General features: G+C 73.2%; 787 protein-coding genes, 22 tRNA genes, 3 rRNA genes, 2 other RNA genes, 13 pseudogenes, 1 riboswitch and 2 other annotated features (2 of these 830 only partly in view). Of the genes and pseudogenes, 325 read left to right on the top strand and 502 right to left on the bottom strand.

The features are described 5' to 3' along the window. Positions 1-410: the end of a tyrosine-protein kinase family protein gene (locus AC3RJ9_RS06965; protein WP_123244130.1), read on the top strand. 1,174 nt of this gene lie to the left of the window's left edge; 410 of the gene's 1,584 nt are visible here — the last part of the coding sequence; its start codon lies beyond the left edge, outside the window; the stop codon is at positions 408-410. Then, on the top strand, positions 380-1,888 hold the full coding sequence (locus AC3RJ9_RS06960; protein ID WP_036316015.1) for a sensor histidine kinase: 1,509 nt from the start codon (positions 380-382) through the stop codon (positions 1,886-1,888). The genes AC3RJ9_RS06965 and AC3RJ9_RS06960 overlap by 31 nt, the downstream gene beginning before the upstream one ends. A gap of 62 nt (positions 1,889-1,950) precedes the next feature. Here the strand turns inward: AC3RJ9_RS06960 and AC3RJ9_RS06955 are convergent, their stop codons facing one another. Beyond that, positions 1,951-2,199, bottom strand: a complete 249-nt coding sequence (locus tag AC3RJ9_RS06955; RefSeq protein WP_002854852.1) for a WhiB family transcriptional regulator — start codon at positions 2,197-2,199, stop codon at positions 1,951-1,953. Between the two features lie 367 nt (positions 2,200-2,566). On the opposite strand from AC3RJ9_RS06955, the gene AC3RJ9_RS06950 reads away from it, so the two are divergent. After that, positions 2,567-3,043: a hypothetical protein gene (locus AC3RJ9_RS06950; RefSeq protein ID WP_041105247.1), complete on the top strand. Its 477-nt coding sequence runs from the start codon at positions 2,567-2,569 to the stop codon at positions 3,041-3,043. A gap of 67 nt (positions 3,044-3,110) precedes the next feature. Here AC3RJ9_RS06950 and AC3RJ9_RS06945 read toward each other — a convergent pair whose 3' ends face one another. Continuing rightward, complete coding sequence (locus AC3RJ9_RS06945; protein ID WP_036313345.1) at positions 3,111-3,482, bottom strand: DUF1844 domain-containing protein; 372 nt, start codon at positions 3,480-3,482, stop codon at positions 3,111-3,113. 328 nt (positions 3,483-3,810) lie between these two features. Here AC3RJ9_RS06945 and infC point away from each other — a divergent pair, with 328 nt between their 5' ends. The 4 genes from infC to AC3RJ9_RS06925 all read left to right on the top strand — a co-directional run bounded on the left by infC (position 3,811) and on the right by AC3RJ9_RS06925 (position 6,640). Further along, entirely contained in the window at positions 3,811-4,833 is a 1,023-nt protein-coding gene (gene infC / locus AC3RJ9_RS06940; RefSeq protein WP_225348917.1) for a translation initiation factor IF-3, read from the top strand. 104 nt (positions 4,834-4,937) lie between these two features. After that, entirely contained in the window at positions 4,938-5,132 is a 195-nt protein-coding gene (gene rpmI / locus AC3RJ9_RS06935; protein WP_002853699.1) for a 50S ribosomal protein L35, read from the top strand. A gap of 88 nt (positions 5,133-5,220) precedes the next feature. Beyond that, positions 5,221-5,607 (top strand): 50S ribosomal protein L20, encoded by a 387-nt coding sequence (gene rplT, locus AC3RJ9_RS06930; RefSeq protein WP_041105250.1) that lies wholly within the window; start codon positions 5,221-5,223, stop codon positions 5,605-5,607. Positions 5,608-5,743: 136 nt separating this feature from the next. Continuing rightward, positions 5,744-6,640 carry a TrmH family RNA methyltransferase gene (locus tag AC3RJ9_RS06925; RefSeq protein WP_049145970.1) on the top strand — a complete coding sequence of 299 codons (897 nt, stop codon included), beginning with the start codon at positions 5,744-5,746 and terminating at the stop codon, positions 6,638-6,640. A gap of 109 nt (positions 6,641-6,749) precedes the next feature. Here the strand turns inward: AC3RJ9_RS06925 and AC3RJ9_RS06920 are convergent, their stop codons facing one another. Continuing rightward, positions 6,750-7,022, bottom strand: a complete 273-nt coding sequence (locus tag AC3RJ9_RS06920; RefSeq protein WP_061866994.1) for a GlsB/YeaQ/YmgE family stress response membrane protein — start codon at positions 7,020-7,022, stop codon at positions 6,750-6,752. Positions 7,023-7,164: 142 nt separating this feature from the next. After that, positions 7,165-8,487, bottom strand: coding sequence for an MFS transporter (locus AC3RJ9_RS06915; protein WP_061866993.1), 1,323 nt, complete (start codon positions 8,485-8,487; stop codon positions 7,165-7,167). Positions 8,488-8,543: 56 nt separating this feature from the next. On the opposite strand from AC3RJ9_RS06915, the gene AC3RJ9_RS06910 reads away from it, so the two are divergent. Beyond that, entirely contained in the window at positions 8,544-9,056 is a 513-nt protein-coding gene (locus tag AC3RJ9_RS06910) for a (deoxy)nucleoside triphosphate pyrophosphohydrolase (protein ID WP_061866992.1), read from the top strand. Between the two features lie 34 nt (positions 9,057-9,090). Here the strand turns inward: AC3RJ9_RS06910 and AC3RJ9_RS06905 are convergent, their stop codons facing one another. Further along, entirely contained in the window at positions 9,091-10,164 is a 1,074-nt protein-coding gene (locus AC3RJ9_RS06905) for an Rv2578c family radical SAM protein (RefSeq protein ID WP_020624690.1), read from the bottom strand. A gap of 92 nt (positions 10,165-10,256) precedes the next feature. Here AC3RJ9_RS06905 and AC3RJ9_RS06900 point away from each other — a divergent pair, with 92 nt between their 5' ends. Beyond that, positions 10,257-10,919: a pyroglutamyl-peptidase I gene (locus tag AC3RJ9_RS06900; protein WP_060974027.1), complete on the top strand. Its 663-nt coding sequence runs from the start codon at positions 10,257-10,259 to the stop codon at positions 10,917-10,919. A gap of 45 nt (positions 10,920-10,964) precedes the next feature. Here AC3RJ9_RS06900 and AC3RJ9_RS06895 read toward each other — a convergent pair whose 3' ends face one another. Continuing rightward, positions 10,965-11,414, bottom strand: a complete 450-nt coding sequence (locus AC3RJ9_RS06895) for a hypothetical protein (RefSeq protein ID WP_049147952.1) — start codon at positions 11,412-11,414, stop codon at positions 10,965-10,967. Beyond that, positions 11,411-11,818 (bottom strand): CHY zinc finger protein, encoded by a 408-nt coding sequence (locus AC3RJ9_RS06890; protein ID WP_061866991.1) that lies wholly within the window; start codon positions 11,816-11,818, stop codon positions 11,411-11,413. Before AC3RJ9_RS06890 ends, AC3RJ9_RS06895 begins: the two co-directional genes overlap by 4 nt. Positions 11,819-11,904: 86 nt before the next feature. On the opposite strand from AC3RJ9_RS06890, the gene pheS reads away from it, so the two are divergent. The 3 genes from pheS to AC3RJ9_RS06875 are packed head-to-tail and all read left to right on the top strand — an operon-like array spanning position 11,905 to position 16,193. Further along, complete coding sequence (gene pheS, locus AC3RJ9_RS06885) at positions 11,905-12,987, top strand: phenylalanine--tRNA ligase subunit alpha (protein ID WP_049147954.1); 1,083 nt, start codon at positions 11,905-11,907, stop codon at positions 12,985-12,987. A 3-nt stretch (positions 12,988-12,990) separates the two neighbouring features. Continuing rightward, positions 12,991-15,570: a phenylalanine--tRNA ligase subunit beta gene (gene pheT / locus AC3RJ9_RS06880; RefSeq protein ID WP_123244352.1), complete on the top strand. Its 2,580-nt coding sequence runs from the start codon at positions 12,991-12,993 to the stop codon at positions 15,568-15,570. A gap of 2 nt (positions 15,571-15,572) precedes the next feature. Then, complete coding sequence (locus AC3RJ9_RS06875; RefSeq protein ID WP_036337488.1) at positions 15,573-16,193, top strand: 4'-phosphopantetheinyl transferase family protein; 621 nt, start codon at positions 15,573-15,575, stop codon at positions 16,191-16,193. 18 nt (positions 16,194-16,211) lie between these two features. On the opposite strand, the gene AC3RJ9_RS06870 is transcribed toward AC3RJ9_RS06875, so the two are convergent. The 3 genes from AC3RJ9_RS06870 to AC3RJ9_RS06860 all read right to left on the bottom strand — a co-directional run bounded on the left by AC3RJ9_RS06870 (position 16,212) and on the right by AC3RJ9_RS06860 (position 22,679). Further along, positions 16,212-17,552 carry a M1 family metallopeptidase gene (locus AC3RJ9_RS06870; protein ID WP_036337490.1) on the bottom strand — a complete coding sequence of 447 codons (1,341 nt, stop codon included), beginning with the start codon at positions 17,550-17,552 and terminating at the stop codon, positions 16,212-16,214. Further along, on the bottom strand, positions 17,549-21,556 hold the full coding sequence (locus AC3RJ9_RS06865; protein ID WP_041104187.1) for a Pls/PosA family non-ribosomal peptide synthetase: 4,008 nt from the start codon (positions 21,554-21,556) through the stop codon (positions 17,549-17,551). Before AC3RJ9_RS06865 ends, AC3RJ9_RS06870 begins: the two co-directional genes overlap by 4 nt. Before the next feature lie 121 nt (positions 21,557-21,677). Beyond that, positions 21,678-22,679 carry a quinone oxidoreductase family protein gene (locus AC3RJ9_RS06860; protein WP_036315656.1) on the bottom strand — a complete coding sequence of 334 codons (1,002 nt, stop codon included), beginning with the start codon at positions 22,677-22,679 and terminating at the stop codon, positions 21,678-21,680. Between the two features lie 102 nt (positions 22,680-22,781). Between AC3RJ9_RS06860 and argC the strand changes: the two genes are divergently transcribed. The 6 genes from argC to argR are packed head-to-tail and all read left to right on the top strand — an operon-like array spanning position 22,782 to position 28,704. Continuing rightward, a complete protein-coding gene (gene argC / locus AC3RJ9_RS06855; protein WP_123244382.1) occupies positions 22,782-23,822 on the top strand; it encodes an N-acetyl-gamma-glutamyl-phosphate reductase in 1,041 nt (346 codons plus the stop codon). Further along, positions 23,819-24,979 carry a bifunctional glutamate N-acetyltransferase/amino-acid acetyltransferase ArgJ gene (gene argJ, locus AC3RJ9_RS06850; RefSeq protein WP_123244381.1) on the top strand — a complete coding sequence of 387 codons (1,161 nt, stop codon included), beginning with the start codon at positions 23,819-23,821 and terminating at the stop codon, positions 24,977-24,979. Before argC ends, argJ begins: the two co-directional genes overlap by 4 nt. 11 nt (positions 24,980-24,990) lie before the next feature. After that, positions 24,991-25,977, top strand: coding sequence for an acetylglutamate kinase (gene argB, locus AC3RJ9_RS06845; RefSeq protein ID WP_233569963.1), 987 nt, complete (start codon positions 24,991-24,993; stop codon positions 25,975-25,977). Then, positions 25,974-27,260, top strand: a complete 1,287-nt coding sequence (locus AC3RJ9_RS06840) for an acetylornithine transaminase (RefSeq protein ID WP_123244380.1) — start codon at positions 25,974-25,976, stop codon at positions 27,258-27,260. The genes argB and AC3RJ9_RS06840 overlap by 4 nt, the downstream gene beginning before the upstream one ends. Further along, a complete protein-coding gene (argF, locus tag AC3RJ9_RS06835; RefSeq protein ID WP_123244379.1) occupies positions 27,257-28,216 on the top strand; it encodes an ornithine carbamoyltransferase in 960 nt (319 codons plus the stop codon). The genes AC3RJ9_RS06840 and argF overlap by 4 nt, the downstream gene beginning before the upstream one ends. Beyond that, positions 28,216-28,704 carry an arginine repressor gene (gene argR, locus AC3RJ9_RS06830; RefSeq protein WP_036337506.1) on the top strand — a complete coding sequence of 163 codons (489 nt, stop codon included), beginning with the start codon at positions 28,216-28,218 and terminating at the stop codon, positions 28,702-28,704. Before argF ends, argR begins: the two co-directional genes overlap by 1 nt. Positions 28,705-28,818: 114 nt before the next feature. Here the strand turns inward: argR and rpf are convergent, their stop codons facing one another. Continuing rightward, entirely contained in the window at positions 28,819-29,757 is a 939-nt protein-coding gene (gene rpf / locus AC3RJ9_RS06825) for a resuscitation-promoting factor Rpf (RefSeq protein WP_123244378.1), read from the bottom strand. 623 nt (positions 29,758-30,380) lie between these two features. Between rpf and AC3RJ9_RS06820 the strand changes: the two genes are divergently transcribed. The 15 genes from AC3RJ9_RS06820 to pyrG all read left to right on the top strand — a co-directional run bounded on the left by AC3RJ9_RS06820 (position 30,381) and on the right by pyrG (position 52,685). Then, positions 30,381-31,622, top strand: a complete 1,242-nt coding sequence (locus AC3RJ9_RS06820; RefSeq protein ID WP_060775414.1) for an argininosuccinate synthase — start codon at positions 30,381-30,383, stop codon at positions 31,620-31,622. An 85-nt stretch (positions 31,623-31,707) separates the two neighbouring features. Further along, complete coding sequence (gene argH, locus AC3RJ9_RS06815; protein ID WP_123244377.1) at positions 31,708-33,168, top strand: argininosuccinate lyase; 1,461 nt, start codon at positions 31,708-31,710, stop codon at positions 33,166-33,168. 167 nt (positions 33,169-33,335) lie between these two features. Further along, positions 33,336-35,624, top strand: a complete 2,289-nt coding sequence (locus AC3RJ9_RS06810; RefSeq protein WP_041104703.1) for a HelD family protein — start codon at positions 33,336-33,338, stop codon at positions 35,622-35,624. 69 nt (positions 35,625-35,693) lie between these two features. Further along, a complete protein-coding gene (gene tyrS, locus AC3RJ9_RS06805) occupies positions 35,694-37,037 on the top strand; it encodes a tyrosine--tRNA ligase (RefSeq protein ID WP_070708495.1) in 1,344 nt (447 codons plus the stop codon). Positions 37,038-37,819: 782 nt separating this feature from the next. After that, positions 37,820-39,342: ribosomal RNA gene (locus AC3RJ9_RS06800) — 16S ribosomal RNA — on the top strand. A 437-nt stretch (positions 39,343-39,779) separates the two neighbouring features. Then, a 23S ribosomal RNA gene (locus AC3RJ9_RS06795) occupies positions 39,780-42,871 on the top strand. Between the two features lie 192 nt (positions 42,872-43,063). Continuing rightward, positions 43,064-43,180 (top strand): 5S ribosomal RNA (gene rrf / locus AC3RJ9_RS06790). Together the 16S, 23S and 5S rRNA genes form the textbook arrangement of a ribosomal RNA operon. Before the next feature lie 518 nt (positions 43,181-43,698). Continuing rightward, positions 43,699-44,601, top strand: coding sequence for a hypothetical protein (locus AC3RJ9_RS06785; protein WP_233569931.1), 903 nt, complete (start codon positions 43,699-43,701; stop codon positions 44,599-44,601). Beyond that, positions 44,598-45,428, top strand: coding sequence for an HAD-IIA family hydrolase (locus tag AC3RJ9_RS06780; RefSeq protein ID WP_123244153.1), 831 nt, complete (start codon positions 44,598-44,600; stop codon positions 45,426-45,428). The genes AC3RJ9_RS06785 and AC3RJ9_RS06780 overlap by 4 nt, the downstream gene beginning before the upstream one ends. Next, positions 45,421-46,263 carry a TlyA family RNA methyltransferase gene (locus tag AC3RJ9_RS06775; RefSeq protein ID WP_123244154.1) on the top strand — a complete coding sequence of 281 codons (843 nt, stop codon included), beginning with the start codon at positions 45,421-45,423 and terminating at the stop codon, positions 46,261-46,263. The genes AC3RJ9_RS06780 and AC3RJ9_RS06775 overlap by 8 nt, the downstream gene beginning before the upstream one ends. A 113-nt stretch (positions 46,264-46,376) precedes the next feature. After that, positions 46,377-47,465, top strand: coding sequence for an NAD kinase (locus AC3RJ9_RS06770; protein WP_065573206.1), 1,089 nt, complete (start codon positions 46,377-46,379; stop codon positions 47,463-47,465). Further along, the gene (gene recN, locus AC3RJ9_RS06765; protein ID WP_061866978.1) at positions 47,462-49,204 is read left to right on the top strand and encodes a DNA repair protein RecN; all 1,743 of its coding nucleotides are present in this window, start codon (positions 47,462-47,464) and stop codon (positions 49,202-49,204) included. Before AC3RJ9_RS06770 ends, recN begins: the two co-directional genes overlap by 4 nt. Before the next feature lie 41 nt (positions 49,205-49,245). Continuing rightward, positions 49,246-49,953: an NUDIX domain-containing protein gene (locus AC3RJ9_RS06760; RefSeq protein WP_041102685.1), complete on the top strand. Its 708-nt coding sequence runs from the start codon at positions 49,246-49,248 to the stop codon at positions 49,951-49,953. After that, positions 49,950-50,966: a site-specific tyrosine recombinase XerD gene (gene xerD / locus AC3RJ9_RS06755; RefSeq protein WP_036315732.1), complete on the top strand. Its 1,017-nt coding sequence runs from the start codon at positions 49,950-49,952 to the stop codon at positions 50,964-50,966. Before AC3RJ9_RS06760 ends, xerD begins: the two co-directional genes overlap by 4 nt. 9 nt (positions 50,967-50,975) lie before the next feature. After that, on the top strand, positions 50,976-52,685 hold the full coding sequence (pyrG, locus tag AC3RJ9_RS06750) for a CTP synthase (protein ID WP_078025592.1): 1,710 nt from the start codon (positions 50,976-50,978) through the stop codon (positions 52,683-52,685). 245 nt (positions 52,686-52,930) lie between these two features. Here pyrG and AC3RJ9_RS06745 read toward each other — a convergent pair whose 3' ends face one another. Genes AC3RJ9_RS06745 through AC3RJ9_RS06730 form a run of 4 tightly spaced genes read right to left on the bottom strand, consistent with a single transcriptional unit; the run spans position 52,931 to position 57,283 of the window. Beyond that, positions 52,931-54,076 carry a bifunctional 2-methylcitrate synthase/citrate synthase gene (locus tag AC3RJ9_RS06745; RefSeq protein WP_119217225.1) on the bottom strand — a complete coding sequence of 382 codons (1,146 nt, stop codon included), beginning with the start codon at positions 54,074-54,076 and terminating at the stop codon, positions 52,931-52,933. A gap of 56 nt (positions 54,077-54,132) precedes the next feature. Then, entirely contained in the window at positions 54,133-55,071 is a 939-nt protein-coding gene (prpB, locus tag AC3RJ9_RS06740; protein ID WP_123244155.1) for a methylisocitrate lyase, read from the bottom strand. After that, positions 55,071-56,597, bottom strand: coding sequence for an MmgE/PrpD family protein (locus AC3RJ9_RS06735; RefSeq protein WP_036315722.1), 1,527 nt, complete (start codon positions 56,595-56,597; stop codon positions 55,071-55,073). Before AC3RJ9_RS06735 ends, prpB begins: the two co-directional genes overlap by 1 nt. Continuing rightward, a complete protein-coding gene (locus AC3RJ9_RS06730) occupies positions 56,594-57,283 on the bottom strand; it encodes a GntR family transcriptional regulator (protein WP_123244156.1) in 690 nt (229 codons plus the stop codon). Before AC3RJ9_RS06730 ends, AC3RJ9_RS06735 begins: the two co-directional genes overlap by 4 nt. Before the next feature lie 216 nt (positions 57,284-57,499). Here AC3RJ9_RS06730 and AC3RJ9_RS06725 point away from each other — a divergent pair, with 216 nt between their 5' ends. The 8 genes from AC3RJ9_RS06725 (at position 57,500) to AC3RJ9_RS06690 (ending at position 66,117) form a co-directional block, all read left to right on the top strand. Beyond that, entirely contained in the window at positions 57,500-59,455 is a 1,956-nt protein-coding gene (locus AC3RJ9_RS06725) for an AMP-binding protein (RefSeq protein ID WP_060974059.1), read from the top strand. A 158-nt stretch (positions 59,456-59,613) separates the two neighbouring features. Then, positions 59,614-60,474, top strand: a complete 861-nt coding sequence (locus AC3RJ9_RS06720; protein ID WP_060974064.1) for a ParA family protein — start codon at positions 59,614-59,616, stop codon at positions 60,472-60,474. Between the two features lie 222 nt (positions 60,475-60,696). Continuing rightward, complete coding sequence (locus tag AC3RJ9_RS06715; RefSeq protein ID WP_060974060.1) at positions 60,697-61,653, top strand: pseudouridine synthase; 957 nt, start codon at positions 60,697-60,699, stop codon at positions 61,651-61,653. Continuing rightward, positions 61,650-62,810 carry a prephenate dehydrogenase gene (locus AC3RJ9_RS06710; RefSeq protein WP_020628100.1) on the top strand — a complete coding sequence of 387 codons (1,161 nt, stop codon included), beginning with the start codon at positions 61,650-61,652 and terminating at the stop codon, positions 62,808-62,810. Before AC3RJ9_RS06715 ends, AC3RJ9_RS06710 begins: the two co-directional genes overlap by 4 nt. 1 nt (position 62,811) lies before the next feature. Continuing rightward, positions 62,812-63,543 (top strand): (d)CMP kinase, encoded by a 732-nt coding sequence (gene cmk, locus AC3RJ9_RS06705; protein WP_123244157.1) that lies wholly within the window; start codon positions 62,812-62,814, stop codon positions 63,541-63,543. Next, positions 63,540-65,078, top strand: coding sequence for a ribosome biogenesis GTPase Der (gene der, locus AC3RJ9_RS06700; RefSeq protein WP_123244158.1), 1,539 nt, complete (start codon positions 63,540-63,542; stop codon positions 65,076-65,078). The genes cmk and der overlap by 4 nt, the downstream gene beginning before the upstream one ends. Before the next feature lie 104 nt (positions 65,079-65,182). Further along, on the top strand, positions 65,183-65,662 hold the full coding sequence (locus AC3RJ9_RS06695) for a hypothetical protein (protein ID WP_123244159.1): 480 nt from the start codon (positions 65,183-65,185) through the stop codon (positions 65,660-65,662). Between the two features lie 378 nt (positions 65,663-66,040). After that, positions 66,041-66,117, top strand: a tRNA-Pro gene (locus AC3RJ9_RS06690). Between the two features lie 271 nt (positions 66,118-66,388). Here the strand turns inward: AC3RJ9_RS06690 and AC3RJ9_RS06685 are convergent. From AC3RJ9_RS06685 to AC3RJ9_RS06670, 4 genes are all read right to left on the bottom strand, one after another. Further along, a protein-coding gene (locus tag AC3RJ9_RS06685; RefSeq protein WP_233569932.1) for an IS3 family transposase occupies positions 66,389-67,653 on the bottom strand; the annotation gives its coding sequence in 2 pieces (ribosomal slippage) (positions 66,389-67,350 and positions 67,350-67,653; 1,266 coding nt in all). Beyond that, positions 67,220-67,354, bottom strand: a sequence feature (AL1L pseudoknot). Its footprint overlaps the gene before it by 135 nt. A gap of 59 nt (positions 67,654-67,712) precedes the next feature. After that, positions 67,713-67,910, bottom strand: coding sequence for a hypothetical protein (locus tag AC3RJ9_RS06680; protein ID WP_123244161.1), 198 nt, complete (start codon positions 67,908-67,910; stop codon positions 67,713-67,715). Positions 67,911-67,954: 44 nt separating this feature from the next. Further along, entirely contained in the window at positions 67,955-68,287 is a 333-nt protein-coding gene (locus AC3RJ9_RS06675; RefSeq protein WP_123244160.1) for a DUF3024 domain-containing protein, read from the bottom strand. 62 nt (positions 68,288-68,349) lie between these two features. Continuing rightward, positions 68,350-69,633: an IS256 family transposase gene (locus AC3RJ9_RS06670; RefSeq protein WP_036337267.1), complete on the bottom strand. Its 1,284-nt coding sequence runs from the start codon at positions 69,631-69,633 to the stop codon at positions 68,350-68,352. A gap of 137 nt (positions 69,634-69,770) precedes the next feature. Between AC3RJ9_RS06670 and AC3RJ9_RS06665 the strand changes: the two are divergent. Beyond that, positions 69,771-70,211: pseudogene (locus AC3RJ9_RS06665) on the top strand (ISL3 family transposase); the annotation flags it as partial. On the opposite strand, the pseudogene AC3RJ9_RS06660 reads toward AC3RJ9_RS06665, so the two are convergent. Together AC3RJ9_RS06660 and AC3RJ9_RS06655 are read right to left on the bottom strand one after the other, a co-directional pair. Then, positions 70,180-71,552 (bottom strand): annotated as a pseudogene (locus AC3RJ9_RS06660) (IS1380 family transposase). The pseudogenes AC3RJ9_RS06665 and AC3RJ9_RS06660 overlap by 32 nt on opposite strands. Positions 71,553-71,712: 160 nt before the next feature. Further along, positions 71,713-72,863 (bottom strand): IS3 family transposase gene (locus AC3RJ9_RS06655; RefSeq protein ID WP_098471310.1). Its coding sequence is split into 2 segments (ribosomal slippage): positions 71,713-72,593 and positions 72,593-72,863, totalling 1,152 coding nucleotides; the frame shifts between segments, so codons are not numbered across the junction. Positions 72,864-72,975: 112 nt separating this feature from the next. On the opposite strand from AC3RJ9_RS06655, the gene AC3RJ9_RS06650 reads away from it, so the two are divergent. The 3 genes and pseudogenes from AC3RJ9_RS06650 (at position 72,976) to AC3RJ9_RS06640 (ending at position 76,363) form a co-directional block, all read left to right on the top strand. Then, positions 72,976-74,118, top strand: coding sequence for a calcium/sodium antiporter (locus AC3RJ9_RS06650; protein ID WP_043282823.1), 1,143 nt, complete (start codon positions 72,976-72,978; stop codon positions 74,116-74,118). A 141-nt stretch (positions 74,119-74,259) separates the two neighbouring features. Beyond that, positions 74,260-75,064: pseudogene (locus AC3RJ9_RS06645) on the top strand (IS30 family transposase); the annotation flags it as partial. 52 nt (positions 75,065-75,116) lie between these two features. Beyond that, positions 75,117-76,363, top strand: a protein-coding gene (locus AC3RJ9_RS06640; protein WP_123244494.1) for an IS3 family transposase whose coding sequence is annotated in 2 segments (ribosomal slippage) — positions 75,117-75,396 and positions 75,396-76,363 — 1,248 coding nt in all. Because the reading frame shifts where the segments join, the coding sequence is not laid out codon by codon here. Continuing rightward, positions 75,395-75,523: a sequence feature (AL1L pseudoknot), on the top strand. Its footprint overlaps the gene before it by 129 nt. On the opposite strand, the gene AC3RJ9_RS06635 is transcribed toward AC3RJ9_RS06640, so the two are convergent. Next, positions 76,360-77,331 (bottom strand): IS481 family transposase, encoded by a 972-nt coding sequence (locus AC3RJ9_RS06635; RefSeq protein WP_248086581.1) that lies wholly within the window; start codon positions 77,329-77,331, stop codon positions 76,360-76,362. The genes AC3RJ9_RS06640 and AC3RJ9_RS06635 overlap by 4 nt on opposite strands. A 154-nt stretch (positions 77,332-77,485) precedes the next feature. Here AC3RJ9_RS06635 and AC3RJ9_RS06630 point away from each other — a divergent pair. Beyond that, positions 77,486-78,380, top strand: a protein-coding gene (locus tag AC3RJ9_RS06630; RefSeq protein WP_119217444.1) for an IS5 family transposase whose coding sequence is annotated in 2 segments (ribosomal slippage) — positions 77,486-77,842 and positions 77,844-78,380 — 894 coding nt in all. Because the reading frame shifts where the segments join, the coding sequence is not laid out codon by codon here. Here the strand turns inward: AC3RJ9_RS06630 and AC3RJ9_RS06625 are convergent. After that, a complete protein-coding gene (locus AC3RJ9_RS06625; protein WP_158604218.1) occupies positions 78,377-80,899 on the bottom strand; it encodes a P-loop NTPase in 2,523 nt (840 codons plus the stop codon). The genes AC3RJ9_RS06630 and AC3RJ9_RS06625 overlap by 4 nt on opposite strands. A gap of 51 nt (positions 80,900-80,950) precedes the next feature. Here AC3RJ9_RS06625 and mobF point away from each other — a divergent pair. Beyond that, positions 80,951-83,515 (top strand): annotated as a pseudogene (mobF, locus tag AC3RJ9_RS06620) (MobF family relaxase); the annotation flags it as partial. A 174-nt stretch (positions 83,516-83,689) separates the two neighbouring features. Here the strand turns inward: mobF and AC3RJ9_RS06615 are convergent. After that, on the bottom strand, positions 83,690-84,211 hold the full coding sequence (locus AC3RJ9_RS06615) for an adenine phosphoribosyltransferase (protein WP_063189749.1): 522 nt from the start codon (positions 84,209-84,211) through the stop codon (positions 83,690-83,692). A 100-nt stretch (positions 84,212-84,311) separates the two neighbouring features. Here AC3RJ9_RS06615 and AC3RJ9_RS06610 point away from each other — a divergent pair, with 100 nt between their 5' ends. The 8 genes from AC3RJ9_RS06610 to AC3RJ9_RS06575 all read left to right on the top strand — a co-directional run bounded on the left by AC3RJ9_RS06610 (position 84,312) and on the right by AC3RJ9_RS06575 (position 94,062). Then, the gene (locus tag AC3RJ9_RS06610) at positions 84,312-85,847 is read left to right on the top strand and encodes a peptide MFS transporter (protein ID WP_123244333.1); all 1,536 of its coding nucleotides are present in this window, start codon (positions 84,312-84,314) and stop codon (positions 85,845-85,847) included. Positions 85,848-85,932: 85 nt separating this feature from the next. Beyond that, a complete protein-coding gene (gcvH, locus tag AC3RJ9_RS06605) occupies positions 85,933-86,319 on the top strand; it encodes a glycine cleavage system protein GcvH (protein WP_002854607.1) in 387 nt (128 codons plus the stop codon). Between the two features lie 101 nt (positions 86,320-86,420). Further along, the gene (locus AC3RJ9_RS06600) at positions 86,421-86,846 is read left to right on the top strand and encodes an FHA domain-containing protein (RefSeq protein ID WP_036340500.1); all 426 of its coding nucleotides are present in this window, start codon (positions 86,421-86,423) and stop codon (positions 86,844-86,846) included. Positions 86,847-86,858: 12 nt separating this feature from the next. Beyond that, a complete protein-coding gene (gene ftsR / locus AC3RJ9_RS06595; RefSeq protein ID WP_052001255.1) occupies positions 86,859-87,602 on the top strand; it encodes a transcriptional regulator FtsR in 744 nt (247 codons plus the stop codon). Then, positions 87,595-88,110 (top strand): bifunctional nuclease family protein, encoded by a 516-nt coding sequence (locus tag AC3RJ9_RS06590; RefSeq protein WP_078025830.1) that lies wholly within the window; start codon positions 87,595-87,597, stop codon positions 88,108-88,110. Before ftsR ends, AC3RJ9_RS06590 begins: the two co-directional genes overlap by 8 nt. A gap of 212 nt (positions 88,111-88,322) precedes the next feature. Further along, the gene (locus AC3RJ9_RS06585; RefSeq protein WP_012750924.1) at positions 88,323-88,886 is read left to right on the top strand and encodes a MerR family transcriptional regulator; all 564 of its coding nucleotides are present in this window, start codon (positions 88,323-88,325) and stop codon (positions 88,884-88,886) included. A 111-nt stretch (positions 88,887-88,997) separates the two neighbouring features. Continuing rightward, positions 88,998-92,516, top strand: coding sequence for a pyruvate carboxylase (locus AC3RJ9_RS06580; RefSeq protein ID WP_078025831.1), 3,519 nt, complete (start codon positions 88,998-89,000; stop codon positions 92,514-92,516). Positions 92,517-92,598: 82 nt separating this feature from the next. Further along, positions 92,599-94,062 carry a mycothione reductase gene (locus AC3RJ9_RS06575; RefSeq protein WP_036316674.1) on the top strand — a complete coding sequence of 488 codons (1,464 nt, stop codon included), beginning with the start codon at positions 92,599-92,601 and terminating at the stop codon, positions 94,060-94,062. A gap of 61 nt (positions 94,063-94,123) precedes the next feature. On the opposite strand, the gene AC3RJ9_RS06570 is transcribed toward AC3RJ9_RS06575, so the two are convergent. Then, positions 94,124-95,962: an AMP-dependent synthetase/ligase gene (locus AC3RJ9_RS06570; RefSeq protein ID WP_036340491.1), complete on the bottom strand. Its 1,839-nt coding sequence runs from the start codon at positions 95,960-95,962 to the stop codon at positions 94,124-94,126. 114 nt (positions 95,963-96,076) lie between these two features. Further along, positions 96,077-96,847: an alpha/beta hydrolase gene (locus AC3RJ9_RS06565; protein WP_036316677.1), complete on the bottom strand. Its 771-nt coding sequence runs from the start codon at positions 96,845-96,847 to the stop codon at positions 96,077-96,079. Positions 96,848-96,915: 68 nt separating this feature from the next. On the opposite strand from AC3RJ9_RS06565, the gene AC3RJ9_RS06560 reads away from it, so the two are divergent. Together AC3RJ9_RS06560 and AC3RJ9_RS06555 are read left to right on the top strand one after the other, a co-directional pair. Further along, a complete protein-coding gene (locus AC3RJ9_RS06560; RefSeq protein ID WP_036336720.1) occupies positions 96,916-97,623 on the top strand; it encodes a lysophospholipid acyltransferase family protein in 708 nt (235 codons plus the stop codon). 71 nt (positions 97,624-97,694) lie between these two features. Beyond that, positions 97,695-99,107: a class II 3-deoxy-7-phosphoheptulonate synthase gene (locus AC3RJ9_RS06555; protein WP_036316682.1), complete on the top strand. Its 1,413-nt coding sequence runs from the start codon at positions 97,695-97,697 to the stop codon at positions 99,105-99,107. A gap of 24 nt (positions 99,108-99,131) precedes the next feature. On the opposite strand, the gene pknB is transcribed toward AC3RJ9_RS06555, so the two are convergent. Together pknB and AC3RJ9_RS06545 are read right to left on the bottom strand one after the other, a co-directional pair. Further along, complete coding sequence (gene pknB, locus AC3RJ9_RS06550; protein ID WP_208011606.1) at positions 99,132-101,081, bottom strand: Stk1 family PASTA domain-containing Ser/Thr kinase; 1,950 nt, start codon at positions 101,079-101,081, stop codon at positions 99,132-99,134. A gap of 54 nt (positions 101,082-101,135) precedes the next feature. Further along, positions 101,136-102,308: a LysM peptidoglycan-binding domain-containing protein gene (locus AC3RJ9_RS06545; RefSeq protein ID WP_063189735.1), complete on the bottom strand. Its 1,173-nt coding sequence runs from the start codon at positions 102,306-102,308 to the stop codon at positions 101,136-101,138. A 210-nt stretch (positions 102,309-102,518) separates the two neighbouring features. Here AC3RJ9_RS06545 and AC3RJ9_RS06540 point away from each other — a divergent pair, with 210 nt between their 5' ends. Further along, complete coding sequence (locus AC3RJ9_RS06540; RefSeq protein WP_044659490.1) at positions 102,519-102,917, top strand: Rv2175c family DNA-binding protein; 399 nt, start codon at positions 102,519-102,521, stop codon at positions 102,915-102,917. 42 nt (positions 102,918-102,959) lie between these two features. On the opposite strand, the gene AC3RJ9_RS06535 is transcribed toward AC3RJ9_RS06540, so the two are convergent. Continuing rightward, positions 102,960-104,075 (bottom strand): polyprenyl synthetase family protein, encoded by a 1,116-nt coding sequence (locus AC3RJ9_RS06535; RefSeq protein WP_078025833.1) that lies wholly within the window; start codon positions 104,073-104,075, stop codon positions 102,960-102,962. Positions 104,076-104,131: 56 nt separating this feature from the next. Between AC3RJ9_RS06535 and dinB the strand changes: the two genes are divergently transcribed. The 24 genes from dinB (at position 104,132) to nrdR (ending at position 131,664) form a co-directional block, all read left to right on the top strand. After that, entirely contained in the window at positions 104,132-105,427 is a 1,296-nt protein-coding gene (gene dinB, locus AC3RJ9_RS06530) for a DNA polymerase IV (RefSeq protein ID WP_063189731.1), read from the top strand. Positions 105,428-105,560: 133 nt separating this feature from the next. Further along, positions 105,561-105,947: an SCO2097 family morphological protein gene (locus AC3RJ9_RS06525; RefSeq protein WP_012750919.1), complete on the top strand. Its 387-nt coding sequence runs from the start codon at positions 105,561-105,563 to the stop codon at positions 105,945-105,947. Between the two features lie 322 nt (positions 105,948-106,269). Beyond that, positions 106,270-106,701: a division/cell wall cluster transcriptional repressor MraZ gene (mraZ, locus tag AC3RJ9_RS06520; RefSeq protein WP_002854575.1), complete on the top strand. Its 432-nt coding sequence runs from the start codon at positions 106,270-106,272 to the stop codon at positions 106,699-106,701. Positions 106,702-106,843: 142 nt separating this feature from the next. Continuing rightward, positions 106,844-107,839 (top strand): 16S rRNA (cytosine(1402)-N(4))-methyltransferase RsmH, encoded by a 996-nt coding sequence (gene rsmH, locus AC3RJ9_RS06515; RefSeq protein ID WP_489727620.1) that lies wholly within the window; start codon positions 106,844-106,846, stop codon positions 107,837-107,839. Between the two features lie 20 nt (positions 107,840-107,859). Next, complete coding sequence (gene ftsL / locus AC3RJ9_RS06510) at positions 107,860-108,429, top strand: cell division protein FtsL (RefSeq protein ID WP_230297511.1); 570 nt, start codon at positions 107,860-107,862, stop codon at positions 108,427-108,429. 68 nt (positions 108,430-108,497) lie between these two features. Continuing rightward, entirely contained in the window at positions 108,498-110,252 is a 1,755-nt protein-coding gene (locus AC3RJ9_RS06505) for a peptidoglycan D,D-transpeptidase FtsI family protein (protein WP_230594441.1), read from the top strand. A gap of 38 nt (positions 110,253-110,290) precedes the next feature. After that, positions 110,291-112,048 carry a Mur ligase family protein gene (locus AC3RJ9_RS06500; protein WP_036314155.1) on the top strand — a complete coding sequence of 586 codons (1,758 nt, stop codon included), beginning with the start codon at positions 110,291-110,293 and terminating at the stop codon, positions 112,046-112,048. Continuing rightward, positions 112,045-113,559, top strand: a complete 1,515-nt coding sequence (locus AC3RJ9_RS06495; RefSeq protein WP_063189728.1) for a UDP-N-acetylmuramoyl-tripeptide--D-alanyl-D-alanine ligase — start codon at positions 112,045-112,047, stop codon at positions 113,557-113,559. The genes AC3RJ9_RS06500 and AC3RJ9_RS06495 overlap by 4 nt, the downstream gene beginning before the upstream one ends. Beyond that, on the top strand, positions 113,556-114,683 hold the full coding sequence (gene mraY, locus AC3RJ9_RS06490; RefSeq protein WP_036314159.1) for a phospho-N-acetylmuramoyl-pentapeptide-transferase: 1,128 nt from the start codon (positions 113,556-113,558) through the stop codon (positions 114,681-114,683). Before AC3RJ9_RS06495 ends, mraY begins: the two co-directional genes overlap by 4 nt. Further along, on the top strand, positions 114,680-116,275 hold the full coding sequence (murD, locus tag AC3RJ9_RS06485; RefSeq protein ID WP_063189725.1) for a UDP-N-acetylmuramoyl-L-alanine--D-glutamate ligase: 1,596 nt from the start codon (positions 114,680-114,682) through the stop codon (positions 116,273-116,275). Before mraY ends, murD begins: the two co-directional genes overlap by 4 nt. 43 nt (positions 116,276-116,318) lie before the next feature. Further along, positions 116,319-117,611: a putative lipid II flippase FtsW gene (ftsW, locus tag AC3RJ9_RS06480; protein ID WP_070709560.1), complete on the top strand. Its 1,293-nt coding sequence runs from the start codon at positions 116,319-116,321 to the stop codon at positions 117,609-117,611. Beyond that, a complete protein-coding gene (gene murG, locus AC3RJ9_RS06475) occupies positions 117,608-118,738 on the top strand; it encodes an undecaprenyldiphospho-muramoylpentapeptide beta-N-acetylglucosaminyltransferase (protein WP_010078501.1) in 1,131 nt (376 codons plus the stop codon). The genes ftsW and murG overlap by 4 nt, the downstream gene beginning before the upstream one ends. Further along, positions 118,735-120,222, top strand: coding sequence for a UDP-N-acetylmuramate--L-alanine ligase (murC, locus tag AC3RJ9_RS06470; RefSeq protein ID WP_036314167.1), 1,488 nt, complete (start codon positions 118,735-118,737; stop codon positions 120,220-120,222). The genes murG and murC overlap by 4 nt, the downstream gene beginning before the upstream one ends. 53 nt (positions 120,223-120,275) lie before the next feature. After that, positions 120,276-121,004, top strand: coding sequence for a cell division protein FtsQ/DivIB (locus tag AC3RJ9_RS06465; protein WP_489727619.1), 729 nt, complete (start codon positions 120,276-120,278; stop codon positions 121,002-121,004). A gap of 317 nt (positions 121,005-121,321) precedes the next feature. Continuing rightward, complete coding sequence (gene ftsZ / locus AC3RJ9_RS06460) at positions 121,322-122,539, top strand: cell division protein FtsZ (RefSeq protein WP_036314171.1); 1,218 nt, start codon at positions 121,322-121,324, stop codon at positions 122,537-122,539. After that, complete coding sequence (locus AC3RJ9_RS06455) at positions 122,536-123,357, top strand: purine nucleoside phosphorylase YfiH/LACC1 family protein (RefSeq protein ID WP_036314173.1); 822 nt, start codon at positions 122,536-122,538, stop codon at positions 123,355-123,357. The genes ftsZ and AC3RJ9_RS06455 overlap by 4 nt, the downstream gene beginning before the upstream one ends. Next, positions 123,354-124,142 (top strand): YggS family pyridoxal phosphate-dependent enzyme, encoded by a 789-nt coding sequence (locus AC3RJ9_RS06450; protein WP_036314175.1) that lies wholly within the window; start codon positions 123,354-123,356, stop codon positions 124,140-124,142. The genes AC3RJ9_RS06455 and AC3RJ9_RS06450 overlap by 4 nt, the downstream gene beginning before the upstream one ends. A 110-nt stretch (positions 124,143-124,252) precedes the next feature. Beyond that, positions 124,253-124,885 (top strand): cell division protein SepF, encoded by a 633-nt coding sequence (locus tag AC3RJ9_RS06445; RefSeq protein ID WP_036314178.1) that lies wholly within the window; start codon positions 124,253-124,255, stop codon positions 124,883-124,885. 7 nt (positions 124,886-124,892) lie between these two features. Then, positions 124,893-125,189, top strand: coding sequence for a YggT family protein (locus AC3RJ9_RS06440; RefSeq protein WP_036314180.1), 297 nt, complete (start codon positions 124,893-124,895; stop codon positions 125,187-125,189). Between the two features lie 139 nt (positions 125,190-125,328). Beyond that, positions 125,329-125,928, top strand: coding sequence for a DivIVA domain-containing protein (locus AC3RJ9_RS06435; protein WP_135039960.1), 600 nt, complete (start codon positions 125,329-125,331; stop codon positions 125,926-125,928). Positions 125,929-125,984: 56 nt separating this feature from the next. Continuing rightward, on the top strand, positions 125,985-126,455 hold the full coding sequence (lspA, locus tag AC3RJ9_RS06430) for a signal peptidase II (RefSeq protein WP_036314214.1): 471 nt from the start codon (positions 125,985-125,987) through the stop codon (positions 126,453-126,455). A gap of 4 nt (positions 126,456-126,459) precedes the next feature. After that, positions 126,460-127,422: an RluA family pseudouridine synthase gene (locus AC3RJ9_RS06425; protein WP_070708813.1), complete on the top strand. Its 963-nt coding sequence runs from the start codon at positions 126,460-126,462 to the stop codon at positions 127,420-127,422. Between the two features lie 107 nt (positions 127,423-127,529). Further along, positions 127,530-131,126, top strand: a complete 3,597-nt coding sequence (gene dnaE, locus AC3RJ9_RS06420) for a DNA polymerase III subunit alpha (RefSeq protein ID WP_489727618.1) — start codon at positions 127,530-127,532, stop codon at positions 131,124-131,126. A 43-nt stretch (positions 131,127-131,169) separates the two neighbouring features. Then, positions 131,170-131,664, top strand: coding sequence for a transcriptional regulator NrdR (gene nrdR / locus AC3RJ9_RS06415; RefSeq protein ID WP_002855838.1), 495 nt, complete (start codon positions 131,170-131,172; stop codon positions 131,662-131,664). A gap of 158 nt (positions 131,665-131,822) precedes the next feature. Here nrdR and ppgK read toward each other — a convergent pair whose 3' ends face one another. Both ppgK and map read right to left on the bottom strand, forming a co-directional pair. After that, the gene (gene ppgK, locus AC3RJ9_RS06410; RefSeq protein WP_036339941.1) at positions 131,823-132,647 is read right to left on the bottom strand and encodes a polyphosphate--glucose phosphotransferase; all 825 of its coding nucleotides are present in this window, start codon (positions 132,645-132,647) and stop codon (positions 131,823-131,825) included. 21 nt (positions 132,648-132,668) lie between these two features. Next, positions 132,669-133,613, bottom strand: a complete 945-nt coding sequence (gene map / locus AC3RJ9_RS06405) for a type I methionyl aminopeptidase (RefSeq protein WP_041102725.1) — start codon at positions 133,611-133,613, stop codon at positions 132,669-132,671. Positions 133,614-133,649: 36 nt separating this feature from the next. On the opposite strand from map, the gene AC3RJ9_RS06400 reads away from it, so the two are divergent. After that, positions 133,650-133,862, top strand: coding sequence for an SPOR domain-containing protein (locus AC3RJ9_RS06400; protein WP_036340724.1), 213 nt, complete (start codon positions 133,650-133,652; stop codon positions 133,860-133,862). A 67-nt stretch (positions 133,863-133,929) separates the two neighbouring features. Here the strand turns inward: AC3RJ9_RS06400 and panB are convergent, their stop codons facing one another. Further along, entirely contained in the window at positions 133,930-134,793 is an 864-nt protein-coding gene (panB, locus tag AC3RJ9_RS06395; protein WP_036383056.1) for a 3-methyl-2-oxobutanoate hydroxymethyltransferase, read from the bottom strand. Positions 134,794-134,829: 36 nt separating this feature from the next. Here panB and glnA (AC3RJ9_RS06390) point away from each other — a divergent pair, with 36 nt between their 5' ends. Then, on the top strand, positions 134,830-136,170 hold the full coding sequence (glnA, locus tag AC3RJ9_RS06390; protein WP_210078875.1) for a type I glutamate--ammonia ligase: 1,341 nt from the start codon (positions 134,830-134,832) through the stop codon (positions 136,168-136,170). Positions 136,171-136,180: 10 nt separating this feature from the next. After that, positions 136,181-139,303, top strand: a complete 3,123-nt coding sequence (locus AC3RJ9_RS06385; protein WP_489727617.1) for a bifunctional [glutamine synthetase] adenylyltransferase/[glutamine synthetase]-adenylyl-L-tyrosine phosphorylase — start codon at positions 136,181-136,183, stop codon at positions 139,301-139,303. Positions 139,304-139,369: 66 nt separating this feature from the next. Here AC3RJ9_RS06385 and AC3RJ9_RS06380 read toward each other — a convergent pair whose 3' ends face one another. After that, positions 139,370-140,374 (bottom strand): LLM class flavin-dependent oxidoreductase, encoded by a 1,005-nt coding sequence (locus tag AC3RJ9_RS06380; protein ID WP_095694674.1) that lies wholly within the window; start codon positions 140,372-140,374, stop codon positions 139,370-139,372. Between the two features lie 153 nt (positions 140,375-140,527). After that, positions 140,528-141,952: a type I glutamate--ammonia ligase gene (glnA, locus tag AC3RJ9_RS06375; protein WP_095694673.1), complete on the bottom strand. Its 1,425-nt coding sequence runs from the start codon at positions 141,950-141,952 to the stop codon at positions 140,528-140,530. A gap of 125 nt (positions 141,953-142,077) precedes the next feature. Here glnA (AC3RJ9_RS06375) and AC3RJ9_RS06370 point away from each other — a divergent pair, with 125 nt between their 5' ends. After that, on the top strand, positions 142,078-142,578 hold the full coding sequence (locus AC3RJ9_RS06370) for an RDD family protein (RefSeq protein ID WP_095694672.1): 501 nt from the start codon (positions 142,078-142,080) through the stop codon (positions 142,576-142,578). 71 nt (positions 142,579-142,649) lie between these two features. Here AC3RJ9_RS06370 and AC3RJ9_RS06365 read toward each other — a convergent pair whose 3' ends face one another. Genes AC3RJ9_RS06365 through lipB form a run of 3 tightly spaced genes read right to left on the bottom strand, consistent with a single transcriptional unit; the run spans position 142,650 to position 145,194 of the window. Continuing rightward, complete coding sequence (locus AC3RJ9_RS06365) at positions 142,650-143,462, bottom strand: DUF4191 domain-containing protein (RefSeq protein WP_095694671.1); 813 nt, start codon at positions 143,460-143,462, stop codon at positions 142,650-142,652. A gap of 26 nt (positions 143,463-143,488) precedes the next feature. Then, positions 143,489-144,496: a lipoyl synthase gene (gene lipA / locus AC3RJ9_RS06360; protein WP_002857341.1), complete on the bottom strand. Its 1,008-nt coding sequence runs from the start codon at positions 144,494-144,496 to the stop codon at positions 143,489-143,491. Then, positions 144,493-145,194 carry a lipoyl(octanoyl) transferase LipB gene (gene lipB / locus AC3RJ9_RS06355; protein WP_036314221.1) on the bottom strand — a complete coding sequence of 234 codons (702 nt, stop codon included), beginning with the start codon at positions 145,192-145,194 and terminating at the stop codon, positions 144,493-144,495. Before lipB ends, lipA begins: the two co-directional genes overlap by 4 nt. A gap of 108 nt (positions 145,195-145,302) precedes the next feature. Between lipB and AC3RJ9_RS06350 the strand changes: the two genes are divergently transcribed. Then, positions 145,303-146,976 (top strand): serine/threonine-protein kinase, encoded by a 1,674-nt coding sequence (locus AC3RJ9_RS06350; protein ID WP_049146952.1) that lies wholly within the window; start codon positions 145,303-145,305, stop codon positions 146,974-146,976. Positions 146,977-147,092: 116 nt separating this feature from the next. Here the strand turns inward: AC3RJ9_RS06350 and AC3RJ9_RS06345 are convergent, their stop codons facing one another. The 4 genes from AC3RJ9_RS06345 to AC3RJ9_RS06330 form a co-directional block, all read right to left on the bottom strand. After that, positions 147,093-147,437 (bottom strand): hypothetical protein, encoded by a 345-nt coding sequence (locus AC3RJ9_RS06345; RefSeq protein WP_010078527.1) that lies wholly within the window; start codon positions 147,435-147,437, stop codon positions 147,093-147,095. A gap of 18 nt (positions 147,438-147,455) precedes the next feature. Further along, positions 147,456-149,321, bottom strand: coding sequence for a 2-oxoglutarate dehydrogenase, E2 component, dihydrolipoamide succinyltransferase (sucB, locus tag AC3RJ9_RS06340; RefSeq protein ID WP_036314088.1), 1,866 nt, complete (start codon positions 149,319-149,321; stop codon positions 147,456-147,458). 98 nt (positions 149,322-149,419) lie between these two features. Then, a complete protein-coding gene (lpdA, locus tag AC3RJ9_RS06335) occupies positions 149,420-150,799 on the bottom strand; it encodes a dihydrolipoyl dehydrogenase (protein ID WP_060973495.1) in 1,380 nt (459 codons plus the stop codon). A gap of 115 nt (positions 150,800-150,914) precedes the next feature. Continuing rightward, entirely contained in the window at positions 150,915-152,447 is a 1,533-nt protein-coding gene (locus tag AC3RJ9_RS06330; RefSeq protein WP_095694670.1) for a leucyl aminopeptidase, read from the bottom strand. A 233-nt stretch (positions 152,448-152,680) separates the two neighbouring features. Here AC3RJ9_RS06330 and AC3RJ9_RS06325 point away from each other — a divergent pair, with 233 nt between their 5' ends. The 3 genes from AC3RJ9_RS06325 to AC3RJ9_RS06315 all read left to right on the top strand — a co-directional run bounded on the left by AC3RJ9_RS06325 (position 152,681) and on the right by AC3RJ9_RS06315 (position 156,458). Further along, entirely contained in the window at positions 152,681-153,637 is a 957-nt protein-coding gene (locus tag AC3RJ9_RS06325) for a PAC2 family protein (protein ID WP_036336980.1), read from the top strand. Positions 153,638-153,673: 36 nt separating this feature from the next. After that, positions 153,674-154,732, top strand: a complete 1,059-nt coding sequence (locus AC3RJ9_RS06320; RefSeq protein WP_044659524.1) for a DUF4192 family protein — start codon at positions 153,674-153,676, stop codon at positions 154,730-154,732. Between the two features lie 160 nt (positions 154,733-154,892). Beyond that, positions 154,893-156,458 (top strand): RNA polymerase sigma factor, encoded by a 1,566-nt coding sequence (locus tag AC3RJ9_RS06315; protein WP_205805457.1) that lies wholly within the window; start codon positions 154,893-154,895, stop codon positions 156,456-156,458. Between the two features lie 65 nt (positions 156,459-156,523). On the opposite strand, the gene AC3RJ9_RS06310 is transcribed toward AC3RJ9_RS06315, so the two are convergent. Beyond that, positions 156,524-156,733, bottom strand: a complete 210-nt coding sequence (locus AC3RJ9_RS06310; RefSeq protein WP_002858172.1) for a DUF7455 domain-containing protein — start codon at positions 156,731-156,733, stop codon at positions 156,524-156,526. Between the two features lie 252 nt (positions 156,734-156,985). On the opposite strand from AC3RJ9_RS06310, the gene AC3RJ9_RS06305 reads away from it, so the two are divergent. Further along, positions 156,986-159,091 carry a DNA gyrase/topoisomerase IV subunit B gene (locus tag AC3RJ9_RS06305; RefSeq protein ID WP_073116530.1) on the top strand — a complete coding sequence of 702 codons (2,106 nt, stop codon included), beginning with the start codon at positions 156,986-156,988 and terminating at the stop codon, positions 159,089-159,091. Between the two features lie 227 nt (positions 159,092-159,318). On the opposite strand, the gene AC3RJ9_RS06300 is transcribed toward AC3RJ9_RS06305, so the two are convergent. The 4 genes from AC3RJ9_RS06300 to AC3RJ9_RS06285 form a co-directional block, all read right to left on the bottom strand. Beyond that, positions 159,319-160,392, bottom strand: a complete 1,074-nt coding sequence (locus AC3RJ9_RS06300; protein ID WP_044659527.1) for an NAD-dependent epimerase/dehydratase family protein — start codon at positions 160,390-160,392, stop codon at positions 159,319-159,321. Beyond that, complete coding sequence (locus AC3RJ9_RS06295; protein ID WP_145951518.1) at positions 160,389-163,325, bottom strand: alpha/beta fold hydrolase; 2,937 nt, start codon at positions 163,323-163,325, stop codon at positions 160,389-160,391. Before AC3RJ9_RS06295 ends, AC3RJ9_RS06300 begins: the two co-directional genes overlap by 4 nt. Positions 163,326-163,343: 18 nt before the next feature. Continuing rightward, a complete protein-coding gene (locus AC3RJ9_RS06290) occupies positions 163,344-164,375 on the bottom strand; it encodes a 3-oxoacyl-ACP synthase III (protein WP_044659529.1) in 1,032 nt (343 codons plus the stop codon). A 141-nt stretch (positions 164,376-164,516) separates the two neighbouring features. Beyond that, a complete protein-coding gene (locus tag AC3RJ9_RS06285; protein WP_123244102.1) occupies positions 164,517-167,123 on the bottom strand; it encodes a DNA gyrase/topoisomerase IV subunit A in 2,607 nt (868 codons plus the stop codon). A gap of 48 nt (positions 167,124-167,171) precedes the next feature. Here AC3RJ9_RS06285 and AC3RJ9_RS06280 point away from each other — a divergent pair, with 48 nt between their 5' ends. Genes AC3RJ9_RS06280 through AC3RJ9_RS06270 form a run of 3 tightly spaced genes read left to right on the top strand, consistent with a single transcriptional unit; the run spans position 167,172 to position 171,805 of the window. After that, the gene (locus tag AC3RJ9_RS06280) at positions 167,172-169,901 is read left to right on the top strand and encodes a bifunctional acetate--CoA ligase family protein/GNAT family N-acetyltransferase (RefSeq protein WP_206495824.1); all 2,730 of its coding nucleotides are present in this window, start codon (positions 167,172-167,174) and stop codon (positions 169,899-169,901) included. 57 nt (positions 169,902-169,958) lie between these two features. Then, positions 169,959-170,627 carry a DUF5998 family protein gene (locus tag AC3RJ9_RS06275; RefSeq protein WP_044659536.1) on the top strand — a complete coding sequence of 223 codons (669 nt, stop codon included), beginning with the start codon at positions 169,959-169,961 and terminating at the stop codon, positions 170,625-170,627. Beyond that, positions 170,624-171,805 (top strand): alkaline phosphatase family protein, encoded by a 1,182-nt coding sequence (locus AC3RJ9_RS06270; RefSeq protein WP_044659532.1) that lies wholly within the window; start codon positions 170,624-170,626, stop codon positions 171,803-171,805. Before AC3RJ9_RS06275 ends, AC3RJ9_RS06270 begins: the two co-directional genes overlap by 4 nt. A 30-nt stretch (positions 171,806-171,835) precedes the next feature. On the opposite strand, the gene sepH is transcribed toward AC3RJ9_RS06270, so the two are convergent. After that, entirely contained in the window at positions 171,836-173,275 is a 1,440-nt protein-coding gene (gene sepH, locus AC3RJ9_RS06265; protein WP_044659533.1) for a septation protein SepH, read from the bottom strand. 291 nt (positions 173,276-173,566) lie between these two features. Here sepH and AC3RJ9_RS06260 point away from each other — a divergent pair, with 291 nt between their 5' ends. Beyond that, entirely contained in the window at positions 173,567-173,866 is a 300-nt protein-coding gene (locus tag AC3RJ9_RS06260) for a DUF4193 domain-containing protein (RefSeq protein WP_002858157.1), read from the top strand. A 19-nt stretch (positions 173,867-173,885) separates the two neighbouring features. On the opposite strand, the gene AC3RJ9_RS06255 is transcribed toward AC3RJ9_RS06260, so the two are convergent. After that, a complete protein-coding gene (locus AC3RJ9_RS06255) occupies positions 173,886-174,428 on the bottom strand; it encodes a DUF3093 domain-containing protein (RefSeq protein WP_036382817.1) in 543 nt (180 codons plus the stop codon). Positions 174,429-174,545: 117 nt separating this feature from the next. Between AC3RJ9_RS06255 and dut the strand changes: the two genes are divergently transcribed. The 4 genes from dut to AC3RJ9_RS06235 are packed head-to-tail and all read left to right on the top strand — an operon-like array spanning position 174,546 to position 176,843. After that, positions 174,546-175,028, top strand: coding sequence for a dUTP diphosphatase (dut, locus tag AC3RJ9_RS06250; RefSeq protein ID WP_036382821.1), 483 nt, complete (start codon positions 174,546-174,548; stop codon positions 175,026-175,028). Beyond that, complete coding sequence (locus AC3RJ9_RS06245; RefSeq protein ID WP_044659534.1) at positions 175,025-175,801, top strand: DUF3710 domain-containing protein; 777 nt, start codon at positions 175,025-175,027, stop codon at positions 175,799-175,801. Before dut ends, AC3RJ9_RS06245 begins: the two co-directional genes overlap by 4 nt. Next, positions 175,798-176,115, top strand: a complete 318-nt coding sequence (locus AC3RJ9_RS06240; protein WP_049147125.1) for a single stranded DNA-binding domain-containing protein — start codon at positions 175,798-175,800, stop codon at positions 176,113-176,115. Before AC3RJ9_RS06245 ends, AC3RJ9_RS06240 begins: the two co-directional genes overlap by 4 nt. Before the next feature lie 23 nt (positions 176,116-176,138). Then, a complete protein-coding gene (locus tag AC3RJ9_RS06235) occupies positions 176,139-176,843 on the top strand; it encodes a DUF3159 domain-containing protein (RefSeq protein WP_020625079.1) in 705 nt (234 codons plus the stop codon). On the opposite strand, the gene AC3RJ9_RS06230 is transcribed toward AC3RJ9_RS06235, so the two are convergent. Next, a complete protein-coding gene (locus tag AC3RJ9_RS06230) occupies positions 176,795-177,508 on the bottom strand; it encodes a potassium channel family protein (RefSeq protein ID WP_036382825.1) in 714 nt (237 codons plus the stop codon). The genes AC3RJ9_RS06235 and AC3RJ9_RS06230 overlap by 49 nt on opposite strands. Next, positions 177,505-178,206 carry a potassium channel family protein gene (locus AC3RJ9_RS06225; RefSeq protein WP_020625081.1) on the bottom strand — a complete coding sequence of 234 codons (702 nt, stop codon included), beginning with the start codon at positions 178,204-178,206 and terminating at the stop codon, positions 177,505-177,507. Before AC3RJ9_RS06225 ends, AC3RJ9_RS06230 begins: the two co-directional genes overlap by 4 nt. A 134-nt stretch (positions 178,207-178,340) precedes the next feature. Here AC3RJ9_RS06225 and AC3RJ9_RS06220 point away from each other — a divergent pair, with 134 nt between their 5' ends. The 4 genes and pseudogenes from AC3RJ9_RS06220 to AC3RJ9_RS06205 form a co-directional block, all read left to right on the top strand. Further along, the gene (locus AC3RJ9_RS06220) at positions 178,341-180,293 is read left to right on the top strand and encodes an APC family permease (protein ID WP_020625082.1); all 1,953 of its coding nucleotides are present in this window, start codon (positions 178,341-178,343) and stop codon (positions 180,291-180,293) included. Between the two features lie 159 nt (positions 180,294-180,452). Continuing rightward, on the top strand, positions 180,453-181,925 hold the full coding sequence (locus tag AC3RJ9_RS06215; RefSeq protein WP_020625083.1) for a class I SAM-dependent RNA methyltransferase: 1,473 nt from the start codon (positions 180,453-180,455) through the stop codon (positions 181,923-181,925). A 201-nt stretch (positions 181,926-182,126) separates the two neighbouring features. After that, positions 182,127-184,829 (top strand): aconitate hydratase AcnA, encoded by a 2,703-nt coding sequence (gene acnA / locus AC3RJ9_RS06210; RefSeq protein WP_020625084.1) that lies wholly within the window; start codon positions 182,127-182,129, stop codon positions 184,827-184,829. A gap of 183 nt (positions 184,830-185,012) precedes the next feature. Continuing rightward, a pseudogene (locus AC3RJ9_RS06205) lies at positions 185,013-185,775 on the top strand (transposase); the annotation flags it as partial. Between the two features lie 336 nt (positions 185,776-186,111). Here the strand turns inward: AC3RJ9_RS06205 and AC3RJ9_RS06200 are convergent. The 4 genes from AC3RJ9_RS06200 to AC3RJ9_RS06185 all read right to left on the bottom strand — a co-directional run bounded on the left by AC3RJ9_RS06200 (position 186,112) and on the right by AC3RJ9_RS06185 (position 190,077). After that, positions 186,112-186,735: a CueP family metal-binding protein gene (locus tag AC3RJ9_RS06200; protein WP_044659994.1), complete on the bottom strand. Its 624-nt coding sequence runs from the start codon at positions 186,733-186,735 to the stop codon at positions 186,112-186,114. A gap of 182 nt (positions 186,736-186,917) precedes the next feature. Next, positions 186,918-187,253: a metal-sensitive transcriptional regulator gene (locus AC3RJ9_RS06195; RefSeq protein WP_270618289.1), complete on the bottom strand. Its 336-nt coding sequence runs from the start codon at positions 187,251-187,253 to the stop codon at positions 186,918-186,920. Between the two features lie 11 nt (positions 187,254-187,264). Further along, positions 187,265-189,400 (bottom strand): heavy metal translocating P-type ATPase, encoded by a 2,136-nt coding sequence (locus tag AC3RJ9_RS06190; protein WP_036382829.1) that lies wholly within the window; start codon positions 189,398-189,400, stop codon positions 187,265-187,267. A gap of 89 nt (positions 189,401-189,489) precedes the next feature. Further along, the gene (locus AC3RJ9_RS06185) at positions 189,490-190,077 is read right to left on the bottom strand and encodes a YdhK family protein (RefSeq protein WP_036382830.1); all 588 of its coding nucleotides are present in this window, start codon (positions 190,075-190,077) and stop codon (positions 189,490-189,492) included. Positions 190,078-190,578: 501 nt separating this feature from the next. Here AC3RJ9_RS06185 and dxs point away from each other — a divergent pair. Genes dxs through AC3RJ9_RS06165 form a run of 4 tightly spaced genes read left to right on the top strand, consistent with a single transcriptional unit; the run spans position 190,579 to position 194,416 of the window. Beyond that, entirely contained in the window at positions 190,579-192,594 is a 2,016-nt protein-coding gene (gene dxs / locus AC3RJ9_RS06180; protein WP_044659995.1) for a 1-deoxy-D-xylulose-5-phosphate synthase, read from the top strand. Next, positions 192,591-193,109 (top strand): hypothetical protein, encoded by a 519-nt coding sequence (locus AC3RJ9_RS06175; protein ID WP_044659996.1) that lies wholly within the window; start codon positions 192,591-192,593, stop codon positions 193,107-193,109. Before dxs ends, AC3RJ9_RS06175 begins: the two co-directional genes overlap by 4 nt. 3 nt (positions 193,110-193,112) lie before the next feature. Beyond that, positions 193,113-194,087 (top strand): aldo/keto reductase, encoded by a 975-nt coding sequence (locus tag AC3RJ9_RS06170; protein ID WP_020627855.1) that lies wholly within the window; start codon positions 193,113-193,115, stop codon positions 194,085-194,087. Next, positions 194,087-194,416, top strand: coding sequence for a PLD nuclease N-terminal domain-containing protein (locus AC3RJ9_RS06165; protein WP_020627854.1), 330 nt, complete (start codon positions 194,087-194,089; stop codon positions 194,414-194,416). The genes AC3RJ9_RS06170 and AC3RJ9_RS06165 overlap by 1 nt, the downstream gene beginning before the upstream one ends. A gap of 7 nt (positions 194,417-194,423) precedes the next feature. Here AC3RJ9_RS06165 and AC3RJ9_RS06160 read toward each other — a convergent pair whose 3' ends face one another. Next, a complete protein-coding gene (locus AC3RJ9_RS06160; protein WP_020627853.1) occupies positions 194,424-194,936 on the bottom strand; it encodes a Rieske (2Fe-2S) protein in 513 nt (170 codons plus the stop codon). Between the two features lie 94 nt (positions 194,937-195,030). Between AC3RJ9_RS06160 and AC3RJ9_RS06155 the strand changes: the two genes are divergently transcribed. Continuing rightward, entirely contained in the window at positions 195,031-195,687 is a 657-nt protein-coding gene (locus AC3RJ9_RS06155; protein WP_036382836.1) for a hypothetical protein, read from the top strand. A gap of 41 nt (positions 195,688-195,728) precedes the next feature. On the opposite strand, the gene AC3RJ9_RS06150 is transcribed toward AC3RJ9_RS06155, so the two are convergent. From AC3RJ9_RS06150 to msrB, 4 genes are all read right to left on the bottom strand, one after another. Continuing rightward, complete coding sequence (locus AC3RJ9_RS06150; RefSeq protein ID WP_036317899.1) at positions 195,729-197,900, bottom strand: 3-hydroxyacyl-CoA dehydrogenase NAD-binding domain-containing protein; 2,172 nt, start codon at positions 197,898-197,900, stop codon at positions 195,729-195,731. A 76-nt stretch (positions 197,901-197,976) separates the two neighbouring features. After that, positions 197,977-199,227: a ribonuclease D gene (locus tag AC3RJ9_RS06145; RefSeq protein ID WP_036382839.1), complete on the bottom strand. Its 1,251-nt coding sequence runs from the start codon at positions 199,225-199,227 to the stop codon at positions 197,977-197,979. 71 nt (positions 199,228-199,298) lie between these two features. Continuing rightward, entirely contained in the window at positions 199,299-199,913 is a 615-nt protein-coding gene (locus tag AC3RJ9_RS06140) for a DUF3000 domain-containing protein (RefSeq protein WP_020627849.1), read from the bottom strand. 75 nt (positions 199,914-199,988) lie between these two features. Continuing rightward, positions 199,989-200,504: a peptide-methionine (R)-S-oxide reductase MsrB gene (gene msrB, locus AC3RJ9_RS06135; RefSeq protein WP_020627848.1), complete on the bottom strand. Its 516-nt coding sequence runs from the start codon at positions 200,502-200,504 to the stop codon at positions 199,989-199,991. Between the two features lie 87 nt (positions 200,505-200,591). Here msrB and AC3RJ9_RS06130 point away from each other — a divergent pair, with 87 nt between their 5' ends. Further along, positions 200,592-201,992 (top strand): alpha/beta hydrolase family protein, encoded by a 1,401-nt coding sequence (locus AC3RJ9_RS06130; RefSeq protein WP_123244396.1) that lies wholly within the window; start codon positions 200,592-200,594, stop codon positions 201,990-201,992. Between the two features lie 6 nt (positions 201,993-201,998). Here AC3RJ9_RS06130 and AC3RJ9_RS06125 read toward each other — a convergent pair whose 3' ends face one another. Further along, entirely contained in the window at positions 201,999-204,092 is a 2,094-nt protein-coding gene (locus AC3RJ9_RS06125; RefSeq protein ID WP_134416477.1) for a M3 family metallopeptidase, read from the bottom strand. Between the two features lie 99 nt (positions 204,093-204,191). On the opposite strand from AC3RJ9_RS06125, the gene AC3RJ9_RS06120 reads away from it, so the two are divergent. The 8 genes from AC3RJ9_RS06120 to AC3RJ9_RS06085 all read left to right on the top strand — a co-directional run bounded on the left by AC3RJ9_RS06120 (position 204,192) and on the right by AC3RJ9_RS06085 (position 213,222). Continuing rightward, the gene (locus AC3RJ9_RS06120; RefSeq protein WP_036317934.1) at positions 204,192-204,953 is read left to right on the top strand and encodes a YebC/PmpR family DNA-binding transcriptional regulator; all 762 of its coding nucleotides are present in this window, start codon (positions 204,192-204,194) and stop codon (positions 204,951-204,953) included. 47 nt (positions 204,954-205,000) lie between these two features. Next, the gene (gene ruvC, locus AC3RJ9_RS06115) at positions 205,001-205,636 is read left to right on the top strand and encodes a crossover junction endodeoxyribonuclease RuvC (protein ID WP_036317938.1); all 636 of its coding nucleotides are present in this window, start codon (positions 205,001-205,003) and stop codon (positions 205,634-205,636) included. A gap of 80 nt (positions 205,637-205,716) precedes the next feature. Continuing rightward, the gene (gene ruvA, locus AC3RJ9_RS06110; RefSeq protein WP_134416479.1) at positions 205,717-206,361 is read left to right on the top strand and encodes a Holliday junction branch migration protein RuvA; all 645 of its coding nucleotides are present in this window, start codon (positions 205,717-205,719) and stop codon (positions 206,359-206,361) included. Then, positions 206,358-207,380: a Holliday junction branch migration DNA helicase RuvB gene (gene ruvB, locus AC3RJ9_RS06105; RefSeq protein ID WP_115166198.1), complete on the top strand. Its 1,023-nt coding sequence runs from the start codon at positions 206,358-206,360 to the stop codon at positions 207,378-207,380. The genes ruvA and ruvB overlap by 4 nt, the downstream gene beginning before the upstream one ends. Positions 207,381-207,440: 60 nt before the next feature. Beyond that, positions 207,441-207,878 (top strand): preprotein translocase subunit YajC, encoded by a 438-nt coding sequence (gene yajC, locus AC3RJ9_RS06100; RefSeq protein WP_123244393.1) that lies wholly within the window; start codon positions 207,441-207,443, stop codon positions 207,876-207,878. Positions 207,879-207,948: 70 nt separating this feature from the next. Then, positions 207,949-209,775 (top strand): protein translocase subunit SecD, encoded by a 1,827-nt coding sequence (secD, locus tag AC3RJ9_RS06095; protein WP_123244392.1) that lies wholly within the window; start codon positions 207,949-207,951, stop codon positions 209,773-209,775. Further along, the gene (secF, locus tag AC3RJ9_RS06090) at positions 209,772-210,812 is read left to right on the top strand and encodes a protein translocase subunit SecF (RefSeq protein ID WP_095353338.1); all 1,041 of its coding nucleotides are present in this window, start codon (positions 209,772-209,774) and stop codon (positions 210,810-210,812) included. The genes secD and secF overlap by 4 nt, the downstream gene beginning before the upstream one ends. 115 nt (positions 210,813-210,927) lie before the next feature. Then, positions 210,928-213,222: a RelA/SpoT family protein gene (locus AC3RJ9_RS06085; RefSeq protein ID WP_095353339.1), complete on the top strand. Its 2,295-nt coding sequence runs from the start codon at positions 210,928-210,930 to the stop codon at positions 213,220-213,222. Between the two features lie 11 nt (positions 213,223-213,233). On the opposite strand, the gene AC3RJ9_RS06080 is transcribed toward AC3RJ9_RS06085, so the two are convergent. Both AC3RJ9_RS06080 and AC3RJ9_RS06075 read right to left on the bottom strand, forming a co-directional pair. Next, positions 213,234-213,851, bottom strand: a complete 618-nt coding sequence (locus tag AC3RJ9_RS06080) for a hypothetical protein (protein WP_036380977.1) — start codon at positions 213,849-213,851, stop codon at positions 213,234-213,236. Positions 213,852-213,936: 85 nt separating this feature from the next. After that, the gene (locus AC3RJ9_RS06075; protein WP_063188928.1) at positions 213,937-215,475 is read right to left on the bottom strand and encodes a DUF349 domain-containing protein; all 1,539 of its coding nucleotides are present in this window, start codon (positions 215,473-215,475) and stop codon (positions 213,937-213,939) included. A gap of 174 nt (positions 215,476-215,649) precedes the next feature. On the opposite strand from AC3RJ9_RS06075, the gene hisS reads away from it, so the two are divergent. Continuing rightward, positions 215,650-217,026 (top strand): histidine--tRNA ligase, encoded by a 1,377-nt coding sequence (hisS, locus tag AC3RJ9_RS06070; RefSeq protein ID WP_036313678.1) that lies wholly within the window; start codon positions 215,650-215,652, stop codon positions 217,024-217,026. A 60-nt stretch (positions 217,027-217,086) separates the two neighbouring features. Here hisS and AC3RJ9_RS06065 read toward each other — a convergent pair whose 3' ends face one another. Then, the gene (locus tag AC3RJ9_RS06065) at positions 217,087-218,388 is read right to left on the bottom strand and encodes an APC family permease (RefSeq protein WP_123243933.1); all 1,302 of its coding nucleotides are present in this window, start codon (positions 218,386-218,388) and stop codon (positions 217,087-217,089) included. Between the two features lie 145 nt (positions 218,389-218,533). Between AC3RJ9_RS06065 and aspS the strand changes: the two genes are divergently transcribed. Next, the gene (aspS, locus tag AC3RJ9_RS06060) at positions 218,534-220,348 is read left to right on the top strand and encodes an aspartate--tRNA ligase (protein WP_078025478.1); all 1,815 of its coding nucleotides are present in this window, start codon (positions 218,534-218,536) and stop codon (positions 220,346-220,348) included. A gap of 23 nt (positions 220,349-220,371) precedes the next feature. Here aspS and dtd read toward each other — a convergent pair whose 3' ends face one another. The 3 genes from dtd to AC3RJ9_RS06045 form a co-directional block, all read right to left on the bottom strand. Next, positions 220,372-220,824, bottom strand: coding sequence for a D-aminoacyl-tRNA deacylase (gene dtd / locus AC3RJ9_RS06055; RefSeq protein ID WP_044659818.1), 453 nt, complete (start codon positions 220,822-220,824; stop codon positions 220,372-220,374). Positions 220,825-220,868: 44 nt separating this feature from the next. Continuing rightward, positions 220,869-222,608 carry a choice-of-anchor I family protein gene (locus AC3RJ9_RS06050; RefSeq protein WP_063188934.1) on the bottom strand — a complete coding sequence of 580 codons (1,740 nt, stop codon included), beginning with the start codon at positions 222,606-222,608 and terminating at the stop codon, positions 220,869-220,871. A 139-nt stretch (positions 222,609-222,747) separates the two neighbouring features. After that, the gene (locus tag AC3RJ9_RS06045; protein ID WP_020621558.1) at positions 222,748-223,338 is read right to left on the bottom strand and encodes a DUF1697 domain-containing protein; all 591 of its coding nucleotides are present in this window, start codon (positions 223,336-223,338) and stop codon (positions 222,748-222,750) included. A gap of 52 nt (positions 223,339-223,390) precedes the next feature. Between AC3RJ9_RS06045 and AC3RJ9_RS06040 the strand changes: the two genes are divergently transcribed. From AC3RJ9_RS06040 to AC3RJ9_RS05915, 26 genes are all read left to right on the top strand, one after another. Beyond that, positions 223,391-224,788: a replication-associated recombination protein A gene (locus AC3RJ9_RS06040; protein ID WP_041103678.1), complete on the top strand. Its 1,398-nt coding sequence runs from the start codon at positions 223,391-223,393 to the stop codon at positions 224,786-224,788. Between the two features lie 172 nt (positions 224,789-224,960). After that, a complete protein-coding gene (locus AC3RJ9_RS06035; protein ID WP_020621560.1) occupies positions 224,961-225,524 on the top strand; it encodes a general stress protein in 564 nt (187 codons plus the stop codon). 284 nt (positions 225,525-225,808) lie between these two features. Further along, positions 225,809-226,435: a 30S ribosomal protein S4 gene (gene rpsD, locus AC3RJ9_RS06030; RefSeq protein ID WP_036313685.1), complete on the top strand. Its 627-nt coding sequence runs from the start codon at positions 225,809-225,811 to the stop codon at positions 226,433-226,435. A gap of 171 nt (positions 226,436-226,606) precedes the next feature. Beyond that, positions 226,607-226,996 carry a hypothetical protein gene (locus AC3RJ9_RS06025; protein WP_020621562.1) on the top strand — a complete coding sequence of 130 codons (390 nt, stop codon included), beginning with the start codon at positions 226,607-226,609 and terminating at the stop codon, positions 226,994-226,996. Then, entirely contained in the window at positions 226,993-229,704 is a 2,712-nt protein-coding gene (alaS, locus tag AC3RJ9_RS06020; RefSeq protein WP_063188936.1) for an alanine--tRNA ligase, read from the top strand. The genes AC3RJ9_RS06025 and alaS overlap by 4 nt, the downstream gene beginning before the upstream one ends. Next, positions 229,664-230,233 (top strand): Holliday junction resolvase RuvX, encoded by a 570-nt coding sequence (gene ruvX / locus AC3RJ9_RS06015; protein WP_041103686.1) that lies wholly within the window; start codon positions 229,664-229,666, stop codon positions 230,231-230,233. Before alaS ends, ruvX begins: the two co-directional genes overlap by 41 nt. Continuing rightward, a complete protein-coding gene (mltG, locus tag AC3RJ9_RS06010; protein WP_063188937.1) occupies positions 230,230-231,498 on the top strand; it encodes an endolytic transglycosylase MltG in 1,269 nt (422 codons plus the stop codon). The genes ruvX and mltG overlap by 4 nt, the downstream gene beginning before the upstream one ends. Then, positions 231,498-232,421: a shikimate dehydrogenase family protein gene (locus tag AC3RJ9_RS06005; RefSeq protein ID WP_063188948.1), complete on the top strand. Its 924-nt coding sequence runs from the start codon at positions 231,498-231,500 to the stop codon at positions 232,419-232,421. The genes mltG and AC3RJ9_RS06005 overlap by 1 nt, the downstream gene beginning before the upstream one ends. A gap of 79 nt (positions 232,422-232,500) precedes the next feature. After that, positions 232,501-233,736, top strand: a complete 1,236-nt coding sequence (gene aroC, locus AC3RJ9_RS06000) for a chorismate synthase (protein ID WP_041103692.1) — start codon at positions 232,501-232,503, stop codon at positions 233,734-233,736. Then, positions 233,733-234,437, top strand: a complete 705-nt coding sequence (locus AC3RJ9_RS05995; RefSeq protein WP_052520057.1) for a shikimate kinase — start codon at positions 233,733-233,735, stop codon at positions 234,435-234,437. Before aroC ends, AC3RJ9_RS05995 begins: the two co-directional genes overlap by 4 nt. Then, positions 234,434-235,603, top strand: a complete 1,170-nt coding sequence (aroB, locus tag AC3RJ9_RS05990) for a 3-dehydroquinate synthase (RefSeq protein ID WP_041103694.1) — start codon at positions 234,434-234,436, stop codon at positions 235,601-235,603. Before AC3RJ9_RS05995 ends, aroB begins: the two co-directional genes overlap by 4 nt. Before the next feature lie 118 nt (positions 235,604-235,721). Continuing rightward, positions 235,722-236,285, top strand: coding sequence for an elongation factor P (efp, locus tag AC3RJ9_RS05985; RefSeq protein ID WP_002857030.1), 564 nt, complete (start codon positions 235,722-235,724; stop codon positions 236,283-236,285). Continuing rightward, on the top strand, positions 236,278-236,730 hold the full coding sequence (gene nusB, locus AC3RJ9_RS05980; protein ID WP_063188939.1) for a transcription antitermination factor NusB: 453 nt from the start codon (positions 236,278-236,280) through the stop codon (positions 236,728-236,730). The genes efp and nusB overlap by 8 nt, the downstream gene beginning before the upstream one ends. A 169-nt stretch (positions 236,731-236,899) precedes the next feature. Further along, a complete protein-coding gene (gene pyrR / locus AC3RJ9_RS05975) occupies positions 236,900-237,508 on the top strand; it encodes a bifunctional pyr operon transcriptional regulator/uracil phosphoribosyltransferase PyrR (RefSeq protein ID WP_144786524.1) in 609 nt (202 codons plus the stop codon). Between the two features lie 3 nt (positions 237,509-237,511). Next, positions 237,512-238,495 carry an aspartate carbamoyltransferase catalytic subunit gene (locus AC3RJ9_RS05970; RefSeq protein ID WP_036313715.1) on the top strand — a complete coding sequence of 328 codons (984 nt, stop codon included), beginning with the start codon at positions 237,512-237,514 and terminating at the stop codon, positions 238,493-238,495. Next, on the top strand, positions 238,492-239,871 hold the full coding sequence (locus AC3RJ9_RS05965) for a dihydroorotase (RefSeq protein ID WP_113914218.1): 1,380 nt from the start codon (positions 238,492-238,494) through the stop codon (positions 239,869-239,871). Before AC3RJ9_RS05970 ends, AC3RJ9_RS05965 begins: the two co-directional genes overlap by 4 nt. Continuing rightward, positions 239,868-240,494, top strand: coding sequence for a PH-like domain-containing protein (locus AC3RJ9_RS05960; RefSeq protein WP_060973811.1), 627 nt, complete (start codon positions 239,868-239,870; stop codon positions 240,492-240,494). Before AC3RJ9_RS05965 ends, AC3RJ9_RS05960 begins: the two co-directional genes overlap by 4 nt. Beyond that, positions 240,491-241,675, top strand: a complete 1,185-nt coding sequence (gene carA, locus AC3RJ9_RS05955) for a glutamine-hydrolyzing carbamoyl-phosphate synthase small subunit (RefSeq protein WP_225348517.1) — start codon at positions 240,491-240,493, stop codon at positions 241,673-241,675. The genes AC3RJ9_RS05960 and carA overlap by 4 nt, the downstream gene beginning before the upstream one ends. A gap of 3 nt (positions 241,676-241,678) precedes the next feature. Beyond that, entirely contained in the window at positions 241,679-244,984 is a 3,306-nt protein-coding gene (gene carB / locus AC3RJ9_RS05950) for a carbamoyl-phosphate synthase large subunit (RefSeq protein WP_010078599.1), read from the top strand. Further along, positions 244,981-245,868, top strand: coding sequence for an orotidine-5'-phosphate decarboxylase (gene pyrF, locus AC3RJ9_RS05945; protein WP_036336596.1), 888 nt, complete (start codon positions 244,981-244,983; stop codon positions 245,866-245,868). Before carB ends, pyrF begins: the two co-directional genes overlap by 4 nt. 138 nt (positions 245,869-246,006) lie before the next feature. Then, positions 246,007-246,321, top strand: coding sequence for an integration host factor, actinobacterial type (mihF, locus tag AC3RJ9_RS05940; RefSeq protein ID WP_010078601.1), 315 nt, complete (start codon positions 246,007-246,009; stop codon positions 246,319-246,321). Positions 246,322-246,392: 71 nt separating this feature from the next. Then, entirely contained in the window at positions 246,393-247,043 is a 651-nt protein-coding gene (gene gmk / locus AC3RJ9_RS05935; RefSeq protein ID WP_010078602.1) for a guanylate kinase, read from the top strand. A 66-nt stretch (positions 247,044-247,109) separates the two neighbouring features. Then, positions 247,110-247,550 (top strand): DNA-directed RNA polymerase subunit omega, encoded by a 441-nt coding sequence (gene rpoZ, locus AC3RJ9_RS05930; protein ID WP_010078603.1) that lies wholly within the window; start codon positions 247,110-247,112, stop codon positions 247,548-247,550. Positions 247,551-247,557: 7 nt separating this feature from the next. Next, positions 247,558-248,844, top strand: a complete 1,287-nt coding sequence (coaBC, locus tag AC3RJ9_RS05925) for a bifunctional phosphopantothenoylcysteine decarboxylase/phosphopantothenate--cysteine ligase CoaBC (RefSeq protein WP_044659810.1) — start codon at positions 247,558-247,560, stop codon at positions 248,842-248,844. Between the two features lie 15 nt (positions 248,845-248,859). Next, positions 248,860-250,122, top strand: a complete 1,263-nt coding sequence (gene metK, locus AC3RJ9_RS05920; RefSeq protein WP_078025470.1) for a methionine adenosyltransferase — start codon at positions 248,860-248,862, stop codon at positions 250,120-250,122. A 13-nt stretch (positions 250,123-250,135) separates the two neighbouring features. After that, positions 250,136-252,298 (top strand): primosomal protein N' family DNA-binding protein, encoded by a 2,163-nt coding sequence (locus AC3RJ9_RS05915; protein ID WP_345798941.1) that lies wholly within the window; start codon positions 250,136-250,138, stop codon positions 252,296-252,298. A 66-nt stretch (positions 252,299-252,364) separates the two neighbouring features. On the opposite strand, the gene AC3RJ9_RS05910 is transcribed toward AC3RJ9_RS05915, so the two are convergent. Beyond that, positions 252,365-253,420 (bottom strand): alpha/beta fold hydrolase, encoded by a 1,056-nt coding sequence (locus AC3RJ9_RS05910; protein ID WP_123243930.1) that lies wholly within the window; start codon positions 253,418-253,420, stop codon positions 252,365-252,367. Between the two features lie 207 nt (positions 253,421-253,627). Between AC3RJ9_RS05910 and AC3RJ9_RS05905 the strand changes: the two genes are divergently transcribed. The 6 genes from AC3RJ9_RS05905 to holA all read left to right on the top strand — a co-directional run bounded on the left by AC3RJ9_RS05905 (position 253,628) and on the right by holA (position 263,247). Continuing rightward, positions 253,628-254,953: a YkvI family membrane protein gene (locus AC3RJ9_RS05905; protein WP_036336588.1), complete on the top strand. Its 1,326-nt coding sequence runs from the start codon at positions 253,628-253,630 to the stop codon at positions 254,951-254,953. Between the two features lie 157 nt (positions 254,954-255,110). Further along, a complete protein-coding gene (gene leuS / locus AC3RJ9_RS05900; protein ID WP_036336586.1) occupies positions 255,111-257,618 on the top strand; it encodes a leucine--tRNA ligase in 2,508 nt (835 codons plus the stop codon). Positions 257,619-257,664: 46 nt separating this feature from the next. After that, on the top strand, positions 257,665-258,639 hold the full coding sequence (locus AC3RJ9_RS05895) for a DegV family protein (RefSeq protein ID WP_036336584.1): 975 nt from the start codon (positions 257,665-257,667) through the stop codon (positions 258,637-258,639). A 129-nt stretch (positions 258,640-258,768) separates the two neighbouring features. Beyond that, on the top strand, positions 258,769-259,620 hold the full coding sequence (locus AC3RJ9_RS05890; RefSeq protein ID WP_036336582.1) for a ComEA family DNA-binding protein: 852 nt from the start codon (positions 258,769-258,771) through the stop codon (positions 259,618-259,620). Positions 259,621-259,649: 29 nt separating this feature from the next. Next, positions 259,650-262,217, top strand: a complete 2,568-nt coding sequence (locus tag AC3RJ9_RS05885) for a ComEC/Rec2 family competence protein (RefSeq protein WP_489727616.1) — start codon at positions 259,650-259,652, stop codon at positions 262,215-262,217. A gap of 10 nt (positions 262,218-262,227) precedes the next feature. Next, positions 262,228-263,247: a DNA polymerase III subunit delta gene (holA, locus tag AC3RJ9_RS05880; protein WP_206495819.1), complete on the top strand. Its 1,020-nt coding sequence runs from the start codon at positions 262,228-262,230 to the stop codon at positions 263,245-263,247. A gap of 102 nt (positions 263,248-263,349) precedes the next feature. Here holA and rpsT read toward each other — a convergent pair whose 3' ends face one another. Together rpsT and AC3RJ9_RS05870 are read right to left on the bottom strand one after the other, a co-directional pair. Continuing rightward, entirely contained in the window at positions 263,350-263,616 is a 267-nt protein-coding gene (rpsT, locus tag AC3RJ9_RS05875; protein WP_036336578.1) for a 30S ribosomal protein S20, read from the bottom strand. 195 nt (positions 263,617-263,811) lie between these two features. Further along, complete coding sequence (locus tag AC3RJ9_RS05870; protein WP_036336575.1) at positions 263,812-264,474, bottom strand: type II toxin-antitoxin system PemK/MazF family toxin; 663 nt, start codon at positions 264,472-264,474, stop codon at positions 263,812-263,814. 111 nt (positions 264,475-264,585) lie between these two features. Between AC3RJ9_RS05870 and lepA the strand changes: the two genes are divergently transcribed. Beyond that, positions 264,586-266,445 (top strand): translation elongation factor 4, encoded by a 1,860-nt coding sequence (gene lepA, locus AC3RJ9_RS05865; RefSeq protein WP_036336574.1) that lies wholly within the window; start codon positions 264,586-264,588, stop codon positions 266,443-266,445. After that, on the top strand, positions 266,446-267,726 hold the full coding sequence (gene hemW / locus AC3RJ9_RS05860; RefSeq protein WP_036336572.1) for a radical SAM family heme chaperone HemW: 1,281 nt from the start codon (positions 266,446-266,448) through the stop codon (positions 267,724-267,726). It abuts the gene before it with no gap. Positions 267,727-267,741: 15 nt separating this feature from the next. Here hemW and AC3RJ9_RS05855 read toward each other — a convergent pair whose 3' ends face one another. After that, on the bottom strand, positions 267,742-268,161 hold the full coding sequence (locus AC3RJ9_RS05855) for a DUF4870 domain-containing protein (RefSeq protein ID WP_002854682.1): 420 nt from the start codon (positions 268,159-268,161) through the stop codon (positions 267,742-267,744). A gap of 94 nt (positions 268,162-268,255) precedes the next feature. Continuing rightward, entirely contained in the window at positions 268,256-269,116 is an 861-nt protein-coding gene (locus AC3RJ9_RS05850) for a DUF3097 family protein (RefSeq protein ID WP_010078617.1), read from the bottom strand. Between the two features lie 170 nt (positions 269,117-269,286). Here AC3RJ9_RS05850 and hrcA point away from each other — a divergent pair, with 170 nt between their 5' ends. From hrcA to AC3RJ9_RS05800, 10 genes are all read left to right on the top strand, one after another. Beyond that, positions 269,287-270,300: a heat-inducible transcriptional repressor HrcA gene (gene hrcA, locus AC3RJ9_RS05845; RefSeq protein WP_036317200.1), complete on the top strand. Its 1,014-nt coding sequence runs from the start codon at positions 269,287-269,289 to the stop codon at positions 270,298-270,300. 75 nt (positions 270,301-270,375) lie between these two features. Further along, positions 270,376-271,509 (top strand): molecular chaperone DnaJ, encoded by a 1,134-nt coding sequence (dnaJ, locus tag AC3RJ9_RS05840; protein WP_036380884.1) that lies wholly within the window; start codon positions 270,376-270,378, stop codon positions 271,507-271,509. Then, positions 271,506-272,267: a 16S rRNA (uracil(1498)-N(3))-methyltransferase gene (locus AC3RJ9_RS05835; RefSeq protein ID WP_136939983.1), complete on the top strand. Its 762-nt coding sequence runs from the start codon at positions 271,506-271,508 to the stop codon at positions 272,265-272,267. The genes dnaJ and AC3RJ9_RS05835 overlap by 4 nt, the downstream gene beginning before the upstream one ends. Positions 272,268-272,343: 76 nt before the next feature. Next, the gene (locus AC3RJ9_RS05830; protein WP_230278170.1) at positions 272,344-273,381 is read left to right on the top strand and encodes a PhoH family protein; all 1,038 of its coding nucleotides are present in this window, start codon (positions 272,344-272,346) and stop codon (positions 273,379-273,381) included. Continuing rightward, positions 273,371-273,844, top strand: a complete 474-nt coding sequence (ybeY, locus tag AC3RJ9_RS05825) for an rRNA maturation RNase YbeY (protein WP_206495816.1) — start codon at positions 273,371-273,373, stop codon at positions 273,842-273,844. The genes AC3RJ9_RS05830 and ybeY overlap by 11 nt, the downstream gene beginning before the upstream one ends. Before the next feature lie 10 nt (positions 273,845-273,854). Beyond that, the gene (locus tag AC3RJ9_RS05820; protein ID WP_095346473.1) at positions 273,855-275,180 is read left to right on the top strand and encodes a hemolysin family protein; all 1,326 of its coding nucleotides are present in this window, start codon (positions 273,855-273,857) and stop codon (positions 275,178-275,180) included. Positions 275,181-275,223: 43 nt separating this feature from the next. Next, entirely contained in the window at positions 275,224-276,189 is a 966-nt protein-coding gene (gene era, locus AC3RJ9_RS05815; RefSeq protein ID WP_095346471.1) for a GTPase Era, read from the top strand. Positions 276,190-276,526: 337 nt separating this feature from the next. Continuing rightward, entirely contained in the window at positions 276,527-278,260 is a 1,734-nt protein-coding gene (gene leuA / locus AC3RJ9_RS05810) for a 2-isopropylmalate synthase (RefSeq protein ID WP_206495815.1), read from the top strand. Then, entirely contained in the window at positions 278,257-279,078 is an 822-nt protein-coding gene (gene recO / locus AC3RJ9_RS05805; protein ID WP_206495814.1) for a DNA repair protein RecO, read from the top strand. The genes leuA and recO overlap by 4 nt, the downstream gene beginning before the upstream one ends. Next, positions 279,075-279,938, top strand: coding sequence for an isoprenyl transferase (locus tag AC3RJ9_RS05800; protein ID WP_049161858.1), 864 nt, complete (start codon positions 279,075-279,077; stop codon positions 279,936-279,938). Before recO ends, AC3RJ9_RS05800 begins: the two co-directional genes overlap by 4 nt. On the opposite strand, the gene AC3RJ9_RS05795 is transcribed toward AC3RJ9_RS05800, so the two are convergent. Then, a complete protein-coding gene (locus AC3RJ9_RS05795) occupies positions 279,878-280,987 on the bottom strand; it encodes an alpha/beta hydrolase (RefSeq protein ID WP_206495813.1) in 1,110 nt (369 codons plus the stop codon). The two genes, AC3RJ9_RS05800 and AC3RJ9_RS05795, sit on opposite strands and share 61 nt — an antisense overlap. A gap of 55 nt (positions 280,988-281,042) precedes the next feature. Here AC3RJ9_RS05795 and AC3RJ9_RS05790 point away from each other — a divergent pair, with 55 nt between their 5' ends. After that, on the top strand, positions 281,043-282,170 hold the full coding sequence (locus tag AC3RJ9_RS05790; RefSeq protein WP_123243827.1) for a quinone-dependent dihydroorotate dehydrogenase: 1,128 nt from the start codon (positions 281,043-281,045) through the stop codon (positions 282,168-282,170). A 66-nt stretch (positions 282,171-282,236) separates the two neighbouring features. Here AC3RJ9_RS05790 and AC3RJ9_RS05785 read toward each other — a convergent pair whose 3' ends face one another. Continuing rightward, positions 282,237-282,860, bottom strand: coding sequence for a DUF3043 domain-containing protein (locus AC3RJ9_RS05785; protein ID WP_078025459.1), 624 nt, complete (start codon positions 282,858-282,860; stop codon positions 282,237-282,239). Positions 282,861-282,940: 80 nt separating this feature from the next. On the opposite strand from AC3RJ9_RS05785, the gene AC3RJ9_RS05780 reads away from it, so the two are divergent. From AC3RJ9_RS05780 to AC3RJ9_RS05760, 5 genes are all read left to right on the top strand, one after another. Beyond that, on the top strand, positions 282,941-284,344 hold the full coding sequence (locus AC3RJ9_RS05780) for a dipeptidase (RefSeq protein WP_095346463.1): 1,404 nt from the start codon (positions 282,941-282,943) through the stop codon (positions 284,342-284,344). Positions 284,345-284,462: 118 nt separating this feature from the next. Then, the gene (gene erpA, locus AC3RJ9_RS05775; protein WP_002854644.1) at positions 284,463-284,855 is read left to right on the top strand and encodes an iron-sulfur cluster insertion protein ErpA; all 393 of its coding nucleotides are present in this window, start codon (positions 284,463-284,465) and stop codon (positions 284,853-284,855) included. Positions 284,856-285,133: 278 nt separating this feature from the next. Further along, complete coding sequence (gene ctaC / locus AC3RJ9_RS05770; protein WP_370448943.1) at positions 285,134-286,051, top strand: aa3-type cytochrome oxidase subunit II; 918 nt, start codon at positions 285,134-285,136, stop codon at positions 286,049-286,051. Continuing rightward, positions 286,051-287,760 (top strand): aa3-type cytochrome oxidase subunit I, encoded by a 1,710-nt coding sequence (gene ctaD, locus AC3RJ9_RS05765; RefSeq protein ID WP_095346459.1) that lies wholly within the window; start codon positions 286,051-286,053, stop codon positions 287,758-287,760. The genes ctaC and ctaD overlap by 1 nt, the downstream gene beginning before the upstream one ends. Continuing rightward, positions 287,757-288,158 (top strand): cytochrome c oxidase subunit 4, encoded by a 402-nt coding sequence (locus AC3RJ9_RS05760; protein WP_036315109.1) that lies wholly within the window; start codon positions 287,757-287,759, stop codon positions 288,156-288,158. The genes ctaD and AC3RJ9_RS05760 overlap by 4 nt, the downstream gene beginning before the upstream one ends. A 1,127-nt stretch (positions 288,159-289,285) precedes the next feature. On the opposite strand, the gene qcrB is transcribed toward AC3RJ9_RS05760, so the two are convergent. From qcrB to ctaE, 4 genes are all read right to left on the bottom strand, one after another. After that, positions 289,286-290,980 (bottom strand): cytochrome bc1 complex cytochrome b subunit, encoded by a 1,695-nt coding sequence (gene qcrB, locus AC3RJ9_RS05755; RefSeq protein ID WP_069941591.1) that lies wholly within the window; start codon positions 290,978-290,980, stop codon positions 289,286-289,288. A gap of 5 nt (positions 290,981-290,985) precedes the next feature. After that, on the bottom strand, positions 290,986-292,062 hold the full coding sequence (gene qcrA / locus AC3RJ9_RS05750) for a cytochrome bc1 complex Rieske iron-sulfur subunit (RefSeq protein ID WP_069941590.1): 1,077 nt from the start codon (positions 292,060-292,062) through the stop codon (positions 290,986-290,988). Between the two features lie 69 nt (positions 292,063-292,131). After that, entirely contained in the window at positions 292,132-292,938 is an 807-nt protein-coding gene (gene qcrC / locus AC3RJ9_RS05745) for a cytochrome bc1 complex diheme cytochrome c subunit (protein ID WP_123243828.1), read from the bottom strand. 85 nt (positions 292,939-293,023) lie between these two features. Continuing rightward, positions 293,024-293,662 carry an aa3-type cytochrome oxidase subunit III gene (gene ctaE, locus AC3RJ9_RS05740; RefSeq protein ID WP_428842618.1) on the bottom strand — a complete coding sequence of 213 codons (639 nt, stop codon included), beginning with the start codon at positions 293,660-293,662 and terminating at the stop codon, positions 293,024-293,026. Positions 293,663-293,852: 190 nt separating this feature from the next. Between ctaE and trpD the strand changes: the two genes are divergently transcribed. Further along, positions 293,853-294,911: an anthranilate phosphoribosyltransferase gene (gene trpD, locus AC3RJ9_RS05735; RefSeq protein WP_123243829.1), complete on the top strand. Its 1,059-nt coding sequence runs from the start codon at positions 293,853-293,855 to the stop codon at positions 294,909-294,911. A 54-nt stretch (positions 294,912-294,965) separates the two neighbouring features. Here trpD and AC3RJ9_RS05730 read toward each other — a convergent pair whose 3' ends face one another. Next, positions 294,966-295,247: an Lrp/AsnC family transcriptional regulator gene (locus AC3RJ9_RS05730; RefSeq protein WP_123243830.1), complete on the bottom strand. Its 282-nt coding sequence runs from the start codon at positions 295,245-295,247 to the stop codon at positions 294,966-294,968. Between the two features lie 68 nt (positions 295,248-295,315). Then, positions 295,316-295,732: a DUF3054 domain-containing protein gene (locus AC3RJ9_RS05725; RefSeq protein WP_123243831.1), complete on the bottom strand. Its 417-nt coding sequence runs from the start codon at positions 295,730-295,732 to the stop codon at positions 295,316-295,318. 109 nt (positions 295,733-295,841) lie between these two features. Between AC3RJ9_RS05725 and AC3RJ9_RS05720 the strand changes: the two genes are divergently transcribed. After that, positions 295,842-296,492 (top strand): hypothetical protein, encoded by a 651-nt coding sequence (locus AC3RJ9_RS05720; protein WP_123243832.1) that lies wholly within the window; start codon positions 295,842-295,844, stop codon positions 296,490-296,492. Between the two features lie 230 nt (positions 296,493-296,722). Continuing rightward, positions 296,723-296,839, top strand: a complete 117-nt coding sequence (locus AC3RJ9_RS05715) for a superinfection immunity protein (protein ID WP_233569894.1) — start codon at positions 296,723-296,725, stop codon at positions 296,837-296,839. A 16-nt stretch (positions 296,840-296,855) separates the two neighbouring features. Here the strand turns inward: AC3RJ9_RS05715 and AC3RJ9_RS05710 are convergent, their stop codons facing one another. Both AC3RJ9_RS05710 and AC3RJ9_RS05705 read right to left on the bottom strand, forming a co-directional pair. Next, on the bottom strand, positions 296,856-297,404 hold the full coding sequence (locus AC3RJ9_RS05710; protein WP_123243833.1) for a maltokinase N-terminal cap-like domain-containing protein: 549 nt from the start codon (positions 297,402-297,404) through the stop codon (positions 296,856-296,858). Between the two features lie 59 nt (positions 297,405-297,463). Beyond that, complete coding sequence (locus tag AC3RJ9_RS05705; protein ID WP_206495812.1) at positions 297,464-299,569, bottom strand: NADPH-dependent 2,4-dienoyl-CoA reductase; 2,106 nt, start codon at positions 299,567-299,569, stop codon at positions 297,464-297,466. A gap of 149 nt (positions 299,570-299,718) precedes the next feature. Here AC3RJ9_RS05705 and AC3RJ9_RS05700 point away from each other — a divergent pair, with 149 nt between their 5' ends. The 3 genes from AC3RJ9_RS05700 (at position 299,719) to AC3RJ9_RS05690 (ending at position 301,873) form a co-directional block, all read left to right on the top strand. Beyond that, a complete protein-coding gene (locus AC3RJ9_RS05700) occupies positions 299,719-300,195 on the top strand; it encodes an NfeD family protein (RefSeq protein WP_020624804.1) in 477 nt (158 codons plus the stop codon). Between the two features lie 52 nt (positions 300,196-300,247). After that, positions 300,248-301,438 (top strand): SPFH domain-containing protein, encoded by a 1,191-nt coding sequence (locus AC3RJ9_RS05695; RefSeq protein ID WP_020624805.1) that lies wholly within the window; start codon positions 300,248-300,250, stop codon positions 301,436-301,438. An 87-nt stretch (positions 301,439-301,525) separates the two neighbouring features. After that, the gene (locus AC3RJ9_RS05690; RefSeq protein WP_012750883.1) at positions 301,526-301,873 is read left to right on the top strand and encodes an RNA polymerase-binding protein RbpA; all 348 of its coding nucleotides are present in this window, start codon (positions 301,526-301,528) and stop codon (positions 301,871-301,873) included. Between the two features lie 76 nt (positions 301,874-301,949). Here the strand turns inward: AC3RJ9_RS05690 and AC3RJ9_RS05685 are convergent, their stop codons facing one another. From AC3RJ9_RS05685 to AC3RJ9_RS05640, 10 genes are all read right to left on the bottom strand, one after another. Then, positions 301,950-302,681 (bottom strand): polyprenol monophosphomannose synthase, encoded by a 732-nt coding sequence (locus AC3RJ9_RS05685; RefSeq protein ID WP_115261081.1) that lies wholly within the window; start codon positions 302,679-302,681, stop codon positions 301,950-301,952. Between the two features lie 90 nt (positions 302,682-302,771). Further along, positions 302,772-303,851 carry a hypothetical protein gene (locus AC3RJ9_RS05680; RefSeq protein ID WP_206495811.1) on the bottom strand — a complete coding sequence of 360 codons (1,080 nt, stop codon included), beginning with the start codon at positions 303,849-303,851 and terminating at the stop codon, positions 302,772-302,774. A 19-nt stretch (positions 303,852-303,870) separates the two neighbouring features. Beyond that, the gene (locus AC3RJ9_RS05675; protein ID WP_101965453.1) at positions 303,871-306,861 is read right to left on the bottom strand and encodes a DEAD/DEAH box helicase; all 2,991 of its coding nucleotides are present in this window, start codon (positions 306,859-306,861) and stop codon (positions 303,871-303,873) included. Between the two features lie 74 nt (positions 306,862-306,935). Then, on the bottom strand, positions 306,936-307,793 hold the full coding sequence (gene tatC, locus AC3RJ9_RS05670) for a twin-arginine translocase subunit TatC (protein ID WP_206495810.1): 858 nt from the start codon (positions 307,791-307,793) through the stop codon (positions 306,936-306,938). 20 nt (positions 307,794-307,813) lie between these two features. After that, entirely contained in the window at positions 307,814-308,071 is a 258-nt protein-coding gene (locus AC3RJ9_RS05665) for a twin-arginine translocase TatA/TatE family subunit (protein ID WP_002855080.1), read from the bottom strand. A gap of 37 nt (positions 308,072-308,108) precedes the next feature. Continuing rightward, positions 308,109-310,217, bottom strand: a complete 2,109-nt coding sequence (locus AC3RJ9_RS05660; protein WP_206495809.1) for a WYL domain-containing protein — start codon at positions 310,215-310,217, stop codon at positions 308,109-308,111. Between the two features lie 11 nt (positions 310,218-310,228). Beyond that, the gene (locus AC3RJ9_RS05655) at positions 310,229-310,624 is read right to left on the bottom strand and encodes an FKBP-type peptidyl-prolyl cis-trans isomerase (RefSeq protein ID WP_010078659.1); all 396 of its coding nucleotides are present in this window, start codon (positions 310,622-310,624) and stop codon (positions 310,229-310,231) included. Positions 310,625-310,656: 32 nt separating this feature from the next. Further along, the gene (locus AC3RJ9_RS05650) at positions 310,657-311,748 is read right to left on the bottom strand and encodes an FKBP-type peptidyl-prolyl cis-trans isomerase (protein ID WP_020627221.1); all 1,092 of its coding nucleotides are present in this window, start codon (positions 311,746-311,748) and stop codon (positions 310,657-310,659) included. Between the two features lie 37 nt (positions 311,749-311,785). Further along, entirely contained in the window at positions 311,786-313,180 is a 1,395-nt protein-coding gene (gene pafA, locus AC3RJ9_RS05645) for a Pup--protein ligase (protein WP_020627222.1), read from the bottom strand. Then, positions 313,177-313,368 (bottom strand): ubiquitin-like protein Pup, encoded by a 192-nt coding sequence (locus AC3RJ9_RS05640; RefSeq protein WP_017488237.1) that lies wholly within the window; start codon positions 313,366-313,368, stop codon positions 313,177-313,179. Before AC3RJ9_RS05640 ends, pafA begins: the two co-directional genes overlap by 4 nt. 123 nt (positions 313,369-313,491) lie before the next feature. Here AC3RJ9_RS05640 and AC3RJ9_RS05635 point away from each other — a divergent pair, with 123 nt between their 5' ends. Further along, positions 313,492-313,956, top strand: a complete 465-nt coding sequence (locus tag AC3RJ9_RS05635; RefSeq protein ID WP_020627223.1) for a pyrimidine dimer DNA glycosylase/endonuclease V — start codon at positions 313,492-313,494, stop codon at positions 313,954-313,956. 40 nt (positions 313,957-313,996) lie between these two features. After that, complete coding sequence (locus AC3RJ9_RS05630; protein WP_123243842.1) at positions 313,997-314,590, top strand: cyclodeaminase/cyclohydrolase family protein; 594 nt, start codon at positions 313,997-313,999, stop codon at positions 314,588-314,590. A gap of 16 nt (positions 314,591-314,606) precedes the next feature. Here AC3RJ9_RS05630 and dop read toward each other — a convergent pair whose 3' ends face one another. From dop to AC3RJ9_RS05605, 5 genes are read right to left on the bottom strand one after another with little or no spacing between them, the layout of a single operon-like run. After that, complete coding sequence (gene dop / locus AC3RJ9_RS05625; protein WP_123243843.1) at positions 314,607-316,334, bottom strand: depupylase/deamidase Dop; 1,728 nt, start codon at positions 316,332-316,334, stop codon at positions 314,607-314,609. Further along, positions 316,331-318,085, bottom strand: coding sequence for a proteasome ATPase (gene arc / locus AC3RJ9_RS05620; RefSeq protein ID WP_036336869.1), 1,755 nt, complete (start codon positions 318,083-318,085; stop codon positions 316,331-316,333). The genes dop and arc overlap by 4 nt, the downstream gene beginning before the upstream one ends. Next, positions 318,086-319,150 (bottom strand): tRNA (adenine-N1)-methyltransferase, encoded by a 1,065-nt coding sequence (locus tag AC3RJ9_RS05615; protein WP_020627227.1) that lies wholly within the window; start codon positions 319,148-319,150, stop codon positions 318,086-318,088. 16 nt (positions 319,151-319,166) lie between these two features. Further along, a complete protein-coding gene (locus AC3RJ9_RS05610; protein WP_123243844.1) occupies positions 319,167-320,294 on the bottom strand; it encodes a site-2 protease family protein in 1,128 nt (375 codons plus the stop codon). Beyond that, a complete protein-coding gene (locus tag AC3RJ9_RS05605) occupies positions 320,291-321,031 on the bottom strand; it encodes an HAD family hydrolase (protein WP_123243845.1) in 741 nt (246 codons plus the stop codon). The genes AC3RJ9_RS05610 and AC3RJ9_RS05605 overlap by 4 nt, the downstream gene beginning before the upstream one ends. A gap of 91 nt (positions 321,032-321,122) precedes the next feature. Between AC3RJ9_RS05605 and AC3RJ9_RS05600 the strand changes: the two genes are divergently transcribed. Then, on the top strand, positions 321,123-322,073 hold the full coding sequence (locus AC3RJ9_RS05600) for a proteasome assembly chaperone family protein (protein WP_036336865.1): 951 nt from the start codon (positions 321,123-321,125) through the stop codon (positions 322,071-322,073). A 22-nt stretch (positions 322,074-322,095) separates the two neighbouring features. Here the strand turns inward: AC3RJ9_RS05600 and mshC are convergent, their stop codons facing one another. From mshC to AC3RJ9_RS05585, 3 genes are all read right to left on the bottom strand, one after another. Further along, positions 322,096-323,364: a cysteine--1-D-myo-inosityl 2-amino-2-deoxy-alpha-D-glucopyranoside ligase gene (gene mshC, locus AC3RJ9_RS05595; RefSeq protein WP_036336864.1), complete on the bottom strand. Its 1,269-nt coding sequence runs from the start codon at positions 323,362-323,364 to the stop codon at positions 322,096-322,098. A gap of 64 nt (positions 323,365-323,428) precedes the next feature. After that, complete coding sequence (locus AC3RJ9_RS05590; RefSeq protein WP_095346429.1) at positions 323,429-324,262, bottom strand: undecaprenyl-diphosphate phosphatase; 834 nt, start codon at positions 324,260-324,262, stop codon at positions 323,429-323,431. 69 nt (positions 324,263-324,331) lie between these two features. After that, positions 324,332-324,550 carry a hypothetical protein gene (locus tag AC3RJ9_RS05585; protein WP_036315190.1) on the bottom strand — a complete coding sequence of 73 codons (219 nt, stop codon included), beginning with the start codon at positions 324,548-324,550 and terminating at the stop codon, positions 324,332-324,334. 93 nt (positions 324,551-324,643) lie between these two features. Between AC3RJ9_RS05585 and AC3RJ9_RS05580 the strand changes: the two genes are divergently transcribed. Then, positions 324,644-324,883 (top strand): DUF5703 family protein, encoded by a 240-nt coding sequence (locus AC3RJ9_RS05580; RefSeq protein WP_101967452.1) that lies wholly within the window; start codon positions 324,644-324,646, stop codon positions 324,881-324,883. 51 nt (positions 324,884-324,934) lie between these two features. Here the strand turns inward: AC3RJ9_RS05580 and AC3RJ9_RS05575 are convergent, their stop codons facing one another. Then, positions 324,935-326,260, bottom strand: coding sequence for a M20/M25/M40 family metallo-hydrolase (locus AC3RJ9_RS05575; RefSeq protein WP_036384810.1), 1,326 nt, complete (start codon positions 326,258-326,260; stop codon positions 324,935-324,937). A 116-nt stretch (positions 326,261-326,376) separates the two neighbouring features. Between AC3RJ9_RS05575 and AC3RJ9_RS05570 the strand changes: the two genes are divergently transcribed. Both AC3RJ9_RS05570 and malQ read left to right on the top strand, forming a co-directional pair. Continuing rightward, a tRNA-Leu gene (locus AC3RJ9_RS05570) sits at positions 326,377-326,460 on the top strand. An 85-nt stretch (positions 326,461-326,545) separates the two neighbouring features. Then, positions 326,546-330,055 (top strand): 4-alpha-glucanotransferase, encoded by a 3,510-nt coding sequence (malQ, locus tag AC3RJ9_RS05565; protein ID WP_123243846.1) that lies wholly within the window; start codon positions 326,546-326,548, stop codon positions 330,053-330,055. Between the two features lie 67 nt (positions 330,056-330,122). Here the strand turns inward: malQ and AC3RJ9_RS05560 are convergent, their stop codons facing one another. The 3 genes from AC3RJ9_RS05560 to AC3RJ9_RS05550 are packed head-to-tail and all read right to left on the bottom strand — an operon-like array spanning position 330,123 to position 333,744. Then, positions 330,123-331,016, bottom strand: a complete 894-nt coding sequence (locus tag AC3RJ9_RS05560; protein ID WP_036336859.1) for a MaoC family dehydratase — start codon at positions 331,014-331,016, stop codon at positions 330,123-330,125. Between the two features lie 2 nt (positions 331,017-331,018). Beyond that, positions 331,019-332,368: a 3-oxoacyl-ACP reductase gene (locus AC3RJ9_RS05555; RefSeq protein ID WP_489727722.1), complete on the bottom strand. Its 1,350-nt coding sequence runs from the start codon at positions 332,366-332,368 to the stop codon at positions 331,019-331,021. A gap of 32 nt (positions 332,369-332,400) precedes the next feature. Continuing rightward, positions 332,401-333,744, bottom strand: a complete 1,344-nt coding sequence (locus AC3RJ9_RS05550; protein ID WP_036315208.1) for an acetyl-CoA C-acetyltransferase — start codon at positions 333,742-333,744, stop codon at positions 332,401-332,403. Between the two features lie 127 nt (positions 333,745-333,871). Here AC3RJ9_RS05550 and AC3RJ9_RS05545 point away from each other — a divergent pair, with 127 nt between their 5' ends. Further along, complete coding sequence (locus AC3RJ9_RS05545) at positions 333,872-334,585, top strand: TetR/AcrR family transcriptional regulator (RefSeq protein WP_036315211.1); 714 nt, start codon at positions 333,872-333,874, stop codon at positions 334,583-334,585. Further along, entirely contained in the window at positions 334,582-336,705 is a 2,124-nt protein-coding gene (locus tag AC3RJ9_RS05540) for an acyl-CoA dehydrogenase family protein (protein WP_044658927.1), read from the top strand. The genes AC3RJ9_RS05545 and AC3RJ9_RS05540 overlap by 4 nt, the downstream gene beginning before the upstream one ends. A gap of 76 nt (positions 336,706-336,781) precedes the next feature. Here AC3RJ9_RS05540 and glgA read toward each other — a convergent pair whose 3' ends face one another. Continuing rightward, complete coding sequence (gene glgA / locus AC3RJ9_RS05535; protein ID WP_044658928.1) at positions 336,782-337,978, bottom strand: glycogen synthase; 1,197 nt, start codon at positions 337,976-337,978, stop codon at positions 336,782-336,784. A gap of 113 nt (positions 337,979-338,091) precedes the next feature. Here glgA and glgC point away from each other — a divergent pair, with 113 nt between their 5' ends. Together glgC and pepN (AC3RJ9_RS05525) are read left to right on the top strand one after the other, a co-directional pair. Then, the gene (gene glgC, locus AC3RJ9_RS05530; protein WP_036383376.1) at positions 338,092-339,336 is read left to right on the top strand and encodes a glucose-1-phosphate adenylyltransferase; all 1,245 of its coding nucleotides are present in this window, start codon (positions 338,092-338,094) and stop codon (positions 339,334-339,336) included. A 103-nt stretch (positions 339,337-339,439) separates the two neighbouring features. Next, positions 339,440-342,088: an aminopeptidase N gene (pepN, locus tag AC3RJ9_RS05525; protein WP_206495729.1), complete on the top strand. Its 2,649-nt coding sequence runs from the start codon at positions 339,440-339,442 to the stop codon at positions 342,086-342,088. A 79-nt stretch (positions 342,089-342,167) separates the two neighbouring features. On the opposite strand, the gene AC3RJ9_RS05520 is transcribed toward pepN (AC3RJ9_RS05525), so the two are convergent. From AC3RJ9_RS05520 to AC3RJ9_RS05495, 6 genes are all read right to left on the bottom strand, one after another. Continuing rightward, a complete protein-coding gene (locus AC3RJ9_RS05520; protein WP_241252405.1) occupies positions 342,168-342,797 on the bottom strand; it encodes a hypothetical protein in 630 nt (209 codons plus the stop codon). Between the two features lie 388 nt (positions 342,798-343,185). Further along, positions 343,186-344,244 (bottom strand): lipoate-protein ligase small subunit, encoded by a 1,059-nt coding sequence (gene lplB / locus AC3RJ9_RS05515; protein ID WP_159833149.1) that lies wholly within the window; start codon positions 344,242-344,244, stop codon positions 343,186-343,188. A 103-nt stretch (positions 344,245-344,347) separates the two neighbouring features. Continuing rightward, positions 344,348-344,605 (bottom strand): type B 50S ribosomal protein L31, encoded by a 258-nt coding sequence (locus tag AC3RJ9_RS05510; protein ID WP_036336843.1) that lies wholly within the window; start codon positions 344,603-344,605, stop codon positions 344,348-344,350. Between the two features lie 109 nt (positions 344,606-344,714). Next, complete coding sequence (locus AC3RJ9_RS05505) at positions 344,715-345,557, bottom strand: TrmH family RNA methyltransferase (RefSeq protein WP_144826639.1); 843 nt, start codon at positions 345,555-345,557, stop codon at positions 344,715-344,717. Continuing rightward, positions 345,550-346,395 carry a sulfite exporter TauE/SafE family protein gene (locus AC3RJ9_RS05500; RefSeq protein WP_036315227.1) on the bottom strand — a complete coding sequence of 282 codons (846 nt, stop codon included), beginning with the start codon at positions 346,393-346,395 and terminating at the stop codon, positions 345,550-345,552. Before AC3RJ9_RS05500 ends, AC3RJ9_RS05505 begins: the two co-directional genes overlap by 8 nt. Beyond that, the gene (locus tag AC3RJ9_RS05495; protein ID WP_052520061.1) at positions 346,392-347,216 is read right to left on the bottom strand and encodes an ABC transporter ATP-binding protein; all 825 of its coding nucleotides are present in this window, start codon (positions 347,214-347,216) and stop codon (positions 346,392-346,394) included. Before AC3RJ9_RS05495 ends, AC3RJ9_RS05500 begins: the two co-directional genes overlap by 4 nt. 86 nt (positions 347,217-347,302) lie before the next feature. Here AC3RJ9_RS05495 and serB point away from each other — a divergent pair, with 86 nt between their 5' ends. Beyond that, a complete protein-coding gene (serB, locus tag AC3RJ9_RS05490; RefSeq protein WP_041103833.1) occupies positions 347,303-348,139 on the top strand; it encodes a phosphoserine phosphatase SerB in 837 nt (278 codons plus the stop codon). A 73-nt stretch (positions 348,140-348,212) separates the two neighbouring features. Here the strand turns inward: serB and AC3RJ9_RS05485 are convergent, their stop codons facing one another. Both AC3RJ9_RS05485 and AC3RJ9_RS05480 read right to left on the bottom strand, forming a co-directional pair. Next, positions 348,213-348,971, bottom strand: coding sequence for an SDR family oxidoreductase (locus tag AC3RJ9_RS05485; RefSeq protein WP_095695714.1), 759 nt, complete (start codon positions 348,969-348,971; stop codon positions 348,213-348,215). Between the two features lie 37 nt (positions 348,972-349,008). Then, positions 349,009-349,755, bottom strand: a complete 747-nt coding sequence (locus tag AC3RJ9_RS05480; protein WP_095695713.1) for a beta-ketoacyl-ACP reductase — start codon at positions 349,753-349,755, stop codon at positions 349,009-349,011. A 171-nt stretch (positions 349,756-349,926) separates the two neighbouring features. On the opposite strand from AC3RJ9_RS05480, the gene AC3RJ9_RS05475 reads away from it, so the two are divergent. From AC3RJ9_RS05475 to AC3RJ9_RS05465, 3 genes are read left to right on the top strand one after another with little or no spacing between them, the layout of a single operon-like run. Further along, the gene (locus AC3RJ9_RS05475) at positions 349,927-350,394 is read left to right on the top strand and encodes a DUF3099 domain-containing protein (protein WP_095695712.1); all 468 of its coding nucleotides are present in this window, start codon (positions 349,927-349,929) and stop codon (positions 350,392-350,394) included. Then, positions 350,391-350,762: a hypothetical protein gene (locus AC3RJ9_RS05470; RefSeq protein ID WP_248086651.1), complete on the top strand. Its 372-nt coding sequence runs from the start codon at positions 350,391-350,393 to the stop codon at positions 350,760-350,762. The genes AC3RJ9_RS05475 and AC3RJ9_RS05470 overlap by 4 nt, the downstream gene beginning before the upstream one ends. Then, positions 350,759-351,676, top strand: a complete 918-nt coding sequence (locus AC3RJ9_RS05465) for an SURF1 family cytochrome oxidase biogenesis protein (protein WP_063189228.1) — start codon at positions 350,759-350,761, stop codon at positions 351,674-351,676. The genes AC3RJ9_RS05470 and AC3RJ9_RS05465 overlap by 4 nt, the downstream gene beginning before the upstream one ends. 30 nt (positions 351,677-351,706) lie before the next feature. On the opposite strand, the gene abc-f is transcribed toward AC3RJ9_RS05465, so the two are convergent. Next, entirely contained in the window at positions 351,707-353,305 is a 1,599-nt protein-coding gene (gene abc-f, locus AC3RJ9_RS05460) for a ribosomal protection-like ABC-F family protein (RefSeq protein ID WP_144825459.1), read from the bottom strand. A 122-nt stretch (positions 353,306-353,427) separates the two neighbouring features. Here abc-f and ypfJ point away from each other — a divergent pair, with 122 nt between their 5' ends. Then, positions 353,428-354,375: a KPN_02809 family neutral zinc metallopeptidase gene (ypfJ, locus tag AC3RJ9_RS05455; RefSeq protein ID WP_063189234.1), complete on the top strand. Its 948-nt coding sequence runs from the start codon at positions 353,428-353,430 to the stop codon at positions 354,373-354,375. Positions 354,376-354,483: 108 nt separating this feature from the next. Here the strand turns inward: ypfJ and AC3RJ9_RS05450 are convergent, their stop codons facing one another. The 5 genes from AC3RJ9_RS05450 to AC3RJ9_RS05430 all read right to left on the bottom strand — a co-directional run bounded on the left by AC3RJ9_RS05450 (position 354,484) and on the right by AC3RJ9_RS05430 (position 359,104). Beyond that, positions 354,484-354,810, bottom strand: coding sequence for a metal-sulfur cluster assembly factor (locus AC3RJ9_RS05450; protein WP_002855327.1), 327 nt, complete (start codon positions 354,808-354,810; stop codon positions 354,484-354,486). A 1-nt stretch (position 354,811) separates the two neighbouring features. Then, positions 354,812-355,576: a Fe-S cluster assembly ATPase SufC gene (sufC, locus tag AC3RJ9_RS05445; RefSeq protein WP_010078702.1), complete on the bottom strand. Its 765-nt coding sequence runs from the start codon at positions 355,574-355,576 to the stop codon at positions 354,812-354,814. Between the two features lie 46 nt (positions 355,577-355,622). Then, positions 355,623-356,861, bottom strand: coding sequence for a Fe-S cluster assembly protein SufD (sufD, locus tag AC3RJ9_RS05440; protein WP_095695708.1), 1,239 nt, complete (start codon positions 356,859-356,861; stop codon positions 355,623-355,625). A 1-nt stretch (position 356,862) separates the two neighbouring features. After that, a complete protein-coding gene (sufB, locus tag AC3RJ9_RS05435; RefSeq protein ID WP_049158418.1) occupies positions 356,863-358,335 on the bottom strand; it encodes a Fe-S cluster assembly protein SufB in 1,473 nt (490 codons plus the stop codon). Positions 358,336-358,411: 76 nt separating this feature from the next. After that, positions 358,412-359,104 (bottom strand): helix-turn-helix transcriptional regulator, encoded by a 693-nt coding sequence (locus AC3RJ9_RS05430; protein WP_225348950.1) that lies wholly within the window; start codon positions 359,102-359,104, stop codon positions 358,412-358,414. Positions 359,105-359,246: 142 nt separating this feature from the next. Here AC3RJ9_RS05430 and AC3RJ9_RS05425 point away from each other — a divergent pair, with 142 nt between their 5' ends. Genes AC3RJ9_RS05425 through AC3RJ9_RS05415 form a run of 3 tightly spaced genes read left to right on the top strand, consistent with a single transcriptional unit; the run spans position 359,247 to position 362,044 of the window. Beyond that, on the top strand, positions 359,247-360,212 hold the full coding sequence (locus AC3RJ9_RS05425; protein ID WP_248086649.1) for an ABC transporter ATP-binding protein: 966 nt from the start codon (positions 359,247-359,249) through the stop codon (positions 360,210-360,212). Further along, entirely contained in the window at positions 360,209-360,985 is a 777-nt protein-coding gene (locus tag AC3RJ9_RS05420) for an ABC transporter permease (protein WP_036338545.1), read from the top strand. The genes AC3RJ9_RS05425 and AC3RJ9_RS05420 overlap by 4 nt, the downstream gene beginning before the upstream one ends. Before the next feature lie 42 nt (positions 360,986-361,027). Beyond that, the gene (locus AC3RJ9_RS05415) at positions 361,028-362,044 is read left to right on the top strand and encodes a COX15/CtaA family protein (RefSeq protein ID WP_036338548.1); all 1,017 of its coding nucleotides are present in this window, start codon (positions 361,028-361,030) and stop codon (positions 362,042-362,044) included. Between the two features lie 87 nt (positions 362,045-362,131). Here the strand turns inward: AC3RJ9_RS05415 and AC3RJ9_RS05410 are convergent, their stop codons facing one another. Further along, positions 362,132-363,115 carry a heme o synthase gene (locus AC3RJ9_RS05410; protein ID WP_060973634.1) on the bottom strand — a complete coding sequence of 328 codons (984 nt, stop codon included), beginning with the start codon at positions 363,113-363,115 and terminating at the stop codon, positions 362,132-362,134. Between the two features lie 262 nt (positions 363,116-363,377). Here AC3RJ9_RS05410 and tkt point away from each other — a divergent pair, with 262 nt between their 5' ends. The 5 genes from tkt to AC3RJ9_RS05385 are packed head-to-tail and all read left to right on the top strand — an operon-like array spanning position 363,378 to position 370,878. After that, positions 363,378-365,552, top strand: a complete 2,175-nt coding sequence (gene tkt, locus AC3RJ9_RS05405; protein ID WP_206495726.1) for a transketolase — start codon at positions 363,378-363,380, stop codon at positions 365,550-365,552. Between the two features lie 59 nt (positions 365,553-365,611). Further along, on the top strand, positions 365,612-366,730 hold the full coding sequence (tal, locus tag AC3RJ9_RS05400; RefSeq protein WP_036338557.1) for a transaldolase: 1,119 nt from the start codon (positions 365,612-365,614) through the stop codon (positions 366,728-366,730). Positions 366,731-366,786: 56 nt separating this feature from the next. Continuing rightward, positions 366,787-368,388: a glucose-6-phosphate isomerase gene (locus tag AC3RJ9_RS05395; RefSeq protein ID WP_206495725.1), complete on the top strand. Its 1,602-nt coding sequence runs from the start codon at positions 366,787-366,789 to the stop codon at positions 368,386-368,388. After that, positions 368,378-369,940 (top strand): glucose-6-phosphate dehydrogenase, encoded by a 1,563-nt coding sequence (zwf, locus tag AC3RJ9_RS05390; RefSeq protein WP_044658946.1) that lies wholly within the window; start codon positions 368,378-368,380, stop codon positions 369,938-369,940. The genes AC3RJ9_RS05395 and zwf overlap by 11 nt, the downstream gene beginning before the upstream one ends. After that, positions 369,937-370,878 carry a glucose-6-phosphate dehydrogenase assembly protein OpcA gene (locus tag AC3RJ9_RS05385; protein ID WP_044658947.1) on the top strand — a complete coding sequence of 314 codons (942 nt, stop codon included), beginning with the start codon at positions 369,937-369,939 and terminating at the stop codon, positions 370,876-370,878. Before zwf ends, AC3RJ9_RS05385 begins: the two co-directional genes overlap by 4 nt. A 93-nt stretch (positions 370,879-370,971) precedes the next feature. Here the strand turns inward: AC3RJ9_RS05385 and secG are convergent, their stop codons facing one another. The 11 genes from secG to uvrA form a co-directional block, all read right to left on the bottom strand. Beyond that, positions 370,972-371,223 (bottom strand): preprotein translocase subunit SecG, encoded by a 252-nt coding sequence (gene secG / locus AC3RJ9_RS05380; protein ID WP_036315286.1) that lies wholly within the window; start codon positions 371,221-371,223, stop codon positions 370,972-370,974. A gap of 81 nt (positions 371,224-371,304) precedes the next feature. Next, positions 371,305-372,096, bottom strand: a complete 792-nt coding sequence (tpiA, locus tag AC3RJ9_RS05375) for a triose-phosphate isomerase (protein WP_010078716.1) — start codon at positions 372,094-372,096, stop codon at positions 371,305-371,307. 2 nt (positions 372,097-372,098) lie between these two features. Further along, complete coding sequence (locus AC3RJ9_RS05370) at positions 372,099-373,346, bottom strand: phosphoglycerate kinase (RefSeq protein WP_159833133.1); 1,248 nt, start codon at positions 373,344-373,346, stop codon at positions 372,099-372,101. A gap of 107 nt (positions 373,347-373,453) precedes the next feature. After that, positions 373,454-374,464 (bottom strand): type I glyceraldehyde-3-phosphate dehydrogenase, encoded by a 1,011-nt coding sequence (gene gap, locus AC3RJ9_RS05365; RefSeq protein WP_044658949.1) that lies wholly within the window; start codon positions 374,462-374,464, stop codon positions 373,454-373,456. A 185-nt stretch (positions 374,465-374,649) separates the two neighbouring features. After that, positions 374,650-375,276 (bottom strand): superoxide dismutase, encoded by a 627-nt coding sequence (locus AC3RJ9_RS05360; RefSeq protein WP_036315296.1) that lies wholly within the window; start codon positions 375,274-375,276, stop codon positions 374,650-374,652. 149 nt (positions 375,277-375,425) lie between these two features. Then, on the bottom strand, positions 375,426-376,391 hold the full coding sequence (gene whiA / locus AC3RJ9_RS05355) for a DNA-binding protein WhiA (protein ID WP_123243856.1): 966 nt from the start codon (positions 376,389-376,391) through the stop codon (positions 375,426-375,428). Positions 376,392-376,422: 31 nt separating this feature from the next. Continuing rightward, positions 376,423-377,469 (bottom strand): gluconeogenesis factor YvcK family protein, encoded by a 1,047-nt coding sequence (locus AC3RJ9_RS05350; RefSeq protein WP_123243857.1) that lies wholly within the window; start codon positions 377,467-377,469, stop codon positions 376,423-376,425. Next, positions 377,466-378,362, bottom strand: coding sequence for an RNase adapter RapZ (gene rapZ, locus AC3RJ9_RS05345; RefSeq protein WP_070709578.1), 897 nt, complete (start codon positions 378,360-378,362; stop codon positions 377,466-377,468). Before rapZ ends, AC3RJ9_RS05350 begins: the two co-directional genes overlap by 4 nt. Then, the gene (uvrC, locus tag AC3RJ9_RS05340) at positions 378,359-380,284 is read right to left on the bottom strand and encodes an excinuclease ABC subunit UvrC (protein WP_036315391.1); all 1,926 of its coding nucleotides are present in this window, start codon (positions 380,282-380,284) and stop codon (positions 378,359-378,361) included. Before uvrC ends, rapZ begins: the two co-directional genes overlap by 4 nt. Beyond that, entirely contained in the window at positions 380,277-380,948 is a 672-nt protein-coding gene (locus tag AC3RJ9_RS05335; protein WP_036315306.1) for a lysophospholipid acyltransferase family protein, read from the bottom strand. The genes uvrC and AC3RJ9_RS05335 overlap by 8 nt, the downstream gene beginning before the upstream one ends. A 40-nt stretch (positions 380,949-380,988) precedes the next feature. Continuing rightward, positions 380,989-383,973 (bottom strand): excinuclease ABC subunit UvrA, encoded by a 2,985-nt coding sequence (gene uvrA, locus AC3RJ9_RS05330; protein WP_095695702.1) that lies wholly within the window; start codon positions 383,971-383,973, stop codon positions 380,989-380,991. Positions 383,974-384,086: 113 nt separating this feature from the next. On the opposite strand from uvrA, the gene AC3RJ9_RS05325 reads away from it, so the two are divergent. Then, positions 384,087-384,767 carry an MBL fold metallo-hydrolase gene (locus AC3RJ9_RS05325; protein ID WP_095695701.1) on the top strand — a complete coding sequence of 227 codons (681 nt, stop codon included), beginning with the start codon at positions 384,087-384,089 and terminating at the stop codon, positions 384,765-384,767. Between the two features lie 30 nt (positions 384,768-384,797). Here the strand turns inward: AC3RJ9_RS05325 and AC3RJ9_RS05320 are convergent, their stop codons facing one another. After that, the gene (locus tag AC3RJ9_RS05320; protein ID WP_095695700.1) at positions 384,798-385,721 is read right to left on the bottom strand and encodes a methyltransferase domain-containing protein; all 924 of its coding nucleotides are present in this window, start codon (positions 385,719-385,721) and stop codon (positions 384,798-384,800) included. A gap of 42 nt (positions 385,722-385,763) precedes the next feature. Here AC3RJ9_RS05320 and AC3RJ9_RS05315 point away from each other — a divergent pair, with 42 nt between their 5' ends. Together AC3RJ9_RS05315 and AC3RJ9_RS05310 are read left to right on the top strand one after the other, a co-directional pair. Continuing rightward, on the top strand, positions 385,764-388,397 hold the full coding sequence (locus tag AC3RJ9_RS05315) for a DEAD/DEAH box helicase (protein ID WP_123243858.1): 2,634 nt from the start codon (positions 385,764-385,766) through the stop codon (positions 388,395-388,397). 32 nt (positions 388,398-388,429) lie between these two features. Then, on the top strand, positions 388,430-389,896 hold the full coding sequence (locus AC3RJ9_RS05310; protein WP_123243859.1) for an alpha/beta fold hydrolase: 1,467 nt from the start codon (positions 388,430-388,432) through the stop codon (positions 389,894-389,896). A 53-nt stretch (positions 389,897-389,949) separates the two neighbouring features. Here AC3RJ9_RS05310 and AC3RJ9_RS05305 read toward each other — a convergent pair whose 3' ends face one another. From AC3RJ9_RS05305 to coaE (AC3RJ9_RS05275), 7 genes and pseudogenes are all read right to left on the bottom strand, one after another. Then, positions 389,950-391,209: a TerC family protein gene (locus AC3RJ9_RS05305; RefSeq protein WP_036315319.1), complete on the bottom strand. Its 1,260-nt coding sequence runs from the start codon at positions 391,207-391,209 to the stop codon at positions 389,950-389,952. 16 nt (positions 391,210-391,225) lie between these two features. After that, positions 391,226-392,065: pseudogene (locus AC3RJ9_RS05300) on the bottom strand (TerC/Alx family metal homeostasis membrane protein); the annotation flags it as partial. 49 nt (positions 392,066-392,114) lie between these two features. After that, positions 392,115-392,879, bottom strand: a complete 765-nt coding sequence (locus tag AC3RJ9_RS05295) for a hypothetical protein (RefSeq protein ID WP_036315322.1) — start codon at positions 392,877-392,879, stop codon at positions 392,115-392,117. Then, entirely contained in the window at positions 392,876-393,514 is a 639-nt protein-coding gene (locus tag AC3RJ9_RS05290; protein ID WP_036315325.1) for a SatD family protein, read from the bottom strand. The genes AC3RJ9_RS05295 and AC3RJ9_RS05290 overlap by 4 nt, the downstream gene beginning before the upstream one ends. Before the next feature lie 77 nt (positions 393,515-393,591). Next, positions 393,592-395,721, bottom strand: a complete 2,130-nt coding sequence (gene uvrB, locus AC3RJ9_RS05285) for an excinuclease ABC subunit UvrB (RefSeq protein ID WP_036315328.1) — start codon at positions 395,719-395,721, stop codon at positions 393,592-393,594. 37 nt (positions 395,722-395,758) lie between these two features. After that, a complete protein-coding gene (gene coaE, locus AC3RJ9_RS05280; protein ID WP_036315330.1) occupies positions 395,759-396,406 on the bottom strand; it encodes a dephospho-CoA kinase in 648 nt (215 codons plus the stop codon). Continuing rightward, positions 396,403-398,772, bottom strand: coding sequence for a dephospho-CoA kinase (gene coaE / locus AC3RJ9_RS05275; protein WP_041102705.1), 2,370 nt, complete (start codon positions 398,770-398,772; stop codon positions 396,403-396,405). Before coaE (AC3RJ9_RS05275) ends, coaE (AC3RJ9_RS05280) begins: the two co-directional genes overlap by 4 nt. A 154-nt stretch (positions 398,773-398,926) precedes the next feature. Between coaE (AC3RJ9_RS05275) and AC3RJ9_RS05270 the strand changes: the two genes are divergently transcribed. Next, the gene (locus AC3RJ9_RS05270) at positions 398,927-399,628 is read left to right on the top strand and encodes an IMPACT family protein (RefSeq protein WP_036315334.1); all 702 of its coding nucleotides are present in this window, start codon (positions 398,927-398,929) and stop codon (positions 399,626-399,628) included. After that, a complete protein-coding gene (locus AC3RJ9_RS05265) occupies positions 399,621-400,838 on the top strand; it encodes a class I SAM-dependent methyltransferase (RefSeq protein WP_233569897.1) in 1,218 nt (405 codons plus the stop codon). The genes AC3RJ9_RS05270 and AC3RJ9_RS05265 overlap by 8 nt, the downstream gene beginning before the upstream one ends. Before the next feature lie 135 nt (positions 400,839-400,973). Here the strand turns inward: AC3RJ9_RS05265 and rpsA are convergent, their stop codons facing one another. The 3 genes from rpsA to polA all read right to left on the bottom strand — a co-directional run bounded on the left by rpsA (position 400,974) and on the right by polA (position 406,744). Continuing rightward, on the bottom strand, positions 400,974-402,431 hold the full coding sequence (gene rpsA / locus AC3RJ9_RS05260; RefSeq protein WP_036315338.1) for a 30S ribosomal protein S1: 1,458 nt from the start codon (positions 402,429-402,431) through the stop codon (positions 400,974-400,976). A 142-nt stretch (positions 402,432-402,573) separates the two neighbouring features. Then, a complete protein-coding gene (locus AC3RJ9_RS05255) occupies positions 402,574-403,947 on the bottom strand; it encodes a GNAT family N-acetyltransferase (RefSeq protein WP_123243861.1) in 1,374 nt (457 codons plus the stop codon). Beyond that, on the bottom strand, positions 403,931-406,744 hold the full coding sequence (gene polA, locus AC3RJ9_RS05250) for a DNA polymerase I (protein WP_123243862.1): 2,814 nt from the start codon (positions 406,742-406,744) through the stop codon (positions 403,931-403,933). The genes AC3RJ9_RS05255 and polA overlap by 17 nt, the downstream gene beginning before the upstream one ends. A 67-nt stretch (positions 406,745-406,811) precedes the next feature. Here polA and AC3RJ9_RS05245 point away from each other — a divergent pair, with 67 nt between their 5' ends. Further along, positions 406,812-407,333, top strand: coding sequence for a PaaI family thioesterase (locus AC3RJ9_RS05245; RefSeq protein ID WP_036382804.1), 522 nt, complete (start codon positions 406,812-406,814; stop codon positions 407,331-407,333). A 60-nt stretch (positions 407,334-407,393) separates the two neighbouring features. Here the strand turns inward: AC3RJ9_RS05245 and AC3RJ9_RS05240 are convergent, their stop codons facing one another. The 7 genes from AC3RJ9_RS05240 to AC3RJ9_RS05210 all read right to left on the bottom strand — a co-directional run bounded on the left by AC3RJ9_RS05240 (position 407,394) and on the right by AC3RJ9_RS05210 (position 413,659). Beyond that, complete coding sequence (locus AC3RJ9_RS05240) at positions 407,394-407,771, bottom strand: cation:proton antiporter (protein ID WP_123243863.1); 378 nt, start codon at positions 407,769-407,771, stop codon at positions 407,394-407,396. Between the two features lie 13 nt (positions 407,772-407,784). Beyond that, a complete protein-coding gene (locus tag AC3RJ9_RS05235) occupies positions 407,785-408,069 on the bottom strand; it encodes an MrpF/PhaF family protein (protein ID WP_010078747.1) in 285 nt (94 codons plus the stop codon). Next, positions 408,066-408,500, bottom strand: a complete 435-nt coding sequence (locus AC3RJ9_RS05230; RefSeq protein ID WP_010078748.1) for a Na+/H+ antiporter subunit E — start codon at positions 408,498-408,500, stop codon at positions 408,066-408,068. The genes AC3RJ9_RS05235 and AC3RJ9_RS05230 overlap by 4 nt, the downstream gene beginning before the upstream one ends. A gap of 38 nt (positions 408,501-408,538) precedes the next feature. Beyond that, positions 408,539-410,209 carry a monovalent cation/H+ antiporter subunit D family protein gene (locus tag AC3RJ9_RS05225; protein ID WP_010078749.1) on the bottom strand — a complete coding sequence of 557 codons (1,671 nt, stop codon included), beginning with the start codon at positions 410,207-410,209 and terminating at the stop codon, positions 408,539-408,541. Then, positions 410,206-410,637, bottom strand: coding sequence for a cation:proton antiporter subunit C (locus tag AC3RJ9_RS05220; RefSeq protein WP_010078750.1), 432 nt, complete (start codon positions 410,635-410,637; stop codon positions 410,206-410,208). The genes AC3RJ9_RS05225 and AC3RJ9_RS05220 overlap by 4 nt, the downstream gene beginning before the upstream one ends. Continuing rightward, on the bottom strand, positions 410,634-413,507 hold the full coding sequence (locus AC3RJ9_RS05215; RefSeq protein WP_060973953.1) for a DUF4040 family protein: 2,874 nt from the start codon (positions 413,505-413,507) through the stop codon (positions 410,634-410,636). The genes AC3RJ9_RS05220 and AC3RJ9_RS05215 overlap by 4 nt, the downstream gene beginning before the upstream one ends. A gap of 70 nt (positions 413,508-413,577) precedes the next feature. Next, positions 413,578-413,659: transfer RNA gene (locus tag AC3RJ9_RS05210), tRNA-Leu, on the bottom strand. A gap of 176 nt (positions 413,660-413,835) precedes the next feature. Between AC3RJ9_RS05210 and AC3RJ9_RS05205 the strand changes: the two genes are divergently transcribed. Further along, positions 413,836-414,432: an ANTAR domain-containing response regulator gene (locus AC3RJ9_RS05205; RefSeq protein WP_010078752.1), complete on the top strand. Its 597-nt coding sequence runs from the start codon at positions 413,836-413,838 to the stop codon at positions 414,430-414,432. Positions 414,433-414,450: 18 nt separating this feature from the next. Here AC3RJ9_RS05205 and pyk read toward each other — a convergent pair whose 3' ends face one another. From pyk to AC3RJ9_RS05105, 20 genes are all read right to left on the bottom strand, one after another. Then, positions 414,451-415,938 (bottom strand): pyruvate kinase, encoded by a 1,488-nt coding sequence (gene pyk / locus AC3RJ9_RS05200; RefSeq protein WP_123243864.1) that lies wholly within the window; start codon positions 415,936-415,938, stop codon positions 414,451-414,453. Positions 415,939-416,014: 76 nt separating this feature from the next. Further along, a complete protein-coding gene (locus tag AC3RJ9_RS05195; protein WP_010078754.1) occupies positions 416,015-417,475 on the bottom strand; it encodes a glutamate synthase subunit beta in 1,461 nt (486 codons plus the stop codon). Beyond that, complete coding sequence (gltB, locus tag AC3RJ9_RS05190) at positions 417,468-422,120, bottom strand: glutamate synthase large subunit (protein ID WP_123243865.1); 4,653 nt, start codon at positions 422,118-422,120, stop codon at positions 417,468-417,470. Before gltB ends, AC3RJ9_RS05195 begins: the two co-directional genes overlap by 8 nt. A 202-nt stretch (positions 422,121-422,322) precedes the next feature. Then, a complete protein-coding gene (gene lgt, locus AC3RJ9_RS05185; protein WP_044658967.1) occupies positions 422,323-423,306 on the bottom strand; it encodes a prolipoprotein diacylglyceryl transferase in 984 nt (327 codons plus the stop codon). Between the two features lie 2 nt (positions 423,307-423,308). Next, the gene (trpA, locus tag AC3RJ9_RS05180) at positions 423,309-424,115 is read right to left on the bottom strand and encodes a tryptophan synthase subunit alpha (RefSeq protein WP_049147612.1); all 807 of its coding nucleotides are present in this window, start codon (positions 424,113-424,115) and stop codon (positions 423,309-423,311) included. Further along, positions 424,112-425,437 (bottom strand): tryptophan synthase subunit beta, encoded by a 1,326-nt coding sequence (gene trpB, locus AC3RJ9_RS05175; protein WP_070709870.1) that lies wholly within the window; start codon positions 425,435-425,437, stop codon positions 424,112-424,114. The genes trpA and trpB overlap by 4 nt, the downstream gene beginning before the upstream one ends. A gap of 29 nt (positions 425,438-425,466) precedes the next feature. After that, positions 425,467-426,273, bottom strand: a complete 807-nt coding sequence (gene trpC / locus AC3RJ9_RS05170) for an indole-3-glycerol phosphate synthase TrpC (RefSeq protein ID WP_049146874.1) — start codon at positions 426,271-426,273, stop codon at positions 425,467-425,469. A 5-nt stretch (positions 426,274-426,278) separates the two neighbouring features. After that, complete coding sequence (locus AC3RJ9_RS05165) at positions 426,279-426,602, bottom strand: HGxxPAAW family protein (protein ID WP_036338645.1); 324 nt, start codon at positions 426,600-426,602, stop codon at positions 426,279-426,281. Between the two features lie 125 nt (positions 426,603-426,727). Next, on the bottom strand, positions 426,728-427,333 hold the full coding sequence (locus AC3RJ9_RS05160) for a Trp biosynthesis-associated membrane protein (protein WP_036338648.1): 606 nt from the start codon (positions 427,331-427,333) through the stop codon (positions 426,728-426,730). Next, entirely contained in the window at positions 427,333-428,883 is a 1,551-nt protein-coding gene (locus AC3RJ9_RS05155; protein ID WP_123243866.1) for a chorismate-binding protein, read from the bottom strand. Before AC3RJ9_RS05155 ends, AC3RJ9_RS05160 begins: the two co-directional genes overlap by 1 nt. After that, positions 428,880-429,260, bottom strand: a complete 381-nt coding sequence (gene hisI / locus AC3RJ9_RS05150) for a phosphoribosyl-AMP cyclohydrolase (protein ID WP_020627973.1) — start codon at positions 429,258-429,260, stop codon at positions 428,880-428,882. The genes AC3RJ9_RS05155 and hisI overlap by 4 nt, the downstream gene beginning before the upstream one ends. Positions 429,261-429,304: 44 nt before the next feature. Next, the gene (gene hisF / locus AC3RJ9_RS05145) at positions 429,305-430,075 is read right to left on the bottom strand and encodes an imidazole glycerol phosphate synthase subunit HisF (RefSeq protein ID WP_049146869.1); all 771 of its coding nucleotides are present in this window, start codon (positions 430,073-430,075) and stop codon (positions 429,305-429,307) included. Between the two features lie 46 nt (positions 430,076-430,121). Then, the gene (gene hisG / locus AC3RJ9_RS05140; protein ID WP_036315380.1) at positions 430,122-430,970 is read right to left on the bottom strand and encodes an ATP phosphoribosyltransferase; all 849 of its coding nucleotides are present in this window, start codon (positions 430,968-430,970) and stop codon (positions 430,122-430,124) included. A gap of 53 nt (positions 430,971-431,023) precedes the next feature. After that, the gene (locus AC3RJ9_RS05135) at positions 431,024-431,287 is read right to left on the bottom strand and encodes a phosphoribosyl-ATP diphosphatase (protein WP_010078767.1); all 264 of its coding nucleotides are present in this window, start codon (positions 431,285-431,287) and stop codon (positions 431,024-431,026) included. Between the two features lie 1,123 nt (positions 431,288-432,410). Further along, on the bottom strand, positions 432,411-433,217 hold the full coding sequence (locus AC3RJ9_RS05130; protein ID WP_036313271.1) for an AAA family ATPase: 807 nt from the start codon (positions 433,215-433,217) through the stop codon (positions 432,411-432,413). Next, a complete protein-coding gene (locus AC3RJ9_RS05125; protein ID WP_119217308.1) occupies positions 433,218-434,612 on the bottom strand; it encodes a TnsB C-terminal domain-containing protein in 1,395 nt (464 codons plus the stop codon). A gap of 1 nt (position 434,613) precedes the next feature. Continuing rightward, on the bottom strand, positions 434,614-435,213 hold the full coding sequence (locus tag AC3RJ9_RS05120) for a recombinase family protein (RefSeq protein ID WP_101963414.1): 600 nt from the start codon (positions 435,211-435,213) through the stop codon (positions 434,614-434,616). A gap of 216 nt (positions 435,214-435,429) precedes the next feature. Next, complete coding sequence (locus AC3RJ9_RS05115; RefSeq protein ID WP_080695846.1) at positions 435,430-436,278, bottom strand: SDR family NAD(P)-dependent oxidoreductase; 849 nt, start codon at positions 436,276-436,278, stop codon at positions 435,430-435,432. A gap of 53 nt (positions 436,279-436,331) precedes the next feature. Further along, positions 436,332-436,925, bottom strand: a complete 594-nt coding sequence (locus AC3RJ9_RS05110; protein WP_101963415.1) for an NADPH-dependent F420 reductase — start codon at positions 436,923-436,925, stop codon at positions 436,332-436,334. Between the two features lie 64 nt (positions 436,926-436,989). Continuing rightward, entirely contained in the window at positions 436,990-438,030 is a 1,041-nt protein-coding gene (locus AC3RJ9_RS05105) for a hypothetical protein (RefSeq protein WP_119217310.1), read from the bottom strand. Between the two features lie 97 nt (positions 438,031-438,127). Here AC3RJ9_RS05105 and AC3RJ9_RS05100 point away from each other — a divergent pair, with 97 nt between their 5' ends. From AC3RJ9_RS05100 to AC3RJ9_RS05085, 4 genes are all read left to right on the top strand, one after another. After that, positions 438,128-438,757, top strand: coding sequence for a TetR/AcrR family transcriptional regulator (locus AC3RJ9_RS05100; RefSeq protein WP_276319606.1), 630 nt, complete (start codon positions 438,128-438,130; stop codon positions 438,755-438,757). 9 nt (positions 438,758-438,766) lie between these two features. Further along, complete coding sequence (locus AC3RJ9_RS05095) at positions 438,767-439,147, top strand: DoxX-related protein (RefSeq protein WP_036313258.1); 381 nt, start codon at positions 438,767-438,769, stop codon at positions 439,145-439,147. A 385-nt stretch (positions 439,148-439,532) separates the two neighbouring features. Then, positions 439,533-440,954: a hemolysin family protein gene (locus tag AC3RJ9_RS05090; protein ID WP_036337238.1), complete on the top strand. Its 1,422-nt coding sequence runs from the start codon at positions 439,533-439,535 to the stop codon at positions 440,952-440,954. After that, on the top strand, positions 440,954-441,970 hold the full coding sequence (locus tag AC3RJ9_RS05085; protein WP_036337237.1) for a CNNM domain-containing protein: 1,017 nt from the start codon (positions 440,954-440,956) through the stop codon (positions 441,968-441,970). Before AC3RJ9_RS05090 ends, AC3RJ9_RS05085 begins: the two co-directional genes overlap by 1 nt. Before the next feature lie 452 nt (positions 441,971-442,422). Here the strand turns inward: AC3RJ9_RS05085 and AC3RJ9_RS05080 are convergent, their stop codons facing one another. Next, the gene (locus AC3RJ9_RS05080) at positions 442,423-442,812 is read right to left on the bottom strand and encodes a heavy metal-responsive transcriptional regulator (protein WP_101966230.1); all 390 of its coding nucleotides are present in this window, start codon (positions 442,810-442,812) and stop codon (positions 442,423-442,425) included. A gap of 71 nt (positions 442,813-442,883) precedes the next feature. On the opposite strand from AC3RJ9_RS05080, the gene merA reads away from it, so the two are divergent. Further along, positions 442,884-444,332 carry a mercury(II) reductase gene (gene merA, locus AC3RJ9_RS05075; RefSeq protein ID WP_041103924.1) on the top strand — a complete coding sequence of 483 codons (1,449 nt, stop codon included), beginning with the start codon at positions 442,884-442,886 and terminating at the stop codon, positions 444,330-444,332. 271 nt (positions 444,333-444,603) lie between these two features. On the opposite strand, the gene AC3RJ9_RS05070 is transcribed toward merA, so the two are convergent. From AC3RJ9_RS05070 to AC3RJ9_RS05060, 3 genes are all read right to left on the bottom strand, one after another. Continuing rightward, the gene (locus AC3RJ9_RS05070) at positions 444,604-444,744 is read right to left on the bottom strand and encodes a hypothetical protein (protein ID WP_002854087.1); all 141 of its coding nucleotides are present in this window, start codon (positions 444,742-444,744) and stop codon (positions 444,604-444,606) included. A gap of 64 nt (positions 444,745-444,808) precedes the next feature. Then, entirely contained in the window at positions 444,809-445,720 is a 912-nt protein-coding gene (locus AC3RJ9_RS05065) for a cation diffusion facilitator family transporter (RefSeq protein WP_002854089.1), read from the bottom strand. Further along, positions 445,720-446,094, bottom strand: coding sequence for an ArsR/SmtB family transcription factor (locus tag AC3RJ9_RS05060; RefSeq protein ID WP_041103922.1), 375 nt, complete (start codon positions 446,092-446,094; stop codon positions 445,720-445,722). Before AC3RJ9_RS05060 ends, AC3RJ9_RS05065 begins: the two co-directional genes overlap by 1 nt. Positions 446,095-446,172: 78 nt before the next feature. Here AC3RJ9_RS05060 and AC3RJ9_RS05055 point away from each other — a divergent pair. The 3 genes and pseudogenes from AC3RJ9_RS05055 to AC3RJ9_RS05045 form a co-directional block, all read left to right on the top strand. After that, positions 446,173-446,304 (top strand): annotated as a pseudogene (locus tag AC3RJ9_RS05055) (ArsR family transcriptional regulator); the annotation flags it as partial. Positions 446,305-446,351: 47 nt separating this feature from the next. Continuing rightward, positions 446,352-447,246 (top strand): IS5 family transposase gene (locus AC3RJ9_RS05050; protein ID WP_489727721.1). Its coding sequence is split into 2 segments (ribosomal slippage): positions 446,352-446,708 and positions 446,710-447,246, totalling 894 coding nucleotides; the frame shifts between segments, so codons are not numbered across the junction. Positions 447,247-447,359: 113 nt separating this feature from the next. Next, positions 447,360-448,367 carry an IS481 family transposase gene (locus AC3RJ9_RS05045; protein WP_101967801.1) on the top strand — a complete coding sequence of 336 codons (1,008 nt, stop codon included), beginning with the start codon at positions 447,360-447,362 and terminating at the stop codon, positions 448,365-448,367. A gap of 816 nt (positions 448,368-449,183) precedes the next feature. Here the strand turns inward: AC3RJ9_RS05045 and ribH are convergent. The 10 genes from ribH to AC3RJ9_RS04995 form a co-directional block, all read right to left on the bottom strand. Continuing rightward, a complete protein-coding gene (gene ribH, locus AC3RJ9_RS05040) occupies positions 449,184-449,666 on the bottom strand; it encodes a 6,7-dimethyl-8-ribityllumazine synthase (protein WP_036383758.1) in 483 nt (160 codons plus the stop codon). Further along, positions 449,663-450,976, bottom strand: coding sequence for a bifunctional 3,4-dihydroxy-2-butanone-4-phosphate synthase/GTP cyclohydrolase II (locus AC3RJ9_RS05035; protein WP_020624533.1), 1,314 nt, complete (start codon positions 450,974-450,976; stop codon positions 449,663-449,665). The genes ribH and AC3RJ9_RS05035 overlap by 4 nt, the downstream gene beginning before the upstream one ends. Continuing rightward, positions 450,973-451,629 (bottom strand): riboflavin synthase, encoded by a 657-nt coding sequence (locus tag AC3RJ9_RS05030; RefSeq protein WP_063189646.1) that lies wholly within the window; start codon positions 451,627-451,629, stop codon positions 450,973-450,975. Before AC3RJ9_RS05030 ends, AC3RJ9_RS05035 begins: the two co-directional genes overlap by 4 nt. Beyond that, complete coding sequence (gene ribD / locus AC3RJ9_RS05025; protein ID WP_063189644.1) at positions 451,630-452,763, bottom strand: bifunctional diaminohydroxyphosphoribosylaminopyrimidine deaminase/5-amino-6-(5-phosphoribosylamino)uracil reductase RibD; 1,134 nt, start codon at positions 452,761-452,763, stop codon at positions 451,630-451,632. It lies immediately after the preceding gene. Further along, positions 452,760-453,464, bottom strand: a complete 705-nt coding sequence (pnuC, locus tag AC3RJ9_RS05020; RefSeq protein ID WP_063189642.1) for a nicotinamide riboside transporter PnuC — start codon at positions 453,462-453,464, stop codon at positions 452,760-452,762. Before pnuC ends, ribD begins: the two co-directional genes overlap by 4 nt. An 82-nt stretch (positions 453,465-453,546) precedes the next feature. Beyond that, positions 453,547-453,691: riboswitch (FMN riboswitch) on the bottom strand. Between the two features lie 94 nt (positions 453,692-453,785). Then, the gene (rpe, locus tag AC3RJ9_RS05015) at positions 453,786-454,457 is read right to left on the bottom strand and encodes a ribulose-phosphate 3-epimerase (protein WP_123244429.1); all 672 of its coding nucleotides are present in this window, start codon (positions 454,455-454,457) and stop codon (positions 453,786-453,788) included. A gap of 16 nt (positions 454,458-454,473) precedes the next feature. Continuing rightward, entirely contained in the window at positions 454,474-456,105 is a 1,632-nt protein-coding gene (locus tag AC3RJ9_RS05010) for an RsmB/NOP family class I SAM-dependent RNA methyltransferase (protein ID WP_123244428.1), read from the bottom strand. Then, positions 456,102-457,202: a methionyl-tRNA formyltransferase gene (locus tag AC3RJ9_RS05005; protein WP_123244427.1), complete on the bottom strand. Its 1,101-nt coding sequence runs from the start codon at positions 457,200-457,202 to the stop codon at positions 456,102-456,104. Before AC3RJ9_RS05005 ends, AC3RJ9_RS05010 begins: the two co-directional genes overlap by 4 nt. Next, positions 457,199-457,783: a peptide deformylase gene (gene def, locus AC3RJ9_RS05000; RefSeq protein WP_063189634.1), complete on the bottom strand. Its 585-nt coding sequence runs from the start codon at positions 457,781-457,783 to the stop codon at positions 457,199-457,201. Before def (AC3RJ9_RS05000) ends, AC3RJ9_RS05005 begins: the two co-directional genes overlap by 4 nt. After that, complete coding sequence (locus tag AC3RJ9_RS04995; RefSeq protein WP_123244426.1) at positions 457,780-458,766, bottom strand: PD-(D/E)XK nuclease family protein; 987 nt, start codon at positions 458,764-458,766, stop codon at positions 457,780-457,782. Before AC3RJ9_RS04995 ends, def (AC3RJ9_RS05000) begins: the two co-directional genes overlap by 4 nt. 158 nt (positions 458,767-458,924) lie before the next feature. On the opposite strand from AC3RJ9_RS04995, the gene AC3RJ9_RS04990 reads away from it, so the two are divergent. From AC3RJ9_RS04990 to AC3RJ9_RS04975, 4 genes are all read left to right on the top strand, one after another. Further along, positions 458,925-458,998: transfer RNA gene (locus tag AC3RJ9_RS04990), tRNA-Gly, on the top strand. An 18-nt stretch (positions 458,999-459,016) separates the two neighbouring features. Then, positions 459,017-459,087: transfer RNA gene (locus AC3RJ9_RS04985), tRNA-Cys, on the top strand. 58 nt (positions 459,088-459,145) lie between these two features. Next, positions 459,146-459,217: transfer RNA gene (locus tag AC3RJ9_RS04980), tRNA-Val, on the top strand. A 28-nt stretch (positions 459,218-459,245) separates the two neighbouring features. After that, positions 459,246-459,322: transfer RNA gene (locus AC3RJ9_RS04975), tRNA-Gly, on the top strand. 97 nt (positions 459,323-459,419) lie between these two features. Here AC3RJ9_RS04975 and AC3RJ9_RS04970 read toward each other — a convergent pair. After that, positions 459,420-460,310, bottom strand: coding sequence for a siderophore-interacting protein (locus tag AC3RJ9_RS04970; protein ID WP_123244425.1), 891 nt, complete (start codon positions 460,308-460,310; stop codon positions 459,420-459,422). A gap of 161 nt (positions 460,311-460,471) precedes the next feature. Between AC3RJ9_RS04970 and AC3RJ9_RS04965 the strand changes: the two genes are divergently transcribed. The 5 genes from AC3RJ9_RS04965 to AC3RJ9_RS04945 are packed head-to-tail and all read left to right on the top strand — an operon-like array spanning position 460,472 to position 468,573. Next, complete coding sequence (locus AC3RJ9_RS04965) at positions 460,472-462,067, top strand: pyridoxal phosphate-dependent decarboxylase family protein (RefSeq protein WP_123244424.1); 1,596 nt, start codon at positions 460,472-460,474, stop codon at positions 462,065-462,067. Continuing rightward, on the top strand, positions 462,064-463,389 hold the full coding sequence (locus AC3RJ9_RS04960) for a lysine N(6)-hydroxylase/L-ornithine N(5)-oxygenase family protein (RefSeq protein ID WP_043279265.1): 1,326 nt from the start codon (positions 462,064-462,066) through the stop codon (positions 463,387-463,389). The genes AC3RJ9_RS04965 and AC3RJ9_RS04960 overlap by 4 nt, the downstream gene beginning before the upstream one ends. Positions 463,390-463,394: 5 nt before the next feature. Next, positions 463,395-464,039, top strand: a complete 645-nt coding sequence (locus tag AC3RJ9_RS04955) for a GNAT family N-acetyltransferase (RefSeq protein WP_223246401.1) — start codon at positions 463,395-463,397, stop codon at positions 464,037-464,039. Next, positions 464,036-465,871: an IucA/IucC family protein gene (locus AC3RJ9_RS04950; RefSeq protein ID WP_020624757.1), complete on the top strand. Its 1,836-nt coding sequence runs from the start codon at positions 464,036-464,038 to the stop codon at positions 465,869-465,871. The genes AC3RJ9_RS04955 and AC3RJ9_RS04950 overlap by 4 nt, the downstream gene beginning before the upstream one ends. After that, positions 465,868-468,573 (top strand): GNAT family N-acetyltransferase, encoded by a 2,706-nt coding sequence (locus AC3RJ9_RS04945; protein WP_113914430.1) that lies wholly within the window; start codon positions 465,868-465,870, stop codon positions 468,571-468,573. The genes AC3RJ9_RS04950 and AC3RJ9_RS04945 overlap by 4 nt, the downstream gene beginning before the upstream one ends. Before the next feature lie 75 nt (positions 468,574-468,648). On the opposite strand, the gene zapE is transcribed toward AC3RJ9_RS04945, so the two are convergent. Then, complete coding sequence (gene zapE, locus AC3RJ9_RS04940; RefSeq protein WP_036340820.1) at positions 468,649-469,704, bottom strand: cell division protein ZapE; 1,056 nt, start codon at positions 469,702-469,704, stop codon at positions 468,649-468,651. Between the two features lie 222 nt (positions 469,705-469,926). Here zapE and AC3RJ9_RS04935 point away from each other — a divergent pair, with 222 nt between their 5' ends. From AC3RJ9_RS04935 to AC3RJ9_RS04925, 3 genes are read left to right on the top strand one after another with little or no spacing between them, the layout of a single operon-like run. Continuing rightward, positions 469,927-470,820, top strand: a complete 894-nt coding sequence (locus tag AC3RJ9_RS04935) for a sulfurtransferase (RefSeq protein ID WP_123244432.1) — start codon at positions 469,927-469,929, stop codon at positions 470,818-470,820. Between the two features lie 37 nt (positions 470,821-470,857). Further along, positions 470,858-471,316 (top strand): SufE family protein, encoded by a 459-nt coding sequence (locus tag AC3RJ9_RS04930; protein ID WP_070708839.1) that lies wholly within the window; start codon positions 470,858-470,860, stop codon positions 471,314-471,316. A 7-nt stretch (positions 471,317-471,323) separates the two neighbouring features. Next, the gene (locus AC3RJ9_RS04925; protein ID WP_069941367.1) at positions 471,324-471,842 is read left to right on the top strand and encodes an aminoacyl-tRNA deacylase; all 519 of its coding nucleotides are present in this window, start codon (positions 471,324-471,326) and stop codon (positions 471,840-471,842) included. A 25-nt stretch (positions 471,843-471,867) separates the two neighbouring features. Here AC3RJ9_RS04925 and pgsA read toward each other — a convergent pair whose 3' ends face one another. From pgsA to AC3RJ9_RS04900, 5 genes are all read right to left on the bottom strand, one after another. Next, the gene (gene pgsA, locus AC3RJ9_RS04920; protein WP_123244431.1) at positions 471,868-472,479 is read right to left on the bottom strand and encodes a phosphatidylinositol phosphate synthase; all 612 of its coding nucleotides are present in this window, start codon (positions 472,477-472,479) and stop codon (positions 471,868-471,870) included. Further along, a complete protein-coding gene (locus AC3RJ9_RS04915) occupies positions 472,479-473,159 on the bottom strand; it encodes an HIT family protein (protein WP_070708841.1) in 681 nt (226 codons plus the stop codon). The genes pgsA and AC3RJ9_RS04915 overlap by 1 nt, the downstream gene beginning before the upstream one ends. Further along, positions 473,156-475,174 carry a threonine--tRNA ligase gene (gene thrS / locus AC3RJ9_RS04910; protein WP_044659661.1) on the bottom strand — a complete coding sequence of 673 codons (2,019 nt, stop codon included), beginning with the start codon at positions 475,172-475,174 and terminating at the stop codon, positions 473,156-473,158. Before thrS ends, AC3RJ9_RS04915 begins: the two co-directional genes overlap by 4 nt. A gap of 109 nt (positions 475,175-475,283) precedes the next feature. Further along, complete coding sequence (locus tag AC3RJ9_RS04905) at positions 475,284-478,982, bottom strand: DNA polymerase III subunit alpha (protein WP_163720945.1); 3,699 nt, start codon at positions 478,980-478,982, stop codon at positions 475,284-475,286. After that, positions 478,979-479,305 carry a DUF6504 family protein gene (locus AC3RJ9_RS04900; protein ID WP_036338972.1) on the bottom strand — a complete coding sequence of 109 codons (327 nt, stop codon included), beginning with the start codon at positions 479,303-479,305 and terminating at the stop codon, positions 478,979-478,981. The genes AC3RJ9_RS04905 and AC3RJ9_RS04900 overlap by 4 nt, the downstream gene beginning before the upstream one ends. Before the next feature lie 475 nt (positions 479,306-479,780). On the opposite strand from AC3RJ9_RS04900, the gene AC3RJ9_RS04895 reads away from it, so the two are divergent. Together AC3RJ9_RS04895 and AC3RJ9_RS04890 are read left to right on the top strand one after the other, a co-directional pair. Next, positions 479,781-480,524: a DUF6318 family protein gene (locus AC3RJ9_RS04895; protein ID WP_119217322.1), complete on the top strand. Its 744-nt coding sequence runs from the start codon at positions 479,781-479,783 to the stop codon at positions 480,522-480,524. Between the two features lie 479 nt (positions 480,525-481,003). Beyond that, positions 481,004-481,474, top strand: coding sequence for a PKD domain-containing protein (locus AC3RJ9_RS04890; protein WP_004167595.1), 471 nt, complete (start codon positions 481,004-481,006; stop codon positions 481,472-481,474). A gap of 68 nt (positions 481,475-481,542) precedes the next feature. Here AC3RJ9_RS04890 and AC3RJ9_RS04885 read toward each other — a convergent pair whose 3' ends face one another. The 4 genes from AC3RJ9_RS04885 to AC3RJ9_RS04870 all read right to left on the bottom strand — a co-directional run bounded on the left by AC3RJ9_RS04885 (position 481,543) and on the right by AC3RJ9_RS04870 (position 483,317). Further along, positions 481,543-481,788 carry a hypothetical protein gene (locus AC3RJ9_RS04885; RefSeq protein ID WP_036381645.1) on the bottom strand — a complete coding sequence of 82 codons (246 nt, stop codon included), beginning with the start codon at positions 481,786-481,788 and terminating at the stop codon, positions 481,543-481,545. Continuing rightward, complete coding sequence (locus AC3RJ9_RS04880) at positions 481,785-482,144, bottom strand: hypothetical protein (RefSeq protein ID WP_020628069.1); 360 nt, start codon at positions 482,142-482,144, stop codon at positions 481,785-481,787. Before AC3RJ9_RS04880 ends, AC3RJ9_RS04885 begins: the two co-directional genes overlap by 4 nt. Before the next feature lie 92 nt (positions 482,145-482,236). Continuing rightward, positions 482,237-483,058, bottom strand: coding sequence for an SOS response-associated peptidase (locus AC3RJ9_RS04875; RefSeq protein WP_036381670.1), 822 nt, complete (start codon positions 483,056-483,058; stop codon positions 482,237-482,239). A 1-nt stretch (position 483,059) separates the two neighbouring features. Further along, positions 483,060-483,317 (bottom strand): hypothetical protein, encoded by a 258-nt coding sequence (locus AC3RJ9_RS04870; protein ID WP_036381642.1) that lies wholly within the window; start codon positions 483,315-483,317, stop codon positions 483,060-483,062. Between the two features lie 205 nt (positions 483,318-483,522). On the opposite strand from AC3RJ9_RS04870, the gene AC3RJ9_RS04865 reads away from it, so the two are divergent. From AC3RJ9_RS04865 to AC3RJ9_RS04855, 3 genes are read left to right on the top strand one after another with little or no spacing between them, the layout of a single operon-like run. Beyond that, positions 483,523-484,617 carry an S-(hydroxymethyl)mycothiol dehydrogenase gene (locus AC3RJ9_RS04865; protein ID WP_036381639.1) on the top strand — a complete coding sequence of 365 codons (1,095 nt, stop codon included), beginning with the start codon at positions 483,523-483,525 and terminating at the stop codon, positions 484,615-484,617. Further along, positions 484,617-485,273 (top strand): MBL fold metallo-hydrolase, encoded by a 657-nt coding sequence (locus AC3RJ9_RS04860; protein ID WP_004167600.1) that lies wholly within the window; start codon positions 484,617-484,619, stop codon positions 485,271-485,273. Before AC3RJ9_RS04865 ends, AC3RJ9_RS04860 begins: the two co-directional genes overlap by 1 nt. 32 nt (positions 485,274-485,305) lie before the next feature. Continuing rightward, complete coding sequence (locus AC3RJ9_RS04855; protein WP_036338950.1) at positions 485,306-485,926, top strand: uridine kinase family protein; 621 nt, start codon at positions 485,306-485,308, stop codon at positions 485,924-485,926. A gap of 27 nt (positions 485,927-485,953) precedes the next feature. On the opposite strand, the gene AC3RJ9_RS04850 is transcribed toward AC3RJ9_RS04855, so the two are convergent. The 9 genes from AC3RJ9_RS04850 to nrdH form a co-directional block, all read right to left on the bottom strand. Continuing rightward, positions 485,954-486,724, bottom strand: coding sequence for a lipoate--protein ligase family protein (locus AC3RJ9_RS04850; RefSeq protein WP_036381636.1), 771 nt, complete (start codon positions 486,722-486,724; stop codon positions 485,954-485,956). Next, positions 486,721-487,587: a thioesterase family protein gene (locus AC3RJ9_RS04845; protein ID WP_036381633.1), complete on the bottom strand. Its 867-nt coding sequence runs from the start codon at positions 487,585-487,587 to the stop codon at positions 486,721-486,723. The genes AC3RJ9_RS04850 and AC3RJ9_RS04845 overlap by 4 nt, the downstream gene beginning before the upstream one ends. 85 nt (positions 487,588-487,672) lie before the next feature. Beyond that, positions 487,673-488,350: a methionine ABC transporter permease gene (locus tag AC3RJ9_RS04840; RefSeq protein ID WP_036313181.1), complete on the bottom strand. Its 678-nt coding sequence runs from the start codon at positions 488,348-488,350 to the stop codon at positions 487,673-487,675. Further along, the gene (locus tag AC3RJ9_RS04835; RefSeq protein WP_159833103.1) at positions 488,347-489,441 is read right to left on the bottom strand and encodes a methionine ABC transporter ATP-binding protein; all 1,095 of its coding nucleotides are present in this window, start codon (positions 489,439-489,441) and stop codon (positions 488,347-488,349) included. The genes AC3RJ9_RS04840 and AC3RJ9_RS04835 overlap by 4 nt, the downstream gene beginning before the upstream one ends. Before the next feature lie 3 nt (positions 489,442-489,444). Continuing rightward, positions 489,445-490,350: a MetQ/NlpA family ABC transporter substrate-binding protein gene (locus AC3RJ9_RS04830; RefSeq protein ID WP_123244148.1), complete on the bottom strand. Its 906-nt coding sequence runs from the start codon at positions 490,348-490,350 to the stop codon at positions 489,445-489,447. 507 nt (positions 490,351-490,857) lie between these two features. Then, positions 490,858-491,841 carry a class 1b ribonucleoside-diphosphate reductase subunit beta gene (gene nrdF, locus AC3RJ9_RS04825; protein WP_152743901.1) on the bottom strand — a complete coding sequence of 328 codons (984 nt, stop codon included), beginning with the start codon at positions 491,839-491,841 and terminating at the stop codon, positions 490,858-490,860. A 249-nt stretch (positions 491,842-492,090) separates the two neighbouring features. After that, complete coding sequence (nrdE, locus tag AC3RJ9_RS04820; protein WP_182488475.1) at positions 492,091-494,217, bottom strand: class 1b ribonucleoside-diphosphate reductase subunit alpha; 2,127 nt, start codon at positions 494,215-494,217, stop codon at positions 492,091-492,093. Positions 494,218-494,264: 47 nt separating this feature from the next. Continuing rightward, positions 494,265-494,732, bottom strand: coding sequence for a class Ib ribonucleoside-diphosphate reductase assembly flavoprotein NrdI (nrdI, locus tag AC3RJ9_RS04815; protein ID WP_004167610.1), 468 nt, complete (start codon positions 494,730-494,732; stop codon positions 494,265-494,267). Positions 494,733-494,743: 11 nt separating this feature from the next. After that, a complete protein-coding gene (nrdH, locus tag AC3RJ9_RS04810; protein WP_036313172.1) occupies positions 494,744-494,989 on the bottom strand; it encodes a glutaredoxin-like protein NrdH in 246 nt (81 codons plus the stop codon). A 411-nt stretch (positions 494,990-495,400) separates the two neighbouring features. Here nrdH and AC3RJ9_RS04805 point away from each other — a divergent pair, with 411 nt between their 5' ends. Beyond that, positions 495,401-495,706, top strand: a complete 306-nt coding sequence (locus AC3RJ9_RS04805) for a GNAT family N-acetyltransferase (RefSeq protein ID WP_036338933.1) — start codon at positions 495,401-495,403, stop codon at positions 495,704-495,706. Positions 495,707-495,715: 9 nt separating this feature from the next. On the opposite strand, the gene AC3RJ9_RS04800 is transcribed toward AC3RJ9_RS04805, so the two are convergent. From AC3RJ9_RS04800 to AC3RJ9_RS04785, 4 genes are all read right to left on the bottom strand, one after another. Continuing rightward, positions 495,716-496,759 carry a hypothetical protein gene (locus AC3RJ9_RS04800; RefSeq protein ID WP_036338930.1) on the bottom strand — a complete coding sequence of 348 codons (1,044 nt, stop codon included), beginning with the start codon at positions 496,757-496,759 and terminating at the stop codon, positions 495,716-495,718. Positions 496,760-496,961: 202 nt separating this feature from the next. Next, positions 496,962-498,032 (bottom strand): DUF305 domain-containing protein, encoded by a 1,071-nt coding sequence (locus tag AC3RJ9_RS04795; protein ID WP_123244150.1) that lies wholly within the window; start codon positions 498,030-498,032, stop codon positions 496,962-496,964. Between the two features lie 122 nt (positions 498,033-498,154). Beyond that, positions 498,155-499,060 (bottom strand): class F sortase, encoded by a 906-nt coding sequence (locus tag AC3RJ9_RS04790; RefSeq protein WP_063189606.1) that lies wholly within the window; start codon positions 499,058-499,060, stop codon positions 498,155-498,157. A gap of 80 nt (positions 499,061-499,140) precedes the next feature. Beyond that, on the bottom strand, positions 499,141-500,037 hold the full coding sequence (locus AC3RJ9_RS04785; RefSeq protein WP_123244151.1) for a LysR family transcriptional regulator: 897 nt from the start codon (positions 500,035-500,037) through the stop codon (positions 499,141-499,143). A gap of 145 nt (positions 500,038-500,182) precedes the next feature. Between AC3RJ9_RS04785 and gabT the strand changes: the two genes are divergently transcribed. Then, on the top strand, positions 500,183-501,505 hold the full coding sequence (gene gabT, locus AC3RJ9_RS04780; RefSeq protein WP_036316964.1) for a 4-aminobutyrate--2-oxoglutarate transaminase: 1,323 nt from the start codon (positions 500,183-500,185) through the stop codon (positions 501,503-501,505). A 78-nt stretch (positions 501,506-501,583) separates the two neighbouring features. Here the strand turns inward: gabT and AC3RJ9_RS04775 are convergent, their stop codons facing one another. After that, complete coding sequence (locus AC3RJ9_RS04775; protein ID WP_100057717.1) at positions 501,584-501,895, bottom strand: hypothetical protein; 312 nt, start codon at positions 501,893-501,895, stop codon at positions 501,584-501,586. Between the two features lie 192 nt (positions 501,896-502,087). Between AC3RJ9_RS04775 and AC3RJ9_RS04770 the strand changes: the two genes are divergently transcribed. Further along, positions 502,088-503,521, top strand: a complete 1,434-nt coding sequence (locus AC3RJ9_RS04770) for an APC family permease (protein ID WP_073115388.1) — start codon at positions 502,088-502,090, stop codon at positions 503,519-503,521. An 82-nt stretch (positions 503,522-503,603) separates the two neighbouring features. Here the strand turns inward: AC3RJ9_RS04770 and AC3RJ9_RS04765 are convergent, their stop codons facing one another. From AC3RJ9_RS04765 to AC3RJ9_RS04755, 3 genes are read right to left on the bottom strand one after another with little or no spacing between them, the layout of a single operon-like run. Further along, on the bottom strand, positions 503,604-504,989 hold the full coding sequence (locus AC3RJ9_RS04765) for an NAD-dependent succinate-semialdehyde dehydrogenase (RefSeq protein WP_206495684.1): 1,386 nt from the start codon (positions 504,987-504,989) through the stop codon (positions 503,604-503,606). After that, positions 504,986-506,647: an APC family permease gene (locus AC3RJ9_RS04760; protein ID WP_489727720.1), complete on the bottom strand. Its 1,662-nt coding sequence runs from the start codon at positions 506,645-506,647 to the stop codon at positions 504,986-504,988. The genes AC3RJ9_RS04765 and AC3RJ9_RS04760 overlap by 4 nt, the downstream gene beginning before the upstream one ends. Before the next feature lie 26 nt (positions 506,648-506,673). Further along, on the bottom strand, positions 506,674-508,206 hold the full coding sequence (locus AC3RJ9_RS04755; protein ID WP_041103003.1) for a flavin monoamine oxidase family protein: 1,533 nt from the start codon (positions 508,204-508,206) through the stop codon (positions 506,674-506,676). A gap of 161 nt (positions 508,207-508,367) precedes the next feature. Here AC3RJ9_RS04755 and AC3RJ9_RS04750 point away from each other — a divergent pair, with 161 nt between their 5' ends. Further along, the gene (locus tag AC3RJ9_RS04750; protein ID WP_036381598.1) at positions 508,368-509,060 is read left to right on the top strand and encodes a TetR/AcrR family transcriptional regulator; all 693 of its coding nucleotides are present in this window, start codon (positions 508,368-508,370) and stop codon (positions 509,058-509,060) included. A 96-nt stretch (positions 509,061-509,156) separates the two neighbouring features. Here the strand turns inward: AC3RJ9_RS04750 and AC3RJ9_RS04745 are convergent, their stop codons facing one another. Further along, complete coding sequence (locus AC3RJ9_RS04745; protein WP_036340945.1) at positions 509,157-510,236, bottom strand: hypothetical protein; 1,080 nt, start codon at positions 510,234-510,236, stop codon at positions 509,157-509,159. A 243-nt stretch (positions 510,237-510,479) separates the two neighbouring features. Then, positions 510,480-510,555 (bottom strand) — tRNA-Ala (locus AC3RJ9_RS04740). Positions 510,556-510,725: 170 nt separating this feature from the next. On the opposite strand from AC3RJ9_RS04740, the gene AC3RJ9_RS04735 reads away from it, so the two are divergent. Continuing rightward, a complete protein-coding gene (locus tag AC3RJ9_RS04735) occupies positions 510,726-511,856 on the top strand; it encodes an oxidoreductase (protein WP_127434962.1) in 1,131 nt (376 codons plus the stop codon). An 86-nt stretch (positions 511,857-511,942) separates the two neighbouring features. On the opposite strand, the gene AC3RJ9_RS04730 is transcribed toward AC3RJ9_RS04735, so the two are convergent. From AC3RJ9_RS04730 to AC3RJ9_RS04680, 11 genes are all read right to left on the bottom strand, one after another. Continuing rightward, positions 511,943-512,018, bottom strand: a tRNA-Ala gene (locus AC3RJ9_RS04730). A gap of 121 nt (positions 512,019-512,139) precedes the next feature. Next, the gene (locus AC3RJ9_RS04725) at positions 512,140-512,805 is read right to left on the bottom strand and encodes a histidine phosphatase family protein (RefSeq protein ID WP_123244144.1); all 666 of its coding nucleotides are present in this window, start codon (positions 512,803-512,805) and stop codon (positions 512,140-512,142) included. Between the two features lie 13 nt (positions 512,806-512,818). Further along, complete coding sequence (gene rsfS / locus AC3RJ9_RS04720) at positions 512,819-513,244, bottom strand: ribosome silencing factor (protein WP_002853902.1); 426 nt, start codon at positions 513,242-513,244, stop codon at positions 512,819-512,821. Beyond that, positions 513,241-513,888, bottom strand: coding sequence for a nicotinate-nucleotide adenylyltransferase (gene nadD / locus AC3RJ9_RS04715; protein WP_123244143.1), 648 nt, complete (start codon positions 513,886-513,888; stop codon positions 513,241-513,243). Before nadD ends, rsfS begins: the two co-directional genes overlap by 4 nt. 74 nt (positions 513,889-513,962) lie before the next feature. Further along, complete coding sequence (locus AC3RJ9_RS04710) at positions 513,963-514,187, bottom strand: hypothetical protein (RefSeq protein WP_036316935.1); 225 nt, start codon at positions 514,185-514,187, stop codon at positions 513,963-513,965. 79 nt (positions 514,188-514,266) lie between these two features. Next, positions 514,267-515,616: a glutamate-5-semialdehyde dehydrogenase gene (locus AC3RJ9_RS04705; RefSeq protein WP_036316932.1), complete on the bottom strand. Its 1,350-nt coding sequence runs from the start codon at positions 515,614-515,616 to the stop codon at positions 514,267-514,269. Positions 515,617-515,689: 73 nt separating this feature from the next. Next, positions 515,690-516,895, bottom strand: coding sequence for a glutamate 5-kinase (proB, locus tag AC3RJ9_RS04700; protein ID WP_036316929.1), 1,206 nt, complete (start codon positions 516,893-516,895; stop codon positions 515,690-515,692). A 3-nt stretch (positions 516,896-516,898) separates the two neighbouring features. Further along, a complete protein-coding gene (gene obgE / locus AC3RJ9_RS04695; RefSeq protein WP_060973657.1) occupies positions 516,899-518,446 on the bottom strand; it encodes a GTPase ObgE in 1,548 nt (515 codons plus the stop codon). 169 nt (positions 518,447-518,615) lie between these two features. Then, positions 518,616-518,873, bottom strand: a complete 258-nt coding sequence (rpmA, locus tag AC3RJ9_RS04690; protein ID WP_002853915.1) for a 50S ribosomal protein L27 — start codon at positions 518,871-518,873, stop codon at positions 518,616-518,618. 51 nt (positions 518,874-518,924) lie between these two features. Continuing rightward, positions 518,925-519,230, bottom strand: a complete 306-nt coding sequence (gene rplU, locus AC3RJ9_RS04685) for a 50S ribosomal protein L21 (protein ID WP_002853919.1) — start codon at positions 519,228-519,230, stop codon at positions 518,925-518,927. Between the two features lie 232 nt (positions 519,231-519,462). Beyond that, positions 519,463-522,639: an Rne/Rng family ribonuclease gene (locus AC3RJ9_RS04680; protein WP_233569930.1), complete on the bottom strand. Its 3,177-nt coding sequence runs from the start codon at positions 522,637-522,639 to the stop codon at positions 519,463-519,465. A gap of 397 nt (positions 522,640-523,036) precedes the next feature. Between AC3RJ9_RS04680 and AC3RJ9_RS04675 the strand changes: the two genes are divergently transcribed. Beyond that, a complete protein-coding gene (locus AC3RJ9_RS04675) occupies positions 523,037-523,696 on the top strand; it encodes a vitamin K epoxide reductase family protein (RefSeq protein ID WP_041104903.1) in 660 nt (219 codons plus the stop codon). 86 nt (positions 523,697-523,782) lie between these two features. On the opposite strand, the gene ndk is transcribed toward AC3RJ9_RS04675, so the two are convergent. The 15 genes from ndk to AC3RJ9_RS04600 form a co-directional block, all read right to left on the bottom strand. Beyond that, positions 523,783-524,205, bottom strand: a complete 423-nt coding sequence (ndk, locus tag AC3RJ9_RS04670) for a nucleoside-diphosphate kinase (protein WP_012750845.1) — start codon at positions 524,203-524,205, stop codon at positions 523,783-523,785. Positions 524,206-524,280: 75 nt separating this feature from the next. After that, positions 524,281-524,781: a DUF4233 domain-containing protein gene (locus AC3RJ9_RS04665; RefSeq protein ID WP_073115421.1), complete on the bottom strand. Its 501-nt coding sequence runs from the start codon at positions 524,779-524,781 to the stop codon at positions 524,281-524,283. Further along, positions 524,778-526,331, bottom strand: coding sequence for a bifunctional folylpolyglutamate synthase/dihydrofolate synthase (locus AC3RJ9_RS04660; protein ID WP_073115424.1), 1,554 nt, complete (start codon positions 526,329-526,331; stop codon positions 524,778-524,780). Before AC3RJ9_RS04660 ends, AC3RJ9_RS04665 begins: the two co-directional genes overlap by 4 nt. Continuing rightward, positions 526,331-529,747: an isoleucine--tRNA ligase gene (ileS, locus tag AC3RJ9_RS04655; RefSeq protein ID WP_113914190.1), complete on the bottom strand. Its 3,417-nt coding sequence runs from the start codon at positions 529,745-529,747 to the stop codon at positions 526,331-526,333. The genes AC3RJ9_RS04660 and ileS overlap by 1 nt, the downstream gene beginning before the upstream one ends. Before the next feature lie 278 nt (positions 529,748-530,025). After that, entirely contained in the window at positions 530,026-530,661 is a 636-nt protein-coding gene (locus tag AC3RJ9_RS04650; protein WP_101965499.1) for a TIGR03085 family metal-binding protein, read from the bottom strand. Between the two features lie 81 nt (positions 530,662-530,742). Beyond that, complete coding sequence (locus AC3RJ9_RS04645; protein ID WP_123244141.1) at positions 530,743-532,173, bottom strand: FAD-dependent oxidoreductase; 1,431 nt, start codon at positions 532,171-532,173, stop codon at positions 530,743-530,745. After that, on the bottom strand, positions 532,170-533,438 hold the full coding sequence (gene cobA / locus AC3RJ9_RS04640) for a uroporphyrinogen-III C-methyltransferase (protein ID WP_113914188.1): 1,269 nt from the start codon (positions 533,436-533,438) through the stop codon (positions 532,170-532,172). Before cobA ends, AC3RJ9_RS04645 begins: the two co-directional genes overlap by 4 nt. Then, positions 533,435-534,358 (bottom strand): ABC transporter permease, encoded by a 924-nt coding sequence (locus AC3RJ9_RS04635; protein WP_041104780.1) that lies wholly within the window; start codon positions 534,356-534,358, stop codon positions 533,435-533,437. Before AC3RJ9_RS04635 ends, cobA begins: the two co-directional genes overlap by 4 nt. Then, a complete protein-coding gene (locus AC3RJ9_RS04630) occupies positions 534,348-535,073 on the bottom strand; it encodes an ABC transporter ATP-binding protein (RefSeq protein ID WP_123244140.1) in 726 nt (241 codons plus the stop codon). The genes AC3RJ9_RS04635 and AC3RJ9_RS04630 overlap by 11 nt, the downstream gene beginning before the upstream one ends. 31 nt (positions 535,074-535,104) lie before the next feature. Beyond that, positions 535,105-536,445: a sulfate adenylyltransferase subunit 1 gene (locus AC3RJ9_RS04625; RefSeq protein ID WP_041104782.1), complete on the bottom strand. Its 1,341-nt coding sequence runs from the start codon at positions 536,443-536,445 to the stop codon at positions 535,105-535,107. After that, a complete protein-coding gene (cysD, locus tag AC3RJ9_RS04620; protein WP_061867768.1) occupies positions 536,445-537,380 on the bottom strand; it encodes a sulfate adenylyltransferase subunit CysD in 936 nt (311 codons plus the stop codon). The genes AC3RJ9_RS04625 and cysD overlap by 1 nt, the downstream gene beginning before the upstream one ends. Positions 537,381-537,412: 32 nt before the next feature. Next, on the bottom strand, positions 537,413-538,138 hold the full coding sequence (locus AC3RJ9_RS04615; RefSeq protein WP_041104785.1) for a phosphoadenylyl-sulfate reductase: 726 nt from the start codon (positions 538,136-538,138) through the stop codon (positions 537,413-537,415). Next, positions 538,135-539,850 carry a nitrite/sulfite reductase gene (locus tag AC3RJ9_RS04610; RefSeq protein WP_122055017.1) on the bottom strand — a complete coding sequence of 572 codons (1,716 nt, stop codon included), beginning with the start codon at positions 539,848-539,850 and terminating at the stop codon, positions 538,135-538,137. Before AC3RJ9_RS04610 ends, AC3RJ9_RS04615 begins: the two co-directional genes overlap by 4 nt. A 117-nt stretch (positions 539,851-539,967) precedes the next feature. Next, positions 539,968-540,717 carry a sirohydrochlorin chelatase gene (locus AC3RJ9_RS04605; RefSeq protein WP_122054275.1) on the bottom strand — a complete coding sequence of 250 codons (750 nt, stop codon included), beginning with the start codon at positions 540,715-540,717 and terminating at the stop codon, positions 539,968-539,970. 43 nt (positions 540,718-540,760) lie between these two features. After that, entirely contained in the window at positions 540,761-541,555 is a 795-nt protein-coding gene (locus tag AC3RJ9_RS04600; RefSeq protein WP_044659094.1) for an SDR family oxidoreductase, read from the bottom strand. A 139-nt stretch (positions 541,556-541,694) separates the two neighbouring features. Here AC3RJ9_RS04600 and valS point away from each other — a divergent pair, with 139 nt between their 5' ends. Continuing rightward, positions 541,695-544,379 carry a valine--tRNA ligase gene (gene valS, locus AC3RJ9_RS04595; protein ID WP_122054272.1) on the top strand — a complete coding sequence of 895 codons (2,685 nt, stop codon included), beginning with the start codon at positions 541,695-541,697 and terminating at the stop codon, positions 544,377-544,379. 360 nt (positions 544,380-544,739) lie between these two features. Continuing rightward, positions 544,740-545,075, top strand: a complete 336-nt coding sequence (locus AC3RJ9_RS04590) for a DoxX family protein (RefSeq protein ID WP_036316984.1) — start codon at positions 544,740-544,742, stop codon at positions 545,073-545,075. 83 nt (positions 545,076-545,158) lie between these two features. Here AC3RJ9_RS04590 and AC3RJ9_RS04585 read toward each other — a convergent pair whose 3' ends face one another. From AC3RJ9_RS04585 to AC3RJ9_RS04555, 7 genes are all read right to left on the bottom strand, one after another. Next, a complete protein-coding gene (locus AC3RJ9_RS04585; protein ID WP_036316880.1) occupies positions 545,159-545,776 on the bottom strand; it encodes a mycothiol-dependent nitroreductase Rv2466c family protein in 618 nt (205 codons plus the stop codon). A gap of 62 nt (positions 545,777-545,838) precedes the next feature. After that, complete coding sequence (clpX, locus tag AC3RJ9_RS04580; protein WP_036316877.1) at positions 545,839-547,137, bottom strand: ATP-dependent Clp protease ATP-binding subunit ClpX; 1,299 nt, start codon at positions 547,135-547,137, stop codon at positions 545,839-545,841. A gap of 167 nt (positions 547,138-547,304) precedes the next feature. Beyond that, positions 547,305-547,970: an ATP-dependent Clp protease proteolytic subunit gene (locus AC3RJ9_RS04575; protein WP_041104792.1), complete on the bottom strand. Its 666-nt coding sequence runs from the start codon at positions 547,968-547,970 to the stop codon at positions 547,305-547,307. Positions 547,971-548,011: 41 nt separating this feature from the next. After that, positions 548,012-548,626: a ClpP family protease gene (locus AC3RJ9_RS04570; protein WP_169577765.1), complete on the bottom strand. Its 615-nt coding sequence runs from the start codon at positions 548,624-548,626 to the stop codon at positions 548,012-548,014. A 267-nt stretch (positions 548,627-548,893) separates the two neighbouring features. After that, positions 548,894-550,348: a trigger factor gene (gene tig / locus AC3RJ9_RS04565; RefSeq protein WP_041104794.1), complete on the bottom strand. Its 1,455-nt coding sequence runs from the start codon at positions 550,346-550,348 to the stop codon at positions 548,894-548,896. A gap of 42 nt (positions 550,349-550,390) precedes the next feature. After that, positions 550,391-550,464, bottom strand: a tRNA-Pro gene (locus AC3RJ9_RS04560). 83 nt (positions 550,465-550,547) lie between these two features. Beyond that, entirely contained in the window at positions 550,548-551,441 is an 894-nt protein-coding gene (locus tag AC3RJ9_RS04555; protein ID WP_123243909.1) for an SDR family oxidoreductase, read from the bottom strand. Between the two features lie 76 nt (positions 551,442-551,517). Here AC3RJ9_RS04555 and AC3RJ9_RS04550 point away from each other — a divergent pair. Further along, positions 551,518-551,588 (top strand) — tRNA-Gly (locus AC3RJ9_RS04550). A gap of 122 nt (positions 551,589-551,710) precedes the next feature. On the opposite strand, the gene AC3RJ9_RS04545 is transcribed toward AC3RJ9_RS04550, so the two are convergent. Together AC3RJ9_RS04545 and AC3RJ9_RS04540 are read right to left on the bottom strand one after the other, a co-directional pair. Continuing rightward, positions 551,711-552,622 (bottom strand): Fpg/Nei family DNA glycosylase, encoded by a 912-nt coding sequence (locus AC3RJ9_RS04545; RefSeq protein WP_041104798.1) that lies wholly within the window; start codon positions 552,620-552,622, stop codon positions 551,711-551,713. Continuing rightward, positions 552,623-553,096, bottom strand: a complete 474-nt coding sequence (locus AC3RJ9_RS04540) for a ribose-5-phosphate isomerase (RefSeq protein WP_044659097.1) — start codon at positions 553,094-553,096, stop codon at positions 552,623-552,625. A gap of 194 nt (positions 553,097-553,290) precedes the next feature. On the opposite strand from AC3RJ9_RS04540, the gene pepN (AC3RJ9_RS04535) reads away from it, so the two are divergent. From pepN (AC3RJ9_RS04535) to AC3RJ9_RS04525, 3 genes and pseudogenes are all read left to right on the top strand, one after another. Further along, a complete protein-coding gene (gene pepN, locus AC3RJ9_RS04535) occupies positions 553,291-555,912 on the top strand; it encodes an aminopeptidase N (RefSeq protein WP_241246571.1) in 2,622 nt (873 codons plus the stop codon). 90 nt (positions 555,913-556,002) lie between these two features. Beyond that, positions 556,003-556,434 (top strand): annotated as a pseudogene (locus AC3RJ9_RS04530) (OsmC family protein); the annotation flags it as partial. A gap of 168 nt (positions 556,435-556,602) precedes the next feature. Next, positions 556,603-557,076 carry a globin gene (locus tag AC3RJ9_RS04525; protein ID WP_206481505.1) on the top strand — a complete coding sequence of 158 codons (474 nt, stop codon included), beginning with the start codon at positions 556,603-556,605 and terminating at the stop codon, positions 557,074-557,076. Positions 557,077-557,113: 37 nt separating this feature from the next. On the opposite strand, the gene AC3RJ9_RS04520 is transcribed toward AC3RJ9_RS04525, so the two are convergent. Beyond that, the gene (locus AC3RJ9_RS04520) at positions 557,114-557,824 is read right to left on the bottom strand and encodes a DUF8185 domain-containing protein (RefSeq protein ID WP_063190231.1); all 711 of its coding nucleotides are present in this window, start codon (positions 557,822-557,824) and stop codon (positions 557,114-557,116) included. A gap of 77 nt (positions 557,825-557,901) precedes the next feature. On the opposite strand from AC3RJ9_RS04520, the gene AC3RJ9_RS04515 reads away from it, so the two are divergent. Beyond that, positions 557,902-558,921 (top strand): acyl-CoA thioesterase, encoded by a 1,020-nt coding sequence (locus tag AC3RJ9_RS04515; protein ID WP_063190230.1) that lies wholly within the window; start codon positions 557,902-557,904, stop codon positions 558,919-558,921. Between the two features lie 84 nt (positions 558,922-559,005). On the opposite strand, the gene ettA is transcribed toward AC3RJ9_RS04515, so the two are convergent. Together ettA and AC3RJ9_RS04505 are read right to left on the bottom strand one after the other, a co-directional pair. Next, positions 559,006-560,688 carry an energy-dependent translational throttle protein EttA gene (gene ettA, locus AC3RJ9_RS04510; RefSeq protein ID WP_489727719.1) on the bottom strand — a complete coding sequence of 561 codons (1,683 nt, stop codon included), beginning with the start codon at positions 560,686-560,688 and terminating at the stop codon, positions 559,006-559,008. Between the two features lie 98 nt (positions 560,689-560,786). After that, the gene (locus tag AC3RJ9_RS04505; protein WP_036381125.1) at positions 560,787-561,338 is read right to left on the bottom strand and encodes a single-stranded DNA-binding protein; all 552 of its coding nucleotides are present in this window, start codon (positions 561,336-561,338) and stop codon (positions 560,787-560,789) included. 198 nt (positions 561,339-561,536) lie between these two features. On the opposite strand from AC3RJ9_RS04505, the gene AC3RJ9_RS04500 reads away from it, so the two are divergent. Beyond that, positions 561,537-561,610: transfer RNA gene (locus AC3RJ9_RS04500), tRNA-Arg, on the top strand. 115 nt (positions 561,611-561,725) lie between these two features. After that, a complete protein-coding gene (locus AC3RJ9_RS04495; protein WP_489727718.1) occupies positions 561,726-563,171 on the top strand; it encodes a DUF2079 domain-containing protein in 1,446 nt (481 codons plus the stop codon). A 36-nt stretch (positions 563,172-563,207) separates the two neighbouring features. Here AC3RJ9_RS04495 and AC3RJ9_RS04490 read toward each other — a convergent pair whose 3' ends face one another. From AC3RJ9_RS04490 to mptB (AC3RJ9_RS04480), 3 genes are read right to left on the bottom strand one after another with little or no spacing between them, the layout of a single operon-like run. Further along, a complete protein-coding gene (locus AC3RJ9_RS04490) occupies positions 563,208-564,593 on the bottom strand; it encodes a glycosyltransferase family 87 protein (protein WP_036316843.1) in 1,386 nt (461 codons plus the stop codon). Next, positions 564,590-566,263, bottom strand: coding sequence for a polyprenol phosphomannose-dependent alpha 1,6 mannosyltransferase MptB (mptB, locus tag AC3RJ9_RS04485; protein ID WP_223247532.1), 1,674 nt, complete (start codon positions 566,261-566,263; stop codon positions 564,590-564,592). The genes AC3RJ9_RS04490 and mptB (AC3RJ9_RS04485) overlap by 4 nt, the downstream gene beginning before the upstream one ends. A 50-nt stretch (positions 566,264-566,313) precedes the next feature. Continuing rightward, entirely contained in the window at positions 566,314-567,969 is a 1,656-nt protein-coding gene (gene mptB / locus AC3RJ9_RS04480) for a polyprenol phosphomannose-dependent alpha 1,6 mannosyltransferase MptB (protein ID WP_078026078.1), read from the bottom strand. Positions 567,970-568,059: 90 nt separating this feature from the next. Here mptB (AC3RJ9_RS04480) and orn point away from each other — a divergent pair, with 90 nt between their 5' ends. The 3 genes from orn (at position 568,060) to AC3RJ9_RS04465 (ending at position 569,579) form a co-directional block, all read left to right on the top strand. Further along, a complete protein-coding gene (gene orn / locus AC3RJ9_RS04475; protein ID WP_002857127.1) occupies positions 568,060-568,686 on the top strand; it encodes an oligoribonuclease in 627 nt (208 codons plus the stop codon). Between the two features lie 103 nt (positions 568,687-568,789). Then, positions 568,790-568,862: transfer RNA gene (locus tag AC3RJ9_RS04470), tRNA-His, on the top strand. 144 nt (positions 568,863-569,006) lie between these two features. Then, on the top strand, positions 569,007-569,579 hold the full coding sequence (locus tag AC3RJ9_RS04465) for a tyrosine-type recombinase/integrase (RefSeq protein ID WP_052833431.1): 573 nt from the start codon (positions 569,007-569,009) through the stop codon (positions 569,577-569,579). Positions 569,580-569,592: 13 nt separating this feature from the next. On the opposite strand, the gene AC3RJ9_RS04460 is transcribed toward AC3RJ9_RS04465, so the two are convergent. From AC3RJ9_RS04460 to AC3RJ9_RS04450, 3 genes are read right to left on the bottom strand one after another with little or no spacing between them, the layout of a single operon-like run. Beyond that, positions 569,593-570,132, bottom strand: a complete 540-nt coding sequence (locus AC3RJ9_RS04460) for a hypothetical protein (protein WP_044659102.1) — start codon at positions 570,130-570,132, stop codon at positions 569,593-569,595. Positions 570,133-570,172: 40 nt separating this feature from the next. Then, positions 570,173-570,454, bottom strand: coding sequence for a DUF3263 domain-containing protein (locus AC3RJ9_RS04455; RefSeq protein ID WP_044659103.1), 282 nt, complete (start codon positions 570,452-570,454; stop codon positions 570,173-570,175). A 30-nt stretch (positions 570,455-570,484) separates the two neighbouring features. After that, positions 570,485-570,682, bottom strand: a complete 198-nt coding sequence (locus AC3RJ9_RS04450) for a hypothetical protein (protein ID WP_235281257.1) — start codon at positions 570,680-570,682, stop codon at positions 570,485-570,487. 296 nt (positions 570,683-570,978) lie between these two features. Between AC3RJ9_RS04450 and AC3RJ9_RS04445 the strand changes: the two genes are divergently transcribed. Continuing rightward, positions 570,979-571,434 (top strand): DUF488 domain-containing protein, encoded by a 456-nt coding sequence (locus AC3RJ9_RS04445; RefSeq protein WP_044659104.1) that lies wholly within the window; start codon positions 570,979-570,981, stop codon positions 571,432-571,434. Here AC3RJ9_RS04445 and AC3RJ9_RS04440 read toward each other — a convergent pair. Continuing rightward, entirely contained in the window at positions 571,431-572,291 is an 861-nt protein-coding gene (locus AC3RJ9_RS04440; protein ID WP_082067583.1) for a DUF8757 domain-containing protein, read from the bottom strand. The genes AC3RJ9_RS04445 and AC3RJ9_RS04440 overlap by 4 nt on opposite strands. Then, positions 572,288-573,214 (bottom strand): hypothetical protein, encoded by a 927-nt coding sequence (locus tag AC3RJ9_RS04435; protein ID WP_489727723.1) that lies wholly within the window; start codon positions 573,212-573,214, stop codon positions 572,288-572,290. The genes AC3RJ9_RS04440 and AC3RJ9_RS04435 overlap by 4 nt, the downstream gene beginning before the upstream one ends. A 132-nt stretch (positions 573,215-573,346) precedes the next feature. Between AC3RJ9_RS04435 and AC3RJ9_RS04430 the strand changes: the two genes are divergently transcribed. Then, entirely contained in the window at positions 573,347-573,652 is a 306-nt protein-coding gene (locus tag AC3RJ9_RS04430) for an antibiotic biosynthesis monooxygenase family protein (RefSeq protein WP_044659105.1), read from the top strand. Here AC3RJ9_RS04430 and AC3RJ9_RS04425 read toward each other — a convergent pair. Beyond that, positions 573,568-575,562: a heavy metal translocating P-type ATPase gene (locus AC3RJ9_RS04425; RefSeq protein ID WP_240938510.1), complete on the bottom strand. Its 1,995-nt coding sequence runs from the start codon at positions 575,560-575,562 to the stop codon at positions 573,568-573,570. The two genes, AC3RJ9_RS04430 and AC3RJ9_RS04425, sit on opposite strands and share 85 nt — an antisense overlap. Positions 575,563-575,594: 32 nt before the next feature. After that, positions 575,595-575,822 (bottom strand): heavy-metal-associated domain-containing protein, encoded by a 228-nt coding sequence (locus AC3RJ9_RS04420; RefSeq protein ID WP_078026075.1) that lies wholly within the window; start codon positions 575,820-575,822, stop codon positions 575,595-575,597. 168 nt (positions 575,823-575,990) lie between these two features. Between AC3RJ9_RS04420 and AC3RJ9_RS04415 the strand changes: the two genes are divergently transcribed. After that, positions 575,991-576,686 carry a Crp/Fnr family transcriptional regulator gene (locus AC3RJ9_RS04415; RefSeq protein ID WP_078026074.1) on the top strand — a complete coding sequence of 232 codons (696 nt, stop codon included), beginning with the start codon at positions 575,991-575,993 and terminating at the stop codon, positions 576,684-576,686. A gap of 94 nt (positions 576,687-576,780) precedes the next feature. Continuing rightward, entirely contained in the window at positions 576,781-577,422 is a 642-nt protein-coding gene (gene def / locus AC3RJ9_RS04410) for a peptide deformylase (RefSeq protein ID WP_078026073.1), read from the top strand. An 82-nt stretch (positions 577,423-577,504) separates the two neighbouring features. Here the strand turns inward: def (AC3RJ9_RS04410) and AC3RJ9_RS04405 are convergent, their stop codons facing one another. Continuing rightward, positions 577,505-578,950, bottom strand: coding sequence for a glyceraldehyde-3-phosphate dehydrogenase (locus AC3RJ9_RS04405; protein ID WP_170079917.1), 1,446 nt, complete (start codon positions 578,948-578,950; stop codon positions 577,505-577,507). Positions 578,951-579,094: 144 nt separating this feature from the next. Here AC3RJ9_RS04405 and rnpB point away from each other — a divergent pair. Further along, positions 579,095-579,473: RNase P RNA component class A (gene rnpB, locus AC3RJ9_RS04400), an RNA gene on the top strand. Positions 579,474-579,494: 21 nt separating this feature from the next. Here rnpB and AC3RJ9_RS04395 read toward each other — a convergent pair. Next, positions 579,495-579,809 (bottom strand): hypothetical protein, encoded by a 315-nt coding sequence (locus AC3RJ9_RS04395; protein WP_002856827.1) that lies wholly within the window; start codon positions 579,807-579,809, stop codon positions 579,495-579,497. A gap of 98 nt (positions 579,810-579,907) precedes the next feature. On the opposite strand from AC3RJ9_RS04395, the gene AC3RJ9_RS04390 reads away from it, so the two are divergent. Continuing rightward, the gene (locus tag AC3RJ9_RS04390; protein ID WP_078026072.1) at positions 579,908-580,705 is read left to right on the top strand and encodes a YaaA family protein; all 798 of its coding nucleotides are present in this window, start codon (positions 579,908-579,910) and stop codon (positions 580,703-580,705) included. Positions 580,706-580,739: 34 nt separating this feature from the next. Here AC3RJ9_RS04390 and AC3RJ9_RS04385 read toward each other — a convergent pair whose 3' ends face one another. The 3 genes from AC3RJ9_RS04385 to AC3RJ9_RS04375 all read right to left on the bottom strand — a co-directional run bounded on the left by AC3RJ9_RS04385 (position 580,740) and on the right by AC3RJ9_RS04375 (position 583,492). Then, the gene (locus AC3RJ9_RS04385) at positions 580,740-581,750 is read right to left on the bottom strand and encodes a reverse transcriptase-like protein (protein WP_489727717.1); all 1,011 of its coding nucleotides are present in this window, start codon (positions 581,748-581,750) and stop codon (positions 580,740-580,742) included. 81 nt (positions 581,751-581,831) lie between these two features. Then, complete coding sequence (locus tag AC3RJ9_RS04380) at positions 581,832-582,566, bottom strand: zinc ribbon domain-containing protein (RefSeq protein WP_061867835.1); 735 nt, start codon at positions 582,564-582,566, stop codon at positions 581,832-581,834. Beyond that, positions 582,563-583,492 carry a Nif3-like dinuclear metal center hexameric protein gene (locus AC3RJ9_RS04375; protein ID WP_061867836.1) on the bottom strand — a complete coding sequence of 310 codons (930 nt, stop codon included), beginning with the start codon at positions 583,490-583,492 and terminating at the stop codon, positions 582,563-582,565. The genes AC3RJ9_RS04380 and AC3RJ9_RS04375 overlap by 4 nt, the downstream gene beginning before the upstream one ends. 113 nt (positions 583,493-583,605) lie before the next feature. Between AC3RJ9_RS04375 and msrA the strand changes: the two genes are divergently transcribed. The 3 genes from msrA to epsC all read left to right on the top strand — a co-directional run bounded on the left by msrA (position 583,606) and on the right by epsC (position 585,843). Continuing rightward, on the top strand, positions 583,606-584,187 hold the full coding sequence (gene msrA, locus AC3RJ9_RS04370) for a peptide-methionine (S)-S-oxide reductase MsrA (protein ID WP_012750832.1): 582 nt from the start codon (positions 583,606-583,608) through the stop codon (positions 584,185-584,187). A gap of 89 nt (positions 584,188-584,276) precedes the next feature. Then, positions 584,277-585,212 carry a cysteine synthase A gene (cysK, locus tag AC3RJ9_RS04365; RefSeq protein ID WP_010078892.1) on the top strand — a complete coding sequence of 312 codons (936 nt, stop codon included), beginning with the start codon at positions 584,277-584,279 and terminating at the stop codon, positions 585,210-585,212. Positions 585,213-585,255: 43 nt separating this feature from the next. Continuing rightward, positions 585,256-585,843 carry a serine O-acetyltransferase EpsC gene (gene epsC, locus AC3RJ9_RS04360; protein ID WP_036340179.1) on the top strand — a complete coding sequence of 196 codons (588 nt, stop codon included), beginning with the start codon at positions 585,256-585,258 and terminating at the stop codon, positions 585,841-585,843. A gap of 19 nt (positions 585,844-585,862) precedes the next feature. Here the strand turns inward: epsC and gndA are convergent, their stop codons facing one another. The 3 genes from gndA to AC3RJ9_RS04345 form a co-directional block, all read right to left on the bottom strand. After that, positions 585,863-587,425 (bottom strand): NADP-dependent phosphogluconate dehydrogenase, encoded by a 1,563-nt coding sequence (gndA, locus tag AC3RJ9_RS04355; RefSeq protein WP_036340176.1) that lies wholly within the window; start codon positions 587,423-587,425, stop codon positions 585,863-585,865. A gap of 79 nt (positions 587,426-587,504) precedes the next feature. Then, entirely contained in the window at positions 587,505-588,419 is a 915-nt protein-coding gene (gene ppk2 / locus AC3RJ9_RS04350) for a polyphosphate kinase 2 (protein ID WP_036340172.1), read from the bottom strand. 204 nt (positions 588,420-588,623) lie between these two features. Next, positions 588,624-589,124 (bottom strand): hypothetical protein, encoded by a 501-nt coding sequence (locus AC3RJ9_RS04345; RefSeq protein ID WP_041103632.1) that lies wholly within the window; start codon positions 589,122-589,124, stop codon positions 588,624-588,626. A 137-nt stretch (positions 589,125-589,261) separates the two neighbouring features. Between AC3RJ9_RS04345 and AC3RJ9_RS04340 the strand changes: the two genes are divergently transcribed. After that, positions 589,262-589,846, top strand: a complete 585-nt coding sequence (locus tag AC3RJ9_RS04340) for a hypothetical protein (protein WP_489727716.1) — start codon at positions 589,262-589,264, stop codon at positions 589,844-589,846. Here the strand turns inward: AC3RJ9_RS04340 and AC3RJ9_RS04335 are convergent. From AC3RJ9_RS04335 to AC3RJ9_RS04315, 5 genes are all read right to left on the bottom strand, one after another. Beyond that, positions 589,833-590,177: an AzlD domain-containing protein gene (locus AC3RJ9_RS04335; RefSeq protein WP_010078898.1), complete on the bottom strand. Its 345-nt coding sequence runs from the start codon at positions 590,175-590,177 to the stop codon at positions 589,833-589,835. The genes AC3RJ9_RS04340 and AC3RJ9_RS04335 overlap by 14 nt on opposite strands. Next, positions 590,174-591,013 (bottom strand): AzlC family ABC transporter permease, encoded by an 840-nt coding sequence (locus AC3RJ9_RS04330; protein WP_489727715.1) that lies wholly within the window; start codon positions 591,011-591,013, stop codon positions 590,174-590,176. The genes AC3RJ9_RS04335 and AC3RJ9_RS04330 overlap by 4 nt, the downstream gene beginning before the upstream one ends. Positions 591,014-591,088: 75 nt before the next feature. Next, a tRNA-Val gene (locus AC3RJ9_RS04325) sits at positions 591,089-591,162 on the bottom strand. A gap of 15 nt (positions 591,163-591,177) precedes the next feature. Beyond that, a complete protein-coding gene (locus AC3RJ9_RS04320; RefSeq protein ID WP_061873167.1) occupies positions 591,178-591,684 on the bottom strand; it encodes a redoxin domain-containing protein in 507 nt (168 codons plus the stop codon). Beyond that, complete coding sequence (locus tag AC3RJ9_RS04315; RefSeq protein WP_061867841.1) at positions 591,677-592,108, bottom strand: DUF3052 domain-containing protein; 432 nt, start codon at positions 592,106-592,108, stop codon at positions 591,677-591,679. The genes AC3RJ9_RS04320 and AC3RJ9_RS04315 overlap by 8 nt, the downstream gene beginning before the upstream one ends. 254 nt (positions 592,109-592,362) lie before the next feature. Here AC3RJ9_RS04315 and aceE point away from each other — a divergent pair, with 254 nt between their 5' ends. From aceE to fabF, 6 genes are all read left to right on the top strand, one after another. Beyond that, on the top strand, positions 592,363-595,113 hold the full coding sequence (aceE, locus tag AC3RJ9_RS04310; RefSeq protein ID WP_396717394.1) for a pyruvate dehydrogenase (acetyl-transferring), homodimeric type: 2,751 nt from the start codon (positions 592,363-592,365) through the stop codon (positions 595,111-595,113). Positions 595,114-595,237: 124 nt separating this feature from the next. After that, entirely contained in the window at positions 595,238-596,440 is a 1,203-nt protein-coding gene (locus tag AC3RJ9_RS04305; RefSeq protein WP_396717397.1) for a PucR family transcriptional regulator, read from the top strand. Positions 596,441-596,546: 106 nt separating this feature from the next. Continuing rightward, positions 596,547-597,470, top strand: a complete 924-nt coding sequence (locus tag AC3RJ9_RS04300) for an ACP S-malonyltransferase (protein ID WP_396717400.1) — start codon at positions 596,547-596,549, stop codon at positions 597,468-597,470. 32 nt (positions 597,471-597,502) lie between these two features. Beyond that, the gene (locus AC3RJ9_RS04295) at positions 597,503-598,555 is read left to right on the top strand and encodes a beta-ketoacyl-ACP synthase III (RefSeq protein WP_237069219.1); all 1,053 of its coding nucleotides are present in this window, start codon (positions 597,503-597,505) and stop codon (positions 598,553-598,555) included. Positions 598,556-598,616: 61 nt separating this feature from the next. Next, the gene (locus tag AC3RJ9_RS04290; RefSeq protein WP_010078906.1) at positions 598,617-598,862 is read left to right on the top strand and encodes an acyl carrier protein; all 246 of its coding nucleotides are present in this window, start codon (positions 598,617-598,619) and stop codon (positions 598,860-598,862) included. 176 nt (positions 598,863-599,038) lie between these two features. Continuing rightward, positions 599,039-600,283: a beta-ketoacyl-ACP synthase II gene (gene fabF, locus AC3RJ9_RS04285; RefSeq protein ID WP_041103123.1), complete on the top strand. Its 1,245-nt coding sequence runs from the start codon at positions 599,039-599,041 to the stop codon at positions 600,281-600,283. Positions 600,284-600,311: 28 nt separating this feature from the next. Here the strand turns inward: fabF and AC3RJ9_RS04280 are convergent, their stop codons facing one another. From AC3RJ9_RS04280 to AC3RJ9_RS04195, 18 genes are all read right to left on the bottom strand, one after another. Next, on the bottom strand, positions 600,312-600,815 hold the full coding sequence (locus AC3RJ9_RS04280) for a DUF3145 domain-containing protein (RefSeq protein WP_036340144.1): 504 nt from the start codon (positions 600,813-600,815) through the stop codon (positions 600,312-600,314). A gap of 170 nt (positions 600,816-600,985) precedes the next feature. Then, entirely contained in the window at positions 600,986-602,026 is a 1,041-nt protein-coding gene (locus AC3RJ9_RS04275) for a tyrosine recombinase XerC (protein WP_036312815.1), read from the bottom strand. Between the two features lie 57 nt (positions 602,027-602,083). Further along, a complete protein-coding gene (locus tag AC3RJ9_RS04270; RefSeq protein WP_036340141.1) occupies positions 602,084-603,352 on the bottom strand; it encodes a DNA-processing protein DprA in 1,269 nt (422 codons plus the stop codon). Beyond that, positions 603,349-604,953: a YifB family Mg chelatase-like AAA ATPase gene (locus AC3RJ9_RS04265; protein ID WP_036340138.1), complete on the bottom strand. Its 1,605-nt coding sequence runs from the start codon at positions 604,951-604,953 to the stop codon at positions 603,349-603,351. Before AC3RJ9_RS04265 ends, AC3RJ9_RS04270 begins: the two co-directional genes overlap by 4 nt. Next, on the bottom strand, positions 604,950-605,369 hold the full coding sequence (locus tag AC3RJ9_RS04260; RefSeq protein WP_036340135.1) for a YraN family protein: 420 nt from the start codon (positions 605,367-605,369) through the stop codon (positions 604,950-604,952). Before AC3RJ9_RS04260 ends, AC3RJ9_RS04265 begins: the two co-directional genes overlap by 4 nt. 134 nt (positions 605,370-605,503) lie before the next feature. After that, the gene (locus tag AC3RJ9_RS04255) at positions 605,504-605,827 is read right to left on the bottom strand and encodes a DUF2469 domain-containing protein (RefSeq protein ID WP_002853817.1); all 324 of its coding nucleotides are present in this window, start codon (positions 605,825-605,827) and stop codon (positions 605,504-605,506) included. A 116-nt stretch (positions 605,828-605,943) separates the two neighbouring features. After that, entirely contained in the window at positions 605,944-606,690 is a 747-nt protein-coding gene (rnhB, locus tag AC3RJ9_RS04250; RefSeq protein ID WP_363931600.1) for a ribonuclease HII, read from the bottom strand. Then, positions 606,687-607,286: a signal peptidase I gene (lepB, locus tag AC3RJ9_RS04245; RefSeq protein WP_363931602.1), complete on the bottom strand. Its 600-nt coding sequence runs from the start codon at positions 607,284-607,286 to the stop codon at positions 606,687-606,689. The genes rnhB and lepB (AC3RJ9_RS04245) overlap by 4 nt, the downstream gene beginning before the upstream one ends. Then, the gene (gene lepB, locus AC3RJ9_RS04240; RefSeq protein ID WP_069941905.1) at positions 607,283-608,026 is read right to left on the bottom strand and encodes a signal peptidase I; all 744 of its coding nucleotides are present in this window, start codon (positions 608,024-608,026) and stop codon (positions 607,283-607,285) included. The genes lepB (AC3RJ9_RS04245) and lepB (AC3RJ9_RS04240) overlap by 4 nt, the downstream gene beginning before the upstream one ends. 36 nt (positions 608,027-608,062) lie before the next feature. After that, a complete protein-coding gene (rplS, locus tag AC3RJ9_RS04235) occupies positions 608,063-608,416 on the bottom strand; it encodes a 50S ribosomal protein L19 (RefSeq protein ID WP_002853821.1) in 354 nt (117 codons plus the stop codon). Between the two features lie 248 nt (positions 608,417-608,664). Beyond that, positions 608,665-609,411, bottom strand: a complete 747-nt coding sequence (trmD, locus tag AC3RJ9_RS04230) for a tRNA (guanosine(37)-N1)-methyltransferase TrmD (protein WP_036312840.1) — start codon at positions 609,409-609,411, stop codon at positions 608,665-608,667. 3 nt (positions 609,412-609,414) lie between these two features. Continuing rightward, entirely contained in the window at positions 609,415-610,002 is a 588-nt protein-coding gene (gene rimM, locus AC3RJ9_RS04225) for a ribosome maturation factor RimM (protein ID WP_206495714.1), read from the bottom strand. Between the two features lie 104 nt (positions 610,003-610,106). Next, positions 610,107-610,346: an RNA-binding protein gene (locus tag AC3RJ9_RS04220; protein ID WP_029248213.1), complete on the bottom strand. Its 240-nt coding sequence runs from the start codon at positions 610,344-610,346 to the stop codon at positions 610,107-610,109. Positions 610,347-610,348: 2 nt separating this feature from the next. Beyond that, entirely contained in the window at positions 610,349-610,786 is a 438-nt protein-coding gene (gene rpsP / locus AC3RJ9_RS04215) for a 30S ribosomal protein S16 (protein ID WP_036340115.1), read from the bottom strand. A 200-nt stretch (positions 610,787-610,986) separates the two neighbouring features. After that, complete coding sequence (gene ffh, locus AC3RJ9_RS04210; protein ID WP_095695598.1) at positions 610,987-612,573, bottom strand: signal recognition particle protein; 1,587 nt, start codon at positions 612,571-612,573, stop codon at positions 610,987-610,989. 109 nt (positions 612,574-612,682) lie between these two features. Then, on the bottom strand, positions 612,683-613,972 hold the full coding sequence (locus AC3RJ9_RS04205) for an ammonium transporter (protein ID WP_036340110.1): 1,290 nt from the start codon (positions 613,970-613,972) through the stop codon (positions 612,683-612,685). A gap of 234 nt (positions 613,973-614,206) precedes the next feature. Beyond that, a complete protein-coding gene (gene ftsY / locus AC3RJ9_RS04200; protein ID WP_036340106.1) occupies positions 614,207-615,409 on the bottom strand; it encodes a signal recognition particle-docking protein FtsY in 1,203 nt (400 codons plus the stop codon). Between the two features lie 64 nt (positions 615,410-615,473). Next, on the bottom strand, positions 615,474-617,480 hold the full coding sequence (locus AC3RJ9_RS04195) for an alginate lyase family protein (protein ID WP_036340103.1): 2,007 nt from the start codon (positions 617,478-617,480) through the stop codon (positions 615,474-615,476). Between the two features lie 51 nt (positions 617,481-617,531). On the opposite strand from AC3RJ9_RS04195, the gene AC3RJ9_RS04190 reads away from it, so the two are divergent. Beyond that, a complete protein-coding gene (locus tag AC3RJ9_RS04190) occupies positions 617,532-618,860 on the top strand; it encodes an MFS transporter (RefSeq protein ID WP_036340101.1) in 1,329 nt (442 codons plus the stop codon). 68 nt (positions 618,861-618,928) lie between these two features. Here the strand turns inward: AC3RJ9_RS04190 and AC3RJ9_RS04185 are convergent, their stop codons facing one another. From AC3RJ9_RS04185 to wecB, 3 genes and pseudogenes are all read right to left on the bottom strand, one after another. Next, a complete protein-coding gene (locus tag AC3RJ9_RS04185) occupies positions 618,929-619,384 on the bottom strand; it encodes a hypothetical protein (protein WP_036340098.1) in 456 nt (151 codons plus the stop codon). 391 nt (positions 619,385-619,775) lie between these two features. Beyond that, positions 619,776-620,024: pseudogene (locus tag AC3RJ9_RS04180) on the bottom strand (asparagine synthase-related protein); the annotation flags it as partial. A 704-nt stretch (positions 620,025-620,728) separates the two neighbouring features. Next, on the bottom strand, positions 620,729-621,883 hold the full coding sequence (wecB, locus tag AC3RJ9_RS04175) for a non-hydrolyzing UDP-N-acetylglucosamine 2-epimerase (RefSeq protein WP_036340092.1): 1,155 nt from the start codon (positions 621,881-621,883) through the stop codon (positions 620,729-620,731). 177 nt (positions 621,884-622,060) lie between these two features. On the opposite strand from wecB, the gene AC3RJ9_RS04170 reads away from it, so the two are divergent. Genes AC3RJ9_RS04170 through AC3RJ9_RS04155 form a run of 4 tightly spaced genes read left to right on the top strand, consistent with a single transcriptional unit; the run spans position 622,061 to position 628,219 of the window. Beyond that, entirely contained in the window at positions 622,061-622,948 is an 888-nt protein-coding gene (locus tag AC3RJ9_RS04170; protein ID WP_078026108.1) for an ABC transporter permease, read from the top strand. Then, the gene (locus AC3RJ9_RS04165; RefSeq protein ID WP_078026060.1) at positions 622,945-623,820 is read left to right on the top strand and encodes an ABC transporter ATP-binding protein; all 876 of its coding nucleotides are present in this window, start codon (positions 622,945-622,947) and stop codon (positions 623,818-623,820) included. Before AC3RJ9_RS04170 ends, AC3RJ9_RS04165 begins: the two co-directional genes overlap by 4 nt. Further along, positions 623,817-625,613 carry a glycosyltransferase family protein gene (locus AC3RJ9_RS04160; protein WP_305847235.1) on the top strand — a complete coding sequence of 599 codons (1,797 nt, stop codon included), beginning with the start codon at positions 623,817-623,819 and terminating at the stop codon, positions 625,611-625,613. Before AC3RJ9_RS04165 ends, AC3RJ9_RS04160 begins: the two co-directional genes overlap by 4 nt. Positions 625,614-625,633: 20 nt before the next feature. Beyond that, on the top strand, positions 625,634-628,219 hold the full coding sequence (locus AC3RJ9_RS04155) for a glycosyltransferase (RefSeq protein ID WP_078026059.1): 2,586 nt from the start codon (positions 625,634-625,636) through the stop codon (positions 628,217-628,219). A 42-nt stretch (positions 628,220-628,261) separates the two neighbouring features. Here the strand turns inward: AC3RJ9_RS04155 and AC3RJ9_RS04150 are convergent, their stop codons facing one another. The 18 genes from AC3RJ9_RS04150 to coaD all read right to left on the bottom strand — a co-directional run bounded on the left by AC3RJ9_RS04150 (position 628,262) and on the right by coaD (position 648,799). Further along, positions 628,262-630,394 (bottom strand): hypothetical protein, encoded by a 2,133-nt coding sequence (locus AC3RJ9_RS04150; RefSeq protein ID WP_480221472.1) that lies wholly within the window; start codon positions 630,392-630,394, stop codon positions 628,262-628,264. Next, a complete protein-coding gene (locus AC3RJ9_RS04145) occupies positions 630,391-631,848 on the bottom strand; it encodes a glycosyltransferase family 4 protein (RefSeq protein ID WP_336574368.1) in 1,458 nt (485 codons plus the stop codon). Before AC3RJ9_RS04145 ends, AC3RJ9_RS04150 begins: the two co-directional genes overlap by 4 nt. A gap of 149 nt (positions 631,849-631,997) precedes the next feature. After that, on the bottom strand, positions 631,998-632,984 hold the full coding sequence (locus tag AC3RJ9_RS04140) for a Gfo/Idh/MocA family oxidoreductase (protein ID WP_480221471.1): 987 nt from the start codon (positions 632,982-632,984) through the stop codon (positions 631,998-632,000). After that, positions 632,981-634,084: a DegT/DnrJ/EryC1/StrS family aminotransferase gene (locus tag AC3RJ9_RS04135; RefSeq protein ID WP_115261283.1), complete on the bottom strand. Its 1,104-nt coding sequence runs from the start codon at positions 634,082-634,084 to the stop codon at positions 632,981-632,983. The genes AC3RJ9_RS04140 and AC3RJ9_RS04135 overlap by 4 nt, the downstream gene beginning before the upstream one ends. Continuing rightward, on the bottom strand, positions 634,077-634,700 hold the full coding sequence (locus AC3RJ9_RS04130) for an acyltransferase (RefSeq protein WP_473763893.1): 624 nt from the start codon (positions 634,698-634,700) through the stop codon (positions 634,077-634,079). Before AC3RJ9_RS04130 ends, AC3RJ9_RS04135 begins: the two co-directional genes overlap by 8 nt. Further along, entirely contained in the window at positions 634,697-636,007 is a 1,311-nt protein-coding gene (locus AC3RJ9_RS04125) for a nucleotide sugar dehydrogenase (RefSeq protein ID WP_095347707.1), read from the bottom strand. The genes AC3RJ9_RS04130 and AC3RJ9_RS04125 overlap by 4 nt, the downstream gene beginning before the upstream one ends. 112 nt (positions 636,008-636,119) lie before the next feature. Then, positions 636,120-637,925, bottom strand: coding sequence for a glycosyltransferase family 4 protein (locus AC3RJ9_RS04120; RefSeq protein ID WP_356972650.1), 1,806 nt, complete (start codon positions 637,923-637,925; stop codon positions 636,120-636,122). 49 nt (positions 637,926-637,974) lie between these two features. Beyond that, positions 637,975-639,231, bottom strand: a complete 1,257-nt coding sequence (gene wecC, locus AC3RJ9_RS04115; protein ID WP_206480812.1) for a UDP-N-acetyl-D-mannosamine dehydrogenase — start codon at positions 639,229-639,231, stop codon at positions 637,975-637,977. Between the two features lie 97 nt (positions 639,232-639,328). Then, positions 639,329-641,524, bottom strand: coding sequence for a glycosyltransferase (locus AC3RJ9_RS04110; RefSeq protein ID WP_078026054.1), 2,196 nt, complete (start codon positions 641,522-641,524; stop codon positions 639,329-639,331). Then, the gene (locus AC3RJ9_RS04105) at positions 641,521-642,291 is read right to left on the bottom strand and encodes a hypothetical protein (RefSeq protein WP_078026053.1); all 771 of its coding nucleotides are present in this window, start codon (positions 642,289-642,291) and stop codon (positions 641,521-641,523) included. The genes AC3RJ9_RS04110 and AC3RJ9_RS04105 overlap by 4 nt, the downstream gene beginning before the upstream one ends. A gap of 82 nt (positions 642,292-642,373) precedes the next feature. Next, positions 642,374-643,546, bottom strand: a complete 1,173-nt coding sequence (locus tag AC3RJ9_RS04100; RefSeq protein WP_489727714.1) for a glycosyltransferase family 4 protein — start codon at positions 643,544-643,546, stop codon at positions 642,374-642,376. Further along, entirely contained in the window at positions 643,536-644,681 is a 1,146-nt protein-coding gene (locus tag AC3RJ9_RS04095; RefSeq protein ID WP_489727713.1) for an LCP family protein, read from the bottom strand. Before AC3RJ9_RS04095 ends, AC3RJ9_RS04100 begins: the two co-directional genes overlap by 11 nt. A gap of 50 nt (positions 644,682-644,731) precedes the next feature. Next, positions 644,732-645,649: a bifunctional DNA-formamidopyrimidine glycosylase/DNA-(apurinic or apyrimidinic site) lyase gene (mutM, locus tag AC3RJ9_RS04090; protein WP_489727712.1), complete on the bottom strand. Its 918-nt coding sequence runs from the start codon at positions 645,647-645,649 to the stop codon at positions 644,732-644,734. Positions 645,650-645,653: 4 nt separating this feature from the next. Then, positions 645,654-646,316 carry a ribonuclease III gene (gene rnc / locus AC3RJ9_RS04085; RefSeq protein ID WP_020621711.1) on the bottom strand — a complete coding sequence of 221 codons (663 nt, stop codon included), beginning with the start codon at positions 646,314-646,316 and terminating at the stop codon, positions 645,654-645,656. Between the two features lie 73 nt (positions 646,317-646,389). Beyond that, positions 646,390-646,593 (bottom strand): 50S ribosomal protein L32, encoded by a 204-nt coding sequence (gene rpmF / locus AC3RJ9_RS04080; protein ID WP_002856390.1) that lies wholly within the window; start codon positions 646,591-646,593, stop codon positions 646,390-646,392. 2 nt (positions 646,594-646,595) lie between these two features. After that, the gene (locus tag AC3RJ9_RS04075) at positions 646,596-647,168 is read right to left on the bottom strand and encodes a YceD family protein (protein WP_098093088.1); all 573 of its coding nucleotides are present in this window, start codon (positions 647,166-647,168) and stop codon (positions 646,596-646,598) included. Between the two features lie 174 nt (positions 647,169-647,342). Further along, entirely contained in the window at positions 647,343-648,257 is a 915-nt protein-coding gene (gene galU, locus AC3RJ9_RS04070) for a UTP--glucose-1-phosphate uridylyltransferase GalU (RefSeq protein ID WP_078026050.1), read from the bottom strand. A 68-nt stretch (positions 648,258-648,325) separates the two neighbouring features. Further along, positions 648,326-648,799, bottom strand: a complete 474-nt coding sequence (gene coaD, locus AC3RJ9_RS04065; protein WP_336638599.1) for a pantetheine-phosphate adenylyltransferase — start codon at positions 648,797-648,799, stop codon at positions 648,326-648,328. A gap of 132 nt (positions 648,800-648,931) precedes the next feature. Here coaD and AC3RJ9_RS04060 point away from each other — a divergent pair, with 132 nt between their 5' ends. Continuing rightward, positions 648,932-650,185 (top strand): aminotransferase class I/II-fold pyridoxal phosphate-dependent enzyme, encoded by a 1,254-nt coding sequence (locus tag AC3RJ9_RS04060; RefSeq protein ID WP_210079323.1) that lies wholly within the window; start codon positions 648,932-648,934, stop codon positions 650,183-650,185. 237 nt (positions 650,186-650,422) lie between these two features. On the opposite strand, the gene rsmD is transcribed toward AC3RJ9_RS04060, so the two are convergent. From rsmD to AC3RJ9_RS04040, 4 genes are read right to left on the bottom strand one after another with little or no spacing between them, the layout of a single operon-like run. Next, positions 650,423-650,986: a 16S rRNA (guanine(966)-N(2))-methyltransferase RsmD gene (rsmD, locus tag AC3RJ9_RS04055; protein WP_063190358.1), complete on the bottom strand. Its 564-nt coding sequence runs from the start codon at positions 650,984-650,986 to the stop codon at positions 650,423-650,425. Positions 650,987-650,989: 3 nt separating this feature from the next. Next, positions 650,990-653,182 carry an ATP-dependent DNA helicase RecG gene (locus AC3RJ9_RS04050; RefSeq protein WP_144868752.1) on the bottom strand — a complete coding sequence of 731 codons (2,193 nt, stop codon included), beginning with the start codon at positions 653,180-653,182 and terminating at the stop codon, positions 650,990-650,992. Then, positions 653,172-654,212: a DAK2 domain-containing protein gene (locus AC3RJ9_RS04045; RefSeq protein ID WP_144868749.1), complete on the bottom strand. Its 1,041-nt coding sequence runs from the start codon at positions 654,210-654,212 to the stop codon at positions 653,172-653,174. Before AC3RJ9_RS04045 ends, AC3RJ9_RS04050 begins: the two co-directional genes overlap by 11 nt. Beyond that, positions 654,209-655,333 (bottom strand): LCP family protein, encoded by a 1,125-nt coding sequence (locus tag AC3RJ9_RS04040; RefSeq protein WP_095347298.1) that lies wholly within the window; start codon positions 655,331-655,333, stop codon positions 654,209-654,211. Before AC3RJ9_RS04040 ends, AC3RJ9_RS04045 begins: the two co-directional genes overlap by 4 nt. Positions 655,334-655,422: 89 nt before the next feature. Here AC3RJ9_RS04040 and AC3RJ9_RS04035 point away from each other — a divergent pair, with 89 nt between their 5' ends. Beyond that, positions 655,423-655,902, top strand: coding sequence for a DUF3515 family protein (locus tag AC3RJ9_RS04035; protein WP_063190356.1), 480 nt, complete (start codon positions 655,423-655,425; stop codon positions 655,900-655,902). Between the two features lie 28 nt (positions 655,903-655,930). Here the strand turns inward: AC3RJ9_RS04035 and AC3RJ9_RS04030 are convergent, their stop codons facing one another. The 6 genes from AC3RJ9_RS04030 to leuC all read right to left on the bottom strand — a co-directional run bounded on the left by AC3RJ9_RS04030 (position 655,931) and on the right by leuC (position 662,420). Beyond that, positions 655,931-657,070 (bottom strand): D-alanine--D-alanine ligase family protein, encoded by a 1,140-nt coding sequence (locus AC3RJ9_RS04030; protein WP_144868744.1) that lies wholly within the window; start codon positions 657,068-657,070, stop codon positions 655,931-655,933. Continuing rightward, a complete protein-coding gene (locus AC3RJ9_RS04025) occupies positions 657,067-658,104 on the bottom strand; it encodes an NAD(P)H-dependent glycerol-3-phosphate dehydrogenase (RefSeq protein WP_036382068.1) in 1,038 nt (345 codons plus the stop codon). Before AC3RJ9_RS04025 ends, AC3RJ9_RS04030 begins: the two co-directional genes overlap by 4 nt. Next, positions 658,101-658,775 (bottom strand): lysophospholipid acyltransferase family protein, encoded by a 675-nt coding sequence (locus AC3RJ9_RS04020; protein WP_123243965.1) that lies wholly within the window; start codon positions 658,773-658,775, stop codon positions 658,101-658,103. Before AC3RJ9_RS04020 ends, AC3RJ9_RS04025 begins: the two co-directional genes overlap by 4 nt. Positions 658,776-658,855: 80 nt before the next feature. Then, entirely contained in the window at positions 658,856-660,184 is a 1,329-nt protein-coding gene (gene murA / locus AC3RJ9_RS04015; protein WP_002856412.1) for a UDP-N-acetylglucosamine 1-carboxyvinyltransferase, read from the bottom strand. A gap of 172 nt (positions 660,185-660,356) precedes the next feature. Continuing rightward, positions 660,357-660,962: a 3-isopropylmalate dehydratase small subunit gene (gene leuD, locus AC3RJ9_RS04010; protein WP_036338085.1), complete on the bottom strand. Its 606-nt coding sequence runs from the start codon at positions 660,960-660,962 to the stop codon at positions 660,357-660,359. A 3-nt stretch (positions 660,963-660,965) separates the two neighbouring features. Then, positions 660,966-662,420 carry a 3-isopropylmalate dehydratase large subunit gene (gene leuC, locus AC3RJ9_RS04005; RefSeq protein ID WP_036338082.1) on the bottom strand — a complete coding sequence of 485 codons (1,455 nt, stop codon included), beginning with the start codon at positions 662,418-662,420 and terminating at the stop codon, positions 660,966-660,968. Positions 662,421-662,649: 229 nt separating this feature from the next. Between leuC and AC3RJ9_RS04000 the strand changes: the two genes are divergently transcribed. Further along, entirely contained in the window at positions 662,650-663,426 is a 777-nt protein-coding gene (locus AC3RJ9_RS04000; RefSeq protein WP_123243948.1) for an IclR family transcriptional regulator, read from the top strand. A 123-nt stretch (positions 663,427-663,549) separates the two neighbouring features. Next, on the top strand, positions 663,550-665,016 hold the full coding sequence (locus AC3RJ9_RS03995; protein ID WP_123243947.1) for a UDP-glucose dehydrogenase family protein: 1,467 nt from the start codon (positions 663,550-663,552) through the stop codon (positions 665,014-665,016). 27 nt (positions 665,017-665,043) lie between these two features. Here the strand turns inward: AC3RJ9_RS03995 and AC3RJ9_RS03990 are convergent, their stop codons facing one another. The 22 genes from AC3RJ9_RS03990 to ilvD form a co-directional block, all read right to left on the bottom strand. After that, complete coding sequence (locus tag AC3RJ9_RS03990) at positions 665,044-666,192, bottom strand: thiamine-phosphate kinase (protein ID WP_123243946.1); 1,149 nt, start codon at positions 666,190-666,192, stop codon at positions 665,044-665,046. Continuing rightward, positions 666,189-667,943, bottom strand: a complete 1,755-nt coding sequence (locus AC3RJ9_RS03985) for a GTPase (protein WP_063190350.1) — start codon at positions 667,941-667,943, stop codon at positions 666,189-666,191. The genes AC3RJ9_RS03990 and AC3RJ9_RS03985 overlap by 4 nt, the downstream gene beginning before the upstream one ends. Continuing rightward, on the bottom strand, positions 667,940-669,748 hold the full coding sequence (locus AC3RJ9_RS03980; protein WP_123244088.1) for a dynamin family protein: 1,809 nt from the start codon (positions 669,746-669,748) through the stop codon (positions 667,940-667,942). The genes AC3RJ9_RS03985 and AC3RJ9_RS03980 overlap by 4 nt, the downstream gene beginning before the upstream one ends. Before the next feature lie 106 nt (positions 669,749-669,854). After that, positions 669,855-669,927: transfer RNA gene (locus AC3RJ9_RS03975), tRNA-Glu, on the bottom strand. Positions 669,928-670,056: 129 nt separating this feature from the next. Beyond that, positions 670,057-670,129 (bottom strand) — tRNA-Glu (locus AC3RJ9_RS03970). A gap of 55 nt (positions 670,130-670,184) precedes the next feature. Next, positions 670,185-670,256, bottom strand: a tRNA-Gln gene (locus AC3RJ9_RS03965). A 119-nt stretch (positions 670,257-670,375) separates the two neighbouring features. Then, entirely contained in the window at positions 670,376-671,173 is a 798-nt protein-coding gene (locus AC3RJ9_RS03960; RefSeq protein ID WP_036312934.1) for an HAD family hydrolase, read from the bottom strand. Next, a complete protein-coding gene (gene gltX, locus AC3RJ9_RS03955) occupies positions 671,170-672,747 on the bottom strand; it encodes a glutamate--tRNA ligase (RefSeq protein WP_036312937.1) in 1,578 nt (525 codons plus the stop codon). Before gltX ends, AC3RJ9_RS03960 begins: the two co-directional genes overlap by 4 nt. 50 nt (positions 672,748-672,797) lie before the next feature. After that, complete coding sequence (locus tag AC3RJ9_RS03950) at positions 672,798-673,592, bottom strand: fumarylacetoacetate hydrolase family protein (protein ID WP_123244089.1); 795 nt, start codon at positions 673,590-673,592, stop codon at positions 672,798-672,800. Between the two features lie 194 nt (positions 673,593-673,786). Then, positions 673,787-674,032 carry a YbdD/YjiX family protein gene (locus AC3RJ9_RS03945; RefSeq protein ID WP_101967181.1) on the bottom strand — a complete coding sequence of 82 codons (246 nt, stop codon included), beginning with the start codon at positions 674,030-674,032 and terminating at the stop codon, positions 673,787-673,789. Between the two features lies 1 nt (position 674,033). After that, positions 674,034-676,295: a carbon starvation CstA family protein gene (locus tag AC3RJ9_RS03940; RefSeq protein ID WP_123244090.1), complete on the bottom strand. Its 2,262-nt coding sequence runs from the start codon at positions 676,293-676,295 to the stop codon at positions 674,034-674,036. A 25-nt stretch (positions 676,296-676,320) separates the two neighbouring features. After that, complete coding sequence (locus AC3RJ9_RS03935; protein WP_044659184.1) at positions 676,321-677,370, bottom strand: branched-chain amino acid aminotransferase; 1,050 nt, start codon at positions 677,368-677,370, stop codon at positions 676,321-676,323. A 187-nt stretch (positions 677,371-677,557) separates the two neighbouring features. Next, positions 677,558-678,634, bottom strand: a complete 1,077-nt coding sequence (locus AC3RJ9_RS03930; RefSeq protein ID WP_063190344.1) for a 3-isopropylmalate dehydrogenase — start codon at positions 678,632-678,634, stop codon at positions 677,558-677,560. 71 nt (positions 678,635-678,705) lie between these two features. Further along, positions 678,706-680,331 carry a methionine--tRNA ligase gene (gene metG, locus AC3RJ9_RS03925; RefSeq protein ID WP_063190343.1) on the bottom strand — a complete coding sequence of 542 codons (1,626 nt, stop codon included), beginning with the start codon at positions 680,329-680,331 and terminating at the stop codon, positions 678,706-678,708. After that, a complete protein-coding gene (locus AC3RJ9_RS03920) occupies positions 680,324-681,100 on the bottom strand; it encodes a DUF8692 domain-containing protein (protein WP_036382103.1) in 777 nt (258 codons plus the stop codon). The genes metG and AC3RJ9_RS03920 overlap by 8 nt, the downstream gene beginning before the upstream one ends. 134 nt (positions 681,101-681,234) lie before the next feature. Beyond that, entirely contained in the window at positions 681,235-682,830 is a 1,596-nt protein-coding gene (serA, locus tag AC3RJ9_RS03915) for a phosphoglycerate dehydrogenase (protein ID WP_044659180.1), read from the bottom strand. Positions 682,831-682,979: 149 nt separating this feature from the next. Beyond that, the gene (ilvC, locus tag AC3RJ9_RS03910; protein ID WP_100058408.1) at positions 682,980-684,011 is read right to left on the bottom strand and encodes a ketol-acid reductoisomerase; all 1,032 of its coding nucleotides are present in this window, start codon (positions 684,009-684,011) and stop codon (positions 682,980-682,982) included. A gap of 36 nt (positions 684,012-684,047) precedes the next feature. Beyond that, a complete protein-coding gene (gene ilvN / locus AC3RJ9_RS03905; RefSeq protein ID WP_002854209.1) occupies positions 684,048-684,557 on the bottom strand; it encodes an acetolactate synthase small subunit in 510 nt (169 codons plus the stop codon). Between the two features lie 12 nt (positions 684,558-684,569). Then, positions 684,570-686,471 carry an acetolactate synthase large subunit gene (locus tag AC3RJ9_RS03900; RefSeq protein ID WP_101967178.1) on the bottom strand — a complete coding sequence of 634 codons (1,902 nt, stop codon included), beginning with the start codon at positions 686,469-686,471 and terminating at the stop codon, positions 684,570-684,572. A gap of 290 nt (positions 686,472-686,761) precedes the next feature. Further along, positions 686,762-687,982: an N-acetylglucosamine-6-phosphate deacetylase gene (locus tag AC3RJ9_RS03895; RefSeq protein WP_123244091.1), complete on the bottom strand. Its 1,221-nt coding sequence runs from the start codon at positions 687,980-687,982 to the stop codon at positions 686,762-686,764. Positions 687,983-688,025: 43 nt separating this feature from the next. Then, entirely contained in the window at positions 688,026-688,811 is a 786-nt protein-coding gene (nagB, locus tag AC3RJ9_RS03890; protein ID WP_123244092.1) for a glucosamine-6-phosphate deaminase, read from the bottom strand. A 103-nt stretch (positions 688,812-688,914) separates the two neighbouring features. Next, on the bottom strand, positions 688,915-690,642 hold the full coding sequence (gene ilvD / locus AC3RJ9_RS03885) for a dihydroxy-acid dehydratase (protein ID WP_069941567.1): 1,728 nt from the start codon (positions 690,640-690,642) through the stop codon (positions 688,915-688,917). A 104-nt stretch (positions 690,643-690,746) separates the two neighbouring features. On the opposite strand from ilvD, the gene AC3RJ9_RS03880 reads away from it, so the two are divergent. From AC3RJ9_RS03880 to AC3RJ9_RS03850, 7 genes are all read left to right on the top strand, one after another. Next, positions 690,747-691,295 carry a hypothetical protein gene (locus AC3RJ9_RS03880; RefSeq protein ID WP_123244093.1) on the top strand — a complete coding sequence of 183 codons (549 nt, stop codon included), beginning with the start codon at positions 690,747-690,749 and terminating at the stop codon, positions 691,293-691,295. Between the two features lie 67 nt (positions 691,296-691,362). Continuing rightward, a tRNA-Lys gene (locus tag AC3RJ9_RS03875) sits at positions 691,363-691,438 on the top strand. An 82-nt stretch (positions 691,439-691,520) separates the two neighbouring features. Then, complete coding sequence (bcp, locus tag AC3RJ9_RS03870; RefSeq protein WP_010078986.1) at positions 691,521-692,009, top strand: thioredoxin-dependent thiol peroxidase; 489 nt, start codon at positions 691,521-691,523, stop codon at positions 692,007-692,009. A gap of 65 nt (positions 692,010-692,074) precedes the next feature. Then, positions 692,075-692,155 (top strand) — tRNA-Leu (locus AC3RJ9_RS03865). Positions 692,156-692,203: 48 nt separating this feature from the next. Further along, complete coding sequence (locus AC3RJ9_RS03860) at positions 692,204-693,868, top strand: ABC transporter substrate-binding protein (RefSeq protein WP_036312976.1); 1,665 nt, start codon at positions 692,204-692,206, stop codon at positions 693,866-693,868. A 99-nt stretch (positions 693,869-693,967) separates the two neighbouring features. Then, the gene (locus AC3RJ9_RS03855) at positions 693,968-695,458 is read left to right on the top strand and encodes a malate:quinone oxidoreductase (protein ID WP_205805183.1); all 1,491 of its coding nucleotides are present in this window, start codon (positions 693,968-693,970) and stop codon (positions 695,456-695,458) included. Positions 695,459-695,465: 7 nt separating this feature from the next. Next, positions 695,466-698,699 carry an efflux RND transporter permease subunit gene (locus AC3RJ9_RS03850; protein ID WP_036312982.1) on the top strand — a complete coding sequence of 1,078 codons (3,234 nt, stop codon included), beginning with the start codon at positions 695,466-695,468 and terminating at the stop codon, positions 698,697-698,699. A gap of 46 nt (positions 698,700-698,745) precedes the next feature. Here AC3RJ9_RS03850 and AC3RJ9_RS03845 read toward each other — a convergent pair whose 3' ends face one another. Further along, complete coding sequence (locus AC3RJ9_RS03845) at positions 698,746-701,790, bottom strand: AAA family ATPase (RefSeq protein ID WP_036312986.1); 3,045 nt, start codon at positions 701,788-701,790, stop codon at positions 698,746-698,748. Continuing rightward, entirely contained in the window at positions 701,787-703,010 is a 1,224-nt protein-coding gene (locus tag AC3RJ9_RS03840; protein WP_036312989.1) for an exonuclease SbcCD subunit D, read from the bottom strand. Before AC3RJ9_RS03840 ends, AC3RJ9_RS03845 begins: the two co-directional genes overlap by 4 nt. 66 nt (positions 703,011-703,076) lie before the next feature. Here AC3RJ9_RS03840 and AC3RJ9_RS03835 point away from each other — a divergent pair, with 66 nt between their 5' ends. Continuing rightward, a complete protein-coding gene (locus AC3RJ9_RS03835) occupies positions 703,077-704,231 on the top strand; it encodes an ADP-ribosylglycohydrolase family protein (protein ID WP_036312992.1) in 1,155 nt (384 codons plus the stop codon). 5 nt (positions 704,232-704,236) lie between these two features. Here AC3RJ9_RS03835 and AC3RJ9_RS03830 read toward each other — a convergent pair whose 3' ends face one another. Genes AC3RJ9_RS03830 through clpS form a run of 7 tightly spaced genes read right to left on the bottom strand, consistent with a single transcriptional unit; the run spans position 704,237 to position 709,731 of the window. After that, positions 704,237-705,382 (bottom strand): 3'-5' exonuclease, encoded by a 1,146-nt coding sequence (locus AC3RJ9_RS03830; RefSeq protein ID WP_036312995.1) that lies wholly within the window; start codon positions 705,380-705,382, stop codon positions 704,237-704,239. Further along, positions 705,379-706,068 carry a non-canonical purine NTP pyrophosphatase gene (locus tag AC3RJ9_RS03825; protein WP_036312997.1) on the bottom strand — a complete coding sequence of 230 codons (690 nt, stop codon included), beginning with the start codon at positions 706,066-706,068 and terminating at the stop codon, positions 705,379-705,381. The genes AC3RJ9_RS03830 and AC3RJ9_RS03825 overlap by 4 nt, the downstream gene beginning before the upstream one ends. Continuing rightward, entirely contained in the window at positions 706,065-706,829 is a 765-nt protein-coding gene (gene rph / locus AC3RJ9_RS03820; RefSeq protein ID WP_036313000.1) for a ribonuclease PH, read from the bottom strand. The genes AC3RJ9_RS03825 and rph overlap by 4 nt, the downstream gene beginning before the upstream one ends. Positions 706,830-706,851: 22 nt before the next feature. Further along, positions 706,852-707,667, bottom strand: coding sequence for an MBL fold metallo-hydrolase (locus tag AC3RJ9_RS03815; protein ID WP_041103211.1), 816 nt, complete (start codon positions 707,665-707,667; stop codon positions 706,852-706,854). Next, positions 707,664-708,596: a glutamate racemase gene (gene murI, locus AC3RJ9_RS03810; protein WP_041103213.1), complete on the bottom strand. Its 933-nt coding sequence runs from the start codon at positions 708,594-708,596 to the stop codon at positions 707,664-707,666. Before murI ends, AC3RJ9_RS03815 begins: the two co-directional genes overlap by 4 nt. Continuing rightward, entirely contained in the window at positions 708,593-709,360 is a 768-nt protein-coding gene (locus AC3RJ9_RS03805) for a DUF2017 family protein (RefSeq protein ID WP_158183662.1), read from the bottom strand. Before AC3RJ9_RS03805 ends, murI begins: the two co-directional genes overlap by 4 nt. 8 nt (positions 709,361-709,368) lie before the next feature. After that, complete coding sequence (gene clpS, locus AC3RJ9_RS03800) at positions 709,369-709,731, bottom strand: ATP-dependent Clp protease adapter ClpS (protein ID WP_095347689.1); 363 nt, start codon at positions 709,729-709,731, stop codon at positions 709,369-709,371. A gap of 64 nt (positions 709,732-709,795) precedes the next feature. Between clpS and AC3RJ9_RS03795 the strand changes: the two genes are divergently transcribed. The 4 genes and pseudogenes from AC3RJ9_RS03795 to AC3RJ9_RS03780 all read left to right on the top strand — a co-directional run bounded on the left by AC3RJ9_RS03795 (position 709,796) and on the right by AC3RJ9_RS03780 (position 712,357). Continuing rightward, entirely contained in the window at positions 709,796-711,148 is a 1,353-nt protein-coding gene (locus AC3RJ9_RS03795) for a nicotinate phosphoribosyltransferase (RefSeq protein ID WP_036341309.1), read from the top strand. A 3-nt stretch (positions 711,149-711,151) separates the two neighbouring features. Next, positions 711,152-711,835 (top strand): isochorismatase family protein, encoded by a 684-nt coding sequence (locus AC3RJ9_RS03790; protein ID WP_152743265.1) that lies wholly within the window; start codon positions 711,152-711,154, stop codon positions 711,833-711,835. A 61-nt stretch (positions 711,836-711,896) separates the two neighbouring features. Then, positions 711,897-712,148 (top strand): annotated as a pseudogene (locus AC3RJ9_RS03785) (GNAT family N-acetyltransferase); the annotation flags it as partial. An 83-nt stretch (positions 712,149-712,231) separates the two neighbouring features. Next, complete coding sequence (locus tag AC3RJ9_RS03780) at positions 712,232-712,357, top strand: hypothetical protein (RefSeq protein WP_370450160.1); 126 nt, start codon at positions 712,232-712,234, stop codon at positions 712,355-712,357. 53 nt (positions 712,358-712,410) lie between these two features. Here AC3RJ9_RS03780 and AC3RJ9_RS03775 read toward each other — a convergent pair whose 3' ends face one another. The 5 genes from AC3RJ9_RS03775 to AC3RJ9_RS03755 all read right to left on the bottom strand — a co-directional run bounded on the left by AC3RJ9_RS03775 (position 712,411) and on the right by AC3RJ9_RS03755 (position 718,029). Continuing rightward, positions 712,411-714,231 (bottom strand): DEAD/DEAH box helicase, encoded by a 1,821-nt coding sequence (locus AC3RJ9_RS03775; RefSeq protein WP_158184539.1) that lies wholly within the window; start codon positions 714,229-714,231, stop codon positions 712,411-712,413. Continuing rightward, on the bottom strand, positions 714,224-714,568 hold the full coding sequence (locus tag AC3RJ9_RS03770) for a DUF3039 domain-containing protein (protein ID WP_010079007.1): 345 nt from the start codon (positions 714,566-714,568) through the stop codon (positions 714,224-714,226). Before AC3RJ9_RS03770 ends, AC3RJ9_RS03775 begins: the two co-directional genes overlap by 8 nt. A gap of 23 nt (positions 714,569-714,591) precedes the next feature. Next, entirely contained in the window at positions 714,592-716,193 is a 1,602-nt protein-coding gene (locus AC3RJ9_RS03765; protein ID WP_170747944.1) for a Tat (twin-arginine translocation) pathway signal sequence, read from the bottom strand. Next, a complete protein-coding gene (locus tag AC3RJ9_RS03760; protein ID WP_123244126.1) occupies positions 716,184-717,008 on the bottom strand; it encodes an ABC transporter ATP-binding protein in 825 nt (274 codons plus the stop codon). Before AC3RJ9_RS03760 ends, AC3RJ9_RS03765 begins: the two co-directional genes overlap by 10 nt. A 64-nt stretch (positions 717,009-717,072) precedes the next feature. Then, positions 717,073-718,029 carry a co-chaperone YbbN gene (locus tag AC3RJ9_RS03755; protein WP_233569927.1) on the bottom strand — a complete coding sequence of 319 codons (957 nt, stop codon included), beginning with the start codon at positions 718,027-718,029 and terminating at the stop codon, positions 717,073-717,075. A 126-nt stretch (positions 718,030-718,155) separates the two neighbouring features. Here AC3RJ9_RS03755 and AC3RJ9_RS03750 point away from each other — a divergent pair, with 126 nt between their 5' ends. Further along, positions 718,156-719,478, top strand: a complete 1,323-nt coding sequence (locus AC3RJ9_RS03750) for an AI-2E family transporter (protein WP_206495694.1) — start codon at positions 718,156-718,158, stop codon at positions 719,476-719,478. A gap of 33 nt (positions 719,479-719,511) precedes the next feature. Here AC3RJ9_RS03750 and AC3RJ9_RS03745 read toward each other — a convergent pair whose 3' ends face one another. Beyond that, positions 719,512-719,871, bottom strand: coding sequence for an Rv1322 family protein (locus AC3RJ9_RS03745; protein WP_078026028.1), 360 nt, complete (start codon positions 719,869-719,871; stop codon positions 719,512-719,514). 52 nt (positions 719,872-719,923) lie between these two features. Here AC3RJ9_RS03745 and nucS point away from each other — a divergent pair, with 52 nt between their 5' ends. Further along, a complete protein-coding gene (gene nucS / locus AC3RJ9_RS03740) occupies positions 719,924-720,619 on the top strand; it encodes an endonuclease NucS (RefSeq protein WP_127435318.1) in 696 nt (231 codons plus the stop codon). Positions 720,620-720,633: 14 nt separating this feature from the next. Here nucS and AC3RJ9_RS03735 read toward each other — a convergent pair whose 3' ends face one another. The 24 genes from AC3RJ9_RS03735 to AC3RJ9_RS03620 all read right to left on the bottom strand — a co-directional run bounded on the left by AC3RJ9_RS03735 (position 720,634) and on the right by AC3RJ9_RS03620 (position 745,484). Further along, positions 720,634-721,035: a DUF2550 family protein gene (locus AC3RJ9_RS03735; protein WP_127435319.1), complete on the bottom strand. Its 402-nt coding sequence runs from the start codon at positions 721,033-721,035 to the stop codon at positions 720,634-720,636. A 22-nt stretch (positions 721,036-721,057) separates the two neighbouring features. Continuing rightward, a complete protein-coding gene (locus tag AC3RJ9_RS03730) occupies positions 721,058-721,333 on the bottom strand; it encodes a F0F1 ATP synthase subunit epsilon (RefSeq protein ID WP_036341335.1) in 276 nt (91 codons plus the stop codon). 6 nt (positions 721,334-721,339) lie between these two features. After that, positions 721,340-722,797: a F0F1 ATP synthase subunit beta gene (gene atpD / locus AC3RJ9_RS03725; protein ID WP_073115742.1), complete on the bottom strand. Its 1,458-nt coding sequence runs from the start codon at positions 722,795-722,797 to the stop codon at positions 721,340-721,342. 53 nt (positions 722,798-722,850) lie between these two features. After that, complete coding sequence (locus AC3RJ9_RS03720; protein ID WP_206495693.1) at positions 722,851-723,744, bottom strand: F0F1 ATP synthase subunit gamma; 894 nt, start codon at positions 723,742-723,744, stop codon at positions 722,851-722,853. Between the two features lie 83 nt (positions 723,745-723,827). Beyond that, positions 723,828-725,462, bottom strand: a complete 1,635-nt coding sequence (atpA, locus tag AC3RJ9_RS03715; RefSeq protein ID WP_036341407.1) for a F0F1 ATP synthase subunit alpha — start codon at positions 725,460-725,462, stop codon at positions 723,828-723,830. A gap of 90 nt (positions 725,463-725,552) precedes the next feature. Further along, the gene (locus AC3RJ9_RS03710) at positions 725,553-726,368 is read right to left on the bottom strand and encodes a F0F1 ATP synthase subunit delta (protein WP_036313053.1); all 816 of its coding nucleotides are present in this window, start codon (positions 726,366-726,368) and stop codon (positions 725,553-725,555) included. Further along, positions 726,365-726,919 (bottom strand): F0F1 ATP synthase subunit B, encoded by a 555-nt coding sequence (locus AC3RJ9_RS03705; protein ID WP_036313055.1) that lies wholly within the window; start codon positions 726,917-726,919, stop codon positions 726,365-726,367. The genes AC3RJ9_RS03710 and AC3RJ9_RS03705 overlap by 4 nt, the downstream gene beginning before the upstream one ends. An 84-nt stretch (positions 726,920-727,003) precedes the next feature. Continuing rightward, entirely contained in the window at positions 727,004-727,219 is a 216-nt protein-coding gene (locus tag AC3RJ9_RS03700) for an ATP synthase subunit C (protein ID WP_002857264.1), read from the bottom strand. Between the two features lie 150 nt (positions 727,220-727,369). Further along, positions 727,370-728,170, bottom strand: a complete 801-nt coding sequence (atpB, locus tag AC3RJ9_RS03695; protein WP_002857266.1) for a F0F1 ATP synthase subunit A — start codon at positions 728,168-728,170, stop codon at positions 727,370-727,372. 231 nt (positions 728,171-728,401) lie between these two features. Beyond that, positions 728,402-728,836: a hypothetical protein gene (locus AC3RJ9_RS03690; protein ID WP_036341344.1), complete on the bottom strand. Its 435-nt coding sequence runs from the start codon at positions 728,834-728,836 to the stop codon at positions 728,402-728,404. Further along, the gene (locus AC3RJ9_RS03685; protein ID WP_123244122.1) at positions 728,833-729,972 is read right to left on the bottom strand and encodes an MraY family glycosyltransferase; all 1,140 of its coding nucleotides are present in this window, start codon (positions 729,970-729,972) and stop codon (positions 728,833-728,835) included. Before AC3RJ9_RS03685 ends, AC3RJ9_RS03690 begins: the two co-directional genes overlap by 4 nt. A gap of 9 nt (positions 729,973-729,981) precedes the next feature. Then, positions 729,982-730,716, bottom strand: a complete 735-nt coding sequence (locus tag AC3RJ9_RS03680; RefSeq protein ID WP_123244121.1) for an L-threonylcarbamoyladenylate synthase — start codon at positions 730,714-730,716, stop codon at positions 729,982-729,984. After that, positions 730,713-731,615 (bottom strand): peptide chain release factor N(5)-glutamine methyltransferase, encoded by a 903-nt coding sequence (gene prmC, locus AC3RJ9_RS03675; RefSeq protein ID WP_095346545.1) that lies wholly within the window; start codon positions 731,613-731,615, stop codon positions 730,713-730,715. The genes AC3RJ9_RS03680 and prmC overlap by 4 nt, the downstream gene beginning before the upstream one ends. Beyond that, entirely contained in the window at positions 731,612-732,721 is a 1,110-nt protein-coding gene (gene prfA / locus AC3RJ9_RS03670; protein WP_036341356.1) for a peptide chain release factor 1, read from the bottom strand. The genes prmC and prfA overlap by 4 nt, the downstream gene beginning before the upstream one ends. A gap of 115 nt (positions 732,722-732,836) precedes the next feature. Continuing rightward, the gene (rho, locus tag AC3RJ9_RS03665; RefSeq protein ID WP_206495691.1) at positions 732,837-734,906 is read right to left on the bottom strand and encodes a transcription termination factor Rho; all 2,070 of its coding nucleotides are present in this window, start codon (positions 734,904-734,906) and stop codon (positions 732,837-732,839) included. A 320-nt stretch (positions 734,907-735,226) separates the two neighbouring features. Beyond that, the gene (gene thrB / locus AC3RJ9_RS03660; protein ID WP_095346551.1) at positions 735,227-736,180 is read right to left on the bottom strand and encodes a homoserine kinase; all 954 of its coding nucleotides are present in this window, start codon (positions 736,178-736,180) and stop codon (positions 735,227-735,229) included. A 3-nt stretch (positions 736,181-736,183) separates the two neighbouring features. Then, positions 736,184-737,296, bottom strand: coding sequence for a threonine synthase (gene thrC / locus AC3RJ9_RS03655; protein ID WP_036313078.1), 1,113 nt, complete (start codon positions 737,294-737,296; stop codon positions 736,184-736,186). A 3-nt stretch (positions 737,297-737,299) separates the two neighbouring features. Then, positions 737,300-738,622, bottom strand: a complete 1,323-nt coding sequence (locus tag AC3RJ9_RS03650) for a homoserine dehydrogenase (protein WP_206495690.1) — start codon at positions 738,620-738,622, stop codon at positions 737,300-737,302. 172 nt (positions 738,623-738,794) lie between these two features. Further along, positions 738,795-740,267, bottom strand: a complete 1,473-nt coding sequence (lysA, locus tag AC3RJ9_RS03645) for a diaminopimelate decarboxylase (RefSeq protein ID WP_489727711.1) — start codon at positions 740,265-740,267, stop codon at positions 738,795-738,797. Between the two features lie 8 nt (positions 740,268-740,275). Then, on the bottom strand, positions 740,276-741,946 hold the full coding sequence (argS, locus tag AC3RJ9_RS03640; RefSeq protein WP_206495689.1) for an arginine--tRNA ligase: 1,671 nt from the start codon (positions 741,944-741,946) through the stop codon (positions 740,276-740,278). Between the two features lie 114 nt (positions 741,947-742,060). Beyond that, positions 742,061-743,257 carry a molybdopterin-synthase adenylyltransferase MoeB gene (gene moeB / locus AC3RJ9_RS03635; protein ID WP_044659215.1) on the bottom strand — a complete coding sequence of 399 codons (1,197 nt, stop codon included), beginning with the start codon at positions 743,255-743,257 and terminating at the stop codon, positions 742,061-742,063. After that, positions 743,254-744,072 carry a thiazole synthase gene (locus AC3RJ9_RS03630; protein WP_036316581.1) on the bottom strand — a complete coding sequence of 273 codons (819 nt, stop codon included), beginning with the start codon at positions 744,070-744,072 and terminating at the stop codon, positions 743,254-743,256. The genes moeB and AC3RJ9_RS03630 overlap by 4 nt, the downstream gene beginning before the upstream one ends. A gap of 3 nt (positions 744,073-744,075) precedes the next feature. Further along, positions 744,076-744,318 (bottom strand): sulfur carrier protein ThiS, encoded by a 243-nt coding sequence (gene thiS, locus AC3RJ9_RS03625; protein WP_041105270.1) that lies wholly within the window; start codon positions 744,316-744,318, stop codon positions 744,076-744,078. After that, positions 744,315-745,484, bottom strand: a complete 1,170-nt coding sequence (locus AC3RJ9_RS03620; RefSeq protein ID WP_036316589.1) for an FAD-dependent oxidoreductase — start codon at positions 745,482-745,484, stop codon at positions 744,315-744,317. The genes thiS and AC3RJ9_RS03620 overlap by 4 nt, the downstream gene beginning before the upstream one ends. A gap of 145 nt (positions 745,485-745,629) precedes the next feature. Between AC3RJ9_RS03620 and thiE the strand changes: the two genes are divergently transcribed. Both thiE and AC3RJ9_RS03610 read left to right on the top strand, forming a co-directional pair. After that, a complete protein-coding gene (thiE, locus tag AC3RJ9_RS03615) occupies positions 745,630-746,373 on the top strand; it encodes a thiamine phosphate synthase (RefSeq protein ID WP_036316591.1) in 744 nt (247 codons plus the stop codon). An 86-nt stretch (positions 746,374-746,459) separates the two neighbouring features. Beyond that, a tRNA-Arg gene (locus AC3RJ9_RS03610) sits at positions 746,460-746,532 on the top strand. Positions 746,533-746,728: 196 nt separating this feature from the next. Here AC3RJ9_RS03610 and thiD read toward each other — a convergent pair. Next, entirely contained in the window at positions 746,729-747,583 is an 855-nt protein-coding gene (thiD, locus tag AC3RJ9_RS03605) for a bifunctional hydroxymethylpyrimidine kinase/phosphomethylpyrimidine kinase (protein ID WP_041105272.1), read from the bottom strand. A gap of 73 nt (positions 747,584-747,656) precedes the next feature. Here thiD and AC3RJ9_RS03600 point away from each other — a divergent pair, with 73 nt between their 5' ends. From AC3RJ9_RS03600 to AC3RJ9_RS03585, 4 genes are all read left to right on the top strand, one after another. Next, on the top strand, positions 747,657-748,814 hold the full coding sequence (locus AC3RJ9_RS03600) for a YkvI family membrane protein (RefSeq protein ID WP_041105274.1): 1,158 nt from the start codon (positions 747,657-747,659) through the stop codon (positions 748,812-748,814). Between the two features lie 173 nt (positions 748,815-748,987). Further along, a complete protein-coding gene (gene thiC / locus AC3RJ9_RS03595) occupies positions 748,988-750,811 on the top strand; it encodes a phosphomethylpyrimidine synthase ThiC (RefSeq protein ID WP_063190327.1) in 1,824 nt (607 codons plus the stop codon). A gap of 294 nt (positions 750,812-751,105) precedes the next feature. Further along, positions 751,106-751,855: a DNA-3-methyladenine glycosylase I gene (locus tag AC3RJ9_RS03590; protein WP_063190326.1), complete on the top strand. Its 750-nt coding sequence runs from the start codon at positions 751,106-751,108 to the stop codon at positions 751,853-751,855. A gap of 63 nt (positions 751,856-751,918) precedes the next feature. Beyond that, a complete protein-coding gene (locus AC3RJ9_RS03585; RefSeq protein WP_063190325.1) occupies positions 751,919-753,334 on the top strand; it encodes an NAD-dependent succinate-semialdehyde dehydrogenase in 1,416 nt (471 codons plus the stop codon). A gap of 54 nt (positions 753,335-753,388) precedes the next feature. Here the strand turns inward: AC3RJ9_RS03585 and AC3RJ9_RS03580 are convergent, their stop codons facing one another. Then, positions 753,389-753,982 (bottom strand): 2'-5' RNA ligase family protein, encoded by a 594-nt coding sequence (locus AC3RJ9_RS03580; protein WP_049147185.1) that lies wholly within the window; start codon positions 753,980-753,982, stop codon positions 753,389-753,391. Beyond that, on the bottom strand, positions 753,979-755,613 hold the full coding sequence (gene putP / locus AC3RJ9_RS03575) for a sodium/proline symporter PutP (protein ID WP_063190324.1): 1,635 nt from the start codon (positions 755,611-755,613) through the stop codon (positions 753,979-753,981). The genes AC3RJ9_RS03580 and putP overlap by 4 nt, the downstream gene beginning before the upstream one ends. 108 nt (positions 755,614-755,721) lie before the next feature. Between putP and hrpA the strand changes: the two genes are divergently transcribed. Then, positions 755,722-759,825, top strand: coding sequence for an ATP-dependent RNA helicase HrpA (gene hrpA / locus AC3RJ9_RS03570; protein WP_206495752.1), 4,104 nt, complete (start codon positions 755,722-755,724; stop codon positions 759,823-759,825). Between the two features lie 24 nt (positions 759,826-759,849). Here hrpA and AC3RJ9_RS03565 read toward each other — a convergent pair whose 3' ends face one another. Together AC3RJ9_RS03565 and AC3RJ9_RS03560 are read right to left on the bottom strand one after the other, a co-directional pair. Further along, on the bottom strand, positions 759,850-760,278 hold the full coding sequence (locus AC3RJ9_RS03565; protein ID WP_044659226.1) for an HIT family protein: 429 nt from the start codon (positions 760,276-760,278) through the stop codon (positions 759,850-759,852). A 44-nt stretch (positions 760,279-760,322) separates the two neighbouring features. Next, positions 760,323-761,450 carry a sulfurtransferase gene (locus AC3RJ9_RS03560; RefSeq protein ID WP_044659227.1) on the bottom strand — a complete coding sequence of 376 codons (1,128 nt, stop codon included), beginning with the start codon at positions 761,448-761,450 and terminating at the stop codon, positions 760,323-760,325. Positions 761,451-761,561: 111 nt separating this feature from the next. Between AC3RJ9_RS03560 and AC3RJ9_RS03555 the strand changes: the two genes are divergently transcribed. Next, positions 761,562-762,008 carry a Fur family transcriptional regulator gene (locus tag AC3RJ9_RS03555; protein ID WP_060974338.1) on the top strand — a complete coding sequence of 149 codons (447 nt, stop codon included), beginning with the start codon at positions 761,562-761,564 and terminating at the stop codon, positions 762,006-762,008. Between the two features lie 18 nt (positions 762,009-762,026). Here AC3RJ9_RS03555 and AC3RJ9_RS03550 read toward each other — a convergent pair whose 3' ends face one another. From AC3RJ9_RS03550 to guaB1, 6 genes are all read right to left on the bottom strand, one after another. Continuing rightward, positions 762,027-762,845, bottom strand: a complete 819-nt coding sequence (locus tag AC3RJ9_RS03550; RefSeq protein WP_060974337.1) for a metal ABC transporter ATP-binding protein — start codon at positions 762,843-762,845, stop codon at positions 762,027-762,029. Continuing rightward, entirely contained in the window at positions 762,842-763,741 is a 900-nt protein-coding gene (locus AC3RJ9_RS03545; protein WP_036313946.1) for a metal ABC transporter permease, read from the bottom strand. The genes AC3RJ9_RS03550 and AC3RJ9_RS03545 overlap by 4 nt, the downstream gene beginning before the upstream one ends. Positions 763,742-763,743: 2 nt before the next feature. Then, the gene (locus tag AC3RJ9_RS03540) at positions 763,744-764,751 is read right to left on the bottom strand and encodes a metal ABC transporter substrate-binding protein (protein WP_041104319.1); all 1,008 of its coding nucleotides are present in this window, start codon (positions 764,749-764,751) and stop codon (positions 763,744-763,746) included. A gap of 75 nt (positions 764,752-764,826) precedes the next feature. Further along, positions 764,827-765,885, bottom strand: a complete 1,059-nt coding sequence (locus AC3RJ9_RS03535) for a hemolysin family protein (protein ID WP_041104317.1) — start codon at positions 765,883-765,885, stop codon at positions 764,827-764,829. Beyond that, entirely contained in the window at positions 765,882-767,198 is a 1,317-nt protein-coding gene (locus AC3RJ9_RS03530; RefSeq protein WP_060974335.1) for a hemolysin family protein, read from the bottom strand. The genes AC3RJ9_RS03535 and AC3RJ9_RS03530 overlap by 4 nt, the downstream gene beginning before the upstream one ends. 184 nt (positions 767,199-767,382) lie before the next feature. Continuing rightward, on the bottom strand, positions 767,383-768,864 hold the full coding sequence (guaB1, locus tag AC3RJ9_RS03525; protein ID WP_206495751.1) for a GMP reductase: 1,482 nt from the start codon (positions 768,862-768,864) through the stop codon (positions 767,383-767,385). A 200-nt stretch (positions 768,865-769,064) separates the two neighbouring features. Between guaB1 and AC3RJ9_RS03520 the strand changes: the two genes are divergently transcribed. The 3 genes from AC3RJ9_RS03520 to AC3RJ9_RS03510 all read left to right on the top strand — a co-directional run bounded on the left by AC3RJ9_RS03520 (position 769,065) and on the right by AC3RJ9_RS03510 (position 773,573). After that, positions 769,065-772,772, top strand: coding sequence for a multifunctional oxoglutarate decarboxylase/oxoglutarate dehydrogenase thiamine pyrophosphate-binding subunit/dihydrolipoyllysine-residue succinyltransferase subunit (locus AC3RJ9_RS03520; protein ID WP_158184559.1), 3,708 nt, complete (start codon positions 769,065-769,067; stop codon positions 772,770-772,772). A 76-nt stretch (positions 772,773-772,848) separates the two neighbouring features. After that, on the top strand, positions 772,849-773,454 hold the full coding sequence (locus AC3RJ9_RS03515; protein WP_036337755.1) for a GDSL-type esterase/lipase family protein: 606 nt from the start codon (positions 772,849-772,851) through the stop codon (positions 773,452-773,454). A 44-nt stretch (positions 773,455-773,498) separates the two neighbouring features. Continuing rightward, positions 773,499-773,573, top strand: coding sequence for a 50S ribosomal protein bL37 (locus AC3RJ9_RS03510; RefSeq protein WP_095346645.1), 75 nt, complete (start codon positions 773,499-773,501; stop codon positions 773,571-773,573). Between the two features lie 136 nt (positions 773,574-773,709). Here the strand turns inward: AC3RJ9_RS03510 and rsrA are convergent, their stop codons facing one another. Both rsrA and AC3RJ9_RS03500 read right to left on the bottom strand, forming a co-directional pair. After that, a complete protein-coding gene (rsrA, locus tag AC3RJ9_RS03505; RefSeq protein ID WP_036313960.1) occupies positions 773,710-773,988 on the bottom strand; it encodes a mycothiol system anti-sigma-R factor in 279 nt (92 codons plus the stop codon). Then, positions 773,985-774,701 (bottom strand): sigma-70 family RNA polymerase sigma factor, encoded by a 717-nt coding sequence (locus AC3RJ9_RS03500; protein ID WP_036314006.1) that lies wholly within the window; start codon positions 774,699-774,701, stop codon positions 773,985-773,987. The genes rsrA and AC3RJ9_RS03500 overlap by 4 nt, the downstream gene beginning before the upstream one ends. Before the next feature lie 201 nt (positions 774,702-774,902). On the opposite strand from AC3RJ9_RS03500, the gene aroA reads away from it, so the two are divergent. The 5 genes from aroA (at position 774,903) to AC3RJ9_RS03475 (ending at position 779,308) form a co-directional block, all read left to right on the top strand. Continuing rightward, positions 774,903-776,333, top strand: a complete 1,431-nt coding sequence (gene aroA / locus AC3RJ9_RS03495) for a 3-phosphoshikimate 1-carboxyvinyltransferase (protein ID WP_158183650.1) — start codon at positions 774,903-774,905, stop codon at positions 776,331-776,333. Further along, entirely contained in the window at positions 776,333-777,433 is a 1,101-nt protein-coding gene (gene rsgA, locus AC3RJ9_RS03490; RefSeq protein ID WP_063190317.1) for a ribosome small subunit-dependent GTPase A, read from the top strand. Before aroA ends, rsgA begins: the two co-directional genes overlap by 1 nt. A gap of 29 nt (positions 777,434-777,462) precedes the next feature. Further along, positions 777,463-778,302, top strand: a complete 840-nt coding sequence (gene hisN, locus AC3RJ9_RS03485) for a histidinol-phosphatase (protein ID WP_095346587.1) — start codon at positions 777,463-777,465, stop codon at positions 778,300-778,302. A 77-nt stretch (positions 778,303-778,379) separates the two neighbouring features. Next, on the top strand, positions 778,380-778,865 hold the full coding sequence (locus AC3RJ9_RS03480) for a FluC/FEX family fluoride channel (RefSeq protein WP_036313968.1): 486 nt from the start codon (positions 778,380-778,382) through the stop codon (positions 778,863-778,865). Continuing rightward, a complete protein-coding gene (locus AC3RJ9_RS03475; RefSeq protein ID WP_206495750.1) occupies positions 778,862-779,308 on the top strand; it encodes a CrcB family protein in 447 nt (148 codons plus the stop codon). The genes AC3RJ9_RS03480 and AC3RJ9_RS03475 overlap by 4 nt, the downstream gene beginning before the upstream one ends. Positions 779,309-779,387: 79 nt before the next feature. Here AC3RJ9_RS03475 and ssrA read toward each other — a convergent pair. From ssrA to AC3RJ9_RS03400, 15 genes are all read right to left on the bottom strand, one after another. Beyond that, positions 779,388-779,759, bottom strand: a transfer-messenger RNA (tmRNA) gene (ssrA, locus tag AC3RJ9_RS03470). A 135-nt stretch (positions 779,760-779,894) separates the two neighbouring features. Continuing rightward, a complete protein-coding gene (smpB, locus tag AC3RJ9_RS03465; RefSeq protein WP_044659238.1) occupies positions 779,895-780,410 on the bottom strand; it encodes an SsrA-binding protein SmpB in 516 nt (171 codons plus the stop codon). A 129-nt stretch (positions 780,411-780,539) separates the two neighbouring features. Then, on the bottom strand, positions 780,540-781,205 hold the full coding sequence (locus AC3RJ9_RS03460; RefSeq protein WP_144861677.1) for a CoA transferase subunit B: 666 nt from the start codon (positions 781,203-781,205) through the stop codon (positions 780,540-780,542). After that, positions 781,202-782,011: a CoA transferase subunit A gene (locus tag AC3RJ9_RS03455; RefSeq protein WP_061867907.1), complete on the bottom strand. Its 810-nt coding sequence runs from the start codon at positions 782,009-782,011 to the stop codon at positions 781,202-781,204. Before AC3RJ9_RS03455 ends, AC3RJ9_RS03460 begins: the two co-directional genes overlap by 4 nt. Positions 782,012-782,042: 31 nt before the next feature. Beyond that, on the bottom strand, positions 782,043-783,251 hold the full coding sequence (locus tag AC3RJ9_RS03450; RefSeq protein ID WP_113913915.1) for an acetyl-CoA C-acetyltransferase: 1,209 nt from the start codon (positions 783,249-783,251) through the stop codon (positions 782,043-782,045). Positions 783,252-783,441: 190 nt separating this feature from the next. Then, positions 783,442-784,509 carry a 2,3-butanediol dehydrogenase gene (locus tag AC3RJ9_RS03445; RefSeq protein ID WP_041104337.1) on the bottom strand — a complete coding sequence of 356 codons (1,068 nt, stop codon included), beginning with the start codon at positions 784,507-784,509 and terminating at the stop codon, positions 783,442-783,444. A 217-nt stretch (positions 784,510-784,726) separates the two neighbouring features. Continuing rightward, positions 784,727-785,848 carry a peptide chain release factor 2 gene (gene prfB / locus AC3RJ9_RS03440; RefSeq protein ID WP_049147200.1) on the bottom strand — a complete coding sequence of 374 codons (1,122 nt, stop codon included), beginning with the start codon at positions 785,846-785,848 and terminating at the stop codon, positions 784,727-784,729. 12 nt (positions 785,849-785,860) lie between these two features. Beyond that, a complete protein-coding gene (locus AC3RJ9_RS03435; protein ID WP_049147203.1) occupies positions 785,861-786,595 on the bottom strand; it encodes an alpha/beta fold hydrolase in 735 nt (244 codons plus the stop codon). After that, positions 786,592-787,050 carry a Tad domain-containing protein gene (locus AC3RJ9_RS03430; RefSeq protein WP_036381775.1) on the bottom strand — a complete coding sequence of 153 codons (459 nt, stop codon included), beginning with the start codon at positions 787,048-787,050 and terminating at the stop codon, positions 786,592-786,594. The genes AC3RJ9_RS03435 and AC3RJ9_RS03430 overlap by 4 nt, the downstream gene beginning before the upstream one ends. Then, entirely contained in the window at positions 787,050-787,478 is a 429-nt protein-coding gene (locus tag AC3RJ9_RS03425) for a hypothetical protein (protein WP_036313982.1), read from the bottom strand. The genes AC3RJ9_RS03430 and AC3RJ9_RS03425 overlap by 1 nt, the downstream gene beginning before the upstream one ends. Next, entirely contained in the window at positions 787,462-787,890 is a 429-nt protein-coding gene (locus AC3RJ9_RS03420) for a TadE/TadG family type IV pilus assembly protein (protein WP_036381779.1), read from the bottom strand. Before AC3RJ9_RS03420 ends, AC3RJ9_RS03425 begins: the two co-directional genes overlap by 17 nt. Before the next feature lie 2 nt (positions 787,891-787,892). After that, a complete protein-coding gene (locus tag AC3RJ9_RS03415; RefSeq protein ID WP_010079078.1) occupies positions 787,893-788,099 on the bottom strand; it encodes a hypothetical protein in 207 nt (68 codons plus the stop codon). Between the two features lie 87 nt (positions 788,100-788,186). Continuing rightward, positions 788,187-789,128, bottom strand: coding sequence for a type II secretion system F family protein (locus tag AC3RJ9_RS03410; RefSeq protein WP_041104286.1), 942 nt, complete (start codon positions 789,126-789,128; stop codon positions 788,187-788,189). After that, the gene (locus AC3RJ9_RS03405) at positions 789,125-789,982 is read right to left on the bottom strand and encodes a type II secretion system F family protein (RefSeq protein WP_010079080.1); all 858 of its coding nucleotides are present in this window, start codon (positions 789,980-789,982) and stop codon (positions 789,125-789,127) included. The genes AC3RJ9_RS03410 and AC3RJ9_RS03405 overlap by 4 nt, the downstream gene beginning before the upstream one ends. Continuing rightward, the gene (locus AC3RJ9_RS03400) at positions 789,982-791,208 is read right to left on the bottom strand and encodes a TadA family conjugal transfer-associated ATPase (protein ID WP_041104284.1); all 1,227 of its coding nucleotides are present in this window, start codon (positions 791,206-791,208) and stop codon (positions 789,982-789,984) included. The genes AC3RJ9_RS03405 and AC3RJ9_RS03400 overlap by 1 nt, the downstream gene beginning before the upstream one ends. A gap of 237 nt (positions 791,209-791,445) precedes the next feature. Between AC3RJ9_RS03400 and AC3RJ9_RS03395 the strand changes: the two genes are divergently transcribed. Continuing rightward, positions 791,446-794,445, top strand: a complete 3,000-nt coding sequence (locus tag AC3RJ9_RS03395; RefSeq protein WP_119217429.1) for an FtsK/SpoIIIE domain-containing protein — start codon at positions 791,446-791,448, stop codon at positions 794,443-794,445. A 578-nt stretch (positions 794,446-795,023) separates the two neighbouring features. After that, positions 795,024-795,602: a dienelactone hydrolase family protein gene (locus AC3RJ9_RS03390; RefSeq protein ID WP_123244100.1), complete on the top strand. Its 579-nt coding sequence runs from the start codon at positions 795,024-795,026 to the stop codon at positions 795,600-795,602. Positions 795,603-795,621: 19 nt separating this feature from the next. Here the strand turns inward: AC3RJ9_RS03390 and AC3RJ9_RS03385 are convergent, their stop codons facing one another. Then, positions 795,622-797,025: an MFS transporter gene (locus AC3RJ9_RS03385; RefSeq protein WP_123244099.1), complete on the bottom strand. Its 1,404-nt coding sequence runs from the start codon at positions 797,023-797,025 to the stop codon at positions 795,622-795,624. A 71-nt stretch (positions 797,026-797,096) separates the two neighbouring features. After that, entirely contained in the window at positions 797,097-797,678 is a 582-nt protein-coding gene (locus AC3RJ9_RS03380; protein ID WP_123244098.1) for an LURP-one-related/scramblase family protein, read from the bottom strand. A gap of 141 nt (positions 797,679-797,819) precedes the next feature. Here AC3RJ9_RS03380 and AC3RJ9_RS03375 point away from each other — a divergent pair, with 141 nt between their 5' ends. From AC3RJ9_RS03375 to AC3RJ9_RS03365, 3 genes are read left to right on the top strand one after another with little or no spacing between them, the layout of a single operon-like run. Further along, the gene (locus tag AC3RJ9_RS03375; RefSeq protein ID WP_123244097.1) at positions 797,820-799,010 is read left to right on the top strand and encodes an LLM class flavin-dependent oxidoreductase; all 1,191 of its coding nucleotides are present in this window, start codon (positions 797,820-797,822) and stop codon (positions 799,008-799,010) included. After that, positions 799,007-799,696, top strand: coding sequence for an FMN reductase (locus tag AC3RJ9_RS03370; RefSeq protein ID WP_123244096.1), 690 nt, complete (start codon positions 799,007-799,009; stop codon positions 799,694-799,696). Before AC3RJ9_RS03375 ends, AC3RJ9_RS03370 begins: the two co-directional genes overlap by 4 nt. Beyond that, positions 799,668-800,213 (top strand): MarR family winged helix-turn-helix transcriptional regulator, encoded by a 546-nt coding sequence (locus tag AC3RJ9_RS03365; RefSeq protein ID WP_227717910.1) that lies wholly within the window; start codon positions 799,668-799,670, stop codon positions 800,211-800,213. Before AC3RJ9_RS03370 ends, AC3RJ9_RS03365 begins: the two co-directional genes overlap by 29 nt. 99 nt (positions 800,214-800,312) lie before the next feature. Here AC3RJ9_RS03365 and AC3RJ9_RS03360 read toward each other — a convergent pair whose 3' ends face one another. The 8 genes from AC3RJ9_RS03360 to AC3RJ9_RS03325 all read right to left on the bottom strand — a co-directional run bounded on the left by AC3RJ9_RS03360 (position 800,313) and on the right by AC3RJ9_RS03325 (position 806,597). Next, positions 800,313-801,539, bottom strand: a complete 1,227-nt coding sequence (locus AC3RJ9_RS03360) for a trypsin-like serine protease (RefSeq protein WP_223247523.1) — start codon at positions 801,537-801,539, stop codon at positions 800,313-800,315. Positions 801,540-801,661: 122 nt separating this feature from the next. Then, the gene (locus tag AC3RJ9_RS03355) at positions 801,662-802,663 is read right to left on the bottom strand and encodes an SseB family protein (RefSeq protein WP_060973580.1); all 1,002 of its coding nucleotides are present in this window, start codon (positions 802,661-802,663) and stop codon (positions 801,662-801,664) included. Then, a complete protein-coding gene (gene priA, locus AC3RJ9_RS03350; protein WP_020628149.1) occupies positions 802,660-803,445 on the bottom strand; it encodes a bifunctional 1-(5-phosphoribosyl)-5-((5-phosphoribosylamino)methylideneamino)imidazole-4-carboxamide isomerase/phosphoribosylanthranilate isomerase PriA in 786 nt (261 codons plus the stop codon). The genes AC3RJ9_RS03355 and priA overlap by 4 nt, the downstream gene beginning before the upstream one ends. 32 nt (positions 803,446-803,477) lie before the next feature. Further along, complete coding sequence (locus AC3RJ9_RS03345; RefSeq protein WP_004167696.1) at positions 803,478-803,636, bottom strand: hypothetical protein; 159 nt, start codon at positions 803,634-803,636, stop codon at positions 803,478-803,480. Then, positions 803,636-804,295, bottom strand: coding sequence for an imidazole glycerol phosphate synthase subunit HisH (gene hisH, locus AC3RJ9_RS03340; protein ID WP_004167703.1), 660 nt, complete (start codon positions 804,293-804,295; stop codon positions 803,636-803,638). Before hisH ends, AC3RJ9_RS03345 begins: the two co-directional genes overlap by 1 nt. After that, positions 804,295-804,876, bottom strand: a complete 582-nt coding sequence (gene hisB / locus AC3RJ9_RS03335) for an imidazoleglycerol-phosphate dehydratase HisB (protein WP_152743305.1) — start codon at positions 804,874-804,876, stop codon at positions 804,295-804,297. Before hisB ends, hisH begins: the two co-directional genes overlap by 1 nt. Positions 804,877-805,057: 181 nt before the next feature. Then, positions 805,058-806,179: a histidinol-phosphate transaminase gene (locus AC3RJ9_RS03330; RefSeq protein ID WP_020628150.1), complete on the bottom strand. Its 1,122-nt coding sequence runs from the start codon at positions 806,177-806,179 to the stop codon at positions 805,058-805,060. Between the two features lie 43 nt (positions 806,180-806,222). Further along, complete coding sequence (locus AC3RJ9_RS03325; RefSeq protein WP_020628151.1) at positions 806,223-806,597, bottom strand: LysM peptidoglycan-binding domain-containing protein; 375 nt, start codon at positions 806,595-806,597, stop codon at positions 806,223-806,225. A 291-nt stretch (positions 806,598-806,888) separates the two neighbouring features. Between AC3RJ9_RS03325 and lexA the strand changes: the two genes are divergently transcribed. Next, positions 806,889-807,605: a transcriptional repressor LexA gene (gene lexA / locus AC3RJ9_RS03320; protein WP_020628152.1), complete on the top strand. Its 717-nt coding sequence runs from the start codon at positions 806,889-806,891 to the stop codon at positions 807,603-807,605. A 43-nt stretch (positions 807,606-807,648) separates the two neighbouring features. Here lexA and AC3RJ9_RS03315 read toward each other — a convergent pair whose 3' ends face one another. After that, positions 807,649-809,748: an ATP-dependent DNA helicase gene (locus AC3RJ9_RS03315; RefSeq protein ID WP_489727710.1), complete on the bottom strand. Its 2,100-nt coding sequence runs from the start codon at positions 809,746-809,748 to the stop codon at positions 807,649-807,651. Then, positions 809,745-811,385 carry a GTPase HflX gene (gene hflX, locus AC3RJ9_RS03310; protein ID WP_078025990.1) on the bottom strand — a complete coding sequence of 547 codons (1,641 nt, stop codon included), beginning with the start codon at positions 811,383-811,385 and terminating at the stop codon, positions 809,745-809,747. Before hflX ends, AC3RJ9_RS03315 begins: the two co-directional genes overlap by 4 nt. A gap of 444 nt (positions 811,386-811,829) precedes the next feature. Between hflX and AC3RJ9_RS03305 the strand changes: the two genes are divergently transcribed. The 5 genes and pseudogenes from AC3RJ9_RS03305 to AC3RJ9_RS03285 all read left to right on the top strand — a co-directional run bounded on the left by AC3RJ9_RS03305 (position 811,830) and on the right by AC3RJ9_RS03285 (position 816,306). Then, a complete protein-coding gene (locus AC3RJ9_RS03305) occupies positions 811,830-812,441 on the top strand; it encodes a hypothetical protein (protein ID WP_489727709.1) in 612 nt (203 codons plus the stop codon). Between the two features lie 198 nt (positions 812,442-812,639). Continuing rightward, on the top strand, positions 812,640-814,163 hold the full coding sequence (locus tag AC3RJ9_RS03300) for an IS21-like element ISMlu14 family transposase (RefSeq protein ID WP_031943827.1): 1,524 nt from the start codon (positions 812,640-812,642) through the stop codon (positions 814,161-814,163). Further along, entirely contained in the window at positions 814,160-814,945 is a 786-nt protein-coding gene (istB, locus tag AC3RJ9_RS03295; RefSeq protein WP_010078636.1) for an IS21-like element helper ATPase IstB, read from the top strand. The genes AC3RJ9_RS03300 and istB (AC3RJ9_RS03295) overlap by 4 nt, the downstream gene beginning before the upstream one ends. Before the next feature lie 127 nt (positions 814,946-815,072). After that, positions 815,073-815,645 (top strand): annotated as a pseudogene (locus AC3RJ9_RS03290) (pyridine nucleotide-disulfide oxidoreductase); the annotation flags it as partial. 25 nt (positions 815,646-815,670) lie between these two features. Beyond that, positions 815,671-816,306 (top strand): class I SAM-dependent methyltransferase, encoded by a 636-nt coding sequence (locus tag AC3RJ9_RS03285; RefSeq protein WP_049147222.1) that lies wholly within the window; start codon positions 815,671-815,673, stop codon positions 816,304-816,306. A gap of 57 nt (positions 816,307-816,363) precedes the next feature. Here the strand turns inward: AC3RJ9_RS03285 and dapF are convergent, their stop codons facing one another. The 19 genes and pseudogenes from dapF to dapA all read right to left on the bottom strand — a co-directional run bounded on the left by dapF (position 816,364) and on the right by dapA (position 840,852). Beyond that, positions 816,364-817,317, bottom strand: a complete 954-nt coding sequence (gene dapF, locus AC3RJ9_RS03280; RefSeq protein ID WP_049147223.1) for a diaminopimelate epimerase — start codon at positions 817,315-817,317, stop codon at positions 816,364-816,366. 9 nt (positions 817,318-817,326) lie between these two features. Continuing rightward, positions 817,327-818,265 carry a tRNA (adenosine(37)-N6)-dimethylallyltransferase MiaA gene (gene miaA / locus AC3RJ9_RS03275; protein ID WP_489727708.1) on the bottom strand — a complete coding sequence of 313 codons (939 nt, stop codon included), beginning with the start codon at positions 818,263-818,265 and terminating at the stop codon, positions 817,327-817,329. Continuing rightward, positions 818,265-819,812 carry a tRNA (N6-isopentenyl adenosine(37)-C2)-methylthiotransferase MiaB gene (gene miaB, locus AC3RJ9_RS03270; protein ID WP_271437800.1) on the bottom strand — a complete coding sequence of 516 codons (1,548 nt, stop codon included), beginning with the start codon at positions 819,810-819,812 and terminating at the stop codon, positions 818,265-818,267. The genes miaA and miaB overlap by 1 nt, the downstream gene beginning before the upstream one ends. Before the next feature lie 46 nt (positions 819,813-819,858). Next, positions 819,859-820,551, bottom strand: a complete 693-nt coding sequence (locus tag AC3RJ9_RS03265; RefSeq protein WP_236557952.1) for a DUF6270 domain-containing protein — start codon at positions 820,549-820,551, stop codon at positions 819,859-819,861. Between the two features lie 180 nt (positions 820,552-820,731). Further along, a pseudogene (locus AC3RJ9_RS03260) lies at positions 820,732-821,741 on the bottom strand (IS481 family transposase). Positions 821,742-822,057: 316 nt separating this feature from the next. Next, positions 822,058-822,822, bottom strand: coding sequence for a hypothetical protein (locus AC3RJ9_RS03255; protein ID WP_143739890.1), 765 nt, complete (start codon positions 822,820-822,822; stop codon positions 822,058-822,060). Between the two features lie 69 nt (positions 822,823-822,891). Further along, positions 822,892-823,851 (bottom strand): regulatory protein RecX, encoded by a 960-nt coding sequence (locus AC3RJ9_RS03250; protein ID WP_236557950.1) that lies wholly within the window; start codon positions 823,849-823,851, stop codon positions 822,892-822,894. A gap of 77 nt (positions 823,852-823,928) precedes the next feature. Next, positions 823,929-824,993, bottom strand: a complete 1,065-nt coding sequence (gene recA, locus AC3RJ9_RS03245) for a recombinase RecA (RefSeq protein WP_070708704.1) — start codon at positions 824,991-824,993, stop codon at positions 823,929-823,931. Between the two features lie 215 nt (positions 824,994-825,208). Beyond that, positions 825,209-827,011 (bottom strand): DUF6270 domain-containing protein, encoded by a 1,803-nt coding sequence (locus tag AC3RJ9_RS03240; protein ID WP_148408544.1) that lies wholly within the window; start codon positions 827,009-827,011, stop codon positions 825,209-825,211. Then, positions 827,008-830,292, bottom strand: a complete 3,285-nt coding sequence (locus AC3RJ9_RS03235) for a glycosyltransferase family protein (RefSeq protein ID WP_489727707.1) — start codon at positions 830,290-830,292, stop codon at positions 827,008-827,010. Before AC3RJ9_RS03235 ends, AC3RJ9_RS03240 begins: the two co-directional genes overlap by 4 nt. Then, complete coding sequence (locus AC3RJ9_RS03230; RefSeq protein WP_489727706.1) at positions 830,289-831,455, bottom strand: FkbM family methyltransferase; 1,167 nt, start codon at positions 831,453-831,455, stop codon at positions 830,289-830,291. The genes AC3RJ9_RS03235 and AC3RJ9_RS03230 overlap by 4 nt, the downstream gene beginning before the upstream one ends. Positions 831,456-831,673: 218 nt before the next feature. Beyond that, on the bottom strand, positions 831,674-831,892 hold the full coding sequence (locus AC3RJ9_RS03225; RefSeq protein ID WP_069941344.1) for a DUF3046 domain-containing protein: 219 nt from the start codon (positions 831,890-831,892) through the stop codon (positions 831,674-831,676). A 98-nt stretch (positions 831,893-831,990) separates the two neighbouring features. Further along, on the bottom strand, positions 831,991-832,392 hold the full coding sequence (locus AC3RJ9_RS03220; protein WP_036315027.1) for a helix-turn-helix domain-containing protein: 402 nt from the start codon (positions 832,390-832,392) through the stop codon (positions 831,991-831,993). Positions 832,393-832,499: 107 nt separating this feature from the next. After that, the gene (locus AC3RJ9_RS03215; protein WP_489727705.1) at positions 832,500-833,783 is read right to left on the bottom strand and encodes a hypothetical protein; all 1,284 of its coding nucleotides are present in this window, start codon (positions 833,781-833,783) and stop codon (positions 832,500-832,502) included. An 80-nt stretch (positions 833,784-833,863) separates the two neighbouring features. Then, positions 833,864-834,385 carry a CinA family protein gene (locus AC3RJ9_RS03210; protein WP_489727704.1) on the bottom strand — a complete coding sequence of 174 codons (522 nt, stop codon included), beginning with the start codon at positions 834,383-834,385 and terminating at the stop codon, positions 833,864-833,866. Positions 834,386-834,395: 10 nt separating this feature from the next. Beyond that, positions 834,396-835,010, bottom strand: coding sequence for a CDP-alcohol phosphatidyltransferase family protein (locus AC3RJ9_RS03205; RefSeq protein WP_036337638.1), 615 nt, complete (start codon positions 835,008-835,010; stop codon positions 834,396-834,398). Beyond that, positions 835,007-838,180, bottom strand: coding sequence for an FtsK/SpoIIIE family DNA translocase (locus tag AC3RJ9_RS03200; protein ID WP_123244238.1), 3,174 nt, complete (start codon positions 838,178-838,180; stop codon positions 835,007-835,009). The genes AC3RJ9_RS03205 and AC3RJ9_RS03200 overlap by 4 nt, the downstream gene beginning before the upstream one ends. Before the next feature lie 54 nt (positions 838,181-838,234). Then, complete coding sequence (locus tag AC3RJ9_RS03195; protein WP_036315017.1) at positions 838,235-839,920, bottom strand: ribonuclease J; 1,686 nt, start codon at positions 839,918-839,920, stop codon at positions 838,235-838,237. A 14-nt stretch (positions 839,921-839,934) separates the two neighbouring features. Next, positions 839,935-840,852, bottom strand: a complete 918-nt coding sequence (dapA, locus tag AC3RJ9_RS03190; RefSeq protein ID WP_036315014.1) for a 4-hydroxy-tetrahydrodipicolinate synthase — start codon at positions 840,850-840,852, stop codon at positions 839,935-839,937. 41 nt (positions 840,853-840,893) lie between these two features. Between dapA and AC3RJ9_RS03185 the strand changes: the two genes are divergently transcribed. Beyond that, positions 840,894-842,171, top strand: a complete 1,278-nt coding sequence (locus AC3RJ9_RS03185) for a heparan-alpha-glucosaminide N-acetyltransferase domain-containing protein (RefSeq protein ID WP_036315011.1) — start codon at positions 840,894-840,896, stop codon at positions 842,169-842,171. Positions 842,172-842,188: 17 nt separating this feature from the next. Here the strand turns inward: AC3RJ9_RS03185 and AC3RJ9_RS03180 are convergent, their stop codons facing one another. The 5 genes from AC3RJ9_RS03180 to rpsO form a co-directional block, all read right to left on the bottom strand. Next, positions 842,189-842,707, bottom strand: a complete 519-nt coding sequence (locus tag AC3RJ9_RS03180) for a hypothetical protein (protein ID WP_036315008.1) — start codon at positions 842,705-842,707, stop codon at positions 842,189-842,191. Beyond that, on the bottom strand, positions 842,700-843,491 hold the full coding sequence (gene dapB, locus AC3RJ9_RS03175) for a 4-hydroxy-tetrahydrodipicolinate reductase (RefSeq protein WP_036315005.1): 792 nt from the start codon (positions 843,489-843,491) through the stop codon (positions 842,700-842,702). Before dapB ends, AC3RJ9_RS03180 begins: the two co-directional genes overlap by 8 nt. Before the next feature lie 43 nt (positions 843,492-843,534). Next, positions 843,535-844,863, bottom strand: coding sequence for a M16 family metallopeptidase (locus tag AC3RJ9_RS03170; protein WP_036315003.1), 1,329 nt, complete (start codon positions 844,861-844,863; stop codon positions 843,535-843,537). A gap of 83 nt (positions 844,864-844,946) precedes the next feature. Next, the gene (locus AC3RJ9_RS03165) at positions 844,947-847,208 is read right to left on the bottom strand and encodes a polyribonucleotide nucleotidyltransferase (protein ID WP_101965593.1); all 2,262 of its coding nucleotides are present in this window, start codon (positions 847,206-847,208) and stop codon (positions 844,947-844,949) included. A gap of 296 nt (positions 847,209-847,504) precedes the next feature. Further along, positions 847,505-847,774 carry a 30S ribosomal protein S15 gene (rpsO, locus tag AC3RJ9_RS03160; protein WP_017488396.1) on the bottom strand — a complete coding sequence of 90 codons (270 nt, stop codon included), beginning with the start codon at positions 847,772-847,774 and terminating at the stop codon, positions 847,505-847,507. A gap of 131 nt (positions 847,775-847,905) precedes the next feature. On the opposite strand from rpsO, the gene AC3RJ9_RS03155 reads away from it, so the two are divergent. Then, the gene (locus tag AC3RJ9_RS03155) at positions 847,906-848,910 is read left to right on the top strand and encodes a CPBP family intramembrane glutamic endopeptidase (protein WP_044658601.1); all 1,005 of its coding nucleotides are present in this window, start codon (positions 847,906-847,908) and stop codon (positions 848,908-848,910) included. Here AC3RJ9_RS03155 and AC3RJ9_RS03150 read toward each other — a convergent pair. The 23 genes from AC3RJ9_RS03150 to AC3RJ9_RS03040 all read right to left on the bottom strand — a co-directional run bounded on the left by AC3RJ9_RS03150 (position 848,888) and on the right by AC3RJ9_RS03040 (position 874,315). Further along, a complete protein-coding gene (locus tag AC3RJ9_RS03150) occupies positions 848,888-849,730 on the bottom strand; it encodes a class I SAM-dependent methyltransferase (RefSeq protein WP_036314991.1) in 843 nt (280 codons plus the stop codon). The two genes, AC3RJ9_RS03155 and AC3RJ9_RS03150, sit on opposite strands and share 23 nt — an antisense overlap. After that, positions 849,727-850,704 (bottom strand): bifunctional riboflavin kinase/FAD synthetase, encoded by a 978-nt coding sequence (locus tag AC3RJ9_RS03145; protein WP_036314988.1) that lies wholly within the window; start codon positions 850,702-850,704, stop codon positions 849,727-849,729. Before AC3RJ9_RS03145 ends, AC3RJ9_RS03150 begins: the two co-directional genes overlap by 4 nt. Beyond that, a complete protein-coding gene (locus tag AC3RJ9_RS03140; RefSeq protein WP_036314984.1) occupies positions 850,704-851,135 on the bottom strand; it encodes a hypothetical protein in 432 nt (143 codons plus the stop codon). The genes AC3RJ9_RS03145 and AC3RJ9_RS03140 overlap by 1 nt, the downstream gene beginning before the upstream one ends. Positions 851,136-851,146: 11 nt before the next feature. Beyond that, a complete protein-coding gene (locus tag AC3RJ9_RS03135; RefSeq protein ID WP_002855305.1) occupies positions 851,147-851,515 on the bottom strand; it encodes a hypothetical protein in 369 nt (122 codons plus the stop codon). Beyond that, entirely contained in the window at positions 851,512-852,477 is a 966-nt protein-coding gene (gene truB / locus AC3RJ9_RS03130; RefSeq protein WP_101965594.1) for a tRNA pseudouridine(55) synthase TruB, read from the bottom strand. The genes AC3RJ9_RS03135 and truB overlap by 4 nt, the downstream gene beginning before the upstream one ends. A 13-nt stretch (positions 852,478-852,490) precedes the next feature. After that, the gene (gene rbfA / locus AC3RJ9_RS03125) at positions 852,491-852,943 is read right to left on the bottom strand and encodes a 30S ribosome-binding factor RbfA (protein ID WP_036314977.1); all 453 of its coding nucleotides are present in this window, start codon (positions 852,941-852,943) and stop codon (positions 852,491-852,493) included. Between the two features lie 80 nt (positions 852,944-853,023). Then, positions 853,024-855,792: a translation initiation factor IF-2 gene (infB, locus tag AC3RJ9_RS03120; RefSeq protein WP_063190293.1), complete on the bottom strand. Its 2,769-nt coding sequence runs from the start codon at positions 855,790-855,792 to the stop codon at positions 853,024-853,026. 191 nt (positions 855,793-855,983) lie between these two features. Continuing rightward, positions 855,984-856,283, bottom strand: coding sequence for a YlxR family protein (locus AC3RJ9_RS03115; RefSeq protein WP_225348391.1), 300 nt, complete (start codon positions 856,281-856,283; stop codon positions 855,984-855,986). A gap of 84 nt (positions 856,284-856,367) precedes the next feature. After that, positions 856,368-857,354, bottom strand: a complete 987-nt coding sequence (gene nusA / locus AC3RJ9_RS03110) for a transcription termination factor NusA (RefSeq protein WP_123243989.1) — start codon at positions 857,352-857,354, stop codon at positions 856,368-856,370. A gap of 1 nt (position 857,355) precedes the next feature. Continuing rightward, entirely contained in the window at positions 857,356-857,943 is a 588-nt protein-coding gene (rimP, locus tag AC3RJ9_RS03105; RefSeq protein ID WP_049147994.1) for a ribosome maturation factor RimP, read from the bottom strand. Positions 857,944-858,073: 130 nt separating this feature from the next. Continuing rightward, positions 858,074-858,823: a sulfite exporter TauE/SafE family protein gene (locus AC3RJ9_RS03100; RefSeq protein WP_179288550.1), complete on the bottom strand. Its 750-nt coding sequence runs from the start codon at positions 858,821-858,823 to the stop codon at positions 858,074-858,076. A gap of 43 nt (positions 858,824-858,866) precedes the next feature. After that, a complete protein-coding gene (locus AC3RJ9_RS03095; RefSeq protein WP_063190292.1) occupies positions 858,867-860,693 on the bottom strand; it encodes a proline--tRNA ligase in 1,827 nt (608 codons plus the stop codon). 120 nt (positions 860,694-860,813) lie between these two features. After that, complete coding sequence (locus AC3RJ9_RS03090) at positions 860,814-861,746, bottom strand: GNAT family N-acetyltransferase (protein WP_036338411.1); 933 nt, start codon at positions 861,744-861,746, stop codon at positions 860,814-860,816. Then, positions 861,721-862,872 (bottom strand): flavodoxin-dependent (E)-4-hydroxy-3-methylbut-2-enyl-diphosphate synthase, encoded by a 1,152-nt coding sequence (ispG, locus tag AC3RJ9_RS03085; RefSeq protein ID WP_036338390.1) that lies wholly within the window; start codon positions 862,870-862,872, stop codon positions 861,721-861,723. The genes AC3RJ9_RS03090 and ispG overlap by 26 nt, the downstream gene beginning before the upstream one ends. Positions 862,873-863,010: 138 nt before the next feature. Next, on the bottom strand, positions 863,011-864,378 hold the full coding sequence (locus AC3RJ9_RS03080; protein ID WP_036338393.1) for a M50 family metallopeptidase: 1,368 nt from the start codon (positions 864,376-864,378) through the stop codon (positions 863,011-863,013). After that, entirely contained in the window at positions 864,375-865,559 is a 1,185-nt protein-coding gene (gene dxr, locus AC3RJ9_RS03075) for a 1-deoxy-D-xylulose-5-phosphate reductoisomerase (RefSeq protein WP_152743296.1), read from the bottom strand. The genes AC3RJ9_RS03080 and dxr overlap by 4 nt, the downstream gene beginning before the upstream one ends. A gap of 190 nt (positions 865,560-865,749) precedes the next feature. Continuing rightward, positions 865,750-867,372 (bottom strand): solute symporter family protein, encoded by a 1,623-nt coding sequence (locus AC3RJ9_RS03070; RefSeq protein ID WP_036314064.1) that lies wholly within the window; start codon positions 867,370-867,372, stop codon positions 865,750-865,752. Then, on the bottom strand, positions 867,369-867,743 hold the full coding sequence (locus AC3RJ9_RS03065; RefSeq protein ID WP_041104222.1) for a DUF485 domain-containing protein: 375 nt from the start codon (positions 867,741-867,743) through the stop codon (positions 867,369-867,371). Before AC3RJ9_RS03065 ends, AC3RJ9_RS03070 begins: the two co-directional genes overlap by 4 nt. A 202-nt stretch (positions 867,744-867,945) precedes the next feature. Further along, a complete protein-coding gene (locus AC3RJ9_RS03060) occupies positions 867,946-868,824 on the bottom strand; it encodes an HpcH/HpaI aldolase/citrate lyase family protein (protein ID WP_489727703.1) in 879 nt (292 codons plus the stop codon). Then, the gene (locus AC3RJ9_RS03055) at positions 868,821-869,351 is read right to left on the bottom strand and encodes a MaoC family dehydratase (protein ID WP_063190287.1); all 531 of its coding nucleotides are present in this window, start codon (positions 869,349-869,351) and stop codon (positions 868,821-868,823) included. Before AC3RJ9_RS03055 ends, AC3RJ9_RS03060 begins: the two co-directional genes overlap by 4 nt. A gap of 1 nt (position 869,352) precedes the next feature. Further along, a complete protein-coding gene (locus tag AC3RJ9_RS03050) occupies positions 869,353-870,540 on the bottom strand; it encodes an acyl-CoA dehydrogenase family protein (RefSeq protein WP_063190286.1) in 1,188 nt (395 codons plus the stop codon). A 15-nt stretch (positions 870,541-870,555) separates the two neighbouring features. Next, the gene (locus tag AC3RJ9_RS03045; protein WP_095353893.1) at positions 870,556-872,691 is read right to left on the bottom strand and encodes an acetyl/propionyl/methylcrotonyl-CoA carboxylase subunit alpha; all 2,136 of its coding nucleotides are present in this window, start codon (positions 872,689-872,691) and stop codon (positions 870,556-870,558) included. Positions 872,692-872,698: 7 nt separating this feature from the next. After that, a complete protein-coding gene (locus AC3RJ9_RS03040) occupies positions 872,699-874,315 on the bottom strand; it encodes a carboxyl transferase domain-containing protein (RefSeq protein WP_081374413.1) in 1,617 nt (538 codons plus the stop codon). A 113-nt stretch (positions 874,316-874,428) separates the two neighbouring features. Between AC3RJ9_RS03040 and AC3RJ9_RS03035 the strand changes: the two genes are divergently transcribed. Next, positions 874,429-875,076 carry a TetR/AcrR family transcriptional regulator gene (locus AC3RJ9_RS03035; RefSeq protein WP_095353895.1) on the top strand — a complete coding sequence of 216 codons (648 nt, stop codon included), beginning with the start codon at positions 874,429-874,431 and terminating at the stop codon, positions 875,074-875,076. Positions 875,077-875,180: 104 nt separating this feature from the next. Then, entirely contained in the window at positions 875,181-875,654 is a 474-nt protein-coding gene (locus AC3RJ9_RS03030; protein WP_051995227.1) for a GNAT family N-acetyltransferase, read from the top strand. A 98-nt stretch (positions 875,655-875,752) separates the two neighbouring features. Here the strand turns inward: AC3RJ9_RS03030 and AC3RJ9_RS03025 are convergent, their stop codons facing one another. The 9 genes from AC3RJ9_RS03025 to rpsB form a co-directional block, all read right to left on the bottom strand. Beyond that, on the bottom strand, positions 875,753-877,192 hold the full coding sequence (locus tag AC3RJ9_RS03025; RefSeq protein WP_095353899.1) for a dihydrolipoamide acetyltransferase family protein: 1,440 nt from the start codon (positions 877,190-877,192) through the stop codon (positions 875,753-875,755). After that, positions 877,189-878,244: an alpha-ketoacid dehydrogenase subunit beta gene (locus AC3RJ9_RS03020; protein ID WP_044659478.1), complete on the bottom strand. Its 1,056-nt coding sequence runs from the start codon at positions 878,242-878,244 to the stop codon at positions 877,189-877,191. The genes AC3RJ9_RS03025 and AC3RJ9_RS03020 overlap by 4 nt, the downstream gene beginning before the upstream one ends. An 8-nt stretch (positions 878,245-878,252) precedes the next feature. Further along, positions 878,253-879,407 (bottom strand): pyruvate dehydrogenase (acetyl-transferring) E1 component subunit alpha, encoded by a 1,155-nt coding sequence (gene pdhA, locus AC3RJ9_RS03015; RefSeq protein WP_069941735.1) that lies wholly within the window; start codon positions 879,405-879,407, stop codon positions 878,253-878,255. A gap of 156 nt (positions 879,408-879,563) precedes the next feature. Further along, the gene (locus AC3RJ9_RS03010) at positions 879,564-880,163 is read right to left on the bottom strand and encodes a DivIVA domain-containing protein (RefSeq protein ID WP_036314046.1); all 600 of its coding nucleotides are present in this window, start codon (positions 880,161-880,163) and stop codon (positions 879,564-879,566) included. 49 nt (positions 880,164-880,212) lie between these two features. Further along, on the bottom strand, positions 880,213-881,049 hold the full coding sequence (locus AC3RJ9_RS03005; RefSeq protein ID WP_119217442.1) for a phosphatidate cytidylyltransferase: 837 nt from the start codon (positions 881,047-881,049) through the stop codon (positions 880,213-880,215). A 25-nt stretch (positions 881,050-881,074) separates the two neighbouring features. Then, entirely contained in the window at positions 881,075-881,632 is a 558-nt protein-coding gene (gene frr, locus AC3RJ9_RS03000; RefSeq protein WP_036314042.1) for a ribosome recycling factor, read from the bottom strand. A gap of 53 nt (positions 881,633-881,685) precedes the next feature. Then, positions 881,686-882,453 (bottom strand): UMP kinase, encoded by a 768-nt coding sequence (gene pyrH, locus AC3RJ9_RS02995; RefSeq protein WP_002857706.1) that lies wholly within the window; start codon positions 882,451-882,453, stop codon positions 881,686-881,688. Between the two features lie 208 nt (positions 882,454-882,661). Further along, positions 882,662-883,498 carry a translation elongation factor Ts gene (gene tsf, locus AC3RJ9_RS02990; protein ID WP_095353901.1) on the bottom strand — a complete coding sequence of 279 codons (837 nt, stop codon included), beginning with the start codon at positions 883,496-883,498 and terminating at the stop codon, positions 882,662-882,664. Positions 883,499-883,601: 103 nt separating this feature from the next. Next, on the bottom strand, positions 883,602-884,495 hold the full coding sequence (rpsB, locus tag AC3RJ9_RS02985) for a 30S ribosomal protein S2 (protein WP_041105092.1): 894 nt from the start codon (positions 884,493-884,495) through the stop codon (positions 883,602-883,604). Positions 884,496-884,899: 404 nt separating this feature from the next. Here rpsB and AC3RJ9_RS02980 point away from each other — a divergent pair, with 404 nt between their 5' ends. Continuing rightward, positions 884,900-885,574, top strand: a complete 675-nt coding sequence (locus AC3RJ9_RS02980) for a M23 family metallopeptidase (RefSeq protein WP_060974055.1) — start codon at positions 884,900-884,902, stop codon at positions 885,572-885,574. Here the strand turns inward: AC3RJ9_RS02980 and AC3RJ9_RS02975 are convergent. Then, entirely contained in the window at positions 885,510-886,712 is a 1,203-nt protein-coding gene (locus AC3RJ9_RS02975) for a glycosyltransferase (protein ID WP_081097755.1), read from the bottom strand. The genes AC3RJ9_RS02980 and AC3RJ9_RS02975 overlap by 65 nt on opposite strands. Positions 886,713-887,024: 312 nt before the next feature. Here AC3RJ9_RS02975 and AC3RJ9_RS02970 point away from each other — a divergent pair, with 312 nt between their 5' ends. Continuing rightward, positions 887,025-887,909, top strand: coding sequence for a LysM peptidoglycan-binding domain-containing C40 family peptidase (locus AC3RJ9_RS02970; RefSeq protein WP_036339471.1), 885 nt, complete (start codon positions 887,025-887,027; stop codon positions 887,907-887,909). 61 nt (positions 887,910-887,970) lie between these two features. Here the strand turns inward: AC3RJ9_RS02970 and AC3RJ9_RS02965 are convergent. The 8 genes from AC3RJ9_RS02965 to glsA all read right to left on the bottom strand — a co-directional run bounded on the left by AC3RJ9_RS02965 (position 887,971) and on the right by glsA (position 895,265). After that, positions 887,971-888,044, bottom strand: a tRNA-Ile gene (locus tag AC3RJ9_RS02965). 45 nt (positions 888,045-888,089) lie between these two features. Beyond that, on the bottom strand, positions 888,090-889,310 hold the full coding sequence (locus AC3RJ9_RS02960) for a glycosyltransferase (RefSeq protein WP_489727702.1): 1,221 nt from the start codon (positions 889,308-889,310) through the stop codon (positions 888,090-888,092). Positions 889,311-889,434: 124 nt separating this feature from the next. Then, a complete protein-coding gene (locus AC3RJ9_RS02955; RefSeq protein ID WP_134416501.1) occupies positions 889,435-890,076 on the bottom strand; it encodes a CDP-alcohol phosphatidyltransferase family protein in 642 nt (213 codons plus the stop codon). Positions 890,077-890,226: 150 nt separating this feature from the next. After that, positions 890,227-891,150 carry a phage holin family protein gene (locus tag AC3RJ9_RS02950; RefSeq protein ID WP_170747675.1) on the bottom strand — a complete coding sequence of 308 codons (924 nt, stop codon included), beginning with the start codon at positions 891,148-891,150 and terminating at the stop codon, positions 890,227-890,229. A 131-nt stretch (positions 891,151-891,281) separates the two neighbouring features. Then, entirely contained in the window at positions 891,282-892,115 is an 834-nt protein-coding gene (locus AC3RJ9_RS02945; RefSeq protein WP_144918980.1) for an aldo/keto reductase, read from the bottom strand. A gap of 80 nt (positions 892,116-892,195) precedes the next feature. Next, positions 892,196-893,266 (bottom strand): nucleoside hydrolase, encoded by a 1,071-nt coding sequence (locus tag AC3RJ9_RS02940; protein WP_095347637.1) that lies wholly within the window; start codon positions 893,264-893,266, stop codon positions 892,196-892,198. Further along, positions 893,263-894,201: an SDR family oxidoreductase gene (locus AC3RJ9_RS02935; protein WP_095347636.1), complete on the bottom strand. Its 939-nt coding sequence runs from the start codon at positions 894,199-894,201 to the stop codon at positions 893,263-893,265. Before AC3RJ9_RS02935 ends, AC3RJ9_RS02940 begins: the two co-directional genes overlap by 4 nt. A gap of 113 nt (positions 894,202-894,314) precedes the next feature. Further along, positions 894,315-895,265 (bottom strand): glutaminase A, encoded by a 951-nt coding sequence (gene glsA, locus AC3RJ9_RS02930; RefSeq protein ID WP_069941728.1) that lies wholly within the window; start codon positions 895,263-895,265, stop codon positions 894,315-894,317. A 103-nt stretch (positions 895,266-895,368) separates the two neighbouring features. Between glsA and AC3RJ9_RS02925 the strand changes: the two genes are divergently transcribed. Both AC3RJ9_RS02925 and AC3RJ9_RS02920 read left to right on the top strand, forming a co-directional pair. After that, the gene (locus AC3RJ9_RS02925) at positions 895,369-895,746 is read left to right on the top strand and encodes a hypothetical protein (protein ID WP_152743227.1); all 378 of its coding nucleotides are present in this window, start codon (positions 895,369-895,371) and stop codon (positions 895,744-895,746) included. An 87-nt stretch (positions 895,747-895,833) separates the two neighbouring features. Beyond that, complete coding sequence (locus AC3RJ9_RS02920) at positions 895,834-896,679, top strand: alpha/beta fold hydrolase (RefSeq protein ID WP_020626611.1); 846 nt, start codon at positions 895,834-895,836, stop codon at positions 896,677-896,679. A gap of 578 nt (positions 896,680-897,257) precedes the next feature. Here the strand turns inward: AC3RJ9_RS02920 and istB (AC3RJ9_RS02915) are convergent. The 9 genes and pseudogenes from istB (AC3RJ9_RS02915) to AC3RJ9_RS02875 all read right to left on the bottom strand — a co-directional run bounded on the left by istB (AC3RJ9_RS02915) (position 897,258) and on the right by AC3RJ9_RS02875 (position 904,781). Further along, the gene (gene istB, locus AC3RJ9_RS02915) at positions 897,258-898,043 is read right to left on the bottom strand and encodes an IS21-like element helper ATPase IstB (RefSeq protein WP_010078636.1); all 786 of its coding nucleotides are present in this window, start codon (positions 898,041-898,043) and stop codon (positions 897,258-897,260) included. After that, positions 898,040-898,813, bottom strand: a pseudogene (locus AC3RJ9_RS02910) (IS21-like element ISMlu14 family transposase); the annotation flags it as partial. The pseudogene AC3RJ9_RS02910 and the gene istB (AC3RJ9_RS02915), both read right to left, overlap by 4 nt. Before the next feature lie 32 nt (positions 898,814-898,845). Next, a complete protein-coding gene (locus tag AC3RJ9_RS02905) occupies positions 898,846-900,189 on the bottom strand; it encodes an IS256-like element ISMlu11 family transposase (protein WP_012750929.1) in 1,344 nt (447 codons plus the stop codon). Between the two features lie 204 nt (positions 900,190-900,393). Beyond that, positions 900,394-901,056: a hypothetical protein gene (locus AC3RJ9_RS02900; protein ID WP_123244412.1), complete on the bottom strand. Its 663-nt coding sequence runs from the start codon at positions 901,054-901,056 to the stop codon at positions 900,394-900,396. An 86-nt stretch (positions 901,057-901,142) separates the two neighbouring features. Further along, positions 901,143-901,439 carry a hypothetical protein gene (locus tag AC3RJ9_RS02895; protein WP_036340685.1) on the bottom strand — a complete coding sequence of 99 codons (297 nt, stop codon included), beginning with the start codon at positions 901,437-901,439 and terminating at the stop codon, positions 901,143-901,145. Then, complete coding sequence (locus AC3RJ9_RS02890) at positions 901,436-902,281, bottom strand: RNA polymerase sigma factor (protein WP_227449005.1); 846 nt, start codon at positions 902,279-902,281, stop codon at positions 901,436-901,438. The genes AC3RJ9_RS02895 and AC3RJ9_RS02890 overlap by 4 nt, the downstream gene beginning before the upstream one ends. Further along, positions 902,281-903,087 carry a helix-turn-helix domain-containing protein gene (locus tag AC3RJ9_RS02885; RefSeq protein WP_241252432.1) on the bottom strand — a complete coding sequence of 269 codons (807 nt, stop codon included), beginning with the start codon at positions 903,085-903,087 and terminating at the stop codon, positions 902,281-902,283. Before AC3RJ9_RS02885 ends, AC3RJ9_RS02890 begins: the two co-directional genes overlap by 1 nt. A gap of 38 nt (positions 903,088-903,125) precedes the next feature. After that, positions 903,126-904,469, bottom strand: a complete 1,344-nt coding sequence (locus tag AC3RJ9_RS02880; protein ID WP_012750929.1) for an IS256-like element ISMlu11 family transposase — start codon at positions 904,467-904,469, stop codon at positions 903,126-903,128. Between the two features lie 33 nt (positions 904,470-904,502). Beyond that, positions 904,503-904,781, bottom strand: coding sequence for a helix-turn-helix domain-containing protein (locus AC3RJ9_RS02875; RefSeq protein ID WP_236557123.1), 279 nt, complete (start codon positions 904,779-904,781; stop codon positions 904,503-904,505). Between the two features lie 170 nt (positions 904,782-904,951). On the opposite strand from AC3RJ9_RS02875, the gene AC3RJ9_RS02870 reads away from it, so the two are divergent. Beyond that, positions 904,952-906,205: an IS256-like element ISMlu1 family transposase gene (locus tag AC3RJ9_RS02870; RefSeq protein ID WP_010078638.1), complete on the top strand. Its 1,254-nt coding sequence runs from the start codon at positions 904,952-904,954 to the stop codon at positions 906,203-906,205. 32 nt (positions 906,206-906,237) lie between these two features. On the opposite strand, the gene AC3RJ9_RS02865 is transcribed toward AC3RJ9_RS02870, so the two are convergent. The 4 genes from AC3RJ9_RS02865 to AC3RJ9_RS02850 all read right to left on the bottom strand — a co-directional run bounded on the left by AC3RJ9_RS02865 (position 906,238) and on the right by AC3RJ9_RS02850 (position 909,670). Then, positions 906,238-907,092 carry a DUF2637 domain-containing protein gene (locus AC3RJ9_RS02865; protein WP_342344725.1) on the bottom strand — a complete coding sequence of 285 codons (855 nt, stop codon included), beginning with the start codon at positions 907,090-907,092 and terminating at the stop codon, positions 906,238-906,240. A 19-nt stretch (positions 907,093-907,111) separates the two neighbouring features. Beyond that, positions 907,112-908,262, bottom strand: a protein-coding gene (locus AC3RJ9_RS02860) for an IS3 family transposase (protein WP_159833235.1) whose coding sequence is annotated in 2 segments (ribosomal slippage) — positions 907,112-907,992 and positions 907,992-908,262 — 1,152 coding nt in all. Because the reading frame shifts where the segments join, the coding sequence is not laid out codon by codon here. Positions 908,263-908,591: 329 nt separating this feature from the next. After that, positions 908,592-909,359 (bottom strand): helix-turn-helix domain-containing protein, encoded by a 768-nt coding sequence (locus AC3RJ9_RS02855; protein ID WP_230956249.1) that lies wholly within the window; start codon positions 909,357-909,359, stop codon positions 908,592-908,594. A gap of 83 nt (positions 909,360-909,442) precedes the next feature. Further along, positions 909,443-909,670 carry a helix-turn-helix domain-containing protein gene (locus AC3RJ9_RS02850; RefSeq protein ID WP_060974140.1) on the bottom strand — a complete coding sequence of 76 codons (228 nt, stop codon included), beginning with the start codon at positions 909,668-909,670 and terminating at the stop codon, positions 909,443-909,445. 110 nt (positions 909,671-909,780) lie between these two features. Between AC3RJ9_RS02850 and AC3RJ9_RS02845 the strand changes: the two genes are divergently transcribed. Further along, a complete protein-coding gene (locus tag AC3RJ9_RS02845) occupies positions 909,781-910,095 on the top strand; it encodes a helix-turn-helix domain-containing protein (RefSeq protein WP_081097766.1) in 315 nt (104 codons plus the stop codon). Here the strand turns inward: AC3RJ9_RS02845 and AC3RJ9_RS02840 are convergent. Next, positions 910,057-910,128 (bottom strand) — tRNA-Asn (locus tag AC3RJ9_RS02840). The genes AC3RJ9_RS02845 and AC3RJ9_RS02840 overlap by 39 nt on opposite strands. A 203-nt stretch (positions 910,129-910,331) precedes the next feature. Between AC3RJ9_RS02840 and AC3RJ9_RS02835 the strand changes: the two genes are divergently transcribed. Continuing rightward, positions 910,332-910,859 carry the 5' portion of a PepSY domain-containing protein gene (locus AC3RJ9_RS02835; protein WP_060974139.1) on the top strand. It continues 138 nt past the right edge of the window, so 528 of the gene's 666 nt are visible here — the first part of the coding sequence; it begins with the start codon at positions 910,332-910,334; its stop codon lies beyond the right edge, outside the window.

Here is a 910,859-nt window from a genome sequence, read left to right as displayed (position 1 = left end):
TGGCGGAGGCGGCCCCGGCGGCACGGCTGCGCGTCGTGGTCAACCGGCTCCGGCCCGCCGCCGCCGGCGTCGCCCCGCGCGGGCAGGTCGAGGCCGTCTGGAACCGCTACGCCTCGCCGGCCACGCCCCTGGAGGCGTTCCTGCCGTGGGACCCGGCCGCCGCGGACCCCGCGCTGCTCGCCGGCCAGGTGCTCGCCGAGGCCGCTCCGAACAGCCCGCTGCGTCGCGCCCTCGCCACGCTGGCCGGTGTCCCTGCCCGCCCCGCCCGCCGCGGACGGCACCGCGCACGGCCCTCGCAGACCATCGCCGCCGTGTCGTCCGACGCCGCCCGCGACGCCACGGACACGGGCCGCCCGGCACGTCGCCGTACCCTGATCCCATGGTCAGTTCGCTCGCGCAGGACCCCCTGACGTCGCACCCGGACATCGGAGACGAGGACCGCGCCTGGCTGCAGCGGCTCGTGGGGGACTGGCAGCTCGTGGCAGACCTGGCGCTCGCGGACCTCGTGCTCTGGTGCCCCGTGCCCCGCCGCGACGAGGCCGGAGGGTTCGTCGCGCTCGCCCAGGTCCGGCCCTTCACCGCTCCCACCCTCTTCCACCGCGACATCGTGGGCTCGCGCGCCCGCGCGGACCTGCGGGCCGTCGTCGGGCAGACGTGGCATGGCGGGGAGCGGGCCGAGGGGGCCGGCCCCGTCGAGGCCCCGGGAGGCACGCTGCAGGTGCGTCTGTGGCCGGTGGTCCGCGCCGGGAGGGTCATCGCGGTCGTCTCCGCGCACGCGGACCCGAACGGCCGGCCGGCGCGCTCGGTGATCGAGGAGAACTACAGCCGGACGGCCAGCACCCTGCTGGACATGATGCAGCACGGCCGCTGGCCGGCGCCCGAGGAGCCCTCCGGCCTCTGGGCGGGCGGCACGCCGCGGGTGGGGGACGGCCTCGTCGTGCTCGGGCCGGACTCGGTCGCCGAGTTCACCAGTCCCAACGCGGTCTCCGCCCTGCGCCGGCTGGGCATCGCCTCGACCCTCGAGGGGCACCGGCTCACCGACGTGCTGGCCAGCACCGAGGCCGCCCGCGTTCCCACCGACGAGGGGACGTGGGCGGTGCTCACCGGCCTGCGTGCCGGACGGCGGGAGGTGCAGTCCGGCGGGGCGTCCCTCACGGTGCGCTCCGTCCCCCTGCTCGGTCCGGACGGCTGGCAGGGGGCGCTGCTGCTGCTGCGCGACGTGACCGAGCTGCGCCGCCAGGAGCAGCGTCTGCTCACCAAGGACGCGACCATCCGCGAGATCCACCACCGCGTCAAGAACAACCTGCAGACCGTGGGATCGCTGCTGCGCATGCAGGCGCGGCGCACGTCCTCGCCCGAGGCGGAGCGTGCGCTGCGTCAGGCGATGCAGCGGGTGGACACGATCGCCCTCGTCCACCAGACGCTGAGCGAGGAGATCGAGGACCAGGTCCCCGTGGACGGTCTGCTGCAGCGGCAGTTCCGCCTGGCCGTCGAGGTGGCCGGGGACGGGCGGCCGCTGCAGGTCGCGGTCACGGGCGAGTTCGGTGAACTGCCCTCCCACGTGACCACGCCGCTGGCGCTGGTGCTCAATGAGCTGGCGGCCAACGCCGTCGAGCACGGCACGGCGCCGGGCGGTGGCTGCGTGGGCCTGCACGCCGACCGCGAGTCGACCCCCGCAGGAACGGTGCTGGTCGTGTCCGTGACGGACGGCGGCCCCGCCGCCCCCGACGGATGGGTGCCGGGGGAGTCTCCCCGCGCGGGCGAGGGATCGGGGCTCGGCCTGCGCATCGTGCACTCGCTCGTGGAGGGGGACCTGCGCGGCACCCTGCGCTGGGAGCGGTCCGACGACGGCGGCACGCGCGTCGTGCTGCGACTGCCCCTGACGTGAACCCGGCCGGGCATGACGACGGCCCCGTCGACGAGGTCGACGGGGCCGGTGGTCCGGGTGGGTCAGGAGGCGCGGCGGGCGCGTGCCGCACGGCGCTTCATGGCGCGCCGCTCGTCCTCGCTCATGCCGCCCCAGACGCCCGAGTCCTGGCCGGACTCCATGGCCCACTTCAGGCACGTGTCCACGACCTCACACGAGCGGCACACCGCCTTGGCCTCCTCGATCTGCAGGAGGGCGGGGCCGGTGTTGCCCACGGGGAAGAACAGCTCCGGGTCCTTGTCCAGGCACGCTGCTTTACTGCGCCAATCCATCGGTCCGCTCACTTTCTGTCGGAAGAGCCGGAGCCCGCGGGCGCCGGTGGTCACGGCCTCCGCCGGCGGCGGGCGCGGGGGCCTGCGCGGACGACGCGCGGCACGACCGATACGGAGGGCGACCCTGGTCATTGCAACGGGGACCGCTTTCGTACGAACGCGGCCCCCGGGAATCTTTCGCGTGCCATCCTCGCACGGCCCTCACGAGTGAACAAGAGGTGAATGAGGTGCATCACCGCACCTCCCAGTGAGTCCTTGGTCACACCTGTGCCCGGGGCGGCGCGTCGCCGCGGACCTGGCCCGCGCACCGCCCGGCGTACGGTGGGGGACACGTCCGTCCCCGCAGCCGTCCCGCAGGAGAGGCCCCATGGCACAGTCCCGCCGCCCCGACCCCGTCGCCCCGTCCGAGTCGTCGGGCGCCGACGCGACGACGGTCCCGCCCCGCCCCGGCCGGGGCCTGCCGGTGGCCGTCCTCGTGGTCGCCGCGGCGCTCGTGCTCGAGGCGGGCGCGCTCCTCTGGCTCGCCGTGGACGCGGTGGTGCATGCGGCGGACGGGGTGCTCCCGGCCGGCGCCCGCGTGATGCTGGTCGTCATCTACGCGCTGCTCACCCTGTGGATCCTTGCGACCGCCGTCGCCCTGCTGCGCGGTCGGGCGTGGAGCCGCGGCGCCGCCGTCGCGATCCAGCTCTTCGGTGTGCTCCTGTCCTCGTGGCTCTTCAGCGTGGACGCCGCCGCTCTGGGTGGGCCGCTGCTCGCGGTCTCCGGCGTCGCGCTGCTCACCCTCTTCACGACGCCGGTCACCCGGCATCTCACCCCCGCCCCGGAGGCCTCGACGGACGCCTGAGCCCCGCCCCGACGACGACGGCGCGCCCCCGGCCAGGGGCGCGCCGTCGTCGTCATCGGGGCCGTGGTCAGTTCACCGGGCCGGTGAACTTCTCGCCGGGGCCCTTGCCCGGGGCGTCCGGGAACGGGGAGGCCTCACGGAACGCCAGCTGCAGCGAGCGCAGCCCGTCGCGCAGCGGTCCGGCGTGCTGGCTGCCGATCTCGGGGGCCGCGGCCGTGACCAGCCCGGCGAGGGCCGTGATGAGCTTGCGGGCCTCGTCGAGATCGATGAGCTCGCGGGCGTCGGGGGAGTCGGCCAGGCCGCACTTGACGGCGGCGGCGGTCATCAGGTGCACGGCGGTGGTCGTGATGACCTCGACGGCGGGGACCTCGTGGATGTCGCGGATCTCGGCGGGGGCGTCCATGGGGGTGGCGTCCTGGGCCTGACGTTCGTCTGTCATGGTGGTAAGCTTCCCATAGACCACTCGTGGTCCGCGCAAGACCTCGTCATCCGGTGACCCCGGGGCGGGCATGCACGGGCCAGGAGCAGCAAAGTGGAGGCCTCTCTCCCACCCGCGTCAGCAGGATGTCCGGTTCGCCCCGGGCCGAGTTGCCGGGTCGCCGGTCGGGACCGCCGCGTCGTGGCGCGCAGCCCGCACCGAGGGTCCCGTCCGACGGGATCGTGTCGAGGCCTCCGTCTGCGTCCGCGCAGGGGAGGCCTTCCTCGTTTCCGAGGGCCCCTCCGGTGGGCGCGGGGTCACCCGTCGTCTCACACAGAGGAGTACCACCATCAGCGATCCCCGCATCAACGAGCGTATCCGCGTTCCGGAAGTCCGCCTGGTCGGCCCGAACGGCGAACAGGTCGGCATCGTCCGCGTCGAGGACGCCCTCCGGCTCGCCGCCGAGGCGGACCTGGATCTCGTGGAGGTGGCCCCCACGGCCAAGCCTCCGGTGTGCAAGCTGATGGATTTCGGCAAGTACAAGTACGAGGCCGCGGTGAAGGCCCGTGAGTCGCGCAAGAACCAGGTGAACACGGTCCTCAAGGAGGTCCGCTTCCGCCTGAAGATCGACAAGCACGACTACGAGACCAAGACCGGCCACGCCAAGAAGTTCCTGAGCCAGGGCGACAAGGTCAAGGCCATCATCCAGTTCCGCGGCCGTGAGCAGCAGCGTCCCGAACTCGGCATCAAGCTGCTGCAGCAGTTCGCCGAGGACGTCGCCGAGCTGGGCACCGTCGAATCGCAGCCGCGCCAGGACGGCCGCAACATGGTGATGGTGGTCGGCCCGCTGCGCACCAAGGCCGATGCGCGGGCGGACCAGCGCAAGAACTCGGCCGAGAGCCACCGCGAGCGTCAGGGCGGCGGTTCGCGTCGCGACCAGGCCGCCCGCGAGGCCAAGGAGCGCGCCGCGCAGAAGGCGGCGTCCGACTCCGCCCCGGTGCGGAATTCGGTCGGGGATGCGTTCCCCGAGCAGCTGAAGGCCATGGCCGCCCGGACGCAGGAGAACGCCTCCGCGGCCCCGGCCGAGACGACGCAGGCGCCGAAGACCCCGGCCCCGGCGGCTCCCCGCCCGGCCGCGGCCGCCCCGGCTGCGAAGCCGGCCTCCAGCGCCACGCCCGCATCGGCCCCGAAGCCGGCCGCGACGCCGAAGCCGCAGTCCTCGGCTGCGCCGGCTGCCACGCCGAAGCCGCGGTCCGCCGCCAAGCCGGCCGCGCCGTCGTCGGCTCCGAAGCCGGCGGCCAAGCCGATGCCGGCCCCGCCCAAGCCCGCCGCCCCCCGCGGCGGTGCCCCCAAGCCCGGTCCTCGGGCCTGACCCCCCGGGGTCGCCACAGACCAGCCCGGTCCGGACGGACCGGGGTGACCAGCACTGCCGCGCGCGCCGCGCACGGCAGCGATGAGTGAAGGAGAACGGCAGCCATGCCGAAGATGAAGACCCACAGCGGTGCCAAGAAGCGCTTCCGCGTGACCGGCTCCGGCAAGATCATGCGCCAGCAGGCGAACCGCCGCCACTACCTGGAGCACAAGTCCTCGCGCCTGACCCGCCGTCTCAAGGGCGACCAGCTCGTCTCCAAGGGCAGCATCAAGCAGATCAAGCGGATGCTCGGCATCTGACACCCCCCCGGCCTCGCCGGAACCCCTTCCTCCTCGGCCGTGACGCGCCAGTGCGCGCCCCGGGGACCACACAGATTGGAGTACGCACGTGGCACGTGTGAAGCGGGCAGTGAACGCCCACAAGAAGCGTCGGACCATGCTGGAGCGCGCCTCCGGCTACCGCGGCCAGCGGTCTCGCCTGTACCGCAAGGCGAAGGAGCAGATGCTCCACTCGTTCACCTACAACTACCAGCACCGCCACAAGCGCAAGGGTGACTTCCGTCGCCTGTGGATCACCCGCATCAACGCGGCCGCCCGCGCCAACGGCATGACCTACAACCGCTTCATGCAGGGCCTCAAGCTGGCCGGCGTCGAGGTGGACCGCCGCATGCTGGCCGAGATCGCCGTCTCCGACGCCGCGACCTTCGCTGTGCTGGTGAAGACCGCCCGCGAGGCGCTGCCCGCGGACGTGAACGCCCCCGCCGTCTCCCGCTGAGCCGGCTCCGGGGCCCTGAGAGCCCCACCACCACGCCCCAGGCGTGAGCACCACCGCCGACGGGGCGGGTCCTCCACCGAGGCCCGCCCCGTCGGCGTCTGCGCACCCGCAGCCGAGCCCCGACCAGGAAGACCCCATGACCCCGCACGCCGAGCCGATGACCCATCCCCGCGCCGAGCGCGTGCGCGCGGTGGCAGCCCTCGCGGGCCGCTCCGCCCGACGCCGGACGGGCACGTTCCTCGTCGAGGGGCCGCAGGCCTGCCGCGAGGCCTTGCGCGCCCACCTGGGGGAGGGGCCGACGGCCGCCGCGGGGCAGTGGCGCGCCGGGCGGGTGCTGACCCAGGTGTACGTGTCCGGCGGACTCGTGGACCGGGACCCCGCGCTGGCCGAGCTCGTGGCGCGCGTCCGGGACCGCCCGACGCCGGGTGGTGAGCGCGTCCTGGTGCGCGAGGCCAGCGACGAGGTGCTCACCGCCATGGCCGACGCCGTGACGGGGCAGGACATCGTCGCCGTGGCGCGGATGCCGGAGCCGCAGGCCGTCGAAGCGGTCCTCGAGGAGGCGCGCCTGGCCGCCGTGCTGTGCCGCGTGCAGGACCCGGGGAACGCCGGCACGGTCATCCGGGCCGCGGACGCGGCCGGGGCGGACGCGGTGGTCCTCACCCCGGGCTCCGTCGACCCGTTCAACCCCAAGGTGGTCCGGTCCACCGCCGGGTCGCTGTTCCACCTGCCCGTGGCCACCGCCGTCCCCGCAGAGGCGGCGGCGGCCGCAGCCCGGGCCGCAGGCCTCCAGGTGTGGGCCGCCGACGGCTACGCCTCGGACCGGCTCGACGCCCTCGCCCCCGGCGTGGTTGCCGCGCCGACCGCGTGGCTGTTCGGCAACGAAGCTCAGGGCCTGGACGACGGTGAGCTCGCACTGGCGGACCGCCGGGTGGCGGTGCCGCTGTATGGGGCCGCGGAGTCCCTGAACGTGGGGACCGCCGCCACGGTGTGCCTGTACTCGTCCGCGATGGCGGGGGCGCGGCGCGCCGGCTGACGTGGCGCACGAGGCGGCGCCAGCCGTCCGGACACGCAGAAGGGGCGGGGATCCGCGTGGATCCCCGCCCCTTCTGCGTGTCCGGGTCGAACCGGGCCGCTCAGCTCACTCAGGCACGGGTGCCGGTGCGGCGGGTGATGGCCTGCCACACGGCCGCGACGATGACACCACCGATGATCGCGAAGATCCAGGTGCCCAGACTGAAGAACTTCTCGTTCACGTTGATGTTGAACACCAGGGAGGCGATCCAGCCGCCGAGGAGAGCACCGACAATGCCGGTGAGGAGGGCGCCGAGCCAGCCGCCGCCCTGACGTCCGGGGAGGATGGCGCGAGCGATGGCACCGGCGATGAGGCCGAGAACGATCCAGCCAATGATGCCCATGATGATGGTTCCTTTCGGGTTTCGAATCTGACGTACGAGAAGGAACGTAGCAAGGGATTTTCACGGGGGGCCACCTCTGGCGCCCCGACTTTTTCGAGATTCTCCGACGTGACGAGGTTCGCCCCGGCCTCGTGTGGGAGATTCAGCGGGGCGAGCCGCCGTCGTCAGCCCGGACGCCGGGTGAGGCCGCGACGTCGCGGCGCACGAGGAGGAACGCCAGCACCAGGCCCGCCAGGGCGATGCCCGCACCGACCAGCGGCGGGGTCCGCAGCGACGCCCCGGCCCCGATCGCGGCCGCCCCGACCCACGCGCCCATCGCGTTGGCCATGTTCAGCGCGGAGTGGTTGAGCGAACCGGCCAGCTGGGGTGCGGTGGGCGCGGAGTCCACGAGCAGCACCTGCAGGGACGGGGCGATCCCGGAGCCGCTGACGGCCACGCAGAAGAGGAACACGATCATCACCGGCGCCCACGGGGCCGTCAGTGCGACGGCGGCCAGCGAGACCGCGCTGAGCCCGAAGCTCAGGCGCAGGGTGCCGACCGGGTCGCGGTCCGTGAGCGCGCCGCTGACGAGCGTGCCGATCACCATGCCGACGCCGTAGAGGGCCAGCACGGCGGGGACCCACCGTTCCTCGAGGCCCGCGACCTCCGTGAGCAGCGGCGCGATGTAGGTGTAGAGCGCGAACATGCCGGCGAAGCCGATCACGCCCACGGCCACCGTCGCCCACAGGCGGCCGGAGGCCAGACCGCGCAGCTCGCGGCCGACCGAGGCGCCCGCGGGGGCCGGCACGGACGGGACGAGCCACGCGGTCGCCCCGACGCACAGGGCCGCGCAGACCGCCACGATGACGAACATCCAGCGCCAGCCGACGGCCTGCCCGAGCGCCGTCGCGCCCGGCACGCCCAGCACGTTGGCCACGGACAGCCCGGCCATCACCCACGCCACGGCCTGGCCGCGGCGGGCGGGCCCGGCGAGGTCCGCCGCGGCCAGGGCGGCCGCGGAGAAGTAGGCGCCGTGGGGCAGGCCCGACACGAACCGGGCCGCCATCATGCTCCCCATGTCCGGGGCGAGGAACGCGGCCACGTGTCCCACGACGAACAGCAGCATCAGCACGATGCTCGTGACCCGCCGGTCGACGCGAGCGAACGACGCGGCCAGCAGGGGAGCGCCGATCACGACGCCCAGGGCGTACATGGAGATGAGCACGCCGCCGGCCTCGAGACCGACGCCGAGGTCGGCCACCGCCTGCGGCAGCAGGCCCATCATCGCGAACTCCGTGGTGCCGATCGCGAAGCTGCCCAGGGCCAGCGCGAGGATGGCCGGCAGCAGACGCACACGGCGGCCGCCCAGCAACGCGCCCGGGCCCGGCGGCACGGTCGGCGGAACGGACGGGTCTGGGCGCGTCGGACGCGGAGCACGGGGGGAACGGTCGTGGGCGCCGTCGGCGGCGGGAGTGGGGATGGGCACCGACCCAGCCTACGGACTCCGGTCTGCGGGGGCGGGGGCCTCGCTAGCCTGGGCTCATGACCTCCGCCACACCTGTGCGCCCCGCGCCCGCCGCCAGCCCGACGACGTCGCCCCGGGACGGTGCGCGACCGCGGCAGGTCGTGGGGCTCGCGCTGCTCGACGATGTGGCCGCGCCGACCCGCCTGCTGGCGGCCCGTCGCAGCGCGCCTGCCCCGCTGCGGGGGCTCTGGGAGTTCCCCGGGGGCAAGGTCGAGCCGGGGGAGGGCGTCCAGGAGGCGCTGCTGCGGGAGTGCCGGGAGGAGCTCGGGGTCGCCGTGCGGCTCGGCCCCGAGGTGGCGGCGCCGGAGCCGGACGGGTGGGAGCTGGCCAACGGCGCCCGGATGCGGGTGTTCTGGGGCGTCCTGGCGGAGGAGGGGGCGACGCCCCGAGCCCTCCAGGACCACGACCTGCTGGCGTGGCTGCCGCTCGCCGGGCCGGGCGTGCGGCACCTGGACTGGATCCCGGCGGACCGGCCGATCGTGGCCGAGGTGCTCCGTGGCGCCGCCACGGCGTTCTCCGCGGGGCGCTGAGTCGACACGCGGCCGGCCGCGCCCCGCGGACCGGTCAGAACAGCGCGGGCTGCGCCGCCGGAGCGGAGGGCCGGGACGCCGGCCGGCGCCGGGCCGGGGGACCGTCCTCGCGCCGGATGCCGTGGGCGCCGCCGCGGGCCAGGCCGTGCCGTGCGGCGGCCTCCCCGGCCATCCGGGTGAGCATGCGGCGGTACGACTCGGGCGCGTAGGCGGACCGGGCGTACATCTGCTCGTAGCCGGCCAGCAGATCCGGGTGCTCGCGGCGGATCCAGTCCAGGTACCACTCCTTCGCGCCCGGCCGCAGGTGCAGGGCGCCCGGCATGACGCGCGCGGCTCCGGCGTCCGCCAGCGCGCGCATGAGGGCGTCGATCTCGCGGTCCCCGTCCGTGAGCCACGGCAGCAGGGGCATGGCCATGACGGTGACGTCCGCACCCGCGGCGGCGAGCCGCTCGATCAGGCGCAGGCGTGCGGTCGGCGACGGCGTGCCCGGCTCGACCGCGGCGGCGATGGCGGGGTCGAGCATCGCCAGGGACAGCGAGACCTGCACCGGCACCTGGCGCGAGGCCGCCTGCAGCAGGGGCACATCCCGCGCGAGCAGGGTCCCCTTGGTCAGCACGGAGAACGGGGTGCCGGAATCGGCCAGGGCCCGGATGATCCCGGGCATCAGCGCGTAGCGGCCCTCGGCCCGCTGATACGGGTCCGTGTTCGTCCCCAACGCCACCGCCTCGCGGCCCCACGTGGGGCGGGCGAGTTCGGCGCGCAGCACCTCGGCGACGTTGACCTTCACGACGATCTGCCGGTCGAAGTCGGCCCCGGCGTCGAGCTCGAGGAAGGTGTGGGTGCTGCGGGCGTAGCAGTACCGGCAGGCGTGGGTGCAGCCGCGGTACGGGTTCACGGTCCAGCGGAACGGCATGGCCGAGGCGGACGGCACCGAGTTCAGTGCGGTCTTGGCGAGCACCTCATGGAAGGTGACGCCCGCGAACTCCGGGGTGGTGACACTCCGCTGCAGGTCCGAGAGCGGCAGCAGGGCGGCGGAGCCGGCCGGTGTGCCGGCCGTCGCCCGCTGGGCTCCGCCCTCGGACCGCAGGGTCTGCGCTTCCCATCGCATGGCCAGAAGTAGAACACATGTTCGAATCGACCCGCAAGCGTGTTCGAGTCCGGGCGTGGCGCGGGCGCCGAGACGCGCCTACCGTGGTCGCCATGACCTCCCGTGCACCCGCCCCGGCCGCCCGCGTCCTGCTCACGGGCTTCGAGCCCTTCGGCGGCGATGTCCACAACCCGTCGATCGCCGCCGCGCGGGACGCCGTGGGCATCCTGGCGGACCGGGGTGTGACGGCCGAGGCGGTCGAGCTGCCGTGCGCGTTCGGCGCGGCCGGGCCGGCCCTGACCGCGGCCCTCGACCGGGTCCGGCCGGAGGTGGCGATCGCCGTCGGGCTGGCTGGCGGCACGGCGACGGTCCGGGTCGAACGGGTGGCCGTGAACCTGCAGGACGCCCGGATCCCGGACAACGCGGGGGAGCAGCCCGTGGACCGGCCCGTGCGCGCCGACGGTCCCGCGGCCCTGTTCGCCACCCTGCCCGCCAAGCGTGCCGTCGCCGCGATCCGGGAGGCCGGCGTCGCCGCGGAGCCGTCCCTGTCCGCGGGCGCGTTCGTGTGCAACCACGTCATGTACTCGCTCCTCGACGGCCCCGGTACCGCCCGGGCCGCCGGCTTCATCCACGTGCCGTGGGACACCGAGCACCGCCCGACGCCGGACACCCCGGCCCTGCCCGCGGCCGACCTGGCGCGCGCGGTGGCCGAGGCCGCCCTGACGGCGCTGGCCGGCGGCCCCGACCTCGACGTCCCCGGCGGCACCCTGCACTGACCTCCCCGGACCCCGGGTCCGTGTCGGCGCGATCGCCCGTGCCCGTCAGCGGCGGCGCCGCAGGCCGCGGACCACGGGCCGCTCGATGTAGCCGCCCAGGGCCAGGCTCGCGCGTCGTTCGAAGACGTTGCGCGAGGCCGGATCCCCGGTCCGCCACATCGACCACGCCGCCGCCAGCGCGTACGCCGGCAGGAAGGGCAGACCCAGCAGGAGGGCGTACTGGTCCGCATGGCCGGCCTCGTGCCGCCACAGCGCGGGCGTCATGCGCAGGCCGGGGCGGGTGAACACGACGTCGCCGACCGTGAACGCGGCCCCGCCCGGGAACCGGTGCGTCCAGCCGTGGGCCTCGATCAGCCCGTGCGGTCCGGGCCGCAGCGCGCAGCCGGCGACGACGGCGCCCACCAGCCCCAGCGGCGTCGCCAGGTTCAGCAGGTTCCACAGCCCGCGCGCCCGCACGTGCGCCGGAGGCGACGGCCGGGAGGGGGCCGCGGTCATGGCTGTGCCGCAGGATCGGCGTCCCCGGCGGGGGACCCGGACGCGGGGACGTCGAAGTAGAGCGGGGCATGGGCGGCGCAGCCCGGGTTGAACGGCGCCCCGCAGGCCGGGCACGCAGGATCAGCGGTGGCCTCGAGGGCGAGGTAGGCAGTCACGCTCAGCTCGGTGCGGCACACCCCGCACAGCACGTGCGGCCGGTCGAAGTCGCCGGCCGGCACCGGCACGGCCGGGTGGTCGGCGAGCTCCGCGTGGCAGCGGTGGCAGGACCAGTACGCGGGGCAGCAGGCGAAGCGCAGGGCGACGACGTCCCGCGCCGTGGCGTAATGGGCGCAGCGGGTCTGCGCGTCCAGGCCCACGCCCCGCAGCAGCGGGTCGGTGCCGTCGAGGGAGTCCGGGGCGGTCATGCGCCTCAGCCTAGGCCGGGCGCGTCCGGGGCGGACACTAGACTGACGGGCGTCCCACCGTCCCCCATGCGAAGGTCGTTGCCCTGATGACACCCAGCCCCGAGACCGGCGCGGAGCCCACCGCGCCCGTGGCGGAGATCTCCCCCGTGGACGCGGAGGCGGTGGAGGCCGCCGTGCAGGCCGCGCTCGCCGCGTACGAGGCCGCGGCCGACCTCGATGAGCTCAAGGCCGCCCGCCTGGCCCACACCGGCGACCGGGCCCCCCTGACTCTCGCGAACAAGGCGATCGGCGCTCTGCCCAAGGAGCGCAAGGCGGAGGCCGGCAAGCTCATGGGCGCCGCACGCGGCCGCCTGGGCAAGGCCCTGGCCGCCCGCACCGAGGTGCTCGAGGCGGAGCAGGCCGCGCGGATCCTGCGCGAGGAGACGGTGGACGTGACCACCGCGGTCCGTCGCCGCCGCGTCGGCGCCCGTCACCCGCTCTCGCTGACGATGGACCGCGTCTCGGAGATCTTCGTCGGCATGGGCTGGGAGATCGCGGAGGGCCCCGAGCTCGAGTCCGAGTGGTTCAACTTCGACTCCCTCAACTTCGCGCCGGATCATCCGGCCCGCGAGATGCAGGACACCTTCTTCGTGGACCCGGCCGAGGCCCACCTGCTGCTGCGCACCCACACCTCTCCGGTGCAGATGCGCTCCCTGCTCGAGCGGGGAGCCCCCACCTACGTGCTGTGCCCGGGCCGCACGTTCCGCACGGACGAGCTGGACGCCACGCACACCCCGGTGTTCCACCAGTTCGAGGGCCTGGCCGTGGACAAGGGCCTGACCATGGCCCACCTGCGCGGCACCCTCGAGTACTTCGCCCGCCAGATGTTCGGGGCGGAGGCGGCCATCCGCCTGCGCCCGAACTTCTTCCCGTTCACCGAGCCCAGCGCCGAGCTGGACATCTGGCACCCCGGCGCCAAGGGCGGGCCCCGCTGGATCGAGTGGGGCGGCTGCGGCATGGTGCACCCGAACGTGCTGCGCGCCGCGGGCCTGGACCCGGAGGAGTACTCCGGGTTCGCGTTCGGCATGGGCGTGGAGCGCACGCTCATGTTCCGCAACGAGGTCCCGGACATGCACGACATGATCGAGGGCGACGTGCGCTTCTCCCAGCACTTCGGAATGGAGGTCTGATCCATGCGCATCCCCCTGGACTGGCTGCGGGAGTTCGTCCCCGTGCCCGCGGAGCACCGTGCCGAGGACGTGATGGCCGACCTCGTCCGCGTCGGCCTCGAGGAGGAGGACGTCCACCGTCCGGCTGCCGAGCTGCAGGGCCCGATCGTCGTCGGGCAGGTGCTCTCCAAGGAGCCCGAGCCGCAGAAGAACGGCAAGACCATCAACTGGTGCTCCGTGCGCGTGGTGCCCGAGGGCGCCGCACAGCCGCTCACCGGCGAGGGGATCGAGCCCTCCGGCGTGCAGGGCATCGTGTGCGGCGCCCACAACTTCGAGGTCGGGGACAAGGTCGTCGTGGCCCTGCCCGGCGCGGTGCTGCCCGGCGACTTCCGCATCAGCCCCCGCAAGACCTACGGCCACGTCTCGGCCGGCATGATCGCCTCCAGCACGGAGCTGGGCATGGGCGACGACGGCACGGACGGGATCATCGTGCTCGGCGACCTCGGGCTCGACCCCGAGCCGGGCACCGACGCCCGGGACGTCCTGGACCTGCACGGCGAGGCCGCCGAGATCAACGTGACGCCCGACCGCGGCTACGCGTTCTCGATGCGCGGCGTCGCGCGCGAGTACGCGCACGCCACCGGCGTGCCCTTCACGGACCCGGCCGCCGCCGTCCACCCGCCCGCGGCCGACGACGCCGGCCCGGCCGTCCGCATCGACGACGACGCGCCGATCCACGGCGAGCCCGGGGCCACCCGGTTCGTGGCCCGCACGGTCTCCGGCGTGGACGCGACCCGCCCGACCCCGCCGTGGCTGGCCGCGCGCCTGCGCCTGGCCGGCATCCGCACCATCTCCCTGCCGGTGGACATCTCCAACTACGTCATGTGGGAGCTGGGCCAGCCCCTGCACTTCTACGACGCGGACACGCTCTCCGGTGAGATCGTGGTGCGTCGCGCGCGGGCCGGAGAGACCCTGACCACCCTCGACGGCAAGGAGCGCGAGCTCGACCCCGAGGACCTGCTCATCACGGACGACTCCGGCCCCATCGGCCTGGCGGGCGTCATGGGCGGGGCCGCCACCGAGGTCACGGACGCCACCACCACGATCGTGGTCGAGTCCGCGAACTTCGACCCGGTGTCGATCGCCCGTACGCGGCGCCGGCACCGCCTGCCCTCGGAGGCGTCGAAGCGCAACGAGCGCGGCGTCGACTGGGAGGTCGCCGACGAGGCGGCCGAGCGGGCCGTGCAGCTGCTCGTCGAGCTCGCCGGCGGCACCGCCGAGCCCGGCGTCACCGACGTCGGGACGCGGCCGGAGCCGGCCGTCGTCGAGATGGCCGCCGACTTCCCCTCCGCCCTGGTGGGCGTGGCGTACACGACCGACGAGGTCGTGGAGACGCTGCGCGCCCTGGGCGCCGAGGTGGCCGTGACCGAGGCCGCCGACGGCGCCGCCCCGCGGCTGACCGTGACCGCCCCGTCGTGGCGCACGGACCTGCGCATCCCCGAGGACCTCGCCGAGGAGGTCGCGCGCCTGCGCGGCTACGACGCGATCCCCTCCGTGGTGCCCGTGGCCCCGCCGGGCCGCGGCTTCACCCGCCGCCAGGCCCAGCGTCGCCGCGTGTCGGCCGCGCTCGCGGCCGCGGGACTCACCGAGGTGCTGGCCTACCCGTTCGTCTCCGAGGAGCAGAACCGGCGTTTCGGGGCGGACTCGGACGCGCAGGGCCAGGCCCTGGCGATGGTGGCCCTGGCCAATCCGATCGCCTCCCAGTACCGGTACCTGCGCCTGTCGCTGCTGCCGGGCCTCGTCGAGACCGCGCGCCGCAACCTCGGACGCGGCTTCCGCGATCTGGCGCTGTACGAGATGGGGCTGGTCTTCCTGCCCGGCGCGCAGCTGGGCTCGGCGACGATCCCCCCGCGCGCGGTCCACCCCTCCGCCGAGGTCCTCGCCGACCTCGAGGCCGGCATCCCCGCTCAGCCGTGGCACGTGGCCGGTCTGTACGCCGGGCACGACTCGGCGCCCGGGCCGGACCACGACCCCCGCCCGGTGGACTGGCAGGACGCGATCGCCGGGGCCCTCGACGTGGCCGACGTCCTCGGCGTCGAGCTGACCGTCCGGCAGGGCCGGCACCACGCGTTCCACCCGGGCCGGGTGGCCGAGCTCGTCGTCGTGACCGAGCACGGGGACCGGGTGGTGGGCGTCGCCGGCGAGCTGCACCCGCAGTGGCTCGAGGCCGAGGACCTGCCCGCCCGCACGAGCGTGTGGGAGCTGGACCTGGACGCGCTGTGCGCCGCGGCCCCCGAGATCGTGGTCGCCGCACCGCTGTCCACGTTCCCCGTGAGCACGCAGGACGTGGCGCTCGTGGTGGACGAGGCCGTCGTGGCCGGGGACGTGCGCGCGACCCTCGCCGAGGGTGCCGGGGAGCTGCTCGAGGCCGTCGAGCTGTTCGACGTCTACCGGGGCGCGGGCGTGCCGGAGGGGCGGAAGTCCCTCGCGTTCTCCCTGCGCTTCCGCGCCCCTGACCGCACGCTCACCGCGGAGGAGGTCTCCGAGGCCCGCGCCGCGGCCACCGCGCTCGCGGCGCAGCGGCACGGGGCGGTCCAGCGCTGACCGTGTCCGTCGCGACCGGCCCGTGGGGCCTGACCTCGGCCGTCCCCGCCTCGGCGGGGGCGGCCGACGCCGTCTCCGCGCTGCTCGGTCAGGTGCGCACCGCCCTGACGGCGGCCTGGGGCGTGCCGGTGGGGCCGCTCGGGCTCCGGCACGCCTGCCCGCGCTGCGGCTCGGCCGCGCACGGCGTCCCCGCGCTGACCGGCCTGCCCCCCGGCCGGGTCGCCCTCGTCTCGTTCACGCGCGTCCGGATGCCCGGCACTGAGGACCGGGCTCGGATCGGGGCGTGGTGGGCGCCGGCACGGCCCGCCGACGGGCTCGGCCTCGGGGTGGACGTCGAGCGGGCGGACGCCGCGGCCTTCGCGGACGAGGACGGCCTGGGCGGGGTGGGCTTCTCGACGGCGGAGCGCGCCCGGGTGCGGGAGCTTCCCGCCCCCGAGAGGCCCGCCGCGCGGGCCCGGCTGTGGACGCGGAAGGAGGCGCTCGTGAAGGCCGCCGGCACCGGCTTCACGGGCGACCCCGCCGCCGTCGACGCACTGACCGTGCCGGCCGACGTCGTGCTGGTGGACCTCACCGACCGGCTGCCGGGCGGTCTCCTCGGGGCGCTGGCGCTGCGGGGCCGCTGAGTCGACCGCGCGGGCGCCTCAGCCCGGGAACGGCGGCAGCTCGGGCCGCAGCGTCCACGCGTCGAAGAGCTCGTCCACCTGCGCTCGGCTCACCCCGGCGTGCGGGGCCCACGCGTGCACGTGCGTGCGCAGCCCCAGGGAGTCGACGGTGCCGAACCGGTGCTCCCGCACCCAGGCGCGCAGCATGGAGCCGAAGAGGTCCGTGCCCAGCAGGTGCCGCAGCGCCTCCACGGTGAGCGCGCCGCGCTTGTACACCCAGTCCTCGAACATCTCCTCCGGCCCGGGCTCGGCCAGCGCCTGCTCCACCGGGTGCGCGGCCAGCTTCTGCCAGGCCCGCCGCGCCATCGAGGTGATGCTGGACCGCCCCGAGGCCTCGGCCCACAGCCACTCGGACCAGCAGGCGAAGCCCTCGTGCAGCCACAGGTCGGACCAGCGGCCCAGGGTCACGGCGTTGCCGAACCACTGGTGGGACATCTCGTGGGCGATCAGCCGCTCGGACTCCCACGAGCCGTCCAGGTGGTTGGTGCCGAACAGCGACATGCTCGCGGCCTCGAGCGGGATCTCGAGCTCCTCGTCGGCCACGACCGCGGTGTAGTCCTCGAATGGGTATGGCCCGTAGGCGTCGATGAACGTGGCCATCATGGCCGGCTGGGGGGCAAGGGCCCGGAGGGCCCGCTGCTCGGTCCGCGGGGAGACCACGAGGCGCAGCGGCGGCAGGCCCTCGGCGGGAGGGGCGGCGTCCACGAGCCGGTAGCGGCCGATCTGCACGCTGAGCAGGTAGGCGGGCACGGGCTGGTCGAGCCGCCACCGCCACGTGACCCGCGAGCCGCGCGTGCGCACGGGCGCGCCCACGCCGTTGGCGACGGGCAGGTAGCCCGCGTCGCAGGTGAGGGTGATCTCCGCCGTCGAGCGGGAGGTGGGGGAGTCCACGCACGGCAGCCACGTGGAGGCGCCGTGGGGCTGCCCGGCCACGAGCACGCCGTCCGTGAGCTCCTCCCAGCCGATCGTGCCCCACGGGCTGCGCCGCAGCGTGGGCGTGCCCGCGTAGACCACGGTCAGCTCCACGAGCGTGCCCTCCGGCCGGCTCTCGTCCAGGTCGACGACGAGGCGGCTCGGGGCGCGGCCCGGCTGGGTGAACGAGGAGGCGACGGCGCGGCCGTCGACGACGGCGTCCACCCGGGACACGCGCAGCCGGTACAGGTCCAGCTCGATGCGGCGGCTCTGCTTCGTCAGGCGCACGCGCAGGACGGCGGTGCCGGAGACCCGGTTCGCGGCCAGGCGCACGTCGAGGTCCAGTGCGATGTGCTCGACGGTGGCGGCGTCGGTGCCGACGCCCGGGACGTAGGGATCGGTGCTCATGCTTCCTCTCGGGAGGGGGTGGCCGCGGCGGCGGGGTCGCCGTCGGGACGACGCCACGGGGAGACCGGGTTGCCGAGCCACCACGTGCCGGCGGGCAGCTCCTCGCCGCGCATCACGAGGGACCCGGCACCGACGGTGGTGCCGCGGCCCAGGCGGGCGGCGGGCAGCACCACGGAGTGGGGGCCGAGGGTGGCGCCGTCCTCCAGGACGACGGCGTCCAGGGACATCACGCGGTCGTGGAACAGGTGGGTCTGGACGACGCAGCCGCGGTTCACGGTGGCGCCGTCGCCGAGCTCCACGAGGTCGGCCTCGGGCAGCCAGTAGGACTCGACCCAGGCGCCGTGGCCGATGCGGGCGCCCATCGCGCGCAGGAACCAGACCAGGGCGGGGGTGCCGGCCGCGGCCCGGCTGAACCACGGGGCGGCGAGGAACTCGGTGAAGGTGTCCGCGACCTCGTTGCGCCAGATGAACGAGGACCACAGCGGGTGCTCGCCCGCGCGGATCCGGCCGACGAAGACCCGCTTGGCGAGCACGGTCAGGCTCGCCGCGACCGCGCCGGCCGCGAGCAGGACGACGCCGCCCAGGACGAAGGCCAGCGCCCACGTGCCGACCGCGATGAGGGCGGCCAGCGTCGCGCCGACGGCGAGGGACAGGGCCACGTGCAGCCACACCGGGATCGCGCGCAGCAGCTCCCAGGCGGTGCGGGCGGCCTTGAGTCGGGCCGGCGGGTCGTAGGTGAGGGCGGCGTCTGCGGTGACCTCGTTGCGGCGCAGGCGCACGGGCGGGGAGCCCATCCAGGACGTGCCCGCCTTGGTCTTGGCCGGGGTGGTGGACAGCACCGCCACGAGCGAGTCGCGGCGCAGGGTGCGGCCGCCGGGCACCATGCCGGAGTTGCCCACGAACGAGCGCTTGCCGACCTTCGCGGGGGCCACGTGCATCCACCCGCCGTCGAGGGAGTAGGAGGAGACCATCGTGTCGTCGGCGAGGAACGCGCCGTCGCCCACGCGGGTCATGCAGGGCAGGAGCACCACGGTGGAGGCCTCGACGCCGCGGCCCACCTCGGCGCCCAGCAGGCGCAGCCACGTCGGCGTGAAGCGGGAGGCGTAGATCGGGAACAGCTGGTCGCGGGCGGCGTCGAGGACGCGCTCGGTGGCCCACACCTGCCAGCCGACCCGGGAGCGCACGGGGTGGTGCCCCTCCGTGATGCCGAGCGCGAGCAGGCGCACGGTGACGAGCACGAGCAGCATCTGGGTCAGGAACCAGACGCCGGCCACCAGGGGGCTTGCGGCCAGCAGGCGCGCCGCGGTGGTCCCGACGGCGGCCAGCGGTCCCGCCTCCGGGGCCGGCGGCCACCAGGTCAGCGACCACGCGGCCACCGCGGCCGCCGCGGCGGCGGAGACGAGCGGCAGGAGGGAGATGAGGGTCGAGAGGACGGTCGCCATCAGGCGCCAGCCCGGGGTCTCCCGCGGCGCCTCGGCGGGGCCGCGGGACTTCACCTTGCCCACCTTGACGGCGGGGGAGCCGGCGTGGCGCTGGCCGCCGCGCACCCGCCCGGCGACGGTGGACCCGGCCTCGACGTGCGCCCCGGCGCCGACCTGGGCGCCCGGCAGGAGCGTGGAGCGGGCGCCCACGACGGCGTCCGCGCCGATGCGCACCTCGCCGAGCCGGACGACGTCGCCGTCGACCCAGTAGCCGGACAGGTCCACCTCAGGCTCGATCGCGGCGCCCTCCTCGACCGTGAGCATGCCGGTGACCGGTGGCACGGTGTGCATGTCCACGTCCTTGCCGATCCGGTTGCCCAGCAGTCGCGCGTAGGCGGGCACCCACGTGGCGCCGGCCAGCGAGTAGGGGTCCACGAGGTCGCTGATCTGCTGGGCGAGCCACAGGCGCAGGTGGACGCGGCCACCGCGCGGGTAGGACCCGGGGCTCACGCCGCGCAGCAGCAGCCGGGCCGTCGCGGCGGTGAGCAGCATGCGGCCGGGCACGGTCACCACCAGCAGACCGGCCACGATCAGCACCCACCACGGCACGGTGGGCAGCCCGGGCGCGAGCCCGGAGAGCGTCAGCAGGTTCAGGGCCAGGCCGGTCCACACGCCCAGGCGCAGGGCGGGCAGGACGAACACGGGCAGTCCCACGAGGGTCTGGACCCACTGGGTGCGGTGGCGGGTGCGGTCGACGTGCCGGTCGTGCACCTCGATGCCGCGGGGGCCGTCGTCGCCCACGACGGCGGCCACGAGGGCCCCGGCGGTGGGGTTGCGGTAGACGTCCTGGACGGTCACGGCCGGGTGGCGCAGGCGCAGGCGGGCCACGAGCTGGGCAGCGGCGAGCGAGCCGCCGCCGGCCTCGAAGAAGTCGGTGTCGGCGTCCTTGGGGGGCGCGCCGAGCACGTCCGCCCACTGGCGCAGCACCCAGCCGTCGGCGGTGTCCTCGTTCGGCTGGGGCGCGTCCTCGTCCACCTCGGCGCCGGGCAGGGGCCACGGCAGCGCGTGGCGGTCCACCTTGCCGGAGGTCTTCGTGGGCAGGGAGTCCACGACGGCCAGCCGGGGCACGAGTGCGGCCGGCAGCTCCGCCGCGAGGTGCTCGCGGGCCATGTGCAGGTCGAGCTCGGCCTCGGGGTCCGCGGGGACGAGGTAGCCGACGAGGATCTGGTGGCCCGCCGGGGTGGTCTGCACGGCCGCGGCGCCGCCGTGGACGCCGGGCAGGGCCTGGAGGGCCGCGTCCACCTCGCCGAGCTCGATGCGGCGGCCGCCGAGCTTCACCTGGTCGTCGGCGCGGCCGACGAACAGCAGGCCCTCCGGCTCGAAGACCACGAGGTCACCGGAGCGGTAGGCACGCTCCCAGCCGAGGGAGGGCATGGGGGCGTACTTCTCGGCGTCCTTGGCCGGGTCGAGGTAGCGGGCCAGGCCGACGCCGCCGATGATCAGCTCGCCCGTCTCGCCCTCGGCCACGGGCAGCGTGGTCTGCGGGTCGACGACGGCCAGGTCCCAGCCGTCCAGGGGCAGGCCGATGCGGACCGGGCCGAGACCCGTGAGCGGGGCCGCGCACGCGACGACGGTGGCCTCCGTGGGGCCGTAGGTGTTCCAGACCTCGCGGCCGTCCTCCGCCAGGCGCGCGGCGAGCTCGGGCGGGCAGGCCTCGCCGCCGAAGATCAGCAGCCGGACGTTGTCCATGGCCTCGGTGGGCCACATCGCGGCGAGGGTCGGCACGGTGGACACGGCGGTGATGCGCCGCTCGGCGAGCCACGGGCCGAGGTCCATGCCGGAGCGCACGAGCGAGCGGGGGGCCGGGACCAGGCACGCACCGTGACGCCAGGCGAGCCACATCTCCTCGCACGAGGCGTCGAACGCGACGGACAGTCCCGCCAGCACGCGGTCGCCCGGGGCGAGCGGATCGTCCGCCAGGAAGATCCGCGCCTCGGCGTCCACGAAGGCCGCGGCCGAGCGGTGGCTCACCGCCACGCCCTTGGGGGTGCCCGTCGAGCCAGAGGTGAAGATGATCCACGCGTCGTCCTCGAGCCCGGGGGCGCGGGCCTCCGCGGCCGGGTCCGCGGTGTGCTCGGGGTGCGGGGCGTAGACCCGCTCGTCGGTGAGGACGCCGGCCACCTTCGCCTCGCCGAACACGAGGCGGGCGCGCTCCTCCGGATCGTCCGCGTCCACGGGGACGTAGGCCGCGCCGGCGGCGAGCACGCCGAGGATCGAGACGTACAGCGCGGCCGTGCCCGAGGCGATCCGCACGCCGACCCGGTCTCCCGCCCGCACGCCGGCGGCCCACAGGTGGCGGGCGGTCTCGTCGACGCGCTCCCGCAGCTCCGCGTACGTCAGCGGCTCGACGCCGTCGTCCAGGGCGGTCGCGTCCGGGTGCTCGCGCGCCGTGGCGTCGAAGAGCTCCACGAGCGTCCGGGCGGGCGGGGTGCGCTCGGAGCCGGGCAACTGCGGCCGATGCGGCGCGCCCGCGGGGTCGAGGGGGACGGAGGGCGGGGTGGGCGCGGCGGACGAAAGGGACACAGGGGCCTCCGGGGGTGTGAGCGGCAAACCGAGGGTCGGACGCGGACCAGGCCGCAGCGGGACATTCTATGCCCCGCCCGCGGCCGCGCGGGGCGCCTGGAAGGCACCGGGCGGGTCCGGCTCAGGACAGGGTGAGCAGCACCTTGCCCGTCGTCGACCGGGACTCGAGTGCGGCGTGCGCGGCGGCCGCGTCCGCCAGCGGGAAGCGCTCGCCGATCCGTACGTCGAGCTCGCCGGAGGCCCACGCCCCGAACACCTCTCCACCACGCCAGCGGGTCTCCTCGCCCGTGCGCGTGTAGTGCACCAGCGAGGGCCGGGTGACGTACAGCGAGCCGGCCGCGTTGAGCCGCTGCAGGTCGAAGGGGGGCACCTGCCCGGAGGCCCCGCCGAAGAGCACGAGTGTGCCGCGCACGCGCAGCACCTCGAGCGAGGTGTCGAAGGTGTCCTTCCCCACGCCGTCGTACACGACGTGCGCGCCCTCGCCGTCGGTCAGCTCGGCCACCGTGGCGGCGAGGTCCGGGTAGTCCACCGCGGCGACGGCGCCCGCGCCCCGGGACAGCTCCCGCTTCTCCTCCGTGGACGCCGTGGTGACCACGCGGGCGCCGCGGGCCGTCGCGAGCTGGGTGAGCAGGAGCCCCACGCCGCCGGCACCGGCCGTCACGACCACCGTGTGGCCCTCCTCCACCGGGAAGGTGGACCGGCAGAGGTAGTGGGCCGTCATGCCCTGCAGCGGAAGGGCGGCGGCCTCGGCCAGGTCGATGCCCTCCGGGACGGCGAGGAGACGATCCGCGGGGGCGGTGAAGTGCTCGGCGTACGCACCGGTGGCCGTCGCGGTGGCGACACGGGCCCCCAGGAGCGCGGCGTCCACGCCCTCGCCGAGCGCGACGACCTCGCCGGAGCCCTCCGTGCCGGGGGTGAAGGGCAGGTCCATCGCGTAGGTCCCGGAGCGCTGGTACGTCTCGATGAAGTTCAGGCCCGCCGCGGCGGTCCGCACCAGCACGTGCCCCGGTGCGGGAGAGGGCACCTCCGTCTCGGTCCACTGCAGGACCTCGGGGCCGCCCGTGGCGGACACGACGACGGCGTGGTGGGTGCGGGGGACGGCGGGGGTGTTCGCAGTGGTCATGGCCCCACTCTAGGAGCGGGCCCGGACATCCGGCCCGTCCCGGGGGACCCGAGGCACCGCATAGATATTCCGTGCAACGCATATCTACGCTAGGATGGGGCCATGACCCACACCGTCGCCGTCTCCGGAGCCAGCGGCTACGCCGGGGGAGAGGCCCTGCGCCTGCTCGCCGGCCACCCGTCCGTCACCGTCGGAGCCATCACGGCCCACTCGAACGCGGGGGAGCGCCTCGGCGCCCTCCAGCCGCACCTGCACGCCCTGGCGGACCGCGTCCTCGCCGAGACCACCGCGGACGTCCTCGCCGGTCACGACGTCGTGATCCTCGCGCTGCCCCACGGGGCCTCCGGGGCGCTGGCGGCCGAGATCGCAGAGCGATCCCCGGACACCCTGGTGATCGACGCGGGCGCCGACCACCGCCTCGAGTCCGCCGCAGACTGGGAGGCCTTCTACGGCACCGCGCACGCCGGGACCTGGCCCTACGGCCTGCCCGAGCTGCCCGGTCAGCGTGAGCGACTCGCCGGCACCCGCCGCATCGCCGTCCCCGGGTGCTACCCGACCACCTCGATCCTCGCCCTCGCGCCCGGCTTCGCCGCGGGGCTGCTCGAGCCGCAGGACGTGGTGATCGTCGCCGCCTCGGGCACCTCCGGGGCGGGCAAGGCGCTCAAGCCGCACCTGCTCGGCGCCGAGGTCATGGGCGGGATGAGCCCGTACGGCGTCGGTGGCGGGCACCGGCACACCCCGGAGATCGAGCAGGGCCTGGCCCAGGCGGCCGGCGAGCCGGTCCGCGTCTCCTTCACGCCCACGCTCGCGCCGATGCCGCGCGGCATCCTCGCGACGGCCACGGCGCGGCTGCGCCCCGGCGTCGCCGCCGCGGACGTGCGCGCGGCATGGGCCGCGGCCTACGGCGGCGAACGCTTCGTGCACCTGCTGCCCGAGGGGCAGTGGCCGACGACGAAGGCGGTCCTCGGCTCCAACCACGTGCAGCTGCAGCTCGCCGTGGATGAGCGTGCCGGCCGCGTGATCGTCTGCGCGGTGCTCGACAACCTCACCAAGGGCACGGCCGGCGGCGCCGTGCAGTCCATGAACATCGCCCTGGGCCTGCCGGAGCAGGCGGGGCTCGAGCAGCAGGGGGTCGCGCCGTGAGCGTCACCGCAGCACAGGGGTTCCGGGCGGCCGGCGTCACCGCGGGGCTGAAGGCCTCGGGCACGCCCGACGTCGCCGTCGTCGTCAACGAGGGCCCGCGCGACGCGGCGGCCGCCGTCCTCACCGAGAACCGGGTGGCGGCCGCCCCCGTGGTCTGGACCCGCCGCGCCGTGCGGGACGGCCGCGCGACCGCGGTCGTCCTGAACTCCGGCGGGGCGAACGCGGCCACCGGCGCCGAGGGCCTCGCGGACGCCCGTCGCACCGCCGAGCACGCGGCCGCGGCCCTCGCGACCGCCGCCGACGACGTGCTCGTCTGCTCGACCGGCCTCATCGGCGAACGCCTGCCGATGGACACCCTCACCGCGGGCGTGGCCGAGGCGGTCGCCGCCCTGAGTCCGGACGGCGGCGAGGACGCCGCCGTCGCGATCAAGACCACGGACACCGTGGCCAAGACCGCCGTGGCCCGCGGCGCGGGCTTCACCGTGGGCGGCATGGCCAAGGGGGCGGGCATGCTGGCACCCGGCATGGCCACCATGCTCAGCGTCATCACCACGGACGCCGACGTCCCCGCCCCCGCCCTCGACGCGGCCCTGCGCGAGGCCGTGCGCGCCACCTTCAACCGGGTCGACTCGGACGGGTGCATGTCCACCAACGACACCGTGATCCTGCTGGCCTCGGGCGCGTCCGGGACCGCGCCCGAGCCCGAGGCGTTCGCCGCGGCCCTCCACGAGGTCTGCGCGGACCTGTCCCGCCAGCTCGTCGCCGACGCCGAGGGCGCCCGGCACGACATCGCCGTGCGCGTGGTCCACGCCGAGACCGAGGAGGCGGCCGAGGCCGTCGCGCGCGCCGTCGGCCGCTCCAACCTGTTCAAGACCGCGATCTTCGGCCAGGACCCGAACTGGGGACGCGTGATCGCCGCCGTCGGCACGGTCCCGGAGTCGGTCGCCGCCTTCGACCCGTACGCCCTCGACGTGCGCTTCAACGGCGTCCAGGTGTGCCGCGCCTCCGGTGTGGGGGAGGACCGCTCCCGCGTGGACCTGACGGCCCGCGAGGTGCTCGTCGAGGTCGACCTGCACGCCGGCGACGCCGAGGCCACGGTCTGGACCAACGACCTGACGCACGACTACGTCCACGAGAACTCCGCCTACTCCACGTGAGGACCCCCAGCATGAGCCCGCACATCGACCCGGCCACGGCGGCCACGCCTGTCCTGTCCACCGCGGACCGGCTCGACCGCGCCGAGTCCAAGGCGGAGGTCCTCGTCGAGGCCCTGCCCTGGATCCGGCGGTTCGCCGGAACCGTCATGGTCGTCAAGTACGGCGGCAACGCCATGGTGTCGGAGGAGCTGCGCCGGGCGTTCGCCGAGGACATCGTGTTCCTGCACCACGTGGGGGTCCACCCCGTGGTGGTGCACGGCGGCGGCCCGCAGATCAACGCGATGCTCGACCGCCTCGGCATCGCGTCCGAGTTCCGCGGCGGCCTGCGCGTGACCACCGAGGAGGCCATGGACGTGGTCCGCATGGTGCTCACGGGACAGGTGGGCCGCGAGCTGGTCGGCCTCGTGAACTCCCACGGCCCGTACGCCGTCGGCTTCTCCGGCGAGGACGCGGGGCTGCTGCGCGCCCGCCGCACGGGCGCCGTCGTGGACGGGCAGGAGGTGGACCTCGGCCTCGTGGGCGAGGTCACCGGCGTCGACCCGACCGCGATCCTCGACGTGATCGAGTCCGGGCGGATCCCCGTGGTCTCGTCGGTCGCCCCCGAGATCGACGACGACGGCCAGCCCACCGGGCAGGTCCTCAACGTCAATGCGGACACCGCCGCCGCGGCCCTGGCCGCCGCCCTCGGCGCCGCGAAGCTCGTGCTGCTCACCGACGTCGAGGGCCTCTACGCGGACTGGCCGGACCGGGACTCCCTCATCAGCTCGCTCACCGCCGCCCAGCTGCGTGCGCTGCTGCCCTCCCTGGCCTCCGGGATGATCCCGAAGATGGCCGCGTGCCTGGCGGCCGTCGACGCCGGCGTGCAGCGCGCCCACGTCGTGGACGGCCGCCGCCCCCACTCGATGCTGCTGGAGGTCTTCACCTCCGCGGGCGTCGGCACCCAGGTGGTGCCCGACGCCGAACCCACCGCCCCGACCACCCCCGAGGAGGACGCATGAGCACCGGCCAGTCCGCGCTGCTGGAGCGCTACCACGCCGCCCTGACCGGCGTCTTCGGCCGCCCCACCCGCGTGCTCGTGCGCGGCGAGGGGGTCCACGTGTGGGACGCCGACGGCCGGCGCTACACGGACCTGCTGGCCGGCATCGCCGTGAATGCGCTCGGCCACGGCCACCCGGCGCTGGTGCGGGCCGTGTCCGAGCAGATCGCCACGCTCGGCCACGTGTCCAACCTCTTCACCTCCGAGCCGCAGATCCGCCTGGCCGAGCGCCTGCTGGAGCTGGCCGGCGCGCCCGCGGGCTCCACCGTGTTCTTCGCGAACTCCGGCACGGAGGCTAACGAGGCCGCGTTCAAGCTCGCCCGCCGCCATGGTGCGGACGACCCGTCCGGCCGCCGGACGCGGGTGATCGCGCTCGAGCGGGCCTTCCACGGCCGCACGATGGGCGCCCTCGCGCTCACGCACAAGGAGGCCTACCGGGCGCCCTTCGAGCCGCTGCCCGGCGGCGTGGAGCACGTGCCGGGCGGGGACGCCGCGGCCCTGCGGGCGGCCCTGGCCCCGGACGACGACGGCGCCACCGTCGCCGCCGTCATCCTCGAGCCGGTCCAGGGCGAGGCCGGCGTGCACGGCTGGCCGGCCGGCTACCTGGCCGAGGTGCGGGCCGCGACCCGCGAGGCCGGCGCCCTGATGATCCTCGACGAGGTGCAGTCCGGCGTGGGACGCACCGGCACGTGGTTCGGCTTCCAGAACCCGGCCGTCACCGGGGCGGCCGAGCCGGTGGTGCCCGACGCCTTCACCCTGGCGAAGGGACTGGGCGGCGGCGTGCCGATCGGGGCGCTCGTGTGCGTCGGCCCCGCCGTCTCCGGGCTGCTCACCGCCGGCCAGCACGGCACCACGTTCGGCGGCAACCCCCTGGCCACCGCCGCGGGCCTGGCCGTGCTCCAGACCGTCGAGGACGAGGGCCTGCTCGGCCACGTCCGCGCCGCGGGCGAGGCCGTGGCCGCCCTGCTGGAGGACCTGCCCGAGGTGGCCGCGGTCCGCGGTCACGGCCTGTGGATCGGCGTCGACCTGGCCGACCCCGCGGGACCGGTCCCGGCCGGCGGGCTGGCCCCCGCCGTCGTCGCCGCCGGCCTCGAGGCGGGCTGGATCCTCAACGCCACCGGCCCGTCCACCCTGCGCCTGGCCCCGCCGCTCACCGTGCCCGTGGCCGAGCTCGAGCGCTTCGCCGCCGCCCTGCCCGGGCTCGTGGCCGCCGCCCTGACCCCCGCCGAAGGAGACCGCCCATGACCCCCGCTGCCGCCGTCCGCCACTTCCTGGTGGACACGGACCTCACCCCGGCCGAGCAGGCCGAGGTGCTCGACCTCGCCGCGCAGATGAAGGCCGACCGGTTCCGGCACCGCCCGCTGGCCGGGCCCCGGACCGGCATCGTGTTCTTCGACAAGACCTCCACGCGCACCCGCGTCTCGTTCGCGGCCGGCATCGCCGAGCTCGGCGGGACGCCGCTGATCGTGAACCCGGGGGAGTCGCAGCTGGGCCACAAGGAGTCCGTGGCGGACACGGCTCGCGTGCTGGAGCGGATGGTCGGCGTCATCGTCTGGCGCACGTTCGCCCAGGCCGGCCTCGAGGAGATGGCCGCCCATTCCTCGGTGCCCGTGGTCAACGCGCTCAGCGACGACTACCACCCCTGTCAGATCCTCGCCGACCTGCTGACGGTGCGCGAGCACCTCGGCGGCACGGCGGGCCGCACCCTGGCGTATCTGGGGGACGCGGCGAACAACATGGCCCACTCGTACCTGCTCGGCTGCGCGACGGCCGGCATGCACGTGCGGGTCGCCGGACCCGAGGGGCACCTGCCTGCCGAGGACGTCGTGGCCGCCGCCCGACAGCGGGCGGCGGAGACGGGCGGTTCCGTCCTCGTCACGACGGACGCGGCCGAGGCCCTGGCGGGCGCGGACGTCGTCGTGACCGACACGTGGGTGTCCATGGGCCAGGAGGAGGAGAAGGAGGCCCGCCTGGCGCTGTTCCGCGACTACCAGGTGGACGCCGCCGCGATGGCGCGGGCGGCCGACGACGCGATCTTCCTGCACTGCCTGCCCGCGTACCGGGGCTACGAGGTCACGGCCGAGGTGATCGACGGGCCGCGGTCCGTGGTGTTCGACGAGGCCGAGAACCGCCTGCACGCGCAGAAGGCGCTCATCGCCTGGCTGCTGTATCGCTCCGGCCTGGCCGAGGAGCCGCGCTGATGGCCGCCCCCACGACGAAGATCGCCCGTCAGGCCGCGATCCGGGAGATCCTGGCCACCCGGGGCATCCGCTCCCAGGCCGAACTCTCGGACGCCCTGGGCGATCGCGGGCTGTCCGTCACCCAGGGCACGCTCTCGCGGGACCTGGTGGACCTCGGCGCGGTGCGGACGCGCGGGCCGGCCGGCATGGTCTACGCCCTGCCGGCGGAGGGCGACGACGCCGCCGTGCCGGGCCGCGGCTCGGACGCGCAGCTGAATCGGCTGGCGAGCATGGCCCGCGAGCTGCTCGTCTCCGCCGAGCCCACGGCGAACCTCGTGGTCCTGCGCACGCCCCCGGGTGCGGCGCAGTTCCTGGCCAGCGTGATCGACCAGGCGCGCGTGGAGCACGTGATGGGCACGATCGCCGGCGACGACACCATCCTCCTCATCACCACGGGGACCACGTCCGCCCCGGCCGTCGCGGCCCACCTGCTGGGTCTGGCGGGCTAACCGACCCGTCCGGCCCCGCCCGCGCGGGTGACGGGCACCAGGCACGAGGAAGGCCCCCGCCGATGGCGGGGGCCTTCCTCGTGTGGCACCGGTCCGGGGGACCGGTCAGGCGTCTCAGGCCTGCGGCAGGACGAGCTCCTGGCCGACGTAGATCACGGCGGCGTCGGAGACGGCGCCCTTGTTGGCCTCGTAGAGGGCGGTCCAGCCACCCTCCACCTCGTACTCGTTGGCGAGCTTCCAGAGGGAGTCACCGGACTTGACGACGATGGTCTCGGCCTCGGCGACGACGGCCTGCTCCGCGGCAGCGGCCTTCTCAGCGGCGGCAGCCTTCTGAGCGGCGGCCTTCTCCGCGGCGGCGGCACGCTGGGCGGCAGCCTTGTCGGCGGCGGCCTGCTCGGCAGCAGCCTGCTTGGCGGCCCAGCGCTCGGCGGCGGCCTGGTCGGCAGCAGCCTGCTTGGCGGCCCAGCGCTCGGCGGCGGCCTGCTCGGCAGCAGCCTGCTTGGCGGCCCAGCGCTCGGCGGCGGCCTGGTCGGCAGCAGCCTGCTCAGCCGCGGCCTGGTCGGCAGCAGCCTGCTCAGCCGCAGCCTGGTCGGCAGCAGTCTCGTCCGCGGCGGACTGGCGCTGCACGGTGGCGGTGCGCTCCACGGCGACCGGGGCGGCGTCCACGTCGCCGGCGTCCGCGTCAGCCTGGGTCAGGCCCAGCTTCTGCGAGCACAGCGGCCAGGCGCCCCAGCCCTGCAGGTCCTGGAGGATCTCGGCGCGCTTGATCTGCTCGGCCTTCGAGGCCTGATGCGGGTAGCCCTCGCCGCCGACGGCCTGCCAGGAGGACAGGGTGAACTGCACGCCGCCGTAGAAGCCGTTGCCGGTGTTGATGTCCCAGGTGCCGCTGGACTCGCACTCGGCGAGGCGGTCCCAGGTGTCCACGGTGGCGGCCTGGGCCGGGGCGGAGAAGCCCACGGCGGCGGCGCCGGCGAGGGTCATGCCCGCGACGATCGAGGCGGTGGCACGGCGGGAGCGGGTGGCGGAAGTGGTGAAGAGAGTCATGGTGTCCATGGCGAGTCCTCGCTGATCGGCGGCCGAGGCGCACCGGGGTCGTCCTTCTCCTTGGTCGGGTCATGCCCTCCGTCGGTTCGAGACGACCCAGCAGCGGGCGACCGTCGGAGGGGGTTCGATGTCGTGGCCTCCCCGTCCCCGACCTCTCGGTCAGATCACGGTTCGATCACGAATCGGCTACGGAAGAGTCAACGACGGGAGCCCCCCTCGCGTCAAATCATGGGTCGACGGATTCTTGCCCGTCTGTCTGAAATTTGAGAACGGGTGACGAATCGATCCTTAGAGTCGTGGGCGCGTGGATGAAATGCACGCTACTGGTCGGATTTGCTGTCATGGTGTCTGATCCGCCGGTGTGGACAACCTCCGTCACAGGGGCATGGGCGAAGGTCACGATCGACGGCCGAGGCCGTGACCTGAGTCGCGTTCGACCCGGGATTCGAGGGCGGAGCGATGGTCGCCCGTGGCCGTCGCTGTCGGCGCAGAGGGGCTGCACAGGGGCCATCGGGAGCTGATATTCCGTCAGTTGCATATTTATTCAAGATCCGGGTAGGATCGCCACCGAGCACGCCTCCGACGGCCACGTGCCGCGCTGGGAGACCCCCCCTATATAAAGAGGAGAAAACGTGAAGGAACGCATCATCCTTGCCTACTCGGGCGGCCTGGACACCTCGGTGGCCATCGGCTGGATCGCCGAGGCCACGGGCGCCGAGGTCGTCGCCGTCGCGGTCGACGTGGGCCAGGGGGGCGAGTCCCTCGAGACGATCCGCCAGCGCGCCCTGGACTGCGGCGCCGTCGAGGCCTACGTCGCCGACGCGCGTGACGAGTTCGCCGAGCAGTACTGCATGCCCACGCTCAAGGCCAACGCCCTCTACATGGACGCCTACCCGCTGGTCTCCGCGATCTCGCGCCCGGTGATCTCCCGCCACCTGGTCGCGGCGGCCCGCCAGTTCGGCGCCTCGACGGTGGCGCACGGCTGCACCGGCAAGGGCAACGACCAGGTCCGCTTCGAGGTCTCCATTCAGACCCTCGGGCCCGACCTGAAGTGCATCGCCCCGGTGCGCGACCTCGCCCTGACCCGTGAGAAGGCCATCGAGTACGCCGAGCGCAACGACCTGCCGATCGTCACCACCAAGAAGAACCCGTTCTCGATCGACCAGAACGTGTGGGGCCGCGCCGTCGAGACCGGCTTCCTCGAGGACATCTGGAACGGCCCCACGAAGGACGTCTACGACTACACGGACGACCCCGCCTTCCCGCCGGCGCCGGACGTGGTCACGATCGCCTTCGAGCGCGGCGTCCCCACGGCCCTCGACGGCCGCGCGCTGAGCCCGCTGGAGATCATCGAGGAGCTCAACCGCCGGGCCGGTGCCCAGGGCGTGGGCCGGATCGACATCGTCGAGGACCGCCTCGTGGGCATCAAGTCCCGCGAGATCTACGAGGCACCGGGGGCCATGGCGCTGATCGCGGCCCACCGTGAGCTCGAGAACGTCACCCTGGAGCGTGAACAGGCGCGCTTCAAGAAGCATGTGGACCAGCGGTGGACCGAGCTGGTCTACGACGGCCAGTGGTACTCCCCGCTGAAGCGGAACCTGGACACGTTCATCGACGCGACCCAGGAGCACGTCAACGGTGAGATCCGCCTGGAGCTCCACGGTGGCCGCGCCACGGTGCAGGGTCGCCGGTCCGAGACCGGCCTGTACGACTTCAACCTCGCCACATACGACGAGGGCGACTCGTTCGACCAGTCCTCGGCCCGCGGGTTCATCGACATCTTCGGCCTGTCCGCGAAGACGGCCTCCGAGCGCGAGCAGCGCCTGCGCGGCAGCGACGACCTCCAGGACGTCGCCCGCCTGTCCAACGACTGACCCCGCACGCCCCGTGCACGACGGCGGCCCGCCCGCGACCGGGCCGGCCGCCGTCGGCCTGTCACCGACCTCGAGGAGACCTTCGATGACCGAGAACACCGATGCCCGCCACGGGACCAACGAGGGCGCCCTGTGGGGCGGCCGCTTCGCCGGCGGCCCTTCCGAGGCGCTCGCCGCGCTCAGCAAGTCCACGCACTTCGACTGGCGCCTGGCGCCCTATGACATCGCGGGTTCCCGTGCCCACGCCCGGGTGCTGCACACCGCCGGTCTGCTCAGTGCGGACGACCTGGACGGGATGATCGCGGCCCTCGACCGTCTCGAGGCGGACGTGCGTTCCGGTGCCTACACCCCGGCGGCGTCCGATGAGGACGTGCACGGCTCGCTCGAGCGCGGCCTCATCGAGCGGGCCGGTCCCGAGCTCGGCGGCCGCCTGCGGGCCGGCCGATCCCGCAACGACCAGGTCGCCACCCTCGGCCGGATGTTCCTGCGCGACCACGCCCGCATCATCGCGCGGGGCGTGATCGCCACGGTGGACGCGCTGCTCGATCAGGCGCGGGCGCACCCGCACGCGCCGATGCCGGGCCGCACCCACCTGCAGCACGCGCAGCCCGTCCTGCTCTCGCACCACCTGCTCGCGCACGCCTGGGCGTTCGCGCGGGACCTGCAGCGGCTCGTGGACTGGGACGCGCGCGCGGCCGTCTCGCCGTACGGCTCCGGGGCCCTGGCAGGCTCCTCCCTGGGTCTGGACCCGAACGCCGTGGCCACCGAGCTCGGCTTCGAGTCGGCCGTGTGGAACTCGATCGACGGCACCGCCGCCCGCGACGTGTACGCGGAGTTCGCGTGGGTCGCCGCGATGGTCGGCGTCGACCTGTCCCGCATCTCGGAGGAGGTCATCTTCTGGGCCACCAAGGAGGCGGGCTTCGTGACGCTGCACGACGCGTACTCCACAGGGTCCTCGATCATGCCGCAGAAGAAGAACCCGGACGTCGCCGAGCTGGCCCGCGGCAAGTCCGGCCGCCTCATCGGCGACCTCACGGGGCTGCTGGCCACGCTCAAGGGCATGCCGCTGGCCTACAACCGCGACCTGCAGGAGGACAAGGAGCCCGTCTTCGACGCCGCGGACACCCTCGAGCTGCTGCTGCCCGCCGTCTCCGGGATGATCGCCACCCTCGAGTTCCAGACGGAGCGCATGGCGGAGCTGGCCCCGCAGGGCTTCGCGCTGGCCACCGACGTCGCCGAGTGGCTCGTCCGCCAGGGGGTCCCGTTCCGCGAGGCCCACGAGCTGTCCGGCGAGGCCGTGAAGGCGGCCGAGGCCCGGGGCGTGGAGCTGTGGGACCTCACGGACGAGGAGTACGCCGCCATCTCGCCGGCGCTGACCCCGCAGGTCCGCGAGGTGCTCAGCACGGAGGGCTCGCTCGCCTCTCGCGACGCCCAGGGCGGGACCGCGCCGACGGCCGTCGCGGCGCAGATCGGGGCGCTCGAGGACGCCCTGGCGCCGCTGCGCCGCTGGGCCGACACGCCGGGCTCCGTCGTCGACGCCCGCTGACGCGGTCGCCCGGCCGAGGCGGCGCCGACCGGGCCGGACGCGGCGGCGCCCCCAGGGCACCGCCGCGTCACCCGCCGTTCACCGCGGTCGGCGTAGCATGGGTGGTCACTTTTCCGCCGGGCGGGCCGCAGCGTGGTCCGCCCCTCACCGCACCGCGAGGGCCCCCGATGACCGATACCGTGTCCGTCCGCCAGTCCGAGCTCGACCTCGAGCGGGGTCGGGTCGCCGAGCGGTACGCCCGCCTCGACGCCCTGCGTGAGGAGAAGGAGCGCCAGCTCGCGGCCGTGCGCCGGACCGGCCCGCAGGGGTCGCTGCAGAACCACTCCGAGCGCGACGCCTTCGCCAGCCTCTACGAGGACCGACTCGCCCAGCTCTACGCCGTGGACGACCGCCTCGTCTTCGGCCGGCTCGACCTCGACGCCGAGCGGGAGGGTGGGGCCGACGAGCAGCGGTACATCGGGCGCATCGGCCTCACCACCGAGGACCACGAGCGCCTCCTCGTCGACTGGCGCGCGGCCGAGGCCGGCGCCTTCTACCAGGCGACGGCGGCCCACCGGGGCCGCGTGCGCCGTCGTCGTCACCTGATGCTGCGGGGGCGCGAGGTGCGCGACCTCGAGGACGACATCCTGGACCCGACGCTGCTGGGCGAGGACGGCGTGCGCGCCGATGCCCAGGGTGCGCTGCTGGCCGCCGTCACCGCCCGACGCACGGGACGGATGGGGGACATCGTCGCCACGATCCAGGCGGAGCAGGACGAGGTGATCCGCGCGCCCCTGCCCGGGGCGGTCGTGGTGCAGGGCGGGCCCGGCACGGGGAAGACCGCCGTCGCCCTGCACCGCGCCGCCTACCTGCTGTACACCCACCGGGAGCGCCTCGCGCGCTCGGGCGTGCTGATCGTCGGCCCGTCGACCGCGTTCATGCGGTACATCGAGCGGGTGCTGCCCTCGCTGGGCGAGACCGGTGTCGTGATGTCCTCGCTGGGGACGCTGATGCCGGGTGTGCGGGCCGTCCCGGAGCGGGACCTCGACGCGGCGGCGGTGAAGGGCCGGCTGGACATGGTGGACGCCGTCGCCCACGCGGTCGCGCAGCGCCAGCGCCTGCTCGTCGAGCCGCGGCGCCTGATGATCGACGGCACGGCCGTCAAGCTCAAGCCGGCCATGGTCCGGCGCGCCCGGGACAAGGCGCGGGCCACCCGCAAGCCCCACAACGAGGCCCGGGTGACGTTCGTGAAGATCCTCGTCCGCGAGCTCGCGGAGAAGCTGCGCAAGAAGCTGGAGAAGTCCTCGGGCACCCCGGTGCAGCGTGACCTCCTGCTGGAGGACGTGCGCACCTCGCGCGACGTGCGCATCGCGCTCAACCTCTGCTGGATGCCGCTGACGCCGGAGAAGCTGATCGGCGACCTCCTCACCCGGGAGGACCTGCTCCGGGCGGCCGCCCCGTGGCTCTCCGACGCCGAGGTCGGCACGCTCCTGCGGCCGGCCGACGCCCCCTGGACCGAGGCCGACGTGCCCCTGCTGGACGAGGCGGCCGAGCTGCTCGGACGCCTCGAGACCCCGGGCCGGGGCGGTGAGTTCGCGGCCCAGCACGAGCGCAACCTCGAGAACGCCAGGGCGTCCCTGGAGAACATGCACCAGACGCTCGCGGACCTGGGCGTCGACGGCGTCGTGGACGCCGAGCAGCTGGCCGCGGCCAATGAGGCACGCGGGGTGCGACGGACCACCGCTGAGACCGCGGCCCACGACCGCACCTGGACGTACGGGCACGTGGTGGTGGACGAGGCTCAGGAGCTCTCTCCGATGCAGTGGCGCCTGCTGGCGCGCCGCTGCCCGATGAAGTCGTTCACCATCGTGGGGGACATCGCGCAGTCCTCCCGTCGTGACGCGGCCGGCTCGTGGGCGTCCGTCCTCGCCCCGGAGTTCGGGGACCGCTGGCGCCTGGAAGAGCTGACCGTGAACTACCGCTCGCCCGCGCGCGTGATGCGCTGGGCCGCGCAGGTCGCACGGGCGGCCGGGCTCGAGGTCTCCCATCCGCGCGCCGTGCGCGAGGGCGACCACCGCCCGCGCCTGGTGACGGAGCCGGGCGGGGACGTCGCGGCCCTGGCCCTCGACGCGGTCGAGGTCGAGCGGGACCGCGTGCCCGAGGCCCTGACCGCCGTGATCGCCCCCGCCGGGCGGACGGGGGAGCTGCTCACGGTCCTCCGGGAGCGGTGGGGGGAGGCGGCCGTGGACACCGCGCCGCTGCCCGGCGTCGAGATCGTCGTCGCCACCCCGTGGGAGACCAAGGGACTGGAGTTCGACACCGTCGTCCTCGTCTCGCCCGAGCGGATCGTGGCCGACGCGCGCGGCGTGGTGGGCGATCTGTACGTGGCGATGACCCGCGCCACCCAGTCGTTGTCCGTCGTCGCCGGGACGGACGCGGCCGCGCTGCCGGCCGGGCTGGCGGACGTCCCGGAGTGAGCCCCGCGGGCGACGTCGCACGTGCGCGGCGTCGCGGAGGCGCGCGGGCGCGTCGCTAGGCTGGGGGCTATGGCACCCCAGAACGAGGAGCGCGCGGCCCGACTGCGCGCACAGGCGAACGACCCGAGCTTCGAGAACGTCTGGCAGGAGCTGCGCTGGCGCGGGCTCGTGCACGTCTCGACGGACGAGGCCGCGCTGGAACAGGCGCTGGCCGGGGAGCCCGTCTCGTATTACTGCGGCTTCGACCCGACCGCTCCGTCTCTCCACCTGGGACACCTGGTCCAGCTGCTCACCCTGCGCCGCCTGCAGCTCGCCGGCCACCGCCCGTATGCCCTCGTGGGCGGCGCCACCGGCCTCATCGGCGACCCGCGGCAGACCTCGGAGCGCGTCCTGAACTCGCAGGAGACCGTGGCGGCGTGGGTGGAGTCGCTGCGCGCGCAGATCGAGCCGTACCTCTCCTTCGAGGGGGAGAACGCGGCGACCATGGTCAACAACCTGGACTGGACCGCGGGCATGAGCGCGCTGGACTTCCTGCGGGACGTCGGCAAGAACTTCCGCGTCGGCACGATGGTGAAGAAGGAGATCGTGGCCAAGCGCCTGAACTCTGATGAGGGCATCTCCTACACGGAGTTCTCCTACCAGGTGCTGCAGGGCAACGACTTCCTCGAGCTGCACCGCCGGCACGGCGTGACCCTCCAGACCGGCGGCTCCGACCAGTGGGGCAACCTCACCGCCGGCACCGAGCTGATCCGCAAGGTGGAGGGGACCCACGCCCATGCGCTGGGCACGCCGCTGATCACGAACGCGGACGGCACCAAGTTCGGCAAGTCCGAGGGCAACGCCGTCTGGCTCGACGCGGAGATGTGCTCCCCGTACGCCTTCTACCAGTTCTGGCTCAACACGGCGGACGCGGACGTCGTCGACCGACTCAAGGTCTTCACGTTCCTGACCCGCGCGGAGATCGAGGAGTACGCGCAGAAGGTGGCCGACGAGCCGTTCCGCCGGGAAGCCCAGAGGCGCCTGGCGTGGGAGGTCACGGCGCTGGCCCACGGAGAGGAGACGACGACGAAGGTCATCGAGGCCTCCCAGGCGGTGTTCGGAGGCGGCGACCTCACCACGGTGGACCCGGACACGCTGACCGCCGTGCTGGCCGAGCTGCCGCAGGCCGACCGGACCCAGTGGGAGGGGGAGCCGGGCACCGTGACCGCGGTCGAGCTGCTGGTCTCCACCGGGCTGGTCGCCTCGCGCTCCGAGGCGCGTCGGACGGTGCGCGACGGCGGCGCCTCGGTGAACAACGTGCGGGTGACGGATGCCGACCAGGTGTTCACCCGAGACGACGCCTTCGCCGGCCGGCACCTGCTGGTGCGCCGGGGCAAGAAGAACATGGCGGGTGCGGACCTGGGGGAGGCCTGACCACGGCCGCAGACCACCGGTGTCCACCGGGTCGCCAGAAGTGACCGAGGACACGACGGGCGGCGACGGCGGAGGAACCGCCCACGGGAGGAGCACAGGGCCCCGTTCTCCGCAGGATTCTGCGGAGAACGGGGCCCTCCCTCGTGCCCGGACGCCGGGTGTCACCCCTGATTTTGTGTTCGGTGGGATTCGTGTGTAGAGTTCCATCTCGTGCTCAAGACGCCGACCGGGTGACCGGGAGGCGGGGTGAAGAACACAGAATCCGCGGATTCATGCCGAGAATGGCAGGTCCAGGGCGGGTGGTGCTCACCGGGTGCGCGGCCGGCAGTGATGCGGGTCGGGATTCCTGAAGAAGATGATCTGGTTTGACAGCCGGGAATCATGTGGTAAGCTTTTCAAGGCCTTCCACGTGGATGGTCCGGTGAGTGTCTGACACCGCGTTGAGCGGAGTTGACATGGTCGGATCACGTGGTAAGGTTTTCTAGCCCGGCCATGTGAACGGACGGTGAATGCTTCGGACACGGAGTTGACACGGTCGAAACGGATGGTCTAGGATGGAGAAGTTGCTCCAGAGCGAAACGGCCCGCGGAGCGGGTCGCTGAAGCTGGAAGCGCCTGTTGTTTGAGAACTCAATAGTGTGCCAAGTTTGTTGATGCCAATTGTTTTAACACATATTGGTTGATCATCGCCTGCCACCCCCGTGGTGTGGTGATGGTTTGCTAGGTATTGAATGGATGTCGTGGTGGTTATTTCCGGCTGCCACGGTGTTGTTCTGTAATTTTTTTACGGAGAGTTTGATCCTGGCTCAGGATGAACGCTGGCGGCGTGCTTAACACATGCAAGTCGAACGATGAAGCCCAGCTTGCTGGGTGGATTAGTGGCGAACGGGTGAGTAACACGTGAGTAACCTGCCCTTAACTCTGGGATAAGCCTGGGAAACTGGGTCTAATACCGGATAGGAGCGTCCACCGCATGGTGGGTGTTGGAAAGATTTATCGGTTTTGGATGGACTCGCGGCCTATCAGCTTGTTGGTGAGGTAATGGCTCACCAAGGCGACGACGGGTAGCCGGCCTGAGAGGGTGACCGGCCACACTGGGACTGAGACACGGCCCAGACTCCTACGGGAGGCAGCAGTGGGGAATATTGCACAATGGGCGCAAGCCTGATGCAGCGACGCCGCGTGAGGGATGACGGCCTTCGGGTTGTAAACCTCTTTCAGTAGGGAAGAAGCGAAAGTGACGGTACCTGCAGAAGAAGCACCGGCTAACTACGTGCCAGCAGCCGCGGTAATACGTAGGGTGCGAGCGTTATCCGGAATTATTGGGCGTAAAGAGCTCGTAGGCGGTTTGTCGCGTCTGTCGTGAAAGTCCGGGGCTTAACCCCGGATCTGCGGTGGGTACGGGCAGACTAGAGTGCAGTAGGGGAGACTGGAATTCCTGGTGTAGCGGTGGAATGCGCAGATATCAGGAGGAACACCGATGGCGAAGGCAGGTCTCTGGGCTGTAACTGACGCTGAGGAGCGAAAGCATGGGGAGCGAACAGGATTAGATACCCTGGTAGTCCATGCCGTAAACGTTGGGCACTAGGTGTGGGGACCATTCCACGGTTTCCGCGCCGCAGCTAACGCATTAAGTGCCCCGCCTGGGGAGTACGGCCGCAAGGCTAAAACTCAAAGGAATTGACGGGGGCCCGCACAAGCGGCGGAGCATGCGGATTAATTCGATGCAACGCGAAGAACCTTACCAAGGCTTGACATGTTCTCGATCGCCGTAGAGATACGGTTTCCCCTTTGGGGCGGGTTCACAGGTGGTGCATGGTTGTCGTCAGCTCGTGTCGTGAGATGTTGGGTTAAGTCCCGCAACGAGCGCAACCCTCGTTCCATGTTGCCAGCACGTCGTGGTGGGGACTCATGGGAGACTGCCGGGGTCAACTCGGAGGAAGGTGAGGACGACGTCAAATCATCATGCCCCTTATGTCTTGGGCTTCACGCATGCTACAATGGCCGGTACAATGGGTTGCGATACTGTGAGGTGGAGCTAATCCCAAAAAGCCGGTCTCAGTTCGGATTGGGGTCTGCAACTCGACCCCATGAAGTCGGAGTCGCTAGTAATCGCAGATCAGCAACGCTGCGGTGAATACGTTCCCGGGCCTTGTACACACCGCCCGTCAAGTCACGAAAGTTGGTAACACCCGAAGCCGGTGGCCTAACCCTTGTGGGGGGAGCCGTCGAAGGTGGGACCAGCGATTGGGACTAAGTCGTAACAAGGTAGCCGTACCGGAAGGTGCGGCTGGATCACCTCCTTTCTAAGGAGCATCAGTGCCCGTTGCATCACCGCGTGTGTGATGGCGGGTTGCTCATGGGTGGAACATCAACGAATGGTGCCAGTGGTGGTGCCGGCAGTGCTCGAGTACGTCATGCCTGTGAGGGTGTGGTTGGAATGGGTGGTGTTGGTGGCTGCGGGCTGGTGTTGGCACACTGTTGGGTCCTGGAACAGCAGGTGCCCTGACCTGTGAGGGTTGGGGTTGTTGTTTCTGGTGTCCGTATCTTGTGAAGCTGGCCTTGAGGGTTGGTGGATGGGGTGTGGGTTGTTGTTTGAGAACTGCATAGTGGACGCGAGCATCTTATTTTTTGTTGCTGCATCGTTGATCGCACTGTTCCCCCTGGGGTGGTGTGTGAGGTGTGGTGATGCCGAGAATGACATCTTAGTTAGATATTGCTCATTTGAGGACTTTCATTGTGTGTGAAAGTTTCCAAGGGCGCATGGTGGATGCCTTGGCAACAGGAGCCGAAGAAGGACGTGGGAATCTGCGATAAGCCTGGTGGAGTCGATAACCGGACGTTGAGACCAGGATTTCCGAATGGGGAAACCCCGCACGACGTGTCGTGTGACCCCCGGTTGAACACATAGACCGGGTGGAGGGAACGTGGGGAAGTGAAACATCTCAGTACCCACAGGAAGAGAAAACAAAAGTGATTCCGTTAGTAGTGGCGAGCGAACGCGGATGGGGCTAAACCGTATGTGTGTGATACCCGGCAGGGGTTGCATGTGCGGTGTTGTGGGCCCCTCCTTGTCATGTCTGCCGGCATGGCGCAGTGAGGTGCGGGCATATAGACGAACCAGTGTGGATGCTGGACCGTAGAGGGTGAGAGTCCCGTAGTCGAAATGTGTTCCGCCGCTGTTGGAGGGTTGCCCGAGTAGCACGGGGCCCGAGGAATCCCGTGTGAATCTGCCAGGACCACCTGGTAAGCCTGAATACTACCTGTTGACCGATAGCGGATCAGTACCGTGAGGGAATGGTGAAAAGTACCCCGGGAGGGGAGTGAAATAGTACCTGAAACCATGTGCCTACAAACCGTTGGAGCCTCCTTGTGGGGTGACAGCGTGCCTTTTGAAGAATGAGCCTGCGAGTTAGTGATACGTGGCGAGGTTAACCCGTGTGGGGAAGCCGTAGCGAAAGCGAGTCTGAATAGGGCGATTGAGTCGCGTGTCCTAGACCCGAAGCGGAGTGATCTACCCATGGCCAGGTTGAAGCGCGTGTAAGAGCGCGTGGAGGACCGAACCCACTTCAGTTGAAAATGGAGGGGATGAGCTGTGGGTAGGGGTGAAAGGCCAATCAAACTCCGTGATAGCTGGTTCTCCCCGAAATGCATTTAGGTGCAGCGTCACGTGTTTCTTCCCGGAGGTAGAGCTACTGGATGGACGATGGGCCCTACAAGGTTACTGACTTCAGCCAAACTCCGAATGCCGGGAAGTGAGAGCGTGGCAGTGAGACTGTGGGGGATAAGCTTCATAGTCGAGAGGGAAACAGCCCAGACCACCGGTTAAGGCCCCTAAGCGTTTGCTAAGTGGGAAAGGATGTGGAGTTGCTGAGACAACCAGGAGGTTGGCTTAGAAGCAGCCACCCTTGAAAGAGTGCGTAATAGCTCACTGGTCAAGTGATTCCGCGCCGACAATGTAGCGGGGCTCAAGTACACCGCCGAAACCGTGGCATTCAGTTTTGCTGGATGGGTAGGGGAGCGTCGTTCACGAGGTGAAGCCAGCGGGTAACTTCTGGTGGATTGTGGACGAGTGAGAATGCAGGCATGAGTAGCGAAAGACGGGTGAGAAACCCGTCCGCCGGATGACTAAGGGTTCCAGGGTCAAGCTAATCTGCCCTGGGTAAGTCGGGACCTAAGGCGAGGCCGACAGGCGTAGTCGATGGACAACGGGTTGATATTCCCGTACCAGTGAAGAACCGCCCATGCTGAGCCGGTGATACTAACCGCCCGAACCATCCCGAACCCCGTCTTTGACGGGGTCGGTGGTGGGGAGCGCGGGACCTGAACCGGGGAGGCAAGCGCATTAACAGGTGTGACGCAGGAAGGTAGCCGGGCCGGGCAATGGAAATGACCTGGTCTAAGGGTGTAGGGCTGCCGGTAGGTAAATCCGCCGGCTGTATGCCTGAGACCTGATGGGCGCCCACTTGGTGGGTGATCCGGTGATCCTATGCTGCCTAGAAAAGCATCGGCGTGAGGTTCAAACTGCCCGTACCCTAAACCGACACAGGTGGTCAGGTAGAGAATACTAAGGCGATCGAGAGAATCATGGTTAAGGAACTCGGCAAAATGCCCCCGTAACTTCGGGAGAAGGGGGGCCCCAACCTTGAGCACCACGTGCTGGTGTGAGGGGATCGGGGCCGCAGAGACCAGGGGGAAGCGACTGTTTATCAAAAACACAGGTCCATGCGAAGTCGTAAGACGATGTATATGGACTGACTCCTGCCCGGTGCTGGAAGGTTAAGGGGACCTGTTAGCTTCGGCGAAGCGGAGAACTTAAGCCCCAGTAAACGGCGGTGGTAACTATAACCATCCTAAGGTAGCGAAATTCCTTGTCGGGTAAGTTCCGACCTGCACGAATGGAGTAACGACTTCCCCGCTGTCTCAACTATGAACTCGGCGAAATTGCATTACGAGTAAAGATGCTCGTTACGCGCAGAAGGACGGAAAGACCCCGTGACCTTTACTATAGTTTGGTATTGGTATTCGGTGTGACTTGTGTAGGATAGGTGGGAGACTGTGAAGCGGGCACGCCAGTGTTCGTGGAGTCGCCGTTGAAATACCACTCTGGTCACTCTGGATATCTAACTTCGGCCCGTGATCCGGGTCAGGGACAGTGCCTGATGGGTAGTTTAACTGGGGCGGTTGCCTCCTAAAATGTAACGGAGGCGCCCAAAGGTTCCCTCAGCCTGGTTGGCAATCAGGTGTCGAGTGCAAGTGCACAAGGGAGCTTGACTGTGAGAGTGGCAGCTCGAGCAGGGACGAAAGTCGGGACTAGTGATCCGGCGGCTCGTTGTGGAACGGCCGTCGCTCAACGGATAAAAGGTACCTCGGGGATAACAGGCTGATCTTGCCCAAGAGTCCATATCGACGGCATGGTTTGGCACCTCGATGTCGGCTCGTCGCATCCTGGGGCTGGAGTAGGTCCCAAGGGTTGGGCTGTTCGCCCATTAAAGCGGTACGCGAGCTGGGTTCAGAACGTCGTGAGACAGTTCGGTCCCTATCCTCTGCGCGCGTTGGAAATTTGAGAAGGTCTGTCCTTAGTACGAGAGGACCGGGACGGACGAACCTCTGGTATGTCAGTTGTACCGCCAGGTGCATGGCTGATTAGCTACGTTCGGGATGGATAACCGCTGAAAGCATCTAAGCGGGAAGCCGGCTTCGAGATGAGATTTCCTTGCCCCTTTGAGGGTGTGAGGCCCCCAGCTAGAACACTGGGTTGATAGGCTGGATGTGGAAGCGAGGACTGAAGACTCGTGAAGCTGACCAGTACTAATAGGCCGATGACTTACACACACTCTTATCCCATTGCTTGCTTCAAGGTGATGGGTGGGTGTTCGCGTCCACTGTGCGGTTGTCTGATTGCAACCGGCTGTCTGCTTGTTGGTGGGTGGTTGAGGTGTTTTGAGTTGAATAGTGTCACTGTTGTGTGACCCGTAGGTTTCCCTGCTGTTGCCCGTGTTGAGGGTGGTGGTGTGGGGTTAGGGTTACGGCGGTCATAGCGTGGGGGAAACGCCCGGTTCCATTCCGAACCCGGAAGCTAAGGCCCACAGCGCCGATGGTACTGCAGCCGGGAGGTTGTGGGAGAGTAGGTCGCCGCCGGACATTCTTTGAGGGAGGGCCTCGCACTGTTGGTGCGAGGCCCTTCCCGCATTTCTGGACTGTTTTCCCCGCAAGGACGGTCTGCCACAGGCTCCGGGCACTAGCCTGGTCCCCTGAGGACCCGGCCGCGAGGCCGGCACATGAGGAACAGAGACCGCGTTCCCGCGGACCGTCGCGGCGTGACGCCCAGGAAGGACACCATGGCTGAGGACACCCCCCGAGAGCGCCGCGAGGACCGCGGATCCGAGGGCCGCGGGCCCCGTGGTGGCGGTGATGGCCGGCGTCGTGGTGGAGACCGCGACGGACGTCCTCGCAGCGGTGCCGGTGACCGGCGCCGCTCCGGCGGGCCTCACGAGGACCGGCGGCGCGGCCCGGGCCAGGGGGGCGGACGCCCCGAGCGCCGCGGTGCGCCGACGGGCCCTCGTCGCGAGGACCGCGCCGAACGACCCGCGCACAATCCCGGTGACCTCCGAGCGGCGAATCGTGCGGACCAGGAGCGCTCTCCGGACATCGACCCGGACGTGACGGGCCAGGAGCTCGACCGCGGCACGCTCAAGGAGATCAACGGCCTTGACGAGCGTCCTGCCAGCTGGGTCGCCAAGCATCTCGTGATGGCCGGCCGCTACCTGGACGTCGACCCGGCGCTGGCGTTCCAGCACGCCCTCGCCGCGTCCCGCAAGGGCGGCCGCCTCTCACGCGTGCGCGAGGCAGTCGCGCTCACCGCCTACGCGGCGGGGGAGTACGCCGACGCGCTGCGCGAGTTCCGCACCTACCGGCGTATGACGGGCGATGACACCCACATCGCCGCGCAGGTGGATAGCGAGCGTGCCCTCGGCCGCACGGAGAAGGCCCTGCAGCTGGCCGCCGAGGTGGATGCCTCGCGTCTGGACCGGGCGGCGCGGGCCGAGCTGGCCATGGTCGTCTCCGGCATCCGCGAGGACGCCGGCGACCTCCAGGGCGCCCATGAGGCCCTGCAGATCCCGGAACTGGACCGGCGGCGCGGCTACCCCTTCTCTCCCCGGCTGTTCCAGCGTCAGGCCGACGTGCTGCTCGCCCTGGGGCGCCGCGACGAGGCTCGGCTCTGGGCGCGCGCCGTGCGCGTCGCGGAGAAGGCCCTCGGCGTGGGCGGGTTCGCGGACCCGGAGATCATCGACGTGGACACCGAGCCGGTCGAGGACCCCCGGGACCGCCGCCCGTCCCCCCGCGAACGGCGCCACGAGCGGTCTGCGGCCGAGGCCGGTGCGGAGCCGACGGCGGACGGATCCCCGGCCGAGGAGCCGGAGGCCGCCACGGAGCCGACCGAGGCGCCCCGGCCGGAGGCCGCCACGGAGCCGCCGGCCGCCGTCGACGCGCCGGACGAGGTCGACCCGAACCAGCTGTCGCTGTTCGACGCCCTCGAGGCCCCGGAGGCGGACGGTCGGTGAGCGCCACGTTCTTCGACGGTCACGACGGGCTGCTGTGCGACCTGGACGGCGTCGTCTACGCCGGAGGCGGCGCGATCGCCGGGGCGGTCGAGACGCTGTCGACGCTGCAGGAACGGGGCGTGCCGGTCGGGTTCGTGACGAACAACGCCTCCCGCGCGCCGGAGTCCGTGGCCGAGCATCTCCGCACGCTCGGGGTGCCCGCGCAGGCGGGGCAGGTCTTCGGCTCCGCACCGGCGGGCGTCGACCTGCTCGAGGAGACGCTGGGCCGCCGCACCGGTCGGGTGCTCGTGGTCGGCTCGGCGTACCTGCGCGCCGTGGTCGAGGAGCGGGGCTACGAGGTGGTCGCGTCCGCGGCGCAGCGTCCCGACGCGGTGATCCAGGGCTTCGACCCCGGTCTCGGCTGGGCCGATCTGGCGGAGGCGGCGTACGCCGTGCGCGCCGGGGCCACCTGGGTCGCCACCAACCTGGACACCTCGATTCCGCGCGCGGAGGGGATCGCCCCCGGCAACGGGGCCCTCGTCGAGGCGGTGGGCCGGGCCACCGGCACCGCGCCCGTCGCGGCGGGCAAGCCCGAGCCACGACTGTTCCGGACGGCGGCCGACGCCCTCGGCCTGGCCCGTCCCCTCGTGGTCGGCGACCGCCTGGACACGGACATCCGCGGCGGCAACGCGGCGGGGTTCGACACGGTGCTCGTCCTGACCGGCATCGACACGCGCGAGACCGCGGGCGCCGCCCCCGGGCCAGACCGGCCGACGTGGGTCCGTGCTCACCTGCCCGCTCTGCTCGCCGGCGGGGCCGAGGCCTCCGCGGACCCACGGCGTGGCTGAGACCGCACGCGCCGACGTCGCCCTGGCCGCTCGGGGCCTGGCACGCTCCCGCACGGAGGGCGCGGCGCTCATCCGCGCGGGACAGGTGCTCCTCGACGGCCGCCCGGTGCGCCGGCCCGCCGACCGCGTGGCCGCCGACGCCACCCTGCGCCTGCGCGACCCGGGCCCGCGGTACGTCTCCCGTGCGGCCCACAAGCTGGTCAGCGCACTCGAGGCGTTCCCGGACGTGGGCGTGGCCGGCCGCCGGGCGCTCGACGCCGGGGCCTCCACCGGCGGCTTCACCCAGGTCCTCCTCGAGCGGGGCGCTGAACGGGTGGCCGCCGTCGACGTGGGCCACGACCAGCTGGCCCCGCCCGTCCGGGCCGACCCTCGCGTCCTCGTGCGCGAGGGGCTCAACGTCCGCGACCTCACGGCCGAGGACATCGACGGTCCGGTGGACCTGGTGGTCTCCGACCTGTCCTTCATCTCGCTGCGTCTCGTCCTCGCCCCGCTCGCGGGCGTGTGCCGACCCGGCGCCGAGCTGCTGCTCATGGTCAAGCCCCAGTTCGAGGTCGGGCGGCGCGCTCTGCCGCGGACGGGCGTCGTGACCGATCCCGACGCCCGCCGCGACGCCGTCGCGGGGGTGGCCGCGGCCGCGCTGGGCGCCGGCCTCGCACCGCGCGGCCTTGCCCGATCCGGCCTGGCCGGCCAGGACGGGAACGCCGAGTTCTTCCTGCGACTCCGCCGTCCCGACGCCACCGCGGCCGACGACCCGGCTGGCGGGACGGGCCCGGCCACGCCCGCCGGCGAGAGCGCCGCCGGGTGGGTCCGGGGCGCGCACATCGACTGGTCCTGACCCCCGACCGGGGGACACCGCCCGTCCACGGGCGCGGGGCCACCGGTTCGCGCGTCCGGTCTCGTGGCTATCCTGGAGCGCAGTGCCCGGCACCCCGGCCCGCGGAAGGAACCATGCCCTACACCCCCGGACGTCGCGTCCTCGTCCTGACCCACACGGGCCGCGAGGACGCCATCAGCGCGGCGCTGCAGGCCACCCGCATGTTCGCGGAGGAGGGCCTGGTCAGCGTCATGCTCGAACAGGACGTGGCCGCCATCCGCGCGGCCGCGGGGGACCCCCCGGAGTTCGCGCCGGAGGCCCTCGGGGTCGACTGCGAGCTCGAGGACATCACCCTCGGCCTCGTCCTCGGCGGCGACGGCTCGGTGCTGCGGGCGGCCGACTTCGTCCGCGGCTACAACGTGCCGCTGCTGGCGGTGAACCTGGGCCACGTCGGCTTCCTCGCCGAGTCCGAGCGCACCGACCTGCACCGCACCGTCCAGGCGATCGCCTCGGAGTCCTACGTGGTGATCGAGCGCATGGCCCTGGACGTCGTCGTGCACGTGGAGGGCCGCGAGGTGGCCCGCACGTGGGCCCTCAACGAGGCCTCCGTGGAGAAGTCCCACCGGGAGCGGATGCTCGAGGTGGTCGTGTCCGTGGACAACTCGCCGCTGACGGCCTTCGGCTGCGACGGCGTCGTGCTGGCCACCCCCACCGGCTCCACGGCCTACGCCTTCTCCGGCGGGGGCCCTGTGGTGTGGCCCTCCGTGGAGGCCCTGCTGTGCGTGCCCATCAGCGCCCACGCCCTGTTCACCCGCCCCCTCGTGGTGGGTCCGCGCTCCACGATCGGCGTGGACGTGCTCACCCGCACCCGCGAGACCGGTGTGCTGTGGTGTGACGGCCGGCGCACCGTCGAACTGCCGCCGCAGGCCCGGATCGAGGTGTCCCGGTCGGCGGAGCCGGTGCGCCTGGCCCGTCTCAACCCGACTCCCTTCGCGGAACGGCTGGTGCGCAAGTTCCGGCTGCCCACGGACGGCTGGCGCGGCCCCGTCACCGCCCAGGAGCGGGCGGGCGTGCTCCACGCGGTGGAGACCGTCGAGCCGCGGCACGCGGGGCCGCGTCCCGACGTCGTCGAACCGGCCACCATGCCGCTGTCGGTGCTCTCGCCCGCGGACATCCAGCGCCACCGCGACCGCGGGGCGCGTCACCCCGGGGAGGACGCATGATCGACCATCTGAGGATCTCGGGGCTCGGCGTGATCGGCGAGGCCACCGTGGACCTGGACCCCGGCTTCACCGTCGTCACCGGTGAGACCGGCGCCGGCAAGACCATGGTGGTCACCGCCCTGGGCCTGCTGCTCGGTGCTCGCGCCGACGCGGGCGCGGTCCGCCGGGGCTCGTCCCGAGCCGTCGTGGACGCCGGCGTGCGCGTGGCCGCGGACCACGCGGCGCTCCGCCTGGCTCAGGAGGCCGGTGCGGTCGTGGACGAGGGCGACGACGGCACCCGCGACCTGGTCCTCAGCCGCAGCGTCACGGCGTCGGGGGAGGGCACACGCTCCCGCGCCGCGGCCGGCGGCCGTTCCGTGCCCGTGGGCCTGCTCTCCGAGATCGGGGCCACGCTCGTGGCCGTGCACGGGCAGAACGACCAGGTCCGCCTCCAGGGCGCCGACGCCCAGCGGCACGCCCTCGATGCGTTCGGCGGCGCCGAGCTCGCCGCGGCCCTGCGGGCCTACCGCGCCGACCACGCCGCCTGGGCCGCCGCGCGTCGGGAGCGCGAGGAGCTCACCACCCACCGCCAGGAGCGGGCCCGCGAGGCCGAGGCGCTCCAGCGCTCGCTCGAGGAGATCGACCTCGCCGACCCGCAGGAGGGGGAGGACGAGGAGCTGCGGGCTCTCATCCGCCGGCTCGAGGACGTCGAGGAGCTGCGTGCCGCCTCGGGGGAGGCGCACGCCCGACTGGCCGGCCCCGACGTGGACGCGATGGACGAGACCCCCGGCGCCGTCAGCCTCGTGGAGGGGGCGCGGCAGGCCGTGCTCGCCGCCCCCGGCGACGACCCCGAGCTCGCCGCCGCGGCCGCGCGCCTGGCCGAGGCCGCCGTCGTGCTCACGGACATCGCCGGCGACCTGGCCCGCTACACCGCTGACCTGGACGCCGACGCGGCCTCCGACCTCGACGCGGCCCAGTCGCGGCTGGCCGAGCTCACACGACTGCAGCGGCTCTACGGGCCGGAGCTCGCCGACGTGATCGACTGGGCCCGGACCCAGCGTCCGCGCCTGGACGAGCTGCAGGGCGACTCCGGCCGCCTCGAGGAGCTCGAGGCGGAGGTCGACCGGCTGGACGCCGCGCTGCGCGAGCGGGCCGCGACCCTCACCGCCCTGCGCACCGCGGCCGCCGAGCGGCTCGAGACCGCGGTGACCGAGGAGCTGCACGCCCTGTTCATGCCGGACGCCTCGTTCCACGTCGGGCTGACGCCGGTCGCCGGGGACGGTCTCGGCCCGTACGGCGCTGAGGACGTCACGCTCGCCCTGCGCCCCCACGCGGGCGTCGAGCCCCGGCCCCTGGGCCGCGGCGCCTCCGGCGGCGAGCTCTCCCGCGTGATGCTCGCCCTCGAGGTGGTCCTGGCCGCCACGGACCCGGTGCCCACCTTCGTGTTCGACGAGGTCGACGCCGGCGTGGGCGGTGAGGCCGCCGTGCGGATCGGGGCACGCCTGGCCCGGCTCGCCCGCCACGTGCAGGTCATCGCCGTGACGCACCTGCCCCAGGTCGCCGCCTATGCGGACCGGCACGTGCGGGTGGAGAAGAACTCGGATCCGGCCGCGGGTGTGACCACCTCCGACGTCGTGACCCTGACGGCCGACGAACGGGTCGAGGAGCTCGCCCGCATGCTCGCCGGCCGCGGGGACTCCGCGGCGGCCCGCGAGCACGCCCGGGAGCTGCTCGAGTCCTCCGCCCGCGAACGCGGCTGACCCGGTCCGCGGACGCCGCCCCGACATGAAAGGATCGCCCCATGCCTGAGATCCCCGCGTCCGCGGGACGCTCGCCCCTGCGCGACCTGCACGTCCCCCGCCCGGTGAAGAAGTCGAAGACCGTCTACGAGGGCCGAGTGTGGGACATCGCCCGGGAGTCGTTCCGCCTGGACCCGGCGGACAAGTCCCGGGATCCGCTGACCCGGGAGCTGATGGTGCACCCGGGCGCCGTGGCGATCCTCGCGGTCCGCACCAAGCTCACCACCACCGGCCCCCGCGAGCAGGTGGCCCTCGTCCGCCAGTACCGCCACCCCGTGGGCATGGAGCTGTGGGAGATCCCGGCGGGCCTGCGGGACGTGGACGGGGAGGACCTCCACCAGGTCGCCGTCCGTGAGCTGGCCGAGGAGGCCGACCTGCGCGCCCGCGAGTGGCACACCCTCGTCGACTACTACACGACCCCGGGCGGCTCCAGCGAGGCGATCCGCGTGTTCCTGGCCCGTCAGATCGAGGAGATCCCCGACGGCGAGCGGCACACCCGGCAGGACGAGGAGGCGGCCATGCCGCTCGTGTGGGTCGGCCTCGACGAGGTGACCGACGCCGTCCTGGACGGCCGGGTGCACAACCCGTCCACCGTCGTCGCCGTGCTGGCCCTGGGCGCCCACCGGGCCCAGGGCTGGCGACGCCTGCGTCCCGTGGACGCGCCGTTCGTCCCCGACCGCCACGGCCCCGGGGCGGACTGGCCCGCGTGAGCACCGACCCGGCCGCCCGGGGGAGCGGCGAGGCCGAGGCCCGTGGGAGCCGTGGGGGCCGGGGCGCGGAGTCCGCGCTCGCGGCCCCGTTCCGCCGCCACCTGGAGCACCTGGCCGTCGAGCGGGGCCTCGCCGCGAACACGCTGGCCGCCTACCGCCGCGACCTCGAGCGCTACCGCCGCTGGCTCGAAGCCCACGGGGTGCGCGCCCCCGCCGACGTCGACCCCGGCCACGTCTCCGGCTTCCTGCGGGCGCTGGGCACCGGCGAGGACGGCGGGCGGCCCCTCGCGGTCCGCTCGGCGGCCCGCGTGCTCGCGGCCGTGCGCGGCCTGCACCGGTTCTGGGCCCTCGAGGGACTCACGCCCGCCGACCCCGCCCGCGACGTCCACCCGCCGAAGCCGGGCGACCGCCTGCCGAAGGCGCTCCCCGTGGAGCAGGTGACGGCGCTGCTGGAGGCCGTGCCCGTCGACACCCCCGCCGGACTGCGGGACCGCGCGCTGCTCGAGTTCCTCTACGGCACCGGCGCCCGCATCTCCGAGGTGGTCGGCCTCGACGTCGACGACGTGGTGGGGCTCGCGCAGACCGGGGACGACGGCGGCCAGCCCGTGGTCCGCCTGTTCGGCAAGGGGTCCAAGGAGCGCGTGGTGCCGATCGGCTCCTACGCGGCCGCCGCGCTCGACGCATGGCTGGTGCGGGGACGGCCCACGATCATGACGGGAGTCACACGCTCCACGCCCGCCCTGTTCGTCAACGCCCGCGGGGGCCGGCTCTCCCGGCAGTCCGCGTGGGCCGTGCTGAAGCGGGCGGCCGAGCGCGCCGGCCTCGAGGCGGACGTCTCGCCCCACACCCTGCGCCACTGCTTCGCCACGCACCTGCTGGCCGGCGGCGCGGACGTCCGCGTGGTCCAGGAGCTGCTCGGGCACGCGTCCGTGACCACCACGCAGGTGTACACCCTCGTCACCGTGGACTCCCTGCGCGAGGTCTACTCCGCCGCGCATCCGCGCGCGCGCTGAGCCCCGCACCTGATACGCTCAAGATCCGTGGTGAAACGAACTTCTCGTACTCAGACGTCCACGCGCGTCACCCGTCACGTGTTCGTGACCGGCGGTGTCGCCTCCTCCCTCGGCAAGGGGCTCACGGCCTCCTCGCTCGGCCACCTGCTCAAGGCGCGCGGGCTCAGGGTGGTGATGCAGAAGCTCGACCCCTACCTCAACGTGGACCCGGGCACCATGAACCCGTTCCAGCACGGCGAGGTGTTCGTCACCGAGGACGGCGCCGAGACGGACCTGGACATCGGCCACTACGAGCGCTTCCTCGACGAGGACCTCGACGGCCTGGACAACGTGACCACCGGCCAGGTGTACTCCACCGTGATCGCCCGCGAGCGCCGCGGCGAGTACCTCGGGGACACCGTCCAGGTCATCCCGCACATCACCGACGAGATCTGCCGCCGGATGCGCCTGCCCGCGGAGCCCCGCGGCGACCGCCCCGCCCCGGACGTGATCATCACGGAGATCGGCGGCACCGTCGGCGACATCGAGTCGCAGCCCTTCCTCGAGGCCGCCCGCCAGGTCCGCCAGGACGTCGGCCGCGACGACGTCTTCTTCCTGCACGTCTCCCTCGTGCCGTACATCGGCCCCTCGCAGGAGCTCAAGACCAAGCCCACCCAGCACTCCGTGGCCGCCCTGCGCTCGATCGGCATCCAGCCGGACGCGATCGTGCTGCGCTCGGACCGGGCCGTCCCCGACGATGTCCGCGGCAAGATCGCCCGCATGTGCGACGTCCCGCAGGACGCCGTCGTCAACTGCGCCGACGCCCCCTCCATCTACGACATCCCCCGCGTCATCCACGACCAGGGCCTCGACGCCCACGTGGTGCAGTCCCTGGACCTGAAGTTCAAGGACGTGGACTGGACCGCGTGGGATGCCCTCATGGACGCCGTGCACCACCCGGAGCACGAGCTCACGGTGGCGCTCGTGGGCAAGTACGTGGACCTGCCGGACGCCTACCTGTCCGTCACCGAGGCGCTGCGCGCCGGTGGCTTCGCCCACCGGGCCAAGGTGGGCATCCGCTGGGTGGCCGCGGACGAGTGCGCCACCCCCGAGGGCGCGGCGGTGGCGCTCGCGGACGTCGACGCCGTGTGTGTGCCCGGCGGCTTCGGCGTGCGCGGGCTCGAGGGCAAGCTCGGCGCGCTGCGGCACGCCCGCGAGCAGCGGATCCCGACGCTGGGTCTGTGCCTGGGCCTGCAGTCCATGGTCATCGAGTACGCCCGCAACGTCCTCGGCCTGGAGGACGCGGACTCCACCGAGTTCGACCCGGAGACCGCCTCGCCCGTGATCGCCACCATGGCCGAGCAGGAGCAGATCGTGGCCGGCGAGGGGGACCTCGGCGGCACCATGCGCCTGGGCGCCTTCCCCGCGACCCTGCGCCCGGGCTCCGTGGTGGCCGAGGCCTACGGCACCACCGAGGTGACCGAGCGCCACCGCCACCGCTACGAGGTGAACAACGCCTACCGCGACCGCCTCGAGGAGGCCGGTCTCGCGATCTGCGGCACCTCCCCGGACGGCGCCCTCGTGGAGTTCGTGGAGCTGCCCCGGGACGTGCACCCGTACTACGTGTCCACGCAGGCCCACCCGGAGTTCTCCTCCCGGCCGACCCGCCCGCACCCGCTGTTCGCCGGCCTCGTCGCCGCCGGCCTGGCCCGCCGCGCCGACGCGGCGGCCCGGCGCTGAGGGGCCGACGACCGGCCCGACACAGTGGTCACGACACGCCGTCGCCGCGCCCGGCACGCGGCGTGTCGTGACCACTCTGCGAGGGCGTCGCACCGATGACGACACGACGACGGCGGGCCGCCCCACCCGGGGCGACCCGCCGTCGTCGTGCACGCGGCACCGCGCCGCGAGCGAATGGGGCGACGTGTCGGAGGTGATCTGCGTCTACACCTCCGACAAGTCGCCCCGACCGCCCCTCACGAGGCTCAGCCCGCCGGCAGCTCCCGCTGCTCGGGGCCGTCGTAGGCCGAGAGCGGGCGGATCAGCGCGTTCGCGGCGCGCTGCTCCATGATGTGGGCGGTCCAGCCCGTGATGCGCGAGGCGATGAACAGCGGGGTGAACATCTCCGTGTCGAAGCCCATCAGGTGGTAGGTCGGGCCGGCGGGGTAGTCGAGGTTCGGCTTGATCTGCTTGGCCTCGTCCATGGCCTGCTCCAGACCGTCGTACAGGCCGAGCATCTCCTCGCGGCCGTAGTGCTCGATCATCCGGTCCAGCGCGGCCTTCATGGTGGGCACGCGGGAGTCGCCGTTCTTGTAGACGCGGTGGCCGAAGCCCATGACCTTCTTCTTCTGGGCCAGGGCGTCCTCCATCCACGCCTTCGCTCGGGCGGCGGCGTCCTCACGGGACTCCTCCTTCCGGATGCCGATCTCGTCGAAGGTGTGCATCACGGCCTCGTTGGCGCCGCCGTGCAGGGGGCCCTTGAGCGCGCCGATCGCACCGGTCACGGCCGAGTGCAGGTCGGAGAGCGTCGAGGTGATCACGCGCGCGGTGAAAGTCGAGGCGTTGAACGAGTGCTCGGCGTACAGCACCATCGAGACGCGGAACGCGTCCACGACCTCCGGGGCGGCCTCCTCGCCGAACGTCATCCAGAGGAAGTTCTGCGAGTAGTCCAGGTCCTCGCGCGGCTCCACCACGTCCTGGCCGCGCCGGCGGCGCTGGTCGTAGGCGACGACGGCCGGGAACGCCGCGAACAGGGCCTGGGCCTTCTCCAGCTCGGCCTCGGGGGAGGAGTCCTCCGCCTTCGGGTGGTTCGCGCCGAGCACGGACACGGCGGTGCGTCCGACGTCCATGGGGTGGCAGTCGGTGGGCAGCAGGTCGATGGCCTGCTTCACCTTCGGGTCGAGGGCACGGTGCGCGCGCTCGAAGTGCTCGAACGCGGCCAGCTCCTCGTCCGTGGGCAGCTCGCCCGTCCAGAGCAGCAGCGCGACGGCCTCGAACGAAAGCTGCGCGGCCAGGTCCTGCACGGGGTAGCCGCGATACAGCAGGGAGTTCGTCTCCGGGTTGACCTTGGAGATCGCCGTGGTGTCCACGACGACGCCGGCCAGGCCCTTCTTGATCTCGGTCTCGGTCATGGTGTCCCTCCTCGGGGAGTGGGGCCCGCCCGCGCACGGGCGGGCCCGGTGACGGGTCAGAGGTCGGCGTGGTTGGCGCCGATGTCGAGCGTGGGCACGTCGAAGTTGAAGATGCCCGTGTCGAAGGCGTTGTAGCCCTCGTAGTCCACCAGCTCGTAGAGGCGGGCGCGGGTGAGCATCTGCTCCACCTGCGACTGCTGGGTGCCCTCCTCCTTGATGGCGTCGAGCACGCGCTCGGCGGCGCCCATCGCGGAGCGCAGCAGGGTGACCGGGTAGATCACCATCGCGATGCCGGCGTCCGCCAGCTGCCGGCGGGTGAACAGCTCGGACTTGCCGAACTCGGTCATGTTCGCCAGGACCGGGACCCCGAGGGGCTCCAGCTCGCGACACACGGTCTCGAACTCGCCGATGTCCTTCAGGGCCTCCGGGAAGATCGCGTCCGCACCGGCCTCCACGAGCGCCTTCATGCGGGCGATCGCGGCGTCCAGGCCCTCCACGGCACGCAGGTCGGTGCGCGCCATGATGAGGAAGTTCGGGTCCCGGCGGGCGTCGACGGCGGCGGCGATGCGCTTGACCGCGGTGTCGAGGTCCACCATGTTCTTGCCGTCGAGGTGGCCGCATCGCTTGGGGTTGAACTGGTCCTCGATGTGGCAGCCGGCCAGGCCGGCGTTCTCGAACTCCTGCACCGTGCGGGCCACGTTCATCGGCTCGCCGAAGCCCGTGTCCGCGTCGATGAGGCACGGCAGGTCCGTGAGGCGGGCGATCTGCCCGCCGCGCACGGCCACCTCGGTGAGCGTGGTCAGCCCGACGTCGGGCAGGCCCAGCTCGTTCGCGAGCACGCCGCCGGAGATGTACACCCCGGGGAAGCCCTTCTCCTGGATCAGCTTGGCGGTCAGCGGGGTGAACGCGCCCGGGAACTGCTGGGCGCCGCCCTGCTTCAGGGTCTGCCGCAGGTCGATCCGCTTCTGTTCGGCCGTCTTCGTCGAGTACAGCATCAGAACAGGCCCTTCGGGGCGGCGGCGAGGTCGGCCTCGGACAGGAACGCCGGGTCCGCCAGGATGTTCAGCTGGTCCAGCTCGCCGGGCTGCAGCTCGGCCACGCGCTCGGCGGCGGCCAGGAAGCGGTCCTGCTCCTCCTTCGAGACGATGCCCTCGGCCAGGGTGCGGAACTTCTGGATGTACTGCTCGCGGGCGAACGGCCGGGCGCCGAGCGGGTGGGCGTCGGCCACGGCGATCTCGTCGGTGATGACGGTGCCGTCCTTGAGGGTGATCTCCACCGCTCCGCCGAACGCCTTCTCCGCGAGGTCCAGCGAGTGGTAGCGGCGGGTCCACTCCGGGTCCTCCACGGTGGTCACCCGGTGCCACAGGGCCACGGTGTCCTCGCGCTGGGCGCGCTCGGGGGCGTAGGAGTCCACGTGGTGCCAGGAGCCGTCCTGCAGGGCCACGGTGAAGATGTAGGGGATCGAGTGGTCGAGGGTCTCGCGCGAGGCCGTCGGATCGTACTTCTGCGGGTCGTTGGCGCCCGAGCCGATCACGTAGTGGGTGTGGTGCGAGGTCTTGATCAGCACCGACTCGACGTTCGCCGGGTCGGTGGCCTCCGGGTGCTCCCTGTGGAGCTTGCGGGCCAGGTCGATCCAGGCCTGGGCCTGGTACTCGGCCGAGTGCTCCTTGGTGTAGGTGTCCAGGATGCCGCGCTTGGGCTCGCCCTGCTCGGGCAGCGGCACCTCGTAGGAGGCGTCCGGGCCGTCCAGCAGCCAGGCGATCACGCCGTCCTCGCCCTCGTAGATCGGGACGGGGGAGGTCTGGCCGCGCATGGCGCGGTCCACGGCCTCGACGGCCATCTTGCCGGCGAACGCCGGGGCGTGGGCCTTCCACGTGGAGATCTCGCCCTTGCGGGACTGGCGGGTGGCGGTGGTGGTGTGCAAGCCCTGGCCGATGGCCTGGAAGATGGTCTCGGTGTCCAGGCCGAGCAGGGTGCCGATGCCGGCGGAGGCGGAGGGGCCGATGTGGGCCACGTGGTCGATCTTGTGGCCGTACAGGTTGATGGACTTCACGAGGTCCACCTGGATCTCGTAGCCGGTGGCGATGCCGCGGATCAGGTCCTTGCCGGAGCGGCCGGTGTGCTGGGCGACGGCGAGGATCGGCGGGATGTTGTCGCCCGGGTGGGAGTACTCGGCGGCCAGGAACGTGTCGTGGTAGTCCAGCTCGCGGACGGCCACGCCGTTGGCCCATGCGGCCCACTCGGGGGAGACCTTCTGCTCCACACCGAACACGGAGGCGCCCGCACCGCCGGTGGAGACCGGGTGGGACAGGGCCTGGGCGCGGGCGGCGACGATCGGGCCGCGCTTCAGCGAGGCGACCGCGACGGAGGCGTTGTCGATGATCCGGTTGATGATCATCTCCTCGACCTCGGGCAGCACCTCGACGTCGTCGACGGCCACCTCGGCCAGCTTCCAGGCCAGCTGGTCCTTGCGCTCGAGGTTCTCCTCGGAGCGGTGCACGCGCACGTGATGGTTCTTCATGGTCGGTCTCCTTCGGTGGGGGTCAGCAGGGTCGGGGTCTCCTCGGCGCGGCCGCGCCGGGTCAGATGGTGGAAGGCGTGGTGCAGGTGGACCCGCGTGGTCGCCTCCGCGAGGTCTGCGGCGCCCGAGCCGACGGCGTCGGCGATGTCCGCGTGCTCCGCGGCGGAGGCCGCGAGGCGGGCCGGGTCGTCCGCGGCCAGTCGGCGCAGGCGCGCCAGGTGCAGGCGCAGGGTGCGCAGGGTGGAGACGAGGTAGGGGTTCGCGGCGGCCTCGTCCAGCCGGCTGTCCAGCTCGGCCGTCATCGCGTAGTAGTCCGCCGGGTCGGTCCCGCCGCGCAGGGCCGCCTCGGCCTCCTGGAAACGGCCCGCGAGGACCGTGAACCGCTCGGCCGCCTCCGGGGTGGCCCGCTGCGCGGCCCGGCGCGCCAGGAGGGACTCGAGGGCGATGCGCAGGTCGAACAGCTGGTCCGCCTGTTCGAGGGACACGTCGGCGACGACGATGCCCCGGCCCGGGGCCTGCTCGGCCAGGCCGTCGGCCACCAGGCGGGAGAGCGCCTCGCGCAGAGGGGTGCGCGAGATGCCCAGGCGCTCGGCCTGCTCCACCTCGCCCAGGCCCGCGCCCGGAGGGAGGGACCAGTCGAGGATCTCCGCCCTCAGGGCCTGGTACGCCCGCTCACTCGCTCGCATGCCGCCAGTGTATACACAACAGTCCCGCCGAGGGCAGGGGGTGTGTCCGATGCGCGTGCCGGGCGACGCCGTCTACGGGGAGCGTCGTCCGGCGTGCGGGGGCTGGGTGGTGCGTCCCCGGCGCGGGTCTCGCGCGTGCCGCCACGCCTCACTGACGGGGCACGAAATGTATACAGATCCCTTGCCCCCTGTGATCCACGGCACTACCCTGGGCGCATGGCGACCCACGATGCCCCCGCCGAAGACCGCCCCTCCGGCGCGTACGCCGACGCCCACGCCCGCTCCCTCCGCGACCCCGAGGGGTTCTGGCTCGACGCGGCGCGCGCCATCGACTGGACCGTCGCGCCCACGCGCGCCCTCGACGACTCCGCCGCGCCCCTGTACCGCTGGTTCCCGGACGGCGAGCTGAACACCGCCTTCAACTGCCTGGACCGGCACGTCGAGGCGGGCCGCGGGGACGCCGTCGCGCTGATCCACGACTCCGCGATGACCGGTGAGGTCACCCGCTACACGTACGCCGAGCTCACGGACGCGGTGGCCCGCCTGGCCGGCGCCCTGGCCGCGCGCGGCGTCGGCAAGGGCGACCGCGTCCTCGTGTACCTGCCGATGATCCCGCAGGCCCACATCGCGATGCTGGCGTGCGCGCGGCTCGGCGCGGTGCACTCCGTGGTCTTCGGCGGCTTCGCCCCGCGCGAGCTCGCCTCCCGCATCGACGACGCCGCCCCCGACGTCGTGCTCACCTGCTCCGGCGGCATCGAGCCCAAGCGCCGGGTCGAATACCTGCCCGCCGTGGCCGAGGCGCTCGAGACCGCCGCGCACCCCGTGCGCACGGTGCTGGTCCACCACCGCGAGGGCTTCGAGACCGCGCTCGCGGACGCCGACGGGCGCGGGGGCGCGAGCTGGGAGGACTGGGGCGAGGCCGTCGCGGCCGCCGAGCCGGCCGACTGCGTCCCGGTGCAGGCCACCGACCCGCTGTACGTGCTCTACACCTCGGGCACCACGGGCAAGCCGAAGGGCGTCGTCCGGGACAACGGGGGCCACGCCGTCGCCCTGCGCTGGACCATGGAGCACATCTACGACGTCGGTCCGGGGCAGGCGATGTGCACGGCCTCGGACGTGGGCTGGGTCGTGGGGCACTCCTACATCGTCTACGGCCCGCTGCTGGCCGGGGCCACCACGGTCATGTACGAGGGCAAGCCCGTGGGCACGCCCGACGCCGGCGCGTTCTGGCGGCTGATCGAGGACCACGGCGTGCGCTCCTTCTTCACGGCCCCCACGGCGCTGCGCGCGATCCGCCGCGCCGACCCCGAGGGCGAGCTGCTCAAGGACCACGACCTGTCCTCCCTGCGGCACTTCTTCGCCGCGGGCGAGCGCCTGGACCCGGAGACGCAGCGGTGGATCGAGGGCCTGCTGGGCATGCCGGTGATCGACCACTGGTGGCAGACCGAGACCGGGTGGGCCATCGCGGCGAACCCGGTGGGCCTGGAGCAGCTGCCGGTGAAGATCGGCTCGTCCTCGGTGCCCTCGCCGGGCGTCGATCTCGTGGTCCTGGACGGCCTGGGCGAGCCCGTGCCCGCCGGGACCGAGGGCAACATCGCCCTGCGGCTGCCGCTGCCCCCGGGCACCCTGCCCACCCTGTGGCGCGACGACCAGCGCTACATCGACTCCTACCTCAGCGCGTTCCCTGGCCATTACGCGACCGGTGACTCCGGCCTCGTGGACGAGGACGGCTACGTGTTCGTGCTCGGCCGCACCGACGACGTCATCAACGTCTCCGGGCACCGGCTGTCCACGGGCGTCCTCGAGGCCGCCCTGGCCGCCCACCCGGCGGTGGCCGAGTGCGCCGTGATCGGCGTCGCGGACCCGCTCAAGGGCCAGCGACCCTCGGGCTACGTGGTCCTCAAGTCCGGCGTCGAGACGCCCGAGCCCGGCTCAGAGGCCGAGGCCGCGCTCCTGGACGAGCTGCGCCAGGCGGTGCGCCGCGAGGTGGGTCCGGTGGCGGACTTCCGCGACGTCGTCGTGGTGGACGCGCTGCCCAAGACCCGCTCCGGCAAGATCCTGCGCAAGACCATGCGTCAGATGGCCGACGGCGAGGAGTACGCGGTGCCCTCGACCATCGAGGACCCCGCCGTGCTCGACACGCTGGCCGGCCTGCTGCGCCCGGCGGGCTGAGCGCCGCCGTCGTCCCGGGAACGCCAGGCACTAGGGTGGGGGAAGATCCGGACACGCCGACGACGGCGGCCGCGGCGCGCCGCGGTCCGCGGCCGGGCGTGCAGACCACCGTGGAAGGAGCCGGCACCGCCGTGACCTCGAGAGAACCGATCCCCGTGATGACCATCCACGGCGAGCCCGTGCTCGGGCCCACCGGTCGGCCCAAGCACGACTTCCCCGAGCCCGCGCCCCTGACCTCGCACGGCCCGGCGCGGATCATCTCGATGGTGAACCAGAAGGGCGGCGTCGGGAAGACGACCTCCACCATCAACCTCGGCGCCGCGCTCGCGGGCTACGGGCGCAAGGTGCTCATGGTGGACTTCGACCCCCAGGGCGCCCTCTCGGCCGGCCTGGGCACGAACCCCCACGAGCTCGACACCACGGTGTACAACGTGCTCATGGAGCGGTCGGTGACCGCGAAGGACGCGATCCTGTCCACCGACTTCGAGAACATGGACCTGCTGCCGGCGAACATCGACCTGTCCGCGGCCGAGGTGCAGCTCGTCAACGAGGTGGCGCGCGAGCAGGTCCTCGAGCGCGCGCTGCGTCAGGTCCGCGATGACTACGACGTGGTCCTCATCGACTGCCAGCCCTCGCTGGGCCTGCTGACCGTGAACGCGCTGACGGCCTCGCACGGCGTGATCATCCCGCTGACGGCCGAGTTCTTCGCGTTGCGCGCGGTCGCGCTCCTCGTCGAGACGATCGAGAAGGTGCAGGACCGGCTCAACCCGGACCTGGAGATCGACGGCGTGCTCGCCACCATGTTCGACCAGCGCACCCTGCACTCCAAGGAGGTCGTGGGCTCGCTCGTGGCCGGCTTCGGGGACCGCGTGTTCGAGACCGTCATCAAGCGGTCCATCAAGTTCGCCGACGCCACGGTGGCGGCCACGCCCATCACCCTGTTCGCCGAGAACCACGACGGGGCCAAGGCCTACCGGCAGCTCGCCCGTGAGCTGATCTGCCGCGGCGGCGCGCCGTGACCGTCCGCTGAGCGCCGACGACGCCGGCCCGGTCCCGTCGCGGGACCGGGCCGGTTCTCTGCGCGCTCACGGCCGGGGGAGCGGTGGCCGGGAGACGCGACGCCGCCGATCTGCGAGAATGGAGTCGGGCGTGTCCGTCTCCGGGCCGTCCCTCACCCCCCTGACCCGTCCGCCGCCGGCCCGACCGGCGCCGTTGACGCGCACCCGAAAGGACGCCCTCCCATGAACTCCCGCAAGCCGCGAGGCTCCGGACGCACCCCCGCCGTCGGTCGACGGGGCGGCCCGTTCCAGGAGCGCGATTTCCAGCGACAGATCGGTGCCCGCCGCGGCGCCGCCGGCCCCCGCGAGGAGGCCCCCTTCGACGAGGACGCCGTGCCGCGCACCCGCGGTCGCCGCGGCCGCGGCGCCGGAGCCGCCCGGGCCAAGGCCGCCCACCTCGACCGCATCCACGACGAGTCGGGCGAGCGCCTGCAGAAGGTGCTGGCCGCGGCGGGTGTGGCGTCCCGGCGCGTGAGCGAAGACCTCATCGCGGAGGGCCGCGTGGAGGTGGACGGCGTCGTCGTCACCGAGCCCGGCGTGCGCGTGGACCCGGCCACGGCCGTGATCCGGGTGGACGGCATCTCCGTGCAGACGGACGTGACCAAGCAGTACTTCGTCTTCAACAAGCCCCGCGGCGTGATCTCCACGATGGTGGACCCGGAGGGCCGGCCCTCGATCGCCACCTACCTCAAGCCCGGGCAGGAGCACCTGTTCCACGTGGGCCGTCTGGACAACGAGACCGAGGGCCTGCTCATCCTCACCAACGACGGTGAGCTGGCCAACCGCCTCACCCACCCCAGCTACGAGGTCCCCAAGACCTACGTCGTGCAGACCCGCGGCCCGCTGGCCAAGGGCGTCTCCAACCGGCTGCGCGAGGGCGTGGAACTGGAGGACGGCGTGGCGCAGGTCGACTCGTTCAAGCTCGTCGACTCGACGCCGGGCCACGTGCTCGTCGAGGTCGTGCTGCACTCGGGCAAGAACCGCATCGTGCGTCGCATGTTCCAGGAGATCGGCCACCCGGTCGAGCGGCTCGTCCGCGTCAAGGTGGGCCCCATCCTGCTGGGCGACCAGAAGCAGGGCACCGTCCGCGCACTCAACGCGCAGGAGCTGGGCCACCTCAAGGCCCTGGTCGGCCTGTGAGCGCGCCCGCCGAGTCCGCCGCCAAGCTCGGTGACGGCCCGGCCGGGATCCCGCAGCCCGTGCTCGTCCGGGGGACCGGTCTGCTGGGCGCCTCGATCGGCATCGGGCTGAGCGCGGCCGGTGTGGACGTGCGCCTGCACGACCCCTCGCCCGCCGCCCTGGCCGTGGCCGCGGACATCCGCGCCGGACGCCCCGCCCGCCTGGACGCCGAGGGCGACGACCTCGACGTCGCCCCGGGACTCGTCGTTGTGGCCGCGCCGCCGGACGTGACCGCCGACGTCGTGGTCGACTCGCTGCGCCGCTGGCCCGCGGCCGTGGTGGTGGACATCGCCTCGGTGAAGGAGGCGGTCGCCGCGGGCGTGCGCGCTGCCGTCGACGACGGCCGCCTGGCCCCGCAGGACGCCGACCGGTACCTCGGGACGCACCCGATGGCCGGCTCCGAGCGGTCCGGTCCCGTGGCGGCCCGCGGCACCCTGTTCACGCAGGCGCCGTGGGTGCTGTGCCCGACGGACACGACGCACCCGGGCGCCCTCGCGGCCGGTCGGGCGCTCGCGCGGACGCTGCAGGCCACCCCGTACCGGATGGCGGCCCGCGCCCACGACGAATCGGTCGCGCTGATCTCGCACCTGCCGCAGATCGCCGCCTCGCTCGTGGCCTCCCGCCTGCAGGACACCCCGGACCAGGCGCTCGCCCTGGCCGGCAACGGGCTGCGGGACACCACCCGGATCGCGGCGTCGGACCCGCAGCTGTGGGTGCAGATCCTCTCCGGCAACGCCGGGCGGATCGTGCCGGCGCTGCACGGGCTGCGGGCGGACCTGGACCGGCTGATCCGCACCCTGGAGGACCCCTCCGCCCCCGGGGCGCGGCTGGACATGGCGCAGCTGATCGCCGAGGGCAACGCCGGTCGGGCACGGGTGCCCGGCAAGCACGGGGCGCCGCCGCAGGCGTTCGCGGTGGTCACGGTGATCGTGGACGACGCCCCCGGGCAGATCGCGGCCCTCCTCGACGAGGTCGGCCGCACGGACGTGAACGTGGAGGACCTGCGGCTCGAGCACGCCTCGGGCCACCGGGTCGGCATGGTGGAGATCTCCGTGCTGCCCGGCCGCAGGGACGAACTCGTGGCGGCGCTGACCGCCGCCGGATGGAAGGTGGTCTGAGATGACCGAGCACACCCGCGACGACGTCGCACCCGCCCCGCTCGTAGTGGCGGTGGACGGGCCCTCGGGCTCGGGCAAGTCGTCCGTGTCCAAGGCCGTGGCCCGGCGTCTCGGCGCCGCATACCTGGACACCGGCGCCATGTACCGCGCCGTGGCGTGGCACTGCCTGCACGAGGGCGTCGACCTGGCCGACGCGGAGGCCGTGGCGGCGGCCGCCGTCGCCATGGACCTGGACCAGTCCACCGACCCGGACGTCGAGGCCGTGCGGGTCGGCGGCACGGACGTCACCGAGGCGATCCGCGGCCCCGAGGTCACGGACACGGTCTCCACCGTCGCCGTGGTCATCCCGGTGCGCGAGGAGCTGCACCGTCGCCAGCGGGCGGCGATCGCTGCCGCGGGCCGGATGGTCGCCGAGGGCCGCGACATCACCACGGTGGTGGCCCCGGACGCCCACGCGCGCGTGCTGCTCACGGCCTCCGAGGCCGTGCGCACCGCCCGCCGCTCAGGCCAGCTGACCGCGGCGGGGGAGCCCGGCGTCGACGCTGGCACGCTGCACCGCCAGGTGGCCGGGCGCGACGCCCGCGACGCCACCGTGTCCACGTTCGACCGCCCCGCCGACGGGGTGGCGCTCGTGGACTCCACCGAGCTCGACTTCGAGCAGACCGTGGCGGCCGTCCTGGCCGCCGTCGAGGACCAGGCCGGCATCCCGGCCGTGAAGGGAGGCCGACGATGACCGAGAACCCCCAGCACCGCTCCGGTGAGGACGAGTTCGTCCCCGCCGGCGACGATCAGGTGGCCGAGCGGCTCGCCGCCATGACCGAGGAGGAGGCCGAGGCGCGTGCCGCGTCGTTGCGCGCCGGCCTGGCCGACTACGAGCTCGAGGAGGACGACGCCGCCCTCCTCGACGCGTGGCAGCTCGGGCCCGACGAGGACGTCGACGCGCCCGTGCCGCCCGTGCTGGCCATCGTGGGCCGGCCGAACGTCGGCAAGTCCACGCTCGTCAACCGCATCATCGGCCGCCGTGAGGCCGTCGTGGAGGACATGCCCGGCGTGACGCGCGACCGCGTCTCCTACGACGCCGAGTGGAACGGCCGCGAGTTCACCGTGGTGGACACCGGCGGCTGGGAGCACGACGCCAAGGGCATCCACCGTCGCGTGGCCGAGCAGGCAGAGCTGGCCGTGGACGTGGCGGACGCCGTCGTGTTCGTGGTGGACGCCACCGTCGGCATGACGGCCACGGACGAGGCCGTGGTCTCGATGCTGCGCCGCAAGGACCGCCCGGTGATCGTGGCCGCCAACAAGGTGGACGACATGGTCCAGGAGGCCGACGCCGCCACCCTGTGGTCGCTCGGCTTCGGCTACCCGTACCCGGTGTCCGCGGTGCACGGCCGCGGCGTCGCGGACCTGTTGGACGCCGCGCTCGAGGCGCTGCCGGAGGAGTCCGCCCACGGCGGTCTCGTGCCGCGCGGCGGCCCGCGCCGGATCGCCCTCGTGGGCCGGCCGAACGTGGGCAAGTCCTCGCTGCTGAACAAGCTGGCCGGCTCGGACCGCGTGGTGGTGGACGACCTGGCCGGCACCACGCGCGACCCCGTGGACGAGCTCGTGGAGCTCGGCGGACGGCTGTGGCGCTTCGTGGACACCGCCGGCATCCGTCGACGGCAGCACATGGCCCACGGCGCCGACTACTACGCGTCGCTGCGCACGGCCTCCGCCCTGGACCGCGCGGAGGTGGCCGTGGTGCTGCTCGAGGCGCCGCACGTGATCTCGGAGCAGGACGTGCGCATCCTCCAGATGGTGCTGGACTCCGGTCGCGCCCTCGTGATCGCGTTCAACAAGTGGGACCAGGTGGATGAGGATCGGCGGCTCCAGCTGGCCAAGGAGATCGAGCGGGACCTGGCGCACGTCGCGTGGGCGCCGCGCGTGAACATCTCCGCGAAGACCGGCTGGCACAAGGACCGTCTCGTCCCCGCGCTGGACCTCGCCCTGGACTCATGGGACACCCGCATCCCCACGGGCAAGCTCAACGCGTTCCTCGGCGAGCTCGTGGCGGCCCACCCGCACCCGCTGCGCGGCGGCAAGCAGCCCCGCATCCTGTTCGCGACCCAGGTCTCGAGCCGGCCGCCCAAGTTCGTGCTGTTCACCACCGGGTTCCTGGACCCCGGGTACCGCCGGTTCATCGTGCGCCGCCTGCGCGAGACCTTCGGGTTCGAGGGCACGCCCCTCGAGATCGGGATGCGCGTGCGCGAGAAGCGCGGTCGCCGCCGCTGATCCGGCTCTGCCCCGACGACGTCCCTCGGCCTGCCGTGCCGGGGGACGTCGTCGTCCCGGCAAGCTCCCACCGTTCTTCCACCTTCGCCGCGTAGCCTGTGGGCATGAGCCTCATCCGACGTCGCCCCGCCGCCCTGTCCCTGGCCACCCTGGCCGCGCTCGCGCTGGCCGCATCCGGCTGCGCGGTCGACGACGGCGAGACCCGGGCCGCGCTGCAGAGCGCGGAGGACCGGCTCGCCCAGGCCGAGGACCGGATCAGCGAGCTGGAGGCGGACGCCTCGGACCGCGTGGACCTGGGGCAGCTGCGCCAGGAGGCCGAGGGCGCCCTCGAGGAGGCGGACCGGCGCGCCGCCGAGGTCGTCGAGGACCTGACGCGATCCCTGCCCTCCGGTTCGGACATCGTCGACGTCGAGGCGCTCCGGGAGGACGGAAAGGTGGTCATCGAGTACGGCCAGTCCCTGCTCGATGCCGATCCCCAGGTCCTCGAGGACACGATGCGGGAGGCGGCGGAGCGGGCGCGCAACGCCATCCCGGACCTGAAGGACGTCGAATTCCGCGTGGGGGACCGGACCTTCACGTACTGATCCTGCGACGGGGATCCGTGAGCCCCCCGACACGCCTCTTCGACCCGCCCGGAACGGCGGATCGGAGCGGCTCGACGTGTTACGCTTCACCCGTGCACGACTGCACCCTCAGTCATGAGAGGGTTCGTGCAGACCGCCAGGCCCACCGGTACGCCGGGGCCGCGGTCGCTGGGGGACTCTCGGTCGGGTGGCCCTCGGTCAAGGGATGAGGGGTTCACGTCTGTGAAGAGGACGTGGGCCCCTTGTTCACGTTTCGGGGGTGTCGCGCGGTTTGCCCCTGACAACGACGACCTGGCAGGCCCGCTTCCGATTCGCGCCCGGCGGTGCCGGTGGGGTATGCTCATCGGGTGCCGAAGCGCGGATGACCGCGATTCGCCACGGGCTATGGCGCAGCTTGGTAGCGCGCTTGACTGGGGGTCAAGAGGTCGTGGGTTCAAATCCCGCTAGCCCGACCACGTTCCCACGGGTCAGAGTCCGCATCTGACGAGGGAAAATGGAATGAGGCCCAGGTACTCCCTCGAGGGGAGCGCCTGGGCCTCTTTCCGTGCCTGACATATTCCTTAGCACAAACTGATCGAGACAGACCCTACGGTTCGGCGTTCGGCTCGACTTATATCCCCGGGAATTCAGAACTTCCTCAGTGGCCGAGCGGCTCGATCCAAAATCGATCTCGTCGGTGACCAGAGCGTTGGCCCTGAAGCCCCCTGGGTCTGATGGAGACTCGCGCTATTTGATTCCGACCAGCTGTTCGCGGCCGGCTTCGACAGCATAGAACGTGTCCTCGAACTCGGCGGGTGGGACGTCGCCGAGGTAGCCGTGGAGGCGTTGCGTGTTGTGCCAGGACACCCACCCGAGGGTCGCGAGCTCGAGGTCCTCGACCGTCCGCCAGGGACCTGGCCGTGCGGGTCCGCGGACGTGCTCGGCCTTGTAATAGCCGTTCACGGTCTCGGCCAGGGCGTTGTCATAGCTGTCCCCGACGGTCCCGATCGACGGTGTCGCTCCGATCTCGGCGAGGCGTTCGCCGTAGCGAATGGAGGTGAATTGAGACCCCGCGTCGCTGTGGCAGCGCAGGTCCTCGTGGCGAGCGCCGCGGGACCAGCGGGCCATCCCGATCGCGTCGAGGACCATCTCGGTGCGCATGTGTGACGCGCACCGCCACCCGACGATCATCCGGGAGAACGCGTCGACGATGAAGCAGACGTACGCGACGCCGGCCCACGTCGGCACGAACGCCAGGTCGGTGACCCAGAGCCGGTTCGGGGCAGGCGCGGTGAACTCCCGCTTCACGAGGTCCGGGTGCCGCGCTGCGGTCGGATCTGGCCGGGTCGTCTTCACCCGCTTCGACCTGGTCGCGCCCTTAATCCCTGCGGCGCGCATGAGCCGGCCCGTCTGATCTCGGCCGATGTCGATCCCGGCGCGACGCGCGGTCTTCCAGAGCTTTCTGACCCCGTAGACGCGGTAGTTCGTCTCCCAGAGCTCGACCAGCTGCGGGATCAGCTCCTCGTCCCGCACCGCGCGAGCCGAGGGGGCGCGGGTCTTGGCGGCGTAGTAGCTGCTCGGAGCCACCTGCAGCAGCCTGCAGATGAGCTCGACTCCGAGCCGGCGACCGTCGACCAGGTCATCCTTGTTCGCGTCGATGAACGCGACTACTTCCGGTAGTGGCGGTCGAGCTCCGCCCCGAAGAAAGACGCAGCACGCTTGAGGACCTCGTTGGCCCGCCGCAACTCCCGGACCTCCTGCTCCAGCTCACGCACCCGCTGCGCCTCAGCGCTGCTCACGTCAGAGGTGACGCCGTCGTCGATGTCGGCTTGCTTGACCCACATCCGCACGGACTCGACCCCGTACCCGAGCTGCGTCGCGACCCGCTGCACAGTCCCATGCTCGGTTCCCAGCTCGGCACGCAGCGTCCTCACCATCCGGACCGCCGCGGCCTTCTCCTCCGGCGAATACCGACGCGTCGTCGGCTTCCCCGCTGTCTGCTCTTTCGGCATAACTCCATCCTCGTTTCCAAGGTCAGGAGTCTCCAACAAACCCAGGGCGCTTCAATCGGTCAGGAAGGCAGCAGGAGCACCTTGATGTCGTAGTCGAGCTTGCAGAGATAGAAGATCAACTCGACGACGGGACGGTGACTATCCCAGCGGGGCTGTGAGGGGCCGATCTCGCAGAACCTTGTGGCAAACTCAACCTTCTCGCGCGCGGCCGGGATCGATGCGCGGAAGGCCGCTTCATCCCATTGCTCTTCGCTCATACTCCCGACCGTAGCGGTGAGTACCGACACGGCCGTGGGAGCTCTCAGCCCCAGAAGATCGGATCCTGGTGGCTGCCGATGTAGTCGAGCAGACTCTGGACGTTCTTCGTCGGGCGCCTCTCCGTGTACTCGTGGAACTTCATGTGCCGGTCACGCCAGTAGATGCTCCACTGGCCGGTCTTGACGGTGTATCGCAGGCGCGCGACCGGGAACCGCGTCCAGTCGCCCTGCCCGTCCCACGGCGGCCGCGTCTCGATGATCGTGACGTGCCGGTCGGCGATCTCGGCTTCTACTCTCACCTGATCCCACAGGTGCTCGGGCACGCGTTCACGGCACCAGCGGCCGATGCGCAGCAGGTCGGTCTCGGGCATAGCCATGGTCAAGTCCTTTTGAGTGGTGTATCGAGGCTTTGTCGGGTTCCTCGTGGTCGGGTGGGTTGTCAGGCGGCGAGTGCCGCGTGGCCGGGGTCGTCGGTCATGGTGTCGCTGACCTGTAGGGCGGCTTGTTCAGCCGCGGCTTTCGCGGCTGCTTCGGCGAGCATCGTGTCGGTCGCGGTCAGCAATTCCAGGCTCATGTAGCGCCGTGATTCGGTCCATTCGTCGTGCTGCTCGGCCAGCACCGCGCCGAGGAGTCTAATCACCGCGACTCGGCTGGGGAAGATGCCGACGACGTCGGTGCGTCTCCGGATCTCCTTGTTGAGCCGTTCGTTCGGGTTGTTCGACCAGATCTTCTTCCACACCTCCTTCGGGAACTTCGTGAACGTGAGCACCTCATCGCGGGCGCCCTCGAGGTGCTCGGCAGCGGCCGGCAGATGGGTGGCCAGGCTGTCGATCATGTGCTCGTACTGGGCGATCACCGCCTCGACGTCGGGCTGGGTGTAGACGCTGTGCAGCAGCGCTTTCACCGCGGGCCACTGCGACTTCGGGCACACCGCCATCAGGTTGGCCGCGTAGTGGGTGCGGCAGCGCTGCCACTGCGCCGTCCCGAACACCGCCCCGGCCGCTTCGACCAGCCCGGCATGGGCATCGGAGGTGATCAGCTCCACCCCCGACAGGCCGCGGGCAGCCAGATCACGGAAGAACCCGAGCCACCCCTCCCTGGTCTCCGCGGTGCCCAGTTGCAGGCCGAGGATCTCGCGGTAGCCGTCGTTGTTGATGCCGGTGGCGACCATGGCGGCGACCTTGACGACCCGGCCGTGTTCACGCACTTTGAGCACGAGCGCGTCGGCGGCGACAAACCGATACGGCCCAGCATCGAGCGGCCGGGTGCGGAACGCTTCGACCTGCGCATCCAGGTCTTTACTCATCTCTGAGACCTGCGATTTCGACAGGCCCGTGATGCCGAGAGTCTGCACCAGTTTGTCCATCCGGCGGGTGGAGACGCCGAGCAGGTAGCAGGTGGCGACCACCGTGGTCAGCGCTGCCTCGGCGCGGCGGCGCCGCTCCAGGAGCCAGTCGGGAAAGTAGGTGCCTTCGCGCAGTTTCGGGATCGCGACGTCGATGGTGCCGGCGCGGGTGTCCAGGTCCCGGTGCCGGTAGCCGTTACGCCGGTTGGTGCGCTCATCCGAGCGGGCGCCGTAGGCGGCGCCGCACACGCTGTCAGCCTCGGCCGACAGCAGGGCATTGATGAAGGTGGTGAGCATCTGACGCATCAAGTCCGGCGAGGCCTGGGTGAGCAGATCGGACAGAAACGCCTGGGGGTCGATATCGTGGGGAGCGGTCATCGCGGGTGTCCCTTTCGAGTGGGATGTGAGAGTTTCCTCGAAAGCCTCCCGCGGTGACCGCTTCTACTTCGCGGTCGACACGCCAACCGGAGTCAACGTGCTGCGGGATTCGTACACCACTCTGCCGGACGCAACTGCGCCGCACCCTCCACACCGGGATGAGCCTGCTGACCGACCGCCAAAAAGAACACCTCAGCGTCCTCTTCGCCCACGAGAAGCACGCCGCGGTCGAAGCGGCCTGGGAGATCTACCAGGCCATGGTCGCCGCGTATCGAGAATTCGACCGCGCAAAGGCTAAGGCCAAGATGGAGAAGGTGATCGCGGCGCTGAGCAAGAAGGTCCCCGACACCCTCGAGGAACTGGGCAAGCTCGGCCGGACACTGACCAAACGCGCCGCCGACGTGCTGGCGTTCTTCGAGCGACTGGGCACCAGCAACGGTCCGACGGAGGCGATCAACGGCCGGCTCGAACACCTGCGCGGCTCCGCCCTCGGCTTCCGCAACCTCACCAACTACATCGCCCGCAGCCTCCTCGAATCAGGCGGCTTCAGACCCTTGCTACACCCTCAAATGCGATGAGCCTCGAATGCAGGATCTTGTGCCGACAGCGGCGCACGATGGTCGCGGGGATCTCGAACAACCGTGCGCGAAACCGTTTGGGCTCCCAGCGACGTACATCATGGCCGGCCAGCGCGATGGCCTGCATCCAGGCGACGATGACGCCGGCGAGCTGGACGATCTGGCACCAGACCTGGTTCTGCGCGAATCCCTGCAGCGGGAACTTCATCAGGCCCATGTCCTTGGCGTTGCGGATCCGGTCCTCGCAGCGCGCGCGGCGGCGGTGACGCAGCTCCAGCACTGGAAGCTGGCCGCGTGGGGCGTTGGTCGCGAACGCAGTGATCCGCATCCCTTTGTGATCGGTGATCCGTAGCTGCACTCCGGGGTGGGGGCGTTCCTTCCTTACGGTTACCCGCATTCCGGGGGCCACCCGGGCAGGTCCAGTAGTCCGGTCAGTTCCGCGACCCATGCCCCATCGCGGATCCCTTCGGTGTCGGTGTCGTAGGCAGGAGTCCACGCCTTAGCCTCATCAATACGTTCCAACAGGTCAGGAGTGTTCGCGGGGAGGGTGAACCCGACTGAGTAGGCCAGACGCTGCCGCTCCAGCCAGCCCGCGAAGTCCTTGGGGCCGCCGGCCCCGTCGGTGCGAATCAGGACCTTTTTCGATCCCCGCCCGCCCCGGCCCAGCAGGGCCGGTGGGAGCTGCGCAAGGGCCAGACGGGTGACGGCGATGTGATCGCTGGCGGTGTTCGAGCCCGCGTTGCCGGGGCGAAGGTGGATCGCGAGCGGTTCCCCGGTTCCTTCGCTGCCGTGGTCCAGGAACGCGTACAGAGGGTGGTAGCCGAAGCCGCGTTTGAACGTCGGGGCGGCTTGCTCCTTCTCACTGTGGACGTTGATCAGGGTGGCGTCGAGGTCGATGACCAGCGGGGTCTTCGCGCTCGTCCCCTCGGCCGGGGAATGCTCGCCGGCCAGGGCCCAGGCCTGCTCGCGCGCGGTCCTGCGAGCCCTGGCGATCGCGGTCATCACGGCGGGCGCGTCCTCAGCGAGGGTGGTGAGCGTGCGGGAGATCGTTGGGGCCGAGGCGACGTCACCGAACAGGCCCGGCTCGCACCGCAGCAGGTCGGTGTCACGGGCGACCTCCCCGCCCACCGCGAGAGTCATCGCGAGGTCCAGCAGGACCTTGGAGGCGTGATGCTCGGCCAGCGGTTTCGTCCATGAACCCAACGCTTCACGCAGCGAAGAGGCGAGGCCGGTGGCGTGGATCGTGTCGGTCAGCAGCACCGCGCCCGCATGCGAGGACGCCGGGACCTCAGCGACGTCCACACGCGGGCGGGGGTAGAAGAACACGGTAGGGTGGGACACCTGAAAGGTGCTCCTTCCGGCCAGGGATTACGAGACTCGACACCCCGTATCATCCCAGGCCAGGAGCACCTTTCTCTATGACGCCCACCCGTCGAGACCACACCCCAGTGAAATCTCGAGGTCAGCGGGTGCTCGTGGCAGGGCCTGTGAGCCGCCCCCTTCATTCGGTCCGGACGTTCTGTGAGTCGTCGGTTTCCATTTGATGGGTGCACTGCCGAGCGTACTCGGCTGGGGTTAGGTAGCCGAGCGAGGAGTGCCGGCGGTGGTGGTTGTACTCATCCTTCCAGTCGCCGATGATGACCTGTGCGTGCAGCAGCGAGTAGAAGCTGTTGATGTTGAGGCACTCGTCGCGGATCCGGCTGTTGAACGACTCGACGTACCCGTTGCGCCACGGCGAGCCCGGAGGGATGTAGGACAGGCCGGTGCGGGTGCCGGCCCAGTCGGCCATCGCCTCGCTGATGAACTCCGGCCCGTTGTCCGACCTGAGCACCGCCGGGGCGCCCCGGGCGGCGACGAGGTCCTCGAGGTGGGCGGTGAGTCGGTCGGCGGTAATCGAGCGCTCCACGAGCCCGCCGATGCACTCCCGGGTGTGTTCGTCGACGATCGAGCAGATCTTGATCGGTCGTCCGTGCTCGTCGGCGTCGAACTGGAAGTCCACCGCCCACACCACGTTCGGCGCGTCCGCCGTCGGCGCGTCGACGGTCGAGGACCCGACGCGCTTGCGTCGACGCCGCTGCGGGACCCGGAGCCCTTCGTCACGCCACAGGCGTTGGATCTTCTTGTGGTTCACCACCCACCCCTCGGCGCGGGCGTCGTGATACGCCCGCCGATACCCGTAGCGGGGATGGTCCTTCGCCCAGGCGCGCAGCCACTCCCTGAGCGCCCGATCCGGGTCCGCGACCGTGTCGCCCTTGAGCGGTCGCCGGTACGCGGAGCGGCTCAGCCCGACCAGACGGCACGCCATCCGTTCGCTCACCCGCAACTTGCGCTTGAGGTGATCGACGGCGGCGCGGCGCCTGTCCGGGCTTAGAAGTTTCCCTCAGCCAGCTCCTTGAGCGCGGCCTTCTCCAGCTCCGCTTCCGCGAGCAGACGCTTCAGGGTCGCGTTCTGCTTCTCCAGCTCCTTCAGGCGCTTTGCGTCGTCGGCCTTGAGGCCGCCGTACTGGTTCCGCCACCGGTAGTACGTCTGCTCGGACACCCCGAGCTCCCGGCACACCGCCGCGACGTCCTGACCATCGGCGAGCATCCTGTCGGCCTGCCCGAGCTTACGGACGACCTGCTCGGGGGTGTGACGCTTCCTGCTGTTCGTCATGATCTGACCAGTCTCCCTGCCCGCGACCGCGGGCAACAGGACGACTCTCATAACGACTGGACCTACGAAACGGGGTCAGCCCACCTGAACTGTGGTCCGTACACTCCTACTCATGGATGCGCTTGATATTGGACGGATCGTGGCCGGACTGGTGCTGCTGGTCTTGGGTGGGGAATTTTTGGTGCGTGGGGCGTCAGCACTGGCCGGACGTTTCGGGATTTCGTCATTGGTGATCGGTCTCACCGTAGTGTCAGCGGCGACGTCGGCACCCGAGTTCGCAGTGAGCGTCGGTGCTGTACTGCGTGATGAACCGGGGCTTGCCGTGGGCAATGCGGTTGGCAGCAACATCATTAATGTCCTGCTCATCCTGGGACTGTCCGCGCTGGTCGTTCCCCTCGCTGTAAAGCGGAGGCTGATCCGCTTTGACCTGCCCCTGATGGTCGTCTTGTCAGTTCTACTGCTCCTTGTGTCCCTGGATGGGAGGATCAGTGCGGTGGACGGGCTGATACTATTTTTCGGTGTGGTGGTCCACACCATAATGTCCGTGGTGATTAGTCGGCGGGACGCCAAGACCGCGGTGAATGCCCGGGAAGGGACAGGAGATTCGGCAACCGTCGATCCAGCCGACGAGGAAGGGGCTGCGCTAGGCGCCTCGGTCAGCAGGTCGCTCTTCTTTGTGCTGCTGGGGGTCGCGTTGCTGGTCGCCGGTGCCACGCTGCTCGTGGAAGGAGCAGTGAACATAGCCACCACGTTGGGCGTAAGCAGCCTCGTGGTCGGACTGACCGTTGTGGCTGTCGGGACATCGCTGCCCGAGCTGGCGACGTCCATCATTGCCGTGCGTCGCGGTGAACGCGACCTAGCGGTGGGCAACGTGGTCGGCAGCAATATCTTCAACATAGGGGTAGTGCTAGGACTAACCGCGCTCATCTCTCTTGAGGGCATTCCCGTATCCGGCGCCGCAGTGGCCTTCGATATCCCAGTAATGCTGGCGGCCGCAGTGGCACTACTGCCGATCGCGTTCACGGGCTTCGCGGTGGCGCGTTGGGAGGGCGGCTTGTTCGTGGTTTTGTACGCCGCCTACACCGGATACCTTGTGCTGGCTGCCACAGCGCACGATGCACTGGAGGGATTCACCGTAGCCATGGCGTGGTTCGTGCTGCCGTTAATCGCACTGACGCTCATTTCCTTTACAGCCTACGAAATCGGGCTCCGCAAGGGACGCCGAGACCTGGACCAGACCACGACTTCGACGTAGACCGTCGAGTGCATTCGGCTGCTGGCTTCATTCAGGTCGTCGGCTGAATGTAAATCGGCAAGAGATGACTGTCGGTTGGTGGTGTCATAGCGTCGTAGCAACACTCCCGGTCGGTGGGGGCTCGAGGCGAGGAGGCCTGGGATGGTGCGGCGGCGACTCACGTTCACGGAGCGGATGGAGATCTCGACGGGATCGAAGGCCGGGTGGGGAGTCCGGAAGATCGCGTCTCACCTGGGTAGATGCCCTTCGGTGGTCTCCAGAGAGCTTCGACCGAACTCGACGAAGACGCGCGGCTATCAAGCCGTGACCGCGGACGTGAAAGCGCAACGCCAGCGCTCTCGCCCACAGGTCCGGAAAGTGGCAAAGGACCCGGTACTCGAGGCCCGCGTCAACGCCGACCTCGCAGCGTCATGGATGCCGAACGAGATCGCGGGTCGCTTGCGTCTGGAGGCCGCAGACCCGACCGTTGAACGCATGGCGAACTCTCCCGACGCTCAGGGCCGCACCGTCAGCGGAGAAGCGATCTACCAGTACATCTACGCGATCCCCCGCGGAGAACTCGCCAAGCGTGGGATCTTCTTGCAGTCCAAACGGACCAAGCGCCGGCCCCGCACGCACGGCCGCTCCCGAGGCGGGCCGATCGTGGGGATGGTCCCGATCGCGGAGCGTGGCGAGGACGCGGCGAAGCGGCGGGTACCCGGGCACTGGGAGGGCGACCTGATCATCGGGAAGAACGGGTCCTCGTGCGCGGCGACGCTGGTGGAGCGGATGAGCGGGTTCACCGGCCCGCTCGCCCTGCCCTCGAAACACGCCGAGGGCCCCCGCGGACGCGGTGATCGAGTACTTCACCGAGCTGCCCTGGATGATGCAGACCTCGCTGGTAAGGGACCAGGGCAGCGAGATGGCGCACCACGCAAAGGTCTCCCCGGCCACAGACATGCCGGTCTGAATCGCTCCAGGTCTGGTGGAGGCTCTGATCCAACGGAAGGATGCAGAGCATGCCCGCACCACGGAAGTACCCCGACGAGCTCCGCGAACGCGCCACGCGGATGACGCTGGAAGCCCGTCAAGACCCCGCCACGAGGACCGAAGCGTTCCGCCGCGTAGGAGAACAGCTCGGGATCAATTCCGAGACGCTCGGCAACTGGGTCCGCCAAGCCGAGATCGACCACGGCCACCGCCCCGGAATTACGACCAGCGAAGCCGCCCGGGTGGCCGAGCTGGAGAAGGAGAACCGTGAACTACGGCGGGCGAACGCGATCCTGCGCTCGGCGTCGGCTTTCTTCGCGGCGGAGCTCGACCGCCCACAGCGCTGATCGTGGACTACATCGACGAACACAAGCACGAGTTCGGTGTCGAGCCGATCTGCGCCACGCTGTCCGCGGCAGGCACACAGATCGCACCGAGCACGTACTACGCGGCCAAGACGCGCCCTCCTTCAGTGCGTAGCCTGCGCGATGAGCAGGTGCTCGTGGAAATCCGGCGGGTGCATGAGGCCAACTACGGGGTCTACGGGGCCCGGAAGGTCCACGCGCAACTGCGGAGGGAGGGCCTGCAGGTGGCCAGGTGCACGGTGGAGCGGCTCATGCGAGCCGCAGGCCTGCGCGGGATCAGCCGCGCGAAGGGACCGAGGACCACGGTCCCAGGCCCCGGCCCGGATGAGCGTCAAGACCTGGTCCAGCGAGACTTCACCGCGGCGGCTCCGAACCAGCTGTGGGTCGCTGACATCACCTACTGCCGCACTTTCAGCGGATGGGTGTACGCCGCGTTCATCATCGACGTGTTCTCCCGACGGGTGCTGGGCTGGCAGCTGTCGAAGTCGCTGCGCACGGACCTGGCCCTGGACGCGTTGGAGATGGCGTTCTGGACGCGTCAGCGCGCAGGCCAAGACGTGGCCGGGCTACGGCATCACAGCGATAAAGGAGTCCAGTACGTCGCCGTGCGATACACCCAGCGGCTCGCCCAGGCCGGCGCAGTCGCCTCAGTCGGCTCGACGGGGGACTCGTATGACAATGCCCTCGCGGAGGCGTTCAACTCGCTGTTCAAGGCGGAGCTGATCCGGAACAAGGGGCCATTCAAGTCCATCGAGGACCTGGAGATCGCGGTCGCGGAGTACATCGACTGGTTCAACCATCGTCGTGTGCACGGCGAGATCAGGCTGGTCCCTCCAGTCGAGTTCGAGGACGTCTACCATCATGAGAACCCCGTGCCGGCGCCCGCCGGGACGGCACTTACGAGCCTCTAACAAACCCGGGGCGATTCAGCGCCGATCGCGGAGTGGACGCGATGATGATTGTAGAAGTGCAGCCATCCAGGCAACGCGGCCCTGCGCTCCGTCTCTGAGCTATAGAACCGGGCGTAGGCCCACCCGTCAGCGAGCGTGCGATGGAACCGCTCAATCTTCCCGTTCGTCTGCGGACGATAGGGCCGAGTCCGCTTGGGCTTGATCCCGAGCTCGGTGCAGGCATCACGCCAGGCATGCGAGCGGTAGGCCGAGCCGTTGTCCGAGAGCACCCGCTCCACCTCCACACCCAGGCGCGCGAAGTGGGCGACCGCGCGGCGCAACACCGCGATGGCCGTCTGGCTGCGTTCATCGGAGTGCATCTCGACATAGGCGAAGCGGGAGTGATCATCGATCACGGTGTGCAGAAAGCCCACCCCGAGCCGGGGCTGATATCGGGCATCACGGGTTCCTTCGCGGTCCGAGGTCGCCGCGCGGTGCTTCAGGCCCTGCTGGCGCCCGACGAATCGGTGTCCGCCCCCGTCGGGGATGCGCCCGAACTTGGTGACGTCGACGTGGATCAGCGAGCCGGGGTGGGGGTGCTCGTAGCGGCGGATCGGCTCGCCGGTGACCCGGTCCAGACGGGCGAGGCGGTTGATCCGGCAGCGCACGAGCACGGCATGGACGGTGGAGGCCGGCATCCTGAGTTCTCCAGCGATCTGTGCCGGCCCCAGGCGTCGGCGCCATCGGGCGGCCACGATCTGTTTCACCACCGCCTGCGGTGTTCTGGTCGGCATCGTGGACGGCCGGCTGGACCGGTCTGCCATCCCTGCAGGTCCCTCGGCCCGGAAGCGTGTGGCCCATTTGCGTGCGGTGGGTGGGGAGACCATGAACATCTTGGCCGCGGTGGCGACCGGCCAGTGTTCCTCGACGATGAGCTTGGCCAGGCGTAGGCGGGCGCGAGGGGTCAGGGCGGCGTTAGCCTGGGACATGAAGGCCTTCTGTTCGCGTGAGCGGTTTCTCGACAACTCCACTCTCGCAACAGGAGGCCTTCGCCTGTCAGCTGTTCACGCAACAACGTCCCTGGACACCACACCTAGGGCGTGTCTGAGAATAGATGCACGAGTCAGCTGAGACCCTGGGGACATGTCCCGGTTCCAGATGCTCTCTGACACCCAATGGGAGTTGATCGCCCCGATGCTCCCGACCCGGACCGGCCGCGCCGGCAGGCCGTTCGCCGACGCCCGCACCATGGTGGAGGCGATCATCTACCGGTACCGGTGCGGAATCGCTTGGAGGGATCTGCCCGAGGTCTACGGGCCCTGGCAGACCGTGTGGACCTGGCATCGGCGCTTGGCTGAAGAGGGCACCTGGGACACGGTGCTGGCCACGCTGACCGCCGCCGCTGACGCCGAAGGCCTGATCGATTGGTCGGTCTCGGTGGACTCCACGATCGCCCGCGCGCATCAGCACGCGACGAACATCACCCGCCACACAGGGGGATGGATCGAACTACAAGAATCCGCGTGAGGAGCCGGCCGATCACGGCATCGGGCGCTCCCGTGGCGGGCTGAGCACGAAGATCCATCAGCTCGTGGACGGGACCGGGCTGCCGCTGGTCAGCCTGATCACCCCCGGCCAGGCAGGGGACTCCCCGATGCTGCTTCCTCTTCTGGCGCAGCTGCGCGTGACCCGGCCAGTAGGGCGGCCCCGGACCCGCCCCGAGGCCGTGCTGGGCGATAAGGCGTACTCCTCCCGGGCGATCCGCACCCACCTACGTGCCCGTGGGATCAAAGCGGTCATCCCCGAACCGGCCGACCAGCAGGGCCACCGCAGACGGCGCGGTGCCCGCGGCGGGCGCCCCGTCAGCCTCGACGCGGACGCCTACAAGGGCCGCAACGTCATCGAGCGTCAGTACGCGCACCTGAAGCAGTGGCGGGGTCTGGCGACCCGGTATGACAAGTACGCGATCGTCTACCGGTCCGCTGTGGTGCTGAATGCTGTGATCGCATGGTCCAAACGATTGTCAGACATGCCCTAGCCCGCGGTAGGAGGCTCAGAACCATCGCCGGCTGCCGGAGTCGGAAGCGATTCAAAATCATGGCGGAGCTTTCGCAGGTCGTTCTGGAGCTGCTCGCCAGCTTTCTCTAGCAGTGCGAGCTGGGCGAAAATGCGTGTCCAGTCGCTGCGCACGGCAGTCCAAAGCTCTTCGGCTTCTCCGCTACCTACGCCCTTCGCCTGGCCCGAGGCGATGCGGTCGAGCACTCTTGTCGCGTAACGGAGGAAAGCGATCCATGTGACGACGTTGCTGCCTGTCCCGTCCAGCGCTGCCGCGCGCTCGAAAGCGCTCAACCCGCGCTCGTAGTACGTCTGGGCGTCAAATGGGTGTCGGGCGGCTTTCTCGAGCAGCACGGTCCCCAAGGTTGTGAAGCTATAGGTGTCGGCGACGAGTTCTGTTGCTCGGAGTGCGAATGATTCCGCCTTGGCTAGCAAAGTTTCATCATGCCGAGAGTTCCTGCGTGCCAGGATCGCTCGCTGCTCCCAGTACCGAGCGCTCCAGGAGCCGAAAACGTCGATCAGCGATGTATACCAGGAATCGAGATCGGCTCCGGGGAAGGCGTCGTTCAGATGTCGCTGCGACATGAACGCGCCGATGAGGAGGGCAGTCGGGTTGCGCTCTCGGAGGCTCTGCTGACTCAGTCTTGGTGAGACGCTTCGGACTGCGTCGCGCAGAATCTGGGCGGCGTTCTGAACGCCGAGGCGTCTGACAAGGGGTTGCAAAGCCAGCCAGCGGTGGCGAGTACGCACATCGGTTCCGTCGGTGGTCAGGAGCGATGCAAGCTGCGGATTCTCTTGGATCTGCCTAACGAGTTGATCGCTGTTGATGCCGAGCATCCGGCTGGCATCAATGACCAAGAGGCGACGACTCACTAGTGACGCGTATGCCGCCACGAGAACGGCCTCAAGTGCGTCCTCGCCTTCTAGATCTCGGACAAGGGTCTCAACTCGAAGCCCAAATCCGGGTGCGTTTTCGAGTTGTGCCATTGCGTCAAACAAGTCGTGGCCTCTGAAGTGCGCCAGCCGTGCGGAGTCAGGGCGTTTTTCGAGTATCCCGAGGCGACCCGCCCGATCCAAGGCGTCAACGAGGCGAGCTGCGTCGGTCCGCGACAAGCGGCCATTGATTCCGGCCACTCTTGCGTGAGCGAGATTAGAACTCTTGACGCGTCCGACTATGTTGGCTTCACGAGCGGAGTCGTCGACCACGACGCAGACGATGCTTACTCCAGCAAGTCGTGCCTCCGTGACTAGCCGGTTTAAGTCATCGGCGATGTCAGCGGCTCCGTCGAAGAGAAGGGCCAGCGATTTCCCACCTGCGGCAAACGCGAGAAGTGCCTCGACATCAACTCGTCCGTCGTGACGGAACTGGAATGTCCTCCATGAGGCATTTCGCAGGTGTTCACCAAGTTGAAGCAGACCAGTCGAGCGTCCCGTTAGCCGCCTACCGGTGTAGGCGAGGACGGTCGATTTCTGCAGAGACTGTCCGATCTGGTTGCAATCGAGTATCGCCTTGGTAACCCACTCCAGTTCGGCCGCCAGCCCGTTCTGAATATCGCTCCAACTGGGCTCATCGCCGCCGAGGAAGTCGTGTCCTCGCGGCACGGGCGATGGGTCTTGCTTGAGTTCTGCGAACTGTTGTCCGATGCGCATGCCCAGCTCGAGTTCCGCGCCGAGGTCCTGCTCTAGATCGAGGCCTGTGAGTTCGCTCCATTCAAGAACGAAGTCTTCGGCGGTCATCTCGATTGGAACGAGACCCCACCGTGTCAGGTCCGCTCGCATAGCAGGTGAGATGGTCCTAGCTACGTAGAAACTGGGGGCAGCGTGAGTGGGATGACGGCGTGATACAACGGCCTCGATGTCCGGCTCATCTCTGAGTCGAGCGCCGAGAATCACGAAGGGTGAGTTTCCGTAGGAATCGTGGAAGTTGATTGGCCAAGCCGCTCTCGAAGCAGATGATCTTGCATACTCGCTCAAAGAGAAGACGAGCTTTCGGGGCTCATCGGTGTCAACGACACCGTGTAGATGAACAACATTGAGCTGCCGTCCCTGACGAAAGCTATCGTCCCAATTCAGAACCTGAATCTGTCGGCTGCTTTCTCTGGCGATCGCAGCGTGAGCAGACTCGAAAGTGTCGTCAACATTGAGGGTCCAGACCGTTGCCCAGGGGCTCCTGGCGTAGTACTCCATCCAGTACGGATGCTTGACACCCCAGAACCTCTCCCTGAACCAGGAATACACGCGCGACTCGCCTGCAGACTCAACTGCGCGATCGTAAATTCGCCAGAGCAAGTCGTCCTTTTCGGCGGGCACGTTGAACGCATCGCAAAGCTGCTCAATCAGCTTGGCGCTGCCCGGAAGCGACGACCCGGCGCGCGAAACCGAGTCCATGCTGGCTCCGGCACCGAGCAGCAGGTGGTACTCGCCGTTGCGCGCTGCACGACGTAAGGCAAGGCGCTGAGCCTCCGTAACGGAGGCCAGGCCGACATCTGCGTCCTGAGTCATGAGACTAAGCATCGCAGACAGCTGTGCCCGTTCGAGGTGCACCTAACCGCTGTGACAGTTTCGATGCGCGTGATGAGCGCGGGCCACGGGTACAAGTACCTTACGCGAACGGTCGTCGCGGGCGACGGCGACCGTTCGCTCTCGACGCCATTGACGCGCTACTACGCCGAGGCGGGCACCCCATTGGGTCGCTGGCTCGGCTCCGGCGTCAGGTCGCTGGGCGGGATGATCGCGGAGGGCGATCAGGTCTCCGAAGCCCAGCTCGAACTCCTCCTCGGACTCGGCCGGCACCCCGTCACGGGCGATCCGCTAGGGCTGGCGTATCCGTCCTACAAGTCCGTAGCCGAGCGGATCGAGGAACGCACCGCCGTGCTCGATCTCGCGCTCCGCCCGGCGGGACGTGCGGAGGCGGTCGCCGCCATCGAGGCCGAGGAGCAGGCCCGCGGAACCCGGCGCGCGGTTGCGGGCTATGACTACACCCTCTCCATCCCGAAGTCTGCCTCGGTGTTGTGGGCGGTTGCGGACGCGGGGACGCAGGCGCTGATCGCGGACGCGCATCATGCGGCGGTTGCGGAGGTGGTTGCGTTCATGGAACGGGAGGTTGCAGCCACCCGTACCGGCGCAACCGGCCGCGACGGTGCCGTTGCACAGGTCAACGTCACCGGGCTCATCGCCACAGCGTTCGACCACTACGACTCCCGGGCGGGCGACCCGCACCTGCACACACACGTCGTCGTGAGCAACAAGGTCCAGGCCATCCTTGACGGTAGATGGCGCTCCCTGGACGGCCGCCCGATGCACGCGGCGACCGTCGCTCTCTCCGAGTTCCACGAGGCGGTCTTCGCCGACCACCTCACCCGCATACTCGGCGTCGAGTGGGAGGCCCGCGAGATGTGTTGGGACCGGAATCCGGCGTGGGCGATCGCCGCGGTGCCGGAAGAACTGGTCAAGGAGTTCTCCACGCGCGCCCGGCACATCGACGCCGAGACTGATGGCCTCATCGTCCAGTACGTCGAAGCACACGGGCGGCGGCCGTCGCCAGCGACGATCATGAAGCTCCGCGCCCAGGCCACCCTCTCCACCCGCCCCGAGAAGGAAGTCCACTCGCTCGCCGACCTCACCGCCTCCTGGCGGCACCGTGCCGGCCAGGCCCTCGGCTCGGACGCGACCGCGTGGGCGCGCGGGGTGACGGCGAACGAGGAGCCCCTGCTGCTCCGGGCCGACGACATCCCGCTCGACGTGATCGCCTCGCTCGGCGCCAGCGTGGTCGACGCGGTCGGCGAGAAGCGGTCGACCTGGCGGCGATGGAACCTGATGGCCGAGGCCGCCCGGCAGACCACCGGCTACAGGTTCGCCTCCACCGAAGACCGGGAAGCGATCGTCGGTCTCGTGGTCGACGCCGCCGAGTCCGTGTCGCTGCGGCTGACCCCGCCCGAGCTCGCTTCGAGCCCCGCGGCGTTCCGCCGCCCGGATGGCACATCAGTGTTCCGGCCGAAGCACTCGGCCGTGTTCTCCTCCGAGGTTCTGCTGGCGGCCGAAGACCGCCTCCTCGAGCGCGCCCGCACCACTACCGGCCCGACCGTGCCGTTGGCGACGGTAGAGCGGATCACGGCCCGGCCCGACCGGGAGGGCCGCACCCTCGGCCCGGACCAGGCGGACGCGTTGGCGAGGATCGCGCTGTCAGGCCGGATGATCGACGTGCTCGTAGGGCCGGCCGGGGCTGGGAAGACGACGGCGATGAACGCGCTGCGCCGAGCGTGGGAGCACGAGCACGGCCGAGGCTCTGTCGTCGGCCTCGCTCCGTCCGCGGTCGCGGCGCACGTCCTCGCCGACGACCTCGGGATTGCCGCCGAGAACACGGCGAAGTGGCTGGACACCCACGACCGCACCGGGGCCACGTTCCGCCGGGGGCAGCTCGTCATCGTCGATGAGGCGTCGATGGCCGGCACCCTCGCCCTCGACCGCATCACCGCCCTCGCCACCGCGGCCGGGGCGAAGACGTTGGTCGTCGGGGACTACGCTCAGCTCCAGTTGCCGACCGCGGCCGGCGCCTACGCGATGCTCGTCCACGACCGGGATGACGCCCCCGAGCTCACCGCCGTGCACCGCCTCGCCCACGCCTGGGAGAAGACTGCCTCCCTCGGCCTGCGCCACGGCGACACCAGCGTCATCAACGCCTACGCGGACCACGGCCGCATCGCCGAAGGCGACAGCGAGGCGATGGTCGAAGTCGCCTACCGGGCGTGGCGCGCCGACACGCTGGCCGGGCGGGCGGCGGTGCTCGTGGCCGACTCCAACGAAGCCGTGCTCGCCCTCAACCGGCGAGCCCGCGCCGAGCTGATCCTTGACGGCATCGTGAACGCCCTCCGCGAAGTCGAACTGCACGACGGCACCCGCGCCGCCGCCGGGGACACCGTCATCACCCGACACAACGACCGGCGCCTGCGCTCCGGGCGTGGCTGGGTCAGCAACAGCAACAGGTGGACGGTCACCGACGTCCGCGACGACGACTCCCTCGCCCTCCGCCGTGCTGGCCGGAAGCGAGGTGGCTCCGTCGTGATCCCGGCCGACTACGCGGCCGAGCATCTGGAGCTCGGCTACGCCGTCACGTCGCATTTTCGGAGAAGTATGAACGGTCTGGACGCCTGGGGGTCAAGAGGTCGTGGGTTCAAATCCCGCTAGCCCGACCACGTCGACGAAGCCGGAGTTCAGCAGTTCGGGGCTCCGGCTTCGTCGTACCCGGCGCGGAGCAGCCTGGTCCGCCACTCTCCGTCGGTCGGGCGGGGCGGTTCAGGCCGCGAACAGCACGTGCGTGTCCGGCACGACGGCCCGGCCGCCGAGGGCCGTGAGCTCCAGCAGGCAGGCCGCGCCCACCACCTCCGCACTCCGCGCCTCGATGAGCCGCCGGCCGGCGGCGAGGGTGCCGCCCGTGGCGAGGACGTCGTCGAGCAGGAGCACCCGTGACCCGGCCCGCAGGTCCTCGGAGACCTCGATGCTCGCGGTCCCGTACTCCAGCGTGTAGTCCGCACGGGCCGCGGGAGCCGGGAGGCGCCCGGCCTTGCGCAGCGGCACGAGGCCGGTGCCGGTCAGGACGGCGGCCGCCCCGGCGAGCAGGAACCCGCGGGCCTCGAGGCCGGCCACGAGGTCGAAGCGTCCCTCGAACGGCGCCACCAGGGCCTCGACGCACGCCCTCAGGGCGCGGGCGTCGGCGAGCAGGGGCGTGATGTCCTGGAAGGCCACGCCCGGGCTGGGATGGTCGGGGACCACACGGATGAGGGAGCGGGCACGGGCGATCTCGGAGGTGACGGACACGGCCTCCACTCTAGGACGGACGCCGCCCGGGCCGCGGATGTGATCGGCGTCATCGGGCGGGGAGTTTGCTCTGGCTCCCTGGGAGGAGGACAGTAGATCGGTGGAAAATCCCCAGAATCCTCTCGCGGGCCGCGTGCCCGACGTCGAGCCGTCCGCCCGCGTGGCGGCGTCGACGGCCACCCGTCCCGACGACGCCACCCCCGACTGGCGCGGCCGCCCGTTCCTCGGCCAGCCCGGCCCGCTGGCGAACCTGTTCTCCGTGGAGCTGTGGGAGCGCTTCTCCTTCTACGGCATGCAGGCCATGCTCGTGTACTACATGTCCTGGACCGCCGCGGAGGGCGGCCTCGGGATCGACCCGGCCGTGGCCACGGGCATCGTCGGCGCCTACGGCGGCATGGTGTACGTGTTCTGCATCCTCGGCGGCTGGGTCGCCGACCGCCTGCTCGGCTCCGAGCGCACCATGTTCATCAGCGCCGTCGGGATCATGTTCGGCCACATCGCGCTGGCCCTCGTCCCGGGTGTCCCGGGCCTGGCCCTCGGCCTCGTGCTCGTCGCCGTCGGCTCGGGCGGCCTCAAGGCCAACGCCACGAACCTCGTCGGCTCCCTGTACTCCCGCGAGGACCCCAAGCGCGACGCCGGCTTCTCCATCTTCTACATGGGCGTGAACATCGGCGCCCTCTTCGGCCCGCTGCTGACCGGCCTGGCGCGGGACACGCTGGGCTTCCACGTCGGCTTCGGCCTCGCCGCCGCCGGCATGGCCATCGGCCTGGCGCAGTACGCCCTGACCCGCAAGAACCTGCCCACGGACGTGCACCGGGTCCCGGATCCGCTGCCGCGGTCGCAGTACGGCCGCTGGGGCCTGATCGGCCTGGGGATGGTCGCCGTCGTCGTGGTCCTGTTCCTCACGGGCGTCGTCACCCTGGGCAACCTCTCCGACGCCGTCGTCGTGCTCGCCGCCGTCGCGGCCATCGCGATCTTCGCCGTCCTGCTGACCTCCACGAAGGTCACGGAGGAGGAGCGCTCGCGCGTGAAGGCGTTCATCCCGCTGTTCATCGGCACGTCCGTGTTCTTCGCCCTCTTCCAGCAGCAGTTCACCGTGATCGCGCTGTACTCCGAGCACCGCCTCGACCGGAACCTGTTCGGCTGGCTCATGCCCATGGAGTGGGTCAACTCCATCAACCCGATCTTCATCATCGTGTTCGCCCCGGTGTTCGCCGCGCTGTGGACCAAGCTGGGCGCCCGCCAGCCCGCCACCCCGGTGAAGTTCGGCATCGGCATCGTCCTGATCGGCATCGCCTTCCTGCTGTTCATCCCGGTGGCCGACGTCGTCGCCGTGCCGCTGCTGTGGCTGACGCTGATCCTCTTCGTCTGCACCATGGGCGAGCTGCTCGTCTCCCCGGTGGGCCTCTCCCTGGCCACCAAGGTCGCCCCGCGCAGCTACCCGGTGATGATGGTGTCGCTGTACAACCTGTCCGTCGCCCTGGGCACGGCCCTGGCAGGCTCCCTGGCCGGCTCCTACTCGGAGCAGAACGAGGTGGGCTACTTCGGCATGATCGGTGCGGTCACCCTGGGCGTGGGCCTGCTCGTGCTGGCCATCGCCAAGCCGGTGCGTCGCGGCATGCGCGGCGTGCTCTGAGCGCGCCAGTGGCGCGAATCACGCGCCGCTCGGTAGTCTGCGAGACGACGTCATCCCTCCCGACCACACAAAGGACGCGCACTCCATGAGCTCCATCCCCGAAGGCCTGAAGTACTCCGCCGAGCACGAGTGGATCGCCGAGGCCGGTGCCGCCGGCACGGTCCGCGTGGGCATCACCGACTTCGCCCAGGATGCGCTGGGTGACGTCGTGTACGTGGACCTGCCGGAGGTCGGCACCGAGGTCACCGCGGGCACCGCGGTGGGCGAGGTCGAGTCCACGAAGTCCGTCTCGGACATCTACGCCCCGGTCTCCGGCACCGTGGCCGCCGTCAACGACGAGCTCGACGGCGAGCCCGGCCTGGTCAACTCCGCCCCCTACGAGGGCGGCTGGCTGTTCGAGATCACCCTCGCGGACGAGGCCCAGCTCGAGGGCCTCATGGACGCCGAGGGCTACGCCTCGCACACCAGCTGAGCCCCGTCCGCCGTCGCCCCGCCGCCGGCCGGCGGGGCGGCGGCGTCCCCTTCGTCTCTCCCTCCGGCGCCGCGGCGCCGGCCGCCGCACAGGAGCACCCCATGAACCAGCCCGGACGTGAACCGGACCTGTCCACCTCCGCCATCAACCTCACCGAGCTGGCACCGCTGGTCTCGGCGGACCTCACCCGCGAGGAGTCGGACGCGATCCGCGCCCTCCCGGCCGGTTCCGCGCTGCTGCTGGCCCACGAGGGCCCGGACCAGTCCGCCCGCTTCCTCCTGGACAAGGACGTGGTCTCCGTGGGGCGCCACCCGGACGCGGACATCTTCCTCGACGACGTCACCGTCTCCCGTCGTCACGCGGAGTTCCGGGCCGAGGACGGTGGCCATCGGCTCGTGGACCTGAACTCCCTCAACGGCACCTTCGTGAACCACGACCGGGTGGACGAGATCCTGCTGCGCTCCGGGATGCACGTGCAGATCGGCAAGTACCGGCTCACGTACTACGCCGCGCCGGCGCGGGGCTGAGCCGTCATCCCCGTGATCGATCCGCGCCCGCTCCCCGACGCCGTCCCCACCGCCCGCCCTGCGGGCCGGCTGGGCATCGGCGAGGTCGTGGCCGCCCTCGAAGCCGAATTCCCCGGCGTCACCGCGTCCAAGGTGCGCTTCCTGGAGGACCGCGGCCTCGTGCTGCCCGAGCGGACCCCCGCCGGCTACCGGCGCTTCCGGCCCGAGGACGTGGACCGGCTCCGGTTCGTCCTCGCGCTGCAGCGCGACCACTTCCTGCCGCTCAAGGTCATCGCCGACCACCTGGCCGCGCTGGACCGCGGCGAACGCCCCACCGGCCTGCCCGGGACCGCGGCGGTCCCGGCGTCCTCGGACGCGGCGCGGCTCGGCCGCGAGGTCGCCGGGGGCCGCCGGTCGTGGACCCGCGCCGAGCTCGCCGCCGAATCCGGGGCGGGCGAGGAGCTGCTGGCCGAGCTGGATCAGTACTCGCTCCTGCCCGTCGATCCCGACGGCGGCTACCCGAGCCACGCGATGGACGTGGCCCGGGCCGCCGTCGTGCTCGCGGGCCACGGCCTGGAGCCCCGGCACCTGCGCCCGCTGCGGGCCGCGGCCGACCGCGAACTGGGCCTGGTGGAGCGCGCCGTCGCCCCGCTGCAGGCCCGCCGCGACGCCGGCACCCGCCCCCGCGTGGCCCGCTCGGCACGCGAGATCGCGCAGGCCAGCCTGCGGCTGCATGCGGCCCTCGTGGCCGTGGGGCTGGAGCAGTGGGATGACTGAGCCGCGCCCCGTGCCCGCCGACGACGCCGGCGACGTGCCGCTCTCCGTGCTCGGCGTGCGCGTCGAGCTGCCCGAACAGCACCACGTGATCCTGCTGGTGGATCCGCCCGGCCGCACGATGATCCCGCTGTGGGTGGGCGCGCCCGAGGCCGCCGCCGCCGCGCTCGCGCTCGAGGGCGTCCGCGCGCCCCGGCCCCTCACCCATGAGCTGCTCCTGGCCGCCGTGGACGCCCTGGGCGCCGAGGTCGTGCGGGTGCGGCTCACCGAGGTCCGCGACGAGGTCGTGCACGCCGAGCTCGTGCTCTCCACCGGCGCCCGGGTCGACGCCCGCGCGTCGGACGCCGTCGTGGTCGCCCTGCGCGCCGACGCCCCCGTGCTCGGCAGCCCCGCCGTGCTCGCGGACGCCGGCATGCCGGCGCGGACGGGGGAGGAGGACGCCGGCCAGGAGCGCGCCGTCGAGGACTTCCGCGACTTCCTGGACACGGTGCGCCCCGAGGACTTCGCCTGAGCGGAGCCGGCGCGACACGGCGCGGTCTCGCCGCCGGCTTCGTTGACCGTCCCCGGACCCGCGCGTACCTTCGAGGGGAAGAGGGCCCCGCCACCCGGAGCGCCTCCGTCGCCCTCCCCACGGTCACCGGGGAGCGCCGCCACGGTCACCGGCGGCACACGACGGTCGCGTCCCCCTCCCCGCACCGGGGGCCCCGCACCAGGAGGTTCCCCGTGACACCCACTGCAGGTCCTGGCCGGCCCCCCGCGCTCGGCGCCCAGGGCACGCTCTTCGACGAGGGCAGGACCCAGGGCGACGACGTCGGCTTCCGCGGTCCCACCGCGTGCAAGGCCGCCGGCATCACCTATCGCCAGCTCGACTACTGGGCCCGCACGGATCTCGTGGCCCCCACGGTCCGCAGCGCCTCCGGCTCCGGCTCCCAGCGGCTGTACTCGTTCCGCGACATCCTCGTCCTCAAGGTGGTCAAGCGCCTCCTGGACACCGGCGTCTCGCTCCAGCAGATCCGCACCGCCGTGGGCCACCTGCGCGAGCGGGGTGTCGAGGACCTGGCGCAGATCACCCTGATGAGCGACGGCGCCTCGGTGTACGAGTGCACCTCGGCAGACGAGGTCGTGGACCTCGTCCAGGGCGGCCAGGGCGTCTTCGGGATCGCCGTCGGCCGCGTGTGGCGCGAGGTCGAGGGCAGCCTCGCCGAGCTGCCGCGCGAGAGCGTGGTGGGCGCCCCCGAGCCGGGGGACGAGCTGGCCGGGCGGCGTCGGGCCCGCCGCTCCGCCTGATCCTCCACCCCGGGGCGCCCCGGAGGGCCGAGTCAGTCATCTTTCGTCTCGCAGCGGTGACTGTGCGCGACATGAGGCGGAACTCCGGCGCGGTGTGACACACTCCCAACCATGACCGCACCTGTCGAGAACTTCACCCCTCCAGAGGACGCGGCCGGGTCGACCGGAGCCGGCGCCGTCTTCTCCAAGGTCTTGGTGGCCAACCGCGGCGAGATCGCCGTCCGCGCCTTCCGCGCCTGCTACGAGCTGGGCGCCCGCACCGTCGCCGTCTTCCCCTACGAGGACCGCAATTCGATCCACCGCCAGAAGGCGGACGAGGCCTACCGCATCGGCGAGGAGGGCCACCCCGTGCGCGCCTACCTCGACGTGGACGAGATCATCCGCGTGGCGAAGGACGCCGGGGCCGACGCGATCTACCCGGGCTACGGCTTCCTGTCGGAGAACGCCGGCCTGGCCCGTGCCGCGGCTGAGAACGGGATCACCTTCGTCGGCCCGCCCGCCGACGTCCTCGAGCTGACCGGCAACAAGGTCGAGGCCCTGCGCGCGGCCAAGCGTGCGGGCATCCCCACCCTGGCCTCCTCGGACCCGAGCGCCGACGTCGAGTGGCTCCTGGAGCAGGCCGAGGAGATCGGCTTCCCCATCTTCGTCAAGGCCGTCGCCGGCGGCGGCGGCCGCGGCATGCGCCGCGTCGAGCGCCGCGAGGACCTGCGCGGCTCCCTCGAGGCCGCGATGCGCGAGGCGGACACCGCCTTCGGCGACCCCACCGTGTTCCTCGAGCAGGCCGTCCTGCGGCCGCGGCACATCGAGGTCCAGATCCTCGCCGACGGCGAGGGCAACGTCGTGCACCTCTTCGAGCGGGACTGCTCGCTCCAGCGCCGCCACCAGAAGGTCATCGAGATGGCCCCGGCCCCGAACCTGGACGAGGAGATCCGGCAGGCCCTGCACCGGGACGCCGTCGCCTTCGCCAAGGAGATGGGGTACGTCAACGCGGGCACCGTCGAGTTCCTCGTGGACACGGCGGGCGAGCGTGCGGGCCAGCACGTGTTCATCGAGATGAACCCCCGCATCCAGGTGGAGCACACCGTGACTGAGGAGGTCACGGACGTGGACCTGGTGAGCGCGCAGCTGCGCATCGCCGCCGGCGCCACCCTGCCCGAGCTGGGCATCACCCAGGACGCCCTCCAGGTCCGCGGCTTCGCCATCCAGTGCCGCATCACCACCGAGGACCCGGCCAACGGCTTCCGCCCGGACACCGGCACCATCACCGCCTACCGCTCGGCCGGCGGCTCCGGTGTGCGCCTCGACGGCGGCACCATCTACGCCGGTGCGGAGATCAGCCCCCACTTCGACTCCATGCTGGTCAAGCTCACCTGCCGCGGACGCGACTACGCCACGGCGGTGCGCCGCGTGCGCCGCGCCCTGGCAGAGTTCCGCGTGCGCGGCGTGGCCACCAACATCCCGTTCCTGATGAACGTGATGGACGACCCGCAGTTCCTCAGCGGCGACGTCGCCACGGACTTCATCGACAAGCACCCCGAGCTGGCCACGGTGAACCGCTCCCAGGACCGCGGATCCAAGGCCCTGCAGTACCTCGTGGACGTCACCGTCAACCAGCCGCACGGCCCGCGCGTCGAGGGCATCGACCCTCGCGACCGCCTCCCCGAGCACCCGGGCGACAAGCACCAGGAGCCGGACCGCTCGCCCTTCGACGGCCCGAGCCGGAACGAGGACGCGGTGCCCCCGCACGGCTGGCGTCAGGTGCTGCTGGAGCAGGGCCCCGAGGGCTTCGCCCGCACCCTGCGCGAGCAGACCGCGCTGGCCGTCACGGACACCACGTTCCGCGACGCCCACCAGTCCCTGCTGGCCACCCGCGTCCGCACGCGCGACCTGCTGGCCGCCGCCCCCGCCGTCGCGCACACCCTGCCGGGGCTGCTCTCGGTGGAGGCCTGGGGCGGGGCGACGTACGACGTCGCGCTGCGCTTCCTCCACGAGGACCCGTGGCAGCGCCTCGAGCTGCTGCGCGCGGAGCTGCCGAACATCCCGATCCAGATGCTGCTGCGCGGCCGCAACACGGTGGGATACACGCCGTACCCCACCGAGGTGACGGACGCGTTCGTGGCCGAGGCCGCGGCGTCCGGCGTCGACGTGTTCCGCATCTTCGACGCCCTCAACGACGTCGAGCAGATCACCCCGGCCATCGAGGCGGTGCGTGCCACGGGCACCGCCGTGGCTGAGGCGGCCCTGTGCTACACGGGCAACATGACGGACCCGAAGGAGACGCTCTACACGCTCGACTACTACCTGGGCCTCGCCCGCCGGATGGTCGACGCCGGCGCCCACGTCCTGGCGATCAAGGACATGGCGGGCCTGCTGCGGCCCGCCGCGGCGCGCGAGCTGGTCACCGCCCTGCGCGCCGAGTTCGACCTGCCCGTGCACCTGCACACGCACGACACCGCCGGCGGTCAGCTGGCCACCCTGCTCGCAGCGGCGGAGGCCGGCGTGGACGCCGTCGACGCGGCCACCGCGTCCATGGCGGGCACCACCAGCCAGGTGCCGCTGTCCGCCCTGGTGGCGGCGCTCGAGCACACGGAGCGGGACACCGGTCTCGGCCTCGAGGCCGCCACCGCGATGGAGCCCTACTGGGAGTCCGTCCGCTCGGCGTACGCGCCCTTCGAGGCGGGGCTGCCCGCCCCGACCGGCCGCGTGTACCACCACGAGATCCCGGGCGGCCAGCTGTCCAACCTGCGCACGCAGGCGATCGCGCTCGGCCTGGGGGAGCGGTTCGAGGCCATCGAGTCGATGTACGCCGCGGCCGACGACCTGCTCGGCCACCTCGTCAAGGTCACCCCGTCCTCCAAGGTGGTGGGCGATCTGGCGCTGCAGCTGGTCGGCTCCGGCGTGGACCCGAAGGAGTTCGCGGAGCGTCCGCAGGAGTTCGACATCCCGGACTCCGTGATCGGCTTCCTGCGCGGCGAGCTCGGCGACCCGCCCGGCGGCTGGCCGGAGCCCTTCCGGACCAAGGCCCTCCAGGGTCGCCGCGAGGGCGCGGGCATGGTGGAGATCTCCGCGGAGGACTCGAGCGCCCTCGGCGAGGCCGGACAGACCCGCCGCGGGGTGCTGAACCGCCTGCTCTTCCCCGGCCCCACGAAGGAGTTCGAGGCGCACCGCGAGGAGTTCGGGGACACCGTCACCCTGCACACCCGCGACTTCCTCTACGGCCTCGTCCCCGGGCGCGAGCACGTCATCTCGCTCGGACGCGGTGTGCGGCTGCTCGCCACCCTCATGTCGGTCTCCGAGCCGGACGAGAAGGGCATGCGCACCGTGATGGTCACCCTGAACGGCCAGCTGCGCCAGATGACCGTCCGGGACCGCTCGATCGAGTCCACCGTGCGGACCGCGGAGAAGGCGGACCCCGGCACCCCCGGCCACGTCGCCGCCCCGTTCGCGGGCTCGGTCACCGTGCAGGTGGCCGAGGGCGACGCCGTCGAGGTCGGCCAGGCGGTGGCCACGATCGAGGCGATGAAGATGGAGGCCGCGATCACGGCCCAGGTCGCGGGCACCGTGCGCCGCGTGGTCACGGAGGGCATCACGCCCGTCAACGGCGGAGACCTGCTGCTCGTGATCGAGTGAGCCCCGCGTGAGCCCGCCGCCGGCGGGCCGCCCCACGGGCCCGGACGCCACCGCGTCCGGGCCCGTGCCTATCCTGGGAGGCATGGCCACCACTGCGGAACACCACGACCTGCTCATCATCGGCTCCGGATCGGGGAACTCCCTGGTCAGCGAACACTGGAAGGGCCGGAGCGTCGTGATCGCCGACTCCGGCCCGTTCGGCGGCACCTGCCTGAACGTCGGCTGCATCCCCACCAAGATGTACGCCTACCCGGCCAGCCTGGCGGCGCTGCCGCCCGAGGCCCGGAGCCTCGGGGTGGGGCTGGAGTTCACGGGCGCCGACTTCCCGGCCATCCGGGACCGCATCTTCACGCGCATCGACGGCATCAGCCGGGACGGGCTGCGCCACCGCCGGGATGATCTGGACTACACGAGCGTGATCCAGGAGGAGGTGCGCTTCGTCGGTCCCCGCCGCGTGCGCACCGCCTCGGGTCGGGAGATCACGGCGGACCAGGTCGTGGTCGCCGCGGGGTCGCGGCCCACCCTCCCGGAGATCCCGGGCCTGGACCTGCCGTCGGTGCACACCTCGGACACCGTCATGCGACTGGATCGGCTGCCGCGGCGGCTGCTCGTGGTGGGCGGCGGGTTCATCGCCTGCGAGTTCGCGTCCGTCTTCGCCGGGCTGGGCACCGAGGTCGTCCAGGTCAACCGCGGCCACCGGCTGCTCAAGCAGCACGACATGTCCGTGTCCACGACGTTCACGAAGATCGCGGCCCGGCGGTGGGACCTGCGCACGGGGTGGACCCCGGCCGGGATCGAACCGGTCGAGGACGCCGAGCGGGCCGCGGACGGCTGGGTCCGGGTGCGCCTGGATCGCGCGGAGGGCCAGGAGCAGACCGGCATCGTGGAGGAGGCCATCGAGGCGGACGCGGTGCTGATCGCGGTCGGCCGGACGCCGAACACGGACCGCCTCGACCCCGCCGCCGCGGGACTGGACGTCACCGACGACGGCATCCTGGCCAGCGACGAGCACCAGCGCGCACTCTCCGACGGCGCGCCGGTGGAGGGGGTCTACGTGCTCGGGGACGTCGCCAACACGTGGCAGCTCAAGCACGTGGCCAACCACGAGGCCCGCGTCGTCGCGCACAACCTGGAGCATCCGGACGACCTCCGCGCCAACACGCTCGGCCCCGTGCCGGCGGCCGTGTTCACCCACCCGCAGGCGGCCTCCGTCGGGCTCACGGTGGAGCAGGCGCTCGCCGACTACGGCGCGGACGCGATCACGGTGAAGACCCAGCCCTTCGGGGACGTCGCCTACGGCTGGGCCATGGAGGACACCGAGGGTGTGTGCACCGTCGTCGCGGAGAAGGCCACCGGACGGATCCTGGGCGGGCACATCCTGGGGCACGAGGCCGCGAACCTCATCCAGCCGCTCGTGACCGGCATGGCGTTCGGCATCGACGCCCACCGGCTCGCGCGGGGCCAGTACTGGCCCCACCCGGCCCTCACCGAGGTCGTCGAGAACGCGCTGCTGGGCCTGGACGTGCCGGACTCCGGTCTGCTCTGACCGGACCCGCGGGGACGACGAGGCCCGGCCGCGGGGGCCGGGCGCCGTCGTCGAGGGGCGTTCAGTTCTGCGGGGCGGGCTCCCCGTAGATGTCCGCGATCTGCGCGGCGAAGTCCTTCATGATCGCCGACCGGCGCATCTTCAGGGACGGGGTCACATGGCCCTCCTCCAGGGAGAAGTCGCGGTCGAGGATGCGGAACTCCCGGATCCCCTCGGCGCGCGAGACCAGGCTGTTGGCCTTGTCCACGGCCTCCTGGATGTGACGGCGCACCGCGTCCTCGCGTGCGGCCGCAGCGACGTCGAGGTCCTTCGGCAGCCCGTTCGCGGCGAGCCACGCGGGCAGGGTGTCGGTGTCGAGGGTGACGATCGCCGCGATGAAGGGCTTGCCGTCGCCGACCACCATCACCTGGGAGACGAGCGCGTCGCTGCGGATCGCGTCCTCGAGCATCGCCGGTGCCACGTTCTTGCCGCCGGCCGTCACCAGCAGCTCCTTCTTGCGGCCGGTGATCGTGAGGAAGCCGTCGTCGTCCAGGGCCCCGAGGTCGCCGGTGCGGAACCAGCCGTCTTCGAAGGCCTCCTCGTTCGCCTCCGGCCGGTTGTGGTAGCCGCGCATCAGCGACGTGCCGCGCGTGAGGATCTCGCCGTCCTCGGCGATCCGCACCTGGTTGCCGCCGAGGGGGTGTCCGACCGTGCCGATCTTCAGCCGGTCCGGCCGGCCCACGGTGATGGGGGCCGTCGTCTCGGTGAGGCCGTAGCCCTCGAGGATGGTCACGCCCACGCCGCGGAAGAAGTGCGCCAGGTCGGTGGAGAGGGGGCCGCCGCCGGAGACCGCGTACGCGAGCCGGCCGCCCATGGCCGTCCGGATCCGGCGGTAGACCAGCGCGGAGTAGAACGCGCGCTGCAACCGCAGGGGCGCCGTCATCTGGCCCGAGTCCAGCGCCCGGGACCAGCGGATCGCCACGTCCGCGCCACGGCGGAAGATCTTCTCCTTGCCGCCGCTCTGCGCGTTGAGCAGCGCCGCGTTGTAGATCTTCTCGAACACGCGCGGCACGGCCAGCACGAAGCTCGGCTGGAAGGTCTGCAGCGAGACCGAGAGCCGCTTGATGTCCGAGACGTGCCCGCAGCGTGCGCCCGCGGCGACGGTGAGCACCGAGACGAAGCGCGCGAACACGTGCGCCAGGGGGATGAACAGCACGGTGGAGGTGTCCTCGCGGACGACGTCGCCGAGCGAGGAGGACAGGGTCTGGTTGACGAGCTCCGCGAAGTTCTCGTGCGTGAGCTCGCAGCCCTTGGGCCGGCCCGTGGTGCCGGAGGTGTAGATGATGGTCGCCAGGTCGGCCAGGCCGGCGGAGGACCGGCGCGTCTCGAGCTCCTCATCGGTGACGTCCGCGCCCAGGGCGACGAGCGCCTCGAGGCCGGAGCCGGGGGCGCCGTCGGCCGGGTCCATCGTCCACAGGCCGATCAGCTCCGGCAGGCCCTCGCGCTGCACCGCGTCCCGCACCGTCTTGGCGAGGTCCTCGTTCCCGGTCACGACGGCGCGCACGTCCGAGTCCTCGATGATCCAGGACACCTGGCTGACGGAGGAGGTCTCGTACACGGGCACGGTGACCGCGCCGGCATACCAGATGGCGAAGTCGACCAGTGTCCACTCCAGGCGGGTGGAGGCCAGGAGACCGACCGTCTCCCCGGGCTGGATCCCGGCGGCGATGAGCCCCTTGGCCAGGGCCCGCACGCGTTCGCGGGCGTCCCGGGCGGAGACGTCCGTCCACTGGTCCTGCGCGTCGGGCACCGCGAAGAGGCCGTGGTCGGGACGCTCCGTGGCCTGGCGTTCCAGGAAGTCCGTGATGTTCGCCTCCGGGGACAGGCGGGGGTGGTGGTACGGCTCGCTGATCTCGTGCATGGGACTCCTCGGGCGTCGGGTCGGTCCCGCCGACCGATGGTCGGCGGAACGGAAGTATGTGTGAGTCGTGTCACGCACACTCTACAACCGGCAGCGGCAGGGTCCGGGCGCGACTCAGTGCGTCGTCATGGCGGCGACCGCGCTCCGGCCGTGGTCGATCAGCAGCGGCAGGTCGTAGTCGAGCGTGGCGACGTGGCGGCTGCGGGGCAGTCCCACCACCTCCACGGGGGCCTGGCGCAGGCCCCGCACCAGGGTCCGGTGGCTCGAGGCGGGCACGACGGCGTCGCGGGCGGACCGGTAGACCGTCACGGGAGCGGTGATCCGCGGCAGGGCGCGGCGGGCGGCCCGCTGGATGCGGCCGAGGGCGGCGACGCCGGCCACCGGCGTGCGGGGGTAGGCGCGCTCGCGCGCCGTCGGGTCCGCGATGTCGTCCGCGATCGGGGCGACCGTGGGGACGAACGGGGCCAGCAGCGGGGCGAAGGGGGCGAGCGGGCTGGCGAAGCGCAGCGCGGGGTTCACCACGAGCACCCCGGCCACGGGTCGGTGGGCGGCGGCGTCGAGCGCGAGGGCGCCGCCCATCGAGATGCCCGCCATGACCACGCGGCCGTGTCGGGCGAGCTCGAGGTCCACGACGGCCCGGACGGCGGCGCGGATCTCGTCCGCACCGGTGGCGGCGAGGTCCTCCCACCGGGTGCCGTGCCCCGGCAGCAGGGGCACGCTCACGGGGGAGCCGCCTGCCGCGAGCCCCTCGGCCCAGGCGCGGACGGAGGCCGGAGTCGAGGTGAACCCGTGCAGGAGCACGACGCAGTGGTCGCGCCGGGCGGGAGCGGCGGGCATGAGGCGCAGGGGGAGGTCTTCGGGGGCGACGGCGACGGGGCGGGGCATGGTGCCAGGGTAAGGCAGGCGGACCATACGATGGGCAGGCACCCGACCGCCCCGACCGGAAGGCCCTCGTGTCCACGTTCTACTGGTCCGCCAAGACGTTCGCCGTGGCTCCGGCCACCCGCCTGCTGTTCCGCCCCTGGGTGAAGGGCCTCGGGAACGTGCCGGCCGAGGGCCCGGCGATCCTGGCCAGCAACCACCTGTCCGTCTCGGACTCGGTGTTCATGCCGGCCATGCTCGACCGCCAGGTGCACTTCCTGGCCAAGCACGAGTACTTCACCGGCCCGGGCGTGAAGGGCTGGGTCACCCGCCGGTTCTTCGAGGCGGCGAACCAGCTGCCCATGGACCGCTCCGGCGGAGAGGCGTCCCTGCGCTCGCTGGACGCGGGCCTCGAGGCGCTGCGGGAGGGCCGGCTGCTCGGGATCTACCCGGAGGGCACCCGCAGCCCGGACGGGCGGCTGCACCGCGGCAAGATCGGCGTGGCCAAGCTCGCGCTGGCCTCGGGCGCGCCCGTGGTGCCCATCGCGATGATCGGCACGGACCGGGTGCAGCCGATCGGCCATGTGCTGCCGCGGATCCGGCGCCTGGGCATGATCTTCGGCGAGCCGCTGGACTTCTCCGACCGTGCCGAGGCCGTCGGCGACCCCCGGGTGCTGCGGGAGGTGACGGACGAGATCATGGAGGCCATCCGGCGCCTGTCGGGCCAGGAGTACGTGGACACCTACGCGGCGGACGTGAAGGCGGGCCGTACGGCCGCTCCGCCACGCGCCCGCGACTGAGCGGGGCCCGCGCGTCGTCATCCGGGGACGCTCAGACCGGGGCGCGGCACGCGGCCCCTAGCCTGGTGCACATGACTGAAGACCCCCGCGAGAAGATCCTGGCCTTCGGCACCGCCATCTCGGAGGGCGCCGCCGACATCCCCGGCCTGGACCACTGGCGCTCGCTGCCGATCGCGCAGGCGCCGTCCTGGGCGGACGAGGCCGATCACCGCGCCGCCGTCGCCGAGCTGAGCGCCCTGCCCCCGCTCGTCTTCGCGGGCGAGGTCGACCTGCTGCGCGCCCGTCTGGCCGACGTCGCCCAGGGCCGCGCGTTCCTCCTGCAGGGCGGCGACTGCGCCGAGACGTTCGCCGGGTCCACCGCCAACCGGATCAGCGCCCGGGTGAAGACCATCCTGCAGATGGCCGCGGTGCTGACCTACGGCGCCTCCATGCCGGTCGTGAAGATGGGCCGGATCGCCGGCCAGTTCGCCAAGCCGCGGTCCTCGGACACGGAGACCCGCGACGGCGTCACGCTGCCCAGCTTCCGCGGCGAGATCGTGAACGGCTACGAGTTCACCGAGCAGGCACGCCGGCACGACGCCCGACGGATGGTGCAGGCGTACCACACCTCCGCCTCCACCCTGAACCTGGTCCGCGCCTTCACCCAGGGCGGCTTCGCCGATCTGCGCAGCGTGCACCAGTGGAACCAGGGCTTCATGGCCAACCCGGCCTACGCCCAGTACGAGGAGATGGCCGCCGAGATCGACCGCGCGGTCCGCTTCATGAACGCCGCGGGCGTGGACTTCGAGGCCATGCGCCGCACCGAGTTCTACTCGGCCCACGAGGCGCTCCTGCTCGACTACGAACGTGCCCTGACCCGCGTGGACTCACGCAGCGGCGACCCCTACGCCACGAGCGCCCACTTCCTGTGGATCGGCGAGCGCACCCGCCAGGTGGACGGCGCCCACGTCGACTTCCTCTCCCGGGTCCGCAACCCGATCGGCGTGAAGCTCGGCCCGACCACCACGGTCGCGGACGCGCTCGAGCTCGCCGAGCGGCTGGACCCGGAGCGCGAGCCGGGCCGCCTGACCTTCATCACCCGCATGGGTGCGGAGCGGATCCGGGACGTGCTGCCCGGCATCGTCGAGGGCGTCCGCGACGCGGGGCTGGAGCCGGTGTGGGTCACCGACCCCATGCACGGCAACACCGTGACCGCGGCCAACGGCTACAAGACCCGCCGGTTCGAGGACGTGATGGACGAGGTCAGCGGCTTCTTCGAGGTGCACCGCGAGCTCGGCACGCACCCGGGCGGCATGCACGTCGAGCTGACCGGCGACGACGTCGCCGAGTGCCTGGGCGGCTCCGACCCGATCAACGAGGCCGACTTCGACGCCCGCTACGAGACGCTGTGCGACCCGCGGCTGAACCACCAGCAGTCCCTGGAGATGGCGTTCAAGGTCACCGAGGCCCTCTCGCACCCCGAGCGCCGCGCGCCGCGGGCCTGACCGCGCGGCCGGGCACGCCCCGGCTCAGCCGACCCAGACGTGGACCGCGGTGCCCTCCGGCAGCGCGGTCCCGGCGGCGGGGGACTGGTGCAGGACCCGGGACTCGCCCCGGGCGGAGAGCGGCAGCGGCAGGCGATGCACGCGGGCGTCCCAGCCCTCGTCCGCCAGCGTCGTGTGCGCCGTCTCCGGATCCTGCCCGGTCATGTCCGGCACCGGGCGCACGGCGCGGCCCTCGGAGAGCACCACGCGGACCGCGGTGCCCGGCGTCGCCTGCTCGCCGGGGGCCGGGTGCTGCTCGATCACGGCCCCGGCCGGCACTGCGGGATCGGTGCGGCGCTCCGCGACCTCCACGGTGAATCGGGCGTCCCGGGCCACGCCGTGGGCCTGCCGGATCACGACGCCGGTCAGGTCGGGCACCGGCACCGGCGCGGGGCCGGCGGAGACGGTGAGCTCGACGGGGGCGCCGCGCCCCGCCGGCTCCCCGGCCGCGGGTGAGCTGGCGACGACCGTGCCCTCCGTGCGGAGTTCGTCATGCCGGGCCGTGACCGCCGCGGTGAAGCCCGCGGCGGTCAGCCGTTCCTCCGCCGCCTCCCGGGCCAGCCCGTCGAGGTCGGGGACCACCGCCACACCACCGACTCCGAGGCCGCCGGAGCCCAGCGTCCAGCCCAGCAGCAGGGCGACGCCGGTGAGCAGCAGGGTCACGGCCGCGCCGATCGCCGCGGCCCGGCCGGTGCCCTGGCCGAGGTCGAGGGCGGGGCGGCGGGCCGCCCGACGCAGCCGCCGCCGGGAGCCGCGCCCCGGATGCCGGTCCGCCGGAGCGGGGTCGAGCCCGAGCGGGCCGATCGGCTCCGCCGGGCGCGCGGCGGGCCGCGGGTCGCCCCCGTGCGTCGCCACACGGGTGTCGATGACGTCGGTCATGTCCTCGTCGAGGTCGGACTCGGCCAGGGCGGGGAGCACGCGCGTCGCGTGGTGGTCGCCGGCGTCGAGGGCCCGGGTCTCCAGGTTCCCGTCCGGGGCCGCATCCTCGAGGCCATCGGCGGCGGGGCCGGCCGGGGCCGGGTCCGCGCCCGGGCCCTCGGCGGGCTGCGCGGCGGGGCGGCGGTCCGGTGCGTCGGGGTCCAGGCCCGCCGCCACGGCCTCGATGCGGTGCAGGAGCTCGCCGGCACCGGCGGGCCGGTCGGCCGGGTCCGGCTCGGTGCACCACAGCACGAGGTCGTCGAGGTCCTCGGGGAGCCCGGGGTGCAGCGTGGACGGCACGGGGACCCGCTCGTGGACGTGCCGGTAGGCGACCTGCAGCGCGGTCGCCGCGGTGTACGGCTGGCGGCCCGTGAGCAGCTCGAACAGGATGATGCCCACGGCGTACACGTCGGAACGGGCGTCGGCGGGCGCCCCGGCGATGTGCTCGGGGGCGAGATAGGCGGGTGTGCCCACGACGGCCTGCCCGGCCATGGTGTGGGCCGTGGCGGCGCGGGACAGGCCGAAGTCCGCGACCGTCACCCGGCCGTCGTCGCGGACGAGCACGTTCTCGGGCTTCACGTCCCGGTGCACCAGTCCGGCGCCGTGCGCGGCGGCCAGGCCGTCGACGAGCGGACGCAGGAATCGCAGCGCCTCCCGGGGCGAGAGCGGTGCACGGTCCCGGATGACGGTGCGCAGCGTGCGGCCGGGCACGTGCTCCATCACGAGGTAGGCCAGCACGTCGCCGTCCTCGGCCTCGGTGTGGCCCTGGTCCAGGACCGCGACGACGTGCGGATGGGACAGCCGCGCCGTCGTCTTGGCCTCCTGCTCGAACCGGCCGACGAGGACGGGGTCCTCCGCCAGGTGCGGGTGCATGACCTTGAGCGCCACCTGGCGGTCGAGACGCTCGTCCACGGCCAGGTAGACGGTGGACATGCCGCCCCGGGCCAGCCGCTCGACGACCCGGTAGCGGCCGTCGACGATGCCCCCCACGAGGGGGTCGCGGCGTGCGCTGCTCATCGTCCCAGGGTAGGACAGGCGGCGGACCCCTCGGGGCGGTCCGCCGCCGGCGGATCAGAACATCGCCATCGCGGCGCGCACCTTGGCCACGTAGTCCCGTGCCTCCGGGTTCAGGCCGCTGTCCAGCACCCCGCCGAGGCCCTGGTAGTAGGCCCCGATGCCCTCATCGAGGGTGGGGGTGCGGTCCTGCACGTACTTGATGAACGCGACGCCGGCCACCGCGTTGTCGTGGGGGTCCAGCAGGTTCAGCTCGCGGCCCACCAGCTCCGAGGCGAACTCGCCCGTGATCGGGATGACCTGCATCGCCCCCACGGCGTTGCCGGGGGAGACCGAGGCCATGCGGAAGCGGGACTCGGTGTACGCGTGGCCCAGGGCCAGGCGAGGGTCCACGCCCATCCGCTCGGCGGTCTCGCGGACGATCTGCTGCATCTGCTCGGGGGTGGGCTGCGGGACGGAGCGCAGCAGGCGCAGGTTCTCGTTCGCCGAGGCCGTCACGTGCGGCGCGTAGGTGCGCCCGAGGAAGGTGTCGCCGACCGCCTGGACGGCCGAGACCGGCTCCACCTCGAGGGTGCCGTCGGAGATCACGAGCACGTCGCCGGGGTGCAGCGTCGAGGCCCGCGTCAGGCCGTTGAGCTCGCGCAGACGGGGGATGGAGACCTCGAACCGCTGGGAGATCCCCCAGAGGGAGTCGCCGGAGACCACGGTGTACCGGACCGTCCCGCCGGCCGCCGTCGGGGTCGTCGACGCCGGCGCGGTGGCGGGGGTCGTGGTCGGGGCGGGCGACGCGGGGGCCTTCGGTGCGGCGGCCGTGCGCTGCGTGGTCAGGACCATGCCCGGGTGGAGCATGCTCGACGCGCTCATGCCGTTGAGCCGCTGCAGCTGCGCGGCGGAGACGCCGGTGCGGCGGGCGATGACCCACCACCCGTCGTTCGGCTGCACCGTGTAGGTCCCCGCGGCCGGGGCCGGGGCCGCCGCGCCGGTCAGGCGGAGCTCGTCACCCGGGTAGAGCACGGTCTCCAGGCCCAGGCCGTTGAACCGCAGCAGGTCGGCGACGGAGACGCCGCGGGCGGCCGAGATCCGGGTGAGGGAGTCGCCCGGGCGCACGGTGTGCACCGCCGCCTCCTGGGCGTGGGCCTGGGCGGGCAGACCGGTGAGCAGCAGCAGGGGCACCGCGCCGCCGGTCAGGACGGAGCGCAGGCAGCGGGAGCGGACGGGGGTGTGGGGCACGGCAGACCTCGGCATCGGATCGGATGGATGGAACACGACGGGGAAGTGACGGGTGGGACCCGTGGCCCCCGCGGTCGACCGACGACGTCGGCGCCCGGCCATGGAGCCTCGGCGATGTTATCGGAATGTGATCTTCGTGACCATACTGAGATCTATGCCGTCCGGGGCGCGATGGGCCGGGCCCGTCGGCGGCCACGTAGGCTGGCGCCTGTGAGCACCACTTCCTCCGACACCCCGGTCCCCGCTGACGCGATCCCCGCCGAGCTCGACGCCCTCGTGGGCGAGTGGCTCTCCGTGCCCGACGTGGCGGAGCACCTCGACCAGCGCGTGACCCGCGTCCACAACCTCGTGCATGATCGCCGCCTGCTGGCCGTGCGTCGTCCCGAGCCCGCGGTGCGGTCCGTGCCGGCCCTGTTCCTCACCGAGACCGGCGTGCTCGACTCCCTGCAGGGCACGCTCGTGCTGCTGGCCGACGCCGGCTTCTCCGACGAGGAGGCCCTCCGTTGGCTGTTCACCGAGGACGAGTCGTTGCCCGGCCGGCCCATCGACGCACTCCGGGACGGCCGGAAGACCGAGATCCGGCGTCGCGCCCAGGCCCTGGCCTGGTGAGCCGGCCCCGCGGGCGGCCTTAGCCCGCGGGGTCCGTGCCGCTCAGTGGCGGCGCGACGTGTAGGCGTCGATCAGCTGCGTGAGCTCGGCGCTGACGTCCTCGGGGACGCCGTGCGCGAGCAGGCCCGCCACGGCCCCGGCCGCCTCGTGCGAGAGCGCCGCGACCCGCTCTTCGACGGCCCGGCGCGCGCCGCACGCCTCGAGGACGCCCTGCCAGTGGGCCACCCGGTCCGCACCGAGGTCCGGGTCGCCGAGGTCCGCGTCGAGCGCGGCGGCCTCGTCCGGGGCGAGCAGCTCGACGGCGCGGGCGATGAGCACCGTCTGCTTCCCCTCCCGCAGGTCGTCGCCCGCGGGCTTGCCCGTGGTCGCCGGATCGCCGAACACGCCGAGCAGGTCGTCGCGGTACTGGAAGGCCATGCCGAACGGCAGCGACACCCGGGCGAACGCGGTCACCAGCCCGTCGTCCGCCCCCGCCAGCAGCCCCCCGAGGGCGAGCGGGTGCACCGCCGAATAGCGCGCCGACTTGTGCTCCACCACCGCCTCGGCGGCCGCCTCGGCCTCGCGGGCGTCGCGCGCCGCCGGGGCCATCTCGGCCACCACGTCGAGGTACTGACCCGCCATCACGCCGAAGCGCATCCGCTCGAGCTCGGCCCGCGCCCGGTCCTCCCGGGGCGTGCCGGCGAGGACGCGCGCGAAGGCCGTCTCGCTCATCCCCAGGGCGACGTCGCCGGCGAGGATCGCGGCGGAGACGCCGAAGTGCTCCGCGGCGTGGCGCCAGCCCGCCTCCCGGTGGAGGGACTCGAAGCGGCGGTGCACGCTGGGCATCCCGCGGCGGGTGTCCGAGCGGTCCAGGATGTCGTCGTGGATCAGCGCCGCGGCCTGGAACAGCTCGAACGCCGCCCCCGCCTCGGCGATGCGGGGGTCCTCCGCCTCGCCGCCGGCCGCCCGCCAGCCGAGCCAGGCCAGGACGGCGCGCAGGCGCTTGCCGCCCGCGGTCAGGTCCGCGATCGCGTCCACGAGGGGCGCGGTCAGCGGGTGGACGTCCCGGGCGAGGTCCCGGTGCTCCGCCAGCAGGCGGTCGAGGGCGTCGGCGACGGCGGCGCGGAAGCGGTCCTGGTCGGCGGGACGGGGGCGGGGGACGGCGACGTCGGCGGGCATGGCCCCACCCTAGCCGCGCCGCGCGACGGATCGCCGGTCCCGGATAGGCTCGGTCCATGTCCGAGACCGCGCCCGCTGCACCCCGCGATGAGGCGACGATCCTCCACGTGGACATGGACGCGTTCTTCCTGTCCGTCGAGCTGCGCGAACGGCCCGACCTCGAGGGGCGTCCCGCCGCCGTCGCCGCCCCGAGCGGCCGGTCCGTGGTGCTCTCCGCCTCGTACGCGGCGCGGGCCTACGGGGTCCGCTCGGCGATGCCCCTGGCGCACGCCCGCGCCCTGTGCCCGCCCCTCGTGGTCATCCCGCCGCGCCAGCAGCTCTACCGGGCCGTCTCCGCCGAGGTGATGGCCGTGCTCGCGGACGTGACCCCCGTGATGGAGCAGCTCAGCGTGGACGAGGCGTTCCTCGACGTCGCCGGCGCGCGCCGTCGGCTCGGCCCGCCCGAGCACATCGGCCACCTGATCCGGGAGCGCGTCCGCTCCGCGCTGGGGCTGCCGTGCACCGTGGGCGGCTCGGCCGTGAAGTTCGTGGCCAAGACGGCGTCCACCGCGGCCAAGCCCGACGGCCTGCTGATCGTGCCGCCGGAGCGCACCCTGGACTTCCTCCATCCGCTGCCCGTGGGCCGGCTGTGGGGCGTGGGCCCCAAGGCGGCCGAGCGGCTCGCCCGGCGGGGGGTGGCGACCATCGGCGACCTCGCCCGGGTGGACCCCGCGCGACTGGAGGCGTCGTTCGGGGCCGCCGGCCGGGAGTGGGCGTCGCTCGCCCGGGGCATCGACCCGCGTCCCGTCGCCCCGCGCCCGGCGGCCCGCAGCATCGGTGCGGACCACACCTTCGACGTCGACCCCGTCGACGTCGCGGGCGTCGACCCGGAGGTCCTGCGCCTGTGCCACCGGGTCGCGGCCCGGCTGCGTGCGGAGCAGGCCACCGCCGGCGCGGTCACAGTCCGCCTCAAGGCGCCGGACGGGTCGGTCCGCAGCCGCACCGCCCGCCTCGCCCGGCCGACCGCCACGGGCCACGACCTCCTCGGCCCGGCGCGGCGACTCGTCCGCGAGCTGCACGCCGAACGGCCGCATCCGGTCCGGCTCGTGGGCGTGCGCGCCGAGCGCCTCGGGGACGAGGCCGATCAGCCCCCGGCCCAGGAGGCGCTCTTCGGCGGTCCCGCCTGGGGGACGGAGGGCGAGGCGTCGGAGGCGGGCGACTGGGCCGGTGCCGAGGCCGCCCTGGACGCCGTCGCCCGGCGCTTCCCGACGGCGGCCGTGCGGCCGGCGTCGCTGCTGGGTCGCCGCGAGGCCCGCGCCGACGCCCGCCGGGACGCGCCGCGGCCGGGCCCCGGAGGCCCGGACCGGGAGTGAGGGGTTCCGGGGCCGGCGACGTCGCCACCTGGCTAGGGTGGGGCGGCAGGTCCTATCCTGGAGGGCAAGTCGGACGCGCGGGCGTCCCCTCCCGGTCCCGGAGGTGTCGGAGGCCGCGTTCGAAGGAGTCGCCATGCCCCTCTCAGAGCATGAGCAGCGGATGCTGGACCAGCTGGAGCAGCAGCTGCGCACCGAGGACCCCCGGCTGGCCACCCAGATGGCGGACACGGGGCGGCATCGGCTGCCCGTGGGTCGCGTCGTGGCCGGGGCCGTCCTCGCCGTGGTCGGGCTGCTCGTCGTGGTCCTCGGGGTCGCCAACCACGCGATCCTCCTGGGCGTGCTCGGCGTCGTCGTCATCGGGGCCGGCATCTTCCTGCTGACCACGCGGCCGCGCGCTGTCGCCTCCGGGGCCTCGGGCCCGGAGGCCCGCCGGTCGGGCGCACCGCGACGGCAGGGAGGCGGCGACTTCATGGGCCGCCTCGAGCGGCGCTGGGACGAGCGGCGCGCCGGAGGCGACTGAGCGCCTGGCCCGCCGGGCCCCCACTATCCTCCACTCCAGGCCCCGATCCGCTCCGGATCGGGGCCTTTCCGCTGCCCGAGGCTCCGTCGTCGCCGCGGCCCTCCACCGGGGCCCACCGGTCCTCCACGTCCCTCCACGGCGACGCCGGCCCCGGGACCCGCGGGATGGCGCGCCGGACTCGGGGGGCCTCGACACGCCCGTGGCGCCGGGACCCGCGTCCGGGGTTGATGGTGGAGGGAAGTGGGGTAATGTGGAGGGAAGGAGAGAGCATGGGTCCCGACCTTGGTCGGGAGGGACCGCTTGACGAGCCAGGGGGTCTGCCGTGTTCTTGGGCACGTACACCCCCCGGCTCGACGAGAAGTCCCGGCTGATCCTCCCCGCCAAGTTCCGCGAGGAGCTGGCGGAGGGGCTGGTCCTGACCCGGGGTCAGGAGCGCTGCATCTACGTGTTCAGCGCTCGTGAGTTCGAGCGGGTCCACGAGCAGATGAGGTCGGCTCCACTGTCCTCCCGCCAGGCCCGTGACTACATCCGCGTCTTCCTCTCGGGGGCGTCGGACGAGGTCCCGGACAAGCAGGGTCGGGTGACCGTGCCGGCGCCGCTGCGACAGTACGCGGGGCTGGACCGGGACGTGACCGTGATCGGCGCGGGGACGCGAGTGGAGATCTGGGACTCGGAGTCCTGGAACACCTACCTCGCCGAGCAGGAAGCCGCCTTCTCCGAGACCGACGAGGACGTCCTGCCCGGCGTCTTCTGACCATGACCACCCGACCTCGAGCGAGACCTCCAGCCGACGCCGCCGCACCTGACCCGTCTTCCCCTGGGCCAGGCGCGGCGGCGGACGGATGGGGATCCCGCCCGAGGTCCGCCAGGACCGCGATGTGAGCAGGAGGTCGAGAGTGGACGCAGGCCAGCCGCGCCCCGAGGACCGCCACCTGCCCGTGATGCGGGACCGCGTCGTCGACCTCCTCGCCCCCGCCGTCCAGGCCGCGCTCGAGGCCGGCCGTACGCCCGTCGCCGTCGACGGCACGCTGGGCATGGGCGGGCACACCGAGGCCCTGCTGACCCGGTTCCCCCACCTGCGCGTCATCGGCATCGACCGCGACGTCCACGCCCAGGCCATGGCCGTCGAGCGCCTCGGCCCCCTCGCCGAGCGCCTGATCCCCTTCCACGGCACCTACGACCGGGTGCCCGAGGCCATGGCCGCCGCGGGCGTCACGAAGGTCGACGCCGCGCTCTACGACCTCGGTGTGTCCTCCTACCAGCTGGACGACCGGGAGCGCGGCTTCGCCTACTCCTACGACACTCCGCTGGACATGCGCATGGACGACACCGCCGAGCGCTCCGCCGCGACGCTCGTGGCGGAGCTGGACGAGCAGGAGCTGCGCCGCATCATCCGTCGCGACGGCGAGGAGCGCTTCGCCGGCCCCATCGCACGGGCCATCGTCCGGGCCCGCGACGAGGCCCCCATCGAGACCACCGGCCGCCTCGTCGAGGTGATCCGCTCGGCCGTCCCCGTCGCCGCGGGGGCAACCGGCGGGCACCCGGCCAAGCGCACCTTCCAGGCCCTGCGCATCGCCGTGAACGAGGAGCTCGACATCCTCGACGCCGCCGTGCCCGCCATCCTCGACGCCCTCCACGTGGGCGGGCGCCTCGTGGTGATGAGCTACCACTCCCTCGAAGACCGCATCACGAAGCGGCACCTGAGCGCGTGGGCCACGTCCACGGCGCCCCCGGGGTTCCCAGTGGTGCTGGAGGAGCACGAACCCGTGGTGCGGGTGCTCACCCGCGGCACCGAGAAGCCCACCGAAGAAGAAATCTCCGAGAACCGTCGCGCCTCCTCCGCGAGAGTGCGTGCGGTTGAGAAGATCAGGACGTCCAGGACCACGGCATGACGCTGCACGAGGAGATGAGCATGGCCGCACACGCACGGATCGCAGAGTCGCTGCGCCCCGGGTCGACCCCCGTCGCCCCTGCGCGGCCGACTCCGCAGGAGCGCACGCCGCTCTCGGTGGTGCCCGCCCCGCTGCCCCGATCCCGCTCCGGGGTGACCGTGCTGTGCGTCCTCGTGGTGCTCGCCGCGCTCGCGGCGGTGCTCGTCATGAACATCACGATGTCCAACCGGCAGTACGCCCTCCTGGACCTGCGCCAGGAGCAGCAGGCCGTCACCGAGACCAATGAGCGGCTGGCCGAACAGGTGGGCCACCTCGAGGCGCCGCAGAACCTGGCCGCGCGCGCCGACGCCCTCGGGATGGTCGCCCCCGCCGGCACCGCCTCCGTGGACGCGGGCACGGGCCAGTTCAGCGGCGAGGCCCAGGCGGCCCAGGACGGCGACATCTCCGCCACCTACGTCGCGCCGCCGGCGGACGCGGACGCGGTCCGCCAGGGGACGGCCGGCGACGGCCAGGACGAGATCGAGGGACCGCGCACCCTCGGCGGCGAGGACGCCTCCGCCGCCCCCGACCAGGACGCCGCCGACCGTTGATCGACCGTCCCGCCTCGCACCTTCCCCGCGGCGGATCGACGGTCGGGCCCGCTCCCGGGCACCCCGCCGTGCGCACCCGCATCCTTCTCCTGCTCGTCTTCGTCCTGCTCGGCGGGCTCGCACTGCGGCTCGTCTACGTGCAGGGCATCGACCCCACGGGGCAGGCCGCGGCGGCCATGGACCAGCGCCTGACACACCAGGAGACCCTGCCGCAGCGCGGGTCCATCCTGGACCGCGACGGCGACGTGCTGGCCGCCAGCGTGCGCCGCTACGACATCGTCGTGGACCAGCGCCTCGTCAAGGACTTCAACGAATGGGACCGCGAGGCCCGGGAGACCGTGCTGGTGGACGTGGACTCCCGCCTGGCCAGCCTGGCCGAGGTGCTCGGCATGTCGGAGGAGGAGGTGCGCGAGGCCACCATCGGCTCCCGCCCGTACGCCGTGGTGCGTCGCTCCGTGACCCCGGAGGTGCGGGATGCGGCCATGGCCCTCAACGTGCCGGGCCTGCTCTCCGAGGCGGTGGACCGCCGCACCTACCCGAACGGGTCGGTCGCCGGCAGCATCATCGGCTTCATGGGTGGCGACGGCACCGCCCTCGAGGGCCTCGAGCTCAGCCAGGACGACGTCATGACCGGCACCCCGGGCACCCGCACGTTCGAGGTGGGCGCAGACGGCATCCGCATCCCCAACGCCCCGCTCGAGGAGGTTCCGGCCGTGGACGGCGCCGACCTGCGCCTGACCGTGGACAAGGACGCCCAGTGGTTCGCGCAGGAGACCCTCGGCGCCCTCGCCGCCGAGTACGAGGCGGAGTGGGCGAACGCCGTCGTGATGGACGTGAAGACGGGCGACGTGATCGTCATGGCGGACTCCACCACGGTGGACCCCGCCGACCCCGACGCCACCGAGGGGAACTTCCGCACCTCCACCGTGATGAGCACGCCGTACGAGCCGGGCTCCACGGGCAAGGCGCTGCCGATCGCGGCCGCCGTCGACGCCGGGAAGGTCACCGCCACGGACGGCTTCACCGTCCCCGGCAGCCAGGACTTCGACGGGCAGACCATCCGGGACTTCTCCCCGCACCCGACGTTCGACATGACCGTGGCAGGCATCTACGCGCGCTCCTACAACACGGGCACGGTGCAGATCGCCGAGAAGATCACGGACGAGCAGCGCTACGAGTACATGCGCTCCTTCGGGGTCGGCCAGCCCATCGACCTCGGCCTGCCGCAGCAGGCGGGCAGCGTCCTCGTCCCGCCCGAACAGTGGGACGGCCGCCAGCGCCTGACCACGGCCTTCGGCCAGGGCTACACCCAGACCACCCTGCACACCGCCCAGATGTACCAGGCCCTCGCCAACGGCGGCGTGCTGATCCCGGCCCGGCTGATCGACGCCACGGTGGACGGCGACGGCGCGGAGAAGCGCTGGGAGTCGTCCGCGGAGCCCCACCGCGTGGTCTCCGAGGAGACGGCGGCGCAGATGCTCCGCATGATGGAGACCGTCGTGACGCAGGGCACCAGCAAGGCCGCCGCGATCCCCGGGTATCGCGTGGGCGGCAAGTCCTCCACCGCCGAGGCCGCGAGCGACACCGGCACGTACGACGGCTACAACCTCGGCTTCACCGCCGTCGCCCCGCTCGACGACCCCCGCTTCGTGGTGTCCGTGTCCATGCATCGGCCGCCGTCGAAGCAGGGCTCCCGAGACGTGTCCGTCGCGGCCGCCACGATCATGGAGTACATGCTCCGCCAGGCGGACGTGCCCGCCACCGGAGCCGAGCCGAACGACTACCGCGTCTTCGTGGACGATCCGCAGGACCGGCCGTGGTGACCCACGCCTCCGGCCCCGAGCACCCCAGGAGCACCCCCATGACCACTCCGAGCGACCCCCCTGCGCCGCTGACCCCGGCCCAGCAGGACGCCGCCTTCCGGCCCTCCCACACCCCCGCCGCGGCCTGGCCCGCCCTCGCACAGGCGCTGGCCGAGGCGGGGATCGCGGCCCACGTCCACGGCGCGGCCCCGGCCGACGGCGTCACGGGGGTCAGCCTCGACTCGCGTGTCGTGCGCCCGGGCGACCTCTACGTCGCCGTTCCGGGGGCGCGCGCCCACGGCGCGGCGTTCGCGGCCACGGCGCTGGAGGCCGGCGCCGTCGGCGTCCTGACGGACGCGGCGGGCCGCGCGCTCCTGGCGGAGCAGGGCCTGGCCGACGTCCCGGTGCTCGAGGTCGACGCCGTGCGCACCGCCGCCGGCACCGTGGCGGCCCGCGTCTACGGCGGCGGGGGCGACACCGGCCCGCGCCTGCTCGGCGTGACCGGCACCAACGGCAAGACCACCACGAGCTTCCTCGCCGCCGCCCTGCTCGAGGCCCTGGGGCGCCGGTCGGGCATCGTGGGCACGATCCTGATCCGCGCGGGGGAGCGGGAGGTCCCCTCCACGCTCACCACGCCCGAGGCCACCCAGCTGCACGCCCTCATGGCGCTCATGCGCGAGGAGGAGGTGGACACCGCCGTCATGGAGGTCTCCTCCCACGCCGTGGCGTACCAGCGGATCGCCGGCCTGCGCTACGCGGTGGCCGGGTTCACCAACCTGACCCAGGACCACCTGGACATGCACGGCTCGATGCAGGAGTACTTCGCGGCCAAGGCCGGTCTGTTCGACCCCGCTCGCACCGACCACGCCGTCATCACGCTCGACGGCGGCGAGGGGCCCCGCTGGGGCGTCGCCATGGCCCGGGCCGCCGGCGCTCCCGTCACCACGCTCGCCCTCGGGCCGGCCGCGCCGACGCCGGGCGCCCTGGCCGAACACGACCCCGGCCTCCGGGCGGACTGGGAGGTCGCCGAGCTCGCGCCGGACGGCCTCGGCCACCGCTTCACGCTGCGCCACGCGGCCACGGGCCGGGAGCTGCGGGCCTCCGTCGGTCTGCCGGGCCGCTTCAACGTGGCCAACGCGGCCCTCGCGGTTCTGCTCGTGCTGCACGCCGTGGGGGAGGAGCACCTGGACGCGCTCGCCGCGGTCCTGGACGTGCCCGCGGGGGAGGGCCCTCTGGCTGCCGCCGTCCCGGGGCGGATGGAGGTCGTGGGCCGCGAGCCGGACGCCGTCGTCGACTTCGCGCACAACCCGGACGGCATGGTCCAGGCGCTGCGCTCCCTCGCCGACGCCCGGGCGGCGGCCGGGACGCGCGGCCGCACCCTGATCGTGTTCGGCTCCGCCGGCGACCGTGACCGTGACAAGCGGCCCGTGATGGGCGCGATCGCGGCCCGGGCGGCGGATGTGCTGATCGTCACCGACGACACCCCCCACTCGGAGGACCCGGCCCCGATCCGCGCCCACATCCTCGCCGGCGCCCGCGCCGAGGCCGACCGCATCGCGCGGGAGGAGGGCCGCACGGTCGTGATCGAGGAGGTGGCCGACCGTGCCACGGCCATCCGCCGCGCCGTGGAGCTGGCGGGGCCGCAGGACGGCATCCTCCTGGCCGGCCGCGGGCACGAGACCACGATGGACTACGACGGCGAGCTCGTCCCGCTGGACGACCGGGTGGCCCTGCGCGAGGCCCTGGCCGCCCGTGTCGCGGCGGCCTCCGCCTCGGGCTCCGGCCCCGCCCGCGAGGGTAAGGTCATCGAGTCATGATCGCTCTCACCGCAGCCCAGATCGCCGAGGCCGTGTCCGGCACGCTCTCGGCCACCCTCGACCCCGCCACCGTGCTGGTGCACGTCACCCCCGACTCGCGGGAGGTCACCGCCGAGGGCACGCTCTACGTGGCGAAGCCGGGGGAGCGCGCCGACGGCCACGACTTCATCGACGCCGCGCTGGGTGCCGGCGCCGCCGCCGTGCTCGCCGAGCGCGCCACGCACGCCCCCGACGGCGCCGCGCACCCGGCGATCATCGTCGAGGACGCCGTGCTCGCGATGGGCGCGCTCGCCCGGGAGGTCGTGCGCCGCGTCCGGGGGCACTCCCCGACCACCGTCATCGGCATCACCGGCTCGGCCGGCAAGACCACCACCAAGGACCTGCTCGCTGCCCTGCTGGCCACCCAGGGCCCCACCGTCGCACCGGTCGGCTCGTACAACGGCGAGGTCGGCGTGCCGCTCACGGTGTTCCGGGCGGAGCTGGACACGCGCTTCCTCGTGGTCGAGATGGGCGCGGACCACGTCGGCAACATCGCGTACCTCTGCGACATCGTGCGCCCGGACATCGGCGTCGTGCTCATGGTGGGCACCGCCCATGCGGGCAGCTTCGGCGGCGTGGCGAACATCGCGCGCACCAAGGGCGAGCTCGTGGAGGCCCTCGGCCCCGAGGGCGTCGCCGTCCTCAACCTCGACGACGAGCGTGTCGCCGGCATGGCGGCACGGACCGCCGCCCCGATCACCTGGTTCACCGCGGACGAGCGGGGCGTCGCCCGCGCGGCCGAGGACGTGGCCGCCGGCCGCGCGTCGGGACTCGTCGCCGCACGGGACGTGCGAGCCGACGACCAGGAGCGCCCCGTCTTCGACCTGCAGGTCGGGACGGATGAGGCCGCCGTGCGGCATCCGGTCGCCTCCGGACTGACCGGCCTGCACCACGTGCACAACGTGCTGGCCGCCGCCGCGGCCGCCCACGCCGCCGGCATGGACCCGGCCGAGATCGCCCGTGGTCTCGACGGGCTCGGGCCCGCCAGCCGCTTCCGGATGGAGCGCACCGACCGCGCGGACGGCGTCACGATCATCAACGACGCGTACAACGCCAACCCCGAGTCCATGCGCGCCGCGCTGCGGACGCTGGCCACCCTCGGCCGCTCCAGCGGCCGCCGCACCTGGGCCGTCCTGGGGGAGATGCTCGAGCTCGGCGATGCCCGCGTCCGTGAGCACACCCTCGTGGGCGAGTCCGTGGTGCGCCTGAACATCGCCCAGCTGCTGGTGGTGGGCGCCGGAGCCCGGCCGCTCTACATCGGCGCCCTCAACGAGGGCAGCTGGGGCGAGGAGGCGCACTTCGTCGACGACGCCGCGCAGGCCGAGGCGTTCCTCGCCGAGCACCTGCGCCCCGGCGACCTCGTCCTCGTCAAGTCCTCCAACGGCGTCGGGCTCGCGGCCCTCGGCGAGCGCCTCGCCACGGCCGACGCCGTCGCCGCCCCCTCCGCCTCCCCGAAGGAGTCCCGACCGTGATCGGACTGCTCATCGGCGGCGTGCTCGGCCTGGTCCTCTCGGCCGTCGGCACCCCGCTGTTCATCAGGTTCCTCGTCAAGCGCGGATACGGCCAGTTCGTCCGCGACGACGGCCCGACCACCCACAAGACCAAGCGCGGCACGCCCACGATGGGCGGCGCGGTCATCATCGGCTCCATGGTGCTGGCGTACCTGATCACCCACGGGCTGCTCGCGGTGTTCGGCGTCGACTTCGGCGGGCCCACGGCCTCCGGCCTGATCCTGCTGCTGCTCACGGTGGGCATGGCCTTCGTCGGTTTCGTGGACGACTTCACGAAGATCACGAAGCAGCGCTCGCTCGGCCTGACGCCGCGCGGCAAGATCATCCTCCAGGCCCTGATCGGCACCGCCTTCGCGGTCCTCGCCCTGAACTTCCCGGACGAGCGGGGCCTGACCCCCGCCTCGACGGCGATCTCCTTCGCCCGGGACATCCCGTGGCTCGACCTGGCCTTCGCCGGACCCGCGATCGGCGTCATCCTGTTCGTGATCTGGTCGAACCTCATCACCACCGCCACCACGAACGCCGTGAACCTCACGGATGGCCTCGACGGGCTCGCCACGGGCGCCACCGCCATGATCACGGGCGCCTACGTCCTGATATCGCTCTTCCAGTCGAGCCAGTCCTGCGCGCTCGAGGGCACCCGCGGCTGCTACGAGGTCCGCGACCCCATGGACCTCGCCCTGCTCGCGGCGATCCTCACGGGCAGCCTGCTGGGCTTCCTCTGGTGGAACACCTCCCCGGCCAAGATCTTCATGGGGGACACCGGCTCCCTGGGCCTGGGCGGCGCCCTGGCCGGCTTCGCGATCTTCACGCGCACCGAGATCCTGGTGGCCGTGCTGGCCGGCCTCATGGTCGCGATCACCCTCTCCGTCATCATCCAGGTGGGCTGGTTCAAGGTCTCCGGCGGCAAGCGCGTGTTCCTCATGGCGCCGCTGCAGCACCACTTCGAGCTCAAGGGCTGGGCCGAGGTGACCGTCGTGGTCCGCTTCTGGCTGCTGTCCCTGATGTGCGTCACCGTGGGGCTCGCGATCTTCTACGGCGACTGGCTCATCCGCCAGGGCGGCCTCGCGGGGGTGACCCCGTGACCGGCCCCGCGTCCGACGCCGCGCCCGCACCGGTGCGCCGGCCCCGCGCCGACACCGCCCGCACCGCCGACCTCACGTCCTGGGACGCTCCGGGGTGGGCCGGCCTGCGTGTCGTCGTCACGGGCCTGGGCCTCACCGGCTTCTCCGTGGCCGACACCCTGGCCGAGCTGGGCGCCGCCGTCGTGGTGGTGGAAGGCGATGACGGGCCGGAGAACCGGGCGCGCGCCGAGACCCTGCGGATCGTGGGGGTCCGCGAGGTCCTGCTGGACCGGGCGGCCACGCAGGCGCTGCCCGAGGTCGACGGCGCCGCCGCGGACCTCGTCGTGACCTCCCCGGGCTGGCGGCCGGACCAGCCGCTGCTGATGGCCGCCCACGCGGCGGGCCTGCCGATCTGGTCCGACGTCGAACTCGCCTGGCGGCTGCGCGAGCGCGCCGGCCGGAAGACCGCCGACTGGGTGTGCCTGACGGGCACGAACGGCAAGACGACGACCGTGACGATGGTCGAGGCCATCCTGCGGGCCGACGGGCGCCGGGCGGTGGCCTGCGGCAACGTCGGCACCCCCGTGCTCGACGCGATCCGCGACCCGCAGGGCTTCGACGTGCTCGCCCTCGAGCTCTCCAGCTTCCAGCTGCACTGGACGCACGGCCTGGCCCCGGCGTCGTCTGCGGTGCTGAACCTGGCCGAGGACCACGTGGACTGGCACGGCTCGATGGAGGAGTACGCCGCCGCCAAGGGCAAGGTGTATGCGAACACGCGGGTGGCCTGCGTGTTCAACGAGCAGGACCCGCTGACCCGCACCCTCGTGGAGCGCGCGGACGTCCAGGAGGGCTGCCGCGCGATCGGCTTCACCACGGACACCCCGGGCCTGTCCGACATCGGCGTCGTGGACGGGATCCTCGTGGACCGTGCGTTCCTGGACAACCGGCGCCACGAGGCGATCGCCCTGGCCGAGCGCGCCGACCTGGGCCCGGTGGCGCCGCGCCACACCGTGGCCAACGCGGCCGCCGCGGCGGCGCTGACCCGGGCCGTCGGGGTGAGCCCCGCGGCCGTGGCCGAGGGCCTGCGCTCCTACGACCGCGGAGAGCACCGCATCCAGCTCGTGGCCACCTCACGCGACGTCATGTGGGTCAACGACTCCAAGGCGACGAACCCCCACGCCGCGGACGCGTCGCTGGCGGCGTTCAGCTCCGTGGTGTGGCTGGCCGGCGGCCTGCCCAAGGGCGTGACCTATCACGAGCTGGTGGCCGCGCACGCCCACCGGCTCCGCGCGGTGGTGCTCCTGGGCCGGGACACCTCCGCCCTGCGCGCGGCCCTGGCCGCGCACGCCCCCGAGGTCCCCGTCCACGCCCCCCTCGCCGCGGCCGACGGCACCGGCCCCGCCGACGGTGCGGCCGTGATGGCCGAGGCGGTGCGTGTGGCCGACGGCCTGGCCCGCCCCGGCGACATCGTGCTCATGGCGCCCGCCGCAGCGTCGATGGATCAGTTCCGCTCCTACGCGGCCCGCGGCGACGCGTTCATCGAGGCCGTTGCCGGGCTGATGCGCGAGCACGGCTGGGACGTGCACGACGACGCCGCGCCCGACGCCGACTGACCCGCCGCCACCCGACCGTCTCGCTTCCCCCGTGAGGAGGGCCATGTCCCCGATCGAGCTCCGCCCGGTCCGCCCCCGCGCGGCCGACGACGCCCCCGAGCACCGGGAGCGGATCCTGCGCCGGATGTGGCGGGTCCTCGAGGGCCGCCGCGCCCTCGACCTGTCGGTCCTGCTCATCAGCGGCTGCACCGCCCTGCTCACCGTGCTGGGGCTCGTGATGGTGCTCTCTTCGTCCTCCGTCGAGGCGATCGGCACCGGCGGCGGCTCGTACGCGCTGTTCCTGCGCCAGAGCGCCTGGGCGGTGGCGGGCGTGGCGGCCCTGCTCGTGTTCTCGCGCCTGCCGGTGCGCGTCCTCAAGGCGCTCGCCTGGCCGGCGTTCGGCGTGGCCGTGATCCTGCTCGCGCTGGTCGCGTTCTCCCCGCTCGGCGTCACCGTGGGCGGCAATCGCAACTGGCTGGGCATCGGCGGGTTCCGGATGCAGCCCTCCGAGGCCGCCAAGCTCGCCCTGGCCCTGTGGGCGGCGGCGGTCCTGGAGCGCAAGCACCGCCTCGTCACCCAGGTGCGGCACGCGCTGATCCCGGTGCTGCCCGGCGGCCTGTTGCTGCTGGTCCTGGTGATGGCGGGCAGCGACCTCGGGACCGCGATCATCCTCGCGATCGTGCTGGCCACGGTGCTGTACGTGGCCGGCACCCATTGGGGGGTCTTCCTCACCTTCCTGGCGCTGAGCGTGCTGGGCATCCTGGCCCTGACCCTCCTCGCCCCGCACCGCATGGTCCGGGTGCAGGCCTGGATGGGGGACTGCTCGGACGCCACCGACCCCTGCTTCCAGCCGGCGCACGGGATGTACGCCCTGGCCTCCGGCGGCTGGTGGGGCGCGGGCCTCGGCCAGTCCCGACAGAAGTGGAGCTACATCCCGGAGGCCGAGAACGACTTCATCTTCACCATCCTCGGCGAGGAGCTCGGGCTCGTGGGCACGCTGGTGGTGCTGCTGGCCTACCTCGGCCTGGCGATCGGCATCTACCGCGTCGCCGCCGGGACCACGTCCACGTTCATCCGCCTGTCCACGTGGGGGATCCTGGCCTGGCTGGTGGGCCAGGCGGCCGTCAACATCGCGATGGTCTCCGGGGTCATCCCCGTGGTGGGCGTCCCGCTGCCCTTCATCTCCTATGGTGGTTCCGCGCTCACCCTGTCCTTGAGCGCGGTCGGCATCGTGCTGGCCTTCGCCCGCCACGAGCGCCGCCGTGCCGCCCAGCCGGACGCCCGCCCCCAGGCGGACGAGCCGGACACCGACCCCCTCCCCGTGATCCCCACCCCCGCCCTCCAGGAGCCCCGATGACGCAGACCTCTCATCCCTCCGGACCCCTGCGGGTGGTGCTGGCCGGCGGCGGCACCGCCGGCCACATCTCCCCGATGCTCGCCATCGCCCGCGCCCTGGAGGGCGACGGCGGCGGTCCCGTCGAGTGCACCATGGTCGGCACCGCCTCCGGCATGGAGACGCGTCTCGTCCCCGAGGCGGGCTACGAGCTCGACCTGATCGACCGGGTCCCGATGCCGCGCCGCCCGTCGATGGACGTCGTCCGCTTCCCGGCCCGCATGCGCGCCGCGGTCGCCACGGCGGCCCGGATCCTGCGGGACCGGCGCGCCGACGTCGTCGTGGGCGTGGGCGGCTACGTCGCGACCCCCGTCTACCTCGCCGCGTTCCGTGCCGGTGTGCCCGTGGTGGTCCACGAGGCCAACGCCCGCCCCGGCCTGGCCAACCGCATCGGCGCCCTGCGGGCCACGCACGTCGGCACCGCCCTGCCGGACACCCGCCTCCGCGGCGCCCGCTGGGTGGGCATGCCGATGCGCCCCGAGATCTCCGGTCTGGACCGGGCGGCCGCCCGCCGTGCCGCCCGTGAGGCCCTCGGCCTCGACCCGGACCGGACCACCGTCGTGGTGACCGGCGGCAGCTCGGGTGCGCTGGCCGTGAACCGCACCGTGCGCGCCGCGCTGGGCGACCTCCTGGACGCCGGTCTGCAGGTGTTCCACCTGACCGGTCGGGACAAGGCCCTCACCGAGGACGACGGCAGCCTGCTGGTCCGGGACGGCTACGTCCAGCGGGAGTACCTGGCGGGCATGGAGCAGGCCTACGCCGCCGCCGACCTGATCGTCGCCCGCTCGGGCGCCGGCACGGTCTGCGAGGTGTCCGCGGTCGGCCTGCCCGCCGTCTACGTCCCCCTGCCCATCGGCAACGGCGAGCAGGCGCTCAACGCCCGCCCCGTGGTGGAGGCGGAGGGAGCGCTGCTCGTCCGCGACGACGCCTTCGGGCGCGCGTGGGTGCAGCGTCAGCTGATCCCGCTGGCGACCGACCCTGAGCGTCTCGCGCGCATGGGGGAGGCGGCCGCCCGCTTCGGCGTCCGGGACGCGGACGTCACCATGGCCGGCCTCGTGCGCTCGGCCGCCCAGGAAGGAGCCCGTCGATGAGCCGAGACGAGAGCACCCGTCCCGCGGCCGAGGGCCGCTTCGCCGACCTGGGCCGCGTGCACCTGCTGGGGATCGGCGGCGTCGGCGTGTCGGGGGTCGCCCGCATCCTCCAGGAGCAGGGCGTCGCGGTGTCCGGCTCCGACGCGAAGGACCTGCCCGTGATGCGCGAGCTCGCCGCGGGCGGTGCCCGGATCACGGTCGGCTACGATGCCGCGCATCTCGGCCGGGACGTCACCACGGTGATCGCCTCCTCGATCGCCGGGCCGGGCAACCCGGAGCACGACGCCGCCGTGGCGCGCGGACTGCGCGTGCTGCACCGTTCCGAGGGCCTCGCCCTGGCCATGCGCGGCCACCGGGTGCTGGCCGTCGCCGGCACGCACGGGAAGACCACCACGTCCTCCATGGCCGCCATGGCCTTCTCCGACGCCGGCTGGGACCCCACGTTCGCGGTCGGCGCCGCCGTCGCCGGGCTCGGCACCAACGCCCGGGCGGGCCGGGGCGAGTGGTTCATCGCGGAGGCCGACGAGTCCGACGGCACCCTGGTGAACTACCCGAGCACGATCGGGATCGTCACGACCGTGGAGGCCGACCACCTGGACCACTACGGGACCGAGGAGGCGGTGCACCAGGTCTTCCGGGACTTCGCGGGCGGGCTGCCGGCCGCCGCCCAGGGCGGGGTCCTCGTGGCCTGCCTCGACGACGCCGGCGCGGCGGACCTGGCCGCCTGGGCACGGGAGCACGCGGCCGCCGACGTCGTGACCTACGGCTCGGCGCCCCGTGACGGCGTGGCGCCGGACCTGCTGGTCACCGACCTCGCGGTGGAGCCGGGCGAGACCGGAGTGGGCCAGCGCGCCACGTTCCGGATGGCGGGCGGCCCGGAGCGCACCCTGCATCTGCAGGTGCCCGGCCGGCACAACGCGCTGAACGCCGCCGCTGTGGTCCTGGCCGCCGTCCGGGCGGGCATGGCCTTCGAGGCCGCCGTGCGGGGCGTGGAGGCCTTCCGGGGCACGGCCCGCCGCTTCGAGTTCCGCGGCGCCGCGCGCGGCGTGCGGGTCTTCGACGACTACGCGCACCATCCCACGGAGGTGGCCGCCGCGGTCTCCGCCGGCCGTGCCGTGGCCGGCGACGCCCGCGTGCACGTCCTGTTCCAGCCCCACCTGTTCTCCCGCACCCGGGACTTCGCCGCCGAGTTCGCCGCCGCCCTCTCCGGGGCGGACGCGGTGCGCGTGCTGCCCGTGTACGCGGCTCGGGAGGAGCCGATGCCCGGCGTCGACTCGTCCCTCATCGCCTCCCGCCTCACGACGGGCGCCGCCGAAGACCGCGTCGTCGCTGAGGACCGGGCCGAGGCGGTGCGCTCGCTCGCGGCGGGCGCCACGGCCGGCGACGTCGTCCTGACGATGGGCGCGGGGGACGTCACCGCCTTGGGTGCGGACCTGCTGGCCGAGCTCGGTCGGGACGCGGCGCCCGGCGTCGCCCACCCGTGAGGCTCGGCCGCGGGACGCCGCCGGTCGCACCAGCCGGGGCCGACGCCTCCACCGTGGTCCGATTCCCGGGCCGCACCGCGCGCCGGCGCCGCGCCACGCGCTGGGGTGTGGCGGCCGCGGTCCTCGCGGTGCTGGGCGCCCTGGGCTGGGTCGTGCTCTTCTCGCCCGTGCTCGCGGTGGACCGCGTCGAGGTCACCGGCACCCGCCATGTCTCCGCCGCCGAGGTCCAGGAGCGCCTGGAGCCCGTGTACGGCGTGCCGCTGTCCCGCGTCGGCGCCGGCCGTGTGGGCGAGCTGGTCGGTGGTCTGCCCGGAGTGGCCGAGGTCCAGACCGTTCCCCGCCTGCCCACCGGCCTGGAGGTCGTGGTCCGGGAGCATGAGACGCGGGCCCGGCGGGACGGCGACGACGGTGTGCAGCTGCTGTTCGCAGACGGCACCGTCCTGACGGGAGTGCCGGAGGAACGGCTCGAGGGCGAGGACCTCCCCGCGTTCTCGGAGGAGCTGGCGCAGCGGGCGCAGGAGGAGCGCGCCGAGGTGGCCGAGGTGCTGGCCGCCCTGCCGGAGGCCGTGGCGGATCGTGTCGAGACGGCCGACTCCCGGGGCCCGGGCCAGGTCCGTCTGGCGCTCGAGGGTGGGGTGACCCTGGTCTGGGGCGACGCGCAGGACGCCGGCCTCAAGGGGCCCGTGGCCGAGGCGTTCCTGGCGGACGAGCGGCACGGGTCCGCGGAGGGTGGCGTCGCCGAGATCGACGTCTCCGTGCCCACGCGGCCGATCACGCGCTGAACCGGGGCCGCAGGAGTTTCCAGTAGAACGTGAAGGTGAAGGTCGGGGTGCGTGGCCTCGCGCGAGTCGGGGTGCCATCACCGCGGTGACTGCTCCTTCGAGTCTCACGTGAAAGTTGATGCGGGAGCCGTCTTTTCCGCGTGGACACGCCGTTTTCTTTTGCACGTGACGCGGGCCTCCCAGTACGGTGGACCCGAACGCGCGCGAGGCTCGCTTCACGCTGTGCTTGAAGGTGTCCACCCCGGGTGGCCGCCGATCATCGGGGCGATGTGCCTCGCGCGGACCTCTCGAGATCTCGAACAAAGGGAACCAACACCGTGGCTGCACCCCAGAACTACCTGGCCGTCATCAAGGTCGTCGGCATCGGCGGCGGCGGCGTGAACGCCGTGAACCGCATGATCGAGGTGGGGCTCCGCGGCGTGGAGTTCATCGCCATCAACACGGACGCCCAGGCGCTGTTGATGTCGGACGCGGACGTGAAGCTGGACGTGGGCCGCGAGCTCACCCGTGGACTCGGCGCGGGCGCGAACCCCGAGGTGGGCCGCCAGGCCGCCGAGGACCACGCGGAGGAGATCGAGGAGGTCCTGCGGGGCGCGGACATGGTGTTCGTGACCGCGGGCGAGGGCGGCGGCACCGGCACCGGCGGGGCGCCCGTCGTGGCCCGCATCGCGCGCTCGCTCGGCGCCCTGACCATCGGCGTCGTGACCCGTCCGTTCACGTTCGAGGGCCGCCGTCGCGCCGGCTCCGCCGAGGCGGGCATCGACGCCCTGCGGGACGAGGTCGACACCCTCATCGTGATCCCGAACGACCGGCTGCTGTCCATCTCGGACCGCAACGTCTCGGTCATGGACGCCTTCCGTCAGGCGGACCAGGTGCTCCTCTCCGGCGTCCAGGGCATCACCGACCTGATCACCACCCCGGGCCTGATCAACCTCGACTTCGCGGACGTGAAGTCCGTGATGCAGGGCGCGGGCTCCGCGCTCATGGGCATCGGCCACGCGCAGGGCGAGGACCGCGCCGTCAAGGCGGCCGAGCTGGCGATCGCCTCGCCGCTGCTCGAGGCCTCCATCGACGGCGCGTACGGCGTGCTGCTCTCCATCCAGGGCGGCTCCGACCTCGGCCTCTTCGAGATCAACGAGGCCGCGCGACTGGTCCAGGAGGTCGCCCACCCGGAGGCCAACATCATCTTCGGCGCGGTCATCGACGACGCCCTCGGCGACGAGGTGCGCGTGACCGTGATCGCCGCGGGCTTCGACAAGGTGGACGTCACCTCCGCCCCGGCCGCCCCGCAGGCCGTGCAGCAGCAGGCGGCCCCGCAGCGGGCCGCGGCCCCCGCGCAGCCGCAGCCCGCCGCCCAGCCGCAGCCCGCCGCCCCGGCCCAGCCGCAGCAGGCCGAGCGCCCCGCCGTGCGCGGCACCGTGCCGCTGGCCCCGCAGGAGCAGCAGCCGCGCCGCCAGCAGGACCTGCCCACCGTGGTGGAGCCGGACCTCGGCGCCGGGTCCTCGGACCTGGACGTCCCGGACTTCCTCAAGTGACGGCCGCGGAGGGGCCGGCCGGGACCGCACGGGTCCCCGCTGGCCCCTTCGTGCACCGCGAGACCGTCCGCACCGCGACGGGCGCCGTGCACGTCGCCTGGACCTCCGTGGCCGCCGGCAACCTCGCGCTGCACGTGGTCCCGCCGGACGAGGCCGAGGGGCTCGCTCGCGTCAGCGCCGCCCGTCGCGCCCTGGAGCGCGTGATGGGGGTCCCCGAGGGCGCCACGCTCTATCTGGACCAGGTGCACTCGGCCGACGTCGTGTGGGCGGACGGGCCCGGGCGCGGCGGTGCCTCGGCCCCCGTGGCCGACGCCGCCGTGAGCCGCGACGGGTCACGGCCGCTGGCCGTCATGGTGGCCGACTGCCTCCCCGTGGTCGTCGTCGACGAGACGACCGGCGCGACCGCCGTGGCCCACGCCGGGCGGCGCGGGCTGCTGGACGGCGTCCTGGAGGCGACCGTCGATCGGCTGCTCTCCCTGCGGCCGGAGGCCGACCGGACCGGTCCCGGCCTGCGCGCCTGGATCGGCCCCGGCGTGTGCGGCCGCTGCTATGAGGTGCCCGCGGCCATGCGCGACGAGGCCGCCGCCCGCCTCCCGGCGACCGCGGCCACCACGTCCTGGGGCACCCCCGCCCTCGACCTGCCCGCTGGCGCCGCGGAGGTCCTCCGTGCCCGCGGGGTGGCCACCGCGACGATCGACGTGTGCACGCGGGAGGACGAGCGCCTGTTCTCACACCGTCGGGCGCCCGGTGAGGGCCGGTTCGCCGGCCTCGTCTGGCGCGCCGACCCCGACGCCACCGTCCCGAGAGGAGACGCATGACCGCCCCCGCCACCGCCGGGCCGACCCCGACGGACCCCCGCGCCCGGGAGATCGCCGACGCGCTCGCCGCGGTGCACGCCCGCATCGCCGACGCCGCGCGGGACGCCGGGCGCGAGGCGGAGCCCGCGCTCGTCGTCGTGACCAAGACCCACCCCGCCGAGGACGTCGTGCGCCTCGCCGCGCTCGGCGTGACCGACGTGGGGGAGAACCGCGACCAGGAGGCCCGGCCCAAGGCCGAGGCCGTCGCCGCGGCTCTGGGGGCGGACGCCCCGCGCTGGCACTTCGTGGGCCAGCTGCAGACCAACAAGGCCAAGTACGTGGTGCGCTACGCGTCCGTGGTGGAGTCGGTGGACCGACCCGAACTGGCCGAGGCGCTCTCGCGGGCGCTCGTGCTGCGGCGCGAGCGCGAGCCCGAGGCCGCGATCCCCGACCTGGAGTGCCTCGTGCAGGTGGATGTCGACGACCGCGCCGACGAGGACCGTCCCGAGGGGATCGGCCCGCGCGGCGGCGCCCGCCCCGAGGACGTCCCCGCCCTCGCGGACGTCATCGCAGGCCTGCCGGGCCTGCGGCTGGGCGGGCTGATGTGCGTGGCACCGCGCGGCCTGGACCCGGAGCACGCGTTCCGCCGCCTTGCCGCACTCGGCGCGCGCCTGCGGCAGACGCATCCGGAGGCCACCGCACTGTCCATGGGGATGAGCGCGGACCTCGAGGCGGCCGTGCGCGCCGGGGCGACACAGGTGCGCATCGGCTCCGACGTTCTGGGGGCCCGGGACGCGGTGGGCTAACGTTGACCCCGCGCGTCCCGGCGGGACGCGACAGGACCGTGCGGACGCACGCGCACCGACGACGAACGACGGCGGCCCCCGGGGCCGGAGGACGTGGTGAAGGAAGACTCATGGCTGGTGCCCTGAAGAAGACGATGATCTACCTCGGCCTGGCCGACGGCGACGAGTACGACGAGCAGCCGCGTGCGGCCGAGCGGGAGACCGCGCCCCGACACGAGGTCGTCGAGGCGCGCCGCCCCGCGGAGCCGGACACCGACCCCCACATGGAGGCCGTCCGCCCGGCTGCGGTCCGCGATCCCGAGCCGGCCGAGCGGCCGGAGCCCGTGACCCCGTCCGGCTCCACCGCGGCCGATCCCGTCGAACCCCGGCGTCCGGCGCGTCCCGAGCCGGTCGACCCGGGCTACCGGGCCCCGGTGACCCCCATCAAGCGAGCCGCAGCGTCGTCTGCCGAAGGAGCCTCCGTGCACACCCTCTCCACCGTCCACCCCCGCTCCTACAACGACGCGAAGGCGATCGGCGAGGCCTTCCGCTCCGGCGTCCCCGTGATCATGAACGTGACCGACCTCGGTGAGAACGAGGCCAAGCGCCTCGTGGACTTCGCGGCCGGCCTCGTCTTCGGCCTGCACGGCTCGATCTCCCGCATCACCAGCAAGGTGTTCCTGCTGACCCCGGCCACCGTGGACGTCGTCGGCGCCGAGCAGGGCGAGTCCGGCGCGGCCGACTCCCCGTTCGACGGCGACTGAGGCGCCCATGCAGCTGCTCCTCGCCCTCGCCTACATCGCCCTGACGGTGGTGCTCGCGGCGCTGACCGTGCGGATCGTCCTGGACGTCACGCAGTCGTTCGTCCGCCACTGGCGCCCCACCGGGGCGGCCCTCATGCTGGCCAGCGGCGTGTACGGGGCCACCGATCCGTTGCTGCGCCCCGTGCGTCGTGCCGTGCCGCCGGTGAACCTGGGCGGCATCGGCCTGGACGTGGCCTTCCTCATCGTGTTCCTCGGCGTCGTCCTGCTGCGGGTCCTGGTGCTGAGCCTGGCCGGCGTGGCCTGACCCGCGGCCCGGGGCGGTTCCCCGCCCCGGTGGTAGTCTTCGCGGCAGGATCGGCGCCGCCCCTCACCGGCGCGCCGACCGCCGACGCGCCGGGCCGCCCGGCCGTCCCCGAGCACCGAGCAGAGAGCGAGACGGTTCCATGGCGCTGTCCTGGGAAGACGTGGTCAACAAGCAGTTCCAGCCCACGAAGTTCCGCGAGGGCTACGACCAGACCGAGGTGGATGACTTCCTCGACGAGATCGTGGCGGAGTTCAAGCGCCTGATCGCCCTCAACGAGCAGCTCGAGTCCGAGAACGCGGAGCTGCGCGCCGGCGGCGCCGCCCCGGCCGCCGGCCCCGCTGCGGACACCCCGGAGGCCGCCGCGACGCCGTCCCCCGTCGAGGAGCCGGCCCCGGCCGCCGCCCCCGAGTCCGCCGACGCGGCCGCGACCTCCGCCGCCGGCGTCCTGGCCATGGCCCAGCGTCTGCACGACGAGCACGTCGCCGCAGGCGAGCAGCGCAGCACCGAGCTCGTCGCCGAGGCCGAGGCCACCGCGGCCCGGCTCGTCAGCGACGCCGAGGAGCAGAAGGCCCGCACCCTCGAGGCCCTGGCCGAGGAGAAGGCCGGCCTGGAGGGCGAGGTCGAACAGCTGCGCAGCTTCGAGACCGACTACCGCAGCCGCCTCACCTCCTACATCGAGGGCCAGCTGCGCGAGATCCGCGCCCAGAAGCGCGTCGAGCCCCCCACGCCCACGGCGTGAGCCGAGCCGTCGACGCCACGTCGGCCCCGCGATCCCCTCGCGCGGGCCGGCGAGCCATGCTCACCGCCCTCATCGTGGCGGTGCTGGCCTACGCCCTCGACCAGCTGACCAAGTACGCGGTCGAGAGCACGATGCAGCTGGGGGACTCCGTCGCGGTGATCCCCGGGGTGCTGCGCTGGCACTACATCCTGAACCCGGGCGCGGCGTTCTCCATCGGCGAGGACCACACCTGGGTGTTCACCATCATCCAAGCCGTGGTGGCGGTGGCCGCCCTCGTCGGGATCGCCCGCGTGCGCTCGACGCCGTGGGCCCTGGCGCTGGGCGGGCTCGCCGGCGGCGTGCTCGGCAACCTCACGGACCGGCTGTTCCGGCCCCCGGCGTTCGGGCGCGGCCACGTGGTCGACATGATCTCCGTGCCGCACTTCGCGATCTTCAACGTGGCGGACTCGTTCATCGTCTGCTCCGTCATCGGCGTCGCCCTGCTCGTGATGACCGGCCGCCGCCTGGACGGCACACGGGAGGCGTGAGGACATGGGCATGAGACCGGGACTCACCGAGCGGCTCGAGGTCACCGAAGCCGAGGCGGGCCGACGGGTCGACGCGGTGCTCGCCGACGCGTTCGGCGTCTCCCGCTCGCTGCTGGCGGACTGGTTCTCCCGGGGCCTGGTGCGGGCCGAGTCGCGCTCCGGCCGCAGGGACCGCGTCCTGGCCAAGTCCGCGAAGGCCGTGGCGGGGGAGACCCTCGCCGTCGACGTCCCCGACGACCCCGACCCCCTGGAAGTGAGGGCAGAGCGCGTGGACGCGCTGAGCATCCTGTACGAGGACGAGGACCTGGTGGCCGTGGACAAGCCCACCGGCGTGGCCGCGCACCCCTCGCCCGGCTGGGTCGGGCCCACCGTGGTGGGCGCCCTGGCCGCCCTCGGCTACGACATCACCACCTCGGGCGCCCCCGAGCGCCAGGGGATCGTGCACCGGCTCGACGTCGGCACCACCGGGGTCATGGTCGTGGCCAAGACCGAGCGCGCCTACATGGCCATGAAGGACCAGTTCCGCGAGCGCGTGCCGGAGAAGGTCTACCACGCCGTGGTCCAGGGCATCCCGGACCCGCTGAGCGGCACCGTGGACGCGCCCATCGGGCGGCATCCCGGCCACCACTGGAAGTTCGCGGTGCTCGACGACGGCCGGCCGTCCGTGACCCACTACGAGACGCTCGAGGTGTTCGGCCGGGCCACCCTGCTCGAGGTCCACCTGGAGACCGGGCGCACCCACCAGATCCGCGTGCACACCTCGGCGCTGCGCCACCCGTGCGTCGGCGACCTCACGTACGGGGCGGATCCGCGACTGGCGGCCGAGCTCGGGCTGACCCGCCAGTGGCTGCACGCCCACCGGCTGGCGTTCCCGCACCCGGTCACGGGGGAGCCGGTGACGATCACCTCCCCGTACCCGGACGACCTCGCCCATGCCCTGGCGGCGCTGCGCGGCGACCAGGACTGAGCCGGCACCGTCGACGTGACCCCCGTCCGGGTCCGGCCCCGCCGCCCGGGCACCACGAGTAGGCTGGTGCGGCCCCGCCGTCCTCCCCGTCGAAAGGCCCACCCCGCATGACCGTGTCCGCCGACGCCCGCGCCGACGCCGTGAAGGACGGCGGCTTCGTCCACCTGCACACGCACACCGAGTACTCCATGCTCGACGGCGCCGCGAAGCTGGACGACCTGTTCGCCGAGGCCCAGCGGCTGGGCATGGACTCGCTGGCCATCACGGACCACGGCTACCTCTTCGGCGCCTACGACTTCTGGTCCAAGGCGAAGGCGGCGGGAGTCAAGCCGATCATCGGGCTCGAGGCCTACGTGGCCCCCGGGCAGCAGCACCGCACGGACAAGGAGAAGACCCGCTGGGGCGAGCCCCACCAGCGGGGGGACGACGTGTCCGGCGGCGGTGCGTACACGCACATGACGCTGCTGAGCGAGACCACCGAGGGGATGCACAACCTGTTCCGGATGGGCTCGATCGCCTCGCTGGACTCGGTGTACGCCAAGTGGCCGCGGCTGGACCGGGAGCTGCTGAGCCAGTACTCGAAGGGCCTGATCGCCACCACGGGCTGCCCCTCCGGCGAGGTGCAGACGCGCCTGCGCCTGGGCCAGTACCGGGAGGCGATGCAGGCGGCCTCGGACTTCCGGGACATCTTCGGCAAGGACAACTACTACTGCGAGATCATGCACCACGGCCTCGACATCGAGCGCCGGGTGATGACGGACCTGCGCCGGCTCGCCAAGGACCTGGGCCTGCCGTTCGTGGCCACGAACGACCTGCACTACACCCACGAGCACGACGCCAAGGCGCACGAGGCGCTGCTGGCCCTGCAGTCGGGCTCGAAGCTCAACGAGCCCAGCTACGACCAGGGCGGCTCCCGCTTCGCGTTCTCCGGCACCGAGTACTACCTGAAGTCTCCGCGGCAGATGCGCGAGCTGTTCGCGGAGCTGCCCGAGGCCTGCGACAACACGCTGCTCATCGCCGAGCGGTGCGAGGTCGAGTTCGACACGAAGGCCAACTACATGCCGGTCTTCCCCACGCCGGAGGGCGAGGACGAGACCAGCTGGCTCATCAAGGAGGTCGCCTCCGGTCTGGCCTACCGCTACCCGGACGGCGTGCCGGACCACGTGCGCAAGCAGGCGGACTACGAGCTGGACGTCATCATCTCGATGGGCTTCCCCGGGTACTTCCTCGTCGTGGCCGACTTCATCAACTGGGCGAAGGAGAACGGCATCCGGGTGGGCCCGGGCCGCGGCTCGGGCGCCGGATCGATGGTGGCGTACGCGCTGCGCATCACGGATCTGGACCCGCTCAAGCACGGGCTGATCTTCGAGCGGTTCCTCAACCCGGACCGCGTGTCCATGCCCGACTTCGACGTCGACTTCGACGACCGCCGACGCTCCGAGGTGATCGACTACGTCACCCGCAAGTACGGCGACGAGCGCGTCACCATGATCGTCACGTACGGCACCATCAAGACCAAGCAGGCCCTGAAGGACTCGGCCCGCGTGATGGACCAGCCCTTCTCGATGGGCGAGTCCCTCACCAAGGCGCTGCCGCCGGCGGTGATGGCCAAGGACATCCCGCTCAAGGACATCGAGGACCCCGCGGCCCCGCGCTACGGGGAGGCCGCGCCCTTCCGCGAGCTGGTCGCCACGGACCCGGTGGCCAAGGAGGTCTTCGAGACTGCCAAGGGCCTCGAGTGCCTGAAGCGGCAGTGGGGCGTGCACGCGGCCGGCGTGATCATGTCCTCCAAGCCCGTGATCGACGTCGTCCCGATCATGCGCCGCCTCCAGGACGGCCAGGTCATCACCCAGTTCGACTACCCGATGGCGGAGTCCCTGGGCCTGATCAAGATGGACTTCCTGGGGCTGCGCAACCTCACGATCATCTCGGATGCGATCGAGAACGTGAAGGCGAACCAGGGCGTGGACCTGGACCTGGAGACCCTCGACGTGGACGACCCGGCGGCCTACGAGCTGCTGGCCCGCGGTGACACCCTCGGCGTGTTCCAGCTCGACGGCGGGCCCATGCGCTCGCTGCTGAAGATGATGCGCCCGGACAACTTCGAGGACATCTCGGCGACCATCGCCCTGTACCGCCCCGGCCCCATGGGCGCGAACTCGCACACCAACTACGCGCTGCGCAAGAACGGGCAGCAGGAGATCACCCCGATCCACCCGGAGCTGGAGGAGCCGCTGCGGGAGATCCTGGACACCACCTACGGCCTGATCGTGTATCAGGAGCAGGTCATGGCGATCGCCCAGAAGGTGGCGGGCTACTCGCTCGGCCAGGCCGACATCCTGCGCCGTGCGATGGGCAAGAAGAAGAAGTCGGAGCTGGACAAGCAGTACGAGGCGTTCCACCAGGGGATGCTGGACCGCGGCTACTCGGAGGCCGCGGTGAAGGCCCTGTGGGACATCCTGCTGCCCTTCTCGGACTACGCGTTCAACAAGGCGCACTCGGCCGCCTACGGCCTGGTCTCCTACTGGACGGCCTACCTCAAGGCGCACTACCCGGCGGAGTACATGGCCGCGCTGCTCACCTCGGTGGGCGACGACAAGGACAAGCTGGCCATGTACCTCAACGAGTGCCGCCACATGGGCATCACCGTGCTGCCCCCGGACGTGAACGAGTCCCACCTGACCTTCACCCCCGTCGGCCGGGACATCCGCTTCGGCATGGGCGCCGTCCGCAACGTGGGCGCCAACGTGGTCAAGGGCATGGTCCAGGGGCGCGAGGAGAAGGGCTCGTACACGGGCTTCGGCGACTTCCTGGCGAAGGTGCCGCTCGTGGTGTGCAACAAGCGCACCATCGAGTCCATGATCAAGGCCGGCGCCTTCGACTCCCTCGGCTACGCCCGCCGCGCCCTGCTGGCCGTGCACGAGGAGGCCGTGGACGCCACCGTGGCGCAGAAGCGCAAGGAGGATCACGGCGAGTTCACCTTCGACCTGTTCGCGCTCGGCGGCGGCGACGAGGACGACTCCGACGCCGCGGACGGCGTCGCCGTCCCGGACCTGCCGGAGTGGGCGAAGAAGGAGAAGCTCGCGTTCGAGCGCGAGATGCTGGGCCTGTACGTGTCCGACCATCCGCTGCAGGGCCTCGACGGCGTCCTGGCCCAGCACGCCGACGTCCAGATCACCCGCGTGCTCGACGACGACGGGCCCGCCGACGGCGCGATCGTCACCATCGCGGGCCTGATCACCACGCTCGAGCGCCGCATCGCCAAGTCCTCGGGCAACGCGTACGCGCGCTGCGAGATCGAGGACCTCGGCGGCTCGATGGACGTCATGTTCTTCGGCCAGGTGTATGCGCCCATCGCGATGATGCTGGCCGAGGACCTCGTCGTCGCCGTCAAGGGCAGGGTGCAGCGCCGGGACGACGGGTCGGTGTCCCTGTCGGCGATGGAGCTGACCATCCCGGAGCTCTCGGACGGCCCCGGCGGCCCCGTGCGGATCACGCTGCCCGCGTTCAAGGCCACGGAGCAGGTCATGGGCCAGCTGGCGGACGTGCTGCGCACCCACGAGGGCTCCTCGGAGGTGCGGCTGTCCCTGGTGGGCCAGCGTGCCACGCAGGAGTTCCAGCTGGGCCCGCAGTTCCGGGTGAGCCCGAACCCGGCGCTGTTCGGGGACCTCAAGATCCTGCTGGGTCCGGCCTGCCTCGGCTGAGCGGACGTAGCATGGGAGTGCCCCGCCCAGGAGGAGAGAGCTGATGCACTGCCCGTTCTGCCGTCATGAGGACTCGCGCGTGGTGGATTCACGCTCCCTCGACGACGGCTCCGCCATCCGTCGGCGTCGGCAGTGTCAGGCCTGCGGGAAGCGGTTCACCACCATGGAGACCACCGCCCTGACCGTCGTCAAGCGCTCCGGGGTGGCGGAGCCGTTCGACCGCTCCAAGGTGATCAACGGCGTCCGGAAGGCGTGCCAGGGGCGGCCGGTGACGAGCGACGACCTGGCCATGCTCGCCCAGGAGGTCGAGGAGACGGTCCGTGCCACGGGCAACGCCGAGGTGGACGCCCACGACGTCGGCCTGGCCATCCTCGATCCGCTGCGCCGTCTCGACCAGGTGGCCTTCCTGCGCTTCGCCTCCGTCTACCGGGACTTCGAGTCCCTCGACGACTTCGAGGAGGCCATCGCCGAGCTCCGGGCCGGTGACGGGGACGACCGCGGCCGTCCCGCCGTGCAGCCGCGGCTGTTCACCCGCTGACCTGGGCCGATGCGACGGCGCGGCCGGGATCGACGCTGCAGTGGTGCGCACGGCCTCCAGGCGCTACAGTGATCCCCGGGTCGACCTCGGTCGGCCCGGCAAGACTGCCGAGGGCGGTTCCGGAGGGGAAGCCGGAACCGCCCTCGGTGTCTGCGCCCTCAGTTGCCGTCGGCGAGCGAGCCGTGCGCGGCCAGGGCGGCGCCCACGATGCCCGCGTTGTTCTGCAGCTGGGCCGGGACGATCGGGGTGCGCAGGCGCAGCAGCGGCAGGTAGTCGTCCGGCCGCTTGGAGATGCCGCCGCCGACGATGAACAGGTCGGGCGAGAAGATCCGCTCCACGTGGGAGAAGAAGCGCTGCAGTCGCTCGGCGTACTCGGCCCAGCTGAGCTGATCGCGCTCCCGGGCCTTCGCGGAGGCCCGCGACTCGGCCATCACGCCGTCGAGCTCCAGGGAGCCGACCTCGAAGTTCGGGACGAGCACGCCGTCGTGGATCATCGCGCCGCCGATGCCGGTGCCGAGGGTGATCACGTGCACCAGGCCGCGCACGCCCCGCCCGGCCCCGTAGCGGGCCTCCGCGAGGCCGGCCGCGTCGGCGTCGTTGACCACGGTCACGGGGCGGCGCAGGTGCTCCTCGAACCTGCCGCGCAGGTCCGTGCCGATCCACGAGTGGTCGATGTTGTTCGCGGACAGGCACACCCCGTCCTTGACGATCGAGGGGAAGCACACACCCAGCGGGGCGGAGGGCTTCGGCGCCTTCTCGCGCCCGTCGAGCTCGGCGGTGATGGCCGCCAGGGTCGCCGCCACGGGCTCGGGCATGGCCGGCTGCGGCGTGGGGATGCGGAAGCGGTCCCCGCGCAGGGTGCCCGCCTTCGGCCCCGACCCGAGGCGGACCAGGCCGCCCTTCATGCCGGTCCCCCCGACGTCGATGCCGATCGTCGTGGGGTATTTGGAGGAGCGCTGGGCGGTGCTGGTGTGCGTCGTCACGGCCCCCAGCTTAGTGCCGGGTCACGGCAGCGTGAGAATCTCCGCGCCGTCGTCCGTGACCACGATCGTGTGCTCGAACTGCGCGGTGCGACGGCGGTCGCGGGTCACCACGGTCCAGCCGTCGTCCCACTGGTCCCACTCGATCGTGCCGAGGGTGAGCATCGGCTCGATGGTGAACACCATGCCGCGCACGAGCAGGCGGTCGTGGGCCGGGGCCGCGTCGTAGTGGGGGATCACGAGGCCGGAGTGGAAGTCCACGCCCACGCCGTGGCCGATGAAGTCGCGCACCACGCCGTAGCCGAAGCGCTTGGCGTAGGACTCGATGGCGCGGCCGATCACGTTGACCTGACGGCCGGGCTTCACGGCGCGGATGCCGCGGCGCAGGGCCTCCTCGGTGCGCTCGACGAGCAGCCGGGACTCCTCGTCCACGTCGCCGACCAGGTAGGTGCGGTTGTGGTCCCCGTGGACGCCGTCCAGGTACGCGGTGATGTCCAGGTTGACGATGTCCCCGTCCTCCAGGACGGTGCCGTCCGGGATGCCGTGGCAGATGACCTCGTTGATCGAGGTGCAGATGGACCGCGGGAAGCCGCGGTAGCCCAGGCAGGACGGGTAGGCGCCGCGCTCCACGAGGAAGGCGTGCGCGATCCGGTCCAGCTCGTCCGTGGTGACGCCCGGGCGGATGTGGGCGGCGGTGTGCTCCATGGCCTGCGCGGCCAGGCGGCCGGCGGCGCGGATCCGCTCGATGCCGGCGGCGTCGTAGACGTCCGAGGCGTTGCCCTCGTCCGGGGTGGCCTTGCCGACGTACTCGGGGCGCGGGATCGCGGCCGGCACGGGCGGGGCGGGGGACGGGGCCCCGGGCGTCAGAGTGCCGACGGGGGCGAGCGACCCGGGCTCCGGTGCGGTGGGGCCCGCGGGGCGGGGACCGTTGTGGCTGGACGGGACGGCGGGGTTCTGACGCTGGGACATGTCCTCCAGCCTATCGGCCCGGCTATTGTGGCCCCCATGACCGAGACGAGCGAGTTCTGGTACAACGTCAACACGCATCAGGTGGAGGTGGGCGCCCAGTCGGACTGGTCCCAGCTGCTGGGCCCGTTCGGCACCCGTGAGGAGGCCCAGGCCGCGATGGACCGCGTGCGGGCGAACAACGAGGCCGCCGACGCGGAGGACGCGCGCGACGACGACTGGGACAGCCGTCCCGTCGACGACGCCTCCTGACCGCGGCGCCGGACGACACCGGGCCCCCGTCCCTCGGACGGGGGCCCGGTCGTCGCACGGGGCGGGTTCAGCCCTCGAAGCCGTGCTCCGGGGCCGGGAACGCGCCGTCGAGCACGTCCGCGCGATAGGCCCGGACCGCGTCGCCCACGACCTCGTGCAGGCGGGCGTACTGACGGACGAACCGGGGCACCCGTCCCTCGCGCAGGCCGAGCATGTCCTGCCACACGAGCACCTGGCCCGTGGTGCCCGGGCCCGCGCCGATGCCCACGGTGGGCACCCGCAGCGCGGCGTCGACGGCGGCGGCGACGTCCGAGGGGACCATCTCCATCAGGACGGCGAACGCCCCCGCGGCCTCGAGGGCCCGGGCCGACGCCGTCATCCGCTCGGCCGCCCCCGCGCCGCGGCCCTGCACCCGGTAGCCGCCGAGCACGTGCTCGGACTGCGGGGTGAAGCCGATGTGGGCCATGACCGCGACGCCGGCTGCCGTCATCGCGGCCACGTGCTCGGCGAAGCGCTCGTCGCCCTCCACCTTGACGGCGTGCGCGCCGGACTCCTTCACGAGGCGCACGGCCGATTCGACGGCCTGCCGCGGGGAGGCCTCGTACGAGCCGAAGGGCAGGTCCGCGACCACGAGGGCACGCTCGGCACCGCGCACCACGGCCTGGGTGAACAGGATCATCTGGTCCAGGGTGACCGGCAGGGTGGTGGGATGGCCCAGCACGGTGTTGCCCACCGAGTCGCCCACGAGCAGCACCTCGACGCCGGCCTCGTCGAACAGGGCCGCCGTCATCGCGTCGTAGGTGGTGAGCATCGCGAAGCGCCGGCCCTCGTCCTTGGCCCGCTGCAGGTGGACCGTCCGGTACCGGGACGGGGCGGGCGGCCCGTAGGGGGCGGTGTCGTCAGGCTGCCGGGGGGACTGGGGAGCAGACATGGGCCGGAGTCTACGCGGCGCGTCTAGAGTGGCGGCATGGATCGACAGCAGGACTACGTGCTCCGCACCATCGAGGACCGGGACGTCAGGTTCGTCAGGCTCTGGTTCACGGACGTGATCGGTACGCTGAAGTCGGTGGCCCTGTCTCCGGCCGAGGTGGAGAACGCCTTCACGGAGGGCCTGGGCTTCGACGGCTCCTCGATCGACGGATACACCCGCATCTCCGAGTCGGACATGCTGCTGCAGCCCGATCCCTCGACCTTCCAGATCCTGCCCTGGCGCGGCGACCAGGGACAGAGCTCCCGGATGTTCTGCGACGTGCTCACCCCGGACGGCCGGCCCGCCCCCGCCGACCCGCGGCACGTGCTGCGCCGCGTGCTGGACCGGGCCGCGGACCAGGGCTTCACGTGCTTCACCCACCCGGAGATCGAGTTCTACCTCCTGCAGTCGGACCAGCCCGGCCCGGACGGGGAGCCGGTGCCCGTGGACCGCGCGGGCTACTTCGACAACGTGCCCGGCTCCGACGCGGCCGACTTCCGCCGCGACGCCGTCAGCCTCCTCGAGGGCATGGGCATCTCCGTCGAGTTCAGCCACCACGAGAACGGCCCCGGCCAGAACGAGATCGACCTGCGCGCGGCGGACGCGCTCACGACGGCGGACAACGTGATGACGTTCCGGACCGTCGTCAAGGAGGTCGCCGCCGCCCAGGGCACCTACGCCACGTTCATGCCCAAGCCGTTCTCCCACCACCCGGGCTCCGGCATGCACACCCACTTCTCCCTCTTCGAGGGCGACGCGAACGCGTTCTACGACCCCACGGACGAGTTCCGGCTCTCCGTCACGGGCCGCCGGTTCATCGCGGGCCTGCTGCGCCACTCCGTGGAGATCACCGCGGTGACCCACCAGTTCGTCAACTCCTACAAGCGTCTCTGGGGCGGGGGAGAGGCCCCGTCGTACACCTCGTGGGGGCACAACAACCGTTCCGCCCTCGTGCGCGTTCCCCTGTACAAGCCGGACAAGGCCGGCTCGGCCCGCATCGAGTACCGCGGCATCGACGCCTCGGCCAACCCGTACCTCGCCTACGCCCTGCTGATCGCGGCCGGACTCAAGGGCATCGAGGAGGGCTACGAGGTGCCCGAGGCCGCCGCCGAGGACATCAGCGCGTTGACCACCCACGAGCGGCGCGTGCTCGGCCATGTCCCCCTGCCCGGCACCCTGCACGACGCCCTGCGCGCCGCCGAGGAGTCCGAGTTCGTGGCATCCGTGCTGGGCGAGCACGTCTTCGACGCCCTGCTGCGCAACAAGCGCCAGGAATGGGACGACTACCGGGTGGAGGTCACGCCGTACGAGCTGCGGCGCTACCTCTCCGGCCTCTGAGGCGCCGGCCGTGTCCGCCCTGCCCGACGCGGCGACCGCCGACGCCCCGGACCGCCGCACCCTCGCGCACGCCGGCGTCGCCGACGCCGGCCGCGTGCAGACGCTGCTCACCTCGCCCGAGTTCGAGGGCGTGGACGTGCGTCCCCTCGTCGAGCTCCTCGGCCACGCCGCCGATCCCGACCGGGCCCTGCTGCTGTGGGTGCGCCTGGCCGAGCGCGAGCCCCGCGTCCACCACGCCCTCCGGGACCCCGAGACGACGGCCCGCCTGCTGCGGCTGCTCGGCGCCTCCGAGGCCCTCGGCGAGTTCCTCATCCGCCGTCCCGAGCAACTGGACCTCGTCCTCGACCCGGACGCGGCCGCCGCCACCGCGCCCGCCCTCGCCCAGCCCGACCCGACCGCCGGCGAGCCCTGGGGTGATGCGTCCGCCGCCCTGCGCCGCCTGCTCCTGGACTCGGTGGGCGCCGACCCGGACGCCGACCGCCCCCTCGCGGCCGTCACCGGCAAGGACGCCGCCGTCGCCTTGCGCCGCGCCTACCGCCGCCAGCTGGCCGCGATCGCCCTGCGCGACCTCGACTCCGCCGAGCCCACGGCGGCCATGCCCTCGGTGGGCCGCTGGCTCGCGGACCTGGCCGGCGCCACCGTGGACGCGGCGCTCGCCGTCTCACGGGCCGTCCTCACCGAGCGGGAGGGCCCCGTGGTGGACCGCGTGGACCTCGCCGTGATCGGCATGGGCAAGTGCGGCGCCGGCGAACTCAACTACGTCTCAGACGTGGACGTCGTGTTCGCCCACGCCGTCCGCGAGGCCGCGGACGGCGCGGACCCCGACGCCGAGGTCCCGGACGGGCCGCGCGCCGCCGCGCTCGCGGCCGAGCTGGCCGCGGGCATCGGCCGCGTGATCCAGGGCGCGGCCCCCGAGCCGGGACTGTGGGAAGTCGACGCCAACCTGCGTCCCGAGGGCAAGGACGGCGCCCTGAGCCGCACCGTGGAGTCCCACGCCGAGTACTACCGCCGCTGGGCCCACGGCTGGGAGTTCCAGGCCCTGCTCAAGGCCCGCCCCATCGCGGGCTCGCCACAGCTCGGCGAGCGCTACATCGCGGAGATCTGGCCCCGGGTGTGGGAGTCCTCCGCGCGCGACGGGTTCGTCGAGTCCGTCCGGGCCATGCGCGCCCGGGTCCTGGACACCCTCGCCCCCGCGGAGCGCGAGCGGGAGATCAAGCTCGGGCCCGGCGGCCTGCGCGACGTCGAGTTCACGGCCCAGCTGCTCCAGCTCGTGCACGGCCGTGCGGACGAGTCGCTGCGGGTGCGCGGCACGCTCGACGCGGTGCGGGCGCTGCACGCCGCCTCCTACGTCACCACGCGAGACGCGCGGGCGTTCGACGAGCACTACCGGTGGCTGCGCACCCTCGAGCACCGCATCCAGCTCGTGCACCTGCGGCGCACCCACCTGATGCCGGTCAAGGAAGAGGCCCGCCGCGTCGTCGCCCGGTCGATGCGCGGCGCCGCCGACCGGGGCCCCGCCACCGGCGAGGACCTCCAGGCCGAGTTCACGCGCGTGCGCCGCGCCGTGCGCGGTCTCCACGAGACCGTGTTCTACCGGCCGCTGCTGTCGACGACGGCCGCCCTGTCCGCCGAGGACGTGCGGCTGTCCGCGGAGGCCGTCCGCGACCGCCTGGCGGCGCTGGGCTACCGCGACCCGCAGGGCGCCCTGCGGCACATCGAGGCCCTCACGCAGGGCGTCTCGCGCCGGGCCGCGGTCCAGCGGCAGCTGCTGCCGGCCATGCTCGGGTGGTTCGCGCGGGGCGCCGACCCCGACGGCGGCCTGCTCGCCTTCCGCCGGCTCTCCGAGTCGCTCGGCGGCACGGCCTGGTATCTGCGGATGCTCCGCGACTCCTCGGACGCCGCCCGGCGGCTGTGCCTGGTCCTGTCCGGCTCCCGGTTCGTGGGGGACCTGCTCGAGCACTCGCCCGAGGCCGTGGCCTGGGTGGGGGACGACCGGGAGCTCGACCCCCGGGGCGCCATACAGCTCTGGCGCCAGGTCGACGCGCGGCTCGACCGCCGCGTGGCCGCGCAGGAGGCCCCGGCCGCCGTCCGCCACGTGCGGCAGGTGCGCCGCAGCGAGACCCTGCGCGTGGCCCTGGCGGACATCTCGGGGCTGCTGGACCTCGAGGCCGTCACCGGGGCCCTGTCGGACATCGACCAGATCACCGTCGTCGGCGCCCTGCGCGTGGCCTCGCGCGCCGTCGTCGGGGACGCCGACCCGCTCACCGACGTGCTCGTGGTGGCCATGGGCCGCCAGGGCGGCCGGGAGATCACCTACGGCTCGGACCTCGACGCCCTGTTCGTGCACCGGCCACGCCCCGGCGTCGACGAGGGGCGGGCGCGCGAGCAGGCCGAGGAGGTCGTGCGGACGCTGATGTCCCTGCTGCACCGCCCCGCGACCCCGCCGCTGCCCGGCGAGCGGCCGCTCGAGGTGGACGCCGACCTGCGCCCCGAGGGGCGCCAGGGGCCGCTCGTGCGCACCCTGGACTCGTACCGGGAGTACTACGGGCGCTGGGCGGAGATGTGGGAGCGTCAGGCGCTGCTGCGCGCCCGGCCCCTGGCCGGCGACGACGACCTGGCCACCGACTTCCGGCGGTGGGCCGACGGGGTCCGCTACGCCGGGGACCTGACCACCGCGGACGCGCGGGAGATCCGGCGCATCAAGGCCCGTGTGGAGGCCGAGCGCCTGCCCCGCGGCGCGGACCCCTCCCGGCACGTCAAGCTCGGCCGCGGCGGGCTCTCGGACGTGGAGTGGCTGGTGCAGTCCCTGCAGCTGCGCCACGCGGGAGAGGTCGAGGACCTGCGGGTCACCGGCACGCTGCCGGCCCTGCGGGCGATCGCCCGGCACGGGCTGCTGCCCGAGGCCGAGGTCGCCGTGCTGGAGGAGGCGTGGCTGCTGGCCACCCGGATCCGCGCCGCCCTGCTGCTGTGGACGGGCAAGGTCTCGGACGTGCTGCCCACGAACATGCGCGACCTCGAGGCCGTGGCCCGCCTCAGCGGGGTGGGCACGGCCGGCGGGGAGCTCGAGGAGCGCTACCTGCGGGTGACCCGCCTGGCCCGTCAGGTGTTCGAGACCCGGTTCTACGGGCTCTGAACGACGCCGGCCCGCCACCTCGACGGGGTGGCGGGCCGGCCGTGCTCCGGTGTCGCGAGCGCCGGCTCAGGCGCGCACGACGTGCTCCCCGAGCAGCTCCAGGGTGCGGCGCCGCACGGCGGGGTCCTGCGCGGCCGTGGTCACGATCAGCTCGTCCGCCTGGACCCGCGCCGCGAAGTCGTGCAGCCACGCCGCCGTCGTCGGGCCGGTGCCCACGGCCGTGCACTCGAGCATCCCGAGCACCTGCTGACCGGCGGGGGAGTGCAGCAGCATCTCGACCTCGTCGTCGGTGAGGGTGCGGCCCCGGCCGAGCATCATCCGGATGCGCGCCCGCTGCGCGGCCTGCCACTCCCGCTCGGCCACCTCCTCGGTGTCCGCGGCGATCACGTTGGCCGCCGCGATGAAGTGCGGCTCCGCGAGGGCCTCGGAGGGCTCGAAGTGCTCCCGGTACAGGCGCGCCGCATGCTCGAGCATCTGCGGTGCGAAGTGGCTCGCGAACGCGTAGCCCAGGCCGAGCTGCGCGGCCAGCTGGGCGCCGAACGCCGAGGAGCCGAGGATGTACAGCGGCACGTTGGTGCCCTTGCCGGGGTAGGCGTCGATGCCGGGGATCAGGCTCTGGCCGGTGAGGTAGCCCTGCAGCTCGAGCACGTCCTGCGGGAAGCGCTCGGCCGCCGACGGATCCCGGCGCAGCGCCTGCAGCGTCCGCTGGTCGGTGCCGGGGGCGCGACCCAGGCCCAGGTCGATGCGGCCGGGGTGCAGCTCGGCCAGGGTGCCGAACTGCTCGGCGATCACCAGCGGCGAGTGGTTGGGCAGCATGACGCCGCCGGAGCCGAGGCGGATCGAGTCGGTGTGCGCGGCCACGTGCGCGATGAGTACGGCCGTGGCGGAGGAGGCGATGGAGGGCATGTTGTGGTGCTCCGCGTACCAGACGCGCCGGAAGCCGGCGGCCTCGGCGACGCGGGCCTGCTCCACGGATTCGGCGAAGGCTTCGCCCATCGGGGCGCCGTCGCGGACGAGGGCGAGGTCCAGCAGGGACAGCGGCAGGGGGGTGGGGGCGGTGTGCTCGGTCATGGTGCTCCTGGTCTGCGGGCCGCCCGGCCGGGCGGAGGTCTCCACAGATCCAGCGCCCACCGGCCCCGGACTATTCCGCGGCCGGGCACGACGACGGCCGCCCGCCTCCGGCGTGGGAGACGAACGGCCGTCGTCGGGGCCGCGGCGGGCGGATCAGACCGAGTAGTACAGCTCGAACTCGTAGGGGTTCGGGCGCAGGGCCAGCGGGGCGATCTCCATCTCGCGCTTGTACGCGATCCAGGTCTCGATCAGCTCTTCGGTGAACACGTCGCCGGCCAGGAGGAACTCGTGGTCCTCCTCGAGGGCGTTCAGGGCCTCGTCCAGGGTGGCGGGTGCCTTCTGGATGTCGGCGGCCTCCTCCGCCGGCAGCTCGTAGAGGTCCTTGTCGATCGGCTCGGCCGGCTCGATGCGGTTGCGGATGCCGTCCAGGCCGGCCATCAGCTGCGCGGCGAACGCGAGGTACGGGTTGCCCGAGGCGTCCGGGGCGCGGAACTCGATGCGCTTGGCCTTCGGGTTGGAGCCGGTGATCGGGATGCGGATGCCCGCCGAGCGGTTGCCCTGCGAGTAAACCATGTTCACGGGGGCCTCGAAGCCCGGCACCAGGCGGCGGTAGGAGTTCACCGTGGGGTTGGTGAAGGCCAGGACCGCGGAGGCGTGCTTCAGCAGGCCGCCGATGTACCAGCGGGCGGTGTCCGAGAGGTTCGCGTAGCCCTTCTCGTCGAAGAACAGCGGCTCGCCGCCGTTCCACAGGGACTGGTGGCAGTGCATGCCGGAGCCGTTGTCGCCGAAGACGGGCTTGGGCATGAAGGTCGCGGACTTGCCGAACATGTTGGCGACGTTCTTGACGACGTACTTGAACTTCTGCAGGTCGTCCGCCGAGTGGGTCAGCGTGTTGAAGCGGTAGTTGATCTCGGCCTGGCCGGGCGCGCCCACCTCGTGGTGCGAGCGCTCCACGGTGAGCCCGACCTCGGCGAGGACGGCGCAGATCTCGTCGCGCAGGTCGGCCTGCTTGTCCGTGGGGGAGACGGGGAAGTAGCCGCCCTTGAGGCCGGTCTTGTGGCTCAGGTTGCCGCCCTCGTCCTCGCGGGAGGCGTTCCACCAGGCCTCGTCCGAGTCCACGGCGTAGAACGAGCCGCGGGGGGAGGACTCGTAGCGGACGTCCTCGAAGATGAAGAACTCGGCCTCGGGGGCGAAGAACGCCGTGTCGGCGATGCCGGAGGAGCTCAGGTAGGCCTCCGCGCGCTGGGCCACGCCGCGCGGGTCGCGCAGGTAGGGCTCGCCGGTGCGGGGGTTCACGATGGAGAAGTTCATCGTGAGGGTCTTGCGGACCCGGAAGGGGTCCACGAAGGCCGTCGCGACGTCCGGGATGAGCTGCATGTCGGACTCGGCGATGCCGGCGAAGCCCCGGATGGAGGAGCCGTCGAAGAGCTGGCCGGTGACGAAGAAGTCTTCGTCGACACTCGAGGCGGGCACGTTGAAGTGGTGCTGCAGCCCGGGGAGGTCGGTGAAGCGGACGTCGACGAACTCGACCCCCTCTTCCCTGATGTACGTGAGGACTTCCTGGGGGGAGGTGAACATGGTTCGCTCCTGGCCTTCCTGTGTGTGGCGGCGACGCCTGCGACGGCGGACGCCTCTATACTACGCGCCCGGCGTGGCCCCGCCAGACCGGCGCGCGTGCCGTGGTCGCGCACTACGCTGGTGGGGTGGCACGCAGAGCACCCGACCCCCAGGACCGCACCGAGACGACCGGCCGAGCGGAGCCGCTGATCACGCGCCGCGATCTGGCCGGCTGGGTGGACGGTCCCGGCGGGGGGCGCGCCGGCGGCCGCTGGCCGGGGGACCTGCTCGGCCTGCCGGAGCGCGGTCCGGCCTCCATGGCGACGGCGGCCCGCCGCATGGGCGCCCTCGTCCTCGACTGGTTCATCGCCCTGGGCATCTCGTGGCTGGCCTTCGACGGCGACGCGATCGCCACCCTCCTCGTGTTCGCCGCGATGCACGTGATCGGTCTCACCCTGCTGGCCACCACGGTGGGCAAGGCCGTGTGCCGCATCCAGGTCGTCCGCGTCGGCGGCCGCCCGGCCGGCCTGCTCCGGATCCTGCTGCGCACGGCCCTGCTGTGCCTCGTGCTGCCGGCCGTCGTCGTCGGGCCGGACGGGCGCGGCATGCACGACAAGCTCGCGGACACCGTCGAGATCCGCATGTGACCGTCCCGCCCGCACACGACAGGGGCGCCCCGCCGTGCGTCGGCGGGGCGCCCCTGTCGTCTGCGGGCGGTTCAGCGGCCGCGCATCGCGCGGCGGCTCGGGCGCACCTTGTTCGGGTCGACGCCCTTGGGGATGGGCAGCCGGTTGGTGTTGAGCGCGGTCAGACGCTTGTCCACGGCCTGGACCTCCTGCGCCGTGAGGGCCTTCTTCATGCCCTTGAGCGTGCCGGGCAGCTCGTGCAGCGGGACCTGGCCCTGGCCGTTGCCGGACTCCACCACGGTGACGGGCACGCCGGGCAGGAAGCGGCGCATGGCCTTCTCCTCCTTGACCACCAGCGCGGCGACGCGGGGGGAGGGGCCCTCCGTCACCAGCACGACGCCCGGCCGGCCCACGGCGCGGTAGACGAGGTCCTGGGTCTTCGGGTTCACGGCGGCCGGCTGCTCGGACACGATCCAGCCGCGGCCCAGCGTGGAGAGCGCGGCGCCGGCGGCGCCGGGGCGGCCCTCGAGCTGGGCGAACCCGGCGCGGCGCGCCTTCCGGTTCAGGATGACGACGGCGGCGAGCACACCGAACGGGATCGCGATGAGCAGCCACGTGATCCAGTTGTCCAGGAGGAAGCCGATGACGAGGCCGACGACCAGGGCGCCCAGGAAGGCCAGCAGCATCCACAGTCCGACCTTGGGGTCGTGCGCCTTGGTCATGGCGTAGGCCTGCTTGAGCTGGGAGATCACGCCCGGGCCCTTCGTGGCGCGCTTGTCCCGGCGCTGGGCCTTCGCCTGCTCCTTCTCGCGGAGGCGACGCTCGCGCTGCATGGCCTTGACCTCCTTGAGCGTGGCGGAGGTGGAGCCGGAGGAGGACGCGGGGGGCTGGCTGTTCTTCGTCATGACGGGGTCCAGTCTAGTCGGGCGGCTCAGGACATCTGGGCGACGACGGCGGAGGCCTCCTGGCGGGCGGTCTTCTCCCCGGCCAGGTGCGCCAGGTTCTCCGGCAGGGTCCGGCCGAGGCGCTGCATGGCCTGCGCGTAGAGCTTGCCCGCGCGGTACGACGAGCGCACCAGCGGGCCCGCCATGACGCCCTGGAAGCCGATCTCCTCGGCGCGCTGGGACCACTGGACGAACTCCTGCGGCTTCACCCAGCGGTCGATGGGGTGGTGCAGCTTCGAGGGCCGCACGTACTGCGTGATGGTGATGATGTCGCAGCCGGCCTCGTGCAGGTCCACCAGGGCCTGGTCGATCTCGTGGTCCTCCTCGCCCATGCCCAGGATGAGGTTGGACTTGGTGACGAGCCCGTCGGCCTTGGCCATCGTGAGCACCTTGAGGGACTTCTCGTATGTGAAGGCCGGGCGGATGCGCTTGAAGATGCGCGGCACCGTCTCCAGGTTGTGCGCGAACACCTCGGGCCGCGCGTCGAACACCTGCTGGACGAGCTCCGGCACCGCGCCGAAGTCCGGCGGCAGGATCTCGACGCCGGTCCCCGGGTTGAGCGCGTGGATGCGGCGGATGGTCTCCGCGTAGAGCCACGCCGCGCCGTCCTTCTGGTCGTCACGGGCCACGCCCGTGACGGTGGCGTACCGCAGGTCCATCTCGCGGATGTTCTCGGCGACCTTCTGCGGCTCCTCCATGTCCAGGGGACGCGGCTTGCCGGAGGTGATGTCGCAGAAGTCGCACCGGCGGGTGCAGATGTCGCCGCCGATGAGGAACGTGGCCTCGCGGTCCTCCCAGCACTCGAAGATGTTGGGGCAGCCGGCCTCCTCGCACACGGTGTGCAGGCCGGCGGACTTGACCTTGTTCTTCAGGCCGATGTACTCGGGGCCCATGTGGACCTTGGCCTTGATCCACTCGGGCTTGCGCTCGACGGGCACCTCGGCGTTGCGCGCCTCCACGCGCAGCAGGCGGCGTCCTTCGGGGGCGAGGCTCATGCGGGGATTCCTTCCGTGGGGGTGACGGCGATGTACGCAGGCCCGAGCTCGTCCAGATGACGGGTGAGCACCGGGACGACGTCGGCCGGCGTGATGGTCCGGCCCGTCTCGACCGACAGGGTGGTGGTGGCGGCGTCCGTGATGCCGCACGCGATGATCCCCTCGTAGGGGGCCAGGGAGTTGGAGCAGTTCAGCGCGAAGCCGTGCATGGAGACGCCGTCGTGGATGGACAGGCCGATGGCGCCGACCTTGCGGTCCGGGCGGGCCGTGCCGTCGTCGTCCCGGTCCGCGAGGACCCAGATGCCTGCCCGCCCGTCCACGCGGACGGCCGTGACGCCGAACTCGGCGGCGGTGCGGATCAGCAGCTCCTCGAGGAACCAGACGTAGTCCTTGACGTGGGCACGGTCGCGCAGCCGGACCACGGGGTAGCCGACCAGCTGGCCCGGCCCGTGCCATGTGATCTTGCCGCCGCGGTCCACGTCCACGACGGGGGCGCCGTCCGTGGGGCGCTCGGCGTCCTCGGTGCGACGACCGGCCGTGTAGACGGCTTCGTGCTCCAGGAGGAGGAATTCGCCGTCGGAGCGGCCGGCGACGACGTCCGCGTGCAGGGCGCGCTGGGCGTCCCAGGCGGCGTGGTAGTCCACCAGGTCGGGCGCCAGGCCGAGCACGCGCAGGGGCGGCAGGGGTGTCTCGGGCATGACGTCCACTGTAGTCCTCGGGCCCGGACCTGTGGACAACCGCCGTGACGCTCGGGGACATGCGGCACCCTGGGCTGGAACGGACGGCGCGGCGGAGAGGGGAGACCGATGCGGGACTGGGACGAGGCGGACGGCGGCGCGGCCGGACGCGTCGGCGGCGGGCCGGAGACCGAACCGGAGAGGTCGTCGGAGCCGGGCACGGCTGCGCCGCGCGCCCCGGGCTGGGAACCCGTCCGGCTGCTCGGCGCGGGCGCCCAGGCGGAGGTCTGGCTCGTCGAGGACGGTCGGGGCGTCCGGGCCGCCCTGAAGGTGCCCCGTGCCGGCGCGGCGCCGGATGCGCTGGCGGCGGAGGCGCAGGCCGGACGGGTCGCGCATCCCCATCTGCTGCGCGTGCTCGGCGTGGTGGAGACGGACCGGGGCCTCGGGGTCCTCACCGAGCACCGCGCGGCCGGCACGCTGCAGGACATGGTGCAGCGGGTCGGACCCCTGAGCCCGGGGCAGGCCGTCACCGTGCTCGTCCCGATCGCCCAGGCTCTCGCGTGCCTGCACCGCGAGGGGGTGGTGCACGGCGACGTGTCCCCGGCGAACGTCCTGTTCGGCGTCGACGGCAGCCCGGCCCTCGCCGACCTCGGCGTCGCCCGGGTGGTCGGCGGGGCGTCGGGGGCCGGGGCGACGCCGGGCTTCGCGGCCCCCGAGGCGCTCGCCGCGGTGGAGGGGGCCGGGGCGGAACCGGGGGCGTCTCCGGCGGTGGGGGCGCCGAGTGACGTCCATGCGTGGGCCGCCCTGGGCTGGTACGCGCTCACCGGTCGGGCGCCGGGCGCCGCCGGGCATCGGGCGCCGCTGCCCGTCCTGGTCCCCGAAGCGTCCCCCGAGCTCGCGCTGCTGCTCGATGCGGCGCTCTCCCCGGACCCGGCGGCGCGGCCGAGCGCGGAGGAGGCCGCCGCAGCCGTATACGCGACGGCCCGGCCCGAGCCGGTCCCGCTGGGAGAGGCCGCCCCCGCCGAGGTGGCGCACCTGCTGCCCACGGTGCTGCCGGGCTCCGGGCCCACGCGGCGACGCCGGGGACGACGCGCGGCTCCGAGACGGCGCGCGCTCGCGCGCCGACGGGGGGCGGCGCCACGCCGGGGCGTCCTCGTGGCCGCCGGGCTGGCCACCGCGCTGGCCGTCGGCGGCGGCACCGCCGGGCTGTGGTGGCCGGCGTCCCTGGGCGACGCGACGGAGGGGGCGCCGGAGCCGGCGGGCGCGGTGCCGGCCGGCACCTCGGTGGACGCGGCGCGCCCGGCGGACGGGACGCCGGAGAGCGGGACGCCGGCGAGGGTGCCGGACGCGGGTGCCCCCGGGGAGGACGCCGCCGGGGAGGACGCCGTCGACGTGGGCGAGGCGCTGGCCGCGGTCGGCCACGCCCGGACTGCCGCGCTCATCGACCCGGAGCCTGCGCGACTGGACGCCTACGCCGTGCCCGGGGGACCGGCGTGGGAGAACGACCGGGATCTGCTGCGCCGGCTGACGGACGAGGGGTTCGCCTTCTCCGGCCTCGAGGTGACGGTGGAGCAGGCCGGACCCGCCCGGCGGGCCGGGGACGACGCGCTGCGTGTCGACGCCGTGCTCCGGACGTCGGCCCACACCGTGCTGGACCGCGCGGGACGCGTGGCGGCGCATCGGGAGGCGACGGCCGAGGAGGTCGTGCTGGTCCTGCGCAGCGGCCACGGAGAGGGCCCCGAGGGGCGGGACGGCGGCGCGGCGGGTCGGACGTGGCGGGTCGAGACCGTCGATCCGCGCTGACCCCGGGCCCGGATCCAGCGCCGGAGGCCGGCGGTCCAGACGGGGGGACGCCGCGGGCCCCGGGGAGAAGCTCCCCGGGGCCCGCGGCGTGGTGCGGCGTCAGCCGCCTGGGCTGATCACTGCCAGAGGACGGCGACCAGGATGTTCACCAGGCCCAGACCGCCCACCGCGTGGGCCAGGCCCGTGGGCACGACCTCCCCGCGGTTGGACTTGCGGCGGCCGATCAGGGCGGCCACGAAGACGATGACGCCGATCAGGAACTTGACGCCCAGCTTCATGTGGTTCGGCTCCCCGCTCATGGCGAGGCCGAAAAGCACCACGCCGGAGACGATCATGCCCACGGAGCCCCACCACTGCGAGGTGGTGACGGTCGGGTTGCGGAAGTGCGCGAACCAACCGCCCACGATCGCTGCGGCGGACACGATGTGCACGGCCACCAGGATGCTGTGCAGGATATCCACAGTCCTTCTCCCTTTCCGTCAGAGACCCAGCTCGTTGGCGAACTCGCCGCCCTCGAGACGCTGACGCAGCGTCGTCAGGAAGCGGCCCGCGTCGGCCCCGTCCACCAGGCGGTGGTCGTAGGTCAGGGACAGGTACATCATGTGGCGGATGGCGATCGAGTCGTTGCCGTCCGCGTCGGTCACCACCATGGGGCGCTTGACGATCGCACCGATGCCCAGGATCGCGACCTGCGGCTGGTTGATGATCGGCGTGTCGAACAGCGCGCCCACGGAGCCGATGTTCGTGATCGAGAACGTGCCGCCCGAGAGCTCGTCCGGCGAGATCTTGTTCGTGCGGGTGCGCTCGGCCACGTCGGCGATCTTCTGGGCGAGGCCCGTCAGGTTCAGGGAGCCGGCGTCCTTGATGACGGGCACCAGCAGCCCCTTCTCCGTGTCCACGGCGATCGCGATGTCCTCGGACGCGTGGTACGTGATCTCCTTGTTGTCCTCGGAGAACGACGCGTTCAGCTTGGGGTGCTGCTTGAGGGCCTCGGCGACCGCCTTGGTGATGAACGGCAGGTACGTCAGGTTCACGCCGGCCTGCTGCTGGAAGGAGGCCTTGGCCTTCTTGCGCAGCTGCACGATGCGGGTGACGTCCACCTCGTGCACCTGGGTCAGCTGGGCGGACAGGTCGAGGGACTCGCGCATGCGCTGGGCGATGACCTGGCGGATGCGCGGCGCCTTCTCCACCTCGCCGCGGACCGAGGGGTCCACGGAGGAGCTCGCGGCCGGGGCGGACGCAGCGGCCGGGGCGGACGACGGGGCGGCAGCCTCGGAGGCCTGCTCGGCCGGAGCCTCGGACCCGCCCGCGGCGGCCTGCGAGGCCAGCGCGGCGGCGAGCACGTCCTGCTTGCGGATGCGGCCGCCGACGCCCGTGCCGCGGACCGTGGACAGGTCCACGTTGTTCTGGTGGGCCAGGCGGCGCACCAGCGGGGTCACGTAGCCCTGGCCGGGCTCGGTGGCGGAGGGCGCCTCGGCGGACTCGGCCTGCGCGGAGTCGCGCTCAGCGGACTCGCGCCGGGAGGCCTCCTCGGACGGAGACGCCTCCGGCGTCTTCTCCGACTTCTCGGCGCCGGCGGCCTCGGCGGCCTCCTCGGTCTCCTCGGGGGCCTCGGCCTCGGTCGCCTTGTCCTCGATCTCCTCGGCGGACGCCTCGTCCTGACCGGAGGAGCCCTCCGACGGGGCGGAGCCGCCGCCGGCGGAGCCGGAGCCGACGAGTGCGAGGACGGCGCCCACCTCGACGGTGTCGTCCTCCTCCGCACGGATCTCCAGGAGGGTGCCCGCCACGGGGGAGGGGATCTCGGTGTCGACCTTGTCGGTGGAGACCTCGAGCAGCGGCTCGTCGACCTCGACCTCGTCGCCGACGGACTTCAGCCAGCGGGTCACGGTGCCCTCGGTCACGGACTCGCCCAGCGCGGGCAGGGTGACCTCGGAGGCCTCGCCGCCGGCCGACGGGGCCCCGTCCGAGCCCTGGTCGGTGGAGGCGCGCTCCTCCGGAGCCGGCTCGCCTGCGGGCTCCTGCTGGGCGTCGTCCTGCTGCGCCTCCTCGACGGCGGGCTCCTCGGCCGCGGCGTCGTCCTCCGACGCGTCGGCGGAGCCGCCGCCGGAGCCGTCGCCGATCGTGGCCAGCGGGGCGCCGACCTCGACCGTGTCGTCCTCCTCGACCAGGATCTCCTCGAGCACGCCGGCCACGGGGGACGGGATCTCGGTGTCGACCTTGTCGGTGGAGACCTCCACCAGGGGCTCGTCGACGGCGACCTCGTCGCCGACGGCCTTGAGCCAGCGGGTCACGGTGCCCTCGGTGACGGATTCGCCCAGGGCGGGCAGGTTCACGGTTTCAGACATGGTTCCGATGCTCCTCATGAGGGGTGGGCGCCGGGGGCGCCCACCCGGGGTTGCGAGGTGGGCCCGACGCACGGGCCCGGGATGGTCAGTGCGGTGGGTCAGCTGTGCAGCGGGTGGCCGAACAGGGCCATGGCGGCCTCGCCCAGGGCCTCGTTCTGCGTGGGGTGCGCGTGCACGAACTGGGCGACGTCCTCGGGGTAGGCCTCCCAGTTCACGATGAGCTGCGCCTCGCCGATCTGCTCGCCGATGCGCTTGCCGATGCCGTGCACGCCCACGATCGGGCCGTTCTTCTGGCGGATCATCTTGATGATGCCGCCGGTGCCGAGGATCGAGGACTTGCCGTTGCCGGCCAGGTTGTACTCGGCGACCTCGACGTTGTCCTTGCCGAACTTCTCCTCCGCCTTGGGCTGGGTGTAGCCCACGGACATGATCTCCGGCTCGGTGAAGGTGACCTTCGGGATGTTGATGTCCTCGACGACCATCGGCTTGTTGCCGGCGATCTCCTCGGCCACGAAGATGCCCTGCTGGAAGCCGCGGTGCGCCAGCTGCAGACCGGGAACGATGTCGCCCACGGCGTAGATGCTGCCGACGCCGGTGTGCAGACGCTCGTCGGTGAGGACGAAGCCGCGGTCCATCTTGACGCCCTGCTCCTCGTAGCCGAGGCCCTCGGTGTTCGGGCCGCGGCCGACGGCGACGAGGCAGACCTCGGCCTCGAACTCCTTGCCGTCCGCGAGGGTCACCTTGACGCCCGAGTCGGTCTCCTCGACCTTGTCGAAGAACGTGCCCAGGTTGGTCTTGATGCCCTTCTTCTTGAACTCGCGCTCGAGGACCTTGATGATCGCCGGGTCCTCGTTGGGGACCAGGGTCTTCAGGCCCTCGATGATGGTGACGTCGACGCCGAAGGAGTTCCACAGGGACGCGAACTCGGAGCCGATGACACCGCCGCCGAGCACGATGGCCGACTTCGGGGTGTAGTCCAGCTCGAGGGCCTCCGTGGAGGTCATGATCTTCTTGGAGATGGGCAGGCCCATGGTCTTGGCCACGGAGCCGGAGGCCAGCACGATGTTCTCCGCCGTGTAACGGGTGCCGTCGACCTCGACCTCGTTCTTCGAGACGAGCTTGCCCTCGCCCTCGATGACCTGGACCTTGCGCATCTTCAGCAGGCCGGCCAGGCCCTTGTGCTTGCCGGCGACGATGCCGTCCTTGTAGTCGCGCACCTTCGCCATGTCCACGGACTCGAGGGTCGCGTTGACGCCGAACTTGGCGGCGTTGCGGGTCTCATCGGCCACCTCGGCGGCGTGCAGGTAGGCCTTCGTGGGGATGCAGCCCCAGTGCAGGCAGGTGCCGCCGACCTTGGACTTCTCCACGAGGGCGACGGACTTGCCGTACTGCACGGAACGCAGGGCTGCGGCGTACCCGGCGGAGCCACCGCCGAGGACGAGGACGTCGAATTCCTGAGCGGTTGCCTTGTCGGCCACGGTGTTGCTCCTTGGTGCTGGGGTCGGTGGATCGTGGTGGTGGTGCGTCACCGCCACCCCCGGCCGTCGGCGGCGGGCCGCGCGGCCGGGGACGCGGTGGACATCGGGACCAACCTTACCGGGCACGCCCCTCCATGAGACCCACCAGGGTCCGCACCATCACGCCGGTGGCGTCCTGCGGGGTGTAGCCGTACGCGGCCGACTCGTTGAAGGAGGGGCCGGCGATGTCGAGGTGGGCCCAGGGGGTCCGTGCGGCGGCGTCGCCCTCCGACCGTCCGGCGTCGACGAATTCGCGCAGGAAGGTGGCGGCGGTCATCATGCCGCCGAAGCGGTCGCCCATGTTGGAGATGTCCGCGACGCGCGAAGTGAGCGAGGCGCGCAGCTGCTCCGGCAGGGGCATGCCCCACGCGAGCTCCCCGGCCGCGTCGGCCGCGGCGACGACCTCGTCGCGCAGCGCGTCGTCACCCATGACGCCCGTGTGGCGCACGCCGAGGGCGACCAGCTGGGCACCGGTGAGGGTGGCCACGTCGAGCACCGCGTCGGGTCGCTCGTCGGTGGCCGCCACGAGGGCGTCGGCCATGACGACGCGGCCCTCGGCGTCCGTGTTCATGACCTCCACGGTCTTGCCGCCGTACATCGTGATGACGTCGGACGGGCGGATGGCGGTGCCCGAGGGCATGTTCTCGGCCAGCGCCAGCCAGCCGGTCACCTTCACAGGGACGTCCAGGGCCGCGGCGGCGCGCACGACGGCGAAGACGGTGGCGGCGCCGGCCATGTCCGACTTCATCGTCATCATCGAGGCGGCGGGCTTCAGCGAGATGCCGCCCGTGTCGAAGGTGATGCCCTTGCCCACCAGCGCGATGTGCGCGGCGGCGTCGGCCGGCGCGTGCTCGATGCGCACGAGCCGCGGCGGGCGGGAGGAGCCCTGGCCGATCGCGAGGATGCCGCCGAAGCCCTCGGCGCGCAGGCGGTCCTCGTCCCACACGTCCACGCTCACGGACGAGTCCGCGAGGTCCTCCGCGACGGCGTCCGCGAACGTGGCCGGGTAGAGGTGCGAGGGGGCCGTGTTCACCAGGTCGCGCACGGCGCAGACCGCGTCGCCCACGACGGCGGCCCGGCGCAGCACGGGGTCGGCGTCCGCGGCGGCGAGCGGGGTGACGACCTCGACCTCGCGGACGGGACGGGACGTGTCCGTCTCGGCGCGGGCGCGCTCGGACTTCTGGGCGGTGAAGGCGTACGCGCCCAGGACGGCGCCCTCGGCGACGGCGGCCAGTCGGGCCGGGGTGTCGGCCGGCAGGGCCAGGGCCACGGCGTCGGTGCCGGCCAGGGAGCGCACGGCAGCCCCGGCGGCGCGGCGCAGGGACTCGTCCGCGGCCTCGCCGTCGTCGTCCAGACCGCCGACGCCGGCCAGGACCAGCAGCGGCACCGGCACGCCGCCCAGGCCCGGCAGGCGATGGACCTCGTCCTCGGCGCCCCGCACGCCCAGCAGCTCGAACGAGGCCTCGAGGGCGGTGGCCGCCTCGGCCGGCAGCGCGTCCGTCAGGAGCACGGGGCCGTCCGGGCCGGTGCCCACCCCCACCACGAGGGCGGAGGCGGTCAAGTCCTCCAGGGCGCGGGCGGTCAGGGTCGGGCGGTCCAGGGTGATCACGGACGGGCCTCTCTTCCGGGGGTGGGGGATGCGCCCGGCGGGGTGGGCCGGGCCGTCCCGCGTCATCCTAGCCAGAGGGCTCGCGCGCCCGTCCAGGGCGCGCGGGCGCGGAATAGGAGGGTGCCGTGCCGTGGTTGACTGACGCCAGAGGACAGGGAGGGATCCGCGTCCGCCGCCATCCGGGCGGCGGGGACGGCTCTCCCGCAGACGGACCACCGGAAGGGGAACGAGACGTGCAGGACGCCGCGCCGCTGTACACCCGTCATGAGGGGGCGCCCGTGCCCCCCGGCCTGGGCATGCTCGTGGCCCTGACCGGGCACATGGACGCGGGCCGGGTCGCTCGGCAGGTGCGGGCCGCGCTGCACGAGCACCTGACCCATCGGACCGTCGTCTCCTTCGACGTCGACTCGATGTTCGACTACCGCGCCCGGCGTCCCCGGCTCCGGTTCGACCGGGACCGCTACCGTGATCTGCGCCTGCCCGCGCTCGAGGTGCAGCTGGTCGAGGACCTGCTCGGCCACCCCTTCCTGCTGCTGTCCGGCCCCGAGCCGGACTTCCGGTGGCAGGCGGTGACGGAGGCCGTGCTCGGCCTCGCGCAGGAGTGGGAGGTGGACTCGCTCACCTTCCTCGACGCGGCCCCGCTGCCCGTGCCGCACACGCGGCGGCTCGGGGTCACGACGCACGGGTCCCGCGCCGATGCCGTCGAGGGGCTGTCCACCTGGAGCCCGCAGGCGGACATCGTCGCGGGGCTGCTGCAGATGCTCGAGCTGCGCGCCGAGGAGGCGGACCTGCCGACGGCGGGCTACACCGTCCATGTGCCGCACTACGTGGCCGAGGCGTCCTTCCCCCAGGCGGCCGTGGCCGCGCTCGAGTACGCGGGGGCCGCCATGGGGCTCATGCTGCCCTCGGACGACCTGCGAGACGCCTCGCGGGACATCGAGGCCGAGCTGGAGCGCCAGGTCTCCGGGTCCGGGGAGATCCAGCAGATGATCGCCGGCCTGGAGCGCAACTACGACCAGAACGCCGAGGACCAGGAGCGGTCGCTGCTGGAGACCGAGCAGGGCCTGCCCGACGGGGACGAACTCGCCTCCGCCGTCGAGGCGTACCTCGCCGCGCGGGACGCCGGCGGCGGGTCCGCTCCTGCACAGGAGGACGGACCCGGCCGTCCGTCCACCGGCGACGGGGACTGATCCCACCGCGGGCGCCCGGTCGGCCAGGGTGGCGGCATGGAAGCCCCCACCTCACTCGACGTCCCCGTCCTGCCGGCCCGCGGCCCGGAGGACCTGCTCGCCTACGTCGGCCACGCCCTCGGGCGGTTGCCCGAGGGCAGCCTGGTCCTCCTCACCCTGCGCGACGGGCGCCTGCGCGCCGTGGTGCGGGTCGACCTGCCTCCCGAGGAGGTCGACGTCGGCGCCTGGGCCTGCGCCGTGGCCGAGGTGTGCCGGCGGGACGCAGCCGCGGACGCGACGCTCTGCCTCGCGCTGCCGGACGGCGCCCGGGCCACGCTCGCCCGTCCCGGCTGGGCCGCGGCGCTCGACGACGCCCTGGCGTCCGCGGGTCGCCCCCTGACCGCGGCCTGGACGTGCGCGCGGGGACGGGCGCGCCCCTGGTGGGGGAGCGGCGTCGCCGAGGAGGGCCCGCTCGACCCCCGAGCCGCGCCGCTGTCCCTGCACCTGATGACCCGCGGTTCGGTCTGGGACCGTGCAGCAGTGCCCGACCCGGTCCCGCGCCGCGGTCCCGCGGCGGCCCGGGCCGACGACGCGCGGTGGCGGCCTCCCGAGCAGGACGCGCCCGCGGCACGCCGCGCGTGGCTGGCGCAGTGGGAGTCGGTGCTGACCGGCGCGGCTCGTGACCGCGGCGCGCCCGCACCCGCCGTGCTGGGCTCGCCGCTGACGCGTCCGGCCTGGCGCGACGGCCTGCTGCTCCATGCCGCCGCGCCGTCCGGCGCGGCCACGGGGGATCCGGGGGACGAGGAACGGATCCTCACCGCGGCCTCGGGCCGGGCGCCGGCCTGGGATCGGCTGGACGCCCTGCGGGCGGGGCTGCGCGCGCTCGTGCCCGTCGCGACGCCGGCTGTGGCGGCGCAGGCCCTGGCGCTGGCCGGGTGGGTCGGCTGGGCCCGCGGCCACGGCTCCGACGCGGACGCCCACCTGACCGCGGCGGCGGCGCTGAGTCCCGGCGACCCGTTCGTCTCCGTCCTGCGACGCATCGTGGCCGCGGGGTGCGTCGCAGGCTGGGCGACCGACCCGGCCACCGCGTGGCGGCCCGACGGTGGCCGCCCATGAGAGAATGATGCGGCTTCACGACGGCACGGCCGACCGCAGCCCGTTTCCCGGGTTCGGAATAGATCGGTCTCAGCCGTCGTTGGCACTCACGGACCCTGCAGTCGGCGGGCCCGGACGACGTCGGTCGTCCGAGGCCGCGACTTGACAGGGTCACGTGTCTATGGACTGCAAGGATCCGCGGGTGGCCGCGGACGAGACGGAAAGGCCTCGAGTGACCACTTCGACGACCAGCGGTGTGCAGGACGGCAAGGAGACCACTGCCTCCGAGGCCACGACCACGCGCACCCGCTCCACGGCAGCCAAGAAGTCGGCAGCCAAGAAGTCGGCAGCCACGAAGAGCGCCACGACCAAGGGCGCCACGACGCGGACGACCGCGACGAAGTCGGCGGCGACCAAGACCGCTGCCACGCCGACGGCCAAGAAGAAGGCGACCCGGAAGCCCACCGCGGCCAAGACCACCGCCACGGCCAAGACCACCGCCGCGAAGAAGACCGCCACGACCGGGGGCAAGAAGGCCACCGCGTCCGCCGCCTCCGCCGAGCAGGCCGAGGACGACGAGGAGCTCGTCCAGGCGCGCGAGCGCACCGAGGCCGCGGACGCCGTCGAGGAGGACGTGGTGGCGGACGAGACCGCCACCGAAGACTCTGATGATGAGGACGCGGACGGCTCGGACGCTCCGGAGCGTCCGGCGATGGACGCGGAGGCCGTGACCGGCACGACGGCCGCCACAGGCCAGAAGGTGGCCCAGTCCAAGGGCGCGTTCGTCATGGACGACTCCGAGGACGACGCCCCGGTGCAGCAGGTGGTCGTGGCGGGCGCCACGGCGGACCCGGTGAAGGACTACCTGAAGCAGATCGGCAAGGTCGCCCTGCTCAACGCCGAGCAGGAGGTGGACCTGGCCATGCGCATCGAGGCCGGCCTCTACGCCGAGCACGTCGTGCAGCACGAGGCCTCCGACGACTACCGCGAGCGCCGGGACATCCAGCTGATCATCGCGGACGGGCGCAAGGCCAAGAACCACCTGCTCGAGGCCAACCTGCGTCTGGTGGTCTCCCTGGCCAAGCGCTACACCGGTCGCGGCATGCTGTTCCTGGACCTCATCCAGGAGGGCAACCTCGGCCTGATCCGCGCCGTCGAGAAGTTCGACTACACCAAGGGCTTCAAGTTCTCCACGTATGCCACGTGGTGGATCCGTCAGGCCATCACCCGCGCCATGGCGGACCAGGCCCGCACCATCCGCATCCCGGTGCACATGGTGGAGGTCATCAACAAGCTGGCCCGCGTGCAGCGGCAGATGCTCCAGGACCTCGGCCGCGAGCCCACCCCGGAGGAGCTGGCCAAGGAGCTGGACATGACCCCGGAGAAGGTCGTCGAGGTGCAGAAGTACGGCCGCGAGCCCATCTCCCTGCACACCCCGCTCGGCGAGGACGGCGACTCCGAGTTCGGCGACCTGATCGAGGACTCCGAGGCCGTCGTGCCCGCGGACGCCGTCTCCTTCACGCTGCTCCAGGAGCAGCTGCACTCGGTGCTGGACACGCTCTCCGAGCGCGAGGCCGGTGTCGTCGCCATGCGCTTTGGCCTGACCGACGGCCAGCCCAAGACGCTGGACGAGATCGGCAAGGTCTACGGAGTGACACGAGAGCGCATCCGCCAGATCGAGTCGAAGACCATGTCCAAGCTGCGTCACCCCTCCCGCTCGCAGGTGCTCCGGGACTACCTGGACTGAGTCGCAGCGGCATGACGAAGGGCCGGACCCCCGCGGGGGTCCGGCCCTTCGTCATGCCGGGCGCGTCAGGCGCCGGCGGTGAGGCGGTCCGTCTCGTCCTGCCACAGCGCGGCCTGGGGACGCAGCGCGTCCTCGACGGCGCGGGCGTGGTGGGCGCAGAACTGGAGGGCACCGCCCGAGTGCAGCACGGCGCGGACGTAGGCCTGCGCGCCGCAGCGGTCGCAGCGGTCGGAACGGGTGAGGGCGGCCGGCTCGGCCACGGCGGTGATGGACATGGTGTCCTCCTCGGGTCTCTCGGGGCTGGAGGGCGACGACGCCGGTGGGGCGGGTCGGTCCTCCTCTTGTCCCATGGAACAGCAAGGATGGCAGGGAACTTCCCCGCGCGCCCGCCCCGCACCCGCGTTTCGCCACCCGCGTACGCAAGCAGCCGGGCCGGGCTGCCCAGGGACGTCCGGCCCGAACCCTGGCGTGTCCGGCCCGCGGAGTAGGCTGGACCGGCCGCCGTCGTCCACCGAAAGGCCCGCCCCGTGCCCGCGAACACCGAGTACAACGCCCGCCACCTCTCCGTGCTGGAGGGGCTCGAGGCCGTCCGCAAGCGGCCGGGCATGTACATCGGCTCCACCGATTCCCGCGGCCTCATGCACTGCCTCTGGGAGATCATCGACAACTCGGTGGACGAGGCCCTGGCCGGCTTCGGGCAGTCGATCGAGATCACCCTGCATCCGGACGGCTCCGTCGAGGTCGAGGACAACGGGCGCGGCATCCCCGTGGACGTGGAGCCGCGCACCGGCCTGTCCGGCGTCGAGGTGGTGTTCACCAAGCTCCACGCCGGCGGCAAGTTCGGCGGCGGTTCCTACGCCGCCTCGGGTGGCCTGCACGGCGTGGGCGCGTCGGTGGTCAACGCCCTGTCCTCGCGCCTGGACGTGCAGGTGCTGCGCGGGGGCAAGGTCCATCAGATGTCGTTCCGGCGCGGGGAGCCGGGCCGCTTCCAGGACGGGTCGCGCCCGTCGCCGGACGCCCCGTTCGAGCCGTCCACGGACGCCTCGCCGCTGGACGTCGTCGGGAAGGCCAAACGTGGGCAGACCGGCACGCGCGTGCGCTACTGGGCGGACGAGCAGATCTTCGTGAAGGACGCGACGTTCTCCGCCGAGGAGCTCCAGGCGCGGGCGCGCCAGACCGCCTACCTGATCCCGGGCCTGCGGATCACGGTCAAGGACCTGCGCCGCCGACCCGGCACGCCCGGCGCCGACGGCCCGGTCGAGGAGGTCTTCCAGTACGACGGCGGCATCTCCGAGTTCGTGGAGCACCTCACGCCCGCCACCCCGGTGACGGACGTGTGGCGGATCCAGGGCTCCGGCACCTTCAAGGAGCGGGTCCCGGTGCTCGGCGAGGACGGGCGCACCTCCATGCAGGATGTGCAGCGCACGTGCGAGGTGGACGTCGCCCTGCGCTGGGACGTCGGCTACGGCACCGTCTTCCGGTCCTTCGTGAACATCATCGCCACGCCCAAGGGGGGCACCCACCAGTCCGGGTTCGAGGCGGCACTGCTGAAGGTGTTCCGCGCCCAGGTCGAGGCCAACGCGCGCCGGCTCAAGGCCGGGTCGGACAAGGTGGAGAAGGACGACGTGCTGGCCGGCATGACCGCTGTCCTGACGGTGCGGCTCGCCGAGCCGCAGTTCGAGGGACAGACCAAGGAGATCCTCGGCACCTCCGCGGTGCGGCGGATCGTCTCCCAGGTGGTGGAGAAGCAGCTGACCGCCCGCCTCACCTCCACGGCCCGCGCCCAGAAGCAGCAGGTGCACACGCTGCTGGAGAAGGTCGTCGCGGAGATGAAGTCGCGCATCTCCGCGCGCACCCACAAGGAGAACCAGCGGCGCAAGAACGCCCTGGAGACCTCGACGATGCCGGCCAAGCTGGCGGACTGCCGCAGCAACGACGTCGCCTCCTCGGAGCTGTTCATCGTCGAGGGCGACTCGGCGCTCGGCACCGCCAAGCTGGCCCGGTCCTCCGACTTCCAGGCCCTGCTGCCGATCCGGGGCAAGATCCTGAACGTGCAGAAGGCCTCCGTCTCGGACATCCTGGCCAATGCCGAGTGCGCGGCGCTGATCCAGGTCGTCGGGGGCGGCGCGGGGCGCAGCTTCGACCTGGACGCGGCCCGCTACGGCAAGGTCGTGCTGATGACGGACGCGGACGTGGACGGTGCCCACATCCGCACCCTCCTGCTGACGCTCTTCTTCCGCTACATGCGGCCCATGGTCGAGGCCGGGCGCGTGTACGCGGCCGTCCCGCCGCTGCACCGGATCGAGGCGGTGACCCGCGGCGTGAAGGAACGCGAGGTCATCTACACGTACTCGGAGCAGGAGCTGCACGCGACGCTCGCCCGCCTGGAGCGGGAGGGTCGCTCGTACCGCGAGCCGATCCAGCGCTACAAGGGCCTGGGCGAGATGGACGCCGACCAGCTGGCCGAGACCACGATGGACCCGCGCCACCGCATGCTCCGCCGCGTGAACATCGCCGAGGTGGAGGCCGCCGAGCGCGTCTTCGACCTGCTCATGGGCTCCGCGGTGGCCCCGCGCAAGGACTTCATCGTCTCCCATGCCGACGAGCTGGACCGCGAGCGCATCGACGCCTGACCCCCCACTTTCGTTCGGGAAACGGCGGCCCCAGGAGCGTCGTCGTTCGGGAAACGGCGGGCACCGAGACGACGGCGCCGCAGGCCCCCGGCACGACGCTGCGGCCGCCGCCGTTCTCCGAACGAAAGCGGCGTGACCCGCGCCGTTTCCCGAACGAAAGCGGCGTGACCCGCGCCGTTTCCCGAACGAAAGCTCGGGACGGGCGCTCGTTCCGGCCGCGGCGGGCGTCAGCGGTCGCGGTAGTACGCCGCGACGCGGTGCAGGCCCTCGTCGATGCTCACGGTCGGCGTCCACGCGAGGACCTCACGGGTGCGACGCTGGTCGAACCAGTGGGCGGTCGAGAGCTGCTCGGCGAGGAACTCGGTCAGCGGCGGCTCGCCGTCGTCGGAGCCCACGCCCCGGGACCGCAGCCCGAACAGATCCCGCTCCCACGCCCGCTCGATCAGGGCACCGGCGCGCCGGGCCAGGCCCGCCGGGACGCGGCGTTCGGGCTCCGCGGCGCCGCCCGCCAGCGCGATCTGGCGGATCAGCTCGCCGACCGGTCGCGGCTCGCCGTTGGTGACCACGAGGGCCTCGCCGTGGTGCACGTCGGCCGCGGACACAGCCGCCACCACGGCCTCGACGGCGTTGGCCGTGTACAGCGTGTCGACCAGGGGAGCGCCCGTGCCGAGCACGGGCATCCGCCCGGCCCGCGCGCGCTGCACGATCCGGTCGGTGAGCTGCAGGTCCCCGGGCCCCCACATCAGGTGGGGGCGCAGCACCAGGACGCGGAAGTCGTCGCGGTCGGCGGCCAGGGCCAGTCGCTCGCCGGCCGCCTTCGTGCGCGCGTAGGGTCCGCGCGCGTGCTCGGGGCTGGCGGCTCCGGCGCCCTCGCCGACGATGGAGTCGCCGGCGTGCGCCACGGAGGGGGAGGAGACGTGGACGAAGCGTCGCACGCCGTGGCGCTGTGCGGCGTGCAACAGGATGCGCGTGCCCTCCACGTTCACGGCCTCGTACTCGTGCTCGGGGCCGGACACGGACACCTTCGCGGCCACGTGCACCACGGTGTCCGCGCCGGTCAGGGCCTCCTCGACGGCGGCCGGGTCGGTCACGGACCCGCGCACGTCCCGCGCACCGGGCACGCCCGACGGACGCCGCTGCAGGGTGGTCACGTCGTTGCCGGCATCGGCGAGCACCCGGGCGACGCCCGCACCCAGCAGCCCCGAGGCGCCGGTCACCAGGACGCGGCGCGACGCGAGGCGCTCGACGAGGTCGGGCATCCCGGCGGCGTCGAGGTCGACGTCGTAGCCGAAGCCGCTCACAGCGCACCCACCTTCCCGCCGGCGAGCACGGCCTCCGCCCAGTCGGCCACCCGGGCGCGGTCGATCTTGGAGTTGTGCCGGATGTCCGTGGGGATCTCATCGGCCACGAGCACCGCGGCCACCGGCAGCGGCTCGAGGGCCGCGCGCACGGCGGAGGCCAGCGCGGTCGGGGCGAGGCCCTGCTTGGGCCGGCCGTCCCGGTGGTGACCCGGGCGCCGCGCCGGGCGCGTGGCCGGCACGGCCGCCTCCACGACGACGACCACGGCCTGCGTGCCCCGGGGCCCGACGCCGACGACGGCGCTGCGCCGCACCGGCCCGAGGGCGTCGACGGTCTTCTCGGGCCCGCCCGGGCCGATCGGGCCCTCGGGCGTGGTGATCACGTGCTGGAGCCGACCCTCGAGCCAGACGCGGCCCTCGGCGTCGAAGTGGCCGACGTCGGCGGTGCGGTGCCACACCCGGCCGTCCCGCCGCCACAGCCCGTCGCGCTTGCTCTGCTGGTCGGTGTGCCAGAGCGCGTCGTAGCGGTCCTTCAGGTGGGGGGCGCTGACCACGATCTCGCCGAGGACGCCGTGGCCCCGCGCGGGGTCGAGGATGACGTCGTCGGCGCTGCCGTCCTCGAGCAGCGGCGCGATGGCCAGGGACACCGTGGGCAGCGCGGAGCCCACGCAGACGCCCTCGTCGTCGGCGGTGCGCAGGCGCTGCACCTCGTCGCCGTCGATGTCCGTGAGCAGCAGCCCCTCGGTCATGCCCCACGGCGTGTGGACCCGGGCGTTCGGCATCAGGTCCGAGACCTGACGCATCAGCTGTGGGTGCACGGGGGCGCCGGCCGAGAGCACGAGGCGCACGGCGTCGAGGGCCTCGCGCCGGGGCGCGTCGAGGCCGTCGGCGGTCGCGACCACGTTCGCCAGGGCGGCGGGGGAGGCGAACAGCACGCTCGACTGCCCGGCGATCGCGGCGTCGGCCAGCTTCTGCGCGGTGAGGGTGGCCGGCTGGGTGACGTCCATGTCCGGGGAGACGGACGCGGCGCCGAGGGCGGGCCCGAGCAGCGCGAACGGGGCGAAGCCGGCGAGCAGGGAGCCGCCCGGGCGGATGCCCAGGGTGCGGGAGATCAGCGCCACGAGGCGGCCCAGCCGCTCGTGCGTGTACACGACGCCCTTGGCCGGGCCCGTGGAGCCGGAGGTGAACAGCACCGCGGCGTCCGCGTCCAGGGCGGGCTCGGGCAGCACGGTGCCGTGCTCGTCGACGGCGTCGCCCGCGGCCGGGTCGCGGTGGCGGTCGATCATCGCGTAGAGCGAGTCGGAGACGTCGAGCAGGCGGCGCTGGGCGGCGCCCGGCTCGGTCACGGAGATCCGGGTGCCCGGCCAGGACTGGGCGCGGGCCAGCGTCAGCCCGGGGGTGCGGCCGATGATCCAGCGGGGGCGGGCCGACTTCATTGCCCGGGTCATGCCCTTGACCCCGAGGCCCTGGTCCGCCACCACGGCGACGGCACCCACGCGCAGCACGGCGTACAGGGCCGCCGACAGGTCGCGGCCCGGCGGCACGAGCATGGCGACCCGGTCGCCCGGCCGCATGCCCGCGGCCCACAGCCCGGTGGCGATGGCCGAGACCATCTCCTGCAGCTCACCCCAGGTGACGGCCACGGGTCGGCGGGCGGTGCCCACGAGCGAGCGGCCGGCCTGGGCCCCGGCCATGTCCACCAGCGCGGTGTACTCGCGGTGGTCCGAGCCGGGGGCGCCCCAGTCGCGCAGGTGGTCCCAGAGCCGGACCACGCCGGGCTCGCGGGCTCCGGGCTCCTCCCCGAGGTCCACCTCCAGGCCCGGGTCGGCGGCCGCGTCGGCGGTGGCGTGCGGGACGGGGCCCGGCAGCCCCGAGGCGGGGTCGGCGAGCTGGCCGCCGCGCAGCAGCTGGGCCCACTGCAGCAGGGGCGCGGTGATGTCGCGGTCGTCCACGAGCAGGTGCCCCGCCTGCTCGTAGCGGTGCACGCGCGCGTGGGGCAGGCGGTCGCGGAGGTCGTCGAGGTAGCGGTCCAGGAAGACCGGGTCGTCGGCGCCCCACAGGATGAGGGCGGGCACGTCGGTGCGGCCCAGGGCGGCGAGGTCCTCGCCCACCCGCTGCAGTTCGGGATGGCTGCCGTGGCCGGGGTCGGCCGGGATGTCCGCGACGAAGCCGCCGACGCCGCCGCGTCGGGCCGCCGTGTCGTAGGGCAGGTGGTAGGCGGCCCGCGTCTCGCGGTCGAGGGCCGGGGTGGCGAGGGAGGTCGTCACGGAGAGGAAGGCGTCCGTGGTGACGGTGGAGGCCGGCAGGACGGGCCCGGCGAGGGCGGCCTGCAGCGGGGCGGGGATCGGCGCCCCCGCGGGCTGGTGGACCGCGGTGTTCAGGGTCGCGACGCCGGCCACCAGCTCCGGATGACGCGCCGCCCAGCCGAGGGACACGACGCCGCCCCAGTCGTGGCCGAGCGTGATCAGCGGGTGGCCGGTGGCTGCCAGGTCGCGCAGCCCGAGGGCCGCCAGCAGGGCGTCCAGGTCGGCGATGCGGCCGCCCAGCGTGCGGTAGGTGTCGCCGGCACGGCCCATCGACGCGGCGGACGGGGAGCCCGCGTGCGCGAGGCGCTCGGAGAAGCCCATGTCCAGCTGGTCCGGCGCCACGACGCGCCACGCGGCCATGCCCCGGCGTGCCCGGCGCACGGTCTCCGCGAGCAGGGACCGCCACAGCCAGGACCACGTCGGGTTGCCGTGCACCGCCACGATCGTGCCGACTATCTCGGCCCCGGCCGCGGCGAGCACGGGACCGGTGTCCGCCACGTGCAGCGTCCGCACGGTCCCCTCCGGGTCCGCGGCGGAGCGGATCTCCACGAGGCGGGACCACGCCGGGTCCCAGCCGGGCAGTCGGTCGGCCGGCGGCAGGGCGGCGGGGGCGGCGGGGATCTGGGGCATGGCTCTGGCTCCTTCAGCTCACCATTCGATCTCGAGCATCGCGGTGTTCAGGCCCGAGCCCACGCCCAGGCAGACCACCGTGTCCCCGTCCTCCAGGGCGTCCATCTCCCGCACGAGGGTGATGGGCAGCGACGCCGGGCCGACGTTGCCCAGCGTGGGGAACGTCGTCGGGATGCGCGCCGGGTCCAGGTGGGCGGACTCCGCGATCGCGTCGGTGTGCATCTGCGAGACCTGGTGGGTGATGAACCGGTCGGCCTCCGGCCACGCCCACTCCGCCGGGACGTCGTGCCACGCGTCCATCACGAGCTCGAGACCGTCCTTGAGCAGGGCGGTGGAGTCGGTGTACATGCCGTGGTGGTCGCCCACGCACAGGCCGTGGTGGTCGGTGCCGGCGCGGGTGATCCCGCGGACGATCCGATGGGCGTCCGGGTGGTCCTCGATGCGGCCGACGACGGCGGCGGCGGCCCCGGAGCCCAGCGTCAGGGACGCGAACTGCTCCATGAAGTTGCCGCGGTGCGTGGTCTCGGCGTGCAGGTTGGCCACGGTGGCGGCCTGCACCTTCGAGGCGTCCTCGGCGGCGACCACGACCGCGTAGTCGATCTGGCCGGCGTCCACGAGGGTGGAGGCGAGCATGAGGCCGTTGACGAACCCGAGGCACGCGTTCGTGATGTCGAAGTTGGTCGCCGAGGTCGGCAGCCCCATGAGGTGATGGATCCGCACGGCCACGGAGGGCTCGAGCGTGGCCCGGGTGACCGACGTGTTCACGAGCAGGCCCACCCGCTCCCGGGGGACGCCGGCCTGCTCCAGGGCCGCGACGCCGGCGCGGGCGGCGGCCTCCTGGAAGTCCTCGGTCTCGTCCCAGTTCCGACGGCTGCGCACACCGGCCACCCGCTCCAGGAGGGAGCCGGGCAGGCGCAGGCGGGTGAGCACCTCCGCCAGCTGGTCGTCGAGGTCCCGCGAGGTGACTTCGACGGGGGCCTCCACCTCGGTGACCGCCAGGAGGGCGGCGCGGGAGTACTCGTAGCTGGCGTTGCCGGACACGTTCGTCACCAGGACCAATCTGCGGGGGGTCGGGGGAGGGGGGCGCTCACCTGCGATGAGACGACAGCCCACTGTATCGGAGGGGTCGGGCGGGGCGCCCATCCGGGGCGTCGATCGGCCCGAGGCGAACAGGCTCGCCCCGGACCGGGGTCAGTCCGCGGACACGGCCACGGCGTCGTCCTCGGCGGGCGGGACCGAGACGAGTTCGGGGGAGGCGCCGGCGCCGACGGCCTCGATGCGCTGGTCCACGGGCACGCCCGAGCCGTCCCGGCGCCCGTACTCGATCGGCAGCGCGCGGGCCACGCCGGCCCGGGAGGCCGCGAGCGCGGGCGCGGCGCCGATCCAGCCGAGCTCGAGGCCGCTCTCGCCCTTGAGCAGCCGGTGGGCGCGCACGCCGCCGGTGCCGCGGCCCTTGGCCGGATACTCCCCGAGCGGGGTGACCTTGACGGAGCCCGGGGCGGAGCCGAGCACGTCCGCCTCGCCGTCCGTCACGGTCACCACGACGGCGGGCCGCGGGTGGGCCGCGGCGTCCGCACCGGTCTCGGTGAGGGAGGCGGCGGGGGCCACCCCGAACGCGAGCACCGTGTCCCCGGCGGCCAGCCGGATGCCCGCGACACCGCCGCCGGCCGGGCCCTGGGGGCGCACGGCGGAGGCGGCGTAGCGCAGCAGCTGGCCGGTGCGGGTGAGGAAGACGAGCTGGTCGGCCTCGTCCGGGGCGGGGGCGGCCCCGACCACCGCGTCGCCGTCCTTCAGGGCGACGGCGTCGACGACCTGGCGGTTCAGGGGCCACTCCGGCCGGACGCGCTTGACGACCCCGTGGGCGGTGCCCAGCGCCATGACGGTGTCCAGGGGGACCAGGGCCACGAGCGTCTCGCCCTTGGCCAGGGGCACCAGCTCCGCGGCGGGGAGGGCCGCGGTCATCGCGGGGGCCGCGGACGGCTCGCCGGCCACCGGCAGGTCGACCGTCTGGAGGCGGTGCAGCGCGCCGGCGGAGGTGAGGGCCCCGATCTCGCCGCGGGCCGTCGTCGGGACCACGGAGGCGAAGGCGTCGTGCTTGCGGCGCCGGCCCTGCGGGGCGATCGGCGTGCGGTCCGCGGTGCGCAGCAGGCGTCCGGAGGTGGAGAGCAGGGCCCAGCACGCCGTGTCCGGGACCATCAGGTCCGCCCCGGCCTGACCGGCGCCGGCGGGGGTCGGCCCGGACGGCGCGGGCCCGGCGGCGGGGGCCGCGGCGGTCTCGGCCTCGAGCAGGACCGTGCGGCGGTCGTCGCCGTGCTCGTCGGCCACGGCCTGCAGCTCGGACGAGACCACCTCACGCAGCCGCGCGTCGGAGGCGAGGATCGCCTCGAGCTCGGCGATCGCGGCCTGCAGCTCGTCGCGCTCGGCCTCCAGCTCGATGCGGGAGAATCTCGTCAGCTGGCGCAGCCGCAGCTCCAGGATGTGGTCGGCCTGCACCTGGGTGAGGTCGAAGACGCCCATGAGGCGGGTGCGCGCGGCCGCGGTGTCGTCCGAGGAACGGATGATCTCGATGACCTCGTCGATGTCCACGAGCGCCAGCAGCAGGCCCTCGACGAGGTGGAGGCGGTCGCGGTGCTTGCCGAGGCGGTGCCCGGTGCGGCGCCGCACCACGTCCAGACGGTGGTCCACATAGACCCGCAGCAGGGGCAGCAGGCCCAGGGTCTGCGGCTGGCCGTCGACGAGCGCGACGTTGTTGATCCCGAACGTCTCCTCGAGCGGGGTGTGCCGGTACAGGGCGGCCAGCACGGCCTGGGGGTTGAACCCGGACTTGAGCTCGATCTGCAGGCGCAGCCCGTTCTTGCGGTCCGTCAGGTCCACGACGTCGGCGATGCCGCTGAGCTTCTTCGCGTCGACGCCGGCCTTGATCCGCTCGATGACCTTCTCGGGGCCGACGCCGTACGGAAGCTCGGTGACGATCAGGCCGGTGCGACGCGCGGAGACCTGCTCCACGGCGACGGCGGCCCGCATGCGGAACGTGCCGCGGCCGGTCGCGTAGGCGTCGCGGACGCCGTCGAGCCCCACGATCCGGCCGCCCGAGGGCAGGTCGGGGCCGGGGATGTGGGCCATGATCGCCTCGAGGTCCGCCTCGGGGTCCGCGAGCAGGTGGCGCGCGCCCGCCACGACCTCGCGCAGGTTGTGCGGAGCCATGTTCGTGGCCATGCCGACGGCGATGCCGGTGGTGCCGTTGACGAGCAGGTTGGGGTAGGCGGCGGGCAGCACGGCCGGCTGCTGAAGCTGGTTGTCGTAGTTGGGGACGAAGTCCACGGTGCCCTCGTCGAGGTCCGCGGTGAGCGCCAGGGCGGCCGGGGCCATGCGGGCCTCCGTGTAGCGCGGAGCCGCGGGGCCGTCGTCGAGCGAGCCGAAGTTGCCGTGCCCGTCCACCACGGGCAGGCGCAGGGAGAACGGCTGGGCGAGGCGGACCATCGCGTCGTAGATCGCCGCGTCGCCGTGGGGGTGCAGCTTGCCCATCACCTCGCCCACCACACGGGCGGACTTCACGTGGCCGCGGTCCGGGCGCAGGCCCATGCGGGACATCATGTAGAGGATGCGCCGCTGCACCGGCTTGAGGCCGTCGCGGGCGTCCGGCAGGGCGCGCGAGTAGATCACCGAGTAGGCGTACTCGAGGAAGGACGCCTCCATCTCCTCGGAGACGTCGACGTCGACGATGTTCTCCTGCTCCAGCGGCAGCGGGCGCGGGGCGTCCTGCTCGGCGGGGCGGGAACGGGATGAACGGGCCATCATGGTGGTCGGGGAGTCCTCACGGCGTCGGGGATTGTCTACAGTGATCCTATGGGTGAGACTGAAGCCGACCGCGGATATCCCTCCCATTGGGAGGCCGATGTGGTGCTCCGTGACGGCGCCACGGCCCACCTGCGGCCCATCTCGCCCGAGGACGCCGCCGAGCTGCAGCGCATGCATGCCGGGCAGTCCGAGAACTCCATCTACCTGCGCTACTTCACGTACAAGTCCGAGCTGAGCGCCAAGGACCTGGACCGGTTCACCCACGTGGACCACCGGGACCGGGTGGCGTTCGTGATCACCCGCGGCGGCCGCCTGCTCGGCGTGGGCCGCTACGACCGGTACGGGGACTCCGACGCCGCGGAGGTCGCCTTCAACATCTCCGACGCCGCGCAGGGCCGCGGACTGGGCTCCATCCTCATGGAGCACCTGGCCGCGGCCGCCCGCGAGAACGGCATCCGCCGCTTCACCGCCGAGGTCCTGCCCGAGAACCGCAAGATGCTCTCGGTGTTCCAGGAGTCTGGCTTCGAGGTGACCCGCCGGTTCGAGGACGGCGTCGTGGCCGTCGAGTTCCCCATCGATCCCACCGCCCGGTGGCGCGCCGTCGTCGAGTCCCGCGAGCACCGGGCCGAGTCCCGCAGCGTCGCCGAACTGGTCGAGCCCGCCTCCGTGGCCGTGGTCGGCGCCTCCCGCGATCCGCAGGCCGTCGGCTCGCTCGTGCTGCGCCACGTCCTCGAGGCGGGCTTCACGGGCACCGTCCACGCCGTGAACCGCGCCGCCGAGGACGTTCAGGGCCTCACCGCCCACCGCTCCCTGGCCGACATCGGCGAGCCGGTCGACCTCGTCGTCGTCGCGGTGCCCGCCGACGAGGTCGAGGCCCTCATCCCCGAGGCCGCCGCGGCCGGGGCCCAGGGGCTCGTGGTCCTCACCTCGGGCTACGCCGACGCCGGCGCCGAGGGACTCGAGGCCCAGCGCCGCCTGGTCTCCCTCGCTCGTGCCCACGGCATGCGCGTGATCGGCCCGGCCTCCACCGGTCTGGTCCGCACGGACCCCGCGATCCGCCTCAATGCCTCCCCGTCACCGGGCCTGGCCCAGCGCGGCCCCGTCAGCCTGTTCAGCCAGTCCGGCGCCGTCGGCGCCATGGTCTCCGCCGGCGTCAAGCGCCGCGGGGTGGGGATCTCCACCTCGATCAGCGCCGGCAACCGTGCGGACGTCTCGGGCAACGACGCCATGCAGTTCTTCGAGGCGGACCCCCACACCGCCGCCGTCGGCGTGTACCTCGAGTCGTTCGGCAACCCGCGCAAGTTCTCCCGCATCGCCCGGCGGCTCTCCCGCACTAAGCCCGTCGTGGTGGTCCGTTCCGACGTCACCGGGCGCTTCCTGCCCCCGGGCCACGAGACCCGCACCACCCAGGCCCCCGAGGGCGCCGTGGACTCGATGCTCGACCAGACCGGCGTGCTCGAGGCCCACACGCACGAGGCCATGCTCGACATCCTCATGGCCGTGGCCAGCCAGCCGCTGCCCACGGGCCACCGCGTCGTCCTCGTGGCCGACTCGCTCGCCCTGGACCGGCTGGGCCGCGACGCCGCGGCCGAGGCCGGGCTGGAGGTCACGGCCACCGTCGGCCTCGTCGGCAGCGAACAGGGCATCGCCCCGCCCGCCGAGACGCTGGTCTCCGCCGTCCGGGACGCCGTCCGCCACGAGCAGGCCGACGCCGTCGTGGTGCTGGCCCGCCTCGGCCTGCACCAGGCGGACGACGAGCCGGAGCGGCTGGCCCACGCCCTCGCGGACGCGACCCGGGACGCCCGCATCCCCGTGCTCGGCTGCCTGACCGACGTCGTCTCCCCGCGCTACCGCGGCGCCACGCTCGGCGCCACCGGGCCCGTGGGTGACGACGCCGAGCCCGGCTCCCTGCAGCCCGGCCTGCCCTTCTACCCGTCGCCGCAGCAGGCCATGACCGTGCTCGGCGCGCTCGCGGACTACGTCCACTGGCGCCGCCAGGAGGTCGGCGAGCCGCTCGAGCCGACCGGCCTGCACCCGCACGAGGCCGAGGAGCTCGTGGAGGCGGCCGCCGCGCGTGCCGAGGGCACCGAACTCGTCCGGCTCTCCGACGAGGAGACCGAGACGCTGCTGGGCCACTACGGGATCACCGTGCTGCCCTCGGCCCGGTTCGAGACCGCCGACGAGGCCGTGGCGGCCGCCGAGCGGCTCGGCTTCCCCGTGGCGCTCAAGGCCGTGGACCCCCACCTGCGGCACCGACTCGACCTGGGCGGCGTCCGCCTGAACGTGGTGGACGCCGATTCCCTGCGCCGCAACGTCGAGCACATGCGCCGTCTGCTCGCGCCGTTCGGCGTGCGCGAGCTCGAGGTCCAGGCCATGGCCCCCGCCGGCCAGGCCTGCATGCTCACGGCGCTCGAGGACCCGCTGCTGGGCCCCGTGGTCTCCTTCGGCATCGCCGGCGACGCCACGGACCTGCTGGGGGACTGGGTGCACCGCGTGCCCCCGCTCACGGACCGGGACGTGGCCCGCATGGTCCGCGCCCCCCGCGCCGCCGTGAAGCTGCGCGGCACCGGCGGGGTGCCCTCCGTCGACCTCGCCGCGCTGGAGGACCTCGTGGGCCGCGTCAGCGTCCTCAAGGACGACCTGCCGCAGGTCGCCCGCCTGCGCTTCGCGCCCGTGCTGGCCGCCCCCGAGGGCGTGACGGTGCTGCAGGCCGAGGTGCACGTCGCCAACGCGGCCCGCCGCACCGACTCGGCCCGGCGCGCGTTGCGCGGCCGCTGACCGGGCCGTCCACAGCGGGCCCGGACGGCCCGGCGCCGGACCCGTAGCATGGGGGACATGAGCCCGTTCCGCAGGAGTCACGAGCCAGGCCGTCCCGACCACCGCCCCGACGCCCCCGAGGCCGAGGGCCGGCAGCGCGAGGCCCGCACCCTGGACGGCAGCGGCGGCCTCGACGCCTCACTCGTCCGCGCCGGCTTCTACCCGGACCTCGTGGCGCACGCCATCGCCCTCGAGCTCGAAGGCCGCACCCCGGACGCGCACCTCGTCCACGTGGACACGCACTTCGACTACGAGGAGATCCACCGGCACATCACGGCCCTCGTGCTCGCCGGGGACACCCTGCTGGCCGTCCACCTCGACGACCACGCCGCCGACCCGGCCGGCCAGGCGGTCCTCGCCCAGGTCTCCACCGAGATGGTCCCGGTCCGCGCCCTCGGCTCCGTGGTCCTGACCACCGGCCACGCCGACCCCGCCCGCTTCCGGCCGTCCGACCCCGTGGCCGAGATGACCCTCGGGCTGATGTGGGCCGGAGGCCAGCGACTGGACCTGCAGCCCGCCGGCTGCGCCGACCCCCAGTGCGACCTCGACCACGGCTACACCGGCACCGCCACCCGCGAGGACCTCGTGATCCGCGTCGCCGCCGACGCCGACGGGCAGGGGGCCGTCGACGGCGCCCTGGCCTTCGCCCGGGCCCTGCGCCGCGCCCACCTGGCGGCCACCACGTGACGGGGCCCGCCCTCCCCGACGGCGTGGTCCCCGCCGACCGTGCCCTGCGCTCCGTCCTGACCTCCGCCGCGGCCGCCCTCGGTGTCCCGGGCTGTGAGAACGCGCTCGCGGTCCCGGCGGGCCGCCGCGTGGTCGTCGCCCTGGTGGACGGCCTCGGACGGTCCCTCCTGAAGCGCTTCGGCGGCCACGCCCCCACGCTGCGCTCGGCGATGGCCGACGGCGGCCGCGTCCTCGAGGCGGCCGTGCCCACCACGACGGCCGCGTCCCTCACGAGCCTGGGCACCGGGCTGGACGTCGGGGAGCACGGCGTGGCCGGCTACGACGTGCTCGACCCGGACCGGGACGTGGTGATCAACCAGCTGGGCGGCTGGGACGAGGCCACCGACCCGGTGGGGTGGCAGCCGAAGCCCACCGTGTTCGAGCGCGCCGCCGCGGCCGGCGTGGACGCCGTCACGGTCTCGCTGCCCGCCTTCGAGCGTTCGGCCCTGACACGGGCGGGGCTGCGTGGCGGCCGGTTCGTGGCCGGCCGCGCCCTGATCGCCCGCGCCCAGGCCGTCGAACGCGTGCTGAAGGACGCCCGCGTGCCCACGCTCGTCTACTTCTACGTCAACGAGCTGGACAAGGCCGGCCACCGGGACGGCGTGGGCTCGGACCGGTGGCTGCACGCCCTCGAGGAGATCGACGCGGCGGTGCGGCGCCTGGTGGACCGCGTGCCCGCCGGGACGGTGGTGCTCGCCACCGGCGACCACGGCATGGTCGACGTGCCGCCGTCGCGCCGCGTGGACTACGCCGCCCTGGACGAGGCCGGGGAGCTCGCCGACCCCGCGCTGCTCGAGGGGATCGCGCACACCGCGGGGGAGCCCCGCCTCGTGCAGCTGCACTTCCGATCCGACGCGGGTCCGGACGTGCGCGAGAGGGTGCGGCGCACCTGGGCCGAGCGCTACGGGGCGCACGCGTGGGTGCTCACGCGGGACGAGGCCGTCGACGCCGGCTGGTTCGGCGCCGTCGTCGAGGACCGGGTCCGTGCCCGCATCGGGGATCTGCTCGTCGCCGTGCACGGGGATCTTGCCCTCTACGACGGCCGGCGGGTGCCCCCGCACGCCTTCGAGATGGTGGGCCAGCACGGCGCGCCCACGCGCGCCGAGCGGGAGGTCCCGCTGCTCACCTGGCACCGCTGAGCCCGCCCCGCGGCCGGGGCCGGGCCGGGGTCAGTCGCCCTTGCGGCCGAAGACGATCTCGTCCCAGCTGGGCACGGACGCGCGGCGAGCGGCCGAGCGGGCCCGGGGGCGCGGCGTGACGGCCGGCATGGCAGGGCGCGCGGCACGCTCGCGAGGCGCGGGCTCCGCCCCCTCGTCCTCGACACCCGCGTCCGCGACCTCCGCGTCCGCGACGTCTGCGGCAGTGTCCTCGGCGCGGTCGGTCTCGGCGGCCGGTTCCGGCTCGTCGATGCCCGGGGCGTCGTCGGCGGTCGTCAGGGCCCCCTCGGCGTCGACCGGGGCGAGCGGCTCGGGCGCCTGGGCGGCCTCGCGCCGACTCCGGTCCTGGTGCTCGCGGGCGATCAGGTGCGCGAGCGTGTCGTCCGACTCCAGGTCCGCGCCCACACGCTGACCCCGGCGCACCCGCAGGATCTCCAGCAGATCGGCGTCGCGGTCGGCGGCCGGGGAGTGCGCACCCGCGGGGGTCACGGCGTCCTCGGCGTCCACGTCGTCCGTCACCGGTTCGGCCGCGGGGGCGCGGGGGACCAGGTCCCAGGCCTCCGCCTCGGACAGGGCGCGGGCCCAGGCGTTCTCGGGTTCGAGGTGGCGTCCGGCCGGGCGGAACGTCCAGAGCGCCGGCGGCTCCTCGCGGGTGGGCAGACTCCCCGCACCGGACACGGCGAACCGGGCGGCCACGGTCCAGCCGGCCTGGTCCTCGCGCCACGCGTCCCACTCGAGGCTCGCCTCGTCCACGCCCAGCTCGGCGAGCCGGTGCGCGGCGAGCTCACCGAGCGTCGTGGGGCCGCCGTCCTGGACGAGGTCCGAGTAGAGGTCGGGCCCGCCGACCCAGACCTCGACGGCGCGGGCCTGCCGGGCGATCCAGTCGCGCTCGGCCAAGACGGGGTGACCGTAGGTGCGGATGCGCGAGAACGCGTTCCCGCTCTCCCGGGCCACCTGCTCCACGGAGGCGCCCGCACGGATGCGCTGCTGGATCTCCCGGGGGGTGAGGGGCACGGCCTCCTGGGTCGCGGCGGCCTTGACGGACTCCTGGTCGGTCAGCGGCGCCGGGGTCGGTCCGTCCGCGGTCGAGTCGTCGGCCACGGGCCGCGGGTCGATCCGCGGGGTGAGCGCGAGGTCCTCGTCCGGCCGGGCCGGGCCGGAGGGCGCCTCGGGAGCCCGCTCGTCCTCCTCCGCGGCATCGTCGGCGTGCGTCGCCGCGTCCACCGGTCCCTCGGCGTCCTCGTCGTCCGCCCCGGGGACGTCCATCTCCGTCATGTCGTGCCAGGCCGCGGGGCCGTCCTCGGCCGGTCGCCCGTCCTCGGGCGCGGCGCCCTCGATGACCAGCCGGCGCAGATAGGGGGAGAGGGGGAGCGTGTGCTCCTCGCCCTCGGGCCCCGACAAACGCAGCGCGTCGCCGTCCTCGGTGGGTCCGGTCAGTCGCAGCTCTGCCATGGCGGTGGTCCCTCCCACATCGTGTTCTGGTCACCGGGCATGCGGACGCCCGGCCGGGCATGCCCCGATCCTAGCCGCCGGGCCGCAGACCACGGCCCGGGCGAGGGGCGCGCGCCCGCGCGAATCCGCCCTGGGCGAGCATGCCGGTCAACATTTGGCACGGGTTCGGCCATGGTGCACAATCTACGCGCAACGGCGCAGGCCGGTGATGCGTGGCCCGCCCACGACGCCGCCTGCGCAGTGCCGGCACCGGTCCCGGTGCCGTCCCCCACCAGCGGAGCGTGAAACCCCATGGCCACTGACTACGACGCCCCTCGCAAGAACGAGGAAGAGCTGAGCCAGAACTCCATCGAGGAGCTGAAGGCACGGCGCACGGACACCCAGTCCGCCGTCGTGGACGAGGACGAAGCGGAGGCCGCCGAGGGGTTCGAGCTGCCCGGCGCCGACCTCTCGGGTGAAGAGCTGATGGTGCGGGTGCTGCCCGCCCAGTCGGATGAGTTCACCTGCGCCTCCTGCTTCCTGGTCCGCCATCGCTCGCAGGCCGCGCGTGAGAAGAACGGCCTGATCTACTGCACCGACTGCGAGGGCTGAGCCCCCGCCGCCGGGGCGGTCAGCGGCCCTCGGCCGTCCCCTCCTGCCGGGCCATGGTCCCGCCGAGGGCCGCGACCAGCTCCTCCGGACGCCGGGTGCTGGTCAGCCAGTAGGGTGTGCGGTCGCGCTCGTCGGTCAGCTGGATCCGCACGACGGGCGCGATCCAGCCGCGCACGTTCACGAAGGCCAGCCCGTGCAGCAGCGGGCCGCGCTGGGCCCGGGCGTCCTCGCCGCGATACCCCGTGACCTGACCGACGTGGTGCCGTTCGATGCTGGCGCGGCCCACCTGGAGGGTGCGTTCGCGCACCACGATGCGCGGGGTGGTGGCCACCAGGATCAGGACCTCGACGGCGAAGAACGCGACGGCGGCCGCGATGCCCACCCCGAGGTCGATCGGCGCGAACACGAGTATCGTCAGCGCCGCCAGCATGAGCGCCACGGCCCAGACCCCCGGGGAGGGCGTCAACCGCTCCTCGAACAGGACCGGATCGGGTCCCGCCGCAGCGCCCTCGGGGGCGCGGCGGGAGGCATCGGCGACGGGGTGCTGCTGGGGATCACGCATGGGTCCCAGCTTCCCACATCCGGACTCCGGTCCCGCCGCGCGGCACCGGTGAGGGCGCCCGCCCGGCCGCCTCGACGCGGCCCCGGGCCGACGGGTGCTCGTGTAGGGTCGGGCCTCGTGACCGACTCCGCCGAGCTGCCCGTGCCCCTGCACGCCCTCGATCCGGGCCTGGCCCCGCCCGCCTACGCGCAGCCGGGCGACGCGGGCGCGGACCTGCGCACCGCCGTCGACGTGACCCTGGCCCCGGGTGAGCGTGCCCTCGTGCCGACCGGCGTGGCGCTGGCCATCCCGGAGGGCCACGCGGGGTTCGTGCACCCCCGCTCGGGCCTCGCGGTCCGCCACGGCCTGAGCGTCGTCAACGCCCCCGGCACCATCGACGCCGGCTACCGCGGCGAGATCAAGGTGCCCCTGATCAACCTGGACCCGACCGAGCCGATCGTGCTGCGCCGCGGCGACCGGATCGCCCAGCTCGTGCTGCAGCCGGTCGTGCGGGCCCGCTTCGAGCCCGTGGACGCGCTGCCCGACTCCGAACGCGGGGCCGGCGGCTTCGGCTCGACCGGCGGCTTCACCGCCGACACCACCCCTGGGAGGACGTCGTGATCTTCGGACGCAACCGCACCGTGCGCCACGAGCAGGTCAGCCTGCCGGCCGAGCTGCTGGAGGAGCGCGACCTCGAGATCGCCGCCGCGCCGGAGGCAGCCGACGTCGGTCCGCACGACGTCGCCACCCGCCCGGATCCCGCCGGCATGATCGACCTGGGGTCGCTGCGCCTGCGGGCGGTCCAGGGCATGAAGCTGCGCCTCGACGTCGAGGACGCGACGAAGCGGATCGTCGCCGCCACCGTCAGCCTCGGCCGCTCGGCGCTGCAGGTCCAGGCGTTCAGCGCCCCGCGCCGCACGGGCCTGTGGGACGACCTGCGCGCCGAGCTGCACGACTCCCTGTCGACCACCGCCCACGCGACCGTGCAGGAGCAGACCGGCCGCTTCGGCATCGAGATCCTCACGCGCGTGCCGGCGGCGCTGCCGGACGGCTCGCCGGGGTGGAACGTCGCCCGGTTCGTGGGCGTGGACGGTCCGCGCTGGTTCGTCCGCGGCGTGTTCCACGGCGAGGCCGCCTTCCAGCCGGAGGCCGCCGAGCCGCTGGAACAGGTGTTCTCCGACCTGGTCGTGGTGCGGGGCGACGAGCCGCTCCCGCCGCGCGAGCTGCTGCCCCTGCGTCCGCCTCCCAACGCGCGCCCGCTGCAGCGTCGCCGCCCGGCCCCGGACGAGGGCCGGGACGTGCTCGCGGACACCGCCGCCGGCCCGGGGGACGGCGCGGCACCGGAGGCCACCGCGCTGCCCGAGCGCGGTCCGGAGATCACGGAGACCCGGTGAGCCCCGCCGTCGCAGCCCGCCCGACCGGCGCCGCGGGCCGCATCGAGCGCCGCGGCGTCATCGCCTCCGTCACACTGCCCGGCGCGGACGAGGCGACCGTCTTCCGCGCGGTCTTGGCCGACCGCCTGCCCGCGCCCGGGAGCATGGCGCCCGCGGAGACGCTGCAGCTGGTCTGGCACGGGCGGCGCCGCGTGCCCGGTGTCATGCCGGGGGAGTGGCTGACGGTCCGCGGCCGCGTCACCCAGATGGATGGCGTGCCCACCCTGCACAACCCCGAGTTCGACCTGGTCGACGCGCCCGAGGCCACGCTCTGAGCACGGCCCCGAGAGGAGAGCCCATGACCGAGCCGCGTGGCCCCGTCACCGCCGCCCCGGACGGGGCCGGCCCCCTGCCGTCTCGAGCCCGCCTGGACGAGCGCGGCCGCCTCGACGCGCTGGGCAGCGTCGGTGGCTGGCGCGGCATCGTCGAGGCCTCCCTGCCCACCCTCGTCTACATGGTCGGCTACGTCGCCACCCAGCAGGTGTGGCCCTCCGGCGTGGCGGCCGTCGCGGTCGCACTCGTGCTGGGCGTCGCGCGCCTCGTCCAGCGCCAGTCGCCGGTCCAGGTGCTGGCCGGCCTCGCCGTCGTCGTCCTGTCCGTCGTGGTCTCCCTGACCACCGGCCAGGCCCGCGACTACTACCTGTGGGGCTTCGTCACCAACGCCGCCTACGGCCTCGCGTTCGCGGTGTCCGTCCTCGTGGGCTGGCCCGCGGCGGGCCTGGTGCTCGGCCTCGTGCGCGCCGAGGGCACCCGCTGGCGGGCCCACCGGCGTCGGCGCCGCGCCTACGCCGCGGCCACCTGGATCCTCGTGGCCGTGTTCGCGCTGCGCCTGGCGGTGCAGGTGCCCCTCTACCTCGGGGACGCCGTCACCGCGCTCGGGGTGGCCCGCCTGGTGATGGGCCTGCCGCTCTATGCCCTGGGGCTCTGGCTCGCCTGGTCCGTCAGCTCGCCCGGTCAGGACGACGGCGTGCCGGCGGACTCCGCCGCCTCCGAGCGTCCCTGAGCGCGGCCCTCGCCGACGAGGAGGCGACGCAGGGCCGGCTCGGCGGAGCCGGCGGCCAGGAAGAAGAGCTCGTCGCCCACCTCCAGGACCTCGTCCGCCGACGCCTGCCGGGGGGCGCCGTCGCGCACGACCGCCACGAGCGGAGCCTCCTGCGGCCAGGACACGGTGCCGATGCGCCGGCCCTCGAGCCAGTGCTCCGCCGGGACCCGGAACTCGGACAGCGCCGCGCCGCCGGCCTCCAGTCTGAGCAGGCGCACGAGGTCCCCGGTCTCCACGGCCTCCTCCACGAGCGCCGTCATGATCGAGGGGGTGGACACGGCCACGTCCACGCCCCACGACTCGTCGAAGAGCCAGTCGTTGAGCGGGTTGTTGACGCGGGCCACGGTGCGGCCGACGCCGAACTCCGAGCGGCTCAGCAGGGAGCACACGAGGTTGACCCGGTCGTCGCCGGTCGCCGCGACGAGCACGTCCGCCTCCAGGGCGCCGCACTGCTCGAGCACGGTCAGGTCGCACGCATCCCCGAGGACGAGGCGTGCGCCGCCGACGTCGGCCTTGCGGGCCGCGTCCGTGCGCGCCTCGACGACGACCACCTCGTGGCCGTGCGCGTGCAGCTCCCGCGCGATGGAGGCGCCCACGGCGCCGGCTCCGGCGATGACGGCCCTCATGCCCGTCCCTCCTCGTCCTCGTCCGTGCCGTCCGGCACGCGTGCCTCGCCCTGCAGGGCGGCCTCCACCTGGTCCCGGCGGTCCACCGGGTAGACGGCGTGCAGCACGTCGCCCTCCTGCAGGCGGTCGCCCGGCCGGGGCAGCTGGCCGTCGCCGAGCCGGGTGAGGTAGGCGATGCGCATCCCCACCGTGGACTCGACGTCGGTCAGCCGACGGCCCCACCACGAAGAGTGGGGGACCAGCTCGGTCACGAGCAGCCGGCCGGAGGCGTCGCGGTGCTCCGCGTCGGCGGTGCCGGCCGGCAGCAGCCGGTGCAGCACCTGGTCGGCCGTCCACTGGATCGAGGCGACCGTGGGGATGCCGAGGCGCTGGTACAGCCGGGCCCGGTCGGCGTCGTAGATGCGCGCCACCACGTGGTCCACGTGGAAGGTCTCGCGGGCCACGCGGGCGGCAATGATGTTCGTGTTGTCGTCCGCGGTCACGGCCGCCAGGCCCTGCGCGCGGTCGATGCCGGCGGCGAGCAGCGCGGAGCGGTCGAAGCCCACGCCGGCCACGAGCTCGCCGGAGAAGCCGGGGGCCAGCCCCTCCACGGTCCGCGGGTCGCGGTCCACGAGGGCGACGCCGTGACCGGCCGCGTCCAGCGCGGCCGCCAACCGGGTGCCCACCCGTCCGCCGCCGACGATCACGTAGTGGGCCATGCCCGTCCCTGCCTCTCGTGCGGTGCTCCGTGCGCCGGGGAGCCGACGCGCGCTCCATCCTCGCATCCGGCGGGCACGTCCGGGAGCATCCGCGTCGCCGCGGCGTCCGGGCCCGGCGGGGGTACCGTGGTGCGGTGGCCACGCTGTCCTCCCTCCTGCGCCGCGGCCTCCTCGGTCGCCCCGTGACGTCGCACGCCGCCGACGAGCCCCGCATGAACCGGTGGCGGGCGCTGCCCGTGACGTCGTCGAACGCCCTGTCCTCCCTCGCCTACGCCCCGGACGAGGTCATCCTCACCCTGGTCGCGGCCGGCACGTCCGCGCTCGCGCTCGGACCCGCCGTCGGCTGGGCCGTCGTCGCGGTGATGCTGCTCATCGTCGTGTCCTTCCGCGCCGCGGTCGCCGCCGTTCCGCACGGCGGCATCTATCACATGGCCGGCATGAAGCTGGGCCCGAGGGCCGGCGTCGTCGCCTCGGCCGCGCTCCTGCTGGACTTCGTGTTCACCGCCGCGGTCTCCGTGGCCGCCTTCGCCCACTTCGTGGCGGCGCTGGCCCCCGGACTCACCGTCGGCAGCCGCGTGCTGGTGGCCTCGGCCGCGCTCGTGGGCGTACTGCTGGCCGCGCTCCGCGGGGTGCGGCTGTCCCGGTGGGTGCTGCCCGTGCTCGTGAGCGTGTTCGTCGCCCTGACCGCGCTGCTCGTCCTGGCGGGCCTGTGGCAGGAGGGCCGTGGGCTGCTCGGCGCGGCGCCGACGGCCGGCTGGACGCAGGAGGGCGCCGGGGTCGGCGGGACCGTCAGCACCGTGGCGACGGCGCTGCTCGCCCTGCGCGCGTTCAGCGCGGGATCGGTGCTGCTCACCGGCGTCGAGGTGCCGGTCTCGAGCACCCGCCTGATGGCCCGGCCGGCCGTGCCCACGGTGCGGTGGGTGCTCACCGTGATGGCCCTCACCCTCGGCGCGCTGACCGTGGGCGTCATGCACCTGGCTCAGCGCACCGGCGTCGTCGTCGGGCTGGAGCTGGAGAACCTCCGGGACGCCGCGGGTGCCGAGGTCACGCCCGACCGCGCCCCCGCCCCCGTGCTCGCCCAGCTCGCGGACACCGTGTACGGCCCGGGCAGCATCCTGTCCGTCGCCACCATCGCGGCCACCGCCCTGCTCCTGCTGTTCGCGGCCAAGTCGGCGTTCCGCTCGTTCCCCGCCCTGGCCGCGCGCGTGGCCGAGGACGGCTACCTGCCCCGGCAGCTGAGGGTCCGCAGCGACCGGCTGGTGCACACGTGGAGCGTCCTCGGGATGGGGGCCGTGGCCCTCTCGCTCGTGCTGTTCTTCGAGGCCCGGACCGCCCTGCTCGTGCAGCTTTACGTCATCGGCGTGCTGCTGGCCTTCACGCTCGCGCAGGCCGGCATGCTGCGGCTGTGGCGCCGCCGGCTCGTGCACACACCGGGCGCCCGGGCCCGCGCGGCCGTCCGGCTGCGCCTGATCATCACGGCGGTGGCCTGGGTGGTCACGGCGCTGGCGGGCGTCGTCGTCCTGGTCACCCGCTTCACGCAGGGCGCGTGGGTGGCGCTGCTGGCGATCGTGCTCGGCTCGCTGGTGATGGGGCGGATCCGCCGCCACTACGCGGACGTGGACCGCGAGCTCGCACCGGACCCCCAGGACGACGCGCGGGCCCTGCCCTCGCGGGTCCACGTGGTGGTCGTCGTGACCACGCTGGACCGGCCGGCGCTGCGGGCGCTGGCCTACGCCCGCGCGTCGCGGCCGTCCTCCCTCGAGGCCGTCGTCGTGGACGCCGAGCGCGCCGCCACCCTGGAGGTGATCGACGCCTGGGAGCGTGCCGGCCTGCCGATGTCGCTCACCGTGATCGCCTCGCCCTACCGCGACACGGTGGCCCCCCTGGTGCGGCATGTGCGCGAGCACCGACGCCGCTCCCCGCGGGACCTGACCATGGTGTTCATCCCGGAGTACGTGGTCCGGCCGGGCTGGCGCACGCTCCTGCACAACCGGACCGCCACCCGCCAGACGCGGCGACTGCAGCGGGAGCCGGGCGTGATGGTGGGCTCGGTGCCGTGGCAGGTCCACGAGGGCCAGGGCTCTTGACCGCCCCGGCGCCCCCGGGGAGCGGCGGATGACGCCGTCCGACGGCGCGCCCACGATCGAGGCGACACAGCCGCATCGGTCTGCAAGGATGATGATGATCTGACCAGTCGATGCTCAGGGCAAGACCTGAAGCGCGCTGCGATGCGAGAGGAGCCAGACATGGCAGTCGTCGACACGTCCACAGACGTCACCGGGATCGGGAGGACCATCGAGGTGGAGGTCGGGGCCATGGCCCACGGCGGCCACTGCGTGGCCCGGCACGAGGGGCGGGTCGTCTTCGTGCGCCACGCCGTGCCCGGCGAGAAGGTCCGGGTGGCCCTGACCGAGGCCGAGGACGGGGCCCGCTTCTGGCGCGGCGACGTCGTGGAGGTGCTGCGGCCCTCCGAGTTCCGCCGCATCCACCAGTGGAAGCTCGCGGACATGCTGCGCGCCCACGCCTCGGGTCGCCCGCCCGTGGGCGGCGCCGAGTTCGGCCACATCGTGGTCCCGCACCAGCGCCGGCTCAAGGCCCAGGTCTTCCGGGACACGGTGCACCGCATCGCCGACCTCGCGGTGGAGCCGGAGGTGTGCTTCGCCGGCTCCGAGGACGAGCCCACCGGCCAGCGCTGGCGGACCCGGAACGCGTTCGCGGTGACCCCCCAGGGGCACATCGCGATGCACGCCTACCGTTCGGCGACCCTCCTACCCGTGCGCAACATGCCGCTCGGCGTGCCGGCCCTCGATGCGCTCGCCCTGTGGGACTGGGACTTCACCGGAGCCGCCCGCGTGGACGTCGCGACGCCGGCCTCCGGCTCCCGCCCCCTCGTGCTGGTGACGCCCACCCCGCAGACGCGGGCGGACGAGGTCAAGCTCGGCCGGCTGCGCACCCGGATCCGCCAGGCGGCCAATGCGTGCGGCGTGGACGTCTCCACCGGCCTGGCCCTGCCCGGCCCGAAGCAGTTCCAGCCGGTCAAGGTCGAGCGCATCACCGGCAAGACCTGGGTCGAGGAGACCGTGGAGTCCGAGCGCGGCGGCACCAAGCGCTTCCGCGTCACGGGTGACGGCTTCTGGCAGGTCCACCAGCACGCCCCGGCCACCCTCGTGGACGCGGTGCTCGAGGACGCGCGCGTCGAGCCGGGCCAGGTCGTGGCCGACCTCTACGGCGGCGCCGGCCTGTTCAGCGCGTACCTGGCGGACGCCGTGGGACCCGAGGGCCGCGTGTACTCGGTGGAGGCCTCCCGCCAGGCCTCGAAGGACGCCCGCCGCAACCTGCACGACCAGCCGCAGGCCTCGGTGCTCAACGGCCCCACGGACAAGGTGCTCGGCAGCTGGCTGAAGTACCCCGAGCGTCCCGTGGCGGACGGCGGCCTCGGCGGTGCCGCGCTGGACACCGTCGTCCTGGACCCGCCGCGGGCGGGCGCGGGGCGGCGGGCGATCGAGCGCATCCTCGCGCTCGAGCCGGGCCGCATCGTGTACGTCTCGTGCGACCCCGCCTCGTTCGCCCGCGACCTGGCGTGGCTGCGCGACGGCGGCTACGAGGTGGAGCGCGCCCGCGTGTTCGACCTCTACCCGGACACCCACCACCTCGAGTCGGTGACCGTGCTGGTGCCGGCCGCCCAGAGCGCCCCGGCCGCGGCCGTCGTCGAGATCTGACCCGGCATCCGCGTGGCGGCCTGCGGGCCGCCGCGCGCCATGCCCGCGTCACACGGGACCGGCGCGGTACCCTGGGACGCAGTGCGGCACCTGTGACGCAGACGACGCCCGTCCCGGACGGGGCGCGGTCCGCGGCCGCGGGTGACCACCCCCCACTGGACGAGCGCCCGGAGGAAACCGGGCGGGAAGAGGAGTCCTCTCGTGACCACCGTCGACAGCTTCGGCTCCAAGGGCGTCCTGGACGTCAAGGGCGCCGAGTATGAGATTTTCCGTCTGAACAAGGTCGAGGGGGCGCAGAAGCTGCCCTACTCCTTGAAGGTGCTGCTGGAGAACCTGCTGCGCACCGAGGACGGCGCCAACGTGACCGCCGACCAGATCAAGGCCCTGGCCGCCTGGGACCCGAACGCCCAGCCGGACACCGAGATCCAGTTCACGCCGGCGCGCGTGATCATGCAGGACTTCACCGGCGTGCCCTGCGTCGTGGACCTGGCCACCATGCGTGAGGCCATCCAGGACCTGGGCGGCGACCCGGAGCGCGTGAACCCGCTCTCCCCGGCCGAGCTCGTGATCGACCACTCCGTGCAGATCGACTCCTTCGGCAACGACGCCGCCATCGAGCGGAACATGGAGATCGAGTACGAGCGCAACGGCGAGCGCTACAAGTTCCTGCGCTGGGGCCAGACCGCCTTCGACGACTTCAAGGTCGTCCCCCCGGGCATGGGCATCGTCCACCAGGTCAACATCGAGAACCTGGCCCGCACCGTGATGACCCGCGAGGTCGACGGCGTGCTGCGCGCCTACCCGGACTCCTGCGTCGGCACCGACTCGCACACCACCATGGTCAACGGCCTGGGCGTGCTCGGCTGGGGCGTCGGCGGCATCGAGGCCGAGGCCGCGATGCTCGGCCAGCCCGTGTCCATGCTGATCCCGCGGGTCGTGGGCTTCAAGCTGACCGGCAGCATCCCGTCCGGCGCCACCGCGACCGACGTGGTGCTGACCATCACCGAGATGCTCCGCCAGCACGGCGTGGTCGGCAAGTTCGTCGAGTTCTACGGCGAGGGCGTCGGCTCCGTGCCCCTGGCCAACCGCGCCACCATCGGCAACATGTCGCCCGAGTTCGGCTCCACCGCCGCGATCTTCCCGATCGACGAGGTCACCCTCGACTACCTGCGCCTGACCGGCCGCTCCGAGGAGCAGGTCGCCCTCGTGGAGGCGTACACCAAGGAGCAGGGGATGTGGCACGACCCGTCCTCCGAGGTCGCCTACTCCGAGTACCTCGAGCTGGACCTGTCCACCGTGGTGCCCTCCATCTCCGGCCCGAAGCGTCCCCAGGACCGCATCGAGCTCACCGACTCCAAGGACCAGTTCCGCAAGGACCTGCACAACTACGCCACGCAGGACGAGGCCGGCGAGGGCCGCCCGTCCAAGCTCGTGGACGTGGCCATGCCGGACGGCCGCCAGTTCCAGCTGGACCACGGTGCCGTGTCCATCGCCTCGATCACCTCGTGCACCAACACGTCAAACCCCTCCGTGATGATGGCGGCCGGCGTGCTGGCCCGCAACGCGGTCGCCAAGGGCCTGAAGTCCAAGCCGTGGGTGAAGACCTCCGTGGCCCCGGGCTCCCGCGTGGTGACCGACTACTACGAGAAGTCCGGGCTGCGCGAGTCCCTCAACGACCTCGGCTTCAACGTGGTCGGCTACGGCTGCACCACCTGCATCGGCAACTCCGGCCCGCTGGAGTCCGAGATCTCCGAGGCCATCCAGGAGAACGACCTGTCCGTGACCGCGGTGCTCTCCGGCAACCGCAACTTCGAGGGCCGCATCAACCCGGACGTGAAGATGAACTACCTGGCCTCCCCGCCGCTGGTGGTCGCCTACGCCCTGGCCGGCACCATGGACTTCGACTTCGAGAACGAGGCCCTGGGCCAGGACACGGAGGGCAACGACGTCTTCCTCAAGGACATCTGGCCGGACCCGACCGAGGTCCAGCAGATCATCGACGCGTCGATCGACACCGAGATGTTCACCTCGCAGTACGCCACGATCTTCGACGGCGACGAGCGCTGGCAGTCCCTGGAGACCCCCTCGGGCTCCACCTTCGAGTGGGACGAGAAGTCCACCTACGTGCGCAAGCCCCCGTACTTCGAGGGCATGACCATGCAGCCGGACCCGGTGTCGGACATCTCCGGCGCCCGCGTCCTGCTCAAGCTGGGTGACTCCGTGACCACGGACCACATCTCCCCGGCCGGCTCCTTCAAGTCGGACACCCCGGCGGGCCGCTACCTGCTGGAGAACGGCGTGCAGCGCAAGGACTTCAACTCCTACGGATCCCGTCGTGGCAACCACGAGGTCATGATCCGCGGCACGTTCGCGAACATCCGCATCAAGAACCAGCTGCTCGACGGCGTGGAGGGCGGCTTCACGCGCGACTTCACCCAGGAGGGCGCCCCGCAGGCCTACGTGTACGACGCGGCGCAGAACTACGCCGAGCAGGGCACCCCGCTGGTGGTCCTGGGCGGCAAGGAGTACGGCTCCGGCTCCTCCCGTGACTGGGCGGCCAAGGGCACCGCGCTCCTGGGCGTCAAGGCCGTGATCACGGAGTCCTTCGAGCGCATCCACCGCTCGAACCTCATCGGCATGGGCGTGCTGCCGCTGCAGTTCCCGGAGGGTGAGAACGCCGACTCGCTGGGCCTGACCGGCACCGAGACCTTCGACATCTCCGGCATCACCGCCCTCAACGAGGGCACCACGCCGAAGACCGTGAAGGTCACGGCCACCGGTGAGGACGGCAGGGTCACCGAGTTCGACGCGGTCGTCCGCATCGACACCCCCGGTGAGGCCGAGTACTACCGCAACGGCGGCATCCTGCAGTACGTGCTCCGTCAGATCGCCGCGAAGGCCTGATCCACGGGACACCGCCCGCGCGCGGGCACCACGACGACGGCGGCCCGCCGCCCTCCGCACGGAGGGCGGCGGGCCGCCGTCGTCGTGGCCGCTGGGGCCGACCCCGGTGCACGACCGCTCTTCATCCCCCAGTTCAGAGTCCGGCTCACCCTCGGGCCAGACGGGCCTAGGGCGTGTCTGACAATGAATCCAGGGTCGGCTGGCGCCCTCGAAGACACGTCCCGGTTCCAGATGCTCCCCGCCTGCACGGGCCGGCAGGGGCGGCCGTTCGCCGATGACCGCACGAGGGTCGAAGCCATCATCCACCGGGACAGGTGCTTCGATCCCGTGGCGGGACCTGCCCGAGGTCTCCGGGCCCTGGCTGAGTAGTGTGGACCTGGCACGGCCGCATGGCCGAAGAGGGCACCTGGGACACGGTGCTGGCAACACGGACCACCTGCAGCGGATGCCGAAATCCTGATCGATTGGTCGGTCTCGGTCGACTCCACGATCGCCCGCGCCCATCAGCACGCGAGGAACACCACCCGGCTCAGAGGGGCTGGATCGAACGACAAGGAATCCGCGTGAAGAGCCCGCCGATCACGGCCTCGGGCGCTCACGGAGCGGGCTGAGCACGAAGACCCATCAGCTGGTCGACGGTGCTGGGCGAGAGGGCGTACTCATCGCGGGCGATCGGCACCCATCTGCGCGCCGGTGGCATCAAGGCCGTTCTCCCCAACCGGCTGACCAGCAGGGCCACCGCAGACGCCGCGGCTCGGCCGGCGGCCGACCCGTGGGCCTGGACTCGGAGGCTTACACGGGCCGGAACGTGATCGAGCGCCAGGACGCGCACCTGAAGCAATGGCCGGGCCTGGCGAGCAGGTACGACGAGTACGCGATCGTGTACTGGGCTGCCGTGGTCCTGAATGCTGTGCTCGCGTGGTCGACGGCATTGTCGGACACGCCCGAGTGGCGTGTTCGAACTGATCGACGATCCAGGTCAAGTGCTCGAGAAGCTCGGCGAGGCTCAGCACCGGCAGGTATGAGCGTGAGGACCTGGACAGAGAGGATCCCCCGAAATGCACATCGTGAAACAGAGTGAGCGATGTAGTGCTCTTCAGTTGGCACTGGTTGATATTGGTCGACGAGGCTTCAGCCCGGTCTGGTGATGCCCTGCGATGACTCTGAAGCCGGCTCTCGGGCGAATCCTCACATCGGGACGCCGAGACCCTGTGGGAGTCCAAGGATGGGACGTCTCGACGCCTGATCTGTCGGCGCTGCAGAGGAGCATGAGACCTGGGCCTTAAACCAGCTGAAGACCGGTCAAGCAGGTGGGGTCGTCGGGGCGGGTCGAGATGGCCTTTTTCGCGGTGCGGCCTTCAGCTGAGACAGTGAGAGTAGCGTCAATTCCACGCGGCAGCCAGACCCCGACGAATCCGTTGTCGTACGTCGTCAGCGTTTCATCGAGGAGGGTCTCCCCGGACGTCGCCTCGACCACGGTGACGTGGACGTCAGTATTGGCGAGTTCGCCGGTGCAGGTCGTGAGGCTGTGGAAGTAGCATTCGTGAGTCTGGCTGCGATACGGGGCGATAGAGACGTAGAATTCGTCTTCTGGCATCGGCAGGGTGGTCTGATTGTTCTGGTCGTCGGTCAGTACAAGCTGGTCCGGTTCAATCGACGCGATGAATTCAGACGAGCGATCTGTCACCTTCGTTGAGTCGAGGCGCTTGATGATCTCGCGAGCATTCAATCCGTCTAGATTGTGCTCGACCACCAGTGAGTGATCGGATCCTGCATCAGCGGACGGTCCCGCATCAGCACAGCCGCTGAGCAGGAGGACGGCGCTGGTCGCCAGACCGGTCAAGGCCGCGCAGATCCTCAGGCGGCTCCTGGAGGACTGGATCGGAGCAACAATGGCAAGTGGCATGCCCAACTCTTTTCTCAGGTGAACGTGTTCATGTCGTCAGGTTAGACAGAAGGCATCCCGAGTTCGCCGGTGCCAAGGGCGCGACGACGTGCAAAGCACGCCTGCCCGGAGACATCAAGAGCCTTGTCCTGATCTGGGGCCCACCGGTCCGAGGCACCCTGTGTTGACGAAATCGGATGGTGTCAGGAGCGCACGAGGCGATTGATGGCGTCGGTGGCCTCCTGGATCTTGGCGATGGCCGCGTCTTCATCGCCTTTCTTGGCGGCGTCGAGCACGCAGTGCTTGAGGTGGTCATCGAGCAGACCGGTCGCCACTCCCTGCAGGGCGCGGGTGAGGGCCGAGACCTGGGTGAGGATGTCGATGCAGTACTTTTCGTCGTCGATCATCTTCGTGATGCCGCGGGCTTGGCCTTCGATGCGCTTCATGCGGTTGCGGTAACGGTCCTTGTCACTGATGTAGCCGTGCCGATGGGCTCCGGTGTCGGCACCGGTCTCATCGGCTGCAGTTTCAGTGGTCACGAGTGCGTCCTTCACTTCTGGTGCTCCAGGACGGAGCGGGTGCTGGCATCTGGGGCGAGGTCGATGCGACGCAGCAGCTGGGCGTTGAGCGCGACGACGACGGTGGAGATCGACATCAGGATCGCGCCTACTGACATCGGCATGACGAAGCCGACGGGTGCGAGCACGCCAGCCGCGAGCGGCACAGAGAGCAAGTTGTACCCTGCGGCCCACCACAGGTTTTGCCTCATTTTACGGTATGCGGCACGGGAGAGCTGGATGACCGAGAGGACGCTACGCGGGTCGGAGCTGGCGAGGATGACACCTGCAGAGGCGATGGCGACGTCGGTGCCGGCCCCGATGGCGATGCCGACGTCGGCCTGGGCCAGGGCAGGGGCGTCGTTGACGCCGTCGCCGACCATGGCGACCTTCTTGCCCTCCTTCTGCAGCTGGTCGACCTTGGCGGATTTGTCCTCGGGGCGGACGCCGGCGAAGACCCGGTCGATGCCGAGCTCTCTTCCCACCTCGTTCGCCACGGCTTCCGCGTCGCCGGTGATCATGACGACCTCGACGCCGAGCTGATGGAGCGCATCGACGGCGTCGCGGGACTCTGGGCGAACCTCGTCGGCGAGCTTGAGACCGCCGATGACCTTGCCGTCGCGGAGGACGTGCAGGATGATCGCACCCTCTGCCCGCCATTCGTCGGCGACACCGATCTCGTCCTGGCCGGTCTCCTCGAGCAGACGGGGTCCGCCGACGCGGATCTCATGGTCGGCCACCGTCGCGGTGACGCCGACCGCCGGGGAGGAGGTGAACCCGCTGGCCGGTTCGACGGCGAGGCCCTTCTCCTTGGCGGCGGTGACGATGGACCGGGCGAGGGGGTGCTCACTGTCGGCCTCGGCGGAGGCGGCCAGGGCGAGGAGCTGTTCGGCATTCAGGCCGCCGGTCGGCTCCACGCCGGTGACGGTGGGCTCGCCCTTGGTCAGGGTGCCGGTCTTGTCGAAGAGCACCGCGTCGACCTGGCGCATGGACTCCAGGGCGAGGCGGTCCTTGATCAGGACGCCGCCGCGGGCGGCGCGCTCGGTGGCGATGGACACGACCAGAGGGATCGCCAGACCCAGCGCATGGGGGCAGGCGATGACGAGGACAGTGATGGTGCGAACGACCGCGTCGTCGGGGAGCCCGAAGAGCGTCCAGACGACGGCGGTGATCAGCGCAGCTCCGAGGGCGAACCAGAACAGCAGGGCCGCAGCCCGGTCGGCGATGCGCTGGGCACGGGAGGATGAGCCCTGCGCCTCGGCGACGAGCCTGTTGATGCCCGCCAGAGCCGTGTCGTCGCCGGTGGCGGTGATCTCTACGCGCAGGCCGGAGTCGGTGGCCACGGTGCCGGCGGTGACGTTCTCGCCCTCGCCGCGGGCGACGGGGTGTGATTCGCCGGTGATCATGGACTCGTCCATGTCGGCGCGGCCGTCGACGATGGTGCCGTCGGCGGGGACGCTGCCGCCAGGCCGGACGATGACGACGTCGCCGACGCGCAGCTCTGCCGGGTCGACCTTGACGACGTCGTCTCCCTCTATACGCTCAGCCTCGTCAGGGAGCAGCGCGGCGAGGGAGTCCAACGCCGAGGTGGTCTGGGCCAGTGAGCGCATCTCGATCCAGTGGCCCAGCAGCATGATGACGATCAGCAGCGCCAACTCCCACCAGAACTCGAGCTCGGGGTGGACGAGACCGACAGTGGCGGCCCAGGAGGCGAGGAACGCTACGGTGATGCCGAGCGCGATGAGCAGCATCATCCCCGGCTGGCGGCTTTTCAGCTCGCTGACAGCACCGGTGAGGAACGGGGTGCCGCCCCAGGCGTACATGACGGAGCCGAGGACTGCGGCGACCCAGCCCGCCCAGCTGGGGACCGAGTAGCCCAGGAGCATGGCGAACATGGGGGAGAACGCGACCACCGGGATGGCGATGATCAGGTTGATCCAGAACAGCCGCCGGAACTGGCCGACGTGGTCGCCGTGGCCCGCGTGACCACCGCCGTGATGACCGTGCCCGGCGTGGTCACCGTGTTCCATGGTGTGGTCTTCGTTCTCGGCGCGCGAGTCGTCACGGTGGCCGGACTCGGTGGTCGCGACGCCGGCGTGGTCATGGTGATGCGTGGTCGGGTCCGTCATGCTCTTCGCTTCCCCTCGTCATTCCCCGATCTTTCCTTCGATCGGGTCGTATTTCGCCGCGGACCTTCAGCGCGCCCGCGGCGATCGGCTCAGGAGGCCGGCTTGAGCTCGCTCTCGACGACCCACTTGTGGTTGGTCATCGTCATGCCGTCGGACTCGTAATCGACCATGTAGACGGTCTCCTCGGTGGAGGAGGCGATGGTCGCCTTCGCGCCCTTCATGCCTTCCATGTGTTCGGCCTCGAGAGTGACCTCGGTGCCGTCGGCCAGACGTTCATCTCCGGCGTCCTTGATCTCCTGCTGGACGACCCACTTGTGATCCTTGACCGGCTCCCCGCCTGCGGACGGCGTGAAGTCCACCGCATAGGTGTACGTGTCGTACGCGCCGGCGATCGTCGCGTTCGCACCGTCCATGCCCTCCATGTGGTCGGCGGTGAGCGTGACCTCGGTGCCGACCGGGTATGTGGGCGACGCAGCCGTCTCGATGCCCTCGGGGGCGGGGCCGCCGTCCATCGGATGCTCCATCCCGCCGCTGTCAGAGCTGCTGCCGTGGCCCTCGTGCTGGCTGGTCGTCGAGGGGGTCCCTTGGTCCTGGCCGCCGCCGGTGCTGCAGCCGGTGAACACGAGCGCTCCTCCGAGCACTCCTGCGGCGACGGTGGTCATGAGGTGCTTGCGCATGAAGTCTCCTGTTCGTTCTGGTCCAGTCAACGCTATACCCCTCCCGGGTATCAAGTCGATGTCGATCGGCGGGCGTGGAATCGCCCGGCCAAGATCCAATCGACCCGGGGTGGCAGCGCTGAGGCTGCGATGGAGAACATCGGCTCGGCGGCTCTGGTCGCAGATGGAATCGAGGCCCGAACGGACGGGCTCACCTCGCTCGCCGTCGTGACGGGATCAGCTGCGTCGTCTCGTGAACATCACCGTGGTGAGAAGACGATCCCAGTACCGCCGATCACCCAAGAGAAATTGGTCTTGTCCGGTTGCATCGTCGGGCGTCCCATCGAGACAGGGATCCTGAGAGCCGACGGAAGCTGTGCGACTATCGCCAGGCAGAGCGAAGCATGTCTCAGTACGTGCTCCGTCAGATCGCCGCGAAGGCCTGATCCACGGGGCCCGCCCGCGCGGGCCGCCGCCCGCGTCCCGCCCGGGTGCGGAGCCGCGGAGTAGGCTGGTCGCACCATGGAACATCTGCCCCCCACGAGCCCCGGCGCCCCGCTGCTGCCGCAGATCGCCCGCCCGGCGGACCTGTCGGCCCTCACGGAGGACCAGTTGACCGCGCTGGCGGCGGAGATCCGCGCCTACCTGATCGCCCACGTCTCCAAGACGGGCGGCCACCTCGGACCGAACCTGGGCGTCGTCGAGCTGACGCTGGCCGTGCACCGCGTGTTCGAGTCGCCCAAGGACGCGGTCATCTTCGACACGGGCCACCAGTCGTACGTGCACAAGCTGCTCACCGGACGCCAGGACTTCACGACGCTCCGCCAGGAGGGGGGTCTGTCCGGCTACGGCGACCGCACCGAGTCCGAGCACGACGTGGTGGAGTCCTCGCACGCCTCCAGCTCGCTCTCCTGGGCGGACGGCATCGCGCGGGCCTGGGCGCAGACCGGGCAGGGGGACCGCACCGTGGTGGCCGTGATCGGCGACGGTGCGCTCACGGGGGGCATGGCCTGGGAGGCCGTCAACAACATCGCCGCCGGCCGGGACCGGCGCGTGGTGATCGTCGTCAACGACAACGGCCGCTCGTACGCGCCCACCGTGGGCGGCGTCGCCGAGCACCTGGGCGGACTGCGCCGCGGGGTGCTGGACAAGGTGCGCACCCACCACCGCTACGAGCAGACCCTCGACTACCTCAAGCGCCGCCTCCAGGAGGCTGGCCTCGCGGGGGAGCTGGTGTACCGGCCACTGCACGCGGCGAAGAAGGGCCTCAAGGACCTCTGGGCGCCGCAGGGCCTGTTCGAGGACCTGGGCATGAAGTACATCGGCCCGGTGGACGGTCACGACCTCATCGCCATGGAGGAGGCCCTCGAGGACGCGCGGGCGTACGGCGGGCCCGTGATCGTCCACGCGATGACCGAGAAGGGGCACGGCTATCCGCCGGCGGTCGCGCACGAGGCGGACCAGTTCCACGCGATCGGCGTGATCGACCCCTCCACGGGCGAGCCCATCACCTCGTCGACGGCCCAGTCCTGGACCTCCGTGTTCGGCGAAGAGATGGTCGCGATCGCGGACGAGCGGCCGGACGTCGTGGCCATCACCGCCGCCATGCAGAACCCCGTGGGCCTGGCCCCGATGGCGCTGGCCCACCCGGACCGGGTGTTCGACGTCGGCATCGCCGAGCAGCACGCGGTCACGTCGGCCGCCGGCATGGCCTTCGGCGGCCTGCACCCCGTGGTGGCCGTCTACGCGACCTTCCTCAACCGCGCCTACGACCAGGTGCTCATGGACGTGGGCCTGCACCGTGCGGGCGTGACGTTCGTGCTGGACCGCGCGGGCGTCACCGGGCCGGACGGCCCGAGCCACCACGGCATGTGGGACCTGGCCCTGCTGCAGTCGGTCCCGGGGCTGCGGATCTCCGCGCCCCGCGACGCGGACACGCTCCGGGAGGAGCTGCGCGAGGCCGTCGCCGTCGAGGACGCGCCCACCGTGGTGCGGTTCGCGAAGGGCTCGGTCGGCGAGCCGGTGCGCGCCCTGGAGCGGCTGTCGGACGGCACGGACGTGCTCGCCCGGCGCGGCGAGGCCGGCGGACGCGACGGCGCCGAGCGGGACGTGCTGATCGTGGCGGTGGGCGCGATGGCCGAGCTCGGCCTCGACGTCGCCGAACGGCTCGAGCGGCACGGCATCAGCGCCACGGTGATCGACCCGCGGTGGGTCCTGCCCGTGGCCCGGTCCGTGATCGACACGGCCGCCCGCCACCGGATCGTCGTGTGCCTCGAGGACGGGGTGCGGGCCGGCGGCGTCGGCTCGCGGATCCGGCAGGAGATGCGCGCGGCCGGCGTGGACACCGCCCTGAACGAGGTCGGCCTGCCGGTCGAGTTCCTCGCCCACGGCAGCCGCGAGCAGGTGCTGGCCCGCGTGGGCCTCACCGCGCAGCGCATCACCCAGGACACCGTCGCCCAGGTCCTCGGCGCCAAGGTCCCGTACGCCCGGCCCGTCCCCGAGGACGCGGCCGCCCCCCACCACCAGGAGCAGGCATGAGCATCGTCCGGCTGTACCGTGATCGCGTCGGCGACGACGGCGCCCGGCTCTTCGAGTACCGCGAGGCATGGGCCGACGCGGAGGCCGGGGAGTTCGTGGTCCACCACGGCCGGGTCGGCCAGCCCGGCACCGTCGGGGAGCAGCCCCTGGCCGACCAGGCCGAGGGTGATCAGCTGCTGGCCGCGTTCGTGGCGCAGGGCGCGGAGGAGGGCTTCGCCGAGGCGGACCCCGCGACCTTCGCCGTGCTGCCGGTGGCCTACCGGCTCCGCGGCCGGGAGGCCACGGTGATCGAGCGGCGCACCGTGGAACGGCTGCGCGTCGAGGTGACCCACCAGCTGGCCTGGCGCGGTCTTGGCGAGGTCGAGGACGTCGTCGAGGAGGCCGGTGCCCTCGTGCTGCGCGTCCGGACCCCCCACGCCCGCAAGGCCGCCGCCGAGATCCCGGCGGCCGCCAAGCGCGCCGACGGCGTGCAGCCGAACAAGGTGGACGTCCGCACCGCAGAGCAGGAGGGCTGACCCGTGCGCCACACCCGTCTCGGCCGCTCCGGGCTGACCGTCTCCGTCGTCGGCCTGGGCTGCAACAACCTCGGCCGCCCCGGCACCGCCACGCTGGAGCAGGCCGGCACCGACGCCGTCGTCCACGCCGCGCTCGACGCCGGCATCACCTTCTTCGACGTCGCCGACGTCTACGGCGCCGAGCCCGGCCTGTCCGAGGAGCGGCTCGGCCGCGCCCTGGGCGCCCGCCGCGACGAGGTGGTGATCGGCACCAAGTTCGGCATGGACATGGGCGGTGTCGCCGGCGACGACGGCGGCGCGCGGGGCTCCCGCCGGTACATCGTGCGCGCCGTCGAGGACTCCCTGCGCCGCCTCGGCACCGACTGGATCGACCTCTACCAGTTCCACACCCCGGACCCGGCCACGCCCATCGAGGAGACCCTCCGCGCGCTCGACGACCTCGTGCGCGCCGGCAAGGTCCGCTACGTGGGCCACTCGAACCGGGCCGGGTGGCAGATCGCCCAGGCCGAGTACGTGGCCCGCGAGCTGGGCGTGGAGCGCTTCGTGTCCGCGCAGAACCACTACAACCTGCTGGACCGCCGGGCCGAGCTCGAGGTGGTCCCGGCGGCGGCCGAGTTCGGGCTCGGCGTCCTGCCGTACTTCCCGCTGGCCAACGGGCTGCTCACGGGCAAGTACTCGCAGGGCGACGCCCCCGAGGGCTCGCGCCTGTCCCACGTGCGCCAGCACATGGTGGCCGACGCCGACCTGGAGCAGCTGGCCGCGTTCGGCCGGTTCGCCCGGGAGCGGGGGATCACCGAGGTCCAGGCCGCGATCGGGTGGCTGGCGGCGCAGGGACCGGTGTCCTCCGTGATCGCCGGCGCCACCCGTGCCGAGCAGGTCGTGGAGAACGCGGCGGCGGCCGACTGGCTCGCCACCGCGGAGGACCTGGCCGAGCTGGACGCCCTGTTCCCGGGCCCGGAGAAGGTCGCGCTCTTCTGATGGCCGGCGCGCTGACCGGCGCGGCCGCCGCGACCCCGCTCGTGCCGACGCCGGGGGAGGCCGCCCTGGGCTGGACCGTGTCCGTCGTGGCCGGTGCGCTGTGGGTGGCCGGCTTCGTCTCGCTGGGCCGCAGCCCCCTGGACGCCCGGGCGCGCCTGCCGTGGGTCGGCCTCATGCTGCTGCTGCCGGTGCTGGGGGCGCTCATCTGGTTCTGGTGGCGGCACCGCTACTACCCGGCGCGGCGGCGCGAGCAGCCGGCGTGGGACCCCAACGACCGCTCCGCCGTCGTGGTGCCCCCGCGCCGGCGCTACGGCGCGCCGGAGGAATGAGCCGGGCTCAGAGCTTGACGACGATGCGGTCGTCGACGACGGCCGCGTCGTAGTCCATGAGGGCCTTGCGGGCCGGGCCGCCGAACGGCTTCCCCGAGGTGACGTCGAAGTGCGAGCCGTGGCAGGGGCAGGCGTAGGCCGGGCCCTCCTGCCGGTCCACGACCTGGAGCAGGCAGCCCTGATGCGTGCACACGTTGGTGAAGGCGGTCACCGTGGTCTCGTCCACGCGATGCATCATCAGCGTCCTACCCTGCACCTGCACCTCCCGGGAGGCGCCCACGGGCAGCTCGGCGGCGGGCAGCGCGTCGACGGCGTCGGAGCCGGTGTAGTGGTCCTGCGCGGTGTCCTTCTCACGCAGCCGGTCCGTGCAGCCGGCCAGCGCGAGTGTGCCGGCACCCGCGGCGGCGACGGCGGCGCCGCGGCCCAGGACGGTGCGGCGGGAGGTGTCCGGGCGGGCGTGGTCGTCGCAGCAGCCGGACCGGGAGGAGTTCGGGGTGAGGGGGGAGTCCTGCGTGGTCATCGACCCATTATCGCCCGTGGCGAGGGCGGATGCGACCGGGCCCGACGGGTGCGAGGATCGGGGGGACGGACCCCCGAGCCCCAGGAGCACCGCCGTGACCCACCCCGCCCCGCGCCCCACCGGCGCCGCCCGTTTCGACCTCACTCCCTTCGAGCGGTGGGAGGCCGTGACCCTCGACGACGTGCACGTCGGCTTCCTGCACCGGGTGCTGGAGGACGGCGTGCTGACCACCCGCATGGGCTTCGCCCCCACGCCCGCCCAGCGCGCCGCCCGCGGTGGACTGCCCGAGCGCTACCTCGCCCAGACGCAGGTCGGCTTCACGCCCGACGGGGACGGCTGGGCATGGACGACCCACGAGGACTCCGCCGGAGCCCAGCGGGTGCGCATCGACCGTGAGCGGGCCGGCATCGACGCCGCGGTGCTGCCCTCGTACGCGGAGTACCTCCTCCTCGCGCGGGTGGCCGCCGAAGGCCCGCTCGCCGTGGACCGGCTCGAGGAGGCCTCGCCCCTGCAGGGCGGGCTGCGCGTGCCCCGCGCCGAGCTGCGCCCGGCGGACGCGGGCGGGTCGGACGTGCGGGTGGCCGTCGTCGCGGACGGCGTGGAGCTGGGGGCGCACCTCGTGCGCGAGGGCGCCGTGGTCGCCTCCGACTGGGGCGGGGGCACCGCCTCGACCCCCGTGGCCGACCAGGCCGCGGCGACCGCCGGGCTCGACGCGCACGTGGTGACGTTCGCCGGGCTGCCGATCGCCTGAGCCGTGGGCCGGGCCGTCGCGGACGGCCCGGCCGGGGCCGGTCAGGCCTGCGCGGCCGGGTGGAAGCGCCGCCCGTTCACCCGCTCGGCGGCCCCGCAGTCGTCCAGGTACGGCGTGATGCCGCCCAGGTGCAGGGGCCAGTTGGCGCCGAGGATCATGCACAGGTCCACGTCCTCGGGGGCCGCGACGACGCGCTCGTCCAGGAGCAGGCCGATCTCCTCGGCCAGCGCGTCCTCGACCCGGCGCAGCAGCTCCTCGGAGGTCTGCGGGGTCGAGCCCTGCTCCAGCAGGGCCGCGGTCGCCTCCGGGATCTGCTCGCCGGTCGCGCCGGCGGCCTCCTCGTCGCGCCGGTCGGGGCGGACGTCCTTGGCCCAGATCGCGGTCTTGCCGGCGTCGATCAGGCGCTGCAGGTTCGCCGAGACCGGGAAGCGCTCCGCGCCGAAGGACGCGGAGAGGGACTCGGACACGTGCTGGGCCACGGGGATGCCGACCATGGCCAGGAGGGTGAACGGCGTCATCGGCAGGGCCAGCGGGTCCAGCGCGTGGTCGGCCTCGTGCGCGTCGGTGCCCTCGTCGAAGGAGTTCTGCACCTCGCCCATCATGCGCAGCAGGACGCGGTTGACCACGAACGCGGTGGCGTCGTGGACGAGCACGCCGGTCTTGCGGAGCCGGCGGGTCAGTTCGAACGCGGTGGCCACGACCTCGTCCGTCGTCGCCTCGGTCCGCACGATCTCCACGAGCGGCATGACCGCCACCGGGTTGAAGAAGTGGAAGCCCACGAGGCGCTCGGGATGCTCGAGGACCTCGGCCATGGCGGCCACGGACAGGCTCGAGGTGTTGGTCATCAGGATGGCGTCCTCACGCACGATGCCCTCGAGCTCGCGGAAGACGGTGCGCTTGACCTCGAGCTCCTCGAAGACGGCCTCGATGACGATGTCGGCGTCCGCGTACACCGCCTTGTCCGTGTCCGCGGTGATCAACCCGGCCAGGGCCTCGCCGTCCTCGGCGGAGAGCCGTCCACGGGAGACCATCTTCTCGACCTGCGCGCGCACGCCCGCCAGGCCGCGCTCGACACGCTCGGCGTCGATGTCCGTCATCACGACGGGCACCCGCAGGTGCCGGGCGAAGACGAGGGCGAGCTGGCCGGCCATCAGGCCCGCACCGACGATGCCGACCTTGCGGACCTCGCGGGCGAGCTCGCGGCCCGGGTCGCCGGCGGGGCGCTTGGCGCGGCCCTGGACGAGGCCGAGGAACGCGTACACGGTGCGCCGGAACTCGGGGGAGTGCAGCAGCGTCCCGAGGGCGTCCGCCTCGGCCTGGGCGGACTCGGCGCGGGTGCGCGTGCGGGCGCCGGTGAACAGGTCCTCCAGGTGACGGCGCGCCGGCAGGTGGCGTCCGGGGCGAGCGGCCTGCAGCCGCTCCAGCGCCGCCAGGGCGCGGTCCCAGGCGGCGTCGGACACGTCGCGGTCGCGGTGGGCGGCCAGTTCGGCCGCCACGGACTCGTCCCCGGCGACCAGGGCGGCGGCGAGCTCGAGGCCCGCGTCGAGGAGGTCCCCCTCCACGATCCGGTCCATCAGGCCGAGCCCGTGCGCCGCGCGGGCGTCGAGCATGCGGTTGTCGTCGAGGGGGTTCTTCAGCACGACGTCGACGGCGGCCTCCGGGCCGATCAGATGGGGCACGCGCCACACGCCGGACCAGCCGGGGATCAGGCCGAGCCGGACCTCGGGCAGGCCGAAGCCCTTCGCATCGGCGGCCACCACGCGGTGTCCGGCGGCCAGGGCCAGCTCGAGGCCGCCGCCGAGGGCGAGGCCGTTCACGAGCGCGACCGTGGGGATCTCGAGGGCCGCGAGCCGGTCGTAGACGGCGTGGCCGAGCAGGGCCAGGTCGCGGCCGACGTCGTCGGTGAGGCCCGCGATCAGGGACAGGTCCGCCCCGGCCGCGAAGGTCCCCTCCACACCGGTCACGGCCAGGGCCTGGATCGCGCCCGCGGCGGCCCGGGCGGCCTGCTCGTCGAGCACCCGGCCGAGGCCGAGGAGCGTGGCCGGGCCCAGGGTGGCGGGCCGGCGGGGTCCCTGCCCGTTGTCCAGCGTGAGCAGCGCGAGCGTGCCCGCGCCATCGGGCAGGGCGTGGTCGGTCACGGTGACGGTGGTGACGACCTCATCCGGGGCCAGGGCGGGCAGGTGGTCGAAGGAAGCAAGAGAAACGGATGTCATGCGGGTCACACTACCGGCGAGTAGCCTCGGCGTCGACGCGACGCGACGGACCGATCCGGCCGGCCGCGTCGGGGGCTCAGGCGCCGGCGGGATCGGGGTCGAGGAGCGCGACCGTGACGATCGCGCCGACGTTCTCCACCTGCCACGGGCGCGCGCCCCGCTCCGTCAGGAACGCGTCGACGGTCTCGGGGGTGATCGGGGCGGGCGGGGTCCAGCAGATCCGCCGAAGGGTGTCCGGGGTGAGGAGGTTCTCGGTGGGCATCCCCAGCTGCTCGGCCCGTCGGGCGACGCGGGCCTTGGCCGTGCGCAGGCGGCGGTCCGCCACCGGGTCCCGGTCCTTCCAGGCCCGGGGTGGGGGCGGGCCGTCCCCGGTGCGGATCTGCGCCGCGGGGGCGTCGTCCCGCTCGGCGTCCTCGACGCCGGCCCGGATCGCGGCGATCCAGCGCGGGGCCTCGCGGCTCGCGGCGCGGCCGTGGAAGCCGGAGGTCTGGCGCAGGGCGGGGACGGTGCGCGGCTGGGCGGCCGCGGCGGCGACGATCGACCGGTCCGGGATGAGCCGGCCGGGGGCGACGTCGCGGTGGCGGGCGAGGTCCTCGCGGGCCTCCCACAGGCGCTTGAGGACCGCGCGCTGCACGGGGCGGCGCAGCGTCTGGGAGCCCGAGGTGCCGCGCCAGGGGTCCTTCTTCGGCGTGGGCGGCGGGGCCGTGCGCACGTGCTCGAACTCCTGCTCGGCCCACGCGAGCTTGCCGTCGGCCTCGAGGCGCGCGATCAGGGCCTCGCGCAGCGGGACGAGCAGCTCGACGTCGAGCGCCGCGTAGGTGAGCATCGCCTCGGGCAGCGGACGCACCGACCAGTCGGCGGCCGAATGCTCCTTGGCGAGGGTGACCCCCAGCAGCTCCTCCAGGACCGCGGCCAGGCCGACGCGCGGCAGGCCGGACACCCGGGCCGCGAGCTCGGTGTCGAACAGCCGATCGGGGCGCAGCCCCTGCTCGGCCAGGCAGGGCAGGTCCTGGCTGGCCGCGTGCAGGATCCACTCGACGCCCGCGAGGGCCTCCTGCAGCGGGGCCAGCCCGTCGAGGGCTTCGGGATCGACGAGCCAGATGCCGGCGCCCTCGCGCTTGAGCTGGACGAGCATAGCCCGCTGGCCGTACCGGATCCCGGAGGCGCGCTCCGCGTCGACGGCGACGGGCCCGGTCCCCGCGGCGAGCGCCGCGGCGCAGGCCTCCAGGCCCGCGCGGGTGTCGGTGAGCCGGGGGACTCCACCGGCCGGTGTGGCGATCAGCCGCGGGGGCGCGTCCGGGGCGGCCGTCTCGGGGGCGTCGGTCATGCTGCTCCTGTTCGGGGAGGTCGGGGCGGGGACGGGCCGGGGCCCGGTGTGTCGGAGGCGCGGGCGCGCGGTCAGGGGCCGGCCGTGTGGACGTCCGCGGCGTGCTCGGGCGGCAGACCGGCGAACGCGCAGATCATGTCCGACCACGCCTCGAGATGCGAGCCGAGGTCCCGCGGGGCCGGGGTCCACGAGGCGCGCAGCTCGATGTCGGTGGTGTCCGGGGCCGCACTGAGCGTCCCGAAGCCCTCCGCGATGCTGCGCGTCGCGGTGCCGCCGGCGTGGGAGTGCTCGGCGTGGCGGCGCTCGAGCGCCTCCACGAGCCACGTCCACGCGACGGCGCCGGCCAGCTGGTCCAGTGCGACGTCCGGTTCCAGGCTCGCACGGATCCAGGTCACCGCCCGGAAGCCTCCCGGCCACCGGGCGTCCGGGGCCGGGTCGTGCAGGAGGACGAACCGCCCCGTGGCCAGCACGCCGCCGGTCGCGCCCGGCCCGTCGCACACGTCGGCGGCGAGGGCGACGGCGAAGGGCGCCTGCCCCTCGGGTGCCGGGATCTCCCGCAGCCGCACCTCGGTCCGTGGCCGCGCATCGCGCAGGTCCGCCAGGGCACGCCGGAACACCCCCGGCGGCACGGGCGCCTCGACCGCCCCGGGGGCGGCGGAGAGGCGACGGGGCCCGATCACGCTCATGCCCGTCAGCCTAGGCTGCGGGGCCCAGCGGGCCGCGGGGGCGCGCCGTGAACGCCACGGCGCTCCCGCACCGGATCAGCGCGCCCCGTCCGGGGCCGCCGCGTCGTCGGCGGGGGCCAGGCGCAGCGAGATCGAGTTGATGCAGTAGCGCAGGTCCGTGGGGGTGTCATAGCCCTCGCCCGCGAAGACGTGACCCATGTGGGAGCCGCACGCCGCGCACCGCACCTCGATCCGCTCCATGCCCAGGGTGGTGTCCTTCAGGTACTCCACCCGGTCCTCCGCGAGCGGTGCGAAGAACGAGGGCCAGCCGCAGTGCGCGTCGAACTTCTCGTCCGAGCGGAACAGCTCGGATCCGCACGCCCGGCACGCGTACACGCCCTTCACGTGCGAGTCCCAGTACTCGCCCGTGAAGGGCCGTTCCGTGCCGGCCCGGCGCAGCACCTGGAACTCCTCGGGCGTGAGCCGTCGGGCCCACTCCTCGTCCGTCAGGCGGGCGCCGCCCGGGGCGGCCAGGGTCTGCTCGGGAGCGGGGACGTCCCGCGCGGGGTCGGGGGTGGGGCCGTCATGGGGGGTGTGGGGAGTCTCGGTCATGCCCGGTGCAACGGTCCGGAGCGCCGTCGTGTTCCCGACCGGCGTCGCATTGGCGGGCGCGCCCGCCCGTGGAGGACAATGGCGCGCATGGCCGCACGACCCCGCCGTCCCCGTCCCCACCCCGCCGACCTGCCGCCCGCCCTGGCCGCCGCCGTCACCGTGGCAGCCCGGCGGGCCGGGGGTCGCGACTCCCGCGTCCGCCGAGCGGGCCGCCTGGTCCGCCGCGGAGTCACCGGATCGGTGCGCGGCGGCGTGGCCGTGGCCTCCCCGGTGGCCCGCTGGGCCCCGCCCGTGCTCAGCGTCGCCGCGGCCTCCGCCTTCGTGCTGGCCGGGGCGAGCTCGGCGCTCGCAGGCGTGTTCGCCCGCACCGTGGTGACCCCCGTGCGCCGCCACGCCGAGTCCACGCCGATCCTCGCCGTCGTCGACACGCCCGCCGGGCAGGACGTGATCCTGCAGGCCGACGAGTACACCACCGTGCCCGGCCAGTACTCCCTCACGTTCGACGACGGCGCCGGATGCGCCCGCATCGGGGAGATCACCTCCTTCGACCCCCGGGACGGCACGGTGCAGCGCGCGGTCGAGGAGGTCTTCTCCGGCGATCTGACGACGGCGACCCGGGGCCGGTTCACCGGCTTCGTCTACCCGACCCCCGCCGACGCCGGGCTCGACGCCGAGGACGTGCAGGTGCCGGTGCCCGGCGGCCACGCCCGCGCATGGCGCATCGAGCCGGACCCCAGCGAGGACGGCGAACCCCGTCCCGCGGAGGGGCTGTGGGCGGTGATGGTCCACGGCCGCGGCGCGCGCCGCAACGAGGGCATCCGCGCCGTGCCGACCGCCCGCCGCCTGGGCATGACGTCGCTGCTGATCTCCTACCGCAACGACGGCGACGCCCCGGACGCCGCCGACGCCCGCTACGGGCTCGGCACCACCGAATGGGAGGACGTCGAGGCGGCCATCCGCTACGCCCTCGACCACGGCGCCCGGGACGTCGTCCTCTTCGGCTGGTCCATGGGCGGGGCCGTGGTGCTGCAGACCGTGGACCGCTCCCCGCTGGCCCCGCACGTGCGCGGCGTGGTCCTGACGGGCCCCGTCATCGACTGGGTGGACGTGCTGCGCCACCAGGCCCGGCTCAACCGGATCCCCGAAGCCGTGGGCCTGCTCGGCCAGTGGCTGCTGGCCAACCGGGCCGGCCGGTTCATCACGGGCCTGGCCGCCCCCGTGGACCTCAAGGCCCTGGACTGGGTGACCCGCGCCGACCACGTGCGTGTGCCCACGCTGATCCTGCACTCCGAGGACGACGAGTACGTGCCCGTCGGCCCCTCGCAGGACCTGGCCGAGCGCAACCCGGACCTCGTGCGGTTCGTCCGCTTCCACCAGGCCCGCCACACCCGGGAGCAGAACGTGGACCCGCGCAAGTGGGACACCGCCGTGCGCGGCTGGCTGCGCGCCGTGCTCAGCGCCCCCCGCCCCGGCGGCCGGGGGCGCTGACCGCGCTCAGGCGGCGGCGTCCGCCAGCCCCCGACGGCGCAGCAGCGGCTCGAGCTCGGCGTCCCGGCCGCGGAACGCACGGTAGGACTCCAGCAGGTCACGCGTGTCGCCCCGCGAGAGCAGCTCGTCCGCGAACCGGCGGCCGTTCTCCCGCGTCATCCCGCCGTGCTCGCGGAACCACTCCACGGCGTCCGCGTCCAGCACCTCGGCCCACACGTAGGAGTAGTACCCGGCCGCGTAGCCGCCGCCGAAGATGTGCTTGAAGTAGCCGGTGCCGTAGCGCGGGGGCACCAGGTCCGGGTCGATGCCCGCCTCGGTCAGCACCCGGCGCTCGAACGCGGCCGGGTCGGCCGTGGCGGCGTCCACCGTCTCCTCCGTCAGCGAGTGCCAGGCCCAGTCCACGAGCGTCGCACCCAGGTACTCGACCGTGCGGTGCCCCTCGCCCCACAGGTCCGCCGCCTCGAGCCGCTCCAGCGTCCCGGCCGGCAGCGGCTCGCCCGTCTCCACGTGCCGCGCATACGCGGCCAGCAGGGACGGCTCGCGCAGCCACACCTCATTGACCTGCGACGGGAATTCCACGACGTCGCGCGGCACGTTCGTCCCGGTGAGCGAGGCGTACTCGCCCCGAGCCAGCAGCCCGTGCAGGGCGTGGCCGAACTCGTGGAACAGCGTCGTGGTCTCATCCAGCGTCAGCAGGGCCGGACGCCCCGCCGCCGGGGCCGGCACATTCATCGTGGTGAACACCACCGGGCGCTCGCCCAGGGCGTCCGCCCTGTCCCGCACCGTGTGCATCCAGGCACCGCCGGACTTGGTCGGCCGCGCGAACAGGTCCGCGACGAACAGACCCACCCCGGCACCGTCCTCACCCGTCACCTCGAACACCCGGATCCCGGGGCGGTACAGGTGTCGCGCCAGCTCCGGGCGCTCGGCGAACGTGAGCCCGTACAGCGCGGTCGCCGCCGCGAACACGCCCTCCGTCAGCACCCGGTCCAGCTCGAAGTACGGGCGCAGGGCGTCCGCGTCCACCGCGAACTCCTCCCGCGCGTACCCCGCGGACAGCGCCGGCCAGTCCCACGGGGCCACCTCGGCGTCCGCCCGGCCCGCGTGTGCCGCCGCCGTCGCCGCGTCCGCCCGCGCATTGGCCATCGCCCGCGGCGCCATCGCGGCCAGCAGCTCCTCCACGGCCGCCGTCGACGGCGCCGCCCGGTCCTTCAGCGCCTGCTCGGCCCAGCTCTGCGCCCCCAGCAGCCGCGCCTTGCGCAGCCGCAGCCGCACCATCGCCATCGCCGTCGTCAGCGTCTCGTGCTCCCCGGACCCGCCCCGGCCCGTCGACGCCTCGAACACCTCGCGCCGCATCCCCTCGTCCTGCAGGGACGCCAGCCACGGCTGCGACGTGAACAGGGACAGCGTCAGCAGCCACGGGCCCGCCGCCGCGTCCCCGTCCCCGTGCCCCGCCTCGGCGGCCGCCCCCGCCGCCGCGGCCAGGTCGTCCTCGCTCAGACCGGCCAGGCGCTCGCGGTCCGTGACGAGCACGGCGCGGGCGGCGGTGTCCGCGACGAGGCGGCGCGTGTAGGCGGCCGAGAGGGACGCCAGCTCCGTGTTGATCCCGCGCAGCTCCTCGCGCGCGGCCTCGTCCAGGTCCGCCCCCGCCAGGGAGAGGCGCAGGCGCAGCGTCTCCAGCAGGCGGGCGTCCTCGCCCGTGAGGCCGCCGTCGTCGATCGAAGCGACGCGCGCCGCCAGCCGCGGGTCCAGCAGGATCGCGTCCTCGTGGGCCGCGAGCTCGGGGGAGAGCTCCTCGGCCAGGGCCTGCCGCGCATCCGTGCCGTCCGAGCCGACGAGCGTGAAGAACATCGCGGCGGAGCGGCGCAGCAGCTGGCCGGACAGCTCGAGCGCACGGACGGTGTTCTCGAAGGTCGGCGCCGTGGCCGCCCCGAGGATCTGGTCGACCTCGGCGCGCTGGGCCGCCATCCCCGCGCGCACGGCCTCGGCCAGCTGCGCGTCGGAGACGGCGGAGAAGTCGGGCAGCCCGTAGGGCAGGTCGGAGGGGGTCGCCAGCGGGTGGTCGGCGGGCAGGACGGAGGGCGCGGAGGTGTGGGTCATGGGCGCGAGTGTAGTCAGCCGTGATCCGCGCCACCCCACCGGGCGTCGCTAGACTGGGCGGTCGAGCCAGCAGACGAGATCCAGACCTGAGGAGGCGTGATGGCAGGACATTCCAAGTGGGCGACCACCAAGCACAAGAAGGCCGTCATCGACGCGCGGCGCGCCAAGGCGTTCGCGAAGTACATCAAGAACATCGAGGTCGCGGCACGTGCCGGCGGACCCGACGTCGCCGGCAACCCCGCCCTCGACCTGGCCGTGTCCAAGGCCAAGAAGGCCTCGGTGCCCAACGACAACATCGACCGCGCCGTCAAGCGCGGCGCCGGCCTCACCGGCGAGGTCATCGACTACGCCGAGATCATGTACGAGGTCCGCGGCCCCCAGGGCTCGGCGCTGCTGGTCGAGTGCCTGACCGACAACAAGAACCGCGCCGCCGCGGACGTGCGCGCGGCCGTCACCCGCAACGGCGGCACCATGGCCGACTCCGGCTCCGTCTCCTTCCTCTTCGAGCGCAAGGGCCTCGTGCGCCTGCCCGCCGAGGGCAACACCGAGGACGGCCTGCTCGAGGCCGTGCTCGAGGGCGGCGCCGACGCCGAGGAGGTCGTCGTCTCCGGCGACTCCTTCGAGATCCTCTCGGACCCCTCCGACCTGCAGTCCGTGGCCAAGGCCCTCGACGAGGCGGGCGTGGAGTACGAGTCCGACGAGCTCGAGTTCGTCCCCACCATGAAGGTGGACCTGGACGCGTCGGGCGCCCGCACCTTCCTGAAGCTGGCCGATGCCCTCGAGGACCTCGACGACGTCCAGAACGTCTTCTCGAACGTGGACATCGCCCCCGAGGTCCTCGCCGAGCTCGACGAGGACTGATCGCGCTGAGCGCGCGCCGGCCCGCCGACGTCGTCCGGATCCTCGGGGTGGACCCGGGGCTCACCCGCTGCGGGATCGCCGTGGTGGACGTGGACGCGCGACGGCGGGCCGCGCTCGTCCACGTCGAGGTCACGGGCACCCCGCCCACCGCCCCCCTGGACCAGCGCCTCCTGCGCATCGACGAGGCCGTCTCCGCGGTCCTCGCCGCGCACCGGCCCGATCGCGCCGCCGTCGAGCGCATGTTCGCGAACACGAACACGCCGACCGTGCTGGGCACGGCCCAGGCCGCGGGCGTGGCGATCGCCGCGGCCGCGCGCGCCGGCGTCCCCGTGGGCCTGCACACCCCCTCCGAGGTCAAGGCCGCCGTCACCGGACACGGCGATGCGGGCAAGGAGCAGGTCACCACGATGGTCACCCGGATCCTCCGCCTCGACGCCCCGCCGCGCCCGGCCGACGCGGCCGACGCCCTCGCCCTGGCCATCGCCCACGGCTGGCGCGGCACCGCCCTCGGCGCGGCCGCCGGCCAGACCGGCCTCGACACCGCAGACCTCGCCTCCCGGGCGGGGCGCTCGCAGTTCGCCGCCAAGGCGCCCGCGCGCGCCCGCCCGCGGGGCCAGCTCACCGCCGCGCAGCGGGCCTGGCTCGACGCCGAGCGCTCGGCGGGCGGCGGGCGTCGCCGGTAGGCCGCTGCCGGGCCGGCGTTCGATGATATGTTCGAATCCGCGCCGACCGGCGTCCGTCCGTCCCGACAGGAGGGCCCCTCATGATCGCCTCGCTCAGCGGCACCGTGGAGCACGTGGCCCTCGACCGGGCGGTCATCGCCGTCGGCGGCCTGGGCGTGCAGTTCTCCGCCACCCCGCAGACGCTGTCCACGCTGCACGAGGGCCGGCCGGGAACGGTGCAGACCCACCTCGTGGTCAAGGAGGACGCCCTGACCCTCTACGGCTTCGCGGACCGTGACGAGCGCGAGGTGTTCGAGGTGCTCATCACGGCCAACGGCGTGGGTCCCCGGCTCGCCCTGGCGATCCTCTCGGTCCACCACCCCGAGACCGTGCGCCGGGCGGTCACCGAGGAGGACGAGAAGACCCTCACCCGCGTGCCCGGCATCGGGCCGAAGATGGCGCGCAAGATCATCGTCGAGCTCTCCGGCCGCCTCGCGCCCACCGGGGAGCCGGTGCCCGAGGCGGAGGCCGAGGCGAGCGCCGAGCCGACCGTCGAGACGGTCTGGCACGCCGACGTCGTGCAGGCGATGGCCGGCCTGGGCTGGTCCGAGAAGGAGGCGCTCAAGGCCGTCGAGGCCACCGTGGCGGCCCGCCCGGAGCTGGACGAGGGCCGCGACGTCGCCGCGCTGCTGCGCGCCACCCTGCGCGACGTCGGCATGGCCGGCGCGGTGCGAGGCGGGCGATGAGCGCGGAGTCCTCACCGCTGTCCGCGGCGGCCGTCGACCCGGAGGAGCGCCGGCTCGAGGCCGCGCTGCGCCCCAAGCACCTGGACGAGTTCGTGGGCCAGATGCGGGTGCGCGAGCAGCTGGACCTCATGCTCGCCTCCGCCCGGCTGCGGGACCGCGCCGCGGACCACGTCCTGCTCTCCGGTCCGCCCGGGCTCGGCAAGACCACGCTGGCGATGATCGTGGCCGCGGAGATGAACGCCCCCCTGCGGCTGTCCTCCGGCCCCGCGATCCAGCATGCGGGCGACCTCGCGGCCATCCTGTCCTCGCTCACCGAGGGTGAGGTGCTCTTCCTCGACGAGATCCACCGGATGTCCCGCCCGGCCGAGGAGATGCTCTACATGGCCATGGAGGACTTCCGGGTGGACATCGTGGTGGGCAAGGGCGCCGGCGCCACCTCGATCCCGCTCGAGCTGCCGCCCTTCACGCTCGTGGGCGCCACCACGCGGGCCGGCCTCCTGCCGGGGCCGCTGCGCGACCGTTTCGGCTTCACGGGTCACCTGGACTTCTACACCGAGGAGGAGCTCGAGCGCGTCCTGCGCCGCTCCGCCCTGCTGCTGGACATGCGGCTGGCCACGGAGGGGTACCGGCAGATCGCCCGGCGCTCGCGCGGCACCCCGCGCATCGCCAACCGGCTGCTGCGCCGGGTGCGGGACTGGGCGCTCGTGAAGGGGCTGGCCGAGGTCGGCGCGCACGACGCCGCCGCCGCCCTGGACATGTACGACGTCGACGGGCGCGGCCTGGACCGGCTCGACCGGTCCGTCCTCACCGCCCTGTGCACCACGTTCGGCGGCGGGCCCGTGGGGCTCAGCACGCTGGCCACCGCCGTGGGGGAGGAGGCCGAGACCGTGGAGACCGTGGCCGAGCCCTTCCTCATCCGCGAGGGCATGGTGGCGCGCACCCCCCGTGGCCGCGTCGCGCTGCCGGGGGCCTGGGAGCACCTGGGCCTCGCCGCTCCGGAGGCCACGCCGGGGCCGTGACGCCCAGGGCGGGCCCCTACACTGGACAGGCCCGCCCACCCCGAGCTTCAGGAGTCCCCCATGCCCGTCGCCGCCGCAGCGACCCTGCCCGTGATCGCCCAGCAGGCCCAGGGGGGTGGCGGCAGCATGCTCATGCTCATCGCCTTCGCCCTGCTCGCGGTGATGCTCTTCCTCTCCTTCCGCAAGGGCAAGAAGATGCAGCAGCAGCAGGCGCAGATGCGCAGCACCCTCGCCCCGGGCGTCGAGGTCATGACCGGCGCCGGCATCTTCGGCACCGTCGTGGCCGTGGACGCCGAGGCCCAGCGGGTGACGCTGGAGACCGCCCCGGGCACGCGCATGGACGTGCACCTGCAGGGCATCACCACCGTCGTGGAGCCCGAGACGGCCGCCGCGGCCGCCGCGCCCACCACGGACCCGTCGCGTCGGGATGACGCCCCCGGCACCGAGTACCGCGCCGACGACGCCGACCCGCGTCCGCGCCGCGACGACCTGGCCTGAGGCCCACCCACCCCTGCACACGCGGCCCCGCCTGGCGGGGCCGCTCGGATGTGACGGAAGCACCTGAGCAATGGCGAAGAGAACACCCTCCGGCTCCGCCGGGCGCACCCTGACCTGGCTGGCCGCCCTCCTCGTGGTCCTGGCCGCGATCCTCGGCGGGGGCGTGGCCTCCGGCGCGGCCTCCTGGGCTCCCAAGCTCGCCCTCGACCTCGAGGGCGGCACGCAGATGGTGCTGGCCCCCGAGACCTCGACGGGCGAGTCCGTCACCCCCGAGCAGCTGGACCAGGCCGTGGAGATCATCCGCCAGCGTGTGGACGGCTCCGGCGTGGCCGAGGCGGAGGTCGCCACGCAGGGCTCCCAGAACGTGGTCGTCTCCCTGCCCGGGGTCCCGGACGAGGAGACCCGCCGCCTGATCCAGGCGTCCGCGGACATGCAGTTCCGCCCCGTGCTGCAGTCCGGCCCGGGGGAGGCCACCCCCGAGGACCAGCGCCTGCCCGAAGACCAGCTGCCGAAGCCCGACGGGGAGCCGGCGGACGCCTACGACCCGAACTGGGTCACCCCGGCCCTGCTGGCCGAGTTCCAGGCCACGGACTGCACCGCCCCGCGGGACCCGGCCGCGCCCCCGCCGCCGTCCGACCGGGCGATCGTCGCCTGCCAGCCCTCCGAGGAGCTCGCCGACGGCGCCGTCACGCCGGCCCAGAAGTACATCCTGGGCCCCGTGGTCATCCCGGGCACCCAGATCAAGGGCGCGTCCAACGGCATGGCCCAGGCCCAGGGCGGCGTCTCCACCAACCAGTGGGTCGTCAACATCGAGTTCGACGAGGAGGGCACCAAGGCCTTCACGGAGGTCACCCAGAAGCTCACCCCGTACCCCGAGGGCGACCCGCGCAAGCAGTTCGCGATCCTGCTGGACGGGGACGTGATCTCCGCGCCGCAGTCCAACGTGGTCATCACCAACGGCAGCGCGCAGATCAGCGGCCCCACCCTGAACGAGCAGACGACGGCGCAGTTGGCCGAGCAGCTCAACTACGGCTCCCTGCCGATCTCCTTCTCGATCGAGTCCGAGCAGCAGATCTCCGCCACGCTCGGCCGGGACCAGCTCTTCTGGGGCCTGATCGCCGGCCTGATCGGCCTCGGCCTCGTGGCCGTGTACCAGTTCTTCCAGTATCGGGCCCTGGGCCTGCTGACCTTCGCCTCGATCATCGTGGCGGGCGTGCTGACGTGGCTGACCATCGCGATCCTGGGCTGGACGGACAACTACCGCCTGTCCCTCGCGGGCATCGCCGGGCTCATCGTGGCGATCGGTCTGACGGCGGACTCGTTCATCGTCTACTTCGAACGCATCAAGGACGAGCTGCGCGCGGGCCACACCGTGCCCGTCGCCGTGCACGAGGGCTGGAAGCGCGCCCGGCGGACGATCACCGCGTCCAAGGCCGTGAACCTGCTGGCCGCCGTCGTGCTGTACTTCGTGGCCGTCGGCAACGTGCGCGGCTTCGCGTTCACCCTCGGCCTCACCGCGATCGCCGACCTGATCGTGGTGTTCATGTTCACCCACCCGCTCATGGTGCTGTTGGCCCAGACCCGCTTCGTGGGCGAGGGACACCCGATGTCCGGACTGGACCCGTCGCTGTTGGGCGGGCCGTCCCTGTACCAGGGCGCCGGGCGCTTCCGCGAGCCCGCCACTGCCCCCCGCACCGGGCTCCCGGCGGAGGCCTCCGACGAGCCGGCCGACGCCGACGACGCGGCGGCCGCCGACGCCCCGCGCCCGCTCGCCGCGACGGGCGCCCCCCGCGCGGGCACGTCCGCCCGGGGCGGCCGCCGCTCGCGCACCGCGCCGCCCATGACGATCGCCGAGCGACGCCGCGCCGAGCGCCGCCGCCAGGAGGAGGACCAGTGAACCGCTTCGCCGACTGGGGCAACGCCCTCTACTCGGGCCGCATCTCCTACCCGTTCATCCAGCGCTGGCGGTGGTGGTTCGCCCTCGCCGCCCTGCTGCTCGTCCTCGCCGGCGGCCTGACCGCCCTGCGCGGCGGCTTCAACCTCGGCATCGAGTTCCGGGGCGGCTCCGAGTTCACCGTCTCGCAGACGGCCTCCACCGACGTGGCCGCGGGCGAGCGCGCCGTGACCGACGTGCTGGCCGACGGCCACGCCACCGTCACGAACGTCGCCCCGGGCACCGTGCGCGTCCAGACCGAGCAGCTCGACGACGCCCAGACCCGAGCCGTGGCCGCGAACCTGCAGGAGGCCTACGGCGTCGGCCAGGACCAGGTGACCTCGACCTTCGTGGGGCCGACCTGGGGCGCCGCGGTGTCGCAGCAGGCCCTGATCGGCCTGGTGATCTTCGTGGTGCTCGTGACCCTGTTCATGGCCGTGTACTTCCGCACCTGGAAGATGTCCCTGGCCGCCGTGCTCGGCATGCTCTACGTGGTCGCGCTGACCGCCGGCATCTACGGCGCCACCGGCTTCGAGATCACGCCGTCGGCCATCATCGGCTTCCTCACGATCCTGTCGTACGCGCTCTACGACACCGTGGTGGTCTTCGACAAGATCCGCGAGAACACGATCGGGGCCGAGGAGGACCCGGAGCGCTCCTTCGTCGAGAACGTGAACCTCGCGGTGAACCAGACGCTCGTCCGGTCCATCACGACCTCCGTCGTCGGCATCCTGCCGGTCGGCTCGATCCTGTTCATCGGCGCGGGGCTGCTCGGTGCCGGCACGCTGCGGGACATCGCGCTCGCGCTGTTCGTGGGCATCATCGTGGGCACCCTGTCCACCCTGTTCCTCCAGGCGCCGCTGTACGCCCTGCTGCGCCGCAACGACCCGGACGTGCGCGACCACGACGCCCGGGCCGCGGCCCGCGCCGCCCGGGAGCGTGCCTCAGAGGCGGTCACCGATCCCGACGTCGCCCCCTGGGACGACGGCGCACGGCTCTGACGGAGCCGCTGCGGCCCCGGTGGTCTTCCTGGGGCGGGGTGGGACGGGCGCGGGTAGACTCGCCGATCATCCCGGCCGGAGCGGTCGGGGCCGCACGAGTCAGGAGGCGTGGCCCATGAGCGAGCAGGACCCCACTCCCGCCCCGGCCCGTCCCGTCCCGGTCCGGCCCCGCGGCCGGATCGCACGCCTGACCGGCCGGCACGCCACCGAGTACTCGCCCCTGCTCGAGCCGCTGATGCGCACGGTGCGGCAGCGAGCCACCAAGACCGAGCTGGCCGACATCGTCCGCGCCTTCGAGGTCGCCCGCGCGGCACACGAGGGGCAGATGCGGCGCTCCGGGGACCCGTACATCACCCACCCCGTCGCGGTCGCCACGATCCTCGCCGAGATCGGCGTGACCGGCCCGACCCTCCTGGCGGCCCTGCTGCACGACACCGTCGAGGACACGGACTACTCCCTGGAGCGCCTGCGCGCCGACTTCGGCTCCGACGTCGCCCTCCTCGTGGACGGCGTGACCAAGCTGGACAAGGTGACCTACGGCGCCGCGGCGCAGGCCGAGACCGTGCGCAAGATGGTCATCGCGATGGCCCAGGACGTGAACGTCCTGCTCATCAAGCTCGCCGACCGGCTGCACAACGCGCGGACGTGGCGGTACGTCTCCCCGGAGTCCAGCGCGCGCAAGGCCCAGGAGACCCTGGACATCTACGCCCCGCTGGCCCACCGGCTCGGCATGAACACCGTCAAGTGGGAGCTCGAGGACCTCTCCTTCGCCGCCCTCAAGCCCAAGATGTACGCGGAGATCGTGCGCCTCGTGGGGGAGCGGAACCCGGAGCGGGAGAAGCACATCGCGGCGCTGCGCACCGTGATCGAGGATCATCTGCGCGAGCACCGGATCCGGGCGACCGTCACCGGACGGCCGAAGCACTACTACTCGATCTACCAGAAGATGGTGACGCGCGGGAAGGACTTCGACGACATCCACGACCTGACGGGCATCCGGGTGCTCGTGGACTCCGTGCGTGACTGCTACGCCGTGCTCGGCGCGATCCACGCCCGCTGGAACCCGGTCCCGGGTCGGTTCAAGGACTACATCGCGGTCCCGAAGCTGAACATGTACCGCTCCCTGCACACCACGGTGATGGTGCCGGGCGGCAAGCCGGTGGAGATCCAGATCCGCACGCAGGAGATGCACCGCCAGGCCGAGTACGGCGTCGCCGCGCACTGGCGGTACAAGGCCCAGGCCGCCGGCCAGGCGCCGGTGCAGGCCACGCCGGCCTGGCTGCGCTCGGTGATGGACTGGCAGGCGGACACCCGGGACCCGGACGAGTTCCTCGCCTCGCTGCGCACCCAGATCGGGGCGGACGAGGTGTACGTCTTCACGCCGAAGGGGGAGATCCGCACCCTGCCGGCCGGCTCCACGCCCGTGGACTTCGCCTACGCCATCCACACCGACGTCGGCCACCGCACCATCGGTGCCCGGGTCAACGGCAAGCTCGTCCCGCTGTCCACGCCGCTGAGCCACGGTGACACCGTGGAGGTCTTCACCTCGCGCGCCGAGGACGCGGGCCCGAGCCGGGACTGGCTGGGCTTCGTGGTCTCGCCGCGGGCCCGGTCCAAGATCCGTCACCACTTCGCCACGCAGCGCCGCGACGAGCAGGCCGACCGGGGACGCGAGTCGCTGACCCGTCAGCTGCGCAAGGCCGGCATGGCCGTGCAGCAGGTGCTCGGCGGCGAGGAGCTGGTGCAGGTGGCCACGGATCTCGGCTACGCGGACCTCGACGGGCTGTTCGTGGCCCTCGGCGACGGCCACGTGTCCGCCCAGTCCGTGCAGGAACGCGTCGCGGAGCGCCTCGCTCCGCCGACGCCGACGCAGGCCGAGCCGGAGGGCGAGCTGACCGTCGGCGAGGTGCACCTGCAGGAGCTGGTCCCGGCCCAGTCGCGGCGCGCCCCCGCGCGGGCCACCAACGACGCCGGCGTGCTCGTGGACGGCGACGGCGGCGTCATGGCCAAGCTGGCACGGTGCTGCAACCCGGTGCCGCCGGACGCCATCGACGGGTTCGTCACCCGCGGCTCCGGGGTCTCCGTGCACCGGGTCGACTGTCCCAACCTGGCGACCCTGCTCGCGCAGGAGCCGGAGCGCCGCACCCCGGTCAGCTGGGCGCCGTCGCGGGACACCGTCTACCTGGTGGAGATCCAGATCGAGGCGCTGGACCGCAAGTCGCTGCTCTCCGACGTCACACGGGTCCTCTCCGAGAACCACGTGTACATCCTCTCGGCCTCCGTGAACACCACCCGCGACCGCGTGGCGATGAGCCGGTTCGTCTTCGAGATGGGCGACCCCCGGTTCCTCGGCCACGTGATCGACGCGGTGCGCCGCATCGACGGCGTCTTCGACGTGCACCGCACCTGAGCCTCCCGGCCTCAGTCGGGGACGTCCAGCGCCGCCAGCAGCGCGCCCAGCCGGCGCCGGGCCGCCACGACGCCGGCACGGCGGGTCCGGCGGGCCAGCCGCTCCCGCAGCCCGGCGGCGCCGTGGGCGCCGATCACGGCGGCCGCGCGCCGCGCCGCATCCGGGTCGGCGCTGAGCAGCAGGTCTTCGACTGTCCGGGCGGGCGTCGTGACCCGCACGGGGCCGAAGCGGAGCACGTCGTGCTCGGCGGGGGCGACGCCCGTGGCATCGGCCGCGACGTCCGACTGCGTGAGCGTCCAGGGCAGCAGGCCCCCGCCGGCGGGGCGCCGGTGGAAGTGCGGCACGGCCGCGTGTAGCCGCCCGGGCGCCGCGCCGCCGGCCAGGATCCAGGCCGCCGACGGGCCGATCGCGGTCCAGCCGGCGGCCAGGAGCGGGCCGCCGAGGGTCCACAGGGCAGCGGCCCGGACCGCGGGATCGTCCGCGGCGTCCGGCCGCGCCCACACCCCGGGCAGCAGCGGCCGCACGGCGCCCCGCGCGCCGAGCGCCTGCAGCTCCGGCTCCGTGAAGGGGTCGCCCGCCAGCACGAGTGCCCCGGTCGGGGCGGTCTCCTCGATCGTCACGGTCGTCATGCCCGGATCCTGCCAGAGACGGGGACGCCCCCGCGGCCGCCTGTGGACAGGCGGGCCGCGGGGGCGTGCTCGAGACGGGTGGGGCTCAGCGGAGCTCGGAGGCCGAGGCCTCGAGGGCCTGCTTCCACTGCAGGCGCGCGTCGAGCGCCTCCTGGGCCTTCTTGACGGCGCGCTGGTCGCCCCGGGCCTGGGCCCGGGCGAGATCCGCCTCGAGCCCCGCGATGGTCTCCTCGAGCTGCGTGAGGGCGGAGTTCGTGCGGGCCTTGGTCTCCGGGTCGGTGCGGCGCCAGTGCTCGTTCTCCGCCTGCTTGAGGGCGTCCTCGAGCTTGCGGAGGCCCTCCTCCATCCGGCGGACGTCCCCGCGGGGCACGCGGCCGGCATCCTCCCACCGCCCGCGCAGCTCGTTGAGCGCGCGCCGTCCGGCCTTGACGTCCGTGAACGGGAGCAGCTTCTGGCCGTCGGCGAGGATCTGCTCCTTCACCTTCAGGTTGGCCCCGTACTCGCGGTCGATCTCCTGGTTCGCGGCCTTGCGGGCGGCGAAGAAGACGTCCTGGGCGGCGCGGAAGCGGGCCCAGAGGGCGTCGTCCTCCTTGCGGGAGGCCCGGGGGGCGCGCTTCCACTCGTCCATCAGGTCGCGGTACTTGCCGGCGGTCACGCCCCAGTCGGTGGAGGTGGACAGCTCCTCGGCACGGGCGATGAGACGCTCCTTGACCTGCTTGGCCTCGGCCGAGGCGGCGTCCAGCCGGGAGAAGTGGGCGCGGCGGGTCTTGTCGAACGCGGTGCGGGCGCCGCGGAAGCGCTTCCACAGGTCGTCCTCGACCGACTTGGCCAGACGCGGACCGGCCTTCTGGGCGGCCTTCCACTCCTCGAACAGCTCCGTCATGCGCTTGGACGCGGTCTTCCAGGGCATCCGCTCGGCCGGGGTCTGGGCGAAGGTCTCGGCCTCGGCGACGATGGCCTCGCGGGTGGCCAGCTGCTCGGCCTGGGCGGCCTGCCGGGCCTCCTGTTCCGCGGCGCGGTAGTCGCCCAGGAGGGTCTCCAGGGCCGCCAGGCGGGTGCGGAGGGCGTCCATGTCGCCGACCATGTGGCGCTCGTTCACCGCGGTCGTCATCTGACCCAGCGCCCGGCCCAGCTCACTCGAGGGGGCGCCGGCGGCGATGCGCTGCTCGAACAGGGCCATCTGGGCGCGCACGTCGTCGTACTTGCGCACGAAGTACGCCAGCGCGTCCTCGGTGCTCGCGTCCGGCACCTGGCCGACCGCGTGCTCCTCCTGCCCGTCCAGCAGCGTGACGTGGCCGTCCTCGCTCACCCGGGCGAACCTGGCGGCCTCCTCCACCGGGGTGGGCGGCACGGTCGGGGCCACGACGGGGGTCGGGGCGGCGGACGCGGCGGCGGGCGTCGCGGGGCGCACGGCGGCCGGGCTGGCCTTCTTCATCGCGGCCGGGGAGGGCACGGCGGGCGCCTCGGCGGGCTGGGAGGAATCACCGTGCGCCGGCGCGTCGGGGACGACCTCGGGGACGGGCCGGGCCTCGGCGGGCACGGTCGGCTCGGCGGCCTCGGCCGACGCGGGGGCGGCCTCGGTGGCGGGGGACTGCTGGTCGTCGGGCTGCATGTGATTGGTCACCGCTGGAACTCTCCCTGACTGCGCCGGCACGCAGTCGTCGAGGGATGCGGCCGGTCGGGATGGACACGAACAGGGCCAGCGTACCGGGCCGGACAGCGCCCGCGCCTAGAATGGGCCGGTGCGCCGGCGGGGGACCGTCGCGCGTCCCCGCCGTCGTCGTCTCGAAGGATCGCCATGTCCCGCAAGGCCTCCCTGTCCGGTTTCCACGAGTGGCTGCCCGCCGAGCGGCTCGTGGAGCAGCACGTGCTCGACACGCTGCGGCGGACCTTCGAGCTGCACGGGTTCGCCGGCATCGAGACCCGTGCCGTGGAGACCCTGGGCCAGCTGCTGCGCAAGGGCGAGGTGGACAAGGAGGTCTACGCGGTCTCGCGCCTGGCCGAGGACGAGGAGGTCGCCGCGGGCCTGCGCGATCCCAAGGACCCGGCCGACCCCAAGCGCCTGGCCCTGCACTTCGACCTCACCGTGCCGTTCGCCCGCTACGTCGTGGAGAACGCCGGCCACCTCGCCTTCCCCTTCCGTCGCTACCAGATGCAGAAGGTCTGGCGCGGGGAGCGCCCTCAGGAGGGCCGCGCCCGCGAGTTCACCCAGGCGGACATCGACGTCGTCGGCGACGGCGCCCTCTCGCCCCGGTACGACGCCGACGTCGCACTGGTGATGGCCGAGGCGCTCGGCGCCCTGCCGATCGGCGACTTCCTCATCCGCGTGAACAACCGCAAGCTCGCCGAGGGCTTCTACCGGGGCATCGGCCTGGAGGACACCGCCGGCGTGCTGCGCAGCATCGACAAGCTGGAGAAGGTCGGCCCGGAGGAGGTCGCGCGGCTGCTCCAGGAGGAGGTCGGCGCGAGCCCCGAGCAGGCTGCGCAGGCGCTGGCCCTGGCGGACATCCGCACGTCGGACACCTCGTTCGTCGAGCGGGTCCGCGCCCTGGGGGTGACCCACGAGCTGCTCGAGGAGGGGCTGACCGAGCTGGCCGACGTCGTCGCCACCCTGCACCGCCGCGCCCCCGGGCGCGCCGTGGCGGACCTGTCCATCGCGCGCGGCCTGGACTACTACACGGGCACCGTCTACGAGACCGTCCTGGTGGGCCACGAGCAGCTCGGCTCGATCTGCTCGGGCGGCCGCTACGACGCGCTCGCGTCCAAGGGGAACCGCGTGTTCCCCGGTGTCGGACTGTCCATCGGCGTGACGCGGCTGGTGATGCGCATGCTGTCCCAGCAGATGGCCGTGGCCTCCCGCTCCGTGCCGACCGCGGTGTACGTGGCGCTGACGGCGGACGAGGACTGGTCCGAGGCCCAGGACGTCGCGGCCCTGCTGCGGGAGCGCGGCATCCCCGCGGAGGTCGCGGTGTCCGCGGAGAAGTTCGGCAAGCAGATCAAGTATGCGGACCGCCGCGGCATCCCGTTCGTCTGGTTCATGGGTCGGGACGACGCCGGCGCGCGGGTCCACGAGGTGAAGGACATCCGCTCCGGCGAGCAGCACGCCGCGGACCCGGCCGACTGGACCCCGCCGGCCGAGGACCTGCTGCCGCAGGTCGCCCGCGCGCAGGACTGAGCGGACGCGGCCGCTGTGCCGGCCCCGGTGTGCGGCGGCGGTGGGTGTCTGCGCGTCGGTTCACCGGCCCCGGCGCCCGGCCCGCACGAACGCGCGCCCGCCCACCCCGATCAGGAACACGCCCGCCATCGCGGCCACGGACATCGGCGGCAGGCTGAGGGCGAGCAGCAGGCACAGGGCCAGGCCGAGGACGTTGACGGCGCGGGGCACGCGCAGCGGGCGCAGCGGGCGCGGCCGGGCCGGGCGGCGGCCGTCGTCGTCCCCGCGCAGGGTCAGGGCGGACAGGTTCGCCACCGCGTAGTAGACGAGCACGCCGAACGAGCTGAAGCCCACCACGGTGAGGATGTCCGTGGTGAGCAGGAGCAGGATCACGGCCGCGGCCACCGTCAGCTGAGCCGTCCACGGCGTGCCGGTCCCCGCATGGACCCGTGCCAGGGGGCGGGGCAGGTCGGACTCGCGGGCCATGGCCAGGGCGGTGCGGGAGATGCCCGTCAGCAGGTTGAGCATGGCCCCGGCCGCGGCGAGGGCGGCGCCGGCCACCGCCACCCAGCTCCAGCCGGAGCCCAGGGCGGTCTCGAGCAGGTCGCGCACGGGCGCCGGGGACCGGGCCAGCCCGGAGGTCCCGAGGCCCGAGATCAGCGCCGTGGCGAGCAGCAGGTACAGCGCCACGGTCACGGCGAGGGCGATCAGGATGGCGCGCGGGATCGTGCGTGCGGGGTCGATGACCTCCTCACCCATGGTGGCCACGCGCGCGTAGCCGGCGAACGCGAAGAACAGGACGCCCGCGCCCATGAGCACGCCCTGCACGGGGGAGTCGACGCCGAGCGCCGCGGCCGAGCCCCCGGGGGCCTCGCGCGCCAGGCCTGCGCCGATGGCCAACACGAGCACGGCGAGCACGGGCACGAGGATCGCCAACGTCGCCTGCGCGGTCCGCGTCACGCCCGCCATCGCCACCCCGGTGAGCACGACGACGGCGGCCACGCCCGTCCACCGGGCCGCGGCGGCGTCGTCGGGGAAGAGGTACAGGCCGAGGGTGGCCGCCATCGCGGCCACCGACGCGGTCTTGCCCGTGACGAAGCCCCAGCCGGCGACGAAGCCGGCCCACGGGTGCAGCTGCCGCCGGCCGTAGACGTAGGCGCCGCCGGACTCGGGGTGGACGGTGGCCAGCTGCGCCGTGGACAGGGCGTTGCACAGGGCCGCGACGGCCGCGACCGCCAGGGCCCCGTACAGCAGGCCGGGGTGGCCGCCGGTGAGCGCGGCCGCCAGGCCGATCGCGGTGAACACGCCCGCGCCGATCATCGAGCCGAGGCCGATCGCGACGGCGTGGAGCAGGGTCAGGCGGCGCTGCAGGGCGGCGGTCATGACGGGGTCCTCCTGGGCTGGGGCAGTGTGGACGGGGCACTAGACTGACGGGAACGGCGCGCGCCCGCCCCGCAGGCGTATCACACGGCGTCGACCATCACATGAACCCCGCACATCGTCCGGCGACCGGACGGAGAGGATCCTCGTGCTGCGCACCCACTCCCTCGGCGAGCTCAACGCCTCGCTCATCGGCCAGACCGTCACCGTCACCGGCTGGGTGGCGCGGCGGCGAGACCACGGCGGCGTGGCCTTCGTGGACCTGCGCGACGCCTCGGGCTTCGCCCAGGTTGTGGTGCGGGACGAGGCGGACTTCGACCCGCTGCGCAACGAGTGGGTTCTGCAGGTCACCGGCACGGTCGAGCGCCGCCCCGAGGGCAACGAGAACCCGAACCTTCCCTCCGGTGAGATCGAGCTGATCGCGGAGACCGTGACGGTGCTCAACACCGCCGCCGCGCTGCCGTTCCAGGTGGACGAGCACGTGGAGGTCGGCGAGGAGGCCCGGCTGCGCCACCGCTACCTCGACCTGCGCCGCCCGCAGCCCTCGCGCATCATGCGCCTGCGCTCCGAGGTCAACCGGACGGCGCGCGAGCTGCTGCACGGCGAGGGCTTCGTGGAGGTCGAGACCCCGACCCTCACGCGCTCGACGCCGGAGGGCGCCCGCGACTTCCTCGTCCCGGCCCGCCTGGCTCCCGGCTCCTGGTACGCCCTGCCGCAGTCGCCGCAGCTGTTCAAGCAGCTGCTGCAGGTGGGCGGGATCGAGAAGTACTACCAGATCGCCCGCTGCTACCGGGACGAGGACTTCCGCGCGGACCGTCAGCCCGAGTTCACCCAGCTGGACATCGAGGCCTCCTTCGTGGAGCAGGATGACGTGATCGCCCTCGGCGAGAAGATCGTCAAGGCCCTGTGGGCCCTCGTGGGCGTGGACGTGCCGACGCCGATCCGCCGCATGACCTACGCCGAGGCCATGGAGAAGTACGGCTCGGACAAGCCGGACCTGCGCTTCGGCCTCGAGCTGACGGACCTGACCGAGTACTTCAAGGACACCCCGTTCCGCGTGTTCCAGAACGAGTACGTGGGCGCCGTCGTGATGCCGGGCGGCGCCTCCCAGGCCCGCCGCACCCTCGACGCGTGGCAGGAGTGGGCCAAGCAGCGCGGCGCCAAGGGCCTGGCCTACGTGCTCATACAGGAGGACGGCGAGCTGACCGGTCCGGTGTCCAAGAACATCTCCGAGGAGGAGAAGGCCGGGCTGGCCGCCGCCGTGGGCGCGAACCCGGGCGACTGCGTGTTCTTCGCCGCCGGCAAGCCGAAGGAGTCCCGCGCGCTGCTGGGTGCGGCCCGCGTGGAGATCGGCCGTCGCTGCGGGCTGTTCACCGATGCCGGTGACGGCGTGGCCGCGAAGGACGCCGACTGGGCGTTCGTGTGGGTCGTGGACGCGCCGATGTTCGAGCCGGCGGCCGACGCCGTGGCCTCGGGCGACGTCGCCGTGGGTGCGGGCGCCTGGACCGCCGTGCACCACGCGTTCACCTCGCCCAAGCCGGAGTTCGCGGACACCTTCGACACCGACCCGGGCGCGGCCCTGGCGTATGCGTACGACATCGTGTGCAACGGCAACGAGATCGGCGGCGGTTCCATCCGCATCCACCGTCAGGACGTGCAGGAGCGCGTGTTCGAGGTCATGGGCTTGTCCCCGGAGGAGGCGAACGAGAAGTTCGGCTTCCTGCTCGAGGGCTTCAAGTACGGCGCCCCGCCGCACGGCGGCATCGCGTTCGGCTGGGACCGCGTGGTCGCCCTGCTGGCCGGCACCGACTCGATCCGCGAGGTCATCGCGTTCCCGAAGACCGGCGGCGGCTTCGACCCGCTGACGGCCGCACCGGCGCCCATCACCGCCCAGCAGCGCAAGGAGGCCGGCGTCGACGCGCAGCCGGAGCCGAAGCAGGCCGAGGCCGAGCCGGAGGCCTGATCCGGGTCCGCGGCGGGCCCGCCTCAGCCGCGCCGCGGACCGGCCAGCTCGTCCGAGTCCACGATCAGCGTGAACGGCCCGGAGTTGGTGAGGGAGACGTCCATCTTCGCGCCGAACACCCCGCGCTCCACGCGCACGCCGGCGGCCTCGAGCTCGGCCGTGAACCGCTCGTAGAGCGGCTCGGCCTGGTTGCCCTTCGCCGCGCGCGTCCAGGACGGCCGCCGGCCCTTCCGCACGTCGCCGTACAGCGTGAACTGGCTGACGACGAGCGCCGGGGCACCGGCGTCGGTGAGGGACCGCTCGCCGTCGAGCATGCGGAGCCCGGCCACCTTGCGGGCCACCTGGACGGCCTCGGCCTCGGTGTCGTCGACGGTCACGCCGAGCAGGATCACCAGCCCCTCGCCCTCGAAGGAGCCGACGACTTTGCCGTCGACGGTCACGGACGCGGAACGGGCGCGTTGCAGAACGGCTCTCATGCAGCCATTCTGCAACGCGCCCGGAACCGGTCCGCGTCAGCGGATCACTGACGACGGGTCGGATTCACCTCGTACACGGTGGTCGAGCCGGAGACCTCGTTGGCGACGATCAGCAGGGCGGTGCCGGAGGGGGACTCGTCGGCCGGCACGAAGGTCAGGCCCTCGGCGCCCATGTCACCCAGGCCGGCCGTGGCGTCGTCGCCCGCGGCATCCCAGTCACGGTCGTTGACGTAGTCCACGTAGGTGGCGTTCCGCGGGTCGGTGATGTCGAAGACCACCACGCCGCCGATGCGCTCGAGGCCCACGAACGCGTAGGTGCGGCCCTGGATCGTGCCCACCACCACGGACTCGGGCTCGGGGCCCTTGTCATCCGAACGGGAGTCCCCGGACGGGGTCTCGTCGTTGTTCGCGTTGAACGCGTGCTCCGGCAGCTCGCCGGCGGCCACGAGCCGGGCGATCTGCTCCTCGATCATGCCGGCGGAGTCGAACAGGCGGGTGCCGTCCGCGGTGTAGATGGAGAAGGACCGGCCGCCCAGTGTGGTCAGGGAGGAGTGGCACTCGCGCTCAGAGTCGTAGCCGAGGTCGGTGAGCACCTTCAGGCGGCCCAGGGCATCCTTCTTCTGCAGGGCCTTGGCCCCCGGGAACTCGGCGGCGCACAGGTCCAGGTCGCTGACGCGCTCGGAGTCGTTGAAGTCGCCCCACTCCCGCCCGTCACCCTCGTTGGCGGTGACGACCAGGTTCTGACCGCGCCAGCGGTACGTGTCGATGCCGTCGGGCATGGGCAGGCCGTCGACCGGCCAGTGGCCCAGCTCGATGCCGCCGTCCTTGTCCGAGGCGTCCAGCACGCCCTCGGTGGACCAATCGGTGGGCGTCAGCGCCCAGAGGTCCTCCAGCGTGGCGGACTTCAGGTCCACGACGGCGACGGCGTTGGCCTCCTGCACGGACACGTAGGCGGTGCGTCCGGTCGGGTCGACGGTGACGTACTCCGGCTCGAGGTTGCGAGCCACCCGACCGGCGGGCTCGTGACCGGCGGGCACCGCCATATCGGGGCCGGAGACGCGCACGCCGGCGGGCAGGGCGGTGCCGGCGTCGTAGGCGCGGAAGTCCACGGTGCGCACCGCGTCCTGGGTCAGGCGGGAGAACTGCCGGGCGTTCTTCGGTACGGAGACCACGGAGATCGTGCCCTCCGGGTCGACGGAGAAGTCGTCGGCCGGTTCGCCCTCGTTGGCGACCACCACGTACGCCCCGTTCGGGGAGAAGGCCAGCGAGTCCGGCAGGGCACCCACCCGCACGCCGCCGAGGTAGCGCAGGGTGGTGGTGTCGAAGAACACGACCCAGCCGTGGTCGGTCTTCTCGGCGGCCTCCACGGCGACGGCCATCACGCCGCCGGAGACGGCCACGGAGTTCACCGTGGCGCCCTTGTCCGTGACGGAGCCGTCCGCGGTGCGCAGGCCCTCGGCGGAGAGGGTCCGCTCGGCCACGGGGGCGGCGTCGGCGCCCAGGCGCATGACGTCGACGGCGCCGCGCTGCGCGTTCACCACGAACAGGCGGCCGGAGACCGCGTCGAAGGCCGGGATCTCGGCGGCGGACTCGCCGAACACGCCGGTCTCGTGGGTGCCGGCGCGGGTGAGCTCGATGCTCTTGCCGGACGGGTTGGCGGCGATGGCGGCGCGCTGGGCCGTGGCCGAGTGCGGGGCGGGCGCGCTGAGGGAGGCCGGGGCGAGGAAGGCCGTGGACAGGGCCGCGGCGGTGACGGCCGTGGCGAGGCGTGCGAGGCGAGGCATGGATGCTCCAGTCAGGGCAGGGAGGCGGAGGACGGGGTCACCCCATCGCACGGATGTGAACGGACCGTGACGTCCCGGCCAGCGCGCGGTGTCCCGCGGGTGTCGACGCCCCGGACGCCCCGCGTGCCGTCCGCCGAGGTCAGTCCTCGCTCGGCAGCCCCGCGAGCACCCGCACCGTCGTGAGGTTCCGGGCCGTGCCGCGCACCCCGAGCGCCCGGTCGAGGCGAGCCGGGGTGAGCGGGGAGTCGGCGACCCCCGCGGCGCAGCGCATCCACAGCAGCCGTCCCTCCAGGGCCGTGCGATCCGGCCCCGCGGGTCGGCCATCCCCGTGGTCGAGCGCGGCCAGGGCGGCGGCCGCCTCGGGTGCGGGGTCGTCCTCGAGCACGGTGAGCTGGGTGCGTTTCGGCTCGCCGCCGGCCCAGGGGAGCGCGTCGTGCAGCTCCAGGGCGCGCCGGAGCGTGCCCACGTCCACGAGGACCACGGGGACGTCGAGGCCGCCCTCCTCACGCGCCCGCCGCGCGAACCCCTGCCGCACGCCCTCGGCGGCCGCGTCGGAGGACGCCCGGAACAGGACGTTGCCGCTGGCCAGGTGGGTCGTGACCGCCTCCCCGCCGGCGGCCCGGGCCCAGCGGATCAGCGTGTCCTTCCCGACACGGTTGCTCCGGCCCACGTTGATCCCGCGCAGCAGCAGGACATGGGTGTGGTCGGCGCGCGGGGCGGCGGGGCTCATGCGGCCAGGATGCCACCCACGCGCCCGCGGGCCGAGGACTACCCTGGACCCGATGGACGACCTCTTCAGCGCCGCGCACAACGGGGCCGACGACGACGGCCCGGCCGGCACCGTGGCCGCCCCGCACCCCGGCGCACCGCTGGCCGTGCGCATGCGCCCGCGCACGCTGGATGACGTGCTGGGCCAGCGGCACCTCATGCGGCCGGGCTCCCCGCTGCGCAAGCTCGCTGAGCCCGATCCGGACTCCGCCGCGGGACCGAGCTCGGTCATCCTCTACGGGCCTCCGGGCATCGGCAAGACGACGCTGGCCCACGTGATCGCCCGCGCCCCCGGGCGCACGTTCACGGAGCTGTCCGCGATCACGGCCGGTGTGAAGGACGTGCGGCAGGTGATGGAGCAGGCCCAGCGCGAACGGGACCTCTACGGGCGCACCACCGTCCTGTTCCTCGATGAGATCCACCGCTTCTCCAAGGCGCAGCAGGACGCGCTGCTGCCGGGCGTCGAGAACCGCTGGGTCGTGCTGGTGGCCGCGACCACGGAGAACCCGTCCTTCTCCGTGATCGCACCCCTGCTCTCCCGGTCGCTGCTGCTCACGCTGCGTCCCCTCACGGACGACGACATCGTCGGGCTGCTGGACCGTGCCGTGACCCAGGAGCGCGGGCTCAACGGCGCCGTGGTGCTCCAGGACGACGCGCGGGACTACCTGGTGCGGATGGCCGGCGGCGACGCGAGGCGGGCGCTCACGGTGCTGGAGGCCGCGGCCGGCGTCGCCCTGGACAAGGCGCGCGAGGCCGGCCGGGCGGGGGAGGGCGCCGTCGCGGTCACGGAGGAGGACGCCGCGCAGGCGATGGACCACCACGTCCAGCGCTACGACAAGGACGGCGACCAGCACTACGACGTGATCAGTGCCTTCATCAAGTCCATCCGCGGCTCGGACGTGGACGCGTCGATGCACTACCTCGCCCGGATGCTGGAGGCGGGGGAGGACCCCCGGTTCATCGCCCGGCGGCTGATCATCTCCGCGTCCGAGGACGTGGGCATGGCCGACCCGACCGCGCTGCAGACCGCCGTGGCCGCCGCCCAGGCCGTGCAGCTGATCGGCATGCCGGAGGGACGCATCATCCTGGCGCAGGCCGTGACGCATCTGGCCACCGCGCCGAAGTCCAACGCGAGCTACACCGCCGTGAACGAGGCGATCGCGGACGTGCGGGCCGGCCACACGGGCGCGGTGCCGGCGCACCTGCGGGACGCGCACTACCCCGGCGCGGCGGCCCTCGGCCACGGCCAGGGCTACGTCTACAGCCACGACGAGCCGCACGCCGTCGCCCGTCAGCAGTACGCGCCGGACCCCCTGGTCGGGAGGGACTATTACCGGCCCAAGCCCATCGGACACGAGAAGCGGCTCACCGAGCAGGTGGCCGCGCTGCGCCGGATCATCCGCGGCGACTGAGCGCGCGCCGGGCCCGGGGGCGGACGCCTCGGGCGGCCGCGCGGAATAAAGACGCCCGGATCACCGGTTGTCCAGGGATGAGCGGGGCGGTCGACGTCGGCCCGCCGACTCCTCGCCCGCTCGCGCCCCCATGCACCACCGACGCACAGAAGGAACAGAAGGAGCCGCCCCCATGACCCAGTCCACTCCGCAGCAGTCCACCCCGCAGCACACCGCCGCGCAGCAGCCGGCCCCGTACGGCCGCCCCGGCGCCGGCGGCCCCGCCCTCCCGCAGGCCGACTACCGCATCCTGCGCTCCGTCCCGGCCTACGCCGAGGCCCAGGCCCTCGTGGACCAGCTCTCCGACGCCGGGTTCCCCGTGGAGCGCGTGCGCATCGTGGGCACCGGGCTGCGCTCCGTGGAGCAGGTCCTGGGCCGGATGACCACCGGCAAGGCCGCCGTCCGCGGCGGGCTGCAGGGCCTGTGGTTCGGCCTCCTGCTCGGCCTGCTCTTCTCGATCTTCGCCCCCGGCTTCGGGTTCCTCTGGATCCTGCTGATCTCCCTGGGCCTGGGCGCCCTGTGGGGGGCGGTCTTCGGGGCGATCGGCCACGCGGCCACCGGCGGCAGGCGCGACTTCACGTCCCTGCAGACCATGGAGGCCGAGTCGTACGACGTGCTGGTCGAGGCCTCCCACCTGGACCAGGCCGGTCAGCTCCTCGGCGCGGACCCCGGCACCGCGGCCACGCCGCGCGCCTGAGCCCCGGCCCGCCCCGTCGTCGTCGCTCTGGTAAGGTGGACCGGTCTGGCAGGCGCTGCGCCCCGGACGCATCCCCCTCGCTCGGATCCCCGCGGACGCCCGCGTGCCCGGGCGAGGGACGCGCAGCGCATCAGTGGATGACGGGCGGCGGCACGCCCCTCAGCTCTCCTCAGGATCGCGGGGAGGCCAGGTTCGAGGCCCCTTGACCCGTGCGCCCCGGCGCCCGGACGAGACCTCGAGACAAACCCGAACCGTGCCGCACGTCAAGGAAAGGCAGGTCCACCATGAGTGGCAACCTTCGCACCCGCCGCACCGTGCGGCACTCCCGCGCCCTGGGCATCGCGCTGACTCCCAAGGCCGAGAAGTACATGGAGCGTCGTCCGTACGGCCCCGGCCAGCACGGCCGTGCCCGCCGCAAGCAGGACTCGGACTACGCGGTGCGCCTCAAGGAGAAGCAGCGTCTGCGCGCCCAGTACAACATCCGCGAGGCCCAGATGCGCCGCTACTTCGAGGAGGCCAAGCGCACCGCCGGCCTGACCGGTGAGAACCTGGTCGAGCTCCTCGAGCAGCGCCTCGACGCCCTCGTGCTGCGTGCCGGCTTCGCCCGCACCATCCAGCAGGCCCGTCAGCTCGTCGTGCACCGCCACATCATGGTGGACGGCAAGCGCGTGGACGTCCCCTCGTTCCGCGTGAAGGAGGGCCAGATGATCCACGTGCACGAGCGCTCGGAGAAGATGGTCCCCTTCCAGCTGGCCGCCGCCGGCGCCCACCAGCAGGTCCTGCCCGCCACCCCGGGCTACCTGACCGTGGAGATCGACAAGCTGCGCGCCACCCTCACCCGTCGCCCGAAGCGCTCCGAGGTCCCCGTGACCTGCGAGGAGCAGCTCGTGGTCGAGTACTACGCGCGCTGATCCGCCGCGGCCGGGTCCGTCCCGGACGACGGCGCCCCGCGCGTCCCGCAGGCCCGGTCACCTCTCGGAGGTGACCGGGCCTGCGGCGTCCCCCGGGCCCGCCGCCGGGGATCGGCGCCGCGCCCGGTAAGGTGGGGCCGGAATCCCTGCCGTCCGAAGGAGGCCCCCGCCATGCTCCGCTCGCTGCTGCTCGTCGGCGCCGGCGCCGCATCCGGCTGGTTCGCACACCGCGCCCTCGGCGACCGTGCCCACCCGGCCACCGACGCGACCGACGCGCCGACGTCTGACCCTGGCTCCGCGGGGGGGCGCGCGGGGTTCTCCGCCCGCCTGGACCCGGAGCGTCTGGCCCGCCAGGCCGGTGAGGCCGCCGCCGACGCCGCGGCGGCCGCCCTGCAGGACGGTGCCCGGCGCCTGGCCGAGCGCGTCCGCGCCGAGGCCCCCTGGGCCGCGCCCTACCTGCCCCACACGGGGCCGATCATCTCCGGGGAGACCGTGGAGCCGCCGTCGCACGGCGCCGCCCGCCCCCAGACCACCACCACGCAGAAGGACACCCCCGCATGAAGTCCCAGGAGATCGCCCGCCGCTGGACCGCCTTCTTCGAGTCCAGGGGGCACCGCGTGGTGCCGTCGGCGTCGCTCGTCTCGCCGGATCCGTCGCTGCTGTTCACGGTGGCCGGCATGGTCCCGTTCATCCCGTACTTCCTGGGGGAGCAGACCCCGCCGAGCCCGCGCGTCGTCTCGGTGCAGAAGTGCATCCGCACCGCGGACATCGAGGAGGTCGGCAAGACCGTCCGCCACGGCACCTTCTTCCAGATGTGCGGCAACTTCTCCTTCGGCGACTACTTCAAGGAGACGGCCATCCCGATGGCCTGGGAGCTGCTGACGTCCTCGGTCGAGGACGGCGGCTTCGGCCTGGACCCCGAGCGCCTCTGGGTCACCGTGTACCGCGAGGACGACGAGGCCGAGCGCATCTGGCGCGAGGACGTGGGCGTCCGTCCAGAGCGCATCCAGCGCATGGGCAAGGAGGACAACTACTGGCACACCGGCCAGCCCGGCCCGGGCGGCCCCTGCTCGGAGATCTTCTACGACCGCGGCCCCGCGTACGGCGTCGACGGCGGCCCGGCCGCGGACGACACCCGCTACATCGAGATCTGGAACCTCGTGTTCATGCAGTACCGCCTCTCCGCGGTGCGCTCGAAGGACGACTTCGACGTCGCCGGCGAGCTCGAGCACAAGAACATCGACACCGGTCTCGGCCTCGAGCGGCTCGCCATGATCCTCCAGGGTGTGGAGAACATGTACGAGACGGACCAGGTCCGCCCCGTGCTCGACCGCGCCGCGCAGCTGGCCGGTCGCTCCTACACCTCCACCGAGGACCCGGCCGACCCGCACTACGACGACGACGTCCGCCTGCGCATGGTGGCCGACCACGTGCGCTCGGCCCTGATGCTGATCAGCGACGGCGTGCGTCCCGGCAACGAGGGCCGCGGCTACGTGCTGCGCCGCCTCATCCGCCGCGTCGTCCGCGCCCTGCGCCTGATGGGCGTCACCGAGCCCGTGTTCCCCGAGCTGCTGCCGGTCTCCCGGGACGCGATGAAGGGCACCTACCCGGTCGTCGCGGACGAGTTCGAGCGCATCGCCCGGATCGCCTACGCCGAGGAGAAGGCGTTCCTGCGGACCATCGCCGCGGGCACGGCCCGCCTCGACGCCGCGGTGGGCCAGGCCCGCTCGGCGGGCGGCGGCATCGCCGGCCCGGACGCGTTCGAGCTGCACGACACCTACGGCTTCCCGATCGAGCTGACGCTGGAGATCGCGGAGGAGGCCGGCGTCGCCGTGGACGAGGCCGGGTTCCGCGCCCTCATGGCCGAGCAGCGCGACCGCGCCCGCGCGGACGCCAAGGCCAAGAAGTCCGGCCACACGGACACGGCCGTGTACCAGCGCCTGCGCGCCGAAGGCCAGACCCACTTCACCGGCTACACCGAGCACACCACCGAGTCGGTGGTGCGCGGCCTGCTGCAGAACGGCGAGGAGGTCCCGTCCGCGGGCGCCGGCACGGAGCTCGAGCTCGTCCTAGACGCCACGCCGTTCTACGCGGAGTCCGGCGGCCAGGCCGCGGACACCGGCCTGATCACCGGCGACGGCTTCCGCCTCGAGGTGCTCGACGTGCAGGCCCCCGTGAAGGGGCTGTCCGTGCACAGGGTCAAGGTCCTCGACGGCGAGGTCGCCGCCGGCGCGCAGGCCCTCGGCGCGATCGACCTGCAGCGCCGCCTTGACGGCGAGAAGGCCCACTCCGGCACCCACCTGGTGCACGCCGCGCTGCACCAGATCCTCGGCCCCGAGGCCACCCAGTCCGGCTCCTTCAACAAGGAGGGCTACCTGCGCTTCGACTTCCGCTGGGCCGAGTCGCTCTCGGCCGGGGCCCGCTCCGAGGTCGAGGACGTGGTGAACATCGCCATCCGCGACGACCACACCGTGCTCACCCAGGAGATGAGCCTCGAGGAGGCGCGCGCACTCGGCGCGATGAGCCTGTTCGGCGAGAAGTACGGCGACCGGGTGCGCGTCGTGGAGATCGACGGCGCCTGGTCCCGCGAGCTGTGCGGCGGCACCCACGTGGGCCGCACCGCGCAGATCGGCTCGCTGACCCTGCTCGGCGAGCAGTCCGTGGGCTCGGGCAACCGCCGCGTCGAGGCCCTCGTCGGCCTGGACTCGTTCCGCCACCTCGCCGCGGAGCGCACCCTCGTCTCCGAGCTCTCGGAGATGTTCAAGGCCCCGGCCGAGGAGCTCAAGGACCGCATCGGCGCCACCCTGGACCGGCTCAAGGCGGCCGAGAAGCAGGTCGCGGAGCTGCGGGCCCAGGCGCTGCAGGCCCAGGCCGGACAGCTCGCCGCGCAGGCCCGGGACGTCACGACGTCCGGTGGGACGTCGGTGCGGGTGCTGGCCCACCACGCCGGCGACGTGGCCGGGGACCAGCTGCGTTCCCTCGCGCTGGACCTGCGCGCCCGGATCGAGTCGGCCGGCGGCAACGCGGCGGGCACGCCCGTGTTCGTGGCCCTCACGGCCGAGGCCAAGGGCCGGCCCCTCGTGGTCGTGGCGACCAACGAGGCCGCCCGCGCGGCCGGCCTCAAGGCGGGCGCCATGGTCAAGACCGCCACCGGCGTGCTCGGCGGCGGGGGCGGAGGCAAGGACGACGTCGCCCAGGGCGGCGGCCAGGACGTCACGCGCGTCGGGGATGCGCTCGACGCCGTCGTCGCCGCGGTGCGCGCGGCCTGAGGCGGACGTGAGCGCAGGTCAGGACGGGGCCAACGCGGCAACCGACGCCGTGCGCCGGGGGCGCACCCTCGGCGTCGACGTCGGCCGTGCCCGCGTGGGCGTCGCGTCGGCCGACCCCGACGGCCTGATCGCCACCCCCGTGGCCACCCTGCGGCGGGATGCGCGTCGACGTCGTGACGTGGACGAGCTCGTCGCCCACGCACGCGAGCTCGACGTCGTCGCCGTGTACGTCGGCCTGCCGGTGAATCTACGGGGCGAGCACACGCCGTCCACGCAGGACGCCCTCGACTACGCGGACGCCGTCGCCGCCGCCCTGGCCGAGGCGGGCCACCCTGTGCCGGTCCGGCTCGTCGACGAGCGGCTCAGCACGGTCTCCGCGCAGGCCGGACTGCGGGCCGCGGGCCGGTCCGTCAAGGACAGCCGCGGCGTGATCGACCAGGCGGCCGCCGTCGCGATCCTGCAGGCCGCCGTGGACGAGCAGCGCCGCACCGGGCGCTGGGCCGGCCAGGACCGGGAGCCGATCCGGTGACCGGCGACCACCAGCACGCTCGGCGTGAGGACCACTGGGACGATCTGCTCGACGACGAGGCCGACGTCCACGACGACCTCGACGTGTTCGGCTTCGCCCACGAGGAGGCGGACGAGGCCGACGTCGGCGCCCCGTCCCAGCCGGTCGGCGCGGCCGGCCCACGCCGGCCCCGCACGTTCCTGCGCCGCCGGGGCACCGGGTCCCACCCGGCCTCGCGGGTCGACCGCGGCGCCGGCCGGCGGCGGACCGCGCTGGTGCTGGGCACGGTGCTGGTGGCGTTCGCCGTCGTGGTCGGGCTGATCGTGCGCGGCTTCCTGAGCGGCCCCGACCACACGGCCGTCGAGGGCGACGAGGTGACGTTCTCGGTGGAGCCGGGCGAGGACCTGGGCTCCGTGGCGGCCCGCCTGGACCGGGCCGGCATCGTGGGCTCAGCCCGTGCTTTCGAGCGCGCCGCCAGGGACACGGGCAGCGGTCTCGTCCGTTCGGGGGACTTCGTGCTGCGCGAGCGGATGCCCGCGGCCGAGGCCCTCGCGGTGCTCCAGGGTGCCACGGACGGGGCCGTGCACTACGTGCTCGTGGAGCGCGGGCGGCGACTCACCGAGGTGCTGGACGCCGTCGCCGAGGCCACGGGGCTGCCCCGCGAGGAGCTCGAGGCCGCCGCCCAGGACCCGACCCGCTACGGCGTCCCCGGGGAGGCGGGCACGCTCGAGGGCTGGCTCGACGCCGGGGAGTACCGCCTCCCCGTCGACGCCACCGCCGGGCAGGTGCTCGACGCCCTGGTCCGGCCCACCCTCGCCGAGCTCGAGGCCCTCGACGTCCGCGACCCGGCCGAGCAGCAGCGCGTGCTCACGATCGCCTCCATCCTCGAGGCGGAGGCCCTGCCCCAGGACTACCAGCAGGTCGCCGGCGCCATCGAGAACCGCCTCGCCCCGGACAACACCGAGACGCACGGGCTCCTGCAGATCGACGCCACCGTCACGTACGGCCTCGGAGTGCGCAGCCTCAGCTTCACCTCGGGCCAGCGGCAGGACGCCTCGAACCCCTACAACACGTACGTGCACCCGGGCCTGCCGCCGGGTCCGATCGGCATGCCCTCCGACGCGGCCGTCGAGGCCGCCCTCGACCCGGCCGAGACGGACGCCTACTACTGGGTGACCACGGACATCGGCACCGGCCACACCGAGTTCTCCCGCACCTATGAGGAGCACCAGCAGCACGTGCGCACCCTGCAGCGCTACTGCGCGTCCAATCCGGGGGTGTGCTGATGCGCCCCGTGCTGCGCGCGGCGGTCCTGGGCCGGCCGATCGCCCACTCGCTCTCCCCGGTGCTGCACGCGGCCGCCTACCGGGTCCTCGGCCTCGACGTCGACTACGGCCGCCGTGACCTGGGCGAGGACGAGGTGCTGGCCTTCGCGGCCGAGCACCTCGGCGCCCCGGGCGCGGCCGACGGCGGCGCGGCCGCGGCCCGCGGGCAGGACTGGCTCGGCTGCTCCGTCACCATGCCGCTGAAGCGGGCGGTCGTCGCCGCCGCCGGGCACGTCAGCGACCGCGTCCGGCTCCTGGGCACCGCGAACACCCTCGTGCGCGACCATCCCGCCGCCCCCGGGGTCGTCCACGCCGAGAACACGGACGTGGACGGCATCCTCGGCGCCCTCGCCGCGGCCGGCCTCGACCGTGCCGCCCGGGGCGGGACCGTCGGCGTCCTCGGGAACGGGGGGACCGCGACGGCGGCCGTCCTCGCCGCCGCCACGCTCGGCGCGAACGCGGTGCTCTTCGGCGTCCGCGACGCCGCCCGCGCCGCCGAGGTGACGGCCCTGGCCGACGCGCTGGGGCTGCGCTGGGCGACCCTGACCCAGGCGGATCTGCTCCGGCGGGCGCCGGGGCTGCGTGCCGTCGTCGCCACCCTGCCGCCGCGCGCCGCGGACGCCCTGGCCGCGCACGTGCCGGCCGACGCCGCCCTGCCGCCCCTGCTGGACGCGGCCTACGACCCGTGGCCCTCCGTGCTGGCGGCCGCCTGGTCCCGGGAGGGCGGTCCGGTGGCGTCCGGGCTGTCCATGCTGCTGCACCAGGGCGTCGAGCAGGTGCGGCTGTTCACGGCCCGGCCCCGCGCCGCGGCCGGGATGCCCGAGCCGGACTGGGCGGCGGTGACGCGCGCCGCGGCGGACGCCCTGGGGCCGGCCGCCGGCTGAGCGCCGGACGCCGCATCCGGCGCGTCCCGTCCGGTCACACGCGGCGGCGCGGTGCCCCGTGCGTGAGAGACTGCACGCCATGGTGCGCTGGTTGACAGCGGGGGAGTCTCACGGCCCCGCGCTCACAGGAATCGTTGAGGGACTGCCGGCCGGGATCCCGGTCACGACGCAGGACGTGCAGGACGCGCTCGCGCGCCGCCGCCTGGGGTACGGGCGCGGCGCGCGCATGAAGTTCGAGCAGGACGCGGTGACGATCCTCGGCGGCGTCCGCCACGGCCGCACCCTCGGCTCGCCCGTGGCGATCCAGGTGGGCAACACGGAATGGCCCAAGTGGGAGAAGGTGATGGCCGCCGATCCCGTCCCCGCGGAGGAGCTCGACGGTCTGGCCCGCAACGCGGCGCTCACCCGCCCGCGGCCCGGCCACGCCGACCTGACCGGCATGCAGAAGTACGGCTTCGACGAGGCCCGCCCCCTCCTCGAGCGCGCCTCCGCCCGTGAGACCGCCGCCCGTGTGGCCCTGGGCACCGTCGCCCGCGCCTTCCTCGGCGAGCTCGGCGTGCGGATCGTCTCCCACACCGTGGCCTTCGGGGAGGCCGCCCTGCCGGAGGGCCACCCGTTCCCCGTGCCCGAGGACGAGGCCCGCCTCGACGCCGACCCGGTCCGCTGCCTCGACCCGCAGACCTCGGCGGCGATGGTCGCCGAGGTCGACGACGCCCACCGCGCCGGGGAGACCCTCGGCGGCGTCGTGGAGGTGCTGGCGTACGGCGTGCCGATCGGCCTGGGCTCCCACGTGCACTGGGACCGCCGCCTCGACGCGCGGCTGGCCGGGGCGCTCATGGGCATCCAGGCGATCAAGGGCGTGCAGGTCGGCGACGGGTTCGCCACGGCCGCCCGACGCGGCTCCGCCGCCCACGACGGGATCGCCCGCGGCGCGGACGGCCGCCCCCGGCGCACGAGCGACCGGGCCGGCGGCATCGAGGCCGGCATGTCGACGGGCGAGCTGCTGCGCGTGAGCGCCGCGATGAAGCCGATCGCCACGGTGCCGCGCGCGCTGCCCACGGTCGACGTCGCCACGGGCGCGGAGACCACGGCCCACCATCAGCGCTCCGACGTGGCGGCCGTGCCCGCCGCGGGCATCGTCGCCGAGGCCATGGTCGCCCTCGTCCTGGCCGACGCGATGCTCGAGAAGTTCGGCGGCGACTCCGTGGCCGAGACGCGCCGCAACCTCGAGGCGTTCCAGGCCGCGGTCCCCGCCCTGCCGGAGCCGGCCGCCGACGTCGTGGCGGACGGCCCGATGGGCGACCCCCTGCCGTGACCGACACCCCCGGGACCGCGCCGGCCCCGGGACCGGACCCGAGCACGCGTCCCGTCCCCGGCCCCGTCACCGTGTGCCCGTGGGAGGGCATGACCGGTGCCCTCGAGGCGCGCCTGACGGCCGCGGCCACGGTGGCCGCCGCGGCCGACGAGGACCCGGCCGCGCGCCCGGCCCGCCGGGTCGTCCTCGTCGGCCCGATGGGGGCCGGGAAGACGACGGTCGGCCGGGCCCTGGCCGCCGTGACCGGGCTGCCCTTCGTGGACTCCGACGAGCTGTTCACCCAGGTCCACGGCCCGATCCCGGAGTTCTTCGCCGAGCACGGCGAGGCCGCGTTCCGGGCGGAGGAGGCGCGCGTCATCGGCCATGTGCTCGGCCGACCCACCCCGTGCGTCCTCTCGTGCGGCGGCGGCGCCGTCCTGCATCCGGGCACCCGCCGCGCGCTGGCCGGGCCGGACTCCGACGTCGTCTACCTCGCGGTCGGAGAGGAGGAGGCGCTGCGCCGCGTGGGCGGCGGCGCGGGCCGCCCCGTCCTGGCCGGCGACCCCGCCGGGACCTGGCGGCGCATCCTCGCCGAACGCGAGGGGCTGTACCGCGAGGTCGCCGACCTCGTGCTCGACACCACAGGCCTGACGGCCGCCGAAGCGGCCTGGCGTATCGTGGGGGACGCCCACCGCCCCCGAAGGAGTGAGTCACACCCATGACCGACCGTGAGCCGGACATCACCGAGCAGGAGACACCGGGGGCGGCGCCCGCGGCCGCTCCGGCCGCACCCGAGGACGTGACGGTCATCCCCGTGGCCGGCGGCCACGAGGCGGCCGTGCACGGCGGCTACGACGTGGTGGTGGGCCGGGGCCTGCTCGCGCGCCTGCCGGACCTGCTCGGCCCGACCGTCCGACGCGTGCTGGTCATCCATCCGCGCGCCCTCCGGGCCACCGGCGACGTCGTCAAGAACGACCTCGAGGCCGTGGGCCTGACCGCACTGACCGCCGAGATCCCGGACGCCGAGGAGGGCAAGCACCTGCAGGTGGCCGGGTTCTGCTGGCAGGTGCTCGGCCAGAACGACTTCACCCGGTCGGACGCGATCGTCTCCGTGGGCGGCGGCGCCGTGTCCGACCTGGCCGGCTTCGTGGCGGCCACGTGGCTGCGCGGCATCCGCGTCGTGCACATGCCCACCACCCTGCTGGGCATGGTGGACGCGGCGGTGGGCGGCAAGACCGGCATCAACACCGCCGAGGGCAAGAACCTGGTGGGGGCGTTCCACAATCCGGCCGGCGTGCTGGCCGACCTGGACACGCTGCTCACCCTGCCGGCCAACGAGCTGATCTCCGGCCTGGCCGAGGTCGTGAAGTGCGGCTTCATCGCCGACCCCGCGATCCTCGACCTCATCGAGGAGGACCCGGCCCAGGCCCAGAACCCGCACTCCCCGCGGCTGCGCGAGCTGATCGAGCGCTCGATCCGGGTCAAGGCGGACGTCGTCTCCCGCGACCCCCGCGAGTCGGGCGCCCGCGAGGCACTGAACTACGGCCACACGATGGGGCACGCGATCGAGCTCGCCGAGCGCTACCAGTGGCGCCACGGCGCCGCGGTGTCCGTGGGCCTGGTCTTCGCGGCCGAGCTGGCCCGATCCCTCGGCCGGCTCGACGACGCCACCGCGGACCGGCACTGGTCGGTGCTGACAGCCCTGGGCCTGCCCGTCTCCTACCGCGGGGACCGGTGGCAGACCCTGCTCGAGGGCATCCGCCGGGACAAGAAGAACCGCGGCGACCAGCTGCGCTTCGTCCTGCTGGACGGGCTCGCGCAGCCCACCACCGTGGACATCCCGGACGCGTCCCTGCTCTTCGCGGCGTACCAGGAGATCGCGGAGTGAGCCGCCGCTGACCCCGGCCCCGCGCGGGGCCTCCCGTAGACTGGCCCGCGCACATCCAAGACCCCACCCACTGCAGGCGGACCCGTGACGGTCCGCGAGACCGATTGGGAGCACACACGTGGCAACGAGCAACGACATCAAGAACGGCGCCGTCCTGAAGCTGGAGGGCCAGCTCTGGAACGTCACCGAGTTCCAGCACGTCAAGCCGGGCAAGGGCGGCGCGTTCGTCCGCACCAAGATGAAGAACATCACCACGGGCAAGGTCGTGGACAAGACCTTCAACGCCGGCGCCAAGGTCGAGTTCGCCACCGTCGACCGCTCCGACTACCAGTACCTCTACCAGGACGGCGCGGACTACGTGTTCATGGACGTCAAGGACTACGACCAGATCACCGTGCCCGGGGCCGTGGTCGGCGACGCCGCGAAGTACATGCTCGAGAACACCCAGGTGGTCATCGCCCTGCACGAGGGCACGCCGCTGTACCTGGAGATGCCGGCGTCCGTCGTCCTGGAGATCACTTACACCGAGCCGGGCCTGCAGGGGGACCGCTCCTCCGCCGGCACCAAGCCCGCCACCGTGGAGACCGGCGCCGAGATCCAGGTGCCGCTCTTCGTGGAGCAGGGCACCCGCGTCAAGGTCGACACCCGCACCGGCGACTACCTCGGCCGCGTCAATGACTGAGCGGGCCTCCGCCGGCTCCGGTGCCAAGCGGGGAACCACGGCGCGCAGCCGCTCCCGGCAGCGTGCGGTGGAGATCCTGTTCGAGGCCGAGCAGCGCGGCTCCACCGTGCTGGAGGGCATCCGCACCCGCCGCGAGAGCACCGACCTGCAGGTGAACGCCTACACCCAGCGGCTCGTGGAGGGCGTCATCGCGGACCAGGAGCGGATCGACGAGGCCCTGAGCTCCTACTCCCGCGGCTGGTCCCTGGACCGCATGCCCGCCGTCGACCGGGCGATCCTGCGCGTGGGGGCCTGGGAGCTGCTGTTCCAGGACGACGTGCCGGACGCCGTCGCCATCTCGGAGGCCGTCGCCCTGGCCGCCCAGCTGTCCACGGACGACTCGCCCGAGTTCGTCAACGGTCTGCTCGGCCGCCTGCAGCAGGTCAAGCCGACGCTGCTCGCCTGAGCCGCCGAGAGCTCCGTCACGAGGCCCGTTTCGCACCGCGTCATCCGCGCCGTGGGGCGGGCCTCGCTGGTAGAGTCGGCGACGTCCCGCGCGGGGGCCCACCGGCGCCCCGGGACGAACCACGCATCCTTTAAGAGCCGTCCTGTGAGGCGGGGAAGGAGGCGCCGGCATGGGAACTGACCCCGCCGCACCTCGTGCTGCCCGGACCGTGCTGTCCACGTCCGAGATCGACCGGGCGCTGACCCGGATCGCCCACGAGATCCTCGAGTCCAACAAGGGCGCCGAGGGTCTCGTCCTGATGGGGATCCCGCGCCGCGGGGCCCCCCTGGCCCGGCGGCTCGGCGCCCTGCTGGCCCGCATCGAGCCGGCCTTCGACCCCACCGCCGCCGTCGGTGAGGTGGACGTGACGCTCTACCGGGACGACCTCCGCCGCGGCACGGCCCGCACCCCGATGCCCACCCGCCTGCCCGAGGTCCCCCTCGACGGCGCCGTCGTCGTGCTCGTGGACGACGTCCTCTTCTCCGGCCGCACCGTCCGGGCCGCCCTCGACGCGATCGCCGACCTGGGCCGCCCCGCCGCCGTGCGCCTGGCCGTCCTCGTGGACCGCGGGCACCGCGAGCTGCCCGTCCGGGCCGACTTCGTGGGCAAGAACCTGCCGACCTCCACCGCCGAGCGCGTCCAGGTCCGGCTCATGGAGGTCGACGGCCCCGAGGGCACCGGCGAGGTCACTGAGGACGCCGTGAGCATCGTCGACCGTATCGCGACCCGGGAGGGTTGAGCCGTGCGCCACCTGCTGTCCACCGCCGACCTCTCCCGCGCCGACGCCCTCGCCGTCCTCGACACCGCCGAGGAGATGGCCGCCGTCAACCAGCGCGAGGTCAAGAAGCTGCCCGCCCTGCGCGGCCGCACCGTGGTGAACCTCTTCCTCGAGGACTCCACCCGCACCCGCATCTCCTTCGAGGCCGCCGCCAAGCGGCTCTCTGCGGACGTGATCAACTTCTCCGCGAAGGGATCGTCCGTCTCCAAGGGGGAGTCGCTCAAGGACACCGTCCAGACGCTCGAGGCCATCGGCGCGGACGCCATCGTGATGCGCCACTGGTCCTCGGGCGCGGCCCGCCAGCTGGCCGACTCCGGCTGGGTGCGCTCCGCCGTCGTGAACGCCGGCGACGGCACCCACGAGCACCCCACCCAGGCCCTCCTGGACGCCTTCACCCTGCGCCGGCGCCTCGCCGCGGCGACGGGAGAGGACCTGGTCGGCCGGGACCTGACCGGCATGCGCGTGGTGATCGTGGGGGACATCCTGCACTCGCGCGTGGCCCGGTCCAACGTGTGGCTGCTCAGCACGCTGGGCGCACAGGTCACCCTGGCCGCGCCGCCCACCCTGCTGCCCGTGGGCGTGGCCGCGTGGCCGTGCCAGGTCACCTACTCGCTGGACGAGGCCCTCGACGCCGGCCCCGACGCCGTCATGATGCTCCGCGTCCAGGCCGAGCGGATGGGCGGCGCCTTCTTCCCGTCCGCGGGGGAGTACACCCGGACCTGGGGGCTGACCGACGACCGCTTCGCCCGCCTCACCGCCGGCCGCGGCGCCCTGCTCGACGAGCCCGTGGTCATGCACCCCGGCCCGATGAACCGCGGCCTGGAGATCAGCCCGGCGGCGGCGGACTCGCCCCGCAACACCGCCCTCGAGCAGGTCGCCAACGGCGTGTCTGTCCGCATGGCGGTCCTGCACCTCGTCCTCAACCACGACCAGGAGGTCCGCCCGTGAGCGCCCCCAGCCCCGCCCCCCTGCTGCTGCGCAGTGCGCGCCTGACCACGGGTGAGACCGCCGACGTGCTCGTCGCCGAGGGCCGGATCGCCGCCCTCGGCCCGGACGCCGCGGCCCACGCCGCCGGCCTCGACCCGGCCCCCGAGGAGGTCGACTGCGCCGGCCTGGTGCTGCTGCCCGGGCTCGTCGACCTGCACACCCATCTGCGCCAGCCCGGCAAGGAGGATGCAGAGACGGTCGAGACCGGCACCCGCGCCGCCGCGATGGGCGGCTTCACCTCGGTCCACGCGATGGCCAACTCGACGCCGACGGCGGACACCGCCGGCGTGGTGGAGCAGGTGTGGCGGCTGGGCCGGGACGCGGGCTGGTGCGATGTGCACCCCGTGGGCGCGGTGACCGTGGGCCTGGCCGGCGAGGCCCTGGCCGACCTCGGCGCGATGGCCGACTCGCAGGCCCGCGTGCGGATGTTCTCCGACGACGGCATGTGCGTCCACGACGCCGTGCTGATGCGCCGTGCGCTCGAGTACGTGAAGTCCTTCGGCGGCTTCGTGGCCCAGCACGCGCAGGAGCCGAACCTCACCGCCGGCGCCCAGATGAACGAGTCCGAGCTCTCCGGCGTCCTCGGCCTGGCCGGCTGGCCCGCCGTGGCGGAGGAGGCCATCATCGCCCGTGACGTGCTGCTGGCCCAGCACGTGGACTCCCGCCTGCACGTGTGCCACGTCTCCACGGCCGGCTCCGTCGAGCTGATCCGCTGGGCCAAGGCCCAGGGCGTGGCCGTGACCGCCGAGGTCACCCCGCACCACCTGCTGCTCACCGAGGAGCTCGTCCGCTCCTACGACCCCGTGTTCAAGGTCAATCCGCCGCTGCGCCGCGAGTCCGACGTGATGGCCCTGCGCGCCGGGCTGGCCGACGGCACCATCGACACCGTGGGCACCGACCACGCCCCACACACCGCCGAGACCAAGCAGTGCGAGTGGACGGTCGCGGCGATGGGCATGACGGGCCTCGAGACCGCCCTGTCCGTGGTGCAGCAGGCGATGGTGGACACCGGCCTGATGGACTGGGCCGGCGTCGCCCGCGTGATGTCCACGGCGCCGGCCCGGATCGCCGGCCTGACCGACCAGGGCCAGGCCGACGAGCGCGGCGTCCCGCGCGTCGGCGCGGTGGCCAACCTCGTGCTCGTGGACGCGCAGGCCCGCCGCACCGTGGACCCCGAGCAGCACCTGACCAAGTCCCGCAACAGCCCGTACCGGGGCATGGAGCTGCCGGGCGCGGTGCGCCACACGGTCTATCGCGGTGCCCGCGTCGTCGCCGACGGCGCCCCCGCCCGGCCGTACCGCCACCCGGCCCTGACGGAGACGGGGGAGCGCGCGTGAGCATCACCTCCCTGGCCGCCGCCCTGGCGGCCCGTCCCGTCCCGCCGCGGACCCCGACGAAGGACTACGCGGACGTGTGGCTGCCGGTGACCCTGGGCACCCTGGCCGTCGTCCTCGTGCTGCTCGGCCTGCTGGCCCTCGGGTGGCGGGCCCGCCGCCGGGCGCAGGCCGGGATCCCGGCCCCGGCCCCCGTGCCGACGGCCCTCTACGACGCCGAGCCGACGCTGTCCGCGGAGGGCATGCACGTGGGCACGGTGCGCGGCGAGGACCGGCTGGACCGCGTGGCGGTGCACGGCCTGGGCCTGCGCTCGCGCGCGGTCCTCGAGGTCCACGACGCCGGCGCCCACCGCGGCCTGCTCGTGCTCCGCCCCGGGGCCGCCAACCTGTTCATCCCCGCGGACGACCTCGTCGAGGCCGGCCTGTCCGCGGGGATCGCCGGCAAGTTCGTCGAGCCGGGCGGGCTCGTCGCCTGGGGCTGGCGCCTCGGCGACGTCGAACTCACCTCCGCCTTCCGCCCCGACCGCCCCGAGGACCGCGACCGGCTCCTCGCCGCCCTGCAGACCATCATCGACCCCGCCCCGGCCGACCCGGCCGGCCGCGCAGGAGAAGGAGACCCCCGATGAGCACCCCCACCGACGACCTGGCCCTGCTCGTCCTCGAGGACGGCACCGTCCACCGCGGCCGGGCCTACGGCGCCCGCGGCCGCACCCTGGGCGAGGCCGTGTTCACCACGGGCATGACCGGCTACCAGGAGACCCTCACCGACCCGTCCTACGCGGGGCAGATCATCGTGCAGACCTCCCCGCACATCGGCAACACCGGGGTCAACGACGCCGACCGGGAGTCGCGGGCGATCTTCGCCGCCGGCTACGTGGTCCGCGACGCGGCCCGGCGTCCGTCCAACTGGCGCGCCGAGCGCACCCTCGACGAGGAGCTCGAGGCGTTCGGCGTCGTCGGGATCCGCGAGGTCGACACCCGGGCCATCACCCGCCTCCTGCGCACCGAGGGCTCGATGCGCGCCGGCGTGTTCTCCGGCGAGCACGCCGCCCGCCCGGAGGCCGAGCTGCTGGCGGAGGTGCGCGCCCAGCCGTCGATGGCCGGCGCCCGCCTCGCGGAGTCCGTCACCACGGAGCAGCCGTACGTCATCGAGCCGGCCGAGCACGGCTGGGAGGGCGAGCCGATCGCCGAGATCGCCGCCCTCGACCTCGGCATCAAGGCCGCCACGCCGCGGCACCTGGCCTCCCGCGGCATCCGCGTGCACGTGCTGCCCGCTGCCACGGACCTGGCCGGCATCCGCGCCGTGGACCCGGACGGCGTCTTCCTGTCCAACGGCCCCGGCGACCCGGCCACGGCAGACGCCCAGGTGGAGCTGCTGCGCGAGGTCCTCGACGCCGGCCTGCCGTTCTTCGGCATCTGCTTCGGCAACCAGATCTTCGGCCGCGCGCTCGGCTTTGACACCTACAAGCTGAAGTTCGGCCACCGCGGCCCGAACCAGCCGGTGCTGGACAAGGCCACGGGCCGCGTGGCCATCACCTCCCAGAACCACGGCTTCGCCGTGGACGCCCCCCTCGGCGAGCCGATCGAGGCGCCGGAGTCGCGCTTCGGCCGCGTCGAGGTCTCCCACTGGTCCCTGAACGACCAGGTCGTCGAGGGCCTGCGCCTGCTCGACCGGCCCGCCTTCTCCGTGCAGTTCCACCCGGAGTCCGCGGCCGGCCCCAACGACACCCTCGACCTGTTCGACCGCTTCGTGCAGCTGCTCACCGAGCACCGCGCCGCCACCACCCCCGCCACCGAAGGAGCCTGATCCATGCCCAAGCGCACCGACCTGAAGTCCGTCCTGGTCATCGGCTCCGGCCCCATCGTGATCGGCCAGGCCGCCGAGTTCGACTACTCGGGCACCCAGGCCATCCGCGTCCTCAAGGAGGAGGGCGTCCGCGTCGTCCTCGTCAACTCCAACCCGGCCACGATCATGACCGACCCGGAGCTGGCCGACGCCACCTACGTCGAGCCCATCACCCCGGCCGTGGTCGCCAAGATCATCGAGAAGGAGCGCCCGGACGCCCTGCTGCCCACCCTGGGCGGCCAGACGGCGCTGAACACCGCCATCGCCCTCGACAAGGACGGGGTGCTCGAGCGCTTCGGCGTCGAGCTGATCGGCGCGAACATCGAGGCCATCGAGCTCGGCGAGAACCGCGAGCTGTTCAAGGGCGTCGTGGAGCGTGCCGGCGGCGAGTCCGCCCGGTCCCACATCGTGCACACGATGGAGGAGGCCCTGGCCGCCGTCGAGGACCTGAAGTACCCCGTGGTGGTGCGCCCCTCGTTCACGATGGGCGGCCTCGGCTCCGGCATGGCCTACGACGAGGCCGACCTGTACCGCATCTGCGGCGCCGGCCTGCAGTACAGCCCGACCTCCGAGGTCCTGCTCGAGGAGTCCATCCTCGGCTGGAAGGAGTACGAGCTGGAGATGATGCGGGACAAGAACGACAACGTCGTCGTCGTCTGCTCCATCGAGAACGTGGACCCCGTGGGCGTGCACACCGGCGACTCCATCACCGTGGCCCCGGCCATGACGCTGACGGACCGCGAGTACCAGAAGCTGCGGGACATCTCGATCAACGTCATCCGCGAGGTCGGCGTGGACACCGGCGGCTGCAACATCCAGTTCGCGGTGAACCCCGTGGACGGGCGCGTCGTCGTCATCGAGATGAACCCGCGCGTCTCCCGCTCCTCGGCGCTGGCCTCGAAGGCCACCGGCTTCGCGATCGCCAAGATCGCCACCAAGCTGGCCCTGGGCTACACGATGGACGAGATCCCCAACGACATCACCCAGAAGACCCCGGCGTCCTTCGAGCCGGTCCTGGACTACGTGGTCGTGAAGGTCCCGCGCTTCGCGTTCGAGAAGTTCCCGGCGGCGGATCCCACGCTGACCACCACCATGAAGTCGGTCGGCGAGGCCATGGCCATCGGCCGCAACTTCACGGAGGCCCTGCAGAAGGCCCTGCGCTCGCTCGAGCAGAAGGGCTCGGAGCTCGCGTTCCCGCAGGACGCCGACCCGCAGGCCCTGCTCGCGGCGGCGAGCACGGCCACCACCGACCGGCTCTCCCAGACCCAGCAGGCGCTCTACGCCGGCGCCACGATCGAGGAGGCCTTCGAGGCCACCGCGATCGACCCGTGGTTCCTGGACCAGTTCGTGCTCATCAACGAGGTCGCGGACGAGATCCGCGACGCCGAGGTCCTCGACGAGGCCCTGCTGCGCCGCGCCAAGCGGCACGGGTTCTCCGACGCCCAGATCGGCTCGCTGCGGCACATGGACGCCGCGGTCGTGCGCGGCGTGCGTCACGCCCTGGGCGTGCGCCCCGTCTACAAGACCGTGGACACCTGTGCCGCCGAGTTCGAGGCCTTCACCCCGTACCGGTACTCCAGCTACGACCTCGAGACCGAGGTCGCCCCGCACGAGGGCGAGTCGGTGATCATCCTCGGCTCGGGCCCGAACCGGATCGGCCAGGGCATCGAGTTCGACTACTCGTGCGTGCACGCCACCATGGCGCTGCGCGAGGCCGGCTACGAGACCGTGATGGTCAACTGCAACCCGGAGACGGTATCCACGGACTACGACATCTCCGATCGCCTCTACTTCGAGCCGCTCACGCTCGAGGACGTCCTGGAGGTCATCGCGGCAGAGGAGGCCTCCGGCGGCGTGCGCGGCGTCTTCGTGCAGCTCGGCGGCCAGACCCCGCTCAAGCTGGCCCAGCAGCTCGCCGACGCCGGCGTGCCGATCCTGGGCACCTCGCCCGCGGCCATCGACCTGGCCGAGCACCGCGGTGAGTTCGCGCTCGTGCTCGAGCGCGCGGGCCTGGTGGCGCCGAAGAACGGCACGGCCGTCTCCTTCGACGACGCCAAGCGCGTGGCGGACGAGATCGGCTACCCCGTGCTCGTGCGCCCCTCCTACGTGCTCGGCGGCCGCGGCATGGAGATCGTGTACTCCGAGGAGGCGCTGGCCCACTACGTGGCGCACGCGACGGAGATCACCCCCGACCAGCCGATGCTCGTGGACCGCTTCCTCGAGGACGCGATCGAGATCGACGTCGACGCCCTCTACGACGGCACCGAGCTGTACCTCGGCGGCGTCATGGAGCACATCGAGGAGGCGGGCATCCACTCGGGCGACTCCGCGTGCGTGCTGCCCCCCGTCACCCTGGGCCCGGACGTGCTCGAGCGCGTGCACCGCGCCACCGAGCGGATCGCGGCCGGCGTCGGCGTGCGCGGCCTGATCAACATCCAGTTCGCGCTCGCCTCGGACGTGCTGTACGTGATCGAGGCGAACCCGCGCGCCTCGCGGACCGTGCCGTTCGTCTCGAAGGCCACGGGCGTCCAGCTGGCCAAGGCGGCCGCGCGGATCGGCGTCGGCGAGAGCATCGCCGACCTGCGCGCGGCCGGCATGCTGCCCACGGCGTACGACGGCGGCACCCTGCCGATCGGCGCGCCCGTGGCGGTCAAGGAGGCGGTGCTGCCGTTCACCCGCTTCCGCACCGCGGAGGGCCGCGTGGTCGACTCGCTGCTGGGCCCGGAGATGCGCTCGACGGGCGAGGTCATGGGCATCGACAAGCACTTCGACACCGCGTTCGCCAAGTCCCAGTCCGCCGCCGGCGGCCCGCTGCCCACCTCGGGGCGCGTGTTCGTGTCGGTCGCGAACCGGGACAAGCGCACCCTCGTGGGCCAGGCCAAGCGCCTCGTCGACCTCGGCTTCCAGGTGGTCTCCACCGGCGGCACCGCCGAGGTGCTGCGGCGCAACGGCATCCCCGCGGAGGTCGTGGCGAAGATCGCCGACGCCGGGCACGAGGACGGCGCGGGCACCGTGCTGGAGCAGCTGCACGCCGGCACCGTCGATCTCGTGCTGAACACGCCCTCCGGCGGAGACGCCCGCACGGACGGCTACGAGATCCGCGCGGCCGCGACGTCGCTCGGCGTGCCGGTGATCACGACCACGGCCGAGTTCGGGGCGTGCCTGCAGGCCATCGAGGCCATGCGGTCCTACGAGTGGTCCGTCACCTCACTGCAGGAGCACGACGCGCGCCTGCAGCAGGCTGTCGCCGGTCCGGAGGCCGCGGCGTGACCACGACGGCGACGGGCGGCGCGGGGCCCCGCGCCCCCTTCGGGCGGCGGCTGGCCCACGCCATGGAGACGGCCGGTCCGCTGTGCCTCGGCGTGGACCCCCATCCGGGCCTGCTGCGGCAGTGGGGCCTGAGCGACACCCCGGCGGGCCTCGAGGCGTTCTCCCTGACCGCCCTCGAGGCGGCGGTGGGTCCCGAGGGGCCCCGCGTGGCGGCGATCAAGCCCCAGGTGGCGCTGTACGAGCGCCACGGATCGGCCGGCCTGGCGGCCCTGGAGCGGCTGCTCGCGGCCGCCCGGGACGCCGGGGTGCTCACGATCGCGGACGCCAAGCGCGGTGACATCGGCTCCACCATGGACGGCTACGCCGCCGCGTGGATCGCCGACGCCTCGCCCCTGGCCGCGGATGCGGTGACGCTCAGCCCGTACCTGGGTTTCGGCACCCTCGTGCCGACCATCCGCGCCGCCCACGAGGCCGGCCGCGGCGTGTTCGTCCTCGCGCTGACCTCCAATCCGGAGGGCCGCGAGGTCCAGCACGTGGGCGAGGGGTCGGCCGAGGGATCGGTCGCCCGGCGCATCGCCGCGGCGGCGGCCGCCGAGAACGCGGCCCTGCGCGGCGACGACGCGTGGGGGCCGGTGGGACTCGTCTTGGGCGCCACGGTGGCTGCCGAGGCGGACCGCCTCGGCCTGGACCTGCCGGCCCTCGGCGGGCCCCTGCTGGCGCCCGGGTTCGGTGCCCAGGGCGCCACGGCCCGGGGCATGCGGGCCGACTTCGGGACGGCCTGGCCGCAGGTCTTGGCGACCTCGTCCCGCGGCATCCTGAGCGCGGGCCCGTCGGTGGCCTCGCTGGTGGACACGATCGAGGAGAATCGCGCCGCCCTGCGGTGACGCCCGCGTCCTCCCGGCGCGCCCGTGCCGTGTGGACGGGATGGTATCTTCCCTTTCGATCGGCTGTGCTCGTCGTCCTTGACCATGGAAGGGTCACGACGGGGCCGGTGGGGAACGAGAGGCATCGAGGTCAGACCCATGGCGTTGCGGCAGCTCAGTGTGCAGGAGAGGGCGGAGGCCCGGAGGAAGGCCCTCCAGGCCCGCCAGGCGCGGGCGGAGCTCAAGGCGGCCTTCGCCGCCGGTGAGGTCGGCCTGGCCGACATTTTCGCGCGCGCGGACGCCGACGACGCCGTCGCCCGTCTGCGGACCGTGGACCTGCTGCTGGCCCTGCCGGGCGTGGGCGAGGTCCGGGCCCGGGAGGCGATGGCGGGGTGCGGCATCTCGCCGCGGCGTCGGCTGGGCGGCCTGGGCCGTCGTCAGCGCGAGGCGCTGATCGCCTATATTGGCCGGTGACCCCCACATCCCGGCGGGTCGGCGCCGGCCCGGGTGACGGGTCTGCGAGGCCCGTCCCACCAGGAGGATGCGTGACCGACACGTTCGACCCCGGACCCGCCCCCGCCGTCCCGGTGGCCCGCACCGCCGTCCAGGAACGCCCCCCGGGCCCGGGCGTCACCGTCCTGGCCGGCCCCACCGCCGTCGGCAAGGGCACCGTGTCGGCCTATGTCCGCGAGCACTACCCCGAGGCCTGGCTGTCCGTCTCCGCCACCACCCGCCCGGCGCGCCCGGGCGAGGAGGACGGGGTGCACTACTACTTCACGACGCCGGAGGAGTTCGACTCCCTCGTCGAGGCGGACGAGATGCTGGAATGGGCCGTCGTGCACGGCGTCCACCGCTACGGCACGCGGCGCGACCGCGTGATGGAGGCCGTGGCGCAGGGCCGCCACGTCCTGCTGGAGATCGACCTGCAGGGAGCGCGCCAGGTCCGCCGTGCGCTGCCGGAGGCCACCTTCGTGTTCCTGGCGCCGCCGAGCTGGGAGGAACTCGTGTCCCGGCTGCTCGGCCGCGGCACCGAGAGCCCGGAGGAACAGCGCCGCCGGCTCGAAACGGCTAGACTGGAACTCGCCGCGGAACCCGAGTTCGACGCCGTCGTCGTGAACGACCGCGTGGAGCGGGCCGCCGAGGAACTGGTGAGACTCATGGGGCTGGACCCCGAGCGCCGTCCGACCGAGGCCTGAGGACCGGCCGCACCGACGCCGCACCCGGCGCCGACGTGACAGTGAGATGAAGACTTTGGAGACCCCGTGACCGAACAGTACGAAGGCATCGTCAACCCGCCCATCGACTCCCTGCTGGAGCGGGTCGACTCGAAGTACGCCCTGGTGCTCTTCGCCGCCAAGCGGGCCCGGCAGATCAACGCCTACTACTCGCAGCTGCACGAGGGGCTGTTCGAGTACGTCGGCCCGCTCGTGGACACCCAGCTGAACGAGAAGCCGCTGTCCATCGCCCTGCGCGAGATCGAGGCCGACCTGCTCGTGTCCCGCGAGGCCGTCGAGGCCACCCCGGAGGCCGACCTGGCCGCCGAGGACTTCGGCGACTTCTCCCTGCCGGGCGAGGACGACCCGTTCGCCACCCTCGAGTCGGCCGACGCCCACCAGCCGATGGGCGATCCCGCCGCCATCGAGGAGGCCGCCGAGACGGTGCGCGCCGAGGAGGGCACCTCCGAGGACGCCCCGGAGGCCTGAGCCCGTCATGGAGATCGTCCTCGGGGTCGGCGGCGGCATCGCGGCCTACAAGGCGGCGCTGCTGCTGCGCCTGATGACCGAGGCCGGCCACGGCGTGACCGTGGTGCCCACCGCCAACGCCCTCGAGTTCGTGGGCGCGGCGACGTGGGAGGCCCTCTCCGGTCGCCCGGTCCGCACGGACACGTTCGAGGCGGTCGACGAGGTGAACCACGTCCGGCTCGGCCGGCGTGCGGACCTCGTGGTGGTCGCGCCGGCCACCGCCGATCTGCTCGCGCGCACCGCCGCGGGGATGGCGCCCGACCTGCTGGGCAACGTGCTGCTCACCGCCACGTGCCCCGTCGTCCTGGCCCCCGCCATGCACACCGAGATGTGGCACCACCCCGCCACGGTCGCCAACGTCGCCCTCCTGCGCGAGCGCGGCGTCACGGTCGTGGACCCCGCCGTGGGCCGGCTCACCGGGGCCGACTCCGGCGCCGGGCGGCTGCCCGAGCCCGCCGAGATCTGGGAGCGTGCGCAGGCCGCCGCGGCCGCGGGCGCCCCGCGCCGTCCCCGGGCCTCCGGGTCCGACGCCGAGCCGACACCCGGCCCGCTGGCCGGTCGCACCGTGGTGATCACGGCCGGGGGCACCCGCGAGGCGCTGGACCCGGTCCGCTACCTGGGGAACCGCTCCTCCGGCAAGCAGGGGGCCGCCCTGGCGCGCGCCGCCCTCGAGGCCGGCGCCACCGTGCGGTTCGTCGCCGGGTCCATGTCCGTCCCGACGCCCGAGGGCGTCGAGCGCGTCGTGCCCGTGGAGTCCACGCAGGACCTGCTCGAGGCCGTGCTGGCGGAGGCCGCCGACGCCGACGTCCTCGTGATGGCGGCGGCCGTCGCGGACTTCCGACCGGCCGAGGTCTCCGACGCCAAGATGAAGAAGGGCGACGACGGCGGCGCGCCCGTCATCGTGCTCGAGCGCACCCCGGACGTGCTCGCCACGGCCGTGCGGACCCGCTCCGAGGGCGGGCCCATGGCCCCGCTCATCGTCGGCTTCGCCGCGGAGACCGGCGACGCGACGTCCTCCGTGCTCGAGTACGGCCGGGCCAAACTGGCGCGCAAGGGCTGCGAGATGCTCGTGGTCAACGAGGTCGGTACGGACAAGGTGTTCGGCCGGGACGAGACCGCCGTGACCATCCTGTTCGCCGACGGCCGCCCCGCCGTGGAGACCGTGGGCTCCAAGGACCAGGCGGCGGCCGCCGTCGTGCAGGCGATCGTGGATGACCTCGCCGGTCGCGACCCCGCAGGCGCGTCGGGCCGCTGACCTAGACTGTGCGGCATGACCGATGCCGCCTCGCTGAGCCCCGCCCGCCACGCCGACCCGTATTCGGGGGTGGGCGGCGGAGAGCTCCGTCTCTTCACCTCCGAGTCCGTCACGGCGGGCCACCCCGACAAGATCTGCGACCAGATCTCCGACGCCATCCTGGACGCGATCCTCGCCGCCGACCCGTCGGCGAAGGTGGCCGTGGAGACCCTGACCACCACGGGCCTGGTGCAGGTGGCCGGCGAGGTGAACACCTCGGCGTACGTGGAGATCCCCAAAATCGTGCGCGAGACCATCCTGGACATCGGCTACGACTCCTCGGCCAACGGCTTCGACGGCGCCCAGTGCGGCGTGAACATCTCCATCGGCCAGCAGTCCTCGGACATCTTCGCCGGCGTCTCCCGGTCCCTCGAGACCCGCGAGTACGGCTCGGCGGACGAGGTGGACGAGCAGGGCGCGGGGGACCAGGGCATCATGTTCGGCTACGCCACGGACGAGACCCCGGCGTACATGCCCATGCCCATCTACCTCGCGCACCGGCTCTCCGAGCGGCTCACCGCGGTGCGTCGGGCGGAGAACACGCCCATGCCGTACCTGCTGCCGGACGGCAAGACGCAGGTCACCATCGGCTACGCGCCCGGCCACGTGCCCACCACGGTGGAGGCCGTGGTGGTCTCCACGCAGCACCACGAGTGGGTCACCCAGGAGCAGCTGCGGGCGGACGTGGAGGAGCACGTGATCCGACCCGTCATCGAGCGCTCCGGCCTCGACACCTCCGGCATGCGGATCATCATCAACCCGGGTGGCAAGTTCGTCATCGGCGGGCCCGTGGGCGACGCCGGCCTCACCGGTCGCAAGATCATCGTGGACACCTACGGCGGCATGGCCCGGCACGGCGGCGGCGCCTTCTCCGGCAAGGACCCGTCCAAGGTGGACCGCTCCGCCGCCTACATGCTCCGCTGGGTGGCGAAGAACGTGGTGGCCGCCGGCCTCGCCTCGCGCGCCGAGTTCCAGGTGGCCTACGCGATCGGCTCGGCCCGGCCCGTGGGCCTGTACGTGGACACCTTCGGCACGGCCACGGTGCCGGAGGAGAAGATCATCGAGGCCGTGAACGCGGTGTTCGACCTGCGTCCGGCCGCCATCGTGAAGGAGCTGAACCTCCTGCGGCCCATCTACCGACGGACCGCAGCGAACGGCCACTTCGGCAGGGACGACGCCGACTTCACGTGGGAGCGCACGGACCGCGTCGAGCAGCTGCGCGCTGCCGCCGGCCTCTGACCCGGGGGCGGGCATCACGGACGCGCTGTTCGCCCTCCCGGAGCCGGAGGACGCACCCCGGCTGCCGGAGCGGGCCGAGGGGTGGCCGGAGCGGCCGATCGCACGCGTCCTGCTGGACTCGCCCGTGCCGCACCTGGACCGCGAGTTCGACTACCTCGTGCCCGTGGCCCTGGACGCTCGGGCGGTCCCCGGCTCCCGCGTGTCCGTCCGCTTCGGCGGACGGGCCATGACGGGCTGGCTCGTCTCGCGGGAGCAGGAGCCGGCCACCGGCGCCCAGCTCACCGAGCTCACCGGCGTACTCACCGTCATCCCGCCGCTGACGGAGGAGGTCCTGGCGACCGCTCGCGCGGTGGCCCGCCGCCAGGCCGGCGTCGTCACGGACGTCCTGCGGGCCGCGGTGCCCCCGCGCGTGGCGCAGGTCGAGAAGGCCGCCCTGGCGGAGGACGCGGAGGCCGCGGCGGACCACCCCGTGACGCTGACCGGAACGGACGCCGAGCGTCCGGAGCCGCCCGCGGCGGAGGAGGGCCTCGTGCCCACGGTGTGGGAGTCCCTCGAAAGGGGCACCGCGTTCGTGTCCGCCGTGCTGGCCGGGGACGCCGCGCGGGCGGCCGCCGTCGTGCCCTCGCGCCTGTTCGAATGGGACGAGGCGGGCGCGCTGGCCGCCCTAGCGCGCACGGTGGCCGCCTCGGACGGCGGCGTCCTGCTGCTGGTGCCCGACCACCGCGACCTCGACCGGCTCTGCGCCGCCCTCGACGAGCACGTGGGGGAGGACGCCTACGCGCGGATCGGCTCCGAGGACGGCAACACGCCCCGGTACCGCGCCCACCTGGCCGCGCTGCGCGGCACCCGGCGCATCGTGGCCGGCACCCGGGCCGCCGTGTGGTCGCCCGTGCGCGACCTGCGGCTGGTGGTGCTCTGGGACGACGGCGACGACGCGTGGGCAGAACCCCGCGCGCCCTACTTCCATGCCCGAGAGGTCGTGCTGGAGCGAGCCCGCGCGACCGGCGCGGCGCTGCTCTTCGCCGGGCCCTCCCGGTCCGTCCCGGTGCAACGGCTCGTCGAGTCGGGCTGGCTGCTGCACCTGGGCCCCTCCCGTGCGGCCCAGCGCGAGCTCGGGCCACGGGTCGTCTCCACCGCCGACGCCTGGGAGACGGCGCGCGACCCGTTCGCGCAGCGGGCGCGGCTGCCGCAGGCCGCCTGGGCCGCCGCCCGCGCCGCGCTGCTCGGACCACGGCCGGGCCCGGTGCTCGTGCAGGTGGCCCGGGCCGGATTCATCCCCGCCCTGGTGTGCGAGCGGTGCCGCACGCCCGCCCGCTGCCGTGTCTGTGCGGGGCCGCTGGGCTTCCGCGACGCGCGGGCCGCCCGGCACGGGGAGGTGGCGTGCCGGTGGTGCGGCACCCGGGAGCGCGGCTTCCGGTGCACCGAGTGCGGCGGCACGACGCTGCGGGCCGGCGCCCGCGGCGTGGACCGCACGGCCGAGGAGCTGGGCCGGGCGTTCCCGCGCGTGCCCGTGCACGCCTCCTCAGCGCAGCACATGCTCGGCTCGGTGCCGCCCGGGCCCTCCCTGGTGGTGGCGACCGTGGGGGCCGAGCCGGTGACGCCCGACGGCTACGCGGCCGCCCTGCTGCTCGACGGGGACAGCCAGCTCCAGCGCGAGGGCCTCGAGGTGCCGGGCCGCGTGCTCGCCCGCTGGCTCGCGGCCGCCTGCCTGGTCCGCCCCGCCTCCGACGGGGGCGTCGTGGTGGTCACCGCGGACGCGTCGGAGGCGGTGAACGCGCTCGTCCGCCGGGACCCCGACGGCTTCGCCGCGCGCCAGGTCGCCGAGCGGCGCGAGCTGCACCTGCCTCCCGCCGGCCGACTCGCAGAGGTCTCGGGGGACGCCGCCGCCGTCGCGGAGTACCTCGAGCTCGTGGAGGCCGCCCGCCGGGAGCGGCCGGACGAGGACATCCACGAGGATCCGCACTCGGCCCCGCTCGACGGCGGCCCGGCGCGACTGCCCTGGATCGGGCCGGTGCCGGACCCCGCCGACGAGACCCGCTCCCGCGCCCTGCTGATCTTCCCGTACGCGGCGGCCGAAGCCACCGTCGGCGCCCTGCGCGCCGCCCGGTCCGCGGCGAGCGCCCGGCGCGAGACCGCCCCGGTGCGGGTGCGGCTCGACCCGGCCGGGGTGCTCTGAGGGGGCGGCTGGACCGACCCGCAGCCCGATGGACAGGAGCGCGGCGATGCCGGGGCGATGACGGCGTCAGCGGCCGGCGCGGCGGAGCCAGTCGCGGATCAGCGCCGCGCAGGCGGCCGGGCGTTCGTAGTGCAGCAGATGCCCGACGCCGTCGAGGACGTGCAGCTCCGCCGTGCCGCCGCCGGCGTCGATCGCCGCGGCGAGCGCCTTCTGTGCCGGCACCGAGCCCAGCGGATCCTCTCGCCCCGCGACGAGCAGCACCGGCAGGGTGAGGCGGGCGGCGACGTCGGCCACGGAGCCCGTGCTCGAGGCGCGGTACGCCTCGGAGAGCATGCGCGCGGAGGCGAAGCCCGAGAAGTGACGCCGGTGCTGGTCATGGGTGTACGCGAGGACATCCCTGTCCCTGGTGCGGGTCATGGCGAGCGTGGTCACCCACACCACCGGCGGCGCGCCCAGCAGCAGCCGCGCCGGGCGCTCGGGCAGGCGGGCGGCGACCTCGTAGTACCCCTCGGCGACGGCCGCCAGCACCCGACTCGACACGGACGCCGACGCCTCCAGCGCGGGTTCGGCGATGGGGTTGAGCAGGACCAGCCGTCCCCACCGGGACGGGTCCCGCGCGACCAGCTCGGCCGCCACCGTCGTCCCGTAGGAGTGCGCGACCAGCACGGGGGTCGCCCGCAGACCCAGGGCGGCGACGACGGTGGCCACCGCGTCCGCGTGATGGGCCACGGTGTGCTCGGCGTGGGGGAAGGGCTCCGAAGCCCCGAAGCCGGGCAGCTCGATCGAGTGGATCGGATGCTCCGGGAGCGCGTCGGCCAGCAGGGCGAGGCCGTGGTGGTCCCCGCGGAAGCCGTGCACGAACACGAGCGGGGCAGCGGCCGCGTCCCCCTCGGGTGCGCCGGGCGATCCCGGCGCGGCCACCGGAACGGGGGTGTACTCCCACACGGCCACGGACGACCGGATCCCGCTGACGGGGTCCGGGACGGCCAGGGTGTGCCGGCGGGGCGTCCGGGCCGGGTGGCCCGTGAGCACGCGGGGATCGGCGGGCGCCGCGGGCGGGCGCAGCAGATCGCGCAGGCGGACGGGCGGGCCCGGGGCGGCGGACGGCGTCGGGACAGGCACGTCCCCACCCTAGCCAGGCCGGTGTGGAACCTCACCGACGTCACCCACGCCTCCCGCACGCTGCTGCTGGACCTGAGGCCACGCTGCCCGGAACCCGGCGACGCCTGGTCCTGGCCACGATGGCGCGCGCGTGCCTACCGTACTCCGGCCCGTCCTCGGTCCCGGGGCCCGCACGGGCGCACCCCGTCCCCCACGAAAGGCCCATGCGTGCAGCACCCCGTCGCGCTCAGATCCCTGAAGATCGCCCTCGCCTTCGTCGGCCTGCTCGTCGGCGCCGGCTTCGCCACCGGCGCCGAAGTCATCCAGTACTTCGTGGGCTTCGGCTGGATCGGCGTCGTGGGCGCGGGACTGGCCGGCCTGCTCGTCACCGCCGGCGGCGCCGTCATCCTCCAGCTGGGCAGCGTGTTCCTCGCGGCCGACCACAAGGTCGTCTTCCGCAGCGTCTCGCACCCCGTGATGGCCCGGATCCTGGACGTCGTGGTGACGGTGACGCTCTTCGCGATCGGCGTCGTCATGCTCGCCGGGGCGGGCTCGACGCTCGCCCAGCAGTTCGGCTGGCCGACGTGGGCGGGCTCCACCCTGATGACCCTGCTCGTGCTCGTGACGGGCATGCTGGACGTGGAGAAGGTCTCCGCGATCATCTCCCTGATCACGCCCCTGGTGGTCGTCGCGGTCGTGGCCGGGTTCGTCCACGTCCTGGTCACCCGCGACGGCGGCTTCACCGCCCACGAGTCCCTCGCCGTCCAGGCCACCACGCCGGTGGACCCGTGGTGGCTGTCCTCGGTCAACTACTTCGGCCTCGTCGTCGTGATGGCCGTGTCCATGTGCCTCGTGATCGGCGGGTCCATCACCCACCCCCGGGAGGCGTTCCTCGGCGGCCTCACCGGTGGCCTGATGTACACCGCCCTGCTCCTGATGGCCTCCACGCTGCTCTACCTCGGCTACGCCGAGATCGGCCGCGCCGACGTCCCCATGCTGCGGCTGTTCGCCTCGATCGCGCCCTGGCTGGGCTGGGCGATGGTCGTGGTGATCTACCTGATGATCTTCAACACCGCGATCGGCATGTTCTACGCGCTGGGACGCCGCCTCACGGCCGACCGCCCGGGCCGCTACCGGCCCGTGTTCGCCGGCGTCACGCTGCTGGCCTTCGCGGTGAGCTTCGTCGGCTTCGGCGACCTGATGAACGTCGTCTACCCGGCGCTGGGCCACCTGGGGATCGTGCTCGCGCTCGTGCTCCTCGTCTGGTGGCTCACCCACCGCCGGCAGATCTCCGCCGAGTCGGGGCTGCGTCTGCGCCTGCTCGCGCTGCTCCGCCTGCGTGAGCATCCGGAGAAGACCTTCACGGCCCAGCACGCAGTGCAGCTGCAGGAGGCGGTCGGGGACTCCGTGGCGGCCCCGGACGCGGTGACGGAGGCCCTCGAGGACGAGGTCGCCCAGGTGCTCGAGGAGGACGACGCGCTCACCTCCGGAGGGGCGCGCCCCGGTCCCGACGCCGGGCCCGAGCGTCCGGCAGGCGGCAGCCACTCCGCCTGAAACCGCGTGCCCGGCCGGGCACGGCGTCTCGGAGCGGCCCTGCGGCCGGGCCGGGGCGCCGTCGCCGTAGGATGGGGTGGCCGGCCGTGCCGCCGGCCCCGTCCGCGCCGCCCGAGGGCCGGCGCCCCATCCCGACTGCGTGAGGACTCGAACCGCCGTGAGCCAGACCCCCGACAGCGCCGTGCCGGCCACCCCCAGCATCCCCGCCGACGCGGAGTACTCGTTCCGTGACGTGGAGGCCCGCTGGGCCGGGTACTGGGAGCAGGCCGGGACGTTCGCCCCGCGCGAGGACGGCTCCGAGACCCGCACCGTGGTCGACATGTTCCCGTACCCGTCGGGCGACCTGCACATGGGGCACGCCGAGGCGTTCGCGATGGGCGACGTCGTCGCGCGCCACTGGATGCAGCGCGGCTTCGACGTGCTGCACCCCATCGGCTGGGACTCCTTCGGCCTGCCGGCCGAGAACGCCGCCATCAAGCGCGACGCCCACCCGGCCGAGTGGACCTACGCGAACATCGAGACGCAGAAGCGCTCCTTCCAGCGGTACGGCATCGCCGTGGACTGGTCCCGTGAGCTGCACACCTCGGACCCCGAGTACTACCGGTGGACCCAGTGGCTGTTCCAGCAGCTGTACCGCAAGGGCCTGGCGTACCGGAAGGACTCCCCGGTCAACTGGTGCCCCCAGGACCAGACGGTGCTCGCCAACGAGCAGGTCGTGGACGGCCGCTGCGAGCGCTGCGGAACCGAGGTCACCAAGCGGACCCTGAACCAGTGGTACTTCCGCATCACCGAGTACGCGGACGCGCTGCTGGACGACATGGACCAGCTCACCGGCCACTGGCCCGAGCGCGTGCTCGCCATGCAGCGCAACTGGATCGGCCGCTCCGAGGGCGCCCACGTCGACTTCCAGGTCGAGGACGGCCCCGTCGTCACGGTCTTCACCACCCGGCCGGACACGCTGCACGGCGCGACCTTCATGGTGGTCGCCGCCGACGCGCCGCTGGCCGCCGAGCTCGCCGGCGACGACGTGCGGGCCGAACTCGAGGCGTACCGGGAGGACCTGAAGAAGGTCTCGGACATCGACCGCCAGGCCACGGACCGCCCGAAGAGCGGCGTGTTCCTGGGCCGCCACGCCGTGAACCCGCTGACCGGTGAGCGCCTGCCGATCTGGGCCTCGGACTACGTGCTGGCCGACTACGGCACGGGCGCCATCATGGCCGTGCCGGCCCACGACCAGCGCGACCTCGACTTCGCCCGCGCCATGGGGCTGCCCGTGCGCGCCGTGCTGGACACCGGCGAGGAGGACCCGGCCGTCTCCGGCGTCGCGACGACCGGCGAGGGCATCCTGGTGAACTCCGGGGAGCTCGACGGCCTGGACAAGACCGCGGCCATCGCGCGGGCCATCGAGATCGTGCAGGAGCGCGGCACCGGCCGGGGCACCACCACGTACCGGCTGCGCGACTGGCTGCTCTCCCGTCAGCGCTTCTGGGGCACCCCGATCCCCGTGGTCCACTGCCCGGACTGCGGCGAGGTGCTCGTGCCGGAGGACCAGCTGCCGGTCACCCTGCCGACCGACCTCAAGGGCGAGCAGCTCGCCCCCAAGGGCCAGTCGCCCCTGGCCGCGGCGACGTCGTGGGTCGAGGTGGACTGCCCGCAGTGCGGCGGCCCCGCGCGACGGGACACCGACACCATGGACACGTTCGTGGACTCGTCCTGGTACATGCTCCGCTACGCGTCCCCGAACGACGACGCCCGCGTCTTCGACCCCGAGGCCCTGCGCCGCTGGCTGCCCGTGGACCAGTACGTGGGCGGCGTGGAGCACGCGATCCTGCACCTGCTGTACGCCCGCTTCTTCACCAAGGCCCTGCACGACCTCGGCCTGGTGCCCTTCACCGAGCCGTTCCGCGCCCTGCTCAACCAGGGCCAGGTGCTCAACGACGGCAAGGCCATGTCCAAGTCGCTGGGCAACGGCGTGGACCTGGGCGACCAGCTGGACCAGTTCGGCGTCGACGCCGTGCGCCTGACCATGGTGTTCGCCTCGCCGCCCGAGGACGACGTGGACTGGGCCGACGTCGCCCCGGGGGCCGCCGGCAAGTTCCTGGCCCGCGCGTGGCGCCTGGCCCGCGACGTCCGCGCGACGGGCACCCCGGCCGGCACGGACCCGGCGGACGGGGCCGTGGCCCTGCGCCGGGTGACCCACCGGACCGTGCACGAGGCCCAGCAGCTGCTGGACGACGGCAAGTTCAACGTGGTCGTCGCCAAGACGATGGAGCTGGTCAACGCGGCCCGCAAGGAGATCGACGCGGGTGCCGGCGCGGCCGACCCGGCCGTCCGCGAGGCCGCCGAGGCCGTGGCCGTGCTGCTCTCCCTCGTGGCGCCGTACACGGCCGAGGACATGTGGGTGCTGCTCGGCCACGAGCCCTCCGTGGTCCGCGCCGGCTGGCCCGCGGTGGACGAGGCGCTGCTGGTCGAGGACACCGTCACGGCCGTCGTCCAGGTCAAGGGCAAGGTCCGCGACACCCTCGAGGTGCCCGCGGACATCACCGCCGAGGACCTCGAGGCGCGCGCCCGCGCGTCGCAGAAGGTGCGGAACTTCATCGGGGACGCCGAGATCGTCAAGGTGATCGTGCGGGAGCCCAAGCTCGTGAACCTGGTGATCCGCTGACCGCGTGAGACCGGCCCCGACCGAGCCGGGGGAGAGGAGGCAGGCCGTGGCGAGCATCGAGCAGTGGCGCGACGACGCGCTCGTCCGCCTGCGCTCCCGCCGCTCCCAGCTGGCCGGGCGGGCACGCTACGGGCTGCGCCCGCCCCGCCGGGACCGCACGGCCGTCGTCACGGACTCGGCCGCGGCCCTGCCCGGCGCCGTCCTCGGACACGGTCTGGCCGCGGGGATCCGCCAGGTGGCGCTGCCCGTCATGGTGGGCGAGCAGATCCACACGGAGGGCACGGACGAGCTCGCGCTGGAGCTGCCGCTGGCCCTGGCCGCCGGCACTCCGGTCCGCACCTCGCGGCCCTCGCCGGGCGCGTTCCGGACGGCCTACGCCGAGCTGGCCCGCGCCGGCTACGCACGCATCCTCTCCGTCCACCTGTCCGGCGAGCTCTCCGGCACCGTGGAGGCCGCGCGCCTGGCCGCCGCGGACGCCGAGCGCCCGGTGACCGTGGTGGACTCGCGCACCGTGGGCTTCGCTCTGGGCACGGCCGTGGTGGACGCCGCCGTGGACGCGGGGGTGGGAATGCCCGTGGCCCGCATCCGCGAGCGGCTCGAGGCCACCGTGGACTCCAGCCACGTGCTGTTCACGGTGCCCAGCCTCGAGCAGCTGCGCCGGGGCGGGCGGATCAGCGGGCTCGCCTCGCTGCTGGGCACCCTGCTGCAGGTGCGCCCCGTCATGGCCGTCGACGACGGCGCGATCGGCCTGGTCGACCGCCCGCGGTCCGCGGCCCGCGCCGTCGACCGGCTCGTGGAGCTCGCGGTCGAGAGGGCCGGAGAGGACCCGGTGCGGATCGCCGTCCACGAGTACGGCGACCCCGAGACGGCCATGCAGCTCGCGGAGCGTCTGCAGCCGATCTCCACCACACCCGTGCCCGTCGTCGAGCTGCCCGCCGTGCTCGCCGCGCACCTGGGCCTGGGTGCGCTGGGCGTGGTGATCTGCCCACTGGAATCGCCCACGGGGGGCTCGGGGGACTGAGGCCGCCCGTGCAGGAGCGCAGCGGAGACGGGCGCGTCCGTTCCTGCACACCGCCCCGGACCGCGGTGGTCATCCCCAGGCCGGGTACGGGACGCGCCCGGCTCAGACGCGGGGACGCAGACTGCCCGCATGAGCCCCAGCCACCGCCTCTGCGACGATCCGCCCGCCTTCGCCCCGGACCCCGCGGCCGTCCCCGACGTCGACACGGCCGGCCCGCACGCCGCGTCCCGGTGGGAGCGCACCCCGCCCCGGGGCCCAGTGCTGCGGTGGCGGCCGGCCCTGCTGGCCGTCACCGTGCTGCTCGTCGCCGCCGCGGCCTGGTGGGCGGTGGCCTGGCTGACCACCCCGGCGCCGCCCGCGGCGGTCCCGGCGGCCGCGGCCGGTGCAGGCATCCCGCAGACCGGCGCGCCCTCCGCCGCCTCGACGGCGGCCGGCACCGACGCGCGGACGCCCGAGGCGGGGCCGTCGGGGGAGGCGTCCGGGTCCGCCGGGTCCACCCCGCTGCGGGTGCACGTGGTGGGCGAGGTCGCCCGGCCGGGTGTGGTCAGCCTCGCGCCGGGCTCCCGGGTGGCCGACGCCGTGCGCGCGGCCGGGGGCCCGACCCGGCACGCCCGGGCGGAGCGCATCAACCTCGCGGCCCCGCTGGACGACGGCCAACAGGTCCTCGTCCCCTCCGCCCACACGCCGCAGGACGCCCTGGACCGGGTGGCCGGGGCCGCGCAGGCTCAGCCCACGCCGACCACGGGCGGGGCCGGTGCCACTGGCGAGCCTGGCGGTGCCGAGCCCCGCGGCACCGTGGACCTGAACACCGCCGACGCCGCAGGCCTGCAGACCCTGCCCGGCGTCGGCCCCGCCACGGCGGAGAAGATCATCGCCCACCGCGAGACGGTCGGCCCGTTCACCGGCCTGCAGGACCTGGACGCGGTGCCCGGCATCGGCCCGGCCACGCTTGACCGGCTCCGCGACCTCGTCTCGTGGTGAACCCGGCCCCGGGCCCGCCCAACGATCCCGTGGACCGCCGCGCCCGGCACCGCGAGGTGCCCGGCCCGCTCGAGGCCCGGTGGGTGCCCGCCCTGCTCGGGTGCCTCACCCTGGGGATCCTCGGCGTCGGCTGGGACGCCCCGGCCCGGTCGGCGGCGGCCCTCACGGGGCTGGCCGTCGCCGCGGCCGCCATCCTGGGCGCCGCCCGCTCGACCGGTCGGATACGGGGCGTGGCCACCGCGACGGCGCTGGCCGGCATGGCCGCGGCCCTGATGCTGCAGCACTCGGCCGGGCCCGCCGCCGCGGCCAGCGGCAGCGGCTGGACCGGCGCGGTGCACGCGGGCTCACCGCTGCGGCTCGAGCTGACCCTGGACGGGCCCGCCACCCGGAGCGAGGCGACCTTCGGCCCACGCTGGAGCGTGCCCGTGCGGGTCGAGACGTTCGGTCATCCGCCGCGGGCCCCCGAGGCGGCCGTGACGGCCCGACTCACGGGCGGGGGCGCACCGCCCGCGACGATCGTCGCGCCGGAGGGCGGGACGTGGGCCCCCGACGGCGGGCCGGGATCGCGGGTGTGCGTCGTGGCCCGGCCGTCGAGGTCCGGTTCCACCGTGTTCCTGGCCGCCGCGTCCGCCCCGCAGCCGGGACCCTGCCCCGGCGGGACGCAGACGGCAGGCGGGGCCACCGGCGGTGACCCGGGCCCCCCGCGGCGGGAGGCGCTGCGCGCCGCGTTCCGTCAGTCTGCGGAGGGCACGGTCGGCGCTGCGCCGGAACTCATCCCGGGGCTGGTGCTGGGCGACCGCTCCGCCCAGGGGGCCGCCCTCGACGACGCCATGAAGGCCTCGGGCCTGTCGCACCTGTCTGCCGTGTCCGGGGCCAACGTGGCCATGATCCTCGGCGCGGTCGCGATCACCCTGCGCAGCGCGCGGGTGCACCGGGCGGTGGTCCTCAGCGCCGGGCTGGCGGTCCTCGGGGTGTTCGTGGTCGTCGTGGGGCCGGAGCCGTCCGTGCTCCGGGCGGCCGTGATGGGCGCCCTCGGAGCGCTCGCGGTGTTCTTCGGCCGCGCGCGGCAGGCGTTCGGACTCCTGACGGTGGGCGGCACGGCCCTGCTCGTCGCGGTGCCGGCCCTCGCCGTGGAACCGGCCTTCCACCTCTCCCTGGCCGCGACCGCGGGCATCGTCCTGGCCGGCGCGCCCCTCGACCGTGCGCTGCACGCCGGGCTCGGCCGGATGCTGCCCGACGTCGTAGCGCGGTGGCTCTCGGCGTCGCTCGCGGTGACCGTGGCCGCCCACCTGGCCTGCCAGCCGATCATCCTGGCCATGACCGGTGAGGTGTCGGCCTACGCGGTGCCGGCCAATCTGCTGGCCGCCCCGGCCGTGCCGCCCGTGACCGTCCTGGGCACCCTCGCCGCGGCCCTCGCCCTGCCCGCGCCGGGGATCGCGGCCGCCCTCGTGGCCGTGATCCAGTGGCCCGCGGCCTGGATCGGGTGGGTCGCCCACACCAGCGCCTCCCTGCCCGGGGCGCTGCGTCCGTGGCCGGCCGGAGCCCTCGGCGCCGGGCTGGGCGTCCTGCTGGTGGCCGCGACGCTCCTCGGGTTCGCCGCCGTGCTCCTGCTCGAACGACGCCGGACCGCCCCTGTCCGGCGTGTCGGCCGCAGCGCGCCGCGGACCCGCGAGCGCCTCCCCGCCCTGGTCGTGCTCGCCGCCGCCCTGGCCGCGGCCACCACGGGGGCGGTCGGGGCGGTCCTCGTGCCGCGGTCCTCGGGCTCGGCCCCGCCGGACTGGGCGGTGGCGTTCTGCGACGTCGGCCAGGGGGACATGGCCGTGTTCCGGTCCGGCCCGCGCGCGGGGGTCGTCGTCGACGTCGGGCCCGAGCCGGGGCTCGCACGTCGCTGCCTCGACGACCTCGACGTAGACCGGGTGGACGCCGTGCTGCTCACCCACCTGCACGCCGACCACGCCGGGGGACTGGCCGGCGTGGTCGACCGCGCCTCCCGCGGGGCGGTGCACTACGCGACCCGGGACGCACCGGCGCAGGGCCGGGAAGGGCGCGGAGGCGAGGCGGACGGCGTCGACCCGCTCGCCGACGCGGCACGGCTCCGCACCGGCGCGACGGGCACGGCCGGGCCGGTGCGGTGGCACGTGCTGCTCGCCGACGCGCGGGCCCCCGAGGAGAACGACGCCTCCGCCCAGGTGCTGGTCACCGTCGAGAGCGGGGCCGGTCCGGTCACGACGCTGGTCACCGGCGACATGGAGGAGGACGCCTCCGCGGCGTGGGTCGCGGGGCGCCGGTCCGATGCCGCCGCACCGCCGCGCGTGGACGTGCTCAAGGTCGCCCACCACGGGGCCCGCAACGGTGGGACGGCCGTGCCGCGCGCGGCCGGCGCCCGCCTGCACGTGGTCTCCGTGGGCGCCGACAACCCGTACGGCCACCCCCACCGGGCCACGGTGGACGCGCTCGGCCGCCTCGGGCCGGTGGCCCGCACGGACCTGCACGGCACGCTGGCCCTCACGGCCGCGGACGGCCCCGACCCCGACGGCGCGCCCGAGATCGCGGTCCACACCGTCCGCCCGCCCTCGAGCGTCCGCACCGGACCTTAGGATGGGACGCATGTCCGCCGCCCGCAGCCCCCGTTCCGGCCGAGCCGGCCGCACCGACCCGCTGGCCTGGCGGAGGGCCGAGCCCGCCCCGCTCATGCTCCTCAAGGGGCCCGAGGACCATGCCGCCCGCTGGGTGACGGACCGCGTGACCCAGGCTCTGCGCGAGCGTCACGGTCAGCTGGAGATCCACCGGCTCCGCGCGGGGGAGTACCAGCCCGGCCAGCTGGCCACCGCGGCCAGCCCGTCCCTCTTCGCCGAGCCCACCCTCATCACGGTCGAGGGCCTCGAGGCCATGAACGATGCGTTCCTCGAGGACGCCCTGCGCCTCGTCCAGCAGGGCCCCGGCGCGGACGACGTCACGCTCGTGCTGCGTCACACCGGCGGCACCCGCGGCAAGAGGCTGCTGGATGCCGTCGCGAAGGCCGGCACGGTGGTCGAATGCGTGTCGCTGAAGAAGGACGAGGAGCGGCTGGCCTTCGTGCAGGCCGAGTTCCGCGACCGGCGTCGGCGCATCGACGAGGAGGCGGCCCGCGCGCTCATCCGCGCCACCGGCGCCTCGCTCACGGAGCTCGCGGCCGCGTGCGCCCAGCTCGTCGACGACACCGAGGGCGTCGTCAGCGTCGAGACCGTGGACACGTACTACAGCGGCCGCGTGGAGGCCACGAGCTTCGCGGTGGCCGACGCGGCGCTCGAGGGGCAGGCGGCGAGGGCCGTCTCCCTCGTGCGGCACGCGATGGCCACCGGCGTCCACCCGGTGATGATCACCGCGGCACTCGCGCTCAAGGCGCGGCAGGTGGCGCGGATGATCGACGCCCGCCGGCCCGCCGCCGAGCTGCCGTCCCTGCTCGGGGTGGCCCCGTTCCAGGTGCGCTACATCCAGCAGGCGGCGCGGCACTGGACGGCGGCCGGCATCGCGCAGGCCGTGGAGTGGATCGCCCAGGCCGATGCCGAGGCCAAGGGCGCCTCCCGCAACCCGGAGTTCGCCGTCGAGCGCGCGGTCATCCGCGTGGCCACCGCCGTCAGCCGCTGACGGCGCCGCCGGACGGCATCCCTCGGGGGCAGCCCGGACACGACGCGGCCCCCGCACCGATCGCTCGGGGCGGGGGCCGCGGTCACAGCCGGGGGGCGTGGATCAGCCGAGGAGGGCCTTCACGCGGGCGGCGATGCCGGACTTGCGGTTCGCGGCCTGGTTCTTGTGGATGACGCCCTTCGAGGCGGCCTTGTCCAGCTTGCGGGAGGCGGTGCGCAGCGCGGCGGCGGCGGCCTCGGGCTCGCCGGCGGCGACGGCCTTGTCCACGGCGCGGATGGCGGTCTTCAGCTCGGACTTCACCGCGACGTTGCGCTGGCGCGCCTTCTCGTTGGTGAGGATGCGCTTCTTCTGGGACTTGATGTTAGCCAAATCGGGTCCTTCGTCGTCGGCGGCGCGGACGAGGGTCCGGGCGCCGCATGAACAGGGGGTCGTGGAGGGTGCCCGGATCCGTGGACTGAGCGGCGTGGGGAACACCGATGATGACCCGTTCCGGGGGTGCCCGTCGACCGGCGGACACAATGCGGACGATCCTACCACCCAGACCCTGCGATCCGCGCGGCCGACTCAGCGCCCCCGCCGCCGGGCGCGGGCCAGCGCGGCCGTGACCCGGTCGAAGGCCGCCCGGTCCAGGACGCCGCCCTCCCGGCGCACCGCGGCCGGATCCACGCGGACCACCCGGTCCAGCTTCACCTCCGAGGCGCGGCCGGACCGGTCCCAGGCGCCCGCGCCCACGTCCACGTAGTCCTCGTCGCGGGCCAGGGCGTTGTTCCGGTCCCGGCTGGTCAGCATGAGCCCGAGCAGGTGCGCCCCGTCCCGGCCGATCAGGAGCACGGGGCGGTCCTTGCCCCGGCCGTCCATCTCCTCGTACGGCACCCAGGTCCACACGACCTCGCCCGGCCCGGCCGTCGGCCCGGGCACGGGCGCGTACTCGACGCGGACGGTGCCGGTGAAGTCCGGCAGGGACACGTGGCGGCCGGCGTCCTGTCGCCGGGGCCGGCGCTCCTGCCCGGGCCCGGGCATCGGCCACGAGTCGGTGGGCTCCGTGGGGTCCCACGCGGGCCCGGGAGGCCCGGGCGGGCCCGGGAAGGGCGACGGGCCGCTCCGGTCGCCGGCCCGTCGACCGGCCTCGGAGGCGGCCCGGCGCGGCCGGGCGTCGTCGCGGAGGGCGCCGATCAGGCGTGCCGTCCGGCGGCCGAGGGACAGGGCGCGATGCAGGTCGAAGGCCATGGGCGTGAATCTAGTGGACGCGCGGGCCCGGCGTCCGGGTCGGGTCGGCGGCGGATCATGAGAGACTAGGCGGTCAGAGTCCCGTCCCCGTCACCCGTAGAGGAAGTGCCCGTGTCGCCCCTGGCGTCGAACCCCCCGGTGCCCGCTGCCACCGACCCCTCGGTGATCCGCAACTTCTGCATCATCGCCCACATCGACCATGGCAAGTCCACGCTGGCGGACCGCATGCTGCAGGCCACCGGCGTCGTGCAGCCCCGCGACATGAAGGCGCAGTACCTGGACCGCATGGACATCGAGCGTGAGCGCGGCATCACCATCAAGTCCCAGGCCGTGCGCATGCCCTGGTCCGTGGACGGGGTGGACTACGCCCTGAACATGATCGACACCCCCGGGCACGTGGACTTCACCTACGAGGTCTCCCGCTCGCTGGCCGCGTGCGAGGGGGCGATCCTGCTGGTGGACGCCGCCCAGGGCATCGAGGCGCAGACCCTGGCGAACCTCTACCTCGCCATGGAGCACGAGTTGGAGATCATCCCCGTGCTCAACAAGATCGACCTGCCCGCCGCGGATCCGGACCGCTACGCGGCCGAGCTGGCCTCCCTGATCGGCTGCGATCCCGAGGACGTGCTGCGCGTGTCCGGCAAGACGGGCGTCGGCGTCGAGGAGCTGCTGGACCGCGTGGTCCGCGCCGTCCCCAGCCCGGAGGGCGACGCGGACGCCCCGGCCCGCGCGATGATCTTCGACTCCGTGTACGACACCTACCGGGGCGTCGTCACGTACGTGCGCGTCGTGGACGGCCGGCTCTCCCCGCGGGAGAAGGTCCGCATGATGTCCACGGGCACCACCTACGAGCTCCTCGAGATCGGCGTCTCCTCCCCGGAGCCCGTACCCACGAAGGGCCTGGCCGTGGGCGAGGTGGGCTACCTCATCACCGGCGTGAAGGACGTGCGGCAGTCCAAGGTGGGCGACACGGTCACCAACCACGCCCACCCGGCCGAGCAGTCCCTGGGTGGCTACGAGGACCCCAAGCCCATGGTGTTCTCAGGCCTGTACCCCATCGACGGCTCGGACTATCCCGTGCTGCGTGACGCCCTGGACAAGCTCAAGCTCAACGACGCCGCGCTCGTCTACGAGCCGGAGACCTCGGTCGCGCTGGGCTTCGGCTTCCGCGTCGGCTTCCTCGGTCTGCTGCATCTGGAGATCGTGCGCGAGCGCCTCGAGCGCGAGTTCGGGCTCGACCTCATCTCCACCGCGCCCAACGTGGTCTACGAGGTCACCCGGGAGGACCGTGAGGTCGTCACCGTGACCAACCCCTCCGAGTTCCCCGAGGGCAAGATCCTCGAGGTGCGCGAGCCCATGGCCTCGGCCACGATCATCGTGCCGGCCGAGTTCATCGGCGCCGTCATGGAGCTGTGCCAGGCCAAGCGCGGCAACCTCAAGGGCATGGACTACCTCTCCGAGGAACGGGTGGAGATCCGCTACTGGATCCCGCTGGCCGAGATCGTGTTCGACTTCTTCGACCAGCTCAAGTCCCGCACCAAGGGGTACGCCTCGCTGGACTGGAAGGCCGACGGTGACCAGGCGGCCGACCTCGTCAAGGTGGACATCCTGCTCCAGGGCGAACAGGTGGACGCGTTCTCCTCCATCACCCACAAGGACAACGCCTATACGTACGGCGTGATGATGACGGGCAAGCTCAAGGAGCTGATCCCGCGCCAGCAGTACGAGGTGCCGATCCAGGCCGCCATCGGCTCGCGCATCATCGCCCGCGAGAACATCCGCGCGATCCGCAAGGACGTGCTCTCCAAGTGCTACGGCGGCGACATCTCCCGCAAGCGCAAGCTGCTCGAGAAGCAGAAGGAGGGCAAGAAGCGCATGAAGATGGTGGGCCGGGTCGAGGTCCCGCAGGAGGCCTTCATCGCCGCCCTGTCCTCGGACGGCGCCGGCGCCGACCAGGCGGCGAAGAAGTAAGTGCCCGCCCTGCCCCTCGGCGAGCCGGTCCCCGACGACGGCCGGCTGCCGGCCGACGTCGGGCAGCGGGTGCGCGCGGCCGCCGGCGACGGCGCGGCGCGCACCTTCAGCCTGTACGTCCACGTGCCGTTCTGCACCGTGCGCTGCGGCTACTGCGACTTCAACACGTACACGGCCGTCGACCTCGGCCCCGGCGCGGGCCGCGGCGACTACTGGGAGTCGGCGGTCGCGGAGCTGGACTTCGCCGCGGACGTGCTCGCGTCCTCGGACGTGCCCGCCCGCCCGCTGCACACGGTGTTCTTCGGCGGCGGCACGCCCACGCTCCTGCCGGCCGCGGACCTCGTGCGCATCCTCCAGGCGGCGGTGGACCGGTTCGGGATCGCGCCCGGCGCGGAGGTCACCACCGAGGCCAACCCGGACACCATCACTCCGGAGTACGCCCGTGAGCTCGCGGCCGGCGGCTTCACCCGCCTCTCCCTGGGCATGCAGTCCGCGGTGCCGCACGTGCTCGCCACGCTCGAGCGCACCCATCGGCCCGAGTCCGTCCCCGCCGCCGTCGCCGCGGCCCGCGAGGCCGGCCTGGAGGTGTCCCTGGACCTGATCTACGGGACCGCGGGAGAGTCCCTCGCCGACTGGCGGGCCACGCTCGAGGCCGCCGTCGCCCTGGCCCCGGACCACGTGAGCGCGTACTCGCTGATCGTGGAGGAGGGCACCAAGCTCGGGGCCCAGGTGGCCCGCGGCGAGGTGGCGGACGTGGACCCCGACGACCAGGCGGACAAGTACCTGCTCGCCGAGGAGCTGCTCGGCGCCGCCGGCTACCGCTGGTACGAGGTGTCCAACTGGGCGCGCGACCCGCAGGGCTCCGGGGTCCACCGCGCGCGGCACAACGTGGCGTACTGGGAGGACCAGGACTGGTGGGGGATCGGCCCGGGAGCGCACTCGCACCTCGCCGGCGTCCGGTTCTGGAACGCCAAGCACCCCGCCGCCTACGCGCAACGGCTGGCCACGGGGGTCACCCCCGCCGTCGGCCGCGAGCGGCCCGACGCCGACGCGCGGCGACTCGAGCGCATCATGCTCGCGGTGCGCACGGTGGACGGGCTCCCGACCGCGGAGCTCGTCTCGGAGACGCCGGGGGAGGCCGCGCGGATCCGCGGGGCGATCGCCGAACTCATCGCCGCGGGCCTGCTGGACGGGCGTGCCGCCGTCGACGGGCGCATCATCCCCACGCTCGAGGGGCGGCTGCGCAACGACGCGATCGTCCGGGCGCTGGCCGGCTTCTGACCGGCCGGCCCCGGGTCAGCGCAGGATGCGCAGGTTGAACGGGTACCGGAACGGACGGCCCTTGGACACGTGCGAGGCGCCCATCACGCCGTAGACCGCCATGGCGGCCCACGTGAGCGCGCCGAGGATCGCGAAGATCGGGCCGACCACCGGCAGCAGGGACAGGAAGAAGAACAGGAGCGTGATGAGCGTGGGCGGCCCGGAGAAGTTCAGGGCCTCGCGCGACTCCTGCGAGGTGAACGGGCCGCGGTCGCGGTAGAGCAGCCACACGACCAGCGGGCCGAGCACGCCGAACGCCAGACTGAGGTGGGCCAGCGCCGCGCGGTCACGGTCCTGCTTCGCCGTGAGCGGGGCGCCGCGGCCGCCGGCCGAGACGAGCCAGGCGGGCGGGCCGTGGCCGGTGCGGCCGGCGTCGGGCTGCGCGCGGGTGTTCACGAGGGGCTCCTCCTGGATCGCGGGACCCGCGCGCCGGGGACCGGGCGCAGGGCATGGGCCAGCATAGCGCGGGCGGGCGGGGGCTGCGCCGAGATCAGTGCTCGGGTGCGGCGGTGAGGAAGTCGATGAGCTCCTCCACGCGGCCCAGCAGGGACGGCTCGAGGTCCGCGTACGTGGTGACGTGGGAGAGCAGCCGCTTCCACCCCAGCCCCGTGGCCTCCTTGCTCCCGTGCGGCCAGCCCAGTCCCCGCAGGATCCCCGTCTTCCAGTCCTGCCCCTTCGGCACGACGGGCCACGCGGGGATGCCGAGGACGGAGGGCTTGATGACCTGCCAGACGTCCACGTAGGGGTGACCGAGGATGAGCACGTTGCCCGCGGCCCCCGGCACGCGCATGGCCTCGGCCGCGAGGCGCTCCTCCTTGGACCCGGTGACGAGATGGTCCACGAGGATCCCGAGCCGGCGCCGCGGACCGGGGGCGAACGCACGGATCGCCCCGGCGAGGTCGTCCACGCCGTGCAGGGGCTCCACGACGATGCCCTCGAGGCGCAGGTCCTCGCCCCACACCTTCTCCACCAGCTCGGCGTCGTGCACGCCCTCCACCCAGATGCGAGAGGCGCGGGCGGTGCGGGCCCGCGCCCCCTCGACCCGTCGCGAGCCGGAGGCGGTGCGGGCCGGCGCCGCCGGGGCCGCGGCGGTCGGGGGGACCAGGGTCACGGGCTCGCCGTCGATCCAGAAGCCGCCGCCGAGGGGGAAGCCGCGGCGCACGCCGCGGCGGTCCTCCAGGACCACCACGTGCACGCCGCCGGAGCGCTCGATGCCGATCACGGCCCCGGTGAACCCGGAGGCCACGTCCTCGACCACCGTGCCGGGGGTGGCGGGCACATCGGGGACGGTCCGGGCGGGGCGGCGCGTCAGGTCGTCGTGGCCCGCGGGGCCCCAGCTGCTCCAGTCCATGGGAGAGCACGGTAGCAACGGGGGCGGGCGATCACCGTGAGCGAAGCCGTGCGGGCCGGTCGGGTCGTCCCCCGGGTCGGACGGTAGCATTGGCACTTGACCCGCCGGAGTGCCAGCCAGGGGCACCTCCGGGGTCGCCCCGGATCCCGACGGACCAGAGGAGGACCGAGATGTCGGAGCAGCCCCGCCGCCTGCAGGTGCTCCAGGCGATCGTGGAGGACTACGTGGCGCTGCGCGAGCCCGTGGGCTCCAAGGCGCTCGTGGAACGGCACGCCCTGGGCGTGTCCTCCGCGACCGTGCGCAACGACATGGCTGCGCTCGAGGAGGAGGGCCTCATCGTGGCCCCGCACACCTCCGCCGGGCGCGTCCCCACGGACAAGGGCTACCGCGTGTTCGTCGACCGCCTCTCCGAGGTGAAGCCGCTGTCCCCGGCCGAGCGCCGGGCCGTGCGGACCCTGCTGGACCCGGAGACGGACACCGAGCACATGATGGAGTCCACGGTGCGCCTCCTGGCCCAGCTGACCCAGCAGGTCGCCGTCGCGCAGTTCCCCCACGAGGACGGCTCCACGATCCGCCACCTCGAACTGGTCTCCCTCGCGCCCACGCGCGTGCTCGTGGTCCTCATCCTGTCCACGGGACGGGTGGACCAGCGGCACGCCGTGCTGGACCGTCCGGTCGACGAGGCGGAGCTGTCCGTGCTCCGCGGCCTCCTGCTGGACGCCCTGCTGGGGCTCGGTCCGGTGCAGGCGGCCACCGTGGTGGACGACGTCGTCACCCGGGTCCGCCCGGAGCACCGGCAGTCCGCCGCCCTCGTGGCCGCGGCCGTCCACGACCTGCTCGAGGCCGGCCGGCAGGACCGCATCGTGCTGGCCGGCACCGCCAACCTGGCCCGCTCCCCGGGGGACTTCGGCGCGTCCATCGGGCCGATCCTGGAGGCGCTCGAGGAGCAGGTGGTGCTGCTGCGCCTGCTCACGGAGATGGAGCAGGACGCCCACGGGGTGTCCGTGCGGATCGGCTCCGAGAACGCCGGATCGCTCGCGGACACCTCGGTGGTCGCGGCCGCCTACGGCCCCGGCGCCGTGGCGAAGGTCGGCGTCATCGGTCCGACCCGGATGGACTACCCGGGCACCATGGCCGCCGTCCGGGCGATCGCCCGCTATCTCTCCCGCATCCTGACCACCTGACGCGCCTCCGCGTGTCCTGGCGGGCCCCGTCCCGCATCGCCCCACGTCCCGCTCTCCCCGAGAGGAATCCCCACCGTGACCGACCACTACGAGACGCTCGGCGTCAGCCGTGACGCCAGCACCGAGGAGATCCGCCGCGCCTACCGCAAGCTCGCGCGCACCCACCACCCGGACGTCAACCCCGACCCGGAGGCGGCCGAGCAGTTCAAGCGCATCTCCCACGCCTACGAGGTGCTCTCGGACGAGGGCCGGCGCCGGGCCTACGACACGACGGGCAACGAGAACGGCCAGGCCGGCTTCCCGGGCGGCTTCGGCGGGGCGGGCGGCTTCGGGGGCTTCGCCGACATCTTCGAGACCTTCATGAACGCCGCCGGCCAGGGCGGCCGCGGCGGCCCCGCCAGCCGCGCCCGCCGCGGCCAGGACGCCCTGGTGACCGCGCGGATCGACCTGCGCGACGCCGTCTTCGGCGGCGAGCAGACGATCGAGCTGGACACGGCCGTGCGCTGCGATCGGTGCGAGGGCTCGTGCTGCGAGCCCGGCACCCAGCCGGAGACCTGCCAGACCTGCCACGGCCACGGCATGATCCAGCGCCCCGTGCGGTCGCTGCTGGGCACCGTCATGGCCACCGAGGCCTGCCCCGCCTGCCAGGGGTTCGGCACCGTCATCCCGACGCCCTGCCACGAGTGCGACGGGCAGGGCCGCGTCCGCACCCGGACGCCGCTGACCCTGCGCATCCCCGCGGGCGTGGACGACGGCACCCGCATCCACCTCGCCGGCCGCGGCGAGGCCGGCCCGGGCGGCGGCCCGAACGGGGACCTCTACGTGGAGATCGCGGTCCGCCCGGACGAGACCTTCCGCCGCGAGGGCGACCACCTGGCCACCACCGTGACCGTCCCCATGGCCGCCGCGGCCCTGGGCACCACCGTCACGCTGGACACCCTGGACGGCAAGCAGTCCGTCAGCCTGGACCCGGGCGTGCAGTCCGGCCACGTCGAGGTCCTCCACGGCCTGGGCGTCGGCCGCCTGCGCGGGCAGGGCCGCGGCGACCTCAAGGTGGACGTGGTGGTCACCACGCCCACCGATCTGGACGACGAGCAGCGCCAGCTCCTGGAGCGCCTGGCCGAGGTGCGCGGCGAGGAGGTCGTGCACGGCGCGCCCCAGGCCAAGGGCATGTTCGCCCGGCTGCGGGAGAACCTGAGGAACCTGTGACCGCCCCCCTGTTCCACCTCGAGCCGGGCGCCCTGGCCGGCGCGAGCGCGGGCGCGGAGGTCGTCTTCGGCGGTACCGAGGCCCGGCACGCCGCCGCGGCCATGCGCCTGGCCCCCGGGGAGGCCGTGCTCCTGGCCGACGGGTCGGGCACGCTCGGCCACGGCACCGTGCTCGCGGCCGCCCCGGACGCGGTGACCGTGCGGCTGGACACGGTGGCGGAGGAGCCGGCGCCCACCCCGGCGCTCGTGCTCGTCCAGGCCCTCGCCAAGGGCGACCGGGATCTCATGGCGGTCCAGGCCGCCGTCGAGCTCGGCGTGGACGCCGTGGTGCCCTGGGAGGCCGAGCGCTCGATCGTCCGCTGGAAGGGTCCCAAGGCCGCCAAGGCCCGCCAGAAGTGGGCGGACACGGCCCGCGCGGCCGCCAAGCAGGCGCGTCGCGCCCGGGTGCCCGCGGTCCGGGACCACGTCTCCGGGACGGCGGTCGCCGGGCTGGTCCGGGACGACGACGGCGGCCGGCTCGTCCTCGTGCTGCACGAGGACGCGGAGCACGGGGTGTCCGCGGTGCCCGCGGAGCGGCTCTCCGCGGCCGCCGAGATCGCCGTCGTCGTGGGCCCCGAGGGCGGGATCGGCCCGGCCGAGCTCGAGGCCTGCGTGGCCGCGGGGGCCGTGCCGGTGCGGCTCGGCCCGCACGTGCTGCGCGCCTCCACGGCCGGCCCCGCCGCCCTCGCCGTGCTCCAGCACCGGCTCGGCCGCTGGTGAGCCCCGGCAGGACGACGCGCCGACGCCTAGACTGGACGGGACGTCCCGCCCCCACGACCCCGAGGTGATCCGCCCCATCGTGACCGTGCCCCCCACGACCCCGACCCCGCCCGCCACCGCGCACGAGGGGGTCGCGTTCGAGACCGCCGACCTCATGGTCCGCACGCTCGGACCGCAGGACGCCCTGTTGCGGATCCTCGGCGGCGTGTTCCCCACCGTGGACGTCACGGTCCGCGACCAGCGGCTGGACCTGGCCGGGCCGGTGGCCGACGTGGCCTCGGTGCGGCGCGTCGTCGAGGACCTGCGCTCGATCGCCCGCCGCGACCAGGCCGTCACCCCCGAGGTGATGGGCCAGGTCGTCCACCACGTCCGCGATGCCGCCACCGGGCGCGGCGCGGGTCAGCTGCACCTGGACTCGATCCTCTCGGGCCGGGGCCGCCGCATCCGCGCGAAGACCCTGCACCAGCAGGACTACGTGGAGGCGATCGACCGCTCCACCGTCGTCTTCGGCATCGGCCCGGCCGGCACCGGCAAGACCTACCTGGCCATGGCCAAGGCGGTGCAGGCGCTGCAGGCCAAGGAGGTCAACCGGATCATCCTCACCCGCCCGGCCGTCGAGGCCGGCGAGCGGCTCGGGTTCCTGCCCGGCGGGCTCTCCGAGAAGATCGACCCGTACCTGCGCCCCCTGTACGACGCGCTGCACGACATGATCGAGCCCGAGTCGATCCCGCGGCTGATGGAGGCCGGGACCATCGAGGTCGCCCCGCTGGCGTACATGCGCGGCCGCACCCTGAACGACGCGTTCGTGATCCTCGACGAGGCCCAGAACACCACCGGCGAGCAGATGAAGATGTTCCTGACCCGCCTCGGCTTCGGTGCGCGCATGGTCGTCACGGGCGACACCTCGCAGGTGGACCTGCCGCGCGGCACCCAGTCCGGCCTGGCCCAGGCCGTCGAGGTGCTCGAGGGGATCGAGGGACTGGAGATGGTCCGCTTCGACTCCTCGGACGTGGTCCGGCACTCGCTGGTGAGCGCCATCGTGGACGCCTACGACGCCGCCCGCGGCCCCGCGGAGCGGTCCCAGAAGCGAGGAGGGGCCCGCCGTGGCCGTTGAGATCCTGAACGAGTCGGGGCTCGAGGTCCCCGAGGACGCGCTGCTGCGCATGGCCCGGCACGTGTACGCGCGCCTGCACGTCCACGAGCGCGCCGAGACGGCCGTGACCGTCGTGGACGCCGCACGCATGGCCGAGCTGCACGAGGAGTGGATGGACCTGCCCGGGCCCACCGACGTGATGAGCCTGCCCATGGACGAGCTGACCCCCGGCTCGCCCGAGGCGCCGGCCGAGGGCGTGCTCGGCGACGTCGTGCTCTGCCCCGAGGTCGCCGCCGAGCAGGCGGCGCGCGGCGGGCACTCCCGTGACGACGAGCTGCTCCTGCTGCTCACCCACGGCATGCTCCACCTGCTCGGGTACGACCATCTCGAGGACGCCGACCGCGAGGAGATGTTCGGCCTCCAGGACCGGCTCGTGTCCGAGGTCCTCGGCCGTCCGGCCCCGGCCCCCACCGTCGAGGACTGAGGCACCGCCCATGCTGACGCCCACCCTCCTCTTCGCCCTCTTCCTGGTCTTCCTTGGCCTGACCTGGACGCTGTCCCTGGCCGAGTCCGCGTTCTCCTACCTCTCCCGGCGGGACGCGGAGGACATCGTCCGCGAGCAGCCCGGCTCCAAGGCACTGGAGATCGCCCGCGAGCGGGAGAGCCACCTCGGGGCCCTCCGGGTCTGGCGGTTCGTGGCCGAGGCCCTGTCGGCCGTCTGCCTGACCGCGGCCGCCGACGCGGTGGTGGACGACACGTGGCTCGCCGTGGCGATCGCCGCGGTCGTGCTCGTGGGCGTGGCCGCCCTGCTGGGCGTCTGGAGTCCGCGGCCGATCGGCTCCCGCAACGAGGCCGCCGTCGCCCGCCGCCTCGGCGGTCTGGTGTGGGTGCTCCGCCGAGCCCTGGGCCCGCTCGCCGCCCGCCTGGACCGGGACCGGCGCCGTCGCGAGGTCGAGCCGGAGGACGAGGACGACTTCCAGGAGCGCCACCTGCGCGAGTTCGTCGCCCGCGCCCACGACGCGGACGTGCTCGCCGACTCCGAGGCGGAGCTGATCCAGTCGGTGTTCTCCATGAACGACACCATCGTCCGCTCCGTCATGGTGCCGCGCACCGACGTCGTCACGATCGACGCGGACCACACGCTCGGCCAGGCCATGGCCCTGTTCCTGCGCTCCGGCAACTCCCGCATCCCGGTGATCGGCGAGGACGCCGACGACATCCGGGGCATGCTGCACCTCAAGGACGTCACCCGCGCCCTGCACCACGACGGCGCTGCGACCGACACCCCCGTCACCGAGGTCATGCGCGACGTCCGCTTCGTCCCCGAGTCGAAGTCCGTGGCGACCCTCCTGCAGGAGCTGCAGCGCGACTCCACCCACGTCGCCGTGGTGGTGGATGAGTACGGCGGCACGGCGGGGCTCGTGACGCTCGAGGATCTCATTGAGGAGATCGTCGGCGAGATCTACGACGAGGACGACCACCCGGACCGCCCCGAGGTGGAGTTCGTCGCGCCCGGCGTCTACTCCGTCGACGCGCGCATGGGCATCCACGACTTCCGCGAGGAGTTCGAGCTGCCGGAGGAGGACGAGGACGACGACGTCGACACGGTCGGCGGCCTCCTCGCCAAGGAGCTCGGCCGCGTCCCGATCCAGGGCTCGCGCGTCGTGGTCCAGGGGATCGAGCTCGTCGCGGACACCCTCGAGCCCCGCCGCAACCGGGTCGCGCGCCTGCGCGTCTCCGAGACCCCCGACCGCCCGGTGCGGCTGCGCCGGCGCGAGGAGCAGGCCCACGGCGCCGAGCCCGCCGACCCCGAGGCCTGAGCCGGCCGCCCCACCCCACGCCCCGCCTGACAAGGATGACCCCATGACCGATCTCGTCGATCCGGCCCGCGCCGCGGACGGCTTCCGTTCCGGCTTCGTCTCGCTCGTGGGCCGGCCGAACGCCGGCAAGTCCACGCTCACCAACGCGCTGGTGGGGGAGAAGGTGGCGATCACCTCCTCCAAGCCCCAGACCACGCGCCACACCATCCGCGGGATCGTCCACCGCGAGGACTTCCAGCTCGTGCTCGTGGACACCCCGGGCCTGCACCGGCCCCGCACCCTGCTCGGCGAGCGCCTCAACGACCTCGTGGCGGAGACGCTCAACGAGGTCGACGCCGTGGGCATGTGCCTGCCGGCCGACGAGGCGATCGGCCCCGGCGACCGGTTCATCGCCCAGCAGCTCTCGTACCTGCACCGCACCCCGGTGGTCGCCGTGGTCACCAAGACGGACAAGGTGGGCCCGGAGCAGCTCATGGCGCAGCTCGTGGCCGTGACCGCGCTGGGCGACGAGGTCCTCGGGCCGGAGAACGGCGGGGAGGGCTTCGCGGCCGTCGTGCCGGTCTCGGCGGTGGCCGGCCACCAGGTCGACGACGTCCTGGGCGTCTTCGCGGGCCTGCTGCCGGCCGGGCCGCCCCTGTACCCCGACGGCGAGCTCACGGACGAGCCGGAGGCGGTCATGGTCGCCGAGCTCATCCGGGAGGCGGCCCTGGAGGGAGTGCGCGACGAGCTGCCGCACTCGGTGGCCGTGGTGGTCGAGGAGATGTCCCTGCGCGAGGACCGCCCCGCGGATCGGCCCCTCATGGACGTGTGGGCGAACGTCTTCGTCGAGCGGGACAGCCAGAAGGGCATCATCATCGGCAAGGGCGGCTCCCGGCTGCGTGAGATCGGCGCGCAGGCGCGGGCGGGCATCGAGCGCATGCTCGGCACCAAGGTGCACCTGGACCTGCGGGTCAAGGTCGCCAAGGAGTGGCAGCGCGACCCCAAACAGCTCGGCCGACTCGGCTTCTGAGCCGGAGGCCCCGGCCCGGGCGCGCACGCGCCGGAGCGGGCCGCCGTCGTCGTGCGTCACACGGGGACGGCCTCCTGTGGCCCGGCCCACCTCGGTGCTAGGGTCGGGGGCATGTCCCTCCGCCTCGCGACGACAGCGCCGGCCACGGCCCGCCTGCTACTTCCCGGCCGCACGGGGTCCCCGTGCCAGGCCGTGATCCACGCCGCCTGAGCGCATGCGGAGGCAGGACGCCTCCCACCGGACCGGACACCCCGTGCGGAGCCCCTGACCTCCCGGTCCGGCCACCGACCACCCACCTTTCGCGCGCCCGCCGCGCGCACGTCGAGGGAGAACACGCATGAGCGCCCACCTGCAGAAGTCGTCGGGGATGAAGTTCCACAAGTACGTCCCGTTCCAGGACCAGATCGAGGTCGCCCTGCCGGACCGCACCTGGCCGGACAAGGTCATCGAGAAGGCGCCGCTGTGGTGCGCCGTGGACCTGCGCGACGGCAACCAGGCCCTGATCGACCCCATGGGCCCCGAGCGCAAGTTGCGCATGTTCCAGCTGCTCGTCGGCATGGGCTTCAAGGAGATCGAGGTCGGCTTCCCCTCCGCCTCGCAGACCGACTACGACTTCGTCCGCCAGCTCATCGAGGGCGACCACATCCCGGACGACGTCACCATCCAGGTCCTCACGCAGTCCCGTGAGCACCTGATCGAGCGCACCTTCGAGGCGCTCGAGGGCGCCGACCGGGCCATCGTGCACCTGTACAACTCGACGTCGGTGCTGCAGCGCCGCGTGGTGTTCCGGCAGGACGAGGACGGGATCGTGGACATCGCGACCTCCGGCGCGCGCCTGGTGAAGAAGTTCGAGGAGCAGCTCAAGGGCACGCAGATCACCTACGAGTACTCGCCCGAGTCCTACACGGGCACCGAGCTCGAGTTCGCCCGGCGCATCTCGGACGAGGTGGCCACGGTCCTGGAGGCCTCCACCGACCGCAAGATGATCCTGAACCTGCCGGCGACGGTGGAGATGTCTACCCCGAACGTGTACGCCGACTCGATCGAGTGGATGCACCGCAACCTGGAGCACCGCGACTCGCTCCTCCTCTCCCTGCACCCGCACAACGACCGCGGCACGGGCGTGGCCGCCGCCGAGCTGGGCTACCTGGCCGGGGCGGACCGCATCGAGGGGTGCCTGTTCGGCAACGGCGAGCGCACCGGCAACGTCGACCTGGTGACGCTGGGCATGAACCTGTACTCGCAGGGCGTCGACCCCATGATCGACTTCTCCGACATGGACCACATCAAGCGCACGGTCGAGTACTGCAACCAGCTGGCCGTGCCCGAGCGCTCGCCGTGGGGCGGCGACCTCGTCTTCACGGCCTTCTCCGGCTCCCACCAGGACGCCATCAAGAAGGGCTTCGAGGCCATGGAGGTCGACGCGAAGGCGGCCGGCACGGACGTGGACGGCATCCCGTGGGCCGTGCCGTACCTGCCCATCGACCCGAAGGACATCGGCCGCTCGTACGAAGCCGTCATCCGCGTGAACTCGCAGTCCGGCAAGGGCGGCGTCGCCTACCTGCTCAAGTCCGAGCACAACCTGGACCTGCCGCGCCGCGCGCAGATCGAGTTCTCCCACGTCATCCAGGATCTGGCCGACGCCCAGGGCGGCGAGGTCTCCGGCGCCGACCTGTGGCGCGTGTTCCAGGACGAGTACCTGCCCGCCGACGCGGCCGAGGCGCAGTGGGGCCGCTACCGGCTCCGCTCGGTCTCCTCGGCCTCCGGCGAGGACGGCGCGTTCCGGATGGAGGCCGAGCTCGAGGTCGACGGCGTCACACAGACCCGCGCGGCGCAGGGCAACGGCCCGATCGACGCGTTCCTGCGCATCCTCGGCGAGGAGGGCGTGGACGTCCGCGTCCTCGACTACTCCGAGCACGCACTGTCCGAGGGCGGCGCGGCCATGGCCGCCGCCTACGTGGAGGCGGCCGTGGGCGACCGTGTCCTCTGGGGCGTCGGCCTGGACCACAACACCACCACCGCCTCGCTGAAGGCCGTGGTGTCCGCGGTGAACCGCGCCCTGCGCGCGTGAGCGGCTCCGGCTCCTCTTGGCGGGGTGCGCGGCACGGCGGCTACGCGGCGAACTCGTTCCGCACCGAGGCCATCGTGCTGCGCACCCACCGTCTGGGGGAGGCCGATCGCATCGTCGAGGCGCTCACCCCCGAGCACGGCCTGGTCCGGGCCGTGGCCAAGGGGGTGCGCAAGACATCCTCCCGGCTGGGCTCGGTGGTGGAGCCGTTCATGCACTCCACGCTCCAGCTCGCACGCGGCCGGGGCGAGCTGCACACCGTGAGCCAGGCGCAGCTGCTGCACCCGTACGCGACGATGCTGGCCGCCGACTACGACGCCTACACCGTCGCCGGCGCCCTCGCCGAGGCCGTCGAGCGGGTCCCCGCGGTCGACGACGACGGCCGGCGCGCCCAGTACCGCCTGTTCCACGGCGCGCTGGCCGCGCTGGCCCGTGGCGCGCACGACCCGCGGCTGATCCTGCACTCGTTCCTGCTGCGCGCGCTCGCCCAGGCCGGCTGGGCCCCCACCTTCGACCGGTGCGCCCGCTGCGGCGCCCCCGGCCCGCACACGGCGCTGCACGTGGGCCTCGGCGGGGCCTTCTGCCCGGAGTGCAGGCCACCCGGTGCCGCGCACCCGGCCCCGGAGACCTTCGATCTGCTCTCGGCCCTTGCAGCGGGGGACTGGGCCACCGCGGACGCCTCCGGGGGCCCCGCCCGCCGAGAGGCGGCCGGTATCGTGGCGGCGTACCTGCAGTTCCACGCCGAGCGGCGCCTGGTGTCCCTGTCCGTCCTGGACCAGGACCTCGGCCTCCCCGCCCCGCGCGTCGAGAGGAGACCATGAGCGCCGACCGTGCCCCGCAGCCCCCGCCGCCGCACCCCTCGGGTGCGGTCGCCCCGCGGATCGATCCGCGTTTCGTGCCCCGGCACGTGGCGATCGTGATGGACGGCAACGGGCGGTGGGCCAACCAGCGCGGCCTGCCCCGCACCGAGGGCCATCGGGCCGGCGAGGCGGCCCTGCTGGACGTCGTCGCCGGGGCGGTGGAGCTGGGGATCGGCCACGTGTCCGCGTATGCGTTCTCCACGGAGAACTGGCGGCGCTCGGCGGAGGAGGTGCGCTTCCTCATGGGCTTCTCCCGGGACGTGCTGCGCCGGCAGCGGGACACCCTGCACTCGTGGAACGTGCGGATCCGGTGGAACGGGCGGGCCCCGCGCCTCTGGACCCCCGTGATCCGGGAGCTGCAGGAGGCCGAGGAGCTCACGCGCCACAACACCGGCACCACCCTGCACATGTGCGTGAACTACGGCAGCCGGGCCGAGATCCTGGACGGCGTCCAGGCGATCGCCGAAGAGGTCCGGGCCGGCCGGATGCGGCCGGGGGAGATCAGCGAGGACGTCATCACCCGCTACCTCGACCGCGGTTTCCGCACGGGTCAGGACGTCGACGTCGTCCCGGACGTGGACCTGTTCCTGCGGACCTCGGGGGAGCAGCGCCTGTCCAACTATCTGCTGTGGCAGTCCGCCTACGCGGAGCTGCTGTTCCTGGACGTGCTGTGGCCGGACGTCGACCGGCGGACCCTGTGGGCCGCCGTCGAGACCTACGCCCGACGGGACCGCCGCTACGGCGGCGCCGTGGACACCCCTCAGCCGGCGCCGTCGTCCGGCGCGCCGGACTCGGCCTCGGACGCCGACGGCGGCGCGTAGGCCCCCAGCCACGTGAGCGTCGCGGCACCGGCCGCCTCGCGCACCGACGCGGGGGAGGCGAACACGTCGTGCAGCGCGTCGGGGAGCCGGTGGACGGTCACCCGGTCGCCGAGCCGCAGGGAGCGGCGGGCCATGGCGTCGGGGTCCAGGACGATGTCCGAGGTCAGCATCGCCTCGGCGTAGGACGTGCCCCGATGCCCGCGCGCGGAGACGAGCACGAGGATCGGCACGGTGACGTGGAGCCGCCCGGCCACGGCCCGGTGCCCCGAGAGGACCGCGCTCAGCCAGGCGGCCGGCACCTCGAACGCGTGCGGGGGACGCCAGAGCGGGTGCAGGTCCCATTCGCCCTCGGCCTGGTCCGAGAGGGTGCGCCAGTAGTGGTCGATGCGCGGCAGTGTGAGCATGGCGTAGGGCTTCATGGCGGAGACGGGCCCCACGATGGACTTCGCCAGCAGGCGCACCCCCGCGCTGCCCTGCATCTCCAGCCACGGGCTGTTGAGCACGAGCGCGGCGAGGCGGCCGGGATTCCGGTCCGCCCACAGCGCGGCGATCAGCCCGCCGGTGGAGTGTCCCATGAGGATGGGCGGCAGCGGGTGGTCCTGGGCGATGGTCTCGAACGCGGCCTCGAGGTCCGCGTCGTAGCGGGCCAGGTCGTCCGTCCAGCCGGGCGTCTGTCCCGCGCGCAGCGAGCGGCCGTAGTGGCGGAGGTCGACGGCGTGGAAGGCGTAGCCGGCGGCCTCGAACGCGCGGGCGAGCGGGGCGTTGTAGAAGTAGTCGCTCCAGCCGTGCACCGAGAGGATGGGTCGCCGGGCCGGGTCACGGGCGGCGTCGGTGCGCGGACGCACCACTGTGACAAGGTTCTGTCCTTGTTCATCGGTGTCGAGGCCGAGCGTGCATCGTTCGAAGCCCGGCAGCCCGTCCGGGACCCAGCCCAGGCCCGGCGGATCGTCGAGGAACGGGCGGGTGTCCTCCTCCGTCGGTCCGCCGGCGGGTGCGCCGTGCGGGGCGGAGGGGTCCGGGGGCGGCGGCTGGAGCGGGTCACGGGCCATCCGACCACTGTAGGAGGACCCCGGGCGGGCGGTAGGCCCGTGCGAGGATGGGGGCATGCAGCTGCCTGATCCCAAGTCCGCCGTCGACGGCATCCTGACCTCCCGCGCGCCTCGCCTGTACCCGCCCTTCTTCCGTGCCGTGTTCGGCGGCATGGACGCGGAGCAGGCGCACCATCGGGGCTTCGACGCGATCCGGCTGGTCGAGCGCACCGGGGCGTCCGCCGCCCTGCGCGCCGCCTTCCGCCCGGACCCGCTGCTCGCGCGCACGGTCATGGGCCTGCGGTTCCCGACGCCCTTCGGCCTGGCCGCGGGGTTCGACAAGGACGGCCGGGGGACCGCCGCCCTGGCCGACCTCGGGTTCGGCCACATCGAGGTCGGCACGATCACGGCGCAGCCGCAGCCCGGCAACCCGCAACCGCGACTGTTCCGTCTCGTGGACGACCGGGCGCTGGTCAACCGCATGGGCTTCAACAACGACGGCGCGGCGGCCGTCGCCCCCCGCCTGGCGCGGACCCGGCAGACACTGGAGCGCCGCTTCGGCCCGGCCCGGCCGGTCCTGGGCGTGAACATCGGCAAGACCAAGGTGGTCCCCCTCGAGGACGCGGCGGACGACTACCGGGCCTCGACCCGCCTGCTCGCGCCCCACGCCGACTACCTGACGGTCAACGTGTCCTCGCCGAACACGCCGGGGCTGCGCCAGCTGCAGGAGATCGACGCGCTGGAGCCGATCCTCACGGCGGTGCGCGAGGAGGCCGACCGTACGGTCCCGGACCGTCGCGTGCCGCTGACCGTGAAGATCGCCCCGGACCTGGCGGACGACGACGTGCGCGCCGTCGGGGCGCTCGCCGAGCGCCTTGGGCTCGACGGCGTCATCGCGACCAACACGACCGTCTCCCGGGAGGGCCTGCGCACCCCGCGTGCCGACGTGGACGCCCTGGGCGCGGGCGGCCTGTCCGGCGCCCCGCTCCAGGAGCGGTCGAGGCGGGTGCTGGAGGTCCTGCGGACGGCGCTGCCGACGGGCACCGCCGTCGTCAGCGTGGGCGGGGTGACGGACGCCGACGACGTCCAGGCCCGGCTCGACGCGGGCGCGGACCTCGTCCAGGGCTACACCGCGTTCCTCTACGAGGGGCCGTTCTGGGCCGGCCGGATCACCGCCGGGCTGGCGCGGTCCCTGCGGGGCTGACGGTCTGCTCGCCGGGGCCGCGACGGCCCGGACCCACCGGGGTCCGGGCCGTGGCGCGGTGTCGTGTCAGGCGGGGTACTCGCCCCGCTTGACCTGGGGCTTGGGCAGACGCAGGCGGCGGAACTGCAGGGCCCGCATGATGCCGTAGAAGCCGGTCCCGGGCTCCGGCGTGCCGAAGCGCTCCGTCAGGCCCTTCTTGATGTGCCGGCTGACCAGGAAGCTCTCGATGAGCACGAGGGCCACGAGGACGTACAGGCTGATCATCAGGATCAGCTGCGCCTCGCGGCCGGGGATGAACATGAGCAGGACGTAGGCGAAGACGACGGGCATGAGCCACTCGCCGATGCCGGTGCGCGCGTCCACGTAGTCACGGACCCAGCGCTTCTGCGGTCCCTTGTCGCGTGCCGGGAGGCCGCGCTCGTCCCCGGTCTCCAGCGCGGCGCGCTGGCGCATCCGCTCCTGGGCCATCGCCTGACGCTCGGCCTTGCGGGCCGCCTTGCGATCTTCGGGGACCAGGGTGCGACGGCGCGCGGCCTCCTGGTCGCGGCGCCGTGGAGTCGGGCCCTTCTTGCCCTGCGAGCGGTCGCGCGGCCCGGCCTCGGCCACGGCGGCGCCCTCGGCGGGAGCGGCCGAGGAGCCGTGAGTCGAGGGGGCGGGCGCGGTCTCGGGGGTCTTGTCTCGCTTGAACACCCGTCCAGTCTAGTGGTGGGGCGCGTCCGGCCTGGCCGGAGGCGCGGCCCTCGGCCCGGCCGCCGTCTACGCTGGCCGTCATGACTGACATCACCTCCCGTGCGCCGCAGGACGCGGCCCTCGTCTCCGCCGTCCGTGAGGCCGTCGAGGCCCGTTTCCCGACGACCCTCCAGACCCTCACCGACCTCGTGGCGATCCCGGGCATCGCCTGGGACTCCGCGGACCGCGCCCAGCTCGAGCGGTCCGCGGAGGCCGTCGCGGGCCTGCTGCGCGAGGCGGGCCTGCAGGATGTAGAGATTGTGTCCGAGATCCGCGACGACGACCGGCCCGGCGGGCCGGCGGTGATCGGCGAGAAGCCCGGCACCTCTGACAAGCCCACTGTCTTGTTTTATGCCCATCATGACGTGCAGCCGATCGGGGACGAGGACCTCTGGGACACCCCGCCGCTCGTGGCCACCGAGCGCGGCGGGCGGCTGTACGGCCGCGGCGCCGCCGACGACAAGGCCGGCATCATGGTCCACCTCGCCGCCCTCGCCGCCCTGCGGGACGTCCTGCCCGACGCCGGCGTCGGCGTCCGCGTCTTCATCGAGGGCGAGGAGGAGGCCGGCTCGCCCACCTTCCGCACCTTCCTGGAGAAGCACCGGGCGCGCCTCGACGCCGACGCGATCGTGGTCGCGGACTCGTCCAACTGGGCTGTGGGGGAGCCCGCGCTGACCACCTCCCTGCGCGGGCTGGTGGACGGCACGGTGACCGTCCGGGTGCTCGACCACGCCGTGCACTCCGGCATGTTCGGCGGGCCGGTCCTGGACGCCGTCGTCCTGCTCTCGCGGCTGATCGCCACGCTCCACGACGCGGACGGCGCGGTCGCCGTGCCCGGCCTCGAGCCGCGGCAGACCGCGGGCCTGGACTACCCCGAGGACGTCTTCCGTGCGGACGCGGGCGTGCTGGACGGGGTGACCCTGGCCGGCCGCGGCCCGGTCGCGGACCGGCTGTGGAACGCTCCCGCGCTGAGCATCATCGGGATCGACGCGCCCTCGGTCGCGGAGTCCTCGAACACGATCCAGCCCGCGGCGCGCGCGAAGTTCTCGCTGCGCCTGGGCCCCGGCATGGAGCCCGCGGAGGCCTTCGAGGCGCTGCGCACCCACCTGGAGGCGCAGTCCGCGGCGGTGCTCGGCGCGGAGATCACGGTCACCGAGGGGGAGTTCGGTCAGCCGTTCACGACGGACACCTCGGCCCCCGCCGCGGCCGCGATGATGGCCGCCCTGGAGGACGCCTGGGGCGTCGAGCCCCGGGCGATCGGCATGGGCGGCTCCATCCCGTTCACCGCGGACCTCGCCGAGGTCTTCCCGGAGGCCACCCTCCTCATCACGGGCGTGGAGGACCCGGACACGCGGGCGCACTCGGCCAACGAGTCGCTGCACATCGACGACTTCAAGCGGGCCGTCGTGGCCGAGGCGCTCTGGCTCGCGCGGCTCTCCGCGTGAGCGCCGCCCGGCCCGTCGGTGCGGCGGGCCGGGAATGCCCCGTGGGCGGCTAGTGTTGCCCGGGAGACCACACGCGCGTGACGGCCCCGTCCGCGCCCCATGATCTGAGGAGGTCACGATGGCTCTGTCCGCAGAGGAGACCGGCGTCGAGATCGGCGCAACCCAGGACGCCGAGGGCCTGCCCCCGCACGAGGTCGAGCTGACCGACGTGGCGGCCGGCAAGGTGCGCTCGCTGCTCGAGCAGGAGGGTCGCACGGACCTGCGGCTGCGCGTCGCCGTGCAGCCGGGCGGCTGCTCCGGCCTGATCTATCAGCTCTACTTCGACGAGCGCGTCCTCGACGGCGACACCGTCCGTGACTACGACGGGGTCGAGGTGATCGTCGACAAGATGAGCGTGCCCTATCTCATGGGCGCGACCATCGACTTCGAGGACACCATCTCGAAGCAGGGCTTCACGATCGACAACCCCAACGCGGGCGGCTCCTGCGCCTGCGGCGACTCCTTCCACTGATCTGCGGGCGCCCGGAGCGCCTCGGACCACGAACCGGCGGGTCGGCCTCGGTCGGCCCGCCGTCGTCGTGCCCGGGCACCGTGCCCAGGATGCTCGGACCCGACTCCCAGACACGATCGGCACGTGTCACGGTGCGGAGAATCCGCGCGTTTCGGCGTAGACTGGCTCTGAATCATCAGGGCATACCCGTGCTCCCTGCGAGGACGCTGCGAGAAGTCGCCGAATCGCCGGGGGAGCGGGGACGCCCCTCGCACACGAGATGAAGAGGAAGGCCGTCTGTGAGAGCACAGAATGACGCCGGACGTCGGACTCGCCGCCGCTGGACCGCCGGTGCCGTGGGCACCACGGCGCTCCTGGTGCTGACCGGCTGTTCGGCAGAGGTCCAGCGCGGCTGGTACCCCGGCACCCGGGACACCACCAACCACAACGCCCAGCTCACCGACCTGTGGGTGAACTCCTGGATCGCGGCCATGGTCGTCGGCCTGCTCGTCTGGGGCGCCATGATCTGGTGCATGGTGGCCTACCGCCGCCGCAAGAACGACCAGGGCTTCCCGAAGCAGACGGCCTACAACGTGCCGCTCGAGACCATGTTCACGGCCATCCCGATCCTGACGGTCTTCACCCTCTGGGGCTTCACCGACCGCGTCCAGACCGAGGTCGACCGCCCCGTGGACGACTCGCCGCTGACCGTCACCGTGTACGGCAAGCAGTGGTCCTGGGACTTCAACTACTCCTACGAGCAGGAGAACGGCGAGGTCATCGAGGCCCACTACTCCGGCATCCAGGCCCAGCTGGACGGCACCGAGGGCGTGCGTGACACCCTTCCGGTCCTGTACCTGCCGAACGACGTGCCGGTGCACTTCGAGCTGAAGTCCCGCGACGTGGCGCACTCCTTCTGGATCCCGCAGTTCCTCCAGAAGCGCGACATGATCCCCGGCAAGACCAACCACCTCTACCTGACCCCCCAGGAGCTGGGCAGCTACGACGGCAAGTGCGCCGAGCTGTGCGGCGAGTACCACTCCGAGATGCTCTTCAACGTCGAGGTCGTGGACGAGGCCGAGTTCGTGGACCGCCTCGAGGAGATGGAGCCGGGTCAGGTGGGCGAAGAGTACAGCCGCAACCCCAACAACAACCCTGACGGCGCCGGGACGATGGAGCGCGATCTCCAGACCCCCCGCGGTGGAGGTAGCCACTGATGACCACTTACGAGTACGCAACGGATGAGGTGCGCTCACAGGCGCAGCCTCGTGTGGTGCCCCGTTCGCTGGGCAAGATCGTCGTCAGCTGGCTGACGACGACCGACCACAAGGTGCTCGGGTACATGTACCTGATCACGTCCTTCATCTTCTTCTGCATCGGCGGCGTCATGGCCCTCATGATCCGCGCGGAGCTCTTCGAGCCCGGCATGCAGATCCTGCAGACGAAGGAGCAGTACAACCAGCTGTTCACCATGCACGGCACGCTCATGCTGCTCATGTTCGCGACCCCGCTCTTCGTGGGCTTCGCCAACGTGCTGGTGCCGCTGCAGATCGGCGCTCCGGACGTGTCCTTCCCGCGTCTGAACGCCCTGGCGTTCTGGTTCTTCCTGTTCGGCTCGCTCATCGCGACCGCCGGCTTCCTCACCCCGCAGGGTGCGGCCTCGTTCGGCTGGTTCGCCTACGCCCCGCTCTCCAACACCACGTACTCGCCGGGCGTCGGCGGTGACCTCTGGGTGTTCGGTCTGGTCCTCCAGGGCTTCGGCACGATCATGGGCGGCGTCAACTTCATCACCACGATCCTGACGATGCGTGCTCCTGGCATGACGATGTGGCGCATGCCGATCTTCACGTGGAACACGCTCATCACCGGCATCCTGATCATGATGGCGTTCCCGCCGCTGGCCGCCGCGCTCTTCGCGCTGGGCCTGGACCGTCGCTTCGGCGGCCACATCTTCAACCCGGAGAACGGCGGCGCCATCCTGTGGCAGCACCTCTTCTGGTTCTTCGGCCACCCCGAGGTGTACATCATCGCCCTGCCGTTCTTCGGCGTCGTGTCGGAGATCATCCCGGTGTTCTCCCGCAAGCCGATCTTCGGTTACAAGTCCATCGTGTTCGCGACGACGGCGATCGCCGCGCTCTCCGTGACGGTGTGGGCGCACCACATGTACGTGACCGGCGCCGTGCTCCTGCCGTTCTTCTCCGTGATGACCATGCTCATCGCGGTCCCGACCGGCGTGAAGTTCGTGAACTGGATCGGCACCATGTGGCGCGGTTCGATCACCTTCGAGACCCCGATGCTGTGGACGCTCGGCTTCATGGTCACCTTCCTGTTCGGTGGCCTGACCGGCGTCATCCTGGCGTCGCCGCCCCTGGACTTCCAGGTGTCCGACACGTACTTCGTCGTGGCGCACTTCCACTACGTCGTCTTCGGCACCGTGGTGTTCGCGATGTTCGCCGGCTTCTTCTTCTGGTGGCCGAAGTTCACCGGCAAGATGCTGAACGAGCGTCTCGGCAAGATCCAGTTCTGGATGCTGTTCGTGGGCTTCCACGGCACGTTCCTGATCCAGCACTGGCTCGGTGTCATCGGCATGCCCCGTCGCTACGCGGACTACATGGTGGAGGACAGCTTCCAGGCGATGAACGCGTTCTCCTCGGTGTTCTCCTTCGTTCTCGGCGCGTCGCTGATCCCGTTCTTCTGGAACGTCTACATCACCTCGCGCTATGGCAAGAAGGTCACCGTGGACGACCCGTGGGGCTTCGGCGCCTCGCTCGAGTGGACCACTTCGTGCCCGCCGCCGCGGCACAACTTCCACTCCCTGCCGCGCATCCGCTCCGAGCGTCCGGCGCTGGATCTGCACCACCCGGAGCTCTTCCCGCACTCGCCTCAGAACACGTCTGAGGCCTTCGGAGAGAAGGTCGCCCAGTGAAGGTCGCAGCCAACATCTTCTGGATCATCGGCCTGTTCTTCATCGCAGCCGCCACCCTCTACGGGTTCTGGGTCGAGTGGACCGAGTGGGCAGGCATCCCGGCCATCTACGCCGTGGGCGGGATGTCCTGGATGATCGCGTGGTACCTGAACGTCACCGAGCGGAAGTACGGCGTCGGGCCCGCCGATGATGCGGACGGCCAGATCGCCGACTACGCCGGCACCTACGGCACCTTCGCTCCCTGGAGCTGGTGGCCGCTGGGCCTCGGCCTGGCCTGCGCGATCATCGTGACCGGTCTGGCCGTCGGCTGGTGGATCTTCATCATCGGCGTCATCGCGGGCGCCTACTTCACCTTCGGGTGGGTCTACGAGTTCTCTCGGGGCAAGTACGCCCACTGACCCGACCGTCGTCGAACGCCGCAGGCCGGACCCCTTGGGGTCCGGCCTGCGGCGTTTTCATGCCGCGTGTGCTGCGGAGCGACACGGCGCCGTCGCGGGCAGCCAGCTCCTGCGCCGCGGGGCCGGTCACGGCGACCGGCCTACTCGCCGCTCGGGGGCCAGGCGTGGTGCCCGGGTGAAGGGTTCGCCTGGTGGCCCGTCCCGCTGTCTCGTGGTCTGCGTAGGCCCGGGCATCGACCGCCGCGCAGAGTCAGCGGCGCGCCAGGAGCGCCTCACCGCGCTGCCCATGACGACGTCTGCGTGCCGCGGCGGCACTTGAATGGGCCGTCCCGTCGCGCGTCCCGTTGATGCCCGTGCCCGCGACTCCTACGCCGCTCTCAGCGGCCGGAACGAGCCTCGTCACGTAGAGACCGGGCAGGGGAGTCGCACGGGGTGCAGGCCAGCAGGGCCGTCGCTTGTGACGGTCCACGTGGCGAGGTGAGGGTGACACTTTCGGTGGGCGCCGGACGAGGCCCCCTCCGCCCCCTCTGCACCGTCCGAGGGGGCGGGGCCGGCCCGGCCTCCGGAGAGCCCGTGGCCGCGTCCGCACGGGCACCTGCCACGCACTGTCGACAGCTCCTCGGTCAGGAAGAAAGGGCTGGCCGGTGGTTGCGGCGATGGGCCTCATCATCACCATCGGTGCATCGGTGCATCGGTGCATCGGTGCAGCGGAGTACGGCTTGGCTCTGCACCGGTGCCCACCATGTTGACCGTGACGCCGTGGCCTGCATCCGGGCCGTCGTCCATCTCGGGGCCCAGGGGTGGCGGATGGCCACCCTGCCGGGACAGCCCCCGCCGCCAGGACACACCGTCGGGCACGGGCCCGCGGCACCTGGGAGTCCGGAACCGGGCACGTGGCCGTCAGCAGGGGCCGGGCACGTCCCAGGCTGGCGGGAAACGCTGGGCAGGCCCACGGGGGTGGCCCGGGACCGGCGGGCCTGAACCCTTCGCCGTCCATGCGGGCCGATGCGCGCCGCGGCGTCGGGGCTGCTCAGGGCAGCGCGTCCTCGAGGTCACCCTGGGAACGTCGAAGGGCCCCACGCACCATGGTGCGTGGGGCCCTTCGTCAGGGAATCAGCCGCTCGGGATCAGCGATCCAGGTGAGGGGCGTGCGAGCCGTGCTCGAGCTCGACGGGGTGCTCCTCGTGGCCGTGCTGGCCGTGGGTGCGGGCCTCCACCAGCTCCTCGCGGGAGACCGGGGCGACGCGATCCTGGTAGAACATGCGGTTCAGGCCGGCACGGGCCTTCTCCAGCATGCCCACCTTGCCGTTGCGGCCGGGGATGGCCGGCACCGGGCGACGATCCTCGAAGGACACCAGGCGGTACAGCTCGTAGTCGGTGAGCTGACGGTGCCGCTCGTGGAAGCCGCCCTCGGGGGACATCTCGATGACACCGGCCTCGTGGCCGTGGAGCACGAGCTCACGGTCCTTGCGCTGCAGGGAGAGGCAGATGCGGCGGGTGACGATGAAGGCGATCACCGGGCCGAGGAAGAACAGCGCGCGCAGCACGTACAGCACGTCGTTCAGGGAGAGGCGGAAGTGGGTGGCGATGAGGTCCGAGGACGCGGCCGCCCACATGACGCAGTACCAGACGACGGCGGCCACGCCGATGCCCGTGCGGGCCGGGGCGTTGCGCGGACGGTCGAGCAGGTGGTGCTCAGTGTTGTCCTTGGTGATCCACCGCTCGATCCAGGGCCAGGTGCACATGCCGACGAGCAGGACGCCGACCGGGATCAGCGGCACGAGCACGCCCATGGGCAGGGACACCGAGGAGCCCCACGGCATCGGGATGTTCCAGAGGAAGGAGTAGTCGCCGATCATGCCCGGCATGAGGCGCAGGGCGCCGTCGAACACGCCGATGTACCAGTCGGGCTGGGTGCCGGCCTGCACCGGGGACGGATCGTACGGGCCGTAGTTCCAGTTGGCGTTGATCGTCACCGTGGAGGCGATGAGCGCGAGCACACCGAACACGATGAAGAAGAAGCCGCCGGCCTTGGCCGCGTACACGGGGCCCACCGGGTAGCCGACCACGTTGTCCTCGGTGCGGCCCGGGCCCGGGTACTGGGTGTGCTTGTGCACGACGACCATGAACAGGTGGATGCCGATCAGCAGCAGGATGGCGGCCGGCACGATCATGATGTGCAGGGCGTACAGGCGGCCGATGACCGAGTGGCCGGGGAACTCGCCGCCGAAGAAGAAGGCGGAGAGGTACGTGCCCACCAGCGGCAGCGACTTCAGGATGCCGTCGATGATGCGCAGGCCGTTGCCGGAGAGCACCTCGTCGGGCAGGGAGTAGCCGGTGAAGCCGGCGGCCCAGCCGGCCATCAGCAGGAAGCAGCCGACCAGCCAGTTCAGCTCACGCGGGCGACGGAACGCGCCGGTGAAGAACACGCGCAGCATGTGGACGGACATGGCCGCCACGAACATCAGCGCCGCCCAGTGGTGCAGCTGGCGCATGAACAGGCCGCCGCGCACGTCGAACGAGATGTCCAGGGTCGAGGCGTAGGCCGCGGACATCTCGATGCCGCGCAGCGGGGCGTAGGCCCCGTCGTAGACGACCTCCGACATGGAGGGGTCGAAGAAGAGGGTGAGGAACGCGCCGGACAGCAGCAGGATGACGAAGCTGTACAGGGCGACCTCGCCGAACATGAACGTCCAGTGGTCCGGGAAGATCTTGCGGCCGAAGAACTTCACGATCGGCGACATGCCCATGCGGGTGTCGACGAAGTTGGCGATGCGGCCGGTCGTGGTCGCCGGCTGGAACTCATTCACGGTGGTGCTCATAGGTGTCAGCCACGCTCCCAGTAGACAGGCCCGACGGGCTCATGGAAATCGCTCTGGGCCACGAGGTAGCCCTCGTCGTCCACGGTGATCGGCAGCTGCGGCAGCGCGTGGCTGGCCGGGCCGAAGATGACCTTGCACTCCTGCGTCAGGTCGAAGGTCGACTGGTGGCAGGGGCAGAGCAGGTGGTGGGTGTGCTGCTCGTACAGGGCGATCGGGCAGCCCACGTGCGTGCAGACCTTGGAGTAGGCGAAGATCCCGTCCACGTTCCAGTCCTCGCGACCCGGGGTGATCTTCACCTTGGCCGGGTCGAGGCGCATGAGCAGGACGACGGCCTTGGCCTTCTGGTTGAGCTTGTCAGGGCCCAGGTCGTTCAGGCCGTCGGGGATGACGTGCACGGCGGAGCCGAGCGTGACGTCCGAGGCCTTGATGGGGGAGCCGGTGGGGTCGCGCACGAGGCGCACGCCCTCGGCCCACATGGTGTGGCGCAGACGCTCAGGGCCGAAGTTGTGAGCCTCCTGGTCCGAGAAATTGTCCGAGTCGTCCAGATCGCGGAACACGGCGATGAACGGCAGGGGGGCCAGCAGGGCGGCGCCGATCAGGGTGTTGCGCAGCAGGGGGCGGCGCTTGATCTGCGACTCGTCCAGGATCTCGGAGATCATCCCGGTGGCGGCCACGCGGTCGTCCTCCGAGCGGATCTCGTGACGGTCCTCCACGGTCTCGTGGTCCGGCATCAGGGTCTTGGCCCAGTGCACCACGCCGATGCCGATGCCGAACATGGCGAGGGCGGTGCCCAGGCCGAGCAGCAGGTTCTGCAGGTAGATCTTGCTGAACGCCTCACCGTTGCCGATCTGCCCCACACCGAAGTAGCCGATGAAGAAGAGCACCGTGCCCACGATGGAGATGAGGAACATGACCGAGACCTGACGCTCGGCGCGCTTCGCGGCCTTCGGATCCTCATCGGCCAGGCGCGGACGGTGCGGAGGCAGGCCCGGGTTGTCGATCGCGTACCGGGGCGCGTCCTCGCCGGCGTGCTCGAGGGAACCCGAGCGGTGCTCGGTCCCTTCAAAGCCTTTCTCGCCCATATGTCCTGTTTCCTTTACTCGAGTGATGAATGTCGATGACGGGTGGTCGGCGCGCCTGCGCCGATGGGATCAGGAGGATCGGCTGGTGAGCCAGACCATGAAGCCGATGATCAGCGCCAGGCCCGCGGTCCAGATGAACAGGCCCTCGGAGACGGGGCCGAGCGAGCCGAGGGTGAGGCCGCCGGGGGAGCCCTGGTTCTCGATGGTCTTGAGGTAGGCGATGATGTCGCGCTTGTCCTCGGGCTTGATGTTCGAGTCGGAGAACACCGGCATGTTCTGCGGGCCGGTCTCCATGGCCTCGTAGATGTGCTTCTCGTCCACGCCCTGCAGAGACGGGGCGTACTTGCCGCGGGTGAGCGCACCGCCGGCCGCAGCCGCGTTGTGGCACATGGCGCAGTTGATGCGGAACAGGTCGCCGCCACGGGTGATGTCCACGTCCTCGTGGTTCACATCCAGGTACTCGTCCTCTGGGATGGCCGGGCCGGCGCCGAGGGAGGCGACGTAGGCGGCGAGCTGAGCGGTCTGCTCCTCGTTGAACTGGTTCGGTTTGGCCGGGGCCTGCGGGCCGTTCATCTGCATCGGCATGCGGCCGGTGCCCACCTGGAAGTCGACGGAGGCGGCGCCGACACCGATCAGGGACGGGCCGGAGGGACCCCCCGCGGCACCCGTGCCGTGGCACGAGGCGCAGTTCGCGTTGAAGAGCTTCTCGCCCTCGGAGATGTCATCAGCCGAGGCGGCCGCGGTGACCTGCGTGGCCGCCTGCGCCTGGTTCACGGTGCTCGCGACGGAGTACAGTCCGCCGGTCACCAGGAGTCCCAGCAGGAGGAGCGCCAGCCCCATCAGGGGATGGCGTCGGTTCTGCGAAAGTGCCTTCACGAGGGTTTCCTATCGTTCTCTTCCGGGGCGGGCCGCTCATGCTGCCGGCCCTGGCCTGAAGTCGGTGCGGTGAGTGGGGGTCGTCTTACTTCAGGAAGTAGACGATGAAGAACAGGGCGATCCAGACGACGTCCACGAAGTGCCAGTAGTAGGACACGACGATCGCCGACGTGGCCTCGTGGTGGCCGAAGCGGCGGGCCATGTAGGCGCGGCCGATGATGAAGAGGAACGCGATCAGGCCACCGGTCACGTGGATGGCGTGGAAGCCGGTGGTGATGTAGAACGCCGAGCCGTACGCGTTCGCCGCGACGGTCACACCCTCGGAGACGAGGACCGCGTACTCGTAGGACTGCACCGCCACGAAGATCGAGCCCATGATGAAGGTCAGGATGAACCACTCGACCATGCCCCACTTCCCGAACTGCAGGAAGCCGCCGGTGCGGCGGGGCTGAAGGCGCTCGGCGGCGAGGACGCCGAACTGGGCGGTGACGGAGGAGAGCACCAGGATCGTCGTGTTCACCGCGGCGAGCGGGACGTTGAGGATCGCGGTGTGCTCGGCCCAGAGCTCCGGAGACGTGGAGCGAAGGGTGAAGTACATGGCGAAGAGCCCACCGAAGAACATGAGCTCGCTGGCAAGCCACACCATGGTCCCGACCTGCACCATGTTCGGCCGGCTCGGGAGCCCCGTGGTGGGCTGATGGAGAGTGGGGTTAGCTGTGGTCACCCAGCCATTATGGCCCCAAACACCGCCCGGGCGGTAAATCGAACCTACCGTGTCGCAGGACAGGTCGTCAGCACCGTCGGGGGGTTTCAGTGTCAGTCGGGGGCTGGCGTCCAGGGGATGTCCAGGTTCACGGCGGGCGGCGCATGACACGACGCGGTGCCGGGTGCGGCCGGGCCGCTAGGCTCAGTGCGTGAGCACCCCCGAGAACACCGCAGCAGTCCTGGGGACCTCCTGGCCGGAGGTCTTCCGCGCCCTCACCGTCGGTGAGGACCTCAGCGACGACGTCGCCGCGTGGGCCATGGGGGAGATGATGGCCGGCGATGCCACCGAGGGGCAGGTGGGCGGATTCCTCCTCGCCCTGGCCGCCAAGGGGGTGACGGTGCCGGAGCTGCGTGGCCTGACCGAGGCGATGGTGCAGGCGGCGAACCCGGTGCACGTGCCGGGGGAGACCCTCGACGTCGTGGGCACGGGCGGCGACCGCCTGGGCACCGTGAACCTGTCCACGATGTCCTCGCTCGTGGCCGCCGGCGCGGGCGCGCGGATCGTCAAGCACGGGAACCGCGGCGCCTCGTCCACGGCCGGCGCGGCCGACGTGATCGAGGCCCTCGGTGTGGACCTGTCCATGCCGGCCCGGAAGGCCGAGGAGTGCGCCGAGGCCGTGGGCATCACGTTCCTCTTCGCCCAGAACTACCACCCGTCCATGAAGTACGTGGCCCCGGTGCGCAAGCAGCTCGGCGTGCCCACCGTGTTCAACTTCCTCGGCCCGCTGAGCAATCCGGCCCAGGTCACCGCCCAGGCCCTGGGCTGCTCGAGCGAGGCCATGGTCCCGCTGCTCGCCCAGGTGCTCGCGGACCGGGGGGTGCGCGGCTTCGTCTTCCGCGGGGCGGACGGCCGGGACAAGATCACGACGTCGGGGCCGTCGACCGTCATGGAGGTCCGGGACGGTGTGCGCACCCACGAGCTCGATCCCCGGGAGCTGGGCATCGACCTGGCCCCCGTCCAGGCTCTGGCCGGGCGGGACGGCGCCTACAACGCGACCCTCGTCCGCGCTCTGCTGGCGGGGGAGAAGGGCCCGATCCGCGACGCCGTCCTCCTCAACGCGGCCGCGGGCCTGACGGCCTGGGACCGCGACGCGGACGCTCCGCTGATGGAGCGACTGGCGGCCAACATGACGCGGGCCGCCGAGTCGATCGACTCCGGCGCCGCGCGTGACGTCCTGGACCGCTGGGTCGCCTTCTCCCGGTCCTGATGGTGCGACCACGGGCCCTCACCGGCGAGGTGGGGCCCGTCGTCGAGAGGATGCTCAGGAGTCGAAGCCGAGCGCCCATCCCTCGCCGAGGTCCTCGGACGAGTAGGTCCGGAAGGCCAGCATGGTCTCGGTGTCCTGGATCCCGTCGACCTTGGAGAGGTGGTCGGCGATCACGTCGGCGAGGTCCTCGTAGCGGCGCACCGTGACCATCGCCACCAGGTCCCACGCGCCGGTCACGGAGTAGACCGACCCGACCCCCTCGAGCGCGGCGAGGGTCTCGGCGGTCTCCGGGATGCTGGATTTGTCGGTCTTGATCAAGACGATGGCGGTGACCACGGGCGGTCCTCATTTCCTCGATGCTGCGGGTCCGGTGTCCGCGATGATCCTAGCCGCGCGCCGACCCCTCACCTCCGGGTGCGGCGCACCAGCCAGGCGGTCACGGCCCGGCGACCCAGGAGCAGGACGCCCAGCACCCCGAGCGCCACGAGCACGAAGGACACGGGTGCGCCACCGAGGCCGAAGGCCACGCGCAGGACCATCCCGACGGCGACGGTCCCCAGCCACACGATCACGCCGTGGGGCCACACGCGGGCCCAGGTCCGGTGTCCGGAGGTCAGCCCGGTCATGAGCAGGAGACCCGCGAGGAACGGCGCCGCCGTGACCAGCAGCCCCAGCGGCCCGCGCTCCGTCGCGTGCTGCCCCTGGCCCAGGGCCACGAAGAGGAGGGTGAGCAGGAGGTCGACGGACAGCGCCGGCAGGGCGCCGCGCGGGTCACGGTGCTCGGCGGGCACGGCACGACGGGCGGAGGGGGAGGACGTCATGCATCCAGTCTGGCCCACCGACTCGTCCGGACGCAGCGTCCGGCCAGGGGCGGCTCGGCGGACGCGCCCTACGACAAGACAGGACAATTGTCAGAGATAGGCTCTCTGTATGGTGTCCGTGCATCTGGTGCCCATCCGACCGACCGCCGCCACGGCCGACGACGCCCGACGTCTGGCAGCGGCGCTGCTCGACGATCCCCGCCCGGACGCGGCTGTGACCTCGGCGGCGTGGCGTGTCGACCAATCCGACCCGGACGGCGAGGCGGCGTCGCACGACGGCGAGCTGGCCGTCGTCCTCGACGACATGACGGCTGCGGTGGGCCTGGCGCTGTGGGCCGTGCGGACCGGGTCCTGGGCGGTGCTGCTGAATCCCGAGGGTGCCTCCGACAAAAACTCATCGTTATCACACCTGACTCCAGCCGAGCGACGACGCGCCCGGCGGGCACCGGGACGGCTGGTGCTGCCGCACGGACGTGGCCCGGGCCGCGCCGCGGAGGCCGGCGGAGAGGCTGATCTGCGCTGTGCGGAGGCCACCCTGCAGCTGGTCGCCACGGTGGAACGGCGCCGGTCCGGTGACCAGCATGCAGCGGGGCGGCTGGTCGAAGCCGGTGCCAGTCAGCGAGAGGCGGCGGCGGAGCTCGGGATCAGTCAGCAGGCCGTCCATTCCCGGTTGCGGCACGGGCTCTGGCACGAGAGCCGGACGGCGGTGTCGGCTGTCCTGCCGTTGCTGGAAAGGCTGTCTGCAGACCCGGGGGAGTGAACCCCGGCACGCGGCGTCTGTACCGCCCGGCGCGGCCACCTTGCCCAGCTTACGACGCAGCGCGTGCCACGCAGGGTGGCGCTCGAAGGGGAGGCGAAGAACGGGCTAGTTGACATAATGTACATTATCGGCGCACCACAGAACGGCAGGCGGGGCGCCGCGCGGCGGGTCTCGCGCGTAGCCTGGACCCATGACGATCATGACCGACCAGCGCGTCCACCGTGTGGGCGGTGTTCTGGGTGAACCTGCTCACCGGGTGGACCGTCCTCGGCTGGTGCATCGCGCTGTACATGTCGCTCACCAGCCATCGCCGGCTGCGGTTCTGGGGCGGTCCGCGCGGCCTCTGACCGCGCGGACCGCCCCTCAGGAAAGGCGCGCGACGACGGCCCGCACACCGTCTCCCTCGGCGATCAGGCATCGCGGGCCGTCGACGTCCGCCTCATCCGTCTCCGACAGCTCGACCGGCACCTCGAGCTCCCCCGTCGCATCGGCGCCGATCACGCGGAGGGTGAGGTCCGGGGCGCGCGTCTCGAGGTAGGTCCCGGACTCGTCGTGCATCTCGAGTCGGGCCTGCGGGATCTCGCCGCGCACGCCCGCCGCGAGGATGCGGCGCGCGTCCGGGTCGGTGGCGGCGTCCACGACCCAGCGGTGTCCCAGGACGGAGTGCTCCGCCTCGGCCACGACGTCCCCCTCGAGGGGTGCGTCGCCTCGGTAGGCGAACGCGGTCTGATACAGCTGGTCCCCCACGCGCACGAGCATCGACTCGACGCCGATCTCGCCGGCGGGATCGTCGAACCGGTACGAGCCGACCTTCTCGGCGGTCACGTCCGCGGGCAGTCCGTGCGCCACGAGGCGGCGGCGGATCCATTCGGGCTTGTCCGGGTCCAGGCGTGCGGTGTAGATGAGAGCCATGCCCCGACCGTAGCCCCGACGTCGCTCGCCCGCGAGGGCCCGCCGGCCGGCGGCGCGGCTCAGCCCTGCACGGCCCGCACGGCGTGGTCCATGGCCCGGTAGGCGTCGAGCTCGCGGGCTTCGGCCGCCCCGCCGATCAGGCGCACCGCCTCCGGCGCGTAGCCCGCGGCCACGAGGTCCTCGACGAGATCCGTCTCGGACACCTGCCCGGCGCACACGACGACGTCCGTCACGTCCAGGGTCAGCGCCACGCGGGCCTCGGGGTCCTCCGGCGACGGCGCGGTCACGCGCAGACCGTCGGGGCCGACGCCCTCGTAGGTCACACCGGAGTGCAGCTGGACCCCGTGCTGCCGCAGCTCGGCGCGGTGCACCCAGCCGGTGGTGGGACGCAGTCGGGCGCCGATGGGTCCGGGGCTGCGCTGGAGCAGATGGACCTCGCGTCCGGGGCGGGCCGCGGCCGGCTTCGCGAGCTGGCCCGGCGTCTCCGAGGTCAGGGCCACGCCCCAGCGGGCCCGCCAGTGCGCCTGCGTCTCGGGTGTCCCGTCCGGCCGTTCGGTGCCGGCTGCCAGGGCCTCGGCGACATCCACGCCCACGCCGCCGGCGCCGATCACCGCGACGCGCGGGCCGACGTCGACGTGCCCCAGGACCACGTCGTCGTACGCGTGGACGGCGGGCGCACCCGGCTCCCCCGTCCCGGGTAGAGCGACCGGCCGGGGCCGCACGCCGGTGGTGAGGAGCACCTCGTCGTAGCCCGGCCGCCCATCGTCCGTCAGGAGTGCCTGTGCGGAGACCTCCTCCCCGGTCACGAGCGTCACCCCGGATGCCTCAGCGCGGGCCGCCAGGTGCTCCAGCGCCGGACCGAACTCCTCCTTGCCGGGAATGCGGCGGGCGAGCCGGAACTGCCCACCGGGCTCGGCGTGCCGGTCGAACAGGGTGACCTCGTGCCCGAACCGGGCCGCACGCTCCGCGGCCGTCAGGCCCGCCGGCCCGGCACCGACCACGGCGATCCGGCGCCGGCGACCGAGGGCCACCGGGACGGGCGCGGCGTACTCCGGCTCCGTCTCCCGCCCGGCGCGGGGGTTCATCAGGCACGAGACCTTGGCCCCGGTGAACACGTGGTCGAGGCAGGCCTGGTTGCAGGCGATGCACGGGGTCAGGGTCCGAGCGCGCGGGTCGCTGATCGCGGCCATCCACTCGGGGTCCGCCAGCAGGGGCCGGGCCAGCCCGACGAGCGCGGCGGCCCCGGACGTCAGCGCCTCCTCCGCCTCGGCGGGGGTGGTCAGCCGGTTGGAGGCGATCACGGGGATGTCGACGGCGGCGGTCAGGTCAGCCGAGGCGGCGAGGAACGCGGCGCGCGGCACGGAGGTCACGATGGTCGGCACACGCGACTCGTGCCACCCGATGCCGGTCATCAAGACGTCCGCTCCGGCGGCCTCGAAGGCCCGGGCGGTGTCCGCGATCTCCGCGCGCGTCTGCCCGTCGGGGACGAGGTCCGCCGCCGAGGTGCGCACCGAGAGCACGCCGCGCTCCCCCAGCGCCTCGCGCACGGCCGCGACCACCGCGACCGGGAACCGGCGTCGGCGCTCGGCGTCGCCCCCGTACTCGTCGGCGCGTCGGTTCGTCGCCGGGGCGAGGAACTGGTTGAGGAGGTAGCCCTCCGAGGCCATGATCTCCACGCCGTCGTATCCGGCCTCCAGGGCCAACGTGGCCGCGCGTGCGAACGCGTTCACGGTCCGCTCGATGTCCGCGGCCGTCATCTCCCGGGGCGTGTGCCGCGAGATCGGGGCGCGCACCGCGGAGGCCGAGACCAGGTCGGGGCTGGGGGCGTAGCGTCCCGCGTGCAGCAGCTGGGCGAGGATCCTGCCCCCGGCTGCGTGGACGGCGTCCGTGACGACGCGATGGGCGCGCGCGTCCTCCTCGCTGGCGAGCATCCCCCCGCCCAGCGTCACCGTGCCCTCGGGGACGACGCCCAGGCCGCCGGTGACGATGAGCCCGACGCCGCCGCGTGCCCGCTCCGCGTAGAACGCCGCCAGCTGCGGCAGGTCGTCGTGCCGATCCTCCAGTCCCATGTGCATCGAGGCCATGACCACCCGGTTGGGCAGCCGGAGGGGGCCCAGAGTGATCGGCTGGAGCAGGGGCGAGACCGCGACGGGTGAAGATGTCATGCCGCTCACATTACCGGGCGGTAGCCCCCTCCTTCCAGGACCGCCTGGGGACACGCTGTGTCCGGCGCCACTGCGTAGGGCAGGATGGGGATCACACGTCGACGCGCGGCAGACCCGTCCGCGCACCCGACACGGAGGGGAGCGCACGCATGGAGTGGATCGAGGCGAACGCGGGCTGGCTGTGGCTGGTGCTGGCCGCCGGCCTGGCCGGCGTCGAGCTGCTGACCCTCGACCTCGTCTTCCTGATGATCGCCGCCGGGGCCGGCGCGGCGGGGGTGGTCGCGCTCGTGGGCGGCCCGCTGGCGCTCCAGCTCGCGGCGTTCGCCGCCGTCGCCCTGCTGATGCTCGCCGCCGTGCGCCCCGTCGCCCTGCGCCACCTGCGCAAGGACACCGGCGCCGGTGCCTCCTACCTGGACACGCTCCCGGGGCGCCGCGTCGCGGCCCAGGGAGCGATCACCGGCGACGCCGGCACGCTCGCCGTCGACGGCGACACCTGGTCCGCCCGCGTCGAGCCCGGGGCGCCCGAGGTCGCCCCCGGCGACGAGGTGACCGTCCTGCGCATCGACGGGGCCACCCTGGTGGTCCGCCCGCTCCCCCGCATCGACTGGGAGGCGGACGGCGCCTGAGCCGCCCCACGTCCTCGTTCCGACCGCACCGACCCCAGAAGAAGGGACCCCGATGGAAACCCTCATCGTCCTCGTCGTCCTCGCCGTCCTCGCGGCGGTGATCGTGGCCTCCTCGGTCAAGATCATCCCGCAGGCGCGGACGGCCAACATCGAACGCCTCGGCAAGTACAACCGCACGGCCGGCGCCGGGCTGACCCTGATCATCCCGTTCGTGGACCGCATGCTCCCGATGGTGGACATGCGCGAGCAGGTCGTCTCGTTCCCGCCCCAGCCGGTGATCACCGAGGACAACCTCGTCGTCTCCATCGACACGGTCGTCTACTTCCAGGTCACGGACGCCAAGGCCGCGACCTATGAGATCGCCAACTACATCCACGCGGTGGAGCAGCTCACCACCACCACCCTGCGCAACGTCGTGGGCGGCATGAATCTCGAGGAGGCCCTGACCTCTCGCGACTCCATCAACTCCCAGCTGCGCGGCGTGCTGGACGACGCCACCACGCGCTGGGGCCTGCGGGTCTCGCGGGTGGAGCTCAAGGCCATCGACCCGCCCATGTCCATCCAGGACTCGATGGAGAAGCAGATGCGCGCCGAGCGCGACCGTCGCGCCGCCATCCTCACCGCCGAGGGCACGAAGCAGGCCGCCATCCTCACGGCCGAGGGCGAGCGCCAGTCCCAGATCCTTTCCGCCGAGGGCGAGGCTCAGGCCCGCGTGCTGCGCGCCAACGCCGAGGCGGAGGCGATCGAGGTGGTCTTCGACGCCATCCACTCCGGCGGCGCCGACTCCGAGGTCCTGGCCTACCAGTACCTGCAGTCCCTGCCCAAGATCGCCGACGGCCAGGCCACCACCATGTTCGTGGTCCCTGCCGAGCTCACCCGCGCCCTGCAGGGCCTCGGTGAGGCGTTCGCCCCCGGCGACGGCGGCCGCCCCACCCCGGAGCACGCACCCCGGCGTCGGGACTCCGGGGACCGCGCGGGCGAGTCGGGAGCCGAGCACGCCGGCGTCACCCCGGAGCGCGCGCGGCGGCCGCGTGGGTCCCGTCCCACCACCGCCGATGCCCTGCGCGCCAGTGGCGTCATGGACGCGATGACCGCCGGTGCGGTGACGGCGGAGGACATGCCGCAGACCTCGCTCGACGAGGCCCTGGCCACGCCGCAGGAGATCGAGCCCGACCCGTCGGCCGGCCGCACCCCCGGCACCCGTCCGGCCGGCGAGGCCGACGGGAATGCTGTGGGACACTGAATGGTTCCATCAGTGAGGACGACCCGCCGCGCCTCGATCGGCCCGCGCCCCCGCGCGGGCCTCGGCGCGGCCTGACGAGGAGGAAACGTGAGCGATCGCAGCCTGCGGGGCATGCGCCTGGGCGCGCAGTCCCTGGAGTCCGAGGCCGGCGTCGAGCCCGCCGCCCGGCAGCGGGTGGAGTACCGCACGGAGGACGGCGAGCAGGTGTTCGTGACCTTCTCCGTGGAGGCGGACGTGCCGGCCACCTGGACCTCGAAGACCGGCAAGGAGGCGTTCCTCGTCAGCGGCGAGAAGCCGGCTGAGACCGAGGGCAAGCCCGTGCGCACCCACTGGGACATGCTGCGCGAGCGCCGCAGCCTCGAGGAGCTGGAGGAGACGTACAAGATCCAGCTCAACAAGCTGCGCGCCAGCCGCGGCGAGGACGTCGACGCCTGACCCGCCGCTCCCCCACGCACGACGGGGCCGGATCCGCCATGGATCCGGCCCCGTCGTCGTTCGGGGGCTGTGCGCCTCAGAGGCCGAGGCGGGCGCGCAGGCCCTCCCAGCGCGCGGCCAGGCCCCACCGGGTCACGTTGACCACGGCCTCGCCGACGATGCCGCCGCTCATCTTGGACTCGCCGAGCTCACGCTCCACGAACGTGATCGGGACCTCGACGATCCGCTTGCCGAGGCGGGCCGTGCGGAAGGTCATGTCCACCTGGAACCCGTAGCCCTTGGACTCGATCGCGTCGAGGTCGATCGCACGGAGCGTGTCGGCCCGGTAGGCGCGGTAGCCCGCCGTGATGTCCGTCAGGTTGAGGCCGAGCATGATCCGCGGGTACAGGGATCCGGCCCACGAGATCATCTTGCGGGAGGTCGGCCAGTTCACCATCTTGCCGCCCGGCACGCGGCGCGAGCCGATCACCAGGTCCGCGGTGCGGACGGCCTCCAGCAGGCGCGGCAGCTGCTCCGGCTGGTGCGAGCCGTCTGCGTCCATCTCGACCAGGACGTCGTAGCCGCGCTCCAGGCCCCAGCGGAACCCGGCGATGTAGGCGCCGCCCAGGCCGTCCTTGGTGGTGCGGTGCAGCACGTGCACCGAGGGGTCCTCGGCGGCGCGGGCGTCAGCCCAGTCGCCCGTGCCGTCCGGGGAGGCGTCGTCCACCACGAGAACGTCGGACTCCGGGACGGCGTCACGGAGTCGGCCGAGGGTCAGCGGCAGCGACTCGATCTCGTTGTACGTGGGGATGATGGTCAGCACGCGCATGTGCGGTTCTCGCCTTCCGGCCGGGGTCGTGGGGGCGGCCCGCCGGTCGGACGGGCCATCGCATCCGTTCGAGTATAGGAAGCGGAGGTCTCAGACCGGCGTCGCGGCGTCGCGCGCCACGTCCTCCGCGGCGATCCGGCCGTCCACCCAGGTGGCCCGCCAGCGGGGCAGGGTGGTCTCGGCATCGAGGGCCGGCAGCAGCGGCGTGCCGGCCCGGGTGTCCGTGCTCCACGCCGCCACCCGGCCGTCCGGCGACTGCACAGCCACCGCGTCCGCGTCCCAGACGCCGAACACGGCCGGGGCCGACACGGTCAGGCGCGGGGCGACGGACAGGCCGGCCGCCGGAGCGTCGGGCAGCGCGCGCAGCGGGGTGCGGGTCGCGGCGGCGAAGGCGGAGCGGGCGGAGATGCGCTCGTCCGGGTCGGGGTGGGACAGCGCCGACCGGACGGCGGCCCACGGGTCCCCGGCCGGGCCGGCACCGAGGCACACGGAGACGGCGTCGGCCAGCAGGCTCGCCACGGGTGCGTGCAGCACGCCGTCCGCGTCGGGCACGACGGTGGCACTGACCCCGGCGGCGGCCAGGAAGGCGCGGTCCTCGGCGGTGACCGGGTGGGTGACCACGAGCCGATGGCGCACGCGCCCCAGGGCGGCGGTGCCGAGTTCCTCTGCGACCGAGCGCAGGGCGGTCAGGGCCACGTCCTGGGCGCCGGGCCCGGCGTCCGCGTCGTCGTCGGGGACGAGGTAGGCCTGCTCCCCCGCCTGGGTCGAGGCCGTCAGGAGAGCGGCGAGCGTGGCGGGGTCGGTCCCGATGGGCAGCCACACCCCGGCCGCCTCGGCGTCCACGCGGTCCGCGTGCCGGTAGACGACCGTCTGGACGTCCTCGTCGGCAGGCGCGGCGCCCGTGTCCTCGGGCGCGGCCAGGACCGTCACGACGGCGGTGCCGCGACTCAGCGCGTCACGCGCGTCCGCGGGCCGGGCCAGCGGCTCGACGAACACCGGCACGACGACGGCGCCGTCGAGGTCGCGCCGTTCGTCGCCCGGGTCGGCCACGCGGTCCGCGGAGTCGTCCGCGCCGAGCCAGGCGATCATCCCGTCCCGGACCAGCAGCGCCTGTGCGTACGGGTCCGTCGTGGAGTGGATGATGCCGCGGGTCAACAGGTGTGCGCTCACCCGCCCACCCTAGCCCGTGTCAGTCCTCGTCCGCGCGCGGCGCCGAGGCCGCCGGCAGCGAGGTGGCCACGACGCCGCGGGAGACGAGGTCCGCGGCCCGGCGGCAGGCACGGCTGCGACGGGTGTCCCCGGGGACGTTGGCCAGCTGGCCCAGCACGTCGATGACCTGCCGCGCCCAGCGGACGAAGTCGCCCGCGGCGAGGTCCGCGCCGTCAAGGGTGCGGCGCAGGGTGGCGCCCCGCACCCAGCGGTGCATGGGTGCCACCAGCCCGGGGTCCGTCCGGGGCGTCGGCTCGAGCCGGGCCTGGGCCTCGTCCGTGCGCAGGCGCTCCTCGATGCGCTCGGCGGCCTCCGCGACGCGCGCGAGCCGGGGGGTCGGCATCGGGACCAGTCCGGGCTCGGTCTCCCCCTTGCCCTGGTACACGAGCAGCGCGGCGACGGCGGCCCACTCCTCCGGCGTCAGGCCGTCCATGGCCGGATCCTGCAGCACCAGCGAGGTGAACAGGTCCCGCTCGCCGTAGATCCGGCGCAGGGCCTCGCCGCGCTCCGTGAGCGCCGCACGGGGTGAGGGCGCGTCCTCCTGCACGTAGCCGTAGGCGCGCAGCAGACCGACCACGCGGTCGAACGTGCGGGCGATGGTGTTGGTGCGGCCCGCGATGCGCTCCCTCAGGACGGAGACCTCCCGCCGCATGGCCCACCAGCGGTCGCCCCAGCGGGCGTGCTCCTCGCGGTCCTGGCAGCCGTGGCACGGGTGGCGGCGCAGCGCCCGGCGCAGCTCCTCGACCCGGGGCGCGGCCGGGTCCTCCCGGAGGCGGAAGCCCGCCGTGCTGCGGCCTCCGGCGGGCGGGCGGCCCGTGCGCACGGCCTCGCGCATGAGCGCGGCGACGTCCTTGCGCTGCGCGGGCGTCTTCACCTGCACCACCTGGGGCAGGGCGGCGCCTGCCACCGGCTCGACCGGCCCGGCGACGTCGTCCACCGTGATGCGGCGCAGCTGCGCCTTGTCCGTGACGACGCCGACGCGCGGATTCTGGGGGTTGCCGGCGGGGAACACGACGACGGCCCGGCCGAGTGAGCGGCCGGCATCGAGCTCGACGACGTCCCCGACCGCGAGGTTCGCGAGCGAGTCCTTCACGGCGGCCAGGTGGGCTCGACGGCGTCCCTGCGAGCCGGACTTCTCCGCGGCCGCGAGCTCCTTGCGCAGGGTGAGGTACTCGGCGAAGTCGCCGAGGTGACACTGCATGGCCTCCTCGTACTTCTCGAGGCTGGCCTGCTTCGAACGGAGCTCGCGGGCCAGGCCCACCACGGAGCGGTCCGCCTGGAACTGGGCGAACGAGGACTCGAGGATGCCCCGCGCCTGCTCCGCGCCGACCTGCGCCAGCAGATTCGCGGACATGTTGTAGGTGGGCCGGAACGAGGAGCGCAGCGGGTACGTGCGGCGCGAGGCCAGGCGCGCGACGGCGGCCGGGTCCAGCCCGGGACGCCACATCACCACGGCGTGGCCCTCGACGTCGATGCCGCGGCGGCCCGCCCGGCCCGTCAGCTGGGTGTACTCCCCCGGCGTGATGTCGACGTGGTTCTCGCCGTTGAACTTGACCAGCTTCTCGATCACCACGGAGCGGGCCGGCATGTTGATGCCGAGGGCGAGGGTCTCCGTGGCGAACACGGCCTTGAGCGCGCCGGCGGTGAACAGGTCCTCGACGGCCTCCTTGAACGGGGGCAGCATGCCGGCGTGGTGGGCCGCGAAGCCCCGGGACAGGCCGTCCCGCCACGCCCAGAACCCGAGGATCTCCAGGTCCTCGACGGGCAGCAGGCGCGCCGCCTCCTCGACCCGCTCGGCCACGAGCGCCTTCTCCCGCGCCGTGGTGAGGTCGAGCCCGGCCCGCAGGCACTGCTCCACGGCGGCGTCGCAGCCGGTCCGGGAGAAGATGAAGGTGATGCATGGCAGCAGCCCGTCGCGGTCGAGGACCCGGATCATCTCCGGACGCGACGTGGACAGCCGCGGTCCGCGCCGCGGGCCGCCGTCGTGACCGCCCGGCCGACCAGAGACCGGCCGCTCCCGGTCCAGTGCGGACGAGCCGGTCCGGCCCCGGCCGCCGTCGCGACCCGTGTGCCGGCCGCCCCTGGCCCGCCCCTTCGTGCCGCCCCCGCGCCCGTCGCGGTGCTGCTGCCGCCCGGGGCGCCCCCAGTCGGCGCGCTGGAACCGGCGCTCGGCCTCCTCCCCCAGGCGCTTGAGCTCGGGGTTGAGCAGGGCCTCCCCGTCCCGGTCCGCGGCGTCCTCGAAGGCGATGTCCTCGGCGAACAGGTCGTAGAGCCGGCCCCCGGCCATGATGTGCTGCCACAGCGGCACCGGCCGGTGTTCCGAGACGATCACGGTGGTGGCGCCCCGGACCGTGTCGAGCCAGGCGCCGAACTCCTCGGCGTTGGACACCGTGGCGGACAGGGAGATCAGCTGCACGTGCTCGGGCAGGTGGATGATGACCTCCTCCCACACCGGTCCCCGAAACCGGTCGGCGAGGTAGTGGACCTCGTCCATGACGACGAAGCCGAGGTCGATGAGGGTGTCCGACTGCGCGTACAGCATGTTGCGCAGCACCTCGGTGGTCATCACGACGACGGGCGCGTCCGGATTGACGGAGGTGTCCCCCGTGAGCAGGCCGACGTTCTCCGCGCCGTGCACGCGGGCGAGGTCCGCGTGCTTCTGGTTGCTGAGGGCCTTGATGGGGGTGGTGTAGAACGCCTTCGTGCCGCGGGCCAGGGCCAGGTGGACGGCGAACTCGCCGACCACCGTCTTGCCGGCACCGGTGGGCGCCGCGACGAGGACGCCGTGGCCGTCCTCGACCTCGGCGCACGCGCGGCGCTGGAAGTCGTCGAGGGGAAAGCCCACGCGTGCGGCGAACCGGCCGAGCTCGGAGCCGGCATGGTGCCGGGCCGCCCGGGCACGGGCGTAGCGCTCCGCCGGGCTCAGCTCGGGTTCGTCGTGCGGGGTCGCGGACGCGGGATGGTGGGCCATGGCCCCACCCTACTGGCGGGTCCGGACGCCGTCGTGGTCGTGCGTCCGGGCGTGAGGGCTGCGGCGTACGACGCTCAGATCTGATCGAGCGGCTTCGGGCCTTCGGCGAGCTCCGCCTCGACGTCCACCTCGCGCTGCCCCGAGCGGCGGTCGCGACGACGGTCCCCCCACAGACACAGGACGATGGCCACGCCGAAGAGGACGACGAGCGGGATCGCCATGTAGAACATGGAGATGGCGTCCGCACCGGGGGCGGCGATCGCGGCGATCAGCATGATCACGAAGACGGTGATGCGCCAGTGGTGGACGATCGTGCGGCCCGGCAGGATGCCGAGCATGTTCAGTCCCACCAGCAGCACCGGCAGCACCATGGCCACGCCGAACGCGAGGTAGAGACGCGTGACGAAGCTGATGTACACCGACGCCGTAGGGAGATTCGCGCCGCCCTCGGGAGTGAAGCCCACGAAGAACTGGACGGCCTGCGGCATCACGAGCCACCCCAGCGCGATGCCGAAGATGAACAGGGGCACGGCCGCGGCGATGAAGCCCAGGGCGTACTTCTTCTCGGCCTTCTTCAGACCCGGCACGATGAATGCCCAGATCTGGTAGAGCCAGACCGGGCTGGACAGGATGAGCCCGATGAACATGCTGACCTTGAGCATGAGGTCGAACGGCGAGGCCACCGTGTCATAGGCGACGGCCGCCGTGTGTCCCTGGCTGGCGATCTCCTTGACCGGGCGGAACAGCTCCGCCATGACCGGCTGGTAGACGAGGAAGCCGATCACCATGCCGACCGCGACGGCGAGTCCCGACTTCAGCAGTCGGTTGCGCAGCTCCGTGAGGTGCTCGCGCAGCGGCATCTCGCCGGTGGGGTTGTCCCGCCGCTTCCGGCGGCGCCGGGTGCGGCGGGCGACCTCGTCGACCTCGGTCATCGGGTGGGGGTCCTTCCGGCTCAGCGCGGGTCGCGCGGGTCGGTCTCGTCACGCTCGACGACGCGGCCCTCGACCGGCTCGTCCGCGGCGGTGGAGCCGGCGCCGGAGCGCTCGTCCGTGGTGCCCTTGCCCTCGGTGCGCATCTGCTTCACCTCGGAGGAGAAGATGCGCATCGACTGGCCGAGGTTGCGGGCCATCGCGGGCAGCTTCGGGGCCGCGAAGAGCAGGATCGCGAGCAGGATGATGATGACGAGCTGCCAGCCCTGGAGTCCAGCCATGATGAGGGGTCCTTTCGATGGGGTTCCGGGGTCCAGGCTACCGCGCCGGCAGGGCCGCGAGGGCATCGCCCAGCGCGTCCGCCACGGACGCCCGGAGGTCGGCGGGGGCCAGCACCTGGACGGCGCCGCCGTGGCGTCCGACCAGCGCGGCGGCCACGGCGGCGTCGGTCAGATGCACCCGGGTGAGGCGGTCGCCGTCGGGCAGGTCGGCCTGGGCGTCCGGGCGGTAGCCGGCGGCCGCGTCGCGGACGGGATGGGCCCAGCGCAGCAGCACGGGCACCCCCGCGGCGTCGTCGGGGTGGACCCGCCAGCGTGCGGGCCGGGCCCGGGGCGCGAACGTCTCCCCCGTGGGTGCGGGCGCGCTGATCCGGTCCACCCGGAACACCCGGTGGTCCTCGGCGCGACGGCACCACGCCTGCAGGTAGAGGCGCGCCCCGTCCTGCACCAGGGCCAGCGGCTCCACGTCCCGCTCGGTGAGGGCGTCGGCATGCACGGAGCGGTAGGTCAGGTGGACGACGGTCCGCTCCGCCACGGCGGCCAGCAGGGTGCGCACCGTCGCGGGGTCCACGGCCACGTCCCAGTGGGCGGCGACGGCGACCGGGGGCTCGCCGGCGGTGTGCGCCTCGGCCTCCTGGAGGGCGGCGTCGTCCGCGTCGTCCGCGTCGTCCGCGTCCGGGGCCCCCGCGTCCAGGACCGCGGCGCGGATCCGGCGCTGAGCGGAGCGGGCGGCCTCGCGGTCGGCCTCGTCCAGCACCGGCAGGTCCGCGACCGTCTGCAGGGCGGCGACGAGGCTGTGCGCCTCGGGGCGCGTCAGCCGCACGGGACCGGCCAGGTCGGCGGCGCGCTCCACGTGGACGCGGCCGGCCACCTCCGCCACCTCGAACTGGAAGCCGGGGAAGTCGCGCTCGGGCATGCCGCAGTAGCGCAGCGTCTCGAGGTCGGCGTCGAGGCGCTCGTCGGTGATGCCGAGGCGGGCGCGCAGCTCCGCCCGGTCCACCCCGCCGGCCCGGTTGGCCAGCCCCACGATGTCCAGCAGGCGGCCCACGAGGTCCTCGCTCGAGTCGCGGGCGCGGCGCCGGACGGGCGCGGCGAGCGCCACCTCGAGCAGGGCCGGGTCGGCGGGGCCGGCGTGGGACTCCGCCGCGGCGGCCAGGCCCGCGCGGACGCGGTCGGTCAGGTCCGGGTGCGCGGCCGAGGGCACGGCGAGGCCCAGCAGGCCGCCGATCTCCGCGGCGAGGCCGTCCTCGCGCGGTCCGGCCGGGGCCTCCCAGAGCTCCCAGCCGGGTCCCGGTGCGGCGCCGTCCTCGGCGCGGGGCTCGGCGGGCTCACCGACCGCGCGGACGCCCTGGCCCCGGCCGGGCGCGAGCCACACGCGGACCCGCTCGGCGTCGGCCTGCCCGGCCAGGCGCGCCACGAGGCCGGCGTGGTCGTGGTCCTCGGGACGGCCGGGGGCGTCCGTCGCCCGCTCGAGGCGGCGTGGCTCCCCCTCCATCCGGGTGAGCCGGAAGCTGCGCTCGGCGCCGCGGTCGAGGTCCCAGCCGGTGAGGTACCAGCGGCCGCGCACGAGGGTGAGGAACCAGGCCCGCACGGTGCGCCGGGTGGCCCGCCCCCGCGCGTCGCGGTAGGGGAAGCGCAGCACGGCCTCGTCGGCCACGGCCTGGGTGAGGGCCTCGAGCCGGGGGTCGGCCCGGGGCATGAGGGTGTGGTACCCGGCCAGCTCGTCGTCGCCCGTGAGGTCGGTGGCCGGCTGGAACAGCAGGCCCACGGCGCGGACGACGTCGGCGCGCAGCGGCGAGTCGCCCCACAGGCGCCGCGCCCGCACGAGGGCGCGGCGCTCGTCCACGGTGAGGTCGAGGTCGCGCAGCAGCAGCGCGTCGCGGACGACGCGGTGCCGCACCCCCGCCTCGCCCTCGTCGAAGCCGGCGGGCTCGAGCGTCTCCAGCGGGACCCCCACGGCGCGCAGCACGCGGCGGTCCCGCTGGAAGAGCTTCTCGAAGGCGGCGTCCGTGAGCCCCTCGTAGCCGACGACCTGCCGTCGGATCCGGTCACGCTCGAGGCCGTGCGGCGCCGAGAGCAGCAGCCACAGCAGCGAGATGATGCGCTCGGCGGCCTCGTCGCCGGCGCGCCGCGGGGCGGGTGGGGTCACGGGGCCCGGGGTCAGTCGACCGAGACGAGGTCGCAGACGAAGATGAGCGTCTCGTTCGGCCCGATCGCGGAGCCGGCGCCGCGGGCGCCGTAGCCCAGGTGCGGCGGGATCTCGAGGCGGCGGCGGCCGCCGACCTTCATGCCGAGCAGGCCCTGGTCCCAGCCGGCGATGACCTGGCCGACGCCGACGGTCAGGGGCAGCGGGGTGCCGCGGTTCCACGAGGCGTCGAACTCCTCGCCGGTGGACCAGGCCACGCCCACGTAGTGGACCTGCACGCGGGAGCCGGCCTCGACGGCCGGGCCGGAGCCCTCGATCAGGTCCTCCACCACGAGCTCGGTGGGCGGGGTCTCGCCCGGGAAGTCGATCTCGGGCTTGGTGCGGTCGTAGTCGCGCTGTCCGAAGGACACGGTGCTCTCCTCTTGGGTTCTCGTGGACGGGGTCAGTTCGCCGACGGGGTGGCGGACGCCTGGGCGTCCAGGATGTCCACCACGAACAGCAGGGGCTCGTTCTCGCCGATGGCCGGCGGGCTGCCCTGCTCACCGTAGGCCTTCTCGGCCGGGATCGACAGGAGGACGCGCGAGCCCACCTTCTGGCCGGCCAGACCCTCCTTCCAGCCCTCGATGACCTGGTTGAGGGAGAACGTGATGGCCTGGCCCGTCTCCCAGGACGAGTCGAAGACCTCTCCGTCGGACCACGTCACGCCCTCGTACTGCACGGTCACGGTGTCGTCCGCACCGACCTCGCGGCCCTCGCCCTGGATCAGAGGCTGGACCACCAGCTCCTGGGGCGCCTCGCCGTCGGGCTTCGCGATGCTCGGCCGGCCGCTCTGCTCGTCCACGGTGACGTCGGGCAGGCGTTCGTCCCGCTCGGTCACCTCCTCACCCTCGGCCTGCTTCGGCAGGATGGCGTCGATCTTGTAGACGAACAGCTGGGCGGGCTGCGTCTGGGTGGAGGGGGAGGCACTCGGCGACGCGCTCTCGGTCTGCGGGACGGAGACGTCGTACTGGGGGCTGTACGCGGCGACGATCGTGCCGGCACCGCTGCCCACCAGCATCTCGTGGATCTCCGGGTTCATGGACTTGAGCTGGTCGTCCACGGGCACGGCCTCCGGTTCGCCGCTGAAGTTCTCGGCGACCACCTCGCCGCTGGCCGGATCGACGACGGCGATCGACATCTTCAGGACGTCGCCCTCCTGCACCTGCTCCCCCTCGCCGGCGGTCAGCACCCGCGTGGTGGGCTGGTCGGTGTCGATCTCCCCGTCGATCTCGACCGTCGGCGCCCCGCCGTCGCCCTCCGTGAAGGTGACACCCGTCAGGGCGTCCGGCTCCCCCTGGCCCTCGCCGACGGCCGCCCGCTCGGGGGCGGCCGACGTGGAGGCCGACGCGGTGTCGCTGTGGCGCTGGTCCGCCCCGTCGTCGCCGGTGGCGCAGGCGGTGGCCAGCATCAGGCCCGCGGCGCCGAGGGACAGCAGCGGCAGCAGGCGGCGACGGCGGCGGGCCGTCGGGGGCTGGGGGGTCTGGGACGAACTCATGCGTGTCACCCTAACGGCGCGTCCTGGACGCGCGCTGTCAGGGGATCCGCTCGAACAGCCGGTCGACGGCGGCCGACGACGTGTCGAACGGGTCCTTCGTCACGATCGCGTGCAGCGGATGGTCCGTGAGCTTCAGGGTCGTCCAGTCGACGGCGTAATCCAGGCCGCGCTCCCGGGCGCGGGCCACGAAGTCCGCGCGCACGCGGGCCCGGGTGGTGGGCGGGGCGGTCTCGACGGCGGACCGGGCGGCGTCCTCGGGCAGCAGGCGGGCGACGGCGCCGCGCCGGAGCAGCAGGCGGAACAGCCCCCGGTCGGGGTCGATGTCGTGGAAGGCCAGGTCCAGCTGGGCGAGGCGGGGCGCCTCCCAGCCCAGGTCGTGGCGCGCCCGGTAGTCCTCCAGCAGGCGCAGCTTGATCGCCCAGTCGATGCGATCCTCGATGCGGGACCGGTCACCGGTGCGGACGGCGTCGAGCACCTCGCCCCACAGGGTGAGGACCTCCCCCACCCGGTCGTGGTGGGCGCCCTCCGCGGCGACGAAGGTGCGGGCCCGTTCGAGGTAGTGCTCCTGCAGCTCGAGCGCGGAGGCCTCCCCCTCCCGGAGCGCGATGCGGGCCGTGCCGGTGAGGTCGTGGGAGATCTGCCGGACCGCGCGCGTGGGGTGGGCGACGACCCGGTCCCCGAGCGGGAAGCCCGCCTCGATCATCCGCAGCAGCAGGTCGGTGGCGCCGAAGCGCAGCAGGTGGGTGTGCTCGGAGAGGTTCGTGTCCCCCACGATCACGTGGAGGCGCCGGTACTCGGAGGCGTCCGCGTGCGGCTCGTCCCGCGTGTTGATGATCGGCCGGGACCGCGTGGTGGAGGAGGACACGCCGTCCTGCACGAAGTCGGCGCGCTGGGAGAACGCGAAGTGGGCCGGACCCTCGCCCTCGGGCCACGTGCCGGCGGGCACGACGCGGCCCGCGCCCACGAGGATCTGCCGGGAGACGAGGAACGGGACGAGCGCCTCGGTGAGCCGCCGGTACTCGGTGCGCCGGCGCAGCAGGTAGTTCTCGTGGGAGCCGTAGGAACTGCCCGAGGAGTCGGCGTTGTTGCGGTAGAGGTGGATCCGGCCGCCGACCCCGTCCGTGGCCATGCGCTCCTCGGCCTGGACCACGAGGTCATGCAGCAGCAGGTCCCCCGCCCCGTCCGAGGCGATGAGCTCGTCGAGCGTCGAGCACTCGGCGGTCGCGTACTCGGGGTGGGAGCCGACGTCGAGATAGAGCCGGGAGCCGTTGGCCACGAACACGTTCGAGGACCGCCCCCACTCGACGACGGGCCGGAAGAGGTAGCGGACGACCTCTTCAGGACTGAGCGCGCGCCCCTGCGGGTTCCAGTGCTGGACGCCGTACTCCGTCTCCAGCCCGAAGATCCGGCGGGCGCGGTCCGCGTCGGTCACTGGCCGCCCTTCTGGACGAAGCCCTTGACGAACTCCTCGGCATTGGACTCCAGCACCGAGTCGATCTCGTCCAGCAGGCTGTCCAGGCCCTGGTCCTGGGCCGCGGGCTTCACGTGCGCCTGGCCCGCCGCGGCGCCGGTCTCGTCGTCGCCGCCGGACGGGCGTGGGCGGATCTGCTCCTGGGACATGGTGGCCTCCTCGTGCGTCGACGCGGTCGGTGTGCTCCGTCCGCGTCCACCCATCCTGCCCCACGCGCGGGCCACGTTTCAGCCCCACGTCCCCGGGCTGCCCCACGCTGGCAGGATGGGGGCATGCGCCTGTGGACCCTTCATCCCCGCCACCTCGACCGCCAGGGCCTGACGGGCGCCTGGCGCGAAGCCCTGCTCGCCCAGGCCGTCCTGGCCGGCCGCACGCGCGGGTATCGGGACCACCCGCAGCTGCTGAGGTTCCGGGAGCACCCGGACCCGTCCGGCGCCGTCGGCGCGTTCCTCTCCGGCGTCGAGGCCGAGGCCACGGCGCGCGGCTATCGCTTCGACCACTCCCGGATCGACCGGCCGTGCCCCGCCCCCGACGGCGCGGTGCGCATCCCGCCCGCCGGTCTCGCACCGATCCCGGCCACCACGGGCCAGCGCGACCTGGAGTGGCGTCACCTGTGCGCCAAGCTGGCCGCGCGCAGCCCCGCCTGGCTCGAACGGTGGTCGGACACGCCCGTCCCCGACGTGCACCCGCTGTTCACGATCGTCCCGGGGCCGGTCGCCTCCTGGGAGCGCGCCTGAGGGCGGGCCACGGTCGGGCCCGGTCTGGCACCGTGGGGGCATGATCCGCGACGAGAGCATCGAGAGCTATCTGGGGCGCCTCGCCTCCGGCGAGCCCACCCCCGGCGGCGGCGCGACGGGCGCGCTCGCGGTCGCCGAGGGCGCCGGACTGCTGGCCATGGCGGCCCGGTTCAGCGCGGCCGAGGAGGACGCCCGGGCATCGGAGGGCCTGATCGCGGCGTGCCTCGGCCTCGCCGACGGCGACGAGCGGGGCTTCGGCGCCGTGGCCGAGGCGTTCGGGCTGCCCCGCGACACCCCGGAGGCCCGGGCCCGGCGCTCGGCCGCGATCCAGGCCGCCCTGGCCGAGGCCGTCCGGCCACCCCGCGGGATCGTCGACGCCGCCGAGCGTGCACTGGACCTGGCCGAGCGTGTGCTGGACGCGGCGAACCCGAACGTGCTCTCCGACGTCGGTGCGGCGCTCGGCTGCATCCGGGGCGGCCTCACCGCCGCCGCGGTCACCCTCGAGACCAACCTGGGCCCCCTCCGCGACGAGGGCCTGGAGGGCATCCTGCGCACCGACGTCGACCGGGCGGACCGTCTCGTCGCGCGGGCGGACGCCCTGCTGGGCCGCGTGCGCGCGGCCGTCACGGGCTGAGCGCCCGCCCGCACCTTCAGGCCCGCGCGCCGAACAGCGGCGGCAGCGTGGCCGCGAGCGTCTCGTCGTCGGGCCGGGGCGCGGCGGCGTCCTCCCACCAGCCGGGCAGGTCCTCGGCGGCGCCGACCAGCGGCTCGGCCAGGTGCAGCCGGTGCACCCGCTCCCCCGCCCCGCGCAGCAGCAGCGTCTCCCACGCGGCGCCGGCCACGCGGTCACCGTGGCGGCCCACGAGGTTGCCGCGGATCCACGCACGGGTGGCCCGCGGCGGCGTGGCGACGGCGGCACGGATCTCCGCCTCGTCGGCGAGCGTCCGGAGCGCGCCGGCGGCCACGAGCCGGCGGTGCAGGGAGCGGGCCGGGCGCAGGTCGGCGTACTGCAGGTCCACCATCGCGAGGCGGGGGTCGGTCCAGTCCGCACCCGCGCGGGCCCGCAGGCCCTCGAGGACGCGCAGCTTGGCCGCCCAGTCGGCGCGGTCGCTCAGGGACAGGGGATCCGCGGTGGCGTCGTCGAGGTCGATGGCCCAGGCCTCCAGCACCTCGCGCGTCTGCGGATCCGTCACCCCGAAGGCGGCGCAGTGGGCGCGGGCCGCGTCCAGGTAGGACCGCAGGATCTGCAGCCCGGTCCAGTGCCGGCGCACGGGACCGTCCGCGGTGTGTTCGAGCAGCGGCACCGTGGCCCGCAGGCCCGGGTCGTGGCTGATCGTCTGCAACGCGGCCACCGGGTCGTCCAGGGTGAGCCGGGGTGCCGTCCCGCCCTCGGCCATCGCGAGGACGAGCGCGGTCATGCCCATCCGCAGCCACGTGGCGTGCTGGCTCAGCGTCGCGTCACCGATGATCACGTGGAGTCGGCGGTAGGCCTCGGGACGGGCGTGCGGCTCGTCCCGCGTGTTGACGATCGGCCGGTGGATCGTGGTCTCCAGCCCCACGGGCTCCTCGAAGTAGTCGGCCCGCTGGGACAGCTGGAAGCCCGGCCGCTCCCCCGCCGGGCCGAGTCCCACGCGGCCCGCGCCCACGAGCACCTGCCGCGCCGCGAAGAACGGCAGCAGGACGGCGGTGAGCTCCTCGAAGTCGAGGGACCGGGCCACGAGGTAGTTCTCGTGCGCGCCGTAGGACTGGCCCTTGCCGTCCACGTTGTTCTTGTAGACCAGCACCTCCGGGGCGCCCTCGGCCTGGCCGATGTGCTCGGCCGCCGCCTGCGCGACCAGGTCCCCGGCGGCGTCCCAGACCATGGCGTCCCGCGGGGTGGTCGTCTCCGGCGACGAGTACTCCGGGTGGGCATGGTCCACGTACCAGCGCGCGCCGTTGGCCAGCACGGTGGACAGCAGCAGGTGCACGGGCTCCCCGTCCGGGCCCACGAGCGCCTCGTCGGTCAGCTGCGAGGGATGCGCCGCCGAACGCGGCAGCCGCCAGCCGCGCGCGTCCACGAGCGGCGACTCCCCCGTGTAGTCCCACTCCGTGCCGGCCACCGCCGAGCCGGACCGGGTCACCAGGTCCGCGTACGCGTTCACGAGCTCGACCGAGAGCACGCTGTGGTGCGCCCCCGGGTTGGCCGGCGCGTGGATGCCGAACTCGGTCTCCGTGCCCATCACCCGGTGCACGCCCCAGCCGGCGGCGTCCCGCCCGTTCGGGGGCACGGCCGCGCCGTGGAACAGCCGACGCTGGCCCTCGAAGGCGGGGGTCGGGCCGACGTCGACGGCGGCGGCCCGGGCGAAGCCGTCCGCGGCCCCGCGGCCGAACGCGCTCATGCCTCGACCCCCCGGACCATGCGCAGCGAGCGCAGCCGAGGACCGCGCCAGCCGGAGGTGCGCGCCCACTCGGCGGGCGCGACCGTGGCCAGCAGGTCCGTCTGGTCCTCCAGCACCGCGGCCACGGCCTCGCGCAGGTGGCCCTCGCGGACGCCGAGCGCGGCCGGGGCCTGGCCGGCGGCCAGGTAGTCGCGCACCGCGTGCCGCTTGGCGCGGTCCACGACGTCGGCCACCACGGCGCCCGAGACGAGGTCGGCCAGGTGCAGGGCGTGGGTCGTGCCGGACACGTCCGTCAGCTCCGCCAGGGCGGTGTCCGCGCCGCGGTCGTAGAGGGCGGCGACCGTCCGGGCGATGAGCGTCGCGCGGGCCGCGTCCGCAGAGCCGGCCGCCGCGACGTCGTCGGCGTGCAGGGGCACGTCCGCGGTGAGGTGCTTGGCCATGATCTCCGCGGCGCCGGCGGCGTCGGGACGGTCCACCCGGATCTTCACGTCCAACCGGCCGGGGCGGAGCACGGCCGGGTCGATCATGTCCTCGCGGTTGGAGGCCCCGATGACGATCACGTTCTCGAGGGCCTCGACGCCGTCGATCTCGGTGAGCAGCTGCGGGACGATCGTGGTCTCCACGTCCGAGGAGACGCCGGAGCCGCGCGTGCGGAACAGCGACTCCATCTCGTCGAAGAAGATGACCACGGGGAAGCCGGCGTCGGCCTTCTCGCGGGCCCGGTCGAAGATGACGCGGATCTGCCGCTCGGTCTCGCCCACGTACTTGTTCAGCAGCTCGGGTCCCTTGACGTTGAGGAAGAACGAGCGCTCGCCGTCCGCGCTGCGGGCCGAGAGGGCGTTGGCCACGGCCTTGGCGAGCATGGTCTTGCCGGTGCCGGGCGGGCCGTACAGCATGATCCCCTTGGGGGCGCGCAGGCCGTGCTCGCGGTAGACCTCGGGGTGCAGGAACGGGATCTCGACGGCCTCGCGGATCCGGTCGATCTGCGGGCCGAGGCCGCCGATGTCCTCGAATGTGACGTCCGGGACCTCTTCCAGCAGCACCTCGTCCACCTCGGACAGCTCGACCCGCCGCAGCGCCCATTCGACGCGGGCGTCCACGGTGACGGCGTCCCCGTGGCGCAGGTCGACGCCCTCCAGCGCGGGCGCGCGCCGCACCACGCGCTCCTCGTCCGCCGTGCCGGCCAGGACGAGGCCGCCGTCGGGCAGCGCCTCCTTGACGCGCAGCAGCTGACCCGACCCCGTGCCCGGGGCGACGCCGACGATCGAGCTGGACTCGTCCAGCAGCACCTGGGCGCCGGGGGTGAGGCGGGCGGCGTCGAGCAGCGGGGAGACCGTCACGCGCAGCCGCCGGCCGTTCTGCACGACGTCCGCTCCCCCGCGCACCACGGCGCCGGTCTCCACGCCCTCCTCGGGCTCGCGCGGGGCGTGGACGGCCTCGAGGGTGGCGAAGGTGAACGGCGGATGCGTGACGGCGTCCAGGTTCTCCTTGAGCGTCGTGATCTCGGCGCGCGTGGCCTCGAGCAGCTCGACCATGCGCCGGTTGTTGCGGGCGGCCGTCTGCGTCTGGGCCTCGGCGGCCCGACGGCGTTCGCTCAGGCCGGCGGCGTGCCGCTGGGCGGACTGCAGCTGGTGCCGCAGCCGTTCGGCCTCGGCCTGGGATTGCCGCAGCAGCTCCCGTGCCTCGGCGAGGCGCTGCTCGGCGTGCTCCGTGCCTGATTGCGCGTGGTGGTCCACCGGTGCTCCGTCCACTCAGTCCTGCTCCCCGGTCGGGGTCCTCCCACCGTACGCGTCCACGCCCTGCTCGGCGGCGCGTGACCGCGCGGCCATGAGGCGGGCCTCCTTCGCCGCCTTGCGCGCCTTCTTGTCTGTGATCGGCCGTTCGCCGAGGGCCTCGGGCGTCCACCGGGCCTCGTCGGCCGGCTGCCAGGCCTCGACGTCCTCGGCTCTGAACTCGGAGACCTTGGAGCGCTTCTTCAGGCGCAGCGCCTCCTCGCCCGAGGCCAGGCGGCGGGCCGTGAGGAGGAAGCCGGTGTGCGCGACCATGCGGTGGTCGGGGCGCACGGCGAGCCCGTCCAGGTGCCAGCCGCGCACGAGGGTCTCGTTGGCCTCGACCTGCGTGAAGCGGCCCGAGTCCCGGATGGCCTCGGCCACGCGGGAGAGCTGGGTGGCGGTGGCCACGTAGTTCAGCCACACACCGCCGGGGGCCAGGACCTCGGCGACGGCGTCGAGGCACTCCCAGGGGGCCAGCATGTCCAGGACCACCCGGTCCACGGAGCCCGGCTCGTGGACCTTGGGCATCTCCTCCTGCGCGTCGCCGAGGTGCACCGACCAGGCGGGGTGCTCGGCGCCGAAGAAGGCCTCCACATTGGCCCGGGCGACGTCCGCGAACTCCGGGCGGCGCTCGTAGGAGTGCAGGCGCCCGTGGTCGCCCACGGCGCGCAGCAGGGACATGGACAGGGCGCCGGAGCCCACGCCGGCCTCGACCACGACGGCGCCCGGGAAGATGTCCGCCTGCTGCACGATCTGCGCCGCGTCCTTCGGGTAGACCACCGTGGCGCCGCGGGGCATGGACAGGACGAAGTCGTTCAGCAGGGGGCGCAGCACCTGGTACGGCTGGCCGGCCGAGTTCTCGACCACGACGCCCTCGAAGCCGCCGATCAGGTCGTCGTGCCGCAGCACGCCCTGGTAGCTGTGGAACTCCCCGCCGGGCAGCAGGGTGATCGTGTTGAGGCGGCCCTTCGCGTCCTTGATCTGCACGCGCTGGCCGGCCCGCAGGGGGCCGCGGCGCGCGCTCACGCCGGTGGGTTCGGTCATGGGGGGCTCCTTCGGTTCAGGGACGCCGCGTCGCGTCGACGGCGGCGAGGATCGTCTCGCGGGGCACCACGGAGCGCACGAGGCCGTGCGCGTCGGTCAGCACCCACACGGGGGTCTGGGGGTCGGCCAGGCGGGCGGCCAGGTCGGGACCGGCGGCGGGGACGTCGTCGCGGACGAGGACTGCCCCCGGGGCCAGCGCGACGGCGACCGCGGCCAGGGCGGTGGTCGTGCGGCGCTCCGGGGTGAGGCCCGCCGCGGCCGCGAGGTCCAGCACGCCGCGGGGCCGACCGGCCCCGTCCACGGCCACGACGGCGCGGCGGCCGTCGTCCGCCTGGGCCAGGGCCTCGGCGACGCTGAGGTGCTCGGGCAGGGCGACGGCGGGCGCCTCGACCTGTTCGAGCCGCAGGGTCTCCAGCCGGCGGCTCCAGCTCCCGTGGCGTACGGCGTCGTCCGCGCCCCGCCACAGGGTGAGGGCGACCCAGGCCGCCAGGACGACGACGAACAGGTCCGGCGCGCGGCCCGCGAGGATCGGGGGGCCGAGCACGGCCGCGAGGACGCCCACCGCGACGACGCGCCCGGCCCAGCCGGCCGCCTCGACGCCACGGGCCCGGGAGCCGGTGGCGGCCCAGACGGCGGACTCGACCATGCGGCCGCCGTCGAGCGGGGTGCCCGGCAGCGCGTTGAACGCGGCCAGGAGGAGGTTGGCCCACACCGTGACCTCGAGCAGCAGGGCGGGAACGGACGGGCCGGCCACGGCGCGGGCCGCCAGATGGGCGAGGCCCGCGAGCACGAGGTTCGCGGCGGGGCCGGCCATCGCGGTGAGGACCGTGTCCAGCGGTCGAGCGGACGGGCTGCGGAACTGGGTGTGCCCGCCCCACAGGGTGAGCGCGATCTCCTCGGTGCGCTGGCCGAAGGCGCGGCCGGTGAGGGCGTGGGCGGCCTCGTGGACCAGGACGGAGAGGGCCAGGAGCACGGCGTACCCCAGGGCGACCCCGTAGGCGACGCTGCCGATCGCGGGCAGCGCGCGCTGGACCTGCGGGCCGAACGCGAGGGTGATGGCCGCGGCGATCAGGAGCCAGGACCAGGACAGACGCACCGGCGCGCCGGCGATCGTGCCCAGCCGGACGGAGGCGGGCCCGCTCATTCGGCCCCGTCCCCTCCGGGCCCGCGCGCGGCGGCGATCTGACGGACCGCGGCGAGGTCGGCCGGCGTGCGGCCGGCGAGCGTCGTCCACTCGACGGTCGCAAGCCCCGCCGGCAGCGGCAGCACGCTGGGCACGCCGACCGTGGGCAGGCCCGCGGCCACGGCCGCGCCGACGCCCACCGGGGAGTCCTCGATCGCCACACAGTCGGCGGCCGTCAGCCCCGGTGTCCGCTCGGCCAGCAGCTGCAGGCCCAGCCGGTACGCCTCCGGGTCGGGCTTGCCCCGGGAGACCATGTCCCCCGAGACGACGACGTCCAGCGTGCCCGCCGGCGCCCGCTCGGCCAGCGCGCGGGCCAGCGGGGCGTGGGACATCGTCACGAGGGCGCCCGGCACGCCGGCCTCGGCGAGCGCGACGAGCAGCTCCCGGGCGCCCGGCCGCCACGGCACCCCGCTGACGACCCCCTGGACGACCTCGTGCATCGTCAGGTCGATGATCCGCTGCACGGGCAGGTCCAGCCCGGCCTCCTGCAGGCGGCGCGCTCCCTCGTCGAGGGGGCGTCCCACGAGGGAGGCGGCCAGGTCCTCCGACCAGGTGCCGCCGTGCTCGACCACCAGCCGGCGCTGGACGGCGTTCCACAGGGGCTCGGTGTCCACGAGGGTGCCGTCCATGTCCCACAGGACGGCGCGCGGCAGGCGGCGGGCACGGTCGGCCGGGGCGGGCGCGGGGTGGCGGGACATGGAGTGCATCCTATCGAGCGCCGCCGCCGGGGCGTGCCGGGCGGGTCGCGGGCCGTGACCCCGTCGTCGGGCCGTGTCTAGGCTGGCCGCCATGACCGACGCTACCTCCGAGGACCAGCCGGACGACGCCCTGGGCCCGCTGCGGACCCACCTGACGGCGACCGTGGACGCGCTCGAGGCCGGGCGGCGGGCCCCCACGGTCCTGCTGCTGGCCTTCGAGGGCTGGAACGACGCCGGGGAGGCCGCGACCGGGGCCCTGGGCGCGCTGCGGGAGCAGTGGGACGCCGCGGACGCGGGACGGGTGTGCGACGGCGAGTTCTACGACTACCAGGTCACCCGGCCCCTGGTCCGGCGCGACGCGGACGGGCTGGGCACGCTGGACTGGCCGGCCGTCACCCTGCACGAGGCGTTCCTGGACCGGGAGGGCCGGCCCGTCGCGGCCGAGGCCGCCCCGCCGGACGGGGTGCGCGTGCTCCTCGCCGTCGGCGTGGAGCCGAACGTGCGGTGGCGTGCGTTCCTCGAGGAGCTGTTCACCGCGGCCGACGCGCACGACGTGGACGCCGTCGTGACGCTGGGCGCGCTGCTGGCGGACGTGCCCCACACCCGGCCCCTGCGCGCCCGCCCGACCTCGCCGCTCGTGGACGTGCGGGTGGCCGTCGGTGCGGACCGTCCGGTCTACGAGGGGCCCACCGGGATCATCGGCGTCATCGCGGACGAGGCCGCGCGCCGCGGCCTGCCGAGCCTCTCACTGTGGGGGACGGTGCCCCACTACGTGGCCCAGGCGCCCTCCCCCAAGACGCTGCTCGGGCTGGTCGAGGCGGTCGAGGACCTGCTGCACGTGAGCGTGTCCACGCGCGGGCTGGAGGACGACGCGAGGGCCTGGCAGCGCGGCGTGGACGAGCTGGCCGCCGAGGACCCCGACGTCGCCGCCTACGTCCGGCAGCTCGAGGAGGCCCAGGACACCCAGCAGCTGCCGGAGGCCTCGGGCGAGTCGATCGCGCGGGAGTTCGAGCGCTACCTGCGCGGGCGCGGCGGACGCTGACGCCCGGCCCCGCCCGGCGGGGTCAGCGCAGGCGCAGACCCAGCAGCGCCGCCACGACGTCGACCACCGGCACCGGGTCGGCGGCGGCCTCCGCCAGGCCCGGCAGGGTGCCGGCCGCCCATGCGTCGAGGGCCTCCAGCGCGCGGGGGGCGTCGAGATCGTCCGAGAGCGCCGCGTGGACCGCGTCCAGCACGGCGATGCCGGCGGCGGCATGCGGTCCGTCCAGGGCGGCGCGCCAGCGGGCGACCCGCGCCTGGGCGTCGGCCAGCACCTGCTCGGACCACTCCCAGTCCGACCGGTAGTGGTGGGCGAGGATCGCCGCCCGGACGGCCACCGGCTCGACGCCCCGCGCCCGCAGGCGGGAGACGAGTTCGAGGTTGCCGAGGGACTTGGACATCTTCTCGCCGTCCAGGGCCACCATGCCGGTGTGCGCGTAGGTGTGCGCGAGCGGCAGGCCGTCGACGGCGGTGGCGTGCGCGGCGGAGAACTCGTGGTGCGGGAACCGCAGGTCGGAGCCGCCGCCCTGCACCGTGAACGGCGCCGGCAGGTGGGCCCGGGAGATCACGGAGCACTCGATGTGCCAGCCGGGCCGGCCGGAGCCGAGCGACCGACCGTCCCAGGCCGGCTCGCCCTCGCGGTGCACGCGCCACAGCAGCGGGTCCAGCGGGTCGCGCTTGCCGGGGCGGTCGGGGTCGCCTCCCCGCTCCGGGAACACCGCGGCCATCTCGTCCAGGCCCATCGCGGAGACCTGGCCGAGACGCCAGTCGGTCGCGGACTGGGCCGCGCGGACGTCGAAGTAGACGTCCCCGTCGGGCTCGCCGTCGCCGCCCGGCACCCGGTAGGCCCGGCCCGCCGCCAGCATCGTCTCGACGGCGTCCACCACCAGGCCCACCGCCTCGGTCGCGCCGACGTAGTGGTCCGGGGCGAGCACCTCGAGGGCGGCCATGTCCGCACGGAACAGGTCGGTCTGCTCCTGGGCGAGCGCGCGCCAGTCGACGCCGGTCGCCTCGGCCCGCTCGAGCAGGGGGTCGTCCACGTCGGTCACGTTCTGGACGTAGGCGACCTCGAGACCGGCCGCGCGCCAGTAGCGGTGCAGCAGGTCGAAGGCCACGTAGGTGCTCGCATGGCCGAGGTGCGTCGCGTCGTACGGGGTGATCCCGCAGACGTACAGCGAGGCGCGCTGCGCGTCGTTGCCCGGATGCCGGGTCCGTCCCGTGGCGGTGTCGTGCAGCCGCAGCCGGTCGGGGCGGCTCGGCACGGCGGGCGGGGCGGGGGTGCTCCAGGACTTCACGGGACTCCTCACATCGGGGTGGTTCGGCGGTGCCGGGCCGTCATGCCCGGCGGCGGGAGCGGGCTCAGGCGCTGATGACGCCCGCGCCCAGCAGGGCGAACAGCACTCCGCCCAGGAGGATGCGGTACCAGACGAACGGCAGGAACGAGTGGGTGCTGATGAAGCGCATGAGCCAGGCGATGACCGCGTAGCCCACCACGAAGGCGATCCCGGTCGCCACCAGCGTCTCCCCCATGCCGTACGGGCCCTGCGTGCCAGGATCGGTGAGCGAGGTGTACAGCTTGTACAGGCCGGAGGCGAACACGGCGGGCACCGCCAGCAGGAACGCGTAGCGGGCGGCGGCGGGCCGGGTGTATCCCATGGCCAGGCCGGCCGCGATGGTGCCGCCGGAGCGCGAGACGCCCGGGACCAGCGCGAGGGCCTGGGCCAGCCCGTAGAGCACGCCGTCCCGCACGGTGAGCTTCTCGAGCGGCTTGGTCTGACGACCGAGCCGGTCCGCCAGGGCGAGCAGGACGCCGAACACGATGAGCATGGTCGCCGTGATCCACAGCGACCGGAACTCCGTGTCGATCCAGTCCTGCAGCAGCAGACCCAGGACCGCGATCGGGATCGAGCCCACGATGATCAGCCAGCCCATGCGCGCATCGGGGTCCGAGTGCGGGATCCGCCCCGTGACCGCGGCGCACCACCGCCCGATGATGCGGGTGATGTCGCGCCAGAAGTAGATGAGGACCGCCAGCTCCGTGCCGAGCTGCGTGATGGCCGTGAAGGCCGCCCCCGGGTCGGCCCCGGAGGGCAGGAACTCGCCCACGATGCGGATGTGGGCGGAGGAGGAGATGGGCAGGAACTCCGTGAGGCCCTGCACCAGGCCCAGGATGATGGCTTCGATCCACGTCACGGAGGGTCACTGTACGCCACGGCCCCGGGTGGGAACCCGGGGCCGTGCGGTCCGTCACGAGCGGGACGGTCAGTCGTCGTCGTCCTCGTCGTCGAAGAGGTCGAGCGGGGTGACCTCCTCGGTGTCCGCGTACAGGGCGTCCTCGTAGGCCTCGAAGGCGTCGGCCACGGCGAAGAACGCGGCTTCGACGGCGGGGTCGTCCTCGCCCCGCTTGTTCTGCGCGGCCACGAGGTGTTCGTTCAGGGCGGTGGTGAGGGCCTCGAGGGCCATGCGGGCGTCAGAGCTCATGGGTGAACGGTAACCCGGTGGCCGGTGGCGCGGCCAGGGATGGGCCGTGCGGGGCCGGCCGCCGGACCCGACGTCGTCTGCCAGGATGGGCGGGTGCGTGAACAGCTGATGTCCTCGACCCTCGACGCGATCTCCCGCGGACAGAAGTGGGAGTACCTGGTGATGACGGTCGCCCCCCACGAGTCCCTCGCCGACGCCCGTCGACGCCTCGTGGAGCACGCGGAGTACGGCCAATGGGAGCTGCAGCGCTCCGTGCACTACCGCGACGGGGCGCGCCGTTACTGGATGCGCCGCCGCGTGATGCGCGTGGCCTCGACCCTGCAGACGGTCTGAGGCGCGGGCGCGACGACGGCGCCCCGGCCGTCGTCGCGCCCGCGGCCCGGATCAGCGCGGCTCCAGCATCCGCTCGAGCACCCGGCAGCCGAACTCGAGCGCGTCCACGGGCACCCGCTCGTCGATGCCGTGGAACAGGGACGTGAAGGCCAGGTCGGCGGGCAGGCGCATGGGCGCGAAGCCGTAGCCGGTGATGCCCAGCCGGGAGAGGGACTTGTTGTCCGTGCCCCCGCCGAGCATGAACGGCAGCACCTGGGCCTCGGGGTCCTCCGCCTGCAGCGAGGCGATCATCAGCTCCACCAGGTCCCCGGAGAAGGGGGTCTCCAGGGCGACGTCCCGGTGCTCGGGTGCGATGGTCACGTCCGGACCGGCGAGCTCGGCGATCGTGGCGAGGGCGGACTCCTCCTCCCCGGGGATCAGGCGCACGTCCACGGTGCCGGTGGCCGAGGACGGGATGACGTTGTGCTTGTAGCCGGCGGTCAGCCCCGTCGGGTTGGACGAGGTGCGCAGGGTGCCGGCCACCCAGGAACGGGCCTGCCCGAGCGCGTCGAGCTGCGGCGTCGGGTCCGTCTCGTCGAAGTCCACGCCCATGATCTCGGCCACCTGTTCGAGCAGCGCGCGCGTGGTCTTGGTGTACACGAGCGGCCACTCGTGCCCGCCGATGCGGGTCATGGCGCCGGCCAGCCGGGTGACCGCGTTGTCCGGGTGCGGGGCCGAGCCGTGCCCGGGGGCGCCCTCCGCAGTGAGGTTGAGCCAGGCGAGCCCCTTCTCCGCGGTCTGCACGAGGTAGGCGCGCGAGCCGTGCACCTCGGTGGAGAAGCCCCCCACCTCGGAGATCGCCTCGGTGCACCCGTCGAACACCTCGGGGTGATGGTCCACGACCCAGCGTGCGCCGTAGACGCCGCCGGCCTCCTCGTCGGCGAAGAACGCGACCGTCAGGGGTCGCCGCGGCCGGCGGCCCGTGCGGGCCAGGTGCAGCAGCACCGCGAGCACCATGGCGTCCATGCCCTTCATGTCCACGGCGCCGCGCCCCCAGATCATGCCGTCCTTGAGCTCGGCGCCGAACGGGTCCACGCTCCACTCGTCCGCCTCGGCGGGGACCACGTCCGTGTGCCCGTGGATGACGAGCCCCGGCGCCTCCGGATCCCAGCCCGGCAGGTGCCCGACGACGGAGACCCGGCCCGGCGCCGACTCGAAGAAGCGGGGGGTCATCCCCGCCTCGGTCATGAGCCGGGCGCAGTACTCCGCGGCCTCAGGCTCACCGACGGAGACGTTGCCCCCGCGGTTGGTGGTGTCGATCCGGATGAGGTCGCGGCAGATCTCCACGACGCGGTCCTCGGGGCGCGAGCGGGCGGGGTTCTCGATGTTCTCGACCATGGTTTTGAGCCTAGCCCGAACCCGTGCTATCTTTCTCGAGTTGCCCGGAGCGGGACGGACCGGACAGGACCGGAACGCGGTGGGCGACGGAGCCTCTCCCAGGGCTCCACCGATGAGCGCGAGTGGCGGAATTGGTAGACGCGCAGCGTTGAGGTCGCTGTGTCCGCAAGGACGTGGGGGTTCAAGTCCCCCCTCGCGCACCGCTCGTCGAGCAGCAGGGCCCCGGTCGTCACGACCGGGGCCCTGCGTGTTCCCCGGACCGGCGTCCCCTCTAGAGTGGTGTCTGTGCGACGGCAGGCGCCGTCGGTGGAACCGCACGACGGCATGGAGGACCTGATGGCCCTGGAAGCCCCCGCACTGCTGCACCGGCTCGCGCGAGCCCACGGGGTGCAGCCCGAGTACGTCGGGCAGGACGGCTCGGCCCAGACCGTGCCGGACGAGGCCCTCGTGAAGGTGCTCGCCGCCCTCGGGGTGTCGGTCCGTCCGGACGGGGTCGCCGCTCTGGCCGAGGCGCTGGAGGAGGCGGAGACGGCCCCCTGGCGGGACGTGCTCCCGCCCACCGTGGCCGCCCGGTCCGGTCACCGCCTGTCCGTGCCGTGCCACGTGGCCGCGGGCGAGCCGGTCGTGGCCCGCGTGCACACAGAGGACGGGCGGACCCTCGAGGTGAGCGTGAGCGAGCCGGTGTCCGAGGTCCGCCTGGTCGACGGCGTCGAGCGCGAGCGCGTCCACGTTCAGATCCCCGCCGACCTCGCCCCGGGCTGGCACCGGCTGGAGGTGACCAGCGGCTCCGGCTCCACCGCCTCCGCGGTCCTGGTCTGCGCCCCGGCCCGGCTGAGCACGCCGCGTCCCTTCCTCGAGCGCCGCGGCTGGGGCGCGGCCGCGCAGGGCTACTCGGTGACCTCGGCGGACTCGTGGGGCATCGGCGACGCGGCGGACATGGGGTCCCTGGCCGAGATCGTCGCCCGGCACGGTGCCGACTTCCTGCTGCTGCACCCCCTGCATGCGGTCGAGCCCGGCCCCCATCCGGCGGACTCCCCCTACTCCCCCGTCTCCCGTCGGTTCCTCTCGGCGCTGGTCGTGCACGTGCCCTCGATCCCCGAGTTCGCCGACCTGCCCGCCGCGGAGCAGGCGGAGCTGCGGTCGGCCGGCGCCCGCGTCCAGGCGGAGCTGGAGCGCACCGGCCGGATCGACCGGGCCGCCGTCGCCGCCGTCCTGTGGCCCGCGCTGCGCCGCGTGCACGAGGTGCCCCGCTCCCCCGAGCGCGAGGCCGCCTACGCGCGGTTCCGCGCCGAGGCCGGCCCGGGCCTGGACGACTTCGCCCTCTGGTCCGTCCTGCGCCTGGACGGCGACGGCACCGGGCCCGATCTCGCCGACCCGGCCTGGGCGCCGGGCGGGGTCGAGGCCGAGCGGGTCCGCGTCGAACGCGCGACCGACGTCGACCTGCACCGCTGGGTGCAGTGGATCGCCGCCGAGCAGCTCGCCGGCGTGCAGGAGCGGGCCCGGGCGGCCGGCATGCGCATGGGCGTCATGGTGGATCTGGCGGTCGGGGCCACCCGCGAGACCGCGGACGCGTGGATGCTCGGGGACGTGCTGGTGCCGACCATGTCCGTCGGCGCGCCGCCGGAGCTGTTCAACCAGCTGGGCCAGGACTGGTCGCAGCACCCCTGGCATCCGCGCCGTCTGGCCGAGACCGGCTACGCCGCGTTCCGGGACATGCTGCGCACCGTGCTGCGCGGCGCGGGCGGCATCCGGATGGACCACGTCCTGGGGCTGTTCCGCCTGTGGTGGATCCCGGAGGGCGCCGGCGCCACCCAGGGCGCGTACGTCGAGTACGACCACGAGGCGATGCTCGCCGTGCTCACGCTCGAGGCCGAGCGGGCCGGCGTCGTCGTGGTGGGCGAGGACCTCGGCACCTTCGAGCCGTGGGTGCAGCGTCGCCTGGCCGAGGCCGGCGTGCTCGGCACGTCGATCCTCTGGTTCGAGCAGGAGGACGGCGAGCCCACCCCGCCGGAGCGCTACCGGCGGCTGGCCATGGCGGCGGTGAACACGCATGACCTGCCGCCGACGGCCGGCTACCTCGAGGGCGTCCAGGTGGACCTGCGCGAACGGCTGGGCCTCTACACCGTGGACGTCGCCCAGGAACGCCGCCGGTCGGCGGAGGAGGTGCGCGCGTTCCTCGCCGCCGCGGCCCGGCGCGGGCTGCTCGCCGAGGCGGACGTGGACGTCCCCGACGCCGGCCCCGAGGTGCGCGAACGCCAGATCGTGGCCCTGTACCGCCTGCTCGCGCAGGCGCCCTCGGCCCTGCACAGCGTGGCGCTCGTGGACGCCGTGGGCGAGCGGCGCATCCAGAACCAGCCCGGCACTCTCCAGGACCAGTACCCGAACTGGACCGTGCCGCTCGGCGACGGCGCCGGACGGATGGTCTCCGTCGAGGACCTGGCGGACTCGGCGTCGGCGGCCCGGCTGTTCGACGCCGTGGACGCCGAACTGCGGGCGTCCGTGCCGGTGGGGATCGGGGTCAGCCTGCACACCTCCCCGCTGGCCCAGCCCGGCCGCGGCGACGCCGGCGGCATGAACGTCTACGTGCGGCAGGCCGCCGTGGCCCTGGCCCGCCGGGGCGTGCGGATGATCCTGCTGACCCGGGCGGAGGAGCCGGTGGGGCCGGACGGCGCACGGGTCCGGATGCTGGACGCCGGCGGGCAGGCCCCGCCGGTCACGGTGGTCGACCTCGCGGCCGGGCCGTCCGCTCCCGTGGCCAAGGCGGATCTGGCGGGCCTCCGCGACGAGTTCACCCGCGCGGCCCTCGACTGGCTCGCCTCGGACGCCGTGCCGGGCGGTCCCGTCCTCGGTGGAGCGGAGGCCCCCCCGGTCGCGTTCGTGCACGGCCACTACTGGCTCTCCGGGTCCACCGCCGCGGCCCTGGCGCGGGCGGCGCACGCCCCGTACCTGCAGACCATGCACACCACGGCGGCGGCGAAGATGCTCGAGGACCCCGAGCTGCGCGAGCCGGCCGCCCGGATCGAGGCCGAGCGTGAGATCGTCGGGCGAGCCGACCTGCTCGTGGTCAACTCCGCCGCCGAGGTCGCCGACCTGCGCGAGCTGCTGGACGTGCCCCGCGCCCGCACCCGGGTGCTGCCCCCCGCGGCCGACCTCGAGACGTTCACGCCGGACGGTGCCGCGCAGTGGCCGGGCGCACCGGACGACAACGGAGCCCTGCGGGTTCTGTTCGCCGGCCGCGTGCAGCGGCACAAGGGCCCGCACCTGCTCGTGTCCGCCCTCGGGGTGCTGCGCGAGCGGGCCGGTGGCAAGGGCGCCGACCCGGGCGTGCGCCTGCACGTGAACGGCGCCGATTCGGGGGACGACGAGCTGGACCTGGCGAGCCTGGCCGTGCAGGAGGGGGTCGCCGACCTGGTGACGTTCTCCGCGCCGGTGCCCGCGCCCGCCCTGGCCGCCCAGTTCCGGGCGGCGGATGTCGTGGCGATGCCGAGCGCGTCCGAGACCTACGGCCTGGTCGCCCTCGAGGCACAGGCCTGCGGCACGCCCGTGCTGGCGCACCGGGTCGGCGGACTGGTCTACGCGGTCCTCGACGGCGTGTCCGGCCACCACGTGACGGCGGGCACCCCTGAGGCGTGGGCCGATGCCCTGGCCGAGATCCTGGCGGATCGTGACGCCTGGGCCGCGCTGGGGCCCGGCGCCGTGCGTCACGCCGCCGGTCACTCGTGGGAGGCCTACGCGGACGGGCTGCTCGAGGCCGTCGCCGCCGTGCCGCGGCGGTCGCCCGGGCTGGACGCCTGAGCCGCCGCGGTCACCGGCCCGCCGAGACAGCGAGTCTCGGCGGGCCGGAGCGCGGGTCCGGTGGCCATCAGGGCTCGAGCGGAGTGATCTCCCCGGAGAAGTGCGGGCGCCGGCGCCGCGCATCCCAGCCCCACACGCGCGTGCCGCCGTCGGGCCCGGGCGCGTAGCGGACGGCCACGGTGGTCGGCAGCACGACGGGTGCCTCGAAGTCGATGTGCCAGCGGAACCCGGCGCCGGCCGGCTCACGGCCCTCGAGCATCCGGGCGGCCAGGAACATCCCGTGGGCGATCGCGCCCTTCATGCCGAACAGTCGGGCCGAGACGCCCGTCAGGTGGATCGGGTTCCAGTCTCCGGAGACGCCCGCGTACCGGCGTCCGGCCCCCGTCCCGAAGCGCCACTGGGCGGTCGGCGTCGGGGGCACGAAGTCCTCGCGGGCGGGCCGCTCGGGACGCAGGCCGGAGAGGTGGACGCCCTTGGCGAGGTACCGGGAGACGCCCTCCCACAGCAGTGCCTCCTCGCCGTCGTCGCCGGGCCCCTCGACGGTCACGACGACGTCCACGGCGGTGCCTGCGTGGTGCGGGACGAGGCCCACGGCACGCGCGGTGACGCGCAGCGGGGTCTCCGCCGCGACGGGCCGGTGGTGCAGGACGGTGTTGCTCAGGTGCACCAGTCCGGGCAGGGGCAGTGGGAACTCGGGGTCGGCCATCAGCTCCATCGCCGCACCGAACACCTGGGTGTGCACCAGGACCGAGGGCAGGTCCGCCGGATCCGCGGACCCGACGGCCCCGCGCCACGCGGACACGGCCTCGGCCGGGATGCGGTGGCCGGTCACGACCACCTGACGGTCCGGGAGCTCGCGGGGACGGCGCCGACGGACGACGGCGTCCGTGGCGGCCTGCCTGGCGGCCCGGGCGTAGAGCCGGGCGAGGGAGGGCGGGGCGGACAGCTGCGTGGTCTGCATCCTCACGCCCCCAGCTTCGACTGGCCGCAGACCCGCAGCGTGGCCCCGTTGGTGCCGCCTGCGGCGTCCGAGGCGAGCCAGGCCACCGTCTCGGCCACGTCCTGCGGCAGGCCGCCCTGCTGGAGCGAGTTGAGCCTCCGGCCCACCTCGCGCGTGGCGAGCGGGATCTTCGCGGTCATCTCGGTCTCGATGAAGCCCGGGGCCACCGCGTTGATCGTGCCCCCACGGGCCGCGAGGACCGGTGCGGAGGCCGCGGTCAGGCCGATCACCCCGGCCTTGGATGCCGCGTAGTTCGTCTGGCCGCGGTTGCCCGCGATGCCGGAGATGGAGGCCAGGCCCACGATGCGCAGCCCGTGGCCCGCCACGTCCCGGGCGTCCTCGGCGAGGAACGCCTCGTTCATGGCCAGCTGGGCCGTGGTGTTCACAGCGAGGACGGAGTCCCAGCGCGCGGCGTCCATGTTGGCCAGCATCCGGTCCCGGGTGATCCCGGCGTTGTGCACCACCACGTCCATCCGGCCGTGCCGGGTGCGGCAGTGCTCGAGGATGCGCGCGCCGGCGTCCGGCGCCGTGATGTCCAGGGCGAGCGCGGTGCCGCCCACCTCGTTCACGACCTTGGCCAGCGTCTCGCCCGCCGCCGGGACGTCCACGCCGACGACGACGGCCCCGTCGCGGGCCAGCGTCCGGACGATGGCGGCGCCGATGCCGCGGGCGGCGCCCGTGACCACGGCGACCTTGCCGGCCAGGGGGCGCGCCGCGTCGGCGGGGACCGCGCCGTCGGCGGTGGAGACGGGCACGAACTGGCCGGAGACGTACGCCGCGCGACCGGAGAGCAGGAACGCGAGCGCGCCGGCCGCACCGGGGGCAGTGAGCGGCACGCCCTCGCCCAGGACGAGGCCGTTGGCGGTGCCGCCACGGCGCATCTCGTGCGCGATCGAGCGGGTCAGGCCCGTCACGCCCTGGCGGGCGGCGCGCAGGGCCGGGTCCGTGGCGGCCTCGGGGTCCTCGAACACGGTCACCACGCGCGAGGAGGAGCCCAGCGAGCGCAGCGCGCCGCCGATCTCCAGCGCCACCGCGCCGAGGTCCGCGGGCGTGGCGACCCCGTCGAAGCACGCGACGATCGCCGCGTGGCGGGCGCCCTCCCGGGGGGCGTCGGCGACCTCGAGGCCCCACGAGGCCAAGAGGGTGCGGGCGTCCGCGGCTGCGGGGGTCGCGCCCAGGACGAGCACGGAGCCGGGCAGCACGGGGTCGCCGGGGGTGTGCCGGCGCAGCTCGACGGGCTGAGGCAGGCCCAGGGCGTCGGTGAGGCGGCGGCCCAGGGGCGAGGCGACGAAGGTGCCGTAACGGTCGGTCATGGTCGGTCCTCTCGGGTCGGGTCGGTCGGGGCTCAGCGGCCGCGGAGCAGGGCGACGATGCCCTGGCCGCCGGCGGCACAGACGGAGATGAGGCCGAGGGAGCCCTCCCCCTTCTCATGCAGCATCTTGGCCAGCAGGGCGACGATGCGGCCGCCGGTGGCGGCGAAGGGGTGACCGGCCGCCAACGAGGAACCGTGCACGTTGAGCCGGGCGCGGTCCACCGAGCCCAGCGCACCCGGCAGCCCGAGGCGCTCGCGGCAGTACTCCTCGTCCTCCCAGGCGGCGAGGGTGGACAGGACGGTGCCGGCGAACGCCTCGTGGATCTCCACGAAGTCGAGGTCGTCGAGGGTGAGCCCGTGCCGGGCCAGCAGGCGCGGGACGGCGTAGGCCGGGGCCATGAGCAGGCCCTCGTGCCCGTCGACGAAGTCCACGGCGGCGTTCTCCATGTCCACGAACTCGGCGAGCACGGGAAGCCCGCGCTCGGCGGCCCACTCCTCGGAGGAGAGCAGCACCGCGGAGGCGCCGTCGGTGAGCGGGGTGGAGTTGGCGGCCGTCATGGTCGCCTCGTCCCCCAGCTGGCGACCGAACGCGGGCTTCAGGCCGGCCAGCTTCTCCGGCGTGGAGTCGGGGCGGAGGTTGTTGTCGCGGGCCAGGCCGTGGAACGGGGTCACCAGATCGTCCATGTACCCGGCGGCGTACGCGGCGCCGAGGTTCCGGTGGGAGGCCGCGGCGAGCTCGTCCTGGGCCTGACGGGTGATGCCCCACTTGTGGGTGGTCAGGGCCTGGTGCTCGCCCATGGACATGCCGGTGCGCGGCTCGCCCGCACCGGCCGGCTCGGGCACGAGCTGCCCGGGGCGCAGCTGGGCGAGGGCGCGCAGGCGGTCCTTCATGGTCTTGGCGGTGTTCAGCTGCAGCAGCACGCGGCGCGCACCGTCGGAGAGCGAGACGGGTGCGTCCGAGATCGAGTCCACGCCGCCGCCGATGGCGGAGTCGAGCTGACCGAGCCGGATCTTGTTGGCCAGGGTGCCCAGGGCCTCCATGCCGGTGGCGCAGGCCACCTGGACGTCGGCGGCCGGGGTCGCGGCGGAGAGCGCGGAGCCCAGGACGGCCTCGCGGGTGAGGTTGAAGTTGCGCGGGTGCTTGAGGACGGCGCCGGCGGTGACCTGACCGAGGCGCTCGCCCTGGAGCCCGAACCGCGCGACGAGGCCGTCGAGCGTGGCCGTGAGCATCTCCTGGTTCCCGACCTCGGCATAGGCGGTGTTGGCACGGGCGAAGGGGATGCGGTTGCCGCCCAGGATGACGGCGGGGCGCAGCGCTCCACCGGCGACGGCGGGGCGGGAGGCGGTCTCGGACGCGGGGGTCTCGTGGTGGGTCATGACGGTCCTCTCGACGGCGGGCCCACCGCCGACGCGGCGGGGGCGTTGTCACCCCGGACGATACGGACGATACGGACGTCGGCGGGGTGGGTGACTGTGATCCACAGTACCTGATACGCTCGGTTTCGTGAATCCCGTCACGTCCACCGCCCGGGACGGTCGCAGCGTCCGCTGGGACCGGCACCGCGCCGAGCGCCGTCTGGAACTGGTCCGGGCCGCCCGGTCGGCCGTGCACGCCCTGGGCGCACACGCCTCGATGGAGGAGATCGCGTCCCACGCGGGCACCTCCAAGACCGTCTACTACCGCTATTTCGGCGACCGCGAGGGCCTGCGCCTGGCGGTGTCCGAGCGGGTCACCGCCCACATGGAGCGCCGCCTGCTCGAGGTCGCGGACGAACCGGTCTCCGAACCCGAGGCGCTGCGTCGCATGGTCGAGGTGTACCTCACGGTCGCGGCGACGTCGCCCGAGGTGTACGCGTTCGCCGTCGCCCCGTCCCCCGCCGCGGCCGAGGCCCCTGTGCTGGGCCCGTTCCTCGAGCGCGTCTACGCCATGCTCGAGTCGGGCCTGGCGCGCGGGATGGCCGCGCGGGGCCACGCCCCGGCGCCGGCGGACCCGCTCGCCCTGTGGCCGCGCGCCGCCGTCGGCCTCGTCCGGGCCGCCGCCGAGACCTGGCTGCGGACCCCGGCCGCCGGTCGCATCCCGGTCGAGGCGATGGCCCGCGCCATCGCCGACTGGCTGCTCACCGGCCTCATCGGCGCCGCGCCCGGCGCCGCCCTCGAACCCGCGGCGGCGGACGCCGTCCGCGCCCGCCCCCACTCACGAACAGGAGCATCGTCATGACCGTCCACGAGAAGCTCGCCCCCCAGTCCTCGACGCCCAGCACCGAGGTTCCCTCCGACGTCGCCGAGATCGCGCCCGAGCGGCCGACGCCCGGCTCCCTCGACGCCGCGGCCCTCGAGGAGGCCCTCCTCGGCCGCTGGGCCGCGGAGCGCCGCGAATCCCGCGAACTGGTCAAGGATCCCGCCCTGTGGCGCGACCCGCTGCTCGGCATGGACGAGCACCGCGCCCGCGTCCTGCGGCAGCTGGGCGTCCTCGTGGAGCGCAACGCGGTCCACCGCGCCTTCCCGCGCGAGTTCGGCGGCGAGGACAACCACGGCGGCAACCTCGCCGCCTTCGGTGACCTCGTGCTCGCCGACCCCTCCCTGCAGATCAAGGCCGGTGTGCAGTGGGGCCTGTTCAGCTCGGCGATCCTGCACCTGGGCACCGCGGAGCACCACCGCCGGTGGCTGCCGGGCGCGATGGACCTGAGCGTCCCGGGCGCCTTCGCCATGACCGAGATCGGGCACGGCTCGGACGTCGCCTCGATCGCGACGACCGCCACGTACGACGAGGCGACCCAGGAGTTCGTCATCCACACCCCGTTCAAGGGCGCCTGGAAGGACTACCTCGGCAACGCCGCGCTGCACGGCAGGGCGGCCACGGTCTTCGCGCAGCTGATCACCCGGGGCGTCAACCACGGCGTGCACTGCTTCTACGTCCCCATCCGGGACGAGGAGGGCGCCTTCCTGCCCGGCGTGGGCGGCGAGGACGACGGCCTCAAGGGCGGACTGAACGGCATCGACAACGGCCGTCTGCACTTCACTCAGGTCCGCATCCCGCGCACCAACCTCCTCAACCGCTACGGCGACGTGGCCGAGGACGGCACCTACTCCTCGCCCATCGCCTCCCCCGGGCGTCGCTTCTTCACGATGCTCGGCACGCTCGTCCAGGGCCGCGTCTCCCTGTCCCTCGCCGCCACCACGGCCTCCTTCCTCGGCCTGCACGGTGCGCTGGCCTACGCGGAGCAGCGCCGCCAGTTCAAGGCCTCCGACCCGCAGCGGGAGGAGGTGCTGCTGGACTACCAGAACCACCAGCGCCGCCTCATCGACCGCCTGGCCCGCGCCTACGCGGACGCCTTCGCCTCCAACGAGCTCGTCGAGAAGTTCGACGACGTCTTCTCGGGCCGCTCCGACACGGACGTGGACCGGCAGGAGCTCGAGACGCTCGCCGCGGCCGTGAAGCCGCTGACCACGTGGCACGCCCTGGACACCCTGCAGGAGGCCCGCGAGGCGTGCGGCGGCGCCGGGTTCCTCGCCGAGAACCGGGTGGCCCAGATGCGCGCCGACCTGGACGTGTACGTCACGTTCGAGGGCGACAACACGGTGCTCCTGCAGCTCGTGGGCAAGCGTCTGCTGACCGACTACTCGAAGGAGTTCGGACGTCTCAATGTGGGCGCCGTCTCCCGCTACGTGGTCCATCAGGCCTCGGACGCCCTCCACCGTGCGGGCCTGCACAAGGCCGTCCAGTCCGTGGCCGACGGCGGGTCCGAGCGCCGCTCGGCGAACTGGTTCAAGGACCCCGCCGTCCAGCATGAGCTGCTCACCGAGCGCGTCCGTGCCAAGACCGCCGACATCGCCGGCACCCTCTCGGGGGCCCGGGGCAAGGGCCAGGCGGCGCAGGCGGAGGCGTTCAACACGCGCCAGCACGAGCTCATCGAGGCCGCCCGCAACCACGGCGAGCTGCTGCAGTGGGAGGCCTTCACCCGCGCCCTGGAGGGCATCACGGATGAGACCACGAAGACCGTCCTGACGTGGCTGCGCGACCTGTTCGCGCTGCGCCTCATCGAGGACGACCTCGGCTGGTTCGTGGCCCACGGCCGCGTCTCGAGCCAGCGCGCCCGGGCCCTGCGCGGCTACGTCAACCGGCTGGCCGAGCGGCTGCGCCCCTTCGCCCTCGAGCTCGTCGAGTCGTTCGGCCTCGAGCCCGAGCACCTGCGCATGGCGGTGGCCACGGACGCCGAGACCCAGCGCCAGGAGGAGGCCCACGCCTGGTTCACGGCCCGCCGGGCCGCCGGCGAGGAGCCGGAGGATGAGAAGGCCGTGCGCGCCCGCGAGAAGGCGGCGCGGGGTCGCCGCGGCTGACCGTGGCCGTCCCCGGACGCACACGGGCCCCCGTCACCTCGCGGTGGCGGGGGCCCGTGTGCGTGGTCGGGCGGGCTCAGCGCAGCACGGCCTCGTAGACCTCGATCGTGCGCTCCGCGATGGTCTCCCACGAGAAGTGCTCGATCGCGCGGGCCCGGCCGGCCTCACCCATCGCGCGGGCGCGCTCCGGGTCCTCCACGACGCGGGTGAGCGCGGCCGCGAAGTCGGCGGCGAACCTCTCCTCGTCCACGGGCGCCCCCGTGCCGTCGTCGACCTGCTCGAAGGGGACGAGCAGGCCGGTCTCGCCGTCCTGCACGACCTCCGGGATGCCGCCCACGGCGGAGGCGACGACGGCGGTGCCGCACGCCATCGCCTCGAGGTTGACGATGCCCAGCGGCTCGTAGACCGAGGGGCAGGCGAACACGGTGGCGGCCGTGAGGATCTCCATCACCTCGTGGCGCGGGATCATCCCCTCGATCACGACGACGCCCTGGCGGGTGCGCCGCAGCTCGGAGATCAACTCGTTCACCTCGTGCGCCAGCTCCGCGGTGTCCGGGGCGCCCACGCACAGCACGAGCTGGACGTCCTCCGGCAGCCGCAGGGCCGCACGGAGCAGGTGGGGCACGCCCTTCTGGCGCGTGATGCGGCCGACGAACGCGACGGAGGGCTTGTCCGGGTCGATTCCGTACTTCTCCAGTGCGGCGGTGCCGGTCTGCGGGGTCCAGACCTGCGTGTCGATGCCGTTGTGGACCGTGTGCACCTTCGCCGGGTCCACGTCCGGGTAGCAGGCCAGGATGTCCCGGCGCATGCCGTCCGAGACCGCGATGACCGCGTCCGCCCCGAGGTACGCCGTGCGCTCGGCCCAGCTGGACAGGGCGTAGCCGCCGCCGAGCTGCTCCGCCTTCCAGGGGCGCAGCGGCTCGAGGGAGTGCGCGGAGAGGACGTGGGGGGTCTGGTGCAGGAGCTTGCCGAGGTGGCCGGCCAGGTTGGCGTACCAGGTGTGGGAGTGGATGACGTCGGCGCCCTCGAGGTCGCCGAGGATCGTGAGGTCGGTGGCCAGGGTCTGCACGGCCCCGTTGGCGGCGTCGAACCCGGGCGGGTTCGGGTACGTCAGGACGCGGGCCCCGTGGTAGTCCGGGTCGCGCGGCGCGCCGAAGGCGTGCACGCGGACGTCGGCGCGGGAGGCCAGGACACGGGTCAGCTCGGCGACGTGGACGCCGGCACCGCCGTAGATGGACGGGGGGAACTCTTTGCTCACGATGTCGATGCGCACGCCCCCAACCTAGTTCAGCCCGGCGGGGGTCGATAGTCTGGCGGCACGGATGCCCCGCACGCCCCGAGCACGCGTGCGGGTCGCGACGACCCGGCTCACGAGGAGTGACGCAGATGGTGCAGAAGAAGGTCCTCTCGGTCGTGCTGGCGGGCGGTGAGGGCAAGCGCCTGATGCCGCTGACGGCCGACCGTGCCAAGCCGGCCGTCCCGTTCGGCGGCACGTACCGCCTCATCGACTTCGCGCTGTCCAACCTGGTCAACAGCCGGTACCGCGAGATCGTCGTGCTGACGCAGTACAAGTCGCACTCGCTGGACCGCCACATCTCCGAGACGTGGCGGATGTCCACGCTGCTGAACAACTACGTGGCCTCCGTGCCGGCACAGCAGCGCCGGGGCAAGGACTGGTTCACGGGCAGCGCGAACGCCATCTATCAGTCCATGAACCTGATCCACGACGCACGGCCGGACATCGTCGTCGTCATCGGCGCGGACCACGTCTACCACATGGACTTCCAGCAGATGGTGGACCAGCACATCGCCTCGGGCGCCAAGGCGACCGTGGCCGCGGTGCGCCAGCCGCTCGAGCTGGCCTCCTCGTTCGGGGTGATCGAGACGGACCCACAGGACAGGACGCGGATCTCGGCGTTCGTGGAGAAGCCGGAGACGACCCCCGGCCTGCCGGACGACCCCACGCAGTTCCTGGCCTCGATGGGCAACTACGTGTTCGACACCGACGCCCTCGTGGCGGCGCTGAACCAGGACGAGGAGAACCCCGAGTCGAACAACGACATGGGCGGGGACATCATCCCGCTGTTCGTGGAGCGTGGCGAGGCCGGGGTGTACGACTTCACCGCCAACGAGGTGCCCGGGGGCACGGCCGGCAAGCACTACTGGCGGGACGTCGGCACCCTGGACTCCTACTACGACGCGCACATGGACCTGGTGCAGCCGTGGCCGGAGTTCAACCTCTACAACCGCGAGTGGCCGCTCTACACCCGCCAGTCCGTCTCCCCGCCCGCCAAGCTCGTGCGCTCATCCACCCGCCGCCCCGGCTCGGCGAACGACTCGATCCTCTCCCAGGGCGTGGTCATCTCCGGCGGCACCGTGGCCCAGTCCGTGCTCTCCACGGACGTGCGCGTGCACAACGAGGCGTGGGTGGAGCAGTCGGTGCTGTTGGACTCCGTCGTGATCGGCGAGGGGGCCCACGTGCGCAACGCGATCCTGGACAAGAACGTGGTCGTGCCCCCGGGAGCGCGCATCGGCTTCGACCGCGCCGAGGACGAGGCGAACGGCTACACCGTGACAGAATCCGGCCTGACGGTGCTCTCCAAGGGCCAGCCCGTCCCGAAGCCGCACTGACGCGGCCCCGGGCCGCCGGTCCCGGACCACCGCCGACGCGCGGGCACGCCCCGGTGTGTCCGCGCGTCGCCGTCCCCGCTGGATCCCCGACCGGAGGCTCGCCTTGACCGACACCACCCCCGACCTCGACGCCACCAACGTCACCCGCGCTGAGGCCGCGGACCGCTCCCGCCTGCTCACGGTGCAGGACTACGTCGTGGACGTGGACCTCTCCGACGCCCGGGACGCCGCGACCGACACCTATCCGGTCCGCACCGTGATCCGCTTCTCGTGCGCCGAGCCGGGCGCGGACACCCACCTGGACTGGATCCACGGCGGTGTGGAGTCGGTGACCCTCAACGGCACGGCACTGGACGTGGCCGAGGTCGTGGGCGAGGCCCGGGTGCTGCTGCCCGACCTGGCGGCGCAGAACGTGGTCGAGCTGGTCGGCCGGTCCGTGTACTCCCGGTCGGGCGAGGGCCTGCACCGCTTCACGGACCCCGCCGACGGCGAGGTCTACCTCTACACCCAGTACGAGCCCGCCGACGCGCGCCGCGTGTTCCCGGACTTCGAGCAGCCGGACCTCAAGGCCGCCTTCACCTTCTCCCTCACCGGACCCGAGGACTGGGTGCTGGCCTCGAACCGGCCGGAGGTCTCCCGGACGCCGACCGGGGACGGTGTCGTCCGGGTGGAGTTCGCCCCGACGCTCCCCCAGTCCACCTACATCACGACGCTGCTCGCCGGCCCCTATGCGCAGTGGGAGGACGCCTGGGACGGTCACCCGGCCAGCGGTGCGCAGGCCGTGCCGCTGCGGCTGTTCACCCGGCGCACGATGGCCGACGCGTTCGACCCCGAGGCCGTGTTCGACGTGACGAAGCGGGGGCTGACGTTCTTCCACGACCTCTTCGGCGTCGCGTACCCGTGGGGCAAGTACGACCAGGCGTTCGTGCCCGAGTACAACCTCGGCGCCATGGAGAACCCGGGCCTCGTGACCTTCACCGAGGACTTCGTGTTCACCTCGCGGGCCACCGCGGTCCAGTACGAGGGCCGCGCCAACGTGATCCTGCACGAGATGGCGCACATGTGGTTCGGCGACCTCGTGACGATGCACTGGTGGGACGACCTGTGGCTCAAGGAGTCGTTCGCGGACTACATGGGCGCCCTCGGCGTGGACGAGGCCACCGACTTCCGGACCGCGTGGGTGACCTTCGCGTCCCGCCGCAAGGCCTGGGCGTACGTGCAGGACCAGATGCCGACGACGCACCCCATCGTCGCGGACATCGTCGACCTCGAGGCCGCCCGTCAGAACTTCGACGGGATCACCTACGCCAAGGGCGCCTCCGTGCTCAAGCAGCTGGCCGCCTACGTGGGCCGTGACGCGTTCCTCGACGCCGCACATCGCTACTTCGCCGCCCACGCGTGGGGCAACGCCTCCCTCGCCGACTTCATGGCGGTCCTCGAGGCCGCCTCGGGGCGGGACATGCGCGCGTGGGCGGACGCGTGGCTGCACACCTCCGGCGTGCCCCGGCTGCGGGTCGACGTCGACGGCGACGCCCCGGTGCTGCGCCAGGAGGGCGCGGACCCGGTCACGGGCGGGCCGATCCTCCGCCCGCACGTGCTGAAGGTCGGCGTCTTCACGCCCGGGCAGGACGGCGTCCTGCGCCGCACCGCCCAGGTCACCGCCGATGTGCCGGGTGGGGCGGAGGGCGCGGCCGTGCCCCTGCCGGACCTCGAGGTGCCCGGGGGCGTCCGCCTCGTGCTGCCCAACGACGAGGACCTCACCTACGCCGCCGTCGCGCTCGACGCGGGCTCGCTGCGCGCGGCCCTGACGCACCCCATCGCGGACCCGCTCGCGGAGGCCACCGTGTGGGCCGCCCTGTGGTCGATGACCCGCGACGGCGAGCTGCCGGTCGCCCGGTTCCTGGACGCGGTGGCGACGCTGTCCGCGCGGATCGCGACCGTGGGCGTGCACGCGCAGGTGCTGGCGCAGGCCGCCGCGGCCGTGGGCCAGTACGCCCGCGCCGAGGACCGGGACGCGCTGCGCGCCCGGCTGGGCGAGGTGCTGGCCGAACAGACCCGGACGCTCGAGGCCGGCTCCGACCGCCAGCGCACCGCGGCCCGCATGTGGGCGACGCTGGCGCGGGCCGACGTCGGGATGGCCGCGGCCCTCGAGGCCGCCCTGCTCGGCGAGGACGCGGCGACGTCGGCGCCGGGCCTGGCGATCGACGCGGAGCTGCGCTGGCTCGTGCTCCAGGCCCTCGCCGCGACCGGCCGGGCCGACCAGGACCGCCTGGACGCGGAGCTCGAGGCCGGCCGCACCGCCCAGACGGTCACGTGGCATCGCCTCGCCACGGCCGCCCGCCCCGATGCCGAGGTCAAGGCCGCGGCGTGGGAGGCGGTCATGTCCGGTCGCACGGCCACCGGCACGGAGCTGTCCAACGACCTGCTCTCGGCCACGGCGGCCGGCTTCGCCGCGGGCGAGGTCGAGCTCCTCGCCCCCTACGAGTCCGGCTTCTGGCCGCGCCTGACCTCGGTGTGGGCCTCACGATCCAACGGGCTGGCCTCGCGCGCGATCGGCGGGCTGTTCCCGGGCCGCCAGGACGCGGTGGCCGGCGACGCGGACGCGCAGGAGTCGCACCCGACGCTGGCCGCGGCCCAGCGCTGGCTGGACGAGCACCCCGACGCCCCGGGGGCCCTGCGGCGCCTGGTCGTGGAGCACACGGACGCCCTGCGGCGGTCCCTGCGCGTGCAGGCGGCGCAGCCGGCGGGCTGAGCGGTAAGTCCTCCCGCGCAGAGTGGTCACGACACGCCGCCTCCCCTCGGGCGAGGCGGCGTGTCGTGACCATTCCAGCTCAGGGCGCGGCGACGCGGAGCACGCGTTCCCGGCCCACCCGGCGCAGGCCCACGGCGTCGGCGGCGCGCTGGGCGTCCCGGTCGCGCATCCCCACCCGCTCGACGACGACGGGCCGCGTCTCCAGCACGGCCGTCAGTTCGGCGTGGCGCGCCACGTGCGCGGCCCCGCCGTCCGGGTCGAGGGACAGCGCCTGCCGGTCGGCCGCGTGGAGCCAGGCCGCCGACACGTCCTCCACCGGGCGGCGCAGGTGCGCGCCGAGGGAGGCGTCGTCGAGCAGGTCGGAGACGTCGGCGTCCGCGAGGCGGGCCACGAGTGCGGGTGGCCCGGCGACCACCGCGGTCGTGTGCAGCAGGACCACGTGCAGCAGCTCCGGGCCGGCGTCCGCGGCGGGCGCGAGCACGACGCCCGGGTCCTCCCACGCCGTCGGCGCGACGCCGAGTCCCGCGGCCAGCCCGGTCCGCAGCGCGGCGGTCGCGTCGGCGCCCAGCACGTCGGCCGGCGCGACCGTGCCGAGGGCCAGCGGGTGGACGCCGAGCAGCCGGTTCAGGGCGCGGGCCTCGCGGTGCGCCCGGTCCACGAGGGCGGCCAGCTCGGGCGAGGTCTCCCCCACGAGCGGCAGCTCGCGCAACGTTGCGGCCCCCACCGGCACCCCGGCCTCGGCCGCGACCGCTGCCAGCGCGTCCCAGTGTCGCGTCTCCTCCTGGGCAGGCGTGCGGCCGCCGCCCGGCTCGTCCAGCCGCGGTCCGTGAGCAGAGGCACGCGGCGGCCGGAGGCCAGCTCCAGCTCGAGGGCGCAGTGGACGTCCACGGTCGACCGTGGGCGCCCCGGGGCGTCGGAGCGGGCGATCAGGCGGACGGGGGCGTCGTCGTCGGGGGTCATGGTCCGATCCTGACAGAGCCGCCCCGCCACACCTCGACGCGTCGGGGGCGGTTTCGGGCGGTACTCACGTCGAATACCACCGCAAACCGCCCCCGGACGGAAGCGTGCCGGACGGTGCCGGGACGCCGTCAGGCGGCTCAGGGCACCCGCGCGGTCCACTCGGGGGTCGTGAACTTGGTGCGGGCCAGCTGCTCGGCCTCCTCACGGGTGGCCTCGTCCAGCTCGACGCGGCGGGCGCCGTAGCGCTCCTCGAAGGTGGTCATCATGGTCTCCCAGATCTCGGCGCGGGAGACGCCGGTCTGGCGCCGGAGCGGGTCCACGCGCTTCTTCGCCGAGGTCACGCCCTTGCCGCGCAGCTTCTCCCGGCCGATGCGCAGCACCTCGAGCATCTTGTCCGCGTCGATGTCGTAGCTCATCGTCACGTGGTGCAGGAGCCCGGCCGTGCCCACCCGCTTCTGCGCGGCGCCGCCGATCTTCCCCTGGTCCGTGGCGATGTCGTTGAGCGGTTGGTAGAACGCGTGCACGCCGAGTCGGGAAAGCGCGTCCATGGTCCACTCGTCCAGGAACGGGTAGGTCTCCGCCGTCTCCAGCCCGTCGACCAGCGACGACGGCACGTGCATCGAGTACGTGACGCAGTTGTCCGCCTCCATGAACATCGCGCCGCCGCCGGAGATCCGCCGCACCACGTTGATGCCGTGCCGCCGCGCCCCCTCGGGGTCCACCTCGTTGGCGAGCGACTGGAAGGCGCCGATCACCACGGCCGGCTCGTTCCACTGCCACAGGCGCATGGTCGGCTTGCGACGTCCCTCGGCCACCTGCCGGGTGAGCACCTCGTCCAGGGCCACGGTCAGCGCGATCGGCATCGGCTCCGGCCCGATGACCTCCCACTCGTGGTCCCCCCACGTGGTCGCCTTGCCGAGGGCCCGACGCACGGCCGAGGCGACCGCGAAGGCGTCCACGCCGAACAGCTCGGCCTCGGAGCGCAGCCCCCGCTCGACGGCCTCCCGGATGACCCGGTGCTCGGCGTCCGCGGACAGCCCGGTGACCGCCGCGTTGAGGTCCTCGAGCGCCTCGTCCGGCTCGAGGAAGAAGTCGCCGTTGATGCTGGCGGTCGCGATCCGGCCGTCCGCGAGGGTCAGGTCCGCCGCGACCAGCTTGCCGCCGATCACCTTGTATTCACCGTGGAGAGTCGTCATGCCCGTCAGCCTACGGGCGACGCGACGGGCCCCGCACCGCCCGGATCGCTCCGGGGGCGCGGGGCCCGTCGTCGTGGTGGGCGCGCGGCTCAGGCCGCCGCGGTCACTTCTTGCCGCCGAAGCCCTTGAAGCGGGCGTTGAAGCGCTCGACGCGGCCGGCGGTGTCCATGATGCGCTGCTTGCCCGTGTAGAACGGGTGCGAGGCGGCCGAGATCTCGACGTCGATCACCGGGTAGGTGTTGCCATCGGTCCACTCCGCGGTCTTCTCGGAGTTCGCGGTGCTGCGGGTGAGGATCTTCTCACCGGAGGCGAGGTCGTTGAAGATGACGTAGCGGTAATCCGGGTGGATCTCAGACTTCATGGTGCATCCTTCGTTTCAGCCGCCTGATTGGGACCAGGGGCGCGAGAGGTGTGGTCAGGGGGTCCGCCGGACGGCGGGCCAGCCGCCCACTCTACCGCACCCGGGCCGGTCAGCGCGCGCGCAGCTCCCACAGCGCGACCGCCGCGGCCGCGGCCACGTTCAGCGAGTCGACGCCGGCGGGCATGGGGATGACGACGTCGGCGTCGGTCTGGGCGAGGGTGTCGGGCCGGACCCCCGGCCCCTCCTGGCCGAGGACGAGGGCCAGGCGCTCGGCGGTCCGCAGCGGCTCGATCCGAGCGGAGTCCAGGCCCACGGCGCGCTCCGTCACCTCGAGGGCGGCCACCGCGAACCCGGCCGCCCGCAGCGCGGGCAGCGACTCGGCGACCGGACCGGGCAGGCGCGCCCACGGCAGGCGGAACACCGTGCCCATCGAGACGCGGATGGCGCGCCGGTACAGCGGGTCGGCGGCCTGCGGGGTGAGCAGCAGTGCGTCCCAGCCGAGGGCGACGGCGGAGCGCACCACGGCGCCCAGGTTCGTGTGGTCCACGAGGTCCTCGGCGATGAGCACGCGCCGGGCGCCCGCGAGGACGTCGGCGAGCGGCCGGGGCGCGGGGCGGTCCATCGCGGCCAGGGCGCCGCGGTGCAGGTGGAAGCCGGTGAGGGCCTCGAGCACGTCGTCGGGTCCGGTGAAGACCGGGACGTCCGGATGGGCGGCGAGCACGTCCGCGAAGGACCCGCGGTAGCGGTCCCCCAGCAGGAAGGAGCGCGGGGTGTGTCCGGTGTCCAGTGCGCGGCGGACCACCTGTGAGGACTCGGCGAGGAAGACGCCGTGCTCCGCGTCGACGCGACGGCGCAGGGCCGCGTCCGTCATGGTCGTGTAGGGGGCCAGGCGGGGGTCGGCGAGGTCCTCGATCCGCTCCAGGCGCACCTCGCGGGTCCCGACCTCACCCACCCGAGACCTGCCGCATCACCATGACCACCAGCCCGGCCAGGCCCACGATCACGATGGTGACGCGCAGCGCCGTCGGCGAGATGCGCCGGCCGATCCGCGCGCCCACGAGCCCGCCCACGAGCGAGGAGAGCGCGATCAACAGGACGGCCCGCCAGTCGATGCGGTCGAAGGCGAAGACCAGGTAGAACGCGGCGGCGGTGAGGTTGACCACCAGCGACAGCCACGTCTTCACGGCGTTGGCGTGCACGAGGGTGCCGCCCACCAGCAGCACGCCGAAGATCGCCATGAGCATGACGCCCTGGGCGGCCACGAAGTAGCCGCCGTAGATGCCGGTCAGGAACACGAGCGTCCACAGCGTCGGGGTCACGGGGCCCACCGGCACGGGAGAGTCCGCGCCGGGGGTCGGTCCCTGGTCCTCCGCCCGACGCCGGACCCACCGCTGGATGCGCGGCTGCAGCACGACGACCGTCAGGGCCACCACGAGCAGCACCGGCGCGACGTAGCCGAACACGGCCGGGGGCAGCGTGGTGAGCAGGGCGGCGCCGATGACCCCGCCGAGCAGGGACGCGACGGTCAGCTTCGGCAGGAGCGCCCGGGACTGGGCCAGCTCGCGGCGGTACCCGTACGTGCCGGAGAAGCCCGAGGCCACCAGGCCCATCGCGTTGGAGACCTGGGCCGTCACGGGCGGGAACCCGACCGCCACGAGCGTCGGGAAGGTGACGAGCGTGCCCGAGCCGATCACCGAGTTGATCGTGCCGGCCCAGAACCCCGCGAGCAGCACGAGCAGGACCTGCCACAGGTCCATGCCCAGCAGCTGCGCGGTCAGCAGCCCCGTCACCGGGCGACGGCGGTGTACCGACCGCCGGTGCGGGTCACCTTCAGGTCCGTGCCGAACGCCGCGGAGAGGTGCTCCTCGGTGAGCGTCGACTCGATGGGCCCGGCCGCCACGACACCGCCGTCCCGCAGCAGCAGGGCATGCGTGAAACCCGGGGGCACCTCCTCGAGGTGGTGCGTGACGAGGACCAGCGCGGGCGCGTCCTCGTCCGTGGCGAGCGCCGTCAGCTGGCGCACGAGGTCCTCCCGCCCGGCGAGGTCCAGGCCCGCGGCGGGCTCGTCCAGCAGGAGCAGCTCGGGATCGGTCATCAGGGCACGGGCGATGAGCACGCGCTTGCGCTCACCGTCGGAGAGGGTGCCGAACGCGCGGTGCGCGAGGCGGGAGAGCCCCCAGGTCGCCACGAGGCCGAGCGCGCGGGCGCGATCCTCCGTCTCGTACCGCTCGCGCCACGTGCCGGTGATCCCGTAGGCGGCGGTGACGACGGCGTCCTGCACGGTCTCGTTCGCGGGCACCTGGGCGGCGAGCTGGGCGGAGGACAGGCCGATGCGCGGGCGCAGCTCGAACACGTCGACGGCGCCGAGCACCTCGTCCAGCACGCCGACGTCGCCGGCGGTCGGGTGCAGGCGGGCCGCGGCCAGCTGGAGCAGCGTGGACTTGCCGGCGCCGTTCGGGCCCATCACGATCCACCGCTGCCCCGCGCGGACCGTCCAGTCCAGGGGGCCGAGGATGTCGGTGGTGCCGCGGCGCACGCGCACGCGGCGCATCTGCAGCACGGCGTCCTCATCCGGGAGGAACCAGTCGTCGGGAGGCGCGGGGGTGGTCATGGGGGCCAGCCTAGTCCGGCCGGCCGGCGCGTCGCCGATGCGACGCACGCCCGGCCGCGCCCGCACCCCCGCCTAGGATGCCGCGCATGAGCACCCTGCGCCGCCTCGTCGTCACCGCCGACCCCGCCCTCCTCGTCACGGACGCGCCCCCGGCCGGCGTGCCCGACGACGCCGAGCGGCTCACCGACGACGGCCTGCTGGGCTGGCGCTTCGCCGCGGACGAGTGGGCGGCGGCCCCGGAGCCGGGTTCCGGGTGGGACGTGCTCACGGTGCCGGCGACGGTCGCCGCCGCGCCGGCGCCCCTCGTGGTGACGGACGTGGACTCCACGCTGATCCGGCAGGAGGTCATCGAGCTGCTCGCCGCCCACGCCGGCCGCGAGGCCGAGGTCGCCGAGGTGACGGAGCGGGCGATGCGCGGTGAGCTCGACTTCGCCGCCTCGCTGCACGCGCGCGTCGAGGCGCTCGCGGGGCTGCCCGTGGGCGTCGTGGCGGACGTGGTGCGGGCCATCCGGCCCACCGACGGAGCCCTCGCGCTGATCGAGGCCGTCACCGCGGCCGGCGGCCGGGTGTGCGCGGTCTCCGGCGGCTTCACCCAGGTGCTCGCCCCGCTGGCCGAGGCGTGGGGCGTGCACGCCTACTGCGCCAACGAGCTCGAGGTGCGGGACGGGCACCTGACGGGGAAGGTGCTCGGCGACGTCGTGGACCGCGCGGCGAAGGCCGCCATGCTGCGCGCCTGGGCCGAGGACGCGGGGCTCACCCCCGAGCAGGCCGTCGGCGTGGGCGACGGCGCCAACGACATCGATCTGCTCGAGGCGGCCGGCTGCGGCGTGGCGCTGTGCGCGAAGCCGATCCTCCGGGAGCACGCGGACGTCGTCGTCGACGTGCCCTCCTTCACCCCCCTGCGGTGGCTCCTCGGTCTCTGAGGCGTCCGCTCCCGGAGGTCACGAGGGCCGGATCCCACGGATCCGGCCCTCGTCGTCTGGGGTGTGGTGGGGTTCAGTCCTGCCCGAGGAAGTCCTCGGCGCCGCCCACGAGCTCGGTGTGGCCGACCTCGAGGCCCTCGCGGCCCACGAGGGAGGCGATCTCGGCGGCGAACTCCTCCACGGTGTAGAGTTTGCCGGCGGCCTCGCGGCGGGCCTCGATGGCACCTGGCTCGGCGCGGTCGAGCAGGGTGGCGGTGATGGTGCCCTCGATCATGTCGCCGGAGACCACCACGAAGCCCACGCCCTTCTCGGTGAACGCGGGGATGCGCTCGCGCAGGGCGTCCTCGCCGGCGCGCTTGGAGCGGGCCACGGGCTCGTAGGAGTCCATCGTGGCGACCTCGTCGATGAAGTGCGCCTGGTGGGAGGTCACGAACACGATCTGCCCGCCGGCACCCATGCGCTCGAGCGCGGCGTCGGCCAGCGCGGCCTGGGCGTCACGGTTGAGCTTCAGGGCGTAGTCCTCGCCGAACTGGGACTCCATGCCGCCCGAGGCGTTGAGCACGAGCACGTCGAGTGAGCCGAAGTGCTCCACGGCGGCGTCCAGCAGCGCGGCCCGATCCTCGGCGACGGTCACGTCGCCGCCCACGGCCACGGCGCGGCCGCCGGCCTCCTCGATCTTCTGCACCACCTTGTTCGCGCGCGGCGCCTTCTGGCGGTAGTTCACCACGACGCCCGCGCCGCGGGCGGCCAGCAGCTCGGCGGTGGCGGCTCCGATGCCGCGGGAGGAGCCGGTGACGACGACGCCGCGTCCGGCCAGGTCCTGCTCGGTCATGTTCTGTGCTTCCTGTCTGCTCAGCGGTCGGTGGTCGTCAGTGGCCCATGCCCAGGCCGCCGTCCACGGGGATCACGGCCCCGGAGATGTACGCGGCCTCGTCCGAGGCCAGCCAGCGCACGACGCCGGCCACCTCCTCCGGGTCGGCGAAGCGGCCGGCCGGGATGGACGTCTTGTACTGGGCCTTGAGCTCGTCGTCGAGGGACTGCGTCATCTCGGTGTCGATGTAGCCGGGGGCCACGACGTTCGCGGTCACGCCGCGCGCGCCGAGCTCGCGCGTGATCGAGCGGGCCATCCCGACGAGGCCGGACTTGGAGGCGGCGTAGTTGACCTGGCCGGGCGAGCCGAGCAGGCCCACCACGGAGGAGATCAGGACGATGCGGCCGCGCTTCAGGCGCATCATGCCCTTGGTGGCGCGCTGCACTACGCGGAAGGCGCCGGTGAGGTTCGTGTCGATCACCGAGGTGAAGTCATCCTCGGACATGCGCAGCAGCAGCTGGTCGTGGGTGATCCCGGCGTTGGCCACGAGCACCTCGACCGGGCCGTGGGCCTCCTCGACCTCGCGGAAGGCCGCGTCCACGGAGGCCGCGTCCGTCACGTCGGCCCGGACCGCGAGGACCCCCTCCGGCCCCTCCCCCGAGCGGGAGGTGATGGCCACGCGGTCGCCGTTCGCGGCGAACGCCCGGGCGATGGCCAGGCCGATGCCGCGGTTGCCCCCCGTGACGAGGACGCTGCGGCCGGCGGCCTGTGCGTCCGCTGCGGGCGTGGTGGTCTGATCGGCCATGGGAACACCTTCCGGACGGGACGGGACTAGACTGGAGCACCGGCGCGGCGCCGTCGACGCCGTCCTGCGGGACGCCGCCGAGGGCGATCGCGCCGGCATGTGAACCACCACTCTACGTCCGCGGCCGCGCGGGGGCCCTCCGCAGGGCGCGACGTGCCAGGAGGATGCGCCATGACCAGCTCCGCCGCCAGCTCCCGAGCCGGCCGTCCCGCCCGCGCCGGGCGCGGGACGACACCGGAGGTCCAGGGGGTCACCACCGCCGCCGCCGGCCGCAGCGCGGACCGGGAGGCGCGCATGAAGGTCTACCTGGTCCAGATGCTGCTCCGCACCGCCTGCTTCGTCGCCGCGCTCTTCACCCACGGCTGGTGGCAGCTCGGGTTCATCCTCGGCGCGGTCGTGCTGCCCTACGTCGCCGTCGTGCGCGTGAACAACACCGGCCCGCAGCAGGCCGGCACCCTGCGCGCCGTGCCCACCCAGGGACCGGCCCTGGCCCCCCGCCCCGACGACACGGCGGCGCCCGAGCCGGTCGTGCTCACCGGCGACCTCGTGGACGACCCGCGCGACCGTGCGCCCCGGGCGCTGGGCCGAGGGTCCTCGTCCGCCGGCGGTCCCGGCCTGCCTGGACGGGGCGCCGCGTGATCGGGGCGGGCCCGGGCGAGCCGGACGTGGACCTGCTGGGCGCCCTCGCGGCCGGCCGCCTCGACCCCGCCGCGGGTGCCTCCGCCACCCGATCCCCGCACGCCGCCGCGGACGGGCCCGAGCGGCCGGTCTGCTCGCGTCGCGGCTGCACCGCGGAGGCGACCTGGGCCCTGGAGTGGAACAACCCGCGCGTCCACGCCCCGGACCGGGTGAAGACCTGGCTGGCCTGCGCGGACCATCGGCCCTTCCTGGACGACTTCCTGAGCGCCCGCGGCTTCCTGCGGCGCTCCCGCCCACTCGACCCGCCCGCCACGGAGGCGCCCGAGGTCGAGACGCCCGAGACCCCGCAGGAGCCCCCGCGCCCATGAGCACCCCCGCCCCCATGACGGCCCCGACCGCCCGCGACGCCGAACGCCTGCCTCCCCTGCGCTTCGGCTTCCTCGCCACCGGCCCGTGGATCCTCGGCTTCGTGGTGTGCATCCTCTTCGCGTTCCTGTGCCACGCGCTCGCCCAGTGGCAGTGGGACCGCCGCGTGGAGGTCCAGCACCGCGTCAACCGCGTCCTGGAGAACTACGACGACGACCCGGTCCCGTTCGCCGAGGCCTCCCGGCTGTTCACCGCGTTCCAGACCGAGGACGAGTGGACGCCTGTGACACTGACCGGCGAGTACCTCGTCGACGAGACGCTCATCGTCCGCAACCGTCCCCGCGCCGGCCAGCCCGGCTACGAGGTGCTCGTGCCGTTCCGGACGGACGAGGGCCCCGTCGTCGTGGTGGACCGCGGCTGGCTCCCGGTGGGCAACACCCCGGGTCAGCCGGACGCCGTGCCGGCCCCGCCCGCCGGCCACGCCGAGGTCGTGGTGCGGGTCAAGCCCGGGGAGCCGGCCCTGGACCGCGACGCCCCGGACGGCCAGGTGCCCTCGATCGACCTCACCGAGATCGCCGACACCGTGGGCGGGCCCGTGGCCGGGACGGCCTACGGGATCATGGTCACGGAGGACCCGGCGGTGGAGTCGATGCCGCAGAAGCTCGTCGAGCCCACCCTGGACGAGGGCCCGCACCTGTCCTACGCGATCCAGTGGTACCTGTTCGCGGCCATGGGCTTCGGGGTGTGGGGGTACTCCGCGTGGATGCGCGCGCGCAACGACCGGGCCGACGCCCTCGACGACGCCGCGGACGACGGGCTGCTCTCCGCGCACCGGGTCCCCCGCGCCAAGCCGGCCCGGCGGCGGCGCGACGGGCGGCTCACGGACGAGGAGGCCGAGGACGCGCTCTTCGACTGAGCCGGCCCTCCGCCTCGGCGGCCCGCGGACTCAGGCGAGGGTGATGAGGTCCCTGTAGTCGTCGTTCCAGAGGTCCTCGACCCCGTCCGGCAGCACCACCACGCGCTCGGGGTCGAGCGCCTCGACGGCGCCCTCGTCGTGGGTCACGAGCACCACGGCGCCCTCGTACTGGCGCAGTGCGTGGAGGATCTCCTCACGGCTGGCGGGGTCGAGGTTGTTCGTGGGCTCGTCCAGCAGCAGCACGTTCGCGCTCGAGGCCACGAGCGTGGCCAGCGCCAGGCGGGTCTTCTCGCCGCCGGAGAGGACGCGGGCGGGCTTGTCGACGTCGTCGCCCTGGAAGAGGAACGAGCCGAGCAGCGTGCGCGCCTGGGTGTCGCCGAGCTGCGGGGCGGCGTGGCGCATGTTGTCCAGGACGGACGCGTCCTGGTCCAGGGTGTCGTGCTCCTGGGCGAAGTAGCCCAGCTTGAGCCCGTGGCCCGCCTGGACCTCTCCGGTGTCCGGGGTCTCCTCCCGGGCGAGCATGCGCAGCAGCGTCGTCTTGCCGGCGCCGTTGTAGCCCAGGATCACCACGCGCGAGCCGCGGTCGATCGCCAGGTCCACTCCCGTGAAGATCTCGAGCGAGCCGTAGGACTTGGAGAGGTTCTCGGCGCGCAGCGGCGTCTTGCCGGAGGCCTGCGGGGTGGGGAAGCGGATCGCGGCCACGCGGTCGACCGCGCGCTCGCCCTCGACGCCGCGCATGAGCCGCTCGGCGCGCTTGATCATGTTCTGCGCGGCGGTGGCCTTGGTCGCCTTGGCGCGCATCTTCTCGGCCTGGGCCATGAGGGCTGAGGCCTTCTTCTCCGCGTTGGCGAACTCCCGGCGGCGGCGCGCCTCGTCCTGCTGGCGCTGGGCGAGGTAGTTCTTCCACGTCATGTTGTAGACGTCCATGGTCTGCCGGTTCGCGTCCAGGTAGAGGACCTTGTTCACGGTCATCTCCATGAGCTCGACGTCGTGCGAGATCATCAGGAGGCCGCCGGAGTAGGTCTTCAGGTAGTCGCGCAGCCACACGATCGAGTCGTGGTCGAGGTGGTTGGTGGGCTCGTCCAGCAGCAGGATGTCCGCGTCGGAGAAGAGGATGCGGGCGAGCTCCACGCGGCGGCGCTGGCCGCCGGAGAGGGTGTGCAGCGGCTGGTCCAGGACGCGGTCCGGCAGGCCGAGGTTGGACGTGATCCGGGCGGCCTCGGACTCGGCCGCGTAGCCGCCGCGGGCCTCGAACTCCGCCTCCAGGCGGGAGTAGCGGTTCATCGCCCGCTCCCGCTCGGCGTCGTCGACGGCGGCCATGCCGGCCTCGGCCTCGCGCATGCGGCGGATGGTCTGGTCCAGGTCGCGGGCGGAGAGGATGCGGTCGCGGCCGGACTGGTCCATGTCCTCGACCTTGGGGTCCTGGGGCAGGTAGCCGATGCGCCCGGTCCGGGTCACGGTGCCCGCCGTGGGCTGCCCGCCGCCGGCCAGGACCTTGGTCAGCGTCGTCTTGCCGGCGCCGTTGCGCCCCACGAGGCCGACCTTGTCCCCCTTGTCCACGCGGAAGTTCACCTCGTCCATGAGGAGACGGGCGCCCACGCGCAGTTCGACATCGGTGACGGTCAGCATGGGGGTGTCAGACTCCAGGGGTCGAGGGAAGAACAGGGGTGCATCGGCGGGGCCCGGCCGATCTCGACGGGCGGGGGCCAGTGCGGTGCCGGGCCAGTCTAGTCCGTCTACACTCTGGCCCCATGAGCTTCAACGAGAACGTGCAGATCGACGCCGGCCGGGCCCGATCGGGCGGTGGCGGCGGGCTGGGGGGCCGGGGCATCGCCATCGGCGGTGGCGGCGGCCTGCTCGCGTTGCTGCTCGCGATCTTCGCCCCCGGGCTGGCCGAGCAGCTCGGGATCGACACGGGCGGCGGGTCCGTCGGCCAGAGTCAGTACCAGCAGCAGACGGGCTCGGGCGGCCAGAGCCAGCCCCTCTCGGACGAGGCGTGCGCCAGCGGTGCGGACGCCAACCAGAACACGGACTGCCGCGTCGTCGCGACCACCGAGGCCGCGGACGAGTTCTGGGGCGAGTACCTCGCCCAGTTCTCGGACATCCAGTGGCGCCAGCCGCAGCTGACCCTGTTCCAGGGCGGCGTGAGCACCGGCTGCGGCAGCGCCTCCTCGGCCACGGGCCCGTTCTACTGCCCGGCGGACGAGTCCATGTACTTCGACACCGCGTTCTTCGAGACGCTGCAGACCGATTTCGGCGCCGAGGGCGGACCGCTGGCGGAGGAGTACATCGTGGCGCACGAGTACGGCCACCATGTCCAGCAGGTCACCGGCTACCTGCAGCACTCGAAGGACGGGACCACCGGCCCCACCTCCGGCGCCGTGCGCGCGGAGCTGCAGGCCGACTGCTTCGCCGGCATGTGGGCCGGGCACGCCGCCTCCACCGTGGACCCCGAGTCCGGTGCGCCGTTCCTGAAGCCGATCTCGCAGGACCAGCTGCGCCAGGCCATCGACGCGGCCTCCGCCGTGGGCGATGACCGCATCCAGTCCACCCACACCGGCCGGGTGGACCCCGAGGCGTTCACGCACGGCACCTCCGAGCAGCGCATGGCCTGGTTCATGCGCGGCTACCAGAGCTCCCAGCAGGAGCCGGACATCCGCCAGTGCGACACGTTCCGGGCCTCCTCCCTGGACATCTGAGCCCGGAGCGCCGGGGCGCCTGCCGGCCCGTCCGCACTCCCCCACCACGACGGCGGCCCGTCACCTTCTGCGCTAAGGTGACGGGCCGCCGTCGTCGTCCGGACCGGATCAGATGTTGAAGCCAAGGGCGCGCATCTGGTCGCGCCCGTCCTCGGTGATCCGCTCGGGGCCCCACGGGGGCATCCAGACCCAGTTCAGCCGCCACTCGTCCACCATGGTGCCGATCGCGCGGGAGACCTGGTCCTCGATCTCGTCCGTGAGCGGGCAGGCCGCGGTGGTCAGGGTCATGTCCACGAGCAGCGCGCCGTCGTCGGCGTAGTGCAGCCCGTAGAGCAGGCCCAGGTCCACGACGTTGACGCCCAGCTCCGGGTCGATCACGTCCTTGAGGGCCTCACGGATGTCCTCCGTGGGCGCCTGGTTCGTGGTCTCCGTCATCTCAGGCCCCCGCCGCGGCCTTCTCGAAGCGGGCGTAGCCCTCGGCCTCGAGCTGCTCGGCGAGCTCCGGGCCGCCGGACTCGGCGACGCGGCCGTCCACCAGCACGTGCACGTGGTCCGGCTTGATGTAGTTGAGGATCCGCGTGTAGTGGGTGATCAGCAGGGTGCCCATCTCGTTCTGCGCCTGGGCGCGGTTGACGCCCTCGGAGACGATGCGCAGCGCGTCGACGTCGAGGCCGGAGTCGGTCTCGTCGAGGATCGCGAACTTGGGCTTGAACAGCTCGAGCTGGAGGATCTCGGCGCGCTTCTTCTCGCCGCCGGAGAAGCCCTCGTTGACGTTGCGGTTCATGAACGCCGGGTCGATCTGCAGGGCCTCGAAGGCGCCCTTGACGTCCTTGGTCCAGGTGCGCAGCGAGGGGGCCTGGCCGTCGAGCGCGGTCTTCGCGGTGCGCAGGAAGTTGGTCATGGTGACGCCCGGGATCTCCACGGGGTACTGCATGGCCAGGAAGAGGCCGGCCTGGGCGCGCTCGTCGACGCTCATCTCCAGCACATCCTCACCGTCGAGGGTGATGGAGCCGGAGGTGACCTCGTAGCGCGGGTGGCCGGCGATGGTCGAGGCCAGGGTGGACTTGCCGGAGCCGTTCGGGCCCATGATCGCGTGGGTCTCGCCCGTCTCGATGGTCAGGGAGAGGCCCTTCAGGATCTCCTTGGGGCCGTTCTCGGTCGCGATCTGCACGTGCAGGTCGGTGATCTGCAGGGTTGCCATGGTGGTTCTCCTCGGGTGGAAGGCGGTGGGGTCTGCGGGGCGTCGGTCAGAGCTGCGCGATGCGGAGCTCGTCCTCCATGACGGCGGTCAGCTCGTCCTCGACGTCGCCGACACCGATCTTCTGGATGATCTCGTTGAGGAAGCCGCGCACGATCAGGCGGCGGGCCTCGGTCTCGGGGATGCCGCGGGCCATCAGGTAGAACAGCTGGGTCTCGTCGAAGCGGCCGGTCGCGGACGCGTGGCCCGCACCCTCGATCACGCCGGTCTCGATCTCCAGGTTCGGCACCGAGTCCGCGCGCGCCCCGTCGGAGAGCAGCAGGTTCTGGTTCTTCTCGTACGTGTCCGTGCCCTCGGCCTCCTTGCGGATCAGCACGTCGCCCACCCACACGGTGCGCGCGTCCGTGCCCTGCAGGGCGCCCTTGTAGAGCACGTTCGAGACGCAGTCCGGCTGGTTGTGGTCCACGAACAGGCGGTTCTCGAGGTGCTGCCCGGCGTCGGCGAAGTACAGGCCGTACATCTCGGCCTCACCGCGCTCGGCGGCGAACCGCGCGGTCGGGGTCAGCCGCACCACGCCGCCGCCGTAGGACACGGCCACGTGCTTGAAGTGCGCGTTCGTGGCGACCGAGGCCTGCTGGGCCGAGACGTGCACGGCATCGCCCTCCCAGGCCTGCAGCGCGACCACGTTCAGGCGGGCGTCGCGGCGCACGTCGAACTCGACGTTCTGGGCCAGCACGGCGGTGCCGCGGTGGGCGATCACGACGTCGGCCTGCGCGTTCTCCTCCACGAGCACGGTCAGGTGCATCGCGGCCGGGTCGGCGGAGGAGCCGACGACGTCGATGCGCACCGGCTCGGCGACCTCGCCGGAGATCGTGACGACGGTGGCCTCGGAGACCGAGTTCCAGGCCGCGGCGGACACGCGGTCGTCGGGGGTCAGGACGGAGCCGACGCGGGCGTCGTCGCGGGCCACGGTCTCCACCGTGACGCCGGCCTGCTCGGCCACGGCCACGGCGGGCGCGGCACCGGTCAGGCGCGCGTCGTCGCCCTCGGGCAGGTGCAGCCCGCCCAGGCGCTTGAGCGGGGTGAAGCGCCAGTCCTCCTCGCGCCCCGTGAGCACGGGGAAGTCGGACAGCTCGAAGGAGCTGAGGCGATCGGCGCGCGAGCCCGCGGCGTTGCGCTCCCGGCCCCCGGCCCGGGCGGCCGGGTTCTGCGCGACGGTGAGCTTCTCGCCCTCCTCGCCCATGCCCGGGATCATGGTCCGCTGGGTGTTCTCCACGGTGTCGGTCATGTCAGCCCACCGATCCTTCCATCTGCAGTTCGATCAGCTTGTTGAGCTCGAGCGCGTACTCCATGGGCAGCTCGCGGGCGATCGGCTCGATGAAGCCGCGCACGATCATGGCCATGGCCTCGTCCTCGGACATGCCGCGGCTCATGAGGTAGAAGAGCTGCTCCTCGGACACCTTCGAGACGGTCGCCTCGTGGCCGAGGGTCACGTCGTCCTCGCGGATGTCGATGTACGGGTACGTGTCGGAGCGGGAGACCGTGTCCACGAGCAGGGCGTCGCACACCACCGAGTTCGCGGAGCCGTTCGCGCCCTCGGCGATCTGCACCAGGCCGCGATAGGCGGCGCGGCCGCCGCTGCGGGCCACGGACTTGGACACGATCGAGGAGTTCGTGTGCGGGGCCATGTGCACCATCTTGGAGCCGGTGTCCTGGTGCTGGTCCTTGCCCGCGAACGCGACGGAGAGGGTCTCGCCGGTGGCGTGCTCGCCGGTCAGGTACACGGCCGGGTACTTCATGGTCACCTTGGAGCCGATGTTGCCGTCGATCCACTCCATGGTGCCGCCGGCCTCGACCACGGCGCGCTTGGTCACGAGGTTGTACACGTTCGTGGACCAGTTCTGGATGGTGGTGTAGCGCACGCGGGCGTTCTTCTTCACCACGATCTCCACGACGGCCGAGTGCAGCGAGTCGGACTGGTAGATCGGGGCGGTGCAGCCCTCGATGTAGTGCACGTACGAGTCCTCGTCCGCGATGATCAGCGTCCGCTCGAACTGGCCCATGTTCTCCGTGTTGATGCGGAAGTAGGCCTGCAGCGGGATCTCCACGTGCACGCCCTTGGGCACGTACACGAAGGAGCCGCCGGACCACACGGCCGTGTTCAGGGAGGCGAACTTGTTGTCGCCGACCGGGATCACGGTGCCGAAGTACTCCTCGAAGATCTCCGGGTGCTCCTTGAGCGCGGTGTCGGTGTCGAGGAACACGACGCCCTGCTCCTCCAGGTCCTCGCGGATCTGGTGGTAGACGACCTCGGACTCGTACTGGGCGGCGACGCCGGCCACGAGACGCTCGCGCTCGGCCTCGGGGATGCCCAGGCGCTCGTAGGTGTTGCGGATGTCCTCGGGCAGGTCCTCCCAGGTCTTGGCCTGGCCCTCGGTGGAGCGCACGAAGTACTTGATGTTGTCGAAGTCGATGCCGGACAGGTCCGGGCCCCACGCCGGCATCGGCTTGCGCTCGAAGTACTTGAGGGCCTTGAGGCGCAGGTTGCGCATCCACTCCGGCTCGTCCTTCTTGCCGGAGATGTCGCGCACGACGTCCTCGTTCAGACCGCGGACGGCCTTCTCGCCGGCCGCGTCGGAGTCGGCCCAGCCGTACTGGTAGGCGCCGATGGCGTTGAGCTCGGGGTTCTTGTCGAGGATCTCCTGGATCACGCCGGGGTCGGCGGTCTCCGCGGAGTCCCGCTGGACGATCTGGTCGGTCATCTCAGCCTCTCTCACTAGTCACTGCAGTCGGGGTCGGTCGGGTGGTCGGCGGGAGCCGGAGCGAGGCCCGCGCGGCTCAGTCGCGGCCCAGCGGCACATGTGTGGTGCACACGTGGGCGCCGGCGGCGAGGGTCGAGAGCCGGCGCACGTCCACCTCGAGCAGGCGGGCGAACAGCGCGGTCTCCTCTTCACAGAACTCCGGATGGCGGGCGGGAATTCCCTGGAACGGGCAGTGCCCCTGGCAGACCTGGTCCGCGCGGAGGGTGGGCGCCAGGCCCGCGCCGAAGTGGCGCAGCGTGCCGGCGTAGCCGGCCTCGTCGAGGACCCGGGCGAGGATCCGGGTGCGGTCCTGCAGCGCGGTCTCCCGGCCGCCGACGGCGGCCGTGAAGCGCTCCTCGATCTCACGGAAGGCGTGGCGCGCGGCGCGGCGCACCTCCTCCTCCCCGCCGAGCTCCTCGAGGCGGGCCAGGGTGTCCAGGGCGACGGCGAGGTGGTCCTTGGGCAGGTGCTCCTGCGCGTGCGAGGTGACCACGTAGCGGCGGGAGGGCCGTCCCGCGCCGCGGGCCGCGGTGACCCGCTTGACCTCGACGAGCGAGTCCTCCTCGAGCGCGTCCAGGTGGCGGCGCACGGCAGCGGCGGTCAGCTCCAGCTCGCGACCGATCTCGGCCGCGCTCACGGGTCCACGCGTCAGGACCAGCTGCAGCACACGCTCGCGCGTGCCCTCGGCCGGGGCCGGAGCGGGGGGCGACGCAGACTGATCCGAATACACCACGCCATCATGACCTATTGATCTGGAACGGTTCAAGTGAGGCTCGCCTGGCTTGATGACGCCCGCGGCGGAACGCGCGTCAGACCGGGCGCCCCCGGCCCCACGAGCCGGGGTCGCAGGGCCCGAGGACTAGACTGGCACAGTGCCCCGACCTCCCCTGACCCCGGATCCCGTGCCGCGCGACGAGCCCGTCCTGCGCCTGAGCGACGTCCACCGGAGCCTCGGCCGCGGCCGGTCCCGCACCCCCGTCCTGCGGGGCGTCGACCTCACCGCCCGTGCGGGCGCCGTCACGGTGCTGCTCGGCCCCAACGGGGCCGGCAAGTCCACCACCCTGGGCCTCTGCCACGGCATGGACCGGCCCGACGCCGGCTCCGTGCGCGTGTTCGGCGCAGACCCGTGGCGGGCCTCCGCCGACCTGCGCGCCCGCATCGGCGTGATGTGGCAGGAGGGCGGCCTGCCGCCCGCGATCCCCGCCCGCCGCTTCGTCGGCCACGTGGCGTCCCTGTACCGCGACCCGCTGCCCGTCGAGCCGCTGCTGGAGCGCCTGCTGATCGCCGACGTCGCCGGCCGCCCCCTGCGCCGCCTCTCCGGCGGCCAGCGCCAGCGCGTCGCGCTCGCGGCCGCCCTCGTCGGCCGGCCGGACATGCTGTTCCTCGACGAGCCCACCGCGGGCCTCGACCCGGAGACCCGGCCCGTCGTGCACGACGTCGTGCGGGAACAGACCGACCGCGGCGCCGCCGTGCTGCTGACCACGCACCTGCTCGACGACGCCGAGCGGCTCGCGGACGACGTCGCCATCCTGCGCGCCGGCCGCGTGGTGCGCTCCGGCTCGCTGGCCGAGCTCACGCGCGTGGCCGAGGGCGACGTCGTCGACGTGGACTTCGGCGACGCCTCCCCCGAGGCCGTCCGCGCCTGGGCCGACACCCTGCCCGCGCCGCTGCGCGCGGCCGGCCTCGGCGAGTCCGCCCGCCTGCGCGTGGCCGGCGTCCGCGGCCCGGACGACCTGGCCGTCCTCGCGGCGAGCTGGCGGGAGCACGCCCTGATGCCCACCCGATTCGAGCGCGCCGGACTGCGCCTCGAGCAGATCCTCCGGGAGACCGCCGCATGAGCACGCCCGTCGTCGACCACCGCGCCCCGGCCGGCACCGGAGCCCACGCGGGCGCCGCCCCGCTGGCCGCCCGCGTCCTGCGTCAGGCCGGCTACGAGACCGGCACCGCGCTGCGCAACGGCGAGCAGCTGCTCGTGACCGTGGTGCTGCCCCTGCTCGCGCTCGTGGGCGTGCACGTCACCGGCCTGCTCGACGCCCCGGGCCGATCGGGCCTGGACGTGGCCGTGCCCGGCGTGCTCGCCCTGGCCGTGATCAGCTCCGCGTTCACGGCCACCGCGATCGCCACGGGCTTCGAGCGTCGCTACGACGTGCTCGCCGCCCTGGCCACCACCCCGCTGGGCACGCTCGGCCTCGTCGCCGGCAAGGCCCTGGCGGTGGTGGCCCTCCTGCTGGTGCAGGTGAGCGTGATCGGCGGCGTCGGCCTGGCGCTCGGGTGGCGTCCGGACCCCGAGGGGATCCTGCCGGCCCTGGTCGCCCTCGCACTGGGGGCCGCCGCCTTCACGGCCCTCGGGCTGCTGCTCGCCGGCACGGCCCGGCCGGAGGCGACCCTCGCCGTCGCCAACCTGCTGTGGGTGCTGTTCGGCGCCGTCGGCGGCACGGTGTTCCCCGCCCGGGTCCCCGGCGTGGACCTGCTCCCCTCCGGCGCGCTGGGCACGGCCCTGCGGGCCGCCCTCCTGGACGGGTCCTGGTCGCCCGTCCCCCTGCTCGTGCTCACCCTGTGGGGCGCCGTGGCCGTCGCGGCCGCGCTCCGCTGGTTCCGCTGGCGGCCCTGAACCGTTCCCCGTCCCCCTGCATCGAACGATCGGAAGGACACCGTGTCCACCACCACCCCCGCGGCCCGGACCGCCCCGGCCGGACTCGCCGCCCGTCTGCCGCAGCGCCTCTCGAAGGCCACCATGGCCCTCGCCGTGGCGTCCCTGGCGTCCGAGATCGGCATCATCGTCACCGGCGGCGCCGTGCGCCTCACCGGCTCCGGCCTGGGCTGCCCCACGTGGCCCAAGTGCTCGCCCGAGTCCCTCACCAACACCCCGGAGATGGGCATCCACGGCTACATCGAATTCGGCAACCGGACGCTGACGTTCGTCCTGGTGGTCATCGCCGCCGCCATGTTCCTGTCCCTGTGGAACCTGCGCGGCACCCACCGGAGCCCCTTCTGGCTCTCCGTGGGCCTGCTGGCCGGCATTCCCGCGCAGGCCCTCGTGGGCGGCGTCGTGGTCCTGACGAATCTGAACCCGTGGTGGGTGGCCGGCCACTTCATCGTGTCCTCGATCATGGTGGCCGTGGCGACCCTGCTCGTGGTGCGCATCGCCGCCGAGCGCCGTGCCGGCCGGGCGGGGGTGCCCCTCGTGGACGGCGCCACCACCGGCCGGTCCCGTGCCGCCGCCTGGGCGGCGTTCGCGCTGACGTGGGCCGCCGTGTACCTGGGCACCGTGGTGACCGGCACGGGCCCGCACTCCGGCGACCCCGGCTCGCCGCGCCACGAGTTCGACCCGCTGCTGGTCACGCGTGCCCACGTGGTCCCGGTGTACCTGCTCCTGGCGGCCACCCTCGTCCTGTTCTTCACGGTGCGCCGCGCGGCCGGCGCCTCCCGCCTGCAGCGCGCCGCCGTGCTGCGGCTCCTGCTCGCCCTCGTGTTCCAGGCCGCCGTGGGCTACACCCAGCACTTCACGGGCCTGCCGATCGGCGTGGTCCTGCTGCACATGCTGGGCTCTGCCCTGCTCGTGGCCGCCGCGACGGAGACCTGGGACCGCCAGGTCGCCCGCTACGTCACGGCCGGGCCGGGTGTCCCGGTCGAGGCCGCCGCCCCCACGCGCACCGTCGCCGCGGGCTGACGCCCCGCGCACGCGAACGGCCCCGCACCGTCTGGTGCGGGGCCGTCGTCGTCGGCGTCCCGGGGAGCGCTGGGGGCGGACCGGCGCTCAGGCGCCGAAGTGCATCAGCGGCGCGCCCACGAACGGGTCCACGGCCAGGGCGATGAACAGCAGCGTCAGATAGGTGATGGAGAGGTGGAAGACCTTCATGGCCTTGCGGTCCTCGAAGTCCTCGCGCTGGGCCTGCACCTGCAGCACATGGGACTCCCAGATGAACCAGGCTCCGACGACGAGCGCGACCGCGGTGTACACGATGCCGGCCCAGCCCATCGGCACGAGCAGGAGGGAGCACGCCACGGTGGCCCACGCGTAGAGCACGACCTGGTTGGAGACGTGGCGCGCGGAGGCGATGGCGCCGAGCATCGGCACGTCGGCCTGTTGGTAGTCGCGCTTGTACTTCATGGACAGCGGCCAGTAGTGCGGGGGCGTCCACAGGAAGACCACGAGGAACAGCACGATGGCCGGCCACTCGACGGTCCCGCGCACGGCCGCCCAGCCGATCAGCACGGGGAAGCAGCCGGCGATGCCGCCCCACACGATGTTCTGCTCCGTGCGGCGCTTGAGCACGAGCGAGTACACGACCACGTAGAAGAAGATGGCGGCCACACCCAGGCCGGCCGCCAGCCAGTTGGCGCCGAACCCGAGGATCAGGATGGACACGACCGTCTGCACCCACGCGAACACGAGGGCCTCGCGCGGGGTGACCTCGCCGGTGACGAGCGGCCGGTTCTCGGTGCGCTTCATGACCCGGTCGATGTCGCGGTCGATGTAGCAGTTGAAGGTGCCGGAGGCGCCGGCGGCGAGCGCACCGCCGACGAGCGTGGCGATCATGGTGAGCACGTCCGGGAAGCCGCGCTGCGCGAAGATCATGGTCGGCAGCGTGGTCACCAGCAGCAGCTCGATCACCCGGGGCTTCGTCAGCTCGACGTACGCCCGGACCTTGCGGCGCAGGGGCAGCGGGGACCGGTCGACGACGCCGGGCTCGGCGGCGGCGACGCGGGCGGCGGACGGCGACTCCAGGGAGGATGACATCTGCTTCTCACGGTGAGGGGACGGTGGGCGTGCCCGTCCCGGGGTTCGGATCGGCCACTCGGGCGGTCCGCCTGCGGGCAGGCCTTGACCCAGTCTACTCGTGTCAACGGCTGTTCGCCCGGGGGCGAACCATGTCATGGGGCGCTCGGTCGGGCCCGCCCCGCCGTCGCGCGGCTAGGCTGGGACGACGGCCCCGCGCCGCGACGCCCCGGCGTCGGCCGGGGCCGCACCCCGACGCTCCCGATCCGCCAGGAGAGAACCCGTGACCGACGCCGCGCAGCCGTCCACCCCCCCGACCCTGGACCGGGTGGCCCCGGCCCGCGGGTTCGTCTACTCGGAGCAGGACCGCCGGATGGTGGACACTCTCAAGGCGCTCTCGGCGGACGCCGTGGAGAAGGCCGGGCACGGCCACCCCGGCACCGCGATCTCGCTGGCCCCCGTGGCGTGGCAGCTGTACCAGAACGTGATGCACCTGGACCCCACGGACGACCGCTGGGAGGGCCGGGACCGCTTCATCCTCTCCGCGGGCCACGCCTCGCTCATCCAGTACCTGCAGCTGTTCGCCGCGGGCGCCGGGCTCGAGATCGAGGACATCCAGGCGCTGCGCACCGAGGGATCCAGGACCCCGGGCCACCCGGAGTACGGCCACACCCACGGCGTCGAGGTGACCACGGGTCCGCTGGGCCAGGGCCTGGCGATGGGCGTCGGCTTCGCGTATGAGCAGCGCCGTGTGCGCGGGCTGATGGACCCCGACGCCGCCCCCGGCACCTCCCCGTTCGACCATCACGTGTTCGTGCTCGCCTCCGACGGGGACATCCAGGAGGGCGTCGCCGCCGAGGCCTCCTCGCTGGCCGGGCACCAGGAGCTCGGGAACCTGGTCGTCGTCTACGACGCGAACCGCATCTCGATCGAGGACGACACGGACATCGCGTTCACCGAGGACGTGGTCCGCCGCTACGAGGCCTACGGCTGGCACGTGCAGGAGGTCGACTGGACCAACGGCGCCCAGGGCCACGCCGTGACCGAGTACACGGAGGACGTGGAGGCCCTGTACGACGCCCTCGTCGCGGCCAAGGCCGAGACCGGCCGGCCCTCGCTGATCAAGCTGCGCACCGTGATCGGCTGGCCCTCCCCCACGAAGCAGAACACCGGCGGCATCCACGGCTCCAAGCTCGGCACGGACGAGGTCGCCGGCCTCAAGGAGAGCCTCGGGCTGGACCCGACCACGACCTTCGACGTCGACCCCGAGCTCCTGGCCCGCGCCCGGTCCATCGCCGAGCGCTCGGCAGAGTACCGCCGCGGCTGGGAGGCGGCGTTCCAGGCCTGGCGCGAGGCCCACCCGGAGAAGGCTCGCCTGTACGACCGACTGGCCGGACGAGAGCTGCCCGCTAGCTTCGCGGACGCGTTCCCGTCCTGGGACGCGGACGAGAAGGGCCTGGCCACGCGCGCAGCCTCCGGAGAGGTGCTCACGGCCCTCGCGCCGGTCATGCCCGAGCTCTGGGGCGGCTCGGCCGACCTCGCCGGGTCGAACAACACCACCATGAAGGGCGAGCCCTCCTTCATCCCGGCCCACCGCTCCACCGCCACCTGGCGGGGCGACGAGTACGGCCGCACCCTGCACTTCGGCGTCCGCGAGTTCGCGGCCGGGGCGATCGTCAACGGCATCACGATCGGCGGCCTGACCCGCGCGTACGTGGGCACGTTCCTGACGTTCTCCGACTACATGCGCCCCGCCGTCCGCCTGGCCGCCCTCATGGGCACCCCGAGCACGTACGTGTGGACGCACGACTCCATCGGCCTCGGCGAGGACGGCCCCACGCACCAGCCGGTGGAGCACCTGGCCGCCCTGCGGGCCATCCCCGGGCTCGACGTCGTCCGCCCGGCCGACGCCAACGAGACCGCGTGGGCGTGGCGGACGGTGCTCGAGCACCGGGACCGCCCGGCCGGGCTCGTCCTGTCCCGGCAGAGCCTGCCCGTGCTCCCCCGGGACACGGACGGCTTCGCCCCCGCCTCGGGCGTGGCCCGCGGCGCCTACGTCCTCATCGACGCCACGGATGCCGACGGCGCGCCGACGCCGGCCCGCGCGCTGCTGATCGCGACCGGCTCCGAGGTCTCCGTGGCCGTGCGGGCCCGCGCGCTGCTGCAGGCCGACGGCGTCCCGACCCGCGTCGTCTCCGCCCCCTGCCTCGAGTGGTTCGCCGAGCAGGACGAGGCCTACCGGGCCGAGGTCCTGCCCGACGGCCCCGACGCCCCGGTCCGCGTCTCCGTCGAGGCCGGCATCGCGATGCCGTGGTTCGAGCACACGGTGACGGCCTCCTCCCCGGGCGCCCGCGTGAGCCTCGAGCACTACGGCGAGTCGGCCGACGGCGCCCGCCTGATGGAGAAGTACGGATTCACTGGCGAGCACGTCGCCGAGGTGACCCGCGGCCTCCTCTGAGGCCCGGCGCCCACGGCGCCCCGAGCACGTCCACCCCGAAGGGAAGGCACCCGCAGACCATGAGCACCCCGCAGAACCCGAACACCGCCGCGCTGGCCCAGGCCGGTGTGTCGATCTGGCTCGACGACCTCTCCCGCACGCGGCTGGACGAGGGCACGCTCGAAGAGCTGATCGCCACCCGCTCGGTCACCGGCGTCACCACGAACCCGTCCATCTTCGCGGTCGCCCTCGCGGACGCGGGCGCCTACCAGGGACAGCTGCGCGAACTCGCCGCGGCCGGCGCCTCGGTGGACGAGGCCGTCGTCGCCCTGACGACCGAGGACGTGCGCCGCGCCGCCGACGTGCTCGCGCCCGTCCACGAGCGCACCGGCGGGGCGGACGGCTTCGTCTCCCTTGAGGTCGATCCGCGCCTGGCCCGCGACGCCGCCGGCACCGTGGCGCAGGCCCGCGAGCTGGCGGCGGCCGTCGACCGTCCCAACCTCATGGTGAAGATCCCCGCGACCGTGGAGGGCCTGTCCGCCATCGCGGACGTGCTCGGCGCGGGCATCAGCGTGAACGTGACCCTGATCTTCTCGCTGCCCCGCTACCGCCGGGTGCTCAACGCCTGGCTCACCGGCCTGGAGAAGGCCCGGGCGAACGGGCACGACGTCCGCCGCCTCCACTCGGTGGCCTCCTTCTTCGTCTCCCGTGTGGACACGGAGGTCGACGCGCGGCTGCGCGCGATCGGCACCCCCGAGGCCGAGGCGCTGACCGGCCGGGCCGCCGTCGCCAACGCGCGCCTGGCCTACCGAGCCTTCGAGCAGGCCCTGGACTCGGAGCGCTGGCGCCTGCTCGAGGCGGCCGGCGCCCCCGTGCAGCGGCCCCTGTGGGCCTCCACCGGCGTCAAGGACCCCGCCCTGCCGGACACGCTGTACGTCACCGAACTCGTGGCACCGCACACCGTGACCACCCTGCCGGAGAAGACCCTCGAGGCGGTCGCCGACCACGGGGTGATCGCGGCGGACACCGTCACGGGCGCCTACGCCGAGGCCGATGCCCTGCTCGACGCGGTCGGCGCGGCAGGCGTGTCCTACCAGGACGTCGTGGACGTGCTGGAGACTGAGGGCCTGGAGAAGTTCGAGGCCGCGTGGGACGAGCTGCTCGGCTCGGTCCGCTCCGGGCTCGACGCCCATCGCTGACCGCACCCGCCCCCCGACCCCGCCGCCCGCTCGCCACGCGCACGGAAGGACCCCCCATGAGCACCCTCGGCCTCACCGCCACCGGAGCCGCCCTCGAGGCGATCGACCGCCATCTGCCCGCCCTCCTCCAGGACCGCGTCGCCTCCCGCCTCGGGGCGCAGGACGCCGACCTGTGGGGGGCGCCGGCCCGCGACGAGGCCGCCAAGCGGCTCGGCTGGATCGACCTGTTCGAGGACTCCCGCGCCCTCGTCCCGCACATCGCCCAGCTGACCCGGGAGCTGCGCGCCGAGGGCGTGGACCGCGTGCTCCTGGCGGGCATGGGCGGTTCGTCCCTGGCCCCCGAGGTGATCGCGGCGACGGCCGGCGTCGAGCTCGAGGTCCTGGACTCCACGGACCCGTTCCAGGTCTCCCGTGCCCTCGAGCGCGACCTCGTGCGGACCGTGCTGGTGGTCTCCTCCAAGTCCGGCTCCACCGTGGAGACCGACTCGCAGCGCCGCGTCGTCGAGGCCGCGTTCCGCGACGCCGGGATCGACCCCCGCACCCGCCTGGTCGCCGTCACGGACCCGGGCTCGCCGCTGCACGCCGCGTGCGAGTCCGCCGGCTGGCGCGCCGTCTTCACCGCGGACCCGACCGTGGGCGGGCGCTTCTCGGCTCTCACCGCGTTCGGCCTGGTCCCCACCGGCCTGGCCGGGGTGGACGTCGCGGCCCTGCTGGACGACGCGGAGGCCGTGCTCGACCTGCTGACCGCCGACGACGAGGACAACCCGGGCCTGCAGCTCGGCGCGGCCCTGGGCGGCACGCAGCCGCTGCGCGACAAGCTCGTCTTCGCCGACCACGGGTCCGGCATCGCCGGACTGCCGGCCTGGATCGAGCAGCTGATCGCCGAGTCCACGGGCAAGGACGGCACCGGGCTGCTGCCCGTCGTCGTCGCCCCCGGCGACCCCGAGACCGTGTGGGACGCCCCCGACCTGCTGCAGGTGCAGCTCGTCGGCGAGGACGACGTCGCGGCCCCGGGCCACGGCGTGCAGGTCGCCGGCTCGCTCGGCGCCCAGCTGCTGCTGTGGGAGGTGGCCACCGCGGTGGCCGGCCGCCTGCTCGGGATCAACCCCTTCGACCAGCCGGACGTGGAGGCCGCCAAGGCCGCCGCGCGCACCCTGCTGGACGGCCCCGCCGCCGAGCGGACGGCCGACGGTGAGGTGGAGGGCGTCGAGGTCTCCGGCCCGGCGTCCGTGACCTCTGCCCCGGACCTGGCCGGCGTGCTGCGCGCCACGGCCGCGCTGGTGCCCGAGGACGGCTACCTGGCGGTCCACGCCTACCTCTCCCGTCATGACGACGCCGAGCTCGAGGAGCTGCGCGCGGACCTGGCAGAGCTGGTCGGCCGCCCGGTCACGTTCGGCTGGGGTCCGCGGTTCCTGCACTCCACCGGACAGTTCCACAAGGGCGGCCCGGCCGTCGGCGTGTTCCTCCAGATCACGGGCGACGCCGGCCTGGACCTCGAGGTGCCCGGACGCCCGTTCTCCCTGGGCAGGCTCATCGCCGCGCAGGCCGCGGGCGACGCCCGGGTGCTGGGCGATCTCGGCCGCCCCGTGGTCACCCTGCACCTGCGCCGCCGCGACGCGGGCATCGAGGCCCTGAGGAACGCCGTCCGTGGCCGGTGAGTCCCGGACCGTCCCCCGCAACCCGCTGCGCGACCCCCGTGACCGGCGCCTGACCCGCATCGCGGGTCCGTCGGCCCTCGTGCTGTTCGGCGTGACGGGCGACCTGGCGAAGAAGAAGCTCCTGCCGGCCATGTACGACCTGGCCCAGCGCGGCCTGCTGCCGCCGGCGTTCTCCCTCGTCGGCTTCGGCCGCCGCGACTGGTCCGACGAGGAGTTCGCCGACTACGTGCGTGCCGCCGTGGAGGCCTCCTCCCGAACCACCTTCGACGAGACCGTGTGGGACCAGTTCCGGGGCGGCCTGCGCTTCGTCTCCGGCGCGTTCGACGACGAGGCGGCCTATGTCCGTCTCGACGAGGTGCTCGCCGAGCTCGAGACCTCACGCGGCACGCGCGGGAACACGGCGTTCTACCTCTCCATCCCGCCGGACTGGTTCGAGGCCGTCTCCCACCACCTGGCCGACCAGGGCCTGGCCGACCGGTCCCAGCCGGCCGACGGCCCGTGGCGCCGCGTGGTCATCGAGAAGCCCTTCGGCCACGACCTGGCCAGCGCGCAGGAGCTCAACGCCGTGATCGAGCGCGTCTTCCCCTCGGACGCCGTGTTCCGCATCGACCACTACCTCGGCAAGGAGACGGTGCAGAACATCCTCGCGTTCCGGTTCGCCAACCGGATGTTCGAGCCGCTCTGGAACGCGGAGCACGTGGACCACGTCCAGATCACGATGGCCGAGGACATCGGCATCGGCGGACGGGCGAGCTACTACGACGGCGTGGGCGCGGCCCGCGACGTCATCCAGAACCACCTCCTGCAGCTGCTCGCGTTCACGGCGATGGAGGAGCCGATCTCGTTCGACGCGGACCACCTGCGCGCGGAGAAGGAGAAGGTCCTCGAAGCCGTGACCGTCCCGGACACGCCCGAGGGACTCGCGGGGGCCTCCGCCCGCGGCCAGTACACCTCCGGCTGGCAGGGCGGCGAGCAGGTCACGGGCTTCCTCGACGAGGAGGGCTTCAACCCGGCGTCCGTCACGGAGACGTACGCCGCGCTCAAGGTGGGCATCCGCACGCGCCGTTGGCAGGGCGTCCCGTTCTACCTGCGGGCCGGCAAGCGCCTCGGCCGGCGGGTGACGGAGATCGCCGTCGTCTTCAAGAAGCCCCCGCACCTGCTGTTCCCCGTCCACGACGGGGACGAGTTCGGGCAGAACGTCATCGTCATCCGGGTGCAGCCGGACGAGGGCGTCACCATCCGCTTCGCGTCCAAGGTGCCCGGCACGCAGACCGAGATCCGCGACGTCACGATGGACTTCGGCTACGGCCACGCCTTCACCGAGGACTCCCCCGAGGCGTACGAACGGCTCATCCTCGACGTACTCCTCGGGGAGCCGCCGCTGTTCCCGCGTCAGGCCGAGGTGGAGCTGTCCTGGCGGATCGTGGACCCGTTCGAGGAGCACTGGGCGAGCCTGGGCACCCAGCCCGAGCCCTACGCCCCGGGCACGTGGGGCCCGCCCTCGGCCGACGCCCTCATGGCCCGCGACGGACGAAGCTGGAGGCGCCCGTGAAGATCCGCATGCAGGACACCACCACCTCCCAGGTGGCCAAGCGCATCACGCAGCTGCGCGAGAAGAGCGGGGTCGTGACCCTCGGCCGCGTCCTCACGCTCGTGATCAGCACGGACGACGCCGGCATCGAGTCCGCCGTCCAGGCCGCCAACGCGGCCTCGTTGGAGCACCCGTGCCGCATCATCGTCCTGGCCCTGGGCGACCCTGCGGCACCCACCCGCCTGGACGCCGAGATCCGGGTCGGCGGCGACGCCGGCGCCTCCGACGTCGTGGTGCTGTGGTGCGCCGGGGAGAACGCCCACGCCGATGAGTCGCTCGTCTCCGGGCTGCTCCTGCCCGATGCGCCCATCGTCGCGTGGTGGCCCGGGGTGCCGCCCGAGGTCCCCTCGGCGACGGCGCTCGGTCGCCTGGCCCACCGCCGGATCACGGACACGGCATCGGCGTCCGCGGCCGAGCCCGCCCTGTGGGCTCTGCGCGCGGGCCACCATGAGGGCGACACCGACCTGGCCTGGACGCGCCTGACGCTGTGGCGGATCCAGGTGGCCGGGATCTTCGACACGCTCGACGTGGCCACCCTGCGCTCGGTGACGGTGGACGGGGCGCCGGACTCCCCCAGCACCATGCTGCTCGCGGCGTGGCTCACCCTGACCCTGAAGGTGCCCGTGACGATCGCGCACTCGAAGGTCGGCCACGGGATCCGTGCGGTGCGCCTGCGGTGCACGGACGGGGACGTGGTGCTCTCCCGCTCGCAGTCGCAGGTGGCCCGGCTCTATCAGCAGGGCCGGCCGGTGCAGCGCATCTCCCTGCCACGCCGGACGATCCAGGACTGCCTGGCCGAGGAGCTGCGCCGCCTGGACCCGGACGAGGTCTTCGGCGCCGTGCTCCACCAGGGCCTGCCGCGCACGGACCTCTCCCCCGTGCAGGCCTCCGAACGCTGAGGGGCCCCCGGCGCCCCACCGGTCCGGGACGCGCGAACGCCCCGCACGGATCTTCCGTGCGGGGCGTTCGCGTCGGGGCCCGGCGGGGCGGCCTCAGGACTCCATGGTCAGTCGCGGCAGGACGCCGAGCAGGGCGATCACGACACCCCAGGCGACCACGGAGCCGACGGTCAGGCGGGTGAGCAGACGCTGGGCGGAGCCCGAGGAGCTCATCGAGCTGGTCACGCCGCCGCCGAACATGTCCGAGACGCCGCCGCCGCGGCCCTTGTGCAGCAGGATGAGCAGCACGATGACCACGCTGAGCACGACCACGAGGATCTGCAGGGCCAGGGTCAGGACGTCCACGGGAGGGCTCCTCGGGTCGAGGTGCGGCCCCGGCGCGCGCCGGGGCCGTCACGGAGAATGCGGTCGGTCGGGCCGGACGGATCAGGCCTGGTCGAACCGGACGATCTTAGCAAACTCGTCCGCGTCGAGGCTGGCGCCGCCCACGAGGGCGCCGTCCACGTCCGGCTGCGCCAGCAGCGCCGGCGCGCTGGAGGACTTCACGGAGCCGCCGTAGAGGATCCGCAGTCCGGCGGCGACGTCGTCGCCGTGCAGTGCGGCCACGCGGGCGCGCAGGGCCGCGCACATCTGCTGCGCGTCCTCGGGGCCGGCGACCTCGCCCGTGCCGATCGCCCATACGGGCTCGTAGGCGACGACGACGCCGGCCACGTCCTGCGCCGACAGGCCCGCGATCGAGCCCTCCAGCTGGGCGAGCGTGTGCTCGACGTGCCGGCCGGCCTGGCGCACCTCCAGGCCCTCGCCCACGCAGATCACCGGGGTGAGGCCGTGGCGCAGGGCCGCGGCGGCCTTGCGCGCGACGAGGGCGTCGTCCTCCCCGTGGAGGGTGCGGCGCTCGGAGTGGCCCACGATCGCGTAACGGCACCCCAGCGCGGCCAGGAACGCGCCGGAGACGTCGCCCGTGTAGGCGCCGGCGTCCTCGGGCGAGAGGTCCTGCGCGCCGTAGACGAGGTCCAGGCGGTCGCCGGTGACGAGCGTCTGCACGGACCGCAGGCCCGTGAAGGGCGGGAACACCGCGACCTCCACGGCCTCCTGGTCATGGTCCGCGTCCGAGAGGAGCCACGTGAGGCGCTGCACCAGGGTGACGGCCTCGAGGTGGTCCAGGTTCATCTTCCAGTTGCCCGCGATCAGCGGCACGCGCGTGGTCTGCTCCGCCATGCTCACGCCCGCCCCTCGCCGGCCAGGGCGGTGACGCCCGGCAGCTCCTTGCCCTCGAGGTATTCGAGGGAGGCGCCGCCACCGGTGGAGATGTGGCCGAACGCGTCGTCGGCGAAGCCGAGCGTGCGCACGGCCGCCGCGGAGTCGCCGCCGCCGACCACCGACAGGCCGCCGGCCGCGGAGGCCTCGGTGAGGGCCTGGGCCACCGCCCGGGTGCCCTCCGCGAAGGCCGGGAACTCGAACACGCCCATGGGGCCGTTCCAGAACACGGTCTGGGCGCCGCGGATCTGCTCGGCGAACGCCCGGGCCGTCTCGGGGCCGATGTCCAAGCCCATGGCGGACGCGCCGTGCGCGCCCGAGGTGAGGGCGTCCGCGGCCAGGACCTCGTGCTCGGCGTCGGCCGCGAAGCCGGAGGCCATCACGATGTCCGTGGGGAGCACGATGCGGGCGGCCCCGGCCTCGGAGCGGCGCAGGTATTCGCGAACGGTGTCGAGCTGGTCCTCCTCGAGCAGGGAGGCGCCCACCTCGTGGCCCTGCGCCTTGAGGAAGGTGAAGAGCATGCCGCCGCCGATCAGCAGCATGTCGGCCTTGTCCAGCAGGTTGTCGATCACGGCCAGCTTGTCCGAGACCTTCGACCCGCCCAGCACGACGACGTAGGGCCGCTCCGGGGACTCGGTCAGGCGGGTGAGCACCTCGAGCTCGGCGGCGACCAGCGGGCCCTGGTAGGCCGGCAGCTGCGCCGCGACGTCGAACACGGAGGCGTGCTTGCGGTGGACCGCGCCGAACGCGTCGCCCACGTAGGCACCGTCCGCGCCGGCCAGGGCAGCCATCTCCCCGGCGAGTGCGGCGCGCTCGGCATCGTCCTTGGAGGTCTCGCGGGCGTCGAAGCGCACGTTCTCCAGCAGCAGCACCTGGCCGTCCTGCAGGGCGGCGGCGTGGGCGCGCGCGTCGTCCCCGGTCACGTCTGCGGCCAGGGCGACGTCGGCGCCCAGCAGCTCGGCCATGCGCGCGGCGACCGGACGGAGGGAGTACGCGGGGTCGGGCTCACCCTTGGGGCGGCCCAGATGGGCCATGACGATCACGCGGGCCCCGGCCTCCGCCAGGTCCCGGATCGCGGGCAGCGAGGCACGGATGCGGCCGTCGTCGGTGACGGTGTCCCCGTCCAGCGGGACGTTCAGGTCGGACCGGATGAGCACGGTGCGGCCGGCGACGCCGGCCTCGAGCAGATCGGTGAGGGTCGGTGCGGGCATGATGCCTCCTGGGGTGCCGGAGCGGGGTCGGTTCACGGTGCAGTCTAGGCGGACGGCCCGGGCCGACGGAGGAACCGTCGGCCCGGGCCGTCGGGCGCCGTGCGGGCTCAGAGCTTCGAGCCGATGAGGTCTGCGAAGTCCATGAGCTGGGAGGTGTAGCCGTACTCGTTGTCGTACCAGCCGATGATCTTCACGGTCTGGCCGATGGACTTGGTCAGCGGGGCGTCGAAGGTGCACGCCGCCGGGGAGGTGATGATGTCCGAGGACACGATCGGGTCCTCCGAGTAGACCAGGCGGCCCTGCAGCGGACCGGACTCCGCGGCCTTCTTGAACGCCGCGTTGATCTCCTCGACCTCCACGTGGCGCGTCAGCTCCACGGTCAGGTCGGTGGCCGAGCCGGTGATGGTGGGCACCCGCATGGCGAAGCCGTCGAGCTTGCCCTTCAGCTCCGGGATGACCTCGCCGATGGCCTTGGCCGCGCCCGTGGAGGTGGGCACCATGTTCTGGGCGGCGGCGCGCGCCCGACGGCGATCCTTCTTGTGCACGTTGTCGTGCAGGTTCTGGTCGCCGGTGTACGCGTGGATCGTGGTCATGATGCCGTCCACGATGCCGAACTCGTCGTTGAGGACCTTCGCCATCGGGGCCAGGCAGTTCGTGGTGCACGAGGCGTTCGAGACGATGTGCATCGACTCCGCGTCGTAGGTGTGCTCGTTCACACCCATCACGAAGGTGCCGTCGACCTCCTTGGCGGGAGCGGAGATGAGGACCTTCTTGGCCCCGGCGTCGAGGTGGGCCTGCGCCTTGGGGCCGGTCGTGAAGATGCCGGTGCACTCGATGACCAGGTCCACGCCGAGCTCACCCCACGGCAGCTTCGTCGGGTCGGCCTCCTGGAAGAACGCGACGTCGCGGCCGTCGATGCGGAACCCCTTCTCGGTCCGCTCCAGCTCGCCCGGGTAGCGGCCCAGGATGGTGTCGTACTTGGTGAGCCAGAACAGGTCCTCGGGGTCGGCGAGGTCGTTCACGGCGACCAGCTCGAGGCCCTCGTGGCCGCGGTCCCTGAGCACGCGCACGATGTTGCGTCCGATGCGGCCGTAGCCGTTGATGGCGATCTTGGTCATGGTGGTCTCTCTCGTTAGTTCGCGTTGCGTGGTCCCCGTGGCGGTGGGTCCGGGGCGGTACGGTCGAGCGGTCGCGCCCGGTCCGGGCGCGCGGTGGGGACAGGGCCGGAGCGCCGAGCCCCTCCCCGCATCGGGGCGCTGACGTCGTGGGGCCACGACATCAGCGCCCCGGTGCGCGGTGTGGATCAGGCCGGGAGGATCAGGCCGGAGGCGCCGGCGCGGGCGGCCTCGAAGCGGGCCTGCACGTCGGCCCAGTTCACGATGTTCCAGATCGCCTTGACGTAGTCCGCCTTGACGTTCTGGTAGTCGAGGTAGAAGGCGTGCTCCCACATGTCCAGCTGGAACAGCGGGATGGTGGCGACCGGCACGCCGTTCTGCTGGTCGTAGAACTGCTCGATCACCAGGTTGCCGCCGATGGGCTCGTAGGCCAGCACGGCCCAGCCGGAGCCCTGGATGCCGAGGGCGGCGGCGGTGAAGTGGGCCTGGAACTGGTCGAACGAGCCGAAGTACTCGTCGATGGCGGCGGCCAGCTCGCCGGTCGGCTTGTCGCCGCCCTCCGGCGAGAGGTTCTTCCAGAAGATCGAGTGGTTCGTGTGCCCGCCCAGGTTGAAGGCGAGGTCCTTCGACAGCTGGTTCACGGAGCCGAAGTCGCCGGCCTCACGCGCGGCGGCCAGCTTCTCCAGGGCGGTGTTCGCGCCCTTGACGTACGTGGCGTGGTGCTTGGAGTGGTGCAGCTCCATGATGCGGGCCGAGATGTGCGGCTCCAGCGCGGCGTAGTCGTAGTCCAGCTCCGGAAGGGTGTATTCGGTCATGCTTCCTCCTTGGTCAGGCGAGGCTGCGGGCAGGACGCCCTCGGCCTCCACCTCGGGCAACCTCGCGTCTCGGCGGCGTATTCCGTCCGTCTCCATTGTGATCGGGGGCGGAGCGCCGGGGCCAGATCCCGTCGACGGTGATCCCGCGCTCAGCCCTCGGAGGCCGCGTCCGTCCCGGGGATGCCCCGCTCGGCGGCCCGCTTGTCCGCCATGGCCAGCAGCCGGCGGATGCGCCCGGCGACGGCGTCCTTGGTCATCGGCGGGTCCGCGAGGCGGCCGAGCTCGTCGAGGGAGGCCTGCTTGTGCTCGAGGCGCAGCCGTCCCGCGTAGCGAAGGTGGTCGGGCACCTCGTCCCCGAGGATCTCGAGGGCCCGCTCCACCTTCGCCCCGGCCGTGACAGCGGCCTGGGCGGAACGGCGCAGGTTGGCGTCGTCGAAGTTCGCGAGGCGGTTGGCGGTGGCCCGGACCTCTTTGCGCTCGCGCCGCTCGCGCCAGAGGGTCGCGGTCTGCTCCGCGCCGACGGCGGCGAGCAGCGTGGCGATCGCCTCGCCGTCGCGGACCACGACGCGGTCCGACTGACGCACCTCGCGTGCCTTCGCCGCCACGCGGAGCCGACGCGCGGCCCCCACCAGCGCGAGCGCGGCCTCCGGGCCCGGCGTGGTCACCTCGAGGGCCGCCGAGCGGCCGGGCTCGGTGAGGGAGCCGTGGGCCAGCAGGGCCCCGCGCCACACGGCGGCGGTGGCCGCCGTCGTCCCGCTGACGAGGACCGGCGCGAGGCCACGCACGGGCCGTCCCCGCTGGTCGATGAGCCCGGTCTGCCGGGCGAGGTCCTCTCCCCCGCGCACGACCCGGAGCACGTACCGCTGACCACGGCGCAGGTTGCCGCCGGAGACCACCACGATCTCCGGGGCCAGGCCGTACAGGTCGGTGATGGCGGCGCGCAGGCGGCGCACGCTGGCGCCGTGGTCCAGCTCCGCCTCCACGACGACGCGGCCGGCCACGAGGTGCAACCCCCCGGCGAACCGCAGCATCGCCGCGGTCTCCGCCCGCCGCTCCGGGGTCGCGGCGACCGGCACACGGGCCAGCTCCTCCTTGAGGGTCATGGTCAGCGCCATGCTCGTGCTCCTTCTCGGCGAGGTGCGCGCGTCAGTGGGTCATCGCCTCGTCGATCGCGACGGCCAGGCGCAGCGGGTCGTGGACCTGGGGATCCTGGGCACTGCTCACTCTACTGAACGCCACGCGCGCGCCCATCCGGGCCGCCTCGGCCTCCACCGCCGCCCGGTCGGTGACCGCGTCCACGTCGGCGATCACCACGTCCAGCCGGAGGTCCGGCGCATAGGAGCGCAGCACCTTGAGGTGGTCGGCGTGGGTGAGGCCGGTGGTCTCCTGGTCTCCCGTGCGCAGGTTCAGCACCATGAGGCGCCGGGCGGCGGTGGCGGCGAGGGCCGCGCGCACGTCCGGCATCAGCAGGTGCGGCAGCACCGACGTGTACAGCGAGCCGGGTCCGAGCACCACCCAGTCGGCCAGCTCGATCGCCGAGAGCGCCTCCGGGGTGGCGGGGGCGTCGGACGGGCTCAGGCGGACGTCGGTGACGCGCCCCTCGAACGCGGCGACCGCGAGGGCCACCTGGCCCTCCACGCATCGGGTGCGCAGGCGGCCGTCCGGGCCGGCGCTGAGCACGTCCCCGCCGATGGTCAGCGGCACCCGCGAGACCGGCAGGACCTCGCCGTGCGCCCGCAGCAGGGCGCCGGCCCAGCGCAGCCCGTCCACCGGGTCGCCCAGCAGCTCCCAGAGGGCGACGATCAGGAGGTTCCCGAGCGCGTGGTTGTCCAGGGTGGCCTGGTCCGCGGGCACCTCGGTGGAGCGGAAGCGGTGCTGCATGACGTGGGCCCAGGTCCGACCCCAGTCGGTGTCGTCGCACAGGGCGGCCAGCGCCATGCGGAGGTCGCCGGGCGGCAGCACCGCCATCTCCCGGCGGATGGTGCCGGAGGAGCCGCCGTCGTCCGCCACCGTGACGACGGCCGTGAGGTGCCCGGCCACGTGCCGCAGGGCCGCGAGGGACGCGGAGAGGCCGTGGCCGCCGCCGAGGGCGGTGACCCGGGCCGTGGGGCGGGACATGCCGGCGCCCACCCCGCGCCCTTCCGAACCCATCCCGGGCGGCAGGGGCAGCTGGCCGGTGAGCGGGGACGTCATTCGCGCCCCATGTCCCGGTGCTGGACGTGCACCGTGACGTGGGGCACCTGGGCCAGGCGCCGGGCGAGCTCCTCGGCGACGGCCACGGAGCGGTGCTTGCCGCCCGTGCAGCCGATGGCGAGCGTGGCGTAGTGCTTGTTCTCCCGCCGGTAGCCCTCGAACACCGGCCCCAGCATGGCGACGTACGCGCGCAGGAAGTCCTCGACACCGGGGCGGGAGAGCACGTAGTCCGCGACCGCGGCCTCCGTGCCCGTGTGCGGACGCAGCGCCGGCACCCAGTGGGGGTTGGGGATGAAGCGCATGTCCGCCACGAAGTTCGCGTCCGCCGGGACGCCGTACTTGAACCCGAAGCTCATGATGGTCAGGCGCAGCGTGACGGGGCCGGACTCCGAGAACAGCTCGGTGATCTCCGTGGCCAGGCCGTGCACGTTCAGCTCGGTGGTGTCCACCACGACGTCGGCACGCGCCTTGAGCGGCTCGACGACGTCCCGCTCCGCGCGGATGCCGTCCAGCAGCCGGGCGTTGCCCTGCATCGGGTGGGGGCGGCGGCCGGCCTCGAAGCGTTGCAGGAGGACGTGGTCCTCCGCATCGAGGAACACGGTGCGATACTCCACTCCGCTGTTGGCCAGGTGCTGCAGGGCGGCGTACAGCTCCTCGAAGTAGGAGCGCGAGCGCACGTCCACCACGATCGCCAGGCGCGGGAACGCCTCCGGCGAGCGGGCGATGAGCTCGGCCAGCGTGCCGAACAGGGCCGGCGGCATGTTCTCCACCACGTCCCAGCCGTGGTCCTCGAGCGCGTGCGCGGCGGTGGTCCGTCCGGCGCCGGACATCCCGGCGATCACGAGCACCTCGGATGTCGGCGGCTTCTCCGGCTGGAGGGTCTCCTCGATCATGACTCCACTGTATCCGCGGGCGTGTCGGCCGTGAGCGCCGTGTGGACGGCCTCGGCCAGCCGCGGCCCGATGCCGGCGACCTCGGTCAGCCGGTCCACGCCGGCGGCCCGGATCTCGGCGACGGAGCCGAAGTGGTTCAGCAGCGCGGTGCGCTTGGCCGGGCCCAGGCCCGGGATCCCATCCAGGGCGGAGACGGTCATCGCCTTGGACCGCCGGCTGCGGTGGCCCGCGATCGCGAACCGGTGCGACTCGTCACGGATGCGCTGGAGCAGGTACAGGCCCTCCGAGGTGCGCGGCAGGACCACCGGGAACTCGTCGCCCGGCAGCCACACCTCCTCGAGCCGCTTGGCCAGCCCGACCACGGGCAGGTCGTCCAGGCCCAGCTCCTCGAGGACCGCCGCGGCCGCGGCCACCTGGGGCGGGCCGCCGTCGACCACCACGAGCGAGGGCGGGTACGCGAAGCGGCGCCCCGCCTCCTGATCGTCCCCCTCGACCTGGCCGGAGAGCGGGGCGCCCTCCGCGCGCTCCTTGGCCAGGCGGGCGAAACGACGCCGCAGGACGTCGCGCAGGGACGCCGTGTCGTCCCGGGCGGCCTCCCCCGTGACGTTGAAGCGGCGGTAGTCCTTCTTCTTCGGCAGCCCGTCCTCCATGACGACCATCGAGCCGACCACGTTGGTGCCCTGGGAGTGGGAGATGTCGTAGCACTCGATGCGCAGCAGGGGCTCGGTGATCTCCAGGGCCTCCTGCAGCTCCCGCAGGGCGGCGGAGCGGGTGGTGAGGTCCCCGGACCGCCGCGACTTGTGCAGCTTGAGGGCCATCTCCGCGTTCTCCCGGACGGTCTCCATGAGGTCCGCCTTCGAGCCCCGCCGGGGCACGCGCACGGCGACCCGGGACCCGCGCAGGCCCGAGAGCCACTCGGTGAGCTGTGCGGCGTCGTCGGGCTCGACCGGGACGAGGATCTCGTGCGGGATGCGCTCCGGCCCCTCGAGGTCGCCGTAGACCTGCTGGAGCAGGTGCGCGACCATCTCCGGCTCGGCGACGTCCTCCACGCGCTCCATGACCCAGCCGCGCTGGCCGCGGATGCGACCCTGCCGGACGTGGAACACCTGCACCGCGACCTCCAGCTCGTCCGCGTGCAGGGCGAAGATGTCCGCCTCCGTGTTCTCCGGCAGCACCACGGCGTTGCGCTCGAACACGCGGCGCAGCGCGGCGATGTCGTCCCGCAGCCGGGCCGCGTCCTCGTAGCGCAGCTCCTCGACGGCGCGGGCCATGGCCTTCTCCAGCTCGCGGATGAACCGGTTCGCATCCCCGGCCATGAAGTCGCAGAAGTCCTGGGCCAGCGCGCGATGGTCCGCCGGGCTGATCCGGCCCACGCAGGGCGCCGAGCACTTGCCGATGTAGCCGAGCAGGCACGGCCGGTCCTGGGCGCGGGCCCGCTTGAACACGCCGGCCGAGCACGTGCGGACCGGGAAGACGCGCAGCATCAGGTCCACGGTCTCCCGGATCGCCTTGGCCGGGTGGAACGGGCCGAAGTACTTCACGCCGGGCTTCCGGTCGCCGCGCATCACCTGGACGCGCGGGAACTGCTCGTTCATAGTCACGGCCAGGTAGGGGTACGACTTGTCGTCCCGGTACATGATGTTGAACCGGGGGCGATACTCCTTGATCCACGTGTACTCGAGCTGGAGCGCCTCCAGCTCGGAGCCGACGACGGTCCACTCGACCGCGGCCGCCGTGAACACCATGGTCCGGGTCTTGGTGGCCAGCCGAGCCGGGTCCTGGAAATAGGAGCTCAGGCGGGCGCGCAGGTTCTTCGCCTTGCCGACGTAGACGACGCGTCCGTCCGCGTCGCGGAAGCGGTAGACGCCGGGCGACGTGGAGATCTCGCCCGGAGCCGGGCGGTAGGAGGCCGGATCAGCCACGGGCGCCCGGGGCGGCGTTGTAGGCGTCCACGCGCTCCTGCCCCGAGAGCGCGCCGATGGCGTCCATGATCGCCGCCGTCGCGTCGCGGCGCTGCGGCAGGGTGTGTCGACGCCCGGGGTGGCCGAAGTCCAGGGGCGCGCCCACGCGCACGGAGAACCGGTGGGGACGGAAGCCGTTCGTGTCCGGCGGCTGGAGGTGCTGCGTGCCGACGAGGCCCACGGGCACCACGGGTGCGCCGGTGGCCAGGGCCAGCCAGGCCGCACCGGTGCGGCCGCGGTAGAGGCGGCCGTCGCGGCTGCGGGTGCCCTCCGGGTAGATGCCGACGCCCTGGCCGGACTCGAGCAGGCCCACGAGGGACTCGAGCGCGGCCACGGAGGCGGCCTGCTCGCCCCGGCGGACGGGGACGGAGCCCACGGACTCGAAGAACCGCCGCCGGACGCGGCCCCGCAGGCCCGTGCCCGTGAAGTACTCCTCCTTGGCGAAGAAGTGGACCGGGCGGGGGGCGAGGGCCTGGAGGATCACCGAGTCGACGAAGGACAGGTGGTTGGAGGCCATGACGAAGGGGCCCCGCGCAGGGACGTGCTCCATGCCGACGACCTCGGGGCGGCAGGTGAGCCGCAGGAGCGCGGCGGCGCTCCTGCGCACGGGCTCCGACGTCGCCATGGCTCTCCTTCGTCCGCGTCCTGCGTGGGCGGGGTCCATGCTACGCGAGCAGTTCCGCGAGGAACCGGCCCGTGTGGCTCTCCGCGACGTGTGCGACCTCCTCCGGCGTGCCCGCGGCCACGATCGTGCCGCCCCCGGAGCCGCCCTCGGGGCCGAGGTCGATCACGTGGTCGGCACTCTTGATCACGTCGAGGTTGTGCTCGATGGTGAGCACCGTGTTGCCCTTGTCCACGAGGGACTGGAGCACGTGCAGGAGCTTGCGGATGTCGTCGAAGTGCAGCCCCGTGGTCGGCTCGTCCAGCACGTAGATGGTGCGGCCGTTGGAGCGCTTCTGGAGCTCGGCCGCCAGCTTCACGCGCTGGGCCTCGCCGCCCGAGAGCGTGGTGGCGGGCTGGCCCAGGCGGACGTAGCCCAGACCGACGTCGACGAGCGTGTCCAGGTACCGCGAGATGCGGGTGTACGCGCTGAAGAAGTCCGCGGCCTCCTCGATCGGCATGTCGAGGACCTCGGCGATGTTCTTGCCCTTGTAGGTGACCTCGAGCGTCTCCCGGTTGTACCGGGCCCCGTGGCACACCTCGCACGGCACGTAGACGTCCGGCAGGAAGTTCATCTCGATCTTCAGCGTGCCGTCGCCCGCGCACGCCTCGCAGCGCCCGCCCTTGATGTTGAAGGAGAACCGGCCCTGCTGGTAGCCCCGGACCTTCGCCTCGGGGGTCTCCGCGAAGAGCTTGCGGATCGCGTCGAACACGCCCGTGTAGGTGGCGGGGTTGGAGCGCGGCGTGCGCCCGATGGGGCTCTGGTCCACGTGGACCACCTTGTCCAGGTGCTCGAGCCCCTCCACGGACCGGTGCCGGCCGGGCACGAGCTTGGCGCCGTTGAGCCGGTTGGCCAGGACCTTGTAGAGGATCTCGTTGATCAGCGTGGACTTGCCGGAGCCGGACACGCCCGTCACGGCGGTGAGGACCCCGAGCGGGACCTCCACCGAGACGTCCTTCAGGTTGTTCTCCTGGGCCCCGCGGACCGTCAGCATGCGCCCCTTCTCCGGGACGCGACGCCGCTCCGGCACCGCGATGGAGCGGCGGCCGGAGAGGTAGTCGCCGGTGACGGACCGCGTGTTCGCCTTGAGATCCGCCAGGGAGCCCGAGTGCACGACCTCGCCGCCGTGCTCGCCCGCGCGAGGACCGATGTCCACGATCCAGTCCGCCTCGGCGATCGTGTCCTCGTCGTGCTCGACGACGATGAGGGTGTTGCCGAGGTCCCGCAGGCGCAGGAGGGTCTCGATGAGGCGGCGGTTGTCCCGCTGGTGCAGGCCGATGGACGGCTCGTCGAGCACGTAGAGGACGCCGACCAGCCCGGAGCCGATCTGCGTGGCCAGGCGGATGCGCTGGGCCTCGCCTCCGGAGAGGGTGCCGGCCGGCCGCTCCAGGTTGAGGTACTCGAGGCCGACGTCCAGCAGGAACGCCAGCCGGGCCAGGATCTCCTTGAGCACCTGGTCCGCGATCTGCCGCTCGCGGTCCGTCAGTCGCAGCCCCGAGAAGAACTCCATGGCCTCCCGCATGGGCAGGCGGGTGGCGTCCGCGATGGACAGGCCGCCCACGAGCACGTTCAGGACCGTGGGGTTGAGGCGGGCCCCGTGGCACGCCGGGCACGGGATCTCCCGCATGAACGACTCGTAGCGCTCGCGGGCGCCGTCCGACTCGGTCTCCCCGTGCTTGCGCATCACGTAGGGGATGACGCCCTCGAAGCCCGTGGTGTAGCGGCGCTCGCGCCCGAACCGGTTGCGGAACGTCACCTCCACCTTGAAGTCCTTGCCGTTCAGGACGGCGTCGCGCTCCGCCTCCGTCAGGTCCTTCCACGGGGTGTCCAGGGAGAAGCCCATCTCCTTGCCCAGCCCGCCGAGCACGCGCAGCCAGTAGTCCGAGGTGGACTTGCCCAGCGACCACGGCACCACGGCGCCCTCACGCAGGGACAGCTCGTCGTTGGCGACGACGAGGTCCGGGTCCACCTGCAGGCGGGAGCCGATGCCGGTGCACTCGGGGCACGCGCCGAACGGGTTGTTGAAGGAGAACGAGCGCGGCTCGATCTCGTCCACGGTCTGCTCGTGCCCGTTGGGGCAGGAGAGCTTCTCGGAGAACGAGCGGTACCGGGGGTTGCCCTCGGCGTCCCGCCCGCCGAACTCCGCGGTGTTCTTCTTGGCCTTCTCGGCGACCGGCTCCACGTCCACGAACTCGGCCACGACGAGGCCGTCCGCCAGCTTCAGGGCGGTCTCCACCGAGTCGGTGAGGCGCTGGCGGATGCCCTCCTTCATGGCGAGGCGGTCCACGACGACGGCGATGGTGTGCTTGACCTGCTTCTTCAGCACGGGCGGGTCCGAGAGCTGGACGGTCTCCCCGTCCACGACGGCGCGGGCGAAGCCCTGCGTGGACAGGTCCTGGAACAGGTCCACGAACTCGCCCTTGCGGCCGCGGACCACGGGCGCGAGCACCTGGAAGCGGGTGCGCTCGGGCAGCTCCTCGAGCTGGTCCACGATCTGCTGCGGGGTCTGCCGGCTCACCGGCTCCCCGCACTGCGGGCAGTGCGGCACCCCGACGCGCGCCCAGAGCAGGCGCATGTAGTCGTAGATCTCGGTGATGGTCCCCACCGTGGAGCGCGGGTTGCGGTTGGTGGACTTCTGGTCGATGGACACGGCCGGGGACAGGCCCTCGATGAAGTCCACGTCCGGCTTGTCCACCCGGCCCAGGAACATGCGGGCGTAGGAGGAGAGCGACTCGACGTAGCGTCGCTGGCCCTCGGCGAAGATCGTGTCGAAGGCCAGGGAGGACTTGCCCGAGCCGGACAGACCCGTGAACACGACCATGGCGTCCCGCGGGAAGCTGACGTCCACGTCCTTCAGGTTGTGCTCGCGGGCGCCCTGGACGACGATGCGGTCCCGCTCGCCCGAGCGCGCGCCGCCGGGGCCGGAGGCGAGGCCGCCGGCGTGGGTCTCGACGGCGGAGGAGACGGTGGTGGAGGAGTTCTTGGGCACGCGGCCAGCATAGGGGCGGCACGGACACGACACCGGGGTCTCGCCTATGGGCGAACCCACCGCGGGCTGGGCCCGCCCTGGCGCCTCGCCGCCCCGTCCGTACACTGTTGCGCATGCCCGAGACCGCCCGGAACCGCCTCCTGCACGATCTGCCCGCCGTCACGGTGCGCACCTGCTCCGTGTCGGAGATGGACAACAACGTGTACCTGCTCACCTCCAAGACCACGGGGGCGCAGGTGCTGATCGACGCCGCCGACGACGCCGAGGCCATCCGCGACCTCATCGCCTCGGCCGCGGACGACACCCCGTGCGAGCCGCGCCTCGAGATGATCGTCACCACGCACCGGCACTGGGACCACGTGCGCGCACTGCCGGTGCTGGCGTCCCTGACCGGGGCCCGCACGGCGGCCGGCGAGGACGACGCCGACGCGATCGCCGAGGCCACGGGGGTCGCCCCCGACGTGCGCCTGCGCCACGGGGACACCGTGGGGGCGGACGGGCTCCGGCTCGAGGTCGTGGCCCTGCGCGGCCACACGCCCGGGTCCATCGCGCTGGTGTGCCGCCCCGAGGCGGACGAGCCGGCCGTGCTCTTCACCGGCGACGCCCTCTTCCCGGGCGGGGTGGGCAACACCGAGGGCGACGACGGCCGGTTCCGTCAGCTGTTCACGGACGTCACCGATCGGATCTTCGACGCGTTCGACGACGACGTGGTGGTCCACCCCGGCCACGGCGCCTCCACGACCCTGGGCGCCGAGCGCCCCCACCTGCCGGAGTGGGCCGAGCGCGGCTGGTGACGGCCCGCCCGGGCACTCCCGGGCCCGGCGTCAGGCCGGCTTCTGCCCGACCATGAACAGGCGCCGGGCCGGGAAGATCGTGACCGGGCCGCCGTCGTCGGCCGTGACGCCGGGCACCGGCGGGTACGCCTCGCGCATGGCGGCGCGGTACCGGTCCACGAACGCCTCGAGCAGCCCGGCGCCCTCGGCGGCGCCCTCCTCGGCGTCCCAGCGGGCCAGAGCCTGCAGGCTCGGTCGCAGGGCCGCGCCGGAGGTCCATCGGAACACCGGGTCCTCGCCCGTCAGCACCTGCTGGTACTCCGTCTCCCAGACGACCGGGGACCACCCCGCCTCGAGGAACAGCCGCGTGTACTCCTCGGGCGGCGCCACGGTGCGGGTCGTCGCCACCCCGTGCAGCGGCTCGGAGAAGGCCGGGTCCTCCGCCAGCGCCACGATCGCCGCATGGGAGGGCTGCTCGTAGGGCCGCGGGATCTGCGCCGCGAACCACGCCCCCGGCGTGAGGTCCCCGAGCCAGCGCCGGATCAGGCGACGGTGCGTCGGGATCCACTGGAGCATCGCGTTGGACACCACGACGTCCGTCGCCCCCGACGGGCGCCACTGCGAGGCGTCGACCGCCTCGAAGCGCAGGTTGGCGGGGGCACCCGTGCGGGCCGCCTGCTCTCGGGCCCGCTCGAGCATCGCGGGCGAGTCGTCCAGACCGATCACCTCGGCGTCCGGCCAGCGCTCGGCCAGCGTCCGGGTCAGGGTCCCCGGGCCGCAGCCCAGGTCCACCACGACGCGCGGCGCCTCGGCGCGCACGCGCCCCACCAGGTCGTGGAAGGGGCGGGCGCGGTGCTCGGCGAAGCCCTCGTACTGCGCGGGATCCCAGGTGAACCCCCCGCCCTCTCGGCCGGTCACGTCCCCCACGACGGCGTCGGTGTCCGGGTGCGGGCTCTCGGGCGCGATCTGACTCATGGCGGCACCGTATCGCGCGGAGCGGCCGATACCCTGGGGGCGATGACTTCTGCCGCCACGAACCCGCCCTCGCTGACCGACCGCATCGACGCCCTCCCGCCGACCCCGGACGCCGACGACGTCTTCGGGGCCTTCGCGGCCTGGACCGAGGACCGCGGCATCGCGCTCTACCCCGCCCAGGAGGAGGCCGCCCTCGAGCTGGTCCAGGGCCGGCACGTGATCCTGGCGACGCCCACCGGCTCCGGCAAGTCCCTGGTGGCGCTGGCCGCGCACGCCGACGCGCTCGCCCACGACGCCGTCTCCTACTACACGGCGCCGATCAAGGCGCTCGTCTCGGAGAAGTTCTTCGCGCTGGTGGACGTGTTCGGCGCGGAGAACGTCGGCATGGTCACGGGTGACTCCACCGTCAACGGTGACGCCCCCATCATCTGCTGCACCGCCGAGATCCTCGCCAACCGCGCGCTGCGCGAGGGCTCGGGCATGGAGATCGGCACCGTGGTGATGGACGAGTTCCACTACTACGCGGACCCCTCCCGCGGCTGGGCCTGGCAGGTGCCCCTCCTCGAGCTGCCGCAGGCCCGGTTCCTGCTGATGTCGGCCACCCTCGGCGACACGACCCGCCTCGAGGCGGACCTGACCGAGCGCACCGGGCGCGAGGTCGCCGTCGTCGCCCACGCGGAGCGCCCCATCCCGCTGACGTTCGAGTGGTCCGAGGTGCCGCTGCAGGAGAAGGTCGAGGAGCTCGTGAGCACCCGCCAGGCACCGGTGTACATCGTGCACTTCTCGCAGCTGGACGCCGTGGAGACGGCCCAGGGGCTGTCCTCGATCTCGGTGACGTCCAGGGAGGAGAAGGAGGCGATCGCCGCGCGGATCGCCGGCTTCCGCTTCTCCGCGGGCTTCGGGCACACGCTCAACCGCCTCGTCCGGGCGGGCATCGGCGTGCACCACGCGGGCATGCTGCCCAAGTACCGCCGCCTCGTGGAGAAGCTGGCCCAGGACGGGCTGCTCAAGGTCATCTGCGGCACGGACACGCTCGGCGTCGGGATCAACGTGCCGATCCGCACCGTGCTGCTCACCGCGCTCTCCAAGTTCGACGGCGAGAAGACCCGCCTGCTCCAGGCCCGCGAGTTCCACCAGATCGCCGGCCGGGCGGGCCGGGCCGGCTTCGACACCTCCGGCACCGTGGTGGTCCAGGCCCCCGAGCACGTGATCGAGAACAAGGCGGCCGAGCGCAAGGCCGCGGCGAAGTTCGCGAACGTCAAGGACGAGGCCGAGCGGGCCAAGCGCATGAAGCAGTCCGTGAAGTCCGGCAAGCGCAAGACCCCGCCGGCCGGCTTCGTCTCGTGGGGGCCGGCGACGTTCGAGCGCCTCGTCTCCGCCGAGCCGGAGCCGCTGGTCTCCCGCATGCGGATCACGCACTCCATGCTGCTGAACATCCTCGACCGGCCCGGCGACCCGGTCATCGCGGTCCGGCGCCTGCTGCGCGGCACCCACGAGACCCCGGCCCGCCAGGCGGTGCTCATGCGCCGCGCGCTCGGGATCTTCCGGGAGCTGCTGGCCACGGGCGTCGTCGAGCGTCTGCCCGAGCCGGACGCCGAGGGCCGCACCGTGGACCTCACGGTGGACCTGCAGCCGGACTTCGCGCTCAACCAGCCGCTCTCCCCCTTCGCCCTCGCCGCGCTCGACCTGCTGGACCCGGCCGATCCCGACCACGCGCTCGACGTCGTCTCCGTGATCGAGGCGACCCTCGACCCGCCGCGCCAGGTGCTCTCCGCCCAGGTCAAGCACGCCAAGGGCGAGGCCGTGGCCGCCATGAAGGCCGAGGGCATGGACTACAACGACCGCATGCGGGCCCTCGACGAGATCACCCACCCGCGGCCGCTGGCCGAGCTCCTCGAGCAGCAGTTCGAGCTCTACCGGCAGGACGCCCCGTGGCTCGCGGAGTTCGAGCTGACCCCCAAGTCCGTGGTGCGCGACATGTTCGAGCGGGCCATGGGCTTCGGCGACTACGTGCGGTTCTACGGGATCGCCCGGTCCGAGGGCGTGCTGCTGCGCTACCTCACGGACGCGGTCAAGGCACTGCGCCACACCGTCCCCGAGGCGGCCCGCACCGAGGAGCTCCAGGTGCTGCTGGACTGGCTCGACGAGATGGTGAAGCAGACCGACTCGTCCCTCCTGGAGGAGTGGGAGGACCTGGTGGCCGGGGACATCGACGAGCTGCGCCGGGACATGGAGGCGCTCGAGCCGCCGGCCCCGCCTCGCCTGACGGACAACGAGCCCGTGTTCCGGGTGATGGTCCGCAACGCGATGTTCCAGCGGGTGCGCCTGTTCGGCGACGAGCGGGACGAGGCGCTCGCGCGCCTGTCCGGCGAGCTGTCCGCCGACGACTGGGCCGACGCCCTCGACGCCTACTTCGACGACCACGAGGACATCGACGACGGCCCCGCCGCGCGCGGCCCCGAGCTGTTCCGCGTGGCCGCGGCCCCCGACGTCGCCGCCCCGCTGGAGCTGGCCGGCCCGCGCTGGTGGGCGGTGCGGCAGGTCCTGAAGGACCCGGACGGGGACCTGGACCACGGGATCAACGCCGTGGTCGACCTGGACGCCTCCGACGAGGCGGGCCATCCCGTGATCCGGGTGGTCTCCGTGGGCGCGCCCGAGTCCGGGTGGGGCCTGTGAGCGCCGGGGACGCTCGGGCGGCAGGACGGCCCGTGGCGGGCGACCCGCGCGGCTTCGCTCCCCTCGAGCCGGCCCGCCACCGCGTGGGCGAGCGCACCGAGCTCTACGACGGCACCGTCACGGTGGACCACTGGTTCTCGATGCCGATCGACCACGCGCTGGGCCTCGCCGAGGCCGAGGCGCAGGACGCGGCGGGCACCGGCGTCGGGCCGCACGGGCGCGGCACGCTGACCGTCTTCGCCCGCGAGATCCGGGCGAAGGACGACCCCGAGGGCGAGCGCCCCTGGGCCCTGTACCTCCAGGGTGGCCCCGGCAGTGCCGGGCCCCGCCCGGCGCGCCTGAGCGGCTGGCTCGGCGCGCTGGCCGAGAGCCACCGCGTGCTGCTGCTGGACCAGCGCGGCACGGGGCGTTCGACCCCGGCCACTGTGGCGACCCTGACCGCCCCGGGCGCCTTCGCCACGGACGAGGCGCGCGCCGAGCACCTGGTGCACCTGCGGGCGCCCTCGATCGTGCGGGACGCCGAGATGCTGCGCCTCGCCCTCGGCGCCGGGCCGTGGACCACACTGGGCCAGAGCTTCGGCGGGTTCTGCACGCTGAGCTATCTCTCCTTCCACCCGGAGGGCCTGCAGCGCAGCCTGGTGACCGGCGGCCTCGCCCCGCTCACCGGCCACGCCGACCGGGTCTACCGGGCCACCTACGCCCGGATGCGCGCCCGCACCGAGGAGTTCTTCGACCGGCACCCGGCCGACCGCGACGCGTGGTCGGAGGCCGTGGGGCTGATCCGCGCCGCCGAGGCCGCGGGCGCCCCGATCCCCCTGCCCGGCGGCGGGCCGCTCACCGTGGGACGGGCCCAGGGTCTGGGCATGCTGCTGGGCGGCAACACCCGCGTGGACCGCCTGCACTGGGTCCTCGCCGAGGCCGTGGACCGCACCGGACCCGCGCCGCGCCTGTCCGAGACGTTCCTGGCCGCCGTCGCCGACCAGGACGACCGCCTCGTCAACCCGCTCTACACCGTGCTGCACGAGGCGATCTACGCGCAGCCGGCGGACCTGGCCGGCGGCCGGGCGGACACCGGCTGGTCGGCGTCCCGGATGCTCGCCGAGCACCCGGACTTCGACCCGGAGGCGACCACGGTCCCGCTGCCCACGGGCGAACACGTCATGCCCTGGTCCGTCGAGGTCGACCCCCGGCTGCGGCCCCTGGCCGGCACGGCGCGGCTGCTCGCCGAGCGCACGCAGTGGGGCCCGCTCTACGACGTGGCTGCCCTGGCGCAGAACACCGTCCCCGTGGCCGCCGCGGTCTACGCCGACGACGTGTACGTGGACCGGGACCTCTCGCTCGAGACGGCGCGGCGCGTCCGCGGCCTGCAGGTGTGGGAGACCGACGCCTTCCACCACGACGGCATCGCCGACGACGGGCCGGCGATCCTCGACCGGCTCCTGGCGATGACCGCGGCGGACGGCGCCGGGACGACGACGGCCCCCGACCCGGTCGACTGACCGGCCCGGGGGCCCGGGCGCCGGCGGAGCACTCCCCCGGTGCCGTGATCGGCTCAGACGGTGGGCCCGTCCTGTCGCACGATCTGCTCGGAGACCCCGCGCGCGTCGTCGTCACGGGGATCGGCGAGCCGGGTCTCGTGGGCCGTGCGGATGATGGCCGACCACGCGTCCTTGTGCTCGAGCAGCTGGTCGCGCCAGCGCTGGTCCAGGGCCTCGGCCCGGGCCGTCCAGCGGTCCATCAGGGCGGCGGCGCGCTCGCGCTCGGCCGGGTCGGCGTCCTCGGCCAGCTTCGAGTACCGATACGAGTACTTCTCGGCGTTCTGCAGCGCCCGCAGGGCCTGGCCCTTCGGCGAGGCCAGGGAGATCGCCACGGTGATCGCCAGGATCACGACGACGACCACGAGGGACAGCGTCGTGGGGATCTCGACGACGGGCACGTTCTCGCCGCCGTTGATGAACGGCAGGTTGTTCTCGTGCAGGGCGTGCAGGATCAGCTTCACGCCGATGAACGCCAGCAGCGCGGAGAGCCCGTAGGCCAGGTAGACGAGGCGGTCGAGCAGGCCGTCGATCAGGAAGTACAGCTGGCGCAGGCCCATGAGCGAGAACGCCGTGGCGGTGAAGACGATGTACGCCTCCTGGGTCACGCCGAAGATCGCGGGGATGGAGTCGAAGGCGAAGAGGATGTCCGTGGCGCCGATCGCGATCATCACGAGGAGCATCGGCGTCATGAGGCGCTTGCCGTCCACCGTCGTGAAGAGGCGGTCGCCGTCGAACTGCTCGGAGGCGGGCAGGAACCGCTTGACGAGGCGGACCATCACGTTGTCCGCCTCGTCCTGGGCGCCCTCGGCGTCGCCGGACATCTCGCCCTTGAGCTGGCCGCCGGCGATGATCAGCAGGAACAGGCCGAAGAGGTAGAACACGTCCGACCACGCGGCGATGACGGCGGCGCCCAGCAGGATGAACAGGGTGCGCGAGATCAGCGCGAACGTGATGCCGAACAGCAGCACCTTCTGCTGGTACTCGCGCGGCACCCGAAAGCTGGCCATGATGACCAGGAAGACGAACAGGTTGTCGACGCTGAGCGCCTTCTCCAGCAGGTAGCCGGTGTAGTACTCGACCGCGTGCTGGGTGTCGCCGAAGGCGAAGAACACGAGGCCGAAGACGAGCGCGAGGCCGACGTAGACGCCGGACCAGATCGCGGCCTCCCGGATCGACGGCGTGTGCGCCTTGCGGACATGGGCGAAGTAGTCGAACGCGAGGAGCCCGACGATCAGCGCGATCGTCAGGCCCCAGGTCAGGCCGTTGATTTCCACGGGTCACCTCTCGGCGTCAGGGGTCAGGACGGTGCCGCAAGTCTCTCCGCCCGCCGCGGCCGCGGCCCGGGCCCCTGTGTCCGGCCGGCGGCGCGCTCTCGGCGGCCGCGGCGTGCTGACGTCCACAGTGTTCGGGATACTCCCCTACGTCGCCGGTCAGTCTACCCGGTCGCACGACGACGCCCCGACCCGCGGCGGGCGGAGCGGGGCGTCGTCGGGCCCGCTGGTGCGGGCCCATGAGGGCGAAGATATTGGCGGTCAGGACGATGAACCAGTTCTGGGTGAGGCCGAAGATCGCCGGGATGGAGTCCACCGCGAACATCACGTCCGTCAGGCCGATCGTGATGAACACGACCACCATGGGGGTGAACATGCGCCGGCCGTCCACGGTGGTGCGCAGTCGGTTGCCGTCGTAGTCCGGCGCCACGTTGAGGCGGCGGGTCAGGCGGGCCACGACGCCCGGCTCGGACTCCTCGTCCCCGCCGTCGTCCTTGAGCTGCTGCCAGGCGGTCCAGAGCAGGAAGGCGCCGAAGATGTAGAACTCCCACGTCAGGTGCTCGATGGCGACGGCGCCGACCGCGATGAACACCGCGCGGGCGATCAGCGCGATGATGATGCCCACCATCAGCACCTCCTGCTGGTAGCGGCGGGGCACCTGGAACTTGGCCATGATGATGAGGAACACGAACAGGTTGTCCACGCTGAGGCTGTACTCGGTGACCCAGCCGGCGAGGAACTCGGTGCCGTGCTGCGCATCGCCCAGGGCGAAGAGCAGCCCCGCGAAGACCAGCGCCAGCGCCACGTAGAACCCGATCCACAGGCCGGCCTCCTTCATGGAGGGCTCGTGGGGGCCGCGCCAGTCTAGACGGGTGCGGTCCCGCGCGCGGATGCGGGTGGGCCCGGTCTCAGGCTGCGCCGGGGGCAGTCAAGCCGAGGGCGAGCCAGACGACGACGGCGCCGGCGGCGGCCAGGCCCCAGCTGGCGAGGGAGCCGATGAGGAACTCCTCCGCGCGCGAGCCGGCTCCGCGGTCCGCCGAGATCTCCGGGAAGCGCACGATGCCCTTGGCCGCCATCAGGGCCGCGATCACCGGATAGGCCTGCGCGAGCCCCAGGACGACCATGAGCAGTCGCTCCATGGGCCCGATGTAGCGACCGCCGCGCAGGCCGTCGGCCGCGGGGTCCGTGGGCGCGGCGGACGGCACGGTCGTGGGCTCCGCCGCGGGGTCCTCCGCCTCCTCGTCGCCCCCGTCGGCGGACCGGCCCGCCAGGGCGAGGACCGCGCGGGTGACCCGGTTGCCGGTCTCGGTCAGCGCCACCGTCACCGCCAGCAGCGTGAGTGCCGGGGGCGCGGAGCGCAGACCCGCGGGCGCCAGGGTCGACTCGAGCACGGCCACCAGGCCGACCGCGGCCGCCACCGCGACCACCCCGAGCGGCCGGTCCGGGTGCAGCCACGTCCAGCCCATCAGCAGGCCGAGGGCCACCAGGCCGCCGCCCACCGCGACGGAGATGCCGGTCGGCGCCAGGACGGCCACCAGCACCGCGGCGAGGACGGCGGCCACCGCCGCGCCGGCCCGGGCCAGCCACCGCCGCCGGGGGGTGGGCCAGGCGCCGGGCAGGACGGCGTCGAGCAGGTCGTGCAGCCCCAGCGCGAGCAGGGCGAGGGCGGTCACGGCGCGACCTCCGTCGCCGCGGCGGCGAGCTCGGCGTCCAGCTCGAGCAGCCGGTCGATCCCGGACCGCGCGACGGCCTGTGACACCGCGGACTGCGTGATCCGCTCCGCCCGTGCCGCCTCCGCCTGGGTCGCCCCGCCCAGCAGGGCGGCGGCGATTCGGCGTTCGCGGGCCTTGAGTCGGCCGAGGACATGGTCGCGCAGCAGGACGAGCCCGTCCACGGCGGCGGTGAGGGACGGGTCCGCGGCGCGGAAGGCGGTCGCGGCTCCGACAGCCCGCTCATGCGCGCGCTCGACGGCCTCGCGGGCCCGATACCAGGCCGGTCCGTCCTCGATGCCGTCTCCGCCGGCGTCCAGGGCCCGCCGCTGCCCCAGGCCGATCCCGAAGCGCAGGTCCAGGCCCGGGGGCAGGGCGAGCGTGACGCGGACGGTCAGCCGGAGCGCGTCCGGCCAGGTGCGGTGCAGCGCCTGGAACTCGTCGCCGACGCTGGCCCAGGCGGGACGCAGCGGCGGGACGTCCTGTTCCGCGGCCGCGAAGGCGGCCAGGATCTGCTCCTGCGCGCGGTCCCGGTCCGGGAGGGCGCGGGAGCCGACGATGTCCGCGATCACGGCCGCGACCGGGGGTGCTGCGCTCATGGCGTCACACTATCACTGATATGAAGATATTCATCAGTGTTTTCATAACACCCCGGGGCGCGGAACGCGCCGGGCGGTCACTGCTCCCGCTTCATCTGCCGCAGCTCCTTCTTGAGCTCGCCGACCTCATCGCGCAGGCGGGCCGCGAGCTCGAACTGCAGGTCCGCCGCCGCCTGGTGCATCTGCTGCGACATCTGCTCGATCAGATCGGCCAGGTCCTTGGCGGGCAGCGACGCCGGGTCCACCGCCGGGGCCTCGGCACCCTCCCCCGTGGCCGGGGCCCGGTCCAGTGAGCTGAGGCCGCGGTGGCCCATGCCGAAGTCGAACCCGGACTTCACGCCCCCCATGCCCTTGAGGAAGTCGGCGGTGTCCGCGTCCTCCCGGGCCAGCTGGTCCGTGATGTCCGCGATGCGCTTGCGCAGCGGCTGGGGGTCGATCCCGTGCTCCTCGTTGTACGCGATCTGCACGGCCCGGCGCCGCTCGGTCTCGTCGATCGCCCGCCGCATGGAGTCCGTGACGTTGTCGGCGTACATGTGGACCTCGCCGGAGACGTTGCGGGCGGCGCGGCCGATGGTCTGGATGAGGGAGGTGGTGGAGCGCAGGAAGCCCTCCTTGTCCGCGTCCAGGATCGCCACGAGCGAGACCTCGGGCAGGTCCAGGCCCTCGCGCAGCAGGTTGATGCCCACCAGCACGTCGAAGGTGCCCTTGCGCAGCTCCCGCAGCAGCTCCACGCGGCGCAGCGTGTCCACATCCGAGTGGAGGTACTCGACCTTCACCCCCGCCTCGAGCAGGTAGTCCGTGAGGTCCTCGGCCATGCGCTTGGTCAGCGTGGTCACCAGGACGCGCTCGTCCTTGGCCGTGCGCACCCGGATCTGCTCGAGCAGGTCGTCGATCTGGCCCTCGGTCGGCTTGACCACCACCTGCGGGTCCACCAGCCCGGTGGGCCGGATGATCTGCTCGACGTAGCCGTCCGCCTGGCCGAGCTCGTAGGCGCCCGGCGTCGCGGAGAGGTACACGGTCTGCCCGATCCGTTCGAGGAACTCATCCCACTTCAGCGGGCGGTTGTCCATGGCCGAGGGCAGGCGGAAGCCGTGCTCCACGAGGGTGCGCTTGCGGGACATGTCCCCCTCGTACATCGCGCCGATCTGCGGGATGGTCACGTGGGACTCGTCCACCACGAGCAGGAAGTCGTCCGGGAAGTAGTCCAGCAGGCAGTGCGGGGCGGAGCCGGCGGGACGGCCGTCGATGTGGCGCGAGTAGTTCTCGATGCCGTTGCAGTAGCCCATCTGCTGCATCATCTCGAGGTCGTACGTGGTGCGCATGCGCAGCCGCTGCGCCTCGAGGAGCCTGTCCTGGGACTCCAGCTCCTGCAGCCGCTCCCGCAGCTCGTCCTCGATGGTGGTGATCGCCCGGCCCATGCGCTCGTCGCCGGCCACGTAGTGCGAGGCCGGGAAGATGTACATCTCCTCCTCCTCGCGCACCACCTGGCCGGTGAGCGGGTGCAGGGTCTGGATGGACTCGATCTCGTCCCCGAAGAACTCGATGCGCACCGCGAGCTCCTCGTACATGGGGATGATCTCCACGGTGTCCCCCCGCACCCGGAAGGTGCCGCGGTGGAAGTCGACGTCGTTGCGCACGTACTGCATCTGCACGAACCGCCGCAGGAGCACGTCCCGGTCCATCTCCGCACCGCGGCGCAGGGTGACCATCTGCTCGATGTACTCCTCGGGCGTGCCGAGGCCGTAGATGCAGGAGACGGTGGCCACCACGATCACGTCCCGCCGGGTCAGCAGCGCGTTCGTGGCCGAGTGGCGCAGCCGCTCGACCTCCTCGTTGATGGAGGAGTCCTTCTCGATGAAGGTGTCCGTCTGCGGGACGTACGCCTCGGGCTGGTAGTAGTCGTAGTAGGAGACGAAGTACTCGACCGCGTTGTTGGGCAGCAGCTCCCGGAACTCGTTGGCCAGCTGCGCCGCGAGCGTCTTGTTCTGCACCATCACCAGCGTGGGCCGCTGGAGGCGCTCGACGAGCCACGCCGTCGTCGCCGACTTGCCCGTGCCGGTGGCGCCCATCAGGACGACGTCCTTCTCCCCCGCCTCCACGCGCTCGGCGAGCTCGGCGATGGCCTTCGGCTGGTCACCGGAGGGCTGGTAGGGGGAGATGACCTCGAACGGGGCGACGACGCGGTTGATCTTCTGGGCCAGGCTCATGGCAGAACCCTACGTCGCGCCCCGGACACCCCGGCGGTCAGTCCGCCGAGGGCTCAGCCGCGCCGGGGGCGAGGAACCGGTCCCACACCTGGTTCGCCACGGACGCGAGCCGCTCGAGGTCGGCGTCGTTGACGATGACCACGTCCGCGACGGCGCGCCGCTGCTCGTCCGTGGCCTGGGCCGCGATCCGCGCCTCGGCGTCCGCGCGGCTCATGCCGCGGTCCTCCACCATCCGGCGCAGGCGCTCCTCGAGCGGGGCCTCCACCACGATCACGAGGTCGAACGCGTCCGCCTGCCCGGTCTCCACCAGCAGCGGCACGTCCTGGACCACGACGGCGTCCGGCCCGGCCTCGGCGACGATGCGCCGGGCCGCAGCCCGGATCCGGGGGTGCACGATGCGGTTCAGGCGCTGTCGGGCGCCCTCGTCCCCGAAGACGATGCGGGCCATCTCGACGCGGTCGAGCTCACCGTCCGCGGTGATGACGCGGTCCCCGAACTCGTCCTGGACGGCGGCCAGCCCGTCGGTGCCCTTCTCGAGGACCAGCCGGGCGAGGGCGTCCGAGTCCACCAGGAGCGCGCCACGCTCCTGCAGGACACGGGCCACCGCGGACTTGCCGGCGGCGATCCCGCCGGTCAGGCCCACATGGACGCGCGGCCGTTCGGCCACCGGGTCGGTCTCGGTCATACGCGCTCTCCTCGGGCGGCCTCGAGCTGAGGCTGGATCTTGGCCTCCCAGTATGCCCGGACGGCCTCCTGCAGGTCCTCGAGCGAGCCGTCGTTCTCGATCACGGTGTCCGCGATCTCGGCCCGCTCCTCGTCCGCCGCCTCCTCGTCGATGAAGGCCCAGGCCCGCTCGCGGGTCATGTCGTGGGACTCCATGAGCCGGGCGACGCGCACCTCGGCGGGAGCGGAGACGGCCAGCACCTGGTCGAAGTCCTGTCCGGAGCCGGTCTCGGCCAGCAGGGCCAGGTCGACCACCAGCACGGAGTCCTCGCCGATCTCGCGGGCCCGGCGGTTCGCCTCGTCGCGCACCGCCGGGGAGACGATCTCGTACATGCGCGTCCGGGCGGTCGAGCTCTCGGTGGTGAGCCGGTTGAGGGTGCGCGCGTCCAGGGTGCCGTCCGCGCGGACGATGTCCTCGCCGAAGACCGAGCGGAGCTCCTCGAGCACGGGGTTGCCGGGCACGAGGATCTCCCCCATCAGGTCGTCGAACTCCACGACGACGGCGCCCAGCCGCTCGAGCTCCGCGCCGACCTCGGTGCGGCCCGCGGCGATGCCGCCGGTCAGGCCGACGGTGACGAGGGCCTTGGCCGCGTCGATGCGCTGCTGGTGCCACGTCTTCGGGGTGTGCGTGTCGTTCTCCGGCTCGGTGCCGACCTCGAACTCGGGGCGGATCACGAAGTCCGAGACGTCCACGCCGTCCTCGGTGGCGCGGCGGCGGTACTCCTCGACCGGCAGCACCTGCTTCCACTGGCGGGTCCGCATGGGCCGCGCGGCACCCGCGTCCTCGCGCAGGGCCTGCAGCAGCAGTGCGGCCTGCGTGACGGTGATGAGCAGGATGGGCAGGCCGATCACGATGATGACCTCCTGCAGCGCCGCCAGGCCGTTCTCGCCCGCGGTGAGGATGATGGCCGCGCAGACCGCGCCGATGGACACGGCCCAGAACACGGACTGGCGGCGGGGCGCGGCATCCTCGTGGCCATTGGCCATCGCGTCCATCACGAGCGCGCCCGAGTCGATCGAGGTGATGAAGAACAGCGTGATGACCACGAGCGCCACGACCGCGGCCACCGTGTAGAGCGGCGTGCCCTGCAGGTGCTGGAACAGGGCGGCCTGGACGTTGCCGTCGGTGACGATCGTCTGCGTGAGGTCACCGCCCTGGCCCGGCGCCGGCGCGGTGGCGCGGTCCGACTGGAACGCGGAGTAGCCGTAGATGCCCATCCAGATGATGACGAACGCCGTGGGCAGGCCGAGGCCGGCCATGATGAAGGAGCGGATGGTGCGGCCGCGTGAGATGCGGGCGAAGAACATCCCCACGAAGGGCGCCCACGTCACGGTCCAGGCCCAGTAGAAAACGGTCCAGTCACCGGACCACTGGCCCGAGTTGTACGTGTCGTTGTAGGTGGAGAGCACGGGCAGCATGGAGGCGTACTCGCCGATCGCCTGCACGGTGCCGCGGATGACGTCCATGCTGGAGACGGCCCACATCAGGACGTACACGAGCAGGGCGATCGCCAGCAGGATGTTGGCGTAGGACAGCCGCTTGACGCCCTTGTCCATGCCGACCAGCACGGAGGCCGTGCCCACGGCGGTGACGACGGCCAGGATGAGCGCCTGGACCCAGCCGGCCACGGGGGTGCCCAGCACGTAGTTCATGCCCGCGTTGATCTGCAGGGCGCCCAGGCCCACGGACACGCCGAGGCCGAACACGGTGGAGACCACGGCGATGATGTCGATCGTCTTGCCGATGGGGCCGTGGATGCGATCGCCGAGGAGGGGCTGGAAGGCGGAGGACACGCGCGGGGGCAGCTTGCGCTTGTACGTGAAGTAGCCGAAGCACAGGCCCGGGACGAGCAGGATCGCCCACATGTGGATGCCGAAGTGGAAGTTCGCGATCGCCATGGCCTCCGAGGCCGCGCGGTCGGAGAACGGCTCCGTCCCCGCCATGGGCGGGTTGGCGTAGTGGTTCATCGGCTCCGCGATGCCCCAGAACATCAGCACCGCGCCGACGCCGGCGGCGAACATCATGCCGAACCAGGTCAGGCCGGAGTACTCCGGCACCGCGTCGTCGTCGCCGAGCTTGACCCGGCCGTACCGGGTCACGGCGAGGATGAACAGGAACGCCACCAGCAGGGTCAGGCTGAGGGTGTAGATCCAGCCGACGTCGTAGCGCAGCCAGCTCGAGACCACGCCGAAGGCCGCCTGGACCGGGCCAGGGAACAGGCCCATCGCGGCGGTGAAGAGCACGACCGCGGCGGCCGAGCCGAAGAAGATCGCCGGACTCGTGCGGAGCCCCAACGTGTCGTGCAGGCGAGTGAGCGGGGAAGTCATGAGTCTCCCGGGACAGGGTCATGGGAGGCCCGCGGCGGCACGCGTGCTCGCTCACCGGTGGGCCGGTGCCGGGTGGCACGGTCTTCCACTGTACCGAAGCTCACGTCGGGGCTCGACGGCGTGCCCGTCCTCGGCCAGCCCCTAGGGTGGGGTCATGCCCGATCCCGCCCCCGCCCCGACCGCGCGCTGCACGGTCCTGCCGGCGTCCGCCCGCGACCCCGACGGCTGGCTGGAACGGGAGGTGGAGATCCGCCGCAGCCGCTTCCTCACCTACCTCGGGCGCGTCGAGGACGAGGCGCAGGCGCGCGAGATGGTCGCCGTCCTGCGGCGCCGGCACCACGACGCGCGGCACGTGTGCAGCGCGTTCGTCCTCGGCCCCGCCCGGGACCGGATGCGCTCCAGCGACGACGGCGAGCCCGCCGGCACGGCCGGCGTCCCCATGCTCGAGGCCGTCCTCCAGCGCGAGACCGCGCCGGGCCGGACCGACCTGACGGACGTGTGCGCCGTCGTCGTGCGCTGGTTCGGGGGGATCAAGCTGGGCGCCGGGGGCCTGGTGCGCGCCTACTCGGACTCGGTGTCCGGGGCACTCGACGCCGCCCCGCTGCGCACCCGCTCCCGGCTGGCCCTGCTCGCGGTGGAGGCGCCCCACACCGACGCCGGCCGGTGGGAGAACGAGCTGCGCGCGGCGGGCGTGTCCGTGCTGGAGGCGAGCTACGGCGCCGCGGGGGTCCGCCTGACGGTCGGCGTGCCGGACACCGAGGAGGCCCGCGCGGCGTTCGCGGCGCGGCTCGCGGACGTCACGGCCGGCGCGGGGCATGCGGAGCGGATCGGAGAGGACTGGGTGGACCATGAGTGAGCCGTTGCCCCGGGGGGTCACCCCCGATGTCGCCCGTGGCGGGCTGCCGGACGACCTCACCGCGGGCGTGGACTTCGCGGCGCTGGATCGGTGGCCGCTGCCGACCGAGCCCGACCGCCAGGCCCACGACGCGGCGGACCTGCTCCTGCTCGACACCCTGGCCGGGTGGATCGCGAGCGGGCACGTCCCCGGCCCGGTGGCCGTCCTGGAGGACCGGCACGGCGCGCTGACCCTGCCCCTGCTCACGGCCGGCCACGACGTCCGGATCCACCAGGACGACGCCTCCGCCGAGCGCTCGCTGGACGCGAACCTCGCCGCGTGGCGCGCCGCCGGTCGCCTCGGCGGGGAGACGGGCGAGCTCGAGCGAACGGCCACGCCTGAGGAGGCGGCCCGGGGCGCCCGGACGGTCCTGCTGCCGCTGCCCCGCTCGCTCGACGAGCTCGACCGGCTGTCCCGGATCGTCGCAGCCGTGGCCGACCCCGGCGTGGTCCTGCTGGCCGGCGGCCGCGACAAGCACATGAGTCCGCGCATGAACGCGGTGCTCGGCGCGGCGTTCGAGGACGTCGTCGCCGGACGGGGACGCCGCAAGGCGCGCGTGCTCACGGCCCGGGGCCCACGTCCCGGCGTGACCCCCCGGCCGCCGGAGGAGGCCGACCGCGACGTCCCCGGCGTGGGGCGCCTGCACCTGGTGGCCCACGCCGGCACCTTCGGCGGAGCCGCCGCCGACCCGGGCACCCGTCTGCTGCTCACCTCGCTCGCCGACGACCCGCGCCCGCCGGGGCGCGCCGTGGACCTGGGGTGCGGCAACGGGCTGCTCTCGGTCGGGGCGGCGCGGCTGTGGCCGCACGTCACCGTGCTGGCCACCGACCAGTCCGCCGTGGCGGTCGCCTCGACGCTCGCCACGGCCCGCGCGAACCGCGTGGCGGACCGCGTCCGGGCCGTGCGCGACGACGCCCTGACCACGTGGCCGGACGGGACGGAGGAGTGCGTGCTCCTGAATCCCCCGTTCCACGACGGCAACGCCGTGGACCCCTCCGTGGCCCACCGGCTGGTGGCGGCCGCGGCGCGGGTGCTGGAGCCGGGCGGCCGGCTGTGGTGCGTCTGGAACTCGCACCTGCGGTACCGGCCGGTGCTGGAGGACCTCGTCGGGCCGACCCGGCAGACGGCGCGCGACCGCACGTTCACCGTGACGGTCTCCGAGCGCCGCTGAGCGCGGCCGTCGGGTCCCGTCCGCTCCCCCACGGCCAGCCCCCCGGGACGCGACGACGCCCCGCCCCTCCGGAGGGAGGGACGGGGCGTCGGGTGCTCGGCGCGGGCCGTCAGGGACGGTCACGCACCGCGGCGATCAGTTGCCGGTGAGCTTCTCGCGCAGGGCGGCGAGGGCCTCGTCGGAGGCCAGGGTGCCTCCGTCCGAGGACGGGGCCTCGGAGGAGTAGGACGAGCCGCCCAGGCCCGCACCGGCGTCGGCGCCGGCGGTGGCCTCCTCCTGGAGGGAGCGGCGCACCTGCTCCTTGTGGGCCTCCCAGCGGGCCTGAGCGTCGGCGTACTGCTGCTCCCAGGCGGCGCGCTCGGTCTCGAAGCCCTCCATCCACTCGTTGGTCTCGACGTCGAAGCCCTCGGGGTACTTGTAGTTGCCCTCCTCGTCGTACTCCGCGGCCATGCCGTAGAGCGCCGGGTCGAACTCGGTGCCCTCGGGGTCCACGCCCTCGTTGGCCTGCTTGAGGGACAGGGAGATGCGGCGACGCTCGAGGTCGATGTCGATGACCTTGACGAACAGCTCGTCGTTGACCGACACGACCTGCTCGGCGGTGTCGATGTGGCGCGAGGCCAGCTCCGAGATGTGCACGAGGCCCTCGATGCCGTCCTCCACGCGGACGAACGCACCGAACGGCACGAGCTTGGTGACCTTGCCCGGCACGACCTGGCCGAGGGCGTGGGTGCGGGCGAAGAGCTGCCACGGGTCCTCCTGGGTCGCCTTCAGCGACAGGGAGACACGCTCGCGGTCCATGTCCACCTCGAGGACCTCGACGGTGACCTCCTGGCCCACCTCGACGACCTCGGACGGGTGGTCGATGTGCTTCCAGGACAGCTCGGAGACGTGCACGAGGCCGTCCACGCCGCCCAGGTCCACGAAGGCGCCGAAGTTGACGATGGAGGACACGGTGCCGTTGCGGACCTGGCCCTTCTCCAGCTTGTGGAGGAAGTTGGAGCGGACCTCGGACTGGGTCTGCTCGAGCCAGGCGCGGCGGGACAGGACCACGTTGTTGCGGTTCTTGTCCAGCTCGATGATCTTCGCCTCGAGCTTCTGGCCGATGTAGGGGGCCAGGTCGCGCACGCGGCGCATCTCCACGAGGGAGGCCGGGAGGAAGCCGCGCAGGCCGATGTCGAGGATGAGGCCGCCCTTGACCACCTCGATGACGGTGCCCTCGACGACGCCGTCCTCCTCCTTGATCTTCTCGATGTCGCCCCAGGCGCGCTCGTACTGGGCGCGCTTCTTCGAGAGGATCAGGCGACCCTCCTTGTCCTCCTTGGTGAGGACCAGGGCCTCGACGGTGTCGCCCACGGCCACGACCTCGTCCGGGTCCACGTCGTGCTTGATGGACAGCTCGCGGGACGGGATGACGCCCTCGGTCTTGTAGCCGATGTCGAGCAGGACCTCGTCGCGGTCCACCTTGACGACGGTGCCCTCGACGAGGTCGCCATCGTTGAAGTACTTGATGGTCGCGTCGATGGCGGCGAGCAGGTCCTCGGCAGAGCCGATGTCGTTGATGGCGACCTGCGGGGCGTTGGAAGTGGTGGTCATGTAGGAGGGACTCCGTTGGGATCGGGGGTCACGTCGGGATCGATGCCGCCGGTGGGCGGCATCCGGGCACCAGAGGGGCCCCACCCGGCGTGGGTCGTGATGGACATGTATCAAACGCGCACGAATGTGCTCGTCCAGCGTATCAGAAGCCGACGAGGGTGTGCAGGGGTCGGCTGGGTCGCACAAGCCCGTCGAACGCCTCCGCCGCGCCGGCCCGCAGCTCCGCCACGACACCGGCCTCCGCCAGCACCGCGGCGCCGGCCCCGCGGGAGTGCCCGCCGAGCCAGAGCGCGGAGAACCGGGCCGCGTCGAGCCGGAGCCCCGCGCCCATGCGGACGGCGTCGGCCGCGGGGCCCAGCCGCTCGGCGGCGCCGCGCCCCTGGCGGACGGTGAGCCGCCACGTCCCGTCGATCGCGCCGAGCGCGTCCTCGACGGCGACGACGACCTCCCCGTCGCCCGCCCAGCCACGGGCCGCCATGGCGGCGGGCAGGTTCAGGACCCGCAGGTACAGGTCGTCGGAGCCGCGGTGCCGGCTCACCCGCCGCTCGTCGACGAAGAGCGCCTCGAGCCAACCGGGCTCGGGTGCGCGGCCCCACTCGATCCGCTCGACCAGGTCCAGCCGGGCCAGGTGGTGGACGAGCCCGCGCCGCGCGTCGGCGGTCGCCGCGAGGAACGCGGTGACGGTGATCGTGGGCGGCTCCTTCTCCCAGCCCTCGAACCGATACAGCGCGACGCCCTGGACCCGCCCGTCGTCGTCGCGGTGGACCGCCGCGTACAGCCCCGAGCCGCGCCCCTCGTTCCGACTCGCCTCGCGGTCCTCCCAGCGAGGCACGCTGAACGAGGTCCGCTGGACCGAGCCCGGGGTGGCCGGCAGCACCCGCCCGTACAGCTCGTCCACGAGGCCGGGGATCTCCCGCGGCTCCTCGACCGTGACCCGCCCGCCGGCCGGGGCGCCCGTGAACGCGGGGGCGCCCGAGACGTCGATCCGCACGGCGTGCCACCGGGTGGCGGCCCCGAAGCCGAAGCGGCCGTAGATGGCGGCCTCGGTCGCGGTCAGGGCGGCCGCGCACAGGCCGGCGTCGCGGGCGTCCGCGAGGGACCTGAGCATCATGGCCCGCAGCACGCCGCGCCGGCGGGCGTCCGGCGAGACGGTCACGTCGGTGATCAGCCAGGCGTCGACGGTGCGGCCGGGCGACGTGGTCAGCGGCTGCACGAAGTCCTCGAAGGTGGCGGCGGGGCGGCGGGCCGCCGGGTCGTCCCCCGGCGCGTAGACGCCGAGCCGGCGCCGTCCGTCGGCCGCGTGGGCCTCGAGCTGCTGGCGGAGCGCGGCGCCCGTGGGCACCGTCTCGTAGAAGCCCCGTTCGACCGCGGCCGCGAAGTGCGATGCGGCGGGGTCCTCGGGGCCGAGGACCCCGAGGTCACGCAGCGCGAGGCCGTGCTCGCCGAGCCGGTCCTCGGCGGCGTCGGCCAGCCGCCGCAGCGACGGACCCTCCGGCGCGTCAGTGTGCGGCGTCATGCCAGCTCCTTCCCTGGCCGACGTGCACGTCGAGCGGCACGGAGAGCTCGGCGGCCCGGCCCATCCGCTCCTTCAGGAGCGCCGTGGCCTTCTCGAGCTCGGCGGCCGGGACCTCGAGGATGAGCTCGTCGTGGACCTGCAGCAGCAGGCGCGAGGCCAGCCCGTGCTCCTCGAGGCCGGCCTGCACGTCGAGCATCGCGCGCTTGATGATGTCCGCGGCCGAGCCCTGGATGGGGGCGTTGAGCGCGGCGCGCTCGGCCATGTCCCGCAGCTGACGGTTGTCCGAGCTGAGGTCCGGGAGGTAGCGGCGGCGCCCCTCGATCGTCGAGGTGTACCCGTCCTGTCGGGCCTGCGCGACGACGTCGCGCAGGTAGTCGCGCACGCCGCCGAAGCGGTCGAAGTAGCCCTTCATGAGGCCGCGCGCCTCGTCCACCGAGATCTTCAGCTGCTTGGACAGCCCGAAGGAGGACAGCCCGTAGGCCAGGCCGTAGCTCATCGCCTTCACCTTGGCGCGCTGCTCGGCGGTGACGTCGTCCGGGTCCACGCCGAACACCTGCGAGCCGACGAACGAGTGCAGGTCCTCGCCCTCGCGGAAGGCCTGGATCAGCCCCTCGTCCTCGGACAGGTGCGCCATGATGCGCATCTCGATCTGGGAGTAGTCGGCCGAGAGCAGCACGGCCTGCTCGCCGGCCACCTCGTCCGCCACGAACACCTCACGGATGCGGCGGCCCGCCTCGGTGCGCACCGGGATGTTCTGGAGGTTCGGGTGCAGCGAAGACAGCCGGCCCGTGGCGGCGGCGGTCTGCGAGTAGGTGGTGTGGATGCGGCCGTCCGGGGCGACGGTCTCGAGCAGCCCCTCCACGGTCTGCCGGAGCTTCGTGGCGTCACGGTGGGCCATCAGGTTCTCGAGGAACGGGTGCCGGGTCTGCTCGAGCAGGTCCTGCAGCGAGTCCACGTCCGTGGAGTAGCCGGTCTTCGTCTTGCGCGTGCGCGGCATGTTGAGCCGCTCGAACAGCACCTCCTGCAGCTGCTTGGGCGAGCCGAGGTTGACCTGCATCCCGCCGGTCTCCTCCGCGACGGACGCCCACGCGGACTCCTTGGCGGCGTCGGCGGCGTCGGTGAAGTCCTCGCGCAGGCCGGTCAGGGCGTCGACGTCGACGGCGATGCCGGTCAGCTCCATCCGGGCGAGCAGCCGCGAGAGCGGGATCTCGAGCTCCTGCAGCAGCCGCTGGGCCCCGCGGTCGAGCACCTGGGGCGTGAACTGGGTCGAGAGACGGCGCACCACCCAGGCGGCCCGCACGGCGTCCGCGGCGCGGTCCGCCCGTTCGGCGGCGGCTTGACCTCCGTCGAGGTCGAACGACCCCTGCGCCCGCTGCTGAGCGGACTCGCGCGGGGCGGTGAGGGGGGTGTGCAGATGCGCCTCCGCCAGCGCCTCGAGCGAGGTGTCCCGCCGGTCCGGCTGGATCAGGTAGGCCGAGAGCAGCACGTCGTCCACCACGCCGTCCAGGGCCGCGTCCGGGCCGAGCCCGTCGCCCTCGGTGGGCGCGGCCAGCGCCTTGAGCGTGCGCTTGAGGTCGTGCACGGCCTTGGCCAGTCCGCCCTCGCCCAGGGCCTCGCGCACGGCGGCCACCAGCGCCGGGTCCGGGGCGTCGCCGTCGAGGGTGACGTGCAGGCCCGCGTGCTCGCCCACCAGCGCGACGCCGACGGGCGTGCCGAACGTGCCGGGCACGGGCACCTTGCGGCGGGGCAGCAGGGCCGGGCCCTCGACGTCCACGTGGACGCCGAGCAGGTTGCCGGCCTCGGCGGCGAGGAAGGATCGCACGTCCTCGGCCGTCGTCGCCTCGGTGAACTCCGGGGCGGCCTCGACCTCGGGGGGCGGCGCGTCCTCGCCCACCCGCTCGCCGAACACCTCGAACACGCGCTCCCGGATGCGGTTGAACTGCAGCGCGTCGAACAGCTCCTCCACGGGCTCGCGCTCGGGCATCTCGAGCCGCATTGCCTCGAGCCCGATCGGCAGGTCGAGGTCGCGCACGAGGGCGTTGAGGCGGCGGTTGCGGCGCACGTCCTCGAGATGCTCGCGCAGCGCCTCCCCCTTCTTGCCCGTGATCTCGTGCGCGTGTGCGAGCACGCCGTCGAGGTCCCCGTACTGCTTCAGCCATTTCGCGGCGAACCCGGGACCGACGCCGGGCACGCCGGGCAGGTTGTCCGCGGCCTCGCCGACGAGGGCCGCGAGCTCGGGGTACTGGGCGGGGGCGACCCCGTACTTGGCCATGACGGCGTCCGCATCCATCGGCGGGATGTCGGAGACGCCCTTCTTGGGGTAGAGCACGGTGGTGCGCTCGGAGATGAGCTGGAACGCGTCCCGGTCACCGGAGACGACGACGGCCTCCCACCCCGCCTCCTCGGCGCGCGCGGACAGAGTGGCCACGATGTCGTCGGCCTCGTAGCCCTCCAGCGTGAGCGTGGGGATGCCCAGGGCCTCCATGACCTTCACGGTCAGCTCGATCTGGCCCGCGAACTCCGCGGGCGTCTCGGAGCGGCCGGCCTTGTACTCACCGTACTCCTCGGAGCGGAACGTGGGCCCGGAGAGGTCGAACGCCACGGCCACGTGCGTGGGCCGCTGCTGCCGGATCATGGTCAGGAGCATGGCGGTGAAGCCGTACACGGCGTTCGTGTGCTGGCCCGTGTCCGTGGCGAAGTTCTCGGCGGGCAGCGCGTAGAACGCGCGGAACGCCATCGAGTGCCCGTCCAGGACCAGCAGCCGCTGCGGGGCCTCTGGGGTCGGATCTGCCGCCATGGGTGCTCACGTCTCCTCTCGGCGCGCGGCGCGGGGCGCGCCGGTCGCGTGTGCCAGCCTAGTGCTCATGAGTGAGCACACCGAGACCACCCCCGCCGCCTCCGAGCGCGTGTACCGCCCCGGCGTCACCCCCGAGCTGAGCCCCGCCGAGCTGGAGGCGGCCTGCGCCGAGGCCGGTCTGACGCCCGAGCTTGTCACCGCCCTCGGCGGCGCGGCGATCAGCCCCCTCGCCCAGAAGATGGGTCTGCGCTTCCTCGAGCTCACGGCCGAGCGAGCCGTCGCCACCCTGCCCGTGGCGGGCAACGAGCAGCCCGTCGGGCTGCTGCACGGCGGCGCCCACCTCGTGCTCGCCGAGTCCCTGGGCTCGATGGCCGCGAAGATCCACGCCGGGCCGGACCGCAACGTCGTCGGGGTCGAGATCAGCGCCACGCACCACCGGGCCGTCCGCTCGGGCCTCGTGACCGGCACCGCGACCGCCGTCCACCTGGGCGGCACCCTCGTCACCCATGAGGTGGTGATGACGGACGAGCAGGGCCGGCGGCTCTCGACCGCCCGCATCACCAACCTGGTCCTGGCGCCGCGCCCCTGAGGCGGCACGGCCCGCCCCGGGAGACGGGACGGGCCGGGCCGACGCCGCGTGCGGGCGGTCTCAGACCTCGTCCGGCGCGCGGGGAGCGGGCTCGCCGTGCTCGCGCCCCGGGGTGTCCTCGGCGAGCTCGTCGTAGTGCCCGGGGTTCATGGGCACCCCCGTGAGATAGGCCGAACGGGCCAGGGCCATCGTGGCCACCGAGGCCGAGCCCAGCTGCAGCACCACGATCAGGGCCACCTTCACGAACGCGGCCACCCCCGGGGCCAGTAGCAGGGCGCCCACCACGATCAGGATCATCCCGACGCCGCCGGCGGTGCCCACGGCGGAGACGCGGGTGTAGGGGTCGGGGAACCGGATCAGACCGAGTCCCGCGGTGACGAACGCAAGGGCTCCGATCACCACGAGCACGGAGCCGGCGGCGGTCAGGACGACGTCCACGGGTGCGACCTCCTCAACGCTTGCCGCGCGTGAGCGCGCGGGCCAGGGACATGCCGGACAGGAAGGCCACGACCGCGGCGATCAGGACCAAGTCGAACGTCCACGGGTTGTCCGCCCGGACGCCGAACAGCACGAGCATCCCGAGCACGCTGAACGTGAGCAGGTCGCCCGAGACCGCGCGGTCCGCGTCGAGCGGGCCCACCACGATCCGGTACGCGGACACGAGCGCCGACACGGTCAGCAGCGCGATGGCCAGGTCGATCCCCACCAGGGACCAGTCGTAGGCGAAGGGCATCATGCCACCCCCGTCTTCCGCATCGCGTGGAGCATGCGCGCCTCCATGTCGTGGATCTCCGCGCGCAGGGCGTCGGCGTCGTCAGCGTACAGGCCGTGCACGTAGAGCAGGCGCCGCGCGTCCGGGTCACCGTCCTCGTCACCGACGGCGCCGGCACGCCGGGTGCCCAGCGTCAACGTGCCGGGCGTCAGGGTGATCAGCGCCGAGAGCAGGGTGACCTCGGCGTCCGTGCGGCAGTTGCTGCGCACGCGGGCGATGCCCGAGCGCGCCTGGACGCCGGGGGTGACGAGGTCCTTGATGACCGCCTTCGAAGAGGTCACCAGGGCCCACGCGTACCAGCACCAGAACACGAGCCACCGCCAAGGCCAGGACACGGCGGAGGCCGTGCCGGGCGCCAGGTCGACGGTCCCGTCGGCGGGGGCGACGGTGTGCATGGGGGCGTCTCCTTCCGGAGGCTGCGGGAGTGCGGTGCTCATGGGTTGAGCACCGCCTCGATGTACCTGCTGGGGTCCATCAGGCCCTGAGCCGCGAGGTCGGTGACGGTCCACAGGGCCTGACCGCCGAGCCCGAGGGCGAGGGTGGCCATAGCTAGGACGACGGCGGGGGCGGCCAGCCGGCCTGGGATGCGGGAGCGCGTGACGTCCTCGTCCGGATCCACGGTCACCGGCAGCACGCCCGTGGGCGGATCGAGGGTTTCCTGCGAGGCCCACGACTCGGTGCGCTCGTGGTCGGTGCTCGAGCCGCGGCCGGAGGGCGACGGCACGGAGCCCGCCCGGCCCACGATGGGCATGGCCGCGGTGGCCAGGCGCTCGCGGTGCCCGTGTGGGGCCGTCGGAGCGCCCCAGAACCAGGCGTCCCACACCCGCAGCAGAGCCCACAGGCTCACCAGGGAGGCGCCCAGCACCAGCGCAGCGGTGACACCGCGGCCGGCGTCCAGGCCGGCGCTGACGAGCATGAGCTTGCCCACGAACCCGGAGAAGGGCGGGATGCCGACCAGGGAGAGCAGGCCCACGAAGAAGGCGACGGCGATCAGCGGCTCGCGCCGGGCCAGGCCCTGCAGGTCCGCGAGACGGCCGGTGCCGTAGCGCACCTCGATCGCGCCGGCCGCCATCAGGAGGCAGCCCATCGCCACCATGTGGTGCACGAGGTAGAACAGGCCCGCCGCGAGACCCAGGCGCGTGGAGAGCCCGAGTCCGACGAGGATGCCGCCGATGCCGCTCACCATCTGCCACGACAACACGGCGCGCACACCGTGCTCACCGACCGAGGCGAGCGCACCCACCACGAGGGTGGCGAGGGACAGGACCAGGATGAGCGGCAGCAGACGCGCATCGCCGTCGTACATGACGGAGTAGATCCGGTAGAGCCCGTACACGGCGACCTTGGTGTGCAGGGCGGCGAAGAGGGCCGTCACCGCCGGGGAGGTCGAGGAGTACGCCCAGGCCAGCCAGCCGTGCAGCGGGGCCACCGAGGCCTTGATGGACAGTGCGAACAGCACCATGCCCGCGGCGATCGCGATGCGTGGGTCCGCCGCGGCGGACCCGGCGAGCATCGCGAGGTTCACCGAGCCGGTCAGCCCGTAGACGAAGCCGACGCCGACCAGGAGGATCGTGGAGGTTAGCAGGTTGAGGGTGACGTACAGCCGCGCCCCGTCCACTCGGCGCAGGGGCTCACGGCGGTTGGCGGAGAGGACGTAGAGGCCGTAGCTGGGCACCAACATGACCTCGATGAACACGAACAGGTTGAACAGGTCCGCCGTCAGCAGGGCGCCGTTGACTCCGCCGATGAGGATCAGGAGCAGCGGGGCGAAGAACTGGGAGTTAGCGACGCGGGAGCCGTAGGCGAACGCCGCGCCCACGATCGTGAGGGCGCTCGTGAGCACGAGCATCAGGGCGGACAGCATGTCCGCTGCGAAGCCGATCCCGATGCCCCCGGGCCAGCCGCCCAGCGAGGTGGCGAGCACGGACCCGTCGAGGGCGTGGACGCCCAGGGCCAGCCCGCCGGTGGTGACGAGTCCGAGCACCGCGAACAGGACTGCCCGGTGGAGGCGGGGACGCTCCCCCGCCAGCACGAGCAGACCGGCGGACAGCAGCGGGACGGCGGCGAAGAGGGGCAGCAGCTGGCCCAGCGGGACGGCGCTCATCGACGCACCTCCGGGCCCTGGCCGGCGTAGTGCTGCGCGATCCGGCCGGCCGCGGCGTGCCGCTCCTCGCGCGGGAAGCGTGCGTCGGCGGCGGCCTGCTCCAGGGAGTCGCGGGTCTCCCCCGGCGAGGCCACCGCGTCGTCCGCGCGCCCGGTGACGGCCAGCGCGAGCAGCAGCACGGTGATCGCGAAGGCGATCACGATAGCGGTCAGGACGAAGGCCTGCGGCAGGGCATCGGCCTGCACCTCGACGTCTGAGGTCCCCGCGAAGGGCAGCCCGCGGCGGTCGGTGCCGCCCGCGGCGATGATGGCCAGGTTGGCGGCGTGGCCCAGCAGGACCATGCCGAGGATCACGCGCAGCAGCTCGCGCTTGGAGAACAGGTAGAACGCGCCGAAGGTCAGAAGTCCCACGGTAAGGGCGACGGTCATCGGGTGACCTCCTCTCGTGCAGTCGTGGTGGTCGGGGCCGAGGGATCGGAGGACGGGGCCGCCGGCGCGACGCCGGGGTCACGGCTCGAGGCGCGGAGCGGGTCCTCACCCGGCCGCTCGGGGCCGAGCAGGGAGAACGCGGCCACGATCAGGCCGATCACGGCCAGGTACACGCCCATGTCGAACGCGAGCGTGGTGGAGAGCCCGTAGTCCAGGACCTTCACTCCCGCGGCTCCGAGGAAGCCCTTGCCGGTGAGGTAACCGACGATCCCCGTCGCGGTGCCGACGGCGATGCCCGAGCCGATGAAGGCCAGGTACGGCCACCGCAACTCCGGGGCCGTGTCCGAGTCGGCGGCCAGGTAGAGCAGGGCGTAGCCGGCACCGGCGACCAGTGCGGCGATGAAGCCGCCGCCGGGCTCGTAGTGCCCGCGCAGCAGCAGGAACGCGGACAGCAGGATGATCAGCACGCCGAAGACACGGCCGAACACCCGGATGTGGACGAGGTTCTCGCGCACGTGGGCGAGTGGGGAGCGCATGTCCACGGCGGAGGGCTGTGGAGGCGTCGGCCGACGGTTGAGCAACAGGGCCGCGATGGTCAGCGCCGTCGCCCCGAGCACGGTCATCTCGCCCCACGTGTCCACGGCGCGGAAGTCCACGAGGATCACGTTCACCACGTTGGTCCCCCCAGCCTGGGCATAGCTCTGGGTCAGGTAGAAGTGGGCGATCTCCGACATGCTGGAGCGGCCGGTGAACGCGAGCACGCCCAGGGTCGCGGCGACGCCGGCGACGGAGGCGGCGAGGACCGCCTGCATCCTGCGCGGGGTCGGCTCGTCGCTGAAGCGGGCGGGCAGGCGGCGCAGCAGCAGCACCATGACGCACACCGTGAGCACCTCGACCATCAGCTGGGTCAGGGCCACGTCCACGGCGCCGAGGGTGAGGAACCACAGGGTCATGCCGAACCCTACGACGCCGACCACCACCATGGCGGCGATGCGCGTCTTGGCGCGGATGGTGGCGATCACGCCGGCACCCACCAAGACGACCAGCACCCAGTCGTGCCAGCGCGAGGGCTGGCCGACGACGGCGGGCAAATCCTCGATCGTGGCGACACCGGCCACGGCGAGGAGCCCCAGGACCAGGGCGGGGATGAGGAGGTGGGGGCGGGGAGCCAGGGTGCCGGAGGCGCGCGAGACGACCGCGCCGACGCCGATCAGCCGGTGCCGAACCTCGTCCACCGCATCCAGGGCGGAGAACGGCAGGGCGGCGTGGGAGGCCACGCGCTCCACCGGGCGGCGCAAGGCCACCAGCAGCAGACCGAGCACGATGATGGCGGCGGAGACGAGCAGGGCCGTGTTCACGCCGTGCCACAGCGCCAGGTGCGCGTGCACCTCCGCGCCGGAGGCGGCCTCGGCCGCGTAGGAGACGGGGGTGTCCAGCACACCGGGCAGCAGGCCCAGGGCCACGCCCGCGGCCGCGGCCAGCACGGGCACGCCCCAGAAGGTGGCAGGAGCCTCGTGGACCTCGTCCTCCCGGCCGGTCGGCCACGAATGGGCGGCCCCGTCCGGGCTTGGACCCCAGAGGCCCAGGGCGCCGAGCACGAGACGGCCGGAGTAGGCCACGGTGAACACGGAGGTCAGGGCGATGCCGGCGGTGACGAGGACGGGGAGCCATGCGGGACCGGGGGTCCCGAGAGCGGCCTCGACCAGGCCCTCCTTGGAGATGAAGCCGAACAGCGGCGGGATGCCCGCCATCGACAGGGCGGCGACGGCGATCGCCGTGCCGGTGACCGGCATGCGCACGTGGCGGGCCGCGAGCTCTCGCAGGTCGCGGGTGCCGGCCTCGTGGTCGACCACGCCGATCAGCATGAACAGCGCCGACTTGAACAGCGCGTGCGCCACGGTGTGCACGATCGCCGCGGTAAGCGCGACGGGGGTGCCGATGCCGATGGCGGTCACCAGCAGGCCCAACTGGCTCATCGTGGAGTAGGCCAGCAGACCCTTGAGGTCGTGGCGACGGATCGCGGAGACGGCGCCCAGCAGGGCCGTAATGAGGCCCGAGCCGATCAACAGCGCGGACCACACCGGGTTCCCGGCCAGGACCGGGCTGAACACCAGCAGCAGGAAGATGCCGGCCTTGACCATCGCCGCGGCGTGCAGGTAGGCGGAGACCGGGGAGATGGCCACCATGGAGTCCGGCAGCCACGCCTGGAACGGGAACTGGGCGGACTTGGTGAACGCGGCCACCGCCAGCAGGACGGCGACCGTGGTGGTGAAGCCCGCCTCGGACCACACGTCCGAGGCCAACACCCCGGACAGCGAGGCAGTGCCGGTCCGCACGGCCATGAGGGCGACGGCGGCCAGCAGCGCGAGGCCGCCGCCCACGGTCACGAGCAGGGTCCGGATCGCGGGGTCGCGGGCGTGGTCCCCCGAGCGCCCGATGAGGAAGAAGGAGGTGAAGGAGGTGAACTCCCACGCGACGAAGAGGACCACGATGTTGTCGGCGAGCACCAGCAGCAGCATCGACGCCGCGAACGCGGTCATCAGCAGGTAGAAGGAGCCGGGGCGGCTCTCCGCGCGGTCCCGGCTGAGGTACCGGCTGGAGTAGGCGAGGATCGCCGCGCCGATGACGAGGACGATCATGGCGAACACGAGGGCCAGGCCGTTCAGCCGGAGGTCGAGGTCCACCCCGACCGCGGGGATCCACGGATGGTGCTCCGTCCGGACGCCGCCCGTCCACGCCGCGATCAGCACGCCGGCCGCGGCCAGCAGGGGTGCGGCCAGGACCCAGCCCGCGTCCCTGCCCAGCGCCCGGGAGGCCGGGACGGCCGCCACCACCGAGAGGAGGGTCAGCAGGAGGCTGGTCAGGAGCACAGGACACCACTCATCTCGGGTCGATCGGTCACGGACACGGCGCCCACGGCGGGTGGCCGCGCGCCGACGGTGCCCGAAGTGGGACTCGAACCCACACGCCTCTCGGCACCGCATTTTGAGTGCGGCGTGTCTACCGATTCCACCATTCGGGCAGTGCCGCCCGGAGGCGGGACTCGATCACCCTATCAGCGCCCCGACCCGGCGTCCCCGGCCTTCCGGCGGGGGGTCCCCGCCGCCGCGCCCGCGCCGCGCCCATGGCGCACGGTAGCCTGGTGGACCACCAGCGGCGCCACACCGACGCCGTCCCGGCCCGCACGAAGGAGCTGCCGTGTCCACGCTGACGCCTCCCGAGGAGACCGGCCTGCGGGCCGTCGTCGCCGAGGACGAGACCCTGATCCGCCTCGACCTGGTGGAGGTGCTCACCGGGGCGGGATACCGGGTGGTCGCCGAGGCCGGCGACGGCCGCGCCGCCGTCGAGGCCGTGCGCGAGCACCGCCCGGACATCGTGGTGATGGACGTGAAGATGCCCGTGATGGACGGCATCGCGGCCGCGGGCGAGATCGCCGGGGAACGGCTCGCCCCCGTGGTCATGCTGACCGCCTTCAGCCAGCGCGAGCTGGTGGAGCGCGCCCGGACCGCCGGGGCCATGGCCTACGTGGTCAAGCCCTTCACCGAGGCCGACCTGGTCCCCGCCATCGAACTGGCCGTGGCCCGCTTCGACGAGCTGCGCAGCCTCGAGGCCGAGGTGCGGGACCTGGGCGACCGCCTGGAGACCCGCAAGATCGTGGACCGGGCCAAGGCGCTGCTCCAGGAGCGGATGCGCCTGACCGAAGCCGAGTCCTTCCGCTGGATCCAGAAGACCTCCATGGACCGGCGCCTGACCATGCGGGAGGTCGCGCAGGCCGTCATCGACCAGGTCGGCTGAGCGGCGCCCGCGCGCTCGTCAGAACGGGGAGCGGGCCGGCCAGAAGCCGACCGGCTCGCGCGTCTGCGGCGAGGCGGCGGACGAGCCGCCCGCGGCGTCGTCGCCCACGCGGTGCACGCGCAGCGTGTTCGTGGAGCCCACGGCCCCGGGAGGGGACCCGGCGGCGATGACCACGAGGTCGCCGTGCTGGGCGATGCCCTCCGATGTGAGCGACTGCTCCACCTGGAGGGTCATCTTGTCCGTGGAGTCCTGGAACGGGACCATCTTCGGGTAGACACCCCAGGTCAGGCACAGGATGTTGTGCGTGTGCTCGTGGTGGGTGAACGCGTAGATCGGCTGACGCGGCCGCAGGCGGCTGAGCCGACGGGCCGAGTCGCCGGACTCGGTGAACGTGGCGAGGAACGGGATCTCGAGCTGGTTCGCGACCTCGACGGCGGCCCGGGTGATCGCGCCGCCGCGCGTGCGGGGACGCGAGCCGAGCGGGTGGATGAGCTCCAGGCCGTGGGTCTCGGTGGACTCGATGATCCGGGCCATCGTCTGGACCGTCTCGACCGGATATGCGCCCACCGAGGTCTCGCCCGAGAGCATGACGGCGTCCGCGCCGTCGAGCACGGCGTTGGCGCAGTCCGAGGCCTCGGCGCGCGTCGGGCGCGGGCTGTCGATCATCGACTCGAGCACCTGCGTGGCCACGATGACCGGCTTCGCCCAGCGGCGGGCGAGGTCCACTGCGCGCTTCTGCACCACGGGCACGTCCTCGAGCGGCAGCTCCACGCCGAGGTCGCCGCGGGCCACCATGATGGCGTCGAACGCGTCCACGATGGCCTCGAGGTTCTCCACCGCCTGGGGCTTCTCGATCTTGGCGATGACCGGGACCCGGCGCTCCTCCTCGTCCATGATCTCGTGCACCCGGTCCACGTCCGCGGCGTCCCGCACGAAGGACAGCGCCACCATGTCCACGCCGGTGCGCAGCGCCCAGCGCAGGTCCCGCTCGTCCTTCTCGGACAGGGCCGGCACGTTCACCGCCACGCCGGGCAGGTTGATCCCCTTGTTGTCCGAGACCATGCCCGGCACCTCGACCTCGGCCAGCACGTCCGTGTCCGTGACCTCGACGGCGCGCAGGCGCACCTTGCCGTCGTCCACCAGGAGCACGTCACCGGGGGCGACGTCCCCGGGCAGCCCCTTGTGGGTGGTGCCCACCAGCTCCCGGGTCCCGGGCACGTCCCGGGTGGTGATGGTGATCCGATCGCCCCTCTCGAGCAGATGCGGGCCGTCGGTGAAGCGGCCGAGGCGGATCTTGGGGCCCTGGAGGTCCGCGAAGATCGCGACCGGGCGCCGCTCCTCCACGCTCAGCCGACGCACCCGCTCGTAGGACGTCTCATGCACCGCGTGGTCGCCGTGGCTCATGTTGAGGCGGACGACGTCCGCCCCCGCGCGGATGATGGCGCGGGTGGTCTCGTCGGAGTCGGTGGCGGGGCCAAAGGTGGCGATGATCTTCGCGTGTCGCATGCGACCCACGATAGGGGGCGGGCCCGCCCTCGGTGGAGGGCGGGCCCGCGTGGCGTCGGAAGATGAGACGGAGGACTCAGCCGAGGACGAGGCCGCGGTCGTCCGGGTCCACGGGGTGCGGCAGTCGGGACCAGCGCTCGAGCGACTCGTCGACCTCCTGCGCGCACGCACGCCCCTCGGCGATGGCCCAGACCACCAGGGAGGCGCCGCGCCCGGCGTCGCCGCACGCGAACACGCCCGGCTCGTCGGTCTCGTACCCGTCCTTCCGGGCCACGAGCCCGCGTGTCACGTGCACGCCGAGCTGCTGCGTGAGCAGCCCCTCCTCGATGCCGGTGAAGCCCAGCGCCAGCAGCACCAGGTCCGCCTGGACCTCGCGCTCGGTGCCCGCCTTGGGCCCGCGCGTGCCGTCCTCGCGGTACTCGGTCTCCGCCACGCGCAGGGCGCGCACGCGGCCGTGCTCGTCGCCGAGGAACTCGACCGTGGAGGCAAGGTGCGCGCGGGCGCCGCCCTCGGCGTCGGCCGTGGTCTGCTGGTGGACCTTGGGGATCGTGGGCCACGGCTGGTGGACGGGGCGCTCGACCGGCAGCTGCTGGCCGATCGCCAGCGTCGTCACGGACGCCGCCCCCTGGCGGTGCGCGGTGCCGATGCAGTCCGCGCCAGTGTCGCCGCCGCCGAGGATCACCACGTGGCGCCCCTCGGCGGAGATCTGGTCCGGGACCTCGTCGCCGGCGACCGCGCGGTTGGACTGCACGAGGTAGTCCATGGCGAGGTGGATCCCGTCGAGGCCGCGGCCGGGGACGGGCAGCTCGCGGGCCACGGGGGCGCCGGTCGCCACGATCACGGCGTCGAAGCGGGCCTTGAGCTGGTCCCAGGGCAGGTCGACGCCGATCTCCACGCCGGTGCGGAACCGGGTGCCCTCGGCCTCCATCTGCGCCAGGCGCCGGTCCAGGACGTCCTTCTCCAGCTTGAAGTCCGGGATGCCCAGCCGCAGCAGGCCGCCGAGGCGCTCGTCGCGCTCGTAGACCACCACGGTGAAGCCGGCGCGGGTGAGCTGCTGCGCCGCGGCCAGTCCCGCCGGGCCCGAGCCGACGACGGCCACGGTGTGGCCGTTCAGGCGGGCCGGCACGACCGGCTCGAGCCAGTCGTTGTCGAAGATCTGCTCCGCGATCGCCACCTCGGTCTGCTTGATGGTGACCGCGGGCTGGTTGATGCCCAGGGTGCAGGAGTCCTCGCACGGGGCGGGGCAGATCCGCCCGGTGACCTCGGGGAAGTTGTTGGTCGAGTGCAGTCGCGCGGCGGCCTCGTCCCAGCGTCCCCGCCGGACCAGGTCGTTCCACTCCGGGATGAGGTTGCCCAGCGGGCACCCGGAGTGGCAGAACGGGATGCCGCAGTCCATGCACCGGCCGGCCTGGGTGCGCACGATCGCCTCGTCCTGGCGGACGTACACGTCCTTGAAGTCCATGATGCGCACCGGCACCGGACGCGTGGGGCGCTCGACGCGCTCCCGGTTCTTCAGGAATCCGCGCGGATCAGCCACGGGTCACCTCCAGCAGTCGGTCCCAGACGGCCTCCCCGTCCGGGTCGAGTCCCTCGGCCGTCGCGGCCTGACGGGTGCGCAGCACGAGGTCGTACTGCCGGGGCAGGACGGTCGTGAAGCGGTCCCACGCGGCGTCGGCGGCGTCCCCGCCGGCCCGCAGGTCGGCGAGCAGCGCGGCGGCGACGGCGGAGCCCGTCTCCGCGCGGTGCAGCTCCAGCAGCTCGGCGATCCGCAGCCGGTCCTGCGCGGACGGCGCCTCGAGGATCAGGGCGTCCTCGCGGACGGCGAGTGGGTTCAGGTCCTCCCGGTCCAGGTCCAGCACCCAGGCCCGCCCGCCGGACATGCCGGCGGCGAGGTTGCGGCCGGTCTCGCCGAGGATCAGCGCCTCACCGCCGGTCATGTACTCCAGGCCGTGGTCGCCGATGCCCTCGGCCACCGCGGTGGCGCCGGAGTTGCGCACGAGGAACCGCTCCCCCACGCGGCCGCGCAGGAACAGCTGGCCCGAGGTGGCGCCGTAGCCGATCACGTTGCCGGCCACGGTGTTCTCCTCGGCCACGAACGGGGCCTCGGCGTCGGGGCGGACGATCACGCGTCCCCCCGACAGGCCCTTGCCGACGTAGTCGTTGGCGTCGCCCGAGAGCCGCAGGGTGACGCCGGCGGGCAGGAAGGCGCCGAGGGACTGGCCGGCCTCGCCCGTCAGGCGCACGGTGATCGTGTCGTCGTCCAGCTCGTCGGCGAGCCGCGTGCTCGTGACGTGGTAGCCCAGCAGCGTGCCCACGGACCGGTCCGTGTTCACGACGGCCTCGTCCATCACGACGGGCGTGCCCGTCGTGAGCGTGTCCCCCAGCCGGGCGATGAACCGGTGGTCGATGTGGGAGGCGAGGTCGTGGTCCTGCTCGGTGGTGCGGCGCATGGGCGCGTCCTCGTGGCCCGGACGCCGGCCGACGGAGGGGTCCGCGAGGATGCCCGAGAGGTCCAGGCCCTCGGACTTCCAGTGGTGCAGGGCCGCGTCCACGTCGAGCAGCTCGCGGTGGCCGATCGCCTCGTCGAGCGTGCGGAAGCCCAGCTGCGAGAGCAGCTCGCGGACCTCCTGCGCGATGAACTCGAAGAAGTTGACGACGAACTCGGGCTTGCCCGTGAAGCGCGCGCGCAGCTCGGGGTTCTGGGTGGCCACGCCCACGGGGCACGTGTCCAGGTGGCACACGCGCATCATGATGCAGCCGGAGACCACGAGCGGGGCGGTCGCGAAGCCGAACTCCTCGGCCCCGAGCAGTGCGGCGATCACGACGTCCCGGCCGGTCTTGAGCTGCCCGTCCACCTGGACGGTGACGCGCTCGCGCAGGCCGTTGAGCATGAGCGTCTGCTGCGCCTCGGCCAGGCCGATCTCCCACGGGGTGCCCGCGTGCTTGAGGGAGTTCAGCGGGGAGGCGCCCGTTCCGCCGTCGTGGCCGGAGATGAGCACGACGTCGGCGCGCGCCTTGGCGACGCCCGCGGCCACCGTGCCCACGCCGGACTCGGAGACGAGCTTGACGTGGACCCGCGCGGTCGGGTTGGCCCGCTTGAGGTCGTGGATCAGCTGCGCCAGGTCCTCGATCGAGTAGATGTCGTGGTGCGGCGGCGGCGACACCAGGGAGACGCCCGGGGTCGAGTGCCGCGTGCGGGCGACCCACGGGTACACCTTGGTCCCCATCAGCTGGCCGCCCTCGCCGGGTTTGGCGCCCTGGGCCATCTTGATCTGCAGGTCGGTCGCGGTGGCCAGGTACAGGCTGGTGACGCCGAACCGGCCCGAGGCGATCTGCTTGATCTTCGAGCGGCGCTCCGGGTCCAGCAGGCGCTCGGGGTCCTCGCCGCCCTCGCCCGAGTTCGAGCGGGCGCCGAGGCGGTTCATGGCGATCGCGAGGGTCTCGTGCGCCTCCTGCGAGATGGAGCCGTAGGACATCGCGCCGGTGGAGAAGCGGCGCACGATCGACTCGACGGGCTCCACCTCGGAGACGGGCACCGGCGGCCGCTCGCCCGTGCGCAGGCGCATGAGCCCGCGCAGGGTCATGAGCTCCTCCGCCTGGTCGTCCACGCGACGCGTGTAGTCCTTGAAGACGTCGTAGCGCCGCTCCCGCGTGGAGTGCTGGAGGCGGAACACGGTCTCGGGGTTGAACAGGTGCGGCGCGCCCTCGCGCCGCCACTGGTACTCGCCGCCCACCTCGAGCTCGCGGTACGGGTTGATGTCGTTGCCGTCCGGCGGATACGCGAACTCGTGGCGCGCCTGGATCTCGGCGGCGACGACGTCGATGCCCACGCCGTCGAGCGGGCTCGTGGTGCCCACGAAGTAGCGGTCCGCGAAGCGCCGGGACAGGCCGAGCGCCTCGAACGTCTGGGCGCCGGTGTAGGAGGCGACCGTGGAGATGCCCATTTTGGACATGATCTTCTGGACGCCCTTGCCGAGCGCCTTGATCAGGTTCGCCACGGCCTGCTCGGCGGTGACGCCCGAGACCTCTCCCGTGCGCACGAGCTCCTCGGCGGACTCCATGGCCAGGTACGGGTTGACCGCGGAGGCCCCGTAGCCGAGCAGGACGGCCACATGGTGGACCTCGCGCACGTCGCCCGCCTCGACGATCAGCGAGCTCTTGGTGCGGTTGGCCGAGGCCAGCAGGTGGTGGTGCACGGCGGAGGTCAGCAGCAGGGACGGGATCGGCGCCCACTGGGCGGTGGCGCCGCGGTCGGACAGCACCACGTACTCCACGCCGCGGTTGACGGCGGCCGAGACCTGCTCGCAGATCGCCTTCAGCTGGGCGCGGAGCTCCTCGACGCCTCCGGCCACCCGGTACACGCCGTTCACCTTGAGGGTCAGGCGGGTGCCGTCGGCGTCGCGCAGGTGCTGGATGCGGGCCAGCTGGTCGTTGTCGATCACGGGGAACGGGACGTCGACCTGGCGGGTGCGCACCTGCTCGAGGGAGAGCACGTTGCCCTGCGGGCCGATCGCGGTGCGCATCGAGGTCACCTGCTCCTCGCGGATCGCGTCGAGCGGCGGGTTCGTCACCTGGGCGAAGGACTGCACGAAGTAGTCGAAGAGCAGCCGGGGCCGCTTGGCGAGGACGGCGATGGGCGTGTCCGTGCCCATCGCACCGAGCGGCTCGGCGCCCGTCTGGGCCATCGGCCCGACGAGGATGCGCAGCTCCTCCGAGGTGTACCCGAAGATGCGCTGACGCTGCAGGATCGACTCAGAGGTGTGGCGGACGTGCTCGCGCTCGGGGAGCGACTCCAGGTCCAGGAGGTTCTGGCGCACCCAGTCCTCCCACGGCTGGGCGGAGGCGACCTCGGCCTTGATCTCGTCGTCGCCGATGATCCGGCCCTGCTCGGTGTCCACGAGGAACATGCGCCCCGGGGCCACGCGCCCCTTGCGCACCACCGCCGAGGGCTCGATCGGCACGACGCCGACCTCGGAGGCCAGGACGACGAGGCCGTCGTCGGTGACCCACCAGCGGGCGGGGCGCAGGCCGTTGCGGTCCAGCACGGCGCCCACCTGGGTGCCGTCGGAGAAGGCGACGGCGGCCGGTCCGTCCCAGGGCTCCATGAGCATGGAGTGGTACTGGTAGAAGGCGCGGCGGGCCGGGTCCATGGTCGCGTGGTTCTCCCACGCCTCCGGGATAATCATCATGATCGCCTGGGTGAGCGGGCGCCCGGAGAGCATGAGCAGCTCCGCGACCTCGTCGAAGGAGGCCGAGTCCGAGCCGATGGGGCTGATCAGCGGGAACAGGTCCTCGGGGACCTCGCCGAGCATCGGGTGCTTGAGCTGGCCCTGACGGGCGCGCATCCAGTTGCGGTTGCCCTTGACCGTGTTGATCTCGCCGTTGTGCGCGATGGTGCGGAACGGCTGGGCCAGCGGCCACGAGGGGAAGGTGTTGGTGGAGAACCGCGAGTGGACCACGCCCAGCCGGGTGGTGAACCGCTCGTCGGAGAGGTCCGGGTAGAACGGCTCCAGCTGGGCCGTCGTCAGCATGCCCTTGTAGACGATCGTCTGGGACGAGAGCGAGGGGAAATAGACGCCGGCGCGGGACTGGGCGCGGCGGCGCACCCGCCACGCCCGCACGTCCAGCGACTGCCCCGGCTCGGTGCCGTCCTGACCGTCCGCCAGGGACAGGAACAGCTGCTCGAACGCGGGCATGGCCGCCCGGGAGCCGACGCCCAGGGCCGAGGGGTCGGTGGGCACCTCGCGCCACGCCAGGACCTGCAGCCCCTCCTCCTCGGCCAGCCGCTCGACGGCCTCCTTCGCCTCGGCGCGCTCGCCGTCGACGGGCGGCAGGAAGGCGGTGCCGGCGACGTACTCGCCCACGGGGGGCAGCTCGGCGTCGACGACGGCACGGAACAGCTCGTCGGGGATCTGGGTCAGCAGGCCGGCGCCGTCGCCGGTGCCCTCGTCGGCGCCCACCGCCCCGCGGTGCTCGAGCGCGCGCAGGGCGGTCAGCGCGTGCTGGACGATGTCGTGGCCCGGGGTGCCCCGCAGGGTGGCGATGACGGCGAGGCCGCAGTTCTCGGTCTCCCGGGACGGGTCGTAGAGGCCCTGGGCGGCGGGGACGTCCGCATAGCGGACGAAGGGATCCACCGGTCCCCCCGCGCGGGGGGCCGAGGCGGGCGAGGATGCCACGGGCATGGTGCCGTCCTTTCCGGAGAGCAGGGTTCGGACGGGGACGGCGCTGGCCCCGACGCTCGGGGCCGACGGCCCCGAGGTGGAAGAGACGCTACCGGGCGCGACGTCCCACTGTGCGGAACCGGACGTTCTGTGACACGCCGAATGTCCACCATGTGGGACACCGGGGCCCCGGGCGCCCCTCGCGGGCGCGCCGGGGAGCGGGTCAGCGCCGGACGGCGTCGTCCTCCGCCGCGCCCACGGCGTGGGACCCGGAGCGGCCCGCGGGGACGGCGGCGCCGTCGTCGCCCTCGGGGGCGTGCCCGGCGCGCCACACGCTCTGGTGGGCGTGGGGGCCGGCGGCCGCGCCGCGATGGCGCAGCAGGATCCCGACGATGAACGCGAGGGCGATGACGAACACCAGCAGGGACGTCCACACGTTGAGCCGCTGGGTGACGCCGAAGAGCGTGACCATCTCGGCGTCGTCGATGCGCAGCATCTCGATCCACGTGCGGCCCGCGGTGTACCAGGCGACGTAGGACCACAGCATGAGGCCGTGGCGCAGGTGCAGCGCGCGGTCCACGAGGAGCAGCAGCGCGACCCCGGCCAGGTTCCACAGGCACTCGTAGAGGAACGTGGGGTGGAACAGCGTGTCCGGGGCGTAGCCGGCCGGGAAGTTCGGGCTGGCCGGGTCGACCTCGAGCCCCCAGGGCAGGGTCGTCGGGCCGCCGAAGAGCTCCTGGTTGAACCAGTTGCCCCACCGGCCGATGGCCTGGGCCAGCAGGATGCCCGGCGCGACGACGTCGCCGAAGGCCGTCAGCCGCAGCCCGTAGCGGCGGCACGCGATCCACGCGCCCACGGCGCCGAGGGCGATCGCGCCCCAGATACCGAGTCCGCCGTTCCACACGTACAGGATCTGGATCGGGTCGCCCGTGCCGTCGAAGCCGGGCCCGAAGTACCGGTCCGGTGAGGAGAACACGTGGTAGAGCCGCCCGCCCACGAAGCCGAACGGGATGGCCCACAGGGCGATGTCGAGCACGCGGTCCTCGGGGCCGCCGCGGGCGCGCCACCGGCGCTCGGCGAGCCACAGGGCCAGGACGATGCCCAGGATGATGCACAGCGCGTACGCGTGGATCTTCACCGGGCCCAGCTGGAACCCGTCCCACCCGGGGGCGGGGAAGGCGGCGAGCGGGGCCAGGGCGGCGGTCACCCTCAGCCCTCTCGGACCGTGCCGGCCGCGAGCTCGCGGGTCAGCGTGCCCACGGCCTGCGGCCCGCCGTCCGTCAGCGCGCGCACCAGGGCCGTGCCGACGATCGCGCCGTCGGCGTAGGCGCCGATCTCGCGGACGTGCGCCGCCTGGGAGACGCCGAGGCCGACGCACACGTGCTCCGCCCCGGCATCCTGGGCCCGGCGGACCACGGTCTCGGCGACGGTGGACACCGCGTCGCGGGTGCCGGTGACGCCCATGACCGACACCGCGTACACGAAGCCGCGGGAGGAGTCGACGGTGAGGCGCACCCGCTCGTCCGTGGACGAGGGCGCGGTGAGGAACACGCGGTCCAGGCCGTGACGGTCCGAGGCCTCCATCCAGGCGCCGGCCTCCTCGGGCACGAGGTCAGGGGTGACGAGACCGGCGCCCCCGGCCTCGGCGAGGCGGCGCGCGAACTCGTCGACGCCCATGCGGTCCACGAGGTTCCAGTACGTCATCACCAGCACCGCGGCGTCAGTGCGCTGGGTCACCCGTCGGATGATGTCGAAGACGTCGGCCACGTGGAAACCCGCCTGCAGGGCGGCCTGGGTCGCGGCCTGGATCACGGGGCCGTCCATCACGGGGTCCGTGTAGGGCAGGCCCAGCTCGATGACATCGGCGCCGTTGTCCGCGGCGGCGACGACGGCCTCGACGCACTCGTCCACGGACGGGTAGCCGGCCGGCAGGAAGGCGACGAGGCCGGTGCGGCCGGCCGCCTTCGCGGCATCCAGGGCCGCGGCGGTCTTGGAGTGCACGGTCATGCCGGTCACTGCTCCTCTCCGGGGGTCATCTCCTCGAGCGGGTCCTTCTCCTCCGTGGCCGTGCCGAGGCCGAACCAGGCCGCCGCGGTGGCGACGTCCTTGTCCCCGCGGCCGGAGAGGTTCACGATGATGATCCGCTCCTGACCCTCCGGGGCGTCCGGCCCCACGAGGCCCTCGTCCGCCCAGCGGCGGGCCAGGCGCAGCGCGCCGGCCAGGGCGTGGGCCGACTCGATGGCGGGCGTGATGCCCTCGGTGCGCGTGAGCCGGAGGAAGGCGTCCATGCACTCGGTGTCCGAGACCGGCTCGTAGACGGCGCGGCCCGTGTCGTGCAGGAAGGCGTGCTCCGGGCCGACGGCCGGGTAGTCCAGGCCCGCGGAGATCGAGTGGGAGTCGATCGTCTGCCCGTCCTCGTCCTGCATCAGGTACGTGCGGGCGCCGTGCAGCACGCCGGTGCGTCCGAGCGTGATGGACGCGGCGTGGCGGCCGGTCTCGAGGCCCTCGCCGCCGGCCTCGAAGCCGTAGAGCTCCACCCCAGGGTCGTCGAGGAAGCCGTGGAACAGGCCCATCGCGTTGGACCCGCCGCCCACGCACGCCGCGACGGCATCCGGCAGGCGGCCGGCCTGCGCCAGGATCTGCTCGCGGGCCTCTTCGCCGATCACGGAGTGGAAGTAGCGCACCATGGCGGGGAACGGGTGCGGGCCCGTGACCGTGCCCATCAGGTAATGCGTGGTGTCCACGGAGGCGACCCAGTCCCGCAGGGCCTCGTTGATCGCGTCCTTGAGGGTGCGGGCGCCGATCGCCACGGGGATCACCTCAGCGCCGAGCATCTGCATGCGGGCCACGTTCAGGGCCTGGCGGCGGGTGTCCTCCTCCCCCATGTACACGGTGCACTCCATGCCGAACAGCGCGGCCGCCGTCGCCGTGGCCACGCCGTGCTGGCCGGCGCCGGTCTCCGCGATCAGACGCGTCTTGCCCATGCGGCGGGCGAGCAGCGCCTGGCCGATCACGTTGTTGATCTTGTGCGAGCCGGTGTGGTTGAGGTCCTCGCGCTTGAGGAAGATGCGCACGCCGGGGGTGTCCGCGGCGAACCGCGGCACCTCGCTCAGCAGGGAGGGCCGGTTCACGTAGTCCCGGAACAGGGTCCGCAGCTCGGCCTCGAAGGCGGGGTCCTGCCGCGCCTCCTCGTAGGTGCGGGTGAGCTCCTGCAGCGCGGCCATGAGGGACTCGGGCATCCACTGCCCCCCGTAGTCGCCGAAGTAGGGCCCGGCCTGACCCTGATACGGCCCCTCGAACTCGATCGCGGGCTCGGTGCTCGGACGGTCGGCGCTCATGGCGACCACGCTCCTCGGGTCTGGTTCGGTCAGCGGACGGTGAGGGACGCGGCGCGGAACGCGCGCAGCGCCTCCTCGGGGGCGCCGTGGCGCACGAGGGCCTCGCCCACGAGCACGACGTCGGCGCCCGCGGCGGCGTAGGCCTTGATCTGCTCCTCGGACTCGACGCCCGACTCGGCGACCCGGACGACGTCCTCGGGCAGCCCGTCGGCCAGCGCGGCGTAGCGGGCCGGGTCGACGTCCAGGGTCTTGAGGTTGCGCACGTTGACGCCGAGGATGCGGGCGCCGGCGGCGACGCCGCGCTCGATCTCCTCGGGCGTGTGGGCCTCCACGAGGGCGTGCATGCCCAGGGACTCGGTGAGCTGCAGGAAGCCGGCCAGCTCGGCGTCGTCGAGGGCGGCCACGATCAGCAGGACCAGGTCGGCCCCGTGGGCGCGGGCCTCGTGGATCTGGTACTCGGTGACGGTGAAGTCCTTGCGCAGGACCGGCAGATCGACGGCGGCGCGCACGGCGTCCAGGTCGGCCAGGCTGCCGCCGAAGCGGCGGGCCTCGGTGAGCACGGAGACGGCGCTGGCGCCGCCGCGCTCGTACGCGCGGGCCAGGGTGGCCGGCTCGGGGATCTCGGCGAGCGCGCCCTTGGAGGGGCTCGCCCGCTTCACCTCGGAGATCACCCGGATCCCCGCGGGGTCGGTGCGTCCGCCGTGCAGGGCCGCGTGGGCGTCACGCGGCGCGGGGGCGGCGGCCACCAGCTCGGCCAGGCGCGCCTCGGGCAGGGCACGGCGACGTGGCTCGAGGTCCTCGCGGACGCCGTCGATGATCTCCTGGAGGACGGACACGCGGATCAGTGACCGTGCTGGCCGCGACCCGCGCCGGCCTTGCCGGCGACGATGCCCACGACGACGCCCACGGCCATCAGGGCCACGCCGATCCAGACGACGACGCTCCAGTCGGCGAGCAGGCCGACGCAGCCGGCCACGAAGCCGACGAGCACGAGCGCCACCATGGCCCACGCGCCGGGCGAGTTGCCGTGGCCGGGCAGCTCGAGGTGGGTCGGGTCGTTGAGCACCAGGCCGTCCTCGGTGACGACGACGTCCTCGACGGCGCCGCGGCGGGCGGCGCGACGGGTGGTGGGCTCGGTGTGCGCGGTGTTCGCGGTGTGGCTCATGGCTGTCCCTCACTGGTGCGTGGTGTACATGACGACTGTCCCTCATTGTGCCATGCGGGCACGGGGCCGGGCCCGCGTGACCCGGGACGACCCGGGCGGTGCGGGGCGGTCCGAGAGACGGGCGCTCACGTGGGGTCGTTGCCGCGGGACAGCTCGTCCCACGCGTCCATCTGGTCCACGCGCCGGCGCTGGGCCGCCTCGCGGGCGGACTGCGCGGGCTGCTCCCCGGCGGCGGCCGGGCCGGGCTCGGAGGCCGCAGGCGCCTTCTCGTAGCGCCGGGACGAACGCCAGCCACGGCCCGCCAGTGCCGCCACGACGCCGCACAGCGCCGCGAGGACGCCGCCAGCCGCCGCGACCCACGGCCACGCCGTCACGGCGTAGTCCTGCGCGAGCGCAGTGGTCCCGGTCGCGTCGGCGACCGCGGCGGCCGCCGTCGTCGCCGGATCCAGGGCGGCGGTGACCGAGGTCGAGGCGATCACGACCCCAGCCAGCGCCATGAGCACGCCGACGATCACGGCGCCGAGGCGCCGGGCGGTGGTCAGGGCGAGGGCACCGGCCATCACGACCAGGGCCATGGCGGTGGCGACGGGCGCGGCGGCGCCGCCCGACGTCGTCGCCTCGGAGGCGATCCCGCCGGACAGGCCCGTGGCGGTCACCCAGGTGCGGCCCGCCGTGAGCAGCACGAGCGCGCCGGCGGCCAGCGCGGCGAGGACCACGGTGCGGCGGCGCATCACGCCTGCCCCAGCTCGCCCGCGGTCAGCACGGACCGCAGCGGCGCCGTCGCCTTGGTGACGGTCTCGGCGGTCTCGGCGTCGGGATCGGAGTCGGCGACGATGCCGGCGCCGGCCTGCACATGTGCCTGGCCGCGGTGCAGCGTGGCCGAGCGGATGTTGATCGCCATGTCCATGTTGCCCGCCAGGTCGAAGTAGCCGACGACGCCGCCGTAGGGCCCGCGCTCGGTCGGCTCCCACTCGTCCAGCAGCTGCAGGGCGCGGGGCTTCGGGGCACCGGACAGCGTGCCAGCGGGGAAGGCGGCGCGGAGGACGTCGAGCGCGTCGACGTCGTCGCGCATGCGGCCCTCCACATGCGAGACCAGGTGGAGGATGTGGCTGAACGCCTCGAGCTCCATGAACTGGGTGACCTCGACGGTGCCGGGGCGGCACACGCGCGAGAGGTCGTTGCGGGAGAGGTCCACGAGCATGAGGTGTTCGGCCCGCTCCTTCTCGTCCTCCAGCAGGTCCTTGCCGAGGAGGCGGTCGTCCTTCTCGGTGGCCCCGCGCCGCCGTGAGCCGGCGATCGGATGGGTGACCACGCGGCGGTCCCGCACGGTCACGAGCGCCTCGGGCGAGGAGCCCACGATCTCGTACGGCTCCCCGTCCGGGGTCTCGAAGGAGAAGAGGTACATGTAGGGGCTCGGGTTCACCATGCGCAGGACGCGGTACACGTCCAGACCGGTGGCGTCCGTGGTGACCGAGAGGCGGCGGGAGACGACGGCCTGGAACACCTCGCCGTCGCGGATCGCCCGCTGGGCCTTCCCGACGGCCTCCCGGAAGCCTTCGGCGCCCCACCGGTCCTCGGCCTGGGCGGCGACCTCGTCCGCGTCCGCCTCGAGCCAGCGGCGCGGGACGTCGCTGACCGGGTCCGCGGCCGGGGCGGTCAGGCGCTCGACCATGGCGTCCAGACGGGCGAGCGCGTCGTCGTAGGCGCGGTCCGCGCCGGTGGCCAGGCCGTTGCCGTTCACCGCGTTGGCGATCAGCGTCACGGTGCCGTCCAGGGCGTCGTGCACGGCCAGGTCGGTGACGAGGTTCATCGCGAGGTCGGGCAGGCCGAGGTGGTCCTCGGGCGGGTGCGGCAGGCGCTCCCACGCGCGGACCGTGTTCCACCCCAGGAAGCCGGCCATGCCGGAGACGAGATGCGGCAGGACGCCTCCGACCTCGGCGCGCACGTCCGTGCTCAGCAGGCGCAGGCACGCCGCGAGCACGTCCAGGGCGCGGCCCTGCGTGGGCAGCCCCTCGGGCGGGGTGCCCTGCCAGTGCGCCTCGCCGTCCCGCGAGGTCAGGGTGACGGCTGAGCCGGCCCCGATGAAGCTGTACCGGGACCACGCCGCGCCCGGGGTGGCGGACTCCATCAGGAAGGTGCCGGGGCGGGAGCCGGCCAGGCGCCGATGGATCGCCAGCGGCGTGAGGCCGTCCGCCAGCACCGTGCGGACCACGGGGATCACGCGGGCGGTGTCCGCCAGACGCAGGAACTCCGCACGGGAGGGAGTGGTGGCGGCGGTCATCGGGCGGCCTCCTCAGGGTCGACGGCGGCCGGCGGCATGACGAGCTCGCGGCCGGTGAAGCAGGTGCGGGTGCCCGTGTGGCAGGCGGGGCCGGTCTGGTCCACGGTGAGCAGCAGGGTGTCGCCGTCGCAGTCCGCGTGGACCGCGCGCACCCGCTGCAGGTGGCCCGAGGTCTCCCCCTTGCGCCACAGCTCGCCGCGCGAGCGGGACCAGTAGGTGGCCCAGCCGGTCTCGAGCGTCGCGCGCAGGGACTCCTCGTTCATCCACGCCATCATGAGCACCTCGCCGGTGCCCTCCTGCTGGGCGATGGCGGGCACCAGGCCCCGGTCGTCGAAGGTCACGGTGGCCACGAGGTCGTCGGGCGGGGAGATGCTCATGGAGGTCCAGTCTAGGGAGCCGGAGATGGGCGTGGCCGACGGGGTCAGCGGACGGTGTGCCCCGCCTGCCGCAGGGCGTCCTTGACGCGGGCGAGCATGTCGTCCGGGCCGAAGTGGAACAGGGAGGCGGCGAGCACCGCGTCCGCACCGGCCGCGACGGCGGGCGGGAAGTGCTCGGGCTCGCCGGCGCCGCCGGAGGCGATCAGCGGCACCCGCGTCACGGCGCGCACGTCCCGGATCATCTCCAGGTCGAAGCCCTCGCGGGTGCCGTCCGCGTCGATCGAGTTGAGCAGGATCTCCCCCACCCCGCGCTCGGAGGCCTCCCGGCACCAGGCGACGGTGTCGATGCCGGTGCCCCGGCGGCCGCCGTGGGTGGTGACCTCATAGCCGGAAGCGCATCCCGGGTCCTCCGTGCGCCGGGCGTCGAGGGAGAGCACGAGGACCTGGGACCCGAAGCGCCGGGTGATCTCCGTGATCACCTCGGGCCGGGCCACGGCCGCGGTGTTGACGGAGACCTTGTCCGCCCCCGTGCGCAGCAGCCGGTCCACGTCCTCGACGGTGCGCACGCCGCCGCCCACGGTCAGCGGGATGAAGACCTCCTCTGCCGTGCGGGTCACGACGTCGTAGGTCGTGGCGCGGTCCGAGGTGGAGGCGGTGACGTCGAGGAACGTGATCTCGTCGGCGCCCGCGGCGTTGTAGCGGCGAGCGAGCTCGACCGGGTCGCCCGCGTCCCTCAGGTTCTCGAAGTTCACGCCCTTGACCACGCGCCCGGCGTCCACGTCCAGGCAGGGGATGACACGCACGGCGAGGCTCACGTCGGCTCCTTCGTCTCGGGGGGCTCGGGCGGGACGGCGCGGGCCGTCAGAGGCGGATCGCGTGGATCGCGGAGATCAGGATGCCGCGGGCGCCCAGGGCGTACAGCTCGTCCATGACGCGGTTGGCGTCCGGCTTGCGGACCATGGAGCGCACGGCGACCATCGTCTCGTCCCGCAGCGGTGAGACCGTCGGTGACTCCAGCCCCGGGGTGACCGCGGTGGCCGCCTCCAGCAGGTCACGGCGGATGTCGTAGTCGATCATGACCCAGCGGCGGGCCACGAGCACGCCCTTGAGGCGGCGCAGCAACACGTCGAGGCCCTCGGGGCGCTCCCCTGCGCGGCCGATCAGCACGGCCTCCGAGTCGAGGATGGGCTCGCCGAAGACCTCCATGCCGGCGGCGCGCAGAGTGCTGCCGGTCTCCACGACGTCGGCGATCGCGTCCGCCACGCCGAGCTTGACGGAGGACTCCACGGCGCCGTCGAGGTGGACCACCGTGGCGTCCAGGCCGGTGCGGGCCAGGTAGTCGGAGAGCAGGCCGTCGTAGCTCGTGGCGATGCGCTTGCCGGCGAGCTGCTCGGCGGAGGTGAAGGAGCCGACGGGGGCAGCGAGACGGAACACGGAGCGGCCGAAGCCGAGCGCCATGATCTCCTCGGCGGTGTCCCCCACCTGCGCGTCGCAGAACAGGTCGCGGCCGGTCAGGCCGACGTCGAGGGTGCCCTGGCCGACGTAGACGGCGATGTCCCGGGGACGCAGGTAGAAGAACTCGACGTTGTTCTCGGGGTCCACGAGGACGAGCTCGCGGGAGTCCCGGCGTTGCCGGTAGCCGGCCTCGGTCAGGATCTCGCGGGCGGACTCGGACAGGGCGCCCTTGTTGGGCACGGCGATGCGCAGCACGCGTCGGTCTCCTCGGGGTGCGGTGGGGCGGGCGGGGAACGGGGCCGGCGGCCTCAGAGGTGGCGGTAGACGTCCTCGAGGCTGATGCCGCGGGCGATCATCATGGTCTGCACGTGGTACAGCAGCTGCGAGATCTCCTCGGCGGCGGCCTCATCCGACTCGTACTCGGCGGCCATCCAGACCTCGGCCGCCTCCTCGACGACCTTCTTGCCGATCGCATGGACGCCGGCGTCGATCTGGGCCACGGTGCCGGAGCCCTCGGGGCGCTCCTGCACCTTGCGCGTCAGTTCCGCGTACAGCTCGTCGAAGGTCTTCACGGCACCACCCTAGCGACCCGGCCCCTCCAGCCTGGACCGCAGTCGGTCATTGTGACGGACGGGACGGCGAGGCCCTCGCCACGCGCTGCACATGTGAGCCCACGTGGGACGTGCCGGCCGCTCAGCGTCCTCCCCCTCCCATGTCTGCACGTTCCTTCACTCCCATCGGGGCACGCGCGCGAGGCGGCCGTGGACGTGGGGATGACGGGCTGAACGTGCCCGTCCGGTCCGCACGCATGGCCCGGGCGACCTCCGACAGGTGGGCACGACACGCTCGTTTCTGACCCCAGCGACGACACCGCTCCTTGCACACCTGAGACACCACCAGGTCGATCACTGCCCCGAACCCCGCCCGGGCCCACCGCACCAGATCTCTTCCGCGACGCACACATCCATCTCGTCGACTGTCCACGCGTCCGGGCCTCGGGTCCAGGCCCTGGAGGTCACCGGCGGGCGGCGCGGCCGCGCCCACGTCGCCGACGGGGAACAGGAATGATGCGGCGAGAGGATCTGGGGGTAGCCGTCGTGGCCCTCCTCCCCCTCCCGGACGAGGAGCAGAGCCCCGCGCTCGGACCCGCGAACTGGAGCATGACCCACCACGATGAAGGCGACCCATCCCGTCCCGCACACCGAGTGAGCGCCCGGTTGCAGCGAGCGCAGAAGATCCTCTCCCGCTGGCGGGTGGCCACGGGCAATGCGGTGGAAGGCATGGAATGGGAGCGGGATCCCGGTGATGCGCAGCTCGTGGAGATGGCTCGGCTGCCCAGCAGTGCCGAGCTGCCCAGCGCTGGAGCCTGGCTTCCGGGGCTGGAGATCCTCATGGGCCTTCGTCGCAGACCTGGTGCCGGGCCCCCTCAACCACCGGCTCGCCACGTGCTCGTTCTATCGGGAGAAGGCTTCGGCGCCCGTCCCCTCGGCGCGTCGCCATGCTCGCCCTGACGTGAGCCGACGTTCGTGGGTGCGGGGCGTCGGCCGACTCCCACGGGGGTGGCCTCACACGCACCCGACGGTCTGTCCCACCACGTCTCAGACCCTCCGACACTTCTGTCCAACAGCTCGGTTTGGGACCGTTTCTGTGGACTTGATCAGTAAGTGGCGTGCTTCTGTGAGTCAGTAGGTGGCGCTAGCCGGTGACCAAGGTGCTGGCGGCAGCTTCGATGACGTCGTCGGTGATGGTGTCGAGTTGGTTGATCTTCAGGACGCGGCCGATCTGAGGGAATAGCCGTTCGAGGAGGCGGAAGTTGCCGCGGGTGATGCGTTCGATCGCGGCGATGGCCTGCGCGTCGGTGAAGTCTTCGGGGTCGAGGGTGCGGCCGAGGCGTTTCCAGTGACGAGTCAGAACGAACAGCAGCTCCTCTTGTGCGAGGGCGCGGTAGCGGTGGGAGAAGCCGAGGCGGCTGTAGAGCTGGGGGTAGTGGCGGAAACGCTGGTCGATGCCGGGCATGCCGATGAACATCAGGGCGACGTGGTGGCGATCGTGGAGGTCCCGTAGGAGCTCGAGTGCTGTCGGGGTGAGTCGCTCGGCTTCATCGATGATGATCAGTTCGGTGAAGTCGATGGTGCGGGGCACCACCGTGGTCGTGATCTTGCCGATCTCGCAGAGGTGTTCGTAGATCAGGATTCCCACTTTTGCACGGTAGAACTCGATATCGCGCATGAGGTCACGGTGCTTGGGGAGGACCTCGGGGGTGTAGAAGACGGTGCGGGAACGGTGGGCGGCCGCGTAGTGCTTCAGGTCGGCATCGCTGCGCGGCCCCCAGTCCTGGATGAAGGGCTCGAGCATGTCCCAGTGGGCGTATCTGCGGGCCGACTGGGTCTTGCCGACGCCTGCCTCCCCATGGCAGATGCCGATGGTGACGTCCTTGCGGATGGCGCCTGCGAACTCGGTGAAGCGGCGGTGCTCCTTGGTGACGATGAAATCGCGACTCATCTACTCGTCCTCTTCGTAGGTCCGTAGCTGCTTCCGCTTCCGCTGTGCGGGAGGTGGTGGCGCGGGTGGTTCTGGCTGGGATCGATTGGCGGCGGGGATGCGGTCGTTGATGCCCCGGCGGAGTTCTCGTCGGCGGGCCCGGCGCGCGGTCTCTATGTCATGGAGGCTGTACCGCTGGTTGGGGTGGGCTTCATCGATCGCCGTGCACACGAAGGTGTCGTGGTCATAGACACGGATCTCGGAGAGGTCGCGAGGGTCATAACGGATGGTGATGGTGCGCCCGACGAAGGGGGCGAGCGTGGGTGAGAGGTAGCGCTGTCCTTGGAAGTGGATGCCGTCCCGCTGGATCGTGCGGTGCTTGGAGACTCGCAAGAGGAGGCCGTCGAGCTCCTCGAGGCTCTCGGGCATCCTCGGCATCCACCCCTCACCGATCCAGGCCGCTTTCGGGCTCGTACGAATTGCAGCATGCGTGCGCTCGTTGTACTGGCCGACAAACTCCCCGATCGCTCGGTCCAATCCGGCCAGCTCCAGGGCGGGCACAGCCTGAGGGTGGCCCGGGGTGAGATGTCCAGGCAAGGTCGCGAGCACTTCGGTGTTGACGGTCTGGAAGAACCGCTCGATCTTGCCTCTGCCTTGGGGCCGGCCGACGGTGGAGTGGATGATGCGGATCTTCAAGGCGATCGCCGTGTATTCGAGATGGTGACTGGTGAAGTCACTGCCGTGGTCGACGTAGAGAGCGTCGGGGATGCCGCACATCGACCAGGCCGGATCGTTCTTGGGCCAGATCGCCTGGCGTAGCGCCAGTGCGGTGTTCATCGCTGAAGGGGCTCCCTCGAAGACCATGTACCCGCAGATCGCCCGCGAGTAGTCGTCCATGATCGTGGTCAGCCAGGGCCGTGAGGGTCTCCCGCTGGGGTCCTTGATGAGGATGTCGAGCTCGGTGTGGTCGGCCTGCCACAAGGCATTGGGGTGTTCGGCACGGTGGAGGTACACGAGTTCGTGGCGGTCCCGGTAGGAGGCTGGGCCCTCGAGTGCGAGGGTCACCATGCCGGGATCCAGTGCCTGCACGATCGAACGCACCGTCGCGTAGCTCGGGGGCTTCTTGCCTGTTCTCGAGGCCTCGGCCGCTGCCAGGCGATGCAGTGTGGCGATGCTCGGGCGTGGTCTGGTCAGTGCCAGGTGCTCCACGAACACCACCAGCTCAGGCGCAGTACGCCGTGCGCCGGCGTCGGCGCGCGGTGTCCGTTCGAGAGCGGCGACGCCACCGGCTCGATAGGCGGAGTGCCAGCGTGAGAGCGTGCGTGTGCCGATCCCGGTCTCGCGCGCAAGGCTCGCTAAGGGGATGCCGTCTTCGATGTGGAGCCGCAGAATGTTCCACTTCTGCGGCCCGTCCATGTCAAGCCTGCTTGACACTCTCGCGAGCGGCCGTGTTCCGCTGGTGGCGGTAGAGCGTCGCCCGTGACCACCCCACGAGACGCGCAGCCTCCTCGGCCGTGCGCCCCTTCGCCCGTTCTTCGGCGGCGATTGCGAGCTTGCGATCTACGACCTCGGGGTTCACGGGCGGTCGACCGAACTTCGTTCCCTGGGCCCGGGCCGCGGCGATGCCGGCGTTGACGCGCTCGGTGATCAGCTCCCGCTCATACTCCGCCAGCGTTGCCAGCATCCCGAGCATCAGCCGTCCCGACGAGGTCTCGGGGTCGATCCCATCGGAGACGGATTGGATCTTCACGCCGCGGTCTCGCAGCAGGTTCACGGTATTGAGCACGTCGATCAGAGATCGCCCCAGCCGATCGATCCTCCACACCACGACCGTGTCCTCAGGCTCTGCGTAGGACAGGAGCTTCTTCATGCCCGGACGCTCTGCCGCGCTCTTCGCGCCGGACGTTACATCCGAGAACACATCCCGCCGCTGCACCCCAGCCGCGAGGAGAGCGTCGAGCTGCAGCGCGGGATCCTGCCCCGCCGTCGACACCCGTGTGTACCCCAGAAGCCTCATGACGTGATCATGCCTCATAAATCATCTTCACCGGAAGGTCTGAGACAGAACGCGGCGCGACGACTTCGCGAGACACTCCCGGCCTCCCGTCGACCCAGCTCGCGCCGGCCCCGTGGTCGCCAAACACGGCGTCTCGTAAAACTGTTGGTTTTGGAGACGCTGGTCGCTGCTGCTTGCGCACGCGCGCCGGGTTCGTCCAGCTGTCGTGGAGACGGTTTAGGAGCCGGGATGGAAGAGGTGCTCGATTTTTTCTTTCTTGGCGAGGAGGCCGAGCATGTTGTGTTCGCGTTCGTTACCGAGGTAGGCGGCGGAGGAGCTCCAGCCGCCGTCGACCACGATGTCGGTGCCGGTGATGTAGGAGGAGTCGTCGCTGGCGAGGAACAGCGCGGTCGTGGCAATCTCTTCAGCCTTGCCTGCCCGGCGAAGGAGGATGGTGTTCTCCATCGTCTTCTTGAACTGGTGGTGCATCAGCGGGTTCGCGGTCATCGGTTTGGTCATGTCGGTTTCGATGAAGCCGGGCTGGATGACGTTCACTCGGATGCCCCAGTCGGAGAGCGTGTACGCGGCCGAGCGGGACAGCCCTTCGAGGGCCCATTTTGAGGCGCTGTAGGCGGCGGAGAAGGTGCCTGTGATGCCAGCGACGGAGCCGATGTTGATGATCGATCCGCCCCCGGAGTCCTTCATTAGAGGGGCGCAGGCCTGCATGCCGATCAGGGTGCCGTTGACGTTGACCTCGAAGATGCGGTTCCACTCGGCGACGTCGACGTGGGGGATGACGGTGAGGTCGTTGCTGCCGACGATGTTCAGCAGCACGTGCAACGCTCCTGTTTCGGCCTTGATGGCGGACACAGCAGCATCCCATTGGTCCTGCTTGGTGGTGTCGAGTTCGACGAAGTGGGCGCGGCCTCCGGCGTCGGTGATCTCTTTCACGAGGTTGTTGCCGGGCTCGGGGCGCCGGGCGGCGACGAACACGGTGCCGCCTTCCTTCGCGAAGAGGCGGGCGCTGGCGCGACCCATTCCGCCCGTGCCGCCAGCGATCAATGCGGTCTTGTTCTGCAGTCGCATAAGAGTTGACCTTCCTTTCGTGTTGCCAGTCCGGTCCACCGGAGCTGGTGGGTCTATCGGGCTACGGACAGAGTGAATTGCGGAGACTGCAGCGCCGTCAGGACTCCAAAGAACAGGTGGAAGGCGTGCTCGGTGCCGACCGCTGTTTCCACTCCTCCCAGGTCGAGGATGTCCTGGTCCGACCACCCCAGATCATGCAGGAGCTCACGCACCGTCGCCTTGGCGTCGGGGTCGTCGCCAGAGACGAAGACCATCGGGTTCGCCACCGTGTCGGCAGGGTCGGTCATCATGCTCGTGTTCATCGTGTTCAGGGTCTTCACGACCCGCAGGGCAGGGAAGCGCTCCTGGACGCGGCGGGCGAGGCTGTCGCCCGGGAACAGCAGTTGCCCGTCTGCGCCGACCGGCACCGACGGGTCGAGCAGAATCTTCCCGGTCAGGGCGTCATCGCCGAGAGCATCGAGCGTGTCGAGCACCGCGGCGCCGGGGATCGCGGTGATCACGATGTCCGAGGCTGACACTGCGTCTTGCTGAGTGGCGCTGCCGCTGGCAGGTTCTCGGGAGCCGTAGACGAGGGTGTGTCCGCGGGAGATGAGGCGCTCACCGAGCGTGGTTGCGACACGTCCGGTGCCCAGGATTCCGATCTTCATGGGTTTGTCTCCTTCAGGTCGTGCGGTCGTCTGAGGGTTGCGCGGCGTGCGCCGAGAGGGTGGGCTATTCGATGGTGGATTCGGGCACGTGCATGCTGGGGCGGCTCCGGAAGTGACCGACCAGGGCGAGGATCACGCCGAGCGCAACCCAACCGGTGAGCGTCCACCACTGCTGTGCGCTGCTGGCGTCCGGGAAGTAGCTGAGGGTACGGATCAGGGTGCTCGAGGCGCCCGGCACGAGGAACTGGCCGATCGCCCCCCACGGGGCGGCGAGGAACTGCCACGGGACCGCGGCCGCGGAGAGCGGGATGCCGATGAAGATCGTGACCACTGCGCCGATACCCATGCCGACCCGGCCGAACAGGGAGGTGCAGCCGACGATGAACGCCGAGGTCGCGAGCATCGTCAATCCCATTGCGAGGGCGTTCAGCCAGAAGTCGCCCTGCAGGTAATGGAACCAGGTCTGCATGATGAACGCCAGGATCAACCCCGCAGCCACGGCGAAAGCACCGACCGCGGCAAGGCGGCGCACCGCCCCGACGACGAGCAGGGAGATGAGTACGCCGCCGAGCATGCCGCCGATCGCCAGCGGGAACGACGCGGCCGCGAGCCCGGCGCCGGTGGGATCGGAGCCAGACAGGGGCACAACCGGGGTGACGGCCACCTTGACGGTGGAGGCGTCTCCGCCGGCGGCGGCGACCTGCTCCGCCATCTGCGCCTGCAACTGCGTCGCCACGCCGGTGAGCAGCTGTGCGGCGACCGCGCTGCCGGCCGGTGCGGTCAGCACCTCCGGCGCATCCGCGGGGTTGTCGCCGAGGACGATCGCCCCGTAGGTCTCGCGCGACTCGATCTGCGCCACGGCCTCGTCACGGTCGGCGGCCTCGACGAAGTCGAACGTCCCCGTCTCCCCCAGTGCCGTCTCGAGCGCGGTGACGGATGCGGCGGGACCGGCGACGCTGACCGGCAGGTCGTGGGTGCCGGAGGTCTTGCTCGGCCACAGGAACGCCAGCACCACCACGGCGAGAAGCACCGACGCGACGACGCCGATCAGTACGGCAGCGGGCCATTTCGTGTGCGGTGGGGGCGAGGGGATGGCACTGTCCATGAGGCTGTCTCCAGAGAGTGGGAACGAGGTTGATGCGGCTACCCTAGACCTAATTCCACGCCTGAGGAAATCCTCAGACGTGGAGTACACTGACGCGGTGACCCCGGTGAACGACGACACGACCAGGAAGCGGCCAAGCGGGCGCCGCTCGGGCGACAGCGGCACCCGAGACGCGATCCTCGACGCCGCGAAGGAACTGTTCGCCGAACTCGGCTATGAGGGCGCATCCGTGCGGGCCATCGCCGGTGCCGCCGGGGTCGACCCCGCGCTGATCCGCCACTTCTTCGGCGACAAAGTAGCTCTCTTCGCCAGCACCGTCGCCGATCGGACGACGATCCCGCAGCGGATGGCCGCCGCCCTCGAGGGCGACCCTGCCCAACTCGGCGCCCGCATCACCGACAGCTACCTGCGGATGTGGGAAGAGCCCGACACTCGCGCGATCCTGCTCTCGCTGGTCCGCTCCGCGACGACCTCCGAGCACGCCGCGACCATGCTCCTCGACATCCTCGGAGCACGCCTCCGTGACCAGACGTCAGCGGCCGACGACGAGCGGACGCAGCGCATCGCGATCTCCGCATCGCACCTGCTCGGTGTCGCGATGGCTCGCTACATCGTGAAAGTTCCCCCGATCACGGCGATGTCGCACGACGAGCTCGTGGCACACATCGCCCCGACGATCCAGACCTACCTCACCGGCACCACCACCGCAGTAGACCAGCACAACTAGGAGAACACCATGTCGAAGAAGCAGACCGTTCTACGCACCGGCCTCGGGACCCTGTTCATCGGAGCCGGCATCATCCAAGCCACTCACCGCGAATTCTTCACCGCCCTCATCCCGGAACAGATCGCCGAACATGGCGACCAAGTGCAGGGCGCCGCGACCGTCACCCTCACCGGGATCGGGGCAAGCTTCCTCATCCCGCCCCTCAACCCCATCGCTCGTTGGGCCGCGACCATCATGCTCGCCGGAACTCTTCCCCCTGCGATCGATCAGCTCCGCAACCCCGAAGCGACGGAGAAGCTCGGCATCCCGACCGCCGTCGTCGCACTCCGCATCCCAGCGCAGGTCCTGGTGATCATCGGCGCCTGGTACGCCACCCGCAAATCGAGGTAGCAACCTCCACGCGCGTCTGGGCGACCAGTCATGACGGCGTCAAGCGCCAGACAGCGACCACAAGATGCCGCCACACAAAGATCAACTCCACAGGACCGTTTCTGACGTGATGCTCTCGTGGGCGGACGGGGCGTGTAAAGGGGTATACCCGGCTGGACATCCTGGCGGGCAGATGCCCGATGTCGGCGGCGAGGCCACACCCCACCTTGCCCTGCGACCGGTTACCGGTGGTAATGTGCCGCCATTATTCATTCGACCCCTTATGGAGCCCCTGAATACATGAGCGACGGCCCAGCCGCCTGCCCTGGTGACAGTCCGAGCGTCACCCCCACCCCACCCCGCAGCTGGCGGGGTCGCCTGCACCTCGTGGGGAGGTGACTCAGGCATGGATCCAGTCCTGACACTGATCCTCGGATCCCTCATCATCCTGGCGATCATCGCCGCCAACGGCTTCTTCGTGGCCCAGGAATTCGCGTACATGTCTGTAGACCGCGTCCGCCTGCAGACCGCCGCCAAGGCCGGCGACCGCGCCGCCGCCCGCGCACTGCAGGTCACTCGCCGCACCTCCTTCATGCTCTCCGGCGCGCAGCTGGGGATCACGGTCACAGGCCTCATGGTGGGCTACGTGGCAGAGCCGATGGTGGGTGCGGCCCTGACCGAGTTGCTCGGCGGCACCGCACTGCCTTCTGAAGTGGTCATCGCCATCTCCACGCTGGGCGTACTGGTGGTGGCCACCCTGGTGCAGATGATCATCGGCGAGCTGTACCCCAAGAATTTGGCCATCGCCAACCCCGAGCCCCTGGCCCGCGCTCTGGCCCGGCCCACACAGATCTACCTCGGCCTGTTCGGCTGGCTCATCTGGGTCTTCGACAAGGCGGCCGAGGTGCTGCTCAAGCTCCTGCGCATCGAGCCAGTGCACGACGTCGACAGCACCGCCTCCGCCGAGGACCTGGACCGCATTGCCCTGGACTCCAGAGCTTCCGGATCCTTGCCCGCGGAGGTCTCCGTCCTGATCGACCGGGTGCTGGACTTCCCAGACCAGGACGTGCAGCACGCGATGGTGCCCCGCTCGCGTGTGGACGAGGTTCAGCCCCAGACCTCCCTGGCTCAGGTGCGCGACCTGATGGCCACCGGCCACACCCGCTACCCGGTGATCTCGAACGAACACGAACCGCTCGGGGTAGTCCACCTCACCGACCTGCTCGGTGAGACCCGGATGGCCCCGGACACCCCCGTGTCCGCCCTGATGCGCCCTGCACTGGTGCTGCCCACGATGATGTCCCTGCCCGACGCAGCCCGGGAGCTCGACGGCTCAGGGCAGCAGATGGCGTGCATCGTGGACGAGTTCGGCGGCTTCGTCGGCGTGCTCACAGTGGAAGACCTCGCGGAGGAGCTCGTGGGCGAGCTCACGGACGAGCACGACCTGCACCCCCAGGAGGAGATCACCGCCACAGGCCTGCACTCCTGGGTCCTGAGCGCAGAGGCCCACCTGGACGAGCTCGAGCGCCTCGTCGGGCACCCCCTGCCCGTGACCGAGGCCGAGTCCGCCGCCGGTCTGACCATCGACGCTCTGGGCCGTCTGCCCCGGGAAGGCGAGGTCATCACGATCGACCTGCCCGAGGACCCACGAGACTTCGGGGCTGAGGAGGTCTACGACCGCCACCTGCAGGTCGAGGTCCTCTCCATCCAACGCAGGGTCCCGGCTCGACTGCGGATCCACCTCATCGAGGTGCCCCGCTCTGACACCGCCGGCAGCCATGCCGCCCACGAGGCCCAGCCCGACGCCACCACGGACGAGGAGCGATGATGCACGGTCCACTGATCGTCATGCTCGTGACCACAGCGCTGATCGTGCTCAGCGCGATCTTCGTCATCATGGAGTTCTCCCTGCTGGGCGCCCGCCGGCACCGGCTAGAGGCCGAGGCAGGACGCAGCCGCGCCGCGCGGGCCGCTCTCAAGGGAGTCGACGAGCTGACCCTCATGCTCGCCGCAGCCCAGTTGGGCATCACCTTGTGCACCTTCGCCCTGGGGGCGATCACCAAGCCGGCCGTCGACGCATGGCTCGGCCCCGTCCTGGAGGACTGGGGCATCCCCGCAGCGGCAGCCGGAACCGCCTCCTTCGTCCTGTCCTTGCTGGCCGTGACCTTCCTTCACCTGGTCATCGGGGAGATGGCCCCCAAGTCCTGGGCCATTGCCCACCCCGAGACCGCAGCCAAAGCCGTGGCCGTGCCCGCACGCGCCTTCGTCTGGACCGTTCGCCCCCTGCTGCTGCTGGCCAACCGGCTGGCCAACCGCCTGGTGACCCTCAGCGGCGTCACCCCCGTGGACCAAGCCGCCGTGGGCGGCTACGACGCAGCGGCCATTCGTCAGCTGGTTGAGCACTCCGCCGCCGCCGGCACCCTGGACCGGCAGAACCATGAAGCCTTGGCCGGTGCCCTGGACCTTCAGACCCTCACTCTCGGGGACCTCCTCCCCCAGGGTCAGCACCCGGTCAAGGTCGCCCCCGACGCCGACGTCGAGGCGGTCCAGAATGCCGCTGCGTGCTCAGGGCACTTGCGTATCCTGGTCCAGCCGGACCATACCCCTGAGAGCGTTCCGGGCGTCGTCCACGTGCGGGACACCCTCACGATGGAGCCTTCTGCGCCAATCCAGCCGCTTATCCAGCAGGCTCTGACGCTGCCCTCCACCACACCGTTGCACGAAGCACTTGCCTCCATGCGCCGCAACAGCCGCCAGCTGGCCGCAGTGACCCAGGACAACCGGTTCACTGGGGTCGTCACCCTCACCGACGTCTTGCGCGGAGTGTTGCCCCGCGCGGCTTGAGTCCACACCTCGGCAACACCACCGCGGGGGCCGCTGAAACGGCCCCCGCGGTGGTGTGGACAAAGAATCAGAATCGGCACAGTGGCCTCGCCCCCCATTCCGGCCTCAATGGGCTCAGTCATGCTCCGACTCACGGGCGTGTAACGGCTAAATCGGTCGTTTGTGGCGGCTGCTCGGTGTGCCGCCCGGTGTCATGTGTGGCTTGCGCCGCTATATGGCGGGGTTCTGTCGGAGCTCAGTGGCGGCCTCCAAGCACGCGGGCAAGAGGGCGCTGCGAGTGAGGCTCACGTTCCGCAAGCCGATCCTTCACCGGGACAGCGGCCGACGGCAGGCCGGAGGAATAGGCGTCGCGATAGGGTGCACCCCGCGCAACAGAACCGTTGCGAAAGGTCTAACACCCCAACGCAACAGAGTGGGCCGCCATGCGCTGCCACGGGCCCGTGACTTCGGTGTCACAGGTAGCGGCAGACATCCTCGGGGGAGCACATGGCCGGGTCGCCGGCGGCGGCGTCCTCGCGCAGGTCGGCGATCGTGGTGCGTAGCTGCGCGAGCTCGGCGAGTTGCCGGTCGATCACATCAAGGCGGGTGTCGAGCAGGTCGGTGACGTGCCGGCAGGGGGCCTGCCCCCGGTCGCGGATGTCCAGCACCTGACCGATCTGGGCCAGGGTCAGCCCGGCCGCTTGCCCCCGGCGGATGAAGTCCAGCCGGTCGAGCACCTCGGCGCCGTAGTCCCGGTAGCCCGCCGGGGTGCGGTCCGCGGCGGGTAGCAGCCCGACCTCCTCGTAGTACCGCAGGGTCTTGCTCGTCGTGCCCGACGCCCGAGCCACCTCACCGATCCGCATGCCACTCATTCTCCCCCTTGACCTTCCAGTGCACTGGAAGGTCGATCCTGAGGGCGATGAAGGAGGAGTTCATGACGGCAACGGCTAACAGCAGGTCGTATGACCTGGCAATGATCGGGTCCGGTGGGGCGGCGTTCGCGGCCGCGATCCGCGCCACCAACCTCGGCAGACGGGTGGTGATGATCGAGCGTGGCACCGTCGGCGGTACCTGCGTGAACACCGGGTGCGTGCCCTCCAAGGCCTTGCTCGCGACCGCCGAGGCCCGCCACGTCACACTCGACGCCTCCCGGTTCCCCGGCCTGCCGCTCCCCGAAGTCCGGCCGGTCGACATGCCCGCCTTGATCGCCGGCAAGGATCGGCTCGTCGGGTCACTGCGTGGCGAGAAGTACCTGGACCTGGCCACCGAGTACGGATGGGATCTCCACCCCGGGGACGCCACGTTCGTCGGCACACCCAGCGAGCCGGCACTGCGCGTCACCGGCCCTGACGGCACGGTGGAGACGGTCCGGGCCGCGCACTACCTCATCGCCACCGGCTCCAGGCCCTGGGCGCCGCCGGTCCCCGGCCTGCAGGAGGCCGGTTACCTGACCTCGACCACCGCGATGGAACTGGACCACGTCCCGGAGTCGCTGCTGGTCATCGGCGGCGGCTACGTCGCGATGGAGCAGGCCCAGCTCTTCGCTCGGCTCGGCGTCCGGGTCACCATGCTGGTCCGCTCACGGCTGGCGTCCCAGGAAGAACCCGAGGCGTCCACCGCCCTGGATGAGATCTTCACGGACGAAGGCATCCAGATCATCCGCGGCGCGGTGCCCAGCGCGGTCCGCCGCGACCCGGCCACCGGCGAGGTCACGGTCACTGCCACCACCACTGACGGCTCACAGGAACTCCGGGCGGCCGAGGTACTCGTCGCCACCGGGCGCCGCCCGGTCACCGCCACGCTCGGTCTCGACACCGTCGACGTGCGCACCGGCGACCACGGCGAGGTGGTTGTCGACAGCCATCTGCGCAGCACCAACCCGCGCGTCTGGGCTGCCGGTGACGTCACCGCCCACCGTCAGTTCGTGTACGTCGCCGCGGCCCACGGCGCCCTCGTCGCCGACAACGCCCTCACCGGCGCCGGCCTCGAGGTCGACTACCGCCACCTGCCCCGGGTCGTGTTCACCAGCCCCGCCCTGGCCGCCGTCGGGATGACCGAACGGCAGGCCTCCGCTGCCGGGATCCGCTACGACAGCCGTGTCCTGTCACTCGCGCACGTCCCACGCGCGATCGTCAACCGCGACACCCGCGGGTTCATCAAGATGGTCACCGACGCCGACACCGGCCGCATCATCGGCATTACCGCCCTGGCCCAGGACGCCGGCGACCTCGCCGCCGCCGGGGTCTACATGCTCGAGGCCGGCATGACCACCAGCCAGGTCGCCAACCTCTGGAGCCCCTACCTGACCATGGCCGAAGGCCTCAAGCTCACCGCGCAGGCCTTCACCACCGACATCGCCAAGCTCTCCTGCTGCGCGGCGTGAACCTGCCCCGCACACAGGGACACCGATAGGGGACCGCCTCGCCCCGGGGCGCGAGACAAGAAAATGGGCGCCGATCAGCCCTACTTACTGGCACCCCTGCGTATCGGACCTGCAACCACCGGGGAGTTCAGTCGATGCAAGAACTCCCGTCCCAGGCCTATATCTGGACGTCTTCACGACCTCTACGTGCTCGACCCGACGAGGACAGCACTGGACGACGCGATGACCGCCTTGCGGCGCCGCCATGAGGCCGCGGTCCGTTTGGGCCGCGTCACCGCACCACCATGACCACGATCGTCACCACGTAAGCCGCGGCGACCAGACCGATCCCCAGCAGGGTGAGCACCACCCCGCGCCGGGCCGGCCGCTGGCCCTCGTCCGGCCCGGGGCCCTTGCCGTGCTTCGCGGTCATCGCGCGCTCCTAAGACGTTGCTCAAGCATGTGCGGCTCTCGCGAGCGGGCTTCCGTGCCGAGTGCTACCAGCTCAGGTCGTGACAGCCGTCGCTGCCGGCGCCCTCCACCTGCAAGGTGGCATGGGCGATACCGTAACGGTCGCGCAGCACCCGGCGCGCGCCGGCAAGCACGGCGCCGTGGTCCGCGCCCTGGTCAGCGACCAGGTGGGCCGTGGCCACGTTCATCCCCGACGTCAGGGTCCACAGGTGCAGGTCGTGGACCTCCTCCACCCCCTCGACCGCGTCCAGGTCACCGGCGACGTCCTCCGGGTCCACCCCTTCCGGGGCGTGCTGGCCCAGCACCGCGATCACCTGCCTGCCCAGAACCACCGCCCGGATGATGACGAAGACCGCGATGAGCGCCGCGACCACGACGTCCCAGATCGGCTGGCCGGTGAGAATGATCAGCACGCCGGCGACCATGACACCCACCGACCCGGCGGCGTCGGCGATCACCTCGTAGTAGGCGCCCTTGACGTTCAGGCTGTCCTTGGCCCCGCTGCGCAGCAGCAGCATGGAGATGATGTTGATCACCAGGCCGGCGAAGCCGACCGCGAGCATGGCGCCGGAGGCCACCTCCGGCGCGTCGCCCAGCCGGCTGATGGCCTCGACCACCACGTACACCCCGACCGCGAGCATCGCCAGCACCGCCAACGCCGAGGCGAACACCTCGGCCCGGTAGGAGCCATAGGTGCGTCGCCCCGTGGAGTCCGGCCGGCTCGCGATGCGCGTCGCCAGCAGCGCCGCACCCAGCACCACCACATCGGCAGCCATGTGCCCGGCATCCGACAGCAGCGCCAACGACCCCGACACCAGCCCCGCGACCAGCTCGATCAGGAAGAAGCCCGCCGTCAGGGCGAACGCCCCCGCCAGCCGCCGACGGTAGCGGCCACCGGCATGCCCGGTCGCCGGGGCATGGCTGTGTCCCGCCCCCATCAGCCCTGCCCCTCGTGGCGGGCGTGCTCACGGGAGACGTCCAGCAGCATCCGCACATGCCCGTCAGCGAGGCGGTAGTACACCATCCGCCCCTCCCGGCGGTTCTCGACCACCCCAGCGGAACGCAGCACCCGCAGCACCTGGGACACCGACGCCTCCGCGACATCGACCGACGCCGCCAGGTCACACACGCACAGCTCGCCGGCCTCCAGCAACGCATACAGCACCCGGGCACGGCGCGGGTCCCCCAGGAGCTTGAACAGCCCGGCCAACCTGCCGGCCTCGCGCTCGTCGGGGATCCTCTCCCGGGTCAGCGCCACCTTCTCCGGATGGACGGCGGTGACCTGACACGAATCCAACGGCGTCACACTCATGCCACGACCATACACCTATGCAGATATCAGCAGCGGGAGCCACACACGAGAGGTCAGCAGGTTCTGTATGGTCAGCGCATGCTGACTATTGCTTCGCGGCTGGACGTGATGAACCGGCTGGGCCGGGCGATGGCCGACCCGACCCGCTCCCGCATCCTCATGACACTCCTCGAGGGCCCGAGCTACCCGGCGGTACTCGCCCGCGACCTAGGGCGTGTCTGAGAATAGATGCACGAGTCAGCTGAGACCCTGGGGACATGTCCCGGTTCCAGATGCTCTCTGACACCCAATGGGAGTTGATCGCCCCGATGCTCCCGACCCGGACCGGCCGCGCCGGCAGGCCGTTCGCCGACGCCCGCGCCATGGTGGAGGCGATCATCTACCGGTACCGGTGCGGAATCGCTTGGAGGGATCTGCCCGAGGTCTACGGGCCCTGGCAGACCGTGTGGACCTGGCATCGGCGCTTGGCCGAAAAAGGCACATGGGACACGGTGCTGGCCACGCTGACCGCCGCCGCTGACGCCGAAGGCCTGATCGATTGGTCGGTCTCGGTGGACTCCACGATCGCCCGCGCCCACCAGCACGCGACGAACATCACCCGCCACACAGGGGGATGGATCGAACTACAAGAATCCGCGTGAGGAGCCGGCCGATCACGGCATCGGGCGCTCCCGTGGCGGGCTGAGCACGAAGATCCATCAGCTCGTGGACGGGACCGGGCTGCCGCTGGTCAGCCTGATCACCCCCGGCCAGGCAGGGGACTCCCCGATGCTGCTTCCTCTTCTGGAGCAGCTGCGCGTGACCCGGCCAGTAGGGCGGCCCCGGACCCGCCCCGAGGCCGTGCTGGGCGATAAGGCGTACTCCTCCCGGGCGATCCGCACCCACCTACGCGCCCGTGGGATCAAAGCGGTCATCCCCGAACCGGCCGACCAGCAGGGCCACCGCAGACGGCGCGGTGCCCGCGGCGGGCGCCCCGTCAGCCTCGACGCGGACGCCTACAAGGGCCGCAACGTCATCGAGCGTCAGTACGCTCACCTGAAGCAGTGGCGGGGTCTGGCGACCCGGTATGACAAGTACGCGATCATCTACAGGGCCGCTGTGGTCCTGAATGCTGTGCTCGCATGGTCAAAACGATTGTCAGACATGCCCTAGGTGTTGTGGGTCATGAGGTTCTTGCCACGGGGTACGGGCTGAGATGAGACGAGCGGGCCTCTCCCGCAGGATGGAAGTTCCTCAACAACCCACCTGCCAGAAGAGACCCGCTCATGACTCACGCTAACGCACCCCTGACCCCGACCGGCCGTCTCAGGATGGTCCACCGCCACCTGCACGACGGGATCCCGCAGTCCCACGTGGCCGCCGAGTTCCGGGTGAGCCGGCCCACGGTGGCCACCTGGGTGGCCCGCTACCGCGCCGAGGGCGAGGCCGGGCTGCTCGACCGGCCCAGCCGTCCGCGCCGTTCACCTGCCCAGCTCGACCCCGAGGTGGTGGCCCAGATCCAGACCCTGCGTCGCAGGGAGAAGTGGTCAGCCCGCCGCATCCATCACCACCTCGTCTCTGAAGGCCACCAGCTGTGCCTGCGCACTGTGGGCAGGTGGCTGCACCGACTGGGCATCTCCCGGTTGCCAGACCTCGCGCCCACGGGTGAGGACCTGCGCCAACGACCGCAGAAGATCACCGCCCGCGGCCCGGGGCACATGGTGCACCTGGACGTGAAGAAGATCGGGAAGATCCCTGACGGGGGCGGCTGGCGTGCTCACGGACGTGAAAGTGAAGCAGGCCGTGCTTCCAAGCGTGGTGCAGGCCGGCGGGTCGGGTACACCTATCTGCACTCGGCGATCGACGGGTTCACCCGCCTGGCGTACACCGAGGCGTTGGAGGACGAGCGGGCGGCCACGACCGTGAGCTTCTACTGCCGGGCGAGGGCGTTCTTCGCCGCCCACGGGATCCGGATCGACAGGGTGATCACGGACAACGGCAACAACTACCGGGCCGCGGACTTCACCGCCAAGGTGGTCTCGCTCGGGGGCCGGCACCACCGGATCCGCCCCTACACCCCGCGCCATAACGGGAAGGTCGAACGCTACAACCGGCTGATGGTCGATGAGGTCCTCTACGCCCGCCCGTATACCTCAGAGCAAGCTCGGCGTGAGGCCCTTCAGGTGTGGGTGAACCACTACAACTATCATCGGCCTCATACCTCCTGCGGAGACGCCCCTCCGGCCTCACTGGCACCGACCCGAGTCAACAACGTCATGCCCTCCTACAACTAGGGCTTCGATGACCGCGGCCTGGCTGGGCGTTGCCGGGTTCGTGGCGGCCTCTCGACGCACCGCGTCGCGGATCGCTTCGGGCACTCGCACGTTCAGGGCCACGGTCGGCGCCCCACGCCGCGCCAGGGGCGCATACCCACCGGCCGGGTCCGAGGTCGTTGCCGGTTCTGCGGGGATCACCGCTCCGGGAGCCGGGGTCTGGGGGGCCGGGGTGGGCTTGCGTCGCTGTGCTCGCAGACTCAGGTCGGGCTCAAGCTGCTTCTCGTTCATGCGGTGATCCTTTCGAAGATGAGGCCGGCCAGGTCGGCGTAGGCGGAGGCGACGGGTTCGCGCTTCTCATAGTGGCCCAGCCAGTCGCAGGCCAGACGTGCACCGGGGACGATGGAGCGGGCCGGCACCAGGGGGGTGAGCAGCAGCCCGGTCTCGCGCAGCTCCCAGCAGGGCCATGGACTGTTTGAACGCGGCCACGCTGCGGCAGGCTCCGTGCACCCCGACGCAGTCGTCCGAGGCGGGGCGGGCCGCATAGATCACCCGTCTGCGGCGGTGAACGCGTTGGGGGTCAACGGCCCGCCCTGACGGTCGGGGCAGTGGACGACGAGCTGTGGATGCCGCGAGCGAGACGAAGGGCGGGGGCTTCGCGTCTCCGCCTCTATCGTCGGGTCCCCGCGCCCTCCGGCCGACCCCATCCATGACGGCGCGGGGCTGCCGGCGTTCCGGACGGGCCCGGTTGACCGGCCTGCGATCACCCCACCGGCCCCGGGGACAGGGTCCACGTCGAGAGCAGCCGACCCAGCAGGCAGCCCCGCCCGGCCACCCTCAGTCCCGTGGCGTGACCGAGCGCAGCGCGAGCTCGGTGAGGACGGCCGCCTCGAGGGCCTCGCGTCCCTTGTCCTCTCGGGATCCGGGCAGGCCCGCCCGGTCGCGGGCCTGCTGGTCGGTGTCCACGGTGAGCACGCCGAAGCCCACGGGAACGCCGGTGCGCACCGAGACCTCCGTCACGCCCTGGGTCACGGACTGGCACACGTAGTCGAAGTGCGGGGTGTCCCCGCGCACCACGACGCCGAGGACCACGACGACGTCGAATCGCTCCGCCAGCCGCGCCGCGGCGACGGTGAGCTCGACGGTGCCGGGCACGCGCACGAGCACGGGCTCCAGGCCCAGGTCGGCCGCGGCGGCCTGCGCCCCGGCGATCAGCCCGTCCATGATCTCCGTGTGCCACTGGGCGGCGACGATCGCCACGTTCAGGCCGCTCGCAGCGGCGGGGTCGGGGGTGAAGGTCGGGGCTCCGGCGCCGCTCATGGGGTGTCCTCCTGGTGGGTGGGGTGGGTCGGGTCGGTGGTCGGGTCATCGGCCGGCGTGGCGGGGCCGCCGGTGGCCGTCGGCGGTTCGAGCACGCGGTCCGCCAGGGCGTGGGCCATGCGGTCCCGCTTGGTGCGTAGGTAGACGACGTTGTGCTCGGTGACGGGCGTGGGGGCCGGGACACGCTCGACGACGTCGATGCCGGCCGCCCGCAGCCCCGCGACCTTCGCGGGGTTGTTGGTGACCAGGCGGATGCGCCGATGGCCGGCGGCCGTGAGGACGGCGGCGGCCCCGGCCCAGTCGCGCGCCTCGGCGGGCAGACCGAGGGCGAGGTTGGCCTCGACGGTGTCCATCCCCTCCTCCTGGAGCCGGTAGGCGCGGATCTTGTTGGCCAGGCCGATGCCGCGTCCTTCGTGGCCCCGGAGGTAGAGGACGGCGCCGCCCTCGGCCGCCGCGCGGGCGAGGGCGTCCTCGAGCTGGGGGCCGCAGTCGCAGCGCAGGGAGCCGAGCACGTCGCCGGTGAGGCACTCCGAGTGCACGCGGACGGTGAGGGGACGCTCCGGGTCGGTCTCCCCCGCCACGAGCAGCAGGTGCTCGGCCCCGGTCTCGGCGTCCACGTGCACGCTCACGCGGAACAGGCCGTGCCGGGTCGGCAGGGTGGCCTCGGCGGGGACGGCGGTCAGGGTCGGCGTCGTCTCCTCCAGGTGGGCCACGAGGTCCTCGATGGAGATCAGCACGAGGCCGTGCTCGTCGGAGAACTCCCGCAGGGCGGGCAGGCGCATCATGGTGCCGTCGTCGTGGACGAGCTCGGCGATGGCGGCCACGGGCGCGACGCCGGCCAGGCGGCACAGCTCGACGCCGGCCTCGGTGTGGCCGCGGCGGGCCCGGACGCCGCCGGGGACGGCGCGCAGAGGGAACACGTGACCGGGCCGGGTCAGGTCACCGGGGGCGGCACCGGGGTCGGCGAGCACGCGGAGGGTGCGGGTGCGGTCGGCGGCGGAGATGCCGGTGGTGACGCCGGCGGCGGCGTCCACGCTCACGGTGTAGGCGGTGCCCTTGGGGTCCTCGTTGACGGTGGTCATGGGCGGCAGGGCCAGGCGGTCGGCCAGGCCGGCCGGCAGGGGCGCGCAGATGACGCCCGAGGTGTGGCGGACGGTGAAGGCGGTGACCTCGTCGGTGGCCAGGGCGGCGGCGTAGATCAGGTCGCCCTCGTTCTCGCGGTCGGCGTCGTCCACGACGACGACGGGCCGGCCGGCGGCGATCGCGGCGATCGCCGCGGGGACGGGGTCCAGACGGATGTGCTCGCTCACGGGCGGGCCTCCTCGGTGGGTGCGGCGGGGGCGGACGGGATGAGCGCGAGACGCTCGGCGTACCGGGCGAGCACGTCGGTCTCGAGGTTGACGCGGTCGCCCGGCCGCAGGGCGCCCAGGGTGGTGGCCTCGAGCGTGGCCGGGATGATGCCGATCTCGAACCAGTGCGCGGCCGCGCCCGGGTCGGAGACGGCGGTGACGGTGAGGGAGACGCCCTGCAGGGCGATGGCCCCCTGCGCGGGGACGTAGCGGGCCAGGCGGGCGGGCAGGCCGATGCGCAGGGTGGTCCAGGCCCCGTGCGGGGTGACCGCGAGGACCTCGCCGGTCCCGTCCACGTGGCCCTGGACCACGTGCCCGTCCAGGTGGTCGGTGGGGCGCAGGCAGCGCTCGAGGTTGACCCGGTCCCCCGGGGCGCGGTCGCCGAGGCTGGTCATCCGCAGCGTCTGGCCCATGAGGTCGGCACGGAACACGCCGGGGCGCTCCGTGGGTCCGTCGAGGGCCGTGAGGCACACGCCGTCGACGGCGAGCGAGCCGCCGGCGGGCAGCCCGTCGAGGGCGCGGCCGGCGTCGAGGGTCAGCAGGGCGGTGTCGGCGGCCGCGTCGTGCTCGAGGGCGACGACGGTGCCGAGATGGGTGACGATGCCGGTGAACACTCAGTCCTCCTGGAAACGGGTCGGGGCGGGGGCGGTGGGCAGGCGCGGGGCCGGCACCGGGCTCAGGTGGGTCCAGACGTCGTCGCCGAGGGCCCGGGCGGGGCCGCCCTCCGCGGGGTCGGGGTGCCAGCGCGGTCCCTCGGACAGCGTGGCGACGTCCAGGCCGGCGACGGCGGCGCGGCCCGGGCCGAGCAGCAGGGGCGCGGTGTAGACCATGAGCTCGTCCACGAGGCCGGCGCGCAGCCACGCGCCGAGCACGCGGGGCCCGCCCTCGATGAGCACGTGCTCGGCACGGCGGCCGTGGGGCCAGGGCCCGGGATGGGCGGCGAGCGCGGCGAGGACGGCGTGCGGGTCGTGGTCCGGCACGTGCAGCAGGACCGGGTGAGCGCGCAGGGCGGCGCCGTCGGGCACGGGCCGGTGACCCTGGACGACGGGCACGGGCTGGTGCGCGAGTTCGGCGCCGGCGGCGTCACGGGCGGTGAGGCGAGGGTCGTCGGCCAGCACGGTCCCCGTGCCGACGACGATGGCGTCGACGCGGGAGCGCACCTCGTGGGCGTGGACGCGGGAGTCCGGGCCGGTGATCCACTGGCTCGTGCCGTCGGCGGCCGCGGCGTGGCCGTCGAGGGACTGGGCGAGGTGTCCGGTCACCCACGGGCGGCCTGCGTCGCGGGCCTCGCGCCAGCGGGCGGTGAGCGCGAGGGCGGCCACCTCGCCGGTGGGGCCGGTGACGCGCACCCCGTGCGCGGCGAGGCGGGCCGCGCCGCCGCCGTCGTGGCCGGTGGGATCCGCGACGGCGTAGCGCAGTGCGCCGACCCCCGCGTCCAGGACGGCCTGCGAGCAGGGGCCGGTGCTGCCGGTGTGGTTGCAGGGCTCGAGGGTGACGTGCAGCGTCAGGCCGGCGGGGTCGAGGGCGGCCAGGGCCGGATCCGTGGCGCGGGCGGCCCGCCAGCGGGTCAGGGCATCGACCTCGGCGTGGGCGGTCCCCCGTCCGCGGTGGTGGCCGACGGCCAGGACGCGGCCGGCCTCGTCGGTCAGGACGGCCCCGACGAGGGGGTTGGCGCCGCGCACACCGCGCAGCGCGGCGCGGACGGCGAGGTCCATGGGGTCGGCGGACGGGGTCTCGGCGGCGCTCATCGGGCGACGTCCCCCTCGGGGCCGTCCGGCAGCAGCGTCTCCACGGCGGGCTTGTCCCGGTCTGTGGCGCGCAGCCACACGAAGAAGCCGATCAGGGTGAAGGCGCCGTAGAACGCGTACATCACGGCCGAGGCGTAGTAGCCGGTGCTCCACAGCAGGGGCACGCCGACGACGTCCACGGCCACCCAGATCAGCCAGAACTCCACCCAGCCGCGCGCCATGCCGTAGGTCGCCAGCAGCGATCCCACGAACGTCCAGGCATCCGCCCACACCGGCTCCCACGAACCCAGCGCGCGGAACACCGGGGTGAGGGCGACGGTGCCGACCGCCATGGCCGTCACGAGGAACACGCGCCCGCGCCAGCCGGCCCACTCCGGGGTGATGGCGGGAGCGTCCTCGGCGTGGCCCCGGCGGGCCCGACGCCAGCGCGCCCAGCCGTAGACGGAGACGGCGATGAACATGACCTGTCGGCCGGCCTGGCCGAGCAGGGTGGCGTGATCGGCCCCCGTGAACAGGGAGGCGAGGAAGACCGTCAGCAGGATGAGGTTGCCGAGGATGCCCACGGGCCAGGCCCAGACTCTGCGCGCCATGCCGCCCAGGGCGGAGGCGAGGCCGAAGACGTTGCCCAGCACCTCGCGCATGAGCAGGCCGCCGCCGGCGACCGGGATGGTCCAGTTGAACGCGTCCACCAGCCAGTCCATGACCGTGACGCCACCTCCTCGGATCGGGACTCCGAGGGGTGCGCTCCGCAGCCCTCCCGCGCAGGGCGCGGAACGGCTCCGCCGCGTGCCTCTCCCATCCCGACTGTACGGTCGGCACCGGAATTCCACCGGTCAGGCCGCTCGGCACCGCCTCGGATGAGGACGGGCCGCGCGGTTAGCGGGCTGTCACCGCCGGTGCGGACTTCCACCGCATCTCGGAGCACGTTGCTGTCCAGCAGTATCGCACGCCGGGCCGGCCGGGAGCGCCGGACGACGCCGGGCGACGTCCGGCGCGGCGGGCGGGCGACCGCGTCGCCGGGCTCAGTGGCAGGCGCGGGCGGCGGCGGTGCGCAGGCCGACGAGCGCGGCGTCGGGGTCCGCGGCGCCGAACACCGCGGAGCCGGCCACGAACACGTCCGCCCCCGCCTCGGCCGCGCGTTCGATGGTCTCCCGGTTCACGCCGCCGTCGACCTGGAGGGCCAGCGGGGCGGGCCCGCCCTCGAGGGCGCGGCGGGCCCGGCGGATCTTCGGCAGCACGACGTCGAGGAACGCCTGCCCCCCGAAGCCGGGCTCCACGGTCATCAGCAGGAGCATGTCCAGCTCCGGGAGCATGTCCAGGTAGGGCTCGACCGCGGTCGCCGGCCGCAGCGCCATGCCGGCCTTCGCTCCGGCCGCGCGCAGCTCGCGGGCCAGTCGGACGGGCGCCGCCGAGGCCTCGGCGTGGAAGGTCACGGACTCGGCCCCCGCCTCCGCGTAGCCGGGCGCCCAGCGGTCGGCGTCCTCGATCATCAGGTGGAGGTCCAGCGGCAGGTCCGTGGCGCGGCGGATCGCCTCGACCACGGGCAGGCCGAGGGTGAGGTTCGGGACGAAGTGGTTGTCCATGACGTCCACGTGCACCGCGTCCGCGCTGGGGATGCGGGCCAGGTCGTCGGCGAGGCGGGCGAAGTCCGCGGACAGGATCGAGGGGTGCAGGCGCGGGGGGCGGGCAGTCATGGTCGGGTCCTCTCGGTCAGGCGCCGGGGGCGCGCAGCAGGGCCAGGAACATGGCGTCGGTGCCGTGCCGGTGCGGCCAGAGCTGGGCCGTGCGGGCGACCACGTCTCCCGGCTCCGGCGCGCCGGCGGGTTCGGCCTCGTCCAGGCGCAGGTCGTCGAGCGCGACGGCGTCGAGGGCGGTGCGGGCGTCGAGCAGCTCCAGCTCGGGGTGGCGGCGCACGAGGTCCTGGACCTGGACGACGGTCTCCGCGACGTGCGGGGAGCAGGTCACGTAGGCGAGCACCCCGCCGGGGGCCAGGACGGCGACCGCCGCGTCGAGCAGCTCGGCCTGCAGGCCGGTGAGCTCGGCGAGGTCGGCCGGGGTGCGGCGCCAGCGCGACTCGGGTCGGCGGCGCAGCGCACCGAGGCCGGTGCAGGGGGCGTCCACGAGGACGCGGTCGAACGCCGGGGCCGCCTCGGGGGCGTCGGCGATCGTGCGGCCGTCCCCGGTCCGGACGGTCCAGGCGCCGGCGGGCACGGCGGCGAGTGCCTGCCGGACGAGGTCGGCGCGGTGCGGGGCGACCTCGTTGGCCACGAGCGTCGCCCCCCGCTCGGCGGCGAGGGCGGCCAGCAGGGCCGCCTTGCCGCCGGGGCCGGCGCACAGGTCGAGCCAGCGCTCGGCCCGCCCCTCGGCCGCGGGGACGGGTGCCTGGGCCAGGGCGCGGGCGGTGAGCTGGGAGCCGGCGTCCTGGACGCGGAGCACGCCCTCGCGCACCCCGGGCAGACGGCCGGCGTCGCCGCCGGAGTGCAGGGCGGAGTCCGGGGCCAGCGGCCCGGGTTCGGCGCCGTCGTCGAGGGCCGCGGCGAGCGCCTCGGCCCCACCGGCCACGGGCAGGGCGACGAGGTTGACCACGGGCGGGGCGTTGTCCGCCTCGAGCAGGGCGGCCAGCTCGGCGTCGCGGTCGGCGATGTGGCGGGTGCCGCGGTGAGCGGCCAGGGCCTGGCGCAGCGCGCGGACGATCCACACCGGGTGCGAGGTGCGGACGGCCAGGGCGGCGTCGCCGCCGTCGGCGGGGGCGACGTCGGCCAGCCACTCCTCGAGGGGGCGTTCGGCGACCCGACGCAGCACCGCGTTCACAAACCCGGAGGCGCCGGCCCCGATCTCGGCGCGCACGAGGGAGACGGTGGCGTCGAGGGCGGCGTGGGCGGGCACGCGCATGCCCAGCAGCTGGTGGGCGCCGAGCCGCAGGGCGTCGAGCACGGGTGGGTCGATCTTCTCGAGCGGGCGGTCCACGCAGCGGGTCAGGATCGCGTCGTACAGGCCGAGCCCGCGCAGGGTGCCGTAGGCGAGTTCGGTGGCGAAGCCGGCGTCGCGCCGGTCGAGGCGGGCCTGGCGGATGCGCGCCGGGAGGACCAGGTTCGCGTACGCGTCCTCGGCGTGGACGGAGCGGACCACCCCGAACGCGACGCGGCGCGCCGGGTCGGCGGTGCGGGAGCGCTGCGACGGCGCCTGCGCCGAGTACTTCCGCCCGGCGCCGGAGCGACCCCGGTTGCGGGTGCGCCCCTGCGCATCCCGGCGGTCCTGGGGGTCTGGCCGGGGTGCGCGGCCGCGTTCTCCGCGGGCCCCTCGCTCGCCCCGGCCCTGTCCTGGCTGTCTCTCGCGGCTCATGCGCGCGCCTCCTCGTCCTGTGCCGTGGCGTTCCGCGCGGCCTCGCGTGCCGCGGCCCGGGCGGCGGCCTCCCGGCGGGCCTGTTCTTCGTGGTGGGCGAGCGCCTCCCCGGCCAGCAGCGCGGCCCCGGCGGCGGCGCCGCGCGCCCAGTCGGCGGCCGGCATCAGCTTCCTGCCCGCCGGCTGGACTCGGGAGAGCCGGACGGCCCCGCCGGCGGTGCGCAGCCAGGCGGCCTTCGCGGCCACCAGGATCTGCCCGGGAGCCGCGGCATCGAGGGCGGAGGGCCAGCCGTCGTCGCCGGCGCTGACCGGGGCGACGCCGTCGAGCTTGAAACGGGCCGGGGCGGCGCCGTCGTCGGCGGTCAGCCAGCCCCAGGCGCCGGGCTCGGGGGTGACGCCGTTGATCCGGGCGGCCACCTCGGCCGCCGGGCGGGCGGGGTCCACCAGGCCGTCTGCGGCCGTGAGCTTCGGCGCGTGGGTGGGTTCGCCGCGCTGGGGCGTGGCGGTCGCGGTGCCGTCCGCCAGGCGGTCGAGCACGTCGATCACGAGCGGGCCGCCGCGCTCGGCGAGGTCGGTGAGCACGGCCCCGGCGGTCTCGTCGGCCGCGACGGGGCGGGTGAGCCGGGCGAAGACGGGCCCGGTGTCCAGGCCCTCTTCGAGCTGGAACACGTCGGCGGCGATCTCGGTCTCCCCTGCCATCACGGCGCGCTGGACGGGGGCGGCGCCGCGGTAGGCCGGCAGCGCGGAGAAGTGCAGGTTGAGCCAGCCGTGGCGGGGGGTCTGCAGGGCCTCGGCGGGCACGAGCGCCCCGTAGGCGACGACGACGGCCACGTCCGCCTCGAGGGCGCGGATCGCCTGGAGGGCATCGGCGCCCTCGGGTCCGCGGAGTCGGTCGGCCTTGAGCACGGGCAGGCGGGCCTCCTCGGCCACGACCGCGACCGGCGACGGGGTCAGCACCCGCCGGCGCCCGACCGGGGCGTCCGGCCGGGTGAGCACGCCGACGACCTCGTGGGGCGAGTCGAGCAGGGCGCGCAGCACGGGCACGGCGGTCTCGGGCGTGCCGGCGTAGAGCACGCGCAGGGGCGTCGGGGCGGTCATCGGGCGGCTCCTGTTCCGGCGGCGGGGACGGCGGGGGCGCCGAAGACCGAGCTGACGGCGGCCGCGCGCGCGGCCCCGATGCGACGAGCGGCGCGGTCCACCTCGCCGGCGCGCATGCGGCGGCGGGCCTCACGGCGTTCCTCGCCGTCGAGGCGGTCGACGTAGAGGATCCCGTCGAGGTGGTCGGTCTCGTGCTGGAGGCAGCGGGCGAGCAGGCCGGTCCCCCGGTGCTCCACCGGGTTCCCGTCCACGTCGGTGCCGCGGACGACGGCCTCCGCGGCGCGCGCCGGGTGGTAGCGCAGCCCGGGCACGGACAGACACCCCTCGCCCGGCTCCCGCAGCGCCTGCCCGGCGGTCTCGAGCACGGGATTGACCACGTGCCCGGCGACGCCGGCGACGTCGAACACGAAGACCCGCAGACCCACGCCCACCTGGGGCGCGGCCAGGCCCACGCCCCCGACGGCGTGCATCGTCTCGATCATGTCCGCCACGAGGGCGCGCACGTCCGCACCCGCGGGCACGGGCGACGCGGCGGTGCGCAGGACGGGGTCGGGGATGGTGCGGACGGGCAGGACGGTCACGCCGTCACCCTATCGCCGCCCTCGGCAGACGCCGGGCGCGACGACGACCCGTCGGGCGCCACGGCCGGGGCGGCGTGGGAGCCGCCGCCGAACGCCGCGGCGCGCACGGCCTGCAGACCGGTGGCCGCCGACACCGGGACCGACGGCGGAGGCGGGCCGATGACACGGAGCGCGGGGCCGGCGTCGTCCACGGCCTGCGCGTGCTTCCAGAGCTGGCGCAGGGCCCAGAACTTGTGCCAGTGGCGGGGCAGCACGCCCGGGTTGGCCTGGTGCACGGCGACCTCGGTCTCCCCCAGGGCGACGCCGAGCAGCATCTCGGCCTGCCCGTGCCGCCACTCCTCCCAGGTGCCGGCCTCGGGATCCACGAGGGACTCCTCCGCCTTCAGGCCGGCGGTCAACTGCATGACCACCTTGGGGTCGAGCGCCTTGACCCGTCCGTCCCGCCCCGTGCCCTTCGTCTTGTAGTCGATCAGGCACAGCCGGCCGCCGATTCGGGCGACGAGGTCCAGCGTGCCCGCGTAGCCCACCGTGTGGTTCCAGACGGTGATCTCGGCCGCGATCGGCCGGACGTCGTAGAGGTCCCACCACTCGTCGAAGCGGTCCGCGTAGGCGCCCTCGCCGTGCTCGATCAGCCGGGCCCGGGCCTCCGCCATGGTGTGGGGGCGGCCGAGGGCGCGCTGGGCCACCTGCTCGGCGTAGTCGTGCACGCGGTCCCCGCGCTCGGCCGCGGCGTCCCGGTAGCGGGCGGCGGCGTCGGCGGACTGGCGGGCCACCTGCTTCAGGCGCGCCGCGGAGCCCACGGATTCCGCCAGGCGCGGATCCTGGGTCACGGACTGGGCCGCCATCCACCCGACCCAGCCGTCCAGGTCCGTCTTCTCCATGCCGATCACGGTGGTGATGGACGGGACCTCGGGCAGGCCCGAGAGGGAGCGCGCGTACATGCGTCCGTGGGGGGTCTGATGCGCGAGGCGTGGCTGGGTCATGGTCAGCCATTCTGGCAGGGTCCGCGGACCCCCGACGGGGTGGCCCGACACGCCTGCCGACGCCGATTTTGCATCCGGGCGGAGATGGCCTAGAGTTCTTTCTCGTTGGAAAACGCAGGTGAGCGGCTCGGACGAGCGGATCCCGGCGGCACCGACACGCGGATGTAGCTCAGTTGGCTAGAGCGCCACCTTGCCAAGGTGGAGGTCGCGAGTTCGAATCTCGTCATCCGCTCGCTCAACCTTCACCCCTGGTCGGGTGGCCGAGAGGCGAGGCAGCGGCCTGCAAAGCCGTATACGCGGGTTCGAATCCCGTCCCGACCTCGCAGGCTTCTCCGACCGGGAGTGGCGGCATGTTCACCACCTCCTCGGAGGTGGACGAGCGCGATTGGCGCAGCGGTAGCGCGCTTCCCTGACACGGAAGAGGTCACTGGTTCGAACCCAGTATCGCGCACGGAGACGATCCGTGAGGATCGACTCAGGCGGATGTAGCTCAGTTGGCTAGAGCGCCACCTTGCCAAGGTGGAGGTCGCGAGTTCGAATCTCGTCATCCGCTCCACACACGAAGGGCCCCTCCTGGCGGAGGGGCCCTTCGTCGTTCCGGGGCGTGCGGTCGGCCTCGTGCTCGGAGCACGGACGCCGACCGTCGGACGGGATCAGAGCCGCGGGCCGTCCACCCGCCAGTAGCCGCTGAACATGATCGCGCGCTTCGGTGCGATGCCGCGGCGGACGATCACCCGCCGCGCCGCCGTCGCGAGCGACTGCTCGCCGCACGTCCACACGTGGTCGCGGGGCGCGGCGGGGAGGTCCTCGAGGTGCGGCGTGAGCAGGGCGCCCGGCACGGCGTCTCCGCGGTGCAGGACCGTGAGCGTGGCGCCCTCCGGGACCTCGAGGGCGGGGACGTGGTCACGGCCGGGCACCTCCAGGACGACGTCCATCCGGCCCCCGTGCGGCGTGCGACGCTGCGCGGCGAGGGCGGCGGCGATGCTCGGGACTGCGGTCTCGTCCCCCACCACGAGGTGCGACTCCCCCGCCGCCGGCAGACGATAGGCGCCCGTCCCGGTGCGGAAGCCGGCGACGTCGCCCGGACGTGCGGTGCGCGCCCACGTGCCGGCGGGGCCCGCATGGTCGTGCACGACGACGTCGACGTCGATCTCACCGACGGAGGGCCGGTGCTCGGCGACCGTGTACCACCGCAGATCCGGCCGCACGTCCTCGGGGATCCGCCCGACCGCTCGCCGCGCATTGAGCGCCGCGGGATCGGGCATCACGAGCGCCCGCCCCGGGGGCGGGGTGAGCAGCCCGAAGTACTCGTCGCAGCCCTGCGGGGTGAACGTGCGGAACTCCTCCGCGGCGAACGTGAGACGACGCAGCCGGGGGGCGAGCAGCCACGTGGCGCGGACCGTCATGGTCCACTGCGGATACTCGTCGCGGTCAACGGGCATCGCCTGGCCGAGGGCCGCGAGCCCGCGGTAGGCCTTCATCTGCAGGGCCTCGACACGCGAGGGACGGGCGGCAGGCGGGGGGAGGACGGAGGAGCTCGTCATCCGGTCAGCATAGGTGAGCCTCACCTTTGCTGGAGTCCTCCCTTTGAATACGTCACGTCATTGTTGCGTATTTGCTTTCTTAGGTAAGGCTTTCCTACTGTGCGGGACGTCCGTGGCGCACGCCGCCCGGAGCCGACGACCCCCTCACGGAAGGCCCTCCCATGCTCCCTCGCCTGTTCGGACTCGGCGATCCCGCCGCCTACCTCGACGCCACCGGCAGGGCGGCCCGGGTGGCCGTCGACACCGCCTACGACCGCGCGGGGGTCCACCCGGACACCCCGTCGACGCACCTGGCCGACGCCGTCGGCGCCGTCGACTTCTCGCAGCCGACGGGCAGCCTCGACGACGCCCTCGCCGAGGTCGCGGAGCTCTACGCCCACCAGACCACCGCCTACCACCACCCGCGCTATGCCGCTCACCTCAACTGCCCGGTCCTGCTCTCCAGCACCGCAGCGGACACCGTGCTCGGGGCGCTCAACACGGCGGTCGAGTCCTGGGACCAGGCCCGCTCCGCGGCGCTCATGGAGCAGCGGCTCCTGGCCGAGGTCGGACGCTGGTGCGGGTTCGCCGCGGGCGACGGCGTCTTCACCTCCGGAGGGTCGGCCTCCAACCTGCAGGCCATGACGCTGGCCCGCGGCCGCGCCGTGCAGCGCCTCACCGGCCACGCCGGGCTCGCCGACCTGCCCGCCGAGGTGCTCGGCTCGCTGCGCGTCTTCGTCAGCGCCGCCACGCACTACAGCATCGCCAAGGCAGCCGGCCTGCTCGGGCTGGGTCGCCACGCCGTGGTCGTCGTCCCCACCGACGCCGCCGGGCGTCTGGACCCCGGGGCCCTGGCCGAGGCGGTCGAACGTGAGGTGGCCGCCGGTGCCGTGCCGATGGCCGTCGTCGCGACGCTGGGGACCACCGACCGCGGCGCCATCGACCCGCTGCCGGCCATCGCCGACGTCGCCGAACGCCACGTGATGTGGGTCCATGCGGACGCGGCCGTGGGCGGGATCCTCGCCGCGAGCGCGGCGACGCGCCACGAGCTGCCGGGGCTGCACCGTGCGGACTCGGTGACGATGGACTTCCACAAGACGTTCTACGTGGGGCTGGCCTGCAGCGCGCTGGTGGTGCGGGACGCCGAGAGCCTGCGCCATGTGACGGTGCATGCGGACTACCTGAACCCGGAGGACAGCGTCCATCCGAACCTGGCGGATCGGTCCTTGCAGACGAGCCGCCGGTTCGACTCGCTCAAGCTGTGGCTGACGCTGCGTGAGCATGGGGCCGAGGCGGTGGTGTCCCTGTTCGCGGGGGCGCGCGAACGCACGCGGCAGGCGTGCGGGATCCTGCGGGCCCGGCCGACGTTCGCGGTGCTGGAGGATCCGACGCTGGTGACAGTGCTGTTCCGGGTGCGGGCCGAGGGACTGTCGGAGGAGGAGTGCACGGCGGTGCAGGCGGCGACGCACCGGGAGCTGGTGGCCGGCGGGCGCGCGCTGATCGCGACGACAGTGGTGGACGGGGTGCCCCATCTGAAGTTCACGATCCTGAACCCCGCGGTCACCTCGGGCGAGCTGGAGGAGCTGGTCGACGTCGTGGAGGAGGCGGCGCTGCGGCACGTCGACGCGGTGCGGGCGAGCCGTCATCGGTGTCGCGGGGTGGCGCGGACCCGTCCGCATGGCCCGTCGGTCGCCGTGTCCTGCACGCTCCCCGCTTCGGCGGGGCCACGTCCGTCCGCGGCGCGCGTGGACGAGCACGGAGAGCAGGTGTGCGCATGAGCCCGGCGTCCACGTCCCCCCGCCGCGTGCTCGCGATCGGGCTGGGCCCGTTCAACCTGAGCCTGGCCGCGCTGGCCCACCCGCTGCCCGACGTCGAGGTGGAGGTGGTGGAGAGCCGCGACGCGTTCGTGTGGCACCCGGGCATGATGCTGCCGGGCGCGCAGATCCAGGTGCCGTTCCTCGCGGACCTGGTGACGTTCGCGGACCCGACCTCCCCGTACTCGTTCCTGGCGTATCTCAAGGCGATGGGCCGGCTGCACCGCTTCTACATCCGGGGTTCCTGGTACCCGCTGCGGCGGGAGTTCTCGGACTACTGCGCGTGGGTGGCAGCCCAGCTGCCCGGCATCGCCTACGCGACCACGGTGACGGCGGTGCGGTGGGACGATCAGGCGGACGAGTTCGTGGTGGAGGCGGCCTCCGCGGCCGGGACCAGCACGCACCGGGCCGACCACGTGGTGGTGGGCACGGGCACGGTGCCGTCCCTGCCCGCGCCGCTCGCGCGCGTCGCGGAGGAGTCGGCCCGGGTCGGCGCGTCCCCCGTGGTGCACACGGGTGAGTACATGGGCCGTCGCGAGGACATCGCCGGGGCCGGGTCGGTCCTGGTAGTGGGCAGCGGCCAGTCGGCGGCGGAGTGCGCCCTGGACCTGCTGAACGCGGGCCACCCGGACCTCACGTGGGTCACGCGCTCACCCCGGTTCTTCGGCATGGAGGTCGGCCAGCTCACGCTCGAGCTGACCTCGCTGGACTATGAGCGGCACTTCGCCACTCTGCCCCGGGCGCGGCGGGATGAGATCAACGCATCCCACCGGTCCCTGTACAAGGGGATCAGCGAGTACACGATCGAGGACGTCTACCACGCGCTGTACGAGCGCCAGGTGGGTCCGCTGGACCCGGCCCGGCTGTGGCCGGGCACGTCGGTGGCGGACGCCCGCCTGGTCGCGGGCCCGGGTGCGCCCCGGGTGGAGGTCACCCTGCGCGACGAGGAGACCGGGGTGACCGGGCGGCACGTGGTGGACCGTGTCGTCGCGGGCACGGGCTACCGCCACCCGGACCATCCGTTCCTGGAGCCGGTGCGGCACCTGCTGCGCGCGGAGGACGGTCGGACGACGGCGAACGCGGACCACGCGATCGACGTGAGCGGCCGCCGGATCTTCGTGCACAACACCGCCGAACAGCCCCTGGGGCTCACCGGCCCGGACCTGGGCATGGCGGCGGAGCACAGCGGCCGCATCCTCAGCACGATCGCCGGCCGTGAGGTCTACGCGCAGGCCGAGTCGATCGCGTTCCAGGACTTCGGTGCCGTCGCGGCGGGCGTCCGGTGAGCGCCGTGACGCCGCCGCAGACCACCGTGGACGGTGCGGCCGCGAGCGCGGCCCGTCGTGTGGAGCTCCGTCCCGTGGGCGCGCAGGACCATCCGCTGCTGCACCGGTGGGTGACGTCCCCGCACGCCGTGTACTGGGAGATGACGGAGGCGGGTCTGGCCGACGTCGTGGCCGAGTACGAGGCGATCGCCGCGCACCCGCACCACCACGCGCACGTGGGGCTCGTGGACGGGACTGCGACCTTCCTGGTGGAGGTCTACGACCCGGCCCACTCGGAGCTGGCCGGACGGTATGCGGGCGCGCCGGGCGACGTCGGCCTGCACGTGCTCGTCGCCCCGACGGACACCCCGGTGCCCGGGACCACGGACCTGGTGATGGCCGCGGTGGTGCGCTGGTGCCTGGCCCAGCCGGGGGCGCGGCGCGTCGTCGTCGAGCCGGACGAGCGCAACGCCGCCATCCGGGCGAAGAACCTGGCCGCCGGGTTCACGGAGCTCGGTCCCGTGGCGCTGGGATCCAAGACGGCGATGCTCTCGATCGCCACGCCCGAGTCCTTCACTGCCAGCCGGATCGGCGTCCTCGCCGCCGGGCTGGACCTCACCCTCCCCGAGCCCCCGCTCCTCCTCACCCCCGACAGGCAGGTGTCCGCATGACCCCCGTCCCCCCGTCCTCCCCGTCCCGCCTGGACGCGCTGACGGCGCCGACCGCCCGGCACGCCCACCGGCTGCTCGTCGCCAAGGCGATCCGCGAGTTCACCCATGAGCGGCTCCTGACGCCGGTGCGCGGCGAGCGGGTCGACGACGCCGGCCGCCACGCCTACACGCTCACCCTGGGCGGGGTGCGGTGGACGTTCACCGCGCGTGCCCTCCCGCTCGAGCACCTCGGCGTGGATCCGGACTCGGTGTGCCGTGCCGGGGATCCGGACGCGGTGGCCGTCGACCGCTTCGTCCTCGACGCGGCCGAGGTGCTCGGGCTGGCCGGCGAGGCGCTGGACGTCTATCTCGAGGAGCTCGCCTCCACCTTCGCCGCCCGGTGCCACACCCTGGCCGGCGAGCGCCCGTCCGCCGCCGACCTGGTGGACGCGGACTACACGGCGGTGGAGGCCGCCATGAGCGAGGGACACCCGGGCTTCGTGGCCACCAACGGCCGCATCGGCTGGGGGGCCACGGAGTACGCGATGTTCGCCCCCGAGGGCGGGCGGGCGCTGCACCCGGTGTGGCTCGCGTTCCCCTCCGAGCTCGGGGGACGGTGGACCTGGCCCAAGACCGCGAGCGCGGGCGCCGCCGTGCCGGCGCCGCCCCCGCCGATCACCGAGGCGGTGGCGGGCCTGTGGGCGGAGCGGGCGGCGGCGCTCGACGTCGATCCGGAGGCGTACACGCTGATCCCGGTGCACCCGTGGCAGTGGGAGCACCGGATCCAGGTGGCGTTCGCCCCCGACCTCGCCGCGGGGCGGCTGGTGCACGTGGGCGAAGACCCGGACGCGTTCACGGCCATGCAGGCGGTGCGCACCCTGTTCAACGCGAGCGACCCGCACGCCCCGCAGCTGAAGACGGCGTTGTCCGTGCAGAACATGGGGTTCGTGCGCGGCCTCTCCCCCGCGTACATGTCCGTCACCCCGGCGATCAACGCGGTGGTGGCCGACCTCGTGGACTCCGACCCCCTGCTCGCGAGGTGGGGCTTCGGGGTGCTGCGGGAGTACGCCTCGGCCGGGTACACCGGGGACGCCTTCCATGCCGTGGGCTCGAAGGGTCCTCACACGAAGATGCTCGCCGCCCTGTGGCGGGAGAGTCCGCTGCCGCGCCTGGCGGAGGGCGAGCGGGTCATGACCATGGCGGCGCTGCTGCACCGGGACGGCGGGGGCCGCTCCGTGGCGGGGGCGCTCGTGGAGCGCTCGGGGCTGACGGCGGCGCAGTGGCTGCACGGGGTGGTGACGGCCTACGTGACCCCGCTGGTGCATCTGGCCGCCGCCTACTCGACCGTGTTCATGCCCCACGGGGAGAACATCGTGCTCCGCCTGCGGGAGGGACGGGTCACCGGCGCCTTCCTCAAGGACATCGGGGAGGAGGTGGTGGTCGGCGCGGACGGCGTCCCGCTCACGGAGCAGACCCGGCGCATCCGCATCGACCTCACCGACGAGGACCTCTCCCTCTCCTTCTTCACGGACATGCTGGACGGCGTGCTGCGCCATCTGGCCGACGTGATGGACGCGGACGCCCTGCTGCCGGCGGAGGAGTTCTACGCCGTGGTGGGGCGGGTCCTCGCCGAGTACACGGCCCTGGGGCTCGCGGATGTGGAGCGCCTCGGCCTGGACGCGGAGGACTTCGCGCACTCGTGCCTGAACCGGTTGCAGCTGCGGAACGCCACGCAGATGGTGGACCTGACGGACCCGTCGGGCTCGCTGCTCTACGCCGGTCGCCTGGCCAACCCGGTGGCCGCGCCGCTGCGCCGCGCGCTGGCGGAGCTCCGGCAGGACGCCGCGGCATGAGCGCGGACGCGTGGACCGGGACGGCGACGGGTGACGTGGCGGGCCGTTGCCACCGGGACGCGCACGGCGTGCCGACGCTCGTGGCCGCGTCCCTGCCCGAGCTGGCCTACCTCCAGGGGTGGCACGTGGCGACGGAGCGGGCCTGGCAGGTCGACTGCGAGCACCGCCGGGTCACCGGCATGAGCGCCGAGGTGTTCGGCCCGCCGGCGGTGGCGAACGACGTCGCCGCCCGGCAGATGGACCTGGACGGCGCGGCCCGCCAGGCGTTCAACGCCCTCGACGACGCGGAGGACCGGGCCTGGTTCACCCGGTTCGCCGACGGCGTGAACGCGGGGCTGGACGCCGGGGCCCGGCGCGCGCCCGAGTTCGCCGCCCACGGGGTGAAGCCGCTGCCGTTCGACCCGCACACGGCGCTCGCCCTGCACCTGGGCTACAACGTCTGGCTGACCAACGCGCCGGCCGCCCTGTTCCGCACCCTGCTGGCCGAGCGCTTCCCCGCGCTCGCCGCGGCGCTGATCTCGCCGCGCCCCGACGCGGACGGCTCGAACGCCTGGGCGGTGCGCGTCGGCGCCGAGGGCGCTCCGCTCGTGGCCGCCGACCCGCACCGGCTGCTCGAGCTGCCCGGCGTCTACCAGCAGGTGCGCCTCGTGGTGGAGGCCGAGCGTCCCCGGGACCGCGTCGACGTCGTCGGCCTGGCCTTCCCCGGTGTGCCGGGCGTCCCGCATGTGGGGCAGTCCGAGCACGTCGCGTGGGTGACGACCTCGGCGATGGTGTCCTCGCTCGAGATGGTCCTCGAGGACGCCCCCGAGGGGCCGGAGGTCCTCGACGCCCGGACCGAGCGGGTGCACGTGCGCGGCGGCGACCCCGTGGACTTGCGGGTGGCCCACACCCCGCGCGGGCGGCTCGTGGACGTGCCCGGCGCCGGCCCGGTGAGCATGCGGTTCCCCGCCTGGGACCGCGCCGACACCGGCCTGCCGAGCGCGCGCCGGCTGCTCACGGCCGCGAGCGCCGCGGAGGCCTGCGCGGTGCTGGACGGGCACGTCGAGCCGGTCAATCGCGTGATCGTCGCGGACCGGCGGACGGTGCTCACCCGGCACGCCGGGGCCGTGCGGCGCCGGGATCGACGCTCGGCCTGGGGTGCGGCGCGGGCCTCCGCGCTGGGCCGGGGCTCCGCCGACGGGTCCCTCGATCAGCGCTGGGTGCGCTGGCCCGCGCCGGCCGCGGCGGACGACGTCGTGGTGGCGGCCAACGAGCCCCACCCGGACACCGCCTGCCTCACCGTGGACGCGTGCGCGCCGTGGCGGTCCCGCCGCATCCGGGAGGCCCTCGAGGCGCTGGCACCGCAGGAGCGGACCGTGGACGCGATGGCCGCCCTGCAGACGGACACCCGGACCCCGGGCGCGCCGCGGGCCTGGCTCGCCGACGCCGTCGACGCGCTCGTCGCGGACGGCGTGCTGGCCGCGGAGTCCGTCCCGGCGTGGGCCGGCGACGCCGCCGCCGGATCGGCCGCGGCCCGCTGGTGGCTCCTCGTGGAGCACGAGGTGGCCGCCGCCCTGATCGCGCACCTGCCGCCCGCCTCGCGGGCCCTGCTCGGCGGCCCGTGGGCACCGTGGGGCGACGCCGCCGCATGGGTCGGCGCGGCGCTCGCCGAGCGCGGGCCGGAGCCGCTGCGCGCGGCCCTGGGGGTCGCAGCGTCGACGAGGGACCTCGTGCGGGCCGCCGTCGCCGCCGTCGGCGACGCCGCTGAGCCGCCGGGCCCCGACGACACGGCTCGGACGTGGGGTGCGGCGCATGCCCTGACCCCGTTCCTGTTCACGCACGAGCATCCCGGCGGGCCGGATGTGCCGGGGCTCGCCGACGTGCTCGACACGATCGGGTCCGTCCGGGTGGGCGGCACCGCGGACGCGGTCTGCGCCACCTCGCACGCCCCCGGCCTGGCCGTCGGCACCCACCGCGGGCCAGTGGCCCGGGTCGTGTTCGACCTCGGCGACCGCACCCGCAGCCGGTGGGTCGTCCCGTTCGGCGCCTCCAGTCTCGGAGGCGGGCACGTGACGGATCAGCTGGACGCGTGGGCCGCCGGCCGCCTGCTGCCCGTGCCGTCCGGTCCCGTCCCCCCGTCCGCCGGCAGCGGCGTCGCACCCGCCCGCTCCGTCCCCGGCGGGGCCCCTCCGGGACGCATCGTGGCCGAGGTCGGCGTCGGGGCGTTGGGCCTGACCATGACGCGCGTCCGCCCGGCCCTGGACGCCCCGCTGATCCACGCACTCGTCACGGAGCCGCGGGCGGAGTTCTACGGGATGCGCGGGCACAGCGTGCAGGACGTCGAGGAGGTCTACGACTTCCTCGAGTTCCAGCCCACCCACGCGAACCACCTCGTGTGGCACGGCGGGACCCTCGTGGCCCTCGTGCAGACCTACGACCCTCGCGCGGAGGAGGTCGGCGGCGCCTACGAGGTGCGGGACGGGGACCTCGGATTCCATTTCATCACCGCCCCCGGCGGCCTGCAGGGGCGCGCCCGCGCCACGGCCTACCGGAGCATTGTGGACTGGTTGGGCGCACGCCCCGGCACGCGTCGGCTCGTGATCGAGCCGGACGTCCGCAACACGCGGGCCGTGAAGACCGCCCGGGCTCTGGGCTTCACGGTGGACCGGGAGGTCGAGCTGCCGGGCAAGCGGGCGGCGCTGTGCTTCCGCGCCGTGCACTGACCCTGCCCCGCACACGGCGACGGCGCGCACCCGTCTCGGGTGCGCGCCGTCGTCGTGCCGGTCAGGGGCGGTGGCTCACTTGTGCTCGGCCACGCCCGTCTGGCCCTCCCGGACCAGGGCGGTCATGCGGGAGACCGTGCGGAAGTACTTCTTCATGTAGCCGCCGTGCATCATCTCCTGCGTGAACAGGGCGTCGAAGGGCACACCGGAGGCGAGGACGGGCACGTCCTTGTCGTACAGGCGATCCGCGAACACCACGAAGCGCAGGGCCGTGGCCTGCTCCGTGATGGTGTGCACGTCGTGGAGGGCGAGCACGTCCACGTCCTTGACGAGCTCGCGGTAGCGGGAGGGATGCACGCGGGAGAGCATCGCGGTGAGGTCCGCGAAGTCGTCCACGGCGAGCACACCCGCGTCGGGGAAGTTCTCCTGGGCGGTGGCCTCGACGGCGGCGTCGTCCAGCGGCGACGGGGCGGCGGAGAGGCCGCGGTGGCGGTAGTCCTCGCCGTCCACGCGGATGACCTCGAACTGGTCGGCCAGGACCTGGATCTCGCGCTTGAAGTCCTGCGCCGCGAAGCGCCCCTCGCCGAGCGAGCCCGGCAGGGTGTTGGAGGTCGCCACCAGGCGCACGCCGGCGTCGGCCAGCTCGCGCATGAGGCGGGACATCAGCACGGTGTCCCCCGGGTCGTCGAGCTCGAACTCGTCGATGCACACGAGGGTGTACTCCTTGAGCTCGTCCACCGCCTTGCGGAAGGACAGGGCGCCCACGAGGTTGGTGTACTCCACGAACGTGCCGAACGCCTTGGGCCCGGGGGCCGCGTGCCACGTCGAGGCCAGCAGGTGGGTCTTGCCGACGCCGAAGCCGCCGTCGAGGTAGATGCCGGCCGGCCCTGCCGCCCGCTTCTTCCCGCCGAACAGGCCGCCGAGGAACCCGCCGCCCGAACCGCCCCGGCCGAGGTCTGCCGCGAACCGGCGCAGCCGCTCCACGGCCTGTGCCTGCGAGGGGTGCGCGGGGTCCGGGATGTAGGTGTCGAAGGACACCGTGCCGAAGCGGTACGACGGGTGGAAGCCGGCCAGCAGCTGGTCCGGGGTGACCTGCGGCGAACGGTCGGCGAGGTGGACGATCTGAGCCACGGGACACTCCCAGGGTCGACGACGGGGATTCCGGGCCATGCTATCGGGCCGCGGACCCGACCCATGTGACCTCGCGTGTCCCGGACTGAGGGGCCCCTACCCTCTTACGTGACACCGATGTGCCGTAATCTGTCGCGCAGGGCACGGACACGGAACCCGCCGTCGTCGTGCCGCCCGCCCCGGGCCCGTGCGGGCCCGCCCGACGCGAAGGAAGGCAGTGCCATGACCGATACCGCCGCGAAGTTCTCCGAGTACGCCCACCCCGAGAAGCTGGTGTCCACGCAGTGGGTCGCCGACCATGTCGGCGACGAGGACGTCGTGGTCCTCGAGTCCAACGAGGACGCTCTCCTCTACTCCACCGGCCACATCCCCGGCGCCCAGCGCGTCGACTGGCACACCGAGCTCAACGACCCCGTCACCCGCGACTTCGTCGGCCCCGAGGCCTTCGCCGAGTTCGCCGCCTCCAAGGGGATCTCCCGGGACACCACCGTGGTGTTCTACGGCGACAAGTCCAACTGGTGGGCCGCCTACGCCCTGTGGGTGTTCACCCTCTACGGCCATGAGGACCTGCGCCTGATGGACGGCGGCCGTGACAAGTGGATCGCGGAAGGACGCGAGACCACCCGCGAGGTTCCGACCGTGGCCCGCGCCGAGTACCCGGTGATCGAGCGCGACGACCACACCGAGCGCGCCGCCCGCGAGGACGTCCTCAAGGCCATCGGGACCACCCCGCTGATCGACGTCCGCTCCCGTCCCGAGTACACGGGCGAGACCACGCACATGGCCGGCTACCCGCAGGAGGGCACCCTGCGCGGCGGCCACATCCCCACGGCGGCGTCCGTGCCGTGGGCGTCCGCGGCCAACGAGGACGGCACCTTCAAGTCCCGCGCCGAGCTGGAGCAGGTCTACCGCACCGGCGCCGGCCTGCAGGAGGGCGACGACGTGATCGCCTACTGCCGCATCGGCGAGCGGTCCTCCCACACGTGGTTCGTGCTCAAGTACCTGCTCGGCCACGAGGACGTCCGCAACTACGACGGCTCCTGGACCGAGTGGGGCAACGCCGTGCGCCTGCCCATCGCCGTCGGCGAAGAGCCGGGCGAGGCCCCCGCGCGCTAAGCCCCCGGCACGGCGTGGATCACTAGACTGGGACACCATGACCGAGAACCACGCCGTGCCCGCCGCCCTGGCCGAGATCATCGACGACTTCGCCGGGGTGCCCGATCCCGAGAAGCTCGAGCTGCTGCTGGAGTTCTCGGACGAGCTGCCGGCGCTGCCGGAACGCTACGACGGCCACGAGGCCGAGATGGAGCAGGTCGTGGAGTGTCAGACCCCGCTGTTCCTGGCCGTCGAGCTCGGGGGTGAGCCCGGCCCGCAGGCCCCGGTCCGCCTCTTCATCACCGCTCCCCCGGAGGCGCCCACCACGCGCGGCTTCGCCTCCGTGCTCACCCAGGGCCTGGACGGGCTGAGCGCCCTCGAGGTCCTGGACGTGCCCGAGGACATCCCCACCCGCCTCGGTCTGGCCAAGGCCCTCACCCCCCTGCGGCTGCGCGGCATGTCCGCCATGCTCGGCCGCATCAAGCGCAACGTGCGCGAGCAGGCCGGGATCGCCTGAGTCCGCCGTGGGCCAGCGCAAGAAGGATCGCGGCGCCCGGCACGGGGCGGCCACGCCGGCCGTCGCCGCACTCGAGGCCGCCGGGGTCCCGTACCGGCTGCACACCTTCGACGTGGCCCTCGACGCCGGCGGCGAGCGGTTCGGCGTCCAGGTCGCCCGGGCGCTCAGCGTGCCCGCCGACCGACTGTTCAAGACGCTGATGGTGGCGGACCCCGACGGCGCGCTCGCCGCATGCGTGGTGCCCGTGTCCGGTCAGCTGGACCTGCGGGCCGCCGCCGCGGTGCTGGGCGTCAAGCGGCTCGCCCTGGCCGATCTGGCGGTCGTCGAACGCCGGACCGGCTACGTGCGGGGCGGCGTCTCGCCCCTGGGCCAGCGCCGGCCCCACCCCGTCGTCCTGGACTCCTCCGCTCTCGACGCGGAGCTCATGTACGTCTCCGGCGGGCAACGCGGCCTGGATGTGGAGATCGCGCCCGCCGACCTCGTGCAGGTGACGGGCGCCGTCGTCGCGGAGATCGCGGCGGACTGACGGGCGGGTCCTGCGGCCGGGCCGGTCAGGCGTCGTCGCGCGCCTGGCGGCGCACCACAGCCATGCGCTGGCCGACGGTGACCAGGGAGGCTGCGGCGAGCAGCCCCAAGGTGACGGCCAGGACGACCGGGGGCAGACCGAGGCCGGTGAGGCCGGCGACCACGAGGGTGGCCACGAGCCGTTCGGCGCGCTCGGCGATGCCCACGTGCGCGTCCCAGCCGAGGGCCTCCGCCTTGGCACGCACGTAGGAGACGAGCATGCCCAGGGCGAGGCAGGCCCCGGAGAGCGCGCCGACCGCGGGTGCGGCGCCGACGCCGAAGCCCCACAGGCACAGCCCGAGGAACACGGCCGCGTCCTGCACGCGGTCCAGGGTGGAGTCGAGGAACGCGCCCCAGCGGCCGGTGGACCCGGCCTCGCGCGCCATGATCCCGTCCACCAGGTCCGAGAACACGAACGCGGTGATGAAGAGCGTGCCCCAGAACAGGTGCCCCAGGGGGAAGAGCACGAGCGCGCCCAGGCTCACGCCGAGTGTGCCGACGACCGTCACGGTGTCCGGACTGACCCCGGCCCGCAGGAGCGCACGGGCCACCGGGGTGAACAGGCGGGTGGTGACGCCGCGCGCGTGACGGTCCAGCATCAGGCGGAGTCTCCGGCCCCCGGGCGAGGATGCTCGGCCGCGGCACGGGCGTTGGCCGCCTGGCGCGCGGCGTGGTCCCGGGCGGCCCGGTCCCAGACGTCCGCGAGGATCTGCCGGGTCTCCCCCAGGGTCTGCGACATGTTCTTGGTCCGGGCGATGATCGGCAGGAAGTTGCCGTCGCCGGTCCACCGGGGCACCACGTGCTGGTGCAGATGGGCCGCGATCCCGGCGCCGGCCACCGCCCCCTGGTTCATGCCGAGGTTGTAGCCGGACGCGCCGGCGGCCTGGCCGAGGGCGAGCATCGCCGTCTGGGTCAGCTCCGCCATCTCGGCGGCCTCCTCCGTGGTGGTGTCCGTGTACAGGGGCACGTGGCGGTAGGGACAGACGAGCAGGTGGCCGGGGTTGTACGGGTACAGGTTCAGCACCACATAGGCGGTGCGGCCGCGGTGGACGATGAGGGAGTCCTCATCGTCGCGCTGCGGGGCCGCACAGAACGGGCAGGTGTGCTCGTCCTTGACCTGGCCCGTCCCCTTGGACACGTACGCCATGCGGTGGGCGTTCCAGAACCGCTCGAAGGCGTCCGGGGCGCCGGGCAGCTCGAAGCCGTCCGTGGCGGCGGCGTCCGCCGACGCGCGGGCCTGCGCCCGCGCGTCGGATCCGCCGGTGCCGGGGCTGGTCATGGGGTGACCTCGCGCTCGCGCACCGCCTTCACGATGCGTTCGATCGCCTCCTCCACCGGCACGCCGTTGTCCTGGGTGCCGTCGCGGAAGCGGAAGGACACGGCGTTCGCCTCCCTGTCCTCGCCGCCGGCGATCAGCACGAACGGCGCCTTCTCCTTGGCCGCGGTGCGGATCTTCTTCGGGAAGCGGTCCGAGGAGTCGTCCAGGCGCGCCCGGATCCCCTCGGCGCGCAGCTTCGCGACGACGTCGTCCAGGTAGTCGTTGAATGCCTCGGCCACCGGGATGGCCACGACCTGCTCCGGGGCGAGCCAGGCCGGGAACGCGCCGGCGTAGTGCTCGGTGAGGACGCCCAGGAAGCGCTCGATGGAGCCGAAGAGGGCGCGGTGGATCATCACGGGGCGCTGACGGGTGCCGTCGGCGGCCTGGTACTCGAGGTCGAAGCGCTCGGGTAGGTTGAAGTCCAGCTGGATGGTGGACATCTGCCAGGTGCGGCCGATGGCGTCCCGGGCCTGGACCGAGATCTTCGGGCCGTAGAACGCGGCGCCGCCCGGATCCGGGACGAGCTGCAGACCGGAGGCCTCGGCGACCTCGGCGAGGGTGCGGGTGGCCTCCTCCCAGATCTCGTCGGAGCCGACGAACTTCTCCGGGTCCTTCGTGGAGAGCTCGAGGTAGAAGTCGTTGAGGCCGTAGTCCTTGAGCAGGTCGAGAACGAAGTTGAGCGTGGTGGTCAGCTCCTCCTTCATCTGCTCGCGGGTGCAGTAGATGTGGGCGTCGTCCTGGGTCATGCCGCGCACGCGCGTGAGCCCGTGGACCACGCCGGACTTCTCGTACCGGTACACGGAGCCGAACTCGAACAGCCGCAGCGGCAGCTCACGGTAGGACCGGCCGCGGGAGCGGTAGATCAGGTTGTGCATGGGGCAGTTCATCGGCTTGAGGTAGTAGTTCTGCCCCTGGCGCGTGATCTCGCCGGTCTCGGGATCACGGACCTCGTCGATGTGCATGGGCGGGAACATGCCGTCCGCGTACCAGTCGAGGTGGCCGGACACCTCGTAGAGGTGCTGCTTGGTGATGTGCGGGGTGTAGACGAACTCGTAGCCGGCCTCGGTGTGGCGCCGACGGGAGTAGTCCTCCATCTCCTTGCGGATGATGCCGCCGCGCGGGTGGAACACGGGCAGGCCGGAGCCGAGCTCGTCCGGGAAGGAGAAGAGATCCAGCTCGGCGCCGAGCTTGCGGTGGTCGCGGCGCTCGGCCTCGGCGAGGCGCTCCTGGTAGGCCTTGAGGTCGTCCTTGCTGGCCCACGCGGTGCCGTAGATGCGCTGCAGCTGCTTGTTCTTCTCGTTGCCGAGCCAGTAGGCGGCGGCGGAGCGGGTGAGCGCGAAGCCGTTGCCGATGAGCTTGGTGGAGGGCAGGTGCGGGCCGCGGCAGAGGTCGCACCACACGGCGTCGCCGGTCTTGCGGTCCACGTTGTCGTAGATGGTGATCTCCCCGGCCCCGACCTCCACGGAGGCGCCCTCGCCGGCGGTGTCCGCGGCATCCTTCTTGCCGAGCAGCTCGAGCTTGTAGGGCTCGTCCGCCATCTCGGCGCGGGCGGTCTCCTCGTCCACGACGCGGCGGCGGAAGGTCTGGCCGGACTTCACGATCTTCTGCATGAGCGAGGAGATCTGCTTGAGGTCCTCGGGGGTGAAGGGCTCGTCGACGTCGAAGTCGAAGTAGAAGCCGTCCGTGATGTACGGGCCGATGCCGAGCTTGGCGCCCGGGCGCAGCTGCTGCACGGCCTGGGCCATCACGTGGGCGGTGGAGTGCCGCAGCACCTCGAGGCCCTCGGGCTCCGTGATGTCCACCGCTTCGACGGACGCGCCGGCGGGGATCTCCCGGGCCAGGTCCCAGAGCAGGCCGTCCACCCGCATGACGGCGGTGGTCGGCTTCTCGCGGAAGAGGTCGAGGCCGGTGGTGCCGTGCGTCACCTCCCGCAGCTCTCCGTCCACGGTCAGCAGGATGTTCTTCGGCTCCGACACGGTGCTCCTTCGAGGTCTGGCTTCGGGATCGGTGGCGTACGGGGGCCACCGTCGGCCGCGTCCCATTCTAGGGGTGCGGCCGGACGGCGGGGCACGGAGGCGGACGGTCTCATCTGTCCGGGGTGGGCAGCAGCTCCCACGTCTCCGGGTGGGGCACCGGGATCGGGGGGTGCTCCGGCGCGGGCCGACCCGGTGCCGTGCGGCCGGGGCGGGCCCCGCCGGCCGGCCCGACGTCGGTGCGCACCTTCACGGGCCAGCCGCCCGTGCCGTGGTGCGGGATGTCCGGCAGGGGCTGCGCTCCGGTGCCCGCCCGGCCGCTGCGGCGCGCGGCGGCGGCTCGGCGGTCCGCCGCGAGCCAGTCCCGCCACTGCTGCCGGGTGGCGTCCAGGTAGTCGGGGTCCGGGAGCGTCTCGGGCCGGTGCAGGTCCCAGGCGCGCACGGCCTGGACGGACACGGCCCGGTCGCCGGTGCGCCGGACGGTGCCCTCGATCAGCAGGAGGCGGGCGGAGAAGAGCATCTCCCCGGAGGCGTGCTGGGCCTCGGTGAAGAAGGAGGCGTCCACGCAGCCGGTGCCGTCGTCCACGGAGAGGAACACCACCCGCTTGCCGCTGCGCATGGGCGGGGTCTGGGTGGCCACGCGCACCCCGGCCACGAGCACCCGGGACTGCGTGCGCAGCCCGAGCAGGTCCTTCGCCCGGGTGACGCCGAGCGCGTCCAGGTACGGGGCGTGGGAGTCCATGAGGTGGGCGGTGACGTCCAGGGCGGTGAGCTCCAGCTCGGTGCGGACCCGGGCGGCCGGGCCCGGGTCAGGGAAGAGCGGGGCGAGGGCGGTGAGCTCGGTGTCCGGCAGGTCCAGGGCCAGCTGGCCCTCCACCTGCCGCGGACGGGCGGACCGCGAGCGCGGGGCGGTGCGGCCGGGGGCGGTGCCGCGGGTGGTGGAGTGCTGGAGTTCGAGGTGGTGGACGAGGTCGGTGCGGGAGGCGCCGCCGGGTGGGAGGAGGCAGTCGAGGGCGCCGAGCTGGGCGAGGCGTTCGAGGTTGCGGGCGGTGGGGCGGGCGCGGTCGCGGACGTCGGCGAGGGAGCGGTAGGGGCGGCCGGCGTCGAGGCGGTCGGTCTCGGCTTCGCTGAGTCCGGAGAGGCTGGTGAGGGGCAGGCGGATGCCCCAGCGGCCGGGGGCGCCGTCGTCGACCTCGGGGTGGGCGGGGACCCACTCGACGTGGACGTGGCGCGAGGAGGCGTTGACGTCCACGGGCAGGACGGGGATGCCCATGCGGCGGGCCTCGGCGACCATGAGGCGGGCGGGGTACATGCCGGGGTCGTGTTCGAGGATGGCGGCCATGAAGGCGGCGGGGTGGTGGGTCTTGAGCCAGGCGGAGTGGTAGGTGGGGACGGCGAAGGCGGCGCCGTGGGCCTTGCAGAAGCCGAAGGAGCCGAAGGCGGAGAGGGTGGCCCAGACCTCGTCGATGACTTCGAGGGAGTAGCCGCGGGCGAGGGCGCCGGTGCGGAAGGCCTCTTCGACGAGGTGTTCCTGCGGGCCGCCGAGGAGGCGGCGGTGCTCGTCGGCGCGGGCCAGTCCGCAGCCGGTCATGACGTCCATGGTGCGTAGGACCTGTTCGTGGAAGACGGTGACCCCGTGGGTCTCGGCGAGGACGGGCCGCAGGTCGGGGTGCGGGTAGTGGGCGGGTGCCCAGCCGTGCCGCTGTTCGAGGAAGGGCCGGACCATGTCGGACTGCATGGGGCCGGGGCGGAAGAGGGAGATGTCCACGGTGAGGTCGTTGAACTCGCGGGGGGCGAGTTTGCCGACGAGTTCGCGCTGGCCCGGGGACTCGATCTGGAAGCAGCCGAGGGTGTGGGTGGTGCGGATCATCGCATAGGTGGCGTCGTCGTCCAGGGGCACCTGTTCGAGGTCGATGCGCTCGCCCGTGGTGCGTTCGACCTCGGCGATCGTGTAGGCGATGGCGGACTGCATGCGCACGCCGAGGATGTCGAGCTTGAGGAAGCCCATGGGGTCCATGTCGTGCTTGTCGAACTGGCTCATGGGCAGGCCCATGCCGGAGGGCTGGACGGGGGTGCGGTGCAGCAGGGCGGCGTCGCCGAGGATGACGCCGCAGGGGTGCATGGAGATGTGGCGGGGCAGGCGGTCGAGGCGTTCGGTGAGGTCGACGAGCAGGTCCAGCTGGCGGTCGCCCTCGGCGCGGCCGGACTCGATGCGGCGGGAGAGGCCGCCGAGTTCGGGCATGCGCTGGAGGGCCTCGCGGAAGTTCGAGGCGGAGAAGCGCCAGAGCTGCTTGGCGATGGCGTCCACCTCGGGTTCGGGCATGCCGAGGGCGAGGCCGGCGTCGCGGACGGCGCCGCGGGCCCGGTAGGCGTTCTGCATGCTCATGAGGGTGGTGCGCTCGGCGCCGAAGCGCTCGACGACGGCATGGTAGATCTCGTGGCGGCGGGCGGACTCCACGTCGATGTCGATGTCCGGGAGGGTGGAGCGGTCGGTGGAGAGGAAGCGCTCCATGATCAGGCCGTTGGCCATGGGGTCGACATGGGAGATCCGCAGGGCGTGGTTGACGAGGGAGGAGGCGCCGGAGCCGCGGGCGGCCACGCGGATGCCCATGCCCTCGATGAGGTCGACGACGGCGGCCACGGTGAGGAAGTAGGAGGAGAAGCCGAGTCGGGTGATGATGCCGAGCTCGTGTTCGGCGCGGTCCTGCAGGTCCCGGGCCGCCTGGCTGGTGCCGGGGAGGCCTCCCCCGGTGTGGAGGTGGGGGTAGCGGGCGAGGAGGCCGGTGCGGGTGCGCTCGCGCAGCACGTGCTCCGGGGGGCCGTCGATGCCGATGACGGCGGCCTCGGGGACGCGGGGCACGCCCCAGCCGAGGTCGGTCTCGGGGTCGAGCGCGCAGGCCTCGGCGAGGCGGCGGGTGGCCTCGAGCAGGGGGGCAGGGCGGTCGTCGGCGGCGGCGGCGACCTCGTGGGCGATGCGGTGCATGGCGGCGGTGGACTTGAGCCAGCCCTGCCCGTTGGGTTGCAGGTCGTGGAGGGCGTCGAGGGAGCTGAGGGCACGGACGGCGTCGAGGACGTCCGCGGTGGCGGCACCGTCCGGGGCCGCGTAGCGCACGGCGTTGGTCAGGACGGCGGGGATGCGGGCCTGGCGGGCGGCGCGGAGGGTCTTCACGGCGTGCCCGGTGTCGAGGCGGCGGCCGGGGGCGGAGAGGTGGGTGACGACGTCGGCGTGGGGGCTGCCTGCGGGCAGGGCCGCCTTCCAGCGGTGCAGGGCGGCGAGGCCGGCCGCGTACCGGCGGCGGGCCAGGTGGCGGCCGACGTCCGAGTCCGGGCCGAGGAGGACGAACAGCTCGGGGGTGGACGGGTTGTCCCGGTTGGCGGCGGTGGGGACTCGGCCGGCCGCCGCGGCGGCGAGCTCGGCGACGCTGGCCCAGGGGCTGCCGCCTGCCGCTCCCCCGGTGGTGCGGGCGTGGGCGGCGGAGACGAGCTCGCACAGGGAGCGGTAGCCGGAGCCGTGGCAGCCTCCTCGGGCGAGCACGACCACGCGGCCGGCGTCCTCGTCCTCGCTCCACCGGACGGCCAGGTCCACGCCCACGATCGGGGTGATGCCGTGGCGCAGGCAGGCGCCCACGTGCTTGGCCATGCCGTAGAGCCCGTCCCGGTCGGTGCAGGCCAGCAGGTCCATGTCCGCGGCCGCGGCGGCGGCCACGAGGTCCTCGGGCCAGCTGACCCCATGGTGGGCGCTGAACGCGGAGGCGACGTGCAGGTGGGCGAAGGGTGCGGCGGTGCGTCCGGCCGCGGCGGCCTGGCTCATGCCGACCGCCTCAGGTCCTGGGCGTGCTCGTGGACGCGCACGAGCCGCCACCGGCCGGAGTCCAGGTGGTGGGCGACGTCGAGGGTCTGCAGGGGCGCGGCGCCGGCCCGGGCCAGGCGGACCTGCAGCCGCCACATCTCGTGGTCGACGAGACCGGCGCCGCGGCCCTTCTCCGCGCGGACCTCCTCCGCCCACCAGCGGCGCCGCTCGAACCAGCGCACGGGGCGCTCTGCGAGGACGTAGTCCCGCCCGTTCCAGCGCAGCCCCTGCGGGGTGCCGTCTGCCCCGCACTCCACCGCCACCGACTGTGTGAGGACTCCCATTCTGCTTCTCTCCCTGTGCACTGCTGACCGGACCGACGACGGGGTGCCGTCGGGCGATGGGAGCGCGGCCCGTCCGGCGGACCGGACGCGGGGAAGAAGTGGGAAGGTGGGGCCGCACCCCCGATCGTACTCGAACATGTGTTCGAATGCGATGAGTGCGAAGGTAGGGTGGCCGCCGGACACGTTAAGGACGCATCGCCCCGAGACGAGCGAGGCCGGGAACGCCCTTTTCGTGAGACCGGCTGGCCGAGTCCTGGCCGGGGACCTCGAATCCGACCCTGGAGCGCACATGCACGAGAAAATCGTCTCTTGGGCCGGAAGAAGTGCGTCGGCACGGCCCTGTGGACAATGCGAGCAGGACCACAATCCGTCTGCGTATACTCCGAACCAACCGGGCCTCGCATGCCACGGGCACCGCGCTGCGGGATCAGCGCGGGAGGCGCGGACACACGACGGACGTCCAGTTGGAGGGGAAATGTCTCTCACCGCACCCGGGCGCGCCCTGCGCCGCCACCGATTCGCCCAGGCCGGCACGCTCAGCGTGGCCTTGGCGCTCGCACTGACCGCCTGCGGCGGGCAGTCCGAGCCCGCCGAGTCGTCGACGACGTCGCCCTCGTCCGCCAAGCCCGCCGTCGAGACGTCCGCGCCCGCGAGCACGAGCGAGACCGCGAGCACGAGCGAGACCGCGGGCGTCAGCTCATCCCCCATGGCCACGGAGAGCGGGTCCGGCGAATACGTGCCCGCGTCTGCCGACGGTCCCGCTCAGAACGTGCCCAAGCCGGAGATGCCCGCCGCCATGAAGGAAGAGACCAAGGAGGGCGCCGAGGCGGCGATTCGCTATTTCTGGGACGTGCACTACTACGCCGAGCAGACCGGAGACACGGAACTCCTCGACTCTCTCTACAGCGAGTATTGCGAGTTCTGCCAGTTCAGCTCGAACGACCTGCAAATGATCTACAAAGACGGGGGGTGGTACACCGGCACTGAGGTACAGATCGATTCGATTCTGACTCATCGATCCGAAACCGGGTATGTCTCGACACTCCTTGTCACTACGGGCACAGGAACGGGATACACCAAGGGCGGGGTTGTTCCCGAGAACGGAGATGTTGAAGCGGCCTCCAAGCAGCCTTGGATCGCGGAGGTCTCGTTTAACCCCGAATCTTCACACTGGATTGTTGATGAGATGTCATATGAAGGTTCGATCGGATCTAACTGATGGGGCGCACCTGGATTGTATTAGTGGCATTATTGATCAGCCTCCTATTCGTGCCTACCACTGCCGCCGCCACCCCTTCACACGCACGAGACATCGAGTCGTGCACTTCTTCGAAGAGCCACTACTCAATAAATAAAAAGGGCATTGCGGCGAATAAGAGATGCTCAGATAGACACTCAGCAACCTCGAGTTCAGTTGTTGCAACTGATTACTCAGCGACCGCCGCCCGCCCGGACCCACACCTAGAGCACAAAACGGTCAGTGCATGCTTCTCGGGGCAGCTGGGCAATCCGGATTTCGAGAGTTGTCGAGAGCAAGAGGCGAACTTCTGCCCCGAGGGTTCGTGGATCCGGGCGCAGACCGTAGACACTCGTCAGCCTGATGCTAATCCCGCCTATGGCGCCCCTAAATGTTGGACGGCCAAGGCCTCCAGCAACGGCGCCCCGCCCGTCTCCATCGACGAGGTCCGCACGCTCCTCGTGCTGGAGCCTGAGATCCGGTCGGACAATGGCGGACGCGGGATCCGCAATGCGGAGACCAACTTCTACGCAGACGCCGAGACACGCACGCTCGTCACCACCCTCAACGGGGTCGAGGTCGAACTCCGCGCCACGCCGGTGAGCTTCCACTGGGACTACGGGGACGGCTCCCCCACCAAGACCACCTCGGTCGCAGGCCAGAGCCAGCCGGAGTTCAACGTCCCCACCCCCACGAGCCACGTGTACGAGGACACCGGGCAGTACACGGTCCGCCTCACCACCGTCTACATCGGCGAATACCGGGAGGCCGGGGGCGAGTGGGTGCTCATCCCGGGCACCATCAGCCTCGACTCGGCCCCTGTCACCGCGAATATCTGGCGCACCATCACCCGCAATGTCGCCGATGACTGCAGCGTCGACTCCTCAGCCTGGGGCTGCACCGGCCCCATCGAATCCGCTCCGGCCGGCTGAGCACAGACCGCGGGGCGGCCGACGGTCTCCCGTCCACCGCCCCGCGGCCCCCTCGTCGGCCGGGTGTGTCAGACCCGGCGCACCCGCCCCCGGGCCATGAGCACGAGTCCCGCGCCGAGGGCCGCGAGCGCTCCGAGCGCGCCCGCCGGAACCTCACGCCCGGTCTCGACCGTGTCCGGGGTCGTGTGGGCGTCCTCCCCCGCCGGCACGTTCAGGGCCCGGGGCTTCTGCCCATCCGCGAGCGACTCCACGAGTGCGAAGACGTCGGACCGCTCCGCGTCCTGGGTGATAATGACGTCCTCACTCCTGGTCACCCCGTCCAGCGACCAGTCGCGAACGAGGCGGTCGTCGGTCGGGTATGTCGCGTCGGCGAGGTAGTGAAACCCGGTGAAAATTCCAACGCGGTGTCGCGCCAGAGGGTGCCCCAGCGCGGACCCCACGAGAGTTCCGCGACCGACGCGTCGTCGCCCTGGCGCTTGGACCACAATGGCAGCTCCACGCCCGGCTCGGCGTACTTCAGCGCGAGGACCCGCTCGGGGTAGTCCCCAAACACGGGGTCGGCCCGGCTGTGCTCGCCCCACGCGTAGACGAGCCCGGCAGAGGGGCCTCTGTTGCCCTCCGGAATGCCGGCGGTCTCGTCGTCGAGGGCGGCCACCGGGGTGCCGCCCACGGACAGGGTGAACAGGAGATGACCGTCTCCGGCCTCACCGCGGCACCGCGCTTCCGCGTCTCACGGGCAGGTCATCCCCGTCGCCCCGTCTCTCAGAGCAGCGTTCCCTGCTGCTCTCTCATCTCCTGGATCAGTTCTGGCCCGTTGTTCCGGACGTTCCCCACGGCGCTCCCCACGGGCCGCAGCGACCAGCCCGCCGCGACGTCGTACGCGCCGGCGCACACCTGGCCCACGAGGGCGTCGGCTTCTTCGGCAGACCCGAGCGTGTCCGGAGCGAGCCACCGGTCCATCGTCTCGGCATCCATGGGCACGGGCAGCCGGTCGTGCAGCTGGCCGAGCGCGGCGAGCACCGGATCGTCGTCGTCCGCGTCGGGCGCGGCCATGGTGAGGATCGTCGTCGAGAGGACCCAGGCGTCCTCCCCCGCGGCCTTGGCCTCGGGGTCCTGCCACCACTCGTACAGGCCGGCGAACCAGATGACCGGCCCCTCGCCGTCCCCGGCCCCGGCCGGGTGCACGTAGTAGGGCTGCTTCTTCGCGGCCCGCCCGTCGGGACCCTTGGCGCCAGGCTCCGGCGTCTTCCACTCGTAGTAGCCCTCCACCGGCACGGCGCAGCGTCGAGCGCGGACGGCGGCCCGGAACGTCGGCTTGGAGGCCACGGTCTCCGAGCGCGCGTTGAACGCACGGGACCCCACGGACAGCTCCTTCGCCCACGGCGGCACCAGGCCCCAGCGCGCCACGTGGATCCGCCGGGTCACTCCGGCGCCGACGTCGTCCGCATGCGCCACGAGGATCGGCACCTCGGCTGTCGGCGCCACGTTCCAGCTCTGGCGCAGCACCAGCTCCTCATTCGTCTCGGCATCGCCCAGGGCCACCAGGTCGCTCGTGGCGCGGGCCATCACGTAGCGGCCGCACACGTCAGCGGTCCCTCCCGTCCCGGCCACGATCGACATACATCCACGCGATGCCGAGGGCGAAGCCCATCATCGCGCAGCCGAGCACAGTGCCCCAGGGACTCTCGGTGCCCAGTCCGAACACCACTCCCAGGCCGACGCCGATCAGCAGCCCCACCAGCAGGATGCGCCACTGAGCGAGCGTGCCGGCACCGGCCGGAGCCCCGGCTGGAGCCTCCGGAGCCTCGTACGCCTCGTCCTCGTCTCTGCCATGTCCTGCCACGGTTCGCCCCTCCGTTCACATCGGTGTTGCGGGTCAGGTTGCAGTCTCCCCCGGCCGCCATGGTGACGCCATACACCAGGCCCCCCGGCTGCTCACCGATGCGTCGCACAGGGTCCTGTGATGGGATGGGCAGAACGAGCCCGCCCGCCGCGCCGCCTCACGCATGCGCGGCCTCGGGCAGATCCCCACCACCAGGAGGAACAACGTGTCCCAGAAGGTCCGCGGCGTCGTCGCCATGGCGAAGGACGCCCCCGTCACCATCGAGACCATCGTCATCCCCGATCCGGGACCCGGCGAGGCCGTCGTCGACATCAAGACCTGCGGCGTCTGCCACACGGATCTGCACTACCAGCAGGGCGGGATCGGCGACGAGTACCCGTACCTGCTCGGCCACGAGGCCACGGGTGTGGTCTCCGCGATCGGCGAGGGCGTCGACCACGTCCAGGTCGGCGACACCGTGATCCTCAACTGGCGCGCCGTGTGCGGCGAGTGCCGCGCGTGCCGCAAGGGCGAGCCGAAGTACTGCTTCAACACCCACAACGCGACCCAGAAGATGACCCTGGAGGACGGCACGGAGTTGTCCCCGGCCCTGGGCATCGGGGCGTTCGCGGACAAGACGCTCGTCCACGCCAAGCAGTGCACCCAGGTCGACGGCGTCGACACGCCCGAGGAACAGGCCGCGGTCGGCCTGCTCGGCTGCGGGATCATGGCCGGCATCGGCGCGGCCATCAACACCGGCGAGGTCAAGCGCGGCGAGTCCGTGGCCGTGATCGGCTGCGGCGGCGTCGGCGTGGCCTCGATCGCCGGGGCGAAGCTCGCCGGCGCCACCACGATCATCGCGGTGGACATCGACGCCAAGAAGCTCGCCAAGGCCAAGGAGCTCGGCGCCACCCACACCGTGAACTCGAAGGACGAGGACCCCGTGGAGGCCATCCGCGCGGCGACCGGCGGCTTCGGCGCCGACGTGGTCATCGATGCGGTCGGCCGCCCGGAGACCTACGAGCAGGCGTTCTACGCCCGGGACCTGGCCGGCCGCGTCGTCCTGGTGGGCGTGCCCACCCCCGGCATGGAACTGAAGCTGCCCCTGCCGGAGGTGTTCGGCCGCGGCGGCGCGCTGAAGTCCTCGTGGTACGGCGACTGCCTGCCGGAGCGCGACTTCCCCATGCTCGTGGACCAGTACCGCCTGGGCCGCCTGCCGCTGGACGAGTTCGTCACGGAGACCATCGCCCTGGACGAGGTGAACGAGGCCTTCGAGACGATGAAGTCCGGCGACGTCCTGCGCTCGGTGGTGGTGCTCTGATGGCGCGCATCGATCACCTGGTCACCTCCGGCACGTTCTCCCTGGACGGGGAGACGTTCGACGTGGACAACAACGTGTGGATCGTCGGCGGCGCGGAGCAGTGCGTCGTCATCGACCCGGCCCATGACGCCTCGGCCGTCTGGAAGAAGGTGAACGGCCGCCAGGTGCTGGCCATCGTCCTCACCCACGGCCACGACGACCACATCCGCCAGGTCCAGGAGTTCCGCCAGATGGTGGACGCCCCCGTGCTGCTCCACCCCGCAGACCGCATGCTCTGGGACGACGTCTTCCCCGACGAGGAGCCCGACGGCGCGCTCGCCGAGGGCGACGTCCTGCGCGTGGCCGGCGTCGAGCTGCGGGTGCTGCACACCCCCGGCCACTCCCCCGGCTCGGTCTGCCTGTACGCCCCCGCGCTGGGCGAGGCCGGCGACGACGGCGCCCCGACCGGCGTCGTGTTCTCCGGCGACACCCTGTTCCAGGGCGGGCCCGGCGCCACCGGCCGCTCGTACTCGGACTTCGACACGATCATCGAGTCCATCCGCGAGCGCCTGTTCCCGCTGCCGGAGGCCACCGTGGTCCACACCGGCCACGGCGACTCCACCACAATCGGCACGGAGAAGCCGCACCTGCAGGAGTGGATCGACCGCGGCCACTGAGGACGCGCCGAGGTGGGGAAGAATGGTCCCCCGTGACCATCCTCCCCGCCTCGCCCCCTCCCTCCGTGATCCTGCTCGGCGGCGCGTCGGGCTCCGGCAAGTCCTACCTGGCCCGGCGGCACGGCCGGCCCCACCTCTCGCTCGATGCGTTCTACCGTCCGCAGTCCGACGACGGCGCCGCGGGCGGGCCCGGCCCCGTGTTCCCGCGCACCCCCTACGGTGAGATCGACTGGGACCACCCCGGAACGTGGGATGAGCAGGCGGCCGTGGACGCCGTCGTCGAACTGCTCGAGGAGGGCGCCACGCGCGTGCCCGACTACGACATCTCCACGTCCTCCGTCCGCGGGCACAGCACCGTCGCGCTCGAGCCGGGCGGGGTGATCGTGGCGGAGGGCATCTTCGCCGAGCGCATGCCCGCCGCCCTGGACCGGGCCGGAGTCCGCTACGCGGCCTGGTACATCGACCAGGCGCGGACCACGACGGCGGCCCGCCGGTTCGTGCGCGATGTCGCCGAACGCCGCAAGCCGGTGCCGTTCCTCGTGCAGCGGGGCTGGTCCCTGTACCGGACGGACGCGGCGCGCCGGGCGGCGGCCGTGGCGGCCGGCTTCACCCCGCGACGCAAGCGGGAGATCATCGCGGATCTCACGGCCTGACGGCCCGCCCGCAGCCAGTCCGTGCCCTCAGCCGGAGGTGCGCGCGCCGAGGACGGCGAGCTGCTCGGCCACGACCTCGATCCCGGCGGCGGCCGCCCACGCCGTGTACTCCTCCCGCAGGGCCGCGGCGAACGCGGGAACGCTCACCCCGGGACGCACGTCCTCGGCCGCGCCCGCCGTGCGGGGGTCCATGTCCAGGCCGAGCTCCCGGTAGACGTCGACGAGCACGGCCCGCAGCGGAGCGGGGTCGGACACCACCACGTGGGTGGAGAACAGGAACGCCCCCTTCACCACGCGCTGCGCGGAGCCGGCCAGCTTCACCGGGTACGTCGGCGCAGGACCCTGCACGGAGAACTCGCCCGGGCAGTACTCCCCCGGGATCTCGCCCACGGAGGCGGGCACGTCCATGCGCGCGAACGCCCGCACGAACAGGTCGGCGAACTCGGCGAACCGGGCCTGCTGGGTGAGTGCCGCGTCCTCCTGCTGGCTCAGGTGGTCCACCACCAGGCAGCCGTGATGGTAGGCCGCCGCCCTCCCGCCGGCCCGGCGCACCGCCGGCGCGAAGCCGTGGGCCCGGGCCGCCGCAGCCGCGGCCGCGAAACCGGGCAGCCGCGCGTCGCGCTGGCCGAACGCGACCGTCGGTTCGGGCACGTAGACGCGGATCAGATCGTCGAGGGCCCTTCCCTCGGCCGCGGCGGCGCGGAAGACGGCCAGCTCGCCCATGGCCCAGTCGAGGTCTTCGACGGCCCCGAGGGTCCGCTCCTGCACAGCCCAGCGCAGCCGGGGAGCTGCACTCACAGGCCGCCCTCGACCGGCCAGGAGCGCAGGGTGAGGGTCTGCTCGACGTGGGCGAAGGGGCCGTCGTCGTCGTGGAGGACGGTGCTGGTCAGGCCCACGCCGTCCGGGCCCACCGTGACCTGCCCCGCGAGGCCGAGCCAGTGGCCGGTGGGCTCGCGGTACAGGTGGATCTGCAGGTCCACGTTGGGGAAGAACCACCCGCCCGGCTTCGCCGGCAGGGCCGGGGCGATCCCGTTGGCTGCGTCGGTGAGGCTGATCAGGCGCACCAGGTCGCTCGTGCTCTCCCCCGCCACCATCTCGCGGTCCGTGGTGAGCCACACCCGGCCGTGGCCCGGCCCGTGGCCGGGCAGGATGACGCCGTCGAGGGAGGCGATGTACCCGCCTCCCCATCCGTGGAGCGCGTTGTGCGACTGCGCCTGCGAGCGCGGCGGGAGGGGCTCGTCCGGCAGCTGGGCGACGGCGGAGGTGTCCGAGGTGGACAGCAGCCAGGCCCGCAGGGTCAGCACGGTGCGGCCCCGGGCGTGGAGCACGGACTCGACGAGCTCGATGGTCCGGCCCGGACGCAGGGTGCGCGTGACCACCTCGAGCTCGCCCGACCAGAGCGTGCCCAGGATGTCGTAGGAGAGCCGTCCCACCCGCAGCCCGGGAGTGGTCTCGTGCGCGGCGACCTCGTGCAGCAGCAGGCCCGAGACGGCGGCCATGTGCATCTCCTCTTCCCGCCATGCGCCCTGGGCGTGCACGGTGGAGCGCACGCGGGAGGTGCGGACGCCGTCGGCGTCCACGGTGGGCTCGCCGAGGCGGACGTAGAAGGCCAGGGGATCGTCGGCGACGGAGGTCGCGGGGGTGGAGGTGATGTCGGTCATGGGCCGAAGTCTGCCAGAACGACGACGGCCGGTGACGTCCCCGCGGGGATGTCACCGGCCGTCGTCGTGCGGACCGAGCCGGGGTTCAGCGGCGCATGACCTTGCGGGCGATGCCGTTGCCGATCAGCTGCAGCGCCTGGACGAACACGATCACCACGATCACGGCCAGCCAGGTGACCTCCGGACGGAACCGGTTGTAGCCCTCCACGATGGCGAAGTTGCCGACGCCGCCGCCGCCGATGATGCCCGCCATCGCGGACATGTCCACGAGCGAGATGATCACGAACGTGAAGCCGAGGATCAGCGGGCCGAGGGCCTCGGGCAGCACCACGGCGCGCACGATCCGCATGCGGGAGGCGCCCATCGCGCGGGCGGCCTCGATCACGCCGGGGTCCAGCGAGACGAGGTTCTGCTCCACGATGCGGGCGATGCCGAACGTGGACGCCCAGATCATGCAGAACACCACGGCGGTGTTGCCGATGCCGGTGCCGAGCACCGCGATGGTCAGCGGCTGCAGGGCGGCGATGAGGATGACGAACGGGATGGGCCGGATGAGGTTCACGATGAAGTTCGTGACCAGGTAGACGGCACGGTTGGCGAAGATGCCGCCCGGGCGCGTGGTGTAGAGGACGAGCCCGACCAGCAGGCCGAGGATGCCGCCGAGGATGAAGGACCAGCCGACCATGTAGAGGGTGTCCCCCACGGCGGTCATCAGCTCGGGGCCGTAGTACCCCCAGTCGAGGTTCTGGAATCGGTCGATCACTGGTGCACCTCCTGCACGTCTCCGGCGCCGGCCAGGTCCGCGACAAACGCGTCCACCGCGGCGGCCTCGCCCGTGAGCGCCACGGTGAGCAGGCCGTACGCGGAGTCCTTGGTGGCGGACATGCCGCCGTGGACGATCTCGAAGCCCACGCCGCGCGTCGATGCGGTGCCGAGCACCGCCGAGACCGCGGCGGAGTCCTTGAGCGAGACCATGATCAGCCGACCCTCGGTGCGCGCCCGGATGCGGGCCACCTCCTCGGCATTCGGCCGGTCCTTGAGCGCCGTGGCCACGAAGGACGCGGCGTCGGCGGAGTGGGCGGGCCGAGAGAAGAGGTCGTAGACCTTGCCGGACTCCACCACGCGGCCGGTGTCCATCACGGCGACGCGGTCGGCGATCGAGCGGATGACCTCCATCTCGTGGGTGATGGCCACGATCGTGACCCCGAGCTCCTCGTTGACGCGGCGCAGCACGGAGAGCACCTCGTGCGTCGTCGAGGGATCCAGGGCGCTGGTGGCCTCGTCCGCGAGCAGGATCTCCGGCTCGGCGGCCAGGGCGCGGGCGATGCCGACGCGCTGCTTCTGGCCGCCCGAGAGCTGCTCCGGGTAGTGCTTGGCCTTGTCCGCCAGGCCGACGAACTCGAGCAGCTCCGCCACGCGAGCGCGGCGCTTGGAGCGTGGCCAGCCGGCCGTGTCCAGGGCGAACTCGATGTTCCCGGCCACCGTGCGGGAGGTCAGCAGGTTGAACTGCTGGAACACCATGCCGATGCGGGTGCGCAGCGGACGCAGCTTCGCCTCGGACAGGTGGGAGACCTGCTGGCCCAGCACCGTGACGGTGCCCGACGTCGGCTTCTCCAGCCCGTTGATCATGCGGATCAGGGTGGACTTGCCGGCGCCGGAGAAGCCGATCACGCCGAAGACCTCGCCGCGTCGCACGGAGAGCGAGACGTCGTCCACGGCCGTGACGCCGCGGCCCTTCTTGGCGGCGTAGACGCGGCTGACGTGGTCGAAGACGATGACCGGCTCCCCCGGGGCGCCCTCAGAGTGGCGCCCCGGGGTGACCGCGTCACGGTCGGACGTATGGGAACCTGCCATGGATCAGGCGTCCTGCTTCGCGATCGCGTCCTGGTACTGCTTCAGGGTCTCGTCGATCTGGGCGGCGTCGAGCTGCACCGGCACGCTCGTGTCGGAGGAGAGCTTCGCGGACTCGTCCAGCACGGCCTGCTCGTGGTACAGGGCCGCGACCTTCTTGTAGGTCTCGTTCTCGCGGTCCGCGCGGCGCACGGCGAAGCCGTTGACGAACGGCTTGGCGGAGTCGGCCTGGGGGTCGTCCTTGAACAGGGCGGTGTTCGTGTCGATGCCGGCGTCGGCCGAGAACGTGTTGTTGATGACCGCGCCCTGCACGGACTCGAGCGCGTTCACGGTCTGCTGCGCGGCCACGGGCTGCACCGTCACGGTGGAGGCGGCCTCGTCGATGTCGCGGACCTCCGGGCGGATGGTCTCGTTGGACAGCTTCAACAGGCCGGCGGCGACGAGCACGTTGATGGCGCGGGCCTGGTTCACGGTGTCGTTCGGGATGGCGACGGTGTCGCCCTTCTTGAACTCGGAGACGTCTTTGTACTTCTTGGAGTACAGGGGCAGCGGGATGATCTCGGTGGTCCCGATCAGCGTCAGGTCCTTGCCGGAGGCCTGGTTGTAGTCGGCCAGGTAGGCGATGTGCTGGAACCAGTTCATGTCGATGTCGCCGTTGTCCAGCGCCGGGTTCGGCTGCGTGTACTCGGTGAAGTTGCGGATCTCGACGTCGATGCCGTGCTTCTCCTTGGCGAGCTTCACCAGGGCGCGGTGCGTCTCGTTCTCGGACACGACGCCGATGCGCACGGTCTGGGCGCCGTCGTCGCCCTTCTTCTCGGCCTGCGAGTTGCAGGCGGTCAGGGCGAACGCGCCGACGGCGGCCAAGGACAGGCCGGCGAAGGAGCGGCGGGAGATGTTCGAGGGGGTCGTCATGGGGTTCTCCTTGGAGGACGGTGCGACGTCGCCGGCGCGGGTGGGCACGGCGGGTGCGGAACGGTGCGGGGTGGGCCGTGCGGTGGGTGATTCCCCGCGGGGCACAGCACGGCGGGCGGGGGGCGAGAGACGCCCCGAGCCGGAGGCCGGGATCCTTTCGAACGCTGCTCTTGCCCGTCCCCCAGTCACCGCGGGCTCCCCTCGAGGGGTCTGCACGCAGCGGAGGCGGGCCGCTTCTCGGTCCGTTGCCACCCGTGAACATGGGGTTGGCGAGCGGCTCGTCGTGGGACCACGTGGACCCGCCGAGGCGGGGTCCACAGCCGCTTCTCCTGAAGCTGGGCCCAAGCCTATCGCAGCGTGTGCGCTCCATCGGGCAGGGCGGTGACGCGCAGCGTCATACTGCGGGGCCCGGGGCCGACGTGTGATGCCCCCGCGAGACGACGACGGCCGGGCGCCTCCGCGGGGAGGCGACCGGCCGTCGTCGGGACGGGGCTCAGGCGGACGGGATCAGAAGTCCCAGTCCTCGTCCTCGGTGTTCTCGGCCTTGCCGATCACGTAGGAGGAGCCGGAGCCGGAGAAGAAGTCGTGGTTCTCGTCCGAGTTCGGGGAGAGCGCGGAGAGGATGGCGGGGTTCACGTTCGTGGTCTCGGCCGGGAACATGGGCTCGTAGCCCAGGTTCATCAGCGCCTTGTTCGCGTTGTAGTGCAGGAACTTCTTCACGTCCTCGGCCAGACCGACGGCGTCGTAGAGGTCATGGGTGTACTCGACCTCGTTCTCGTACAGCTCGAACAGCAGCTCGAAGGTGAACGCCTTGAGCTCCTCCCGCTTCTCCTCCGGCAGGGTCTCGATGCTCCGCTGGTACTTGTAGCCGATGTAGTACCCGTGCACCGCCTCGTCGCGGATGATCAGGCGGATCAGGTCGGCGGTGTTGGTGAGGCGGGCGTGCCCGGAGAGGTACATGGGCCAGTAGAAGCCCGAGTAGAAGAGGAAGGACTCGAGCAGGGTGGAGGCGATCTTCTTCTTGTACGGGTCCTGGCCGTCATAGCGCTCCACGATCAGGCGGGCCTTGGCCTGCAGGTTCCGGTTCTCACGGGACCAGCGGAACGCCTCGTCGATCTCCGGGGTGGAGGCCAGCGTGGAGAAGATCGAGGAGTACGACTTCGCGTGCACCGACTCCATGAACGCGATGTTCGTGAGGACGGCCTCCTCGTGCGGGGTCATGGCGTCCGGGATGAGGGAGACGGCGCCCACGGTGCCCTGGATCGTGTCCAGCAGGGTCAGGCCCGTGAACACGCGCATGGAGAGCAGCCGCTCCTCATCCGTGAGGTGGGACCAGGACTGGACGTCGTTGGACAGCGGCACCTTCTCCGGCAGCCAGAAGTTGTTGACGAGGCGGTTCCACACCTCCACGTCCTTCTCGTCCTGAATGCGGTTCCAGTTGATCGCCTCGACGAGGTGGGACTGCTGGGTCTCGGTCACGGCAGGGCACATCCTTCAGAAGAATTCGTTGAGAATCCGCGGATTCCGGGGGCTCTCGAGAGCACGGTCAGCGGGGCGCGGGTCCGGGACAGTCTAGGCCCGCAGGGGCAGCGGCAGCCACTCGGGCAGGTCCGGGCTCACGACGTCGTGGGCCCGCCCCGCCCGGCCAGGCGCGCCGCTCCACTTCGCGGCGGGAAATCGAGCGCACCTGCGCTCAGAAGCGCGGAATACGCCGGATTTCCCGCCTCGAAGGGCTGGCTGTCAGAGCATGCAGCTGACGCAGCCCTCGACCTCGGTGCCCTCCAGCGCGAGCTGGCGCAGGCGGATGTAGTAGATCGTCTTGATGCCCTTCGTCCACGCGTAGATCTGCGCGCGGTTCAGGTCACGGGTGGTGGCCGTGTCCTTGAAGAACAGCGTCAGGGACAGGCCCTGGTCCACGTGCTGCGTCGCCGCGGCGTACGTGTCGATGATCTTCTCGTAGCCGATCTCGTACGCGTCCTCGTAGTACTCGAGGTTCTCGTTGGTGAGGTACGGCGCCGGGTAGTACACGCGGCCGAGCTTGCCCTCCTTGCGGATCTCGATCTTCGAGGCCACCGGGTGGATCGAGGAGGTCGAGTTGTTGATGTAGGAGATCGAGCCCGTCGGCGGGACGGCCTGCAGGTTGCGGTTGAAGATGCCGTGCTCCATGACGGAGGCCTTCAGCTCACGCCAGTCGTCCTGCGTGGGCAGGGCGATGCCGGCCTCGGCGAACAGCTCGGCGACGCGCTCGGTGGCGGGCGCCCACTCCTGGTCCGTGTACTTGTCGAAGAACTCCCCCGAGGCGTACTTCGAGTCCTCGAACCCGCCGAACCGCTGGCCGGTCTCGATGGCGATCCGGTTCGAGGCCCGCAGCGCGTGGAACAGCACCGCGTAGAAGTACATGTTCGTGAAGTCGATGCCCTCCTCCGAGCCGTAGTGGACGCGCTCGCGCGCCAGGTAGCCGTGGAGGTTCATCTGCCCCAGGCCGATGGCGTGGGAGGCCGCGTTGCCCTTGGCGATGGACGGCACCGACTGGATGTCGGACATGACCGACACGGCCGTCAGCGCACGGATCGCGGTCTCCACGGACCGGCCGAAGTCCGGCGAGTCCATGGTCTTGGCGATGTTCATCGAGCCGAGGTTGCAGGAGATGTCCTGGCCCACGTGGGCGTAGCTCAGGTCCTCGTTGTACTCGGAGGCCTCGGAGACCTGCAGGATCTCGGAGCACAGGTTGGACATGGTGATGCGGCCCTTGATCGGGTTCGCGGCGTTCACGGTGTCCTCGAACACGACGTACGGGTAGCCGGACTCGAACTGGATCTCGGCGATGGTCTGGAAGAACTCACGCGCGCTGATCTTGGTCTTCTTGATCCGCGCGTCGTCGACCATCTCGTAGTACTTCTCGGTCACGGAGATCTCGGAGAACGGCACCCCGTAGACGCGCTCGACGTCGTACGGCGAGAACAGGTACATGTCCTCGTTCTTCTTCGCCAGCTGGAACGTGATGTCCGGGATCACGACGCCGAGGGAGAGGGTCTTGATGCGGATCTTCTCGTCCGCGTTCTCGCGCTTGGTGTCGAGGAAGCGGTGGATGTCCGGGTGGTGCGCGTTGAGGTACACCGCGCCGGCGCCCTGGCGCGCGCCGAGCTGGTTGGCGTAGGAGAAGGAGTCCTCGAGGAGCTTCATCACGGGGATGACGCCGGAGGACTGGTTCTCGATCTGCTTGATGGGCGCGCCGTGCTCGCGGATGTTGGTCAGCGAGAGGGCCACGCCGCCGCCGCGCTTGGACAGCTGCAGGGCGGAGTTGATGCCGCGGGCGATCGACTCCATGTTGTCCTCGATGCGCAGCAGGAAGCAGGAGACGAGCTCACCGCGCTGCTTCTTGCCCGAGTTGAGGAACGTGGGGGTGGCCGGCTGGAAGCGGCCGGCGATCATCTCGTCCACCAGGTGGGTGGCCAGCTCCTGGTCGCCCCGGGCCAGGTGGAGGGCGACGACGGCGACGCGGTCCTCGTAGCGCTCGAGGTAGCGCTTGCCGTCGAAGGTCTTCAGGGCGTACGAGGTGTAGAACTTGAACGCGCCGAGGAAGGTCGGGAAGCGGAACTTGGCCTTGTAGGCACGATCGAACAGGCCCCGGATGAACTCGAAGGGGTACTGCTCGAACGTCTCGGTCTCGTAGTAGTCGTTCTTCTGCAGGTAGTCGAGCTTCTCCTCCAGGTCGTGGAAGAACACCGTGTTGGTGTTGACGTGCTGCAGGAAGTACTGGCGCGCGGCCGCGTGGTCGGCCTCGAACTGGATGCGACCGTCGGCGCCGTAGAGGTTCAGCATGGCGTTGAGCTCGTGGTAGCCGAGGTTCTGCCACTCGGCGGGCATGTTCTTCGCCTGGCGGATGAGGTCCGCCTCGGTGGGTGCGGTGGTGGTCATGTCCACAGTCCTTCCAGGCCGCCGCGGACGCGTTCGACGTCGTCGGGCGTGCCCATCAGCTCGAATTTGTACATGAGGGGCACCTGGCACTTGCGGGAGATGATGTAGCCGGCCAGGCAGTAGCCCTCATGGAAGTTGGTGTTCCCGGACGCGATCACACCCCGAATCCAGTGACGGTTCTCCGGGACGTTGAGGAACTTGATCACCTGCTTCGGGACCGCGCCCGGCCCGCTGCCCCCGCCGTAGGTGGGGGTCATCAGGACGTACGGGGCGGTGGCCCCGAGGGTGGGCTCCCGGGTGATCAACGGCAGTCGAGCCACCCGGTCCTCGGGCAGCTCGAGCTTCTCGACGAAGCGGTGCGTGTAGTTGGAGGCGGAGGAGAAGTAGATCAGTCCCGCGTCGGTGGGGACGAGCCCCTGCGCCTCGGCCGAGCGGATGTGGCTCGGGTCCGCGGCGACGGTCATGTCGACTCCGGTCAGGCCACCGATGCCGCGGCGGACTCGGCGAGCTCGGCGATCTTGTCCGGGCGGAAGCCGGACCAGGAGTCGGTCTCGGTGACGACGACGGGGGCCTGCATGAAGCCGAGGGCACGGACGCGCTCGAGGGCGGCGGGGTCCTGGGACATGTCCACGACCTCGTAGGCGATGCCCTTCTTGTCCAGTGCACGGTAGGTGGCGTTGCACTGCACGCAGGCCGGCTTGGTGTACACGGTGACGGTCATGGCGATCCCTGTTCCTTCGTGGTCTCTGGTGGTCTGCGGGTGTCGGCGCGGCGCCCGCGAGGTGAATCACGGGGCGTGCCGAACATCTGCGTCGATACTACATCTAGTGATCACAGCCGGGAACCATCCCTACATGTAGTAGTCACACCGCTGTAGTTACGTATCCCCACCCTCTGCCCATCCTGTCCACACCCTGCTGTGCGAGACGATCCGCGCGGACATGCGGGACACGCCGGGACCGAGGTCGACTGTCCACAGCCGGTGGAGATCTCGGGGCCGGGTTCCCACAGCCGGAAAGTCGGGTTCGCCACGTCCGCGAGCGGCGTGTCCGGCCCCCGCGGACCACTACATGTAGGAGCCCGCCGCCGGCCGGCGTCGGAATACCCCGTGACCACCGGGGGTTGCCCCGGCATGAGCACCTCCCCCACCGTCACCCGCAATGACGCCGAGTCCCGCTACGAGCTCCACGACGGCGGCACACTGCTCGCCGTCCTCGACTTCCGGGACAACGGCGCGGCCGTCTCCCTGAACCGCGCGTTCACCATCCCGGTGCACCGCGGCCGGGGCCACGCCGCCGCGCTGACCGCGGGCGCCGTCGAGGACATCGCGACGAACGGCGGCCCCGCAGGGGGCCGCCGCATCGTGCCGATGTGCTGGTACGTCGCCCAGTGGTTCGACGAGCACCCGGAGAAGAGCGCGCTGCTCGCGCCCCGCTGACCGGCGCGGTCAGGCCGCGACGCGGTGCCGGCGCACCACGGCCAGGACGCCCGCGGCCAGCACCGCGACGGCGACGGGCCACGCCGCCGGACCACGCCCGGTCTCGACCGTGTCCGGCACCGTGTGCTCGCCGTCGGCCGGATCCGCAGGGGTCTCGGGCTCCGCCGGCGAGGTGGGAGTGTCGGGATCGGCCGGCTGGCCCGGAGCGTCGTCGAACGGGCCGGCCACGGGGAAGGTCACGAACCCCGGGATCCGCCCGTTCTCCCAGTCGTAGAGGTCCACGCGGGGATCGCCGAACCGCACGGTCACCGTCCGCGTCGTCGTCACGCCGTCCCTCGTGGCCCGCAGGGTGACGGTGTCGGATCCGGTGAAGCCCTCGGGCGCCTGGTACACGTAGCCGCGCGGCCCGCCGGTCTCCTCCTCCGTCACCTCGACGACCCGACCCTCGGCCGGGCCCGCGACGAGCGTCAGCGGCGCCGCCTCATCGCCCGTGTACGAGGAGATGAACACGTGTCGCTCCCCCGGCGCCGCGAGCAGGGTGGTGTCCCAGGCGGTGGGGAGCATGTGGAAGCCGAGCTCATGACGCTGGTCGGCGCGCAGCGGCTCGCCCGGGTCAGCGTCGGTGAGGTCGGCGTCCGGACCGTAGGTGAGGGCGGCCACCTCGCCGCCCAGGACGTAGAGGGTGTAGACGACGGGACCGGTCCCCGACTCGCCCAGGCTCCGCCGGGCCGCGGCGACGTCGAAGTCACCGCGCTCCAACTCGTCGTCGTACGTGAACGGGACCTCGGTCTCGGCGCCGCGGGCCTCCCCCTCCAGCACCGGAGCCACCGTCAGGCGGACGTCGGACTCGTCCACCTCGAACTCGGTGCCGAAGGAGGCACCGGTCTCACCCTCCGCGCCGGCCACGAGGAAGGATCCGCCGGGCAGGCCGTGCTCGGCGGTCCATCCAGCGGGGTGGGCGGGTGAGGCGAGGGCAGGGGTCGCCCCCAGGCCGGTGAGAAGGACGCCGGCGCCCAGGGCGGCGGCAAGGCGGGTCGGTCGGGCGGTGCGCATCGTGCTCCTCCAGGGGTGCGGTGCTGCGACGGGCCGAAGGGTTCTCCGGCTCGGACGCCCGAGGTCGACCGGATGCCGCACTCGCCGCTTCGGCACGAATCTACGCCGCGCGGACGTGAGGCGGGTCACTGTCCGGTGACGAAGCGCTATCGACTCGGTCACGGCGACGCGCGATGCGGATCGGGCCGGCCGGCGCCGCGCGTCAGCGGGACGCGCTGGGCGAGGGGCTCGCCCCGGAGGAGGGGCGCGGGGTGGCCTGCGCCGTGTCGGCCGGGCTGGGCGACGGGCTCGCCGACGCGGCGTCCCGCCCCCGCTGGTCCTCGGCGTCCCGGCCGGAGGCGCTGGCGGAGCCCGACGCGCTGGAGGAACTGGGCGAGCTCGACGACGGCAGCACCGGCTTCTGGGTGGCGCGGAAGTTGCGCACCCGCTGCAGCGGCTCCGGGACGAAGTCCGAGGGGACGGAGCCGCCGTCGGCGCCGGTGCCCTCGATCTTGATGGGGCCGGTGAACCCGGACGGTTCCGCCGTGCGCGCCCCGCTCGACCCGATCACGCCCATCTCCGCGAGCGTCGCGGCCAAACTCTCCAGCTCCTTGCGGTGGCCCTCGACCACGCTGGAGGCCAGCTCCTTCGCCGCGTCGTCCGAGCCGTCCTCCGCCTCCGTGGCGGAGATCGTCAGCGCGCCCTGATAGAGGCGGCGCATCTGGAGCAGGTAGATCCGTCCTGCCTCCTCCGGCTCGGCGGCGGCCAGCACGTTCTTCTCCCGGTCGGACAGGAGTCCGGCGCGCAGCTCGTCGCCCACGATCTCCGCCGGCTCCGCGTCCTCCGTGGACTCGGGCTGCGCAGACGGGGTCGCCTCGGCACCCGCACCGCGCACGTCATCCGAGGGGACGCCCCAGCCCTCGAGCATCGACTCGAGCCGGCCCGCCCGCTCCTCGTGCTCGGACTTCATCCGTTCGGCGGTGGCCCGGATCTCCTGGTCCACGCCGTCCTTGCCCAGCACCTGATCGGACTGCTGGATCGCGTCGCGGTGGTTGCGCAGCAGCAGACCCGCGAACTGGATGTCCGCCGCGAGCGGGTCGGCGGACGTCTGGCTGGGGCTGGCCAGCACGCCCTCCAGGTAGGTGTTCCCCGCCTCCGTGCCACCGGTCTGTCCGGGCTCCTCGGCGACGCTGCAGCCGCCGGTGGCCAGGGTGATGCTCAGGAGCGCCCCTCCGACGGCCACGCTCCAGCGGCGGGGGTGCACGCGGGCGGGGGCGATGTCGGCTCGGCTCATGGGCGCAGGTCCTCTCGGCGGTCGTCACCCGGTCACGGGGTCAAGGGCGGTCCGACGCGGTCGGCCGCCCCGGCCTCCCCAGGGTACCCCTCCGGCCTCCCGGCCCCGGGGTCGCCGCGGCCTCAGGCGACGCGGGTGGCCTGCACCACCCAGTTGTTGAAGGCGTTCCCGGCCATCCCGGTGCCCGGCACGAGGTCGCACGTGATCAGCGTGACCTTCGCGTCGTCGCCCCCGGGCTCCCATGCCCAGCGGTGCGACGGATCCTGGGTGAGCGCCTCCTTCTCCACCGAGACCGCGTCCGCGTCCGCCTCGAAGGCGGCCTGCGTGCCGTCGTCGTATGTCACCACGACGACGGCACCCGCGCGCACGTCGCCCAGGTTCCAGAACACGTCCCGCACGCCGTGGTAGACGACGTGCCCGGCCAGGACCCCCGCGTACCGGGACCGCTCCCCCGGCGTGGTGCCCCACTGCGGCGGGCCGTACCAGCCGACCGTCTGTGGCTCCGGGTCCAGGTCGCCGCCCTCATCCAACTGCGTGAGGTCGATCCCCGCTCCGACGATCTGCTCGCCGTCCTGGTGGACGTCCACGTGCACGGGCGTCGCCGTGACCTCGTCCCACGGGGCGGCGGGGCCGGAGAGGTGGGCGGCCGCGGCGGGGGTCGGCTCCTCGGACGGTGCCGGCTCCTCGGACGGCGCCGGCTCCTCGGTGGGGGTCGGCTCCTCGGACGGCGTGGGTGTGCCGGCGAGCTCCTGGGTCTCGACGGGAACCGCCGCCTCCCGCGTGGGTGACGCCGAGGACGGGCTCGGCGTCGGGGTCGGGGTGGCCGTCGTTGCGGGGCTGGGCGTGAAGCGTGCCGAGGACGGCGACGGCGACGGCGACGGGGTCGCGGACGCCGTGGCGCTGAGGGTGGGGGCGGCGCTGATCGGCACGGCGCCGACCGCCAGCACCCCGCGCAGCGCGAGGAACACGAGTCCCAGGCACAGCAGCACCAGGACCACCCACAGGGCGCGTCGGACGGTGGTGTTCATCCGGGTTCTCCCCTCGTGTGCATCGACGCGGCCCGCCCGGGGCCGCGTCCGACGACGGCATGGTCTCACGCGCTCCGGCCTCAGCGCGGCGCGTCGTCCCCGGGCTCGGCATAGCGGTCCCGGACGAAGGCCTGCAGCCGACGGGCGATTTTCTCCAGCGTCGCGGTGGCGAAGTGGTCCTCCCGCCACGCCGCGTGCAGTCGCACCGCGAGCGCCCGCCCCTGCGCGATGACCCGCACCGGCGTCAGCTCGAAGGCCGGGTCCTCGGTGACGACGGCGACGCCCGCCCCCGTCGCGACCAGGGCCTGGGCCACCCGCCCGGAGTTCGCCTCGACGAGGGCCGGCGGCGTGAGGCCCGCCACGGCCACGGCGCCGTCGAGGACGCGCCGCGCCATGAAGGTGCGGGCGGGTGCGACGACCGGCTGGGCCACGAGGTCGTCGAGGGACACCCGCGTCCGGCCCGCCCAGGGGTGGCCCGGGGCGACGTACGCCCAGACCGGCAGGTCCATCAGCGGCAGCGACGCGACGGAGGGCGGCGGCACCGTCGGCATCACCACGAGGTCGTGCCGCGCGACGGCGTCGAGCAGCGAGTCGTCCAGCTGGGTCTCCGCGACGCGCGGGCGCGGGTCCTCCTCCCCGAAGGTGGCCACGAACGGCAGCACGACGTCGATGAGGGTGGTGCCCGGTGCGGCCACGGCCACGTCCGTGAGCCGACCGGAGGCGAGCGTGCGGGCCGCCTGCTCCGCCCGGCGATGGGCGACGAGGACCTCGCGCGCCACCGGGAGGAACGCCTCGCCGGCCGTCGTCAGCTCGAGCCGGCCGCCGACCCGGGCGAACAGTGGCAGGCGCAGCTCACGCTGAAGCCGCTGCAGCTGCCGACTGAGCGCGGACTGCACGAGATCCAGGCGGATCGCGGCCCCCGAGACCGTGCCGACCTCGGCCACCGTGACGAAGGCCCTGAGCAGTTTCTCCTCCATGCCGGATAAGCATAGCCTCCATGCCGGATCATCACTGGACGGCATGGCCTCGACGCCCCACCATGGGAGGACGCGGCCCGACGCGTCGTCGTCGTGCCCACCCGTCGTCCCCGCTCCCCGTGAGCCGTCCCCAGGAGGCATCCCCATGACCGCCACCCCCGACCTCGAGCAGACCCGCCATCTGGCCACCGAGCTGCCCGGCCCACGCTCCCGTGAGCTCGCCGAGCGCCAGAAGCGCGCCGTCCCAGCCGGCGTGGCCACCACGATGCCGGTGTACGCGGCCCGCGCCGCGGGCGGCATCCTCGAGGACGTGGACGGCAACCGCCTGATCGATCTGGCCTCCGGCATCGCCGTCACCTCCGTGGGCGCCTCCCACCCGCGCGTCGTGGCCGCCGTCCAGGAGCAGGTCGCGCAGTTCACCCACACCTCGTTCATGATCACGCCCTACGAGGGCTACGTGGCCGTGGCCGAGCAGCTGGACCGCACCAGCCCGATCCCCGGCGAGACCCGCACCGCCCTGTTCAATTCCGGCGCCGAGGCCGTGGAGAACGCCGTCAAGGTGGCCCGCGCCTACACCGGCAAGCAGGCCGTGGCCGCGTTCGACCACGCCTATCACGGCCGCACCACCCTGACGATGGCGCTGACCGCCAAGTCCATGCCCTACAAGCACAGCTTCGGACCGTTCGCCCCCGAGATCTACCGCGTGCCCGGCTCCTACCCGCTGCGGGACGGCCTGTCCGGCGCCGAGGCCGCGCAGCGCGCCATCTCCGCGCTGGAGAAGCAGATCGGTGCCGACAACCTGGCCGCCGTGATCATGGAGCCGATCCAGGGCGAGGGCGGCTTCATCGTCCCGGCCGAGGGCTTCCTGCCGGCCGTGGTCGAGTGGTGCAAGGCCAACGACGTCCTGTTCATCGCGGACGAGGTCCAGTCCGGCATCGCCCGCACCGGCGCCTGGTTCGCCTCCGAGACCGAGGGCATCGAGCCGGACCTGATGGCGACCGCCAAGGGCATCGCCGGCGGCATGCCGCTCTCCGGCGTCACCGGCCGCGCCGAGGTGATGGACTCCGTGCACCCGGGCGGCCTCGGGGGCACCTACGGCGGCAACCCCGTCGCCACGGCGGCGGCGCTCGCCGTGTTCGAGGCCGTCGAGGAGGACGGTCTCCTGGAGAAGGCCCGCCGGATCGAGCAGGTCATCCGCGAGCACTTCGCGCAGAACGCCGACGACCGCATCGCCGAGGTCCGCGGCCGCGGCGCGATGATGGCGATCGAGTTCGTGGACCCCGCCACCGGCGAGCCGGACGCGACGCTGACCGCCACCGTGGCCGCGGCCGTGCGCGCCGCCGGCGTCATCCTGCTCACCTGCGGCACCTACGGCAACGTCGTCCGCTTCCTGCCGCCGCTGACCATCGGTGAAGACCTCCTCAAGGAGGGCCTGAGCGAGGTCACGAAGGCGCTGCAGTCCGCCTGAGCCCCCGCCATCGGCGGACCGACGACGGCCCCGCATCCCTGCCCGGGATGCGGGGCCGTCCGCCTGTCGGTGGAGGACTCAGATGTCGTCCTCGTACGCGGGGCCGCCTTCGTTCTCCAGGGCCTCGAGGCGCCGGGACTTCTCGGCGGTGAAGATCCGGCGGACCCCCGTGCCGCCGAACTCGTCCTCCGGGACCAGCCCGACGCCGTACTTCCGCAGGGCCTTCTCCAGACGCAGACGCTCGTCCACCCGCAGGTCGGCCAGCCCCTTCTCGAAGCGGCGCAGCTGCTCCTTCTCGAGGCCGGCCGCGGTGGCCAGGGTGCGGACACTGACCTGGGCGAGAGCGCGGCCGGCGCGCGCCACGTCGAAGGTAATCGGGGTGGGGTACATCAGACATTCTCGATTCTGCAGTTCTCGACGGGGATCCGGTCCATGATGGCCACGCCCCGGATGAAGGGACAAGGGCGCGCCAGCCTAGAACCCGCTGTGTGACAGGCGCGTCACTGACGGAGACGGCCCCGGCCGACGATCGGGGAGAATATGGCGGTCATCACTTCCCCACCCCCCGAGAAAGGGGGCTCCATGAGCCACGTGACCTCCTCCCCGCCCGCGACAGGGCCGGGTCTCAAGAAGACCCTCTCGTCGCTCGACGCCTACGCCATGGGCTTCGGCGCCATGATCGGCTTCGGCTGGGTCGTCCTCGTGGGCGGCTGGCTCAAGGACGCCGGCACCATGGGCTCGATCATCGCGATCGTCTCCGGCGGCCTGATCATGACCGTCGTCGCGCTGGTGTACGCCGAGCTCGTCGCAGCGATCCCGAAGGCCGGCGGCGAGCATCACTACCTGCTGCGTGGCATGGGCGCGCGGTGGAGCTTCCTCGGTTCGTGGGGCATCACGGGCGGCTACATCTCGATCGTCGCGTTCGAGGCCGTCGCCCTCCCCCGCACCGCCGCGTACATCTGGCCCGAGATCGAGTCGATCCCGCTGTGGAACGCCTTCGGCTCGGACGTCTACCTCGTCTGGGCGCTGGTCGGCGCCGGGGCCGCCGTGGTCATCACCTGGATCAACTACATCGGCGTCAAACTGGCCGGCATCGTGCAGACGATCGTCGTCGCCACGCTGCTCGTCATCGGCGCTCTCCTGGTGTTCGGGGCCGGAACGGGTGGCTCCGTCGCGAACTTCGAGCCCCTCTTCACGGACGCCCGGGGCCTCTTCACGGTGATGGTCGTCGTGCCGTTCCTCTTCGTGGGCTTCGACGTCATCCCGCAGTCGGCCGAGGAGCTCAACATGCCCCCTCGCCGCATGGGCGTGATGATCATCGTCTCGGTGGCCGCCGCGACCCTCTGGTACATCATGGTGATCCTGACGAACGCGTCCTCGATGCCCCGTGAGCAGCTCGTGAACTCCGACCTCGTGACGGCTGACGCCATGGCGGCCCTGTTCCACAGCCCGGCCATGGCCAACGTGCTGCTCGTGGGCGGCATGGCCGGCATCCTCACCTCCTGGATCGCCCTGCTCATGGGCGCGGCTCGCCTGCTCTACGCGATGGGCGTCTCGGGCATGCTGCCCCGCTGGTTCGGACACATCCACCCGAAGTACCGGACCCCGTCGAACGCGGTGCTGTTCATCGGCGTGCTCTCCATCGCGGCGCCGTTCTTCGGCGCGGGCGCCCTGGGCTGGTTCGTCGACTCCGGATCCCCGTCCATCGTGTTCACCTACATGATGGTCTGCGTCGTGTTCCTGCTCCTGCGCCGCCGCGAGCCGGAGATGGACCGCCCCTTCCGCGCGGGCGGCGCGACCGCCGGGCGAGTGCTGGGCGTGACCGGTGTGATCCTCACTGCGGGGCTGCTCAGCCTCTACATTCCGGGGATGCCCGCCTCCATCGCCCCGATGGCCTATGCCTTCTTCGGCCTGTGGTGGCTGCTCGGCTTCGTTTTCCTGTTCCGCATCCCGCGCGGGATCACCCCGGGCGAGGACGCAGAGGAGCGTCTGCTGGAACGTCTGGCGCGTCGCTGACCCACTGCTCCCGCCACGCCGGCGGGACGCGGACGGGCCCGCCTCCGGTCACCGGAGGCGGGCCCGTCGTCGTCGTGGGGTGTCAGTCCTGGACGAAGTACGTCTGCTTGTTGACGAACTCGTCCATGCCGAGCGGGCCGAGCTCGCGGCCGAAACCGGAGCGCTTGACGCCGCCGAACGGGATCTCCGCCCCCTCGCCCGCCGGCGTGTTGACGTTGGCCATGCCGACCTCGAGCTGCCGGGCGATCCGCTCGGCCTTGGCCTCGTCCTGGGAGAACACGGCGCCGCCCAGGCCGTACTGGGAGTCGTTGGCGAGGGCGAGCGCCTCGTCCGCGGACTCCACCTTGTAGACGACGGCGACGGGGCCGAAGAGCTCCTCGCGGTAGGCGTCCATCTCGGAGGTGACGCCCGTGATCACGGCCGGGGCGAAGCGGGCGCCCGCCTCGTCCGTGACGGTCCCGCCGACGTGGACGGTCGCGCCCTGCTGACGGGCCCGCTCCACCTGCTCGGCCAGGCCCTCGGCGGCACCGCGCGAGGACAGCGGGGTGAACACCGTCGGGTCCTCGTCGGCGGCCTCCCCGGGCTTCATGGCGTCGGCCAGGGACACCAGCTCGGCCACGAAGGCGTCATGGATGTCCGCCGAGACGATCATGCGCTTGTTGGAGTTGCAGGCCTGGCCCATGTTGTACATGCGGGTCGCCCACGCGGTGCGGGCGGCCTCGGCCGGATCCTCGGCGTCGAGCACGATGTACGGGTCCGACCCGCCGAGCTCGAGGACGGCCTTCTTGAGGTGCTGGCCCGCGAGCGCGCCGATCACGGAGCCGGCCCGCTCGGAGCCGGTCAGGGAGACGCCGGCCACGCGCGGGTCGGCGATGAACTCGGCGATCTGGTCGTGCGTGGCGAACACGTTGGTGTACACGCCGGCCGGCACGCCGGCGTCGTCCATGATCTGCTGCACGGCCAGGGCCGAGCGCGGGCAGATCTCGGCGTGCTTGAGCACGATCGCGTTGCCGAGCATGAGGTTCGGCGCGGCGAAACGGGCGATCTGGTAGTACGGGAAGTTCCACGGCATGACGCCCAGCAGCACACCCAGGGGCAGGTGGCGGATCATGGCGCGGCCGCCCCCGTAGGTCTCGATGGGGCGGTCCGCGGCGAGGGTGGGGCCCTTGTCCGCGAAGTAGCCGAAGATGGCCGAGCTGAACTCCGCCTCCTCGACGCCCTCGGTCACGCGCTTGCCCATCTCGGTGGCGATGATCTGCGCGAGCTCGTCTTTGCGCTCCTCGAAGAGGTCCGCGACCTTCTGCACGATGGTGGCGCGTTCCTCGATGGGGCGGGCGGCCCATGCGCGCTGGGCGGTCTCGGCGGCGGCCAGCACCTGGTCGACCTCACCGTCGGCGAGGGCGGGGAAGGTCTCCACGACCTGGTCGGTGCTGGGGTCCTGCACGCGATAGCCGGTGGGGGTGCTCATGAGTGGGTCCTCTCGTTGGGGTCCCGGACCACGGCAGTGCCGTCGTCGTCCGGACGGATGATCGGGATGGGTCGGGTCGAGTCCGTCTGCGGCAGGGTCTCGCCACGGAAGTAGGCCGGGTGGCGCAGCCGCGTCCACATCATCAGTACCACGCCGATGGCCAGCACGCCCATGCCCAGGATGAACACGGCGCCGACACCGAACACGGAGGAGCCGGAGCCGTAGTCGGGGTCGGTGGAGTCCATCGCGGTCACGCAGAACATCACCAGCAGCACGAGGCCGCCGATCAGCGGGAACAGGAAGGTGGTGAGGGCGTTGCCCACCGAGGTGAACCACTCGCGGCGGAAGTACCAGACGCAGGCCAGGGCGGTGATGCCGTAGTAGAAGCAGATCATCAGGCCCAGAGCGGTGATGGTGTCCCACAGGGCGTTCTCGGAGAGCAGCCGCGTGACGACGTAGAAGAGGCCGGCGAAGCCCGCGCACACCCAGGTCGCGAAGGCCGGGCTGTTGAACCGGGGGCTCAGCTCGGCGAAGCGCGCGGGCACAGCCCGGTAGAAGCCCATCGCCAGCAGGGTGCGGGCCGGGGAGACCATGGTGGACTGCAGGGAGGCCAGGGAGCTGACGAGGATCGCGCTGGACATGATCACGGCAAAGGGGCCCAGGATCGGGCCGGCGAGGACCGCGAAGATCGACTCCTGGTTGTCCGGGTTGCCCGCGCCCAGGCCCTCGGAGCCGATGCCCGCCCAGGAGATCACGGCCAGGGCGGACAGGATGTAGACGGCGATGATGACGAACACGGTGACGGCGGCGGCCCGGCCGGGGGTGCGCTCGGGGTCCTTGGTCTCCTCGTTCATCGTGAGGGTCACGTCCCAGCCCCAGAACAGGAAGATGGACAGGGAGACGCCGGCCGCGACCACACTGAAGTCGCCCGCGGTGAACGGGTTGAACCAGTCCAGCTGCACCGGGGTGGGGTCGAAGCCCGCGCCACGGGAGGACTGCGTCAGGGCGGCGACCGCGAACGCACCGAGGGCCAGGATCTGGAAGGCCACCAGGATGTACTGCAGGTGCTTGGTGGTCTCCATGCCGCGGTGCGAGATCCATCCGGCCAGGGCCAGGTACACCAGGGTCAGGGGGATGTTGACCCACAGGTTGCCGGCCAGGTCCGCGATGGCCTGGCTCCCGGTGATCTGGGCGAGCAGCAGGAACGTGAAGTCGACGGCGACGGCCGCCAGGTTGGACAGCACGATCACGGAGGCGGCGATGAGCCCCCAGCCGCCCATCCACCCGACATACGGCCCGAAGGCGTGCGTGGCCCAGGTGAACGACGTGCCGGAGTCCGGCACCCGCGTGTTCAGCGCCCGGTAGCCGAGGGCCACCAGGAGCATCGGGATGAAGCCGAGCAGCAGGATCGCGGGCACGTGGGTGCCGACGGTGCTGATGGTCGGCCCGAGGCCCGAGGTCAACGTGTAGGCGGGGGCGACGACGGAGACGCCGATCACCACCGCCCCGAGCAGGCCGACCTTGCCGGCCTGGAGCCCCTTGTTGCTCACCCCGCCCGGGTTGAGCAGGTTGACCTGCTCGATGGCGGAGGTGGTCGGGTACACGTGCTCGTGTCCCTCATTGTCGACGACGCGGCGTCGTGGGGTGGATGCGCTCATGAGGATGTCCTTGTCCGTCGGGCCGGTCAGCCGGTGGGCTGCCCCGCGTCGGTGGCTTCCCGCTCGGCGATGGCCAGGGCGGCGGCCTCGCCCATGCGGATCGCGCCGTCCACGTGCTGGTAGCCCTCGGCTGCGATGTCCGAGCACGCGTAGTGGATGGGACCGGTCGGGCGGTTCTGGAGGTGGCCCCAGCGGGAGAGCCCGCCGAGGTCGTAGCTGGTGGCGTAGGCGCCTCGGGTCCACTCCTCGGCGGCCATGTCCGAGAGGAAGAACGCGATCGGCTCGAGGGTCCGGGGGCCGAGGTACTCGGCCATGGCGCCGAGGATCGCGGCCTTGCGCTCCTCCTCCGGCAGGGCCCACATCTGCTCCGCGTACACGTCGGACACGAAGCCGACGAGGGTGCCGTGCGGGTCCTCCTTGCCCGGGGCGCCACCGGCCAGGTTCTCGCCGCGGTTGGTGTTGTCATAGATCTCCTGGACGAGACGGCCCCCACCGAAGCACGTGCCGGACAGGCCCTCCTCGCGCCAGAACGGGGTCTCGTACACGGCGTGCACCTTGATGACCAGGCCCATGGAGATGTGCTGGTGCGCGATCTGCTGCTCGCGCGGCATCGGCGGCTCGAAGGAGATGCGGCTGTAGAGGTTCGGCGGGACGGCCAGGACCGCGTAGCGGGCGTGCACCTCGTAGTCGTCAGTGAGCGCCACGACGTCGCCGGCGGCGCCGTCGTGCGCCACGCCGTTGCGCACGTCCGCGGCCACCCCGTTCTTCTCGTCCGCGGTGGACGGGTCCGGCTCGGCCCAGCGCAGGGTGCGCACCGGCTGGCCGAGGACGACGTCGTCGCCCAGCTCGGCGGCCATGGCCAGGGACACGGACTGCATGCCGCCCTCGACGCGCTTGTCCAGGATGAAGTCCTCGTCCACCAGGTTGCGGAACGACCCGGCCGAGGCGGACATGAGCAGCGCCTGGAGCAGGGAGAAGGTGTGGGAGGGCTTGGTCAGCATGCCGGAGGCGATGTAGATGGAGACGTTGTCGATGGCCTCCGGGTCGTCGGACTGCTGCTCCAGCCAGTGCCGGAAGGAGATCTTGTCCAGCTCGGCGGCCCGCGGGTGCTCCCACGGGGCGGCGGCGTCGATCTCGGCGGTCAGTTCGTCGATCTTGGCGATCAGGCGATCCATCTCCCGGTCCGTCTTCTCGGCCACCGGGAAGTCGAGGCCGTCGTAGACGTGGCGTTCTCCGCGCGGGTCCACGTAGACGTTGCGACCGTCGCGGAAGCGGGAGAACGTCGGCAGGCCGAGCTCCTCCACCAGGGAGATGAGGCGGGTCTGGTCCGGGGAGATCCACTGGCCGCCGATCTCGATGAAGTGGTCCTTGCCGTCGGCGCCCTCGACCAGGCCGTTCCAGGTGCGGCCGCCGACGCGCCGGCGAGCCTCCAGGACGGTGACGGACAGGCCCTGGGCCTTCGCGGTGCGGGCGGCCATGAGGCCGGCCGGGCCGGCGCCGATCACGACGACGTCGCTCGTCCGGCGCTCGCGGCCGGCGGTGGCGGGGGCGGTGGTCATGGGGTGCTCCTCTGGCGGGGACGGGGCATCGGGCGGGGCCCGGGTGAATGCCGTTCATTTAGAGTGTCGGCGCTCACTGTACGGGCCGCGCGCCGGGAAGGGAAGGCTGGTCCGTAGCCGGCCTGACACCTCCTGCCCGTCCGACGGGTCAGAATGGCCGGATGGACGAGACCACTGAACCGCCCCGGGCGCGCCGCCGCCGCGGACGACCTCTCTCCCCCGCTCTGAGCCGCGAAGCGATCGCGGACGCGGCGCTCGCGGTCGCCCGCACCGAGGGATACGAAGGGCTCACCATGGCGGCGGTCGGCCGTCGCCTGGGCGTGGCGCCGAGCGCGCTCTACAACCACATCAGCGGCAAGCATGAGCTGCTCGTCCTGCTGCAGGACGCCGTGATGGGCGAGGTCTCGCTCGTCGAGCTGGAGGCCGCGATCCGGGGCGAGGTGCCCGTCGTCGCCGCCCTGCGGGCGTGGGCGCGCTCCTACCGCGACGTCTTCGCGGCCCATCCGCCGCTGATCCCGCTCATCGCGACCCTGCCGATCGAGGGAGCCCCGTCGACGCAGCGGGTCTACGAGACGGTGTGCGCGGTGTTGGCCCGGACCGGTCTGGCGCCGGAGCAGGTGCTGGCCCGGGTGATCGCGCTCGAGTCGTTCATCTACGGGTCTGCGTACGACGTCGACGCTCCGGCCGACATCTTCGAGGTGGCGGGGGCGCAGGAGCGCCTGCCCGCGCTTGGCGCGGCCGCCGAGGCCTTCCGGGCGGGCGGGGGCACGCGCGCGACGGGGGCGCGGAACCCCTATGCGGACGCACCCTTCGAGGAGGGACTGGACCTGCTGCTCGCGGGCCTCGGCGACTGACCCGCGGACTGCCGGCCGCGTGTCAGGCCGGCACGGACGCGCCGCCCCTGTGTGTGAGAGGGGCGGCGCGTCGACGGGGCCGTGTGCGGCGGGCCGTCAGCGGGTCAGGCCGAGACGACGACGCGCCGCGACCAGCACCCCCGCGGCGGCGGCGCCGAGGCCGGCCAGCCACCAGCCGGTGGACTGCCCCGTCTCGACGGTGTCCGGGGTCGTGTGCTGCTCGTCGGCGTCGCCCTCGACCGGAGCGGTCTGCTCCTCCTCATCCTCCGGAGCCGGGGCGGCCTCGTCGCCCCGGAACGCGGCGAGCGCCGCTGCGGTGTCCGGGTCGGTCAGGTCGAGCGGCTTCCCGTTGAGGACGCCGTCCTCGGCATCGAGGAAGCCGTCGTACGCGGCGGAGATCTCCTCGCCGACATGCACGGTGACGGTCTGGACGTGGGCGACGTGGTCGCTGTGGAAGTCGACGGTGAAGGTGTCCGTACCGACGAAGCCCTCGTCGGGGATGTACCAGGCACGGAGCTCGGAGTGCTCCGAGTCACGGAACGCGAAGACCTCACCGTGGGCCGGTTCGGCCACGACCGTCGCGTAGGTGTTCTCCATCGTCGGCGCGGCGACCAGGTGGACGATCTCGGCGCCCGCCACCCCGGGTGCCAACTGCACGGCCGAGTCCCAGGCCAGGGGCCGGTCCCCGAGGTGGGCCATCTGCGGGCCGTCGACGGCGTGCACGGCCGCCCCCTGATCGTCGGCGAGGTCGGCGTCCGCCTGGAGCGTGATGCCCATGTTCAGCATCTGCCCGTCGGCCACGACGTCGTACCGCACGAGGCCTTCACCGGCCGCGCCGAGCGCGCGGCGGGTCTCCAGGACGTCCACCGCGCCGCCGTCGATGACGTCCAGGCCGGTGAACTCCACCTCCTGGCCGCCCTCCAGGCGGGTGCCGTCCTCGGCCACCGGGGTGAGCGTGAGCGTGAGGTCCTCCGGGTCGTAGCCGTCGTAGGTCTGGAAGAAGGCGGCGGTGACGTTCTCGTGGTCGACGGCCTGGAAGTAGCCGGCCTGGGGGCCATGGGCGTCGTCCCAGGCCGCGGCGGGGCCGGCGAGGGCGACGGTGGTGATGAGGCCGGCGGCGGCGACGGCGGCGGGCAGGTGACGGAGGGAGGGACGACGGGTACGGATGACGGACATGGCAGCTCCTCACTGAGTCAACCGGACAGGGCCGGCGGCCCCCGCCTCTGCAGCACCGGTGGTCCGGGCTCCACGGGTGGAGACGCCTCGAGTCTGTCCGCCGAGAGCCTGCCGTGAAAGGGCTGTGCGACGTCGATGCGTGATCGACGCTGGACCGCAACCCGGTCGTGACCGGTGGTTCTCGACGGCGAGCTGGCCGTCACGACGACGAAGGCCCGGTCCGCACGGACCGGGCCTTCTGACTGGTGGAGGTAAGGGGATTCGAACCCCTGACCTTCTGCATGCCATGCAGACGCGCTACCAACTGCGCCATACCCCCAGGTGGGTGGTGACTCCGTTTCCGGCGGACCGGCCGGAGCACCTGAACAGAATACCCGGCCTGCGGCAACCGCGCAAACCGGCCGGGCGGCGTCGATGGACCGCCGCGACGCCACGGCCTAGCGTGCAGGAGACGCCCCCATGCCCCCCCGCCAGCCCAGGAGGTCCTGCATGTCCCGCACTGACGCACCGATCCGCACCGCCCTGATCGGCTACGGGTTCGCCGGGAAGACGTTCCACGTCCCCCTGCTCCACGCCACGGAGGGACTCGCTCTCACCCATGTCGTCTCGAGCCGCCCGGACGCGGTGCACGCGGACCTGCCGGACGTCGTCGTGGTGCCTGACGTGGACAAGCTCCTGGCTCGCCACGACGTGGACCTCGTGGTGATCGCCGCCCCGAACGACCAACACGCGCCGCTCGCGCGCACGGCCCTGAGGGCGGGTAGGCACGTGGTGGTGGACAAGCCCTTCACGCTGAGTCTCGCCGAGGCGCGGGAGCTTCGCGACCTCGCGGTCGAGACCGGGCGGGTGCTGCGGGTGTTCCAGAACCGCCGCTTCGACAGCGACTTCCTGGGCATCGCCGAGCTGGTCCGCTCCGGCCGGCTCGGGGACGTCGTCCACCTCGAGTCCCGGATCGACCGCTTCCGCCCGACCGTCCGGGACCGCTGGCGGGAAGCCGCGGTGCCCGGGGGCGGCATCTGGTTCGACCTCGGACCGCACCTGGTCGACCAGGCGCTCCTGCTCTTCGGTGTCCCCGAACGCGTAGACGCCGACCTCGCGGCCCTGCGTCCGGGCGCCCCGGTCGAGGACTGGGCGCACTGCGTGCTGCAGTACCCGGGCCGGCGCGTGGTCCTGCAGGCGTCGATGCTCGTGGCCGGCGGCAGCCCGCGCTTCGCGGTCCACGGCACGCGTGGCTCCGCGGTGAAGAAACTGCCGGATCGGCAGGAGGTTCAGCTGCGCGCTGGTCTGCTCCCCGGCGCCGAGGGCTGGGGCGTCGATCCGGACCCGATCCTCCTGCACGACGGGGAGGGGAACACCGAGCGCGTCCCCGCGCCGATCGGAGCCCAGCAGCGGTCCTACGCGGGCGTGCGCGACGCGATCCTGGGCCGCGCGAGCAGCGACGCCGCCACCCCCGACCAGGCCGTCGCCGTGATGGCGGTGCTCGAGGCCGCCGTCGCCTCGGCGCGGGAGGGCCGTGCGGTGGAACCCGCACTCACGGCGGCGGAGCGCGCAGCGTACCCCGGCGTGTCCCCCGCACCGACCGCGGCGGAGCGACATCACCGCAGTGCAGAACCGCGGTGATGTCGCGGGGCGGCGGTCGCCTCCCGGCCCCGCACGGGAGTCCGACGACGACGAAGGCCCGGTCCGTGTGGACCGGGCCTTCTGACTGGTGGAGGTAAGGGGATTCGAACCCCTGACCTTCTGCATGCCATGCAGACGCGCTACCAACTGCGCCATACCCCCAGATGTGGGCGCCACCCGCGATCTTCACGCGCCGTTTCCGGCCCGTTCGCCTCGCTGGCAACTCGACCAGCGTACACGGTCCCCGTGCGGGCGCCAAATCGGCGTCCAGGCCGGGGCGCCCTCAGATGCCGTAACCCTCGAGGGTCCAATCGCCCCAGCCCTCGGCCCCGGTGTCGGCAGTGAACGCGCCCTGCAGCACGGCGGCGCGGGCGTTGCCGATCCGTTCCATCGCCGCGAAGGCCTCGCCCTCGTGACGCAGGAGCAGCCCCGTGGCCGCGCGGATCAGCGCACCGTGGGCCACGACGAGCAGGGTGTGGGCACCACCGTCGCGCGGGGTGTCCGCCCAGTGCGGGGGAACGTGTCCGCGCAGCGCACGCAGGGCCCGCTCGCCGCCCCCGCGCAGGGTCTCCCCGCCCACGGGGCCGGCGTCGAGCGCCGGCTCGGCCCGCCAAAGGCGGTGCTCGTCCGGCCAGCGTTCCGCGATGGCACTGAGCTCCAGGCCCTCCCACTCTCCCCCGGCCAGCTCCATCAGCTCCGGGTCGACGGCCACGGACGCCGCGCCCACCCGGGCCTGGAGGACGATCTCGGCCGTGCGCCGCGCCCGGGCCAGCGGGGAGCAGACGGCCACGAGCTCCTCCGCGACCTCGATCAGGTCGCCCACGGGGCCGCCGGCGGCGCGGCGCGCCTGGCGCTCCCCCTCGGCGTTCAGCTCGATGTCCGTGTGCCCCTGGTAGCGGTCCAGGGCGTTCCAGTCGGTCTCGCCGTGACGCAGCAGGATCAGGCGCATCTCGCGACCGCGCTCAGGAGGCGTGCGAGGCGGAGGCGCCGTCGTCCTGGGCGGCCGCGTCCGGTCGGGTGCTCTCCTCCGGCAGGCCGAGGTCGATCGCCGGGGTGTCCTTCCACAGGCGGTCCAGCGCGTAGAACTCGCGGTCCTCGCGATGCTGGACGTGCACCACGAAGTGCCCGTAGTCGAGCAGCACCCAGTGGCCGTCAGACCGGCCCTCGCGACGCAGCGGCTTGAGCTGCTCGTCCTTCAGCAGCGCCTCCTCGACGCCGTCGACGATCGCGTTGACCTGACGCTCCGAGGCGCCGGAGGCGATCAGGAAGGCGTCGGTCAGGCCGAGCCGCTCGGCGACGTCGAACGCGACGATGTGCGTGCCGAGCTTGTCCGCGGCGGCGGCCGCGGCGGTGGTGAGGGCGTCCAGGGTGGTCTGGGGAACGGTCACGAGGTCTCCTCTTCCGAGACGTAGAGGTGGTGCTTGGCGATGTACTGGACGACGCCGTCCGGGACGAGATACCAGACGGGCCGGCCCCGGCGGACGCGCTCCCGGCAGTCCGTGGAGGAGATCGCCATGGCGGGGATCTCCATCAGGGACACGTCATCGCCCAGGCCCATGTCCGAGAGGTCGTGGCCGGGACGGGTGACACCGACGAAGTGCGCCAGGCCCCAGAGTTCGTCCACGTCCTTCCACGTGAGGATCTGGCCCATGGCGTCCGCGCCGGTGATGAAGAACAGCTCGGCGTCCGGGTGCAGGCGGCGCAGGTCCCGCAGCGTGTCCACGGTGTAGGTGGCGCCGGGGCGGTCGATGTCCACCCGGGAGACGGTGAACCGGGGGTTGGAGGCGGTGGCCACCACGGTCATGAGGTAGCGGTCCTCGGCCGGGGAGACCTGCCGGTCCGACTTCTGCCACGGCTGACCCGTGGGGACGAAGATGACCTCGTCCAGCGCGAACTCGGCGGCCACCTCAGAGGCGGCCACGAGGTGCCCGTGGTGGATCGGGTCGAAGGTGCCGCCCATGATGCCGAGGCGACGACGGCGCACGCCCCCGGCGGTGGGCTCGGGGACGGGGGTGCGGGAGGCGACGGTCATGCGCTCAGGAGACGAACGGACGGCCCGCCGCGTCGCCCCCGGCGGAGGCGGCGACGCGGCGGGCCGGTGAGACGTCAGTGACCGGAGGTGTGCGAGCCGCGGCCGGTGCCGTGGTGCTGGACCGCGGTGGTGGGCTCGGGCAGGCGCAGCGCGCGGGAGCGCATGGACATGGTGGCGGCCAGGGCGGCCATCAGCAGCGCGAAGACGAGCAGGCCGTACCAGATGGGGTCCATCGGCAGCTCGTTGACGACGTGGTGGCCCTCCTCGGCGGCGGCCAGGATCAGGGAGGTGTTCAGCATGGATGCTCCTCGGTGCAGCGGGTCAGACGGCCGGGCCGGGGCCGGGCCGAAGGGGTCCTGGTGTCCATCGTAGCCCGGCTCAGCGGCGGATCTGCCCGTCGCCGCGCAGGATCCACTTGGTGGTCGTGAGCTCCTCCAGGCCCATGGGCCCGCGGGCGTGCATCTTCTGGGTGGAGATGCCCACTTCGGCGCCGAGGCCGAGCTCGCCGCCGTCGGTGAAGCGCGTGGACGCGTTCACGATGACGGCCGCGGCGTCCACCTCGGTGATGAACCGCTCGGCCGCGGCCAGGTCGTTCGTGACGATGGCCTCGGTGTGGCCCGTGGACCACCGGCCGATGTGCTCGATCGCCTGGTCGAGGGAGTCCACGACGCGCACGGCCATCTCCATGTCCAGGTACTCGGTGCCCCAGTCCTCCTCGGTGGCGTCCACGGCGTCCCGGGCGTGGTCGCCGCGGTCGGCGAGCGTGGGCAGCCAGGCCCGCGCGGCCTCGTCCACGTGCAGCAGCACGCCGGCACGGGTGAGGGCGCGCAGCACTTCTCGGCCCACCTCCTCCGCGTCCCGGTGGAGCAGCAGGGTCTCGGCCGCATTGCACACGGAGGTGCGGTGGGTCTTCGAGTTGAGCACGATGTCCACCGCCATCTGCTTGGGTGCGGAGGCGTCCACGTACAGGTGCACGTTGCCCTCACCCGTCTCGATCACGGGCACCCGGGCCTCACGGACCACGCGCTGGATCAGCTCACGGCCGCCGCGCGGGACGAGGACGTCCACCGCGCCACGGGCGGCCATCAGGGCGGCGACGCCAGGACGTCCGAGGTCGTCGATGCCCTGGATGATGTTGGGGTCGAAGCCCTGGTCCACGAGCGCCTCCCGCAGCACCTGGATCAGGACCGCATTGGTGGACTCCGCGGCCGAGCCGCCGCGCAGGATCACGCCGTTGCCCGACTTCAGGGCGATGCCGGCGATGTCCACCGTGACGTTCGGACGGGCCTCGTACACGGCGCCCACGACGCCCAGGGGCACCCGCACCTGGCTCATCCGCACGCCGTTGGGCAGCGGGCCGCCGCGGACCACGGTGCCCACGGGGTCCGGCAGGCCGGCCAGGGTCTCCAGGGCGAGGGCCAGCGCCTCGACGCGCGCCTCGTCCAGCTTGAGGCGGTCCAGCATGGCCGCCGAGGTGCCGGCCTCGCGGCCGCGGCTGCGGTCCTCGCGGTTGGCCGTGATGATCGCGGCCGCGTTGGCGCGCAGGGCCTCGGCCATGTGGCGCAGGACGGCGTCCTTGCGGACGCGGCCGGCGGTGGCCAGCTCGGGCACGGCCTGACGCGCCCACTCGGCCCGTTGGCGGACGGCCTCCTCGACCTCGGGCGTCGGCGCCTCGGCGTCCTGGCGGCCGGACTGATCCTGGGGTGCGGTGCTCTCGGTGGTCTGCATGCCCCCAGCCTATCGAGCGCCCCGGACGAGGCACGAGGCCCCGGTCCGTCGCCGCGGCCGGAGCCCGTGCCGGTCAGCGCTGCGGCGGAGCCAGGCGCACCCAGTCGTCGGCGTGCACGACGACGCCGTCGTAGCCCGCGCCCAGGTCCTCGCGGAGGTCGGCGGTCGTCCGCCCGAGCATGGCGGGCAGCTGCGACGAGGAGTACTGCACGAGGCCGCGCGCCCGCACCCGGCCGTGCGCGTCCACGATCTCGACGACGTCGCCCGGCGTGAAGTCGCCCGTGCAGCCGGTGATGCCCGCGGCCAGCAGGGAGCGGCCGCGGTCGATCGCCCCGGCCACCGCGCCGTCGTCGATGACGAGCCGGCCCCGGACCTCCGCCGTGAGGCCGAGCCACGCCGCGCGCGCGGACCGGCGGCGGCCGGTGGCGGAGAACCACGTGCCCACGTCCTCCCCCGCGAACGCGGCGCCCGCGTTCGCGGCCGAGGTGAGCAGGGTCGGGATGCCGGTGGTGGCCGCGATGCCGGCCGCGTCCACCTTGGTCACCATGCCGCCCGTGCCCACGCCCGCGGAACCGGGCACGCGCACGTCGACGCCGGCCAGATCGTCGTCCGAGGTGACCTCCGGGATGCGCCGTGCGTCCGGGTTCGAGGGGTGGCCCGTGTAGAGGGCGTCCACGTCCGAGAGCAGGACCAGCAGGTCCGCCTTGCAGAGGTTGGCGGTGAGGGCCGCGAGGCGGTCGTTGTCGCCGAAGCGGATCTCGCGCGTGGCCACGGCGTCGTTCTCGTTCACGATCGGCATCACGTCGAGCGTGAGCAGCCGCGACAGGGCGCGGTGCGCGTTCGTGTACTGGGTGCGCCGCATGAGCTCCTCGGCGGTGAGGAGCACCTGCGCCACCTCCGTGTCGTGCCGGCCGAAGCTCGTGGTGTAGTGCGCCATGAGCTTGCTCTGGCCGACCGCCGCCGAGGCCTGCTGGGTGGCGGTGTCCTTGGGGCGTCGGCCCAGCCCGAGGTGGGGGAAGCCGGCCGCGACGGCACCGGAGGACACGAGCACCACCTGGGTGCCCTTCTGCCGCTCGGCGGCGAGGACGTCCACGAGCCGGTCGATGGCCTCCACGTCCAGGCCGTCCGGGGTGGTCAACGAGGACGAGCCGATCTTCACGACCACTCGGCGTGCGGCCTGCATCGTCTCCCGCGAGGTCACGGGGTTGGCCCGCGGGTCCTCAGAGCCGCGCGTGGCGGGGGTCGGATAGCGGGTGACGACGGTGCGCCGCACGGACATGGATCATCCCTCTCGATCGTCGGTGTCGGTCCACAGGCCGGAGCGTCGCTCGGCCTCCATCTCGGCCCGGGTCGCCGCACGGGCGGCCCGGCGGGCATCCTGCTCGGCGCGCTTCTCCGCGCGGGTCGCGCGGGTGCGCTCGTCGAGCCGCAGGTCGGTGCCACGGGGCCCGGCGAGCAGCTCGGCTCCCGCGGACAGCGTGGGCTCCCAGTCGAAGACCACGCCCGTGACGTCGTCGCCGATCACGACGGCGTCGCCCGGCCTCGCACCGGCCTTGAACAGGCCGTCCTCGACGCCGGCCCGCTGGAGCCGGTCCGCAAGGTAGCCGATCGCCTCGTCGTTCTGGAAGTCCGTCTGGGCGACCCACCGCTCGGGCTTCTCGCCGCGCACGCGGAACAGCGGCTCGAGGTTGCGTTCCTCGCGGCGGATCGTGAATTCGGCCCGCTCGCCACGGCGGCGATGCCGGCGCGGCACCTCGACGGGCGCGGCCGGCGCGGGCTCGACCACCCGGGAACGGGCCTCCGCCACGAGCTCGGCCATGGCGTACTTGAGGGCGTCCAGGCCCTCGCGGGCCAGCGCGGAGATGTCGAAGACCCGCAGGCCACGGCCCTCGAGCTCGTCGCGGACCATGTCCGCCATCGCGGCGCCGTCGGGCAGGTCGGTCTTGTTCAGGGCGATGAGGCGGGGCCGCTCGTTCAGCGGTACGACGCCCTCCCCGCCCTGGGAGAAGACGGGCTCCACCGCGTAGGCCTCGAGCTCGGCCTCGATGGCCTCGAAGTCGGCGATCGGGTCGCGGTCGGACTCGAGGCTGCCGCAGTCGAGGACGTGCACGAGCGCGGCGCAGCGCTCGACGTGGCGCAGGAACTCCAGGCCGAGGCCGCGGCCCTCCGAGGCACCGGGGATCAGGCCCGGGACGTCGGCCACGGTGAAGCGCACGTCGCCGGCCTGCACGACCCCGAGGTTGGGCACGAGCGTGGTGAACGGGTAGTCCGCGATCTTGGGACGGGCCGCAGACAGGGCAGCGATGAGGGAGGACTTGCCGGCCGAGGGGAAGCCCACGAGCGCGACGTCCGCCACGGTCTTGATCTCGAGCGTCAGGTCCCGGCTCTCCCCCGGCAGGCCGAGCAGCGCGAAGCCGGGCGCCTTGCGCTTCACGGAGGCCAGAGCCGCGTTGCCGAGGCCGCCCTGACCGCCGGCGGCGGCGACGTAGGTCGCGCCCTCCCCCACGAGATCGGCCACGATGTTGCCCTGCTCATCCTTGACCACCGTGCCGTCCGGCACGGGCAGCACGAGCGACTGGCCTTTCTTGCCCTCGCGGTGGTCGCCCATGCCCGGCTGGCCGTTCTCAGCGGACCGGTGCGGGGCGTGGTGGTAGTCCAGCAGCGTGGTGGTCTGCGAGTCCACCACGAGGGTGATGTCGCCGCCGTCGCCCCCGTCGCCGCCGTCGGGGCCACCCAGGGGCTTGAACTTCTCGCGATGCACGGAGACGCACCCGTGCCCGCCGTTGCCGGCGGTGAGGTGGAGGACCACGCGGTCCACGAAGGCTGCCATGGGAGTGCTCCTAGGGGCTGGAGGGATCGGACTCAGACGGCCCAGGGGCCGGAGACGCCGACGGCGGGGGCGGGTCCGGTGGATGCCGGGCCCGCCCCCGCCGGGGCGTCAGGGGGTGCGGGTGTCCTCGCCGGGCGAGGGTCCGCACGCAGACCGCACGAGTGTCAGATCACTCCGCGGCGGGGACGATGTCCACGACCTTGCGGCCGCGGCGCTGGCCGAAGGCCACGGAGCCCGCGGACAGCGCGAAGAGGGTGTCGTCCTTGCCGCGGCCGACGTTGCGGCCCGGGTGGAACTTGGTGCCACGCTGGCGGACGATGATCTCGCCGGCGTTGACGTCCTCGCCGCCGTAGCGCTTGACGCCGAGGTACTGCGGGTTCGAGTCGCGGCCGTTCTTCGAGGAACTGCCGGCCTTCTTATGTGCCATTGCTGTTGCCTAACCTCTCGGATGCTCGGTTTCGCCGGTGCCGGTGACGGCTCAGGCGATCCCGGTGATCTTGACCGTGGACAGCTCAGAGCGGTGGCCCTGGCGCTTCTTGTAGCCGGTCTTGTTCTTGTACTTCATGATGACGACCTTCTTGCCACGGGAGTGGGAGACGACCTCGGCGGTCACCTTCACACCGGCGGCATCGGCGCCAGCCTTGACCTCGTCCCCGTCCACCAGCATCAGAGCGGGCAGCTCGACGGAGCCACCGGTCTCAGCGGGAACGCGGTCAAGGGTAACGAGGTCTCCGACGGAAACCTTCTCCTGGCGGCCGCCAGCGCGGACAATCGCGTACACCACTTGGGACTCACTTCTCTCGACGTTTCAATGGATCAGATCGGGTTCTGCTCGCCCGCACCTCGACCGCGGCTGCGTCCGGGTCCGGCGGTCCCTCACCGGGACATGCGGGAGCGTGCGGGCGGTGAACACCGATGGTCCAGCATACTCGCTGCCGGGCATCCGGACCAAACAGAGGCGTGTCGGCGCGTCGCCGCCGCCCTGGGCAGGCCCGGGGCGGCGGCACCGACGACGGTCAGCGGCCGCGACGGGCCAGGTCGGCGGCCTTCACGCCGACGCCGAGCATCACCGGGGCGGCACCCTGCGGCTCGGCGGGGGTGGACGCCTCGGCCACGGCCGCCGTGAAGCGGCCGCCCTGGGCGCCGCTGGGCGCGGCCTGGACCTGGACGTGGACGCCGTCGGACGACACGGCACGACGCGAGCGCCGGCGCGGCGATCCGGGCGCCGGGGCCGCCTGGGCCTCGGTCGGGGCGTCCGCGGCGGACGCCTGGTCCGCGTCCGCCGTGGGCTCCGCCGTCGGCTCGGTCGCCGCAGGCTCCACCATCACGGCCTCCTCGACGGCGGCCGGGGCGGCGGGCTGCTCGTGGACCTCGGTGGCGTCCGTGGACTCCTCGGGCGAGGGCTCGGTGGCCTCCACCGGAGCCGCGTCCGTGCGGTCGGCCGTCCGCTCGGCGGACGCGTCCGCACCGGCGGCCGGACGGACGACGCCGTCGCTCGAGGCCCGGCGGGACCGGCGGCGCCGGGGCGCCAGGGCATCCTCGGCGGGCACGGGCGCCGAGGCATCCTCGACCGGCTCCGATGCGTCCTCCGCGGGCGCGGCCGCCGAGGACTCGGCGTCCGCGGCGTCGTGCCGCGACGGCGTCGCGCGCTCCGCGCCCTGGTCCTCGGCGTCGGTCTCGGTCGAGGCCGCCTCGCCGTCCCGCCGGGACCGCCCACGGCCACCCCGACGACGCCGGGACCGGCGGGGACGGTCGTCCTGCGCGTCCGCGTCCTCCGGGGACTCGGCCTCCTCGGCCTGCGCGACCGGGTCCTGGTGCTCGGGGGCCTCGGCGGCGGCCGGCTCGGCCTCCTCCTCCGTCTGACGGGGCTGATCGGCGGACTCGGCGGGGCCGTCGTCGTGTGACCGCGCGGCATCCTCAGAGCCCGCGACCTCGGCGCCGGTGTCCCCCGACTCCTCAGCGCGGCCCCGGCTGCGGCGGCGGCCCCGACGACGCCGGCGACGCGGCGTCTCCTCCTCGTCCGTCCCGGCCGGCTGCCCGGCCTCCGCGGGCCCGGCCGACGCGGCCTCGACGGCCTCGGCCGCGGAGTCCTCGGCGGCGTCCGCCGCCTGCTCGGCGGGGGCGGACTCCTGGGCGGGGGCCTCGTCCTCGGCCACCTTGCCGGAGGCCTTCGCGATCGAGTGCAGGGCGACCCGGGCGGCCTCGGCCCGCTCACGGCGCTGCCGCTCGTCCTCCGAGTCGGCGTGCTCGGCGCCCGTCGTCGTGGCCGCGGCGGCGTGGGCGTGCTCGCCCTCGCCGTCGCCCCGACGCCGGCGACGACGGCGGCCCTCCGCCTCGCCGCGCTGCTCACCGCCGGAGCGGCCCCGCTCGACCGGCGTGTCCTGGATGAGGATGCCGCGGCCGGCGCAGTGCTCGCAGGTCTCCGAGAACACCTCCACGAGCCCGGTGCCCATGCGCTTGCGCGTCATCTGGACCAGGCCGAGCGAGGTCACCTCGGCGACCTGGTGCTTCGTGCGGTCCCGGCCCAGGCACTCCACGAGACGGCGCAGCACGAGGTCGCGGTTGGCCTCGAGCACCATGTCGATGAAGTCGATGACGATGATGCCGCCGATGTCCCGCAGGCGCAGCTGCCGGACGATCTCCTCGGCGGCCTCGAGGTTGTTCTTGGTGACGGTCTCCTCGAGGTTGCCGCCGGAGCCCGTGAACTTGCCGGTGTTCACGTCCACCACGGTCATGGCCTCGGTGCGGTCGATCACGAGCGAGCCGCCGGAGGGCAGGTACACCTTGCGCTCGAGCGCCTTGTGGAGCTGCTCGTCCACGCGGTGGGTGGCGTACAGGTCCTCGCCGTCGTGGTCCTCCGGCACCCAGTGGTGCAACCGGTCCAGCAGGTGCGGGGCCACGTAGGTCACGTAGGCCTCGATGTTGTCCCACGTGGCCTCGCCCTGCACGAGCATGGCGGAGAAGTCCTCGTTGAAGACGTCGCGGACCGTCTTGATGGTCAGGTCCGGCTCGGCGTAGAGCAGCTCGGGGGCGAGCACCTTGGTGCCGGACGCCTTCTCCTGGATGCCCTCCCACTGGGCGCGCAGACGGTTGATGTCGTTCTGCAGCTCCTGCTCGGAGGTGCCCTCGGCCGCGGTGCGCACGATCACGCCGGCGTCCTGCGGCAGGTGGTCCTTGAGGATCTTCTTCAGACGCGAGCGCTCCACGTCCGGCAGCTTGCGGGAGATGCCGGTCATCGAGCCTCCCGGCACGTACACGAGGTAGCGGCCGGGCAGGGAGACCTGGCTGGTCAGACGGGCGCCCTTGTGGCCCACCGGGTCCTTGGTGACCTGGACGAGCACGGTGTCGCCGGACTTGAGCGCGTTCTCGATCTTCCTCGGCTTGCCGTCCAGCTGGGCGGCGTCCCAGTTGACCTCGCCCGCGTAGAGCACGGCGTTGCGTCCGCGGCCGATGTCCACGAACGCGGCCTCCATGGACGGCAGCACGTTCTGGACCTTGCCCAGGTACACGTTGCCGATCATCGAGTCCTGCGTGGTGTGCGAGACGAAGTGCTCGGCCAGCACGCCGTCCTCGAGCACGGCGATCTGGATGCGCTGGTCGCGCTGGCGCACCAGCATCTTGCGGTCCACGGCCTCGCGGCGGGCCAGGAACTCGGCCTCGGTGATCACGGTGCGGCGACGCCCGCCCGAGCGGGAGTCGCGGCGGCGCTGGCGCTTCGCCTCGAGCCGGGTGGAGCCCTTGACGCTCTGGACGGTGTCCGAGGCGGTGCTCACGGCCTGGCGCGGCGCGCGCACGCGGGTGACGGTGTGCTCGGGATCGCCGGCCTCGCCGCCGTCGAGCTCCATGTCCACCTCGCCGCGGCGGCGTCGGCGGCGCCGGCGGGAGACCACGGCGCCCTCGGCCCGGTCCTCGGACTCTCCGGCGTCCTCGTCCTCGGAGCGCTGCCGGGACGTGGTCTCGGTGCGCAGGACCTCGATCAGGTTCGCCGGCACGGCGAACGGGTCGGTCGGGTCGACCTGCAGCGTCGGCGCGCTCGGCTCCTCGGGCGCGTCCGCGGCGTCGTCGGACGCGGGGGTCCGCTCCGGCTGAACCGCCCCGGCGGCGGTGTCCGCCGCGGTCTGCGTCACGGCCTGCTCGGCCGTCTCCTCCACGCGTTCGTCTGCGCGGGTCGTGTCCTCGTTGTTGGCCGCCATGGCAGCACCTCCCGCCGACCGACGACGCCACACTCGCCGCCGCCCGGCGTGTCCGCGTCCGCCGCCGGCCGCGTTGCCCCGGGCGCCGTGCGCCACGGGTGCGCCGGGAGGCGGACTCCGAGAAGTCATCGGGTGGACCGCGTCGACCGTCAGGGCCCGGCGCGGAACCGCTGCGCCCTCGAGATCGGGGCCTGGGCGTCACGTGCCGTCCGCCGGCCGGCGCACGGACGCGCACGGGCGAAGCCCGGCGTCCACCTCCCGCACGATGCTCGACGCGGGGGCGCCTCGGCGGCGGCCCGACGTCGGGCGCGCAGCGGGCTGCCCCGCGGTGTGGCCACGGGACGGCCAGGGCCGATTCTCTCACATCCGCCCCGGGCACGCGCCTAGAATCGTGTCCATGCCTGCGACCCCGCTGACGGACGACATCCGCCTCTCCCCCGCCGACGACATCCCCGCCGAGGAGGCCCGGCTCACCTGGTACGCCCGGCCCGCGGGCACGGCGGCGCTGCTCCTGATCACCTCGCTCGTGGCGCTGACGGCCACCATCATCATCATCGTCGAGCGCGCCCTCCTCACCGCGGACCCGACGCACCGCACGTCCTGCGACCTCAACCCGTGGGTGTCCTGCGGCCAGGTGATGCAGTCGTGGCAGGCCCACACCTTCGGCTTCCCGAACACGTACATCGGCGTGGTCGCGTTCTCCGTGCTCATCACCGTGGGGATGTCCCTGCTCGCCGGCGCCCGCTTCGCCCGCTGGTACTGGCTGCTGATGAACGCGGGGATCCTGGCGGGCTTCGCGTTCTGCGTGTGGCTCTGGTACTCGGCCGTCTACAGCATCGGCACGCTCTGCCTCTACTGCATGATCGTGTGGGCCATGGTCATCGCCCAGCTCGTGCTTGTGACGTCCCGGAACCTGCAGACCGGCACGCTGCCGGCCCCGGCCGGTCTCGTCCGCCTCGCCCGGGAGCTGGCCTGGCCCGTGATCGTGCTCCTCTACGTCCTGGTGTTCGCCTCGATCCTGCTGGAACTGGGCCTCGGGGTCGTCGGGATCGACTGAGCCTAAGCTCCCCCACCGGACACGACGACGGCGGCCGGTCACCCCACCAGGGTGACCGGCCGCCGTCGTGCGGGCCCGGAACGGGCTCAGCCGAACCAGATCGCGAGCTCGCGCTCGGCCGAAAGGGTCGAGTCCGAACCGTGGACGAGGTTCTTCTGGACGGCCTCGCCCCAGTCCCGGCCCAGGTCGCCGCGGATGGTGCCCGGGGCGGCCACGGTGGGGTCGGTCTTGCCGGCCAGCGAGCGGAACCCCTCAATCACCGAATCGCCCGTGACGCGCGCGGCCACCACGGGGCCGGAGGCCATGAACGCCACCAGCGGCTCGAAGAACGGCTTGCCCTGGTGCTCCTCGTAGTGGCGCTCCAACATGGCGCGGGTGGGCGTGAGCATCTTCAGGTCGGCGATCACGTAGCCCTTGCGCTCGATGCGCGCGAGGATCTCGCCGACCAGGTTGCGGGCCACCCCGTCCGGCTTGATGAGGACGAGGGTCTCTTCGGTGTGGTGCGTCATGGGGTGTGCTCCTAGCGTCGTCGGACGGCCGCGAGCGCGGCCCGGTTCCCGCTCCACCCTAGTGGGGCCCGGGACTCAGCGTCCGTGCTCGGCCTCCCAGGCGGCCTCGAGGCGGTCGCGCTGGGCGTTCTCGACGTCCATGGCACCGCCCTTGATCACGGCGTACGCCCACGTCAGCGCGAAGAGGGCCCCCACCACGAACATCGAGTACTCCCAGAAGCCGGAGGCCAGCAGGACGGCCTGGATCGCCCAGCCGATCGCGATGCCGACGGGCTTGCGCACCAGGGCGCAGGTCAGCACCGCGACGACGGCCAGCGCGGAGTAGCCCGCCACGAACCACCAGGCGCCCGGCTCGTCCCGGTGCATGCCGAACAGCATGAGCCCGAGGAAGAAGATGAGCACCGCCTCGAGCATGAGGATCGTGGAGGTGAACAGGGCGCGCACGGAGCGGCGGCGCCGACGAGTGCCGGGGCGCCACTGCCGCTGGGCTCGCGTCTCGCGCTCGGGGCGCCAGGACTCGTCGCCGAAGCGCCCCTGCTCCGGGGCGCCTCCGGTCTCCGGCTGGTCGGGGCTCATCGGTCCTCCTCCGTCCGGCGGCGGGCGCCGGCGTCGTCGCGGTCCTCGAGCAGCTCGAGGATCTCCGGGTCCAGGTCGTCCTCGTCGGCGTCCGCCAGCCCGACGGCGTCGAGCAGGTCGGCGGGGTCGAGGCCGCGGGCGGCCACGGTGACGGGGCCGGCATGGCGGGGCTCGCCCACGAGGGTGCGGACCTCGGCGGCCAGGGTGATCGAGCCGAGCACGAGCACACCGCCGCCGGTGCCGGAGGCCAGTTCGTCCGCGCTCGTCTCGAGGGCCTCCGCGCGGCCGACCGCCCACTCGAGGGCGTCCGGCACGGACTCGGTGGCGTACACGTCGTCCTCGGGCCAGCCGGCGTCGACGGCCATGCGGGCCAGCTCCCCGGCCGGGATGGCGCGGGCCGAGGAGGACTGCGTCACCGCGAGGTCCTCCACGTCGTCGCCGAACGCCCGGTAGAGCGCCGCGAGCATGCCCGGCGCGTCCTTCTCCTGGAGGATCCCGACGACCAGCGAGAGGCGGGTGAAGCCGAACGCCTCCTGCACCGCACGGGCCGTGGCCCGCACGCCGTCCGGGTTGTGGGCGGCGTCCACGATGAGCGTGGGGGCGGTGCGCAGCACCTCGAGCCGGCCGGGCGAGGTGACCTGGGACAGCCCCTCGCGCAGCAGCTCCTCGTCCAGCGGTCGCTCGCCGCCGCCCAGGAACATCTCCAGGGCCGCCACGGCCACCGCGAGGTTCTGCGCCTGGTGCTCCCCGAGCAGCGGCAGGAACAGGTCCCGGTACTCGGCCGCGAGGCCACGCACGGACACCTGCTGGCCGCCCACGGCCAGGGAGCGCTCGAGCACGCCGAACTCGACGCCCTCGAAGCGGAACGGCACGTCGGCCGCCTGCGCCGCCTCGAGCAGCACCTGGGCGGCGTCGCGCTCCTGGGCGGCGGAGACGAGGGCGCCGCCGGGCTTGATGATGCCGGCCTTCTCCTCGGCGATCTCGGCCTCGGTCTCCCCCAGCAGGTCCGTGTGGTCCAGGGAGATGGGGGTGACCACGGAGACGACGGCGTCCGCGACGTTGGTCGCGTCCGTCACGCCCCCGAGGCCCACCTCGAGGACGACGACCTCCACGGGCTCGTCCGCGAACACCGCGAAGCCCAGCGTGGTGACCGCCTCGAAGTACGTCAGCGGGACCTCGCCCGCGGCCTCGAGCTCCGCGTCCACGGTCTGCACGATCGGGAGGATCTCCCCCCACACGCGCACGAAGGTCTCGTCGGCCACCGGGGCGCCGTCGATGCTGATCCGCTCCGTGACACGCTGCAGATGCGGCGAGGTGTAGCGCCCGGTGCGCAGCCCGTAGGCGCGCAGGACGGCCTCGACCATCCGCGCCGTGGACGTCTTGCCGTTGGTGCCGGTCAGGTGGATCACCGGGGCCGCGTGCTGCGGGTCGCCGAGCAGCGCGAGCACGCGCCGCATCGGCTCGAGCCGCGGCTGCATCTTGTTCTCCGGGGCGCGGGCGAGCAGGTCCCGGTAGACCTCCTCGACCGTGCCCGGGGCGTCCCCGCGCATCACGCGTCCGCCTTCGCGACGGTGACTGCCACGGTCTTCATGGCGTCGTCGGCCGGGTCCTTGCGCGGGTCGGCCGCACCGGAGTCCACGAGCTCCAGGTCCACCGTGAGGGTCTCCTCCGCGACGAGGCCGCGGTGGGCCTCGAGCGCCGCCACGACGGCGGTGGGGCCCTCGATCCGCGTGCGCACGCGGTCGGAGACGTCCAGGCCGGCGTCCTTGCGGGCCGCCTGGACGGCGCGGACCACGTCCCGGGCGGTGCCCTCGGCGGCCAGCTCCGCGGAGACCTCGGTGTCCAGCACGAGGAAGCCGGCGGTGCCGGGCAGCACGCCCACCGCGGTCCCCTCGGGGGCGCCGGTGGAGACGGTGCGCAGCTCGTAGAGCGCGGGGGCCAGTGTCACGGTCTCGCCGTCGGCGAGCGTGACCGCCAGGCCCTCGGCCGTCTCCTCGTACGCGCCGGCGTCGACCGCCTGCTTCACGAGCGGCACCTGCCTGCCGAACGCCTTGCCGAGCTCGCGGAAGTTCAGCTTCAGCTCCGTGCCGATGCCGTAGCGGGCGATCGCCTCCTCCGAGAGCTCGGTGAGCTCGACGTCCTTGAGGTTCAGCTCGTCCGCCACGATGCGGGCGTAGGTGCCCTCGAGGCCCGCCGCGTCCGGGACGACGACGGACAGGCGGGGCAGCGGCAGGCGCACCCGGCGCCCGGCCCCCTTGCGCAGGGCCGAGCCGGCCGAGCTGATGCGGCGCACCGCGTCCATCCGGGCCACGAGGGAGTCCGCCTCGGGCCCGTGGGGGAACAGGTCGGCGTCCGGGTAGTCGGTCAGGTGGACCGAGCGGCCACCGGTGAGGCCGCGCCAGATCTCCTCGGCGATCAGCGGCATCAGCGGTGCGGCGGCCCGGGTGAAGGCCTCGAGAACGGTGTAGAGGACGTCGAAGGCGACGGTGTCCTCGTCGAAGAACCGCTCCCGGGACCGGCGGATGTACCAGTTGGTCAGCGTGTCCATGAAGCCGCGCAGCGCGTCCGTGGCGTCCGAAACCTCGTAGGCGTCCAGGCCGGCCTTGACCTCCCGCAGCATGCGGCCCGCGGCGGCCAGGATGTACTGGTCCAGGGGGTCCTCGGCGGTGTGCCGCTCCTGCGCGCGGTACCCCTCGGGGCGGGCGCCGCCGTCGTGCGCGGTGTTCGCGTACAGGGTGAAGAAGTGGTACGCGTTCCACGCCGGCAGCAGCACCTGGCGGACGCCCTCGCGGATGCCCTCCTCCGTGACGATCAGGTTGCCGCCGCGCAGGATGGGGCTGGCCATGAGGAACCAGCGCATGGCGTCCGCGCCGTCGCGGTCCAGGACCTCCGTGACGTCCGGGTAGTTGCGCAGCGACTTGGACATCTTCTGCCCGTCCGAGCCGAGCACGATGCCGTGCGAGATCACGTTGGAGAACGCCGGCCGGTCGAACAGCGCCGTGGCCAGGATGTGCATGGTGTAGAACCAGCCGCGCGTCTGGCCGATGTACTCCACGATGAAGTCCGCCGGGTTGTGCGTGGGGAACCAGTCCGCGCGCTCGAACGGGTAGTGCACCTGGGCGTACGGCATGGAGCCGGAGTCGAACCAGACGTCCAGCACGTCCTCGACCCGGCGCATGACCGCACCCGCCGCGGCGGCCTCGGGGTCCGGGTGGGGGCGGGTGAGGTCGTCCACCCACGGGCGGTGCAGGTCCACCTCGCCCTCGGCGTTGCGCGGCAGGCGGCCGAAGGCCTCCTCGATCTCCGCGAGCGAGCCGTAGACCTCCTGGCGGGGGAAGTCGGGGTGGTCGGACTCCCACACCGGGATGGGCGAGCCCCAGTACCGATTGCGGGAGATGGACCAGTCGCGCGCGTTGGCGACCCACGTGCCGAACTGCCCGTGCTTCACGTTGCCGGGGATCCAGGTGATCTCCTCGTTCAGCTCGAGCATGCGCTCCTTGATCTGGGTGACCTTGACGTACCAGGACGTCACCGCGCGGTAGATCAGGGGCGTGCGGCACCGCCAGCAGTGCGGGTAGGAGTGCTCGTAGGAGGCTTCGCGGGCCACGCGGCCCAGGGCGCGCAGGGCGCGGATGATCGTGCGGTTGGCCTCGAAGACCTGCACGCCGGCGATCTCGCGCAGGTCGCCGCGCCCGACGTCCTCGCGGGCGAACAGCGGCAGGAACCGGGCACCGGAGTCCACGGAGAGCAGCACGGGGATGCCGTTGGCCTCGCACACGCGCTGATCGTCCTCACCGTAGGCCGGCGCCTGGTGGACCACGCCGGTGCCGTCCTCGGTGGAGACGTAGTCGTCCACGAGGATGCGGTGGGCGCCCTCGACGCCGAGGTCACGGCCGTTGACGGTGAAGGTCTCCCCGCGGTGGGCGTCGAACACGTCCGTGAACAGCGGCGCGTAGGCCAGGCCGCCGAGGCGGGCGCCGGGGATCGTCTCGGTGACCGCGGCGCGGGCGGCGTCGGCATCGGCGTAGCCGAGCTCCCTGGCGTGGGCGCCCACCAGGTCCACGGCCAGGAGGAAGCGGTCCCCGTCCGCGGTCGCGCCCTCGGGGCCGGCCGGCACCACGGCGTACTGGATCTGGGGGCCGACGGCGAGGGCCGCGTTGGTCGGCAGCGTCCAGGGCGTGGTGGTCCAGGCCAGGACGTGGACGCCGGCCAGGTGCGCGGCGAGCGCCGCGTCGGCGCCGCCGTCGGGCACGAGGGCGGGGTCCGCCGGGAGGCCGGTGATCGGGAACGTGACGGTGACCGAGGGGTCCTGGCGCATCTTGTAGACGTCGTCGTCCATGCGCAGCTCGTGGTTGGACAGCGGGGTCTCGTCGTTCCAGCAGTAGGGCAGGACGCGGAAGCCGCGGTAGGTCAGGCCCTTGCGGTGCAGCTCGGAGAAGGCCCAGATCACGGACTCCATGAAGTCCGGGGTGAGGGTCTTGTAGTCGTTCTCGAAGTCGACCCAGCGGGCCTGGCGGGTCACGTAGTCCTGCCACTGGTCCGTGTACTTCAGGACCGAGGAGCGGCAGGCGTCGTTGAACGTGTCGATGCCCATGGCCTCGATCTCGGACTTGTCCGTCATGCCCAGCTGCTTCATCGCCTCGAGCTCGGCGGGCAGGCCGTGGGTGTCCCAGCCGAAGCGGCGCTCCACGCGGCGGCCCTGCTGCGTCTGGTAGCGGGCCACGAGGTCCTTGACGTACCCGGTGAGCAGGTGGCCGTAGTGCGGCAGGCCGTTGGCGAAGGGCGGGCCGTCGTAGAAGACGAACTCGTTCTGCGAGCCGTCCTCGTTCCGGGTGGGACGCTGGTCGATCGAGGCCTGGAAGGTGCCGTCCTCGTCCCAGTACGCCAGGATGCGGCGCTCGATCTCCGGGAAGCGCGGGGAGGCGGGGGTGCGGCCGTCAGGGGCGGAGGAGGCGAGGGGGTACACGGGGGTCCTTTGCGTCCGGGGCGTCGGTTCCGTGCAAGGACGCCCGAGGGCCCGACCCTCCGGCCGGCCGCGGACGCGGTACCACCTTGCTTGCCGGCGTCGGGAGGTCCCCGGGGTGCCGGCCGCTTGATGACTGCTGTGACGGGCTTACCCGTCCGGTTCTACTGGGGCCGTGCGGCCCGTTCTTCCGGAGGCTCGCCGGTGATGGCCGGGTCGACGCCTGTGCCCGCCAGTGTAGTGGACGCTGCGCCGGCCCGGGGCCGCGGGGCCGGAGCGCGTCAGAGGGCGGTGCGCACGGCCGCCGACGCGTCGCCGTCGATCTCCACGTGCACGGCGTCCCGGCCCGAGGCCCAGAGGAGGAGCTCCCCGACCTCGCCGGTCACCGTGACGGGCGCCCGCAGCGCCACGGCCCCACGGGTGACGGTGACCGGGGCGCGACCCGGGCCCTGGAGGACCACCGGCGCCGTGGACGTGCGCAGGAACAGCGGGGCCATGCGACGCAGCGAGCGGTAGAGGGCGTCCTCCTCGTCCGGGGAGAACGGGCGCGGGGCGGGCAGCGAGCCGCCGGTCGCGGACTCGCCGCGCCGGACGTCCTCGAGGTGGATGAAGTGCTCGGCCGCGTTCACGTGCCTGTCCGCCGCCCGCATGGGGTTCAGCGCCGACGGGCCCGCGGCCCACTCCCGCACGACCTCGGCGTAGTCGCGGCGCTTGGTGTCCGCGGTCAGGCGGTCGAGGTGGCGGGACAGCGGCGGGATGAACAGGGCGGCGAAGGCGTCGGGCCGGCTCTCCCGCAGCCAGAGGTGGGCGGCGAGGTCGCGGGTGCTCCAGCCGCCGCACAGGGTGGGCGCGTGGGGGCCCTTCTCGAGCAGGAGGTCAGCGAGACGGGCGCGTTCGGCTGCGGCGAAGGTGGTCATGGGCACCACGGTAGGGAGCGGGCCGCGGCGCGGGCGAGGGGTGGGCCGCGCCGCGGCCGCGAATCCGCCCGACGGGAGGACTCAGCCTCCGGCGCCGAGGAGGACGCTCTCCCGGGAGATGCGGGTCATCTCCTCCCGGTCCACGACCTTCACCCGCTCCCGCGCCACCGGACCGGCCTGCGTCGCCTGCGCACCCAGGGACTTCTCATGGTCATCCAGAGCATGCCAACCGGCCCACGTGGTGTACGGGACCTCACGGGACTCGAGCAGCTCGATCACCGACTCCTCGGAGGGCTCCTGGGCCGTCCACAGCCCCGGCTCGTCCTCGATCAGATGCTTGATCGTCTCCAGGGAGTCACCCTTGGTGTGCCCGATCAACCCCACGGGGCCGCGCTTGATCCAGCCGGAGGCATACAGGCCGGGGACGGGGGCGCCGTCCGCGTCGAGCACGCGGCCCTGCGCGTTCGGGATCACACCGCGCACCTCATCGAACTCCACCCCCTCCACGGGCGAACCGAAATACCCCACCGCCCGGTACACCGCCTGCACCGGGTAGTCCACGGTCTCCCCCGTCGGACGGACCCCACCGGAACCGTCCAACTCCATCCGGCGCATCCGCAGGCCGTCCACCCGGCCGTCGCCGTCCTCGTCCAGGAACTCCTCCGGGGCCTGGAGGAAATGCAGGTGCAGCCGACGCGAGGCGCTCTGCTGACGGTCCTCCTGCTCCATGAGCCAGTTCGTCAACGTGCCCACCATGGTGCGGACCTGGTTGTTCTCCTCGATCGCCTTCTCCGAGGCCTCATCGAAGTCGAAGTCCTCCTCGTACAACACGATGTCCACATCCCGGGAATGCGCCAGCTCCCGCAGCTCCAACGGGGTGAACTTCACCTGCGCCGGCCCACGCCGGCCGAACACGTGCACATCCGTGACCGGGGAAGCGGCCAGATCCCGGTACACGTTGTCCGGGATCTCGGTGGGCAACAGGTCCTCGGCATGCTTGGACAGGATCCGGGCCACATCCAGGGCCACGTTCCCGTTGCCGATCACCGCCACCTGCGTGGCCTCCAACGGCCAATGCCGCGGCACATCCGGGTGCCCGTCATACCAGGACGCGAAGTCCGCGCCACCGAACGAGCCGGCCAACTCCACCCCCGGCACGTCCAGGGCAGCGTCCCGCACCGCACCGGTGGAGAACACGATCGCGTCGTAATGCCGACGCAGATCCGCCAGGCTCAGGTCCGTGCCGTAGTCCACATTCCCCAGGAAACGGATGTCCCCGCGGTCCATGACCTTGTGCAGCGCGGTGACGATGCCCTTGATGCGCGGATGGTCCGGGGCCACCCCGTAGCGGATCAGGCCGAACGGGGCCGGGTACCGGTCGAACAGGTCGATGCTGACACGGAAGTCCCGTTCCTCCTTGGTCAGGATGTCCGCCGTGTACACCCCGGCGGGTCCGGCACCGATGATGGCGATGCGCAACGGGCGGTCAGGCCTCGAGGGGGTCAGGGTCATGCTCGTGCTCCTTCGGAGGTCGGGTTCAGGGTCAAGATCGGGGCAGGGACACCGGCTGCAGGCGCGCCGGTGGCGTAGGGGCTCAGGCGCACGACGTCGCCCACGACGATCACGGCGGGGTTCTCCACACCGACGGCGGCCGCCTGCGCGGCGATGGTCTCCACCGTGCCCACGGTGACCCGCTGGTCCGGCATCCAGCCGCGCTCGATGATCGCCACGGGCGTCGCGCCGTCGAGGCCGCGCTCCGTCAGTCGGCGCGCGGTGTCCGCGAGCCGGCGCACGCCCATCAGCAGGACGAGCGTGTGGTCGGCCCGGGTGGGCACTTCGGCCAGCTCTTCGTGGCCGGTCACCAGCGTGAAGCCGGTGGCGACGCCGCGATGGGTGACCGGGATCCCCGCGGCGGCGGGCACCGAGACGGCGCTCGTGACACCGGGGACCACCTCGACGTCGACGCCATGGGCGCGGCAGTGCGCTGCCTCCTCGCCGCCGCGGCCGAGCACGTACGGGTCGCCGCCCTTGAGCCGGACGACGAGGCGGCCGGCCCGGGCCTCCCGGACCAGGACGGCGTTGATCTCGTCCTGCGTGGCCAGGTGGTTCCCGGGGGCCTTGCCGACCTCGATCACGGGCACCGCCGGGTCCAGCTCGGCCAGGAGGGCGCGCGGGCCCAGCCGGTCGGCGACCACCACGTCGGCCTCCGCGAGCAGCTGTCGGCCGCGCACGGTGATGAGCCCGGAGTCGCCGGGGCCGCCGCCGACGAGGGCCACGCGGCCGGGCTCGGCGGACGCGCGCCGCCGGCGCAGCGGCAGCCGCCCCGTCGACAGGGCGAGGGTGATCGCATCCTTCAGGGCGCGGGCGCGGCGAGGGTCTCCCCCGGCGTTGACGGCCACGGTCACGTCCCCGGCCCGGACGACGGCGGGCGTCCAGGCGGCGGAGGACTCGGCATCGGAGGCGTCGACGCACCAGACGCGGCGGGCCTCGGCGTCGGAGGCCACGGCCCCGTCCACGGCCCGGTCGCCGGTGGCGGTCTGGGCGAACCAGACCCCGTCGAGGTCGGACGGGCGGTAGGGGCGGCGGTGCAGGGTGATCAGGCCGGCCGCCGCGAGCCGCTCCACCTCCTCCCCCGGCTCCGGGGCCACCACGGTGACGAGCGCGCCGGCGTCGAGGAGGGCGCCCATGCGGCGGCCGGCCACGCGCCCGCCGCCCACCATCAGGACGGGCCGGCCGAGCAGACGCAGGGAGGTGGGGTACAGATCGGACGCGGTCATCGCGTGCTCCCTTCCAGCAGCCCCCGGCGGCGCAGCATGCGCCGCTCGACGGGGCCGAATACGGCCAGTTCGACGAGGACGCCGACGGCCAGGATGGTCAGGACGGCGCAGAGGACGACGGCGAGGTCGGACGCGGCACGTCCCTCGTGGAGCAGGGTCCCGAGTCCCACGCCCATGGGCCCGCCGACGGCGATGATCTCGGCGGCCATGAGGCCTCGCCACGCGAAGGCCCAGCCCTGGCGCAGGCCGGAGACGAAGGCGGGCAGGGCGGCCGGGAGGACCACCAGCAGGGCGGTCTCGAGACGCGAGGCGCCCAGCACCCGGGCCGCGCGACGCAGCTGCGGCGGCACCTGGTCCGTGCCGGTGGTGAGGCCGGCGACCACGGCGGGGACGGCGCCGGTGAGCATCACGAAGTACGCGGTGGCGTCGCTGAGGCCGAACCACAGCACCGCGAGCGGCACCCAGGCCACGTTCGGCAGCACCATCAGGGCCGTGAGCAGCGGGCCGAACGCCCGCCGCAGGACGCTGACCTGTCCGAGCACCAGGCCCAGCCCGACGCCGACGACCACGGCGAGTGCGAAGCCGACGACGGCGCGGCCCACCGACGTCGCCACTGCCTGCTGGACGAGGCCCTGGGCCCACAGCGTCCCGAAGGCCCCGACGACGTCGCCGGGACCGGTGATCGGCTCACCGCGCGCACCGGCCAGCCACGCGAAGGCCTGCCAGATCGCCACGAGCAGGACGACGGCGGCCACCGGGAGCAGGACCCGGCTCCAGTCCCACCCGGCCAGACCCGTCCGACGGGTCGAGTCGACGGCCTGGAGCGCGTCGAGGCCGCTGTCGAGCTCGCGCAGCTCGTCGTCGGTGGCGGCCCCCGGCGCGCGGCCGGGGGCGTCGAGGGTGGGGGTGTCAGTGCGCATGGCGACGGATCTCCTGACCGAGTCGGGCGGTGATGGCGGCCGTGAGGGCGGCCGCGGCGGGCGCGTCGTGGCGGGCGGCCGCGGGCACGTCCCATTCGGCGACGACGCGACCCGGACGTGAGGACAGCAGCAGCACCCGCTGGCCGAGGCGGACGGCCTCGGCCACGTTGTGGGTGACGAACACGACCGTCCGACCGGTCTGCCGCCACACGCGCTCGAGCTCCCCATGCAGCAGGTCGCGGGTGATCGCGTCCAAGGCCGCGAACGGCTCGTCCATGAGCAGCAGGGGGCGGTCCTGGGCGAGGGCCCGGGCCAGGGCGACGCGCTGGCGCATGCCGCCGGAGAGCTGGTGGGGTCGCAGGTCGGCGGCGTCGTCGAGGTGGACGAGGCGCAGCAGCTCCCCGGCACGCTCCCGACGCTCCCCCGCGGCCACACCGGCGAAGCGGAGGGCGAGCTCGATGTTGCCGCGGGCGGTGAGCCACGGGAAGAGGGCGGCGTCCTGGAACATGAACGCGGCCCCATCCCGGGGGGTCTTGACGACGCCCGCGGTGGGCGCCTCGAGCCGGGCGACGAGGTTCAGCAGGGTGGACTTGCCGCACCCGGACGCACCGAGCAGGCAGACGAACTCGCCCGGCTCGATCCGCACGGAGACGTCCTCCAGCACGGGCGTGGGCCCGCCGAAGCTCTTGCCCACGTCCTCCATCACCACCGTCATGACCGCTCCCGTCGCGCCGTCGTCATCCGGATCAGGCCTCGTCGCCGCCGCGCACCATGCCGGCGGCGAGCGTGGCCCCGTCGTGGGGGTCGATCACGAGGAACGCCCCGGTGCGCCGATGCACGGCGTAGGGCTCCACGGGCAGCGGCGCGGCCAGGTGCAGGCGCACCTGTCCGATGTCGTTGAGCCCGAGGGTCTCGGCCGGGTCGAGCCGCAGGGTGTCGAGGTCGAGCCGGCCGGCCACCTCCTGGACGAGCGCCCGGACGACGGCGGTGCCGTGCTTGACGAGGACCTGCTGCCCGACGCGCAGCGGCGCGGCGGAGAGCCAGCACAGCGCGGCGGCCACCTCCGCGGTGGGGCGCGGGGCGGTGTCCGCGGCGGCGATCGTGTCCCCGCGGGCCACGTCCACCTCGTCGGCCAGGCGCAGGACCACCGACTGCGGGGAGGAGGCCTCCTCGAGGGACTCGCCGGCGGCGTCCACGCCCACCACGGTGGTGGTGCGCACCGGCTGCCCCGGGGTGAGGACGGCGACGGCGTCCCCGGGCCGGACGGTGCCCGCCACCACCTGCCCGGCGTAGCCGCGGTAGTCGCGGAAGACCTCGGGGTCGAGGCCGGGGGCCAGGGCGCCCTGGGGGCGCACCACGAGCTGCACCGGGAAGCGGAAGGAGGCCGCGGCGTCGTCCTCGGCGTCCGCCCCGGGCAGGGACTCGAGCAGCTCCATGAGCGTGGGGCCGGTGTACCAGTCCGTCCGCTCGGAGCGGGTGACCACGTTGTCGCCCTGCAGGGCGGACACCGGGACGCTCACCGCGTCGGAGAGGCCGAGCTCCCGGGCCACGCGCCGCACGTCCTCGGCGATCGCGGTGAAGACCTCCTCGGCGTAGTCCACGAGATCGATCTTGTTGACGGCGACGATCACGTGCGGCACCCGCAGCAGGGCCACCACGCTGAGGTGGCGTCGGGTCTGCTCCACCACGCCCTTGCGGGCGTCCACGAGCAGCACAACGGCGTCGGCCGTCGAGGCGCCCGTGACGGTGTTCCGGGTGTACTGCACGTGCCCGGGGCAGTCGGCCAGCACGAAGGTGCGCCGGTCCGTGGCGAAGTACCGGTACGCGACGTCGATCGTGATCCCCTGCTCCCGCTCGGCGCGCAGGCCGTCGGTCAGCAGCGCCAGGTCCAGCCCGCCCTCGGCGCCGCCGAAGCCGCGCTCGGCGGAAGTGCGGGCCACGGCCTCGAGCTGGTCGGCCAGGACGGCCTTGGAGTCGTGCAGGAGGCGGCCCACGAGGGTGGACTTGCCGTCGTCGACCGAGCCGGCCGTGGCCAGGCGGAACAGGGTCCCGGCGGGGGCGCGCCGGTCCAGCAGTGCGGTGCTCATCAGAAGTACCCGTCCTTCTTGCGATCTTCCATGGCCGCCTCGGAGATGCGGTCGTCGGCGCGGGTGGCCCCGCGTTCGGTCAGGGTGGAGGCGGCGACCTCGAGCACGACGTCCTCGACGGTGGCGGCCTCCGAGAGGACGGCGCCGGTGCAGGACATGTCGCCCACCGTGCGGTAGCGCACCGTCCGCGTGGTGACCTCCTCGTTCTCGGCCGGGCGGGAGTGCTCCCCCACGGCGCGCCACATGCCGTCGCGGCGGAAGACCTCCCGCTCGTGCGCGTAGTAGATGGAGGGCAGCTCGATGCCCTCGCGGGCGATGTACCGCCACACGTCCAGCTCGGTCCAGTTGCTGATGGGGAACGCGCGGACGTGCTGGCCGGGGGTGTGACGGCCGTTGTAGAGGTTCCACAGCTCGGGGCGCTGGTTGCGCGGGTCCCACTGGCCGAACGCGTCCCGCAGGCTGATGATCCGCTCCTTGGCCCGCGCCTTGTCCTCGTCACGGCGGCCTCCCCCGAAGACGGCGTCGAACCGGTTGGTCCGGATCGTGTCCAGCAGGGGGGTGGTCTGCAGGGTGTTGCGGGTGCCGTCGGCGCGCTCACGCAGCTCGCCGCGGTCGATGTACTCCTGCACGGAGCCCACCACGAGCCGCAGGCCGAGCCGCTCCACCGTGCGGTCGCGGAACTCGAGGACCTCGGGGAAGTTGTGGCCGGTGTCCACGTGGACCACCGGGAAGGGGATCCTGCCCGGCCAGAAGGCCTTCGCGGCCAGGTGGAGCATCACCACCGAGTCCTTGCCGCCCGAGAAGAGCATGGCGGGGCGCTCGAACTCGGCCACCACCTCGCGGACGATGTGGATCGCCTCGGCCTCCAGGGCGTCCTGGACGTCGGGCCCGGCGGGGCTCACGGTCCCCGGGTCGGGGGCATGGGTGAGGGTCATCGTGTCTCCTTGGTCTGTCTCGGGTGCGGCGCTCAGACGTGGATGCCGCACTCGGTCTTCGCGGTCCCGGCCCAGCGCCCGGCTCGGGGGTCCTCCCCGGGGGCGACGGGGCGGGTGCAGGGACGGCAGCCGATCGACGGGTAGCCGTTCTGCAGGAGCAGGTTCACGGGCACGTCGTGGTCCGTGGCGTAGCCGACCAGGTCGTCGAAGCTCCACGGGGCGACGGGGTTGACCTTGACCATGCCGTGGGCCTCGTCCCAGCCCACCAGCGGGGTGTTCGTGCGCGTCGGCGCCTCGTCCCGGCGGACGCCGGTGAACCACAGGTCGTATCCGGCCAGCGCCCGGTTGAGGGGCTCGACCTTGCGCATCGCGCAGCACAGCCCCGGGTCACGGGCGAACAGGTCCTTGCCGTGGCGCTCGTCCTGCTCGGCCACGGTCAGCTCCGGCAGCACGTCCACCACGGTGACGTCGAGGCGGCGGGCCACCTCGTCGCGCGTCGCGAGGGTCTCGGTGAAGTGATAGCCGGTCTCCAGGAAGAGGACGTCCACGCCGGGCATTCGCTGCGCCACCAGGTGCGGCAGGACGGCGTCGGCCATGGAGCAGGCGACGGCGGCCCGGCGGAGGTCCACATGGCGGGCGGCCCAGTCGACCACCGCCGCGGCGGGGGCGTCCCAGCCGAGCTCGGCGGCGCCGGACTCCGCGAGCGCCTGCAGGCGCTCGAGGTCCTCGGTCGGACGGGTGGGGGGAACGGTGCTCATCGGAGGGCCTCCTCGTCGACTCGGTGCGCCCACCGGGCGAAGGTCTCGCCCGGCTCGCGCTGCTCGTCGTACCGGCGGACGAGGCGCTCGACGTAGTCGACCAGCCCGTCCGCGCGGACCTTCAGGCCGCGGACGCTGCGTCCGAGGCCGGCCTCGGCGCGGTCCACGGAGGCCAGGCCGCCGCCCAGGTGGACCTGGAAGCCGGGCGTCTGGCCGCCGTCGTCGTCCGGGAGCAGCTGGCCCTTCAGGCCGATGTCCGCGGTCTGGATGCGGGCGCAGGAGTTGGGGCAGCCGTTCACATGCAGGCTCAGCCGCTCGGGGAGGCGGTCGGCGAGGTCGGCCAGGCGCTCCTCGAGCTGGGCGATCGCGGCGGTGGCGGTGTCCTTCGTGTCCACGATGGCGAGCTTGCAGAACTCCAGGCCCGTGCAGGCGATGGTGGAGCGGCGGAACACGGACGGCTCCGGGTCCAGTCCCAGCTCCTTCAAGCCGGCCACGACGGCGTCCACACGGTCCCGCTCCACGTCCAGCACCACGATCTTCTGGTGCGGGGTGGTCCGCAGCCGGGTGGAACCGTGGGCCTCGAGCAGGTCCGCGAGGGCGGTGAGGGTGGTGCCGCTGGAGCGGCCGACGACGGGGGCGGCACCGATGTAGAAGCGGCCGTCCTTCTGCTCGTGGACCCCCACGTGGTCGCCGGGGCGGGTGGGCGGGGCCGGGGCGGGTCCGTCGGGCAGGGCGTAGCCGAGGTACTCCTCCTCCAGCACGGTGCGGAACCTCTCCGGCCCCCAGTCCTCGAGCAGGTACTTCATGCGGGCCTTGTTGCGCAGGCGCCGGTAGCCGTAGTCACGGAAGATGCTCACGACGGCGTGCCACACCTCGGGGGCGCGCTCGGCCGAGACGAAGGCGCCGATCCGGTCGGCCAGGCGGGCCTTCGTGGACAGGCCGCCGCCGACCCACAGGTCGTAGCCGGGGCCCAGCTCGGGGTGCACGACACCGATCAGGGAGACGTCGTTGATCTCGTGGACCACGTCCTGGGAGGGATGTCCGGTGATGGCGGTCTTGAACTTGCGGGGCAGGTTGGAGACCTCGAGGTCACCGATCCAGCGGTCCGCGATCTCCCGGATCACGGGCGTGGGGTCGATGATCTCGTCCGCGGCGATCCCGGCCACCGGTGAGCCGAGGATCACGCGCGGCACGTCGCCGCAGGCCTCGGTGGTGGACAGGCCCACGGACTCCAGGCGCCGCCAGATCTCGGGGACGTCCTCGACACGGATCCAGTGCAGCTGGACGTTCTGCCGGTCGGTGATGTCCGCGGTGTCACGGCCGAAGTCGGTGGAGATCCCGCCGATCACGCGCAGCTGCTCGGTGGTGAGGTCGCCGCCGTCGATGCGCACGCGCAGCATGAAGTAGCGGTCCTCGAGTTCGTGGGGCTCCAGGGTGGCGGTCTTGCCGCCGTCGATCCCCTGCCGGCGCTGGGTGTACAGGCCCCACCAGCGGAAGCGGCCGTGCAGGTCGTCCGAGGGGATCGAGTCGAAGCCCTCCCGGGCGTAGACCTGCTCGATGCGCTCGCGGACGTTCAGGCCGTCGTCCTGCTGCTTGAACTCCTCGTTGTGGTTCAGGGGGGTGGTCCCGTCCACCTTCCACTGGCCGTGCGGCTTGGCGGAGGGACGGCGCGGGGTGCGCGCCGGCCTCGACGTCTCGTTCACCTGGGTCATGGCCGCCACGCTAGGAACCCGGCATGCCGACCCCAAGATCGTCGACGCGGTTCGTCACGTTCCCGGGGCCGGCCCGCGGTCGGGGCCCGGCCCAGCCCCGGCCGTGTGACGAGCGGCTCAGCGGCCTCCGGCGGCTCCCCTCGGGGCCTCGGCGAGGGCGGACCGCAGCCGGTCCAGGGCGATCCGCGCCACCAGCGGATGCGGCAGCAGGGGGTCGGTGACCGCGTCCGCGCCGCTCTCGCCGAGTCGGTCGTGGAAGTGCCCGGGGGCCAAGAGGTGGGCGGCCACCACGGCGCGACGGCCGGCGGCGCGCACCCGGGAGACGGCGTCGGGCACACGGGGGGTGGCCGCCGCCCCGAACGCCGCGGTCACGGGCAGTCCCGTGGCCCGGGCCAGGGCCCCGGCCAGGGCGTGCACCTGGGCCTGGCCGTCCGCGGCGCGGGTGCCGGCCGCCGCCAGGATGATGTCCGATGTCGCGGCCTCACCGGCCGGCACCGCCTGGGCCACCCGCTCGGCCAGAACGGTCACCAGGCGCGGCTCGACGTCGTCCCCGGCCCCGGCCAGCGGTGCGGCGGCGATCGTGCCGGGTCGGGCGGCTGCGGCGTGGTGGATGTCGTGGTGGACGTGATGGCCCAGGGACAGCAGCAGCGGCACGATCACGGCCGGCTCCCCCGGGGGCAGGGCCGCCACGACCTCGTCGAGGGAGGGGCTCTGCACGTCCACGTAGGCCTCGTGGACCTGGGCGCCCGGCCCCTCGGCGGCCAGGAGGGCCGCCAGGTCGGCACGGAGGCCGTCGATCACGTCGCGGCCGGCCGCGTCGTGCGTGCCGTGGGCGCAGGCGATCACGTGCAGCACGGGCGCGCTCATGCCGAGCCCACCGCGTCGGCCCACACGTTCTGCGGCCCGCCGCTCACCGGCGGATCACCTTGTGCTGGGCGGCCTGGGCGACCGGCCGCATCACGATCTGATCCAGGTTCACGTGGTGGGGCAGCTCGACGGCGTGGACGCACACCTCGGCGACGTCCTCGGCGGTGAGCGGCTTCTCCACGCCCGCATACACGGCGTCCGCGGCGGACTGGTCGCCGCCCAGGCGGTTGCGGGAGAACTCCTCGGTGTGGACCATGCCCGGGAGCACCTCGATCACCCGCACGTTGTGCTCGGCCTCCTCCAGGCGCAGCGCGCCGGTGAGCCCGTGCTGGCCCATCTTCGCGGCGTTGTAGCCGGCGCCGCCCTCGTAGGCGGTGACGGCGGCGGTCGAGGTCAGGTTGAGCACGGTGCCCTCGCCGTGGGCGCGGAGCATGGGCAGGAACGCCTGGCACATCGTCAGGGTGCCGAGCACGTTGACGCGGTACATCCACTCCCAGTCGGCGCGGTCGCCCACGCCCACCGCGTCCGTGCCGAGCGCTCCGCCGGCGATGTTGACGAGGGTGTCGGCGCCGCCGTCGGCCTCGACGCGCGAGGCCAGCGCGGCGACGGCGGCCTCGTCCGTGACGTCCAGGGCGGCGGGGACGACGTCGCCGCTCACGCCCTCGGCCCGGGCGTCGGCAGCGAGGGTCTCGAGGCGCTCGGCCCGGCGGCCGACGGCGTACACGCGCCAGCCGCGGCGGGCGAGCTCGAGGGCCGTGGCGCGGCCGATGCCGCTCGTGGCCCCCGTCACGACGGCGGCGCGGGCGGGGTTCTTCGCAGGTTCATGGGTGTGGCTCACGCCTCCGACCGTAGCCGAGCCGTGCCGTTCGGAGCACCGCCCGGATCACCTCCGCCAGGTCGACCGACTGCAAGGGCGGGACGTCCCGGGCATCGTCGCAGGCCCGGCCCGCCGCCCCGGTCATGGGAGGATGGCGGGCATGGCTGAGAACACGCAGGGCACAGACACGCCCATCGACGCATCGACCCCGTCCACCCCCGCCGCCGGCGCCGTGGCCGTGCCGGACAAGCCGGCCCTCGAGGGCCTCGAGGAGAAGCTGACCGCCCGCTGGGCCGACGAGCGCACGTACGCGTTCGACACGCAGACCACCCGCGAGCAGGTCTACTCGATCGACACTCCCCCGCCGACCGCCTCCGGCTCCCTGCATGTGGGCCACGTCTTCTCCTACACGCAGACCGACGTGCTCGCCCGGTACCAGCGCATGAACGGCAAGAACGTGTTCTACCCGATGGGCTGGGACGACAACGGCCTGCCCACCGAGCGCCGTGTGCAGAACTACTACGGCGTCCGCTGCGACCCCGCCAAGCCGTACGTGGAGGGCTACCGCCCGCCGGAGAAGCCGGCGAAGAACCAGCGCGACTGGGACGTGATCTCCCGCAAGAACTTCATCGAGCTCTGCGAGGAGCTCGCCGTCGAGGACGAGAAGGTCTTCGAGGACCTCTTCACCCGCCTCGGCCTGTCCGTCGACTGGGACATGACCTACCGGACCATCGACGACGTCTCCCGCGCCGTCTCCCAGCGCGCCTTCCTGGCCGGCATCGCCTCGGGCGACGCCTACCTGGCCGAGGCCCCCACCATGTGGGACGTGACCTTCCGCACCGCCGTGGCCCAGGCCGAGCTCGAGGACCGCGAGGTCCCCGGCGCCTACCACCGCTACGCCTTCACCGCTGCGGACGGCGAGCAGGTCTTCATCGAGACCACCCGCCCCGAGCTGCTGGCCTCCTGCTCCGGCCTGGTCGCCCACCCGGACGACGAGCGCTACCAGCACCTGTTCGGCACGACCGTCACCTCCCCGCTGTACGGCGTGGAGGTCGAGGTCTTCCCGCACCCGCTGGCCAAGCCGGACAAGGGCTCCGGCATCGCCATGGTCTGCACCTTCGGCGACCTCAACGACGTCACCTGGTGGCGCGAGCTGCAGCTGCCGACCCGCACCCTGATCGGCCGTGACGGCCGCTTCGCCGCCGACACCCCCGAGTGGATCACCACGGACGCCGGCCGACAGGCCTATGCGGACACCGTGGCCGGCAAGACCGTGTTCTCCGCCAAGCAGGGTGTGGTGGACGCCCTCACCGCGGCCGGCCTGCTGGACGGAGAGCCGAAGAAGATCATGCACGCCGTGAACTTCTACGAGAAGGGCGACAAGCCGCTCGAGGTCGTCACCTCCCGCCAGTGGTACATCCGCAACGGCGGCCGCGACGCCGACCGCCGCGCGGAGCTGATCGAGCGCGGCCGCGAGCTCTCCTGGCACCCGGAGCACATGCGCCACCGCTACGAGAACTGGGTCGAGGGCCTCAACGGTGACTGGCTCGTCTCCCGCCAGCGCTTCTTCGGGGTGCCGATCCCGGTCTGGTACCCGCTGGACGCGGAGGGTGAGCCCGACTATGAGAACCCGATCCTCCCGGCCGACGAGCAGCTCCCCGTGGACCCGGCCGCCGAGGCCGCCCCGGGCTACTCCGAGGACCAGCGCGACGTCCCCGGCGGCTTCACCGGCGACCCGGACGTCCTGGACACCTGGGCCACCTCCTCGCTGACCCCGCAGATCGTGGGCCGCTGGTCCCGTGACGAGGCGTTCTTCAACAACGTCTTCCCGTTCGATCTGCGCCCGCAGGGCCACGACATCATCCGCACCTGGCTGTTCTCCACCGTGGTGCGCGCCCACGCCCTCAACGGCTCCGTGCCGTGGACGGACACCGCGCTCTCCGGCTGGATCCTCGACCCGGACCGCAAGAAGATGTCCAAGTCCAAGGGCAACGTGGTGGTCCCGACCGACATCCTGGACCAGTTCGGCTCGGACGCCGTCCGCTACTGGGCCGCCTCGGCCCGCCTCGGCGCGGACACCGCCTACGAGGTGGCGCAGATGAAGATCGGCCGCCGCCTGGCCATCAAGCTGCTCAACGCCGCCAAGTTCGTGCTGAACCTGGGCGCCACGCAGGACGCCGTCATCCGCACGGCCGACGACGCCGCGGCCGTCACCAACCCGCTGGACGCCTCCCTGCTGACGCGCCTCGCGGCCACCGTGGAGCAGGCGACCCGCGCGTTCGAGGCCTACGACTACGCACGCGCCCTCAACGTGACCGAGCAGTTCTTCTGGGCCTTCACGGACGACTACGTGGAGCTCGTGAAGGACCGTGCCTACGGTGGCCACGGCGAGGCCGAGCAGGCCTCGGTGGTGACCACGCTGGCCACCACCCTGGACGCCCTGCTGCGTCTGCTGGCCCCGTTCCAGCCGTTCGCCACCGAGGAGGTGTGGAGCTGGTGGCGCGCCGGCTCCGTGCACACCGCCGCGTGGCCGGGCGCCGCGGACGAGGTGGCGGCCCTGTCCTTCGCCGCCTCCGCCGGTGACGCCGAGGTCCTGCCCACCGTGGCGCAGGTCCTGGGCGGCGTCCGCAAGGCGAAGTCCGAGGCCAAGGTGAAGCAGCGGACCGAGGTGCGCTCCGCCGTGGTGACCGGACCGACCGAGTGGCTCGAGAAGCTGCGCGGCGGCCTGGCGGACCTCAAGGCGGCCGGCAACATCGCGGACCTGTCCCTCACGCAGGGCGAGGCCGGCGAGTCCGCGCCGCTGACCGTCTCCGACGTGCAGCTCGCACCGGTCGAGGACGACTGATCCGCGCCGCGCGTTCCCGGACGGTGTCTCGGGAGCGCACGCGGCACGACGACGGCCCCGTCGCCCATCACGGGCGGCGGGGCCGTCGTCGCGCCCGTGCTGCGAACCCGAGTCTGCCCGTCAGCGTGGGATGTTCGTGGCCGGGATCCGGTAGGGCACAGCGCACGTCGGCAGTCCGCCGCCGGATCGGAGTTCGTCGGGAGGCGGCCCTCCCGGGGGTGTCGTGGTGCACCTCCCGGTCGTGCTCCTGCCGCATGTCGCAGTGCGGTCACCGCGGCAGGGGTGGACACTGAGAGGATGAGACCGACACCCGATCCCGCCCCGGCCGGCCGCCGCGCCTGCGACTCCTCCGCCCGGCGGATGTCCGCCGCCCTCGCCGCCATGGGCGTGCTCCACTTCGTCCGACCTGAGCCCTTCGACGGGCTGATCCCGCCGTTCCTGCCCGGCTCGGCCCGCGCGTGGACCCACGGCTCCGGCGTGGCCGAGCTGGCCGTGGCGGGTCTGCTGGCCGTCCCGCGCACCCGGCGCGCGGGCGGACGCGCCGCGCAGGCGCTCTTCCTCGGCGTGTGGCCCGGCAATGCGTGGATGGCCTGGCGGTGGCGACGCCGGCCCTGGCCGGCGCAACTGGTCTCCCTCGGGCGGCTGCCCCTGCAGGTCCCCCTGATCCGCGCGGCCGGCAGAGTGGCGCGCAGCTGACCCCCGCCGCCCCGCACCCCGACGACGCCGGCCCCACACCTTCGCGCTGAAGGTGTGGGGCCGGTCTCGTGCGAGCCGGGGGCTCAGTCGAACTGCGGATCCGTGGTGCGGGCCCGCTTGATCTCGTAGAAGTACGGGAAGTCGGCCAGGGCGACGGCGCCGTCGAAGATGCGGCCCGCCTCCTCGCCGCGCGGGATGCGGGTCATCACGGGACCGAAGAAGGCCGTGCCGTTGAACGCCACGACGGGCGTGCCGACGTCGTTGCCCACGAGGTCCTCCGCCTCCTTCTGGCTGGCGCGCAGCTGCTCGTCGGCCACGTCGGTGCGGGCGGCGTCCAGGATGTCCGCGTCGTGGCCCAGCTCCTCGAGGGCCTCGGCCACCACGGCCTCGTAGTCCGTGCGGCCCTGCTCGTGGATGCGGGTGCCGACCGCGGTGTACCACGGGCCGAGCGCCTCGGCACCGTGCCGCTCGCGCACCTGCACGGCGGCGCGGGCCGGCAGCCAGGCCTTCTCGAGGCGGGCCAGGTAGTCGGGGTCCAGGTCGCGGCCCTCGTTCAGGACGGCGAGCGACATGATCTTGAAGACCACCCGCACGTCGCGCACCTTCTGGACCTCCAGGATCCACCGGGAGGTGATCCAGGCGAACGGGCACGTGGCGTCGAAGTAGAAGTCGACGGTGGGCTGCTGCGTGGTGTCGGTCATGCTGTGCTCCTTGCGGTCAGGGAGCCGTCTCGGCTCCGGTCGGTCCTGCTGGGCGACGGCGGTCAGGCGCTCCGGCCGCGTCGACGTCGTTCCACCTCGGCCGGGATGAGCGTGGGCTCGGCCTCGCCGCGCACCACGTCCCCGGAGATGACGACCGTGCCCACATCCGAACGGGAGGGCAGCTCGAACATCACGGGCTTGAGGACGTTCTCCATGATGGAGCGCAGGCCGCGGGCGCCGGTGCCGCGGGCCTCGGCCTGGGCGACGACGGCGTCCAGGGCGTCCTGCTCGAACTCGAGCTCCACGCCGTCCATGAGGAACATCTTCTGGTACTGCTTGAGCAGGGCGTTCCTCGGTTCGGTCAGCACCCGCACGAGCTGTTCGTGCGTGAGGTCCTCGACAGTGGTGATCACGGGCAGGCGGCCGATGAACTCGGGGATGAGGCCGAACTTCAGCAGGTCCTCCGGCCGCACGTCCGCGTAGGTGACGTCCCCCGCGCCCAGGTGGTTCAGGGGCGCGCCGAACCCGATGCCCTTGCGTCCGGCACGGGAACCGATGATCTCGTCCAGGCCCGCGAACGCGCCCGCCACGATGAACAGCACGTTGGACGTGTCGATCTGCAGGAACTCCTGGTGGGGGTGCTTGCGCCCGCCCTGCGGCGGCACCGACGCCACCGTGCCCTCGAGGATCTTCAGCAGGGCCTGCTGCACCCCCTCGCCGGAGACGTCCCGGGTGATGGAGGGGTTCTCGGACTTCCGCGAGATCTTGTCGATCTCGTCGATGTAGATGATGCCCTGCTCGGCCTTCTTCACGTCGTAGTCCGCGGCCTGGATGAGCTTGAGGAGGATGTTCTCCACGTCCTCGCCCACATAGCCGGCCTCGGTGAGGCTGGTGGCGTCCGCGACCGCGAACGGGACGTTGAGCCGCCGGGCGAGGGTCTGCGCGAGATACGTCTTGCCGGAGCCGGTGGGGCCGACCATGAGGATGTTCGACTTGCCGACCTCGACGTCCGCGAGGTCGTCCCGCTCGGTGAGGCGGTCGGCCAGGTCACCGCCCCGCGCCTGCGGCCCACGCACGCGCTTGTAGTGGTTGTACACGGCGACGGCGAGGGAACGCTTGGCCGCCTCCTGACCGATCACGAAGCTCTCGAGGTGGTCGAAGATCTCCTGCGGGGTGGGCAGGACGGTCTCGTCCGCCTCCGCCGCCTCGCCGAGCTCCTCCTCGATGATCTCGTTGCACAGCTCGATGCACTCGTCGCAGATGTAGACACCCGGGCCGGCGATGAGCTTGCGCACCTGCTTCTGGCTCTTCCCGCAGAACGAGCATTTCAGCAGGTCAGCGCTCTCTCCGATACGCGCCATGGTGGTACTCCTCGAAGGCCGGGCGGAGACGTCCGCCCCGCGCGGGCGTCGTCGCTGTCAGATTCCGTCCAGCATACGGCCGTGGACGGACACGTTAAGGGACCGGGTCCCCGGTCGGCGCCGAGGGGCCCGGCCGCGCGGCCGGACCCCTCGGCGGGCGTCGTCGGTCAGGCAGACGGGCGGGTGATCTTGCGGGAGGCGAGGACCTCGTCCACGAGGCCGTACTCGAGGGCCTGCTCGGCCGAGAGGAACTTGTCCCGGTCGATGTCCTGCGAGACCTCCTCGGGCGTGCGGTTGGTGAGGGAGGCCAGCGTCTCCTCCATCCACACGCGCATCCGGTTGATCTCCTGGGCGTGGATCTGCAGGTCCGTGGCGGTGCCGCGGTCGCCCTGCATCGCCGGCTGGTGGATCAGCACGCGCGCGTTGGGCAGCGCCAGACGCTTGCCGGGGGCGCCCGCGGCCAGCAGCACGGCCGCGGCGGAGGCGGCCTGGCCCAGGCACACGGTCTGCACCTCGGGGCGGATGAACTGCATGGTGTCGTAGATCGCCGTCATGGCCGTGAACGAGCCGCCCGGCGAGTTGATGTACAGGGTGATGTCACGTTCGGAGTCCATCGCCTCGAGCACGAGCAGCTGGGCCATCACGTCGTCGGCCGACGCGTCGTCCACCTGCGCGCCGAGGAAGACGATGCGGTCCTCGAAGAGCTTGGCGTAGGGGTCCTGACGCTTGAAGCCGTAGGGGGTGCGCTCCTCGAACTGCGGGAGGATGTAGCGCGCGTCCGGCGTGGGCAGGGAGGGCATCCCGGTGGGGAGCCCGGCGGGGAACTGGGTCATTCTTGGTCTCCTGGAGAGGGTCGGGACGGTCCGGGCCGGGCTCAGCCCCGGACGCCGCCGCCGCCGGTCACGGACGCGGCACGGTCGGCGATGTGGTCGATGAAGCCGTACTCGAGGGCCTCCTGCGCGGTGAACCACTTGTCACGCGCGTTGTCCTCGAGGATGGTCTCCACGGACTGGCCGGTCTGCTCGGCGGTCAGCTCCGCCATCACCTGCTTCATGTGCAGGATCAGCTGGGCCTGGATGCGGATGTCCGACTCGGTGCCGCCGATGCCGCCGGAGGGCTGGTGCATCAGCACGCGGGCGTGGGGGGTGGCGTAGCGCTTGCCCTTGGTGCCGGAGGCGAGCAGGAACTGGCCCATGGACGCGGCGAGGCCGGTGGCCACCGTCACGACGTCGTTGGGGATGTACTGCATCGTGTCGTAGATCGCCATGCCCGCGGTGACGGAGCCGCCCGGGGAGTTGATGTACAGGTAGATGTCCTTCTCCGGGTCCTCGGCCGAGAGCAGGAGCAGCTGGGAGCAGATCGCGTTGGCGTTGTCGTCACGGACGTCCTCGCCCAGCCAGACGATGCGCGACTTCAGCAGCTGGGTGTAGAGGAAATCCTCGCGCTGCGCCGGGTCCACCGAACGCATGCTGGGGGTGATGTCGGTCATCACTTCCGCCTTCCTGTCGAGATGTCCACGGGCCTCCCGAACGGCGGCCGCTCGCGCGGACGGACGGGTCCCTGATCGAGTCCGACACTAGCCGGGCGTCCGGGCCAGCGCGCGGGACGCCGTCGGCGTTTCGCTGTTGGCGCAGGTTGTCGCGGACCCCGCCCGGGGCCGCCCACCGGGGCCCCGGGACGACGACGGCGCCCCCACCGGCGTGGGCGGGGGCGCCGTCGTCGTGGCTCGGCGGGGGTGCGTCCCCACCGGCCGGGATCAGGCCTGCTCGGCCGCCTCGGCGTCGTCGGCCTGCTCGGCCGGGGCCTTCTTGGCCGTCGACTTCTTCTTGGCCGGGGCCTTCTCGGCGGGCTTCTCCTCCGCCTCGTCGGCGCCCTCGGCCTCGGCGCCCTCGGCCTCAGCGTCGAGGGCCTCCTGGCCGCCCGGGGTCACGAACGCCGTCAGGTCCACGGCCTTGCCGTCGGTGTCGGTGACCTCGGCGTACTCGAGGACCTTGGCCAGGGCCTTGCGGCGGCGGACCTCGCCCATGATCATCGGGATCTGCCCGCCCTGGTCGAGCATCATGGCGAACTGGTTCGGGTCCATGCCGTACTCGGAGGAGGTGGCGATGATGTACTCGATCAGCTCACCCTGGTCGACCGTGACCTCCTCGGCCTCGGCGACCTCGTCCAGGATGACCTCGTTGGCGAACGCCTCGCGGGTGTTCTGCTCGAGCTCGGCACGGTGCTCGGCGGTGTCGTGGTCGTCGCCCGCGGTGTGGCCGCCGGCGGAGAAGTGCTGCTCGACCTGCTCGGCGATGACGCCGTCCGGCACCGGGACCTCGACGAGCTTGGCCAGCTCCTCGAGGACCTTGTCGCGGGCCTCGACGCCCTGGCGGTTCACGGCCTCCTCGGCGGCCTGCTTCTTCAGGTCCTCCTTGAGCTCGGCGATGGTGTCGAACTCGGAGGCCAGCTGGGCGAACTCGTCGTCGGCCTCGGGCAGCTCGCGCTCCTTGACGGCCGTCAGCTCCAGCTTGACCACGGCGGTCTCGCCGTCGTGCTCGCCGCCGTTGAGCGTGGTCTCGAAGGTGGCGTCCTCGCCGGCGGACAGGCCGTCGAGGGCCTCGTCAATGCCCTCGAGCATGGTGCCGGCGCCCACCTGGTAGGACAGGCCCTCGGCCTGGTCGACCTGCTCGCCGTCGACCGTGGCGGTCAGGTTCATCGTGACGAAGTCGTCCTGGGCGGCCGGGCGGTCCACATCCTTGAGGGAGCCGAAGCGCGAGCGCAGGGCGTCGAGGGCCTTCTGCTCGTCCTCCTCGGTGGCCTGGGCGGGCTCCACCGTCACCTTGAGGCCCTTGTAGTCGGGCAGCTCGATGGTCGGGCGCACGTCGAACTCGGCGGTGAAGGCCACCGGGCCCTCGGCGTTCTCCGCGTCCGGGGTGGCGGTCACGTCGACCTCGGGGCGGGAGATCGGGGTGAGCTCGGCCTCGGCGATGGCGGCGGAGAACCAGGTGTTCAGGCCCTCGTTGACGGCCTGGTCCACGACGATCTCGCGGCCGAAGCGCTGCTCGATCAGACGTGCCGGGATCTTGCCCTTGCGGAAGCCCGGGATCTGCACCTGGTTGGCGATGTCCTTGAACGCCTTGTCCAGGGCGGGCTTCACCTCCTCGAACGGCACCTCGACGGTCAGCTTGACGCGGGTCGGGCTGAGGTTCTCTGCGGTGGACTTGACCACGGATGACTCCTGTTGGTGGTGGTGGATGGTCTTGACGTCGAGTCGGGGTGACAGGATTTGAACCTGCGGCCTCACGCTCCCAAAGCGCGCGCTCTACCAAGCTGAGCTACACCCCGCCGTCGTCCCCGACGCCGGCGGGCTCACGCGGTGGAGGCTCGCCGGGCACCCGAGGGACTGCCCGAGGGCAGACTGTGGAATCCTAGCGCGCCGTCTCGCGCCCCGCGAAAAGCCGCGACCGCCGGCCCGTGAAGCCGTCCATCGTGGCGTTGACCCCGAGGACGTCCATCGCGAGGTCGAAGACGGGCGCCGGCAGGGCGCGCAGGGGCGCGATCAGACCGACGGCGCGCGGCAGCAGCAGGCGGGTGCGGCCGGCCTCGACGGCGTCCAGCACCTCCTGCGCCACGTGGCGCGGATCCAGCACGGGCAGCAGCCAGGGCACCCGGCTGCGCACGCCCGCGAACATCCCGGTGTCGATGTAGAAGGGGCAGACGGCGAGGGAGGTGACGCGGCTGCCGTCCTTGCGCAGCTCCGCGGCGAGGGACTCGGCGAAGCCGACCGCGGCGTGCTTGGTGGCGGAATAGTCCGTCTGGCGCGCGACGCCGACCAACCCCGCGGCCGAGGCCACCGTGACCACGGCCCCGCGGTCCCGGGCCCGCATTCCGGGCAGGACCGCCCGGGTCAGCCAGTACGGCGCGAGTGCGTTCACCTCGAAGGTGCGGCGGATGCCCTCCTCCGTGGCGTCCTCGAGGCGCACGCCCGTCACGACGCCCGCGTTGTTCACGGCGACGTCCACCTCTCCGGCGCGGGCGGCGGCGGCCTCGACGGCGGCCGCGTCCGTCACGTCCACGCGCTCGGCCTGGGCGTCCGCGCCCTGAGACCGGATCTCGGCGGCGACGGCCTCAGCCCCCTGCAGGTCGAGGTCCCAGACGACGACGCGGCCCGCGCCGCGGCGGGCGGCCCCCAGGGCGATCAGTCGACCGATGCCGGACGCGCCGCCCGTCACGAGGACGGTGGCGCCGCGCAGGGACAGGGGACGACGGCCGGCGAGGGCGGACGCGGCCCTGCGGAGGGCGGGACGGGAGCCGTGCATCATGCCTCTTCCCCCACGGCCGACGCGGGCCCGCCGTGATACGGTGTCAGCCGCTGGTCCGCGCCGAGCGCGGCCCCGCGGGGATGTAGCTCAATGGTAGAGCCCCAGTCTTCCAAACTGGCTACGCGGGTTCGATTCCCGTCATCCCCTCCGGACCTCATGAGCCGGGTCATCGTGTGCACACGATGGCCCGGCTCATGGCTTTCTCGGGTGCGTCGTCGTCCGCGCCGGTGCCTTGACCGCTGTGCCCGGTCGGGCCTGCTACAGGCCCCTCAGCTCTGACAGGTGAGGCACCGGTAGAGCTTCCGGGCCGCCATCTCCTCCACCACGATCGTCTCGCGCCCGCACACGAGGCAGGCCAGGCCCTGCCGCTGGTACACGTAGTTCGCGTGCTCGGGCCAGGCCGATTCGGCAGGGATCCCCGGCCGGTGCTCGGGCCGCGTGGTGACGATCCGCCCGAGCCGCACGCCCTCCCGCATGAGCGCGGCGTTGTCCGCCCAGAGGAATGCCAGGTCCGACGCGGAGACCTCCCGGGCCGGCCGCCACGGGTCGATGCCGGCGCGGAACAGCGCCTCGGCCCGGAAGATGTTGCCGATCCCGCTGACGGCCGCCTGGTCCATCAGCACGACGCCGATCGGCCGCCGTGTCCGCCGGGCGAGGTCGTAGAACGGCGCGGGATCGTCGTCGCTCAGCGGATCCGGGCCCAGGCCGGCGACGACGTCGGCAGCCTCGGCCGGAGTGAGCGCGCGGCACCGGCTCGCGCCGATCAGGTCGGCCCAGCCGTGCTCGGCGCGCAGTCGCAGCCGGACCGTGGCGGCCGGCGGCGGGGGCTGGACCCAGCCGTCGGCGTCGCGAGCGGGCTCGGCGGCCGGGGCGCCGTCGTCGTGGACCTCCCGCTCGCCGATCCGGCGGGGTGCGCCGATCGAGGACGCGGCCGCGAAGTCCTGATCCCCGCCGAAGGTCCACGCCCCGTACATGCCCAGGTGGACGTGGAGCACGTGGCCGCCGGAGACGTCGGCGAAGAAGTGCTTGCCGTGGGCCCGGGCGCGCTTCAGGACCTGGCCGTCGAGCAGGGCGGCCCCCTCGGCGAAGCGGCCCTGCGGACTCGTGGCGCGGATCCGGCGGCCGCCGAAGACGTCGGTGAACTGGCGCGCGAGACGGTGGACGGAGTGGCCCTCAGGCACTCACATCAGCACCTCTCCGGTGGTCTCGTAGTGCGCGATCTTCCCGATGCGGCGCACGTGGCGCTCGTCCTGGGAGAACGGTTCGGCCAGGAACGCCTCGATGAGCTCGGTGGCCTCCTCGAGCGAGTGCTGTCGACCGCCGACGGCCACGACGTTCGCGTCGTTGTGCGCGCGGGCCAGCCGCGCCGTGTCCAGGTTCCAGGCCAGGGCGGCTCGGACGCCGGCCACCTTGTTGGCGGCGATCTGCTCGCCGTTGCCGGAGCCGCCCAGCACGATGCCGAGCGAGTCCAGTCCCTGCTCGCGGTCGGCGACGACGGCGCGGGCGGCGTTGATGCAGAAGCCCGGGTAGTCGTCCTGCGCGTCGTACTCGGTGGGTCCGTGGTCCACCATCTCGTAGCCAGCGGCGGTGAGGTGCTCCACCAGGTGGGCGGACAGCTCCATGCCGGCGTGGTCGGTGGCGATGTGGACGCGCATGCGCAGACTCCTTAGGGGCGGTGGCTCGGGGTCCCCGCCAGTCTAGTGAGGGGCGGGGCATCCAGAGGCCGACGACGACGTCCGGGCCAGGTGGCACACTGGGGAGCACCGTGCCGTGGCCCCCATCACAGGTCCCGGCCGTGCCGCATCCGCCCGACCCCAGGAGGAGTCCGACCGTGACCACCGCCGCCGCCATGAACATCACCCGCGAAGAGGCCGCCGCGCGCGCGGCCGCCCTCACCGTGGACGCGTACGAGGTGAGCCTGGACCTCACCCGTGGAGCGGAGCACTTCCACACGGCCACCACCGTGACGTTCGCGGCCGCGCAGGACGCGGTGGGCACCCACACGTGGATCGACTTCGTGGCCGGGCAGGCCCCCGCGGTGACCCTCAACGGCGAGGCGCTGGACGTGGCGGACTTCGACGGCGCCCGACTGCGGATCGGCCCGCTGGCGGCGCAGAACACCCTCGTGGTCGACGGGCTCGGGGACTACAGCAACACCGGCGAGGGCCTGCACCGGTTCGTGGACCCCGTGGACCAGGAGGTCTATCTCTACACCCAGTTCGAGGTGCCCGATTCCCGCCGCATGTTCGCGGTGTTCGAGCAGCCCGACCTCAAGGCCGCGTTCCGCTTCACCGTGACCGCGCCGGCACACTGGGCTGTGGTGTCCAACCAGCCGGAGGACTCCCGCCGCACCCTCGGCGTCGTGGCGAACGAGGAGAACCTGCAGGGCGTGGACGCCGCGGTCTGGGAGTTCACCCCCACCCCGCGCATCTCCTCCTACATCACCGCGCTCGTCGCCGGCCCGTACGCCTCCGTGCATTCGGAGCTGACCAGCGCCGACGGCCGCACGATCCCCCTCGGCGTCTACTGCCGCGCGTCACTGGTGGAGCACCTGGACGCGGAGAACGTCTTCGAGCTCACCCGCCAGGGCTTCGAGTTCTTCGAGGCCCAGTACGGCCACGCCTACCCGTTCGAGAAGTACGACCAGCTGTTCGTGCCCGAGTTCAACGCCGGCGCGATGGAGAACGCCGGCTGTGTGACCTTCCTCGAGTCGTACGTCTTCCGCGGGACCGTGCCGGAGGCGCTGATCGAGCGCCGCGCCATCACCATCCTCCACGAGCTGGCCCACATGTGGTTCGGCGATCTCGTGACCATGCGCTGGTGGAACGACCTGTGGCTCAACGAGTCCTTCGCCGAGTTCATGTCCACGCTCGCCGCCGCCGAGAACACGCAGTACACCAGCGCCTGGACCACCTTCTCTTCCATGGAGAAGAACTGGGCCTACCGCCAGGATCAGCTCTCGTCCACGCACCCCATCAAGGCCCGGATCCGCGACCTCGACGATGTGCTCGTCAACTTCGACGGCATCACCTACGCCAAGGGCGCCTCCGTGCTGCGCCAGCTCGTGGCCTGGGTGGGCCAGGAGAACTTCATGGCCGGCGTCCGCGCGTACATCGCCCAGCACGCGTGGGGCAACACCGAGCTGCCGGACCTCATGTCCGAGCTCGAGGCGGCTTCCGGCCGCGACCTGTCCGAGTGGACCCGCGTGTGGCTCGAGACCTCGGGCGTGAACACGCTGCGCACGGAGGTGGAGACGGATGAGGCCGGCACCATCACCGCGCTGCGCCTGCGCCAGAGCGCCCCGGACGGCTCGCCGTCGGCGCCCGGCGACGACGTGCTCCGCCCCCACCGCCTGGCTGTGGGCTTCTACGACGTGGACGAGGCCACCGGCCGCCTGACCCGCACCGAGCGCTTCGAACTCGACGTGGCCGGTGAGGTGACCGAGGTCGCCGAGGCCGTCGGCCGCCGTCGTCCCGCCGTGATCCTGCCCAACGACGACGACCTGGCCTACGCCAAGCTGCGCCTCGACGACGCCTCGTGGGAGGCCGCGTCCACCCGCCTGAAGGACGTGGACGGCTCGCTGGCGCGCACGCTGCTGTGGGGGGCGGCCTGGGACACCGTGCGCGACGGCGAGGCCTCCGCCGCCTGGTTCGTCGACCTCGTCCTCGCCAACGTCGGCCACGAGCGGGACTCGTCCGTGGTGCAGACGCTGCTGCGCCAGCTCGCGACGGCGATCGGCCTGTACCTGCCCGAGGACCAGGCCGAGGCCGTGCGGGTCGCGGCGGCCGACCGTCTGTGGGGCCTCGTCGCGGAGGCCGAGGACGGCTCGGACAACCAGCTGCAGTTCGTCAAGGCGTTCGCCCTGCACGCCCGCACCACGGCGCAGCTGGACCGCCTGGCCGCCCTCGTCGACGGCACCTGCACCGTGCCCGGGCTGGACCTCACCACGGACCTGCGCTGGGAGCTGCTCACCGCGCTGGTGGCGGCCGGCCGCGCCGGGGAGGCCGAGATCGCCGAGGCCGAGCGCGCCGACGCGACCGCCACGGGCGCGCTCGCCGCGATCCAGGCCCGGGCCGCCGTGCCGACGGCCGAGGCCAAGCGCGCGGCCTGGGACCGGGTGATGGCCGGCGAGCTGTCCAACACGGAGCAGCGCCAGGCCCTGATCGGGTTCGCCCGGGCCCACGACGCCGCGCTGATCGCGCCCTTCGCAGACGCCTACTTCGAGGGCGTCGAGGCGATGTGGGACTCCCGTTCCCACGAGATGGCCGAGACCGCCGCGACGCTGGGCTACCCGACCGCCCAGGTCACCCCGGAGATCGCCGACCGCGCCACCGCCCTGTCCGAGCGGCTGGCCGACACCCGCGCGGGGCTGTCCCGCGTCCTCGCCGAGGGTCGGGACGAGACGGTCCGCGCCCTGGCCGCGCGCGAGCACGCGACGGCGCACGTGCATCAGGTCCACGCCGGGGCCTGAACCGGGCGGGGGCTGGTGGGCATTCCACGAAGGTGCCCTCCAGCACCGCCCCCGCCGCTGTCGAGGCGCGGGCTGGCTAGGCTGGAACCCATGAAGCACACCTTCTCCCTGCGCACCGAGTGGACGGGCGACCGCGGCTCGGGCACCTCCGGCGTCCGCGACTATGACCGCTCCGTGGTGATCCAGGACGCCGCCGTCGGCGAGATCCAGGCCTCGGCCGCCCGCCCCTTCCGCGGCGACGACTCGAAGTGGAACCCGGAGACCCTCCTGCTCGGCGCGCTCGCCGAGTGTCACGTGCTCTCGTACCTCCATGTCGCGTCGACCTCCGGGGTCGTGGTCACGGGGATGACGTGCGGGGTCGAGGGTGAGCTCGAGGTGGACGGCGACGGCGCCGGGCGGTTCACCGCGATCACGCTGCGGCCCGAGGTCACGCTGCAGGACGAGGCCGACCGGGAGCGGGCCGAGGCCCTCCACGCCGAGGCGCACCGGCTGTGCTTCATCGCGAACTCGCTCTCGGCCCCGGTCGCCGTCGAGCCGGTCCGCCCCGAGGCCCTGCCCACCGGCGCGCCGACGCTGCCGGACCACTCCGCGCGCCTGGGCGCCCCCCTGGCGGTGCTGCGGCCGCGCGTCGCCAAGGGCCCGTCCCGTGTGACGGGCCTGGCGGAGCGGCCCACCGAGGTCGAGCCGGTGATGCAGGAGGGCACACCCGCCCCGGTGGAGCAGGTGCGCGCCCGCGACGCCGCGGCGGGCCCCGCCGGTGCGACCCCGGGGACCCCGGCCGCGCCCGGTCAGGCCGCCAGCTTCTACGACGCCGTCGGCGGCCGCCCGACCTTCGACCGGCTGACCGCCGAGTTCTACGCCCGCGTGCGCGAGGACGAGATCCTCGCCCCGATGTATCCGCAGGACGACTTCGAGGGCGCCCAGCGCCGGCTGCTCATGTTCCTGGAGCAGTACTGGGGCGGACCGCGGACGTACTCCGAGGAGCGCGGCCACCCCCGCCTGCGCATGCGCCACGCCCCGTACCGGATCGACCCGGCCGCGCGCAACGCGTGGCTGCGGCACATGCGCGCCGCCGTCGACACGCTGGAGCTGTCACCGCTGCACGAGGCCGAACTCTGGGACTACCTGGAGCGGGCCGCCCACTCCCTGCAGAACTCGGCCTGACCGGCCCGCGGTCCGCGCCCCGACATGGGGCGCGGGCTCACACCGCCATGGCGGGGCGGCCCAGCACGAAGCCGCCGGGGGTGTCCAGGCGCGTCCACGGCCCCGCCGTGCTGAGCCGGGCGCGGCCGCCGGGCCGCAGGAAGCCCAGCGCGTGCGCGCCGAAGGCCATGCCGGCCGGGAACTGCAGAGCGTCGCCCCCGAGCAGGGGTCCCCACATCTGCGCCCGGATCTTGCGGACCAGCGCCTCCCCCGGGTTCTCGGGCAGGGCGTCCCACACGGCGTCGGCGCCGCGTGTGGCCACCTCGGTCAACTCCTCATCGGCGACCTCGGCCACGGGCGTCCAGCCGCCGCGGGGCGGGGTCAGCGCGGTCCAGGTGACGTGCTCGCGGCCCGGCGGCACGGCGAACGCCAGGTCGACGGGGTCCTGGCCGCGCATCCGGGCGGTGCGCTCGGTGACGGAGCCCAGGGCGACGACGGCGTCCAGGTCCGCCACGCCGTCGGCGGTCGCCAGGGGCACGGTGCGCAGCCCCAGGACGACGGGCACCCCGTCTCCGAGCCCGGCCGGCTGCAGCACGGAGACCCACTGGGCGAGCATCGGGGTGCGGGAGCGCCCTGCCTCAGGCACGACGTGCAGGCGCATCCCCGTGTCGGCGACGCGACGGGCGCGGGTGGCCAGCTGCTCGAGGTCCCGCACAGCGCGGTCGTCGACGAAGCGGAGGACTGGTGCGGCGGCGGAGTGCTCGGTCATGCAAGCATTGTCCCAGGTCCGTCGCGTCCCGGGCCGCCCCGCCGTCGCGGGGTCCATCCACGTCGAAGGAGCCGTTCGTGCCGCAGCGCCATCCCCGTCCCCGCCCCGGTCGCGCACCGGCCCGCCCGGCCTCGGCCCCGAAGGACCCCACCGACGTGCTGCGCGGGATCCTGGAGCTGACGCCGGCCGCGCCGGACCCGGTGACGGGTCAGGTCCGCTTCACGGGCACGACCCCCCGCCAGACGCACGGCCGGGTGTTCGGCGGCCAGGTGCTCGCCCAGGCTCTGGCGGCCGCCTCCCGCACGGTGCCGGCCGCCCGCCCCGCCCACTCGCTCCACGGCTACTTCATCCGCCCCGGGGACGCGCTGCAGCCCATCACGTTCACCGTCGAGACGCTGCGGGACGGCCGCTCCTTCTCCGTCCGCCGGGTGCTGGCCTCCCAGAACGAGAAGGCCATCCTCGCCCTGACCTGCTCCTTCCAGGAGCCCGCCGGCAGCGCGCTGGACCACCAGGTGGCCATGCCGGAGGGAGTGCCCCGGCCCGAGGACCTGCCCACGACGGCGGACGTGCTGGGCGGCATCAACCACCCCGTGGCCCAGGAGTGGGCCTGGTCCCGACCGTTCGACATCCGCCACGTCACCCCGGCCATCTATGTGGACCCGGCCGCGGAGACCGAGAACCGCAACATGGTGTGGATGAAGACCTTCACGCCCCTGGCGGACGACCCCGCGCTGCACCTGGCGGCGCTCACCTACGCCTCGGACTACACGCTCCTCGAGCCGATCCTGCGGCAGCACGGCGTGGCCTGGATCCAGCCCGGCATGTCCGCGGCCTCCCTCGACCACGCGATGTGGTTCCACCGGCCCGCCCGCGTCGACCAGTGGCTGCTCTACGTCCAAGACTCCCCCAGCGCCCAGGGCGCGCGCGGCCTCGGCACGGGCGCCGTGTTCACCGAGGACGGGACGCTCGTGGCCACGGTCGCCCAGGAGGGCATGGTCCGCCTGCCCGAGGGGGCCGCCGCCCGGCGGGCGCGGGTTCGTGGCGCGGCCCAGCGCATGGCCATGCGGACGGTGCTGCGCCGCAGCTGGCGGCGCTGACCCCGCCCCGGCACGACGACGGCCCGTCGCGATCGCGTGATCGCGGCGGGCCGTCGTCGGCGCGGCGCCCGGGGGCGCGTCGGTTCAGTCGCGCGTGAGCTTGCGATGCGTCACGCGGTGCGGGCGGGCGGCCTCGGGGCCGAGCCGATCGACCTTGTTGGCCTCGTAGGACTCGAAGTTGCCCTCGTACCAGTACCAGTTGGCCGGGTCCTCCGCGGTGCCCTCGTAGGCCAGCATGTGGGTGGCCACGCGGTCCAGGAACCAGCGGTCGTGGGAGACGACCACCGCGCAGCCCGGGAACTCGAGCAGCGCGTTCTCGAGGGAGGTCAGGGTCTCCACGTCGAGGTCGTTGGTGGGCTCGTCGAGGAGCAGCAGGTTGCCGCCCTCCTTGAGGGTCAGGGCCAGGTTCAGGCGGTTGCGCTCACCGCCGGAGAGCACGCCGGCCTTCTTCTGCTGGTCCGGGCCCTTGAAGCCGAACGCGGACACGTAGGCGCGCGAGGGCATCTCGACGTTGCCGACCTTGATGTAGTCCAGGCCGTCCGAGACGACCTCCCACAGCGACTTCTCGGGGTCGATGTTGGAGCGAGACTGGTCCACGTACGAGATCTTCACGGTCTCGCCGATCTTCAGCTCACCGCCGTCCAGGGGCTCGAGGCCGACGATGGTCTTGAACAGGGTGGTCTTGCCGACGCCGTTCGGGCCGATCACGCCGACGATGCCGTTGCGGGGCAGGGAGAAGGACAGGCCGTCGATGAGGACGCGGTCCCCGAAGCCCTTCTTCAGGTCCTTGGCCTCGATCACGACGGTGCCCAGCCGCGGGCCCGGCGGGATCTGGATCTCCTCGAAGTCCAGCTTGCGGGTCTTCTCGGCCTCGGCCGCCATCTCCTCGTAGCGGGCCAGGCGGGCCTTGGACTTCGCCTGACGGCCCTTCGTGTTGGAGCGGACCCAGTCGAGCTCCTCGGCCAGGCGCTTGGCGAGCTTGGCGTCCTTCTTGCCCTGCACCTCGAGGCGGGCACGCTTGGTCTCCAGGTAGGTGGAGTAGTTGCCCTCGTACGGGTAGAGGCGGCCGCGGTCGACCTCCGCGATCCACTCCGCGACGTGGTCGAGGAAGTACCGGTCGTGGGTGACGGCGATGACGGCGCCCGGGTAGGAGGCCAGGTGCTGCTCGAGCCACAGCACGGACTCGGCGTCCAGGTGGTTGGTGGGCTCGTCGAGCAGGAGCAGGTCGGGCTTCTCCAGCAGCAGCTTGCACAGTGCGACGCGCCGCTTCTCGCCGCCGGAGAGGTTCGTGACCGGCTCGTCCCCCGGGGGCGTGCGCAGGGCGTCCATCGCCTGCTCGAGCTGGGAGTCGATGTCCCACGCGTCCGCGGCGTCGATGGCGGACTGCAGCTCGCCCATCTCCCCCATGAGGGCGTCGAAGTCCGCGTCCGGGTTCGCCATCTCCTCGGAGATCTGGTTGTAGCGCTGGATCTTGCCGTAGATCTCGCCGACGCCCTCCTGGACGTTCTCGAGCACCGTCTTGGACTCGTCCAGCTTGGGCTCCTGCATCAGGATGCCCACCGAGTAGCCGGGAGAGAGCCGCGCCTCGCCGTTCGAGGGCTCGTCCAGCCCGGCCATGATCTTCAGGATCGTCGACTTGCCGGCGCCGTTGGGGCCGACCATGCCGATCTTCGCCCCGGGGTAGAACGACATGGTGACGTCGTCCAGGATCAGTTTGTCGCCCACCTTCTTGCGGGCCTTGACCATCGTGTAGATGAATTCCGCCATGCGGCCCAGGCTAGTCGGTGGCCGCGGGATTCCACTCATCGTGCCGATCCCGCGACCACCGAGCCCGCTCCCCCTCCGTGCTCCGTGCCGCCCCGTGGTCAGGCGACGCCGGCCGCCGCCGGCTCGCGCCCGGGGGCGCCCGCGTCCGACTCGTCCGGGCCGGGCGAGGCCGGGGCGTCGCCACCCTGGAACCCGTCCGGCAGGCCCGCGCTGAACCCGTCGCCGACCGCGCCGGCCCGCCCGCCCGACGCGTCGTCGTCGCGCGGGGCCGACTCGGGGCGCGGCACGGCCGCGCGCTGGCTGCGCTGGAACGCCGCCGAGCCGAAGCCCAGGTCCAGCCCGACGGCGTCCGCCACCACGTCCACGGACGTGCCGGAGCGCTCGCCCGAGGACCAGTCGCGGACCCGGAGTCGACCGGTGACGATCACGGGGTTGCCCTTCTTCACGGACTGGGCGGTGTTCGAGCCGAGCTGGCCGAACGCCGAGATGCTGTACCAGTTGGTGTGGGCGTCCACCCACTCGGCGGTCTCGCGGTCGAAGCGCCGCTCGGTGGTGGCCAGGCGGAAGCCGGTCACGGCGGCCCCCGATGCGGTGTGGCGGGTGGCGGGGTCCGTGGCCACGAAGCCGCGCACGGTGATGAGGTCCTGCATGGTGTGCCTCCTGGGCTGGGCCCCGGTGGGCGCCGGGGCGAGTCGTCGGCGCATCGGCTGATCCGCCATGGCCAGACAACCCCACCGCGGGGCACCCCGGCAGGATCGGGGCCGGTCTGGGGACGCGCGGAGGTCCCCGGGCGACTGTGCAGGAGCCGACGGCGCCGCGGCCGGCGGCCGTTAGACTGACACGGCCCAGCCCCAGTAGCTCAGCTGGACAGAGCAGCGGCCTTCTAATCCGCCGGTCGGGGGTTCGAATCCCTCCTGGGGCACCCAGACCAGGGGCGGAGCCGTCCGAGCACGCCCGACGACCGCCCGAAGGAGACCGTCCTGGACCGTCTGCGCTCCTGGCTCCGCGCCCCGCGACCCGCCGTCCCCGAGGTCCGTGTGACCCGTCGCGAGGGCGTCCAGCTGGCCGCCCTGCTCGTCACGGCCGCGGCCCTGTACGTGACGCACTCCTTCCTCCGGTACGCCACCTACGAGGCCAAGGGCTACGACCTGGGCATCTTCGACCAGGTGGTGCGGCAGTACGCGCTGTTCAACGCCCCCCTCAGCTCCGTCAAGGGCGTGGACTTCCACATCCTCGGCGACCACTTCCACCCGATCCTCGCGCTGCTGGCGCCCTTCTACTGGGTATGGCCGGACCCCCGCATGCTCGGCGTGGTCATGGCGCTGGCCCTCGCCGCGTCCGCCGTGCCGGTGTACCTGTTCGCCCGTCGTCGCGCGGGACACGGGGTGGCCCTGGCCGCCGTCGCCGCCCTGCTGCTCTCCTGGCCCTTCCAGGCGATGGTGAACTGGGACTTCCACGAGGTCACCCTCGGCGTGCCGATCCTCGCCTGGCTCGTGTGGGCCCTGGACGGGCAGCGGGCGTGGCTCGCCACCGGCCTGGCGGCGCTGCTGCTCACGGTCCGAGAGGACATGGGCGTGACCCTGCTGGCCGTGGCCCTGGTGATGGCGATCCGTCGCTTCTGGCCGCAGGCCGCGGTCACCGCCGTGCTGGGCGTGCTCGGCTACTGGTTCGCCACGTCCGTGGTGATCCCCCACTACTCCCCCACCGGCGCGTTCGGCTACTGGCAGTTCACCGCCCTGGGCCCGGACATGCGCAGTTCGGTCCTGTTCCTGCTGACCCAGCCGTGGAACGCCGTCGCGGTGCTGTTCGACCACCCGCTGAAGGTGGCCCTCTGGCTCCTGCACTTCGTCCCGCTGCTGTTCCTGCCGGTCCTGAGCCCGCTCACGCTGATGGCCCTGCCGATCCTGCTCTCGCGGCTGTTCAACGACCGCCTCAACGTGTGGGCCCCCGTGTACCAGTACGACGCGATCCTCGCCCCGCTGCTGCTCATGGCCGCGCTCGAGGCGGCCCACCGGCTGGCCGGACGCCGGGACACGCTGCGCCGGCTGCCCGCCGTCCTCGTCTCCGCGGCACTGGCCGCCGGTCTGATCGGCACCGCGTTCTTCCCGCAGGTGTACCCGCTGCACCGCACGATCGCCGGCGACATGACGATGACGCAGCACGCCCGCGACCTCGACCACGCGGTCGGGCTGATCCCGGACGGGGTGTGCGTCGAGGCCGCCGACAACGCCGTGCCGCACCTGACGGCCCGCACCCACGTCGGGCTGCACGGGGACATCGGCGACGAGCTGGCCACGTGGATGATCGTGGACACCTCGGTGCCCGAGCTCGGCGGCTGGGACCCCCTCACCCCGGAGCAGGCGCTGGCCCGCGCCGAGCGGCTCGGCTTCGAGCGGGTCTGGTCCGCGGGCGACGTCGTCGTCCTGCACCACCCGGACCGCGCGGTCTCGCCCACCTGCACGACGTACCTCGAGCACCGCTGAGCGGAACCCCACGGCGCCGGCGGACCCGCTCCGCCGTCAGCGGCCCGCGGACTCGCCGAGTGGCTGCAGGCCGAGTCCGGCCGGGGGCAGGAGCAGTCGGTCACGGGCACCGGTGAAGACGCCGGCGTGCGGGTCCTCGGCCACCCCCGGGGCGATCTCGGGGGCCCCCTGGTCGAGTGCGGTGCGGCGCACCGGGTCGCGGACGGGGTCCAGGATGTCCTTGACCACCGTGGTCATGAGCCACACGAGGGCGACGATGTGCGCCACGATCCCCGAGGCATACCAGGCGGTGATCCACCAGGCGCCGCCGGCGAACGCCCCGTCGGAGGTGATGCGCGCCGACTCCATCCACACCCCGCCCCAGTGGTAGACCTCCACGGCCTGCCAGATCCAGAACGCGCGCCACCGCGGCGTCGCGAGGACCACGAGCGGGATCAGCCACATCACGAACTGCGGCGAGTACACCTTCCCCCACAGGATGAAGGACGCCACGATCAGGAAGCACAGCTGGGCCATGCGCGGACGGTGCCGCGCCGCGAGGGCGAGGTAGGCGATCCCCACGCAGCACACCAGGAACAGGCCGTTCTGAAGCGTCGTGAACGTCTCCCCGGACCATCCTGTCCAGGCCAGCGCCAGCCAGGTCGAGGAGAAGGAGACCGCGCGGTCCCCCGAGAACGTGTAGAAGCGCGACCACTGGTCGAACGCCGTCAGCATGAACGGGAGGTTCACCGCGAGCCAGGCCGCGGCCCCGGCCAGGGCCGCCTTCACGAACCCGGCCCAGCGGCCCGTGCGCAGCGCCAGCACGAAGATCGCGCCGAAGAAGAACAGCGGGTAGAGCTTCGTGGCGGTGCCGAGCCCGATGAGCAGGCCGGCGAGGGTCGGACGGCCCGCCGTCCACGCCCACAGGGCCAGGGCGGCCAGCATCACGGCCCACAGGTCCCAGTTGAGCATCGAGGTCAGGATGATCCCCGGGGCCAGGGCCACGAGCAGGGCGTCCCGGGAGCGACCGCGCGCGGTGTACGCGGTCGCGACGACCAGCACGATCCAGCACAGCACCACGCCGATCGCGTTCACGTCGAAGTAGGTCACGGTGCGCTCGTGCAGGTCGCCGGAGGCGGGCACGAGCCACATGGTCACACCCGCGACCACGGCCAGCAACGCCGGGTACTCCATCCACTGCTCGGGCGGCAGCGGCGTGTAGAAGGGGAAGTGGCCGTCCGAGAGGCCCCGCGTGGGGAACAGCTGGGCGAAGTCCGAATAGCACATGTGCGCGTGCACGCCGGGGGCCGCCCAGCCGTTCACGCGGCACCACTGCTTGGTCAGCACGCCGACGGCGGCGGCCACCACGGTCAGGCCGACGAGCAGGCCGACCCAGCGGCCGCTCGGACGGGACGGGGCGGGACTGCGGGGGTGGGAGGTCACGGTCTCTCCTGGGGGATGCGGGTGGACGAGGAGGCGGGGTGCGCGGCGGTCGACGGCGGCCCGTCGGGCGGCGCGTCCGGCGGCACGCCCGCCTCCGGAGGCGTCGGCGACGCCGCCGCGGCCCGCGGCTCGACCACCTCCAGGGGAGGACGCCGCCGCCCGGGGAACAGGGGCGCGGTGACGGGATCGCGGTGGATGATCCATCCGATCCCCGCGAGCATCAGGACCAGGGTGAACACGCGGACGGCCAGGACCGGCAGCCACTGCGCCACGGAGAGCTGGTCCACCACGCCGACGCCGGTGAGCAACAGGACCGCGAGCGCGGTGACCCACCCGAGCCAGCGGGGATGGTCGGCGCCCCACGGCAGCGGGCGGAGGGCGCACGCCAGCAGCGGCAGGACCCAGAGCAGGTACCACGGCTGGACGATCGGGGCGGTGGCGACGGCCACCACGAGCACGGCCGCCGCGCTGAACACCGGGTCCAGGGGCCGGCGGCGCAGGGCCAGCCAGGCCGTGAAGCCGAGGGCCGACACCGTCATCGCGGTGTAGAAGGCCGCGGCCACGTCGCGCGCCCCCAGGGGCGTCACGGCTTCGACGACCGCGCCGAGCAGCAGGCCGAGCAGGCCCACGGGGGCATACGGGAACGCCGCGTCCCCGCTCGTGAGCATGGCCGGGACCCAGCCGAACCAGAGGCCGGAGCCGGCGCCGAGGATCGTGAGGACGGCCAGGGAGATCACCGCCGTCGTGAACCACGGGCCGAGCCGGTCCCGCCGGCGCAGGCGCGGATCGGCCGCGCGGAACCGGGCCCAGCCGGTGGGCAGGAGCAGGGCCACGAAGGGCAGCACCAAAGCTGTCAGGGGCTTGATCGCAACGGACAGGGCGATCAGCACGATCCCCCACAGCGCATGCACGCGGCGGCGGGGCGGGCGGACCATGAGCAGGATGCCCGCGAGCATCAGCCCCGACATCAGCGCGTCGTTGTGGGCGCCGGCGATCATGTAGAGCAGGAACAGTGGGTTCGCCACGGCCACCCACGTGGCCCACACCCCGCATCGGCCCGCGACGGCGGCCAGCCGCGGCACCGCCCACAGGCACAGCGCCAGGCCCGCGAGCGCCAGGAGCCGGAACGCCGTGACGGAGAGCTCGATGTTGCCGCCCGTGGCCCGCCACGTCGTCTCGGCGAACAGCAGGAACAGCGGCCCGTAGGGGGACGGGGACTCGGCCCAGATGGAGTCCGCTCCCTGCATGAACCAGCCGGGCAGGGCGGACACGCCCTGGGAATACGGGTCGAGACCCGACGCGAGGAGCCGGCCCTGCTGGAGGTAGGAGAACACATCGCGGGAGAAGATCGGCAGCGCGAGCATCAGCGGGGCGGACCACCACCAGGCGGCCCGGGCCACCAGGCGGCCGTGCTCCTCCCAGCGGCCCCGCAGCGCGCGCCCCAGCTCGAGCCAGGATCGGACGAGGAGCAGCGAGCCGGCGGCCAGCAGCACGGTGCTGAGCAGCACGCCGGGAAGGTAGACCCGCAGCGGGTTGAGCAGGGTGGTGCCGGAGAACACCGAGTCGGGCGTCATCGGCAGCCACCCCACGCCCCAGGAGCCCACCGTGATGAGCACGGACGCCCACGTGCCCCGGCGGACGGCCGCCTCCGGCTCGGGCTGCGCCGCCACGCGGCTCGGACGGGGCCCTCGGGCGCCGGTCGTCGCGGGGGCGGCGGGCCTCACTCCCCCGGCTCCACGGGTCGAGGGGCGCCACGGAGCCGGGCCAGGCCGGCGCGCACGGCGGGGCGCACGTGCCAGTGGTCCTTCACGAACCGGCTGGTGCGGCGGTCCACGACGAGGATCCACAGCAGACACACGGCGGAGACGATCAGGGACACGGCCTTGACCTGGTCCGCGATGTCCAGGAACTGCCAGGTGAAGAGCTGGTCCGACGCGCCGAACGCCAGGAAGTAGCCGACCGTGAACACGACCCACTTGATCTGCCAGTTGTCCCGGATGCCGATCACGGCGAAGAACGGGAGCAGCCACAACAGGTACCAGGGCTGGATGATGGGCGAGAGGATCACCAGCGCGGTGAACGCCCAGGTCATGCGCGTCATCACGCGGTCCTGGCGGCCGAGGAACATCAGGGCCAGCACGATGAGCACCGAGAGCACGCGTCCGGCGGTCTTGTACACCCCCTCGACGGCCTGCACGTCCGCCCCCTGCCCGAGGAGCTCGCTCGCCCCCACCGTGATGAGGGACAGCATGCCGATCGGCCCCCACGGCACGGTGCCCGTGCCCGTGCCGACCATCACGGCCACCCAGCCGAAGCCGAAGCCGTTGAGCACGCCCACCAGGGCCATGAGGCCGAAGGAGATCCCGGCGGTGAGGGCCCAGAAGGCGAACCGGCGCGGCCATCGGGCCGTCGGGCCGGCCCACAGCAGGCCGATGAACGGGAGCAGCACGAGGGTGATGGGCTTGATGCCCAGGGATAGGGTGACCAGCACGACGCCGGCCACCCCCCACGCGACGGACTGCCCGGGCCGCTGGGGGCGGAGCGGATGCCCGGCGCGCAGCGCGCACCACGTGCCGGCCAGGGCGAGGCCGACCATGAGGGCGTCGTTGTGCCCGGACGCGACGAAGCTGATGGTGAAGAGCGGGTTGGCGACGCTGATCCACTGCGCCCACGCATCGTTGACGCCCATCCTGCGGGCGAGCAGCGGCACGAAGACCATGATCAGCGCGACGCCGGCCACCGCCACCAGGCGGAACAGGAAGATCGCCAGGTCCGGGTTCATGTCCCCCGAGATCGCGACGACGGCCTGCTCGATCCACAGGAAGATCGGACCGTACGGGGTCTCGGAGTCCGCCCAGGTGGCGTCCGCTCCGAGCTGGAACCAGTTGGACAGCGAGGAGATCGTGTCCACGTAGGGGTCCTGCCCCGCCTCCATGAGACGGCCCTGTCCCACGTAGGCGAAGATGTCCCGGCTGAAGATCGGCAGGGCCACGACCTGGGGCAGGCACCACAGGACGGTGGCGAGGTTGACCGTGCGCAAAGCGCCGCGGCCGAAGGGGCGGATCGTCTGGCCCAGCCGCAGCCAGGCCCAGAACATCACCCAGCAGCCGAGGGTGAGGAGCGCCGCGCCGGCGAGCACGCCGGTCTCCTGGGTGCGCCACGGGATCAGCCACTGCCAGCGATTGATCGGGGAGGCCGAGGCCAGCCAGCCGACGGAGTACGAGCCCACCACCAGGAGGAGGGAGCCGAGGGTCCCCACCAGGATGGGCCACCAGTCCGCGCCGGCGACCTGGGGGTCCGCGCGGAGGCCGCCGACGCCGACGTACTCCGGCCGGTGGGCCGTGGACCCGGACGGACGCGGGGTCGACACGCTCATGCGACGGGTCCTTCCGTGCGGTCCTGCGTGGGCGCGCGAGGGCGCGGCTCGCTCGAATCTACCATCGTGACACGCGAGTAGCCTGGGGGCATGAGCGAGACGAGCACCCCCGCGCCGGAGAGCGCCCCCCTGGTCTGGATCGACTGCGAGATGACCGGCCTGCACCCCCAGGTCGACGAGCTCGTCGAGGTGGCGGTGCTCATCACGGACGCCGAGCTGAACATCCTGGACGAGGGCATCGACCTGGTGATCCGTCCCTCCGCGGCCGCCCTCGAGCAGATGGACCCGTTCGTCCGGGACATGCACACCACCTCGGGCCTCCTGCCGGAGCTCGCGGAGGGCCTCGAGCTCGACGACGCCGCCGCGCGCGTCCTCGAGTACATCGCCGCCCGCGTGCCCGCCGGCAAGGGCCTGCTGGCCGGCAACACGGTGGGCCAGGACAAGCTGTTCCTCGCCCGCTACATGCCCGCCGTCGTCGACCACCTGCACTACCGGATCGTGGACGTGTCCACCGTGAAGGAGCTGGCCCGGCGCTGGTACCCGCGCGCCTACTACCAGGCCCCCGCCAAGACCGGCGGCCACCGCGCCCTCGGGGACATCAAGGACTCCATCACCGAGCTGCGCTACTACCGGGCCGCCGTCATGGCCCCCGCCCCCGGCCCCACCACGGAGGAGGCCCGCGCCATCGCGGAGGTGGTGTCCGGGGCGCAGGCCTGAGCAGGCACTCCCGGCCCCGCCGCCCCGATTCGGCGCTGCGCGGGATCTCGTGTACTGTGGACCCCGCTGCGCCGCGCGGATCCGTCCGTGTGAAGCAGGCATGGTGGGCGTAGCTCAGTCGGCAGAGCGTCTGGTTGTGGTCCAGAAGGTCGCGGGTTCAATCCCCGTCGCTCACCCTACTCGAAGCCCCCGGAATCATGCAGATTCCGGGGGCTTTCTCGTTCCCTAAGCGTGTCCGTGGTTGCGTCCATGGTTGTGTTCGGCACCCCGCGGGGCCGGATCGGCCTCCGCGTGAGCGACGGGATCGAGGAGAGCGAGTCATGGCAACCATCAGCACGCGCACGTCGAAGAAGGGCGTGACCACCTTCCGGGTGGGTTACTACGAGGGCGGACGCTTCCGGCAGATGCCTGCCATGCTCTCCGAGACGGGGGCGCGCCGCATCAAGGCGATCATCGAGGACCCCGCCCAGGGCCCGGACGTCGCCCGCCGCCTGCTCGAGGCCCACGCCGACGGCGCCGAGGACGTGCCCACGCTCGCGCAATGCCTGGACCGCTACGTCGAGGCCCGCGCCGTGCGCTGCAGCGAGGGCACCCTGGCCGGCTACCGCCGCGAGGCCGCCCGCACCTTCCTCCCCCGCCTCGGGCAGCTGCCCGTCACCGCGATCGACCGGCCCGCCGTCCAGGACTGGATCCGCTGGCAGATGACCCAGCCCACCGCGCGCTCGCGGGCCGCGGCCGAGCGCGCCGCGGTGGACGCGATCGGCTGGCGGCCCGCCCCCGGCGCCTCACCCCCTAGCACAGCGAGAGGCCCCGTCCAGCTGACTACTGGCCGGGGCCTCTCTTGCGCTTCCCTTCGCGAGGTCCACGCTCCCCGAGGGGGGCGGTCACGTTAAGCGGCCGTCGCGGTCACGGTCCCGTGACGACGGCGTCGCACTCCACCGAGGGCAGGTCGCCGGCCTCGCTGGTCTCTCGGTCCAGGGGTGTGCGCGCGTTCAGCACGGTCAGGCTGCAGGCCACCCGGCCCTCGCCTAGAGCATCGTCGGCATACGCCGCCACCTGCACCCGGTCTCCCAGCTTTACCTGCGGCACGTCCAGGATCAGCCACTGGCCAGGCCCGGCATGGTTGGACGGGATCCGATCATTCGGCGGCGTGGTCATGGTGGCGAGCTCGCCGTTGACTGCAATGCTCGCGCGGACCCTGATCGACCGCGTCACGCTCGGGTCGTCGGGCACCCACTGCAGGAGTGCAGAGACTGACACGGGGCCCAGCGAACGCGTGGGCTCAGCGGCTTCCGCGGCGCGCGAGGTGGATGGGGCAGGGCTGGCCGAGGTGGCCGCTGCACTGGTCGTGGGGCCGGGGGTGGTGGGAACATCAGCTCCGCATCCCGTGAGCGCGAGGCCGAGTGCGACGCACAGGGCGGCCGCGCGGCTGCGGATGGAGGACATGGACGGCCCCTTCGTTAGGTGAGAGTGCTCACAGCGTAGATCAACCTTCGGAGGCCACCGGCGCCCGCATCGCGCGCTCGCGGGTCTGCCGAGCCTCCCGGGCTCGCCGCGTGATCACCGGGTAGGTGGCGATGGCCACCGGGTCCTCGGCCAGCACCGCCACGCGCATCGTCAGCGCCGTTCCCCGCAGCCCGAGCAGATGCTCAGCTGCCCGGTCACACGCGGCCTCGTGCCGCCACCGCGGCCCCCACAGCTGCAGCACCATGTGGTCACGCACGGACAGGTGGCCCGCGCTCGCGGGCGCCTGGGTGGTGGTGGTCATGTCGGGACGGTACGTCCGGGGACGGGCAGGCTAGACGGTCTCGCGGTGCTCGGGGATCTGGGCGGCGAGGTGCTCGCGCTCGGTCCGGGTGAGTCCGGCGAGTTGGTCGGTGAGCACGAGCAGGGTCCCCCACAGTTCGTCGGCGAGCTCGTCCAGGCTCATGGACCAGGGCAGGGCGTCGGCGAGCTGCTCGAGCGTGATGAGCTGCCGGGCCGCGGCTGCGCGCACCGCTTACTCGATGGTCGGAGGCTGGCAAGCGCGGTGGCCGTGCTCGAGGCGCACGAGCGCGTGGGTGAGCGCGCACCGCCGCTCGGCCTGCCTCATGCGTGGGTCGAGCCAGATTATCGTCGCACCATCGGTCGCGGCCGGCGCCGTCGGGTGCGGGCAGGCCCAGACCATGACGACGTGCGTCAGCGCGCAGCGCCCTCCAGGGGTGGAACATGCCGACATGGTCAACGTGGCGGCGGGCACGTTAGGTCACCGCCCGACAAAGCACCCGCCTGCCGTGTGCGACTATGGCAAGCATGCGTGAACAGGTGTGGATCATGGGCCATGGCTACGAGGGGCGCACGATCGACGAGTACATCGGCGACCTGTACGCCTGGCACGCCGACGTGGTCGTTGACGTCCGCCTCAACGCCATATCCCGCAAGAAGGGCTTCTCCAAGACCGCTCTGCGCGCCGCGCTCGCGGACGCTGGGATCCGCTACGAGCACCGCCCGGAGCTCGGAAATCCCAAGGACAACCGAGGCGGCTTCTGGGAGCCAGGGACTCCCGCCCACGGCGACGCACTGGTTCGATTCGAGGAGATGTTGCACGGAGCCGCTGCTGCAGAGGCGGTGCGCGACGTAGCGGAGATGGCACGTACGGAACGCGTCGTCCTGCTGTGCTTCGAGGCGTCCGAGCGGTGCTGCCACCGTCAGGTAGTCCTAGAGCGTGTGCGAAAGCTCACAGCGCGCCAACTGGTGACGTCCGTCTAACCGAGGGACCGATAGACGCCCAGAACGGTGAATCCGCGCGGCGCCTGGTGCTGATTGCCTACGAAAAAGAGCGGCCCGCGCGCCGAGTCCGCCATCTCGTCGAAGAATCGGGTCCTCAACGCCGCGGCGGCGACCGCATCTGAGTCGTTCGCGTGCCAGCGTCGCACCAGCTCCGCGGCCTCCCAGTCGATGAGGCTCTGCTTGTGCCCGGCGCAACCCGGCTCGTCACACACGTAGTGATAGTGGGCGGTGAAGCGCGGGGCTTGGAGGGGGGTTGGCTGCCCCGCCCTATCGTCGAAAAGATCGAGTTGGTTCGCGGCTCGGTCGATCTTCCGCTGCTGGTCCGCTGTCCATCCCGGGTGGGGCGTGACAACGAGATCATCTACGCGCCGGGGACGCACCACCGCGAGACTGGGGTAAGCCTGCTTGGCGCGAGCCGTGGCGAGGATCCGGCACATGGTCCACTGGTCGGTAAGGGGGCGCACGTACTCGTGCCGCGGCTTCCACGGGGGAAGATGGTCGACGACAACCAGAGACCCACGGTCGGGCCGATAGCTCTCGGAGCGGTAATCATCCGCCGCAGGGGTAACCCGGACGTCCACGACGTCGTACTTCTTGAAGCGTTCGAGCTCTGCCATCGACCGGAAGGGGATGGGGTAGAGCCGGATCCACTCCGGTCCTGAGCCCTCGCGCATGCGGATGCCAGCGACGCAAACCGTGTCCCCGTACTTCTCGGACGGCTGCGGCGCCGCCTTTACCGTGATGAGCACACGCGCAACCTCGGGCCGATGGCCGCGTTCCTTCTCATACAGAGCCCGCCCCTCCCCGGTAAGCGGGAGCACGTCGAATCCACTCACGCGCCCTCCCCGCCCATGTCCAGGTTCTCTTCCCCGACGTCGCCCCACTCCCGGGCCTGCCGGTCGCGGGCCGGCTCGAGGTCGGCGTGTGCTGCCAGATCGAAGTCGGCCGGCGCGCCGGCCGCGGCGGTCTTCTGTTCAGCGCCAGCGTCACCGCCGCGCGCTCCCCCGCGCTCGGCCGTGCCGCGCTCGCGGTCCTGATCCTGGTCTGCGTGGTCGCGCTCGTCATGGTGGTCCGTCCTACGTCGGTCGAGCATGACCCGCAGGACTGCAGCGAGCAGCTCCTGGTCATACGTCGATAGGTCAGGGGATTCCTGAACGACGTCGAGGACCGACGGGTGAAGAGCCGAGTCGAGCTCCACTCCTATGGACTCCAGCGCTGCGGTGACCACGTGGGCCACGGGCGCCCTCAGCACGAGCGCGAGCATCGTGATGTTCTCGCCCTTGATCGAGGTGACCGGGGTGGACTTGAGCCGCGCGAAGCTGGCGTGGCTCATGTCGTACCCCGCGCGGTCGGCGCGGGCAGCGAGGTCGCTGAGGGACCAGCCGTTCCGCTCCTGGGCTGGGGCGATCAGTCGGCCCAGCGAGTGCATGTCGTTCATGGCGACCAATCTGCGGTGCGATGCCAAGGGGAGCAACCGACCTCGGACACCCGCTGTTGCGTGGAAGTGGACACCGAAACGGTAGCAACAAAGGGGGTGTTGTGCCGCAGGGCGGCGCGGATACGGGGCGATCAGCGCGGACCCGGTGAGGAAGAGCCGCTTGCGACCCCATCGGTCCGCGAGGTTGCCGGTGGAGAGCAACAGGGCGGCCAGCAGCACGGCATAGAGGCTGTTCACCCACTGCGCGTCAGTGAGGTCCAAGTGCAGGTCGCCGATGATGGCGAGCGGGACCGCCCGAGGTCCCACGGCGGCCGGTTCCACGGCTCAGCGTCGCAGGGACGACGCCGCCGGGCATCAACCGCTCGACGGATCCCCGGTCCGCTGCCTGGCGTAGAGTCGGCCGGTGAGGGCGTCGACCCGACGCCGCACCCCCGCCGACGAGGAGGCCAGCCCATGTCCGTCGTGAAGATCAACGCCATCAGCGTCCCCGAGGGCGCCGGCCCGGAACTCGAGAAGCGGTTCGCCGCCCGCAAGCACGCGGTGGACCAGGAGCCGGGCTTCGAGGGCTTCCAGCTGCTCCGGCCCACCGCGGGCGAGGACCGCTACTTCGTGGTCACGACGTGGGCGTCGGAGGAGGACTTCCGGCGCTGGCGGGACGGGCGCATGCCCGCCGCTCACGCCGCCGAGCAGGGCGGCCGCCCGGCGCCGGTCGCCACGGGCGCCGACCTGCTCGAGTTCGAGGTCGTGGACCTGGGCTGACCCGGGCGCCGCAGCAGGCGCATCGCGTTCACGATGACCAGCAGCACGGACGCCTCGTGCACGAGCATGCCGACGGCCATCGTGACGCCGCCGGCGAAGACGCCGGCCAGCAGGGCCACGACGGTGACGAGGGAGATCGCGATGTTCTGCCGCATCACCCGCACCGTGCGCCGGGCCAGATCGAGCGCCTGCGGCAGCCGCTCGAGCCGGTCGCCCATCAGGGCGATGTCCGCGGTCTCGATGGCCACACCGGAGCCGGCCGCGCCCATGGCCACGCCGATGTCCGCCGTCGCCAGGGCCGGGGCGTCGTTGACGCCGTCACCGACCATCGCGACGACGCGGCCCTCGGCCTGCAGGGCCTCGATCGCCTCGAGCTTGTCCTGGGGCAGCAGGCCCGCCCGCACGTCGTCGACGCCCACCTGCCGGGCCACGGCCTGCGCGACGCCGGGATGGTCGCCGGTCAGCATCACGACCTCGCGGACGCCGATCCCGTGCAGCGCCCGGATCATGCCCGCGGCCTCGGGCCGGAGGGTGTCTGCGATGGCGAGGACGCCGAGCGGGATGCCGTCGACGACGACCGCCGCCGGGGTCCGGCCCGCCTCCGCGAGCTCGGCCGCGACGGTCTCGACCCGGTCGGTCGCGGCCGGATCCACGCCGCGCTCGCGCAGCATCGCCACGTTGCCCACGGCGACGACGCGGCCGTCCACCTCTCCGGTGAGCCCGCGGCCGAGGACGACGTCCACATCCGTGGCCAGCGGGCCGTCCAGCAGGCCGCGGTCCCGGCCTGCCGCGACGATCGGCGCGGCCAGCGGGTGGTCCGAGGCCGCCTCGAGCCGTGCGGCCCAGCGCAGCACCTCGTCCTCGGCCCCGGGCTCGAACGCGACGACGTCTGTCAGCTCGGGGGTGCCCGACGTGAGGGTGCCGGTCTTGTCGACGGCGACGGCGTCGACCTTCGCGGAGCGCTCAAGGAACTCCCCTCCCTTGATGAGCACGCCGTCCTTGGCGCCGCGGCCGATCCCTGCCACGATCGCGACCGGGATGGAGATCACGAGGGCGCCCGGGCAGCCGATGACCAGCAGGGTCAGGGCCAGGGGGACGTCCCGCGTGATCAGGCCGGTAGCGAAGGCCAGCACCATGATCGCCGGGGTGTACCAGCGGGAGAAGCGGTCCATGAACTGCTGGGTCCGCGCACGGGCCTCCTGCGCCGCCTCGACGCGGTGGATGATGCGCGCCAGCGTGGTGTCGGCGCCGACGCCCCGGGCCTGCACCTGCAGCAGGCCGGCCGTGGCGACGGTGCCCGCGTACATGGCGTCACCGTCGGTCTTCTCCGCCGGGATGGACTCGCCCGTGATGGATGCCTCGTCCACGGCGCCGACCCCGGTGAGCACCACGCCGTCCACCGGCACCCGAGCGCCGGCCTTGACGAGGACGGTCGCGCCGGGGGCCACCTCGTGGGCAGGCACGGTGCGCTGGGTCCCGTCTGCGTCCACGACGACGGCGGTCTCGGGCGCCGTGGAGACGAGGTCCGCGAGCGCCGAGCGAGTCTGAGACAGGGTCGCGTCCTCGAGGGCGTGGCCGAGGGCGAAGAGGAAGGTCACCGCGGCGGCCTCCCAGAAATTGCCGAGCAGTGACGCGCCGATCGCGGCGGTGGCGACGAGCAGGTCGATGCCGACGGTCTTCACCCGCAGGGCGGCGATCGCGTCGCGCGCGATCGGCAGGCCGGCCACGACGGCGGCGGCGAGCATCAGGCCCGCCGCCACGAGGTGTCCGGTCCCGTGGGCCAGCTGCTCGGGCGCCAGCACGAGCGAGACGGCGATCAGCAGGCCGGCCACCACGGGGCGCCGCCAGCGGCGGGACAACGCGAACCGGGCACGAGGGCGGCCCGGACGTGTGACGGCGGGGGTGGACATGGCGGACTCCGTTCGTCGGGGGCGGGGCGGTGTCAGAAGGCCGACGGCCGGGCGGTGTAGCCGACCTTGGCGACGGCCTCGACGAGGTCCTGGGCAGTGGTGGTCTGCGGGTCGTGGTCGACCTCGATGCGCTGGGTCTCGAAGTGGACCTGCGCGCCGGTCACGCCGGGCAGGGCGTCGAGGGCCTTCTCGATCTTCCGGACGCACGAGGGGCAGCTGAAGCCCTCGGCGCGGAGCAGGATGTGCGTGGTGGCGGTCATGGTCACTCCTGTGGGTCGTCACCGGCGCGGCCGCCGATGAGGCTGAGCGGACGGGCGGGTGCCCGGTCCGATCCCCGGCCTCCGGGGATGTCACTGACGCTACGAAGGGGACGGCGGGCCCGCCTTGACCGCGGTCAAGCCGCCGTGTGGGAGGCTGATGGCGTGCGTATGGACCTGCCCCTCGCCCCCATGGACGAACCAGAGCCGTGCGCGGCCCGGGTCCCGCTGTTCACCGGGCTGGATCTGGAGCAGCTGCGCCGGGTCTCCGCCCTGGCGCGGCCGCTCGTGCTCGAGGCCGGCGATGCCCTGCACCTGGCCGGTGACCGCACGGACCGCCTGTGCGTCGTGCACAGCGGCCGCCTGGCGCTGACGCTCGGCTCAGCGACCGGCCGGGAACGCGTGGTGCGGATGGTCGAGCCCGGCGACTCCGTGGGCGAGCACGAGTTCCTCACGGGCGAGCCGGCCCGGCACGGGGCGCGCGCCGTGGCCGCGACCCGCCTGTGCACCTTCTCCCACGCCGAGGTCGCCCGACTCCTGGCCGAGCATCCGGGCATCGGGGGACGCGTGATGCGGACGCTGGCCGTCCGCCTGGCCGAGGCTGAACAACGGCTGGCCCGGGAGCATCAGCCTGTCACCGCGCGGATCGCCGGACATCTGCTCGGCCTGCCGGCCCTTCGGGACGAGGCCGACCTCGTCGTGGTGCTGGCCGCGCCGAAGAAGGACGTCGCCTCGCTGCTGGGCACCACCCCCGAGGCGTTCAGCCGTGGGCTGCGCCGCCTCGCCGACGACGGCCTGATCGCCATCGAGGGCCCGCGGGTGACGCTGCTGGACCCGGATGCGCTGGAGGCCCTCGCCGCGGAATGACCGCCGTCGTCGTGGTGTCCCCGGCGGTAGGCTGGGGACTCCCCCGTCCTCCTACCCACGCAGGCCCGCAGCCCGGGCCGGGAAGCGCAGTGCCATGGCCTCCATCCGTCCCGTCACCGTCTACGGCGAGCCCGTGCTGCACAGGCGCGCGGCCGAGGTGGAGGTGATCGACGACGAGATCCGCGAGCTGATCGAGGACATGTACGTCACGCAGGAAGCCGCGCACGGCGTGGGCCTGGCCGCCCCGCAGGTCGGGGTCGGGCTGCGGATCTTCACGTGGACGTTCCCGGACTCCGGCGACGCGCCGAACGTGGGCCACGTGATCAACCCCGTGCTGACCCACCTGGACAAGGCGCCGCGGGAGGAGCCGCACCCGGACGAGCACACCGAGGGCTGCCTCTCGGTGCCCGGGCTCGGCTTCCCCCTGCAGCGCCCGACCCGCGTGCGCCTGTCCGGCCAGCGCGTGGACGGCGAGATGTTCGAGTTCGAGGCCGAGGGCTGGTTCGCGCGCATCATGCAGCACGAGTACGACCACCTCAACGGCACCCTCTACGTGAACCGGCTCGAGGGCAAATGGCAGCGGCGCTGGAAGCGCGCGCAGCGGGCCGAGCGTCTGAACGTGCCCGGTGTGACGTGGCTGCCCGGCACGGACGAGGACCCCTTCGGCCACGACGCCGACGACCACGAAGACCACGAGCACGGCCCCGACGGCGACCACGGGGACGACGAGGCCTGAGCCTCGGCTCCACGTCCGACCCGGTCGGCACACGACGACGGCCCGTCCCCTCCGCGGGGACGGGCCGTCGGTCATCGGCGGGTCAGGCCTGCGGGAAGGCGGGGACCTGCTGGCCCGCCATCTTCTCCACCACGCGGATCACCTGGTGCGAGTAGCCGTACTCGTTGTCGTACCAGACGTAGAGGATCGCGTTCTTGCCGTCGTTGTTCACGAGGGTCGCCAGGCCGTCCACGACGCCGGCGCGGTCCGAGCCGACGAAGTCGGTGGACACGACCTCCGGGGAGTCCACGTAGCCGACCTGGCCGCGCAGGGGGCCGGTGAGGGACTCCTGCTTCAGGCGGGCGTTGAGCTCCTCCACCGAGGTGGGCTTGGTCAGCTCGAGATTCAGGATGGCCATGGACACGTCCGGGGTGGGGACGCGGATGGCGTTGCCGGAGAGCTTGCCCTTGAGCTCGGGCAGGGCCTTGGCCACGGCCTTGGCGGCGCCGGTCTCGGTGAGCACCATGTTCATGCCGGCGGCACGGCCACGACGGGCGCCCTTGTGGAAGTTGTCCACGAGGTTCTGGTCGTTGGTGTAGGCGTGCACGGTCTCCACGTGGCCGTGGTCGATGCCGTAGTCGTCCTGGATGACCTTGAGCACCGGGGTGATCCCGTTGGTGGTGCAGGAGGCCGCCGAGATGATGGTGTCCTCGGGCGTGATGTCGTCCGAGTTCACGCCGTACACGATGTTCTTCATCTCGCCCTTGCCCGGGGCGGTCAGCAGGACCTTCGCGGCGCCCTTGGCCTGCAGGTGCTGGGACAGACCCTCGTCGTCGCGCCAGCGTCCGGTGTTGTCGACGACCAGCGCGTCCTTGATGCCGTAGGAGGTGTAGTCCACCGTGGTCGGGTCGTTCGAATAGATGACCTGGATCTCAGTGCCGTTGGCGGTGATCACGTCGCGGTCCTCGTTCACCACGATCGTCCCGTCGAACGGGCCGTGGATCGAGTCGCGGCGCAGCAGGGAGGCGCGCTTGATCAGGTCGTCCTCCGAGTTCTTGCGCACGACGACGGCACGCAGGCGCAGCTTGGAGCCACCGCCGGCGTGGTCGAGGAGGATGCGGGCCAGCAGGCGGCCGATGCGACCGAAGCCGTAGAGCACGACGTCCTGGGTCTCGCCCAGGCCCTCACCGGCCTTGCCCTTGACCTCGGCGAGCTCGGCGTCCAGGAAGGCCTGGACGTCCTGCCCCGAGGCCTTCTGCTTGGCGGCCAGCTCGGCCAGGTCGATGGTGGCGGCGCCCAGGTCCATCGCAGCCATGGCCTCGACCAGGGGGTAGGTGGACTCGACGCTCAGCGGGGCCTCCTGCACGCGGCGGGCGTAGCGGTGGGCCTTGATGATGTCGATCACGCCGCGGTTCACGAGGGAGCGCCCGTAGATCGAGGTGACCACGTTGTGCTCGCGGTACAGGGTGCCCAGCAGGGGGACCATCTTCTCCGCGAGCTTCTGCTGCGTGTTCCACTCAGGGGTCTGGGTCGAGGCGGTGTCTGCCACGGGAGTCCTTCCTTGAAACCTGGCGGGGCCGTCCTGGGCAGGCCCCATCCCCCGACCTCGTTGTCGGCGGACTCCGCCATTCTAGGCGAGGACACGTCCGGAGCGGCCCTGCGGTCGCGACGGGGCGTACACTGGTCGGTCGGGACGGATCGGCGGACGGCCGCGTGCCCCTGCGGGGGTGCGAGGAAAGTCCGGGCACCGCAGAGCAGGATGGTGGACAACATCCACCCGGGGCGACCCGCGGGCCAGTGCCACAGAGAGAAGACCGCCTCCGCGCCGTGTGCGCGGCGGTAAGGGTGAAAGGGTGGTGTAAGAGACCACCAGCGGCCCCGGTGACGGGGCCGGCTCGGTAAACCCCATCCGGTGCAAGGCCGAACAGGACGCGTCACGAGGGCTGCTCGCCCCAGCGTCCGGGTTGGCCGCTCGAGCCCGTCAGCGATGGCGGGCCCAGATGGATGGCCGTCACCTCGCGCGGGGCAACGCGCGCGAGGCACAGAACCCGGCTTACAGCCGGTCCGTCCCGCCTCACGGCCCCGGGCTGGGGTCAGAACCCCTCGTCGTCGAGGATTCGTTCGAACTCGAGCTCCACCACGTGCTCGCGCTCCCGCTTGTCCAGCAGGCGGTACCCGTACGACTCGCCGATCGAGACGACCTTCGCCAGACTCGGGCGTCGCCGGTCCCGCGGCCATTCGAGCGTCACCCGGTCCTGCCCCGTGAAGGTGCGCTCCCGCAGGCGCTGCTCCACGGCCGAGGCGTGCGTGCGCTCCCGCCCACTGGAGCGGATCCCGAGCCACACGGCGGCCGCGATCACGAGCAGGACGAACGGGTACACCACGCCGAACACGTTCATGGCGGTCATCGGGCGACTCCTGGGATGCGGGGCGGCTGTGCGGACCCCACCACTGTGCCAGGTCCGGACGACGACGTCGGCCCGGGGCGCCTGGCTAGGCTGGCCCGGTGCTGATCCTGCTGCCGCCCTCCGAGGGCAAGACCGCGCCCCGCTCCGGGGCCCCGCTCGACCTCGATGCCCTCGCGTTGGCCGATGACGCCGCGGTGACGGGCGCCCGCGCGGACCTGCTCACGCGGCTCGCCGCGGTCTCGGCCGCCCCGGATGCCCTGGCGGCTCTCGGCGTCGGGGCGTCGCTCACCGGCGAGGTCGAGGCGAACACGCGCCTGGCCTCGGCCCCTGCCGCGCCCGGTCACCGGGTGTTCACGGGCGTGCTCTTCGATGCGCTCGACCACGCCTCCCTGTCCGCGGCGGCGAAGCGCCGCGCCCGCGCGTCCGTGCTGGTCTTCTCCGCGCTGTTCGGCGCCACCGCGCTGGCGGACCGGATCCCCGCCTTCCGGCTGCCCGTCGGCGCGAAGCTGCCGGGGCTGCCCGGGCTGGCCGCGCACTGGCGCCCCGTCCTGACCCCCGCCCTCGACGCGCTCGCCGCACGGGACGGCGGGCCCGTCGTCGACTGCCGCTCCGGCGGCTACGCGGCCCAGTGGCGGGCACCGGCGGAGCGGACCCTCGCGGTCGACGTGTTCCAGCTGCGCGACGGCGAGCGGACCGTCGTCTCGCACTTCGCCAAGCACACCCGCGGCCTCGTGGCCCGCGCGCTGCTGGAGGCGGGGGCGCGGGAGACCTCGACGCTGGAGCGCGTCGCGGACGTGGTCGCGCGGGCCGGGGACGGCCACGGCTGGGAGGTCGAGCTGGCCCGGCCGTCCGGCGCGAAGCCCGGCGCGCTGCGGGTGATCCTGCCCGAGGGGTGACCCCGGGCGAGGCGCGGTCTGCCCGGACGCGGCCTCAGTCCTCGACGGCCACCAGCTCCACCTCGAAGCCGTCCGCGGTCTCGAGGTAGGCGGCGTAGTGGTCCGCTCCCCCGGCGTGCGGGTGGCGGTCCTCGAAGAGCAGGCGGAACCCCCGGTCGCGCGCGGCGGCGGTGAGCTCGTCCACGCGGGCGCGCGATCCGGCCCGGAAGGCCAGGTGGTTCAGGCCCGGGCGGGTGCGCTCGTGGGCGCCCGCGGCGACGTCGGGCCCGGCCTCGAGCACGAGGTACTCCCCCGCCCCCTGGTACGTCCGGCCCTCGGCCCACCCCTCGCCGGGCACGTAGCCGAGCTCGCCGAACAGCCAGCCGAGGCTCGCCTCGGCCGCCGCGAGGTCGGCGACCCAGATCTCCACGTGATGCAGCCGTCCCGTGGGCGCGGGCACCGGGGTCGCATCCTCCGGCGAGGCGACGGCGTCGGGCCCGTCCGCCTCCGCGGCCCGGACGTCCGCGTCGGCCTCGAGGCCGGACCCGGCCACCGCCGACGCGGAGGTCGTGGACGCCTCCGCGGCGGTCGACCCCACGGCCGTGGGGGCCGCAACGGGCACCTCTGAGGCGCCGGCGTCCCACTGCCCGCCCCGCGCGCCGGCGTCCATGGCCTCGTTGGAGAGGCGGTCGGCGTCCTTGTTCCGGTTCCGCGGGATCCACTCGTAGCTGACGCGCTCGAGGGGCAGCACGGCCCGGGCCTCGGCCGCGAGGCGCCGCATGTCCTCGTGCTTGATCTTCCACCGCCCGGACATCTGCTCCACCACGAGCTTGGAGTCCATCAGCACGTGCACCCGGGCCTCCGGGTCGAGGTCCCGGGCCATCCGCAGCCCGGCCACGAGCCCGGAGTACTCGGCCACGTTGTTGGACGCCTTCCCCAGCGGAGCGGCGTCGGTCCGGAGGATCTCGCCTGTGGCCGGGTCGCGCACCAGGGCGCCGTAGCCGGCGACGCCGGGGTTGCCCCGCGACCCGCCGTCGGCCTCCACCTGCAGGACTCGTCCGCTCACCGTGCGCCTCCTCGTGTCCGTGGTCGCGCCGTCCGACGCGGCCCCCCACTCTACTGACCGCGCCGGGGGCGGAGCCCGGGGTCAGTCCCGGATGAGGATGGCGCCGGACTCGGGGCAGCGGGCGACGGCGGCCGGCGGGAGGGCTCGGATGCGCGCGACCTCCGCCGGTGACAGCTCCGTGCCCGCGGCCGCGGACCGGTTCCCGACGAGCCGGGCCGCGCCGATGCCGCCGTTGCGCTCCCGCGCCTGCTCGTACAGGGCCAGCAACGACGCGGGAAACACGGCGGCCAACGCCGCCCGGCGCTGGGTGAGGTCCCGGCCACGCTGGGTCACGACCTGCCCCTCGCGGCGCACCTCCGCCGCGCGGGCCTCGACCTCGGCCCGTGCCTGCTCCAGAGCGGCGTGGCCCTTCGCGAGCCGGGACTCGGCGGCGTCGGCGGCCTCCATGGCCTCGAGCGCCGCGGCCTCGTGGTCATCGAGCAGTGCGGTGAGCGTGTCGTCCTCGTGCTGCATGGCCTGCAGCTCCTTGGACCCGCCCTGGCCCGCTTCGAGCCGCTCCCGGGTCCGGTCCCGACGGGCGCGGGTGGCGGCGGCCTTCTCGGTGGCCTCGGCCCCCGCCCGGTCGGCGGTGCGTGCGGCGTCCTGCAGACCGGGCAGCGCCTCCTCGAACTCCTGCGCACGGGCGCGCAGCCGGGTGTGCTCCGGGTCCGCCTTGAGCCGACGGACGGCGGCGCGGGCCTGGTCCAGGGCCGTGTCGAGCTCCTGCAGCTCCAGCAGCCGGGCCTGGACGGCCGGCGGTGCGGTGACCTCACTCATGCGTGACTCCCCTCGTCGGCCCGCTCTCCCCCGACCAGGAAGTCCCAGGGGTCGCTGCGGTGATCTGAGAACAGGGTGGTGACGCCCAGTCCCCGCTCCGCCAGGGCGGCCTCCAGGGCGCGGGCGCCGTGCTCGAGCCACAGGGACTCGCTCGCCCAGTGCGAGACGTCCACGAGCGCGGGACGTCCATCCCCCGACACCGCCGTCTCCCGGGCCTCCGAGGCCGGGTGGTGGCGCAGATCGGCGGTCACGTAGACGTCCGCTCCGGACGCGCGGACCGCGTCGAAGAGGCTGTCTCCGGCGCCGCCGCACACGGCGACGCGGCGGATGCGCTGGGCGGGGTCGCCCGCCACGCGCACGCCGCCGGCCGTGGCGGGCAGCGCCGCGTGCACGGCGCGGGCGAAGGCGGCCAGGTCGGTCTCCTCGGGCAGGTCGCCCACCCGGCCGATGCCTTCGGCCCCGGTGCCGGCGGCGGAGGTCGTCAGGGGCGAGAGCGCTCCGGTGACGCCGACGGCACGGGCCAGCACGTCCGAGACGCCGCCCACGACGGCGTCGGCGTTGGTGTGCGCGGCGAGCAGGGCGATGCGGTGCTCGATCAGGGTGTGCAGCAGGCGTCCCTTGGCGGCGGCGGCATGCCCGACGGCGGCGACGGACGAGGTCCCGCGCAGCAGGAGCGGGTGGTGGGTGACCACGAGGTCGGCCCCACGGGCGACGGCCTCGTCGGCCACGGCCTGCACGGGGTCCAGCGCCCACAGGACGGTCCGCACCGGCGCCTCCGGGCGCCCGGCCACCGGCCCGACGGCGTCCCACGGCTCCGCCAGCTCCCGCGGCCACAGCCCCTGGACGACCTCGAGGACGTGCCCGAGCGTCGGTGGGGCCAGGGCGTGCTCCGGCGAGGCGGGGACGGCGGGACGGGACACGGCCATACCGGCCATGATGGCCCACCCGGCCCGGGCACGCACGACCCGGCGGCCCTGGGTGAGGGCACGGCGCGGCGCCGTCGGGAATGAAAAGCGCGGGCCGCGTTGCTGTGCCTGCCATGACCGACTCCCCCCGTACCGAGCCCCTCGGCGCCTCCGGCGCGCCCGCCGACGTCCGCGAGCTGACGCTCGCCGGCGGCTGCTTCTGGTGCCTCGACGCCGTCTACCGTCGCGTGCGGGGCGTGCTCGCCGTCGAGTCCGGCTACACCGGAGGCGACGACCCCGCCCCGAGCTACGAGTCCGTGTGCACCGGGACCACCGGCCACGCCGAAGCGGTCCGTGTGCGCTTCGACGCCGCCGTCGTGCCGCCCGAGGTGATCATGGATCTGTTCTTCACCGGCCACGACCCCACGTCGTTGAACCGCCAGGGGGCCGACGTCGGCACCCAGTACCGCTCGGCCGTCTTCGCCCACGACGAGGCCGAGGCCCGGTTCTTCGCGGACGAGATCGCCCGGGCGCAGGCGAACTATGACAGCCCCATCGTCACACGCGTCGAGCCGGCGTCCGCGTGGCACCCGGCCGAGGACATTCACCAGGACTTCTATGCGCGGCGCCGTTCCAATGGATACTGCCGTGTGGTCATCGATCCGAAGCTCGCGAAGGTGCGCCGGAACTACTCCGCGTGGCTCGTGGACGCCTGAGCGGCGCCGCGGCTCGATAGCCTGACGCAGGAACACCCACTAGATCGCCCGCGCCCCGAGGCGCACCACCACCCCCCGGAGGTACCACCATGGCCCGCATCCTTGACGACATCACCCAGGCGGTCGGCGGCACGCCCCTGGTCCGGCTGAACCGCCTCGCGAAGGACCTGCCCGGCGACGTCGCCGTGAAGGTCGAGTTCTACAACCCGGCCAACTCGGTGAAGGACCGCATCGGCACCGCCATCGTCGACGCCGCGGAGGCGGCCGGCGAGCTGACCCCCGGCGGCACCATCGTGGAGGGCACCTCGGGCAACACCGGCATCGCCCTGGCCATGGTCGGCGCGGCGCGCGGCTACCGCGTGATCCTGACCATGCCCGAGACCATGTCCACCGAACGCCGCGTGATGCTCAAGGCGTTCGGCGCCGAGATCGTGCTGACCCCCGGTGCAGACGGCATGCGCGGGGCCCTCGAGCGCGCCCAGGAGATCGTCCGCAGCACCCCGAACTCCATCTGGGCCCAGCAGTTCGCGAACCAGGCCAACATCCAGGCCCACTACACGGGCACCGGCCCGGAGATCTGGGACGCGTCCGAGGGTGCCGTGGACGTGTTCATCGCCGGCGTCGGCACCGGCGGCACCATCACGGGCGCGGGCCGGTACCTGCGCGAGCAGAAGCCGGACGTGAAGCTCATCGCCGTCGAGCCGGCCGACTCCCCCATCCTCTCCGGCGGCCAGGCCGGCCCGCACAAGATCCAGGGCATCGGCGCGAACTTCGTGCCGGAGATCCTGGACACCGACCTCTACGACGAGGTCTACCCGGCCACCTTCGAGGAGTCCATCGAGACCGCCCGTCGGCTCGGGACCGAGGAGGGCATCCTGGGCGGCATCTCCACCGGCGCGATCATCTCGGCCGCCCTCAAGGAGGCCGCCAAGCCCGAGTCCGAGGGCAAGCTGATCGTCGCCATCGTGTGTGACTTCGGCGAGCGCTACATCTCCACCGCCCTCTTCGAGGACATCCGCGGCTGACCGCCGCCCGCTCACCGACCGCACCGACCCGAAGGGGCCGCCCGTGGGACTGTTCTCCCGCATCAAGGAAGACATCGCGACCGTCCGCAGCCATGACCCAGCGGCGCGCGGTGACCTCGAGGTGGCCCTCGTCTACTCGGGTCTGCACGCAGTGTGGGCGCACCGCGTCGCGCACCGGATGTGGCGGCATGACCGGCTGAAGATGCCCGCCCGCGTGCTCTCGCAGGTCACGCGGGCGGCCACGGGCATCGAGATCCACCCCGGCGCGTCGATCGGTCGTCGGTTCTTCATCGACCACGGCATGGGTGTCGTGATCGGCGAGACCGCGGAGATCGGCGACGACGTGATGCTGTACCACGGGGTCACCCTCGGCGGCCGCTCCCTGGCCAAGGTGAAGCGGCACCCCACGCTGCGCGACGGCGTCGTGGTGGGGGCCGGCGCCAAGATCCTCGGACCCGTCGAGATCGGGGAGGGAACGGCGGTGGGCGCCAACGCCGTCGTCGTGAAGGACACCCCCGCCGACGCGATCGCCACCGGCGTGCCGGCCACCGTCCGACCGCGCAAGGGCCCGTCCGAGGGCAAGCCGCTCGTGGACCCCGCGGAGTACGTGGACCCGGCCCTCTGGATCTGAGGGCCGGGTCCACGCCGGGTCAGTCCTGCGTGGGGTCGCCCTCGGTCGGCTGCGGCATGACCACGGGCACGCCCTCGCCGTCGACCTCGGTGCGGTCGCCGGACCACAGCGTGTGGAACGAGCCCTCGCGGTCCACGCGCAGGTAGGTGTGGGCGCCGAAGTAGTCGCGCTGGCCCTGCACGAGGGCGGCCGGCAAGCGGTCGGCCCGCAGGCCGTCGTAGTACGCCAGGGCCGAGGAGAACACCGGGACCGGCACGCCCGCGGCGACGGCGGTGCCGACGACGCGGCGCCAGGCCGGCAGGGCCTCGGCGATCGCCTGGGCGAACTCGGGGGCGAAGAGCAGGTTGAGCGGCTGGCCGGGGGCGCGGGTGCCCGGCGCCGGATGGCGGGAGGTGTCGCGGCCGCCGAAGGCCTGCATGATCACGTCGAGCAGGTCGGCGCGGATGATGCAGCCGTCCCGCCACAGCGAGGCGATGGTGCCCAGGTCCAGCGACCAGCCGTACTCCTCGGCGGCGGCCGCGAGCATGTCCATGCCCTGCGCGTAGGCCACGAGCTTGGAGGCGAACAGCGCCTGGCGCACGTCCTCCACGAACGCGTCCGTGTCCTGCGGGGCGCGCTGCGCCTCCTCGTCGACGCCGGCCGCGAGGGTCTCACGGGCGACCTCGCGCACCGCGCGCTGAGAGGACAGCGAGCGGGCGAAGACGGACTCGGCGATCGCGGCCACCGGGGAGCCGACGTCGAGACCCGAGATCGCGGTCCAGCGGCCGGTGCCCTTCTGCCCGGCCTCGTCCACGATCACGTCCACGAGCGGGCGGCCCGTGGCCGCGTCCACCTGCGCGAGCACCTCGGCCGTGATCTCGATGAGGTAGGAGGCCAGGTCGGTCTGGTTCCACGCCGTGAACACCTCGGCCTGCTCGGCGGGCTCGAGGCCGCCCACACGGCGCAGCAGGTCGTAGGCCTCGCCGATGACCTGCATGTCCGCGTACTCGATGCCGTTGTGGACCATCTTCACGTAGTGGCCGGCGCCGTCCGTGCCGACCCAGGCGCAGCACGGCTCCCCCTCGAACTGCGCGGCGATCTTCTCGAGCATCGGGCCGAGGGCCTCGTAGGACTTCTCCGGACCGCCGGGCATGATCGCCGGACCGTGCAGGGCACCCTCCTCGCCGCCGGAGACACCGACGCCCACGAAGTGCAGGCCCTTCTCGGCGAGGGCCGCCTCGCGGCGGCGGGTGTCCTCGAAATGGGAGTTGCCGGCGTCGATGACGATGTCGCCCTCGTCCAGCAGGGGGACGAGTTGGTCGATGACGGCGTCCACGGGGGCGCCCGCCTTGACCATGATGAGCACCCGGCGCGGCACGGCGAGGGACTGCACGAGCTCGGCGAGCGTCTCCGTCGCCACGAACGCGCCCTCGTCACCGTGCTCGGCCACGAGCTGGTCCGTGCGGGCCCGGCTGCGGTTGTGCAGGGCCACCGTGTAGCCGTGGCGGGCGAAGTTGCGCGCGAGGTTCGCGCCCATCACCGCCAGGCCCGTGACGCCGATGTCGGCGGCGCCGACGGGGACGGTGGTGGTCTGCTCGGTCATCGCGGGGGCCTCCTGTGGCTCGGACGGTGGGACGGGCCGTGCCGGACACGGACCCGCCCCCAGCCTACGTCGACCGCGGTCAGTCCCCCACGGCGTCGCGGCCGCGGCGCACGATCAGCGGGTCCGGGGTGCCGACGACCTCGTGGTCCTTGCCCTCGTACTCGAACTGGGACAGGAAGTAGCGCATCGCGTTGAGGCGGGCCCGCTTCTTGTCGTTGGAGCGGATGGAGATCCACGGGGCGTGGTCCGTGTCCGTGTGGAGGAACATGGCCTCCTTGGCCTCCGTGTACGCCTCCCAGCGGTCCAGGGACTCGAGGTCCATGGGCGAGAGCTTCCACTGGCGGACCGGGTCGATCTGGCGGATCGCGAAGCGCGTGCGCTGCTCGGTCTGTGTCACGGAGAACCAGAACTTGGTGAGGTGGATGCCGTCGTCCACGAGCATCTTCTCGAACAGCGGCACCTGGTTCATGAAGCGGCGGTACTGCTCGTCCGTGGCGAAGCCCATCACGCGCTCGACGCCGGCGCGGTTGTACCACGAGCGGTCGAACAGCACGATCTCGCCCGCCGTGGGGAAGTGCTGGATGTAGCGCTGGAAGTACCACTGGCCGAGCTCGCGGTCCGAGGGCTTGTTGAGGGCCACGACGCGGGCGGTGCGGGGGTTCATGTGCTCGGTGAAGCGCTTGATGGTGCCGCCCTTGCCGGCGGCGTCGCGGCCCTCGAAGACGATGATGTGGCGCTGGCCGGTGTCCTCGCCCCAGTACTGCAGCTTGAGCAGTTCGATCTGCAGGCGGTACTTCTCCAGCTCGTACTCCTCGCGCGTCATGCGCGTCTCGTACGGGTAGTCCTCTTTCCACGTCTCCACGGCACGGCCCTGCGGATCGATCAGGTCGGGATCGTTGGTGTGGCCGTCCGAGACGGTGTAGCCGCCGTCGCGCAGCTTGTCGATGAACTCGCGCAGGTTCTCGCGGGGGGCGTCGGGCTGCAGCAGCTCCATGGACCGTCTCCTTCACTGGGTGCGTCACCGTGCCCGCCCGTCCCCTCCTCGGTACGACGGAGGCGGGCCGCGGCCTGTGCTCTTCACACCATTATGGGTGGGCGGCGGACGAGGAAGCCGGGCCCGGCAGCGCAGCCGCGTGAACAGCAGGTGAACCCTGGGAGGCGAACGGTCGCGGCCCCGGGCCGACGAGTGTCGGCCTGCTCAGCCGCGCGGGCCGACGCCCAGGAGCTCGTCGATCGCCGCGACGGCGGCACGCGCCGCGTCGACGTCGGCGAACTGCGCGACGGCGTCGTCGTACCGGCGGTGCCCGGGAAGCTTCAGGCCGACGGAGGCGCCGTCCGTGGCCGGGAGGATCCAGATCCGGCCGCGCGGCTCGACGTCGCGCTGCTCGGCCACGTCGGCCTCCTCGAACTCGCGGTCGTAGCCGGCCCACTCGACACCGGGCCTCGGGGTGTCGGCGCCGTCGAGGACGTCGCGGCCGCCCATGCGCAGACAGGTGACGGACTGCAGGAGCGCGTCCAGGGTGCGGGCGGCGGCCTTGCCGGCCAGCTCGTCCTGGAAGAGGGCGAGGATGGACCACTGCCCGTCCTGGAGGAAGAGCATGGTCTGCTGCGCCTCGCCCCCGGTGATGACGGCGAGGTGACGGGCGGCGCCGTCGGGACGGGCGGGCAGCTTCCAGAAGCCGAGGGGGGTCGCGGACATGCGCTCCACCCTAGTGCGCCCGGATGCTGACGACGCGCCGCCGCCCGGCCCCTGCCCCGCATCCCGGGTTGAGTTGTCGCGGGTGCGCGGGCCCGTCACCCGCGACAACTCAACCCGGGATGCGGGAGGGTGGGCCGATGGGCCTGCTCCGCGACCTCCTCACCCGCCGCTCCGCCCGCGACCGCTCCTCCGACCCGCCGGCGACGCTCGGCCGACACCTCGACAACGCCGCGGCGATCGTGGCCGCCGCACGCCGGGCGGACGTTCCCCTCGCGGTGGCGGCGGCCCTGGCCGAGCTCGAGTCCGGCGGCCGGAACGTCTTCGGGCACGACGCCGGCGGTGTGCACAGCGCCCCGCGCGGGACGGACGTCCTCGTGACCCGGGAACGCTACGAGGAGCTCGTGGCCCGGGTGGCGCAGGGTGAGAAGTCCAACGGCGTGGGGCCCGCGCAGATCACGTGGCCGCCGTACTTCGCGCAGGCGGCGGAGCACGGCCTCCACCTGTGGGAGCCGGAGGACAACCTGGCCTTGGGGCTGGAGATCCTGCGCGGTCACCTGCGCGGCGACCTCTCCGCGGAGGGGATCGCCCGGGCGGGGACGCTCTACAACGCCGGGACGCTGTCAGACGGGGTCACCGCCTACGGCCGGCGCCTCGCCGCGGCGACCCGCGCATGGGCCGAACGCCTGGGCGAATCCGCCCCGCCGCCGGTCAGGCCAGGTTGACCAACAGCACGTACGCCAGCGTGCCGGCGGCGATCGAGACCAGGGTCCGCCGCCCGGCCAGCAGATGCACGACGACTGTCACCGCCGCCGCGATCAGCGCGTGGGCCACCCGCGTCCCGTCCACGGGCTCTCCAGGGGCCAGCGCCGCGGCGTCGAGCAGCATCACGAGGGCCAGGATGGTCAGCACGCCGGCAGGCATCCACACCGCCAGCCGCGCGGCGAGCACGGACTCCCGCAACGGCTGCAGCAGTGCGAACGGCAACGCGCGCAGGCAGAAGGTCACGAGGCCCGCGACGACGGCCGCGGCCACCAGGTACGCGGCGCCGGTCATCGGGGGTCCTCCTCGACGCCGGGCTCGGCATCCGTGACGGCCCGCTCCCCCGCCGCGGCGACGACGGGCACCGGCCCGGTGACGGGCACGGGCTCAGGCAGCGGCAGGGCGGTCCCGCGCGCGGCGAGCACGTGGAACGCGATCAGCACCGCGGCGTAGAGGGCGAAGGCGACGACGAGCACCTGCGCGGGCGCGAGCAGCAGAGCCACCCCGACGGCGACCGCGGCCGCCAGCACGAGGGGCAGCTGGGCCCGCGTGCGGGCGGCGTCCATGGCGAGCACGATGAAGAGGGCGACGAGCGCGAACTCGAGGCCCTCGACCGGCACGGGCAGCAGCCACGCGACGGCCACCCCGGCGAGGCCCCCGAGCACCCAATACGCATGCAGCGCGATCTGCATGGCCAGCAGCCGGGGCGCCGTCCAACCGCGGGGCTGGGCGGCGGCGATGGCGTAGGCCTCGTCGATCAGGGCGCCCATCGAGTAGATCCGCGCGAGGCGCCCCCGGACCACGCGCAGCGGGAAGCTGAACGCATAGAACACGTGGCGGAAGTTCACGAGGAACACCGTCACGGCGATCGTGAGCAGCGGCGTGCCCGCCACCACCAGCGAGACGAGCAGCAGCTCGACGGACCCGGCGAACACGACCACGGAGAACAGGGGTGCGACCCACGCGGGCAGCCCGGCCTGGACCACGAGCATCCCGAAGGCCACGCCCAGGGGGAACAGGCCGAGGCCGGCGCCCAGCGTCACGGCGACGCCGGAGCGCACCTCGGCCCACCGCGAGGACGGAGCGGAGGCGCGCGAGGACGCTGACGAGGAGCCCATGATGGTGAGCATGCTCTCATAGGCGCCTGACGGGCGGTCGGCATGACGGAGCCGCGGCGTCACGCCGTGTCATGGCCCCGCGATCGGTGCACCCGGAGGGACTCGAACCCCCGACCCTCTCGGTGTAAACGAGATGCTCTGACCAACTGAGCTACGGGTGCCGGTGTCCGTCCAGGCTACCGGTGAACGAGCAGGTCGCGCGTCGCCGCCTCGTGCTCGCTCCGGGTGCGTGCCTGTCCCGGGGCGGCGACCACGCGCGCGGCCTCGACCCCGTCCGCGTCGAGCAGCACGGAGACGCGGCGGGGCCGCCCGGTCTCCGCGTCGAAGACGTCGAGGGCACGGCAGGCCGCGCCGTGGGGCCAGAAATCGGAGAGCAGGGTGAGCGGCTCCGGCAGTGCCAGCTCCTCGCGGACGCGGCGCAGCACGGGGGCGGCGTCACACGAGACCACGCGGACGGCCACCTCGTCGACCGCCACGTCCTCGGCGAGCGCCCCGAGCCAGCCGAGCTCGCCCGTGCACACCGGCGTGAACGCCCCGGGCAGGAAGACGAGCCACGTGCCCCGCGGCGCGGCGGCGTCCTCGGGCCCGCGCGTCGGCGGCCACGGCCACCTCTGGCCGTGGTCGTCGCGCAGCGCGGGGACGACGTCGGCGCCCCGCGTCCCGCCGGACGGGGGCTCAGCCACCGCGCTTCTGGACGAGCTTCTGAGCGGCCCAGTCCTCGGAGGCACCGGCCCCGGTGGTGGCGTGCAGGCCCGCGGTGGAGGCGGCCTCGGCGACGTCCGCCGGGCTGACGTGGCCGGGGCGCCCCTTGCGGGGGGTCATGATCCAGACGGGGCCGGCATCGAGGGAGCGCTGGGCGTCCACGAGGGCGTCCGCGAGATCCATGACGTCGCCGTCGTCCGCGCGCCACCAGAAGAGGACCGCGTCCGCCGGCTCCTGATCCTCCTCGGTCAGCAGCTCCTCGCCGAGCGCGTCCTCGAGCGCGTCACGGAAGGTGACGTCGGCGTCGTCGTCGTACCCCCACTCCTGCACCAGGTCGCCCCTCGAGAGGGCGAGCTCCGCCAGCAGGGCGCTGTCCGTCGAGGTCGGCGTCGACCCAGCCTGCATAGTGTCCGGTCCTCCTTGATGGTGGCGGGCACTGCGGCCCGCGCCGTCGAGCGGGTGATGATGACCACCATACGCCGTGGACGCCGCCGTTCCGGGGCCTCCGGCCGGGCGGACGCGGCGGCTCCGGTCTACTCTGGGGAGGAACAGACGCACTCTCCGGGCGACGCGCCCGGCTCGGCGTCGCGGGCCCGGACCGGATCGTCTGCCCGCAGCCCACCGCGGAGCACCCCTCCGCACGAGAACCAGGAGGCACCGTGAGCGCAGCCGAAGAGAGCTCGCAGATCCGCAGCGGTCTGACCGACCAGCTCCCGGACAAGGATCCCCAGGAGACGTCGGAGTGGATCGAGTCCCTCGACGGACTCATCGAGGAGCGCGGCACGGAGCGGGCGCAGTACATCATGCGCTCCCTCATGCAGCGCGCGAGCGCCCAGTCCGTCGCCCTGCCCTACGTGACCACCACGGACTACGTGAACACGATCCCGGCGGACCAGGAGCCGGAGTACCCGGGCGACGAGGAGCTCGAGCGCCGCTACCGCAACTACCTGCGGTGGAACGCCATGGCCCTCGTGCAGCGCGCCCAGCGCGACGGCGTCGGCGTCGGCGGTCACATCTCCTCCTACGCGGGCCAGGCGACCCTCTACGAGGTGGGCCTGAACCACTTCTTCCGCGGTCAGGACCACCCGGGCGGCGGCGACCACATCTTCTTCCAGGGACACTCCTCGCCCGGCAACTACGCCCGCGCGTTCCTCGAGGGCCGCCTGACCGAGCAGGACCTCGACGGCTTCCGCCAGGAGAAGTCCCGCCAGGGCCACGCCCTGCCCTCCTACCCGCACCCGCGGATGATGCCGCACTTCTGGCAGTACCCCACCGTGTCCATGGGTCTGGGGCCGATGAACGCCATCTTCCAGGCGCAGACCAACCGGTACCTGCACAACAACGGCATCAAGGACACCTCCGACCAGCACGTGTGGGCCTTCCTCGGCGACGGCGAGATGGACGAACCGGAGTCGCGCGGCCAGCTGCACATCGCGGCCAACGACAAGCTCGACAACCTCACCTTCGTCATCAACTGCAACCTGCAGCGTCTCGACGGGCCGGTGCGCGGCAACGGCAAGATCGTCCAGGAGCTGGAGTCCTACTTCCGGGGCGCCGGCTGGAACGTCATCAAGGTCCTGTGGGGCCGCGAGTGGGATCCGCTGCTCGAGGCCGACGACGAGGGCGAGCTCGTGCGCATCATGAACGAGACGCTCGACGGCGACTACCAGACCTACAAGGCCGAGTCCGGCGGCTTCGTGCGCGACCACTTCTTCGGCCGGTCCTCCGTCACCAAGGAGATGGTGGCGGACATGACCGACGAGGAGATCTGGGGCCTCAAGCGTGGCGGCCACGACTACAAGAAGGTGTACGCCGCCTACAAGGCCGCCATGGAGCACAAGGGCCAGCCCACCGTGATCCTGGCCCACACCATCAAGGGCTACGGCCTGGGCAAGTCCTTCGAGGGTCGCAACGCCACGCACCAGATGAAGAAGCTGACGGTGGACGACCTCAAGGTGTTCCGGGACCGCCACCGCATCCCGATCTCGGACGAGCAGATCGAGAAGGACCCGTACGACATCCCGTACTACCACCCGGGCGCCGACGCTCCGGAGATCACGTACATGATGGAGCGGCGCAAGGAGCTGGGCGGCTTCGTGCCGGAGCGGCGCAGCGACTACCACGCGATCCCGCTGCCCCCGGAGTCCGCGTACAAGCAGGCCCGCAAGGGATCGGGCAAGCAGCAGGCCGCCACGACCATGGCGTTCGTGCGCCTGCTCAAGGACCTGATGCGGGACAAGAACATGGGACCGCGCTTCGTGCCGATCATCCCGGACGAGGCCCGCACCTTCGGCATGGACTCGTTCTTCCCGACCGCGAAGATCTACAACCCCAAGGGCCAGAACTACCTGTCCGTGGACCGGGACCTGTTCCTGTCCTACAAGGAGTCCCCGCAGGGGAAGATCTACCACGTCGGCATCAACGAGGACGGCGCCACCGCGGCGTTCAACGCGATCGGCACGGCGTACTCCACGCACGGCGAGCCGATGATCCCGGTGTACATCTTCTACTCGATGTTCGGCTTCCAGCGGACCGCGGACAACATCTGGGCCGCAGGCGACCAGCTCGCGCGCGGCTTCATGATCGGCGCCACCGCCGGGCGCACCACCCTCGCCGGCGAGGGCACGCAGCACATGGACGGTCACTCCCCCGTCCTGGCGTCCACGAACCCGGCCGTGAAGCACTACGACCCGGCGTACTCGTACGAGATCGCCCACATCGTGCGCCAGGGCCTGGAGGACATGTACGGCGACCACGACCGCGGGGACGACGTCCGCAACGTCATCTACTACCTCACGGTGTACAACGAGCCGATCACCCACATCGAGGAGCCCGAGGGCCTCGACGTGGAGGGCCTGCTCAAGGGCATCTACCGTCTCTCCGAGGGCCAGGGCGACGGCCCGAAGGTCCAGCTCCTGGGCTCCGGCGTCTCCGTGCCGTGGGCGCTCGACGCCCAGCGGATCCTCTCCGAGGAGTGGGGCGTGAACGCCTCCGTGTGGTCGGTGACCTCCTACAACGAGCTGTACCGCGACGCCGTCGCGGCGGAGAAGGACGCCCTGAAGGACCCGTCCGCCACCCCGCGCGTGCCCTACGTGACGCAGGCGCTGCAGGGGGCCGAGGGCCCGATCGTGGCCACCTCGGACTACTCCACCTCGTGGACGAACCAGATCCGCCCGTTCGTGCCGAACCGCTTCTCGGCGCTCGGCGCCGACGAGTTCGGCTTCGCGGACACCCGCGCCGCCGCCCGTCGGTACTTCCTCATCGACACCCACTCGATGGTGGTCCGCGCGCTGCAGCTCCTCGAGGAGGAGGGCCAGGTCGAGCGGGGCACGGCCGCGAAGGCGCACGAGAAGTACCGCCTGGACGACGTCAACGCCGGCACCACCGGCATCGCGGGCGGCGACGCCTGACCCGCACGACGCGGGGAGGCCGACGCCCTCCCGACCCGACGCCGGCCGCCCGCCTCCGCCACGGAGGCGGGCGGCCGGCGTCGTCGCTGTAGGAACCCCACAACACGCGCCTAGGATGGAGCGCATGCCCGAGCCCCGCCCCGCCGCCCCTCGCCCCGTGAGCACCGACGGGCTGGCCCGCCTCCGGAGCCACCTGGGGGCACTGAACACGGCGGTGCTGCAGCGGCTGGACGCCACCCTGCCCTGGTACCGCCGACTCACCCCGGACGAGCGCAGCGCCCTCGGGCTCGTGGCCCAGCGCGCCCTGCAGGGCTTCCTCACGTGGTTCGAGCGGCCCACCTCCACGGGCCACGTCCTGCAGGACGTCTTCGGGCCCGCGCCCACCGATCTCACCGGGGCGATCTCGCTGCAGCGGGCCCTCCAGCTCATCCGGACGATGGTGGACGTCGTCGAGACGCGGGTGCCGGAGCTGCTGGCCGAGCGCGACCAGGCGCCCGTCCGCGAGCACATCCTCCACTACTCGCGCGAGGTCGCGTTCGCGCTCGCAGACGTGTACGCCCGGGCCGCGGAGATGCGCGGAGCGATGGACTCGCGGCTCGAGTCGGTCCTGCTGGACGCGGTGCTGCGCGGGCAGGACCCGGACGAGATCCGGCACCGGGCCACCGCGCTGGGCTGGCGTGGGGACCACGACGTGATGGTCATGGCGGGTCTCGCCCCGGGGCAGGACAAGCCCGCGTTCATCCCGGACCTGCGGCGGGCCGCGGCGAGGCTCGACTGCGACCTGCTCGTGGGCGTGCAGTCCGAACGGCTCGTCCTCGTGGTCGGCTCGGTGCGGGACGCGCGGGCGGTGGGCGAGGCGCTCGCGCCCTGGTTCGCGCCGGGACCGGTGATCGTGGGACCCGTCGTGGACTCGCTGGTCTCGGCGCACGTCTCGGCGCGGCACACCCTCGCCGGGCTCAGCGCCGCGGCCGCCCATCCCCGGGCGAGCCGGCCCACCCCGGCGGAGGACCTGCTGCCCGAGCGGGCGCTGCTGGGCGACCCCACGGCCCGGGAGGCCCTCGTGGACGGGGTGTTCACGCCCCTGGCCGACGCCGGCACCTCCCTGCTGGAGACCGTGGACGCGTACGGCGCGCTGGGCCACTCGCTCGAGGGTACGGCCCGCGAGCTGTTCGTCCACGCGAACACCGTGCGGTACCGCCTCAAGCGGGTGGTCGAGGTGACCGGCTGGGACCCGCTGGTCCCCCGCGACGCGTACGTCCTGCAGACCGCGATCACCCTGGGCCGGCTCGCGGGGGCGCGGCAGACGACCGGGGACGGGTCGGACTGAGCCGGGGCGGCGCACACCCCCGCTTGTAGAAACCCTCCAAACCGACTCGCCGTGCTTCGTGGCGCGATCTGCCCGGGATGGCGGCCGATCCTGACACGATGGAGGAATGCTTGCCATCGTGTGCCCCGGACAGGGGTCCCAGACGCCCGGCTTCCTCGCCCCCTGGCTCGAGCTGGACGGGACCCTCGACCTGCTCGCATCCCTCTCCGACGCCGCGGGCGTGGACCTGATCCGCCACGGCACCGAGTCGGACGAGGAGACCATCAAGGACACCGCCGTCGCCCAGCCGCTGATCGTGGCGGCCGGCCTGGTGGCCGCCGCGGCCCTCGAGGCGGACGCCGCCGCACCGAAGTCGACCGTCGTGGCCGGCCACTCCGTGGGCGAGATCACCGCGGCCGCCGTCACCGGCGTGCTGTCCCCCGCCGAGGCCCTCTCCCTGGTGCGCGTGCGCGCCACCGGCATGGCCCGGGCCGCCGCGGCCACGCCCACGGGCATGGCCGCCGTCGTGGGTGGGGACCAGGACGAGGTCCTCGCGGCCATCGACGCGGCGGGCCTGACGCCCGCCAATGTCAACGGCGCCGGCCAGATCGTCGCCGCCGGCACCGCGGAGGCCCTCGGCGCGCTCGCCGAGTCCGCCCCCGCCCGCGCCCGCGTGATCCCGCTCAAGGTGGCCGGCGCGTTCCACACGGAGCACATGCGCCCCGCCGTGGACGACCTCGCGGCCCACGTCGCCGACCTCTCCCCCTCGGACCCGCGCCTGCCCCTGCTGTCCAACCGGGACGGCGAGGCCGTCGAGTCCGGCACGGACGTGCTCGCCCGGATCGTGGACCAGGTCACCCGCCCGGTCCGCTGGGACCTGTGCATGGCGACCATGGCCACGCGGCAGGTCACGGGCGTCCTGGAGCTGCTGCCCGGTGGCACACTGACCGGACTGGCCAAGCGCGGTCTCAAGGGCACCGCGCAGCTCGCCGTGAAGACCCCCGAGGACCTGGACGCCGCGCGGGCGTTCCTGGCCGAGCACTCGGCCTGAACCCCGCGCACCGCCCGGCAGAGAGAGGCACCATGACCGTCACCCTGAAGCAGCACGAGCGCCCCGCGGCCAGCCGCATCGTGGCCGTGGGCGCCTACCGCCCGGCGAACCTGGTCCCCAACGAGGACCTCGTCGGCCCCATCGACTCGTCGGACGAGTGGATCCGCCAGCGCACCGGCATCGTCACGCGCCAGCGCGCCACGGCGGAGGAGACCGTGCCCGTCATGGCCGTGGGCGCCGCCCGGGAGGCCCTCGAGCGGGCCGGCCTGCAGGGCTCGGACCTGGACGCCGTGATCGTCTCGACCGTCACCTTCCCGCACGCCACCCCCTCGGCCGCGGCCCTCGTGGCACACGAGATCGGGGCCGCCCCGGCGCCCGCCTACGACGTCTCCGCCGCGTGCGCCGGCTACTGCTACGGCGTGGCGCAGGCCGATGCGCTCGTGCGCTCCGGCACCGCGCGGCACGTGCTCGTGGTCGGCGTCGAGCGCCTCTCCGACGTCGTGGATCCCACGGACCGCTCCATCTCCTTCCTGCTGGGCGACGGCGCGGGCGCCGTGATCGTGTCGGCCTCGGACGAGCCGGGCATCTCCCCCTCGGTGTGGGGTTCGGACGGGGAGCGCTGGTCCACGATCTCCATGACGCACTCGCAGCTGGAGCTGCGCGATGCCGTGGAGCACGCCCGCACCACGGGCGACGCCTCGGCGATCACCGGCGCGGAGGGGATGCTCTGGCCCACGCTGCGCCAGGACGGGCCCTCCGTCTTCCGCTGGGCCGTGTGGTCGATGGCGAAGGTGGCCCGCGAGGCCCTCGACGCCGCGGGCGTGGAGCCCGAGGACCTCGCCGCGTTCATCCCGCACCAGGCCAACATGCGGATCATCGACGAGTTCGCCAAGCAGCTGAAGCTGCCGGAGTCCGTCGTCGTGGCCCGGGACATCGCGGACGCCGGCAACACGTCGGCCGCGTCCATCCCGCTGGCCATGCACCGTCTGCTGGAGGAGAACCCCGAGCTCACCGGCGGCCTGGCCCTGCAGATCGGCTTCGGCGCCGGGCTGGTCTACGGCGCCCAGGTGGTCCGCCTCCCCTGAGGCGGCGCCGTCTGATTCACTGATCACGTACACCCCACACCCCTACCGAAGGAGACGCCCCATGGCTTCCAAGGAAGAGATCCTCGCCGGCCTCGCCGAGATCGTGAACGAGGAGACCGGCCTCGACACCGCCGAGGTGCAGCCGGAGAAGTCCTTCACGGACGATCTGGACATCGACTCGATCTCGATGATGACCATCGTGGTCAACGCCGAGGACAAGTTCGGCGTGAAGATCCCGGACGAGGAGGTCAAGAACCTCAAGACCGTCCAGGACGCCGTCGACTTCATCGACGGCGCCCAGGCCTGATCGGCCCACGACGGCGGCGGGCCCGGCCCGTCCCGTCCCCTCGGTGAGCGCCGGGGGCGCGTGAGCGCCCCCGGCCCCCGACACCCTCGACTTCCGGCACCCCGGCGCGCGCCGCGCGTCGTGCCGACGACACCCCTCCGCCCGATCCCCACTCGAGACCCAGAGGCAGCAGACCCATGACCCGCACCGCAGTGATCACCGGCCTCGGCGCCACCACGCCCATCGGCGGCGACGTGCCCACCTTCTGGTCCCACGCCCTGCAGGGCGTCTCCGGTGCGCGCACCATGGAGCACGACTGGGTGGAGAAGTACGAGCTGCCCGTCACCTTCGCGGCCGAGCTGGCCGTGCCCACCTCAGAGGTCCTCTCCAAGGTGGAGCAGAAACGCCAGGACCCGGCCACCCAGATGGCGACCGTCGCCGCGCGCGAGGCCTGGAAGGACGCCGGCCTCGAGGGCGCGGAGGTCGACGGCGACCGGCTCGCCGTGGCCTTCGGCACCGGCATCGGCGGCGTGTGGACCCTCCTGGACGGCTGGGACACCCTGCGCGAGCGCGGCCCGCGCCGCGTGCTGCCCATGACCGTCCCGATGCTCATGCCCAACGGCGCCGCCGGCGCGCTCTCCCTCGAGTTCGGCGCCCGTGCCGGCGCCCGCACGGTGGTGTCCGCGTGCGCCGCCGGCACCGAGGCGCTCGAGACCGCGCTGCTGCTCGTCCGCTCCGGCCAGGCCGACGTCGTGATCTGCGGCGCCGCCGAGGCCGCCGTGCACCCGCTGCCGATGGCCGCGTTCGCCGCGATGCAGGCGCTGTCCAAGCGCAACGACGACCCACAGGCCGCGTCCCGCCCCTACGACGTGGACCGCGACGGCTTCGTCCTCGGTGAGGGCGCCGGCGTCATGGTGATCGAGTCGGAGGAGCACGCGAAGGCCCGCGGCGCGCGCGTGTACGCCGAGCTGGCCGGCGCGGGCGTCAGCTCCGACTCCCACCACATCACCGCGCCCGAGCCCGAGGGCCTGGGCGCGACCCGTGCGATGCGCGCCGCCCTGAGGTCGGCCGACATCACCCCCGAGGACGTGTGCCACGTGAACGCCCACGCGACGTCCACACCCAAGGGCGACGCCCCGGAGTACCTGGCCATGCGGGCCGTGTTCGGCGACCACCTGGACCAGGTGCAGGTCTCGGCCACGAAGTCCCAGACCGGCCACCTGCTGGGCGCCTCAGGCGCGATCGAGTCGATCCTGTCCGTGCTCGCCGTGCACCACGGCCAGGCGCCCGTGACCATCAACCTGGACCACCAGGACCCGGAGATCCCGCTGAACGTGGTCACCGGCTCCCCCGCCCGCCTGCCCGAGGGGCCGCGCGTGGCCGTGAAGAACTCGTTCGGGTTCGGCGGCCACAACGCGGTGGCCGTGTTCCGCAGCGTCTGAGCCGGAGCGCCGCCGGCCGGGCGAAGGCTCAGACAGCGCGGTGCAGCCAGCGCACGTTGGCGTGGGCGGCGGCCAGCCGGAACGGCTCGAGCTCATCGTCCCAGGCCTCGCCGAGCGCGAGGGAGAGTTCGTGCATCAGCACGCTGGGGTCGCCCGCACCGGCCTCGTAGGCGTACCGGATGCGGTCCTCGGAGACCATGATGTTGCCGGAGACGTCCGTGGTGGCGTGGAAGATGCCGAGGTCCGGGGTGTGGGACCAGCGCGAGCCGTCGACCCCGGCGGACGGCTCCTCCGTGATCTCGAAGCGCAGGTGCGGCCAGCCACGCAGGGCGGAGGCCAGACGCGCGCCGGTGCCGGCGGGCGCCGTCCAGTGCACCTCGGCGCGGTGCTGGCCGGGCGCGACCGGCTGACCCTCCCACTCCACCGAGGTCGCGGGGCCGAGCACGGAGCTCAGCGCCCACTCCACGTGGGGGCAGAGGGCGGTGGGGGCGGAGAGGATGTGGACCACGCCGCGGGTATGGGTGCTGGTCATGGATGCCTCCGAGGGTGCGATGCGGTGCGTCTTCCCCTACGACCACGTCGCGGCTCCGGTGGATCCTGGGGCCATTGTGCACCAGGGATGCTGGGCCGGCAACGAGGCGGCGCGGCGCCCTGCGTGTCGTGGCGGCGCAGGGGACGGGCCGGGGGTGCTCCGGGGAGGCGTCAGGCGCGTGGGTGGGCCTGCCGGTAGCCCTCGCGGAGGCGATCGATCGAGACGTGTGTGTAGACCTGCGTGGTGCGCAGGGACGCATGCCCCAGCAGCTCCTGCACGCTGCGCAGGTCGGCGCCGCCGTCGAGGAGGTGGGTCGCGGCCGTGTGGCGCAGCGCGTGCGGCCCGCGCGCCGCGGTGTCCCCCAGGCCCTCGAGTGCCCGGTCGACGACGGTGCGCGCCTGGCGCACCCCCAGCCGGCCGCCGCGCGCGCCGAGGAAGAGGGCGGGGCCGGAGTCCGGCCGGGCCAGGCGGGGGCGACCGAGCCGCTGCCACTCCTGGAGGGCGCGGCCCGCGGGTGCGCCGTAGGGGACGGTGCGCTGCCGGTCTCCCTTGCCGGTCAGCCGGACGACGCCGCGGCCGGCCTCGAGGTCGTCCACGTCCAGGGCGGAGAGTTCGGCCACCCGGGCGCCGGTGGCGTAGAGCAGCTCGAGCAGGGCGGCGTCCCGCAGGGCCAGCGCGTGGGCGGCAGGGTCGTCGCCCGCGGCGGCGGCGTCCACACGCTCCTGGGCAGCCGCGAGGAGCCGGGTCGCCTGCTGCTCCTGGAGCACGTGGGGCAGCGTCCCCTCGGGTCGGGGCGAGCGCAGCCGCAGGGCGGGGTCGTCCGAGCGCAGGCCCTCCCGGCGCAGCCAGGCCGTGAAGGTGCGGACGGCGGCCACCCGGCGGGCCAGGGTCGCGCGGGCGAGGCCGGCCCCGCTCATGGCCGCCAACCAGCCACGCAGGTCCTCGATGTCCAGCTCGGCGAGGACGTCCGGTGCGCTGGGCACGTGGCGAGCGGGGGCGTCGTCATCCACGGCGGGCGCCGCCGCGGTGCCGGCTGTGCCGGCGACGTGGTCGATGAGGGCGCGCAGATCGGCGAGGTACGCGCGCACGGTCTGGGGGCTGCGGTTCCGCTCGTGGCGCAGGTGCTCCTCGAACGCCTCGAGCCAGGCCGTGTCCCGGGGCGAGGGGGCGCGCGGGACCGGGACGGGACGGACGGAGGACGACGGGGTCATCCCCCCACTCTGCCATCCGCCCCAGGGCGGCGCCGCCCGGGAGCACGCGGCCGGAGGTCATCCCCGCCGCCACCGGTCCTCGACCCGTTCGGCCAGGCCCGCCCGCTGCAGCCGGGACAGGCACGCCAGGACGGTGGGCAGCGCGAGCCCGGCGCTGACGGTGATCCGGTCGACGGGCACCGCCTGGCGCAGGGGCAGCGCCTCGTGGACGAGGGCCTCCTCCATCGTGAGCCCGTCGGTGGGCCGCGCGGCGGACTCGGGAGCTGCCCGGGTGGAGGTCCTCCCGCCCGCGCCGCCGCTCCGGGCGGGCCCCTGGCCGAGCAGGGCGAGGGCCTCCTGCTCGGTGGTCACGAGACGGGCGGGGCTCTCCTGCAGCAGACGGTGGCAGCCGGCGGAGCTGGGCGAGGTCACGGGGCCGGGGACCACGCCCACCTCGCGGCCGAGGCCGAACGCGTGGCCCGCCGTGTTCTGCGCTCCCGACCGCCAGCGCGCCTCGACCACCAGCACGGCCCCCGCGAGCGCGGCGATGACCCGGTTGCGCTGCAGGAACCGGTACCGCGTGGGACTCGCACCGGGCGGCATCTCGGACACGAGCAGCCCGGCGGCCATCACCGCGCGAAGCAGGTCCTCGTGGCCGGCCGGGTAGAACCGGTCGAGGCCGCCGGCCAGCACCGCCACCGTGGGCGGGACGCCGCCGCGATCCGCCGCGTCTTCCGGTGCGGCGGGCGCCTGCAGCGCGGCCCGGTGGGCGGCGCCGTCGATGCCGTACGCACCGCCGGAGATCACGCACGCGCCCTGCTGGACGGCGTGGGCGGCGCAGCGGGCGGTCACGGTCCGTCCGTACGCGGTCGCCTCCCGGCTGCCGACGACGGCGAGCATCCGGTCCGCGGGAGGCAGCGTTCCGGAGCCGCGGAACCACAGGCCCAGGGGCGCCTCCTCGCCCAGGTCCGCCAGGGCGGCGGGCCAGGCGTCGTCCTCGGGGATCAGCAGGCCTCCCCCGAGCCGGTGCAGAGTCACGAGGTCACGCTCCGGCTCCAGCCGGGCGGCCCGGGGCGCCCAGCGGGCCAGCCCCGCGGCCCAGCGCCGGGGCAGCGTGTCGGGCGCGCCGGCGAGATCGGCGAGCAGATCGCGCTCGGCGGGCTGGATCGTCTCCCGGCCCGTGAGCAGGGCGAGCGCCCGCTCCGGCCCCAGCGCCGTGACGGTCTGCACCGCGAGCGCGTCCCCGGGCTCGACCAGCCGGGTCAGGGCGGCGCGGGCGAGCCGGGCGGCGTCCGGCCGGCGCGGCCCGGCGACGTGGTCTGCCGCCGGGGTGACGTAGGTGGTCATGCGTCCTCCTCGTTCTGGTGGCGCAGCGTGAGTGCCACGTCGGTGTCCTCGGGTGCGGGCCGTTCGGCGCCGCGCAGGTCTGCCAGGGTCCAGGCGAGGCGCAGGACGCGGGCGTGGCCGCGCGCGCTCAGCAGGCCCTGGTCGACGGCGTCGTCCGCGGGCCGGCGGGCCGCCCGGGGCACGGCGTACGGGCCGTGCCGCAGCACCCCGGCGGGGACGTGCGCGTTGCGGCGCAGCCCGGACGGGGCGAGCCCGCGCTCGGCGGCGGTGGCCCAGCGCCGGGCCTGGCGGTCGGCGGCCGCGGCGACCCGGGCGGCCACCTGCGACGTGGTCTCGGACGCGGGCGCCCCCGTGAGCTGCCGCGCTTCGACGGGCCGCACGGTGACCTGCAGGTCGACGCGGTCCAGCAGCGGCCCGGAGAGCCGCTGGGCGTAGCGGCGGCGTTCGGGCACGCTGCACCGGCACTCGACGCCCGTGCCACCGCCCTTGCCGCACGGGCAGGGGTTGGCGGCCAGCACGAGCTGGAACCGGGCCGGGTAGACGACGGCGCCGAGGGCACGGTGCAGCAGCACCTCCCCGGACTCGAGGGGCTGGCGCAGCGCCTCGAGGGTGCGCCGTTCGAACTCGGGGGCCTCGTCCAGGAACAGCACGCCGCCGTGGGCGAGGGAGGCCGCTCCCGGCCGGGCGAGGCCGCTGCCGCCGCCCACGAGGGCCGAGCGGGACGCCGAGTGGTGGGGTGCCTCGAACGGCGGGGTCCGGTCGATGTCGCCGTCGAACCCCTGGGACGTCCCGCCCCTGCGCCGGACACGGGCGTCGCCGCCGCGGAGAGAGCGCAGGGCAGCGCATTCGAGCGCGGTGCGCCGGTCCAGGGGCGGCAGGATTCCGGGCAGGCGCTCGGCGAGCATGGTCTTGCCCGCCCCCGGGGCGCCCATGAGCAGCAGGTGGTGGGCGCCGGCAGCGGCGACCTCCAGCGCGAACCGGGCCTCGGCCTGCCCGGCGACCTCGGCGAGGTCGGGCACCGCACGGGCCGGCTCCGGTTCCGGGGCTGTCACCTGCCGCCGGGTCGGGCGGCGGGGCGCCTCTCCGTCCGGTTCCCCGCCGAAGGCGCGGATGACGTCGTGCAGATGGGCGAAGCCGCGGACTTCAGCGCCGGGGACCAGTCGGGCCTCGGCCTCCGCGTCCTCGGCGACGACCACCTCGGAGCACCCCGCGTCGACGGCGGCCATCACCATCGCCACGGTCTCCGGCGAGCGGTGCAGGGCGCCGTCGAGGCCGAGCTCGGCCAGGAACACGGGCCCCTCGACGTTCCGCACCCGCCCGTCCGCGGCGTAGGCCGCCAGGACGATCGCCAGGTCGTGGCAGGCGCCCCGCTTGTGCACCCCCGCCGGCAGCAGGTTCACGGTCAGGTGCCGCCGGGTCAGGGGCAGTCCGGCGTTGCGCGCGGCGGAGCGGATGCGGTCCCGGCTCTCCTGCAGCGCCTGGTCCGGCAGGCCGAGGAGGGTGAACCCGGGCAGGGACTGGGCGATGTCCGCCTCGACGTGCACGACCTCCCCGCGCAGACCCGCCAGCGTGATGGAGCGGGTGCGTCCGATGCCGCTCACGGCCGCACGTCCTGCAGCAGATCGAAGCGGATCCCGCCCGTGCGCGGCACCAGCACGGCGACGGCGTCGACGCGCCAGGGCGTTCCCCGGCGCTCTCCGGCGTGGGTCCGCACCCATGCCGCGGTGAGGCGGTGCAGCCGGGTGAGCTTGCGCCGGTCGATCGACTCGAACGGGTCGCCGAAGGCCAGGCCCGAGCGGGTCTTCACCTCGACGCCCACCCACCAGCCGGCGTGGTGGGCCACGATGTCCAGCTCTCCGGCCTCGCCCCGCCAGTTGCGGTCGGCGATCACGTAGCCGCGCTCGGCGAGCCAGCGTGCGGCGGCGTCCTCGCCGAACCGGCCCAGCGCCGTGTGCGCGCGGCTGGCGCGCCTGTCTCCGGGCGGCTGCGCCCCGATCCGTTCCGCGGTCCCCGTCATCCCGACCACCTCCTGGGCACCAGGGTGGTCCCGAGCAGGGTCGCCGGGTCGGCGACGGCGGGGATTGTGCGGGGCCGGACGCCTGTGCAGGAGTGGACGTCGGCGTCCCGCCCTCGGGGCCGATCAGGCGTGGGTCAGCTCGGCAGCTGGCCGTCCGGCGGGACCGTCAGGTCCTCGGTGGGCAGCTCCTCGATGTTCACGTCCTTGAAGGTCAGCACCTTCACGCGCTTGATGAACCGCTGCGTGCGGTACACGTCCCACACCCACGCGTCCTCGAGCAGGATCTCGAAGAACACGTCCCCGTCCGCCTGGCGGGGCGTCAGCCGCACGTCGTTGGCGAGGTAGAAGCGCCGCTCGGTCTCCACGACGTAGCGGAACAGGCCCACCACGTCCCGGTACTCGCGGTAGAGCAGCAGCTCGGCCTCGGCCTCGAAGTCCTCGACGTCGTCTGCGCTCATGACATGCCTCCTCAGTGTTCGCCGCGCACCCGCGACAGTCCGGGCACGCACGGCCTCCATCCTCCCCCGTCCGGGGGTCGCACGTCGAACGGGCGGCCTCGCCCGGCCCCGGGGGCTCAGTCGAACAGCGTGGGCGGCGCCTGCGCGGGCGCGCCCGGCAGCCCGAGGTTCCAGCTGTGCCGGTGCTGCTCGCTCGCCCCGCGCTCGGCCAGGGCGGCCCGGTGCGCGGCCGAGCCGTACCCCTTGTTCCCGGCCCACCCGTACCCGGGGTGCTCCGCGTCGAGGGCGATCATGACGTCGTCGCGGGCCACCTTCGCGGCGATCGACGCGGCCGCCACCGTCGCGCACCGGTCCTCGGCCCGCACCAGCATCGTGGGCACGGGCGGCAGCAGACGCGGCGCGGGGCCGGCGTCGGGATCGGAGCGACTCAGCCAGTCGTCCCGGCCGTCGAGCACGAGGGCGACCGGCTCCTGCCCCACCGCGGCGCACAGCGCCGCCCAGGCCCGGCGCCCGGCGAGGCCGAGGGCCGCCGAGATCCCGAGCGCGTCGATCTCCGCGGGGCTGGCCTCGCCCAGCGCCACCCCGGCCGCCCAGTCCTCGATCTGCGGGACCAGGGCGCGCCGGCGTCGGTCCGTGAGCGCCTTCGAGTCGCGCACCGCAGGGATCTGCCCCGCGGCGGGCAGCCGCGCGGCGCACACCCCGACGACGACGGGCCCGGCCAGCGCGCCCCGGCCCACCTCGTCCATGCCCGCCACCAGCACCCGGTCCACTCCCCGCGCGGCGAGGACCGGCGCGGCCAGCCCCGCCTCGACGTCCAGGCCGGCGCGCACCGTCGGCCGGCCACCGCCCCGGCTCGCGGTCACGTGCGGGCCTCCGGCGCGGGCGCGTCCGGCACGGCGGCGAACGCGTCGGGGTCGGTGCCGGCGCCGCCGACCCGGTCCAGCGGCCAGACCACGAACCGGGCGCGGCCCACCACGTCGTCGAGGGCCACGAACCCGCCCCCGGGCCCGGCGCGGTGCGCGCGGGAGTCCGCCGACGCCGAACGATGGTCGCCGAGCACCCACAGCCGCCCCTCGGGGACGGTCACCTCGAACGCCTCCTGCGCGGGCGTCTCCCCCGGCGCGAGGTACGGCTCCTCGACGGGCACCCCGTTCACGCGCAGCGTCTCCTCGCCGGGCGTCCAGGAGACGATGTCCCCCGGCAGTCCGACGGCCCGCTTGATCACGTGGCCGCCCCCGGGCAGCCAGCCCTTCGTGTCCTCGAAGACCACCACGTCACCGCGGCGCACCGGGAACGGATCCGGGGTGAGCAGCGTGGCGACCACGCGGTCGCCGGCCCGCAGCCCGGGCTCCATGGACGAGGACGGGATGGCGTACATGCGCGCCAGGAAGGCCCACGCCAGCACGCAGGCGAGTACGGTCACGGCGGCCGCGATCAGCGCGGTGCGGCGCCCCGTCACGGCGTGTCCCCGGAGGGGGCGTCCACGGTCCCGCGGCGGGACAGGGGCCACACGATCTCCGCGGCCCGGCCCTCGACCCGCTCGAGCGGGATCAGCCCGCCGCCGGGGGCGCCCAGCAGTGCGCGGGAGTCCCGGGAGGCGGCGCGGTGGTCGCCCAGGACGACCATGCGCCCGTCGGGCACCTCGAAGGACCAGGTCCCCGCCGCGGCCGGCTCGTCTGCGGTCACGGGCCTGCCGAGATACGGCTCGTCCAGCGGCTCGCCGTTGCGCAGCAGCCGGCCGTCCGGGGCGCAGCACTCGAGGCGGTCCCCCGGCAGGGCCAGCACGCGCTTGACGAAGACGTCCTCGGCCGCGCCGACGCCCCACCACCGGGCGACGTCCTCGAGGCCGCGCTCGAGCGATCCGGCCGAACGGTACGGCGCCAGGCTGCCGGCGCCGTCGAACACCACCACGTCGCCGTGGTGCAGGCCCTGCCCGCCGGCCGCGGCGGCGTCCACCCGCACGCGGTCGCCGGGCTGCAGGGTCGGCTCCATCGACCCGGAGGGGATGAGGTAGACGGGGCCGGTGAGGGCTCGCAGCACCGCGGCCACCACGACGGCGGCCACCACGGTCAGGCCGAGCCACGCCCACCAGCGGCTCGTGCCGGAGGCGGGGGCCGCCGTCGGGCCCGAGGAGGAGCCGGCCCCGGACGCGACGGAGCCCCGTGACCGGCGGGGGTCACGGGGCTCCGAGGTGCGCATGGGTCGATCACCGGTCGGCGGGGCCGACCGGGATGATCACTTGGCGTCGGCGCGCTTCTCGCGGATGCGGGCGGCCTTGCCGTGGCGATCGCGCATGTAGTACAGCTTCGCGCGGCGCACGTCGCCCTTGGTGACGACCTCGATCTTGTCGATGACCGGGGAGTGCACCGGGAACACGCGCTCCACGCCGATGCCGAAGGACACCTTGCGGACGCGGAAGGTCTCGCGCACGCCGTAGCCCTGACGGCCCATGACGTAGCCCTGGAACACCTGGACGCGGGCGGTCTTGCCCTCGATGATGTTCACGTGCACCTTGACGGTGTCGCCGGGGGCGAACTCCGGGATGTCGTCGCGCAGCGTCTTCTTGTCGAACGAGTCGAGAATGTGCATGTCGTCTCTCCTGGCGGATGCCACAGGTCAACCGCGTGGTATGCGGGCGCACGGTCCGTCCACGTCCGCATGACGAGGGGGCCGGGTCCCGAGCCGAGGGCCGGGCTCCGCACGTGGGGTGCGGTCCCGGGGTCCGATCCGTTGACGCGCGCCCCCTGTGGCAGGTCGGGCGTCCGGCGGACACGAGGATCCATTATGCCACAGCCGATGACGCCGCGACGCCCCTCCGGCCCGTCGGGCGCGGCGGGTCAGTCCTCGGAGTCGTACGCCGCCCACAGGTCCGGTCGCCGCTCGCGCGTGCGCTCCTCCTGCTGGGCCCGACGCCAGGCCGCGACCTTGCCGTGGTCGCCCGAGAGCAGCACGGGCGGCACCGCACGGCCCCGCCAGTCCGCGGGCTTGGTGTAGACCGGGTACTCCAGCAGGCCGTCCTCGTGGGACTCCTCGACGAGCGAGGCCGGGTTGCCCACGACGCCCGGCACGAGGCGGCCGACGGCCTCGATCATCGCCAGCGCCGCGACCTCGCCGCCGTTGAGCACGTAGTCGCCCAGCGAGACCAGCCGCACCTCGAAGAGCTCCTCGGCCCAGCCGAAGACGCGCTCGTCGATCCCCTCGTAGCGGCCGCACGCGATCGCCACGTGCTCCCGGCCCGCCAGTTCCCGGGCGAACCGCTGGGTGAAGCGCTCCCCCGAGGGCGTCGGCACGAGCAGCACGGGGCGGTCCCCCGGCTCCGCCGACGACGACTCGGCGGGGGCCGGTGACACGGGCCCCTGGGCCGCCACGTGCTCGAGCGCGAGCGCCCACGGCTCCGGTTTCATCACCATGCCGGCGCCGCCGCCGTAGGGCGTGTCGTCCACGGTGCGGTGCCGGTCGACGGTGAAGTCGCGCAGGTCGTGGACGTGCACGTCCACGAGGCCCTCGCGGCGGGCACGGCCCAGCAGCGAGACGTCGAGCACCGCGAGGTACTCGGGGAAGATCGTGACGACGTCGAAGCGCACCGCTCAGTCCTCCGCATCCGCATCGGCGGGCCCGTCTGCGGCGTCCTCGTCCTCGCCGGTGGCGAGCTCGAGCAGCCCCGGCGGCGGGGTCAGCACGAGCACGCCGGCCTCGGGGTCGATCTCCGGGACGATCTCCTCGACGAAGGGCACCAGGGCCTCCTCCTCGACGCCGTCCAACGCGACGTGCAGCAGGTCCTGGACCGCCCCGGTGGTCAGGGCCGTGACGACGCCGACGCGCTCGCCCTCGACCCGCACCTCGAGGTCCACGAGGTCCTCCTCGTACCACTCGTCGGACTCCTCGGGCGCGGCGGGAACGGCGAACAGCTGGGCGCCGCGCAGGGTCTCGGCGACGTTGCGGTCCGGCGACTCGGCGAAGCCGACCACGAGGATCTGCTTGTTCCACCGGGCCCGGGTGACGGTGAGCTCGGCGGGAAGGCCCGGGGCGCCGTCGCGCACCACGAGGCGCTCTCCGGGGGCGAAGCGGGCGTCCGGGTCGTCGGTGAAGACCTGCACGGTCACCTCGCCGCGGATGCCGTGCGGCTTGCCGATGCGGGCGACGCGGACGAGGTCGTCCTGGGCTGCGGGACTCATGGGCTCTCCTGGGTGGGACGGTCGGTGACGGGAGGGGGCGGGGCCGCAGACGACGACGGCCCGCCGGCCCGGTGAGGGGCGGGCGGGCCGTGCGTCACGGGCCGTCAGGAGCGGCGGTCGGTCTCCACCACGTCCACGCGGACGGGGTGGCCGGCCAGGCCGTCCAGCACGGTGCGCAGCGCGGTGGCGGTGCGACCCTGGCGGCCGATCACGCGACCCAGGTCCTCGGGGGCCACGCGGACCTCCAGCATGTCGCCGCGCCGCTGGGAGCGGGCGTCCACGCGGACCGCCTCGGGCGTGTCCACGATGCCGCGCACCAGGTGCTCGAGGGCCTCGGTCAGCATGGTCACTCGGACTTCTCGGCGTCCTCGGCCGGGGCCTCAGCGGCCGGAGCCTCGGCGGCCTGCTCGGACTCGGCCGGGGCCTCCTCCTGCTTCGGCTCCTCCGGCAGGATGACCGAGCCCTTCTCGGGGGCCACGAAGGCCTCCTTCTCGGACTTGGACTTCAGGGTGCCCTCGGCGCCCGACTCGCCCTTGAACTTCTGCCAGTCACCGGTGACCTTCAGCAGCGCGGCGACCTGTTCGGTCGGCTGGGCGCCGACGGAGAGCCAGTACTGGGCGCGCTCCGAGTCGATCTCGATGAACGAGGGCTCCTCGGTGGGGTGGTACTTGCCGATCTCCTCGATGGCACGGCCATCGCGGCGGGTGCGCGAGTCCATGACGACGACGCGGTAGAACGGGGCGCGGATCTTGCCGAACCGCTTCAGACGAATCTTGACAGCCACGAGTGTGGTTCTCCTTCAGTGGATCTGGGGGGCCGGGGCACGACGCCGCGTGGGGGCAGCGGGCGTCGACGACCTGGCACACGGAACGGAGCGCAGCGGAGGATAGAGGGTCGTCCGGGCTCACGCTCAGTACCGTGCCATTCTGCCAGATCGGGCGGGCCGGTGCACACCCGGCGCGCCGCGACCGGGCAGCGGGCGACTCAGCGGTCCTTGAGGTACTTCTCGAAGCCCGCCGGCAGGTTGAGGGTGGACGGGTCGAAGCCGTCCATCCCCGCGCCGTCGCGGCCGAACACGGCCCCGGCCTGTGCCTGGGCGGCGCGGGCGCGCCGCTCCTCGATCGCCTTGCGCTCGGCCGCGGCCTTGGCGGGGTTGCCGGACTTCACGCGATCGCGCTTGGCGTTCTTGCCCTTGCCCTTCGCCTTGCGGGAGGCGCCGCCCGACATGCCGGGCATGCCGGGGATGCCACCGCCGGCGGCCATGCGCTTCATCATCTTCTGCGCCTCGGCGAAGCGCTCGAGCAGGCCGTTGACCTCGGACACGCTCACGCCCGAGCCGCGGGCGATGCGGGCGCGGCGCGAGCCGTTGATGATCTTGGGGGCCACGCGCTCGTGCGGGGTCATCGAGTGGATGATCGCCTCGACGCGGCCGATCGACGACTCGTCGAACTGCTCGAGCTGCTGCCGCATGCCCTGGGCGCCCGGCATCATCATGAGCATCTTCTTCAGCGAACCCATCTTCTTGAGCTGCTGCATCTGGGCGAGGAAGTCGTCGAGGGTGAAGTCCTCCTGGTCCGCGAACTTGCGGGCCATCTTCTCGGCCTCGGTGCGGTCCCAGTTCTGCTCGGCCTGCTCGATCAGGGAGAGCACGTCGCCCATGTCGAGGATGCGCGAGGCCATGCGGTCCGGGTGGAAGACCTCGAAGTCCTTCAGGCCCTCGCCCGTGGAGGCGAACATGATCGGCTTGCCGGTCACGTGACGGACGGACAGCGCGGCGCCGCCGCGCGCGTCGCCGTCGAGCTTGGTGAGCACGACGCCGGTGAAGCCGACGCCCTCGTTGAACGCCTGGGCCGTGGCCACGGCGTCCTGGCCGATCATCGCGTCGATGACGAAGAGCACCTCGTCCGGGTCCACGGCGGCGCGGATGTCCGCGGCCTGCTGCATGAGCTCGGCGTCCACGCCGAGGCGGCCGGCGGTGTCGATGATGACCACGTCGTGGTACTTCGTGTTGGCCTCGGCGACGCCGTCGCGGGCCACCTGCACCGGGTCGCCGGTGGCGGCCTCGAACTCGGAGGAGACGCCGGGGTGCGGCGCGTAGACCGGGACGCCGGCGCGCTCGCCGCCGACCTGCAGCTGCTTCACGGCGTTCGGGCGCTGGAGGTCGCAGGCCACGAGCAGCGGGGTGTGGCCCTGGGACTTGAGCAGGTGGGCGAGCTTGCCGGCGAGGGTCGTCTTGCCGGCGCCCTGCAGGCCCACGAGCATGATGACGGTGGTGCCCGTCTTGGCGTGCTGGATGCGCCGGGTCTCGCCGCCGAGGATGCCCACGAGCTCCTCGTTGACGATCTTCACGACCTGCTGGCCCGGGTTCAGGGCCTGGGCCACCTCGGCGCTGAGGGCGCGCTCCTTGATCTGCGCGATGAACTGGCGGACCACGGGCACGGCGACGTCGGCGTCCAGGAGGGCGCGGCGGATCTCGCGTGCGGTGGCGTCGATGTCCGCCTCGCTCAGCCGCCCCTTGCCCTTGAGGCTGCGGAAGGTGGCTGTGAGGCGGTCGGACAGGGAGTTGAACACGGCGGGTGTGATCCTTCGAAGCGGGGTCGACTGATCCGGACGCGGTCGGTCGCGGGCGCCGCGGCTTCCACCGCGGCGCCCGTCAAGCCTAGCAACCCGGCTGGAGGGGTCAGCCGGCGGCGCCGCCCCGATGGGCCTGCGCGTCGGCCGGGACCGGGACGCCGCCGAAGCCGACGTCGTAGTGGTAGGCCGACTCGTCGTGCAGGGTGAGGTCCACGCCGCGCTCCTCGTCCTCCTCGCTCACGCGCAGGCCCAGGGTGGCCTTGAGCACGAGCGCGATGAGGAAGGTGAGCACCGCGGTGAACACCACGGCCACGACGACGGCCACCGTCTGGGCCAGCAGCAGACGGCCGTCCCCGCCGTAGAACAGGCCCGCGGGGCCCTCGGAGGGCAGGGCGAAGAAGCCGATGAGCACGGTGCCCAGGATGCCGGCGGTCAGGTGCACGCCCACCACGTCGAGGGAGTCGTCGAAGCCGAGGCGGTACTTGAGGTTCACGGCCAGGGCACTGGCCGCGCCGGAGGCCACGCCGATCACCAGGGCGCCGAGCGGGCTGACGAAGGCGCACGCCGGAGTGATGCCGACGAGGCCGGCCACGATGCCGGAGGCGGTGCCGATCGAGGTCGGGCGGCCGCGGCGCACCCACTCCACCACGACCCAGCCGAGCATGCCGGCCGCGGCGGCGGCCAGGGTGTTGATCCAGATCAGGCCGAGCTGGCCCGTGTCGCCGGCGGCGCCGCCGTTGAAGCCGAACCAGCCGAACCACAGCAGGGCGGCGCCCAGCATGGTGAAGGGCACGTTGTGCGGCTTGTGGCCGGGGTCCACGCCGAAGCCCTTGCGCTTGCCCATCATCAGGGCCAGGACGAGCGCCGCCACGCCGGCGCTGATGTGCACCACGAGGCCGCCGGCGAAGTCCAGGGCCTCGCCGAGGCGCGAGCCGATGGCGCCCTCCTCGGCGAGCAGGCCGCCGCCCCACACCATGTAGGCCAGCGGCGCGTAGACCAGGGTCACCCACACCGGCACGAACACGCACCAGGTGAGGAAGCGGGCGCGGTCCGCGACCGCGCCCGAGATGAGGGCCACCGTGATGATGGCGAAGGTGGCGCCGAAGCCGGCGGCGATCAGACCGCCCTCCTCCATCGCGGTGGTGAGGCCGGGGTCGGCCAGCGGGCTGCCGACGAGGCCGAGCCAGCCCTCGCCGCCGGTCATGCCGGAGACCCAGAGGATCCACACGACGCCGACCAGGCCCATCGAGACGAAGGACATCATCATCATGTTCAGCGCGGACTTCGAGCGGGTCATCCCGCCGTAGAACAGGGCGAGCCCCGGTGTCATCAAGAGGACGAGGCCTGCGCTCACCACCATCCACACGGTTCCGGCGTCCAGGGTCATCTCGTTCATGGGCGTCTCCTCGGTCTGAGCCGGACGCCCGCCGCGTCGACGCCGTTCGTCCGGCGTCGTCGCCCGGTCCAGGATCGGACCGTTGCTCAAGGAGCGTAGCGGAGCGTGAGGCGCGGCACGGTGGCGCGCACGGAATCGGACGCAATGTGACGCGCCGCGCCGCCGGGGGTGACCGGGGACGCAGCGGGCCCCTCCCGACGACGTCGGAAGGGGCCCGGTGCGCGGCGCGGCGGGTCAGTCGGCCAGCAGCGCGTCCACGAAGCCCTCGGCGGTGAAGGGGGCGAGGTCGTCCGCGCCCTCGCCGAGGCCGATCAGCTTGACCGGCACCCCCAGCTGGCGCTGGATGGCGACGACGATGCCGCCCTTGGCGGTGCCGTCCAGCTTGGTGAGCACGATGCCGGTGACGTCCACGACCTCGGCGAACACCTTGGCCTGGGTCAGGCCGTTCTGGCCCGTGGTGGCGTCGAGGACGAGCAGGACCTCGTCCACCTCCGCCTGCTTCTCGATGACGCGCTTGATCTTGCCCAGCTCGTCCATGAGGTTCGACTTGTTCTGCAGGCGGCCGGCGGTGTCCACGAGCACGACGTCGGCCTCCGCGCGGATGCCCTCGGCCACGGCCTCGAACGCCACCGAGGCCGGGTCGGCGCCCTCCTTCTCGGAGCGCACCGTGGGCACGCCCACGCGGGCGCCCCACGTGGCCAGCTGCTCGGCGGCGGCGGCACGGAAGGTGTCCGCGGCGCCCAGGACCACGTCGCGGTCCTCGGCCACGAGCACGCGAGCGAGCTTGCCCACGGTGGTGGTCTTGCCGACCCCGTTGACGCCCACGACGAGGGTCACGGCAGGGCGGCCGTCCCGGCGGGTGGCCGCGAGGCGGCGGTCCATGGACGGGTCCACCATGGCCACGAGCTCCTCGCGCAGCAGCGCGCGGACCTGCTCGGGGTCGCGGGTGCCCTCCACGGTGACGCGGGCCTTGAGGCGGTCGACGAGCTCCATGGTGGGCTCGGTGCCGAGGTCCGCCATGAGGAGGGTCTCCTCGATCTCGTCCCAGACGTCCTCGTCGATGCGGTCCTGGGAGAGCAGGGCCAGCAGGCCCTTGCCGAACACGTTGTTGGACTTGAGCAGCCGGGCGCGCAGGCGGGACAGACGCGAGCCGGCGGCCTCGGGGCGCTCCAGCTCGGGGGCCGCGGGGGCGGTCTCGACCTCCTCGACGACCTCTGGCTCGGCGACGTCGACCGTCGCCTCCTCGGCGTCGGGACGCTCCAGGACCGCGGTGGACCCGCCGGGCGCCGCGTGGCGGGGCCCGGGGCGCGGGTCGTCCGCGTCGCGCACCCCCTGGTACGAGCCCTTCGGCGGGGCGGGCCGGCGGTCCAGCAGGCCGACGATGAGACCGCCCACCAGCAGGGCGAGGACGACTGAGATGATGAGCACGATTTCCACGTGCCCAGTCTCGCACACGGGTTCTCACCGGGCCCGGGGGGATCCCCCGGGCCGCGCCCGGGGCTCACGGCAGCCGGGTCGGCGTCCCGTCCGCGTCGATCCCCACTCGCGCCGTGCCCTCGGCGCCGCGGACCACCAGGGTGAGCGTGCCGTCGTCGTGCTGTTCGACCTCGACGCCGACCTCGTCCTCGGACCCGGCCGGGATCAAGACCGAGACCAGGCCGGCCTCGGGCCCGGCCGAACGGAAGGCGACCTGGGTGGCCTCCTCCCGCACCTGCTCCGCCGGATAGTGCCAGCCGCGGTGCAGGTGGCCCTCCGGATCCATCCGGCCTCGGTGGATCGCCAGGTCGTCCTCCCCCACCGACGCCCCGTCCAGGCGGACCTGGACCAGAGTCGTGGCCTCACCCGAGGCGGATTCGACGGCGCGGACCGTGTCGGGGGCGATCCGCTCCGCAGTGAACTCGGTCGGCAGGTTCCACAGGCTCTCCACCACGTGGCCGGCGCGCCCGTCCTCGATCCGGGTGCGGTCCACCACCACGGCGGCGTCCGGCTCGGTGAGCACCAGCACGGACCGACCCCGCTCCCCGCCCGCGGTCAGTGCCTGTCGGGCCGAGGCGCCGTCGGCCGAGCCGTCCGGCGACACCGTCAACGAGGTCCGCTCGGCCGCACCGTCCCCGGGGAACTCTTCGAGGGTGGGCAGGTGGATCACGTTGTGCGCGGTGGGACCGAGACCCCAGGGCCGCCAGTCGTCCGTCACGATGCCGGGGTGACCGCCGTCCTCGATGACCTGACGACCACGCGCGGTGTACAGGAACTGCAGCAGGTCCCCCCGGTGGGCCTTCTTCTCGGTTCCCGTGCCGGAGCGCAGCATCCAGCTCGCCGCCTGCCGGAAGCCCTCCTCGGGGGTGCCCCAGGAGGAGCGCCCGAACACGGGGCCGTTCTCGAAGGCGCGGACACGGTCCGCGGGGGCGACACCCTCGGCGCCCTGGGTCGCGGCGTAGCGCAGACCCTCGCTGATCCCGGTGAAGGGCTTGACCGGATACTCGGCGCTGTCCCCGTACTGCCAGTAGGAGCCGGTGGAGTCCACCATGTGGGGCAGCGCCTCGCCCATGGCCTCGACACGGCCCTCGAAGGCCTCCGACGGGACTCCACAGGCGGTGCTCGTCGTGTCGATCGCGTGAAACAGGGTGTAGTTGAACTGGGCGTAGTGGGGCGCCGCCTCGTTACTCAAACCCTCTTCGTCGATCTGGTACGGCAGATCCGCCTCCACGCGCTGCATCGCGTGCCGCATCCACTTCGGACGGTCCAGGACGCAGCCGGCCCCCAGCAGGCCCCGGTTCTCCATGGAGCCGTGGTTGTGCCGGGCCGAGTACCGGGCCATGTTCTGGTCCGCGTGGCGGCCGATCAGCTCGTCCACCCACGCGTACTCCTCCGGCACCGTCCCGCCCTCGCGCTGCAGGACCACGCTTCGGAAGCAGAGGAGCACGTTGAGCCGGTGCGTGTTCGCCTCGAGGTCGTCGTGGTCCTCCGCCCAGCCCTGCTCATGGTCGGCGGCCCAGTCCGCGATGAGTCGCTCGGCCACCGCGAAGGCCTCCTCATCCCCCTCGCGGGCGGCCTCGATGCTGGGGCCGATCCACCGCAGGGAGGCCAGCCACAGGCGCCACCCCTCGTCCTCGTAGGGGTCCGCGTCCCAGTCGACGTCGCCGTGCCCGTCGCCCACGGCCACCGGCTCGAAGACGTGCCAGGCGTACACGTCCCGGGCGTTGGACTCCACGGTGTTGTGCCGGGGCACCCGGCCGTAGCCCTGGCAGGGGTAGAGCTCGGCGCGGGCCAGCTCGGCGGTGCTCGCCGAGGCCGAGGCGGGATCGGCCGGCGCCGCGGCCCCCGAGGCCGTCGGCGCGGCCGACGGCGGCGCCGGGGACGCGGTCACCGTGGGGGGCTCCCGCGGCTCCTCGACCCCGTCGGGAGCCGTGCAGCCGGTCAGCACGAGACCGGCGCCCAGGGTGACCGCGAGCGCCGCGGACCGGGCACGCGCACGGGGGAGGACACGGAATCCACGGGGACGGCTCATGCCGCCAACCTACCCCTGCCGTGGATCGTGTGAGGTGGGAGGATGGCGGCCATGCCCTCCTCTCCTCCGGCCGCACGCGTGCCCCTGCCGACCGAGATCAAGGTGATGGTCGCGGCGGCGTTCGTGATCGCGATCGGCTTCGGCATCATCGCGCCCCTGCTGCCGCAGTACGCGGAGATGTTCGCGTCCGACTTCGCCAACCCGGCCACCGCCGTCGCCGCCGTGGTCTCCGCGTTCGGCCTCACCCGCCTGCTGTTCGCGCCCGTCTCCGGCCGGCTCACCAACCGGCTCGGCGAGACGCCGGTGTACATGACGGGCGTGCTGATCGTGGCCGCCTCGATGTTCCTGATCGCCTTCGCCCAGGACTACACGCAGCTGCTGCTGTACCGCGCGCTCGGCGGCGTCGGCTCCACGCTGTTCACGGTGTCCGCCATGGCGTTCCTGGCCAGCAAGTCCCCGCCGACCATCCGCGGGCGGGTCTCGGGCGCCTACGCCTCGGCGTTCCTGATCGGCAACATCGTGGGGCCGATCGTCGGCTCCGTGCTGGCCGTCTTCGGCTTCCGGGTGCCGTTCCTGATCTACGGGACCTCGCTCGTGATCGCCGCCGGGATCGTGTTCGTCATGCTCCGGGACACCCGCCTGCAGGACCGCGCCCGCGGGGAGACCCGGCCCGTCATGCCCCTGCGCGCGGCGCTGGGCCACCGCTCCTACCGCGCGGCCCTGACCTCCATGTTCGCCAACGGGTGGGCGACCTTCGGGGTGCGCAACGCCATCACGCCGCTGTTCGCCGCGAGCGCCTTCACCGGGACGGCGCTCCTGGGATGGGGCATCACCGAGGAGAACCGCCAGCTCATGGCCGGACTGGCGCTGTCCGTGTTCGCGGCCGGCAACGTCCTCGCGGTGGCCTCCAGCTCCCGGCTCTCCGACCTCCACGGGCGCAAGCCGCTGATCCTCGTGGGACTGGCCGTGATGGCGGTGTTCACCGGGGCGATCGGCTGGCTGGAGTCGCCCCTGCTGTTCCTCGTCTCCTGCGCGCTGGCCGGTGCCGGCACCGGCACCCTCAACGCCCCGCAGCAGGCCGCCGTCGCGGACCTCGTGGGCCAGGACCGCAAGGCCGGTCCGGTGATGTCCGCTGCGCAGATGTCCGGTGACCTGGGGGCCATCCTCGGCCCGCTGCTCGTGGGCCTCGTGGTGGACGCGGCCGGCTACGGCTGGGGCTTCGTGGTGACGGGGGCGGTGATCGCCGTCGGCGCCCTCGCCTGGGCGCGGGCTCCGGAGACCAACCTGCCGGTCGCCCCCGGCGGACCGCGGACCGGTTCCCTGCCAAAGGTCGACCCGGACGTGGACCCGTGCCGGATGGAGGGACGCGAGCTCGGCTGAGCGCCGGCGTCCACCGAACGACGACGTCCCCGGACCTGGCAGGTCCGGGGACGTCGTCGTCGGGGGGCTCAGGCCGGCATCCACTCCCAGCCGTACCACTGGTCCGCGAGCGCGATGCGCCACAGGTGGCGGGCGAAGACGCGCCGCTCCATGCCCTCCGGGGGGCTCACCGTGCCGTGCAGGGCGGACTCGACGACGGCGGTGAGGATCGGCTCGGACAGGTGGTCCTGGAGCACGTCCGGATGCGGACTGTCCATGAGGCCGCGGCACAGGGCCAGGAGGGTCCTGCCGGAGAACTCGCCCACGCGGCGCGGGCCGGTGCGCGGGACGGGCTCGACCGTCGGCAGCGGAGCGGTGCGGGCTGCGTGATGCGGGCCGGACCAGTCCGGGTCGGGCCCGTCGTGCTCGAAGGCCCAGGAGTTGTTGCCCAGCGGGACGGCCATGACCTCGGGCCAGATCCGGGCCATGGCGCCGAACAGCGCACGCTGCGACACCTTCTCGGACAAGGAGAGGGCGTCCGCCACGGCACCGACCTCCGCGTCGCCGAGGGGGTAGGCGATGGTCGCGTCCCGGCCGTAGTGAGCGATGTGTGCGTGCAGGTAGGGGCCGGCGGAAGTGGCGGGCGTAGAGGTAGAGCTTCTCCTCCCGGCTCTGCGCGGGGAGTTCGTGGAACCACCGCTCGAGGGCGGACTCCACCGGACGGCGGCGGTGCTCCGTGAGCAGCTCGGGGGCCGAGCGGGCCTTGATGCGGCGCAGCGCCTGCGAACCCGTGTAGGTGAGGCGCTGGGCCATGCCGCCCTTGAGCAGCGGCCACTGCCCCAGCATGATGCCCTCCCCCGGCGTGGCCGGGTCGGGTCCCCGGTAGCGGGCCGTCTGGGCCTCGGAGAGCGGCTGACCGCCGGCCTGCCGGAGGGTGGAGAGCATGTGCTCGCGTGGCCCCGCCCCGTCCAGGACGGTCGGCTGCGTGACCTCGTGCGGCATCCCGAGGGCCTCGGTCATCATGCGCGCCACCACGGCGTCGGGCTCGTGCTCCTCACCGAAGGTGACGGCCCGTGCGTCGACGTCGCGACCCTTCAGCAGGGCGAGCAGGGTGCGGGAGTCCTTCCCGCCGGAGAGCCGCAGCTGCACAGGGCGGCCGGCGAGCACGTCCTCGACCCGATCCATGGCCGCGGTGAGGGCGGCGGCCGCCGCCTCGGCCCCCTCCTCCGGCGTGTGGTCCTCCGTCAGCGTCGAGCGCAGGCCCGGGGGGACCTCCCCGAGAGAGGCGGCGCCCCCCACGATCTCCAGCGACCGGTCGATCGGCAGTCGCGCGACGCCCTCGAACGGGGTGACGTCCTCGAAGCTGTACCCCGAGTACAGGTAGTGGGCCAAGTAGCGCTCGTCCCGGCGCACGCCCGGCCGGTGTCCGGCGGCCAGGGCGAGCGCCACCAGGAGCGGCCGGTTGGAGACGTACACGTGCTCCGAGTCCTGCGCCCAGTAGAGACCGTCGAAAGCGGGCACGGTGGCCCACGCGGTCACCCGGTCCACGTGGCGTTCCACCATCACGGCCGCGTACTGACCCCATACAGGGCGGTCGTACCCGAGACGGGAGCCGACCCGGCGGACATTCCGGATCAGCTCATCCCACACGGGATGGCCGCCGGTGACGGCCCACCGGTCCCCCTCGGCAGCGGCAAGCGCGGGGCCACCAGTGCGCTGGAACACGAGGGCGACGGTCGTGACGGAGGGCTCCACGATCACAGGCTCCTGGTCGTGGGCCGGGCCCACGAACGGTGCGTAACCGTCAGCGACCGCGCGCAGGCGGCTCCGGGTGAGGTCGAGGGTGAGACCCCGGCGGGGCCGACGCGGGACGGCGAGGAGGAACTCGGTCACGCCGGATCCCCCCCGTCGAAGGCCGGCAGCCGCTCGCCCACGCCGAGCAGCTCGGCGATCGCCGAGACCGTGCGCTCCGCCGCGCGGCCGTCGCCGTAGGGGTTCACGGCCTGGGACATCGCGGTGTACGCGGCCTCATCCGTCAGCAGGCGGGTGACCTCGGTGACCACGACCTCCTCGTCCGTGCCGATCAGACGCACGGTGCCGGCGGTCACGGCCTCGGGACGCTCGGTGTTCTCGCGCATCACGAGGACGGGCTTGCCCAGGGACGGGGCCTCCTCCTGGACGCCGCCGGAGTCCGTCAGCACGACAGTGGCCACGGACAGCAGGTGGGTGAACTCGCCGTAGGCCAGGGGCTCGGTCACGAGCACGTTCTCGCGGCCCTCGATCTCCGGCAGGATGGCCTCGCGCACCACCGGGTTGCGGTGCGCCGGCAGCACGAAGGTGACCTCCGGGTGGTCCGCGGCCAGGCGGGCCAGGGCGCGCCCGACGCCGCGCATCGCGTCGCCCTGGTTCTCGCGCCGGTGGGTCGTCACCAGGACGACGCGACGGCCGGACGCCTCCAGCTCGGCCAGACGCTCGTCCTCGAACGGCACCTGGTGGCCGACGGCCTCCAGCAGCGCGTCGATCACGGTGTTGCCCGTGACGTAGATATCCTCCGCGGCCACGGCCTCACGCAGCAGGTTGTCCCGGCTCACGGTGGTCGGGGGCAGGTGCAGCGCCGAGATCTGGCTGGTGATCTTGCGGTTGGCCTCCTCCGGGAACGGGGAGAGGATGTCGAAGCTGCGCAGGCCCGCCTCGGCGTGGACCACGGGGATGCCGCGGTTGAAGGCGGCGACGGCGCCCGCCGTCGAGGTCGTGGTGTCGCCCTGGACGACGACGGCGTCCGGCCGCTCCTGCTCGAGGACGGCGTCGAGCCCGTCGAGGGTGCGGGCGAACACGCCGTTGAGGGTCTGGCGCGGCTGGATGATGTTCAGGTCGTGGTCCGGGACGATGCCGAACAGCTCGTTGACCTGGTCCAGCATCTCGCGGTGCTGCCCCGTGACGGTCACCACGCACTCGAACCGCTCGTCGGCCTGCAGCGCCTTGACGATGGGGGCCACCTTGATGGCCTCCGGGCGGGTTCCGTAGATGGGCATGACCTTGGGCACAGTTGCTCCTCTTGACTGGACGACGGACCGCGGCCGCGGCCCGATCAGGCTCGACGCGGGCGCGAGCTGGCGCCAGTCTACTGACGGCGCCGCCGCACCGCCGGTTGCTAGAGTGGCGACTCGCGGCGGGCCGCCCCGGCCCGCCTTCCCGCCTGCATGAAGAGAGGCCGCGACGGCATGTCAGACACCGGCGACCCCCGCGTCCCGAGCGGCACCGCGGTCCTGACCGTGGACGGAGCCACCCTGCGCCGAGTGGGCGCCCGTCCGGGCCTGGCGCGCTACCTGGCCTCCCTCTGGGAGTACCGCTCGTTCATCCTGTTCGACTCCCGCTCCCGGATCGCCGGGGCGAACTCCGTCAACGCGCTCGGCCGCGTCTGGATGGTCCTCAACCCGATCCTCGACGGCGCGGCGTACTTCCTCGTGTTCGGGCTGCTGCTGGGCACCGGCCGCGGAGTGCCGAACTTCCTCGGCTACCTGATCATCGGCGTGTTCCTGTTCCGCTACACCTCGAGCGCGATCACGGCGGGGTCGCGTTCGATCTCGACCAACCTCTCCATCGTCCGCGCCTTCCGCTTCCCGCGGGCCACCCTGCCGATCGCGACGAACATCCGCGAGCTGATGCTCTTCGGCCCGACGCTGGTGGTGATGCTGGTGCTGGTCCTGGCCATCCCGCCGATGGAGCAGATCACGTGGCGCTGGCTGCTGCTGATCCCGCTGCTGGCGCTGCAGACGCTGTTCAACGTCGGCGCCTCCCTCCTGCTGGCCCGCTACGTGGCCCGCTGGTCCGACCTGTCCAACCTCATCGCGTTCGGCACCCGGATCTGGCTCTACGTGTCCGCCGTGTTCTTCAGCGCCGACCGCTTCGCGGACTTCCCGCCGATGATGACCGCCATGCATCTGAACCCGCTGTTCTGCGTCCTGGACATCGCGCGACAGTCCCTGCTGTACGCCTCCGACGCGGACCCCATGCGGTGGGTCGTCCTCGCGGCGTGGACGGCGGCCCTGCTCGTGGTGGGGACCGTGGTGTTCTGGCGCGCTGAGGAGACCTACGGGGAGGAACGATGAGCGCGGACCCGCTGACCCCCTCCGTCGTCGTCGACGAGGCGTCCATGACCTACCGCGTCCTCTCGGCCGAAGCGGTCCAGCCCCGCCGGGGCCTGCGGGGTCGGGTCCGCGCCGCCCGGGGCGTTCGCACCACGGAGGTCCAGGCGCTGCAGCCGCTGTCGTTCGTGGTGGGGCGCGGCGAGTCCGTGGGCGTGATCGGCACGAACGGGTCCGGCAAGTCCACCCTGATGAAGCTCATCACCGGCCAGATGCGCCCGACCACCGGCCACATCTACGCGACCTCCACGCCCGTGATGCTGGGCGTCAACGCCGCGCTCGTGCGCCAGGTCTCCGGTGAGGACAACATCCGTCTGGGCTGCCTGGCGATGGGGATGTCCCGCGCGGAGGCGGAGGCCAAGCGGGACGCCGTCGTCGCCCTGTCCGGTCTCGACGACCACGCGCTCCAGCTGCCGCTCAAGGCGTACTCCTCGGGCATGGCCGCGCGCCTGCAGTTCGCGATCGCCACCTCGGTGGACCCGGACATCCTCGTGATCGACGAGGCGCTCAACACGGGCGACGCCCAGTTCCGCGAGCGCACGCGCCAGCGGCTCGACGAGCTGCGCGAGCAGGCCGGCTGCGTGTTCCTGGTCAGCCACTCCCTCAGCACCATCCAGGAGATGTGCCAGCGCGTGATCTGGATCGAGCGGGGCGTCCTGACGATGGACGGCAGCCCTCGCGCCGTGACGCGCGGCTACAACCTCTACGCCCGGGCCATGGCCCAGGGGCGGACCGAGGAGGCCCAGGAAATCCTCGAGCGCAAGCAGTCAGAGCTCGTGCGGGAGCGCATCGCGTGGAGCGGCGGCGAGCGGCCCACCGGGATCACCGCGCTGTGAACGTGGCCGGGGCGCGGCTGCGTCGCTGGGCGGGCCGGGCCCGCATCGTGGGCGAGCGCGCGGCCGCCACGGCCGGCGACGCCGGCGCCTCGGCCCTCCGCGCGGCGCGCGGCGCCCGGGGCCTGGCCACCCTCCCGGAGCGCACCTGGCGTGCGGCGGACGTGCACGTGCCGGACGCGTCGGCCGCGCTCCCGCTCCCGGCGGCGGCGGTGCTGCGCCGCGCCCTGACGGGTGCGCGCGTCCCCTCCCTCGACGCGTTCTCCCCCCTCGGGCCCCGGCCGGCCGCCGCGCCGGCCGTCCTGCTCCTGCCGGTGGACGAGCCGGCCGCGCGCGGCTGGTCCGTCGAGGCGGCCGCCGAGCTGGCCGCCCGGCGCTGCGCGGACCTGGAGATGCCCGCCGGCGCGCCCGGCCTGCACACGGTGCTGATGTCTGACCCGGCCTCCCGCCGGGCCCTGACCGCCGCCCTGCGCACCGCCGGCGGCCGCCTCCCCGGGGTGCTCGTCGTCGCGTGCCCGGACCCGGCGACGGCGGCCGGCCGGGCGCGGGTCCTGGCCGCACTGGGGCTCGTCGACGCGGTCCTCGCCCCGGAGGGAACCCGGCTGGACCCCCCGCTCGCCCGCGCGGCCGCACGCGCGGGCCGCGCCGTGATCGGACCGGACCGGGCAGCTGAGACGTGGGAGCGCCTGGCCGCCGCTGGCCGGGCGGCGCGACTGGACGCGCTCACGCCCGCCGAGGCCGCCGGCCCACCCGCCGCACCGGCCCCCCGGGTGCGGGTGACCGCAGAGCCGCGGCGCGTCGTCGTCGCGGGCCACGACCTGAAGTTCGCGGGCGCGCTGATGGACCGGCTGCGCGCCGACGGGCACGAGGTGCGCGTGGACGCCTGGCGCGGCCACGCCCGCCACGACGTCGAGCGCAGCCGCGCCCTGGCCGCGTGGGCGGACGTGGTGCACTGCGAATGGAGCCTCGGCAATCTCGCCTGGTACTCCCGGCACCTGGACTCCCCGCACCGCACCACGCGGTTGACCAGCAGGCTCCACCTGCAGGAGGCGGGCACGGCGTTCCCGTCCCGGGTGCGGCAGGACGCCCTGGACGAGTGGGTGTTCGTGGCCGAGCACGTGCGCGCCCAGGTGCTGCGGGACACCCGTTTCCCGGCGTCGCGGACCTCGGTGGTGCCGAACGCGGTGGCCGTGCCGCCCACGCTCCCGGACGGCGACGACGACCGGCGCTTCGTGCTCGGGCTGGTCGGCGTGCTGCCCGAGCGGAAGGGGCTGCACCGCGCCCTCGACCTGCTGGCGGCGCTCCGCCGGGTCGAGCCCCGCTACACGCTCCGGATCCGTGGCCACCACCCGGAGGAGGTCGGCTGGATGGCGCAGCGCCCCGCCGCGGCGGCCTACTACCGGGCGCAGCTGCGCCGCATCGAGACCGACCCGGTGCTCGCCGGAGCCGTGACCTGGGACCCCCACGGGCCGGACATGCCCGCGTGGTACGCCCGGGTGGGCGTCGCGCTCTCCGTCTCGGACTTCGAGTCGTTCCACTTCACGCTGCCCGACGGCGCCGCGCACGGCTGTCTGCCGGCCGCGCTCGCGTGGGCGGGCGCCGACCTGCTCTACCCCGCCGCGTGGCTGAGCCCGGACGTGGCCACCATGGCCGAGGCCCTTCGCCGGGCGACGGCCGACGCGCGGGCCTGGCGGTCCGCCGTGGCCCAGGCCCGGCGAGACGTGGCGCACACCTATGCTGAGGAGGACGTCGTGCCTGCCCTGGTCCGTCGGATCCTGGGGGGCGCCGCCGCCTGACCCCGCCGAGGAGGAGCCCCATGGCCGTCGCCACGCCCGCCCCCCGCCGACCCCGGATGGCGATGCTGGTGGGGAACCAGGTCGTCGGAGACTCTCGCGTGGAGAAGGCCGCGGTCTCTGCGGTGCGCGCCGGCTACGAGGTCGTCGTGGTGGGCGTCTCGCACCGCACCACGTTCAACCTCGGCCGGTACGGGTCCGTGCCCATCCTGCGCGTGCCCGTGACGTTCCGGCGGCACCTGGCGTGGCAGACCCTGCACGGGACCGCCCGGCCGGACGTGACGGACTGGTCCGCCGTGCTGGACCCCGAGGAGGCTGCGGCGATGACCGCCTGGGACCTCGCCCACGAGGTCGGGGCGGGCCTGCTCCAGGCCGTGGTGCGCGGGCTGTCGCCCCACGCCCTGCCCGACCGGGCCCGCGGCCGACTCGGCCGGGCCGCCCGTCGCCTGGGCCGCCTCGGCCCGGCACGGGGCCGCCGGGACCCGGCAGCAATGCGGGGCCGGCGCGCGCTGAAGAACTTCGCCGCCGGGCGGACCGGCGCCTGGCGCGAAGTCTGGCCCCTGATCGCGGACTACGAGGACGGCTTCCTGCGTGCCCTGATCGACCTCGCGCCCGACCTCGTCCACGTGCATGACCGCCATCCCCTGCCCGCCGCGGCCGCCTACGACCACTACCGCGCTGCGCGCGGCCTGCCGCCGGTGCCGTGGGTCTACGACGCCCACGAGTGGCTGCCCGGCCAGATGATGCCCGGGCCCGTGGACCAGCGCATCGCGTGGAAGGCGGCCGAGGCCGAGCTGATCCACGAGGCCGACGCCGTCGTCGCCGTCACGGACGAACTGGCCGAGCGGATGCGCGAGTACCACGCCCTGCAGGAACGCCCCGTGACGGTGATCAACGGGCCGTGGGGCACGCAGCTCCCGATGGGCCCGGCCGAGCGCCTGCCCCTGCGCACCGAGCTGGGCCTGTCCGACGACGTCCCGCTGCTCGTCTACCTCGGCAAGCTGGCCGCGGTCCGCGGCGTGGGCACGCTGGTGGACGCCCTGCCGCTGCTGCCCGGCGTCCACATCGCGTTCGTGGGCTCCCCCGACCCCGACGCCCGGCAGGGCCTGCGCGACCGGGCGGCCCAGCTCGACGTCGCCGACCGGATGCACATCGTCGACTACGTGCCCTCGGCCTCGGTGACGTGGTACGTCTCCTCCGCCACCGCGGGCGTGAGCCCTCTGCTCCCCACCCCGGCCCACGAGAGCGCCGTCCCCACCAAGCTGCGTGAATGCCTGCTGGCGGGTCTGCCGCTGACCGTGTCGGACCTGCGCGAGCAGGCCCGTTTCGTCCGGGAGCAGGGGGTGGGGACCGTGTTCGCCCCCGGGGACGCCGCAGACCTCGCCCGGGCGGTGCGCGACCTCCTGGCGCGACGGACCGAGCTGACCGCGGCCGCGCGCTCTCCGGAGATCGCCGCGCGCCACGGGTGGGAGGCCGCCGAGCGGGCGCTGCACGGCCTCTGGCGACGTCTCGTGCCCACGCCCGCCGCGCCGCCGCCCGTGGAGATCGCCCCGGACCCCGCGCGCGAGCCCCAGCCCCGTGGGCTCCTCGTCGTGGGCGACCCGCCCACGGTCCGGCCCCTCGCGGACGCCTGGCCCGCCGGCGCCGGCCCCGTGACGCTGCGGCCGCCACGGGATTTCCCCGAGGGCCGCGGCCTCGTCGTGGGCGGCCCCGAGGCGGTCTGGGGGGTCCTGCAGGACTGGGTCACGGACGACCGTGCCCACGGCACGGTCCTCATCGGGGGCGAGGGGCCGCTGTGGGGCCGGGCCGAGCAGTCCCCCGTCCATGAACTGCTCTCCCTCCGGGCTCGCGGACGCCAGGTCGCCCTCGTGGCGGGCGAGCGGATCCTCGCCGGCGTCGAGCGGAGATTGGCGGCCGTCCCCGGTCACCCCTGGGGAGGGCTGGACCCGGACGCGCGGGCGGCGCTGGACCGCCGCATCCGGCGTCAGGGCCGCCCGTTCCAGGCCGCCCTGGCCGCCGGAGTCCCCGTGCTCTCCCACCGGCGCGTGGAGGCGCTGCTGACGCCGGGCGTGCTGTGGCTGCCGGCACCGATCCCGACGCCGACGGACCGGGGACCCGGTCGTGACGGCGCGTCTGCACCCCGCAGCGTGCTCATCCTGCCCGGGGACCGCACCTCGGCCGAGTCGGCGGCGGTGGACGAGCTGGTCGCGGAACTGGCCGCACGCGGGATCCCGGTCGAGGCCCCGTCGGGTCCCCGGTTCCGCCGTCGACCCGACGCGTTCCACGGCGACGTCGTCGTGGCGCCGCTGCACACGGAGGACCTGGAGGTCGCGGCCCTGCAGGCCCTGGCCGCAGGCAGCGCTGTGGTCGCCGGGCCGCCGGTGACTCCCGCACCGGACGAGTGCGCCCCGCCGGTGACCGAGACCGACGACGCCACGCTCCTCGCCACGGTGCTGGGCCTGCTGGAGGAGACGTCGGCGGCCGCGGGGGAACGGCGGGAGCGGGCGCGCGAGCACCACGCGCGGCTGCACGCGCCCGAGGCCGTGCTGGTGAGGCTGCAGGCCCTGCTCAGCCCTGCGGAGACGACGGACGGGCCCGCCGCGGTGTGATCCGCCGCGGGCCCGTGCCGGGCGCCCCGGTGGGGCCGGGACTCAGTCTTCGAGAGCTGCCCGGGCGGTGGCCACCCGGACGGCCCAGGACTGCGAGCGCTGGGCCTCGGCCATGCCGGGCGCCCCGTCCCGCACGAGCGTGACGATGCCGGCGCGGATCGCCTCCGAGGAGCGCGCGACGCCGAGGCCCACGCGGTTGCGCTCGAGGAAGTCCGCGATCCCCATGTCCGCGAAGCAGAGCACGGGGTAGCCGCGCTCGATCAGGGACATGGTCTTGTAGGGGAAGCTGAACCGGGCGTACTTGCCGCCCAGCAGCACCACGCCCACCACGGTCCTCGTCGCGGGGACGTACCACTCGAGCGGGACCGTGGTGATCCGCAGCCCGGGCCGGTCTGCCAGGCCGTGCTCGGCCAGCATGTCCTCCAGCACGGAACGCTCCCCCGCGCGCACGACGAAGTCGAGTCGCACCTGCGGGTCGAGCGTCCCGACGGCGGTGAGGTACTGGCCCAGGCCGTAGATCCCGCCCACGCCTCCGGCGTACAGCAGGGTGACGCCCTCCTCGCCGATCGCCGGGGCGTCGGCGGGGACGGTGTTCGCCGGAGACACGGCAGGCGGCAGCGGCAGCCAGTCCACGGGCCCGCGGCCGTGCCGGGCCAGCAGGGCGTCGAAGCCCGCCCCGGACTCCGCAGACGGAGCCGCCAGCCGGTACGCGGCCTCCGCCATCGCGTCGAACTCGGCGAGCCCACGCTCCTGGACGTCGCGCCGCGCGTCGGCGTCCTCGAGGTACCCGTCGATCTCGTCCAGCCAGTGCAGGTCACGCACGAACCAGACGCTTGTACCGCCACCGGCCGAGAAGCGGGCCATGACGTCCGCGAGGGCGGCGGTCACCCGGTCGACCGGGATCGGCGACGTCGAGTTCTCGCCGTAGAGGAGTCCGAGGGGACGGCCGGCGGCGAGCGCCTCGTCCAGGACCCGGAGCCGCCGGTCGAAGACGCCCGGGACGGAGGAGAGCCGCAGCGCCGCGGCAGGCTCGGAGAGGGCGTCGTTCATGTTGCGCACCCGCTGGGGACGGGCCCCGTCGGTGCGGTCCTCCAGCGGCGAGGTGGAGAAGAACACGTCCAACGGGCCGTCGTGCCGCAGCACCGCGAGGTCCTCGAACGTCCTGTCCACGCGACCGGTCATCGCCGCGCGGTAGGCGGCGAGCAGGTCGGTGGTGCCGGCATCGACGGTGTCGACGGCGGAGTGCGGCTCGGGCCTCCCGCGCAGGGCCGCGGCGAGCTCCGTGACGAGGCGCAGCCCCCGCCCCGTCCGCACGCCCGGATGGCCCGCGGCCCACGCGCCCGAGCCGATGGTGTCCTCCACCACCAGCCGTTCCGCGAAGCCGGTGCCGACCAGGAGTTCGCCGACGGCCGTGTGGTCGCGCGACGAGCCCACGAGGACCACGTGCGTGGCGCCGCCGAGCCGAGTCGCCGCGACCGCGTCGAACGCGCGTCCTGCGGCGAGGTCGCGGGTGCGGTAGAGGGCGGAGGCCGAGAGGCTGCGGAGCGAGGCGCCCGGCACCGTGTTCACCGCGGTCTGGAGCGCCTCCATCTGCGCCGCGAGGCGGTCGGCGTCGACGTGTTCGGGATGGAGGACGACGACGCTCGGCGTCTCGAATTCCTCGGCCAGCGGAGGCAACAACTCGGGCCGCAGGGCTCGACGTGGATGGCGGAGATGGGCGCTCCACGACCCCTTTGACAGGGCCTTGTCGAACTCCCATTCGTCCTCGAGGAACAGCCGGTCGGCCGCCCGCGTCAGGGCCGCGAAGTCCTCCTCGGCGTGCCGTCGTGCCGCGGAGAAGTCCAGGTCGCCGCGGTGGAGCAGGGGGATGAACTCCTCCTCGACATGCCGGGCGGCGAAGCCCGCGGCGCCGAGCCCGGAGGCGAGGATCGCGTCGTAGGCGCCCGCGGCCGTGACCCGGCGCATCGCGCGCGCGATCTGGGCCCCGGCAGCGCGCAGGGCGTGGGTGCCGGTCCACGGGTAGAGCGGGGCCGGGGCAAGGCCGGGTCGCCGGCGCAGCCAGGCGTGCGAGGCGACGTCGAGGACGTCGACCACGTGGCCGCCATCCCGCAGGTCCTGCAGCAGCAGACCCTCCGCCGGGCCCGTGCCGGCCGTCAACAGCAGCACGGCGCTCATGCGTTCTCCTCCCCTCGCCCGCCCGGGCCTGCCGCCAGACCCATCAGCGCCATCTCCTGGTCCACGGTGTGCTCCGGCGAAGTCTGCGCGCGGACCCGGGCTGCCGCGGCCCGGGACATCCGGAGGAACAGGTCCGGGTCCTCCATCAGCCGTCGCAGGCCGTCGGCCAGCCCGGCCACGTCCTCGACGTCGGCGATCATCGCGCAGTCCTCGTCCACGAACTCCCGGACAGCGCCGGCGTCATTGGTCACGGGCACGAGTCCGGAGGCCATCGCCTCGTCCCGTGAGACCCCCTGGGAGTCGAGTCGGGTGGGCACCAGGAACACGCCGTGCTCCCGGTGCAGGGCCGCGATCTCCTCCTGGACCACGAAGCGGCGCTCCACCGTGACGTTCGCGTCGTCCGCGAAGGCCTCCTCGAAGAGACCGAAGTGCTTGCCGTCGCCGATCACGGTGACCTGCATGCGGTCCCACAGGGGCGTGTCCCGTAGGCGCTCGAGGGCCCGCACGGCGAGGTCCGCGCCGTAATTGAGGTTCGCCGCAGAGCGGACCCACAGCACACGGAAGCGCTGCTCGGGGTCCTTGGGCACGAAGCGGAACAGGTCCGTGTCGATCACGTTGTGCACGATCGCCGTGCGTTGCCCCGGGAAGACAAGCTCCATGTCCTCCTGAGCCGCTCGGCGCCACCAGCGGGAGACGAAGACGAACCGCTCGGGGCCGTGCGGGTGGTCGAGCACCTCGCGCCAGAAGCGCTGGCGTTCCAGGGTGTCGACGATCGCGTCGTCCACCTGCCCCTGGGTCCGGTGGTTGCGCACGGTCCGGATCCACCGGCGCGACTCGAAGCCATGCATGTACGCGAAGAAACGGTGCCCCGCCAGCGCGTCCTGGATCGGCTCCCAGAGGGAGCGGACGAGGAAGTGGGCCGCCACGGACTCGTAGTGCCGCGTGCGCAGCAGCTCCGCGGCCTCCGCTCCCCGGCCCACCAGCACGTGGACGCCGTCGTACTCGTAGGAGCGGGGTTCGGCGGACCGATCGATCACCGCCACGTCGACGCGGACGCCGGCGGCCTGGAAGTACTTGACCCGGCGGTGCACGAAGCCGTTGCCGTAGGGGTTCTCGAGGGTGGGGTACACGCCCACCACGACCAGGTGGCGCGGCGCATCGTCGCCGAGCTGGGCGGCGTCCGCCCGTGCGAAGTGGTCGGCGACCCGCCTCGGCGCGGCGGCCAGGTCCTCCTCCTCATGGCCCGTGGGGGCCAGCGGGGGTGCCGGCTCCGCGAACAGGCGCCGCTTGAGCACGGCGTTCTCGAGCTGCAGCAGTGTCGCTGCCTCCTGCGAGGTGTAGGTGTCCCCGACGTCGGCAAGGTGAAGGTAGCCGCGATAGCCCGGGGTGGTGTCGCGGGCGGGCGCGGCGGGGCGGGGCGGGGGCGTGCCGCGCCGGCGGGGCGGGGCGGCCACTGACCTGATCCGACGCACCGCGGCCGAGTCCTGCGGGAGGGTGTCGAACACCGCGCGAAGCACGCTGGGTCCGGGCTCGGGCAGGGCTCGCGCCCGTCGGGCCGCCGCGCGGACGGCCCGGCGAGCGTGGCGTCGCCAGTCCCCCGCGCTCACAGCGTGATGCTCTCACCCGTGCGGGCCGACGCGATCATCGCCTCGGCCACGCGCAGCGTGTCGAGCCCCTCCGCCATGGACACGTGCTCCTGCCGGACTCCGAGGATCGCGTCCCGGAACGCCTCGTGCTCGGTGTGCAGCGGCTCGGGCTTCTCGATCGCTAGACGGGTGACGTCCCCCTCGGAGACGCCACGGAACGCGGACACCGCGTCCCAGCGGGTGCGCACCGATCCGTTGGCCTGGAAGGTCAGGTCCGCGTGCACGGTGTCGGCCACGAACGCGCCGAGCTCACCGGTGACGACCGTCTGGCGGATCTTCACCGGCGAGAGCCAGTTCACCACGTGGCTCGTGATGACCCCGCACTCGAGGCGGCCGCTGGCGACCACCATGTCCTCGTGCTCACGGCCGGAGTTGGTCATGGTCTCCGCGGCCACGCGCGTGAACGGGCTGTCCGCCAGCCACGCGGTCAGGTCGATGTCGTGCGTGCCGAGGTCCTTGACGACCCCGACGTCGGCGATGCGGGCGGGGAAGCCGCCCTGGCGCACGGTCATGATCTGCAGGACCCGGCCCAGCTCACCGGCCCGGATCCGGCGGCGCATCTCCTGCAGGGCGGGGTTGAAGCGCTCGATGTGGCCCACCGCGCCGACGAGGCCGGCCTCGTCGAAGGCGCGGACCAGGCGGGTGCCCGCCTCGGAGCTGTGCGCGATGGGCTTCTCGACCATCACGTGCACGCCGGCCTCGGCCAGGGCCATGCCGACCTCCTCGTGCAGGCCGGTCGGGACCGCGCACATGACGGCGTCCACGCCGTGGTCGATGAGCCCCCGGACCGAGTCGTAGAGGGGCAGGTCCCCCGCCACGCCGTGCGGATCACCCATCGCGTCGGCGACGGCGACCAGCTCGGTGCCCTCGATGGAGCGCATCACGCGGGCGTGGTGGCGTCCCATCATGCCCAGGCCGATCAGTCCGGTGCGCAGCACGCTCATGCAGCGGCCTCCGCCACCACGGTGTTGACGGCCTCGACGACGCGCGTGACGTCCGCGTCCGTCAGGGACGGGTGGACCGGGATGGAGAACACGGTGGACGCGGCCGCGCGGGTGTTCGGCAGGTCCGCCTCGACGCCGAAGGAGGGCAGCTCATTGGTGGGCACCGGGTAGTAGACCCCCGTGCCGACCCCGAACTCGTCCTTCAGGCGGGCGAGCACGTCCGCCCGCGTCCCGGCCAGCTCCTCGGGCAGGCGGACCGTGTACTGGTGGTACACGTGCTCGGCGCCCTCGAGCACCGTCGGCACGGTGACCCCGCGCAGCTCGGCGTCGAAGCGGGCGGCGATCTCCTGCCGGCGCCGGGTCCACGCGCCGACCTTGGTCAGCTGCACCCGGCCGATGGCCGCGTGGATGTCCGTCATGCGGTTGTTGAAGCCCACGAGCTCATTGCGGTACTGGACCTCCATGCCCTGGTTGCGCAGCAGGCGCAGGCGACGGGCGACGTCCTCCTCCCCCACGGAGACCATGCCGCCCTCGCCCGAGGTCATGTTCTTGGTCGGGTAGAGGCTGAACATACCCCACACCCCGAAGGTGCCCACGGGGCGCCCCTTCCAGCGGGCGCCGTGCGCCTGCGCCGCGTCCTCGAACAGCTGGAGGCCGTGCTCGCGGCAGATCGCCTCGAGCTCGTCCATGCGGGCCGGGTGGCCGTACAGGTGCACCGGCATGACGGCGGCGGTCCGCTCCGTCACCTTGGCGCGCACGTCCTGGGGGTCGAGGGTGTATGTCTGGAGGTCCACGTCCGCGAAGACCGGGGTCGCCCCCGTGAGGGCGACGGCGTTGCCGGTCGCCGCGAAGGTGAAGGCGGGCACGATGACCTCGTCGCCGGGGCCGATGCCCGCGGCCAGCAGGCCCAGGTGCAGGCCGGAGGTGCCGGAGTTGACGGCCACGCAGGCCCGGCCGTCCACCATCGCGGCACCGAACTCCTCCTCGAAGGCCGCGACCTCGGGGCCCTGCGCCACCATGCCGGAGCGCAGGACGCGGTCCACGGCCTCACGCTCCTCGTCGCCGATGAGCGGTTTCGCCGCCGGGATGAACTCAGCCATGGTTCTCCTCCTCCTGCGCGGGCCCGGCCGGGCGCAGCGCCCCGTCCCGCTCGATGAACGTCTCCCCGGTGTCCGGGCACACCCAGACGCCGTCCTGCTCCTCCAGCCGGCGGCCTGTCCGGCCGACCCAGCCGATGCGCTTCGCGGGCACTCCGGCCACGAGGCCGAAGTCCGGCACGTCGCGGGTGACCACCGAGCCGGCCGCCACCAGGGCCCAGGCGCCGATGCGCACCGGCGCGACGCACACCGACCGCGCGCCGATCGCGGCGCCGTCGCCGATGTCGACGCCCACGGCGTCCCAGTCGTCCCCGGACTTCTGGGACAGGTCCGGGTTGACCGCGCGGGGGTAGGTGTCGTTGGTCAGGACGACGCCGGGTCCGATGAACACGCCGCGGCCCAGACGGGCCGGCTCGTAGACGAGGGCGAGGTTCTGGACCTTGCAGTCGTCGCCGAGCTCCACCCCGGTGCCGATGTAGGCCGCGCGACCGACGATGCAGCGCTCGCCGAGGCGGGCCTGCTCACGGACCTGCGCGAGGTGCCAGACCTTGGTGCCGGCGCCGAGGACGGCGTCCTCGGCCACGTCGGCCGAGGCGGCGGTGAAGACGTTCCCGCTCACCGGGTGGCCTCGGCGTCCTGCGGCAGGCCGATGACCCGACGGGTCACGCCCGCCCAGGCGTCGGCGTCGGTGACGTTGCGGCCGTCCACGAAGGTGCGCACGCCCGGCAGGTCGGCCGGGGTGAGGGCGCGGTACTCGGCGTGGTCCGTCTGCAGGATGGCGGCGTCGACCTCGGCGCCCGCAGTGTGCGGGGTGAAGCCCAGCGCGGTGAGCTCCTCGTCCGTGTACATCGGGTCGTCCACGGTGACCTCGGCGCCGCGGGTGCGCAGGGCGCCCACGGTGGCGAACACACCGGAGAACGCGGTCTCCTTCACTCCGCCGCGGTAGGCGGCGCCGAGGACCACCACCCGCTGACCGGCGAGGTCCCCGTGCGCCTGGGCGAGCAGGTCCACGGCGAAGTCCGGCATCGAGGCGTTCACGGCGCGCGCGGTGCGGACGATGTCCGCGGCCGGGTCGTTCCACAGGTACAGGCGCGGGTAGACCGGGATGCAGTGGCCGCCCACGGCGATGCCCGGGCGGTGGATGTGGCTGTACGGCTGCGAGTTGGAGGCCTCGATCACCCGGTAGATGTCGATGCCGTTCGCGCCGGCGTAGCGGGCGAACTCGTTCGCCAGGCCGATGTTGACGTCGCGGTAGGTGGTCTCGGCGAGCTTGGCCATCTCGGAGGCCTCCGCAGAGCCGAGGTCCCATACGCCGTTGGGACGGGACAGGTCAGGACGCTCGTCGAAGTCCAGCACGGCCTCGTAGAACTCGCGGGCGCGCTCGGCGCCGGCCGGGGTCAGGCCGCCGATCAGCTTGGGGTAGCGGCGAAGGTCCTCGAACACGCGGCCGGTGAGCACGCGCTCCGGCGAGAACACGAGGTGGAAGTCCTCCCCCTCGGTCAGGCCCGAGCCCTCCTCCAGCATCGGCTTCCACCGGGTGCGGGTGGTGCCCACGGGCAGCGTGGTCTCGTAGGAGACGAGGGTGCCCGGTGTCAGGTGCTTCGCCAGCTCGGTGGTGGCGCCGTCCATCCAGCCGAAGTCGGGGCGGGCCTCGTCGTCCACGAAGAGCGGCACGACGAGCACGACGGCGTCGGCCCCCGGGACGGCGTCGCCGTAGTCGGTGGTGGCGCGCAGGCGGCCGTCGGCCACCGTGGAGGAGAGCTTCTCCTGCAGGTGGGCCTCGCCCGGGAAGGGCTCGGTCCCCGCGTTGACGAGGTCCACGACGGTGGCGTTGACGTCCACGCCGACCACCTCGTGTCCCTTGCTCGCGAACTGCACGGCCAGCGGCAGGCCGATCTTGCCCAGGGCGACGACGGCGATCTTCATGCGGGTCCAGTCTTCCTTCCGTGCACGGGCCCCACGCGGCGAGCGTCGGGCGGGCGTCGAGGAGGCCTCCGGAACACGAGAGTGCGGGAGACCCGGCGCCCGCGTCACTGTATCAGCGCGGGTGGACGCCGAGCCGGTCATAGAGCGTCCGATAGCGGCGCGCGTTGGCCTCCCAGGTGCGCGTCTGCAGGGCCCATTCCCGGCCGGCCGCGCCGAGGCGCGCCCGCTCGGCCGGGTCCCCCGCGAGCCGGTCGAGGGCGGCGGCCAGCGCTGCGGGATCCTCCGCGGGGACGAGCAGGCCGGTCCGCTCGTCCTCGACGAGCTCGGCCAGGGCCGGCAGGTCCGAGGCGACGACGGGCCGGCCGGTGGCCGAGGCTTCGACGGTCTTCATCGGCGTCACCGCGCGGGTGACGGGCAGGTCCCGGCGCGGGACCGTGAACACGTCCAGGGCGGCGTGGTGCAGGCGCGCGTCCTCGCGGTCGACCCGCCCGGGGAAGGCGCACAGCTCCGCGATGCCGAGCTCCGCGGCCAGGGCCTGCAGCCCGGGCCGGGCGACGCCGTCGCCGGCGATGTGCACGCGCAGCCCGGGACGGTGCGGGGCCAGCCGCGCGGCGGCACGCAGCAGGATGTCCAGGCCCTCGTAGTCCACGAGGCTCGAGACGGTGCCCACCACGAAGGCGTCGGTCGGCAGGTCCCAGCCCAGCCGGGCGCGTGCCTCGTCGCGGTCCACCGGCTCGGCGACGAAGGCCGGGCCCACGGCGTTGGGGCAGAGCACGACGGCGTCCTCGGCCACCCCGGCCGCGACCAGGCGGTCGCGCATGCCCGCCCCGAGCGTCACGACCCCGTCGGCGCGGCGGGCGGCCTCGGCCTCCCGCTCCTGGAAGAGCCGGTACCGTTCCGAGGCCAGGGCCTCGGGACCGCGCACCGCCGCCCATGTGTCCGCGAGCTGCCCGCGGACCTCGTACACCCACGGGATCCCGAAGGCCCGCGCCACGGCCTCGACCGCGAGCGCGTTCACGAAGTGCGTGGTCGTGTGCAGCAGGGCGGGACGGTGTCGTCGCACGTGCGCGGCCAGCAGCTCGGCGTGCTGCTGGATGCGGGCGGCCTGGCCCTGGGCGAGCCGGGCCGGCAGCAGCCGGGCGTAGCCGATCCCGTCCACGACGTCCCGCTGTGCCGCCCAGGGCACGCCGATCTGCACGGGGTAGCCCGGCCGCGTCACGGCGGCGACATCGAAGCCCTCGTCCCGCAGGGAGGTGAGGATCGCGTGGCTGCGCTGGGCGTACCCCGACCCGGTGTGGGGCAGGGAGTTGGTCAGCACGTGCAGCACCCGCCCCGGGACCGGGCGGTAGCCGGGCTCAGTCGGCACGGTCGGGGCGACGCCGCGGAACGCGTCCCGCTCCCCCGCCATGCGGCGGGCGAGATGACGGTTGCGGGGATGCCGCGCGGCGAGCGCGGCCGCGCCGCCCAGGTCGCCGCGGTGCGCCGCCAGGCGTGCGGCGGCGGCCGTCCACGCCGCGCCGCGATGCTCCTCCGGCACGCTGCCGAGCAGCGTCTCGGCGACGTCGGGCCGGCCCATGCCGAGGGCCGCGTCGGCCCGGTGGACCAGCCCGCGGCCGCCGCCCGCCCCCGGACGGGACGCGCGGACGGGCCGGCCGGCCTCGTCCACGCCGAGGGCGGCCAGGGCCGCCGCGCGCTCGCCCCGCATCTCGTGGCCGAGCGCGGGCACGACGCCGTTCCGGCCCAGGCGGGTGAGGACGCCGGCCGCCCCGCCCGCCACCGCGGGCGGAAGTCGACGGGAGACCTGCAGGGCCAGCAGCACCGGGTCGTCCGTCACGTGCTCGCGGACGGTCTGGGCGGTCAGGGCCAGGGAGCGCAGCAGCGGGCGGCGGGACGACGCGGGGCGCTCGCGTGCGGTCATCGGTGCGGGCTCCTGTCGGCGGGGCGGGCGGGGCGCGGGCCGCGTCGGGTCAGAGGGACGGGCCGGTGCGCCACTGGCCGCGCGTGTCGATCACGCGCTTGTCGGCCACGCGGTCGCCGAGGTCGGCGAAGGCGGAGTGGTCCACCAGCAGCACCACGATGTCGGCGGCGTCCAGGGCCTCGTCGGCCGCGACCAGGCGGACGTTGTCCTTGCCCTGCAGCGCGGCCGGCAGCTCCGTGACGTGCGGCTCGACCACGAGCACGTCGGACCCGGAGAACTGGCCCGCCAGCTCGGCCGCGATGTTCAGAGCCGGGGATTCACGCAGGTCGTCGATGTTCGGCTTGAAGGCCAGGCCGAGGGCAGCGACGACGGGCGCGCGGCCGGTGGCCTGCTGGACATCGAAGGCAGCGGCCTTGACCTGGTCGATGACCCACTGGGGCTTGCCGTCGTTGATCTCCCGGGCCGCGCGGATCAGCCGGGCGGTCTGCGGGGCGGCGTCCACGATGAACCACGGGTCCACGGCGATGCAGTGGCCGCCCACGCCGGGGCCCGGCTGCAGGATGTTCACGCGGGGGTGGTGGTTGGCGAGCTCGATGAGCTCCCAGACGTCGATGCCCTGCTCGGCACAGATCACGGACAGCTCGTTGGCGAAGGCGATGTTGACGTCGCGGAAGGAGTTCTCCACGAGCTTGGCCATCTCCGCGGTGCGGGTGTCCGTCAGCAGGATCTCGCCCTCGCAGAACGTGCGGTAGAGGTCGCGGGCCCGCTCGGCCGCGCGCCGGGTGGAGCCGCCGACGATCCGGTCGTTGGTTACGAGCTCGACCATCACGCGGCCCGGGAGCACCCGCTCGGGGCAGTGGGCGAAGTCCAGTTCGGCCTCGCGCAGCTCCGGACGCTCGGCGAAGATCACCTCGGCCATGTGCTCGGTGGCGCCGGGGGGCGAGGTGGACTCGAGGATGACGAGCTCGTCGCCGGTCAGCTGCGGGGCCAGGCCGCGGGCGGCGGCCTCGATGTAGCCCAGGTCCGGGGAGTGTCCGTCCTTGAACGGGGTCGGCACGGCGACGATGTAGGCGTCCGCGGCCGGCGTCGTCGTCGAGGCGCTGAGCAGGCCCTTCTCGACACCGCGTGCGACGAACCCGGCCAGGTCCGGCTCCACGAAGGGCACCGTGCCCGCGTTCACGGCGTCCACCGTGCGGTCCGAGACGTCCACGCCGAGCACCTTCACGCCGTTCTCGGCGAGGATGGCGGCGGTGGGCAGGCCTATGTAGCCCAGGCCGATGACGGCGACGGTCTCGATCTTCTTCACGGGGTCTCCTCAATGGGGAATGGTTCACGGCGGCGGCCCCAGGCACCGGCGGGCGGGGGCGGACGCGTCCCACCCTACCGCCGTCGCCCGGCCTGCTTCAGTCCAGCCCCAGCGCCTCGCGCCACAGACCGGCCACGACGCGCTCGTCGTACGCGCGCACCCGTTCCCGGGCCAGGGCCGAGAGCGCGTCCCACCGCGCGTCGTCGGCGACCGCCTCGAGCACCCGCCGCGCCGCGGCGTCGGTGTCGTCGAGCACGAACTCGTCGCCGAACACGCCCCTCGCGCCGGGCCGGTCCCAGACGAGCGGGACCGCGCCCGAGACCATGCCCTCGGCGGGCGCGAGGTGGAAGCTCTCGGTGGTTGACGGCGAGAGCACCCAGCCGATCTTCGTCAGCCACGAGCCCATGTCCGCCCCGAAGGGCTCGAAGGCGACGGCCTCGCGCAGCGGACCGGCGCCGAGGCGGGCGAACAGGTCGAGGTAGCCCTCGCGCTGGAGGGGCTTGCGCCACTCGTGCGGGTACTCCCACGGCATGCGGCCGCGCACGTGCAGGGTGAACCGTTCGTCATGGGCGCGCAGGATCTCCAACAGGTCCACGGCCCGGTCCAGGCGCTTGCGCAACGGCACCACGCCGACGAGGCCGAGCCGGAACCGGCGACCGGGCAGGCCGGGACGGTCCAGGTCCGCCACGGACACGGCGTTGGGGATCACCGTGACCCGCGTGGGCTCGATGGGAAGATGCTCGCGCACCAGGTCCCGGTAGAGATCGGAGACGGTCACGAGGCGGTCCACGGCCTCGGTCTCGAGCGCGGAGAGCCAGCCGCCGCGCAGCTCGAACATGTGCAGGCGGACCACGAGCCGCTGGCCGGGCCGCTTGTGGCGGGCGTACCAGACCGCGTTGGGGCCCGCCCACTCGCACACCACGACGTCGGCCCACTCGACGAGGCGGCGTGAGGCGGCCTCGTCGTGGCGGTGCAGACCCTGCCAGTGGTCGATGCGCAGCTCGACGCCCGGGTCGTCCCGCAGCAGGTCGACGAGCTCGCCCGCGAACTTCAGGTCGTGGCCGGCCAGGACCACGCGGGTGCGTGACCCGCCGCGGGCGGGCCGTCGGTCGAGCAGACCGAGCCGGTCCATGACGCCTGTCAGGGCGCGTGCGCGCGCGGCCATGCGGTAGGGGGCGGCGGCCTCGACGACGCGTCGCGAGAGGGCCGGCAGGTCGTGGCGGGCGGCCGCGATGCGGGCGGCCACGTCCCGGGCTGAGTCCCTCACCCCGTCCACGAACAGGGGGTAGTCGGCCCCCAGCAGCTCCTCGTGCGCCACGGTCCGGTTCAGGAGCGGCGGCACTCCGACCGCGCAGCTCTCGAGCACCTTCGTGGAGATCTCGAGCGAGAGGTCCAGGGCGGGGGCGCGCCAGCCCAGAGAGACGTCCGCGGCCGCGGTGCGGGCCATGGACTCCTCGCGGGAGAGCGCTCCGGTCCACTCGAAGTCGGGCCGCTCGGCCTCGAGGCGGGAGCGCATCGCCGCGGCCCAGCCGGGCCGGTCCCGCTCGGGGTGGACCTTGTCCCCCACCATCGTGAGCGTGGCCGGGACGCCGGCCTCGTGGAGGGCGGTCAGCACGTCCGGCATGAGGTCGGTGCGCCAGTCGTGGGCGAACTTGCCCGTGTACACGAGACGCACCGGGCCGTCGGCGGGCGCCTCGGCGCGTTCGGCCGGAACGAGCCCGTCCGGCACCATCGGCGAGAGCAGCTCGGTGCGCCCGGCGGCGGCCGGGACCATCGCCTCGAGCACGGCGCGAGCCTGGGGCGTCTGGGCCAGCATCAGACGGCTCGCCGCGGCGATGCGGCCGAGCTCCTCGACGCGCCCGGCCGGGAAGCCGTCCTCCACGTAGCCGTACTCGGTCACGTAGGACCACAGCCGCCCCGGGAAGGCGCCGCGGTCGGCGAGCTCGAGGCAGGCGTGGATGCCGCGCACGAGCACCACGTCGTACCGGGACTCCTCGTCCCGGCGGGCCAGCACGTCCGCGGCGCGGGAGGGGGTCATCCCCCCCTGCCCGGCCGCCGGCTCGGCGGTGAGCACGCGCACCCCCGTCAGGGCGCGCAGCGGAGCGGTGAGCAGGTCCCGGCGTTCGACGGCCTTGAGCTGGACGTCCACGCTCGCACCCGTGCGGGCGAGGGTCTCGGCCAGGGAGGGCAGCCACGTGGCGGAGCCGTCGATGACGTTCAGGTCGACGTCGCCGTAGAGCAGGACGCGCACGCCGGCGGCGTCGGTCAGGCGGTCGGGGTGGTGCGTGTTCATGCGCTCTCCTCCGGGCAGGCGGCGAGGACGTCGGCGATCCCCTGGGGCGCGTCGCCCGGGTCCTCGGTGAAGTGCAACGGCGTCCGGTCCGCGCCGGCCTCGACCACGATGACGTCCTCGGCGTGCAGCAGGGCGAGGGCCCCGAGCCGGTGCTGGTGACGGCCCCGGGAGAGCACCCAGACGGTGACCCCGCGCGCGGCGGCCGCGCTCACGGCACCTCGCAGCTCGAGGTAGAGGGCCGCGCCGGCGGCGTCGAGGGCCCCGGCCCACGGCCCGTCCACGCCGTCCACATCCACGACGACGGCCTCCACGCGTTCGGCCACCGCGGCCGCGGTGCCCGGCACGAGCGGCACGACGCGGTGCCCGGCGGCCGCGAGGGCCGCGCGCACGTCCGGGGCGGCGACGACGCCGACGGCCCGCCCGCCCCGCTCGGTGCGGGACGTGTCGGCCAGGCCCAGGACCCGCTCGAGACGGGCCGCGGCCTCCGGATCGGCGCCGACGGCGGCCGCACCGCGGCCGGTGAGGGAGGCGCTGCCGGGGCGGGTGCGGGCCGGACCGCCCGCCAGGCCCAGGGCGTCGGCCGGCCGGGCGTGCGCCGGACGGTCGCCCCAGCGGATGCCGAACACGCCGCGGACCTCCTCGGCCACCTGCGGCGGCAGCCTGCGCAGCAGCGCGCCGCCGGTGCGGCGCACCCGACGGCGCTGTTCGGGCGGCAGCAGGCGAGCGCCCGCGCGCGCGACCCGACGGATGGACTTCCCAGCTGGCATCAGAACTGTTCCTCGGTGTCCCGGTGGAGTGCACCCGGCCGGGTGCGGCGGCGTCAACCCTAGCAAGGGGCCGACGTCGGGCTCAGCGACCGGCGACGCGGCGCAGCAGTCGCTCGTAGCGGCGGGCCACGGCCGGCAGGTCGGCGTGGCGGCGCACCCAGTCGCGTCCGCCCGCGCCGACGTCGGTGCGGTGCGGGTCGTCCGCGAGCGCCGTCAGGTGCCGCACCAGGTCGTCCACGTCCGGGCCGATGACGTCGGCGCCACCGGCCGCCTCGAGCGTGCGGGCGGCCTCCCCCGTCACCAGGCCCGTGACGTGCCGGCCGACGGCGAGCACCTCGTAGGTCTTGGAGGGCACGGTGTGCCGGAAGCTCGGCCAGTCGGGACGCAGGGCCACCACCAGCGTGTCCGCCCACGCGTACTGCTCGGCCACGGCCGCGCCGTGGACGGGTCCGAGGATCTCGGCCGGCGAGCCGAGCTCGGCGTTGCGGGCCTCCAGCGCCGGACGCCGGGTCCCCTCCCCGACCAGCCGGACGCGCACCCCCGGCCGGGTGCGCCGCAGCGTCGCCGCGGCGTCGATGAGCCGCTCGAGCCCCTGGCTCTCGCCCATGTTGCCCAGGTACAGCACGTGGAGCTCACCGGCGGCCCGCTCTCGCCGCGGCGCCACCGCCAGGCGGGCCAGGTCCACACCGTTGCCCAGGGTGCGGACCACCCGCACGCCGCGCCCGCGCAGCGTCTCCGCGAAGCCGTCCGTGACGGTCACCACGAGTCGGGCCGCGCGCTGACCGCCGGTCACGACACGCTCCATCGCGGCGCCCAGCAGGCCCTGGTGCACCCCGGCCTCGTGGGCGAGATCCGGCCAGGCGTCACGCATCTCCAGCACGAGGGGGCGGCGCCAGAGGCGGGAGAGCACGACGCCGGGCACCACCACGGGCAGGGCGGGCACGGTGGCCACCACCACGTCCGGGCGTCGGGTGGCCATCCCACGGGGGATGGCGAGCAGCGCGTGCACCACCGCTTCGGCGAAGCGGCCGTTGCGGCCGGCCTCCCCCAGGGGCAGGCGAGGCGTGGGCAGGACGTGTTCGCCGTCGGGCCCGGCGAAGGGGCGCACACCCCCGGGCGCGACGACGTCGACGTCCCAGCCCGCCGACCGCAGCGCCGCCACGACCGCGCCCCAGCGACGCGCGGGAGGGGTGCGCTCGGGCCGGTAGGAGTGGGAGACCAGCAGCAGGCGGGGGCGGCGCGACTCAGTCGTCACAGGGGTCCTCCCCGAGGGCGGGTGCGGGCGTGGTGCCGGTCAGCAGGGTCAGCACGGGGGCGGGCCCGCCGGCGGCCTGGGCCTTCTTCTCCTTCTGGGGCTCGTGCTCGTCGACATAGCGCTGGACGTCGTCGTCGGCGAGGGCGGAGCGCAGGTCCGCCAGCTTGTCCTCGTCGAGCTCGACGATGGCGTCGCCGTTCGGGCCCTCCGCGAAGCCCTTGCGAGGCACCGTGAACATCTCGACGTCCTCGCCGCGGACGTCGCGCAGCTGCCACGCGAGCGAGGCGATCACGCCGGACGTGAGCCCCTCGTCCACACCGAGGTGGTCGGAGAACGTGGCGACGACCTCGGTGGTGCGGGCGGGATTGCCCAGGATCTGCGGGCTGAGGAAGCGGTCCATCGCCCCGGCCAGGTAACGCTGCTGGTTCTTCACGCGGGTGACGTCGCCGTCGTCGAAGGCGTGCCGTTCGCGCACGTAGCGCAGGGCGGCGGTGTCCTGCAGCAGGATGTGTCCGCGCGGGTAGTACGAGGGGTTGGCCTGACCGGAGGAGAAGGCCTGCGGGTTGCAGACCTCGACGCCGCCCAGCGCGTTCGTCACGCCCCGGAAGCCCTGGAAGTCGACCTCGAGGACGTGGTGGATCGGCACTCCCAGCAGCAGCTCCACCGTGTCCACGGCGAGGGTGTAGCCGCCCGTGTCGAAGGCCGAGTTGATCTTCGCCTCACCGTGGCCGGGCACGGTGACCCATGAATCCCGCAGCACGGACATGACGTAGACCTGGCGTCGGTCCGCGGGGATGTGCACGAGCATCATGGTGTCCGAACGCTGGCCCATGTCCTGCTCGCTCTCGCCCTCGCGGGAGTCGGAGCCCAGGACGAGCACGTTCAGCGGGCCGTCCCCGGCCGCCTGCTCGAGCGCCCCCACGTCCACCGTCTGCCGGTGGTCGTCGAAGGTGCGCCCGAGCGAGCTCGTGTACCAGGCGCCCAGGCCGAGCAGCGCCGCGAGCAGGACGGCGAGCAGGCCGACGACCCACGGCCAGCGCCGGCGGCGCCGCGCGACCGGCGGCGCGTCGTCGCGCGGGGGCTCGGGGCGCGGCAGGGGCTCGGGCGTCCAGGACGCGGCCGGGGGATGGCTCACTCGGGTCTCCTGCTCGAGGTCGGGGGTCAGCCCAGTCTACGGACGCCTCGTCAGGCGTCGGCCGCCGCGGCCCGGCGACGGCGCGGCGTGGGCTGGCAGCGCGGGCACAGGTGGCTCGCACGGTTCATGAACGGCACGCGGACGATGCGGGAGTCGACCCCCTCGGCGGCGCAGCGGCGACACGGCTGCCCGGTGCGCCCATAGGCCGCCAAGGAGCGGGCGAAGTAGCCCGATCGCCCGTCCACGTTGACGTAGAGCGCGTCGAAGCTCGTGCCCCCCACCTCCAGGGCCCGGCGCATCACGTCCTGGACGGCCGCCAGGAGGCGCAGCGTGTCCGCCCGTCGCATGCGCTCGGTCGGGCGCTCGGGGTGCAGGCGGGCGCCCCAGAGGGCCTCGTCTGCGTAGATGTTGCCGATCCCGGAGACCAGCGACTGGTCCAGCAGCGCGCGCTTGAGGGTGGAGCGGCGGCGCGTCAGGCGCGCGTGCACGGCCACGGGGTCGAACAGCGGGTGCAGCGGGTCCAGGGCGATGTGGGCGGCCGTGGTGGGGATCCGCTCGCCCCCGGCGGCGTCGTCGGGCCGCAGCGCGTCGAGCCACCAGCCGCCGAAGATCCGCTGGTCCACGAACCGCAGCTCGCGGGCGGAGCCGTCCGCCGCGGTGACGGGCAGGCGCAGGCGCAGGTGTCGCTGGTCGGCGGCCCCCGGTTCGTCCACAAGGATCTGCCCGCTCATCCCCAGGTGCACGACGACGGCGTCGTCGCCCTCGGCCAGGGGCAGCCAGAGGAACTTGCCGCGGCGAGCCGGCTCGGCCAGCCGGGCGCCGCGCAGCCGCTCCCGGAGGGCGTCCGCGCCTCCGGGGCTGCGGCGCAGCGAGCGGGGGTCGAGGACCTCGAGATCCGCGGCGACGGCGTCCGTGGCCCACCGGGCCAGGCCGCGCCGGACGACCTCGGCCTCGGGCAGCTCCGGCACGGGCTCAGCGCCCCGCGGCCGGCAGGCCCGCCTCGAGGGCGGGCCATGAGGCGGCCGCGGCGTCCCGCTCGGCCTGCTTCTTGGAGCTGGCGACGGCGGAGCCGTACTCGCGCTCGCCGACGACGAGGGTGGCCCGGTAGCGGGGGTCGTGCGCGGGGCCCTGACCCTCGATCGCGTAGCGGACGGCGCCGAGACCGTGGCGGCTGGCGGCCTCGGCCACGACCGTCTTCCAGTCGGTGCTCTCGCGCAGCAGGTCCGGCTCGTCCAGCAGCGGCACCACGTGGCGGTGCACGAGTGCGGCCGCGGCCACGGCCCCGTGGTCCACGTAGACGGCGCCGATGAGCGCCTCGAGGGTGTCGGCGAGGATCGAGTCCTTGTCCGCCCCGCCGGTGCGGCGCTCCCCCGTGCCCAGGCGCACGAACGGGCCGATGCCGATCCGGCGCGCCACCTTCGCCAGGGCACGCGTGGACACGACGGCGGCCCGGCGGCGGGCGAGATCGCCCTCGGCCAGGTCCGGGTACACCGTGAAGATGTGGTCGGTGACCACGTAGCCCAGCACCGAGTCCCCGAGGAACTCGAGGCGCTCGTTGGTGGGCAGCCCGCCCTGCTCGTAGGCGAACGAGCGGTGCGTCAGAGCGCGTTCGAGCGTCCCGGCGGTGATGTGCACGCCGAGACGCTCGAACAGCTCTTCTGGCTCGGGCGCGGGCTCAGGCCCGCGGCGAGCCGATGGGGACGCCATCTCAGGCGTCGGCGACCTTGCGGCCCTTGTACTCGAAGAACAGGGGGGTGCCGGCGGCGTCGGTCTTCAGCTCGGCCTGGTGGGGCAGGCGGTACGAGACGCGACCGTTCTCGACGGACTTCACCAGGGCGGGCGCGGTGGCCTTCCACTGCGACCGGCGGGCACGGGTGTTGGCACGGGACATCTTCCGCTTCGGGACTGCCACGACTATCTCTCTTCTGTCTCGGTGATGGAGGTCTCTGAGGTGCCCGCGAGGTGGGCCAGGGCGGCCCAGCGCGGGTCCACGCGCTCGTGGGCGTGCCCCTCGGGCGCGTCCTCGAGGCGGATGCCGCAGTCGGCGCACAGGCCCTCGCAGTCCGGCCGGCACAGCGGCTGGAACGGGAGGGCGATGACCACGGCGTCCCGGAACACGGGTTCCAGGTCCACGGTCTCGCGCACCACGAGCGGCTGCTCGCCGGCGTCGTCCTCGGACGTGCCGGTGAGGTACAGCTCCTGCAAGTCCACGGTGATCCCCTCGTGCAGCGGGCGCAGGCAACGGCCGCACTCGCCCTTCAGGGTCGCGTCCGCGGTGCCGGTGACGAGGACGCCCTCGTGCACCGACTCCAGACGCAGGTCCAGTTCGACGGGGTCCCCCTCGGGGATCCCCAACAGCGGCGTGGAGACGCCCGCAGGGGCGCGCCACTCGGCCGTCAGCTCGCGCTGGACTCCGGCCCCGCGCGTCAGATCGCGCACGGGGATCACCCACGGCGAGTCGGCGCCGTGGTGCTGGATGCTGTCCATGGTCGCTCCTCTCGGCGGGTGGGACGGCGGGGGTACACGGCCCGTCCGCACGCCCTCTGCGGGGGTGCGATGCGGCCTGGACACGGGTCCAGCCACGACGGACCGACAGCCCATCCTACCGGGTGGGTCCGCCTCGGCCAAAGCCGGCGGCGGCCCGCGCGTCGCCTGCCCGGCTCAGAGCCCGGCGGTGAACTCCCGGAGCCAGGCCCGCAGGTCGGCCCCGAGGTCCTCGTGCCGCGTCCCGAACTCGATGACCGCCTGCAGATAGCCGAGCTTGTCCCCCGTGTCGTAGCGGCGGCCGTCGAAGACGACGGCGTGCACGCCGCGGCCCTCACCGTCCTCCGTGGCCAGCCTCTGCAGCGCATCGGTGAGCTGGATCTCCCCGCCGCGGCCGGGCGGGGTCTCGTCCAGCACGTCGAACACCTGCGGGGCCAGCACGTAGCGGCCGATGATCGCGAGGGTGGAGGGGGCGTCCTCGCGGGCCGGCTTCTCCACGAGGTCGGTGACGCGGACGACGTCGTCGCCCTCCCCCGGCACGGCCTGCACCGCGGCCACGCCGTAGGCCGAGACGGCCTCCTCCGGGACCTCCATGAGGGCGATCACGGAGCCGCCGAGGCGCTGCTGCACGTCGATCATGCGCTCGAGCAGCGCCTCGCCGTCGCCGATGATGTCATCGCCCAGCAGGACCGCGAACGGCTCCTCGCCGACGTGGCGGCGTGCGCAGTTCACGGCGTGGCCGAGCCCGAGGGCCTCGCCCTGACGGACGTAGTGGATGTCCCCCACCAGGTCCGACTCGTGGATCTGCGCGAGCCGCTTGGTGTCGCCCTTGTGCTCCAACGCGGCCTCCAGCGCGGGATGGCGGTCGAAGTGGTCCTCGAGGGCCCGCTTGTTCCGGCCCGTGATCATCAGCACGTCGGCGAGGCCCGCACGCCGGGCCTCCGTCACCACATACTCGATGGCCGGCCGGTCCACCACCGGCAGCATCTCCTTCGGCATGGCCTTGGTGGCCGGCAGGAAGCGGGTGCCCAGGCCGGCGGCCGGGATGACGGCCTTGCGGGTGCGGGGGCGGGAGGGGGGCGGGACGGTCATCGGCGGTTCTCCTGCGGTTGATGCGGTGGGACGAGCGGAAGGGTGGCCCGCGGGTGGGCCGGGCGGGGTCAGGCCCCGCCGTCGAGGCCGCGCAGGACCGCGGCCGGGACGAACTCGGCGACGTCGCCGCCGAGTCCGTGGACCTCCTTGATGAGCGAGGAGGACACGTGGGTGTACCGGGTGTCGGCCGGGAGGTAGACCGTCTCGACCCCGGTGAGGTGGCGGTTCATCGCGGCCATCGGGGCCTCGAACTCGAGGTCGGCGCCGCCGCGCAGCCCCTTGACGATCGCATCTGCACCGATCTGCCGGCAGAACTCAGCCAGCAGGCCCGGGCCCATGGGCCGGACCGCGACACCGGCGAGGGACGACACCGTCGCCTCGATCATGGCGATGCGCTCGTCCACGCTGAAGCGGTACGTCTTGGCCGGGTTGGCGGACACGGCGACCACCACCTCCTCGAAGAGGTTCGCGGCTCGCGCGATCACCTCGACATGCCCCTTGTGGAGGGGATCGAACGAACCAGGGCAGACGGCACGACGCATGGGTGCCAGCCTAGCGGGGGCCGCGCCGGGCGGCGACGGACGCCCGTCCGGTCCGGCTCCGGCGCGTCGCGGTCCTGCCGGGCGCGGCGTGCGCCGCCGTGTGCGGTCCGCGGCGATGGGTACAGTGCGGCCATGGACGGAACCCAGCCCACCCCCGGAGCAGCACCGCACGACGTCGACGTGGACGCGCCGTGGCGTCGCACGGCGGCGGCCGCGGGCCTGCTCGGCGACGCCGGCCCCGTGCCCACCGTGTTCGAGACGATGACGGGCCTCGCCGTCGAGCACGGGGCCGTGAACCTCGGCCAGGGCTTCCCCGACGCCGACGGCCCCGACGCGCTGCTGCGGCTGGCGGCCGACGCCGTGCTGGCGGGCCCCAACCAGTACGCCCCCGGCACGGGCGACCCCGCGCTGCGGCAGGCCGTCGCGGAGCACCGCCGGCGCCACTGGGGCGTGACGGAGGACCCCGCCACGCAGGTCATGATCACCACGGGTGCCACCGAGGGCATCGCCGCGACGGTCCTGGCGTTCGTGCGCCCGGGCGACGAGGTCGTCACGGTCGAGCCGTTCTACGACTCGCACGCCGCCACGATCGCCCTGACCGGCGGCCGGCACGTGAGCGTGCCGGTGGAGGCACCGGACTTCCTGCCGGACCCGGCACGGGTGGCGGACGCGATCACCGACCGCACGCGCCTGCTCATCGTGAACACGCCGCACAACCCCACGGGCGCGGTCTATCCCCGGGAGCTGCTCGAGGAGCTCGTGGCCCTGTGCCGGTCCCGGGGCGTGCTGATCCTCGCGGACGAGGTCTACGACCACCTCGTCTACGAGGGCGAGCACGTCAGCCTGCGCTCGGTCGCGGGCGCCGAGGACATCGCCCTGACGGTCTCCAGCGCGGGCAAGGCGTTCGCGGTCACCGGCTGGAAGGTCGGCTGGCTGACCGGCCCGGCCGAGCTCGTCGGGGCCGCGCGCGCCGTCAAGCAGTTCCTCACCTACTCCTCCGGCCCCGCCTTCCAGCGCGCGCTGGGTGCCTACCTGCCCACCGACGACGCCGAGCGGCACCTCGCCGGCCAGCGCGAGCGGTACCGCGACGCCCGGGATCGGCTCGTGGCGGGCCTGCGGGAGGCGGGCCTGGACCCGGTCGTCCCGGCGGCGGGCTACTTCGTCGTCGTGGACCTGGCCCCGTGGGGTGTGACGGACGCGGCCGAGGCCGCGGTGCGGTGGACGCGTGAGGCCGGCGTCACCGGCATCCCCGTGGGCGCGCTCTGCCGCCCGGACGGGGGCCACCTGCGGTCGTGGCTGCGGCTGGCGTTCTGCAAGTCCCCGGATGCGATCGACGAGGCGATGCGCCGCCTGGCCGAGGCGGCCCCGCGGCTGCGCGCGGCCTGACCCCCGACGCTTTCGTTGACGAAACGGCGGCCCCCAGAGCATTTTCGTTCGGGAAACGGCGGTCCCCGGAGCACTTGCGTTCGGGAAACGGCGGCCGCCGTGCTCGCGGTTCGGTGCTGAGCACAGTCCGTTCCGCCCTCTCGTCGCCCCAATGAGAACGGGACGAGACGCCGCCGTTTCCCGAACGAAAACGGGCCGAGACGCCGCCGTTTCCCGAACGAAAACGGGTGGGTGGGGTCAGCGCTCGTCCTGCCAGAGGTACAGGGCGGTCTCGCCGTAGACGCGCACCTCGACCTCCTCGAGGCCGCGCGGCCGGCGCGGCGCCGCGTCCCGGGCCGCCCGCTCCAGCACGAACAGCCCGCCCGGGGCAAGCCGCCCGGCCGCCGCCTCCAGCACGGCCTCGAGCGGCGCGCCGGCCACCGGGTACGGCGGGTCGGCCAGGATCAGGTCCACGGGCGCGGCCTCCGCCGCGAGCGCCTGCTCCACGCTCCCGGCGCGCACGCGCACGACGTCGGCCCCGCGCGCCCGGTTGACCAGCGCGGCGTTCGCGCGGCACGCGGTCACGGCCTTCCGGTCCCGCTCGACCAGCAGCACCGATGCCGCTCCGCGGCTGGCGGCCTCGCACCCCAGGGCGCCGGAGCCGGCGTAGAGGTCGAGCACGGCCGTCCCGTCCAGCCAGTCGCGGGCCTCGAGCCACGAGAACAGGGCCTCCTTGGTGCGGTCCGTGGTGGGGCGCGTGCCGGTGCCGGGGACGGCGGTCAGGGGCCGCCCGGCGGCCGCGCCGGCGATGATGCGGGACATGGCTCAGCCCTTCTCGAGGTAGTCGGCGGCGGTGAGGTGCTCGGCCTCCCAGCGGGCCACCTCGGCGGCGAGCGCCGGGTGGGCGGAGAGCCCGGGGCCGGCCGCCATCACGCGCGTGACGGCGTCGGCGGCCACGGCGATCAGCGGGGCGTCGGCGATGACGTCCACGTGGCGCAGCCCCGAGGCCAGCCCGGACTGGGCGGCGCCGAGCACGTCGCCGACGCCGCGCTGCGCGAGGTCCTCCTGCGCGATGCGCATGCCGTCCTGCTCCTGGGCCAGGACCTCGAGCCGGCGCAGCGACGGGTGCCCGTCCGGCAGGCGCGTGGCCAGCAGGCAGACCGCCGCCCCGGGCCCGCGGCCCACGCGGCCGCGCAGCTGGTGCAGGGTGGACAGGCCGAAGTCGTCGGCGTCGAGGATCGCCATGACCGTCGCGTTGGGCACGTCCACACCCACCTCCACGACGGTGGTCGCCACGAGCACGTCCGTCTCCCCGCGCGCGAAGGCCTGCATCGCCGCGTCCTGCTCGGCCTGGTCCATGCGCCCGTGCACGGCGTCGATCCGCAGCCCCGCCAGCGCCGGGAGACTCCGCAGCCGGGGTGTCATCTCCTCCACGTTGGCGTGACCCGGGTCGGCGTCGTCGGGGTCGATGCGCGGGCACACCACGAACGCCTGGTGGCCGGCCGCCACGTGCTCGGCGATCAGCTCCCACACCCGGCCGATCACGCGCGGGCCGTGGGCCATCCGCGCCACGTGCGTGGTGACCGGCTGTCGCCCCGAGGGCAGCCCCTCGAGCACCGACAGGTCCAGGTCGCCGAACACCGTCATCGCCACGGAGCGCGGGATGGGCGTGGCGGACATGACGAGCAGGTGCGTGCCGGGGTTGGCCCGCCGCAGGGCCTCGCGCTGGTCCACGCCGAAGCGGTGCTGCTCGTCGACGACGGCCAGGGCCAGCTCGGCGAAGCCCACCTTCTCGGAGAGCAGGGCGTGCGTCCCCACGGCGATCCCGGCCTCGCCGGAGGCCAGGGCCAGCAGGGCCTCGCGGCGTGCGGCGGTCTTGAGCGAGCCGGTGACCAGCACGACCCTCGTGGCCGGGCCGTCGCCGGCCCCGAGGGTGCCGGCCTCGGCGAGGGGGCCCATCAGGCGCAGCAGGGCACGGTGGTGCTGGGCGGCGAGCACCTCGGTGGGCGCCACCAGGGCGGCCTGGCCGCCGGCGTCCACGACCTGCAGCATCGCCCGCAGGGCCACGAGCGTCTTGCCCGCGCCCACGTCCCCCTGCAGCAGCCGGCTCATCGGGGCGTCCCGGGCCAGCTCGGCGGACAGCTGCTCCCCCACCGCCACCTGGCCGGGCGTCAGCGCGAACGGCAGGCGGGCGTCCAGGGCCTCGAGCAGGCCCCCGGGCCGCGGCGGGCGGGGCACAGCGGGCACCGCCCGCTCCCGGTCCCGGCGCCAGGCGAGCGCGGCCTGGACGAGCAGCGCCTCACGCAGGGCCAGCGCGGTCCGCGCCGGGCCGGTGGCGGCGACGTCGTGAGGGGCGTGCAGGTCCCGGTACGCCTGGGCGGTGCCCGGCAGCGGCGCGTCCAGGTCGAGCGCCGCGGCGGCCTCCGCGCGGATCCGCTCGGTGAGCAGCTCGGGGATCCGTCCCAGGTCGACGGTCTCGAGCACCCGGGCGACGGCGGAGCGGACCGTCCACGACGGCAGCTTCCCCGTGGCCCGGTAGAGCGGGACCGGTCGCACGTCCACCTCCCCCGGGGCGACGTCGTCGTCCAGGAGGGCGAAGTCCGGGTTGTTCAGCGTGATCCGGCCGCGGTACTCGGTCGTGCGGCCCTGGAACATGGCGGTCATCCCGGGGGCGAGGCGGCGGCGGGCGTCGTGGCCGTTGAAGAAGGCCATGGACAGGCTCGCCCCCGGCACGCCGGCCACGGACGGGTCAGCGACGGTGACGTCCACGATGAACCCGGGCCGGCTGTGCATGCGCCGCGTGGTCACCGACTCCACGACGGCGACGACGGTCACCTCGGCGTCGTAAGGCAGCGCGGCGATGGGGGTGAGCTCGCCGCGCTCGATCCAGCGGCGCGGCACGTGGTCCAGCAGCTCCCCGACCGTGGTCAGCCCGAGCTCCTTCTCGAGGCGGGCGGGCAGCTTCCCGCCCAGCACCTCGGACAGGGGCAGGTCGGTGACGGGGGCCTCAGCGGCCATGGCACCCATCCGGTGCGGCGTCGTCGCCGTGCGACGGCTCGGCCAGGTCGGTGACGGCCAGGCCCTCCACGTCGCCGGCGGCCCGCAGGGGGCCGATCGCGTCCTCGGCGCGGGGCACGTGCACGTGGACCCGCCACGGCACCCGGCCCTGCGCGTCACGGGCGGTCCCGACGGGGGCGAGGATCACGGCGTCCCCCACGTCGGTCAGCCGTCGGCGCAGCTCGGCCGCGGCGAGCGGGGTGAGCGTCAGGGTGCCCATCACCTCGACGGCCCCCTCGGCCGACGCCTCCGCCTCGGCAGCGGGCTCGCCCTCCGCGGCGTGGACGCCCTCGACGTAGCCGGGGAGGGCGGTGGCCAGCTCCTCGTCCACGGGCGTGCCCGTGACGACGGCGCGCAGCGCCTCGAACACCCAGAGCAGCCCGACGGCGCCGGCGTCCACGACGTGCGCCCGGGTCAGCGGGGCGAGCAACGACTCGGTCTCCTCCACGGCCTGCACGCAGTCGGCCAGCATGACGGTCACGGCCGGGCCCAGCCGCACGGCCGGGTCCGCGTCCCCGGCCACCGCGGGCGTGTCGGGGGCCTGGGTGGACGAGCGCGCGAGGCTGCGGGCGGCCGCGGAGAGCACCGTGAGGATCGTCCCCTCGCGCGGATCCGACAGGGCCTGCCGGGCGGCCCGGTCGGCGGCTCCGAACGCCGCCGCCAGGGCGAACGCGTCGACGCGCTCCCGGCCGCGCAGGGGCTCGGCCATCCCCGCCAGACTGACCGCGAGCAGCATGCCCGAGTTGCCCCGGGCCGAGTCCAGCGCGGCCGCGCCCGCGTGCGCGAGCACGGCGCCGACGTCGTCCTGTGCGGGGCAGGCGTCGGCCGCGGTGCGGGCCGCCGTCAGCGTGGCGAGCATGTTCGTGCCCGTGTCCGCGTCCGGGACCGGGAAGAGGTTCAGGGCGTCGAGTCGCGGCGCGGCCCGGCCCACGAGCTCCTCCGCGAGCGCGAGCCAGTGCCGTACCAGTGACGGCCGGGACGGCGTGCTCACTGCGCGACGGCCTCCCCCAGGGTGCCGGTGCGGATGCCCTCGCCGAGGCGGGCGATCGCCGCCCAGTCCGGCCACACGACGTCCTCGCCGGTGTCCGTGTAGCCCACGCCCACGGACGGCACCGTGCTGGTCACGATCGGGGCGTCGCGCGCGTCGCGCAGGGACCACGCCAGGTTCGCGAGGGTGCTCGAGTCGAGCTCGTCGTCGAGGGTCAGGAAGGGGGCGAACTCCTCGACGGCGGCCTGCACGCGGCTCGGGTCCGAGAGGGTGTCGCGGGAGAGGAACGCGGCCACGATGGCCTTGACCAGGCGCTGCTGGTTCTCCACACGGTCGAAGTCGCTGCGCGGCAGGTTGTACCGCTCCCGCGCGTAGGCCAGGGCCTTGTCCCCGTCCATCTGCACGGTGCCCGCGGGGAAGTCGATGCCGCCGGTCGAGACGAAGGCGCTGGGGTTGTCCACGCTGACGCCGCCCAGGGCGTCCACGAGGCCCTTGAAGCCGGCGAGGTCCACGGCGATCACGTGGTCCACGCGTGCCTGGAACATGTTCTCCGCGGTGGCCACCGTCAGCGGGATGCCGCCGTACTGGTAGGCGGCGTTGACCTTGTGGTCCCCGTGTCCCGGGATCGGCACCCACATGTCGCGCATGATGGACATGACCTGGATCTCGCTGCGGTCCCCGGGCACGTGGACCCACATGAGGGTGTCCGACCGGCCGGCGGAGTCACGGCCCTCCGCGCCCGCGTCCTCGCCGACGAGCAGCACGTCGAGGGCCTGCTCGTCCGCCTTCTCGTCCGCGTCCGGGGCGACGGGGCCCTGGGCGCCCTCGGCGGCCTGGTCCGCGTCCATGCCGGGCGGCGGCGCGGTGGGCTGCTGGGCGGACGCCCCCGCGGCGCCCGGGCGGCCCGACTCGGCGGGGAACGCGCCGCCGTCGAAGCGCTGGGTGTCCTGGTCGATGATCCGGGCGATCCCGCCGACGTACACCGCCGCCGCGATGCCCACGGCCAGCAGCGCCACGAGCACCACCGCCAGGGCGATCAGCCACGGGCGGCGACGACGACGGCGCCGCCCGACGGCGACGTCCTCCTGCGGGGGGCGGGGGCGGGGGTCCGCGGTGCTGCTCACGTGGGCTCCTGAGGCGGGGACGGGAACGGTCCCGCCCATGCTAGGGCACGGGCCCCCGCGGGTCCCGGCGCCGCACGTATCCTGGGCGGATGGAATCCCGCCGTCTGCGTCGTCTCGTGCCCCTCCTGACCGCGATCGCCCTCGGCGCCACGGCCTGCACCGGACGGGTGGCCACGGTGGAGGCCGCGCCCCACGCCGCTGACCCGGCGTGTGCCCCGGCCATGGTGGCCATGCCCGACGCCCTGGGCGACCTCGACCTGCGCCCCACCGACAGCCAGGCGACGGCCGTGTGGGGTGACCCGGCCGCCGTCGTCCTGCGCTGCGGCGCCGAGGTCCCCGGCCCCACCACGGACCGCTGCATCTCCGTGGACGGGATCGACTGGGTCATCCGGGACGAGGACGAGAACTGGCGGATCACCACCTACGGCCGTGACCCGGCCGTGGAGGTGCTGTTCGGCAAGGACCAGGCCAGCTCGGACACCGTGATGGTGGGCCTGTCCTCGGCGGTCGCGCAGATCGAGCCCAGCGGCGGCTGCGTCAGCGTGCAGGACGCCACACCCGTCGGCTGAGACCGGCGCGGGCCGGCCGCGGGCCGCGTCAGTGCAGGCCGACGCCCCGCTCGAGGGCGAGGTCCAGCAGCTCCGAGATCAGATCGTCGTAGGACAGGCCCGTCCGCTCCCACATGGCCGGGTACATGCTGATGGGCGTGAAGCCCGGCATGGTGTTGATCTCGTTGACCACCCAGCGCCCGTCCGGGGTGAAGAAGAAGTCGCAGCGGCCCAGGCCGGACGCGTCCACGGCCTCGAAGGCGCGGATCGCCAGGGCGCGCAGCCGCTCGATCTCCTCCCCCGGCAGCTCGGCCGGGCAGGACAGCTGGGTGCTGCCGGTGTCCTGGTACTTCGACTCGAAGTCGTAGAACTGCGTCTCGCCCTCGTCGTGGGCCACGACGATCTCCCCCGGCAGCGAGGCGCGCGGGGCGGCGGCGCCGTGCCCGTCGAGGACGGCGCACTCGATCTCGCGGCCGACGATGCCCGCCTCCACCACGACCTTGGGGTCGAAGCGACGGGCCTCCTCGACGGCGGCGCGCAGACCCGCGGGCTCGGTGACGCGGGTGATGCCGAAGGACGAGCCGGCGCGGGCGGGCTTGACGAACAGCGGGTAGGCGAGCGCCCCGGCGCGGGCGAGGGCCGCCTCCGGATCGCGCGCCCAGTCGCGGGCGGTGATGGTCTCCCACGGGCCGACCTCGAGGCCGGCGGCCTGGAAGGCGACCTTCATGAAGTGCTTGTCCATGCCGACCGCGGAGGCGAGCACGCCGCAGCCCACGTAGGGCAGACCCAGCGACTCGAACATGCCCTGGAGGGTGCCGTCCTCGCCCCAGGGGCCGTGCAGCAGCGGGAACACGACGTCCACGGGGCCCAGCGAGGAGCCGTCGGCCGCGGTCAGCTCGACGGTGCCGTCCGGCAGGGCGCGCAGGCTCACCGGGGCCTCGGGCTCCGGCACCTCCGGCAGGACGTCGCCGTCCAGGCGGAACGAGGCCACGTCCAGCTCGTCGTGCGACCACAGGCCGGAGCGGGCCACGCCCACCGGCACGACGTCCCAGCGCTGACGGTCGGCCGCGTGCAGCACACCCGCCGCGGTCACGCAGCTGATGGGGTGCTCGCTCGAGCGGCCGCCGAAGAGCAGGAGCACGCGGGGACGCGCGCCGGCAGCGGCCTCCGGGGCGGGGATGGCGGTCATGCGGTGCGTCCTTCCGACTTCAGGTCACGGGCGAGCAGCAGCTCGGCGAGGCGGTCCACGGCCACGTCCCCGGCGACCACCCGGTCCATCAGCTCGCTGATGGGCATCTCCACACCGTGGGCGCGGGCGGCGTGCACGATGGCGGAGACGGACTTGATGCCCTCGGCCGTCTGGCTCATGGCGGCCACCGCCTCCTCCGCGCTGAGGCCGGTGCCGATGTGGCGGCCGGCCGTGCGGTTGCGGGACAGGGGCGAGGCGCACGTGGCCACGAGGTCGCCCAGGCCGGCGAGCCCGGCCATGGTGGCCGGGTCGCCGCCGAGCGCGACGGCCAGCCGGGTGGTCTCGGCCAGGCCCCGGGTGATGACGGAGGCCTTGGAGTTGTCCCCCAGCCCCTGCCCGTCGCAGATGCCCACGGCGAGCGCGATGACGTTCTTCACCACGCCGCCGATCTCCACGCCCACGACGTCCGTGTTCGTGTAGGGCCGGAAGGTCCGGCCGGCCGTGAGGGCGGCGATGCGCTCCGCCGTCGCGCGCGAGGCCGAGGCGACCACCGTGGCGGTGGGCTCGCCGCGCGCGATCTCGAGGGCGAGGTTGGGTCCGGAGACCACCGCGAACCGGTCCGGGCTGAGGCCCAGCTCCTCGGCGCAGACCTGCGACATCCGCGCGTCGGTGCCGCGCTCGAGGCCCTTGACGAGGGAGACCACGACGGCGTCCGGGGCCAGGTCGGCGCGCACGGTGCGCAGCGTCTCGCGCACGTGCTGCGCGGGCACGGCCACCACCACGACGCCGGCGCCCCGGACCGCCTCGGCGGCGTCGGTGACGGCGCGCACGCAGGTGGGCAGGGTGATGCCGGGCAGGTACTCGGGGTTCTCGTGTCGCTCGGTGATGGCCTCGGCGACCTCGGCCCGCCGGGACCACATCACGATCTCGGACGCGCGGGCGGACTCGGGGCTGGTGCTCAGGCCCAGGACGCGGGCGAAGGCCGACCCCCAGCTGCCGGCCCCGAGGACGGCGACGGTGCGCGGATCGCTCATGCCCCGATCACCCGCGCTCCGGTCGCGGGATCCCAGCGACCCTCCGGGGCCGGTTCTCCGCGCAGCTCGGCGACCAGGTCGGTGATCGCGGCCATCATGCGGCCGGTGCCCTCGCGCAGGGTCGCCGCCGTCACGGGGCCGTCCCGCAGGTCCGCGAGGTCGACGGGCGCGCCGACCCGGATCCGGGCGGTCTTGCGCGGGAGGACGCGGAGGGAGCGGCCGCCGTACGGCAGCAGCTCCTGGATGCCCCACTGACCGACGGGGATGAGCGGGGCGCCGGTCTGCAGGGCGAGGCGCACGGCCCCGTTGCGCCCGGCCATGGGCCAGCCGTCGGGATCGCGGGTGACGGTGCCCTCCGGGTAGACGATGATCGCCCGGCCCGTGGCGACGGCCTCGCGGGCGGCGGCGAGCGAGCGGCCGCCGTCGCGGGTGCGCTCGACCGGGATCATGCGGGTGGCCTCGAGGACCTGCTTGAGCACGGGCACCTTCCAGAGCTCGGCCTTGGCGAGGAAGGTCGGCAGCAGGCCCTGGTTGTAGACCATGTGGGCCACGGAGAGCGGGTCCACCTCCGAGATGTGGTTGACGGCGAGGATCGCGCCGGTCTCGGGCAGGTGCTCGGTCCCCTCCCACACCTGGCGGACGAGGGCCCGCATCGCCGGTCGCACGATCACCCCCGGGATCACGTAGGGGGCCCGCGCGGCACGCGTCGGACGACCCCCCGCGGCGGCAGGGCTCTGCGCGTCCACGCCGCTCACCGGTCGCGTTCGGTCAGCTCGACGTCGGCGCCGAGGCCCTCGAGCTTCGCCATGAAGTGCTCGTAGCCGCGGTTGATGATCTCCAGGCCCGTCGCCGTGGAGGTGCCCTCGGCGGTGAGGGCGGCGATCAGGTGGGAGAAGCCGCCGCGCAGGTCCGGGATGTCGAACTCGACGCCGTGCAGCGGCGTCGGGCCGGAGATCACGGCCGAGTGCAGGAAGTTGCGCTGACCGAAGCGGCACGGCACGGAGCCGAGGCACTCGCGGTGCAGCTGGATGGAGGCGCCCATCCGCACGAGGGCGTCGGTGAAGCCGAAGCGGTTCTCGTACACGGTCTCGTGCACGATGGAGACCCCCTTGGCCTGGGTCAGCGCCACCACGAGGGGCTGCTGCCAGTCGGTCATGAAGCCGGGGTGCACATCCGTCTCGAGCACGAGCGGGTTGAGATCGCCGCCGGCGTGCCAGAACCGGATGCCGTCGTCGACGACGTCGAACTCGCCGCCGATCTTGCGGTAGGTGTTCAGGAACGCCGTCAGGTCGCGCTGTTCGGCGCCGCGGACGTAGATGTCCCCCCGGGTGGCCAGGGCGGCGGAGGCCCACGAGGCGGACTCGTTGCGGTCGGGCAGCGCGATGTGGTTGTAGCCGCGCATCTCGCTCACGCCCTCGATGCGGATGGTGCGGTCCGTCTGCACGGTGATGATCGCGCCCATCTTCTGCAGGACGGCGATGAGGTCGTGGATCTCCGGCTCGACGGCGGCGCCCTTGAGCTCGGTGATGCCCTCGGCCTTCACAGCGGTCAGCAGCACCTGCTCGGTGGCTCCGACGGAGGGGTACGGCAGCTCGAGCTTGGCGCCGTGCAGGCCCTTGGGGGCGGAGATGGAGATGCCGCCCGGGCGCTTGTCCACGACGGCGCCGAAGTTGCGCAGCACGGCCAGGTGGTAGTCGATCGGGCGGTCGCCGATCTTGCAGCCGCCGAGGTCGGGGATGAAGGCCTCCCCGATCGCGTGCATGAGCGGGCCGCAGAAGAGGATCGGGATGCGCGAGTCGCCGGCGTGGGCGTCGATCTCGGCGGTCAGGGCCGACTTCACCCCGGCCGGGTCCATCGTGATCCGCCCGGTCTCCTTGTCCCACTCCACGGACACGCCGTGGATCTCGAGGAGGGAGCTGACGACGTCCACGTCCTTGATCTCGGGGATGTTCCGGAGCACGGACGGCGAGTTGCCGAGCAGGGCGGCCACCATGGCCTTGGGCACCAGGTTCTTGGCGCCGCGCACGGTCACCTCACCGGTCAGCGGCTTGCCGCCATGGATGGTCAAGAGCTTCGCCATGCGCGTCCTTCCTCAGCGCGGCCGCAGGGCCACGGTCTCGGCCACTCCGCCGGAGCGGGGAGGTCTCTGAACGGGACCGCCCGCCGTGTGCGGCGGGCGGTCCCGGAATCGCCTCCCAGCATAGGGCGTCGCCGGGCACGCGCGGCAATGGTGCGCTCCCGGCGGCGGCCGGTCAGCCGGCCGTGCGGGCCGGCAGGGTGGTGGGCTTGTACGCGGGGCGGTCCGCCTCGTAGGCGTCGATCTCGGCCTGGTGCCCCAGGGTGACGGCGATGTCGTCCAGGCCCTCGAGCAGCCGGTGACGGGTGTCGTCGTCGATCTGGAAGGGGGCGGTCACATCCCCGCACTCGACGGTGCGTGTGACGAGGTCCACGGTGACCGGGGTCCCGGGACGGTTCTCCAGCTCCTTCCAGATGCGCTCGACGTCCTCCTGCTCCACCTGGGCCGCGACGAGCCCCTGTTTGGCGGAGTTGCCGCGGAAGATGTCCGCGAAGCGCGGGGAGATCACGGCGCGGAAGCCGTAGTCCTTGAGCGCCCACACGGCGTGTTCGCGCGAGGAGCCGGTGCCGAAGTCCGAGCCCGCCACGAGCACGGTGCCTCCGCTGAACGGCTCGGTGTTCAGGATGAAGTCGGGGTCCTGGCGCCAGCCGGCGAACAGGGCGTCCTCGAAGCCCGTGCGGGAGATCCGCTTGAGGTACACGGCCGGGATGATCTGGTCCGTGTCCACGTTCGAGGCGCGCAGCGGCACGCCGACGCCGGTGTGGGTGGTGAACTTCTCCATGGCTCAGGCCTCCTGGGGGGTGAGGGCGGGCAGGTCGGACGGGCTGGCGAGGCGGCCCAGCACGGCGGTGGCCGCGGCGACCACCGGGGACACCAGGTGGGTGCGCCCGCCCTTGCCCTGCCGGCCCTCGAAGTTGCGGTTGGAGGTGGACGCGCAGCGCTCCCCCGGGGAGAGCTGGTCCGGGTTCATGCCCAGGCACATGGAGCAGCCGGCGAACCGCCACTCGGCCCCGAAGTCCTCGAACACCCTGTCCAGGCCCTCGTCCATGGCCTGCAGACGCACGCGCGCCGAGCCCGGCACGACCATGACGCGCAGCCCCTCGGCCTTGCGTCGGCCCCGGACGACCTCGGCGAACGCCCGCAGGTCCTCGATGCGGGAGTTGGTGCACGAGCCCATGAACACGGTGTCGACCTCGACCTGCTTCATCGGGGTGCCGGGGGCCAGGTCCATGTAGGACAGTGCCTTGCGGGCCGCCTCCTGGGCCACCGGGTCGGCGAAGTCCTCGGGCGCGGGGACGGTGTCGTTCAGGCTCACGCCCTGCCCCGGGTTGGTGCCCCACGTGACGAACGGCTCCAGCGTGTCCGCGTCGATGACCACCTCGGCGTCGAACTCGGCACCCTCGTCCGTGGCGAGGGTGCGCCAGTGCTCGACGGCGGCATCCCAGTCGTCGCCCTCGGGGGCATGGGGACGGCCCTTCAGGTAGGCGAAGGTGGTCTCGTCCGGGGCGACCATGCCGGCGCGGGCGCCGGCCTCGATGGACATGTTGCAGATGGTCATCCGGCCCTCCATGGAGAGGTTCCGGATGGCCTCACCGCGGTACTCGAGCACGAAGCCCTGGCCCCCGCCCGTGCCGATCTTCGCGATGACCGCGAGGATGATGTCCTTGGCCGTCACACCCGGGCGCAGCGTGCCGTCCACGGTGACCGCCATGGTCTTGAAGGGCTTCAGCGGCAGGGTCTGGGTGGCCAGGACGTGCTCGACCTCGGAGGTGCCGATGCCGAACGCCAGGGCGCCGAACGCGCCGTGGGTGGAGGTGTGGGAATCGCCGCAGACCACGGTGAGGCCGGGCTGGGTCAGACCCAGCTGGGGGCCGACGACGTGGACGATGCCCTGCTCGGCGTCGCCCAACGGGTGCAGGCGGACGCCGAACTCGGCGCAGTTGGCCCGCAGGGTCTCGATCTGCGTGCGCGAGGTGGCATCCGCGATCGGCTGGTCGATGTCCAGCGTCGGGGTGTTGTGGTCCTCCGTGGCGATGGTCAGGTCGGGCCGGCGCACCGGACGCCCGGCCAGACGCAGCCCCTCGAAGGCCTGCGGGCTCGTCACCTCGTGCACGAGGTGCAGGTCGATGTAGAGCAGGTCGGGGGTGCGGGAGGCGCCCTCGCCCTCGCCACGCACCACCACGTGTTCGTCCCAGACCTTCTCGGCCAGCGTCCTGGGCCGCGTCGTCGCCGTCGTCATGTGCCGCACCTTCCTGCTCACGCACCTGTCGGTCGTCGCCCGGCGCGGGGCGCCGGTGCTCACGGACCACTGTGGGGCGCGGCGGGGCCGTTCTCGACCACGCGGCGCGATATTCCATATCGTGAGATTTCGTCTCACATGCCGGACCTGGCCCCGGCCGGCCCGGTCACATGCGACGCACACCGACACCCCCGGTCCGTCCGAGCAGTGAGACGACTACGATCACCCCATGACCACCGAGCCCGTGCGCCCGCCCACCGAGGACGACCTCATCGGCCCCTCGCTCCACCGGCATCCCAGCGGCGTCGGCGTGGTGGACAAGTCGGTGGCGATCCTCGACGCGCTCGAGTCCGGCCCGGCCACGCTCGCCCAGCTCGTCACCGCCACCGGGATCGCGCGGCCCACGCTGCACCGGCTCGCGGCCGCCCTCACGCACCACCGCATGGTGGGCAAGGACCTGCAGGGCCGCTACGTGCTGGGCACCCGCCTGGCCGAGCTCGCCTCCGCCGCCGGCGAGGACCGGCTCACCACGGCCTCCGGTCCGGTGCTGCTGTGGCTGCGCGACGCCACGGGAGAGAGTGCCCAGGTGTTCCGTCGGCAGGCGGACGCCCGCGTGTGCGTGGCCAGCGCGGAGCGGCCCTGGGGCCTGCGCGACACCATCCCCGTGGGCGCCCGCATGTCCATGAAGGCCGGCTCCGCCGCGCAGGTGCTCCTGGCCTGGGAGGACCACGAGCGGCTCGTCGAGGGGCTGGCCGGCGCCGTGTTCACACCCACCGTCCTCGCGGCGGTGCGGCGGCGCGGCTGGGCCCAGTCCCTGGCCGAGCGCGAGCCCGGGGTCGCCTCGGTGTCCGCACCGGTGCGCGGCCCCAGCGGACGCGTCATCGCGGCGGTCTCGATCTCCGGCCCCCTCGAACGGCTCTCCCGGCAGCCGGGCCGGCTGCACGCGGACGCCGTCGTCTCCGCCGCGACGCGGCTCACCGAGCTCATCCGCGCCGGCGAGGCCTGAGGCCCGCCCGCGCCACCGACGGGACGCGCCGCGGAGACACCCCGTTCTTCCCGCGTTCACCCGCGGGGCCTAGCGTCAACCAGGTCCCCGACCGCCGCCCCCCGCACCACCGAGGAGTCCGCTGTGACCGAGACGACCGCGCCCGCCGCCCCCGCCGAGCAGGAGGCCGCGCCGCGGCTGTCCGTGATCGGCACGGGCTATCTGGGCGCCACACACGCCGCCTGCATGGCCGAGCTGGGCTTCGAGGTCCTCGGCGTGGACGTGGACCCGGCCAAGATCGAGCGCCTGGCCCGCGGCGAGGTGCCCTTCCACGAACCCGGCCTGCCCGAGCTGCTGCGCACCCACGTCGCCTCCGGGCGGCTGCGCTTCACCACCGACGTCGCGGAGGCGGCCCGCTGGGCGGACGTCCACTTCATCGGCGTCGGCACCCCGCAGAAGGTGGGCGAGACCGCGGCGGACCTGAGCTATGTGGACGCCGCCGTCGCCTCCCTCGCCGCGGCGATCGACCGCGACGCACTGATCGTCGGCAAGTCGACCGTGCCCGTGGGCACCGCGCGCCGCCTGGCCGAGCTCGTGCGCACCGTGCGCGCCGAGGCCGGACTGCCGGGCGAGGTCGAGCTCGCCTGGAACCCCGAGTTCCTCCGGGAGGGCTTCGCCGTGAGGGACACGCTCACCCCGGACCGCCTCGTCATCGGCATGCACGGGCCCCGCGCCGAGGGCATCCTGCGCCGCGTCTACGCGCGGCAGCTCGCGGCCGACACCCCGTGGATCAGCACAGACCTCGAGACGGCCGAGCTGGTGAAGGTGGCCGCCAACGCCTTCCTGGCCACGAAGATCTCGTTCATCAACGCGTTCTCGGAGATCACCGAGAACGTGGGCGGGGACATCGGCACCCTCGCGGACGCGATCGGCCACGACGCGCGGATCGGACGCCGGTTCCTCAACGCGGGCGTGGGCTTCGGGGGCGGCTGCCTGCCCAAGGACATCCGCGCGCTCCAGGCCCGCGTCTCCGAGCTGGGCCTGGACCGGACCATGCGGTTCCTGGCGGAGGTGGATGACATCAACCTGCGCCGCCGCGACCGCGTGGTGGACCTGGCGGTGCAGGTGCTCTCCGCGGCTCGCGACGGCCGCATCCGCCGGGCCGAGGCCTCCGGGCCCGCCCCCACCCCGGCGAGCGTGCAGGTGCTCAACGGCACGCGGATCGCCGTGCTGGGCGTCACGTTCAAGCCGGACTCCGACGACGTCCGGGACTCCCCCGCCCTCGACGTCGCCAACCGTCTCTACACGGCCGGCGCCGACGTCCGGGTGTACGACCCGGAGGGCAACGCCAACGCGGCCGCCCGCTTCCCGCGGCTCGACTACGTGGACTCGCTCGAGGCGGCCGTGGACGGCGCCGAGCTGACCCTGCTGCTGACCGAGTGGCGCCAGTTCCGCGAGATGGATCCGGACGCCGTGGGCGCACGCGTGGCCTCCCGCCTGCTGATCGACGGGCGCAACGTCCTGGACGTCGCCGCGTGGCGCGAGCACGGGTGGGACGTCATCGGCCTCGGCCACCGCTTCGACCCGGAGCGACTCCTCCGCGCGGCCTGACCCGCCCGCGGACCCCGGCCCGGGCGTTCAGCCGGCGAACGGGTCCCAGCCGGACTCGGACAGGGGCCGGTGCCCGGCCGGCGGCCGGGCCCCGGCCGGCACGAGCCGGCCGATCCGCGTGAACCCCCGGGGCAGCTCGGTCTCGGGCCACGCCAGCCCCAGGAGGCCGTAGTCCTCGCCCCCGCCGGTCACGAGCGCCTCCGGGCTGGCCCCGGCCAGGGCGGCCACGCGGCGCAGGGGTGCGGCGGCCTCCGCCAGCCAGGCCTCGTCCAGCCACGGTGCCGGCGCGGGGCCGGTCCCGCCGGTGGCGGCCGCCATGCGGTGCGCGTCCTTGCCCAGGCCGTCGGAGACGTCCATGAGGGTGAGCAGGCCGGCCGTCACCGCGGCGGGCCCGAGGGCCAGCGGCGGGCGGGGTCGCAGCTGGGCGCGGACGGCGCGGGCGAGCTCCCGCGGTGACGGCCGGTCGGCGGCGGGGAGGGCGTCCGCCCGTCGCTCCAGCTCCGCGCGGTCGGTGAGCAGCAGGGTGAGCCCGGCGGCGGCCCACCCCGGCCCCGGAGGCGCGGCGGCCCGGGGACCGTCCGGCACCGCCTGGGCATGGACGAGGTCGGCGCCCTCGGCGAGCACGCGGTCCCGGTCCGCCGCGGCCGGCGTGCGGCACAGCTCTCCGCCGGGGTGCGGGTCCCCGAGCACCGTCACCGCGGCGTGGACCCGTCCGCCGGTGCCCAGGTCGCCCCCGGCCACCCGGCAGTCCGGCGCGCCGAGGTGACGCACCGCGCCCACGATGCCCGCGGCGAACGACCGCACCCAGGCGACCGGCGTCGTCGGCGGCAGGGTGAGGGCGGTGACGAGCGCGGAGGCGGTCCCGCCCATCGCGTTGACGTCCGAGAGGTTCTGGGCGACGGCCTTCCAGCCGGCGTCGTGGCCGCGGGTGCGGGGGCCGGCGGGCCAGCGGTGCAGGAAGTCCGTGCCCTCCCCCATCGCGTCGGTGGAGATGAGCGTCCCGCCGCGGGGCGCCGGCACGAGGGCGGCGTCGTCGCCCGGGGCGACGGTGCCGGCGGGCCAGTGGCCGTCCCGGACGGCGGGAGCGAGCCCGGTCAGGACGACCTCCAGCAGCTCGGCCTCCGTGAGGTCGCCGACGGTCGCCCCCGCCGCGGCCGCGGGGTCGCGCACCGTCATCGGCGGCCCCGCCGGACCGGGGCGCCGGAGGCCCGGGCGAGGGCGTCGCGGAAGGCGCGGAAGCGGTCCACCTCGGCGCGCACCGGGTCGACGACGAGCCGCCGGCCGACGTCGGTGGTCGCCTCCTCGAGGCGGCGGCGCGCGTGGCGTCCCCGCGCCGCGGCGGTCCACCGGGTCAGGGGGATCGCCAGCAGGGCCAGGAGCACGCCGAGCGCGAGGCCGCCGACGAGCAGCAGCGTCGGGAGGGGGAAGCCCTCGACCGTGGGGGCGGGCGGCAGGGGGAACTGCAGGTACCCAGCCAGGGCGAGGACGCCCAGCCAGCCGGCGCCGACGACGGCGGTGAGGAGGGCGAGCCACTGCAGCACGTCCAGCACGGGGTGCCACCAGCTGCCCCGACCGGCCCCGAGGTCGGTGGCGGCGATCGCCTGGTCCACGGCGCCGGGGAGCTCCTCGGCGTGCTCCCGGCCCGCGCGGCGGATGGCGGCGGCCCACGGCTCGGAGGCTCCCGCGCCGGCCGCGGCGGCCAGCGTGCGGACCGCGCCGTCGACGACGGCCCGCTGGGTGCCCGAGCGCTCGGGCAGGGAGGTGCGGTGCAGCGCGGGGTCGCGGGCGACCTCGTCCCGGTCGCGGCGGGGGGCGGCGCTCTCGGGCATCAGGTGCAGGCGCCGCAGGGGGTCCGCGCGGAAGGAGTGCATCCAGCGCAGCACGGGCCAGCTGGTGCGCTTGGCCGAACGCAGCCGGTACGAGCCCTCGACCGCCCGGACGACGGCCGGCACGCCGCCGGCCACGGCCAGCTCGCGCCCGAGCCGCTGCTCGTCCCCGGGCCCGACGCCGGCCGGCTCGCCCTCGCCCGAGGCGGCGGCGAGGTCCGCGGCACGGGCCGCGACGTCCGCGCCCAGGCGTTCGGCGGCCGCGCCGCGCTGGGCGACGATCGCCGCGACCTGCCGGCCGACCTCCTCCAGGCCCTCCCCCGTGCGCGCGGACACGGGCAGCACCCTGACATCGCCGAGGCCGTGCCCCGAGAGCATCCGGCGCAGCGAGGCCAGCACGACGTCCCGGTCACGCACCGAGAGCCGGTCCACCTGGTTGAGCAGCACGAGGGTCACGGCCGCGTGCGAGCCCATGGTCGCCAGGAACTCGCGGTGCAGCACAGCGTCCGCGTACTTCTCCGGGTCCACGACCCACACCAGCACGTCCACGTGGCCGGCCAGCCGGGAGGTGATCTCGCGGTTGCCCCGCTCGACCGAGTCGATGTCCGGCAGGTCCAGCAGGATCAGGCCGGTGGCGTCGGCGCCGTCACGGCGGCCGAAGCCGAGGAAGCCGGGGCGGCCGTCGTCGAGCACGGGCGCCTCGTCCAGCAGGTGGCGGCGGCGCACGCCGAGCCAGTCGAGCAGCGCGGCCGCACCGCCGCCCTCGCCGGTGCCGTCGCCGTGCTCCGGGTCCAGCCCCTGTCCCCGGCCCACGCCCCAGACCGCGGCGAGCGGCTCGGACGTGGTGGGCCGGGTGGCGGCCACGCGGGCCAGGTCGCGGCCGGTGAGCGCGTTGAACAGGGAGGACTTGCCGGAGCCCGTCGCCCCGAAGAACCCGACCACGGTGTGCTCCGCGGAGAGTGCCTGGCGCTCCCCGGCCGCGCGCACGACGGCGTCGGCCCCGGCCACGACGTCCTCGGGCAGGCGACCCGCGGCCAGCTCGGCGGCCTCGCCGAGGGCGTCCAGGCGGGGGGCCAGGGCGGGGGTGTCGCTGCGGCTCATCGGGGCTCCTCCCCCGCCTCGGCGGCGGACGGGGCGTGCTCGGGCCCGGTCGGGCCGTCGACGCCGGCGGCCACCCCGCGGCGCAGCACCGGCACGAGGGCGCGCAGCTCCTCGGTGGCCTGCGGCTCGCGCTCGAGGTGGAGCAGCGGCAGGAAGCGGTCCGCGAGCACGGTCTCGAGGAAGGCCCGCACGCGGCGCTCGAGCAGCTCATCGGCACGCCGGGCCATGCGGCGCACGGCGTCCTCGCCGAAGATCGACTCGAGCAGCTTCTGACCGACGACGGCGGCGCCGCCGGCGATGCCGACCTCGATGCCCGCGAGTCCGCCGGTGGAGGCGAACGAGATGATCATGAGGGCCACGGCCGCACCGTTCACGCCGGTGGCCGCCAGGCGGGCGCGCGTGCGCTTGCCCGCACCCTCCTCCTGGATCAGCGCCAGCACGTCCGACTGCCAGTCCCGCACGACGTCGGCCGCCCGCGCCGACGCATCCGGCGTCAGGGCGCCCAGGTCGCGCCCGGCCACGAGGGCCCGGCCCGCCGGCTCGGACGCCCAACGCCGCTCGATCTGCTCGGCGGCCGCGGCAGCCGCCTCGACCATCACGGCGTGCAGGCCGGTCTCGAGCGCGGTCTCGACCTCTTCGGGCGGGGCCGGGCCCCCGCGCACCAGGGCGCCGAGGCGGTCCCGCAGCCGGCCGATCGTGGTCTCGACGCCGCGGAAGAACTCCCCCGTGCCGACGAAGTCCTGCCAGCGGGAGAGCACCTCGCCGCGCAGCAGCGTGCCGTCCGAGGTGGCCTCACGGACCCGGCCGACGGCCTGGTCCGTGGAGTCCCCCACGATCCGGGCGAGCAGGTCCGCGGCATGCCGCTGCTCCTCCTCGGCGCGGGCCAGGTCGGCGACGCGGGCGGCCAGCTGGCCCAGCACGCCGTCCACGGTCCGGCGGGCGACAGCGCCGCGCGCCTGGGCGTCGGCGGCGAGGGTCTCGAGCCAGGCGCGCAGGCCCGCGACGTGCTCCTGCGGGAGCAGACCGCGCTCGTCGAAGCGGGTCTCGGGGATCACGTGGATCCGGGCGTCGGCGAGGCCGCGCTCGGTGAGCATGCGCCGCAGGTCCGGGGTGATGTCCTCCGCCGCGCCCTCGGGCACGCGGCCGAGCACGACGGCCACGGTGATGTCGCGGGCGGCGGCCTCGTCCAGCAGCTGCCAGGGCACGGCGTCGGCGTAGCGGTGCGCCGTCGTCGTGAAGATCCACAGGTCGGCGGCTTCGAGGAGCTGCCGGGCCAGCGCGCGGTTCTGGTCCGCCACGGAGTCGATGTCCGGGGCGTCCACGAGGGCGATGCCTGACGGCAGTGCGGGCTCGGCCACGAGCGCGACCGTGTCCATCGCGGACTGGTCGGGTTCGACGGGGCCGGCGGCCGCGTCGCGGTGCACGCTGACGCGGGCGAGGTCGGGCAGCACCCGCGGGCCCGTGAACCAGTGGGCGTCGGCGGGGTTGTGCAGCAGCAGCGGCTGCCGCGTGGTGGGCCGCAGGGCGGAGGAGCGGGAGACCTCGTGGCCGACGAGCGCGTTCACCAGCGTGGACTTGCCCGCACCGGTGGAGCCGCCGACGACGGCCAGCAGCGGCGCGTCGAGCGAGTCGAGGCGGGGCAGCACGTAGTCGTCGATCTGGTGCAGGGTGCGCTCTCGCTCGGCGCGGTCCTGCCCTGCGGTGACGGTCTCGAAGGGCAGCTCGAGCGCGGCGAGGTGCTCGCGCACGCGGCGGACGGCCGTGTCGACGCCGAGGTCTGGGGCGTTCTGATCCGTGTGTGGCACGTGGGCCATCGTCTCACGGGCGCGCGCCGGCCGCCCATCCCGCCGGCCCGGCGGACGGAGACGACGGAAGCCCGGTCCGCAGGGACCGGGCTTCCTGTCACTCGGGTGACCCCAGCGGGATTTGAACCCGCGTTACCGCCGTGAGAGGGCGGCGTACTAGGCCGCTATACGATGGGGCCGAGCGCGCTGTCCGCGTGTGCGGAAGCGATGCCGTGGAGACCTTCTGCTGCGCCTGCGTCTCCTGTTCAGGCGACGGATGCGTTCATCCGCCCGTGCCGTTCCGGTCCGAGGACCGGGCGGCGACTGCGTGACCCCAGCGGGATTTGAACCCGCGTTACCGCCGTGAGAGGGCGGCGTACTAGGCCGCTATACGATGGGGCCGTGCGCCACGTCCGAGCGTCTCCGCCCGTGCGCGTTCACTGAGTCCGAAGACTCGCTGGGGTACCAGGACTCGAACCTAGAATGACGGTACCAGAAACCGTTGTGTTGCCAATTACACCATACCCCACTGTCGGTCAAGCATGCCTGACCGATGTGCATCATATTCATGAGCTCTGTGTTCCCGGATCTCTCCGGCAACGAGTAAGAACTCTACACCCTCCGGGCGACGTGTGCAAAATCGGCGGGTCAGGCCGCCAGCCAGGTCCGCAGCCCGCCGATCGCCCGCATCCGCCAGCATGCGTGCTCCTCGTCCCAGAGCGGCTCCTCCGCCCCGCCGTGGGCGGGGGCGTCGGGGCTCATCCACACCGGAACGAGCCCCGCCGACCGGGCCCCCTCGACGTCGTGACGCAGGCTGTCCCCCACCATGAGGGTGCGTCCCGGGTCCGTGCCCAGGCGGGAGCAGCCGGCCAGGAAGGGGGCCGGGTCCGGCTTCGGGGCCCCGGCCGTGTCCGAGCCGATCAGCACCTCGACCCACTCCAGACCGAGGGCGTCGGCCTTGCCGCGCTGGTAGGCCTCCACGTTGTTCGTGACGATCCCCACGCCACGGCCTGTTCCCCGCACCTCGGCGAGGACGTCGACGGTCGCGGGGAACAGCGCCCAGTGCCCGCGCACGACCTCTTCGTAGTCGGTGGTCCACAGGCCGTCGAGCGGGGTCGCCGCGTCCTCGGGCACGCCGAGCGCGCGCAGGGCGTCGGCCACGCGGGCCAGCCGCTGCTCCTCGAACGTCAGCTCCCCGGCCACGTAGCGCCCGTAGTGGCCGCCGGCGTCGGACGCGAAGGCGTCGGTGGCCTCAGCCAGCACCGCCGGGTCGACGTCGGCGGCCCCGGCCCACTGCCGGCGCACCGTCGCGTCGAACGCGGCGTGCTGGGCGGAGCGCAGATCCAGCAGCGTGTCGTCCAGGTCGAAGAGGACGGCGTCCCAGGCCGGCGGCGCGGGCGCGCCCGCGGACCCGCCGGCCGGCGTCGTGCTGGCGCCCCGGCTCATGCGTCGGTGGGCCGGTCCTGGTCCAGGCCCTGCTCCGCGGCGAAGCGGTCCAGGCGGGCGAGCGCGGAGTCGCGGCCCAGGATCTCGAGCGACTCGAAGAGCGGCGGGGACACCTTGCGGCCGGTCACCGCGACGCGCACGGGGCCGAACGCCTGGCGCGGCTTGAGGCCCAGGCCGTCGATGAGGGCGGCCCGCAGCGCCGCCTCGATCCGCTCGGTGGTGAACTCGTCTTCGGGCAGGGCGGCCAGCGCCTCCCGGGCCGCGGCGACGGCGGCCCCCAGGTCCGCCGGCATGCCCTTGAGGGCGCCCTCGGCCGTCCGGACGTCCCGGTCCGCCGTGAAGAGGAAGGCGAGCATCTCGACGGCCTCGCCGAGCAGCTGCACGCGCTCCTGCACGAGCGGGGCCGCGGCGGTGAGGATCTGCATCTCCCGCTCCGTCAGGTGCTCGCCCACGAGGCCGGCCGCGTGCAGGTAGGGCACGAGACGGTCCCGGAAGTCGGCCACGTCGAGCATGCGCACGTGCGTGCCGTTGATCGCGATCGCCTTCTTCTCGTCGAAGCGGGCGGGGTTGGCCAGCACCTTGTGCACGTCGAAGTGCTCCACGAACTGCTGCGGGGTGAAGATGTCCTCGTCCGCGGAGAGGGACCAGCCCAGCAGGCCGAGGTAGTTCAGCAGGCCCTCCGGGATGAAGCCGTTGTCCCGGTGCAGGAACAGGTTGGCCTGCGGATCGCGCTTGGACAGCTTCTTGTTGCCCTCGCCCATCACGTAGGGCAGGTGGCCGAACACCGGCATGTACCGGGCGACGCCGATCGCGTACAGGGCGCGGTAGAGCGCGATCTGGCGCGGAGTGGAGGAGAGCAGGTCCTCGCCGCGCAGCACGTGGGTGATGCCCATGAGCGCGTCGTCCACCGGGTTCACGAGGGTGTACAGCGGCGAGCCGTCCGCGCGCACCACCACGAAGTCCGGCACGGAGCCGGCCTTGAAGGTGATCTCCCCGCGCACCAGGTCGGTGAAGGTGATGTCCTCGTCCGGCATGCGCAGCCGCCAGACCGGCGCGCGGCCCTCGGCCTCGAAGGCGGCGATCTGCTCGTCCGTGAGGTCGCGGTCGTGGCCGTCGTAGCCGAGCTTGGGGTCGCGGCCGGCGGCCCGGTGACGGGCCTCGGTCTCCTCGGGGCTCGAGTAGGACGGGTAGATGTATCCGCCGGCCTTGAGCTTCTCGATCACGTCCGCGTAGATCTGCCCGCGCTGGGACTGACGGTACGGCTCGTGCGGGCCGCCGACCTCGACGCCCTCGTCCCAGTCGATCCCGAGCCAGCGCATCGCCTCGAGCAGCTGCTGGTAGGACTCCTCCGAGTCGCGCTTGGCATCCGTGTCCTCGATGCGGAACACGAGGGTGCCGCCGGTGTGCCGCGCCCAGCCCCAGTTGAACAGGACGGTGCGGATCAGCCCCACGTGGGGGGTGCCGGTGGGCGAGGGGGCGAAGCGCACGCGCACGGGGGTCTCGGCGTCCACCTGGGGGACGTCGGCGAAGGGGGCGGGGGCGTTCTCGGACACGGGAGCGGTGGCGTCAGTCATGATGCCCCTGAGTCTACGCGGGGCCCGGGCGCCGTCGTCGGGCGCCCGCGTCAGCGGCGGAAGACGGTGGCGAGGACGCCGATGCCCTCGACCTCGGCCTCGACGCGCTGGCCCTCCTGGACCGTCCCGACCCCGCCCGGGGTGCCGGTCAGGATCACGTCGCCGGGAAGGAGGGTGAACATCTCCGAGGCCGCGGCCACGAGCTCGCGGACGCCGAAGACCATGTCCGCCGTCGTGCCGTCCTGGCGGGTCTCGCCGTCGAGCCGAGACGTGATGCGCAGGCCGCCGGCCGGCTCCACGTCCAGCTCGGTCTCGATCCACGGGCCCAGCGGGCAGGCGCCGTCGAAGCCCTTGGCGCGGGCCCACTGCAGGTCGGTGCGCTGGGCGTCGCGGGCGGTGAGGTCGTTGCCCACGGTGTAGCCGAACACGACGTCGTCCACGCGGCTCACCGGCACGTCCTTGCAGATGGTGCCGATCACGACGGCGAGCTCGGCCTCGTAGGAGACCTCCTCCGACCAGCTGGGCAGGGTGACCGGCTCGTTCGGACCCACCACGGAGGTGTTCGGCTTGAGGAAGAACTGCGGGGACGTGGGCACCTCGTTGCCGAGCTCCTTGGCGTGGTCCGCCCAGTTGCGGCCCACGCCCACGATCTTGGAGCGCGGGATGATCGGCGCGACCAGCCGCACGTCCTCGAGGCGGTGGGTCGTGCCGGTCGGCTGGATCCCATGGAAGAACGGGTCCCCCTGCAGGGCGGTGATGCTCAGCTCGGAGAGGTCGGCGTCCGCCGGGCCCTCCACGATGCCGTAGGTCGGTTCGGCCTGGTCCACGAAACGGGCGATGCGCATGGCCGCCAGCCTAGTGGGTGAGCGGCGGGCGCCGTCGCCGGACACCCCACCCGATGCCGACCCCGCTGACGCCGCGAGCCAGACGATTCGGCCGCGCCCGACGGCCCGGGGCGACCGATTCGTCTGGCTCGCGGGCGGATTCGTCTGGCTCAGCGCGGTGCAGCGCGGTGCGGAGCGGGGCGGGTCCAGGCCGCTCAGCAGCAGCGGCTGCCCGGATTCTCCTCCTGGCGGGCGTACTCGGCCCGCCAGAACTCCCGCTCGGTCATCGGCGCGCGCTCCGGATGGTGGGCCCGGTGGTGGGCCACGTACGCGTCGTACTTCCCCTCTCCGGAGAGCTGGCGGACCCACCAGCGCACCCGGGCCCACACCCCGGGCCGAGACGGGCCGGCCGGGCCCTCCGCGGTGGAGGGCCCGGCCGGCGTCGCGCGCGGATCGGCCACGTCAGTGACCCCGCACCGGCTGCCGGTCCGCCGGCAGGGCGTCCCACTGCCGCTGCAGCTCCTTCTCCTCGGCCGTGGCGAACAGCCCGGCCGGGGCGAAGCGCTGCGAGGGCACGTACGGGTCCTGGTGATCGATGACCTCGGTGCCGCGGAAGGCGCGCACCGTGGCGAGCACCGACGTCGTGATGACCACGAGCGCCAGCACGAGGAACACGATGGACAGCGTGCCCTGGATGAAGGTGTTGCGGACCACGGCCTCCATCGCCGGCACGGACTTCGCGGCGCCGAAGCTCGTGGCGCCCGAGGCCAGCGCGTCCTTGAACGCGTTGTGCTGCGCCCAGTAGCCCACCGCCGGGACCGACGAGAAGATCTTCTGGAAGCTCGCCACCGTGGTGACCACGGTGATGAAGCCCAGCGGCAGCGCCACGATCCACAGGCCCCGGAAGTGCCGGCGGCCGGCCACGATCGCCAGGACCACCGCGAGCGCGATGGCCGCCAGCAGCTGGTTGGCGATGCCGAACAGCGGGAACAGCGTGTTGATGCCGCCCAGCGGGTCGGTCACGCCCATGATCAGCACGGCGCCCCACGCGGCCACCATGATGCCGGTGCACACCCAGGCGCCCACGCGCCAGCCGGTGTCCTTGAAGCGCGGGACCACGTTGCCCAGGGAATCCTGGAGCATGAAGCGGGCCACGCGGGTGCCGGCGTCCACGGCGGTGAGGATGAACAGCGCCTCGAACATGATGGCGAAGTGGTACCAGAAGCCCATGAGGGCCTCGCCGCCGATCAGCTGGCCCATGATGATCGAGAGCCCGACGGCGAGCGTCGGGGCGCCACCCGTGCGGGAGACGACCGTGTCCTCGCCCACGAGGTTCGCCAGCGCGGTGAGCTGCTCGGGCGTGACGTCCACGCCGGCCAGGCCCAGGCTCATCACCCAAGCGGCCGCCGTCTCGGGGGTGCCGCCGGTGAGCGCGGCGGGGGCGTTCATGGCGAAGTAGATGCCGCGGTCGATGGACACGGCCGCCACGAGCGCCATGACCGCCACGAAGGCCTCCATGAGCATGCCGCCGTAGCCGATGAAGCGGGTCTGCCGCTCCTTCTCCACCATCTTGGGCGTCGTGCCCGAGGCGATCAGCGCGTGGAAGCCGGAGAGCGCACCGCACGCGATGGTGACGAACAGGAACGGGAACAGCGAACCGGGCCACACCGGGCCGGTCTGGCCCGAGGCGAACTCGGAGAACGCGGGGGTGCCGATGCGCGGCTGCACGACGACGATGGCCAGCGCGAGACCGGCGATCACGCCGATCTTCATGAAGGTGGACAGGTAGTCGCGCGGAGCGAGCAGCAGCCACACGGGCAGCACGGCCGCGACGAACCCGTAGATGATCACGGCCCAGGCGATGGTGGTGCGGTCCAGGGTGAACAGGGCCGCGCCCCACTCGGTCCCGGCCACCCAGCCGCCGCCGATGATGGCCGCCAGGAGCAGGACGAACCCGATCACGGAGATCTCGGTGATGCGGCCCGGGCGGATCCAGCGCAGGTACACGCCCATGAAGAGCGCGATCGGGATGGTCATGGCCACGGAGAACACGCCCCACGGGGACTCACCCAGGGCGTTGACCACCACGAGGGCCAGGATGGCCGTGATGATCACCATGATCAGCAGGGTCGCGACGATCGCGGCGGTGCCCCCGACGCGGCCCAGCTCGTCCCGGGCCATCTGGCCGAGCGAGCGGCCGCCGCGGCGCATCGAGAAGAACAGGACGAGGTAGTCCTGGACCGCGCCGGCCAGGATCACGCCGACGATGATCCAGATGGTGCCGGGCAGGTAGCCCATCTGCGCGGCGAGCACGGGGCCCACGAGCGGACCGGCGCCGGCGATGGCCGCGAAGTGGTGGCCGTAGAGCACGCGGCGGTCGGTGGCCACGTAGTCCCGGCCGTCGGCCCGGTACTCGGCCGGGGTGGCGCGGGTGTCGTCCGGGTGGACGATCATGCGCTCGACGTACTTCGAGTAGAAGCGGTAGCCGATCGCGAACGTCGCCACGGCGGCGAACACGAACCAGATCGCGTTGATCGTCTCGCCGCGGTGCAGGGCGAGCATGGTCCAGGCGACGCCGCCGAGCAGGGCGACGGCCACCCAGACGGCGATCTTCGCGGGCGTCCAGCGGGGCCGGCCGGCGGCCTCGGTGGGCGGGAGGTCTTCCGGCGTCGTGGCCGGGAGTGGGGCGCCCTCGGCGGCCGCGGAGGAGCGGTGCGAGCTCACGGGGGTCTCCGTTCGTGGGGTGGGGTCAGACGAGGCGGTGCAGCCAGCCGTGGCGGTCCTCGACGCGCCCGGTCTGGATGCCCTCGAGCTCGGTGCGGATCTTCAGGGCCACGTCGGCCCCGCCGGCGGACTCGATCACGTCGTCGCCGTCGAGCAGACGGCCGATCGGGGTCACGACGGCGGCGGTGCCGCACGCGAAGACCTCGGTGATCTCGCCCGAGCGGACGCCCTCGGCCCACTCGGCGAGGGTGACGCGACGCTCCTCGACGGTCAGGCCCATGTCCCGGCCGAGCTGGAGGATCGAGGAGCGGGTGACGCCCTCGAGGATCGTGCCGGTGAGCGCCGGGGTGACGAGGCGGCCGTCGGCGTGCACGAAGAACACGTTCATGCCGCCGAGCTCCTCGATCGCGTCGTCGTGGTACTGGTCGAGGAACACGACCTGGTCGGCGCCCTTCGCCGCGGCCTGCAGCTGGGGCAGCAGCGAGGCGGCGTAGTTGCCGCCGGTCTTGGCCGCGCCCGTGCCGCCCTTGCCGGCGCGGGCGTAGTCACGCGAGACCCAGATGGTCACCGGCTTGAGCTCGCCGCCGAAGTAGTTGCCGGCCGGCGAGGCGATCACCATGTACCGCACCTGCCGGGCCGGGCGGACGCCGAGGAACGCCTCGGAGGCGAACATGAAGGGGCGCAGGTAGAGGGACTGGCCCGGGCCGGTGGGCACCCAGGCCCGGTCCGCCTCGAGCTGGGCCCGCAGCGAGCCGAGGAACAGCTCCTCGGGCAGCTCCGGCAGGGCCAGGCGGCGGGCGGAGCGGTTCAGGCGGGCCGCGTTGGCCTCGGGGCGGAACGTCCACACCGACCCGTCCTCGTGCCGGTAGGCCTTCAGGCCCTCGAAGATCTCCTGGCCGTAGTGCAGCACGGCGGCCGCGGGGTCCAGGGACAGCGGGCCGTAGGGCTCCACGCGGGCGTCATGCCACGCGCCGCCGTCCTCGTCCCAGGTCCAGTCGATCGAGACCATGTGGTCCGTGAAGACGTTGCCGAAACCGGGGTCCTGGAGGATCTCGACGCGCTGCTGATCGGACATCGGGGACAGATGTGGTTGCCGCGTGAACACGGTCTCGGACACGGTGGGATCACTCCTCGTGACGGGTGACGGATGGGGACGGCTCCGGTGCCGGGCACGACGCGCGGGGGCCACGGCGCCGGGCGTGGCACACGCCACAGGCCGTCGCCCCATCCTAGACCCGGCGTCGACGCGCCGGGCCCGCGCGTCAGACCCGCGCGGCGACGTCGGCGCCCACCTCGGCGGTGGTGCCCCGCGCGCCGTCCACCCGGTCCTTCAGGTGCGCCCACACCGCGGTGCGCACGCGCGCCGCGGCGCCGGTCTCGCCCACGTGCTCGAGCAGCAGGGCGGCGGAGAGGATGGCGGCCACGGGGTCGGCGATCCCCTGGCCCGCGATGTCCGGAGCGGAGCCGTGGACCGGCTCGAACATCGACGGCGCCGTGCCCTCGACGTTGATGTTGCCGGAGGCGGCGAGCCCGATGCCGCCGGTCACGGCCGCGGCGAGGTCCGTGATGATGTCCCCGAACAGGTTGTCCGTCACGATCACGTCGAAGCGGGCCGGGTCCGTCGCCAGGAAGATCATGGCGGCGTCGACGTGCATGTAGTCCCAGGTGACCGCGGGGAAGTCGGCCCCCACGGACTCCACGGTGCGGCGCCACAGGTGGCCGGCGTGGACCAGGACGTTGTGCTTGTGCACGAGCGTGAGGCGCTTGCGCTCGCCCGCGTCGGCGCGACGGAAGGCGTCCTCGACGACGCGGCGCACGCCGAACGCCGTGTTCACGGAGACCTCCGTGGCGATCTCGTGCGGGGTGTCCACGCGGATCGCACCGCCGTTGCCCACGTACGGCCCCTCCGTGCCCTCGCGCACCACGGTGAAGTCGATCTCGCCGGGCGCGGCCAGGGGGCTGACGGCGCCGGGCAGCAGGGTGGCCGGGCGCAGGTTCACGCCGTGGTCCAGCGCGAAGCGCAGCTTGAGCAGCATGCCGCGCTCGATCAGCCCGGACGGGATGCGCTCGTCCCCGGGCGCGGCGCCGACGGCCCCGAACAGGATCGCGTCGTGGCGGCGAAGGGACTCGAGGACCTCGTCCGTGAGCGCCTCGCCGGTCTCGAGCCAGTGCTCCGCACCCAGCGGATACGGGGTGAGCCGGGCCTCCGGACGCCCCTCGGCACGCAGCGCCGCCTGCAGGACGGCGGCGGCCTGGTCGGTGACCTCGGGGCCGATGCCGTCGCCGCCGATGACGGCGATGTCCAAGGGGTCTGCGGAGCTGCGTGTGGTCTCGGTCATGGCCCTCAGGCTACGCGCGGCACGCGTGAGGACCACATCGTGTGACACCCGGTCTCACCCTCCGGACGGACTCAGTCCTCGGCGGGCTCCTCGTGCCGCGGGAAGACCGGCTGCGGGGCGGGCAGCGGGGTGCCGGGGACCAGGTCCTCGTGGAACGCGGCGAAGGACCGCGGGCCGGTGCCGGACGCGCCGGTGCGGCCGGCGTCGCCCTCGGCGGGGACGCCGAGCAGGTCCAGCAGCCGCGAGGCCGAGCCGGGCATCACCGGCTGCGCGAGCAGGGCCACCCGGCGCACGGCCTGCAACGTCACGTACAGCACCGTGCGCATGCGCGGCTCGTCCGTCTTGCGCAGCACCCACGGGGCCTGGTCCGCGAAGTAGGCGTTGATCTCACCGAGCACGCGCCAGGTCTCCTCGAGCGCGTCGTGGAAGTCCTGCACCGCGTACGCGGACCGGGAGCGCTCCAGCAGGGCGTCGACCTGGGCCAGGACGGCGCGGTCCGCCTCGGTGAACTCGCCCGGCTCGGGCACGGCGGCGCCGCAGTTCTTGGCCACCATGGACAGCGAGCGCTGGGCGAGGTTGCCGAGGTTGTTGGCCAGGTCCGCGTTCTTGCGGCTCACCACGGCCTCGTGGCTGTAGGAGCCGTCCGCGCCGAACGGGAACTCGCGCAGCAGGAAGAAGCGAATGGCGTCCAGGCCGTACCGGGCCACCCATTCCCGCGGGTGCACCACGTTGCCCAGGGACTTGGACATCTTGGCCCCGTTGTTGTTCAGGAAGCCATGGATCATGACGCGGCGCGGCAGCTCGAGGCCGGCCGACATGAGGAACGCGGGCCAGAAGATGCAGTGGAACCGGGAGATGTCCTTGCCGATCACGTGCAGGTCCGCCGGCCAGTAGCGCGCGAACGCCTCCGGGTCCTCCGCCGGCCAGCCCGCGCCGGTGAGGTAGTTCGTCAACGCGTCGACCCAGACGTAGGTGACGTGGTCGGCGCGCCGGTCGGCGTCGGCGGCGTCGGGGTCCGCGGGCGCCGGCAGGTCGATGCCCCACTGGAAGGAGGTCCGGGAGATGGACAGGTCCTCGAGCCCGGCCTCCACGAAGCGGATGACCTCGTTGAAGCGGTACCGGGGGGCGGCGAAGTCCGGGTGCTCGCGGTAGTGGTCCAGCAGCGGCTGCTGGTACTTGGACAGGCGGAAGAAATAGGACTCCTCCTCCGTCCACGTCACCTCGGTGCCGGTCTCGACGGCGCGGCGCACCCCGTCCTGACCCACCTCGGTCTCGTCCTCGCCGAAGTAGCGTTCGTCCCGCACGGAGTACCAGCCGGCGTAGGAGCCGAGGTAGATGTCCCCGTTGGCCTCCATCCGCCGCCAGATCTCGCGGACGGCCTCGGCGTGGTCCGTGTCCGTGGTGCGGATGAAGCGGTCGTAGGAGATGTCCAGGACGTCGTCGTCCATCTCCTTGAAGACGGCGGCGTTGCGCGTGGCCAGCTCGAGGGCGCTCACGCCCTGCTGCTGCGCCGTCTGCTCCATCTTCTGGCCGTGCTCGTCCGTGCCGGTCAGGAAGCGCACATCCCGCCCGTCGAGCCGCTGGAAGCGGGCCATCGCGTCCGAGGCGATGTACTCGTAGGCGTGGCCGATGTGCGGCTCGCCGTTCGGGTAGGAGATGGCCGTGGTCAGGTAGTACGGGGCGCGGGCGTCAGTCACAGTCGTCGAGTCTAGCCGCGGGGCCGGGGCCCGCGCCGAGGACGACGTCGTCCGCGCCGGCGTCCGGGACGCCGTCGGCGGTCACCTGCAGATGGCCCGGCGCAGGCCGCAGGTGGAGGTGGGCCCACGGGGCCACCACGAGCACGGACGCCCCGATCATCTCGGTCAGCTCCTCCGCGTGGGTCGCCACGTGGTAGGCCAGGGTGCTGCGCCCGATCCCGAAGACGAGCGGCACCGCCTCGAGGACGATCGCGCCGAAGAAGAACACCGCGCCGCCCGCCACCGTCAGCGCTCGGGTCCGGCGGGGCAGGGCGACGGTGCACAGCGCGAGCAGCCCGAGGACGACGATCGCGGCCGGCGCGCCGAGGATCAGCCACTGGAACGCGGGCAGCGGGTTCTCCCCCGCGAACGGCAGAACCTCCCACAGCTGGCCGGCCTGCTCGTGGATCTGCGTCGACTCGTCCAAGCTCATGGCCGCCAGCAGGGCCGCGGGGGTCAACCACGCGAGCAGGCTCCGCCGCCGATCCGCCCCCAGCGCGCGGCGCACGAGACCCACCGTGGTGAAGCCCGCGGCCCCCAGCAGGAGCAGGCCCGAGCTCCACCACGCCGTGAGGTTGGCCTCGTGGTTCACGTCGAAGACCTCGCGCCACCACGGCACCTGCCGCGGGCCCAGCCCGAACACGAAGGGGAGGGCGAACGACCAGGCGGCGAGCAGGACACTGACGCCGATCAGCCCGCCCGCCGCGCGCCGGGCCCAGCGGCCCTGCACGCCCGGAGGCGTGGCGGGGCGGGCCGCTGCGGCGCGCGCGGTCGGGGCGGGGCTCGGCTGGACGCGACATGGACACCATCTCAACACAGGGCGACGCGCGCCGGCCCCGCGTTGCCCGCCCGGGCGTCGACGGGTCAGACGGAGAGGTCCACCTCGGCCGCACGGGCGGCGCCGATGGCCGCGGCCAGCGTGGCCGCGGTGTCTCCGGACAGCGCCCCGTCCAGGGTCAGCACGGCCAGGGCGGCGCCCTCGTCGTCGCGCGAGACGTCCATGCCGGCGATGTTCACGCCCTGCACCCCGAGGGCCTGGCCCAGGACGCCGATCACACCCGGGCGGTCCTGATAGGCGAACACGAGCAGGTGGTCGGCCAGCGGCACCTCGAGCTCGTGCCGGTCCACGCCCACGAGCTTCTGCACCTGGCGCGGGCCGGTGAGTGTGCCGGTGACGGCGGTCTGGGCGCCCTGCGCGGTCGCGGCGCGCACCGTGACGGTGTTGCGGTAGGACTCGGACACCGCGGTGGTGGTGAGGCGGCACTCGACGCCGCGCTGCTCGGCCAGCACGGGGGCGTTCACGTAGGAGACCTGGTCCGAGACGATGTCCGTGAACACGCCCTTCAGGGCGGCCAGGCGCATCGCGGAGACGTCGTGCTCGGCGATCTCACCGGCGATCTCCACCTCGACGGCCGTGATGGACTGCTCGCCCACCAGCGCGGTGAGCACGCGGCCCAGCTTCTCGGCCAGCGGCAGGCCGGGGCGCACGTCCTCGTGGATCGCGCCGCCGGCCACGTTCACGGCGTCCGGCACGAGCTCGCCGGAGAGGGCCAGGCGCACGGAGCCGGCGACGGCGACGCCCGCCTTCTCCTGGGCCTCGGCGGTCGAGGCGCCCAGGTGGGGGGTGACGACGGCGGAGTCGTGGGCGAAGAACGCCAGGTCCGTGGCCGGCTCGGAGCTGAAGACGTCGATGCCGGCACCCCCGATGGTCCCGGCCTCGAGCGCGCGGGCGAGGGCGTCCTCGTCCACGAGGCCGCCGCGGGCCACGTTCACGATGATCGCGGTGTCCTTCATGCGGGCGAACTGCTCATCGCCGATCATGCCGACCGTCTCGGGGGTCTTGGGCATGTGGATCGTGACCACGTCGGCGCGCTCGAGCAGCTCGTCCAGCTCGACGAGGCTCGCGCCGAGCTGCTGCGCGCGGGCGGTGGTCACGTAGGGGTCGTAGGCGAGGATCTCCATGCCGAACGCCTTCATGCGCTCGGCCACGAGCGCGCCGATGCGGCCCAGGCCGATCACGCCCAGCCGCTTGCCGTACAGCTCGACGCCCGTGTACTTCGAACGCTTCCACTCCCCCGCCTTCAGCGAGCCGTGGGCGGCCGCGATGTTGCGGGCGGCGGCCAGGATGTGGCCGCAGGTGAGCTCGGCGGCGGAGATGATGTTCGACGTCGGCGCGTTGACGACCATGACGCCGGCCTCGGTGGCGGCGGGCACGTCCACGTTGTCCAGTCCGACGCCGGCGCGCGCGATGACCTTCAGCTGCGGCGCGGCGGCGATCGCCTCGGCGTCCATCTGGGTGGCCGAGCGGATCAGCACCGCGTCGACGTCGCGCAGGTCCTCGAGGAGGCGGGCGCGGTCGGCGCCGTCCGTGCGGCGGATCTCGAAGTCGGGGCCGAGGGCCTCGACGGTGGCGGGCGAGAGTTCCTCGGCGATCAGGACGACGGGCTGGGCTGCGCTCACGGGTGCTCCTGGAGGTGTGGTGCGGTGGGATGGAAGGCGGGCCGGCCCGCGCTCCGGTCCGAGCCTAGACGCGTGACCGGACCGTGGCCGGAATGCGACGCCGGCCCCGAAGCGCGATGCCCGGGGCCGGCGTCGGGGGCTCAGGCGGCTCAGCGGGCCGCAGTGCCCTCGGTGTAGTCGTCGTCCGCGTCCTTGAGCCAGGAGAACATCTGGCGCAGCTCGCGGCCGGTCTTCTCGATCGGGTGGGCCTCGCCCCGGGCGCGCAGCTCCTTGAACTCGGGCGCACCGGCCTTCTGGTCGTCCATGAAGCGCTGCGCGAAGGCGCCGGACTGGATGTCGGCGAGGACCGCCTTCATGTTCTCCTTCACGTCGGGGGTGATGACGCGGGGGCCGGAGACGTAGTCGCCGTACTCCGCGGTGTCGGAGATGGACCAGCGCTGCTTGGCGATGCCGCCCTCGACCATGAGGTCGACGATGAGCTTCAGCTCGTGCAGCACCTCGAAGTAGGCGATCTCGGGCTGGTAGCCGGCCTCGGTGAGGGTCTCGAAGCCGTACTGCACGAGCTGGGAGGCGCCGCCGCAGAGCACGGCCTGCTCGCCGAACAGGTCGGTCTCGGTCTCCTCGGTGAAGGTCGTCTCGATGACACCGGCGCGGGTGCCGCCCACGGCCTTGGCGTAGGACAGGGCGAGGGCGTGGGCCTGGCCGGAGGCGTCCTTCTCGACGGCGATCAGCGCGGGCACGCCGCGGCCGGCCTCGAACTCGCGGCGCACCACGTGGCCCGGGCCCTTGGGGGCGACCAGGGCGACGTCGACGCCCTCGGGGGCCTGGATGTAGCCGAAGCGCACGTTGAAGCCGTGCGCGAAGAACAGGGCGTCGCCCTCCTGCAGGTTGCCGGCGATGTGCTGCTCGTACACGTCGGCCTGGACCTGGTCCGGGGTGAGGATCATGATCAGGTCGGCCTCGGCGGCGGCGGTGGCGACGTCGACGACGCGCAGGCCCTCGGCCTCGGCCTTGGCGCGGGACCTGGAGCCCTCGGCGAGGCCGATGCGCACGTCCACGCCGGAGTCGCGCAGCGACAGGGCGTGGGCGTGGCCCTGGGAGCCGTAGCCGATGACGGCCACGGTGCGGCCCTGGATGATCGACAGGTCGGCGTCGTCGTCGTAGAACTTCTTCACGGTCATGCTGTTCTCCTCACGGGATGGGTGGATCGGGACGGGTCAGCGGGCCAGGGCGCGGTCGGTCATGGACCGCGGCCCCCGGGCGAGGGCGAGGGTGCCCGAGCGGACGAGCTCACGCACGCCGTAGGGCTCCATCATCTCGAGGAAGGCCTCGAGCTTGTCACGGGTGCCGGTGGCCTCGAGGGTCAGGGACTCCGGGGCCACGTCGACGACGTGGGCGCGGAACAGGTCGGCCGCCTGGACGACCTGACCGCGGGTGGCGGCATCGGCGCGCACCTTGACGAGCAGGTGGTCGCGCTGAACGGAGGAGTCGGGCGTGAGCTCGACGACCTTGATCACGTTGATCAGCTTGTTCAGCTGCTTGGTGACCTGCTCGAGCAGGTCCGTGTCGGCGTCGACGACCACGGTGATCCGGGACAGGCCCTCGACCTCCGTGACGCCCACGGCCAGCGAGTGGATGTTGAACGCGCGCCGGGCGAAGAGGCCGGCCACGCGGGTCAGGGTGCCGGGCACGTCCTCGACGAGCACGGACAGGGTGTGGCGTTCCATCGGTTGCCCTCCTCAGTCTTCCTGGTCCCAGTCGGGCGTCATGCCCCGGGCCACCTGGATCGCGTCGTTGCTGACCCCCGCGGGGACCATCGGCCAGACCATGGCGTCACGGGAGACCACGAAGTCCACGATCACGGGGCGGTCGTCGATGGCGAGGGCCTGGCGGATGGTGTCGTCCAGGTCCTCCCGGCGGTCGCAGCGCAGGCCCGCGGCGCCGTAGGCGTCGGCGAGCTTGACGAAGTCCGGCACCCGGGCGGTGTCATGGCCCGTGTTGAGGTCCGTGTTCGAGTAGCGCCCGTCGTAGAAGAGGGTCTGCCACTGGCGCACCATGCCCAGCGAGGAGTTGTTGATCACCGCGATCTTGATGGGGATGCGGTTGATCACGCACGTGGCGAGCTCCTGGTTGGTCATCTGGAAGCAGCCGTCGCCGTCGATGGCCCAGACCACGCGGTCGGGTTCGCCCACCTGCGCCCCCATCGCGGCGGGGACGGCGAAGCCCATCGTTCCGAGGCCGGCCGAGTTGAGCCACTGGCGCGGACGCTCGTAGGCGACGAACTGGCTGGCCCACATCTGGTGCTGGCCGACGCCGGCCACGTAGGTGGCCTCGGGACCGGACAGGGCCGACAGACGCGAGATCACCTCCTGGGGCGCGAGGAGGCCGTCCTCGGTCTCGGTCCAGCCCATCGGGTAGGTGTCCTGCAGGCGCCGCAGCACCGCCCACCAGTCGGCGAGGTCGGGCAGCGCCTCGGGGTCCGTCGCGAGCTCGGCCACCAGGTCCGGGATGATCTCCTTGACGTGGCCGACGATCGGCACGTCCGCGGTGCGGTTCTTGGAGATCTCGGCCGGGTCGATGTCCGCGTGGATCACGCGGGCGCCGGGGGCGAACGAGGGCAGGTGACCGGTCACGCGGTCGTCGAAGCGGGCGCCGAGCGTGATCAGCAGGTCGGCCTGCTGGAGCGCGGCCACGGCGGGGACGCCGCCGTGCATGCCCGGCATGCCCAGGTGCTGGGGGTGCGAGTCGGGGAAGACGCCGCGGGCGGTGAGGGTGGTGACCACCGGGGCGCCCGTGAGCTCGGCGAGGGCGCGCAGCTCCTCGTGGGCCTCGCCGCGGGCCACGCCGCCGCCCGCATACAGCACGGGGCGCCGGGCCTCGCGGATCAGCCGAGCGGCCTCGCGGATCTGCCGGGGGTGGCCGCGCAGGACGGGGCGGTAGCCGGGCAGGTCGATCCGGGGCGGCCACGCGAACTCGAACTCGCCCTGCTGGGCGTCCTTGGTGACGTCCACGAGCACGGGCCCGGGCCGGCCCGTGGCGGCGATGTGGAACGCCTCGGCGAGGGCCTGGGGGACGTCCTCGGGCCGGGTCACGAGCCGGGAGTGCTTGGTGATGGGCATCGTGATGCCCACGATGTCCGCCTCCTGGAAGGCATCCGTGCCGATCGCGGCGGAGGAGACCTGGCCGGTGATGAACACGACCGCCTGGGAGTCCATGTGGGCGTCCGCGATGGCGGTCACCAGGTTGGTGGCGCCGGGACCGGAGGTGGCGATGGCCACGCCGACCTTGCCGGTGGCCAGGTGGTAGCCCTGCGCCGCGTGACCGGCACCCTGCTCGTGGCGCACCAGGATGTGGCGGATCCGATCGGAGTCCATGAGCGGGTCGTAGGTCGGCAGGATGGCGCCGCCGGGCAGCCCGAACACGTCCGTGACCCCCAGCTCCTCCAGGGAGCGGATGATGCCCTCGGAGCCGGTCATCCGGGTCGGCTCGACGCGGGAGCCCTCGCCGGGCACCCGCGGCTCGACGATCTCGGGCCGGGGGGCCGGACGGCGCTCCTGGACCCGGGCGGTCTCCGTCGGGCGGGAGGCCGGCGTCGGGACCTGCGGGACCGCCGCGCGGGCGTCGCGGGGGGTCGTGCTCATGGGGTCACCTCACTGCGTTCGTCGCTGCGTGTCCGTCGCGGGGGCGTCGGACGGTCGTCGTTCGGATCCGTCGGGCGTCGGGGACCGTGGCCGCGTCGATGACGGATCGGGCCGGCGTGGCGGAGTCTGAGGTGGGGACACGGGCCGCCGGGTCCTTCGGGGTGGTCTCAGTATCGACAGCCGTGCGCCCCGTCCGCCATCGACCACCCGCCTGTCTCGCAATGTGAGATAAAGCGTCACATCGTGAGACGACCGGGCGGTCGGGGTCGGATCCCGGGCCTGCGCCCACCCTAGTCAGCCGCCGCGGGGGCGGCCGCCTTCACCCACGTTCCGTGATGGAGCACCCCGCGCACCTCGAGCTCGGGGCCGAAGACGACGGCGTCCGCTCGGCTCCCGGCTCGGAGCCGGCCGACGTCGGGAAGCCCCAGGGCGTCCGCGGGCGCGGCCGTCGCCGCCCGCAGCGCGGCGTCGAGGTCGACCCCGGCGACGACGGCGGAGCGCACCGAGCCGGTGACCGTGGCCGTGGACCCGGCGATGGCCCCGGCTGCGCCGTCCGCGCCGACCACCCGCGCGACGCCGTCGTGGACCCGGACCCGCAGCGGCCCGAGGGGGAACTCGCCGTCGCCGCAGCCGGCGGCGGCCATGGAGTCCGAGACGAGGATCCACCGCTCCCCGGCCTCCCGGGCGACCCGCCGCACCGTGGCCGCATGCAGGTGGACGCCGTCCACGATGGTCTCGATCCCCACGCGCGGGTCCTCCAGCAGGGCGACGGCCGGCCCGGGCTCGCGATGGTGGGTGGGCCGGCACGCGTTGTGCAGGTGCGTGGCCATCCGCGCCCCCGCGTCGATCGCCGCGCGCGTGGTCTCGTAGGAGGCGTCCGTGTGGCCGATCGCGACGACGACGCCCGCCTCCGCCAGCCGGCCCACCGCGTCGAGGGCCCCGGGCAGCTCGGGGGCCAGCGTGACCATCGCCAGGTGGCCCGCGCCGACCTCGACGAGGCGAGCGACGTCCTCGGGCTCCGGCGCCCGCAGCGACGCGGCCCGGTGCGCGCCGCGGTGCAGGGGCGAGAGCCAGGGACCCTCGAGGTGCACGCCGGCCAGCACCCCCTCTGCGCACAGGGGCGTCAGGGCCGTCAGCTGCGCCGCGAGCGCGTCGACCTCGTCCGTGACGAGGGAGGCCACCACCGTGGTCGTGCCCGCGCGAACGTGGGCCGCGGCCGCCGCGCGTGCCGCGGCCGCGCCGGACTCGAAGGCGTGTCCGCCGCCGCCGTGGCAGTGCACGTCCACGCAGCCGGGAGCGAGGAGGGCGTCGCCGAGGTCGTGGACGGGGCCGTGGGTGCGCGGCGGGTCCCCGCCCCCGACGGCCACCACCCGGCCCTCGGCCAGGGCGATCCAGCCGGGGCCGCCGAGGCGCTCACCGTCATGGACGCGGTCCGCGCACAGCACCGACGGGGACGCGGCGGCCGGCGACGCCTGCTCGGCGCGCGGCCGGTGAGGGACCGAGGCGGGCACGGATGCACCTTCCGGGGTGGGCGGGTCGATGGACGAGGGGCGCTCAGAGGCCCTGCCAGGACGGCTTGGCCTCCCACATGTGGCGGTACTCCCCCGCGAGCTCGAGTCGCCCGGCGGCGGCCTCGTCCACGAGGACGGTCACATGCGGGTGCAGCTGCAGGGCCGTGACCGGCCAGCGCGCGCTCACGGGGCCCTCCACGAGCTGCCGCACCGCCTCGGCCTTTCCCTCGCCCCGGGCCAGCAGGACCAGGTGCCGGGCGTCGAGGATCGTGCCGACGCCCTGGGTGAGGCAGTGGGTCGGCACCTGGTCGAGGTCGCCGTCGAAGAAGCGGGCGTTGTCCCGCCGGGTCTGCTCGGCGAGCACCTTGATGCGCGTGCGGGAGGCGAGGGAGGAGCCGGGCTCGTTGAACGCGATGTGCCCGTCCGTGCCCACGCCGAGCAGCTGCACGTCCACGCCGCCGGCCTCACGCAGCGCCTCCTCGTAGGCGGCGCAGGCGCCCGGGACGTCCGCCGCCCCGCCGTCCGGACCGTGCACGGCCTCCGGGGCGATGTCCGTGCGCGCGACGAACTCCCGCTCGATCACGGTGCGGTAGGACTCGGGGTGTCCCGCGGGCAGGCCGACGTACTCGTCCAGCAGGAACGCGCGGCAGGAGCGCAGGGACAGCTCCCCGTCCCGGACCCGGCGGGCGAGCTCGGCGTAGACGGGCAGCGGCGAGGAGCCGGTGGCCAGCCCCAGGACGGCCTCGGGACGGGCCGCCACGTGGGCGGCCACCGCGTCCGCGCCGTGCCGGCCCAGGGCGGCGGCGTCGGGCAGGATGACGACCTCCATCAGCGCGCCTCCCGCCCGGGACGCGGCGGGGTTCCCCCGGCCCGGGCGTCGGTCTCGTGCATGCTCATCCTCTGCTCGTCTCGGCGTGCGGGCCGACCGGCCCTCAGCCCAGGTAGGCGCCCTCGGCGGCCGAGTGCACCAGCTTGGCGTACTTGCCCAGCACGCCCGTGGTGAACTTCGGCTCCACCGGCTTCCAGGACTCGCGGCGGGCGGCGAGCTCGGCCTCGTCCACGAGCAGGTCCATGGTGCGTCCGGCGATGTCCACGCGGATGCGGTCGCCGTCCTGCACCAGCCCGATCGGCCCTCCCTCGGCGGCCTCGGGGGCGATGTGGCCGATGCACAGGCCGGTGGTGCCGCCGGAGAAGCGCCCGTCGGTGATCAGCAGGACGTCCTTGCCCAGACCCGCCCCCTTGATCGCGCCGGTGATCGCGAGCATCTCGCGCATGCCCGGGCCGCCCTTCGGCCCCTCATAGCGGATGACCACCACGTCGCCGGCGGCGATGGTCCCGTCCTCGAGGGCGTCCATGGCGGCGCGCTCCCGGTCGAAGACGCGCGCGGTGCCCTCGAAGACGTCCGCATCGAAGCCGGCGGACTTCACGACAGCGCCCTCCGGGGCCAGCGAGCCGTGGAGGATCGCGATGCCGCCGTTGGGGTGCATCGCGTCGTCCATGGTCCGGATGACCTTGCCGTCCACCGGGTCCGGATCGAGCGCGGCCAGGTTCTCGGCGAGGGTCTTGCCGGTGACGGTGAGGGTGTCCCCGTGCAGCAGGCCCTCGTCCAGCAGGGCCTTCATGACCACCGGGACGCCGCCGATGCGGTCCACGTCCGTCATGACGTACTGACCGAACGGCTTGAGGTCGGCGATGTGCGGGGTGCGGTCGGCGATGCGGTTGAAGTCGGACAGCTGCAGGTCCACGCCCGCCTCCCGGGCGATGGCGAGCAGGTGCAGCACGGCGTTGGTGGAGCCGCCGAACGCCATGGTCACGGCGATCGCGTTCTCGAACGCGGGCTTGGTCATGATGTCCCGGGCCGTGATGCCCTGGCGGAGCATGTTCACCACGGCCTCGCCGGAGCGGCGCGCGAAGGCGTCGCGGCGGCGGTCCGCGGAGGGGGCGGCGGCGGAACCGGGCAGGGACATGCCGAGGGCCTCACCGATGGAGGCCATGGTGTTGGCGGTGTACATGCCGCCGCAGGCGCCCTCACCCGGGGCGATGGACTTCTCGATGCGGAGCAGGTCCTCCTCGGACATGAGACCGCGGGCGCAGGCGCCGACCGCCTCGAAGGCGTCGATGATGGTCACCTGCCTCTCGGTGCCGTCGGTCAGGCGGGCCACGCCCGGCATGATCGAGCCTGCGTAGACGAACACGGACGCCAGGTCCAGGCGGGCGGCGGCCATGAGCATGCCCGGCAGCGACTTGTCGCAGCCGGCGAGCAGGACGGAGCCGTCCAGGCGCTCGGCCATCATCACGGTCTCCACCGAGTCCGCGATCACCTCGCGGGAGACGAGGGAGAAGTGCATGCCCTCGTGGCCCATGGAGATGCCGTCCGAGACGGAGACCGTGCCGAACTCCAGCGGATATCCACCGGCGGCGTGGACGCCGTCCTTCGAGGCCTGGGCGAGGCGGTCCAGGGAGAGGTTGCAGGGGGTGATCTCGTTCCAGGACGACGCGATGCCGATCTGCGGCTTGCCGAAGTCCTCGTCCCCCATGCCGACCGCGCGGAGCATGCCGCGGGCGGCGGTGCGCTCCATCCCGTCGGTGACGTCGCGCGAGCGCGGCTTGATGTCGGGAGCGGCGGACGGGGTGCTGGGAGTCGACGCGGCGGAGTCCATGCCGCGGAGTCTAGTGAGCACGGCGCCACCGGGCCGACGCGACGTCCCCGTGTGACGGGTGCCGCGGCATGACACGTGCGGACGGGTCCGCGTACGTTGGGGCCATGGACACGCCCACCCTGCACAGACGGCTGCGCCGCGTCTTCGATGCGCGCGTGTTCAACCATGGCGACTACAACGTCGTCTACGGCCAGCCCTCGGGCTCCTCCTCCCCCCTCGTCATCGGCTACCGCCACCAGCCGCTCGAGATGCTGCTGTGCCCGTTCGACCCCACCTCCACCCCGGACGACCACGACCGTCGCGCGCCGGGCGTGGCCGAGGACGACCCGCACGGCCCGGTGACCGAGGCCTCCGCGGACCGCGCCGACGTCGTCGAGGTGGGCCTGGCCAACATCGCCACCGTGGCGGACACGGGCAGCGGCTATCAGGTGGAGACCGTCACGGGCTTCCGCACGTGGTTCGACGTCCCGGAGCACACGCGCGTCCCGGTGGGCGACCTCACGGAGGACGGCACCGCAGAGCTCGACCAGGCCGAGGACGCCACCGACTTCCACGCCTTCATGACCGCGTTCATGGATGAGCTGGACCGCCTCTACGCGGCCCCGGAGCCGGACACGACGGACGTCACGCCCCCCGATTTGCGCGGCGTCTGAAACCCCTGGTAGGGTTTCACCTCGTTGCACGGCGCACCGGAGCGATCCGAGAGGCGGTGCGGCACCTGCACCTCTAGCTCAACCGGTAGAGCATCTGACTCTTAATCAGCAGGTTCCGGGTTCGAGTCCCGGGGGGTGCACCACACGAAGCGAAGGCCCCGTCTCCACGGAGACGGGGCCTTCGTCGTCTCCGCTCCCGGCAGGCCCCACCGTAGGCTTGGGCCCATGACCGACACGACCCAGCACCGCCTCCAGCCCGGCGACACGGCACCTGCGTTCACCCTCCAGGACCAGGAGGGCCGGCCCGTCTCGCTGCGTGACAGCGCGGGCAAGCACACGATCGTCTACTTCTACCCGGCCGCGTCCACGCCCGGCTGCACCACGCAGGCCTGCGACTTCCGGGACAGCCTCGCCTCCCTCACCGCGGCCGGTTACGTCGTCCTGGGGATCTCCCCCGACCCGATCGGCAAGATCATCCGGTTCGCCGAGCAGGAGGGCCTGACGTTCCCCCTGCTCTCGGACGAGGACCACGCGGTGGCCGAGGCCTACGGCGCCTGGGGCGAGAAGAAGAACTACGGGCGGACCTTCGAGGGTCTGATCCGCTCCACGATCGTCGTCGGCCCGGACGGGAAGGTCACCCACGCGCAGTACAACGTGAAGGCGACCGGCCACGTGGCCCGACTGCGCCGCACCCTCGGCCTCGACGAGGCCTGATCCGCGCCCGCCGCGCCCGGGCACCGCACGGTAGGATCGGGCCTCGCCCCGTGCGCGGGGTGTGCGCGGGCGTGGCGGAACTGGTAGACGCGCTGGATTTAGGTTCCAGTGTCCTGGACGTGGGGGTTCGAGTCCCCCCGCCCGCACTCCCCGGGCCCGCCCGACCCCGACGTCACCTGCCAGAGGAGGCCGCCATGCAGCCCACTCGCCGCGCCTTCCTCGGCGGGGGCCTGGGCCTGCTCGGCCTGGGCGTGGCCGGCTGCACGACGTCGCCCGCGGCGCCGTCCTCGGCCGCCCCGAGCTCCTCGGGCCCGGGCCGGCTGCTCGTGGTCGGCGCCCCGGCGCGGGCGCTGACGCGGGACCCGGCCCGCGCGCTGGACGTCGAGTCCTTCCGTCTGATCCGCCAGGTCTTCGAGACGCTGCTCGGCGTGGACGCGGACACCGGCGCCCCCACGCCCCGCCTCGCCGAGCGGCACGAGGAGTCCGACGGCGGCCGCCTCCACACGTTCCACCTGGTCTCCGGGGTGGTGTTCGACGACGGCGAGCCGTGCGATGCCGCCGCCGTGGTCGCGAACATCGAGCGGTGGGCCGCCGCACCTGCGCCCGTGGACGGGACCGTCTCCCCGCCCTCCTCGTTCGTCTCGGCCTTCGGCGGATACGCCGGGGACGCGGACTCCGCCTTCGCCGGCGTCGAGGCGCACGGAGAGCTCGAGGTGCGGCTGCGCCTGCACTCCCCGCGCCGTCACCTCGCGGCCGCGCTGGCCTCGCCGGCCTTCGCGATCTCCTCGCCGGCCTCGTGGGACCGCACGGTCGACGTGGACGGCTCCGAGGTCACCACCCCCGCCGGCACCGGCCCCTACCGCTGGGCCGACGCCGCGGAGACCGCCGAGCTCACGCGCGCCCACCCGGGTGCCTCGGGCGCAACGTTCCTGGTCCCCAGCGCCCGCCACCGCGGCTCCGATCCGGCGGCGCATCCGGTGGCCGTGCAGGCGTGGGGTCGGGCCTCCGTGCGCCTGCGGGAGCTGCGGCGCGGCACGGCGGACGTGATCGACGTCGTCGCCCCCGGCCAGCTGCGCCCCCTCGTCGAGGCCGGCACCCAGGTGCTGCCCCGGGACCCCCTGGGCGTGCTCTACGTGGGCATGAACCTGGACCATCCGCTCGTGCACGCGCAGTACCTGCGCCAGGCGATCGCGTACGCGGTGGACCGCCCGCGCATCGCCGGCAGCGACGTCTTCCTCGAGGGCACCCGCCTGGCCCACGACCTCGTCCCCCCGTCCCTCGGCGTCGGCGACGAGGAGGCTCGGCGCTACGACGTCAACCCGGGCCGGGCCCGCGAGTTCCTCGGCCTGGCGGGATACGACGGGGAGCCGTTGGAGTTCCTCTACCCGGCTGGCACGGCCCGTCCCTCCCTGCCCGAGCCTGAGCGGGTCTACGCGATGGTCGCCCGCGACCTCGGCGCGGTGGGGATGCACATCGTGCCCGTGCCCGTGCCGGAGGACCAGGACTACCTGCACGCCGTCGTCTCCCGACCCACCCGAGCCCTGCACCTGATGGGCCGCACCGGCGACTACCGAGACCCGCACGCGTTCCTCGAGCCCTTCGCGCGCTCGGGCCGCGCCGAGACCGGCTACCGCAACCCGCGCGTCGTCGAGGACGTGGACGCGGCGGCGGCCGAGACCGACGACGACACACGCCGCGCCCTGTTCCGCCGCGTCGTCCGGGCCATGGCCCTCGACCTGCCGGCGCTGCCGCTGGTCTATCCGATCTCGGCCCTGGCCACCGGCCCGCGCGTGGCCTCCTACCCGACGTCGCCGCAGCTGGACGAGCCCTTCTCGCGCGTCAGGCTGACCGAAGGCTGAACGCACCGGTAGTACAGTGGGAGATCACGGCGCCCGGCCCGACCGCCACTGCTCGGCCTGGTCGCACTGCGCCCACCCGCCGTCGTTCTGCTTCAGGAGTTGACCGTGCCCACCACCTCGTCCACCGCCACCCACGACGTCGTCCTGATCGGCGGCGGCATCATGAGCGCCACCCTGGGCGTGCTGCTGCAGAAGCTCGAGCCCACCTGGTCCATCGCCCTGTACGAGAGCCTCGATCAGGCCGGCCTGGAGTCCTCCGACCCGTGGAACAACGCGGGCACCGGCCACGCCGCCCTGTGCGAGCTGAACTACTCGCCCATGGACAAGAACGGACGGGTGGACGTCACCAAGGCGCTGGGCATCAACGAGCAGTTCTGGACCACCCGCCAGTTCTGGTCCTCCCTGGTGGCGGACGGCACGCTCAAGGACCCCAAGTCCTTCATCAACCCGCTGCCGCACATGTCCTTCGTGTGGGGTGACGACCACGCGGACTACCTCCGCACCCGCTATGAGGCCATGTCCGCCCAGCCGCTGTTCGCCGGCATGGAGCACAGCGAGGACCCGGAGCAGATCCGTGCCTGGGCCCCGCTGCTGATCGAGGGCCGTGAGCCGGGCCAGCGCCTGGCGGCGTCCCGCAACACCGGCGGCACCGACGTCGACTTCGGCTCCCTCACCCGCCAGCTCATCACGGCCATGGCCGGCGCCGGCGCCGAGGTGCGCTTCGGTCACAAGGTCACCGGCCTCACCCGCGGCACGGACGGCCGCTGGGAGGTCAAGGTCAAGAACAAGGCCGCCGGCTCCGAGCTCGTGGACCGCGCCCGCTTCGTCTTCGTCGGTGCCGGCGGCGGCGCCCTGCCCCTGCTGCAGAAGTCCGGCATCCCCGAGGCCAAGGGCTTCGGCGGCTTCCCGGTCTCCGGCCAGTTCCTGCGCTGCACGGACGAGTCCGTGGTCAACCAGCACATGGCCAAGGTGTACGGCCAGGCCGCCGTCGGCGCCCCGCCGATGTCCGTGCCCCACCTGGACACCCGCTTCGTCAACGGCAAGCGCTCCCTGCTGTTCGGCCCCTACGCCGGGTTCTCCACGAACTTCCTCAAGACCGGCTCCTACCTGGACCTGCCGCTGTCCGTGCGCCCGCACAACCTCAGCACGATGCTGGACGTGGCCAAGGACAACATGGACCTGACCAAGTACCTCGTGACCGAGGTGCTGAAGTCCCGGGACAAGAAGATCGACGCGCTGCACGAGTTCTACCCGGAGGCCGACGGCGGCGAGTGGGAGCTGATCACCGCGGGCCAGCGCGTGCAGGTGATGAAGCGCAAGGGCCGCTTCGGCGGCGTCCTGCAGTTCGGCACCGAGGTCGTCACGCACGCGGACGGCTCGCTCGGCGGCCTGCTCGGCGCCTCGCCGGGCGCCTCCACCGCGGCCCCCATCATGGTGAAGCTGCTCGAGCGCTGCTTCCCCGCGAAGATGGCCGGCTGGGACGGCACGCTCAAGGAGCTCATCCCGTCCCTGGGCCACACGCTCAACGACGACCCGGCGCTGCTGGACGAGGTCCGCACCGTCACGGACGCCGCACTGAAGCTGGCCTGACGCCCCGATGGGAGCGCTCGCACGGTTCTCACTCGGTCGGCGGGCGCTCGTGGCGCTCGTCACCGTGTTCATCGCGGTGTTCGGCGTCCTCTCCGCCGGGCAGCTCAAGCGGGAGCTGATCCCCCCGCTCGAGCTGCCCGTCATCTCCGTCTCGACGCTCTACCCGGGGGCGTCCCCCGAGGTCGTGGACGCTCAGGTGGGCGAGCCCCTCGAGACGGCCCTGCAGGCCGTGGAGGGGCTCGAATCCTCGCGGTCCACGTCGCAGTCCGGCTTCAACGCGGTCCAGCTGGAGTTCGCCTACGGCACAGACCTGAACCGGGCCCGGTCCCAGGTGGACCGCGTGGTGGCCAACCTGGGGCCGCAGCTGCCGGAGGAGGCGGAGACCTCGTCCTTCGCGGGCTCCGTCTCCGACTTCCCGGTGGTCTTCCTCGCCCTGTCCGGGGACGAGGACCTCAACACCCTGCGCCGCCGCGCCGAGGACGTCCTGGCCCCGCGGCTGCAGAAGATCGACGGCGTCCGTGGCGCCGACGTCCTCGGCGGCACGGACGAGAACGTCTCCGTGGTCCCGGACCCGGCCGCGCTCGCCGCCGCCGGGCTGACCACCTCCGACATCACCGACGCACTCGAGGAGAACGCCGGCCTCTTCCCCGTCGGCCAGGTCACCGAGGGGGCGACCACCTATCCCGTCCAGGCGGGCGCCGCCGTCGAGGACCTCGAGGGCCTGCGCGGGATCGTCGTCGCTCCCTCCGGCGACGGCGAACCGCGCACCCTGGACGAGGTCGCCGACGTCACCCTCGTGGCCGCGGCCCCCACGTCCCTGACCCGCACCGACGGGGTGCCGACGCTGTCCGTCTCCGTGACCGCGACCCCGGACGCCGACCTCGTGGCGGTCTCGCAGGCCGTGCGCGACGCCCTGCCGGAGCTGGCGTCCCTGGTCGGCGGCGGCGCGGACCTGACCGTGGTGTTCGACCAGGCCCCGTTCATCCAGCAGTCCATCGACACGCTGTTCCAGGAGGGCCTGCTGGGCCTGGCGTTCGCCGTGCTGGTGATCGCCGTGTTCCTGCTCTCGGTGCGCTCCACCCTCGTCACCGCCGTGTCCATTCCGCTGTCCCTGCTGGCCGCCCTCATCGGGGTGGCGGCCTTCGGCTACTCCCTCAACACGCTGACGCTCGGGGCGCTGACGATCTCGATCGGCCGAGTCGTGGACGACGCGATCGTGGTGGTGGAGAACATCCGCCGGCACCTCGGCCTGGGTGCCGACCGGCGCACCGCGATCCTGGACGGCACGCGCGAGGTCGCCACCGCGATCACCGCCTCCACCCTCGTCTCCGTGGCCGTGTTCCTGCCCATCGCCTTCGTGGGCGGCCTGGCCGGCGAGCTGTTCCGGCCCTTCGCCGTGACCGCCACGGTCGCCCTGCTGGCCTCCCTCGTCGTCGCCCTGACGATCGTGCCGGTGCTGTGCTGGTGGTTCCTGCGCTCCCCGCGGCGCGGGGCCGAGACCACGGCCGCGCCCGCCGTCCCCGGCGACCGGCCCGTGGCGGCCGGCGGATGGCTCACCCGGGCCTACCGCCCGGTGCTGCGCTGGACACAGCGGCACACCGTGGTCACCCTCGCCGCCGCCCTGGCGCTGCTGGCCGGCACGGCCGCGCTGGTCCCGCTGATCCCCACGAACCTCCTGGGCGACTCGGGACAGAACTCGTTCGTCGTCACGGCGGAGCAGGAGCCGGGGACGTCGCTGGAGACCACGGCCGCCGCCGCCGAGCGCATCGAGCGGGTGCTGCTGGACACCGACGGCGTCGAGACGGTCCAGTGGACGGCCGGCACCGCCGCCGGTCCGATGGGGGCCTTCGGCGGCTCCTCGGCGGACCGGGCGCGGTTCACGGTGGTGACCGACCCGGATGCGGACCAGGTGGCCCTCCAGGACGGGGTGCGCGCCGAGCTCACGGGTCTCGACGGCGTGGGCGACGTGTCCGTCTCCACACAGCAGGGGCCGAGCGGCGGCCAGGACATCGAGGTGGCCGTCTCCGCCCCCGACCCGCAGGCCCTCACCGCGGCCGCCGATCAGGTCGCCGAGGCGCTGCGGCCCGTCGAGGGTGCCCGCGAGGTGACGACGCCGGCTTCGGACCTGCGCCCGACGTTCCAGGTGGACGTGGACACCGTCGCCGCCGCCCGGCTCGGCCTGACCGAGGAGGCGGTGGCCGGCCAGGCCGCCGCCGCCCTGCAGGCCGTGCCCGTGGGCGACGTCCGCTTCGGGTTCGAGAGCTTCGCGGTGCAGCTGGGTGACCCGGAGCCGGTCGAGTCCCTCGACGCCCTGCGCCAGGTGCCCGTGGAGACGGCCGAGGGGCCCGTGCCGCTGGGGGACCTCGCCGAGGTCTCGCGAGTGCCGGTGCCCGCCCGGGTGACGTCCTCGAACGGCGAGCGGACCGCCGTCGTCACGGTGACCCCGGACGACGAGGACCTCGGGGCCGTCTCGCGCCGGGTCACGCAGGCCGTGGCGGAGCTGGACCTGCCCGAGGGCGTCACCGCGGCCGTGGGCGGCGCGGCGGAGCAGCAGGCGCAGACGTTCCGGGACCTCGGACTGGCGCTGCTGGCTGCCGTGGCGACCGTGTACGTCGTGATGGTGGCGACGTTCAACTCGCTGCGCCAGCCGCTCGTGCTGCTCGTGTCGATCCCCTTCGCCGCCACGGGCGTGTTCCTGGCGCTGCTGGCCACCGGCACGCCGCTGGGACTGTCCACGATGATCGGGCTGCTCATGCTGGTGGGCATCGTGGTGACGAACGCGATCGTGCTGATCGACCTGATCAACCAGTACCGCCGCGACCGCGGCATGACCTTGGACGAGGCGATCGAGGTGGGCGCGCTCAACCGCGTGCGCCCGGTGGTGATGACGGCCCTGGCCACCATCCTGGCCATGACCCCGATGGCCCTGGGCATCACGGGGCACGCGGGGTTCATCTCCCAGCCCCTCGCGGTGGCCGTGGTGGGCGGCCTGGTGTCCTCCACCCTGCTCACGCTCGTGCTCGTGCCCGTGCTGTACCGGCTCACCGAGGTCCGCGGGGAGCGCCGCCTGCAGGAGGAGCGCCGTGTCGCGGCCGAGCGGGAGGCGCAGCGCGTCGCGGCCGAGCGCGCGGCCGAGCAGGCGCGCCGGGCTGAGGAGCGTTGGGCGGCCCCGTCCGAGCTCGACGCCGGACGCCTCGGCCGACTCCGGCAGCGCCTCCGCCGGCGGTGGCGCCGGGCCTGACCTCACGCGTGGCGCGGGCCGGGGCGGCGGGGCGCACCCCCGTCGCTCAGGCGCCGTCGTGCACCGCGAGGCTCGAGCCGCGCCGGTCCTTGCGCACCTCGAGGCGCACGCCGATCTCCTGCCTCATCCGTTCGACGTGGGAGACGAGGCCCACGGTCCGGCCACCGGTCCGCAGGGTGTCCACGACGTCCAGGACGTCGTCGAGGGTGTCCGCGTCGAGCGAGCCGAAGCCCTCGTCCACGAAGAGCGTGTCCAGTTCGATGCCGCCGGCTTCGGCCTGCACGGTGTCCGCGAGCCCCAGGGCGAGGGCGAGGGAGGCCATGAAGGTCTCGCCGCCCGAGAGCGTGGCCGGGTGGCGCGTCTCGTCCACGTAGTGGTCCCGGATGACGAGTTCGAGGCCCTTGTTCCCGCGCCCGCCCACGGCGTCGGAGTACTCGATCGAATACCGCTGGTCCGTCATGGCGAGCAGACGCTCGGTGGCCGCGGCGGCGACCTCCTCGAGCCGCCCGGCGAGGACATAGCTCGTCAGGGGCATCTTGAGCAGGTTCTCCCCGCCGCCGCGGACGAGGTCGAGCAGCCCCCGCACCCGCGTGTGCTCGGCGATGAGCCCGGCGGACCGCTCCAGGACCTCGGTCAGGGCGGCCGACTGCCGGCGCACCGTGGCGACGAGCGAATCGAGCCGCCCGACCGCCGTCGCCCGGGACGAGCTCGCGGCCTCGGCCGCGGCGAGCGCCTCGGCGGCGGCGCGGGTCTGCTCCTCGGTCGGCGGCTCGACGCCCGCCTCGGCGAGGGCGCGGCCCCGGCGGACGGGCTCGCTCGCCTCGAGCTCGGCGAGGCGGGCCCGTTCGGCGTCCCACTCCTGCACGGCGGCCGTGCGGTCGGCGGCCTCCGTCTCCTCGAGGCGGGCCGCGCGCGCCGCGTCGACGTCGTCGAAGCGCTGTTCGGCCAGCGTGGCGGTGAGCGCCTGTCCGGTCTCGTCGGCGACCGCCCGGGCGCGCGCGTCCTCGTCCTGCGCCGCAGCGAGGGCGGCCAGGACCCGGCGTGCGGCGGTGACCTGGTCGCGGCGGGCGTCGAGGGTCTCGGCGTCGCCGCGGGCGGCCTCGACGGCGTCCCGCAGCTCGGTCAGCCGGGCGGCGCGGTGGGCGGCGGCCTCGGCGAGCCGGCCGTCCTCGGCCGCGAGCGCGGCGGCGGTCTCGTCGGCCCCGGCGAGCGTCTTCTCGGCGGCGGTCAGCCGGCGGCGGTCCGCGGCGAGGTCCTTCGCCGCCTGGTCCAGCGCGGCCCGTTCGGTCTCGGCGCGCTCGAGCGCCTCCCGCGCGGCCTCGGGTGCGAGCCCGGCGGCGGCCTCGCCCGCCGAGCGGAGGGTCTGCTCGGCGGCGCGCAGGGCGGTCTCGGCGTCGGTCGCGGCCCGGTCGGCCGCGGTCCGGGCCTGCTCGGCGTCCCGCACGTCCGCCTCGGTCACCGCGGTGTCCGCGGTCGCGGCCGGGGCCGGGTGCTCGGGCGAGCCGCACACGGCGCACGGCTCGCCGGGCACGAGCCGCTCCGCCAGTTCGGAGGCGGCCTGCTCGTACCGGGCACGCAGCAGACCGACGTGCCGTTCGGCGGCCTCACGTCGCCGCTCCTGTGCCTCCCGGTGGGCCCGGGCCGCGGTCTCGACCTCGACGGCGCGGGCGGCCGCGGCCTCGGCGGCCGTGCGGCGAGCGGCGGCCTCGGACACGGCGCGGTCCACGGCCTCCCGGGCGCCGAGACGCTCGGTGCCGCGTTCGACGACCGCGCGGTGTGCCGCGACGGCCGCCTCACGCTCGGGGCGGGACTCGACCAGGGCGGCGCGGTCGCGGTCGATCTCGGCCCGACGCTCCGCCGCGGCGGCCGCCTCCTGCTCCAGCTCGCGCATCCGGTCACGGTCCCGGACGGCGCGCGCCACCGCCTCCGCGGCGCGCTCGGCCTCCCCCAGCGCCTGGCGGGAGGCGGGCGCATCGGCGGCCCCGTCCGCCCGGGCGGCGGCGAGCCACGCCGCCGCGGTCGGCTCGTCCTCGACGTGCGCCAGGGCCTCCGTCACCGCCTCCGACGCGGTGCCGGCGGCGTCCGCCGCCGCGGAGGCCCGCTGGGCGGCCGCGAGCACCCGCCCGGCGCGCTCATGGGCGTCGACGGCGCGGCGCCGCGCCGCGGCGGTCTCGGCCTCGGCGTCGTGGTCGCGTCGACGGCTCGCCCACGCCTCGGCCGCGGCCAGGTCCCGCCCGCGGGTCTCCAGCTCACGCGCCGTCACCCGGGCCCGCTGCTCCGCGGCGCGGGCCGTGGCGAGGTCGGCCCGCGCGTCCTCGTGGGCGCGACCTGCGCGCTCGGCGGCGAGGGCGAGCAGCCGGTCGTCCGTGTCCGGTGACGGCTCCGGCGCATGCCAGTCCGGGCCGAGCGCCTCGTGGAGCGCCTCGGCCAGCTGTGCCCGCGCGGTCCGGGCCACGTCCGCGTCCACGGCCACCGCGGTGTCCAGCCGGGCCGTCTCGACGCGCAGGTGCTCCTCGACGCCGTCGAAGCGCTGCGTGCCGAAGAGCCGCCGCAGCAGGACGCGGCGCTCATCCGACTTCGCGGTGAGGAACTGGGCGAACTGTCCCTGGGGCAGCAGGACCACCTGTATGAACTGCTCGGCGTCCAGGTGCAGGACGGCCGCGATCTGCTGGCCGACCTCGTCCGCCCGGGTGAGCGGCGCCGTCCATTCCCCGGCCACGCGTTCCCGCAGGGAGACCGTGGCCTGCGTGGTGACGGTGGCGCCCCCCGCTGCGCTGCGTCGCCGGCGGGGCCGCTCGTGCTTGGGTGAGCGGACCACCTCGAAGCGCCGGCCCTGCACGGTGAACTCGACCTGCACCTCGGGGATCACCGCGCCCGGCTCGCGCAGCGTGGTCACGAGCGACTCGGCCGACCGTCCGCCTGGCACGGTCCCGTAGAGGGCGAAGCACAGCGCGGCCAGCACCGTGGACTTGCCCGCGCCGGTGGGCCCGTCCAGCAGGAACAGGCCGGCCGCGTTGAGCCGGTCGAAGTCGACGTCCTGCGCCTGGGCATAGGGCCCGAGCCCCTCCAGGCGCATCCGATGGATCCTCATGCGCGCACCTCCGCCGCACGGGCGGCCTCGAGGGCGTCCCGCAGCAGGTCCTGCTCCGCCTCGCTGGCCGGCCGCTGCCGGACGTGGTCCACGAAACCGACCGCGAGCGCGTGGTCCGAGGGTGCCTGCCGCAGGACCTGGGCGTAGGTCCGCTCCCGGGCCCGCCTCCCGCCGGCCGGTTCGTGGCGGAAGACGAGCACGGAGGGGAACCGGGTCTTCAGGCGCTCCAGGGCCCGCTCGGGGCGTTCGTCGTCGGTGACGGTGACCTGCACCCAGCACTGCTCCGCCCACGCGAACTCCGGGGACTCCAGCAGGTCCTCGATCGGCCCGGACAGCACCGCCAGGCGCCGTCCGGCGTCCCAGTCCACGGCCTCGACGTCGGTGACGGCCCCGCCCGTGACGTGGACGAGCCAGCCGCCCTTGCGGTGGCCCGCCTCGGCGAAGGAGTACGGCAGCGGTGAGCCGGAGTACCGCACGTGCTCTGCCAGCCGCTGGCGGCCGTGCAGGTGGCCCAGGGCCGCGTAGTCGAGCCCGTCGAACACGGAGACCGGCACCTGCCCCAGCGTGCCCACCAGCATCTCGGGCGGGGCGTCCGGCTCAACGTGCTCGCCCTCGCCGATGTCCCGTTCGGACTCGGAGCCGTGGCCCCCGGCCGCGAACAGGTGGGCCAGCACGACGGCGGCCACCGGCTCCGGCGTCTCGGCGCGGCGGGCGGCCAGATCGGCGTGGACGCGGCGGACCGCCTCCGTCAGCACGGCCGTGTGGTGGGGCTCCACGCCCCAGGCCGGTCCCTGGTGGCGCGGTTCGAGGTAGGGGATGCCGTAGACGGCCACGGTCTGGCCCGCACCGCCGTCGACCCCGGGCTCGGTGAGCAGCACGGGGCGGTCCAGCTCCGCCGCGTCCGCGCGCACGTGCACGCCCGCGGCCGCCAGGAGTCCGCCGCCGAAGCCGAGGCGCACCGCCGAGTCGTGGTTGCCGCTCGTGAGCACCACCTGGGCGCCGGCCGCGTGCAGCCGGGTGAGCGTCCGGTCCAGCAGCCGGACGGCGTCCGCCGGCGGCAGCGCGCGGTCGTACACGTCCCCGGCCAGCAGGACGGCGTCCACGCCGCGCTCCGTCACGGTCGCGACGAGGGCGTCCAGGACCTCCTCCTGGGCCTCGAGCAGTCCGGTGCCGTGGAACGACCGGCCCAGATGCCAGTCCGAGGTGTGCAGCAGGATCATGCGGCCCACTCTAGGGAGGGTGTGGACGGGATAAGCACGACGCGGTGCAGCTCGTACGATGGCGGCATGTCCGCCACCGCGCCCGAGCCCACCGCCTCCTCGTCCACGCCCCTGCCCGGCCCCGAGCACGCCGACCGGGTCCTGGCCCTCCTCGCGGCCGGTGCCGCCGGGGACGCGCTGGGCGGCGTCGTCGAGTTCACCCCCGCGTCGGGGATCGCGGCGGTGCACGGCCCCGCCGGCGTCACCGACGCCGCGGACCTGCTCGCCCAGCAGGGCGCCCACGCCCTGCCGATCACCGACGACACGCAGCTGACGCTGTACGTGCTCGACGGCCTGCTCGAGTGGATCGAGTGGCAGAACGACGGCGTCCCGGCCGATCCTGCGGCGTGCGTGTGGCTCGCGTGCCTGCGCTGGTTCGCCACGCAGGACGGCGCGCTGCCCGAGGGCGCTCCCCCGGCCCCGCCCCGCTGGATCGACGCGCACGCGGAGCTGAAGGTGCGCCGCGCGCCGGGCACCGCGTGCCTGAGCGGGCTCGCCGAACCGGGGATGGGCCTGCCGGGCGACCCGCACAACCCGGGTTCGAAGGGCTGCGGGACGGTCATGCGCTCGGCCCCGTACGGAATGGTGCCGGGGCTCGAGGACCCGCACGTCGTGTCCCTTGCCCGCCAGGGGGCCGTCCTCACGCACGGCCACCCCACCGCGTGGGTCGCGGCGGCCGCGTACGCCCTCGTCATCGCGGCCCTGCTGCGCGGCCTGGACCTGGCCGCCGCGGTCGCGCACGCCCGCGCGTGGCTCGACACCCTGGGCGAGGAGGCCGAGGAGACCCGCGCCGCCGTCACCGCGGCGGTCGACCTGGCCGGCACCGTCGACGCCGACCCCGGCGCCCCCGGCGCCCTCCCCACCGCGCTCGGCGAGGGCTGGGTCGCGGAGGAGGCCCTGGCCATCGCGCTGTATGCCGCGCTCACCGCGCAGGCGGCGCACCCGGCCGATCCGGCGGCGGCGCTCGCCCTGGCGCTGCGGATCGGCGTGAACCACGACGGCGACTCCGACTCCACGGCCTCGCTGGCCGGGCAGGTGCTCGGCGCGGCGCACGGCACCGCCGTGTTCGGCGCGCACGACCCCGCGGACCGCGCCGCGGCCGAGGCCTCCGTCCCGGGGTGGATCGCCGAGCGCGAGGTCGTCCTGGAGGCCGCCCGGCGCTGGAGCGCCGCGACCACCTGAGTGGTTCAGCGCGCGGCGTCCGGCCAGTTCCCGTCGAGCATCTGCAGGAACTCCCCCTCGGAGACCAGGGCGATGGCCTGCCCACGGTCCCGCCGGCGCAGGGCGTCCCGCGTCTTGCGGTGCGCCAGCGCCGTGGTCACGGCCTGCGGTGCCCCGTCCTCGGCGCGCGGGCGGTGCAGGTCCGCGGCCTCGAAGCCGTCCCCCACGACGAGCATCGTGGTGGCCGCGCCCACCCGGTTCGCGGTCTGCGCGCCGTGCGCGGCCGCGCGCGTCTTGGCACTCTGACGCGACATGCCGATGCCGCCCGTGAACACCACGGTCTGGCCGAACAGGGGGTGACCCGGGTCGGCGGTCGGGTTCGGGGGCGGATTGACGCCCTCGTCCGGCCAGCGCATGAAGTCGGGCATGGCGCGTTCGTCCCGCAGCGGGACCCGCGCGTCGAAGACGCCCTCAGTGCGCCGGGCCTGGCGGGTGGCCTTCGACTCGGCGCCCGATCCCGCCGCCCGGGGGGCGAGGACGCTGACGCCCAGCCCCTGGGCCCGCATCAGGCGGTCGACGCCGCGGCCGGCCGGCGCGTCGGTCAGCCCGGGCAGAATCTCCGCGTCGGCCGGCGGCGCCCCCAGCACGCGCCGGCCGATGTCCACGAGGATGGCCGCGCAGGCCTCGGCGTCGGCCAGTGCGTCGTGGTGGCGTCCCGGGGTGAACCCGGCCTCGCGCGCCGCGGAGGGCAGGGCGTACGAGGGCAGGTCGTAGACGCGGCGCGCCAGCACCAGGGTGCACACGAACTCCAGGCCCGGCACGTCCCGGCCGGAGACCTCGAGGCCGGACTCGATGACGCCGACGTCGAAGCCCGCGTTGTGCGCCGCGAGCACGTCCGTCCCCACGAAGTCCGCGAGCTCGTCGTACACCTGCGCGAACCGGGGGGCGTCCAGGACGCGGTCCTCGGTGATGCCGTGGATGCGCACGTTGCGGGGATCGAACCGGTCGAAGCCGACGGGCGGACGGATCAGCCACTCCGCACGGTCCACCATGACCCCGTCCCGCACCCGGACGGCGCCCACGGCACACGGGGAGCCGCGGAAGCCGTTGGCGGTCTCGAAGTCGATCGCGGTGAAGTCCAGCCCCGGCACGGGGGCGCGCCCGCCGCTCACGGGCGCGCGTCGAGCGCGTCCACCAGGTAGGGCAGCAGGGCGCGGAAGGCGTGCCCCCGGTGGCTGATCGCGTTCTTGTCCTCGGGGCTCAGCTGCGCGGTGGACACGTCCCGGCCCTCGGGGCGCAGGATCGGGTCGTAGCCGAAGCCGCCGTCCCCCACGGGCTCGCGCAGCAGGGTGCCGGGCAGGCGGCCGTGCTCGACGTGCTCGACGTGGATGGCCCGGGCGCCCGCGGCGTCCGGGCCGCTGGGGACCGCGAGCGCGGCGGCGCACACGAACTGGGCACCCCGATGCTCGTCCGGCACGTCGGCCAGCTGGGCCAGCAGCAGCTCGAGGTTGGCACGGTCGTCCCCGTGGCGCCCGGCCCAGCGGGCCGAGAAGATCCCGGGGGCGCCGTGCAGCACGTCCACGGCCAGACCGGAGTCGTCCGCGACGGCGATCAGCCCCGTGTGCGCGGCCACGGCGCGGGCCTTCTTCAGCGCGTTCTGGGCGAACGTGACGCCGTCCTCGACGACGTCCGGGGCGCCCACGGCGCCCGCGTCCACCACCGCGGCCTCCACGTCGAGGCCGGGCACGGCGCCGGCGAGCAGCTGCCGCAGCTCGCGCACCTTGCCCGCGTTGTGCGTGGCGAGCACGACGCGGGCGCCCTCCGGCAGGCCTGCCGACGAGGAGGCGGGCGCGCTCACGCCCGGTCCTCCGTGGCGGCGGCCAGGGTCTCGGCCTGGACGCGGGCCAGCTCACCCGTGCCGATCAGGGCCAGGTCCAGCAGGGTGTCCAGCTCGGCGCGGGTGAACGGCGCGCCCTCGGCGGTGCCCTGCACCTCCACGAACTCCCCGGCCCCGGTGACGACCACGTTCATGTCCGTCTCCGCCTTCACGTCCTCCACGTACGGCAGGTCGAGGACGGGCACCCCGTCCACGATGCCCACGGACACCGCGGCGACGGAGTCCTTGAGGACGGCGGCGCCCTTCGCGAGGATCCCCTCGCGCCGCGCCCAGGCCACCGCCTCGGCGAGGGCGACGTAGGCGCCCGTGATGGCGGCGGTGCGGGTGCCGCCGTCGGCATCGAGGACGTCGCAGTCCAGGACGATGGTGTTCTCCCCCAGGGCGGACAGGTCGATGACGGCGCGCAGGGACCGGCCGATCAGGCGGGAGATCTCGTGGGTGCGCCCGCCGATCCGGCCCTTGACGGACTCCCGCTGGCTGCGCTCGTTGGTGGCCCGCGGGAGCATCGCGTACTCGGCGGTGACCCAGCCGGTCCCCTCGCCCTTGAGCCAGCGCGGCACGCCCTCGGTGAAGGAGGCGGTGCACAGCACGCGGGTGTTCCCGAACTCGATCAGGGCCGAGCCCTCCGCCTGCCGGGACCAGCCCCGGGTGATGGTGATGGGGCGCAGCTCGTCGACGGCGCGGCCGTCCGGGCGGGGGGCGGTGGGGGCGGGAGAGCTCATGGCCTCCAGTCTAGGCACGCCCTCAGACGCCGTAGCTCAGCCCCGAGACGGCGACGGCCAGCGGGCCGTCGTACACCGCGCGGGCCTCCTGGACGGCGCGCTGCGGATCGTTCCACACCGGCAGGTGTGTGAGCAGCAGCTTCCGGGCCCCGGCCTGCGCCGCCGTCTCGCCGGCCCGTCGGCCGGTCAGGTGGACGCCGTCGATGCCGTCGTCCCGGCCCTCGTGGAAGGCGGCCTCGCACAGGAACACGTCCGCGTCCCGCGCGGCCTCGACGAGCCCCTCACACGCGTCGGTGTCCCCGGAGTAGGTGAGCACGCGGGTGGTGACGTCGCCGTCGTCGTCGACGCGGTCCACCTCGACCCGGATCGCGTAGGCCTCGTCGATGGGATGGCGCACGGGGACCGGGGTGAACCGGAACGGACCGAGCCGCTCGGGGCGGCCGGCGGCCCAGCACCGGAACTCGAAGTCCTGGTGCATCCCCGGCTCGGGGTCCATCCCGTACGCCTCGGCGATGCGGTCGGCGGTGCCGGCGGGTCCGTAGACGGGCAGCCGGCCGCGTCCCCAGCCGGCCGGGTTCCAGCGGATGGCCACGTGCATCCCGCACAGGTCCATGAAGTGGTCCGGGTGCAGGTGGGAGAGCAGGATGCCGTCCAGGTCCTCGAGCTCGACGTAGCGCTGCAGCACGCCGAGGGCGCCGTTGCCGAGGTCGAGCAGGATCCGCCACGTGCGCGGGGTGACGCCGTCCTCGGCCACGCCCTCGGCGGTGAGGAGGTAGCACGAGGCGGGCGAGCCCGGGCCGGGGAAGGACCCGGAGGCCCCGATGATGGTCAGCTTCACGTCACACCCTCCTGCTCGGGGCCCGGCCGGACGGAGGCCGCCGAGCGCGTCGGGACCGGCGCGGCCGCGGGGCGGGGCGCGCCGATCGTCTCCAGGCGTCGCACGGACTCGACCTCGGGTCCGAGGAAGCGGCGCGCGAGGGCCTGGAAGTGGTCGGGGTCGCCGGTGGCGGCGAAGCGGTGGCGGGTGGCCTGGCCGGAGCCCGCGGCCGAGTGGGGGTGCTCGAGGCCGAGGCGGACCAGTTCCCGGTAGAGGTCCTTGGCGGTCTCCTCCGCGGAGGAGACGAGCGTGACGTCCTCCCCCATCACGAGGGAGAGCGCGCCGGTCAGCAGCGGGTAGTGGGTGCATCCCAGCACGAGGGTGTCCACGCCCGCCGCACGCAGCGGGGCCGTGTACTCCCGGGCGGTCTCCAGCAGTTCGGGGCCGGTGGTGATGCCGGCCTCCACGAACTCCACGAACCGCGGGCACGCGACCGAGGTGATCTCGAGGTGCGGGGCGGCCGAGAACGAGTCCTCGTAGGCGCGGGACCCGACGGTCGCCTCGGTGCCGATCACACCGATCCGGCCCGTGCGGGTGGCTGCCACGGCGCGGCGCACGGCGGGCTGGATCACCTCGATCACGGGGATGCCGTGGCCTCCCGTGTAGCGCTCGCGGGCGTCGCGCAGCACGGCGGCCGACGCGGAGTTGCACGCGATCACGAGCGCCTTGACGCCGCGCGCGACGAGCTCGTCCATGATCGCCAGGGCGAGGGCCCGTACCTCGGCGATGGGCCGCGGGCCGTACGGCGAGTGCTCCGTGTCGCCCACGTAGAGGATGGACTCGTGGGGCAGCTGGTCCATGATCGCCCGGGCCACGGTCAGCCCGCCCACGCCCGAGTCGAACACGCCGATGGGCGCGGCGGCGTCCACGGCGGCGCGCTGGCCGCTCACTGCTCGCCCTCCGCGTCCCCGGCGCCCGGCGCGGACTCGTCCGAGCCCTCGGGCAGCTCGCTGAGCATCTCCGTCATGAGCGTCTCCAGCAGCCACGAGGTGAAGTTGTAGAGCAGGGCCATGGTGGACTCGACGTCCTCCGCGCTGCGCCAGTCGTCCACGGCGTGCACGCGGGCGGCGTCCTCCTCGGTCTCGACGCCCAGGCGGGCCGCGAGGACGAGGCGCACGTCGTTGAGCGCGCGGCCGAAGGCCGGCGCCTGGTCGTGCGGGACCTCCACGCGCGTCGAGCGCAGCAGCTCGAGTGCCAGGCGCGCGTCCGCGAGCTTCCCCTCCGACAGGGCGTCCTCGGTCAGGGCCCGGTGGGCGCCCTGTTCGGCGGCGCCGGCCTGGGGCATCGCATCCGGCAGGAGGCGTGCGACGGCCGGGTCGGTGGGGGCCGAGCGCTGCGGCTCCGGGTCCTGGCTCAGGTGCAGGCCGGAGACCAACCCCCAGAACGCGGCGTCGGACGCGTCCAGCCCAGCCACGGGGCCCGCGTCCTCCGCGGCGGACACGGACGGCGGCGCCGCCGGGGGATCTTCGGGCGTGTCGACGCCGTCCTCGGCGGCCGGGGCCTCGGCGGGGTCCGCCTCGGCGGGGCGCACGTCCGCGCGTCGGCCCTCGAGCAGGGCGACGACGTCCCTGACCAGCCCGCGCAGCAGGCGCACCTCCGGCAGCTCCAGCTGCGCCGTGTACCCCCGCCGCGTCCAGCGGAACCGTTCTGCCATGCCCCTCCTCAGTCCTCCGCCTGCTCCAGCGTGGCCCACAGCCCGTAGCCGTGCATCGCGCCCACGTGCAGCTCGGCCTTCTCCTTGGTGCCCGTCGCCACCACGGACCGGCCCCGCTCGTGGACCTCGAGCATGAGCCGCTGCGCCTTGGCCGCGGAGTAGCCGAAGTGCGTGCGGAACACGTAGGCGACGTAGCTCATCAGGTTCACCGGGTCGTTCCACACCACCACGTTCCACGGCCGGTCCCGGGCTGTGTCCTCGTGAGGCCGCTCCAGCAGGGCGGTGTCGGTGGCGCCGGCGGGGACGGACTCAGCCGGCGCCGGACGCACGGCGCGCGGCGCGGACGGATCGTGGCGGGTCAGCACGGACATGCGCCCCAGTGTACGAGGCGGGCGGGCCAGGACCGGCCCCGCCACGGTCCACTAGGGTGGGCGCGTGAGCCAGAACCCCGTGCCCAGCGCCCCGCGGACCGCCGACGACTGGCAGATCCCCACGGCGCTGATGACCGACCACTACGAGCTGACCATGCTCCAGGCCGCGCTGAAGGCCGGCACCGCGCACCGCCGCTCCCGCTTCGAGCTGTTCACCCGACGCCTGCCCAGCGGCCGCCGCTACGGCGTGGTGGCCGGCGTGGGCCGCGCGCTGGAGGGCCTGTCCCGCTTCCGGTTCGACACGCCCGAGCTCGACTTCCTCGCGGACACCACCGCCCTCGACGACGCCACGCTGGCCTGGCTCGCCGACTACGAGTTCACGGGCGACATCGTGGGCTACGCCGAGGGCGAGGCCTACTTCCCGCACTCCCCCCTCCTGCAGGTGGAGTCGACGTTCGCCGAGGCGTGCATCCTGGAGACCTACCTGCTCTCCATCTACAACTACGACTCCGCCGTGGCCTCCGCCGCCTCCCGCATGACGGCCGTCGCGGACGGCCGCCCGTGCGCCGAGATGGGCTCGCGCCGCACGCACGAGGAGTCCGCCGTGGCCGCCGCCCGCGCCGCGGCCATCGCGGGCTTCACCGCCACCTCGAACCTCGAGGCGGGCCGCCGGTACGGCATCCCGACCGTCGGCACCGCCGCCCACTCCTTCACCCTGCTGCACGACTCGGAGCGCGCCGCCTTCGAGGCCCAGGTCGCCGCGCTCGGGGCGGACACCACCCTCCTCGTGGACACGTATGACGTGGAGCAGGGCGTGCGCACCGCGGTCGAGGTGGCCGGCCCGGCCCTGCGGAACGTCCGGGTCGACTCCGGCGACCTCGTGATCCAGGCCCACCGCGTGCGCGAGCTGCTCGACGAGCTGGGCAACACCGAGACCGGGATCATGGTCACCTCGGACCTGGACGAGTACGCGATCGCCGCCCTGCGCTCCGCCCCCGTCAGCTCGTACGGCGTGGGCACGCGCCTGGTCACCGGGTCCGGCGCGCCCACCGCCTCCATGGTCTACAAGCTCGTGGCCCGCCAGGACGACGACGGCACGTGGGTGGACGTGGCCAAGGCCAGTTCCGGCAAGGCCAGCCGGGGCGGCCGCAAGGAGGCCGCGCGCCGCCGCGACCCGCGGGGCCGGGCCACCGCCGAGGTGATCGGCGTCAACCGCAGCGCCGCGCCCGACGCCGACGACCGTCCCCTGCTGCACCGTTTCGTGCACACCGGCGAGCTGGCCGAGGGCTGGACCGGCCCCGAGGCCGTCACCCGCGCCGCCGAGCGGCACGCCGCCTCCCTGCGCGAGCTGCCCGCCTCGGTGGGCCGCCTGCAGCCGGGCGACCCCGCCATCCCGACCATCTTCCTGGAGGACTGACCCATGGAGAACCTGAACCGCGCCCTGGTGATCGTGGACGTGCAGAACGACTTCTGCGAGGGCGGCGCCCTCGGCGTGACCGGCGGCGCCGCCGTCGCGGCCGGGGTCAGCGAGCACCTGGCCGAGCACGCGGACGCCTACGCGGCCGTGGCCGCCACGCGCGACTGGCACGTCGACCCGGGCACGCACTTCGCCGCGGCCACCGGCGCCGAGCCGGATTTCCGCACCACCTGGCCGGTGCACTGTGTGGCCGGCACCGCCGGCGCCGAGCTGCATCCCGACCTGGACGCCGAGCACCTCGACGCCGAGTTCCTCAAGGGCCTGCACACGGACGCCTACTCCGGCTTCGACGGCGCCCTCGGCGAGCCCGACGCCGTCCCGACCGGGGCCGCGGGCGAGCGCCCCTCCGGGACCGTCGGCCCGTACGGGGCCACCGCCGTGGCCGCGGCCGCCATCGAGGCCGGTGCCCCCGGCCTCGACGAGTGGCTCCGCGAGCAGGGCGTGGACGCCATCACCGTGGTGGGCATCGCCACCGATCACTGCGTGCGCGCCACCGTGCTCGACGCCCTCGACACCGGCTACGAGGTCACGGTGCTGACCGACCTGGTGGCCGGCGTCGACGAGGCGGCCGCCCAGGCCGCGCTCCACGAGATGGAGGCCGCCGGGGCCATCCTGGCGACCTCGTGAGCGGGTTCGGCCCCGGCGGGCGTGCCGGAGCCGGTGCCCGACGCAGACGAGGAGAGCAGCCATGACCGACTCCCCCATCGCCGCTGACCGGGACGGCATCCGCTACCTCTCCGGAGCGATCCCGGCCGCCGACGACGTCCGCGCCCTCTACGACGCCGTGGGCTGGTCCGCCTCCACGGCGGACATGGACACGCTCATGGGCGGGCTGCAGGGTTCGGCCACCGTGGTGACCGCCTTCGACGGCGGCCGTCTGGTCGGCCTGGCCCGCGTGGTCTCCGACGGACACACCATCGCCTACCTGCAGGACATCCTCGTGCATCCGGTGCACCAGCGCCGCGGCATCGCCTCCGAGCTGCTGCGCCACGTCTTCGCCGGTACGGCCATGTCCGTCAGCACGTGCTGCTCACGGACACCGAGGAGCGCCAGCGCGCCTTCTACGAGACCCATGGCTTCCGCGAGTCCCGTGACGTGGAGGGCGACGAGCTGCGCGCCTTCGTGCGCGTCCAGTCCCGGGACGGCTGAACCCGGCGCTCAGGTCGGCACGGCCCGCCGGCGCCCGCCGCGCCCGACGGACCTCAGGCCCGGCCGACGAACCACCCGCGCAGGGTGCTCAGCCGCTTCTCCAGCTGCTCGCGGGAGGCCTGGGCCACGGCGGGGCCGCCGGAGATCTCCCGCAGGCGGTTGTGGATCACCCCGTGCGGCTGGCCGGAACGGGCCGCCCAGGCGGACACCGTCTTGGACAGCTCGGAGCGCAGCTCCTTCATCCGCCGGTGGTCCACGACGTCGGCGGGCTCGGCCGCCTGCGCACGCGGCCGGCGCTGGATCTGCTCGGCCTGCCGCTGCCGCAGCAGGGCGGAGACCTGCTCGGCGTCCAGCAGGCCCGGGATGCCGAGGAAGTCCTGCTCCTCCTCCGAGCCGACCGCGCCGCCGAGGCCGAACTCGCCGCCGTCGAAGAGCACCTTGTCGAAGCTGGCCCGGGACTCGAGGGCCTCGAACTTCTCCCGCGTCAGCGCGTCCGAGCCGCTCTCGGCCCGGTTGGCCTCCGCGATCAGGTCCTCCTCGGGGGCGTCCTCGAGGTCCTCGACGTCGACGGCGCCCTCCTTGCGGTCCAGCGCGTGGTCCCGCTCGAGCTCCATCTCGTTGGCCAGCAGCATGAGCGCGGGCACGGACGGCAGGAACACCGAGGCGGTCTCCCCACGCCGCCGGGAGCGCACGAAGCGGCCCACGGCCTGGGCGAAGAACAGGGGCGTGGACGTGGACGTGGCGTACACGCCCACGCACAGGCGGGGCACGTCCACGCCCTCGGACACCATGCGCACCGCCACCATCCACCGCTCGTCCGACGCGGCGAACTCCTCGATGCGGTCCGAGGCGCCCTTGTCGTCCGAGAGGATCACGGCCGGCCGCTGGCCGGTCAGCGCCTCGATCTGTGCGGCGTACGCGTGCGCGTCCTGGTGGTCCGTGGCGATCACGAGGCCGCCGGCGTCGGGCACGTTGCGGCGCACCTCGCTGAGCCGCCGGTCGGCCGCGCGCAGCACGGACGGGATCCACTCGCCCGCCGGGTCCAGCGCGGTGCGCCAGGCGGAGGCGGTGATGTCCTTCGTGGCGGCCTCGCCGAGCTGAGCCTCCATGACCTCACCGGTGGAGGTCTTCCAGCGCATCTGCCCGGAGTAGGCCATGAAGATCACCGGGCGCACCACGTGGTCCCGCAGCGCCGGGCCGTAGCCGTACGTGTAGTCCGCCTTCGACCGCTCGATGCCGTCCGCACCGAGTTCGTAGCGGACGAAGGGGATGGAGGCGGTGTCCGAGCGGAACGGGGTGCCGGTCAGGGACAGACGCCGCGTGGCCGGCTCGAACGCCTCGCGGATGCCCTCGCCCCAGCTCAGGGCGTCGCCGCCGTGGTGGATCTCGTCCAGGATCACCAGCGTCTTGGCGGCCTCGGTGCGGTTGCGGTGCAGGACGGGCTTGTTCGCCACCTGGGCGTACGTCAGCGCCACCCCGCGGTACTCGGCGCCGTGCCGCCCGTCGGCGTTCTTGAAGTTCGGGTCGATGGCGATGCCCACGCGCGCGGCGTTGTCCGCCCACTGGCGCTTGAGGTGGTCCGTGGGCGCGACGACGGTCAGCCGCTGCACCACGCCGGAGTCCAGGAGGATCTTGGCCACGCGCAGCGCGAACGTGGTCTTGCCCGCGCCGGGGGTCGCGACCGTCAGGAAGTCCTGCGGGGCGGTCTGGAGGTAGCGCTCCAGCGCCTCCTGCTGCCACTGGCGCAGCTTGGGGGCCGTCCCCCACGCCGCGCGCTCGGGCATGGCGGGGGGAAGGTCCTCGCCGATGTGGAACAGGTCGTGCTGGACGCTGCCGTCCAGGGTGCCGCTCGTCAGGGAGCGGCCGTCAGCCACGGCCGCGGCCTCCGAACCAGCCACCGCGCTTGCCGCCGCCGTCGCCGTCGCCGCCGTCCTGCGGCTCGCGCAGGCCCTCGTAGATCTCCTTGCACGTGGGGCACACGGGGAACTTGTTCGGGTCCCGGCCCGGCACCCACACCTTGCCGCACAGGGCGATCACGGGGGCGCCGGTGACGGCGGACTCCGTGATCTTCTCCTTGCGGACGTAGTGGGCGAAGCGCTCGTGGTCGCCCGGCTCGATCTCCTGGCGCAGCTCCTCACGCTCGAGGACGGACGTGCCGCCGCCGGCGGGCGCGAAGGGGTCGTTCAGGTCGGGTTCGCCGGTCACACTCATGCGGGCCAGTCTAGCCGCGCCCCTCAGAAGGCGGCCACGGCCTGGTAGGTCTCGGCCTGCGCGCGGTCGTACCAGCGCGCCCCCAGGCGCACACCCAGCCACAGCGCGACGGCGCCCCACGCGAACCCGAGGGCCACCGTCACCCAGCCCCACACGGCGGCCCCGGTGACGAGCCAGACGACGAAGGGCGCCAGGAACGGCACCGCGAGCGCGAGGCTCACCAGCAGCGAGGCGCCCTGGACGAGCATCGTGCGCATGGCCGCGCCCTGCGGCGTCTTGAACGGGCTGTCTCCCGGCTTCGGCACGGGGTACACGAAACGGGCGGAGACGAGTGCGGACAGCCCGGCGGTCGTCCCGAACAGGCCAAGGGCCAGGCCCAGCATCGGCGCCAGGAGGGACCAGTCCCCCGCCGCCGCCACCGTCGCCGTCGTCACGAGGAGGATCATCGGCACGCCCCAGCCCGCCAGGCCCAGGACGCGGCCCCAGCGGTCGTCCACGCCCCGCACGCCCGAGACGACGTGCAGGTGGAACGCCGTGTGGTCGTAGGCGATGTCCGCGGAGATCGAGTAGGCCAGGGACCAGGCGGTGATCGGCCCGAGGACCAGCAGCAGGCCCAGTCCGGGACCCCCCTCCGCGGCCATGCCCCCGGTGAACCACAGCAGGACAGCCATGAGGGGGATGATGATGAGCCCGGCCGCGTACCGCGGGTCGGTCAGCCAGTAGCGCTGGGCGCGGGCCGCGATCGCGGTGCGCGGGCCCGTGGCCCGTCGGCCCAGCCAGCGCAGCGGCATCGGGTCCGCTCCCGCGGCGACGCGGCGGGACCGACCGCCGCCCACGGCCACCGGCTCCACGGTGCGGCGCACGGCCAGGTGCCACAGGGCCAGGGCGGCCAGGCACCAGGCCGCCGCCACCGCGAGGTGGAGCGCGACGGCGGCGCCGCGGCCCTCGGCGGCCGCCCACGCCGCGGCGGGGCCCGCCCCGAACGGGGTCCACGCCGCGCCGCGGGCGACCTGGGGCGCGATCGCCAGGAAGTCCTCGAACGATGCGATGGCCTGCGAGAGGGCGACGCCGCCGAGCATGAGCGGGATGAACAGCAGGACGGAGACGACGTCCCGCACCCGACGCCGGCTCGCGTAGGCGGCCAGGAGGCCGGCGAGGCCGGAGCCGATCGCCACGGCGGTCACCGCGGTCAGCGCGCCCCCGGCCAGGCCTGCCGCCAGCGCGGCCGGCCGGTCCCACCAGCTGGCCCCCAGGCCCACCAGCACGGCCAGCGTGGCGAGCCCGACCGGCGTCGTGAAGGCGCTCAGGACCAGCCCGGCGATGAGGGTGCGGGCCGGGACGGGGAAGAGCACGAAGCTGTGCGGGTCGAGGGTGGCGTCCACGCCCGTGACGAACGGCGGGATGACGAGCCAGGCGAGCACCACGACGGCGGCGGCCAGCACGGTCGTGGCGCCGCGGGCCTCGTCCGGCAGGGCGGGCAGGCCCGTGACGAGCAGCGTCACCGCCACGGCGGCCATGCCGAGCACGTACAGCGCGCCGAGCACGCTCATCACCAGGGTGAACGGGGACCGCCGCCACTGGTTCAGGGTCAGCGTCCAGCGCAGTCGGACGAGCGTCAGAGCCATGCCAGCCCCTCCGAGCCGTGGCGGCCGCCGACGAGGTCCACGAAGCGGTCCTCGAGGTCGTGCCCGTCCCGGACCTCCTCGAGCGTGCCGGCGGCCCGCAGCGTCCCGGCCGCGATCACGGCGACGTGGGTGCACATGCGCTGGACGAGGTCCATCACGTGGCTCGAGACGATCACGGTGCCGCCCCGCTCCACGTACGAGTGCAGGATGTCCCGGATGTTCGCGGCGGAGACCGGGTCCACGGCCTCGAACGGCTCGTCCAGGACGAGCAGGTCCGGGGCGTGGACCATGGCGGCCGCCAGGGACACCTTCTTGGTCATGCCGGCGGAGTAGTCGGCCACGAGCTTGCGGCCGGCGTCCTCCAGGTCCATCACCCGCAGCAGGTCCGCGGTCCGCTCGGCCACGGTGTCCGCGTCGAGGCCATGCAGCAGCCCGGCGTAGGTCACGAGCTGCGCGCCCGTGAGGCGGTCGAAGGTGCGCACGCCGTCGGCGAGCACGCCGACCCGTCGCTTGGCCTCGAGGGGCTGCTCCCACACGTCGACGCCGTGGATCCAGGCGCGGCCGTGGTCCGGGCGCAGCAGCCCGGTGGCCATCGACAGGGCCGTGGTCTTGCCCGCACCGTTCGGCCCGACCACCCCGAAGAACGACCCGGCCGGGACGTCCAGATCCAGCGCGTCCAGCGCCAGCTTGTCCCCGAACCGTTGGGTCAGCCCGCGCGTGACGAGGGCAAGGTCCGGATCGGGGGCGTCCACCGCGCGCCGACGGGTGGCGGCGGCGAGGTGGGTGGGGGCAGGCTCGGACGCATGCGGAGTCATGCCTGGGACGTTACCCACTGTCAGGCGGTCACGGCGTCCTCCTCAGGGATGAACCGTGGGTCCCTCAGAACAACGCTGCGGCCAGCCGGCGCCGCGAGGCCTGCACGCGGGGGTCGTCCGTGCCCACCACGGTGTAGAGGTCCACGAGGTGGGCGCGCGCCGTCTCACGGTCGTCGCCGGGGTGGAGGGCGATGAACCGCACGAGCCGGTCGAAGGCGTCCTCCACGTGGCCGCCGAGCACGTCCAGGTCGGCGACGGCGAGCTGGGCGGCGACGTCGTCCGGGCCGTCCGCGGCGGCCGCGCGCACCGCCGCGGCGTCGGCGTCGCGGGTGCGCAGCATGAGGCGGGCCGCGGACAGGCCCTGCTGGGCCACGGCGTCCGCGGGGCTGTCGGCCAGCGCCGCCTCCCACGCCGAGACGGCCCCGGGCAGGTCGTCGGCGGCGAGGGCCTCATGGGCGGCCCGGTGCAGCGGCGGCACGGGCGGGGCCTCCGCGGCCGCGGCGTCGGCGTCCTGGCGCGCCGGGGCGACCGCGGGCACGGTGCCGGCGACGCCGTTCTGACGGGCCACCTCGAGGATCTCCCCCATGAGCTGGCGCAGCGTCTCCTCCGGGACCTCCTGATTGACCAGCGGCACCGGCTGCCCCGCCACCACGGCCATGACCGCGGGGCCGGCCCCCAGGCCCAGCGCCTGCAGCACGGCGGGCTCCTTCGCCACGTCCAGACGCGCGAGTACGAGCCGTCCCGCCTGCGCGTCGACCGCGTCCGCGAACTGCCGGTACAGCGCCTCGCTCGCCGCGTCCCCGGGCACATGCAGGTGCAGCAGCACCGGCACCTGGGCGGAGAGCTGGACCAGCTGCTGCAGCAGACCCTGGTCGGCGTCCGCGATGACCCACGAGCCACCGCCGGCGCCGGCGTCGGCCCCCGGCGCAGTGCGCCCGGCCGAGGCCGGGGTGCCGAGCGAGGACAGGTCGACGGCGCCGCGCAGGTGGGACGGGGCGTCGGAGGGGGGCTGGGCGGTCACGTCGGTCACGATCCTTCCGGTCCGGGTCCGCCCCGTCGTCGGGGCGAGGGGCGTTGTCGCTGGGCACCACGGTAGCCTCCCGGGCGCGGCGCGGTCAGGACCGGGGCGCTGTCGTACGCTGAGCGCGTGGAGGAGAAGGAACCCGCGTCCGGTCCGGACGCCCCCAGCGTCGCCGACGTCCGTGCCCCGGCCGAGCCCGAGGGCGCCGAGCAGCAGCCCGTGGGCGGCATCCCCGTGGAACCGGTCGGGGCGGCCGCCGCGCCGCCGCCGCACGGGCCGACGCCCGCCGGGCGCCGTCAACGGCTCCGCCTGGGCTCCGTCCTGCGGCGGCGCCGGCCCTTCCTCGAGGAGGACCGGGTAGACCCCGGGCCGGACCCCGCCGACGGCGCCGAGGATCCTGCGGTCGCGGCCGTGGCCCTCGAGTCCCCCGTTCTGACCGGCTTCCTGCTCGCGGTGGGCGTGACCCTGGCCATCGGGATCGTCTCGGTGCTGCGCACGAACGGGCAGCTGATCGTGTGGATCGCCGCGGCCCTGTTCATCGCCCTGGGCCTGGACCCGCTGGTGCGCCGGGTCGAGTCCTGGGGCGCGCCCCGCTGGGTCGGCGTGCTCACGGCCGCCCTCGGCCTGGCCGCCGTGGCCGGGGCGTTCGTCGCCCTCCTGGTCCCCACGGTGATCGAGCAGTCCACGCAGCTGGTCCAGGACCTGCCGGCCATCATCGACGGGGTGATGCGGGCCGAATGGTTCGTGCAGCTCGACGAGGAGTTCCACCTCCAGGAGGCCGTCCGTGCCCAGACCGAGCGCCTCGCCGCCGACGGCGTCGCCATCACCGACCTGTTCGGCGGGCTCCTCGGCCTCGGCCAGACCGTGCTGAACGCCGTCTTCTCGGTGCTCGTGGTGGTCGTGCTGACGCTGTACTTCCTCTCCTCCCTGCCGCACATGAAGTACTGGGCCTACCGGCTCGCACCGCGCTCGCGCCGGCCGCGCATCGAGGCGCTGTCCGAGCAGATCACCTCCTCGGTCGGCCACTACGTGATGGGCCAGTCCTTCGTGGCCGCCCTCAACGGTGCGGTGGCGTTCACGGCGCTGGCCATCGCCGGTGCCCCCTTCGCCGTCCTGCTCGCCGCGATCGCCGCCTTCATGGCGTTCATCCCGCTGGTGGGCGCCGCGATCGGCGGCACGCTGCTGACCCTCGTGAGCCTGCTGATCTCGTGGCAGACCGCCGCCGTGTTCGCGGCCATCTACTTCGTCTACCTGCAGATCGAGGCCTACGTCATCTCGCCGCGTGTCATGGCACGCGCGGTGTCCGTGCCGGCGGCCGTGGCCGTGATCGCCGTGATCGCCGGTGGCGCGCTGCTGGGCGTCCTCGGCGCCCTCATGGCGATCCCGCTCGCCGCCGCGCTGGCGCTTCTGGTCCGCGAGGTCTTCATCCCCCGCCAGGACGCCCGCTAGCCCACGACGGCGGCGCGGCCCGGACCGTCGCGGTCAGCGGCTCGGGCGGGTGCGCCAGCACACCGGGTGCCAGTGCCGCCGGTCCTCTCCCGCGTCCTCGTCCCCCATGATCCAGTCGGCGCGCCAGGCCACGAGGTGCGCCTGGCCCTGCCGGATCACCCGGCCGCAGCCGGGGCACGTGTAGTCCTTCACCGCGCGCCACGCGGGGATCTGCCGGACGTGCCAGCCGCCGTCGGACCCGGACTGGCGCGAATAGCCCGCGTCCAGGCCGAGGAGCTCCTGGAGCGGGTCGGACCGCCCCGGCGACGGCCGGGACCGCCGGGAGGCGCCGGAGGCCCCGCGCTCGCTGCGCCGAGGCGCGGACGAGCGGCGGGGGCGGTTCGAACGGGGCATGCCCCCATGCTGGCACACGAGCCGGTGGGCGCGGTCCGCCTAGGATGGACCGGTGCGACTCGTCATTGCCCGCTGCTCCGTGACCTATGAGGGCCGCCTGAACGCCCACCTGCCCACCGCCACCCGCCTGCTCATGGTGAAGGCGGACGGCTCGGTGCTGGTGCACTCCGACGGCGGCTCCTACAAGCCCCTCAACTGGATGTCGCCGCCCGCGACCCTGCACGTGGAGGAGCCCTCCCCCGACCAGGCCGACCAGGGAGTGACGCAGGTCTGGCGCGTGCAGGCCAAGAAGTCCGACGACCGGCTCATCGTGCTCATCGAGGAGGTCGTGGCGGACGACTCCTACGAGCTCGGCGTGGATCCCGGCCTCGTCAAGGACGGCGTGGAGGCGGATCTGCAGCGTCTGCTGGCCGAGCAGATCAGCCTGCTCGGCGACGGCCACACCCTCGTGCGCCGCGAGTACATGACGGCGATCGGCCCCGTGGACATCCTGGCCCGCGACGCCGACGGCGGCACCGTGGCGGTCGAGCTCAAGCGCCGCGGGGACATCGACGGGGTCGAGCAGCTCACCCGCTACCTCGAGCTGATGAACCGGGACCCGCTCCTGGCGCCCGTGCGCGGTGTGTTCGCGGCCCAGCAGATCAAGCCCCAGGCCCGCACCCTCGCCGAGGACCGCGGCATCCGCTGCGTCACCCTCGACTACGACGCGATGCGCGGCGTGGACGACGCCGAGTCCCGCCTGTTCTGAGGCGCCGTGCGGGCTCAGCGGCGCCAGAAGGACGACGCCGCGGACGGCCCCGCCTCGCTCCAGGCGCGCAGGGCGCCGGCGTCGTCGGGGTCGACGACGACGCGCACCGGACGTGCGCCGGCGCTCAGCTCCAGGACGGTCCGGCCGGCCTCGTCCGCCGGGAGACGGTCGATCTGCAGGCGGCTCCGATCCGCGCTCCAGCGCTCCCGCGAGAGGCGCCAGCGCCCGGTGAGGCGCAGACGGGACTCGTCGTACACGCCGATCACACGCTCACGCCCCAGACCCTCCCGCTCCAGGACCGCCGGGAAGGCGGCCGTGACACGGGCGAGGGCCCGGCGCCGCATCACCAGGGCGAGTGCCGACAGCACGATCACTGCCGCCACGGTCGCCGAGGCGATGAGCACCGGGCCCTGCACCGTCAGGTCCTGCCGCGCCGCGTCAGACCGCGGCGGCGTCGCCCAGCCGGGCGGACGTCGCGGCGATCACGACACGGTCGTGGTCCACGGAGAAGAAGCCGCCATGGGCCTGCGCAGTGACGGTGCCGCCGTCCGTGGTGCGCACCACGACCTCGCCGTCGCCGAGGACGGCGAGCATCGGGGTGTGGCCCGGGAGGATGCCGATCTCACCGTTGACGGTGCGCGCCGACACGGCCGACGCGGCGCCCGACCAGATGGACCGCTCCTCGGAGACGATCTCGACGTTGAGCTCAGCCATGATCGATCAGCCCTCGGCCTGGATCTTGGCCCACTCGCGCTCGACGTCGTCCAGGCCGCCCACGTTGTAGAAGGCCTGCTCCGCGACGTGGTCCAGGTCGCCGTCGGCGATGGCCTTGAAGCCCTCGACGGTGTCCTTGACCGGCACGGTGGAGCCCTCGACGCCGGTGAACTGCTTGGCGGTGTAGGTGTTCTGCGAGAGGAACTGCTCGATCTTGCGGGCGCGGCCCACGGTGATCTTGTCCTCCTCGGAGAGCTCGTCCACGCCGAGGATCGCGATGATGTCCTGCAGCTCCTTGTTCTTCTGCAGGATCTGCTTCACGCGGATGGCCACGTCGTAGTGCTCCTGGCCCACGTACTGCGGGTCGAGAATGCGCGAGGTCGAGGCCAGCGGGTCCACGGCCGGGTACAGGCCACGGGACGCGAGGTCACGGGTCAGGTTGGTGGTCGCGTCCAGGTGCGCGAACACGTTGGCCGGGGCCGGGTCGGTGTAGTCGTCCGCGGGGACGTACACGGCCTGCATCGAGGTGATGGAGTGGCCGCGGGTCGAGGTGATGCGCTCCTGGAGCACGCCCATCTCGTCCGCCAGGTTCGGCTGGTAGCCCACGGCGGAGGGCATGCGGCCCAGCAGCGTGGAGACCTCGGAGCCGGCCTGCGAGAAGCGGAAGATGTTGTCGATGAACAGCAGCACGTCCTGGTTCTGCACATCGCGGAAGTACTCCGCCATGGTCAGCGCGGACAGGGCCACGCGCAGACGCGTGCCCGGCGGCTCGTCCATCTGGCCGAACACGAGGGCGGTGTCCTTCAGGACGTCCGCCTCGTCCATCTCGACCCAGAGGTCGTTGCCCTCACGGGTGCGCTCACCGACGCCGGCGAACACGGAGGTGCCGCCGAAGTTGCGGGCCACACGGGTGATCATCTCCTGGATGAGCACGGTCTTGCCCACGCCGGCGCCGCCGAACAGGCCGATCTTGCCGCCCTTGATGTAGGGGGTCAGCAGGTCGATGACCTTGATGCCGGTCTCCAGCATCTCGGTGGAGCCCTCGAGGGAGGCGAAGTTGGGGGCCGGGCGGTGGATCGGCCAGCGGTCCTCGGCCTGCAGCTGCGAGGTCGGCATGTCCAGGGTCTCGCCGAGCACGTTGAAGATGTGGCCCTTCACGGCGTCGCCGACCGGCACCGAGATGGGGGCGCCGGTGTCCACGACGTCGGTGCCGCGCACCAGGCCGTCGGTGGACTGCAGGGAGATGGCGCGGACCATGTTGTCGCCGAGGTGCTGGGCGACCTCGAAGGTGACCGTGCGGCGCTGGCCGTTGAGGTCGATCTCGGTGGTCAGCGCGTTGTAGATCTCCGGCATCGCGTTGGCCGGGAACTCGGCGTCGATCACGGGGCCGATGACGCGGGACACGCGTCCGGTGGCACCGCCGGTGGGGGTCCCGGTGCCCTGGTCAGTGATGGTGGCAGTCATCTCTCTCACTTCTATCGTGTGTGGATGGCGAGTCTGGTGAGTCCCGAACGGGCTCAGGAGTTGTTGAGCGCGTCCGCGCCCGCGATGAGCTCGGTGAGCTCCTGGGTGATCTCGGCCTGACGGGCGTTGTTCATCAGGAGGGTGTAGTCCTTGATGAGGCTCGTGGCGTTGTCGCCCGCCGACTTCATGGCGCGCTGACGGTTGGCGAGCTCCGAGGCCGCCGACTGCAGCATCGCGTTGAAGATGCGCGACTCGATGTACTTGGGCAGCAGCGCGTCGAGGACCTCCTCCGCGTCCGGCTCGTACTCGTAGAGCGGCAGCACGTCCTCGGCGGTGGCGGCCTCCTCGTCGACGACCTCGAGGGGCAGCAGGCGCACCACGTGGGGGTTCTGCTTCACGAGCGAGACGAACTCGGTGAACACGACGTGGATCTCGTCCACGCCGCCGTCGGCCGTGTCCGTGAGGAACGCGTCCACGAGCACCTCGCCGATCTCGGCGGCGCGCTCGGCGACGGGGGCGTCCGTCTGACCGGTCCACAGCTGCTTGTAGCCGCGGCCACGGAAGTCGAAGTACGTCTGCGCCTTGCGGCCGACGACGTACACGTCCACGTCCTTGCCCTCCTCACCGAGGCGGGTGAGGAGCTGCTCGGCCTTGCGCAGCACGTTCGCGGAGTACGCGCCGGCGAGGCCGCGGTCCGAGGACATGATGAGCACGGCCGCCCGGGTCGGATTCTCGGGCTCCGTGGTGAGGACATGATCGATGTCGTGCTGGCTCGACACGGCCGAGACGGCGCGGGTGATCGCGTTCGCATACGGCAGCGACGCGCTGACGCGCTCACGTGCCTTGGTGATGCGAGACGTGGCGATCAGCTCCATCGCCTTGAAGATCTTCTTCATCGACGACGTCGACGCGATCTTCTGACGGTAGACCCGGATCTGGGCTCCCATGGTGGTCCTTTCCCTGGCGGGAGGGCAGCCCGGCGTCGTCCCCGTGGGGCCCGACGCCGGACCGCTCCCTCACCGACCGGCGGTCAGCGCTTCTGCTTGGTGATCTGCTCCTGCGCGACCTGGTCCTGCTCGATCGCGCGATGCTCCTCGTGACCGGCCCGCACGCCGCCCTCCTCGGAGGACTGGAAGCCCTTCGAGAACTCGGCGACGGCCGACTCGAGCGCGGACACGGTGCCGTCCTCGAGCTTGCCGGTGGAGGCGATGTCGGTCAGGACGGAGGTGTGGCGACGCAGGTGGTCGATGAACTCGCGCTCGAAGCGCAGCACGTCCTGCACCGGCACCTCGTCGAGGTGGCCCTTGGAGCCGGCCCAGATGGACACGACCTGCTCCTCGACCGGGTAGGGCGAGTACTGGGGCTGCTTGAGCAGCTCCATGAGGCGCTCACCGCGGGCGAGCTGGCGGCGGGTGGCCGGGTCCAGGTCCGAGGCGAACATGGAGAACGCCTGCTGGTCGCGGTACTGCGCCAGGTCCAGCTTCAGCGTGCCGGAGACCTTCTTCATGGCCTTGACCTGGGCGGCGCCGCCCACGCGGGACACCGAGATGCCCACGTCCACGGCGGGACGCTGGTTGGCGTTGAACAGGTCCGACTGCAGGAAGATCTGGCCGTCGGTGATGGAGATGACGTTGGTCGGGATGTAGGCCGAGACGTCGTTCGCCTTGGTCTCGATGATCGGCAGGCCGGTCATCGAGCCCGCGCCCATCTCGTCCGAGAGCTTGGCGCAGCGCTCGAGGAGCCGGGAGTGCAGGTAGAAGACGTCGCCCGGGTAGGCCTCGCGGCCCGGCGGGCGGCGCAGCAGCAGGGAGACGGCGCGGTAGGCCTCGGCCTGCTTCGACAGGTCGTCGAAGATGATCAGCACGTGCTTGCCGCCGTACATCCAGTGCTGGCCGATGGCCGAGCCGGCGTAGGGGGCGAGGTACTTGAAGCCGGCCGGGTCGGACGCCGGGGAGGCCACGATCGTGGTGTACTCCAGGGCGCCGTGCTCCTCCAGCGTGGCGCGGACGCCGGCGATGGTGGAGGCCTTCTGGCCCACGGCCACGTAGACGCAGCGGACCTGCTTCTCGACGTCGCCCGACTCCCAGTTGGCCTTCTGGTTGAGGATCGTGTCCACGGCGATGGCGGTCTTGCCGGTCTGGCGGTCACCGATGATCAGCTGACGCTGGCCACGGCCGATCGGGATCATGGCGTCGATGGCCTTCATGCCGGTCTGCAGCGGCTCGTGGACCGACTTGCGCTCGGTCACGGTCGGCGCCTGCAGCTCGAGGGCGCGGCGGCCCTCGGCCTCGATCGGGCCCAGGTCGTCGATGGGCTGGCCCAGCGGGTCCACCACGCGGCCCAGGAAGGCATCGCCCACCGGGACGGAGAGGATCTCGCCGGTGCGCTGCACCTCCATGCCCTCGCGGATCTCCTGGAACTCGCCGAGGACGACGACACCGATCTCGCGGGTGTCGAGGTTTTGGGCCAGGCCCTGGATGCCGTTCTCGAAGCGCAGCAGCTCGTTCGCCATGACGGAGGGCAGACCCTCCACACGAGCGATGCCGTCCGCCGCGGAGATGACACGGCCGACCTCGGTGCGATCGGTGCCCGACGGTTCGTACGATGCCGCGAATTCGTTCAAGGCATTGCGGACATCGTCAGCGTTGATGGTCAATTCGGCCATCTGCAGTCCCTGCTCTCTGTGCTTGGTGATCATCGACGTGACGATGATGCTTACGTTCGTGGGTGTTCCGGATGCGGGCGGGGGCCGGCGTCAGCCGGCCATCCGCCGCTGGAGGTCGTGGAGGCGCGAGGCCATGGACCCGTCGACGACGTCGTCGCCGACCTGGACGCGGACGCCGCCCACCACGTGGGGGTCCACCGTCACGTCCATGACGAGATCGCGGCCGAAGGCGCGGCGCAGGCCCAGGGCCAGCCGCTCCTGCTGCTCGGCCTCGAGCGGCCGGGCCACGGTCACCTCGGCGATCCACTGGCGCTGCCGCTCGGCGACGACGTCCGCGGCCTTGCGGATAGCGGCGGACGGCTTCAGGCCGCGCGGGGCCGAGACGGCGCGCTCGACCAGCAGTCGGCCGGCCGGGCTGGCCGACTCGCCCAGGAGACGACCGGCCAGAGCGGCCCGCGCCTCGAGGGGTGCGTGCTGATCGGTGAGCGCCCGCTGCAGCTCGTGCGAGTCCTCCACCGTGCGGTTGAAGGCCAGCAGCTCGCCCAAGAGGGCGGCCAGGCCCGCGTGTCCGCCGCGTGCGGCCTCCGCGGCGGCCGCGTGCACGGCCACCGTCTCGAGGGCGTCCCCGAGATCGCGCTCCGCGGACCAGCGGCGGCCGGCCAGGTCCTTGAGGACCTGCAGTGCACCGGGGGTCACCCGGGCGCCGAACAGCGAGTCGACGAGGCCGTGACGGCGCTCGGTGGTCCAGGCGGGGTCGGTCAGGGCGCGGCGCAGGGCGCCGTGCTCGTCCACCACGTCCAGCGCGCCGAACAGCTCGCGTGCCAGGGCCACGCCGCCCTCGTCCAGCACCGGACCGACGGCCTCCAGGGAGGCGGCCAGAGAGTCCCTCGATGCGCCCGTCATCATTCGGCGACACCTGCGCTCTGGTGACGGTCCAGGTCAGCCAGGAAGCGGTCGACCACGCGCTGCGAGCGGGCGTCGTCCTCGAGGGACTCGCCCACGATCTTGCCGGCCAGGGTCGTGGCCAGCGAGCCGACCTCGCCCTTGAGCTGCGCGGCGGCCTGCTGGCGCTCGGCGGCGATCTGCGCCTGCGCCTGCTCGGAGATGCGCCTCGCCTCGGCGGTCGCGCGCTCGCGCGCCTCGGCCACGATCTCGGCGGCCTCGGTGCGGGCATCCTCGCGGATGCGGTTCGCCTCGGTGCGGGCGTCCGCCAGCTGCGACTCGTAGTCCGCCATCATCGCGTTCGCCTCGGCCTGGGCCTTCTCAGCCTTGGCCAGACCGCCCTCGATCGCCTCGACACGGTCCTGGTAGGACTTCTCGAGGGTCGGGACGATGAACTTGATGACGATGAACATGAGCAGGGCGAAGCCCACCACGACGACGAGGATCTCCCACGGGTTGGGGATCAGGGGGTTGGCCCCCTCAGCTGCCGCGAGGATCAGTCCGTTGCTGATCATGTTTCAACCATCCTTCGGTCAAGAGTCCTATGGAGATGGAGCACCGACGGTCTCACCGTGCGGGCGCTCCGTGGACGCGGCGCGTCAGGCGCCGATGACGAAGGCGAAGACGAGGCCCAGGATGGCGAGGGCCTCGGCGAGCGCGAAGCCCAGGAGGGCGATCGGCTGCAGGATGCGCTGGGCCTCCGGCTGACGGGCGACGCCGTTGATGTAGGCGGCGAAGATCAGGCCCACGCCGATGGCGGAGCCGATGGCGGCGAGGCCGTAGCCGATCATGTTGAGCGAACCGTGCAGTTCCATGGTGTTCCTTTCACGAGGCCGAGGTGTCCGGCCGGGTTGTGGAGGGTCGGCCTCCCGGGTGGTCCTCCTGCGGAGGGCCGGGAAGACTGGTGGCGGGCTCTCCCGCCGTACCGCGGCCGCCTGGGTCGTGCCCGAGGCGGCCCCGGAAGATCAGTGGTCGTTCGCGTCGATCGCGCCCTGGATGTAGATCGCGGTCAGCAGCGTGAAGACGAAGGCCTGCAGGTACATGATCAGCAGCTCGAGGAAGTACAGGGCCACCGAGCCGAGGATGACCAGGATGCCGGTGCCCTGCAGGGCCAGGCTGCCGGTCTGCGTGATCAGGTAGGCGGCACCGGCGCCGGCGAGCATCACGATCATGTGGCCAGAGAGCATGGTGGCCATCAGACGCAGGGAGTGGGTCAGCGGGCGCACGATGAAGTTGGAGATGATCTCCAGCGGCACGAGCAGCGGCAGGATCCAGCCGGGCACACCCGAGGGCACGACGGCCAGCTTCAGGTAGCGCACGCCGTGGCGCTTGATGCCGACGCCGATCCAGATCGCGTAGACGATGAGGGCCAGGCCGTAGGCGGCGCCCGCGTGGGAGAAGGTCGGCAGCTGCAGCACCGGGATGGCGCCGAACAGGTTGTTCAGCAGCACGAAGAAGAAGATGGCGAAGAGCAGCGGGACCCACTGCTTGAAGTTCTTCTCGCCCAGGATGTCCTTCGCGATGTCGTTCCGGACGAAGGAGTAGCCGGACTCGGCGAGCCACTGGGCCTTGCCGGGCACGAGCCGGGGACGGCGCATAGCCCACGCGAAGAAGGCGGTGATGAGCACTACGGAGAGCAGGACGAGCAGCATCTGCTTGCCGAAGCCGGTGCCGTACTCCGCACCCCAGGGGAAGATCTCCGGGAGGTGACCATCAGAGATGGTGGGGGGCACGAATGATGCGTTGGCCAGCACGAGGGTCAGCACGCGGTTCCTCTCCGAAGTGATGCAGTCGACGGGACCGCAGCCTCGTCCCCGGACCACAGGCGGGCGCCGCGACATTGCGGGGGTACCGGTGCGATGCGAGACACGGATGGCGGCAGGTGGGCGCCGTCGAAGTGTTCGCCGCCAACGATACCAAACGGTGACCCGTGCTCCGTACCGCAGACGGGGCCCATCGCATGGCCCCCGGCTCGGTGTCTTCGCCCCTCGGGCGGGTCAGTCGGCGTAGATCCCGCGGCGGGTCCGCGCGAAGACGAGGACCTCCGCGGCCTGCCAGACGAGGATCGTCACGAGGGCGGCGATCGCCGCCGCGTCCGCCCGGACCCAGCCGGGGCGGGGCAGGACCCCCAGCAGCACCGCGAACACCGCGATCTTGAGCACGAACAGCCCCACGCTGACCGGCAGCGCCGCCTCGCGCGCCCGGTCCCACACGAGTGCCGTCGTCGCCCCGGTGAGCGCAGAGAGCGCGAGCACCGCGCCGCCGCCCAGCAGGGCGCTGCCGGCCGCCTCCCCGCCGGCGGAGAGCAGCCACGCGGCGCACGTGATCGCCAGGGCAGCCCCCGCCGCGGCCAGGGACCACCCGAGGATCCCCCACCAGCCGCGGCGGTTCTCCCAGCGGCGCCGGCGTCGGCGACCGCCCGCCCCGGTCACGCGTCCCCCCGCTCGTCCGGGTGGGCCGCGGCGTCGTGCCGGTCCGCGCGACGGCGCTCCACGATCGGATGCAGGGTGAGGTAGCCGGCTCCGGCCAGGGCCACGGCGAGCACGGGCAGGACGATCATGGGGTCCACGAAGTTCAGGGACACCGCGCCCCAGGCCACGAGGAACGCCCAGAGCCAGAGCAGCGCGACGGCCTGCGCCTGGGTGTAGCCGCCGTCCACGAGCTTGTGGTGCAGGTGCCCGCGGTCCGCCGAGAAGGGGCTGGTGCCCTTGGCCGTCCGGCGCAGCACGGCCAGGGCCAGGTCCGCGAGCGGCAGGGCGAGGACGGCGACGGGCAGCAGGATGGGCATGTAGGCGGGGACGTTGCGGAAGCGCATCCCGTCCAGGGCGTTCACGTCGGCGGTCACGGCGACCGCGGCCGCCGCCATCAGCAGGCCGATGAGCATGGCCCCCACCTCGCCCATGAAGATGCGGGCCGGGGACAGGTTCCACGGCAGGAAGCCCACGCACGCGCCGACGAGCAGGGCCATGAGCAGGGTGGCGAGGTTGGCGTAGTCGAACTGGTTGATGGTCCGCGTCAGCAGATACGAGTAGACGAAGAAGGCCGAGCCGCCGATCAGCGCGACGCCCGCCGCCAGGCCGTCCAGACCGTCCACGAAGTTGATCGCGTTCATCGTCAGCACCACGGCGAACACCGTGAGGATGACCTGCGTGGTCTCGTTCCCCACCGGGATCCAGCCCACCGGCATCGCCTCGATGCGGATCCCGCCCAGGGCCACCGCGAGTCCGGCCAGCACCTGGCCGGCCATCTTCACCCACCAGCGCAGGTCCCACATGTCGTCGGCGATGCCCACGACGAGCACGACGGCGACGGCAACCAGGAGCCCGCGCATCGCGGCGTCGTCCGCGTAGATCCCCTGGAGGAACGGCACGACTCCCCCGACGGCGAATCCCACCAGCACGGCCGCGGCCATGGCCACGCCGCCCAGCTTCGGCACGGGGTGCCGGTGCACGTCCCGCTGGCGCAGCGGGGTGAACACGCGCGCGCGCAGCCCGAGCCGGCGCATGAGGGGCGTCAGGGACCCGCAGGCGACGGCCGTGACCATGACCAGGACGAGATACGCGCGCATGGCGGCCGGTCAGGCCTCCCGGTCGGCGGGACGCGCCGCGGCGGCGTCGTCGGCGGCCGCGATCCGCTCGGCGGCGACCGGCGGCTCCTCGCCCTCGGCGAGCAGGTCCGGCACCACCGCGCGCAGCTCCTCCAGGGGCACGGAGCCCTGCCGGGCCACGCGGAACGGGGTGACGGTGCAGTCCACGATCGTCGAGGGATCCCGGCTCTCGCGGGGGCCGGCGTCGAGGTAGAGGGCCACGGACTCCCCCAGCATCGAGCGGGCGGCGTCGGCGGTGGTGGCGGCGTCCATGCCGGTGCGGTTCGCGCTGGAGACGGCCATGGGGCCGACGGCGTAGAGCAGCTCGCGGGCCACCTCGTCGTCGGGCACGCGCAGGGCGACGGTGCCGCGGGTCTCGCCGAGGTCCCACGTCAGCGTGGGCTGGGACTTGAGGATGAGCGTGAGGGCGCCGGGCCAGAAGCGCTCGGCGAGGGCCTCGGCCTCCTCCGGCACGTCGTACGCGAGGCCCGCCATGACGCGGCGGTCCGCGATGAGCACGGGCGGCGGCATGGTGCGGCCACGGCCCTTGGCGGCCAGCAGCACGGCCACGGCCAGCGGGGAGAACGCGTCCGCTCCGATGCCGTAGACGGTGTCCGTGGGCAGGACCACGCAGCCGCGGTCCGCGAGGACCTCGCGGGCGCGGGCCACGGCATCCTCGAGGGCGGCCGGATCCGAGACGTCGATGAAGTCACTCACGTCGGTCATTCTTCCACCTCCGCGCCCGCCGCGGCTTCGCCGGACCGGCGCGCCGTCAGGAACCGGTCCCGTCCGGTGAGGTCCTGGTGGACTCGTTCGCCCGTGAACCGGGGGTCCGCACCGAGGGCGGACAAGAGGGCCGGGCCCTGCGTCTCGTGGTGCTCCATGGCGAACAGGCCGCCCGGGGCGAGCAGGCCCGCCGCCCGGTGCGCGATGGCCCGCGGGATCCGCAGCCCGGGCGTGTCCCCGCCGTAGAGCGCCCGCGCCGGGTCCAGTCGGGCCTCCGGTTGGGCGGGCACCTCGGCCTCGGGCACATAGGGCGGGTTGCTCACGACGACGTCCACGCGGCCCTCGAGGTCGGGGCATGCGACAAGGGCATCACCTTGTCGCAGGTCGACCCCGCGCGGGGCGAGGTTCCGCCGGGCCCAGTCGGCCGCCGTCGGGTCGAGCTCGACGGCGGTGACGGCGAGCGGGCGGCCCCGCGCCTCGCCCCACGCCGCGACGGCCGCGGCGATCGCGCCGGAGCCGGTGCACAGGTCCACCACGACGCCCGCCGCGGGCCGCGCGGCCAGGTCGGCCACGACGGTCTCCACGAGCCGCTCGGTCTCCGGCCGCGGGATGAAGACGCCCGGGCCGACCGCGAGGTCGAGCCCGTGGAAGTGCGCGACGCCGGTCAGGTGCTGGACGGGCTCGCGGGCGGCGCGGCGCCCGATGAGCGTCTCGAACGCCGCCGCCTGCGCGGGCTCGGCCACGGCCCCGGCGAACACCCGGGCCAGCAGCGCGCCGCGGTCGAGTCCGAGCACGTGGGCCAGCAGCAGCTCGGCGTCCACGCGCGGCGAGTCGATGCCCGCCGCGGTCAGGCGGGCGGCGGCGTCGCGCAGCAGCGCGGACCAGGCCGGTGCGCTCACGCGTCCCCGCCCAGCGCGGCGAGCCGCCGCTGCTCGTCGAGGGCGAGGCAGGAGGCGATCACGGCCTCGAGGTCGCCGTCGAGGACCGCGTCGAGGTTGTGCGCCTTGTAGCCGGTGCGGTGGTCCGCGATCCGGTTCTCCGGGAAGTTGTAGGTGCGGATGCGTTCCGAGCGGTCCATGGTGCGCACCTGCGCGGCGCGCGCCGCGGAGTCCTCGGCGTCCTGCTCCGCCCGCTGCCGCTCGAGCAGCCGCGACCGCAGCACGCGCAGCGCGGCCTCGCGGTTCTGGATCTGGGACTTCTCGTTCTGCATGGAGACGACGATCCCCGTGGGCAGGTGCGTCAGGCGCACCGCGGAGTCGGTCGTGTTGACGGACTGGCCGCCCGGCCCGGAGGAGCGGAAGACGTCCACCTTGAGGTCGTTCGGATCGAGGTGGACCTCGTCCGGGGCGTCCACCTCGGGCAGCACGAGCACGCCGGCGGCGGAGGTGTGGATGCGGCCCTGGGACTCGGTGACGGGCACGCGCTGCACTCGGTGCACGCCGCCCTCGAACTTGAGCCGGGCGTAGACGCCGTCGGCCGGGTCGGCCGCGCTCCCCCGCACCGCCACGTGGACGTCCTTGTAGCCGCCCAGGTCGGAGTGCGTGGCGGAGAGGACCTCCGTCTTCCAGCCCCGGGAGTCGGCGTAGCGCAGGTACATGCGCAGCAGGTCGCCGGCGAACAGGGCCGCCTCCTCGCCGCCCTCGCCGCCCTTGATCTCGAGGATCACGTCACGCGCGTCGTCGGGGTCGCGCGGGATCAGCAGCCGGCGCAGCCGTTCGGCGGCCTCGGCCTCGGCCGCCTCCAGACCGGGCACCTCGGCCGCGAAGGCCGCCGCGTCGTCGTCGCCGGCCGCGGCCAGCTCCCGCGCGTCGGCCAGCTCCTCCGCGGCCGCCGACCAGGCGCGGTGCGCCGTCACCACGGCGCCGAGCTCGGCGAACCGCCGGTTCAGCCTCCGGGCGAGCGCCGGGTCCTGGTGCACCGCCGGGTCGGACAGGCGCGCCGTCAGCTCGCGATGCTCCGCCAGGAGCCGATCCACGGCCTCGCGCCGCTGCTCCGAATCGAACACGTGCGTGCCTCTCCTCCTCCGGCCTCAGCGGGCCGGGCTGTCCGACGCGGACGGCCCCGCCCCGTCCGGCGGAGACGAGCTCCCCCGGGCGGGACGGGGCCGTGCGACGGGGCGGTCAGTCGTCACCCTTGGACCCCAGCGTGGTCTTGGAGACCAGCATGAGGAACTCGGCGTTGGACGCGGTGTCCTTGATCTTGTTGGTGAGCAGGTCGAGGGCCTGCTGCTGCTCGAGGCCGGAGAGCACCCGGCGCAGCTTCCACATGATCTTGACCTCCTCCTGCGAGAGCAGGGCCTCCTCGCGGCGGGTGCCGGACGCGTTGACGTCCACCGCCGGGAAGATGCGGCGCTCAGCGAGGTGGCGGGACAGGCGCAGCTCCATGTTGCCGGTGCCCTTGAACTCCTCGAAGATCACCTCGTCCATGCGCGAGCCGGTCTCGACCAGCGCGGTGGCCAGGATGGTCAGCGAGCCGCCGTTCTCGATGTTGCGGGCGGCGCCGAAGAACTTCTTCGGCGGGTACAGAGCCGAGGAGTCCACACCGCCGGAGAGGATGCGGCCCGAGGCCGGGGCGGCCAGGTTGTAGGCGCGGCCCAGGCGGGTCATGGAGTCGAGCAGCACGACGACGTCGCGGCCCATCTCCACGAGGCGCTTGGCGCGCTCGATGGCCAGCTCGGCGAGGGTGGTGTGGTCGTCCGCCGGGCGGTCGAACGTGGAGGCGATGACCTCGCCGTCCACCGACCGCTGCATGTCGGTGACCTCCTCGGGGCGCTCGTCCACGAGCACCATCATGAGGTGGACCTCGGGGTTGTTCGTCTTGATCGCGTTGGCGATCGACTGCAGGATCATCGTCTTGCCGGCCTTGGGCGGGGAGACGATGAGGCCGCGCTGGCCCTTGCCGATGGGGCTGACCAGGTCGATCACGCGGGGGCCGATCAGCTTGGGATCGGTCTCCAGGCGCAGGCGCTCCTGCGGGTACAGCGGCACGAGCTTGCCGAACTCCACGCGCTGCGGGTGCTCGACGGCGGGCTGGCCGTTGACCGAGGAGATCTTCACCAGGGCGTTGAACTTCTGGCGGTTGGAGCCGCCGCCGTGGTGCTGCTGCTTCTCTCCGTCGCGCGAGGCGCGGATCGCGCCGACGACGGCGTCGCCCTTGCGCAGACCGTACTTCTTCACCATGGCCAGGGAGACGTAGACGTCGTTCGGGCCCGGCAGGTAGCCGGAGGTGCGGACGAACGCGTAGTTGTCCAGCACGTCGAGAATGCCGGCCACGGGCTGCAGGACGTCATCCTCGGTCAGCTCGGTCTCGTCGACCTCGGGGCCGCCGCGGCCACGGCGGTTGCGGCCGCGCTCGTTGCGGTTGCGGCGGTTGCGACGGTTGCGGCCGCCCTCGTCGTCGCGGTCGTCGCGGCGGCTGCGGTCCCCGCGTCCGCCGTCGCCCCGGCCGCCGTCCTCGGACTTGTCGCCGCGCTGCTCGCGCGAGCCGTCACGGCCGTTCTCACGGTCCCGATTGTTCTCGCGGCCGTTCTCGCGGTCACGGCCGTTCTCACGGTCACGCCCGTTGCGGCCGTTGCGGCCGCGGCCGTTCTCGCGCCCGTTGTCGTCACGGTCCTCCCTGTCGCCGCGGCGGTCCGCGCCGTCCTCGCCCCGGGCGCCGTCGGAGCGACGGTCCTGACCCTGCTGGGCGTCGTCGTCGCCGGCGCGGCGGCCGCGGGAGCGGCGCTCGGACTGCGGGCGGCCCTCGCCCTCGTCGCGGGTCTCGGACCCCTCGGACCGATCCTGGTCCGAGGCGGTCTCCCGGGGGGCCTGCTCCGTCTGGTCCTCGCGGGCCTCGGCCTGGGGCTGCCCGTCCTGGGCGGCGGCCGGAGCCGAGGTGTCGGCATCGGCGCGGCGCGAGCGGCGGCGGGCCGGGCGCTCGGCGGCCGGGGCGGCGTCCTCTGAGGACGCGGCCGCCGGGGCGGCCTCGGCGGCGGGGGCCGCGGTGGTCTGGGCCGCGCGCTCGGCGGCGTCGCGGTCCGCCACGGAGCCGCCGCGCTGGTGGTCGGAGATCGCGGTCACCAGGTCGGCCTTGCGCATGCGCGAGCCGCCGGCGATGCCGAGCTGGGAGGCCAGGGCCTGGAGCTGGGCGAGCTTGAGCGAGGCCAGGCCACCGCCGTTCGTCGGCGTGGTCTGTTCCGTGGATTCGGTCACGAAGGTTCCTTCTCCCTCGAATGCGGCCCGGCGGCGCGTGGCGCGTCGGGCTGCGGTGTGCATCCGGTCGGGCCGCGCAGCGGCGCCCCAGAAAACCGGGTTTCATGGTGTGAACTCAGCAGTGGCGCCTCCCCTGATCGTGCGCAGTCGCTGCGTGACGGGGCGGAGGCGTCCGGACTCGACCGAGCCGGAAGGGGTCCCGCACGCCGGCCGTGCGCAGCACGGGATGGATCGCGGCGGGGTTCCGGCCGACGGCGCACGGTGCGTCCGGCCGTCACTGGCCCGGGCACCGGAGACCCGGGCCGCGCGAGGCGGTGGGGTCAGCCGTGGTGGAGTGATTCCACCCTAACACCGTCCACGGCCACGCACGGCACCAGCACGCGCCAGGAGGCCGCCCCGTCCGCCGTCAGAGCACGCGCCGCCTCCGCGGCGTGCTCGGCCGCCTGGACGCCGTCGCACAGCGCGAGCACCGTGGGACCTGCGCCGGAGACGACAGCGGCATGGCCGCGCTCGCGCAGCCCCGCGACCAGTGCGGCGCTGGCCGGCATGGTCACGGCGCGCGGCTCCTGGTGCAGCCAGTCCCGCGTGGCGGCCAGCAGCAGCGCGGGGTCCTCCGCCAGCGCGTGGACGAGCAGCGCGGCACGGCCGGCCTGGGCCGCCGCCACGGCGTGGGGCACCTCGGCGGGCAGCACGCCCCGGGCGACGTGGGTGGACAGCTCGGTGTCCGGGATCGCGACCACCGGCACCACGCGCTCGTGCAGCCGCAGCCGCGCCGTGGCCGGGCCGGGGACGTCGTCACGGGTCCAGGAGACGGTGGCCCCGCCCACGAGCGCGGGGGCGACGTTGTCCGGGTGCCCCTCGAAGCGGGTGGCCGCCTCGAGCAGGTCCGCGGGCGCCCGGCGCAGCGCGGCCGGCAGCAGGGCCTCGGCCGCGGCGTAGGCCGCGACGACGGCGGCCGCGGACGAGCCGAGCCCGCGGGCGTGCGGGATCCGGTTCACGGCGCGCAGGTGCAGCCCCGGCGCGGTGAACCCGCGGTCCCGCAGGTGCTCGCGCGCCAGGCGCAGGATCAGGTGCGCCCCGTCCCGCGGCAGGGTGGCCTCCCCCTCCCCCTCGACCTCCGCGACGTCGGGACCCGCCACGACCGTGAGCGTCACCTCGTCGCGCAGCTCCAGGGCCAGGCCCATCGAGTCGAAGCCGGGGCCGAGGTTGGCGGACGTGGCGGGGACGGAGACGGACGCGGCGGTCCCGGGCGCCAGCGGCTGCGGTGCGGCCATGGCTCAGCTCAGGCCGAGGGCCTGGGCGACGGTGACCACGTCGAACGGCACCGAGCGCGGGGTCACGTCGGCGCCGTCGGCGCCGCGCAGGGCCCACTGCGGGTCCTTGAGGCCGTGGCCGGTGACGGTGATGACCCAGCTCTTGCCGGCCGGCACGTTCCCGGCGGCGTGGTGCTTGAGCAGCCCGGCGACGCCGGCGGCGGAGGCGGGCTCGACGAACACGCCCTCCTTCGCGGAGAGCCAGCGATGGGCCTCGAGGATCTCCTCGTCCGTGACGGAGTCGATCATCCCGCCGGACTCGTCGCGGGCGGCCTCGGCCTGCTCCCACGAGGCCGGGTTGCCGATCCGGATGGCGGTGGCGATCGTGTCCGGGTCCGTCACGGGGTGGCCCTGGACGATCGGGGCGGCGCCCGCGGCCTGGAAGCCCCACATCACGGGGGTCTTCGTGGCCACCGCGGGCAGCTCGGCGTCCGAGGCGCCCTCGTGCGGGTTCACGTAGGGGGCGGCGTACTCGCGGTAGCCCTTCCAGTACGCGGTGATGTTGCCGGCGTTGCCCACGGGCAGCAGGTGGTAGTCCGGGGCGTCGCCGAGGGTGTCCACGACCTCGAACGCGCCGGTCTTCTGCCCCTCGATGCGGGCCGGGTTGACGGAGTTCACGAGGAACACGGGGTAGTTCTCGGCCAGCTTGCGGGCCACCTCGAGGCAGTCGTCGAAGTTGCCCTGCACCTGGAGGATCTCCGCGCCGTGGGCCACGGCCTGGGACATCTTGCCCATCGAGATCTTCCCCTCAGGCACGAGCACGGCGCACGTGATCCCGGCCTGCGCGGCGTAGGCCGCCGCCGAGGCGGACGTGTTGCCGGTGGACGCGCAGACGACGGCCTTCGCGCCGTCCGCGACGGCGGCGGTGATCGCCATGGTCATGCCGCGGTCCTTGAAGGAGCCGGTCGGGTTCATGCCCTCGAACTTCACGTGCACGGTGCCCTGCACCAGCTCGGAGAGGTGGGGGGCGTGGATGAGCGGGGTGCCGCCCTCGCCGAGGGTGATCACGCGCGTGTCCTCGGTGACGGGCAGGCGGTCGGCGTACTCGCGGACGACGCCGCGCCACTGGTGGGCCATGGGTCAGTTCCCTTCGACTCGGAGGACGGACGCGACCTCGTGGACGACGTCCAGGGCGGCGAGCGCCTCGACGGTGGCGTCGAGGTCGCGCTGCCGCGCACGGTGGGTGATCAGCCGCAGGGACGCGCCGGGGGCGTCCTCGCGCTCGGACGGGACCTGGCGCAGCGTCTCGATGGAGACGCCGTGCTCCTCGAACACCCCGGCGACGCGGCGCAGCACGCCGGGCTGGTCCGCCGCGCGCAGCACGACCATGAAGGAGGTGTGGGCCTCGGCCGGGTCCAGGGCGGGCAGGGCGGTGACGGGGGTCCGCAGGCGCGCCGGGCCGCCGCGCACGATGCGCTGGGCGATCGAGACGACGTCGCCCATCACCGCGGAGGCGGTGGGGGCGCCGCCGGCGCCGGGACCGTAGAACATGAGCTCGCCGGCGTTCTCGGCCTCCACGAAGACGGCGTTGAACGCCCCGCGCACGGAGGACAGCGGGTGCTCCCGCGGCAGCAGGGTGGGGTGCACGCGCAAGACCGCACCCTGGGCGCCGTCGGCGGCGCGGCCGCGCTCGGCGATCGCCAGCAGCTTGATGACGTAGCCCGCCTCCGCGGCGGCGGCGTTGTCCTCGGCCGTGATCGCGGTGATGCCCGCGACGGCCACCTGGTCCAGGGTGTACGGCGCGCCGAACGCGATGGTCGCCAGGATCGCGGCCTTCGCGGCGGCGTCGTGGCCCTCGACGTCGGCGGTCGGGTCGGCCTCGGCGTAGCCGAGCCGCTGGGCCTCGGCGAGGGCGTCGTCGAAGTCCGCCCCTTCGGAGTCCATCCGGTCGAGGATGAAGTTGGTGGTGCCGTTGGCGATGCCCATCACGCGGGTGACGCGGTCGCCGCCCAGGGAGTCGCGCAGCGGGCGCAGGATCGGGATGGCGCCGGCGACGGCGGCCTCGAAGCTGAGCTGCGCGCCGGTGGCGGCGGCCGCGGCGTACAGCTCCTCGCCGTGCTGGGCCAGCAGCGCCTTGTTGCCGGTCACCACGGACGTGCCGGCGGCCAGGGCGCGCAGGATCAGGGTGCGGGCCGGCTCGATGCCGCCCATCAGCTCGATGACGACGTCCGCGCCGTCCACGAGCGCCTCGGCGTCGGTGGTGTAGAGCGCCGGGTCCGCCTGCCAGTCGCGCGTCGCGCCCGTGTCCCGCACCGCGATGCCCGTGAGCTCGAGGTCGGCGCCCACGCGGTCCCGCAGGATGTCGGCGTCCTCGGTGAGGATCCGGGCGGTCTGGGACCCCACGGTCCCGCCGCCCAGCAGGGCGACCTTGAGGGCGGTGGGGGCGTCGGTGTGCTGGGGCATGGTCCTCCGGGGTCAAGGATCGGGGTCGGTGCCGCGCGATCGCGCGGTTCGGCTGGCCTCGAATCTAGCGCGGCGCCCCGGCTCGTCCCGCCGCGCGACACTCGGTGTCCGCAGAGCGGGACGCCCGCACCCGGCCCCGAGGCCGGCGGCCGGGTGCGCTTCGCCCGCTGCCTCAGCGGCCGAGGCGCGGATCGGCCTCGCGGGCGAACAGGTCCTCCTGCGTCTCGCGGCGGATGATCACCCGCGCCTGCCCGTCGGAGACCGCGACGACGGCCGGGCGGGCCAGCGCGTTGTAGTTCGAGGACATCACGTGCGTGTACGCGCCCGTGGCCGGCACGGCCAGCAGGTCGCCGCGGCCCAGGTCGGCCGGCAGGTACACGTCGCGGACGAGGATGTCGCCGGACTCGCAGTGCTTGCCCACCACACGGGAGAGCACCGGCTCGGCCTCCGAGGTGCGGCGCGCGGAGACGGCGGTGTAGTCGGCGTCGTAGAGGACGGGACGCGGGTTGTCGGACATGCCGCCGTCCACGGCGACGTAGCGGCGGGCCGCGGTGCCGCCGTCGGGGGCGTCCACGTCCACGGTCTTGGTCACCCCGACCGTGTAGAGGGTCAGCCCCGCGGGGCCCGAGATGGCCCGCCCCGGCTCGAGCGAGATGCGCGGGCACGCCAGGCCGAGGCGCTCGACGGTCTTCTGGACGTCGTCGGCGAGGGCGTCGGCGATCTCCGCGGCCGGACGGGGCTCGTCCACGGCCGTGTAGGCGATGCCGTGGCCGCCCCCGAGGTCGAGCTCGGCCAGCTCCACCCCGTGCTCGGCCTTGACCTCGGCGAGGAACTCGAGCACGCGTCCGGCCGCCAGCCCGAAGCCCTCGGCCTCGAAGATCTGGGACCCGATGTGGCAGTGCACGCCCAGCAGCTCGATCGACTCGGCGGCCAGGGCCGCGGCCACGGCGACGGCGGCCGGCGAGCGGCCGGCCACATTGCCGTCCCGGTCGGTGGAGGCCGGGGCCAGGGAGAGCCCGAACTTCTGGTCCTCGTGCGCGGTGGCGATGAAGTCGTGGGTGTGCGCGTGCACGCCCGGGGTCAGCCGGAGCATCACGGGGGCGCGGCGGCCGGCCTCGGCCGCGAGCGCGGCCAGGTGGGTGAGCTCGTCGAGCGAGTCCACGATGATCCGACCCACGCCCGCCTCCAGGGCCGTGCGCAGCTCGGCGTCCGACTTGTTGTTGCCGTGCAGGCCGATGTGGGCCGGGTCGATGCCGGCGGCCAGCGCGATCGCCAGCTCGCCGCCCGAGGCGGTGTCCACGCGCAGGCCCTCCTCGGCGGCCCAGCGGGCGGTGGAGAGGGTGAGCATGGACTTGCCGGCGTAGTAGACGTCCGCTCCCCCGCACAGGTCGGCGAAGGCGGCGTCGAAGCCCTTGCGGAACGCGCGGGCGCGGGCGCGGAAGTCGTCCTCGTCCACCACGAGCAGCGGCGTGCCGAACTCCGCGGCGAGCGCGCTCGCGCGCAGGCCCTGGACGGTGAGCTCGCCGTCGGCGGCGCGGTCCACGCCGGCGGCCCACAGGCCGGGCACGAGCGCGTCCGGGTCCCCCGGTGCGGGGAGCCAGGCGGGGGCGAGCGGGGAGGCGGGGGCGGGCTGCGGCGTCCTCATCCGGGCGCTCACATCTTCTCCGGGGCGGTCACGCCGAGCAGGCCGAGACCGTTGGCCAGCACCTGGGCGGTGGCGTCGTTGAGCCACAGGCGGGTGCGGTTGAGGGTCTCCACGGGACGCGGCGTCCCGTCGTCGGTGGGCATGGGCACGATGCGGCAGGCGGCGTACCACGAGTGGTAGGCCCCGGCGATCACCTCGAGGTGGCGGGCCACGCGGTGGGGCTCGCGCAGGCGCGCCGCCGCGCCGACGACGGCCGGGAACTCCGCCAGCTGGGCCAGCAGCTCCGACTCGGTGGCGTGGGTGAGCAGGGCGGCGTCGAACTCGGAGCGGTCCACGCCGTGGGCCTGCGCGGTGCGCGCCGCGCCCGAGGCGCGGGCGTGGGCGTACTGCACGTAGTAGACGGGGTTGTCGTTCGTGGCGGAGCGCAGCAGCTCGGGGTCGATCGTCAGGGGCGAGTCCGCGGGGTAGCGGGCCAGGTCGTAGCGCAGGGCGTCGCGGCCGAGCCACTCCACGAGGTCCTTGAGCTCGATGATGTTGCCGGCGCGCTTGGAGAGCTTCGCGCCGTTGACCGAGATGAGCTGGCCGATGAGGATCTCGATGTTCGTCGCCGGGTCGTCGCCGGCGGCGGCGGCGATCGCCTTGAGGCGGTTCACGTAGCCGTGGTGGTCGGCGCCGAGCAGGTACACCTTCTCCTCGAAGCCGCGGTCGCGCTTGTGGAGGTAGTAGGCGGCGTCGGCGGCGAAGTAGGTGGGCTCCCCGTTGGCGCGGATGAGCACGCGGTCCTTGTCGTCGCCGAAGTCGGTGGTCTTGAGCCACACGGCGCCCTCGCGGTCCTCGATGTGGCCCTGCTCGCGCAGCCGCTGCACGGCCTGGCCGATCGCGCCGGAGTCGTGGAGCGTCTGCTCCGAGGTGAACACGTCGAAGTGCACGTCGAAGGCGGCGAGCGTGTCCTTGATGTCCTGCATCTGGAGCCGGTACGCGGCCTCGCGGACCACCGGGCGGGCGGCCTCGTCCGTCAGCTCGCGCACGTCCGGGTGCTCGAGGGCGACGGCGTCGGCCAGCTCCTGCACGTACGCGCCCGGGTAGCCGCCCGCGGGGACGTCGCGGCCGTGCAGGCGGGCGAGGACCGAGTCGGCGAACACGTTCATCTGGTTGCCGGCGTCGTTGACGTAGTACTCGGCGGTGACGTCCGCGCCGGAGGCGCGCAGGAGGCGGGCGATCGCGTCGCCCAGCGCGGCCCAGCGGGTGTGTCCGATGTGCAGCGGGCCGGTGGGGTTGGCGGAGACGAACTCCATGTTCACGGTGTGCCCGGCCAGGGCGTCGTTGCGGCCGTACTCCGGGCCGGCCTCGACGATCTCGCGGGCCAGGGCGCCGGCCGAGGCCGCGTCCAGGGTGACGTTGAGAAAGCCGGGGCCGGCGACGTCGACGGCGGCGATGCCCGGCTTGTCGGTCAGGCGCTCGGCTACGAGCCCGGCGAGGTCGCGCGGGGCCATCCCGGCCTTCTTGCCCAGCTGGAGGGCGACGTTGGTGGCCCAGTCGCCGTGCTCGCGGCTGCGGGGTCGCTCCACCTTCACGCGCGCGGGGGTGATCTCCTCCCGCAGCGCGGCGGGGAGGTCACCGGCATCGACGGCGTCGGTGAGGACAGCGGACAGCAGGGCGGAGAGGTCTTCGGGCTTCACCCGCGCAAGTCTACGGAAGGGCCGCCGCGCCCGTGCGCGTGCGAACGAACCCTGCGAGATGGCCCCCTCCGGCCCGCGGTGGGGGCCATCTCGCAGGGTTCGTCGGGGTGGGGGTCAGGCGGGCCAGGCGGCGAGGCCGCCGGCGAGGGACAGGACGCGCCCGCCGGCGCTCGGGTCGGCCCCGACGACGGCGTCCCGCGCCCGGGCCGACCGGGCTCCGGCGGCGCAGTAGACCACCAGGACGCGGTCCTGCCCGGGCGCGAGGGCCGCCGGCTCCGCGAGGACGGCCTCGAGCGGGACGTGCCGATCGGCCACCGTCGCGGGGGCCTCAACCCGGCGCAGGCGGCGCTCCCAGTCCTCGCGGACGTCGAGCAGGGTGAGGGACGCGGCCCGGGCGGGGTCGGCGAGCAGGGCGGCCAGCGCGGCGGGGGCGATCTCCCCGCCCGCGGCGCCGCACGCCTCCGCCGAGCCGGGGGCGCCGGCGTCGTCCGGGCGGGGGGCCTGGTCCGCGTGGGCGGACAGGTCCGTCACGGGGGTCCGCTCGGGGTCGGGCACGAGCCGCAGCTCACGGAAGCGCATCGTCAGGGCGTCCACGGAGAGCAGCCGCCCGACCAGGGGCTCACCCACCCCGGAGAGCAGCTTGATCGCCTCGGCCGCCATGAGGGAGCCGATGATCCCGGGCAGCACCCCGAGCACTCCGGCCTGCGCGCACGAGGGCACCTCGCCGGGTTCGGGCCGCTCCGGGAACACGTCCCGGTACAGCGGCCCGCCCGGGGCGAACACGCTCACCTGCCCCGCGAACCGCAGGATCGCGCCCCACACCACGGGCACGCCCGCGATCTCGCACGCGTCGGCCACGAGGTAGCGGGTCGCGTAGTTGTCCGTGCCGTCGAGCACGAGGTCCACGGCGCCGACCCGTTCGAGCGCGTTGGCCGCGGTCAGGCGTTCGCGGTGCTCGACCACGCGCACCTCGGGGTGCAGGCCGCGCATCGTCGCGGCGGCGGAGGCGGTCTTGGGGCGGCCGAGGTCCGCCTCGGCGTGGATCACCTGGCGGTGCAGGTTGGAGCGGTCCACCACGTCGTCGTCGATCACGTGGACCTCCCCCACGCCCGCGGCGGCGAGGTAGGTCAGCACGGGCGCCCCGAGGCCGCCGGCGCCGACCACGAGGACGCGGGAGCGCAGCAGCGCCAGCTGGGCCTCGGGGCCGAAGCCGTCCAGGCTCAGGTGGCGGGCGAAGCGCTCCAGCTGGGTGTCGGACAGCGCGGTGAGGTCGCGGGGCTCGCGGGCGGCGGGGTCCAGGGCGGCGGTCACCGCTCGTCCTCCTCGGCCGTGACCCGCCCGGCCATCGGCGAGGAGGCCAGGGCGTGCTCGCGGCGCGGGATGCGCCCGGCACGGCGGGCGTGGAAGCCCGCCTCGAGCGCGAGCCGGCACGCGTGGGCCATGCGGGCGGGCTCGGCGGCGCGCGTGATCGCCGAGGCGGCGAGCACGGCGTCGCAGCCGGCCTCCATCGCCAGGGCGACGTCCGAGGCGGTGCCCACGCCGGCGTCGAGCACGATCGGCACGGAGGCGCGGGAGACGATCAGCTCCAGGTGTGCGCGGTTGAGGATGCCCAGCCCCGAGCCGATCGGCGAGCCCAGCGGCATGACGGCGGCGGCGCCGGCCTGCTCGAGGCGCAGCGCCATGGCGGGGTCGTCCGAGGTGTAGGCCAGGACGGTGAAGCCGTCGGCGGCGAGCCGCTCGGTGGCCTCGAGGGTCTCGACGACGTCGGGCAGCAGGGTGCGCTCATCGGCGATGACCTCGACCTTCACGAGGTCGGTCTCGAGCGCCTCCCGGCCGAGCCGGGCGGTGAGCACGGCGTCCCGGGCGGTGTAGCAGCCGGCGGTGTTGGGCAGCACGTCGATGCCGAGGCGGTCCAGCAGCGCGACCAGGCCGTCACGGGTGTCCGCGGACCAGCGGCGCAGCGCCACGGTGGTGAGCGTGGTGCCGGAGGCGACGAGGGCGCCCTCGAGGGCGGTCAGGTCGGTGATGCCGCCCGTGCCCATGATGAGCCGGGAGGCCAGGTCGTAGCCGCCGATCCGCAGCGGCGGGATCGCGGGGGCGGCGGGCGGGGTGCGGTGCTCGGCCATCGCTCAGCCCCCCTGCACCGCGGTGACGACGTCGACCTCGTCCCCGGCGGCCAGCTCCCGGGTGGCCCAGGCCGACCGGGGCACGACCTCGCCGCCGACCGCCACGGCCACGCCGAGCCGCCGCCCATCCGCGGCGGCGCCGTCCTCGCCGATCGCGCGCCCGGTGACGTGCGCGACGACGTCGCGGACGGTGGCCACGGCCAGCTCGGCGGGCTCTCCGTTGAGGGTCAGGGGGAGGGTGCTCATGCGATCTCCTTCAGGCGGGCGTGCAGCAGCTCGAGGATCCGCCCGGCCGCCCAGGGGGCGAGCAGGATCCCGTGACGGTGGAAGCCGGTGGCGACGACGGCGCCCGGAGCCTCGGGCACGGCGAGCACGCGCGGGGCGTCGTCGGGGGTGCCGGGGCGGGCGGCGGTGGTGATCTCGACCAGCTCGCACTCGCGGACGGCGGGCAGGATCGCGGCGGCGTCGGCGAGCAGGTCCAGCACGGCCCCGGCGGAGGTGCCGGCCAGGCCGTCCTCGCGGGCCGAGGCGCCGACCACGAGGGTGCCGTCCGCGCGGGGCACGAGGTAGACCTGGCGCCCGTGGACGAGGCCGCGGACGGTGCGGGTGATCAGGTGCGACTCCCCCGGCAGCAGCTGCTCGGGGCGCACCCGCAGACGCAGCACGTCGCCGTGGACGGGGCGCAGCGGGACCTCGACGGCGGTGGCCGCGCCGCCGATCCCGCGGTGGCCCAGGCCCGCGGCGAGGACCGCGCCGTCGGCGGTGAGGACGCCCCCGTCGGCCAGCGTGAGGCGCACCCCCTCGCCCTCCGGGCCGGCGGCGGTGACGCGTCCGGCCACGAACCGGGCGGCGGGTCCGGCGCCGACCGGGAGCGGGCCGCCGTCGGGTCCGGTCTCGGCGCGCAGGGCGGCGACGCAGGCGGCGGCGAGCCGTCGCGGGTCCACCTGATGGTCGTCCGGGGCGTCGAAGCCGGCGGCCAGGCCCGGGGCCAGGGCGGGCTCGGCGCGGCGCAGCGCGCGGACGGAGACGGGCTCGACCCGGCGACCGAGGATCGAGGCGTGCTCGAGCACGTGGTCCCAGGCGCGGGCGTCCGAGGGGTCCGCGGCCACGATCCAGGCGCCCTGTGCGAGGAAGCCCGTCTCCACATCGGTGAAGGCGGCGAGCAGGTCCACGAGGGCCGGGTAGGCCTCCCAGCCGGCCTGCAGCAGCGGGGCGAGGTCGTCCTGGCTGAACTGGGTCTCGGCGAGCGGCGCGAGCATCCCCGCCGCGGCGTGGGTGGCCCCGGCCACGGCGTGCGGGCGCCCGGCGGCGTCCAGCTCGGGGGCGATCAGGGTGACGGCGTGGCCTGCGGCACGCAGACGCACGGCGGCGGTGAGGCCGATGATCCCGGCCCCGACGACGGCCACGTGCACGGACCGGTCCTCCTCACGGCGGCATGACCCGCATCGAGTGGTGATGGTCGGCCGCGCCGGCGCGGTGCGCCCCTGCGGCCCTCTCAGCCCGGCGTGTGCGGCCCGGGCTCCCATGGAACAGCGGCCAGTCTGCCACAGTGGGCGCATGCACTCCCCCGATCCGCTCCTGATGACCGCGGCCGGCCGCGACGACGGCGGCACCGGCCCCGGCGCGCGCCGCCGCGCCCGCCTCGCCGCCTCCCGGCTGTACGTCTGCACCGACCTGCAGCGGTTCCTGCGCCCGGACGGCACGCTCGACACGGCCGCGTTCGCCGACTTCTGCGCGGCGGCGTTCCGCGGCGGAGTAGACGTGATCCAGGTGCGGGACAAGGCCGTGGACGTGGCGGTCGAGCTGGCCGCGTTCGCCACGCTCGTCCCGCTGGCCCGGGAGCACGGGGCGCTCTCGGCCGCCAACGACCGCGCCGACGTCGCCGCCCTGGCCGGGGTGGACGTGTTCCACACGGGCCAGACCGACCTGACCACCGCGCAGTGCCGCGCCCTGCTGGGCCCGGACGTGGTGCTCGGCCGCTCGTGCCACACCGAGGCGCAGGTGCGCGGCGCCCGCGCGGAGGACGGCCTGGACTACTTCTGCACGGGGCCGGTGTGGGCGACGCCCACGAAGCCGGGCCGGGCCGCCGTCGGACTGGAACTGCCGACCCTCGCCGCACGCCTGGACGCGGAGGACCCGGCGGGGGCGCGGCCGTGGTTCGCCATCGGCGGCGTCGACGCGGACCGGCTGCCCGAGGTCCGCGCGGCCGGGGCGGAACGGATCGTGGTGGTCCGCGCCGTGACGCAGGCCGAGGACCCCGAGGCCGCGGCCCGGACCCTGCGCGCGGGCCTGCCCGGCTGACGCGCCCCGCGGGGAGGTCACGGACGGGCCGTCCTGATGGTGTAGACTCGACGAGTCCGCAACGCGCTCGACGCGTCGCGACCCCCGCCTCCGTAGCTCAGGGGATAGAGCGTCTGCCTCCGGAGCAGAAGGCCGCAGGTTCGAATCCTGCCGGGGGCACGAGCGAACAGAGCCGGACCCCCGTGGCGACACGGTGGTCCGGCTCTTCTGGGTTCTGCGGACCCGGACGCTCGAGCGGAGCGGGAGGTCCGGGTCACCGGCATTCGAGGCGGGAAATCGACCTCATGGGACGTCCCGAGGTGCGTATTCGCCGGATTTCCCGCCTCGAACGTGTCGAAGCCCGGAGGTCCCGCCCTCAGCCCCGCTGCGCATGACCGTGGTCGACGGGCCCGTGCCACGTCGGCCGCGAGGCGTCCCCGACCGCGAGCGCCTCCCCCGCCCGCATCGCGTCGGCCAGCCACGGCTTGGCCCGCTCGAGTGCGTCGTCCCAGCTCAGGCCCGCCCCGGCCAGCGTGGCCAGGGCCGAGGAGAGGGTGCAGCCGGTGCCGTGCGAGGCGCGGGTCGTCACGCGCGGGCCGCGCACCTCGTGCACGGCCCCGCCCACGCGCACGACGGCGTCCGGCACCTCCGCCGCTGCGGCCTCGGGCGCCTCGGTCTCGTCCAGGTGCCCGCCCTTGAGCAGCACCGTCACCCCGTGCTCGGCGGCCAGGCCCCGCGCCGCGTCGAGGGCGGCGTCCCAGTCCGTCGCGTCCCGCCCGGTCAGCCGGGCCAGCTCGGGCAGGTTGGGTGTCACCAGGTGCGCCACCCGCAGCAGCCGGGCCCACGCGGCGCGCCCGTCGTCGTCGCCGACCGCGGTGAGGGCGTCCCCGCTCGAGGCCACCATGACCGGGTCCAGCACGACGACGGCGGGCCGGGTCTCCTCGAGCCAGCCGGCGACGGCCCGCATGAGCTCCACCGTGCCGAGCATGCCGATCTTCACGGCGTCCACGGCGATGTCGGCGGCGACCGAGTCGAGCTGGGCGCGCACCACGTCCACCGGCAGCGGGTGGACGGCCTGCACGCCCTGCGTGTTCTGGGCGGTGATCGCGGTGATCGCGGTCATCCCGTAGCCGCCCCACGCGGCGATGGTCTTCAGGTCGGCCTGGACACCGGCGCCGCCGCCGGAGTCGGAGCCGGCGATGCTGAGCACACGGGGGACGGCGGGGGTCATGCGGGGGCTCCTTCGGGTCGGGGCGGATCGGCCGCCCGGGCCGGGCCGATCCCGCCCATGAGAATGTAGTCGCATGTCCCACGTCACAGAGAGCTCCCCCGCGCACCCCGGCCGAGCCGAGGAGTCGGCGCCGCTGCGGCCGACCTCCCCGCTCGGGATCGCCGCCACGTTCATCGGCACCACCATCGGCGCCGGGTACGCCTCGGGCAACGAGATCCTGCAGTACTTCGTGAGCTTCGGCCTCTGGGGCGGCACGGGGGCGCTCGTGATCGCCGGCGCGCTGTTCTTCCTGCTCGCGGTGATCGTGCTGCGGCTGGCGCAGAAGCTGCGGACCACGGACATCCACCGGATCGTGAACCCCACGACGTCGCGCGTGCCCACCTGGTTCGCGGACCTGTGCATCACCACGTCCCTGCTGGGGACGCTGGTGATCATGCTGGCCGGGGCCGGGGCGGCGGTGCACACCGCGTTCGGGCTGCCCTCGCTCGTGGGCTCGCTGGTGATGGCCGCCGTCTGCGTGGTCTCGGTGCTGGCCGGCATCACGGGCCTCGTGCGCGTCCAGGCCGTGGTGGTCCCCCTGATCATCGTGGTCGCCGTCGGCGTCGCGGTGTGGGGGTTGGCGAACCCGGGGGCCGCGGTGGACGACGTCGCCGCGCTCGTGACCTCGTCCCCGCTGATCAACCAGTGGTGGCTCTCGGGCGTGCTGTACGTGGCCTTCAACATCCAGCTGGCCTACGCGGTGCTCGCCCCGATCGGCGAGGAGAGCTCCTCGTCGGGCCGCTCCCTCGTCGCCGGGGCCGGGCTCGGGGCACTGGGCCTCGTGGTGATGGCCGGCGCGGTGATGGCCGCGCTGACCGTCCACGCCCAGCTCATCGGCCGTGCCGAGCTGCCCATGGTCGAGCTGGCCGCGATGATCGGCGGCTGGGCCGCCCTGCTGTACACGGTCGTCCTGCTGCTGGCGCAGTTCACGACGGCGGTCTCGTGCCTGTACGGCGGTGTGGAGCGGATCGCCCTGCTGTCCTCGATGCGCCGCGTGCCGGGCTGGGCCATCGCCGTCGTCACTGCCCTGGCCGCCACCCTGCTCTCGAGCGTCGGCTTCTCCGACCTCGTGGGCACCGTCTACCCCGTCCTCGGGTACGCCGGCATCGTCATCATCGTGATGCTCATCGTGACGTGGATCGTCGAGCGCACCACGGTGCGCCGGCGGGCGGCCCGCGCGGCGCGCGCCTGAGCGGCCCGCCGCATGGCCGCTGCCGACGGCGGTGAGGCCCCGCAGGGGACGTGCTAGGGTCGCTCGCATCCCACGGGAGCCCCACGGCACGGGGCTGAGACCGGGCTGACGCCGCCCGGAGACCGTCTGAACCTGTCCGGGTCATTCCGGCGAAGGAAGAAGGAGCCGCGGCCATGTCCGTTTCCGAGCACACCCCCCTGCCCGCAGCCGAGTCGACGGCCGAGGTCGTCGCCGAGGAGAACTACCCCACGCACCGTCTGGGCTGGCTCGAGGATGCCGAGCACGGCATCCGCGTGCCCGTCACCGAGGTCCACCAGGACGACTCCCCCGACGGCACGCCCAACGCGCCCCTGACCGTCTACCGCACCATGGGCCCGGGCTCCGTGCCCGAGCGCGGCCTGCCCGCCCAGCGCGCCGAGTGGATCCGCGCCCGCGGCGACGTCGAGGAGTACGAGGGCCGCGAGCGCGACCTGCTCGACGACGGCCGCTCGGCCGTGCGCCGCGGCGCCGCCTCGCAGGAGTGGGCCGGCGAGCGCCGCGCCCCGCTGCGCGCCAAGGAGGGCGCGCGCGTCACCCAGATGCACTACGCCCGGCGCGGCGAGATCACCCCGGAGATGCGCTACGTCGCCCTGCGCGAGGGCGTGGACGTGGAGCTGGTGCGCTCCGAGGTCGCGGCCGGCCGCGCCATCATCCCGGCGAACGTGAACCACCCCGAGTCGGAGCCGATGATCATCGGCAAGGCGTTCGCCGTGAAGGTCAACGCGAACATCGGCAACTCGGCGGTGACGTCGTCGATCGCCGAGGAGGTCTCGAAGCTGCAGTGGGCCACCCGCTGGGGCGCGGACACCGTGATGGACCTGTCCACGGGCGACGACATCCACACCACCCGCGAGTGGATCCTGCGCAACTCCCCCGTGCCGATCGGCACCGTGCCGATCTACCAGGCCCTCGAGAAGGTCGGCGGCGACCACCAGGCCCTGACCTGGGAGATCTTCCGCGACACCGTGATCGAGCAGTGCGAGCAGGGCGTGGACTACATGACCGTGCACGCCGGCGTGCTGCTGCGCCACGTGCCGCTGTCCGCGGACCGCGTGACCGGCATCGTCTCCCGCGGCGGCTCGATCATGGCCGGCTGGTGCCTGGGCCACCACAAGGAGAACTTCCTCTACGAGAACTACGACGAGCTCTGCGAGATCTTCGCGCGCTACGACGTCGCGTTCTCCCTGGGCGACGGCCTGCGGCCGGGCTCCGTGGCCGACGCCAACGACGCCGCCCAGTTCGCCGAGCTCGACACGCTGGCCGAGCTGACGGAGCGGGCGTGGGCGTACGACGTCCAGGTCATGGTGGAGGGCCCCGGCCATATCCCGTTGCACCTGGTGCGGGAGAACGTGGAGCGCCAGCAGGAGCTGTGCAAGGGCGCCCCGTTCTACACGCTCGGCCCCCTCGTCACGGACATCGCCCCGGCGTACGACCACATCACCTCGGCCATCGGCGCCACCGAGATCGCCCGCTACGGCACCGCGATGCTCTGCTACGTCACGCCCAAGGAGCACCTGGGCCTGCCGAACCGGGACGACGTGAAGACGGGTGTGATCACCTACAAGATCGCCGCGCACGCCGCCGACGTCGCCAAGGGCCACCCCGGCGCCCGCGACCGCGACGACGCCCTGTCCAAGGCGCGCTTCGAGTTCCGCTGGCGCGACCAGTTCGGCCTCGGCCTGGACCCGCAGCTCGCCGAGGAGTACCACGACGAGACGCTGCCGGCCGAGCCCGCCAAGACCGCCCACTTCTGCTCGATGTGCGGGCCGAAGTTCTGCTCCATGCGCATCAGCCAGGACATCCGCAGCGAATTCGGCGGCGCGTCCGAGCAGGCGCGGATCGCCGAGGCCGGCATGGCCGCCAAGTCCGCGGAGTTCCGGGCCGCCGGCGGGTCCGTGTACCTGCCCGAGCCGAGTCTGCGCCGGCCCGAGGGGGACGCGGTGCTCGCGAGGGACTGAGCGGCCCGTGCCGCGGCGCGGGGGCCAGGGTGCCGGCCTTGAGCACCTCCCCCGCGCGCGGCGCGAGCCTGCCCTCGCCGGTCGGCCTGCCCTGGGCGCGCTCCCGGCTGGCGTGGCCCCGACCGCGGTCGCCCCCAGCATCTCCCCCCCTCGCCGCACGTGCCGCTGCGGGCCGGGCGGCTCGAGTGACGAGGTCCGGCCGCGCCTCCTGCACAGGTGTCCGCAGACGGCGTTGCGTCCCCGGGCGTCGCGTTCCGGCTCCGGATGTCCGGGGCCGCTCTTAGGCTCGGGTGCATGAGCGCGCACCACGCCGACGACGGCCTCCCCGCCCCCGTCTCCACCCTCGCCGAGGATCCACCGGCCGACGGGCGACAGGCGCCGCCGAGTGGCGTCGTCGTGGGTGAGGACGGGCGGGCCCGCCCGCCGTGGGCGGCACGGGATCCGCTGCTGCGGGAGTACTACGACACGGAGTGGGGCCTGCCCGTCACGGACGAGCGGGGCCTGTTCGAGCGCCTCGTGCTCGAGGCGTTCCAGTCGGGCCTGAGCTGGCGGACCGTCCTGGCCAAGCGGCCGCGGTTCCGGGAGGTGTTCGCGGGCTTCGACCCGGACGCCGTCGCGGCGTTCGGGGACGCGGAGGTCGAGGCACTGCTGGCGGACCCCGGCATCATCCGGAACCGGCGCAAGATCGAGGCCGCGGTCGCGAACGCACAAGCCGTCGTCGGGATGCGCGGCGAGCGGTTCGCCCCGCTGCACCCGGGCTCCCCCGGCGCGGGCCCCGCCTGGCACGGCGACGGCGACCGTCCCGCCACCGGCCTGCCGGGGCTGGTCTGGGCTCACCAGCCTGCCGCGACCCCACGGCCGGAGACGGTGGCGCAGGTCCCCTCGACCTCGGACGAGTCGCGCGCGCTCGCGAGGGCGCTGAAGGCGCATGGCTGCCGATTCGTGGGGCCGACCACTTGCTTCGCCCTGCTGGAGGCCGCCGGGATCGTGGACACCCACCTTCTCGGCTCGTGGCGAAGAGGGGCGTCCGGGATCTGGGAGTGAGCGGGGGCCTCCGGCAGGATGGGGAACTCAACGCAGGACGTCCACACGAAAGGGTGACGACTGATGACCACCACCTCCGCCTCTCAGGGCTACCGCACAATCAACCCGGCCACCGGGGAGCTGCTGAAGTCCTTCGACAACGCCACGGATCAGCAGATCGCCGACGCCCTCGACGCCTCGCAGGCCGCCTACGAGCAGTGGTCCCGGAAGTCGGTGGCCGAGCGCGCCGCCGTCGTGAAGCGGATCTCCGAGCTGCTGGCCGAGCGGTCCAAGGACATTGCCGCGGTGATCACCACGGAGATGGGCAAGTCCCTCGGCGCGGCGGTCGGCGAGGTGCGCTACAGCGCCCAGATCTTCGGGTACTACGCGGACGAGGCCGAGGAGCTGCTCGCGGACCAGCCGATCAAGCAGTTCTCCGGGCAGGAGGCGTTCGTCCAGCGGCTGCCGATCGGCCCGCTGCTGGGGATCATGCCGTGGAACTTCCCGGTGTACCAGGTGGCCCGTTTCGTGGCGCCGAACCTCATGCTCGGCAACACCATCCTGCTCAAGCACGCCGAGATCAACCCCCAGGTGGCGCAGCTGCTGGAAGAGCTCTTCACCGAGGCCGGACTGCCGGAGGGCGTGTACCAGAACGTGTTCGCCACCCACGACCAGATCTCCACGATCATCGCCGATCCGCGCGTGCAGGGCGTGTCCCTCACCGGTTCGGAGCGGGCCGGCGCCGCCGTCGCCGAGCAGGCCGGCCGGCACCTCAAGAAGGTCGTCCTCGAGCTCGGCGGCTCCGATCCGTACATCGTGCTCTCCGCGCCGGACGCCCGCGCCGCCGCCCGCGACGCACTGGCCACCCGGATGGGCAACTGGGGCCAGGCCTGCAACTCGAACAAGCGCATGATCGTCATGGAGGACCTCTACGACGACTTCGTGGACGAGCTGGTCCAGCGCTCCTCGGCGATGAAGCCCGGTGACCCGACCTCGCGTGACGCCGACGTCTACGGCCCGCTGTCCTCCGAGTCCGCGGCCGACGGGCTCGCCGAGCAGATCGCCGCGGCCAAGGAGGCCGGCGCCACCGTCCACGTGGGCGGCGAGCGCGTCTCCGGCCCCGAGGGCGAGGGCTTCTACGTCTCCCCGGCCGTGATCACGGACGTGGACCAGGAGAACCCCGCCTACACGCAGGAGCTGTTCGGCATGGCCGCCGTGGTGTACAAGGTGTCCTCGGCCGAGGAGGCCGTGGCCCTGGCCAACGACTCCCAGTACGGTCTCGGCGGCGCCGTCTTCTCCACGGACCTGGACGAGGCCAAGCGCGTGGCCGACCAGCTCGAGGTGGGCATGGCGAACGTGAACCTCGCCTCCGCCGCCGGCGCGAACCTGCCCTTCGGCGGCGTGAAGCGCTCGGGCTTCGGCCGCGAGCTCGGCCCCATGGCCGTGGACGAGTTCGCCAACAAGCGCCTGTACGCGGTGCAGGGCCCGCTGGAGGGCTGACCCGGGGCCGGGTCGGCCCGGCGGGTCTCCCGCTCCGGCCGGCCCGTCGGCCCCTCAGCCGCGCAGCGGGACGGTCGCCAGCACCTCGTGCAGCGGCCCGCCGGACCGGCCCTCGCCGAGCCGGGACGCCACGACCTCGACCTCGTCGGCGGTCCACTCCGGCCCGCGGTACACGGCGAGCGCGCGCACGGCCTCGGCCAGCAGGACGGTGGCCGGCGCCGGCGGACGGGGCTCGCCCCGCCTCCGACCCCGAGGTCGGAGCGCGGCCCCCGAGACCGGCGCCACGGTGAGGTGGGCGCGCCGGCGGTCCCGGCCGTCGTCGTCGGCGAGCCAGGGCTCCGCCAGGAGCGCGCCGAGCTCCCGGACCTGCCCACCCACCCCCACCCAGAGCGTGCGGTGCGAGAACTCCCCCGCTCCGGCCAGGTGCAGGTCCAGCGGGCCATGTCCCGCCGCGATGCGGCCGGCGACGGCGACGACGTCGTCCACGGCGCCGGCGGGCACCTCCGGGTGGAACGCCAGCGTCAGGTGCCGCTGCTCCGGCTCGGTCCAGCACAGCGCGCGTCCGGCCCGGTCCCGGACGCCGTCGAGGGCCGGCTCGAGGTGGTCGAGCGCGGCCCTCGGCGGACGGATCGCGAGGAAGAGCCTCACGCCTGCGCGCGCGGATCCGCGGCGGCTGCGGTCGAGCCCCCGGCGGCGTCGCGCGTCATGGCGGCCGGGGCCACGTCCGGGTCCGGCTCGCGGCCGGCCACGATGTCGATCGCGCCGGTGAACTCGGCGTCGATCCGCCGCTGCACCCGGCGCGAGCGCTGGGTCACGAGGGACACCACCACACCCACCACGAAGGCGGCGACGAAGCCCGGCAGCAGCTCGTACAGGCCGAACCACTCCCACGTCTCGGCACTGGCCTCGGACCACACCCAGGCGACGGCGGCGCCGGTGACCATGGCGGCCATCGCCCCCCACGAGGTGAACCGCGGCCAGTACAGGGCGAGCAGGATCACAGGGCCGAAGGCGGCGCCGAAGCCGGCCCACGCGAAGGAGACGAGCTCGAGCACGGAGGAGTCCGGGTTGAGGGCGAGCAGCCCCGCCACGAGCGCCACCACCAGCACGCCGATGCGGCCGAGCCACAGGGTGAACGTCGGGGAACCGGTGCGCCCGCGCAGCATGTAGAGGTCCTCCACCAGGGCGGAGGAGCACACGATCAGCTGCGAGGAGAGCGTGGACATGATCGCGGCGAGGACGGCGGCCAGCACCAGGCCGGCCACGAACGGGTGGAACATGATCGAGGCCAGCACCAGGAACACGGTCTCCGGGTCCTCGAGCGTGGTGCCGGGGTTGGCCTGGAAGTAGGCGATGCCGACGAGGGCGACCATCACGGCGCCGAACACGGACAGCGCCATCCAGCCGATGCCGACGCGCCGGGCGACGGCCGCGTCGTGCGGGGTGCGCAGGGCCATGAAGCGGACGATGATGTGCGGCTGGCCGAAGTAGCCCAGGCCCCAGGCGAGGGAGGACAGGACGCCGATCAGCGTCGCGTTCTCGAACATCGAGAAGTGGTTCACCCCGCCGCCGGCGGCGTCGGCGGCGCGGATGCCCTCGACGACGGCGTCCCAGCCGCCCATGGTCAGGATCACGACGATGGGCACGGCCAGCAGCGAGAGGAACATGAGGACGCCCTGGGCCACATCCGTCAGCGAGGCGCCGAGGAAGCCGCCGAACAGGGTGTAGAGCACCGTGATGCCCGCGACCACGAGCATGCCGGTGAGGTAGTTGATGCTGATGCCCTGGGCGTAGAAGGAGTCGGGGCCGAAGGTCGACTCGACGAACTTGCCGCCGGCCACCATGCCCGAGGAGACGTAGAAGGTGAAGAACACGAGGATGATCAGGCCGGCCACGATCCGCAGGATGTGCGTGCGGTCCTTGAACCGGTTCTCGAGGAAGGATGGGATCGTGATCGAGTTCCCGGCCACCTCGGTATAGGAGCGCAGGCGGGGGGCGACCACGCGCCAGTTCACCCACGCGCCCACGGTCAGGCCGACCGCCATCCAGCCCTCGACCAGGCCCGCGGCGTAGATCGCGCCGGGCAGGCCCATCAGGAGCCAGCCGGACATGTCGGACGCACCCGCGGAGAGCGCCGCGACGGACGGCTTCATGTCGCGTCCGGCGAGCATGTAGTCGTCGAGGTCGGTGTTCTTGCGGGAGGCGTACAGGCCGATCGCGATCATCGCGAGGAAGTAGAGGCCGATCGCCGCTAACAGGAAGACGGTGTTCGTGTCCATGGGCTCCAGAGAATCACATCCGGACTCACAGCCCCAGTCCCAGATCCGTCCCAGATTCGCCCCGTCCGGGTCGGCCCGGGCCCCCGCGCGCCTAGGATGGAGGCCGTCATGACGCAGACTCCCCCGCCCTCCACGCCCGCCGCGCAGCCGTCGGCGACGCCCCACGACGCCGTCGCGATCACGTTCCCCGAACACCTGCCGGTGGCGGAGCGCCGTGAGGAGATCATGGCCGCGATCCGCGACCACCAGGTGGTGATCGTCGCGGGTGAGACCGGTTCGGGCAAGACCACGCAGCTGCCGAAGATGTGCCTGGCCCTCGGGCTCGGGGAGGCCGGCTCGATCGGCCACACCCAGCCCCGGCGCATCGCCGCCCGCTCGGTGGCCGAGCGCATCGCGCAGGAGCTGGGCGAGGAGATCGGGCAGACGGTCGGTTACCAGGTCCGCTTCACGGCGCAGACCTCGAAGGCCACCCGGGTCAAGGTCATGACGGACGGCATCCTGCTGGCCGAGATCCCCCACGATCCGCAGCTGCGCCGCTACTCCGTGATCATCGTGGACGAGGCCCACGAGCGCAGCCTCAACATCGACTTCCTCCTGGGCTACCTGCGCAACCTGCTGCCCCAGCGCCCGGACCTGAAGGTGATCATCACCTCGGCCACCATCGACCCGGAGCGCTTCGCCCGGCACTTCGGCCGGCCGCTGGCCGAGGGCGAGGACCATGCGGACGCGGTGGAGGCCGACGACGGCGGCCGCGTGGTCCCGGCGCCGATCATCGAGGTCTCGGGGCGCACCTACCCCGTCGAGATCCGCTACCGGCCGCTGACCGACGAGCCCTCCCCCGACGACCCCGAGGACGATGCGGACGACGCCGCCGAGACCCGCGACCCCCTCGACGCGATCGGCGACGCCGTCCTCGAGCTGGCCGCCGAGCCGCCGGGTGACATCCTCGTGTTCCTGCCGGGCGAGCGGGAGATCCGCGAGGCCGCGGACCACCTGACCGGCGTCGTCGCCGGCACCACGCGCCTGGCCGGCACGGAGATCCTGCCGCTGTTCGGCCGCCTGTCCATGGCGGAGCAGCACCGCGTGTTCGGCCGCGCCGGGGCCGGGGTGCGCCGGCGGATCGTGCTGGCCACGAACGTCGCCGAGACCTCCCTGACCGTGCCGGGCATCAAGTACGTGATCGACACGGGCACCGCGCGCATCTCGCGGTACTCGCACCGCACCAAGGTGCAGCGCCTGCCGATCGAGCGTGTCTCCCAGGCCAGCGCGAACCAGCGCGCGGGCCGGTCCGGCCGCACCTCGGACGGCATCGCGATCCGCCTGTACTCGGAGGAGGACTACCTCTCCCGCCCCGAGTTCACGGACCCGGAGATCCTGCGCACCTCCCTGGCCTCGGTGATCCTGCAGATGCTGTCCCTCGGTGTGGCCCGCACCCCGGGCGACGTCAAGGAGTTCCCCTTCGTCCAGCCCCCGGACGGCCGACAGGTCACCGACGGCGCCACCACGCTCACCGAGCTCGGCGCGCTCGAGGCCGGCGGCGCCCGCGCCGGCACCATCACCCGGGTCGGACGCCGCCTGGCCCGTCTGCCCGTTGACCCGCGGCTGGGCCGCATGATCCTCGAGGCCGGTGAACGCGGCTGCGTCCGGGAGGTCATGGTGATCGCCGCGGCCCTGACCATCCAGGACCCCCGCGAGCGCCCCACGGAGCAGCGCGAGGCCGCGGACGAGCTGCACCGCCGGTTCGCGGACGAGAACTCGGACTTCTCCGCGATCCTGAACCTCTGGGCCTACCTGCACGAGCGGCAGAAGGAGCTCTCCGGCTCCCAGTTCCGCAAGCTGTGCCGCCGTGAGCACATCAACTGGCTGCGCGTGCAGGAGTGGCAGGACCTGGTGCGCCAGCTGCGCCAGCTCGCCAAGGACGTGGGCCTCACCGTCGAGGCCGGACCCGTGGACCCGGTCGGCCGGCACGAGGCCGTGCACAAGTCCCTGCTCACCGGCCTGCTCTCGCAGATCGGCGCCTACGACGAGCGCCGTCGCGAGTACGTGGGCGCCCGCGGCACCCGCTTCGCCGTGTTCCCCGGCTCCGCCCTGTTCAAGAAGCGCCACCCGTTCGTCATGGCCGCCGAGCTCGTGGAGACCTCCCGGCTGTGGGCGCGCACGGTGGCCCGGATCGAGCCGGAGTGGGCCGAGGAGGTCGCCGGCCACCTCGTCAAGCGGACCTACAACGAGCCGCACTGGTCGCGGCGGGCGGGTTCCGTCGTCGCGCGCGAGAAGGTGACGCTGTTCGGCGTCACTCTGATCCCGGACCGCTCGGTCCGGTACGGCCGGATCGACCCGGAGCTCTCCCGCGAGCTGTTCATCCGGCACGCCCTCGTGGAGGGCGACTGGCGCACGCGTCACCGGTTCTTCGCCCGCAACCGGGCTGCGCTCGAGGAGGTCGACGCCCTCGAGACGCGCCTGCGCCGCCGCGACCTGCGGATCGGGGACGAGGACCTGTTCGCCTTCTACGACGCGCGGATCCCGGGAAACGTCGTCTCCGAGCGGCACTTCGACGCGTGGTGGAAGAAGGCGCGCCAGGATCAGCCGGACCTGCTGGACCTCGACGTCGCCGCCCTGCTCACCGCCGACGCCGAGGACCTGGACACCGACGCGTTCCCCACCACGTTCACGTATCCGATGCCCGGCGGCGACGTGGAGCTCGACCTCGAGTACACGTACGACCCGACCGGCGCGGCCGGCACCGACGGCGTGACCGTGGCCGTGCCGATCCTGCTGCTCAACCAGGTCTCGCCCGGCCCCTTCGCGTGGCTGGTCCCCGGCCTGCGGGTCGAGCTCGTCACCGCCCTCATCAAGGCGTTGCCCAAGGCCGTGCGCAAGAACCTCGTGCCCGCCCCGGACGTGGCCCAGCAGCTCGTCGCGGACCTCGAGGCCCACGCCGACCCGCTGCGGGACGAGCTGCCGGACGCGCTGTCCGCGGCCGTGCGCCGGGTGCGCGGCGTGGTGGTGGAGCCCGGACTGTGGGCCCCGGACGCGGTGCCCCTGCACCTGCGGATGGACTACCGCGTCGTGGACGCCCGCGGCGCCGTGATGGGCGCCGGCCAGGACCTGCCCGCGCTGCAGGCCCGGCTCGCGCAGGCCAACCGCTCCGCGATCGCCGCCCGGCTCGCCGGCACCGACGACCCCGCCTCGGCCCGGCCGGGGCCGCGCGGCAAGGGCCGCGGCGGCCGTGCCCAGGCCGACGCGCGGGCCGGGGCCGAGGGACGCCGTCGCCCGGAGGGCCCCGGGCGGTCCGGCGCGACGCCGGCCTTCGAGGAGCGGCACGGGCTGACCTCGTGGAGCATCGGCACGGTGCCGAAGACCGTCTCCACCGCGGCCGGGGCGCGCGGCCCCGCCATCACGGGCTACCCGAGCCTGGTGCCCGAGACCACGCCCGACGGCGGCCCCGCGGCCGGCCTGACCGTGGCCCGGTCCGCGGAGGACCAGGCGGCCTGGCACCGGGCCGGGGTGATCCGGCTGCTGCTGGCCACCCTGCCCAGCCCACAGCGCTACGTGCTGGACCACCTGGACAACAGGGAGAAGCTCACCTTCACCCAGAACCCGCACGGCTCGGTGGACTCCCTCGTCGCGGACTGCACCCAGGCCGCCGTGGACCGTCTCGTCGGGGACGAGCTGCCGTTCGACGAGGCCGCGTTCCGCGCCCTGTTCGACCGGGTGCGGGCCGACCTGATCGACACGGTCTTCGCCGTCACGTCCCTGGTGGAGCAGGTGCTCTCCCGGGCCGCGCAGGTGCGACGCCGGCTCAAGGGCTCGGTCTCGCTCGCCCTCGCGCCGGCGCTGTCGGACGTGAAGGCACACCTCGAGCAGCTCGTGTTCCCCGGCTTCGTGGCCACCACGGGCTGGGAGCGGCTGCAGCACCTGCCGCGCTACCTGCAGGGCATGCTGACGCGCCTGGACCGGTTGGACGCCGGCGGCCACCTGCAGCGCGACGGGCAGCACATGGCGGTGGTGCAGGGGCTCGAGGACGAGTTCGACGCCGCCGTCGCGGCCCACCGCGCCCGGTTCGCGGGCACGCCCGTGCCCGCGGAGCTGGAGCGGGTGCGCTGGCTCATCGAGGAGCTGCGCGTCTCGTTCTTCGCCCAGGAGCTGGGCACGGCGGTCTCGGTCTCCGAGAAGCGGGTGCGTCAGGCGCTCGCCCGGGCCACGCGCGCCTGAGTCGGGCCCGGGCGGCGCGGGCCGTCAGTCCTGCGGGACGACCTCGCCGTGGCCCAGGTCCCGCAGGGCCGCGCGGAGGCGGGCGGCGGCGTCGTCCAGGTCCGCCGGATCGGGGGCGTTGTCCACGCGAGCCAGGTCGAAGTCGGCGAGCGAGGTGGAGGGCCACACATGCACGTGCAGGTGCGGGATCTCATAGCCGGCGATCATGAGCCCGGCCCGGCGGGCGGAGAACGCCGCCACCTGCGCCTTGCCGATCTGCTGGGCGACCGTCGTCAGGTGCGTGACCAGCGCCGGGTCGACCTCCACCCATTCGTCCACCTCCTCACGGGGCACCACGAGCGTGTGCCCCGGCTGGAGCGGCGCGGCGGACAGGAACGCGACGCACGTCGGGTCCTGCCACACGAAGCGGGCGGGCAGCTCGCCGGCGATGATCCTGCTGAAGACGGTGGCCATGGGGGGTCCTCCTGGGGGTCGGCGGGGCGGGGCCCCGGGGCTCGTCAGTCCCGGCCGGACGCGCCGTAGGGCTCGGGGCCGACCGCGACGGCGTTGGACGGGTCCTGGACCCATGCTGACCACGAACCCGGGTAGAGCGCCACTCCGGGTCGCCCCGCGACGGCCAGGGTGAGCACGGCGTGCGCCGCGGTGATGCCCGAGCCGCAGTACACGGCCACGGGAGTGGCGTCGTCCACGCCGACGGCGTCGAACCGCTCCGCCAGCTCTGCGGCGGGCCGCAGGCGGCCGTCCTCGGCGATGCTCTCCGCCGTGGGCACGTTCCGCGCCCCGGGGATGTGCCCGGCCACGGGGTCGAAGGGCTCGACCTCCCCGCGGTAGCGTTCGGCCGCCCGCGCGTCGAGGAGCAGACCGCCGGAGGCCATCGCCTCGGCGCCGGCCGTGTCCACGACGGGCATGCGGCCCCACGACGGCCGGGCGGTGCCGGGCACCGGGATGACCTCACCGGGCTGCAGGGGCAGGCCCGCGGCGCGCCACGCCTCGAGGCCGCCGTCCAGGAGCACGGAGTCCCGCAGCCCCGCGTGGCGCAGCAGCCACCAGGCGCGCGCGGCGGACAGGCCGTGGTCGTCGTCGTAGACCACGATGGTGTCCCCCTCGTCGATCCCCCACATCCGCACGGTCTCCGCGAACTGGCGCGCGTCCGGCAGGGGGTGGCGCCCCGCCGCCGGACCGGCGTGGCCGGCGAGCTGGCTGGGCAGGGAGACGTAGACGGCGCCGGGCAGATGGCCCTGGAGATAGGCGGCGTGGTCCGGCCCGCCCCCCGTGGCCCGGAACCGGACGTCGAGCAGGATCACCCGGTTCGGGCGGCATCGGCCCGGCTGGGCGTAGGCCGGGCCCCCGGGCACCGGCGGCAGGTCCTCGACGGGGGCCAGGCCGAGCCAGCCGGCCAGCACGTCCACCGTCACCAGGGTGGGCGGCTCGGCGGCCTCAGGGTCGACGCCGTCGATGTCCGCGTCCGGGTCGCCGCCGGCGTCATGGGACGAGGACGGGGCCGCCGTGGGCGCCGGGACCACGCGGCCCTGCCCCTCGTCGACGACGATCAGCGGGTCGGGTCGATCGGGGGCGGCGCCGTCGCGGTCCGGGACAGGGGATGGGTCCGGGCTCTCGCTGTGCACCCGGACACCCTACTCCACGCCCCATTCGGCGCCGCTGATAACCTGGAGGATGGCCCGCGCGGACCTGTTCCGGACCGCGCGGAGGAGGCGGCAGCCGCCGCAGAAGGAGTCGTGAGCACCGTGAGCGCCCCCGAGCCCGGCCCCCGTGCCGCCCGTCCCCGGGCGACCCGGCAGAAGGCCGCCGTCGACCGAGCCCTGGACCGCATCCCGGACTTCGTGAGCGCGCAGGAGCTCCATGCCCGCCTCCAGGACCAGGGCGAACGCGTCTCGCTGGCCACCGTGTACCGGACCCTGCAGCAGCAGCTCGACGACGGGCTCGTGGACATGCTCCGCCGCGACGACGGCGAGTCCGTGTACCGCCGGTGCGAGGACGAGGGCCACCATCACCACCTGGTGTGCCGGATCTGCTGGACCACCGTCGAGGTCACCGCCCCCCACGTCGAGGCATGGGCCACCGCCGTCGCCGCGGAGCACGGCTTCACGGACGCGGACCACACGGTGGAGATCACCGGTGTGTGTGCCCGCTGCCGGGCCGAGGGGCGCACCCGCGCGGCCTGACCCCGGGCCGGGCCCCGGTCAGTGGCGGATGCCGCCCGCGGGGTCGTCCAGGAACTCCGCCGCGTCCTCGACCGCCGTGGAGGGCCCGTGCAGGGCGCCCCGGCCGTACGCGATGTCCAGGTTCTCGACCGTGAGCACGTCCCGCGGCGGGCCGGAGGCCACGACGCGCCCGCTCATCAGGACCACGTGGTCCGCCTCCGCGGCCTCGTCGAGATCGTGGGTCGTGTAGACCACGGACACCCCGCGCGTCGGCTCCTCGTGGAGGAGGTCGTCGATCGTGCGGGCGGAGACGATGTCGAGGCCCGTCATCGGCTCGTCGAGCAGCAGCACGTCGTGGTCCTGGGCGAGGCCCTGGGCCACGTAGGCGCGCTGGCGCTGGCCTCCGGAGAGCTGGTCGAGGTGCCGCCGCGCCAGGTCCGCGACCTGCATGCGCTCCATGGCGGCCCCCACGATGTCCCGGTCCTCCCTCCGGAACCGACGGAACCATCCGAGCGTGGGGTATCGGCCCATCCCGACGACGTCGCGCACCGTCACCGGCACGCCCTGGGGCACGCCGATGGACTGCATCACGAAGGAGGTGCGCTGCGAGCGCCGCCGCGGGTCCTCACCGAGCACCTCCAGCGCACCGGAGGCCGGGTCGCTCAGGCCCGCCAGGGCGGTCAGCAGCGTGGACTTGCCGGAGCCGTTGGGCCCGATCACCGCGATCAGCCGCCGGGCCGGCAGGGTGAAGTCGGAGGGTCTGACGGCCACGTGCGCGCCATGGCGCAGTTCGAGCGCCCGGGCGACCGCGAGGGGAGGCGGGGCCGCCGCGGAGTCCGCGGGGAAGGACGCGCTCATCGGGCGGCCTCCGCTCCGGGCAGGGCCACGACCGGCACCTCCTGCTCACGCTGCGCGCGCGAGCGCACGTGCCGGCCCAGGAGCGCCAGCACGGCGGCGCGGACGGCGAGCACGACGAAGAACAGCAGGATCGGCATGAGCGCCATGGTGGCCGAACCCGCCGTGCCCAGCCGGTAGCTGAGGGTGAGCCCGGTGACGACGCACGCCGCGCCGATACCGACGGAGACGAGCATCATCTGGGGGACGCTGCGCGTCAGCAGCGCCGCCGTCGCGGGCGGTCCCACGAGGAGGCCGAACACGAGCACGGTGCCCACCGCCTGGAACGAACCGATCACGGCCGCGCCGATCATCACCAGCAGCAACGTGTGCGTCAGCCCCGGTCGCATGCCCAGCGAGCGCGCCTTGACCTCGGAGAAGCTCAGCGCCAACAGGGGCCGGTAGAGCAGCAGGGCCAGGGCGATCACCACGACGGCGATGACCGCCTGGGTCACGATGCCGTCCACGCTGACCCCCAGCACATCGCCGAACAGGATCGACGTGAGCGAACCCGTGTAGGAGTCCGACTTGGAGATGATCACCACGCCCAGGGCCATCATCCCCACGAAGAGCAGGCCGATGGCGGTGTCCTCCTTGAGGGTGGTGGCCCGGTGCACCAGCGAGATGCCCGCCATCATGACGACGGCGGCCACCGCGGCACCGAGGTGGGGGCTGCCGCCGGTGACGACCGCCAGGGCGATGCCCGGCAGGACACCGTGCACGAACGCGTCCCCGAAGAAGCTCATCCCGCGCAGCACCAGCCACGTGCCCACGACCGAGCACATCACCACCGCGATGAGTCCGCCGACGAGGGCACGCTGCTGGAAGCCCATCTGGAAGGGTTCGAGCAGCCAGTCCATCCTCAGCCCTCCAGCGCGTCGGCGAGGGTGCGGGCGTTGAGGAGCATGGCCTCGGCGTAGTCCGCCTCCGGGGTGTCCTTCGGGCCGACGCCGCCCTCGTAGACCTCGATGACCGGCAGGTCGCCGGCCTCCTCGGCCACGGTGTCCACGAGGCTGTTGCGCGCGCCCACGGACGTGATCACGGCGTCTGCGCCGCCGTCGCGGATGGACCGGGCGAGCTCGGCGATCTCCTGGGAGGAGGGCTCGCCGTCGGTGGAGCCGCCCGGGACGACGACGCCGGACACGGTGAAGTCGTAGGCCTCGCTGAAGTAGCCGTAGGCGTCGTGGTCCGTGACCAGCGTGCGGCGGTCCTCCGGGACCCCGGCGAGGATCTCCCGGACCTGCGTGTCCGTCTGCTCGAGCTCCCCGCGCACGGTCGCGCCGCACTCGGCGAACCTCTCGTCACCCCGCTCCTGGGCGAGCGTGTCGCCCATCAGCTCGGCGGCCCTCGCCATGCGGGCGACGTCCATCCAGACGTGCGGGTCCTCGGACCCGTGGTCATGGCCCTCGTGGCCCGCCCCCTCCTCGGCGTGGTCATGGCCGCCGAAGGGCAGCGGATCCAGCTGGGGCGCCACCTCGACGACGGTCGCGCCGTCCGCCTCGGCGTTGGCGAGGGCGGACTCCATGCCGCCCTCGAGGCCGAGGCCGTTGGAGAACACGAGGCCGGAGGAGACCATGTCCTTCACCTGCGCGGACGAGGCGGAGAAGTCGTGCGGATCATCCCCCGGGCCCATCACCGTGACGCTGCGGGCGTCGGCGCACGCGACCACGCGGTCGAGCACGGAGCCGAGCTGCGTCGTCGTGGCGACGGCCACGGGCGCGCCCGCGGCCGAGCCGGACCCGGCGGCAGCAGAGGCGCCCGCGGCCTGCTCGCCCGCGGAGTCGCCGCTGGTCCCGCCGCACGCGGCGAGGCTCAGGGTGAGCGCGGTGAGGGCCCCGGTCAGGGCGGGCAGACGACGGCGGCGGAGCATGGGGCGACCTCGTTCGTGTCGGGAGGATGTGTGAAATCGGTTCTCAACAGTAGCACCGCGCCGCCCGCGCGACGCTCACGCGGGCCGGAACCGACGTGGCGACTGCGTCACGTCGTTGATCTCCCCGACGAGCTCCTCGAGCACGTCCTCGAGGAAGAGGATGCCCGCGGTCTCGCCCTCGGGCGTGATGACCCGGGCGAGGTGGGAGCCCGTGCGCTGCATGAGCGCGAGTGCGTCCTCGACCTCGTCCTCGAGCCGCACGTTGGCCAGCGAGCGCACGCGCGTGAGCGGGATCGGCTCGTCGTGTCCCGACGGGCCCACGGTGAGGACGTCCTTCAGGTGCAGGTAGCCGGTGTAGCCGCCGTCGGGGTCCTCGACCACGAACCGGGAGAAGCCCACGCGGCCCACGGTCCACTCGAAGTCGTGCGGCGTGATCCCCTCGGGGACGGTGACGACCCGCTCGAGCGGCACCATCACGTCCCCGGCCCGGTGGTCCGAGAACTCGAGGGCCGAGTGCAGCACGCCGGACTCGTCCTCCAGGGTGCCCGAGCGGGTGGACTCGGCCACGATCGACTGCACCTCCTCGAGCGTGTAGGAGGAGGCCACCTCGTCCTTCGGCTCGATGCGCAGGGCGTGCAGCACGAGGTTGGCCGTCCAGTTCAGCGCGGCCACGACCGGATGCAGCAGCTTCGAGAGCCACACGAGCGGCTGGGCCAGCAGCATCACGGCGCGGTCCGCGAACGAGACGGCGGCGTTCTTGGGCACCATCTCGCCCAGGGTCACGTGCAGGAAGGTGACCACCAGCAGCGCGAGCACGAAGGCGGTCACGTCCGCCGCCGCGGACGGGACCCCGAGGGCGGCCATCGGGACGACGAGCAGGTGGTGCAGCGCCGGCTCGGACACGTTGAGGATGAGCAGGGAGCACACCGTGATGCCGAGCTGGCAGACGGCCAGCATCTGGGAGACGTGCTCCATCGCGTAGAGCGCCACCTGGGCCTGGCGGGAGCCGGCCTCGGCCCGCGGCTCGATCTGCGCCCGGCGGGCGCCCATGACGGCGAACTCGCCCGCCACGAAGAAGGCGTTGGCGGCCAACAGGACCACCAGCCACAGCAGTCCGACGACGTCCCCGTTCATGCGCGCGTCTCCTCGTCCTCAGCGGCCGGGTCGAAGCGCACGCGCTCGATGCGGCGGCCGTCCATCCGCTCGACCGTCAGGACACCGCCGTCCACGTCCACCACGTCCCCGACCTCCGCCAGGCGCCCCAGTCGGGCCAGGATGTACCCGCCGACGGTCTCGTAGGCACCGTCCTCCGGCACCACGAGGGCCGGGATCTGGGTCCGCACCTCGTCGGGCCGCAGCTCCGCCGGGAAGTACCAGCGGCCGGAGGCCGTCTGCAGGACCCCCGGGGTGACGCGGTCGTGCTCGTCCGCGACCTCGCCGACGATCTCCTCCACCACGTCCTCGAGCGTGACCACCCCTGCGGTGCCCCCGTACTCGTCCACGACGACGGCCATCTGCAGGTTCGCGTCGCGCAGCTCGGCCAGCAGCTGGTCCAGGTGCACGGTCTCCGGCACGCGGATGACCTCCGTCATCAGTGCACCGGCCTCGAGGTCGGCGCGGCGCTCCCGCGGCACGGCCACGACCTTCTTCACGTGCACCACGCCGCGGATGTCGTCCGAGGAGTCGCCGATCACGGGGAACCGCGAGTAGCCGGTGCTGCGGGCCAGGTCCAGGACCTCGGGCAGAGCCTGGTCCTCCCTCACCGTCTCCACGCGGATGCGCGGGGTCATCACGTCCGCGGCGGTGCGGTCCGCGAAGCGCAGCGTCCGGTCCAGGAACGTGGCGGTCTGCGCGTCGAGCGTGCCCAGCTGGGCCGAGCGGCGGACCAGCGAGGAGAGCTCCTCGGGGCTGCGGGCGCCGGAGATCTCCTCCTTGGCCTCGATGCCCACGCGGGCCAGCACGCCGTTGGAGAACCCGTTCAGGACCAGGATCGCCGGCTTGAACACGGTGCTGAACACGAGCTGGGGCCGGGCGAGTGCGCGGCCGATCGCCATGGGCTCGGCGATGGACATGTTCTTGGGGATCAGCTCGCCGAGGAGCATCGAGAGCAGGGTCGCCACGACCATCGCGACGACGAGCGAGACGGTGCCCACCACGCCGGCCGGCAGCCCCACCTGGAGCAGCAGCGGGTCGATGAGCCGGCTGATCGCCGGGTCCATCACGTAGCCGGTGAGCAGTGTGGTCAGAGTGATGCCCAGCTGGCACGCGGAGAGCTGGGTCGAGAGTGACTTGAGACAGCGCAGCAGGGGCTCGGCGCCGCGGTCACCCGCGTCCACCATGCGCTGCACGGTGGGCACGTCGATCGCGATCATGGCGAACTCGACGGCCACGAAGAACCCGGTGCCCACGATCAGGGCCAGGCCGAGGATCAGCAGGAGCCACTCCACCCGACCTCACCCCCTCGACGGCGGGCCGGGCGGCGGTGCGGGGCACCGGGACTGGAAGGCTCCGATCCGGCCGCGTCCGCGTGGGCGGACGAGCGGTCTGGCACACAGGTGTCAGGGTGATCCATAGTCCGCCCAGTATAGGGGCGTCAGGCCCCGGCGGAACGAGCAGGGGCATGCGGCCGCCTCACCACGACGAGGCGACCGGCCGGCCCTCCTCGTAGCCCGCCGCGGACTGCAGGCCGACGACGGCGCGCTCACGGAACTCCGCCAGGTCGTGGGCGCCGGCGTAGGTCAGCGACGAGCGCACACCGGACGTGATGGTGTCCAGCAGGTCCTCCACCGAGGGGCGGCGCGGGTCCACGTACATGCGCGAGGAGGAGATGCCCTCCTCGAACATCGCCTTGCGGGCCTTGGTGAAGGCGTCCTCGTGGCGGGTGCGGTGCTGGACCGCGCGGGCCGAGGCCATGCCGAAGCTCTCCTTGTACCGCCGACCGTCCGGACCGTGCACGAGGTCGCCCGGAGACTCGAGCGTCCCCGCGAACCACGAGCCGATCATCACCGAGCTGGCTCCGGCGGCCAGCGCGAGCGCCACGTCCCGCGGGTGCTTCACCCCGCCGTCCGCCCACACGCGTGCCCCGAGCTCGCGGGCCGCGGCGGCGCACTCCAGGACCGCCGAGAACTGGGGCCGGCCCACCGCGGTCTGCATGCGCGTGGTGCACATCGCGCCCGGGCCCACGCCCACCTTGACGATGTCCGCGCCGGCCGCGACCAGGTCCCGGACGCCGTCGCCGGAGACGACGTTGCCGGCCACCACGGGCACGTCGGGGTCGAGGGCCCGCACGGTGGCGAGCGCGTCCAGCATGGTCCGCTGATGACCGTGCGCGGTGTCCACGACGAGCACGTCGACACCGGCCTCGACCAGGGCGGCGGCCTTCTCCCCCACCGCCCCGTTGATGCCGACGGCGGCGCCGACGCGGAGCCGTCCGTCGTCGTCGAGACCGGGCGTGAACAGGGACGAGCGCAGCAGGCCCGCCGCGGTGACGACCCCGCGCAGCACGGGGGCGGCGGCGCCCACTGCCGGGTCCACGACGGGGGCCATCTCCTGGCGCGCGGCGTGCAGGCGCTCGAAGGCCGCCCGCAGCGCGTCCTTGCTCGGGGCCCCGTCCGTGCCGCCGAGCTCGGCGAGCGTGAGGGTCACCGCCGGAGGGTGCATGACGGAGGCGGCCGAGGCGAAGCGGTCCACGCCCTCGCAGTCCTGGGGGCTGACCACGCCGAGCAGCCCGCCGTGCGCGTCGACCACGCAGACGGCCCCGTGGTTGCGGCGGTCCACGAGGTGGAGCAGGTCCAGCACCGTGTCCTGCGGCCCGACGGTCAGGGCGGTGTCCGCCACGGGGTGGGCCGCCTTCACCCGATGCACGACGTCCCGGATCACGTCCGCCGGGATGTCCTGCGGCAGGATCCCGAGACCGCCGCGCCGGGCCATGGTCTCGACCATCCGGCGCCCGGTGACGGCGGTCATGTTGGCGGAGACCAGGGGGACGGTGGCGCCCGTGCCGTCATCCGGGGCGATGTCCACGTCCATGCGACTGGCGACGTCCGAGTGGGAGGGCACGAGGAAGACGTCGTTGTACGTCAGGTCGACGGCCGGGTCGGTGAGGAAGCGCATGGCGTCAGTCTCCCAGACGCGGCGGACGCCGAGAGGCCCCCGCGCGTCCGCCGGGAGCGGAGTCGAGCCGAGGTCGCGGCATTCCGACCGGGGGCGTCGAAGAACTATGATGTCCCGAGGCGTTCCCGGCCCCACGCGCGCCGCGCGGGTGGCCCGGCGCAGCACATCGCATCCCAAGGCTCAGGAAGAGGCGTTACACAGTGCCAGAACTCACGTCGGACCGGCTCGCACAGGAGTTCCCGGGGAACGAACGGCTCGTGGCCGATATCTACCGGAAGTACCGCGAGGACTCCGGTTCCGTGGACCGGCAGTGGGCACAGATCTTCGCCCGTCTCGAGGCCAGCGCCCCCGCCGCCGAGACCGAGCCGAAGGCCGCCACCAAGACCGAGCCGAAGGCCTCCGCCAAGGTGACCGAGCCGAAGGCGGCGGCCGCCCCGGCCCGGGGGGCGCAGCCCAAGGAGACCTCGGTCAGCACCGGCCCCAAGCCCAAGAAGACCCCGGCGGCCCAGGCCGTGCCCTCCGAGCCCGCCGACACCACCGCCACCACCGCGGACGAGAAGCAGGAGAAGGCCACCGTCCTCAAGGGCATGGCCAAGGCCGTCGCCAAGAACATGGACGCCTCGCTGTCCGTGCCGACCGCCACCACCGTGCGCGACCTGCCGGCCAAGGTCCTGATAGACAACCGCGTGGTCATCAACAGCCACCTGGCCCGCACCCGCGGCGGCAAGGTCTCCTTCACCCACCTCATCGGCTACGCCGTGGTCCGCGCGCTCGCGGCCATGCCCTCGATGAACGTGACCTACGAGGAGCGCGACGGCAAGCCCACCATGGTGGAGCCGGCCCACGTGAACTTCGGCCTCGCCATCGACCTGCCCCGCCCGGACGGCACCCGCGCGCTCGTGGTCCCCAACGTCAAGGCCGCCGAGACCCTCGACTTCCGCGGCTTCTGGAAGGCGTACGACGACCTCGTCCAGCGCGCCCGCAAGAACAAGCTGACGATGGACGACTACGCCGGCACCACGGTCTCCCTGACCAACCCGGGCGGCATCGGCACCGTGCACTCGGTGCCCCGCCTGTCCCAGGGCCAGGCCGCCATCATCGGCGTCGGCGCGCTGACCTATCCGGCCGCCTTCCAGGGCGCCGCCGAGTCCACGCTGCACGACCTGGCGATCTCCAAGACGATCACGCTCACCTCCACGTACGACCACCGCGTGATCCAGGGCGCCAGCTCCGGCGAGTTCCTGAAGATCGTGCACGGCCTCCTGCTGGGCGAGGACGGCTTCTACGACGAGGTCTTCCACTCCCTGCGCATCCCCTACGAGCCCGTCCGCTGGGCCCAGGACGTGCAGGTGAACCCGGAGGAGCAGATCGGCAAGGTCGCCCGCATCCAGCAGCTGATCCACGCGTACCGGGACCGCGGCCACCTGCTGGCCAACGTGGACCCCCTCGAGTACTCGATGGCCTACCACCCGGACCTCGACATCCGCGAGCACGGGCTCACCCTGTGGGACCTGGACCGCGAGTGGCCCACCGGCGGCTTCGGCGGGGCGGGCAGCCTGACGCTGCGCAAGATCCTCGGCGTGCTGCGTGACGCGTACTGCCGCACCCTCGGCGTCGAGTACATGCACATCCAGGACCCGTCCGAGCGCGCCTGGTTCCAGGAGAAGCTCGAGCAGCCGTACGCGAAGCCCACCCGCGAGGAGCAGCTGCGCATCCTGGGCCGCCTCAACGCCGCGGAGGCGTTCGAGACGTTCCTGCAGACCAAGTACATCGGCCAGAAGCGCTTCTCCCTGGAGGGCGGCGAGTCCCTCATCCCGCTGCTGGACGGCATCCTCGGCGATGCCGCCGACGCCGGGCTGGACGAGGTCGCCATCGGCATGGCGCACCGCGGTCGCCTGAACGTGCTGACCAACATCGCCGGCAAGACCTACAGCCAGGTCTTCCGCGAGTTCGAGGGGGCCACCCCGGGCGGTGCCTCGGGCTCGGGCGACGTGAAGTACCACATGGGCACCGAGGGCACCTTCGTGTCCGACGCCGGCAACAGCACCCGCGTATACCTCGCCGCCAACCCCTCGCACCTGGAGGCCGTGGACCCGGTCCTCGAGGGCGTCGTGCGTGCCAAGCAGGACCGCCTCGATCTGGGCGGCCAGCGCCCGGACTCCTTCTCCGTGCTGCCGATCCTGGTGCACGGCGACGCGGCCTTCGCCGGCCAGGGCGTCGTGGCCGAGGTGCTGCAGCTCTCACAGCTGCCCGGCTACCGCACCGGCGGCACCATCCACGTGGTCGTGAACAACCAGGTGGGCTTCACCACGCCGCCGACCCAGGCGCGCTCCACGGTGTACTCCACCGACGTGGCCAAGACCATCCAGGCCCCGATCTTCCACGTCAACGGTGACGAGCCGGAGTCCGTGGTGCACGTGGCCCAGCTCGCCTTCGAGTACCGCCAGCGGTTCAACAAGGACGTCGTCATCGACCTCGTCTGCTACCGTCGCCGCGGCCACAACGAGGGCGACGACCCGTCGATGACGCAGCCTCGCATGTACAACCTCATCGAGCAGAAGCGCTCCACCCGCAAGCTGTACGTCGAGTCCCTCGTGGGCCGCGGCGACATCACGCAGGAGGAGGCGGACAGCGCCCTGAAGGACTACCAGCAGCAGCTCGAGCGGGCCTTCGCGGAGACCCACGAAGACGCGCCCACCTCCGGCGACGAGGGCATCCGCCCGGCCGAGGACCGGGACGCGGTCCCGAAGGCGCCGGCATCCACGGCCATCTCGGCCGAGATGCTGCGGGCCATCGGGCAGGCGCACCTCGACGTGCCCGAGGGCTTCACGGTCCACCCGAAGCTCGCGGCCCTGCTCGAGCGCCGCGCCAAGATGGCCGTCGACGGCGGCATCGACTGGGGCTTCGCCGAACTGGCGGCCTTCGGCTCGCTGCTCATGGAGGGCGTGCCGGTCCGCCTGGCGGGCCAGGACTCCCAGCGCGGCACCTTCACGCAGCGCCACTCGGTGTTCCATGACCGGATCACCGGCGACACGTGGGCGCCGCTCAGGCACCTCTCCGAGGACCAGGCGAAGTTCTGGGTCTACAACTCGCTGCTGTCCGAGTACGCCGCCCTCGGCTTCGAGTACGGCTACTCCGTGGAGCGCTCCGACGCCCTCGTGCTGTGGGAGGCCCAGTTCGGCGACTTCGTGAACGGCGCGCAGACGATCATCGACGAGTTCATCTCCTCGGCCGATCAGAAGTGGTCGCAGACCTCGTCCGTGGTCCTGCTCCTCCCCCACGGCTACGAGGGGCAGGGACCGGACCACTCCTCCGCCCGCATCGAGCGCTTCCTGCAGATGTGCGCCGAGGACAACATGCGCGTGGTCAACCCCTCCACGGGCGCCAACCACTTCCACCTGCTGCGCGAGCATGCCTACGCCCGCCCGCGCCGGCCCCTCATCGTGTTCACCCCGAAGCAGCTGCTGCGCCTCAAGGCCGCCGCGAACTCGGTGGAGGACTTCACCGAGGGCCGCTTCCAGCCGGTCATCCCGGACGCCGGGGTGGACGCCAAGGACGCCACGCGCGTGCTGCTGGTCTCCGGCCGGCTGTACTACGACCTGCTCGCCCGCCGCCAGAAGTCCGGTGACACCTCCACCGCGATCGTGCGGGTGGAGCAGCTCTACCCGCTGCCGCTCGATGAGATCCGCAAGGCGCTCCGCGCCTACCCGGACGCCGACGTCGCGTGGGTCCAGGACGAGCCCGCGAACCAGGGCCCGTGGCCGTTCATGGCGCTGAACCTCGTGCCGCAGCTCGACGTCCCGGTGACCCTCGTGTCCCGCCCGGCCTCGGCCGCGACCTCCGCGGGCACCAAGGGCCGCCACGACCAGGAGCTCAGCACGCTGCTGGACGCCGCCTTCGGCCGCTGACCCGGACCGACCCTGCGCCGCCGCCGCACCCTCCGGTGCGGCGGCGGCGCCGGAACGGCCGACGAAAGGACACACTGTGCACAACCGCCGGATCCGGATCGCCGCCGTCGGCGACCATCTGCTGGCCGGTGCGGGCGACGCCCGCGCCATCGGCTGGTGGGGCCGCGTGCTCGCCCGCACCCAGGCCCCCGACGTGGAGCTGGAGAACTACGTGCTGGCCGTGCCGCACGAGACCACCGAGGACCTCAACGAGCGCTGGTGGGGCGAGGCCTCACGGCGCTTCTCCGAGGAGACGGAGAACCGCCTCGTCGTGGCCCTGTCCGACGCGGACCTGGACCTGGAGGCCACCTCCACCGCCCGTTCGCGGCTGAACCTGGCCAACGTCCTGGACACCGCCTCGCAGCGGAACATCCCGGTGCTCGTGGTGGGCCCCACGCCCACCCTGGACGAGCAGCGCAACGCCCGGCTCGCTGAGCTCAACGCGGCCTACCTGGATGTGGCCGATCGGCGCAACCACGTGTACGTGGACACGTTCACCCCGCTGGTGAGCCACGAGCAGTGGCGCTCGGACCTCGCCTCCGGCCAGGGCCGGCCGGGCCAGGCGGGCCACGGGCTCATCGCGTGGCTCGTGCTGCACCGGGGCTGGTACCAGTGGCTCGGTCTGCCCGAGCCCACGGCCTGATGTGACAGAATGGACCACCGACCGACTCGTTGAAGGGAGACGTCATGAGCAAGCGTGCACGCAAGCGTCGCGACCGCCGCAGGAACGGCGCCAACCACGGCAAGCGTCCCAACGCCTGATCCGCTGATCGGCGTCGCGGACCGGCCGGGTGCCACCCGGCGACCGCAGACCACGAAGGGCCGTCCCCTCAGGGGACGGCCCTTCGTCATCGTCGGGGCGCCCGATCGGGTGCCCACGGGTCCGCATGTCGCGGTGTCAGCCCCAGGTGACGGTCGTCATCGGGGTCTGGGTGATGCGGGTCATGATGGTGGCCCGCAGCTGCGCGGGCGCCTTCTCCTGGCAGCACCGACGCACCGCCGAGCGGATGAGCTCCTCGAGCTCCTTCTGGTGTCGGCAGTCCGGACAGTCCGCCACGTGGGCGCGCACCTGCTCGATGTCCTCGGGCGTCAGGGCGCCGTCCAGGTACTGGTACAGCCGCTCCAGGGAGGCGTCCTGGGCGTCGCGGCACTCATGGCCGTGCTGGTCCACAGTCATCGCGTGGCCTCCTTCGTGCTCGTCTCGGTCTGCTTCGTTCCGCCGCGCCCGGTCTTCTTCTTCGGCTGGGCCTTGATGCCGCGCGCCGCCGCGTAGTCCGCGAGGCGCTCGCGCAGCTGCTTGCGGCCCCGGTGCAGCCGCGACATGACGGTGCCGATCGGCACGTCGAGGATCTCGGCGATCTCCTTGTATGCGAAGCCCTCCACGTCCGCGAAGTACACGGCGAGCCGGAACTCCTCCGGGATCGCCTGCAGGGCGTCCTTCACCTGGGAGTCGGGGAGCCGGTCGAGGGCCTCCGTCTCGGCTGAGCGCAGGCCACCGGAGGTGTGCTCGGCGGCCCGGGCCATCTGCCAGTCCTCCACCTCAGGGTTGTCCGCCTCGAGGGGCTGGCGCTGCCGCTTGCGGTAGAGGTTGATGTACGTGTTCGTGAGGATCCGGTAAAGCCAGGCCTTGAGATTGGTGCCGGGCCGGTACTGGTGGAACGAAGAGTAGGCCTTCGTGTACGCCTCCTGGACCAGGTCCTCGGCGTCCTGCGGGTTGCGCGTCATACGCAGCGCAGCGGAGTACAACTGGTCCACGAACTCGAGGGCGTCGCGCTCGAACCGGGCACGGCGCTGCTGTTCGGACTCGGCGGCGACGTCGATGTCGGCGCGGTCGTGCTCGGGGGCGTCCTCGGGCCGGGCGAATTCCGGCCGGCTGTTGTCAGTGCTCATCGCGGGCCAGTCTACGGTCCGGGAGGCATGCGTCAGCAGGGCGGCGCTCATGCGGGGCTCCTCTCCGGCTGCGGCCCTCGGCAAGCGGGACCGGTCCGCCGACACGGGTACGGGGTCGTCCAAGTGGAGCGCCAGCAGCGTTCCAGGTATTCCCCCGAGACAGGCCGACCCCGGCCGACAGACGCCGGATAGGCTGGTCCGGTGACCCGCCCCACGCGTGCCGCCACGCACTCCCCCGCCCCCCGTCCCGACGCCGCCGAGACCTGGCCCGCGCCCGTGGCGCGCGGCCCGGTGCGCGGAGAGGTGCGGCTGCCGGGATCGAAGTCGCTGACGAACCGGCATCTCGTGCTCGCCGCGCTCGCCGACGGTCCGTGCGTCCTGCACGGCGTCCTCGAGTCGCGGGACACGGCATTGATGCGCACGGCGCTCACCGCGCTCGGGGCCCGGTTCGAGCCCCTGTCCGACGGCGGACTGCGGGTGCATCCGATGCCGGTCGGCGAGCCGCTGGCCGGGGATGTCGCCGTGGACTGCGGACTGGCGGGGACGGTCATGCGCTTCGTCCCGTTCGTCGCCGCGCTGCGGCCCGGCCGGGTCCGCTTCGACGGCGACGCCGGCGCGCGCCTGCGCCCGATGGCCCCGGTCCTGGACGCGCTGCGCCAGCTCGGGGTGGCCGTCAACGAGGAGGGCGAGCCCGGTCGCCTGCCCTTCACGATGACGACCCGCGCGGACGCGGCCACGGTGGCCCCCGACGGCGACGTGCCGGAGGTCGCGGTCGACGCCTCCGGCTCCTCCCAGTTCCTGTCCGCCGCGCTGCTGGCGGCCGCGGGGATGCCGCGCGGCCTCCGGCTGCGGCACACCGGGCAGACCGTGCCGAGTCCGGAGCACGTCGCGATGACCGTCGGGGTGCTGCGCGCGCTCGAGGTGGACGTCGCCGAGACGGGTCCCGGGGCGTGGACCGTGGCCCCGGGGCGCATCCCGGCACACGAGGCGACCGTCGAGCCGGACCTGTCCAACGCAGGCCCCTTCCTGGCCGCCGCCGTGGCCACGGGCGGCTCCGTGACGGTGCCGGACTGGCCCACCCGCACGACGCAGATCGGCGACCGCTGGCGGCGGATCCTGCCGCAGTTCGGGGCGAGCGTGGCCCTCACGGTCGACCGCACGGACCGCTCCCGCGGCCGGCTCACGGTGACGGGGGCGGTCCACGACGACGGCGCGCCCCGCATCACCGGCGCCGGTGAGATCGCGGACACGGCCGAGCTCGCCCCCACCGCGGCCGCGCTCGCCCTGCTGGCCTCCGGGCCCACCCGCCTGACGGGGATCGGCCATCTGCGGGGCCATGAGACGGACCGGCTCGCCGCGCTCACCGCCGAGGCCGCCCGCCTGGGGATCACCGTGGACGAGGACGAGACGTCGCTCGGCTTCCCGGGGACGGACGCGTCGGGGCCGCTGTCGCCCGCCGCCCTCGAGACCTACCACGACCACCGGATGGCGACCTTCGCCGCCGTCGTCGGCCTGCGCGTGCCGGGGACCGGCATCGTGGACGTGGCGACCACCGCGAAGACGATGCCGGACTTCCCCGCACTGTGGACCGCGCTCGTGGCACCCGGCGATGCGGCCGAGGAGGCCCGCTGATGGCCCGGCGCCTCGATCCCTCCGCGTGGGACGAGTCCGATGTCCGGGTGCGCCCGTCCAAACGCGGCACCCGCCCGCGCACCAAGGAGCGGCCCAAGCACGAGGATGCGCAGGTCGGCATGGTCACCACGGTGGACCGCGGCCGGTACGCCGTGGTGCTGCCGGATCGCCTGGACGAGCGGATCACGGCGATGCGCGCCCGCGAGCTGCGCCGCACGCCGATCGCCACGGGCGACCGGGTGGCCGTCGTCGGGGACCTCTCCGGGGACGAGGGCACGCTCGCGCGCATCATCCGTGTCGAGGAGCGCAGCACGGTCCTGCGCCGGTCGGCGGACGACTCGGACGAGGTCGAGCGGGTGGTGGTGGCCAACGCCGACCTGCTGGTGATCATGGTGGCCGCGGCCAATCCGGAGCCCCGGACCGGCTTCATCGACCGCGCCCTGGTCGCCTGCTACGACGCCGGCATCCACCCGGTGCTGCTCATCACGAAGACCGACCTGCGTGATCCGGCCGCGCTGGTGGCGCACTACGAGGCCCTGGACCTGGAGGTGATGACCTCCGGTGCGGCGACCTTCGAGGCCGAGACCGGGGACACCGCCCTGGACGCCTCGCTCGTGGCCCGGGTGGCCGAGCGGCTGATCGGGCACACGAGCGCGTTCGTGGGGCCCTCCGGCGTCGGCAAGTCCACGCTGCTGAACGCGCTCACCGGCGCGGAACGGGCCACCGGCCACGTCAACGCCGTCACCGGCCGGGGCCGGCACACCTCCTCGTCCGCGCTCGCACTGCCGCTGACGGGCGACGACGGCGCCCCCCTGCCGGACACCTGGGTGGTGGACACCCCCGGCATCCGGTCCTTCGGGCTGGGCTGGGTCGAGCCGGACCGCGTGGTGGAGGCGTTCGACGACCTCGCCGGCGGGCTGGCGGACTGCCCGCGCGGCTGCACCCACACCGCCGACTCCCCCGGCTGCGGCCTGGACGCATGGGTGGCCGCGGGCCACGCCGGCCCCTCGGGAGCGGCACGCCTGGCCTCGCTGCGGCGTCTGCTCGGCAACCGGCTGGCCCCCTCGGGGGCGGAGGACGCGGCGTCGTCCGAGGACTGAGGCGGCCCGCGCGGTATAGCGTGGGCGGCATGGAGCGACCTGAGAACCCTGCGACCCGCGGCCGCGACCTCACGGAGGACCTGCGGCTGGCCCACATGCTGGCGGACAACGTGGACTCGATCACGATGTCCCGGTTCAAGGCCCAGGACCTCGAGGTCAGCACCAAGCCGGATCTCACCCCTGTCACGGATGCGGACCGCGCCGCCGAGGAGTCCATCCGCTCGACCCTGTCCCGTGCCCGGGCGCGCGACGGCATCGTGGGTGAGGAGTTCGGCGGATCTCTGAGCCGCTCCGGCCGGCAGTGGGTGGTCGACCCCATCGACGGCACCAAGAACTTCGTGCGCGGCGTGCCCGTGTGGGCCACCCTCATCGCGCTGCTGATCGACGGCGAGCCCGTCGTCGGCGTCGTCTCCGCCCCCGCCCTGCACCGTCGCTGGTGGGCCGCGGCCGGCCAGGGCGCCTTCGCGGGCACCTCGCTCACGCGTGCTCAGCGGATCACCGTGTCCGGCATGGATCGGGTCGAGGACGCGTCGCTGTCCTTCTCCTCGATCGAGGGCTGGCGCGAACGCGGCTCGATCCGCGCGTTCCTGCAGCTCACCTCGGACGTGTGGCGCGTGCGCGGCTTCGGCGACTTCTGGTCCTACATGCTCGTCGCCGAGGGCGCCGTGGACATCGCGGCCGAGCCCGAGCTCGAGCTGCATGACATGGCCGCCCTGGTGCCGATCGTGCGCGAGGCCGGCGGCCGCTTCACCTCGCTGGACGGCGAGGACGGCCCGTTCGGCGGGCATGCGCTGGCCACGAACGGCCTGCTCCACGACGACGTCCTCGCCCGCCTGCGCGCGGGTGACGAGGCCGAGGACGGCGCCTGATGGCCGCGCGGGGGGAGCCGACGGCCGACCGGAGGGGCGGGCGCGGGACAGATCGACGGCCCGGCACTGCGGGTGCGGTGGCCCTGGGCGGTGCCGCGGGCGTGCTGTGCGGTGCGGGGGTGATGAACGCGGTGACCGCGCTGGCCGGGGCGCCCAACTTCCGCGGCACGTTCGGCGCCGCGTTCGGGGCGGTCGACGTGCTCGTCCAGGCCCTGCCGCTGTTCGTGGTGAACGTGCTCGGCTCGTTCCTGCTCGGCCTGCTGTGGGCGGCCTCGCGACGCCGCGGGCCGGACTGGCGTCCACGCTTGGTGGCGGGGCTGGGAACCGGCTTCCTCGGTGCGTTCACCACCATCTCCAGCGCCGTCGCCCTGGTGCTGTGGCCGGTGCGGCTGGGCGCCGCGGTGTCCGGGGCGGGTGGCGTCCTCACCGCGGCGGCATCGGTGCTGCTGGTGCTCGCGCTGATGGCTGCGCTCTCGACGGCGGCGGCCGTGCTCGGCCTGCGCGCCGGGGGCGCCCCGGGCTCCCGCGTGGTCGGGGCGGATCGTTCGGCGGAGGACGCATGAGCGGCGCGGGATACGAGGTCTTCGCTCTCCTCCAGGTGGCCCTCCTGGCCTGCCTCGCGGCGGGCGGGGCGCTCGGCGCCCTGGTGCGCCGGCGCCTGACCGACCGGCTCGGCCCCCGGGGTCTGCTCACCGCCAACACGACGGCGGCCCTGCTCCTCGGCGTCACCGTCGGCCTGGCCGTGCCGGAGCTGGTGTACGCCTCCGAGAGCTGGGGCGACGGGCAGGGGCTCGTGCTCGTCGCGGCGGTGTCCGCCGTGGTGTCCGGGTTCTGCCACGCCCTGGGGACGTGGTCCACCGTGGCCGCTGAGGCGGCTGACGCCGCGCTCGCCCGTCGATGGGGCACAGCCGCCCGCCTGTGGACCGCGCATCTGGGGCTGGGGCTGGTGGCCGTCGTCGTCGGCTGGGGCGCCGGCCTGGGCCTGCACGCCGTCCTGGCCGGCTGAGGGGCGGGCCGCCGCACACCGGCATGGACACGACGAAGGCCCCGGAATCGGGGTGATTCCGGGGCCTTCCCGTGGTGGTGAGTGGAGCCGGCGGGAATTGAACCCGCGTCCGATGAGGTGTTGCCAGGTCTTCTCCGGGCGCAGTCTGCTGTGGGTGTTGCTCGGTCCTGGCCGTCCCGCAGACGGGCGGCCAACCCGGACCCAGCCGGATTGATGTCGGCGTCACGACCCCCGGCGAGGGTGACGCCCAGTGGCTATCTAGCTGACGCCACGATCCGAGGCGACAGCGACCTCGGGGTGACGGACTCGATCACTGATCAGGCAGCGAGAGCGAAGTCAGTGCGCTTGGATTCGGCACTTATTGGTTTGCAGAGAGCGTTTGACGAGATGACTCTGCATCCTCGGCCCGCTTCTCCCGACGCGACACACACCGTCGAAACCGATCGGCCCCAGGGGGGCGACTCCTCTATGAGGTTGTCAATCACCACTGCAGGCGGAGGGCGCGAGGCCCGCCGGTCCTGAAACCGGCCCTGCGAGAGATACAACGTAGCACGCCCCCGAGGCATTCCCAAGGGGTCCACCGCGCTCAGGCCACGCCGGCGCGCCGGTTGCGCATCCGCATGGCCCGCTGGGCCTCGCGGTTGTCCTGCTGCTCGCGCAGCTTGTGCCGCTTGTCGTATTCGCGGTTGCCGCGCGCGACGCCGATCTCCACCTTCACGCGCCCGTTCAGGAAGTACAGGGACAGCGGCACGATGGTCAGGCCCGGATCCTGGATCTGGCGGGAGATCTTCGTCAGCTCGGCGCGGTGCAGCAGCAGCTTGCGGCGGCGGCGGGCGGCGTGGTTGGTCCACGAGCCGTTGAGGTACTCCGGGATGTAGACCTGCTCGAGCCACAGCTCGTCCCGGTAGAAGACCGCGAAGCCGTCCACGAGCGAGGCCTTGCCCTCGCGCAGCGACTTCACCTCGGTGCCGGTGAGCACCATGCCGGCCTCGTACGTGTCGAGGATGGTGTAGTCGTGGCGCGCCTTCTTGTTGTTGGCGATCACCTGGCGCTCGCCGGGGGCCGGCTGCTTGGCGGCCTTGCCCTTGCTGTTCTTGCCCATGGCCTCACGTCCTTCCAGCGTCCACGGCGACGGCCGCGCCCCGATCAGGGCGCGGCCGTCCAGTCTATCCCGTGCCGGCCCGATGCCCGCCGAGGCGGTGCGCCGGGGCCGCGGGGCGGCGTCGTCGGCTCAGTCCAGCGGCGCGCCGGTGAGCGCGCGGACCTGCTCCTCGGTGATGCCGGGCGCGGTCTCCACGAGCGCCAGGCGGGGCTGTTCCGGGGTGCCGACGACGTCGATCACGGCCAGGTCCGTGATGATGCGGTCGACGACGGCGCGGCCGGTCAGCGGCAGGGTGCACTGGTCGACGATCTTGGGGGTGCCGTCCTTGGACACGTGGTCCATCATGACGATCACGCGGCCGGCGCCGTGGACGAGGTCCATCGCACCGCCCATGCCCTTGACCATCTTGCCGGGCACCATCCAGTTGGCCAGGTCGCCCGCGGCGGAGACCTCCATGCCGCCCAGGACGGCGACGTCGATCTTGCCGCCGCGGATCATGCCGAAGCTCAGCGCGGAGTCGAAGAAGGACGCCCCCGGGTTCACGGTGACGGTCTCCTTGCCCGCGTTGATCAGGTCGGGGTCCACGGCCTCCTCCGTGGGGTACGGGCCCGTGCCGAGGATGCCGTTCTCGGACTGCAGCACCACGGACCGCCCGGCGGGGATGTGGTTGGGGATCAGCGTGGGCATGCCGATGCCGAGGTTGACGTAGGCGCCGTCCGGCAGCTCCTGCGCGGCGCGGGCCGCCATCTGGTCGCGGCTCAGGCCCCGGGGGCGCCCGGTGGTCTGCTCGCTCATGCCCGCCCCTCCCCCGATGCGCGCACGGTGCGCTTCTCGATCCGCTTCTCGATGTCCGTGCCGACCTCCACGATCCGGTGCACGAAGACGCCGGGCAGGTGCACGTCGTCCGGGTCGATCTCGCCGGGCTCGACGAGCTCCTCCACCTGGGCGATGCACACACGGCCGGCCATGGCCGCGGGCGGGCCGAACTGGCGGGTGGCCTTGCGGAACACGAGGTTGCCGTGGCGGTCGCCCTTCCAGGCGTGCACAAGGGAGAAGTCGGTGACGATGGAGCGTTCGAGCACATAGGTCTCGGGCTCGTCCGGGGCCTGGCTGAGGTAGCCCTCGCCGAGCACGAACGTGTCCGTGGGCTTGGCCTGCGAGGACTTCACCACGGTGCCGTCCGCGTCGTAGCGCATGGGCAGGCCTCCTTCGGCCACCTGGGTGCCGACGCCGGAGCGGGTGTAGAACGCCGGGATGCCGGCGCCGCCGGCGCGGAGCTTCTCCGCGAGGGTGCCCTGCGGGACGAGCTCCACCTCGAGCTCGCCCTCGAGGTACTGGCGGGCGAATTCCTTGTTCTCCCCCACATAGGAGGAGGTCATCTTCCGCAGCCGGCGCGCGCCGAGCAGGAGGCCCAGGCCCCAGCCGTCCACGCCGCAGTTGTTGGAGACGACGGACAGGTCCGTGGCGCCCTGCTCGAGCAGGGCCTCGATGAGCTGCACGGGGTTGCCGGAGAGCCCGAAGCCGCCGACGGCCAGGGACGCGCCGTCCGGCACGTCCGCCACCGCCTCGGCGGGCGTGGCCACGGTCTTGTCGAGAGCCATGTCCGGGGTCCTTTCTGTCAGGGGCGGTCTGTCAGCGGAAGAGGATCAGGGCCTCGCCCTGGCCGCCGCCGCCGCAGAGCGAGACGGCCGCGCGGCCGCCGTCGCGCCGGTCGAGCTCGAGGGCGGCGTGCAGGGCCAGCCGGGCGCCGGAGGCGCCGATCGGGTGGCCCAGGGCGATGGCGCCGCCGTGGATGTTGGTCTTCTCGTGCGGGTAGCCGAGGTCGCGCAGGGACTGCACGGCTACGGCGCCGAACGCCTCGTTGATCTCGATGAAGTCAAGGTCGGCCACGTCCCAGCCCTGCTTCCGCACCGCCGCGGCGATCGCGTCCGAAGGCTGCGAGTGCAGCTGCGAGCTGTCCGGGCCGGCGGTCTGGCCGGGTGCGCCCACCGTGGCGAGGATCGTCAGGCCCTTCTCCTCGGCGAAGGCCCGCGAGGTCACCACGAGGGCGGCGGCGCCGTCGGACAGGGGCGAGGAGTTGCCGGCCGTGATGGTGCCGTCCTTCGCGAACGCCGGGCGCAGGGCGCCCAGCGACTCGGCGGTCGTGTCCGGGCGGACCCCTTCGTCCTGGGAGACGACCAGCGGGTCGCCCTTGCGCTGCGGGATCTCCACCGGGGCGATCTCGCCCTCGAAGACGCCCTCGGACTGGGCCCGGGCGGCCCGCTGGTGCGAGGCCGCGGCGACCTCGTCCTGCTCGGCGCGGGCGATGTTCCGCTCGCCGTTGCCGGACTCGGTCAGCTCGCCCATGGCCTCGTGGCTCAGGGAGTCGGTGAGGCCGTCCCACGCGACGGCGTCGAGCATGGTGGCCGGGCCGTACTTGAAGCCCTTGCGCGCGCCGGGCAGCAGGTGCGGGGCGTTGGTCATGGACTCCTGACCGCCGGCCACCACCACGTCCACCTCGCCGAGGCGGATGAGACGGGCGGCGTCGATCACGGCGGTGAGGCCGGACAGGCACACCTTGTTGATCGTCATGGCCGGGACGTTCAACGGGATGCCCGCGGCGAGCGCGGACTGGCGGGCCGGGTTCTGGCCCGCGCCGGCCTGCACGACCTGGCCCATGTAGACCATGTCCACGTCCTCGGGGGCCACGCCGGCGCGCTCGAGCGCGTGCGTGATCGCGTGGGCGCCCAGGTCCACGGCGCGCAGGTCGGCCTGCTGCGAGAGCAGCCGGGTGAAGGGCGTGCGGGCACCGCCCACGATCACGGCATCGGTGGGCTGAGGCTGGGGCAGCTCGGCGGTCATGCGGTCCTCCTGGGACGTTCAACTCGGTTCATCACGATTCACTCAAATGCAGTCTATGACCCCGGTCACAGGCGCGCCAGGGAGCGACGCGTCTGTGACGGCGCGCCGCGGCACAGGGACCACGACGGCCCGCACCCGCAGCGCGCGGGTGCGGGCCGTCGTCGGGACGTCCGGGGATCGGGCCGGAGCCTCAGAGGCCCTGGCCGGTGGGCGAGACGAGGATCTTCACGGCCGTCTCGTTGTGGTGGATGAGGGTCTCGAAGCCCTGGTCGACCAGGTCGTCGAGGCCGATCTTGCCGGTGATGAACGGCGCGAGGTCCACGGCGCCGTCCTCGACCATGCGGATGGTGTCCGCGTGGTCGTTCGCGTACGCGATGGTGCCGCGCAGGTCGATCTCCTTCATCACCAGCTTGTGCAGGGCCACGGCGGGCTCGTGGCCCCAGATGGACTCGTTGACGATCACCCCGCCGGGACGCACCGCGTCCAGCAGCATGTCCAGCACCACGTCCACCGAGGTGCACTCGAAGCCCACGTCCGCGCCCTGGCCGTCGTGCAGCTCGCGGATCTTCGCGGGCACGTCCACCTCGCGGGGGTCGAATGCCTCGTCTACCACGCCGGCCTCGAGCACCTTCTGGCGGCGCAGCTCCGAGAGCTCGGAGACGTACACCGTCAGGCCCTTGCCCTTGAGCACGGCCGCCGTGAGCGCGCCGATGGGGCCGGCGCCACCGATCACTGCCACGCCCGACGTCGGAGAGCCGGCCCGCACCCACGCGTGGTGGGCCACGGAGAGCGGCTCGATGAGCGCGGCCTGGTCGAGAGGCACGGAGTCGGCCACCGGGTGGACCCAGCGGCGCTGCACCGCGATCTGCTCGGCCAGTCCGCCGCCGTCGCCGCCCAGGCCGATGAAGTTCATGTCCGGCGCGAGGTTGTAGTCCGGTCGGTCCCGGTCCTCCTCGCGCACGATGTACGGCTCCACGACGACCTTCTGGCCGACCTCGAGGTCCGTGACGCCCTCGCCCAGGGCGGCGACGGTGCCGGACATCTCGTGGCCGAGCGTGACGGGGGCGGCGTCGCCGGAGATCGGGTGCGGGTGCCCGGCCGGCGGGATGAAGATCGGGCCCTCGAGGTACTCGTGCAGGTCCGTGCCGCAGATGCCGCACCACGCGACGTCCACGAGGACCTGCCCCGGGCCGGCCGTGGGCGAGTCGATCTCCTCGATGCGGATGTCCTTCTTGCCGTGCCAACGGGCGGCGCGCATGGTCATGCTGGTCGACCTCCTGGGTGGGAATGGAGTCTGGTGCCGGACCGGCGCGCGGGGGCGCCTGCCCGGTGCTTCGAGCATCCCACCGGGCCGGTCTCCCGGGCCAGGCCCGAGGCCCCTGCGGGGGCTTGAACGGCGACGCCGGCCGGCGCCTCACTGCGGAGGTGCGGGCCGGCGTCGTGGTGGCCTGGGCGGCGGGGCCGCGCCGTGGGGCTCAGTCCTCCTGGGCGGCCTTGACCTGCTCGGCGCGCCAGCGGATCCCGGCGTCCACGAAATCGTCGATGTGGCCGTCGAACACGGAGGAGGGGTTGCCCTCCTCGTGGCCCGTGCGCAGGTCCTTGACCATCTGGTACGGGTTCAGCACGTAGGAGCGCATCTGGTCGCCCCAGGACGCCTTGACGTCGCCGGCCATCTCCTTCTTCTTCGCGTCCTCCTCGGCCTTGCGCAGCAGCAGCAGACGGGACTGGAGCACGCGCAGGGCGGCGGCACGGTTCTGGATCTGCGACTTCTCGTTCTGCATGGACACGACGATGCCGGTGGGCAGGTGCGTCATGCGGACGGCGGAGTCCGTGGTGTTCACGGACTGGCCGCCGGGGCCCGAGGAGCGGAACACGTCCACCTTGATCTCGGACTCGGGGATCTCGATGGAGTCGTCCGACTCGATCAGCGGCACCACCTCGACCGCCGCGAAGGACGTCTGGCGGCGGCCCTGGTTGTCGAAGGGGCTGATGCGCACGAGGCGGTGCGTGCCGGCCTCCACGGAGAGGGTGCCGAACGCGTAGGGCGCGTTGACCTCGAAGGTGACGGACTTCAGGCCGGCCTCCTCCGCGTAGGAGGTGTCCATGACCTTGGTGGACCAGCCGCGCTGCTCGGCCCAGCGCAGGTACATGCGCATGAGGGTCTCGGCGAAGTCGGCCGCGTCCACGCCGCCGGCGCCCGCGCGGATGGTCACGACGGCGTCGCGCTGGTCGTACTCGCCGCTGAGCAGCGTGACGACCTCGAGTTCCTCCAGGGCCTTGCGGATGGAGGTCAGCTCCTGGTTCGCGTCGTCGAGGAGGGAGGGCTCGTCCTCCTCCGCGGCGAGCTCGACCATGGTCTCCAGGTCCTCGATGCGGCTCTCCAGGGAGGTGATGCGCTTGAGGTCCGTCTGACGGTGGGAGAGCTTGGAGGTGACCTTCTGGGCCTCCTCCGGGTCGTCCCAGAGGTCCGGTGCGGAGGCCTGCTGCTCCAGTTCGGCGATGTCCGCCTTGATGCGGTCGAGGTCCGAGACCTGCTCGATGGAGGCCAGGGTGTGGCGCAGGGAGTCGATCTCCGCGGAGAAGTCAGTGTCAGCCATGATTCGGCCAGCCTACCGCGTGGGGTGGACGCCGGTCGTGTGCCAGCGGCGGATCGCCGCCGCGACGGCCTCGGGCTCCGTGACGTGCGGCCAGTGGCCCGTGCTGACATCGACGACGGTGGCGTGCTGCGTGACCGCGTCCAGGTCCCGTTGGTGGACGTCCCGGGTGCTGCGCACGTACAGCGTCGGGACGGTGATGCCGGCCCAGAGGGCACGGGTGTCCGCGGCGAGGACGGCGGCCCAGAGCTCGCGCATCGGATGGTCCGGCGTGGCGTCCAGGTCGGTCAGGATCCGCTCGCGCCACGGCTCCGGGACGAGGAGGTCCCGCGCGAGCGAGGCGCGGAGCACGCTCCGCCAGTCCGGGCGGGCGGCGAGGCGGGCCTTGGCCGCCCGGGCGGCCAGGGCGGTGTCCGTCACCGGGACGTTCGAGTCGATGACCACGAGGGCGCGGGGCCGCACCAGCCCGTCGGCGACGGCGCGCAGCGCGATGACCCCGCCCGTGCTGTGGCCGATCAGCAGCCCCGGCACGGGGCCGGCCTGCGCCGCCCAGGTGCGGGCGGCGTCGAGGACGGGGTCCGCATCGGTCGCCGGCCGTGCGGCCCGGGGGCGGCCCTGACCGCCGGCGTCCGTGCCCGGGTGGCCGGGCAGGGCGGGCGAGGCGGCGAGGTCGGCCACGGCGCCGAGGGCGTCAGCAAGGGGCTCGAAGTGGGCGGGCCGGCCACCGATGCCGTGGAGGAAGCGGATCACCGGGCCAGGCTAGTGCGACTGCTGCCCGTCGCCTCGAGGGGGACCGACAGGGGCAGTGTCCCCGCGAACGGGCCGGTCATGGCGAACAGATCGGCCCGGGCGTCGAGGGTGACGACGACGGTGGTGCCGTCGTCGGCCACGCGGGCGTTCATCCCGCCGAGCCCGGGCACGGCCTCCTGGGCACCGACGGCCGCGAGGTGTGCGCTGGCGGAGGCGGCGACGTCGTCGTCGGAGAGCACGACGCCCGGGTCCTCCCCCAGCCGGAAGCCGAGCTCCTCTGCCCCGGCGATGGCGGCCGAGTCCGCGAGCGACTGCAGGCGGCGGTGCTGCAACTGCACGGTGGTGACCGCGAGCATGACCAGCATGAGGGCCACGAGCACGGCGCACAGGCCGACGGTGAGGACGGTGGTCTGCCCGTCGTCGTGACCCAGGCGAGCGGTGAGGCGGCGGCGCATCAGAACCTCGGCACAGTCTGCCGGGCGTCGGAACCCACCGTCACGGGGGTCAGCGACCACGCTGCCGGCGTGAGAGGGACGGGCACCCCCACGTCCACCCGCACGGCGACGACCTCGCCCGGTTCGAGCGTGCCACAGCCGCCCTGATCGCAGCCGACGGTCAGGTCGTACTGGCCGGCGCCCACGCCGTAGTCGGCCAGCGTGAGCTCGACGGTGGCGTGGGCGGCGCCTGCGCTGGGGTGATCAGCCTCGGCGACCACGGCCTTGACGGCCTGGTCAGCGGCGGCGACCGAGGCGAACGCCGCGGCCTGGACCTGGGAGACGTAGATCATCAGGTACACCACGGGGATCAACAGGACGAGGGTGAGGCCCAGGAATTCGACCGTGGCCGCTCCCCGCTCGTCGCGGACGTCATTGACGGAACGCATGACCGCTCACCTCCACGGGGATCGGGCCCGGCAGGAACCCCAGGCCGGGCAGCGAGCTCGAGACCGTGACGCGCAGGACCGGGACCCCGTCCTGGCTGGTGAGCTCCGCGGCGACGTCGGCCCCGGACTGGCCGGGCACGCCGGCCGAGAGCAGCTCCCGAGCCCGCTGGACGCCGTCCTCGGGGCTCCGGTCCGCGAGCGCCCCGTACCGGGCGCCGGCGGAGGCGGCGTCGATCATCACGTTGCGCGTGTGGATCACGACGCCGGCCTGGAGCAGCGCCGCGAAGAGCAGGACGACCAGGGTCATCACCATGGTGGACTCGGCCACCGCGGCGCCCCGGTCGTCCCGCCAGCGGACACCCGTGTGGCCGCCACGGGGCGCCTGCGCGCCGTGGGCAGCACCCCGGGGCATGCTCAGCCGCCCTGGGACACCTGGGAGATGGCCTGGTTGAACAGTCCCTGGAGCGCCGGCAGGGCGAGGGCCAGCAGGCCGGCCACGAGCACGGCGGACATGAGGGTGATCATCACCCAGCCGGGGACGTCGCCGCGCTCGTCGCGGACGTCGTCGTGGATGAGGGCGCGCAGGGCGGCCAGGACGGTGATGGCGTGGTGGTGGAGCATGGTCCCCTCCTCGGGTGGCCGGCCGCCCGTGCGGCCGGAGTGGATGGTGATCGTGGGTGGATGGATGGACTATTCAGTTGTGGGTCTTCAGAACCCCAGGCGCATCAGGGAGATGCCGGGGAAGACGGCGAAGATCACCGTGAGCGGGAGGATGCCGAACACGAGGGGCACCATCATCTGTATCTCCTTCCGGCCGGCGGCCTCCATGAGCTCGCGGCGACCCATCTCACGCACGTCCTGGGCCTGCGCGCGCAGGACGTCGGCGAGGGGCGTGCCGCGGTCGAGCGCGATGAGCACGCCCCCGATGAACCGTTCGACGGGGGCCAGCTGCACGCGCCGTCCCATGGCCTTGAGCGCCGCGGACAGCGACGCCCCGGCACGCATGTCGGCGAGCGTGGTGCGGAACTCGCCGGCCAGCTCCCCGCGCGCCGTCCCCGCGATGCGTTCGAGCGCTCCGGCGGCGCTCTCCCCCGCGCCCACCGAGAGCGCGAACAGCTCGGCCACGGACGGGAACTCGGAGAGGATGGCCTCGCGCCGCCGTCGCACCCGCAGGGAGAGCAGCTGCTCCCGGAGCAGGAACCCGGCCATGCCGCCGGCGATCACGAGGGCGACCCCCGTGATCACCGGCACGCGGCCCGTGACGGTGAGGCTGAGCGCGAGGACGGCCGCCACGGCGGCCCCCGCGGCTCCGCTCAGGACCTGCTGGGCACGGAAGTCCGTCGACGTGACCGCGAGCCCCGCGGCGGCCAGCTTGCGGTCGAGCGCCACCCCGCCCGGGGAGATGCGCTGGACCCAGCCGACTCCGGCCTGCACCACGGGATCGAGGATGCGTCCCCACGCTCCCCAGGGTGAGGCGCCCGCACGTTCCTCCTCGAGGAGGCGGGAGGCCGGGATGTGGTGGCGCAGCTGCGGTTCGACCCGTTGCTCGAGGCTGGGGCGCCAGCCCACCGGCTGGGTGACCAGGATGAGGAGCAGTCCCGCCCCGAGGGTGAGGCCCAGGAGCGCGGCCCAGATCAGCGCGGACGTCATGCGAACACCCGCTTCTCCCGGGGCAGCGCGCCGATGCGGAGCATGACGCGGTAGCAGACGACGGAGGCCACCATGCCGGCGAGGAGCACGGCCCCGCCGGCGGCGGACCGATAGGCCGCGACCGCGGCGGGCTGGGTCCCCAGCAGCAGAAGCACGAGCCACGGGGCGCACACCGCCAACCGGGCCGCGTTCACGGTCCACGACTGCCGGGCCTCGAGCTCGGCGCGGATGCGGGCGTCCTGCCGGAGGAACTCGGAGAGGGTCTGCAGCAGACGGCCGATGTCGGCGCCCCCGACCTCGCGGGTCAGGCGCAGCGAGACCACCAGGCGGTCCGCGACGGGGTCGGCCATCCGGGCCTTGAGCCGGTCCAGTGCGTCCACGAAGCGGGCTCCGGCCCGGTAGTCCCGGGCGAACTGCTGGAACGGCTCGCGCAGCCCCTCCGGCCCGGTCTCCCCGAGCTGGATGAGCGCCTCCGGGAGAGTCAGGCCCGCGCGGATGGCCGACCGGGCGTGGTCGATCGCGTCCGGCCACAGCTCGCGCAGTGCCGTGGACCGCCGGCGGGCCTGCCAGGACAACAGCAGCCAGGGCACGGCCGCGCCGAAGACGGCGAAGCACGCGGCGATGGTCCACGTACTGGTCAGCGACAGGACGAGCAGCCCGACCACGAGACCGCCGACGGCCATGGCGGACACGACGCCGGCCGGGCTGAGACGCTGGATGCCGGACTGGGCGATCAGCACACGCAGGCGCGAGTCGGGGCGGGCGGCCCCGGGTTTCTCCGTGGGAGGGGACCAGAGGGACCACCACAGCAGGAACAGGCCGCAGCCGAGCGCGAGCCCCAGCAGCGCGGCCATCAGCGCAGCCCCACCAGCTCGTGGACGTCCACGCCGCGACGGGCGAGCGCCTCGAACTCCAGGTTCGCACCCTCGTTGAGGCGCAGGTCGCCCTCGGCGTCACGCTGGAAGAGCGCCGACGTCTCGATGACCCCGCCCTCCACCCGTGAGCCGACGGTGAGGATCTCCCGCACCCGCCGGCGGCCCTGACGGTCGCGCTCGCAGTGCACGACGACGTCGATGCACGTGGCGACCGTCGGGACGACGAAGTCCCGGGAGATGTTCTCCCCGGCCAGCAGCGGCAGCGTGCAGAGCTTCGTGAGCGCGTCCGCGGCCGAGTTCGCGTGGATCGTGCACATGCCGGCCAGGCCGGAGTTCAGCGCGACGAGCATGTCCAGTGCCTCGGCCTCGCGCACCTCGCCGACGATCAGGCGGTCCGGGCGCATCCGCAGCGCCTCCTTGACGAGGCGGCGCAGCGGGATCTCGCCGTGGCCCTCCAGGTTCGGCTGGCGGCACTGCAGCCCGACGACGTCGCGCACCGGGATCTGCAGCTCGAAGATCTCCTCCACGGTGATCACCCGCTCCCGCGGGCCGATGGCCGAGGCCAGGCAGTTGAGCAGGGTGGTCTTGCCCGCCTGGGTGGCCCCGCTGACGAGGATGTTCATGCCCACGTCCACGGCCGCGTCCAGGAAGCGGGCCGCCGTCGGAGTGAGGGAACCGCCCCGGACGAGGTCGTCCAGCCGGCGCGCCCGGGCGATGAACTTCCGGATGTTCACGGCCCAGTGCCGCCGCGTGATGTCGGGGATGGCCACGTGCAGGCGCGAACCGTCCGGCAGGGCCGCGTCGACGAACGGCATCGACAGGTCCAGCCGCCGGCCCGAGGACTTCAACATGACTTCGACGAGGTCCTGCACCTCCTCCTCGGTCAGGACGATGCCCGTCAGCTCGGAGCGGCCGGACCGCGCGCAGTAGACGGCGTCCGGCGCGTTCAGCCAGATCTCCTCCACGGACGGATCGTCCATGAGCCGCTGGAGTGGCCCGAGGCCCGCGATGCGGTCGAACAGGTCCTGCCGCGCCGCCACGGGATCCTCCAGGTCCGGCAGCGAGCTGACCATCGCGCGGGACTCGTAGTCCGCCGCCGCGTCCTGGATGAGCGTCAGGACCCGGGCGTGCTCACGCTGCGGGTCAATGCCCTGCCGCCGGACGATCTCCCGGATCTCGTCCTCGAGAATGCGCACCGCATCCATGTGTCCCTCCTGTGCCCGATTCGGCGCCATCCCCAGCGCCGCACACGTCTCGATCAGGAAGATACCCCGTTCCGTCGACGCGTGTGGTCCAGGACACCATGACTGTGGACAACGTGGTGGCGGTCCCGTTCGACGGGGAGTTGTCCACAGGCCGCCCGAACCGCCATCCGGCCGTGGCAGGGTCGTCCCCAGGCGGCCGGACGGGCCGGTCGCCGTTCTCGGGAGGGAGGGGCGGGGATGGCCTGGAGCGTGCGGATCCTGGGCGGGGCCGCTCCCGAGACGTGGCGGGTGGAGCACTTCCCCGCCGACGCGGGCGAGCAGGATCGGGCGGTGCGGGAACGTTTTCCCGCCCGGTCGCTGCGCCGGTGCGCTGCCGGGCCGCGCAGCGTGACGTACGCGGAACGGGTCGGGAGTGCACCGACCCGCGGGCCGGAGCTCGCGGTGGTCACCGAGCACGGACCCGACGCCGGCCGCCTCGTCCCTCTGGGGGAGGGCGGGTTGAGCGTGGGACGCGGCGAGGCGCGGCTGTTGCTGGACGATCCCTCTGCCCCGTCGCGGCCGATGCGTCTGCGGCTCGCGCCCACCGGGCTGCACGTCCACGACGGCCCTCGGGGCACCGGACGCCTGTGGGACGGCCGCAGCCCGCTCCCTGTGGGCCGGACCGCCCTGGGCCTGGTCCGCGGGCCCGGGTCCGCCCTGCCGCGGCCGATCACACCGGAGCCGCCCGCCATCGACCTCGGATCCCCACCGGCCCGGCAGTCCGTCGTGATCCCGCTGGTGGCCGCCCTGGGCCCGCTGGTGCTCGGGGTCGCCCTGGTCCTGATGATGGGCAACCCGATGTTCCTGCTGTTCGGCGTGCTGTCCGTGACGGTGGCGCTGGTCATGCTGGCGATGCAGCGCCGCACCCGGCTGCGGCATGCGCGGCTGCTCGCCGCCCGCGCGGACGCGGTCGTCCGCCGGCGGGCTCGGGCGGCACTGAGCCCCGGTGGGGTGGCCCGCGCCGTCCGCTCCGGCGCGACGGACCGCTTCGGACTGACGGCGGGGGCCGACGAGGCCGTGGCGGTCTCGTGGGGTTCCGGCATCGGGGCGCTGTCCCTGTCGCGGGACGACCCGGACGAGGCATGGGTGGAGGCCGTCACGTCGCGGCGCACCGTGATGACGACGTCACCGCCGGAGTCGCGCGTCGTCGTGGTCGGGCCGCCGCGCGATGTGGCCGGGGCCTGCCGGTGGGCGGTGTTCCAGCTCCTGCGGCACGCGGTGGCCGCCGACGGCGCGTTCGTGGTGGAGGCCGGTGGAGTCCGCCGCACCTGGCGGTCGGGCGGGTCCGGCCCGCGGCTGCTGGTGTCGGCTCCTGAGGACGCGGCACTGGATCCGGCGTGGCGAGCGTGGCGGGCCGCCATCGGCGACGACGCGGGGACGACGCCCACGGCCCGGACGGATCTGCCCTGGACGCGGTACGACTTCACCGGGCCGTCGCCTGCGCCGGGGGACGCCGTCGTCGACCTGCGCGGGCGCACCGTCGTGGTCCCGGCGGAACAACAGCGCTTCGAGGACGTGACCGCCGACGGCCTCGCCGACGGCACCCTGGTCGCCTGGCTGACCGAGCTGGCCGACGACGTCGTGAACCTCGGCCTGCTGCCCACCGACGACGGGGACGGCACGCTCACACCACCGGGGCAGGTGGGCGCCCGTGATGCCGTCGACGGGCTCACCGTGACCCTCGCCCGGGGCGGCGACGAGACGGGCGTCGTCGAGATGGACCTGGCCGCCGACGGTCCGCACCTGCTCATCGCGGGCACCACGGGATCCGGGAAGTCGGATCTCCTGCTGTCCCTCCTGCTGGGAGCCGCGGCGCACCACCCGCCGGCCGAGGTCGCGTTCCTGCTGCTGGACTTCAAGGGCGGCGCGTCGTTCGGCTCGCTGGGCGCGCTCCCCCACACGATGAGCCTGGAGACCAACCACGTGGGAACGGCCTCGTTGCGGGCGCTGAGCGCCATCCGGGCGGAGCTGCATCGCCGCGAGGCCCTCTTCGCGGAGGCCGGGGTCAGCGACTATCCCGGTTTCCGTCGCCGCCATCCGGACGCGGCGCTGCCTCGGCTCGTCGTGGCGATCGACGAACTGCGCGTGCTCGTGGACGACCACCCGGACGCGGCCGCCGTCCTGCAGCGTCTGGCCGCCACGGGCCGCTCCCTCGGCTTCCACCTCATCCTGGCCACGCAGCGGGCCACGGGTGCGGTGGGCTCGGACCTGCGCTCGAACCTGGGCAGCACGATCGCCCTGCGCACCGCGACGGAGCAGGAGTCGTGGGACCTGGTGGGCACGGCCGCCGCGGCCCGGCTCGACCCGCGTCGCCCCGGCTCCGCGATCCTCTCGACGGCGGGGCGCCCGACGGTCGCGTTCCGCGCGTCCCAGTGGACGGTCGACGGCGGCACGCCCGTGTGGCGACGGCTGGGCGAGGCCGCGGCCGCCCCGGCCGTCGCCCCCTGGGAGGCCGTCGTCTCGGTCCTGGTGGAGAAGTACGCGGCGGGTGACTGGCCGACACCCCCGCCCGTGGTCACCCCCGCCCTGCCGGAGCGCTGGGTGCCGGACCGCGCTCGCCGGGCGGAGGCCACGGCCCTGGCCCTGCTCGACGACGCGGCCCACGGCCGGCACCGTCCCTGGCGGTGGCCGACCGGCGCGGAGGGACGCACCGCATGGATCGTCGAGGCCGCGGGCGGTCGCGCGGAGACGCTGGCCGCCGTCGTCGAAGTGGCGCTGCGCAGCGGCCGGCCGGTGGCCGTGCTGGACGGCACCGGGGAGGCCGCGGCGGCCGCGCGGTCCGGGACGCCGGTGCTGACCCCGGACGTCGAGGGGGCCGGGGAGGCCGCCCTGGCCCGCCTGCGCGAGCTCGCGGCCGCCGGCGGCACGGCGGTGATCACGGGCTGGAACGCGTGGTCCGGCCTGCGCGTCGGGGACACCTACCGCACGGTCGAGGAGGACGTGCACGACTGGCTCGGCCGTCCGACCGCCGCCGGCCTGCGGTTGGCGGTGTTCGGCGGCCGAGAGCTGGCGACGGGCCGGCTGCTGCTGCACCTGCCCCACCGCTTCTTCGTGCCGGCCGGGACGAACGCCGAGCACCGGCTCATCTGGCCACGGCTGACCGAGGTCGAGCCCCTGCCGGGGCGGGCCGTGCACATCAGTCCCGCCGTCCCCGAACCCGGCATGCCCTGCCAGCTCGCGTCTCCCGCCCCGGCGTGACCGCACTGACGGCGATTCCCGTGTGACCGCAGCGGAACGGTGGACTCAGCTCCGACGTCCACCCGGCGAGACGTTCTCCCGTCCTCCGTCGAACGTGGATGCCGTGGTCGAGGTCGCCAGGAGCAGTCGGACAGGGCGCCCCTTCGTCGCCGTCCGTCCAAAGGGGACGCCGCATCGTCCGGCGAAGACGTCCCGAAGGTCGCAAGACGGATGAAGCGAGGAGGCTGCTGTCCGGTCCTGCCTCGAGTAGCCCCGTGACCGTTCGCACGAGTGCCTCGGCACTCATGCAGAAGATTCCTCGCCGCTCGCTCGCGCAGTCTCCGGTGGGCAGGAGCCTCCTTTCCGCATCCGCACCGACAGCATGCGTCCCCGAGTCTCGCCCCCACCCAGCAGAGCACGCCCGGGGAGGAGCGCTGCAACGAGAACCCAGGGCACCGGTCGGAGAAACACTGCGCTTGCCCTCCACGCAATGAGCGGCAACTCACCCGTGGCGACAGACGCGAGCCACCTCACTTCTTCGCCCCGATCACCCACCCGCACTCTGGGGCAGCCGCTCACCGCGGTCTACGCTCTGACCCATGGCGCAGATCGTCCTCTTCCACCACGCCCTCGGTCTCACAGACGGCGTGCGCGCGCTCGCCGAACAGATCGCCAGCGGCGGTCACACCGTCCACACCCCTGACCTCTACGACGGCCGCACGTTCGCCACCGTGGACGAGGGTGTCGCCCACGCCCAGCACCTCGGCTTCGAGGAGATCGGCCGACGCGGCATGCGGGCGTGTGCCGAGCACCAGGAGGCCTCCGTCGTCGCGGGCATCAGCATGGGCGTGATGCCCGCCTGGCGTGCCGCCCAGGTGGTCCCCGGCTTCCGCGCGTGCATCGCCATGGCCGGCGTCCTGGCCCTCGACGCCTACGCCCCGCTCTGGCAGCCCCACACCGCCCTGCAGATCCACCTCGGCACCCGCGACCCCTGGGCCCTCGAGGGCGACCTCGAGACCGCCCGCTCCTATGCGGCCACCGCCGAGCACCCGGACCGCCCCGCCGACCTCTTCGAGTACGACACGGACCGGCACCTGTTCATGGACTCCTCCACCGCGGACTTCGACGCGGACCTCACCGCCATGCTGATCCGACGCATCCACGAGCTCCTGGCCTGAGCCGCGGAGCGGGCCCGACTCAGGCGGAGCGCCGCCCGCGCGCCACCGTCGCCAGGGCGGCCAGCAGCACGAGCACGAAGCCCGCGGCCGCCGCGAACACGTAGCCCGCGGACGGGGCGATGCTGTCGATGAACACGCCGGCCAGCGGGGCGCCCATCGCGGCGCCCGCGGTCATGGCCGAGCCGTAGAAGCCCATCGCCTCGCCACGCCGCTCCTCCTCCACGAGATGCGACAGCCGCGACGAGGCCGAGGCCAGGGTCGGCGCCGTCAGCAGGCCGGAGGGGATCGAGGCCAGCGCGAGCGCCCACACGCCGTCCACGAGCGCGAGCGGCACCGTCGCCACGGCGAACAGCGCCATCAGCAGGTACGGGTGCACCTGGCGGCCCCACGCCCCGTAGAACAGCCCGCCCACGGCGGAGGCGCCGCACCAGAACGCATACACCAGACCCACCGACGCCGCGGCGCCCTGCGACTCCAGCTCGGCCACCATCGAGACCTCGGTGCCGACCATGACGATCCCGGCCGCCATCGACACCACGAGCACGCCGAGCACCTCCGACCCGACCCAGGAGAAGTGGCTCCGCCGCCACTGCCGCAGCCGCTCGGCCCGGGCCCGGCGCGGCGCCGTCGTCGGCCCGGAGCCGTCCGCGGCGATCACCGGCAGCGCCCCGCTGACGATCGGGATGGCCTCCGTGATGGCCGGCAGTGCGCCAGTGGCCAGGCTGGGGGCGGCCATCTCCACGTGCATGGGCGCGGCGGTCACCGCCTGGGCGATCGCCTCCTGACGGTCCTGCTCCTCGGTGTACGGGTCCTCGGTCGCCGGTCCGACGACGGCCAGCTGACTCGACCGTGTCGGCGGGTTGAACCACATCAGCAGGATGCCGCCCAGCGCGCTGGACAGGCCCACGATGGTCAGGCCGAGGGCGCTCGACCACGTGGCCGCGACGACGGCGCCCAGCGCCGGGCCCATCATGAAGATCGTCTCCGTGACGATGGAGTCCAGGGCGAAGGCCGTCTGCCGGTCCTTGCCGCGGGTGAGCACGCCGAGTCCCTGACGGACGACGGAGAAGATCGGCAGCGAGAACACGCCGCCCAGGAACACGGCCAGGAGCATCGGCCAGAACGGCAGCCACGGGACGATCGGCCAGATCACCGCCTCCGCGATCACGGAGGGCAGCAGTGCGCGGCGCAGCCCCTTCGCGTCCACCACGCGGCCCCGCCACGGCGAACCCACCGCGATGCCCAGCGTCATCGCCGCCGCGGCCAGGCCGGCCTGGCCGTAGCCCAGCCCCAGCGTGAGCGCCACGTGGAGGGTGAGGATCACCCCGGCCGCGGTGTGCGGGAAGCGGGCGATGAACCCCACCGCCAGCAGATGGCGGATCCGAGGGTCCTGCAACAGCCGTCCGTACGCTCCGAAGTCCACCGTCGAATCCTATGGGAGGCGTCAAGGCACGCCCCGGAGGCGCCGCCGAGACGGCCGCACGTCCAGCGGACTCAGCTGGTGCTGCGCCGGTCCTTGGCCCGGATCAGGTCGAGGGCGATGGCCGTGCCGAGCACGGCGCAGCGCACCACGGGCGGCATGCCGGGCTCCAGGCGCATCTCGTACCGCGAGCGCCCGGCCAGGGCGTTCATGACACCTCCGAACCGCGCGGTCACGCGGGCGATCGGCTGCTGGCCCACGGTCATGGCGTAGTCGTGGTCCCACAGGTCGCCGATCACCGCGAAGCACGTGCCGTCCACGACCTCGACGCTCACGGACGTCCGCAGGAACGCGAACTGGCGGGCGAGGTGGGCCAGGGGCAGCCCGTCGGCGTCCAGGATCGCGAAGCGGTCGCGGCCGAACGTGGCCGGGTCGGCGAGGCGGAAGAGCACGCGGCCGTCGTCACCGTCGACCACGTCGAAGCTGCGGTTCCCCATCAGCATTCGGCCCAGGCCCCCGCCCGTAGTGACCACCGAGACGACGGTGCGCCCGTCCGGGTCCGTCACCTGGATGTCGTTGGACAGGAAGCTCGTCACCTGCTGCAGGATGAGGACGTCCGTGTGGGCGAGGCGACCGGCGTCGAAGGCGGGGCTCATGGGACCAGTCTGCCGTGTCGGGCCCTGCGGAATATTCAGGACGGGGCGGCTCGTTGTGCGGTATAGTTCATTTTTGAAGGACACGGCGACGGCGCGGCCGGCACCGTGAGACCCTCCCCCGGGCACACTGAGGAGCACACCATGCAGTTCGGCGTCTTCACGATCGGTGACATCACCGCCGATCCGACGAACGGGACCGCCCCCACCGAGCATCAGCGGATCAAGGACACCGTCAAGATCGCCCGCCACGCCGAGCAGGCGGGCTTCGAGGTGTTCGCGACCGGTCAGCACCACAACCCGCCCTTCGTGGCCCCGGGCAACCCGCCCACGCTGCTGGCCTACCTGGCCGCGCAGACCGAGACCCTCCAGCTCTCCACGGCGACGACCCTGATCACCACCATGGACCCGGTGCGTCTGGCCGAGGACTACGCGTACCTGCAGCACCTCGCCGACGGTCGCGTGGACCTGACGATGGGCCGCGGCAACACCGGCCCCGTGTACCCGTGGTTCGGCAAGGACATCCGCCAGGGCATCCAGCTCGCCGTGGAGAACTACAACCTCCTCTATCGCCTGTGGCACGAGGAGACCGTGGACTGGAGCGGCAATCACCGCACCCCGCTGCAGGACTTCACCCTCACCCCGCAGCCCCTGGACGGCGTCGCCCCCTTCGTGTGGCACGGCTCCATCCGCTCCTCCGAGATCGCCGAGCAGGCCGCCTACTACGGCGACGGCTACTTCCACAACAACATCTTCTGGAACAAGGAGCACGTCATCCAGATGGTGCGCCTGTACCGCCAGCGCTACGAGTACTACGGCCACGGCAAGGCCCATCAGGCGTACGTGGCCCTGGGCGGCCAGGCCTACATGGCGAAGAAGTCGCAGGACGCCGTGGCGGAGTTCCGCCCCTACTTCGACAACGCGCCGGTCTACGGCCACGGCCCCTCCCTCGAGGACTTCTCGAGGATGACGCCCCTGACGGTCGGCTCGCCGCAGCAGGTCATCGAGCGCACGCTCACGTTCCGCGACTGGGTGGGCGACTACCAGCGCCAGATGTTCCTCATCGACCACGCCGGCCTGCCCACGGACACCGTCCTCCGGCAGATCGACCTCTTCGGCGAGGAGGTCCTGCCCGTGCTCCGCAAGGAGTTCGACGCTCTGAAGCCGGACGACGTCCCGGCGGCCCCGACCCACGAGTTCCTCGTGGCGCGCGCCCGCCGCGGCGAGGCCCCCGTGCCCGGCGGCAAGGAGGGATCGCCGGCCCAGCTCGACCGCGCTGCGGCCGCCGAGCAGCGCGCCGCCGCCGATGCCGCGAAGGGCGGTGCCGCGAAGTGACCACCCCCGGCGCCGTCGATGCCTCCGCCCCGTTCACGCCGCAGGCCCGGCACCTCGCCGTGGTCTCCGGCGGGTCCGGGGACCCGTCCCAGACCCGCATGCTCGCCGAACGCATGGCGGAATCCGCCTCGGCCGCGCTCTCCGAGCACGGCGTGGTCCCGCAGATCCACCTGATCACGCTGCGGGAGCTCGCCGTGGACATCGCGCAGGCCCTGGTGACCTTCGCCATCTCCCCGGCCCTGCGCGCCGCCCTGGACGAGGTCGCCCAGGCCGACGCCGTCATCGCGGTCTCGCCCACGTACAAGGCCTCCTACTCGGGCCTGTTCAAGTCCTTCTGGGACCTCGCGGAGCCCACGTCCGTCGTCGGGGTGCCCGTGCTCCTCGGCGCCACCGGCGGCACCGCCCGCCACTCGCTCATGATCGACACCGCCATGCGGCCGCTGTTCGCCTACCTCAAGGCCCGCATCGTGCCGACCGCGGTCTTCGCGGCCTCGGACGACTGGGGCGAGGCGGCCGGCGTGCAGGCCTCGATGCGGACCGACCCGCTGCAGTCCCGCATCCGGGCCGCCGGACGCGACCTGGCCGAGATCACCCTGAACCGCCCCCCGCGGGCACGCGCCGCCGCGCCCGCGGACCTCGACCTGGAGGTGACCCCCTTTGAGCAGCTCCTCAACCCCGGCCCCTGAGCCCGCCACGCAGGACGCGGCGCCGGCGGAGCCCGACGGCGGCTGGTTCGGCTCCGCCTCGGAGGCGCACCGCCCGGTGGACCCGCCCAAGCGCGCCTGGCGCGCGTACTTCGAGGCCACCCAGATGCTCACGGAGGTCCTGGAGCGCCGCCTGAAACAGGACTGCGGCATGTCGCTGGCCGACTACAACCTGCTGCTGCTCCTCTACGAGTCCCCCGAGGGCCGGCTCCGGCTGGGAGAGCTGGCGTCCCGGATGGTCTTCTCCCCGTCGCGCATCACCTACCAGGTGAAGACGCTCGTGGCCCGCGGCCTGATCGACCGCCGCCCGGTGGCCTGTGACCGGCGGGGCTTCGAGGCCGTCCTCACCGACGAGGGCCGGTCCGCCTTCCGGCGCGCCGCGATCGAGCACGCCCGGCAGGTGGACGAGCTCTTCCTCGGCGACCTGGCGCCGGGCGAGGCGGAGTCCCTCACCCGGATCTTCTCCCGCCTGGGACGGCGGCTCGAGGGGCTGTGCTGACCGCGTCCCCACCTGGCCGGGGCCGCCCCGGGACGTGACGAGGCCCGGTGATCCGTGCGGGATCACCGGGCCTCGTCGTGTCGTTCGGGGCGGAATCGATCAGCCGACCAGCTGACCGCCCAGGGTCACGGTGGCGTCCGTGGCGGCGCCGGCGGCGTCGACCACGGTGACCACCACGGAGCCGCCCGCGGGCACCTCGGCCGGCACGGGCAGCCAGGCGCGGTACTCGCCGGTGAGGTCCAGGCCGTCCTGGCCGAGGACCGTGCCGTCGGCGTCGTAGGCCGTGACGGTGACGGAGGCGAAGCCGCCCTGATCCGTCTGCGCGACCACCTGGGTGCCGTAGGCGACACCCTCGGCGGGCGCGGCCACGACGTCGGTCACGCCCGGCGCAGCGGCCTCGGCGACCGGGGCCTCAGCAGCGGGGGCCGCCTCGGCGGCCTCCTCCTCCGCGGCGGCCTCGGCGCGGGCCTTGAGCTCGGCCGCGATGGCCTCCTCCTCAGCCGGCGTGAACTCGGTCAGCTCGGACTCGTCCACGGCGGGCTCGCCGCCGGTGGGCAGGTCCTCGTCGGCCACGGGGCCCGCGACGTCGGCGATCGCCGGGGCGGTCTCGGCGGCCGGAGCGGTCTCCGCGGCCGCGGCGGTCTCGGCGGCGGGCGCCGCGGAGGCGTCCAGCGCGTCGAGGGACTCGACCGGGACCATGATCGAGGACATCGCCTGGGCGTCGCAGCCCACCACGTTGCCCTCGGCGTCGAAGGTCACCGGGGCGATGCCCGAGATGACCCCGACCACCCGCTGCTGGGCGTCATAGACGGCCCCGCCCGAGTCGCCGGCGTAGGTCGAGGCGGTGTCGAGGGCAACCTGATCCGCGTACGCGTCGTCGCAGACCGTGGCGGCCTCGAAGGTCTGCGTGTGGGACACGGTGTTCGGCGCGCCCAGCGGCACGGACGAGCCGTGGGTGTAGACGGTCTCGCCCACACCGATGGACGAGGCCGGCCGCGTGGACCAGTCGCCCACGACGTCGACGTCGTCGGCCAGGGCCACGCGGACCGCGTCCACGCCCGAATCGCCGGGCAGTGCCGAGACGGTGCCGATCGCGGTGCCGTCGACGTCGCGGACGGTCGAGCCGATCTGCCACTGGCCCGCACCACAGTGGGCCGCGGTGTAGGCGGTGGCGTCGTCGACGATGGTCAGGCTGCACGCCCCGGCCGGCGCGGTGATCGCCGAGCCCTGGGTGAGCGTGGTCTGCGCGAGGGCGGGGCCGGCACCGGCCACCACCACCGCGCCCAGCGCCGCGGTGGCGACGCCGGTCAAGGTTCTGGTTCTCATGGGTACTCCTCGGAGGATGGGAGGCATGGGGCCGGCGCGCGGCGCACGGCCTCCAGGATGGGGTGGGGCCACCACGGGCCCTCCCCTCCCCCTCAACGGTACCGGACAGGCCGGGCGACCGATCAGGGTCGGCGGACCGTGATCTCCACGGAGTCGGCCCGCTCGGCCAGCAGCGGCAGGTCTGCCAGGAGGGTCTTGAGCGTGGCCGTCATCAGGCGCACCCCGGCCGCGTCGGCGTCCCGGGTGGGCATCGCGACGATCTGCAGCTCGGGCCCGGCCCCGCCTCCGTTCATCACCGCGCCGGAACCCGTGTGTGTGGCCACCCCCGACCCGGGTGCGAGGCCCAGGTTCAACAGGTTCGGGACCAGGTCGGCGATCTCGGCGATCTCGTCCGCGATCTCCTGGTCCCGATAGGCGGGGGTCCACTCCCTCTGCTGGGCGAGCGACCACACGGCCGGGCGTCGCACCACGTACGTGTGCTCGGCGCCGGCGTCGATGACGACGAGCTCACAGCCCTCGTCCACGGCGGACAGGCAGGCACGCGGCAGCCACACGGCCACGGGTCGGGCGACCGGGTTCCACGCCGTCAGCGCGGGCACGTTCGTGAACACCGGCAGCGCCTGCCGGCCGTCCGGCGCGCGCATGGTCACGAGGGCCACGTCCGCGGCCTTGTCCCCGTGCGCCGCGACGTCGTGCTCGTGGCCGGTGTGGTCGGCGTGGTCGTGGACGTCGTCCTCGTCCCCGGCGAGGGTGGGCACGACGGCGGCGAACACGCGGATGCGCGCGAGCACCTCCGTCACCTCCCGCTCACCGGCGGAGCCGTCCGTCAGGGCCGCCATGACGGCGGTCCACTCGGCCGGGCTGGTGCCGTCGTCCTCGTCGAACACGTGCAACGGGTTCGCGGAGCCGTCCACGCCGGGGCCGGAGAGGTCGCGGCCCTGCCACGGGATGCCCGCGGTGTCCGCGGTGTTCTCGCCCGCGGTCTTCTCCCGCATGCGGTCGAGTGCGGCCCGGATGTGCCCCGGCAGCTCCCGGGCCGCCGGATGCGGCACCGCGACCGTCTCGTCGATCGGACCGAGCCCGTCGCCGCGGGCCAGGCCGCCGTCGTCGTGCGAGCCCGTCACGGGGCGACCGGGCCGGGCTGCTCGGAGCGCGCCTGCTCCACCGTGGCGCCGCCGGCGACGGCCAGCGCCTGCTCCAGGCTGAAGCGGCCGGCGTACAGCGCCTTGCCCATGATCGCGCCCTCGACGCCCTGGCCGGTCATGGCCGCGAGCGCGGCAACGTCCTCGAGGGAGGAGATGCCGCCCGAGGCGACGACCGGCTTCGCGGTCTTCGCGCAGACCTGGGCGAGCAGCTCCGTGTTCGGCCCCTTGAGCGTGCCGTCCTTCGTGACGTCGGTGACCACGTAGCGGGCGCAGCCGGCATCCTCGAGGCGGGCGAGCACCTCCCAGAGGTCGCCGCCCTCCTTGGTCCAGCCGCGGGCGGCGAGCGTGGTGCCGCGCACGTCGAGGCCCACGGCCACCCGGTCGCCGAAGCGCTCGATGACGCGCGCGGTCCAGTCCGGGTCCTCGAGGGCGGCGGTGCCCAGGTTCACGCGCGCCGCACCCATCTCGAGGGCGTTCTCGAGCGAGGCGTCGTCGCGGATGCCGCCGGACAGCTCGATCTTCACGCCGATCTCCTCCACCACACGGCGCATGACCTCGCGGTTGTCACCGCGACCGAAGGCCGCGTCCAGGTCCACGAGGTGGATCCACTCCGCGCCGGCGCGCTGCCAGTCCAGGGCGGCGGTGACCGGGTCGCCGTACGAGGTGGCGCTGCCGGCCTCGCCCTGGACGAGGCGGACGGCCTGGCCGTCCTGGACGTCGACGGCGGGCAGCAGCTCGAGGGCGGGGGCGTTCGGGGTCATGGGGTTCCTCTCGGGTGGGGCGGCCGGCGCGGTCAGGCGCCGACGGTCAGGAAGGAGGCGGCGATGGCCATGCCGGCCAGCACGAGGACGATCACGATGGCCCACAGCGGCGCCTTCTGCGTGCGCATGGACCAGGCGGCGCCGAGCAGCAGCCCGCCGAGGGCGAGGTAGAGGACGGACCAGTAGGGCATCAGAGGGTCTCCAGCCAGTTGCGCAGCAGCTGCAGCCCGGCGTCCCCGGACTTCTCGGGGTGGAACTGCGTGGCCGACAGGGGGCCGTTCTCCACGGCGGCGATGAAGTCCGCGCCGTGGTGCGCCCAGGTGACCTGGGGCGGACGCATGGCGGAGATCGTCTGGTCGAACTCCCATTCGAGCACGCCGTAGGAGTGGACGAAGTAGAACCGCTCGTCCTCGATGCCCGCGAAGAGGGCGCTGCCCTCGGGCGGCCGGACGGTGTTCCAGCCCATGTGGGGCAGGACCTCGGCGGGCAGCTCGGCGACGACACCCGGCCACTCCCCCATGCCTGCGGTGCGCTCGCCGTGCTCGACGCCGGCGTCGAAGAGGATCTGGTGGCCCACGCAGATGCCGAGGACGGGTCGGCCCCCGGCCACGCGGCGGCCGATCCAGCGGGTGCCGCCGACCTCGGTCAGTGCCCGCATCACGGACGCGTACGCCCCGACGCCGGGCACGAGCAGCCCGTCGGCCTCCTGCACGGCCTGCGGATCGCGCGTGAGCTCGACCTCCGCGCCGGCCCGCTCCACGGCACGCAGCGCCGAGTGCACGTTGCCCGAGCCGTAGTCCAGGACGGCGACGCGCGGCCGCACGCCGGGGACGGTGGTGGGGCGGGCCATCAGAGGGCGCCCTTGGTGGAGGGCACGCCGGTCATGCGGGGGTCGTCCTCGACGGCGGCGCGCAGGGCGCGGGCGAAGGCCTTGAACTGCGCCTCGACGATGTGGTGCGGATCCCGGCCTCGCACGACGTCCATGTGGAGGCAGATCGCCGCGTGGTACGTGATCGACTCGAACACATGGCGGGTCATGGAACCGGTGAAGTGCCCGCCGATGAGGTGGTACTGCTGGCCCTCGGGCTCGCCCTCGTGCACGAGGTACGGCCGGCCGGAGACGTCGACGACGGCGCGCGCCAGCGCCTCGTCCAGCGGCACGGACGCCTCGCCGAAGCGGCGGATGCCGGACTTGTCCCCGAGCGCGGTCTTGAGCACCTCGCCCAGGGTGATGGCGACGTCCTCGACCGTGTGGTGCACGTCGATGTGCGTGTCCCCGGTGGCACGGACCGTCAGGTCGATCTGGGAGTGCCGGGACAGCGCGGTGAGCATGTGGTCGTAGAACGGCACGGTGGTGGAGATCTCAGCGCGGCCGGTGCCGTCCAGATCCATCTCGACGTACACGTCCGACTCGCTCGTGGTGCGCGTCATGCGCGCACGGCGTCCGGAGATCAACTCGGCTGCCACGGGTCCTCCTCGGGCTGGGTCCGCACCGGTCCGGGACGGGTGCGGGGGGATGCGGGTGCGCGCGGCCGGTGCCGGCGGGCCGGGGCGCCGCGCGCGCTGTCCCTATCCTAGGGAGCCGGGCGGACGCCGAGACTCCGGTGACGCCTCAGGACCGGTCCCCGGTCTCGCCGAGGACCTCCGCGAGAGCGGTGAGGAACGCCGTCGTCTCCGCCTCGGTGCCGGCGGTGACGCGCAGGTGGTGCGGGATGCCGACGTCCCGCACGAGGACGCCGCGGTCGAGCAGGCGGCGCCACACGTCGGACGCGTCCTCGAGGTGACCGAAGAAGACGAAGTTCGAGTCGGACACCGAGGGCCTCAGTCCCAGGCCGCGCAGGGTGGAGACGATGCGGTCGCGCTGGGCCTTGATGTCCTCCACGGTGCGCAGCAGCGCGTCCACGTGATCGAGGGCGGCCTCCGCCGTGGCCTGCGTGACCGCGGAGAGGTGGTACGGCAGGCGCACCAGGCGCAGGGCGTCGGCGACGGCGGGGTCCGCGGCCAGGTAGCCCAGGCGCGCGCCGGCCAGGGCGAACGCCTTGGACATGGTGCGCGTGACGATCAGCCGCTCACGGCCGGGCAGGAGGGTGAGGGCGGAGCGGGTGCCGGCGAGGGCGAACTCCGCGTAGGCCTCGTCCACGACGACCATGGCGCCGGGCCCGCCGGCGGCCTCGTTCTGCGCCTGCGCGGCGTACACGGCCTCGATGGTCGCCAGGTCCAGGGCGGTGCCCGTCGGGTTGTTGGGCGAGGCCAGGAAGACGACGTGCGGACGGTGCTCCCGCACCATGGCCGCCGCGTGCTCGGCGCTGAGGGTGTGGTCTTCGGCACGGCCGCCGTCCACGAACACGGTGTCCGTGCCGCCGGCCAGCAGCGGGTACATGGAGTACGAGGGCAGGAAGCTCAGCAGTGTCCGCCCGGGGCCGCCGAAGGCCTGGAGGATCTGCTGCAGGATCTCGTTGGAGCCGTTGCCGGCCCACACGTGGTCCGCCGTGAGGCCGTGGCCGAGGTAGCCGGCGAGCGCACGTCGCAGCCCCGTGAACTCGCGGTCCGGGTAGCGGTTCAGCCCCCCGGCGACGGCCGCGACCCGCTCGGCGATGGCGGTGGCGACCTCCTCCGGCACCGGATGCGTGTTCTCGTTGGTGTTGAGCATGTACGGCACGTCCAGCTGGGGGGCGCCGTAGGGGCTCAGGCCGCGGAGGTTCTCACGCAGGGGCAGAGAGCTGAGGTCGGTCATGGCCGCCAGTCTAGGAAGCGTGGAGGGCGAGGCCCGCCGTGCGTCACCGCGTGGCCGGGACGAACAGCTCCTCGCCCGGCGCGGGGGCCCGGCCCTCGAGCCCGTTGAGCTCGTCGATCGTGGCGATCACCTCGTAGACGTCCGCCTCCGGAGCCACCGTGGTGGCGATGGTCCACAGGCTGTCCCCGGGCATGACCGTGACGGACTGGGTGGCGGGCCCCGCGGTGTCCGCGGACACCGCGGCGGGCGACAGCAGCACACCCAGGAAGAAGGCGGCCGCCAGCGTGGCGGCCACGGCCGCGGCGATCACGGGGATCCCCCGCAGCACGAGGCGGCCGCGGCGGGTCAGACGGATGGTGGCCGGACGCGGCCGCGCCGTCGCGGGCGAGCCGGCGAACTGGGCGGTGGTGAGCGTCATGGTGTCCTCCTCCGGGGCGGATGCCCTCCAGGTGATCGAACATGTGTTCGAATCCGTTCGAATGCCTTTCTAGCACAGGTGTTCGAGACATGCCACGACGAGATCGAACATATCTTTGAAGGAGAGGTGGCTCTCCTCTAGGCTCGAGGCCATGCACGGACGCCCCGGAACGCCCCGGGACCGCCAAGACACAGGCAACCAGCGGGGGCGGACACGGTAAGCGTCCGGACGGCAGCCGGACGCCGGAACACGAGTCCGGCCACCATCACCCCGGGAGAACGGACGGCAGCCATGAGCACCACCGACGATCAGCCGGCGGCGCGCGCGCCGCTCACCGACCGCCAGCGGCGGATCGTGCAGACCATCCGGGACGCGATCGCCGACCACGGCTACCCGCCCTCCATGCGCGAGATCGGCGACGCCGCGGGCCTGGCCTCGCTCTCCTCCGTCACGCACCAGCTGGGCCGTCTCGAGCGGCACGGCTACATCCGGCGCGACCCCGGACGCCCGCGTGCCCTCGAGGTGCTGCTCGACGTGGACGGCACCCCGCTGGGCGAGGCCGCCTCCCCCACCGCTGCGCCGTCGTCGCGGGTCTCCGCGATCCCCGCGTGGCACACCGGCGCAGACGAGGCGGACAGCGTGCCGGTCCCCTGGGTCGGCCGCATCGCGGCGGGCGGCCCGGTCCTGGCTGAGCAGCAGGTCGAGGACGTCATGGCGATCCCGCGACGCCTCACGGGCGAGGGCGAGCTGTTCATGCTGCGCGTCACGGGCGACTCGATGGTGGACGCCGCGATCTGCGACGGCGACTGGGTGGTGGTGCGCCGGCAGGACACGGCGGAGAATGGCGACATCGTCGCGGCCCTCCTCGACGACGAGGCCACCGTGAAGACCTTCCGCCGCCGCGACGGGCACACCTGGCTCCTCCCCCAGAACACGGCCTACGAGCCCATCCTCGGCGATCACGCCACCGTGATGGGGCGGGTCGTCACGGTCCTGCGTTCGCTCTGACCCGCTCCCTCCGGCCGGGCCGACGGCCCGAGGCCGAGCGAGGTCAATCGCCCGAGGCGAGCCGTGCCAGCACCCCGCGGACGACGTCGCGGTCCGTGGTGCGCCAGAAGTCCGGCAGGGCGCTGGTGATGTAGCCGCCGTACCGCTCGGTGGCCAGGCGGGGGTCCAGCACGGCCACCACGCCGCGGTCCGTCACGGAGCGCACGAGGCGCCCGGCGCCCTGGGCCATGCGCACGGCCGCATGCGTGGCGGAGATCCGCATGAACCCGTTGCCGCCGTGCCGGGCGACGTCCCGGGTGCGGGCCTGGGAGAGCGGGTCGTCCGGCCGCGGGAACGGGATGCGGTCGATCACCACGAGCCGCAGCGAGTTCCCCGGCACGTCCACGCCCTGCCACAGGCTCATGGTCCCGAACAGGGACGTGTCCGGCTCCTCGGAGAACTGGCGCACGAGGGCGGAGAGGGTCGCGTCCCCCTGGCACAGGATCGTGGTCTTCGGCCCGAGCCGACGGCGCATCTCGGCGGCGGCGTCCTCGGCCGCCCGGCGCGAGGAGAACAGGCCGAGAGCCCCGCCCCGCGACGCCCTCAGGAGCGCCTCGAGCTCATCCAGGGACTCGGGCGAGGCCGTCCGGCCGGGCCGGGGCAGGTGCCGGGCCACGTAGAGCACCCCCTGACGCGGGTAGTCGAAGGGGCTGCCGACGTCGAGGGCCTCGAACTTCGGGGCGTCCGGGCCGGCCAGGCCCACGTCGCCGGCCACCGAGTCGAACCGGCGCTCCCCCGAGCCCACGGTGAGCGTGGCGGAGGTGAGCACCGTCGTCGCCTTGCCGAACAGGCCCTCCCGCAGCTTGCCGGCCACCGAGAGCGGGGCCACGTAGAGCTGGGGCGGGTCGGTCTCGTCCCCCGGCTGCCAGCCCACGCCGGGCTCGAAGTGGCCGGGGCGGGTGGCCCACAGCACCTCGGGGAAGTCGGCCTCGGGCCGGGCCGCGAGCATGCGCTCCACCACCTCGAGGACCTCGAGGATCCGCGAGCGCGCCATCTGCCGTCCGCCGTCGGCGTCGGCCTCCTTGTCCTTGTCCTGGCCGAGGTCGGACAGGCACTGGCGCGCGGCCGTGAGGACGCCGGTGAGGGCCTGCTCCTGCACCTCGTCCGGGCCGGCGGCGATCAGGCCGGACGGGGTGTCCGTGAACGCGCGGTCCAGGGCCGCCCCGGCCTCGATCAGATCCTCCACGGCCACCGTGGTGTGGCGGCGCAGCGAGGTGGCCGCGCCGTGCACGATCGACCCGGACAGCTGCCCGGTGACCGCACCGGTCACCCGGTCCTGGAGCTCGTGGGCCTCGTCCACGATAACGGCCGAGTACGCCGGCAGCACCGCGAGCCCCTCGAAGGCGCTGATGGCGAGCATCGCGTGGTTGGTGACCACGACGTCCGCGTCCGCCGCGTCCGCGCGGGCCCGCTCGGAGAAGCACTCCTCGGCCTGGGGGCAGCGGGACGCGCCGAGGCAGTCGACTGCGGAGACGGAGACCTGCCGCCACGCGCGGTCGGTGACGGGGACCTCGAGGTCGTCGCGGTCACCGGTCTCGGTCTGGTCCGCCCACGCCCGCAGGTACATCACCTCCTTGCCCAACAGGGAGGAGGGCCCGGCGGCGCCGTCCGTGGCGGAGCCGATCATCCCGCCGTCGTCGGCGACCGTGAAGAGGGCCTCCTCGCCCTCATCCCCGGGGTAGCCGCCGTCCACCTTGTGGCGACAGAGGTAGTTGGAGCGGCCCTTGACCAGGGCGACGACGGGCTCGCGAGGCAGCTCGTCCTTGAGCGCCTCGACCAGCCGGGGGGCGTCCCGCTTCATGATCTGGGCCTGCAGGGCGAGCGTGGCCGTGGCGACGACGACGGGGTCCTCCTGCGTCATCGCGTGCTGGATCGCGGGGATGAGGTAGGCGAGGGACTTGCCGGTGCCGGTGCCGGCCTGCACGAGCAGGTGGCGGCGCGACTCGAGGGCGCGCGCCACCTGCAGCACCATCTCCCGCTGGCCCGCGCGGTGCTGGCCGCCGGTGGCCTGCACCGCGGCGTCCAGCAGGCGCAGTGCCTCGCGCTCGTGCTCCGTGCGGGGCTGCGCGCCGCCTGCCCCGACTTCCTCCGCCCCGCCGCTCACAACGCGTCCGCCTCCACGACGAACTCGGCGAAGTCCGGCGCGATGTCCTCACGGACCAGCACGGACAGGCGGGTGCCGCCCTCCTCGTAGCCCTCGGCCAGGATCTCCGCGTCCGCCGAGTGGAGGCGGGAGACCAGCTCACCCCGGGTGAACGGGATCAGCAGTTCGAGCCGCACGTCCGGCCGCGGGATGGTGGCCGCGATGGCGCGCTCGAGCTCGTCGATGCCCTCGCCGGTGCGCGCCGAGACCACCACGGCGTGGGGCTCCTTGGCCCGGATCCGGGCGATGACGGCCGGGTCCGCGGCGTCCGCCTTGTTCAGCACGATGATCTCGGGGATCCGGTGCGCGTGCACCTCCGCGAACACGGAGCGCACCGCGGCGATCTGGCCCTCGGGGTCCGGGTGCGAGCCGTCCACGATGTGCAGGATGACGTCCGCGTCCGCGACCTCCTCGAGGGTGGAGCGGAACGCCTCGACCAGCTGCGTGGGCAGGTTCCGCACGAAGCCGACCGTGTCCGAGAGGGTGTAGCCGATGCCGTCCGGCGTCATGGCCTTGCGCACGGTGGGGTCCAGCGTGGCGAACAGGGCGTTCTCCACGAGCACCCCGGCGTGGGTGAGGCGGTTGAGCAGGGACGACTTCCCGGCGTTGGTGTACCCGGCGATCGCCACGGACGGCACCCGGTTGCGACGACGGTTGGCGCGCTTGGCCTCGCGTGCCGGCTTCATCCCGGCGATGTCCCGGCGCAGCTTCGCCATGCGGGTGCGGATGCGGCGGCGGTCCAGCTCGATCTTGGTCTCGCCGGGGCCGCGGGAGCCGATGCCCTCGCCGGCGGCGGCACGGCCGCCGGCCTGCCGGGACATGGACTCGCCCCAGCCGCGCAGGCGCGGCAGCAGGTACTCGAGCTGCGCGAGCTCGACCTGGGCGCGGCCCTCACGCGAGCTCGCGTGCTGGGCGAAGATGTCCAGGATCAGCGCGGTCCGGTCGATCACCTTCACCCGCACCACGTCCTCCAGCGCGCGACGCTGGGACGGGGCGAGCTCGGAGTCCACCACCACGGTGTCCGCACCGGAGAGCGCCACGATCTCGGCGAGCTCCTGCGCCTTGCCCTTGCCGAGGAACGTGGCCGGGTCCGGGGTGGCGCGGCGCTGGATGACGCCGTCGAGCACCTCCGAGCCCGCGGTCTCGGCGAGCGCGGCCAGCTCCCGCAGGGAGTTCTCCGCGTCCTCCGCGGAGCCCTCGGTCCAGACGCCCGCCAGCACCACGCGCTCCAGGCGCAGCTGGCGGTACTCGACCTCGGTCATGTCCTCGAGCTCGGTGGACAGGCCCTGCACGCGCTTGAGGGAGTGGCGCGCGGCGAGCTCGTCCTGGTCACCGTCGGCGTCCGTGTGCCCGTCCTCGCCCTCGTCCAGGGCGAGTGCACGGCCCGCGAGCGCGCCGGAGCGGTCCGGGGTGCCGGCGTCGGGAGCGTCCTCGTGGTCCGCGACCACACTGTCCGCGGAGCCGCGCCCGGTCGCCTCGCGCTCGGAGGCGCGGCGAGCGTCATCGGCGGCCAGGATGCGGTCGATCACGGCCTGGATCTCGTCCTCGGAGCCGTGGGCGCCCTGGGGGCCGGGGGTGTGCTGGTTCTTCTCAGTCATGGTCTCCTCTGGGCCGCCGCGGTCGGGTGGCCCGATGCTCTCAGGGTAGAGGGGTGCGCGGACGCGTTAGGCGGCTGTCCGCAGGGGGCGGACGTGACGGGTGACGCGCACGGCCGTGTGGGCAGGGGTCGGCGCCGCGCTGCGACGATCTCGCGGCGGCTCCGTTCGCGGGAGGAAGGCGAGCACGCGGCACCGCAGCCACGAGGTCTCGTCGGCGGGCGTGCAGGGGCGGACCACATCGTCCATGGTGGGATCTCCATCAGGTGCCGGGGCGCGCTCGACGGCCTCATCCGAGGCGGGCGCGCGAGGGGGCGGGGGCGGGCAGTGACGCGGGGGCGTCAGCGCAGGAAGATCCACATGGGCGTCGAGTGTACCGGGCTGCGCGTGTGGGCGACAGGGGCCCCGGCGCCCGGTTCGCCGACGACGCGCACGTATCCTGCGGGCATGACCGCGTCCCCCTCCCCTGCCCCGCCGCAGCCCGGCCGGACGGGCCGGGCGACCGTCGTCGTGATCGGCGCGGGCCAGGCGGGGCTGTCCGCCGCCTACCACCTGCGCCGCCGCGGCTTCGTGGGGCTGGGTCCGAACGACGACGGCGCCGCCGGCGTCCCCGAGGACGCCCCCGGCACGTTCGTGGTGCTCGACGCGGAGACCGCCCCGGGCGGGGCGTGGCAGCACCGCTGGGACTCGCTCACGATGGCCACCGTCAACCACATCCACGAGCTGCCCGGCGACCCGGTGCCGCCGGCCGACCCGGCCGCGCACGCCAACACCCTGCTGCCGGCCTACTTCGCGGACTACGAGGCACGGTTCGCCCTGCCGATCCGGCGGCCCGTGCGCGTGAGGCGCGTCGAGCGGATCGGCGAGCCGGGACGTGCGCGCGGGTTCTTCGTCCGCACGGACGGGGCGCCGGGCACGTGGCGGGCGGACTTCGTGGTCAACGCGACCGGCACCTGGACGTCCCCACGGTGGCCCTCGGTGCCCGGGATGCGCTCGTTCCGCGGCCGGCAGCTGCACACCCGTGACTACGTGTCCAAGGACGAGTGTAAGCGGCCATGAAAAGCTGCCCATAGGTGGCCAGGGAATGACCCGCTGACGGCCATGAGGACTGCCCAGTGATGGCCACGGGAACTGCCCGGTGCTGGCCATCTGGTTTGCCCGCGTTGCTCGTTGCCCGCCGCGTCGTGAGCCGGCGGGGGCCTCCTCCCCGGGTTGGATATCGGTGTCGAATCGAATCCAGCGAGGAAGAGGCCCTGAATGAAGGATGCCGCAGAAACCATGAAAATACTCAGTGCCTATGACCTGACCAAGTCATTGCGGGGCGCCGCCGAGCTGGCCGGTTGCTCCCATCACACCGTGGCCCGGCTGGTGCGGGCCCGCGACGCCGGCCAGACCCCTGGATCCGGAGCCAGCCGCCCGAAGGTCACCGATGTCTGGCTGCCCAAGATCGAGGAATGGGTCGAGGCCTCCACGGGCAGGATCCGCGCCGATGTCGTGCACGCCAAGCTCACCGCAATGGGCTACACCGGCTCTGAGCGCTCCACCCGGCGGGCGGTGGCCGAGGTGAAGGCCGCCTGGCGGGCCGGGAAGCGCCGGGTGCACCGGCCCTGGATCACCGAGCCGGGCGCATGGCTGCAGTACGACTTCGGCGATGGGCCGGCGATCGACGGGGCCAAGACGGTGCTGTTCGTGGCCTGGCTGGCCTGGTCCCGCTACCGGATCGTCATCGCCCTGCGTGATAGGACGGCTCCGAGTGTGTTCGCCGCCCTGGACCGGTGCTTCCGGCTGATCGGGGGCGCGCCGACCTATGTGCTGACGGATAACGAGAAGACAGTGACGGTCTCTCATGTGGCCGGGGTGCCGGTGCGTAACCAGGCCACCGTGGCGTTCGCTCGGCATTACGGCGTGGAGGTGCTGACCTGCCAGCCAGCGGATCCGGCCGCCAAGGGCGGGGTGGAGAACGCGGTGAAGCTGGCCAAGGCCGACCTGGTCCCGAAGGACACCAACCTGCGGGACCAGTACGCCTCGTTCGCTGAGCTCGAGGCCGCCTGCGCGGGGTTCATGGCCATGGTGAACTCCCGGGAGCACCGGGTGACCCGGCGCCGCCCGGACCACATGCTCGCCGAGGAGACCAGCGCGTTGCATCGGATCCCCGCCACGGCGCACACCGTGGCCTACGGGGTGGGACGGAAGGTGCCGGAGAACACGCCGATGGTCTCCTTCGAAAACGCCCAGTACTCGGTGCCCGCGCACCTGCTCGGGGCCGAGGTGTTCGTGCGCCATCACGGCACCGGACCGGACTCGATGGTGGTGATCATGCACGCCGGTGCGCAGGGGCCGGTGGAGGTCGCCCGGCACCGGGTGGCCCGGCCCGGGTCCCCGGCCATCGACGACGCGCACTTCCCCGGCCACGAGACGGACAAGGTGCCCGGGGACTACACCCCGGTGCCCCGTTCGGCGGCGGAGGCCGAGTTCCTGGCCATCGGGGCCGGAGCGAGGACCTGGCTGGTGGAGGCCGCCGCGGCCGGCACCAGCCGGATCGGTCAGAAGATGGCCGAGGCCGTCACCCTGGCCAAGCTCGCCGGCACCGACCAGGTCGACCGCGCCCTCGGGGTGGCCGCGGTGCACCAGCGCTTCGCCCACGGCGACCTGGCCTCCCTGCTCACCGCCGCCGGCCACCGCACCGGGATGCACACCGCCACCGAGGAACGGTCCCTGACCCAGGGCACCGCCGGCTGGGCCGGCCTCGGTACCTCCAACACCGAGGGGGCAGCCCGGTGAGCATCCACACCCCGAACACCGCCGCACCGGCGCTGCCGGCCGATTTGGAGGCGCTGTTGCGGCAGCTGAAGATGCCCCACGCCCGCGGTATCGCCGCCGAGGTACTGGCCACCGCCCGGGCCCAACGCTGGGAGCCGGCCGAGGTCCTTAAGGCCCTGCTGGTCGAGGAGACCACCGGTCGGGCCCGATCCATGCTCGCCGCCCGGCGCAAGGCCGCCGGGTTCCCCACCGGCAAGACCTTCACGACCTGGGATCCGGGCGCCTCCTCGATCCCGGCCCCGACCCAGCAGTCCCTGCGCACCCTGGAATGGCTCTCGCGCAGAGAGAACCTCGTGGTCTGCGGGCCCTCCGGCACCGGCAAGACCTTCTTCCTCGAGGCCCTGGGCCAGCAGGCCGTGGAGGAGGGCAAGCGGGTGGCCTGGTTCACCCTGGAGGACCTCGGGGCGATGATCCGGGCCCACCGGCCCGATGACACCATCACCAAAGCCGTCGCCCGAATCCTGCGCGCCGACCTGATCGTCATCGACGACATCGGCCTGCTGCCGGTCGCCGACGATGCCGCCGAGGGCCTCTACCGCATCGTGGACGCCGCCTACGAGAAACGCTCCGTAGCGATCAGCTCGAACCTGCACCCGGCCGGCTTCGACGAGCTGATGCCCAAGACCCTGGCCACCGCCACCGTGGACCGGCTCCTGCACCACGCCCACGTGTGCCAGACCACCGGAGACTCCGTACGGATGACCCAGGCAATGGCCGGGAAGGGAGTCATGCCACTGAACTGATCCCATCACGGTGGCCAGCACCACCACCCAAACGGGCAAACCAGCTGGCCACCAGTGGGCAGTTCTGATGGCCACCAGCGGGAAGAAACACTGGCCGCCTATGGGCAGAACTCAATGGCCCTTGACAGACGAGTTCGCCGGGCAGCGGGTGGTGATCGTGGGCATGGGCGTCTCGGCGACGCAGCTGCTGGCCGAGATCTCCACGGTCGCGGACACCCTGTGGGTGACCCGCCGCGAACCGCGGTGGCAGGACTCGGCCGCACCCGGCGCCCTGGCCGAGTCGGTGCGCGGGGTGGACGAACGGACCCGTGCGGGCCTGCCGCCGGGCTCCGTGGTCGGGGCGACCGGGATGCACCGCTCGTCCTGGGTGCGCGAGGCCGAGTCACGAGGCGTGCTGGTGCGCCACCCCATGTTCACGGCCGTCGAGCCGGACGGGGTGCGGATGCCCGACGGCTCGTTCGAACCGGCGGACGTGATCCTCTGGGCCACCGGCTTCCGGCCGGCGATCCGGCACCTCGCTCCCCTGCGGCTGCGCACGCCCGCCGGCGGCATCCGCGTGGCGGGCGGGCGCGCCCTGGACGAGCCGCGCCTGTTCCTCCTCGGCTACGGGCCCTCCCAGTCCACGGTCGGGGCCAACCGCGCCGGGCGCGACGCCGTGCGCGCGATCCTCGCGGACCTGGCCGGGCCGGCGTCGGGCTGAGGGCCGCGACGACCCGCTGGCTACCATGGTCGCCGTGAGCTCCGCATCCCACTACTTCGACGCCGACCCCTCCGCGCCCGAGCGGCGGCGCACCGTGCGGACACGCCTGGCCGGCCGCGACGTCGAGGTCCAGACGGCCAACGGGATCTTCTCCCCGGACGGTCTGGACAAGGGCACCGCGGCCCTGTTCTCGGCCGTGCCCGCGCCGCCGGCGAGGGGCCGGTTCCTCGACGTCGGCGCGGGCTGGGGACCGATCGCCCTCACGCTGGCGCTGCGGTCGCCCGAGGCGGAGGTGACCGCCGTCGAGGTCAACGACCGCTCCCTGCAGCTGACCCGCGACAACGCCGCGGCGCTGGGTCTCGACAATCTCGTGGCACTGCGGCCGGAGGACGTCCCCGAGGGCGCGGAGTTCGACCTCATCTGGTCCAACCCGCCCATCCGGATCGGCAAGCCGGCGCTGCACGCCCTGCTGGAGCGGTGGCTGCCGCGCCTGGCCCCCGGCGGCGAGGCCTGGCTGGTGGTGCAGAAGAACCTCGGCGCGGACTCGCTGCTGCCGTGGATCGGCCGGATGCTCGAGGAGCGCGCGCCCGGCCGGTTCACCGCGGAGCGGGCGGACAGCGTCAAGGGCTTCCGGATCCTGCGGGTGGCGCGGGCGCGCTGAGGCGCCGTTTCCCGAACGACAGCGGTTCGTGGCCCGCCGTTTCCCGAACGACAGCGGTCAGGCGGTGAGTTCGCCGTCGAAGACCAGCTCGGCCGGGCCCGAGAGGACCACGTGCTCGGCCCCCTCCGGGCCCGGCACGACGTCGACGGCCAGCACGCCGCCGGGCACCTCGACGAGCCACGAGTCGGTGCCCTGGTCGCCCGACCACGCGCGCATCGCCACGGCCACCGCGCACGCACCCGTCCCGCAGGACTGGGTCTCGCCCACCCCGCGCTCGTGCACGCGCATCCGCACGCGGCCGACGCCCTCGCGCACGAGCGGCTCGTGCGCGGCCACGAACTCGACGTTCGTGCCGTGCGGCGGGGCGGGGTCCACCTCGGGGGCGCGGCCCAGGTCCAGGCCCTGCAGGTCGGCGAAGGAGGCCAGCGGGACCACGGTGTGGGGGTTGCCCATCGAGACGCTCAGCGCCGGACGCGGATCGGTGAGGCCGTGGGCGAGGACCATCGAGTCCGACGCCGCCTCCTCCGCCAGCTCGGGGTTGAGGTACGACCAGGGGCCCATGTCGATCGCGTAGCCGTGCTCGAGCCGGGTCACGGCCTTCACGCCGGCGCGCGTGCCGATGGTGATCGCCCGGCCGGGGGCCAGGTCCACGAGGCCCTTCTCGACCAGGAAGTGCACGAAGACGCGCACCCCGTTGCCGCACATCTCGGCGATCGAGCCGTCGCCGTTGCGGTAGTCCATGAACCACTCGGCCTCGGGGTGCTCGGCGAGCAGCGCCTCACCCTCCGGCAGGCGTGCCGAGCGCACGGCGCGGATGACGCCGTCGGCGCCGATCCCCCGGTGCCGGTCAGCCAGCCGTGCGACGCGCTGGGCGTCGAGCTGCGTGTTGCCGTCCGGGTCGGCGATCAGCACGAAGTCGTTGCCCGTGCCATGGCCCTTCGTGAACGGCACGCGCGGCGCGCTCGCGTGGAGGGGGTCCTGGGCGGCGGGCGCCGCGGGCTGCTCGGTCATGGGCCCAGTCTAGGTGGCGTCCCCGGCGACGACGGCGAGCGCCTCCGCCACGACGTCCTCGTCCTGCGCGTCGAGCCAGACGACGCGCGGGTCGGCCCGGAACCAGGTCTCCTGGCGGCGGGCGAACCGGCGCGTGGCCACGACGGTCTGGTCGGCCGCCTCCGCCTCGGTGAGCTCGCCGTCGAGGACGGCGAGCATCTGGGCGTAGCCGATCGCGCGGGACGCGGTCGGTCCCTGCCGCAGCCCGTCCGGCCCGGGGACGTCGAGGCGGCGGACCTCGTCCAGCAGCCCCTCGGCCAGCATGCGCTCCACCCGGGCCGCGATCCGCCGGTGCAGCTCGGCCCGGTCCAGGCGCAGGCCGAGCTGCACCACGGGGGCGACCTCCGGGGCGTACGTGCGCTCCGGCATGAACGCGGAGAACGGACGGCCCGTCAGCCGGCACACCTCCAGCGCGCGCACGATGCGGCGGGCGTCCTGCAGCCGCTCCGCCGAGACCGGGTCCAGGGAGGCCAGCTCGGCCCTCAGCCCGGCCAGGCCCTCCCGCTGCGCGCGCGCCTCCAGCTCGGCCCGCAGCGCCGGGTCCGTGGGCGGGAACTCGAGCACGTCCAGCGCCGCCCGCACGTACAGCCCGGAGCCGCCCACGAGGATCGGGGTCCGACCCCGCGCGCGGATCTGGGCGAACAGGTCGCGGACCGCGGACTGGAAGGCCGCCACCGAGGCCTCCTGGCCGACGTCGAGCACGTCCAGCAGATGGTGCGGGACGCCCTCGCGCTCGGCCTGCGTGACCTTCGCCGTGCCCACGTCCATCCCCCGGTAGAACTGCAGGGCGTCCCCGTTGACCACCTCGCCGTCCAGCGCGTGTGCCAGGGCGACGGCGAGGGCGGACTTGCCCGTCGCCGTCGCCCCGACGACGGCGACGACGGGCGGCCGGGACGCGGCGGCGGACATCAGGACCGCGGGCGCAGGGTCGGCATGCCGAGGCTGGTGGGCCCGGAGCCGCCCGCCGTGCCGGGGGCGGGCGCGCCGCACGACTCGGCCTGGGCGCGGTCCCACGCGTCGCCGGCGCGGGAGCGGCGCAGGACGTAGTCCTGGGCGGTCGGGTCGGCGACGGCGAAGAACGGGTGGGCCTCGGTGACCGTCACGGTGACGAAGTCGCCGGGGCGGGGGGTCTCGGCGCCGGCGGGCACGGAGAAGTGCACGAGGCGGTTGTCGGGTGCGCGCCCGGACAGGCGGCCGCGCTCGGCGGCCTTGGAGCCGGAGTCGGCGGTGACGAGCAGCTCCTGGCGGGTGCCGACGAGCGTGGCCATCTCCTCGGCCGAGATCCGGTCCTGCAGCGCCACGAGGCGCTCGAAGCGCTCCTGGACGACGGCCTTGGGCACCTGGTGGTCCATCTCCCCGGCGGGGGTCCCCGGGCGGATGGAGTACTGGAAGGTGAACGCGGAGGAGAAGCGGGAGGCCTCGACCACCCGCATCGTCTCGGCGAAGTCCTCCTCGGTCTCCCCGGGGAAGCCGACGATGATGTCCGTGGTGATGGCGGCGTGCGGGATGCGCTCGCGCACCTTCTCCAGAATCCGCAGGAACTTCGCGGACCGGTAGGAGCGGCGCATGTCCTTGAGCACCTTGTCCGAGCCCGACTGCAAGGGCATGTGCAGCTGCGGCATGACGTTGGGGGTCTCGGCCATCGCGTCGATGACGTCGTCCGTGAACGCGGCCGGGTGGGGGCTGGTGAAGCGGACGCGTTCGAGGCCCTCGATCTCCCCGCACGCGCGCAGCAGCTTGGCGAACGCGCCGCGGTCGCCGAACTCGACGCCGTAGGTGTTCACGTTCTGGCCCAGCAGCGTGACCTCGACGGCGCCGGCGTCGACGAGCGCCTGCACCTCGGCGAGGATCTCCCCGGGGCGGCGGTCCTTCTCCTTGCCGCGCAGCGACGGGACGATGCAGAACGTGCACGTGTTGTTGCAGCCCACAGAGATGGACACCCAGCCGGAGTGCGTGGAGTCCCGCTTGGTGGGCAGGGTGGAGGGGAACACCTCGAGCGACTCGAGGATCTCGATCTCGGCCTCGGCGTTGTGGCGCGAGCGCTCCAGCAGCACGGGCAGGGAGCCGATGTTGTGGGTGCCGAAGACGACGTCCACCCACGGGGCCCTGCGCTGGATGGCGGCCTGGTCCTTCTGGGCGAGGCACCCGCCGACGGCGATCTGCATGCCCGGGTGCGCGTCCTTCACCGCGCGCAGGTTGCCGAGGTTGCCGTACAGGCGGTTGTCCGCGTTCTCGCGGACCGCGCACGTGTTGAAGACCACGAGGTCGGCCTGGGCGTCCTCGGCGACCGGGGCGTAGCCGGTGGACTCGAGCAGGCCGGAGATGCGCTCGGAGTCGTGCACGTTCATCTGGCAGCCGAAGGTGCGGACCTCATAGGTCAGACCCTCGTGCGGGCGCGCGGCGGCGCCGTCCTGCGCGAGCGGGGTGGTGCGGGGGGTGGGGTCCGTCAGAGTCACCGCACCATTCTAGGAACTCCGGGCGCGGCGCGGGGCCCGCCGCCGATCAGTCGATCGTGGGGGCATCGGTGAGCCGGTCGGCGACCCAGGCATAGAACGGGTCCGCATAGTGCATGGCCGCTGCGCCCCAGAGGTGGTCCTTGGAGGCCACGGCCAGTTCGTCCGGCACGTCGAGGATCGGCAGCCCCAGCTCTTCCAGCACCGCGAAGTAGGGCGCGAAGGCGACCTGCCACTGGTCACCGGATCGTCCGTCGGAGCGGCACACGGACTCGCCGGTGTCAGTGACGTCGGCGAAGCGTGCACGCAGGACCCAGGCGCGTCGGCCGCGCAGCCTCTCCTTCATGCGGGGGGCCAGTTCTCGGAACAGGGCGACGTGCTCGTCCGAGGCGAAGGGGATCCGTCGCCCCACCACGACGTCGTTCCACGCCGAACGGCGGAACTCATTGGACGGAGTGATGAAGCCCCCCCCGTACTCGATCACGCCGAAGCGCTCGTCGGTGAGATCGAGCAACAGGGCATCCCCTGCGTCGAGTGCGGCGGGCGCGGTGGATGCGAAGTCGTCCCGCACCATGCGCGCCTGGAAGTCCGAGGCAAGTCCGATGTCTGCGTCCGGCTCCGCCACGGGCGGGGTCAGGGCGGAGACCCAGGACGACCTCGCCGCGTATGCCGCGACCGGGGCCACGGGGTGGACGCGGAGGACGTCTCGAGAGACACACGATCCATAGATGGCCACATTCATTGGTGCGATGATACAGAAGTTAAAACGTGTGGAAGCTGTCAACGTCGTGTGACTCCCTGGATAGAAGCATCCCGGTTCCCCTTGTACATTGCTCAGAGCGTTTCAGATACTCCGCAGACAACGCACCTGCAGCCAGCTCGCTTCAAGACAACTCGTCGGCGGCGGAAGGCCCGAGTGCCCCTAGGTGTAGGAGGGCATGACGTTGTTGACTCGGGCCGGGGCCAGTGAGGCCGGCGGGGCGTCCCCGCATCAGGTATGAGGCCGATGGTAGTTGTCGTGGTTCACCCACACCTGCAGGGCCTCACGCCGAGCCGTCTCTGAGGTAGACGGGCGGGCGTGGAGGACCTCATCGACCATCAGCCGGTTGTACCGCTCGACCTTCCCGTTATGGCGCGGGGTGTAGGGGCGGATCCGGTGGTGCCGGCCCCCGAGCGAGACCACCTTCCGGGTGAACTCCGCAGCCCGGTAGTCGTTCCCGATGTCCGTGACCACCCTGTCGATCCGGATGCCGTGGGCGGCGAAGAACGCCCGCGCCCGGCAGAAGAACCCGATCGTGGTCACCGTCCGCTCATCCTCCAACGCCTCGGTGTAGCCCAGGCGGGTGAACCCGTCGATCGCCGAGTGCAGGCAGGTGTAGCCGACCCGCCGGCCAGGCCCGCGCGTGGCTGCTCGCGCGTTCTCGCAGTCCCGTCCGTGAGCACGCCAGCCGCCCCCGTCAGGGATCTTCCCGATCTTCTTCACGTCAGGTGCACCCTGTGCCCCGGCCCCCTCGCGGTGATCCTCTGGGCCGGCTGCTGGCGCAGGGTCTTCCCCGGCCGGGGTCAGGTCCCGTAGCCGGCAGAGCCCGGCCCGGTGCAGCCACCGTCCCACGGCACGAAGACACACCCGGTGGCCCTCGGAGACGAGGTGGTGATGGATCCGGCGGGCCGAGCACTTCTCCCTGCGAGGCAGGGTCTGGATCTGAGCCACCACCCCGGGGTCGAGCTGGGCAGGTGAACGGCGCGGACGCCTGGGCCGGTCAGCAGCCCGGCCTCGCCCTCGGCGTGGTAGCGCGCCACCCAGGTGGCCACCGTGGGACGTGCGACCCGGAACTCGGCGGCCACGTGCGCTTGTGGGATCCCGTCGTTCAGGTGGCGTTGGACCATCCTGAGACGGCCGGTGGGAGTCAGGGGTGCATGAGCGTGAGTCATGAGTGGGTCTCTTTGCGCGGATGGGTGGTGTAGGAACTTCCATCCTGCGGCAGAGGCCCACTCGTCTCATCTCAGCCCGGCCCCCGTGCCAAGAACCTCATGACCCACAACATCTAGGAACCTCGGGCGGGGCGCGGGGCCCGCCGCCGATCAGACGTTGCGCGGACGCCCCGCTCGTGGCAGGCGACGGGGATCCGGCGTCAGCGGTGTCGAAGCCGGCAGAAGCCCCTGGACGGCGTCGTCCGTGACAGAGGGAGTGTCAAGACGTCCACCGGCCGATCGAGGCGGAATCGGGTGATACCCGCCGGGTGAGACCTCAGCCTTCCGTCGGCAGCGCTGCCTTGATGGCGCGCAACGCCACTGCGCGTTGGAGGGTCTGATGCTCGTGAGTGCGTGCCGTCACCAGAAGGTCGGCGTTCTCCGCGCGGTAGAGCGTGCTCGAACGGATCGTGCTGATCAACTTCAGCTGCTGGGGGAAGCACCGGTCCGCCTCATTGGAGATCATGGTGAACGGTGGGACGTACCGCTCGAAGAGGAACCGGGACCAGACGTCCACCCGCTCGGGGTGGTGGCGTCGATACTCGGTGACCGTCATCCCGAGGATGCGCTTCTCGACGGCCCGTACGGCGCCGGGGAGCCAGCCGCGGAAGTCGATCTGAGGCACTTCAGCCACCGCACGGGCCCGGGCGGCGGCGGCGGCGGCGAGCGCACCGAAACCACCCAACGAGGATCCGTAGAACAGGATCTTGTCCCGGCCGAGTCCACGTTCCCGGGCATGTTCGAGGACCACGGCCGCGATCTCGCGGACCACGTCCACCTCGGGATGGATGAACCAGGCCCCGTCGAGCTCCGCGTCCTGGCGGAGTGCGGGGTCCGCGATGGTCAGGACCGCGAAGTCCGGCAGGTCCTCAGCCCACGACCAGCGGTGGAACACCGGCATGGAACGGTCCTCACGTTTGGGCGAGAGCGCTCCGGGGAGGAATACGACGAGGCCCCGGGGAGACGGGACGTCACGCACCAGCGCTTCGACGACCAGTCCTGTGGGGCCGGGCAGCGCGGTGACGTCTGGCATTGCGAGCATGGCGGTCATCGTAACGGCCAGGCGGCGCCTCGGCGTCCGTCGACGCGGTCTTGCCGGAGGAACACCTCGTCATCCCTGCTCCTGAAGTGCCTCCCGGACGACTGCGAAAGCGAGCCCTCCTCCATACCCCTTGCGCCCCAGCATGCCCACGAGGCGCCGGGTCACCTTGTCCCGCTCTGCGCGCGCGTCCGGTCCGTTGCCGGCGGGGACCCGGCGGCCGCGCAGGCGGCGGCGGACGAGCTCAAGGGCGGCGGCACGCTCGTCCTCCCCGTCGATGGCCTCGAGCGCCTCGGCCGCGACGTCCCGGTCCACACCCTTCTGCCGCAGCTCGTGGCCGATGGCCCGCCGGGCCAGTCCCTTGGACCGGTGGCGGCTGCGGACCCAGACCTCGGCGAATGCGACGTCGTCCACGAGCCGGACCTCCTCGAACCGGTCCAGGACCCGGGCGATGAGCGCGGGCTCGGCCTCGCGCTCGGTGAGCTTGGCCTCGAGCTGGCCGCGGGACCGCGGTCCCAGGGCGAGCTGCCGCAGGACGACCTCCCGGGCGGCCTCCTCCCGCTCCTGCGGGTCGGCCGGCAGGGGCGCGGGCCCCGGGCGACGGCGCGGCCGGGCCTCCTCAGGGGTGGACGCGGCATCCGCGGCGGACGGCCGGGCATTCCGACGGCGCACACGCCTCGGCCCGGACGGGGCACCGCCCCCGTCACGCGCGGGTCGTGCGTCCGTCGACCACGGCAGCACGCGCGCGGCGGCGCCGGGCGAGGGGCTGGGCAGGTCGCTCGCACGGCCCAAGAGCGAGCCCAGGTCCGGTGCCTCGGCCTCGGCCCGCGCTGGGACAGGACCGGACGGCGCTGACGCAGGGGCGTTCCCCGCCGCGGCGAGGCTGCGATCGACCGGGTTATCCGGCGGGACCGCGGGCGACGCCGTGCCCGCGTTCCTCTCCTCGACCGGCCCGTCGGCCTCGGGCACACCCGCCAGCTCGAGCCACATCCGGGCGGCGTCGGTGTCGCGCGCGTCGTCGAACGCGGACACACCGGGGGCGGAGCCGCTCCGGCCGGCCGTCTCCGACCGGTGGGCGGCCCCGCCTCCGACGTTCCGGCGCGATCGGGTCATCCGGCCGCGGTGTCCCCCGGAACCGCGGTCAGGGCCGGGGCCTCGTCGTCCTCGGCCTCCGGGGCCACGCCGATGCCGAGCTTCGTGAGGATGCGCTCCTCGATCTCGTTGGCGAGGTCCGGGTTGTCCCGGAGGAAGCGACGGGCGTTCTCCTTGCCCTGCCCGAGCTGGTCCCCGTCATAGGTGAACCACGCGCCGGACTTCTTGACGATGCCCTCCTCGACACCCATGTCGATCAGGCCGCCCTCGCGGGAGATGCCGACCCCGTAGAGGATGTCGAACTCGGCCTGCTTGAAGGGCGGGGCCATCTTGTTCTTGACGATCTTCACGCGGGTGCGGTTGCCGACGGGGTTGCCGGCCTCCTTGAGGGTCTCGATGCGGCGGACGTCGATGCGCACGGACGCATAGAACTTGAGCGCCTTGCCGCCCGTGGTGGTCTCCGGGGAGCCGAAGAACACGCCGATCTTCTCGCGCAGCTGGTTGATGAAGATGGCCGTGGTCTTGGTCTGGTGCAGGCGGCCGGTCACCTTGCGCAGCGCCTGGGACATGAGGCGGGCCTGCAGGCCGACGTGGGAGTCGCCCATCTCGCCCTCGATCTCGGCGCGCGGGGTCAGCGCGGCCACGGAGTCGATGACGACGATGTCCAGGGTGCCCGAGGAGACGAGCATGTCCATGATCTCCAGGGCCTGCTCGCCGGTGTCCGGCTGGCTGACCAGCAGGGCGTCCGTGTCCACCCCGAGCTGGCGGGCGTAGACCGGGTCCAGGGCGTGCTCCGCGTCGATGAAGGCCGCGATGCCGCCGTTGCGCTGCGCGTTGGCCACCGCGTGCAGGGCCAGGGTGGTCTTGCCCGAGGACTCCGGGCCGTAGATCTCCACCACGCGGCCGCGCGGCAGGCCGCCGATGCCCAGGGCCACATCCATGGCCACCGAGCCCGTGGGGATGACCTCGACGGGTGCCTGGGTCTGGTCCCCCAGCCGCATGACGGAACCCTTGCCGAACTGCTTGTCGATCTGGGCGAGAGCGGCCTCGAGGGCCTTCTCGCGATCCGTCACCTTGCTCATCCTTCACCCCTAGCTCTGGTGGTGCTGCCGCGGACGCTGGAGCGCCCGCCTCGGTCATGTCCGTGAATCTACGGGGGGCGGCGGACACGATAAGCGTGGCCCGCCCCGCCTGTGCACGAGATCACCCCGTCGCACTGCTGTGCAGGACTCTACCGCATGGATCGAACATGTGTTCGATCTCCGGCGAGTCGCGCGCGCCCGGCAGCCTCCGGGCCTCAGGATGTCGGTGGCTCGAGCCGACGCGCACGCCGGTCGAATCGGACCGAGCCCACGGCCCGGCCTCGCCCGTCCCGCAGGTCCAGGCGCCAGGACCCGTCATCGCCGAGCGGCTGCACGATCAGGGGCGGCACGGCGTCCTCCACCGTCGCCTCCGTCAGCCCGTCTGCCTCGATCGAGAAGTCCGCTCCGGCTGCCCGGCCGTCCGACAGCTCGGCGAGGTCCCAGTCGACGCGCACCCGACCGTCGTCGGCCCCCCGCACGGCGAGACCGGCGCTCGCGCCCTCGGCCGGCCCCGGCTCGTCTACGACCGGCGCCTCCGCAGGCTCCGGGCCCGTCATCTCCTCAGGGGAGGACCGCGCCTCCGGCACCGCTCCGGGGGCGTGCGCGACGGCTGCCGGCGGACCGGACGCCAGGCGCCGCTGGAGGGCGGAGAGCACCGCCCTCGGGCGGCCGCCCCGGCGCAGTGCGTCGAGGACGAGCAGGAGCACCGCCGGAGGAATGTCATCCTCGCCGCCGGGCCACCGCAGCACGAGGGCCGCGTGGCCGTCCCCCACCCCGTATAGCAGGGGGCCGGGCCCCGCCCCGGGGGTCCGCTGGACGACCGGCATCAGAGTCGACTGGAGCCGAGGGTCCTCCGAACCCTGGAGGACCAGCGCACGCCGTCCCGCGACGAGGGAGTCGACCCGCTCTGTGCTCGCGCCGTCGCCCTCCTCGTCCTGCGGCTCAGGACCGGCATCCGGGTTCCACGCGAGCACGGACGCCGCGTCTCCGAGCCGGCCGGCCAGCCGCAGCGCCTCGTATCCGGCGCCTCCGCCGCCCACGAGGAGCAGATCGCGGCCGGTCGCCTCGGACAGCTCGGCGAGCTCGGCCGCCGCCTCCGACACGGCCGTCTGGCCGCCGCGCACCGTCAGCGAGAACCACGGCACGGCCCTCTGCGTGAGCCACCCCTGCGCGGCCACGACCGCACGGGGCGCCGCCCCGTCCTCGTGGTGCAGACCGTCGAGGAGGACGACGAGGGATCGATCCTCCTCTGCCCGGGAGAGGTCACCGTGGAGGAAGAGGCCGCCCGGGCGCCCGGCGACGCCCCCCGAGGTGGACTCCACCGCCGTGAGCACGCGACGTGTCAGCTCTGCGGCCGAGTCCGGACTCAGGGCCAGCGGATCAGCGTTCCCCTCGCCCGATGCGGCGGCGTGCGCCGCCGCTGGCGGAAGGGCCACGACCCGTCGCCAGGGCAGGTCTTCCTGCATGCGCCCGTACACCCGTGCGAGAAACTGGTTGGCCCGGTGTCGCTCGGCGGCGCCCGCCAGAACGTCCCCCGCTTCGTCCTGGGTCGGCAGCAGCACTCGATGGAGGACGAGCCGGTCGCGCAGACCGACCGATTCGAACACCAACAGTGCGCGTTCCCACCCGGCTTCCCAGAGGGCGAAATGACGGTCCGATCCGAACGGAACCCTCTCCCCTGCGACCTTGCCGAGCCTTCCCAGCTCGGGAGACGCTGTCACCACCGCGCCGGAGGGGAGGACGACGAGCGGCCATCTCTCCTCCAGCGCGTCCAGCACGACGACGTCCGGTTGCGAGACCACGACGTCCGCGAGGAGGGTGCGGTCCAGGTCGCGGGTCAGCATCGTGCGTGCAGGGGTCGGCACCGATGCGAGGTCGACCTCCGCCACGGGAGGAGTGCCGCATCCGGCCAGGGACACGCGGGACAGGAATCCGGCCGTCGACGTCACGAAGTCCGGGTGCCTCGACAACGCGTTGAAGGTCAGCCGACTGCCGAGGACGGTGGTGCGCAGAGTCATGAGGCGGTCCTCCCGAATGAGGCCGCCATCTCCTCGGCGACCACGTGGTCCGCCCCGGACTGCGCCCGCACCCGCTCCGCGGCGGCGCGGGACATCCCCAGGTAGCGCTCCGGGTCCCGGTGCAGCGCCCGCAACGCGTCGGCCAGGCCGTGGTGGTCCTCCGGCGGGGCGAGGAACGCGCACTCCTCGTCCACGAACTCCGGGACTGCGGCGACGGCCGAGGTCACCGGGACCAAGCCCGAGGACATGGCCTCGTCGCGGCTCACCCCCTGGGTGTCGCTGCGGGTCGGGACCAGGAGCACGCCGTGGACGGCGTGCTCCCGGGCGATCTGCTCGTGCGTGAGGAAGCCGCGGCGGATCGAGACGTTGGGCAGGCCCCGCAGGGGTGCGAGGGTCTCCGCGAACAGCGGACCGTCCCCCAGGAACGTGAACTCCATCTCGTCGAACCACGGCTCGTCCTTGAGTTCCAGGACGGCGGCGACGGAGAGGTCGTTCGCATAGACGCGGGAGTGGTACGGCCGGATGGACAGGACTCGAAGGCGGTGCTGGGCGGTCTTCTCCCGGTAGGGGAAGACGTCCGCGTCGATGGGGTTGTGGATGATGCTCCAGCGGTGGTCGGGCAGCCGCACGCCGACGTCCTCGAACACCGTCTCCGCGAACCACTGGGAGACGAAGACGAAGTGCATGTCCTCGGGAGAGGACTCGAAGATCTCCCGCCACATCGTCAGACGGGTCTCCGACAGGTCCTTGGCGGCCTCCAGCTCCTCCTCGGAGGTGTAGTTGAACCGCCGGCGCCACCAGGGCTGGATCTCGAACCCGTGGATCCACACGGTGGTGGGGGGCAGCGACGGAGCCGTCTTCAGCACGTCCCAGGTCTCCGGCAGGAGGCAGTGCACGGTGAGCGAGCGCGCCTCCCCCGTGGCGAGCGTGGCGGACAGGTCAGCCGGCCGCAGCACGGCCACGTCCACGTCCTCGAACTCCCGGAACTCCGGCTGATGAGCGGTCCCCAGGGTGACGGTCTCGAGCCGGCGCCCCGCCTCGAGGTAGCGACGCAGGCGGCTGTGCACGAACCCGTTGCGGTACAGGTTCCCGTAGGACGGGTAGATGTTCGTCACCAGCACGTCCGGGCTGCGCACCAACAGCGGGACGGGCGGCGCCACGAAGGGGCCGTTCACCACACGGTGGATCACCGCACTGCCGGACCCGCTCACCCGCAGTCCCCAGCGCATCGCCACGGCGTCGTCGGGAATGGTCACCTCCACGGACTGGCGCGCCGGGATCATCGCGTGGCCGATGCGTCCTCCCGCGGAGTCGAGCCAGTACGCGACCAGCATGACGTCGAGCCCGACCCCGACGTCCAGGTAGAGGGGCTCCGTGCGGCCGAGGAGCTCCGCGTCCAGCGGCCTGACGTGCGGGTTGATCCAGTACTGGTGACGGCCCGCCTCCATCCGCGAGGTCAGCCGCGCCTCGCCGTCCTCCCACGTCATGGTCATGGCGTCGAAGGTCGTCATGCCCTCGAACAGCATGTCGAGGTCGAGGACGGGCAGGTCGTCGGAGGACTCCTCGAACACCAGCGCGTCGGCGTGGCGACGGATCTCGTCCAGTCCGAGCCCCTGGTCGAGGGGCAGCGCCGACACCGGCTCCAGGAGGGCGGCCGGGGCATGCGCCCCGCCCGCGCAGTACTCGAGCGCGGAGACGGCCAGGCCGGCAGGCGCCGTCGCCTCGGTGAGGACGCCGGACACCGCGGCCTCCGCCGCCGGGTCGAGGCGCACCAGCGACCGGTGCAGGGGCAGTCCGTCGCACGGGGTCCACGCGGTGCGCGGCTCGCGGCGCACCGGGGCGCCGCCGCCCTCCGGCACCGCGTAGTGCTCCCGGTGCCCGACGGCGTCCACGTCGGCCCACCGCAGGGTCAGCACGAGGTCCTCGAGGTAGTGCGGCCCGTACCAGTCCTGGGGCTCCAGGGTGCCGAGGGCGGTGCATCCGCGCGACCGCGCCAGCGCCGCAAGGCCGTCGGCGGACTGGACGGCGACCACGCGGTCGTCGTCAGCCGCGGCCTCGACGGCCGCCGCGTCCGCATCGTCCTCCACCAGGACGGCGAGCACCCAGTCGGTCCAGGACTGCCGCGTCCAGGACGCCAGGAGGCCGCGGACGGCCTCCTCATCGCGGCCCGGTGCATGCGGCACGATCAGCAGCGGGCGCTCGACCTCGGCCGGAGGCAGGGTGACCCCGGCGTGCTGGGCCACGAAGGAGAGCCGCTCGGCGTAGGTGTGCTCCCGCAGGACCTTGCGCAGCGCCATGGCGCGCATCCGCTCGTTGCCGTTGGAGTGGGCCTCGATCTGCTCGAGCCGACGTCGCATCTGCGTCCCCGAGTCCGTCGCCACCACGAGGTCGCCGAACATGAGCCGCAGCCCGCGGGAGAAGTTGCTGACCACCAGCGTGTTGGAGGCCAGGAGCTCGAACACCCGGCGGGCGAACATGGACTGGGACTGCTTCACGGAGTTCAGGTTGAGGTTGACCGTGTAGCCCTTGTAGGGGATGTCCAGCAGGTCCGGGGTCAGCGCGCCGCCCACGATGAACCGCTTGTACTCCTCCGGGAAGGCGTAGTCGGCGTTCCCCCGGCCCAGGTTGCGGTCGTAGATGTCGAACCGCCGGCCATCCGCGGAGAGCTGCGAGCTGAGCTCCCGCAGATCCGCCAGCCGCTCGGGGTAGCGGGCGTAGTAGGCGCCGGCGAAGGCGCACCCCTGCACCCGCTCGAAGGCCTCCACGGGATTGGAGTGGACCGGCTGGGCCGCGAACGGCAGGAAGTGCACGTTGCTGTGCCCGAGCTCGCGCTTGTAGCGCGGGACGCAGTCCAGGTCCGTGGTGAACACCGCGTCGAAGTGGCCCGCCGTGGTGAGGAACGTGTTGAAGTGCACCGGATCCTCCTTGTTCCAGAAGGCGGTGGGCACACCCCTCTCACGGCACCACCGGAGGATGCCCTCCAGCTCGGGGCCGAACCGATGGACGGTGTTCCACCAGGTCTGGCGGTGCCCGCGCCACGCGGACTCCACGAGCAGCAGGTCCGGCTGCGCCGCCGTCAGCTCGGCGCGCCAGTACTCCATGGTCAGCGGCACCAGGTCCGCCTCGCCCTCGAAGGAGGTGAAGGAGAACTCGTCCAGGATGCAGGCCACGACGAGCTTCCCAGCCCGGCCGGTGCGTCTGCGGACCGGCACCGGATCCGTCTCACGGCGCCGCGACGCGACGTCCTCGGGAACCACAGGTGCGGGGATCCGGGGGCTCATGCCTGCCCACCCTTCTTGTCGGCGCGGATGATCGAGATGAGTCGGGGCACGGCGCGGCGCACGCCGGTCAGGCTCTGGGCCTCCCGCAGCGCCTTGCCCGCCTGGAAGGTGCGCGAGGACCGCACGTGACGCAGCGTGGCCCGCGTCTGCTGGACCGCCTGCAGGGCCGACTCCTTCTCCACCGCGAGGCGTTCCAGGGCGTCCTCCATCTCCTGCAGGCGTTCCTGCGCCGCCTCCCGCTCGGACTGGGCGTCCCGCTGGTTCCAGATGCGGTCCTCGGCCTCCGCCACGAACCCCCGGAGCACGCGGAAGTCCTCCCGATTCCGGGCGACGAGCGCCTCCAGCTCCTCGACTCGACGGCGCGCCGCGTCCCGGTCCGCCTCCGCCTCCGCCAGGTCGGCTCGCATCTCCGCGCCCTCGCCGGGCTCACCGTCACCGGCCCGCAGCCGCTCCCGGAGGGCCAGCGCGGTCGAGCGCTCGGCGTACATGCGGCGCATGACCGCGTCCATCCCCGCCTCCTGCCGCTCGTCCGCGGATCGCGGGACGAAGAGGACGGTCGGCGAGGAGTTCTCCACGTCGGCCACGCGGTAGCCCAGGGGGCGGAGCCGCTCGACCGCCGCCTCGTAGGCGGGCTCGTCGAGGCACTCGATCCACAGCAGGGGCTGGCTGCGCCGGAGCGTGCGGCGGGCGCCGTCGAGCACGTGCGCCTCGAATCCCTCGACGTCCACCTTGAGCATCGCGACGAGGCGCGAGCCGACGATCTCGTCCACGGTGCGCACCGGCACCCGGTCGCCCTCGGCCTCCGGTGACCGGTCGATCGACCGCGTCCCGAGGTTGGCCGGGTCCCCCTCGCGCAGGACGGCCTCGCCCTCGCCGGCGCCTGCCGCGCAGGCGTGCACCTCCACGGCGTCCTCGACGCCGTTGAGCGCGGCGGAGCGGCGGACGGCGTCTGCGAGCCGTGCATCTGGCTCCACGGCGATCACCCGAGCCCCCACCGCGCAGGCGAGGAACAGGGTGTGGTTGCCCACGTTGGCCCCCACGTCGACGACCACGTCACCCGGCGAGAGCGCCTCGGCCATCTTCTCCAGCATCGCGGACTCGTACACCGTCCCCTCCAGCACCATGCCCTGGATGTAGTCCTCACCCGCATCGGGAACGATCACACTGTACTCTGAGCCGCGCGCCAGCAGGCGTGCGACCGGTTCATCCGAACCGGGCGTGGGCATAGGGCCTCCTCGAGGGGTGGGACGAGACATGGGTCCTCGCGCTGTCGAGAGGACGCGCGACGTGGGTCCTTCACGCGCGGCGCGCGCCGAAATCCACTGTAGCCGCCGCCACCGCCGGGCAGGCGCCGCGGCCTCCCCGGCGCGCCCCGGCGCCCTCACCGCTTCGGCGGCACGTCCCGGCCGAGACGCCGCTCCTGCGGGATCTCATGCAGGTCGCAGACCGCCAGCCACACCCGCCGCGGGTCCACGCCGGCGGCGATCGCCGCCGTCGCGGTGGTGTCCAGGCCGGGCAGGTGCAGGGAGTCTGCCACGAGGCCGGCCCGGGCGGGGCCGAACTCCTCGTCCATCAGCCGGCGGAACTCGCTCTCGCGCACGGCAGGTCCTCTCTGTGGTCGGTCGCGGGGTCAGGGACGGAGACGCAGACGGCGCGGGCGCCCCGAGACGGGGCGCCCGCGCCGTGGGGGTGGCGGGGTCAGCGGCCGGCCAGCGAGCCCAGGCTCGGGTCCGTGAGATCGTCCGGCAGGGTGTCCGGGACGACCATGCCCTCCTGCTCCACGAGCCGGTCCGAGACCTCCCGCAGCAGGTAGGACAGCGGGATGTCCAGCGCCTGGCAGATCGAGGCCAGCAGCTCGGAGGAGGCCTCCTTCTGGCCGCGCTCCACCTCCGACAGGTAGCCGAGCGAGACACGGGCGTCGTGCGAGACCTCGCGCAAGGTGCGGCCCTGGAGCTGCCGGACGTCGCGCAGGACGTCGCCGATCTCGTGGCGGAGGAGGGGCATGCTGCGCTCCTTGATGTCGGGGGCGGCCGCGCGGGGGCGGGGCTGGTCATCGACCCAGCGCGTGATTCCGTGGGAATGGACGGGATGTCGCATCATGTCTATCGCCTGCTCCTGGACTTTTCCTGAAGGGCGCCGGGCCGCGGGCCTGATCCCGCGAGGCACTCTTCTTGACTCGTTACATTCAACGTCGGGCGGGGTCGCGTTCATTCCCGAGACATGGTCTCCCCCGCCGTCGGGCCCTCGGCGGCCCCGTCGCCCTCGTGCCGCTCCGAGCGCCGATGCCGTTCCCGCAGGGAGTAGGTGGCGTTCCGGATGCGGTCGGAGTCGTCCAGGCTCGAGCCGACGGCTCCGGCCATCGTGCCCATCGACGCCGCCAGCCACACGAGCCGGACGTAGTCGCCCACGCCGCTGGGCTGCTCGAGCTCCTCCCCCAGATACTCCACGGGGATGATCATGAGCGCGACCAGCAGCAGCGTCACGAAGAGCAGCACGTAGACGACGGTGCAGGCCAGGCCCACGGTGGGCACGGTGGAGAGGTTGTCCAGCCGCGAGCTGTGCCGGTGGGCCGCACCGTGCGTCCACAGACCGTTCGTGGTGACCATCCACGCCACCAGCAACACCACGGACAGCACGCTGACCGCCGCGAGCCGCCCCGGAGACATCACGCTGGAGAGCACCCAGATGGAGCCGAAGAACACGCCGTAGGCACCGGCCGCGCTGGCCGAGGCGACCGTGAACGTCATGTCCCGCGGCATGAGCAGCGGCCGGTTGGCCATCACCATCCCGGCCAGCAGGCGCAGCGTGCCCGTCCAGCCCTTCACGTACACCGTGGACGTGCGCCGGGACCCGCCGCCCATCCCGGTGGTCGTGGTCACGTCCGCGTCGACGTCGACCAGCGGGGCGATGCCCCGCAGCGCGTCAGTGTCGGGCTCGGGGGGCTCGTCCGCCGGGGACCGGCCGCCGTCCTCCTCCACCTCGCCGGACTCGTCGGAGGACTGCACGTCCAGCTCCCCGTCCGGCGGGTCCACGTGCGGGGCGGTGTCGATGTGCTCGACGATCCGCAGCACCGTCTCCCGCAGCCGGCGGGCCGGGGTGATGACCCCCAGCGCCGGGACGCACACGACGCCGACCCGCAGCTGCGGCACGACGTCCGCCACCACGCCGCGCCGGTCGTCGAACCGGGGCAGGTCGACGACGGCGACCACCGTGTCCCATCCCTGCCCGTCCGCGAGGGAGCGGACCGGCTCCTCCAGGACCATGCCCCCGGTCGCACCGACCGGCAGCGACTCCTGGCGGGTCTTGACCCGCCAGCCGCCGGGCTGCGGCAGGCGGTCGTCGAGCCGGTCCTCGACGTCCCCGGCGGTGCGGCGCACGAGGGCCCACGGGGTGCCCGGGTCGGCCACGAGGCCGATGACGCGGGGGCCCGGGGCGTCGTCGCCGTCCTGCGGCGCACGCTCGGGCGGGGTGGGAGGCGATGCGGTCTCCATCGCGCCGAACCTACGCGGCGGGGCGGGCCGGCACCAGGGACGGGGCGCCGAGACGGGTCGGTCGGCGCCCCCATGCAGCCTCAGTGGCCGCGGCCGGCGAGCAGGCGCGTCAGGGCCTGCAGCGCCGCGGCGACGGTGGCCTCCCGGATCGCGGCCCGGTCGCCGTCGAGCCGGAGGAGGATCGCGGTGGCCGCGCCGTCGCGCTCGCCGCCGAGCACGTCCAGCGCGCTCGCGTCCGCGTCGGGCACGGCCAGGCCGAGCCACACGGTGCCCACCGGCTGGCCCTGGTGCGGCTCGGGCCCGGCGACGCCCGTGGTGGCCACGCCGACGTCGGCGCCCAGGGCCGCCCGGGCGCCGAGGGCCATCCGCCGGGCCACGTCCGCGTCCACCGCCCCGACCCGCGCGAGCAGGTCCTCCGGCACACCCAGCAGGCCGGTCTTCACGGCGTTCTGGTAGGCCACCACGCCACCGTGCAGCACGGCCGACGCCCCGGGGACGTCGGCCAGGCGCGCGGCCAGCAGGCCGGCGGTGAGGGACTCCCCCGTCGCCACCGTGCGGCCCGCGTGCGCGAGCGCGTGCACCACGTCCTGGGCGCCTGCCATGGTCATCGCCTCAGGCCCCCCGCTGGGCGGCGAGGGCGTCCCGCCGCAGGACCCACGCGTCCTTGACGTACTCCAGGCCGGTCAGCACCGTCAGCACGGTGGCGGCCCCGATGACCACCCAGCCGGCCCACGGCCACCAGCCGCCCACGACCGGGGCCAAGGGCAGGAGCAGCAGGCCGATGCCCACGGTCTGCAGCACGGTCTTGAGCTTGCCGCCGCGGCCGGCCGGCATCACGCCGTAGCGGATCACCACGAAGCGCATCAGGGTGATGCCCCATTCGCGCACCAGGATCACGATGGTCACCCACCACCACAGCTCCCCCAGCAGGGAGAACAGCACGAGGGCCGTGCCCGTGAGCAGCTTGTCCGCGATGGGGTCCGCGATCTTGCCGAAGTCGGTGATCAACCCGCGGGCGCGGGCGATGTCCCCGTCGAGCTTGTCGGTGTACATGGCCGCCGCGAACAGCGCCAGCGCGACCCAGCGGGCGACGAGCGAGTCGCCGCCCCACGGCCCGCCGGCCCACAGCGCCCAGGCGAAGAAGGGCACCATCAGGATGCGCACCGAGGTCAGGATGTTCGGCAGGTTCCAGGCGGACACGTGCTGCGCCCCGCCAGCCGCGCTCATCTGCCCGTCAGCTGCCACGCGTCCTCCGATCCCTCATCATCGTCCTCGTCGTTCCAGTCCACGGCGGCCGGGCGCGAGTCCAGGTCCTCCTGCACCAGGTCGCGCGGAGCGGCCGACGCCGAGGCGTCGCCGTCGCCGGTTCCGGCCGAGGCGTCGCCGTCGCCGGAGGTGGCCGAGGGCGGGGTGTCTCCGGAGATGGTGGCGAGCACGTCCGCGAGGTCGTCGGGCTTGACCAGCACGTCGCGGGCCTTGGAGCCCTCGGAGGGGCCCACGACGCCGCGGGACTCCATGAGGTCCATGAGGCGGCCGGCCTTCGCGAAGCCCACCCGCAGCTTACGCTGCAGCATGGACGTGGAGCCGAACTGCGTGGTGACCACGAGTTCGACGGCCTGCAGGAGCAGGTCCAGGTCGTCGCCGATGTCCTCGTCGATGACCTTCTCGGTCTTCTCGGGGATCACGTCCGCGCGGTACTGGACCTGCATCTGCGACTTCACGTGCTCCACGACGGCGTGGATCTCGGACTCGTTGACCCACGCCCCCTGCACGCGCATGGGCTTGGACTTGCCCATCGGCAGGAACAGGGCGTCGCCCTGGCCGAGCAGCTTCTCCGCGCCGGGCTGGTCCAGGACCACGCGGGAGTCCGTGACCGACGACGTCGCGAACGCCATGCGGGAGGGCACGTTGGCCTTGATCAGGCCCGTGACCACGTCCACGGACGGCCGCTGCGTGGCGAGAACAAGGTGGATGCCGGCCGCACGGGCCAGCTGGGTGATGCGCACGATCGCGTCCTCGACGTCGCGCGGGGCGACCATCATCAGGTCCGCGAGCTCATCCACGATGACCAACAGGTACGGGTATGGGCGCAGCACGCGCTTGGAGTCCGGCGGCAGCTTCACCTGGCCGGCCCGGACGGCCTTGTTGAAGTCGTCCACGTGCTTGTAGCCGAACGCCGCGAGGTCGTCGTAGCGGGTGTCCATCTCCTTGACGACCCACTGCAGCGCCTCGGCCGCCTTCTTCGGGCTCGTGATGATCGGGGTGACCAGGTGGGGCACTCCCTCGTACGCGGTGAGCTCGACGCGCTTGGGGTCCACCATCACCATGCGCACCTCGTCCGGGGTGGAGCGCATGAGGATCGAGGTGATCATCGAGTTCACGAACGAGGACTTGCCGGCGCCGGTGGCGCCCGCCACGAGCATGTGGGGCATCTTCGCCAGGTTGGCCACCACGTAGCCGCCCTCCACGTCCTTGCCGACGCCCATCACCATCGGGTGGTCGGTGCGCTGGGCGGCCTGCGAGCGCAGGACGTCGCCGAGGGCCACGACCTCCTTGTCCGTGTTGGGGATCTCGATGCCGATCGCGCGCTTGCCCGGGATGGGGCTGAGGATCCGGACGTCCGAGGAGGCCACCGCGTACGCGATGTTCTTCTCCAGCGCCGTCACCTTCTCCACCTTGGTGCCGGGGGCGACCTCGACCTCGTAGCGCGTCACCGTCGGCCCGCGGGAGAACCCGGTGACCTGGGCGTCCACCTTGAACTCGGTGAACGTGGTGGTCAGGGCGGCGACGACCCGGTCGTTGGCCTCGGAGCGCTCCTTCGGCTGGGGGCCGGCAGGGAGCAGGGCCGACTGCGGCAGCGTGTAGGATACGTCCCCGCCCAGCGGGGACTGGGTGCCGCGGGCCGGCTCGGCGGTCACCGGCGGCACCGGCGCGGGGGTGCTGGCGGGCACGGCGGAGGACGACGCGGCGGTCCCGGAGCCCTGACCTGGGGCGTCGTCCAGGGCGAACGGGGTGTCCTCCCCCGCGTCCTCCTCCAGGGATGCGGCGGCCGGGGCGGCGGCCTCACGCTGGGCGCGGGCGTGTTCGCGCACCTGCTCGAGGGCACGGTCCGCGGCCGTGGGCCGGCGCACTCCGGCGGGTGGCTGCGGCTCGGCGTCCGCGTCCTCGGGCGCGTCGTCCTCGTCCACCCACGGGTCGAAGTCGTCCGAGGCGTCCTGGTCCGCGTCCCGCGGGTCACGCGCGTCTGCGGCGGCCTGCTCGGCGTCGAACACGCCCTGCTCTCCGCGAGCGGCCCGCCGCGGGGCGGGTCGGGGCAGGACCTGGGTGGTCTCGGCCTCGGGGGCGGCGTGGGAGCCGGCCTCGGCCTCGTGGATCACCGGGGAGTCGTAGGCGGTGCCGGCGGTGTGCTCCGGGGCGGCGTCGGCGGCCTGATCCTCGCGTGCCCGGCGCCCGCCGAACAGGCGCGCGAGCAGGCCGGGGCGGGAGGCCCCGGCGGCGTGGGCGCCGGCGGCCGGTCCGTCCAGGTAGGACTGGTCGTGGTCCGGGTGGGTGCGCCCGGTCTCCGCGTCCACGGAGAGCGGGGTGGCGAGGTCCTCGGCCTCGCGGCGCACCTCACGGGCCCGGCGCCGCTCGTCGCGGCGGGCGGCCCGCCGCTCGGAGGCGCCCTCGGGGTCCTGGCCCGTGAGCCAGTCGTAGCCGCCCGCGAGCCGCTGCGGGATCGAGCCGACGGGCGTCGCGGTGAGCACGAGCACCGAGAAGAAGGCCAACAGGATCATGAGGACCCAGACGGGCACGGGTGTCAGCAGGGAGGCCAGCGGCGCCGTCGCCAGGTAGCCGACCATGCCCCCGGCGCCGAGCATGTCCTCGAAGGCCTCGGCGGCCGAGGGCACACCGCCCACGAGGTGGGCGATGCCGGAGCCGGCGACGGTCGCCATGAGCAGGCCGATGATGATGCGCCCGTTGGCGCGATGGTCCGTGGCGTGGCGGAAGCAGCGCACGGCCACGACGAGCAGGGCGATCGGCACCAGGAGGGCGAACCACCCGACGGTGCCGCCCACCACCCCGTGCACCACGCGGCCGATGGCGGTGCCGCGCAGGCCCCACCACTCCACGGCCGCGATCAGCGCGGCGAGCAGCAGCAGGAGCAGGCCGGTGCCGTCACGGCGTTCCTCGCGGTCGATGCGCACGTCCGGGCCGAGCTTGCGGAAGCCGGCACCGACCGGCGTGGCCAGCCCCATCCACAGGGTATGCAGGGCGCGCAGGGGCGCGGCGGGCAGGTCGGCCTCGGGGACGGTCGCGGTCGACCCCTTCCGTCCGGAGCCTCGGCGTCCGGCGGAGCCGGAGCGGGACGTGGCGGAGGAGGAGGACGAACGCGTGGGGGAAGTACGGGTCGCCATGCCCACCAAACTACCGCGAACCGCGGACACGGCAGGCATGGCGACCCGGAGGGGTCAGGCCTCCAGGACCACCGGGATGATCATCGGGCGGCGGCGCAGCTTGCGGTTGACCCACGTGCCGACGGTCCGGCGGACCACCTGCTGGAGCTGGTGGGCGGTGTGGTCCTTGCTGGACTGCACGGCCTCCTCGAGCGCCCGGACGATCTTCGGCTTGATTTCCTCGAACACCTTCTCGTCCTCGGCGACGCCGCGGGCGTGGACGTCCGGGCCGGACACGATCGCGCCGGTCTGCCGGTTGACCACGGTGATGATCGAGATGAAGCCCTCCTCGCCCAGGACACGGCGATCCTTGAGGTCCGAGTCGGAGATCTCGCCCACGGAGGAGCCGTCCACGTACACGTAGCCGCACTCCACCTCGCCGACGACCTTCACGAGGCCGTCGGTCATGTCCACCACGGTGCCGTTGCCGGCCAGGATGACGTTCTCGGCCGGCACGCCGGTCTTCTCCGCGATCCGGCCGTTGGCGATCAGGTGGCGGGTCTCGCCGTGCACCGGCATCACGAACTCGGGCTCGACGATGTTGTAGCAGTACAGCAGCTCGCCCTCGGAGGCGTGGCCGGAGACGTGCACCTTGGCCATGCCCTTGTGCACCACGGTCGCGCCGAGCTTCATGAGCCCGTTGATCACGCGGAACACGGAGTTCTCGTTGCCCGGGATCAGCGAGGAGGCCAGCACGACGAGGTCGCCCTCCGCCAGCTGCACCTGGTGGTCGCCGTTGGCCATCCGGGACAGGGCCGCCATCGGCTCGCCCTGGGAGCCGGTGACCATGAGCACGATCTCGTCGTCGCGGTACTTGTCCACCTTGCGGATGTCCACGAGGATCCCGTTCGGCACGTTGAGGTAGCCGAGCTTCGCCGCGATGGTCATGTTGCGGATCATGGAGCGCCCGCCGAAGGCCACCTTGCGACCGTGCTTGTGGGCGGCGTCGAGGACCTGCTGCACGCGGTGCACGTGGGAGGAGAACGAGGCCACCACGATGCGGCGCTTCGCCGTGGCGAAGTAGCGCTCGAGGGTGGGGCCGATCTCCGCCTCCGTGGTGGTGAACCCCGGCACCTCGGCGTTCGTGGAGTCGGTCATGAACAGGTCCACGCCCTCCTCGCCGAGACGGGCGAAGGCGCGCAGGTCCGTGATGCGGCCGTCGAGGGGCAGCTGGTCCATCTTGAAGTCGCCGGTGTGCAGGATGGTGCCGGCGTCCGTGTGGATGGCGACGGCGAGCGCGTCCGGGATCGAGTGGTTCACGGCCACGAACTCGCACTCGAACGGGCCGAACTCGACGATGTCGTCTTCCTTGACCACGCGGGTGCGCGGCTTGATCCGGTGCTCCTCGAGCTTGGCCTCGATCAGGGCGAGGGTCAGCTTGGAGCCGATCACGGGGATGTCGTCGCGCAGGCGCAGCAGGTACGGCACGGCGCCGATGTGGTCCTCGTGGCCGTGGGTCAGGACGATGCCGACGACGTCGTCCACGCGGTCCCGGATGTAGTCGAAGTCCGGCAGGATCAGGTCGACGCCGGGCTGGTGCTCCTCGGGGAAGAGGACGCCGCAGTCGACGATGAGGATCTTGCCGTCGATCTCGAAGGTGACCATGTTGCGGCCGACCTCCTCGAGGCCGCCCAGCTGGACGATGCGGCAGGTGCCCCGCTTGAGCTTGGGCGGGGTGGACAGGCGGGTGCCTGCGGTCATGGAACGGGTCCCTTCTAGAAGGTGATGCCGGCCTCCGCGAGGTCGGCTCGGATGACGGAGAGCTCGTCCGGCGTGGCCTGGACGAGGGGCAGCCGCACGGCTGCGGACGGGATGACGCCCTGGGCGGCGAGGACGGCCTTCGCGGCCACCGCGCCCTGGACATGGGTCATGATGCCGCGCTGGACGGGGTCCAGCGCGAAGTGGTGATCACGGGCACCGGCCAGGTCGCCGGCGTGGACGGCGTCCACGAGCTGGCGGTACAGCTCGGGGGCCGCGTGCGCGGCCACCGAGACGACCCCCACGGCGCCGAGCGCCATGAGCGGCAGGGTCGCGCCGTCGTCGCCGGAGTAGAGGTCGAGGTCCGTGTGCGCCAGGACGGTGGTGGTGGACTGCAGGTCCCCCTTCGCGTCCTTGAGCGCACGGATGTTGGGATGCTGCGCGAGCGCGATGACCGTCTCGGGCTCGATCGGCATCACGGAGCGGCCCGGGATGTCGTAGAGCATGATCGGCAGGTCCACCCCGTCGGCCACGGTCTCGAAGTGCGCGCGGATGCCGGCCTGGTTGGGCTTGTTGTAGTACGGGGTGACGAGCAGCAGCCCGTCCACGCCCGTCTCGGCCGCGCGGCGCGACAGCTCGAGGGTGTGCGCCGTGTCGTTGGTGCCGGTGCCGGCCACGACCCTGGCGCGGTCCCCCACGGCCTCGACGACGGTACGGAACATCGCCACGTTCTCGTCGTCCGTGAGCGTGGAGGTCTCGCCGGTGGTGCCGGTGACCACGAGGCCGTCGGCCCCGCGGTCCACCAGGTGCTCGGCCAGCGCGGCGGCCGCCTCGAGGTCCACGGCGCCCTCGTCCGTCATGGGGGTGACCATGGCGGGCACGACCGTGCCGAAGAGCAGCTCGGAGGGGATGACGGCGGAACGGACGGCACTCATGGGCCCCACCCTACCTGCGAGACTGGGGGCCCGCGCCGTCCGTGGCCCCTCCGCGACGCGCGGCGACCCGAGAGGAGCCCGCCCTGCGTCCCGCCCCGCCCCCCGCCGCCGTCCGCCCGGACCGGCCCGCGCGTCGCCGACTGCCCGGCGTCGACGCGGCCCGCGGGATCGCCCTGCTCGGCATGATCACCGTCCACGTCGTCGACCCGGTGACGGCGGACGGAGCACCCCACCCGGCGTTCCTGTGGTTCGCCGGCCGCGCCTCGGTGCTGTTCGTCCTGTTGGCCGGGGTCGGGCTGGCCCTGTCCACGGGGGGCGCGACGCCGGCCACGGGGATCCGGCGCGCGGCGCTGCGCCGCCGGATCGCCCGCCGCGCGGGTCTGCTGTTCGTGCTCGGGCTCGCGTGCGGGACGCTCGGGGTCCCCGTGGCCGTGATCCTGTGCCACTACGCCCTGCTCTTCCTGCTCGCGCTGCCCCTGCTGGGCCTGCGCGCCCGCACCCTGGGGGTGATCGCGGGGACGTGGCTCGTGCTCGGGCCTGTGCTGGTGTTCGCGGTGGTCGCGGCCGCACAGGCCGCCCTGGGCCGTCAGGAGTTCTTCGTGGGCGGGCGGCTCTGGCTCTCCCCCGGCCCCGCGGACCTGCTGCGTCCCGGGCTGCTGCTGGCCGATCTGACGGTCACGGGCTACTACCCCGTCCTGTCCTGGGGCGCGTTCCTCGTGCTGGGGCTGGCCCTGGGGCGGCTGCCGCTGGACCGGCCCCACGTGGCCGCCGGGATCCTCGGCGGCGGGGCCACGGCGTGGGCGGCGGCCGGCGTCGTCGGTGCGGCGGTGCTGCGGGCCCCGGGCACGCTCGGGCGGGTCGCCGCGGCGATCGGCACGGACCCGGTCGAGACGGCGCTCACGCTGCGCACGGGCGAGCCGCGGCTCGCGCTGCTGATCCCGGATCCGCTGTGGCTCGCCCTGCCGACCCCGCACTCCGGGTCCGTGGTGGCCGCCGTGCTTGCGGCGGGCTGGGCCTGCGCCGTGCTGGGCGCCTGCCTGCTGGCCCGGCCGCTGGTCGGGCACGCCGCGCTGCGCCCGCTCGTGGGTGCGGGGCGCATCCCGCTCACGCTCTACGTGGGGCACCTCGTGGTGCTCGCGCTCGTGGACGCGACCGGACTCGACCCGGCCGACGGGGCGCTGCTCGCCGCCCTCGTCGTGCTGAGCCTCGCGGCCGGGCTGGCCGCCGAGCTCAGCGGCCGACGGGGTCCGCTCGAGGCCGTGATGGCCCGGCTCTCCCGGGCGGGTGAGGAACGGGAACGGGCCGTCGGGGGGCGCTGAGCGACGCGTGGGTAGCGTCAGCCGGCGCGGTGCAGGCGGACGGCCTCCCGGGCCGCCTCGCGGGCGCGGCGGCGGTCGCCCGAGGCGTCGTAGGCCAGGGCGAGGCGGTAGCGGGCGCGCCAGTCGCGTGGTGCGGCCTCGGCCTCCACGCGGTACAGCTCGAACTGGGCGTCGGCGGCCTCCCGGTCGATCCGGCCGCCCGGCGAGCGCGGCAGGTCGTCCTCCGGCAGTCCGCCCTCGGCCTCGAGCTGGTCGGCCAGGCGTTCGGTCTGGCGGCCGAACCACACCTCGCGGGCCAGGACGGCCACGGTCACCAGCACCACGAGGATGACGCCCACGCCGATCGCCTTGGCCAGCGGCTGCGGGGCGCGCACCAGCGCGACGGACGCGTTGAGGGCGAACCCGGCGAACAGCAGCACGAGCAGGCAGACGAAGCCGACCCACACCTTGCTCATCACGGTCGAGCGGCGGGCACGGGCGGCGGGCTCGGTCGGGCCCACGGCGCCGTCGTCGGGAGTGCGGGAGGGCTCAGCCAAGGTCCAGGTATCCGTCCAGTCCGTAGGTCAGACCCGGGCGGGAGGCCACGGTCCGCAGGCCGAGGACGACGCCGGGCATGTAGGCGCCGCGGTCGAACGCGTCGTGCCGGACCACGAGCTGCTCGCCCGGCCCGCCCAGCAGCACCTCCTGGTGCGCCTCCAGGCCACGCAGGCGCACCGCGTGCACATGCACGCCGTGGACGACGGCACCGCGCGCGCCGTCCGGGTCGTGCTCGGTGGCGTCCGGGGAGACGGGCACGCCGGCCGCCTCCCGGGCCGCGCCGATGAGCTCGGCGGTCCGCACGGCCGTGCCCGACGGGGCGTCCACCTTGTCCGGGTGGTGCAGCTCGACGAGCTCGACGGACTCGAAGTACCGCGCCGCCTGCGCGGCGAACGCCGAGGCCAGCACCGAGCCGACCGAGAAGTTCGGGGCGATCAGCACGCCCACCCCCGGGTGCTCCGCCAACTGCGCCTCGAGGCGCGCGCGGCGCTCGGGCACCCAGCCCGACGTGCCCACGACCGTGTGCAGCCCGTGCTCCACGGCGAAGGCCACGTTCTCGGGCGAGGCGTCCGGCACCGTGAGGTCCAGGACGTGCGTGGCGCCGGCGTCGAGCACCGCGTCCAGGCGGTCCTGCGAGCCGAGCTCGGCCACGAGCTCCAGCCCCTCGGCCGCTCGCACCGCGGGCACCGCGTGGCGGCCCATGCGGCCATGGGCGCCCAGGATCGCGACGCGCGGGACGTCGTCGGGAGCGGACACGGCGGAGGGGGTGCGGGTCTCGGTCATGGCCTCCAGCCTACGCGGCCCGCCCCGGCGGCCGTGGCCGAGGTCAGGCCGGGGCGACGACGACGCGCGCCCGGTCCCCCGCGGCCAGGCGCGCGGCCACGGCCCGGACCTGGCCGGCGTCGACCTCGCGGACCCGGGCGAGGGAGGCCGCCAGGTCCACGTACTCCCCCGTGACCAGCTCGGCCCGTCCCAGCCGGGACATGCGGGCGCCCGTGGACTCCATGCCCAGCACGGTGCCGCCGCAGATCTGCCCGTGGGCGCGCGCGAGCTCCTCCCCGGTGACGTCGGCCTCGGCCATCCGGTCCAGCTCGGCCTCCATCAGCGCGGCCACCTCGTCCACCCGGTCCGGCTGGCAGCCCGCGTACAGGCCCCAGTAGCCGGCGTCGGAGTACCCGGCGGAGAACGAGTAGGTGTTGTAGGCCAGGCCGCGGCGCTCGCGGATCTCCTGGAACAGCCGCGAGGACATGCCCCCGCCCAGGACGGACTGCATGACGCCCAGGGCGAAGCGGTCCGGGTCCGTGGTGGACAGCGAGCGGCCGCCGACGAGGACGTTGGCCTGCTCGACCGCCTTGGTGACGGTGTGCGTGCCGGTCCGCACCCGCGAGGCCGCGGCCCCGGCGGTGTCCACGGCACGACGCGGGGCGGGCAGGGCCCCCTGGGTGAGCTCCCAGCCCGAGGCGCGCAGGGCGGCGAGGACGAGGCGGCAGACCTCGTCGTGGTCGAGGTGGCCGGCGGCGGTGACGACGAGCTCGTCCGGGCGGTACCAGTGCGTGTAGTGCCCCACCACATGGTCGCGGGTGACGGCCCGGATCGTCTCGGGCGTGCCGCCGATCGGCCGGCCGAGGGGGTGGCCGTCCAGCATGACCTCGGCGAGCTTCTCGTGGGCCACGTCCACGGGGTCGTCCGCGTCCATGGCGAGCTCCTCGAGGATCACGCCGCGCTCGGTCTCGAGCTCGTCCGGGTCGATCAGGGAGGAGGTGAGCATGTCCGTGAGGACCTCCACGGCCATCGGCAGGTCCTCGTCCAGCACGCGGGCGTGGTAGACGGTGGACTCCTTGGCCGTGCCGGCGTTGGACTCCCCGCCCACGCGGTCGAAGGCGGCCGCGATGTCCATCGCGGTGCGCGTGGGAGTGCCCTTGAAGAGCAGGTGCTCGAGGAAGTGCGTGGCGCCGTAGCCCTCGGGCGACTCGTCACGGGACCCGACGGCCACCCAGTAGCCGATGGTCACCGAGCGCTGGTCCGGCATGGCCTCGGTGAGCACGCGGACGCCGCCGGGCAGCACGGAGCGGCGCACCACGGAACCGTTGCCCTCGTCCGCCAGCACGCCGTCGAAGTCCAGGGGGATCTCACGGTGAACACTCATGACGGCCATTCTCGCCCATGCGCGACGACGGCGCCGCACCACTCGCGGGGAGGGTGCGGCGCCGTCGTGGTCACCGGGCCGGGCGGGGCGGATCAGGCCTCGATCTGCGAGGACTCGATCGCGTCCGCGGTCTCGGCCAGGGCGTCGGACTCCGCCACCACCGGGGAGAGGGACAGCTTGCCGCGGTCGTCGATCTTGGTGATCTCGACCTGGACCTTCTGGCCCACGCCGAGCACGTCCTCGACGTCGTCCACGCGCTTGCCCTCGTTGAGCTTGCGCAGCTCGGAGATGTGCAACAGGCCGTCCTTGCCCGGGGTGAGCGAGACGAACCCGCCGAACGTGGTCAGCTTCACCACGGTGCCGAGGTAGCGCTCGCCGATCTCGGGGACCTGCGGGTTGGCGATCGCGTTCACCGCGGAGCGCGCGGCCTCGGCCGAGGCGCCGTCGGTGGCGCCGATCAGCACGGTGCCGTCGTCCTCGATGGTGATGTCCGCGCCCGTGTCGTCCTGGATCTGGTTGATCATGGCGCCCTTGGGGCCGATGACCGCGCCGATCTTGTCCACCGGGATGCGCACGGAGATGATCCGCGGGGCGGTGGGGGCCATCTCGTCCGGGGCGTCGATGGCGGCGTTCAGCACGGACAGGATGTGCAGGCGCGCCTCGCGGGCCTGCGTCAGGGCGGCGGCCAGCACGGAGGCCGGGATGCCGTCCAGCTTGGTGTCCAGCTGGATCGCGGTGACGAACTCCGCGGTGCCGGCCACCTTGAAGTCCATGTCGCCGAACGCGTCCTCGGCGCCGAGGATGTCGGTCAGGGCCGCGTACTGGGTCTGGCCGTCCACCTCGGCGGAGACCAGGCCCATGGCGATGCCGGCCACGGGCGCACGCAGCGGCACGCCCGCGTTCAGCAGGGACAGGGTGGAGGCGCAGACGGAGCCCATCGACGTCGAGCCGTTGGAGCCGAGGGCCTCGGAGACCTGGCGGATCGCGTAGGGGAACTCCTCGCGGGCCGGCAGCACGGGCACGAGGGCGCGCTCGGCGAGGGCGCCGTGGCCGATCTCGCGGCGCTTCGGGGAGCCCACGCGGCCGGTCTCGCCGGTGGAGTACGGCGGGAAGTTGTAGTGGTGCATGTACCGCTTGGCCGTCTCCGGCGCCAACGAGTCGATCTGCTGCTCCATCTTGAGCATGTTCAGCGTGGTGACGCCCATGATCTGGGTCTCGCCGCGCTCGAAGATGGCGGAGCCGTGCACGCGGGGCAGGACCTCCACCTCCGCGGTCAGCTTGCGGATGTCCGTCAGGCCGCGGCCGTCGATGCGCACCTGGTCGGTGAGGATGCGGCGGCGCACGATCTGCTTGGTGAGGGAGCCGTAGGCCTTGGCGATCTCGCCCTTGCGCTCGGCGAAGTCCTTGCCCTCGCCGGCGAGCTCCTCGAGCACCTCGAGCAGGTAGGCGTCCGAGGCCGACTCGCGCTCCTGCTTGTCGCCGATGGAGAAGATCTCGGTCAGGCGGTCCGTGGCGAGCTTCTCGACGGCGGCGTAGGCGTCGTCCTGGTAGTCCTGGAACACGGGGACGTCCACCGGGTCCTTGCCGGCGCGCTTGACCAGGTCGGCCTGGGCCTCGCACAGGGCGCGGATGAAGGGCTTGGCGGCCTCGAGGCCCTCGGCCACGATCTCCTCGGTGGGCGCCTGCGCGCCGCGCTCCTTGACCAGGGTCCAGGAGTCCGGGGTCGCCTCGGCCTCGACCATCATGATGGCGACGTCGTCGCCCACCACACGGCCGGCCACGGCCATGTTGAACACGGCGCCCTCGAGCTGGGAGTGCTTCGGGAACGCGACCCACTGGCGCGTGCCGGAGCCGTCGTCCATGAGGGCCATGCGCACGCCGCCGATGGGACCGGAGAACGGCAGGCCGGACAGCTGCGTGGACAGGGAGGCGGCGTTGATGGCCACCGTGTCGTAGATCTCGTCCGGGGCGATCGAGGTGACGGTCACGACGACCTGGACCTCGTTGCGGATGCCCTTGACGAACGCCGGGCGCAACGGGCGGTCGATCAGGCGGCAGGTGAGGATCGCGTCCGTGGACGGGCGGCCCTCGCGGCGGAAGAACGAGCCGGGGATGCGGCCCGCGGCGTACATGCGCTCCTCGACGTCCACGGTCAGCGGGAAGAAGTCGAAGCCCTCGCGGGGCGACTTGCCGACGGTGGTGGCGGACAGCATCGACGTCTCCTCGTCGATGTAGACCATGGCGGCGCCGGCGGCCTGCTGGGCGAGGCGCCCGGTCTCGAAGCGGACGGTGCGCTTGCCGTACGAGCCGTTGTCGATGACGGCCTCGGCGAAGGTGATCTCAGGACCCTCCATGAGGGCCTCCTTTCAGGTGGACGGCGCCGCAGGCGTCCCTGTCCCCCTGGTCTTCGATCGAGGCCCTCGGCATCCCGCCGTGCGGCGGGGTCCGGGAGCCACTGTCGAGGACCGCGAGCGATGGGCGCGGAGCCGTCGGGTGTGTCGATGATGCGGGGATGCGCGCCATGGCGCGCCGGAGTGCCGCAGGCTGCGGCGATCTCTCCCCCGGGACACACTACGTGCGTCCGGGGGCAGACGAAAGGCGGCGCCGGCGCTCGCGGGTCTCCCGCGGGCTCCGGCGCCGCCTCCTCAGGTCACTTGCGCAGGCCGAGGCGCTCGATCAGCGCGCGGTAGCGCTCGATGTCGACCTTCTGCAGGTAGCCGAGCATGCGACGACGGCGACCGACCAGGGCCATCAGGCCGCGACGGGTGTGGTGGTCGTGCTTGTGCTCCTTGAGGTGCTCGGTCAGGTCCTTGATGCGGCGGGACAGGACCGCGATCTGCACCTCGGGGGAACCGGTGTCGCCCTCGTGGGTGGCGTACTCCTTGATGATCTGCTGCTTGACAGCGGGATCCAGGGCCATGGTGGGCCTCCTTCACTTCGGTACCGCGAACACGGGCCGCGCCCCGCCGGGGCGGACGACGCGGGGCCCACCCCACCGCGGACTGCAGGGAGGCCGAGGGTCGAGTCTACCGCATCGCCTACCCTGGCCCGGTGAGCACCCCACCGGTCCCCCACTCCCCGGCCCCGTCGTCGTTCCCCCTCCGGCCGCCCGCGCCGCCCCTGGATCTGCCGCTGATCGGCCACGGCTACCCCGCGCTGCTGCGCACGCCGCGGGCCCGATGGTGGAACCCGCTCGCGTCCTTCGGCCTCGTGCTGGCCGGCCTGGTGGGTCTCCTCGTGCTCGGGGGCGTGCTGGGCGCTCTCGCCCTGATCGCCACGTCCGGGCCCGCGCTGCTCGGCGCGGCCGACCCGACGGACGTGACCGACCTCGACCTGTACTCCGCGCCCATGGTGCTGCTGAACAACCTCCTGCTCGCCGCGCTGATCGGGGTCGCGCTGCTGGCCGTGGCGCTGGGCCACCCCGTCGCCGCCCGCTTCGTCCACTCGGTCGAGGGCCGCGTGCGCTGGCGCTGGCTGGCGCGCTGCGTCGTCGTGCTGACGCCGCTGTTCCTCGCCTACGTGCTGGGCGCGTGGGCCCTCGACGGCGCCCCCACGGCCCCGCGCGCGCAGGACTGGGTCTGGCTGCTCGTCATGGCGTTCGTGCTCACCCCGTTCCAGGCCGCGGGCGAGGAGTACCTGTTCCGCGGGTGGCTGCTGCTGGCCGTCGGCACGTGGATCCGCCGGCCGGTCGTGGCCGCCGCGGTCACCGCGGTGCTCTCGGCGGCGACCTTCTCGCTCGCCCACGGCTCGCTCGACCCGTGGATCCTGCTGGACCTCGCCGCGTTCGCCGTCGCCGCCGTCCTGCTCACGTGGCGCACGGGCGGGCTCGAGGCCGCCGTCGCCCTCCACGTGGTCAACAACGTGGTGATCATCGCCGTCGGCACGCTCGTGGGCACCGTCGAGGACAGCTACGTGGGCGCGGAGACCGCCGGCTCCCCGGCGGCCACGCTGCTCTCGGTGGCGGTGGTCGCGGTGGCCACGGCGCTGCTGCTCTGGCAGGCGCGGCGGGCCGGGATCGCCCGGACGGTCCCGGTCACCGTGGGCGCCCGCCCCTGACCGGCGCCGCCCACCAGGCCACCGTCACGTAGGGCACCTGCAGGACCGCGTCCGCCGCATGGCCCAGGTGCTCGTGCAGGTACCAGTCGAGGTTGGCCGTCATCCGGGACCGGATCCGCTCGTCCGCGCGCAGCCAGTACGAGCGCGAGGCCATGAGTCCGTGCAGCCCCGCCGCGGTCATGGGCTGCGTCCACGCCCAGCGCGCGTGCTCCTCCGCCCCGAACGGGGCGGCGAACCGGCGCTGCTCCGGCCGGGCGGCGTGCACGTCCCCGGCGTGCATGATCCGGGTGAGACGGTGCACCCACGGCACCGCCGTGTCGAGCTGGTTCCACACCGCGGCCAGGCGCCCACCCGGGCGCAGCACCCGTGCGGCCTCCGCGCTCGCCGCGGCCGGGTCCATCCAGTGCCATGCCTGGGCCGCCACCACGGCGTCGGCGCTCGCCGCCGGCAGGCCCGTGGCCTCGCCCGTGCCCGGCACGGCGCGCACCCGCCCGCCCGTGCCGGCCGCGACCTCGCGTTCCAGGACGGCGCGCATCGACGCCGACGGCTCGAGGGCCGTCACCGTCCGCACCCGGTCCGCCGGGCGGGCCGCGAGCAGCCGGGTGAACAGTCCCGTCCCGGCCCCGAGCTCCACCACCTCCGCGCCGTCGGCGATGCCCGCCAGGACGCGGTCCACCACGGCGGCCGGGTAGGAGGGGCGGACGGCGTCGTAATGCTCCCCGCCGGTCTCGAAGGGGTTGGGCCCGGCCCGACGGGCCCGGGCCGGGCGCCCCGGCAGGTTCGGCACAGCGGGGGAAGCGCCCGGCTCCGGGGCGCTCACCGGTCGGAGGGGGTCGTGGCCAGGATCGCCCGGGCCTCGTCCACGTCCTGCGTGATCTGCGCCACGAGCTTCTCGACGCCCTCGTAGGCGACCATCCCGCGCAGCCGGGCCACGAACTCGACCTCGATGTGCTGGCCGTACAGGTCGAAGTCCTCCACCCGCTCGTCATGGCGGTCGATCACGTGCGCCTCCACCACGCGGGAGACGTCCTCGAACGTGGGGTTCGAGCCGATGGAGATCGCGGCCGGCCACACGCCGCCGTGCGCGTCGTGCACCCAACCGGCGTAGACGCCGTCGGCCGGGATCATGCCCTGCACATCCGTCTCGAGGTTCGCCGTGGGGAAGCCGAGCTCGCGGCCGCGCGCGAACCCGTGCACCACCTCGCCGGCGAGCACGTGGTGCCGGCCGAGCACGGCCGCGGCCTGAGCGACGTCGCCCGCGGCCAGGGCCTCGCGCACCCACGTCGAGGAGCAACGGCGCTCCGGCTCGGCCCCGTGCTCGGCGGGGAACTCCTCGACGGCCTCGACCTCGAAGCCGTAGCGGGCCCCCAGGCGCACCATCTCCGCGACGTCGCCGGTGTTGCCCCGGCCGAAGCGCACGTCGTGCCCCACGACCACGACGGCGGCATGCAGCCCGTGCACGAGCATGCCGCGGACGAACTCCTCCGGGGACTGGTCCGCGAACTCGAGGGTGTACCGCTGCAGGAGCACCGCGTCCAGACCCGCCTCCTCCAGGAGGACGACCCGCTGCTCGGGGCTGATGATGTCCACGTGGGGCACCTCGGGCTGGTGCACGGCGCGCGGGTGCGGGGTGAAGGTCACGGCCACGGCCAGGGCGTCGCGGGCCCGCGCCAGCTCGACGACCCGGCGCAGCACCTCCCGGTGGCCGCGGTGCACGCCGTCGAAGTTGCCCAGGGTGACCACGGTGCGCGGCAGGTCCGTGGGGACCTCGTCCAGGCTGTTCCAGACCCGCATCAGAGCGCCCCCGCCTCGGCCGGGCGGGCGGGGCGGTGCGTCAGCAGCCAGATCAGGCCGACCACCGGCAGCACGAGCGGCACATAGCCGTAGCCCGCGCCGAACCGGGACCACACGGTGTCGTGGGCGAACATCCCCGGATCCAGGACGGTCCACAGGCCCACGCCCACCACGCCGGCCAGCTCCACGAGCACGGCGCCCAGCGCCACGGCCCAGGCGCGCGCGCCGGAGCGGGCGAGCGCGAACGTCGCCACGATGTACACGACCGCCGCGACCGCGGAGAGCGTGTACGCCACGGGGGCGGCGTCGAACTGCGTGAGGATCTGGAAGAGGCTGCGCGCGCTCGCGGAGAGGGCGAACACCGCGTAGACCATGACGATGATCCGGCCGAGACCCTGGTTGCGCGCGGGGGCGCCGTCGCTGGGTGCCATGTCCATCCTCCTCACCACTGCCCGAACCAGATGACCTGCATGCGATGCAGCATCACGGCGATCGTGGGCCCGACCACGGCCAGCACGAGGTTGGACCACCGGGTCTTGTCCGTGACGGCCCAGCCCACGGCGATCACCGGCACGATCAGGGCGGTGAGGATGTAGCCCCAGAACTCCCAGCCGGGGCCGTTCAGGGTGTCCCCGCCGAGCTGGCGGACGGCGGCGGCCGCCGCATAGACGAGCGTGAACAGCTCGACGGCGGCCACCGAGAGGATCGAGGCGTCCGCGGGGTGGCGGCGGATCGCCGTCATCACCACGCAGACGACGAACGAGACGGCACCGATCACCAGTCCCGTCCAGAACCAGGCGTCGAGGATCATGCGGTCCTTCCCTGTCCCGGCCCCTCGGCCGGGGCGAACACGAGCTGGGGCTTGGCGACGTCGGCGCCGCGGCGGCGCACGTCGGAGACGAGGGCGATGACGCGGCCGTCCGGCGCGCGCCCGGCGACGAGCGTCTCACCCGTGCCGGTGGGCGCCACGACCCGCCCGAAGGCGAGCTCGTGGGCCTCGTGCTCCGTCAGCTCGCGCACCGGGAAGAGCCCGGCGGCGGCCTCGGAGAGCTCGGTCATCGCGAACCGCTCCGCGAGGGCCTCGAGCGAGAGCGCGTCGGCCACGTCGAACGGGCCGACGGCGGTGCGGCGCAGCGCCGTCAGGTGACCGCCGGTCTCGAGGGCCTCGCCCAGGTCGCGGGCGAGCGCCCGGATGTAGGTCCCGGAGGAGCAGCGCACGGTGACGTCGAGGTCGACCAGCCGGCCGCCGTCGAGCCGGCGCAGCTCGTGCACCGTGAACTCGTGCACGGTGACGGGGCGGGCGTCGAGGGTGACGTCCTCTCCCGCGCGGACGCGATCGTAGGCGCGCCGGCCCGCCACCTTGACGGCGGAGACGGCCGAGGGCGCCTGCAGGATCTCGCCCGTGAGGGCGGCGACCTGCTCGGCCGCGCGCTCGGGCGTGACGGCGTTGGCCAGCCGGGTCTGCACGACCTCGCCCTCCGCGTCGTCCGTGACGGTCGACTGCCCGAGCCGGATCGTGGCCGTGTACGTCTTGTCCGTGCCCGTGATGGCGGTCAGCAGGCGCGTGGCCTTGTTGACGCCGACCACGAGCAGGCCCGTGGCCATGGGGTCCAGGGTGCCGGCGTGGCCCACCTTGCGGGTGCCCGCCAGCCGGCGGACCCGCCCGACGACGTCGTGCGAGGTCCACCCCTGCGGCTTGTCCACGAGGACGACCCCCGACGCCTCCGTTCCCGGCGCGTCGGGGGCCTGTCCCCCGGTGCTGCGTGCGCTCACCGTGCCGCGGGCCTCAGGCGCGCGGGGCGTCGTCGGCGTCGGCGTCCGGCTCCGCGGTGCGGTACGGGTCCGCGTCACCGGCGTACGACGCGCCCTCGCGCGCCTTCGCCAGCTCGGCGTCCCGCTCCTTGGCCGCGCGGAGGACGTCCTCCAGGTGTGCGGCCGCCTCGGGGACGGTGTCCGCCACGAACTCGAGGGTGGGCACCAGGCGGATGGTGAGCCCGCGGCCCACCTCGCGGCGCAGGATGCCGCGGTTGTCCTGGATGCCCTCGTGGGCGGCGGCCACCGTGGCCTCGTCGCCCAGGACGGTGTAGTAGACGGTGGCGTGCTGCAGGTCGTTGGTCACGCGGACCTCCGTCACGGTGACGGGCTCCACGCGATCGTCCTTGACGCCGCGGCGCAGCGCCTCGGCCACGAGGACCTTGATGCGCTGGGCCAGGCGGCCGGCGCGTGCCGGATCGGCCATGGTGCGGTTCCTTCCGGTGGTGATGGTTCAGAGGGTGGGACGCGGAAGGCGGGGGCCCGTGCGGGCCCCCGCCCCGGCCGTCAGACGCGCGGCTTCTCCTGCATCTCGAAGGTCTCGATCACGTCGCCCTCCTTGATGTCGTTGAAGCTGCCCAGGCCGATGCCGCACTCGTAGCCCTCGCGGACCTCCGTGGCGTCGTCCTTGAAGCGGCGCAGCGACTCGATCTTGAGGTGCTCGGAGACCACCACGCCGTCGCGCACCAGGCGGGCCTGGGCGTTGCGGCGGATGAGGCCCGAGCGCACGAGCGAACCGGCGATGTTGCCCCACTTGGAGGAGCGGAACACCTCGCGGACCTCGGCCGAGCCGAGCTCGACCTCCTCGTACTCCGGCTTCAGCATGCCCTTGAGCGCGTTCTCGATGTCGTCGATCGCGTCGTAGATCACGCTGTAGAAGCGCATGTCCACACCCTCGCGGTCGGCCAGGTCGGCGACCCGCTCGGCGGGGCGCACGTTGAAGCCGATGATGATGGCGTTGTCCACGGTCGCCAGGTTCACGTCGTTCTGCGTGATGGCGCCGACGCCGCGGTGGATGACGCGCAGCTGCACCTCGTCCTCGCCGACCTCGATCTTGAGCAGCGAGTCCTCGAGCGCCTCGACGGCACCGGACGCGTCGCCCTTGATGATGAGGTTGAGCGTGTCCAGCTTGCCCTCGGCCACGGCCTGGTCGAAGTCCTCCAGGGTGATGCGCTTGCGGCGCTTGGCCAGCTGGGCGTTGCGGTCCGCGGCCTCGCGCTTCTCCGCGATCTGGCGGGCGGTGCGCTCGTCGTCGGTGACGAGGAACGAGTCGCCGGCACGCGGCACCGCGGACAGGCCGAGCACCTGGACGGGACGCGACGGATCGGCCGCCTCCACGGCGTTGCCGTTCTCGTCGAACATGGCGCGCACACGGCCGTGGGCGGAGCCCACCACCATGGTGTCGCCCACGCGCAGCGTGCCGGTCTGCACCAGCACGGTGACGACGGCGCCGCGGCCCTTGTCGAGGTTGGCCTCGATGGCCACGCCTCGGGCGGCCTTGTGCGGGTTCGCCGTGAGCTCGAGGGCGGCGTCCGCGGTGAGCAGGATCGCCTCGAGCAGCTGGTCGATGTTGATGTTGTTGCGCGCGGAGACGTCCACGAACATCGTGTCGCCGCCGTACTCCTCGGGCACGAGGCCGTACTCGGTGAGCTGACCGCGGATCTTGTCCGGGGCGGCGGTGTCCTTGTCGATCTTGTTGACCGCCACCACGATCGGCACGCCGGCCGACTGGGCGTGGTTGAGCGCCTCGACGGTCTGCGGCATGACGCCATCGTCGGCCGCCACCACCAGCACGGCGATGTCGGTGACCTTCGCACCGCGGGCACGCATGGCGGTGAACGCCTCGTGACCCGGGGTGTCGATGAAGGTGAGGCGACGCTGCTCGCCCTCGTGCTCCACGGGCACCTGGTAGGCGCCGATGTGCTGGGTGATGCCGCCGGCCTCACCCTCGATGACGTTCGAGGAGCGGATGGCGTCCAGCAGACGCGTCTTGCCGTGGTCCACGTGGCCCATGACGGTGACGACCGCGGGGCGCGGCTCGAGGTCGGCCTCGTCCTCGTTGGCCTCCTCGGCCTCGAGGTCGATGTCGAAGGCCTCCAGCAGCTCCTTGTCCTCGTCCTCCGGGGACACGATCTGGACCTTGTAGCCCAGCTCGTCGCCGAGCAGCTGGAAGGTCTCCTCGTCGAGGGACTGGTTGGCCGAGGCCATCTCGCCGAGGGTGAAGAGCACCTTCACCAGGTCGGCGACGTCGGCGCGGATCTTCTCGGCGAAGTCGGCCAGGGACGCGCCGCGGCGCAGACGCAGGACGGTGGTGCCGTCGCCCTTGGGGACCTTGACACCGCCGATCTCACGCGTGTGCTGCTGCTCGAACTCCTGGCGCTTCGCGCGCTTCGACTTGCGTCCCCTGCGCGGGCCGCCGCCGCGCCCGAAGGCGCCCTGGGCGTTGCCGCGACCGCCACGGCCGCCCGGGCCGCCGGGACGACCCGGGCCGCCGCCGGGGCCGCCGCCCGGACGGCCACGGCCGCGGGCCGGCTGCGGGGCCGGGGTGATCTGCTTGGGCATCATGCCCGGGTTCGGACGCGGCCCACCGGGGCGGGGGCCGCCGGCGCCCGCGGCCGGGCGCGGACCGCCCGGACGGGGCCCGCCGGCACCGGCCGGCGGACGGGGGCCGCCCGGACGAGGCGCTCGATCCTCACGACCGGAGCGCATGCCCTGCGAGGGGGCGAACGGGTTGTTGCCCGGGCGCGGAGCACCGCCACGGCCGCCCGGGCGGGCGCCCGGACGAGACCCGGCGGAACCGCCCTTGGGGCTGAACGGGTTGTTGCCGGGACGCGGGGCGCCCGGCTTGGGCGCGGAGGCACCCGGCTTGGGCGCAGCGGCGCCCGGCTTCGGCGCGGGGACCTGGGCGGCCGGCGTCGGCGCGGCGGGGCCGGGGGTCGGGGCGACGCCCGGCTTGGGCGCGGCGGTGCGGCCCGCGGCGGGACCGGGCGCCGGGGCGCCGGCATTCGACGTGGGGGCCGCGGCGCGCGGCGACGGGGCGGCCGCCGGCTTCGGCGCGGCGGGACGGCCCGCGGCCGGGGCGGCGGGGGTGGAACCCGGCTTGGCGGCGGACTTGCCGGCACCCGGGTAGGCGTTGCGCAGCTTCTTGACCACCGGGGGCTCGATGGTGGACGAAGCCGAGCTGACGAACTCGCCGAGGTCCTTGAGCGTGCTCAAGGCCTCCTTCGAGGTGATGCCGAGCTCCTTGGCGAGCTCATGGACGCGGACCTTGGCCACGGTTCTCCTGTTCTGGCCCCACGGGCCGGAACGGAGCCGCTCGGGCTGTCCGTCTCAGCGCGTCCTGGGACCGTTGACGTTGCTCCAGGCCGTCGCGCGCGCCACCAGGGCACGCGCACCACGGCCTGCCTGATAGCAGGGGGTGAAGTTCATCGCTGGGCACTCATGCTTCAGTGCTCATCGGGTACGCATCAGATCTCTGACCCGCCTTCATCTGTCGGTCTGTCAGCCGGTGCCTCCGCGGTGCGGACCAGCGCGTCGGCGTCGACGGCGGACCGGAAGGCCCGCCCGAACGCGCGGCGGCGCAGGGCGAGGTGGAGGCAGTCCTCGCCGGGGTGCAGCCATGCACCCCGGCCGGGACGGCGTCGTTCCGGGTCCCAGACGACGGATGGGGGTTCCGTCGAGGAGTCCAGGGCGACGCGCACCAGCTCTTGCCGGTCCGCCCTCGATCGGCATCCGATGCAGGTGCGCACGACCGTCCGAGACGTCATGCGTTCACCCCTCACGGGCGTCGGATCGAGAAAGGACCTCATCCATCCTAGCGCGTCCGGGCCCGGATCTGTTCCCGGGGACGGTCAGCGTCCCGGGGCGGAGGTGGTGACCCCGTCGCCGACGATGTCGATCCGCCAGCCCGTGAGCTTGGCCGCGAGGCGGGCGTTCTGGCCCTCCTTGCCGATGGCCAGGGACAGCTGGTACTCCGGCACCACGGCTCGGGCCGAGTGCTGGTCCGCGTCGAGGATCTCCACCGAGACGGTCGTGGCGGGCGAGAGGGCGTTGGCGATCATCGCGGCGGGGTCGTCCACGTGGTCGACGATGTCGATCTTCTCGTCGTTGAGCTCCGTCATGACGGCGCGCACGCGGCTGCCCATCTCCCCGATGGAGGCGCCCTTGGCGTTCACCCCGGGGCGGGTGGCGCGCACGGCCATCTTGGTGCGGTGGCCGGCCTCGCGGGCCAGCGCCGTGATCTCGACCGAGCCGTCCGCGATCTCCGGGACCTCGAGCTCGAAGAGCTTGCGCACGAGGCCGGGGTGCGAGCGGGACACCGTGACGGACGGGCCCTTGGCGCCGCGCGTCGCGGAGACCACGTAGGCGCGGATCCGGCGGCCGTGGGCATAGTCCTCGCCGGGCACCTGCTCGGGCGGCGGGAGGACGGCCTCGAGGGTGCCGAGGTTCACCTGGACCATGTGGCGGTTCAGGCCCTGCTGGATGACGCCGGAGACGAGCTCGCCCTCCTTGTCCTTGAACTCGCCGAGGACCTTGTCGTCGTCCTCCTCGCGCATGCGCTGGATCATCACCTGGCGCGCCGTGGAGGCGGCCACCCGGCCGAAGCCGTTCGGGGTGTCGTCGAACTCACCGATGGGCGTGTCGTCCTCGTCCAGCTCCGTGGCCCACACGGTGACGTGACCGGTCGCGCGGTCGATCTCCACGCGGGCGCGCTTCAGGGCCCCCGGGGTGCGGTGGTACGCCATGAGCAGGGCCTGCTCGATGGTGGGGAGGAGGCGGTCCATCGGGATCTCCCGCTCCGCCTCCAGCATGCGCAGCGCGCTCATGTCGATGTCCAACTCATGCCTCCGTGTGCTCGGCCGTGTCCTCGCCCGCGGCGGCGTCGGCGTCGCCGGCCTGCTGAGCGGGGCTCCACTCTACCTGCACGATCGCCGGACCGAGGCGGTCGAGGGCGACCCGCTCGGCGGGCAGCTCCTTGGCCCTCATGCCCTTCTTCGCGGGCGGGCGCACCACGGCCAGCTCGACGTCGTCGTCCGTCACGCCCTTCAGGCGGGCGGTCACAGGCGCGGCGTCGTCGACCGAGACCTCGACGAGACGGCCGACGTTGCGGGCGAAGTGGCGGGGCTCGGTGAGCGGGCGGTCCACGCCCGCGGTGGTGACCTCCAGCAGGTACTCCCCCGCGCCGACGCCGGGCACGTGGTCGCCCAGGGCGTCGAGGGCGGCGGAGACCCGGCCGGAGAGGCGGGCGACGTCGTCCAGGCTCAGGCCCTGGGTGCCCGAGGCGCGATCGAGGACCACCTCGACGGTGCGGTGCTCGGCGGTGCCCGTGGCACGCACCTGCTCCACCACCACGTCGTCGGCCGCCAGGGCCTCCTCGACGCGGGTGCGCAGCTCGGCGAGGTCGTCGCGGCGGTCGGTGCTGTCCATGGGGTGCCTCACTCGTCGGGTCGGGGCCGCCGCGTCACGCGGGCGGGGGCCGGGGTCGGGATCCGGGGCCGAGCCTACCGGCGGCCCACGGCGGGGCCGAGTGCTCCCGACCGGGTCGGACGGGGCGGGCTCAGCGCAGCAGCGGGGCGAGGGTGTCCGCGCCGACCTTGACGATGAGCGCGGCCACCACCATGAGGTAGACCACGCGGATGAAGCCGGTGCCGCGGGCGATCGCCATGCGGGCCCCCACGTAGCCGCCCACGAGGTTGGCCGCGCCGAGCAGCAGCCCCAGGCCCAGCACCGCGTGCCCCGAGGGCACGAAGTACGCGAGCGCGCCGAGGTTGGTCGCGAGGTTGACCACCTTCGCCTGTGCCGAGGCGTGCAGGAAGTCGAACTTGAGCAGCAGGACCAGCCCCAGGATGAGGAACGTGCCCGTGCCGGGGCCGAGGACGCCGTCGTAGAAGCCCACCGCCGCGCCGAGCGCCACGGCCCGGGCCAGCGCGGTGCTCCGCCGCGGTCCCACGCCGGCGACCTGCCCGAGGCCCGGGCGCACGGCCGTGAACACGGCGACGGCGATCAACGCCACCAGGATCACGGGCCGGATCACGCCGGCCGGCAGATGCGCGGCCACCACGGCCCCGCCCAGGGCCGCCGCGAAGGCGACGGCGGCCATCGGCAGTGCGGTGGACAGATCCTGCCGCAGGCGCCGCCGGTAGGTGAGCGCCGACGTCGCCGTGCCGAACACCGAGCCGAGCTTGTTGGTGGCCAGGGCCTGGATCGGGCTCAGCCCGGGCACCAGCAGCAGGGCCGGCAGCTGCAGGAGCCCGCCCCCGCCCACGACGGCGTCGATCCAGCCCGCCGCGAAGCCCGCGGCGAGCACGAGGACGAGCAGCCCGGCGGTCAGCTCGACGGCGCCGAACCACTCAGCGCCCGTCGCGCACCTCCGCGAGCACCGCCGCGACGGCCCCGTCCACGGGCACGGGGCGCGCCTCGCCGGTGGCACGGTCCTTGAGCTCGAGCTCGCCGTCCGCCAGGCCGCGGCCGATCACCACGGTGGTGGGCACGCCGATGAGCTCGGCGTCCTTGAACTTCACGCCGGGGCTGACCTTCGGACGGTCGTCCACGAGCACGGTCAGGCCCTCGGCCTCGAGGCCCGCGGCGAGGGTCTCGGCGGCGGCGAGGCCGTCCTCGCCCTTCGTGGCGACGACGACGTGCACGTCCGCCGGGGCCACCGCGCGCGGCCACGCCAGGCCCTTGTCGTCGTGGTAGCGCTCGGCGATCGCGGCGACGGCGCGCGTGATGCCGATACCGTAGGAGCCCATGGTCACCACGACCTGCTTGCCGTGGACGTCGAGGACCTTCAGGTCGAGGGCCTCGGCGTACTTGCGGCCGAGCTGGAAGATGTGGCCCATCTCCATGCCGCGGCGGGTGTGCAGCGGGCCGGAGCCGTCCGGGGCCTCGTCGCCCTCACGCACCGCGGTGGCCTCGAGCACGCCGTCCCACGTGAAGTCGCGGCCGGCCACGAGGCCGAACACGTGGCGCTGGTCCGCGTTCGCGCCGGTGATCCACGCGGTGCCGGGGGCGATGCGCGGGTCCACGAAGAAGGGCAGTCCCGAGACGGAGCCCTCCGCGCCGAGCACCGGGGTGCCCTCGACCGCGTCGGCGGCCGCGGGGCCGATGTAGCCCTTGACCAGGGCGGGGTGCGCGGCCAGGTCCGCGGCGGTCGCGGCCTCGAGCGTGGGCTCGCCGACCACGCCGAGCGCCGGGCCCACGGACGCCTCGAGACGCTTGAGGTCCACCTCACGGTCGCCGGGCACGCCCACGACGAACGGGCGGCGCTCGCCGCCGTCCACCACCGCGGTGACCACGACGCACTTGAGCGTGTCCGCGGCGGTCCACGGCTCGCCGTCGCGCGGGGCCAGCTGGTTGGCGACGTCCACGAGCGCGGCGATGGTGGTGGAGACCGGGGTGTCCTTGACCTCGGCGGCGGGCAGGACCGCCATGGCCGCCTCGTCCAGCGGGGCGGGGGCCACCGTGGTGACGGCCTCGACGTTGGCGCGGTAGCCGCCGTCGGACTCGACGAAGGTGTCCTCGCCCACCTCGGTGGGGTGCAGGAACTCCTCGGAGCGGGAGCCGCCCATCGCACCGGAGGTGGCCCGCACCGGCACGACCTCGAGGCCGAGGCGGTCGAAGATCCGCAGGTAGGCGGCCCGGTGGGCCTCGTACGCGGCGTCCAGGCCGGCGTCGTCCACCGTGAAGGAGTAGGAGTCCTTCATGATGAACTCGCGCCCGCGCAGCAGGCCGGCGCGCGGGCGGGCCTCGTCCCGGTACTTGGTCTGGATCTGGTACAGGTACGCGGGCAGGTCCTTGTACGAGGAGTACAGGTCCTTCACCAGGAGCGTGAACATCTCCTCGTGTGTGGGGGCCAGGAGGTAGTCGTTGCCCCTGCGGTCCTGCAGGCGGAACAGCCCGTCGCCGTACTCATCCCAGCGCCCCGTGGCCTCGTAGGGCTCCCGCGGCAGCAGCGCCGGGAAGTGCACCTCCTGGGCGCCGATCGCGTCCATCTCCTCGCGCACGATCCGCTCCACCTTGGCCAGCACCTTGAGGCCCAGCGGCAGCCACGAGTAGATGCCCGGGGCCGCGCGACGGATGTAACCGGCACGGACGAGGAGCCTGTGGCTCGCCACCTCGGCCTCCGCCGGGTCGTCGCGCAGGGTGCGCAGGAACAGGGTGGACATGCGCAGGGGCATGGCGGGGCCTCCTCGGACGGGCTCGCGCGGTCGGGGGCGGCGCGCGGGACGGGACGACGCCGACACGGGGTGCCCGACGTCCTGACCGCCGATCCTATCGCCCGCGCAGGGTCCGCCGGGTCAGTACAGGACGGTCGCGAACGTGCCGCGCCGCTCGAACCCCACGCGCTCGTACGTGCGCAGCGCGGGGGTGTTGTACGCGTTGACGTAGAGGCTGACCACGGGCGCCTGGAGGCGCACGTAGTCCACGACGGCGGCCATCGCCGACGCCGCCAGACCTCGGCCCCGCGCGGCGGGGGCCATCCACACGCCCTGGATCTGGGCGCACCGGGAGGAGAGCAGCCCGATGTCCGCCTTGAAGCGCAGCGGGCCGCCCGCGTCGCGCGGGCCCGGGTCGATGAAGACGCGCCCGGCGTGGATCAGCCGCTCGACGCGGTCCCGGTACTGGGCCGCGCCGCCGGCGAACGGGGAGAAGCCGAGCTCCTCCTCGAACATCGCCGCGCTGGCCGGCAGGACGCGCGCGAAGTCGCGTGGCTGCGCCTGCACCACGTACGGGTTCGGGTCGATCCCCCCGGCCGCGCCCAGCACGAGCAGCGGCTGGTCGGCGCGCACGGACCGGGACCGGTGGCCCGCGGCGGCGAGGGCCTCGCCGGCGGCCAGCACGGGACCGGCCGGGCCGTAGATCGACCCGTACCGGCGGCGCAGGGCGGCGGTCGCCGCGCCGAGCGCCTCCGCGTCGCCCGGCGCCCAGCCCGCGTCCGGGGCCTCGGACGCGGCGACCGGCACCACGTTCGAGCCGATCCAGACGGCCGCGCGCAGCGCGCCGGCGCCCGGGGCGTCGTCGTCGATCCCGAGGAACAGGGTGCCCGCCGCTCCCCCGCGCGGGCCGGCCAGGCGGCCCGCCTCCAGCAGGGAGTCCACAAACACGTTGGACACGGGGGCGCGGGCGGACAGGGCCGCGAGCGCGGCAGTGTCCGCGTCGGTCAGCAGGCGGACGCGGTCTCCCGTGGCGGCCCGGACCTCCCGGTCAGTGGACGGAGACCACCGGGGCACCGGCGGCAGCCTGGTCACCGCCGTCCTCCCCCAGGTCCATCTCACCGGCGATCCGGTTGGCCTCCTCGATGAGGGTCTCCACGATCTGATCCTCGGGCACGGTGCGGATGACCTCGCCCTTGACGAAGATCTGGCCCTTGCCGTTGCCGGAGGCGACGCCGAGGTCGGCCTCGCGGGCCTCGCCCGGCCCGTTGACGACGCAGCCCATGACGGCCACCCGCAGCGGGACCTCGAGGTCCTGGAGGCCCTCGGTGACCTGCTCGGCCAGCGTGTACACGTCCACCTGGGCGCGGCCGCACGAGGGGCAGGAGACGATCTCGAGCTTGCGCTCGCGCAGGTTCAGGGACTGCAGGATCTGCAGGCCCACCTTGACCTCCTCGACGGGCGGCGCGGAGAGGGAGACGCGGATGGTGTCGCCGATGCCCTGGCCGAGCAGGTAGCCGAAGGCGGTGGCGGACTTGATGGTGCCCTGGAAGGCCGGGCCGGCCTCGGTGACCCCGAGGTGCAGCGGCCAGTCACCCTGCTCGGCGAGCAGCTCATAGGCGCGGGCCATGATCACCGGGTCGTTGTGCTTGACGGAGATCTTGAAGTCCTTGAAGCCGTGCTCCTCGAAGAGGGAGGCCTCCCAGACCGCGGACTCGACGAGGGCCTCCGGGGTGGCCTTGCCGTACTTCTTCAGCAGACGCGGATCCAGGGAACCGGCGTTGACGCCGATGCGGATGGAGGTGCCGTGGTCCGAGGCGGCCTGCGCGATCTCCTTGACCTTGTCGTCGAACTTCTTGATGTTGCCCGGGTTCACGCGCACGGCGCCGCAGCCGGCCTCGATCGCCGCGAACACGTACTTCGGCTGGAAGTGGATGTCCGCGATCACGGGGATGGTGGACTGCTGGGCGATGACCTTGAGGGCCTCGGCGTCCTTGTCCGTGGGGCAGGCCACGCGGACGATGTCGCAGCCGGCGGCCGTGAGCTCGGCGATCTGCTGCAGGGTCGCGCCGATGTCGTGCGTCTTGGTGGTGGTCATCGACTGCACCGAGACGGGGTGCTGCGAGCCGACGCCCACCGAGCCCACCTGGATCTGCCGGGTGGTGCGGCGCGGGGCCAGCACGGGCGGCGGGGCGGACGGCATTCCAAGGCTGACGGGCACGGGGGCGCTCCTCATGGGTTCTCGGGGTCGACGGTGCGGGGCCGCCGGGTTCTCCGGTCCATCCTAGGCGCGCGGGTGCCCCGGGGCGCGGGGCGACCGCCCACGGCGAACGGGCCGGGCTCAGAACAGCCGGACCGGCTCCACGATGTCCGCCACGATCAGGAGGACGCCCATGAGCAGCATCGCCCCACCCACCGCGTAGGTCAGCGGCAGCATGCGGGCCAGGTCGAACGGCCCCGGGTCGGGGCGGCCCGTGATCCGGGCCCAGCCGCGGCGCACCGCCTCCCACAGGGCGCCGGCCACGTGGCCGCCGTCGAGCGGGAGCAGCGGGATGAGGTTGAACACCATGAGCGCCACGTTCACGCCCGCGAGCAGGGACAGCAGCAGGGCGGCCTTGTCCGTCAGCGTGGCCTCCTCGAGGGCCGCCGCCTCCCCGGCGATCCGGCCGACCCCCACCACGGACATCGGGCCGTCCGGGTCGCGCTCGGCCGGGGTCACCACGGCGACGGCGGTGTCCCACAGCCGCTGCGGCAGCACGAGGACGACGTCGACGACGCCCCGCACCTGCTGGGCCACGAGCGGGCCGGCGTCGAGCGGGGTGCCGCGGACCGTCTCGAGCTGCGCGCCCATGCCGATGAACCCGACCTCGTGGGTCGCGACGGTCCCGTCCGGGGCCCGCTCGGGCCGGCCCAGCGCGTCCGTCACGGGCCGTTCCGTCAGGCGCGGGGTCAGGGTGGCGCTCATCCGCTCGCCGTCGCGCTCCCACTCGATCCGGGTGGGCTGTCCGGCGCGGTCCCGGATCGCGGCGGAGAGGGCATCCCAGTCGGAGACCGGCTGCCCGTCGAAGGCGAGCACGGTGTCCCCGGGGCGCAGTCCCGCCTCGTGGGCGGGCCCGGCGGGATCGCCCGGGCGGCAGTCCTCTGTCCCGCCGGAGGCGGCGCGGGCCTGCTGCTCCTGCGTCGTGACCACGCACCGGAAGACCTCGGCGACGGTGGTGCTCGGCTGCGAGGTGCCCACCGTGGTGACCAGCAGGGCGGTGACGCCGAGGGCGATGAGCAGGTTCATGAACGGCCCGCCGAGCATGATCACCACGCGCTTCCACACCGGCAGAGCCAGGAAGCGGCGGTGCTCGTCGCCGGGGCGGACCTCCTCGGCGGCCTGGGCCCGGGCGTCGTCGGCGATGCGGCCCAGCTGCTGGACGAAGCCCGTGGACGCCGTGCGGGGCGTCTGCCCGGGCCGCGGCGGGGGCAGCATCCCGATCATCGCGACGTAGCCGCCCAGCGGGACGGCCTTGAACCCGTACTCCGTCTCCCCGCGGCGCCACGAGACGAGCGTCGGGCCGAAGCCGATCATGTACTGCGTGACGCGCACGCCGAAGAGCTTGGCCGGGACGAGGTGGCCGACCTCGTGCAGGGCGATCGAGACCGCCAGGCCCAGCGCGACCGCGAGGACACCCGCGACGTACCAGAGGATCTCCACGACGGTCACCAGCGGGCCCGCGCCGCACGGCGCGCCCAGATCTCGGCGGCGAGCACGGCGTCCACGGTGAGCGCCGTCGGCGCGGGGTCGTGGCCGGCCGCGGCGAGCACGTCCTCGGGGGCGTAGTCGGCGACGACGGCGCGGACCGTGTCCACGATCCCGTCGAAGGGCAGGGCGCCGGCGTGGAAGGCGTCCACCGCCTCCTCGTTGGCGGCGTTGAACACGGCCATGTGGGTGGGCGAGGCGGCCGCCGCCTCCTTCGCGGCCCGCACGGCGGGGAAGGCCTCCTCGTCGAGGGGCTCGAAGGTCCAGGTGGCCGCCCGCGTCCAGTCGCAGGCCGGGGCCGCGCCCGGGAGCCGGCGCGGCCAGCACAGCCCGAGGGCGATGGGCAGGCGCATGTCCGGCGGGGAGGCCTGGGCGAGCGTGGACCCGTCGACGAACTCGACCATCGAGTGCACGACGGACTGCGGGTGGACCACGACGTCGATCCGGTCCAGGGGTACGTCGAACAGCAGGTGGGCCTCGATCACCTCGAGGGCCTTGTTCATGAGGGAGGCGGAGTTGGTGGTGACGACGCGGCCCATGTCCCACGTGGGGTGGGCGAGGGCCTGGGCGGGGGTGACCGCGTGCAGGGCGGCGCGGTCCAGGCCCCGGAACGGCCCGCCCGAGGCCGTGAGCACGAGGCGGCGGACCTCGTCCGCCGTGCCGCCGCGCAGCGCCTGCGCGAGCGCGGAGTGCTCGGAGTCCACCGGCACGAGCTGCCCTGGTGCCGCGGCGGCCTTCACGAGGGCCCCGCCGACGATGAGCGACTCCTTGTTGGCCAGGGCCAGGCGGTGGCCGGCGTGCAGCGCGGCGAGGGTGGGCCGCAGGCCGATCGAGCCCGTGATCCCGTTCAGCACGGTGTCGGCGCCGGGCCACGCGGCGATCTGCTCGGCGGCGCACGGACCGGTGAACAGCACGGGCCGGGGGGCCGGGCGCCCGAGGCGGGCGGCGGCGTCGGCGAGGGCGGCCCGCAGCTCCCCCTCCCCCGCCGCGGCGGAGCCCACCGCCTCGACCTCGAAGCGCACGGCCTGCTCGGCCAGCAGGGTCGTGTTCGCCCCGCCCGCGAGCGCGACGGCCCGGAGCCGGGCGGGGTCCTGGGCGATCACGTCGAGGCCCTGGGTGCCGATCGAGCCCGTGGAGCCGATCAGGGCGACGGCGCGCGGGGCGCCGCCGTCGTGCGCCGGGGCGGGGGCGGGAAGCGTGTAGTCGGTGAGGGATCCGTGCGTCACCCCGCCATGATGCCAGCCGGGCCTGGACACGGACGGGGGGCCGGCCGGACGGACGCCGCACCGCGACGTCCCGCCCCGCCGGCCCCCGTGGGACCGGGTCAGCTGCGGATCAGTGCTGCACCGGCTTCTCGGCGCCGATGCCGGTGAGGGAGCGGACCTCCATCTCGGCCTGCTTGTCCGGGTCCTCGGCACGCGACGAGGTCACCGAGCCGAGCCAGCCGAGGAAGAAGGCCAGCGGGATGGAGACGATGCCCGGGTTCTTCAGCGGGAACACCGCGAAGTCCGCGCCCGGGATCATCGAGGTCGGCGTCCCGGACATCACCGGGGACAGGACGATCAGGATGATCGCGGAGAGCAGTCCGCCGTACATCGACCACACCGCGCCGCGGGTGGTGAAGCGCCGCCAGAACAGGGAGTACAGGATGGTCGGCAGGTTCGCCGAGGCCGCCACCGCGAAGGCGAGCGCCACGAGGAACGCCACGTTCTGGCCCTGGGCGGCGATGCCGCCGACGATCGCCAGGACGCCGATCACCACTACGGTGATCTTGCCGATCCGCACCTCCTCCTGCGGGGTGAGCGGGTGCTTGGCGATCACGGAGCCGTACACGTCGTGGGCGAAGGACGCCGCCGCCGTGATGGCCAGGCCCGCGACCACCGCGAGGATGGTGGCGAACGCGACCGCCGAGATCAGGCCCAGCAGGATGGAGCCGCCGAGCTCGAACGCCAGCAGCGGGGCTGCGGAGTTCTGCCCGCCGGGCGCGGCCAGGATGCGCTCGGGACCGATCAGCGCGCCGGCGCCGTAGCCCAGCACGAGGGTGAACAGGTAGAACGCGCCGATGAGGACGATGGCCCACACCACGGACTTGCGCGCCTCCTTGGCGGTGGGCACCGTGTAGAACCGCATGAGCACGTGCGGCAGGCCGGCCGTGCCGAGCACGAGCGCGAGGCCCAGGGACACGAAGTCGAGGCGGGTCAGCGCGCTGGCGCCGTACTGCAGGCCCGGCTCGAGGATCGCCTCGCCCTTCGGGTTCTTCTCGACGGCGGCCCCCAGCAAGGCGTTGAAGTCGAAGCCGAACAGGGCCAGCGTCCACACGGTCATGATCCCCGCGCCGGCGATCAAGAGGACCGCCTTGATGATCTGCACGTAGGTGGTGCCCTTCATGCCGCCGATCAGCACGTAGACGATCATGAGCACGCCCACGATCACGATCACGAGGGCCTGGCCGGCCCGGTCGTTGATGTTCAGCAGCAGGGCCACGAGGCCGCCGGCGCCGGCCATCTGGGCCAGGAGGTAGAAGAGGCAGACGGCCATGGTGCCGAAGGCGGCCGCGATGCGCACGGGTCGCTGCTGCAGGCGGAAGGACAGCACGTCCGCCATGGTGAACTTGCCGGTGTTGCGCAGCAGTTCGGCCACCAGCAGCAGGGCCACGAGCCACGCCACGAGGAAGCCGATCGAGTAGAGGAAGCCGTCGTAGCCGTAGAGGGCGATCGCGCCCACGATGCCCAGGAACGAGGCCGCGGAGAGGTAGTCACCCGCGATGGCCGTGCCGTTCTGGGTGCCGGAGAAGCCGCGGCCGCCGGCGTAGTAGTCGGCCGAGGACGCGTTCGTCTTGGACGCGCGGATCACGATCACGAGGGTGACCACCACGAAGGCGACGAAGATGCCGATGTTCACGGCGGGGTTGCCGACCGTCTGCGGGGCGGCCTGGAGCAGGGGGGTGAGCGCGCTCATCGCGTGGCCTCCGGGTTCTCGTGGGCGCCGGCGGCCTCGCGCTCGAGGCGCTCACGCAGCGCGGTGGCGCGGGGGTCCAGGGTCCGGTTGGAGAAACGGACGTAGGCGAAGGTGATCAGGAACGTGGTGACGAACTGGAGCAGGCCGAGGATCAGGCCGAGGGTGATGTTGCCGCCGAGGCGGATCGCCATGAACTCGGGGAAGAACGCGCCGACGATCACGAACACCAGGTACCAGACGAAGAACGCCACGGTCATGGGGAAGGCGAAGGATCGGTGGGTGCGCCGGAGCTCGATGAACTCCTCGGACTGCTGCGCGGCGCGGAACTGCGCGGCCGTGGGGACCGGCGCCGTGGGCTCGCTGGATGACATGGGCCCTCCGGGGGTGCGTGGGACGGATCAGTGTGAGACAGATCACTGTGATGACAACCACACTCTGGCGGGCGGAGGGGTGCGCCGTCAAGCGCGCCCCGGGGCCGTGCGCCCGTGTGACAGCCCCGGGGCGCAGCCGTGCGGACGCGGACGCGCCCCGACGGCACGGGGCCGCCGGGGCGCGGAGCCGCCGAGGAGCCGGTCAGGCGCGCGCCGGCCGGGTCGCGTCCGCGCGGCGCAGGACCGCGCGGGCCTGGGCGAGGACCACCTCGTCGACCATCGTCCCGTCCAGCTCGAAGGCCCCGTGTCGGCCCTCGGCCGCGGCGAGGACGCGCCGGGCGCGCTCGACGGCCTCCGGGGCGGGCGTGTAGGCGGAGCGCACGACGGGCACCTGGCGCGGGTGCAGGCACACGGTCGCGATGCAGCCCAGGGCGACGGCGTCCTCGGCCTCGGCGGCCAGCCCGGCCTCGTCGCCGAGGTCCAGGTGGACGGCGTCCCATGCGGCCGCGCCGTGGGCGGCCGCCGCCAGCAGCACCGTCGCGCGGGCGTGCTGGACCACGGAGCGGTAGGCGCCCTCGGGGGTGCGGGAGGAGCTGCCGCCCATCGACGCCACGAGGTCCTCGGCGCCCCACATCAGCGCACCCACGTGCGGGTGGGCGGCCAGTTCGGCGGCGGCGAGGATCCCGGCCGCGGTCTCGCACAGGGCGACGACGCGGGTCTGCGGTCCGAGGGCGGCGACGACCCCGTCCACCTGCACGGCGGACTCGGCCTTGGCGAGCATGAGCGTGCGCCAGCCCGTCCCGGCGAGCATGGCCAGGTCGGCGTCGTGGTCCGCGGTGTCCGCGGGGTTCACGCGCACCACCACGCGGCCCTCGTCCAGCGGGCCGCCGTCGACCCCGCCCGTCACCCGCCCCGCCCAGGCCGCCGCGACGGCGTTCCGCGCGGCGGGCCGGGCGTCCGGGGTGACGGCGTCCTCGAGGTCGAGGATCACCGCGTCGGCGCGCTCGAGCGCCGTGGCGTACCGCTCGGGGCGGTCCGCCGGGGTGAACATGACGGCCGGTCCGAGGCTCAGCGCGCTCATGCCCGCTCCCCCGTGCCTGCGGCGTCGGCGGCCTTCGCCTTGGCCTCCGCGTGCGCCTGCGCGGTCCACATCAGACAGGTGCGCTGGGCGCGGACGACGACGTCGCCGTGCTGGTTCTCCCCCGTCATCGCGAACGTGACGACCCGCTGCCCCGGTCGCGAGGAGGACTCGCGGATCGCGGTGACCTCGGAGCGCCCGTAGAGCGTGTCCCCGTGGAAGACCGGCTTCGGGAACGCGATCTCCCCCAGGCCGAGCTGGGCCACGAGCGTGCCCTGCGTGGTCTGACCGACGGCGAGGCCCACCAGGGTGGACAGCGTCAGCATCGAGTTGACCAGTGGCCGGCCGAACGGCTGGGCCGCCGCGTACGCGTGGTCCAGGTGCAGGGCCTGCGGGTTCATGGTGAGGGTGGTGAACAGGACGTTGTCCGCCTCGGTGAGCGTGCGGCCGGGCCGGTGCAGGTAGACCTGGCCGACCGCCAGCTCGTCCGCGTAGCGGCCCCGCTGCTCGATCTCGACGCGCTCCGTCACGTCAGAGGCCCAGCTCGCGGGCGATCAGCATGAGCTGCACCTCGGTGGTGCCCTCGCCGACCTCGAGGATCTTGGAGTCGCGGTAGTGACGGGCCACGAGGGTCTCGTTCATGAAGCCGTAGCCGCCGAACACCTGGGTGGCGTCCCGGGCGTTGTCCATGGCGGCCTCGCCGGCGATCAGCTTGGCCATGGCGGCCTCGGTCTTGAACGGCTTGCCGGCCAGCATCTTCTGGGCGGCCTCGTAGTAGGCCAGGCGGGCGGCGTGCGCGCGGGCCTGCATGCGGGCGATCTTGAAGGACACGGCCTGGAACTGCCCGATCTTCTGGCCGAACGAGGTCCGCTGCTTGGCGTAGGCGACCGACTCGTCCACGCAGCCCTGGGCCGCTCCGGTGGCCAGGGCCGCGATGGCGATGCGGCCCTCGTCGAGGATCTCGAGGAAGTGGGCGAAGCCGCGGCCGCGGGCGCCCAGCAGGTTCTCCTCCGGCACGCGCGCGTCCGTGAAGTGCAGGGCGTGGGTGTCCGAGGAGTTCCAGCCGACCTTGTCGTAGGCCTTGGCCACGGAGAAGCCCTCGGTGCCGGCGGGCACGAGGATCGTGGAGATCTCCTTGGCGGGGCGGCCGTCGTGGCCGGTCCTGCCCTCCACGGTGCCGGTCACGGCGGTGACGGTGACGAGCGAGGTGATGTCCGTGCCGGAGTTGGTGATGAACTCCTTGGCGCCGTTGATGCGCCACTGGCCGTCCTCGAGCGCGGCGGTGGTCTGGGTGCCGCCGGCGTCGGAGCCCGCGCCCGGCTCGGTGAGGCCGAAGCCGGCCAGGTGCGTGCCGGCCACGAGGTCCGGCAGCCAGCGCTGCTTCTGCTCCTCGGTGCCGAACTTCAGCAGCGGCATGGCGCCCAGGGAGACGCCGGCCTCGAGGGTGATGGCCACGGACTGGTTGACGCGGCCGAGCTGCTCGAGCGCCAGGGCCAGGGCGAAGTAGTCGCCGCCCATGCCGCCGTACTCCTCGGGGAACGGGAGGCCGAACAGGCCCATCTCGCCCATCTGGGCCACGATCTCGTACGGGAACTCGTGCTGGGCGTCCAGCTCGGCGGAGACCGGGGCCACGACCTCGTCGGCGAACTCGCGGACGGTGTCGGAGAGGACCTGGTAGTCCTCCTCGAGGGCGGGCAGGGTGCGGTGCTTGGTGCTCATGGTCCTCTCCTGTTCTCAGGTGTTCTCTGCGGGTGCTGCGTGCTCGGCGGGCTCGACGACGGCGATCAACGCCTGCGCGGCCACGGCGTCGCCCTCGGCGACGTGGACGGTCACGACGCCGGCGACGGCGGCCGTGACGGGGTGCTCCATCTTCATGGCCTCGACCACCGCCAGCTCCTGGCCCGCGGCCACGGTGTCCCCGGTGGCCACGGACACGGCGACGACGGTGCCCGGCATGGGCGTGCGGGCCTCGGGGGACGCTGCGCCGGCCGGGGCACGACGCGCGGCCGCGGCCGCGCGGGCAGCCTCGACCACCTCGGCCCGGGTGAGGCGGCGGACCTGCCACGCGGCGCCGTCGCGGTGCAGCCACGCTGAGCGTGGGTCCCGCGGGTCACCGGCCAGGAGGTTGACGCCCGCCAGGGCTCCGGCGTCCTCGTCCACCTCGGCGTCGGCGGCGGGGGCGGTGAGGATGCGGTCCTCGTCCCCGACCCGCACGCGCATCCCGGGCTGCGGGGCGCCCGCGCCGCGCCAGCCGTCCGCGCGGGCCCACGCGGTGCCGGCCGCGCGCTGCTCGGCGGCGGCCGCGTCCTCGGACACGTCGGCCAGGGCATCGGCCGCGAGGGCGGCGAGGTCCTCGGGCAGCGCGGGGGCGGTCCACGCCTCGAGGCCGTCGATCAGCTCGGTGGTGAGCCGGCCGGTCCGCACATCCGTGCGGGCAGCGAGCTCGCGCAGCCAGCCCAGGTTGGAGCGGACGCCGAACAGCACGGTGTCCGCGAGCGCGGCGTCGAGCCGGTCCAGGGCCTCGGCGCGGTCGGCGCCACGGGCGATGAGCTTGGCGATCATCGGGTCGTAGAAGCCGGTGATCTCGGGCTGTGCGCCGTCGACGTCCACGGGGTCCACGGCGCCGGCGGCGGGGCCAGTCTGCGGTCCGGAGCCGAACGCGCGCTCCTCGGCCGGCCGGGAGGGCAGCAGGAGGGTGTCGACGCGGACGCCCTCGCCGGCGGGCTCGCGCCAGCGCAGCACCGGCCCGGTGGAGGGCAGGAAGCCGTTCGCGGGGTCCTCCGCGTAGACGCGGGCCTCGACGGCGGCGCCGTCGAGGGTCACGTCCTCCTGGGCGAAGCCGAGCGGCCCCCCCGCGGCGATGCGCAGCTGCAGCTCCACGAAGTCCAGGCGCTGTCCGCGCACCCGGACGACCTCCTCGGAGACCGGGTGCTCCACCTGCAGGCGGGTGTTCATCTCCATGAAGAAGAACTCGTCCGGGTTCTCGTCCGAGACGAGGAACTCGACGGTGCCGGCACCGCGGTAGCCCACGGACACGGCCGCGTCCACGGCGGCCCGGCCCAGGCGCTCGCGGAGCTCGGCCCCGTGCGCCAGCCCGGTCAGCAGGGGCGCGGGGGCCTCCTCGATCACCTTCTGGTGGCGGCGCTGCAGGGAGCACTCGCGCTCGCCCAGGTGCACGGTGGCGCCGTGGGCGTCCGCGAACACCTGCACCTCGATGTGCCGGGGCGCGGTGATGAGCCGCTCGAGCAGCAGGGTGTCGTCGCCGAACGCGGAGCGCGCCGTGCGCCGGGCCGAGGCGAGGGCGCCGGGCAGCTCCTCGGCGGCGCGCACGGCCACCATGCCCTTGCCGCCGCCGCCCGCGGAGGGCTTGATCAGCAGCGGGAAGCCGACGCGCTCGGCCTCGGCCGTGATCTGCTCGTCGGTGAGCGTGGGGTCCTGGATGCCGGGGACCACCGGCACGTCGTACGCGGCCACGGTCTCCTTGGCGCGGATCTTGTCCGCCATCGCGTCGAGCGAGGCCACGGGCGGGCCCACGAACACGATGCCGGCCGCGTCCAGCGCGCGGGCGAAGTCGGCGTTCTCGGACAGGAAGCCGTAGCCGGGGTGCACGGCCTGGGCGCCGGTGCGGCGCGCGGCGTCGACGACGGCGTCGATGTCCAGGTAGGACTCGCGGGCCGGAGCCGGGCCGAGGCGGACCGCCGTGTCCGCCTCGCGGACGTGCCGCGCGTCGGCGTCGGCGTCGGAGTGCACGGCCACCGAGCGGATGCCGAGGCGGCGCAGGGTGCGGATGACGCGCACGGCGATCTCGCCGCGGTTGGCCACCAGCACGGTGTCGAACAGGGGCGTCCCCTGGGCGTGGTTCTCGGTCACGGGTGCCTCACATGCGGAACAGGCCGAACCGGGAGTCCGGCAGCGGGGAACGGGAGATGACGTCGAGGGCCAGGGAGAGCACCCGGCGGGTCTGGCCGGGGGTGATCACTCCGTCGTCCCAGAGGCGGGCGGTGGAGTACAGGGGGCTGCCCTGGTCCTCGTACTGCCGGCGGACCGGCGCCTGGAAGGCCTCGACCTCCTCGGGGGACATCGGCTCCTCCCCCGCGGCGGCCCGCTGGTCCTGCTTGATCTGCGTGAGCACGGAGGAGGCCTGCGGGCCGCCCATCACGGAGATGCGCGCGTTCGGCCACATCCACAGGAAGCGGGGTGAGTAGGCGCGGCCGCACATCGCGTAGTTGCCGGCGCCGAACGAGCCGCCGATCACCACGGTCAGCTTGGGCACGCGGGCGGTCGCGACGGCGGTGACCATCTTGGCGCCGTCGCGCGCGATGCCGCCGGCCTCCGCGTCCCGACCCACCATGAAGCCGGAGATGTTCTGCAGGAACAGCAGCGGGATGCCGCGCTGGTCGCACAGTTCGATGAAGTGCGCGCCCTTGCGGGCGGAGTCTCCGAACAGGATGCCGTTGTTGGCGAGGACGCCCACGGGGTGGCCGTCGATCCGCGCGAACGCGGTGACCAGGGTGGTGCCGTAGAGGGGCTTGAACTCGTGGACGGAGCCGCCGTCCACGAGGCGGTCGATCACCTCGCGCACGTCGTAGGGGGTGTTCACGTCCACGGGCACGACGCTGGTCAGTTCGGCCGGGTCCTTGGCGGGCTCCGCGGCGGGGGCGACCTCCCAGGCCGGCGCCTCGGCCGGGGGCAGGGTGGCCACGATGTCCCGGAGGATCTGCATGGCGTGCAGGTCGTCGTCCGCCAGGTGGTCCGCGACGCCGGAGCGCTCGGCGTGCAGCCGGCCGCCGCCGAGGTCCTCGGGCGAGACGTCCTCCCCGATCGCGGCCTTCACGAGCGGGGGGCCGCCGAGGAAGATGGTGCCCTGCTCGCGCACGATCACGGTCTCGTCCGACATGGCCGGCACGTACGCGCCGCCCGCCGTGGAGGAGCCGCACACCGCGGCCAGCTGCGGGATGCGCTGCGAGGAGAGCAGCGCCTGGTTCCGGAAGATGCGGCCGAAGTGCTCGCGGTCCGGGAAGACCTCGTCCTGGCGGGGCAGGAACGCGCCGCCGGAGTCCACGAGGTAGATGCACGGCAGGCGGTTCTCCAGGGCGATCTCCTGGGCCCGCAGGTGCTTCTTCACCGTCATGGGGTAGTAGGTGCCGCCCTTCACGGTGGCGTCGTTGCCGACCACCATCACGAGGCGGCCGTGGACCAGGCCGATGCCCGCCACGACGCCCGCGGCGGGGCTGTCCCCGTCGTACAGGCCGTGCGCGGCCAGCGCGCCGACCTCGAGGAAGGGCGAGCCCTCGTCGAGCAGCGCGTCGATGCGGTCCCGCACCAGCAGCTTGCCGCGGCCGGTGTGGCGCTCGCGCGAGCGCTCGGGCCCGCCGAGCGACGTGCGGGCGACGAGGTCGGCGAGCTCCTGCTCGAGCCGAGCGTGGCCGGCCGCGTTGCGCTCGGCCACGGTGGGCGCGGACTGCGCGGCCGGGGCCGGGGTGCTGGCGGTCATGGGACCCCCTTCAGTGAATGACGACTAACTGAACCGAGCCTCAGTGTAGTGACGATCGTCACTGCCGTCGACCGGGCGCCCGGCGCGCCTCGTCTCGTCCTACAGTGGAACCCATGCCCGCCGCCGATCCCGCGTCCCCCGCCGCCCCGGCGACCCCGCCGACCGCCCGGGAGGCCGCCAAGGCCCGACGCCGGGTGGACCTGCTCGCGGCCGCGGCGCGACTGTTCGCGGCCCGGGGCTTCGACGCGGTCCGCCTCGAGGACATCGGCGCCGCGGTCGGGATCAGCGGCCCCGCCATCTACCGCCACTTCGCCGGCAAGGCCGCCGTGCTCACGGCGATCCTCGACACGGCCTCGCAGGACCTGCTCGACGGCGGGCTGGCCGCCGAGGCGCAGCACGCGCCGGGGGCGGAGACCCTGCGGGCCCTCATCGGCTTCCAGGCGGACTTCGCCCTCGCCCAGCGCGACGTGATCCGCGTGCAGGACCGCGACATGTCCGCCCTGCCCGACGGCGCGCGCACGGCCATCACGCGCACCCAGCGCGCCTACATCGACGTGTGGGCGCGCCAGCTGCAGGTCGTCCACCCCCGCGAGGACCAGGCCACCGCCGTGTTCCGCGCCCAGGCCGTGCTGGGCCTGCTCAACTCCACCCCCCGCTCGGTGCGGCGCACCGCGGCCGACCGCGCGGCCCGCCGCGCGACCCTCGTGGCCATGGCCTGGGCCGCGGCCACGGCCCCCGGACCGCTGTCCGGCGGGGACTGAGCGGGCGGCACCGGCCCGGCGGGCCGGCGTCGCGCCCGGTGGTACGGTGGCCGGTACCCGCGACGGCGGACGCCGTCGAACCCCGCCCCGAGAGGTCCACCGCCGTGCTTCTTCGTGACGTCCGACCCGAGGATCTGGACGAGTTCTTCCTCCACCAGCAGGACGAGCAGGCCAACCTGATGTCCGCCTTCGCCCCCCGCAACCCCCGGGACCGCGGTGTCTTCGACTACCACTGGGCCCACCTGCTCGGGGACGAGGACACCGTCGTGCGGACCATCGAGCACGAGGGCCGCGCCGTGGGTGCGCTCGTGTGCACCCAGCAGGACGGCGTGGGCGAGCTGTCCTTCTGGACCGCGCAGGACTACTGGGGCCTGGGCCTGACGACCGCGGCCGTGGACCGGTTCCTGGAGGAGCACACCGCCCGCCCGCTGCGGGCGCACGTGCCCGAGGACAATGTGGGCTCCGTGAAGGTGCTCTCCCGCCGCGGCTTCGAGACCGTCGGCGAGGAGAAGGTCTTCTCCAACGCCCGTGCCGAGGTCATCACCGAGCTCGTGATGGAGCTGCCCGCCGCCGACTGAGCGCGGCCCACGCCGTGCCGGCGGCCGCACCGGCCTGCCACGACGACGGCCCCGCCTCCCGGTGCCCGGGTGGCGGGGCCGCGGCGCGTCCGACGCGGTCAGACCATGGTCAGGGTCAGGCCCGGACGGCGCAGGAGGGCACCGACGTCCGCGAGGAAGCGGGAGCCCTGCTCGCCGTCCACGAAGCGGTGGTCGAACGAGAGGGACAGCGTCATGACGTCCCGCAGGGCGATCTCGCCGCGGTGCTCCCACGGCATCCGCCGGACCTGGCCGATCGCGATGATCGCCCCCTCGCCCGGGTTGATGATCGGGGTGCCCGCGTCCACGCCGAACACGCCGACGTTCGTGAGCGTGAAGGTGCCGCCGGCCAGGTCCGCCGGGGACAGCTTCCCCTCGCGGGCGAGTCCGGTGAGGTCGCGGATGGCGTCGGCCAGCTCCCTCAGGCTCATCGCCTGGGCGTCCTTGACGTTCGGCACCATCAGCCCGCGGGGGGTGGCCGCGGCGAAGCCGAGGTTGACGAAGTTCTGCTGCACGATCGCGCCGGCGGCCTCGTCCCAGCGGGCGTTGACGTCCGGGGTGCGCTCCATCGCCACGAGGCACGCCTTGGCGGCGAGCGTCATGGGCGTGAGCTTGACGTCCCGGAACTCGCGGGAGGCCTTGAGCTCGGCGAGCAGCTCCATGGTCTCGGTGACGTCCACCTGCAGGAACTCGGTCACGTGCGGGGCGGTGAACGCGGACTGCACCATGGCCGCCGCCGTCGCCTTCCGCACGCCCTTGACCGGCACGGCCTCGGTGCGCGGGCGGCCGCCCAGGGTGCGGACGCCCCCGGTCGAGCCCGACTCGGCGCCGGACTGCGGCGGCGTCGCCGCGGCCGCGGGCTGCCCGCCCCCGGCCAGGAACGCCTCGACGTCCGCGCGGGTGATGACCCCGCCCACGCCGGTGCCGGTGACCTGTTCCAGATCCACGCCCGCGCGGCGCGCGTACAGGCGCACGGGTGGGGTGCAGCGGGGCCGCTCGCCCGACGCCGCGCCCCGCACCGCTTCCGGGGCCGCGTCCGCGCGGACGGGCTCGGCGGCCTCGGGCTGCGGGCGCCCGGCGCCGGCCGGGGCCGCCTCCGACGTGGACGGCGCCTGTCCGCGGGCGGGCTCACCCACCGGGGCGGCCGACGTCGCCGGTGCCGCAGAGCCGCGCCGAGCACGGCGGCCGGGCTTGCCGGTGTCCGGCGCGGCGCCGTAGCCGACGAGGGTGGGCACGCGGCCGTCGCCCTCGGCGGGCCCGCCGACGTCGGGCTCGGCGCCCTCGAGGGTGAAGGTCACCAGGGGCGCACCGACCTCGAGGGTCTCGCCCTCGGCGCCGTGCAGGGCCGCGACGACGCCCGCGAACGGGCTGGAGACCTCGACCACGGCCTTGGCCGTCTCGACATCGGCGAGCACCTGGTTCACGGTCACCGCATCGCCCTCGGCCACGCGCCACGTCACGATCTCGGACTCGGTCAGGCCCTCGCCGAGGTCGGGCAGGCGGAAGGTCTTCTGGCTCATCGGGTCTCCTCCCCGGCGTTCTGGGCGGCGAGGAACTGCTCGGCGGTCTCGGGGGCGGCGAACGCGTCCACGGAGTCCAGCGAATTCGGCCGGCCCAGAGCACGGTCCAGGCCGTCGAGGATGCGGTCGAGGTCCGGCAGGTGCAGATGCTCGAGCTTGGACGGCGGGTAGGGCACGTCCATGCCGGTGACGCGCACCGGCGGGGCCTCGAGCCAATGGAACGCGCGCTCGGCCACCGTGGCCACGAGCTCGGCGCCGAGGCCGCCGGTGCGGGACGCTTCGTGCGCCACGACGAGCCGGCCGGTGCGCCGCACCGAGGACTCGACGAGGCCGGTGTCCAGCGGGGACAGGCTGCGCAGGTCGACCACCTCGACCTCGACGCCCTCCTCGGCCGCCACCTCCGCGGCCTGCAGGGCGGTCTTCACGAGCGGGCCGTAGGCCACGAGCGTGGCGTCCCGGCCCTCGCGCAGGATGCGGGCGGGGCTCATCGGCGGGATCGCGACGTCCAGGTCCACGTCGCCCTTGTCGTGGTAGCGACGCTTGGGCTCGAGGTAGACCACCGGGTCCTCCGAGGCGATCGCGGCGCGGATGAGGTCGTACCCCTCCTGGGGGGAGGACGGGGAGACCACGCGCAGGCCAGCGGTGTGCAGGAAGTAGGCCTCGGGCGACTCGGAGTGGTGCTCCGGGGAGCCGATGCCGCCGCCGAAGGGGATGCGGATGGTCACCGGCATCGGCACGGCGCCGCGGGTGCGGGCGCGCAGCTTGGCCAGGTTCGCCACGATCTGGTCGAACGCGGGGTACACGAAGCCGTCGAACTGGATCTCGACGACGGGCCGGTAGCCGCGCATCGCCAGGCCGATGGCCGTGCCCACGATGCCGGACTCGGCCAGCGGGGTGTCGAGCACCCGGTCCTCGCCGAACTCGGCCTGCAGGCCGTCGGTGATGCGGAACACGCCGCCGAGGGCGCCGATGTCCTCGCCCATGAGCAGGACCTTGGGATCGTCGGCCAGGGCACGGTGCAGGCCGCGGTTGATCGCCCGGCCGAAGGTCATGCGCTCGCTCACGCGCCCGCCTCCTCGTCGTCGAACTGCTGCAGGTAGAGGGCGTGCTCGCGGCGCTGCCGCTCGAGCTCCTGGTGGGGCTCCGCGTAGATCTCGTCGAAGAGCCTGTCCGCGCCGTCCTCCTCGAGCGCCTCGAGGGCGCGGCGGACCTCCGCCGCCAGCTCGTCGGCCTCGGCCTGGGCCTGCGCGAGCACGGCGTCCACGTCCACGTCGAGGGTGCGCAGGTGCGCCTCCACGCGGGTCAGCGGGTCACGGGCCTTCCAGGCCTCGAGCTCGGCGTCGTCCCGGTAGCGGGTGGGGTCGTCCGCGGTGGTGTGCGGACCCATGCGGTAGGTGACGGCCTCGATGAAGGTGGGGCCGCCCCCGTCGGCCGCGCGCTCGACGGCGGCGCGGGTCGCGGCGAGCACGGCCAGGACGTCGTTGCCGTCCACGCGCATCGACGGGATGCCGAAGCCCCACGGGCGGTCCGCGATGCTGCGGCGGGTCTGCAGGCGCACGGGCTCGGAGATGGCCCAGTGGTTGTTCTGGCAGAAGAACACCACGGGCGACTGGTAGGAGGCGCTGAAGACCATGGCCTCGTTGACGTCCCCCTGGCTCGTGGCGCCGTCGCCGAAGTAGACGATCGTGGCCACGTCCGCCTGGTCCCGCTGGACGCCCATCGCATAGCCGACGGCGTGCAGGGCCTGCGCGCCGATGATGATCTGCTGGGTGGCCACCCGCGCCTCGTTCGGGTCCCAGCTCGAGAACGTGGAGCCGCGCCACACCCGCAGCAGGTCCAGCGCGGGGACGCCGCGCAGCAGGGCCACGCCGTTCTCGCGGTAGGACGGGAAGACGAAGTCGTCCGGTCGCAGCGCGACGGCGGAGCCCACCTGGGCGGCCTCCTGGCCCAACAGCGGGGGCCACAGGGCCAGCTCGCCCTGACGCTGCAGGTGCGTGGCCTCGACGTCGAGGCGCCGGACCACGGCCATCTGACGGTACAGCGCGGCGAGGGCGTCGGCGTCGACGTCCTCGATCCACGGGTCGAGCTCCGGCTGTGGACGGCGGCGGCCCTCCGCGTCGAGCACCTGGAGCGCCACGGCCTCGGCCGGGCCCGCCGGGGGCGGAGAGCCGGCGGATCGGCCGCCGGTGGGACGGGTGTGGTCCACGAGGGTCACTGCACTGCCTTCCGATCGACGCCCACGGTGCGGGGCGAGGGAGCTGTACGCATGCGCGAGCAGGGGTGGAGCGCGCGGCGTCTCGGTGGTGCGATTGTACTCACGTGAGTGTGATCTGCGCCACTCTGCCCGGGGCCGCCGCGCGAGGGCCGGGTGTCAGGCGCGGCGCAGCAGCACGTCGACGGCGGCGTCGAGGTAGGCGTCGACCTGGCCCTCCTCGTAGCCGGCGGCACCCTCGGCCTCGCCGAACGACGCGCGGCGCACGTCGTCCGCGGTCAGCCCGCCCTCGGCGCCGGGATCCGTCGAGTCCTCCGCACCGGCCAGGGTGACGCGCAGACGGTCCACGAGCGCGTCCACCTGGTCCACGTCGTAGCTCACGGCGTCCGCGCGGGAGGGGCGGCGGAAGCGCTCCGCCGGGGCCCGGTCGGCGCGGGCCACGAGCTCGGCCACGCGCTCCTCGAGGTCTGCGGCCCAGTCCTCGTCCCCGCGCTCGGCGACGAAGGCCTGACGCTCGGCGGCGGCCAGCTCCTCTTCCAGACGGTCCAGCTCGTCGTCCACCTCGTCCGTGGCGTAGCCGCCGTTGACGGTCGCGAAGCGGGCCTGGCGCACCTCCTCCGCCGTCAGCGGGGCACCGCCGTCGCGCGCCTCACGGGCACGCGCCATGAAGGCGTCCACGTGGGTGGTCTCGTAGCCGATCTCGTCCTGCTCGACGAGCTCGAAGACCGGCTCGGCGTCCGGGGTGGTGCGGGGGGTCATGGGCGTCTCCTGCGGTGTGGGTCCCGGACGTGCCGGGTCGAGGGGTGGATCAGGTCAGGGGCAGCGCCAGCACGGTGTAGGCCACCGGCGCGGCGAACACGAGGGAGTCCAGGCGGTCCATCACGCCGCCGTGGCCGGGCAGGGCGGAGGACATGTCCTTGATGCCGAGCTCACGCTTGACCATGGACTCGGAGAAGTCCCCCGAGGTGGCGGCGGCGACGGTGGTCACGCCGAGGACGGCGCCGACCCACCACGGCTGGCCGACCAGCAGGGGGACGGCGACGACGCCCACCAGCACCGAGCCCGCCAGGGAGCCGGCCAGGCCCTCCCAGGACTTCTTGGGGCTGATGCGCGGGGCGATCGGGGTGCGGCCGAGGCGGTAGCCCACGATGTAGCCGAACGTGTCGTTGGAGACCACCATCAGCAGCAGGACCGCCACCATGCGGTGCCCCAGCGGCTCGTCCAGGAGCGCCGCGGCGAAGGAGAGCAGGAACGGCGCCCACAGCACGATGAACACGCCCGCGAGCATGAACTGGCCCGCCGGACGCCGCCGCGTCAGCGCCGTCCACACGGCCACCAGCGCCAGGCATGCCACCAGGGCGATGAACAGCGCGGGCACCCCCCACCGCCACGCGGTGAGCGGCAGGACCGCCGCGGCCACCCAGAGCGGGGGCCGCGGCACGTCCAGGCCGATGCCGCGCACCGCCGTCGCGATCTCGGACACCGCGCCGACCAGCAGGGCGACCACGAGGAGGACCAGCAGCCAGTCGAGCCAGAAGAGGCCGACCAGCGCCGTCGCCAGCAGCCCCACCCCCACGAGGACGGCGGACTTGAGGTCGCGGCCGCCGCGCGGGGGTGCGGGCGAGGTGGACACGGCGGAGGTCATGGGGCGAGCGCGGACGGCGGGAGGATCAGACCTCCAGCAGCTCCTGCTCCTTGTTCTTGGCCATCTCGTCGATGAGCTCGACGTGGCGTTTGGTGAGCGCGTCCAGCTCCTTCTCGCCGCGGGCACCCTCGTCCTCGCCGACCTCGCCGTCCTTGACGGCCTTGTCCATGGCCTCCTTGGCCTTGCGGCGGGCATTGCGCACGGAGATCTTGTGCTCCTCCGCCTTGGACTTGACCAGCTTCACGTACTCCTTGCGGCGCTCCTCGGTCAGCTCCGGCATCACGATGCGGATGACCTTGCCGTCGTTGGACGGGTTCGCGCCGACCTCGGACTCGGACAGCGCCTTCTCGATGTTGCGCAGGGCCGACTGGTCGAACGGGGTGATGAGCAGCGTGCGGGCGTCCGTGGTGGTGAAGGACGCCAGCTGCTGCAGCGGGGTGAACGAGCCGTAGTAGTCAACCATCACCTTGGAGTAGAGGCCCGGGTTGGCGCGGCCCGTGCGCACGGAGGCGAAGTCCTCACGCGTGGCCTCGATGGTGCGGTCCATCTGCTCTTCGGCGGACTGCAGGGTCTCCTGGATCACGGTGTCTCCTCGGTGTGGTGGAACAGGTCTGCCGCCATCCTACGCGGCGCGCCTCAGACGGTGACGGTGGTGCCGATCGGCTCGCCGAGCAGGGCGCGGGTCACGTTGCCCGGGCCCTCCATGCCGAACACGCGCATGTCCAGGTCGTTGTCCTTGCACATGGTCATGGCGGTCAGGTCCATCACGCGGATGTTCCGCAGCAGCGCCTCGTCGTAGGTCAGGTGCGTGAGACGCTCGGCGGTGGGGTCCTTCTTGGGGTCCGCGGTGTAGACGCCGTCCACGCCGGACTTGGCCATCAGGACCTCGTCCGCCCCGACCTCGAGGGCACGCTGGGCCGCCACGGTGTCCGTGGAGAAGTAGGGCAGGCCGGTGCCTGCGCCGAAGATCACGACGCGGCCCTTCTGCATGTGGCGGATGGCGCGCAGCGGGATGTAGGACTCCGCCACCTGCTCCATGTGGATGGCGGACTGCACGCGCGTGGTGACCCCGGCCTGGATGAGGAAGTCCTGCAGGGCCAGGCAGTTCATCACGGTGCCGAGCATGCCCATGTAGTCGGCCCGACGGCGGTCCATCCCGTTCTCGGACAGCTCGGCGCCACGGAAGAAGTTGCCGCCGCCGACGACGATCGCGATCTCCACCTGGTCCGCCGCGGCGGCGATCTGCTCGGCGATGCCGCGGACGGTCTCCGGGTCCACGCCGATCTTGCCGCCGCCGAACACCTCGCCCGAGAGCTTGAGGAGCACGCGACGGCGGCCGGTGTCGTCCGAGGTCTGCGGGGCGTGGGCGGTGGTCGGGTCCTCGGGGGCGCGGTTCGTCTCCATGGGAAGCATCTCCTGGTCGGTGGGGGGTCGGGCCGGGGACGGCCGTCCCGGGGGCGGACACGCGGACGGGGTGGCCGCCCGGTCGGGGCGGCCACCCCGTCATGCGATGGTCGTCGGCGCCATCCGGCGCCGGAGTGGACCTCGGGTCGCTCCCGATCCTACGCCCCCGCGGGGCGTGGACCGGGAGCGGCCGGTCCGGGTGCGGCGGTCAGTTGCCGACGCGGAAGCGGGCGAACCCGGTGACGTTGGTGCCGGCGTCGGAGGCGACCTTGCCGACGGTCTGCTTCGGGTCCTTCGCGAACGGCTGGTCCACGAGCACGATCTCCTTGAAGAAGCCGGTCAGGCGGCCCTCCACGATCTTCGGCAGGGCCTGCTCCGGCTTGCCCTCGGCACGGGCGGTCTCATCGGCGATGCGACGCTCGTTCTCGACGGTCTCGGCCGGCACGTCCTCACGGGTGAGGTACGTGGGCGAGTAGGCCGCGGTGTGCACGGCGATGTCGTGCGCGGCGGTCTTGGCCTCGGCGGAGTCGGCGTCCACGGCGAGGAGCACGCCCACCTGGGCCGGCAGGTCCTTGGAGGTCTTGTGCAGGTAGGCGTCCACGTAGGCGCCCTCCACGCGGGCCAGGCGGCGCACGGCCACCTTCTCGCCCAGCAGGGCGCCCTCCTCGGTCACGTAGTCGCCCAGGGTGCGGCCCTCGTAGTCGGAGGCCAGCAGGCCGTCGACGTCGGTGGCGCCGGAGGCGACGGCGGCGCGCAGCACCACGTCGCCCAGGGCGATGAACTTGTCGGCCTTGGCCACGAAGTCGGTCTCGCAGTTGAGCTCGATCATGACGCCGACGCCGTTCTCGACGGTCGCGGCCACGAGGCCCTCGGCGGCGGAGCGGCCCTCGCGCTTGGTGGCGCCCTTGAGGCCCTTCACGCGGATGATCTCGATGGCCTTCTCGGCGTCGCCGTTGGCCTCGTCCAGAGCCTTCTTCACGTCCATCATGCCGGCGCCGGTGCGCTCGCGCAGGGCCTTGATGTCAGCAGCGGTGTAGTTCGCCATGCTCGTTCGGTCCTTCCCGTGGTGTGGGTTGTGCGGGATGTTCGGGGTCTGAACCGGCCCGTCGGCCCGGCCGGGTGGGGCCAGGCCGACGGACCGGCCGGGATCACTCGCCCTGCGGGGCGGCCTCGGCGGCGGGGGCCTCGGCCTGCTCGGCCGGCGCCTCGGCGGCGGGGGCCTCGGCCTGCTCGGCCGGCGCCTCGGCGGCAGGGGCCTCGGCCTGCTCGGCCTGCTGGGCGTTGTGCTGCTCGAGCAGCTCGCGCTCCCACTCGGCCATCGGCTCGGCGGCCGCCTGGCCGGACTTGCCGCCCTGACGGGCGATCAGGCCCTCGGCGACGGCGTCCGCGACCACGCGGGTCAGCAGGTTCACGGAGCGGATGGCGTCGTCGTTGCCCGGGATCGGGTAGGCGACCTCGTCCGGATCGCAGTTGGTGTCCAGGATGGCGACGACCGGGATGCCGAGCTTCTGGGCCTCGTCGACGGCCAGGTGCTCCTTCTTGGTGTCCACGACCCACACGGCGGAGGGGGTCTTGGCCATGTTGCGGATGCCGCCGAGGTTGGCCTGCAGCTTCTCGAGCTCACGGTTGAGCAGCAGCAGCTCCTTCTTGGTGAACTGCGAGCCGGCCACGTCCTCGAAGTCGATCTCCTCGAGCTCCTTCATGCGCTGCACGCGCTTGGAGACGGTGGAGAAGTTGGTCAGCATGCCGCCGAGCCAGCGGTGGTTCACGTAGGGCATGCCCACGCGACCGGCCTGCTCCGCGATGGCCTCCTGGGCCTGCTTCTTGGTGCCGACGAACAGGATGGTGCCGCCGTGGGCGACGGTCTCCTTGACGAACTCGTAGGCGCGGTCGATGTAGGACAGCGACTGCTGGAGGTCGATGATGTAGATGCCGTTGCGCTCGGTGAAGATGAAGCGCTTCATCTTGGGGTTCCAGCGGCGGGTCTGGTGGCCGAAGTGGACACCGGAGTCGAGGAGCTGGCGCATGGTCACGACGGGCATGACGTTCCCTTCTGTGGCAGCCGTGGCACCCCGCGCTTCACGCGCGGGCGGTCTGCCGGTCGATTTCTTGACGGTTGGCGGCCGGCCCGGTCGGGCGGCCCCTGGCACCACGACGGCGGGCTGCCGGGCCCCACGAGCACCCGCGCCGACGTCCTCTCCAGGAGGACGGCGGGGACGGGACCGAGCGTGGGGGCTGGGCCGCTGAAGCGACCCACCGCGATGCGCGGAGTCGGCGTCCGGGGCACAGCACAGGGCCGGCCACAGGACACCGCTGAGGTGAATCCTACCCCAGGTGGGCGCCCGCTCCCATCGCCGACTCCTGCACAGGGGCCGGTGCGGCGGGCGCTCTCCACGATGGGACTGCGGGCCTGCCACGCGGCCGCCCGGAACGCCAGGCTGACGCCATGACCCCTCGCACGCTCCTCCCCCGTCCGCTCCCGCGTCCGCGCATCGCGGGGTGCGTCGCGGCAGCCCTGCTCGCCTGGCTCGTCCTCGCCCTGGGGATGGGCGACCTCGGCCCCGTGTCCCGGGCCACGCCCGCACCGTCCACGCGTGACGCGCTGCTCCTCGTCGCGGCGTCCCCGGCAGGTCCGGGCGCGACGGCCGCGCCGGTCGCGTGGCACCCGCCCGTCGCCGGCGCCGCCCCGGATGACGTGCTCCGCGCGTTCGTCGCACCCGAGCGACCGTGGAGTCGGGGGCACCGGGGCGTGGACCTCGCCGTGCAGACCGGGGCTCCGATCCAGGCGCCGGCGGCGGGCCGGGTCGTGTTCGCCGGGGTCGTGGTCGACCGCCCCGTGCTGACCCTCGAGCACGCGAACGGGACCCGCAGCTCCCTCGAGCCGGTGGAGGCCGACGTCGCGGTGGGGGCCGTCGTCGACGCGGGCGACCCCGTGGGGCGACTGGCCGGGGCGCCACCCCACTGCCCGCGGGCGTGCGTGCACTGGGGCGTGCGGGAGCCCGATGGCTGGCGGGTGGGGGACGCGGCCTTCGACCGCTACCTCGACCCGCTGGTGCTCATCGGCTGGAGCGGCCCGTCCGTGCTCTGGCCGCACGCCGCGCCACACCCAGCGCGGCCGTGAGGTCCAGAAGCCGGCGGGCGGACTCGTCCCAGCTGAACCGGGCCGCCTGGGCGACGCTCGCCCGGGAGGCCGCGGCGAACTCGGCGGGGTCCTCGAGCTCCCGCACGCGGGCCGCGAGCGCGGCCGCCCGGTCCCCCTCGAGCGGGACACCCCGGAAGGACGGGGTGCCCGCGCCGGCGATCTCGCGGAAGATCGGCAGGTCCGAGCACACCACCGGCGTGCCATGGGCCATCGCCTCGGCCACGGGCAGGCCGAAGCCCTCGGCGCGGGAGAGGGTGACGGCCGCGGTGGCCCGGCGGAGCAGGCGCACGTACTCGGCCTCGTCGGTGCCGTCGTGGAAGACCACGTCCGCGCCGGCGGCCCCTGCGCCGGCGCGGCGCGCGGCCAGCCGGGCCTCGAGCTGCCCGCGGCGCTCCGGGCTGATGCGGGAGAGCAGGTGCAGCGCGTAGCCCGGCAGCAGGGGCGCGGCCGCCACGAGGGACTCGACGTCCTTGTAGTCCATGAACGAGCCCATGTAGAGCAGCGTGCGGTCCGGGGTCTCGTCCGGGTCACGCGGCTCCGGTACCGTCTGCGCCGCATTGGCGATGACGTGGACCGGACGCCGGGTGAGGCGGTGCCGGTCGATGAGCTCCGCCGTCGTCCGGGAGACCGTGGCGACCGCGTCCGCGCGGTCGAGCAGGAGCCGCTGCGGGGTCTTGGTCAGGTGGTAGGCCCGCCACAGCCAGCGGATCGGCTCGGGCAGGTTCCGCGGCGGGGTGCGGTGCTCGTAGTAGATGAGGTCGTGGAGCGTGAGGATCAGCGCGTAGTCCCGCCCCCACGACCCCATGGTCTGCATGGGCGAGAAGACGACGTCCGGTCGCAGGCGCGCGACCTGACGGGCCACGAACGGCTCGCGTGGGGAGGTGGGGCCGGAGACGAGGTGCCACGGCACGCCGTCCGGGAGCAGGGCCAGCTGTCGTTCGTCCGAGATCAGCATCGCGACTTCGACCTCGACGTCGGCCCCCTCCGGGCCCGGCGCGTCGGTCCGGCGGGCGACCGCCTCGATGAGGCTCGCGCCGTAGCGGGAGATGCCGTCGTGGAAGTCGGTGCGGGTGTAGCGGGCGTCCATCAGCAGGCGCAGGGGGCGGGAGGGGCTCACCCGCACCACGCTAGCGCCGCGCCGGAGAGGGGCGGGGACAGCCGCGCACGGTAGGTGCCGACCGGGGCGCGTCGAGCGCCGATCGGCCACCTGGACGTCATCCGAATTTCTGATTGCGTTTCGATAACGATCGTGTATCTTGATCACGGATCGGTTACAGCCGATCCGCCACACCGGGGCTTCCTCCGCGTCCTCGCGTACCCGGTCATCCGCACTGCTCGTCAACTCGCACCCGCGGTCCGGCCTCGTTCCGGGCATCGCCCGGAGGCACCGCCCTCACGGGCCGCAGGTCCTGTCCGGGAAGAAGATCCGATGTCCGTGACCTCCTCGCACGCCGCTGTGCGTCGCGCCCCCCGCACCGCCGCCGCCTCCGTGGCCCTCGCCCTGGGCGCCGCCGCCCTGACCGGCGTCGGCACCGTGTCCGTCGCCGAGACCGCCCAGGCCGCCGAGACCGCCTACACCGTCCGCTCCGGCGACGGCTGGTGGATCATCGCCCAGCGCACCGGCGTCTCCATGTCCAGGTTGCAGTCGCTCAACGGCATGACCGCCGCGACCGTGCTGCATCCCGGCATGGTCCTCAAGACCTCCGGCACTGCCACCCCGACCCCGGCCCCGGCGCCGTCCACCTCGGGCTCGACCTACACCGTGCTGGCCGGCGACGGCTGGTGGATCATCTCCTACCGCACGGGGGTGTCCGCCTCGATCCTGCAGTCCATCAACGGCATGAGCTCCTCGACCATGCTCCACCCGGGGATGGTCCTGAAGACCACCTCGGTCTCCACCTCCAGCGCCCCCGCCGTCGCCCCTGCGCCGGCGCCCGCGTCCAAGCAGGCTGCCGTCGACTACGTGCGCTCCGCCGTCCGGAACCCGTCCTCCTATTACGTGTGGGGCGGCAACGGCCCCTCCGGCTTCGACTGCTCCGGCCTCACCCAGCAGGCCATGGCCCGGGCCGGCATCTCCATCCCGCGCCGCGCCGGCGACCAGTACCTCGCCGCGAAGTCCTACGTGCCGATCTCCCAGGCCCAGCCCGGCGACCTCGTGTTCTATGCGAACCAGTCCACCGGCCGCATCTACCACACGGCCATGTACATGGGCGGCGGCCAGCTCGCCCACGCCCTCAACGAGGACGCGGGCCTAGTGTTCACCTCCACGACGATCATGAAGTCCGACATGCTCGCGGTGGCCGCCCGCTACTGAGCACCGGCACGACGACGGCCCCCGGCCCGCGCCATACCGCGCGGCCGGGGGCCGTTTTCTGTAGGGCGTGCGGGACTTGAACCCGCGACCCAGGGATTATGAGTCCCCTGCTCTGACCGACTGAGCTAACGCCCCTCCCCCGCGGCATCGCGCGGGACCCGCCCATCCTACCGACGGGTCTCAGAGCATCGCGCGGACCTCGGCGGCCGTCGCGCCGCGGTAGAGGCGCTCGAAGATGTCCACCGTCTTCTGGGCGGAATGATGCAGGGCCTTCGCGTGGGACGCCTCGCCCATGGCGGCGCGGTCCGCGTCCGAGAGGTCGAGGATCCGGGCGATCCGATCGGCCAGGGCCACGTGGTCCCCGGGCGGGAAGAGGTGGCCGTTGACGCCCTCGTCCACGAGGTGGGGCAACGCGAGGGCGTCCGCGAGGACCACCGGGGTGGACGCGCTGAGCGCCTCGAGGGTCACGAGGGACTGCAGCTCCGCCGTGCCCGGCTGGCAGAACACGTCGGCGCGCAGGTAGGCCGCCCGCAGCTCCTCCTCGGAGACGTGGCCGCGCAGCAGGACGCGGTCGGCCACCCCCTCCTCGTCCACCGTGGCACGGATGCGGTCGCGCTGCTCGCCGTCGCCGACGATCTCGGCGTGCACGTCCAGGTCGGGGCGGGTGCGGGCCAGGTGCGCGATCGCACGGATCAGCACCTCCACGTTCTTCTCCACGGCCAGCCGCCCCACGAAGAGCACGACCGGATGGCCGGGATGGTCCACCCTCTCCCCCGGCTGCAGCTCGTAGGCGCTCGCGTCGATGCCGTTGGAGACCGGGAGAACGTTGTCCAGGCCGGCGTGCTCGGCCATGGCCTGCGCGGCGAGGGCCGTGGGGGTGGTGACCACCGCGCCCTTGCCCATGAGTCGACCCATGTCCTTCCACGACACCCGGGAGACGGTGTCCAGGAACCACTGCGGGAACGGCAGGAACGGCTCGAGGTTCTCCGGCATGAAGTGGTTCGTGGAGACGATCCGGATGCGGCGCCGCTCGGCCTCGTTGATGGCGGCCTCGCCGATCATGTAGTGGCACTGGGCGTGCACGACGTCCGGCTGGACCTCGCGGTAGATGCGGCGGAAGGAGGTCTTGGCGTGCCGCGGGAGCACCACGCGGTAGTACTCGTGCGTCGGCGCCGGCAGGGAGCGCAGCAGGTGCACGGTGGCCTCCGGCCGGTGCTCCACGGTGTCCGGGCCGGCCTCGCCGCGCGGCATCACGACGTGGACCTCGTGGCCGCGCGCGTGCAGCGCCGTGGCGAGGCGGTGGCCGAAGGTGGCGGCCCCGTTGACGTGCGGCGGATAGGTGTCAGCAGCGATCAGCACCTTCAGGGGGCGGTCGGCGGCGATCCCGGGACGGTCGGACACGGCGGTCCCTCTCTGTGGTGGCGATGGCACGACGGCGCCCGGCCCGTGCCGTGAGGATCGGCCGCGGGCACGGCGCGCGTCCCACGGTAGCAACCGTCGGCGCCGGCACGACCATGCGCCGGGGTCAGCCCCGGCGGGACGGGCCCTCGCGCGGGTCCTGACCGTCCGCCCGCAGGCCGCGGGCCTTGCCCACCGCGCGCACGAGGTAGTCCCCCGCGGCGAGGATGTGCAGCAGGCAACCGGCCCCGACCAGAGCCAGGGTCACGCCGCTCCACGGGCCGCCGTCGACCCCCGGCACACGGGCGAGCAGCAGCAGGGGCGTGCCCACCAGCAGCAGCGCGGTGCGCACCTTGCCCAGGACCGTGACCGGCAGGTCCGGGCTGCCGCCGAACAGCCACAGGCACACGGCGGCGAGCACGACGTCCGGGATCGCGATGGCCAGGGCGAGCCAGAGCGGGGCGATGCCGGTGGCCACGAACGTCACGGCCACCACCAGCAGGGAGAGGCGGTCCGCCACCGGGTCGAGCCACCGCCCGACCGTGGAGATCATGTCGAACCGGCGCGCCACGTAGCCGTCCACCCAGTCCGTGCCGGAGAGCACGGCGAGGATCACGAACGCGTCCAGGTGTCGGCCGTCGACGGTGAGCCACACGAACACCGGGACCAGGGCGAAGCGGGCCAGGGTGATGAGGTTCGGCACGGTCAGCCAGGTGTCGCGGACGCGGTACTCGTGGCCCTCGCGCAGGCCGACGTCGATCACACGCATGGGTCACTCCTCCAGGGTCCGCGGGCGGACGCCCCCGCCGGGCGCCCCACACGCCCAGCCTACCGACGCCGTCGCCCCTCCCCGCAGACGACGAGGCCCCGATCCGTGGGGATCGGGGCCTCGGGGGCTGGGAGGGCGGGCGCCCTCGGATCAGCGGCGGCGCAGGCGGCCGGCGAGCGCCACGAACGCGGCGGAGGAGGCGCCGAGCAGCGCGAGCGGCTGCCAGTTGTCCTTCACGTAGTCCTCGGCCTCGGCGGTCCGCTCCCCCGCGCGGGCGGCACTGGTGAACGGCGCGGTCTGCTCGGTGGCGTGCGCGGTCTCGGGGGTGACCCCGCGACCCTTGCGCTGGGCGGCGAAGGCCGCGAGCTGGCCCTTCACGCTGGTCTTCTCGTCCAGGCCGGAGCGGATGTCGCCCAGGTGGCGGCGGCGCAGGTCGGCACGACGGCGGATCTCCGCCTCGGTGGCGTCGTCACGGCCCGGGTGGGGAGCGGCCTCGCCGTTCTTGCGGGCCTTCTTGTTCTCCTTCTTCTCCACCTTCTTCCGCTCGGCCTCGCGGGCGGCCTCGACGCGCTTGGCCTCGGCGCGCTCCGCCTTGAGGCGGTCGTACTCGGCCGGGTCGAAGGCGTTGCCCTCCTTGAGGTAGCCGAGGTCGTACTCGAGGTTGCGCACGGTCTCCTGCGGCACGAGCGGCATGGCGCCCTTGACCATCATGAGGCCGACGCCGGCGAAGATCAGGCCGAGCACGAGGAACGCCAGCGCCACCATCAGCGCCGGGAACCAGAAGGTCGGGTCGGCGAAGGCGCCGATCAGGGTCACCACGAGGGCGACCACCATGAGTGCGAGGAAGAACAGGCCCACCACCGCGATGCCGGCGCCGATGCCGGCCTTCTTGCCCTTCGCGGCCACGTGCCTCTTGGCGAGCTCGAGCTCGTCCTTCATCTGCAGGGGCAACAGGCGCACGAGGGCGCCGAGCAGGTCGGTCAGCGAGCTCGCGCGGGTCTGCGGGGTCACCGGGACGGCGGTCCGCGGCGCGCGGACCTTCGACGCATCGGCGGGGGGAGCCTGGTGGGACATGGTGCATGCCTTCCGTGGAGTGCCTGGACAGATGCGCCCGGGCGGCGCGGCGGTCGCCGGGCATTCTCGAGCAAAGCTATCACCGGCCCGCCCCCAGGGGGACGGGCCGGGTGCGCGCGGTGGCGGCTGGATCAGAAGTCGATGACCGCCGGGTCGGGGCCGAGACGGCCGTCCTCGCGGTCCAGCGCGTCGATCCGGGCGACGTCGTCGTCGGTCAGCTCCACCCCCGCGGCCTCGAGGTTCGAGACGATGCGCTCGGGCGTCACGGACTTGGGAATGACCACGAAGCCGTGGGCGAGGTGCCACGCGATGACCACCTGGGCCGGCGTCGCGCCGCGGGCCTCGGCGATCTCCGTGACCACGGGGTCGGCGAGGAGGTCGCCGCCCTGACCGAGCGGGGACCAGGACTCGTGGACGATGCCGTGGCGGCCCTCGACCTCGCGCAGCTCACGCTGCTGCCAGTACGGGTGGGTCTCGACCTGGTGGATCACGGGCACCACACCGGTGGCCTCGATGATCTCCTCGAGCTGGGCGGCCGGGAAGTTGGAGACGCCGATCGAGCGCACCTTGCCCTGCTTCTGCGCCTCGATCAGGGCCTTCCACGTCTCCAGGTACTTCCCCTGCGCAGGCTTGGCCCAGTGGATGAGGTAGAGGTCGACGTAGTCGGTGCCGAGCTTGTCCAGCGAGACGTCGAGGGCGGCGAGCGCCTCCTCGTAGCCCTGGTCCGAGTTCCACACCTTGGTGGTGAGGAACAGCTCCTCGCGGGCGACGCCGGACGCGGCGATGCCGCGGCCCACGCCCTCCTCGTTCCCGTAGATCGCGGCGGTGTCGATGTGGCGGTAGCCGGCGCGGATCGCCTGCTCGACGACGTCGGCCGCGACGTCGTCCTCGACCTGCCACACGCCGAGTCCGAGCTGCGGGATCTGCTGGCCGTCGTGGAACGGGACGGTGGGCACGCTGGTCATGGGGGCACTCCTGGGAGGTCGGGGTCGGGCGGATGCGTCGGATGCAACCGCACGCGGACGGGGGGCATTCCCGACGGCGGTCACCGGGCCGGGGAACCGCCGTCGAGCGTGCGCTCCCCCGCGACGACGGCGCCCACCGCGCGGGCGAAGGCCGCGAACACCTCCGCGGGGTCGTTGGCCGTGACGAGCTGGGCGTTGGGGCGCCTGCCCCAGATGTCCCGCGTGTCGTGGACGGTGGTGCCGCGCAGCAGCTCCGAGTCCGCCTCGACATCGACGACGGTGGCCCGCGTGGCGATGCGGGCCTGGCCCGCGGCCACCTGGGCGGCGAAGAGGTCGTGCAGGTGGGCGATGTAGCCCTGGTCGTAGTCGTGGTGGAACTCGAAGTAGAAGCGCAGTGCGTCGGCGAGCACGTCCAGGACGGGGCTGCCGGTGGCGGCGTCCGGCCCGGCGACCCGCGGCCGGTCCGCGGACCAGCCGACGGGGCGGGCCCCGGCGTCGGCCAAGAGGCCGTCCAGCAGGGCCGGCGTGTACTCGATCCGCTCCGTGGTCTCGAGCGCGCAGACCACCGGCAGGCGATCCTCGGGCAGGCCCTCGAAGGCCGCGAACACCTCCTTCGCGGCGTCCGGGTCCACCCAGGTGTTCCACTCGGCGGTGGGCGTGGTGTTGCCCGGATGATAGAAGGAGCCGCCCATGATCACGATGCCGCGGGCGAGGAACGGCAGGCGCGGCTCGACGCGCAGCGCGAGGGCCAGGTTCGTCAGCGGCGCGGTGCAGAGGATCGTCGTCTCCCCGGGGTGGGCCCGCAGCTCGTCCAGCCACACGTCCACGGCGGGCCGGGGCGAGAGCCGCTCGGGGCGCCGCTCGATCCGGGCGTGGCCGAGACCGCCGTCGCCGTGGGTCTCCGGGGTGATGGCCGCGGGCCGACGCAACGGGGTCTCGGCACCGACGGCCACCTCGACGTCGGCCCGACCGGCCAGGTCCAGCACCGCAGCCGTGTTCAGGGCGCAGTCCCGGGCGGTCGCGTTGCCTCCCGTGGTCGTGACGGCTGCGAGCTCGGGGCCGACACCCAGGCGGTGGGCGCCGACGAGGTGGAGCAGGGCGCAGGCATCGTCGATGCCGGTGTCGACGTCGGCGAGGAGGCGGGCGGTCACGGGGTGGGCGTGCCGCCGTTGGCGTTGAGGGTCTCGCCGTTGACGTAGCTGGACTCGCCCGAGGCAAGGAACACATAGGCGGGCGCCATCTCCACGGGCTGGCCGGCGCGGCCGATGGGGGTGCTGTGGCCGAACTCGGGCAGCTTCTCCTCGGGCTCACCGTAGGACACGTGCTGCACCGTCCAGATGGGCCCGGGCGCCACCGCGTTGACGCGGATGCCCTTCGGGCCGAGCTGCTCGGCCAGGCCCTTGGTGAAGTTGTTGATGGCGCCCTTGGTGGCGGCGTAGTCGAGGAGCCTCGGGTTGGGGTTGTAGGCCTGCACCGAGGTGGTGTTCACGATCGTGCTGCCCGGGCCCATGTGCTTCAGCGCGGCGCGGCTGAGCGTGAACATGGACATGATGTTGATCTGGAACGTCTCGTGGACCTGCTCGTCCGTGAGATCGGCCAGGTCATCGGAGATGAACTGCTTGCCCGCGTTGTTCACGAGGATGTCCAGGCCGCCGAGGCGCTTCGCCGCCTCGTCCACGAGGGCGGCGCGGTAGTCGGCGTCCATCAGGTCGCCCGGCAACGCGACGGCGGTGCGCCCGGCCGCCTCGATCGCCGCCAGGACGCGGTCGGCGTCGGGCTGCTCCTGAGGCAGGTAGGCGATGGCGACGTCCGCGCCCTCACGGGCGTAGGCGATGGCGACCGCGGCACCGATGCCGGAGTCGCCGCCGGTGATCAGGGCCTTGCGGCCGGTCAGCCGGCCCATCCCCCGGTACGAGTCCAGACCGATGTCCGGGACGGGATCCGTCTTCACGTCCAGGCCCGGCTCGGGCTGGCGCTGCTTGGCGACGCGGAGCTTCGGGTGGCGGGTGCGCGGGTCGTCGTGGGCCAGCTGGGAGTCCTGCACGGGGATCGCGGGGGCGTCGTCCTTCTTCTCTGGAGTGGTCATGGGCCCGATGCTACGAGGCGAGCGCCAGAGGGTGACAAGGGACGGGGCGCGGCGTCGTCGGCGGCGTGGCCCACGCGACGACGGCGCCGCGGCGGCTAGGCGTCAACGCGGGGTCAGCGGGGCCCGCTGAGGCCGCGCAGGGCGCCACGGTGCTGGAGCACGTGCAGGTCCCAGCGTGCGCTGAGCCCCTCGAACAACCCGATGCCACGCCGGGAGTTACCTTGCTCGTCCAGGCGCGGCGACCACGTGGCGATGCCCAGGGCCCCGGGCACGGCGCCGAGCAGCGCGCCCGAGACGCCGGACTTCGCGGGCACGCCGACCTCGGCCACCCACTGGCCGCTGGCGTCGTACATGCCGCAGGTGAGCATCACGGACATCGCCTGCTGCGCTACCCACTCGTCCAGCACCCGCTCCCCCGTCACGGGGTTCGTGCCGCCAGCGGCGAGGGTGGCGCCCATGACGGCCAGCTGGGGTGCGGTGACCAGGACCGAGCACTGCGCGAGGTACCCGGCCACGGCCTCGCGGGCCGAGATGGGCAGCCGGCCGGCGTCGGCGAGCAGGTGGGCCAGGCCCAGGTTGCGGTCGGCGCGGGTGCGCTCGGCGTCGAGGACGTCCTCGCAGACCTCCAGCTCGACGCCGGCCATCGCGCTGTAGCGGCGCAGCAGCAGGGCCGTCCGCTCATCCTCGTCCCCGGCGGGCAGGAGGGCGTGGACCAGGATGGCGCCGGCGTTGATCAGCGGGTTGTACGGCCGGCCGTCGTCGTGCAGGGACAGGTGGTTGAACGACTCACCGGAGGGCTCGACGCCCACGTCCTCCAGCACGTGGTCCAGGCCGATCTCCTGCAGCACCACCGCGTAGGTGAGGGCCTTGGAGACCGACTGCAGCGCGAAGGCGTGCTCGGTCTCCCCGGCGGCGGCCTGGTGACCGTCCACCGTGCACACCGCCACGGCGAGGCCGTCCACATGCTGGCCGGCGACGTCCTCGAGGTAGTCGGAGGGCTCACCGCGACGGTCGGACTCCACCTCGTCGAGCATCGCGCGCAGGTCGTCGTCGAATCGCGTCATGTCCATTCCTGGCACAGTAGTGGGCGGGCGCCCGGGTCGCGGGCGGGCGCCGGGCCGGTCACGGCGTTCACTGGACCGGGGCAATCGGGCCCAGCGGCAGGTCATGGCAAGACCCGGGGACCCGGGCCGGGAGTGTCGTCGGGGGCTGGATGTGCGGATCGGGACCTCCGGCTGGATCTACAAGCACGGGCGCGGGACCTTCTACCCGCAGGGGCTGCGGATCGCCGATCAGCTCGACCACTGCACGGAGCGCGACCGGGTGTCTCGCCTACGTGCGCTTCCACAACGCGGACCCGGACCGGCGCTACGGCGGATCGTTCTCCGACGCCGAGCTCGCCCCTGGGTGGGGCGGCTGCGGGAGCTGACCGGCGCGGACGCGGCGGGCGCACGGCCCGCTCACGTCTCCTTCTACAACGACAACCACGGCCACGCCGCCTTCAACGCGCTGACGCTGCGCAGGATGGCGGAGGCCGAAGCCTGACACGTGCCGAGCGCGTGCCTAGCGTGAGGAGGAAGCGGCGGCCGAGCGCCGCCGTCGTCCCCCGAGAGCACAGGAAGGCATGCGCACATGACCCTCATGCAGATCCCCACGGACCACGGCACGATCGGGCTGAACGTGGAGGAGTCCGGCCATGGGCGCCCCGTGGTCCTCATCCACGGCTGGCCGCTGACCCTCGACTCCTGGAAGGACCAGGTCGCAGCCCTGTCCCCGCACTATCGCGTGATCACCTACGACCGGCGCGGCTTCGGCGCCTCGGAGAAGCCCGCCGGCGGCTACGACTACGACACGATGACCGCCGACCTGTACGGCCTGCTCACCGAGCTCGACTTGCGCGACGTGACGCTCGTGGGCTTCTCGATGGGCGGCGGCGAGGTGGCGCGCTACATGTCCCGATTCGGCGCGGACCGGATCCACTCGGTGGTGTTCGCCGGCGCCGTGCCCCCGTACCTGCTGAAGACCGACGACAACCCGGACGGCCCGCTGACCGAGAAGCAGGCCGCCGAGATGCGCGCGGGTCTCGAGAAGGACCGCGAGTCGTTCTTCGACGACTTCACGACGACGTTCTTCTCCACCCCCAAGCTCGCCGGCCTGACCAGCAGCCTGAAGGTCACCGAGGAACAGCGCCAGGAGGCCATCCGGATGGCGCTGCAGTCCGACCAGACGGCGGCGCTGGCCTGCATGGACGCGTTCGGGGCCACCGACTTCCGCCGCGACCTGCCCGCAGTGACTGTGCCGGCCCTGGTCCTGCACGGCGACGCCGACCAGATCGTGCCGTTCGAGGGCTCCGGCAAGCGGACGCACAAGGCGATCGACGGCAGCCGCGTCGAACTGGTCAAGGATGCCCCGCACGGCTTCAACACCAGCCACTCCGAGGAGTTCAACCGGATCCTGCTGGAATTCCTGGCGGAGTGAGGGGGCAGGTAGGCCCACCAGAGTGCTGAACGCGACACGGCGCTCGTGGGGGTGGTGCATGCCATCCACCACGGCGCCGACGCTGACCTGTCAGGCTCGATCCGACGCCGTGATCACCCGGAGCGCGGGATCAGGCCGACCGGCCGGCAGAACCGCGCGTCAGGACGTCGAGTACGAAGCCGATCGGCCCATGACGGGTGCGCGCGTCCTGAAATAGGCCAGATCGGAACTGCGAGCCCCGGTCCTCGTGCACCAGGCACCCAGCCACCACGGCTGCACCGCCGCGGCCTGCGACGGCCTTGTTCGCGCAGAGACAGAGCTTCTCCTCAGCCGTGAAGTGCTTCCTGATGTCGGTCAGTCAGAGCCTGCGCGGCGCTTCTGGAGCGGGCTGGCGCACAGACCGAGGTGCTGTCGATCCATGACGGCGAGATTCAGGCGCGTGAGAAGGGTCTGTCAAGGGCCATTGAGTTCTGCCCATAGGCGGCCAGTGTTTCTTCCCGCTGGTGGCCATCAGAACTGCCCACTGGTGGCCAGCTGGTTTGCCCGTTTGGGTGGTGGTGCTGGCCACCGTGATGGGATCAGTTCAGTGGCATGACTCCCTTCCCGGCCATTGCCTGGGTCATCCGTACGGAGTCTCCGGTGGTCTGGCACACGTGGGCGTGGTGCAGGAGCCGGTCCACGGTGGCGGTGGCCAGGGTCTTGGGCATCAGCTCGTCGAAGCCGGCCGGGTGCAGGTTCGAGCTGATCGCTACGGAGCGTTTCTCGTAGGCGGCGTCCACGATGCGGTAGAGGCCCTCGGCGGCATCGTCGGCGACCGGCAGCAGGCCGATGTCGTCGATGACGATCAGGTCGGCGCGCAGGATTCGGGCGACGGCTTTGGTGATGGTGTCATCGGGCCGGTGGGCCCGGATCATCGCCCCGAGGTCCTCCAGGGTGAACCAGGCCACCCGCTTGCCCTCCTCCACGGCCTGCTGGCCCAGGGCCTCGAGGAAGAAGGTCTTGCCGGTGCCGGAGGGCCCGCAGACCACGAGGTTCTCTCTGCGCGAGAGCCATTCCAGGGTGCGCAGGGACTGCTGGGTCGGGGCCGGGATCGAGGAGGCGCCCGGATCCCAGGTCGTGAAGGTCTTGCCGGTGGGGAACCCGGCGGCCTTGCGCCGGGCGGCGAGCATGGATCGGGCCCGACCGGTGGTCTCCTCGACCAGCAGGGCCTTGAGGACCTCGGCCGGCTCCCAGCGTTGGGCCCGGGCGGTGGCCAGTACCTCGGCGGCGATACCGCGGGCGTGGGGCATCTTCAGCTGCCGCAACAGCGCCTCCAAATCGGCCGGCAGCGCCGGTGCGGCGGTGTTCGGGGTGTGGATGCTCACCGGGCTGCCCCCTCGGTGTTGGAGGTACCGAGGCCGGCCCAGCCGGCGGTGCCCTGGGTCAGGGACCGTTCCTCGGTGGCGGTGTGCATCCCGGTGCGGTGGCCGGCGGCGGTGAGCAGGGAGGCCAGGTCGCCGTGGGCGAAGCGCTGGTGCACCGCGGCCACCCCGAGGGCGCGGTCGACCTGGTCGGTGCCGGCGAGCTTGGCCAGGGTGACGGCCTCGGCCATCTTCTGACCGATCCGGCTGGTGCCGGCCGCGGCGGCCTCCACCAGCCAGGTCCTCGCTCCGGCCCCGATGGCCAGGAACTCGGCCTCCGCCGCCGAACGGGGCACCGGGGTGTAGTCCCCGGGCACCTTGTCCGTCTCGTGGCCGGGGAAGTGCGCGTCGTCGATGGCCGGGGACCCGGGCCGGGCCACCCGGTGCCGGGCGACCTCCACCGGCCCCTGCGCACCGGCGTGCATGATCACCACCATCGAGTCCGGTCCGGTGCCGTGATGGCGCACGAACACCTCGGCCCCGAGCAGGTGCGCGGGCACCGAGTACTGGGCGTTTTCGAAGGAGACCATCGGCGTGTTCTCCGGCACCTTCCGTCCCACCCCGTAGGCCACGGTGTGCGCCGTGGCGGGGATCCGATGCAACGCGCTGGTCTCCTCGGCGAGCATGTGGTCCGGGCGGCGCCGGGTCACCCGGTGCTCCCGGGAGTTCACCATGGCCATGAACCCCGCGCAGGCGGCCTCGAGCTCAGCGAACGAGGCGTACTGGTCCCGCAGGGCGTGTCAACTTGTCTGTGTAAGCGGGGTGGTCACAGGTAGGGGTTGATCCGGTCGGGGTAGGCCGCGGCGAGCTGGGCGAGGGCCTGCTTCCAGTTCGTGACGGCCTGGCCTTCGACGAGCCGGCCCTGGGCTTTGCGCTGGCCGGCGGGTTTGCCCCGGTCCCGAGCGCGTTCGGCGGCGCGTTTGTCTTCGATGTTGCAGATCGCCAGCCAGAGCAGCTTCACCGCCGCCTCGGTCGAGGGGAAGTGGCCGCGGTTCTTGGTCACCTTCCGTAGCTGGAAGTTCAGCGACTCGATGCTGTTGGTCGTGTAGATGACCTTGCGGAGCATGGGTGGGAACTGCAGGAACGGGATGAACCGCTCCCAGGAGTTCGCCCAGGTCGCGGCTGCAGACGGGTACTTCGTGCCGAGCTCGGAGGCCTCGAACTCGGCCAGCGCCTTCCTCGCGGTCTCTTCGTTGGGGGCGGTGTAGATCGGCTTCAGCGCGGCGGCGACCTTCTTGCGGTCCTGGTAGGCCACGAACCGCATCGCGGCCCGGATCAGGTGAACCACGCAGGTCTGGACCATCGAGTCCGGCCACGTCGCCTCGATCGCCTCCGGCAGGCCCTTGAGCCCGTCGCAGCACACGATCAGCACGTCCTGCACGCCCCGGTTGGCGAGATCGGCGCAGACGTGGGCCCAGAACGCCGAGCCCTCGGTGTCCTGGACCCAGATCCCCAGCACGTGCTTGATGCCCTCGAGGTCCACGCCGACGGCGATGTAGGCGGCACGGTTGAGGACCTGGCTGTTCTCTCGGATCTTGATCCGGATTGCGTCGAGATAGATCACCGGATAGAACTCCTCCAGCGGCCGCGACTGCCACGCCAGGACCTCTTCGCTCACGGCGTCGGTGATGTTGGAGATCGTCTCGTGCGACAGGTCCGTGCCGATCGTGGAGGCCAGGTGGTGCTGGATGTCCCGGATCGTCATTCCGCCGGCATAGAGGCTGATGATCATGTCATCCAGGCCCCCGAGGCGCCGCTGGCCCTTGGGCACCAGGCGCGGGGTGAACGACCCGCCCCGGTCTCGCGGGACGTCCAGCTCGATCGGCCCGACCTCGGACTCCACGGTCTTCGGGGTGGTCCCGTTGCGGGAGTTGGCGTGCTTCGGCGCCTCGCTCGAGCCCTTCTCGTAGCCCAGATGGCTGGTCAGCTCGGCCTGCAGGCCCCGCTCGAGCGCGGCCTTGACCAGCGCGGGCACGAACCCGCCGTCACCGGTGAGCTCGACGCCGCCCGCGTCGATCTGCGCGAACAGGGCATCAAGCTGCCCTGAGGCTTTCAGCTGCTCGACCAGGTCCTGGCCCGAGGGCTCGCCTGGGTTCTTCTCGTCGATCATGGTCATGATTCTTACCGTTCCTCTCGGTACGGCTTACACAGACCATCTGACACGCCCCCTGGATACCTTCCGGGCCGAACGGGCAACTCCCGCCCGCTGCCAGATGTACGACGCGCCCCACCGCCACGCATGTCACCTGGCCCGCACACGAGAAAGCCCCCACCCGCTGCATCCGCAGCAGGTGGGGGCAACTCGCAGATCAGATTAAGAGCAGTTCTGACCCCGCGTCAGCGTCAGGGTCCGCCCGGTCTGAGCACCGTTGGTCAGCGACTGACGCGCCACGTGCACCTCGACCGGCGAGCACTCGGCCGTGGCCTCGTTCTGTGCCGAGCAGTCCGGCTCACCCGACCCGTTCACCTCGCCCGTGGCGTACCACTTCACCGATGTGACGACCGTGTACGAGGATTCCGTGCCCGTAGCCTCCTTGCCCCACTCGTACCCGTCCAACGCGGGCTGTCCACCGAGCAACGCACTGATCACACGCTCACGCTCTGCCCGATCCGGCGACGGCTCCTCCTTGTCGAAGTCCCGCACCGCCTGCCGGTTGCAGGTCTGCTTCGGGGCGTTCTTCTCGATCGCGACCGACTGCGGCCTGGCCCCGGCGGGCATCAGCTCGCTCGTCCCCAGCCCAGCCCCCCAGCTCGTGCCGGCCGTGCCAGCGCCCAGCACCGTCGCCCCCACCGCCGCCAACGCGACCATCGTCCACCCCTTGCGCATCCCGCCAGGTGAGAACAAGGCCCTGCCCCACACCGCCAGCGCCACGCCAGCCCCCACCGCCAGGATCAGCACGACCAGCGGCGTCCCGACCACCCATCCACTGATCTGTGACCACCCCGACAGCCCGTCCGGGTTGATTCCGTTCAACATGTCCGACTCCTCGCCGCTCGTCTGGCCCGCTCTTGCTTCGTTGCCGTGTCTCGTCCTGGGTTCGCGGTCCCCACCGCGAAGGTCTGTCAGCGCGCCATCGCCTGCACCACCAGCACCCACACCACGAGCACCGCCAGCGCCACGGCCGCGATCACCCACCGACCCCGCGCCGAGTCCCACGCGTCCGGTACCCGCTCCTGCCACGACGTCGGCAGCGGCGCGTCCACGGACTCCGCCACCCACCGCCGCCCGGCCTCGCCTGCGCGCTGGCGCAGTCGCCGCACGGACGCGACCAGTCCCCGGTCCCGCTCTACGTAGACCACGCGCGGCTCCTGACCCTCCGGGACGTCATGGCTCTGCTCGAACTCCGTCTGCTCGCTCACTTCTCTGCCCTCTCGTTTCGGATCACCGTTGTCGCCACCCTCAGCAGGTGCCGTGTCTCGGCCAGGTACTGCCGACTCGTGGAGTGGCTGAACCCGGTGGCCTGCATGACGTCCTCGACCGTGACCGCTTCCATCCGGCCCCCCGCCTGCGCGCAGGCCAACGCGACCTGCCGCGCCCAGTCCCCCGCGTCCCCGTCGTCGGGAAGGCAGCTGATCAGCACACGCATCGTCACCGCCTGCCCCGAACGGGCCACCTCCTGCGCCGCCCGGACCACCCGGGCACAGCGCACCAGCTCACGCCGGGCCTGACGCAGTGCGGTCACCGAGACGCCCATCGCCTCCGATGCCGCCACGACGTCATCCCCGAACGCCAGCACCACGGCCAGGGCACGGGCCGTCATCTCCGAGGACTCCATGACCGACTCGACCACCCGCATCACCTCCGCGACTTCCCGGTGTGCAGCCAGCGCTTCAACCACAGCCTCGGCCGGGTCCTCCATGACCGTCGACACCGCGGTCTTCTCCCGCGCCACCGCGGAAGCCTCCAGCGCCTCCTGGCCCGCCCGCGACCGGCCGACCGCCCGCAGATGATCCACCGCTCGGTTCCGGGCGATGGTGCCGACCCAGGTCCGCAGGGAACCCCGGTCCGGATCGAACCGCTCCCGGGAGTGCCACGCGGACTCCCACGTGCTCTGGAGCACGTCCTCGACGACGTCGCCGTTGCCCGAGGGTCCGAGTACGGCCACCACCGTGCCTCGCACCGAGGCCACCGCTTCCGCCAGCTCGTCACCGGTCACCAGCACCATCCCCGCCGGAGCCACCCGGTCCGCCTGCCCGGTCATCAGTCCACCGCCTCCATCAACGCCCGTGGCATCGCCCGCCGCTCCAGCCGGCAGTGCGGGCAGTCTGCAAGCACGGCCTGCCCGTACGCCGGGATGTGCACGTCCGGGTCCTGGCACGGCTCACCGGTCCGCAGCTCACGCACCTGCCCCGAAGCAGCCGGAGCCTGAGTCACGGCGACCGGCCGGGGCCGGGTCACAGCGACCAATTCCTCGAACTCCGAGGCCAAGGACCGCGCCACGAAGGCCGTGGGCTTGCGCACCGGCCCCGAGGCCCGCGCCAAGACCACGTCCACGATGGACCGCAGCTGCCCGTCTCCGAGGTCCGCAGCCGCCGGCACCCGCTGAACCAAGTCCGCCAGGACCACACCCCGATGGACCAGCCCCACGCCTTCCCCACCGTCGATGACCTGATCGGTCCGTCGTCCGTCGTCCGTCGTCGTCTCCGCGCGCACTGCACCGGACTGACGGACTGACGGACGGACAGATGAGGGTTCTTGAGGGTTAGTCCGCGCGCGATCCTTATAGTCGGCAAAGTCGTGATTGTCGGGTGAGTCCGCCGAAATTGTCGGGTGAGTCGACTCACCCGACAGATTGTCGGGTCGCGTGTTCATGCGGGTCTCAGATTTACCCGACAGATTGTCGGGTCGCGTCTTCGTGCGGGTCTCAGATTTACCCGACAGATTGTCGGGTCGCGTCTTCGTGCGGGTCTCAGATTTACCCGACAGATTGTCGGGTCGCGTGTTCATGCGGGTCTCGGCGTCTTGGACAAGGTCGTTCAGGGCCTCTTCGCGGAGGTAGTACCTCAAGCCGAGGGCGTGTCAACTTGTCTGTGTAAGCGGGGTGGTCACAGGTAGGGGTTGATCCGGTCGGGGTAGGCCGCGGCGAGCTGGGCGAGGGCCTGCTTCCAGTTCGTGACGGCCTGGCCTTCGACGAGCCGGCCCTGGGCTTTGCGCTGGCCGGCGGGTTTGCCCCGGTCCCGAGCGCGTTCGGCGGCGCGTTTGTCTTCGATGTTGCAGATCGCCAGCCAGAGCAGCTTCACCGCCGCCTCGGTCGAGGGGAAGTGGCCGCGGTTCTTGGTCACCTTCCGTAGCTGGAAGTTCAGCGACTCGATGCTGTTGGTCGTGTAGATGACCTTGCGGAGCATGGGTGGGAACTGCAGGAACGGGATGAACCGCTCCCAGGAGTTCGCCCAGGTCGCGGCTGCAGACGGGTACTTCGTGCCGAGCTCGGAGGCCTCGAACTCGGCCAGCGCCTTCCTCGCGGTCTCTTCGTTGGGGGCGGTGTAGATCGGCTTCAGCGCGGCGGCGACCTTCTTGCGGTCCTGGTAGGCCACGAACCGCATCGCGGCCCGGATCAGGTGAACCACGCAGGTCTGGACCATCGAGTCCGGCCACGTCGCCTCGATCGCCTCCGGCAGGCCCTTGAGCCCGTCGCAGCACACGATCAGCACGTCCTGCACGCCCCGGTTGGCGAGATCGGCGCAGACGTGGGCCCAGAACGCCGAGCCCTCGGTGTCCTGGACCCAGATCCCCAGCACGTGCTTGATGCCCTCGAGGTCCACGCCGACGGCGATGTAGGCGGCACGGTTGAGGACCTGGCTGTTCTCTCGGATCTTGATCCGGATTGCGTCGAGATAGATCACCGGATAGAACTCCTCCAGCGGCCGCGACTGCCACGCCAGGACCTCTTCGCTCACGGCGTCGGTGATGTTGGAGATCGTCTCGTGCGACAGGTCCGTGCCGATCGTGGAGGCCAGGTGGTGCTGGATGTCCCGGATCGTCATTCCGCCGGCATAGAGGCTGATGATCATGTCATCCAGGCCCCCGAGGCGCCGCTGGCCCTTGGGCACCAGGCGCGGGGTGAACGACCCGCCCCGGTCTCGCGGGACGTCCAGCTCGATCGGCCCGACCTCGGACTCCACGGTCTTCGGGGTGGTCCCGTTGCGGGAGTTGGCGTGCTTCGGCGCCTCGCTCGAGCCCTTCTCGTAGCCCAGATGGCTGGTCAGCTCGGCCTGCAGGCCCCGCTCGAGCGCGGCCTTGACCAGCGCGGGCACGAACCCGCCGTCACCGGTGAGCTCGACGCCGCCCGCGTCGATCTGCGCGAACAGGGCATCAAGCTGCCCTGAGGCTTTCAGCTGCTCGACCAGGTCCTGGCCCGAGGGCTCGCCTGGGTTCTTCTCGTCGATCATGGTCATGATTCTTACCGTTCCTCTCGGTACGGCTTACACAGACCATCTGACACGCCCCAAGCCGATCCGCCCGCGCCCGTCCCCGTAGCGAGACTCGGTGTCCACCAGGCCCAGGTCTCGCAGGCGGGCGATGTGCCGCTCCACCGAACGCACCGTCTGGGCCGACCGCCGGGCCAACAACTCCTGGCTCGGGTGGCACGACCACGCCTCGTCCGCATGGTCACCCAGCAGCAAAAGCACGAACGCCTGGCCGGTGTTGAGTTGGCCTGTCTCCGCGACTTTCTGCGCCCACTTCATCGCTTCGATGCTCATGCCTGCTCCTCCTCGGTCCCGAATGCCTCGGCGTGCGCCTCACGGGCAAGTAGTGCCCCATAGAGTGGTGTAGCGCACGGTGACTGGGCACGTCGTTCCGGATGTGGACGCGGCCACCGTGTGATCCTTCGAGTCAACCTTCCACAGAATCCTCGAACGGAGTCATCACGATGACCGCTCCTCATATTGTCGACCCTGCCGGCCTGCTCGGCGAAGCCCTGTCCGAAGCATCCCCGGATTTGATGCGTTCGTTGCTGCAGACCGTGATCAACTCCCTGCTCTCCGCTGACGCCGACGCGGTGGTCGGCGCCGAATGGGGTAAACCCACCCCGGGCCGAGCTACCCAGCGCAACGGGTACCGGCACCGGGACCTGGACACCCGGGTCGGGACCCTGGACGTGGCGATCCCCAAACTCAGGTCGGGCACGTACTTCCCGGAGTGGCTGCTCGAGCGCCGCAAAAGGGCCGAATCCGCGCTGATCACGGTGGTCGCCGACTGCTACCTGGCCGGGGTCTCGACCCGGCGGATGGACAAACTGGTCAAGACCCTCGGGATCAACGCGCTGTCGAAGTCCCAGGTCTCGCGGATGGCCACCGAGCTGGACGAGCAGGTCGAGTCCTTCCGTCATCGCCCGCTCGGGGAGGCTGGGCCGTTCACGTTCGTGGCCGCCGACGCGCTGAGCATGAAGGTCCGCGAGGGCGGCCGGGTGGTCAACGCCGTGGTGCTGCTGGCCACCGGGGTCAATGGTGACGGCCACCGCGAGGTCCTCGGCCTGCGGGTGGCCACCTCGGAGACGGGGTCGGCGTGGAACGAGTTCTTCGCCGACCTGGTGGCCCGGGGCCTGACCGGAGTCCGCCTGGTCACTTCCGACGCCCACACCGGGCTCAAGGACGCCATCGCCGCGAACCTGCCCGGAGCGACCTGGCAGCGGTGCCGGACCCACTACGCGGCGAACCTGATGGGCATCACCCCCAAGTCCATGTGGCCGGCCGTGAAGGCCATGCTGCACTCGGTGTATGACCAGCCCGACGCCGCCAGCGTGGACGCCCAGTTCGACCGGCTGCTGGACTACGTCAGCGAAAAGCTGCCCGCGGTGGCCGAACACCTCGATGGTGCCCGGGCGGACATCCTGGCGTTCACCACGTTCCCCAAGGACGTGTGGACCCAGATCTGGTCGAACAACCCGGCCGAACGGCTCAACCGCGAGATCCGGCGTCGCACCGACGCCGTGGGCATCTTCCCGAACCGGGCAGCGATCGTGCGCCTGGTCGGGGCGGTGCTGGCTGAGCAGACCGATGAGTGGGCCGAGGGCCGCCGCTACCTCGGCCTCGAGGTGTTGGCCCGCTGCCGCCTCACCACCGTGGACGACACCGGGAACGAGGTGAACGCCGAACCGGAAACCACCCTCGAACTCAGCGCCTAGCAGCACCAATGGAGGATCAGAGCGTTACACCACTACTCGGGACTTGACCCACGGGCATCGGCCAAGCGGCGGCGCCCGGTGCGCTCTGAGCACCCGAACTTCTCTGCGACCTCCGCCGCCGAGGGCACCTGGCCCTCCTGCGCACGGGCCACGATCCATGCGGTGATGTCCGCACCCGATGCCTTCTCCACCGTCTTCGTCTCTGCGGCGACCGGCTCTGACGACGCCACGGTCTCGACGACCTCGATCCCCTGGGCGACCTGCGATTCCTCGACCACGGCCTGCGGAACCTCGCGGGCCTCGCGTTCGGTCTCGAGTTTGGCTTGACGCTCCATCCGTTCCAGCTCCTGCCGGTGCCGAGCCTCGGCCACCTCGGCCTCCCGCTCGGCCTCGCGCCGCTGGGCCTCGATCTGCCAGCGGCTCGCTGCGAGTTCGGCCTCCAGCTCCGCGCGCTGACGATCCAGCTCCGCCTGAGCCTTCAGCTGCTCTGCTTCCTCCGACACCTGCGATGCGCGCTCGGCCCGCCGCGAGTCCGGGTTCTCCACCGCGACCCGCGCCAGCTGATCCGTGGCCACGAACACCGCCACCGGAACCATCACCGCGATGAGCGCACCCACCACGGACTGCCACACGCTCGCGTTCTCAGCACTCCACGCATGCGCCCCGTTGGCGATCATCGACAGCCCCGTGAACGCCCCCAGCGCCCACCACGACGCCCGCGCGGACTCCCCTCGAGACTCGTGCACCAGTACGGAGCCTGCGTAGACCAGGATCGCCAGGTCTATGAAGACCGGCACTGCCCAATGCATGAACGGCGGCAGCCCCAGCCACGCCGCGACCTCGTACAGCGCCGCGAACGAAATGGAGAACGCCACCAGCCCGGCCACAGCGGTTGAGCCGCCCCCTTCATTCGGTCCGGACGTTCTGTGAGTCGCCGGTTTCCATTTGATGGGTGCACTGCCGAGCGTACTCGGCTGGGGTTAGGTAGCCGAGCGAGGAGTGCCGGCGGTGGTGGTTGTACTCGTCCTTCCAGTCGCCGATGATGACCTGTGCGTGCAGCAGCGAGTAGAAGCTGTTGATGTTGAGGCACTCGTCGCGGATCCGGCTGTTGAACGACTCGACGTACCCGTTGCGCCACGGCGAGCCCGGAGGGATGTAGGACAGGCCGGTGCGGGTGCCGGCCCAGTCGGCCATCGCCTCGCTGATGAACTCCGGCCCGTTGTCCGACCTGAGCACCGCCGGGGCGCCCCGGGCGGCGACGAGGTCCTCGAGGTGGGCGGTGAGTCGGTCGGCGGTAATCGAGCGCTCCACGAGCCCGCCGATGCACTCCCGGGTGTGTTCGTCGACGATCGAGCAGATCTTGATCGGCCGTCCGTGCTCGTCGACGTCGAACTGGAAGTCCACCGCCCACACCACGTTCGGCGCGTCCGCCGTCGGCGCGTCGACGGTCGAGGACCCGACGCGCTTGCGTCGACGCCGCTGCGGGACCCGGAGCCCTTCGTCACGCCACAGGCGTTGGATCTTCTTGTGGTTCACCACCCACCCCTCGGCGCGGGCGTCGTGATACGCCCGCCGATACCCGTAGCGGGGATGGTCCTTCGCCCAGGCGCGCAGCCACTCCCTGAGCGCCCGATCCGGGTCCGCGACCGTGTCGCCCTTGAGCGGTCGCCGGTACGCGGAGCGGCTCAGCCCGACCAGACGGCACGCCATCCGTTCGCTCACCCGCAACTTGCGCTTGAGGTGATCGACGGCGGCGCGGCGCCTGTCCGGGCTTAGAAGTTTCCCTCAGCCAGCTCCTTGAGCGCGGCCTTCTCCAGCTCCGCTTCCGCGAGCAGACGCTTCAGGGTCGCGTTCTGCTTCTCCAGCTCCTTCAGGCGCTTTGCGTCGTCGGCCTTGAGGCCGCCGTACTGGTTCCGCCACCGGTAGTACGTCTGCTCGGACACCCCGAGCTCCCGGCACACCGCCGCGACGTCCTGACCATCGGCGAGCATCCTGTCGGCCTGCCCGAGCTTACGGACGACCTGCTCGGGGGTGTGACGCTTCCTGCTGTTCGTCATGATCTGACCAGTCTCCCTGCCCGCGACCGCGGGCAACAGGACGACTCTCATAACGACTGGACCTACGAAACGGGGTCAGCCCACGGTCCCGGCCACCACGGCCCGGATGAACCGCCCATCGTTCGGGTTGACCCGGCGCGGAAGCGTCCGAATCCCACTGTCCGTGGGCCGCGCCCCGGTGCTATCCTTTGAGTGCTCGACCAGCGTGTTCTTTGGAATGTGCACCGTCTCGGATTGAGCGTTTTCGGAAGCCCCGACAGCCTGCCCGCTGGCCGGGGCTTCCGCCCTTTTCGGCCCAGACGTTCGGGCCTCCCACATCTGCTGCGCGCTCATCGCGTGCCCTCCTCGATCTTCTTCAGCACCTCATCCAGGTCGTCCACCGCGTCCCGCAGCGTCGACCGGATCTCCGCCTGGGACTCGCCCTCGACATGCCCCACGGACCGGATCACGTGCGCCAGCGTCCGCACGCACCGCACCGAGTCCCACACGACCCCGTGCAAGTCCTCGTCTTCGACCAGCGCCTTACCCGTCGCCGGAGACACCAGCGAGGCCACCGGGGTAGCCGCCTTGATCAGCGCTGGCACCGCGGCCGCACCCGACCCGTTGAACGCAGTCAGCACACGACGCGCGCGGCCCTTCTGTTCCTCGTCGTGCCGGACCAAGTTCAGCGGCTCGATCCCGAAGTCCTCGGCCGGCATGTCCAGCACCGAGTCCAGGCCCATCTGGCCCTCGAGCACCGCCTCTGGCCCTTCGGACGACGTCGCGGCTCGCTCGCGCACCGGCTGATAGGTCTTCCCGTCCGTGCCAGTCACCCGCCGAGCGTTTCCAGGTGTCCCATTTGGGACATCTCGACCCGCCGTCGCGTCGAGTTCCCGGTGCACGGTGCTCTTAGACAACTGAGTGGCGGTTGCGATGGCGCGTGCGCTCATGCCGGCCTCACGAAGTGAGAGGACCACGTCCTGCCGATATTCCAAGGGCGGACGGAGGTGGAGGTTTCCGAACTCACGGGTCACGTAGTCGTCCCAGCTGCGGTAGCCAAGAACGGCCCAGGCCCGTCCTCGATATGCCGAACGGATGAGGTGGTAGACCGACTCCATGCCAGTCTTAATCTGGTCCGTGAGGTCACGCGCTGCCGCAGCAGTCATGGACGCGCCGTGGTCAGGGTCAACCACTGTCGCCGTCACGGCTTCCCCTCCTCGGCCTCGAACACGAAGAGGTCTCGCATCGACAACCCAAGAAAGTCAGCGACGGTCTCGAGTTCCGTGAAGGTGAAATCGCGGTGCCCGTTCATACGTGCTGACACCGATGCGCGGCTTAGACCGAGGGCTTCGCCCAGGTCCCCCATGCTTTTGTCGGCCAGGGCCAACCTGGAGCGGATTTGCAGAGTTAACTGCTTCTGTCTCGTCATGGCCACCAGTGTTGTGCTACCCGCAACACTGGTCAAGCCGTATGTTGCTTATGTAGCAATTTTTTTTCGTATCCCATGACGACTGGCCTGCCCTTCGCTACGCTGGACACATGGATGAGTCAGAAATCAAGACCGCGCTCCTCGCGGAGATCCGCGCCTGGATGGGCCGCCGGCAGGTCAACCAGTCCGACATGGCCCGGCACATGGGCCTGACACGCAGCGCGGTCAGCCGGCGGATGAGCGGACAGCAGGACTTCACGTTCCCCGAACTGGCCTCGATCGCGGGGTGGCTCGACATCACGCTCGCTGAACTGTTCGGCCCGGTCGTCCTCCAGGCACGAAGAAGCCCCCGCACCGACATGGTCGGTGCAGGGGCCTCAGGATCGCTCCCCCGGTTGGATTCGAACCAACAACCCTTCGATTAACAGTCGAATGCTCTGCCGTTGAGCTACGGGGGAATGTGCCGCGAACCGCCGGAGCCGTTCGGACAACGGATGGAACTCTACCAGAGCCCCTGCCTGCGCGCCACCCGGCCGCGGGGCGCCGTCGTCGTCCTACCCACGCCCGGGGACCGGGCCCTTGCCAGGCACGGTTCCGGCGGGCCTACGGTGCGCGGACACCCCAAAACCATCAGGAACGGACCCGAAGGAGAGACGTGTCCATGACCATCACGACCCTCACACGCAAGACCGCCCTGACCGGCACGGGCATGCTCGCCGCCCTCGCCCTCGCGGCCTGCGGCACCACCTCCGACAACGGCGACGACGGCTCCGCCTCGCCGGGGGTCGACGCCTCCTCGGCGGTGGCGAGCACCCCCACCACGGACGACGCGTCGGGCTCGGCGTCGTCATCAGCCTCCTCCGCTTCGGCCTCGTCGACGGCCGCCGCGGCCGGCAGCGGCTCGGCCACCGGCCAGGCCGACGAGCCCGCCTACGCGGTGATCGACGCGGTCCTGGAGAAGTACGCCGACGGCATCATCGTCGCGGTGGATGCCAACGACGATGACACGACCTGGGAGGTCGACGTCGTGGTGGGCGAGGGGGCCAAGGAGCTGGACGTCACCGCCGACGGCGACATCACCGAGACCGATCGCGAGTCGGATCCCGAGGACGTCCAGAAGGCGAAGGAGGCCGAGGTCACCGCCCAGCAGGCCCTCGACACCGCCCGGGAGGGCCGTGACGGGGTGACC

The sequence above is a fragment of the Micrococcus sp. 63XJN7_6_ISO-PGPR-S23-444 genome (assembly GCF_058072765.1).
This window is presented reverse-complemented; position numbering and strand designations above follow the sequence as displayed.

Coding starts and splice junctions, on each gene's coding strand:
- AC3RJ9_RS06960 (WP_036316015.1), top strand. CDS start 380: ATGGTCAGTTCGCTCGCGCAGGACCCCCTGACGTCGCACCCGGACATC.
- AC3RJ9_RS06955 (WP_002854852.1), bottom strand. CDS start 2,199: ATGGATTGGCGCAGTAAAGCAGCGTGCCTGGACAAGGACCCGGAGCTG.
- AC3RJ9_RS06950 (WP_041105247.1), top strand. CDS start 2,567: ATGGCACAGTCCCGCCGCCCCGACCCCGTCGCCCCGTCCGAGTCGTCG.
- AC3RJ9_RS06945 (WP_036313345.1), bottom strand. CDS start 3,482: ATGACAGACGAACGTCAGGCCCAGGACGCCACCCCCATGGACGCCCCC.
- rpmI (WP_002853699.1), top strand. CDS start 4,938: ATGCCGAAGATGAAGACCCACAGCGGTGCCAAGAAGCGCTTCCGCGTG.
- AC3RJ9_RS06925 (WP_049145970.1), top strand. CDS start 5,744: ATGACCCCGCACGCCGAGCCGATGACCCATCCCCGCGCCGAGCGCGTG.
- AC3RJ9_RS06920 (WP_061866994.1), bottom strand. CDS start 7,022: ATGGGCATCATTGGCTGGATCGTTCTCGGCCTCATCGCCGGTGCCATC.
- AC3RJ9_RS06910 (WP_061866992.1), top strand. CDS start 8,544: ATGACCTCCGCCACACCTGTGCGCCCCGCGCCCGCCGCCAGCCCGACG.
- AC3RJ9_RS06905 (WP_020624690.1), bottom strand. CDS start 10,164: ATGCGATGGGAAGCGCAGACCCTGCGGTCCGAGGGCGGAGCCCAGCGG.
- AC3RJ9_RS06900 (WP_060974027.1), top strand. CDS start 10,257: ATGACCTCCCGTGCACCCGCCCCGGCCGCCCGCGTCCTGCTCACGGGC.
- AC3RJ9_RS06895 (WP_049147952.1), bottom strand. CDS start 11,414: ATGACCGCGGCCCCCTCCCGGCCGTCGCCTCCGGCGCACGTGCGGGCG.
- AC3RJ9_RS06890 (WP_061866991.1), bottom strand. CDS start 11,818: ATGACCGCCCCGGACTCCCTCGACGGCACCGACCCGCTGCTGCGGGGC.
- pheS (WP_049147954.1), top strand. CDS start 11,905: ATGACACCCAGCCCCGAGACCGGCGCGGAGCCCACCGCGCCCGTGGCG.
- pheT (WP_123244352.1), top strand. CDS start 12,991: ATGCGCATCCCCCTGGACTGGCTGCGGGAGTTCGTCCCCGTGCCCGCG.
- AC3RJ9_RS06870 (WP_036337490.1), bottom strand. CDS start 17,552: ATGAGCACCGATCCCTACGTCCCGGGCGTCGGCACCGACGCCGCCACC.
- AC3RJ9_RS06860 (WP_036315656.1), bottom strand. CDS start 22,679: ATGACCACTGCGAACACCCCCGCCGTCCCCCGCACCCACCACGCCGTC.
- argC (WP_123244382.1), top strand. CDS start 22,782: ATGACCCACACCGTCGCCGTCTCCGGAGCCAGCGGCTACGCCGGGGGA.
- argB (WP_233569963.1), top strand. CDS start 24,991: ATGAGCCCGCACATCGACCCGGCCACGGCGGCCACGCCTGTCCTGTCC.
- AC3RJ9_RS06840 (WP_123244380.1), top strand. CDS start 25,974: ATGAGCACCGGCCAGTCCGCGCTGCTGGAGCGCTACCACGCCGCCCTG.
- argF (WP_123244379.1), top strand. CDS start 27,257: ATGACCCCCGCTGCCGCCGTCCGCCACTTCCTGGTGGACACGGACCTC.
- argR (WP_036337506.1), top strand. CDS start 28,216: ATGGCCGCCCCCACGACGAAGATCGCCCGTCAGGCCGCGATCCGGGAG.
- rpf (WP_123244378.1), bottom strand. CDS start 29,757: ATGGACACCATGACTCTCTTCACCACTTCCGCCACCCGCTCCCGCCGT.
- argH (WP_123244377.1), top strand. CDS start 31,708: ATGACCGAGAACACCGATGCCCGCCACGGGACCAACGAGGGCGCCCTG.
- AC3RJ9_RS06810 (WP_041104703.1), top strand. CDS start 33,336: ATGACCGATACCGTGTCCGTCCGCCAGTCCGAGCTCGACCTCGAGCGG.
- tyrS (WP_070708495.1), top strand. CDS start 35,694: ATGGCACCCCAGAACGAGGAGCGCGCGGCCCGACTGCGCGCACAGGCG.
- AC3RJ9_RS06770 (WP_065573206.1), top strand. CDS start 46,377: ATGCCCTACACCCCCGGACGTCGCGTCCTCGTCCTGACCCACACGGGC.
- recN (WP_061866978.1), top strand. CDS start 47,462: ATGATCGACCATCTGAGGATCTCGGGGCTCGGCGTGATCGGCGAGGCC.
- AC3RJ9_RS06760 (WP_041102685.1), top strand. CDS start 49,246: ATGCCTGAGATCCCCGCGTCCGCGGGACGCTCGCCCCTGCGCGACCTG.
- AC3RJ9_RS06745 (WP_119217225.1), bottom strand. CDS start 54,076: ATGACCGAGACCGAGATCAAGAAGGGCCTGGCCGGCGTCGTCGTGGAC.
- prpB (WP_123244155.1), bottom strand. CDS start 55,071: ATGCTGTACTCGACGAAGACGGCCGAACAGAAGCGGATCGACCTGCGG.
- AC3RJ9_RS06735 (WP_036315722.1), bottom strand. CDS start 56,597: ATGAAGAACCATCACGTGCGCGTGCACCGCTCCGAGGAGAACCTCGAG.
- AC3RJ9_RS06730 (WP_123244156.1), bottom strand. CDS start 57,283: ATGCGAGCGAGTGAGCGGGCGTACCAGGCCCTGAGGGCGGAGATCCTC.
- AC3RJ9_RS06725 (WP_060974059.1), top strand. CDS start 57,500: ATGGCGACCCACGATGCCCCCGCCGAAGACCGCCCCTCCGGCGCGTAC.
- AC3RJ9_RS06720 (WP_060974064.1), top strand. CDS start 59,614: ATGACCATCCACGGCGAGCCCGTGCTCGGGCCCACCGGTCGGCCCAAG.
- AC3RJ9_RS06715 (WP_060974060.1), top strand. CDS start 60,697: ATGAACTCCCGCAAGCCGCGAGGCTCCGGACGCACCCCCGCCGTCGGT.
- cmk (WP_123244157.1), top strand. CDS start 62,812: ATGACCGAGCACACCCGCGACGACGTCGCACCCGCCCCGCTCGTAGTG.
- der (WP_123244158.1), top strand. CDS start 63,540: ATGACCGAGAACCCCCAGCACCGCTCCGGTGAGGACGAGTTCGTCCCC.
- AC3RJ9_RS06695 (WP_123244159.1), top strand. CDS start 65,183: ATGAGCCTCATCCGACGTCGCCCCGCCGCCCTGTCCCTGGCCACCCTG.
- AC3RJ9_RS06680 (WP_123244161.1), bottom strand. CDS start 67,910: ATGAGCGAAGAGCAATGGGATGAAGCGGCCTTCCGCGCATCGATCCCG.
- AC3RJ9_RS06675 (WP_123244160.1), bottom strand. CDS start 68,287: ATGGCTATGCCCGAGACCGACCTGCTGCGCATCGGCCGCTGGTGCCGT.
- AC3RJ9_RS06670 (WP_036337267.1), bottom strand. CDS start 69,633: ATGACCGCTCCCCACGATATCGACCCCCAGGCGTTTCTGTCCGATCTG.
- AC3RJ9_RS06650 (WP_043282823.1), top strand. CDS start 72,976: ATGGATGCGCTTGATATTGGACGGATCGTGGCCGGACTGGTGCTGCTG.
- AC3RJ9_RS06635 (WP_248086581.1), bottom strand. CDS start 77,331: ATGTCCCAGGCTAACGCCGCCCTGACCCCTCGCGCCCGCCTACGCCTG.
- AC3RJ9_RS06625 (WP_158604218.1), bottom strand. CDS start 80,899: ATGACTCAGGACGCAGATGTCGGCCTGGCCTCCGTTACGGAGGCTCAG.
- gcvH (WP_002854607.1), top strand. CDS start 85,933: ATGAGCTCCATCCCCGAAGGCCTGAAGTACTCCGCCGAGCACGAGTGG.
- AC3RJ9_RS06600 (WP_036340500.1), top strand. CDS start 86,421: ATGAACCAGCCCGGACGTGAACCGGACCTGTCCACCTCCGCCATCAAC.
- AC3RJ9_RS06590 (WP_078025830.1), top strand. CDS start 87,595: ATGACTGAGCCGCGCCCCGTGCCCGCCGACGACGCCGGCGACGTGCCG.
- AC3RJ9_RS06580 (WP_078025831.1), top strand. CDS start 88,998: ATGACCGCACCTGTCGAGAACTTCACCCCTCCAGAGGACGCGGCCGGG.
- AC3RJ9_RS06575 (WP_036316674.1), top strand. CDS start 92,599: ATGGCCACCACTGCGGAACACCACGACCTGCTCATCATCGGCTCCGGA.
- AC3RJ9_RS06570 (WP_036340491.1), bottom strand. CDS start 95,962: ATGCACGAGATCAGCGAGCCGTACCACCACCCCCGCCTGTCCCCGGAG.
- AC3RJ9_RS06565 (WP_036316677.1), bottom strand. CDS start 96,847: ATGCCCCGCCCCGTCGCCGTCGCCCCCGAAGACCTCCCCCTGCGCCTC.
- AC3RJ9_RS06555 (WP_036316682.1), top strand. CDS start 97,695: ATGACTGAAGACCCCCGCGAGAAGATCCTGGCCTTCGGCACCGCCATC.
- pknB (WP_208011606.1), bottom strand. CDS start 101,081: ATGAGCAGCGCACGCCGCGACCCCCTCGTGGGGGGCATCGTCGACGGC.
- AC3RJ9_RS06535 (WP_078025833.1), bottom strand. CDS start 104,075: ATGCCCGCCGACGTCGCCGTCCCCCGCCCCCGTCCCGCCGACCAGGAC.
- dinB (WP_063189731.1), top strand. CDS start 104,132: ATGTCCGAGACCGCGCCCGCTGCACCCCGCGATGAGGCGACGATCCTC.
- AC3RJ9_RS06525 (WP_012750919.1), top strand. CDS start 105,561: ATGCCCCTCTCAGAGCATGAGCAGCGGATGCTGGACCAGCTGGAGCAG.
- ftsL (WP_230297511.1), top strand. CDS start 107,860: ATGGCCGCACACGCACGGATCGCAGAGTCGCTGCGCCCCGGGTCGACC.
- AC3RJ9_RS06500 (WP_036314155.1), top strand. CDS start 110,291: ATGACCACTCCGAGCGACCCCCCTGCGCCGCTGACCCCGGCCCAGCAG.
- AC3RJ9_RS06495 (WP_063189728.1), top strand. CDS start 112,045: ATGATCGCTCTCACCGCAGCCCAGATCGCCGAGGCCGTGTCCGGCACG.
- ftsW (WP_070709560.1), top strand. CDS start 116,319: ATGTCCCCGATCGAGCTCCGCCCGGTCCGCCCCCGCGCGGCCGACGAC.
- murG (WP_010078501.1), top strand. CDS start 117,608: ATGACGCAGACCTCTCATCCCTCCGGACCCCTGCGGGTGGTGCTGGCC.
- murC (WP_036314167.1), top strand. CDS start 118,735: ATGAGCCGAGACGAGAGCACCCGTCCCGCGGCCGAGGGCCGCTTCGCC.
- AC3RJ9_RS06450 (WP_036314175.1), top strand. CDS start 123,354: ATGACCGCCCCCGCCACCGCCGGGCCGACCCCGACGGACCCCCGCGCC.
- AC3RJ9_RS06445 (WP_036314178.1), top strand. CDS start 124,253: ATGGCTGGTGCCCTGAAGAAGACGATGATCTACCTCGGCCTGGCCGAC.
- AC3RJ9_RS06440 (WP_036314180.1), top strand. CDS start 124,893: ATGCAGCTGCTCCTCGCCCTCGCCTACATCGCCCTGACGGTGGTGCTC.
- AC3RJ9_RS06435 (WP_135039960.1), top strand. CDS start 125,329: ATGGCGCTGTCCTGGGAAGACGTGGTCAACAAGCAGTTCCAGCCCACG.
- lspA (WP_036314214.1), top strand. CDS start 125,985: ATGCTCACCGCCCTCATCGTGGCGGTGCTGGCCTACGCCCTCGACCAG.
- AC3RJ9_RS06425 (WP_070708813.1), top strand. CDS start 126,460: ATGGGCATGAGACCGGGACTCACCGAGCGGCTCGAGGTCACCGAAGCC.
- dnaE (WP_489727618.1), top strand. CDS start 127,530: ATGACCGTGTCCGCCGACGCCCGCGCCGACGCCGTGAAGGACGGCGGC.
- nrdR (WP_002855838.1), top strand. CDS start 131,170: ATGCACTGCCCGTTCTGCCGTCATGAGGACTCGCGCGTGGTGGATTCA.
- map (WP_041102725.1), bottom strand. CDS start 133,613: ATGTCCCAGCGTCAGAACCCCGCCGTCCCGTCCAGCCACAACGGTCCC.
- AC3RJ9_RS06400 (WP_036340724.1), top strand. CDS start 133,650: ATGACCGAGACGAGCGAGTTCTGGTACAACGTCAACACGCATCAGGTG.
- panB (WP_036383056.1), bottom strand. CDS start 134,793: ATGTCTGCTCCCCAGTCCCCCCGGCAGCCTGACGACACCGCCCCCTAC.
- glnA (WP_210078875.1), top strand. CDS start 134,830: ATGGATCGACAGCAGGACTACGTGCTCCGCACCATCGAGGACCGGGAC.
- AC3RJ9_RS06380 (WP_095694674.1), bottom strand. CDS start 140,374: ATGACCGAGCACACCGCCCCCACCCCCCTGCCGCTGTCCCTGCTGGAC.
- glnA (WP_095694673.1), bottom strand. CDS start 141,952: ATGTTCACCTCCCCCCAGGAAGTCCTCACGTACATCAGGGAAGAGGGG.
- AC3RJ9_RS06365 (WP_095694671.1), bottom strand. CDS start 143,462: ATGACGAAGAACAGCCAGCCCCCCGCGTCCTCCTCCGGCTCCACCTCC.
- lipA (WP_002857341.1), bottom strand. CDS start 144,496: ATGAGCCTCGCCCCCGAAGGACGCCGCCTGCTGCGCGTGGAGGCGCGC.
- lipB (WP_036314221.1), bottom strand. CDS start 145,194: ATGCCCGAGACACCCCTGCCGCCCCTGCGCGTGCTCGGCCTGGCGCCC.
- AC3RJ9_RS06350 (WP_049146952.1), top strand. CDS start 145,303: ATGCGGGACTGGGACGAGGCGGACGGCGGCGCGGCCGGACGCGTCGGC.
- sucB (WP_036314088.1), bottom strand. CDS start 149,321: ATGTCTGAAACCGTGAACCTGCCCGCCCTGGGCGAATCCGTCACCGAG.
- AC3RJ9_RS06320 (WP_044659524.1), top strand. CDS start 153,674: ATGGAAGCCCCCACCTCACTCGACGTCCCCGTCCTGCCGGCCCGCGGC.
- AC3RJ9_RS06315 (WP_205805457.1), top strand. CDS start 154,893: ATGGACTGCAAGGATCCGCGGGTGGCCGCGGACGAGACGGAAAGGCCT.
- AC3RJ9_RS06310 (WP_002858172.1), bottom strand. CDS start 156,733: ATGTCCATCACCGCCGTGGCCGAGCCGGCCGCCCTCACCCGTTCCGAC.
- AC3RJ9_RS06295 (WP_145951518.1), bottom strand. CDS start 163,325: ATGCCCCAGATCCCCGCCGCCCCCGCCGCCCTGCCGCCGGCCGACCGA.
- AC3RJ9_RS06285 (WP_123244102.1), bottom strand. CDS start 167,123: ATGATGGCCCGTTCATCCCGTTCCCGCCCCGCCGAGCAGGACGCCCCG.
- AC3RJ9_RS06280 (WP_206495824.1), top strand. CDS start 167,172: ATGGGTGAGACTGAAGCCGACCGCGGATATCCCTCCCATTGGGAGGCC.
- AC3RJ9_RS06275 (WP_044659536.1), top strand. CDS start 169,959: ATGAGCCCGTTCCGCAGGAGTCACGAGCCAGGCCGTCCCGACCACCGC.
- sepH (WP_044659533.1), bottom strand. CDS start 173,275: ATGGCAGAGCTGCGACTGACCGGACCCACCGAGGACGGCGACGCGCTG.
- AC3RJ9_RS06260 (WP_002858157.1), top strand. CDS start 173,567: ATGGCCACTGACTACGACGCCCCTCGCAAGAACGAGGAAGAGCTGAGC.
- AC3RJ9_RS06255 (WP_036382817.1), bottom strand. CDS start 174,428: ATGCGTGATCCCCAGCAGCACCCCGTCGCCGATGCCTCCCGCCGCGCC.
- AC3RJ9_RS06235 (WP_020625079.1), top strand. CDS start 176,139: ATGACCGAGCCGCGTGGCCCCGTCACCGCCGCCCCGGACGGGGCCGGC.
- AC3RJ9_RS06230 (WP_036382825.1), bottom strand. CDS start 177,508: ATGAGGGCCGTCATCGCCGGAGCCGGCGCCGTGGGCGCCTCCATCGCG.
- AC3RJ9_RS06225 (WP_020625081.1), bottom strand. CDS start 178,206: ATGGCCCACTACGTGATCGTCGGCGGCGGACGGGTGGGCACCCGGTTG.
- AC3RJ9_RS06215 (WP_020625083.1), top strand. CDS start 180,453: ATGGCAGTCGTCGACACGTCCACAGACGTCACCGGGATCGGGAGGACC.
- AC3RJ9_RS06200 (WP_044659994.1), bottom strand. CDS start 186,735: ATGCCACTTGCCATTGTTGCTCCGATCCAGTCCTCCAGGAGCCGCCTG.
- AC3RJ9_RS06190 (WP_036382829.1), bottom strand. CDS start 189,400: ATGACGGACCCGACCACGCATCACCATGACCACGCCGGCGTCGCGACC.
- AC3RJ9_RS06185 (WP_036382830.1), bottom strand. CDS start 190,077: ATGCGCAAGCACCTCATGACCACCGTCGCCGCAGGAGTGCTCGGAGGA.
- dxs (WP_044659995.1), top strand. CDS start 190,579: ATGGAACATCTGCCCCCCACGAGCCCCGGCGCCCCGCTGCTGCCGCAG.
- AC3RJ9_RS06175 (WP_044659996.1), top strand. CDS start 192,591: ATGAGCATCGTCCGGCTGTACCGTGATCGCGTCGGCGACGACGGCGCC.
- AC3RJ9_RS06165 (WP_020627854.1), top strand. CDS start 194,087: ATGGCCGGCGCGCTGACCGGCGCGGCCGCCGCGACCCCGCTCGTGCCG.
- AC3RJ9_RS06160 (WP_020627853.1), bottom strand. CDS start 194,936: ATGACCACGCAGGACTCCCCCCTCACCCCGAACTCCTCCCGGTCCGGC.
- AC3RJ9_RS06150 (WP_036317899.1), bottom strand. CDS start 197,900: ATGACATCCGTTTCTCTTGCTTCCTTCGACCACCTGCCCGCCCTGGCC.
- AC3RJ9_RS06145 (WP_036382839.1), bottom strand. CDS start 199,227: ATGACCGACGCCCCCGAGACGGCCGCCCCGGACGCGCCCCCGCGGCTG.
- AC3RJ9_RS06140 (WP_020627849.1), bottom strand. CDS start 199,913: ATGAGCGTGATCGGGCCCCGTCGCCTCTCCGCCGCCCCCGGGGCGGTC.
- msrB (WP_020627848.1), bottom strand. CDS start 200,504: ATGACCGAGACTCCCCACACCCCCCATGACGGCCCCACCCCCGACCCC.
- AC3RJ9_RS06130 (WP_123244396.1), top strand. CDS start 200,592: ATGGCCGCACGACCCCGCCGTCCCCGTCCCCACCCCGCCGACCTGCCG.
- AC3RJ9_RS06125 (WP_134416477.1), bottom strand. CDS start 204,092: ATGACCCACACCTCCGCGCCCTCCGTCCTGCCCGCCGACCACCCGCTG.
- AC3RJ9_RS06120 (WP_036317934.1), top strand. CDS start 204,192: ATGGCAGGACATTCCAAGTGGGCGACCACCAAGCACAAGAAGGCCGTC.
- ruvA (WP_134416479.1), top strand. CDS start 205,717: ATGATCGCCTCGCTCAGCGGCACCGTGGAGCACGTGGCCCTCGACCGG.
- ruvB (WP_115166198.1), top strand. CDS start 206,358: ATGAGCGCGGAGTCCTCACCGCTGTCCGCGGCGGCCGTCGACCCGGAG.
- yajC (WP_123244393.1), top strand. CDS start 207,441: ATGCCCGTCGCCGCCGCAGCGACCCTGCCCGTGATCGCCCAGCAGGCC.
- secD (WP_123244392.1), top strand. CDS start 207,949: ATGGCGAAGAGAACACCCTCCGGCTCCGCCGGGCGCACCCTGACCTGG.
- AC3RJ9_RS06085 (WP_095353339.1), top strand. CDS start 210,928: ATGAGCGAGCAGGACCCCACTCCCGCCCCGGCCCGTCCCGTCCCGGTC.
- AC3RJ9_RS06080 (WP_036380977.1), bottom strand. CDS start 213,851: ATGACGACCGTGACGATCGAGGAGACCGCCCCGACCGGGGCACTCGTG.
- hisS (WP_036313678.1), top strand. CDS start 215,650: ATGTCCCGCAAGGCCTCCCTGTCCGGTTTCCACGAGTGGCTGCCCGCC.
- AC3RJ9_RS06065 (WP_123243933.1), bottom strand. CDS start 218,388: ATGACCGCCGCCCTGCAGCGCCGCCTGACCCTGCTCCACGCCGTCGCG.
- dtd (WP_044659818.1), bottom strand. CDS start 220,824: ATGAGAGCCGTTCTGCAACGCGCCCGTTCCGCGTCCGTGACCGTCGAC.
- AC3RJ9_RS06050 (WP_063188934.1), bottom strand. CDS start 222,608: ATGCCTCGCCTCGCACGCCTCGCCACGGCCGTCACCGCCGCGGCCCTG.
- AC3RJ9_RS06045 (WP_020621558.1), bottom strand. CDS start 223,338: ATGAGCCCCGCCGCCCCGCGCGCCGACCACACCCATGTCCTGCTGCTG.
- AC3RJ9_RS06040 (WP_041103678.1), top strand. CDS start 223,391: ATGGACGACCTCTTCAGCGCCGCGCACAACGGGGCCGACGACGACGGC.
- AC3RJ9_RS06035 (WP_020621560.1), top strand. CDS start 224,961: ATGACCCAGTCCACTCCGCAGCAGTCCACCCCGCAGCACACCGCCGCG.
- rpsD (WP_036313685.1), top strand. CDS start 225,809: ATGAGTGGCAACCTTCGCACCCGCCGCACCGTGCGGCACTCCCGCGCC.
- AC3RJ9_RS06025 (WP_020621562.1), top strand. CDS start 226,607: ATGCTCCGCTCGCTGCTGCTCGTCGGCGCCGGCGCCGCATCCGGCTGG.
- alaS (WP_063188936.1), top strand. CDS start 226,993: ATGAAGTCCCAGGAGATCGCCCGCCGCTGGACCGCCTTCTTCGAGTCC.
- ruvX (WP_041103686.1), top strand. CDS start 229,664: ATGCGCTCGACGCCGTCGTCGCCGCGGTGCGCGCGGCCTGAGGCGGAC.
- AC3RJ9_RS06005 (WP_063188948.1), top strand. CDS start 231,498: ATGCGCCCCGTGCTGCGCGCGGCGGTCCTGGGCCGGCCGATCGCCCAC.
- aroC (WP_041103692.1), top strand. CDS start 232,501: ATGGTGCGCTGGTTGACAGCGGGGGAGTCTCACGGCCCCGCGCTCACA.
- aroB (WP_041103694.1), top strand. CDS start 234,434: ATGACCGACCGTGAGCCGGACATCACCGAGCAGGAGACACCGGGGGCG.
- nusB (WP_063188939.1), top strand. CDS start 236,278: ATGACTGAGCGGGCCTCCGCCGGCTCCGGTGCCAAGCGGGGAACCACG.
- pyrR (WP_144786524.1), top strand. CDS start 236,900: ATGGGAACTGACCCCGCCGCACCTCGTGCTGCCCGGACCGTGCTGTCC.
- carA (WP_225348517.1), top strand. CDS start 240,491: ATGAGCACCCCCACCGACGACCTGGCCCTGCTCGTCCTCGAGGACGGC.
- carB (WP_010078599.1), top strand. CDS start 241,679: ATGCCCAAGCGCACCGACCTGAAGTCCGTCCTGGTCATCGGCTCCGGC.
- mihF (WP_010078601.1), top strand. CDS start 246,007: ATGGCGTTGCGGCAGCTCAGTGTGCAGGAGAGGGCGGAGGCCCGGAGG.
- coaBC (WP_044659810.1), top strand. CDS start 247,558: ATGGAGATCGTCCTCGGGGTCGGCGGCGGCATCGCGGCCTACAAGGCG.
- metK (WP_078025470.1), top strand. CDS start 248,860: ATGACCGATGCCGCCTCGCTGAGCCCCGCCCGCCACGCCGACCCGTAT.
- AC3RJ9_RS05890 (WP_036336582.1), top strand. CDS start 258,769: ATGAGCCCCAGCCACCGCCTCTGCGACGATCCGCCCGCCTTCGCCCCG.
- holA (WP_206495819.1), top strand. CDS start 262,228: ATGTCCGCCGCCCGCAGCCCCCGTTCCGGCCGAGCCGGCCGCACCGAC.
- AC3RJ9_RS05870 (WP_036336575.1), bottom strand. CDS start 264,474: ATGGCCTTCGACCTGCATCGCGCCCTGTCCCTCGGCCGCCGGACGGCA.
- AC3RJ9_RS05850 (WP_010078617.1), bottom strand. CDS start 269,116: ATGGACTGGAGCAGCTGGGGCCCCGCGGGCCACGACGACCTGACGCGC.
- hrcA (WP_036317200.1), top strand. CDS start 269,287: ATGTCGGAGCAGCCCCGCCGCCTGCAGGTGCTCCAGGCGATCGTGGAG.
- AC3RJ9_RS05820 (WP_095346473.1), top strand. CDS start 273,855: ATGCTGACGCCCACCCTCCTCTTCGCCCTCTTCCTGGTCTTCCTTGGC.
- era (WP_095346471.1), top strand. CDS start 275,224: ATGACCGATCTCGTCGATCCGGCCCGCGCCGCGGACGGCTTCCGTTCC.
- leuA (WP_206495815.1), top strand. CDS start 276,527: ATGAGCGCCCACCTGCAGAAGTCGTCGGGGATGAAGTTCCACAAGTAC.
- AC3RJ9_RS05800 (WP_049161858.1), top strand. CDS start 279,075: ATGAGCGCCGACCGTGCCCCGCAGCCCCCGCCGCCGCACCCCTCGGGT.
- AC3RJ9_RS05795 (WP_206495813.1), bottom strand. CDS start 280,987: ATGGCCCGTGACCCGCTCCAGCCGCCGCCCCCGGACCCCTCCGCCCCG.
- AC3RJ9_RS05790 (WP_123243827.1), top strand. CDS start 281,043: ATGCAGCTGCCTGATCCCAAGTCCGCCGTCGACGGCATCCTGACCTCC.
- AC3RJ9_RS05780 (WP_095346463.1), top strand. CDS start 282,941: ATGACTGACATCACCTCCCGTGCGCCGCAGGACGCGGCCCTCGTCTCC.
- erpA (WP_002854644.1), top strand. CDS start 284,463: ATGGCTCTGTCCGCAGAGGAGACCGGCGTCGAGATCGGCGCAACCCAG.
- ctaD (WP_095346459.1), top strand. CDS start 286,051: ATGACCACTTACGAGTACGCAACGGATGAGGTGCGCTCACAGGCGCAG.
- qcrB (WP_069941591.1), bottom strand. CDS start 290,980: ATGAGCACCACCGTGAATGAGTTCCAGCCGGCGACCACGACCGGCCGC.
- qcrA (WP_069941590.1), bottom strand. CDS start 292,062: ATGGGCGAGAAAGGCTTTGAAGGGACCGAGCACCGCTCGGGTTCCCTC.
- AC3RJ9_RS05725 (WP_123243831.1), bottom strand. CDS start 295,732: ATGACGTCCTCCCCCTCCGCCCGTCGTGCCGTGCCCGCCGAGCACCGT.
- AC3RJ9_RS05720 (WP_123243832.1), top strand. CDS start 295,842: ATGGTGTCCGTGCATCTGGTGCCCATCCGACCGACCGCCGCCACGGCC.
- AC3RJ9_RS05710 (WP_123243833.1), bottom strand. CDS start 297,404: ATGGCTCTCATCTACACCGCACGCCTGGACCCGGACAAGCCCGAATGG.
- AC3RJ9_RS05705 (WP_206495812.1), bottom strand. CDS start 299,569: ATGACATCTTCACCCGTCGCGGTCTCGCCCCTGCTCCAGCCGATCACT.
- AC3RJ9_RS05700 (WP_020624804.1), top strand. CDS start 299,719: ATGGAGTGGATCGAGGCGAACGCGGGCTGGCTGTGGCTGGTGCTGGCC.
- AC3RJ9_RS05695 (WP_020624805.1), top strand. CDS start 300,248: ATGGAAACCCTCATCGTCCTCGTCGTCCTCGCCGTCCTCGCGGCGGTG.
- AC3RJ9_RS05685 (WP_115261081.1), bottom strand. CDS start 302,681: ATGCGCGTGCTGACCATCATCCCCACGTACAACGAGATCGAGTCGCTG.
- AC3RJ9_RS05675 (WP_101965453.1), bottom strand. CDS start 306,861: ATGGCCCACCATCCCGCGTCCGCGACCCCGCACGACGAACCCGAGCTG.
- tatC (WP_206495810.1), bottom strand. CDS start 307,793: ATGACCGAGGTCGACGAGGTCGCCCGCCGCACCCGGCGCCGCCGGAAG.
- AC3RJ9_RS05665 (WP_002855080.1), bottom strand. CDS start 308,071: ATGGCTGGACTCCAGGGCTGGCAGCTCGTCATCATCATCCTGCTCGCG.
- AC3RJ9_RS05650 (WP_020627221.1), bottom strand. CDS start 311,748: ATGAGTTCGTCCCAGACCCCCCAGCCCCCGACGGCCCGCCGCCGTCGC.
- AC3RJ9_RS05640 (WP_017488237.1), bottom strand. CDS start 313,368: ATGTCCCAGGAGCAGATCCGCCCACGCCCGTCCGGCGGCGACGACGAG.
- AC3RJ9_RS05635 (WP_020627223.1), top strand. CDS start 313,492: ATGCGCCTGTGGACCCTTCATCCCCGCCACCTCGACCGCCAGGGCCTG.
- AC3RJ9_RS05630 (WP_123243842.1), top strand. CDS start 313,997: ATGATCCGCGACGAGAGCATCGAGAGCTATCTGGGGCGCCTCGCCTCC.
- dop (WP_123243843.1), bottom strand. CDS start 316,334: ATGAGCGCGTTCGGCCGCGGGGCCGCGGACGGCTTCGCCCGGGCCGCC.
- AC3RJ9_RS05615 (WP_020627227.1), bottom strand. CDS start 319,150: ATGACCGAACCCACCGGCGTGAGCGCGCGCCGCGGCCCCCTGCGGGCC.
- AC3RJ9_RS05610 (WP_123243844.1), bottom strand. CDS start 320,294: ATGAGCGGGCCCGCCTCCGTCCGGCTGGGCACGATCGCCGGCGCGCCG.
- AC3RJ9_RS05605 (WP_123243845.1), bottom strand. CDS start 321,031: ATGTCCCGCCACCCCGCGCCCGCCCCGGCCGACCGTGCCCGCCGCCTG.
- AC3RJ9_RS05600 (WP_036336865.1), top strand. CDS start 321,123: ATGACCGACGCTACCTCCGAGGACCAGCCGGACGACGCCCTGGGCCCG.
- AC3RJ9_RS05585 (WP_036315190.1), bottom strand. CDS start 324,550: ATGAGCTCTGACGCCCGCATGGCCCTCGAGGCCCTCACCACCGCCCTG.
- AC3RJ9_RS05575 (WP_036384810.1), bottom strand. CDS start 326,260: ATGGTCGAGAACATCGAGAACCCCGCCCGCTCGCGCCCCGAGGACCGC.
- AC3RJ9_RS05560 (WP_036336859.1), bottom strand. CDS start 331,016: ATGCAGACCACGCAGCTGTCCGCCCCGCCCTCCCTCGCCCGGCTCTAC.
- AC3RJ9_RS05555 (WP_489727722.1), bottom strand. CDS start 332,368: ATGACCGACCGTTACGGCACCTTCGTCGCCTCGCCCCTGGGCCGCCGC.
- AC3RJ9_RS05550 (WP_036315208.1), bottom strand. CDS start 333,744: ATGACCCACCACGAGACCCCCGCGTCCGAGACCGCCTCCCGCCCCGCC.
- AC3RJ9_RS05540 (WP_044658927.1), top strand. CDS start 334,582: ATGACCGTCCACGAGAAGCTCGCCCCCCAGTCCTCGACGCCCAGCACC.
- glgC (WP_036383376.1), top strand. CDS start 338,092: ATGGTGCAGAAGAAGGTCCTCTCGGTCGTGCTGGCGGGCGGTGAGGGC.
- lplB (WP_159833149.1), bottom strand. CDS start 344,244: ATGACGACTCTCCACGGTGAATACAAGGTGATCGGCGGCAAGCTGGTC.
- AC3RJ9_RS05510 (WP_036336843.1), bottom strand. CDS start 344,605: ATGAAGTCTGAGATCCACCCGGATTACCGCTACGTCATCTTCAACGAC.
- AC3RJ9_RS05495 (WP_052520061.1), bottom strand. CDS start 347,216: ATGACCACCCCCGCGCCTCCCGACGACTGGTTCCTCCCGGATGAGGAC.
- serB (WP_041103833.1), top strand. CDS start 347,303: ATGAGCACCCTGCGCCGCCTCGTCGTCACCGCCGACCCCGCCCTCCTC.
- AC3RJ9_RS05485 (WP_095695714.1), bottom strand. CDS start 348,971: ATGACCGAGCAGGACCTGGCCGGACGCGGCGTCGTCGTCACCGGCTCC.
- AC3RJ9_RS05480 (WP_095695713.1), bottom strand. CDS start 349,755: ATGGCCGATCAGACCACCACGCCCGCAGCGGACGCACAGGCCGCCGGC.
- AC3RJ9_RS05475 (WP_095695712.1), top strand. CDS start 349,927: ATGACCAGCTCCGCCGCCAGCTCCCGAGCCGGCCGTCCCGCCCGCGCC.
- AC3RJ9_RS05465 (WP_063189228.1), top strand. CDS start 350,759: ATGAGCACCCCCGCCCCCATGACGGCCCCGACCGCCCGCGACGCCGAA.
- abc-f (WP_144825459.1), bottom strand. CDS start 353,305: ATGCTGACCGTCACCGATGTCGAACTGCGCGTGGGCGCCCGTCTCCTC.
- ypfJ (WP_063189234.1), top strand. CDS start 353,428: ATGAGCTTCAACGAGAACGTGCAGATCGACGCCGGCCGGGCCCGATCG.
- AC3RJ9_RS05450 (WP_002855327.1), bottom strand. CDS start 354,810: ATGACGGAGACCACGAACCAGGCGCCCACGGAGGACATCCGTGAGGCC.
- sufC (WP_010078702.1), bottom strand. CDS start 355,576: ATGGCAACCCTGCAGATCACCGACCTGCACGTGCAGATCGCGACCGAG.
- sufD (WP_095695708.1), bottom strand. CDS start 356,861: ATGACCGACACCGTGGAGAACACCCAGCGGACCATGATCCCGGGCATG.
- sufB (WP_049158418.1), bottom strand. CDS start 358,335: ATGACCGACCAGATCGTCCAGCGGGACTCCGCGGAGACCGCCGACCCC.
- AC3RJ9_RS05420 (WP_036338545.1), top strand. CDS start 360,209: ATGAGCACGCCCGTCGTCGACCACCGCGCCCCGGCCGGCACCGGAGCC.
- AC3RJ9_RS05410 (WP_060973634.1), bottom strand. CDS start 363,115: ATGTCATCCTCCCTGGAGTCGCCGTCCGCCGCCCGCGTCGCCGCCGCC.
- tal (WP_036338557.1), top strand. CDS start 365,612: ATGAGCACCCCGCAGAACCCGAACACCGCCGCGCTGGCCCAGGCCGGT.
- AC3RJ9_RS05395 (WP_206495725.1), top strand. CDS start 366,787: ATGAGCACCCTCGGCCTCACCGCCACCGGAGCCGCCCTCGAGGCGATC.
- tpiA (WP_010078716.1), bottom strand. CDS start 372,096: ATGGCGGAGCAGACCACGCGCGTGCCGCTGATCGCGGGCAACTGGAAG.
- AC3RJ9_RS05370 (WP_159833133.1), bottom strand. CDS start 373,346: ATGCCCGCACCGACCCTCACCGATCTGCTCGAGGCCGGCGTCGCCGGC.
- gap (WP_044658949.1), bottom strand. CDS start 374,464: ATGACCAAGATCGCCATCAACGGCTACGGCCGCATCGGACGCAACATC.
- AC3RJ9_RS05360 (WP_036315296.1), bottom strand. CDS start 375,276: ATGACCGAATACACCCTTCCGGAGCTGGACTACGACTACGCCGCGCTG.
- whiA (WP_123243856.1), bottom strand. CDS start 376,391: ATGGCGCTGACCATGACCCTCAAGGAGGAGCTGGCCCGTGTGCCGGTC.
- AC3RJ9_RS05350 (WP_123243857.1), bottom strand. CDS start 377,469: ATGACGTCCCCGCTCACCGGCCAGCTGCCCCTGCCGCCCGGGATGGGT.
- rapZ (WP_070709578.1), bottom strand. CDS start 378,362: ATGATCGAGGAGACCCTCCAGCCGGAGAAGCCGCCGACATCCGAGGTG.
- AC3RJ9_RS05335 (WP_036315306.1), bottom strand. CDS start 380,948: ATGGCGACGTCGGAGCCCGTGCGCAGGAGCGCCGCCGCGCTCCTGCGG.
- AC3RJ9_RS05325 (WP_095695701.1), top strand. CDS start 384,087: ATGCCCGAGACCGCCCGGAACCGCCTCCTGCACGATCTGCCCGCCGTC.
- AC3RJ9_RS05320 (WP_095695700.1), bottom strand. CDS start 385,721: ATGAGTCAGATCGCGCCCGAGAGCCCGCACCCGGACACCGACGCCGTC.
- AC3RJ9_RS05315 (WP_123243858.1), top strand. CDS start 385,764: ATGACTTCTGCCGCCACGAACCCGCCCTCGCTGACCGACCGCATCGAC.
- AC3RJ9_RS05290 (WP_036315325.1), bottom strand. CDS start 393,514: ATGAGCGCAGCACCCCCGGTCGCGGCCGTGATCGCGGACATCGTCGGC.
- uvrB (WP_036315328.1), bottom strand. CDS start 395,721: ATGAGCCTGGCCCAGAAGATCAACCGCGTCGTCGCCCCGTTCGAGGTC.
- coaE (WP_036315330.1), bottom strand. CDS start 396,406: ATGACCGAGACCGACCCGGTGGCCGAACGGCCGCGCGTCCATGTGGGC.
- coaE (WP_041102705.1), bottom strand. CDS start 398,772: ATGACTTCCCCGCTCACTCGCCTGCACGACACGTTGGGGCTCCGCACG.
- AC3RJ9_RS05270 (WP_036315334.1), top strand. CDS start 398,927: ATGCCCGATCCCGCCCCCGCCCCGACCGCGCGCTGCACGGTCCTGCCG.
- AC3RJ9_RS05265 (WP_233569897.1), top strand. CDS start 399,621: ATGAGTGAGCCGTTGCCCCGGGGGGTCACCCCCGATGTCGCCCGTGGC.
- rpsA (WP_036315338.1), bottom strand. CDS start 402,431: ATGACCACCACTTCCAACGCCCCGCAGGTCGCCATCAACGACATCGGC.
- AC3RJ9_RS05255 (WP_123243861.1), bottom strand. CDS start 403,947: ATGACGCCGCACACTGACGCGCCGGAGGGTCCGTCGCTGCGGCGGCTG.
- polA (WP_123243862.1), bottom strand. CDS start 406,744: ATGGCGGCAGATCCGACCCCAGAGGCCCCGCAGCGGCTGCTGGTCCTG.
- AC3RJ9_RS05245 (WP_036382804.1), top strand. CDS start 406,812: ATGAGTGAGCACACCGAGACCACCCCCGCCGCCTCCGAGCGCGTGTAC.
- AC3RJ9_RS05235 (WP_010078747.1), bottom strand. CDS start 408,069: ATGATGCCCTTCGCCTACGACTGGTCCCTGGTGGGGATCGACCTGGCC.
- AC3RJ9_RS05230 (WP_010078748.1), bottom strand. CDS start 408,500: ATGCACACCGTCGCCCCCGCCGACGGGACCGTCGACCTGGCGCCCGGC.
- AC3RJ9_RS05225 (WP_010078749.1), bottom strand. CDS start 410,209: ATGAGCGCCGTCCCGCTGGGCCAGCTGCTGCCCCTCTTCGCCGCCGTC.
- AC3RJ9_RS05220 (WP_010078750.1), bottom strand. CDS start 410,637: ATGACCGTCGCCCTTACCGTGGGACTTCTGACCTTCGGCGCGTTCTAC.
- pyk (WP_123243864.1), bottom strand. CDS start 415,938: ATGCGACACGCGAAGATCATCGCCACCTTTGGCCCCGCCACCGACTCC.
- gltB (WP_123243865.1), bottom strand. CDS start 422,120: ATGCCCGTGGCATCCTCGCCCGCCTCGGCCCCCCGCGCGGGGGGACCG.
- trpB (WP_070709870.1), bottom strand. CDS start 425,437: ATGAGCGCCGACCGTCCGAGCACCGAGCCCGCGATCGAGTTCGAGGGG.
- AC3RJ9_RS05165 (WP_036338645.1), bottom strand. CDS start 426,602: ATGAGCCACACCGCGAACACCGCGCACACCGAGCCCACCACCCGTCGC.
- AC3RJ9_RS05160 (WP_036338648.1), bottom strand. CDS start 427,333: ATGCGCCGCCGCACCGTGGTCCTCGCCGCGCTGGCCGCCGGCGCGCTC.
- AC3RJ9_RS05155 (WP_123243866.1), bottom strand. CDS start 428,883: ATGACCGCCGCCACCACTCCCTCCCGTGCGGAGTTCCTGCGTCTGGCG.
- hisI (WP_020627973.1), bottom strand. CDS start 429,260: ATGAGCATCTCCCCGCCCGACGACCTCGTGGCCACCGTGACCTTCGAC.
- AC3RJ9_RS05130 (WP_036313271.1), bottom strand. CDS start 433,217: ATGAGTCGCGATTTCATCGTCACCAAGGAGCACCGCCGCTTCACCGAG.
- AC3RJ9_RS05125 (WP_119217308.1), bottom strand. CDS start 434,612: ATGGACGGGCCGCAGAAGTGGAACATTCTGCGGCTCCACATCGAAGAC.
- AC3RJ9_RS05120 (WP_101963414.1), bottom strand. CDS start 435,213: ATGAGGCTTCTGGGGTACACACGGGTGTCGACGGCGGGGCAGGATCCC.
- AC3RJ9_RS05115 (WP_080695846.1), bottom strand. CDS start 436,278: ATGCGACTGCAGAACAAGACCGCATTGATCGCTGGCGGCACGGGCGGA.
- AC3RJ9_RS05110 (WP_101963415.1), bottom strand. CDS start 436,925: ATGAAGATCGGAATCCTGGGCACCGGACGTGTCGCAACCACGCTCGGT.
- AC3RJ9_RS05105 (WP_119217310.1), bottom strand. CDS start 438,030: ATGGACAGTGCCATCCCCTCGCCCCCACCGCACACGAAATGGCCCGCT.
- AC3RJ9_RS05095 (WP_036313258.1), top strand. CDS start 438,767: ATGTCGAAGAAGCAGACCGTTCTACGCACCGGCCTCGGGACCCTGTTC.
- AC3RJ9_RS05090 (WP_036337238.1), top strand. CDS start 439,533: ATGGATCCAGTCCTGACACTGATCCTCGGATCCCTCATCATCCTGGCG.
- AC3RJ9_RS05085 (WP_036337237.1), top strand. CDS start 440,954: ATGCACGGTCCACTGATCGTCATGCTCGTGACCACAGCGCTGATCGTG.
- AC3RJ9_RS05080 (WP_101966230.1), bottom strand. CDS start 442,812: ATGCGGATCGGTGAGGTGGCTCGGGCGTCGGGCACGACGAGCAAGACC.
- merA (WP_041103924.1), top strand. CDS start 442,884: ATGACGGCAACGGCTAACAGCAGGTCGTATGACCTGGCAATGATCGGG.
- AC3RJ9_RS05070 (WP_002854087.1), bottom strand. CDS start 444,744: ATGACCGCGAAGCACGGCAAGGGCCCCGGGCCGGACGAGGGCCAGCGG.
- AC3RJ9_RS05065 (WP_002854089.1), bottom strand. CDS start 445,720: ATGGGGGCGGGACACAGCCATGCCCCGGCGACCGGGCATGCCGGTGGC.
- AC3RJ9_RS05060 (WP_041103922.1), bottom strand. CDS start 446,094: ATGAGTGTGACGCCGTTGGATTCGTGTCAGGTCACCGCCGTCCATCCG.
- AC3RJ9_RS05045 (WP_101967801.1), top strand. CDS start 447,360: ATGACTCACGCTAACGCACCCCTGACCCCGACCGGCCGTCTCAGGATG.
- ribH (WP_036383758.1), bottom strand. CDS start 449,666: ATGAGCGGCGCCGGAGCCCCGACCTTCACCCCCGACCCCGCCGCTGCG.
- ribD (WP_063189644.1), bottom strand. CDS start 452,763: ATGAGCGCCGCCGAGACCCCGTCCGCCGACCCCATGGACCTCGCCGTC.
- pnuC (WP_063189642.1), bottom strand. CDS start 453,464: ATGGACTGGCTGGTGGACGCGTTCAACTGGACCATCCCGGTCGCCGGC.
- rpe (WP_123244429.1), bottom strand. CDS start 454,457: ATGACTGCCCGCCCCCCGCGCCTGCACCCCTCGATCCTGTCCGCGGAC.
- AC3RJ9_RS05010 (WP_123244428.1), bottom strand. CDS start 456,105: ATGAGCCGCGAGAGACAGCCAGGACAGGGCCGGGGCGAGCGAGGGGCC.
- AC3RJ9_RS05005 (WP_123244427.1), bottom strand. CDS start 457,202: ATGACCGCCCCGACGCCCCTGCGCGTGCTCTACGCCGGCACGCCCGAG.
- AC3RJ9_RS04995 (WP_123244426.1), bottom strand. CDS start 458,766: ATGACCCAGCCACGCCTCGCGCATCAGACCCCCCACGGACGCATGTAC.
- AC3RJ9_RS04970 (WP_123244425.1), bottom strand. CDS start 460,310: ATGACGAGCTCCTCCGTCCTCCCCCCGCCTGCCGCCCGTCCCTCGCGT.
- AC3RJ9_RS04965 (WP_123244424.1), top strand. CDS start 460,472: ATGCTCCCTCGCCTGTTCGGACTCGGCGATCCCGCCGCCTACCTCGAC.
- AC3RJ9_RS04960 (WP_043279265.1), top strand. CDS start 462,064: ATGAGCCCGGCGTCCACGTCCCCCCGCCGCGTGCTCGCGATCGGGCTG.
- AC3RJ9_RS04950 (WP_020624757.1), top strand. CDS start 464,036: ATGACCCCCGTCCCCCCGTCCTCCCCGTCCCGCCTGGACGCGCTGACG.
- AC3RJ9_RS04945 (WP_113914430.1), top strand. CDS start 465,868: ATGAGCGCGGACGCGTGGACCGGGACGGCGACGGGTGACGTGGCGGGC.
- AC3RJ9_RS04935 (WP_123244432.1), top strand. CDS start 469,927: ATGACCGATACCGCCGCGAAGTTCTCCGAGTACGCCCACCCCGAGAAG.
- AC3RJ9_RS04930 (WP_070708839.1), top strand. CDS start 470,858: ATGACCGAGAACCACGCCGTGCCCGCCGCCCTGGCCGAGATCATCGAC.
- pgsA (WP_123244431.1), bottom strand. CDS start 472,479: ATGCTGGACCGTCACGCGCGCGGCGTCACCACCCGCCTGTTCACCCCG.
- AC3RJ9_RS04915 (WP_070708841.1), bottom strand. CDS start 473,159: ATGACCAGCCCCGGCACCGGCGGATCCGACGCGCGGGCGCAGGCCCGC.
- AC3RJ9_RS04905 (WP_163720945.1), bottom strand. CDS start 478,982: ATGAGCCAGGCCGCCGCGGCCGGACGCACCGCCGCACCCTTCGCCCAC.
- AC3RJ9_RS04900 (WP_036338972.1), bottom strand. CDS start 479,305: ATGGGAGTCCTCACACAGTCGGTGGCGGTGGAGTGCGGGGCAGACGGC.
- AC3RJ9_RS04895 (WP_119217322.1), top strand. CDS start 479,781: ATGTCTCTCACCGCACCCGGGCGCGCCCTGCGCCGCCACCGATTCGCC.
- AC3RJ9_RS04860 (WP_004167600.1), top strand. CDS start 484,617: ATGGCGCGCATCGATCACCTGGTCACCTCCGGCACGTTCTCCCTGGAC.
- AC3RJ9_RS04845 (WP_036381633.1), bottom strand. CDS start 487,587: ATGACCGACATCACCTCCACCCCCGCGACCTCCGTCGCCGACGATCCC.
- AC3RJ9_RS04835 (WP_159833103.1), bottom strand. CDS start 489,441: ATGGCAGGTTCCCATACGTCCGACCGTGACGCGGTCACCCCGGGGCGC.
- AC3RJ9_RS04830 (WP_123244148.1), bottom strand. CDS start 490,350: ATGACGACCCCCTCGAACATCTCCCGCCGCTCCTTCGCCGGCCTGTCC.
- nrdF (WP_152743901.1), bottom strand. CDS start 491,841: ATGTGCCCTGCCGTGACCGAGACCCAGCAGTCCCACCTCGTCGAGGCG.
- nrdE (WP_182488475.1), bottom strand. CDS start 494,217: ATGCCCGCCGAGTGGCAGAACCTCGGCTACCACGAGCTCAACGCCATG.
- nrdI (WP_004167610.1), bottom strand. CDS start 494,732: ATGACCGTCGCCGCGGACCCGAGCCACATCCGCTCGGCCGAGGCGCAG.
- nrdH (WP_036313172.1), bottom strand. CDS start 494,989: ATGACCGTCACCGTGTACACCAAGCCGGCCTGCGTGCAGTGCAACGCC.
- AC3RJ9_RS04805 (WP_036338933.1), top strand. CDS start 495,401: ATGAGCACCTCCCCCACCGTCACCCGCAATGACGCCGAGTCCCGCTAC.
- AC3RJ9_RS04800 (WP_036338930.1), bottom strand. CDS start 496,759: ATGCGCACCGCCCGACCGACCCGCCTTGCCGCCGCCCTGGGCGCCGGC.
- AC3RJ9_RS04795 (WP_123244150.1), bottom strand. CDS start 498,032: ATGAGCCGAGCCGACATCGCCCCCGCCCGCGTGCACCCCCGCCGCTGG.
- AC3RJ9_RS04790 (WP_063189606.1), bottom strand. CDS start 499,060: ATGAACACCACCGTCCGACGCGCCCTGTGGGTGGTCCTGGTGCTGCTG.
- AC3RJ9_RS04785 (WP_123244151.1), bottom strand. CDS start 500,037: ATGGAGGAGAAACTGCTCAGGGCCTTCGTCACGGTGGCCGAGGTCGGC.
- gabT (WP_036316964.1), top strand. CDS start 500,183: ATGACCGCCACCCCCGACCTCGAGCAGACCCGCCATCTGGCCACCGAG.
- AC3RJ9_RS04775 (WP_100057717.1), bottom strand. CDS start 501,895: ATGTACCCCACCCCGATTACCTTCGACGTGGCGCGCGCCGGCCGCGCT.
- AC3RJ9_RS04770 (WP_073115388.1), top strand. CDS start 502,088: ATGAGCCACGTGACCTCCTCCCCGCCCGCGACAGGGCCGGGTCTCAAG.
- AC3RJ9_RS04765 (WP_206495684.1), bottom strand. CDS start 504,989: ATGAGCACCCCCACCGGCTATCGCGTGCAGGACCCCAGCACCGACCAG.
- AC3RJ9_RS04760 (WP_489727720.1), bottom strand. CDS start 506,647: ATGAGCGCATCCACCCCACGACGCCGCGTCGTCGACAATGAGGGACAC.
- AC3RJ9_RS04755 (WP_041103003.1), bottom strand. CDS start 508,206: ATGACCACCGCCCCCGCCACCGCCGGCCGCGAGCGCCGGACGAGCGAC.
- AC3RJ9_RS04750 (WP_036381598.1), top strand. CDS start 508,368: ATGGACGAGACCACTGAACCGCCCCGGGCGCGCCGCCGCCGCGGACGA.
- AC3RJ9_RS04745 (WP_036340945.1), bottom strand. CDS start 510,236: ATGTCCGTCATCCGTACCCGTCGTCCCTCCCTCCGTCACCTGCCCGCC.
- AC3RJ9_RS04735 (WP_127434962.1), top strand. CDS start 510,726: ATGTCCCGCACTGACGCACCGATCCGCACCGCCCTGATCGGCTACGGG.
- AC3RJ9_RS04725 (WP_123244144.1), bottom strand. CDS start 512,805: ATGCGCCTGATCCTGCTGCGTCACGGCGAGACCGACTGGAACGCCCTG.
- nadD (WP_123244143.1), bottom strand. CDS start 513,888: ATGACCGTCGCCTCCCGCACCCCCGTCCCCGAGCCCACCGCCGGGGGC.
- AC3RJ9_RS04710 (WP_036316935.1), bottom strand. CDS start 514,187: ATGCTGAACACCTCCCTGATCCTGGCCGCCGCCGAGGAGGGCCACCAC.
- AC3RJ9_RS04705 (WP_036316932.1), bottom strand. CDS start 515,616: ATGCAGACCACCGAGAGCACCGCACCCCAGGATCAGTCCGGCCGCCAG.
- proB (WP_036316929.1), bottom strand. CDS start 516,895: ATGTCCGTGCGGCGCACCGTCGTCACCCGCTATCCGACCCCCGCCACG.
- obgE (WP_060973657.1), bottom strand. CDS start 518,446: ATGGCAGCCTTCGTGGACCGCGTGGTCCTCCACCTCACCGCCGGCAAC.
- rpmA (WP_002853915.1), bottom strand. CDS start 518,873: ATGGCACATAAGAAGGCCGGCAGTTCCTCGAAGAACGGCCGCGACTCG.
- AC3RJ9_RS04680 (WP_233569930.1), bottom strand. CDS start 522,639: ATGGCGGCCAACAACGAGGACACGACCCGCGCAGACGAACGCGTGGAG.
- AC3RJ9_RS04675 (WP_041104903.1), top strand. CDS start 523,037: ATGCCTGCGACCCCGCTGACGGACGACATCCGCCTCTCCCCCGCCGAC.
- ndk (WP_012750845.1), bottom strand. CDS start 524,205: ATGACGCACCACACCGAAGAGACCCTCGTCCTCATCAAGCCGGACGGG.
- AC3RJ9_RS04665 (WP_073115421.1), bottom strand. CDS start 524,781: ATGAGCCCCGACCAGCCGGAGACCGGAGGCGCCCCGGAGCAGGGGCGC.
- AC3RJ9_RS04660 (WP_073115424.1), bottom strand. CDS start 526,331: ATGCGCGGGGACGCCCCGGGCACGGTCGAGGAGGTCTACCGGGACCTG.
- AC3RJ9_RS04650 (WP_101965499.1), bottom strand. CDS start 530,661: ATGACCACCTTCGCCGCAGCCGAACGCGCCCGTCTCGCTGACCTCCTG.
- AC3RJ9_RS04645 (WP_123244141.1), bottom strand. CDS start 532,173: ATGACCCTGACCCCCTCGAGGCCTGACCGCCCGTTGCGCATCGCCATC.
- cobA (WP_113914188.1), bottom strand. CDS start 533,438: ATGACCGCGTCCGATCTGTACCCCACCTCCCTGCGTCTGCTCGGCCGG.
- AC3RJ9_RS04635 (WP_041104780.1), bottom strand. CDS start 534,358: ATGCGCACTGACACCCCCACCCTCGACGCCCCCGGCCGCGCGCCGGGG.
- AC3RJ9_RS04630 (WP_123244140.1), bottom strand. CDS start 535,073: ATGACGGTGGTGATGGAGGACGTGGGCAAGAGCTTCGGCGGGCCCACG.
- AC3RJ9_RS04625 (WP_041104782.1), bottom strand. CDS start 536,445: ATGAGCACCGCACTGCTGGACCGGCGCGCCCCCGCCGGGACCCTGTTC.
- cysD (WP_061867768.1), bottom strand. CDS start 537,380: ATGACCCTCACCCATGCCCCCGACCCGGGGACCGTGAGCCCCGCCGGG.
- AC3RJ9_RS04615 (WP_041104785.1), bottom strand. CDS start 538,138: ATGAGCACCGTTCCCCCCACCCGTCCGACCGAGGACCTCGAGCGCCTG.
- AC3RJ9_RS04610 (WP_122055017.1), bottom strand. CDS start 539,850: ATGACCCAGGTGAACGAGACGTCGAGGCCGGCGCGCACCCCGCGCCGT.
- AC3RJ9_RS04605 (WP_122054275.1), bottom strand. CDS start 540,717: ATGAGCGCGCCCGTGCTGCACGTGATCGCCTGCGCCCACGGCACGCAC.
- valS (WP_122054272.1), top strand. CDS start 541,695: ATGGCTGAGAACACGCAGGGCACAGACACGCCCATCGACGCATCGACC.
- AC3RJ9_RS04590 (WP_036316984.1), top strand. CDS start 544,740: ATGTCCGCCGCCCTCGCCGCCATGGGCGTGCTCCACTTCGTCCGACCT.
- AC3RJ9_RS04585 (WP_036316880.1), bottom strand. CDS start 545,776: ATGACCGACACCACGCAGCAGCCCACCGTCGACTTCTACTTCGACGCC.
- clpX (WP_036316877.1), bottom strand. CDS start 547,137: ATGGCGCGTATCGGAGAGAGCGCTGACCTGCTGAAATGCTCGTTCTGC.
- AC3RJ9_RS04575 (WP_041104792.1), bottom strand. CDS start 547,970: ATGACCCAGTTCCCCGCCGGGCTCCCCACCGGGATGCCCTCCCTGCCC.
- AC3RJ9_RS04570 (WP_169577765.1), bottom strand. CDS start 548,626: ATGACCGACATCACCCCCAGCATGCGTTCGGTGGACCCGGCGCAGCGC.
- AC3RJ9_RS04555 (WP_123243909.1), bottom strand. CDS start 551,441: ATGATGCACGGCTCCCGTCCCGCCCTCCGCAGGGCCGCGTCCGCCCTC.
- AC3RJ9_RS04540 (WP_044659097.1), bottom strand. CDS start 553,096: ATGCGCGTCCACATCGCCACCGACCACGCCGGCATGGAGCTGTCCGCC.
- pepN (WP_241246571.1), top strand. CDS start 553,291: ATGAACATCACCCGCGAAGAGGCCGCCGCGCGCGCGGCCGCCCTCACC.
- AC3RJ9_RS04525 (WP_206481505.1), top strand. CDS start 556,603: ATGCAGGAGGGCACACCCGCCCCGGTGGAGCAGGTGCGCGCCCGCGAC.
- AC3RJ9_RS04520 (WP_063190231.1), bottom strand. CDS start 557,824: ATGACCGAGCACTCCGCCGCCGCACCAGTCCTCCGCTTCGTCGACGAC.
- ettA (WP_489727719.1), bottom strand. CDS start 560,688: ATGGCGGAATTCATCTACACGATGGTCAAGGCCCGCAAGAAGGTGGGC.
- AC3RJ9_RS04505 (WP_036381125.1), bottom strand. CDS start 561,338: ATGCAGGACCTCATCACCGTGCGCGGCTTCGTGGCCACGGACCCCGCC.
- mptB (WP_078026078.1), bottom strand. CDS start 567,969: ATGAGCGTGTCGACCCCGCGTCCGTCCGGGTCCACGGCCCACCGGCCG.
- orn (WP_002857127.1), top strand. CDS start 568,060: ATGAGCGAGACGAGCACCCCCGCGCCGGAGAGCGCCCCCCTGGTCTGG.
- AC3RJ9_RS04465 (WP_052833431.1), top strand. CDS start 569,007: ATGGCAACCATCAGCACGCGCACGTCGAAGAAGGGCGTGACCACCTTC.
- AC3RJ9_RS04460 (WP_044659102.1), bottom strand. CDS start 570,132: ATGTCCTCCATCCGCAGCCGCGCGGCCGCCCTGTGCGTCGCACTCGGC.
- AC3RJ9_RS04455 (WP_044659103.1), bottom strand. CDS start 570,454: ATGACCACCACCACCCAGGCGCCCGCGAGCGCGGGCCACCTGTCCGTG.
- AC3RJ9_RS04445 (WP_044659104.1), top strand. CDS start 570,979: ATGCGTGAACAGGTGTGGATCATGGGCCATGGCTACGAGGGGCGCACG.
- AC3RJ9_RS04430 (WP_044659105.1), top strand. CDS start 573,347: ATGTCCGTCGTGAAGATCAACGCCATCAGCGTCCCCGAGGGCGCCGGC.
- AC3RJ9_RS04425 (WP_240938510.1), bottom strand. CDS start 575,562: ATGTCCACCCCCGCCGTCACACGTCCGGGCCGCCCTCGTGCCCGGTTC.
- AC3RJ9_RS04420 (WP_078026075.1), bottom strand. CDS start 575,822: ATGACCGCCACCACGCACATCCTGCTCCGCGCCGAGGGCTTCAGCTGC.
- AC3RJ9_RS04415 (WP_078026074.1), top strand. CDS start 575,991: ATGGACCTGCCCCTCGCCCCCATGGACGAACCAGAGCCGTGCGCGGCC.
- def (WP_078026073.1), top strand. CDS start 576,781: ATGGCCTCCATCCGTCCCGTCACCGTCTACGGCGAGCCCGTGCTGCAC.
- AC3RJ9_RS04395 (WP_002856827.1), bottom strand. CDS start 579,809: ATGACCGCCATGAACGTGTTCGGCGTGGTGTACCCGTTCGTCCTGCTC.
- AC3RJ9_RS04380 (WP_061867835.1), bottom strand. CDS start 582,566: ATGAGTGAGGTCACCGCACCGCCGGCCGTCCAGGCCCGGCTGCTGGAG.
- AC3RJ9_RS04375 (WP_061867836.1), bottom strand. CDS start 583,492: ATGGCCGTGTCCCGTCCCGCCGTCCCCGCCTCGCCGGAGCACGCCCTG.
- msrA (WP_012750832.1), top strand. CDS start 583,606: ATGACCGACTCCCCCCGTACCGAGCCCCTCGGCGCCTCCGGCGCGCCC.
- cysK (WP_010078892.1), top strand. CDS start 584,277: ATGGCCCGCATCCTTGACGACATCACCCAGGCGGTCGGCGGCACGCCC.
- gndA (WP_036340176.1), bottom strand. CDS start 587,425: ATGACCGAGCAGACCACCACCGTCCCCGTCGGCGCCGCCGACATCGGC.
- ppk2 (WP_036340172.1), bottom strand. CDS start 588,419: ATGGAGCTGCTGCAGCCCGACGCCCCCCGCGAGAACCTGCGCGAGTTC.
- AC3RJ9_RS04345 (WP_041103632.1), bottom strand. CDS start 589,124: ATGTCCGCGACCCCCCTCGGCTTCTGGAAGCTGCCCGCCCGTCCCGAC.
- AC3RJ9_RS04340 (WP_489727716.1), top strand. CDS start 589,262: ATGGGCCTGCTCCGCGACCTCCTCACCCGCCGCTCCGCCCGCGACCGC.
- AC3RJ9_RS04335 (WP_010078898.1), bottom strand. CDS start 590,177: ATGACCGGCGCCGCGTACCTGGTGGCCGCGGCCGTCGTCGCGGGCCTC.
- AC3RJ9_RS04330 (WP_489727715.1), bottom strand. CDS start 591,013: ATGCTCACCATCATGGGCTCCTCGTCAGCGTCCTCGCGCGCCTCCGCT.
- AC3RJ9_RS04315 (WP_061867841.1), bottom strand. CDS start 592,108: ATGCAGGCTGGGTCGACGCCGACCTCGACGGACAGCGCCCTGCTGGCG.
- AC3RJ9_RS04305 (WP_396717397.1), top strand. CDS start 595,238: ATGCCCGAGCCCCGCCCCGCCGCCCCTCGCCCCGTGAGCACCGACGGG.
- AC3RJ9_RS04300 (WP_396717400.1), top strand. CDS start 596,547: ATGCTTGCCATCGTGTGCCCCGGACAGGGGTCCCAGACGCCCGGCTTC.
- AC3RJ9_RS04295 (WP_237069219.1), top strand. CDS start 597,503: ATGACCGTCACCCTGAAGCAGCACGAGCGCCCCGCGGCCAGCCGCATC.
- AC3RJ9_RS04290 (WP_010078906.1), top strand. CDS start 598,617: ATGGCTTCCAAGGAAGAGATCCTCGCCGGCCTCGCCGAGATCGTGAAC.
- fabF (WP_041103123.1), top strand. CDS start 599,039: ATGACCCGCACCGCAGTGATCACCGGCCTCGGCGCCACCACGCCCATC.
- AC3RJ9_RS04280 (WP_036340144.1), bottom strand. CDS start 600,815: ATGACCAGCACCCATACCCGCGGCGTGGTCCACATCCTCTCCGCCCCC.
- AC3RJ9_RS04275 (WP_036312815.1), bottom strand. CDS start 602,026: ATGACCCCGTCGTCCTCCGTCCGTCCCGTCCCGGTCCCGCGCGCCCCC.
- AC3RJ9_RS04270 (WP_036340141.1), bottom strand. CDS start 603,352: ATGACCACCTACGTCACCCCGGCGGCAGACCACGTCGCCGGGCCGCGC.
- AC3RJ9_RS04260 (WP_036340135.1), bottom strand. CDS start 605,369: ATGACGGGGACCGCGGAACGGATCGGGGCGCAGCCGCCCGGAGACAGG.
- AC3RJ9_RS04255 (WP_002853817.1), bottom strand. CDS start 605,827: ATGAGCGCAGACGACGTCGAGGACTTCGAGGCCGAGGCCGAGCTGCTG.
- lepB (WP_069941905.1), bottom strand. CDS start 608,026: ATGCGCACCTCGGAGCCCCGTGACCCCCGCCGGTCACGGGGCTCCGTC.
- rplS (WP_002853821.1), bottom strand. CDS start 608,416: ATGCACATTCTCGACTCGTTCGACAAGAAGACGCTGCGCGACGACATC.
- rimM (WP_206495714.1), bottom strand. CDS start 610,002: ATGAGTCCCGCAGCCCAGGACGACCTCGTCCGCGTCGCCCGCATCGGC.
- AC3RJ9_RS04220 (WP_029248213.1), bottom strand. CDS start 610,346: ATGCTGACCGAGGCCCTCGAGCACCTGGTGCGCGGCATCGTGGACACG.
- AC3RJ9_RS04205 (WP_036340110.1), bottom strand. CDS start 613,972: ATGAACGAGATGACCCTGGACGCCGGAACCGTGTGGATGGTGGTGAGC.
- AC3RJ9_RS04195 (WP_036340103.1), bottom strand. CDS start 617,480: ATGAGCCGTCCCCGTGGATTCCGTGTCCTCCCCCGTGCGCGTGCCCGG.
- AC3RJ9_RS04190 (WP_036340101.1), top strand. CDS start 617,532: ATGCCCTCCTCTCCTCCGGCCGCACGCGTGCCCCTGCCGACCGAGATC.
- AC3RJ9_RS04170 (WP_078026108.1), top strand. CDS start 622,061: ATGTCAGACACCGGCGACCCCCGCGTCCCGAGCGGCACCGCGGTCCTG.
- AC3RJ9_RS04165 (WP_078026060.1), top strand. CDS start 622,945: ATGAGCGCGGACCCGCTGACCCCCTCCGTCGTCGTCGACGAGGCGTCC.
- AC3RJ9_RS04155 (WP_078026059.1), top strand. CDS start 625,634: ATGGCCGTCGCCACGCCCGCCCCCCGCCGACCCCGGATGGCGATGCTG.
- AC3RJ9_RS04150 (WP_480221472.1), bottom strand. CDS start 630,394: ATGAGCGCCGTGCTGCTGTTGACGGCCGGCACGGGCCCGGCGGAGGGT.
- AC3RJ9_RS04140 (WP_480221471.1), bottom strand. CDS start 632,984: ATGAGCGTGCTGCGCACCGGACTGATCGGCCTGGGCATGATGGGACGC.
- AC3RJ9_RS04135 (WP_115261283.1), bottom strand. CDS start 634,084: ATGGCTGAGTTCATCCCGGCGGCGAAACCGCTCATCGGCGACGAGGAG.
- AC3RJ9_RS04125 (WP_095347707.1), bottom strand. CDS start 636,007: ATGAAGATCGCCGTCGTCGCCCTGGGCAAGATCGGCCTGCCGCTGGCC.
- AC3RJ9_RS04120 (WP_356972650.1), bottom strand. CDS start 637,925: ATGACCGCACGCGAGCGCCCCGCGTCGTCCCGCCGCCCGCTGCTGCGC.
- AC3RJ9_RS04110 (WP_078026054.1), bottom strand. CDS start 641,524: ATGAACACGCACCACCCCGACCGCCTGACCGACGCCGCCGGCGTGCGC.
- AC3RJ9_RS04105 (WP_078026053.1), bottom strand. CDS start 642,291: ATGCCAGCTGGGAAGTCCATCCGTCGGGTCGCGCGCGCGGGCGCTCGC.
- AC3RJ9_RS04075 (WP_098093088.1), bottom strand. CDS start 647,168: ATGGACAGCATCCAGCACCACGGCGCCGACTCGCCGTGGGTGATCCCC.
- galU (WP_078026050.1), bottom strand. CDS start 648,257: ATGACCGTCCCGCCCCCCTCCCGCCCCCGCACCCGCAAGGCCGTCATC.
- coaD (WP_336638599.1), bottom strand. CDS start 648,799: ATGCGTCGTGCCGTCTGCCCTGGTTCGTTCGATCCCCTCCACAAGGGG.
- AC3RJ9_RS04060 (WP_210079323.1), top strand. CDS start 648,932: ATGGACGGAACCCAGCCCACCCCCGGAGCAGCACCGCACGACGTCGAC.
- rsmD (WP_063190358.1), bottom strand. CDS start 650,986: ATGTCCCGCATCATCGCCGGCGCGGCCGCCGGGCGGCCCCTGACCGCC.
- AC3RJ9_RS04050 (WP_144868752.1), bottom strand. CDS start 653,182: ATGGCCGCTGAGGCCCCCGTCACCGACCTGCCCCTGTCCGAGGTGCTG.
- AC3RJ9_RS04035 (WP_063190356.1), top strand. CDS start 655,423: ATGGAATCCCGCCGTCTGCGTCGTCTCGTGCCCCTCCTGACCGCGATC.
- AC3RJ9_RS04030 (WP_144868744.1), bottom strand. CDS start 657,070: ATGACCGCCATCCCCGCCCCGGAGGCCGCTGCCGGCGCGCGTCCCCGC.
- AC3RJ9_RS04025 (WP_036382068.1), bottom strand. CDS start 658,104: ATGAGCGATCCGCGCACCGTCGCCGTCCTCGGGGCCGGCAGCTGGGGG.
- murA (WP_002856412.1), bottom strand. CDS start 660,184: ATGGCGAAGCTCTTGACCATCCATGGCGGCAAGCCGCTGACCGGTGAG.
- leuD (WP_036338085.1), bottom strand. CDS start 660,962: ATGGAGAAGTTCACCACCCACACCGGCGTCGGCGTGCCGCTGCGCGCC.
- leuC (WP_036338082.1), bottom strand. CDS start 662,420: ATGACGACGGCGACGACGCGGCCCAGGACGCTGGCCGAGAAGGTCTGG.
- AC3RJ9_RS04000 (WP_123243948.1), top strand. CDS start 662,650: ATGACCACCGAGCCCGTGCGCCCGCCCACCGAGGACGACCTCATCGGC.
- AC3RJ9_RS03990 (WP_123243946.1), bottom strand. CDS start 666,192: ATGACGGTGCGCGACCCCGCGGCCGCGGCGGGGGCGACCGTCGGCGAC.
- AC3RJ9_RS03985 (WP_063190350.1), bottom strand. CDS start 667,943: ATGAGCCGCAGCGACACCCCCGCCCTGGCCCCCCGCCTGGACGCCCTC.
- AC3RJ9_RS03960 (WP_036312934.1), bottom strand. CDS start 671,173: ATGAGCCGGGGCGCCAGCACGACGCCGGCCGGCGGGTCCGCGGGCGCG.
- gltX (WP_036312937.1), bottom strand. CDS start 672,747: ATGACTGACGCCACCGCTCCCGTGTCCGAGAACGCCCCCGCCCCCTTC.
- AC3RJ9_RS03950 (WP_123244089.1), bottom strand. CDS start 673,592: ATGCGCATCGCCCGTTTCGTGGACCAGGCCGAACCGACCTACGGCATC.
- AC3RJ9_RS03935 (WP_044659184.1), bottom strand. CDS start 677,370: ATGTCCGATCAGCAGCGCGTCGAGATCCTCCAGGACCCCGGTTTCGGC.
- AC3RJ9_RS03930 (WP_063190344.1), bottom strand. CDS start 678,634: ATGACCGAGACCACACGCAGCTCCGCAGACCCCTTGGACATCGCCGTC.
- ilvC (WP_100058408.1), bottom strand. CDS start 684,011: ATGACCGTGAAGAAGTTCTACGACGACGACGCCGACCTGTCGATCATC.
- ilvN (WP_002854209.1), bottom strand. CDS start 684,557: ATGGAACGCCACACCCTGTCCGTGCTCGTCGAGGACGTGCCCGGCACC.
- AC3RJ9_RS03900 (WP_101967178.1), bottom strand. CDS start 686,471: ATGAGCACGACCCCCCGCGACGCCCGCGCGGCGGTCCCGCAGGTCCCG.
- nagB (WP_123244092.1), bottom strand. CDS start 688,811: ATGGAGGTCGTCATCCTGCCCGACGCCGCCGCCCTGGGCCGGCACGGC.
- ilvD (WP_069941567.1), bottom strand. CDS start 690,642: ATGGACTCCGCCGCGTCGACTCCCAGCACCCCGTCCGCCGCTCCCGAC.
- AC3RJ9_RS03880 (WP_123244093.1), top strand. CDS start 690,747: ATGGACACGCCCACCCTGCACAGACGGCTGCGCCGCGTCTTCGATGCG.
- bcp (WP_010078986.1), top strand. CDS start 691,521: ATGACCGACACGACCCAGCACCGCCTCCAGCCCGGCGACACGGCACCT.
- AC3RJ9_RS03860 (WP_036312976.1), top strand. CDS start 692,204: ATGCAGCCCACTCGCCGCGCCTTCCTCGGCGGGGGCCTGGGCCTGCTC.
- AC3RJ9_RS03850 (WP_036312982.1), top strand. CDS start 695,466: ATGGGAGCGCTCGCACGGTTCTCACTCGGTCGGCGGGCGCTCGTGGCG.
- AC3RJ9_RS03845 (WP_036312986.1), bottom strand. CDS start 701,790: ATGAGGATCCATCGGATGCGCCTGGAGGGGCTCGGGCCCTATGCCCAG.
- AC3RJ9_RS03840 (WP_036312989.1), bottom strand. CDS start 703,010: ATGATCCTGCTGCACACCTCGGACTGGCATCTGGGCCGGTCGTTCCAC.
- AC3RJ9_RS03835 (WP_036312992.1), top strand. CDS start 703,077: ATGTCCGCCACCGCGCCCGAGCCCACCGCCTCCTCGTCCACGCCCCTG.
- rph (WP_036313000.1), bottom strand. CDS start 706,829: ATGAGCTCTCCCGCCCCCACCGCCCCCCGCCCGGACGGCCGCGCCGTC.
- AC3RJ9_RS03805 (WP_158183662.1), bottom strand. CDS start 709,360: ATGGCAGAACGGTTCCGCTGGACGCGGCGGGGGTACACGGCGCAGCTG.
- clpS (WP_095347689.1), bottom strand. CDS start 709,731: ATGTCCGTGCTGACCCGCCACGATCCGTCCGCGCCGCGCGCCGTGCGT.
- AC3RJ9_RS03790 (WP_152743265.1), top strand. CDS start 711,152: ATGGAGAACCTGAACCGCGCCCTGGTGATCGTGGACGTGCAGAACGAC.
- AC3RJ9_RS03770 (WP_010079007.1), bottom strand. CDS start 714,568: ATGAGTGTGACCGGCGAACCCGACCTGAACGACCCCTTCGCGCCCGCC.
- AC3RJ9_RS03765 (WP_170747944.1), bottom strand. CDS start 716,193: ATGGCTCTGACGCTCGTCCGACTGCGCTGGACGCTGACCCTGAACCAG.
- AC3RJ9_RS03760 (WP_123244126.1), bottom strand. CDS start 717,008: ATGACTCCGCATGCGTCCGAGCCTGCCCCCACCCACCTCGCCGCCGCC.
- AC3RJ9_RS03745 (WP_078026028.1), bottom strand. CDS start 719,871: ATGCCCCGTTCGAACCGCCCCCGCCGCTCGTCCGCGCCTCGGCGCAGC.
- AC3RJ9_RS03730 (WP_036341335.1), bottom strand. CDS start 721,333: ATGGCTGAGCTCAACGTCGAGATCGTCTCCGAGGAGCGGTCCATCTGG.
- atpD (WP_073115742.1), bottom strand. CDS start 722,797: ATGACTGCCACCATCACTGACCAGGGCACCGGGACCCCCACCGGCGGT.
- AC3RJ9_RS03720 (WP_206495693.1), bottom strand. CDS start 723,744: ATGGGAGCCCAGATCCGGGTCTACCGTCAGAAGATCGCGTCGACGTCG.
- atpA (WP_036341407.1), bottom strand. CDS start 725,462: ATGGCCGAATTGACCATCAACGCTGACGATGTCCGCAATGCCTTGAAC.
- AC3RJ9_RS03710 (WP_036313053.1), bottom strand. CDS start 726,368: ATGATGACGGGCGCATCGAGGGACTCTCTGGCCGCCTCCCTGGAGGCC.
- AC3RJ9_RS03705 (WP_036313055.1), bottom strand. CDS start 726,919: ATGATCAGCAACGGACTGATCCTCGCGGCAGCTGAGGGGGCCAACCCC.
- AC3RJ9_RS03700 (WP_002857264.1), bottom strand. CDS start 727,219: ATGGAACTGCACGGTTCGCTCAACATGATCGGCTACGGCCTCGCCGCC.
- AC3RJ9_RS03685 (WP_123244122.1), bottom strand. CDS start 729,972: ATGCGCGCGTATCTCGTCCTGGTCATGGTCACGGCCGTCGCCTGCGGG.
- AC3RJ9_RS03680 (WP_123244121.1), bottom strand. CDS start 730,716: ATGACCGACGTGAGTGACTTCATCGACGTCTCGGATCCGGCCGCCCTC.
- thrB (WP_095346551.1), bottom strand. CDS start 736,180: ATGGCCGCACCGCAGCCGCTGGCGCCCGGGACCGCCGCGTCCGTCTCC.
- thrC (WP_036313078.1), bottom strand. CDS start 737,296: ATGGCCCACCAGTGGCGCGGCGTCGTCCGCGAGTACGCCGACCGCCTG.
- AC3RJ9_RS03650 (WP_206495690.1), bottom strand. CDS start 738,622: ATGCCCCAGCACACCGACGCCCCCACCGCCCTCAAGGTCGCCCTGCTG.
- lysA (WP_489727711.1), bottom strand. CDS start 740,267: ATGAGGACGCCGCAGCCCGCCCCCGCCTCCCCGCTCGCCCCCGCCTGG.
- AC3RJ9_RS03630 (WP_036316581.1), bottom strand. CDS start 744,072: ATGGCCGAGCACCGCACCCCGCCCGCCGCCCCCGCGATCCCGCCGCTG.
- thiS (WP_041105270.1), bottom strand. CDS start 744,318: ATGAGCACCCTCCCCCTGACCCTCAACGGAGAGCCCGCCGAGCTGGCC.
- thiE (WP_036316591.1), top strand. CDS start 745,630: ATGCACTCCCCCGATCCGCTCCTGATGACCGCGGCCGGCCGCGACGAC.
- thiD (WP_041105272.1), bottom strand. CDS start 747,583: ATGACCCCCGCCGTCCCCCGTGTGCTCAGCATCGCCGGCTCCGACTCC.
- AC3RJ9_RS03600 (WP_041105274.1), top strand. CDS start 747,657: ATGTCCCACGTCACAGAGAGCTCCCCCGCGCACCCCGGCCGAGCCGAG.
- thiC (WP_063190327.1), top strand. CDS start 748,988: ATGTCCGTTTCCGAGCACACCCCCCTGCCCGCAGCCGAGTCGACGGCC.
- AC3RJ9_RS03590 (WP_063190326.1), top strand. CDS start 751,106: ATGAGCGCGCACCACGCCGACGACGGCCTCCCCGCCCCCGTCTCCACC.
- AC3RJ9_RS03585 (WP_063190325.1), top strand. CDS start 751,919: ATGACCACCACCTCCGCCTCTCAGGGCTACCGCACAATCAACCCGGCC.
- putP (WP_063190324.1), bottom strand. CDS start 755,613: ATGGACACGAACACCGTCTTCCTGTTAGCGGCGATCGGCCTCTACTTC.
- hrpA (WP_206495752.1), top strand. CDS start 755,722: ATGACGCAGACTCCCCCGCCCTCCACGCCCGCCGCGCAGCCGTCGGCG.
- AC3RJ9_RS03565 (WP_044659226.1), bottom strand. CDS start 760,278: ATGGCCACCGTCTTCAGCAGGATCATCGCCGGCGAGCTGCCCGCCCGC.
- AC3RJ9_RS03550 (WP_060974337.1), bottom strand. CDS start 762,845: ATGAGCGCGTCCTTCCCCGCGGACTCCGCGGCGGCCCCGCCTCCCCTC.
- AC3RJ9_RS03545 (WP_036313946.1), bottom strand. CDS start 763,741: ATGGACTGGCTGCTCGAACCCTTCCAGATGGGCTTCCAGCAGCGTGCC.
- AC3RJ9_RS03540 (WP_041104319.1), bottom strand. CDS start 764,751: ATGCTCCGCCGCCGTCGTCTGCCCGCCCTGACCGGGGCCCTCACCGCG.
- AC3RJ9_RS03535 (WP_041104317.1), bottom strand. CDS start 765,885: ATGAACGGGGACGTCGTCGGACTGCTGTGGCTGGTGGTCCTGTTGGCC.
- guaB1 (WP_206495751.1), bottom strand. CDS start 768,864: ATGCGCTTCCTCACCGACCCGGCCGTCGACCTGACGTACAACGACGTC.
- rsrA (WP_036313960.1), bottom strand. CDS start 773,988: ATGACTGTGGACCAGCACGGCCATGAGTGCCGCGACGCCCAGGACGCC.
- AC3RJ9_RS03500 (WP_036314006.1), bottom strand. CDS start 774,701: ATGAGCACTGACAACAGCCGGCCGGAATTCGCCCGGCCCGAGGACGCC.
- rsgA (WP_063190317.1), top strand. CDS start 776,333: ATGGCCCGGCGCCTCGATCCCTCCGCGTGGGACGAGTCCGATGTCCGG.
- hisN (WP_095346587.1), top strand. CDS start 777,463: ATGGAGCGACCTGAGAACCCTGCGACCCGCGGCCGCGACCTCACGGAG.
- AC3RJ9_RS03475 (WP_206495750.1), top strand. CDS start 778,862: ATGAGCGGCGCGGGATACGAGGTCTTCGCTCTCCTCCAGGTGGCCCTC.
- smpB (WP_044659238.1), bottom strand. CDS start 780,410: ATGGGCAAGAACAGCAAGGGCAAGGCCGCCAAGCAGCCGGCCCCCGGC.
- AC3RJ9_RS03460 (WP_144861677.1), bottom strand. CDS start 781,205: ATGAGCGAGCAGACCACCGGGCGCCCCCGGGGCCTGAGCCGCGACCAG.
- AC3RJ9_RS03455 (WP_061867907.1), bottom strand. CDS start 782,011: ATGGCTCTCGACAAGACCGTGGCCACGCCCGCCGAGGCGGTGGCGGAC.
- AC3RJ9_RS03450 (WP_113913915.1), bottom strand. CDS start 783,251: ATGACCGCCGAGCTGCCCCAGCCTCAGCCCACCGATGCCGTGATCGTG.
- AC3RJ9_RS03445 (WP_041104337.1), bottom strand. CDS start 784,509: ATGCGCGCCGCCCGTTGGCACGGCAAGAAGGACATCCGCATCGAGGAG.
- prfB (WP_049147200.1), bottom strand. CDS start 785,848: ATGGCTGACACTGACTTCTCCGCGGAGATCGACTCCCTGCGCCACACC.
- AC3RJ9_RS03430 (WP_036381775.1), bottom strand. CDS start 787,050: ATGCGCCGCCGCCTCACCGCTCGCCTGGGTCACGACGACGGGCAGACC.
- AC3RJ9_RS03425 (WP_036313982.1), bottom strand. CDS start 787,478: ATGCGTTCCGTCAATGACGTCCGCGACGAGCGGGGAGCGGCCACGGTC.
- AC3RJ9_RS03420 (WP_036381779.1), bottom strand. CDS start 787,890: ATGCCCCGGGGTGCTGCCCACGGCGCGCAGGCGCCCCGTGGCGGCCAC.
- AC3RJ9_RS03415 (WP_010079078.1), bottom strand. CDS start 788,099: ATGCTCCACCACCACGCCATCACCGTCCTGGCCGCCCTGCGCGCCCTC.
- AC3RJ9_RS03410 (WP_041104286.1), bottom strand. CDS start 789,128: ATGACGTCCGCGCTGATCTGGGCCGCGCTCCTGGGCCTCACCCTCGGG.
- AC3RJ9_RS03405 (WP_010079080.1), bottom strand. CDS start 789,982: ATGGCCGCGCTGCTGGGGCTCGCGCTCGGCTGCGGCCTGTTCCTGCTG.
- AC3RJ9_RS03400 (WP_041104284.1), bottom strand. CDS start 791,208: ATGGATGCGGTGCGCATTCTCGAGGACGAGATCCGGGAGATCGTCCGG.
- AC3RJ9_RS03395 (WP_119217429.1), top strand. CDS start 791,446: ATGGCCTGGAGCGTGCGGATCCTGGGCGGGGCCGCTCCCGAGACGTGG.
- AC3RJ9_RS03390 (WP_123244100.1), top strand. CDS start 795,024: ATGGCGCAGATCGTCCTCTTCCACCACGCCCTCGGTCTCACAGACGGC.
- AC3RJ9_RS03380 (WP_123244098.1), bottom strand. CDS start 797,678: ATGAGCCCCGCCTTCGACGCCGGTCGCCTCGCCCACACGGACGTCCTC.
- AC3RJ9_RS03375 (WP_123244097.1), top strand. CDS start 797,820: ATGCAGTTCGGCGTCTTCACGATCGGTGACATCACCGCCGATCCGACG.
- AC3RJ9_RS03360 (WP_223247523.1), bottom strand. CDS start 801,539: ATGAGAACCAGAACCTTGACCGGCGTCGCCACCGCGGCGCTGGGCGCG.
- priA (WP_020628149.1), bottom strand. CDS start 803,445: ATGACCCCGAACGCCCCCGCCCTCGAGCTGCTGCCCGCCGTCGACGTC.
- AC3RJ9_RS03345 (WP_004167696.1), bottom strand. CDS start 803,636: ATGCCCTACTGGTCCGTCCTCTACCTCGCCCTCGGCGGGCTGCTGCTC.
- hisH (WP_004167703.1), bottom strand. CDS start 804,295: ATGGCCCGCCCCACCACCGTCCCCGGCGTGCGGCCGCGCGTCGCCGTC.
- hisB (WP_152743305.1), bottom strand. CDS start 804,876: ATGACGCGCACCACGAGCGAGTCGGACGTGTACGTCGAGATGGATCTG.
- AC3RJ9_RS03330 (WP_020628150.1), bottom strand. CDS start 806,179: ATGACCGACCTCAGCTCTCTGCCCCTGCGTGAGAACCTCCGCGGCCTG.
- AC3RJ9_RS03325 (WP_020628151.1), bottom strand. CDS start 806,597: ATGACGCTCACCACCGCCCAGTTCGCCGGCTCGCCCGCGACGGCGCGG.
- lexA (WP_020628152.1), top strand. CDS start 806,889: ATGAGCACCACCGACGATCAGCCGGCGGCGCGCGCGCCGCTCACCGAC.
- hflX (WP_078025990.1), bottom strand. CDS start 811,385: ATGACTGAGAAGAACCAGCACACCCCCGGCCCCCAGGGCGCCCACGGC.
- AC3RJ9_RS03305 (WP_489727709.1), top strand. CDS start 811,830: ATGACCGCGTCCCCCTCCCCTGCCCCGCCGCAGCCCGGCCGGACGGGC.
- AC3RJ9_RS03300 (WP_031943827.1), top strand. CDS start 812,640: ATGAAGGATGCCGCAGAAACCATGAAAATACTCAGTGCCTATGACCTG.
- AC3RJ9_RS03285 (WP_049147222.1), top strand. CDS start 815,671: ATGGTCGCCGTGAGCTCCGCATCCCACTACTTCGACGCCGACCCCTCC.
- dapF (WP_049147223.1), bottom strand. CDS start 817,317: ATGACCGAGCAGCCCGCGGCGCCCGCCGCCCAGGACCCCCTCCACGCG.
- miaA (WP_489727708.1), bottom strand. CDS start 818,265: ATGTCCGCCGCCGCGTCCCGGCCGCCCGTCGTCGCCGTCGTCGGGGCG.
- AC3RJ9_RS03265 (WP_236557952.1), bottom strand. CDS start 820,551: ATGAATGTGGCCATCTATGGATCGTGTGTCTCTCGAGACGTCCTCCGC.
- AC3RJ9_RS03255 (WP_143739890.1), bottom strand. CDS start 822,822: ATGCTCGCAATGCCAGACGTCACCGCGCTGCCCGGCCCCACAGGACTG.
- recA (WP_070708704.1), bottom strand. CDS start 824,993: ATGAGCAAGGTGACGGATCGCGAGAAGGCCCTCGAGGCCGCTCTCGCC.
- AC3RJ9_RS03240 (WP_148408544.1), bottom strand. CDS start 827,011: ATGACTCTGCGCACCACCGTCCTCGGCAGTCGGCTGACCTTCAACGCG.
- AC3RJ9_RS03235 (WP_489727707.1), bottom strand. CDS start 830,292: ATGAGCCCCCGGATCCCCGCACCTGTGGTTCCCGAGGACGTCGCGTCG.
- AC3RJ9_RS03220 (WP_036315027.1), bottom strand. CDS start 832,392: ATGATGCGACATCCCGTCCATTCCCACGGAATCACGCGCTGGGTCGAT.
- AC3RJ9_RS03215 (WP_489727705.1), bottom strand. CDS start 833,783: ATGGAGACCGCATCGCCTCCCACCCCGCCCGAGCGTGCGCCGCAGGAC.
- AC3RJ9_RS03210 (WP_489727704.1), bottom strand. CDS start 834,385: ATGGCAGGCGCCCAGGACGTGGTGCACGCGCTCGCGCACGCGGGCCGC.
- AC3RJ9_RS03205 (WP_036337638.1), bottom strand. CDS start 835,010: ATGAGCGCGGCTGGCGGGGCGCAGCACGTGTCCGCCTGGAACCTGCCG.
- AC3RJ9_RS03200 (WP_123244238.1), bottom strand. CDS start 838,180: ATGGCGACCCGTACTTCCCCCACGCGTTCGTCCTCCTCCTCCGCCACG.
- AC3RJ9_RS03195 (WP_036315017.1), bottom strand. CDS start 839,920: ATGACCGCAGGCACCCGCCTGTCCACCCCGCCCAAGCTCAAGCGGGGC.
- dapA (WP_036315014.1), bottom strand. CDS start 840,852: ATGAGTGCCGTCCGTTCCGCCGTCATCCCCTCCGAGCTGCTCTTCGGC.
- dapB (WP_036315005.1), bottom strand. CDS start 843,491: ATGACCGAGACCCGCACCCCCTCCGCCGTGTCCGCTCCCGACGACGTC.
- AC3RJ9_RS03170 (WP_036315003.1), bottom strand. CDS start 844,863: ATGGCCGTCATGAGTGTTCACCGTGAGATCCCCCTGGACTTCGACGGC.
- AC3RJ9_RS03165 (WP_101965593.1), bottom strand. CDS start 847,208: ATGGAGGGTCCTGAGATCACCTTCGCCGAGGCCGTCATCGACAACGGC.
- rpsO (WP_017488396.1), bottom strand. CDS start 847,774: ATGGCCCTGGATCCCGCTGTCAAGCAGCAGATCATCAAGGAGTACGCC.
- AC3RJ9_RS03145 (WP_036314988.1), bottom strand. CDS start 850,704: ATGCGGGTCTGGAACAGCCTGGACGAGGTCCCCACGGACCTGCCGCGC.
- AC3RJ9_RS03140 (WP_036314984.1), bottom strand. CDS start 851,135: ATGGCACCCAGCGACGGCGCCCCCGCGCGCAACCAGGGTCTCGGCCGG.
- AC3RJ9_RS03135 (WP_002855305.1), bottom strand. CDS start 851,515: ATGATCCTCGACGCCTGGTTCTGGACGGGACTGGTGATCGGTGCCGTC.
- rbfA (WP_036314977.1), bottom strand. CDS start 852,943: ATGGCCGATCCGGCACGCGCCGGCCGCCTGGCCCAGCGCATCAAGGTC.
- AC3RJ9_RS03115 (WP_225348391.1), bottom strand. CDS start 856,283: ATGACGTCTCGGACGGTCGTGCGCACCTGCATCGGATGCCGATCGAGG.
- rimP (WP_049147994.1), bottom strand. CDS start 857,943: ATGGACAGCACCGACCGCCGCGACGACCTCGCCGAGCTGCGCACCCGC.
- AC3RJ9_RS03095 (WP_063190292.1), bottom strand. CDS start 860,693: ATGCCCCTGCGCATGTCCACCCTGTTCCTGCGCACCCTGCGCGACGAC.
- ispG (WP_036338390.1), bottom strand. CDS start 862,872: ATGCCGTCCGCCCCGCCGCCCGTGCTGGCCCCGCGCCGCACCACCCGG.
- AC3RJ9_RS03070 (WP_036314064.1), bottom strand. CDS start 867,372: ATGAGCGCGCTCACCCCCCTGCTCCAGGCCGCCCCGCAGACGGTCGGC.
- AC3RJ9_RS03065 (WP_041104222.1), bottom strand. CDS start 867,743: ATGTCATCCAGCGAGCCCACGGCGCCGGTCCCCACGGCCGCGCAGTTC.
- AC3RJ9_RS03060 (WP_489727703.1), bottom strand. CDS start 868,824: ATGAGCGCGCTGAGCCTCGGACCGGCCGTCATGTTCACCCCGGCGGAC.
- AC3RJ9_RS03050 (WP_063190286.1), bottom strand. CDS start 870,540: ATGAGCACCAAGCACCGCACCCTGCCCGCCCTCGAGGAGGACTACCAG.
- AC3RJ9_RS03040 (WP_081374413.1), bottom strand. CDS start 874,315: ATGACCGCCAGCACCCCGGCCCCGGCCGCGCAGTCCGCGCCCACCGTG.
- AC3RJ9_RS03035 (WP_095353895.1), top strand. CDS start 874,429: ATGCCCGCCGCCGATCCCGCGTCCCCCGCCGCCCCGGCGACCCCGCCG.
- AC3RJ9_RS03025 (WP_095353899.1), bottom strand. CDS start 877,192: ATGAGCCAGAAGACCTTCCGCCTGCCCGACCTCGGCGAGGGCCTGACC.
- AC3RJ9_RS03020 (WP_044659478.1), bottom strand. CDS start 878,244: ATGACCTTCGGCCGGGCGATCAACCGCGGCCTGCACCGTGCCCTGGCC.
- AC3RJ9_RS03010 (WP_036314046.1), bottom strand. CDS start 880,163: ATGACCCCCCGCACCACCCCGGACGCCGAGCCGGTCTTCGAGCTCGTC.
- AC3RJ9_RS03005 (WP_119217442.1), bottom strand. CDS start 881,049: ATGACCTCCGCCGTGTCCACCTCGCCCGCACCCCCGCGCGGCGGCCGC.
- pyrH (WP_002857706.1), bottom strand. CDS start 882,453: ATGGAGACGAACCGCGCCCCCGAGGACCCGACCACCGCCCACGCCCCG.
- tsf (WP_095353901.1), bottom strand. CDS start 883,498: ATGGCGAACTACACCGCTGCTGACATCAAGGCCCTGCGCGAGCGCACC.
- rpsB (WP_041105092.1), bottom strand. CDS start 884,495: ATGCCCGTCGTGACCATGCGCCAGCTCCTCGACTCCGGTGTCCACTTC.
- AC3RJ9_RS02980 (WP_060974055.1), top strand. CDS start 884,900: ATGACCCCTCGCACGCTCCTCCCCCGTCCGCTCCCGCGTCCGCGCATC.
- AC3RJ9_RS02970 (WP_036339471.1), top strand. CDS start 887,025: ATGTCCGTGACCTCCTCGCACGCCGCTGTGCGTCGCGCCCCCCGCACC.
- AC3RJ9_RS02955 (WP_134416501.1), bottom strand. CDS start 890,076: ATGCGTGTGATCGACGTCGGCCTGCGCGAGGGCCACGAGTACCGCGTC.
- AC3RJ9_RS02950 (WP_170747675.1), bottom strand. CDS start 891,150: ATGTCCCACCAGGCTCCCCCCGCCGATGCGTCGAAGGTCCGCGCGCCG.
- AC3RJ9_RS02945 (WP_144918980.1), bottom strand. CDS start 892,115: ATGACCAGCGTGCCCACCGTCCCGTTCCACGACGGCCAGCAGATCCCG.
- AC3RJ9_RS02935 (WP_095347636.1), bottom strand. CDS start 894,201: ATGACCACTCCAGAGAAGAAGGACGACGCCCCCGCGATCCCCGTGCAG.
- glsA (WP_069941728.1), bottom strand. CDS start 895,265: ATGACGCGATTCGACGACGACCTGCGCGCGATGCTCGACGAGGTGGAG.
- AC3RJ9_RS02925 (WP_152743227.1), top strand. CDS start 895,369: ATGGCAAGACCCGGGGACCCGGGCCGGGAGTGTCGTCGGGGGCTGGAT.
- AC3RJ9_RS02920 (WP_020626611.1), top strand. CDS start 895,834: ATGACCCTCATGCAGATCCCCACGGACCACGGCACGATCGGGCTGAAC.
- AC3RJ9_RS02905 (WP_012750929.1), bottom strand. CDS start 900,189: ATGATCGACGAGAAGAACCCAGGCGAGCCCTCGGGCCAGGACCTGGTC.
- AC3RJ9_RS02900 (WP_123244412.1), bottom strand. CDS start 901,056: ATGTTGAACGGAATCAACCCGGACGGGCTGTCGGGGTGGTCACAGATC.
- AC3RJ9_RS02890 (WP_227449005.1), bottom strand. CDS start 902,281: ATGACCGGGCAGGCGGACCGGGTGGCTCCGGCGGGGATGGTGCTGGTG.
- AC3RJ9_RS02880 (WP_012750929.1), bottom strand. CDS start 904,469: ATGATCGACGAGAAGAACCCAGGCGAGCCCTCGGGCCAGGACCTGGTC.
- AC3RJ9_RS02875 (WP_236557123.1), bottom strand. CDS start 904,781: ATGAGCATCGAAGCGATGAAGTGGGCGCAGAAAGTCGCGGAGACAGGC.
- AC3RJ9_RS02870 (WP_010078638.1), top strand. CDS start 904,952: ATGACCGCTCCTCATATTGTCGACCCTGCCGGCCTGCTCGGCGAAGCC.
- AC3RJ9_RS02855 (WP_230956249.1), bottom strand. CDS start 909,359: ATGGAGTCGGTCTACCACCTCATCCGTTCGGCATATCGAGGACGGGCC.
- AC3RJ9_RS02850 (WP_060974140.1), bottom strand. CDS start 909,670: ATGACGAGACAGAAGCAGTTAACTCTGCAAATCCGCTCCAGGTTGGCC.
- AC3RJ9_RS02845 (WP_081097766.1), top strand. CDS start 909,781: ATGGATGAGTCAGAAATCAAGACCGCGCTCCTCGCGGAGATCCGCGCC.